This window comes from Thioclava sp. F36-6, assembly GCF_002020305.1.
GTDB lineage: Bacteria > Pseudomonadota > Alphaproteobacteria > Rhodobacterales > Rhodobacteraceae > Thioclava > Thioclava sediminum.
The window spans coordinates 167510-1084851 of record NZ_MPZX01000001.1; the positions used below are offsets into that span (position 1 = coordinate 167510).

830 protein-coding genes, 10 tRNA genes, 2 pseudogenes and 1 riboswitch (2 of these 843 running past the window's edge) are annotated in these 917342 nt (G+C 64.2%); of the genes and pseudogenes, 457 read left to right on the forward strand and 385 right to left on the reverse strand.

The features are described from left to right. The 11 genes from pal to BMI88_RS00870 all read left to right on the forward strand — a co-directional run. A protein-coding gene (gene pal / locus BMI88_RS00820) for a peptidoglycan-associated lipoprotein Pal (protein WP_078545208.1) crosses the window boundary here: on the forward strand, positions 1-276 show its 3' portion. The gene continues 258 nt to the left of window position 1, outside the view; only the last 276 of its 534 coding nucleotides appear in the window; its start codon lies beyond the left edge, outside the window; it ends in the stop codon at positions 274-276. Between the two features lie 5 nt (positions 277-281). After that, positions 282-1115, forward strand: coding sequence for a tol-pal system protein YbgF (gene ybgF / locus BMI88_RS00825; protein WP_348638890.1), 834 nt, complete (start codon positions 282-284; stop codon positions 1113-1115). Between the two features lie 10 nt (positions 1116-1125). Then, positions 1126-2349: a tRNA lysidine(34) synthetase TilS gene (gene tilS / locus BMI88_RS00830; protein WP_246831791.1), complete on the forward strand. Its 1224-nt coding sequence runs from the start codon at positions 1126-1128 to the stop codon at positions 2347-2349. Positions 2350-2431: 82 nt separating this feature from the next. Next, on the forward strand, positions 2432-4345 hold the full coding sequence (ftsH, locus tag BMI88_RS00835) for an ATP-dependent zinc metalloprotease FtsH (protein ID WP_078521918.1): 1914 nt from the start codon (positions 2432-2434) through the stop codon (positions 4343-4345). 18 nt (positions 4346-4363) lie between these two features. After that, a complete protein-coding gene (locus BMI88_RS00840; protein ID WP_078521916.1) occupies positions 4364-5173 on the forward strand; it encodes a methyltransferase domain-containing protein in 810 nt (269 codons plus the stop codon). Further along, a complete protein-coding gene (locus BMI88_RS00845; protein WP_078545210.1) occupies positions 5173-5763 on the forward strand; it encodes a sulfurase in 591 nt (196 codons plus the stop codon). The genes BMI88_RS00840 and BMI88_RS00845 overlap by 1 nt, the downstream gene beginning before the upstream one ends. A gap of 81 nt (positions 5764-5844) precedes the next feature. Continuing rightward, a complete protein-coding gene (locus BMI88_RS00850) occupies positions 5845-7512 on the forward strand; it encodes a formate--tetrahydrofolate ligase (RefSeq protein WP_078545212.1) in 1668 nt (555 codons plus the stop codon). A gap of 67 nt (positions 7513-7579) precedes the next feature. Beyond that, complete coding sequence (locus BMI88_RS00855; protein ID WP_078521910.1) at positions 7580-7900, forward strand: chorismate mutase; 321 nt, start codon at positions 7580-7582, stop codon at positions 7898-7900. Further along, on the forward strand, positions 7881-8759 hold the full coding sequence (locus BMI88_RS00860; RefSeq protein ID WP_078521908.1) for a bifunctional 5,10-methylenetetrahydrofolate dehydrogenase/5,10-methenyltetrahydrofolate cyclohydrolase: 879 nt from the start codon (positions 7881-7883) through the stop codon (positions 8757-8759). The genes BMI88_RS00855 and BMI88_RS00860 overlap by 20 nt, the downstream gene beginning before the upstream one ends. A gap of 12 nt (positions 8760-8771) precedes the next feature. Continuing rightward, a complete protein-coding gene (gene folD / locus BMI88_RS00865; protein ID WP_078545214.1) occupies positions 8772-9674 on the forward strand; it encodes a bifunctional methylenetetrahydrofolate dehydrogenase/methenyltetrahydrofolate cyclohydrolase FolD in 903 nt (300 codons plus the stop codon). Between the two features lie 105 nt (positions 9675-9779). Next, positions 9780-10634, forward strand: coding sequence for a LytTR family DNA-binding domain-containing protein (locus tag BMI88_RS00870; protein WP_078545216.1), 855 nt, complete (start codon positions 9780-9782; stop codon positions 10632-10634). Positions 10635-10639: 5 nt separating this feature from the next. Here the strand turns inward: BMI88_RS00870 and BMI88_RS00875 are convergent, their stop codons facing one another. The 13 genes from BMI88_RS00875 to BMI88_RS00935 form a co-directional block, all read right to left on the reverse strand. Then, the gene (locus BMI88_RS00875) at positions 10640-11950 is read right to left on the reverse strand and encodes an ATPase (protein WP_078545218.1); all 1311 of its coding nucleotides are present in this window, start codon (positions 11948-11950) and stop codon (positions 10640-10642) included. Positions 11951-12092: 142 nt separating this feature from the next. Beyond that, positions 12093-12593 (reverse strand): prepilin peptidase, encoded by a 501-nt coding sequence (locus BMI88_RS00880; RefSeq protein WP_078545220.1) that lies wholly within the window; start codon positions 12591-12593, stop codon positions 12093-12095. 4 nt (positions 12594-12597) lie between these two features. Beyond that, complete coding sequence (locus tag BMI88_RS00885; protein ID WP_078545222.1) at positions 12598-13470, reverse strand: hypothetical protein; 873 nt, start codon at positions 13468-13470, stop codon at positions 12598-12600. Positions 13471-13497: 27 nt separating this feature from the next. After that, positions 13498-14067, reverse strand: a complete 570-nt coding sequence (locus BMI88_RS00890) for a tetratricopeptide repeat protein (protein ID WP_078545224.1) — start codon at positions 14065-14067, stop codon at positions 13498-13500. A gap of 4 nt (positions 14068-14071) precedes the next feature. After that, positions 14072-15079 (reverse strand): type II secretion system F family protein, encoded by a 1008-nt coding sequence (locus BMI88_RS00895; protein ID WP_078545226.1) that lies wholly within the window; start codon positions 15077-15079, stop codon positions 14072-14074. Positions 15080-15089: 10 nt separating this feature from the next. Then, positions 15090-16049, reverse strand: a complete 960-nt coding sequence (locus tag BMI88_RS00900) for a type II secretion system F family protein (RefSeq protein ID WP_078521894.1) — start codon at positions 16047-16049, stop codon at positions 15090-15092. 12 nt (positions 16050-16061) lie between these two features. Further along, positions 16062-17516, reverse strand: a complete 1455-nt coding sequence (locus BMI88_RS00905; RefSeq protein ID WP_078540238.1) for a CpaF family protein — start codon at positions 17514-17516, stop codon at positions 16062-16064. Between the two features lie 19 nt (positions 17517-17535). Then, positions 17536-18804 carry an AAA family ATPase gene (locus BMI88_RS00910; protein WP_078521890.1) on the reverse strand — a complete coding sequence of 423 codons (1269 nt, stop codon included), beginning with the start codon at positions 18802-18804 and terminating at the stop codon, positions 17536-17538. Between the two features lie 261 nt (positions 18805-19065). Next, complete coding sequence (locus tag BMI88_RS00915) at positions 19066-19695, reverse strand: OmpA family protein (protein WP_078545228.1); 630 nt, start codon at positions 19693-19695, stop codon at positions 19066-19068. Positions 19696-19712: 17 nt separating this feature from the next. After that, a complete protein-coding gene (locus BMI88_RS00920) occupies positions 19713-21104 on the reverse strand; it encodes a type II and III secretion system protein family protein (protein ID WP_078545230.1) in 1392 nt (463 codons plus the stop codon). A 210-nt stretch (positions 21105-21314) separates the two neighbouring features. Continuing rightward, positions 21315-22184, reverse strand: coding sequence for a Flp pilus assembly protein CpaB (gene cpaB, locus BMI88_RS00925; protein WP_078545232.1), 870 nt, complete (start codon positions 22182-22184; stop codon positions 21315-21317). Positions 22185-22299: 115 nt separating this feature from the next. Continuing rightward, positions 22300-22521 (reverse strand): hypothetical protein, encoded by a 222-nt coding sequence (locus BMI88_RS00930; protein WP_143595147.1) that lies wholly within the window; start codon positions 22519-22521, stop codon positions 22300-22302. Positions 22522-22715: 194 nt separating this feature from the next. Next, positions 22716-22985, reverse strand: a complete 270-nt coding sequence (locus BMI88_RS00935) for a hypothetical protein (protein WP_078545236.1) — start codon at positions 22983-22985, stop codon at positions 22716-22718. 354 nt (positions 22986-23339) lie between these two features. On the opposite strand from BMI88_RS00935, the gene BMI88_RS00940 reads away from it, so the two are divergent. Continuing rightward, entirely contained in the window at positions 23340-24230 is an 891-nt protein-coding gene (locus tag BMI88_RS00940; RefSeq protein WP_078545238.1) for a lytic transglycosylase domain-containing protein, read from the forward strand. 26 nt (positions 24231-24256) lie between these two features. On the opposite strand, the gene BMI88_RS00945 is transcribed toward BMI88_RS00940, so the two are convergent. The 5 genes from BMI88_RS00945 to tldD form a co-directional block, all read right to left on the reverse strand. Next, positions 24257-24886, reverse strand: a complete 630-nt coding sequence (locus BMI88_RS00945) for a CoA transferase subunit B (RefSeq protein ID WP_078521878.1) — start codon at positions 24884-24886, stop codon at positions 24257-24259. A gap of 3 nt (positions 24887-24889) precedes the next feature. Continuing rightward, entirely contained in the window at positions 24890-25594 is a 705-nt protein-coding gene (locus BMI88_RS00950; protein WP_078521876.1) for a CoA transferase subunit A, read from the reverse strand. 236 nt (positions 25595-25830) lie between these two features. Further along, on the reverse strand, positions 25831-28434 hold the full coding sequence (gene topA / locus BMI88_RS00955; protein ID WP_078545240.1) for a type I DNA topoisomerase: 2604 nt from the start codon (positions 28432-28434) through the stop codon (positions 25831-25833). Between the two features lie 102 nt (positions 28435-28536). Then, entirely contained in the window at positions 28537-29667 is a 1131-nt protein-coding gene (dprA, locus tag BMI88_RS00960; protein ID WP_078545242.1) for a DNA-processing protein DprA, read from the reverse strand. Positions 29668-29871: 204 nt separating this feature from the next. Then, on the reverse strand, positions 29872-31296 hold the full coding sequence (gene tldD, locus BMI88_RS00965) for a metalloprotease TldD (RefSeq protein WP_078540231.1): 1425 nt from the start codon (positions 31294-31296) through the stop codon (positions 29872-29874). Positions 31297-31464: 168 nt separating this feature from the next. Here tldD and coxB point away from each other — a divergent pair, with 168 nt between their 5' ends. From coxB to BMI88_RS01015, 10 genes are all read left to right on the forward strand, one after another. Further along, positions 31465-32343 carry a cytochrome c oxidase subunit II gene (coxB, locus tag BMI88_RS00970; RefSeq protein ID WP_093476891.1) on the forward strand — a complete coding sequence of 293 codons (879 nt, stop codon included), beginning with the start codon at positions 31465-31467 and terminating at the stop codon, positions 32341-32343. A gap of 34 nt (positions 32344-32377) precedes the next feature. Further along, positions 32378-33313: a heme o synthase gene (gene cyoE / locus BMI88_RS00975; RefSeq protein ID WP_078545244.1), complete on the forward strand. Its 936-nt coding sequence runs from the start codon at positions 32378-32380 to the stop codon at positions 33311-33313. A 3-nt stretch (positions 33314-33316) separates the two neighbouring features. Then, positions 33317-33511 (forward strand): hypothetical protein, encoded by a 195-nt coding sequence (locus BMI88_RS00980; protein ID WP_078545246.1) that lies wholly within the window; start codon positions 33317-33319, stop codon positions 33509-33511. Then, entirely contained in the window at positions 33508-34101 is a 594-nt protein-coding gene (locus tag BMI88_RS00985; RefSeq protein WP_078521866.1) for a cytochrome c oxidase assembly protein, read from the forward strand. Before BMI88_RS00980 ends, BMI88_RS00985 begins: the two co-directional genes overlap by 4 nt. Before the next feature lie 17 nt (positions 34102-34118). Further along, positions 34119-34922 carry a cytochrome c oxidase subunit 3 gene (locus tag BMI88_RS00990; protein ID WP_078545248.1) on the forward strand — a complete coding sequence of 268 codons (804 nt, stop codon included), beginning with the start codon at positions 34119-34121 and terminating at the stop codon, positions 34920-34922. A gap of 72 nt (positions 34923-34994) precedes the next feature. Next, complete coding sequence (locus BMI88_RS00995) at positions 34995-35675, forward strand: SURF1 family protein (RefSeq protein ID WP_078545250.1); 681 nt, start codon at positions 34995-34997, stop codon at positions 35673-35675. A 9-nt stretch (positions 35676-35684) separates the two neighbouring features. After that, positions 35685-37082: a threonine synthase gene (gene thrC, locus BMI88_RS01000; RefSeq protein ID WP_078545253.1), complete on the forward strand. Its 1398-nt coding sequence runs from the start codon at positions 35685-35687 to the stop codon at positions 37080-37082. Then, positions 37079-38338, forward strand: coding sequence for a pitrilysin family protein (locus BMI88_RS01005; protein ID WP_078545256.1), 1260 nt, complete (start codon positions 37079-37081; stop codon positions 38336-38338). The genes thrC and BMI88_RS01005 overlap by 4 nt, the downstream gene beginning before the upstream one ends. Next, a complete protein-coding gene (locus BMI88_RS01010) occupies positions 38338-38922 on the forward strand; it encodes a GNAT family protein (RefSeq protein WP_078521856.1) in 585 nt (194 codons plus the stop codon). Before BMI88_RS01005 ends, BMI88_RS01010 begins: the two co-directional genes overlap by 1 nt. Positions 38923-39032: 110 nt before the next feature. Beyond that, on the forward strand, positions 39033-40436 hold the full coding sequence (locus BMI88_RS01015) for an FAD-binding oxidoreductase (protein WP_078545258.1): 1404 nt from the start codon (positions 39033-39035) through the stop codon (positions 40434-40436). Positions 40437-40559: 123 nt separating this feature from the next. Here the strand turns inward: BMI88_RS01015 and BMI88_RS01020 are convergent, their stop codons facing one another. From BMI88_RS01020 to BMI88_RS01030, 3 genes are read right to left on the reverse strand one after another with little or no spacing between them, the layout of a single operon-like run. Then, positions 40560-40982 (reverse strand): NUDIX hydrolase, encoded by a 423-nt coding sequence (locus BMI88_RS01020; RefSeq protein WP_078545260.1) that lies wholly within the window; start codon positions 40980-40982, stop codon positions 40560-40562. Next, complete coding sequence (locus BMI88_RS01025) at positions 40979-41509, reverse strand: adenine phosphoribosyltransferase (RefSeq protein WP_078521850.1); 531 nt, start codon at positions 41507-41509, stop codon at positions 40979-40981. Before BMI88_RS01025 ends, BMI88_RS01020 begins: the two co-directional genes overlap by 4 nt. A gap of 7 nt (positions 41510-41516) precedes the next feature. Beyond that, a complete protein-coding gene (locus BMI88_RS01030; RefSeq protein ID WP_078545262.1) occupies positions 41517-42389 on the reverse strand; it encodes an S-methyl-5'-thioadenosine phosphorylase in 873 nt (290 codons plus the stop codon). 137 nt (positions 42390-42526) lie between these two features. Between BMI88_RS01030 and BMI88_RS01035 the strand changes: the two genes are divergently transcribed. After that, positions 42527-43405 carry a DMT family transporter gene (locus BMI88_RS01035; RefSeq protein WP_078545264.1) on the forward strand — a complete coding sequence of 293 codons (879 nt, stop codon included), beginning with the start codon at positions 42527-42529 and terminating at the stop codon, positions 43403-43405. On the opposite strand, the gene BMI88_RS01040 is transcribed toward BMI88_RS01035, so the two are convergent. Continuing rightward, on the reverse strand, positions 43395-43994 hold the full coding sequence (locus BMI88_RS01040) for a flavin reductase family protein (protein ID WP_078545266.1): 600 nt from the start codon (positions 43992-43994) through the stop codon (positions 43395-43397). The genes BMI88_RS01035 and BMI88_RS01040 overlap by 11 nt on opposite strands. A 77-nt stretch (positions 43995-44071) precedes the next feature. Between BMI88_RS01040 and BMI88_RS01045 the strand changes: the two genes are divergently transcribed. Both BMI88_RS01045 and BMI88_RS01050 read left to right on the forward strand, forming a co-directional pair. Next, complete coding sequence (locus tag BMI88_RS01045) at positions 44072-44554, forward strand: N-acetyltransferase (protein WP_078545268.1); 483 nt, start codon at positions 44072-44074, stop codon at positions 44552-44554. Positions 44555-44602: 48 nt separating this feature from the next. Continuing rightward, on the forward strand, positions 44603-45358 hold the full coding sequence (locus tag BMI88_RS01050) for an EcsC family protein (RefSeq protein WP_078545270.1): 756 nt from the start codon (positions 44603-44605) through the stop codon (positions 45356-45358). A gap of 139 nt (positions 45359-45497) precedes the next feature. On the opposite strand, the gene BMI88_RS01055 is transcribed toward BMI88_RS01050, so the two are convergent. After that, complete coding sequence (locus BMI88_RS01055; RefSeq protein ID WP_078545272.1) at positions 45498-47093, reverse strand: GMC family oxidoreductase N-terminal domain-containing protein; 1596 nt, start codon at positions 47091-47093, stop codon at positions 45498-45500. A gap of 168 nt (positions 47094-47261) precedes the next feature. Between BMI88_RS01055 and BMI88_RS01060 the strand changes: the two genes are divergently transcribed. From BMI88_RS01060 to ptsP, 4 genes are all read left to right on the forward strand, one after another. After that, on the forward strand, positions 47262-48470 hold the full coding sequence (locus BMI88_RS01060; RefSeq protein WP_078547213.1) for a glycosyltransferase N-terminal domain-containing protein: 1209 nt from the start codon (positions 47262-47264) through the stop codon (positions 48468-48470). Between the two features lie 67 nt (positions 48471-48537). Beyond that, a complete protein-coding gene (locus BMI88_RS01065) occupies positions 48538-48972 on the forward strand; it encodes a DUF1178 family protein (protein WP_078545274.1) in 435 nt (144 codons plus the stop codon). Between the two features lie 156 nt (positions 48973-49128). Then, positions 49129-50382 carry an aspartate kinase gene (locus tag BMI88_RS01070; protein WP_078521836.1) on the forward strand — a complete coding sequence of 418 codons (1254 nt, stop codon included), beginning with the start codon at positions 49129-49131 and terminating at the stop codon, positions 50380-50382. 40 nt (positions 50383-50422) lie between these two features. Beyond that, positions 50423-52666: a phosphoenolpyruvate--protein phosphotransferase gene (ptsP, locus tag BMI88_RS01075; protein WP_078545276.1), complete on the forward strand. Its 2244-nt coding sequence runs from the start codon at positions 50423-50425 to the stop codon at positions 52664-52666. Between the two features lie 143 nt (positions 52667-52809). Here ptsP and BMI88_RS01080 read toward each other — a convergent pair whose 3' ends face one another. After that, positions 52810-55878 carry an efflux RND transporter permease subunit gene (locus BMI88_RS01080; protein ID WP_078545278.1) on the reverse strand — a complete coding sequence of 1023 codons (3069 nt, stop codon included), beginning with the start codon at positions 55876-55878 and terminating at the stop codon, positions 52810-52812. A gap of 10 nt (positions 55879-55888) precedes the next feature. Further along, the gene (locus BMI88_RS01085) at positions 55889-57157 is read right to left on the reverse strand and encodes an efflux RND transporter periplasmic adaptor subunit (protein ID WP_078545280.1); all 1269 of its coding nucleotides are present in this window, start codon (positions 57155-57157) and stop codon (positions 55889-55891) included. 318 nt (positions 57158-57475) lie between these two features. On the opposite strand from BMI88_RS01085, the gene BMI88_RS01090 reads away from it, so the two are divergent. Next, positions 57476-57778 (forward strand): hypothetical protein, encoded by a 303-nt coding sequence (locus BMI88_RS01090; protein ID WP_078545282.1) that lies wholly within the window; start codon positions 57476-57478, stop codon positions 57776-57778. 50 nt (positions 57779-57828) lie between these two features. On the opposite strand, the gene BMI88_RS01095 is transcribed toward BMI88_RS01090, so the two are convergent. From BMI88_RS01095 to BMI88_RS01105, 3 genes are all read right to left on the reverse strand, one after another. After that, on the reverse strand, positions 57829-58929 hold the full coding sequence (locus BMI88_RS01095; protein WP_078545283.1) for a glycine betaine/L-proline ABC transporter ATP-binding protein: 1101 nt from the start codon (positions 58927-58929) through the stop codon (positions 57829-57831). After that, on the reverse strand, positions 58922-59833 hold the full coding sequence (locus tag BMI88_RS01100; protein ID WP_078545285.1) for a proline/glycine betaine ABC transporter permease: 912 nt from the start codon (positions 59831-59833) through the stop codon (positions 58922-58924). Before BMI88_RS01100 ends, BMI88_RS01095 begins: the two co-directional genes overlap by 8 nt. Positions 59834-59925: 92 nt before the next feature. Next, positions 59926-60933 carry an ABC transporter substrate-binding protein gene (locus tag BMI88_RS01105; RefSeq protein WP_078521822.1) on the reverse strand — a complete coding sequence of 336 codons (1008 nt, stop codon included), beginning with the start codon at positions 60931-60933 and terminating at the stop codon, positions 59926-59928. 363 nt (positions 60934-61296) lie between these two features. Between BMI88_RS01105 and BMI88_RS01110 the strand changes: the two genes are divergently transcribed. Then, positions 61297-62268, forward strand: a complete 972-nt coding sequence (locus BMI88_RS01110) for a diacylglycerol kinase family protein (protein WP_246831792.1) — start codon at positions 61297-61299, stop codon at positions 62266-62268. Next, a complete protein-coding gene (locus BMI88_RS01115; RefSeq protein WP_078545291.1) occupies positions 62265-63050 on the forward strand; it encodes a metallophosphoesterase family protein in 786 nt (261 codons plus the stop codon). Before BMI88_RS01110 ends, BMI88_RS01115 begins: the two co-directional genes overlap by 4 nt. Here BMI88_RS01115 and BMI88_RS01120 read toward each other — a convergent pair whose 3' ends face one another. Further along, positions 63051-63530 (reverse strand): MarR family transcriptional regulator, encoded by a 480-nt coding sequence (locus tag BMI88_RS01120; RefSeq protein WP_078522117.1) that lies wholly within the window; start codon positions 63528-63530, stop codon positions 63051-63053. A gap of 253 nt (positions 63531-63783) precedes the next feature. On the opposite strand from BMI88_RS01120, the gene ectA reads away from it, so the two are divergent. The 7 genes from ectA to BMI88_RS01155 all read left to right on the forward strand — a co-directional run bounded on the left by ectA (position 63784) and on the right by BMI88_RS01155 (position 72608). Continuing rightward, positions 63784-64314: a diaminobutyrate acetyltransferase gene (gene ectA / locus BMI88_RS01125; RefSeq protein ID WP_232621702.1), complete on the forward strand. Its 531-nt coding sequence runs from the start codon at positions 63784-63786 to the stop codon at positions 64312-64314. A gap of 48 nt (positions 64315-64362) precedes the next feature. After that, a complete protein-coding gene (gene ectB / locus BMI88_RS01130) occupies positions 64363-65649 on the forward strand; it encodes a diaminobutyrate--2-oxoglutarate transaminase (protein ID WP_093476885.1) in 1287 nt (428 codons plus the stop codon). A gap of 53 nt (positions 65650-65702) precedes the next feature. Continuing rightward, the gene (locus BMI88_RS01135) at positions 65703-66104 is read left to right on the forward strand and encodes an ectoine synthase (RefSeq protein ID WP_075775937.1); all 402 of its coding nucleotides are present in this window, start codon (positions 65703-65705) and stop codon (positions 66102-66104) included. Between the two features lie 10 nt (positions 66105-66114). Continuing rightward, positions 66115-67545, forward strand: a complete 1431-nt coding sequence (locus BMI88_RS01140; protein WP_281480128.1) for an aspartate kinase — start codon at positions 66115-66117, stop codon at positions 67543-67545. Positions 67546-67716: 171 nt separating this feature from the next. After that, positions 67717-69129, forward strand: coding sequence for a cytochrome ubiquinol oxidase subunit I (locus BMI88_RS01145; protein WP_210402006.1), 1413 nt, complete (start codon positions 67717-67719; stop codon positions 69127-69129). Continuing rightward, the gene (cydB, locus tag BMI88_RS01150) at positions 69126-70139 is read left to right on the forward strand and encodes a cytochrome d ubiquinol oxidase subunit II (RefSeq protein WP_078521807.1); all 1014 of its coding nucleotides are present in this window, start codon (positions 69126-69128) and stop codon (positions 70137-70139) included. The genes BMI88_RS01145 and cydB overlap by 4 nt, the downstream gene beginning before the upstream one ends. A gap of 186 nt (positions 70140-70325) precedes the next feature. Beyond that, positions 70326-72608 (forward strand): FdhF/YdeP family oxidoreductase, encoded by a 2283-nt coding sequence (locus BMI88_RS01155; protein ID WP_078545299.1) that lies wholly within the window; start codon positions 70326-70328, stop codon positions 72606-72608. Here the strand turns inward: BMI88_RS01155 and BMI88_RS01160 are convergent. Both BMI88_RS01160 and BMI88_RS01165 read right to left on the reverse strand, forming a co-directional pair. Continuing rightward, the gene (locus tag BMI88_RS01160; protein ID WP_078545303.1) at positions 72605-73783 is read right to left on the reverse strand and encodes an MFS transporter; all 1179 of its coding nucleotides are present in this window, start codon (positions 73781-73783) and stop codon (positions 72605-72607) included. The genes BMI88_RS01155 and BMI88_RS01160 overlap by 4 nt on opposite strands. An 84-nt stretch (positions 73784-73867) precedes the next feature. Next, positions 73868-74881 carry an NAD-dependent epimerase/dehydratase family protein gene (locus BMI88_RS01165; protein WP_078545306.1) on the reverse strand — a complete coding sequence of 338 codons (1014 nt, stop codon included), beginning with the start codon at positions 74879-74881 and terminating at the stop codon, positions 73868-73870. A gap of 421 nt (positions 74882-75302) precedes the next feature. Here BMI88_RS01165 and rplO point away from each other — a divergent pair, with 421 nt between their 5' ends. The 18 genes from rplO (at position 75303) to BMI88_RS01255 (ending at position 91076) form a co-directional block, all read left to right on the forward strand. Then, positions 75303-75770: a 50S ribosomal protein L15 gene (rplO, locus tag BMI88_RS01170; RefSeq protein ID WP_078545309.1), complete on the forward strand. Its 468-nt coding sequence runs from the start codon at positions 75303-75305 to the stop codon at positions 75768-75770. 103 nt (positions 75771-75873) lie between these two features. Next, on the forward strand, positions 75874-77244 hold the full coding sequence (secY, locus tag BMI88_RS01175) for a preprotein translocase subunit SecY (protein WP_078540199.1): 1371 nt from the start codon (positions 75874-75876) through the stop codon (positions 77242-77244). A gap of 30 nt (positions 77245-77274) precedes the next feature. After that, on the forward strand, positions 77275-77925 hold the full coding sequence (locus BMI88_RS01180; RefSeq protein WP_078521795.1) for an adenylate kinase: 651 nt from the start codon (positions 77275-77277) through the stop codon (positions 77923-77925). Positions 77926-78109: 184 nt separating this feature from the next. Next, a complete protein-coding gene (rpsM, locus tag BMI88_RS01185) occupies positions 78110-78478 on the forward strand; it encodes a 30S ribosomal protein S13 (RefSeq protein ID WP_078521793.1) in 369 nt (122 codons plus the stop codon). 15 nt (positions 78479-78493) lie between these two features. After that, the gene (rpsK, locus tag BMI88_RS01190) at positions 78494-78883 is read left to right on the forward strand and encodes a 30S ribosomal protein S11 (protein ID WP_078521791.1); all 390 of its coding nucleotides are present in this window, start codon (positions 78494-78496) and stop codon (positions 78881-78883) included. A 120-nt stretch (positions 78884-79003) separates the two neighbouring features. Then, on the forward strand, positions 79004-80020 hold the full coding sequence (locus BMI88_RS01195) for a DNA-directed RNA polymerase subunit alpha (RefSeq protein WP_075775948.1): 1017 nt from the start codon (positions 79004-79006) through the stop codon (positions 80018-80020). 140 nt (positions 80021-80160) lie between these two features. Further along, positions 80161-80580, forward strand: coding sequence for a 50S ribosomal protein L17 (gene rplQ / locus BMI88_RS01200; RefSeq protein WP_078521789.1), 420 nt, complete (start codon positions 80161-80163; stop codon positions 80578-80580). A 245-nt stretch (positions 80581-80825) separates the two neighbouring features. Next, on the forward strand, positions 80826-81437 hold the full coding sequence (locus BMI88_RS01205) for an autoinducer binding domain-containing protein (RefSeq protein WP_078521787.1): 612 nt from the start codon (positions 80826-80828) through the stop codon (positions 81435-81437). A 52-nt stretch (positions 81438-81489) separates the two neighbouring features. Then, positions 81490-82080 carry an acyl-homoserine-lactone synthase gene (locus BMI88_RS01210; RefSeq protein ID WP_078545313.1) on the forward strand — a complete coding sequence of 197 codons (591 nt, stop codon included), beginning with the start codon at positions 81490-81492 and terminating at the stop codon, positions 82078-82080. A gap of 86 nt (positions 82081-82166) precedes the next feature. Continuing rightward, positions 82167-83483 (forward strand): replication-associated recombination protein A, encoded by a 1317-nt coding sequence (locus BMI88_RS01215; RefSeq protein ID WP_078540197.1) that lies wholly within the window; start codon positions 82167-82169, stop codon positions 83481-83483. Positions 83484-83527: 44 nt separating this feature from the next. Then, the gene (gene crcB, locus BMI88_RS01220) at positions 83528-83905 is read left to right on the forward strand and encodes a fluoride efflux transporter CrcB (RefSeq protein WP_078545316.1); all 378 of its coding nucleotides are present in this window, start codon (positions 83528-83530) and stop codon (positions 83903-83905) included. Further along, on the forward strand, positions 83902-84942 hold the full coding sequence (locus BMI88_RS01225) for an RluA family pseudouridine synthase (protein WP_078545320.1): 1041 nt from the start codon (positions 83902-83904) through the stop codon (positions 84940-84942). Before crcB ends, BMI88_RS01225 begins: the two co-directional genes overlap by 4 nt. Continuing rightward, on the forward strand, positions 84939-85604 hold the full coding sequence (locus BMI88_RS01230; RefSeq protein WP_078545323.1) for an HAD-IA family hydrolase: 666 nt from the start codon (positions 84939-84941) through the stop codon (positions 85602-85604). Before BMI88_RS01225 ends, BMI88_RS01230 begins: the two co-directional genes overlap by 4 nt. Beyond that, positions 85601-86311 (forward strand): ATP12 family protein, encoded by a 711-nt coding sequence (locus BMI88_RS01235; RefSeq protein WP_078545326.1) that lies wholly within the window; start codon positions 85601-85603, stop codon positions 86309-86311. The genes BMI88_RS01230 and BMI88_RS01235 overlap by 4 nt, the downstream gene beginning before the upstream one ends. Before the next feature lie 219 nt (positions 86312-86530). Next, the gene (locus BMI88_RS01240) at positions 86531-87547 is read left to right on the forward strand and encodes an amino acid ABC transporter substrate-binding protein (protein ID WP_078545329.1); all 1017 of its coding nucleotides are present in this window, start codon (positions 86531-86533) and stop codon (positions 87545-87547) included. A gap of 137 nt (positions 87548-87684) precedes the next feature. Further along, positions 87685-88947 carry an ABC transporter permease subunit gene (locus BMI88_RS01245; protein WP_078545332.1) on the forward strand — a complete coding sequence of 421 codons (1263 nt, stop codon included), beginning with the start codon at positions 87685-87687 and terminating at the stop codon, positions 88945-88947. 1 nt (position 88948) lies between these two features. Then, positions 88949-90268, forward strand: coding sequence for an amino acid ABC transporter permease (locus BMI88_RS01250; RefSeq protein ID WP_078545334.1), 1320 nt, complete (start codon positions 88949-88951; stop codon positions 90266-90268). 16 nt (positions 90269-90284) lie between these two features. Continuing rightward, positions 90285-91076, forward strand: a complete 792-nt coding sequence (locus BMI88_RS01255) for an amino acid ABC transporter ATP-binding protein (RefSeq protein ID WP_078540191.1) — start codon at positions 90285-90287, stop codon at positions 91074-91076. A 131-nt stretch (positions 91077-91207) separates the two neighbouring features. Here BMI88_RS01255 and BMI88_RS01260 read toward each other — a convergent pair whose 3' ends face one another. From BMI88_RS01260 to argB, 4 genes are all read right to left on the reverse strand, one after another. After that, positions 91208-92191, reverse strand: coding sequence for a malate dehydrogenase (locus BMI88_RS01260; RefSeq protein ID WP_078540190.1), 984 nt, complete (start codon positions 92189-92191; stop codon positions 91208-91210). A gap of 106 nt (positions 92192-92297) precedes the next feature. Beyond that, complete coding sequence (locus tag BMI88_RS01265) at positions 92298-92816, reverse strand: histidine phosphatase family protein (RefSeq protein ID WP_078540189.1); 519 nt, start codon at positions 92814-92816, stop codon at positions 92298-92300. After that, positions 92813-93451, reverse strand: a complete 639-nt coding sequence (locus BMI88_RS01270) for a ferredoxin (protein ID WP_078545336.1) — start codon at positions 93449-93451, stop codon at positions 92813-92815. Before BMI88_RS01270 ends, BMI88_RS01265 begins: the two co-directional genes overlap by 4 nt. Beyond that, a complete protein-coding gene (gene argB / locus BMI88_RS01275) occupies positions 93444-94322 on the reverse strand; it encodes an acetylglutamate kinase (protein WP_078545338.1) in 879 nt (292 codons plus the stop codon). Before argB ends, BMI88_RS01270 begins: the two co-directional genes overlap by 8 nt. Before the next feature lie 149 nt (positions 94323-94471). Here argB and BMI88_RS01280 point away from each other — a divergent pair, with 149 nt between their 5' ends. Next, positions 94472-95203: an SDR family oxidoreductase gene (locus BMI88_RS01280; RefSeq protein WP_078545340.1), complete on the forward strand. Its 732-nt coding sequence runs from the start codon at positions 94472-94474 to the stop codon at positions 95201-95203. 18 nt (positions 95204-95221) lie between these two features. Here BMI88_RS01280 and plsY read toward each other — a convergent pair whose 3' ends face one another. The 4 genes from plsY to BMI88_RS01300 are packed head-to-tail and all read right to left on the reverse strand — an operon-like array spanning position 95222 to position 98584. Then, positions 95222-95830, reverse strand: coding sequence for a glycerol-3-phosphate 1-O-acyltransferase PlsY (plsY, locus tag BMI88_RS01285; protein ID WP_078521757.1), 609 nt, complete (start codon positions 95828-95830; stop codon positions 95222-95224). A gap of 19 nt (positions 95831-95849) precedes the next feature. Continuing rightward, positions 95850-97130: a dihydroorotase gene (gene pyrC / locus BMI88_RS01290; RefSeq protein ID WP_078545342.1), complete on the reverse strand. Its 1281-nt coding sequence runs from the start codon at positions 97128-97130 to the stop codon at positions 95850-95852. A gap of 10 nt (positions 97131-97140) precedes the next feature. Continuing rightward, positions 97141-97626 (reverse strand): hypothetical protein, encoded by a 486-nt coding sequence (locus BMI88_RS01295; RefSeq protein ID WP_078540184.1) that lies wholly within the window; start codon positions 97624-97626, stop codon positions 97141-97143. Next, on the reverse strand, positions 97619-98584 hold the full coding sequence (locus BMI88_RS01300; protein ID WP_078540183.1) for an aspartate carbamoyltransferase catalytic subunit: 966 nt from the start codon (positions 98582-98584) through the stop codon (positions 97619-97621). Before BMI88_RS01300 ends, BMI88_RS01295 begins: the two co-directional genes overlap by 8 nt. 98 nt (positions 98585-98682) lie before the next feature. Here BMI88_RS01300 and BMI88_RS01305 point away from each other — a divergent pair, with 98 nt between their 5' ends. The 3 genes from BMI88_RS01305 (at position 98683) to BMI88_RS01315 (ending at position 104500) form a co-directional block, all read left to right on the forward strand. Then, positions 98683-99507 carry a uracil-DNA glycosylase gene (locus tag BMI88_RS01305; protein ID WP_078545344.1) on the forward strand — a complete coding sequence of 275 codons (825 nt, stop codon included), beginning with the start codon at positions 98683-98685 and terminating at the stop codon, positions 99505-99507. Between the two features lie 162 nt (positions 99508-99669). Continuing rightward, positions 99670-101130, forward strand: a complete 1461-nt coding sequence (locus BMI88_RS01310) for an efflux RND transporter periplasmic adaptor subunit (protein WP_078545346.1) — start codon at positions 99670-99672, stop codon at positions 101128-101130. A gap of 1 nt (position 101131) precedes the next feature. Beyond that, positions 101132-104500, forward strand: a complete 3369-nt coding sequence (locus BMI88_RS01315; RefSeq protein ID WP_078545348.1) for an efflux RND transporter permease subunit — start codon at positions 101132-101134, stop codon at positions 104498-104500. 25 nt (positions 104501-104525) lie between these two features. Here the strand turns inward: BMI88_RS01315 and BMI88_RS01320 are convergent, their stop codons facing one another. Further along, complete coding sequence (locus BMI88_RS01320; RefSeq protein ID WP_078545350.1) at positions 104526-105383, reverse strand: protein-disulfide reductase DsbD domain-containing protein; 858 nt, start codon at positions 105381-105383, stop codon at positions 104526-104528. Between the two features lie 173 nt (positions 105384-105556). On the opposite strand from BMI88_RS01320, the gene BMI88_RS01325 reads away from it, so the two are divergent. After that, positions 105557-106117, forward strand: a complete 561-nt coding sequence (locus tag BMI88_RS01325) for a YqgE/AlgH family protein (RefSeq protein WP_078545352.1) — start codon at positions 105557-105559, stop codon at positions 106115-106117. 82 nt (positions 106118-106199) lie between these two features. Here the strand turns inward: BMI88_RS01325 and BMI88_RS01330 are convergent, their stop codons facing one another. Beyond that, entirely contained in the window at positions 106200-107162 is a 963-nt protein-coding gene (locus tag BMI88_RS01330) for an L-threonylcarbamoyladenylate synthase (RefSeq protein ID WP_078545354.1), read from the reverse strand. Between the two features lie 114 nt (positions 107163-107276). Between BMI88_RS01330 and BMI88_RS01335 the strand changes: the two genes are divergently transcribed. From BMI88_RS01335 to BMI88_RS01355, 5 genes are all read left to right on the forward strand, one after another. After that, positions 107277-108968 carry an acyl-CoA dehydrogenase gene (locus BMI88_RS01335; RefSeq protein WP_078545356.1) on the forward strand — a complete coding sequence of 564 codons (1692 nt, stop codon included), beginning with the start codon at positions 107277-107279 and terminating at the stop codon, positions 108966-108968. Beyond that, complete coding sequence (locus BMI88_RS01340; RefSeq protein ID WP_246831793.1) at positions 108965-110017, forward strand: MBL fold metallo-hydrolase; 1053 nt, start codon at positions 108965-108967, stop codon at positions 110015-110017. The genes BMI88_RS01335 and BMI88_RS01340 overlap by 4 nt, the downstream gene beginning before the upstream one ends. Continuing rightward, positions 110014-110508, forward strand: coding sequence for a DUF6173 family protein (locus BMI88_RS01345; RefSeq protein ID WP_078545358.1), 495 nt, complete (start codon positions 110014-110016; stop codon positions 110506-110508). The genes BMI88_RS01340 and BMI88_RS01345 overlap by 4 nt, the downstream gene beginning before the upstream one ends. Positions 110509-110569: 61 nt before the next feature. Beyond that, the gene (locus BMI88_RS01350; protein WP_078545360.1) at positions 110570-110704 is read left to right on the forward strand and encodes an aa3-type cytochrome c oxidase subunit IV; all 135 of its coding nucleotides are present in this window, start codon (positions 110570-110572) and stop codon (positions 110702-110704) included. A 52-nt stretch (positions 110705-110756) separates the two neighbouring features. Beyond that, a complete protein-coding gene (locus tag BMI88_RS01355) occupies positions 110757-111392 on the forward strand; it encodes a hypothetical protein (RefSeq protein ID WP_244176559.1) in 636 nt (211 codons plus the stop codon). 8 nt (positions 111393-111400) lie between these two features. Here the strand turns inward: BMI88_RS01355 and BMI88_RS01360 are convergent, their stop codons facing one another. Then, positions 111401-112435, reverse strand: a complete 1035-nt coding sequence (locus tag BMI88_RS01360; RefSeq protein WP_246831794.1) for an AbrB family transcriptional regulator — start codon at positions 112433-112435, stop codon at positions 111401-111403. Between the two features lie 300 nt (positions 112436-112735). Here BMI88_RS01360 and BMI88_RS01365 point away from each other — a divergent pair, with 300 nt between their 5' ends. The 4 genes from BMI88_RS01365 to BMI88_RS01380 all read left to right on the forward strand — a co-directional run bounded on the left by BMI88_RS01365 (position 112736) and on the right by BMI88_RS01380 (position 116948). After that, the gene (locus BMI88_RS01365; protein WP_078545364.1) at positions 112736-113686 is read left to right on the forward strand and encodes a TAXI family TRAP transporter solute-binding subunit; all 951 of its coding nucleotides are present in this window, start codon (positions 112736-112738) and stop codon (positions 113684-113686) included. A gap of 91 nt (positions 113687-113777) precedes the next feature. Next, positions 113778-115859, forward strand: a complete 2082-nt coding sequence (locus tag BMI88_RS01370) for a TRAP transporter permease (RefSeq protein ID WP_078545366.1) — start codon at positions 113778-113780, stop codon at positions 115857-115859. After that, positions 115856-116236, forward strand: a complete 381-nt coding sequence (locus tag BMI88_RS01375) for a DUF1850 domain-containing protein (RefSeq protein WP_078545368.1) — start codon at positions 115856-115858, stop codon at positions 116234-116236. Before BMI88_RS01370 ends, BMI88_RS01375 begins: the two co-directional genes overlap by 4 nt. Before the next feature lie 130 nt (positions 116237-116366). Further along, complete coding sequence (locus BMI88_RS01380; protein ID WP_078545370.1) at positions 116367-116948, forward strand: helix-turn-helix transcriptional regulator; 582 nt, start codon at positions 116367-116369, stop codon at positions 116946-116948. Here BMI88_RS01380 and BMI88_RS01385 read toward each other — a convergent pair. The 3 genes from BMI88_RS01385 to BMI88_RS01395 all read right to left on the reverse strand — a co-directional run bounded on the left by BMI88_RS01385 (position 116932) and on the right by BMI88_RS01395 (position 119172). Then, entirely contained in the window at positions 116932-118146 is a 1215-nt protein-coding gene (locus BMI88_RS01385) for a surface lipoprotein assembly modifier (RefSeq protein ID WP_078545372.1), read from the reverse strand. The genes BMI88_RS01380 and BMI88_RS01385 overlap by 17 nt on opposite strands. 67 nt (positions 118147-118213) lie before the next feature. Continuing rightward, positions 118214-118795, reverse strand: coding sequence for a hypothetical protein (locus BMI88_RS01390; protein ID WP_078545374.1), 582 nt, complete (start codon positions 118793-118795; stop codon positions 118214-118216). Positions 118796-119097: 302 nt separating this feature from the next. After that, positions 119098-119172 (reverse strand) — tRNA-Thr (locus BMI88_RS01395). A 118-nt stretch (positions 119173-119290) separates the two neighbouring features. On the opposite strand from BMI88_RS01395, the gene BMI88_RS19670 reads away from it, so the two are divergent. From BMI88_RS19670 to BMI88_RS01420, 6 genes are all read left to right on the forward strand, one after another. Further along, a complete protein-coding gene (locus tag BMI88_RS19670; protein WP_168173917.1) occupies positions 119291-119461 on the forward strand; it encodes a hypothetical protein in 171 nt (56 codons plus the stop codon). A 1-nt stretch (position 119462) separates the two neighbouring features. Then, positions 119463-120731, forward strand: coding sequence for a UDP-N-acetylglucosamine 1-carboxyvinyltransferase (murA, locus tag BMI88_RS01400; RefSeq protein ID WP_078521738.1), 1269 nt, complete (start codon positions 119463-119465; stop codon positions 120729-120731). 51 nt (positions 120732-120782) lie between these two features. Beyond that, a complete protein-coding gene (locus BMI88_RS01405) occupies positions 120783-121262 on the forward strand; it encodes a DUF2948 family protein (RefSeq protein ID WP_078545376.1) in 480 nt (159 codons plus the stop codon). A 137-nt stretch (positions 121263-121399) separates the two neighbouring features. Beyond that, positions 121400-122713, forward strand: coding sequence for a histidinol dehydrogenase (gene hisD / locus BMI88_RS01410; protein WP_078545378.1), 1314 nt, complete (start codon positions 121400-121402; stop codon positions 122711-122713). Continuing rightward, complete coding sequence (locus BMI88_RS01415) at positions 122713-123189, forward strand: UPF0262 family protein (protein ID WP_078545380.1); 477 nt, start codon at positions 122713-122715, stop codon at positions 123187-123189. Before hisD ends, BMI88_RS01415 begins: the two co-directional genes overlap by 1 nt. 4 nt (positions 123190-123193) lie before the next feature. Then, the gene (locus BMI88_RS01420) at positions 123194-123646 is read left to right on the forward strand and encodes a low molecular weight phosphatase family protein (RefSeq protein ID WP_078540169.1); all 453 of its coding nucleotides are present in this window, start codon (positions 123194-123196) and stop codon (positions 123644-123646) included. On the opposite strand, the gene BMI88_RS01425 is transcribed toward BMI88_RS01420, so the two are convergent. Further along, positions 123647-124021 carry a helix-turn-helix domain-containing protein gene (locus BMI88_RS01425; protein WP_078545382.1) on the reverse strand — a complete coding sequence of 125 codons (375 nt, stop codon included), beginning with the start codon at positions 124019-124021 and terminating at the stop codon, positions 123647-123649. 111 nt (positions 124022-124132) lie between these two features. On the opposite strand from BMI88_RS01425, the gene BMI88_RS01430 reads away from it, so the two are divergent. The 9 genes from BMI88_RS01430 (at position 124133) to BMI88_RS01470 (ending at position 129217) form a co-directional block, all read left to right on the forward strand. After that, positions 124133-124963: an SDR family oxidoreductase gene (locus BMI88_RS01430; protein ID WP_078545384.1), complete on the forward strand. Its 831-nt coding sequence runs from the start codon at positions 124133-124135 to the stop codon at positions 124961-124963. Positions 124964-125045: 82 nt separating this feature from the next. Beyond that, positions 125046-125453, forward strand: a complete 408-nt coding sequence (locus BMI88_RS01435; RefSeq protein WP_078521731.1) for a ketosteroid isomerase-related protein — start codon at positions 125046-125048, stop codon at positions 125451-125453. After that, on the forward strand, positions 125453-126034 hold the full coding sequence (locus tag BMI88_RS01440) for a GNAT family N-acetyltransferase (RefSeq protein ID WP_078545386.1): 582 nt from the start codon (positions 125453-125455) through the stop codon (positions 126032-126034). The genes BMI88_RS01435 and BMI88_RS01440 overlap by 1 nt, the downstream gene beginning before the upstream one ends. Beyond that, positions 126031-126936 carry a carbon-nitrogen hydrolase family protein gene (locus BMI88_RS01445; protein ID WP_078545388.1) on the forward strand — a complete coding sequence of 302 codons (906 nt, stop codon included), beginning with the start codon at positions 126031-126033 and terminating at the stop codon, positions 126934-126936. Before BMI88_RS01440 ends, BMI88_RS01445 begins: the two co-directional genes overlap by 4 nt. An 82-nt stretch (positions 126937-127018) precedes the next feature. After that, positions 127019-127237, forward strand: a complete 219-nt coding sequence (infA, locus tag BMI88_RS01450) for a translation initiation factor IF-1 (protein WP_010397442.1) — start codon at positions 127019-127021, stop codon at positions 127235-127237. After that, positions 127234-127803 carry a Maf family protein gene (locus tag BMI88_RS01455; RefSeq protein ID WP_078545390.1) on the forward strand — a complete coding sequence of 190 codons (570 nt, stop codon included), beginning with the start codon at positions 127234-127236 and terminating at the stop codon, positions 127801-127803. The genes infA and BMI88_RS01455 overlap by 4 nt, the downstream gene beginning before the upstream one ends. Then, entirely contained in the window at positions 127803-128855 is a 1053-nt protein-coding gene (locus tag BMI88_RS01460) for a ribonuclease E/G (RefSeq protein ID WP_078545392.1), read from the forward strand. The genes BMI88_RS01455 and BMI88_RS01460 overlap by 1 nt, the downstream gene beginning before the upstream one ends. Next, positions 128852-129043, forward strand: coding sequence for a DNA gyrase inhibitor YacG (gene yacG, locus BMI88_RS01465; RefSeq protein ID WP_078545394.1), 192 nt, complete (start codon positions 128852-128854; stop codon positions 129041-129043). The genes BMI88_RS01460 and yacG overlap by 4 nt, the downstream gene beginning before the upstream one ends. 98 nt (positions 129044-129141) lie before the next feature. Continuing rightward, positions 129142-129217, forward strand: a tRNA-Phe gene (locus BMI88_RS01470). 113 nt (positions 129218-129330) lie between these two features. On the opposite strand, the gene BMI88_RS01475 is transcribed toward BMI88_RS01470, so the two are convergent. From BMI88_RS01475 to BMI88_RS01500, 6 genes are all read right to left on the reverse strand, one after another. Then, a complete protein-coding gene (locus tag BMI88_RS01475; RefSeq protein ID WP_078545396.1) occupies positions 129331-130035 on the reverse strand; it encodes a hypothetical protein in 705 nt (234 codons plus the stop codon). A gap of 133 nt (positions 130036-130168) precedes the next feature. Next, a complete protein-coding gene (locus BMI88_RS01480; RefSeq protein ID WP_078545398.1) occupies positions 130169-132535 on the reverse strand; it encodes a Tex family protein in 2367 nt (788 codons plus the stop codon). A gap of 180 nt (positions 132536-132715) precedes the next feature. Then, on the reverse strand, positions 132716-133684 hold the full coding sequence (locus BMI88_RS01485; RefSeq protein ID WP_078545400.1) for an oligopeptide/dipeptide ABC transporter ATP-binding protein: 969 nt from the start codon (positions 133682-133684) through the stop codon (positions 132716-132718). Continuing rightward, entirely contained in the window at positions 133681-135567 is a 1887-nt protein-coding gene (locus BMI88_RS01490) for a dipeptide/oligopeptide/nickel ABC transporter permease/ATP-binding protein (RefSeq protein WP_078545402.1), read from the reverse strand. The genes BMI88_RS01485 and BMI88_RS01490 overlap by 4 nt, the downstream gene beginning before the upstream one ends. Beyond that, the gene (locus tag BMI88_RS01495; protein ID WP_078545404.1) at positions 135564-136511 is read right to left on the reverse strand and encodes an ABC transporter permease; all 948 of its coding nucleotides are present in this window, start codon (positions 136509-136511) and stop codon (positions 135564-135566) included. The genes BMI88_RS01490 and BMI88_RS01495 overlap by 4 nt, the downstream gene beginning before the upstream one ends. Before the next feature lie 77 nt (positions 136512-136588). Continuing rightward, entirely contained in the window at positions 136589-138178 is a 1590-nt protein-coding gene (locus BMI88_RS01500; RefSeq protein ID WP_078545407.1) for an ABC transporter substrate-binding protein, read from the reverse strand. 101 nt (positions 138179-138279) lie between these two features. On the opposite strand from BMI88_RS01500, the gene BMI88_RS01505 reads away from it, so the two are divergent. Then, a complete protein-coding gene (locus BMI88_RS01505; protein ID WP_078545409.1) occupies positions 138280-138987 on the forward strand; it encodes a DUF1028 domain-containing protein in 708 nt (235 codons plus the stop codon). Between the two features lie 184 nt (positions 138988-139171). Here BMI88_RS01505 and BMI88_RS01510 read toward each other — a convergent pair whose 3' ends face one another. Beyond that, a complete protein-coding gene (locus BMI88_RS01510; protein ID WP_078545411.1) occupies positions 139172-139927 on the reverse strand; it encodes an FCD domain-containing protein in 756 nt (251 codons plus the stop codon). 96 nt (positions 139928-140023) lie between these two features. On the opposite strand from BMI88_RS01510, the gene BMI88_RS01515 reads away from it, so the two are divergent. Both BMI88_RS01515 and BMI88_RS01520 read left to right on the forward strand, forming a co-directional pair. Next, positions 140024-141244 (forward strand): M20 family metallo-hydrolase, encoded by a 1221-nt coding sequence (locus BMI88_RS01515; protein WP_078545413.1) that lies wholly within the window; start codon positions 140024-140026, stop codon positions 141242-141244. A 256-nt stretch (positions 141245-141500) separates the two neighbouring features. After that, positions 141501-142769, forward strand: a complete 1269-nt coding sequence (locus tag BMI88_RS01520; protein ID WP_078545415.1) for a DUF6538 domain-containing protein — start codon at positions 141501-141503, stop codon at positions 142767-142769. 13 nt (positions 142770-142782) lie between these two features. Here the strand turns inward: BMI88_RS01520 and BMI88_RS01525 are convergent, their stop codons facing one another. Continuing rightward, positions 142783-143019, reverse strand: coding sequence for a helix-turn-helix transcriptional regulator (locus BMI88_RS01525; RefSeq protein ID WP_075777684.1), 237 nt, complete (start codon positions 143017-143019; stop codon positions 142783-142785). A gap of 93 nt (positions 143020-143112) precedes the next feature. Between BMI88_RS01525 and BMI88_RS01530 the strand changes: the two genes are divergently transcribed. Next, entirely contained in the window at positions 143113-143763 is a 651-nt protein-coding gene (locus tag BMI88_RS01530; protein ID WP_078545417.1) for a hypothetical protein, read from the forward strand. Positions 143764-143949: 186 nt separating this feature from the next. On the opposite strand, the gene BMI88_RS01535 is transcribed toward BMI88_RS01530, so the two are convergent. From BMI88_RS01535 to BMI88_RS01580, 13 genes are all read right to left on the reverse strand, one after another. Next, positions 143950-145398 carry a mannose-1-phosphate guanylyltransferase/mannose-6-phosphate isomerase gene (locus BMI88_RS01535; protein WP_078545419.1) on the reverse strand — a complete coding sequence of 483 codons (1449 nt, stop codon included), beginning with the start codon at positions 145396-145398 and terminating at the stop codon, positions 143950-143952. A gap of 9 nt (positions 145399-145407) precedes the next feature. Further along, on the reverse strand, positions 145408-146379 hold the full coding sequence (locus BMI88_RS01540) for a GDP-L-fucose synthase (protein ID WP_078545421.1): 972 nt from the start codon (positions 146377-146379) through the stop codon (positions 145408-145410). A 9-nt stretch (positions 146380-146388) separates the two neighbouring features. Continuing rightward, a complete protein-coding gene (gmd, locus tag BMI88_RS01545) occupies positions 146389-147507 on the reverse strand; it encodes a GDP-mannose 4,6-dehydratase (RefSeq protein WP_078545423.1) in 1119 nt (372 codons plus the stop codon). A 198-nt stretch (positions 147508-147705) separates the two neighbouring features. Next, entirely contained in the window at positions 147706-148584 is an 879-nt protein-coding gene (locus BMI88_RS01550; RefSeq protein WP_246831796.1) for a glycosyltransferase family 2 protein, read from the reverse strand. Positions 148585-148586: 2 nt separating this feature from the next. After that, positions 148587-148934, reverse strand: coding sequence for a hypothetical protein (locus BMI88_RS19675; protein WP_168173909.1), 348 nt, complete (start codon positions 148932-148934; stop codon positions 148587-148589). Next, positions 148931-149581, reverse strand: a complete 651-nt coding sequence (locus BMI88_RS01555) for an acetyltransferase (RefSeq protein ID WP_246831797.1) — start codon at positions 149579-149581, stop codon at positions 148931-148933. The genes BMI88_RS19675 and BMI88_RS01555 overlap by 4 nt, the downstream gene beginning before the upstream one ends. Further along, positions 149523-149879: a DapH/DapD/GlmU-related protein gene (locus BMI88_RS01560; RefSeq protein WP_168173919.1), complete on the reverse strand. Its 357-nt coding sequence runs from the start codon at positions 149877-149879 to the stop codon at positions 149523-149525. The genes BMI88_RS01555 and BMI88_RS01560 overlap by 59 nt, the downstream gene beginning before the upstream one ends. A 184-nt stretch (positions 149880-150063) precedes the next feature. After that, positions 150064-151173 carry a glycosyltransferase gene (locus tag BMI88_RS01565; protein ID WP_168173920.1) on the reverse strand — a complete coding sequence of 370 codons (1110 nt, stop codon included), beginning with the start codon at positions 151171-151173 and terminating at the stop codon, positions 150064-150066. Between the two features lie 63 nt (positions 151174-151236). Continuing rightward, the gene (locus tag BMI88_RS01570) at positions 151237-152490 is read right to left on the reverse strand and encodes an O-antigen ligase family protein (RefSeq protein ID WP_078545431.1); all 1254 of its coding nucleotides are present in this window, start codon (positions 152488-152490) and stop codon (positions 151237-151239) included. Further along, positions 152487-153506, reverse strand: a complete 1020-nt coding sequence (locus BMI88_RS19405; RefSeq protein ID WP_146673445.1) for a glycosyltransferase — start codon at positions 153504-153506, stop codon at positions 152487-152489. Before BMI88_RS19405 ends, BMI88_RS01570 begins: the two co-directional genes overlap by 4 nt. A gap of 262 nt (positions 153507-153768) precedes the next feature. Further along, positions 153769-154638: a hypothetical protein gene (locus BMI88_RS19410; protein ID WP_146673446.1), complete on the reverse strand. Its 870-nt coding sequence runs from the start codon at positions 154636-154638 to the stop codon at positions 153769-153771. A 2-nt stretch (positions 154639-154640) separates the two neighbouring features. Beyond that, positions 154641-155930 (reverse strand): oligosaccharide flippase family protein, encoded by a 1290-nt coding sequence (locus BMI88_RS01575; RefSeq protein ID WP_078545433.1) that lies wholly within the window; start codon positions 155928-155930, stop codon positions 154641-154643. 250 nt (positions 155931-156180) lie between these two features. Further along, positions 156181-156522, reverse strand: a complete 342-nt coding sequence (locus BMI88_RS01580; RefSeq protein WP_078545435.1) for a MarR family EPS-associated transcriptional regulator — start codon at positions 156520-156522, stop codon at positions 156181-156183. A gap of 115 nt (positions 156523-156637) precedes the next feature. On the opposite strand from BMI88_RS01580, the gene BMI88_RS19415 reads away from it, so the two are divergent. After that, positions 156638-156937, forward strand: coding sequence for a hypothetical protein (locus tag BMI88_RS19415; protein ID WP_146673447.1), 300 nt, complete (start codon positions 156638-156640; stop codon positions 156935-156937). Here the strand turns inward: BMI88_RS19415 and BMI88_RS01585 are convergent. Beyond that, positions 156905-157924 carry an acyltransferase family protein gene (locus BMI88_RS01585; protein WP_168173921.1) on the reverse strand — a complete coding sequence of 340 codons (1020 nt, stop codon included), beginning with the start codon at positions 157922-157924 and terminating at the stop codon, positions 156905-156907. The genes BMI88_RS19415 and BMI88_RS01585 overlap by 33 nt on opposite strands. A 62-nt stretch (positions 157925-157986) precedes the next feature. Beyond that, a complete protein-coding gene (locus BMI88_RS01590; RefSeq protein ID WP_078545439.1) occupies positions 157987-158184 on the reverse strand; it encodes a winged helix-turn-helix transcriptional regulator in 198 nt (65 codons plus the stop codon). Positions 158185-158759: 575 nt separating this feature from the next. Here BMI88_RS01590 and BMI88_RS01595 point away from each other — a divergent pair. After that, positions 158760-159962: a hypothetical protein gene (locus tag BMI88_RS01595; protein WP_078545442.1), complete on the forward strand. Its 1203-nt coding sequence runs from the start codon at positions 158760-158762 to the stop codon at positions 159960-159962. 233 nt (positions 159963-160195) lie between these two features. Here the strand turns inward: BMI88_RS01595 and BMI88_RS01600 are convergent, their stop codons facing one another. The 10 genes from BMI88_RS01600 to BMI88_RS01645 all read right to left on the reverse strand — a co-directional run bounded on the left by BMI88_RS01600 (position 160196) and on the right by BMI88_RS01645 (position 169597). Then, positions 160196-160951 carry a glycosyltransferase family 2 protein gene (locus BMI88_RS01600; RefSeq protein WP_078545444.1) on the reverse strand — a complete coding sequence of 252 codons (756 nt, stop codon included), beginning with the start codon at positions 160949-160951 and terminating at the stop codon, positions 160196-160198. 96 nt (positions 160952-161047) lie between these two features. Beyond that, the gene (locus BMI88_RS19680; protein WP_168173922.1) at positions 161048-161221 is read right to left on the reverse strand and encodes a hypothetical protein; all 174 of its coding nucleotides are present in this window, start codon (positions 161219-161221) and stop codon (positions 161048-161050) included. A gap of 186 nt (positions 161222-161407) precedes the next feature. After that, on the reverse strand, positions 161408-162820 hold the full coding sequence (locus tag BMI88_RS01610) for an amidase family protein (protein WP_078545447.1): 1413 nt from the start codon (positions 162818-162820) through the stop codon (positions 161408-161410). 85 nt (positions 162821-162905) lie between these two features. Continuing rightward, positions 162906-163676: an FCD domain-containing protein gene (locus BMI88_RS01615; RefSeq protein WP_078545449.1), complete on the reverse strand. Its 771-nt coding sequence runs from the start codon at positions 163674-163676 to the stop codon at positions 162906-162908. Positions 163677-163748: 72 nt separating this feature from the next. After that, positions 163749-164453, reverse strand: coding sequence for an ABC transporter ATP-binding protein (locus BMI88_RS01620; RefSeq protein ID WP_078545451.1), 705 nt, complete (start codon positions 164451-164453; stop codon positions 163749-163751). Further along, positions 164450-165217, reverse strand: coding sequence for an ABC transporter ATP-binding protein (locus tag BMI88_RS01625; RefSeq protein WP_078545453.1), 768 nt, complete (start codon positions 165215-165217; stop codon positions 164450-164452). The genes BMI88_RS01620 and BMI88_RS01625 overlap by 4 nt, the downstream gene beginning before the upstream one ends. Then, complete coding sequence (locus tag BMI88_RS01630; RefSeq protein WP_078545455.1) at positions 165210-166181, reverse strand: branched-chain amino acid ABC transporter permease; 972 nt, start codon at positions 166179-166181, stop codon at positions 165210-165212. The genes BMI88_RS01625 and BMI88_RS01630 overlap by 8 nt, the downstream gene beginning before the upstream one ends. Before the next feature lie 3 nt (positions 166182-166184). Further along, positions 166185-167039: a branched-chain amino acid ABC transporter permease gene (locus BMI88_RS01635; protein ID WP_246831798.1), complete on the reverse strand. Its 855-nt coding sequence runs from the start codon at positions 167037-167039 to the stop codon at positions 166185-166187. A 92-nt stretch (positions 167040-167131) separates the two neighbouring features. Beyond that, the gene (locus tag BMI88_RS01640) at positions 167132-168286 is read right to left on the reverse strand and encodes an ABC transporter substrate-binding protein (protein ID WP_246831799.1); all 1155 of its coding nucleotides are present in this window, start codon (positions 168284-168286) and stop codon (positions 167132-167134) included. Between the two features lie 558 nt (positions 168287-168844). Continuing rightward, positions 168845-169597 (reverse strand): GntR family transcriptional regulator, encoded by a 753-nt coding sequence (locus BMI88_RS01645; RefSeq protein WP_246831800.1) that lies wholly within the window; start codon positions 169595-169597, stop codon positions 168845-168847. A gap of 62 nt (positions 169598-169659) precedes the next feature. Here BMI88_RS01645 and BMI88_RS01650 point away from each other — a divergent pair, with 62 nt between their 5' ends. From BMI88_RS01650 to BMI88_RS01690, 9 genes are all read left to right on the forward strand, one after another. Further along, entirely contained in the window at positions 169660-170775 is a 1116-nt protein-coding gene (locus BMI88_RS01650) for a sugar ABC transporter substrate-binding protein (protein ID WP_078545462.1), read from the forward strand. Between the two features lie 75 nt (positions 170776-170850). Beyond that, entirely contained in the window at positions 170851-172422 is a 1572-nt protein-coding gene (locus tag BMI88_RS01655) for a sugar ABC transporter ATP-binding protein (RefSeq protein WP_078545464.1), read from the forward strand. Beyond that, positions 172419-174482, forward strand: coding sequence for an ABC transporter permease (locus BMI88_RS01660; RefSeq protein ID WP_078545467.1), 2064 nt, complete (start codon positions 172419-172421; stop codon positions 174480-174482). The genes BMI88_RS01655 and BMI88_RS01660 overlap by 4 nt, the downstream gene beginning before the upstream one ends. 14 nt (positions 174483-174496) lie before the next feature. Beyond that, positions 174497-175291 (forward strand): SDR family oxidoreductase, encoded by a 795-nt coding sequence (locus tag BMI88_RS01665; RefSeq protein ID WP_078545469.1) that lies wholly within the window; start codon positions 174497-174499, stop codon positions 175289-175291. Beyond that, on the forward strand, positions 175291-176232 hold the full coding sequence (locus tag BMI88_RS01670) for a 3-hydroxyacyl-CoA dehydrogenase (protein ID WP_078545471.1): 942 nt from the start codon (positions 175291-175293) through the stop codon (positions 176230-176232). The genes BMI88_RS01665 and BMI88_RS01670 overlap by 1 nt, the downstream gene beginning before the upstream one ends. Before the next feature lie 4 nt (positions 176233-176236). Next, positions 176237-177163, forward strand: coding sequence for a 3-keto-5-aminohexanoate cleavage protein (locus BMI88_RS01675; protein WP_078545473.1), 927 nt, complete (start codon positions 176237-176239; stop codon positions 177161-177163). A gap of 26 nt (positions 177164-177189) precedes the next feature. Then, positions 177190-178068, forward strand: a complete 879-nt coding sequence (locus tag BMI88_RS01680; protein ID WP_078540081.1) for an SMP-30/gluconolactonase/LRE family protein — start codon at positions 177190-177192, stop codon at positions 178066-178068. A 535-nt stretch (positions 178069-178603) separates the two neighbouring features. Further along, entirely contained in the window at positions 178604-180682 is a 2079-nt protein-coding gene (locus tag BMI88_RS01685; protein WP_078545475.1) for a 4Fe-4S binding protein, read from the forward strand. Next, the gene (locus BMI88_RS01690; RefSeq protein ID WP_078545477.1) at positions 180679-181542 is read left to right on the forward strand and encodes an FAD:protein FMN transferase; all 864 of its coding nucleotides are present in this window, start codon (positions 180679-180681) and stop codon (positions 181540-181542) included. The genes BMI88_RS01685 and BMI88_RS01690 overlap by 4 nt, the downstream gene beginning before the upstream one ends. 32 nt (positions 181543-181574) lie before the next feature. Here BMI88_RS01690 and BMI88_RS01695 read toward each other — a convergent pair whose 3' ends face one another. After that, the gene (locus tag BMI88_RS01695; protein WP_093476946.1) at positions 181575-182483 is read right to left on the reverse strand and encodes a transporter substrate-binding domain-containing protein; all 909 of its coding nucleotides are present in this window, start codon (positions 182481-182483) and stop codon (positions 181575-181577) included. Continuing rightward, positions 182483-183166, reverse strand: coding sequence for a cytochrome c-550 PedF (pedF, locus tag BMI88_RS01700; RefSeq protein WP_078545479.1), 684 nt, complete (start codon positions 183164-183166; stop codon positions 182483-182485). The genes BMI88_RS01695 and pedF overlap by 1 nt, the downstream gene beginning before the upstream one ends. A gap of 206 nt (positions 183167-183372) precedes the next feature. On the opposite strand from pedF, the gene BMI88_RS01705 reads away from it, so the two are divergent. From BMI88_RS01705 to BMI88_RS01715, 3 genes are read left to right on the forward strand one after another with little or no spacing between them, the layout of a single operon-like run. Continuing rightward, a complete protein-coding gene (locus tag BMI88_RS01705) occupies positions 183373-184350 on the forward strand; it encodes an ABC transporter substrate-binding protein (RefSeq protein ID WP_078545481.1) in 978 nt (325 codons plus the stop codon). Between the two features lie 42 nt (positions 184351-184392). Further along, entirely contained in the window at positions 184393-185184 is a 792-nt protein-coding gene (locus tag BMI88_RS01710) for an ABC transporter permease subunit (protein WP_246831801.1), read from the forward strand. Continuing rightward, the gene (locus tag BMI88_RS01715; protein WP_078545485.1) at positions 185181-185792 is read left to right on the forward strand and encodes an ATP-binding cassette domain-containing protein; all 612 of its coding nucleotides are present in this window, start codon (positions 185181-185183) and stop codon (positions 185790-185792) included. The genes BMI88_RS01710 and BMI88_RS01715 overlap by 4 nt, the downstream gene beginning before the upstream one ends. On the opposite strand, the gene BMI88_RS01720 is transcribed toward BMI88_RS01715, so the two are convergent. The 5 genes from BMI88_RS01720 to BMI88_RS01740 are packed head-to-tail and all read right to left on the reverse strand — an operon-like array spanning position 185765 to position 189839. Beyond that, positions 185765-186541, reverse strand: coding sequence for an ABC transporter permease (locus tag BMI88_RS01720; protein ID WP_078545487.1), 777 nt, complete (start codon positions 186539-186541; stop codon positions 185765-185767). The two genes, BMI88_RS01715 and BMI88_RS01720, sit on opposite strands and share 28 nt — an antisense overlap. Further along, positions 186538-187263: an ATP-binding cassette domain-containing protein gene (locus tag BMI88_RS01725; RefSeq protein ID WP_078545489.1), complete on the reverse strand. Its 726-nt coding sequence runs from the start codon at positions 187261-187263 to the stop codon at positions 186538-186540. The genes BMI88_RS01720 and BMI88_RS01725 overlap by 4 nt, the downstream gene beginning before the upstream one ends. After that, positions 187256-187693: a hypothetical protein gene (locus BMI88_RS01730; RefSeq protein WP_078545491.1), complete on the reverse strand. Its 438-nt coding sequence runs from the start codon at positions 187691-187693 to the stop codon at positions 187256-187258. Before BMI88_RS01730 ends, BMI88_RS01725 begins: the two co-directional genes overlap by 8 nt. A gap of 11 nt (positions 187694-187704) precedes the next feature. Further along, a complete protein-coding gene (locus BMI88_RS01735) occupies positions 187705-188667 on the reverse strand; it encodes a YVTN family beta-propeller repeat protein (RefSeq protein ID WP_078545493.1) in 963 nt (320 codons plus the stop codon). Then, complete coding sequence (locus BMI88_RS01740) at positions 188664-189839, reverse strand: ABC transporter substrate-binding protein (protein ID WP_078545495.1); 1176 nt, start codon at positions 189837-189839, stop codon at positions 188664-188666. Before BMI88_RS01740 ends, BMI88_RS01735 begins: the two co-directional genes overlap by 4 nt. A gap of 161 nt (positions 189840-190000) precedes the next feature. On the opposite strand from BMI88_RS01740, the gene BMI88_RS01745 reads away from it, so the two are divergent. The 6 genes from BMI88_RS01745 (at position 190001) to BMI88_RS01770 (ending at position 197381) form a co-directional block, all read left to right on the forward strand. Next, positions 190001-190558, forward strand: coding sequence for a sel1 repeat family protein (locus tag BMI88_RS01745; protein ID WP_078545497.1), 558 nt, complete (start codon positions 190001-190003; stop codon positions 190556-190558). Positions 190559-190732: 174 nt separating this feature from the next. Next, entirely contained in the window at positions 190733-191113 is a 381-nt protein-coding gene (locus tag BMI88_RS01750; RefSeq protein WP_078545499.1) for a c-type cytochrome, read from the forward strand. A gap of 197 nt (positions 191114-191310) precedes the next feature. Further along, a complete protein-coding gene (locus BMI88_RS01755) occupies positions 191311-193077 on the forward strand; it encodes a PQQ-dependent methanol/ethanol family dehydrogenase (protein WP_078523113.1) in 1767 nt (588 codons plus the stop codon). Between the two features lie 185 nt (positions 193078-193262). Further along, the gene (locus BMI88_RS01760; protein WP_078545501.1) at positions 193263-193970 is read left to right on the forward strand and encodes a response regulator transcription factor; all 708 of its coding nucleotides are present in this window, start codon (positions 193263-193265) and stop codon (positions 193968-193970) included. 22 nt (positions 193971-193992) lie between these two features. Next, positions 193993-195162, forward strand: coding sequence for an FIST N-terminal domain-containing protein (locus BMI88_RS01765; protein ID WP_078545503.1), 1170 nt, complete (start codon positions 193993-193995; stop codon positions 195160-195162). After that, positions 195159-197381, forward strand: a complete 2223-nt coding sequence (locus BMI88_RS01770; RefSeq protein ID WP_078545505.1) for a PAS-domain containing protein — start codon at positions 195159-195161, stop codon at positions 197379-197381. The genes BMI88_RS01765 and BMI88_RS01770 overlap by 4 nt, the downstream gene beginning before the upstream one ends. A 78-nt stretch (positions 197382-197459) precedes the next feature. Here BMI88_RS01770 and BMI88_RS01775 read toward each other — a convergent pair whose 3' ends face one another. Genes BMI88_RS01775 through denD form a run of 3 tightly spaced genes read right to left on the reverse strand, consistent with a single transcriptional unit; the run spans position 197460 to position 201114 of the window. Beyond that, entirely contained in the window at positions 197460-199235 is a 1776-nt protein-coding gene (locus BMI88_RS01775) for an IlvD/Edd family dehydratase (RefSeq protein WP_078545507.1), read from the reverse strand. Beyond that, positions 199232-200134, reverse strand: coding sequence for an NAD(P)-dependent oxidoreductase (locus BMI88_RS01780; protein ID WP_281480133.1), 903 nt, complete (start codon positions 200132-200134; stop codon positions 199232-199234). Before BMI88_RS01780 ends, BMI88_RS01775 begins: the two co-directional genes overlap by 4 nt. After that, positions 200131-201114, reverse strand: coding sequence for a D-erythronate dehydrogenase (gene denD, locus BMI88_RS01785; protein ID WP_078545511.1), 984 nt, complete (start codon positions 201112-201114; stop codon positions 200131-200133). The genes BMI88_RS01780 and denD overlap by 4 nt, the downstream gene beginning before the upstream one ends. Positions 201115-201272: 158 nt before the next feature. Here denD and BMI88_RS01790 point away from each other — a divergent pair, with 158 nt between their 5' ends. From BMI88_RS01790 to BMI88_RS01830, 9 genes are all read left to right on the forward strand, one after another. After that, positions 201273-202691 carry an FAD-binding oxidoreductase gene (locus BMI88_RS01790; RefSeq protein ID WP_078545513.1) on the forward strand — a complete coding sequence of 473 codons (1419 nt, stop codon included), beginning with the start codon at positions 201273-201275 and terminating at the stop codon, positions 202689-202691. 29 nt (positions 202692-202720) lie between these two features. Then, positions 202721-203437 (forward strand): FadR/GntR family transcriptional regulator, encoded by a 717-nt coding sequence (locus BMI88_RS01795; protein ID WP_078545515.1) that lies wholly within the window; start codon positions 202721-202723, stop codon positions 203435-203437. 141 nt (positions 203438-203578) lie between these two features. Then, entirely contained in the window at positions 203579-204736 is a 1158-nt protein-coding gene (locus BMI88_RS01800; protein ID WP_146673449.1) for a fumarylacetoacetate hydrolase family protein, read from the forward strand. Between the two features lie 4 nt (positions 204737-204740). Continuing rightward, complete coding sequence (locus BMI88_RS01805; protein WP_078545519.1) at positions 204741-205277, forward strand: TRAP transporter small permease; 537 nt, start codon at positions 204741-204743, stop codon at positions 205275-205277. Then, positions 205274-206551, forward strand: coding sequence for a TRAP transporter large permease subunit (locus BMI88_RS01810; protein ID WP_078545521.1), 1278 nt, complete (start codon positions 205274-205276; stop codon positions 206549-206551). Before BMI88_RS01805 ends, BMI88_RS01810 begins: the two co-directional genes overlap by 4 nt. Before the next feature lie 50 nt (positions 206552-206601). Then, positions 206602-207630, forward strand: a complete 1029-nt coding sequence (locus BMI88_RS01815) for a TRAP transporter substrate-binding protein (RefSeq protein ID WP_078545523.1) — start codon at positions 206602-206604, stop codon at positions 207628-207630. Positions 207631-207749: 119 nt separating this feature from the next. Beyond that, on the forward strand, positions 207750-208511 hold the full coding sequence (locus tag BMI88_RS01820) for an SDR family oxidoreductase (protein WP_078545525.1): 762 nt from the start codon (positions 207750-207752) through the stop codon (positions 208509-208511). 77 nt (positions 208512-208588) lie between these two features. Then, entirely contained in the window at positions 208589-210103 is a 1515-nt protein-coding gene (locus BMI88_RS01825; RefSeq protein ID WP_078545527.1) for an aldehyde dehydrogenase (NADP(+)), read from the forward strand. A gap of 352 nt (positions 210104-210455) precedes the next feature. Further along, entirely contained in the window at positions 210456-211703 is a 1248-nt protein-coding gene (locus BMI88_RS01830; RefSeq protein ID WP_078545529.1) for a hypothetical protein, read from the forward strand. 73 nt (positions 211704-211776) lie between these two features. On the opposite strand, the gene BMI88_RS01835 is transcribed toward BMI88_RS01830, so the two are convergent. Continuing rightward, positions 211777-212484 carry a GntR family transcriptional regulator gene (locus BMI88_RS01835; protein ID WP_078545531.1) on the reverse strand — a complete coding sequence of 236 codons (708 nt, stop codon included), beginning with the start codon at positions 212482-212484 and terminating at the stop codon, positions 211777-211779. Positions 212485-212582: 98 nt separating this feature from the next. On the opposite strand from BMI88_RS01835, the gene uxaC reads away from it, so the two are divergent. The 11 genes from uxaC (at position 212583) to BMI88_RS01890 (ending at position 223787) form a co-directional block, all read left to right on the forward strand. After that, the gene (gene uxaC / locus BMI88_RS01840; protein WP_078545533.1) at positions 212583-213989 is read left to right on the forward strand and encodes a glucuronate isomerase; all 1407 of its coding nucleotides are present in this window, start codon (positions 212583-212585) and stop codon (positions 213987-213989) included. Between the two features lie 28 nt (positions 213990-214017). Next, positions 214018-214998: a TRAP transporter substrate-binding protein gene (locus BMI88_RS01845; RefSeq protein ID WP_078545535.1), complete on the forward strand. Its 981-nt coding sequence runs from the start codon at positions 214018-214020 to the stop codon at positions 214996-214998. A 62-nt stretch (positions 214999-215060) separates the two neighbouring features. Continuing rightward, positions 215061-215618: a TRAP transporter small permease gene (locus BMI88_RS01850; protein ID WP_078545537.1), complete on the forward strand. Its 558-nt coding sequence runs from the start codon at positions 215061-215063 to the stop codon at positions 215616-215618. A 4-nt stretch (positions 215619-215622) separates the two neighbouring features. Continuing rightward, positions 215623-216903, forward strand: coding sequence for a TRAP transporter large permease (locus tag BMI88_RS01855; protein WP_078540065.1), 1281 nt, complete (start codon positions 215623-215625; stop codon positions 216901-216903). 13 nt (positions 216904-216916) lie between these two features. Next, entirely contained in the window at positions 216917-217222 is a 306-nt protein-coding gene (locus BMI88_RS01860; protein ID WP_078545539.1) for a cupin domain-containing protein, read from the forward strand. A gap of 11 nt (positions 217223-217233) precedes the next feature. Continuing rightward, a complete protein-coding gene (gene kduI, locus BMI88_RS01865) occupies positions 217234-218058 on the forward strand; it encodes a 5-dehydro-4-deoxy-D-glucuronate isomerase (protein ID WP_078545541.1) in 825 nt (274 codons plus the stop codon). Beyond that, the gene (gene kduD, locus BMI88_RS01870; protein WP_078545543.1) at positions 218055-218798 is read left to right on the forward strand and encodes a 2-dehydro-3-deoxy-D-gluconate 5-dehydrogenase KduD; all 744 of its coding nucleotides are present in this window, start codon (positions 218055-218057) and stop codon (positions 218796-218798) included. Before kduI ends, kduD begins: the two co-directional genes overlap by 4 nt. Then, entirely contained in the window at positions 218776-220215 is a 1440-nt protein-coding gene (locus BMI88_RS01875; protein WP_078547225.1) for a mannitol dehydrogenase family protein, read from the forward strand. Before kduD ends, BMI88_RS01875 begins: the two co-directional genes overlap by 23 nt. Next, complete coding sequence (gene uxuA / locus BMI88_RS01880) at positions 220212-221396, forward strand: mannonate dehydratase (protein WP_078545545.1); 1185 nt, start codon at positions 220212-220214, stop codon at positions 221394-221396. Before BMI88_RS01875 ends, uxuA begins: the two co-directional genes overlap by 4 nt. Beyond that, positions 221389-222909: an altronate dehydratase family protein gene (locus tag BMI88_RS01885; protein WP_078545547.1), complete on the forward strand. Its 1521-nt coding sequence runs from the start codon at positions 221389-221391 to the stop codon at positions 222907-222909. Before uxuA ends, BMI88_RS01885 begins: the two co-directional genes overlap by 8 nt. Beyond that, the gene (locus BMI88_RS01890; protein WP_246831803.1) at positions 222906-223787 is read left to right on the forward strand and encodes a sugar kinase; all 882 of its coding nucleotides are present in this window, start codon (positions 222906-222908) and stop codon (positions 223785-223787) included. The genes BMI88_RS01885 and BMI88_RS01890 overlap by 4 nt, the downstream gene beginning before the upstream one ends. Positions 223788-224021: 234 nt before the next feature. Here BMI88_RS01890 and BMI88_RS01895 read toward each other — a convergent pair whose 3' ends face one another. Next, positions 224022-224447, reverse strand: a complete 426-nt coding sequence (locus BMI88_RS01895; RefSeq protein WP_078540059.1) for an Rrf2 family transcriptional regulator — start codon at positions 224445-224447, stop codon at positions 224022-224024. 156 nt (positions 224448-224603) lie between these two features. Here BMI88_RS01895 and hmpA point away from each other — a divergent pair, with 156 nt between their 5' ends. Further along, positions 224604-225785 carry an NO-inducible flavohemoprotein gene (gene hmpA / locus BMI88_RS01900; protein ID WP_078545549.1) on the forward strand — a complete coding sequence of 394 codons (1182 nt, stop codon included), beginning with the start codon at positions 224604-224606 and terminating at the stop codon, positions 225783-225785. A 1019-nt stretch (positions 225786-226804) separates the two neighbouring features. Here hmpA and BMI88_RS19815 read toward each other — a convergent pair. The 3 genes and pseudogenes from BMI88_RS19815 to BMI88_RS01910 form a co-directional block, all read right to left on the reverse strand. Further along, positions 226805-227053 (reverse strand): ion transporter, encoded by a 249-nt coding sequence (locus BMI88_RS19815; RefSeq protein ID WP_210402017.1) that lies wholly within the window; start codon positions 227051-227053, stop codon positions 226805-226807. Next, a pseudogene (locus tag BMI88_RS19820) lies at positions 227048-227302 on the reverse strand (transposase); the annotation flags it as partial. The pseudogene BMI88_RS19820 and the gene BMI88_RS19815, both read right to left, overlap by 6 nt. 337 nt (positions 227303-227639) lie before the next feature. Then, positions 227640-228560, reverse strand: a complete 921-nt coding sequence (locus BMI88_RS01910; protein WP_078545551.1) for a LysR family transcriptional regulator — start codon at positions 228558-228560, stop codon at positions 227640-227642. A gap of 283 nt (positions 228561-228843) precedes the next feature. Between BMI88_RS01910 and BMI88_RS01915 the strand changes: the two genes are divergently transcribed. The 4 genes from BMI88_RS01915 to benD are packed head-to-tail and all read left to right on the forward strand — an operon-like array spanning position 228844 to position 232534. Further along, entirely contained in the window at positions 228844-230196 is a 1353-nt protein-coding gene (locus BMI88_RS01915; RefSeq protein WP_078545553.1) for a Rieske 2Fe-2S domain-containing protein, read from the forward strand. Then, a complete protein-coding gene (gene benB / locus BMI88_RS01920; protein ID WP_078545555.1) occupies positions 230193-230693 on the forward strand; it encodes a benzoate 1,2-dioxygenase small subunit in 501 nt (166 codons plus the stop codon). Before BMI88_RS01915 ends, benB begins: the two co-directional genes overlap by 4 nt. Before the next feature lie 12 nt (positions 230694-230705). After that, positions 230706-231737 carry a benzoate 1,2-dioxygenase electron transfer component BenC gene (gene benC / locus BMI88_RS01925; protein ID WP_078545557.1) on the forward strand — a complete coding sequence of 344 codons (1032 nt, stop codon included), beginning with the start codon at positions 230706-230708 and terminating at the stop codon, positions 231735-231737. After that, the gene (gene benD, locus BMI88_RS01930) at positions 231734-232534 is read left to right on the forward strand and encodes a benzoate diol dehydrogenase BenD (RefSeq protein ID WP_078545559.1); all 801 of its coding nucleotides are present in this window, start codon (positions 231734-231736) and stop codon (positions 232532-232534) included. Before benC ends, benD begins: the two co-directional genes overlap by 4 nt. A gap of 433 nt (positions 232535-232967) precedes the next feature. On the opposite strand, the gene BMI88_RS01935 is transcribed toward benD, so the two are convergent. The 5 genes from BMI88_RS01935 to BMI88_RS01960 all read right to left on the reverse strand — a co-directional run bounded on the left by BMI88_RS01935 (position 232968) and on the right by BMI88_RS01960 (position 242768). Further along, a complete protein-coding gene (locus BMI88_RS01935; RefSeq protein ID WP_078545561.1) occupies positions 232968-233177 on the reverse strand; it encodes a hypothetical protein in 210 nt (69 codons plus the stop codon). 152 nt (positions 233178-233329) lie between these two features. Beyond that, entirely contained in the window at positions 233330-238396 is a 5067-nt protein-coding gene (locus BMI88_RS01940) for a RecQ family ATP-dependent DNA helicase (protein ID WP_246831804.1), read from the reverse strand. Between the two features lie 1201 nt (positions 238397-239597). Continuing rightward, the gene (locus BMI88_RS01950) at positions 239598-240335 is read right to left on the reverse strand and encodes a metallophosphoesterase (protein WP_078545567.1); all 738 of its coding nucleotides are present in this window, start codon (positions 240333-240335) and stop codon (positions 239598-239600) included. Between the two features lie 2 nt (positions 240336-240337). Next, complete coding sequence (locus BMI88_RS01955; protein WP_078545569.1) at positions 240338-240895, reverse strand: DUF6634 family protein; 558 nt, start codon at positions 240893-240895, stop codon at positions 240338-240340. A 1576-nt stretch (positions 240896-242471) separates the two neighbouring features. Beyond that, positions 242472-242768 carry a hypothetical protein gene (locus BMI88_RS01960; protein ID WP_078545571.1) on the reverse strand — a complete coding sequence of 99 codons (297 nt, stop codon included), beginning with the start codon at positions 242766-242768 and terminating at the stop codon, positions 242472-242474. Between the two features lie 254 nt (positions 242769-243022). Here BMI88_RS01960 and BMI88_RS19825 point away from each other — a divergent pair, with 254 nt between their 5' ends. Then, entirely contained in the window at positions 243023-243928 is a 906-nt protein-coding gene (locus tag BMI88_RS19825) for a helix-turn-helix transcriptional regulator (protein WP_078545573.1), read from the forward strand. A gap of 44 nt (positions 243929-243972) precedes the next feature. Here the strand turns inward: BMI88_RS19825 and BMI88_RS01970 are convergent, their stop codons facing one another. Next, complete coding sequence (locus tag BMI88_RS01970; RefSeq protein WP_078545575.1) at positions 243973-244326, reverse strand: hypothetical protein; 354 nt, start codon at positions 244324-244326, stop codon at positions 243973-243975. 7 nt (positions 244327-244333) lie between these two features. Then, positions 244334-244528: a hypothetical protein gene (locus tag BMI88_RS01975; protein ID WP_078545577.1), complete on the reverse strand. Its 195-nt coding sequence runs from the start codon at positions 244526-244528 to the stop codon at positions 244334-244336. A 301-nt stretch (positions 244529-244829) separates the two neighbouring features. Here BMI88_RS01975 and BMI88_RS01980 point away from each other — a divergent pair, with 301 nt between their 5' ends. Together BMI88_RS01980 and BMI88_RS01985 are read left to right on the forward strand one after the other, a co-directional pair. Next, positions 244830-245054: a hypothetical protein gene (locus BMI88_RS01980; RefSeq protein WP_078545579.1), complete on the forward strand. Its 225-nt coding sequence runs from the start codon at positions 244830-244832 to the stop codon at positions 245052-245054. Positions 245055-245182: 128 nt separating this feature from the next. After that, positions 245183-245407: an SMP-30/gluconolactonase/LRE family protein gene (locus tag BMI88_RS01985; RefSeq protein ID WP_246831805.1), complete on the forward strand. Its 225-nt coding sequence runs from the start codon at positions 245183-245185 to the stop codon at positions 245405-245407. Between the two features lie 144 nt (positions 245408-245551). Here BMI88_RS01985 and BMI88_RS01990 read toward each other — a convergent pair whose 3' ends face one another. From BMI88_RS01990 to BMI88_RS02025, 8 genes are all read right to left on the reverse strand, one after another. After that, on the reverse strand, positions 245552-246706 hold the full coding sequence (locus tag BMI88_RS01990) for a Gfo/Idh/MocA family oxidoreductase (protein ID WP_078545581.1): 1155 nt from the start codon (positions 246704-246706) through the stop codon (positions 245552-245554). Continuing rightward, positions 246703-247767, reverse strand: a complete 1065-nt coding sequence (locus tag BMI88_RS01995; RefSeq protein WP_078540042.1) for a sugar phosphate isomerase/epimerase family protein — start codon at positions 247765-247767, stop codon at positions 246703-246705. The genes BMI88_RS01990 and BMI88_RS01995 overlap by 4 nt, the downstream gene beginning before the upstream one ends. Positions 247768-247834: 67 nt before the next feature. Further along, on the reverse strand, positions 247835-248977 hold the full coding sequence (locus tag BMI88_RS02000; protein WP_078545583.1) for a Gfo/Idh/MocA family oxidoreductase: 1143 nt from the start codon (positions 248975-248977) through the stop codon (positions 247835-247837). 12 nt (positions 248978-248989) lie between these two features. Then, complete coding sequence (locus BMI88_RS02005) at positions 248990-249751, reverse strand: sugar phosphate isomerase/epimerase (RefSeq protein WP_078540040.1); 762 nt, start codon at positions 249749-249751, stop codon at positions 248990-248992. 34 nt (positions 249752-249785) lie between these two features. Next, positions 249786-250877, reverse strand: coding sequence for an ABC transporter ATP-binding protein (locus BMI88_RS02010; protein WP_078540039.1), 1092 nt, complete (start codon positions 250875-250877; stop codon positions 249786-249788). A gap of 5 nt (positions 250878-250882) precedes the next feature. Then, positions 250883-251770 (reverse strand): carbohydrate ABC transporter permease, encoded by an 888-nt coding sequence (locus BMI88_RS02015; protein ID WP_078540038.1) that lies wholly within the window; start codon positions 251768-251770, stop codon positions 250883-250885. After that, positions 251767-252651 carry a sugar ABC transporter permease gene (locus BMI88_RS02020; protein WP_078545585.1) on the reverse strand — a complete coding sequence of 295 codons (885 nt, stop codon included), beginning with the start codon at positions 252649-252651 and terminating at the stop codon, positions 251767-251769. Before BMI88_RS02020 ends, BMI88_RS02015 begins: the two co-directional genes overlap by 4 nt. A 105-nt stretch (positions 252652-252756) precedes the next feature. Further along, the gene (locus tag BMI88_RS02025; protein ID WP_078545587.1) at positions 252757-254001 is read right to left on the reverse strand and encodes an ABC transporter substrate-binding protein; all 1245 of its coding nucleotides are present in this window, start codon (positions 253999-254001) and stop codon (positions 252757-252759) included. A 276-nt stretch (positions 254002-254277) separates the two neighbouring features. Between BMI88_RS02025 and BMI88_RS02030 the strand changes: the two genes are divergently transcribed. Together BMI88_RS02030 and BMI88_RS02035 are read left to right on the forward strand one after the other, a co-directional pair. Continuing rightward, the gene (locus BMI88_RS02030; protein WP_168173923.1) at positions 254278-255276 is read left to right on the forward strand and encodes a LacI family DNA-binding transcriptional regulator; all 999 of its coding nucleotides are present in this window, start codon (positions 254278-254280) and stop codon (positions 255274-255276) included. Between the two features lie 264 nt (positions 255277-255540). Beyond that, positions 255541-255792, forward strand: coding sequence for a hypothetical protein (locus tag BMI88_RS02035; protein ID WP_078545591.1), 252 nt, complete (start codon positions 255541-255543; stop codon positions 255790-255792). A gap of 332 nt (positions 255793-256124) precedes the next feature. On the opposite strand, the gene BMI88_RS02040 is transcribed toward BMI88_RS02035, so the two are convergent. Then, on the reverse strand, positions 256125-257258 hold the full coding sequence (locus tag BMI88_RS02040) for a Gfo/Idh/MocA family oxidoreductase (RefSeq protein ID WP_078545593.1): 1134 nt from the start codon (positions 257256-257258) through the stop codon (positions 256125-256127). 10 nt (positions 257259-257268) lie between these two features. Continuing rightward, positions 257269-257985, reverse strand: coding sequence for a GntR family transcriptional regulator (locus tag BMI88_RS02045; RefSeq protein WP_210401990.1), 717 nt, complete (start codon positions 257983-257985; stop codon positions 257269-257271). Between the two features lie 92 nt (positions 257986-258077). On the opposite strand from BMI88_RS02045, the gene BMI88_RS02050 reads away from it, so the two are divergent. The 6 genes from BMI88_RS02050 (at position 258078) to dctP (ending at position 263701) form a co-directional block, all read left to right on the forward strand. Next, a complete protein-coding gene (locus BMI88_RS02050; protein ID WP_078545595.1) occupies positions 258078-259232 on the forward strand; it encodes an LLM class flavin-dependent oxidoreductase in 1155 nt (384 codons plus the stop codon). Further along, positions 259232-260122: an aldo/keto reductase gene (locus BMI88_RS02055; RefSeq protein ID WP_078545597.1), complete on the forward strand. Its 891-nt coding sequence runs from the start codon at positions 259232-259234 to the stop codon at positions 260120-260122. Before BMI88_RS02050 ends, BMI88_RS02055 begins: the two co-directional genes overlap by 1 nt. Continuing rightward, complete coding sequence (locus BMI88_RS02060; protein ID WP_078540433.1) at positions 260122-260640, forward strand: flavin reductase family protein; 519 nt, start codon at positions 260122-260124, stop codon at positions 260638-260640. The genes BMI88_RS02055 and BMI88_RS02060 overlap by 1 nt, the downstream gene beginning before the upstream one ends. Positions 260641-260723: 83 nt before the next feature. Continuing rightward, positions 260724-261311 (forward strand): TRAP transporter small permease subunit, encoded by a 588-nt coding sequence (locus BMI88_RS02065; RefSeq protein ID WP_078545599.1) that lies wholly within the window; start codon positions 260724-260726, stop codon positions 261309-261311. Then, positions 261311-262600 (forward strand): TRAP transporter large permease, encoded by a 1290-nt coding sequence (locus tag BMI88_RS02070; RefSeq protein ID WP_078545601.1) that lies wholly within the window; start codon positions 261311-261313, stop codon positions 262598-262600. Before BMI88_RS02065 ends, BMI88_RS02070 begins: the two co-directional genes overlap by 1 nt. Positions 262601-262630: 30 nt before the next feature. Further along, positions 262631-263701 (forward strand): TRAP transporter substrate-binding protein DctP, encoded by a 1071-nt coding sequence (gene dctP, locus BMI88_RS02075; protein ID WP_078545603.1) that lies wholly within the window; start codon positions 262631-262633, stop codon positions 263699-263701. Positions 263702-263770: 69 nt separating this feature from the next. Here the strand turns inward: dctP and BMI88_RS02080 are convergent. From BMI88_RS02080 to BMI88_RS02120, 9 genes and pseudogenes are all read right to left on the reverse strand, one after another. After that, positions 263771-264311, reverse strand: a pseudogene (locus BMI88_RS02080) (IS5 family transposase); the annotation flags it as partial. Between the two features lie 185 nt (positions 264312-264496). Further along, positions 264497-265504: an ABC transporter permease gene (locus BMI88_RS02085; protein WP_232621712.1), complete on the reverse strand. Its 1008-nt coding sequence runs from the start codon at positions 265502-265504 to the stop codon at positions 264497-264499. Next, positions 265501-267027 carry a sugar ABC transporter ATP-binding protein gene (locus BMI88_RS02090; RefSeq protein WP_078545605.1) on the reverse strand — a complete coding sequence of 509 codons (1527 nt, stop codon included), beginning with the start codon at positions 267025-267027 and terminating at the stop codon, positions 265501-265503. The genes BMI88_RS02085 and BMI88_RS02090 overlap by 4 nt, the downstream gene beginning before the upstream one ends. A 65-nt stretch (positions 267028-267092) precedes the next feature. Then, the gene (gene torT, locus BMI88_RS02095; RefSeq protein WP_078545607.1) at positions 267093-268163 is read right to left on the reverse strand and encodes a TMAO reductase system periplasmic protein TorT; all 1071 of its coding nucleotides are present in this window, start codon (positions 268161-268163) and stop codon (positions 267093-267095) included. Between the two features lie 82 nt (positions 268164-268245). After that, positions 268246-269214, reverse strand: coding sequence for a biotin-dependent carboxyltransferase family protein (locus BMI88_RS02100; protein ID WP_078545609.1), 969 nt, complete (start codon positions 269212-269214; stop codon positions 268246-268248). Continuing rightward, positions 269204-270079, reverse strand: a complete 876-nt coding sequence (locus tag BMI88_RS02105) for a carboxyltransferase domain-containing protein (RefSeq protein ID WP_078540024.1) — start codon at positions 270077-270079, stop codon at positions 269204-269206. Before BMI88_RS02105 ends, BMI88_RS02100 begins: the two co-directional genes overlap by 11 nt. Before the next feature lie 9 nt (positions 270080-270088). Next, complete coding sequence (locus tag BMI88_RS02110; RefSeq protein WP_078545611.1) at positions 270089-271462, reverse strand: acetyl-CoA carboxylase biotin carboxylase subunit; 1374 nt, start codon at positions 271460-271462, stop codon at positions 270089-270091. A gap of 4 nt (positions 271463-271466) precedes the next feature. Beyond that, positions 271467-271700 carry an acetyl-CoA carboxylase gene (locus BMI88_RS02115; RefSeq protein ID WP_078540022.1) on the reverse strand — a complete coding sequence of 78 codons (234 nt, stop codon included), beginning with the start codon at positions 271698-271700 and terminating at the stop codon, positions 271467-271469. A 12-nt stretch (positions 271701-271712) separates the two neighbouring features. Next, positions 271713-272501 (reverse strand): 5-oxoprolinase subunit PxpA, encoded by a 789-nt coding sequence (locus tag BMI88_RS02120; RefSeq protein ID WP_078540021.1) that lies wholly within the window; start codon positions 272499-272501, stop codon positions 271713-271715. A 225-nt stretch (positions 272502-272726) separates the two neighbouring features. Here BMI88_RS02120 and BMI88_RS02125 point away from each other — a divergent pair, with 225 nt between their 5' ends. Next, positions 272727-273632, forward strand: coding sequence for a LysR family transcriptional regulator (locus BMI88_RS02125; protein ID WP_078545613.1), 906 nt, complete (start codon positions 272727-272729; stop codon positions 273630-273632). A gap of 230 nt (positions 273633-273862) precedes the next feature. Then, positions 273863-275170, forward strand: coding sequence for a Glu/Leu/Phe/Val dehydrogenase (locus tag BMI88_RS02130; RefSeq protein WP_210401991.1), 1308 nt, complete (start codon positions 273863-273865; stop codon positions 275168-275170). A 249-nt stretch (positions 275171-275419) separates the two neighbouring features. Here BMI88_RS02130 and BMI88_RS02135 read toward each other — a convergent pair whose 3' ends face one another. From BMI88_RS02135 to BMI88_RS02145, 3 genes are all read right to left on the reverse strand, one after another. Then, positions 275420-276472 carry a 2,3-butanediol dehydrogenase gene (locus BMI88_RS02135; RefSeq protein ID WP_078545617.1) on the reverse strand — a complete coding sequence of 351 codons (1053 nt, stop codon included), beginning with the start codon at positions 276470-276472 and terminating at the stop codon, positions 275420-275422. A 63-nt stretch (positions 276473-276535) separates the two neighbouring features. Then, the gene (locus BMI88_RS02140) at positions 276536-278335 is read right to left on the reverse strand and encodes an NAD(P)/FAD-dependent oxidoreductase (protein ID WP_078545619.1); all 1800 of its coding nucleotides are present in this window, start codon (positions 278333-278335) and stop codon (positions 276536-276538) included. Positions 278336-278476: 141 nt separating this feature from the next. Next, positions 278477-280228, reverse strand: a complete 1752-nt coding sequence (locus BMI88_RS02145; protein WP_078545621.1) for a sigma-54-dependent Fis family transcriptional regulator — start codon at positions 280226-280228, stop codon at positions 278477-278479. A 438-nt stretch (positions 280229-280666) separates the two neighbouring features. Between BMI88_RS02145 and BMI88_RS02155 the strand changes: the two genes are divergently transcribed. The 3 genes from BMI88_RS02155 to BMI88_RS02165 all read left to right on the forward strand — a co-directional run bounded on the left by BMI88_RS02155 (position 280667) and on the right by BMI88_RS02165 (position 284984). After that, the gene (locus tag BMI88_RS02155; protein WP_078545623.1) at positions 280667-282643 is read left to right on the forward strand and encodes an AsmA family protein; all 1977 of its coding nucleotides are present in this window, start codon (positions 280667-280669) and stop codon (positions 282641-282643) included. 500 nt (positions 282644-283143) lie between these two features. Further along, a complete protein-coding gene (locus BMI88_RS02160) occupies positions 283144-284139 on the forward strand; it encodes an AAA family ATPase (RefSeq protein ID WP_168173924.1) in 996 nt (331 codons plus the stop codon). Positions 284140-284177: 38 nt separating this feature from the next. Continuing rightward, complete coding sequence (locus BMI88_RS02165; protein ID WP_246831806.1) at positions 284178-284984, forward strand: metallophosphoesterase; 807 nt, start codon at positions 284178-284180, stop codon at positions 284982-284984. Positions 284985-285164: 180 nt separating this feature from the next. Here the strand turns inward: BMI88_RS02165 and BMI88_RS02170 are convergent, their stop codons facing one another. Then, complete coding sequence (locus tag BMI88_RS02170; protein ID WP_078545627.1) at positions 285165-285629, reverse strand: MAPEG family protein; 465 nt, start codon at positions 285627-285629, stop codon at positions 285165-285167. 57 nt (positions 285630-285686) lie between these two features. Further along, entirely contained in the window at positions 285687-286022 is a 336-nt protein-coding gene (locus tag BMI88_RS02175; RefSeq protein WP_078545629.1) for a YegP family protein, read from the reverse strand. A gap of 192 nt (positions 286023-286214) precedes the next feature. On the opposite strand from BMI88_RS02175, the gene BMI88_RS02180 reads away from it, so the two are divergent. Further along, positions 286215-286745, forward strand: a complete 531-nt coding sequence (locus BMI88_RS02180; protein ID WP_078545631.1) for a universal stress protein — start codon at positions 286215-286217, stop codon at positions 286743-286745. 201 nt (positions 286746-286946) lie between these two features. Here the strand turns inward: BMI88_RS02180 and BMI88_RS02185 are convergent, their stop codons facing one another. The 9 genes from BMI88_RS02185 to BMI88_RS02225 all read right to left on the reverse strand — a co-directional run bounded on the left by BMI88_RS02185 (position 286947) and on the right by BMI88_RS02225 (position 297244). Continuing rightward, positions 286947-290156, reverse strand: a complete 3210-nt coding sequence (locus tag BMI88_RS02185; RefSeq protein WP_168173925.1) for an autotransporter domain-containing protein — start codon at positions 290154-290156, stop codon at positions 286947-286949. 374 nt (positions 290157-290530) lie between these two features. Beyond that, positions 290531-291415 (reverse strand): DMT family transporter, encoded by an 885-nt coding sequence (locus BMI88_RS02190; protein ID WP_078545635.1) that lies wholly within the window; start codon positions 291413-291415, stop codon positions 290531-290533. A gap of 128 nt (positions 291416-291543) precedes the next feature. Then, a complete protein-coding gene (locus tag BMI88_RS02195; protein WP_078545637.1) occupies positions 291544-292008 on the reverse strand; it encodes a GNAT family N-acetyltransferase in 465 nt (154 codons plus the stop codon). A 59-nt stretch (positions 292009-292067) separates the two neighbouring features. Beyond that, a complete protein-coding gene (locus BMI88_RS02200; protein ID WP_078545639.1) occupies positions 292068-292565 on the reverse strand; it encodes an anthrone oxygenase family protein in 498 nt (165 codons plus the stop codon). Positions 292566-292727: 162 nt separating this feature from the next. Beyond that, positions 292728-293156, reverse strand: a complete 429-nt coding sequence (locus tag BMI88_RS02205; protein WP_078545641.1) for a DUF4345 domain-containing protein — start codon at positions 293154-293156, stop codon at positions 292728-292730. Between the two features lie 25 nt (positions 293157-293181). Next, positions 293182-294009 carry an NAD(P)H-binding protein gene (locus BMI88_RS02210; protein ID WP_078545643.1) on the reverse strand — a complete coding sequence of 276 codons (828 nt, stop codon included), beginning with the start codon at positions 294007-294009 and terminating at the stop codon, positions 293182-293184. Positions 294010-294117: 108 nt separating this feature from the next. Then, complete coding sequence (locus BMI88_RS02215; RefSeq protein ID WP_078545645.1) at positions 294118-295122, reverse strand: AraC family transcriptional regulator; 1005 nt, start codon at positions 295120-295122, stop codon at positions 294118-294120. Between the two features lie 196 nt (positions 295123-295318). Then, the gene (locus BMI88_RS02220; protein WP_146673451.1) at positions 295319-296242 is read right to left on the reverse strand and encodes an AraC family transcriptional regulator; all 924 of its coding nucleotides are present in this window, start codon (positions 296240-296242) and stop codon (positions 295319-295321) included. Between the two features lie 48 nt (positions 296243-296290). Further along, positions 296291-297244 carry an alpha/beta hydrolase gene (locus BMI88_RS02225; protein WP_210401992.1) on the reverse strand — a complete coding sequence of 318 codons (954 nt, stop codon included), beginning with the start codon at positions 297242-297244 and terminating at the stop codon, positions 296291-296293. Between the two features lie 380 nt (positions 297245-297624). Here BMI88_RS02225 and BMI88_RS02230 point away from each other — a divergent pair, with 380 nt between their 5' ends. The 4 genes from BMI88_RS02230 to BMI88_RS02245 all read left to right on the forward strand — a co-directional run bounded on the left by BMI88_RS02230 (position 297625) and on the right by BMI88_RS02245 (position 301273). Then, positions 297625-298098, forward strand: a complete 474-nt coding sequence (locus BMI88_RS02230) for an autoinducer binding domain-containing protein (RefSeq protein WP_078545647.1) — start codon at positions 297625-297627, stop codon at positions 298096-298098. A 487-nt stretch (positions 298099-298585) separates the two neighbouring features. Next, positions 298586-298996, forward strand: a complete 411-nt coding sequence (locus BMI88_RS02235; RefSeq protein WP_158522096.1) for an FMN-binding protein — start codon at positions 298586-298588, stop codon at positions 298994-298996. 7 nt (positions 298997-299003) lie between these two features. Further along, the gene (locus BMI88_RS02240; protein WP_078545649.1) at positions 299004-299750 is read left to right on the forward strand and encodes an FAD:protein FMN transferase; all 747 of its coding nucleotides are present in this window, start codon (positions 299004-299006) and stop codon (positions 299748-299750) included. Continuing rightward, positions 299747-301273: a hypothetical protein gene (locus tag BMI88_RS02245; protein ID WP_078545651.1), complete on the forward strand. Its 1527-nt coding sequence runs from the start codon at positions 299747-299749 to the stop codon at positions 301271-301273. Before BMI88_RS02240 ends, BMI88_RS02245 begins: the two co-directional genes overlap by 4 nt. A 130-nt stretch (positions 301274-301403) precedes the next feature. Here BMI88_RS02245 and BMI88_RS02250 read toward each other — a convergent pair whose 3' ends face one another. Further along, positions 301404-302213 carry a M90 family metallopeptidase gene (locus tag BMI88_RS02250; RefSeq protein WP_078545653.1) on the reverse strand — a complete coding sequence of 270 codons (810 nt, stop codon included), beginning with the start codon at positions 302211-302213 and terminating at the stop codon, positions 301404-301406. A gap of 381 nt (positions 302214-302594) precedes the next feature. Here BMI88_RS02250 and BMI88_RS02255 point away from each other — a divergent pair, with 381 nt between their 5' ends. The 4 genes from BMI88_RS02255 to BMI88_RS02265 are packed head-to-tail and all read left to right on the forward strand — an operon-like array spanning position 302595 to position 304201. Next, on the forward strand, positions 302595-302852 hold the full coding sequence (locus BMI88_RS02255; protein ID WP_078545655.1) for a YjhX family toxin: 258 nt from the start codon (positions 302595-302597) through the stop codon (positions 302850-302852). Positions 302853-302909: 57 nt separating this feature from the next. Then, positions 302910-303032 (forward strand): hypothetical protein, encoded by a 123-nt coding sequence (locus tag BMI88_RS19910; protein WP_281480134.1) that lies wholly within the window; start codon positions 302910-302912, stop codon positions 303030-303032. 27 nt (positions 303033-303059) lie between these two features. Next, positions 303060-303248, forward strand: a complete 189-nt coding sequence (locus BMI88_RS02260; protein WP_078545657.1) for a hypothetical protein — start codon at positions 303060-303062, stop codon at positions 303246-303248. Continuing rightward, positions 303245-304201 (forward strand): NAD(P)-dependent alcohol dehydrogenase, encoded by a 957-nt coding sequence (locus BMI88_RS02265; protein ID WP_078545659.1) that lies wholly within the window; start codon positions 303245-303247, stop codon positions 304199-304201. Before BMI88_RS02260 ends, BMI88_RS02265 begins: the two co-directional genes overlap by 4 nt. A gap of 2 nt (positions 304202-304203) precedes the next feature. On the opposite strand, the gene BMI88_RS02270 is transcribed toward BMI88_RS02265, so the two are convergent. The 3 genes from BMI88_RS02270 to BMI88_RS02280 all read right to left on the reverse strand — a co-directional run bounded on the left by BMI88_RS02270 (position 304204) and on the right by BMI88_RS02280 (position 307260). Next, a complete protein-coding gene (locus BMI88_RS02270; RefSeq protein WP_246831807.1) occupies positions 304204-305175 on the reverse strand; it encodes an NAD(P)-dependent alcohol dehydrogenase in 972 nt (323 codons plus the stop codon). A gap of 88 nt (positions 305176-305263) precedes the next feature. After that, the gene (locus BMI88_RS02275; protein WP_078545661.1) at positions 305264-306604 is read right to left on the reverse strand and encodes an ATP-binding protein; all 1341 of its coding nucleotides are present in this window, start codon (positions 306602-306604) and stop codon (positions 305264-305266) included. Further along, on the reverse strand, positions 306601-307260 hold the full coding sequence (locus BMI88_RS02280) for a response regulator transcription factor (RefSeq protein ID WP_078545663.1): 660 nt from the start codon (positions 307258-307260) through the stop codon (positions 306601-306603). Before BMI88_RS02280 ends, BMI88_RS02275 begins: the two co-directional genes overlap by 4 nt. A 144-nt stretch (positions 307261-307404) precedes the next feature. On the opposite strand from BMI88_RS02280, the gene BMI88_RS02285 reads away from it, so the two are divergent. From BMI88_RS02285 to BMI88_RS02310, 6 genes are all read left to right on the forward strand, one after another. Next, positions 307405-307722, forward strand: a complete 318-nt coding sequence (locus BMI88_RS02285; RefSeq protein WP_078545665.1) for a PepSY domain-containing protein — start codon at positions 307405-307407, stop codon at positions 307720-307722. Then, positions 307715-308392, forward strand: a complete 678-nt coding sequence (locus BMI88_RS02290) for a cytochrome b/b6 domain-containing protein (protein ID WP_078545667.1) — start codon at positions 307715-307717, stop codon at positions 308390-308392. Before BMI88_RS02285 ends, BMI88_RS02290 begins: the two co-directional genes overlap by 8 nt. A 173-nt stretch (positions 308393-308565) precedes the next feature. Further along, a complete protein-coding gene (locus tag BMI88_RS02295; RefSeq protein ID WP_078545669.1) occupies positions 308566-308970 on the forward strand; it encodes a PepSY domain-containing protein in 405 nt (134 codons plus the stop codon). A gap of 39 nt (positions 308971-309009) precedes the next feature. Then, positions 309010-309480, forward strand: coding sequence for a DUF2271 domain-containing protein (locus BMI88_RS02300; RefSeq protein ID WP_078539991.1), 471 nt, complete (start codon positions 309010-309012; stop codon positions 309478-309480). Between the two features lie 11 nt (positions 309481-309491). Beyond that, positions 309492-311699, forward strand: a complete 2208-nt coding sequence (locus tag BMI88_RS02305) for a PepSY domain-containing protein (protein WP_078545671.1) — start codon at positions 309492-309494, stop codon at positions 311697-311699. Continuing rightward, positions 311680-312645, forward strand: coding sequence for an FAD:protein FMN transferase (locus BMI88_RS02310; RefSeq protein WP_078545674.1), 966 nt, complete (start codon positions 311680-311682; stop codon positions 312643-312645). The genes BMI88_RS02305 and BMI88_RS02310 overlap by 20 nt, the downstream gene beginning before the upstream one ends. A 26-nt stretch (positions 312646-312671) precedes the next feature. Here BMI88_RS02310 and BMI88_RS02315 read toward each other — a convergent pair whose 3' ends face one another. Beyond that, complete coding sequence (locus BMI88_RS02315) at positions 312672-313601, reverse strand: LysR family transcriptional regulator (protein WP_078547241.1); 930 nt, start codon at positions 313599-313601, stop codon at positions 312672-312674. Positions 313602-313747: 146 nt separating this feature from the next. Here BMI88_RS02315 and BMI88_RS02320 point away from each other — a divergent pair, with 146 nt between their 5' ends. From BMI88_RS02320 to BMI88_RS02345, 6 genes are all read left to right on the forward strand, one after another. After that, positions 313748-314509 carry an HAD family hydrolase gene (locus BMI88_RS02320; protein WP_078545676.1) on the forward strand — a complete coding sequence of 254 codons (762 nt, stop codon included), beginning with the start codon at positions 313748-313750 and terminating at the stop codon, positions 314507-314509. Next, positions 314503-315432 carry an ABC transporter permease gene (locus tag BMI88_RS02325; RefSeq protein ID WP_078539987.1) on the forward strand — a complete coding sequence of 310 codons (930 nt, stop codon included), beginning with the start codon at positions 314503-314505 and terminating at the stop codon, positions 315430-315432. Before BMI88_RS02320 ends, BMI88_RS02325 begins: the two co-directional genes overlap by 7 nt. 4 nt (positions 315433-315436) lie before the next feature. Continuing rightward, on the forward strand, positions 315437-316318 hold the full coding sequence (locus BMI88_RS02330) for an ABC transporter permease (protein WP_078545678.1): 882 nt from the start codon (positions 315437-315439) through the stop codon (positions 316316-316318). 63 nt (positions 316319-316381) lie between these two features. Next, positions 316382-317947, forward strand: coding sequence for an ABC transporter substrate-binding protein (locus BMI88_RS02335; RefSeq protein WP_078545680.1), 1566 nt, complete (start codon positions 316382-316384; stop codon positions 317945-317947). A 69-nt stretch (positions 317948-318016) separates the two neighbouring features. Continuing rightward, complete coding sequence (locus tag BMI88_RS02340; RefSeq protein ID WP_078545682.1) at positions 318017-318892, forward strand: metallophosphoesterase; 876 nt, start codon at positions 318017-318019, stop codon at positions 318890-318892. Between the two features lie 3 nt (positions 318893-318895). After that, complete coding sequence (locus tag BMI88_RS02345; RefSeq protein ID WP_078545684.1) at positions 318896-320734, forward strand: ABC transporter ATP-binding protein; 1839 nt, start codon at positions 318896-318898, stop codon at positions 320732-320734. Between the two features lie 25 nt (positions 320735-320759). On the opposite strand, the gene BMI88_RS02350 is transcribed toward BMI88_RS02345, so the two are convergent. Further along, a complete protein-coding gene (locus BMI88_RS02350; protein ID WP_168173926.1) occupies positions 320760-321575 on the reverse strand; it encodes a helix-turn-helix transcriptional regulator in 816 nt (271 codons plus the stop codon). Positions 321576-321702: 127 nt separating this feature from the next. On the opposite strand from BMI88_RS02350, the gene BMI88_RS02355 reads away from it, so the two are divergent. The 12 genes from BMI88_RS02355 to ugpC (BMI88_RS02410) all read left to right on the forward strand — a co-directional run bounded on the left by BMI88_RS02355 (position 321703) and on the right by ugpC (BMI88_RS02410) (position 335070). Then, positions 321703-323049, forward strand: a complete 1347-nt coding sequence (locus BMI88_RS02355) for a glutamine synthetase (protein WP_078545688.1) — start codon at positions 321703-321705, stop codon at positions 323047-323049. Positions 323050-323123: 74 nt separating this feature from the next. Beyond that, a complete protein-coding gene (locus BMI88_RS02360) occupies positions 323124-324233 on the forward strand; it encodes an extracellular solute-binding protein (RefSeq protein ID WP_168173927.1) in 1110 nt (369 codons plus the stop codon). 62 nt (positions 324234-324295) lie between these two features. Then, positions 324296-325384: an ABC transporter ATP-binding protein gene (locus BMI88_RS02365; RefSeq protein WP_078545690.1), complete on the forward strand. Its 1089-nt coding sequence runs from the start codon at positions 324296-324298 to the stop codon at positions 325382-325384. Between the two features lie 3 nt (positions 325385-325387). Beyond that, positions 325388-326260 carry an ABC transporter permease gene (locus tag BMI88_RS02370; RefSeq protein WP_078545692.1) on the forward strand — a complete coding sequence of 291 codons (873 nt, stop codon included), beginning with the start codon at positions 325388-325390 and terminating at the stop codon, positions 326258-326260. Beyond that, positions 326253-327086 (forward strand): ABC transporter permease, encoded by an 834-nt coding sequence (locus BMI88_RS02375; RefSeq protein ID WP_078519941.1) that lies wholly within the window; start codon positions 326253-326255, stop codon positions 327084-327086. Before BMI88_RS02370 ends, BMI88_RS02375 begins: the two co-directional genes overlap by 8 nt. Before the next feature lie 21 nt (positions 327087-327107). Beyond that, positions 327108-328283: an iron-containing alcohol dehydrogenase gene (locus BMI88_RS02380; protein WP_078545694.1), complete on the forward strand. Its 1176-nt coding sequence runs from the start codon at positions 327108-327110 to the stop codon at positions 328281-328283. 365 nt (positions 328284-328648) lie between these two features. Then, positions 328649-329719 (forward strand): LacI family DNA-binding transcriptional regulator, encoded by a 1071-nt coding sequence (locus tag BMI88_RS02385; protein WP_078545697.1) that lies wholly within the window; start codon positions 328649-328651, stop codon positions 329717-329719. 1 nt (position 329720) lies between these two features. Further along, positions 329721-330983 (forward strand): extracellular solute-binding protein, encoded by a 1263-nt coding sequence (locus BMI88_RS02390; RefSeq protein ID WP_078545699.1) that lies wholly within the window; start codon positions 329721-329723, stop codon positions 330981-330983. A 68-nt stretch (positions 330984-331051) separates the two neighbouring features. Next, entirely contained in the window at positions 331052-332119 is a 1068-nt protein-coding gene (locus tag BMI88_RS02395; RefSeq protein ID WP_078545702.1) for a sugar ABC transporter permease, read from the forward strand. 1 nt (position 332120) lies between these two features. Continuing rightward, entirely contained in the window at positions 332121-332999 is an 879-nt protein-coding gene (locus BMI88_RS02400) for a carbohydrate ABC transporter permease (protein WP_078519936.1), read from the forward strand. Between the two features lie 6 nt (positions 333000-333005). Further along, positions 333006-333998, forward strand: coding sequence for a levansucrase (locus tag BMI88_RS02405; protein ID WP_078545704.1), 993 nt, complete (start codon positions 333006-333008; stop codon positions 333996-333998). 1 nt (position 333999) lies between these two features. Then, a complete protein-coding gene (gene ugpC, locus BMI88_RS02410; RefSeq protein ID WP_078545706.1) occupies positions 334000-335070 on the forward strand; it encodes a sn-glycerol-3-phosphate ABC transporter ATP-binding protein UgpC in 1071 nt (356 codons plus the stop codon). Positions 335071-335226: 156 nt separating this feature from the next. Here the strand turns inward: ugpC (BMI88_RS02410) and BMI88_RS02415 are convergent, their stop codons facing one another. From BMI88_RS02415 to otnK, 3 genes are read right to left on the reverse strand one after another with little or no spacing between them, the layout of a single operon-like run. Then, complete coding sequence (locus BMI88_RS02415) at positions 335227-336120, reverse strand: NAD(P)-dependent oxidoreductase (protein WP_078545709.1); 894 nt, start codon at positions 336118-336120, stop codon at positions 335227-335229. A 39-nt stretch (positions 336121-336159) separates the two neighbouring features. Continuing rightward, positions 336160-336798, reverse strand: a complete 639-nt coding sequence (gene otnC / locus BMI88_RS02420; RefSeq protein WP_078545712.1) for a 3-oxo-tetronate 4-phosphate decarboxylase — start codon at positions 336796-336798, stop codon at positions 336160-336162. After that, positions 336788-338068 carry a 3-oxo-tetronate kinase gene (gene otnK / locus BMI88_RS02425; RefSeq protein WP_078545714.1) on the reverse strand — a complete coding sequence of 427 codons (1281 nt, stop codon included), beginning with the start codon at positions 338066-338068 and terminating at the stop codon, positions 336788-336790. Before otnK ends, otnC begins: the two co-directional genes overlap by 11 nt. Positions 338069-338266: 198 nt before the next feature. On the opposite strand from otnK, the gene ltnD reads away from it, so the two are divergent. Together ltnD and otnI are read left to right on the forward strand one after the other, a co-directional pair. Next, positions 338267-339193, forward strand: coding sequence for an L-threonate dehydrogenase (ltnD, locus tag BMI88_RS02430; protein ID WP_078545716.1), 927 nt, complete (start codon positions 338267-338269; stop codon positions 339191-339193). A 3-nt stretch (positions 339194-339196) separates the two neighbouring features. After that, the gene (otnI, locus tag BMI88_RS02435) at positions 339197-339967 is read left to right on the forward strand and encodes a 2-oxo-tetronate isomerase (protein ID WP_078545717.1); all 771 of its coding nucleotides are present in this window, start codon (positions 339197-339199) and stop codon (positions 339965-339967) included. A 19-nt stretch (positions 339968-339986) separates the two neighbouring features. Here the strand turns inward: otnI and BMI88_RS02440 are convergent, their stop codons facing one another. Together BMI88_RS02440 and BMI88_RS02445 are read right to left on the reverse strand one after the other, a co-directional pair. Beyond that, positions 339987-341042, reverse strand: coding sequence for an aldo/keto reductase (locus BMI88_RS02440; RefSeq protein WP_078519928.1), 1056 nt, complete (start codon positions 341040-341042; stop codon positions 339987-339989). Between the two features lie 40 nt (positions 341043-341082). After that, entirely contained in the window at positions 341083-341766 is a 684-nt protein-coding gene (locus BMI88_RS02445) for an aspartate/glutamate racemase family protein (RefSeq protein ID WP_078545719.1), read from the reverse strand. 431 nt (positions 341767-342197) lie between these two features. Between BMI88_RS02445 and BMI88_RS02450 the strand changes: the two genes are divergently transcribed. From BMI88_RS02450 to BMI88_RS02480, 7 genes are all read left to right on the forward strand, one after another. Continuing rightward, the gene (locus BMI88_RS02450) at positions 342198-343160 is read left to right on the forward strand and encodes an ABC transporter permease (RefSeq protein ID WP_075776414.1); all 963 of its coding nucleotides are present in this window, start codon (positions 342198-342200) and stop codon (positions 343158-343160) included. Between the two features lie 168 nt (positions 343161-343328). After that, complete coding sequence (locus tag BMI88_RS02455; protein WP_078519926.1) at positions 343329-344261, forward strand: sugar-binding protein; 933 nt, start codon at positions 343329-343331, stop codon at positions 344259-344261. Between the two features lie 65 nt (positions 344262-344326). After that, complete coding sequence (locus tag BMI88_RS02460) at positions 344327-345829, forward strand: sugar ABC transporter ATP-binding protein (protein ID WP_078539965.1); 1503 nt, start codon at positions 344327-344329, stop codon at positions 345827-345829. A gap of 46 nt (positions 345830-345875) precedes the next feature. Further along, positions 345876-346769 carry an NAD(P)-dependent oxidoreductase gene (locus tag BMI88_RS02465; RefSeq protein ID WP_078545721.1) on the forward strand — a complete coding sequence of 298 codons (894 nt, stop codon included), beginning with the start codon at positions 345876-345878 and terminating at the stop codon, positions 346767-346769. A gap of 122 nt (positions 346770-346891) precedes the next feature. Then, a complete protein-coding gene (locus tag BMI88_RS02470; RefSeq protein WP_078545723.1) occupies positions 346892-347917 on the forward strand; it encodes a LacI family DNA-binding transcriptional regulator in 1026 nt (341 codons plus the stop codon). Positions 347918-347960: 43 nt separating this feature from the next. After that, positions 347961-348803 (forward strand): SDR family NAD(P)-dependent oxidoreductase, encoded by an 843-nt coding sequence (locus tag BMI88_RS02475; RefSeq protein WP_078545725.1) that lies wholly within the window; start codon positions 347961-347963, stop codon positions 348801-348803. A gap of 7 nt (positions 348804-348810) precedes the next feature. Continuing rightward, positions 348811-349899 carry a tartrate dehydrogenase gene (locus BMI88_RS02480; RefSeq protein WP_078545727.1) on the forward strand — a complete coding sequence of 363 codons (1089 nt, stop codon included), beginning with the start codon at positions 348811-348813 and terminating at the stop codon, positions 349897-349899. Between the two features lie 137 nt (positions 349900-350036). Here the strand turns inward: BMI88_RS02480 and BMI88_RS02485 are convergent, their stop codons facing one another. Continuing rightward, a complete protein-coding gene (locus tag BMI88_RS02485) occupies positions 350037-350618 on the reverse strand; it encodes a nucleotidyltransferase family protein (RefSeq protein ID WP_168173928.1) in 582 nt (193 codons plus the stop codon). A gap of 17 nt (positions 350619-350635) precedes the next feature. Next, entirely contained in the window at positions 350636-350947 is a 312-nt protein-coding gene (locus BMI88_RS02490) for an NIPSNAP family protein (RefSeq protein ID WP_078519919.1), read from the reverse strand. 142 nt (positions 350948-351089) lie between these two features. Between BMI88_RS02490 and BMI88_RS02495 the strand changes: the two genes are divergently transcribed. From BMI88_RS02495 to sigJ, 14 genes are all read left to right on the forward strand, one after another. Continuing rightward, positions 351090-351851 (forward strand): TetR/AcrR family transcriptional regulator, encoded by a 762-nt coding sequence (locus BMI88_RS02495; RefSeq protein WP_210401993.1) that lies wholly within the window; start codon positions 351090-351092, stop codon positions 351849-351851. Between the two features lie 239 nt (positions 351852-352090). Next, the gene (locus BMI88_RS02500; RefSeq protein ID WP_078545731.1) at positions 352091-353422 is read left to right on the forward strand and encodes an extracellular solute-binding protein; all 1332 of its coding nucleotides are present in this window, start codon (positions 352091-352093) and stop codon (positions 353420-353422) included. A 131-nt stretch (positions 353423-353553) separates the two neighbouring features. Then, entirely contained in the window at positions 353554-354399 is an 846-nt protein-coding gene (locus BMI88_RS02505; protein WP_208607942.1) for a sugar ABC transporter permease, read from the forward strand. Position 354400: 1 nt separating this feature from the next. After that, the gene (locus BMI88_RS02510; protein WP_210401994.1) at positions 354401-355366 is read left to right on the forward strand and encodes a carbohydrate ABC transporter permease; all 966 of its coding nucleotides are present in this window, start codon (positions 354401-354403) and stop codon (positions 355364-355366) included. 13 nt (positions 355367-355379) lie between these two features. Further along, positions 355380-356489, forward strand: a complete 1110-nt coding sequence (gene ugpC / locus BMI88_RS02515; RefSeq protein ID WP_078519916.1) for a sn-glycerol-3-phosphate ABC transporter ATP-binding protein UgpC — start codon at positions 355380-355382, stop codon at positions 356487-356489. A gap of 4 nt (positions 356490-356493) precedes the next feature. After that, positions 356494-357363: an FAD binding domain-containing protein gene (locus BMI88_RS02520; RefSeq protein ID WP_078545733.1), complete on the forward strand. Its 870-nt coding sequence runs from the start codon at positions 356494-356496 to the stop codon at positions 357361-357363. Beyond that, positions 357360-357857, forward strand: a complete 498-nt coding sequence (locus tag BMI88_RS02525; protein WP_078545735.1) for a (2Fe-2S)-binding protein — start codon at positions 357360-357362, stop codon at positions 357855-357857. The genes BMI88_RS02520 and BMI88_RS02525 overlap by 4 nt, the downstream gene beginning before the upstream one ends. Then, a complete protein-coding gene (locus BMI88_RS02530; RefSeq protein ID WP_078545737.1) occupies positions 357854-360232 on the forward strand; it encodes a xanthine dehydrogenase family protein molybdopterin-binding subunit in 2379 nt (792 codons plus the stop codon). The genes BMI88_RS02525 and BMI88_RS02530 overlap by 4 nt, the downstream gene beginning before the upstream one ends. After that, positions 360229-361122, forward strand: a complete 894-nt coding sequence (locus BMI88_RS02535; RefSeq protein ID WP_078545739.1) for an NAD(P)-dependent oxidoreductase — start codon at positions 360229-360231, stop codon at positions 361120-361122. The genes BMI88_RS02530 and BMI88_RS02535 overlap by 4 nt, the downstream gene beginning before the upstream one ends. Then, positions 361122-361712: a carbon monoxide dehydrogenase subunit G gene (locus tag BMI88_RS02540; RefSeq protein WP_078545741.1), complete on the forward strand. Its 591-nt coding sequence runs from the start codon at positions 361122-361124 to the stop codon at positions 361710-361712. The genes BMI88_RS02535 and BMI88_RS02540 overlap by 1 nt, the downstream gene beginning before the upstream one ends. Before the next feature lie 11 nt (positions 361713-361723). Further along, positions 361724-362896 carry a M20 aminoacylase family protein gene (locus BMI88_RS02545; RefSeq protein WP_078545743.1) on the forward strand — a complete coding sequence of 391 codons (1173 nt, stop codon included), beginning with the start codon at positions 361724-361726 and terminating at the stop codon, positions 362894-362896. A 10-nt stretch (positions 362897-362906) separates the two neighbouring features. Continuing rightward, entirely contained in the window at positions 362907-363827 is a 921-nt protein-coding gene (locus BMI88_RS02550; RefSeq protein ID WP_168173929.1) for an XdhC family protein, read from the forward strand. 242 nt (positions 363828-364069) lie between these two features. Beyond that, positions 364070-364522: a carboxymuconolactone decarboxylase family protein gene (locus tag BMI88_RS02555; protein ID WP_210401995.1), complete on the forward strand. Its 453-nt coding sequence runs from the start codon at positions 364070-364072 to the stop codon at positions 364520-364522. Next, a complete protein-coding gene (sigJ, locus tag BMI88_RS02560; RefSeq protein WP_078545750.1) occupies positions 364509-365438 on the forward strand; it encodes an RNA polymerase sigma factor SigJ in 930 nt (309 codons plus the stop codon). The genes BMI88_RS02555 and sigJ overlap by 14 nt, the downstream gene beginning before the upstream one ends. Positions 365439-365529: 91 nt before the next feature. Here sigJ and BMI88_RS02565 read toward each other — a convergent pair whose 3' ends face one another. Further along, a complete protein-coding gene (locus BMI88_RS02565) occupies positions 365530-365769 on the reverse strand; it encodes a hypothetical protein (RefSeq protein ID WP_078545752.1) in 240 nt (79 codons plus the stop codon). 13 nt (positions 365770-365782) lie between these two features. Further along, positions 365783-366181, reverse strand: a complete 399-nt coding sequence (locus BMI88_RS02570) for a c-type cytochrome (RefSeq protein ID WP_246831808.1) — start codon at positions 366179-366181, stop codon at positions 365783-365785. Positions 366182-366422: 241 nt separating this feature from the next. Between BMI88_RS02570 and BMI88_RS02575 the strand changes: the two genes are divergently transcribed. After that, positions 366423-366866 (forward strand): YtoQ family protein, encoded by a 444-nt coding sequence (locus BMI88_RS02575; RefSeq protein ID WP_078519905.1) that lies wholly within the window; start codon positions 366423-366425, stop codon positions 366864-366866. A gap of 225 nt (positions 366867-367091) precedes the next feature. Here the strand turns inward: BMI88_RS02575 and katG are convergent, their stop codons facing one another. The 6 genes from katG to BMI88_RS02605 all read right to left on the reverse strand — a co-directional run bounded on the left by katG (position 367092) and on the right by BMI88_RS02605 (position 375786). Then, positions 367092-369266 carry a catalase/peroxidase HPI gene (gene katG, locus BMI88_RS02580; protein WP_078545755.1) on the reverse strand — a complete coding sequence of 725 codons (2175 nt, stop codon included), beginning with the start codon at positions 369264-369266 and terminating at the stop codon, positions 367092-367094. A gap of 328 nt (positions 369267-369594) precedes the next feature. Beyond that, positions 369595-371793 (reverse strand): glycoside hydrolase family 2 TIM barrel-domain containing protein, encoded by a 2199-nt coding sequence (locus BMI88_RS02585; protein ID WP_078545757.1) that lies wholly within the window; start codon positions 371791-371793, stop codon positions 369595-369597. A gap of 2 nt (positions 371794-371795) precedes the next feature. Beyond that, positions 371796-372944, reverse strand: coding sequence for a galactonate dehydratase (dgoD, locus tag BMI88_RS02590; RefSeq protein WP_078545760.1), 1149 nt, complete (start codon positions 372942-372944; stop codon positions 371796-371798). Between the two features lie 27 nt (positions 372945-372971). Beyond that, complete coding sequence (locus BMI88_RS02595; RefSeq protein WP_078545761.1) at positions 372972-373892, reverse strand: Gfo/Idh/MocA family oxidoreductase; 921 nt, start codon at positions 373890-373892, stop codon at positions 372972-372974. Further along, entirely contained in the window at positions 373889-374950 is a 1062-nt protein-coding gene (locus BMI88_RS02600; RefSeq protein ID WP_078545764.1) for an ABC transporter ATP-binding protein, read from the reverse strand. The genes BMI88_RS02595 and BMI88_RS02600 overlap by 4 nt, the downstream gene beginning before the upstream one ends. Positions 374951-374982: 32 nt before the next feature. Further along, positions 374983-375786 carry an IclR family transcriptional regulator gene (locus BMI88_RS02605; protein WP_078545766.1) on the reverse strand — a complete coding sequence of 268 codons (804 nt, stop codon included), beginning with the start codon at positions 375784-375786 and terminating at the stop codon, positions 374983-374985. 127 nt (positions 375787-375913) lie between these two features. Here BMI88_RS02605 and BMI88_RS02610 point away from each other — a divergent pair, with 127 nt between their 5' ends. From BMI88_RS02610 to BMI88_RS02640, 7 genes are all read left to right on the forward strand, one after another. Next, positions 375914-377149 (forward strand): extracellular solute-binding protein, encoded by a 1236-nt coding sequence (locus tag BMI88_RS02610; RefSeq protein ID WP_078545768.1) that lies wholly within the window; start codon positions 375914-375916, stop codon positions 377147-377149. A 117-nt stretch (positions 377150-377266) separates the two neighbouring features. Continuing rightward, a complete protein-coding gene (locus tag BMI88_RS02615; RefSeq protein ID WP_078520040.1) occupies positions 377267-378157 on the forward strand; it encodes a sugar ABC transporter permease in 891 nt (296 codons plus the stop codon). 1 nt (position 378158) lies between these two features. After that, positions 378159-379004 (forward strand): carbohydrate ABC transporter permease, encoded by an 846-nt coding sequence (locus tag BMI88_RS02620; RefSeq protein ID WP_078519897.1) that lies wholly within the window; start codon positions 378159-378161, stop codon positions 379002-379004. After that, the gene (locus BMI88_RS02625; RefSeq protein ID WP_078545770.1) at positions 379001-381073 is read left to right on the forward strand and encodes an alpha-galactosidase; all 2073 of its coding nucleotides are present in this window, start codon (positions 379001-379003) and stop codon (positions 381071-381073) included. The genes BMI88_RS02620 and BMI88_RS02625 overlap by 4 nt, the downstream gene beginning before the upstream one ends. Then, the gene (locus BMI88_RS02630) at positions 381070-381960 is read left to right on the forward strand and encodes a 2-dehydro-3-deoxygalactonokinase (protein WP_078545772.1); all 891 of its coding nucleotides are present in this window, start codon (positions 381070-381072) and stop codon (positions 381958-381960) included. The genes BMI88_RS02625 and BMI88_RS02630 overlap by 4 nt, the downstream gene beginning before the upstream one ends. Beyond that, entirely contained in the window at positions 381957-382565 is a 609-nt protein-coding gene (locus BMI88_RS02635; RefSeq protein WP_078545774.1) for a 2-dehydro-3-deoxy-6-phosphogalactonate aldolase, read from the forward strand. The genes BMI88_RS02630 and BMI88_RS02635 overlap by 4 nt, the downstream gene beginning before the upstream one ends. Beyond that, complete coding sequence (locus BMI88_RS02640; protein ID WP_078545776.1) at positions 382562-383416, forward strand: SMP-30/gluconolactonase/LRE family protein; 855 nt, start codon at positions 382562-382564, stop codon at positions 383414-383416. Before BMI88_RS02635 ends, BMI88_RS02640 begins: the two co-directional genes overlap by 4 nt. 84 nt (positions 383417-383500) lie before the next feature. Here BMI88_RS02640 and BMI88_RS02645 read toward each other — a convergent pair whose 3' ends face one another. Next, positions 383501-383971: an autoinducer binding domain-containing protein gene (locus tag BMI88_RS02645; protein ID WP_078545778.1), complete on the reverse strand. Its 471-nt coding sequence runs from the start codon at positions 383969-383971 to the stop codon at positions 383501-383503. A 108-nt stretch (positions 383972-384079) separates the two neighbouring features. Between BMI88_RS02645 and BMI88_RS02650 the strand changes: the two genes are divergently transcribed. After that, on the forward strand, positions 384080-384700 hold the full coding sequence (locus tag BMI88_RS02650; RefSeq protein WP_078539936.1) for an autoinducer binding domain-containing protein: 621 nt from the start codon (positions 384080-384082) through the stop codon (positions 384698-384700). An 83-nt stretch (positions 384701-384783) separates the two neighbouring features. On the opposite strand, the gene ugpC (BMI88_RS02655) is transcribed toward BMI88_RS02650, so the two are convergent. The 4 genes from ugpC (BMI88_RS02655) to BMI88_RS02670 are packed head-to-tail and all read right to left on the reverse strand — an operon-like array spanning position 384784 to position 388968. Beyond that, positions 384784-385905, reverse strand: coding sequence for a sn-glycerol-3-phosphate ABC transporter ATP-binding protein UgpC (gene ugpC, locus BMI88_RS02655; protein ID WP_078545780.1), 1122 nt, complete (start codon positions 385903-385905; stop codon positions 384784-384786). 2 nt (positions 385906-385907) lie between these two features. Then, complete coding sequence (locus BMI88_RS02660) at positions 385908-386801, reverse strand: carbohydrate ABC transporter permease (RefSeq protein ID WP_078545782.1); 894 nt, start codon at positions 386799-386801, stop codon at positions 385908-385910. Next, positions 386798-387679: a sugar ABC transporter permease gene (locus BMI88_RS02665; RefSeq protein WP_078519888.1), complete on the reverse strand. Its 882-nt coding sequence runs from the start codon at positions 387677-387679 to the stop codon at positions 386798-386800. The genes BMI88_RS02660 and BMI88_RS02665 overlap by 4 nt, the downstream gene beginning before the upstream one ends. 29 nt (positions 387680-387708) lie before the next feature. Continuing rightward, positions 387709-388968 carry an ABC transporter substrate-binding protein gene (locus BMI88_RS02670; protein WP_078545784.1) on the reverse strand — a complete coding sequence of 420 codons (1260 nt, stop codon included), beginning with the start codon at positions 388966-388968 and terminating at the stop codon, positions 387709-387711. 232 nt (positions 388969-389200) lie between these two features. On the opposite strand from BMI88_RS02670, the gene BMI88_RS02675 reads away from it, so the two are divergent. The 16 genes from BMI88_RS02675 (at position 389201) to BMI88_RS02750 (ending at position 408010) form a co-directional block, all read left to right on the forward strand. Then, positions 389201-391837 (forward strand): cation-transporting P-type ATPase, encoded by a 2637-nt coding sequence (locus tag BMI88_RS02675; protein WP_246831809.1) that lies wholly within the window; start codon positions 389201-389203, stop codon positions 391835-391837. A 120-nt stretch (positions 391838-391957) separates the two neighbouring features. Continuing rightward, a complete protein-coding gene (gene acsA, locus BMI88_RS02680; protein WP_078545800.1) occupies positions 391958-393697 on the forward strand; it encodes an acetate--CoA ligase in 1740 nt (579 codons plus the stop codon). Continuing rightward, positions 393694-395691: a pyruvate dehydrogenase (acetyl-transferring) E1 component subunit alpha gene (pdhA, locus tag BMI88_RS02685; RefSeq protein WP_078545802.1), complete on the forward strand. Its 1998-nt coding sequence runs from the start codon at positions 393694-393696 to the stop codon at positions 395689-395691. Before acsA ends, pdhA begins: the two co-directional genes overlap by 4 nt. Positions 395692-395695: 4 nt before the next feature. After that, positions 395696-396877, forward strand: coding sequence for a dihydrolipoamide acetyltransferase family protein (locus BMI88_RS02690; protein ID WP_078545804.1), 1182 nt, complete (start codon positions 395696-395698; stop codon positions 396875-396877). Then, positions 396874-397116 carry an acyl carrier protein gene (locus BMI88_RS02695; protein WP_078545806.1) on the forward strand — a complete coding sequence of 81 codons (243 nt, stop codon included), beginning with the start codon at positions 396874-396876 and terminating at the stop codon, positions 397114-397116. Before BMI88_RS02690 ends, BMI88_RS02695 begins: the two co-directional genes overlap by 4 nt. 446 nt (positions 397117-397562) lie before the next feature. Continuing rightward, the gene (locus BMI88_RS02700; RefSeq protein ID WP_146673452.1) at positions 397563-397766 is read left to right on the forward strand and encodes a hypothetical protein; all 204 of its coding nucleotides are present in this window, start codon (positions 397563-397565) and stop codon (positions 397764-397766) included. A gap of 145 nt (positions 397767-397911) precedes the next feature. Continuing rightward, entirely contained in the window at positions 397912-398685 is a 774-nt protein-coding gene (locus tag BMI88_RS02705; protein ID WP_078545822.1) for a carbon-nitrogen hydrolase family protein, read from the forward strand. A 124-nt stretch (positions 398686-398809) separates the two neighbouring features. After that, positions 398810-399478, forward strand: a complete 669-nt coding sequence (locus BMI88_RS02710; protein WP_078545824.1) for a cupin domain-containing protein — start codon at positions 398810-398812, stop codon at positions 399476-399478. Positions 399479-399511: 33 nt separating this feature from the next. Beyond that, positions 399512-400576: an FAD-dependent oxidoreductase gene (locus BMI88_RS02715; protein WP_078545826.1), complete on the forward strand. Its 1065-nt coding sequence runs from the start codon at positions 399512-399514 to the stop codon at positions 400574-400576. Positions 400577-400700: 124 nt separating this feature from the next. Next, complete coding sequence (locus BMI88_RS02720; protein ID WP_078530393.1) at positions 400701-400994, forward strand: ribbon-helix-helix domain-containing protein; 294 nt, start codon at positions 400701-400703, stop codon at positions 400992-400994. 114 nt (positions 400995-401108) lie between these two features. Further along, on the forward strand, positions 401109-401504 hold the full coding sequence (locus tag BMI88_RS02725; RefSeq protein ID WP_078545828.1) for a VOC family protein: 396 nt from the start codon (positions 401109-401111) through the stop codon (positions 401502-401504). A gap of 36 nt (positions 401505-401540) precedes the next feature. After that, positions 401541-402065, forward strand: a complete 525-nt coding sequence (locus tag BMI88_RS02730; protein ID WP_078545830.1) for a Twin-arginine translocation pathway signal — start codon at positions 401541-401543, stop codon at positions 402063-402065. An 11-nt stretch (positions 402066-402076) separates the two neighbouring features. Then, the gene (locus BMI88_RS02735; protein ID WP_078545832.1) at positions 402077-403648 is read left to right on the forward strand and encodes a GMC family oxidoreductase; all 1572 of its coding nucleotides are present in this window, start codon (positions 402077-402079) and stop codon (positions 403646-403648) included. A gap of 173 nt (positions 403649-403821) precedes the next feature. Further along, positions 403822-404730: a pirin family protein gene (locus BMI88_RS02740; RefSeq protein WP_078539920.1), complete on the forward strand. Its 909-nt coding sequence runs from the start codon at positions 403822-403824 to the stop codon at positions 404728-404730. 44 nt (positions 404731-404774) lie between these two features. After that, entirely contained in the window at positions 404775-405368 is a 594-nt protein-coding gene (gene wrbA / locus BMI88_RS02745; RefSeq protein ID WP_078545834.1) for an NAD(P)H:quinone oxidoreductase, read from the forward strand. A 125-nt stretch (positions 405369-405493) separates the two neighbouring features. After that, entirely contained in the window at positions 405494-408010 is a 2517-nt protein-coding gene (locus tag BMI88_RS02750) for a cation:proton antiporter (protein ID WP_078545836.1), read from the forward strand. 37 nt (positions 408011-408047) lie between these two features. Here BMI88_RS02750 and BMI88_RS19685 read toward each other — a convergent pair whose 3' ends face one another. After that, positions 408048-408194: a hypothetical protein gene (locus BMI88_RS19685; RefSeq protein ID WP_168173931.1), complete on the reverse strand. Its 147-nt coding sequence runs from the start codon at positions 408192-408194 to the stop codon at positions 408048-408050. Positions 408195-408566: 372 nt separating this feature from the next. Here BMI88_RS19685 and BMI88_RS02755 point away from each other — a divergent pair, with 372 nt between their 5' ends. After that, positions 408567-408983, forward strand: coding sequence for a hypothetical protein (locus BMI88_RS02755; RefSeq protein WP_078545838.1), 417 nt, complete (start codon positions 408567-408569; stop codon positions 408981-408983). A gap of 28 nt (positions 408984-409011) precedes the next feature. Here the strand turns inward: BMI88_RS02755 and BMI88_RS02760 are convergent, their stop codons facing one another. The 19 genes from BMI88_RS02760 to gndA all read right to left on the reverse strand — a co-directional run bounded on the left by BMI88_RS02760 (position 409012) and on the right by gndA (position 426104). After that, positions 409012-409926 (reverse strand): N-carbamoyl-D-amino-acid hydrolase, encoded by a 915-nt coding sequence (locus BMI88_RS02760; RefSeq protein WP_078545840.1) that lies wholly within the window; start codon positions 409924-409926, stop codon positions 409012-409014. Beyond that, positions 409923-411194, reverse strand: coding sequence for a Zn-dependent hydrolase (locus tag BMI88_RS02765; RefSeq protein WP_078545842.1), 1272 nt, complete (start codon positions 411192-411194; stop codon positions 409923-409925). Before BMI88_RS02765 ends, BMI88_RS02760 begins: the two co-directional genes overlap by 4 nt. After that, positions 411191-412426: a diaminopropionate ammonia-lyase gene (locus BMI88_RS02770; protein WP_078545844.1), complete on the reverse strand. Its 1236-nt coding sequence runs from the start codon at positions 412424-412426 to the stop codon at positions 411191-411193. The genes BMI88_RS02765 and BMI88_RS02770 overlap by 4 nt, the downstream gene beginning before the upstream one ends. A gap of 29 nt (positions 412427-412455) precedes the next feature. Further along, entirely contained in the window at positions 412456-413232 is a 777-nt protein-coding gene (locus tag BMI88_RS02775; protein WP_078545847.1) for an ABC transporter permease, read from the reverse strand. Position 413233: 1 nt separating this feature from the next. Further along, positions 413234-414085, reverse strand: coding sequence for an ABC transporter permease (locus BMI88_RS02780; protein WP_078539912.1), 852 nt, complete (start codon positions 414083-414085; stop codon positions 413234-413236). Next, positions 414082-415167: an ABC transporter ATP-binding protein gene (locus tag BMI88_RS02785; RefSeq protein ID WP_078547252.1), complete on the reverse strand. Its 1086-nt coding sequence runs from the start codon at positions 415165-415167 to the stop codon at positions 414082-414084. Before BMI88_RS02785 ends, BMI88_RS02780 begins: the two co-directional genes overlap by 4 nt. Positions 415168-415214: 47 nt before the next feature. Further along, complete coding sequence (locus tag BMI88_RS02790; RefSeq protein WP_078519866.1) at positions 415215-416282, reverse strand: substrate-binding domain-containing protein; 1068 nt, start codon at positions 416280-416282, stop codon at positions 415215-415217. Positions 416283-416397: 115 nt separating this feature from the next. Continuing rightward, positions 416398-417360: a MurR/RpiR family transcriptional regulator gene (locus BMI88_RS02795; protein WP_078545849.1), complete on the reverse strand. Its 963-nt coding sequence runs from the start codon at positions 417358-417360 to the stop codon at positions 416398-416400. Positions 417361-417415: 55 nt separating this feature from the next. Then, positions 417416-418219, reverse strand: a complete 804-nt coding sequence (locus tag BMI88_RS02800) for a F0F1 ATP synthase subunit gamma (RefSeq protein WP_078539910.1) — start codon at positions 418217-418219, stop codon at positions 417416-417418. Continuing rightward, a complete protein-coding gene (locus BMI88_RS02805; RefSeq protein WP_078545851.1) occupies positions 418216-419718 on the reverse strand; it encodes a F0F1 ATP synthase subunit alpha in 1503 nt (500 codons plus the stop codon). The genes BMI88_RS02800 and BMI88_RS02805 overlap by 4 nt, the downstream gene beginning before the upstream one ends. Continuing rightward, positions 419705-420439, reverse strand: a complete 735-nt coding sequence (locus BMI88_RS02810) for a hypothetical protein (protein ID WP_078545853.1) — start codon at positions 420437-420439, stop codon at positions 419705-419707. The genes BMI88_RS02805 and BMI88_RS02810 overlap by 14 nt, the downstream gene beginning before the upstream one ends. 2 nt (positions 420440-420441) lie before the next feature. Further along, positions 420442-420687 (reverse strand): F0F1 ATP synthase subunit C, encoded by a 246-nt coding sequence (locus BMI88_RS02815; RefSeq protein ID WP_078519861.1) that lies wholly within the window; start codon positions 420685-420687, stop codon positions 420442-420444. A 2-nt stretch (positions 420688-420689) separates the two neighbouring features. Further along, positions 420690-421376 (reverse strand): F0F1 ATP synthase subunit A, encoded by a 687-nt coding sequence (locus BMI88_RS02820; RefSeq protein WP_078545855.1) that lies wholly within the window; start codon positions 421374-421376, stop codon positions 420690-420692. Beyond that, positions 421373-421645 carry an ATP synthase subunit I gene (locus BMI88_RS02825; protein ID WP_078545857.1) on the reverse strand — a complete coding sequence of 91 codons (273 nt, stop codon included), beginning with the start codon at positions 421643-421645 and terminating at the stop codon, positions 421373-421375. The genes BMI88_RS02820 and BMI88_RS02825 overlap by 4 nt, the downstream gene beginning before the upstream one ends. Continuing rightward, on the reverse strand, positions 421642-421938 hold the full coding sequence (locus BMI88_RS02830) for an AtpZ/AtpI family protein (RefSeq protein WP_078545859.1): 297 nt from the start codon (positions 421936-421938) through the stop codon (positions 421642-421644). Before BMI88_RS02830 ends, BMI88_RS02825 begins: the two co-directional genes overlap by 4 nt. Next, complete coding sequence (locus tag BMI88_RS02835) at positions 421935-422345, reverse strand: F0F1 ATP synthase subunit epsilon (protein WP_078545861.1); 411 nt, start codon at positions 422343-422345, stop codon at positions 421935-421937. Before BMI88_RS02835 ends, BMI88_RS02830 begins: the two co-directional genes overlap by 4 nt. Beyond that, positions 422342-423733: a F0F1 ATP synthase subunit beta gene (atpD, locus tag BMI88_RS02840; RefSeq protein WP_078545863.1), complete on the reverse strand. Its 1392-nt coding sequence runs from the start codon at positions 423731-423733 to the stop codon at positions 422342-422344. The genes BMI88_RS02835 and atpD overlap by 4 nt, the downstream gene beginning before the upstream one ends. Next, positions 423730-424482 carry an SDR family NAD(P)-dependent oxidoreductase gene (locus BMI88_RS02845; protein WP_078539901.1) on the reverse strand — a complete coding sequence of 251 codons (753 nt, stop codon included), beginning with the start codon at positions 424480-424482 and terminating at the stop codon, positions 423730-423732. The genes atpD and BMI88_RS02845 overlap by 4 nt, the downstream gene beginning before the upstream one ends. 212 nt (positions 424483-424694) lie before the next feature. Further along, complete coding sequence (gene gndA, locus BMI88_RS02850; RefSeq protein ID WP_078545865.1) at positions 424695-426104, reverse strand: NADP-dependent phosphogluconate dehydrogenase; 1410 nt, start codon at positions 426102-426104, stop codon at positions 424695-424697. Between the two features lie 278 nt (positions 426105-426382). Between gndA and efeU the strand changes: the two genes are divergently transcribed. The 5 genes from efeU to BMI88_RS02875 all read left to right on the forward strand — a co-directional run bounded on the left by efeU (position 426383) and on the right by BMI88_RS02875 (position 432937). Further along, positions 426383-427927: an iron uptake transporter permease EfeU gene (gene efeU / locus BMI88_RS02855; protein WP_168173932.1), complete on the forward strand. Its 1545-nt coding sequence runs from the start codon at positions 426383-426385 to the stop codon at positions 427925-427927. Positions 427928-427965: 38 nt separating this feature from the next. Further along, positions 427966-429165 (forward strand): iron uptake system protein EfeO, encoded by a 1200-nt coding sequence (gene efeO, locus BMI88_RS02860; RefSeq protein ID WP_210401996.1) that lies wholly within the window; start codon positions 427966-427968, stop codon positions 429163-429165. Between the two features lie 17 nt (positions 429166-429182). Then, positions 429183-430439, forward strand: coding sequence for a Dyp-type peroxidase (locus BMI88_RS02865; protein WP_078547256.1), 1257 nt, complete (start codon positions 429183-429185; stop codon positions 430437-430439). A 233-nt stretch (positions 430440-430672) separates the two neighbouring features. After that, the gene (locus BMI88_RS02870) at positions 430673-431617 is read left to right on the forward strand and encodes an HWE histidine kinase domain-containing protein (protein WP_078545869.1); all 945 of its coding nucleotides are present in this window, start codon (positions 430673-430675) and stop codon (positions 431615-431617) included. 237 nt (positions 431618-431854) lie between these two features. Beyond that, positions 431855-432937, forward strand: a complete 1083-nt coding sequence (locus BMI88_RS02875) for a glycosyltransferase (RefSeq protein ID WP_246831836.1) — start codon at positions 431855-431857, stop codon at positions 432935-432937. A gap of 64 nt (positions 432938-433001) precedes the next feature. Here the strand turns inward: BMI88_RS02875 and BMI88_RS02880 are convergent, their stop codons facing one another. The 4 genes from BMI88_RS02880 to glgX all read right to left on the reverse strand — a co-directional run bounded on the left by BMI88_RS02880 (position 433002) and on the right by glgX (position 440414). Further along, positions 433002-434069: a sugar phosphate nucleotidyltransferase gene (locus BMI88_RS02880; protein ID WP_168173934.1), complete on the reverse strand. Its 1068-nt coding sequence runs from the start codon at positions 434067-434069 to the stop codon at positions 433002-433004. A gap of 266 nt (positions 434070-434335) precedes the next feature. Next, positions 434336-436615 (reverse strand): malto-oligosyltrehalose synthase, encoded by a 2280-nt coding sequence (gene treY / locus BMI88_RS02885; protein ID WP_078545875.1) that lies wholly within the window; start codon positions 436613-436615, stop codon positions 434336-434338. Continuing rightward, entirely contained in the window at positions 436615-438342 is a 1728-nt protein-coding gene (gene treZ / locus BMI88_RS02890) for a malto-oligosyltrehalose trehalohydrolase (RefSeq protein ID WP_078545877.1), read from the reverse strand. Before treZ ends, treY begins: the two co-directional genes overlap by 1 nt. Next, a complete protein-coding gene (gene glgX / locus BMI88_RS02895) occupies positions 438339-440414 on the reverse strand; it encodes a glycogen debranching protein GlgX (RefSeq protein ID WP_146673454.1) in 2076 nt (691 codons plus the stop codon). The genes treZ and glgX overlap by 4 nt, the downstream gene beginning before the upstream one ends. 224 nt (positions 440415-440638) lie before the next feature. Between glgX and BMI88_RS02900 the strand changes: the two genes are divergently transcribed. Further along, positions 440639-442153, forward strand: coding sequence for a catalase (locus BMI88_RS02900; protein ID WP_078545881.1), 1515 nt, complete (start codon positions 440639-440641; stop codon positions 442151-442153). Between the two features lie 77 nt (positions 442154-442230). On the opposite strand, the gene BMI88_RS19690 is transcribed toward BMI88_RS02900, so the two are convergent. Further along, positions 442231-442698, reverse strand: a complete 468-nt coding sequence (locus tag BMI88_RS19690; protein ID WP_168173935.1) for a nucleoside deaminase — start codon at positions 442696-442698, stop codon at positions 442231-442233. A 528-nt stretch (positions 442699-443226) separates the two neighbouring features. On the opposite strand from BMI88_RS19690, the gene BMI88_RS02910 reads away from it, so the two are divergent. The 3 genes from BMI88_RS02910 to BMI88_RS02920 all read left to right on the forward strand — a co-directional run bounded on the left by BMI88_RS02910 (position 443227) and on the right by BMI88_RS02920 (position 446730). Further along, on the forward strand, positions 443227-443763 hold the full coding sequence (locus tag BMI88_RS02910; protein ID WP_078545886.1) for a DUF882 domain-containing protein: 537 nt from the start codon (positions 443227-443229) through the stop codon (positions 443761-443763). A 229-nt stretch (positions 443764-443992) separates the two neighbouring features. Continuing rightward, positions 443993-444466, forward strand: a complete 474-nt coding sequence (locus BMI88_RS02915) for a (2Fe-2S)-binding protein (RefSeq protein ID WP_078545899.1) — start codon at positions 443993-443995, stop codon at positions 444464-444466. After that, positions 444463-446730, forward strand: a complete 2268-nt coding sequence (locus BMI88_RS02920) for a molybdopterin cofactor-binding domain-containing protein (RefSeq protein ID WP_078545901.1) — start codon at positions 444463-444465, stop codon at positions 446728-446730. Before BMI88_RS02915 ends, BMI88_RS02920 begins: the two co-directional genes overlap by 4 nt. 52 nt (positions 446731-446782) lie before the next feature. On the opposite strand, the gene BMI88_RS02925 is transcribed toward BMI88_RS02920, so the two are convergent. Continuing rightward, on the reverse strand, positions 446783-447214 hold the full coding sequence (locus BMI88_RS02925; RefSeq protein WP_078545903.1) for a MarR family transcriptional regulator: 432 nt from the start codon (positions 447212-447214) through the stop codon (positions 446783-446785). 109 nt (positions 447215-447323) lie between these two features. Here BMI88_RS02925 and BMI88_RS02930 point away from each other — a divergent pair, with 109 nt between their 5' ends. Then, positions 447324-449207 (forward strand): FAD-dependent monooxygenase, encoded by a 1884-nt coding sequence (locus BMI88_RS02930; protein WP_078545905.1) that lies wholly within the window; start codon positions 447324-447326, stop codon positions 449205-449207. Between the two features lie 7 nt (positions 449208-449214). Here the strand turns inward: BMI88_RS02930 and BMI88_RS02935 are convergent, their stop codons facing one another. Beyond that, a complete protein-coding gene (locus BMI88_RS02935) occupies positions 449215-450075 on the reverse strand; it encodes an NAD(P)-dependent oxidoreductase (protein WP_078545907.1) in 861 nt (286 codons plus the stop codon). 376 nt (positions 450076-450451) lie between these two features. Here BMI88_RS02935 and BMI88_RS02940 point away from each other — a divergent pair, with 376 nt between their 5' ends. The 3 genes from BMI88_RS02940 to BMI88_RS02950 are packed head-to-tail and all read left to right on the forward strand — an operon-like array spanning position 450452 to position 454141. Beyond that, positions 450452-451171, forward strand: a complete 720-nt coding sequence (locus tag BMI88_RS02940; RefSeq protein ID WP_078545909.1) for a sugar dehydrogenase complex small subunit — start codon at positions 450452-450454, stop codon at positions 451169-451171. Then, positions 451171-452766, forward strand: a complete 1596-nt coding sequence (locus tag BMI88_RS02945) for a GMC family oxidoreductase (protein WP_078545911.1) — start codon at positions 451171-451173, stop codon at positions 452764-452766. The genes BMI88_RS02940 and BMI88_RS02945 overlap by 1 nt, the downstream gene beginning before the upstream one ends. A 1-nt stretch (position 452767) precedes the next feature. Next, the gene (locus BMI88_RS02950; RefSeq protein ID WP_078545913.1) at positions 452768-454141 is read left to right on the forward strand and encodes a cytochrome c; all 1374 of its coding nucleotides are present in this window, start codon (positions 452768-452770) and stop codon (positions 454139-454141) included. Positions 454142-454150: 9 nt separating this feature from the next. Here the strand turns inward: BMI88_RS02950 and BMI88_RS02955 are convergent, their stop codons facing one another. Continuing rightward, on the reverse strand, positions 454151-455488 hold the full coding sequence (locus tag BMI88_RS02955; protein ID WP_078545915.1) for an ATP-binding protein: 1338 nt from the start codon (positions 455486-455488) through the stop codon (positions 454151-454153). Continuing rightward, positions 455461-456156, reverse strand: coding sequence for a response regulator transcription factor (locus BMI88_RS02960; protein ID WP_078539881.1), 696 nt, complete (start codon positions 456154-456156; stop codon positions 455461-455463). Before BMI88_RS02960 ends, BMI88_RS02955 begins: the two co-directional genes overlap by 28 nt. A gap of 73 nt (positions 456157-456229) precedes the next feature. Between BMI88_RS02960 and dsbD the strand changes: the two genes are divergently transcribed. Genes dsbD through BMI88_RS02975 form a run of 3 tightly spaced genes read left to right on the forward strand, consistent with a single transcriptional unit; the run spans position 456230 to position 459515 of the window. Then, the gene (gene dsbD / locus BMI88_RS02965) at positions 456230-458155 is read left to right on the forward strand and encodes a protein-disulfide reductase DsbD (RefSeq protein WP_078545917.1); all 1926 of its coding nucleotides are present in this window, start codon (positions 456230-456232) and stop codon (positions 458153-458155) included. Continuing rightward, positions 458152-458904 carry a L,D-transpeptidase gene (locus tag BMI88_RS02970; protein WP_078545931.1) on the forward strand — a complete coding sequence of 251 codons (753 nt, stop codon included), beginning with the start codon at positions 458152-458154 and terminating at the stop codon, positions 458902-458904. Before dsbD ends, BMI88_RS02970 begins: the two co-directional genes overlap by 4 nt. Further along, positions 458901-459515: a DsbA family protein gene (locus BMI88_RS02975; protein WP_078545933.1), complete on the forward strand. Its 615-nt coding sequence runs from the start codon at positions 458901-458903 to the stop codon at positions 459513-459515. The genes BMI88_RS02970 and BMI88_RS02975 overlap by 4 nt, the downstream gene beginning before the upstream one ends. 101 nt (positions 459516-459616) lie before the next feature. On the opposite strand, the gene BMI88_RS02980 is transcribed toward BMI88_RS02975, so the two are convergent. The 3 genes from BMI88_RS02980 to BMI88_RS02995 form a co-directional block, all read right to left on the reverse strand. After that, entirely contained in the window at positions 459617-460192 is a 576-nt protein-coding gene (locus tag BMI88_RS02980) for a YSC84-related protein (RefSeq protein ID WP_078545935.1), read from the reverse strand. A gap of 165 nt (positions 460193-460357) precedes the next feature. Further along, a complete protein-coding gene (locus BMI88_RS02985; RefSeq protein ID WP_078545937.1) occupies positions 460358-461398 on the reverse strand; it encodes a glycosyltransferase family 4 protein in 1041 nt (346 codons plus the stop codon). A gap of 169 nt (positions 461399-461567) precedes the next feature. Continuing rightward, a complete protein-coding gene (locus BMI88_RS02995) occupies positions 461568-462590 on the reverse strand; it encodes a LacI family DNA-binding transcriptional regulator (RefSeq protein ID WP_078545941.1) in 1023 nt (340 codons plus the stop codon). A 108-nt stretch (positions 462591-462698) separates the two neighbouring features. Between BMI88_RS02995 and BMI88_RS03000 the strand changes: the two genes are divergently transcribed. The 4 genes from BMI88_RS03000 (at position 462699) to BMI88_RS03015 (ending at position 466285) form a co-directional block, all read left to right on the forward strand. Continuing rightward, a complete protein-coding gene (locus BMI88_RS03000; protein WP_208607939.1) occupies positions 462699-463235 on the forward strand; it encodes a gluconokinase in 537 nt (178 codons plus the stop codon). A gap of 24 nt (positions 463236-463259) precedes the next feature. Next, the gene (locus BMI88_RS03005) at positions 463260-464279 is read left to right on the forward strand and encodes a TRAP transporter substrate-binding protein (protein ID WP_078545943.1); all 1020 of its coding nucleotides are present in this window, start codon (positions 463260-463262) and stop codon (positions 464277-464279) included. A 72-nt stretch (positions 464280-464351) separates the two neighbouring features. Then, positions 464352-464963: a TRAP transporter small permease gene (locus BMI88_RS03010; RefSeq protein WP_078519826.1), complete on the forward strand. Its 612-nt coding sequence runs from the start codon at positions 464352-464354 to the stop codon at positions 464961-464963. Then, positions 464960-466285 (forward strand): TRAP transporter large permease subunit, encoded by a 1326-nt coding sequence (locus BMI88_RS03015; RefSeq protein WP_078545945.1) that lies wholly within the window; start codon positions 464960-464962, stop codon positions 466283-466285. The genes BMI88_RS03010 and BMI88_RS03015 overlap by 4 nt, the downstream gene beginning before the upstream one ends. A gap of 75 nt (positions 466286-466360) precedes the next feature. Here BMI88_RS03015 and BMI88_RS03020 read toward each other — a convergent pair whose 3' ends face one another. Beyond that, positions 466361-467365, reverse strand: coding sequence for an LLM class flavin-dependent oxidoreductase (locus tag BMI88_RS03020; RefSeq protein ID WP_078545947.1), 1005 nt, complete (start codon positions 467363-467365; stop codon positions 466361-466363). 149 nt (positions 467366-467514) lie between these two features. Here BMI88_RS03020 and BMI88_RS03025 point away from each other — a divergent pair, with 149 nt between their 5' ends. Beyond that, entirely contained in the window at positions 467515-468318 is an 804-nt protein-coding gene (locus BMI88_RS03025) for a crotonase/enoyl-CoA hydratase family protein (protein WP_078545949.1), read from the forward strand. Positions 468319-468377: 59 nt separating this feature from the next. Continuing rightward, positions 468378-468887 carry a winged helix DNA-binding protein gene (locus BMI88_RS03030; RefSeq protein WP_075776310.1) on the forward strand — a complete coding sequence of 170 codons (510 nt, stop codon included), beginning with the start codon at positions 468378-468380 and terminating at the stop codon, positions 468885-468887. A 19-nt stretch (positions 468888-468906) separates the two neighbouring features. Here BMI88_RS03030 and BMI88_RS03035 read toward each other — a convergent pair whose 3' ends face one another. The 3 genes from BMI88_RS03035 to BMI88_RS03045 all read right to left on the reverse strand — a co-directional run bounded on the left by BMI88_RS03035 (position 468907) and on the right by BMI88_RS03045 (position 471788). Next, positions 468907-470208, reverse strand: a complete 1302-nt coding sequence (locus BMI88_RS03035) for a TRAP transporter large permease subunit (protein WP_078545951.1) — start codon at positions 470206-470208, stop codon at positions 468907-468909. Positions 470209-470211: 3 nt separating this feature from the next. Then, entirely contained in the window at positions 470212-470736 is a 525-nt protein-coding gene (locus BMI88_RS03040) for a TRAP transporter small permease (RefSeq protein WP_078539870.1), read from the reverse strand. Between the two features lie 86 nt (positions 470737-470822). Continuing rightward, a complete protein-coding gene (locus tag BMI88_RS03045) occupies positions 470823-471788 on the reverse strand; it encodes a TRAP transporter substrate-binding protein (RefSeq protein ID WP_078545953.1) in 966 nt (321 codons plus the stop codon). A gap of 135 nt (positions 471789-471923) precedes the next feature. Here BMI88_RS03045 and BMI88_RS03050 point away from each other — a divergent pair, with 135 nt between their 5' ends. The 3 genes from BMI88_RS03050 to BMI88_RS03060 are packed head-to-tail and all read left to right on the forward strand — an operon-like array spanning position 471924 to position 474473. Beyond that, entirely contained in the window at positions 471924-472694 is a 771-nt protein-coding gene (locus tag BMI88_RS03050) for an allophanate hydrolase subunit 1 (RefSeq protein ID WP_146673457.1), read from the forward strand. Beyond that, the gene (locus tag BMI88_RS03055; RefSeq protein ID WP_078545955.1) at positions 472691-473722 is read left to right on the forward strand and encodes an urea amidolyase; all 1032 of its coding nucleotides are present in this window, start codon (positions 472691-472693) and stop codon (positions 473720-473722) included. The genes BMI88_RS03050 and BMI88_RS03055 overlap by 4 nt, the downstream gene beginning before the upstream one ends. Beyond that, complete coding sequence (locus BMI88_RS03060) at positions 473715-474473, forward strand: 5-oxoprolinase subunit PxpA (RefSeq protein ID WP_078545957.1); 759 nt, start codon at positions 473715-473717, stop codon at positions 474471-474473. Before BMI88_RS03055 ends, BMI88_RS03060 begins: the two co-directional genes overlap by 8 nt. 36 nt (positions 474474-474509) lie before the next feature. On the opposite strand, the gene BMI88_RS03065 is transcribed toward BMI88_RS03060, so the two are convergent. Together BMI88_RS03065 and BMI88_RS03070 are read right to left on the reverse strand one after the other, a co-directional pair. Beyond that, the gene (locus BMI88_RS03065) at positions 474510-475319 is read right to left on the reverse strand and encodes a hypothetical protein (protein ID WP_078545959.1); all 810 of its coding nucleotides are present in this window, start codon (positions 475317-475319) and stop codon (positions 474510-474512) included. 33 nt (positions 475320-475352) lie between these two features. Next, complete coding sequence (locus tag BMI88_RS03070; RefSeq protein ID WP_078545961.1) at positions 475353-476408, reverse strand: AI-2E family transporter; 1056 nt, start codon at positions 476406-476408, stop codon at positions 475353-475355. A 359-nt stretch (positions 476409-476767) separates the two neighbouring features. Here BMI88_RS03070 and BMI88_RS03075 point away from each other — a divergent pair, with 359 nt between their 5' ends. Both BMI88_RS03075 and BMI88_RS03080 read left to right on the forward strand, forming a co-directional pair. Then, the gene (locus BMI88_RS03075) at positions 476768-478216 is read left to right on the forward strand and encodes a trehalose-6-phosphate synthase (protein ID WP_078545963.1); all 1449 of its coding nucleotides are present in this window, start codon (positions 476768-476770) and stop codon (positions 478214-478216) included. Position 478217: 1 nt separating this feature from the next. After that, positions 478218-478724 carry a hypothetical protein gene (locus BMI88_RS03080; RefSeq protein WP_078545965.1) on the forward strand — a complete coding sequence of 169 codons (507 nt, stop codon included), beginning with the start codon at positions 478218-478220 and terminating at the stop codon, positions 478722-478724. 145 nt (positions 478725-478869) lie between these two features. Here the strand turns inward: BMI88_RS03080 and BMI88_RS03085 are convergent, their stop codons facing one another. The 11 genes from BMI88_RS03085 to BMI88_RS03135 all read right to left on the reverse strand — a co-directional run bounded on the left by BMI88_RS03085 (position 478870) and on the right by BMI88_RS03135 (position 491391). Further along, positions 478870-479358: a fasciclin domain-containing protein gene (locus BMI88_RS03085; RefSeq protein ID WP_078545967.1), complete on the reverse strand. Its 489-nt coding sequence runs from the start codon at positions 479356-479358 to the stop codon at positions 478870-478872. A 133-nt stretch (positions 479359-479491) separates the two neighbouring features. Then, positions 479492-480496 carry a DNA topoisomerase IB gene (locus tag BMI88_RS03090; protein ID WP_078545969.1) on the reverse strand — a complete coding sequence of 335 codons (1005 nt, stop codon included), beginning with the start codon at positions 480494-480496 and terminating at the stop codon, positions 479492-479494. Positions 480497-480542: 46 nt separating this feature from the next. Further along, positions 480543-481115, reverse strand: a complete 573-nt coding sequence (locus tag BMI88_RS03095; RefSeq protein ID WP_146673458.1) for a nucleotidyltransferase family protein — start codon at positions 481113-481115, stop codon at positions 480543-480545. A gap of 3 nt (positions 481116-481118) precedes the next feature. Next, the gene (locus BMI88_RS03100; protein WP_168173936.1) at positions 481119-481985 is read right to left on the reverse strand and encodes an XdhC family protein; all 867 of its coding nucleotides are present in this window, start codon (positions 481983-481985) and stop codon (positions 481119-481121) included. Between the two features lie 40 nt (positions 481986-482025). Beyond that, positions 482026-484221, reverse strand: a complete 2196-nt coding sequence (locus BMI88_RS03105) for a xanthine dehydrogenase family protein molybdopterin-binding subunit (protein ID WP_078545975.1) — start codon at positions 484219-484221, stop codon at positions 482026-482028. Next, positions 484218-485240 carry a xanthine dehydrogenase family protein subunit M gene (locus tag BMI88_RS03110; RefSeq protein ID WP_078545989.1) on the reverse strand — a complete coding sequence of 341 codons (1023 nt, stop codon included), beginning with the start codon at positions 485238-485240 and terminating at the stop codon, positions 484218-484220. The genes BMI88_RS03105 and BMI88_RS03110 overlap by 4 nt, the downstream gene beginning before the upstream one ends. Further along, the gene (locus BMI88_RS03115; RefSeq protein WP_078545991.1) at positions 485240-485749 is read right to left on the reverse strand and encodes a 2Fe-2S iron-sulfur cluster-binding protein; all 510 of its coding nucleotides are present in this window, start codon (positions 485747-485749) and stop codon (positions 485240-485242) included. The genes BMI88_RS03110 and BMI88_RS03115 overlap by 1 nt, the downstream gene beginning before the upstream one ends. A gap of 207 nt (positions 485750-485956) precedes the next feature. Further along, a complete protein-coding gene (locus BMI88_RS03120) occupies positions 485957-488197 on the reverse strand; it encodes a pyrroloquinoline quinone-dependent dehydrogenase (protein WP_078545994.1) in 2241 nt (746 codons plus the stop codon). After that, entirely contained in the window at positions 488194-488565 is a 372-nt protein-coding gene (locus BMI88_RS03125; protein WP_143594974.1) for a hypothetical protein, read from the reverse strand. The genes BMI88_RS03120 and BMI88_RS03125 overlap by 4 nt, the downstream gene beginning before the upstream one ends. A gap of 197 nt (positions 488566-488762) precedes the next feature. After that, positions 488763-489782 (reverse strand): aldo/keto reductase, encoded by a 1020-nt coding sequence (locus tag BMI88_RS03130; protein WP_078539853.1) that lies wholly within the window; start codon positions 489780-489782, stop codon positions 488763-488765. A 166-nt stretch (positions 489783-489948) separates the two neighbouring features. Continuing rightward, on the reverse strand, positions 489949-491391 hold the full coding sequence (locus BMI88_RS03135) for an MFS transporter (protein ID WP_078545998.1): 1443 nt from the start codon (positions 491389-491391) through the stop codon (positions 489949-489951). A gap of 424 nt (positions 491392-491815) precedes the next feature. On the opposite strand from BMI88_RS03135, the gene BMI88_RS03140 reads away from it, so the two are divergent. The 14 genes from BMI88_RS03140 to BMI88_RS03205 all read left to right on the forward strand — a co-directional run bounded on the left by BMI88_RS03140 (position 491816) and on the right by BMI88_RS03205 (position 511321). After that, entirely contained in the window at positions 491816-493435 is a 1620-nt protein-coding gene (locus BMI88_RS03140; protein ID WP_348638891.1) for a peptide ABC transporter substrate-binding protein, read from the forward strand. A gap of 65 nt (positions 493436-493500) precedes the next feature. Then, positions 493501-494424 carry an oligopeptide ABC transporter permease OppB gene (gene oppB, locus BMI88_RS03145; RefSeq protein WP_078519800.1) on the forward strand — a complete coding sequence of 308 codons (924 nt, stop codon included), beginning with the start codon at positions 493501-493503 and terminating at the stop codon, positions 494422-494424. Position 494425: 1 nt separating this feature from the next. Then, positions 494426-495349, forward strand: a complete 924-nt coding sequence (locus BMI88_RS03150) for an ABC transporter permease subunit (RefSeq protein WP_078546000.1) — start codon at positions 494426-494428, stop codon at positions 495347-495349. A gap of 1 nt (position 495350) precedes the next feature. Further along, positions 495351-496328 carry an oligopeptide/dipeptide ABC transporter ATP-binding protein gene (locus BMI88_RS03155; protein ID WP_078546002.1) on the forward strand — a complete coding sequence of 326 codons (978 nt, stop codon included), beginning with the start codon at positions 495351-495353 and terminating at the stop codon, positions 496326-496328. Continuing rightward, a complete protein-coding gene (locus BMI88_RS03160) occupies positions 496325-497338 on the forward strand; it encodes an oligopeptide/dipeptide ABC transporter ATP-binding protein (protein WP_078539849.1) in 1014 nt (337 codons plus the stop codon). Before BMI88_RS03155 ends, BMI88_RS03160 begins: the two co-directional genes overlap by 4 nt. 150 nt (positions 497339-497488) lie before the next feature. Next, complete coding sequence (locus tag BMI88_RS03165; RefSeq protein WP_146673459.1) at positions 497489-499456, forward strand: bifunctional 2',3'-cyclic-nucleotide 2'-phosphodiesterase/3'-nucleotidase; 1968 nt, start codon at positions 497489-497491, stop codon at positions 499454-499456. A 192-nt stretch (positions 499457-499648) separates the two neighbouring features. After that, a complete protein-coding gene (locus BMI88_RS03170; protein WP_078546004.1) occupies positions 499649-500668 on the forward strand; it encodes a substrate-binding domain-containing protein in 1020 nt (339 codons plus the stop codon). Positions 500669-500963: 295 nt separating this feature from the next. Beyond that, on the forward strand, positions 500964-502172 hold the full coding sequence (locus tag BMI88_RS03175) for an efflux RND transporter periplasmic adaptor subunit (protein ID WP_078546006.1): 1209 nt from the start codon (positions 500964-500966) through the stop codon (positions 502170-502172). A 7-nt stretch (positions 502173-502179) separates the two neighbouring features. Next, a complete protein-coding gene (locus tag BMI88_RS03180) occupies positions 502180-505266 on the forward strand; it encodes an efflux RND transporter permease subunit (RefSeq protein WP_078546008.1) in 3087 nt (1028 codons plus the stop codon). A gap of 172 nt (positions 505267-505438) precedes the next feature. Next, the gene (locus tag BMI88_RS03185; RefSeq protein ID WP_078519794.1) at positions 505439-505624 is read left to right on the forward strand and encodes a PLDc N-terminal domain-containing protein; all 186 of its coding nucleotides are present in this window, start codon (positions 505439-505441) and stop codon (positions 505622-505624) included. A 25-nt stretch (positions 505625-505649) separates the two neighbouring features. Continuing rightward, complete coding sequence (locus tag BMI88_RS03190; RefSeq protein WP_078546010.1) at positions 505650-507305, forward strand: FMN-binding glutamate synthase family protein; 1656 nt, start codon at positions 505650-505652, stop codon at positions 507303-507305. 1 nt (position 507306) lies between these two features. After that, entirely contained in the window at positions 507307-509022 is a 1716-nt protein-coding gene (locus BMI88_RS03195) for a thiamine pyrophosphate-dependent enzyme (RefSeq protein ID WP_078546012.1), read from the forward strand. Positions 509023-509368: 346 nt separating this feature from the next. Beyond that, positions 509369-510199: a fructosamine kinase family protein gene (locus BMI88_RS03200; RefSeq protein WP_078546014.1), complete on the forward strand. Its 831-nt coding sequence runs from the start codon at positions 509369-509371 to the stop codon at positions 510197-510199. Positions 510200-510262: 63 nt separating this feature from the next. Then, positions 510263-511321, forward strand: a complete 1059-nt coding sequence (locus tag BMI88_RS03205; RefSeq protein ID WP_146673460.1) for an FUSC family protein — start codon at positions 510263-510265, stop codon at positions 511319-511321. Positions 511322-511373: 52 nt separating this feature from the next. On the opposite strand, the gene ilvD is transcribed toward BMI88_RS03205, so the two are convergent. Continuing rightward, positions 511374-513209 carry a dihydroxy-acid dehydratase gene (gene ilvD, locus BMI88_RS03210; RefSeq protein ID WP_078546018.1) on the reverse strand — a complete coding sequence of 612 codons (1836 nt, stop codon included), beginning with the start codon at positions 513207-513209 and terminating at the stop codon, positions 511374-511376. A 260-nt stretch (positions 513210-513469) separates the two neighbouring features. On the opposite strand from ilvD, the gene BMI88_RS03215 reads away from it, so the two are divergent. Next, positions 513470-515875: a ligase-associated DNA damage response DEXH box helicase gene (locus BMI88_RS03215; RefSeq protein ID WP_078546020.1), complete on the forward strand. Its 2406-nt coding sequence runs from the start codon at positions 513470-513472 to the stop codon at positions 515873-515875. Then, a complete protein-coding gene (pdeM, locus tag BMI88_RS03220) occupies positions 515872-516519 on the forward strand; it encodes a ligase-associated DNA damage response endonuclease PdeM (protein WP_078546022.1) in 648 nt (215 codons plus the stop codon). Before BMI88_RS03215 ends, pdeM begins: the two co-directional genes overlap by 4 nt. Here the strand turns inward: pdeM and BMI88_RS03225 are convergent. The 6 genes from BMI88_RS03225 to BMI88_RS03250 all read right to left on the reverse strand — a co-directional run bounded on the left by BMI88_RS03225 (position 516492) and on the right by BMI88_RS03250 (position 522263). After that, complete coding sequence (locus BMI88_RS03225; protein ID WP_078546024.1) at positions 516492-516995, reverse strand: gamma-glutamylcyclotransferase family protein; 504 nt, start codon at positions 516993-516995, stop codon at positions 516492-516494. The genes pdeM and BMI88_RS03225 overlap by 28 nt on opposite strands. After that, the gene (locus tag BMI88_RS03230; RefSeq protein ID WP_078546026.1) at positions 516992-517843 is read right to left on the reverse strand and encodes an aldose 1-epimerase family protein; all 852 of its coding nucleotides are present in this window, start codon (positions 517841-517843) and stop codon (positions 516992-516994) included. Before BMI88_RS03230 ends, BMI88_RS03225 begins: the two co-directional genes overlap by 4 nt. A gap of 635 nt (positions 517844-518478) precedes the next feature. Next, positions 518479-518961: a hypothetical protein gene (locus BMI88_RS03235; RefSeq protein WP_078546029.1), complete on the reverse strand. Its 483-nt coding sequence runs from the start codon at positions 518959-518961 to the stop codon at positions 518479-518481. A gap of 9 nt (positions 518962-518970) precedes the next feature. Next, positions 518971-520926, reverse strand: a complete 1956-nt coding sequence (parE, locus tag BMI88_RS03240) for a DNA topoisomerase IV subunit B (protein WP_078546031.1) — start codon at positions 520924-520926, stop codon at positions 518971-518973. A 122-nt stretch (positions 520927-521048) separates the two neighbouring features. Then, a complete protein-coding gene (locus tag BMI88_RS03245) occupies positions 521049-521384 on the reverse strand; it encodes a hypothetical protein (RefSeq protein WP_146673461.1) in 336 nt (111 codons plus the stop codon). A gap of 219 nt (positions 521385-521603) precedes the next feature. Further along, positions 521604-522263, reverse strand: coding sequence for a glutathione S-transferase family protein (locus BMI88_RS03250; RefSeq protein ID WP_078519782.1), 660 nt, complete (start codon positions 522261-522263; stop codon positions 521604-521606). Positions 522264-522403: 140 nt separating this feature from the next. On the opposite strand from BMI88_RS03250, the gene ppk2 reads away from it, so the two are divergent. The 5 genes from ppk2 to BMI88_RS03275 all read left to right on the forward strand — a co-directional run bounded on the left by ppk2 (position 522404) and on the right by BMI88_RS03275 (position 526880). After that, a complete protein-coding gene (gene ppk2 / locus BMI88_RS03255) occupies positions 522404-523417 on the forward strand; it encodes a polyphosphate kinase 2 (RefSeq protein ID WP_078519781.1) in 1014 nt (337 codons plus the stop codon). Between the two features lie 92 nt (positions 523418-523509). Beyond that, positions 523510-524112, forward strand: coding sequence for a class I SAM-dependent methyltransferase (locus BMI88_RS03260; RefSeq protein ID WP_078546035.1), 603 nt, complete (start codon positions 523510-523512; stop codon positions 524110-524112). 262 nt (positions 524113-524374) lie between these two features. After that, the gene (locus tag BMI88_RS03265) at positions 524375-524818 is read left to right on the forward strand and encodes a cytochrome c (RefSeq protein ID WP_078519779.1); all 444 of its coding nucleotides are present in this window, start codon (positions 524375-524377) and stop codon (positions 524816-524818) included. Between the two features lie 6 nt (positions 524819-524824). Then, positions 524825-525421, forward strand: coding sequence for a cytochrome b/b6 domain-containing protein (locus tag BMI88_RS03270; protein ID WP_078546037.1), 597 nt, complete (start codon positions 524825-524827; stop codon positions 525419-525421). Between the two features lie 100 nt (positions 525422-525521). Next, complete coding sequence (locus BMI88_RS03275; protein WP_078546039.1) at positions 525522-526880, forward strand: MATE family efflux transporter; 1359 nt, start codon at positions 525522-525524, stop codon at positions 526878-526880. Here the strand turns inward: BMI88_RS03275 and BMI88_RS03280 are convergent. The 3 genes from BMI88_RS03280 to BMI88_RS03290 form a co-directional block, all read right to left on the reverse strand. After that, positions 526877-528088 (reverse strand): UbiH/UbiF family hydroxylase, encoded by a 1212-nt coding sequence (locus BMI88_RS03280; RefSeq protein WP_078519776.1) that lies wholly within the window; start codon positions 528086-528088, stop codon positions 526877-526879. The two genes, BMI88_RS03275 and BMI88_RS03280, sit on opposite strands and share 4 nt — an antisense overlap. A gap of 204 nt (positions 528089-528292) precedes the next feature. After that, positions 528293-528520: a hypothetical protein gene (locus BMI88_RS03285; RefSeq protein ID WP_078519775.1), complete on the reverse strand. Its 228-nt coding sequence runs from the start codon at positions 528518-528520 to the stop codon at positions 528293-528295. Positions 528521-528634: 114 nt separating this feature from the next. Further along, positions 528635-529336 (reverse strand): pyrimidine 5'-nucleotidase, encoded by a 702-nt coding sequence (locus BMI88_RS03290; RefSeq protein WP_078546041.1) that lies wholly within the window; start codon positions 529334-529336, stop codon positions 528635-528637. Between the two features lie 96 nt (positions 529337-529432). On the opposite strand from BMI88_RS03290, the gene BMI88_RS03295 reads away from it, so the two are divergent. Further along, positions 529433-530086, forward strand: a complete 654-nt coding sequence (locus BMI88_RS03295; RefSeq protein WP_078519773.1) for a GntR family transcriptional regulator — start codon at positions 529433-529435, stop codon at positions 530084-530086. Here BMI88_RS03295 and BMI88_RS03300 read toward each other — a convergent pair whose 3' ends face one another. Both BMI88_RS03300 and carA read right to left on the reverse strand, forming a co-directional pair. Beyond that, positions 530087-531982, reverse strand: a complete 1896-nt coding sequence (locus BMI88_RS03300; protein ID WP_246831811.1) for a glycosyltransferase family 2 protein — start codon at positions 531980-531982, stop codon at positions 530087-530089. It abuts the gene before it with no gap. 265 nt (positions 531983-532247) lie between these two features. Next, entirely contained in the window at positions 532248-533411 is a 1164-nt protein-coding gene (gene carA, locus BMI88_RS03305) for a glutamine-hydrolyzing carbamoyl-phosphate synthase small subunit (protein WP_078519771.1), read from the reverse strand. A gap of 170 nt (positions 533412-533581) precedes the next feature. Between carA and BMI88_RS03310 the strand changes: the two genes are divergently transcribed. The 3 genes from BMI88_RS03310 (at position 533582) to BMI88_RS03320 (ending at position 534789) form a co-directional block, all read left to right on the forward strand. Further along, entirely contained in the window at positions 533582-534046 is a 465-nt protein-coding gene (locus tag BMI88_RS03310; RefSeq protein WP_078519770.1) for a GatB/YqeY domain-containing protein, read from the forward strand. 81 nt (positions 534047-534127) lie between these two features. Next, positions 534128-534313, forward strand: a complete 186-nt coding sequence (locus tag BMI88_RS03315) for a DUF3008 family protein (protein WP_078539825.1) — start codon at positions 534128-534130, stop codon at positions 534311-534313. Between the two features lie 59 nt (positions 534314-534372). Continuing rightward, entirely contained in the window at positions 534373-534789 is a 417-nt protein-coding gene (locus BMI88_RS03320) for a hypothetical protein (protein ID WP_146673462.1), read from the forward strand. A 12-nt stretch (positions 534790-534801) separates the two neighbouring features. On the opposite strand, the gene BMI88_RS03325 is transcribed toward BMI88_RS03320, so the two are convergent. The 4 genes from BMI88_RS03325 to lipB all read right to left on the reverse strand — a co-directional run bounded on the left by BMI88_RS03325 (position 534802) and on the right by lipB (position 538608). Next, positions 534802-535302: a DUF2244 domain-containing protein gene (locus BMI88_RS03325; protein ID WP_246831812.1), complete on the reverse strand. Its 501-nt coding sequence runs from the start codon at positions 535300-535302 to the stop codon at positions 534802-534804. 128 nt (positions 535303-535430) lie between these two features. Beyond that, the gene (gene ctaD / locus BMI88_RS03330; RefSeq protein WP_078546050.1) at positions 535431-537101 is read right to left on the reverse strand and encodes a cytochrome c oxidase subunit I; all 1671 of its coding nucleotides are present in this window, start codon (positions 537099-537101) and stop codon (positions 535431-535433) included. A 286-nt stretch (positions 537102-537387) separates the two neighbouring features. Further along, entirely contained in the window at positions 537388-537819 is a 432-nt protein-coding gene (locus BMI88_RS03335; RefSeq protein WP_078520032.1) for a c-type cytochrome, read from the reverse strand. Between the two features lie 114 nt (positions 537820-537933). Further along, the gene (gene lipB, locus BMI88_RS03340) at positions 537934-538608 is read right to left on the reverse strand and encodes a lipoyl(octanoyl) transferase LipB (protein ID WP_078546052.1); all 675 of its coding nucleotides are present in this window, start codon (positions 538606-538608) and stop codon (positions 537934-537936) included. A 201-nt stretch (positions 538609-538809) separates the two neighbouring features. On the opposite strand from lipB, the gene BMI88_RS03345 reads away from it, so the two are divergent. The 9 genes from BMI88_RS03345 (at position 538810) to BMI88_RS03385 (ending at position 551541) form a co-directional block, all read left to right on the forward strand. Beyond that, positions 538810-540474, forward strand: coding sequence for a peptidoglycan-binding domain-containing protein (locus BMI88_RS03345; RefSeq protein ID WP_078546054.1), 1665 nt, complete (start codon positions 538810-538812; stop codon positions 540472-540474). A gap of 143 nt (positions 540475-540617) precedes the next feature. Next, positions 540618-540704: transfer RNA gene (locus BMI88_RS03350), tRNA-Leu, on the forward strand. Between the two features lie 233 nt (positions 540705-540937). Then, positions 540938-543502: a hypothetical protein gene (locus BMI88_RS19695; RefSeq protein WP_078546056.1), complete on the forward strand. Its 2565-nt coding sequence runs from the start codon at positions 540938-540940 to the stop codon at positions 543500-543502. A 122-nt stretch (positions 543503-543624) separates the two neighbouring features. Beyond that, positions 543625-546357, forward strand: coding sequence for a Hint domain-containing protein (locus tag BMI88_RS03360; protein ID WP_078546058.1), 2733 nt, complete (start codon positions 543625-543627; stop codon positions 546355-546357). Positions 546358-546466: 109 nt separating this feature from the next. After that, positions 546467-547567: an ABC transporter ATP-binding protein gene (locus BMI88_RS03365; RefSeq protein ID WP_078519761.1), complete on the forward strand. Its 1101-nt coding sequence runs from the start codon at positions 546467-546469 to the stop codon at positions 547565-547567. Positions 547568-547682: 115 nt separating this feature from the next. Further along, positions 547683-548759 carry an ABC transporter substrate-binding protein gene (locus BMI88_RS03370; protein WP_078546060.1) on the forward strand — a complete coding sequence of 359 codons (1077 nt, stop codon included), beginning with the start codon at positions 547683-547685 and terminating at the stop codon, positions 548757-548759. A 68-nt stretch (positions 548760-548827) separates the two neighbouring features. Beyond that, positions 548828-549319: a DUF2314 domain-containing protein gene (locus BMI88_RS03375; protein ID WP_165757030.1), complete on the forward strand. Its 492-nt coding sequence runs from the start codon at positions 548828-548830 to the stop codon at positions 549317-549319. Between the two features lie 17 nt (positions 549320-549336). Further along, the gene (locus BMI88_RS03380; RefSeq protein WP_078519758.1) at positions 549337-550617 is read left to right on the forward strand and encodes an ABC transporter permease; all 1281 of its coding nucleotides are present in this window, start codon (positions 549337-549339) and stop codon (positions 550615-550617) included. Positions 550618-550629: 12 nt separating this feature from the next. After that, positions 550630-551541: an ABC transporter permease gene (locus tag BMI88_RS03385; RefSeq protein ID WP_078539814.1), complete on the forward strand. Its 912-nt coding sequence runs from the start codon at positions 550630-550632 to the stop codon at positions 551539-551541. Here the strand turns inward: BMI88_RS03385 and BMI88_RS03390 are convergent. The 3 genes from BMI88_RS03390 to thyX form a co-directional block, all read right to left on the reverse strand. Then, the gene (locus tag BMI88_RS03390; protein WP_078546064.1) at positions 551530-551943 is read right to left on the reverse strand and encodes a DUF1810 domain-containing protein; all 414 of its coding nucleotides are present in this window, start codon (positions 551941-551943) and stop codon (positions 551530-551532) included. The genes BMI88_RS03385 and BMI88_RS03390 overlap by 12 nt on opposite strands. 123 nt (positions 551944-552066) lie before the next feature. Further along, positions 552067-552984, reverse strand: a complete 918-nt coding sequence (locus tag BMI88_RS03395; protein ID WP_078546066.1) for a DUF4238 domain-containing protein — start codon at positions 552982-552984, stop codon at positions 552067-552069. Between the two features lie 54 nt (positions 552985-553038). Then, complete coding sequence (gene thyX, locus BMI88_RS03400) at positions 553039-553953, reverse strand: FAD-dependent thymidylate synthase (RefSeq protein WP_078546068.1); 915 nt, start codon at positions 553951-553953, stop codon at positions 553039-553041. 154 nt (positions 553954-554107) lie between these two features. Here thyX and BMI88_RS03405 point away from each other — a divergent pair, with 154 nt between their 5' ends. Beyond that, positions 554108-554542: a VOC family protein gene (locus BMI88_RS03405; RefSeq protein WP_078519753.1), complete on the forward strand. Its 435-nt coding sequence runs from the start codon at positions 554108-554110 to the stop codon at positions 554540-554542. Here the strand turns inward: BMI88_RS03405 and pth are convergent, their stop codons facing one another. The 3 genes from pth to BMI88_RS03420 form a co-directional block, all read right to left on the reverse strand. Further along, a complete protein-coding gene (gene pth / locus BMI88_RS03410) occupies positions 554543-555253 on the reverse strand; it encodes an aminoacyl-tRNA hydrolase (protein WP_078546070.1) in 711 nt (236 codons plus the stop codon). Positions 555254-555339: 86 nt separating this feature from the next. Then, on the reverse strand, positions 555340-555630 hold the full coding sequence (locus tag BMI88_RS03415; protein ID WP_146673463.1) for a hypothetical protein: 291 nt from the start codon (positions 555628-555630) through the stop codon (positions 555340-555342). Positions 555631-555819: 189 nt separating this feature from the next. Further along, positions 555820-556455 carry a 50S ribosomal protein L25/general stress protein Ctc gene (locus tag BMI88_RS03420; protein WP_078546074.1) on the reverse strand — a complete coding sequence of 212 codons (636 nt, stop codon included), beginning with the start codon at positions 556453-556455 and terminating at the stop codon, positions 555820-555822. Positions 556456-556640: 185 nt separating this feature from the next. On the opposite strand from BMI88_RS03420, the gene BMI88_RS03425 reads away from it, so the two are divergent. Continuing rightward, a complete protein-coding gene (locus BMI88_RS03425; RefSeq protein ID WP_078546076.1) occupies positions 556641-557519 on the forward strand; it encodes a helix-turn-helix domain-containing GNAT family N-acetyltransferase in 879 nt (292 codons plus the stop codon). Here BMI88_RS03425 and BMI88_RS03430 read toward each other — a convergent pair. After that, positions 557510-558673 carry an alpha-hydroxy acid oxidase gene (locus tag BMI88_RS03430; RefSeq protein ID WP_078519749.1) on the reverse strand — a complete coding sequence of 388 codons (1164 nt, stop codon included), beginning with the start codon at positions 558671-558673 and terminating at the stop codon, positions 557510-557512. The two genes, BMI88_RS03425 and BMI88_RS03430, sit on opposite strands and share 10 nt — an antisense overlap. A gap of 154 nt (positions 558674-558827) precedes the next feature. On the opposite strand from BMI88_RS03430, the gene BMI88_RS03435 reads away from it, so the two are divergent. The 3 genes from BMI88_RS03435 (at position 558828) to argF (ending at position 561990) form a co-directional block, all read left to right on the forward strand. Then, a complete protein-coding gene (locus tag BMI88_RS03435; protein WP_078547264.1) occupies positions 558828-559574 on the forward strand; it encodes a ZIP family metal transporter in 747 nt (248 codons plus the stop codon). Positions 559575-559796: 222 nt separating this feature from the next. Continuing rightward, a complete protein-coding gene (locus BMI88_RS03440; protein WP_078519748.1) occupies positions 559797-560975 on the forward strand; it encodes an aspartate aminotransferase family protein in 1179 nt (392 codons plus the stop codon). Between the two features lie 88 nt (positions 560976-561063). Then, positions 561064-561990, forward strand: a complete 927-nt coding sequence (argF, locus tag BMI88_RS03445) for an ornithine carbamoyltransferase (protein ID WP_078519747.1) — start codon at positions 561064-561066, stop codon at positions 561988-561990. Between the two features lie 21 nt (positions 561991-562011). Here argF and yihA read toward each other — a convergent pair whose 3' ends face one another. The 8 genes from yihA to rpmH all read right to left on the reverse strand — a co-directional run bounded on the left by yihA (position 562012) and on the right by rpmH (position 569020). Next, a complete protein-coding gene (gene yihA / locus BMI88_RS03450) occupies positions 562012-562662 on the reverse strand; it encodes a ribosome biogenesis GTP-binding protein YihA/YsxC (protein WP_078546078.1) in 651 nt (216 codons plus the stop codon). Then, the gene (locus tag BMI88_RS03455; RefSeq protein WP_078546080.1) at positions 562662-563429 is read right to left on the reverse strand and encodes an MOSC N-terminal beta barrel domain-containing protein; all 768 of its coding nucleotides are present in this window, start codon (positions 563427-563429) and stop codon (positions 562662-562664) included. The genes yihA and BMI88_RS03455 overlap by 1 nt, the downstream gene beginning before the upstream one ends. Next, complete coding sequence (yidC, locus tag BMI88_RS03460; RefSeq protein ID WP_078546082.1) at positions 563426-565273, reverse strand: membrane protein insertase YidC; 1848 nt, start codon at positions 565271-565273, stop codon at positions 563426-563428. Before yidC ends, BMI88_RS03455 begins: the two co-directional genes overlap by 4 nt. A 191-nt stretch (positions 565274-565464) precedes the next feature. Beyond that, entirely contained in the window at positions 565465-567084 is a 1620-nt protein-coding gene (locus tag BMI88_RS03465) for an EAL domain-containing protein (protein WP_078546096.1), read from the reverse strand. Between the two features lie 81 nt (positions 567085-567165). After that, positions 567166-568047 carry a tRNA 2-thiocytidine(32) synthetase TtcA gene (ttcA, locus tag BMI88_RS03470; protein ID WP_078546098.1) on the reverse strand — a complete coding sequence of 294 codons (882 nt, stop codon included), beginning with the start codon at positions 568045-568047 and terminating at the stop codon, positions 567166-567168. Beyond that, positions 568040-568330 (reverse strand): membrane protein insertion efficiency factor YidD, encoded by a 291-nt coding sequence (gene yidD / locus BMI88_RS03475; protein WP_078519741.1) that lies wholly within the window; start codon positions 568328-568330, stop codon positions 568040-568042. Before yidD ends, ttcA begins: the two co-directional genes overlap by 8 nt. Then, on the reverse strand, positions 568327-568755 hold the full coding sequence (gene rnpA, locus BMI88_RS03480; RefSeq protein ID WP_078546100.1) for a ribonuclease P protein component: 429 nt from the start codon (positions 568753-568755) through the stop codon (positions 568327-568329). The genes yidD and rnpA overlap by 4 nt, the downstream gene beginning before the upstream one ends. A 130-nt stretch (positions 568756-568885) precedes the next feature. After that, positions 568886-569020 (reverse strand): 50S ribosomal protein L34, encoded by a 135-nt coding sequence (gene rpmH, locus BMI88_RS03485; protein WP_075776231.1) that lies wholly within the window; start codon positions 569018-569020, stop codon positions 568886-568888. 305 nt (positions 569021-569325) lie between these two features. Here rpmH and BMI88_RS03490 point away from each other — a divergent pair, with 305 nt between their 5' ends. Both BMI88_RS03490 and BMI88_RS03495 read left to right on the forward strand, forming a co-directional pair. Further along, positions 569326-570750 carry a HAMP domain-containing sensor histidine kinase gene (locus tag BMI88_RS03490; RefSeq protein WP_078539797.1) on the forward strand — a complete coding sequence of 475 codons (1425 nt, stop codon included), beginning with the start codon at positions 569326-569328 and terminating at the stop codon, positions 570748-570750. A 146-nt stretch (positions 570751-570896) separates the two neighbouring features. Then, positions 570897-570973, forward strand: a tRNA-Arg gene (locus BMI88_RS03495). A gap of 409 nt (positions 570974-571382) precedes the next feature. Here the strand turns inward: BMI88_RS03495 and BMI88_RS03500 are convergent. Both BMI88_RS03500 and BMI88_RS03505 read right to left on the reverse strand, forming a co-directional pair. After that, a tRNA-Ala gene (locus BMI88_RS03500) sits at positions 571383-571458 on the reverse strand. A gap of 248 nt (positions 571459-571706) precedes the next feature. Beyond that, positions 571707-572033, reverse strand: coding sequence for a TIGR02300 family protein (locus BMI88_RS03505; RefSeq protein WP_078519738.1), 327 nt, complete (start codon positions 572031-572033; stop codon positions 571707-571709). Between the two features lie 143 nt (positions 572034-572176). On the opposite strand from BMI88_RS03505, the gene BMI88_RS03510 reads away from it, so the two are divergent. The 5 genes from BMI88_RS03510 to BMI88_RS03530 all read left to right on the forward strand — a co-directional run bounded on the left by BMI88_RS03510 (position 572177) and on the right by BMI88_RS03530 (position 575097). Further along, on the forward strand, positions 572177-572872 hold the full coding sequence (locus tag BMI88_RS03510) for a SprT family zinc-dependent metalloprotease (protein ID WP_078546102.1): 696 nt from the start codon (positions 572177-572179) through the stop codon (positions 572870-572872). A gap of 31 nt (positions 572873-572903) precedes the next feature. Next, positions 572904-573560: a GntR family transcriptional regulator gene (locus tag BMI88_RS03515; protein ID WP_078519736.1), complete on the forward strand. Its 657-nt coding sequence runs from the start codon at positions 572904-572906 to the stop codon at positions 573558-573560. Between the two features lie 182 nt (positions 573561-573742). Next, entirely contained in the window at positions 573743-574030 is a 288-nt protein-coding gene (gene rpmB / locus BMI88_RS03520) for a 50S ribosomal protein L28 (RefSeq protein ID WP_078519735.1), read from the forward strand. A gap of 112 nt (positions 574031-574142) precedes the next feature. Then, entirely contained in the window at positions 574143-574496 is a 354-nt protein-coding gene (locus BMI88_RS03525) for a hypothetical protein (RefSeq protein ID WP_078546103.1), read from the forward strand. Between the two features lie 40 nt (positions 574497-574536). Beyond that, a complete protein-coding gene (locus BMI88_RS03530; RefSeq protein ID WP_078546104.1) occupies positions 574537-575097 on the forward strand; it encodes a copper chaperone PCu(A)C in 561 nt (186 codons plus the stop codon). A 22-nt stretch (positions 575098-575119) separates the two neighbouring features. Here BMI88_RS03530 and meaB read toward each other — a convergent pair whose 3' ends face one another. Continuing rightward, positions 575120-576106, reverse strand: a complete 987-nt coding sequence (gene meaB, locus BMI88_RS03535; protein WP_078539792.1) for a methylmalonyl Co-A mutase-associated GTPase MeaB — start codon at positions 576104-576106, stop codon at positions 575120-575122. Between the two features lie 130 nt (positions 576107-576236). Between meaB and BMI88_RS03540 the strand changes: the two genes are divergently transcribed. The 4 genes from BMI88_RS03540 to BMI88_RS03555 all read left to right on the forward strand — a co-directional run bounded on the left by BMI88_RS03540 (position 576237) and on the right by BMI88_RS03555 (position 580965). Continuing rightward, positions 576237-576989 carry a DUF3108 domain-containing protein gene (locus BMI88_RS03540; RefSeq protein ID WP_078546106.1) on the forward strand — a complete coding sequence of 251 codons (753 nt, stop codon included), beginning with the start codon at positions 576237-576239 and terminating at the stop codon, positions 576987-576989. Between the two features lie 7 nt (positions 576990-576996). Continuing rightward, complete coding sequence (gene hrpB, locus BMI88_RS03545; RefSeq protein ID WP_246831813.1) at positions 576997-579447, forward strand: ATP-dependent helicase HrpB; 2451 nt, start codon at positions 576997-576999, stop codon at positions 579445-579447. A 73-nt stretch (positions 579448-579520) separates the two neighbouring features. After that, positions 579521-580024 (forward strand): acyl-CoA thioesterase, encoded by a 504-nt coding sequence (locus BMI88_RS03550; protein ID WP_078546109.1) that lies wholly within the window; start codon positions 579521-579523, stop codon positions 580022-580024. Positions 580025-580092: 68 nt separating this feature from the next. Further along, the gene (locus BMI88_RS03555; protein ID WP_078546110.1) at positions 580093-580965 is read left to right on the forward strand and encodes an intradiol ring-cleavage dioxygenase; all 873 of its coding nucleotides are present in this window, start codon (positions 580093-580095) and stop codon (positions 580963-580965) included. Positions 580966-581034: 69 nt separating this feature from the next. Here the strand turns inward: BMI88_RS03555 and lpdA are convergent, their stop codons facing one another. The 6 genes from lpdA to sucC all read right to left on the reverse strand — a co-directional run bounded on the left by lpdA (position 581035) and on the right by sucC (position 590102). Beyond that, entirely contained in the window at positions 581035-582423 is a 1389-nt protein-coding gene (lpdA, locus tag BMI88_RS03560) for a dihydrolipoyl dehydrogenase (RefSeq protein ID WP_078539787.1), read from the reverse strand. Positions 582424-582471: 48 nt separating this feature from the next. Beyond that, a complete protein-coding gene (locus tag BMI88_RS03565) occupies positions 582472-582864 on the reverse strand; it encodes an MAPEG family protein (RefSeq protein ID WP_078546112.1) in 393 nt (130 codons plus the stop codon). 110 nt (positions 582865-582974) lie between these two features. Next, a complete protein-coding gene (gene odhB / locus BMI88_RS03570; RefSeq protein ID WP_078546114.1) occupies positions 582975-584501 on the reverse strand; it encodes a 2-oxoglutarate dehydrogenase complex dihydrolipoyllysine-residue succinyltransferase in 1527 nt (508 codons plus the stop codon). A 4-nt stretch (positions 584502-584505) separates the two neighbouring features. Further along, positions 584506-587463, reverse strand: coding sequence for a 2-oxoglutarate dehydrogenase E1 component (locus BMI88_RS03575; RefSeq protein ID WP_078546115.1), 2958 nt, complete (start codon positions 587461-587463; stop codon positions 584506-584508). Positions 587464-588015: 552 nt separating this feature from the next. Beyond that, entirely contained in the window at positions 588016-588903 is an 888-nt protein-coding gene (gene sucD / locus BMI88_RS03580) for a succinate--CoA ligase subunit alpha (RefSeq protein WP_075776193.1), read from the reverse strand. A 5-nt stretch (positions 588904-588908) separates the two neighbouring features. After that, a complete protein-coding gene (gene sucC / locus BMI88_RS03585) occupies positions 588909-590102 on the reverse strand; it encodes an ADP-forming succinate--CoA ligase subunit beta (protein ID WP_078519722.1) in 1194 nt (397 codons plus the stop codon). A 235-nt stretch (positions 590103-590337) separates the two neighbouring features. Between sucC and BMI88_RS03590 the strand changes: the two genes are divergently transcribed. After that, positions 590338-591402, forward strand: a complete 1065-nt coding sequence (locus tag BMI88_RS03590; RefSeq protein ID WP_078546117.1) for a glycosyltransferase family 2 protein — start codon at positions 590338-590340, stop codon at positions 591400-591402. Here BMI88_RS03590 and BMI88_RS03595 read toward each other — a convergent pair. Together BMI88_RS03595 and mdh are read right to left on the reverse strand one after the other, a co-directional pair. Continuing rightward, positions 591389-592648, reverse strand: coding sequence for a hypothetical protein (locus BMI88_RS03595; protein ID WP_078546119.1), 1260 nt, complete (start codon positions 592646-592648; stop codon positions 591389-591391). The two genes, BMI88_RS03590 and BMI88_RS03595, sit on opposite strands and share 14 nt — an antisense overlap. A 69-nt stretch (positions 592649-592717) precedes the next feature. Beyond that, entirely contained in the window at positions 592718-593680 is a 963-nt protein-coding gene (gene mdh, locus BMI88_RS03600) for a malate dehydrogenase (RefSeq protein WP_078539780.1), read from the reverse strand. Positions 593681-593905: 225 nt separating this feature from the next. Here mdh and BMI88_RS03605 point away from each other — a divergent pair, with 225 nt between their 5' ends. Further along, the gene (locus tag BMI88_RS03605) at positions 593906-594649 is read left to right on the forward strand and encodes a sulfite exporter TauE/SafE family protein (protein ID WP_078546121.1); all 744 of its coding nucleotides are present in this window, start codon (positions 593906-593908) and stop codon (positions 594647-594649) included. 9 nt (positions 594650-594658) lie between these two features. Here BMI88_RS03605 and BMI88_RS03610 read toward each other — a convergent pair whose 3' ends face one another. After that, positions 594659-594991, reverse strand: coding sequence for a hypothetical protein (locus BMI88_RS03610; RefSeq protein WP_216644087.1), 333 nt, complete (start codon positions 594989-594991; stop codon positions 594659-594661). Between the two features lie 164 nt (positions 594992-595155). On the opposite strand from BMI88_RS03610, the gene BMI88_RS03615 reads away from it, so the two are divergent. From BMI88_RS03615 to BMI88_RS03660, 11 genes are all read left to right on the forward strand, one after another. Next, positions 595156-596028, forward strand: a complete 873-nt coding sequence (locus BMI88_RS03615) for a CoA ester lyase (protein WP_078546133.1) — start codon at positions 595156-595158, stop codon at positions 596026-596028. 12 nt (positions 596029-596040) lie between these two features. Further along, positions 596041-596592, forward strand: coding sequence for an NnrU family protein (locus BMI88_RS03620; protein WP_078546135.1), 552 nt, complete (start codon positions 596041-596043; stop codon positions 596590-596592). A gap of 1 nt (position 596593) precedes the next feature. Continuing rightward, entirely contained in the window at positions 596594-596797 is a 204-nt protein-coding gene (locus tag BMI88_RS03625; protein ID WP_078546137.1) for a DUF1737 domain-containing protein, read from the forward strand. Then, positions 596797-597831, forward strand: coding sequence for a MaoC family dehydratase (locus BMI88_RS03630; RefSeq protein WP_078546139.1), 1035 nt, complete (start codon positions 596797-596799; stop codon positions 597829-597831). Before BMI88_RS03625 ends, BMI88_RS03630 begins: the two co-directional genes overlap by 1 nt. Before the next feature lie 255 nt (positions 597832-598086). Further along, positions 598087-598476: a succinate dehydrogenase, cytochrome b556 subunit gene (sdhC, locus tag BMI88_RS03635; RefSeq protein WP_078546141.1), complete on the forward strand. Its 390-nt coding sequence runs from the start codon at positions 598087-598089 to the stop codon at positions 598474-598476. Positions 598477-598487: 11 nt separating this feature from the next. After that, positions 598488-598880, forward strand: coding sequence for a succinate dehydrogenase, hydrophobic membrane anchor protein (locus tag BMI88_RS03640; protein ID WP_078539774.1), 393 nt, complete (start codon positions 598488-598490; stop codon positions 598878-598880). A 13-nt stretch (positions 598881-598893) separates the two neighbouring features. Then, a complete protein-coding gene (sdhA, locus tag BMI88_RS03645; protein ID WP_078539773.1) occupies positions 598894-600699 on the forward strand; it encodes a succinate dehydrogenase flavoprotein subunit in 1806 nt (601 codons plus the stop codon). Further along, the gene (locus tag BMI88_RS03650; RefSeq protein WP_078539772.1) at positions 600699-600986 is read left to right on the forward strand and encodes a hypothetical protein; all 288 of its coding nucleotides are present in this window, start codon (positions 600699-600701) and stop codon (positions 600984-600986) included. The genes sdhA and BMI88_RS03650 overlap by 1 nt, the downstream gene beginning before the upstream one ends. 17 nt (positions 600987-601003) lie before the next feature. Beyond that, positions 601004-601780: a succinate dehydrogenase iron-sulfur subunit gene (locus BMI88_RS03655; protein ID WP_078539771.1), complete on the forward strand. Its 777-nt coding sequence runs from the start codon at positions 601004-601006 to the stop codon at positions 601778-601780. Positions 601781-601970: 190 nt separating this feature from the next. Beyond that, complete coding sequence (locus tag BMI88_RS19700; protein ID WP_158522076.1) at positions 601971-602147, forward strand: hypothetical protein; 177 nt, start codon at positions 601971-601973, stop codon at positions 602145-602147. A 117-nt stretch (positions 602148-602264) separates the two neighbouring features. Next, on the forward strand, positions 602265-603122 hold the full coding sequence (locus BMI88_RS03660; RefSeq protein ID WP_078546143.1) for a DUF1989 domain-containing protein: 858 nt from the start codon (positions 602265-602267) through the stop codon (positions 603120-603122). Here the strand turns inward: BMI88_RS03660 and BMI88_RS03665 are convergent. Next, positions 603119-604051, reverse strand: coding sequence for an ABC transporter ATP-binding protein (locus BMI88_RS03665; RefSeq protein WP_246831814.1), 933 nt, complete (start codon positions 604049-604051; stop codon positions 603119-603121). The two genes, BMI88_RS03660 and BMI88_RS03665, sit on opposite strands and share 4 nt — an antisense overlap. Before the next feature lie 80 nt (positions 604052-604131). On the opposite strand from BMI88_RS03665, the gene BMI88_RS03670 reads away from it, so the two are divergent. Continuing rightward, positions 604132-604338 (forward strand): zinc-finger domain-containing protein, encoded by a 207-nt coding sequence (locus tag BMI88_RS03670; protein WP_078519710.1) that lies wholly within the window; start codon positions 604132-604134, stop codon positions 604336-604338. Beyond that, the gene (locus tag BMI88_RS03675) at positions 604325-604768 is read left to right on the forward strand and encodes a globin domain-containing protein (RefSeq protein WP_078539768.1); all 444 of its coding nucleotides are present in this window, start codon (positions 604325-604327) and stop codon (positions 604766-604768) included. The genes BMI88_RS03670 and BMI88_RS03675 overlap by 14 nt, the downstream gene beginning before the upstream one ends. Positions 604769-604790: 22 nt before the next feature. Here BMI88_RS03675 and BMI88_RS19705 read toward each other — a convergent pair whose 3' ends face one another. Next, complete coding sequence (locus tag BMI88_RS19705; protein WP_165757027.1) at positions 604791-604949, reverse strand: hypothetical protein; 159 nt, start codon at positions 604947-604949, stop codon at positions 604791-604793. A gap of 217 nt (positions 604950-605166) precedes the next feature. Between BMI88_RS19705 and polA the strand changes: the two genes are divergently transcribed. Beyond that, on the forward strand, positions 605167-607992 hold the full coding sequence (gene polA, locus BMI88_RS03680; protein ID WP_078546149.1) for a DNA polymerase I: 2826 nt from the start codon (positions 605167-605169) through the stop codon (positions 607990-607992). Here polA and BMI88_RS03685 read toward each other — a convergent pair. Then, entirely contained in the window at positions 607986-608222 is a 237-nt protein-coding gene (locus BMI88_RS03685) for a DUF2798 domain-containing protein (protein ID WP_078546151.1), read from the reverse strand. The genes polA and BMI88_RS03685 overlap by 7 nt on opposite strands. A 265-nt stretch (positions 608223-608487) precedes the next feature. Here BMI88_RS03685 and BMI88_RS03690 point away from each other — a divergent pair, with 265 nt between their 5' ends. Continuing rightward, positions 608488-609459, forward strand: a complete 972-nt coding sequence (locus tag BMI88_RS03690) for a cation diffusion facilitator family transporter (protein WP_078546153.1) — start codon at positions 608488-608490, stop codon at positions 609457-609459. A 1-nt stretch (position 609460) separates the two neighbouring features. On the opposite strand, the gene BMI88_RS03695 is transcribed toward BMI88_RS03690, so the two are convergent. Then, positions 609461-610213, reverse strand: coding sequence for a TIM barrel protein (locus tag BMI88_RS03695; protein ID WP_078546166.1), 753 nt, complete (start codon positions 610211-610213; stop codon positions 609461-609463). 1 nt (position 610214) lies between these two features. After that, the gene (locus tag BMI88_RS03700; protein ID WP_078546168.1) at positions 610215-610808 is read right to left on the reverse strand and encodes a DUF1285 domain-containing protein; all 594 of its coding nucleotides are present in this window, start codon (positions 610806-610808) and stop codon (positions 610215-610217) included. A gap of 73 nt (positions 610809-610881) precedes the next feature. Between BMI88_RS03700 and BMI88_RS03705 the strand changes: the two genes are divergently transcribed. The 7 genes from BMI88_RS03705 (at position 610882) to BMI88_RS03735 (ending at position 619780) form a co-directional block, all read left to right on the forward strand. Next, positions 610882-611898, forward strand: a complete 1017-nt coding sequence (locus BMI88_RS03705; RefSeq protein WP_078546170.1) for a MoxR family ATPase — start codon at positions 610882-610884, stop codon at positions 611896-611898. After that, positions 611895-612815, forward strand: a complete 921-nt coding sequence (locus tag BMI88_RS03710; RefSeq protein WP_246831815.1) for a DUF58 domain-containing protein — start codon at positions 611895-611897, stop codon at positions 612813-612815. The genes BMI88_RS03705 and BMI88_RS03710 overlap by 4 nt, the downstream gene beginning before the upstream one ends. After that, complete coding sequence (locus tag BMI88_RS03715; protein WP_078546172.1) at positions 612815-615556, forward strand: DUF4159 domain-containing protein; 2742 nt, start codon at positions 612815-612817, stop codon at positions 615554-615556. The genes BMI88_RS03710 and BMI88_RS03715 overlap by 1 nt, the downstream gene beginning before the upstream one ends. Further along, positions 615553-617694, forward strand: a complete 2142-nt coding sequence (locus BMI88_RS03720) for a hypothetical protein (protein WP_078546174.1) — start codon at positions 615553-615555, stop codon at positions 617692-617694. Before BMI88_RS03715 ends, BMI88_RS03720 begins: the two co-directional genes overlap by 4 nt. A gap of 83 nt (positions 617695-617777) precedes the next feature. After that, a complete protein-coding gene (locus BMI88_RS03725) occupies positions 617778-618701 on the forward strand; it encodes a carbohydrate kinase (RefSeq protein ID WP_078546176.1) in 924 nt (307 codons plus the stop codon). After that, positions 618698-619147, forward strand: coding sequence for a D-aminoacyl-tRNA deacylase (dtd, locus tag BMI88_RS03730; protein ID WP_078546178.1), 450 nt, complete (start codon positions 618698-618700; stop codon positions 619145-619147). Before BMI88_RS03725 ends, dtd begins: the two co-directional genes overlap by 4 nt. Before the next feature lie 51 nt (positions 619148-619198). After that, on the forward strand, positions 619199-619780 hold the full coding sequence (locus tag BMI88_RS03735; protein WP_078539757.1) for a thymidine kinase: 582 nt from the start codon (positions 619199-619201) through the stop codon (positions 619778-619780). Positions 619781-619783: 3 nt separating this feature from the next. Here BMI88_RS03735 and BMI88_RS03740 read toward each other — a convergent pair whose 3' ends face one another. The 7 genes from BMI88_RS03740 to BMI88_RS03770 form a co-directional block, all read right to left on the reverse strand. Beyond that, positions 619784-620902, reverse strand: a complete 1119-nt coding sequence (locus tag BMI88_RS03740; RefSeq protein WP_078519698.1) for a beta-ketoacyl-ACP synthase III — start codon at positions 620900-620902, stop codon at positions 619784-619786. Positions 620903-620944: 42 nt separating this feature from the next. After that, positions 620945-621892: a D-glycerate dehydrogenase gene (locus tag BMI88_RS03745; protein WP_078546180.1), complete on the reverse strand. Its 948-nt coding sequence runs from the start codon at positions 621890-621892 to the stop codon at positions 620945-620947. Beyond that, the gene (locus tag BMI88_RS03750; RefSeq protein ID WP_078546182.1) at positions 621892-622227 is read right to left on the reverse strand and encodes a tRNA-binding protein; all 336 of its coding nucleotides are present in this window, start codon (positions 622225-622227) and stop codon (positions 621892-621894) included. The genes BMI88_RS03745 and BMI88_RS03750 overlap by 1 nt, the downstream gene beginning before the upstream one ends. Beyond that, positions 622224-623036 carry a pyrroline-5-carboxylate reductase gene (gene proC / locus BMI88_RS03755; RefSeq protein WP_078546184.1) on the reverse strand — a complete coding sequence of 271 codons (813 nt, stop codon included), beginning with the start codon at positions 623034-623036 and terminating at the stop codon, positions 622224-622226. Before proC ends, BMI88_RS03750 begins: the two co-directional genes overlap by 4 nt. Positions 623037-623063: 27 nt before the next feature. After that, on the reverse strand, positions 623064-623567 hold the full coding sequence (locus BMI88_RS03760; protein WP_078519694.1) for a YbjN domain-containing protein: 504 nt from the start codon (positions 623565-623567) through the stop codon (positions 623064-623066). A 284-nt stretch (positions 623568-623851) separates the two neighbouring features. Continuing rightward, positions 623852-623927: transfer RNA gene (locus BMI88_RS03765), tRNA-Ala, on the reverse strand. Positions 623928-624013: 86 nt separating this feature from the next. Continuing rightward, on the reverse strand, positions 624014-624466 hold the full coding sequence (locus BMI88_RS03770) for a thioredoxin domain-containing protein (protein ID WP_078539752.1): 453 nt from the start codon (positions 624464-624466) through the stop codon (positions 624014-624016). Between the two features lie 68 nt (positions 624467-624534). Here BMI88_RS03770 and BMI88_RS19710 point away from each other — a divergent pair, with 68 nt between their 5' ends. Next, positions 624535-624711, forward strand: a complete 177-nt coding sequence (locus tag BMI88_RS19710; RefSeq protein WP_158522074.1) for a hypothetical protein — start codon at positions 624535-624537, stop codon at positions 624709-624711. A 5-nt stretch (positions 624712-624716) separates the two neighbouring features. Here BMI88_RS19710 and BMI88_RS19445 read toward each other — a convergent pair whose 3' ends face one another. The 6 genes from BMI88_RS19445 to BMI88_RS03795 all read right to left on the reverse strand — a co-directional run bounded on the left by BMI88_RS19445 (position 624717) and on the right by BMI88_RS03795 (position 632037). Next, positions 624717-625850, reverse strand: a complete 1134-nt coding sequence (locus BMI88_RS19445; protein WP_246831816.1) for a primosomal protein N' (replication factor Y) - superfamily II helicase — start codon at positions 625848-625850, stop codon at positions 624717-624719. A 4-nt stretch (positions 625851-625854) separates the two neighbouring features. Next, on the reverse strand, positions 625855-626991 hold the full coding sequence (locus BMI88_RS19450) for an SPFH domain-containing protein (RefSeq protein WP_078599486.1): 1137 nt from the start codon (positions 626989-626991) through the stop codon (positions 625855-625857). A gap of 22 nt (positions 626992-627013) precedes the next feature. Next, positions 627014-627982: a DUF2927 domain-containing protein gene (locus tag BMI88_RS03780; protein ID WP_078546187.1), complete on the reverse strand. Its 969-nt coding sequence runs from the start codon at positions 627980-627982 to the stop codon at positions 627014-627016. Continuing rightward, entirely contained in the window at positions 627979-629157 is a 1179-nt protein-coding gene (locus BMI88_RS03785) for a toxic anion resistance protein (RefSeq protein ID WP_078546189.1), read from the reverse strand. The genes BMI88_RS03780 and BMI88_RS03785 overlap by 4 nt, the downstream gene beginning before the upstream one ends. A 61-nt stretch (positions 629158-629218) precedes the next feature. Next, positions 629219-630130: a 5-bromo-4-chloroindolyl phosphate hydrolysis family protein gene (locus tag BMI88_RS03790; RefSeq protein WP_078546191.1), complete on the reverse strand. Its 912-nt coding sequence runs from the start codon at positions 630128-630130 to the stop codon at positions 629219-629221. A gap of 254 nt (positions 630131-630384) precedes the next feature. After that, on the reverse strand, positions 630385-632037 hold the full coding sequence (locus BMI88_RS03795) for a pseudouridine synthase (RefSeq protein ID WP_078546193.1): 1653 nt from the start codon (positions 632035-632037) through the stop codon (positions 630385-630387). Positions 632038-632160: 123 nt separating this feature from the next. Between BMI88_RS03795 and BMI88_RS03800 the strand changes: the two genes are divergently transcribed. From BMI88_RS03800 to BMI88_RS03820, 5 genes are all read left to right on the forward strand, one after another. Next, positions 632161-632610, forward strand: coding sequence for a nucleoside deaminase (locus tag BMI88_RS03800; protein WP_078546195.1), 450 nt, complete (start codon positions 632161-632163; stop codon positions 632608-632610). Positions 632611-632714: 104 nt separating this feature from the next. Further along, the gene (locus BMI88_RS03805) at positions 632715-632990 is read left to right on the forward strand and encodes a peptidase (RefSeq protein WP_078546197.1); all 276 of its coding nucleotides are present in this window, start codon (positions 632715-632717) and stop codon (positions 632988-632990) included. Between the two features lie 65 nt (positions 632991-633055). Beyond that, positions 633056-633514 carry a PaaI family thioesterase gene (locus BMI88_RS03810; RefSeq protein ID WP_078546199.1) on the forward strand — a complete coding sequence of 153 codons (459 nt, stop codon included), beginning with the start codon at positions 633056-633058 and terminating at the stop codon, positions 633512-633514. Further along, a complete protein-coding gene (locus tag BMI88_RS03815) occupies positions 633511-634035 on the forward strand; it encodes a PaaI family thioesterase (RefSeq protein ID WP_075776152.1) in 525 nt (174 codons plus the stop codon). The genes BMI88_RS03810 and BMI88_RS03815 overlap by 4 nt, the downstream gene beginning before the upstream one ends. Then, positions 634028-635335, forward strand: coding sequence for an MATE family efflux transporter (locus BMI88_RS03820; RefSeq protein ID WP_078546201.1), 1308 nt, complete (start codon positions 634028-634030; stop codon positions 635333-635335). Before BMI88_RS03815 ends, BMI88_RS03820 begins: the two co-directional genes overlap by 8 nt. Positions 635336-635428: 93 nt before the next feature. Here the strand turns inward: BMI88_RS03820 and BMI88_RS03825 are convergent, their stop codons facing one another. From BMI88_RS03825 to BMI88_RS03870, 10 genes are all read right to left on the reverse strand, one after another. Further along, on the reverse strand, positions 635429-636760 hold the full coding sequence (locus BMI88_RS03825; RefSeq protein ID WP_078519683.1) for a glutamine synthetase family protein: 1332 nt from the start codon (positions 636758-636760) through the stop codon (positions 635429-635431). Positions 636761-636763: 3 nt separating this feature from the next. After that, on the reverse strand, positions 636764-637591 hold the full coding sequence (locus BMI88_RS03830) for an ABC transporter permease subunit (protein ID WP_078546203.1): 828 nt from the start codon (positions 637589-637591) through the stop codon (positions 636764-636766). Continuing rightward, positions 637588-638466, reverse strand: a complete 879-nt coding sequence (locus BMI88_RS03835) for an ABC transporter permease subunit (protein WP_078519681.1) — start codon at positions 638464-638466, stop codon at positions 637588-637590. The genes BMI88_RS03830 and BMI88_RS03835 overlap by 4 nt, the downstream gene beginning before the upstream one ends. 55 nt (positions 638467-638521) lie before the next feature. Continuing rightward, positions 638522-639244 carry a transporter substrate-binding domain-containing protein gene (locus BMI88_RS03840; protein WP_078546205.1) on the reverse strand — a complete coding sequence of 241 codons (723 nt, stop codon included), beginning with the start codon at positions 639242-639244 and terminating at the stop codon, positions 638522-638524. A gap of 32 nt (positions 639245-639276) precedes the next feature. Beyond that, positions 639277-640071: an amino acid ABC transporter ATP-binding protein gene (locus BMI88_RS03845; protein ID WP_078519679.1), complete on the reverse strand. Its 795-nt coding sequence runs from the start codon at positions 640069-640071 to the stop codon at positions 639277-639279. Positions 640072-640234: 163 nt separating this feature from the next. Then, positions 640235-640657 carry a TerB family tellurite resistance protein gene (locus BMI88_RS03850; RefSeq protein WP_246831817.1) on the reverse strand — a complete coding sequence of 141 codons (423 nt, stop codon included), beginning with the start codon at positions 640655-640657 and terminating at the stop codon, positions 640235-640237. 93 nt (positions 640658-640750) lie between these two features. Continuing rightward, a complete protein-coding gene (locus tag BMI88_RS03855; protein ID WP_078546209.1) occupies positions 640751-641782 on the reverse strand; it encodes an NADP-dependent oxidoreductase in 1032 nt (343 codons plus the stop codon). Positions 641783-641964: 182 nt separating this feature from the next. Further along, complete coding sequence (locus tag BMI88_RS03860) at positions 641965-642276, reverse strand: phosphoribosyl-ATP diphosphatase (protein WP_078546211.1); 312 nt, start codon at positions 642274-642276, stop codon at positions 641965-641967. Then, positions 642273-643034: an imidazole glycerol phosphate synthase subunit HisF gene (gene hisF / locus BMI88_RS03865; RefSeq protein ID WP_078519675.1), complete on the reverse strand. Its 762-nt coding sequence runs from the start codon at positions 643032-643034 to the stop codon at positions 642273-642275. The genes BMI88_RS03860 and hisF overlap by 4 nt, the downstream gene beginning before the upstream one ends. Before the next feature lie 62 nt (positions 643035-643096). Beyond that, positions 643097-644044, reverse strand: coding sequence for a 1-phosphofructokinase family hexose kinase (locus BMI88_RS03870; protein WP_078546213.1), 948 nt, complete (start codon positions 644042-644044; stop codon positions 643097-643099). Positions 644045-644160: 116 nt separating this feature from the next. On the opposite strand from BMI88_RS03870, the gene BMI88_RS03875 reads away from it, so the two are divergent. Together BMI88_RS03875 and BMI88_RS03880 are read left to right on the forward strand one after the other, a co-directional pair. Continuing rightward, entirely contained in the window at positions 644161-644370 is a 210-nt protein-coding gene (locus BMI88_RS03875) for a hypothetical protein (protein ID WP_078546215.1), read from the forward strand. A 19-nt stretch (positions 644371-644389) separates the two neighbouring features. Further along, positions 644390-645388 carry a hypothetical protein gene (locus tag BMI88_RS03880; protein WP_078546217.1) on the forward strand — a complete coding sequence of 333 codons (999 nt, stop codon included), beginning with the start codon at positions 644390-644392 and terminating at the stop codon, positions 645386-645388. A 132-nt stretch (positions 645389-645520) separates the two neighbouring features. On the opposite strand, the gene BMI88_RS03885 is transcribed toward BMI88_RS03880, so the two are convergent. Together BMI88_RS03885 and BMI88_RS03890 are read right to left on the reverse strand one after the other, a co-directional pair. Beyond that, a complete protein-coding gene (locus tag BMI88_RS03885) occupies positions 645521-646453 on the reverse strand; it encodes an MBL fold metallo-hydrolase (RefSeq protein ID WP_078546219.1) in 933 nt (310 codons plus the stop codon). 97 nt (positions 646454-646550) lie between these two features. Further along, the gene (locus BMI88_RS03890; RefSeq protein WP_078546221.1) at positions 646551-646967 is read right to left on the reverse strand and encodes a metallopeptidase family protein; all 417 of its coding nucleotides are present in this window, start codon (positions 646965-646967) and stop codon (positions 646551-646553) included. A gap of 97 nt (positions 646968-647064) precedes the next feature. Between BMI88_RS03890 and gltX the strand changes: the two genes are divergently transcribed. The 4 genes from gltX to gcvP all read left to right on the forward strand — a co-directional run bounded on the left by gltX (position 647065) and on the right by gcvP (position 653138). Next, positions 647065-648393 (forward strand): glutamate--tRNA ligase, encoded by a 1329-nt coding sequence (gltX, locus tag BMI88_RS03895; RefSeq protein ID WP_078546223.1) that lies wholly within the window; start codon positions 647065-647067, stop codon positions 648391-648393. A gap of 166 nt (positions 648394-648559) precedes the next feature. Beyond that, a riboswitch (glycine riboswitch) is annotated at positions 648560-648650 on the forward strand. 156 nt (positions 648651-648806) lie between these two features. After that, positions 648807-649910 (forward strand): glycine cleavage system aminomethyltransferase GcvT, encoded by a 1104-nt coding sequence (gene gcvT, locus BMI88_RS03900; RefSeq protein WP_078547270.1) that lies wholly within the window; start codon positions 648807-648809, stop codon positions 649908-649910. A gap of 22 nt (positions 649911-649932) precedes the next feature. Next, positions 649933-650292 (forward strand): glycine cleavage system protein GcvH, encoded by a 360-nt coding sequence (gene gcvH, locus BMI88_RS03905; RefSeq protein WP_078546225.1) that lies wholly within the window; start codon positions 649933-649935, stop codon positions 650290-650292. Between the two features lie 5 nt (positions 650293-650297). Continuing rightward, complete coding sequence (gcvP, locus tag BMI88_RS03910) at positions 650298-653138, forward strand: aminomethyl-transferring glycine dehydrogenase (RefSeq protein WP_078546227.1); 2841 nt, start codon at positions 650298-650300, stop codon at positions 653136-653138. An 82-nt stretch (positions 653139-653220) separates the two neighbouring features. On the opposite strand, the gene glpX is transcribed toward gcvP, so the two are convergent. The 4 genes from glpX to BMI88_RS03930 all read right to left on the reverse strand — a co-directional run bounded on the left by glpX (position 653221) and on the right by BMI88_RS03930 (position 656299). Next, positions 653221-654186: a class II fructose-bisphosphatase gene (glpX, locus tag BMI88_RS03915; protein ID WP_078546229.1), complete on the reverse strand. Its 966-nt coding sequence runs from the start codon at positions 654184-654186 to the stop codon at positions 653221-653223. A 101-nt stretch (positions 654187-654287) separates the two neighbouring features. Beyond that, the gene (locus tag BMI88_RS03920) at positions 654288-654689 is read right to left on the reverse strand and encodes a VOC family protein (RefSeq protein ID WP_246831818.1); all 402 of its coding nucleotides are present in this window, start codon (positions 654687-654689) and stop codon (positions 654288-654290) included. 4 nt (positions 654690-654693) lie between these two features. Further along, the gene (locus tag BMI88_RS03925) at positions 654694-655995 is read right to left on the reverse strand and encodes a homoserine dehydrogenase (RefSeq protein ID WP_078546231.1); all 1302 of its coding nucleotides are present in this window, start codon (positions 655993-655995) and stop codon (positions 654694-654696) included. Between the two features lie 100 nt (positions 655996-656095). Next, positions 656096-656299 carry a hypothetical protein gene (locus tag BMI88_RS03930; protein WP_078546233.1) on the reverse strand — a complete coding sequence of 68 codons (204 nt, stop codon included), beginning with the start codon at positions 656297-656299 and terminating at the stop codon, positions 656096-656098. Positions 656300-656413: 114 nt separating this feature from the next. Here BMI88_RS03930 and BMI88_RS03935 point away from each other — a divergent pair, with 114 nt between their 5' ends. Further along, the gene (locus tag BMI88_RS03935) at positions 656414-657001 is read left to right on the forward strand and encodes a TetR/AcrR family transcriptional regulator (protein WP_078546235.1); all 588 of its coding nucleotides are present in this window, start codon (positions 656414-656416) and stop codon (positions 656999-657001) included. A 36-nt stretch (positions 657002-657037) separates the two neighbouring features. Here BMI88_RS03935 and BMI88_RS03940 read toward each other — a convergent pair whose 3' ends face one another. Next, positions 657038-657520, reverse strand: a complete 483-nt coding sequence (locus BMI88_RS03940) for a hypothetical protein (protein WP_078546237.1) — start codon at positions 657518-657520, stop codon at positions 657038-657040. 102 nt (positions 657521-657622) lie between these two features. Continuing rightward, positions 657623-658342 carry a 1-(5-phosphoribosyl)-5-[(5-phosphoribosylamino)methylideneamino]imidazole-4-carboxamide isomerase gene (gene hisA / locus BMI88_RS03945; RefSeq protein ID WP_078546239.1) on the reverse strand — a complete coding sequence of 240 codons (720 nt, stop codon included), beginning with the start codon at positions 658340-658342 and terminating at the stop codon, positions 657623-657625. Between the two features lie 145 nt (positions 658343-658487). On the opposite strand from hisA, the gene BMI88_RS03950 reads away from it, so the two are divergent. Further along, positions 658488-658874 (forward strand): DUF2147 domain-containing protein, encoded by a 387-nt coding sequence (locus tag BMI88_RS03950; protein ID WP_078519662.1) that lies wholly within the window; start codon positions 658488-658490, stop codon positions 658872-658874. 52 nt (positions 658875-658926) lie between these two features. Here BMI88_RS03950 and BMI88_RS03955 read toward each other — a convergent pair whose 3' ends face one another. From BMI88_RS03955 to purD, 6 genes are all read right to left on the reverse strand, one after another. Continuing rightward, complete coding sequence (locus tag BMI88_RS03955; protein ID WP_078546241.1) at positions 658927-659592, reverse strand: ATP-binding protein; 666 nt, start codon at positions 659590-659592, stop codon at positions 658927-658929. Further along, on the reverse strand, positions 659592-660230 hold the full coding sequence (hisH, locus tag BMI88_RS03960) for an imidazole glycerol phosphate synthase subunit HisH (protein WP_078546243.1): 639 nt from the start codon (positions 660228-660230) through the stop codon (positions 659592-659594). The genes BMI88_RS03955 and hisH overlap by 1 nt, the downstream gene beginning before the upstream one ends. Next, positions 660230-660817, reverse strand: a complete 588-nt coding sequence (gene hisB / locus BMI88_RS03965; protein WP_078546245.1) for an imidazoleglycerol-phosphate dehydratase HisB — start codon at positions 660815-660817, stop codon at positions 660230-660232. Before hisB ends, hisH begins: the two co-directional genes overlap by 1 nt. A gap of 127 nt (positions 660818-660944) precedes the next feature. Beyond that, positions 660945-661019, reverse strand: a tRNA-Gly gene (locus BMI88_RS03970). A gap of 22 nt (positions 661020-661041) precedes the next feature. Continuing rightward, positions 661042-661116 (reverse strand) — tRNA-Gly (locus BMI88_RS03975). A gap of 441 nt (positions 661117-661557) precedes the next feature. Further along, positions 661558-662823, reverse strand: a complete 1266-nt coding sequence (gene purD, locus BMI88_RS03980; protein WP_078546247.1) for a phosphoribosylamine--glycine ligase — start codon at positions 662821-662823, stop codon at positions 661558-661560. Between the two features lie 93 nt (positions 662824-662916). Between purD and xseA the strand changes: the two genes are divergently transcribed. Then, on the forward strand, positions 662917-664497 hold the full coding sequence (gene xseA, locus BMI88_RS03985) for an exodeoxyribonuclease VII large subunit (protein WP_078546261.1): 1581 nt from the start codon (positions 662917-662919) through the stop codon (positions 664495-664497). A gap of 3 nt (positions 664498-664500) precedes the next feature. Here xseA and BMI88_RS03990 read toward each other — a convergent pair whose 3' ends face one another. Both BMI88_RS03990 and BMI88_RS03995 read right to left on the reverse strand, forming a co-directional pair. Then, on the reverse strand, positions 664501-664923 hold the full coding sequence (locus tag BMI88_RS03990) for a hypothetical protein (protein WP_078546263.1): 423 nt from the start codon (positions 664921-664923) through the stop codon (positions 664501-664503). A gap of 55 nt (positions 664924-664978) precedes the next feature. Further along, positions 664979-666169 carry an alkane 1-monooxygenase gene (locus BMI88_RS03995; protein WP_246831819.1) on the reverse strand — a complete coding sequence of 397 codons (1191 nt, stop codon included), beginning with the start codon at positions 666167-666169 and terminating at the stop codon, positions 664979-664981. Between the two features lie 122 nt (positions 666170-666291). Between BMI88_RS03995 and BMI88_RS04000 the strand changes: the two genes are divergently transcribed. From BMI88_RS04000 to BMI88_RS04030, 7 genes are all read left to right on the forward strand, one after another. Next, positions 666292-666930 carry a lysoplasmalogenase family protein gene (locus BMI88_RS04000; protein WP_078546265.1) on the forward strand — a complete coding sequence of 213 codons (639 nt, stop codon included), beginning with the start codon at positions 666292-666294 and terminating at the stop codon, positions 666928-666930. Between the two features lie 55 nt (positions 666931-666985). Beyond that, positions 666986-668266, forward strand: coding sequence for a signal recognition particle-docking protein FtsY (ftsY, locus tag BMI88_RS04005; RefSeq protein WP_078546267.1), 1281 nt, complete (start codon positions 666986-666988; stop codon positions 668264-668266). A gap of 179 nt (positions 668267-668445) precedes the next feature. Then, a complete protein-coding gene (locus BMI88_RS04010; RefSeq protein ID WP_078546269.1) occupies positions 668446-669348 on the forward strand; it encodes an EamA family transporter in 903 nt (300 codons plus the stop codon). A 6-nt stretch (positions 669349-669354) separates the two neighbouring features. Then, positions 669355-669966, forward strand: coding sequence for an inner membrane-spanning protein YciB (locus BMI88_RS04015; RefSeq protein WP_078519652.1), 612 nt, complete (start codon positions 669355-669357; stop codon positions 669964-669966). 66 nt (positions 669967-670032) lie between these two features. After that, positions 670033-670842, forward strand: a complete 810-nt coding sequence (xth, locus tag BMI88_RS04020) for an exodeoxyribonuclease III (protein ID WP_078546271.1) — start codon at positions 670033-670035, stop codon at positions 670840-670842. Between the two features lie 76 nt (positions 670843-670918). Continuing rightward, positions 670919-671485 carry a peroxidase-related enzyme gene (locus BMI88_RS04025; protein ID WP_078546273.1) on the forward strand — a complete coding sequence of 189 codons (567 nt, stop codon included), beginning with the start codon at positions 670919-670921 and terminating at the stop codon, positions 671483-671485. A 66-nt stretch (positions 671486-671551) separates the two neighbouring features. Further along, positions 671552-672889 (forward strand): 8-oxoguanine deaminase, encoded by a 1338-nt coding sequence (locus BMI88_RS04030; RefSeq protein ID WP_078546275.1) that lies wholly within the window; start codon positions 671552-671554, stop codon positions 672887-672889. Here the strand turns inward: BMI88_RS04030 and BMI88_RS04035 are convergent. Together BMI88_RS04035 and guaD are read right to left on the reverse strand one after the other, a co-directional pair. Continuing rightward, positions 672879-673610, reverse strand: coding sequence for a hypothetical protein (locus BMI88_RS04035; RefSeq protein ID WP_078546277.1), 732 nt, complete (start codon positions 673608-673610; stop codon positions 672879-672881). The genes BMI88_RS04030 and BMI88_RS04035 overlap by 11 nt on opposite strands. Next, a complete protein-coding gene (gene guaD / locus BMI88_RS04040; protein WP_078546279.1) occupies positions 673607-674890 on the reverse strand; it encodes a guanine deaminase in 1284 nt (427 codons plus the stop codon). Before guaD ends, BMI88_RS04035 begins: the two co-directional genes overlap by 4 nt. A 146-nt stretch (positions 674891-675036) precedes the next feature. On the opposite strand from guaD, the gene mgtE reads away from it, so the two are divergent. Continuing rightward, complete coding sequence (gene mgtE / locus BMI88_RS04045) at positions 675037-676422, forward strand: magnesium transporter (RefSeq protein WP_078519646.1); 1386 nt, start codon at positions 675037-675039, stop codon at positions 676420-676422. Next, entirely contained in the window at positions 676419-676955 is a 537-nt protein-coding gene (locus BMI88_RS04050; protein WP_078546281.1) for a 5-formyltetrahydrofolate cyclo-ligase, read from the forward strand. The genes mgtE and BMI88_RS04050 overlap by 4 nt, the downstream gene beginning before the upstream one ends. Here BMI88_RS04050 and purU read toward each other — a convergent pair whose 3' ends face one another. The 4 genes from purU to BMI88_RS04070 form a co-directional block, all read right to left on the reverse strand. Further along, positions 676956-677852 carry a formyltetrahydrofolate deformylase gene (gene purU, locus BMI88_RS04055; RefSeq protein WP_078546283.1) on the reverse strand — a complete coding sequence of 299 codons (897 nt, stop codon included), beginning with the start codon at positions 677850-677852 and terminating at the stop codon, positions 676956-676958. Positions 677853-677996: 144 nt separating this feature from the next. Then, positions 677997-678947, reverse strand: a complete 951-nt coding sequence (locus tag BMI88_RS04060) for a cation diffusion facilitator family transporter (RefSeq protein WP_078546285.1) — start codon at positions 678945-678947, stop codon at positions 677997-677999. A 115-nt stretch (positions 678948-679062) separates the two neighbouring features. Next, entirely contained in the window at positions 679063-679824 is a 762-nt protein-coding gene (locus BMI88_RS04065; protein ID WP_078546287.1) for a VCBS repeat-containing protein, read from the reverse strand. Continuing rightward, complete coding sequence (locus BMI88_RS04070; RefSeq protein ID WP_075776110.1) at positions 679824-680147, reverse strand: 2Fe-2S iron-sulfur cluster-binding protein; 324 nt, start codon at positions 680145-680147, stop codon at positions 679824-679826. Before BMI88_RS04070 ends, BMI88_RS04065 begins: the two co-directional genes overlap by 1 nt. Positions 680148-680314: 167 nt before the next feature. On the opposite strand from BMI88_RS04070, the gene BMI88_RS04075 reads away from it, so the two are divergent. Further along, on the forward strand, positions 680315-680878 hold the full coding sequence (locus BMI88_RS04075) for a peptidoglycan-binding domain-containing protein (protein ID WP_078546289.1): 564 nt from the start codon (positions 680315-680317) through the stop codon (positions 680876-680878). A gap of 108 nt (positions 680879-680986) precedes the next feature. After that, positions 680987-682225: an MFS transporter gene (locus tag BMI88_RS04080; RefSeq protein ID WP_078546291.1), complete on the forward strand. Its 1239-nt coding sequence runs from the start codon at positions 680987-680989 to the stop codon at positions 682223-682225. A 206-nt stretch (positions 682226-682431) separates the two neighbouring features. Here BMI88_RS04080 and BMI88_RS04085 read toward each other — a convergent pair whose 3' ends face one another. The 8 genes from BMI88_RS04085 to BMI88_RS04115 form a co-directional block, all read right to left on the reverse strand. Continuing rightward, the gene (locus tag BMI88_RS04085; RefSeq protein ID WP_146673465.1) at positions 682432-682998 is read right to left on the reverse strand and encodes a hypothetical protein; all 567 of its coding nucleotides are present in this window, start codon (positions 682996-682998) and stop codon (positions 682432-682434) included. Positions 682999-683243: 245 nt separating this feature from the next. Next, entirely contained in the window at positions 683244-684716 is a 1473-nt protein-coding gene (locus tag BMI88_RS04090) for a DegQ family serine endoprotease (RefSeq protein ID WP_078546295.1), read from the reverse strand. Positions 684717-684891: 175 nt separating this feature from the next. Continuing rightward, positions 684892-685083 carry a DUF2065 family protein gene (locus BMI88_RS19455; protein ID WP_083079137.1) on the reverse strand — a complete coding sequence of 64 codons (192 nt, stop codon included), beginning with the start codon at positions 685081-685083 and terminating at the stop codon, positions 684892-684894. Further along, complete coding sequence (locus BMI88_RS04095; protein ID WP_083079136.1) at positions 685083-686015, reverse strand: protease modulator HflC; 933 nt, start codon at positions 686013-686015, stop codon at positions 685083-685085. Before BMI88_RS04095 ends, BMI88_RS19455 begins: the two co-directional genes overlap by 1 nt. Further along, positions 686015-687193: an FtsH protease activity modulator HflK gene (gene hflK / locus BMI88_RS04100; protein ID WP_078546296.1), complete on the reverse strand. Its 1179-nt coding sequence runs from the start codon at positions 687191-687193 to the stop codon at positions 686015-686017. The genes BMI88_RS04095 and hflK overlap by 1 nt, the downstream gene beginning before the upstream one ends. A 55-nt stretch (positions 687194-687248) precedes the next feature. Beyond that, positions 687249-688601 (reverse strand): glutathione-disulfide reductase, encoded by a 1353-nt coding sequence (gene gor, locus BMI88_RS04105; RefSeq protein ID WP_078546298.1) that lies wholly within the window; start codon positions 688599-688601, stop codon positions 687249-687251. Positions 688602-688743: 142 nt separating this feature from the next. After that, positions 688744-689529: a ribose-5-phosphate isomerase RpiA gene (rpiA, locus tag BMI88_RS04110; protein ID WP_078519635.1), complete on the reverse strand. Its 786-nt coding sequence runs from the start codon at positions 689527-689529 to the stop codon at positions 688744-688746. 85 nt (positions 689530-689614) lie between these two features. Further along, positions 689615-690631: a Hint domain-containing protein gene (locus BMI88_RS04115; RefSeq protein ID WP_146673466.1), complete on the reverse strand. Its 1017-nt coding sequence runs from the start codon at positions 690629-690631 to the stop codon at positions 689615-689617. A 153-nt stretch (positions 690632-690784) separates the two neighbouring features. Here BMI88_RS04115 and BMI88_RS04120 point away from each other — a divergent pair, with 153 nt between their 5' ends. Beyond that, positions 690785-692164 (forward strand): L-serine ammonia-lyase, encoded by a 1380-nt coding sequence (locus BMI88_RS04120; protein WP_078546302.1) that lies wholly within the window; start codon positions 690785-690787, stop codon positions 692162-692164. Between the two features lie 506 nt (positions 692165-692670). Further along, a complete protein-coding gene (locus BMI88_RS04125; RefSeq protein WP_078546304.1) occupies positions 692671-694050 on the forward strand; it encodes a DEAD/DEAH box helicase in 1380 nt (459 codons plus the stop codon). A 103-nt stretch (positions 694051-694153) separates the two neighbouring features. Here the strand turns inward: BMI88_RS04125 and BMI88_RS04130 are convergent, their stop codons facing one another. Then, entirely contained in the window at positions 694154-694651 is a 498-nt protein-coding gene (locus tag BMI88_RS04130; protein ID WP_078546306.1) for a hypothetical protein, read from the reverse strand. A 135-nt stretch (positions 694652-694786) separates the two neighbouring features. Further along, positions 694787-696145, reverse strand: coding sequence for an aminotransferase (locus BMI88_RS04135; RefSeq protein ID WP_078546308.1), 1359 nt, complete (start codon positions 696143-696145; stop codon positions 694787-694789). A 164-nt stretch (positions 696146-696309) separates the two neighbouring features. Here BMI88_RS04135 and BMI88_RS04140 point away from each other — a divergent pair, with 164 nt between their 5' ends. Next, entirely contained in the window at positions 696310-697260 is a 951-nt protein-coding gene (locus BMI88_RS04140; RefSeq protein WP_078546310.1) for a LysR family transcriptional regulator, read from the forward strand. 4 nt (positions 697261-697264) lie between these two features. Here BMI88_RS04140 and BMI88_RS04145 read toward each other — a convergent pair whose 3' ends face one another. Beyond that, positions 697265-697918, reverse strand: coding sequence for a thiamine diphosphokinase (locus BMI88_RS04145; protein WP_078547276.1), 654 nt, complete (start codon positions 697916-697918; stop codon positions 697265-697267). Between the two features lie 141 nt (positions 697919-698059). Here BMI88_RS04145 and BMI88_RS04150 point away from each other — a divergent pair, with 141 nt between their 5' ends. Continuing rightward, the gene (locus BMI88_RS04150) at positions 698060-700903 is read left to right on the forward strand and encodes a hypothetical protein (RefSeq protein WP_078546312.1); all 2844 of its coding nucleotides are present in this window, start codon (positions 698060-698062) and stop codon (positions 700901-700903) included. Between the two features lie 54 nt (positions 700904-700957). On the opposite strand, the gene BMI88_RS04155 is transcribed toward BMI88_RS04150, so the two are convergent. Genes BMI88_RS04155 through BMI88_RS04165 form a run of 3 tightly spaced genes read right to left on the reverse strand, consistent with a single transcriptional unit; the run spans position 700958 to position 703718 of the window. Beyond that, complete coding sequence (locus tag BMI88_RS04155; protein WP_078546314.1) at positions 700958-702136, reverse strand: amidohydrolase; 1179 nt, start codon at positions 702134-702136, stop codon at positions 700958-700960. Positions 702137-702178: 42 nt separating this feature from the next. Next, on the reverse strand, positions 702179-702418 hold the full coding sequence (locus tag BMI88_RS04160; RefSeq protein ID WP_078539696.1) for a DUF2842 domain-containing protein: 240 nt from the start codon (positions 702416-702418) through the stop codon (positions 702179-702181). A gap of 4 nt (positions 702419-702422) precedes the next feature. Further along, positions 702423-703718 carry an adenylosuccinate synthase gene (locus BMI88_RS04165; protein ID WP_078546316.1) on the reverse strand — a complete coding sequence of 432 codons (1296 nt, stop codon included), beginning with the start codon at positions 703716-703718 and terminating at the stop codon, positions 702423-702425. Between the two features lie 289 nt (positions 703719-704007). Here BMI88_RS04165 and secG point away from each other — a divergent pair, with 289 nt between their 5' ends. Both secG and BMI88_RS04175 read left to right on the forward strand, forming a co-directional pair. Then, a complete protein-coding gene (secG, locus tag BMI88_RS04170) occupies positions 704008-704460 on the forward strand; it encodes a preprotein translocase subunit SecG (protein ID WP_078539694.1) in 453 nt (150 codons plus the stop codon). Positions 704461-704643: 183 nt separating this feature from the next. Continuing rightward, positions 704644-706287, forward strand: coding sequence for a CTP synthase (locus BMI88_RS04175; protein ID WP_078519623.1), 1644 nt, complete (start codon positions 704644-704646; stop codon positions 706285-706287). Between the two features lie 34 nt (positions 706288-706321). On the opposite strand, the gene BMI88_RS04180 is transcribed toward BMI88_RS04175, so the two are convergent. The 3 genes from BMI88_RS04180 to BMI88_RS04190 are packed head-to-tail and all read right to left on the reverse strand — an operon-like array spanning position 706322 to position 708641. Further along, a complete protein-coding gene (locus BMI88_RS04180) occupies positions 706322-706852 on the reverse strand; it encodes a MarR family transcriptional regulator (RefSeq protein WP_078546319.1) in 531 nt (176 codons plus the stop codon). A 35-nt stretch (positions 706853-706887) separates the two neighbouring features. Next, a complete protein-coding gene (locus BMI88_RS04185) occupies positions 706888-707652 on the reverse strand; it encodes a 2-dehydro-3-deoxygalactonokinase (protein ID WP_078546321.1) in 765 nt (254 codons plus the stop codon). Between the two features lie 32 nt (positions 707653-707684). After that, positions 707685-708641, reverse strand: a complete 957-nt coding sequence (locus BMI88_RS04190) for a zinc ABC transporter substrate-binding protein (protein ID WP_078546323.1) — start codon at positions 708639-708641, stop codon at positions 707685-707687. A gap of 91 nt (positions 708642-708732) precedes the next feature. Between BMI88_RS04190 and BMI88_RS04195 the strand changes: the two genes are divergently transcribed. The 5 genes from BMI88_RS04195 to BMI88_RS04215 all read left to right on the forward strand — a co-directional run bounded on the left by BMI88_RS04195 (position 708733) and on the right by BMI88_RS04215 (position 714015). Further along, a complete protein-coding gene (locus BMI88_RS04195) occupies positions 708733-709242 on the forward strand; it encodes a Fur family transcriptional regulator (RefSeq protein WP_078519619.1) in 510 nt (169 codons plus the stop codon). Then, positions 709239-710039 (forward strand): metal ABC transporter ATP-binding protein, encoded by an 801-nt coding sequence (locus BMI88_RS04200; protein WP_078546325.1) that lies wholly within the window; start codon positions 709239-709241, stop codon positions 710037-710039. The genes BMI88_RS04195 and BMI88_RS04200 overlap by 4 nt, the downstream gene beginning before the upstream one ends. Beyond that, positions 710032-710817 (forward strand): metal ABC transporter permease, encoded by a 786-nt coding sequence (locus tag BMI88_RS04205; protein ID WP_078519617.1) that lies wholly within the window; start codon positions 710032-710034, stop codon positions 710815-710817. The genes BMI88_RS04200 and BMI88_RS04205 overlap by 8 nt, the downstream gene beginning before the upstream one ends. Before the next feature lie 61 nt (positions 710818-710878). Next, positions 710879-712294, forward strand: a complete 1416-nt coding sequence (locus BMI88_RS04210; protein WP_078546327.1) for an aldehyde dehydrogenase family protein — start codon at positions 710879-710881, stop codon at positions 712292-712294. 119 nt (positions 712295-712413) lie between these two features. Beyond that, on the forward strand, positions 712414-714015 hold the full coding sequence (locus tag BMI88_RS04215; RefSeq protein ID WP_078546329.1) for an APC family permease: 1602 nt from the start codon (positions 712414-712416) through the stop codon (positions 714013-714015). A gap of 49 nt (positions 714016-714064) precedes the next feature. On the opposite strand, the gene BMI88_RS04220 is transcribed toward BMI88_RS04215, so the two are convergent. The 3 genes from BMI88_RS04220 to tkt are packed head-to-tail and all read right to left on the reverse strand — an operon-like array spanning position 714065 to position 717899. Beyond that, the gene (locus BMI88_RS04220; protein WP_078546331.1) at positions 714065-714940 is read right to left on the reverse strand and encodes a lysophospholipid acyltransferase family protein; all 876 of its coding nucleotides are present in this window, start codon (positions 714938-714940) and stop codon (positions 714065-714067) included. A gap of 11 nt (positions 714941-714951) precedes the next feature. Beyond that, positions 714952-715839 carry a DMT family transporter gene (locus BMI88_RS04225; protein ID WP_168173937.1) on the reverse strand — a complete coding sequence of 296 codons (888 nt, stop codon included), beginning with the start codon at positions 715837-715839 and terminating at the stop codon, positions 714952-714954. Between the two features lie 41 nt (positions 715840-715880). Continuing rightward, positions 715881-717899: a transketolase gene (gene tkt, locus BMI88_RS04230; RefSeq protein ID WP_078546335.1), complete on the reverse strand. Its 2019-nt coding sequence runs from the start codon at positions 717897-717899 to the stop codon at positions 715881-715883. Positions 717900-718099: 200 nt separating this feature from the next. On the opposite strand from tkt, the gene BMI88_RS04235 reads away from it, so the two are divergent. From BMI88_RS04235 to BMI88_RS04245, 3 genes are read left to right on the forward strand one after another with little or no spacing between them, the layout of a single operon-like run. Then, positions 718100-718684 (forward strand): hypothetical protein, encoded by a 585-nt coding sequence (locus BMI88_RS04235; protein ID WP_146673467.1) that lies wholly within the window; start codon positions 718100-718102, stop codon positions 718682-718684. Next, positions 718677-719054, forward strand: a complete 378-nt coding sequence (locus BMI88_RS04240) for a cell division protein ZapA (RefSeq protein WP_078546339.1) — start codon at positions 718677-718679, stop codon at positions 719052-719054. The genes BMI88_RS04235 and BMI88_RS04240 overlap by 8 nt, the downstream gene beginning before the upstream one ends. Then, positions 719051-719473, forward strand: coding sequence for an MliC family protein (locus tag BMI88_RS04245; protein WP_078546341.1), 423 nt, complete (start codon positions 719051-719053; stop codon positions 719471-719473). The genes BMI88_RS04240 and BMI88_RS04245 overlap by 4 nt, the downstream gene beginning before the upstream one ends. A gap of 67 nt (positions 719474-719540) precedes the next feature. Here the strand turns inward: BMI88_RS04245 and purF are convergent, their stop codons facing one another. From purF to BMI88_RS04270, 5 genes are all read right to left on the reverse strand, one after another. Beyond that, the gene (purF, locus tag BMI88_RS04250) at positions 719541-721019 is read right to left on the reverse strand and encodes an amidophosphoribosyltransferase (protein WP_078546343.1); all 1479 of its coding nucleotides are present in this window, start codon (positions 721017-721019) and stop codon (positions 719541-719543) included. 105 nt (positions 721020-721124) lie between these two features. Next, positions 721125-721736, reverse strand: a complete 612-nt coding sequence (locus BMI88_RS04255; RefSeq protein ID WP_078519607.1) for a CvpA family protein — start codon at positions 721734-721736, stop codon at positions 721125-721127. Positions 721737-721758: 22 nt separating this feature from the next. Next, a complete protein-coding gene (radA, locus tag BMI88_RS04260; protein WP_078539678.1) occupies positions 721759-723123 on the reverse strand; it encodes a DNA repair protein RadA in 1365 nt (454 codons plus the stop codon). Between the two features lie 4 nt (positions 723124-723127). Then, a complete protein-coding gene (locus tag BMI88_RS04265; protein ID WP_078546345.1) occupies positions 723128-723943 on the reverse strand; it encodes an alpha/beta hydrolase in 816 nt (271 codons plus the stop codon). Then, entirely contained in the window at positions 723944-724543 is a 600-nt protein-coding gene (locus BMI88_RS04270; protein ID WP_078546347.1) for a 2-hydroxychromene-2-carboxylate isomerase, read from the reverse strand. 111 nt (positions 724544-724654) lie between these two features. Between BMI88_RS04270 and BMI88_RS04275 the strand changes: the two genes are divergently transcribed. From BMI88_RS04275 to BMI88_RS04295, 5 genes are all read left to right on the forward strand, one after another. Beyond that, entirely contained in the window at positions 724655-725674 is a 1020-nt protein-coding gene (locus tag BMI88_RS04275; RefSeq protein WP_078519603.1) for a ribose-phosphate pyrophosphokinase, read from the forward strand. 349 nt (positions 725675-726023) lie between these two features. Further along, positions 726024-726869, forward strand: a complete 846-nt coding sequence (locus BMI88_RS04280; RefSeq protein ID WP_078546349.1) for a DMT family transporter — start codon at positions 726024-726026, stop codon at positions 726867-726869. A 102-nt stretch (positions 726870-726971) separates the two neighbouring features. Next, the gene (locus BMI88_RS04285; RefSeq protein ID WP_078546351.1) at positions 726972-727571 is read left to right on the forward strand and encodes a superoxide dismutase; all 600 of its coding nucleotides are present in this window, start codon (positions 726972-726974) and stop codon (positions 727569-727571) included. Between the two features lie 159 nt (positions 727572-727730). Then, on the forward strand, positions 727731-727958 hold the full coding sequence (locus BMI88_RS04290) for a hypothetical protein (RefSeq protein WP_078546353.1): 228 nt from the start codon (positions 727731-727733) through the stop codon (positions 727956-727958). Next, positions 727958-728413, forward strand: a complete 456-nt coding sequence (locus BMI88_RS04295) for a host attachment family protein (RefSeq protein WP_078519599.1) — start codon at positions 727958-727960, stop codon at positions 728411-728413. The genes BMI88_RS04290 and BMI88_RS04295 overlap by 1 nt, the downstream gene beginning before the upstream one ends. 210 nt (positions 728414-728623) lie before the next feature. Here BMI88_RS04295 and BMI88_RS04300 read toward each other — a convergent pair whose 3' ends face one another. Beyond that, positions 728624-729469, reverse strand: a complete 846-nt coding sequence (locus BMI88_RS04300; RefSeq protein ID WP_078546354.1) for a DUF1206 domain-containing protein — start codon at positions 729467-729469, stop codon at positions 728624-728626. Positions 729470-729602: 133 nt separating this feature from the next. Between BMI88_RS04300 and rarD the strand changes: the two genes are divergently transcribed. Beyond that, a complete protein-coding gene (rarD, locus tag BMI88_RS04305; protein WP_078546356.1) occupies positions 729603-730544 on the forward strand; it encodes an EamA family transporter RarD in 942 nt (313 codons plus the stop codon). On the opposite strand, the gene BMI88_RS04310 is transcribed toward rarD, so the two are convergent. Further along, positions 730530-731084, reverse strand: coding sequence for a TIGR00730 family Rossman fold protein (locus BMI88_RS04310; protein ID WP_078519596.1), 555 nt, complete (start codon positions 731082-731084; stop codon positions 730530-730532). The genes rarD and BMI88_RS04310 overlap by 15 nt on opposite strands. Positions 731085-731231: 147 nt before the next feature. Between BMI88_RS04310 and BMI88_RS04315 the strand changes: the two genes are divergently transcribed. Continuing rightward, complete coding sequence (locus BMI88_RS04315) at positions 731232-732692, forward strand: LysM peptidoglycan-binding domain-containing protein (protein ID WP_168173938.1); 1461 nt, start codon at positions 731232-731234, stop codon at positions 732690-732692. Between the two features lie 137 nt (positions 732693-732829). Further along, positions 732830-734677: an ABC transporter ATP-binding protein/permease gene (locus tag BMI88_RS04320; RefSeq protein ID WP_078546359.1), complete on the forward strand. Its 1848-nt coding sequence runs from the start codon at positions 732830-732832 to the stop codon at positions 734675-734677. Positions 734678-734861: 184 nt separating this feature from the next. Here BMI88_RS04320 and BMI88_RS04325 read toward each other — a convergent pair whose 3' ends face one another. Both BMI88_RS04325 and BMI88_RS04330 read right to left on the reverse strand, forming a co-directional pair. Further along, complete coding sequence (locus BMI88_RS04325; RefSeq protein WP_078546360.1) at positions 734862-738416, reverse strand: efflux RND transporter permease subunit; 3555 nt, start codon at positions 738414-738416, stop codon at positions 734862-734864. After that, positions 738413-739582 (reverse strand): efflux RND transporter periplasmic adaptor subunit, encoded by a 1170-nt coding sequence (locus tag BMI88_RS04330; RefSeq protein ID WP_078546362.1) that lies wholly within the window; start codon positions 739580-739582, stop codon positions 738413-738415. Before BMI88_RS04330 ends, BMI88_RS04325 begins: the two co-directional genes overlap by 4 nt. Before the next feature lie 197 nt (positions 739583-739779). Here BMI88_RS04330 and BMI88_RS04335 point away from each other — a divergent pair, with 197 nt between their 5' ends. The 3 genes from BMI88_RS04335 to der all read left to right on the forward strand — a co-directional run bounded on the left by BMI88_RS04335 (position 739780) and on the right by der (position 743417). Further along, a complete protein-coding gene (locus BMI88_RS04335; RefSeq protein WP_078546364.1) occupies positions 739780-740457 on the forward strand; it encodes a hypothetical protein in 678 nt (225 codons plus the stop codon). A gap of 73 nt (positions 740458-740530) precedes the next feature. Then, positions 740531-741853 carry a PQQ-binding-like beta-propeller repeat protein gene (locus tag BMI88_RS04340; RefSeq protein WP_078546366.1) on the forward strand — a complete coding sequence of 441 codons (1323 nt, stop codon included), beginning with the start codon at positions 740531-740533 and terminating at the stop codon, positions 741851-741853. Between the two features lie 49 nt (positions 741854-741902). Next, positions 741903-743417, forward strand: a complete 1515-nt coding sequence (der, locus tag BMI88_RS04345) for a ribosome biogenesis GTPase Der (protein WP_078546368.1) — start codon at positions 741903-741905, stop codon at positions 743415-743417. An 84-nt stretch (positions 743418-743501) separates the two neighbouring features. On the opposite strand, the gene BMI88_RS19715 is transcribed toward der, so the two are convergent. After that, the gene (locus BMI88_RS19715; RefSeq protein WP_168173939.1) at positions 743502-743675 is read right to left on the reverse strand and encodes a hypothetical protein; all 174 of its coding nucleotides are present in this window, start codon (positions 743673-743675) and stop codon (positions 743502-743504) included. Between the two features lie 123 nt (positions 743676-743798). Further along, positions 743799-745088 (reverse strand): serine--tRNA ligase, encoded by a 1290-nt coding sequence (gene serS, locus BMI88_RS04350; protein ID WP_078546370.1) that lies wholly within the window; start codon positions 745086-745088, stop codon positions 743799-743801. Positions 745089-745287: 199 nt separating this feature from the next. Here serS and BMI88_RS04355 point away from each other — a divergent pair, with 199 nt between their 5' ends. Together BMI88_RS04355 and BMI88_RS04360 are read left to right on the forward strand one after the other, a co-directional pair. Then, on the forward strand, positions 745288-746277 hold the full coding sequence (locus BMI88_RS04355) for an efflux RND transporter periplasmic adaptor subunit (protein ID WP_078546372.1): 990 nt from the start codon (positions 745288-745290) through the stop codon (positions 746275-746277). Continuing rightward, positions 746267-749524, forward strand: coding sequence for an efflux RND transporter permease subunit (locus BMI88_RS04360; protein ID WP_078546374.1), 3258 nt, complete (start codon positions 746267-746269; stop codon positions 749522-749524). Before BMI88_RS04355 ends, BMI88_RS04360 begins: the two co-directional genes overlap by 11 nt. Positions 749525-749716: 192 nt before the next feature. On the opposite strand, the gene BMI88_RS04365 is transcribed toward BMI88_RS04360, so the two are convergent. The 4 genes from BMI88_RS04365 to BMI88_RS04380 all read right to left on the reverse strand — a co-directional run bounded on the left by BMI88_RS04365 (position 749717) and on the right by BMI88_RS04380 (position 754444). Then, positions 749717-750478 carry an ABC transporter permease gene (locus tag BMI88_RS04365; RefSeq protein ID WP_078519584.1) on the reverse strand — a complete coding sequence of 254 codons (762 nt, stop codon included), beginning with the start codon at positions 750476-750478 and terminating at the stop codon, positions 749717-749719. Then, positions 750478-751266: an ABC transporter ATP-binding protein gene (locus tag BMI88_RS04370; protein WP_078546376.1), complete on the reverse strand. Its 789-nt coding sequence runs from the start codon at positions 751264-751266 to the stop codon at positions 750478-750480. Before BMI88_RS04370 ends, BMI88_RS04365 begins: the two co-directional genes overlap by 1 nt. A 73-nt stretch (positions 751267-751339) precedes the next feature. Next, on the reverse strand, positions 751340-752353 hold the full coding sequence (locus BMI88_RS04375; protein ID WP_078546378.1) for an ABC transporter substrate-binding protein: 1014 nt from the start codon (positions 752351-752353) through the stop codon (positions 751340-751342). Between the two features lie 174 nt (positions 752354-752527). Then, positions 752528-754444: a 5'-nucleotidase C-terminal domain-containing protein gene (locus tag BMI88_RS04380; RefSeq protein ID WP_078546380.1), complete on the reverse strand. Its 1917-nt coding sequence runs from the start codon at positions 754442-754444 to the stop codon at positions 752528-752530. Positions 754445-754678: 234 nt separating this feature from the next. Here BMI88_RS04380 and nudC point away from each other — a divergent pair, with 234 nt between their 5' ends. After that, positions 754679-755710 (forward strand): NAD(+) diphosphatase, encoded by a 1032-nt coding sequence (nudC, locus tag BMI88_RS04385; RefSeq protein ID WP_078546382.1) that lies wholly within the window; start codon positions 754679-754681, stop codon positions 755708-755710. Between the two features lie 64 nt (positions 755711-755774). Beyond that, positions 755775-756242 carry an SRPBCC family protein gene (locus BMI88_RS04390; RefSeq protein ID WP_078546384.1) on the forward strand — a complete coding sequence of 156 codons (468 nt, stop codon included), beginning with the start codon at positions 755775-755777 and terminating at the stop codon, positions 756240-756242. Between the two features lie 11 nt (positions 756243-756253). Here the strand turns inward: BMI88_RS04390 and BMI88_RS04395 are convergent, their stop codons facing one another. After that, a complete protein-coding gene (locus BMI88_RS04395) occupies positions 756254-757111 on the reverse strand; it encodes a prephenate dehydratase (RefSeq protein WP_078539653.1) in 858 nt (285 codons plus the stop codon). Positions 757112-757315: 204 nt separating this feature from the next. Between BMI88_RS04395 and BMI88_RS04400 the strand changes: the two genes are divergently transcribed. The 13 genes from BMI88_RS04400 to BMI88_RS04460 all read left to right on the forward strand — a co-directional run bounded on the left by BMI88_RS04400 (position 757316) and on the right by BMI88_RS04460 (position 816643). After that, a complete protein-coding gene (locus tag BMI88_RS04400) occupies positions 757316-757864 on the forward strand; it encodes a cytochrome c family protein (RefSeq protein WP_078519577.1) in 549 nt (182 codons plus the stop codon). A gap of 152 nt (positions 757865-758016) precedes the next feature. Further along, positions 758017-759933 carry an extracellular solute-binding protein gene (locus BMI88_RS04405; RefSeq protein WP_078546386.1) on the forward strand — a complete coding sequence of 639 codons (1917 nt, stop codon included), beginning with the start codon at positions 758017-758019 and terminating at the stop codon, positions 759931-759933. Between the two features lie 32 nt (positions 759934-759965). After that, entirely contained in the window at positions 759966-761123 is a 1158-nt protein-coding gene (locus BMI88_RS04410; RefSeq protein ID WP_078539650.1) for an ABC transporter permease subunit, read from the forward strand. Beyond that, entirely contained in the window at positions 761123-762235 is a 1113-nt protein-coding gene (locus BMI88_RS04415) for an ABC transporter permease (protein WP_078546388.1), read from the forward strand. Before BMI88_RS04410 ends, BMI88_RS04415 begins: the two co-directional genes overlap by 1 nt. Continuing rightward, positions 762232-763842, forward strand: a complete 1611-nt coding sequence (locus tag BMI88_RS04420) for an ABC transporter ATP-binding protein (protein WP_078546390.1) — start codon at positions 762232-762234, stop codon at positions 763840-763842. Before BMI88_RS04415 ends, BMI88_RS04420 begins: the two co-directional genes overlap by 4 nt. Beyond that, on the forward strand, positions 763839-765065 hold the full coding sequence (locus tag BMI88_RS04425; RefSeq protein ID WP_078546392.1) for a glycosyltransferase: 1227 nt from the start codon (positions 763839-763841) through the stop codon (positions 765063-765065). Before BMI88_RS04420 ends, BMI88_RS04425 begins: the two co-directional genes overlap by 4 nt. 96 nt (positions 765066-765161) lie before the next feature. After that, positions 765162-766637, forward strand: a complete 1476-nt coding sequence (locus BMI88_RS04430; protein WP_078546394.1) for a DNA polymerase Y family protein — start codon at positions 765162-765164, stop codon at positions 766635-766637. Positions 766638-766741: 104 nt separating this feature from the next. Then, a complete protein-coding gene (locus BMI88_RS04435; RefSeq protein WP_246831837.1) occupies positions 766742-770047 on the forward strand; it encodes an error-prone DNA polymerase in 3306 nt (1101 codons plus the stop codon). Between the two features lie 337 nt (positions 770048-770384). Then, positions 770385-809684, forward strand: coding sequence for a matrixin family metalloprotease (locus tag BMI88_RS04440; protein WP_146673468.1), 39300 nt, complete (start codon positions 770385-770387; stop codon positions 809682-809684). Positions 809685-809969: 285 nt separating this feature from the next. Then, positions 809970-811685 carry an HlyD family efflux transporter periplasmic adaptor subunit gene (locus tag BMI88_RS04445; protein WP_146673469.1) on the forward strand — a complete coding sequence of 572 codons (1716 nt, stop codon included), beginning with the start codon at positions 809970-809972 and terminating at the stop codon, positions 811683-811685. Position 811686: 1 nt separating this feature from the next. After that, on the forward strand, positions 811687-813837 hold the full coding sequence (locus tag BMI88_RS04450) for a hypothetical protein (RefSeq protein WP_078546402.1): 2151 nt from the start codon (positions 811687-811689) through the stop codon (positions 813835-813837). Then, on the forward strand, positions 813830-815824 hold the full coding sequence (locus BMI88_RS04455) for a preprotein translocase subunit SecA (RefSeq protein WP_078546404.1): 1995 nt from the start codon (positions 813830-813832) through the stop codon (positions 815822-815824). Before BMI88_RS04450 ends, BMI88_RS04455 begins: the two co-directional genes overlap by 8 nt. A 12-nt stretch (positions 815825-815836) precedes the next feature. Then, positions 815837-816643 (forward strand): efflux RND transporter periplasmic adaptor subunit, encoded by an 807-nt coding sequence (locus BMI88_RS04460; RefSeq protein ID WP_078546406.1) that lies wholly within the window; start codon positions 815837-815839, stop codon positions 816641-816643. Between the two features lie 54 nt (positions 816644-816697). Here BMI88_RS04460 and BMI88_RS04465 read toward each other — a convergent pair whose 3' ends face one another. The 5 genes from BMI88_RS04465 to BMI88_RS04485 form a co-directional block, all read right to left on the reverse strand. After that, positions 816698-816973, reverse strand: coding sequence for a hypothetical protein (locus BMI88_RS04465; RefSeq protein ID WP_143593777.1), 276 nt, complete (start codon positions 816971-816973; stop codon positions 816698-816700). Positions 816974-817241: 268 nt separating this feature from the next. After that, positions 817242-818153 carry a glycosyl hydrolase gene (locus tag BMI88_RS04470; protein ID WP_108722301.1) on the reverse strand — a complete coding sequence of 304 codons (912 nt, stop codon included), beginning with the start codon at positions 818151-818153 and terminating at the stop codon, positions 817242-817244. Between the two features lie 32 nt (positions 818154-818185). Beyond that, complete coding sequence (locus BMI88_RS04475; RefSeq protein ID WP_246831838.1) at positions 818186-819895, reverse strand: glycosyltransferase; 1710 nt, start codon at positions 819893-819895, stop codon at positions 818186-818188. A 101-nt stretch (positions 819896-819996) separates the two neighbouring features. After that, positions 819997-821049 (reverse strand): UDP-glucuronic acid decarboxylase family protein, encoded by a 1053-nt coding sequence (locus tag BMI88_RS04480; RefSeq protein WP_078546410.1) that lies wholly within the window; start codon positions 821047-821049, stop codon positions 819997-819999. A gap of 315 nt (positions 821050-821364) precedes the next feature. Further along, on the reverse strand, positions 821365-821796 hold the full coding sequence (locus tag BMI88_RS04485) for an autoinducer binding domain-containing protein (RefSeq protein ID WP_078546411.1): 432 nt from the start codon (positions 821794-821796) through the stop codon (positions 821365-821367). A 126-nt stretch (positions 821797-821922) separates the two neighbouring features. Between BMI88_RS04485 and BMI88_RS04490 the strand changes: the two genes are divergently transcribed. Both BMI88_RS04490 and BMI88_RS04495 read left to right on the forward strand, forming a co-directional pair. Then, positions 821923-822498, forward strand: coding sequence for a LuxR C-terminal-related transcriptional regulator (locus tag BMI88_RS04490; protein ID WP_168173940.1), 576 nt, complete (start codon positions 821923-821925; stop codon positions 822496-822498). A gap of 73 nt (positions 822499-822571) precedes the next feature. Then, a complete protein-coding gene (locus tag BMI88_RS04495; RefSeq protein ID WP_078546415.1) occupies positions 822572-823237 on the forward strand; it encodes an acyl-homoserine-lactone synthase in 666 nt (221 codons plus the stop codon). A gap of 102 nt (positions 823238-823339) precedes the next feature. Here BMI88_RS04495 and BMI88_RS04500 read toward each other — a convergent pair whose 3' ends face one another. The 4 genes from BMI88_RS04500 to BMI88_RS04515 form a co-directional block, all read right to left on the reverse strand. Continuing rightward, complete coding sequence (locus BMI88_RS04500; protein ID WP_075776036.1) at positions 823340-823771, reverse strand: universal stress protein; 432 nt, start codon at positions 823769-823771, stop codon at positions 823340-823342. Beyond that, positions 823768-826383: a TRAP transporter permease gene (locus tag BMI88_RS04505; protein WP_108722302.1), complete on the reverse strand. Its 2616-nt coding sequence runs from the start codon at positions 826381-826383 to the stop codon at positions 823768-823770. The genes BMI88_RS04500 and BMI88_RS04505 overlap by 4 nt, the downstream gene beginning before the upstream one ends. Positions 826384-826491: 108 nt before the next feature. After that, positions 826492-827466: a TAXI family TRAP transporter solute-binding subunit gene (locus tag BMI88_RS04510; RefSeq protein WP_078519556.1), complete on the reverse strand. Its 975-nt coding sequence runs from the start codon at positions 827464-827466 to the stop codon at positions 826492-826494. 57 nt (positions 827467-827523) lie between these two features. Next, positions 827524-828387, reverse strand: a complete 864-nt coding sequence (locus BMI88_RS04515) for a MurR/RpiR family transcriptional regulator (protein WP_232621726.1) — start codon at positions 828385-828387, stop codon at positions 827524-827526. A gap of 141 nt (positions 828388-828528) precedes the next feature. Here BMI88_RS04515 and BMI88_RS04520 point away from each other — a divergent pair, with 141 nt between their 5' ends. Next, the gene (locus tag BMI88_RS04520; RefSeq protein ID WP_078546419.1) at positions 828529-829851 is read left to right on the forward strand and encodes an aspartate aminotransferase family protein; all 1323 of its coding nucleotides are present in this window, start codon (positions 828529-828531) and stop codon (positions 829849-829851) included. Beyond that, positions 829848-830600, forward strand: coding sequence for a 3-keto-5-aminohexanoate cleavage protein (locus BMI88_RS04525; protein ID WP_078546421.1), 753 nt, complete (start codon positions 829848-829850; stop codon positions 830598-830600). Before BMI88_RS04520 ends, BMI88_RS04525 begins: the two co-directional genes overlap by 4 nt. On the opposite strand, the gene BMI88_RS04530 is transcribed toward BMI88_RS04525, so the two are convergent. Genes BMI88_RS04530 through BMI88_RS04550 form a run of 5 tightly spaced genes read right to left on the reverse strand, consistent with a single transcriptional unit; the run spans position 830597 to position 835315 of the window. Then, positions 830597-832021 carry a dihydrolipoyl dehydrogenase gene (locus BMI88_RS04530; RefSeq protein WP_078546423.1) on the reverse strand — a complete coding sequence of 475 codons (1425 nt, stop codon included), beginning with the start codon at positions 832019-832021 and terminating at the stop codon, positions 830597-830599. The genes BMI88_RS04525 and BMI88_RS04530 overlap by 4 nt on opposite strands. Before the next feature lie 34 nt (positions 832022-832055). Next, the gene (locus BMI88_RS04535; protein ID WP_078546425.1) at positions 832056-832799 is read right to left on the reverse strand and encodes a glycosyltransferase; all 744 of its coding nucleotides are present in this window, start codon (positions 832797-832799) and stop codon (positions 832056-832058) included. Beyond that, positions 832796-833371 (reverse strand): VTT domain-containing protein, encoded by a 576-nt coding sequence (locus tag BMI88_RS04540; RefSeq protein WP_078546427.1) that lies wholly within the window; start codon positions 833369-833371, stop codon positions 832796-832798. Before BMI88_RS04540 ends, BMI88_RS04535 begins: the two co-directional genes overlap by 4 nt. 4 nt (positions 833372-833375) lie before the next feature. Then, positions 833376-834515 carry a ceramide glucosyltransferase gene (locus tag BMI88_RS04545; RefSeq protein WP_146673470.1) on the reverse strand — a complete coding sequence of 380 codons (1140 nt, stop codon included), beginning with the start codon at positions 834513-834515 and terminating at the stop codon, positions 833376-833378. Then, the gene (locus tag BMI88_RS04550; protein ID WP_078546429.1) at positions 834512-835315 is read right to left on the reverse strand and encodes a UDP-2,3-diacylglucosamine diphosphatase; all 804 of its coding nucleotides are present in this window, start codon (positions 835313-835315) and stop codon (positions 834512-834514) included. The genes BMI88_RS04545 and BMI88_RS04550 overlap by 4 nt, the downstream gene beginning before the upstream one ends. 326 nt (positions 835316-835641) lie before the next feature. Between BMI88_RS04550 and uraH the strand changes: the two genes are divergently transcribed. Then, complete coding sequence (uraH, locus tag BMI88_RS04555) at positions 835642-835998, forward strand: hydroxyisourate hydrolase (protein ID WP_078546431.1); 357 nt, start codon at positions 835642-835644, stop codon at positions 835996-835998. Positions 835999-836120: 122 nt separating this feature from the next. Continuing rightward, the gene (locus BMI88_RS04560; protein WP_078546433.1) at positions 836121-837419 is read left to right on the forward strand and encodes a urate hydroxylase PuuD; all 1299 of its coding nucleotides are present in this window, start codon (positions 836121-836123) and stop codon (positions 837417-837419) included. A gap of 42 nt (positions 837420-837461) precedes the next feature. Here the strand turns inward: BMI88_RS04560 and BMI88_RS04565 are convergent, their stop codons facing one another. Further along, a complete protein-coding gene (locus BMI88_RS04565) occupies positions 837462-840068 on the reverse strand; it encodes a methyl-accepting chemotaxis protein (protein ID WP_078546435.1) in 2607 nt (868 codons plus the stop codon). Positions 840069-840290: 222 nt separating this feature from the next. On the opposite strand from BMI88_RS04565, the gene BMI88_RS04570 reads away from it, so the two are divergent. From BMI88_RS04570 to BMI88_RS04590, 5 genes are all read left to right on the forward strand, one after another. Then, a complete protein-coding gene (locus BMI88_RS04570) occupies positions 840291-840920 on the forward strand; it encodes an ATP-dependent Clp protease proteolytic subunit (protein WP_078519545.1) in 630 nt (209 codons plus the stop codon). Between the two features lie 118 nt (positions 840921-841038). Next, positions 841039-842304 (forward strand): ATP-dependent Clp protease ATP-binding subunit ClpX, encoded by a 1266-nt coding sequence (clpX, locus tag BMI88_RS04575; protein ID WP_078519544.1) that lies wholly within the window; start codon positions 841039-841041, stop codon positions 842302-842304. A 292-nt stretch (positions 842305-842596) separates the two neighbouring features. Beyond that, the gene (locus BMI88_RS04580) at positions 842597-842971 is read left to right on the forward strand and encodes an NADH:ubiquinone oxidoreductase subunit NDUFA12 (RefSeq protein ID WP_078519542.1); all 375 of its coding nucleotides are present in this window, start codon (positions 842597-842599) and stop codon (positions 842969-842971) included. Positions 842972-842983: 12 nt separating this feature from the next. After that, on the forward strand, positions 842984-843454 hold the full coding sequence (mlaD, locus tag BMI88_RS04585; RefSeq protein WP_078519541.1) for an outer membrane lipid asymmetry maintenance protein MlaD: 471 nt from the start codon (positions 842984-842986) through the stop codon (positions 843452-843454). Continuing rightward, on the forward strand, positions 843451-843861 hold the full coding sequence (locus BMI88_RS04590; protein ID WP_078519540.1) for a DUF2155 domain-containing protein: 411 nt from the start codon (positions 843451-843453) through the stop codon (positions 843859-843861). Before mlaD ends, BMI88_RS04590 begins: the two co-directional genes overlap by 4 nt. Here the strand turns inward: BMI88_RS04590 and aat are convergent. After that, positions 843825-844463: a leucyl/phenylalanyl-tRNA--protein transferase gene (gene aat, locus BMI88_RS04595; RefSeq protein ID WP_078546437.1), complete on the reverse strand. Its 639-nt coding sequence runs from the start codon at positions 844461-844463 to the stop codon at positions 843825-843827. The genes BMI88_RS04590 and aat overlap by 37 nt on opposite strands. A 71-nt stretch (positions 844464-844534) precedes the next feature. On the opposite strand from aat, the gene BMI88_RS04600 reads away from it, so the two are divergent. Beyond that, the gene (locus BMI88_RS04600) at positions 844535-845245 is read left to right on the forward strand and encodes a class I SAM-dependent methyltransferase (protein ID WP_078546439.1); all 711 of its coding nucleotides are present in this window, start codon (positions 844535-844537) and stop codon (positions 845243-845245) included. Between the two features lie 45 nt (positions 845246-845290). Here BMI88_RS04600 and accC read toward each other — a convergent pair whose 3' ends face one another. Both accC and accB read right to left on the reverse strand, forming a co-directional pair. Beyond that, positions 845291-846634, reverse strand: coding sequence for an acetyl-CoA carboxylase biotin carboxylase subunit (accC, locus tag BMI88_RS04605; RefSeq protein ID WP_078546441.1), 1344 nt, complete (start codon positions 846632-846634; stop codon positions 845291-845293). A 10-nt stretch (positions 846635-846644) separates the two neighbouring features. Further along, on the reverse strand, positions 846645-847145 hold the full coding sequence (gene accB, locus BMI88_RS04610; RefSeq protein WP_078540411.1) for an acetyl-CoA carboxylase biotin carboxyl carrier protein: 501 nt from the start codon (positions 847143-847145) through the stop codon (positions 846645-846647). Between the two features lie 294 nt (positions 847146-847439). Here accB and BMI88_RS04615 point away from each other — a divergent pair, with 294 nt between their 5' ends. After that, positions 847440-848783: an NAD(P)-dependent oxidoreductase gene (locus tag BMI88_RS04615; RefSeq protein ID WP_078546443.1), complete on the forward strand. Its 1344-nt coding sequence runs from the start codon at positions 847440-847442 to the stop codon at positions 848781-848783. A 3-nt stretch (positions 848784-848786) separates the two neighbouring features. Further along, entirely contained in the window at positions 848787-850088 is a 1302-nt protein-coding gene (preA, locus tag BMI88_RS04620) for an NAD-dependent dihydropyrimidine dehydrogenase subunit PreA (protein WP_078519535.1), read from the forward strand. A gap of 10 nt (positions 850089-850098) precedes the next feature. Here the strand turns inward: preA and BMI88_RS04625 are convergent, their stop codons facing one another. Together BMI88_RS04625 and BMI88_RS04630 are read right to left on the reverse strand one after the other, a co-directional pair. Further along, complete coding sequence (locus BMI88_RS04625; protein WP_146673471.1) at positions 850099-850740, reverse strand: hypothetical protein; 642 nt, start codon at positions 850738-850740, stop codon at positions 850099-850101. A 112-nt stretch (positions 850741-850852) separates the two neighbouring features. After that, positions 850853-851503: a TetR family transcriptional regulator C-terminal domain-containing protein gene (locus tag BMI88_RS04630; RefSeq protein ID WP_210401997.1), complete on the reverse strand. Its 651-nt coding sequence runs from the start codon at positions 851501-851503 to the stop codon at positions 850853-850855. Between the two features lie 201 nt (positions 851504-851704). Between BMI88_RS04630 and BMI88_RS04635 the strand changes: the two genes are divergently transcribed. Further along, entirely contained in the window at positions 851705-853030 is a 1326-nt protein-coding gene (locus BMI88_RS04635; protein WP_078519533.1) for an aspartate aminotransferase family protein, read from the forward strand. Between the two features lie 240 nt (positions 853031-853270). Here BMI88_RS04635 and BMI88_RS04640 read toward each other — a convergent pair whose 3' ends face one another. Next, complete coding sequence (locus tag BMI88_RS04640; RefSeq protein WP_078519532.1) at positions 853271-853852, reverse strand: VOC family protein; 582 nt, start codon at positions 853850-853852, stop codon at positions 853271-853273. 173 nt (positions 853853-854025) lie between these two features. On the opposite strand from BMI88_RS04640, the gene BMI88_RS04645 reads away from it, so the two are divergent. Next, the gene (locus BMI88_RS04645) at positions 854026-854877 is read left to right on the forward strand and encodes a hypothetical protein (protein ID WP_078546447.1); all 852 of its coding nucleotides are present in this window, start codon (positions 854026-854028) and stop codon (positions 854875-854877) included. A gap of 4 nt (positions 854878-854881) precedes the next feature. On the opposite strand, the gene BMI88_RS04650 is transcribed toward BMI88_RS04645, so the two are convergent. Then, a complete protein-coding gene (locus BMI88_RS04650) occupies positions 854882-855544 on the reverse strand; it encodes a TetR/AcrR family transcriptional regulator (protein WP_078546449.1) in 663 nt (220 codons plus the stop codon). A gap of 127 nt (positions 855545-855671) precedes the next feature. Between BMI88_RS04650 and BMI88_RS04655 the strand changes: the two genes are divergently transcribed. From BMI88_RS04655 to BMI88_RS04690, 8 genes are all read left to right on the forward strand, one after another. Further along, positions 855672-856922: a Zn-dependent hydrolase gene (locus tag BMI88_RS04655; protein WP_078519529.1), complete on the forward strand. Its 1251-nt coding sequence runs from the start codon at positions 855672-855674 to the stop codon at positions 856920-856922. A 101-nt stretch (positions 856923-857023) separates the two neighbouring features. Next, entirely contained in the window at positions 857024-858475 is a 1452-nt protein-coding gene (gene hydA, locus BMI88_RS04660) for a dihydropyrimidinase (protein WP_078539617.1), read from the forward strand. Between the two features lie 6 nt (positions 858476-858481). Continuing rightward, positions 858482-858904, forward strand: a complete 423-nt coding sequence (locus tag BMI88_RS04665; protein ID WP_078539616.1) for a VOC family protein — start codon at positions 858482-858484, stop codon at positions 858902-858904. Then, complete coding sequence (locus BMI88_RS04670; RefSeq protein ID WP_078546451.1) at positions 858901-859689, forward strand: ABC transporter ATP-binding protein; 789 nt, start codon at positions 858901-858903, stop codon at positions 859687-859689. The genes BMI88_RS04665 and BMI88_RS04670 overlap by 4 nt, the downstream gene beginning before the upstream one ends. Before the next feature lie 102 nt (positions 859690-859791). Beyond that, positions 859792-860655 carry an ABC transporter permease gene (locus BMI88_RS04675; RefSeq protein WP_078519525.1) on the forward strand — a complete coding sequence of 288 codons (864 nt, stop codon included), beginning with the start codon at positions 859792-859794 and terminating at the stop codon, positions 860653-860655. Further along, positions 860652-861500, forward strand: coding sequence for an ABC transporter permease (locus tag BMI88_RS04680; RefSeq protein WP_078519524.1), 849 nt, complete (start codon positions 860652-860654; stop codon positions 861498-861500). Before BMI88_RS04675 ends, BMI88_RS04680 begins: the two co-directional genes overlap by 4 nt. A 71-nt stretch (positions 861501-861571) precedes the next feature. After that, positions 861572-862558: an ABC transporter substrate-binding protein gene (locus BMI88_RS04685; protein ID WP_078519523.1), complete on the forward strand. Its 987-nt coding sequence runs from the start codon at positions 861572-861574 to the stop codon at positions 862556-862558. A gap of 108 nt (positions 862559-862666) precedes the next feature. Next, on the forward strand, positions 862667-863131 hold the full coding sequence (locus BMI88_RS04690; RefSeq protein ID WP_146673472.1) for a hypothetical protein: 465 nt from the start codon (positions 862667-862669) through the stop codon (positions 863129-863131). A 44-nt stretch (positions 863132-863175) separates the two neighbouring features. Here the strand turns inward: BMI88_RS04690 and BMI88_RS04695 are convergent, their stop codons facing one another. Beyond that, complete coding sequence (locus tag BMI88_RS04695) at positions 863176-864324, reverse strand: mechanosensitive ion channel domain-containing protein (protein ID WP_078546455.1); 1149 nt, start codon at positions 864322-864324, stop codon at positions 863176-863178. Between the two features lie 172 nt (positions 864325-864496). Here BMI88_RS04695 and BMI88_RS19720 point away from each other — a divergent pair, with 172 nt between their 5' ends. From BMI88_RS19720 to BMI88_RS04720, 6 genes are all read left to right on the forward strand, one after another. Then, positions 864497-864664 (forward strand): hypothetical protein, encoded by a 168-nt coding sequence (locus tag BMI88_RS19720; protein ID WP_168173941.1) that lies wholly within the window; start codon positions 864497-864499, stop codon positions 864662-864664. Positions 864665-864738: 74 nt separating this feature from the next. Next, positions 864739-866097, forward strand: a complete 1359-nt coding sequence (locus BMI88_RS04700) for a helix-turn-helix transcriptional regulator (RefSeq protein ID WP_078546457.1) — start codon at positions 864739-864741, stop codon at positions 866095-866097. Positions 866098-866148: 51 nt separating this feature from the next. Continuing rightward, entirely contained in the window at positions 866149-866544 is a 396-nt protein-coding gene (locus BMI88_RS04705) for a response regulator (protein ID WP_075774383.1), read from the forward strand. Beyond that, the gene (locus BMI88_RS04710) at positions 866544-866882 is read left to right on the forward strand and encodes a hypothetical protein (RefSeq protein ID WP_246831820.1); all 339 of its coding nucleotides are present in this window, start codon (positions 866544-866546) and stop codon (positions 866880-866882) included. The genes BMI88_RS04705 and BMI88_RS04710 overlap by 1 nt, the downstream gene beginning before the upstream one ends. A 1-nt stretch (position 866883) precedes the next feature. Continuing rightward, positions 866884-869610, forward strand: a complete 2727-nt coding sequence (locus tag BMI88_RS04715; protein ID WP_078546459.1) for an ATP-binding protein — start codon at positions 866884-866886, stop codon at positions 869608-869610. 81 nt (positions 869611-869691) lie between these two features. Further along, complete coding sequence (locus BMI88_RS04720) at positions 869692-870927, forward strand: FliM/FliN family flagellar motor C-terminal domain-containing protein (protein WP_078546462.1); 1236 nt, start codon at positions 869692-869694, stop codon at positions 870925-870927. A 42-nt stretch (positions 870928-870969) separates the two neighbouring features. Here the strand turns inward: BMI88_RS04720 and BMI88_RS04725 are convergent, their stop codons facing one another. Both BMI88_RS04725 and BMI88_RS04730 read right to left on the reverse strand, forming a co-directional pair. Next, positions 870970-871470, reverse strand: coding sequence for a DUF6691 family protein (locus BMI88_RS04725; RefSeq protein ID WP_078519515.1), 501 nt, complete (start codon positions 871468-871470; stop codon positions 870970-870972). Continuing rightward, positions 871470-871895 (reverse strand): YeeE/YedE thiosulfate transporter family protein, encoded by a 426-nt coding sequence (locus tag BMI88_RS04730; RefSeq protein WP_078519514.1) that lies wholly within the window; start codon positions 871893-871895, stop codon positions 871470-871472. The genes BMI88_RS04725 and BMI88_RS04730 overlap by 1 nt, the downstream gene beginning before the upstream one ends. Before the next feature lie 194 nt (positions 871896-872089). On the opposite strand from BMI88_RS04730, the gene BMI88_RS04735 reads away from it, so the two are divergent. Next, positions 872090-872428 (forward strand): TraR/DksA family transcriptional regulator, encoded by a 339-nt coding sequence (locus BMI88_RS04735; protein ID WP_078546464.1) that lies wholly within the window; start codon positions 872090-872092, stop codon positions 872426-872428. Positions 872429-872559: 131 nt separating this feature from the next. Then, on the forward strand, positions 872560-874581 hold the full coding sequence (locus BMI88_RS04740) for an enoyl-CoA hydratase-related protein (RefSeq protein ID WP_078546467.1): 2022 nt from the start codon (positions 872560-872562) through the stop codon (positions 874579-874581). A gap of 29 nt (positions 874582-874610) precedes the next feature. Here BMI88_RS04740 and BMI88_RS04745 read toward each other — a convergent pair whose 3' ends face one another. Continuing rightward, complete coding sequence (locus BMI88_RS04745) at positions 874611-874826, reverse strand: hypothetical protein (protein ID WP_075774390.1); 216 nt, start codon at positions 874824-874826, stop codon at positions 874611-874613. A 206-nt stretch (positions 874827-875032) separates the two neighbouring features. On the opposite strand from BMI88_RS04745, the gene BMI88_RS04750 reads away from it, so the two are divergent. Beyond that, positions 875033-875284 carry a DUF2312 domain-containing protein gene (locus tag BMI88_RS04750; protein WP_078539603.1) on the forward strand — a complete coding sequence of 84 codons (252 nt, stop codon included), beginning with the start codon at positions 875033-875035 and terminating at the stop codon, positions 875282-875284. Between the two features lie 48 nt (positions 875285-875332). Here the strand turns inward: BMI88_RS04750 and BMI88_RS04755 are convergent, their stop codons facing one another. Then, the gene (locus BMI88_RS04755; RefSeq protein WP_078546469.1) at positions 875333-876208 is read right to left on the reverse strand and encodes a hypothetical protein; all 876 of its coding nucleotides are present in this window, start codon (positions 876206-876208) and stop codon (positions 875333-875335) included. Between the two features lie 278 nt (positions 876209-876486). Between BMI88_RS04755 and BMI88_RS04760 the strand changes: the two genes are divergently transcribed. The 7 genes from BMI88_RS04760 to BMI88_RS04790 all read left to right on the forward strand — a co-directional run bounded on the left by BMI88_RS04760 (position 876487) and on the right by BMI88_RS04790 (position 881772). Then, on the forward strand, positions 876487-878049 hold the full coding sequence (locus BMI88_RS04760) for an iron ABC transporter permease (protein WP_078547282.1): 1563 nt from the start codon (positions 876487-876489) through the stop codon (positions 878047-878049). Between the two features lie 48 nt (positions 878050-878097). Continuing rightward, positions 878098-878173: transfer RNA gene (locus tag BMI88_RS04765), tRNA-Thr, on the forward strand. 36 nt (positions 878174-878209) lie between these two features. After that, entirely contained in the window at positions 878210-878899 is a 690-nt protein-coding gene (locus BMI88_RS04770) for a MotA/TolQ/ExbB proton channel family protein (RefSeq protein ID WP_078546478.1), read from the forward strand. A gap of 10 nt (positions 878900-878909) precedes the next feature. Beyond that, positions 878910-879293, forward strand: a complete 384-nt coding sequence (locus BMI88_RS04775; RefSeq protein WP_078546480.1) for a biopolymer transporter ExbD — start codon at positions 878910-878912, stop codon at positions 879291-879293. After that, positions 879290-879703, forward strand: coding sequence for a biopolymer transporter ExbD (locus tag BMI88_RS04780; protein WP_078546482.1), 414 nt, complete (start codon positions 879290-879292; stop codon positions 879701-879703). The genes BMI88_RS04775 and BMI88_RS04780 overlap by 4 nt, the downstream gene beginning before the upstream one ends. Continuing rightward, entirely contained in the window at positions 879700-880542 is an 843-nt protein-coding gene (locus tag BMI88_RS04785) for a TonB family protein (protein WP_078546484.1), read from the forward strand. Before BMI88_RS04780 ends, BMI88_RS04785 begins: the two co-directional genes overlap by 4 nt. A gap of 57 nt (positions 880543-880599) precedes the next feature. Continuing rightward, complete coding sequence (locus BMI88_RS04790) at positions 880600-881772, forward strand: M20 aminoacylase family protein (protein WP_078546486.1); 1173 nt, start codon at positions 880600-880602, stop codon at positions 881770-881772. A gap of 32 nt (positions 881773-881804) precedes the next feature. On the opposite strand, the gene BMI88_RS04795 is transcribed toward BMI88_RS04790, so the two are convergent. Together BMI88_RS04795 and moaA are read right to left on the reverse strand one after the other, a co-directional pair. Next, on the reverse strand, positions 881805-882212 hold the full coding sequence (locus BMI88_RS04795) for a universal stress protein (RefSeq protein WP_078546488.1): 408 nt from the start codon (positions 882210-882212) through the stop codon (positions 881805-881807). Positions 882213-882364: 152 nt separating this feature from the next. Next, positions 882365-883372 (reverse strand): GTP 3',8-cyclase MoaA, encoded by a 1008-nt coding sequence (moaA, locus tag BMI88_RS04800; RefSeq protein ID WP_078546490.1) that lies wholly within the window; start codon positions 883370-883372, stop codon positions 882365-882367. A 135-nt stretch (positions 883373-883507) separates the two neighbouring features. On the opposite strand from moaA, the gene BMI88_RS04805 reads away from it, so the two are divergent. From BMI88_RS04805 to BMI88_RS04820, 4 genes are all read left to right on the forward strand, one after another. Then, a complete protein-coding gene (locus BMI88_RS04805) occupies positions 883508-883996 on the forward strand; it encodes a hypothetical protein (RefSeq protein WP_078546492.1) in 489 nt (162 codons plus the stop codon). A gap of 8 nt (positions 883997-884004) precedes the next feature. Further along, on the forward strand, positions 884005-884451 hold the full coding sequence (locus BMI88_RS04810; protein ID WP_246831821.1) for an isoprenylcysteine carboxylmethyltransferase family protein: 447 nt from the start codon (positions 884005-884007) through the stop codon (positions 884449-884451). Positions 884452-884738: 287 nt separating this feature from the next. Beyond that, the gene (locus BMI88_RS04815; protein ID WP_078546494.1) at positions 884739-886313 is read left to right on the forward strand and encodes a Re/Si-specific NAD(P)(+) transhydrogenase subunit alpha; all 1575 of its coding nucleotides are present in this window, start codon (positions 884739-884741) and stop codon (positions 886311-886313) included. A gap of 15 nt (positions 886314-886328) precedes the next feature. Further along, the gene (locus BMI88_RS04820) at positions 886329-887762 is read left to right on the forward strand and encodes an NAD(P)(+) transhydrogenase (Re/Si-specific) subunit beta (protein ID WP_078546496.1); all 1434 of its coding nucleotides are present in this window, start codon (positions 886329-886331) and stop codon (positions 887760-887762) included. A gap of 247 nt (positions 887763-888009) precedes the next feature. On the opposite strand, the gene BMI88_RS04825 is transcribed toward BMI88_RS04820, so the two are convergent. Further along, positions 888010-888438: a SufE family protein gene (locus BMI88_RS04825; RefSeq protein ID WP_078546498.1), complete on the reverse strand. Its 429-nt coding sequence runs from the start codon at positions 888436-888438 to the stop codon at positions 888010-888012. A 138-nt stretch (positions 888439-888576) separates the two neighbouring features. On the opposite strand from BMI88_RS04825, the gene BMI88_RS04830 reads away from it, so the two are divergent. Then, positions 888577-889074, forward strand: coding sequence for a hypothetical protein (locus BMI88_RS04830; RefSeq protein WP_078519497.1), 498 nt, complete (start codon positions 888577-888579; stop codon positions 889072-889074). Positions 889075-889306: 232 nt separating this feature from the next. Here the strand turns inward: BMI88_RS04830 and rnd are convergent, their stop codons facing one another. From rnd to purM, 4 genes are all read right to left on the reverse strand, one after another. Continuing rightward, positions 889307-890470 carry a ribonuclease D gene (rnd, locus tag BMI88_RS04835; protein ID WP_078546500.1) on the reverse strand — a complete coding sequence of 388 codons (1164 nt, stop codon included), beginning with the start codon at positions 890468-890470 and terminating at the stop codon, positions 889307-889309. Between the two features lie 121 nt (positions 890471-890591). Further along, positions 890592-891344, reverse strand: coding sequence for a heparan-alpha-glucosaminide N-acetyltransferase (locus BMI88_RS04840; RefSeq protein ID WP_078546502.1), 753 nt, complete (start codon positions 891342-891344; stop codon positions 890592-890594). A gap of 80 nt (positions 891345-891424) precedes the next feature. After that, a complete protein-coding gene (gene purN / locus BMI88_RS04845; protein WP_078546504.1) occupies positions 891425-892012 on the reverse strand; it encodes a phosphoribosylglycinamide formyltransferase in 588 nt (195 codons plus the stop codon). After that, positions 892009-893055 carry a phosphoribosylformylglycinamidine cyclo-ligase gene (gene purM, locus BMI88_RS04850; RefSeq protein WP_078546506.1) on the reverse strand — a complete coding sequence of 349 codons (1047 nt, stop codon included), beginning with the start codon at positions 893053-893055 and terminating at the stop codon, positions 892009-892011. The genes purN and purM overlap by 4 nt, the downstream gene beginning before the upstream one ends. A gap of 135 nt (positions 893056-893190) precedes the next feature. On the opposite strand from purM, the gene BMI88_RS04855 reads away from it, so the two are divergent. From BMI88_RS04855 to ybaK, 5 genes are all read left to right on the forward strand, one after another. Further along, positions 893191-893267 (forward strand) — tRNA-Ile (locus tag BMI88_RS04855). 269 nt (positions 893268-893536) lie between these two features. After that, positions 893537-895858 (forward strand): Hint domain-containing protein, encoded by a 2322-nt coding sequence (locus tag BMI88_RS19915; protein ID WP_143594960.1) that lies wholly within the window; start codon positions 893537-893539, stop codon positions 895856-895858. A 129-nt stretch (positions 895859-895987) separates the two neighbouring features. After that, the gene (gene betC, locus BMI88_RS04865) at positions 895988-897532 is read left to right on the forward strand and encodes a choline-sulfatase (protein ID WP_078546508.1); all 1545 of its coding nucleotides are present in this window, start codon (positions 895988-895990) and stop codon (positions 897530-897532) included. A gap of 131 nt (positions 897533-897663) precedes the next feature. Next, positions 897664-898491 carry an aldo/keto reductase gene (locus BMI88_RS04870; RefSeq protein WP_078546510.1) on the forward strand — a complete coding sequence of 276 codons (828 nt, stop codon included), beginning with the start codon at positions 897664-897666 and terminating at the stop codon, positions 898489-898491. A gap of 8 nt (positions 898492-898499) precedes the next feature. After that, on the forward strand, positions 898500-898979 hold the full coding sequence (ybaK, locus tag BMI88_RS04875; RefSeq protein WP_078546512.1) for a Cys-tRNA(Pro) deacylase: 480 nt from the start codon (positions 898500-898502) through the stop codon (positions 898977-898979). On the opposite strand, the gene BMI88_RS04880 is transcribed toward ybaK, so the two are convergent. The 4 genes from BMI88_RS04880 to BMI88_RS04895 all read right to left on the reverse strand — a co-directional run bounded on the left by BMI88_RS04880 (position 898973) and on the right by BMI88_RS04895 (position 905440). Beyond that, positions 898973-900277, reverse strand: a complete 1305-nt coding sequence (locus BMI88_RS04880) for a DUF3422 domain-containing protein (RefSeq protein ID WP_078546514.1) — start codon at positions 900275-900277, stop codon at positions 898973-898975. The two genes, ybaK and BMI88_RS04880, sit on opposite strands and share 7 nt — an antisense overlap. A gap of 199 nt (positions 900278-900476) precedes the next feature. After that, positions 900477-902927 (reverse strand): UvrD-helicase domain-containing protein, encoded by a 2451-nt coding sequence (locus BMI88_RS04885; protein WP_078546516.1) that lies wholly within the window; start codon positions 902925-902927, stop codon positions 900477-900479. A gap of 145 nt (positions 902928-903072) precedes the next feature. Then, positions 903073-904167, reverse strand: a complete 1095-nt coding sequence (gene folE2, locus BMI88_RS04890; protein ID WP_078546518.1) for a GTP cyclohydrolase FolE2 — start codon at positions 904165-904167, stop codon at positions 903073-903075. Positions 904168-904264: 97 nt separating this feature from the next. Beyond that, entirely contained in the window at positions 904265-905440 is a 1176-nt protein-coding gene (locus tag BMI88_RS04895; RefSeq protein WP_078546520.1) for an aminotransferase class I/II-fold pyridoxal phosphate-dependent enzyme, read from the reverse strand. Between the two features lie 209 nt (positions 905441-905649). On the opposite strand from BMI88_RS04895, the gene BMI88_RS04900 reads away from it, so the two are divergent. Together BMI88_RS04900 and BMI88_RS04905 are read left to right on the forward strand one after the other, a co-directional pair. Continuing rightward, complete coding sequence (locus tag BMI88_RS04900; RefSeq protein WP_078546522.1) at positions 905650-906567, forward strand: alpha/beta fold hydrolase; 918 nt, start codon at positions 905650-905652, stop codon at positions 906565-906567. A 34-nt stretch (positions 906568-906601) separates the two neighbouring features. Continuing rightward, positions 906602-907291: a glutathione S-transferase N-terminal domain-containing protein gene (locus BMI88_RS04905; protein ID WP_078546524.1), complete on the forward strand. Its 690-nt coding sequence runs from the start codon at positions 906602-906604 to the stop codon at positions 907289-907291. Positions 907292-907361: 70 nt separating this feature from the next. On the opposite strand, the gene BMI88_RS04910 is transcribed toward BMI88_RS04905, so the two are convergent. Then, positions 907362-907784 carry an OsmC family protein gene (locus BMI88_RS04910; protein WP_078519483.1) on the reverse strand — a complete coding sequence of 141 codons (423 nt, stop codon included), beginning with the start codon at positions 907782-907784 and terminating at the stop codon, positions 907362-907364. 60 nt (positions 907785-907844) lie between these two features. Continuing rightward, on the reverse strand, positions 907845-909056 hold the full coding sequence (locus BMI88_RS04915; protein ID WP_075774417.1) for a deoxyguanosinetriphosphate triphosphohydrolase: 1212 nt from the start codon (positions 909054-909056) through the stop codon (positions 907845-907847). Between the two features lie 93 nt (positions 909057-909149). Between BMI88_RS04915 and BMI88_RS04920 the strand changes: the two genes are divergently transcribed. Then, positions 909150-909479 (forward strand): iron-sulfur cluster assembly accessory protein, encoded by a 330-nt coding sequence (locus BMI88_RS04920; RefSeq protein WP_078519481.1) that lies wholly within the window; start codon positions 909150-909152, stop codon positions 909477-909479. An 88-nt stretch (positions 909480-909567) separates the two neighbouring features. Here the strand turns inward: BMI88_RS04920 and BMI88_RS04925 are convergent, their stop codons facing one another. The 5 genes from BMI88_RS04925 to BMI88_RS04945 all read right to left on the reverse strand — a co-directional run bounded on the left by BMI88_RS04925 (position 909568) and on the right by BMI88_RS04945 (position 914577). After that, on the reverse strand, positions 909568-910284 hold the full coding sequence (locus tag BMI88_RS04925; protein ID WP_078519480.1) for a lipo-like protein: 717 nt from the start codon (positions 910282-910284) through the stop codon (positions 909568-909570). A gap of 98 nt (positions 910285-910382) precedes the next feature. Further along, positions 910383-910850, reverse strand: coding sequence for a DUF6869 domain-containing protein (locus BMI88_RS04930; RefSeq protein ID WP_078546526.1), 468 nt, complete (start codon positions 910848-910850; stop codon positions 910383-910385). A gap of 11 nt (positions 910851-910861) precedes the next feature. Then, on the reverse strand, positions 910862-911584 hold the full coding sequence (locus tag BMI88_RS19460) for a hypothetical protein (protein WP_143594959.1): 723 nt from the start codon (positions 911582-911584) through the stop codon (positions 910862-910864). A 5-nt stretch (positions 911585-911589) separates the two neighbouring features. Next, the gene (locus BMI88_RS04940) at positions 911590-913185 is read right to left on the reverse strand and encodes a peptide chain release factor 3 (protein ID WP_078519478.1); all 1596 of its coding nucleotides are present in this window, start codon (positions 913183-913185) and stop codon (positions 911590-911592) included. A 90-nt stretch (positions 913186-913275) separates the two neighbouring features. After that, positions 913276-914577 carry an Nramp family divalent metal transporter gene (locus tag BMI88_RS04945; protein ID WP_078546530.1) on the reverse strand — a complete coding sequence of 434 codons (1302 nt, stop codon included), beginning with the start codon at positions 914575-914577 and terminating at the stop codon, positions 913276-913278. 202 nt (positions 914578-914779) lie between these two features. On the opposite strand from BMI88_RS04945, the gene mntR reads away from it, so the two are divergent. Continuing rightward, positions 914780-915205 carry a manganese-binding transcriptional regulator MntR gene (gene mntR / locus BMI88_RS04950; RefSeq protein WP_078519476.1) on the forward strand — a complete coding sequence of 142 codons (426 nt, stop codon included), beginning with the start codon at positions 914780-914782 and terminating at the stop codon, positions 915203-915205. On the opposite strand, the gene rlmJ is transcribed toward mntR, so the two are convergent. After that, positions 915188-915970: a 23S rRNA (adenine(2030)-N(6))-methyltransferase RlmJ gene (rlmJ, locus tag BMI88_RS04955; protein WP_078546532.1), complete on the reverse strand. Its 783-nt coding sequence runs from the start codon at positions 915968-915970 to the stop codon at positions 915188-915190. The genes mntR and rlmJ overlap by 18 nt on opposite strands. Positions 915971-916655: 685 nt before the next feature. Further along, the gene (locus BMI88_RS04960; RefSeq protein ID WP_078519474.1) at positions 916656-916859 is read right to left on the reverse strand and encodes a DUF1127 domain-containing protein; all 204 of its coding nucleotides are present in this window, start codon (positions 916857-916859) and stop codon (positions 916656-916658) included. 339 nt (positions 916860-917198) lie between these two features. Between BMI88_RS04960 and BMI88_RS04965 the strand changes: the two genes are divergently transcribed. After that, on the forward strand, positions 917199-917342 hold the beginning of the coding sequence (locus tag BMI88_RS04965) for an Mrp/NBP35 family ATP-binding protein (protein ID WP_078546534.1). Its footprint extends 945 nt past the window's final position; the window shows 144 of its 1089 coding nt (coding positions 1-144); its start codon is at positions 917199-917201; its stop codon lies off the right edge, out of view.

Here is a 917342-nt window from a genome sequence, read left to right on the forward strand (position 1 = left end):
CAGCAGGCAAGCTGGCTGGTGAGCCACCCGAGCTACACTGCGATCATCGAAGGCCACGCCGACGAGCAGGGCACCCGCGAATACAACCTCGCGCTCGGCGCACGCCGTGCCTCGGCCGTGCAGGAATACCTGATCAGCCAGGGCGTGGCCGGCAACCGTCTGCGCACGGTCTCCTACGGTAAGGAACGCCCGCTGGCGATCTGCTCCACTGAGGAGTGCTACCAGAAGAACCGTCGCGCCGTGACGGTGATCTCGCAATCGGCGGTCGGGAGCTGATCGCGATGCTGAGAGCTTTGCTTCTCGGTGCGGCTGTTCTCGCAGCCGCGCCCGCGCTGGCTCAGGACGCGAACCGCGCCCAGACGCTGGCGGATATCAAGACCGAACTGGGACAGCTTCAGACCGAGATCGACAGCCTGCGCCAGGAGCTGAAATCCTCTGGCCAGGCGGGTCTGCAGAAAGCGGGTGGCGATTCCGCTCTGCAGCGGATGGATTCGATGGAGCTGTCGCTGTCGCATATGACCGACCGTGTCGAAGAGCTGGAAAACAAGATCAACCGCGTCGTCGCCGATGGCACGAAGCGGATCGGCGATCTGAACTTCCGGGTCTGCGAGATGGAAGAGAACTGCGACATCTCGCAGCTGGGCAAGGCCAAGCCGCTGGGAGGCGACGCGCCGACCAACGCGCCTTCGGTCACTGGCCCCGCGCCGGATTCGACGCCCGGTCCCGATCTTGCGATTAACGAGAAATCGGATTTCGAGGCGGGCAAGAAAGCCTATGAGGATGGCGATTATGCCTCCGCAGCCGATCTTCTCACGACCTTCCGGCAGACCTATCCCGGCTCCCCGTTGACCAGCGACGCGATGTATTATCGCGGCATGGCGCTGCAAAAGCAGGGCGACGAGGCGGGCGCTGCACGCGCGTGGCTCGACGGGTTCTCCGCCGATCCGAAAGGGTCGCGGGCGGCGGACAACCTCCTGTCGCTCGGCAAGGCGCTGGGGCAGCTCGGTCAGCAGAGCGAGGCCTGCACCACGCTGGGTCAGGTGAGCGCACGCTTCCCGGGTTCGTCGGCGGCGGGCGAGGCGCAGAGCGCGCAGCAATCGCTGGGATGCCAGTGAGCGCTCTCCGGTGACGCTGGACGACATCACAAGACACGGTTTTGACCCCGATGCGCCCCGGCGCGTCGGGGTTGCCGTTTCCGGGGGCTCGGATTCGATGGCGGTGCTGGTGCTGCTGGCTGAGCATTTCGACGTCGCCGCGGTGACGGTGGATCACGGTCTGCGCCCCGAGGCCGCCGAGGAAGCTGCCTTTGTCGGTCGGTTCTGCGCGGATCGCGACATTGCGCATTCCGTCCTGCGCTGGGATGGCGCCAGCGCCGAAGGCAACCTGATGGATGCCGCGCGCCGGGCGCGGTTGCGGCTGATCGGCGCTTGGGCGCGCGAAAACGGGATTGCCCATGTCGCGCTCGGGCATACTGCCAACGATCAGGCCGAGACCTTCCTGATGCGGCTCGCCCGCGAGGCAGGGCTGGAGGGGCTGTCGGGCATGCGCCCGCGGTTCGAGGCCGAGGGCGTGACATGGCATCGCCCGTTTCTTGGCCAGACACGCGAGTCGTTGCGCGACCATCTGCGCGCGGAAGGCATCACGTGGATCGACGATCCCTCCAACGCGAATGACCGCTTCGACCGGGTCAAGGCGCGTCAGGCGCTCGGGGCGCTTGCGCCTTTGGGCGTCGATGCGCAGACGATTTCCGGGGTCACGGCGAACCTCTCGGCTGCGAATGCGGCGCTGCATCGGTTGCTGATGGCGGAGGTCGCACGTCACGTCTCCGAGGCGTCGGGCGATCTGCTGATCGATGCGGGGGGCTTCGCCGCGATGGACCCGGAATTGCAACGTCGCCTGATGGTGGCTGCGCTGCGCTGGGTCTCCGGGGCGGAGTATGCGCCGCGCGCCGTGAAAGTGCAGGGCTTGCTGTCGGAGATCGCACAGCCCGGCGACCGCACCCTGCATGGCTGCCGCATCACCTCCGGCAAAGACGCGATCCGCATTACCCGCGAGGCGCAGGCCGTGGCCGACCTGCGCGTGGCTGTCGAAGCTGGCGCCGCGCTTTGGGACCGCTGGGAGGTCACCGGACCCGCAACCGACGTCGCGGAAGTCGCAGCGCTGGAGGAGGCGGGATTGCGCCAATGCCCCGACTGGCGCGACACGGGCCTTCCGCGTGCCTCGCTTGCCGCAAGTCCCGCCATTTGGCGCGGCGAGACGCTTGTCGCGGCCCCGATCGCGGGCTTTGGCGCAGGCTGGCAGGCGCGGATTTCCCGCGACGCATTCGCCACTTGGCTAATTCGACGTTGAACCCCGGCGCGTAATGCCTATTTTCACTGAGGAAGAGGCGGCGACCGCAGGTCAGCCGCCCGATACGATTGGAGGATATTCCTTGGGTAATGCGCGCAATCTGGCCTTTTGGGCGGTGCTGTTCCTGCTGATTTTAGCCCTGTTCAACCTTTTCGGTGATGGGCAATCTTCGATGAACTCGTCCCAAGCGACCTACTCGGAGTTCATGGACGCCGTCGATAAAGGCGAGGTGAAGAACGTTCGCCTCGATGGCGAAGAGGTGCGCTACCAGCTCGCCGATGGCACAAGCTTCACCACCATCAAGCCGATGGAAGATCAGATCGCAGAGAAGCTGATCGACAAGGGCATCGCGGTGAGCGTCGTCAAACAACAGCAGTCGGGCTTCATGTCGCTACTGGGCGTCTGGCTTCCCTTCCTCGTGCTGATCGGCATCTGGATCTTCTTCATGAACCGGATGCAGGGCGGTGGCAAAGGCGGCGCGATGGGCTTCGGCAAGTCCAAGGCGAAGCTCCTGACCGAGAAACATGGCCGCGTGACGTTTGACGACGTGGCGGGCATCGACGAAGCCAAGGAAGAACTCGAAGAGATCGTGGAATTCCTGCGCAACCCGCAGAAATTCTCGCGCCTCGGCGGCAAAATCCCGAAAGGCGCGCTGCTGGTGGGCCCTCCGGGTACCGGTAAGACGCTTCTGGCCCGCGCCATTGCGGGCGAGGCGGGCGTGCCCTTCTTCACCATTTCGGGCTCCGACTTCGTCGAGATGTTCGTGGGTGTGGGTGCATCCCGTGTCCGCGACATGTTCGAGCAGGCCAAGAAGAACGCGCCCTGCATCGTCTTCATCGACGAGATCGACGCGGTGGGTCGTGCCCGCGGTGTCGGCATCGGCGGCGGCAATGACGAGCGCGAACAGACCCTCAACCAGCTTCTAGTCGAGATGGACGGCTTCGAGGCCAATGAAGGCATCATCATCATCGCGGCGACGAACCGTAAAGACGTGCTCGACCCCGCGCTGCTGCGTCCGGGCCGCTTCGACCGTCAGATCCACGTCCCGAACCCCGACATCAAGGGCCGCGAGAAGATCCTGACGGTCCACTCGCGCAAAGTGCCGGTGGGGCCGGATGTCGATCTGCGTACCATCGCGCGCGGCACCCCGGGCTTTTCGGGCGCCGACCTGATGAACCTCGTCAATGAGGCCGCGCTGATGGCGGCCCGCGTCGGGCGTCGTTTCGTCTCGATGGAAGATTTCGAGAACGCCAAGGACAAGGTGATGCTGGGTGTCGAGCGCCGCTCGATGGTGCTCACCCCCGAGCAGAAGGAAATGACCGCCTATCACGAGGCCGGTCACGCCATCGTCGGGCTGTCGCTGCCGAAATGCGATCCGGTCTACAAGGCCACGATCATTCCGCGCGGTCAGGCCTTGGGTATGGTCGTCTCGCTGCCCGAGATGGACAAACTCAACTACCACAAGGACGAGGCCAAGCAGAAGATCACCATGACCATGGCGGGCAAGGCAGCCGAGATTCTGAAATGGGGCGAAGAGCATGTCTCGAACGGTCCGGCAGGCGACATTCAGCAGGCGTCGGCGATTGCCCGCGCCATGGTGATGCGCTGGGGCATGTCCGAGAAGGTCGGCAATATCGACTATGCCGAGGCGCATGAGGGCTATCAGGGCAACACCGCCGGCTTCTCGGTCTCGACCAAGACGAAAGAGCTGATCGAGGAAGAGGTGCGCGGCCTGATCGAAGACGGCTACCAAGAGGCGCGCCGCATCCTGACCGAGCGGATCGAAGATTGGGAACGTCTGGCGCAAGGCCTTCTGGAATACGAAACCCTCACCGGCGACGAGATCAAGAAGGTCCTCTCCGGAGAGCCGCTGGGCGGCGACGACGACGACAGCTCCTCGGGGAGTCTGCCGTCGGTGACCGCGCTGCCCAAAACGTCCAAGAAAAAGGATCAGGGCGACGGCGGGGCGGAAACCACCCCCGAGCCTTCGGCCTGACCGCGAAGGTTCGCGAGAATGGTAACGCGTGACGCTTCAGTGCCGGGCGCAGCCGATTGGGACCCAGACGCTTATGCGCGGTTCCGCAATCTGAGGCTGCGCCCGGCACTCGACCTTCTGGCCCGGGTGCCGCAACTGCCCGAGCGCGGCAAGATCATCGATCTGGGCTGCGGCAACGGCGCGGTGGCCGAGGCGCTGAACCACCACTACCCCAAGCGCAAGATCGTGGGCGTCGACAATTCCGAGGCGATGCTGAAGCGCGCCGCGGCGATCGGCGCCTATCACCATTGCGATCTGGTCGACATTTCCGAATGGACGCCCAACAAGCCGCCGGCGATGATCTTCTCCAACGCGGCGCTGCATTGGCTCCCCGATCACGCCGCGCTGTTTCCGCGTCTGGCCGGAGAGCTGCGCGAGGGCGGCGTTCTGGCCGTGCAGATGCCCGCCCAGCATGGTGCGCCGTCGCATCGCATCCTGCGCGAGCTGTCGCAGGAGATGTTCCCCGACCGGTTCAACTTCGCGGGCTGGGTGCCGCCCGTGGCCCCGGCGGTGGATTACGCAAAAATGCTTAGCCCTCTGGGCGAGGTCGATATCTGGCACACCGAATATCTGCAGGAGTTGCAGCCCACGCCGGGGGCGCATCCGGTGCGCCGCTTCACGGAAAGCACGGCGATGCGTCCTTTCCTGCGACTCCTAGGCGACACTGAAGCGCAGGTTCTCATCGAACGCTATGAAACCGCGCTCGAGACGGTTTATCCTTTGCGGGACGACGGCAGCGTCTTTTTCCCGTTCCGTCGTCTGTTTGTCGTCTTGTCAAAGAGGGGCTGATGGCCGCGCTGAAACCCACGCAGTATCAAGGGGAGGTCGTCTGGCTCGGCCTGGTGACCACCGAGGGACAACTGACCTCGACCCCGGTCGAAGAGATCGACTTTACCTTCGACGGTCCCGTGGGAGAACTGCATGGCGGGCGCACGCGCCCTTCCTGCTCGCGCGTGACCGATCAGCATCCCAAGGGCACCGAGATCGCCAATGTTCGCCAGCTGACGATCCTCTCGGCGGAGGAACTGGCTGAGACCGCCTTCGCGATGGGCGTTCCGGAAATCGACCCTTCCTGGGTCGGCGCGACGATCGTGCTGCGCGGTCTGCCGGATCTGACTCATATCCCGCCCTCGGCGCGGCTGCAGAACGAGACCGGGCTGACCTTCGTGGTGGATATGGAGAACCGCCCCTGTGTCCTGCCGGGCCGGGTGATCGAAGAGCACCATCCCGAGAAGGGCAAGCGCTACAAACCCGCAGCCCAAGGTCGGCGCGGCGTCACCGCTTGGGTGGAGCGTCCCGGCCGTCTGGTCGTGGGCGAAACCCTGCGGCTGCATATTCCCGATCAGCGCGCCTGGGAGCTGATGGACGAGGTCCGCTGAGGCGATTTAGTCCCGCAACGGTCGCTTCTTTCCCTTTCGCTGCGCCGTCAAATGGCTACCCTCCCTCAGCAGGAGGACCCGATGACGAGTGACTTAGAGATTGCCCGTGCCGCGACGCTGCGCCCGATGCCGGAAATCGCGGCGAAGCTGGATATTCCCGAAGAGGCGCTGATCCCCTATGGCCGCGACAAGGCGAAGCTGGAGGCGGAGTTCATCGCGGGGCTGGACGGGCGCGAGACCGGCAAGCTGATCCTCGTCACCGCGATCTCGCCGACCCCTGCGGGCGAGGGCAAGACCACCACGACAGTTGGCCTCGGCGACGGGCTCTCCCGGATCGGCAAGCGCGCCGCGATCTGCCTGCGCGAAGCCTCGCTCGGTCCGAATTTCGGGATGAAAGGCGGGGCCGCGGGCGGCGGCTACGCGCAGGTCGTGCCGATGGAGTCGATGAACCTCCATTTCACCGGCGATTTCCACGCGGTCGGGGCGGCGCATAACCTGCTCTCGGCGATGATCGACAACCACATCCACTGGGGCAACGCGCTCGAGATCGACGCGCGCCGGATCACATGGCGGCGTGTGCTCGACATGAACGACCGGGCGCTGCGCGACATCGTCGTCAGCCTTGGCGGTGTTTCGAACGGCTTCCCGCGCCAGACCGGTTTCGACATTACCGTGGCCTCGGAGGTCATGGCATGCCTCTGCCTCAGCCGCGATCTGACGGATTTGCAGGAGCGGCTGGGTCGGATCGTCGTAGGCTATCGGCGCGACCGCTCGCCCGTGACCTGCGCCGAGATCGGCGCGGATGGTGCGATGGTGGTGCTGCTGAAAGACGCGCTGCAGCCCAATCTCGTGCAGACGCTGGAGGGCACGCCCGCCTTCGTGCATGGCGGGCCCTTCGCCAATATCGCGCATGGCTGCAACTCGGTGATCGCGACGCAAAGCGCGCTGAAGCTGGCCGATTACGTCGTGACCGAAGCGGGCTTCGGGGCCGATCTGGGGGCGGAGAAATTCTTCGACATCAAATGCCGCAAGGCCGGGCTGAGCCCGAATGCTGCGGTGGTCGTGGCGACGGTGCGGGCGCTGAAGATGAATGGCGGCGTCGCGAAAGCAGATCTCGGCGCAGAGAACGTGGCCGCCGTCGAGGCGGGCTGCGCCAACCTCGCGCGTCACATCGCGAATATGAAGAAATTCGGTGTGCCGGTCGTGGTCGCGATCAACCGCTTCACCGCCGATACCGAAGACGAGATCGCAGCAGTGCGCGCCGCCGCCGAAGCGCAGGGCGTGGAGGCGGTTCTGTGCACCCATTGGGCCGAAGGCGGCGCGGGGACCGAGGCGCTGGCGGAGAAGATCGTCGCGCTGACCGAGAGCCCGTCGCAATTCGCGCCGCTCTATCCCGATGACATGCCGCTGTTTGAGAAAATCGAAACCATCGCCACGCGCATCTACCACGCGAGCGATGTCTATGCCGATCAGAAGATCCTCAACCAGCTTCGCGACTGGGAGGCCGCGGGCTATGGCAACCTGCCGATCTGCGTGGCCAAGACGCAGTATTCCTTCAGCGCGGACCCGACGCTGCGCGGGGCGCCCTCGGGCCATACGCTGCCGATCCGCGAAGTGCGGCTCTCGGCGGGGGCGGGGTTCGTCGTGGTGATCTGCGGTGAAATCATGACCATGCCGGGCCTTCCCCGGCACCCGGCTGCGGAGACGATCGGCCTCGATGCCGAAGGCCGCATCACGGGTTTGTTCTAGGGGCGCGGTCTTGAGCTTGTTGGGCCAAGCTGCGATAGGGGGCGCGAGTGTTCCGGGAGCCTTGTCGATGAAATCTCCGTCAGACCTGCACACGATGGAAGAGCTGCGCGTCGCCATCGATGCGCTTGACCGGGAGCTGGTCGAGATGCTCGGTGCGCGCACCCGGCTGATCGCCCGTGCGGCGGAACTCAAACAGGGAAATGGCTGGCCCGCACGCATCCCCGACCGGGTCGAGGATGTGGTGGCAAAGGTCCGCGCCGCCGCCGGTCCTGCCGGGCTCGATCCCGATCTCGCCGACCGTCTGTGGCGCGAGATGATCGAGCATTTCATCGCGCAGGAAGAACAGGTTCTGGGCAAGGGAGACCCCGATGAGCGCCACGATCATTGACGGAAAGGCGCTTGCGCAGGTCAAGCTGGACGAGACCTATGCCGAGGCACAGAGGCTTTCGGAGGCAGGCTGGGCGCCGCGCCTCGTCTCGATCTCGGTCGGCGATGTCGCAGCGGCCGAACTCTATGTGCGCAACCAGAAGAAATACGCCGAGAAAGCCGGCGTGGCCTTCGAGGTGCGCAACTACCCCGAGACGATCAGCCTCGAACAGCTTCAGGGCGTGCTGGCCGGTCTGAACGCCGATCCGCGCGTCAACGGCATCATCATCCAGCGCCCGCTGCCCGCGCATATCCCGGTCAAGGTGCTGCAGAAGGCGGTGCATCCGCTCAAGGACGTGGAGGGGATGCACCCCGCTTCGATCGGCAACATCGTCTATAACGAGCTGGAACTGGGCCCCTGCACCGCCGTTGCGGCCGTGGAGATCCTGAAATCCCTTCCGCTCCAGACCGAAGGGCTCAATGTCTGCGTGATCGGCCACTCGGAGATCGTGGGCAAACCGATCGCCTTCCTGATGATGGGGCTCGGGGCCACCGTCACCGTGTGCCACCACATGACGCGGCAGGTCTCGGTGCATTCGCGTGCCGCCGATGCCGTGTTCGTCGCGGTGGGCAAGCCGGGGCTGGTCCATGGCGAGATGCTCAAACCCGGCGCGGCGCTGATCGATATCGGCATCAACCGGGTCGAGGGGCGCACCGTGGGCGACGCAGATTTCGACAGCTGCGCCGAAGTGGCGGGCTGGATCACGCCCGTCCCGGGCGGGGTGGGGCCGGTCACGGTCTCGACGCTGATGAACAACGCGGTCCGCGCGACCCGCATGCAGATGGACCATTACCGCACGACCTTCGCGGCGGCGGAGTGACGGAGGAATGAAATGACGGCGACGATCATCGACGGGAAGGCCTTCGCAGCGAGCGTGCGCGAGAAAGTGGCCGAGCATGTCACCCGGCTGCAAGAGGAGCACGGCATCACGCCGGGCCTCGCGGTGGTTCTGGTGGGCGAAGACCCGGCCAGCCAGGTCTATGTGCGCAACAAGGGCAAGCAGACGCTCGAAGCCGGGATGAACTCCTACGAGCACAAGCTGCCCGTGGAGACTTCCGAGGCCGATCTGCTGGCGCTGGTCGAGAAGCTCAACGCCGATCCGGCGGTGCATGGCATCCTCGTGCAGCTGCCGTTGCCCGATCACATCGACGAGGAGAAGGTGATCAACTCGATCACCCCCGCGAAGGATGTCGATGGCTTCCATATCCTCAATGTGGGCCTTCTGGGCACCGGGCAGAAGTCGATGGTGCCCTGCACGCCGTTGGGCTGCCTGATGATGCTGCGCGACCAACTGGGCAGCCTCTCGGGGCTGAATGCCGTCGTGGTGGGCCGCTCGAACATCGTCGGCAAGCCGATGGCGCAGCTGCTGCTGCGCGACAGCTGCACCGTCACGATCGCTCATAGCCGCACCAAGGATCTCGCTGATGTCTGCCGGGGCGCCGATATCCTCGTGGCCGCCGTGGGTCGCCCGCGCATGATCCCGGGCGACTGGGTGAAGCCCGGCGCGACCGTGATCGATGTCGGTATCAACCGGATCGACGCGCCCGAGAAGGGCGAGGGCAAGACCCGGCTGGTGGGCGATGTCGATTTCGACAGCGCCAAGGAGGTCGCGGGCGCGATCACCCCGGTGCCGGGCGGCGTCGGCCCGATGACCATCGCCTGCCTTCTGGCCAACACGGTCACTGCCTGCTGCCGCGCGAACAATCTGCCCGAACCTGAGGGTTTGACTGCCTGACAAAGGTAGGTAAGGATTTCCACAGGTTGGGTGGGGTAAGCGGCCTTTGCCGTTGTCGGAACCGTAACGCTTGCGTTACCCAAGCGTCATTGGGGCGTGACGGCAATGGCAGGTTTCTGGAAAATATATTGGCGGGCATTGAAGATCCCGGCTCTGCCGGTGATCTGGGTCGTCGCATCGCTATTCGGCATCGTGGCCGGACCGTTCAACACTCTCGAATCCATGTCGCTCGGTGCGCGCGTAATTTTCTGGCCGCTCAGTGTCGCGGCAGGCATCCTGATTGGCGCGGCGATTCGCATTTTTGTGCGGCGGAAGCTGGGTTTGCGCCGGTTCCGCTACGAGGCGCCCACGCTTGCCGGTCTTTCCGCTTTGGTACTGACTGTGCCGCTTTACCTGCTCGTCCTGCTACTCGCGGCGAAGCCCAACTTCCGGGGGTTCGAGATCTTCCACATGGCGGGCTATATCCTCGGCCTCTCGATGGCAGGCTCGACCCTGCGGCACTGGATGGCGCCTCAGCAGGGGCGTCCAAGGCGGGGGCAGGAGGCCCCGGTGACCGCCGCGCCGAAACAGGCCCGCCGGGACGTGAAGGCAGCGGGTAAGGGGGCTCTGTCGTCGCCCACGCCGCGTTTGCTGTATCGGCTCGAGCCTGACCTGCGCGCACCGCTGATCCGCCTTGCGGTGAATGACCACTATGTCGACGTGGTGACCGAGGCGGGGGAGACGAGCCTGTTGATCCGGCTTGCCGATGCGATCGCCGAGACCGAGGGCACGTCGGGCCTGCAGGTCCATCGCTCGCATTGGGTGGCGCGCGATGCGGTGCGCGGCATGCGCAAGGAAAAGGGGCGCGTCTTCCTTCAGATGGCCGACGGGGAAGAGGTGCCTGTCTCGCGCACCTATCAGCCGCAGGTCGAGTCTGCACGGTTCCGCGCGCCCGATACCGATGGGATGGCCGCGCAGTAATACCCTTAGTGGACTATCACCTCGTCTCTGACGAACATGTTGTCCCAGGCGCGATCCACCAATTCCGGCGTCATCTGATAGGGGATGCCCTCGAATTCGCAGATCGAAATCATCTGGTCGATCAGGAAGACCGGCTGATAATTCGCGTAGATATTGTCGATGGTGGGGTACTTCACCTTCAGCAGATGCAGCAGCGCCTTTTCGTCGAGCGGCATGTTGCGCTTCTTCGCCATCATCTGGAAAATCTTGAGATAGTCGGACTGGTTCGGCCCGTCGATCTTGATCTTGAAGAAGATACGACGCAGCGCCGCCTTATCGAAGATCTCGTTCGGGTGGAAGTTGGTCGAGAAGATCACGAGCGTGTCGAAGGGCACCTCGAATTTCTCGCCCGATTGCAGCGAGAGGATGTCGCGGTTCTCTTCCAGCGGCACGATCCAGCGGTTCACCAGCTTCTGCGGCGGTTCGGCCTGACGGCCAAGGTCGTCCACGATGAAGACGCCTCCCGCCGATTTGAACTGTAGCGGCGCGGTATAGGTGCGCGCGGTCGCATTGTATTTCAGGTCGAGCATGTCGAGCGAAAGTTCACCGCCGGTGATCACGGTCGGTCGCTCGCAATAGACGTAGCGCTGATCGAACTGCATCCCGCGCTTGCGCAGCGAGGTCGGGTCGTCTTCCTCGACCGGAACGGGGGTGTGTACGATCGGGTCGTAGACGGTGATGATCTGGCCCGCATATTCGATGGCGCGCGGGATGAAGATATTGTCGCCGATCGCGTCGCGGATGCCGTTCGAGATCGAGGATTTCCCGTTGCCGGGCGGGCCGTACATCAGGATCGAGCGCCCCGAGGAGACCGCCGGGCCAAGCTGACCGATCAGGTCGGGCGGCAGGATCAGGTGGCCCATCGCGCCCAGAAGCTGCTGGCGGGTCAGCTGGATGTTGCGGATCGACTGGCGCTTCACCTGTTCACGATAGACGGTCAGCGGCACCGGCATTGCGCCGTAATACTCAGACTGCGCCAGCGCATCGAGCGCGCGCGCCTTGCCGGTGTCCGACAGTTGGAAGCCCATCTCGCCGCCGGAATTGGCGTGCAGCGTGCCCATCGCCTCCAACAGGCCCTGCCTGCGGCACATGTCGATCAGGTCCTGCACCATCGTCATCGGCAGGCAGACCAGCTTGGACAGCGCAGAGGCCGTGTCCGTATTGGTGCGGAACATCGTCTTGAGCAGGATGTCCCGCATCATCACGACGTTCAGCCCGGTTTCCTCCAGCGCGCGCGGCGGGGCCGGGGCGATGACATTCGAGGTCATCATGTTCATCTGGCGCGTCCTCTCGGCTGTGCACCCCGCTTTGGTCCTGCGCAGGGGCTAAGATCGGTCCGGGCCAATCTTGCCGGTGATTGTGGCCAAATGTTGGAAAAACCGGGTAATCGCCGCGATACCCGATCGCGTGGCTGAACAATCAGCCGAGGGCCACGAGCAGCAGATACGCCCAGAGCGTGCCGACCAGCGCCAGCCCCATCGGGAAGTCTTTGCGCTTCCAGCTCACCCAGTCGGGCGTGGCGTTCACCACGGCCGGGATTGCGCGAAAGATCCGGTGCGCGGCGAAGGCCGCGAGCAGGAAGGCGCAGAGCAGGAACATCGTCAGCTGCACGTCGAACAGCTCATGCGAGAAAAACGGCGCGGCGGCGGCTGCGAATTTCGCGTCGCCCGCACCGAAATGCGCGATCTGGTTCAGGATGTAACCGATCACGAAGACGACCAGCGCATGGCTCCACCGCCAGGCATAGACGTCGATCGGCAGAAGGAACGGCCCCGCGAAAGCGAAGATCACCAGAAGCGCCAGCACCGCCTTGTTGCGGATTTTCATGTATTTGAGATCGGTGAAGACCACCCAGGCGCATACCGGGGTGATCAGTACCAGAAAGATCAGCGCCGAAAGCGGCGGGGCGAGACCGAGCATCCTCTTAGCCTTTCAGCGCGCTCGACGATCCCTGATCGAGCGCCTTAAGCGCCCGGTCGGCCTCCGCGAAATACTGCGGATTGGTGTCGATCGCGTCTTGCAACAGCGTCTTGCCGATATTGACGTCGCCGCGCTTCACCGCGGCTAGACCCGCCGTATACAGAAGCTGCGCGCGCTCCGTCTGGGTCATGTCGATCACGGGCAGGTCGTATTTGCCCTGGCTTGCGCGGGCAAGCACGAGGTTGTTCTTCGTGGTGAAGCGGGTCGGATCGTAGGTGAGCGCTTCCTTGAACAGCTTCTCGGCGCCTGCGGCATCGCCGCGGCTGAGCTTGGAGAAGCCCCAGTTGTTGTAGATGCCCGCGGGCTTCGTGGTCAGGCCCGCCGCGGTCTCGTAGAAGCTGTCGGCCTTTTTCCACTGTTTATCGCTATCGGCCACCATTGCTTCGAGGCGGTAGCGGTCATAGGTCTCATGCGTCGGCGGCACGGTGTTCAGCGTGGCCTTCGCCCCGGCCCAGTCATTCGAACGGATCTGCGCCTCGGCCAGCGACACGCGGTCGTCATTGGTCGCGCCCGGCATCGTGAGAACCTCTTGCCAGACCTTCACGGCCTGCACGGGCTTTTGCGCGCGCACCAGGGATTTCGCGAGCCCACGCTTGGCGTCGATCCGATCGGGATGGTCGTTGGACAGCCGGGTGAAATAGGTCACGGCCTCGTTCGGATCGGCGACCGTCAGCATGATGTCCGTAAGGTTGGTCTCATCAACGGCATTCACGCTTTTCATCGCGCGGGCGACTTCGGCGTCGCTGTTATTGCCCATACAGCCGGAGAGAGTCATCGCGCAGCCAGCCAAGGCTGCCAGAAAGATCGGGTGGCGCATGTTACCTGCGTCCTTTTTGCTCGAGCCTCAGTGCTTCGTCAGCAGCAGGTAGTCACCGACCCCTTTCCTGACGAGCGTGAACTGCTTGTCCTGTGGCGCAGCGTAACCCGGCTCTTCTATTTTTGCGAGCGCCCGCTTGAGGTTTTGCTTGATCGCGTCCGATTGGCCACTGTCCAGCGCGAAGGCGAGTTTGAAGACGCGCGCGGCTTCGGCGTATTTGCCGCGCTCCATCAGAACGACGCCAAGGTTGTTCCATGCCGGCACGAAGGTCTGATCGGCCTCGGTCGCACGGCGCAGCATCTGTTCGGCTTGGTTCAAGCGTCCCAGTTTCAGGTCGGCAGAACCGATGCCCGAGAGGATTTCCGCCGTCGCGCCATGCTGGCCCGCCGCGCGGTAATAGGCCTTGAGCGCAAGCTCGTATTCGCCCGCGTCCATCAGCCGATGACCGACGAGAAGCCCGTCGACCGCCTCCGCACCGGGTTTGGTGCCAGGGGCGAAAGCGCCCCGTTTCTCAGCCGAAAGGCCGCCCGGGTTGCAGGCGGCCAGTGTTGTTACTGTCAGCGCGGCCAGTATCAGGCCGCGGCGCTTTGGGATCATGCCGTCAAATGCCCATATTCTTGAAGTTCTCAAGCATATCATGGATCGACGGGCCAACAAGAATGATCAGAAGCGGCGGCACGGTGAACATCATCGTGCCCAGCGTCATCTTGGTGGGGATCTTGTTGGCGGCTTCCTCGGCGCGCATGATCCGCTTGTCGCGCATGTCGGCGGCATAGAGGCGCAGAGCCTCGGCGATCGAGGTGCCGAATTGCTGCGACTGGATCATCACGGTCACGAAGCTCGCGATATCCGGCACGCCCGAGCGTTCGCCGAAATTGCGCAGCACGGTCGACTTGTCGAGACCGGCCTTGATCTCGTGGGCGACCATCGCGAATTCCTCCGACAGGGCAGGGTAGGATTTGTTCAGCTCTTTCGAGACGCGGATGATCCCCTGATCGAGCGACTGGCCCGCCTCGACGCAGACGAGCAGCATGTCGAGCGAGTCCGGGAAACCGTTTTGCATCTCGTCGGTGCGCGCCTTCACGCGCTTGTTCACCCAATATTTCGGGCCGTAATAGCCGACGCCCCCGGGGCCGAGCACCCAAAGCACCGTGCCCAGCATCCCCATGCTTTGCCCCTCGGGCGCGCTGGAGTTGTAGAGCACGACATAGAGCGAGCCGAGCGCGAGCAGGCCGATACCCGCCGCGAACTGGACCGCGTGGAAGGTGCGCACGGCATTCGGGCCGCGATAGCCGGCCGATTGCAGCCATTTGCGCGACTCCGACAGTTCCTCGGCGTTTTGTGGCTCGAGGAAGGCCGAGTATTTCTGCAGCTTGTCGCTCTGGGTATCGCGCAGCTTCGGGTTCGTTTTGTCCGCGTTGCCGCCGGTATTCTGGCGCGGCTGGCGCGGGGCTTTCCCGCGGATCTTGTCGAACGGATCCTCGCGCTTCTTCAGGAGCGCAGGGATCGCGGCGAGCACAAGAAGCCCGCCGAGCGCCGCCAGTGCGATCATCGGACCCATCGGCCCGAGCGCATCGGTCAGCATCTGGTTGATGGCAGCGAAATCCATTGGGCTCTCCTCAGACCTTGATGGTTGTCATGACCTTCATGAAAATCACGTTGGCGCCGAGCAGCAGGAACACCACGATGGCGGCCGGGATGAAGGCGGCGGTCGTTTTGACCTCGTCGTAATAATCGGGCGAAACGACCTGAATGATCACCATCACCACGACGGGGAAGGCCGACAGGAAGATGCCCGACCAGCGCGGCTCTGCAGTGATCGCCTTCACGCGGCGGAACAGCCGGAAGCGCGAGCGGATGACTTTCGACAGGCCTTCGAGAACTTCGGCGAGGTTGCCGCCCGAGGTCTGCTGGATCGACACGGCGACCGCGAGGAAGCGCAGATCCTGCATATCCAGACGTTCGGCCATTTCCGAGATTGCCTCGGCCACGTTGCGCCCATAGGCGGCCTCGTCGGCGATGATGCCGAACTCGGTGCCCATCGGATCGGGGATCTCGCGCGCGACCGCCTGGATCGCGGAGGCCAGGGGGTGACCGACGCGCAAGCTGCGCACCATCAGTTCCACCGCATCGGGAAGTTGCTCCTCCATCAGCGCCATGCGTTTCTTGGCCTTCGAGCTGACCCAGAAGAACACGCCGCCCACGCCCATGAAGAGCGCGAGGAAAATACGGATGAAGAGCCCCGCCTGTGAGGCCACTGTGAGCGCGATGAAGGCGGCGAAGCAGGCGAAGGCCATGATGCCGATCAGGGCCATCGGCGAGAAAGCGATATTGCCTTTCTGCGCCTTGTCGGCCAGCAGCGAATAAAGCGGGATCGAGCGCGCGTCGTTATGCTGCGTCGCTTCCTTGCGCAGACGTTCCAGCACCTCTTCGCGCCGCTCGCCCTTGTTGAGCATCTCGAGGCGGCGATTGACCCGCTTGTTGAGCGAGATCGACTTGCCGAAGAACAGCAGATAGACGCCTTCGACGAGCAGCAGCACTGCGACGAAGATCAGCAGGTAGATAATGGGGGTCGCCATGGCGGGGTGTCCTTAGTCCTGCACGGGTTCGTAGATCGAAGCCGGCAGGTCGTAGCCCCATTGCCGGAACCGATCGGAATAATGCGAGCGCACGCCGGTCGCGGTGAAGCGCCCGATGATCTTGCCGTCGGGGGCGAGGCCGAGACGCTCGTAGCGGAAGACTTCCTGCATCGAGATCACGTCGCCTTCCATGCCGGTGACTTCCGTCACCGAGACCATGCGGCGCGAGCCATCCTGCAGACGCGAGGCCTGCACAATCAGGTTCACAGCCGACGCGATCTGACTGCGCATCGCTTTCATCGGCATCTCGATGCCCGACATCGAGATCATGTTCTCCAGACGCGCCACGCCGTCACGGGCGGAGTTCGCGTGGATCGTGGTCATCGACCCGTCGTGACCGGTGTTCATGGCCTGCAACATGTCGATGACTTCCTCGCCGCGCGTTTCGCCGACGATGATACGGTCGGGACGCATGCGCAGCGCGTTCCTGAGACAGTCGCGCTGAGTGACCGCGCCCTTGCCTTCGACGTTCGGCGGACGGCTTTCCATTCGGCCCACATGAGTCTGTTGCAGCTGGAGTTCGGCCGTGTCCTCGATCGTCAGAATGCGCTCGGCGTTGTCGATGAAGGACGACAGCGCGTTGAGCGTCGTCGTCTTACCCGAACCCGTCCCGCCTGAGACGATCACGTTGAGACGCGTCGCGACCGCGGCTTGCAGATAGGCCGCCATTTCCTCGGTGAAGGCACCGTAATTGACGAGATCGTCGATCCCGAGCTTGTCCTTCTTGAATTTACGAATGGAGACGAGCGAGCCGTCCACCGCGATCGGCGGTACCATCGCGTTGAAACGCGAGCCATCGGCAAGACGGGCGTCCACGTAAGGGTTGGATTCATCGACACGACGACCCACGGCCGACACGATCTTGTCGATGATGCGCAGCAGGTGGCGTTCATCCTTGAAGGTGATGTCGCTCAGTTCGAGTTTGCCGTCGCGTTCGATGAAGATCTGCTGCGGGCCGTTGACCAGAATATCGTTGACGGTCTCGTCCTTGAGCAGTGGCTCGAGCGGGCCGAGGCCCATGACCTCGTCGTAAAGCTCCTGCTGCAGCGCCTGGCGGTCCTGCGCGTTCAGCGCGACCGAAAGCTCGGTCATCGCCTCGGCGGTGATGTCGGCGATCTCCGCGCGCAGCTCGCGTTCCGAGGCGTGCTCGAGCGCGGCGAGGTTCAGGTTCTCCAGTAGCCGCTTGTGCAGCTCCACCTTGAGTTCCTGAAGGCGCTGCTTGCGCTTCTTTTCCTTGTCGACGGCCACCGGGTCGGCGGCGACCTTCTGAGGCGCCATCTTGCGATGCACCTGCGTCTTCGGCGCAGCGTCGATCGGCGGCGGCTTGGCGGCACCGGGCGCGGGCGGCGGGGGGGCGGCCTTGCCGTTGGTGGGCTTTGCCCCGTCTTTCTTGTAGCGCGAAAACATCTGGACGTGTCCTTTCGGGTCAGGCGGCCGCTTCGACGGCTTCGTTCAGCTCCACCAGCGAGCCGGCAAGCTTCTGGAATTCCTTGCGCAGCGGCACTTTCGGCGCAGAGAGCGCCAGCGGAAGCCCGTGGTCGTTGGCCTGCGTGATCTGCTTGCCGCCATCGCTCATCAGCAGTTCGAGCGAGATATCGAGGCTCTCAGCCAGTCGCTTCACGCGCGCCTTGCCGTTGAGATCGGTGAATTTCGGTGCGCGGTTGAGCACGTAGCGCAGCTTCTCGGTCGGCAGCCCTTCGGATTTCAGAGCACGCTGCATCCGCAGCACGTTCTGGGCCGAGCGCATGTCCAGCTCGATCAGCGCGAAGTAGAGATGCGCCTTGTTCAGCACTGTCTCGGTCCAGCTGACCACGGTCGAGGGCATGTCGATCACGACGAAATCGTAATGCGCGCGCGCCATGTCGATCAGGCGCTCCAGATCCTCGCCGCTCAGCAGATCGAGCGGCAGCATGTCGGTCGGCGCGGTCAGCACATCGAGCTTGTCGTTGAAGCTGAGCATCGCCTGCCGGAAGGTTTCCTTATCCATATGCTCGGTATCGGCGAGCATCTCGTAGATCACCTCGCGACGCGGCAGGTCGAGATAGGTCGCCGCAGCGCCGAATTGCAGGTCGAGATCGAGCAGGCAGACCTTCGGCGAGGTCGACGGCGCTTTCTTCTTCTTTTTGCCGTCGTGGATCGTCGCCATTTCCCAGGCGAGGTTCATCGCGAAGGTGCTCGCGCCGACACCGCCGGACAGGCCGTGGACCGGAAGAACGACACCATCATGGTTGCCGGTCGCCGCGAAGGTCGGGGCGTGCATGGGGGTCGACATCTCGGGTGGAGGCGCGGCTTGGCCCAGACGCTCGATCGCGTCATGGAGCGCGCCTTCGGGAAGCGGGTAGGGGACGAAATCATCGGCCCCGAGGCGCAGCAGCTGATGCAGCGCGATCGGGCTGACCTCGTCGGCGATCAGGATGACGCGAATATTACGGTCCTTCGCCTCGGTGATGATGCCGGAGATCTTGGTCAGCTCATCCTCGTCTTCGCCATCCACGGCAATCGCGATGAACTCGAGCTGTTCCGCATCGGGTTGGCTCAGGAAGATTGCCGCTTCGTCAAAGGTAAGGTCGCCCCAGCTTTCACCAAGCTCGGTCTCCATATCCTCGATCAACAGGTCGAAATTCGACACATCGCGTGACACGGTGCACGCCTGAATCGGGGCCGGCTCCGAAGTCATGATAGCTGCTGCAGTCATTGCCTCTGTCCTCTTTTTCGTGACCCGCGGCGGGGTTCGGTTAACTCTGTTGCTACGCCGCAGACCGGACGCGACTCGCTGGACGCGCCTATTCCGTCGAGGATCAATCTCGTTTCCAATCTGGGCGACATTGGGGCCAGACTGTTTCAATTGTGGGATAAAGAGAGACGATAAAGAAAAACGGCGGGCTTTGTTGAAAGCGCCCGCCGTTCGGTACTGTGTCGTCTCGCCGCAGCGAGACAAATAGGTGAATCCAGAGCCTTAGTTGCCTTCGCCCCCGGCGCTCGCCGAGGCGATGTAGTCGCGATAGATCACCGCCGCGTACTTGCCGTCGAGCAGCATCGGTTTGCCCTTGGTCACGAAACCCGAGACCTCGGTGACGGTGCGGCGATTCTGTTCGTTCGGAGCCTGCGTGTAGACCAGCGGATGCGTTTCGCCGTAGGACACGAGCGCCTCGAGCCGCGAGCGGGAGATGCCCTGCGCGACGAGGAAATTCACCACGGCCCGCGCGCGCCGCAGCCCCAGAGCCTTGTTGTAAGCGTTGGAGCCGACGAGGTCGGTGTGTCCGTAGACGCGGAAGCGCACTTCCGGGTTCTGCCGGATCCAGTTTGCCTGCATCAGCAGCGCATTGCGCGCCTGCGCATCGAGCACCGAAGAGTTAAAGGCGAAATGCACCGTGTTGGGCACGTCAGCGGCGAATTTGCGCGTCATGTTGATGACGTAGCTTTGGCTGCCGCTCATCATCGCCTGATTCTGCGCGATGGCGGAGCCGAAGCCCAGCGACCCTTCCGTGGTCGAGCCGACCTCCGAGTTGAAGGTCTTGGTGCCTTCCGAACAGCCAGCCAGCACAGCCATGGTGCCGACGGTGATCGCGAGAGTGCGTAGTTTCATGTTTCCAGCCATCTCGCTCACTCCATCACATAGCCATAGGAGCCGGAGAAGTCCTGCTTGGCGACTTCCGCGGCAGGGCCTTTTTGCGGCGCTTTGCCGCCCGAGGTTCTGCCGTTGAGGAACAGCTCGGACTCGGTTGGCGGCTTCAGGCGATCCGTCGGCAGCGCCAGCGTGTCACCCTTGACGGGCGAGACAAGATGCGGCGTCACGATGATCACCAGTTCGGATTGCTTGCGTTCGAATTCGGTCGAGCGGAACAGCGCGCCGAGCACCGGAACATCGCCGAGCCACGGGATCTGGCCCACGGAATCGTTGAAGTCGTCCTGAAGGAGGCCCGCGATCGCGAAGCTTTCGCCGTCGCGCATCTCGACCGTGGTCGAGGTCGAGCGTTTCTTGAAGGCGCTGACGTTGAACGTACCGCTCGTATAGCCGTTCGCCGTGTCGATCGAGGAGACCGAGGCGGCGATTTCGAGGTTGATCACGTCACCGTCCACCACGCGCGGCGTAAAGGACATCTCGACGCCGAAGGGTTTGTACTGGATCGAGACATCGCCATTGTTGAGCACCGGGATCGGATATTCGCCACCGGCGAGGAAGTCTGCGGACTGGCCGGAAAGCGCCGTCAGGTTCGGTTCCGCGAGGGTGCGCACCACGCCTTTGTTTTCCAGCGCTTGGATGAGAACACCCAACTGGAACGTGCCGCGGCCGATGCCAATGCCGATCCCGTTGTCGTAGGTCTGCGCGGGTGCGGTTGCGGTGGTGGTCCTCGTGCCTCCGAAGCCCGCACCCGCGCCCAAGGTTCCGTTCGGCCCAACGCTTGCATTGATTGAGGAGCTGAGGCTTTTGGCGACCGAGCGCTGCATCTCTGCGAAGCGCACTTTCAGCATCACCTGCTGCGTGCCGCCAACCATCATCAGGTTCGACACCCGGTCCGGCGCGTAGCGATTGGCCAGTTCCAGCGCGCGGCTGAGTTTCTGCGCCGAGGAGACCGTGCCCGAAAGGACGATCCCGTCATTCGCAGTGCGCACCTGGATGTTCTCGCCGGGCAGGATCTGTTTGAGGCGTTCCTTGAACTCCGCGAGGTCCGGGGTCACCTGAACGTCGACATTCGACACCAGCTTGCCGTCGGCACCAAGGATCGTCAGCGTCGTCCGGCCCGGCACCTTGCCCAACACGTAGATCGAGCGATCCGAAAGGGTCTGGATGTCCGCGATGCCGGGATTGGCGATCGAGAGCTCCGAAAACGGCGTGTCGCTTTCCACGACCACCGCGCGGTTCAACGGAACCGTCAGCGGAGCCTGAGTTGCCCCGGACAGAATCCGCAACGTGTCTGCTTGCGCCGGGCTCATTACCGCGACGCTCAGCGCCATGCCGCATAGGCAGGCCTGCATTAAGGTTTTCAATTTCATCTGTGACCCTGCCTCTCCGATCACGCCACTCGCAAATCTTTTGTCTGCTTAGGGACTGTTTTGGTCCGTTATTGCAAAGGAGAATGCGCCAAGACCCGTTTTTTTGCAAGAATCAATGGATTGAGCGCCGTTCTTGATGTGGATAAACGGTCACATGTGAAAGCGGGGCCCCGTAGGACCCCGCACAAATGACTGATATTTGTCATTTATTTAGTTGGTGCAGGGGATCGGCGTCTCGATGACTTCCGTGCCCTTGCGGGTCTTGATCGTGCAGACCTGCGCTTTTTCTACCTTCTTGGCCTCTTGCTTCTGGATACCAAGCAGCTCGTCACGGTTGATTTCGATCTGGCCAAGCTGTGCGCTGTTGTCGAGGCCGACGAGCGAGAGGGTCAGGCGCCCGGTGTTCTGAGCGAGTGTCAGGGCCGCGACCTGCTCGGGGCTGACTTCGGCGGTGACCGAGCGGGCGATTTGGGTGGCTTTCGTGCGGTCAGGATCGGTGCTCTGATCGATCGCGATCAGTTTAAGGTTGCGGTCGATCAGCTTGGTCACCGGTTCATTGCCGATCTGACCGGACCAATAGACATCGACCAGATCGCCCGGGCGCAGAAAGCCCGAGACAGCCGAGGTCGAGGACACCTGGATCGTAAAGGCGCGGCGTCCGTCAGGAAGGCTCGCCATGATACCGGCATTCTGACCGGGTTGCGTCACGCGCGAGGCCAGGAGCACTTCGCCGGGTGTCAGTGCGCGCATCGAAGCCCGTTCGCGGGTGTCACCTTCGAAGAACGCGGCACGTGCTGCTTCCGGCGTGCCTTCCTTTGCCGCGATGACGGTGAAGGCATTTTGCGGGACCGCATTGGCCTGCATCTTGATCACGGCCAGATCCTTCGGTCCGAATTGCTCGCCGTATCTCAGCGGCTTGCGGACCACGACTACATCGGCAAGTTTCGGCGCGTCTTTTTGAAGCGCGGCCAGCTGATCGCGTTCGGCTTGAAACTGTGCAATTTGCCCCCGCGCCATCATGACTGCCACTCCCGCGAGGCCGACGCCTGCGACAAGGAAGAGAACAAAGATCAGTCGCATTGGTTCATCCTTCTGTTTTCTGAACGGCGACAATACCGCGACGAGAGTCGTTTAATTGCAGAGAAAAATGGCGAAACGTTGTCGTATGAACGGTCTCGGCGTGGAATTAGCCGGTCTAGCCGTCGCTGAGTTCTTCAACCGCGAAGGCCGGGACGACCTCTTGCTCGTCGATGAATTTCGAGATTTTGCCGGATGCGCCGGCGGTCTCCTGCCAAATCAATGCAGTCGCCATGAAGCCCAGGGCAACGAGAGACGATGTCAGCACGACCCAGTCGATCGTGACCGCGCCGTCTTCGTCGCGCAGCATGGGCTTTAATTTCCAAAACCGGTTGCTCATGTAATCCCCTCTCTGCGTGCTAAGAGCGTTGCGTTCAAATGGGTACCCAAACGTCATGTCCGAATTGCGGCGGCCGGAGGGATTTTTCACGAACGCGTCAGCAACGCACCCGCGCGCCCCCGAAGCATTGGGCTCTTTCGAAATGCAACGGGCCGCTCGAAGGCGGCCCGTAACGTCAATCTCAAGTCTGGCGATTAGCCGCCGGTCGAGTCGGTCGTGGTGGTGGTCGGCAGGAAGCCATCCGCCATGCCGCTGGACACTTCGCTACCGTCGAACGACTGGGTGACTTCCGCGCCGTCGAGGTACTCAGCAATCTTGCCCGACAGACCAGCGGTCTGGGTGCGGACCAGGGCCAGTGCAGCAGCGCCGAGGCCGACGACAGCAGCGGTCAGCACAACCCAGTCAACGGTCACAGCGCCGTCTTCTTCGTCGTGGAACTTCTTGATTTTGAAAAACTTCATCATGGTGTCTCTCCTAAGGTTTGTCTCTGCCCCGCGGTCTCGGTTGGCGTCCGTGCCGGTTTCCGTCTCGCGGTATGGGGACATATGGCCCCCGGAACGTGGCGCGATTTGGGCGCATCGCAGGCGATTTCGCGAAAATGAAAATCCTGCCTGACGAAGTCGCTAAGTCATTGTTAATTAAAGAAACAAAAATCTGACTTTTTGTGAGATTTGCATTTTGCGTCCGAGTTTCGGCCGCCAAACCACGATTCGTCGGCCCGAAAACGGCGGATTTTCTGGAATTTTTCCGGGTTTTCAGGGATAGTCGGGCGAAAGCGGCCCTCGAGAGCCGCGTGAGGCAGTGAGCAGGTGGCGCAGATGCGCAAGGTTTTCGCAGGGATTCTCTGCAGTGCGATGGTGGCCGTGGTCGCGCCCGTGGGGGCCGAGCCTGCAGCCCCCGTCTTCAAGAGCGTGAAGCCCAAGACCGTCAAGCCGCCTGCGCCGGGCACCAAGCGCTTCATCACGATCCAGATCGATCCCGAGGAGCAGAAGCGCCAGCTTGCCGCGATGGCCAAGCAGCCTTGGGAGCCGGAAACAGCCCCTGCCAAAGAGGACGGCGCGACGGGCGATGCACCGGCCGCTACGCCCACGCCGCGCGCGCCTGCGCATTACGCGTGGTATTGGAACAAGGTCTCGCCGCGCCTTGGAGAGCGGGCGGGGCGGTTCGATCAGGCGATCTCAGCGCTGTCGCAAGGGCCGAAGGGCACACGTGTGCGCGAGCCGCGGCTCAATGATCTGGCGAAGATCGCGCGCGCCCATGGCACCGATATCCTGCGCTCCACCATCGGAACCGAAGTTTCGCCCGCGCTGGTGCTGGCGATGATCTCGGTGGAATCCGGCGGGCGCTTCGACGCGCAAAGCCATGCGGGGGCCGTGGGACTGATGCAGCTGATACCGGCCACGGCCGAGCGGTTCGACGTCGCAGACAGCAAGAACCCCGCGCAGAACATCGCAGGCGGGGTGAGCTATCTCGACTGGCTGATGAAGGAATTCGACCGCGATCCGCTGATGGTCATCGCCGCCTATAACGCGGGCGAGAACGCGGTGAAGAAGAATGACGGTGTGCCGCCCTATGCGGAGACGCGTGACTACGTGCCGAAGGTGTTGGCGGCGTGGAACGTGGCGCGGGGGCTCTGTGCGACGCGCCCGCAGCTGGTGAGCGACGGCTGCGTCTTCCAGGTCACCCAAATGGCAAAGAGCGGCCCCTGAGGGCCGCTCTCTTCGTCTCTAGCCTATCAGTTGACGATCGTCGCCTCGGTCGCTTCGCGGATCTCGTCTTCGGTGACGCCCTCGGCGCACTCGACGATCTTCAGCCCGCCCTCGACCACATCGAGCACACCGAGATTGGTGATGATGCGGTTGACGACGCCGGTGCCGGTCAGCGGCAGGGTGCATTCCTTCAGAAGCTTGCTGTCGCCATGCTTGTTGGTGTGGTCCATCACGACGATGACGCGCTTCACGCCCGCCACGAGGTCCATCGCGCCGCCCATGCCCTTCACCAGCTTGCCCGGGATCATCCAGTTCGCCAGATCGCCATTCTCGGCCACTTCCATCGCGCCGAGGATCGCCATCGCGATCTTGCCGCCGCGGATCATGCCGAAGCTCATCGAGCTGTCGAAATAGACCGTGTTGGGCAGTTCGGTGATGGTCTGCTTGCCGGCGTTGATCAGGTCGGGATCCTCTTCGCCCTCATAGGGGAAGGGGCCCATGCCCAGCATGCCGTTCTCCGATTGCAGCGTGACGTGCACGCCCTCGGGAATGAAGTTCGGGACCAGCGTCGGGATGCCGATGCCGAGGTTCACATAGGTGCCGTCTTCAAGCTCCTGCGCCGCGCGGGCGGCCATCTGATTTCTATCCCATGCCATGGGTCAGGCCTCCTTCTTTTCGCGGGTGGTGACTTTTTCGATGCGCTTTTCGTGCTCGCCCTGGATCAGGCGGTGCACGTAGATGCCGGGCAGGTGGATGCAGTCGGGGTCGAGCGAGCCCACGGGCACGATCTCTTCGACTTCCATCACGCAGACCTTGCCACACATCGCCGCCGGCGGATTGAAGTTGCGCGCGGTCTTGCGGAAGATCGCATTGCCGGTCTCGTCGGCTTTCCACGCCTTCACGATGGAGACGTCGGCGAAGATGCCCTCTTCGAGGATGTAGTGCTCGCCGTTGAACACCTTGACCTCTTTACCCTCGGCGATCTGCGTGCCGTAGCCGGTCTTGGTGTAGAAGCCGGGGATGCCGTGACCGGCGGCGCGCATGCGCTCTGCCAGCGTGCCCTGCGGGTTGAATTCCAGCTCGAGCTCGCCGCTCAGATACTGGCGCATGAATTCGGCATTCTCGCCCACGTAGGACGACATCATCTTCTTGATCTGCTTGGTGTCGAGCAGCTTGCCGAGGCCGAACCCGTCCACGCCGCAGTTGTTCGACGCGACCGTGATGTCCTTGACCTTGCTCTCGACCAGCGCGTCGATCAGCATTTCGGGGATGCCGCAAAGCCCGAAGCCCCCGGCCGCGATCAGCATTCCGTCGAAAAGAAGCCCGTCTAGGGCCTCTTCCGCGGAACCGTAAATCTTGTTCATGGATATCCTCCGCTCATGTGCGCGTGAAGATGACGCCGGGGCGGGGGGGAGTCAATTGCTGCGATGCGGCGAAGGCGGGTGTTAGGATCAACTTCACGCGTAAATAGACCGGGGGAGGGGGCTCTGCCCCCGTCGGCGTAGGGCGACAAGACTTAAGAGAGAGGGGGCTCCGCCCCCGCTCGCGATGCGAGCTCCCCCGGGATATTTTTACCAAGAGGAAGCGGGACGCGGGCGCCTCACTCCTCGTCGGTCTTCTTGGCAGCCGTCCTTTTCGCCGCGGGTTTCTTCGTGGCGGTCTTCTTGGCGGCCGGTTTCTTTGCAGCGGGCTTTTTCGCGGCCGTCTTCTTCGGCGCGGCTTTCTTCTTCGTGCCGCCCTTCTTCGCCGCTTTCGCCTCGATCAGCGGAAGCGCGTCTTCGAGCGTGACGGATTCCGGCTCCAGCTCTTTCGGCAGGGTCGCGTTGATCTTGCCCCATTTGACGTAAGGCCCGTAGCGCCCCGGCATGACCGCGATCGGGCCGCCCTCGGGGTGTTCGCCCAGCTCCTTGAGCGGCTTCGCGGCAGCGCCGCGCCCGCCTTTGGCAGCCTTCTGGGCGATCACTTCCACGGCGCGGTTCATGCCGATGGTGAAGACCTCGTCGACCTCGGGCAGGTTCGCGTAGATTCGGCCCTTCTTGACGTAGGGCCCGTAGCGCCCGATCCCGGCTTCGACCAGCTCGCCATCTTCCGGGTGCGGGCCGATCTCGCGCGGCAGGCTCAAGAGCAGCAGCGCTTTCTCGAGGTCGATCTCTTCGGGCTTCCAGCCCTTGGGCAGCGAAGCACGCGGCGGTTTGGGCACATCCTCGGTCGGCTCGCCCTTCTGGACATAGGGCCCGAAACGACCGACGCGCAGCGTGATCGCCTGATCCTCGTCGTAGCCGAGCACCTTGCCGTCGAGCGCCTGCACTTCGTCATCGCCATCGGGCGCCGACAGAGGCCGGGTAAAGCGGCATTCCGGATAGTTGCCGCAGCCGATGAAGGCCCCGCCGGAGCGCGCGGTTTTCAGGTGCAGCTTGCCACTGCCGCAAAGCGGGCAGATGCGCGGGTCGGACCCGTCGGGCCGCGGCGGATAGAGATGAGGGCTGAGAACCTCGTCGATCTTGTCGAGCACTTCCGAGATGCGCAGCTCCGACGTCTCTTCCAGAGCCGCCGAGAAATCGCGCCAGAAGCGCTTGAGCACTTCCTTATAGTCGCGATCGCCCGCCGAGATATCGTCGAGCTGGTCTTCCAGATCGGCGGTGAAATCGTATTCGACGTAGCGCTTGAAGTAATTCGACAGGAAGGCCGTCACGAGCCGCCCGGTATCCTCGGGCAGAAGGCGGTTCTTGTCCTTGCGCACATAGCCGCGATCCTGAATCGTCGTGACGATCGAGGCATAGGTGGACGGGCGCCCGATGCCGAGTTCTTCCATCCGCTTGACCAGCGTCGCCTCGGTGTAGCGCGGCGGCGGTTGGGTGAAGTGCTGCTCGGGCGTGATGTCGCCCTTCTTGGCCTCTTCGCCCTCATGGATCTGCGGCAGGCGGTTGCTGTCCTCGCCCTCGTCATCGTCGCGGCCCTGATCGTAGACTTTCAGGAAGCCGTCGAACACGACGACGGAGCCGGTCGCGCGCAGCTCGACCTGTTCGTCGCCGGAGCCGACGAGAACGGTCGTGCGCTCGAACCGGGCCGCTTCCATCTGCGACGCGATCGTGCGCTTCCAGATCAGGTCATACAGCTTCCACTGATCGTCGGAGAGCTTCAGCTTGTCGGGCGATTTCGACATATCCGTCGGGCGGATACATTCGTGCGCTTCCTGCGCGTTCTTCGCCTTGTTCTTGTACATGCGCGGAGATTTCGGGACGTAGCTGTCGCCGAACTTGTCCTTGATCGCATCGCGGGCCTGCATCACGGCCTCGGGGGCCATGTCGATGCCGTCGGTCCGCATATAGGTGATGTGACCCGCTTCATAGAGACGCTGCGCCGCCGACATCGTCGCCCGCGCGCCGAAGCCGAACTTGCGGCTGGCTTCCTGCTGGAGCGTCGAGGTCATGAAGGGCGGGTAGGGGTTGCGGTTGGCGGGTTTCGCCTCGACCGAGGTCACGCTGAGATCGCGCGACGTGATCGCCTGCACTGCCATCTCGGCCGCGGTCTCGTTCTCGAGGTCGTATTTCTCGAGCTTCTTGCCGCCCAGAACCGACAGGCGCGCCTCGTATTCCTGACCGCGCGGCGTCGTCAGGACCACCTTCACCGTCCAGTATTCGCGCGGCTTGAAGGCTTCGATTTCCATCTCGCGCTCGACGATGAGACGCAGGCAGACCGATTGCACGCGGCCCGCCGATTTCGCACCGGGCAGCTTGCGCCACAGGACCGGCGAGAGGTTGAAACCCACGAGGTAGTCGAGCGCGCGGCGGGCCAGATAGGCCTCGACCAGCGGGGCATCGACATCACGCGGATGCTTCATCGCCTCGAGGATCGCGGTTTTGGTGATCGCGTTGAAGGTGACGCGGGAGACGTTCTTGCCTTTGAGCTTCTTCTCCAGCGCTTCCTGCAGGTGCCACGAGATCGCTTCGCCTTCGCGATCGGGGTCAGTTGCGAGGATCAGCGTGTCGTCGTCTTTCAGCGCATCGGTGATCGCCTTGATGTGCTTTTTCGAGTCGCTCGCGACTTCCCATTTCATCTCGAAATCGTGCTCGGGATCGACCGAGCCGTCTTTCGGAGGCAGATCGCGGACGTGACCGAAAGAGGCGAGAACGGTGTAGTCCGACCCTAGATACTTGTTGATCGTCTTGGCCTTGGCAGGGGATTCGACGACAACAACAGCCATAAGGTCCTCACTATTCAGTGCAAAAAGGGTCTGGGCGCGGAACATGTGGGCGTTTGGGGCGAATTGTCAATGCGTCCTGACCCTGAGGTAATCCCTTCCCCCTTAGAGCGGACGACTGATTAGGCCGCCCCGATGCCGCTCTATCCGGCCTTCGATTTCGAGCGCAGTGAGGGCTTGCGAGAAGGCCGCCGCAGCCACGTCGAGATCGCGGATCACCTGATCCTCGGCGGTGGGGGAGGGGCCGAGCCGTTCGAGGATCTTCGCGCCGAGATCCCCGCTTTTCACGGCGCGGCGCGTTGGCGGAGGGGGCGGCGCAGGGCGCGGTTCGGGTGGCGCCGCGCGGGCGTTCAGCGCCGCCAGCACATCCTCGGACCCGCGCACCAGTGTCGCTCCGTCGCGGATCAGCGCATTGCAACCGCCTGCGCGCCCGTCCATCGGATGGCCCGGCACGGCCATGACCTCCCGCCCCTGATCGAGCGCGTCGCTCGCTGTGATCAGGCTGCCCGATTTCAGCGCCGCCTCGACCACGACGACGCCTGCGCTGAGCCCCGAGATGGTCCGGTTGCGCGCAGGGAAGTGGCGCGCCTGCGGCTGGGTGCCGGGCGGAGCTTCGGTCAGCCGCAGCCCGGTCTCGGCCATTTGCCGGGCAAGCGCCGTATTCTCCTGCGGATAGATCACATCGATGCCGCCCGCCTGCACCGCGATTGTCCCCGTGGGCAGGGCGGCCTCATGGGCGGCGGCGTCGATCCCGCGCGCCAGTCCGGAGACCACGCAGATGCCCGCCTCTCCGAGACCTTCGCTCAACCGCTTCGCCATGCGCAGCCCCAGCGAAGAGGCATTGCGCGCGCCGACCAGTGCGATCATCGGGCGGGTGAGCAACTCCTGCTGGCCAAGCGCCCAGAGCACGGGGGGCGCGTCGTCGATCTCGGCGAGCGCTGCGGGATATCCCGGCCCGCCATGGATCAGCAGTTGCGCGCCCGCCGCCTTGCCCGCCTTGATCTCGGCGCGGGCCTGTTTCTCGGGGCAGGGGGTGTAATCGGCGACGCCCGCCGCGCGGGCCACTTCGGGCAGAGCCGCGAGCGCTGCCGCAGCAGAACCATGTTCGCCGATCAATCTGTGGAAGGTTGTAGGCCCGACACGTCGGGAACGAATGAGGCGAAGAACCGGCAGTTCATCTTCTTCCGTGGTGGGTGGGGTGAAGGGGGTGGGGTAAGAAAACAAATCTGTTTCCATCCGGCCCTCCGCCTCAATCGCCCACCCTTTCTGCCGCGTTAGTCTTAATAACTCGTTACCAAAACCCGTGTCGTAACGCGTTTGGGATAAATTTTTCACGTTTTGGTTGCAGATTTTCGACGCTACCGATTTGCAGCATTGGGAAGCCGGGTCGGTCTTCCCGGCCCGTCTGCCCTGCGCCTGCTACGATTCCCTTTATGCGGCTTATGCAGCAGAGCCGCCCACGGTCAGGCCGCCGATCATCAGGGTCGGCTGGCCGACGCCCACCGGCACCCATTGGCCCGCCTTGCCGCAATTGCCGATGCCGGGATCCAGCGCGAGGTCGTTGCCGATGGCGCGGATATGCTGCATCGCGGTCGGCCCGTCGCCGATCAGGGTCGCACCCCGCACCGGCGCGCCGACGACACCGTTCTTCACGCGGTAAGCTTCGGTGCAGTTGAAGACGAACTTGCCGTTGGTGATGTCGACCTGACCGCCGCCGAAGCCGACTGCATAGATGCCGTCCTTCAAATCGGCGAGAATCTCGCCCGGATCGGCATCGCCGCCCAGCATGTAGGTGTTGGTCATCCGCGGCATCGGGGCATGGGCAAAGCTCTCGCGCCGTCCGTTGCCGGTGGCCTCCACGCCCATCAGGCGCGCGTTCTGGCGGTCCTGCATGTAGCCCACCAGCACGCCATCCTCGATCAGCACGTTCTTGCCCGAGGGCGTGCCCTCGTCGTCGATCGTGATCGAACCGCGCCGGTCGGGGATCGTGCCGTCATCGAGCACAGTGACGCCTTTCGCCGCCACCTGCTGACCCATCAGCCCAGCGAAGGCCGAAGATTTCTTGCGGTTGAAGTCGCCTTCGAGGCCGTGGCCGACCGCTTCGTGCAGTAGCACGCCCGGCCAGCCCGGCCCAAGCACCACATCCATCACGCCGGCAGGCGCGGGTTCGGCGCGCAGGTTCACCAGCGCGATGCGCAGCGCCTCGCGCGCGACCGGCTGCCAATGCGCGGGCTCAATCAGGCCCGACAGGCCGAACCGCCCGCCGCCGCCATGGCCGCCGGATTCGCGGCGTCCGTTCTCTTCCACGATGACCGAGATGTTGATCCGCGCCATCGGGCGGATATCCGAAACCAGCCCGCCCTCGGGGCGCAGGATGAACACCTCCTGCAGGCTCGCCGCCATCGAGGCCGAGACCTGCACGACGCGCGGGTCGAGGTCGCGGGCGAACGCGTCGATCTCGCGCAGGATGTCGATCTTCGCGGCGAAGGGCGTGTCCGAGACGGGATCGGTATCACTATAAAGATGCAGGTTCGTGCCCTTGGGCGGGGGCGCCATTGTGCCGCCGCCATCGCCCACGGCCAGTCGCGCCGTCTCTGTCGCCCGCTTCAGCGCGGCTTCGGAAATCTCGGTCGAATGAGCATAGCCCGCCACATCGCCCTTCACTGCGCGCAGGCCGAATCCTTCGGAGGCATCGTAAGAGGCGGTCTTGACGCGCCCGTCATCGAAGACCAGCGCCTCGGACCGGCGCTGTTCGAGAAACAGCTCGCCATCCTCAGCCCCTGCGGTCGCTTCACGCAGCAGATGCAGCGCGCGATCCTGGTCGAGCTTGTCCTCGAAAGGGGCGAAACGGTCGGGCTTGGTCATCTGGACTCCTGCTAAGGCGATCAATTTTGACAAAATGTCGCAGCTTTTGCTTGCGCCACCCTCCCAATATGATTTTAAAGTGAGAACACGCAACGGTGAACGGTTTGGGAGATCCGAACGCCGTCGGGCGGCAGGGAGAAACGCCGCCAAAAGGGAGACATGGGACTTATGCGCTTTGCAAGCAAGGGCCGCGGCATCGCGGCCGCTGTCACGTCGGCTGTTATGTTGACGCTCGTCGCCGGGCAGGCCTCGGCTCAGGACATGATCAAGGGGTTGCCGGTGATCGGTAAGCCGCATCTGGGCGGCACGGGGTTCCAGCCCGCGTCCTCGAACCTCGCGGAAGATCAGCAATGGCTCGACCATATGCTGCTGGTGATCATCGCCGCGATCTGCGTTTTCGTGTTCGCACTGATCATCTACGCGATCCTGCGCTTCAACAGCCGCGCCAATCCGACGCCGCGCAGCTTCACGCATAACACGCCGCTCGAGATCACCTGGACCTTCGTGCCGATCGTGATTCTCGTGGCGATCGGGGCGTTTTCGCTGCCCGCGCTGTGGAATCAGCAGGAAATCCCGGAAGGCGACATCACCGTGAAGGTGACCGGCTACCAGTGGTACTGGGGCTATGAATACCCCGATGAGGGCGTGGCGTTCGATTCGCTGATGCTCGCGAAAGACGAACTCGCAGATCATGGCTATGCGCCCGACGAATATCTGCTGGCAGCTGACAACGCGATGGTGGTGCCCGCGGGCAAGACGATCGTCGTGCAAGTCACTGGCGCGGACGTGATTCACAGCTGGACCGTGCCCGCCTTCGCCGTGAAGCAGGACGCCGTGCCGGGCCGGATCGCGCAATTGTGGTTTAAGGCCGATCAAGAAGGTGTGTATTTCGGCCAGTGTTCGGAGCTTTGCGGCACCAATCACGCTTACATGCCCATCGTGGTCAAAGTTGTCTCACCGGAAGTTTACGCTAACTGGCTTGAGCGTGCGAAGAATGACTTCGCCTCGGTCGAGACGGATGGCGCGGTTCGGGTCGCACAGAACTGAATTCATTGTGCGATAACACCCGAGGGACGCTTTCATGAGTGACATCAGCTATATCCGCCAACAGGACAACGAGGCGCGGTTCGGCGACTACATCGCGCTTCTGAAGCCGCGCGTGATGTCGCTGGTGGTCTTCACCGCCTTCGTCGGTCTCGTGGTTGCGCCGAATCCGGTGCATCCCTTCGTGGGCTTCGTCGCGATCCTATTCATCGCGCTGGGCGGCGGTGCTTCGGGCGCGCTGAACATGTGGTATGACGCGGATATCGACCGCATCATGCGCCGCACCCGGAACCGTCCGATCCCGGCGGGCCGCATTTCGGAGCGCGAGGCGCTGGGCTTCGGCCTCGCGCTGTCGGGCATCTCCTGCGTGATGCTGGCTCTGGCCACGAATATCTTCTCGGGCCTGTTCCTCGCCTTCACCATCTTCTTCTACGTCGTCGTCTACACGATGTGGCTGAAGCGCGCGACGCCGCAGAACATCGTGATCGGCGGCGCGGCGGGCGCGTTCCCTCCGATGATCGGCTGGGCCGTGTCGACGGGCGGCATCTCGATCGAATCCGTAGCGATGTTCCTGCTGGTCTTCCTCTGGACGCCGCCGCATTTCTGGTCGCTCGCGCTGTTCATGAAGGCGGATTACGACGAGGCGAAAGTGCCGATGCTGACCTCGACCCATGGTCGTCTGGTCACGCGCAAGAACATCCTGTTCTACGCCTTCATTCTCGCCCCCATCGCGGTCGGCACCGGCTTCACCTCGATCGGCGGTCCGGTCTATTTCGCGACGGCGCTGATCATGAATGCGCTGTTCATCAAGGGCGCGATCGACATCCACGCCCGCACCGAAGCGCAGGCGGAGGCCGACAAATACGCGGTCGAGAAGCGCTTCTTCTATTTCTCGCTCATCTACCTCTTCGCGCATTTCGCGGCTTTGCTGGCCGAAGCGGGGCTGAGCTATATCGGTTTGGGAGTCTGGTAAGCGATGGCAATCACCCGGGACAGTGACCTTCATATCCGTCGGTTCTCGCGCAATGCGGGGCTGGGCGCGGTTCTTCTCGGGTTCGTCGCAATCGTCTTCGGCCTGACCGTGGTCAAGGTCGAGAACGGCTCGAAAATGGAAGCCTACGACCACCAGCCGCGCGCCTCCGTGCTGCCGGAAGAAGGGGCCGCGAAATGACCCAACGCCCCGCAGATCGGTCGAACACGCGCGTGCTGCTCTCGCTGCTCGCGGTGATCGTCGTGATGGGGGCAGGGGCCTGGGCTGCGGTGCCGTTCTACAACTGGTTCTGCAAGACGACCGGCTATGGCGGTACGACCAACACCGCCGAGGTGCTGCCCGACAAAGTGCTCGACCGCGAGATCCTCGTGCGTTTCGACGCCAATGTCGCGCGCGGCATGCCGTGGGAGTTCAAGCCGGTCCAGACCGAGATGAAACTGAAGATCGGGCAGAACGGGCTCGCCTTCTACGAGGCCTACAACCCGACCGATCATCCGATCGCGGGCACGGCGAGCTACAATGTCTCGCCCGACGTGGCTGGCTACTATTTCGACAAGATCCAGTGTTTCTGCTTCACCGAACAGGTGCTGCAACCCGGGGAGAGGGTGCAGATGCCGGTGAGCTTCTTCGTCGATCCCGACATCGTCGAGGATGCCGATGCGAAGCGGATTCACGCGATCACGTTGAGCTATACTTTCTATGAAACCGACCTTCCCGAGCCGGAGGAAACTGCCTCGGTCCGTCAAAGGGAGACGGAGACGGTCAACTAGCCATCGGAGGGAGACGCATGGCCCACGCAAAGAACCACGACTACCACATCCTACCACCCTCGATCTGGCCCTTCCTCGGCGCCGTGGGCGGCTTCATCATGCTCTTCGGGGCGGTGCTCTGGATGCAGAGCATTACCCATTACGTCTTCTTCGGCGGCCTGCTCGTGGTGCTCTACACCATGTATGGCTGGTGGTCGGACGTAGTCCACGAGGGCGAAGTGGGCGATCACACCCCGGTGGTGCGGATCGGCCTGCGCTATGGCTTCATCCTGTTCATCATGTCCGAAGTGATGTTCTTCGCGGCGTGGTTCTGGAGCTTCTTCAAGCACGCCATGTATCCGATGGGCCCGATGAGCCCCATTCAGGATGGCGTCTGGCCGCCCGAAGGCATCGTGACCTTCGATCCGTGGCACCTGCCGCTGATCAACACCGTGATCCTGCTCCTGTCGGGCGTGACGCTCACCTGGGCTCACCACGCGCTGGTGCATGAAAACGACCGCAGCCAGGTCAAGCAGGGCCTGATCCTGACGGTTGTCCTCGGCGCCTGTTTCACGGTGCTGCAGGCCTATGAATACAGCCACGCGGCCTTCGGTCTGGCGGGCAATATCTACGGCGCGAACTTCTTCATGGCGACGGGCTTTCACGGGGCGCACGTGATCATCGGGACGATCTTCCTGCTGGTCTGCCTGATCCGGATCGTCAAAGGCCAGATGACCCAGAACGAGCATGTCGGCTTCGAGGCCGCCGCTTGGTACTGGCACTTCGTCGATGTGGTCTGGCTCTTCCTGTTCGCGTCGATCTATATCTGGGGCAGCGCGTAAGCGCCCCCGGCCACTACACACAACTGCGCAGATCGGCGCGGGGGGTGACCCTCGCGCCGCTTTGTTGGAGGCTTGATGAAACGCTACATCTTTCCGCTACTGCTGGGCATCGTCGGCTGCGCGATCCTGATCTCGCTCGGTATCTGGCAGGTGCAGCGGCTGGGCTGGAAAGAGGCGATGCTGGCCGAGATTTCCGCCAAGATCGAAGGCCAGCCGCAGGCGCTGCCGACCAAGAGCACCGACACCAAGCCGCTGAAATACGAACCCGTCACGGTAAGCGGGCGCACGACGGGGCAGGAGATCCTCGTGCTTTCGGGCCAGAAGGGCGTCGGCGCGGGCTACCGGGTCATCGACGCGTTCGAGACCGATCAGGGCCGCAAGATCCTGCTCGATCGTGGCTTCATCCCCGAGGGCGAAAAGGGCACCGACCGCCCCGCCACGGCGCTCAGCGTCACCGGCAACCTCCATTGGCCCGAAGAGACCGACAGCTATACGCCCGAGCCCGATGCCAAGACCGGCATCTGGTTTGCCCGCGACGTGCCCGCGATGGCCGGCAAGCTCGGGACCGAGCCGATCCTGATCGTCGCTCGCACCGTTCAAGGCGCCGCGCAGGGCATAACGCCGGTCCCCGTCACAATCACCGGCATCCCGAATGACCACCTCGGCTACGCGATCACCTGGTTTTTGCTCGCAATCGTCTGGGCTGGGATGACAATCTTTCTTCTCTGGCGTATCAGGCGGCAACAGGCCTGAGGATTGACGATGCGTTATGTTTCCACTCGGGGCAAAGCCCCGGTTCTGAATTTCGGCGATGCGATGCTGACGGGGCTTGCCCGTGACGGCGGGCTTTACGTGCCCGAGACCGTGCCGCAGTTCTCCGCCGACGAGATCGCCGCGCTCGCGGGGCAGCCCTACGAGGAAGTCGCGTTCCGCGTGATGAAGCCGTTTGTCTCCGAGACTTTCTCGGACGAGGAACTGCGCGGCGCCATCACGCGCGCCTATTCCGGCTTTGGCCATGTCGCCCGCGCGCCGATGGTGCAGCTGGCGCCGAACCATTTCCTGCTGGAGCTGTTCCACGGCCCCACGCTCGCGTTCAAGGATTTCGCGATGCAGGTGATCGGGCAGCTGTTCCAGATCGAACTGCAGAAGCGGAACAAGAAGATCACCATCGTCGGCGCCACCTCGGGCGATACAGGCTCGGCGGCGATCGAGGCCTTCCGCGGGCTCGACAATGTCGACGTGTTCATCCTCTTCCCGCATGGCCGGGTGTCCGAAGTGCAGCGCCGCCAGATGACGACGCCGATCGAGGGCAATGTTCACGCGCTCGCGCTCGACGGCGATTTCGACGATTGCCAGGGCAAGCTGAAGGACATGTTCAACGACTTCACCTTCCGCGACGAGGTCGGTCTGGCGGGCGTGAACTCGATCAACTTCGCCCGTGTGCTGGCGCAGATCGTGTATTTCTTCTCCTCCGCCGTGGCGCTCGGTGCGCCGCATCGCAAAGTGTCCTTCACCGTGCCCACCGGCAATTTCGGCGATATCTTCGCGGGCTTCCTTGCGAAGGAAATGGGTCTGCCGGTTGAGCGTCTGGTGATCGCGACGAACCAGAACGACATCCTGCACCGCTGCCTCGAGAAGGGCGATTACACCAAGCAGGGCGTCACGCCCTCGATCTCGCCGTCGATGGATATCGAAGTGAGTTCGAACTTCGAGCGCGCGCTTTTCTGGGCCTATGGCAAGGACGGGGCCGCGATCGAGAAGTTGATGGACGAGCTGAAAACCGAAGGTTCCTTCACCGTCTCCGAAAACGCCATCGGTGCGCTGCGCGATATCTACGACAGCGGCTCGGTCGGCGAGGCGCGCACGATGGAAGAGATCGGCGATACGCTCAAGGAAACCGGCGAGCTGCTCTGTCCGCATTCCGCAGTCGGCGTGAACGTGGGCAAAACGGCGGTCGCGCGTGACCCGGCCACGCCGATGATCACACTCGCCACCGCGCATCCCGCGAAATTCCCCGATGCGGTGGAAGAGGCGACGGGCATCCGCCCCGACCTGCCGCCGCGCATGGCGGATCTGTTCACCCGCGAGGAGCGCGTGACCCGCGTGCCGAATGACCTTGCAGACCTTGAAGCCCTGATCCGGGAGCGCCGCCGCACATGATCGAAATGACCACACTCAAGAACGGTCTGCGCATCATTACCGAGTCGATGCCGGGCCTCGCCTCTGCCGCGATCGGCGTCTGGATCACGGCCGGTGGCCGCCACGAGCGCCCCGAGCAGAACGGCATCGCGCATTTCCTCGAACATATGGCGTTCAAGGGCACCAAGACCCGCTCCGCGCTGCAGATCGCGGAAGCGATCGAGGACGTGGGCGGCTATATCAACGCCTATACCTCGCGCGAGATGACCGCCTATTATGCCCGCGTGCTTGCCGAAGACGTGCCGCTCGCGCTCGACGTGATTTCGGACATTCTGCTGAACCCGGTCTTCGATCAGCGCGAGATCGAGGTGGAGCGCGGCGTGATCTTGCAAGAGATCGGCCAATCGCTCGACACGCCCGACGATGTGATCTTCGACTGGCTGCAAGAGGCCGCGTATCCCGATCAGCCGATGGGCCGCACGATCCTCGGCCCGGCGGAGAAGGTCCGCAGCTTCGCGCGTGACGATCTCTCGGCTTTCGTGACCGAACATTACGGCCCCGATCAGATGATCCTCTCGGCGGCGGGTGCGGTCGATCACGCGGAGATCGTGAAACGCGCCGAAGATATCTTCGGCGACCTGCGCCCCGCGCTGAACCCCGCGCCCTATCCGGCGAAATGGATCGGCAACGAGCGGCGCGAGATCAAACAGCTCGAACAGGCGCATTTCGCGCTTGGCATCGAGTCGCCCAGCTATCGCGATGCCGACCTCTACACCGCGCAGGTCTATTCGGTGGCGATGGGCGGGGGTATGTCCTCGCGCTTGTTCCAGAAGATCCGCGAAGAACGCGGGTTGTGCTACACGATCTTCTCGCAGGCAGGCGCCTACGAGGATACCGGTATGTTCACCGTCTATGCGGGCACCTCCGGCGACGAGGTCCGCGGTCTGGCCGAACTGACCATCGACGAGTTGAAACGTGCCGCCGAAGACATGACCGAGGTCGAGATCGCCCGCGCCCGCGCTCAGATCAAGGCGGGGCTTCTGATGGGGCTGGAAAGCGCCTCGGCGCGTGCCGAACGCATGGCGCGCAGCCTCTATATCTGGGGCAGGGTGCCCGGGATCGACGAGGCCTCGGCGCGGATCGACAGCGTCACCCGCGATGCGGTGCGCGACTTCGGGGAACGGCTCGCCACTGGCGGGCGCACGGCCATGGCGCTTTACGGCCCGGTCAAGGATGCGCCCGAGCTTGGGGAGCTGCGCGAAAGGCTCGCCGCCTGATGTTCGCGCGTCGTCGTCAGCTGCGGATCGATACGGATCGAATGATCCTGCGTCCGCCGCAGCATGGGGATTATCGTCCGTGGGCCAGCCTGCGCGAGGATAGCCGTGACTTCCTGACGCCCTGGGAGCCGAGTTGGTCCTCCGATCACCTCAGCCGCAAGGCGTTCTCGAACCGGGTCTATTGGGCGGCGCGCGCGATCGCGAACGGCACCGCCGTTCCCGTATTTCTGTTCTCGCGCCGCGATGACATTTTTCTGGGGGCGATCACGCTCGACAATATCCGGCGCGGACCGGCGCAGGCGGGCACGCTGGGCTATTGGATCGGCCAACGCCACGCGCGTCATGGCTATATGCGCGAGGCGATCGAGGCCGTGGTTCATTACGCTTTCACGAAGCTCGACCTGAGCCGCATCGAGGCAGCTTGTCTGCCCGAGAACGCGGCCTCGCGCGGGGTGCTGGAGAAATCCGGCTTCAAATACGAGGGCGTCGCGCAGAGCTACCTGCAGATCAACGGGCGCTGGCGCAATCATGTCCTCTATTCCAACCTGCGCTCGGATCGCCGGGGACGGACGGATGTCCGATAGGGACACTTACGCCCACGCGACATGGTGCGGGGCGAACGGTCGAGGGGGCTCCGCCCCCGCTGGCGCAGCCAGCTCCCCGGGATATTTCAGCCAAGCCGAAGGAGGCAGAGATGCGTACCGCCGCTGATGAAAGTTTCGTCGAGACGCTGCGGGACGCGGTGCCGCGCCTGAGCCTCGGGGCGCCGGGCGCGTCCTATCTGGAAGAGCCGCGCGGGCGGTATCACGGCCTTGGCGGAGTTCTGGTCAAGCCGACGTCGACCGCAGAGGTCGCCGCGGTGCTGAAGCACTGCCACGCGGCGGGCGTCGCGGTGCTGCCCTATGGCGGGGGCACCGGTCTGGTCGGCGGCCAGATTACCGAAGACGGTCTCGCGCCGGTCATCCTGAGCCTCGAGAAAATGAATGCCGTGCGCGCGGTCACCGGCCATGTGCTGGAGATCGAGGCGGGCGCGACGCTGCTCGAGGCCCAGCAGGCGGCGGAAGGCGCGGAGCGGCTGTTCCCGCTGACGATCGCAAGCCAGGGCTCTGCCCGGATCGGCGGTGTGCTGGCGACCAATGCGGGCGGGGTGAACGTACTGCGCTATGGCAACGCGCGCGAGCTGTGTCTGGGCGTCGAGGCGGTGCTGGCCGATGGCACGGTGATCTCCGGCCTCAAGCATCTGCGCAAGGACAATACCGGCTACGATCTGAAGGACCTGCTGATCGGGTCCGAGGGCACGCTCGGGATCATCACGGCGGCGACCCTGCGGCTGTTCCCGCGCCCGGCGGCGGTCGGCACGGCGATGATGGTGGTCGAAAGCCCCGCCGCCGCGCTGGAACTGCTGGAACTGGCCGAGGCCCGGATGCCGGGCTGCGTGTCGGCCTTCGAGATGATCTCGGGGCAGGGGCTGCGCTTTCTCGACGAGGTCGGGCCGGAGGTGCATCAACCTTTCGAGGCGCGCCCCGACTGGTCGGTGCTTATCGAGATCGGTCTGCCCGAGGGGCTGGCGCCGGAGGAGGCGCTGGGAGAGCTGTTTGAGGCGGCCGAGGGGCTGGTCAGCGATGGGGTGATCGCAAGCTCCGAGAGCCAGCGCGCCGAGATGTGGTCCCTGCGCGAGAGCCTGCCGGAGGCGAACAAGCGGATCGGATCGATCTCGAGCCATGACATCTCGTTGCCGCTGCCGAAACTGGCCGCTTTCATCGAAGAGGCGCGTGATGCGCTTCTCGACCTCGGCAATATCCGGATCAACTGCTTCGGCCATGTCGGGGACGGCAATCTGCATTTCAACGCCTTCCCCGCCGAGGGGCGCGACCGCAAGGAATACGAGAACCTGCGTCGTGCGATCCCCGAAACGGTCTACGATCTGGTGGACCGCTTTGGCGGCTCGATCTCGGCCGAGCATGGGATCGGGCGGCTCAAGGTGGGCGATCTGGAGCGTTACGGCGATCCGGGCAAGCTCGCTGCGATGCGCGCGATCAAGGCGGCGCTCGACCCGAAAGGCATCCTGAACCCCGGCGCGGTGCTGGCGGAGCGCTGAGGGCCAAGAGAAACGCGCCCCGCCAGGAGAGCAGGCGGAGCGCGGCGTTCTGGTTCACGTGTCATTGCAAGCAGCCGAACCATCAGGCCGGCTCAGGGTAAGTCGATTCGCGTAAGAAAGACGTTAACGCGGTCCCAGCGCGGCGGCCTGCCGGGCAATCCGTGCCACGTCACGGCTGAGGGGGAAATCCTCCTCCATCCGGTCGATAGCGACCCAGCGTGCATCCAGCGCGTCGTCGTCCGCGACCGGCTCTCCGGCCTGCCACTGGCATTCGACCGCGACCAGCACGAAGTGATGCTCCAGCGTGCCCTTTCCATCCTCCGCGAGGACGTCGAGCGCGTTGAAGGCATGGGTGGCCCGCGCCTGCACGCCGGTTTCCTCCAGCAACTCGCGTTCTGCCGCCGCAAGAAGCGTCTCGCCGAACTCGACCTTGCCGCCGGGAAAGCCCCAGAGCCCGGCATCGGGCGGGTTCGCCCGCTGCACCAACAGCGCCTGTCCGTCGCGGATCACGACGGCAAGAATGGCGGGTGTCGGGCGGGGGCTCACGCCCCCTCGAATTCGCACAGAACGCTGACATTCATGCCGCGATCTTCGAGCAGCTTGCGCCCGCCCAGTTCCGGTAGATCGACGATGAAGGAGAGGCCCACGATCTCGCCGCCGACGCGCTCGATCAGCTGGATGCCCGCCTGCGCGGTGCCGCCGGTGGCCAGAAGATCGTCGACGACCAGAACCTTCTCGCCGGGCTTGATCGCATCCTCGTGCATCTCCATCACCGCCTCGCCATATTCCAGCTGGTAGGCCTGCGAAATCGTCTGGCCGGGCAGCTTGCCCTTCTTGCGGATCGGCACGAAGCCTTTCGACAGCTGATGCGCGATCGCACCGCCGATGATGAAGCCGCGCGCCTCGAGACCCACCACCTTGTCGATCTGCTGGCCCGCCCAAGGGTGCAGCAACTGGTCGATCGCCATGCGGAAGCCGCGCGGATCGGCGAAGAGGGTCGTCACATCGCGGAACATGATCCCCTCATGGGGGAAATCGGCGATGGTGCGGATATAGTCTTTGACGTTGGTCATGGGATCCTCAGAGGTCGAGCACGCGGCCCGCGATGGTCTTCAGTTTGCGCGCCATCTCGGGGTCGCGCTTGTCGGGGGCGGTCATGATCGCGCTGTCGAGGGCGTGGGTGCAGCCGGTGGCGCAATCGCCCGCAGCGCCCTTCAGCAGACCGGGCAGAGCCGCGACCAGATCGCGCGCCTTATCGGCGTTCTTCATTGCGACGGCAACGACCTGCGCCACATCCACGGCATCATGATCGGGGTGCCAGCAGTCGTAATCGGTGATCATCGCGACGCAGGCGTAATGCAGCTCCGCCTCGCGGGCGAGCTTGGCCTCGGGCATGCCGGTCATGCCGATCACGTCGGCGCCCCATTGGCGGTAAAGCTCGCTCTCGGCCTTGGTCGAGAATTGCGGACCCTCCATCGCGACATAGGTGCCGCCCTCATGGACGCTCACGCCGGTCTTGCGCGCGGCCTCGGCGCAGGCTGCCGAGAGGTCGGAGCAAACAGGATGCGCGCCCGAGACGTGGCCTACCATGCCGGGACCGAAGAAGGTCTTCTCGCGGGCGAAGGTGCGGTCGATATACTGGTCCACGATCAGGAAATCGCCCGGCGCATAGGCCTCTTTCAGCGAGCCCACGGCCGAGACGGCGATCAGATCGGTCACACCCAGCTGCTTCATCGCGGCGATATTGGCGCGGTAGGGAACGGTGGTCGGCGTCTCGACATGGCCGCGCCCGTGGCGGGGCAGGAAGGCCATCTTCACACCGTCCAGCGTGCCGGTCAGTACCTGATCGGAGGGCGCACCGAACGGCGTCTCGACGGTGATCCATTCGGCCCCTTCGAGCCCGTTGATCTGATAGACGCCCGAGCCGCCGATCACCCCGATCATTCTGTCCATTCTGCGCATCCTTCGCCTGTCTTTTCCGCGTCGCAGCGAGCCTAAGCGCCACGGCCCCGGGAGGAAAGAGGGATTGCAGCCACTTGCCGCGCGGTCTATCGGCGCAGGGGGGTATGGGAGTCCCCACGGGAGGATCTATGGAAAATATCCGCGGCTCGGTGCTGATGGTCGTCGCGATGGCGGCCTTCGCGATGGAAGACATGTTCGTCAAATCCGCCTCGACCCATCTCGCGGTGGGCGTGGTGCTGATGCTATTCGGCCTCGGCGGGATGGTGGTCTTCGGTGTGCTCATCACCGCGCGGGGCCAGCGGCTGCTACATCCGGCGCTCGCTTCGAAACCGCTCCTGATCAAGCTCGCGCTCGAAGTGGTTGGGCGTCTTGGCTACACGCTGGGGATCGCGCTGACGCCGCTCTCGAACGCCTCCGCGATCCTGCAGGCAACGCCGCTGGTCGTCGTCGCAGGCGCGGCGGTGGTGTTTTCCGAACGCGTCGGCATCCGCCGCTGGGTCGCGGTGGGGATCGGGTTCATCGGCGTGCTGATCGTGCTGCGCCCCGGCCTCGACGGCTTCGTCCCGGCTGCCCTTTGGACCGTGCTGGGGATGCTGGGGTTCGCGGGCCGCGATCTGGCGACGCGCGCCTGCTCGCCGGTCCTGTCGAATTTCCAGCTCAGCTTCTACGGCTTCATGATGCTGATCCCGACCGGCGTGCTGATCCTGCTGATCTTCGGCGGTGTGACGACGCCTGATCTCTTTGCGCTGCGTGACGTGGCCGGTGCGGTGGCCTTCGGCAGCCTCGCCTATTGGTCGCTGACCAAGGCGATGCGGATGGGCGAGGTCTCGGTCATCACGCCCTTCCGCTACACCCGCCTGATCTTCGCGCTGATCCTCGGCGCGGTGGTGTTCGGCGAGCGGCCCGATGCGGCGATGATCGTGGGTGCGGCACTAATCGTGGCGAGCGGCCTCTACACGCTGATTGAAGGCCGCCGCAGCCGGGCGCGCGCACGGATCAGAGCTTAGGCCGCAGCATCTCGAAGGTTTCCGACACGGCCGCGTAATCGCCGCGATTGCCAAGCCGCACGAGACGGTCGGGCGGCGCATAGAGCCCGTCCTTCAGGCAATCGTCCGCGATATGGATGCCCGTCACCTCGCCATGCACGAGGTAATTCCCCTCGCCCAGAAGCTTGATCACCTGAACGACTCGACATTCGAGCGAGGCGGGCGCTGCCGCCACGCGCGGGCAGTCGATCGTCTCGCATTCCGCCTTCTCGATCCCGCATTCGGCGAACTCATCGGTGCCTGCAGGATAATTCGCGCAGGAGGCGTTCATCTGATCCTTCAGCGCATAGGTCACGAGATTGGCGCAGAACACGCCCGCTTCGCGCAGCTGCGAGACGCTGTCCTTCGTGCCGTCGCGGTCGGGCTTCACCCCGGTCGAGGAGAAGATCACCTGCGGCGGCGTATAGGCGACCGCGTTGAAGAAGGAGTAGGGCGCAAGGTTGTCGCCCATCTCGCTACGTGTCGAAATCCAGCCGATCGGACGCGGGGCGACGATGGAATTGAACGGGTTATGGGCGAGAGGGTGGCCATCTGAAGTGCGATAGAACATGCTTTCTCCTGTTTGATCCCGAACTTAGCGCATGCTACCGCGCAGGAAAGGGGCAGCCTGAAAGGGGCGGCGGGCGTATGTATCAGCTCGAACAAGAGACGGCGGAAGACTGGTGGGAAGTCGAGGCGCTCTATGACCTCTGCTTCGCGCCGGGTCGCACGGCGCTGTCCTCCTACCGGCTGCGCGACGGGGTCGATCCGGTGCGCCCGCTTTGCCTCACGCTGCGCCAGGACGGCATCCTCGCCGCGGTGATCCGCTTCTGGCCGGTCAGGGTGGGCGGCAAGCGCGTGCTGCTGCTGGGGCCGATCGCGGTCCACCCGACGCGGCAGGGCGAAGGGCTGGGCGGTATCCTGATGCATGAAAGTCTTTCCCGCGCTGCCGATCTCGGCTGGGAGCGGGTGCTGCTGGTGGGCGACGCGCCCTATTACCAACGCTTCGGCTTCGAGAAGCTCGACGATGTCGAGATGCCGCCGCCCACCAACCCCGACCGCGTTCTGGGCCTCGAACTGGTGCCCGGCGCCTGGGACGGCGTCAAAGGCCAAGTCGAGAAAGACGACTGATTGCCGAAGCGCCTCCGCCGCCCCATATCAGGGAAAGGCAAGGAGGCGATGATGGCAGATATTCTTCCCCCCGTGAGCGACCCGGCGATTCTGGGTCAGCTCGACTCGCTCGCGAAACGCCACCGCGCGGCGGGCGGCGTGGTGATGCAGGTGATCGGCTATATCGGAGGCTCTGCCGAGGGGCTGTTGGGCAAATTGCCCACCCCGGTCCGCAACGGGCTGGATGGGGCGACGGAACGCGCGCTATCAGGTGCGATGACCGCTGCCGAACGCTCGCGCGGGATCGTATCGGACCGGCCCGACTGGATGAACCGCACGCTGACCACCGCGATGGGGGCTGCGGGCGGCGTCGGGGGCCTGGGCAGTTCGCTCGCGGAATTGCCTTTCACGGTCACTATGTTGTTGCGCGCCATTCAGGGCATCGCCGCCGAACATGGCTTCGATCCGGCCTCGGAAGAGGTGCGGCTCGAATGCCTGCGGGTCTTCGCCTCTGCCGGGCCGCTCGAGGATGATGACGGGATGGATCTGAGCTTCCTCGCCGCGCGGGCTACGATCACCGGGCCGAGCCTGAAATCGCTGATCGCCAAGGTCGCGCCACGCCTGTCGATCGTGCTGGGTCAGAAGCTTGCGGCTCAGGCGGCCCCGGTTCTTGGCGCGGTCGCAGGTGCGGCCGTCAACTACGCCTTCACCAGCTATTATCAGGAAATCGCTCGCGTCCATTTCGGCCTCAAGCGCCTTGCCCGCGACACCGGCACCGATGAGGGCGTGCTGCGCGAGGAGCTTGTCGCCCGCATCGCCAAGTGATCGAAGCTTCGCGCCTCTGGCCAAGGTCGGATGCCTCCGGCGGGGATATTTAGACCAAGAGGAAGGAAGTCTCTCTTCCTCTTGGCGAAAATATCCCGGGGGGCTCCGAAGGAGCGGGGGCAGCGCCCCCTCCGAACCCTCAGCCCTTCGCGTCCTCGAGGATCATCTGCGCGGCCTTCTCGGCGATCATCATCGTCGGCGCGTTGGTGTTGCCCGAGGTGATCGTCGGCATCACCGAGGCATCCGCGATGCGCAGCCCTTTCAGCGCTTTCAGTCGCAGCCGCGAGTCTACAACCGCGCCGTCATCCGAGCCCATCCGGCAGGTGCCGACGGGGTGGAAGATCGTGGTGCCGATATCGCCCGCCGCTTTCACGAGGTCCGCCTCGGTCTGATAGTCCGGGCCGGGCTTGTATTCCTCGGGTTTGTATTTCGCGAAAGCGGGTTGCGAGGCGACGCGGCGGACCTGCCGGATCGCTTCGGCGGCGACGCGGCGATCGCCCTCGGTCGAGAGGTAATTCGGCGCGATCTCGGGATGGGCGCGGAAATCGGGCGAGGTGATATGCACATGGCCGCGGCTTTCGGGGCGCAGGTTGCACACACTCGCCGTCATGCCGGGGAAGGGGTGGACCGCATCGCCGAACTTGTCGAGGCTGACCGGCTGGACGTGATATTCTAGATCGGGCGTCTCCTTCTCGGGGAAGCTGCGCGTGAAGATGCCCACCTGCGAGGGCGACATCGACATCGGTCCCGAGCGGAACAGCGCATATTCCATGCCGATCTTCGCCTTGCCCCAGAGGGTTGAGGACATGGTGTTGAGGCTTTTGACGCCCGAGACCTTGTAGATGAGGCGCAGTTGCAGGTGGTCCTGCAGGTTCTCGCCCACGCCATCGACCTCGGCCACCGGAGTGATGCCATGCTCGGACAGCACGTCACCGCGCCCGATCCCTGACAGCTCGAGGATCTGCACCGAGCCGACCGAACCGGCGGAGAGGACGGTTTCGCCCGCCTTCACGTCATGGCTCTGGCCATTCTGATTGTAGCGGATGCCGACGACGCGGCCCTCCTCGATCAGGAGCTTCTCGACCTGCGCATTGGTCTCGATCCGCAGGTTGGGGCGTTTCATCGCGGGTCTCAGGAAGGCTTTCACCGCGCTCCAGCGCCAGCCGGCTTTCTGCGTGACGTGGAAATAGCCGCCGCCCTCGTTGGTGCCGGTGTTGAAATCGTCGGTGCGCGGGAAGCCTGCCTCTTCGGCAGCCTCGAGGAAGGTGTCGAGCATCTCCCAGCGCACGCGGGCTTCTTCCACCCGCAATTCGCCGCCCGCGCCGTGCAGGTCGCTCTCGCCGCGATAGAAATCTTCCTGCTTCTTGAACAGCGGCAGCACGTCGTCCCAGCTCCAGCCGGGATTGCCTGACTGCGCCCACATATCGTAATCGCGCGCCTGACCGCGCATGTAGATCATGCCGTTGATCGAGGAGCAGCCGCCAAGGATACGCCCGCGCGGATAGAGCAGCTCGCGCCCGTTCAGCCCGGCATCGGCTTTCGACTTGTAGCCCCAATCGGTGCGCGGATTGCCGATGCAGTACAGGTAGCCCACCGGGATATGCACCCAGTGGTAATTGTCTCGCCCGCCCGCTTCCAGCAGCAGCACCTTGTTTTTCGGATCTTCCGACAGACGGTTCGCCAGAACGCAGCCTGCGCTGCCACCGCCGACCACGATATAATCGTATTGCTCCATAAGCCCCTCCCGAACTGCGCCTCCGGGCAAGACTTTCGCAAGCTGCCGTCCGGGAAACAAGGCCATGACCCGTTCATTCGCGCAAAGTCGCTTTGCGAAAACGCAAGGAGGGGCTTGCCTGTGAGGGGGGGGATCCGTTCTATGGCGCAAATCTCGCCGGAGCCTTTCATGGTCCTTTACCGCCTTCTCGTCAGTATCGCGAGCCTGCCTGTTCTGGCGGCGCTGCTCTGGCGCGTTTTGCGCGGGCGGGAAAGCCGGACCGCTCTGGCGGAGCGGTTGGGCGGCGGGGAGGCCGCGCCGCACCGTCTGTGGTTGCACGCGGCTTCGAATGGAGAGCTGACCTCCGCCAAGCCTTTGATCGATGCGCTGCTGGCCGCAGAACCCGCGGTGCACGTGTTGGTGACGGTGAACACGGTGACGGCGCGCGAGCTGGGGCAGGGCTGGGCCGATCCGCGCATCGCGATCCGCATGGCCCCGCTCGATCATCGCGCCGTGCTGCGGCGGTTTCTGTCGCGCCACCGGCCCCGCGCGCTGGTCGTGATCGAGAATGAGCTTTGGCCGAACCGCATGGCTCTGATGGCCGATGCGAAGCGGCCGATCTTCGTGATCGGTGCAAGGATGTCGGCCCGCTCTGCGGCGCGCTGGGCGAAGATCGGGATGGCGCAGCCGATGATCGCCCAGATCACCGCACTCTCGGCTCAGGATGCGGGGTCCGAGGCGCGGTTCCTCGACCTTGGCCTGCCGCGTGATCGACTTTTGCCGCCCGCCAATCTCAAGACGGCGATCACCGTCGCACCCGGTGTGCCGCTCGACTGGCAGCGCAGCGATACGGTGCTTGCCGCGTCGACCCATGAGGGCGAAGACGCGCCGATCCTTGCCGCCTTCGCGAAGGCGCGCGCGCGCCGCCCTGACCTGCGCCTGATCCTCGCCCCGCGCCATCCGCGCCGCGCGCCCGAGATCGCGGCGCTGATCGCCAAGGCCGGGCTGCGCCATACCACTCGCTCGAAGGACGAGCCTCCGACGGCGGAGGTCTATCTGGCCGATACGCTGGGCGAGATGGGCCGCTGGTATGCGAGCGCAGGCCTGTGTTTCGTAGGCGGCTCGCTCGTCGAAAAGGGCGGCCATACCCCCTATGAGCCCGCGGGCTTCGGCTGCGCTTTGCTACATGGCCCCGATGTCGCGAATTTCGCTGAGGCCTTTGCGGCACTCGACGCGGCAGGCGGGGCGCGGCTTTGCGAAACCGAAGCCGATATTGCGGCCGCCTTCACCGCGCTCGACGCCGATGCGCAGGCTGAAATGGCGCGCGCCGCACGGGGGGCTCTCGGCCCGCCTGCCGATGTCGAAAGCCTTGCAAAGGCGCTCCTCGCTCGGCTCTGAGCGACGGCGACGCGCTTGCATTGCGGCCTAAAACGCTTACTTCCATATGCATCCGGGAGATGCAGACATGATCCGTTATACGCTGCAATGCGAGAATGAGCACCGCTTCGACAGTTGGTTCCCCTCGGCCTCCGGGTTCGAGGCGCTCAAATCCGCAGGCCAGTTGGAATGTGCGATCTGCGGTTCGAAAAAGGTCGAGAAATCGCTGATGGCGCCGCCTGTCGCACAGACGCGCAAGACGGGCGAGCCCGCCGCCGAACGCCCCCTTTCGCAGCCGCAATCCGAGGCCGAACAGGCCCTCGCCGCGATGCGTCGCGAGATCGAGAAGAATTCCGATTACGTCGGCATGAACTTCGCCACCGAAGCGCGCGCCATGCACGAAGGCACCGCCAAGAAACGCGCGATCCACGGCGAGGCGAAACCCGAAGAGGCGCGCAAGATGCTGGAGGACGGGCTGCCGGTTCTGCCGCTGCCCTTCCTGTCGACTCGCAAGACGAACTGACCCTTTTCGCTCTTTCCAAATATCCCGGGGTGAATTCGCGCGAGCGAAGAGGGGCAGCGCCCCAGCGCCGATCTGAGACCCTCGAAACGCCAAATCTCTTGCGCGGCCCAACGGCTTGAGCTAGCAGAGGCCCGACTCTGCCCAAGGGGGATTTCCATGCCCATTCTGGTGATGAAATTCGGCGGCACTTCCGTCGCCGATCTCGACCGGATCGCCAACGCCGCCGAAAAGGTGAAGCGCGAAGTCGAACGCGGTTACGATGTCATCGTGATTGTCTCGGCGATGTCGGGCAAGACCAATGAACTCGTCAACTGGGTCGAGACGACCTCGCCGCTCTATGACGCGCGCGAATATGACGCCGTGGTCGCCTCGGGCGAGAATATCACAGCCGGTCTGATGTCGCTGCGCCTGCAGGAGATGGGTGTCTCCGCGCGCAGCTGGCAGGGCTGGCAGGTGCCAATCAACACGACCTCGGCGCATGGCGCGGCGCGCTTCGTGTCGATCCCGCGCGAAAATCTCGACCAGAAATTCTCCGAGGGCTTCAAGGTCGCGGTGATCGCAGGCTTCCAGGGGCTTTCGCCGGAGAACCGGATCACCACGCTCGGCCGGGGCGGCTCCGACACGACCGCCGTGGCCTTCGCCGCCGCGTTCGGCGCGGAGCGTTGCGACATCTACACCGATGTCGACGGCATCTATACCACCGACCCGCGCGTCTCCTCCAAGGCGCGCAAGCTCGACCGCATCGCTTTCGAGGAGATGCTGGAACTCGCGAGCCTCGGGGCGAAGGTTCTGCAAACCCGCTCGGTCGAGCTCGCGATGCGCTACAAGGTGCCGCTGCGCGTGCTAAGCTCCTTCGAGGAAACCACGGAGAATTCGGGCACTCTGGTCTGCGACGAGGATAAAATCATGGAATCGAAAGTTGTCTCCGGCGTCGCCTTTTCCCGCGACGAAGCGAAAATGACCCTCGTGACGGTCGAAGACCGCCCCGGTATCGCCAGCGCGATCTTCGGGCCGCTCGCGGATGCGGGGGTGAATGTCGACATGATCGTCCAGAACATCTCCGAGCGTCAGGCCGAGCATGAGGTCAAGGTCACCGACATGACCTTCTCCTGCCCGGTCAATCAGGTCGCCCGCGCCCGCAAGGCGATGGAAGACGCCCGCGACGCAGGGCTGATCAAATTCGACGAGCTGGTCGCCGATGAAGACGTGGCAAAGATTTCCGTCGTGGGCATCGGTATGCGCTCCCACGCGGGGGTCGCGGCGAAGATGTTCAAGGCGCTGGCCGCTGAAAACGTCAACATCAAGGTTATCGCTACGTCGGAAATCAAGATTTCGGTGCTGGTCGACCGCAAATATCTGGAACTGGCGGTTCAGGCCCTGCATGATGCCTTCGAACTCGACAAGGCCTGAGTAACCCGAAGGGCCGCAGAAACAGGGACGACCTGCGCGGATGGTGGAACTGAGCGAAAGTGATAGTCGCACGCTGTTGCGACGCCTGCGCGATACGCTGGCCACGGAGGGCGACGGGCAGGACCGGCTCAATCACATCACGCAGATCATTGCGGATTCGATGGGTACCGAAGTGTGCTCGATCTACCTGTTCCGCGATCCCGAAACGCTCGAGCTTTGCGCAACCGAAGGCCTGAAGGCAGAGGCTGTCCACCACACGCGGATGCGGCTGGGCGAGGGGCTCGTGGGCCGCGTGGCGCGGTCGGGCCGGCCGATCAACTCCGCCGATGCGCCTTCCGAGCCGGGCTTCCGCTACATGCCGGAGACGGGCGAAGAGATCTATTCCAGCTTCGTCGGCGTGCCGATCCAGCGTGTGGGCGAGAAGCTCGGCGTTCTGGTCGTGCAGTCGAAGGACGAGCGCAGCTTCTCGGATGATGAACTTTACGGGCTCGAGGTCGTCGCGATGGTGCTGGCCGAAATGACCGAACTCGGCGCTTTCACCGGCGGCGAGAATTCCGAGATCGGCGCGACGCATCGCTTCCCGGTCATGTTCCGCGGCGCGACGGGGCAGGAAGGCGCCGCCGAAGGCCGCGTCTGGCTGCACGAGCCGCGCGTCGTCGTGACCAACCCGGTGGCTGAAGACCCGGAGGCCGAGGCCGCGCGGCTCGAAGAGGCGATCACCGAACTGCGCGGCAAGATCGACGAGATGCTCGCCAGCCCGACCCTGATCGACAAGGATCAGCGGCAGGTGCTGGAAACCTTCAAGATGCTCGCGGCTTCGAAGGGCTGGAAGCGGCGGATGCTGGAAGACATCACCGCGGGTCTCTCTGCCGAAGCCGCGGTGGAGAAGGAACAGAACGCCGCGCGCGACCGGATGCGCAAGGCGCCCGATCCTTACCTGCGCGAGCGGCTCAACGATCTCGACGACCTGTCGAACCGACTGCTGCGGCAACTGACGGGGCAGGGCAGCGATACCGGGGCCGAGATGCCGGAGAACCCGGTGCTGGTGGCGCGCAATATCGGCCCTGCGGAACTGCTCGATTATGACCGCAAGCTCAAGGGCGTGGTGCTGGAGGAGGGCTCGGTCGGCTCGCATGCCGCGATTGTCACCCGCGCGCTCTCGATCCCACTGGTGATCCACGCGGGCCGGATTACCGCCGAGGCGCTGAACGGCGACCCGATCCTCGTCGACGGCGATCAGGGCGTGGTGCATCTGCGGCCCGAGGAAAGCGTGGCCCATGCCTTCCGCGACAAGATCGCGATGCAGGCGGAGGCGCAGAAACGCTATGCCTCGCTGCGCGACCAGCCCGCGATGGACAAATCGGGCCAGACCGTCTCGCTGATGATGAATGCGGGGCTGATGGCGGATTTGCCCTCGCTGAAGGGCTCCGGCGCTGATGGGGTGGGCCTGTTCCGCACCGAGCTGCAATTCCTGACCCGCACCAAGGTCCCGCGCCGCAATGAACTCGTGCAGCTCTACAAGCGGGTGATGGATGCCGCCGACGGCAAGCGGGTGAATTTCCGCACGCTCGATATCGGCTCCGACAAGGTCGTGCCCTACATGAAGCCGCAAGACGAGCCGAACCCCGCGATGGGCTGGCGCGCGCTGCGGGTGGGGCTCGACAAGCCGGGGATTCTGCGGATGCAGCTGCAGGCGCTGCTGCGCGCCGCCGACGGCCGCCCGACTTCGATCATGTTCCCCTTCATCGCGCTGCCTGAGGAATTCTACGCCGCGCGCGACACGCTGCTGCGGGTCCGCGACCGCGAGGCGCAGATGGGCCGCCCCGTGCCCGAAGAGCTGCGCATCGGCGCGATGCTGGAAACCCCGAGCCTCGGCTTCGCGCCCGACAGCTTCTACCGCGATTGCGATTTCATCTCCATCGGCGGCAACGACCTGAAGCAGTTCTTCTTCGCCGCCGACCGCGAGAACGAACGCGTGCGCCGCCGCTACGATACCCTCGACGGGTCGTTCCTGAACTTCCTAGAACGGATCATCGCGCGCTGTGCGGTCTCGGACACCCAACTCAGCTTCTGCGGCGAGGATGCGGGCCGCCCGATCGAGTCGCTGACCTTCGCGGCGCTCGGCATCCGTACGCTCTCGATGCGGCCCGCCTCGATCGGCCCGGTCAAACACCTGATCCGCCGCGCCGATCTGGGCGAGCTGCGGCAGGTGATCCAGCAGGCGCGCAATGCCGGCCAATCCAGCGTGCGCCCTGCCGTGACGAGTTACCTCGCCCATCTCTGAGCGGGGCAGGGGCTGCCGCTCCTATCCACGAAATCTCACCCCCGGAATGATTTTGGGCCAAGGCGAAGCTCTGACACTTCGCCTTGGCCCAAATATCCCGCGGGGGTCTGGGGGCGCGAAGCCCCCAGCCTTGTTTTCATGCGTCAGCCTGCGGCCAGACGCTTCGCTTCCGCTTCCTTGAAGGATTTATCCGAGGGCGCGATGAAGGTGTAGAACATCGGCACCACGAACAGCGTGAACATCGTCCCGATCAGGATCCCCGAGAAGATCACGAGGCCCATCGCCTTGCGCGCCTCTGCGCCCGCGCCTTGCGCGAGGATCAGCGGCACCACGGCCAGCGCCATTGCGGCGGTGGTCATCAGGATCGGACGCAGACGGGTCTGCGCGGCCTTTACGATCGCCTGCCGGCGGGTGAGGCCCGACTGCTCGCGCTGCTGATTGGCGAATTCGACCATCAGAATCCCGTGTTTCGTGATCAGGCCGACCAGCGTGATCAGCCCCACCTCGGAATAGATGTTGAGCGTGCCCAACCCGAGGTTCAGCGGCAGCACGGCCCCGAAGATCGTCAGCGGCACCGTCATCATGATGATGAAGGGGTCGCGGAAGCTCTCGAACTGGGCGGCGAGCACGAGGTAGATCACCAGCACGGCCGCCGCGAAGGCGATCAGGATGGTGTTGCCCTGCTGCGTCTCGATCCGCGACTGGCCCGAATAGTTCACATAGAAACCTTCGGGCATCACCTGCTTGGCGATGTCGACGATGGTCTGCACGCCCTCGCCGGTGGACCCACCGGGCAGCGGCAGTGCCGTGATCGTGGCCGCGTTCAGCTGGTCGAACTGTTCGATCGAAGACGCGTTCACTCCGGTGTCGATCTTCACGAGCGACGACAGCGGGATCATCGCCCCCGAGGACGAGCGCACGAAGTAACGGCCCAGCTCTTCGGGATTCGCGCGGAACTCCTGCGGCACCTGCGGGATGATGTCGTAGCTGTTGGAGTCGCGGTCGAACTGCGCCACCGACGCCTCGCCCACCAGCAAGCCCAAGGTCGAGCCGATATCCGAGACCGGCACGTTCAACGCCGCCGCCCGGTCGCGGTCGATCGTGACATTGACCTGCGGGCTGTCGAAGTTGAGCGAGTTCTGTACGACGATAAACTTGCCCGAGGCCTGCGCCTTGTTCTTGATCTCCTCGGCCACCTCGGCGACGCGTTTCGCGGAGTGGATCGACTGGATCACCACCGAGATCGGCAGGCCGCCCCCGGTGCCCGGCAGCGACGGCGGGGCGAAGGCAAAGCCTTTCAACCCGGTCGATTTGCCGAGATCGCCCTGAATTTCCTGCTGGATTTCCTTCTGGCTACGGTTGCGGTCCGCCCAGTCTTTCAGTGCCCAGATATAGATGCCCTGAGAGCTGTCCCCGCCGAAGCCTGCGATCGAGAAATCGGTGCGCACTTCGGGAATATCGGCCGTGTCGCGCCCGACCTGGTCGATATATTTCTGGGTGTACTCGCTGGTCGCGTAGCGCGGCCCGTTCAGGATCGCGAAGAGCGCACCGTTATCCTCATCCGGGGCAAGCTCGGAATTGGTGTTCATCAGCATGAACCCGGTCACGCCCACGAGCGAGGCGACAATCAGCAGGGTGATCCCCCGCAGATCGAGCGAGCCATCGACGCGCCGCCCGTACCAGCCCGAGAGCCGGTCGAAATTGCGGTCGACGAAGGCCTGGAAGCCCTTCGACTCGCCATGTCTCAGCAGGCGGCCCGACATCATCGGCGTGATCGTCAATGCGATCACCCCCGACAGGATCACCGATCCCGCCAGCGCGAAGGCGAATTCCCGGAACAACTGCCCCGTCAGCCCGCCGGTGAAGCCCAGAGGCGCGAGCACCGCGGCCAGCGTGATCGTCATCGCGATGACCGGCCCGGTGATCTCCTTCATGCCCTGCACGGCGGCGGGGATCGGTTTCATTCCCTCTTCGATATGTCGGTGGATATTCTCCACCACCACGATCGCGTCATCGACCACGAGGCCGATCGCCAGCACCATTGCCAGCAGCGTAAGAAGGTTGATCGAGTATCCCAGCGCCAAGAGCACCGCGAGCACCCCGATCAGCGAGAGCGGAATGGTCACGATGGGCATCGCGACGGAGCGCAGCGACCCGAGGAACAGCAGGATCACCACGGTCACGATTGCGACCGCTTCGCCGATGGTCTTGAACACCTCGTGGATCGAAGCCGAGATCGTCTCGGTCGAGTCGTAGACCAGCTGGATTTTCATCCCTTCGGGGAGCGAGGCGTTGATGTCGGGCAGCGCCTTGCGCACTGCCGCCGCCGTATCGAGCGGGTTGGCGGCGGGCGTCGGGTAGACGCCGAGGAACGTGCCCTCCTTGCCCTCGAAAGTGACGATCTCGTTCTCGGAGGCCTTGGCGAGTTCGATCTTCGCGACATCGCGCAGCCGCACCACGTCATCGCCCTTGCCCGAGATCGGCAGCTTGCCGAAGGCTTCGGGCGTTTGCAGCGTGGATTGCAGCGTGATCGACTGGGCGACGTACTCGTTCTTCGTCTTGCCCGGGGCCGAGAGGAAGTTCGACGCCTGAATCGCACCCACGACTTCCGATGCCGTGACGCCGCGCGCGGCGAGCTTGTCCGGATCGATCCAGACCCGCATCGCGTAATCGGAAGCGCCGATGATCTGGGTCTGGGCCACGCCCGGAATCGTGGACATGCGCGGACGGATCACCCGGCGCAGATATTCGGTCAGCTGCTCGGGTGTCATGTTGGGGTTGAGCGCCGCGAGATACATCAGCGCGAAGGTCTGGCCGGTGCCCTTCTGGATCACCGGATCCTTCGCCGCCGAGGGCAGCTGGCCTTTGACCTGCTGCACCTTCGAGAGCACCTCGGTCATCGCCGCGTCGGAGTTCGACCCGAGCTTCATGTGGACCGAAATGACCGAGGCCGAGGGCCGCGACTGGGTGGTGACGTAATCGACGTTCTCAGTAGTCGCCACGGCGGCGGCCAGCGGCGAGGTGATGAAGCCCTGAATCAGTTCGGGCGAGGCGCCGGGATAGGCGGTGGTGATCGTGACCACCGTTTCCTCGACTTCCGGATATTGGCGGACGGGCAGGTTGAAATACGCCTGTGCGCCCAGCAGGAGCATGAACGCGCCCAGCACCATCGACAGGACGGGGCGGCGGATGAAGATCTCGGAGATGTTCATGGGCTTGGCCTTACTGCGCCTTCGCGCCGTCTGATGTCGTGTCCGACGTCGTGTCCGATGCCTCGTCAGAGGCGGCGTCCGAAGCGCTATCCGCGGAAGCGCCCGACGTCGCGTCGGAGCTTGCCTGCGCGTTGCCCTCCATGCCGAAGGCTTTCATCACCTCTTCGGTGGAAGGCGCGTCGGGATCGGGCGAAATCGCGTTGTCGATGCTCACCGTCGCGCCGGAGTTCAGCTTGTTCTGGCCCGCGTTGACGACCATGTCGCCCGCCTTCAGCCCCTTCGTCACTTCGACGAGCGTGCCCGAGCGGCGTCCGAGCGTGATGAAGACCTGCTTGGCCACCAGTTGCGGCTGGTCCGCGCCTTCGGGCGTTTGCTTGCGCACCACGAAGACCGAGTCGCCGTAGAGGTTGGAGCTCACCACCGTTTGCGGCAGCGCGATCACGTTGTCCTCGGAGGGCAGCACGACCGTGACATGGACGAACTGGCCGGGCGTCAGCTTTCCTTCGCCATTGGGCACCTCGGCGCGCAGGGTCACGAGCCGCGAATTCGGGTCGATCTTGGGCTCGATGCCGGTGATCTTGCCTTCCAGATCGACCGAGCCGTCCTCGGTCTTCACCTTGACGGTCTGACCCGCTTCGGCGTGCCGCGCCTGCTGTTCGGACAGGGTGAAATCGACGCGCATGTGGTCGCGATCCTGCAGCGTCGCATAGGTGGTGCCGGTGCCGACATACTGGCCGACCTCCACCTGCGGAATACCGATGATGCCCGCGAAGGGCGCGGTCAGGCGCTTCTTCTCGAGCACGGCCTGCAGCTTCGCGACGCTTGCGCGCGCTTCCTGCGCGCTGGCTTCAGCCTGATCGAGATTGGACGTGGCGGACACGCCCCGGTCGGCAAGCTGGCGCGCGCGCTTGAGATTGGTCTCCGCCAGATCCTGCGCGGCCTTGGCCGAGGCCAGATCGGCGCGCTCGGAGCTGTCGTCGATCTGCATGAGGACCTGGCCCTTCTCGACCTTGTCATTCGCCTTGAAATGGATCTCCTGCACCGTGCCGCCCATTTCGACGGCCAGTTCGGTGCCGCGCACGGCGGCGGCGGTGCCGATCGCCTCGAGGCCCGGCTGCCAGGTGATCGGCTTCACTTCGCTGACCGAAACCGCCACGGGGGGCTGTGTCATGTTTGCGAAGAACTGCGCGATCATCTTCGAGCGGAAAAGATTGTAGCCGACGACGCCACCCACCACGAGGATGAGCGCGACGAGGGCGATGAGGAGGCGTTTGATCATTTGGCTGTCCCGTCAAAATCCCTGTTTGCACGCAAATACGACCCCGCCGGCCGAGCTGCGCGCGATTTCTGAACCATTTGGTTCACGTCCTTGTCATGTCAATACGCGAGTGACGTTAAAAGGATGGGTCACAGTGCCGTGAAGGCAAGGCGGAAAGTCTGTGCGTCAGAGCAATTACAGGGCTTCACGAATGCTCACCTCGCGAAAATCTGATTTTTCTGTGCTCGACGGTGAAGAAGAGTGCATTATCTCAACCTGTACCTGCGATCCTGACGACCTGACGTCGCTTTGCAGCGATGTCTGGTTTTAGGAGTTTATATGGATCCCCTGTCTTTTATGCGCATCGGCTTCGAGGCCGCGCGGATCGGCTTTGAGGCCCAAGCGGTGATTTCGATGCGCGTCGCGGGAATGATGGGGCTCTGGGATGTCTCCCCGCTCGAATCGCTCCAGATGGTGCAGGAAAAGCCCGTGGCGGTCGTAGCTGCGGCGGAGGCTGCCGCATTCGCGCTTCTACGGGGGCAGACGGCAGATCGCGCGATTTCGGCGTCGATCACGCAGATCGGAAATCACACCAGCGCCAATATGACGCGATTGTCGCGTCGTGGACCCAGCTGGCTCTGACGGCACGAGCCGGGCAGGGCCGCCACGCTGACGCGGCGACCCCGTAGTCTTCAGGCGGCGCTGTCTTCCTCGACCTCGTCATCGCCTTCTTCGACGCTCGCGGGCGTCACCATGGCGGTCAGGATCGTCGTCATGTCGACCATGCCGATCGGCTTGTTGGCCGCGTCGACAACCGTCGCCATGCGCACCTCGGCATCGGCCATCCGGCGCGCGATCTTTTCGAGCACCGAGCTGGCTTTCACCTTCATCTTCGGCAACTCGCCCTCGGGCAGCGGCAAGGCGATGGTTTCGGCGCGGATGACCCGGCCACGGTTCACCTCGCGCACGAACTCGGCGATGTATTCATTCGCCGGGCGCAGCACGATTTCCTGCCCCGTGCCGACCTGATTGAGCGCCCCGTCACGCAGGATCGCGATCTTGTCGCCAAGGCGCAGCGCCTCGTCGAGGTCGTGGGTGATGAAGACGATGGTCTTCTTCAGCTCGGCCTGCAGGTCCAGAAGCACCTTCTGCATATCCATCCGGATCAGCGGATCGAGTGCCGAGAACGCTTCGTCCATCAACAGGATGTCCGCGTCGTTGGCCAGCGCGCGAGCGAGGCCCACCCGCTGCTGCATCCCGCCCGAGAGCTGGTTCGGATAGTTATCCTCGTAGCCCGCGAGACCGACTCGCGCGATCCATTTCTTCGCGATCGGCTCGGATTCCTTGCGGTCGATGCCTTGGATATCCAGCCCGTAGCAGGTGTTTTCCAGCACGGTCCGGTGCGGCAGAAGCGCGAACTTCTGGAACACCATCGCCGTCTCATGGCGACGGAATTCCCGCAGCTCCTCTTCGTTCATCTTCACCACGTCGCGGCCGTTATAGAGGATCTCCCCGGCCGTGGGCATGATCAGCCCGTTGATGTGGCGGATGAGCGTCGATTTGCCCGAGCCCGACAGACCCATGATCACCGAGATCTTGCCCGGCGGCAGGGTAAGGTTGATGTCTTGCAGGCCCAGAACGTGCTTGTGCTTGTCGTTGAGCTCTTCCTTGCCCATCCCGGCCTGCACCTTCTCCACGTAATCCTTGGGGCGTGCCCCGAAGATCTTGTAGAGATTGCGGATCTCGATGCCCGAGCGGTTGCCGGTATCGGTGTTGGTCGTGGCATCAGTCATGGCCAGCCTCCGAATGTTTCTGCAGCCGCTTGCCGAACGCCTGGCTTGCGCGGTCGAAGATGATCGCGATCGCAACGAGTGCGAAGCCGTTCAGGAAGCCGATGGTGAAGAACTGGTTGTTAATCGCCTGCAGCACGTTTTTACCGAGGCCACCAACGCCGACCATCGAGGCCACGACGACCATCGCCAGCGCCATCATGATGGTCTGGTTGACGCCCGCCATGATCGTCGGCAGCGACAGCGGAAGCTGCACGCCCCAAAGCTTCTGACGGGGATTGGCGCCGAAGGCGTCCGCGGCTTCGATGACTTCCTTGTCCACGAGGCGGATGCCCAGATTGGTCAGGCGGATCATCGGCGGGATCGCGTAGATCACCACGGCGATCACGCCGGGCACCTTACCGATACCGAAGATCACGACGACCGGGATCAGGTAGACGAAGGATGGCATGGTCTGCATGACATCGAGCACCGGCGTCAGGATTTTCTGCATCCGGTCCGAGCGCGCCATCAGGATGCCGATCGGCAGGCCGAGGATGATCGCGATCAGCGTCGCCACGGTGACCATCGCGAGGGTGGTCATCGTGTCTTCCCACAGTCCGAAGATGCCGATGAAAGCAAGCCCCAGGGACGAGCCGAGCACGATCTTCGGATTGCGCGAGGCGAACCACACCACGACGAGGATCAGCGCGAAGATGATGAACCACGGCGTGTCCACGAAGGCGTGTTCGAGAGTGTTGAGAAACCATTGAAGCGGCCGGGTGGCCGCGTCGATTTGATCGGAATAGGCGCGGACGATGCCGCGAAACCCGTCGTCGATGCCCATGCGCATATGACGCAGGGTGGAGTTGGGAAGGGAAGGGAACTCACACATCAGTTCCGGCAAGCCCCAGCATGAAGATGCCATCTTGTTATGTCCTCCGGTCGATTATTTGCGCCGGTTAAAAGAAAACGCGCGCGAGGCTCCCCTCACGCGCGCCAAAATCTCGGATCGCCCGCTCAGAGCGCGTCCTCGACCTTCTTGATCACGTCGTCGGAAAGCCATGCTTTCCAGACGTCCGGATAGTTCTCGAGGAAGTAGTAAGCGGTGTCCTCGTTGGTGCCTTGGTTGTCGGCCTGCCATGCGAGGAATTCGCCCACGGTCTTGTTCGACCATTCACGCTTGCCAAGGTAGTCCATCGCCACCGCGTTGTTCTCGGCGAATTCCTTGGTCACGACCGTGTACACGTCCGAGGTCGGGTAGGCGTTGGGCTTGGGATCGACGCAATCGGCCTGCGAGTTGCACTTGTCCCAGGCTTCCTTGTCGCCCTCGACGCCCGCGTCGAGCTTGACCATCGGGTATTTGCCGAGGATCGCGGTCGGGGCCCAGTAGTAACCCAGCCAGCCCTTCTTGGACTCGTAGGCATTGGCGATCGAGCCGTCGAGACCCGCAGCCGACCCGGTGTCGACCAGCTTGAAGCCCTTCTCCTCGGCCTTGTGGGCCTTGAAGCGGTTCGCGGTCGAGATCTGGCAGTTCCATCCCGACGGGCAGTTGTAGACGCCACCGATCGAGGGTTCTTCCGGATCGGGGAACAGATCGGGGTGCTTGAGAGCATCGTCGACCGTCTTGATGTCGGGGTGCTCGTCAGCGACGTATTTCGGGATCCACCAGCCTTCTTCGCCGCCATCCTTGAGGATTTCTGCAGCGATCACGAGGCGATCTTCGCTGACGGCCTTGTCGAGCGCGACCTTCACCGCGTTCACCCAAAGCTCGGGTGCGATGTCGGGCTCGCCCTTTTCGTTCATCGAGGTGAAGGTGGGCATCGTGTCGCCGGTCACCAGCGTCACGTCACAGCCGTAGCCGTTTTCGAGAATGATCTTGTCGACCCAAGCAGCGACCCCGGCCGAAGCCCAGTTCATTTCGGCCTCGGTAACGGAGCCACATTCGCCATCGGCGGCGAAGGCGGGCGCCGAGAAGGTCGCCAGCGGCAGTGCCGTCAGTAACGCAGCAAGCGCTTTCTTGTTCATACAGTTCTCCTGTTGTGGCAGCTTTGATTGAAGCGATCCGCGCGGGCTGCCGCCGTGATATCGGTCGCGTTAAGTCCCGGTTTTTCCCGGGTTGGAATCGTCACATTGTCACGCTCGCGGGAGATCCGCAGGCAGACTTGCCAAATTCCGACACTTCTATGTCGTAAATAACCAAGTCGGGTGGCGCAACCTTTTCAGGGACCTTTCCGCCGCTGTGCAGCGTTAAAGCCGCGACGAAGAGGTGAACGCATGACGACCGAGCAAAAGGCTTCCGTTACGTCGGGGACTGACACAGGGACCGAGGCCTCCGGAGGCTCGGGTGCGGGCACCGCGCCGCGATCATATTCACAGGGCGATCATAGCGTGGGAAAATCGAGCTCCAGCACCCCGCCGGAGCCGAGCGTCGCATTGCGCCGACAAGCGGTCGCGTTGATTGCGAACCCCTCTTCGGGCGGCAACGCAAAAGATGAAGAGGCGATCCGCCGCGCGATGGATGCGCTTGGTGACGGTGCGTCCCTTTACCGCTGGTCCCCGGAAAGCGATATCGTGGCGACTGTTCGCAAGGCGCTCGACGACGGTGCGGAGATGATCGTCGCAGCCGGCGGCGACGGCACTGCGATGGCCGTCGCGGGCGCGCTGGTGGGGCAGGAGGTGCCGATGGCGGTGCTGCCGCTCGGCACGTTCAACTTCTTCGCGCGCGGCCTGCGCCTCTCCGAGGATCCGGAGGAGGCGGCGCGCGCGATCCGCGAAGGCAATGCACATCCGATCCGGGTCGGCGAGGTGAACGGGCAGGTGTTCCTGAACAACGCGTCGCTTGGGATCTACCCGTCGATCCTCAAGGCGCGCGAAGATATTTACGCCCGCTGGGGCCGTCGCCGGATCGTTGCGCATTGGTCGGTCGTCAAGACCTTCCTGCGCTTCCAGCGCCCGATGCGGCTGAAAATTACGGCGGACGGGGAGACCAGGAACCGTCGCACCGCGCTCGTCTTCATCGCGCGCTCGGCCTATCAGCTCGATTTCTTCGGACTCGACGGGGCGACGGTCATCAGCGACGACGCTTTCGCCGTGCTGGTCGCGAAGGCGCAGAGCCGCCGCGACCTCTTCCGCCTGTCGTCGCGGCTGGTGCGGCGTAAAACCAAACAGGGCGAGGATTACGAATTGATCCGCGCGAAATCCTTCGAGATCGAAACCGCACGCGGGCGCGGCCTGTTGGCATATGACGGCGAGAAATGCCGCGAACAAAGCCCGTTCCGCTTCAAGATGTCCGACGAGCCGCTCTGGATCGTACTGCCAGCCAAGGACACGGACGCCGAGACCCAAGACGCTAACGCATGACCCGTATCGTTCACCTTTCCGATCTGCATTTCGGGCGCAGTTTGCCCGAGCTCGAGGCGCCACTGCTGACAGCGGTGAACCGCCTCGCGCCGGACCTGACGGTGATCTCCGGAGACTTCACGCAGCGCGCCCGGCGCGGTCAGTTCGCGCAGGCGCGGCTGTTCGTGGAGCAGATCGAAAGCGAGACCCTTTCGGTGCCCGGGAACCATGACACACCGCTCGACAATCTCTTCCTGCGGATGCTCAAGCCCTTCGGGCGCTACAAATCCGCGATCAATCATAATCTGGAGCCGGTTTTCGAGACCGATCACCTCAAGGCGGTCGGCGTGAACACCGTGAATCGTTTCGCCTGGCAGCGCGGCAAGGTGCCCGAGCGGACGATCTCCCGGCTGTGTCGGGAGTTCGGCGAGGCGGGCGAGAGGCTGCGAATCGCGGTGATGCACCATCCGCTCGAACATGGGCCCGAGGTCGACAAGGCGCTCATGGACGGGGCCGGGGATGCGCTGGAGGGGATGTCGGACTGCGGCGCGGATCTCGTGCTCTCGGGGCATCTGCACAGCGGATCGGTGGCGCCTTTTTCGGCGGTGCCGGGCATCCTGTTCGTGCAGGCGGGGACGGGCCTGTCCTCGCGTCTGCGCGGCGAGCCCAATACGTTCAATTTGATTGAAGGGGGGCGCGACGCTCTGTCGATCACGCTGTACGGCGCGCGCGACATGAGCTTCGAGCCAATCGGGGCCGACGAATTCACGCGGGGCCCCGATGGGGCTTGGGTCAAAGGCTGATCAGTTCGGCTTGCCCGAGATATCGCCCCAGTCCAGAACCGGCGCCGCGTCGATATCGTGCGCGTCGAGCATCGAGGCCACGCGCTCGAGCGAGGCGATGATCTGCGCCTGCTCCCAGTCCTCCAGCGCCTCGAAGCGGCGCACGAAGATCTGTTGCAGCGCGTCGGGGGCCTCGTCGATCGCGCTCGCGCCAAGTTCGGTAATCACGATATCGGTCTGACGGCGGTCGCGCTCGGAGCGCTGACGGGTCACCATGCCCTTGCGCTCGAGCTTGTCGATCAGCGCCGTCATCGTTGCCTGACTCACGCCCATGCGCTGCGCGATCGCCTTCGGTGTGGACCAGCCTTTTTCGGAAATCACCTGAAGGACCCGGAACTGCGCAGGCGTCAGCCCGGCAGCTTTGGCCAGGTCGCGGCCGAACATTTCGGTCGCGCGCAGGATTCTACGCAAAGCGATCAGGCTCGTATCGACACGCTCCATCAGGCGGCGGGCCCCTTTTTTATCAAGACGACCCAGTATCGCAGAGAGTTCCGTGCTCTGCAATTGCTTGGCTTTACTAAGCTTATCGTGTTCGTTTTTACTCATTTGCTTTGTCATGCTAATGGTATTTAGGGCTTATAAGCAAGAATATAAGGCTATAATCGGAACTTTTCCTGGTTCCATTAGTTAGGTGGTTGAAATTTTCGACCACATGAACTACTTAGGCTACCGAAGCAAACGAGAGGAAAGAGCCGTGCCGCAAGTCGAGTCGATCAAGAAGGGTTCTAAACTGGTCTTCCGTAAGCCGGAGTCCGAAGACGGCAGCGAAATCTGGAAGCTGATCCGCCGCTGCAAGCCGCTTGATGAAAATTCGATGTATTGCAACCTTCTGCAGTGCGATCACTTCGGGGACACCTGTGTCCTCGTGGAGCGCGAAGGCGAAGTCGTCGGCTGGATTTCGGGCTACATCGCCCCGTCCGAGCCGGACACGTTCTTCGTGTGGCAGGTGGCTGTTTCCCCCGACGCACGCGGTCTTGGCCTTGGTAAGCGCATGCTGCGCCACCTCATCCAGCGCGACGTCGCCGAAGACTGCACCAAGTTGAAGACGACCATCACCGAAAGCAACGAAGCGAGCTGGGCGCTCTTCCGCTCCTTCGCACGTTCGATGGGCGGCGAGCTGACCGATGAGGCGCACTTCCACGAAGAAGACCATTTCGACGGCCATGCCTCGACCGAGCATATGGTCACCATCACCTTCCCCGAGGAGGCGCGTGCCGCCGCCTGATCTCAGGCCGCGCACCCTCCTCATTCCCCCAATTCTATGGAGTCCCCCATGACCGTTCATTCGACGGATAAAACGATCTTTACCCAACGCGAATCTGAGGCCCGCTCCTACTGCCGTGGCTTCGATACCGTTTTCACCAGCGCGCAAGGCTCGGAACTGACCGACGCCGAGGGCAACACCTATATCGACTTCCTCGCCGGTTGCTCGTCGCTGAACTACGGGCATAACGACCCGGACATGAAGCAGGCGTTGATCGAGCACCTGACCGAAAACAAGATGGGCCACGCGCTCGACCTGCACACCGACAGCAAGGCCAAGTTCCTGAGCGCGTTCGAGGAGCACATCCTCGCGCCGCGCGGCATGGACCACAAGCTGATGTTCATCGGCCCGACCGGTGCGAATGCCGTCGAAGCCGCGATGAAAATCGCGCGCAAGGCGACCGGCCGCACCAACATCATCGCCTTCACCAACGGCTTCCATGGCGTGACCATGGGTGCGCTGGCGGCGACCGGTAACGGCTACCACCGCGGTGGCGCTGGCATGGACACGCATGGCGTGACTCGCATGCCGTACGACGCCTATGCCGATGGTGTCGATTCGGTCGCGCTGCTCGACCAGATGCTCTCGGACGCCTCGGGCGGTATCGACGCTCCGGCGGCGATCATGTTGGAGACGGTTCAGGGCGAGGGCGGCCTCAACGCTGCCAGCCCGGAATTCGTTAAAGGTGTCGAGCAAGTCGCCCGCAAGCACGGTGCGCTGTTCATCATCGACGACATTCAGGCAGGCTGCGGCCGCACCGGCACCTTCTTCTCCTTCGAGGAGATGGACGTGATGCCGGACGTCGTGACCCAGGCGAAGTCGATCTCGGGCTTCGGCATGCCCATGGCGCTGGTTCTGGTGCGTCCCGACTACGACGTGTTTGGCCCGGCCGAGCATAACGGTACCTTCCGCGGCAACACCCATGCCTTCGTGACCGCCACCGTGGCGATCGAGAAGTTCTGGGCCGACGACAAGTTCCAGAAGGAACTGGCCGTGAAATCGGACGTGCTGCGTGAAGGTCTGGCCGCCGTGGCCGATCTCGTGCCGGGTGCCTTCCTCAAGGGCCGTGGCCTGATGCAGGGTGTCGATGTCGGCACCGGTGAACTGGCTTCGGCGATCTGCGGTCGCTGCTTCGAAAAAGGTCTCGTGATCGAGACTTCGGGCAATGACGACCAGGTCGTGAAGGTCCTCGCACCGCTGACCACGCCGATGGAACAATTCCGCAAGGGTCTGGAAATCCTGCGCGAAGCCGCCACCGAGGTGACGGGCGAGCGCACGGACATCGCGGCGGAATAATCCGCCGCTGCCTCCCCCAGCGACCAAGAAATTCAGATACGGAGACACATCACATGATCGTTCGTGATTTCAACAAGCTTAAAAACACCGACCGCGACGTGTCCGACGCCGATTGGAGCAGCGTGCGCATGCTGCTCGCTGACGACAAGATGGGCTTCAGCTTCCACATCACCACGCTGAAGGCCGGTTCGGACCACACGTTCCACTACAAGCACCATTTCGAGAGCGTGTACTGCATCTCGGGCAACGGCCACATCACCGAGCTCGACAACGGCACGCGCCACGAAATCAAGCCGGGTGTCATGTATGCGCTGAACCTGCATGACCATCACCGCCTCGTCGCGGGTGACGAAGACCTCGTCATGGCCTGCTGCTTCAACCCGCCGGTGACCGGCAACGAAGTTCACCGTGAGGACGGCTCGTATGCGCCGGCCGAAGAACTGGAAAATTCGTAAGGGGGCCAAATTGACCCACCAGAATCACACAGTCGAAAAGATTGGCGGCACGTCGATGAGCCGCGTGGACGAGTTGCTCGACACGCTGTTCATCGGAGACCGCAAGGGCGCCGATCTTTACAACCGCATTTTCGTCGTCTCGGCGTTTGGTGGCATCACCAATCTGCTGCTCGAACATAAGAAGTCGGGCGAGGCGGGCGTCTATGCGCAATTCGCGAAGGCCGATAGCGAACATGGCTGGCACGAGGCGCTGAGCCGCGTCTCGTCTGCGATGGTCGAAGCGCATGAGAGCGTGCTCGAGCACCCGGGCGACATCTCGCAGGCCACCGAATTCGTGCGCGAGCGTATCGAAGGCGCGCGCAACTGCCTGATCGACCTGCAGCGCCTGTGCTCTTACGGGCACTTCCGCCTCTCGCAGCACATGCTGCAGATCCGCGAGCTGCTGTCGGGTCTGGGCGAGGCGCATTCCGCTTTCGTCACTACGCTTCTGCTGCAGCGCAACGGCGTGAACGCACGTCTCGTTGACCTCTCCGGTTGGCGCGATGAAACCGATCACGACCTCGAAGGCCGTATCATGGGGGCGATGAAGGATGTCGACCCGGCGTCCGAAATGCCGATCGTGACGGGCTATGCGCAATGCGCCGAAGGCCTGATGCGGGAATTCGACCGTGGCTATTCCGAGGTGACCTTCTCGAAACTCGCAGCCCTCACCGGCGCGCGCGAGGCGATCATTCACAAGGAATTCCACCTGTCCTCCGCCGACCCGAAGCTGGTGGGCGAAGGCAAGGTGCGCAAGCTGGGTCACACGAACTATGACGTGGCGGACCAGATGTCGAACATGGGCATGGAGGCGATCCACCCGAAAGCCGCCAAGACCCTGCGCCAGGCGGACGTTCCGCTGCGCGTCACCAACGCGTTCGATCCGGGCGATCCGGGCACGCTGATCGACGACAAGCCCGCCAAGGAAGCGGCGGTCGAGATGGTGACCGGGCTCGATATCATCGCGCTGGAAGTGTTCGAACAGGACATGGTCGGCGTGAAGGGATACGACGCCAAGATCCTCGAAGTGCTGACGCGTCATGGCGTGCGCATCGTGTCGAAAGCGTCGAACGCCAACACGATCACGCACTATGTCGACGCGCCGATCGAAGTGCTCCAGAAGGTCGAGAAAGACCTCTGCGATATCTACCCGTCGGCGGAAATCTCGGCGCGGATGCTCTCGATGGCTTCGGTCATCGGGCGTGACCTGAAGGGCCTCTCGGTTCTGACCCGGGGTCTGCAGGCGATCGCCAAGGACGGCATGGAAAGCCTCGGCGCGACCCAAGGTCCGCGCAATGTCGATGTGCAGTTCGTGCTCGAACGCGGTGATCTGAAACCCGTTATCAAGGCGCTCCATGAGGAGTTCATCCCGGAAGAAAGCGCCCTCAAACAAGTCGCCTGAAATAAGCGACATTGAACTGATGAAGCCCGTGCGGATCTCCGTGCGGGCTTTTTTCTTTGGCTGCGACAACCCGTCCCAGTTGGGCTTTGAACCACGTTCCGGCGGTTGCCGTATCCTCGGGCAAGTCTAGTTCTTATCACGCAACGTGCAGAAACGCGGACGGCCATGAGCATTTTCGACATACCGACACTCGATCTGGCGCGGGCACAATTCGCCTTCGTCGTCTCGGCGCATATCGTCTTTCCAGCCTTCTCCATCGGGACGGCAAGTTACCTGATGGTGCTGGAAGCCCTGCGGATGATTACGGGCAAGGAGGTCTTCCTGAGGATCTTCGAGTTCTGGAAACACATCTTCGCGGTGGTCTTCGGGATGGGCGTCGTCTCTGGGGTCGTGATGTCCTACGAGTTCGGCCTGAACTTCGCGCATTTCTCCGACAAGGCGGGACCGGTGATCGGGCCGCTGATGGGCTACGAGGTGATGACCGCCTTCTTCCTCGAGGCCGGTTTCCTCGGGATCATGCTCTTCGGGCGCAACCGCGTGAACAAGTGGATTTACATGTTCGCGGTGACGATGGTGGCCTTCGGAACGTTGCTCTCGGCCTTCTGGATCCTCTCCGTGAATAGCTGGATGCAGACGCCCGCGGGCTTTGCGATGAACGATGTCGGCCAGTTCATCCCGAAGGACTGGTGGGAGGTGATCTTCAATCCCTCGCTGCCCTATCGCTTTGTGCACATGGTACTGGCGGCCTACCTGACCACGGCGCTCGTCGTGGCCGGGGTCGGGGCTTGGCACCACATCAAGGGCACGGCGGATGACGCGGTGCGCACGATGTTCCGCATGGCGGTGGCGATGATCCTCGTGACCGCGCCGATCCAGATCCTTGCAGGCGACCAGCACGGGCTCAACACGCTCGAACACCAGCCCGCCAAGATCGCGGCGATGGAAGGGCATTGGGAGACCAGCAAGGGCGCAGGCCTGATCCTGTTCGGCATCCCGAACCCGAGCCAGGAGCGCACCGATTACAAGATCGAGGTGCCCTATGCCTCGTCGCTGATCCTGACGCACTCGCTCGACGGCGAAGTGCCCGGCCTCGGGGACTTCCCGGCCGATGAACGCCCGCCGATGACGATCGTCTTCTTCACCTTCCGGATCATGGTGGGGCTCGGCTTTGCCTTCGCCGCGATCGGGCTTTGGGGCGGCTGGCTGATGTGGCGCAAGCGCCTGCACGAGCCGGGGCTGTTCCACAAAGTGGCGCTGGTCTTCGCGCCGGGAGGGTTCCTCGCGATCATCATGGGCTGGTTCACCACCGAATTCGGCCGCCAGCCCTATACGGTCTATGGCCATTTCACGACGGCGGAGTCGGTGTCTAACCTCAGCCATGGCGCAGCCTGGGCGGCGCTGATCGGCTTCGTGGTCGTTTATGCCTTCCTGTTCGGCTCGGGCACCTTCTACCTGCTGCGACTGATGCGGCGCGGGCCGGAGTCGGCGGAGCCGGTGGAGAACACGCCGCAGCGCGCCGGCGGCGTGGCGGGCGCGATGCTCGCCAATGATGTGACGACCGAGAAAGAGGAGGCCCACGTATGAGCGGCTTCGCCCATTATCTGCCCGACATCTGGGCCGCGATCATCGCCTTCGCGATCCTGACCTATGTGGTGCTCGACGGGTTCGACCTCGGCATCGGCATCCTCTTTCCCTTCCTCGGCTCTGAGGAGAACCGCACCCGCGCGATGAATTCGGTCGCGCCGGTCTGGGACGGTAACGAGACATGGTTGGTGATGGGGGGCGGCGGTCTGCTCGCCGTCTTCCCGCTGGCTTACGGGATCATCCTGAACGCGCTTTACGTTCCGATCATCATCATGCTGCTCTCGCTCGCCTTTCGTGGCGTGGCCTTCGAGTTTCGCGGCAAGACCCGGCGCTGGCAGAAGCTCTGGGACAAGGCGTTCTTCGGCGGCTCGCTGATCGCGACGCTGGCGCAGGGCGCGATCCTCGGCGGGCTGCTGCGCGGCCCCGAAGTGACCGACCGTACCTTCACCGGCGGCCCGTTCGACTGGGTCAGCTGGTTCTCGCTCGGCACGGCGCTGGCGCTGGTCGCGGGCTATGTGATGCTGGGCTCGGCCTGGCTCGTCATCAAGACCTCGCACGGGCTCTATGATCTCGCGCGGCGCGTCGGGCAGGTTTCCCTGATCGTGACACTCGGGTTTATCGCTCTCGCCTCGCTCGCGACGCCGTTCCTGCATCCCGAATATTATCACCGCTGGTTCCAGTGGCCGGGCGTCATCTGGAGCGCCGTGGTGCCGCTTTTGCTGATGGTGGCGGGCTTCGGCTACTGGACTGCCATTCGATCGGATCGCGGCGTGGTCGCCTATCTTTCGGGGATTGCGATCTTCATCCTGTGCTTCATGGGGCTCGGTCTGTCGATCTTCCCCTATATCGTGCCCGCCTCGATCACGATCCGCGAGGCGTCGACCACGGCGATGTCGCAGGGCTTCATTCTGGTCGGCGCGGCGATCTTCCTGCCGATCATTCTCGCTTATACGGCCTATGCCTATTGGGTGTTCCGCGGCAAGACATCGGAGCATGAGCATCACTACTGAGTGAGGCTACGGGACGGCCGGAACCGACCGGGCGCAGGCAGGGTTGGAACGATGTGACCCACATCCCGCGCATCATATGCAGAGCCTTTCCCTCTGCGGTCCTCAGCCGGTCGGCTGGCCTGCGCGCGCCCCTCGGGGCGCGCGCAATTTCATGTGCGCGGATCGACCCCGGAGGAGCTACGCGCCATGTCTGACAAGCTTGATAAACTACCCGAAGAAAGCGGCCCCTCCGGTGGTTGGGGCTCGATGCGGGGCATCGCCCGGGTCTTTGGCGACTCCTGGCCCTCGCCGGATGTGCTGCGCGAGCTGGAGCGTCAGAACAAACCGGGCGGTCTCATGTGCTCGTCCTGTGCTTTCCCGAAACCCGCCAATTACCATCCGTTCGAATTCTGCGAGAACGGGGCGAAGGCGACGCTGTGGGAGATGACCAAGTCGCGCCACACGCCCGAGTTCTGGGACGATCACACGGTCTCGGACCTGATGGACTGGTCCGACCACGAGCTGGAGAAGACCGGCCGTCTGACCGCGCCGATGCGCTACGACCGCGCCACCGATCGCTATGTCGAGGTGAGCTGGGACGAGGCCTTTTCCGAGATCGGGTCGATCCTGAAAGGTCTGCCGAAGCAGGAGGTGGTCTTCTACTCCTCGGGCCATGCCGGGTTGGAGGCCAGCTATCTCTGGGCGCTGATGGCGCGCGCCTATGGCAACAACAACCTGCCGCAAAGCTCGAACATGTGTCACGAGACGACCTCGGTCGGCCTGAAGAAGGTGATCGGGTCGTCGGTGGGCACGGTGCTTTGGGAAGACCTGGAGGAGACCGATTGCTACTTCTTCTTCGGACAGAACCCCGGCACCAACTCGCCGCGCTTCCTGCATCCGCTGAAGGCGGCGAAGGATCGCGGTGCGAAGATCGTCACCTTCAACCCGGTGAAAGAGCAGGGGCTCGTCAGCTTCGTCGATCCGCAGAACATCCGTGACATGGCGACGGGGCGTGAGACGATCATCTCCGATCAATATCACCAGCTCAAAGCGGGCTCGGATATCGCAGCGCTGACCGGCCTGTGCAAGGCGGTCATAGAAGAGGACGAAAAAGCGCAGGCACAGGGCCGCTCGGCGATCATCGACTGGGACTTCCTGAAGGAACACGCGGTCAATTATGACGGGTTCCTGACCTTCTGCCGCACCACGGCTTGGGAAAAGATCACCGAGGAATGCGGGCTGTCCGAGGCCGAGCTACGGCAGGCGGCCGACGTCTATATCCACGCCGAGAAAGTCATCGGCGTCTACGGCATGGGGCTGACGCAACACGCTCATGGTGCGACCAATATCGGGATGCTGGTGAATTTCCTCGCGCTGCGCGGCAATATCGGTCGCAAGGGCGCGGGCTGTTGCCCGGTGCGCGGACACTCCAACGTGCAGGGCCAGCGGACCGTCGGCATTGCCGAGAAGGCCAAGCTGATCCCGATGGACAAGCTCCGCGAGCTTTACGGCTTCGAGCCGCCGCAGGAAGACGGCTATCACATCGTCGATGCGGCGCAGGCGATGATGGAGGGCAAGGTTTCGGCCATGTTCTCGCTTGGCGGTAACCTCGTGCGCGCGCTGCCCGATAGCGAGCGGATCGAAGAGGCTTGGCCGAAACAGAAGCTGACGGTGATGATCTCGACCAAGCTCAACCGCTCGCATCTCTATCCGGGCGAGGTGGCCTATATTCTGCCGTGTCTCAGCCGGTCCGAGAAGGACGAGCAGGAGAGCGGCAATCAATATGTCTCGGTCGAGGACAGCTTCTCGAAAATTCACGGCTCGCTCGGCAAAAGCGCGCCCGCCTCGGACAAGCTGGAATCCGAACTGGCGATCACTTGCGGCATTGCGAAAGCCGCCTGCGATCCGAACCCGAAACTGCAATGGGACGAATGGGTGAAGGATTATTCCGTCGTCCGCGATCTGATCGAGGCGACCTACCCGGACGACTTCCGCGGCTTCAACGAGCGGATGAACGAACCGGGCGGCTTCTGGCGCGGCAACCCGGCGCATGATCGCATCTGGAAGACGGAAAGCGGCAAGCTGGAATTCACCACGCCGTCCAAGCTGAACGCGCTTGGCTTCGAGGACAAGCCGGGCCGTTTCCGGATGATCACCATGCGCTCGAACGACCAGTTCAACACCACGATCTACGGCTATTCGGACCGGTTCCGCGGCATCGAAGGGACGCGCGACGTGCTGTTCATGAACAAGATCGACATGGCCGATCTTGGGCTCGAACACGGCGATCCGGTCGTGGTCCATGGCGACATGGATGACGGGATCGCGCGCCGCAAGACCGGGCTGAGCGTCATCACCTTCGAGCTGCCGCGCGGCACGGTCGGGGGCTATTACCCCGAATGCAACGTGCTGGTGCCGGTGGGGCTCAATGACGAGCTGTCGAAGACGCCCGGCTCGAAGGGCGTCCCCGTCCGCATCGAGAAGGCCTAAGCGGGAACGGCGGCGGGGCGGCGGCTATCGAGCCACGCGATGGCAAGGAACACGAGCCCCGCCGCCGCCAGCCCCGCGCCGACATAGCCGGTGGCGGTCCAGCCATAGCCTTCCGCCAGCGCGATGCCCGCAAGGAACGGCCCGATGGCGTTGGCGAGGTTGAAGGCTGCGTGGTTGAGGGCGGCGGCCAGCGTCTGCGCCTCGCCCGCAACCTCCATCAGCCGCATCTGCATCGGGATCACCATCCCGGCGGTCGACCCCAGCGCGATCATCGCCACCGACATCGCGACCCAGTTGCCGATCGTGAAGGTGTAGAGGATCGACATCACGATCATCCCGCAAAGCAGGATCACGCCTGCGCCGAAGCGCGACCAGTCAGACAGCTTGCCCGAGATCCAGTTGCCCAGCGTGCCGCCCACGCCAAAGGCGGAAAGCGCCACGGGGATCGTCCAAGCGGGGCCCGCCTGCGTGTCGATCATCGCCGCCGACAGATAGGAATAGACCGCGAAGATGCCGCCGAAGCCGATCGAGCCCACCAGCAGCGTCAGCCAGACCGAGCGATTGGCCAGTGCGCCCAGCTCGCGCATCGGGCTGGCATTCGGGTCGCGCGGAGTCGCGGGGGCGACGCGCGCGATCATCAATGCGGAGGCCGCGCAGATCACCGCGACGATGGCAAAGCCCCAGCGCCAGCCGAAATTCTGCCCGATCGCACCCGCCAGCGGCACGCCCACGATATTCGCGATCGTCAGCCCGGTGATGACCATCGCAATGCCCTGCGCGCGTTTGCCCACGGGCATCAGATCGGCGGCGAACAGCATCGCCATCCCGAAATAGGCGCCATGCGGCAGGCCGGAGGCGAAACGCGCCGCCATGAAGCTATCCATGTTAGGCGCGAACCCGGCCAGCAGGTTCGCCACCGCATAGAACCCCATCAACCCGATCAGGAATTGCTTGCGCGGGATTTTCGCGCCGATCACCGCCAGAAGCGGCGCGCCGATCACGACGCCAAGCGCATAGGCCGAGATCGCATGACCTGCCCGCGCCTCGGTGATCCCGAAATCGGCCGCGTAATAGGGCAGCAGCCCCATGGACGCGAATTCGATCACGCCGATACCGAAAGTGCCAAGGGCCAGCGACAGGATCACGGCCCGCGCGTGGCGGGGTTCGAGCGTCATGGGTAGTCTCCGAAAATAGGTGTAGCGCCGGGTATCAGCCCCGTGACTTAGGCGATTGCTGCGCTGCGGCAAGGGGCGGAGGGGTTATTTCCCGTAATAGTCGCGGAACCATGCCACGAATTTCGCGATCCCCTCGCGCACATCGGTCTGCGGACGGTATCCGGTGAGGGATTGCAGAAGCGAGGCATCTGCCCAGGTCGCGGGCACGTCGCCTTTCTGCATCTCCATGTAATTGCGCTGCGCGGGGCGGCCCAGCTCGGCCTCCAGCGCATCGACGAAGTCCAGAAGCTTCACCTTGTCGGAATTGCCGATATTGACGATCCGATAGGGGGCCACGGGCGAGAGGCTGTCGCCCTCGGCGATCTCGTCACGCGAGGCGGGGCGCTCGGGGGCTGCGTCGATCAGCAGGCGGATGCCGCGCACGAGGTCTTCGACATAGGTGAAGTCGCGATACATCTCGCCGTGATTGTAGATGTCGATCGGACGGTCGTTGAGGATCGCGTCGGTGAACTTGAACAGCGCCATATCGGGACGGCCCCACGGCCCGTAGACCGTGAAGAAGCGGAACATCGTCGTCGGCAGGTTCCACAGATGAGCATAGGAATGCCCCATCGACTCGGTCGCCTTCTTCGTCGCCGCATAGATCGTCAGCTGCGTGTCGGCCTTGTCGGTCTCGGCATAGGGCATGTCCTCGTTCGCCCCGTAGACCGACGAGGTCGACGCCATCAGAAGGTGCTGTACCTCGTGGCGGCGCGCGGCCTCCATCACGTTGAAGGTGCCGACGATATTGGCGTCGATATAAGCGCGGGGCTGCTCGAGGCTGTAGCGCACGCCCGCTTGCGCTGCGAGATGGACGATGATCTCGGGTTCGAACTCATCCGCCATCGCGTCGAACGTCTCGAGATCTTCGAGCATCCCCTCGGTCGCTGAGAAATTCGGGTTCTGCAGCAGCATCGCATGGCGGCGCTGTTTCAGGGCGACATCATAGTAGTCGGTCATCCCGTCATAGCCGTGCACCCGGTAGCCCTCGTCGAGCAACAGCTTCGCCAGATGGTAGCCGATGAAACCTGCGGTGCCGGTGATCAGGATGCGCGTCATGAATGTCCCTCGCCAATGCTGTCTGTGCAGTAGCGAGCGGGGGGCGGGAAGGTCAAGCGCCGCGCGGGATAAGCGAAGGCCCCGGCCGTGCGGACAGCTTCGCCTGCTCGGGCTCGCCGACCGGCGCGTTGGCGTCTACATAGACCACCGGCTGGCTCATCGCGGCATAGTGATGGGGCGGCGAGAGATCGGAGGCGCCATACCACGCCCGAGGTGCGTGACCTTCGGGCGACCAGCCCGGTGGGGCAGGGCGCGCGCTGGCCGCGACACCGCCCCGATTGCGCGAAAACGCGGGAGTTGCGTGCGCGGGGCAAACGCACTATACGCCCCCGGTGGCCCGACGGCCGCATCAGAATCAACACGAAAAGCCGTGTCCCTTCCGCACTCGCTTCGGGAAGGTGTTCCGGCAAGGAGAAGCGATATGAAACTCAATGAACTGCGCGACAACGAAGGCGCGGCCCAGAAGAAAAAACGCGTCGCCCGCGGTCCCGGCTCGGGCAAAGGCAAGATGGCTGGCCGTGGTATCAAAGGTCAGAAGTCGCGTTCGGGTGTGGCCCTGAACGGTTACGAAGGCGGCCAGATGCCGCTCTATCGTCGTCTGCCGAAGCGTGGCTTCACCAAGCCGAACGCGAAGAAGTTCAACGTCGTGAACCTCGGCCAGATCGAGAAATTCATCGAAGCCGGCAAGCTCGACGCGAAGTCGGACATCACCGAAGACGCGCTGGTCGCGGCCGGTGTCGTGCGCCGCAAGCTCGATGGCGTGCGTGTCCTCGCCAAGGGCGACATCAAGTCGAAAGTGGCTCTGAAGGTCACCGGCGCTTCGAAATCGGCCGTTGAGGCTGTCGAGAAGGCTGGCGGCTCGGTCACGGTGGCGCAGGCCGCTGAATAAGCTGTTGTGAGCGGGCTCCGGCCCGATTACATAGGCGAAGGTTTTCTAGGCGCCGCCGACCGGGAACCGGTTGGGCGGCGCTTTACATGAAAGAGACGAGCATATGGCATCTGCTGCAGAGCAAATGGCGGCGAACCTCAGCTGGGACGCCCTGGGCAAAGCCACCGAGCTGCGCCAGCGCATCTTCTTCACCATTGGTTTGCTGATCATCTACCGCCTCGGGACCTATATTCCGGTTCCGGGCATCGACGCGCAGGCACTGCGCGAATTCATGCAAAGCGCGGGCTCTGGCCTCGGCGGCGTGTTGTCGATGTTCACGGGCGGTGCGCTCGGCCGGATGGGCGTCTTCGCGCTCGGCATCATGCCCTACATCTCGGCCTCGATCATCATCCAGCTTCTGACCGCTCTGGTACCCGCACTCGAGCAGATGAAGAAGGAAGGCGAGCAGGGCCGCAAGAAGATCAACCAGATCACGCGCTATGCGACCGTGGCTCTGGCGACCTTCCAGGCATGGGGTCTGGCCGTGTCGCTCGAAAAGGGCGATCTGGCGCATGATCCGGGCCTGTTCTTCGTCGCTGCCGTGGTCATCACGCTCGTCGGCGGCACCATGTTCTTGATGTGGCTGGGTGAGCAGATCACCGCACGCGGCATCGGCAACGGCATCTCGCTGATCATCTTCGTCGGTATCGTCGCGGAAATCCCGGCGGCTCTGGCCCGCTTCCTCGAGCAGGGCCGCGCCGGTGCGATCTCCACTCCGGTGATCCTCGGGGTGATCCTGATGATCGCGATCGTGATCACCTTCGTCGTCTTCATGGAACGCGCGCTGCGCAAGATCCACATCCAGTATCCGCGCCGTCAGGTGGGGATGAAGGTCTACGACGGCGGCTCCAGCCACCTGCCGATCAAGGTGAACCCGGCGGGCGTCATCCCGGCGATCTTCGCCTCGTCGCTGCTGCTGTTACCGACCACCATCGCGACCTTCTCGGGCCAGAACACCGGTCCGGTGATGTCGACGATCCTCGCCTATTTCGGGCCGGGTCAGCCGCTATATCTGCTGTTCTACGTCGCGATGATCGTGTTCTTCGCCTACTTCTACACCGCGAACGTGTCGTTCAAATCGGACGAGGTCGCGGACAACCTGAAGAGCCAAGGCGGCTTCGTGCCCGGCATCCGTCCCGGCAAGAAGACCGAGGAATATCTCGACTACGTCGTCAGCCGCATTCTCGTGATCGGTTCTGCCTATCTCGCCGCGGTCTGCCTTCTGCCCGAGATCCTGCGTTCGCAGCTGTCCATCCCGTTCTACTTCGGCGGCACCTCGGTTCTGATCGTGGTCACCGTGTCGATGGACACCATCAACCAAATTCAGTCGCATCTTCTGGCCCACCAATACGAGGGTCTGATCGAGCGCTCGCAACTTCGCGGCCGTTCGGGCAAGAAGAAGAAGGGGCCGCGCAAGCCGCCCGCGCGCCGCTAAATCCGCCAAGCGTTTTCAGGGGGAGCCGACATGGCAAATATCATTCTTCTCGGCCCGCCCGGCGCGGGCAAGGGCACCCAGGCCCGCCGTCTCGTCGAAGAGCGCGGTATGGTCCAACTCTCCACCGGCGACATGCTGCGTGAAGCGAAGGACTCGGGCACAGAGATGGGCAATCTCGTCGCCGATGTCATGGCCAAGGGCCAGCTCGTGACCGACGAGATCGTCATCGGTCTGATCGAGGAAAAGCTCGCCGCCGGTGGCGAGGGCTTCATCTTCGACGGCTTCCCGCGCACGCTGGGGCAGGCCGACGCTCTGGGCAAGCTGCTTGCCAAGATGGGCACCAAGCTCGACGCGGTGATCGAGATGCAGGTGGATGACGAGGCGCTCGTCGCCCGCATCACCGGTCGCTCGACCTGCGGCGGCTGCGGCGAGGTCTATCACGACCAGACCAAGCCTTGGCCCGCAGACGGCAAATGTGAAAAGTGCGGCAGCACCGACGTGAAGCGCCGCGCTGACGACAACGAAGACAGCCTGCGCACCCGGTTGATGGAGTATTACAAGAAGACCTCTCCGCTGATCGGTTACTACTACCACGCGGGCGATCTGTTCACGATCGACGGGCTGGCCGAAATCGAGACCGTGGCGACGTCGATCGCACGAATTCTCGATCAGCAAGAGTAATCGTAAATGAAGCCTTGACCCGGAGGGCGTTTACCTCTAGGTCACGGCGTCTCCGACGGGAATCGTTTCCGAGAAGGGAAGATTCTCGAGGGAGTTAATCGTGGGGTCCGAAGCGCCAGTTTCGGGCCTCGTGTTGTGAAAAAAGGGCCTGGGGTTACGGGCTCGCAACGAAAGGATACACGCTTTGGCACGTATTGCTGGCGTCAACATTCCGACCGGGAAACGCGTCCCGATCGCACTTACCTACATCACCGGGATCGGTCCTCACTCGGCTAAGCAGATCTGCGAAGCTACCGGTGTCGACGTGACCCGTCGCGTCAACGAGCTTTCGGATTCCGAAGTGCTCGCCATCCGCGAACATATCGACGCCAATTACACCGTCGAGGGCGACCTGCGCCGTGAAGTTCAGATGAACGTCAAGCGCCTGATGGATCTCGGCTGCTACCGTGGCCTGCGTCACCGTCGCAACCTGCCCGTGCGCGGTCAGCGCACCCATACGAATGCGCGTACGCGCAAAGGTCCGGCGAAACCCATCGCTGGCAAGAAGAAGTAAGGGGAGGCAGGACAAATGGCTCGTGATAAGGTTCGCGCTAAGCGCAAGGAACGCAAGAACATCGCCGCTGGCGTCGTTCATGTGAACTCCTCGTTCAACAACACCAAAATCCTGATCTCTGACGTGCAGGGCAACGCGATCTCGTGGTCGTCGGCTGGCACGATGGGCTTCAAGGGCTCGCGTAAGTCGACCCCCTACGCCGCTCAGATGGCTGCAGAAGATGCGGCCAAGAAAGCTCAGGATCACGGTCTGCGCACCGTGGACGTCGAAGTTCAAGGCCCCGGTTCGGGTCGTGAATCGGCGCTGCGCGCGCTGGCTGCGGTCGGTCTGACCGTCACCTCGATCCGTGACGTGACCCCGATCGCCCATAACGGCTGCCGCCCGCCGAAGCGTCGCCGCGTCTAATCAAGATTACGACGGTCGGGCCGTGCGGATTTCCCGTGCGGCCCGCCCGCATTTTTCGGTTTTATCCTCGGGCGTCCCCGACTTTGGGCATGGGTCTGGGACAGGTATGGAGGCAAACGCATGATCCACAAGAATTGGGCTGAACTCATCAAGCCGACGCAGCTTGAAATCAAGCCCGGCAACGACCCGCTGCGTCAGGCGACGATCGTCGCTGAACCGCTCGAGCGTGGCTTTGGCCTGACGCTCGGCAACGCACTGCGCCGCGTGCTGCTCTCGTCGCTTCAGGGCGCCGCGATCACCAGCGTACAGATCGACAACGTGCTGCACGAGTTCTCCTCGGTCGCAGGCGTTCGTGAAGACGTCACCGACATCGTCCTGAACCTCAAGGGCGTGGCTCTGCGTATGGACGTTGAAGGTCCGAAGCGCCTCTCGATCTCGGCCAAGGGCCCGGGCGTCGTGACCGCTGGCGACATCACCGAGACCGCGGGCATCGAGGTCCTCAACAAGGATCACGTGATCTGCCACCTCGACGATGGCGCCGACCTATTCATGGAATTGACCGTGAACACCGGCAAGGGCTACGTCGCCGCCGACAAGAACCGTCCCGAGGATGCGCCGATTGGCCTGATCCCGGTCGACGCGATCTACTCGCCGGTCAAGAAAGTCGCCTACGAAGTGCAGCCGACCCGTGAAGGTCAGGTTCTGGACTATGACAAGCTGACCATGAAGGTCGAGACCGACGGGTCGCTCTCGGCCGAGGACGCGGTGGCTTTCGCTGCTCGCATCCTGCAGGACCAGCTGTCGATCTTCGTGAACTTCGAAGAGCCGGAATCGGCTGGCAAGCAGGACCAGGACGACGGTCTCGAGTTCAACCCGCTTCTGCTGAAGAAAGTGGACGAACTGGAACTGTCCGTGCGTTCGGCGAACTGCCTGAAGAACGACAACATCGTCTACATCGGCGACCTGATCCAGAAGACCGAAGCCGAGATGCTCCGCACCCCGAACTTCGGCCGCAAGTCGCTGAACGAGATCAAGGAAGTGCTCTCGGGCATGGGCCTGCATCTCGGGATGGAAGTCGAAGATTGGCCGCCGGAGAACATCGAAGATCTGGCCAAGCGTTTCGAAGACCAGTTCTGATTGACGAATTGAGGGGCGTTGGCTAAACGCCCCTCCAATGCCCGGACTGCCGGGGACGATCTGGGTCACAAGACCCCAAGGTGAGCCGGTGACACGCATCGCTGGCCTGACAAAGCAAAACGCAAGATTGGAGAATGACAATGCGTCACGCACGTGGCTACCGCCGCCTCAACCGTACCCATGAGCACCGCAAGGCGCTCTTCGCCAACATGGCTGGCTCGCTGATCGAGCACGAGCAGATCAAGACGACCCTGCCGAAGGCGAAAGAACTGCGCCCGGTTATCGAGAAGCTGATCACGCTCGCCAAGCGCGGCGATCTGCACGCACGCCGTCAGGCGGCCTCGCAGCTCAAGCAGGACCAGTATGTCGCGAAACTCTTCGACATCCTCGGCCCGCGCTACAAGGACCGTCAGGGCGGCTACGTTCGCATTATGAAAGCCGGTTTCCGTTACGGCGACATGGCTCCGATGGCGATCATCGAATTCGTCGAGCGCGATCTGGACGCAAAAGGTGCGGCAGATAAGGCACGCGTCGAAGCCGAAGAGGCTGCCGAGGATTGATCCTCGCGACCGATTTCCCTGCGAAATCAATGAGAATTGCGAAATCCCGCCTATTAGGCGGGATTTTCTTATTTCCGCCTGCATTTTCCCGCATTTCTCACGCAAAAGGTTATTGCGCAGATGATGCGCATTCGCGAGTGTAAGCGCGTGGGCGGGTAGGGACGTAATGTCACTGTCGGAGCGAACTCCGCACGGCGCGAACACTTTTAAGTTGACCGGGTTAATTCCAAACTGTCTAAAAAGATATGTCGATACAGAGCAGAATCGATTTGAAACTTCGTGACTTGGATCGTTTAGCTCCAAGCGGTTATTTTGTTGGGCTGCATATTCGTTTTACGGCGCCTTTGATGACGTTCCAGACTTACGACAAAGCCTGGCTCGATCATTATACCGCAAACGGCTATGTGCTCCGTGACCCTATGACTGCTTGGGGGTTTAGCGAGACCGGCTCAATCCGGTGGAGCGACCCGCGGTTACCCGATCCTTTCCGTCTCTTCGATGAGGCCAAACACTATGGTCTGATCTACGGGGCGACAGTCTCATGCGGCCCGATCCGGTCCCGTACTATCGCAAGCATGGCGCGCGATGATCGGGAATTCGACCTACCCGAGATCGAGACCTTTGAGCTTATCGTGCGCGAATTGCACGACATGACTCAACCGCCTGAGGAACTCACGAGAGCTCAGATCGAAGCCCTGCGCTGTGTTGCTGGGGGTGACCGACACGCGGCGGCGGCCGCGAAACTTGGAATTTCGGAAAGCGCGCTCAAGGCGCGGCTGAATTCTGCGCGCGCAAGACTGATGGCTCGGACGACCGCCGAAGCTATTCAGCGCGCAAAGGATTTCCGCCTGTTATAGTGTTGTTGACCCTCCGCACGGCTGTACTGTGACTAACCTGCAGGAGGAAGACATGCAGACCACTACGCTTTCGTTCACCAATTTTCATAATCACGGTGAGCTTTTCGCAAACATGCTGCGCGCCAGGCGCGAGCTCTTCATTGTCCAGAATAAATGGGATCTCCCAGAAGCGATGGGCATGGAATATGACCAGTATGACACCCCGGCGAGCCGCTGGGTGGTCGTCCATGACGAGTTGGGCAAGGTGCTGGCAGGCAACCGTCTGACGCCCACGACGACGACCTGCGGGATCTATAGCTACATGATCCGCGATGCGCAGCGGGGGCTGCTCGCGACGATCCCGTCCAATCTTCTCTATGACGAAGCTCCGGTCAGCGAGACCGTCTGGGAAAGCTCGCGTCTGTTCGTGTCCCATGACGTTCCGATGGCGATGCGCCGCAAAGTTCATGCGCGTCTCGTGCAGGAAATCGGCAATTCGGCGCGTGAACTCGGCGCAAGTTCCGCCCTTACCCTTCTGAACGCGAATTGGCCGCGTTGGGCGGGTCGGGTTGGCGTGGACATGACTGCGATGGGACCGGTGCTGGAGATCGACGGGATCAAGAACCAGGTCGTATCGATGAACTTTTCCCAAAACCTTCATTAAAGGGATGGGAACGATTAGAGCCCCCGTGCGCCCCACACGCGCGGGGGCTTTTCGTTGGCGGACCGAGACACTAGGTTCACGCCATCATGGCCGACCTATTCGACACGCCCCCCGACCCCAATGCGCCTGCGCCCGAAGCGCCGCGCCCGCTCGCTGATCGCATCCGCCCGAAAACTCTGGGTGAGGTGATCGGTCAGGAACAAGTGCTCGGCCCCGACGGGCCTCTGGGGGCGATGCTGGCTGCAGGCTCGCTCGGATCGCTGATCCTCTGGGGGCCGCCGGGTGTCGGCAAGACTACCATCGCGCGACTGCTGGCCGATGCCTCCGACCGCGCCTTCGTCCAGATTTCCGCGATCTTCACCGGCGTGCCGGAACTGCGCAAAGTCTTTGAGGCCGCCAAGCTGCGGCGCGGGCAGGGCAGGGGAACGCTCCTCTTCGTCGACGAGATCCACCGCTTCAACAAGGCGCAGCAGGACAGCTTCCTGCCGCATATGGAAGACGGCACGATCATGCTGGTGGGCGCCACCACCGAGAACCCGAGCTTCGAGCTGAACGCCGCTGTGCTCAGCCGGGCGCAGGTCATGGTGCTGGAGCGCCTCGACCTCGCCGATCTCGAACGCCTCGCACAGCGCGCCGAGAAGGCGCTCGGTCGTCCACTGCCGCTCAGTGGCAAGGCGCGCGAGGCGCTGCTGGAAATGGCCGACGGCGACGGCCGCGCGCTTCTCAACCTGATAGAGCAGGTGGCGGCGTGGAAAGTCACCGGTACGCTCGACACCGACGCCCTATCGACCCGACTGATGCGCCGCGCGGCGAAATACGACAAATCCGGCGATGAGCATTACAACCTGATCTCGGCGCTCCATAAATCCGTGCGGGGTTCGGATCCGGATGCGGCGCTCTATTGGTTCGCGCGGATGCTGGAGGGCGGCGAGGACCCGCGCTATCTCGCGCGGCGCTTCGTCCGCATGGCGGTCGAGGATATCGGGCTGGCCGACCCGCAGGCCCAGACCCATGCGCTCCATGCGTGGGAAATATACGAGCGGATCGGCTCGCCCGAGGGGGAACTGGCTTTGGCGCAGACGGTGATCTACCTCGCGCTCGCCCCGAAATCCAACGCGGGCTACGTTGCCTATAAAGGTGCGCGGGCGCAGGCGCAGAAGACCGGATCGGAGCCGCCGCCCAAACATATCCTCAACGCCCCGACCAAGCTGATGTCCGAACAGGGCTATGGCGCGGGCTATGCCTATGACCACGACGCCGAGGACGGCTTCTCGGGGCAGAACTACTTCCCCGACACGATGAAGCGCCCGGTCCTCTACCAGCCGGTCGAGCGTGGCTTCGAGCGCGAGTTGAAAAAGCGGGTCGACTGGTTTGCCAAGCTGCGTGAACAGCGCAAATCTTGACATTCAGGCCTGTGAACGCTCTTAGGGCGCCAAAGGAGACAGCGATGCTTTCTACGATTTTGCAGGTCGCGCTAGGCGGCGCGATGGGTGCATCGGGGCGCTACCTCGTCGGCGTCGGAATGATGCGCAGCTTCGGCGCGCAGCCTTTCCCGCTGGGCGTCATTACGGTGAACATCCTCGGCTCGTTCCTGATGGGCGCGCTCGTGGTGTTCCTCGGTGACAAGCAGCTGACCCATTGGAACGCCTTCCTCGCGACCGGCTTTCTCGGGGGCTTCACCACTTTCTCCTCTTTCTCGCTCGAAGCCTATCGCTTGATCGAGAAAGGTGATGTCACATTGGCAGTCAGCTATATCGGACTGTCGGTCGGCGCGGGGCTTCTGGGCCTTGTCGCTGGCATTCTATTGATGAGGGCCATGCTATGAGCGGCGTCCAGCATATCACCGTCACCGAAGACGAGGGCGAACAGCGCCTCGACCGGTTCCTGAAAAAGCGTTTCCCGCATCTGTCTCAGGGCATGATCGAAAAGTTCTGCCGCAAAGGCGATCTGCGCGTGGACAAGGGTCGGGTGAAGGCCAATTCGCGCGTCGCGCCAGGGCAGAAAATCCGCGTGCCGCCGATCCCCGATTCCGCGCCCGCGCCGAGGACCGAGGGCATTTCGGAGGAGGATGCGAAATTCATCCAGAGCTGCGTGCTCTGGAAGGACGAGCATATCATCGCGCTCAACAAACCGCCGGGGCTGCCCTCTCAGGGCGGCTCGGGGCAGGGCAATCGCCATGTCGACGGGCTGAGCGAGGCGCTGAAATTCGGCTACAAGGACAAGCCGAAGCTGGTGCATCGCCTGGACAAGGACACCTCCGGCGTTCTGCTGCTCGCGCGCACCGACCGCGTCGCGCGCCGCCTGTCCGAGGCGTTCCGCGGCAAGACCACGCGCAAGATTTATTGGGCGGCCGTCGCGGGCGCGCCCGAACCGAAGACCGGCACGATCCGCTTCGGTCTGGTGAAAGCGCCGGGTCACGGGCGTGGTGGCGAGGGCGAGAAGATGATCTGCATCCATCCCGCCAAGGTCGACAAGACCGAAGGCGCCAAGCGCGCGACCACCGATTACTTCACGCTCCACATCCTCGGCCAGCGGGTCAGCTGGGTCGCGCTGGTGCCGATCACCGGGCGCACCCACCAGCTGCGCGCGCATATGGCCGAGATCGGCAGCCCGATCATCGGCGACGGCAAATACGGTGGCTCGAGCCAGGAGAACATGGGCGACGGCTGGGGCGCGCAACTGGGTGGCGAGATTTCCCGCAAGTTGCACCTGCACGCCCGCCAGATCAGCTTCGACCATCCGGTCAGCGGCAAGCGTATCACGCTGACCGCGCCACTGCCCGAGCACATGAAGCGGACCTGGGATCTGCTGGATTGGCACGAGAAAGATGTGCCTGCCGACCCGTTCGAGGACCTCGCATGAAGCTCGCGATCTTCGACGTCGATGGCACGATCTCGGATAGCCAGAACCACATCACCCACGCGATGACGATTGGGTTCGAGGCGGCGGGTCTGCCGGCCCCGTCGGCCTCCGCCGTGTTGCAGATCGTCGGTCTGTCGCTGCCGCTCGCGGTGGCGCGGCTTGCGCCGGAGCACGATGCCGAGACGCAGGCGCGTATCGTCGAGGGCTACAAGCAAAGCTACAAGACTGCGCGCGCGGCTTCGCCCGCGCCGCTCTATCCCGGGGCCGAGGCGCTGCTGCGCAAGCTCGCCGCGCGCGACGACATGCTGCTGGCGGTCGCCACCGGTAAATCTCGCCGCGGCCTTCGCGCGCTGATCGAGCATCACGGTCTGGACGGGCTCTTCGTCAGCCAGCAGACCGCCGACGATCACCCCTCGAAGCCGCACCCGTCGATGATCGGCGCGGCGTTGAGCGAGGCGGGCGTGGATGCAAACGACGCGGTAATGATCGGCGATACCAGTTTCGATATCGAGATGGGCCGCAGCGCGGGCGTCGCGACGATCGGCGTGCGCTGGGGCTACCACGCGCCGCACCTGCTCGAAGCGGCGGGCGCGCATCAGATGGTCGACGATTTCGACGGGCTGGAAACGACACTTCTGGATCTGTGGGAGATGAGCGCATGAGCGAATGGGCGGCCAAGCGGTTCTGGACGGAAACCACCGTCACCGAGCACCCCGAGGGGTTCGGCGTGGCGCTGGACGGACGTGCGGTGAAGACGCCGGCGAAAGCCGCGCTGACCGTGCCGACCCGTGCCTATGCCGAGGCTATCGCGGCGGAATGGGACGCGCAGGACGGCGCGATCAAACCCCATACGATGCCCGTCACCCGCTCTGCCAATGCGGCGATCGACAAGGTGGCGCATCAGCATCCCGAGGTCGTCACCCATGTCTGCGAATTCGGCGGCACCGATCTTCTGTGCTACCGCGCCGAGGCTCCGACGGAACTGGTCGAGCTTCAGAGCGCGAAATGGGATCCGCTGCTGGAATGGGCGGCGCAAACCTATGGCGCGGAGCTGAAGGTCACGACGGGAATTCTGCCGGTGGACCAACCTGCGGACCATCTAGCGCGACTGGAGGCGGAGGTGGCAAACCTCGACCCCTTCGCGCTGGCGGCTCTACATGATCTCGTGGGCATCACGGGCTCTCTCGTCCTCGGGCTGGCGGTAACACGCGGCAGGCTCTCGGCCGAGGAAGCATGGGAAATTTCGCGGCTCGACGAGGACTGGCAAATCGCTCAATGGGGCGATGACGAAGAGGCGGCGGAGATCGCTGCACACAAGCGCGAGGCGCTGTGTGACGCGGCTCGAATCTGGGCGCTCACCGAAAGATGACCGTTGCGGATTCTCTCGCCGCTTATTGACCTGCCAAAAGCATCATCACTTGCTGATGATTTACGCAGGGGCCCTCACGAATTCCGGAAACTAGCCTTGACCTTCTTTGATCGGATGGACCAAACTTTCGTTACTCCGTGTCATGGAGACACGATCGACCAGGTCTGTGAGGGACCAAGAACCGCTCTGTCAGAGCGGCGATAACAGGAAGAGGTAAAAATGAAGAAATCCGTCTTTTTCGGCGCGCTGACGGCTGCGACGCTGACTGCCGGTCTGGCTGGCGCGGCCACGCTCGATGACGTGAAATCGCGCGGAGAGCTGATCTGCGGCGTGAATACCGGTCTCGTCGGCTTCGCCGCGCCGGATGCCAACGGTAACTGGTCCGGCTTCGACGTCGCGGTCTGCCAGGCCGTCGCCGCCGCTGTGCTGGGCGACCCCTCGAAGGTTAAATACGTCCCCACCTCGGGCCAGACGCGCTTCACCGCGCTCGGTTCGGGCGAAGTGGACCTGCTGGCACGCAACACCACCTGGACCTTCTCGCGCGACACCGACCTGAAGCTCCAGTTCACCGCGACCAACTACTACGACGGTCAGGGCTTCATGGTCCGCAAGGATTCGGGCGTGACCTCGGCCAAGGAACTCGACGGTGCGTCGATCTGTATCCAGACCGGCACCACGACCGAGCTGAACCTCGCCGACTACTTCAAGGCCAACAACATGTCCTATCAGCCGATCACGGTTGATTCGAACGCCGAAGGCGAACAGCAGTTCCTCGCCGGCGCTTGTGACGCCTACACGACCGACGCGTCGGGCCTCGCAGCCACCCGCGCCGCTTTCGCGAACCCTTCCGACTACGTGATCCTGCCGGAAATCATCTCGAAAGAGCCGCTGGCTCCGGCCGTCCGTCAGGGCGACGATCAGTGGACCGACATCGTCCGCTGGACCGTCTTCGCGCTGATCGGTGCTGAAGAATACGGCGTGACCTCGGCCAATATCGACGAGCTGGCCAAAGGCACCGACAACCCGGAAGTCAATCGCCTGCTCGGCACCGAGGGTGACCTCGGCGCGATGATCGGCCTCGACAAGGACTGGGCCGTCAACGCCATCAAGGCCAACGGCAACTACGGTGAAATCTTCGCCGCGACCATCGGCGAACAGACCCCGATCGGTCTGGCCCGTGGCCTGAACGCTCAGTGGACCCAAGGCGGTCTGATGTACGCTCCTCCCTTCCGCTAAGAAGGGCCCGGCAGGGGCGCGGTTCAATCCGCGCCCCTGTTCCGTTTTCAAGAGACCGTGCGTAGGGGAGACATCCCCGCAATGGCCCGTAAGAATGGCCTGACAAAAATAACGACGCGGCAACAGGGGAAATAAGAATGACAAGCGCGCCCGACGCGCCGGAGCAGGGCTTCCGGCTCAGCCAGCTTATCTATGACACGCGTTATCGCTCCCTGACCATTCAGGTGGTCGTCTTCATCCTCGTGATGGGCGGCGCGGCATGGCTGGTGGACAATGTGATCCAGAACCTCAACGACCTCGGGAAGGATTTCAATTTCTCCTTCCTCGGGCAGAGGGCCGGTTACGATATCGGCAACGCGACTATTCCGTATAACAACGACATGAGCCACGGCCGCGCGCTGCTGGTCGGTCTGATCAACACGCTCTGGGTGTCCTTCCTGGGCTGCGTCGCCGCGACGATCATCGGGATCTTCGTGGGCGTGCTGCGCCTGTCGAAGAACTGGCTCGTGGCGCGGCTGATGACTGTCTATGTCGAGGTCTTCCGCAACATTCCGGTGCTGCTGTGGATCCTGGTGGCGATCGCGCTGCTGACCGATGTGGCCCCGTCGCCCAACGCCTATAAGGTGAATCAGCAGACGGGCGAGGCACAGGCCTCGATGCTGCTCGACTCGGTCGCTTTCACCAATCGCTACACCGCGATCCCCTCGGTGCATTTTGATCGCTCGCTCGGCTCGCTCGACACCGCGCTTGCACCGATCTCGCTCAACTTCCTTGCGCTGGTGATCGTGCTGATCGGTTCGATCTGGGTGAACAAGCGGATGCTGACCCACGCCGCTAAAGTGCAGGAGTCGACCGGGGTCCGACCTACAATGTGGTGGAAGAGCGCGCTCGTGCTGATCGCGCCAGTCGTCATCCTCGCCATTGCGCTCGGGATTAATCCCGAGGAGCCGCAGATCAAGGGCTTCAACTTCGTAGGCGGCACGAACGTGTCGAACTCCTTCGTGGCGCTCTGGCTCGGCCTGTCGCTCTATACGGCGGCCTTCATCGCCGAGATCGTCCGCGCCGGTATCCTCGCCATCTCGAAAGGCCAAACCGAGGCCGCCTTCGCGCTGGGTCTGCGAGCCAATCGCACGATGAGCCTCGTGATCCTGCCGCAGGCGCTGCGGGTCATCATCCCGCCGCTGATCTCGCAATATCTGAACCTGACGAAGAACTCCTCGCTCGCGATCGCCGTGGGCTATCTGGAACTGCGCGGCACGTTGGGCGGTATCACCCTGAACCAGACCGGGCGCGAGCTTGAGGCGATCACGCTGATGATGCTGATCTACCTCGCGATCTCGCTGTCGATCTCGGGCGTGATGAACGTCTACAACAATCGCGTGAAGCTGAAGGAGCGGTGAGATGAGCGATACACAAGCCCATTCCGTCGCCTATGTCCGCGACACGATGCTGCCGCAGCAGCCTGCCCCCGCAGGGCAGTCCGGTGCGGTTCAATGGCTGCGCGAGAACCTGTTCTCGGGCTGGCTGAACACATTGCTGACCCTTCTGGGCGTGGCGGTAATCTACACGCTGGTCATGCATTTCCTTCCCTGGTTCCTGCATGGCGTCTGGGACGCCAACTCGATCAAGGAATGCCGCACGATCATCACCGACCGTTACGGCGAAGGCGCGACCGGCGCCTGCTGGGCGGTGATCCGCGAGCGTTGGCACCAGTTCATCTTCGGCTTCTACCCGCCGGAACTGTACTGGCGTCCGATCCTGACCTTCCTGCTGCTCTTCGTGGCGGTTGGTCCGCTTCTCTTCACCTGGGTCCCGCGCGCGCTGGCCTGGTTCACGCCGGTCTACCCGTTCCTCGCCGTGTGGCTGCTCTGGGGCGGCTCCGGCTGGACGCCGATCATGATCTTCGCAGGCTTCGTGCTGGGCGCGGCGATTCTGTTGCTGCTGTCACCGCGGCTAGGCTCGATCATGGCGTTCTCGATCGGCGCTTTGGTCGCGATCCTCTACTTCCTTTTCGTGGTGGGCCCGCTCATCGACGGGTTGCAGGCGATCCTGCCCTGGGGGCTGGAATCGGTGGACTCCGCCAAGTTCGGGGGCTTCCTGCTGGCGATCACGCTGGGCGTGGGCGGCATCATGATGTCGCTGCCGCTGGGGATCGTGCTCGCGCTCGGGCGGCAATCGGACATGCCGCTGGTCAAAGGCTTCTCTGTGGTCTTCATCGAGTTCATCCGCGGCGTCCCTCTGATCACGCTGCTGTTCGTGGCCTCGCTGCTGCTGAACTACTTCCTGCCGCCGGGCACGAATTTCGACATCATCCTGCGAGTGATGATCCTCGTGACCTTCTTCGCTGCGGCCTATATCGCCGAGGTGATCCGCGGCGGTCTCGCGGCACTCCCGCGTGGCCAATACGAGGCGGCGGATGCGCTGGGGCTCGATTACTGGAAGGCGCAGCGGCTGATCATCCTGCCGCAGGCGCTGAAGATTTCGATCCCGGGCATCGTTTCCACCTTCATCGGCATGTTCAAGGATACGACGCTGGTCGTGTTCGTGGGTCTCTTCGACCCGCTCAAGGGCATCCCGGACTTCATCCGCGCCGACTTCAACTGGAAAGGCATCTACTGGGAGCCCTTCATCTTCGTCGGCGCCATCTTCTTTATCCTGAACTTCGCCATGTCGCGCTACTCGATGTCTCTCGAGCGTCGACTGCAGCGTGATAACCATTAATCGGGGACTAGACACAATGACCGAACCGCAATTCGAACGTCAGGTCGACCGCAGCCATATGCAGGTCTCCGACGAGGTCGCGATCCAGATCGAGAACATGAACAAGTGGTATGGCCAGTTCCACGTTCTGCGCGACATCGATCTGACCGTGCAACGTGGCGAGCGTATCGTCATCGCCGGGCCCTCGGGCTCGGGGAAATCGACGCTGATCCGCTGCATCAACCGTCTGGAGGAACACCAGGCGGGCAAGATCGTCGTCGACGGGATCGAGCTGACGAACGACCTGAAGAACATCGACAAGGTCCGCCGCGAAGTCGGCATGGTGTTCCAGCACTTCAACCTGTTCCCGCATCTGACCATTCTCGAGAACCTTACGCTGGCCCCGATCTGGGTGCGCAAGACGCCCAAGAAGGAAGCCGAAGCGACGGCGATGCATTACCTCGAGAAGGTGAAAATCCCCGAGCAGGCCGACAAGTATCCCGGCCAGCTTTCGGGCGGTCAGCAGCAGCGTGTGGCGATCGCGCGCTCGCTGTGCATGAAGCCGCGGATCATGCTGTTCGACGAACCGACCTCGGCGCTCGATCCGGAGATGATCAAGGAAGTGCTCGACACGATGATCGAGCTGGCCGAAGAGGGGATGACCATGCTCTGCGTGACCCACGAGATGGGCTTCGCGCAGGCGGTGGCGAACCGGGTGATCTTCATGGCCGACGGTCAGATCGTCGAGCAGAACAACCCGCACGACTTCTTCAACAACCCGAAATCCGAGCGGACCCAGCAGTTCCTGAGCCAGATCCTCGGACACTGAGGCAGGGCCGGGGGCAAAGGCTGGGGGTTTCACACCCCCAGACCCCCGTGGGATATTTCCGCCAAGGCGAAGAATTAAAAAAGGGGCGGCGCGAATACTCGTGCCGCCCCTTTTCTATATTCAAGTCCGATTTAAAGCAGGTCGGAAACCGCTTCGCGCTCTTCTTCCAGTTCGCCGACGGTGCGCGCCATCATCTCTTTCTGGAAATCGTTGAATTCCAGACCTTCGACGCGCTCGTAATGACCGTCCTTGCAGATCACCGGCAGGCCCACCATCAGCCCTTCGGGGATGTCGTAGAGGCCGGTCGACGGCACGGCCATCGACACCCATTTGCCGTCGGTCCCGTGGATCCAGTCATACATGTGATCGATCGCGGCATTGGCGGCGGAGGCAGCCGAGGACGCGCCACGCGCTTCGATGATCGCCGCGCCACGGGTGGCCACCTGCGGGATCAGCGTCTCGCGATACCAGGTCTCGTCGCCGATGATCTCGGAGAGCTTGCGACCCTTCGCTTCGGCTTCGGTCCAGTCGGCGAACATGGTGGGCGAGTGGTTGCCCCAGACCACGAAGCGCTCGATGTCGTCGACATGCAGATCAGCCTTCGAGGCGAACTGCGTCAGCGCGCGGTTATGGTCGAGCCGGATCATCGCGGTGATGTTCTCGGTCGGGAAGTTCGGCGCGTTGGCTGCGAGGATCATCGCGTTGGTGTTGGCCGGGTTGCCGACGACCACGCATTTCGCGTCGCGCTTGGCGGCCTTGTCGAGCGCTTCACCCTGCACGCGGAAGATCTCGGCATTGGCCGACAGCAGGTCGCGGCGCTCCATGCCTTTGGTGCGCGGGCGCGAGCCCACGAAGAACGCGGCATCGATATCGGTGAAGGCGGTCACCGGATCATCGGTCACAACGGTGCCGGCGAGCAGCGGGAAGGCGCAGTCTTCCAGCTCCATCACCACGCCACGCACCGCGTCGAGCGCCTGCGGCAGGTCCAGAAGCTGCAAGATCACCGGCTGATCGGGACCGTAGACATCCCCCTTGGCGATGCGGAACAGCAGCGCGTAGCAGATCTGACCGGCAGCCCCGGTGACGGCGATGCGTTTCGGCGTTTGAGCGGACATGGAAACCCTCCTGTGATGATTACGCCAGAGAGATAGGGCACAGGCGCGCGGCTGGCCATAGAAAACCGTGCCCTAACGTCACGATCACGGGAGGGAAAAGCCGTGTTCAGCCCCGCCGGGTCGGCGTGAAGAAATCGAGCACCGATCCCTGACCCGGCTGCACTTCGTCCCAGCTGTCGATCTGGAAATCGACGATCAGCGTGGCGCAGGTCGGGAAGCGGCGGAAATCGGGGTCGTGCAAGGCGCGTGCAGGCAGGCGATGGGCGAATTCCGCGATGCCCGGGTTGTGGCCCAGCATCATCACGGTCGGCGCCGTAGCGGTCCGCAGGACCTGCAGCATCATCTCGGGGGCTGCGTGGTAGAGATCCTCGACATAGCTCACCTCCGGCCGCGTCTCGATCACCGCGCGCTCCACGCGGTCCCATGTCTCGCGGGTGCGCGTCGCCGAGGAGCAGAGCACCTCTTCCGGCTCCAGCCCGCGCGAGGCGAGGAAATCGCCCAATTCGAGCGCAGCCGCGCGTCCGCGCGCATTGAGCGGGCGATCACGATCTTCCATCGCCGGGTCGTCCCAGCTGGATTTGGCATGGCGGGTCAGGATCAGGCGGCGATAGCCGAGCGGTGTCATGGGTGGAACTGCCTCATATGCCATGCGGATTGCTGAGGCAGCCTGCCATAGCTTTCACCTGCCGGGCAAGCGCGTCTTGCAAGACAGCCGTGATCGCGACAGGCCGCGCCTTCGGGGCGGTCGAGATGCGCATGACAGCTTTCCGTGTCGTAACCGTCGGGTTTGAGCGCATCGACCGGGCAGGCGGTGGCGCAGGGCGCGGGGCATCCGACGCAGGGATTGGCGGCGGGCGCGGGCAGGGGAAGCAAGCCAGGCAGGGCCAGCGCGCCCCGCACCGAAGCCCAGAGGCCCATATGCGCATGGCACATCAGGTGGACCGGCGAGGCGAAGCTTTGTCCGCTTTTCACGGCCCAGCTCACGAAAGGCTGCCAGGGCGGGCCGGTGAAGGGGAAAAGCGCGCGGGCTTCAAATTGCCGTGCGAGGGTGCCGATGACCCGCGCAGACCAGCGGTCGAGCGGATCGGGCGCGTCCTCGGCGAATTCCGGCTGAGCGGTGACGTGATCCCAGAAACCCGGCTCGTCGGGCGAGATCAGCGCGATCGTCTCAGCATCCTCATGCAACAGCCCCGACACGAAGAGCCGGTGCGGGGCCAGCGCCGCGGCGAGGGCCGCGATTACCGGCGGCGTCTCACTCACTGCGCGGTTTCACGCGCGGCTCGGTCGAGCGGATCATCGAGCCCGCCCCATGTTCGGTGAACAGCTCCAGCAGGCAGGCATTGGCGACGCGCCCGTCGACGATGACCACCGCGCGCACGCCCTCTTCGACCGCTTTCAGCGCGGTCTCGACCTTCGGGATCATGCCGCCCGCGATGGTGCCGTCTTCGATCAGGGCGGTCACGTCCTCGGGGGTGAGCTGGGTCATCACCTCGCCCGCCTTGTTCTTCACGCCCGCCACATCGGTCAGCAGCAGCAGGCGATCGGCGCGCAATGCGCCCGCGATGGCGCCAGCTGCGGTGTCGCCGTTGACGTTGAAGGTCTCGTTATCGGCCATGCCGGTCGCGACCGGGGCGATCACCGGGATCATGCCCGCGTTATAGAGGTCGCGGATCACCTGCACGTTCATCTCGACCGGGCGCCCGACGAAGCCCAGTTCGGGATCGTCCGCCTCGCAGACCATCAGGTCGTCATCCTTGCCGGAGATACCGACCGCGCGGCCACCCTGATCGTTGATCGCCTGCACGATGCGCTTGTTGACGAGGCCCGAGAGGATCATCTCGACCACCTCGACGGTGGCCTTGTCGGTCACGCGCTTGCCGCGCACCCACTGGCTCTCGATGCCGAGCTTGCCCAGCATCTCGTTGATCATCGGCCCGCCGCCATGCACTACGACCGGGAAGATGCCGACCTGACGCATCAGCACGATATCGCGGGCGAAATCGGCCATCGCCTCTTCGTCGCCCATCGCGTTGCCGCCGAATTTCACCACGACCACCGCGCCGGAATAGCGTTGCAGGTAGGGCAAGGCTTCCGAGAGGGTGCGGGCGGTGGCGATCCAGTCACGATCCATGGTCTGCTTTCTCATCTGGCTGGTCCTCGGGCAGGGTGGTCCCATCTTGCTAGACCGTTCGCGCCGGGTTTGGAAGGGCGCAATCGGGGCCGTTGCGCTCGGAACAAAACCGACTAGGGTCGGGAGCGCGCTGACGGGGAGTTCGAGTAATGGATGATCGCAAAGTAATGCTGCTGACGGGGGCGAGCCGGGGCATCGGCCACGCCACGGTGAAACGCTTCGCAGCCGAAGGGTGGCGCGTCATCACCTGTTCGCGCCAGCCTTTCCCCGAGCAATGCCCGTGGGGCGGCGGGCGCGAGGATCACATCCAGGTCGATCTCGCCAAGCCCGACGAGGTGATCGACGCGATCGCCGATATTCGCAGCCGGATCGACGGGCAGCTGCATGCGCTGGTGAACAATGCAGGGATTTCGCCGAAAGGGCCCGAGGGCGAGCGGCTCAATACGCTCGACACCGATCTGCGCACCTGGGGGCAGGTCTTCCACGTCAATTTCTTCGCCTCCATCGTGCTTGCGCGCGGGCTGGTCGAGGAACTGTCGGCGGCGCAGGGCGCCGTGGTCAACGTGACCTCCATCGCAGGGCTGCGGGTGCATCCTTTCGCGGGGGCCGCCTATTCAACATCGAAAGCTGCGCTGAAGGCGCTGACGCGCGAAATGGCGCATGATTTCGGGCCATTGGGCGTGCGCGTGAACGCGATCGCGCCGGGCGAAATCGAAACCTCGATCCTCAGCCCGGGCACCGAGAAGATCGTCGAGAAGCTGCCGCTGCGCAGGCTCGGTCAGCCGTCGGAAGTGGCGGATGTGATCTGGTTCCTGTGCTCGGATGCGTCGAGCTACGTCACCGGCACCGAAATCGAGGTGAACGCGGGCCAGCACGTCTGAGGCCGCGTCCGGGACGGATCAGGTCTTCTTGCCGATCTTCGGCTCCGTGCCCATCGCGAGGCGCGCGATATTGGTGCGGTGCCGCCAGAAGATCAGCACCGACAGGCCCGCCGCCAGCATCATCAATTCGCGATAGCCGAGGAAATAGGCCAGCGGCACCGTCGCCGCCGCCGAGACCAGCGCCGCGAGCGAGGAAATCCGCGTCAGCAGCGCCGTGACCAGCCACACGGCGCAGGTCGCAAGGCCGACGGGCCAAGCCAGCGCGATCATCGTGCCGAGGAAGGTCGCAACCCCTTTGCCGCCCTGAAAGCGCAGCCAGACCGGATAGATATGGCCGATGAAGGCCGCCGCGCCTGCCACTTGTGCGGCGGTTTCGCCCAGCGTGTAGCGTGCGATGAGAACCGCAATCGCGCCTTTGCCGCTATCGAGGAGCAGGGTCGCAAGGGCCGCGCTCTTGCTGCCGGTGCGCAAGACATTCGTCGCGCCGATGTTGCCGGAGCCGATCTTGCGCAGGTCGCCCAGTTTGAAAAGCTTGGTGATAACGAGCCCAAACGGCACAGATCCGAGCAGGTAGCCCAGTGCAGCCACCAGCCCGAGCCATGCTGACCCGTTCTCAATTCCCGGCATAAGCCTGCCCTCGCCTCATTTATGAGTCGTTATTGTTGTTATAAACCTGCACCCCTGCGACGAATGTGGCAAGCGTTTTGCCTTCCATTCGAGCAGTATCGAAGGGGGTATTCTTTGATTTTGAGCGCAATTTAAACCTGTCGAGCACGAAAGGCGCATCTGGATCGAAGAGAACGAGATCGGCCGGAGCCCCCTCGCAAAGCCGCCCCTGCGGCAGTCCCAGACGCTTCGCCGGGTTCAGAGACATCGCCCGGAACAGCTGCGGCAGGGTCAGCTGACCAGCATGGTAAAGGCGCATCGCGGCGGGCAGGATCGTCTCGAGCCCGACCGCGCCGGAGGCCGCTTCCTCGAAGGGCAGGCGCTTGGATTCCTCATCAGCGGGCGTATGCAGCGAGCAGATCACGTCGATCGTGCCGTCAGCCACCGCCTCGATCACCGCGAGCCGGTCTTCCTCGTCGCGCAGCGGCGGCGTCAGCTTGAAGAAGGTCCGGTAATCGCCCACGTCGAGCGCGTTGAGCGTCAGGTGGTGGATCGAGACCCCGGCGGTCACATCGAGCCCGGCTTCTTTCGCGCGGCTCAGCGCGGGCAGGGCCTTCGCGGTGGTGATCTGGTCGGCGTGATAGGCGAGGCCCGTCATCTCCACCAGCGCCAGATCGCGGTCGAGCCCCATCCGCTCGGCCATCGGGGATACGCCCGGCAAACCCCGCAGCGAGGCGAATTTGCCCGAAGTCACCGCGGTGCCTTTCGACAGGACCGGCTCTTGCGGATGGCCGATCACCAGTGCGCCCAGATGGGCCGCATAGGTGAAGGCGCGTTGCAGCACCTTGGTCTGATCCGAGACGCGGGTGACATCGGTGAAGGCCACCGCGCCCGCATCTTTCAGAAAGCCGATCTCGGTCATCTCCTGCCCGTCGCGGCCCTTGGTCAGCGCCGCCATATGCAGGATACGCACCGGCGCATCCGCCGCGCGACGGGTGACGAATTCCAGCGTCTCGGGATTGTCGATGGCGGGCTGCGTGTCGGGACGGGCGATGATGGTTGTCACGCCCCCGGCTGCGGCGGCCAGCGCCGCCGTGCGGAAGCTTTCCATGTGGCGCTCGCCCGGCTCACCGATCTTCACGCCCAGATCGACGATCCCGGGCGCGAGGTATTTGCCGCCGCAATCGATCACCTCGGCATCGGCGGGGGCGGACATATCGCCGATCGCCGCGATCAGGCCTCCGTCGATCACCACGTTTCCGGTGGTTTCGGTCAGCGCTTCGGGGTCGATCAGTTTGGCATTTTCGAGGAATAGGGTCATGCGTCGTGCCTCACTTCGCCACCAGTTTGCGCGCGGCCTGCGCGCTCTCGATCTCGCGCACCACGGGCCCCGCATCGGCGAGGTGGCGGATCAGATGCTTGTCGCCCGCCGTCGTAACGACCTGCACATCGCCCATCAGCGAGCGCACGCCGGAGATTTGCAGAAGCATCACCTGCTTGCCCTGCGGTCCGATCAGCCGCTTGTCCGTCAGCTGCCAGCGCCGTGCAAAGGCCTCCGAGCGGAAATAGAGCCCGCGCGCCGCCATACCGACCACGACGGCGAAGCTCGCGATCACCACCTGATCGGGCTTGCCGAGCCAGAACAGCACCGTCGAGATCAGCACCGCGCCGATCACCGCCAGCACCGCGTGATCGGTCCAGTAGCGTTTCTTGTCCGCCGTGAAGACGGCCAAAACCTTCTCGCCCTCGTCCAGCGGCAATTCGCTTTCGGGGCCGGGGCGGTAGTTGAGAACTTCGTCGCGCTCGATCTTAGACATAGGTGCCCTCCGTGAGCGCGCGCCCGCGCTCGGCCCGCAAGTTGCGCGCCAAGAGGTCCATCACCGCCATGCGCACCGCCACGCCCATCTCGACCTGTTCCTGAATGACCGAGCGGTTGATGTCGTCGGCGATCGTGCCGTCGATCTCGACGCCGCGGTTCATCGGGCCGGGATGCATGACGATCGCATCTTCCTTGGCGAAGGCGAGCTTCTCGGCATCCAGCCCGTAACGGTGGAAATATTCGCGCTCGGAGGGGATGAAGCCGCCATCCATGCGCTCTTTCTGAAGCCGCAGCATCATCACCACATCGGCGTCGCGCAGCCCCTCGCGCATGTCGTGATAGACCTCGCAGCCGAATTCGGACACGCCCGAGGGCATGAGGGTCGGCGGCGCGATCAGGCGCACGCGGTTTTCCATCTTGCCCAGCAGGATCAGGTTGGAGCGTGCGACGCGGCTATGGGCGACATCGCCGCAGATCGCGACGGTGAGGCGCTTGATCCGGCCTTTTTCGCGCCGGATCGTCAGCGCATCCAGAAGCGCCTGCGTGGGATGTTCATGCTTGCCGTCGCCTGCATTGATCACCGCGCATTCGACCTTCTGCGCGAGAAGATCGACCGCGCCGGACGAACCGTGCCGCACCACCAGCAGATCGGGATGCATCGCGTTCAGAGTCAGTGCGGTGTCGATCAGGGTCTCGCCCTTCTTCACCGACGAGGTCTGCATCGACATATTCATCACGTCCGCCCCGAGCCGCTTGCCTGCAAGCTCGAAACTGGATTGGGTCCGCGTCGAATTCTCGAAGAACATGTTGATCGCGGTCATCCCGGCCAACGCGTCGGTCTTTTTCACCGTGCGACGGTTCAGATCCACATATTTTTCGGCGAGGTCGAGAACGGTGAGGATATCCTCGGGGCTCAGATGTTCGATCCCCAGCAGGTGCCTTGGGCGAAAAGCCATTGCGCGATGCTCCGGTTAGACTTCGATGCTTATGGCAAACGGGGGGGCGGGCGTCCAGCCGCTTTACCGTCGCAGCGCCCATGAGGTAGGGTCGCGCAATGGAGACTCAGCCGACCCCGGAACTCGACTATCACGCCGCTCTGGCCGCCCTCGAATGGCAGCTGGAAATGGGCGTCGATACGGTCATCGGCGATACGCCTGTCGATTGCTACGAGCTGCCCGATAAATCCGCGCAAGCCAAGGCGAAGGCCCCCGAGGCCGCGCCCGCGCCGGACCGGGAGTTGCCGCCGGTCGCGCAGATGGCGAAGATCGAGGGTCCCGATCCGGTCGTCGTCGCACGCGATGCCGCGGGCAAGGCCGAAACGCTCGAAGCACTGCGCGCCGCCATCGACTCCTACGATATGTGCGATCTGAAGCTCGGGGCGCGCAACACGGTCTTTGCCGATGGCAAGCCCGCCGCGCGGGTAATGATCATCGGCGAGGCGCCGGGGCGCGAGGAGGACCAGAAAGGCCTGCCATTCGTGGGCCGCGCCGGTCAGCTTCTCGACAAGATGTTCGGCGCGATCGGTCTCTCGCGGCAATCGCCCGATGCCGAGGCGGCACTCTATATCACCAATGTCCTGCCTTGGCGTCCGCCGGGCAATCGCGATCCCTCGCCTGCCGAGATCGCGCAGATGCTGCCCTTCCTCGCCCGCCATGTCGATCTGGCCGATCCCGACCTGATCGTTCTGATGGGCAATGCCGCCTGTGCGGCGGCGCTGGGCAAGCGGGGCATCCTGCGCTTGCGCGGGACCTGGGCCGAGGCCTTCGGGCGGCCCACGCTGCCGATGACGCACCCGGCCTATCTGCTGCGCAATCCGGCCGCCAAGCGCGAAGCCTGGGCCGATCTTCTGCAAATTCGCGCACGTCTCGATCAGGCGTAAACCGCGCCAAACGGTCGCGCTTTCGTGAAAAAGTGACGGACGTGGCGCCGTGACGCGTAGAGATAACCATTCCCTGCACCTATTTCGGCAAGGTAACATGGAAATCGCGCGACCGTGGGCAATTGCGAGCGCCCGCAGCACTGACGACAGATCGGAGACGCCATGCGCTTTCTCACCCGCTCCCTGATGGGGCTGTTTCTTCTGGCGCTGACCGTCGGCCTGCTGGCGATGGGCGGCTTCTCGATCTTTCAGGCGATGCAGGCCCGCAATGCCGAGAACGGGCGTGCGCCCACCGCGCGCGAACGGGTTTTCGCGGCCAATGTGATCCCGGTCACCTTCAAGACGATGTCGCCCGTGCTGACCGCCTATGGCGAGGTGCGCTCAACCCGCGAGTTGGAGCTGCGCGCCTCGGCGGCGGGCACGATTGTCGAGCTTGCCCCCGATTTCGAGGATGGCGCGGAGGTCGAGAAGGGCGAGTTGCTGGTCAAGTTGGACCCGGCGGAGGCGCAGGCGGCGCGCGACAGCGCCGCGGCGACCGTGGCCGAGGCAGAGGCCGCGCTTGCGCAGGCGGAACGCGCTTTGGCCATATCGAAGGACGATGTGACAGCGGCGCAGCGGCAGGCGGACCTGCGGCTCAAGGCGCTCGACCGGCAGCGCTCGCTCTCGGAGCGGGGCGTCGGCTCGGCGGCCAATCTGGAGACCTCGGAACTGGCGGCCTCGGCGGCCGATCAGGCGGTGCTGAACCGCCGCTCGGCATTGTCGACCGCGCAGGCACAGCTCGATACCGCGCGCACCTCGCTGACCCGCGCCAAGATCAGCCTCACCGAAGCCGATCGCAAACTGGCCGATACTGAAATTCGTGCCGAATTCCCGGGACGTCTGGCCGAGGTGAACGCGGTCGCGGGCGGGCTGGTGTCGAATAACGAGATGCTGGGCAAGCTGATCGATCCCAACGCGCTGGAAATCGCCTTCCGCGTCTCGACCGCGCAATTCGCGCGCCTGATCGACGATCGAGGCGCGCTGCGCGATCTGCCCGTAGGGGTGGAACTGGTCGCAGGCGAGGAGACGCTGACCGCCAAGGCCGAGCTGTCGCGCGTCTCGGCGGCGGTCGATGACGGGGTGACGGGGCGCCTGCTGTTTGCGCGCGTCACCGACGGCTTGGGCAATTTGCGTCCGGGCGATTTCGTGACCGTCCGCCTGAAAGAGCCCGCGCTCGAGAATGTCGCGGAAATCCCTGCGGCAGCGGTCGATGCGGATAGCACGGTTCTGGTGCTCGGCCCGGAGGATCGTCTGGAAAGCGCCGATGTCACCGTGCTGCGCCGTCAGGGCGATGCGGTCATCATCCGCGCCAAATTCGCGCCCGGCACCGAGATCGTGGCCGAGCGCACACCGCTTCTGGGCCGCGGGATCAAGCTGCGCCCGATGCGCCCCGGTCAGCCGCAGGCGGCCACCGAGCCCGAGACGATCAAGCTCGAGCCCGAGCGCCGCGCCAAGCTGGTCAGTTTCGTCGAGACGAATACCGCGATGCCCGACAACGCCAAGAAACGCTTCCTTGCCGAGCTGAAGCAGGAGGAGGTGCCCGTCGCCACCGTCGAGAAGCTCGAATCCCGGATCGGAGGCTGAGATGGCGTCTGGCCTCGATCCCAGAGAGCTGCCGCCCGGCCGCGGGCTGATCGGCCTCTTCACCCGCCACGCGACGCTGGCGAACATCGTGCTGGTCGTGATGATCTGCGCCGGGCTCGTCGCCCTACCGCGGATGCGCGCGCAGTTCTTCCCGGACTCGGTCGAGGAATCGATCACCGTCTCGGTGCAATGGGACGGCGCAGGCGCGGAGGAGGTCGACCGCGCGATCGTTCAGGTGCTCGAGCCCTCGCTGATCTCGGTCGAAGGGGTTGAGGCCTCGGACAGCCGCGCCTCGGAAGGCTCGGCGCGGATCAGCCTCGATTTCGAACCCGACTGGGACATGTCCCGCGCGGTCAATGATGTCGAGAACGCGCTGGCCTCGGCGGGCGATCTGCCCGAGGGCGCGGAGGAGCCCGAAGTGGCGCGCGGCGTCTGGCGCGACACGGTGACCGATCTGGTAATCACCGGGCCGCTTTCGCCGGAGCAGTTGGGCCGCTTGGGCGACGAGGCGGTGGTGCGGCTCTATCAGCAGGGCGTCACGCGCACCTCGCTTGCCGGGATCGCGGCACCAGAGACGGTCGTCGAAGTGCCGACCGTCTCGATGATGGCGCATGACGTGACGCTGACCCAGATCATCGACGTGATCTCGGCCGAGGCGAATACCGATCCGGCGGGCGAGGTGGCGGGCGGCGCCACGCGCGTGCGCACGGGCGAAGAACGCCGCTCCGCTCCCGAGATCGAGAACCTCGTGATCCGCACCGAACCGGACGGCTCGCAGCTTACCGTGGGCGATGTCGCCAATATCCGCGTCGAAGGCGGCGACCGGAACCGGGCCTATTTCGTCGGTGACAACGCAGCGGTGGTGATCAATGTCGCGCGCTCGGCGGCGGGCGATGCGATTGCGATCCAGCACAAGGTCGAAGGCGTGATCGACCAGATGCAGCCGACCCTGCCTGCGGGCACCACGATGGATCTGGTGCGCACGCGGTCCGACGCAATCACACAGCGCCTCGACCTGCTGGTGGGCAACGGGGTGCTGGGGCTGAGCCTCGTGCTGGTGCTGCTGTTTTTGTTCCTCAATGCGCGCACGGCCTTCTGGGTGGCGATGGGGATCCCGACCTCGATGGCTGCGGCGCTGGCGGTGATGTATTTCACCGGCATGACGCTGAACATGATCTCGATCTTCGCGCTCATCCTGACGCTGGGGATCGTGGTCGACGATGCCATCGTGGTGGGGGAGCATGCCGATTTCCGCGCGCGCCATCTGGGCGAGCATCCCACGCTCGCCGCCGAGAACGGCGCGCGGCGCATGGCCGCCCCGGTCTTCGCCTCGACCCTGACGACCGTGATCGCCTTCGCAGGGCTGACCGTGATCGGCGGGCGCATGGGCAATATGATCGTCGATATTCCCTATACGGTGATCGCGGTGCTCGCCGCCTCGCTGATCGAGTGTTTCGTGATCCTGCCGAACCACATGAGTCACGCGCTGCGCCACACCTCCGAAGGCAAGTGGTACGATTGGCCCTCGCGGCAGGTGAACCGCGGGCTCGACTGGTTCCGCCGCGTGGTGATGAAGCCGCTCACCCGGCTGATCGTCATCGGGCGCTACCCGGTGATCGCGGCGGCGATCGCGCTTTTGCTATGGCAGGTCAGCTTCGTGATGTCGGGCAAGGTGCAGTGGCGCTTCTTTAACCCGCCCGAGCAATCGACGGTGAACGGCGCCTTCTCTATGGTCGAGGGCGCGACCCGGGCCGATACCGAAGAGATGATGCGCACGATGCAGGCGACCGTGACCATGGTCGCCAAGGAATTCGAGGACGAATACGGCGTGAACCCCGTCGAATACGCGATCGGGCAGATTGGCGGCGCATCGGGCCGGGGGCTGGCCTCTGCCGATACCAAGGATGCCGATCTTCTCGGCTCGCTTTCGATCGAGGTGATCGATCCCGATTACCGGCCTTATTCCAGCTTCGATTTCGTCTCGCGGCTGCAGGCCGAAACCCCGCGCCTGCCGCTGGTCGAAGAGATCAGCTTCCGCCGCTTCCGCTCCGGCGGCGCCGGGGACGGGATCGCGGTGCAGTTCTCGGGCAACGAGACGCGCATCCTGAAAGACGCCGCCGAAGACCTGAAGACGCAGCTTGCGCAATTCCCGGAAGTCTCGGCGGTGGAGGACAACCTCGCCTATGACAAGCAGGAGCTGATCCTCGATCTCACCCCGCAGGGCGAAGCGCTGGGCTTCGACATCGCGACGCTGGGCCGCGAATTACGCGCACGTCTGAACGGCACCGAGGCTGCGAGCTTCCCCGACGGGGTGCGCTCGGCCACGATCCGTGTGGAACTGCCCGAGGAAGAGCTGGCCGCCGATTTCATCGACCGGATGCAGCTGCGCGCGCCCGGCGGCGAGTGGGTGCCGCTGGCCGATATCGTCTCGGTGCGCAGCCAGACGGGCTTTTCGACGATCCGGCGCGAGGATGGCGTGCGGCAGGTCTCGGTCACGGGCGATGTTTCCGAAGACGATCCCGCGCGGGCCAACGAAATTCTGGCGCGTATCTCCGACGAGATCCTGCCCCGCATCTCCGAAGAACGCGGCGTGGCCTATACGCTCACCGGGCAGGCCGAGCAGGAGCGCGACTTTATGAACGACGCGATGATCGGGCTGATCATGTGCCTGATCGGCATCTACATCGTGCTGGCCTGGATCTTCGCGAGCTGGACGCGGCCGATCGTGGTGATGTCGGTGATCCCCTTCGGCGCGGTCGGCGCGATCTGGGGGCACTATGTCTGGAACCTGCCGATGTCGATGTTCGCCGTGGTCGGCGGGATCGGGATGATCGGGATCATCATCAACGACGCGATCGTGCTGATCTCCACGGTCGACGAATATGCCGAGAAGCGCGGGATCGTGCCCGCCATCGTCGATGCAGTCTCGGATCGTCTGCGCCCGGTGCTGCTGACGACGCTGACGACGGTTCTGGGCCTCGCGCCGCTTCTCTACGAGCAATCCAGTTCGGCTCTGTTCCTGAAATCCACCGTCATCACGCTGGTCTACGGTCTGGGCTTCGGGATGATCATCGTGCTGCTGGTCGTGCCCGCGGTGCTCGCGGTGCAGCTCGATTTCGGGCGACAGGTGCAGGCGGTGCGTCACGGAGTGCGGGTCGTGCGGCTGCGCGCCGTGCTGGCCGGGGTCGCGGCGCTGATGGCCGTGGGCTTCGCGCTCACGCTGGGCCGTGCGATGTGGGAGGGTCAGGCCCTGATGCCCGCCTTCGGAGGCTTTGCGCTGATCGCGGGGATGGTGGCGATGGGGGCGGGGCTGATCGCGCCGCGGCTGCTGCGCGGCCATATCCGCCACAGGCCGCCGCCGGAAGCCTGACACGCCTGATCTCTGAGAGAACTGATTACTCGGTACAGCCCATGATCTCGACCGCGCCGCGATCCGAGAGCACGGTGATGCGCAGATCGCTGGGGTCGAGGTCGAAGGGCTTCGCGTCCGGCGGCACGAAGTCGGCGCTCGTCACGAGGGTGTCGCCCTCGCGGTGGCTGTCGGCCTCGGAGACCCAGACCGGGCGCGAGGCGAGTTCCAGAAGCGCGTTTTCCGTGCCGATCGCGGGCGGCAAATCGACCCGCGCCGTCAGTCGGACTCCATCCTTCATCGGCTCCGTCTCGCAGCGCGTCTGCGGGTCGATCTTGCGCGGCTCGCGGGCGAGCGCCGCCTGAATTTTCGGATCGGGCGTGCCGTCTCCGGTGACCTCGGTCTGCAGATGCAGGCTGACCGGCACGCAGATATTGTCGCAGATCCCGATCATCACATCGGCTTTCAACTGCACTGGCTTGCCCGGATCTTTCGGCGTCACCGAAATCGGCAGCACGACGCCGTCGTGATAGCCGACGGTGCGCATACCGGAGGACAGGAAGACTTCCGGCGCGGGCCAGTGGACCACGGCCGAGGCGAGATTGCTCGACCCGGTGAACTGGATTTGCGGCGGGATGCCCGCATCGCCCGGCGAGCGCCAATAGGTTTTCCAGCCGGGCGCGAGCGCAATCTCCAGCGCCGCCATGCGGGTGCCGTTGGCGCCTTTTCCGCCTGCGCGCAGCTGCGCCTGCTCCAGCCCCGGAGGCGTCGGCAGTGCGGGCATCGACGCGTCTTGCGGCGCGACCTGCTCTTGCGCGGCGATCTGCGCAACAGCTTCCTGGGCCGCCACGCCGAGCGGGCAGCAGCCGAGCAGGATCCCCATGACTGGTAACAAACGTGTCATATGTTTTACCTAGTCGCTTCGCTGCACGTTCAGAAGTCACAAACGCGACAGAAGCGTGCAACATTTTGTCCCGGCGCGCGGCAATGCGAAACAATTCCTGCGTCTGGCTTGAATAGACGCGCCGCTCGCGCCACCTTGAAAAGAGATGGGATGCAACTGCGAAGGGGAGCGAGATGGACCTGACAGGCAAGTTTCTGATCGCGATGCCCGGTATGGGCGATCCGCGATTCGAGCATTCGGTGATCGCCGTCTGCGCCCATTCCGATGAGGGCGCGATGGGGCTGATCATCAACAAACCCTTGCCGACGCCTGCCTTCTCGGACCTTCTCGAAAGCCTCGATATCGAACGGCCCGGTGAGGATATTCGCTTCGATCAGCCGATCCTTTTTGGCGGTCCGGTCGAAACCGGGCGCGGCTTCGTGCTGCATTCGCCCGACTGGACGACCGGCGACGGCCAGATGGAAGTCACCGATAGGCTGCGGATGACCGGTACGCGCGACATTCTCGAAGATATCGCGATGGGGCGTGGCCCGAACCAGGCGCTGATGGCGCTTGGCTATGCGGGCTGGGGACCGGGGCAGCTGGAGGAGGAAATCCTCGACAATGGCTGGCTCACCGCCGACAGCGACGCCGATCTCGCGCTCGATGCCGAGCATGAGACCAAATGGGTGCGCGCGCTCGAAGGCATGGGGATCGACCCCCGGACGCTTTCGGCTGCGGCGGGGCACGCGTAAGGGGTGATTGGGTAGGGAGCTCTGCCCCCTCGGCGCGTCCGCGCCTCACCCCCGGGATATTTAAGCCAACACGAAGAGGCGATCAGTCGCGCGGGGCAGCCGCGCGGCGCAGGCGGTCGTTGATCGCACGCCCGAGGCCGGTCTCCGGGATCGGGGCGAAGGCGAGCGTGGCGAGGCCGCGCGTCTGGGCGAGCGCATCGCCCTTGCGCAGCATCGCGAAGAGGTTCGCCGCCGCCTCGGTCAGATCGCCTGCGGGCGAGAGGTTCAGATCGGCGGTTGGGCAATCGCCACCAAAGCCGATCCAGACCGCATCCGGGCGCGGGGCGGTCACATCCAGCAGCACGGCGGCGCCCGGCGCGTAATGCGATTTGAGTTGCCCCGGCGCGTTGGGCTTGGCCGCGTCGCCGCCGGTGGGCAGGGGCTGGCCGATCAGCGCCTCGATCTCTTCGGCGGCGACCCCGCCGGGGCGCAGCAGCGCGGGCGGATCGAGTGCGAGGATGGTGGATTCCACCCCGACCTCGCAGGGGCCGCCATCGATCACCGCCGCGATCTTGCCGCCGAGCCCGTCCATCACATGCTGCGCCGTGGTCGGGCTGATCTTTCCCGAGGGGTTGGCCGAGGGCGCGGCGAGCGGGCCGCCGAATTCGGTCAGCAGCGCGCGGGCGACCGGATGCGCGGGCAGGCGGATCGCGACCGTGTCATGCCCGGCCGTCACCAGATCGGAGAGCCCGGCCTCGGGGCGCAGCGGCAGCACCAGCGTCAGCGGTCCCGGCCAGTAGCGCGCGGCGATCTGGCGTGCATCGTCGGAGACCACGGCGATCTCTTCCGCGGCCTCGATCGACGGCAGATGCACGATCAGCGGATTGAACTTCGGACGCCCCTTCGCCGCGAAGATCGCCGCCACCGCGCGGTCGTTGCGCGCATCACCTGCAAGCCCGTAGACCGTCTCGGTCGGCATTGCGACCAGTTCGCCCGCGCGCAGCAGGGCGGCTGCCTGCGCATAGCCCTCGGCATCGGCGGAAAGGAGTTTCGTGTCTTGGCTCATGCAGTCGTGACGCAGCGTTGGAGTTGAAGGGGGCTGCCCTTGCGGTAGGGTATCGGCAACCCGACAGGACATAGACGCGCGCGCGGCAATTGCCAAGCTGCCCGGAGGAGACCCATGACTTACCGTTCCCCCGTCACCGATATTCGCTTCATTCTCGACCATGTCGTGCCGCTCGCACCGGTCGCGGCCACCGAGATGTTTGCTGAGGCGACCCCTGATATGGTCGAAGCGATCCTCACCGAAGGCGGCAAGCTCTGCGACGAGGTGATCGCGCCGACCAATCGCGACGGCGATCTGACGCCCGCGAAACTGGAGAACGGCGTTGTGCGCTCGCCCGCCGGTTTCAAGGAGGCCTTCGCGGCGCTGGCCGAGGGCGGCTGGATCGGCATCGCGGCGGACCCGGAGCATGGCGGGATGGGGCTGCCGCAGGCGCTCAATGTCGGTTTCAACGATATGCTCTCGGGCGCGAACCTTTCGCTGCAGCTCAACCCGCTGCTGACGCAGGGCCAGATCGAGGCGCTGGAGCACCACGCCTCCGACGAGATCAAGGCGCTGTATCTGCCCAAGCTGATCTCCGGCGAATGGTCTGGCACGATGAACCTGACTGAGCCGGGGGCGGGCTCGGATGTGGGCGCGCTGAAGACGAAGGCGGTGCCGAACGATGATGGCACCTATGCGATTTCGGGGCAGAAGATTTTCATCACTTGGGGCGATAATGATTGCGTCGAGAATACCTGCCATCTCGTGCTGGCGCGTCTTCCCGATGCGGCCCCCGGCACGAAGGGCATCAGCCTCTTCATGGTGCCGAAGCTGATCCCGGATGCCGACGGTAAACCGGGCGTCGCCAACTCGCTCAAAGTGGTCTCGCTGGAGCACAAGCTGGGCATCCACGGCTCGCCCACCTGTGTGATGAGCTATGAGGGTGCGACCGGCTGGCTCGTCGGCGAGGAGAACAAGGGCATGGCCGCGATGTTCACGATGATGAACAACGCGCGTCTGAACGTGGGTGCGCAGGGCATCGGCGTGGCCGAGGCCGCCTATCAGCAGGCGCTGGCCTATGCGAAGGACCGGGTGCAGTTTGCGCCGATCGTGGAGCATGCCGATGTGCGCCGGATGCTGGCGGGCATGAAGGCCGAGATTTTCGCGGCACGTTCGATCGCGCTGGCCTGTGGCGTCGCGATCGACATGGGGCGTGCGACGGGTGATGCGAATTGGCAGGCCCGCGCGGCGCTGCTGACGCCGATCGCGAAGGCTTACGGCACCGATATGGGCATCCGCGTGGCGTCGACCGGCGTGCAGGTGCATGGCGGCATGGGCTTCATCGAGGAAACCGGTGCCGCGCAATATCTGCGCGATGTGCGGATCACCACGATCTATGAGGGCACCAACGGCATTCAGGCGATGGACCTTGTCGGCCGCAAGATGATGGACGAGGGCAAGGCCGCCTTCCGTCTGCTGCAGGAGATCGAGGACGAGGCGCAGGGGGCGCGGGGCGATTTCCCGGTGCTGGCCGAAGACGTCTGGCAGGCGGCCGAGGAGCTGCGCGAGCACACCGAATGGATGGTCAGCCAAGGCACGCAGGACCGCTTCGCGGGGGCTGTGCCCTATCTCGACGCCTTCGCGCGGGTGCTGGGTGGCTATTACCACCTGCGCGCCGCGATGGCCGAGGGCCGCGATTCCGCGCGGGGTCACTTGGCTGCCGTCTATATCCGCCGTCTGATGCCTGCCTATGCGGCCTCGCTGGCCGAGGCGAAGGAAGGGGCGGAAGGGCTTTACGCGCTGAGCGTCGAAGACCTCGAGGCATGAGGGGCGAGGACGCCCGCGTGTCGATGAATGGCATCCGCTATCCTTGGGCGGAACCGCCCGAGCCGGGCGGGGCAATCGAGGTTGCGCCCGGGGTGATGTGGATCCGTCTGCCGCTGCCGATGGCGCTCGATCACGTCAATTGCTTCGCGCTCGATGAGGGCGATGGCTGGGCGCTGGTCGATCCCGGCATCGACACGCGCAAATGTCGCGCCGCGCTGCAGGCGGCTATTGATGGTCCGCTGGGTGGCAAGCCGGTCACCAAGGTTCTGGTGACGCATTACCACCCGGATCACATCGGGCTGGCGGGCTGGCTGCAGGAGCAGGGCGCGGAGCTGATAACGACCCGGACCTCGTGGCTGTTCGCGCGGATGTTGCAACTCGACCCGCAGGATCGGCCCGTGGCCGAGACGCTGACCTATTACCGGCGCGCCGGGATGGACCCGGCGCTTCTGGACAAGCGCGCCAACGAACGGCCCTTCAACTTCGCCGATTGCGTGCATGCGCTGCCGCTTGGCTTCACCCGGATCGTGGAGGGCGACGAGATCACCCTCGGCGGGCGGCGCTGGGCGGTGAAGATGGGCGACGGGCACGCGCCCGAACATGCGACGCTGTGGAGCTTGGAAGACGATCTGGTGCTGGGCGGCGATCAGTTGCTGCCTTCGATCTCGGCCAATCTCGGCGTCTATGCGACCGAACCCGAGGCCGATCCGCTGGCCGATTGGCTGGCCTCCTGCGCGCGGTTTGCCGAGATCGCGGAGGATCGCCACCTCGTGCTGCCCGGCCACAAGCTGCCGTTCACCGGGCTGCCGCTGCGGCTGCGCCAGATGATCGAGAACCACGAGGGCGCGCTGAAACGTCTGCGCAAGCACCTCGACACCCCGCGCACCGCCTGCGAGTGCTTCCCGCCGCTGTTCAAACGCCAGATCGACGAGAGCACCCACGGGCTCGCGATGGTCGAAGCGATGGCGCATCTCAACCATCTTTGGCACAAAGGGGAGGTGAGCCGCACCTTGCGAGAGGACGGCGCCTGGCTCTGGAGCCTGAAATGACCGAGATACGCACCACCGCCGAAGCCCATGAGGAAGCCGCCCTTCCGAATGCGAAGGTGGTGCATACCTCGGAGAACGCGCCCAAGACCGCCGAGGTCAAACCGCTTCCGCCCGAGCTGGCGCGCGGACGGCCCGAGGATAAGAGCCCGGCGCAATGGGCCTATGAGCGGGTTTTGCTCTATATCCAGAACTTCGAAGAGCAGCTGCAGGAAGACGAGGAAGTCGTGCTTGGCCTCACCGGCGGCGAGGCGGGCGTGCTGCAGATCGAGGGGATCGGCTTTTTCGACCCCGACATCCTCACCTTCTACGGCACCGACGAATACGGCGCGCGCACGCAGCTTATCCAGCATGTGAACCAGCTCAACGTGATGCTGATCGCGCAGCCGAAACCGGTCGCGGACGAAGCGCCGCGCCGGATCGGCTTCCGGCTCGCCCGCGCGCTGGAGGAAGAAAATGCGTCTGAAGGCGCGAAGCCTCAAGACGAGGCGTGACAGCTTGTCGCGGCTCGGCTAGTTTCCCCTCTGGGAGACAGCGCAAAAGGGAGAACGCGCAATGGCCGAGTATAAACCGGGCAACATGGACATTCGTGACCAGGAGAGAACATTCAACGGATTTGTTCGCTTCGTTACGGTTTCGGTGATTGTGATCATCTGCTTTCTGGTGTTTCTCGCCCTTGTAGGCGGCTGACGCGACCGGCGGCAGCTGAAAGAGACACGCTTGGGAACGGGAGATCGGGCAGATGATGCGCGTGCTTCTTGTCTGCCTGATGCTGCCGCTTTTGCTGGCTGGCTGCGGGGCGGATAACATTTATGCCTCGGATGCCGAGGTCGCCAAATATCGCTATGTTTCCGACGAGCCGCCCTCGGTTACGCTCTATACCGTGATCTCGACCAATACCGGGTCGGGCGGTCACTCGTCGTTGCTGATCAACGGGCGTGAGCGGATCATCTTCGATCCGGCAGGCACCTGGAACCATCCCTGGGCGCCCGAGCGCCACGATGTGCATTTCGGCATTACCGAGAAGATGCGGAAATTCTACATCGACTACCATGCCCGCGAGAGCTGGTATGTCCGCGCCCAGAAGCTTCCGATCACGATGGCGCAGGCCGATCAGTTGATGGCCCGCGTGGAGCGCAACGGCTCGGTCAACAAGATGATGTGCGCGGATTCGGTGTCGAGCGCGCTGCGTGACATGCCGTGGCTGCACGACAAGGTGCCCTTCACCTTCTCGCCGCTGAAATTGTCGAAGGCGTTCGGGCAGTTGCCGGGCGTGACGGAAAAGGATCACTACGACAACGATCCCGACGACAATTCCGGCGTGCTGATGATCCAGCAGCAGCCCTATAATCACGGGGACACCCAGTTCAGAGAGTGAACGGGCCTTCAGACATCGCCTCGCCTGCGTGACAATGCGCGGGCGAGTGCGGGGCCCGCGACCAGCACCAGCAGGAAGCGGGCGATCTGCATCGCCATGACGAAGGGCACATCGACCTGCGTGCCCGCCGCGATGATCGCCACCGAATCCGCACCGCCGGGGCTGGTCGCGAGATAGGCGGTCACAGGCTCGATCCCGGCGAAATAGACCAATCCCATCGCGAAGGCCGCGCAGAGTGCGATCAAGGCGATGATCGAGCCGAGGATGCGCGGCAGCAGCCTTGCGGCATGGCGCAACACGGCGCGGGTGAAGCGCATCCCGATCCCCCAGCCGACCACCGCATAGCTGATCGCGAGCACGGTCTGGGGCAGGGTGATCGTCAGCAAGCCGGAGGCGCTCGCGATCAACCCGAAGGCCATTGGCAGCAGCAGACCGCCACCCGGAATGCGCAGCCGCACGCCCAGAAAGGCAGCCCCGATCCCGAGCGCGAGCGTCTCGACCGCGGCGACGATGTCTATCGGGCCTTGCTCGGCGAGGGCCGCGCCGACGTCCCTAGCCTGCGCCACGCCGAAGATTTGTACGACGGCAGTTGCGGCGATCGCACAACAGGCGACGCGGGTATATTGCATCACGGCGACAAGCCGCATGTCGGCGCCGTAATCGTCCGACATCAGCGTCATCGCGGTCGCCGCCCCGGGGGAGGAGCCCCAGATCGCCGTCGTGCCGGGCAAGCCGCCCGCCCGCGCCATCACCCAGCCGAGCGCGCTCGCGCCGAGCACGGTGGAGAGCGTCCCGGCAAGGAAGATCGGCCAGTCGCGGGCGATCTCGGGCAAGATCGAGGCGGGAAGCTTCGAGGCGATCATCACCCCCACGACACCCTGCGCCGCGATGAAGCCCAGAGGGGGCAGCCGCACCGCCCCGCCGCTTGCGGCGAGGGTGATCGCGACGGCCATCGGCCCCAACAGAAGCGCCGCCGAGAGATGCGCGAGGCTCAGAGCGAAGGCCAGAAGCGCTGAGCCTGCGAGGAGGACGGCCCAGCGCAATGCAGGGGGCCAGCGGTCGGGGGCGTATCGGAAGGGAGGCAAAGAGCGCATGGGGGCTTTGAAGACGGAAATCAGGTGTTTCCGAGCAGATAGGGCTCGTTACGTCAAGCGCATAGCGAAATCCGCAACTTCCGCTCAGTAAAGCAAATTTCGGGCGGGAGCGCCCGCCTTCACGTCAAGCGGAGAATTCTCCGCTTTCTGGTTTCATCGACGTGAATTGAATTGATCCCCGCGAAAAACGCGTCACGTTGGAGGCGGTCCCGCATCTCTTTGCGGGCAATGACATATGGGAGGATTACGATGTTCCAACACATCAAGCTCGGCGCGCTCGTCGCCGGGGCGATTGCATTGAGCGCACCCGTCGCCAAGGCCGAAACCTTCATCAACATTCTGACCGGGGGCACCTCGGGCGTGTATTATCCGCTCGGCGTTGCGCTGTCCGAAGTCTATGGCGAGAACATGAAGGACGTGCGCGTTCAGGTTCAGTCGACGAAGGCGTCGGTCGAGAACCTGAACCTGCTGCAGCAAGGCCGGGGGGAGCTGGCCTTCGCACTGGGCGACTCGGTGAAGGATGCGTGGGAAGGCAATGCGGATGCGGGCTTCAAGGCCAAGCTCGGCAAGCTGCGCGCGATCGCCGCGATCTACCCGAACTACATCCAGCTCGCCGCGCTCAAGGATGCAGGCGCGACCACGATCACCGATCTGAAAGGCAAGAGCCTGTCGGTCGGCGCGGCCAAGTCGGGGACCGAGCTGAACGCGCGCAAGATCTTCGACGCGGCGGGCATGAGCTATGATGATCTCGGCAAGGTCGAGTATTTGCCCTTCTCGGAATCGGTCGAACTGATGAAGAACCGTCAGCTCGACGCGACCTTCCAGTCCTCGGGGCTGGGGAACGCGGCACTGAAGGATCTCTCGACCACGCAGGACGTGACTTTCGTCGAGATCCCTGCCGACATCGCCGAAAAGCTTGGCGCGCCCTACAAGGCGGGTGTGATCCCGGCGGGCACCTATCCGGGTCAGGACGCGGATGTGCCGACGGTCGCGATCACGAACATCCTCGTTACCCGTGAAGGCGTCTCGGATGAGGAAGCCTACCAGATGACCAAGCAGCTCTTCGAGCATCTCGATACGCTCAAGGCCGCGCATTCGGCTGCGAATGGTATTTCGCTCGAGGCGGCGGTGCAGGGTCTGCCGATCCCGCTGCATCCGGGTGCGGAGAAATACTACAAGGAACAGGGCGTGCTGAAATAAGCCGCTAGAGTTCAGGTCAGGGGCGGCGCGCAATTCGGGTCGCCCCTGATCAATCGGGCCAACGCGCCCATACCGGGGGGAGGAGACAGGCATGGACACCAAGGAAGAAGCTGCGGTCGACGCGGCAGTGCACGATCCGCTGGCGGGGGGCTTCCCGAAGTCGCGCGAAGGGCGCGCATTGTTCTGGCTCGCGGTCGCTTTCTCGGTCTGGCAAATCGCTTTCGCCGCCCATGTCATCAACCCCTCGAGCCAGATTGCGCGGGCGGTCCATGTGGGCTTCCTGCTCGCGCTCGGCTTTCCGCTGCTTGCCATCGCCAAGGGTTTTGGCCCGCTCGGGCGCGCGCTCGCCTATCTGCTGGCCGCAGCCGGGGTCGCTGTCGCCGCCTATCAGTGGATCGAATACACGCCGCTTCTGCTGCGCGCGGGCGATCCGAACACGCTCGATCTGGTGGTCGGCGTGGTGCTGCTGGTCACGGTCTTCACCGCCGCCTGGATGCTGATGGGCCCGGCGCTGCCGATCATCGCGGGCACGTTCTTCCTTTATGCCATGTTCGGTGAGCATCTGCCCTCACCGCTGAACCACCGCGGCTACGCCTTCGAGCAGGTGATCGAACAGATGAGTTTCGGCACCGAAGGCATCTACGGGATCCCGACCTATGTGTCGGCGACCTATATCTTCCTGTTCATCCTCTTCGGCGCGTTTCTCGAGAAAGCCGGGATGATCAAACTGTTCACGGATGTCTCGCTCGGGATGGTCGGGCACAAGATGGGCGGGGCTGCGAAGGTCTCGGTTCTGTCCTCGGGGTTGATGGGCACGATCTCCGGCTCGGGTGTGGCCAATGTCGTAACCACCGGGCAATTCACGATCCCCCTGATGAAGAGCTTCGGCTATCGTTCCGCCTTTGCGGGCGGCGTCGAGGCGACGTCTTCGATGGGCGGGCAGATCATGCCGCCGGTCATGGGGGCCGTGGCCTTCATCATGGCCGAGACGCTGGGCGTCGATTACGTCGAGGTGGTGAAGGCGGCGTTGATCCCGGCGATCCTCTATTTCGCGGGCGCCTTCTGGATGGTCCATCTGGAGGCCGGCAAGCGCGACCTGCGCGGCCTCGCGAAATCCGAGCTGCCCTCCCCACGCAAGGCGCTGAAAGAGGGCTGGTATCTGCTGCTTCCGCTCGCCGTGCTCGTCTACCTGCTGTTCACAGGCTACACGCCCCTGTTCGCTGGCACCGTGGGCCTGTCGCTGACGGGGCTGTTGATCCTTGGCGGCTCGGTCGCGCTGGGGCTGCCCAATCAGGTGCTGCGCGTGATCTTCTGGGTCGTGCTGGCGCTGGTCGCGGGCGCGTTTTTCGAGTTCGGCATCTGGGCCGTGCTGCTTGCCATCGCCGTGCTGATCGCGATCAACGTCTTCTCGAAGGGCGGGCGCGAGACCTTGGCGCTCTGTCGCGACAGCCTCGCTGATGGCGCACGCACCGCGCTTCCCGTGGGGATCGCCTGCGCGCTGGTCGGCGTGATCATTGGGGTGATGACCCTGACCGGGGCCGCGACCACCTTCGGCCAGTTCATCGTGGGTGTCGGCAAGTCGAGCCTGTTCCTGTCGCTGATCCTGACCATGATTACCTGCATCGTGCTGGGCATGGGGATTCCGACGATCCCGAACTACATCATCACCTCTTCGATTGCGGGCCCGGCGCTTCTGGACCTCGGCGTGCCGCTGATCGTCAGCCACATGTTCGTCTTCTATTTCGGAATCCTTGCGGATCTGACGCCGCCTGTGGCGCTGGCCTGTTTCGCTGCCGCGCCCATCGCGAAGGAAAGCGGGCTGAAGATCAGTTTCGAGGCGATCAAGGTCGCCGCCGCGGGTTTCGTCGTGCCCTTCATGGCGGTCTACACGCCCGCGCTGATGTTGCAGGATGGCGGGCCGCTGGCGGCCGCGATCGGCTACTGGCCAGCCGTGGCCTATATCGTGATCAAGGCGCTGCTGGCGCTGTCGCTCTGGGGTGTCGCGGTGATCGGTTGGCTGGGCCGTCCGCTGGCGCTTTGGGAGCGGGCGCTCGCCATGGTCGCGGGCTTCACCCTGGTCGCGGCATTGCCGCTGACAGATGAAATCGGCTTCGCCCTTGTCGCGGTCTTCGCGGCGACGCTCTGGCTGCGGCGCGGGCAGGCCGCGGCATGAGCGCGTCGTGTCTGATGGTCGGCGCCGCGATGGTCGCGCTTGCGAGTAACGGTCAGTTCTCGCTGCAATGGATGCATTCGGTCGAGCACGAGGGCTGGCGCGAACATTGGCAGGTGACCGACCATGACACGCTGCGCCTCGTCGGCGCGGCGGTCAAAGGCTCCGGCGCAGGCATGGAGCCCGGGCCGGGCGGTCATTTCGAGGATGGCTGGTGGGTCTGGACGACCGACGGGCCGGACGTCCCCGCGCTGAACCTCGCGGCTTCCGGCGCCACGATCTCGGGCTGGACGCTGTGTTCGAAAGGCTGCGAAACCATCGGCGCCGACCGCGAAGCCCCGATCCACATCGCACCCTGCGACGGGGCGAAGGGCGATTAGATTTAGATTGAGTTTTTCTTCCCTCACATCGATATTTTTTTGTGAGTATTAGTGAATTCGATTGTGATCGGAGTCAGAAATCGGCTACGAATGAATCATATATAGATACTTGTATTCATTCAGAGATTTCATGACCTATCCGTTTCAAAACGGCGCAGGGGTTAGCCAGTGCGCTGCGCTGGAGGCCGCCTGCGATATTTTTTCATCCGGGGTAGTCGCCGGCCCCAATATCCCGATGCAGCGCTTCATAAAACGAGACCTCGGGATCACCGCGCGCGAGCCGCTCAGCCTGTCAATGGTGCCGGGCGGACGCCTTCTTAGGGCGCCGGTCCTGTCGGCGACCGCGCGTTGGGAGGCGCAAGCCGCCGTGCTGCGGCCTCGACTCAAGCGCCTGCCGAGCCTGCGACAGATCAATCTGCTGCCGCTGGCTCCCGGACGCGCGCGCTGTATCTTGTTTTTGAACGCGCCAGAGACCGTTTGGGAAGAAGATACGCCACACATCACATGCCGCGAACGCCAGATTCTCGCCCGCGCCGTGCGTGGCGAGCGCCGGGAACAAGTCGCCTTCGCATTGGGTCTTTCGGTCTCGACGGTGGATATGCATCTGCGGAACCTGCGCGAGAAGTTCGGCCTTCGCACGACCAATGCCGTCGTCGCACGGGTCGTGGAGTTGGGTCTCTGCGAAGAAGCCCCTCTCAGAACCGGCTTATGAAATGCACGCCGCAATCGAGCGAGCGATAGCTGTAAAGCGAGACGTTCGACCGGTTGCGGCGCGCGGTGCAGCTTAGTTGTGGCGTCGTGCCCATCACCTTGAAGCGGTCCAGGCCGACCGAGGCGGTGAGGGAGATATCGCGATCCATGCGCGGCTTCCCGAACAACGGAAAGTCGCCATCGAAATCGCGCACGCCCACGGTTGCGGAGAGCTTCACGCTGAGCGTTTTCGTGAGGCGCCGGCTGGCTCCGACGGTCAGAGCCGCGCGCGTGTAGCTTTGATAGTCGCTGCGCACATCCGCGCGCTCGAGCCGCAACCCGAGGTCGATGCGCGACCTTCGCCAGATGGCCCGGTCGTAGCCCAGATTGAGCGCGTAGCGCGGCCCGTTAAGGTAGCGCTTTTCTTCGAAACGGCTTTGCGTGACGGAGCCGATGACCGTGAGGTTGGCGTCATGTGCGAGCCGCCAGTGGCGGTCGAGACTGAGGCTCGTATCGGTCGCATCAGATCGCGTTTGCCCGGGTGCCGCGGCATAGAAGCTGCGCCCGACCTCGATGGTCGCGCCCCAGGGCGCCCCTGCGATGAGACGGTCGTAGCGCACCGAAAGGCTCGGCTTCACGAAGCGCAGCTCCTTCGGCGAATACCAGTTTCCCGATACCGCGCCGCGCAGGCGAAGCCGCCAATCGAGCGCGGGGTGGATGTAATAGTCGACACTCGCGCTGGCGCCGAGCCCCAGCCCCGAACTCTCCCGACCTCCATCCGTGATCTGGAAGCGCCCCGCCTTGGTCACGAAAACCGTCTGCGAGGAGACGTGGCCGAGATTGCTCGTCGGCAGAAGCGAGACCTGCCCCGAGATCCGCCAGGGATGCGACTGGTCGAGCCGCCGCAAAGCCGCGTTGAAAGCCAGCTCGCGGTCCGGCGCACGATCCGACACATAGCGCAGCACCCGATCCGCGCGTTTCGCGGAGCCAATCTGGTCGAGGCTTTGCTCGAGCGCGATTTGCGCCGGCGAGTAGTTGGGCGCCTTCGCTGCGATCGTCCCGAGAATGGTGATCGCGGTGAGCGTGTCGCCCTCGGCGCTGAGGCGCGTGCCGATCTGCGTCCAATCCGCGAGGCTGTGCTCTTGGGGTGCGGCGGAGAGAGGGGTGGCACACGCAAGAAAAGCCACCGTCGCGGTCAGCAGCTTTTTAGAAAAGCTCATGAAAAACTCATCGTTGGAAAATCGAAACGCTGGAGGCCATTGGGCCCCCAGCGCCTATGTCCGAAGTTTACTGCTGCTGCGCGTAGAATGTGCCGGTAAGTTGTTCGGAGCCATCGGGGCTGACGCCGGTGCCGGTTACATCGCCCAGCGCGACATATTTTCCGTTATCGTCATAGACAGAGCCGGCCAGCTGAAGATCGGCAGTTATGCTGCCTTCATCGTCGCTCACGGTCCCGTTGGCATTCGCCACGATTGCGCTCTTGCTATCAATCGTCCCGTTAACGGAAAGCGAGCCTTTCAGGTCCATCATTTTTTCGCTCAAGTCCGGCGTGTAGGCAGCGAATTGGCTCACGGTGCCAGTGACTTTGCTATTGTCGAAGTCAACGTCCATCGCCAAGCGGCCCGCGACCGGGTTGTCAGATGCACTGGCCGGGTCAAGTTTAAGCTGCCCTGTAAGGCTCGCGGTACCGGTCGGATCTTGAGCGACCAAAAGGTCGCCGTCGGTGACGCGGGTTGCAAGGCTGTCGTAGGTGGCTTGGTTCTGCGACACCTCAGCTGCGCTGTAGGAATTGCTGCCGTCCCCGCTGCCCATGCAGCCTGCAAGTGCAAAACACACGGCGGTCGCGGTAATCGAAAGTTTATAAGACATTAATTTTCCCTAATTTCCCATGCGAGCCGAAGTTGGCGCGCAGTCGGTAAGTGGCGAAATTGAGGAATTTCCTACAACCTATGGTAAACCTTAGATTGACTGTGTTGCTGCCAAGGTTGCTTGGGAAAATAGCGCTCGCGCTCTCGAGAGGTGTTTGTGAACGATCGAGGGTCTGTGGCTTTACGGTCACCCACCGAAAGAGACTCTGGAACAGTCCCTCTGATTAATCGACGGAAGGTGGGCCAACACATTCGTCGGCGACCCGTGGTCGACGCCAGACTATCGAGGTTGAAAAGGGGAAGTGGTGCTGCTGGAGAGACTTGAACTCTCGACCTCTCCCTTACCAAGGGAGTGCTCTACCGCTGAGCTACAGCAGCGCCGGTTTCGGTCCGTCGCTTCGACCGTGGCGGGGATTTAGACGCAATCGCGAAGGGGTGCAAGGGTAAATCTTGCTCTCTCTCGACAGGATTTCACAGGCGGGTTAAACGAGGCGCCATGACAGGCGGAAAGAAAGATGGATCGGGCACGTCCCGCGATGCGGAATTGAGCCGCGAAGAGCGTCGGGCGCAGGCGCTGCGCGCGAATCTGCAGCGGCGCAAGGCGCAGGCGCGCGCCCGCAAATCCGAATCCAAGCCGCTGAATAACAACGAATCCGAGGGCAGTTGACATGGACAGCATCGTCGTACGCGGCAACGGGCCACTTTCCGGCCAAATCCCGATCGCGGGGGCGAAAAACGCCTGTCTCGCGCTGATGCCGGCCACACTTCTGAGCGATGAGCCGCTGACCCTGACCAACGCGCCGCGCCTGTCGGACATCCGCACGATGACCGAATTGCTGGCGAGCCTCGGCGCGGAAGTGACCGCGCTGCAGGAAGGCAAGGTTCTGGCGACCTCGTGTCACGGCGAGATCAACCCGGTCGCGGATTATGAAATCGTGCGCAAGATGCGCGCCTCGAATCTGGTTCTGGGGCCGCTGCTGGCACGTCTGGGCCATGCCGTCGTGTCGCTGCCGGGCGGCTGTGCGATCGGCGCGCGCCCGATGGATATCCATGTCGACGCGCTTGCCGCGCTCGGGGCGGAGATCGAACTGAAGGACGGCTATCTGCATGCCGAAGCGAAGGGCGGGCTGAAAGGCGCCACCCACGAGATGCGCTTCGCTTCCGTTGGCGCGACCGAGAACTTCCTGATGGCCGCCTCGCTCGCAAAAGGCACCTCGGTGCTGAAGAATGCAGCCCGCGAGCCGGAAATCGTCGATCTGGCGAAATGCCTGCGCGCGATGGGCGCGCAGATCGAGGGCGACGGCACCTCCGAAATCGTGATCGAGGGCAAGGACCGCCTGCACGGCGCGACTCACCCGGTGGTCGCCGACCGGATCGAGCTCGGCACCTACATGCTCGCGCCCGCGATCTGCGGGGGCGAGGTGGAGTGCCTGGGCGGTCGAATCGATCTGCTGGAGAGCTTCTGTGAGAAGCTCGATGCGGCGGGCATCTCGGTCGAGCAGACCCATACCGGCCTCAAGGTGGCGCGCAAGAATGGCCGCATCCGCGCGGTCGACGTCACGACCGAGCCGTTCCCCGGCTTCCCGACCGACCTGCAGGCGCAGATGATGGCGCTTCTTTGCACCGCCGAGGGCACCAGCGTTCTGGAAGAGAAGATTTTCGAGAATCGCTTCATGCACGCGCCCGAGCTGGTGCGGATGGGGGCGAATATAGACGTCCATGGCGGTCATGCGACGGTCCACGGCGTCGAGAAGCTCAAAGGGGCGCCGGTGATGGCGACCGACCTGCGGGCCTCCGTGTCGCTGATCCTTGCGGGGCTGGCTGCGGAAGGCGAAACCGTCGTCAGCCGTGTCTATCACCTCGATCGCGGCTATGAGCGTGTCGAGGAGAAGCTGGCGGGGGTCGGCGCGCATATCGAGCGCGTGAAAGCGAGTTGATCGGCTGGCAATTCCCGCCGTCTTCCCCATATCGAATGCAGAGGTGCCCCAATGACCCGTGATGCGAAATTCGAAGAGGGTGGCGAAGGCGCGATTGCGCTGCGCGCCGAGACCAAAGACGACCTCCCCGTTATCGCGGCGCTGGTGCAGGACGCCGTGCTGCCGATCACCGAGATTGCCTGGGAGGCGAAATCCCGGCGTCTCGCGCTGCTGATCAACCGCTTCCGCTGGGAAGACAAGGCGCAGGCCGAGGCCGAGAAACGCCCCTATGAGCGGGTGCGGTCCTTGCTGGTGATCTCGGATGTCACCCATGTTTCGAGCATGGGGATCGATCGTTCGGATCGCGACGTAGTGCTCTCGATCCTCGATATCACTTTTGAAGAGACCGAAGACGGCGCGGGTCGCGTTACCCTGACGCTGGCGGGCGATGGCGCGCTGGCGGCGGATGTCGAATGTCTCGATGTAGATCTGCGCGATGTCGAGCGCCCCTATCGTGCGCCTTCCGGCAAGGTGCCGCATCATCCCGAGTGAGCCGCGTTTTGCCGCCGGGGATGCCTCCGGCGGGGATATTTACGCCAAGTCGAAGTGGAATTGCCCTTGGGGGCAGTGTCGTGCTTGCGGGGCAGGGCGGGAGTCTCTAATCCGAAGAACGGAATAGGAGACTGTCGATGCCGCACTTTCTGGACACGCGCGAAGAGGGCTTTGAGGCCCGGTTTGTCGAACTTCTGGGGATGAAGCGCGAGGACAGCCCCGATGTGGATGCTGTCGTGGCCGGGATCATCGCGGATATCCGCAAGCGGGGCGATGCGGCGCTGATCGAGCTGACAGTGAAATTCGACCGTCTGGAGCTGACGCCGGAGACGCTGGCCTTCTCGCCCGAGGAAATCGAGGCCGAAGTCGCAAAAGTGCCTGCCGAGGAGCGCGCGGCGCTGGAACTGGCGGCCGAACGTATCCGCGCCTATCACGAGCGCCAGATGCCGCATGACGCGCGTTGGATCGACGCGAGCGGGGCGGAGCTAGGCTGGCGCTGGGGGCCGGTTTCAGCCGCAGGGCTCTATGTTCCGGGCGGGCTGGCGAGCTATCCCTCTTCGGTGCTGATGAACGCGATCCCGGCGAAGGTCGCGGGTGTGGAGCGGTTGGTCGTGGCGTGCCCGACGCCGGGCGGGGCGGTGAACCCGCTGGTGCTGCTGGCCGCGCAATTGGCGGGCGTCGATACGGTCTACCGGATGGGGGGCGCGCAGGCGATTGCCGCGATGGCCTACGGGACCGAGACGATCACGGCGGTCGACAAGATCACCGGGCCGGGCAACGCTTTCGTGGCGGCGGCCAAGCGGCGGGTCTTCGGGCGCGTCGGCATCGACATGATTGCGGGCCCGTCGGAAATCCTCGTGATCGCGGATGGCACGGGCGATCCGGATTGGATCGCGCTCGACCTGATGAGCCAGGCCGAGCATGACGAGAGCGCACAGGCGATCCTGATCACCACCGACGAGGCTTTCGGCAAGGCGGTCGTTGCGGCAGTCGAGAAACGGCTCGAGACGCTGGAGCGCCGTGCGATTGCAGGCGCGAGCTGGCGCGACTTCGGGGCGGTGATCGTGGCGCGCGATCTGATGGAGGCGGCCGAGCTGTCGAACCGGGTTGCGCCAGAGCATCTGGAGCTTTGCGTCGCCGATCCCGACTGGTTGGCGGAGGCGATCACCCATGCGGGCGCGATCTTCCTTGGCGCCTACACGCCCGAAGCGATCGGCGATTATATCGGCGGGCCGAACCACGTTCTGCCGACGGCGCGCTCGGCACGCTTCTCCTCGGGCCTCTCGGTGATGGACTTCATCAAGCGCACCACGCTGGCGAAGATGACGCCCGGCGCGCTGAAGGCGATCGGCCCTTCGGCAGAGGTGCTGGCGAAATCGGAAAGCCTCGAGGCGCATGGGCTGTCGGTGCGTGCGCGGCTCGATGCGCTCAATGACGAAGGGGAGGGGTGATGGCCCGGATTTCGCATATCCAGCTGGACACGGGCGGGCTGCCCGCGCCCTCGCCGGAGATTGAGCAGGAGCGCAAGGTCGCGATCTACGATCTGCTCGAGGATAACAGCTTCAATATCCCGGGCCGCGACGGGCAACCTGCACCAGAAGGGCCGTTCGCGCTGACGCTGGCGGTGCGCGACCGGCGGCTCGTCTTCGACACCGAGACCGAGAGCGGTTCGAAAGTGGCGGAGTTCCATCTGTCCTTCGGCCCGTTCCGGCAGGCGGTGAAGGATTATTTCCAGATCTGCGAGAGCTATTTCGAGGCGGTCAAGAAACTGCCGCCCAGCCAGATCGAGGCGATCGACATGGCCCGGCGCGGTATCCATAACGAAGGCGCGCGCATCTTGCAGGAACGCCTTGAAGGCAAGGCCGAGATCGACATCGACACGGCGCGGCGCCTCTTCACCCTCGTTGCCGTTCTCGCCCCGAGGTAAACGGATGGGCGAGATCCCCAACTCCGTTCTCTTTGCGTGCGATCATAATTCCACGCGCTCCCCGATGGCCGAGGGGATGATGAAGAAATTCTACGGCACCGAATGCTACGTGCAGTCGGTGGGCGTGAAGGCCGATCTGGAGATCGACGGCTTCACCATCGCGGTGATGGCCGAGATCGGCGTCAATCTGGAACGTCACCGTGCGCGGTCTTTCACCGAGTTGCAGGAATGGGGCGACGATCTGTCGGCCTTCGATCTGGTGATCGCGCTGTCGCCTGCCTCGCAGCGTCAGGCGCTGGAACTGACGCGGTTCTTTCATCTCGACGTAGAATATTGGCCGATCCTCGACCCGACCGGCATCGGCGAGACGCGCGAGGCCAAGCTCGCCGCCTATCGCGACACTCGCGACCAGATCCGCCGCCATCTCATCGACCGTTTCGGAGAACCAACCGCCTGATCAGCCGCCAGACTGTGCGGGCTGCGTTCCAAGTCGGCCCAGGTTCGCCTCGATCCACTGCGCGAGCTCGAAATAGCGGATCGCGATCGCCTCGCCTGCCTCGGTCAGGCAATAATCCACGCGCGGCGGCACCTCGCCATGATCGCGCCGCGAGATCAGCCCATCCGCTTCGAGCACCTGCAAGGTCTGGGCCAGCATCCGCTCGGAAATACCGCCAATTCTGCGACGCAACTCGGAAAAGCGCAGCCGCCCGTCGCGCAGCGCAACCAGAACCAGCCCGCCCCAGCGCGAACTGACATGCGACAGGATCATGCGCGAGGGACAATCGGCATTGAACACATCGGCGACGGGCAGCGCGGGGTCGGTCTGTTGCATAATGCGGAGGCTCCTGTGCGGGGCTGCTGAACACTTACCAAAATGTAGGTACTTCCTTTTGCGCAGTAAAGGGCGCAGCTTCCCGTCAGCGAAAGACAAAAGGAGGTCGCCATGACCATCGCCGTTACCGGAGCCACCGGCCATCTTGGCCAACTCACCCTTGCCGCACTGGCCGCGCGCGGCGCGACCGACGTGATCGGGCTGGCACGCAGCCCTGAGAAGCTGACGGGCGCCGCGCGGCGTTTCGACTATTCCGACCCGGGCAGTTTCGACGCGCTGGCAGGTGTCGACACGCTGATCCTGATTTCGTCGAGCGAGGTCGGCCAGCGCGCGCCGCAGCATCGCAACGTGATCGAGGTCGCCAAGGCGCATGGGGTCGGCCATATCCTTTATACGTCTCTGCTGCATGCCGACCGTTCGAAGATGCAACTGGCCGAAGAGCACGTGGCGACCGAGGCGGCGCTGGCCGCATCGGGGCTGAGCCATACGCTGCTGCGCAATGGCTGGTATGGCGAGAATTACGACAGCGCGATCGGCTATGCTGCGCAATCGGGCACGATCGCCGGGGCGTCGGGCGCAGGCCGGATCGCGGCAGCGTCGCGCGCGGATTACGCCGAGGCGCTCGCCGCCGTAGCGCTCGATTCCGGCTTGCAGGGCAAAACCTATGAGCTGGCGGGCGATGCGGGTTTCACCCTCGACGAGCTGGCCGCCGAGATCGCTGCACAGGCCGGTCGCGCGGTCGAGGTCTCGCACCTTGCCGAGGCCGAGTATCGCGCTTTGCTCGAGACGATGGGTCTGCCCGGCCCCTTCGCCGCGATCATCGCGGATTCGGATGCGCAGGCCGCCAATGGCGCGCTGTTCGATGACAGCCACGACCTGTCGCGGCTGATCGGTCGCCCGACCACGCCGCTGGCCGAGATCGTGCGCGCCGCATTGGGGTGACCTGCGACGGCGCCTATGACCGCGTTTGACGCGGCGTGTGTCGCGTGGCACTCAAGGCCAGACAGCTTTACGGAGAATGGCCATGCCGCGCGCCCGCACCCTCGACACGATCTCGCGTTACTACGATGCCTTCAACGCGGGCGATACGGCAGGGATGGAGGCCCAGCTGGGCGAGCCCTTCGCGCATCACGTGAACGAAGGGAAGATCCGCCACGGGATCGAGGCGTTCCGCGAATTCAACAAACATATGAGCCGCTGCTATCGCGAGCAGTTGACCGACATGGTCATCATGGCCAATGACTCAGGCACGCGGGCGGCGGCGGAGTTCATCGTCAATGGCGTCTATCTGGAGACCGATGACGGGCTGCCCGAGGCGCATGGGCAAAGCTATGTCCTGCCGGCGGGGGCGTTCTTCACGCTCGACGAGGGCAAGATCACGCGCGTCGTCACCTATTACAACCTCGCCGACTGGATCGCGCAGGTTTCGTAATGGAGGTGCGGCGGCTGACCGGTGAGGCGCTGGATGCAGCGCTCGACGATGTGGCGCGGCTGCGGATCGCGGTGTTTCGGGACTGGCCCTACATCTATGACGGCTCGCTGGAGTATGAGCGGCGCTACATCCAGAGCTATCGGGAAAGCGATGCTGCGGTGGTCGTCGGCGCGTTCGACGGAGCGCGACTGGTGGGCGCTGCGACTGGCACGCCGCTGGAAGATCACGCCGATGATTTCGCGGCGCCCTTCGCAGGCACCGAGCTGAAGCTTCAGGACGTGTTCTACTGCGCCGAGTCGGTGCTGCTGCCCGACTTTCGCGGGCAGGGGCTGGGTCACGCCTTCTTCGACCACCGCGAGGCTCATGCGCGCGAGCTGGGGTGCAGCCATTCGGTCTTCTGCTCGGTGATCCGTCCCGACGATCATCCGCTCAAGCCTGCCGAGTATCGCCCGCTCGACGGGTTCTGGCGCAAACGGGGCTATGCCCCGATGGAGGGCGTAATCGCGCGGTTCAAATGGACCGATCTGGGTGAGGATGAGCAGACCGAGAAGGCGCTGCAATTCTGGGGGCGCAAGCTGTGAGCCGCGAGGTCGTAATCGCGGCAGCCGCCTATCCGCTCGACTGGTTCGAGGACTGGGCGGGCTACGCGGCGAAGGTATCCGCTTGGGTGGCTGAGGCCGCAGGGCAGGGTGCGCAGCTTCTGGTCTTTCCTGAATACGGGGCGATGGAACTGGCGAGCCTCGGCGGCGCAGAGGTCGCGGGCGATCTGGAAGCCGCGCTGATCCATGTAGCGGGCTTGCGGGCGGATATGGAGCGGCTGTTCGCAGGTCTCGCGGCGGAGCATGACGTGCATATTCTCGCCCCCTCCGGACCCGTCATCGACGGCACCAAACGCGTGAACCGGGCGAGCCTGTTCGGTCCCGGCGGGCTGATCGGGCATCAGGACAAGGCAATCATGACGCGGTTCGAGCGCGAGATCTGGCATGTCGATGCGGGCGAAGGGCTGGTGCTCTTCGACACGGCGCTCGGCAAGATCGGGGTCACGATCTGCTACGACAGCGAATTCCCCCTGCTGGCGCGCGCGCTGGCCGAGGCGGGAGCAGAGATTATCCTAGTGCCGTCCTGCACCGACACGCTCGCGGGTTATAACCGGGTGCGGATCGGCGCGATGGCACGCGCGCTCGAAAACCAATGCGTGACCGTGCAGGCGCCGACCGTTGGCGACGCGCTCTGGTGTCCGGCTGTAGACGAGAACCGCGGCACGGCTGCGATTTTCGCGCCACCAGACGGGCTCTGGCCGGAAAGCGGGACCGTGGCCGAAGGGGCGCCCGACTCACCCGGCTGGACCTTCGCGACGGTGGACTTGGATCGCGTCGCGCAAAGCCGCACCGCAGGAACTGTTTTGCCCTACAAACATTGGTCCGAGCAGTCCGAAGCGGCCCAAATAATCCGGATCGCCTCGGAAAACCCCGCCCAGCCTTGACATTCCACTTGAATTTCGCGGCTTACGGGCGCATTTAAACGCTCGCCCGCGAATTGCGCGGGAAACCATTTACGGAGTGACCATGGCCAAGGAAGAAATGCTCGAATTTCCCGGTGTCGTGAAGGAACTCCTGCCTAACGCGACGTTTCGGGTCGAGCTGGAAAACGGCCATGAGATCATCGCGCATATGGCAGGCAAGATGCGTAAGAACCGCATCCGTGTTCTGGCAGGCGACAAGGTTCAGGTGGAAATGAACACCTACGACCTCACGAAGGGTCGTATCAACTACCGCTTCAAGTGAAGCTGATCCTCGGCTCGGCGAGCCCGCGACGGCGAGAGCTTCTGGCCCAGCTCGGGCTGGAGCCTTTTGACGTGCGCCCCGCCGATATCGACGAGACGCCTTTCAAAGGAGAGGCGGCGCGCGACTATGTCGCCCGCATGGCCCGCGAGAAAGCGATGGCGCTCGATGTGGCCGATGACGAGGTGCTGCTGAGCGCCGATACCACGGTGACCTGCGGGCGCCGCATCTTGGGTAAACCCGAAGACGAGAAAGAGGCGGCGGAGTTTCTCTGGCTGCTGTCCGGGCGTCGGCACCATGTGTTCACCGCCGTGGCGGTGCGCACCGCGCAGGGCCTGCGCGAACGGCTTGTCGATACGGTGGTGAAGTTCAAGCCGCTCAGCGACGAGGACGTGAACGGCTATCTCGCCTCGGGCGAATGGGACGGCAAGGCAGGCGGCTACGCGATCCAGGGACGCGGCGGCGCTTTCGTGCCGTGGATCCAGGGATCCTTCACCGCTGTCGTGGGATTGCCGCTCGCAGAAACCGGAAACCTGCTCGCAAGTGCGGGCATTCGAGGGGACGTATAATGCAGGGGCGTGTGGTTCTGCTGGACGAGATCGCCGGTCGCGAAGCGGCGGCGCTGATGGTCGATGGGCAAATTGAAGACCTGATTATCGACACCTCCGAAGAGATCAGCTTCGCCCCCGGTGCGATCCTGCGCGGCACGATCGGTCGCCAGATGAAAGGGCAGGGCGGCGTCTTCGTCGATCTGCCCGAAGGCACGCGTGGCTTTCTGAAAGAGGTGAAGGGGCTCGCCCCCGGCCAGACCGTGATCTGCATGGTCTCCGGCGGCACCGAGCCCGGCAAGGCGTTGCCTGTGACGCTGCGCGTGCTGTTCAAATCGCGCTACGCCATCGTCACCCCCGGCGCGCCCGGCATCAACGTCTCGCGCCGGATCCATGAAGAGGATCTGCGCGCCGATCTGCAGGCGGCGGCCGAGGCGGTGATGGAAGGCTCGGATATGGGCGTGATCCTGCGCTCCGCCGCGGCCCATGTGCCGCTTGAAGAGGTGGCCGAGGATGTCGCTGCGATGCGCGAGCTGGCCGAGGCCGTGACTGGCGACGTTGAAGGCGGGCCGGAGCTGCTCGTCGATGCGCCCGATCCGCATGAAGAAGCTTGGCGCGACTGGGCCGAACCCGTGCCGGACGAGGTGATCGAAGGCGGGTTCGACGATCACGGCGTCACCGATGCGATCGAAGCGCTTCTGCATCCGCGCGTCGACCTGCCGGGCGGGGCGCATCTGATGATCGAGCCAACCCGCGCCCTGATCGCGGTCGACGTCAATACCGGCAACGACACGACGCCTGCCGCGGCGCTCAAGGCGAATATCGCCGCGGCCCGCGAATTGCCCCGGCAGCTGCGCTTGCGCGGCCTTGGAGGCCAGGTCGTGATCGACTTCGCCCCGATGCCCAAGCGCGACCGTCAGGCGCTCGAGCAGCAGCTGCGTCGCGCCGTCAAAGGCGAGCCCGAGACCTCACTGGCAGGCTGGACACCGCTGGGCAATTTCGAGATGCAACGCAAGCGCGACCGCGTCCCGCTCGTGCGCCTGCTGCGGGGCCAAAACAGGGAGGCGAAATGAGCTGTCCGATCTGCGGCAAGGATGCCGACCCGAAATATCGCCCCTTCTGTTCCAAGCGTTGCGCCGACGTCGATCTGGCGCGCTGGTTGAACGGATCCTACGTCATTCCCGGCGATATCGCCGAGGAAGAAGAGCGTGCGCCGACCGGTCCCGCAGGCGATGATACGCCCCCCGGCAAGCCGCACTGAGACGTTTCGCAAGTTCGCGTAATTTTCTGCGAAATCCCTCTGGACACCCCCCGCGCCCTCGTCTAGTAACCGCTCCACCAAGACCGAAAGGTCGCAGTGCCCGGATAGCTCAGTTGGTAGAGCAGCGGATTGAAAATTCGCGTGTCGGTGGTTCGAGTCCGCCTCCGGGCACCACTAAAATCCTCAAAATAGAATTACGTGTTGGTCTGGCTTCGCTCTGTCTTTAGCGAGGCTTGGAGCGGTTCTGCGTCGGCGAACGTCCGACCCCGCGCCCCGACAGGAATAACCTAGCGCGGAAACTGCGGCTTGGGCGTGCGCGCGACCTCGTCAGCACTCGCGGTGTGATTCAGCACATAATGCGTCGCGACGACGTCGCCGATCAGCCCGGCAGCCGCTTCCGAAGCCGGATCGAAACCGCGCTCCACTGCCTCACACAGCAGCGCCGCGTCATAGCCGGTGGCGATGAGTAGCCACGGCATCGGAGCATCGGCACCGCGCAGTGCTTGCTCGCGCGTCATCGGCGGTGGTGCAGTCGGACGAAGCAGCTGAACGCTGGCGACACCCGGGCGATAGGCGATCTCCTGCAGCACCTCCTGAGCGATCCAGGAAGCTGCAGCGTCTTCGTGTCCGGGGTCGGGTTGAAAACGGAAGGCGGTGGCGAAGCCGCCCAGACCGTAGCCCTCGCTCGCCGGAATCGTGCAGAACCCGCGCATCATGCCGCGAAATCTCGGCATGATCGCACCAGTCCAGGAGGTGGGGTCGTTCAGGCGGTCGAGGTAGCCCTGCGACGTCGCCACGCCGGTTCCGCTGACTTCATAGGTGACCATGTAGCGTGGCCCGCCCTCGGTCGCGATCCAGCGCGTCGCCCGTAGAAAGCCGGGAACCGAGAGGCGCTCATGCAGGTGCTCATGGCTGTGCCAGTGGTCGTGGTCGGCGGTGTCACCGTCGATGTCATAGAACAGCACCATCGCCGCATCGCTGCAAAGCGCCATGGTCCGCCTCCCCCGCCTATGTGGTTTCGCGTGACGCTATCGGCGGGGGCCGGGGAAGGCAAGTTGTGGCGCTGTTCCTGTGTCGCAGCTCACCTCTGGTAGATCCCCGATCGTTCAACCCGCTTGGCCGGCTTCAGCGCCGGTTCATCGCATCGCGAAGCGCTGCGCCGAACGCGCCATTGCTGCTGTCCTTCGCCGGCGCCTTGCCTTGGCCCTTGCCGGTCCCTTTTCCACGGGGGCCTTGCGGGCCGGGTTTGCCCCGGTCATGACCCTTGTCCTGCCGTGCCGGGCCTTTGCCCCGCGCAGGCGCGCCGCCGTCGGATTGCTTGCGCATCGACAGGCCGATCCGTTTGCGCGGGATGTCGACCTCGGTCACGCGCACGCGCACCACATCGCCCGCTTTCACAACCTCATGCGGATCCTTTACGAAGCGATCGGCGAGCTGGCTGACATGCACCAGACCATCCTGATGCACGCCGATATCCACGAAAGCACCGAAGGCGGCCACGTTGGTCACGGTGCCCTCCAGGCTCATCCCCGGCTTGAGGTCTTTGATGTCCTCCACGCCATCGGTGAACTGCGCGGTCTTGAAGGTGGGGCGCGGGTCGCGGCCGGGTTTTTCCAGTTCCGCGAAGATGTCGCGAATGGTGGGCAGACCGAAATCGCCGGTCACGAATTGCTCCGCGCTCAGGTCTTTCAGCGCGGTCGGCTGGCCCATGATCTCGCGGATGTCGCGGCCGCAGCTCTGCACGATCTTACGCGCGACCGCGTAGGCTTCGGGGTGAACCGAGGAGGCGTCGAGCGGCTCCTCGCCATCACGAATACGCAAGAACCCCGCGCATTGCTCGAAGGCCTTGGGGCCGAGCCCTGCCACCTCCATCAGCGCTCGCCGCGAGGGAAAGGCGCCATGCGCGTCGCGATGCGCGACGATGGCCTGCGCCAGAGCGGGCCCAAGCCCCGCCACCTGCGCCAGAAGCGGTGCGGAGGCCATGTTCAGATCGACGCCCACCGCGTTCACCGCATCCTCGACGACAGCTTCGAGCGCCTGCGACAGGCGGCGCTGATCTACGTCGTGCTGGTATTGGCCGACGCCGATGCTCTGCGGTTCGATCTTCACCAGTTCCGCCAGCGGATCCTGCAGGCGACGCGCGATAGAGACCGCGCCGCGCAAAGACACATCAAGATCCGGGAACTCGTGCGCGGCCAGCTCCGAGGCCGAATAGACCGAGGCACCCGCTTCCGAGACGACCACTTTCGTCGGCGCCCGCACACCCGACGGCAGCAGCTTCAGCGTGTCGGCGACCATCCGTTCGGTCTCGCGGCTGGCGGTGCCGTTGCCGATGGCGATCAGCTCGACCCCGTGGCGCTTGACCATGTCGATGATTTTCGTCTCGGCTCCGCGCAGGTCCATCTTGGGCTGGAACGGGTAAAGCGTCGCGGTCTCCAAGACCTTACCGGTCGCGTCCACCACGGCGGCCTTCACCCCGGTGCGGATGCCCGGATCGAGGCCCAGCGTCGCACGCGGACCGGCGGGGGCTGCCAGCAGCAGGTCATGCAGGTTGCGTGCAAAAACCTTGATCGCCTCGTCATGGGCGCGCTGGCGCAGCTCGCCCAGAAGATCGACATAGAGCGAGACCGAGAATTTCACCCGCCACGCCCACCGCGCCACGTCGCGCAGCCAGAGATCACCGGGACGCCCGGCCTGCGTGTCGAGCGTCGCTGCGATCTGGCCGATTGCGCGGTCTTCGCCGGTCTCGGGATCGGGCGCGATTTCCATCGTCACGATCTCTTCCTTCGCGGCGCGCAGAATGGCGAGCGCGCGATGGCCGGGAATGTCGGCCCATTTCTCGCGGTGGTCGAAATAGTCGGAGAACTTCGCGCCCGCCTCTTCCTTGCCCGGCACGACACGCGCGGCGATGAAGGCCTCGGCGCGCATGAAGTCGCGCAGGGTGCCAAGCAGTTCGGCGTTTTCCGACAGTTCCTCGGTCAGGATGTCGCGCGCACCGTTCAGAGCATCCTTCACCGTGGGCACGGCCTCGGTAATGTAGCCTTCGGCCAGCGCCTCGGGCGCGGCGCTCCGGTCTTCCTGAATCGCGCGCAACAGCGGCTCCAACCCGTTCTCGCGCGCGATCATCGCCTTGGTGCGGCGCTTGGGCTTGAAGGGGAGGTAGATGTCTTCGAGAGTCGCCTTGCTTTCGGCCCGCGCGATCGAGCGCGCCAGATCGTCGGTCAGTTTGCCCTGCTCGCGGATCGAATTGAGGATCGTCTCGCGCCGCGCCTCCATTTCGCGCAGATAACCCAACCGATCCGAAAGCTGTCGCAGCTGCGTATCGTCGAGCCCGCCCGTGACCTCTTTGCGGTAGCGCGCCACGAAGGGCACGGTCGCCCCGCCATCGAGAAGTCCGATCGCTGCGGTAACTTGTGCGGGCTTCGCCGCGATATCCGTGGCGATGGTCTGCGCGATATGGGCTTGGACGGGGGCGGAATCGGTTTGGGCCAAGGCTGTCTCCTGATGCGGTCGGGTTGCCAGCAATAGCCGCCTGCTCGGGCGGGGAAAAGGGGAAAGGCCGCGGGTAGGCGGATTGCTCCGCTCTCCGCCTTCCGGATCCGTTCGAAGCTGTTGAGGCTTCGAGCCGGGAGGCGGGCTTTCGCCGTAGCCGCGCCAAGCTCCGGGCAATTGTCAGAGGGGCCCGGCAGGCAAGGGGTGGTAGCAGGCGACCCGTTGATCGTCTCCGATCTGTTCGAGCGCGGGAGCCGCGTCGCGGCATTTGTCGGTCGCGAAGGGGCACCGCATCGCAAAGGCGCAGCCCTTGGGCGGGTCGAGCGGGTTCGGCAGTTCCGCGTGCCCGTCTTCTGGGTCGGACAGCGCACGCCCCACGACCGGCGCGCTTTCTGCGAGCAGCTTCGTGTAGGGGTGGCGCGGATGGGCGAAGATTTCCTCGGCCCGGCCTTCCTCGACCACCGAGCCGAAATAGAGCACTGCGATCCGGTCAGAGACCGCCTCGACCACCGCCAGATCGTGACTGATGAACAGGTAAGTCAGGCCGAATTCGCGTTTCAGATCGGCCAGCAGGTTCAGCACCTGCGCCTGCACCGAGACATCGAGCGCCGAGACGGGTTCATCAAGGATCAGGATGCGTGCCTGCGCCGCCAGCGCCCGCGCGATGCCGATGCGCTGCGCCTGACCGCCGGAGAACTCATGCGGGTAGCGGTCGAGGAAATCGGCGCGCAGATTCACGCTGTCGAAGATTTCGAGGATGCGTTTCTCCCGCGCTTTGCGATCCATCCCGTGCAGCAGCTTCAAGGGCGCATCCATGATCTGCCGGATCGTCTTGCGCGGGTTCAGCGAAGAGATCGGGTCCTGAAACACATATTGGATGCGCTTGCCGAACTCGGCTGGGTCGGCATTGTCGAGCGCCGAGCCTTCGATTTCGATCGTGCCGGTCGTCGCGGGCAGGAGGCCCACCAGCATCCGCGCCAGAGTGGACTTGCCGCAGCCGGATTCCCCCACGATCCCCAGCGTCTCCCCCGTCTGGACCGAGAGCGTCATCGGATGCACGGCTTTCACCCCGCCGGTCGCGCCGCCGAACAGCTTCTTGCCGACGGGGAAGGTTTTCGACAGGTCGGTGATTTGCAAGGCGATGCTCATGCGGTTTCCTCCGCGAGAGTGGTTTCGGGATAGAGGCAGCGCACGGCACGCGCTCCGGTCCCTTCGAGCAGTATCTCGCCTTCTTTGCACGACGGTTGCGCCTTCAGGCAGCGATCGGCGAAAGCGCAGCCTGCGGGCAGCGCATCGACCGAAGGCGGCAGACCCGGGATCGCCTCCAGCTTGCGCTTGCCCGCGCCCAATTCGGGCACGCAGGCGATCAGGCGCGCCGTGTAGGGATGGGCGGGCGCGCGCAGGATCTCCATCGTCGGGCCTTCCTCGACGATCCGGCCCGCATACATCACCGCCACGCGGTCGCACAGCTGGGCCACCACGCCGAAATCATGGGTGATGAAGATGATGGCGAGCCCGCGTTCGCGCCGTAGATCGTCGAGCAGCGAGAGGATCTGCGCCTGCACCGTCACGTCGAGCGCGGTGGTGGGCTCGTCCGCGATGATCACGTCGGGATCGTTGGTCAACGCCATCGCGATGCCGACGCGCTGACGCATGCCCCCCGACATCTCGTGTGGGTAGCTGTCCACGCGCTCCTCGGCATTGGGGATGCGCACGGATTTCAGCAGCTCGATGGCCTTTGCACGACCTTCGGATTTCGAGATCGCGCGATGGCTGGAGATTGCCTCCACCAGCTGATCGCCGACCTTGTAGAGCGGGTGTAGCGTCGCTAGCGGATCCTGAAAGATGTAGGCGACGCGGCGCCCGCGCAGGGTTCTCAGATCGCCATAGCGTGCACCGATCATATCGCGGCCCTCAAGGCGCGCGGCCCCGCCGGTGATGACGCCGGGCGGCGAGGCCACGAGGCCCATGACCGACAGCGCCGTGACGGATTTGCCCGAGCCGGACTCGCCGATCACGCCGAGACATTCGCCGGGTTTGACCGACAGAGAGACACCAGACACCGCCTTGTAGATCCGGTCCTTGACGTGGAATTCTGTGCGCAGGTTCTCGAGGCTGAGAATGCCGTCAGTCGCGACTTCCGGCGCGGGGGTGTGTTTGCGATCCACGCGGGTCGCGGCCATCGGGCGGCTCAGCGCGCCCGATTTCAGCCGCGGGTCGAGCGCGTCGCGCACGCCGTCGCCCAGCAGGTTGATGCTCATCACGATGATCAGGATCATGATGCCGGGAATGACCGAGGTATGCGGGTTGGTGATCAGCGCCGAGCGCGCCTCGCCCAGCATGCTCCCGAGATCGGCTTGCGGCGGCTGCGAGCCGAGCCCGAGGAAGCTCAGGCCCGCCGTCTCGAGGATCATCCAGCCGATCGTGGTGGACATCGCGATCACGATCACCGGGACGACGTTGGGCAGGATTTCCGAGGTGATGATGCGCGCATTCGACATGCCCGCGAGCTTCGCCGCATCCACGAATTCCTTATTGGCAAGGCCTACGGTGATGCCGCGAATGTTGCGTGCGAAGAAGGGGATGTTCACGACCGAGACCGCGATCAGCGCGTTCACGAGGCCGGGACCGAGAGCCGCGACGATTGCGAGCGCCAGAAGGATATAGGGGAAGGCCATCAGCATATCGACGGCGCGCATGATGATGTTGTCGGTGCGCCCGCCATAGAAGCCCGCAATGATGCCGACTGCCGCGCCCGCGACAGCCGCGAAGAGCGCGGCGGCAAAGCCCACGGCGAGCGACAGCCGCGTGCCCCACAAGAGCCGCGACAGCAGATCGCGCCCCAGCGCATCGGTGCCCAGCAGCGCGCCATCGGAAAACGGCGGCAGGAAGCGGTTCGCGGTATTCGTCGCGTCCGGATCGGTCAGCGGCAGCAGCGGAGTGATCAGCGCCAGAGCCACCACCAACCCCATCACGATCAGCCCACCCAGCGCCAGCCGGTTGCGCGCGAGAAGTTTGAAGAACGCGCTCATGTCTTGATCCTCGGGTCGAGAAGGCTCTGGGCGACATCGACGATGATGTTGAAAATCACGTAGCAGGCCGCGACGAAGACGACGCCGCCTTGGACGAGCAGGATGTCACGCTGCAAGATCGCATCGACCAGCATCCGCCCGATGCCGGGCCACTGGAACACGATTTCGATATAGACCGCGCCCGACAGCACGAAGCCCGCCTGAATGCCGAGCACCGGGATGATCGAGACCATCGCCGCGCGCAGCGCATGGCCCCAGATCACGCGGCCCTCTTTCACGCCCTTGGCTCGCGCGGTGCGGATGAAATCCTGCCGCAGCACCTCCAGCATGGCCGAGCGCGACAGCCTCGCCACCACGCCGGTCGCCACCACCGCCAGAGCCAGCGCGGGCATCGTCAGGTGATGGAGCAGGTCGGGCAGGTCGCCGCCGCCATAGATCGCATACATCCCCGAGACCGGTAGCCATTGCAGGTCCACCGCGAAGATCAGGATCATCATCATCCCGAGGAAGAAGGACGGGATCGAAATGCCCAGCAGTACCACGAAGGTGATCGCCTTGTCGGCGAAGCCATATTGGCGCGCGGCCGAGACCACACCTGCGAGAATGCCGAAGACCGTGCAGAGAACGAAGGAGGTGCCCGCAAGGATCAGCGTGTTGTTGAACCGCTCCAGCACCTCGTCGATCACGGGGCGGTTGAGCGAGAAGCTCTGGCCGAAATCGCCGTGGAGCATGTTCCCCAGCCAGATGAAATAGCGCGCCACCAGCGGTTGATCGAGGCCGAGAGCGCGGTTCAGACGCGCCACGTTCTCGGGCGTGGCATAGCTGCCCAAGATCGCGGTCGCCGGATCGCCCGGGATCATCGCCATGATCAGAAAGACGATCACCGTGATCCCGAGGATCACCGGCACCGCCAGCAAGAGCCGTTTGAGGATATAGCTGCCCATTGGTCTCCCTTTGGGTGACGCGCAAAAGATGAAAAAAAGAGTGCGCGGACCTGTCGCGGCCCGCGCACCCGGAAGGATCAGGCCTTCGTCACGTCCTTGAGGAGCAGGAAGAACGAGGGCTGCAGCGTGAAGTCCGACACTTTGTCGTTCGTCACCGCGTTCTGCTTCCAGTTCGCCACGAAGACCCAGGGCGCGTCGTCATGCACGATCTGCTGCATCTTCTTGTAGAGCTCGGCGCGCTTGGACTGATCGGTCGCGGTGCGCGCCTCTTCGAGCAGCTTGTCGACCTCGGGGTTCGAGTAATAGCCCGAGTTGAAGCCGCCCTTGTCGGGCCAGGCATCGGTGCGCAGCGCGAGATAGGGCAGGGTGTCGGGATCGTTCGTCATCCACGCCATCTCGGCCATGTCGACATGTTGCCCGTTCGAGTCGAGCCCTGGGTTAACCTTGCCGAGGAAGGTGTTCCACTCGAAGGTCTCGATCTTGGCGTTCAGTCCCACGGCTTTCAGGTCGGCCTGAATGGCCGTGCCCATCGCCACCGGGTCGAGCATCCCCGAGCCGCCATCGGTGACGTAGAAGGTCACTTCCGTGCCCTCGGCCACGCCGGCCTCTTTCAGCAGCGCCTTGGCCTTTTCCGGGTCGTAGGGGTAGGGGTCGAGGCTGTCGTCATGCGCCCAGGCGAAGGCCGCGGGCGTCGGGCCGTTGGCCACGGTCGCCGTGCCTTCGAGCACGTCGTTGACGATCGCTTCCTTGTTGATCGCGTAATTGGCGGCCTGACGGGCCTTCTTGTCCTTGAACGGACCCGTGGCGCAATCGAGGATCAGGAACCACAGATGCGGGCCCGCCTGTTCGACGAGGTTGTAGCTGTCGTTCTGGAACTCCTTGAGCGCCACGGGCGGCACCTCGACCATCAGGTCGATCCCGCCCGCCAGCATCTCGGCTACGCGAGTATTGGCATCGGTGATCGGGCGGAAGATCACCGCCTTGAGCGAGGTGGGCGTGTCCCAGTAATCCGGGTTGCCCTCGACCACGACGGCCTCGTTCGGGCGCCATTCCTTGAAGGTGAAGGGACCGGTGCCGACCGGGTTGCGGCCGAAATCCTTGTCGAATTTCTTCACCGCCGTCGGCGAGACGATCAGCCCCGTCGGGTAGGCGAGGTTCGACAGGAAGGGCGCATAGGGTTCCTTCAGCGTGAAGACCACCGTTTGCGGGTCTTTCGCGTCGACCGTGTCCACGCTCGAGAAGAAGAAGGCGAGCGGGAAGGGGCCGGTGTGATAATAGGGGTGGTTCTCGTCGAGCATCCGCTCGAAGTTGAACTTCACCGCCTCGGCGTCAAAATCGGACCCGTCATGGAATTTCACGCCCTGACGCAGGTGGAACGTGTAGGTCTTGCCGTCATCCGAGATGTCCCAGCTCTCGGCGAGGGCCGGTTCGACTTCGAGCGTGCCGGATTTGTAGCGCACCAGCCCGTCATAGAGATTCATCAGAATGCGGAAGTCGTTCACGGCGGTGACCGCCGCCGGGTCGAGCGCCTTGGGCTCCGCGATCTGGCCTACGACCAGAACGCCGGGCGGGGTCGCCGCCATCGAAGGCAGACCGGTTCCCATCAGGACGCCCGTCGCCACGCCCGAGATCAGAAGACCGCGCCGCGTAAGGGTGAGTTTTGCCATAGTACCTCTCCTGTTCAGCATGGCTGATTTTTATTGGTGATGATTGCATGAGGGCAAATTATCATGATAAATGCAAGGGCGCAGATTAACGGAGTTCCGCCGTGACGGTATCAATTCTGGCATATGACGAAAAAACGGGCGTCTTTGGTGGGGCGGCCATGACCGGCAGCCTCTGCGTCGGCGGCTGGGTGCTGCGCGGCGGCGCCGAATCGGGATTGTCGGCCAGTCAGGGCACCGCGCCTTCGACGCTCTGGGGCGAGGATGTGCTGGCGAAGATGAAGGCGGGTATGTCCGCGCCCGACGCCGTGGCGGAGGTGACGGGCCCGGATACCGGACGGGCCCACCGCCAACTCGCCGCCATCGACCTGCGCGGGCGCACGGGCCATTTCACCGGCGAGATGTCGGTGCCGGTCTGCGGTGCGCTGGAAGGGCCGGGCGTCGTGGTTTCGGGCAATATGCTTGCCGATTGGGAGGTGATCCGCGCGGTGCGCGATACTTACCTCTCCACGCAGGGCCCGATGCCCGACCGGCTGATGGCCGCGCTGGTTGCAGGCGCGCGGGCGGGAGGCGACAGTCGCGGGCTGCTCTCAGCGGCGCTGCTGGTAGCCTCGCGCGCGGCGACGCCGCTCACGTTGCGCATCGACCGCTCGGCCAAGCCGCTCGAGGATCTGGCCGAGCTGCTCGCCGCCGCCCGGGCCGAGCCCTATTACGGCTGGACCCGCGTCGTGCCGACCCTCGACGATCCCTATCGTGTCCCCGATCTGGTGGAGCCCGAAGCGCTCCCGCTGCCCGAGACCGGGACGAAGTAGCTCGGAACTTGGCGCGGGGCGACCAGCCCCGGGCCGCGCCCGACCCTCCCCACGGGAGGGCGCATTGGCGGCGTCGGCGCATGCATTACCGATTTTCGGATTTGCGAGATAAATCGCTAAGCCACACGCGTTCGCGAAGCGCCCGCCCGAGGCTCGGGCGCGGCCCTCGGCGCGAAAGCCCGCGTCACTCGGCGATGAAGCGTTTCATCACCTCGGCCTCCTGCGCTTCCATAAAGCGCTGGGCCGTGGCCATGTGGTCGGCCATGATCGTGCGGGCATCCTCGGCACGGCCCTCACGCAGCGCGGCGATCAGGGCGATCTGGTGGTTACGCCCGCTTTCCCAAAGCTCGTGGTTATGGGGCGCGTAGAGTTTCCGGTAGACCGTCAGGTCCGACAGGATCTGCGCCATGAAGCGGATCAGGAAGGCCAGAAGCGCATTGTCGGAATGCCGTGCCAGCACCGCGTGGAATTTCAGGGAATCCACATGCTGTTCGCGCTCTTCCTCGGGCGTGGCGGCGGGGGCGGCATATTGCGAGACCAGCGCCTCCAGCTCGGCCAGATCTGCCTCCGAGAGCTTTCCGGCAAGGCTCGCGGCCACTTCGGGCTCCAGCGCGCGGCGGATCTGGTAGATGTCGGCGACCGTCAGATCCTTGAAATAGAAGTAGTTTCCCAACAGCGCTCGGGCGCGCTCCTCGCTGACCTCGCCCACGAAGGAGCCGCCGCCCGGCCCTGTGCGCGTTGTCACCAGTCCCTGCGCTTCCAGCAGCCGCATCGCCTCGCGGATCGTGCCTTTCGCCATGCCGAACCGTTCGATCATCTCGGCCTCGCCGGGCAGGCGGTCGCCCTTCTTCAAGCGCTGCGCGACGACCCAGTCCTTGATCTGATCGGCCACGCGGGCGGGGCGAGAGCGCTTGGGTTCGGTGGCGGGTTTGCGGGGCATCGGATCTCTTGAGGGGAAACGCACTGGCGTTTCTCCTAGACCAATTCGCATCAAAAGAGTAGATAGCTATTTATAATGATAAATAGAGGTGATGCCATGCAGGACTGGGGTGCAGTTGCGCAAGAGCGGCTGGAGACGATCGCGAAAGCCTCCGAGCCCGGTCCCGGCGTGACCCGGCTGCCGTTCGGTCCCGAACACGAGGCTGCGCTGGAGATCATCACCGGGTGGATGGACCAGGCGGGCTGCACGGTTAGGCGCGATGCGGCGGGAACGCTGATCGGGCGGCGCGCAGGGCCTTCCGGCGCGCCCACGCTGCTGATCGGCTCGCATCAGGACAGCGTGCGTCATGGCGGTGCGTTCGACGGGATCATGGGGGTGGCGCTGGGATGCCTTGCGCTCGAAGCGATTGGCGATCGCGCGCTGCCATTTTCTGTCGAGGTGCTGGCCTTCGCCGATGAGGAGGGCGTGCGTTTCCCGACCGCATTGATCGGGCCGCGCGCGTTGGCGGGCACGCTCGACCAAGGCGTTTTCGCGATGGTGGACAAGGCGGGCGTAAGCCTCGGTGCGGCGCTCAAGGCCTTTGGTGGCGACCCAGAAGGCACGGTGACGTTGGCGCGCGATCCGGCCACGATCGCAGGCTATCTGGAGCTGCATATTGAGCAAGGCCCGGTGCTCGAAGCCGCGGACAAGCCGCTCGGCGTCGTCACCGCGATTTCCGGGATCGAGCGGCATCGCGTCACGATCACCGGCGAGGCGGGTCATGCGGGCACCGTGCCGATGGAGATGCGCCACGACGCGCTGCTGGCGGCCTCGGACCTGGTGCGCGGCGTGCATGACATGGCGCGCGCGCACGGGATCCGGGCGACGGTCGGGCAGCTCGATGTTTCGCCCAACGTGGTCAACGCGATCCCCGCGCAGGTCGATCTGACCATCGAGATCCGCGCCGCCGAAGACCCGGCCCGCACCGCGATGGGCGCGGCGCTTAGCCCGCTTTGCGCGCAGATCGCCGAGGCCACGGCGACGGAGGTCGAGATAGAGAAGACCTATGCGCAGCCTGCCCAAGCCTGCGATGCAGGGCTGCGAGAAGGGCTCGCCGCAGCCGTACGCGACACGACCGGAGCGCTCGCGCCCGAGTTGCCCTCGGGAGCCACGCATGACGCCTCCGCGATGGCCGATCTCTGCCCGATCGCGATGCTGTTTTTGCGCTGCAAGGGCGGGATCAGCCACAACCCGGCTGAATATGCGAGTGCGGTGGATATGGGGCAGGCGGTCGACGCACTGACTGCTTTCCTCTCTGATTACTCCCCGGAAGTCTGAGGTGCCTTCCTTAGTAGAACGTTAGCCGAGTTGGATTACGAAGATCGCACCAGGCTGCTGCGCGAGACGCTTGAGCGGAGACGCAGAAGGAGAGCGCGATAATCGGAATTCCTCTCCGACATATCCATCTCGATTTCCAAGTGAAGTTCGTATCTAAATATAAATAAATCAATTATTTACGTTGAATTCGATTCCCTGGGGAAGGCTTTCGTGCTACACATATCGATACACAAAAGCTCTTTCCCGGAGGGGTGCGATGAATATCACCAAGCGTGGCGAAGTCTGGCATCTGCGTCGGCGGGTTCCCAAGGGGTATGCCTCTGTCGATCCTCGCCGCGAAGTGGTGATCAGCCTTCGGACGGGGTCTGAGACATTGGCGCGACAGAAGGCGCCGGTGCTCTGGGCCGAGCAGATCGAGGTCTGGGAGGCGATGCTCGATGGCGATACGGAAGACGCGGAGGCGCGGTTCGCTGCGGCCAAGCGGTTTGCGAAGGCGCGCGGCTACCGGTTTCTCGATGCGCGCAAGGTGGCGCGTCTGCCTGTGCAAGAGCTGCTCGCGCGTATCGATCTGGTTGCGAGTGACGAGATGCGCGATCCGCTCGGAGCGGACTCCCTTCTTGGTGGGGCAGAGCTACCGTTGATCACCGTATCGCGGGCGCTTGAGCTGTTCTGGGGTCTCGCTCGTGACAAGACCTTGGGCAAGAGTGCGGATCAGGTTCGGCGCTGGCGCTATCCGCATATCAAGGCGGTGCAGAACTTCATCGCGGTTGTCGGGGACAAGCCGCTTGATGATCTGACGCGCGATGATTTCCTCGATTTTCGCGATTGGTGGGCAGAGCGGATGGCGTGCGAAGGGCTCACCGCGAATTCCGCGAACAAGGATCTGACGCATCTCAGTGCGGTCTTGAGGCGCGTGAACCGCGACAAGCGGCTCGGGCTTGAGCTGCCGTTTGAGGATCTCGGCTTCCGGCAGGGGAAAGCGGCGCGGCGGCCGTCCTTCTCGGACGACTGGGTGCGGGATCGCTTGCTGGCCCCCGGTGCGCTCGATGGGCTGGAGCCGCAAGCGCGGGCAATCCTGCTGTTGATGGTGAATACCGGGCTCCGTCCGAGCGAGATCGCAGCGCTGCGGCCCGAGGAGATCCGGCTCGATGATCCGATCCCGCATTTGCTCTTGCAGCCGATCGGGCGGGTTCTCAAGACGCAGAATGCAGAGCGGGTGATGCCGCTGCACGGGGTGTCTCTGGAGACGATGCGAGCATTCCCGGATGGGTTTTCGCGTTATCGCGAGAGCTCTGCCACGCTGAGTGCCACGGTGAATACCTATCTGCGGGATGCCGGTCTCCTCGAGAGCGAGCGGCATTCTCTCTACAGCTTGCGGCATGGGTTTGAGGATCGGATGCTTGCCGCTGGGATCGACGAGCGGATCCGGCGTGACATTATGGGGCATGCCCTGGGGCGCGAGCGCTATGGGGAAGGGGGGCGGTTGGCTACTATCGCTAGGCTTCTCGAGCCGATCGCGTTCTGAGGCGTGTGAGCAATCAGCTCCGCAGTTTCACCTTGAGCAGATTAGCGGGGTCGATATCGAGAGCCTGCGCGAGGCGCCAGACATTGTCGATGGAGATATTCTGCTCGCTACGCTCTACGGCGCTCAAATAGGTTCTGTTGAGACCAGATTCGAGCGCTAGACGTTCCTGCGACCATCCACGCTCAGCGCGCAGTGATCTTAGGTTGCTCGCGAGAGTGTCGCGCAGAGGGCTTTTCGGCGTTCGTTTCACCCCCTTGCAATCGCGCAATGTTGGTTTTAGCTCTACCGGTTATAAGAGACATTCGTGCGCTCGCTAATACATCTTTGCAAAGGGACCACCTCAATGGACGCAACTGAAATCGACCCTAGTTTTCTGCTCATTTCCGATCGAGAAATGTATACTCATCGTGATCGCAGTCTTGCCGGATCACTCGGGGATGGGTTTGTCTATCGCCGTATCAAGAACATGCTGGCGGATCCCTTGCTACGTCCGCTCCTCGAGCTGTTGGAGAATGGTGCGACGAGCTACGAAGGCGCGCTCAAACTTAAAGGGCGCGGTTTCCTCGAGACGCGGTCGATGATCGCGCGGCGAGGCCCGTTCAAGGAAGACGAGTTTCAGTATGTTCTGCTCACGGATGAGGCTTGCAGTTATGCCCATCGCTGGCTCTTCGGAAGAGCGGAGGGGCCTGAGCCGGATCTCGATCCGGCGGAGTCCCTGCTGAAGGCTATTCGGCGTTATCTCGTTGTCGACGCAGGTTCTGGTATCGTGGTGGGGCGAGACGTGCTGGAGGTTGCGATCGATCTCGATGATATGAAAATCTTGGGGCGCCTCGTGCATCTGGACTACGGGCTTCGTCAACTTTCGGATCCTGGTTTTAGTGACCCGGTTTCTGAGGCGGATTGGATGGAAGCTCGCGCGTATTGGTCCGGGGCGGATAGTGCCGATCGAGTTGGGGCTGCTATCGTATCCTTCGACTCCTCCGAACTCCCGTAAGTGTTCTCGCGAGGAGGGCAGTAGGGCTGCATCCACAGATAGAGTGTCAGTTTTTCTTTCCTTCTGTCGCGACGCGATAGAAAGATCTTCAAACAAAAAGAGCCACGACTTTGGTGTCGTGGCTCTCGCGTTCTGTAAATATTTCGAGGCTTCGGAGCCGCCCCTCCCTAGGACGCAGTGAGGCCTTTACCCTTTTGCGCCTTGCCCCCGCGCATAGACATCCTCGTAGCGGATGATGTCATCTTCACCGAGATAGCTGCCGGTCTGCACTTCGATCAACGTCAGCGGAACTTTCCCCGGGTTCTCCATGCGATGGACGGCACCGAGCGGGATATAGACAGACTGGTTCTCGGTCACGAGTTTCACCTCGTCATCAATGGTCACCTTAGCGGTGCCCTCGACAACGATCCAGTGCTCAGCGCGGTGGTGGTGGCTTTGCAGGCTCAATGCCGCGCCCGGGTGGACATGGATCCGCTTCACCTGGAAGCGCTGACCGACCACGAGGCTCTCATACCACCCCCAGGGGCGGAAGTCGCGGGGCAGGGTCTCTGCTTGGGCGGCTCCCTTGGCCTTCAGTTCAGCCACCGCCTTCTTCACGTCCTGCGCGCGGTCCTTGTGGGCGACAAGAACCGCATCGGGCATGGCGACCGCGATGATATCCTCGAGCCCGATCCCGACCAGTTCCTGAGCGCTATCCGTTGAATGCAGGAGTGTATCGCGACAGTCGATCGCGGTGGCCGGGCCGGTCGCTACGATGCCGTGCTCGTCCGGGTTCTGCTCGCGCCAGACTGCCTGCCAGTCGCCGAGGTCTGACCACGCGCCACCATAGGGCACGACGGTCAGGTTGTCCGCGCGCTCCATCACTGCATAGTCGATCGAGATGTCTTCGAGCTGCGCCCAAGGCTCGGGCGCGAGTCGGGTGAAGGCGAGATCGCGCTCGGCGGCGTCAACGGCGGCCTTGGTCTGCGCGAGAGTTCCGGGCGCATGCTTTGCGAAGGCGTCGAGAATCGCCGAGGTCGAGAACAGGAAGATACCCGCATTCCAGATATGCATGCCGCCATCGAGCAGCGCCTCGGCCTTGGCCAGGTCAGGCTTTTCGACGAAGGATTTCAGCGGTTGCGGGGTTGCGGAGAACTCCGCGTCCGGGGCTTCGCTCAGTTCCAACCAGCCATAACCGGTCTCGGCGCGATCAGGGCGGATGCCGAAGGTGACCAGCTGTCCGGCCTCGGCCGCCGGGGCGGCGGCCTCGACCGCTGCACGGAAACGTGCGGGATCGGGAATGACGTGATCGGAGGGCGCTATCAGCATCAGTGCGCCGGGTTCACGGGTCTCGAGGACGAGAGCGCCCGCACAGATTGCTGCGGCGGTGTTGCGAGCGGAAGGTTCGATCAGGATATCGGCGGGGGCGATTTCGAGTGCGGCCAGTTGCTCGATCACGACGAAGCGGAAATCTGCGCCGGTAATCACCGAAGGGGCTGCGAAGCCGTCACCCGCGAGCCGCTTGGCGGAGGCCTGGAACAGGCTCTCCTCGCCCATCAGGTTGACGAATTGCTTGGGGTAGCTCTTGCGCGAGAGCGGCCAGAGCCGCGTGCCCGAGCCGCCGCAGAGGAGGACGGGGTGGATCGTCTTGCTCATAAATCCCTCTCAGGTTCTGGCTGTGTCGTAGTTTGCGAGGAACCAGCGATAGGTCTCGGCGATCCCGTCTTCGAGGCCGATGCGCGCCTGCCAGCCCATCGCTTTCAGGCGGCTGACATCCATGAGCTTGCGCATCGTGCCGTCGGGCTTCGACGGGTCGGTCGCGATCTGGCCCTCGAAGCCCGTCACCGTCGCAACCATCTGCGCGAGTTCCAGGATCGAGATGTCGGTGCCCGAGCCTACGTTGATATGGCTCAGCATCGGATCGGTATTCGCGTCGTAGGCGCCCTTGGGCAGGTCGAGCACGAAGAGCGAGGCCTCGGCCATATCGTCGACATGCAGGAACTCACGCCGCGGCGTGCCGGTGCCCCAGATCGTGACCTCCTCCAATCCGTCGCGCGCCGCTTCGTGGAAGCGCCGGATCAGCGCAGGCAGCACATGGCTGTTCTGCGGGTGGAAGTTGTCGCCCGGCCCGTAGAGGTTCGTGGGCATCACCGAGCGGTAATCCACGCCATGCTGCCGGTTGTAGCTCTCACAAAGCTTGATCCCGGCGATCTTCGCGATGGCATAGGGCTCGTTCGTGGGCTCGAGAGGCCCCGTGAGCAGCGCGTCCTCCGCCATCGGCTGCGGCGCGGCTTTCGGATAGATGCAGGATGAGCCGAGTTGCAGGAGCTTGGTGACCCCGGCGGCGAAGGCCTGATGGATCACGTTGGCCTCGATCATCAGGTTCTCGTAGATGAACTCGGCCGGGTAGGTGTTGTTGGCGTGGATCCCGCCGACCTTGGCGGCCGCGAGGATCACCACGTCGGGTTTCTCCGCCTGCATGAACGCGCGCACCGCCGCCTGATCGGTCAGGTCGAGTTCAGAATGCGTGCGGTTGATCAGTTCCAGAGCTTCGCTATTGCCCTGGCGCGTCTCCAGCTGGCGCAGGATCGCGCCGCCCACCATGCCGCGGTGGCCTGCGATATAAATCTTGGTCATTGGACTGCCTCAGCCTTCGAGCGAGACCGGTAGGTCAAGCCCGTGTTCTTTCAGAAGCGCGTAGCGCCGCGCGGCCTTGTGGTCCTCGGCGACCATCTCGGCACACATCTCCTGCGCGGTGATCTCGGGCACCCAGCCGAGCTTTTCCTTTGCCTTTGACGGGTCACCCAAAAGCGTGTCCACCTCGGCAGGACGGAAGTAACGCGGATCGATCCGCATAACGACATCCCCGACCTTCAAAGCGGGAGCTTTGTCGCCCTCGATAGAGACGACAGTCGCGATCTCCTCGGTGCCGGAGCCCGAGAATTCCAGCTCAATCCCCAATTCCCGCGCGCTCCAGGTGATGAATTCGCGCACGGAATATTGCTTGCCGGTAGCGATGACGAAATCCTCTGGCGCGTCCTGCTGCAGCATCATCCACTGCATGCGGACGTAATCCTTCGCATGGCCCCAATCGCGCAAGCTGTCGATGTTGCCCATGTAAAGGCACGGTTCGAGCCCCATCGCGATGTTCGAAAGGCCACGGGTGATCTTGCGTGTCACAAAGGTTTCGCCGCGCCGCGGGCTCTCGTGATTGAACAGGATGCCGTTGCAGGCATACATCCCATAGGCCTCGCGATAGTTCACCGCGATCCAGTAGGCGTAGAGCTTGGCGACCGCGTAGGGTGAGCGCGGGTGGAAGGGGGTGGTTTCCTTCTGCGGGGTTTCTTGGACGAGACCGTAGAGTTCGGACGTCGAAGCCTGATAGAACCGCGTCCTCTTCTCGAGACCAAGGAAGCGGATTGCTTCGAGCATCCGCAAGGTGCCGATCGCATCGACGTCAGCGGTATATTCGGGGGCCTCAAATGAGACCGCAACGTGGGACTGCGCGCCGAGGTTGTAGACTTCGTCTGGTTCGATATCGCGGATCAGGCGCGTGAGGTTCGAGGTGTCAGAGAGATCGCCGTAATGAAGCTTCATTTGGGCGTGGTTGCTATGCGGATCCTCGTAGATATGGTCGATCCGCTGGGTGTTGAAAAGCGAGGCGCGTCGCTTGATGCCGTGGACTTCGTAGCCTTTTTCCAAAAGGAATTCTGCGAGGTAGGAACCGTCCTGGCCCGTAATGCCTGTGATTAGTGCTTTCTTCATGAACTTTCCTTGGAGACTTTACTTAGAGCTTACCCGGGTTGGTGTGGGAAAGGAGTTGAACGAGTAGGAGTGAGCGGTCCTGCCGGATGCCGGGCGTCATACCCCGCGGTGCATGGGCGTTAATAACTCGAGATTAGCTGGTGTGCTCACGCGCTCACTGAAGAACATTGAACACAATGTGGGGAGGTGAACGGCACTTTAAGCTGTCACATCGATGTCCAACACTTGTTGGATGGCTGTGGGTGCGTCCGCTCCGGTAAGCGCCATGTAATGGCGCACCTCGTCGAGCTTGGCGTCGACGAGGAAGCGATACCAAAAGCCTTGCAGCACGTGGAATGCGAGACCTTCCCGGCCGTCAAGGAAGCCAAAGCGGAGCAAGTATCGGTAAAGGAAATAGGCGAAAGACCGGAGGCCGGTGGGCAATCGTGCGTAGATCTTTTCCTTTAGCCAGCGCTTGACACCTGCCTGGCCGCCTCCTAATTCGGCCACCGTTTCATGTTGCATGAAGCCGTATTCGAGGTTCAGAAGATCTACGACCTCGCGGCTGGCGTAGGCATTGTGTTTGGCGGTCCACCAGGTCAGAGAATTCTGATTGTCGTCGAGAATCTCTCCCGAGAGCTCAACAACAGGCCCCGCGACCTTGATATGCTCGTCCATCCAGCGGTCTTCGCACCGGCCTTTGCCATGTCGGAAGATTCGAATTATGCGAATTGGGAACAGTCCGCCGTGGCGGATTGCGCGACCGAGGAAGGTCATACGACGGCCAACTACAATGCCGTCGATTTCGATGCCAACTTTGGGCAGTGTTTCCGCGATCTGAGCACGTAATGCCTCGGTGACAATCTCGTCGGCGTCGAGGCGCAGCACCCAGTCGGTATCGGCGGGCAACTGGTCGAGCGCCCAATTGTATTGGCTCGCGTGGTTGCGCCAAGGATTGAAGCGGACTTCGGCGCCCATCTCCTCTGCTATCTCGACGGTCCGATCAGTTGACCCGGAGTCGACGATAAAGATGCGATCGGCAATTCCGTCCAGCGATCGGATCGCCCGGGCAACGTGGCGCTCTTCATCGCGCGTCATGATCACGGCAGTAAGCATAATAGACCAGTTTTTTGGGTTTTGGCGACCATAGTGTTGGCGATTGAAGGGATGCGCCAACTCCGCTCAAATTGCATATCGGTAAAGCCTAACTTGCGCAGCAGCCCACGGAGAGTGACGAAGGAGGCCCCGGTCACCTGCCAGTCGCACGCTGCCATCTCGGCGTCGGACGAGCAGTTGCCACAGCTGAGCGTTAAGACCCGCGGAACGCGGCTGAAAGCTGGGCTAAGTCGGTCAAGCTCTGCGACGAACATGGAAAGAATATAGTCTTTCGGGGCTATGCGTTCGGCGTTCTCGAGGCGATGGCGGCCAGTGTCGTCTACGTCGCTCATGACCCAATCTTTCTGATCAGCCTTGCCGGATTGCCAGCCACAATCCATCCTTCCTCCACATCCTTCACCACTACGGCGCGCGCACCCACTACGGCTCCGGTGCCGACAGTGACATCCGGCCCAATAAAGGCGTCGGCCGCGATCCAGGCATCGGCGCCAATACTTATCGGCAATTTCAGGAGGGGCCGATTTGAGATTGCCAAATCATGGGTTCCGGCACACAGATGTGCGCCTTGCGAGACCGTCGCGCGCGCGCCAATGGTTATCGGTCCGAGCGAGTAAAGGATCGCCCGGTCCCCCACGGCACATTGGGCGCCGAGAATGAGGTTCCAAGGGATGATGATGCGCACGCTTGGGTGGATATGGACCTCGGCCCCGACCCGTGCGCCGAAACAACGCAGGAGCCAGCGACGTAAGCCCCAAAAAGGGCGTGGGCTAAGACGAAATAATGGTTGAACAAGAGCCCACAACACGCGGCCTGCCTTTTCACGTTTCGTCCATTTCTCAGCCTTACGATTGGCAGAGACATCAATGCTGTAGCTCTCTGACATGTGTTGCTCTCTCACAAGCTTTTCTACATGAGATGTTTCATTTAACCGGCTCACAAAAGTCACCAGGTGTTGCATCAGTGGCGAGATGAGCATCATGAACCTCTATCTCATCTTTTGAGAAACGCCACTTTATGAAGCGTGCAGGGACGCCGCCAACAACCGAATATGGTTCGACATCACGAGTAACAACCGCCCCAGTCGCTACGACGGCGCCTCTTCCAATACGAACCCCCATCATAACCGTCACCCTAGCCCCAATCCAAACATCATCTTCGATAACGCAATTTCGTGCTGAAGGGCGTCCTGAGAAAATTATTGGCTTCCCCGCCAAATTATAATTATGGTTATTTCCCGTTACCAAAAAATCGGGTCCGATCATAACATATTTTCCCATTGCTACCTTTGATGGGATTTCGGCCCCTCGGCCGATGTAGCCATATGGTCCCATTATAAGAGAAGGATGTAGTTTTGAGCCTAGCGCGAGATAGGTCTCGAAATGAACATTAAATGTCCGATAACGTAGGCGCGTTATCTGCATTTTAGCAAGCCTGAGTATCGATCTAAGCTGCATCTCTCAATTAACCTTTCAGCATCTTTAAGATTTTCTCTTCAATCAGTTTACGTTGGGCATCGGGAGTGTAGCGTAGTTCAATAGTTTCAATGGCCTTTTTGCTTGATGTGTAAGGAATTTCCTTCTCCAAAAGAAATTCTATCGAATCCACAAGGGAGTCTACGTTGTCGCGCTGAAAAAAAAGTCCCGTTTCGCCGTCAATGATGGCTTCGACTTCCGGCATCTGATGATTAAAGTCGCCGTGAGTTATAACCGGCCTTCCATATCCAAGCGCATGCATTGCAAGAAGGCCAACCTTTCCGGGAGAAATCACCGCGGTGGAGGACATGAATAGTCGAGCTAAATGATGTTCATCATATACTGCTCCTGCAAAGCATACTGAGACGTTCTCTGTCAGGGCCAATTCCTCAAGTTTTTCACGTTCCGGCCCATCGCCAACGACTACAAGATGAGTTGGCCAAGGTAGGCGACGGTTCAGCTTTCCTAAAGCCTTAATCGCGATGTCAATTCTAACCTCAGGAACAAGGCGAGATACGACCAAGAATTGGCCCTCATTCGGAGTGACCGTTTCACAAAGTTGATCGCGAATGTGAGCGTGGAGATCGTAATCCAGAGAGTTATATACAGGTTCGAGCATATTAGATGAAAAACCGAGTTTCAGACCGATAGCTCGCGCTCGATCTCCATAAAGAAAAAGCGCGTTGGAGAGCCGATAGTGCAAATTGCGAATGATGTCTTTCCATCCATCGCTTTCCCGAAGCCAGCCGTGCGTCCACATGAATACTTTCTTGCCTCTGAGTCGCAGCAAAGCTGCTGAAATCCAGTTGGTAAGTATGTACGGATTGCCGAGAAGTATGCACGCATCCACTTTTCCAAACATAGCGGTGAGCAAAAATCCGGGCTGTAGAAAGAATGGGCCAAACCGAAAGGTGCGCAATTCGATATCTTTCTGATTGGCTCTTCCCGGCGCGATTGTCGAGTCAACACCGCGGCCGTCAAAATATATCGTAAAATTGAGACGCTCTGATTTTCGTAGCTGATCAAAAATGGGCGATCTGTAGTGGGGAAAGTGCGTATAAACAACAGCGACCCTAGGAGGACTATTCGGGCGTTTCATTAGATTCCCCATGCATTGATGCGGCTAAAGATGGATTCTGTCCCAGAACTTTTTATTAATCTTTCAAGATATGGTATAGGGCTGAGAGCGGCGCTTGGCTGGTTCAGTGTGCGGAGCGCGACGCTTGCGGCATATCCACCAAAGGGCGCAAACAAGAGACATCGACAACCACATTGTATTGGATTGATAGATAGCACCGGAGAACTGGGCGCCGAAAATATACTGCAAAGAAATCAGGGCGATCCAAGAATCCTTTGCCGAGGTTCGAAGAATCGCCCAGCTCGCGTGAAGTGCAAGAGCTACCATTATAACAAAGGCAATGCCGCCTGTGATGCCGGTGGACATTAAGCTTTCAAGTATCACATTGTGAGGATAAAACTTTGTAATCTCTTCTTGTAAGCTGTTTCCAAAAAAGGGATTCTCCAAGAATTGATGCCAAGCACCAGAAGTGGATATTAGCCGACCGGCGGTCGACATGTCTTTCCCTGACGTTATAACTTCGAATCTGTAAAGAATACCCGTATTATCAAATAAGAGGCTTCGGTTCAGGTATGCTGCGACCAAAGCTCCGATGATGAAAAAGGAAGTTACTGAGAGGAGCCTTTTATGCTGTATTTTTGCCAACAAAAGTAAAGTAAACGCAAGAGTTAACGACACAACGGGGCCGCGTGAGTTAGAAAGAATGAGAAGATATGCTCCCGCCCCGCAAGATGTCACGACGGCGACTTTTTCCAGTCGCGAAGTCTTCGAAAAAATAAAAGATGACACGGAAATTATTATTGTAGTTGCGGCCGCATGCCCAGCCGATATTGGGTTCAGTGATGAAACATTCAGGCGATTGATGTCGATACTTTCGCCTAACGCGTTGACAACCGAATTATGGCCGAATGTAATGAGGAGAAAAGTTGTACAAATTGATATCCAAAGACCTAGGCGGCGAATTGTGACTAGCGCACTGGCGCTAAAGCTGACAGCTGCCGCTAACGCTGGTAAGAAGCACGCGCCGATACTCCAACTCCAAAAGACACCCGCTGAATTATAGAACTGCCGGCCTTCTATCTCGAGGTCGATATAAAGTCGCAATGTGTAAGCAAGCCAAAAGGCGCAGAAAAAAAATATATATAGGCGGTGCGTTGTTTTGAGTCGCGTCAAAATCAGGTATAGCGAAAGCCCAGCGGTAATGGCTCGAATTGCAATTGATGGAGTTGTACTCGAAAATCCAATCGCTGCTGAAATAGCTGCAAGTAGAGGAAAGCCGAACAAGGACCAGGTGCAAACGAAAATAAATGCGGTGGAAGCGATTATCTTAGCGTTCATAAGGCTTGGTCGACCGTGTGATAAAATTCACTTTCCCAATCCTCGAAAGCTAGATTGTGGAAGGTTTCTGCACTTTCAACCGTGGCAACGTTCTCCCTAATTGCATCAAGTGATCTTGTCGGGCTTTCATAATCTAAAGGAACGCACTGAGCCGAAACTTCTTTGGAAACCCTTTCGATGATTGAATGTCTGCGGACTATCGGGGTGCGACGGAATTGAATGGATCGGCCAAAAATTCCAGAAGCTTGATTGTATTCAGGGTGGTAGCAGCACCAAACTAAATCTGACGCCTGATAAATGCCGCTAATCTCCTGGTCAGTTACATATCGGTCAATAACAAGAGATCCAATCCTGTCAGCTTTATCTGCTAAATCGAAATTACTATGAGGAAACTTTCCTGCAATGACCAGGAGCAATTTGTCTGCGGGCCAATCGGGAGAGTTTAATAGATCATTAAGAAGGCGTGTGCCTTTAATTTCAGTTACGCTACCTATAAACGAAAGCACTTTGCGACCAGCAGCTTTGTTTTTTATAATTTCATAAATTTCTTCATTGAGAGGGTCGTTTCGTGATCCGTATTGGTCCCACATTTGAGGATCGATCAGTCCACCAGTGGCGATCGACGCATATTCGGGGGCTACCGAGAATGGAACGATGGTGAAGACTGAAAGCCTTGGTATCATCCTCGCCGTAGCGAACGCTGCCTTTTTGATTCTGTAGCGCAGGCCAGAGGTGTTAAAGCAAGTCTGTGGCCGAAGGAACACTCCAACGGTGCGTCGGCCCAGCGCTGCGCGAAGCATCCCGACCAAGAAGAAGCCGAGATAATCGTCGTCAATAGTCCCAAACAGCAGCCGCTTCGCCCGAGCAAGACGGAGTATATTGCGCCTGCTGACCTTTCCTGTTGAAGCTTCGAGCGTGAACATTCTGGAAAACAAAGTTAGATATTCCCGCCGATGTCCTCCAAAGCTTCGCATATGTACTAGGTGAGCGGCGGCAGCTTTTGAGCCTTGGGTCATTTCAATTTCCTTGGCTTTATAAAGCCAGTTAGTCACGGCGTATGCGGGACGCAGCCGATACTGAGCATTACGTCGAATATTCTTGTCTTTTCGGTGAATATACGTTTGCCTCCCATTCGCAAAAATGTCGGAAGCATGCGCGGCTATCACAGGATAGTTGTCTCTCTGTGCATTGAAGCCTCATTGAATTGTCAGTTCTCGCGGCAAGAGGACAATCAAATTTTTTGGAAGCACGAAGAATTTTTCATAAGAAAATTCGCCTCTAATCAAATCTCCTGCTGAGCTGATCAATATTTATTTTTAGGCGTCCGTCCTCGATGTTGTGTTTTCTGAAACGACGCAAATCAAAAAAGGACCGCACAAGTGCCGAAACCATTTTGCCTTGCTCCATCATTTCCGCATCGTCAATTCTTGACATAAATCGTTGAGCTAGAGCTGATTTTCTGCGCAGCATCAAGATTCTCGATAGTCCTTTCGAGCGATAGTCAAGATGGGGCAGTTGGTCGCGATATATTAGTAATGTTAATATGGACTGATCATGCCGATGATCGACGAATTCGGGATAATTAGGTAAACCAAGTGTATTTGGTGAATCTGAAACGCAACGTGGGTCGGTGCATGCCTTCCCCCAGTCATCCAAGACACGAAAAGCCATCTCGCAGGGTGTCCAAAAACTCCAGCCTGATTGTATTTGCGGCCGGCAGATTACATCATCTCTGTCCATGTTCAGAACCGTAAGGCAATCTCGCTTTGTCCACCGGGCGAGGTTGCCATGTTGGGGCACGGTAGCATTAAGCAGTAACCCTTCCTTCATGGCCCGCTTTGCCAGGAGACCTGGAAACCTATTGAAGCGATAGTAGGGGTTACGTCCCGAGTCGCAGTACACAAGCAAATCACCGGGACTTAACAAGTTGAGACTATTTCGGATTATCTCTGGTTTCCAAGCCCAATAGCCAGCGCCACGCTTTTCAGCTAGCAATGCTGCGTTGGCCGTTTTGAATTCCTTAGAAAGATCATTTGGGCCTAAGGCCTTCGCCTCGTCAAATCCAACGCGTAGTGCGCTTTGGCATAATTCGTCTGCAAGCGGAGTGAAATTCCCTGTTGCATACGTAATAAAAACAACCTTGCCCATTCTCATTCCTCTAGCACGCGCTCGTTCCGATACCGAATGTAAATACCACCGAATATGAGCGCGAAGGCGATTCCAGCGGTTATCGAGATAACACCGCCCAATAGGCTGCCTAAGCTGGCAAGCGCCATCATCAGCGCCACGCTAATGAGTGCCGACTGAATATTTGGTCCTAACCGACCGCTAGCAACGCCGATCGTGAATGCGGGGGCACCGGTCATATTGACAAAGAAGCCTGTAGCGAGGATTGCGACAAAGATCACCAAGCGTGTATCAAGTCGCTCAAGCCAGAGCCAGGAGACCACTGGCGATGCGATGACGACAGTTATTAGGACACCGAGGCCGGCGGTCATGGTCAGCCGAAGCGATCGACGATAGAGCGCTCGCGTGGCCTCGAGATCGCTCACGATTAGACGCGTTGTTGCCGGCACTGCTGCCTGAACGCCTGACACAATGGCATTGCGCGGCAGTGCAACCATTCGCCAAGCAAGCTCGAAAATGCCAAGAGCTTCAAGTCCGCCAAGCCGGCCGACCATGATTTTGGCCAAGGGTTCGAAGATCCCATTTGAGAGGTTGGCGACTTGCGAGGTGACGCTGTAAACGAACATTTCCTTCAATACTGACCACGAGCCGTTGATCGGCAGCGCTCCACCGCTCTCACCTGCGCCGCGACGCAGATAGACAAGGAACAGAACCCATCCTACTCCCAGCATCAACGCGAATTGAGCAAAGTAACCCCAAGCGAGCCCTGCTAGGCCAACTCGTGGCACGAGCGGGACGACAACTGCGAGTTGCGTCACTGTGCCTGCGACGCTGATCCAAGCAGCGACATAGCCACGGTGGATCGACCGTAAACATCCCATTACTAGGCCCGAGATGTTTTCCAGGAAAAAACTGGTGAAAAGAATTGGCAAAAGGGGTAGCGCCGCTGCTTGGGCGGCTGGCTGCTTGGGCAGGATGTGTGATAGGTAGGTTGTGAAGATCGCCCAGCCTGCTAAGGAAAGTGCGAGAAACAGCGCGCTATTCATCGCCAAACCTGAATCAACGTATCGCCGAATGCGCATTGGTTCACTCAAGGGGTCGCATGCCGCTGCATAGCGCACCACCGCATTGGCCATGCCGGCATCACCGAGCCGGATTATGAAGATCCAAGATCGCAACGTCGCCCATAATCCGACAGCCTCTAGCCCTCCGTGTCGGATCACTAGCCTATAGCTTACAAACACCAATACGAGATTGAGGCCGAAGCTGATAACAGTGCTCACGACGTTGCGCCGAAGGTTGAAAGAGTTCATCCTCTGTTACTCCTTGCGGCGTGTCGCTCGCGAGCAAGGCCCCCGGGTTTCGCCAGATCTAGTGCTCCCAACGAGCGGCACGGATTTTTCCAGGCACGGCGTTGGTAGCGCGCAGGGCGACGGTCTTCCCGGTCGGCACTACGCCGCCACTTGATGACAAATGGGACCTGTTGGGGCCAGTTCATAAGACGTGAAACTGCGACTACGCCCAACATCATTTGTGTGTAGCGGTTAGCTTCCAATAATTTCGTCATTTCGGGTCTATCTCGGCTTTGAGCGCGGCGATCTCCTCCTTCAGCGCCTCAAACTCCGCCATCTTTCTTGCCAAAAAGCGCTGCGTAATCGCTGCCTTCTCCGCCACGCCTTTCGGCGTCAGCAAGTAGGCATAGCGTCTCTTGTCTTCTGCCGCCTTGAAGTTCCCGAGCTTCACCAGGCCTTTATCGGTGAGCGCCTTGAGCAAGTAGTTCACGCTCCCGGTGCTGATGCCCACCTCGCGGGCGAGGTCTCGCTGCGACAGTTCCGGATTCTCCTCCAGGAGGCGCAAAATCCGAAAACGGGTGTCTTCATGAAGCTTTTCGCGCTGGCCTGTCATCAGTAATTGCCGTTTCGGTGGGCTGCCGTCTCAACGCTGCCTCGGGGCAGCCTGAAGGGAAGGGCGTTCACAATATGGCGTCGAAAGTCGGGCATCGTTAAAAGGTGAGCGTTAGTTGGTTGCTGCATCTGAAAAAAGTGGGGCAAAATTTTCTGACCCGACCATGAGTAAGCCACTGTTTGAGCGGATTGATACAGAAGAACTTCTGGCGCCACGCTTTGTCAAATTGAGCCTGGCGGCAGTCATCGCTGAAGTAACCGTTCACTTTCGTTTATCATTGTGGAGCCCTCTGGGCACATCGATGTCCTTGGGGCAAGCGAATTTGCGACGCCTGTTCATGTTGAATTATCTGCGCTTCACCGCTTTGCGGCTTGATTTCGCGTCAGATGATTCTTCGGAGATATGGAATGCGTGACAACGCTAGCGCGACCAGAGCTGAAGCCAGAAACACCAAAATAGCTTTAACAGGAATATTGAAAGCCGGAGGAAGTAGCCCCTTCAGAAGGCTTTGGAATAAGTCGAGGAACACAGGGTGTATCAGGTATATTCCAAGAGTTAAGTTGGAAAAGTTCCGTAATTCTTTTTCATGAACGAAATCATTTTTTGCTCGAGCTAAAAGTGCAAAGATACTGAATGACATGGGTATGACCGTGATACTTAAGTAGGAGTAGAAATAGAGGCCGGTGTCCAACCCGTGCCTAACCGCGACAATGTATACGGCCGCTACGGTTGCTGTGACTGACATGCCAAGGATGGTCGCCCATAAAAGTTTCTCTTGAGAATGGAAGCTGCTTTCTGTGTAAATGAGATAGCCACTCAAGAAGTAGGGTAAGTACATCAAAAACCAAGCGCCGAAAAACCCAGGTCCGTTGCCCTGATAATTGTCGATTATCTCACTGAGCGCTGCGATTAGGAAAGTTATGGCCGCAAGTAACCACAGTTCATTGCGCGGGCAGGCCGATATTAAGCGTTTAATAAAGGGAGTGAAAAGGTATAGCGGAGCAATCATATACAGAAACCAAAGGTGAAAGTAGGGAATTCCCGATGCTATCAGCTTCAAATTTTCGTTAAAACTGAAGGCTTTGTCGCCCAGAGTTAACTTTAAGTCTCCATAGACGAGAAAAGCAATTGTCCATACGAGGAGAGGGATGGCAATTCTCTTTAGTCTACGTTGGTAGAAAGCGGATAGGGTGCCCTTGTCTTCCTGCTGTAGGAGTAGCGCTCCGCTCACCATAACGAACACGGGAACACACCATCGACTCGCGGCGTCGTAGATATTCCCCGTCCACCATTCGGTGGTCCCCAGGTCGCTTTGCGTGACATCGAAAGCAGCGACATGCAGAATGACGACGGCAAAAATTGAAATAATGCGGATGAGGTCTATATTTTTTTGATTTTTCACTATTGCTGACCTGTTCCTAGCAAGTCTTTGATCCGCTTTTTTTATGTTTCCCAAGGGTCCGATTACAGCTTGTCTATTTTCCGAGCCCATCCAGTCCCTTTAATGATCTCCACCAGTGCTTTAAGCATATAGTTCGCACTTCCCGTGCTAACCCCGACCGCCTCTGCCAGCTCAAGCTGCGACATTTCCGGGTTTTCCTCGAGAAGCCTCAAAACGCGAAAGCGGATATCTTCCTGGACCTTGCTGCGCTGCCCTGCCATCAGAAGCTCGCATTCTGGCAGGCTACCGCATCAGCGCTGACTCGGGTCAGCCTGAGGGGAGCGGCGTTCATAGTTTGGAGTCGAAAATCCGACATCGTTCAAAGTTGAGCGGTAACAGATCGCTGCACCCGCTAAAAGGGTGTTTATGCAAATCCAGTCATCCGGCAAGGGAGGTCACGGGCGTGTGATCGCAAGCTGCTTGGAGACAGCGGAGATCGGCCACTTTGGCAGCAAGTCTAGGCGAGGGCGCTCCGGATCTCGTATCGAGCGCATCCCATGACGGGTAGACGCTATTGCAAGCGAATTGCCACGGCGTCGTTCCTATGCTGGCGGCGAACGCGAGAGAAATCCTTCGAGTTCGCGCTGCAGGCTCCTTCCAATTTTCGAGATGCCAAAGTTTTCGGATAATCCAATTGACAGCATGATGGTTCGCTGAAATGTTGCCATGCGGAGCGCAAACGGCTCGAGTTTTCGTCGACTTAGACAGCTGACCGACTACCCAAGACGACCATACCACCCTCCATTTCCCGGGTTGGTATAAGCGACGAACGGACCCCTACATATGGAGGCTGGACATGAACGTCCTTCCGATTTCGCACGACATCCTGAATGGCATCAAGCGTCGCATCCTGCGCGGCCAGCGCAAGGATGAAGGCATCAAAAGCGCCCATCTGAGCGAGGCGTTCGCAGCAGGCTTTGGCTACAAATCCAACATCGCGCTGCAATCATCGCTGAAGTTGGACCGCGCCCACGGCTATGCCGTATTTGACAATGACGCCTTTGACGATCGGCTCGAGGAATTGACGGGTCTGGGTCGCGAAGAGATCTACACCGTGCTGCTCGTCACGCCCCTCGATGCGATCATCGAAGAAACCGGTTTCGCCCCAGCTGATCCCGATCCGACCATTGTGCGTGCCGCGGTTTACGGCAATCTTGGCAAGCTTAATGAGGTTTTCGACGGCCTTCGCACGAACGGCATCGAGTCGATCACCTACGCGATCAGTCTGAACGGTCTCGACCACCCGCGCATGACACCCGTCGAAACCATTCTCGCGCCGCGCCGGCCTCTGTATGTCCCCGCGCCCGAGCGGATGGACTACGCCTTTCTCGTCGAACGCGAATTGGGCTCAGTGGCGGGAAAGAGTTCGGAAATCAACAGGCTCGGGCGCGATGCCGTGGACATGTTGAGTGATGAGGGCGCAGTTCATGTGGAGCTGATCTTCTCGATCTTCACCGGCCTGAGCTACCGAGGAGTCATTCCGACCAAGGCAGGCGGCTTCCGGGTCTCGACGATCACCCACAATGCCGAAAGGGTTCTCAAACTTGCCCATGAGAGCATCATGGCCGGACCCTGGGACGATCTCACCTTGCGCAAGTCGCGCACCCTCGAGGCGCTTCCGGCGGAGCTGCGCAAGAAGATCGTGGAGATCTCCGATCGCGCCCGGTTACGCCGCGCCATCGGGCGGGGCTACCTGATCAACATCCCGCGCCGCGGCGCGGCCGGGGCGGAGATCCTGACGCCGACCATCACCCGTTCCTGGGAGCGCCAGGCGCTCACCGAGGCCGATCAGACGGGCTCCGAGATCGCGCCCGAGGTGTTGGCTGCGCTCCATGAGATGGACATGCTCGACCGCGTTCAGGTTGCGGGCACCCCGCTCCCGGACGGCCCTGAAGAGGGCGTGTTCGCGCTCAACCTGCACCCGCAGCGCGCCCTGCGCCACCTGCGCGAGACCCGGCCGGAGCTCTTCGCTCCCGAAGCGAAGCCGGTGAGTGCCTGAAAACAAGTTGTCGGCACGTTAGACGTGCCGACACTACGCTGGTTGAAGTTAGGCGCGAGCGATTGGAGGCGATGTTGAACTTCATTGTCTTTTGAAATCGAAGGGCGGTAGTTTCGTAATAGGGCGCGGCTTCAATTTATGGGTGAAAATGATCGAAGGTTTCGCGGGTCAACGCGGACTGTGTTCCGACAAGCCGATGCGCTCAGAATGCGAGGCAATCTATTCGGGCGCTTTCAGCCCTTCTGCCGCTCGACGAACTGCCCGAGCTTGGAGAAGTTCTTGCTCGCAATGGTCATCACACCGCCCACTTTGTTGCCGCGGATCGCGCGCCAGTCTTCGCCCATCTTCTCGCGGATCCGGGCGAGGTTGCGATTGCTCACGCCGCCCAAACGCATCTTGTAGAGCACTTCGGGGATATAGACCGAGCGACCGGTCGCTTGCGAGAAATAGCGCAGGATGAAGTCGTAATCGGCGGCGATCCGGAAACTCGTGTCGAAGCCGCCCAAGCGCTCATAGACGGAGCGTCGCAGATAGAGGGTCGGATGGGCCGGCATCCAGCCGCGCTTGAGTTTCGCCGCGCTATAGGGACCTGTCGCCCAGTGCCGCACCACCTTAGACGTGTCGGCTTGCGAGACGTAGTCGAGATTAGAGAAGACCGCTTCGACCTGTGGGTCCTCAAAAGCGGCTGCGACGCGGGAAAGCACGTCTTCATGGGCGAGGAAGTCGTCGCTGTGGACGAAGCCCAGAACATCGCCGGAGGCTTTCGCCACGCCCTTGTTGAGAGCATCATAGATCCCCTTGTCGGGCTCGCTGACGAGGGTCATCCGGTCGTGGGCGGCGCGTTCGATCGCGGCGAGCGAGCCGTCCTTCGATTTCCCCTCGATGATAAGGTGCTCAAGCTCGGGATGGGTTTGTCGCCCGACGCTCTCGATAGCCTCGCCGACGGTGGCTTCGGAATTGTAGACGGCGGTAACGACGGTGATCTTCATGAAAATGGTGGCCCGGGAAAAATTTGTTCGATCCTCCTATAGGCGCTCCCCGCGGAGGATGAAACCGGGCCGTGCTTCCGTCACCGCCCGGATAAGCTATCTCCCGCTCGCCGCATAGGCCCAGATCCCGACCCATTCCTTGATCGCGAGATCCAGCGTGTCGAGATGGCCCGCGAGATCCCAGTCGATGTCATCGAGAATCCCATCTGCGCGATAATCGACAGGGTAGGGGACGAGCTCGTCCCATCCGGCCCGCTCAAAGCTCGCCATCGTGCATTCTCGGAGGGCACGAATCTCGCAAAAGATCAGGGCCTGCTCGATCGCATTTCCCATTCGATACGTCATCTCGCTCTGCGGGAATGAGCGACGAGCCGGGCGATGAACCCCTCTTGCCGGTCGATATCCCAAAGAGGCTGCCGTCTGGCCCGGCAGCGCAAAGAGCCATCTATCCCGCGGTTAACATAGCGCGATCTCGACCGGGGCGGAGCGCGCGTCGATCTCTGTCGCGGCGTCGAAGAGCACGTCTTCGCGGAACCGCCCTGCCACCATCTGGATACCCAGCGGCGCGCCTTCGGGCGTGGCCCCAGTGGCCAGCGAAAGCGCCGGCAGCCCGGTGATTGGCAGGCCCACCATCGCGTTCTGTGCTTCCCAGACGCGGCGGAAATCAGCATCGCTCCCCAGGTCGAGATTGTCGGCGAAGGGCAATTCCGAACTCGGCGGCAGCAGCACCAGCGGGTAGCGCTCAAGGAAGAGCGCCCATTCCCGCGCGATTTCGGCCCGGCGGATCAGCGCGCGCGGGATCGCATCGGGGGCGAGGGAGCGGATGAACTCGGCCTGTCCTTCCAGCACGCGAAGCGCACCCGGATCACCCTCGGCTTGCGCCGCCGCAAGCTTGCCGGGATAGTCGTGGCCCAGCCAAAGAGTGACCTGCATCCGCGCGGCCTCGGCGATCGGCGGCAGCGCGTCGAGCTCGTCCACGATCCAGCCAGCGGCGCGAAGCTTCTCGGCGGATTGCAAGAGGGTCTGTTCCAGCGCCGGATCGGTCCGCGCGCCATCGGGCCGCAGGCATAGCGCCGCGCGCCGATCCACCGCAGGTCCGTGCAGCGGCGCGGGCACCGACCAGATGTCGCGCGGATCGGGCTTGGCCATCGCGGTGAAAGCGAGCCGCAGATCCCCGACCGAGCGCGCGAGCGGCCCGGAGGTCGCCATCAACTGTCCGCCGATATCGCGCTCCGCCCCGCTGGAATTATGCGCCGCGATACGCCCGAAGCTCGGCCGTAACCCATGCACGCCGCAGGCATAGGCCGGGTAGCGGACCGAGCCCGCGATATCCGTGCCATGCGCGATCGCTCCGATCCCGGCTGCAACCGCAGCGCCAGCACCGCCCGACGAGCCGCCCGGCGTCAAATCCTTGCGCCGCGGATTGTAAGTGTGGCCATGCAGCAGGTTGTTGGTGAACCAGCGATAGCTGAAAGCGGGCGTGTTGGAGCGCCCGAGGCTGACCGCCCCCGCGCCCAGCAGGTTCGCAACCACCGGGTTGTCGGTCTTCGCGATAAGATCCTTCTGCGAGGTGAGCCCGTTCGTCGTCGCATAGCCGCGCTGGTCCACGATCACCTTGATCGTCACCGGCACCCCGGCCAGCGGCCCCGGATCCTCGCCGCGCGCGATACGGGCATCGACCGCCTCCGCCGCGGCCAGCGTCTCCTCGGGTCGGCATTCGACGACGGCGTTGATCGCGGGATTCACCGCCTCAAGCCGTGAAAGTCCAGCCTGCGCCACCTCGCGGGCACTGACCTGACGCGACCGCACGAGAGCCGCGATTTGCGTGGCGCCCATGGACCAGAGAGCGGGTTCGGCGGTGTCGTTCATTTCGGAAACTCCAGTCTTGAAAAATAGGGCATCGGGGCTGTGCCGAAGCGGCAAGCCATGCGGGAATGCAAACTGCGGGGTTCGGTCAGCGCGACAGCATGCGATCCATGTGGAAGGAGGCGTCGAGCTTGCCCATGAAGGAGGCGGCGCAGGCCATATGCTCGCCCATCAGTCGCGCCGCCGCATCGGCATCGCGCGCCCGGAACGCCGCGAGAAGTTGCCGATGCGCATCGACATTGTGCTCGCCGAAATCCTCGTGCTCGGGCATCGCCTCGGAGCGGTAACTGACCAGATCGCGCAGCATCGAATTGAGGAAGCGGCACATGAAGATCAGCATCACGTTGTCCGAGGCCTCGCACAGAATGTCGTGAAATTCGGTCTCGAGCGCGCGCACCCGCTCGCGGTCCTGCGCGGCGTTGGCCGCATCGCAATTGGCGATGTTCTGCTCCAGTCGCGCCAGATGCTCCTCGGTCAGTCGCGGCGTCACGTTGCGCGCCAGAACCACCTCCAGCGTCTCGCGCAATTCGTAGACCTGCGCGAAATCGAGCTTCTGGAAATGCAGGTAGCGGCGCAGTTGCTGGGTCACGATGTCGATCGAGGCCGCCTGCACCTCGGGTCCGCCATTGGGGCCAGAGACCATGCGCAACAGGCCTTCCACCTCGAGCGCCTTGAGCGCCTCGCGGATCGTCCCTTTCGAGCAGCCGTAATATTCCATTAGGCTGCGTTCGTTGGGCAGCCGATCGCCCGGATGCAGCCCCTCGCGCGAGATGCGTCTGCGGATATCCTCGGTGATCTGGTCCGACAGCTTGATCCGCGACAGTCGACCGCCGCTGGCTCGGGTTTCGTTCTTGTTCATCCGCTCCCTGACCAACGCTCTGCGCCGCGCGAAAGCGCCTGCTGCGTTGTTTCCTTATGTCCGTGAACCGTTTCAGGCCTTCACTCCAAGATAGCGATCTATCGTCTCGGAATCACTGTCGAACTCTGTCGCACTGGCCTCGTGGACGATCCGGCCCATCTCAAGGATGTAGTGACGGTCGGCCAGAGCGCGGCACACGGCGAGGTTTTGCTCGACCAGAAGGATCGGCACGCCCGCGTCGCGGATCAGTCCGATCTGCGAGACGATCTCCTCGACGATGATCGGGGCGAGACCCTCGACCGGCTCGTCGAGCATCAAAACCTTCGGTCCGCCCAGCAAAGCGCGCGCGATGGAAAGCATCTGCTGTTCGCCGCCCGAAAGCTGTCCGCCACCGTTGCGCCGGCGCTCTTCGAGCCTCGGGAAGATCTTGTAGATATCCGCAATGGCCCAGGGCGAGCCGCGTTTGACCGCGATGCGCAGGTTTTCCTCGACGCTCAGCAACTGGAAGATGCCGCGATCCTCGGGCACCAGGGATACGCCAGCTTTGGCGATCCGATGCGCGGGCTGGCCGGTGACGTCACGCCCGGCCAGCTCCACCCGGCCCGAGCGTGGCGTGACCGCACCGACAGCGGTTTTCAATGTCGTGCTTTTGCCTGCGCCGTTGCGGCCCAGAAGCGTGACGATTTCGCCCTCTCCCAGTTCCAGAGAGACGCCCTGAAGAATGTGGCTCTTGCCGTAATAGCTGTGCAGATCCGTCAGTCGAAGCGCCGCCGTCATGCGATGTCTCCCGTGATCATGTTGCCCAGATAGGCCGCTTTGACCTCTGCATTGTCGCGCACCTCGGCGGGCGGGCCTTCGACCAGCTTGCGGCCCAGACGCATCACCGTGATCGTGTCCGAGATGTTCATCACGATGCCCATGTTATGCTCGATGAACAGAACGGTGTGATCGCGGCCGAGATCGCGGATCAGCGTTTTCATCCCCTCGATATCGTCGATCCCCATCCCGGAAGTCGGCTCGTCGAGCAGGATCACGCGCGGGCGCGCCGCGATCGCCATGCCCACCTCGAGGCGGCGCTGCTGACCATGCGACAGCTCGCCCGCCGCGCGGGTCGCGACATGGCTGAGCGAAAGCCGCTCGATCACCGCGTCGGCCGTCTCGAGCACGCTCTTGCTGGCCTCCGCGCTGCGCCACGGGATCAGCGCCTGCCACGGCGTGCGCCCTTGCGCGGCCAACCGCAGGTTCTCGCGCAGGCTCAGTTCCGGAAAGAGGCTCGTGACCTGAAACGAGCGGGCGATGCCAAGGCGCACCCGGTCATCGTCAGAGGCGCGCGTCACATCACGGCCCTCCAGCTCGATCCGGCCACTGCTGGCATCAACCGTGCCGGTGAGTGCGTGGAACATCGTCGTCTTGCCCGCGCCGTTCGGCCCGATGATCGAATGGACCGAGTTCCGCTTCACGCTCAGATCGACGTCGCTCAGCGCATCGAAGGTGCCGTAGCGGACGCCGAGCCCGTGGGTTTGCAAGGCAATATCAGACATCGCCAGCCTCCTTCTGCGTCACCTTGCGGCGTTCGACCAGCGCGTCCCAGCTACGCTCGACCAACCCCCACAGCCCGCGCTGGAAGAACAGCGCGACGGTGACCAACACAAGACCCAGCAGCAGCAGCCAGCGCGGCCAGATCACCGAGAGCGTATCGGCCAGCAGCAGGTAGAACCCGGCTCCCATGACTGAACCGAACAGGCTGGTGGAGCCGCCGATAATCGTCATCACGAGGATCATCTCGCTGGTGTGGTAGTTGATGCTCTCGAGCGGTGCGACGCCGATCAGCAGCGCATGCAGCGCGCCGCCAAGGGCGGTGATCGCGCCCGAGATCGCGAAAGCCTCAATCTTGAAGAGCCGCACCGGGAAACCGATCGCCGCGGCGCGCCCCTCGTTCTCGCGGATCGCGAGCAGCGTGCGCCCGAAGGTCGAACGCGTGACCATCAGCAGTAGCCCGAAGATCACGAGGAAGAACACCGCGACGAAGGTGTAATAGGCCCAAGGCTCGTCAAGCACCTGCCCCATGATCTGCGGGCGCGGCACGCCGAGTAGGCCGTTATCGCCGCCGGTGATGTCGCTGAACGTGTAGGCGAGAAAGTAGAACATCTGCGCGAAAGCCAGCGTTAGCATCACGAAATAGACGCCCTGACGGCGGATCGTGAACCAGCCGACGGCGGTCGCAACCAGCCCGCCCAGCACCACCGCGCCCAGTAGCACGAGCGGGATCGGAACGCCCCAGCGCGTCGTCAGAACCCCCGCGACATAGGTGCCGAGCCCGAAGAATATGCCCTGCCCGAAAGACAGAAGTCCAGTATAGCCCAGAAGAAGGTTACAGGCGGCAACGACCATCGCGTAGATCAGGATCTCTGTCGCGAGGATGCCCGAACTGAGCACGAATGGCAGGATCAGCACGGTCGCGAGCGCGAGGCAGATCTGCACCTTGGCAGTATCGAGGACATGCATCGCTCAGACCCTCCCCAACAGACCGCGTGGGCGGATCGCGATCACCGCCGCCATCGCGATATAGATGAAGAGCTGTGCGCCCTGTGGCCAGATCGTCGTCATCAGGCTCTGGATGATACCGATCAGCAACCCCGCCACCAACGCGCCGGTATAGCTGCCCATGCCGCCGATCACGACGACGACGAAGGCGACCGAGAGCGCCTCGGCGCCCATGAAGGGTTCGACGCCGCGGATCGGCGCGGCAAGCGCTCCGGCAAGGCCGGCCAGCCCGGCGCCGAAGGCGAAAACGGCGGTGTTGATGCGCATCGTGTTGTAGCCGAGGAGCGCCATGTTCGACGCCGACTCAGAGCCCGCGCGCACAATTGCCCCCAGCCGCGTGCCCTCCAGCAGCCACCACAGCCCCGCGGCCATCACCGCCGTCACGATGATCGTGAACAGTCGGTATTGCGGGTAGATGAAGTTGCCCAGCATCACGACGCCGCCCAGCCCGTCAGGCGTGGGGACGGAGCCGCCGATCGGCCCCCAGATGATGATCGCGAGCTCCTGGAAGACCAACGCGATGCCCACCGTCACGAGGATGTGGAACGTGTGCGGCAGCTTATAGATCCGGTGCAGCAGCAGCGCTTCGATCGCGCCAGCGACGATCGCCACGATCAGTGTCGCCACTGGTAGCGCGATCCAGAAGCTCACGCCCCGCTCGACGAGATCATAGGTCAGATAGGCGCCCAGCAGATAGAAGGCGCCATGGGCGAAATTCACGAATTGCAGCAGGCCGAAGATGATGCTCAGCCCGGCGGCGAGCAGGAAATATAGCATTCCCAGCCCGATGCCGTTGAGGATCTGGAATAGGTAGATCACGGGCACACGCTCCCAGTAAGGCAGTAGAGGGGATCCGCCGGGAGACGGGGGGAGCTCCCGGCGGATCGGCATGGCTACGGTCTGTCGGCTGGTCAGGCCGGCAACTTGCAGCCCGCAGCTTCCGGATCGAGGAAGGACTGGCCGGAATTGATGATCTCGGCGTAGTCGTCCTTGTCCTGCATATCCGCTTTCGCCTTGCCCTTCAGGAGGTAGTAGTTCTTGATCACCTGATGATCGGCGGCGCGGATTTCTTCCGGCCCGGTCAGGCCGTCGTATTTCCGACCTTCGAGCGCCTTGGCCACCTCTGCGCCCTCGGTGCTGCCAGCCTCGGCGGCAGCTTCGAGCAGAAGTTTCGAGATGATGTAGGAGCCCGCCAGCGAATAGTTCGGGTTGTAGCCGTATTTCTCCTGCACGGCTTTCACGAGCGCCTTGTTCGCGGGCGTGTCCGCCTGATGCCAATATTGCGCGCCGAAATAGACGCCCTCGCAGGTATCCGCGCCCAGCTCCTCGAACTGCTCGAGACCCGACGCCCATGCGATGACGATGGTCATACGCTGCTTCATCCCGAAGGAGATTGCCTGACGCAACGTGGCCGAGGATTGCGAGCCGAAGTTCAGCAGCAGAAGAACGTCGGGCTGCGCGGCCATCGCGTTGGTCAGGTAGCCCGAGAATTCCCGTTCGCTCAGCGAATGGTAGCTGTTGCCGACATGCTCGATGCCCTTTTCCTCGAATACGTCCTTGGCGGCGCTCAGAAGCCCTTCGCCGAAGACATATTGCGGGGTGATCGTATACCATTTCTTTGCATCGGGCAGCATGTCGATCAGCGGGCGAACGGTCTCATTGATCGCGCCATAGGTCGGCACCGACCAGCGGAAGGTCGCGCTGTTGCAGTCCTTGCCGGTGATCTCGTCAGCACCCGCGGTGGTCATGAAGACGCCACCCGCGCGCTCGGCTTCCTTGCCCATCGCCAGCGAGACTGAGGACAGGATGCCGCCGGCGAATAGCTTCGCGCCGTTCTGCTCGGCCGAGTCCTGCACCTTGCGCACGGCGGTCGCGGGCTTGCCCTCGGTGTCGAGATCGAGCGTGTTCACCTCGATGCCCTTCGCCGCAGCGACCTCTTCAGCCGCCAGCTTCGCTCCGATCACGGCGTATTTGCCATTGGCCGCGAATGCGCCTGAGATCGGCACCGGCACGGCGAGCGTGATGGCTTGGCCTTGCGCCAGAACCTGTCCCGACAGCCCGGGCATCGCGAGGGCTCCTGAGGCGAGAGCGGAAGTCGCCAGAAACTTGCGTCTTGTGATCATGGTCTTTCCCTGTCGTGATTTTTTGTATTTCTCATGTTGATCATATCTATACGCATAGATTCAATCACAAACGCGTGAGTCGGCCCGCGATGCGTCAGTCGCAAGTTTTTTCATCAACGCAATAAGGGAATGCGGACGAAAAGACCGAAGCGGAAAGGAGGCCGGTGGACGTCTGCCTGTCCGAGTGTTCGGTGGTCTAAAGGCTGGCGGCGCGTGACGGCCCGTTACGATAGGCGCCCAACGATATTCGTCCCAGCGAGAGCACGCGCCGAGACAGTCCGGTTCTGGTGGTGAGGTCTCAGTCTCGGTGAAAGTGGCTGAGGGTGAGACCATAACCACGGTGCGGACGCGATAAAGACGCGCGTTTCCATGCGACCCTTTGCGGCGCTGCCGCCCTGGCTCGCAACCCAACCGTTCGAGAAAGCTACCCATAGTCTGTCATATAGGTAGTTTTTCCAGGTCGGCTTTGCTGGCTCTCTCCAGCATCGCCGGCCAACCCGTTCACCCGCGCTCGGCTTCGCTCTCCTTGAGGCTGGCGAGGATGACCTCGTAGGCGCTGTCGATATCCTCGCGCAGGGCTGCGATGGCCGCCGCACTGTCGCCGTCACGGATCGCTTCGAACAGCCTGCGGTGCTGCTTGTTGGAAACGCGGTAGTGGCCATGACGTTGCAGCAGGTGGAACTGCGGATTTATCCGCAGCCAGATATTGCCGATGATCTCAAGGAGCAGCGGGGAACCTGCTTGTCGATAAATGGTGAAGTGGAAGTCGTAATTCGCGTGAATGAATTCGCGCACCTGGCCCGCGGCTTCCGCAGCTTCCATCGCGCAGAGGACTTTTTCCAGCTGTGCGATGAACTCGGGGTCGCGGTGCTCGACCGCCCAGGCCACCGCGGTGGTCTCGATCTCCGAGCGGACTTTGCGCAGGTCGGCGAGTTCCTCTGCCCCAAGCCGCGGCACCCCAATGGATCGTCCCGACACGATGGTCAGCGCCCCGAGGGCCATAAGCCGGGAAATTGCTTCGCGCACCGGCATTGGGCTTACGTCGAGCGCCTTGGCGATGCTGGCGACAGTGATCGACTCGCCGGGTGCGATCTCGCCCTGCAGAATCAGATCGCAAAGCCGCTGATGCACCAGCGTCTGCAGGGTTTCGCGCTTCAGCGGCGTGACGCTTTCGAACATGGTCAGACCTTTCATTTCACGGCTTAAACTACGCCGGCTCGAAAAAGAATAAAACACGTTTTGACTTTTGATCAAAGATATCGGATCGTGAAGCCCGTGAGGCGACCGGGGAGAGTCGCCGGACATGGGAGGAAGAAATGATCAAACGCTATATCGCGGGCGCCGCCTGCGCCCTTGGTCTCGTGGCTGGAGCCGCCCAGGCGCAGAGCGACGGGCCTTACAAAGTCTATCTTTCGATGAGCTATATCGGGAACGATTGGCAGGCCGAGGCCTCGAACATGGTCAAGGCGCTCGCGGCCTCAAAGGACTATGCCGACAAGGTGGATCTCGAGGTCCAGGTCGCCGGGCCGAACGCCCAGCGCCAGATTCAGCAGATTAACGCGATGGTGCAGGCCGGTGCGGACGCGATCGTCGTCTACCCGATCTCGCCCACCGCGCTGAACAGCGTGGTCAAGAGCGCCTGCTCGCGTGGTGTGACGGTCATCGCCTATGATGCCGAGATCACGGAGCCCTGCGCCTATAACGTGACGATCGACCAAGAGGAGGCCGGTCGAAAGACGGCGGAATGGCTGGTCGACAAGATGGGCGGCAAGGGCGATGTCGTGATGGTGACAGGTGTGCCCGGCACGTCCGTGGATACCGCCCGGACCAAGGCGGCCAAAGAAGTCTTCGCCCAGCATGACGGCATCAATATCGTCGGCGAGGCCGTGGGCATGTGGAGCCAGGCGGTGGCCCGGACTGAACTCAACAAGCTGATGGCCACCCGCGACTGGTCCGATATTAACGGGCTCTGGATGCAGGTTGGCTGCTACACGGCGGATTCCATGCAACTCGAAGCGGGACGCGATCCTTCCGAACTGCTGCCCTGTGCAGGTGAGGGATCGAATGGCGGTCGCATCCAGATGCTTCCGGCAGATACAGCGGTCGAAGGGGCGAGCAAGCCCTATGCGCCGATGGGCGCGCCCCGGATTTCCTACGCCTCGCCGCCCTATTCCGGCGCGCTGGCCCTGAAGCTCGCGGTCGATAAACTCGAAGGGCAGGATATCCCGAAGCATACCACCTTGCCGCTGCCCCTGGTCACCAACGACACCGTGCAGCTTTGCGAGACGGGCAGCTGGGATGAGCAGAAGGCGGGGTGCAACGTGTTCCAGCCCTCGATGGTGTCGAACCCCGGCTGGTTCGCCTCGATCTTCTCGGAAGATCTGCCGCAGCTTGGCTTGAACGCCGCGCTCGTCGGCCAGCCCGAGAACTGAGGTCACACGCCCGGCGGCGGGGGCTTCCGCCGCCGGGCGCAGACCGCACCATACATACGCATTCCGGAGAATTGCATGTCACGCATCGCCGATTCAGCGCCTGCGGTGGAAGTTCACGACTTATCGAAGGCCTACGGTCCCACCGTCGCCAATGACAAGGTCAGCTTCTCCGTCGCTCGCGGCCGCGTCCACGCCCTGCTCGGCGAAAACGGCGCCGGCAAGTCGACCACCATGAAACTGCTCTCGGGGCTCGTGCGGCCAGATTCTGGCACGATCCGAATAGGCGGCCGCGACGTTAGTTTGCGCAATGCGCGCGATGCCCATGCCGCGGGGATCCAGACCGCCTTTCAGGAGCTGACGCTGGTGCCGGACCTGAGCGTGCTCGACAACATGCTGCTGGGCCGGTCGCGCCGGACGATCATCGGCACGCTGGACCGCAGCCGTGCGCGGCGCGAGGTGATCGCACATTTCGAAGCGCTGGGCCTCGAAGTCGATCTCGATGCGTTGGCTGAGGAGCTGACCCTGGCTGTGCGCCAGAAGATCGAGATCGCCCGCGCTCTCTATCGCCAGCCCGAAATCCTTTTGCTCGACGAGCCGACATCGGCTCTCTCTGGTAGCGATGTCGACTGGCTCGGCCGGATCATCGCGGACGCGGCCGCGCAGGGAATTACCGTGCTGTTCATCTCGCACCGCTTGCCCGAGGTCCGCGCCTTCTGCGACACGCTCACCATCTTGCGCAACGGACGGTCGGTGACCTCGGCGAAGGTCGCGGATGTCAGCGATGCCGAAGTGGTCGAGATGATCGTGGGCCGCTCGGTCGAGAATGCCTTCCCGCCGCGCCGCGCCCCGAAGGAGATCGCGGGGCAGGTTCCGGTTCTCGCCACTCGCGCGCTGTCGGCGGGGCCGAAGCTGCGCCAGGCCGAAATTTCTCTACATAAAGGAGAAATCCTCGGGATTGCCGGGCTGCAAGGCATGGGGCAGGAGGCGCTGTTCTCCGCCCTTTTCGGACAGGAGCGGTTGCGCGCAGGCCATATCGAGCTGGACGGGACGCCCCTCCATCTGCGCGCCCCGGCCGACGCGCTGCATCCGTCGGTCGCGATCGGGCTCGTGCCCGAGGAACGCAAGACGCAAGGTTTGTTCCTGGAACTCAGCGGGCGGCAGAATGCCAGCCTGCCCGTGCTCTCGCGGTTCCACCGGGGGCCGGTCCTCGATGACGGGGCGGAGGCGCGTGCCGCTGCGGGGGCTTTCGCCGCCGTCGAGGTGGACGAGCGCGCGCATTACCTGCCCGCGGGTGCGTTCTCGGGCGGCAATCAACAGAAGATCGTGCTGGCCAAGTGGCTCGTGGCGCAAAGTCGGATTCTGCTCCTCTTCGATCCGACGCGCGGCATCGATGTCGGGACGAAAGAGCAGATCTATGCGCTGCTGCGCGCCTATACGGATGCAGGCGGATCGGTCCTGCTCCATTCGACCGAAATCCCTGAGCTCGTGTATCTGTGCGACCGTGTCGGCGTGCTCTACGAGGGTCGGCTGTCGTGTTGGCTCGAGGGTGAAGAATTGAGCGAGAACGCGATCATGCAGGCCACGCTCGGCGGGAACGCACCGCTGAAGGGAGACACGACACATCCGAAACAGGAGGTCCGGGCATGAGTGACCAAAGCCTATCATCCGGGGCCGCGCCGCGGCGCAAGTCCTCCAACTGGCTACGCAGCCTGCGTCACGGACAGGCCGTGATCGTCGCGGCGCTGGTGCTGGCGGGCCTCATGGCGTTGAACGCGGGGCTGAGCCCCTATCCGCTGAGCTATTTCGACATCTCATTTCTCGCAAGCGGCGGGGCGACCTCCGCGATCGCGGCTGCAGGGCAAACACTGGTTATCCTGTCGGGCGGGTTCGACCTGTCGGCAGGGGCGGTGGTCTCGCTGGTCAACGCGGTGCTTGCGACCTCGATGGATCCGGCGAACATTCAGGCCTCCGTGCCGCTCTGGACCGCGATCGGGATCGGTATCGGCATGGCCGTGGGCGCGGTGAACGGCTTTTTCGTGGCCGTGGTGCGCCTGCAGCCCATCGTGGTCACCTTGGCGGTGATGTTCATCGTGCAGGGGCTGACGCTCATTGTGATGGCGATGCCGGGCGGCTTCGTCGCGCCTTCGCTCGCATCTGTCTATCTTGGTGACACGATCCCTGGTCTTCTCCCCGCACCGATCACGCTGATGCTCGTGCTGGTGGCGCTGTGGCTCTGGCTCAAGCGCACGGGCTACGGGATCACGCTTTATGCAGTAGGCAGCGATGCCGAGGCTGCTCGCGCGACGGGGCTTCACGCGCGCACCGTTACCTTCGCGACCTACGTGCTCGCAGGTGGGCTTTACGGGCTTGCGGGGGTTTTCGTGAGCGCCCAGACCGGCAGCGGCGACCCGCTGGTGGGGAACTCGCTGCTGCTGCCGACCTTCGCGGCTGTGGTGATCGGCGGCACCCGTCTTGGCGGTGGCAAAGGCGGCGTGCTGGGCACGATCCTCGGGGCCTATATCCTGATGATCGTGGTGAACCTTCTGCTGTCGCTCAACGTCTCGGCTTACTATTCGACCATCGCGGAAAGCGCAGTGCTCCTGATCGCGGTGCTTGCGGGCTCATTGCGCCGTGACAGCACGCTCTCGCAACGCCTGCGCGAAGTCACCGATGCGATCGGCGCCCGGCGGCGCGGATGGCTCGTAGGCCAGCGCTCGGGCGAGGATCACAGGCTTGCTTTCACCCGACCGGCAGAGACCGCCCCCGCGCAAAGCTTCCTGCAACGTCACGGCCATACGCTGCGCCACGTTCTGCCGGCCTGGATCTGCCTCGTGGTGGTCCTGATCGCGACGCAGCTGGTGCTGGGCAATGTCTTCAGCGGCTGGCGCTACTGGGACTCGCTCCTCGTGCTCTCGAGCTTCCTCGCGATCCTCGCTTTGGGGCAGGGCGCGGTGATCCTGACCGGGGGGCTGGACCTGTCGCTGCCCTGGAGCATCGCGCTGTCGGGCGTGATGCTGACCGGGCTCGTTGGCGGGCAAGACATGGGGTTGCTCACCGCGCTGCCGGTCGTCTTCGCGGTGGCTGCGCTGATCGGGCTCGCGAACGGGCTGGGCGTCGTGGCGCTGGGCCTGTCGCCGATCGTCGTGACGCTCGCGATGAACGGCATTCTTCAGGGCGCGGCATTGATCTGGTCGGGCGGCACGCCGGCGGGGTTCGCCCCGCCCTCGTTGCGTTGGTTGATGACCGGCAAGCTGATGGGGGTGACTCCGGTGATCATCTTCATGGCCGCCTTCGTCGCTCTCGCGATCATCCTCTTGGGACGCACCGCGTTCGGGCGCCGGGTCTATGCGGTCGGCAACAGCGAACTTGCTGCGCGCCTCTCGGGGGTGCGCACAGGACGGGTCATCATCTCTGTCTACATCCTCTCGGCGCTCTGCGCGGCGCTGGTCGGCGTTCTGCTGGCGGGCTTTTCCGGACAGGCGAGCCTCGGGATGGGGGATGACTACCTTCTGCCCTCGATCGCGGTCGTCGTCGTGGGTGGGGCGCTGATCACCGGTGGGCGCGGGCATTACGCGGGCATGCTGGGCGGCGCACTGCTGCTGACCGCGATGCAGACCCTGCTTGCCGGCACCGCGTTGCCCTTCGCATTCCGCTCAGTGTTCTTCGGGCTCGTCATCCTGATGGCCGTGATCGCATTGCGCAAATAACCAAGGAGATTTCGATGAGTGATACATCCAGGATGAAATTGCCCGGCCTCGAGGGCAAACGCGTTGCGGTCACGGCGGGCGCTTCCGGCATCGGTCTGTGCATCGCGCGGGAGCTGGCTCGGCAAGGCGCGCGGCTGGCTATCTGCGATATCGATGAAGCCGCGCTTGAACGGGCCGCGCAGGAGCTGGGCGCCGAAGTGGCCCTGCGCGCAGACGTCTCGGATGAAGCTGCGGTGGCATCTTTCTTCGAAGCGATCGGCAAGACTCTGGGCGGGCTCGATGCGCTGGTCAACAATGCCGGCATTGCGGGGCCCACCGGCTCGGTCGACGAAATCTCGCCTGAGGATTGGCGGCGCTGCCTCGATATCGGCCTCACCGGGCAGTTTCTATGCACCCGGAAAGCGGTGCCGATGCTGCGCGCGGCGGAGGGCGGAGCGATCGTCAATATCTCCTCCTCGGCGGGCAAGTTCGGCTATGCGTTCCGGACGCCCTACGCTTCGGCGAAATGGGGGGTGATCGGGTTCACCCAGAGCCTGGCCAAGGAACTGGGCCCCGAGAATATCCGTGCCAATGCGATCCTGCCCGGCATTATCGAAGGGCCGCGGATCGAAGGCGTGATCGCAGCCCGCGCGAAGCAGACCGGGATCAGCCATGAAGAGATGACCGAGCGGTATCTGTCGAACGTCTCGCTGCGCCGGATGACCCCGCCCGAGGACGTGGCGGACATGGCCGCCTTCCTGATCGCCGAGACCGGGCGCAACCTGTCGGGGCAGAGCTTCCCCGTCGATGGCAATGTGGAGACCTTGTGATGAAAGACCCTGTCGCCTGCGTCGGTTCGGGGCTTATCGGGCGCGCTTGGGCCATCGTGTTCGCCCGTGCCGGTCATCCGGTGCGGTTGTGGGACGAGGTTCCCGCCGCGCCCCAGGCCGCGCGTGACTTCGCCGCCGAGATGCTGCCGGAACTGGAGCGCCTGGGCCTCATCCCTGGCACCGCCGAGGAAGCCCTCGCGCGCATCGAGCCGGTTGCCACGCTCGAAGAGGCGCTCGAGGGCGCGCGGCACGTGCAGGAGAGCACTTTCGAGGAAATCGGAGTGAAGCGCGAAATTTTCGCACGTCTCGACGCGATTGCCGGGCCCGATACCGTGCTCGCCTCCTCGTCGTCGGCTCTGCTGCCTTCGGCCATTTCCGAGGGGCTCGCGGGGCGTCACAGGGTCGTGGTCAATCATCCGATCAATCCTGCCTATCTCGTGCCCGCCGCAGAGTTGGTGCCCGCGCCCTGGACCGATCCCGCGCTTCTTGAGCGCACAGCGGATCTTCTGCGCGACGCCGGCATGCGCCCGATCGTCATGCAGAAGGAAATCGACGGCTTCGTGATGAACCGCCTTCAGGGCGCCCTTCTGCATGAGGCGTTCCGGCTTGTGGCCGATGGATATGCCAGCACTGAAGACGTCGATATCGGGTTGCGCGAAGGGCTTGCGCTTCGCTGGTCCTTCATCGGCCCGTTCGAGACCATCGACCTCAACGCGCCCGAGGGCGTGCGGCAATACGTGACGCGCTATGGCGGCATTTACGACGGCATGGCGGGGCAACCCGCGGCGGACTGGCGCGGCCCCGTGCTGGACCGGATCGAGGCGGAGCGCCGTGCGGCGCTTCCCGCAGACGAGCTTGCTCAGCGGCAGGCGTGGCGAGACCGGCGCCTCATGGCGCTCGCCGCTCACAAGCGCCGCGCAACAGACGAAATCGGAGATTGATAGAATGCCAGACAAGGTCATCCTCACCTGCGCCGTGACCGGCGCCATTCATACGCCGACGATGTCGGACCACCTGCCCATCACGCCCGATGAGATCGCCGAAGCCGCGATCGGGGCGGCCGAGGCGGGGGCCGCAATCTTGCACCTGCATGCCCGTGACCCGAAAACTGGAAAGCCCGACCAGTCGGCCGAGGCCTTCGCGCCGTTCCTGGGCCGGATCAAGCAGGCGACGAATGCGGTGGTGAATATCACCACCGGCGGTTCGCCCTACATGACGGTGGACGAACGCACGAAGCCCGCGGCGCAATGGGCGCCCGAGGTCGCCTCGCTCAACATGGGGTCGATGAATTTCGGCTTCTTCCCGCTTCTCGCGAAATACAAGGAGTTCAAGCACGAATGGGAGCGTGAGCATCTCGAGGGGTCGCGTGACCTCGTCTTCCGCAATTCGTTCAAGGACATCGAATACGTGCTGGAGACCTGCTACGACAACGGCACCCGGTTCGAGTTCGAGTGCTACGATATCTCGCATCTCTACAACCTCGCGCATTTCGCGGATCGTGGCCTCGTGAAGCCGCCGTTCTTCGTTCAGTCCGTTTTTGGCCTGCTGGGGGGGATCGGCACCCATCCCGAGGATGTCATGCACATGAAGCGCACGGCAGACCGTCTCTTCGGAAAGGATTTCCGCTGGTCGGTTCTGGGGGCCGGCAAGGACCAGTTCCGCATCGCGACACAGGCACTGAGCATGGGGGGCAATATCCGCGTCGGTCTCGAGGACAGCATCTGGATCTCGCGCGGCAAGCTTGCAGAAAGCAACGCCCAACAGGTCGCCAAGGCGCGCGCCCTCGTCGAGGGTCTGGGCCTCGAGCTCGCGACGCCGGACGAGGCGCGCGAGATGCTTGCGCTCAAGGGCGGCGACGCCGTGAACTTCTGAACCGGATACCAAGGGAGGAGACCAACATGCAGATCGATATTCTGCTCGACGTGAAGACGACACTGGGTGAGGGCCCGGTCTGGGACGTCGAAAGCCAGCGGCTCTATTTCATCGACTCGATGGATGGACGTGTGTTTCGCTGCACTGCGGACGGCACGGAACTGCGCGCCTGGGATGTGCCGGGCAAGATCGGTTCGATGGCGGTGCGCAAGGACGGCAAAGGAGCCATCGTCTCGCTCGACAAGGGGTTCTGGTTGCTGGATTTCGACAGTGGCGATTGCGAATTGCTGCACGACCCGGAAGCCAACCTCGCAACGACCCGTATCAACGACGGCAAATGCGATCGGCGCGGTCGGTTTTTCGCCGGTTCGATGGATATGCAGGAAGAGGGGCCGCTGGGCGCACTCTACCGCGTCGATCCCGACCTGAGCGTTACCAAGCTCGAGGAGGGGATCATCTGCTCGAACGGGCCTTGCTTCTCGCCGGACGACAAGACCTTCTACTTCACGGATACCTGGACCGGTGAGATGTGGGCTTATGACTATGATATCGAGACCGGCGGCATTTCGAACCGTCGCACCTTCGCGAAGGCCGACACCTCGAACGGCGGCGCCGCGGACGGGGCGACGGTCGATGCGGAGGGCTATTACTGGATGGCGCTGGTCTATGACGGGCGGATCTGCCGCTTCGCACCGGACGGCACGCTCGACATGGAAATCCCGATGCCAGTGAAGAAGGTCACGAGCGTCCAGTTCGGCGGCCCCGATCTCGATGTGCTCTACGTCACGTCGATGGCGAAGCCTCCGCTGCCGCGTTTCCCCGACGACGGTGTTCAGCGCGGCAGCCTTTTCGCGATCCGCGGTCTCGGCGTGAAAGGCGTGCCGGAGCCGCGCTTCGGCGGCTGACCGATCAAAGCCGACCTCATCTGAAGCCCTGCGCGCGCTCCGCGCGCAGGCGCATCCGGAGGAGCTGCGTGAGACCGGAGAGCGGCCAGCGCTCGGACAGGGCGTGGCCTTTCGTTTCCCAAAGAGAGCAGTGTGAAATTCGCCTCTCCGGGAAAGTTATCCCTAGTAGGTCAGCCACTCCAAACGCTCTCCGATGCGGAGCCAGGAATTTTCCTGAAATTTTCTGACCGGAATTTTCAGGTTGGCGAGGGACACTGGGTCCCATGAAAGATTTCGCAAACCCACCCGCCGATCTGGCGCGCTCCAATCCCCGGGCCGCGTCGACCCGTCCACAAACCTGCACTCTCTCGAAAGTGAATAGCCCCGCCTTTCTTAGACGCCTTCGTGTCTCAGTTCCCGCTGTCGCTCGAAGCCGACGGGCGACAGCATTCCATGCCAAGCGTGCAAAGCTTGCCGCGCCGAGCGCAACCGGAACCTCATCGTCTCGCTACGAAGGTCGAATATCGCCGCGCCATCTGATCGTTAGACTCGCCGCATGTTGCGCGCGCTCATCCTATGGTTCTTTCTGGCGTTGCCCGCTTTCGCGGCGAGCCTGTCGCGCGAGCAGGTGGCCGATATCGTCGTTGCGCCTTATGCGGTGGGCGATGAAATCAATGAAAAGGGCGTCTGGCAGCTCCGCAATTCCGGGGGCGGCGAGGCGGGTTATGTCTTTGAGACCGGCGAATTGGCGCCGTTGCCGGGTTTTTCCGGCAAACCGATCAACATGCTGGTCATGCTCGATCTGGAAGGGCGCTTCATAGACGTGAAACTGATCAGTCAACACGAACCGGTTTTCGTGTCTGGGCTGGGAGAAGCGCCATTTCGGGAATTTCTCGAACAGTATCGCGGCCACTCCATCAACGAGCCGATCGTCGTCGGCACGCCTTATGGCGGTGCCGGGTCGGGCTCAGATCTCGTTTATCTCGATGGTGTGACCAAGGCGACCGCGAGCGTGCGGATCGCGCATGAATCAATCTTGGCGGCGACGCTCGCGGTGGCGCGTGAGAAGATGAAGGGAATCCAATCCGGTCCGCCGCCGAAGCCTGATCCAGACCATCGCGAGCAGCTTGACTGGCAAGGCCTTATCGAGGCGGGACTGGTAGGGCGGCTCCGCGTCACGAACGCAGAGGAAGACGCGGCGTTCGACAATACGAAATGGGCCGCCGATGATGCGACGGTCGATAGCGACCCGAACGGGCTTTATCTCGATCTCTATGCTATCGACCTCGGCCCGGGCTCGATTGCAAAAGCTGCGCTTTCTCCCGAGACCTATGCCGAAACGCGACGCTTCCTGTCTCGTGCGCCGGATGACGAGCTCTATCTGCTCATCGAGGCCGGCCGACAGGGGCTGGTGAGCGAAGACTTCGTCCGGAACACGGCACCGGATCGGATATCTGCGCAGCAAGATGGATTGCCGCTGGCGCTGCGCGATGCGGACATTCTGGCGCAACTGGCCAAAGATGCCCCGGCGACGCTTGAGGACGCGACGAAGATGGTGGTCCGGCTGGATCGCCGTCTCGGTTTCGATCCCTCCCGCGATTGGGAGCTGACCGCGCAGGCGGTTCGTCTGCATGGGATGTTTCAGCCCGAAGCGGGAGAGGCGAAATTCAGTCTCACGATGAAGACACCCGAGCGGTTCTTCGTTTTCCCGCAAGTGCCGGAGGCCTTGCCGCCATGGCGTGAGGCGCTTCGCAATCGGGCAACGGATTTGTGGGTTCTCAGCGGGTTCCTCGTGCTGCTGTTTGGGGCGCTGCTGCTGCAATCGCGGCTTGCGGCGCTCAGGCTTTTTACCCCGGTGCGGCTTGCGATTCTCGCGATCACGATCGGCTTCGTCGGTTATTGGGGGCAGGGGCAACTCTCTATCGTGACGCCCATCGCGGTAATCCGGGCGCTCACCGGGAACGGCTCGCTCGAGGTGCTCCTCTATGACCCGTTCTCGCTTCTGATCTGGGCGGCGGCGATCCTCGGTTTCCTCCTGTGGGGGCGCGGATTTTTCTGCGGCTGGCTTTGCCCTTACGGGGCAATTCAGGAATTCGCGCATCACATCGGACGCGTCCTGAACTTGCCGAAATGGGAGCCGCCACGGTCACTTGCCCAAGCGCTCCTTTGGACCGGGCCGGTGGCGTTGGCTGTGCTGACCGGCATTGCACTTGTCACGCCCGATCACATCGAGAAAGCCGTCGAGGTCGAACCTTTCAAGACTGCTATCACCACCCATTTCGCCAGACCCTGGCCCTATGTGCTCTGGGCGGCGGGGTGGATCGCGGTCTCGATGGTCTGGTTCAAGGGGTTTTGCCGCTCCGTCTGCCCCTTGGGGGCCGCGATGCGGCTCGGCGGCCTCTTACGACTGCGAAGCTGGATCCCGCGTCGGGCCGACTGCGGCTCGCCGTGTCAGCTGTGCAAGGTGCGATGCAATTACGGGGCAATCGCGAAGACCGGCCAGATACGGTATTCAGAGTGTTTCCAATGCCTCGATTGCGTGAAAATTCATGACGATCCAAAGCTTTGCGTGCCTCTCGTGCTAGCCGCGAAAAAGGGAAAACGCGGCCCCGGCCTGAGGGAGGCAGCAGAATGAAACGGCGCCGTTTCCTGCAAATTTCGGCGGCGGCGCTATGTGCCGGAGCCCGCGCGCAGGCAGCGACCTGGACTGGACAGGCATTTGGTGCCGAGATCGCGCTCGATCTCAGGGGCGGGGTCAGGAACCGGCAGGACATGCGCGCGATCCGGGACGAAATTCAAGAGATCGAGAACACGTTCTCCTTGTATCGCGAAAGCGAATTGACGCGCCTCAACGCGACAGGCCGCTGCCGACCGTCTGCTGCGATGTCGGAGGTTCTCGCGCTCTCGCGACGGGTGCATCTGGCGACGTTGGGCGCGTTCGATCCTACGGTGCAGCCGCTTTGGGATGCCTTGGCAAATGGCAATAGCGGCGCTTCGCTGCGTGCGAAAATCGGCTTTGAGACCGTAAGAGTTGCGGCGGACATTCGACTCGGACCGGGGCAAGCCCTGACGCTGAACGGGATCGTGCAGGGATATGCGGCTGACCGTGTCCGGGACCTCTTGGTTGCGCGGGGCTATTCCGACGTGCTGGTCGACATGGGCGAGTTCGCGGCGATCGGCGGTCCGTTCGATCTTGGGGTGTTGGATCCAAGCGCTGGATTGCTTGCGCGCCTGCAGCTGCGCGACGGGCGGGCGATGGCGACCTCGTCGCCGGGAGCGCTCGCTTTGCCGGGTGGCTCGCATATCCTGGGGCCCCAAGGGCAGCTCCCGCGCTGGTCAACGGTTACGGTCGAGGCAAAGAGCGCGGCGCTCGCAGATGCGGCCTCGACTGCATTCGTGCTCATGGAGCGCGACGAGATCGCACGTAGCGCGGCCCGTCTTGGCCTCGATGCCGTCCATCTGGTGGATTTCGATGGGAATTACGGGCCGCTCTGATCGCGAGATCGAAAGCGGCCCGAACGCGCAGATCACCGCGTCGGTGGGGTGAATCCCACGCCGTAATCGGCAAAGGCCTTGGCGATCCGCCCGTCTTCCAGCGCAGCTGCGATCGCGTCATCGACCGCATAGCCAAGACGACGATGCTGCATCGAGAGCGCCACGCCGATCGCCCATTTCGAGCGCGGCAATCCGAGCGGCGGTTCGTGGATGTCGATGCCGGGCGCAAGCGCGGCTTCCAGCTCGGCACGCGGGCCCATCACCGCCATCACCTCGTGATCGGCCAGTGCCTTCATCGCGAGCGCGGTATTGCGGTAGCGATGCACCTTGTCCGCCGAAGGTCCACGGGTTACGTCGGTCATGTAGAAATCGGAAATCGAGTCATTCTCGACACCGATAGGATCATAACGGAAGACCGCCGGGGTCGGCCCCTTATCGGGATAGCTCGCGGCGTCATAGGCGATGGCGATATGTTCCTCGCCGTAAATGCCGGTGAAAACGACCTGATCGAAGCGACAGGCGTAATCCACATCATAAGGAACATGCAGCATCACGTCGGAGACGCGGCCATTTACGACGGCGCCCTTGTAGACATAATTGCGCAAATCGGCGTCAAGCGTTTCACCTGCGGAGACGAGCCGGAAGCGCGGCTCGACGCCCAGAGCTCCCGCGATAATCTTGCCGATCTCGATATCGATCCCTTCGGCTTTTCCGGCGTTCTCGAAGGACCAGGGCGCATAGTCGTCATAGACAGCGAATTCGATATAGCCGTCCGTGGCAATCCTATCGAGATCGCGCCCGATATCCTGTGGCGAGGTATTCTGCAATTTCTGTTCTGGGGCCACGCCTTCGCATGCGGCAAAGGCGGGAATGGCTCCGACCATCCCGCCCAGAAATGCCAGCACGCCAAGCCCCGCGCGGGCCTGTGCGATGACGCTCATCATTCCGCAGCCGATATGCCGATCGAAAGCATATCCGCCGCTTCCTTCTGCTTGCTCGGATCCTTCTCCAGCTCATGTGCTGCGCGGGACGCAGCGCTGTCGGCGACAGGTGCTCCGGAAGCGGTATCGACCTTGCCGGAGATATCCTCGAGCGTCGCAATCACGGTGGGGACGTCGGCCTCTCCTGCGGCAAGCTGATCGCGGATCTTGTGAAGCTCATCCGAGTAGGGCTCCAATGCACCATCGTCAGGTCGCGTCTCGATATAGGTGCGGATTGCCCAGGCTGCTTTCTGACCGAGGATTTCCCCGAAGGCGGGCATCTTGGTGGTCCCGTTCTGGGTCATCCCATGGCGGAAGCGTTCAACAAACCATTCGTCGCCATATTCCTCGGCTTCGAGATAGCGCAGGTCCGGCGCCAGACCGCCCGAAACCGCACCCAGCCCGTGGCAGCGCGCACAGTTCTGATTGAAGCCGCTGTCGCCGATCTGGACGGCCTTGGCCCACACCTCATCACCGGCCGCTGCGGCGCGATAGGGGTTCTCGCTGAGCCATTCCTCGCCAACGTCGGGCAGGGCATCGGTGTTGACGGGCTGTGGTGTCACGTCGCCATGCGAAAAGGCGGTGACCGGCGCAAGTGCCAGCGCCAGAAGCGCGGCCATCAGGCCCTTACGGGTGTTGAGCATCTAAACCTCCCAAAAAGATCTCGCTTGTCTTCTGGATAACGCGAGGCTGCGTCGGGCCACCATTCGACCTTGGTATCAATCGCGGTCCCGCTGGCGGGAAGGGGCATTGTCCTTTGGTCGAATAGGCGCGCCGTCGCGACCTGATACTGTGGTCGCAAATGCGTGATCGCCGGAGGAGCGGCGGGGGGCGCAGATGGGAGGAACAGATGGCTTTTGACGGATTGAGCCGCGCAGCGGGCGCGGCGATTGCAGCTCTCGCAATGAGTGCAAGCGCATGGGCGGCGGACCTGCCAGTGCTGAAGGTGGCCGCGCTCGAAGGCGGAACCGTGAATTGGGAGCTGGACACGATCAAGCACTACGGTCTGGACCGAGAGAACGGCTTCACTCTCGAGGTGGTCCCCGTCGCAGGGAAGTCGGGCTCCGATATCATGCTGCAGGGCGGGGCGGTCGATGCCATCGTAACCGACTGGTTCTGGGTCGCGCGGATGCGCGCAACGGGCGAAGATTACCGCTTCATTCCTTATTCGAAAGCAGTGGGCGGGCTTTTGGTCGCTCAGGACAGTCCGGCAAAAACGCTGGCCGATCTCGACGGAAAGAAAATCGGCATCGCAGGCGGGCCGCTCGACAAGAGTTGGCTCATACTGCGGGCCTATGCCGAGCAGGCCGATGGCTTTGATCTGGCGGGCAAGACCGAGCAGGTTTTCGGCGCGCCGCCCCTTATCATGAAAGCGGCGCTTTCGGGCGAAGTCGATGGCGCGATCAATTTCTGGCATTTCGGTGCGAAGATGGAAGCCGCAGGGATGCGCGAATTGGTGAGCGTCGGCGATGCCGCGCGCGCGCTTGGTCTCTCTCCTGAGACACCGCTGCTCGGCTATGTTCTGTCGGGGGACTTGGTGGAGTCGAAACCGGAGCGAGCCTCGGGTTTGGTCGCCGCCTCGCGCGCGGCCAAAGAAAAACTCGCCACCGACGACGAGGCCTTTGCGCGGCTTCGCCCGATCATGAATGCCAAAAGCAACGCCCAATTCGCGGCGCTCAAGGCGGGATGGCTCGCTGGCGTCCCGGCACCCGGCCCGGTCGATGAGGCGGCTGCCGACAAGATGCTGCGTCTCATGGCGAAACTGGGCGGTGAGAAGCTGGTGGGCGGCGCGACATCGCTGCCCGAGGGCACATTCCTGACGAACTGAGCGATGGGCGCAATTTTGATCACGCAAGGGAAGAGATCTGGCGTGGAGACCGGGCGCAGCTTCGCTCTGCGAAACCGCGCCCGGCTCTGGCCCAACCTTCCTGTGGTCGTTGCCTCGCTCATGGCGCTCGTTCTGCTCTGGGCCTGTCTCGCTTGGTGGTTGGCCGATCCGCAGCTTGCTCCCGGACCACAGATAGTTTTCCCGACTCTCTGGACGGCATTGGTGAGCGGTGACCTTTGGCCAGACCTGAGCGCCACGCTCACACGGGTGACGGCAGCCTTCGGGCTGGCGATGGGCTTCGGCGTGGCGATCGGGATCGCACTTGGCGGCAGCCGTCGTGCGGATCGCTGGTTTGGGCCCTGGTTGACGGTCGCGCTGAATATTCCGGCGCTGGTGACCATCGTGCTTTGCTATCTCTGGATCGGGCTGAATGAGTGGGCGGCCATCGCGGCTGTGTCGCTGAACAAGATTCCAATGGTCGCGGTGATGCTGCGCGAAGGGATGGTGGCGCGCGACACCGACATGTCGGACATGGCGCGACTTCACTGCATGGGCTGGTTCGCCCGGCTGCGCCACATTTTGATCCCGCAGCTCGCGCCGCATATCATGGCTTCGGCGCGCGCGGGGTTGGCACTGATCTGGAAGATTGTGCTTGTCGTCGAGTTTCTCGGCCGATCCAACGGGATCGGATTCCGCATTCATCTTGATTTCCAGATGTTCGATATCGCGGGCGTGCTTGCGAATGCGCTTGCCTTCGTCGCCGTGATGCTCGCGGTGGAATGGGGTCTCCTTGCGCCGCTTGCGCAACGCGCTGCACGCTGGAGACAAAGATGATCCGGCTGGAGCTGACAGAGAAATCCTTCAGCGGCATACCTGTGCTTGGACCTATGAAGCTCGATGTCGCGCGCGGCGAGGTGCTGGGGCTCTCGGGAGCGTCAGGTGCAGGCAAGACAACCCTGTTGCGACTGCTGGCTGGGCTCGACCATCGTTTCGAGGGAAGCCTCAAGTTGGAGGGGCGCCGCGCAATGGTGTTCCAGAACCCGACCCTGATGCCTTGGCGCCGCGTGATCGACAATGTGACGCTGCCGACTTCAGCCACCGAGACACAGGCGCGTGCGATGCTGGATCGGGTCGGGCTGGCCGGCCTTGAGGATCACTGGCCCGGTCAGATTTCGGTCGGTCAGGCGCGGCGCGTGGGGCTGGCCCGGGCCTTCGTGATGCGCCCCGATGTGCTGTTAATGGACGAGCCCTTCGCCTCGCTTGACGATGCGAGGGTGGAAGGCCTGCTGGAACTGACCGCCGGCTTGATCGCGGAAACCCATGCGGCGGTGGTGATTGCGAGCCATGCGGCAGGCGAACTTGATGCGCTGGCCACACGGTTTGCCCGGGTCGAGGGACGCCCGGCACGGCTCGTTCAAGAGCGGGTGCGGGCGGGTTCGTAACCCCAGATCGCAACGGCGAAGAACACCAAGCTCGCCAATGCGGTCCAACCGAGAGCTGCGGGGTTCAGCTGGCCGTAGAGCGCGAAGCGGATCAATTCGACTGCCTGAGTGAAGGGATTGATCTCGCATAACCTGGCGAGAAGCGGAGAGCTCTCCTGCATTTTCCATATCGGGTAGAGTGCCGAAGAGCAGAAGAACATCGGGAAGATCACGAAGTTCATGATCCCTGCGAAATTCTCCAGCTGTCTGATGCGCGAGGACAGGAGCAAGCCAAGCGCTCCCAACATGATTGCCGCAAGCAAAAGCGCGGGGACGACGGTCACATATCCCGTCGACGGTGCGCGCAATCCGAAGAGCGCCGCTATGGCAAGGAAGGCCGCGACCTGCACCATCCCGACCAGCGCGCCGGCGAGCAGTTTCGCGCCAAGCATGAACCATCGCGGCAGAGGCGCTGTCAGCATCAGCCTCATCGCACCATTCTCGCGATCGTGGACGAGGCTGAGAGAACTTTGCATTCCGGAGAACAGCAAGATCATCGCGCAGAGACCGGGCAAGATATAGGTCTCATAGGAAATATAGGTCCGGTAGGGGGGAATGATCGACAAGCCCAGTGCTGCCCGAAAGCCCGCCGCGAAGATGAAGAGCCAGATGAGCGGGCGCACGAGAGCTGCGAGGAACCGCTCGCGTTGCGTGAAGAAGCGAGCGAGTTCGCGCGAGGCGATGGCGGAGGCGGCGGAGAGCGCGCTCATGCCGTTTCGCCCATCGCCTGGGAGAACCAGTCAGCTAGGAGGCTGTTCTTGCTCAAGCCCCGGACGTCGCCTTGCTCTTTCACCTGACCGTTCTGTAGCACCACGACCTGATCCTCCGGGCGTAATTCATCGGCGAGATGGGTGGCCCAGAGCACGGCTATTCCGTCTTGGGCGAGTTGATGGACATGGGCGGTGATCGCGCTGCGGGCAGGCGCGTCGAGACCTACCGTCGGCTCGTCGAGCAAAAGGAGCCGGGGCCGATGAAGCAGCGCGCGGGCGATCTCCATCCGGCGCCGGTGCCCGCCATTGAGCGCGCGCAGTTTTTCTTCGGCACGTTCGGCCATGCCCAGACGGTCGAGCGCTTCCGAGATGCGACGATCGGCGAGTTTGCTGCCGAGCCCGTGTAGCGCTGCGAAATAGCGTAGATTTGCGCGCACCGAGCGATCGAGATCGAGCGTCGGCTGCTGGAAGACGACGCCGATCTCAGCCAGCGCCTTGCGCCGGGCGCGTGCCATGTCGTGACCGGAGATCGTGACCACGCCGGGGGCGGGCCGGATCAGTCCGGTCAAAACCGACATCAGCGTCGATTTGCCTGCGCCGTTGGGGCCAAGCAGTGCGCAGAAGCGCCCCTTCTCGACGCGGAACCCCACATCGCGCAGCGCGGGTTTGCGGCCCCAGTCATGGCTGAGGCCCGCAACATGCAGGGCAGGCGCGTCACTCAATCTCGATCTCCAGACGCTGATCCTCACCGGTCGAGCCGGGTATGTGCAGGTCGTAGCGCCCCGGCTTGATCGCGATGAACCCGATCTCCATCGTGCCTGCGCGGTCGAACTCGATGGAGGCAAGACCCATCGGGCGGACCTCCAGCCCGCGGATCACCACCTCGTCGACCCAGATCGCGCGAAAGAAGCCGTCGCTTTCGAGCCCGATTTCGCCTGACCCGTCGGCGGTGATCTCGACCTCGTAATATCTGCCCGATCGCAGCGTCCAGGGACCGCCCAGCGGCTCGCCCACCGAGAGGGTCACTTCGGGGAGGTCTTCCTTGTTGTGACCCGACAGAAGGCCCGCCAGGGGGGCCGCATCTTCGTCGGCCCAGGCGGGACCGGCGCAGAGCGCGGAGATCAGACTGATTTTCAAAATTTCTGAAAACATGAAAAGCCTCCTCACTTGGGGGTCGGGCGTGCGGCTGCGCCCCAGGGGAAGCGGCCGACTTTCACGGTGTCGATCGGCTCGAGCGTGGCGATATCGATCACCGTCACATCGCCAGAGACACCGTTCGTCGTGAAGAGTTTCGTCTGATCCGGCGAGGTCGCCATGTGCCAGACACGACGTCCGACGAGGATGTACTTTTCGACCTCGAAGGTCTTGGCGTCGACCACCGCGATATGGTTCGCGGGCCCAAGCGCGATGAAGACCTTCGTGGCATCGGGCGAGAACCGCATGCCGACGGGCTGGATCTTCTCGGGGCGCACGCCTTTGAGCGCGAACGAGATCTTGCCGATCTCACTGTGGTCCGAGGTATCGAAGATCGCGACCGTGCCGCCGATTTCGGAGCTGACCCAGAGTTGCGCGCCATCAGGGCTGAACTCGGCATGGCGCGGGCGCGGGTCAACCAGAGAATTGGCGATGATCTTATGCGTTTCGGTGTCGATCCAATGCGCCATGTTGGTCGTTTCCGAGGTCGTCACCTGAACCTTCCCGTCGGGCGAAATACCCATGCCTTCGGGTTCGACGCCGACATCGATTTGCGCCACCACTTTTCGGGTTTGGGTGTCGACCACAGTGGTGATCGCGTCATCCTCGTTCGCGATGTAGAGAAGCCGGTCGTCCGGGGCGATCACGAACTGCTCGGGGTCTTCACCTGAAGGCAGATCGTGCAGGATCTCGCCGGTATCGGGGTCCATCACCTGCACCGCGTCGCTGTCCGAGGCACAGATATAGACTCGTTTGAAATCGCGGCTGAATGTGATCCCGCGTGGACGTTCCCCGGTCTCGTAGGTGTGCAGCACCTTGAAGGTCGATGCATCGATCACCGAGACCGTGTCGTCAGCTTCGTTGGTGACCCAGATTTCGTCCGCGAAGGCCGGACTCGCGAGCAGGGTCGTCAGAAGAAGGGCGCGGATCATTGGCTGTCTCCGAAGGCGGCGCAGGTGGATTCGGGGGCGTCGATGCCCAGTGTGTCGAGCTCGTTGGTTTGGTGCAGAAAGCCCTCGAGCGGGGCGAGCGCGGTCAGCGCACGCTCGGTCACCAACGGGATCGGCTGACGCAGCTGACCGTTCCAGTTGCGAAACGAGAGCGGTCGGCCGAGGAAACCCGCGAGGCGAAATTCGTCCGAGAGCATGTAGCGGCGCAGGGTCGCAGGGTCCGTCGATTGCGTGCGGGTGAAAGCCTCACCCACAGCCGCAACCGCGACCCAAGCGGCGAAATCGCCCTGCGCCATCTCGCGGCCTGCGGCTTCGCGGAAACGGTTTTGCAGCTGCGCCGCGCCATATTGCTCGACCACGCCCGACCAGCCCACGGGCTTCAGCCCTTCGGAGCCCGCCAACGGGCGCGGAAGCCAGCTGTTATAGGCGATGTAACGCGCGAAATCGCCCGGCTCGTCGGAGACGAGAAGGAGGTCGTGATCGGGGAGGTCCTGCGTAAAGAGCGGCACCTCGGCAGCAGCCGCCCGGCGCATATCGGCATCGAAGGCCCATTCCTTCTCGCCCGCGAGCGTCAGGCCGAATTTGGTGAGCGCGCGTTTCAGTGCGGCAGTGAAGGCCAGGTCCTCGGGCAATTGCCCGGAGATCAGGGCCAGCTTGCGCCATTTCTTGAAAAGGATGAACTGCGCCAGCGCATCCGCGCGCATCGCATAGCTCGGTGCAGTATGCAGCACGTTCCCGCGGCAGTCATCACCACGCAGCGCATCGTCCTGCGTCGAGGCATCGAGGATAAGCACGTCCTTTGCTTCGGGCAGGTCGGCTAACGCCAGCAGGTCCGGGGCAGGGGCTTTGACGACGAGCACCTTCGCGCCGTTAGCCAGCACGGATTTCGCGGCACCCAGAAAATCGTCTTGGGGGGCGATGACGTTTTCGTTCAATGCGTAATCCTGCCCGGTAAAGCGCCCGGTCGTTCGGATGTCGCCGATCGCAAGCCGCGTGCCGTCGAGACCCAGGCTCTCGGGAACCGCCGCCATGTTCGAGAGAATCGGCGGCGGCGTGACCTGATGCTCCAGCCAGTCGATGCGCAACGTTTCCGATGACGCAGGCGCGCCAAGGAGCAGCGCGGCACAAACCCCGATGAGCCATTGGATTCGCAAAGATTTCCTCCCATGCCGGACTCCTCCGGCAACGCCATGCTGCGAAGCGGAGGTGCAAGGTGCAATACGACCAAGGTATAAGCCGCACCTGCGGGCGCACTCGCCGCGGCTATGCTAGGATCTTGCGAAGGAAGGTTTCATCGGAGCAGGAGGGGAATGCGATGCGCGCGATGATCTGCACGGCTATTCTGGTGGTGAGCCTGCCCCTTGGTGCCGTGGCCCAGCAATCGGATGAGGGTGGAGATTTCCACGGGGACCTGAACCCCGAGGAGTTGTCGCTCGACCGGGCGCTGCGCGACGTCGGGCGAGGTGAGACCTCGATGACCAATTGCGCGATGGGCTACCTGATCACCAAGTCGGGGCGTCATGCCGAGGCGCGTCAGCTCTTCGAGCGATGCTCGCGCGACGGTTGGACAGGGGCGATGACGTGGATGAGCCAGCTCGACGACAACGGTCTGGGTGGCCCCCTCGATCCGGGCGCAGCCGCTGACTGGGACAAGCGCGCCGCCGATCTGGGCGACCCGGTGGGGATGTTCAATCGCGGGCTCGACCTGATGCGCGGACGCGGCGTCGCGCGCGACGAGGCGGCGGGGCGGGCACTCGTGGATCGCGCGGCAAAGGCAGGTCTTCCCACGGCGCAGCGGCTTCAGGGAGCGGGTTACGACCTCGATGAAGTCACGCCCGATGCCGACAATTGGAAATACGCGCCGGTCTCTTGACCGGATGCGGGCGGCGGCCGGGTCTTCCTCTTCCCATATGCGACCCGGCTGCCCGAACCTGCGCGATCTACGACCAAGGTAGGGGGGTGAGCTTGATGCGGATCAAGCCCGCCGCTCGGAGACGGGGGCATTGTGCGGGGCGAAAGACAGTCGCAATGAAGAAGAGGTTCTCAGATGTTTCGCCCCGTCCTGGCCGCCACCGTCCTGATCTGCCTGAGCCTTCCGGCCGCTGCCGAGACCTATAAGAAGGTCAAGACAGATGCTGGTGGAGCTCTATTCGAGACCTCGTGCAGGCGTTGCCACTCGGTCGATGCCGACAAGGCGAGCTACGGTCCGCTCTTGAACGGTGTCGTCGGTCGTCGTGCGGGCACCTATCAAGGCTATCCATATTCCGAGGCGCTGAAGGCTGCGGGCTTTGTCTGGACGCCCGGCGCGCTGCGCGCCTGGATGGAGGACAATGACAAATTCGTCCCCGGCACCAAGATGCGCCATGTCGGGATCGAGGATCCGACAGTGCAGGATTTCATCGTCACCTATCTGACATCGTTGAATTGATCTCTTCCGCGTCGTCGTTCCTCCCGGCGGCGCGGCGACTTTGACGGTCCGGTTCGGTCCGGGCGGGGTCGCACAGGGCGTAAGACCAATGGACAATATACGCCGCGATCCCGCCGTCGATACTTGAGCCGTGATGCATCGTGAGTGCGCGTGACCCCCGCGTCGCACCACGGGCGGGAGACCAAAGGGAGGACATGATGAACAGATTTGTATTGGCAGCCGTCGTTGCCATTTCCTGTCTCGGAACGGCTGTGAGCGCCGGTGTGACCGAGGAGGATCTGGCCAATGACCAGACCAGCACCGATAACGTGCTCACCAACGGGATGGGGCGCCATCTGCAGCGTTATTCGCCGTTGGAAACCCTCAACAAGGACAACGTGAAGAACCTCGTTCCGGCCTGGGCCTTCAGCCTTGGCGGCGAGAAGCAGCGCGGTCAGGAAAGCCAGCCGCTCGTTTATGACGGGGTCATGTATGTAACGGGTTCCTATTCGCGTATGTGGGCGATCGACCTGAAATCCGGCGAGGAGATCTGGCAATATGACGCGCGCCTCCCCGAAGGCATCCTGCCATGCTGTGACGTGATCAACCGCGGCGCCGCGATCTATGGCGACAACATTTATTTCGGCACGCTCGACGCGCGCATCGTGGCGCTCGACCGCAAGACCGGCAAGACGGTCTGGAACAAGAAGATCGCCGATTACAAGGAAGGGTATTCCTACACCGCCGCGCCCTTGATCGTTAACGGAATGGTCATCACCGGCAATTCTGGCGGCGAGTTCGGCATCGTCGGTGAGGTGCAGGCACGAGACGCCGAGACCGGCGAGCTGGTCTGGACGCGTCCGACAATCGAAGGCCACATGGGCACGCTCAATGGTGAAGAGAGCACCATGACCGGCACGCTCAACGCGTCCTGGCCGGGCGACATGTGGAAAACCGGCGGCGGCGCGACCTGGCTTGGCGGTTCCTATGACGCCGACACCGATACGCTCATCTTCGGGGCGGGCAACCCGGCGCCTTGGAACTCCTGGCTGCGCAATGCTGGCGAGAAGAATGACGGCAGCGGCGACAACCTGTATGCGGCTTCGCGTCTGGGCATCGACCCAAAGACCGGCGAAATCAAATGGCACTTCCAGACCACTCCGCGCGAGGGTTGGGATTTCGACGGCGTGAACGAAGTCGTGGCCTTCACGGACAAGGACGGCAACAAGCGTTTCGCCACCGCCGATCGCAACGGCTTCTTCTACGTGCTGAACCGCGACGATGGTAAATTTATTGCGGCCTATCCTTTCGTGAAGGATATCAACTGGGCGAAGGGCATCGATGAGAACGGTCGCCCGATCTATAATGAGGAAATGCGCCCCGGTGCGCCGAACACCAGCTCGGAGGATGGCAAAGGTCAGCAGGTCTTCGCGGTGCCTTCGTTCCTCGGTGGCAAGAACTGGATGCCGATGAGCTACAGCCAGAAGACCGGCCTGTTCTATGTGCCCTCGAACGAATGGGGCATGGATATCTGGAACGAGCCGATCTCCTACAAGAAGGGCGCGGCCTATCTGGGTGCGGGCTTCACGATCAAGCCGCTCTTCGAGGATTACATCGGTTCGCTCAAGGCGATGGACCCTGCGACCGGCGAGGTGAAGTGGGAATACAAGAATGACGCGCCGCTCTGGGGTGGCACGATGGCCACCGCGGGCGGTCTCGTGTTCTTCGGCACCCCCGAGGGCAAGTTCATGGCTCTCGACGACGAGACCGGCGAAGAGCTTTGGTCGTTCCAGACCGGCTCTGGGATTGTCGGTCAGCCGATCACCTGGGAAGAAGATGGCGAGCAATATGTTTCCGTCATGTCCGGCTGGGGCGGCGCGGTGCCGCTCTGGGGTGGCGAGGTGGCCAAGCATGTGAACTATCTCAATCAAGGCGGCATGGTCTGGACGTTCCGCCTGCCCAAGCAGTTGGCCTCGGCTAACTGATTGCTTGATCATCAACGAAATGCCTGGGCGCGAAGGGAAACCTTCGCGCCCTTTCACGTTCCATGCCGACTCTGTCGCGCGTTTCGGCGGGATAAGACTTTTTGCCAGTATGACAGGTCAGAGGGGCGCGATAGGCTAAAGAAAAGGCGGGCGAGGTTCCGCCACGCCATGCCGAAGGACGCATTATGAAGGATCGCGCTGTCAGTCCGAAGAGGGTCGAATTCAATGCGGCGATGATCGTCGAAGATCATCCGTTATTCTGCGACGCGCTGGCTATGACCCTGCAGGCCGTTGCGGGAATCGAGACAGTCGCACAGGCGGAGCGTCTGGGCGACGCGATACAAATGATTGAAGAGGGGGCCGCACTGGACGTTATCGTGCTCGACCTGAACCTGCCGGACGTTAACGGGCTCGACGGGTTGATGCGGCTCAAACAGGCTGCCCCGGACAAACCGATCGTCGTCGTTTCCTCGCTCGACGAACCGCGGGTGATCCGCTCGGCGATCCTCGCGGGTGCGGCAGGTTTCGTGCCCAAACATTCGCGGCGCGAGTTGTTCAGGGCCGCTTTCGCCGCAATCAGCCGCGGTGAGGTCTTCGTGCCGGAGACGAGTGGCGAGGCGCTGGCCGGGGGCAACGGTATTTCTCCTCAGGACGAGGCGATCCGACGTCTCAGCCAGCTCACCCGGCAACAGGCGAATATCCTCGAGCAGATCTGCGAAGGCAAAATGAACAAGCAGATCGCCTTCGACCTCGATATTGCCGAGACCACCGTGAAAGCGCATGTGACCGCGATCATGCGCAAGCTCGGCGTTTGCTCGCGCACGCAGGCAGTCCTGATCGCGCGCGAGGCGCAGAGTATGACGGGATTGCCCGAAGGCTGGAGGGCAGGCTAATCTTTCCGTTCAGGGAGGAGATATGCTGGATATTCACGACTCGCGCGCCGGCCCAGGCTGTCCGCGCTCTGCCTATGCGCCTGCGCAGGCGCCGGATTCACTGCGCCGGATCGCGGAAGACCTGGGTGAAGGCCCGTTTGCTCAGGTTTTTCTCTTCGTTGATCCCGGCGCCGATCTCGACAGTCTCGTGCAAGAAGGTCGCGCGCTCTTCCCTGGCGCTGAAGTCGTAGGCTGCACCACTGCCGGAGAGATCACCGGGAACGGCTACGATGAAGGCCAGATAGTGGGCTTCGCGCTACCGGTGAAGGGATTTTCCACTGAGACTTTGATCATCGAAGATCTAGACCGGCTTGATACGAAAGCGCTGGTGTCCGAGCTGTTGCGCGCCCGGCAAAGCCTCGGGCGTCTCGCGTTCGAGCGGGCGAATGAATTCGCGATCCTGTTGGTTGACGGCCTTTCGGGGCAGGAGGACCAGCTGGTTTCCGCACTGTCCGGTGGGCTCGGGCCGGTGCCAGTGTTCGGGGGGTCGGCGGGGGACGGCAACAAGTTCGAGCGTGCCGAGTTGTTTGCCCGCGGACGGCGTTTCGAGAATGCAGGAATCCTGACGCTTGTCCGTTCCGCCTGCGAGGTGAAGCTGTTTTCATTTAACCACTTGCAGCCCACCTCCTCGCGAATGGTGGTGACAATGGCCGATCCCGGCGCGCGTTCGGTGCTGCGGATCAATGACGAACCGGCAGCCCGCGAATACGCGAGGCTGCTGGGGCTCAGCGTCGCCGACCTTTCGCCGACAGTCTTTGCCGCGAACCCGATCCTCGTGCGCGTCGGCGGGCGTTATCACGCGCGTTCGATCCAGCAAGTCGGGCCGGGAGAATCGCTGATATTCTTCGCCGCGATCGATGCCGGCTTGGTCCTGACCCTGGGCCGCCCTGACGATATCTCCGCTCATTTGGCGCGCGAACTTGACGCGCTCTCGGCCAGTCGCAGACCTTCGGCCGTGCTGGGATTTGATTGCATCTTTCGCCGCTTCGAAGCTGAGGGCAAGCAATGCGCCCGCGCAGTTTCCGATACGCTGGCGCGCCATGGCGTGGTCGGTTTTTCGACCTATGGCGAACAGATCGGCGCAATGCATGTGAACCAGACCATGACTGGCGTGGCTTTCTTCCCGCCTGAACCATCGGGGATGGAGCCATGAGGCAGTCCCTGGCCGCTTCGCTGCTCGATCCCGGCGATACGTTGGAGCGTCAGAACGCGAAACTTCTGACCATCGCTGAGGCGCTGATCCAACATTCCGAGGAGATGAACGAGGACCGGGGAGCCGCCTTCGCCCAGTTCCAGCGCGCCGCAATGCTCGAAGAACAGGTCCGCGCGCGCACGCGTGATCTGGAACGGGCGCTCGATCTTCTCAACGTTTCGAATGCGCGATTGGCCGATGCGAACCGCGAGACCGAAACCGCGCGGCAAAACCTCGCCGCGGCGATCGAGACCGTTCAGGATGGGTTTGCGCTATTCGACGCCCAGGACGTGCTCGTGATGGCCAATTCGCGTTTCAACGCGCTTCTTGATGACGTGCGTGACGAGATCGTGCCGGGGATGCAGTTTGACGACTACCTCGAACTCGTGGCGGGATCGACGCATCTGCACATGTCTGACGGGATGAGCCGTGGCGACTGGATCGCAATGCGCCGCGCGCGCCATGCCGAGCACCACTTCATTTTGAACCAGCGGATGGGAGACGACCGCTGGATGCAGGTCAGCGAACATCGCACGCATGATGGCGGGACGGTTATCTTGCAGACGGAGGTGACGGATCTGATCCGCGCCGAAAGGGAGAAACGGGGGCGGCTCCTCGACGATCAGGCGAAAATCCTGCGCGCGACGCTGGAGCACCTGAAACTCGGCGTCTGCATCTTCGACTCGCGGTTGCAGCTTCTGGGCTGGAACGCGCGGCTTGGCGAATTTCTTCTTCTGCCGCGCAACCGGCTGCGCGAAGGGATGCATTTCGACGCGATCCTGGAACAGGTTCGCGACCAGTTCACCTTTCCCAACGGGCTCTCTGCGCATCGTCTCGGGGATTGGGTGCGGCGTGCGCTGCGCCGCGACCAGTTCGAGGTCGAGGTGACGCGGGAGGGCGGCAAGGTCTTCGAGATCTTTGCGCAGGAATTGCCTGACGGTGGCTTTGTCATGTCGCTCTCCGATGTCTCGGCGGAGCGGCACGCGATCGAAGGGCTGAGCCGCGTGAACGAGACGCTGGAGGCGCGCGTGACCGAGCGCACGCTGGAGTTGGAGGATGCGCTTGCCAGTGCCGAACGCGCCAACGCATCGCGCGCCCGGTTCGTGGCCGCCGCAAGCCACGACCTTCTCCAACCCTTGTCGGCAGCAAAACTCTATCTCGCATCGCTGGGCGAAGAGAAAACGTCAGATATCGCAGCGAGAACCGTCGAGAAGGCACAAAACGCACTCTTGTCGGTGGAAGGCATTCTCGGCGCATTGCTCGATATTTCTCGGCTGGAATCGGGCCACGTCTCGGTCGATCTGGGGCCCGTCGCGCTGGGCCCGATATTCGCGGCGCTGCGCGATGAATTCGCCATGCATGCCCGTCTCAAGGGGCTCGATTTCCGTATCGTGTCGACTGACGCTGTCGTTGTCTCGGATCGCGCTTATCTACGGCGAATTCTGCAGAACCTGATTTCGAATGCGATCCGTTACACAGAGACCGGCGGCGTATTGATGGCTTTGCGCCACCGCCGAGATGAGCTTGTGATCGAAGTGCGCGATAGCGGCCCGGGGATTGCAGAAGATGATCAGGATAAAATCTTCCACGAATTCCATCGCCTGAACGCGAAGGCGTCCGCGTCGGAAGGCATGGGGCTGGGGCTCGCGATCGTGGAACGTGCTGCAGCGGTCCTGGGGCACCCGCTGACGCTGCGCTCGGCACCGAGGCGCGGTTCAACCTTCACTTTGGGCCTGAAGCCCGCGCTTGGAGGGGCAGCACGGGCCGAAAATGACGTGGTGACACCGGTGCGCGACCCCGAGGGTGGCGATATCGTCGTGTTGCTGGTCGAGAACGACGCGGATCTCTCACGCGCGATGACGCAACTTCTCGAGAAATGGGGAGCGACGGTTCTCGATGTCGATAGCGGCGAAGCGGGGCTGGAACTTCTCGAGGCAACGGGGCTAGAGCCGGACGCCTGCCTTATCGACTATCAACTCGGCGATGGAATGGATGGACTGCAGCTGATTGCCGCCTTGCGTCAAAAGATCGGCTCCGTTCCGATGCGCTTGGTTACTGCGGATCGTTCAGAAGAGTTGCGCAAGATGGCTGCGGCAGCGCAGGTCGAGATGCTCACCAAGCCAGTGCCGACTTCGCAGTTGGCGGCGTTTCTCTTCGGATCTCAGCGCCGCGCAGGCTGAGCGTCGCCGCGCTCGGTTGCATGGGCCAAAGGCTTCAAATGAGTCGGTATTGGCCCATGCATGGGGCGTTCCTGCGCCTCAGTGATTGTGCCGTGGCAGTCGCTTCGCAAGCTGACGGAACTGCTCGGCGTCGCGGATCGTCGCACCGTCGGCCATCTGCGTGACGGTCTCGCGATAGAGCTTCTGCCACGGGGTCGCTGCCACGGGGATCGGCGGCAGGTCGCCAGCCTTGCGCGCTGCCAGTTCGTCGTCGGCAACGAGCATGTCGCAGCGCCCGTTGTTGAGATCGATGCGGATCGTGTCGCCGGTGCGCAGCCATGCCAGCCCGCCGCCCGCCGCGCTCTCGGGTGAGGCGTTCAGGATCGAGGGGCTGTCCGAGGTGCCCGATTGTCGCCCGTCACCGATCGTCGGCAGGCTGGTTATGCCGCGTTTCAGCAAGCGATCCGGCGGCTGCATGTTCACCACTTCCGCAGAGCCCGGCCAGCCGAGCGGACCCGCCCCCCGGATCACGAGGATCGAGGATTCGTCGATCACGAGTGCGGGGTCGTTGATGCGGGCATGATAGTCTTCCGAGCCGTCGAAGACGAAGGCCGTGCCCTCGAGAATTCCCTCGCGGCCCGGCTCACTGAGATAACGCTCGCGGAACTCCGGCGAAATCACCGAGGTTTTCAGGATCGCGAAGTCGAAGAGATTGCCAGAGAGGACATAGAAGCCCGCGCGCTCCATCATCGGCTGCTCGAAACGGTAGATCACCTCGCGATCGGTGCTCTCGTGCCCGTCTAAGTTCTCCGCCATGCTGTGACCGGTGACGGTGGGACAATCGCCGTTCAGCTGTCCCGCCTGCAGCAGTTCCCACAGGATCGCAGGGACACCGCCCGCGCGGTGGAACCGTTCGCCCAGATATTTCCCGGCGGGCTGCACATTGGCCAGCAGCGGGATGTCGTAGCCATGCGTTTGCCAGTCCGACGGATCGAGCGTCACGCCCGCATGTTTCGCCATTGCCATGATATGCGGCTGGGCATTGGTCGAGCCGCCGATCGCCGCGTTCAGTTTGATCGCGTTCAGGAAGGCCTCGCGGGTAAGGATGTTCGAGGGCCGGATGTCCTCGTGAACCAGTTCAACGGCACGGCGCCCGGTGCGATAGGCCATCTGGCCGCGGGCGCGATAGGCCGCCGGTATCGCCGCACAGCCGGTGAGCGACATACCCAGCGCCTCCGCGATGGCGTTCATGGTAGAGGCCGTGCCCATCGTGTTGCAGTGGCCAATCGAGGGGGCGCTGTCGAGCGCGGTTTCGAGAAACTCGTCGCGGGTGATTTCGCCCGCGGCGTATTTGCGGCGTGAACGCCAGATCACCGTGCCCGAGCCCACGAGTTCTCCCTCGTGCCAGCCGTCGAGCATCGGCCCGCCGGACAGAACGATCGCGGGTAGGTCGACCGTCGCCGCGGCCATCAGGGCCGACGGGGTGGTCTTGTCGCAACCCGTGGTCAGCACGACACCGTCGAACGGGTAGCCGTAAAGCAGTTCGACAAGACCCAGATAGGCGAGGTTGCGATCGAGCGCGGCGGTCGGACGCTTGCAGTTCTCAAAGAGCGTATGCGTCGGGAATTCGATCGGGATGCCGCCTGCATCGCGGATCCCGTCGCGCACGCGCTTGGCGAGATCCAGATGGTGGCGGTTGCATGGGTTCAGGTCGCTGCCCGACTGGGCGATCCCGATGATCGGCTTGCCCGCGCGCAACTCTTCAGGCGTCGTGCCGTAATTCATGAAGCGTTCGAGATAAAGCGCAGTCAGGTCGGCATGATCGGGATTGTCGAACCAGTCTTGCGAGCGCAGGCGGCGTTCGGTTTTGGTCATGATCTTTCCTCGAGAAGGGACACGCTGTTGAGCGTCTCAAGATGAAGCAGCAGCCCGGAATGATCGACGTCGCCGTTTCCAGCGGCGACGAAGGCCTCGTAGGCCGCACGCACGGTATCGGTCAGCGGGAGCTCGAGATGGTTTGCGTTCGCAAGCGTCTCGACGCCGCGAAGGTCTTTCAGCTGCAGTCGCGACGGGCCGCCTAGGGTGAAATCGCGGGCGATCATCCGCGCGCCATGCAGTTCGAGGATGCGGCTTTCGGCAAAGCCACCGCGGATCGCGTCGCGGAATCTCGCGGGATCTGCGCCGCCCGCTCTCACGAGGACCATCGCCTCGGCGACCGCGCCGATGGTAATCGCGACGATCTGCTGATTGGCCAGTTTGCAGACCTGACCGGCGCCCGCAGGGCCGACATGGGTCATTCGCCCAAGTGGTTCGAGCACGGGCGCGATCCGCGCGATCGTCTCTTTCGGCCCACCCGCCATCAAAGCGAGCGTTCCGCTCTCGGCGCCCGCAGTGCCGCCCGAAACAGGGCAGTCGATCTGCGTCACGCCAAGCTCTTCGAGCCGGGCGGCATGATCGCGCGCCACGTCCGGCGCGATCGACGAGGTGTCGATCAGCACGCTGCCCGGGCGCAGGGCTTCGGCTGTGCCTTGCGCAAACAGCACGTCGGCCACCGCTGCGCCATCAGAAAGCATGGTGAAGGTGATATCCGCCTTCGCGACGGCCTCGGCGGGGCTCCCCGCCTGCTCGGCCCCGGCGGCGACCAGCGCGCGGGCCTTTTCGGCAGCGCGGTTCCAGACGGTGACGGGATAGCCCGCCCCGAGGAGGCGCCGAACCATCGGCGCCCCCATTAGACCTGTGCCCAGAAAAGCAATATTGGGGAGCGGCTGTGTCACGCGGCACCTTCCAGTTCATCCTCGATATGCGCTTGGATGATCGCGTCAAAGCTGTCTTCCGAGGTAAAGCCGAGCTGGCGGGCGCGGGTCGCGTCGAAGCCTGCGGCCCAGCTCTCGCACATCTTGGTGATCATCGCGTCTGGCTCGCGCCGGATCAGGGCGACAGCCTTTTGTCCTGCAACTCGGCGCAAGGCTTCGATCTGTTCGCCGACTGTGGCGCTGACACCCGGCATCGAAAGGTTGCGGCGCGGCCCGACCTCATCCAGATCGATATCGGCTGCGTGCAGCATGAAACCCACTGCCGAGCGCGGCGAGGTGTGCCAGTGCCGGATCGTCTCGGGCACCGGAAGCACGGCTTCCTGACCCACCAAGGGTTCGCGCAGGATGTTCGAGAAGAAGCCTGACGCTGCTGCATTCGGTTTGCCCGGACGGATGCAGATCGTGGGCAGGCGGATGCCGATCCCGTCGAAGAAACCATGGCGCGAATAGTCCGACAGCAGCAATTCGCAGATCGCCTTCTGGGTGCCGTAGCTGGTCAGGGGCGTCGCGTGGAACTCGTCGGGGATCGGATAGGGCAGGGGCGCGCCCACCACCGCGATGGAAGAGGCGAAGACCACCCGCGGACGATAGCCATCGGCGAGGTTCGCGTGACGGATTGCCTCGAAGAGCGCGCGGCTGCCGTCGAGATTGATCCGGTAGCCCTTTTCGAAATCTTTCTCGGCCTCGCCCGAGACGATCGCGGCTAGGTGGAAGATCACATCAGGCCGCGCGGCGATCAGTTTCTCTGCGGTGCCTGCTTCGGACAGGTCGGCTTGCAGGCAATCGGTGGTGCCTGAGTATCCCTCCGGCGTTTCCGGGGCGATTACGTCGACCAGCGACAGGTGGTCGACCGCTTTGCGCTGAAGCGGCGCTCCTCGGACGATTCGATCGGTGAGTTTTCGGCCAACCATTCCCGCCGCGCCGACAATGAGTGCGTGCATAACGTGTCTCCTCCCTGAGAAATTCGCAGTCTACCATCATCAAAGATGTTGTAATGTTGTCTGATAACCAGATATATGCGGGATGCAAATCATTTTTGTCCAGCTGGTCGAGATGGGGCGACGGGTGAGCACGAAGAACAAGAGTGGGGGAGGTAGGCATGCAGAAAGGTGAGGCGGCGAAGGAACTTTGCACGATGCTAGGCGGCGACATGGTCTCGACCGATGCCGGGCTGATCGCGCGCCATTGCCAGGACTGGCACGGCGACATCACCAGTTCTGCCATTGCGCTTTTGCGACCGCGGAGCACCGAAGACGTATCCCGCGCCGTGCGAGCCTGTGCAAAGCTCGGGCTCGGCGTTGTGCCACAGGGGGGGCGTAGCGGACTTGCTCTGGGCGCGGTGCCCGATGCGCCTGAGTCTCAGGTCGTGTTGTCGCTCGAGCGTATGGACCGGGTCCGCAGCCTGAGCGCACAGGATTTCACGGCGGTTGTCGAAGCTGGTGTCGTGCTCGAGTCGTTCAAGGAAGAAGTGGCCGAGGCCGGTCTCTACTTCCCGCTCGCGCTCGGCGCGCAAGGCACCTGCCAGATCGGTGGCAATGTCTCGACCAATGCGGGCGGGGTGAACGTCCTGCGCTATGGAATGACGCGCGAGCTGGTGCTCGGGCTTGAGGTCGTCCTGCCGGACGGTCGCGTGCTCGATCGGCTCAGTCGGCTGCGCAAGGATAATCGCGGGATCGATCTCAAGCAGCTTTTCATCGGAGCCGAAGGGGTGCTGGGCATCGTCACGGCCGTGTCCTTCAAGCTGATGCCCGCACCCGACCAAGTCTCGACCGCGTTGCTGGCGCTCGACTCGCTAGAAGGCGCGATCGAGCTTTACCGTCTCGCGCGTCGCCAGTGCTGTGACCTCATGTCGGCCTTCGAATTCCTGCCCGCCGAGGCATTCACGCTCGCACGCGAGGGTATTCCCGATCTTTCGCTGCCGCTTGAGCCCGCACATCGCGCCTATGCGCTGGTTGAGCTTTCGGGCTCGGGTCTCGTCGATATCGAGGCTCTTCTTTCTCAATTCCTCGAACTGGCGATGGAAGAGGGGCTCGTGCGCGACGGCGTGGTCGCGCAGTCGAAAGCTCAGGCGCGGAATATCTGGCTGGTGCGTGAGGGGATGAACGAGGGGCAGGCGCGGCGCGGAAAACATCTGCGCACGGATCTCTCGGTGCCGCTTTCAGAACTGGCTGCGTTCGTTGCTGAGGCCGAGGCGGCGGTCGGAGAAGCCTTGCCCGGGGCGGTCTGCGTCTCCTACGGTCACGTGGGGGATGGCAATGTGCATCTGAACGTGCTGCCAGACCCGGAGGGCATGGAGGCGCTCGATCAGCAGATTTTTCGAGCTAAAACAGTTCTCAACGGGGTCCTGGATCGCTATGACGGTTCGATCAGCGCAGAGCACGGGGTCGGACGTCTCAAGAAGGCCGACTTCGCCGCGCGCGCATCTTCGGTTCAGCATGATCTGCTGGGGCGGATCAAGCGGGCGATCGATCCAAATTTGACGATGAACCCCGGGTGTCTGATCGACCTCGAAAGTTGACGGACTTGGGACGAGATGAGGAATGAGTGATGGATAATGAGTTCGAGCAGATTGCCCGCACGGATCACCTGCCAACGCGGATCGCCACGCAGTTCGCCAAGCGGATTTATGATGGCGTGCTGAAGGCCGGTGACAAGCTGCCGACAGAGCATGCGATGTCCAAGACCTTCGGCGTGAGCCGCACCGTCGTGCGCGAAGCGATTGCGCAACTGCGCAACGAGGGGCTGGTCGAGACGCGACAGGGTGTCGGTGCCTTCGTGGTGGAGCGCAAGGCACGCCAGATCCGTCTCGAGGATGGCAAGAAGATGGACCGGCACGCCTTCAACGATCTCTATCAGGTGCGCGTGCCGCTGGAGATGGAAGCGGCTGCACTCGCAGCAGTGAACCACACCGAGGCCCAGATGGCGGCGCTCGACGCCGCGATGATGGGCCTGTCGGGTATTCGTGATTGGGGCAAGTCGGGCGTCACCGCCGACCTCGATTTCCACCGCATCATCGCCGAGGCGACGGGCAATGACTATTTCGTGCAATTCGTCACCGCGATCTCGGAGCGGATCAGCCATGTCATTACGATCGCGCGCGCCGAGGGGCAGCTCGACGATGTGATCGCGTGGACGATCGAAGAGCACGGGGCGATTTGCGAGGCCATTCGAGCGCGCAATCCCGCCGCGGCACGGGCCGCGATGCAGCGCCATCTGGTCAACTCCGCGGAACGTGTCGGCCTGCAGTTCGAATTCGTCGAGTAAGCTCAGCATCACATACGCTTGAGCCGCATGGGCGGCGCAAAATAGGGGTTGTATTTTAGGTTGTAGTGTTGTCTGACATCATATGTCAGTGCGGTATGAGGAGATACTGCGCCCGACAACATGGAGGGGGAATTGGCACCTATGCTCAATTTGGAAACGGGCCGTATTTTGCCCGAGGATGACGCACGCGCCCTGCTGGTCGGCCGGGTCTGGTCGAAGGCGGAAGGCGGGCCCTGCGTAACCGTTCTGCGCAACGGAATCCTGCACGATCTTACGCATATCGCAGCGACGGTTTCCGGGCTTCTGGAGCGCGACGATTTGCACGCAATTCTGCGGCGCGACGATCTGCCGGTGCTCGGCTCACTCAAGGATTTTCTGTCCGGGGCGGCCGGTCATCTCTTGGCCCCGATCGATCTTCAGGCGGTGAAGGCCGCGGGCGTCACCTTCGCTGAAAGTATGCTGGAGCGCGTGATCGAAGAACGCGCCGGCGGCGACCTTCAGGCCGCGCAGGACATTCGCGCCAAGCTCGCCCCGGTGATCGGTGAGAGCCTACGCGATATCTCCGCCGGATCGGAAGCCGCTACGAAAGTGAAGGCACTGCTGCAGGAGATGGGCCTCTGGTCGCAATATCTCGAGGTCGGCATTGGTCCGGACGCAGAGATCTTCACGAAGGCCCAGCCCATGTCATCTGTCGGATGCGGTGCCGAGATCGGCATCCACCCGATTTCGGACTGGAACAATCCCGAGCCCGAGATTGTGCTGGCGATCCGCTCGGATGGCACGATCCTCGGTGCGACGTTGGGCAATGACGTAAACCTGCGCGACGTCGAAGGCCGCTCGGCGCTCCTGCTCGGCAAGGCCAAGGATAACAACGCCTCCTGCGCGATCGGGCCATTCCTGCGGATTTTCGACGACCATTTCACGCTCGCCGATGTCGAGACCGCGGTCGTCACTCTGCGCGTGCGCGGAACCGACGGGTTCGAGATGGCGGGTGAGAGCCGCATGGAGGCGATCAGCCGGTCGCCCGCCGAGCTCGCTCGGCAGATGCTCAATCGCAGCCACCAATATCCCGACGGCGCGGTCCTGTTCCTCGGCACGCTTTTCGCGCCGGTGCAGGATCGCCGTGCGCCGGGGCAGGGCTTCACCCACGAGACCGGCGACGAGGTCGAGATTGCTTCGCCGCGGCTCGGGGCTCTGGTGAACCGCGTCGCTCGCTGTGATGCCTGTCCCGAATGGGTCTTTGGCAGCCGCGCGCTGATTGCCAACCTGGTCGCCCGCGGCCTCGGCGACAGGGTGTAAGCGGATGCAGAAACTTATCGCACTCTTCTACCGTGGCCTCGACATCCTGCTGGCGCTTTTGCTCGCCGGGATGGCTCTGATGGTCTTTCTCAATGTCATCCTGCGCTACGCGTTCGATAGCGGCATTGCCGTCTCGGAGGAAATGTCGCGCTTCTTCTTCGTCTGGCTGACCTTCATCGGCGCCGTCGTCGCACACCATCACCATATGCATATGGGCATGGAGACGGTGGTCGCGGCCTTCGGTCGTCGCGGACGCATGGTCCTGATGGGGCTGAGCGAGATCGTGATCATCGGCTGTTCGGCGGTGCTCTTTATCGGCACATGGAAGCAGCTGCCGATCAACATGACGATGGGCGCTCCGGTAACGATGATGCCGATGGGCTTTGTCTACGGCACCGGGCTGTTCACGGGTGCCGGGATCATCCTCATCTCGCTCGAGCGGCTCTTCCGGTTGCTGACCGGTCGGATGAGCGACGCCGAGTTCGCCCGCTTCGCAGGCCAACATCATGACGCTGACGATATCGAGGGGCGTGCATCATGACCCTCGTTGTCTTTCTTGTCGCGCTCATCGGCGCCATGGCCATCGGGGTTCCTGTTGCCTTCGCTCTGATCTTCTGCGGCATCGCGCTGATGGAATATCTGGGGATGTTCAACACCCAGATCATCGCCCAGAATATGGCGATCGGGGCGAATACCTTCACCCTCCTCGCGATCCCGTTCTTCATTCTCGCAGGCGAACTGATGAATGCCGGCGGGCTCTCGCGCCGGATCATCGACTTCGCGATCGCCTGCGTCGGGCATATCCGCGGCGGTCTGGGCATCGTCGCCATCATGGCGGCGGTGATCCTCGCCTCGATCTCTGGCTCGGCTGCCGCCGATAGTGCCGCACTCGCTGCGATCTTGCTGCCGATGATGAGCCGCGCCGGCTATGACGTGCCGCGTTCTGCCGGCCTGATCGCCGCAGGTGGCGTGATCGCGCCGGTCATCCCGCCCTCGATGGCCTTCATTATCTTCGGCGTCGCGAGCAACCTTTCGATCTCCAAGCTGTTCATGGCTGGCATCGCACCTGGTGTCCTGATGGGGACCGTGCTGATCGTCACTTGGCTCTTCGTTGCCCGGAAGGACAAGGCCGAGACGTTGCCGCGTGCCAGCTGGGGCGAGAAAGGCCGGGCAGGGATGCGCGCAATCTGGGCGCTTGGCATGCCGGTGATCATTCTCGGCGGTATCAAGTTCGGTGTCGTCACCCCGACCGAGGCTGCGGTGATCGCGACCTTCTATGCGCTCTTCGTCGGGCTCTTCGTCTATCGCGAACTCACCTTGAAATCCCTGCCGGGCGTGTTCATCGCGGCAGGTCGCACAACGGCGGCGATCATGTTCCTTGTCTGTGCCGCGCTGGTCTCGGCTTGGCTCATCACGATGGCGAATATCCCCGCCGAGCTCGGCAGCATCATCGAACCGCTGATCGAGCATCCGAAGCTGCTCATGGCCTTCATCATGGTGCTGATTATTATGGTCGGTACCGCCCTCGATCTCACGCCGACGATCCTGATCCTGACCCCGGTGCTCTTGCCGCTGGTGCAGAAGGCGGGAATCGATCCGATCTACTTCGGTGTGATGTTCATCATGAACTGCTGCATCGGACTTCTGACGCCGCCTGTCGGTGTCGTCCTCAACGTGGTCAGCGGGGTCGGGAGGATCCCCCTTGGCCGTGTGATCATCGGTGTCTGGCCCTTCCTCGTGGCCGAGATCCTGGTGCTCTTCGTTCTCGTGGCCTTTCCGCAGATCGTGCTCGTTCCGGCACATTGGTTCTACTGACCGGTCACGGGTCAACATTTGCCAACGTTAATTTCCAAAGGGAGGAAACAATGAAAACCAAGGCAATTAAAGCAGCGCTTCTGCTTGGCACGATGGTAGCGGTCGCAAGCCCTGCCGCAGCCGAATTCCACGACCGCACGATCCGTATTTCCAACGGTGTCGCCGAAAACCACCCGGTGCATAATGGCGTCGATGCGATGCAGCAGTGTCTTGACGACAAGACCGGCGGCAAGATGAAGCTTCAGGCTTACTGGAGCGGTTCGCTTGGCGGCGACCTTCAGGCGACCCAGGCGCTTCGCTCGGGCACGCTCGACGCGGTGGTGACCTCGTCCTCGCCGCTTGTCGGGATCGAACCGGCGCTCGGTGTGTTCGATCTGCCGTTCCTGTTCCAGACCAACGAGGAAGCCTACGCCGTCATGGATGGCGATTTCGGCAAGTTCCTGAATGACAAGCTGGCCGACAAAGGGCTGGTCAACCTCGCCTATTGGGAGAACGGGTTCCGTAACGTGTCGAACTCGAAGCGTCCGATCACCAAGTGGGAAGACCTCAAAGGCATCAAGATTCGCGTGATGCAGAACAACATCTTCCTCGACACTTTCGACAATCTCGGCGCCAACGCGACGCCGATGGCCTTCGGCGAAGTGTTCTCTGCACTGGAGACCGGCGCGATCGATGCACAGGAAAACCCCTATGTCACGATCGACACTTCGAAGTTCTACGAAGTGCAGAAATATATCAGCGAGACGAAGCACGCGTATACGCCCTTCCTCTTCCTGTTCTCGAAGCCGATCTTCGATACGTTCGATCCCGACGAACAGGATGCGCTGCGCACCTGTGCAGTCAAGGGCGGCTCAGTCGAGCGCAACGTGATCCAGGATCTCAACAAGAAATCGCTCGAGAAGATGGAAAAGGCCGGGATCAAGTTCAACAAAGTCTCGCCTGAAGAGCTGGCTCGCATGCGTGAGAAGTCGCAGGTCGTCTACGACAAGCACCGCGACGAAATCGGTGGCGACGTCATCGATCGGGTGCAGAAGACGATCGACGGGCTTCGCTCCGAGAAGAAAGCGAGCAGCAACTGAGGCTGCGTAATGTAGTCTCAAGCTGATCCGCCCATTCCCTCGGGCGGATCAAGAGGCGGGCCATGTCCTCCGGCCCGCCTCTCTCTTTCTGGTCACGACACGGACACGAGGATAGGGCGATGAACACATTCGATCTCTCAGGCAAAACCGCACTGGTCACCGGCTCGTCTCGCGGTCTGGGCAGAACCTTCGCGGAGGCGCTGGCGGCCGCGGGCGCGCACGTGGTGCTCAACGGGTTTGATGCCGCACGGCTCGAGCAGACTCGAAAGGAAATGATCGAACAAGGCTACGACGTGAGCGCCGCGGCCTTCGACGTCTCCGACGAGGCCGCCGTGCGCGCGGCGTTCGAGAGGTTCGACGCGGAGGGGCGCACCCCGGACATTCTGGTGAACAATGCCGGTATCCAGTTGCGCCGTCCGATGTTGGAACTGAGCGCGGCGGACTGGCAGCGCGTGCTCGATACCAACCTGACCTCTGCATTCCTTTGTGGCCGCGAAGCAGCTTCGCGGATGATCGCGAAAGGGGGCGGCAAGATCATCAATATCGGCTCGTTGATGAGCGACCTCGCCCGCGTCACGGTCGCGCCCTACACGGTCGCCAAAGGGGGCGTCAAAATGCTGACGCGGTCGATGGCGGCGGAGTGGGCCGGCTCGAACATTCAAGCGAACGCCATCGGACCCGGCTACATGATGACCGACATGACGCGCCCGCTTCAGGAAGATCAGGATTTCGACAGCTGGGTCCGCGGGCGCACACCCGCCGGGCGCTGGGGAAAGCCCGAGGAATTGCAGGGCGCGGTGATATTTCTCGCCTCGTCGGCCTCGGATTTCGTGAACGGACAAATCCTCTACATCGACGGCGGCATGACGGCGGTTCTTTGAAACCGCGCGCATTGAACGAAGGGTCTCTGCTACGCCGTTCTGCGTCGGGCCCGGTGACGAATTAACAAGGAGACATCATGACCTTCACCCCGCACGGAAAACACCTGATCGCTAGCGACTGGGTCGGCACCGACAAAACGTTCTCTTCCGACCCAGCCCATGGGCCGAGCCATGAGTTCTGCGTCGGCACGGTCGAGATGGTGAACGCCGCCTGCGAGGCAGCCGAAGAGGCGTTCTGGGACTACGGCTATTCGAGCCGTGAGACCCGCGCTAAGTTCCTCGAGGCTATCGCCGACGAGATCGACGCCCGCGGTGAGGCGATCACCGAGATCGGCACGCAGGAAAGCGGTCTGCCCGAGGCGCGCCTGAACGGCGAGCGGGGCCGCACCGTGGGCCAGCTGCGCCTCTTTGCCAGCCACATTCGCAACGGCGACTATCTCGACCGCCGCCATGACGAGGCGCTTCCCGATCGCCAGCCGCTGCCGCGCCCCGATCTGCGGATGATGCAGCGTCCGATCGGCCCGGTCGCGGTCTTCGGCGCGTCGAACTTCCCGCTGGCGTTTTCGACGGCGGGCGGCGACACCGCCGCCGCGCTGGCCGCGGGGTGCCCGGTCGTGGTGAAGGGCCATTCCGCCCATCCCGGCACCGGCGAAATCGTGGCCGAGGCGATCAAGGCCGCAGTCGAGAAATGCAACATGCCCAAGGGCGTCTTCAGTCTCATCCAGGGCGGACGCCGTGACGTGGGTCAAGGGCTCGTGCAGCATCCGCTGATCAAGGCGGTGGGCTTCACTGGTAGCTTGGGCGGTGGTCGTGCGCTGTTCGATCTGTGTGCGCAGCGTCCCGAGCCGATCCCGTTCTTCGGCGAGCTCGGCTCGGTCAACCCGATGTTCCTGCTGCCCGAGGCGGCGAAGGCACGTGGCGCCGAGATCGGCACCGGCTGGGCAGGCTCGCTGACGATGGGCGCGGGCCAGTTCTGCACCAACCCGGGCATCGCCGTGGTCGAGGAAGGCCCGGCAGGCGACGCTTTTGTCGCCGCCGCAAAAGAGGCGCTGTCGGCCTCCGGCCCGCAGGTCATGCTGACGGACGGCATCGCGCAGGCCTATCGCGACGGCAAGGACCGGTTCGATACCCGCAACTCCGTGACTCCGGTGCTGACGACCGAGCAGGAAGGCCGCAACGCCTCCCCGAACCTCTACGAGACGAGCGCAGAGAACTACCTGCAGGACCACGCGCTTGGCGAGGAAGTCTTCGGGCCGCTCGGTCTTGTCGTCCGGGTCTCGGACCCCGCGCAGATGGTCGATCTTGCGAAGGGCTTCGAGGGTCAGCTGACCGCCACGATGCATCTCGATGACGGCGATGCGGAGCTTGCCCGCAAGCTGCTGCCGGTGCTCGAGCGCAAGGCGGGCCGCGTGATGGCCAACGGCTTCCCGACCGGTGTCGAGGTCAGCGATGCGATGGTCCATGGCGGGCCCTATCCTGCGTCCACGAACTTCGGCGCGACCTCGGTCGGCACCCTTTCGATCCGGCGCTTCCTGCGGCCGGTCTGCTACCAGAACATCCCCGAGGGCGTGCTGCCCGCGGACCTTGCGTGAGTTTCGTCGGCTTTCGTTTCAGGCAGAACGATGAACAGCCTGAAGTGGTCGCTTAAGCTACACGCTCTTGAGGATGTTGCTGCGTTTGGCAGGCCTTCGATTTTTGGTCGGGCGAAGTCCTTCCCGGGGGGGCGAACTATGGTGCCCCCCGCGTGCCGCCTTTTTTGAGCATAAGCCGAAGCTGCCGCGCCGGCCCGCAATCCAGCCGTTCAGGAAAGCTAGCTATAGTCTGTCATATAGCTAGCTTTTCCCGACAGACCCCCGGCGCCGTTTTTCGCACCGGTCTCCTGCCCGTTTTTTCAGGTCACCAACTTATCCTCGAGCGAGAGCCAAGGAAGAGAAGAGGTGATCCATGAGCTATCAGTTTGTCCATATCGAATGCTATTCGGCGGCCCCGCGCAAGGTGAAGGGTGCGCCCGAGCAGGTGAACACGGCCGTGCAGGTCTTTGGCGAGGCGATGCGGGTGCCACGCTATTCGCGCCATGTCGCCGAACCGAAAGCGCCGATCAAGCTTGACGGCACGACGACGCTCAAAAAGCTCGAGGCGCTCTGGGCCAAGAAGGTGGAGACGATCCGTGAGACCGTGAAAAGTGCGAAAGGCACGAGCTATCAGCGTCGGCTGCGTCGGGATGCGGCGACGCTTTATGCGGAAGTCCATTCGCATCCGATGACCGCCGCCGCCTTAAGGGACGACTGGGAGCGCCATAAACGAGAGATTCTCAGCTGGGCGGAAAGGGTGCTCACGCATTTCGAAGCGCGTATGCCGCAGGGCGTGGAGTGGGTGGCGGTGCTGCATGTCGACGAGGCGCAGGTCCATCTCCACATTCTCGCAGTCAATGCCGAAGACCCGAAACTTGATGCAAACAAACTACATGCGGGCAAGCGCGCAGCCGCGGAGGTGCGCGCCTCCCGCGAGATCCCTTCAGCCATCGTCTCTCTCCCGCGCCCTGCTCCCAGGCCGCTTCCGCCGAGACCGCGCAAGCGGGCTCTTGGCAAGCGACCGGAAACGATCACGCGCAACAAGGCGCATAATGCCGCGCGTCTTGAGGCGTGGCGCACGGACTGTCGCGCGGCGCGGGCTGAAAATGCGAAGGTGCTCGCGTCGTGGAAAGAAGAGAACCGCACCCATCTGAAGGCGGCTCGAAAACTGCGGGGTGAGGTTCCGGAAATGGTCGCCTACCGTGCGGCCATGCGTCAGTTCCAGGACGATTACCACCGGGCGGTCGGAGAGCACTGCGGGCTCTTGCGCGACGGGCCGCGAAAAGCGCGGCTAACGACGAAACAAAATGCCGCGCGCAAGGCGATCGCGGAGCAGATGCGAGTGCAGTCTGCGGAGCTCGACCGAAGAACTCTTGAGTTTGCGCAAAAGCAAGCCGCCCTGAGCAATGTCATCGCCGCGCTTTCCGGCGGCGGTGCCGAAATTTTGGGCGGCGAGTTAGTGATGGAGGATATGCCTAACTGTCTCACTAAGCTTGGTGAGAGCGACGAAGACCGGATCATCCAGGGGATTCTGGATCTCCTAGTGCGTGCAGGGGAGGCCGGTGTTGGTGCGCTGCAGCTGTCGCGCGATGACGAGATTGATGGGCCGGGGATGGGGTAGGCGCCCGATGCCTTCTCCTATGCCGACCTTGCGTTCCTAAGTCGAAGTATTCGGCGATCACGCCGTCCCGACTTCAGCTCTGCCGAGGCGCGACCTCGAAAAGCTCTGTGTGATCATCCTGAATGCGGTCGATCTGATCGAGGATCCGCGACAGGTGATCGCGCATCGCCTGCGTCGCGCGGTCAAGGTCCCGGCTTTCGAGCGCGCTCAGGATCTTCACGTGATCGTCGAACGCATCGCGCGAGGCGAAAGACAGCGACAGCATCCGCACGCGGTCCATGTGCCCCTTGTTCTCGGCGATCAGTTCCCATGTGAAGCCGAGCCCGGCACGGGTGCAGATCTCGCGATGAAACTGATCGTCCAGTTCGTGGAATTTGGTCTTCTCACCCTTTTCCATCGCGGCGCGCTGTTGCTCGATCAGATCGCGCAACGCCGCGAGATCCTCATCGGTCAATGCGGCGACCGCGACGCGCACAGTTTCAACCTCGAGCGCGTTGCGAATGAAGCGCGCCTGCAGCACCGCTTCGCGTGAAATCAGCGAGACCGTCGTCGCACGCTGAGGTCGAATCACAAGAAATCCGAGCTTCGACAAACGGTAGAAGGCATCGCGCACCGGCTGGCGCGAAACCCCCATCTGCTTGGCGACCTCCACTTCTGAGAGCTTGGTGCCCGGTGGCAGGGATAGCCCCAGAACCTGTTGGCGTAAATGTTCGAAAACGACATCGGAAACCGACATGCGTGCGTTCTGATCAAGCTGGGTCAAAGGCAGGGGCGCGGGCATCGGAACTCCTCGTTGACGGTCCGGGTATTCTAGCATATTAGTTTATTAGTTCGGTGGTAGTCCACCTAAGAAAATAGCTACAGGGGGAGCGATAGACCATGGCGCTGTTGAATAAAGATCGCCTGCTGCCAGCGGATCCGGGGGTTCGTGCCCTTGCGCGCGATCTCTATGACACGATCAAGGACGCCCCGATCATCTCGCCCCACGGCCATACCGATCCGCGCTGGTATGCGCAGAACGAAGCCTTTCCCGATCCCGCCCAGCTTTTCGTGACGCCCGATCACTATGTGTTCCGGATGCTTCACAGCCAAGGCGTGCCGCTGGAAGCGCTTGGCGTGCCGCGCGTCGATGGCGGCGAGACGGAAACCGATGGCCGCAAGATCTGGCGGCTGTTCGCGGAGCATTACCACCTGTTCCGCGCCACGCCCTCGCGGATCTGGCTGGACCATGCGTTCGAGACGATCTTCGGCTTCACCGAGCGGCTCAGCGCCGACACCGCGGACATGTATTACGATCGCATTTCGGAGGCGCTTCAGCGCCCGGAGATGCGCCCGCGCGCTTTGTTCGATCAGTTCAATATCGAGGTGATCGCGACGACCGAAAGCCCGCTCGAGGATCTGAAATGGCATCGGATGATCCGCGAAAGCGGGTGGGGCGGGCGCGTGATCACCGCCTATCGCCCCGATCCGGTGGTCGATCCCGATTTCGAAGGCTTCGCGCAGAATGTCGAGACGTTCTGTCAGCTTGGCGGGCAGTCGGGCACATCCTTCGCGGCCTATCTGGACGCCCATCGCGACCGGCGCGCCTATTTCGCCTCTTTCGGGGCGACCTCGACCGACCACGGTCATCCGAGTGCCGCGACGCTCAATCTGGATCGCGCCGCGGTAGAGGCGCTCTATGACAAGGTGCTCGCGGGGAAAGCGGACGCGGCGGAGCGCGAGGCATTCCGCGCCCAGATGCTGACCGAGATGGCGAAGCTGTCCTGCGAGGACGGTCTGGTGATGCAGATCCATCCCGGCTCGTCGCGCAACCATTCTGATCCTATCCTGTCCCGCTTCGGGCGCGACAAGGGCTGCGATATCCCGACGCGCACCGATTATGTCGCAGCCCTCAAGCCGCTTCTGGATGCGGTGGGGCAGAACCCCGAGCTGCGCGTCATCCTGTTCACACTCGACGAGACCACCTATGCGCGCGAGCTGGCGCCGCTGGCAGGGGTCTATCCCTGTCTGCGCCTCGGCCCCGCGTGGTGGTTCCACGACAGCTTCGAGGGCATGTGGCGCTACCGCGAGATGACCACCGAAACCGCGGGTTTCTACAACACGGTCGGCTTCAACGACGACACCCGTGCCTATTTGTCGATCCCCGCGCGCCATGACGTCGCGCGCCGGGTCGATGCCGGATTCCTTGCCAACTTGGTCGCCACCGGGCGGCTGACGGAGGAGGAAGCTTCTGAGGTCATCCACGACCTCACACACAGGCTTGCACGCCAAGCCTACAAGCTCTGATTGAGCACTTTCTGGGAGGAGAGAAGTAATGAAGAAGACACTGACACCTATCGCTGCGCTGCTGATTTCGGCCGCCAGCGTCACGACCGCGTCGGCCTGCGACATGACCCTGCGCTCGTCGGACACCCACCCCGACGGCTACCCGACCGTCGAGGCGGTGAAATCGATGGCGAAAGAGGTCGAGGCGAAGACCAATGGCCGAATCTGCATCGAGGTCTACCCTTCGGCTCAGCTCGGCGAGGAAAAGGATACGATCGAGCAGACCCAGCTGGGCGTGATCGACATGGTGCGCGCCTCGTTCGGCACCTTTAACGACATCGTGCCGGAAACGCAGCTGTTCTCGCTGCCCTACCTGTTCCGCTCGGTCGAGCATCAGCACCACGTTCTCGACGGGCCGATCGGCGCGGAAGTCGGCAAGGCGTTCGAGGCACATGATCTGGTGCAGCTGGCCAATTACGACGCCGGTTCGCGCAGCTTCTACAACTCCGAGCATCCGATCAAATCGATCGACGATCTTCAGGGCATGAAGTTCCGCGTGATGCAGAACGACGTGTTCGTCGACATGATGAAGGCGATCGGCGCCAATGCTACGCCGATGCCCTATGGCGAGGTCTATTCCTCGATCCAGACCGGCGTCATCGACGGCGCAGAGAACAACTGGCCCTCCTATGACAGCTCGGGCCATTACGAGGTCGCGCCCTATTACACGCAGGACCAGCACCTGATGGTGCCGGAACTGGTGGCGATGTCGCTCACGACCTGGAACAAGCTGAGCCCCGACGACCAGAAGGTCATCAAGGCTGCTGCGAAGAACTCGGAAACGCTCGAGCGCAAGCTCTGGGCCGAGCAGGAAAAGAAATCCGAGGACAAGGTCGAAGCGGCTGGCGTCAAAGTCGTGAAGGATATCGACAAGCAGCCCTTCATCGACGCGATGAAGCCGGTCTACGACAAGTATGTGACCACGCCCGAGGCGAAGGATTTGGTGGCGCGCATTCAAGCGACGAAGTGATCTGACCCCTCGACCCCCGCCCGAAGGGGCGGGGGCACCTTCTTTCCGTGGAGTTCCCTCCGATGCGCAACATTGTGGAGAAACTAGCCGTCTGGACCGGCTGGTTGGGCCAGGCTGCCCTATGGCTATCAGGGATCGGGTTGGTGCTGATGACGGCCTTCGTCTTCGCCCAGGTCTTTTACCGCTACGTCCTCGGCTCAAGCCTGTTCTGGGCCGAACCGGCCAGTGTGATCCTGATGGGTTGGTTCATCTTTCTCGGCGCGGCTGTCGGCATCCGGGAGGGCTACCACCTCAGCTTCGACGTGCTGCTTTTCGTGCTGCCCGAAAAGGTGCGCCTGACCTTCTTCTCGATCTCGGACCTCGTGGTCGCGGCCTTCGGTTTCGGGATGCTCAAATACGGCTGGGAGCTGGCTGACAAGATGGCCGCCACGACGATTTCGGGGCTCGGCGTTTCCGGGGCCTTCCGCTTCGTGCCGGTCGCGGCGGGCGGAGCGCTGCTGATGATCTTCTGCGCCGAGCGCATCCTGCGCCGGCTCGCGGGTCTGTCTACGTCGCGGTTCGGCGACGATCACGACGCGGCGGAGCTCGAGGGCGAAGCTGTAACTGGCGAAGGGAACTGAGCTCATGGAACTCTGGATCTTGTTCGGGACCTTTACCGTCCTTCTGCTGATCGGAACGCCGGTCGCATTCTGTCTCGGCGTGGCCTCCTTTGCGACAGTCACCTATCTCGGGCTTCCCCCGGTGGTGGTGTTCCAGCGTCTGAATTCCGGCGTCTCGGTCTTTGCGCTGATGGCGATCCCGTTCTTCATCTATGCCGGTGACCTGATGGTGCGCGGCGATATCGCGCGGCGGTTGGTCGCGCTGGCGGGCGCCTTGGTGGGGCATATGCGCGGCGGGCTGGGGCAGGTGAACATCCTCGCCTCGGTGATGTTCGGCGGCGTGTCGGGCTCGGCTGCGGCGGATGCCTCGGCAGTGGGCGGCCTGATGGTGCCGCAGATGCGCGAACGAGGTTACGGCGCGGATTACGGCGTGAACATCACCGTCACGGCGGCGATCATCGCGCTGATGCTACCGCCCAGCCATAACATGATCATCTATTCGATCTCGGCAGGCGGGAAGATCTCGATCGCCGACCTGTTCACCGCCGGGATCATTCCGGGTCTGGTCCTTGCGCTGTCGCTGATGACCGCCGCCTATTTCGTCGCCAAACGCCGCGGCTACCCGACCGAACCGTTTCCCGGTCGCAGGGCCCTCGGGCGGTTGTTCTGGAACGCGATGCCCGGTCTGATCATGATCCTGATCATCTTCGGCGGCGTGCGCTCGGGCATTTTTACCGCCTCTGAAAGCTCCAATATCGCGGTGGTCTACGCGCTTCTGGTGACCGTCTTCCTGTATCGCACGATGAAGCTGTCGGATTTCATCGAAGCGACCAAGGGCGCGGTGCGCACGACGGCGATGGTGCTGATGGTGATCGGCTGCGCGGCCTCCTTCGGCTGGCTGCTGGCCTATCTGCAAGTGCCGGCCAAGCTGATCAATCTGCTCGAGAATTTCTCGCATAATCCGATCGTCATCCTGCTGCTGATCAACCTGTTGCTGCTGGTGCTGGGCACGTTCATGGACATGTCGCCGCTGATCGTGATCACCACGCCGATCTTCCTGCCCGTGGCTCAGGCCTTCGGCGTCGATCCGGTGCAGTTCGGGGTGATCCTCGTGCTCAACCTCGGGATCGGTCTCTGCACGCCGCCGGTCGGTGCGGTGCTGTTCGTCGGCTGCGCAGTGGGCCGGGTGCCGATCACGACGGTGATGAAATCGATCTGGCCGTTCTATTTCGCCACCTTCGCCACGCTGATGCTGGTGACCTACATCCCGGCGCTTTCGCTCTGGCTGCCGTCGGTCTTCCACTGAGAGGAGTTTTCGCATGAGCTATCCGATCGCCTATCCCGATGAAGGCATCGCCCGTCAGGTGCTGACCGAAAACGAGCAGATGATGCTGGTCTCGGTTCGCTTCGAGGCCGGGGCAGAGGGTGCGCTCCACTCGCATCCCCATGTGCAGGCTACCTACTGCAATTCCGGGGAATTTCGATTTGTCCTGGACGGCGCGGAGCACGTGCTGCGCGCCGGGGACAGCCTGATGATACCGTCTGGCGCCGAACACGGCTGTGTCTGTGTCGAAGCGGGGGAATTGCTCGACTGCTTCACCCCGCGCCGCGACGACTTTTTGTGAAAGGACATTCAATGCTCAGCGTAGAAACCCGCCACGCCATCCATCCCGACCACGCCCGCACGATGGGCACACAGGAACTGCGGGAGCATTTTCTGGGCGCCGGGCTGTTCGCGCCTGGCGAGATCCGCTTGATCTACACGCATTACGATCGGTTCACGCTCGGGGGCGCGGTGCCGAACGGTGCGCCGCTTACGCTCGACGTGGTGGACGAGACGCGGACCGCCACTTTCCTCGAGCGGCGCGAACTGGGCATCGTCAATATCGGCGGCACGGGACGCGTCTCTGCCGCTGGCGAGACTTGGGAGATGGGCCGCGGCGACGTGCTGTATCTCGGCATGGGCGCTGGCCCGGTGACGTTTGAGGGCGACGGGCGGTTCTATCTGGTTTCGGCCCCCGCGCATCGCGCATGTCCGCATCGCCTGATCAAACTGGCCGAGGCGAACCGCGTCGAGCTGGGGGAGGCTGCAACCTCCAACAAACGCGTCATCAACCAGTTCATCCACCCCACCGTGATGGAAAGCTGTCAGCTGGTGCTGGGGTATACGCAACTGGTCGAAGGCTCGGTCTGGAACACGATGCCCGCGCATGTCCATGACCGACGGATGGAAGCCTACCTCTATTGGGGCATGACACCTGAGGCGCGCGTGCTGCATCTGATGGGCGAGCCGACCGAAACGCGCCACATGATGATCGCCAACGAAGAGGCCGTGATCTCGCCGCCTTGGTCGATCCACTCCGGGGCCGGGATCGGGGAGTACACCTTCATCTGGGCGATGGCGGGCGATAACGTCGATTACACCGACATGGACTTCGTGCAGCCGGCGGATCTGAAATGAGCCCGTTTTCGCTAGAGAACCGCCGCGCCCTCGTCACCGGCGCGAATACCGGCATCGGTCAGGCGATCGCGGTGTCGCTGGCCGCGCAAGGGGCACATGTCACCTGCGCGGGGCGGCGCGAATGCACCGAAACGTTGGCGATGATCGCCGATGCGGGCGGGCAGGGCGAGGCGCTACTTCTCGATTTCGCCGACCCGATGGCCGCGCAGGACATCTTCGCGGATGCGGGCTATTCGATCCTCGTGAACAACGCGGGCATCATCCGGCGCGAAGACAGTCTGGACTTCACCGAAGCCGATTGGGACGCGGTGATGGACGTGAACCTCAAGGCGCTGTTCTTCACCACGCAAGCCTTTGCCCGCGCCGCGCTGGAGAAGGGGAATACCCCGGCAGCGGTGGTGAATATCGCGTCGCTGCTGTCCTTTCAGGGCGGCATTCGCGTGCCGTCCTACACCGCTTCCAAGCACGGCGTGGCGGGGCTGACCAAGATCCTCGCCAATGAATGGGCGGCGAAGGGGATCAACGTGAACGCCATCGCGCCTGGCTATATCGCGACCAACAACACCGAGGCCCTGCGTGCCGATCCGGAGCGCAGCGAGGCGATCCTTGCGCGCATCCCGGCGGGACGTTGGGGCGATCCTTCCGATATCGGCGGCACGGCCGCCTTCCTGTGTTCCCCCGCCGCGCGCTACATCCACGGCGCGGTGCTGAATGTCGATGGAGGCTGGCTTGCCCGCTGAACGTCTCACCCGCGAGCGCGCGAAGCTCAAAACCGGTATTGTCCATCTCGGCCTCGGCGCGTTCTTCCGCGCTCACGGCGCGATCTACACGGCCGAGGCTGCTGCGAAAAGCGGCGGCGATTGGGGGATCACCGGCGTGTCGCTGCAATCCTCGCGGATGCGCGATGCGCTGGCGCCGCAGGATTTCGCCTATAGCGGGCTGGAGTTTGGCCCCGAAGGCGAAACGCCCGAACGCATCGAGATCGTCAGCGATATTCTGGTGGCGCGCGAAGACCCGCAGGCGGTGCTCGACGTGATGGCCGATCCGGATGTGCGCATCGTCTCGCTAACGATCACCGAGAAGGGCTATTGCCATTCGCCCGCGACCGGCGCGCTCGACCCCGATCATCCCGATATCGTTCATGACATGGCCAACGACCTGCCCGTCTCTGCGCCCGGCTATCTGGTGCGTGCGCTGCAGCTGCGCCACGCGCGCGGCCTGCGTCCCTTCACCGCGATGAGCTGTGACAACCTGCCCGAAAACGGCCGGCTGCTGCGCGGCGTGGTGCTGGATCTGGCGCGTCGCATCGACCCGGAGCTGGCGGACTGGATCGCGGCTGAGGGGCGGTTCCCCTCGACCATGGTGGACCGCATCGTCCCCGCGACGAAGCCCGAGGACATCGCGCGGCTCGAAGAGCTCGCCGGCTGGCACGACGCCTTGCCGGTGATGCACGAGCCCTTCCGCCAATGGGTGATCGAGGATGATTTCGTCGATGGCGAGCGGCCCGATTGGGGCGCGGTCGGTGTCGAGATGGTCAGCGACGTCACTCCGTTCGAGCATATGAAACTGCGGATGCTGAACGGCACCCACAGCTCTCTGGCCTATCTGGGCTATCTGGCGGGGCATGAGACGATTTCCGACACGATGGACGACGAGGTGATGGCGGAATTCGTGCGCTATCTGTGGCGCGACGAGATCATCCCCTCGCTGACGCCGCCGCCGGGTGTGTCGCTCGAGGATTATGCCGACGCGCTTGCGGAGCGGTACGCCAATCCCGCGATCCGTCACCGGACATGGCAGATCGCGATGGATGGCAGCCAGAAGCTACCCCAGCGCATTCTGGCCACTGTTATGGACTCGTTGAAGGCCGGGCGGAGCTGTCCGGGCCTGATGCTCGCGATCGCGGCTTGGATGCGCTACGTCGGCGGCATCGACGAGAGAGGGCAGCCGATTGAAGTGAAAGACCCGCTGGCCGCCGAGCTGCGCGCGCTCTCCGACAGCGCAGCGGATGCCGAGGGCAAGGTTGCGGCGCTTCTGTCGTTGCGTTCTGTGTTTCCGCCCGAGCTCGCACAATCCCTGCAGGCCCCGGTCACGGAGGCCTATCGCGCGCTCGTCGAAAAAGGCGCGCGCGCTGCGGTGCAGGAGGTTCTCCAATGATCGAGAGCTGGCGTTGGTATGGCCCCGAGCTGGACACGATTTCCTTGCCGCAGATCACGCAAACGGGCGCATCCGGTATCGTCACGGCACTGCACGAGATTGCCTATGGCGAGGTCTGGTCGCGTCAGGCGATCTCGGAACGACGGGCACTGATCGAGGCGGCGGGGCTGCATTGGCATGTGGTCGAAAGCCTGCCGATCCACGAGCGGATCAAGCGCGGTGAGGGTGATCTGAGCGCGCTTTTCGCCAATTATCGCCAATCGATGGCCAATCTCGCGGCCGAGGGTATCTCCACGATCTGCTACAACTTCATGCCGGTGCTGGACTGGACTCGCACCGATCTGACCGCGCCGCTTGCGACCGGTGGTAGCTGCCTGCGCTTTGAGGCCTACCGCATGGCGGCATTCGAGATTCACATGCTGGGGCGCGAAGGGGCCGAGGACGATTACACGCCCGACGTTTGCGTCCGCGCCAAGGCATGGTTCGAGGGCTCGACGCAGTCGGAGCGCGATGCACTGTTGCACGCGATCATGTCGGGGCTGCCGGGCGCCTATGACCGCTACGACATCGCCGGTCTGCGGGACCAGCTCGCGCTTTATGACGGCATCGATCGCGACGAGATCCGGCGCAATTTCAAACGCTTCCTCGATGAGGTGATCCCCGCGGCGGAGGAACTGGGGCTGCGGTTCTGCGTCCATCCCGACGATCCGCCGCGCGACATTCTGGGTCTGCCCCGTGTCGTCTCCAATGCCGAGGATATCGACTGGATCCTGCGGGCGCATGATAGTCCCGCGAACGGGCTGACGCTTTGCACCGGCTCGCTCGGGGCGAACCCGGCCAACGATCTGCCCGCGATCGCCGAGCGCTTTGCGCCGCATATCCATTTCGCGCATCTGCGCAACGTGCGCAAAGATCCCGATGGCAGTTTCGAGGAAGCCGCGCATCTGGGTGGCGATACCGATATGGTCGCGGTTTCCGCGGCTCTGCTGGCCGAGGAAACGCGCCGGACCTCCGAGGGGCGTGCGGATGCGCAGATTCCGTTCCGCCCCGATCACGGTCATGTCTTGCTCGATGACGCCGCCCGCGGTTCTTTCCCCGGCTATCCGCTGATCGGGCGGATGCGCGGGCTGGCCGAGATGCGCGGCGTGATTGCCGGGTTGAAAGGGCGTCGCGATGGCTGAAGCGATTACACTTCATCCGCGCGATACCGTAGCCGTTCTGGCCGCGCGCGCCGATGCGGGCAGCATCCCGCTTGGCACCGGTGAACCGCTCGCGCAGCCAGTCTCCGCCGGGCACAAGCTGGCGCGGGTGGCGATGGCCGAGGGTGATCCGGTGATCAAGTTCGGCCAGATCATCGGCCGGGCCAGCGCTCCGATTTCGGTGGGCGAACATGTCCATAGCCACAATGTCAGCTATTCCAAGCATGACGAGACCCACCAGATCGGCGCGGATCTCGCAAACGCCGAGGCCGCGATCCCGAAGGGCGCGCCCCGCAGTTTCATGGGCTACGAACGCGCCGACGGTCGGGTCGGCACGCGTAATTATATCGCGCTCTGCGCAACGGTGAACTGCTCGGCCACGGTGATCAAATGCGCAGCCGCCGAGATCACGGCTGAGGGCGCGCTCGATCCTTATGACAACATCGATGGCGTCGTCGCCTTCGCCCATGGCACCGGCTGTGGCATGGCGGCGAGCGGGCGCGGGGCGGACAGCCTCGAGCGTGTCCTCTGGGGCCATGCGATCCATCCCAATGTCGGCGCGGCGATCTTCGTGGGACTGGGCTGCGAGGTGATGCAGATCGCGCGCATGGAGGCGCATTTCGGGTCGGCCGGGACCGAACGGTTCCACGCGCTGACCATTCAGGAGACCGGCGGCACCCGCGCCACGATCGAGGCGATCAAGACGAAACTCCGTGAAATACTGCCGGAGGTAAACAAGGCCAGCCGCAGCTCCTGCCCGGTTTCCGCGCTGCGCATCGGGCTGCAATGCGGCGGCTCGGACGGGTTCTCCGCGATCACTGCAAACCCGGCGCTGGGTGTTGCCTCGGACCTGATCGTGGGGCAGGGCGGGGGCGTGATCCTCTCCGAGACACCTGAAATCCATGGCGCCGAAGACCTGCTGCTGCGCCGAACGACACCCGAGGTTGCGGAGCAACTCCTTGGCTGTCTCGACTGGTGGGAAGGCTATGCGGCACAGGGGGGCGGCTCGATGGATAACAACCCCAGCCCCGGCAACAAGCAGGGCGGGATCACCACGATCCTCGAGAAATCCCTCGGCGCGGTCGCGAAGGCCGGGGCGACGCCGCTGCGGGCCTTTTATGACTATGCCGAACAGGTCCGCACGCCGGGGCTGAGCTTCATGGACAGCCCCGGTTACGATCCGGTCTCGGCCACGGGCCAGATCGCGGCGGGCGCGCAGATCGTGGTGTTCACGACCGGGCGCGGCTCCGCCTTCGGCTCGAAACCCGCGCCGACGATCAAGCTGGCGACCTCGGACCGGCTGATGGAGGCGATGCCCGACGATATGGATATCGGCTGCGGTGACATCCTCAGCCAAGGCGTGTCGATCGCTGACAAGGGAGCGGAAATCTTCGAGGCGATCCTGCGGGTCGCGTCAGGAGAGAAGACCAAATCGGAAGACCTCGGACTGGGCGATAACGAATTCCAGCCGTGGCAAATCGGAGCGGTGATGTGACGAAGAAACCCGTGATCGCCTGCGTCGGGGAAGCGATGGTCGAGCTGTCTTTCGATCGCCCCGAGCAGCAGATCGGCTTTGCCGGAGATACGCTCAACACGGCGGTTTATCTTGCGCGCGCGGCCGGGGAGGCGGCGCAGGTCGAATTCGTCACCGTGCTGGGGCGCGATGCTGTCTCCGATCGCATGAGCGCCTTCATCGCCGCCCAAGGTGTGGGCTGCGCGCGCATCCGCCGCCACCCCGAGCGCCTGCCCGGGATCTACGCGATCGCGCTCGACGCAGAGGGCGAGCGCAGCTTTTCCTATTGGCGCGACCAATCCGCGGCGCGCTGCCTGTTCGGGGACGGGTTCGCGCAGCTTGAAGGGGTCGATCTGATCTACCTCAGCGCGATCACGCTGGCGATCCTGCCTCAGCCGGTGCGCCTGTCGCTCTTGGCGCATCTGGCGGCACATCCCGCCCGGGTGGCTTTCGATTCCAACTACCGCCCGCGGCTGTGGGAAGATGCCGAGACCGCCCGCGCGGTGACGGAGGCCGCGTGGCGGATCGCAGATATCGCGCTGCCATCGCTGGATGACGAGATGGCGCTGTTCGGTGATCGCGATGCGCAAGCGGTGCGCGCGCGGCTCAACGGCTGGGGCGCGCGCAAAGGCGCGTTGAAGATGGGCGCGGGAGGGGCGATATCGCTCGATCCCACCGCCAAGCCGCTCGACCTGGCTGCCGCGCAAAAGGTGGTCGATACCACCGCGGCTGGCGACAGTTTCAACGGTGCATGGCTCGCCGCGCATTTTCGGGGCGCTTCAGACAAGGACTGCCTTGTTCAGGCTCATGCCTGCGCGCTCGAGGTGATCGCGCAGCCGGGGGCGATCATAGCTGCGTAGCTACCAAAGAGGGGGCTCGTCTTGCAACTTGCGATGCCGCGATCCCCCGAGTGGCCAAGATTGCCGGTTCCAGCGGCACGCAGCGCGACCCGAGAGGGGATCGGGCTTCAATCTCCATTCTTCACCCCAGTCGTCGGCTCAGCTCTTCGGTCTTATGGATTGATTATTGTTAGTTGCTCAGAGTGATACGGCCTCGGTCAAGATTTTTGATCTTAAGTCCTCAGGATCGCCGCCTCATGATGCTGCCAGCCCGAAATCGCGCGGCGAGATCGCGATATCGGCAATCGTGTAGTTGTCGAGCGTCGCCAAGAAAGCCGCCCGGGCTTCCGCCAAGGGAGAAATCAAACGGCAGGATGCTGTGATCGTGCAATCTCCGTCGCTGCGCATACATTCGACGAGATCGAAATCCGTCTCCATGTGGCGCACAATTGTTCCCACGCCGATCTCTTGGGCGGCACGTGCAAGCCCCAGGCCGCCGGACCGGCCGCGTTGGGCAGTCAGAAATTCGCCTCGGGTCAGCGCGTTGACGACCTTCATGACCGTGCTTCGAGGCGCGTGATAGGCCGCGACGAGATGATCGATCGTGAAGCGGCGGTCTTTCATCGACGCCGCATAGATCATGACGCGCAAGGCAAGGTCCGTAGTGTCGTTCAAGCGCATTCGCAGATCTCTCCTGATCGGGCTCCCAAGCGACGCGTCTCGTATCACGAGGCCGGACAGAATGTCGCACAAGAAAAACATACCTGTGATTGGCATCTTAATTCCCGAGAGAATAGATGCGGTTCATTGGTATGTTTTATAACCCAGGAGACAATGATGGCCAAGCCGCTCTCGGAAAACACACTCGCGATCATCGAAGCCACTGCACCCGTCGTCGCCGAGCACGTCGATCAGATCGTGCCGGTCATGTATCGCAGGCTGCTCGCCGCTCCCGAAATCCGGGCGCTGTTCAACATGTCGCATCAACATGGCAACTCGCCGCAGCACAAAGCGCTCGCGGGGGCGCTGGTGGCCTATGCGACCCATATCCGGAATCCCGGGGTCTTGGCCGATGCGCTGGAACGGATCGCACAGAAACATGTCGGTTTGCAGATCCTCCCCGAGCATTACCCCCATGTCGGCGAAGCGCTGCTGGGCGCTGTCGCCGAGGTGTTGGGCGAGGCCGCGACCCCCGAGATCCTGAATGCCTGGGGCGAGGCCTACTGGTTCCTTGCCAATACGCTCATCGAGCGAGAAGAAGAGATCTACGCCGGTGCGGAAGAACAGGACGGCGGCTGGCGCGGGTGGCGGCGCTTCAAGGTTGGCGCGAAGGACAGCGAAACCTCCGAGATCGCGTCCTTCACGCTCTATCCCGTGGATGGGTTGCCTGTTCTCAAGCATCGCCCGGGTCAGTATCTGAGCTTCCGCTTTGCACCTGCGGAAGGCGAGGAGTATCGGCGCAACTACTCGATCTCCTCGGCGCCGGATGGTCAGTCCTACCGCATCACCGTCAAGCGCGAGCCCGGCGGGCGGATCTCCAACTGGCTGCATGATGCGGTCGAGGTCGGCGCCGAGTTCGACGTGGCCGCGCCCGCTGGCGAGTTCTTCCTCGATCCCGCAGACAAGCGAGAGGTGGTTCTGCTGTCAGGCGGCGTTGGCCTCACCCCGATGATCTCGATGCTGGAGAGCTATGGCGGCGGCGATCTGCGGATGGTCTATGTCCACGCGACGCGGAACGGCCAGTCCCATGCGCTTGCCGCGACCTCCCGTGCGAAGGCGCATGAGAGCCACGTCTTCTATGAGGTGCCGGAAGAGAATGATGTCGCGAATGGTGTCCATACCGGCCGCGTCGATCCGAACTGGCTCGTGCAGATCAGCGATCCGGCCAGGGCGGACTATTTCATCTGCGGCCCGACGGGCTTCATGCAGGAGATGGTTTCCGGTCTGAAGGCAGCAAACGTTCCGGACGCTCGCATTCACTATGAGTTCTTCGGCCCCGCATCCGCGCAGATCGGTTGATACCTCGTCCCAGCGCTCTATCCGTCGAGCGCCGGGGCGCCGCTCTATGTGACCAGAGCTGCTTTGAAGAGATGCCGGTGACTTGAAAAGGGGAGGGGACGATACACGACGGGCCGCACCTAGAACCGCACCCTCTTGCTGTTGAACGAGCTCCTGCGAGCCCGGAGCTTCACCCGCATGTCGATATACGTTCTGAGCATGATGTGTCGTCGATCGAACGTCCTAGCTGCCTAAGCTTCATGGCAATCTCTTCCGGCTTGTGCCGCTTATTCGATGTCTCTCGTCCTCCGTTTTCTGAATAGAACGGTGGGGTCGTGCGACCGGGAGGCTCAAAGCGACGTAATCGCTCTTTGCTTTGGCATGCCACCGAAAAGATTAGACAATTTGAGCTTCAGAAGCTGACATAGAAGAAGGCCGGGGAAGGCTCAGATGAACGCGAAGCAGCCGGGCGATCGCCCGGCTGCTCCCGCCACCAACCTGACAGCTTGAGGGGCTAACTGCGTCAGGTCACTCGACGATGTGCTTGAAAGGGTGTGGGTGGTTCACGCCGTCGATAGCGGTAGGGTGGAAAAGCCTGGATGGCCTTGAGGGTCTCAAGGCGGGCTGAGAAAACGGGATCACATCTCGGGCAAAGCAGAGATATAAGGTAAGAAAAAGACCAAAAAATATGCATTTTAGGCTCCAAGATAACTATTTGGAGAAAGTGTCGTTCCTTAAATTGAAATGACGACCACTCAACCTTTGAGCGAGAAGGTGGCGAGAGGACGGTGGGAAAGTGACGGATTTGTGTCTGACGTTTTTCTTTCTTGTGCCGACCATGATTTCGGTCCGATTGCGGCGTTTATAATTGCGTTCGCCGAATTCTACGAGGATCTGCGCGTCTTTGCAGCGAGAGATGTATGCCCTCAGAGCCCCGCAATCAGATAGGGCGGACTATGAGAGATAGTGGCGCCCCCCATGGCAACTCACGCCTTCAAAGTCCGGTCGAGGTTGCCTCATACGCACCCCGGCTCCCCGCGTCACTCGCCCGTTTGGTCGCCTCTCCGAAGATCGCCGATCCGCCGCTCGATCGCGTCGAGCCGCAGGAGAACTTCATCCCGGTAGGCACCGGTGCGCGTGGTCTCCTCTTCTGAATGAGCGTCCTGCATAGAATCCACGATCAGGCCCACCAGGAGGTTCACCACTGCGAAGGTCGTGACCATTATGAAGGGCAAGAAGAAGGTCCAGGCCAGAGGGTGGGTTTCCATCACTGGGCGCACGAAGCCCATCTCGCTCCAACGCTTCCAGCGGTTGTAGAGTGTTTTGGGTGGACCGTATTCCTGCGGTGCATCGCGCCAGTGCAACCCATTGCGGTTTATGAAGATTATCCCGCTCAGAATATGACGATCATCAACCCGTGGGCGGCCATGGCTCTTCGGAAGTGAGGAAGATCAGAAAACAGTCCATTGGACTGTTTTTCTGACGAACGGCTCGAGCAGTGCCATCTTCTCGTCGCTCAGCCAGAGAAGACTGCTCACCACACGCGCCTATATCTAGTCAAGCGGACGATCGAGAGCGGTCTTCCCTGCTTTTGAGCTGAATTGGTCGTCTCGGCAAAGAAGCTTTCCTCCAGGGGTATGGCTTGCGTCCTTTTGCCGACCCACTCGGTTCGATTTTTGGTAAATCCGGCCCCCCCATCTTTCCCACAGCGCGTATCCTTCGGCGGGGATGTTTTCGATCCGGCAGATCGCTCAGGCACGAAGAGCGTATCGCGAGAAAGGTCATGCCCCGACGGTCGTGTTCCTTCCTCTGACACGTGCTTCATAGGGCCACGCAGTGCGTGGCTCGCTTAGAATGAAACTGCTCCGCAAGGGGTCAGGGCTCGCGCAGGCCCTCCGGCACGGCGTAACCCCAGTCGGGATACATTTCGCAGATGACTTCCTTCATCAGGCAGATGGGCGGCGAGGTGTCTCCTTGCCGGTAATTCATGAAGATTGGCGAAGTGGGGTGTTCTTCGATGGGACGATAGCAGATGCCTTCCATCCGGAGCCTGTCCAGAGAAGCAGGCACGACCGCGATACCCTCCTCGGCCGCGACGAGGCCGAGGGCGATGTGCAATTCGCGGGCCTCATGGGCGATCATCGGCGTCAATCCGTGGTCGTGGAAGACGGTCAGAACCTGATCGGCGTAGCTCGGGCGCGGCTTGCTCGGGTAAAGGATCTGCGGCTCTTCGGCGACACGCGACAGGGGGAGCGGCGCGTCGGTTCCGGCCAGGGGATGCGTGATCGGAAGGGCGACGATCATTTGTTCTTCACGCAGCAGAACGCGTCGGATGTCAGTGTCCTCGAACCGCTGGGTGCCAAAGCCCGCGTCGATCCGTCCTTCCTTCAAGGCGTTAATCTGTTCAAGGCTGCTCATCTCGACGAGATGCACTTCGATATCTCTGGCTTTCTTGCGAAAACCTCGGATCAGTGCTGGAAATCGACCATACATCGTCGAGGCGACGAAGCCGAAGACCACGCTGCGCTTGGCGCTCTTGATCGTTCGCGTCATCATTACCTTCGTTGCTTCGGCATGGCCGAGGATCTGTTCGGCCTGCTTCAGGAACAGTCGCCCAGCCGGGCTCAGGCGCAACGGACGCACCGAGCGGTCGATCAGCTCCGCGCCCATCTCCGCTTCGAGCATCTGAATCTGCCGGCTCAGAGGAGGCTGTGCCATGTTGAGTGTGTTCGCCGCACGCGAGAAGCTCCTCTCCCGCGCCACCGCCACGAAATAGCGGAGCTGCCGCATTTCCATACTATACCCTCCCGGCATAAAGGCAGACTTACTTGGTCTTGGCCAAACGCCTCTCACTTTGTCAGTTTAGCCGAAGCTTGATTGAGCCGGGTAGAGGAGGACGCTACCCGTCGGGAGGTATCGCTCGATACCTATTAGGTCTGAAGAGCCGCGAGATGGCTCCGAAACCCGGTTTTTCGGGAACGACCTCTTGCACCCTGACGGTCGGTCTCCCAGCCGCTCGGCTCGACGATCCAGCCAAGACCCTGCCATTGCAGGAACGCGCCAGATTGGAGGAGGACCTATGGCAAACGACCTGAAATCCCGTATCGAGAACGCGGTGAGCGAGAACCCAGAGACCGGTATTCACCGCTGTCGTCGCGACATCTTCACCGATGAAGAGATGTTCGAACTCGAGATGAAGCATATCTTCGAGGGCAACTGGGTGTATCTTGCCCACGAGAGCCAGATCCCGCAGAACAACGACTACTTTACCACCTGGATCGGGCGTGTGCCGATCATCATCACGCGCGACAAGGAAGGTGAGTTGCACGCCGTGGTCAATGCCTGTGCGCATCGCGGCGCCACGCTCTGTCGTCGCAAGCATGGCAACAAGTCGAGCTTCACCTGCCAGTTCCACGGCTGGACCTTCAACAACGCGGGCAAGCTGCTGAAGGTGAAAGACGGCAAGACCGGTGCCTACCCGGAAGCCTTCAACCGGGATGGGTCGCATAACCTCAAGAAGGTTGCGAAATTCGCCAGCTACAAGGGCTTCCTCTTCGGGTCTCTAAACCCCGACGTGGCGGGCTTGGAAGAGCATCTTGGCGAAACCCGTGTCATCATCGATCAGATCGTCGATCAGGCACCTGAGGGGCTCGAGGTTCTGCGCGGAAATTCCAGCTACACTTTCGACGGGAACTGGAAGCTGCAGATGGAGAACGGCGCAGACGGCTATCACGTCAGCTCGGTTCACTGGAACTATTCCGCCACGATGGGGCACCGCAAGGAAGAGGGCACCAAGGCCGTCGATGCCAATGGTTGGTCGAAATCCACGGGTGGTGTCTACGGCTTCGAGCAGGGGCATATCCTTTTGTGGACCCGGACACTGAACCCGGAGGTGCGCCCGATCTGGAATCACAAGGACGCGCTGGCCGAACGGCTGGGCGAGGAGAAGACGAGCTTCATCGTCAACCAGACGCGAAATCTCGGCCTCTATCCCAATGTCTACCTTATGGATCAGTTCTCGACCCAGATCCGGGTGGTGCGTCCGATCTCCGTCGATAAGACCGAGATCACGATCTACTGCTTCGCCCCCGTCGGCGAGCCGCCGGAAGAGCGCGCGCTGCGCCTGCGGCAATACGAGGACTTCTTCAACGTCTCAGGCATGGGCACGCCCGACGATCTGGAAGAGTTCCGCGCGTGCCAAGAAGCCTACGCCGCCGCGGATGGCGTCTGGAACGACTTGAGCCGCGGGGCCACCCGCTGGGAGAACGGCCCGGATGAAAACGCCAAGGCGATGGGCATGAACCCGATCCTCAGCGCAGAGCGTGCCGAAGATGAAGGGCTTTTCGTTCGTCAGCACGAATTCTGGGCCGAGACCCTTCTGAAGGCGCTTGAGGCAGAAAAGGCAGAGAGCCGCGTGGAGGAGCTGGCATGAACGCGCCTTTGACAAATGATCTGACCGCACTCACGCAGTTTCTCTATCGCGAAGCGCGCCTGCTCGATGATCGGGAATGGGATCGCTGGCTCGAATGTTACGCGCCCGAGGCGAGCTTCTGGATGCCGTCCTGGGACGATGACGATCAGCTGATCGAGGACCCGCAAAGCCAAGTCTCCCTGATCTATTACCCCGATCGGGCCGGGCTCGAAGACCGGGTTTTTCGGATCAAGACCGAACGCTCCGGCGCGACGATGCCCGAGCCCCGCACCAATCATATGATCAGCAATGTCGAAATCCTCGAGCGGCGCGAAACGGAGATCGATCTGCGGTTCAACTGGCACACGCTGAGCCACCGCTACAAGACGACGACGAGCTTTTTCGGAACGTCTTTCTATACGGTGGATCTGTCGGGCGACACGCCGCTGATTACTGCCAAGAAAGTGATCCTGAAGGACGATTACATCCATCAGGTCATCGACGTCTATCATGTGTGATCGGAGGCAAACATGAGCTATCGTGTAGCGCTTAATTTTGAAGATGGCGTGACCCGTGTCATCGAGGTCAAGCCGATGGAAACGGTGATGGACGCAGCCTATCGGCAGAAGGTGAATCTGCCGGTCGACTGTTCGGACGGGGTTTGCGGCACCTGCAAGTGCCGTTGCGAGCAGGGGGCTTTCGATCTCGGGGATGATTTCCTCGAGGAAGCCTTGTCGGAAGACGAGGCGCAGGAGGGGTATGTTCTCTCCTGCCAGATGGTGCCCTCGGGGGATTGCATCGTCTCGGTCCCGGTGCCCTCGTCGAGCTGCAAGCTGACCCCTGCGGAGTTCGCGGCCGAGGTGAGCACGCTCGATCGTGTATCGGCGACGACGATCCGGCTGGGGTTGACGCTGCCTGACCCAGGGACACTCGACTTCCTGCCGGGGCAATACGTGAATATCGCTCTCCCGGATGGGCAAACCCGCTCCTATTCCTTCAGCTCGGCACCCGGTGCGTCCGAGGCGTCGTTCCTCATTCGCAACGTGCCCGGCGGGGCGATGAGCACGCATCTGACAGAGACAGTGACACTCGGAGAGAAGATGTCGTTCACAGGCCCTTATGGGAGCTTCTTCCTGCGGCAGGTTCAGCGCCCGGTGCTGATGCTGGCCGGTGGGACCGGCCTTGCGCCACTTTTGTCGATGCTCGAAGTTATGGCCGAGACCGGGGAAGTCTCGCAACCGGTTCACCTCGTCTACGGTGTGACGACGGATGACGATCTGGTGGAGGTTGCGCGGCTCGAGGCGCTGTCTCAGCGTTTGCCGAACCTGACATTCGCCTGCTGTGTGGCCGATGAGTCCAGTGTCCATCCGCAGAAAGGTTATGTCACCCATCACCTAAGCGATGCGGATCTGCGTGACGGCGATTTGGACGTCTATCTTTGCGGGCCACCTGCGATGGTGGAGGCGGTGCGCAACTTCCTCGCGGAGAAGGACATCGTGCCGGCGAGCTTCCATTACGAGAAGTTTACGCCCGCGGATATCAGCACCTCGGAGGCCGCATGAGCGCAACGGATCATTTCCCGGGGCGCTTTGCGGGGCAGGTCATGGTCGTGACCGGAGCGGCGCAAGGCATCGGTCTTGGCGTGGCCGCCCGAGCCTGTGCGGAAGGGGCGGATGTGCTTCTTGCGGACCGGGCGGAGTTTGTCTCCGAGGTTGCGGCTGAAATCAACGCTGCGGGTCCAGGCCGGGCAAAAGCGGTGGTGGCCGATCTTGAAACCTATGCGGGCGCCGAGGCGGTCATGGAGGGAGCGATAGATGCGTTCGGCGGGATCGACATCCTCGTGACGGGTGTCGGGGGCGCAATCCGGATGCGGCCTTACGCAGAGTTCGAGCCTGCGCAGATCAAGGCCGAGATTCAGCGGTCCTTGATGCCAACGCTTTGGTCCTGCCATGCGGTCCTGCCGTATCTGCGCGCGCGGGGTGGGGGCGTCATCGTGAATGTCTCCAGCAACGCCACGCGCGGCATCCATCGCGTGCCTTATTCGGCGGCCAAGGGAGGGGTGAATGCGCTGACGGCCAGCCTCGCGATGGAAGTCGCGGGCGAAAATATCCGGGTCGTGGCCTCCGCTCCGGGGGGCACGGAAGCGCCGCCTCGCCGTATCCCGCGTAATGCCAAAGGCGATACCGAGGCTGAGCAAGGCTGGATGGCGGAGGCGGTCGAGCAGGTTAAAAGCTCGACCATGATGGGGCGCTACGGTTCACTCGATGAGCAGGTTGCGCCGATTCTCTTCCTTGCGTCACGAGAGGCGTCCTACATCACCGGCAGCACTCTGGTGGTTGCAGGTGGTGATACCGGGTGATTCATCGTTTCTCTCGAGGCTGCGGGCTCCTGCTCGCGGCCTTCCTGCGGCGATACGACGACAATGCCGTTCGGCCACATTGTTCTTTGAGTAACCAACCAGCTGATCACCTTGCCGGTGACTAGACTGCGCCAAACCCGGGCTGCTCGTTTTGCTGTATTTCATAAACCCCGCTTTCAAAACATATCAATGACTTACGGCGGAGTGGGGGTGCTCGATAAATGGTATCCACAGCGCGAACCGCGCACCTCTATGCGGTTTATCGAGCACCTGCACGCGCTGTGCTTTGCCTGCTCGATAATATGCATTTCGGGTGTCATGTGTCGTTTATCGAGCACCGAAGCCGACTGACAGCAGCTATTGCGACGGCTCGCGACTTCGGGCAACTGAGGTGTCAGATGCCCGTCCATCTCTGACCTTGCCGCGCGAAACTTTACTCGCCGGCGTCGTCATCACCGACTTCGAAGTAGGCATCGTCGGAGATCGGTTGGCTCTTGAGCCATTGCACTTCTTCCTCGGTGAGGCCACCAAAATCAGCCGCGAGACGCTTGTAGTCGCGAGCGCGTTCAATCAAAACAGGAATGATCGCCGCCGCGCCAAAAGCGAGGAACCCGAGCATTCCGACGATTTCATGTGCGCCCATGGCGACCTCCATTGAAGGCGTCAATCTCATAGAGAAAGTCCGGAAAAGTCAAATTTTCCGGACTTTGGCTCTGGCGAGAGAGCGTCCGGAAATAGCCTCTCGGCAGCATGGCCTCCCTGTCTGCTGAGGGGCAGTATAGCCGTTGCGGTGAATTAATTCGCCTCAAACACCAGTTCCGGTATCACCACCTCCCAAGCATCGCGCTTCAGCATATGGTGAAAGGCCTCGTCACCGTGTTCCTTCCGCCAGCGTAGAATTGCGGCGATTTCGCCTCGGGCAAAACGGGTATTCGGCGGCGGAACAAAACTCTTCGACATTCGACCGAGGCTGCGGCCCTGAGCATCCTTTAGATACCAGCGATCATTCTCCAGCGTCAGGGAGATCGCGTTTCCAACATTCGCTTCAAGGATTGCACGCAGGGCGGGGTGACCTGCGCGTTGTCGGCCCGCGAAGGATAGATCGACCATCCGCATCTCTGCCGACTGATAGTAGCGCCGCGGGCCCGGGAAAGCTGTTAAATCCGGATTTGCTGTCCGGCTGACGATAGAGATCGACTGGGCGGGTAGATATTCATGATTGTCGTTGCTCATGACGATCAGGTTGCGGCGGGCTCGCGTCATGGCGACGTAGAACAGGCGGCGCGGCGCATCCTGATCTTCGTTGCGCGAGGGGCGTTCCCACCCACCATCGAGAATGACAACATCGTCGAATTCGAGCCCCTTGGCCCGATGCGCTGTCAGGAGCTTGAGACCGCGTTGTTCGCCCCAGGCCTCGCGTGACCATTCGGCGAACCACTCGATCACATCCGGTGCCGGTAGGTTTCGGCCATCCACTTCTCGCGCGAGCAGGCCAAGACCCTCGCCGATGCGATCGGTCCAGCGCGAGGACGGGATCGCATTGAGAATTTCGGTGAGATCGCCCAGCGAGACGACGCGCCCATGGTCCGCGCGAAGCGCCTCTATGAAGCTCTGCATCTCGCGCATGCGCCACAGTCCGGGCAGCTTTTCGTTCGCGAACTCGACCGGAATGCCGAGCGCTTCCGCAAAGTCGCGCACTGGCGCGAGTTTGCGCCAGTCTCGCGAGATGATTGCGGCCCGCGACCATGTCCAGTCCGGGATCAATTGCGACAGGCGCACCATTTCCTCGAGCGCCGCCATCGCCTGTGCGTCATTTCCTGCCGGGCAACTCAGGATCTGCACACGTCCCTGTGCCACGGGATCCAGGCTCTCCATAACACCGCCGGGTGGGGCTTTGATCCGGTCTTTGTCGACCGTGATGTCGTGGCCGAGCTTCATTCGCTCGGAGGCCGCTTCGATCACGGCATTCGCGGCCGTGATGATATGATGGCTCGAGCGATAGTTCTCGGTCAGGAAGAATGGCTTGGCGCTGTAGTCTTGCTCGAATTGTCGGATATGACGGATGGACGCACCGGCGAAGGAATAGATGTTCTGGTCGTCATCGCCGACGGCAAAAAGGCTGATCCGCAGATCCGGGTCCTCTAAGCTCCGCCCGGCCACGGCTGAGATCAGTGCATATTCTTCCGGGCCGACATCCTGATACTCATCGACGAGTATCCAGCGGTAGCCTTGAATGAGCGTGTCGCGCAGCGCCTCCGCCTCGACCTTGTCCAGCCCGTCACCGCGTAGCAAGCGCACCGCATCCATCAGGAGCGTGTCGAAGTCTTGGCCCTCCGCGCTGGCACGGCCGGCAAAGCTTGCGCCGACGAGCCGCATTGCGAGCGCATGAATGGTGGAGACGGTCACAAAGCGCGCATCGTCGCCGATGAGGCGACGAAGCCGTTCTCGGATCTCCGCGGCGGCGTGCCGGTTATAGGCGAGAACAAGAATTCCACTTGGATCCTCGCGTCTGATTTTCACTAGATACGCGATGCGATGAACGAGCACGCGAGTCTTGCCCGAGCCTGGCCCGGCAAGAACCAGCACATTCGTCTGTTCACGTTCGTCCTGAACGATTTTTTCCTGCGTGCTGTTGCCCAGGTCTTCAACGATCTGCTTCCAGACCTCGCCCGTGGCTTGCCGCCGAAATTCGGTCCCGCGCCCCGGCATCCAGCGGCGCATGAACGCGTCGCGATCGAGCACAAAATAATCGGCCGCCAACCGTTCTGCATCATTGATGCTATTGAGACCTTTCTCGCCATAGGCAGCCATCACATGCGTCTGGATGGTCTGTTCGGTGTAATGATCCTCCAGAGGGGCGAAGTGCTGCGTCGTGAATTGACCGCCCTTCGGATTGAGATGCAGGGTTATGGCGGGACGGAAGACGGATAGCCCTTTGCCCAAAGCTACGACCTGCTGCTCGTGCAACCAGAGCAAGGCGCGATCCATCAGCTTGTTCGGATCGTTGACGGAGCCGCGCAGCATCGCATCTCCGGTGATGGTGCCGAGCAACGCGCCCAAGGTGGTTTCGACGGCGATGTCTTTCCCGCGCAACCCCTTCTGAACGCGACCGACGAGATGCTCGAGAAGGCGTTCCGCACCGAGCCTGCGTAATTCTGCAGTCTTCTCGATCACGGACCATGAGCGTTGAAGCCGCACGAACAGACTCGAACGCGAGGCTTTGCGCAAATGCAGGTTGCCCCGTCCGCCTTCCATGTCGCGCCCGTCCTGCGCCATCCCGCGCAACAGGCTTTCGACAACGTCCGGCCGCACCGTGCCGTGGCCCTTCTCCCGCAGCGCCTGGCTCGTCGCGGCAAGATTAAACGCCGATGGCTCGCCATTATCGGCATCGGGTGCGTCCTCGCGCATCTGCGCGATCAGGTCGCGCTCCAACCTCGCTGCAGACTCGAAGCGTGCGCGCGATGCGTTCTCTACACCAATGTGAACGTGGATCGTGATGTTGGTGTCGTTGTTGGCGATCCCGAGCGCTTCGAGATCGGTCATTGCCTTTCGCAATGCCGGCCCGGTGAGGCCGCTTGCGCCGCTCAGTTGGTCGGTCGAGATGCCCTCATCCGCTGGCGCGTTGATGATATGCTGAACGATGCCAAGAAGTTGCTTCTTGCGATTTCCGGTTATCTCCGCAGCATCGAGGATCTTGCGGACCTGATCGACGCTTCGCACGAGAAGCGAAGCAGGGAAGACCTGAACGCGGTTTTCTTCCCGCCGGAGAAGCGTCGCCTCTTCGAGCCAGGCCACGGCCGTTTTTACGCGGGTATCTTCGGTTGCGCTGTCCCGCTGGAATTCCCGGTCCTTTTCCTCGTGGACGATCTCGCCTGGGGTGGCGATGACTTCGCCCTTTTTGCCCGATCGGACATCGAGCCTTCGGACAGCTTTCAAGATCGCTCCGATTTCGTGACGGGCTAGGCGAGAGCGAGCGCTCAGGTTGAACTGTCGGTCGACATCTTCCGCATTGAATAGGAGGACACATTTCGCAGGATCCCGATCTCGTCCCGCACGCCCGGCTTCTTGCAGGTAATTCTCCAACGAGCCGGGCACGTCCCCATGCACGACGAGTCGGATGTCGGGTTTGTCGATGCCCATTCCGAAGGCGTTGGTGGCGGCGATCACACGCAACTCACCCACTCGGAACGCTTCCTGGATTTCGCGCTTCTCATCGGCGGTAAGCCCCGCATGATAGCGCTCCGCCGCAAGCCCCTGCTGTCGAAGAAATTCCGCCACACGTTCGGTGGAGTTTCGAGTGGCACAGTAAACAACAGCGCCTGAAACTCCGCTTGCCGGTAAATCCTCTTCAAGCGCAGTAAGGATATCGGCCAGCTTCGTCTGCCTCTGGGTCGGCAACACGCTGAAGCTCAGGTTCGTCCGTGATGCACCACCGTCCAGCAGAGTGAGTTCGCACCCGAGACGCGTGCTGAAATGCTCGCGAATGTCCCGAACGACATCGGGTTTCGCCGTGGCGGTCAGACAGAGAACGGGGGCGACGTCTTCGCCCGAGCTTTCCTTGATGAAGCGGCTCACATAGCGATAGTCCGGCCGGAAATCATGCCCCCATTTGGATACGCAATGTGCCTCGTCGAGAACCCAGAGGCCGACCTCGCGCTGGGCGAGCACGGAGCGGACCGAGGTGCTGCGCAACTGCTCGGGCGAAATCAGCAAGATCGCAGCCTCGCCGAGACGCACCTTGTCCAAGGCGTCTTGCCGTTCGGGAAGCGAAAGCAGGCCGTTTATAGTGACCGCAGTGGAAATTCCGGCGCGTGCAAGGCCCTGGACCTGATCCGCCATGAGCGCGACCAGAGGGGAGATGACGACGGTCAGCGCCCCGGTCTTGTCGAAGCGCGAAAGGGCAGGGATCTGATAGCAGATGGATTTTCCCGTGCCGGTCGGAAGAATCCCGAGAAGGCTTTCGCGTCGCATCGCAGTCTCGACGATGCGTTCCTGAAGGGGGCGCCCGAATTCGTCGACAGGCTCCGGGCGAAAACTCTCAAAGCCGAACCAGCGGCTCAGCGCTCGCTTGGGGTCGTTGTGAGCCGCGCAATATTCGCAGGCGGTTTCGTCGCATCTCGTGTCGCGCAAGGTGCGAACGATCCGCGCGGCGTCGCGGAACTGTGCGCGAACCCAAGGGGGCATCACGGAGTCACCGCCGGCAGCCGAGATCCATGACAGTGCATAAGCCAAGGGCCAGCTGAGCGAGCTGTCATCGAGATCGCTCAGGACTTCCTTCCGCTGGGTTGCACAGGATGACGCCTCAAGCAGACGTTCAATCGCAGCGCGGGCCTTTGCCATATCGGGCATCGGCGCGCCTCGAATTGCTGTGAAGAGCCGATCGAACCCATCGCTCCGGGGCATCCGGCTACAGAGATAGTGGTAGGCGACCAAGGCGTCGGGAGATCGCCGCCCGATCTCCGCGAAGGCGCCGATTTGATTGCTCAAGACTTCAAAGACGAGCCTCGCGTCGAACTCGGGATCATTCACATGACCGCTCTGCAAGCGTCCGTCCTGATAATGCTTCACCAGATGGTGGTAGGGGTTACGTGGGAAAGCGAGCGGGTTAAGCCAAAGCGTGTCTATTGGAGCTTGGGCGAGACGCGCAAGGCGGGGCGATGCCGCCATCAAATGGGGCAGGTCGTGGCGCAGGATATTATGTCCGATCACGTGGTCGAAGTCGGCGCAGAACTCCTCGAGCCTGGGTAAACCGGCGTCAACGCGGGCCCCCAGGACGAGTGCCTCGCTGCCGATGGCGGCGCTCGCAGCTGCAAGGGAGAATATGCGGGCCGTCGACGGGTCGACCTCAAGGTCGATTGCCACACATCGTTCCAGAAATACTGAACCTGTCTTGTCGGTGCCCCGATGCATGCCCGGATGGAATCCGTCTTTTACACATTAATGTGACGACCCTATCCTCTTTAGAAGGAAAGGAAAGATGTTCGCATTTTTTTCGTGGTGATCCGCGACTGAAGTTCATCCATCTGCGCGGGAGCCCGGTTGGCGGTGAGCCACCGCCGCTAATGTATGGGCAGAGAGGGGCCTCCACCAACCGGGTCAGAAGGTGCAACGAGTAGGTTATATTGTGCCAGATTCTGTTCAACCGATCGGAGAGCAGCTCAGCACGAAGCCGATCGAACGACGGAGGAAGCTTGTCCAGCGGCCCGGAGAGCCGCCGCACTGATGGCTAAAAGACAGCTGTGCGCCGACAATCAAACTGAAAAGACTCAGCAGGTTTTTCGAGTGCCAGGTCCATCTGATTTATCGTGCGCTCGATCGTCGCCGGGCAAGCTGAGCTAAGTAGTGTCGGTGATGTTCAGAAGGCTCATCGAATGTTCCCAGATAATCTATTGTTAGGGCGTCAAAGATGCTTGGTGCCCAGATGAGCTCCGTGGAGCGAAAGTCGTACCAGCCTGCATGCCTTTGGATTGGCCATAGGCGGTAATGGTATTCCGAAGGACTTGTTTTGTGAGGTTCCGGTTTCGGAGGCATGAATTTGGAAAGAACCGTTTGGGCAAAGGCAATCGGAAGTTTGTGGGATGAGTTTTCCCGGTCTTTCCAGGCAAGGTGCGGTAAGGGGTCACGGTGTTGCTGATTTGAGAGTTTGAGTGGTAGATTGTTGTAGGCGCATATTGTACTTAATGCGCGTATGCACAGCTTTTCTGCCAATATGCAAAGTTGGTAATATTGTCCTTCATCTCGAATTGAAACGTTATCCTCATTGAAAAAAATCACCTCCGTTCCAAAGCCTTGTTCTCTAATGCTTTGCGGTACTCTTTGGTTTAGATTTCTTGCTCTGCCACAGTAAATTGACCCCCTTCCAAATGGTTCTTCTTCACGTATAGCATAAACTCCGGGTTTGGGGGGATAAGATGCTTATTTTTTGCGTCAACTGCGTAGACCCTTCCCGTAGAATTGAAGCGGGTGCCTCCCGGGAAAATCAAGGGGTAGTCGCTCTCTGGCAGTAAGCCGCTAAACGGTTCTGAGTCGGAGAAAGTGCCCCAATCGAATTCGTGTGTTCCTGTCATTTTGGATATCCTTTCGAAACATTCTTCAGCTGCGTGCGCCCAACCTGAAATTCCGCAGCATGGTGGGTATGGCCGAAAAGCCATTTCTCGGGCTGGTATTCCTCGATGAGCGCAGTCAGGTCTGAGGCGTAGCACCAGGGAAGCGGCGCGCCCGGAGGGAGTGCCGCCGGGTGCGGGGCATGATGCGTGACGACGACGGTTTCGCCATCAAAGGGCGTCGCCAATTGCCCTCGCAACCAATCGAGATGTTCATGGTGCTTCATGATTGTGTCCGCGGGCCGCGCCTTGCGGTAGCCGCTTCCTGCGACGCGAATATAGCGATAGTCATTCATCACCCAGTCGCTGCGGGACGACTTTTCCGCAACGCTTCCCGGCCCGAGCGCGAAGTCGGTCCAGAGCGTCACGCAGAGGAATCGCGTGCGCTCATGGGTGATCACACGTTTCTGCGCGAGATGCGCGCCGGCTTCATGCGCGAGATCTGCGAGGCGGTCGTCGCCATCGAGCCGAAAATCGTAATAGTCATGATTGCCCGGAATGATATGAACCCGATCGAGGTCGACGTGTTGGCTGATCAGCGCCAAGGCTCGTTGCCAACGGATCTTGGGCTTGTTGGCGAGGTCGCCAGCTATGATGAGAAGCTCAGCGTTCTCGAGCTCAAGGTCATCGAATGGGTTGCGGTGTTTCTGCATCCAGAGATCGAGATGCAGGTCCGCCAAGATAAGCACCTTGGACATGATCAGGATCTCCGATCGGCGCGCAGGAGCTTTGCGCTCGCAGAAAGGCGTCCATCTTTTTGCAGGGTTTTCAGGAAACTTGGATCGTATAAGCCCAAGCGATAGAAGCGGTTACAACTTCGAGCCCAGCCCGCCTTCGGCTGGAGATTCATGAGAGGCGAAGTTCGAACCCGCGCACCCTCACGCAGATGCGGGTGGCCGGAGACTCGCCCGACGAGTAGTGGCACGGCGTCTTCGAAGATCGCGCACCACGAGTCTAAGAGAGGCGCGGCTGATTGCTCCCCGTTCGCTAGGTTATCCCCGATTGCGGGTGCCAGGTTACTGAGCGCGATCACCCATTTTATAAAGAGTGTGGCGTCGAAGGTTCCGTCTGCGCTCGATCCGCCTTGTCCGCCAAGGGCGCGATCGGCGAGATAGGTCTGCAGGAGCGGAGCAAGCGCGGGATGTTCTCGAATGCGTTGTTGCGCGCTGCCGAGATCGATCATTGCAATCGGCGTGACCGGGAGAATACCTTCAATGATCTCAAGATAAGGTTGGAGCGGGCTTGTTTCCTGAACCATTTGCTTCTTTCCTTTGCTTCGAGCCAAGCGCCCAACTGGACCATGGGCATGCGTCAGCCGTGCCCGGACAGGCGTTTGTCCGAGTGAGTTTCAATAACGAAGGGCGCAGGCCGACAGCGTGTCGACCCGGGTGCCGGGTGTGAATATTCAATATCTAGTTCGGAGCGCGTCCTTCGAGGAGGACGCGGGCCGCTAAAGCGGCGTGGTTAGGCCTGTTTGCATCGGGCTGCCTCTAACGACTAGGGAGTGAATCTTTCCCGTTCAAGCATATCCCATGACGTGGAGGAAGGCTAGGAGGATTTCGATTAAGCGCCTGTTTTCGCACGGATTTTTTAGGCTTTTTTTCGCACCGCACGTCGTTGGCCGTGTGGTGGGCATTGTTCCTTGAAAAATAGGAATATCTTCGCGCTGGGCCGGGATTTGGCCGATTATTTTCGCATCGCCTGCACTCGAGCCGCATGCTGGGGCGCGGGGTCTGATACCACGAGCCAAACTCTAAATCCGGACATTGCGTGTCATCAAACGTGGGAAATGCACGATCGCTTCTCTCCGATCGATCCTTGATTCGCGCTGGCAAATAGCAGGCGATTTCCGAACGAGTTCTAGGCCCTCGCGAGCGGAAATGGGCGCACTAAGGCCGAGATGCATAGGCGCTCAGAGGTCTGCCCTGGACTGCTATCAGATCCCGGTGGTTCGGCTCAAAAAAATATTCATGACATGCGCCGGTGCCGAAACAGGAGGCCTATGCCCAAGATGGCTTGCCCAAGTAGACCGCCCGCCTCCGGCGGCCACCGATCTCCGCGCTGTTGTCGCGATCGTTTTTCGCACCGGGCCTCAAGCCAGCCAATCATCTCGCAGCGCAAGACCTTAAGTAGATTCCGTCCGCTTGGCCGGCAGCTGAAAAGCCGGGTTGAGCCTGGGATGTTATCAATTGATCTCCATCGATTGCCGGGCTCTCGCCTGCCATTACGCCTTGCAACTTCCAAAGACGCTCGGCGCGGAGCCTGAACCGTGACAAGGGGGGGATAGCAAACTGTGGCGCCGGCGAGGGCGAGAAAGATAGCCCGCGCAAGGGGGCAAGCCGCGCCCGTTCGCCGCCCGTTTTTCGCATGAGTATAGTGGGCAGGCTTTTTCGCACGGTGCGAGCGTGAATTTTCGGGCGGGTCACGGAGCCGACCGCCTCGATACGCACCGCCCGCCTTCGATATTTGCGTCCGGAGCGCGGTTGCTGAGTGTCATTGCACCTCTCGTCGCTTTGGGGCGATCGCTTGCGCCTGTCGAAGGCTCGCATTGTTTCTGGGGACGCCGGTCCCATTCTGTCGAGAGCATCGCCATGTTGCCTTCGCAAATCTTTTTCGCACGCGTTCGCGGATGTTCTCGATTTTCTGCATGCTTGGCGCTGCCGCCGGGGAATCAGACGATGCTTGTTTTGAATTTTTGGATTTTTGTGCATTTTCGCTTCATGTTTCTTAGCTAGAAGGCTTTTGGGGATTTTTGCCTTTCGCTTTTCGCATGACGGCTGAGCTGTTCGCTGCGTTCGGGATTCTTGCTGCATCGACAGGTGAGATAGTTAAACCTACCAAGGCTCTGGCGTATCGTCTTGATCGTCTGACGGGGAGGTCGCGTCACTTGGCTGTCCACGCAGGATCGCCCTTGCGCGGGCCAGAGGATCTTCGATCCGGCGCGCCTCGACGGCCGCGATCTCGTGTTCCAGTCTCTCGAAGATCGGTGCGTAGACTAGTTTTTCGAGCATCAGCTCGGCGACGCGCTGTCGGGCTTTCACGAGCCGCTCGAGAAGCTCTTCATCGGATTTGGTGAACCCAGTTGCGCGATGAGATTTTCGCATATTTGGCGCAAAAGGACGCTGGGCCATGGCATGCATCTCCTGAGACCGCGCGAGCGAGGCTCGGCGGGGACGGGTAAGGTGATCCGGGGCGGATCTGGCGATGCGTTCAGTCTAAGTGCCGAGGCTGAAAAAACGGGTTCTCGATTTTTTAGGAAGTAGAGAAAATTTCGCCGGAGCTCATTGCCGCTCGTTTTCGGGAGCGCCTAGGGTGCAGCGCTAGCGGTTGCGCTTTGTCGCTATTTCTTTCTATCTGTGAGCTTTCGATAGAAAGATTTTCGCACATGTCTTTATCTGAGATGCTGAGAGCCGAACGCGCGGAGCGCGGGCTCACACAAGCTGACCTTGCCTCCCGCGCCAATATCAGCATCCCGACGGTGCGCGCTCTCGAGAGCGGGGCGGGCACGATCCTTTCGCTCGAGGCCATCTTGCCGATCCTTGGCTTGCGCTGGCGTGTCACTGAGCCCGGGGAACATATGGGACGCGTGCTCACGGAGCGGCGGCGTGCGCGCGGTTTTTCGCAGCAGGCTCTCGCCCGCAAGATCGGCTGCAGCCGCGTAACGGTCATTGCCTTGGAAACGGAGTTTTCCGGACGGGTTGCGACGCTTGCCGCGGCCTTGCGGTTACTCCGCCTCCGCAACCCACTGGAACGGAGCGATCTCGCGAAAGGACGAGGGTTGGTGCCGCCTAAGAATGAGGCGGAACAGGACCGTGTCATGACCCCGCCTGATCTGGCCAAGGCAATCATCGATCATTTTTCGCATGCGATGGCCGGGCGAGTCCTCGATCCGTCGCGCGGGGAAGGGGCGTTCTTTGATCAGTTCCCGGATCACGTGGAGCGCCACTGGTGCGAGATCAGTGAGGGGCGCGACTTTCTGTCTTGGTCCGATCGCGTTGAGTGGGTGGTCACAAACCCACCCTGGTCCGAGCTTCGGACATTCACGCGACACGCGATGCGAGTCTCGGAAAATATCGTCTGGCTTGCGCCGCTTACGAACCTGACGACAAAGGCGCGGTTGCGGGATCTCGAAGAGGCCGGATTCGGAATTGCGGAATTGCTCTTCGTCGACACACCGAAGAGCTGGCCACAGAGCGGCTTTCAGATCGTCGCGGCCCATTTGAAGAAAGGGTATACCGGGCATTGGAAGGTAGCCCAGCTTCGAGAGGGAGGGGGCGCACAAGTTTCCTAGTGTCACCCGCAGTTTCTCTTCTGCCGACCTAGGTTCGAGCGCTTTCAGATCTCGTCCAGCTCGTCCAGCTCGTCCAGAGATCCCATATCTTGAGATCTGCCCCCCTGGGCCTCGCGCCATGGACGAATGTCGTAGACGTCGTGTCCTTCCTGAAGCTCGATCGATATGCCGCGTTCCAGAAGCCACGCTGTCGCAAATTTCATCAGCCGGGATTTACGTTCGCGGTCGCCCTCGACCCCATAGAGATGGAGATGGGCCAAGCCAGCCTCGCCATAATGGGCGCGGGCCGAGACGAAGAGGTTGAGGTCTGGATTGCCTGCTCGCAGCAGTGCCTCCAGCTCGCCGAGGATCCTTGAGCGTTGATCTCTCGCTCCCGCCAGTTCCTGATCGATAGACATAGTAGGCTCAAAGGCTGAGGAACTTGATGGATTTCGGCTCGCGGCTCTTCACGAAGCCGACCCGGTCAGCTCGAACATCCTTGAACGCGAAATTCCGACGCTGCAGCTCGCTGGGGCTGACTTCGCCCCTTGCCAGGCGTTCTTCATCCTCAGCGCGGCTTCGTGCCTTTTCCTCTTGCCGTTGCCTGAAAAGATCTTCCATGCGGTGCCCTCCTTAAAGCTTTATTATAGCCTGAAAGCCCGTGCTTTGTCTCGTTTGATCGGAGGCGCTGGCTGCGCGTATTTGAGATGCGCACCGGCGCGCTCCTCGTGAGCGGCTATCGCGGTTGTCGCAGACGTGCCGACACGGGGAGGTGATCTGTCCTCAGCGCTGCGGCGACAACTGCGACAAGCATCGGCCTCCCTACGCTTCTTCTCAGAGGCGGTTCTGGTGAAGGAATGATTTCGGGCCAGTTTGACTTATTTAGCCCTATCCGGTCTAATTTCGACGGAAGGAGCGCGGTATGGACTGGAATGTGACAGCCGGTATGATCCTGATGGGCGTGTTCGCTGTGGCGGCCTTCTGGATTGTGATGCGTGAGCGCCGGTATATTACCGATGTGGCGAGGCTGAGTGCTGAAGATATTCGGTGGTTCAACGAGCAGCCTCTGTCCGGCGACGCCTATTTTGGCGAAAAGGCAGATGAAGATGGCGACGAGTGGGATGATCCTTCGAGTGGCGCGACCTGAAAGCGATGCTGATCACGTCGGACGCTTAGCATCTTGATCTCGCAAGATGCATCTTCTCGTAAATATCCAAGCCGCCGCGCAGTTGTAGGGCCATTACTGGATGGCGCTGGTCTATGACGGGGGTATCTGTGCGCTTCGCACTGGACGGCACGCTCGACATGGAAACCCCGATGCCAGTGAAGAAGGTCACGAGCGTCCAGTTCGGCGGCCCCGATCTCGACGTGCTCTACGTCACGTCGATGGCGAAGCCGCCGCTGCCGCGTTTCCCCGACGATGGTGTTCAGCGCGGCAGCCTCTTTGCGATCCGCGGTCTCGGCGTGAAAGGCGTGCCGGAGCCGCGCTTCGGCGGCTGAGTAGTCGAAGCCGCCCCCCTCCAAAGCCCTGCGCGCACTCGGCGCGCAGGCGCATCCAGAACGATTGTGTGAGACCGGAGACCGGCCAAACGTGTCGTCGCGCAAATCAGTGTGCAGGCTAACCGTTCGCTGTTCTCTCTTGCCTCAAAGCGCCGTCCAAACACCTCCTGCCTGCGAGGATCGCAAGGCCGCCGAGATGAAGCGCATCCCGGCTAGGCCATCCGCCACACCCGGCAGCAGCCCGAGCGGCCTGGGCTCGCCGCGCTCATGGGCCAGGATCGCGTCAGCTGTCGCGCTGTAGAGATTGCCGAAGGCTTCGAGGAACCCTTCCGGGTGGCCAGCCGGAACACGGCCCATCTCGGCAACCTCGGGGGTGAGCCCCGGCCCGCCCCGAGACAGAAGATACGAGGGCTCTCCGAAGGGGGACACGCGTAGACTATCGGGCGCGGTTTGCAGCCATTCGAGCCCCGCCGACTCGCCGTAAATACGCAGTTTCAGCCCATTCTCATTGCCCGGGGAGACCTGACTGGCCCAGAGCATGCCCTTCGCCCCGCTCTCATAACGGATCAACATCTGCACGTCGTCATCGACCGCGCGACCTGCCACGAAACTGGTGAGCTCGGCGCAGATTTCGCGCGGCTCGAGCCCCGAGACAAAGCTCGCGAGGTTCATTGCGTGGGTGCCGATATCGCCAAGCGAACCCGCTGCGCCGGCCCGCGCGGGATCGGTTCGCCAGACGGCCTGTTTCGCGCCATCCGTTCCCACCGGCTCGGTGAGCCAATCCTGCGGATACTCGACCTGAACGACCCGGATGCGCCCGAGCTGTCCGGCTCCCACCATTGCGCGGGCCTGTCGCACCATCGCGTAGCCTGTGTAATTATGCGTAAGCACGAAGAGCGCGTTTGAGGCGCGCACCTCTTCCGCCAACGCTTCCGCCTCTTCGAGCGTGCGCGTCATCGGCTTGTCGCAGATCACGTGAATGCCCGCGCGGAGGAAGGCGGTCGCGACAGGCGCATGCATATGATTGGGGGTCACGATCGACACAACCTCGATCCCATCGGGCCGCGCCGCTTCTTCTCGCGCCATCACCTCGAAATCCGCGTAGCTGCGCGTGGGGTCCAACCCCAGCGCTGCCGCAGAGCGATGGGCGCGCGCAGGCTCAGAAGCAAGCGCCCCCGCGACCAGCTCGAACCGGTCGTCGAGCCGCGCCGCAATGCGGTGAACGCCACCGATGAAGGCGCCTTCGCCGCCGCCGACCATGCCGAGGCGCAGTTTGCGATGTCCGTCCGTCTCGTTCATGTCTCGCCCTCCAGCCCGAGAATACGGCGATTGGCACCTTCGTCGGTGCCCGCGCCTGCGAAATCGTCGAACGCGTGATCGGTCACGCGGATGATGTGGCGGGCGATGAACTCCGCCCCCTCGCGCGCGCCGTCTTCTGGATGCTTGAGCGCGCATTCCCATTCAAGCACGGCCCAGCCGTCGAAGTCATGCGCCGCCATCTGCGAGAAGATCCGCCGGAAATCCACCTGCCCGTCGCCAAGCGACCGGAACCGCCCCGCGCGGTCCACCCAGGACTGGTAGCCACCATAGACGCCCTGGCGCCCCGACGGCACGAATTCCGCGTCCTTGACGTGGAAGGCCCGGATACGGTCGCGGTAGATCTCGAGATGCTCGAGATAATCGAGCTGCTGCAGAACGAAATGCGAGGGATCGTAGAGCAGGTTGGCGCGGGTGTGATTGTCCACCCGGTCGAGGAACATCTCGTAGCTGACCCCGTCATGCAGATCCTCACCGGGATGCAGCTCGAAACAGGCATCGACGCCGTTTTCTTCGCAGGCATCGAGCAGGGGGCGCCAGCGCGCGGCCAACTCGTCGAAGGCGCTCTCGATCAGCCCTGGCGGACGTTGCGGGAACGGATAGAGGAACGGCCATGCCAGCGCCCCCGAGAAGGTGGGCATCGCCGAGAGCCCCATCCGGCGAGACGCGCGCGCGGCAAGCCGGACCTGCTCGCATGCCCATGCCTGCCGGGCCGCGGGCTTGCCGTGCAGCTCGGGTGGGGCGAAGCCGTCGAGCAGCTCGTCATAGACCGAGTGTGCAGCTACGAGCTGGCCCTGCAGATGCGTCGAAAGCTCCGTCACCTCCATTCCGTGGGCGGCGACTGTTCCGATGATCTCATCGCAGTAATCCTGCGAGCTGGCGGCGCGCTCGAGATCGATCAGGCGGCGGTCCCATGTCGGGATCTGCACGCCCTTGTAGCCGAGCCCGGCCGCCCAGCCGCAGATCGCGTCGAGACTGTTGAAGGGCGCATCATCGCCCACGAATTGCGCGAGAAAGAGGGCAGGCCCCTTGATCGTCTTCATCTGGGAATACTCCTGTCGGGTCCTTGCAGGCCAAGCGCGAGGGGACGTCCCCCGCGCTTGGCCGGGTTCAGTCTGGTTTGCGCAAGAGCGCCCGCGCGCCCTCTGGGTCGAGCGCCGGGGCGCGAGTGCAGGTCGTGGTCATCTCCACGAAGCCACCTTCCTCGCCCGAGCGCAGGATCGCCGTCATGATCTCGATCCCGTGCAGCGCGCGGTCGATGGAACACCGCGCCTCGCGGCCCTCGATCACAGAGAGCGCCATATCGGCAAGGCCCGCCGCGCGGTAGTTGGCGACCATGCCATGCGGGTGCTCCTGGTTGGGCTTGCCGAACGGGTGGGCCCAGGGCTCCACGGGCGCGATCTTCCCGTCGCGCCCCGCGATCTCCACCGGGCCGCCGAAGAAGTTCGGATCCGGCAGAAAGAGCGAGCCCTCGGTCCCGTAGATCTCCATCGGGCCGTGACGGTGCGCCCAGACATCCCAGCTCGTGGACAGGGTGACGGTGGCCCCTTGCGCAAATTCGAGCAACGCATGGATGTTGGTGGGCGTCTCGACATCGATCGTCTCACCATTGCGCGGCTCAGACGTAATCCTGCGCGTGGGCGTCGCAGTGGAGGTCAGTGCCGCCACCCGTTTCACCGGGCCGATCAGGTTGATAAGGTTCGCAAGGTAATAGGGCCCGAGATCGAGCATCGGACCGCCGCCCGGCTTGAAGAAGAAATCCGGGTTCGGGTGCCAATGCTCCATGCCGTGGCTCATCACATGGGCCGTGCCCGCCGTGATCGTGCCGAGGCGACCCTCGTCGATCAGCGCGCGTGCCTGCTGATGCGCGCCGCCAAGGAAGGTGTCGGGCGAACTGCCCACCGAGAGCCCCTTGGCCTGCGCAAGCTCGCGCAGCGCCTTTCCGTCTTCGGCCGAGAGAACGAAGGGCTTTTCGCTGTAGACATGCTTGCCTGCCTCAAGCGTCGCTTTCGCGACCTCGAAATGCGCCGCAGGGACGGTGAGGTTGATGATGACATCAATCGCAGGGTTCGCGAGGAGGGCCTCCACGCTTTGCGCCTCGACGCCGTATTCCTCCGCGCGTGCCCTGGCAGCTGCCGGGTTCAGGTCAGCGCAGGCGATGAGTTTGATGCCGCGAAAGAGCGGCGCGAAGCCGAGATAGGTGGTCGAGATATTGCCGCAGCCGATGATGCCGATGCCGAGTTCAGTGCTCATGCTACCCTCCCTTCAGAGCTTGCGCGCGTTGTCGATCGAGCCGCGAGCGAAGCGCGCATCGTCGGACGGGTTGTCATGCTCCATCACGAAATGGGCGGCCTTGCTGTCGCGGCGCAGGGCCTCGAGCAGCCGGGCCCAGTCCATGACGCCGGTGCCCACGTCGGCCCAGCCGTCCTCCTCGGCTTTCTCGCCTTCGGGGGCGATATCCTTCACATGGGCGGCGGTGATCCGGTTGCCATGCCGCGCGATCCAGTCGAGCGGGTCGGCCCCTCCGCGCGTGATCCAGGCGATATCGGCCTCCCAGTCGAGGTCGCCCGCAGCGAGGATATGCTCCATCGGCAGCGTGCCGTCGGCGAGCGGCTTGAACTCGAAGTCGTGGTTGTGCCAGCCGAACCCGAACCCGGCGGCGCGGATCGGGGCGCCAGCGCGGGCGAGCCGAATGCCGAACGCCTCCCAGCCTTTCGCATCGGTGGGCCGGTCCTCGGGCATCAGGAAGGGCACGTAGAGCGCCTCCATTCCCAGTGCGCGGGCGATGGCGACGGCGCGGTCCGGGTCGGTCTCCACGACATCGAGGCTGAAATGCCCCGTCGGCATCTTCAGCCCCGCCGCGTCGAGCTGTGCGCGGAACGCCGCGAGCCCATCCGCATCAAGCCCCTCGTAGAGCCCGCCGAACCCCTCGACGCTTGCATAGCCTGCCTGTGCCAGCATCCCGAGCGTCTGGTCGAGTGGACCCGCATTGCGCGAACTGTAAAGCTGGTAACTGAAATCGGTCATGTTTCTCTCCTCCTAGGAAAAATCAGGTGCGCACCTAGAGGCGCTTTTCGCTTTGCGTGTCGAAGATCGACGCGCGCGTAATGTCGAAGGCGATGGGGACACGGTCACCGGGGCGGTAGCGTTTGCCGGAGGCGCAGCGCACCGAGAGCTTGGCCTCGCCATAGGTCAGCCAGACGAGGCTGTCCGCGCCCATCGGCTCTTCCAGTTCCACGACGGCCTCGACCTCTGCCGGTTGGCCTGCCGCATCCCGGTCGAACAGCACGTGTTCCGGGCGCACGCCAAGGATCACGTCGCGATTAACCGGCAGGGGGCCGTTGCCGTCATAGCCCGCGAGACCCGTGGCAAAGCCTTGCCCTTCGAAGATCGGGCCGTCTTGTCCGGCGACCAGACGCCCATCGAAAAAGTTCATGGCTGGTGACCCGATGAAGCCCGCAACGAACATGTTGCATGGTCGGTTGTAGATCGTGAGAGGCTCGTCGAGCTGCTGGATCTCGCCGCCATGCATCACCGCGATCCGGTCAGCCAGCGTGAGCGCCTCGATCTGATCGTGGGTGACGTAGATCATCGTCGAGCGTAGCCGCTGGTGGAGCCGCTTGATCTCCACACGAAGGTCGACGCGCAGCTTGGCGTCGAGGTTGGAAAGCGGCTCGTCGAACAGGAAGACATCCGCGTCGCGCACCAGCGCCCGACCGATCGCGACCCGCTGGCGCTGCCCGCCCGACAGGTTCGAGGGGCGACGCTTCAAAAGAGGCTCGATCTGCAGGATCTCGGCTGCGCGCGAGACGCGCTCCGCGATGTCCTTCTTGGAATGCCGCGCGACGCGCAGCCCGAAGCTTAGATTCCTCTCCACCGACATCTGCGGATAGAGCGCGTAGGATTGGAACACCATGCCGATCCCGCGATCCTTGGGTTCGTCCCATGTGACGTTCTTGCCCGAGATCCAGACCTCGCCGTCGGAGATATCGATCAGGCCAGCGATCGCATTGAGAAGGGTAGACTTGCCGCAGCCCGAGGGTCCCAGCAGCACAAGAAATTCTCCCGGTGTGATGTCCAGTTGAAGATTGTCGATGACGTCCAGCGCGCCATAGCTGATGCGCAGATCGCGGACACTAACAGAAGGTTCCATTGCATTTATCCTTTCACGGCGCCGGCGGCGATGCCGCGGACGAACCAGCGGCCCGAGACGAAGTAGACGATCAGCGGCACGAGTGCGGTCAGGATCGTCGCGGCCATGTTGACGTTGTAGGCTTTGGTCCCGGTGGTGGTGTTGACTACGTTGTTGAGCTCGACAGTCATCGGCAGGTGATCGCGCCCCGCGAAGATCAGGCCGAACAAGAAGTCGTTCCAGATCCCCGTGACCTGCAGGATCGCGGCGACGACGAGGATCGGCCCGGACATCGGGATCATCAGCTGGAAGAAAATCGTCCAGAAACCGCCCCCGTCGATCCGCGCAGCCTTGAACAGGTCGATAGGCACGGCGACGTAATAATTGCGAAAGAGCAGAGTCATCACCGGCAGACCGAAGATCACGTGCACGACGATGATGCCGGGCAGGGTGTTGTAGAGCGACACTTTCGAGAGCATCCGCACCAGCGGATAAAGATAGACCTGGTAGGGAATGAACGCGCCGAGCAGCAGCACCGCAAAGATCAGGTTGCCCCCACGCGGTCGCCAGAACGACAGCGCGTAGCCGTTGATCGCGCCGAGCAGAATCGAGAGCGTCGCAGCCGGGATCATGATCTCGAAGGAGTTCAGCACCCCCACGCGGATGCCCTCGCAGTTCACGCCCGTGCAGGCATGGGCCCAGGCCGTGGACCAGGGCTTGAGGGTGAAGTCGGTGGGCAGGCCGAAGATATTGCCCTGCTGGATCTCGGGCATCGTTTTGAACGATGTCACGATCATCACGTAGAAGGGGAGTAGGAAAAACGCGGCTGCGAGCACGAGAAAGGCATAGATGCCGATCCGGCTGGCGGTGAGCCGCCGGGGCTTGCGCCCGCGCGGTTGGGTCTCAGCGGTCATGACGCCCTCCGGTTCTGGCGGAAATACTGGTTGTAGAGCCACGGACCCAGCACCACGAGCACGGCCACGAACATCACCGAGGCGGCCGCGGTCGCGAGCGCGATGTTCTGTCGGTTGAAGAGGTAATCGATGACGAATTTGGCGGGCACCTCCGTCGAGATGCCGGGACCGCCTCCGGTCATCGCGACCACGATGTCGTAGACTTTGACCACCGCGATCGCGAGCAGCACCACCGCGGTGACGAACATGCTCGAGAGCATCGGGATCACAATCGAGAGGTAGACGCGCCACGGCGGGATGCCGTCGACACGGGCGGCCTTCCAGATGTCTTCGTCCACGCCGCGCAGTCCGGCCAGCAGGATCGCCATTACAAGACCCGCCGATTGCCACATGCCGGCAAATCCCACGAGATAGATCGCCCGGTCACCGCGTGACAGCCAGTCGAAGGTGAAGCCGTGCCAGCCCCAGTTCTGCACCGCCTGCTGGATGCCCAGCGTCGGGTTCAGAATCCAGGCCCAGACGAGGCCGGTGACGATGAAGGACATCGCGTAGGGGTAGAGGAAGATCGTGCGGAAAATCCCTTCCCCCTTGATCCTCTGATCGAGGAACACCGCCATCAGGAAGCCGAGCACGAGACAGCCGATGACGAAGATCAGGCCGAAGATGGCGAGGTTCTCGACTGAGATCGTCCAGCGGGAAGATTGGAATAGCCGGTCATATTGCTTGAATCCGACGAAGTCGTATTTGGGCAGGATGCCGGAACTGGTGAAGGAGATGCGGATCGTCCAGAGGATCGTGCCGATATAGGCGAAGATGACGATGATCCATGTCGGGACGAGCGCAACTTGTGCGCTCAGGCGGCGCAGTCGAAGCGGCTTCATGTCGTGATGTCCTGTCTCGTGACGGTCTCGGGAGAGGGCGCGCGCCCGGGGAGGCTGGGCGCGCCGGGGCCGCGACCCCAAGGGACGGATCGCGGCCCCGTCCGCTTAGCCGCCGATGATCTGGGCGAAGCGGTTCACGAAGTTCTCGGGCGTCTGGCTCTTGTCGGTGAAGAACGAAGCCACGAGATCGGTTATGGAGCCGCTCATGTCGGGCGAGATCAGGATGTCCGAACTGGGCACGTAGTCGCCCTTCTTGAGCAGCGCGAGCCCTTGCTGCGCGCATTGGTCCATATCCTGACTCGGCACGTCCTTGAGCACGGGCACCGCGCCTTTCTTCTCATTGAAGGCCAGCTGCACCTTGGGTTCGAGCAGCACCTTGGCAAGCAGGTCCTGTGCTTTGATCTCGGCCTTGTCGTTCAGCTTGGGGAAGACGAAGACATCGCCGCCGACCCAGTAGGTATTGTGCCCCAGTGCCGGAATGCAGCCTACGTCCTTGCCGGGCACTTTGTTCTGGAGTTCCATCTCGCCCTTGGCCCAGTCGCCCATGAAGTTGAAGCCGGCCTTGTCGTTGATCACCAGCGCGGTTGCCTGGTTCCACTGCCGACCCTGCATCCCGCTATCCACGTAGTTACGCAGTTTGCCGAACGTCTGCGCGACCTTGAGGAACTCCGGGGATTTCACTGCCGAGACGTCGCGATCCTTGAGGACCTTCATGTAAAGGTCCTTGCCACCCTCGCCGATCATGACGTTGAAGAACGTCAGGGCCTGCGTCCAGGCGCTGCCCGCCTGCGCCAGCGGGATCACGCCCTGCTTCTTGAGCGCGTCGAGATCGGTGAACAGGTCGTCCCAGGTCTTGGGTGGCTCGACGCCTGCTTTCTTCAGCAGTTCGGGCGAATACCAGAGCCAGATGTTGGAGTGGATATCGACCGGCACGGCATACATGTGCCCATCTTGGCTCACCGCGTTCAGCAGCACCGGGTTGATCTTGTCCTTCCAGCCATATTTCTTCGCGAGCGGATCGAGGTTGCGCAACAGCCCGTTCGAAACCAGCTCGTCGAACTGCTTGCCGGTGTTGAACTGCATGGCGGCAGGCGGATTGCCCCCGATGATGCGGTTGATCCCGTCGGCGCGCGCGGAATCACCGCCGCCCCCGGCAACCGCGGCATCGACCCATTTGCCGCCCTGCGCGTCGAACGCCTTCTCGAATTCCTTGACCGCGGCGTGTTCGCCGCCCGAGGTCCACCAGTGGATTACCTCCGCCTTGTCGGCCGCCTGCGCCTGCGCTGCGGCGAGACTGAGCGCCAGAGATGCGGCGATGCCGAAGGCGTGCCGTCCTTTATGAGCTTGCATGAAATCCTCCCAGAATTGATCGCGACTCCTCAATCGCGCGTCTCGACGTCATCGGGGATCTATCCCGTATGCAATCGATTACATTTTACGCTAATCGCGCATGTAATCGATTGCAATCATGAAATTTCCGAGTAAATACAGGAGGTGTAGCGCTCTGCCACTGGTGAACGCGGACCGGCAGGGCCTATAGAGAATGAAGCGAAAGGGACGAATGTGAGCGGTGAGTCGGGTGAGGGCGGAATGGCGGGGGCAGGGGCGAGTGGCCCGCGCCACACGATGGCCGACGTGGCGCGCCGCGCCGGCGTCTCGACCGCTACGGTGTCGCGAGCGCTCACCCGTCCCGACCAAGTCAGCCCCAAGACTCGCGAACTGGTGCATGAGATCGCCGAGGAGCTCGGTTTCCGCCCCAACCTGATCGGGCGTCAATTGCGCGCCCAGGCGGCCAATTCGCTGCTGATCCTCGTTCAGGACCTTGAAAACCCGTTCTACGCCGAGCTGATCAAGGGCGCGGAGTATGTCGCGCGGGAGCGTCAGTTTTCTGTGGTGGTGGGCGGAACGGATGGGCTCGAAGACGTCGAACGTCTCTACGCCGAACAGTATCTGGGGCGGCGCGTGGACGGCCTGATCCTGCTGACCGGCCATCTGCCCGCGGGCCTCTCGCGCAAGATGGCCGAGCAGGGCCCGGTCGTGCTGGTGTCAGAGGATAATCCCGAACTCGCGCTCTGCGCGGTGCTGGTGGACAATGTCGGTTGGGCCGCGCAGGCGGTGGCCCATCTTCATGCGCTGGGACATCGCCGGATCGCGCATCTGTGCGGCCCGATGGCGCGGATCATCAGCCGCGAACGACGCGAGGGGTATCGGCGCGCCCTCTCGCAGGCAGGACTGCCAGCGGATCCCGCCCTCGAAGCGCCGGGGGATTTCAGCTTCGAGACCGGACGGCGCACAACCCGCGCCCTGCTTGCCTTGCCGGATCCGCCAACCGCAATCTTCTGCGCCAATGACGAATCCGCCCTGGGTGCGATCCGTGCTGCACAGCAAGCCGGTCTGGACGTGCCGCGCGACCTCTCCGTCATCGGCTTCGATGACACGATGCTGGCCGAGATCTCCGACCCGCCGCTCACTACAATTCGCCAGCCGCGGCAGCAAATGGGAGCAGTCGCGGCCGAGATGGTGATCGACATGCTCGAAAACGGGCCGGGGCAGTGCGCCCTTCGGATCCTCGACTGCGAACTTGTCGAGCGCAGCACTGTTGCCGCCCCGGCCGCGAAAAGCTGAGGCGCGATCCGAGTGTCCTCAAAGCACAGCGATGTCGCTGTCGAATATCTTCAGGCCCAGGCACCAGCTCGCTTGAATGGCCCCGTGTATCGTAGACGTCTTCTTCGCTAATTTTGAGGCAAGGAGGCCGTGTGTTAATCGGTTGGCGCGGGGTCCGCGGATCTAAGCCATTGAAGTCAAATGTTTTATTGACTCTGCGACCGGTGGCTTTGCTGTGGGCGCAACAAATGTATTAAATTCAAACGCTTGCAAAAATTCGGGCCCTTGAGCCCCAAGATCGAAGAAGTGGACCTATCGAAGAAGAACCCGAATGGCTGGCTCGCCCGGCAGACACCCTATACTCCCGGCAGGATGGAATTCCTGGCGGAATCTGCCGGGGCGGCTGCAAAACCTCTTGTCTGCGCGCCCGACGATCCGGTGCTCACGATGCTCTGGGTGACCTGGCTCGATGCGCAACCGATTACCTATGCGCGGCAAGCCTTCTCGCCGTCTCATCGGATGCGCCTGGAGCGGTGAAGGGGGGCGGATCAAACGTTAACTTGTCTTCAATCGCGACTGGGTGAACCGCCAGTGGCTGGTCAGATTCACGAGATGAATCCCTCACAGGATTTGTTCAGTAGAGCCCCACCAATCGGCCCCCCGCTTCGAACGGGCAAGTTTCCGGTGATCAGATCGGGTCTATTCCGCGCTTGCCGATGTTGTGGCGCGGCCTGAGCTCGCAGTGCGGCTATCCAAGTGACCGCGAGCTCGAGGGGTGGCCTCGGTCCGATGTAGCAAGACTTCTCCGCTGTGCCTTCTCGAGGGAGGGCGCAGCGGTTTTCGTTTTCGGGGAGCGTCGCTTGTGGCGTTCAGGCGTCTTGGCTCACGCGCTGCCAAGGCTGGTCGGCGAGGCGCACCACCTCGCTGGTCTCGATCGAGCGCTGCACCGCTTGGCCGATAGCGACGGCAGCCCAGCCATCTTCCAGCGTGACCTCAGGCGCGCTGCGCTCCCCGCGCACGAGGGCGATGAAGCCTACATGCTGGTGATAGGTGGACCCGTTGTGATCGCCCGCGGCGAGCAGTTCCTCGGGCACCGGCAGCTCGCGCTCCACCGGGCCTTTCGGATCGCGCGGCGAGATCACCAGTTTCGGCACCGGCGGCGCGCCCAGATGCGCGGGCCAGAACCGGGTCGGGCCGGGCACCAGCGCCTCGATCTTGCCATTGGGTCCGACGGCGGTGACCTCCTCCTGATAGCGCGCGCCCTCGGCATACATGCACAGCTCCAGCATCGCCCGCGCGCCGCTCTCGAATTCGACGATGGCGAAGCCCGCATCGAGGATATCAGGCGCGTCGGCCTCGGTGACGTGGTTCACCGGGGGCGGGGCGGAGGCCATGACGCGCACCGGCTCGGATTTCAGGGCGAGCCGCATCAGGTCGAAGAAATGGCAGCATTTCTCGACGAAGGTGCCGCCCGTGTAGCGGTTGAAGCGGTTCCAGTTGCCGACCTTGAACAGGAATGGGAAGCGGTGTTCGCGGACCGTGAGCATGGTGATCCCGCCCGTCGCTGCCTCGGCCTCGTCGAGGAAGGCGGCGATCGGCGGCATGTAGCGATATTCCATCGCGACCCAAACCGGAGCGGGGTAGCTGTCTCGGAAGGCTTGCAGCCGCTCCGCATGGGTCGGATCGGTAAAAAGCGGCTTTTCCACGAGCACCGGCAGCGGGCGGGTCGATGCGATCTCTTCGAGCTGGTCGAGATGGCGGAAATTCGGGCTGGTGATGACGAGGCAGTCGAGCGCCTCCACCGCCAGAAGCTCCGCCACCGACCCCGCCATCTTCGCCCCGGGGGCGAGCGTCTGCGCGGCCTGCGCCATCTCCGCGTCGGGTTCGAAGATCGCCGCGACCTCCGCCCCGTCCAGCAGCGCAATATTGCGCAGGTGTTCCTGTCCCATCATGCCGCAGCCGATCATGCCGTAGCGAACGGGTCCCGTCTTGGTGACGCTCATCCGAGCCTCCTCATCTCATGCGTTGAACGTAATGTGCGCGGCTGGTGTCGAACCATGTGCGCGAAAATTCGACCGGGGCAGGGCCGTCGGCCCAGCTGAAGCGCTCGATATAGCCAGCGGTCTCACCGGGGCGGCAGTCGAGCTCCGACGGCCCCCATTCCGGCATCGGCGCGAAGCTGACCCGATCCTCGGCGCTCGCGATCCAGAAGCCGAGCGCGCGTTGGTAATAGGCGTAAAGCGAGTCCTCGAGATCCTCGGCTTTCACCTCGCCCTTCGAGGCGTCGAGCCAGATTTCCTCCGCTGCGACCGGCGTCTCGTCGAGAAAGCGCAGGCGGCGCACCCGGCTCGCGCGCTTGGACGTGCCAAACTCCGGCAGGTCGGCGGGCTTGTCCATCACATCGACCGAGAGGATGCGGGCATTCGGAAATCCGCCTCCCGACAGGAGCTCGATCCGTAGCATGGAGTAGAAATGGTCGCGAAGGTTGCGGGTGCGGATGTAATTGCCCGAGCCCTGAACCCGCTCCAGTAGACCTTTCTCCTCCAGATCCTCCAGCGCGCGCCGCAAAGTGCCCACCGCGATCTTCAGCTGCGCGGCCATCGTCCGTTCGGGGGGAAGGCGCTCCCCGTCGGTCAGCCGGCCCGCCGCGATATCTCGAATCAGCACTTCGGAAACCTGCTTGTAGATCGGCAGTCCGGTGCGCTCTGACCCTTGATTTGCCTGTGTCACTTGGTCGCCCCAAAAATTGATACAGTATTGATCTATATCAAGGCGGCTGCTAAGTGAAGGGAAATCGAACGGGAATCGCGAGGGAGGAACGCATGACTGTTGTGCCGGTGAAATCGAGCGATCTCGATGCCGCGGAGGTGTCCTGGTTTTCTGCCCTGTGTTCGGATGATTACCGCTATCTCGGCCAGCCCGAGGGCGATCTCCGCTCCAGCTGGGCGCATTGTTCCGATATCGTGCGAGAGGCCGAGCGGCAGGGCTTCCGCAACATCCTGTGCCCGTCGAGCTATCAGGTGGGCCAAGACACGCTGAGCTTCGTGGCCGGCGCCAGCCAGATCACCAACCGGATGAATTTCCTCGCCGCCGTGCGCTGCGGGGAAATGCAACCGATCATGCTGGCGCGCACCATCGCGACGCTCGACCACATGCTCGAAGGCCGTCTGACGGTGAACATCATCTCGTCGGATTTCCCGGGCGAGAAGGAAGAGAGCGAATTCCGCTACCAGCGCTCGCGCGAGGTGGTGGAGATTCTCAAGCAGGCCTGGACCCAAGACGAGATCAATTACGAAGGTCAGGTCTACAATTTCAAAGGCCTCACGACCGACCCGGCGAAGCCCTATCAGCAGGGCGGCCCGCTTCTCTATTTCGGCGGCTATTCCCCGGCGGCGGTCGAGCTGTGCGCAGAGCATTGCGACGTCTACCTGATGTGGCCCGAGACGAAGGAAGAGCTGGAAGGCCGGATGAAGGTGGTCAACGAGGCCGCCGAGCGGCACGGGCGCGTTCTCGACTACGGGCTGCGAGTCCATGTGATCGTGCGCGACACCGAGGCCGAGGCGAAGGAATACGCGCAGGAACTTGTCTCGAAGCTCGATGACGAGGAAGGCCGGAAAATCCGCGAGCGGGCGCATGATGCGGGCTCGCTCGGCGTGTCGAAGCAGGCGCGCAACCGCGAGATCGCGGATGAGAGCGGCTATGTCGAGCCGAACCTCTGGACCGGGGTGGGGCGCGCGCGTTCGGGCTGCGGCGCGGCGCTGGTGGGCTCGGCCGATCAGGTGCTCACGAAGCTCGAGGAATATCGCAAGATGGGCATTCGCGCCTTCATCCTGTCGGGCTATCCGCATATCGACGAGGCTCGCCAGTTCGGCCGTCTCGTGATGCCGCATCTCGACACGGTCTCGCTGCCCGAAATCTATGGTCGCGTCCCGATGGGGCCGCCGGCAACACCGCTCGCAGAAGGGGAACGCCGCTAATGGAAAAGATCGACCTCACCTCCGACGTGGCGCTCAGCCGGATCGTCTATGGCATGTGGCGACTGGCCGACGATGCTGACACCTCGCCCAGCCATGTGCGCACCAAGGTCGACGCCTGTCTGGAGCAGGGGATCACCACCTTCGATCATGCCGACATCTATGGCGGCTACACGGCGGAGGGGGTCTTCGGCGCGGCGATGCGCGAGGACCCGTCGCTGCGCGATCAGATGGAGATCGTCACGAAATGCGACATCATCGTCTCGGCGGGCCGTCATTCGCATCGCAAAGTGAAGCATTACGACACCTCGCGCGCCCATATCGAAGCCTCGGTCGAGGCCTCGCTGCGGGAGCTGGCCACCGACCGGATCGATCTGCTGCTGATCCACCGTCCTGATCCGCTGATGGACCATCACGAGACAGGGGCCACGCTCGATGATCTGGTCGCCTCGGGCAAGGTGCGCGCGGTGGGCGTATCGAACTTCCGCCCGTGGGACTGGGAGCTGCTGCAATCGGGGATGAAGACGCCGCTGGTGACGAACCAGATCGAAATCAGCCTTGGCTGTCTGCAGCCCTTCACCAATGGCGATCTGGCCTTCCACCAGCGGCAGGCGCAGCCGGTGATGGCGTGGTCGCCGCTGGGCGGCGGCGCGTTGATGACGGGCGAGGGGGCGGTGCAGGCGGTTCTCGATGAGATCGCCGAGGCGCAGGGCGTGGATCGCGCGGCTGTCGCGACCGCTTTCCTGCTCGCCCATCCGGCGCGGATCATCCCGGTGATGGGGACCAATAACCTCGAGCGGATCGCGAAGCTTTCCGATGCGCTCAAGGTTCAGATCGATAGGGAGACGTGGTTCCGCCTCTACGAGGCCGGGCTCGGTCAGGAGGTCCCATGATGAACGCAACCCGCCAATTCACCCCGCGCACTTTCGTGCCGGGCCCAGAGAATACCCGCTTGCTGCGCGACGCCTTCGGGCGGTTTGCCACGGGCATCACCATCGTGACCGCCGCCAGCGAGAACGGCCCTGTTGCGATCACGGCGAACAGTTTCTCTTCGGTCTCGCTCGATCCGCCGCTGGTGATCTGGGCCCCGGATCGCAACTCGCGCCGCTTCGTGCATTTCGAGAACGCGGAGCATTACGCGATCCACGTGCTCGCCGCCGATCAGGACGATCTGTGCTTTGCCACGACAAAGAATGCCCATGCGCTGCTCGATCACGCCTATCACCTCAACGATCATGGCGTGCCGCTGATCGACGGCTGTCTCGCGCGCTTCGAATGTCATCGCGTCGCCTGCCACGAGGGCGGCGATCACCTGCTGGTGCTGGGTCAAGTCGAGCGCGCGGTGATGCGCGACGATGGTGACGCGCTGGCCTTCTACCGTGGGCAGGTGCGGCGGATCGAGATGAACTGAGGCGCTGACATATCCGGCCCGGGATCGCGCAGGAGGAGCGTGGCACCGGGCCTCCAAGGGATCGCGAGGGAGGAAACGCGCGCATGACCCTGCTGACAATCCTGGCCAGACCGCTGGTCCGGCTGAACGACATCCTGCTCGCCATCGGTCGGTGGGCGGGTGTTTTCGCCGTGGCGGCGATGGTCATCGCGATCCTGATCCAGATCTGGTTTCGCTATGTGCTCAACAATGCGTTGCCTTGGCCCGATGAGGCGGCACGGTTCTGCATGCTCTGGATGGCGGGGCTGATGGCGCCCTCGGCATTTCGTTCGGGCGGGTTCGTGGCGATCGACATGCTCGCGGTGATGCTGCCGAAGCTGGTCGCGCGCGGGCTGACACTGGTGCTGCTGGTCCTTTCGCTGCTGGTGTCAATCGCGGCGCTGAAGCTCGGCTGGGCGGGGATCACCGGCTTTGGCGGCAAGTTCGCGACTGCCTCGCTCTGGGTGCCGGATAATCTGGCTTTCGATGCCTGGACCCGCGTGCCGCGCAGCTGGATGATGGCCTCGCTGGTGGTGGGCTTCGCGCTGCTGGTACTGGTCAATATCGAGCTGATCCTGCGCAACCTGCTGGCTCTGCGCACCGGGGAAGACCCGCTGCCGCCCGTTCTCGCAGTGGCCGGAGGGGCAGAGTGATGCTGGTCTGGTTTCTTCCGCTTTTCCTCGTCCTGATCTTGATCGGCCTGCCGATCTTCTTCGCACTTCTCGCAGCTCCGGGCGCGATGCTGCTCCTGAACGGGCAAGAGCGGGACTTCGCGCTGCTCTACCGTAACCTTTACAACGGGATGGACAGCTTCCCGCTGCTCGCGATCCCGTTCTTCATGCTCGCGGGCGAGATGATGAATTCGGGCGGCATCACGCGCCGTCTGGTGGAGTTCTCGGAAGCGATGATGGGCCATCTGCGCGGCGGGCTCGCGCATGTGAACATCCTGTCCTCGATGCTGTTCGCGGGTCTTTCGGGCTCGGCGGTGGCCGACACCTCGGCGCTTGGTTCGATGCTGATCCCGGCGATGGAACAGCAGGGTTACACCCGCAAATTCGCAGCCGCCATCACGGCGGCGAGCTCGGTAATCGGGCCGATCATCCCGCCCTCGGGCATCATGATCATCTATGCCTATGTCATGGGCCAGTCGGTCGCGGCGCTGTTTCTTGCAGGCATCGTGCCGGGTGTGCTGGTGGGTATCGGGCTGATGCTGATGGTCAAGTTCATGGCCGACAAGCACGGCTTCCCCCCGGCCTCGAAGAAGCACACATGGCCCGAGCGGGGGCAGGCGAGCTTGCGTGCTTTCTTCCCGCTGATGACGCCGGTGATCATTCTGGGCGGTATCTTGGGCGGCGTCTTCACCCCGACCGAGGCGGCGGCGATCGCCGTGGCCTATGCGCTGATCGTCGGCATCTTCATTTTGCGCACGCTGCGCTGGGGCGACCTGCCGCATATCCTGATGCGGGCGGGGCTGACCTCGTCGGTGGTGCTGCTGCTCGTGGGCGCGGCGATGGCGTTCAAGACGGTGGTGAGCCTTGCCCACGCGCCCGAGGCGCTGGCGGAATTTATCCTCGGCCTGTCGCAGAACCCGCTGATCCTGCTGTTCCTGATCAACATCCTTCTGTTCGTCGTCGGCATGTTCCTCGACGCAGGCCCCGCGATCATCGTGCTGGGGCCGATCCTCGCGCCGATCTTCACCGGGCTGGGTGTCGATCCGATCCATTTCGCGATCATCATGAGCGTGAACCTGACCGTGGGCCTCGCCACGCCGCCGATGGGGCTGGTGCTGTTCGTCGCCGCCGCCGTGTCGAAGGAGCGGGTGGAGACCATCGCCCGCGCGATCCTGCCCTTCCTTGCGGTCGAAGTGGCCGTGATCTTCCTGATCACCTATTTCCCCGCGATTTCGATGACCATCCCCCGGCTGACGGGGTTCGCCAACTAAGACAAGACTGAAGCATATAGGGAGGAAACGATGCTCAGAACTTTTGTGAAATCGCTTGCGCTGGGGGCCGTGCTGGCCTCGGGGCTCGGCATGGCCGCGCAGGCTCAGGACGATACGATCACGCTGCGCGCGGTCGCCAACTCGAACACCAATGACGAGGATTACGACGGTCTCGTCGTGTTCAAGAACTATGTCGAGAACGCCTCGAACGGGAAGATCAAGGTCGACCTCTTCATCGGCACCCAGCTGTGCTCGAACGGGGCGGAGTGCCTGCAGGGCATCGCGGATGGCTCGCTCGATATCTACATCTCGACCTCTGGCGGGGCTGCGGGGATCTTCCCTTACGTGCAGGTGCTCGACCTGCCGTATCTGATGCCGAACGACCGCGTCGCCGAAGAGGTGCTGACCCACACCGCTTTCACCTCCGAGCTGCGCAAGATGGCGCTGGCCGATAGCGACGACATGATCCGCCTGATGACGATCGGGAACACCGGCGGTTGGCGCAACTTCGCCAACACCAAGAAGACGGTGAAGACGCCTGCCGATCTGAAGGGCATGAAGATCCGCACGATCGTCGCCGACCTGCCGCAGGAGCTGGTGAAGGCGATGGGCGCCTCGCCGACCCCGATCCCGTGGCCGGAGCTGTTCACCGCGATGCAGACCGGCGTCGTCGACGGCACCAAGAACGGCATCACCGACATCATGAACATGAAGTTCCCCGAGGCAGGCCTGAAGCACCTCACCCTCGACGGCCACGCCTACATGGCAGCGCTGTGGTGGATGAACAACCAGAAGTTCAAGGAGATGTCGCCCGAGATGCAGCGCGTGATCGTGGACGGGTTCGCGGCGCTCCAGCAGGCGACCTTCGCCTCGCCCAAGCGCAAGTCCATCGCGGCCTATGAGGAGTTCAAGAAGGACGGCGGCGAGATCTACGTGCCGACGCCCGAGCAGAAGCAGGAATTCCAGGACGCCGCGAAGCCGGTCTATGGCTGGTTCAAGGACAACGTCCAGAACGGTGGCGAAGTATTCGATGACCTGCAATCAGCCGTCGATCAGGCATCGAAGACCGTCGATGCAGAGCGTGCGACCGAGCTGAACTGAGCCTTTGCTCCCGATGAAGAGCGAACCCGCGCCTCGTGGCGCGGGTTTGTCATTTTCTAGGCTTAGGATTCATAACCAGTAGATGACGAGAGCCGTCAGGGCGATGGCGGAGAGGAAGACCTTCGGAGATCGGTCATAGCGAGTCGCCACACGCCTCCAGTCTTTGAGTCTGCCGAACACTGTCTCAATCCGGTTACGGCGCTTGTAGCGGCGTTTGTCATATTTGATGGGCGTCTTGCGTTGCTTCCAGCCCGGAATGCAGGCGCGTATCCCTTTGTCCTGAAACGCGTCTCGGAACCAGTCGGCATCAAAGCCGCGGTCCCCGAGGAACCAGTCGACCTTGGGTAGGCTGCTCAGCAGCGCCTGCGCACCGATGTAGTCGCCGACCTGCCCAGCGGTGACGAACAGGCTGAGCGGTCGCCCTTGGCTGTCGCAGATGGCATCCAGTTTGGTATTCCGTTTTCGGGCGAAACTGTCCCCCGGACAGTTTCTTTTTCCCTCAACCCCCTTGGTTCGCCCGATCAGGCGACCGCGCCCCCTTTTTCGCGGCCAGGCTGGTCGCGGTGCGGTGTGCCTTCAGGTAGGTTGCGTCGATCATCACGGTCTTTTTTCTCTCCGTTTTCGGAGCCGTGAATCACGCGACGCAACACAAATCAATGCATCCTGACCCTAGGCCTCGGTCGTGTTCGACCGGCAGCGCGCAACGAATGTCGGCTTCGTTCCATATCGCTTCGACCGAACGAAAAGACAAAAGCCGGGTGGCGCGAGACGCGCGCACCCGGCCAGATTGGTCTCTTAGCCCTTCACGATCATCCGGTAGCGCAGCTGGTCGAAGATCACGGCGCAGATGAGCAGCAGGCCGATGAGCACCATCTGCATGTAGGAGCTGACCTGCGCGAGGTTCATCCCGTTTTGCATAAGAATGATGAAGAAGGCGCCGAGCACGACATTCTCCACCCGGCCGATCCCGCCGCGCAGCGAGACCCCGGCGATGACGCAGGCCGCGATGCTCTCCATTGCGATCGTGCCGCCAAGGTTCGCATCGCCGCTCTCGACGCGCGCGGTCAGCAACAGACCGGTCAGGGCCGCGATCACGGCGCAAAGCCCATAGACGAGGATCAGCGTGCCGCGGGTGTTGATCGCCGACAGATGGGCCGCCTTGATATTCCCGCCGACGGCATAGATCCGGGCGCCGACGCGGGTGCGGGCCATCAGCACCCACATCACGATGATGGCGATCACGGCGATCACCACGGGCACGGGAACTCCGAACACCCGGCCGAAGCCGAACGTGTCGCCAAAGGCGAAGGGCAGCCCCGAGACCGGCACGCCCCCGGTCAGGAACAGCGCAAGCCCGGTGCCCACGGAGGACACGCCCAGCGTCATGATGAAGGGCGAGACGTCGAACAGCGCGACGCCGATCCCGTTCACCGCGCCCACGATCAGCGCGACCGCGAAGCCTGCGAAAGCCCCGATCAGGATCACGAGCCAGATCGCATCGGGGAAGATCTGCGCAGCCCACGTCATCGCCAGCGCCGAGACGACGGAGCTGAGCGCGATCACCGTGCCCACCGAGAGGTCGAAGCCGCCCGAGATCAGCACCAGCATCTGGCCTAGCGACACGAGCACCAGATAGACCGATTGCCGCGCCACGTTAATCAGGTTCTGCGGCGACAGGAAGTTCGGCGCGGCGAGGGTGAAGATCACGACGGCCGCGATGAGGAAGAACGGCAGCACGCCGAGCTTGATGAAGATACGCAGCGGCAGCGCCGCCAGCGAAGGCTTGGAATTGGCCTGCATCATGCGGGGCTTCCTTCTGTGTCTTGGAGTGTCTGTTGGGAGGCACCGGGCTGGTCGAAGAAATAGCGCAGGACGATGTCCTCGCGCAGATCCTCGCGCGGCAGCTCGGCGGTGATCTTGCCATTGGCGAGCACAATGGCGCGGTGGGCGAGGTTCATCACCTCTGGCAGATCCGACGAGATCACCACCACGGCCTTTCCGGCCTCGGCCAGTTCCGCGATCAGCCGGTAGAGCGCCGCGCGGGTGCCCATATCGACGCCCACGGTCGGCTCGTCGAAGATGTAGAGATCGGCCTCATGTCCGAAGGCCTTGCCGAACAGCACCTTCTGCTGATTGCCGCCCGAGAGCTTGCCGACGACGCGCGCGCGGTAGCTTTCGTGCAGTTCGACATGGCCGAAGATTTCCGCCGCGCGGGTGCTCAGCTGACGCGAGCGCAGCAGCGGGCCGCCCTCGGCCATCAGATCCATCACCAGATTGCCGCGCGGCGTCTCGGCGAGGATCAGGCCCTCGTGCTTGCGGTCGGGCGAGAGATACCACGCGCCCGCCTTCACCAGCTTGCGGGTCTGCGCGCCGGTGACGTCCCGGCCCTTGAAGCGGACCTGCCCGGCATGGGTCGGATTGAGCCCCATCACCGAGCGGAACAGCCGCGACTTGCCCGAGCCCACGAGGCCCGCGACGCCGAGCACCTCGCCCCGGCGCACCCCGAAGGAGGCATGATCTATGCCGGGGGCGCTGAGGCTTTGCACGTCGAGGACGACTTCGCCGGGCGTATGGGCGATGCTCGGGTAAATGTCGCGGATTTCGCGCCCGGCCATCATGTCCACGAGCGATTGTTCGGTCATATCGGCCATCGGCGCGGTGCCGATATGCGCGCCGTCGCGCAGCACGGTGACGCGCTCTGCGATGCGCTCGAATTCATGCACGCGGTGCGAGATATAGATGATCCCCACGCCTTCGGATTTGAGCCGCCCGATCACCTCGAAGAGCTGATCGACCTCGCGATCGGTCAGCGAGGCGGTGGGCTCGTCGAGGATCAGGACCGACAGATCGCCCTGCATCGCCTTGGCGATCTCGACCATTTGCTGTTGCGCCCGCGACAGGCGCGCCACGGTCAGGTCCGGGTCGATGTCGAAGTTCAGATCGGTCAGGATCTGCTTTGCCCGCTGGCGCATCGCGCGCGGCGACAGGAAGGGGCCGACGCCCGGCTCGTGAGCCAGAAACATGTTCTGCGCCACGCTCATCGTCGGGATCAGCGAGAATTCTTGAAAAACGGTATGGATGCCTTTGGCCTGCGCATCAGCCACCGAGGCGAACTGGACCGGCTCGCCGCGCATCTCGATCGTGCCGGAAGTCGGAGTATTCGCGCCCGCCAGCAGCGAGATCATCGTCGATTTCCCCGCGCCGTTCTCACCGAACAGCACATGCAGTTCACCCGCATAGAGGTCGAAATCGACGGCATCGAGGGCGAGGACACCCGGATAGGCCTTGCTCAGCCCATGCGCCTGTAGAAGCGGTTTGCTCGTCATTTTCTGTCTCCCAGGGCAGGAATTGGCGGCGCCGGCGGAAGGGGGAGGGCCGGCGCCGCGCGTCGTCAGTTCACCGAGAAGACCGGCTGGAAGCCGTCCGGGGGCAGCACCGCCGAACGCGGCGTGTCTTCGATATTGTCCTTGGTGATGACGAAGATCTTCGGACCGACATGTTTGACGTAGTCCTTGCCTTCGAGGATCCGCACCGCCTGATCGACCGCGATCCGGCCCTGGATGACCATGGAGTCCGCCGGGGCCGCCTCGATGAAGCCGCGCTGGATGCCGCTATAGACGCCGGGCGTCAGGTAGAAGGCGAGGTTGCCGACCTTGTCGGTCAGGCCGCGCTCGCGCAGCAGGCCCTGTGCTACTTCCGCAGTCACCGCGGTGCCCGCGATGTAGCTCACTTCCGGGTTCGCCTGCAGCACGTCTTCGACGAGCTTGAGCTGGGCTTCCTTGCCGGTATCGCCGTAGCGCGGCTCGAGCACTTTCACGGCCGAGCCTTTCACGGCTTCCATGAAGCCCTTGTTCGCAGCTTCGACCCAGCCGGCGCCTGCCGGACCCGGGAACCAGCCGACGGTCACTTCGTCGCTGCCCTCGGGGTGCTTCTGCGCGAGGTAGGAGCCGATTTCTTTGCCCATCGTCTCGAAGGAGACGAGCGACTTGGCCGCGAGGTCGGGCGAGGACATGCCATTGACGAGGTCGATGACCGGGATGTCCTTGTCGGCCAGTTCCTTCACGACCGAGTTCAGGCCGTCATAGGAGATCGCCCCGATGATGACCGCCTGCGCGCCACCGGCGGCACAGTCCTCGATCTGGCTGATCTGCTTGGCGAGGTTGGTGTAGCCACCGGCCTCGACCACGTTCAGGCTGACGCCTTCACGCTTGGCCTCTTCGGTCACACCGTAATCGACGCCCAGCCAATAGGCATCTTTCATATGCGGGAAGGAGACGCAGATCTTGTAATCCTTGTCGGCCTTGGCCAGCGCCTCATATTCGATGGGCTGGGCGGTGCCATCGGCGGAGAAGGCCGGCACGACCTCTTCGGCGGGGTAGGGGAACCACGCATCCTCGGCCATGGCCGGGAGCGCGGCACACGTAGCGCCCAGAAGCGCGACGGATGTCAGGACATGTTTCATTGTTCAGAGACCTCTCTGTTGCTTGGTTTGATCGCGGGTTGTCCCCGCTTGTGGAATAACGTCGGCGCGGGGCGCCCGGGATTTACCCGAGCGCGGCGCGGATCTTGTCGAGCCGTTCGCGGCGTGCGGTGCGCGCGGCCAGTGCCTGTTCCATGGTCACTTCGACGAAGCGCACCTTGGTGTTGGGTTGCAGCTGCCCGATCAGGTCCATATCGGCCGAGATCACCGCGCCGAGGGTGAAGTAGCCCCCGCCCGAGACCGCGTCGCGATGGAGCACGATGGGCTCCTGTCCGCCCGGCACCTGGATCGAGCCGTAGGAATAACAGCCATCGACGATGTTCGACGGGTCGGAGCCCGCGCCGAAGGGCTGTTCGCGCTCGACGAATTCCATCGGCGCGCCACCGCGGAAGCGATAGCCCATCCGGTCCGCCTCTGGGGCGACGGTCCACTCGTCGGCGAAGAACTGCGCCTGCGACGCCGGGGTCAGCCGGTGCCAGTAGAGGCCCGGGAGAACCCGCAGGCTGACCGGCGTCTCAACCGGGGCGAGCAGCGCCTTGTCGAGCGTGCGCTCGGTCATGTCCTTGGACTTGCCGACCGGGATTACGTCGTCGGCTGCGATGGCGCGGCCCTCGACCCCGCCAAGTGCCCCGATCGGATAGGTCGAGCGCGAGCCGAGTGCGCTCGGCGTGTCGATCCCGCCGCCGAAGGCGATGTAGATGCGCGCGCCGGATTTCAGGAAGCCGAAGCTCAGCGTCTGACCGGCCTTCACGACGAAGGAGGACCAGCTCTCGCGCGGCTCGCCATCGACCATGATCGGCATCTCGCCACCGGTGACGGCTACGAGCGTGTCATCCTCGAAACTCAGTTCCGGGCCCATGAAGACGGCTTCCAGACCGGCCTCGGCCTCGTCATTGCCGACCAGCATGTTGGCGACCCGCATCGCGAAGCGATCCATCGCACCGCCTTCGGGAATGCCGAGATGGAAATAGCCCGGACGACCAAGATCCTGGATCGTCGTCGACAGGCCGGGTTTGACAACCTTAAACGCCATTGAGGGCCTCCATCAGTTTCGCATTGGTGCCCGCCATATCGGCGTTGAACGCTTCGAGATCGAAGGTCACTTCGGCAATGCGGGGGGTATAGGTGCCGTCTTTCACGGCGGCCTCGATCCGGTCGAATTCGGCGCGGTCGATCGGTTTCCACTTCACGATGTCGCCGGGTTTGAAGAAGACCATGAAGTCTTGCAGATAGGAGACGGTCTGGGTCGGATCGAAGATCGTCATCGGGGTGATGCCGAACATCTGGTAGCCGCCCGCGCCGCGCACCGAGTAGATGCAGCCGAAGCAGCCGCCGATACCGACCGTGTGCTTGGGCGTATCGGTCCGGGGGCGCAGGTATTTCGGCACCTCGATCTGCTTCTCGCGCTCGACGAGTTGGTAAAGGAAGGGCAAACCCGCCACGAAACCCACCATCGAGACGAACCACGGCTGCGAGTGATAGGCTTCGATGAAGGCCTCCACGCTGTCATAGCCGTTGATCCGTGCGGCATATTCGAGATCGGTCGCCTCCGGATCCTGATGGCGTTCGCGGAACCGCATCAGAGTCTCGTGGGTCCAGGGGTCCTGGAAATAGACCGGGACCTCGACGATCCTCGTGTCGAGGCGCTTCTCGCCGGCCTCGGCCTTGTGCTCGAGCTCCTTGATCCGCGCCATCATCTCGTCGGGCGAGATCACGTCGGGGTTGAAGCGCACTTCAAAGCTGGCATTGGCGGGGCAGATCTCGGTCACGCCGGGAATGTTCGCCTCGGCCACGGCGTTGCGCAGCGACAGTGCTACGAAGAAGGCTTCGAGCGACATCTCCTCGTCGACCTCGACATAGACGTGCTCGTCGCCGCCAAAGGAATACCTTGTCTTCATGGGGATCTCCTATGCTGCGTCGGTTGCGGTGAGGTTGCCGGCATCGAGCCAGGGCTCGAGCCATTGCGTATGGAAATCGCCGGCGCGCACGCCCGGATCGGCGGCGAGCGCCAGATGCAGGGGCGTGGTGGTCTTCAGACCGCCGATTTCCAGGTCTTTCAGCGTCTCGGCCATCAGGTCGATCGCGGCCTCGCGGGTCGGCGCATGAACGATCATCTTGCCCAGAAGCGAGTCGTAGAAGGGCGGGATCTGGTAGCCCTCATAGAGGAAGTGATCGAAGCGCAGACCTTCGCCTTCGGGGATCGACAGCGAGGCCACCTTGCCGGGGAAGGGCAGGAACTGCATCAGCGGATCCTCGGCATTGAGGCGCACCTCGATCGCATGGCCCGTGCAGGTGATCTGATCTTGCGTGACGGGCAGCGTCTCGCCGCCCGCGATCAGCAGCATCATGGCGACCAGATCGAGCCCGGTGATCATCTCGGTCACGGGATGTTCGACCTGAATGCGGGTGTTCATCTCGATGAAGTAGAACTCATCGGCGGCCGCATCGTAGAGATATTCGATCGTGCCTGCGCCGCGATAGTTCACGGCTTCGGCCAGAGCGACCGCCGCGTTGCACATCGCCTCTCGGGTGGCGTCCGGCAGGCCGAAAGCGGGGGCTTCTTCCCAGACCTTCTGGCGGCGGCGCTGCAACGAGCATTCACGCTCGTAGCAATGAACCGCGGCCCCGGTGCCGTCACCGAGGATCTGCACCTCGATATGGCGCGGATTGACGATCACCTTTTCCAGATAGAGGCCACCGTCGCCGAAAGCCGCTTCGGCCTCGGCGCGGGCCTGCGGGGCGAGGCGGGCCAGCTCGGCCGCGTCCTGCGCGATCCGGATGCCGCGCCCACCGCCACCGGCGGCGGCCTTGATCATCACCGGGTAGCCTATCTCGTCCGCCACGCTCAGCGCCTCGTCTGCCGAGATGCGCCCGTCAGAGCCGGGCACCGTCGGCACGCCAGCCTCTTTCGCGGCGATCCGGGCAGCGACCTTGTCGCCCATCCGCTCGATCGTCTCGGCCTTGGGGCCGACGAAGATCATCCCGGCATCTTCCACGGCGCGGGCGAAATCGGCGTTCTCGGCCAGAAACCCGTAGCCCGGATGGACCGCATCGGCGCCCGCGTCTTTCGCGGCCGCCACGACGGCAGAGATGTTCAGGTAGGATTTCGCGGCAGGCGCTGGCCCGACACAGACCGCCTCGTCGGCGAGCCGGACCGCCAGCATCTCGGCATCGGCCTCGGAATAGGCCTGCACCGTCTTGATGCCGAGCGATTGCGCGGCGCGGATGATCCGCACGGCGATCTCGCCCCGGTTTGCAATGAAGAGAGTTTCGATCGCCATCGGATCAGCCCATCTTCGCGAGCACATCGCCCGCCGAAACCGGCGTCGCATCCGCCGCGACATAGTCCGAGAAGGTGCCCGCGGCCTCGGCTTTCACCTCGATGAAGGTCTTCATCACCTCGATCAGCCCGATCGTGTCGCCGACCGCGACCGCGTCGCCCGCGGATTTGAACGGGGCCGAATTCGGGTCGGGCTTGTGGTAGAAAGTTCCGGGAAGCGGGGAAACGATATCCGTCATGGCTCTCTCCTGTCAGGTCTTTTCATTTTCAGCGAGAACCATCGCCGCAGGGGCAATGGTGACGCCGTTTTCTTGCAGTGCAGTCTTGATCGCGTGGCCGATTTCCAGCGCGCCGGGCGTGTCCGAGTGGAAGCAGATCGACTCGAACTCCACCGTAATCGTCTTTCCGGTGACCGTCTCGACGGTGTTCTCGAGGCAGGCGCGCACGCATTTTGCGGCGAGCTTCTTGGGGTCGGGCGCGGAGACGTGGCGGGCGAAGACGATCGAGCCGCTGTCGTCATAGTCGCGGTCGGCATAGAACTCTCGCACGACCGGCTGACCGAGGCGCTTGGCGACCTCGTAGGTCTTCGAGATATCCATGCAGAACAGGATCAGCCCCGGCGCGTAGCGTTGCAGCGTCTCGACCAGATGGCGCGAGAGGTCCTCGTTGCGCGCGGCCTCCATGTAGAGCGCGCCGTGCGGTTTGACGTGCTGCAGCGGCACCCCGTAGCGGCGGCCGAATTCGCGCATCGCCCCCACCTGGTAGATGATGTCGTTCACCAGCTCCTCGGAGCTCGCGTTGATATGGCGGCGCCCGAAACCGACGAGATCGCGATAGCCGGGATGCGCGCCGAGACCGACGGAATGCTGATGGCAGAGCTTCGCGACCCGGTTCATCTGCATCGGGTCGCCGGCGTGAAAACCGTTCGCGACATTGGCCGAGGAGATCAGCGGCATCAGCTGATCATCCGGCGCGCCAGCCATGGCCCAATGGCCGAAGCCTTCTCCGAGGTCACAGTTCAGGTCGATGAGTTTCGGCATGTCTCTTCCCAGATCTCTGTTGCAAGATCAGCTTTCGACAATGTGAACGACATGTAAAATTCTAATATCAGTGAGGGCATTATCGTGATAATCGATAATGTGATTAGACACTGTCCGGTGCAAATCTCTGAAAAATATGGATATGACTTCGATCTGTGCAGATTGCGAACCTATGATATCTGAATCCCGTGGTCGGCATTATCGGAAAATCCGAAAGGAGGCGGCATGAACTTCCGTCAGCTCAAGTATTTCGTGGCCACCGCCGAGACCGGGCAGGTCAGCCGGGCGGCCAACGAACTCTCGATTTCCCAGTCCTCGGTGACGACCGCGATCCGAGAGCTTGAGGCCGAGATGGATACCGAGCTTTTCACCCGGACCTCGCACGGGATGGAGCTGACCCAGTCGGGGCGCGAGTTGCTGGGCCTGTCCTACGATATCCTCACCAAGCTCGACGAGGCAGTGAATATCCGCGAGCGCAGCTCCGGCGTCACCGGGCGGGTTCTCGTCGCGACCACCTACACGGTGATCGGGTATTTCCTGCCCTATCATCTGGGGCGGCTGGCGCGGCTGCATCCCAATCTCGATATCCAGCTCCACGAATTGAACCGCGAGGCGGTGGAGGAAGGACTGCTGTCGAACCGCTTCGACATCGCGATCGTGCTGACCTCGAACGTGATGAACCCGGAACTGGAAAGCGAGACGCTGATGCGCTCGCCGCGGAGGCTCTGGCTGCCGCAGGGCCATCGGCTGGCGAACCTGCGCAGCGTCGATTTCAAGGAGATCGCCGACGAGGACTATATCATGCTCACCGTCGACGAGGCGGCGAACACGACGATGAAATACTGGAACTTCGGTTCGACCCAGCCGCGCGTGAAGCTGCGCACCTCGTCGATCGAGGCCGTGCGCTCGATCGTGGCGAACGGGCAGGGCGTCACCGTGCTTTCCGATATGGTCTATCGGCCCTGGTCTCTCGAGGGCAAACGCATCGTGACGGTCGAAACCGATCCGCCCGTTCCGACGATGGATGTTGGTCTGGCGTGGCGCCGAGGGGCCGAGCTGTCTCCGGGCGCCGTCGCGCTCTACGATTATTTCCGGCTGACCTTCGACAGCTCGCTGACGTTGAATAGCTGAGCCAAGTCGATCGAAATTTCCCATCGTCAACGATGCCGGCCGCAAATCTGGGGCGTCAGTCTGCAGTCAGGCTGTGCCTCCAAGCCGCGACTTGGAGCGCAGTCGAAGCCTTGGACGCCGGCTCGCATATTTTGAGACAAATCAATGACGCCGCCCGCCCTGTCGGCTGACTGTCAGAAATAGTCCTGCAGAAACCGTCCTAGAAAACCTCGCCACGGAGTTTCGAGCCCATGCCAACCAAGAAAAAAGACGTCGAGGAGAATACGCCCCCGACGACGGGAATGCTGGCGAAGTCTCGCGAGACACTGCGGGCAGCCTGCGAGCGGCTCAACATTCATCCCGACGTTTTCGAAGAGCTCAAAGGGCCCCGTGAAACTCTGGCCGCCACGCTCTTGATCCGGATGGATGACGGGAGCCGACGCGCGTTCCAGTCGTGGCGGTGCCGCTATAACGACCGGCGAGGTCCGACCAAGGGCGGCGTCCGTTTCCATCCGAACGTCTCGCTCGACGAGATCGAGACGCTTTCCTTCTGGATGACGTTCAAATGCGCCGTGGCCAACCTACCGTTCGGCGGCGGGAAGGGCGGGGTCTGCGTGGACACGAAGACGCTCTCGTCCAACGAATTGGAGCGCTTGAGCCGGGCCTATGTCGAAGCCTTCGCGCCGTTCATCGGCCCCGATCGCGATATTCTGGCGCCGGACATGTATACGAACGGGATCGTCATCGCGTGGATGGCGGACCAATACAGCTGGATTTCAGGGCAAGCCTCCCCGAGCGCGATTACCGGCAAGCCTCTCGCCTTCGGGGGCACGAACGGGCGGGTCGATGCCACGGCGCGCGGCGGATACTATGCTCTGCGCTATCTGGAATCTGCACTTTCTCTCGATCCGAATACGGCCACGGTGGCAATCCAGGGGTTCGGAAATGTCGGCTTCCACTGCGCCAAGCTTCTGCATGCCGACGGGTATAAAATCGTCGCCATTTCGGATTCCGCCGGCGGCATCTACGATCCAAGCGGGTTGGACCCGCTCGCCGTCATGCAACACAAGCATGAAACCGGCGGCGTGAAAGGCGCGAAGGGACAAGGCAAGACGAAAGAGATTTCAAACGCCGAGCTGTTGGAGCTTGATTGCGACGTGCTGGTGCCTGCCGCATTGGAACGGCAGATCACGCTCGAAAATTGCGACAAGATCAACGCCCGCATCATTCTGGAAATGGCGAACGGGCCGGTCTCGCCCGAGGCCGACAAGAAGCTGACGGAAGCAGGGCATATCATCGTGCCCGATATCCTCGCCAATTCCGGCGGCGTGACAGTGTCCCATCTGGAATGGGTCCAGAACAGATCGGGTTTTTATTGGGACAGCTCGCGCGTCCGGGATCATCTGAAGACGACGATGGAAACCGAGACGCAATCGATCTGGACATTGCACAACGAAATGGAGCTATCAATGCGCGATGCGGCCTATATCCACGGCCTGCGGCGGATCGCGGAATCCGTGGAAGCCCGGGGCACACCCGCTTATTTTGAGGGATCATAGCGGCCGATCCCGACCTCAATTGGCACATGGAAAAGCACGATCTCGGGGTCAGCGACAATCCTCGTTGGCCCGTATCCTCGCAAGGATAAGCTTTCAAAGAAGCGGTGCTCGAAAATATGCATTCACAGCGTGAAGCTTTATTTGTCGGCCTCCAAAGGTTCCGCGGACGAATAGAGCAATCTCCCGCTCTGGTGCGCTGCGCGCGCGTTTGGGGTTTTGCGTGCGCAGCGCGAAGAAGTTCTGGCTTCTTCAGTCTGGTGCTTCCACCAGGATCTTCACCTGGGATTTTTCCGCGACAAGGGCCTCGAAGCCTTGCTCCACGATCTGATCGATCTTGATCCGCTTGGTAACCAGCTTGTCGGCGCTGAAATAGCCCTGCACCATCAGCTCCATCACCGCCGGATAGACATTGCGGTATGCGATGGTGCCTTGCAGTTGGCGCTCTTTCAGAACGGCCGTATTGGGTTGGAAGGCGGCGTCTCCCTCCCAGATCGAGACGATCAGCGTCTGACCTTCATGGCGGGTGCTGTCGATGCATTGCGGCAGAACGCGCGGCACGCCGGTCACTTCGAAAGCAACGTGAACACCGCCGGTGGCCGCACGAATTTTCTCGACGGGGTCTTCCGCCATCGGGTCTATGGCGCTGGTGGCGCCGAGTTCGAGCGCTTTCTCGCGGCGTTCAACTGAGGGTTCTACGACATGGATCTGGGCCGCGCCCGCGACGCGCAGCGCCTCGACGACCAAAAGCCCGATCGGCCCCGCGCCGAAGACAGCAGCCGTGTCCCCGGCCTTGATCTTCGACATGCGCACCGCATGCAGCGCGACAGCGGCGGGCTCGACTAACGCACCCTGTTCCATCGACAGCGCGTCGGGCATCTTGTGAACCATCCGGGCAGGCACAACCGAGGTTGCAGCAAATCCGCCATGTCCCCCGGAGAGCCCGACAAAACCGAGGCTGTCACAGAGATTGTATTTGCCCTCAAGGCAGGCGGGGCAGGTGCCGCAGGCGAAGATCGGCTCGATCGCGACACGGTCGCCGATGCTCAGTCCCGTGACGCCTTCTCCCAACTCCGCCACGGTCCCACAATATTCGTGGCCCATGGTGATCGGCGCCTTGTCGTGGCTGAGCGGATGATCCTGCTCGACCGGGACGAAGATCGGTCCCGCCAGATATTCGTGCAGATCGGAACCGCAGATCCCGGTCCATGCGACCTTGATCGCGACCTCGCCGGGGCCGGGGGTAGGGGTATCTATTTCCTCGACGCGAATGTCTTTCACGCCATGCCAACGTGCAGCTTTCATGGAATGTCTCCGTTCAATGGGGGAAGTTCTCCCGGCCCGTGTGGGGCCGGGAGAGGGATGGGATCAGGAGAGGTGGTGGACTTCCTGGAGCCCGTAGACCGGGGTCTCCAGCCCCTCCAGTCGCGCTTTCAGTTGCAGCGCGAGATAGAGCGAGTAATGCCGCGATTGGTGCAGGTTGCCGCCCATGAACCACAGATGCTCCTGCTGGGTCGGCTTCCACATATTGCGCTGCTCGCCTTCCCACGGGCCGGGGTCTTTTGTGGTGTCCGAGCCAAGCCCCCAGACCTTGCCAACCCTGTCGGCGACCTCTTGGCTGATCAGATCGGCGGCCCAACCGTTCATCGAGCCGTAGCCTGTTGCGAAGACCACCAGGTCGGCGGGCAAGCGCGTGCCGTCGGCGAGCACCACAGCGTCTTCCTCGAAATGGTCGACCTGACCCTTGGCCAGCTTCACCTCGCCATCGATGATCAGCTGGCTCGCGCCCACGTCGATGTAATAGCCCGAGCCGCGGCGCAGGTATTTCATGAACAGCCCAGAGCCGTCATCGCCCCAGTCCAGATCGAAGCCCGCCTTTTCCAGCCCTGCGTAGAACTCCGCATCGCGCTCGCGCATCTGATCGTAGAGCGGGATTTGGAACTCGTGCATGATCTTGTAGGGCAGGGAGGCGAAGATCATGTCCGCCTTCTCGGTTGTAACACCGTTGGCGAGCGCCTCTTCCGAGTAGAGCGCGCCGAGCCCGATCTCCATCAGCGAGTCCGAGCGCACGATATGGGTGGAGGATCGCTGCACCATGGTGACATCCGCATCGCCTTCCCAGAGCGCCGCGCAAATGTCGTGCGCGGAGTTGTTCGAGCCGATCACGACCACTTTCTTGCCAGTCCACGGATCGGGTCCCTCATGCTGCGACGAGTGCTGGATCGTGCCCTTGAAGTCTTCCATGCCGGGGAAATTCGGCATATTCGGCTTGCCCGACATTCCGGTCGCGAGCACAAGCTGCGTCGGCTCCAGCGTCACCGTCTCGCCGTCGCGATTGACCTCGACCGTCCATTTCCCGGTGGCTTCGTCGTAGCTGGCGCCGGTCACTTCGGACCGCGTCCAGTAATTGATCTCCATCACCTTGGTATACATCTCGAGCCAATCGCCGACCTTGTCCTTGGGCGTGAAGACCGGCCAATTGTCGGGGAACTTGATGTAGGGCAGATGGTCATACCAGACCGGGTCATGCAGGCAGAGCGACTTGTAACGGCTCCGCCACTGGTCGCCGGGCCGGTCATGCTTATCCAGCACGATCGCAGGCACACCAAGCTGGCGCAGCCGCGCACCCAGCGCGATCCCGCCCTGACCGCCGCCGACGATCAGCACATAGGGCTGCGTGCCATAGCCCAGATCCGCCTCTTCCGCCTCGCGGCGCTCCTTCCACGAGGTCCGGTTCTTGCGCGCGCCATGTTCAGCGCCCATCGGGCGGCGCGTGCCGCGGTTTTCCTCAAAGCCTTTGAGTTCCTGAAGCGCGGTCAGAAGCGTCCAGATGCGGCCATCTCGGATGCGCATCAAGCCCCAGCCGCGGCCCGACTTCGTCTCGAAAGTGACCCAGGCGGTGATCACGCCGCCCTCCTCGGCGGGAAACTCGCCCGACTGGATCTCGAACTTGCCAGGACGGGTGTGCTCGAGCTGGTTTCTCAGCATGTCGGCGACGCCGTCCGGTCCTTCCACGGTTTTCAGGTTCCAGCTGACCGCAACGAGGTCGCGCCAGTAGCTGTCGGTCGCAAACAGCGCGGCCGCGCGGTCGATATCGCCGCTCTCCAGCGCGGCGTTCAGGCTGTCCAGCATGTCCTGGGTCTGTGTGTTGATGGTGGTATCAAGCATCGCGTCTCCTCCTCTGCGCGTGTCTCTAGGAGGAGTATCGGGGCGTGATCGCTGAGCGATCCATGGTCGAGACGCGTGCAAAGGGAGGAAAAGCGCCTGCTGCGGCGCGGCATGTTGCGCGCGCAACAAGGGCGCAACAGATCACTCGGGCGGACGCAACCCGGCCTTGCGGATCCGACGCAGGATAGTCGAGCGGTTGACCCCGAGCCGCCGGGCCGCGCGCGCCATGTTCCACTCGCAGGCGTCCAGAATCTCCTCGAGCATGTCCCATGGGTCACTCGGTGCGGGCAGGGCCTTCTCGATATTCGGAGTGATTTCGACGGGGGTGGGCAGATCGAGCAGATCGATCACCGATCCGACGCAGAGCGCCGCCGCCACGTCGAGAACCTGTTCGAGCTCGCGGATATTGCCGGGCCAGCTACGTCCCAGCAATTCGGCCCGTGCCGAGGGCGACAGCCGGACCGCGTCGCCCGCGTGGCGGCGCAGATGACGCGACATCAGCCAATCGAGATCACGCCGCATCCGCAGGGGCGGGACGCCGAGCACGCACCCCGCGAGCCGATGGAAAAGCGGACGCGGCAGCGCGATCTGGCTGGGCTCAAAGCAACTCGTCGCCAGCGTTCGCAATTCGGGGCGCCGGTCGAGTAGCCCGCCGAGCGCGATCGCCGTCTCCGGAGCGATCTCTTCGATCCGGCGCAGCAGGAGTGTCGTCGGCCCGATCGCCTCGGCGCAGTTTTGCATCAGCGTCTGCGGGTCTAGCCCCGCGCATTCGAGGCTGATGAACCCTTGCGCCTTGCTGCTCATGTGGATCGCACGGGCGAGTTTCGTCTTTCCGGTGCCAGTCTCGCCACAGATCAGCAGAGGCACTGTGCCCGGCGCCAGCCGCTCAGCCTGTCCGATCAAACGGTTCATCTCCGGATCGCCCCCGGTTAGGCCCGCGAGCGGCCCGCCACGACGCATTCCCTGATGAGGGTGACGTGGCGCTTTGGGTGCGATCGCATGGCCAAACAACGCCCCGCCATCGCGCATCTCGATCACCCGCTCCTCGGTTGGGCGGTCACGCATCAGGTCGGGCAGGTCATCGACGTCGATGCTGAGCACCTCATCGATCCCGCGCCCGAGGATCGGGGCGCCTTCGGGAAACAACCGCCGCGCGGCGCGGGTATAGCCCAGCACGCGACCGGAGCCATCGAGCCGCACCGCCGCTTCGGGATCGACATCGAGGAATTCCGGGCTGGAGGACAGGCGCAGCACCCAGTCGCGCGGGCTCTCGGCCATCAGGTTGGCCATCTCGACCCGTCGTGCCGCTGACGTCACGAGATTCATCGCGAGGTTCTGGCTACTCTTGGGCGTGGGCGAGCGCAAAAGCGAAATGTCGAGCACCGCTGCCAGTTGTCCGAGACTGTCGAAGATCGGCGCGGCGGTGCAGGACAAAACAGTATGGGCGTTTCCGAAATGATCGTCCTGATGCACGGTCACAGGCTCTTGCGTCACGATGCAAGCCCCGACACCACAGGTTCCGGCCAGGTCCTCGGACCAGTTCGATCCTAGATAGAGCCCCGCGCTGCGCAAATCTTCTGTAAAGAGATCGTCGCCGAAGAAATCGACACAGACCCCTTTGGCATCGGTGAGCAGCAAGACGTAATTTTGTCCTGCCACCTGCCGGAAAAGCGATTGCAACCCGGAACGCGCCGCCGCGATCATCCATTCCGCCTGCTTGCGGTGATCGCGCAGCTCTGCCTCGGTCACGATATAGGCTGGGTCGGAGCGCGTCGGATCCATGCCGTAAAGCTCGACACAACGCCGCCACGAGGCCGAAACGAAACTGTCTCGCCCGGTCTGGCTGCCGTCCAGCACCCGTCCTATTTCCTCGACATGCCCTGCATCTCTCATGGCGCGTCGCCTCCCTGGAGGGACGATAGCACAGACCGCGCTTCAGACCGGAATAGAAATTGGTCGTAGAGGATGGTGTGCCGATGCGGAGCTTTTTACCTCTATCTCCAACAAGGTCGCGCCAGGCTGCAATCGTTTTGCGATTGCCTTTGAAAATTTGAATGCACGAGAAGTGAGAGCTGCGGTGCGATATCCCGACCGACAACGCGGACCGTCCGGCTTGGTGGCCCTCTCGGTGATTTTGGCTGGGCCGATGTCGGTGGTGGCGGCTCCTGTGAGAACGTCGGCGAACACATCCGCGATATGATCCGGCGCGACAAGGAGGGGGCGGAGCAGGAGGCAACTCGATCACGTTGTCCGCGGTGCAGCTGTTCCGACTTGAAAGGCCTTCAGACGGGCGCGTAGCTTGAGAGCCAACACATAACCTCCGGAGGCCCCATGCGCTGGCTCTTTCGCGCTCTCGCTCTCGTCGTTCTGATCGCCCTGAGCCTCGGGGGGGCGCTCCTGCTGATCCCGTCGAAGAAGATCGCCCAGATCGCGGAGGCACGGTTCGAGGCCGCAACCGGACGCAAGATGACGCTGAGCGGGTCGGTCCATGCGACGATCTGGCCACAGCTTGGCGTGCGCACGGGGCCGGTCGAGATCGCGAATGCGGATTGGTCCAAGGACGGGCCGATGCTCTCGGCCAAGGGGCTCCAGATCGGTGTCGATCCCAGCGCGCTGATCGGCGGTGAGGTTCGCGTCTCCAAGGTCGACGTGCTCTCGCCGAACATCCTTCTCGAGCGGCGCAAGGACGGGACCGGGAACTGGGAGGTCACGCCACCGGACGCGGCCACCAGCACCCAGACCGCGCGCCCGGGCACGGGCGAGGGCGGCGGGATGACGGCTTTCAGTCTCGACAAGGCGGAGATCAGCGACGGTTCGGTGCGGTGGATCGATCATGCGAGTGGCCAGCGCATTGCGCTCACCGGCCTCGATGCGAGCCTCGCGCTTCCGTCCTTCGACGGCCCGGCGAGTCTGGACCTGACGGGGCAGGTCGAGGGCAAGGCGCTGAAGGTCAATGGCACGCTCGAAAGTTTCGCGTCCTTCCTTGCGGGCGATCCGGCCCCCACCGATCTTGCGCTGACCCTCGACGCGTCGTCGATCGGCTTCAAAGGCACGTTTGGGACGGCACCCTTGGCGGCAAAAGGGGCGCTCACCGCAAGCGTCAAGGATCCAACCGCGCTGGCTGCGATCTTCGGACAGACCGCGCGAGATCTGCCGAAGGGGCTGGGGCGTGACACGATTACCGCGAAGGGCGATGTGACACTGGGCGCGGATGGCGCGATGCAACTGCGCGGTGGCAAACTCACGCTCGACGGCAATGCGCTGAGCGTGGCGGGCGATCTGTCCTTCGCGAAAGGCAAGCTGCGGATCGATGCCCAGATCGACGCGGGCGCGCTCGATCTCTCGGCACTGACCGGGGCGTCGGGCAAGGCTGGCGCAGGCGGGTCCTCCTCCGGTTCTGGCTCTGGCGCCAGTGGCTGGTCGACCACGCCCATCGACGCCTCGGGCCTCCGGGCGCTGGATGGCAAGATCGCGCTCGATGCGGGTTCCATCGATTTCGGCACTGCCAAGCTGGGGCCGACCAAAGCGCAGATCACGATCGACAACGGCCGCGCGGTGGCAGATCTGCGCGAGGTCTCGGCCTATGGCGGCAGCGTCACCGGGCAAGTGGTGGCCAATGCGCGCAGCGGGTTCTCGGCCTCCGCCGATCTGGTGGCCAAGGGCGTCTCGATGCAGCCGCTTCTAAGCGATCTGGCCGATTACACGCGGCTCGATGCGAAGGCGGATCTTGCGGTGAAGCTTCTGGCCTCGGGCAACAGCGAGGCCGCGCTGGCGCGCTCGCTTTCGGGCTCGGGCAATGTCGCGTTCGGCAAGGGGGCGCTGGAGGGGCTCGATCTGGTGGGGATGCTGCGCACGCTCGATCTGAACTACGTGGGGGAGGGGGCGAAGACGATCTTCGATCAGATTACCGCAAGCTTCACCATCGCCAACGGGGTGCTCTCGAATGACGACCTTGCGCTGAAGGCGCCGCTTCTGAGTGCTGCGGGCAAGGGGCGGGTCGACATCGGGGCGCAGAGCCTCGACTACACGGTCACGCCGACCGCGCTCAGCAAGGCCGATGGCACGGGTGGGGTGAAGGTGCCGCTCTCGATCACGGGGCCCTGGGCGAAGCCGAAATTCGGCCTCGATATGAAGGCGCTCTCGGGCGACAAGGTCGATGCCGCGAAGCAAGACCTGAAGGCGAAAGCGGAGGCCGAGATCGCCAAGAAGCTCGGGATCACGCCGCAGGAGGGCCAGAGCACCGAGGATGCCGCAAAGCAGAAGCTCAAGGAGGAGGCCGCGAAAGGTCTGCTGAAGCTCTTCAAGTAGGGGGCTTCTATGTTCGTGGCAGTGCTTCGTTCATGACAAGGGGTCTCGAGAGGTTCACCCCGCATGTCTGCTGGATGGGATCGTCTCATCCAGACCGTCGATCGCTCGCAGTTTCGGCAGGGGGCTGGAGCGATTTGCTTTGAGAAATGCGCAAAATGCCTCCACGCCCCCCCTTAACGTCCGCTATCCGAGCCCCATTCCCGACAGGTTTGACCTGTCCGGATGTGGCGCGCTTGACGCATTCCCCTATCCCGGACTACCGTCTCACCATGAACACGAAAACCACCACGTCGGAGATTACCTGCTCGATATCGTGAGCTGCGCCCGTAACCGGGTGCCTATCGGTGTCGAGATTTCAATCAGGTCATTTTCAAGCGATGGTGGTCGCCATGACGCAGAAGCGCGTTCAAGTTCTCTATAAAAAGCCCCTCTCAGCAAGCCTGGCCCGGTCAACGGTCACGGGCAAAACAAATACCGCTTTCGTAAACCGGTGGAGTCGCATGTTCCCGAGCGACGAGTCTCGAGATAATTGCGGTGACATTTTCGACGATCCGTCGAAAGAGTGGCGTGAGCGAAATAAGCGTGAAAATCGGCGGATTTATCGCGCTGTCGAGCGACTTGTCGATCAGAAATTCAGGAGCACTTTCGAGGTCGACAAGAATATCAGCGACACGTCCGTCAAACGTATGCATCACCTTTATACGCATGGCGCTAGACTTGCGGGGCCGGAAGCCGCGGAGTCCGTTTATGATCTCGCGGCGGTGTTGCATGCGCAGGCGCCTTGGCTTGCAGAGGTGTCGACCTCGATCATGAACCAGGGGCTCGCGCATATTGCGGCTGGAGGCGTCGGGTTGCGCTTCGACCCGATGATCCTCGTCGGATCGCCAGGATGCGGGAAGACCCATTTCGCGCGGCTTGTTGCTGAATTTGCGCGCACGCCGCGCGCGATCATCGACGTGGGGGCCGGGGGTGCCGGGTTCCGGATCGCAGGCGTTGAACATGGCTGGTCCTCTGCCAGGTCAGGAGTCCCGGTCGAGTTGATCTCGGAAACCGCGGTTGCGAACCCGGTGATCGTTGTAGACGAGGTCTGCAAGGCGGGCGGCGCCATGCACTCTGCAGACAGGTCGGCAACGTCTCTGACAACATCGCTGCTACAGGTCCTTGAGCGGTCGAGCGCAGAGCACTTCGTCTGCCCGTTCTTGCGCACGCGCTTCGACCTTAGCCATGTGAACTGGATCCTAACCGCTAATTACGAGCACCAGATTCCCGCGCCGCTTCTCGACCGGTGTCAGGTGTTTCGTGTCGATGTGAGCAAGCCTGAGCACCTCGTGGCGTTCTTCAACCGTGCGGCCGGAGACGATGCTGAGCCGGGAGAGCTGGAACGCGTGGGCGCATTCATCGAGGAGATGTGCGATGTCGGGCGTCCTCCGAGCCTGCGGCAGATCGGGCGTCTTGCGAAATCTCTGCGCGCAACCAGACGCGATATGTTGATGTGATTGCCGCTAATTTCATCGCGAAGCGAGGAGCGGAAAGAATGATGAAAGCTCTGATCGTGGCGGATCTTCACTTGGATATGTGGTCCGAAGCGGGTCGAGATGCCCTTGAGCGTCTCGATTTTAGCGACGTTGGGCTGATGATTGTCGCCGGGGATCTCACGAACAAGCCGAAGGTCAGATGGAAGCAGGCGTTCGAGAGGATCGGGCAGCGCGTCGATCTCGAGCGCGTGTATGTCGTGCCTGGAAACCACGACTATTATCATCACGCGTTGGACGGTGATGACCGGCTCGAGCAGATCGCGCGCGACGCTGGGGTAAACTTCGCGCAGAAGCGAGAGATCATCTGCGGGAGCAAGCGATACCTTTGCTGCACGCTCTGGACGGACTTCCAGGAGGGGCCTGGAACTCTCGAGAGCCGGGATCATGATGCCCGGGCGAAGATGAACGATTACCGCTACATCCGCGTGGCGTCAGCCGGATACAGAAAGGCTCGGCCGGCGGATACGATTGCGAAACACCGCGAGCATCTCTCATGGCTGCGCTCAAAGCTGGCCGAGGGTTTTGATGGGGAAACCGCGGTTGTCACGCATCATGCACCGATCGTCGATGCGCTTCCAGCCGGACAGACGCTCAGCTGGTGTTATGCGAGCGATCTGAAGGATCTCATCGTCGAATATAGGCCGAGCGAATGGTTCTTCGGGCATACGCATCACCGAACTGAGCTCCTTGTCGGCAAGACGCAGATCATGAACGTGTCGGTCGGGTATCCGTTGCAGAACCTGGGTCGCTCTGCGGAGGGTAAGACGCCTCGGGTGAGGGTGTATCCGAGGGTGCGTCGAGTGTGAGTTTAGATTTGATTTGGGAAAGACGAGCCGGGATTGCCCCGTGCAAATGCTGCAAGAACCGCGTTTCCAGCGGTAACACTGGTCTCTGTGACTACGGAACGCATGCGTCTAGACCAGCGAGCCGACCGTCCCGGCGCCTAGCTGTGCTGAAAGGCGCAGGCCCCTCCCTTTTGCTCGGGCCTACGCAATCGCCACCCAGAGAACATGAAGGGCCATGTAGATCACGATCAAAGACCCGATCGTGTAGAAGGTCGCCCGGACTTCGTGGGTTTGGCACGTGGCATAAGCCAAGAAATGCGCAAGCCGTGTGGCAACGAACCCATACATCAGAGCCTGCGCGAGCCAAAGTGCGGGGTCGACCATGACGAACAGGAAACCCGCGACCCAGAAGGCTGGAATGTTCTCCAGGTCGTTTCGATGCATGCGCCGAGACCGATCAACATAGTCGTTGATCTCAAGCTGCGCCGGGTCGGGCGCCTTATTGAGAAGGCCACTTTGAACGTCCTCCGGGCTCGCAAGCCCGGAGTTGGTTTTCTGCATCCGGTAGACCGTCATCCAGCCCTGGCCCATCACTTTGAGTACCATCAGAGCGGCTGCAATCACGTAAGTCGCAAAGACCGGATTTTCCAAGCTCAGTAGGGCCATCTCATTCTCCATGGACCGCTCATTCGGGGCGCGTCACGCCGACGGAACAGCGCCTCTTCAAGCTGTCAGATCGTCGAGCTTGGCATCTGGTGCATTGTTTTTCACCGATGTGATGCCATTCTCGCGGGCGGCTTCGCTGCTATAGGCTTCGCTGGTCCCGATAACCTGCCCGTTGGTGGCCTTGAGGTTGAACATCGGTTTGCCCGACGTCGTGGCCTTGCGCTCATAGCGCTCGTCCTGCGGCGCGTTCTTGCGCACGGATGCGATGCCCTGTTCGGCGCTTGCCTTTTGCTTATACCCCTCGCTGGCAAGGATGGTCTCACCGTTCCCGGCTTTCAGTCGAAAGCGGTATTCGCCCGCCTTGTCCTTATAGAGTTCGAATTTTCCAGCCACCTGTCTGTATCCTTTTGAAAACTGATTACGCGATCAATGTGAAGCGAGCCGTCCTTCGTTGGCAATGCCTTTCGGATGCCCCAATCGTCCAAACGGCCAGATTGCAGGGCCATGCGTTCGGCGTTGAGCGCAATCAATGTGGCGATGCGCCATCGCTGTGATGCTGAAGCGTGAACACCGAGGGGGTATGACATGGTCAAGAAAATTCTCATCGCAACCGACGGTTCGGACGCGTCAAATCGCGCGGTGGAGCTCGGAGCGGATATTGCCGCGCGCTTCAGCGTGCCGGTCGTGCTACTCCATGTTCTCTTGCGCGATCACCTCTCGGAGGGGCTGCGGCACATGGCCGAAGTGGAATACGAACCCGCAGAGGGTGGTCGGACCCTCTTCGAAGCGGTTTCGGCGCTGCCCCATGCCCGCTTCCCCCTCGCAGATCTCATACCGAGGAACGCCCAGACCGAGGACGAGTTGCTGCGCGCCGTGGCAAAGCGCATCCTCGACGTCGCCGAGCGCACGCTGCATGATCATGGCGTGGAGGGCGTGGAAAGTCTGACCGCAGATGGCGATGCCGCCCGCCGGATCGTCGAAGCTGCCGAGGACTCCGGCGCAGACATGATCGTGATGGGCGCGCGGGGGCTATCGGACCTCAAGGCGCTGATTGTTGGAAGCGTTTCTCAAAAGGTCCAGCATCTGTCTCCCGTGACCGTCGTGAGCGTCCGCTGATCTCGAGACATGACCTGAGCGGAGGCGGCGGCCTCGATGGGCGTCCGAGCAGAGCTACGATCACGCGCAATCGTCGACTTCTGAATATGCGCTCTGACCCATGCCCATGGGCCGACATCAAAATCAGCCCATGGTTCTCGTTCTGCGAGGTCGCAAAAGTTCAGTGGACCTTCTGATTTTGTGCCGATCTGAACTTCGAAATCAGAAGGAGATATACATCGAGGCTCTTACCTGTTGGCTATGTGCGGAGGCGAGGTCCGAGGTGAACTGATAGCCCAGCTCGAAATCCATGTTCTGATCGACCGTGCCGCGCAGCGACAGCCCGAGGGTCAGGGCATCCTGCGATTGCGTGTCCCCGGCGAAGGAGTAATCCATCGTTCCGAGATCGGCGTAACCGAGCGTTTGCGTGAAGCCACCGTTGAAAGCATGCCGGTATTCCAGCTGGGCGCCGGGTGTCAGGGTGCCCCAGTCGCGACGCATGTCATATTCGGCCGTGATCCCGATGACGCTCGAAGCTGTCGTGTTTTCGAGCTTTCCGTAGTCTAGCGCCCAAACCGACGAGCCGGTTTCCGAGTAGCTGTCCAGCGACAGTTTCACCACGTCGAGGCGGCCATAGCTCGACGTGCTCCATCGTCCCAATTGCCCGAGTTGCGATAGGCCGAGCGAGCCGAAGAGCATATGGCCGCCGCGCTCGCCCGAAAGCATCACGCCGCCGTCGGTCGAGTAACGGTTTTCCCGGAAGTCGAGCTTCCCATAACCGCCTGTCGCATCGAGGAAGAGATCGGGCTTCATCTGCCATGTGGCGTAGAGCGAAACGGTTTTCGCCCGCGAGCGCGACTTGCTTCCATCCGGCCCGAAGGTCGTCCGGTTATACCCGAAGCCAAGCGCAGCCCCCGCGGCCATATCGCTGCCGAAGACCCGGTCGACACCGAGCGTGATTCCTTGCGTCGAGAGCTTGTTGGTGTAGCCGCCATCGACCTGATCCCTGCCGAAATCGAGCGTGCCCGTTGCCCAGATACGGTAGGGCAGATTAGAGCCGTTCTGAGCGGGCTGCAAAGCGCGGGAAACGAGATCGATGACCTGCTCCGGCTCCGAGGAGGTCTCCGAATTGGTGGCGGTCGGATCGAGCAGGTAATTCGTGCTCGGCGTGGTCGCCCCTTGGGCTGCCGAAGCCTCCGGCGCACCGCCTGTCCCCGCAAAGGCTTGGGATGTCGTTCCCCAACCGGTGCGGCTTCCGCCCGAGCGCAGCATGCCATGAAGCGTGTCGAGACGCCGATGGGTGTTGTCGATCTGGGTTTGCGCGAAGCGGTGCGATGTCGAAACCTGCGAGACGATCATGCTTCTCACGGTCGGATCGAGCTCAGGGGCAGGGCGGCCGTTGACGGCCAGGGACTGTGCCGCCGAGCTTGCGGGCGCATTGGCGGCATCCCCGGAGTAATCCGCGGTGATCGAATGCGAACCCGTCGAGAGCGTGCGCGTGGTATAGCTCGCCGTCGAGCCGGATAGCGCGACCGTCGCAATCGCGGTGCCACCGTCGCGGAAGATGATGTTGCCGGTCGGCGAGGCGCCGCTCGTCACACTCGCCGTCATCGTGACCGGAACGCCTTGCAGCGCGCTGCTCGACGAAAGGGTCAGCGATACGCCGGTCGCGGCTTTCGAGACGGTGAAGCCCGCGTAGCTTTGTTGATCGGTATTGCCCGCGCCATCCTTCACCTGCACCGTGAAATCATAGGACCCGGCCGTTGTCGGCGTTCCGCTCAGGACACCGCCACTGCTCAGGCTGATATTGGACGGAAGGGTGCCCGAAGCAATCGAGAACGTGTAAGGCGCGTTGCCGCTCGTGGCGGTGATCGTCTGATTGTAGGGCGTGCCGACCATTGCGCCGGGCAGGCTCGTGGTGGAGATCACCGGCGAGGCGGCCGTCACGTTGAGCGCGTAGTTTTGCGTTCCGGTATAGGGCCCCGTGCCGGTCGAGCTGTCAGTGGCGGTGACGGAAAAATTGAAGCTGCCGTAGCCCGTCGGCGTGCCGGAAAGCACGCCGCCTGACGAGAGGGTCACACCAGTGGGCAAGGTGCCGGAAACGGAATAGGTGTAGGGGGCGGTGCCGCCACTCGCTGTGATCGTCTGGCTGTATGCCGTGTTCTGCGCCGCATCGGGCAAGGTCGTCGGCGCCACGGAGATAGTCGGTTGGTTTACGGTCAGCGTGTAGGTTTTCGTGGCGCTCGCCGGCGACCCTGTGCCGGTGCTGCTATCAGTTGCCTTCGCTGTGAAGGAGAAAGTGCCGCCCGCAGTCGGTGTGCCCTTGAGGGTCCCGGAGGTCGTGAGGTTCACCCCCGCAGGTAGGGATCCCGATTGAACTGTAAACGTGTAGGGTGCGATGCCGCCACCGGCCTTGATCACCTGACTATAGGGGCTCCCCACAGTCGCATTGGTAAGAGAGGCTGGCGAGGTAATGCTTATTGTCGCTGAGGCGATCGTCAGCGTGAAGGACTTCGTCACCTTGAAGGGCCCGTTCCCGGTGCTGGAATCGGTGCCTGCGACAGTTAACTGGAAAGTGCCGCTGACCGTGGGTGTGCCGGAAATCGTGATGGATGTGCTGTTGAAGGCTGTGACGCTAAGACCAGCGGGGATGCCGAGGATCGAATAGCCGATATAGGGGGCCGTGCCACCCGAGAAGGTGAAGGTCTGGCTGTAGCTCTGTCCGACGGTTGCGCTGAACGACCCGCTGGCGGCGATGCTCAGGGTGGGATTGCTCACGGTGATCGAGGCGGTCGCCGCGTTCGAAGTTCCGGTGGAATTGGTGCCGGTATAGGAAAAGCTGTCCGCCCCGGCATAGCCGGCGGTGGGCGTGTAGGTGATCGAGGTCCCGCTGACGCTGGTCGTCCCGTGGGAGGGCTGCGAGGTCACCGCAACCGAAGTCGGGGTGCCGCCGCCGGAAAAGTCGAGCGGGATGCTGTTGGCGCTGCTGCCATAGGCAACCGTCTTCGAGACCGCGCCGGCCACTGGGGCTGCGGGCCCCGAGCCGGTGTAGGCCACGGTGATAATGCCGCCGTTATAGGTTGCCGTATCGAGCCCATTGACCGTGACGATCGGGATGATCTCCAAATTCGACGTGTCGCTCGACGTCGTTACATAGCGCGCCGTGCAGGTGACCGTTGCGTTCGTCTGGTTCGTGCCTGCCGGGCAAATTGTCTGAACCGAGCCGGCGGGAAACGCCTGAAAGGTGATCGAAGCGGAATTGTAGGCGTAAGAGCCCGTGTTGAAGGTGACGCTCAGATCAATGGTCTGGCCTGCGCCGGAGAAGGTCGTGGGAGATGCGGTCGGCGTGCCCACGAAGGTGACGGCGGCGGCGGCCTGTCCGAAGAAGATCAACGCCGTTGCGATCCCGAGGGCACGCAGCGCTGTGCGCATTTTTTGATCCAAGCGGCTGGCTGGATTGTCGCTCTGAGTGGATTTGGAGGTTGCCGTAGCGGCAGGTTCACGACATGCGACAAGACGCGCGAACAGGCGCGCAAGCTTGTTGAAAGCTTCCATTTGAAATTGTCCCCGTTTGGCCCCCACAGGCCTGAATTTATTGATTTTCGGCGCGTTGACGTAACGTGCGTCTCATCCCTGTTTTCAATCAGGTGGATAAGTTCGTGGCTGTCAAATCACTAACGTTATTATCACCGATACGTGATACGGGCATTTCTCGCCAAGGCGGTATCTTCCCGGTCGGATCGCAGGGTTTCGCTGCGGTTAGCCCGGATGGCCCGATATCCTCTTTCTCGGTGACAAAACTCGCTTCAGTCGCTGGCCTGTTTATGCTCGCGGAAGATCGTGAAAACGCCGCTCGCGATGATGATCGCCGCGCCCACGACCGTCATCGCATCGGGGCTCTCACGCCAGATGAGCCAGCCAAAGAGCGTCGCCCAGAGCAAACCGGTGTAGTCCAGAGGCGCCACGACGACCGCAGGCGCGAAACGGAAGGCCTGCGTGATCATCGTCATCCCGGCGGTGCCGAATATCGCGAGCCCCGCGAAAAGCCAGAGATCCTCGGACCGCACCGGCACCCAGACGAATGGCACGATCAGCGCACTCAGCAGCGCGCCTGCGCCCGTCAGGTAGACAAGCAAAGTCCACACGCTCTCGCGGCTGTCCACCCAACGGGCGCTGAGCATCAGCAGGGCATAGACAAGTGCCGTCGCGACTGGCAGCAGTGACACCAGCTGAAACGTCGCGCCGCCCGGGCGGATGATCACGAGAACCCCGAGAAACCCGACCAGCACGGCGAGCCAGCGCCGCCAACCGACCACTTCCCCGAGGAAAGAGGCTGAAATCACGGTGATGAAGAAGGGGGCGACGAAGATAAGCGCGGTCGCCTCTGCCAGACCGAGATGGATGAAGCTGGTGAAGAACATCATTGCGGCCCCAACCCAGAGCGCACCGCGCAGCAAATGCGCAAGCGGCCGGTGCGACCGCAAGGCTTTGGGGCCACCGAAGAGCAGCGCGATCACGATGGTGGCCGGCAGGGCGATCACGTTGCGCAGGAATAGGATCTGCAGGGGGGAATAGCCGGCGGTCAGTGCTTTCGCGAAGGCGTCATTGGCGCTCAGACAGGCCACGCCCACGCACATCAGGAAGATGCCCTGCGTGTAAGGTCTCGGCGCGTTGGAAACCGCAGAGCTCATCGTTGCCTCCCTGATTGGACTAGCCCTACGAGGAGGGGTCAAACGAGCCAGACCTACACTGTCGGAGGGAGCGCGGAAAGCGCGACATGGTTCTTTGGAGTTCGCCTGCGAGATTAGTCGCCCCTTTCTCAGAGCTTCAGCTTGTATCCGACATGGGTCGGTTCAAATCCCAAACGGTCATAGAAGCGATGCGCGTCCGGACGGGCCTTGTCCGTGGTGAGCTGAACCAGCGAACACCCGCGCGCCCGGCATTCGCTGATCGCCCGGGCAAACATCGCTTCCCCAAGCTTGCCGCCCCGATAATCGCGCGCGATCCGCACCGCCTCGATCTGTCCGCGCCAGGCGCCCTGTCTGGCGAGGCCGGGCAGGAAGCTGAGCTGCAATGTTCCGACGACCGCTCCCTTGCGCTCGGCAACGACCAGCCGCTGGTTCGGGTCGCTTTCGATTGCGGAAAAGGCCGCGCGGTAGGGCTCTGGCAGGGGCGCGCGCAAATCCTCGCGCATGGCCCCCAGCGGATCGTCAGCGAGCATCTCGACGATCACGAGCAGATCGGTCTCGCGAGCCGGGCGAATGGTCAGAGGTATATCGATCATGGTCTTGTCCTCTCTAATGCGCGGCAGATCCGAGCGCGGCGGCTCCAGCCCGAACCCCGTCACACCTGTCCGGCCACCGTGACGGTCGCGCCGAGGTAGCCGATCGAGGCGGCCAGTGCGGTCACCCAGCGCAGATGGTTCCAGCGGGTCCAGTCGCGCGTGTAACTGGCCCAATAGGCATATGCGTCGGGGCTCTGGTGCTCCATGCGGTCAAGACGCTGATTCATCGGCACGTTCTTGCGGGCGGTGACCGCCACGACGCCGAGGATGTAGAACCCGGCGGCCGCGGCGAGCCAGAGCGCCACGTCAGGTCCCGCAAGGTATATCCCGACGACCGCGAGCAGGATCGAGACGAAGGCCAGCCCGAGCAGGAGCGTGGCGAATAGCGATCGATAGACCTCACGGTTTATCATCTGCATCGCTTCGATCCCGGCTGCGGGTTCGGCCCGTCCAAGCGCGCGCATCACGAAATCGGAGAAGGAGAGAAACACACCTGCGACGAGGCCTGTGGCAAGCGTTGCGGCGACGAGGCTGATTTCGAAGAGTTGTTGGATCATTGGGGTGTCTTCTTTCGGAGCGTTCGGTTGGCGATGGCGGCGACGGCGCGGTGCAGGTGGCAGAGAGCGATGAAAATCAGCCCTTTGGATGCCATGCGCTGTCCAACTCCCCGGTCATATCGAGCACGCGCAGAAGAGCCGCGCCGCGCCGGCACGGCAGGCTCAGCGCGCCGGCTGCGCCGCCGGGAGGCCGGGTGCCCGCTGCCAAAGGCGGCGGCGGAACGCGGCGAGGCAGAGCACGGCGAGAAACAGTTCCACGACGAGCGCGCCGATCACGTTGCCCGAAGGCATCTCGTCCGCGACCAGCCCGACCAGCCGTCCGACCGGAAAGGCGATGAAGACCGTCAGGGCCGCCGCAATCGCGACGGGCAGGGCTGCCTGCCGCCAGATGCCGAGCAGCATCAGAAGACCGAACCCCGCGAGCCCGGCGCCGGGCGCGCGCAGTTCGCTCAGCAGGTTGGCGTCGTCGCCCAACGTGATGCCGTAGCTGGCGTAGAAGGCGTGCGGCACGAACAGGATGGACGCGCCGATGGTGAACGCGGTGAGGCCGGAGAGGCCGAGCGCGATCTTCTCGAACAGGGTGGGGCTCATGTCATTTTCCTTTCGTGGGGCGGTATCAGGCAGCGCTTGTCCAGGCGCCGGTTCGGGCGGCGGCCCGGGCGAAATCCGCAAAGTCGCGGGGGCCACGGCCGAGCGCGCGCATAACGCCGTCTGCGGTGTGGGCGTTGCGCCCGTCCAGCGTTTCGCGCGCGATGGCGGTGAAGACGTCGGCGACGAAGTCGCCGCCAGCCTGCGCGATGGCCTCGTGGAACGCCTCGAAGCTGATCGGGATGTGCCGGATCTCGCTCCCGGTGGCCCGCGATAGCTCGCCCGCCATGTCGGCAAATGTCATCAGCCGCGGTCCCGTCACCTCATAGAGTTCGCCCTTATGGCCGTCTTCGGTCAGCGCGGCGACGACGACCTCGGCAATGTCGTCGATGTCGATGATGGGCTCGGCGATATCGCCGCCGGGCATCGGAAGGATACCGGCAAGGACCGGATCGCGAAGGTAGCCCTCGGAGAAGTTCTGGGCGAACCAGGCGGCCCGGACGATCGTGAAGTCGATGCCCGATTTGCGCACCACCTCTTCGCCCAGCCGGGCGTGGTGTTCGCCGCGACCGGAGAGCAACACGAGGTGTTCGACGCCAACGGCGCGGGCCGTCTCGCAGAGGGACTCGAGTTTTTCCACGGCTCCGGGGAAAGCAAGGTCAGGAAAGTAGGTGACGTAGGCTGCGCGCGCTCCGCGCAGGGCTGGCGCCCAGGTCTCCGGGGCGTCCCAGTCGAAGGGCGTGGCAGAACTGCGCGAGCCGCGGCGCACGCGAAGGCCCCGCGCCTCGAGGCGGTTGGCGACGCGGCGGCCGGTCTTGCCGGTGGCGCCGATGACGAGAATCTCCCGATCTTGCATGGGCTGTCTCCCTGGCTTCGGTTGCGATAACCAAGGGATAAGCGCGGGGAGGCAGCGCGGTCTTGACCGGTGAGGCCAGCCTTTTGACCGCCGTCGCCAACGCGCCCGTCAGCGGTGGGTCATATCCTTGCGGTAGCTCGCCGGCGTCGCGCCGACCCAGCGCTTGAACGCGCGGGTAAAGGCGCTCTGCTCGGAGAACCCGGTGAGGAACGCGATCTCGGCCAGGGAATGGCTCTCGTCGCGCAAGAGCCCCTCGGCGAGGTCGCGGCGGGTTTCTTCGGTGAGCCTCTGAAAGTTCACCCCGTGCTCGGAGAGGCGCCGGTGAAACGACCGCGCACTCAGCCCGAGACTACCAGCGATCTCGGACATTTTGGGTGCGCCCTCGCTGAGGGCTTGGGCAATTGCGGTTTTCGCCTGCGAGACGAGCGCGGGCTCCTGCGTGATCTCGGCCATTTCCGCGTCGAGATGCTTTGTTAGATATTTCGAAATACCCTCGTCCCCAAGAATATTGGGCCGGGCCAGCGTCTCGTTGTCATAGAGGATCGCGTCGAGATCGGCCCCGAAGCGCACCGGACAGCCGAACCAGTCTTCGTGTGCGGTAATCGAGCGCGGGGCGGGATGCCGGACAAGCACTTCCACGGGCGCGAGGGGCACTGGTGAGACCTGCCTTGCGATGGACACGGCGCTCGCAAGGGTCGCCTCGTTCGACAGCCGCATCCCGAGGCGCCGCTCGCCTTCACGGTGCAGGATGAAGAGGGTGCCCCCGGCCTCCGGCCGCAGTTCGTATTCGACGACGCTGGTCCAGAGGCGCGCATAGCGTTCGACCCGCGCGTAGGACGCCCCAAGCGTCGTTGCGGCCTTGAAGGCCAGTCCAAGCGCACCGTATTCATCAAGCCGCATCGAGGCGCCCGTACGCAGCGGAAGATCCGTCACGTCGATCTGATCGGCAATTTTCTCGAGCATGTCGTAGTAACGCTCGGCGGAAACCATCCGCCCGGCGTTCCAGGGATCGTCAGGAGTAATCCCGACGCGGGCCAGCATCGCGGCAGCGTCAACGCCACCGCCCGCTGCGGCGACGATCTTGCGTGCGAAGAGAGACGTCACATACCCCATACCCCGTATCCTACGGTGCGCGTGGTGAGCCGCCAAGCTCACGTTGGCCCCGAGCGCGCGGCGGGCAGGGTGGCCTCTTTTCGCCAGCCCTTCCTTCTAACATGAGAGTGCAGAAGGAAGATGCTGGCCCAAACCGGATATTCGTCGCTGGAGCTGATGCAGCGCAAGAAACCCCGCCTCAAGCGATATAGGCGTCTTATATCGCTACATCGAGCCGCAGCTGGTCGATATCCTTCTTCGGAGGATTTCCGAACAGCCGGGAGTATTCCCGGCTGAACTGCGAGGGGCTTTCATAGCCTACTTGGAAGGCCGCGCTGGCTGCATCGAGATGGTCGTTGAGCATCAATTGGCGCGCCTCGTTCAGACGGAGCCATTTCTGGTATTTGAGCGGGCTCATCGTGGTGAGCTCGCGGAAATGCTGGTGAAAGGTCGAACTGCTCATCTGCGCGCGGGCCGCGAGGTCGTCCACCCGGAGGGGCTCGGCATAGTTGAGCTTCATCCAGTTGAGCAGGGCGAGAATGCGTTGGTTCGGGCTACCGGCGGCAACGAAAGACCACAGACGGTCCCCCTGATCGCTGCGCAGGAGCCGATAGTGGATTTCCTGCCGGATCAATGGCGCAAGAACGGGGAGGGCCTCGGGATCGTCCAGAAGCGCCACGAGCCGCTCCAGCGGGGCGAGAAGGTCAGAGGTCATGGTGCCCACCGCGATACTGCTGCGCTCCTTTGCGTGAGAGGGCGGTGGCGTCACGTTGCGCGCGACCATCTCGGCCAGCATCCTCTGGTCGAGCTTCAGGACCAGTCCAAGGCAGGGCCGTTCTTCGCTCGCCTCGATGATCTGCGTCTGCCCGGGGATTTCCAGAGAGGTGATCAGAAAACCGGACGGGTCGTATCGATGCGGCGCGCCGCCCACGAACATCTGCTTGGCCCCTTGCGCCACGACCAGAAGCGCGGGTTCGACCAGGCAGACATCCGGCTCGGTCGGGCGCGTGCGCCGGAAGAAGCTAAGATCGGGGAGAGGGATCGAGACATCTTCCGAACCCTCTGCCCATTGCTCGATCATCGCGGCGAGGGCTTCGTGCGAATGTCCATATCGGATGGTCTGCTCATTCATCGGCATCATGCCCCGTCTGCAGGTCGGAGCCGCCCTCAGGCGGCTCCGAGCATTTTATCACAGGTTCTCGTTGAAGAAGCTGGTGAATTTGTCGAAGGGGATCTTGTCGACCTGATCGTAGAGATCGGTGTGGTTCGCATCTTCGACGATGAACAGCTCTTTTGGTTCGGCCGCGGCGGCGTAAGCCGTCTCGCTGAAATAGAGCGAATGCGCCTTGTCGCCGTGAACGAACAGGCTCGGACGCGGCGAAATTTCGTCGATATAGGTCAGGAGCGGCATGTTCATGAACGACAGGGGCGTCGTCAGAGTCCAGGATGCGTTCGAGTTGACCGACCGGGGGTGGAAGCCGCGCTCTTCGGACTTGTAGTAACCGGCGTATTCCACGACGAATTGCGGCTCGCCGCCCTGAAGTTCGAGCGAGACCGGGCCATAGGCCGGAGCGCCGTTTTCCGCATCGACCCAGCGCTGCTGACCGAGCGCCTCGAGAGTTTCCGCGCGCTGCTCGGGCGTGGTGCTGTCGAAGTAGCCTTTGGCCATCATCCGGCTGATGTCATACATCGTGGTGACCGCCACGGCCTTGACGCGCTTGTCCACCGCGGCTGCGTTCAGGCCCATACCGCCGAAGCCGCAAATCCCGAGGATGCCGATGCGCTCGCGATCGACCGCCTCCAGCAGACCGAGATAGTCGACGGCGGCGCTGAAATCCTCGGTATTGATGTCGGGCGAGGCGACATTGCGCGGGCTGCCGCCGCTTTCGCCTGTGAAGGACGGGTCAAATGCCAGGGTCACGAAGCCGCGCTCGGCGAGCGTCTGCGCGTGGAAGCCGGAGGATTGCTCTTTCACGGCGCCGAACGGGCCGCTGATCGCGATTGCGGCGAAGGGGCCGTCGCCCTTGGGAGCGTAGAGATCGCCCGCCAGCGTGATGCCGTAGCGGTTGGTGAAGGTGACCTTGCCGTGGTCGACCTTGTCGCTTTTCGGGAAGGTTTTGTCCCAGTCTTGCGTGAGTTCCATCATGTGTCCTTTCGAGATCGACGCGCCAATCTGCGTAGCGGCGTTGCACTCGAAATAAGTCCCGAAGGCCGGAGACAGGTATATCATTCCGGGGGTATTCTTGCCTGATCCTCCGAAAGCGCATTTTCTTTCGCTTCTCTGGTTGCGAGGTGTCGTTTCAGGATGCCGATCCCATCGGAACGGCGCTGTCGCGCTTTCTGCCCAAGGCACTCTCGACTTGGAAACTCCCGCTGCGGCTGCTCCAGAGTCCTCAGGCACAGCACGGGTTTCACCGGTCTCAGCTCGTTTCCCGAATTTACAAATCGAAGTTTTCAAGAAACTGCCCTAAATACGCCAAAAGCATCGGCGAAGAGTTGCAAGATGTGGTCAGGAGGCGAGACATGGATAATCTGCGTAAGATCGAGGACCTATTGCAACGTCTGAACCGGGTCTGCGATTGGACATTCGCGTTGGGCCTGCATGTTCGCTTTGCTAGTCCGACCCTTAGCTATCTCACCTACCCAAAAGAGTGGGTCGATTACTACACTGAAAAAGAGCTCGTTTTTGTGGATCCGACCGTCCGCTGGGCGATCTCCAATCAGGGCATTTGTGACTGGGAAGATCTCGCCGACGGTGACCAGAGTGACGTGTTCGGCGCCGCCGCGCGTTTCGGATTGCGCTTCGGAAAAGTCATTGCGCTTGGGGAGCTGGACCGCTCGCTCGGTTTCTTCGCCCATCCGTCTCGTCCGATCACGCAGGACGAGATCGAGCAGGCTCAAACATTGATGCAGGAGCTTCACGATGTGACCCGCGATGCGCTGGACATGTCCGAGGAGGAGCTTGAGAAATTGCGTCAAATTATCGTGCCAGCGTAGCTGGTCGTTTGAAGACCGGGCGCAATACTGTCGGGGGGCGTCGCCCGTCTCGAGCCCGGCGCGGCTATCGTTCTCATCTCGGTCTGGGCGGGGCCGCGTGCGAACCGTCCGCGCGTAGCCAATAGCTTCCGTGCCCGACCTCTCGTCGGCTTTCGTCCCAGCATATGGGCTGACGATCCTCGCAGAGACTGCGTTCCCCCTCAGGTTGCTGTTTCGGCGGCGGTGAGGCTGACGGCGCACAAGTGCTGGCAGGGTGAAAGATCCGCGAAGGAGAGGCGACACCCCAAGCTGATATGGGGGCGGGCGCGACTGCGTTCTCGATAGGGCCGCTCCCTTCGCTCGCAATTGCTTCACGCAAAGGGGAACGGGCGCGACTTCAATGTCGATGCGGAACACGTATCTTTATAAGTGGTCTGGGGGCAGGCGAGCGACCGTCAAATCGAAGTCACCGGGCCGGGAGCCCGCAAGGAATATCAGGAGGTCCCCAATGACGAGCAGGAAGTTTACAAGCGCACTTTCAGGCACCGTTCTCGCTGTGCTGCTCAGTTCGACCGCGGCATCGGCAGGCTTTTTCTCGAGCTTTTCGCAGCCTCGCCAAATTCCCGCGAACGCTCAATTTCAGGACGGCACTTGGACCGGGTCTCCGGTCCGCCAGTATTACGGCTATGTGCAGGTGCAAGCCCATGTGAAAAATGGGAAAATCGCCTCCATCGATATCCTCAGATCGCCGACGGATCGCAGGACGAGCCGCTATATCAACAGCAAGGCGCTGCCGATGCTCGAGCGCGAAATCGTCATGGCGCAGAATACCAACGTCTCTTACATTTCCGGCGCAACGCTCACCAGCCAGGCGTTCCTGAATTCGGCAAATGATGCGCTGCTGAAATCGCTGAAATAGTCCGGCCATGACCGTCGAGACGCGGATCATCATGGGAATGCCGATCACGCTCGACATCCCGAATTCCGAGGGCGCAGACATTCACGAAAGGGTGTTCGACGTCTTCAATGACGCGGATAAACGCTTCAGCCCCTTCCGCCCTGACAGCGAAGTTTCGCGCTTCAATTCGGGCGAGATCGATGAGCCCGCACTCAGTTCCCAGATGCGCGACGTCCTGAAGATCGCCCATGACATGCAAGAGATCACGGACGGGTATTTCGACATTCGGCGCGAGGATGGAACCATCGATCCTTCCGGTGTCGTGAAAGGATGGGCGATCCTCGGTGCGGCCCGACTGCTCGAGAGAGACGGGTTCGAGAATTTCTGCATCGACGCGGGCGGAGACATTCAAGTCGGCGGGCGCGATGCGCGCGACCGCGAGTGGTCGATCGGTATTCGCAATCCCTTCGATCCGCGCCAGATCGTCAAGGCGATCGCGCCAAGAGGGCAGGGCGTGGCGACGTCGGGCAACTACGTCCGTGGCGACCATATCTATGACCCGCATGACCGAACCCGCCGCATCGAAGGCCCCGTCAGCATAACCGTGATCGCAGAGGACATTCTCGTCGCGGACCTACACGCCACGGCGGCCTTCGCGATGGGCGACAAGGGCATCTACTACATCGAAGCCCTTGATGGCCTCGAAGCCTACCAAATCCACCAGGATGGAACGGCCGTGCAAACGACCGGTTTCAAGGAGTTTGTCTTCTCATGATGAAACTGATCAGGCGTTCGCTGAATGGCGTCACGATGTATCGATTGATGGCCTATTATCTCGGGATCCTGTTTCTGGGCGGGATTGCGGTCGGCATGATGGGTGCGGCCTTCCTCGACCCTGTCGGGCTTGTCGTGTCGCTCGTGCTCTCTGTCGCGAGCGCCTGGGTGACGAACCGGCTTTTCAGCTTTTTTCTGAAGCTGCCGACGAACGCGGAGTCCGTCTATATCACGGCCCTGATCCTCGCACTCATCATGCCGCCGGCGGATTTCGCCGATCCGATGACACTGGCCGCGATCGTGCTCGCATCGGTCGTCGCGATCGCGTCGAAATTCATCCTGACGATCGGGCACAAACACATCTTCAACCCGGTGGCGATCGGCGCCGTCGCCGCGGGGGTAGGGCTCAACACCCCGGCCTTGTGGTGGGTCGGGGGCACGCCTCAGCTGTTGCCTCTGGTGATCCTCGGCGGGCTGCTCGTCGCCTATAAGATCGAGCGCCTCGGCATGATCGCGGTCTACATCCTGTCCAACCTCGCCGCCGTTCTGCTGACGACGCCGCCGGGCATGATGGGAATGGCGCTGCAACAGACGCTCCTCTACTCGCCGCTGTTCTTCGCGGGTTTCGCGATGCTGACGGAGCCGCTGACGGCTGCGCATGGTCGCTGGTCGCGGCATGTCTACGCCGCCATTGTCGGGGTTCTGTCTTCCTCGAATATCCATATCGGGACGATGTACTTCTCCCCCGAAATGGTCTTCCTCGTGGCCAATATCTACGCCTGGGCCGCGAGCCCGAAGGGCCGGTTCAAGATGAAGCTGGTCGGTGTCGAAGAGATCGCCGCGAATTGCTACGAATTCGTCTTTCAGTCGGATCGCGCCCTGAAATTCCGGGCGGGTCAGTATCTCGACTGGACGCTGGGGCTGTCGGGGTCGGACAAGCGCGGCAACCGCAGGCCCTTCACCATCGCCTCCGCGCCCGGGGCCTCGGCCGTGCGGGTTGGCGTCAAGTTCAACCCTCAGGGAAGCGCGTTCAAGCGGGGGCTTTTGCGGATGCAGGAAGGCGACACGATTTACGGCTCCCAGATAGCGGGCACATTCGTCCTGCCGCGGCAGCGCGAGAAGAAGCTCCTGTTCATTGCGGGCGGGATCGGCATTACCCCGTTTCGCAGCATGATCGCCGACCTCCTCGAACGCGGTGAGAAACGCGATATCGTTCTGGTCTACGCGAACAGGTCAGCAGACGAGATCGCGTATCGAGAGCTTCTGACCCGCGCGCGCAACGAGTTGGGGATGAAGGTGGTCTACGCGGTGTCCGGAGAACCCGGCTCCGCCATATATGATGATGTTACACTGGTGCAGGGCCGGATGGACGAGACGAACTTGCGCGAATGCGTTCCCGATCTGGACGAACGGCGCGTCTATGTTTCCGGCGCGAGCACCATGGTCTCCGGGTTTCTGAAGATGCTGCGCAAATGTGGGGTCCGTCGCAGATGGATCCACACGGATGCCTTCGCCGGGCTGTGATGGCGGCGGCCTCGTTCTGGAGTGTATGCCGCGCTGTCTTGAAACCCTCGATGAGAGCGGGATGAGCCGGTGGATGCCGGATCTCCCGGCAGGCCGGAAGGTCACGGAGGCGAGCCTGCGCGCCGGGGCATCAGGCCCATGTCGATGGCTCAAGCTGGAAGAGTATCGACAGCTGTTCATAGACTGCAGGTTCGGCGTGTTTCAGCTCTGCCGGTCGCTCGAAGAAGGCCTCGACAAGGACCGCGAAGAACTCCTCCGGCCCCTCGGCGCCGTAGGGGTCTATCACGGTGCGCCGCCCGTGTCTGACGTGCTGAACATGGCGCTCGTAAGACTCGGAGAATGGCACTGCCCAGCCCGCGAAGCTCTGCTCTTTGCTTAGCACCGGAATGCCGTCCGTGTGACCTGAAAGATCGTCGAGCTGGTGGGCGAACTCATGCAGGACGACGTTGTGGCCATCATGATCGTTGGAGGCGCCCCACCGGGTGTGCTTCCAAGACAGAACGACCGGACCGCGCGCCCAGCTCTCCCCGGTCCGGATGGTCTCGCGCTCCGTCAAAACATAGCCGCTGCGCTGAGCTTGTCTGGACTTGAAGGCCCCGGGATAGATCAGGATGGTGCGAAGGTGATCGTACCAGCTGTCCGAATTCACGATGAGAAGACAGGCTTGGGCGGCGATGGAGAGCCGCATTTCCTCGGTCACCTCCAAGCCATTGCAGCCGAGGAATTCGACCTGATCCAGAAACAGGCTGATCTTGCCGTCGAGCCGGGCTTGCAGGTCGTCCGGCAGTCTTCGGATCAGCGGAACCTGTTGCTTCACAATGGTACGCTGACGCTCCGGCAGCGCGGTCGTCAGCAGTTGGGCTCGCTTGTGCCGCTTGAGCCAGAAGAACGCTCCAACGGCGCCCGCGACAATGACCATGAGGATCAGGAATATCGGCATTACCGCTGTCCAATCTGGGCTGGTGTATCTGATGGCGTAGATAGTCGCTGAGGACAATGCAACTGGCGCTCTCGTTGCGGCTCTTTATCAGAACGCTCGGCGCCAGAGCTTTCGCGAAAGGCCATGAACGCCCGCATTTCTGCAACGCCACTGCTTTGATCGCGCAGAGATGTCGCAGGTGACTTGTTATGCTTGGCGTCCGTGCCTAACTGTCCAACAGGTATGAGGCAGAGACCTCATGCGATGGAGATTTTATGCAAGAGCCCCGGGCATAAGCCCGTTCCCGATCAAGTGATACGGGAACGCCAGAACCAAAAGAACACTCACGCGCAACGCTGAGTGCCTCTGTTTCTGCACTCTCATAAAATCGAGACCAATCCCTTGAATATCTCAAAGCACGAACAGCGTGTTTTGCATGAACTCGCCCTTGGCGGAGCAATCCACCATGAAAGAAGCGAGGGCGGCAAGATACGCGCCATCACCTGTTACACGCGCGACGGTTACGTCCTTTCGGACTGCACGCTCGACGTGTTTATGCGCCTGAGAAAACGGCGCTTCATCCGCTCGCAGAACGGCCAGCCTTATCGCGTATCGCGGCAAGGCATCAAAGCCGTGCGCGCGCAGCTCAATCAACGATGACAAACCTGAGGAGCATGATCATGCAAACGACAATCTGCTATGACGGTCGACGTGCCCATGAAAAGGATCAGGGCGCTCTACGGGCGCATCGGCGACTGGCTCGGCTGGCTGTCGGTCGGGCTTGTCGGGCCGTTCGGCTTGGGTGCCGTGATCTTTGGGCGTCGCGCGCGAATCGACTAGGATTTGCATGAAGAGGGGGAGAGACCGATGGGCTTGCGACGTAAGAGAAAAGAACTGGTCGGACTGGTCGGCGCAATCGGCGTGGTGATCGCGATTGCCGGATTTGTCGGCGGCTACCTGAGCCCCGGCGCCACGATCGTCTGGACCTTGGGGGTCTGGATCGTCGGTACGATGCTGGTCCGTGTGTTCACCGATCCCCCCGGACCCGGCAAATGAAGGCCATGACCTATCACCGCTACGGCGGGGCCGAGCAGCTGCGGCTTGCGGACCTGCCGGTGCCCGAGCCGGGCAAGGGCCAGCTTCGGCTCCGGGTAAGTGCCTGCGCGGTGAACCTGTCGGATTGGGAATATCTCACGGGCGCGCCGTTCTACGCGCGAATGGTCGGCGGGTACTGGCGGCCGAAGCAACCGGTGCTGGGCTCGGATGTCGTGGGGATCGTCGACAAGCTCGGTCCCGACACGCCCGGCTTCGCGATCGGTGACCGGGTCATGGGGGATGTCGTCATGACCCGCGGCGGCTTCGCCGAATATGTCTGCGTGCCCTCTGAACTGATGGTGAAGGTGCCCGAGAGCCTGTCCGACGCGGTCGCCGCCTGTTTGCCGCAGGCGGGCGGCATCGCCGTCGCGGGGACCGAAAATGTCACGGCAGGGGTCAGGCTGCTGATCAACGGGGCCGGGGGCGGTTCGGGCACGATGGCGCTGCAACTGGCGAAGGAGGCAGGGGCTTTCGTGTGTGCGGTCGACAATGGCGGCAAGGTCGACTGGCTGCGCGCGCTCGGTGCCGACGAGGTGATCGACTATCGCGCACAGGACTTTACCGAGACCGGGGCCACCTGGGATCGCATCCTCGACATGGTGGCGACGCGTGGGCCCCGCCGCATCGCGAGGGCGCTCGCGCCGGGCGGCATCTACCGGGCGGTCGGCGGCGAGGTGCGCGTGCTCTTGTCTCTCCTGCTCGGTGGGGCGATCTACCGGGGGCGGCACAAGTCGATCGGAATGCTGATGGTGCCCTCGGGACGCGAACTGACCGCGCGCGTGGCGGCGCTGGCACAGGCGGGGCGGATCGCGCCGCATCTCGAGGCGGAGCTGCCGCTGGCCGAGCTGCCAGAGGCACTGGCGCGCACCGGTCATGGCGAAGTCAGGGGCAAGATCGTGATCCGCCCATCCTGATCCTAGGGGATGTCGATCCTCACGATCCCGGTCTTCTGCCCGGTCTCGACATAGCGGAAGGCCTCGACGATCTCGTCCAGCCGATAGCGCCGGTCGAAGACGCCCCGGAACCGCCCCTCGGCCATCAGCCCGGCGAGGCGTCGCACGAAACCGGGGGCATTCTCGGGAAAGGGGAGCCGCACGCGCTTGCTGCCGGTGAGCGCGCACCAGCCGGAGAGGAACAGGTGCGACCAGCCGGGGCCCAGATCGGTCGCCGTAAAGATGCCTTCGGGTGTCAGTAGCGGGCGGCAGGCGCGCCACGAGGTCTTGCCCACCGCGTCCATGACAAGGTCGAAGCGCTCGGCGATCGCGGTGAAATCCTCGGTCTCGTAATTCACCACCCGGTCGGCCCCCAGGCTCTGGGCCAATTCGAGGTGACGGGTTCCGACGACCGCCGTGACATGCGCCCCGCGCGCCTTGGCAAGCTGAACCGCCGCAGAGCCGATGGCGCCGGAGGCACCGTAGATCAGGCAGCGGGCGCCCTCGGACAGCAGGCTGGTGGTCGCGTCGGCATACCAAGCGCCTTCGCCCACTACAGCCTCATCGAAGGCGAGATCGCCCGGGATCCGCGCCAACGGTCCGTCGGCGGGCAGGCAGAGATATTGGGCATGGGCGCCGAACCGCTCGGGCGACAGGCCGAAGACCCGCTCCCCGGGCCGGAAGGCGCTCACGCCATCGCCCAGAGCATCGACCACGCCGGCGAAATCCATCCCGAGCGTGGGCATCTTCGGCCGCAAGAGCCCCGTCATCGCCCGCGCGAAGAAGGGATGGCCGCGCAGCGTGGCCGTGTCGGTCCGGTTCACCGTTCCGGCATGCACGCGCACCCGGATTTCACCCGGTGCGGGCGCCGGGATGGGGACCTCGTCGAGCCAAAGCGTGTCAGGCGCTCCATAGCGGTCGCAAAGCACTGCAGTCATCGTTTCCGCGTCGGTCATTTTTCCAGACTATCAGCCGAACGAGGTCCGGCAAGTGACGCTGAACAAGACGGGCTTCGGAACGTGACGGATTTCGGCGCGCGGCTCGTCAGGACGCCGCTGCACTCAGCGGCAGCTGTAGGCTGACCTCGAGGCCGGAGTCGCGACCGCTCGGCGGCGATGTCAGCGAGAGCAGGCTTCCGATCCGCTCCGCGATGACGGCGACGATGGCGAGGCCCAATCCGCTGCCGTCATTCGTGCTGCCGGCGCGCTCGAACCGCGCGGTCAGGCGCGCGAGCGTCTCCTGCGGAATGACAGGCCCGGCATTCGTCACGGTGAAAACGCCCTCCGCAGTCAGGCGCACCGTAACCGGTTCGTCCTGCGCCCCATGCTTCAGCGCGTTCTCGATCAGGTTTCGGCACAGGATACCGAAAGCATCGGGGTCGAGATCCGAGATGACAGGCGTCTCCGGCAGCTCCAGAGCGATACGCCCGGGATCGAAGCCGCGCGCGAGGTCTTCGACGATCAGGCGGGCGGCGACGCGCAGATCCGAGCTGCGCTCAAGCCGCAAAGGCCCGCCTTCCGCGCGGGCGAGTTGCAGCAGCCGTTCCGAGAGCCGCGTGAGACGTTTCAGCGTCGCCTCGATATCGGCGGCGCGTGTCTTCGCGACAGGATCGCTGGTTTCCGCGCTCAGCCGCTGTGTCTGCGCGATGGCGCCCGCAAGGGGCGTGCGCAATTCATGCGCGGCGTTGGAGGCGAAGCTTCGCTCGGCCTCGAACCCTTCGCGCAACCGCCCCAGAAGATTGTTGAGCGTGGCGGCGACCGGAGAAATCTCGGTCTGCAGATCGTCGGTCGGAATGGGGGTGAGATCGCGGGCGTTGCGGGCCTCGAGACTGGTTCGGAACCGCCGCAGCGGCCCGAGATTGGTCCGCACCGCCAGCACGACCGCCGCAAAGGCGAGCGGGATCACGATCAGCAGCGGCAGGCCAAGGCCAAGCTCTACCTCTCGCGCGACCTTCGCCCGATGCGCGAGCGGTTCCGCGACGGTGATCCGGATCGTGTCCTGAAGGGCGGCATCGCTATAGAGCCGGTGGGTGGCCGTCTGGCTGAACCCCCGGCCGTCATAGGCGGGGAAGACGGACGGATCGGCCGCGTGGGACTGCAGGAGAATGTGCCCCTCCGCGTCCCGCACGATATAGGTGAAGAATTCCTCGTGGTTGCGCAGCCTTGCAAGGCGCTGCGTCGTGTTGTTGCCCTCGCGGTTCACGATATCCATGACCGCGAGGGGCAGGATCCTCTGCGCCGTTTCCTGAAGCGTGGAGTCGAAGACCTCGCTCATCTCCTTGCGCACGATCAGCGCGGTGACGGTCGCCGCCGCGATCCACATCAGCGCCAGAACGACCCCGAGCGAAAGCCCCAGACGGGCCTGAAGGCTTCGCGGCAATCTCATGCCTTGCCCAGCCTGTAGCCGAGACCGCGTTCAGTCTCGATCACATGGGCGCCAAGCTTCTTGCGCAGGCGGCTGACATGGACCTCGATCGTGTTGCTCTCCACCTCCGCGTCGAAGGCGTAGAGCTTCTCTTCGAGCTGGGCTTTGGACAGCAATTGGCCGGGGCGCGAGAGGAACGCCTCGAACAGGGCCCATTCGCGCGCGGTCAGTTGCACGGGCTTGCCGTCGCGCAGGATGCTGCGCGCGGCGAGGTCGATCTCGAGCCCGGCATGGCTCACGATTGGGTTCGGATTGCCGCTGTAGCGCCGCGCGACCGACCCGATGCGCGCGGAGAGTTCGGCGAGGTCGAAGGGCTTCACCAGATAGTCGTCTGCGCCCGCGTTCAGCCCCTCGATCCGGTCAGAGATCTGATCGAGTGCGGTCATGATGATCACGGGGGTCACATCGCCCCGGCTGCGCAGCGACTTCAGAAAGCCGATGCCGCGGCCGTCGGGAAGCATGAGATCGAGCAGGACAAGATCATAGCCGGTGCTGCGGACCGACGCGCCCGCCTCGTCGAGACGCGTGACCCAGTCCACCGAGTGGCCGTCGCTCGCGATCTGGTCGCGCACCGCGGTGCCCAGAATAGTGTCGTCCTCGATCAGCAGGATGCGCATGTTGGTCCCATCTCTTATCCGTTGCCCAGTCTTTACCTGCCCGGCTGACACCAAGCTGACGCTGCGCGCGATGCGGCTTCAGGTTCCCGTCAGATTGATCGCCCATGAAAGGTGCAGAGTTGGCCGCGAACAGGAGTTTGGCCCATGAAGAAGACAGTGACAATTCTCGCCTTTCTCGCGGCGCTTCCGGCTGGAATGGCTCTGGCCGATGACGACTGTTTCGTGCCGATGGCGGATTGGCAGCCGCGTGATGCCGTGGCCCAACTCGCCGAAGAGAACGGTTGGACGGTGCGCCGCATCAAGATCGATGACGGCTGCTACGAGATCGACGGCACCGACGCGCAGGGCCGCCAGCTCGAAGTGACGGTTCATCCTTCGACGCTCCAGATTCTCGAGGTCGAATATGAGGGCGATGGACATGGTCGGTCCCGCGAAGATCGTGAAGGAGACAAACATGACTGACGCAGCATTTCACGACACGACGAATTCCGGCGGTAGCTCCGGGGGCAGGGTGCGGGTCTGGGATCCGCTGGTGCGGATTTTCCACTGGGGCCTCGTTGCGGCTTTTGCCACGGCTTGGTTCACGGCCGACGAATTGCAGCCGGTGCATGAGATCGCAGGCTACACCGTCGCCGGGCTGGTCGCGTTCCGGCTGGTCTGGGGGGGCGTGGGCGGGCGCTATGCCCGGTTCACCCAGTTCCTCAGAGGGCCGGGGCAGACGCTGTCCTATCTTGGCGACATGCTGCGCGGCAAAGAGCGTCGCTATCTCGGCCACAACCCTGCGGGGGCGCTGATGATCGTGGCGCTGTTGATCTCGCTGTCGGGCACTGCCTTTACCGGCTGGCTGACGGCGGAACCCACGCGCGTGGCGATGCTTCCCGCGCTGCCGCAGATCGTGACTCCGGCCTTCGCGGACGAGGATGGCGAATACGGTGAATATGGCGAGGGCGGAGAAGGCGAGGGCAACGAGGCGCTGGAAGAACTGCACGAGGTTCTCGCCAATCTCGTCCTGCTGCTCGTGGCGCTTCATGTCGCGGGGGTGGTTCTGGCCTCCTTCCGGCATCGCGAAAACCTCGCGCGGTCGATGCTGACCGGCGACAAGCGTGGGCCTGAGCCCGGCGATATCGCCTGACCGTTCCCGATCACATCGCCAAGGCCGTTTGTCCCGCGGCCTCACCTGGCCCCGCCCTCAAAGGCGGGGCCTTTTTCCTGACGCGAAGCTGAAGCGGAAACTCTCCGCCCGTCAGGAAGCGCTCAGGTCCGCTGCCCAGATTGTCGCTAGCAGATGAAAAAGGAGACCCTGCCATGCGAAAGATCCTGACCGCACTTCCCCTCATCGCCCTGCTGCCTGCGGGGATGGCTCTGGCCGACGACGACTACAGAAAGTCTTCGCGCGGCGAAGGAATGTCCCGCGACGCGGTGATGCAGATCGCGCGCGAAAACGGCTGGACTGTCCACGAAATCGAGATGGAAGACGGCCGATACGAGATCGAGGGCCGCGACCGCGACGGGCGGAAAATCGAAGCCAAGATCGATCCGGCGACGCAGCGCCTCGTCACGTCGGACTATGACGACGATGACGAGGACGACGATGATGATGATGACGACTACGGCGCATCGGCGCGCAACCCGGCCCCCGCCGGCACGGTCGCCCCGCCGAAAAACGGCCTCTTCGGTGACGGCGCTCCGCCCAAGGTTCAGGTGAACTGAGCCGCCGCCGCTTTCCTCCCCAAAACAAGGATTCCCGAAATGAAGTCTCTACTTGCAACATTGGCGCTGAGCACGGCTCTGACCATTCCCGCGCTTGCATCCGCACAGCCCGTCACGCTCAAGACCACGCTGAACAACTATGGCGGCGACGGCGCTTATCTCGCGCTCTATGTCACCGACCCGTCGGGCGCCTATGCGGGCAGCCTCTGGATGGCGGGCGGCAAATCCAAATATTACGAGCATCTCAACGATTGGTACCGCGCAACCGGGGGCGACCCGGCGCAGATCAACGGTATCACCGGCGCAAGCGTCGGCGCGGGCCGGACGCTCGAGATCACGCTCGATCTTGCGGATGCGCTCTTCGATGCCGGCTACACGCTGCATATCGACGCCGCGGTCGAGGACATGCGCGACAGCCCCAACGAGGTCGCCGTGCCGCTGACGACCGAGGGCGCGGGCACGCCGGTTCCGGGGCGTCGCTACGTCGCCGATTTCACCTACGACATGTGAGGTGACAGGCCATGATCCGCGCGTTTCATCGCTGGCCGGGGTTGATTGCCCTGGCGCTTGTCACGGTGCTGGCGCTCAGCGGCGCGGTGCTCGCGGTCTTTCCGGTTGCGGAGCGGGTCGCAGCACCGCAGGCGGGGGCGGAGCTCAGCGTCGCGACCCTCGCCGAGCGCATCCAGACGATCTATCCGGGTCTCGAACAGATCCGGCGCGCACCGTCGGGGCAGATCACGGCCTATTGGTTCGAAGCCGGACAGCCCGGCGCGGCGGTGATCGATCCCACCACGGGCCGCGGCGTCGCATCGGCTGATCCGAATGCCTTTCAGCGTTGGTTGACCAACCTTCACCGCTCCCTCTTCCTCGGCGATCCCGGCCGCGTCGCGAGCGCGCTGGGCTCCGTCGCGATGCTGGTGCTCTCGGTCTCCGGCGTCCTGCTCGTCGCACGGCGTGTCGGCGGCTGGCGGAACTGGTTCTCGCGTTTGCGCGGGCCGCTCGCCGGTCGGCTCCACGTCGAGATCGCGCGCATCGCGGTGGTCGGCCTGCTTCTATCCTCCGCCACGTCTTTGTGGATGACGGCCTCGACCTTCGAGCTTATCCCCGATGGTGGGCCTTCGCTCGGCATCCCCGCCGAGGTGAGCGGTCAAACAGACGCGCCGCTTGCCGGTCTTGCGATGCTCGGCGACACGCCCGTCACGCAACTGCGGAGCCTGAGCTTCCCCTATGACGGCGATGCCACCGATGTTTTCACCCTGAAGACCGATCGCGGCACCGGCTATCTCGATCAGGGTACCGGCGCGGTGCTCGCCTGGGCGGACCTGAACGCATGGCAACGCATTACTGATACCATCTACATGCTGCACACGGGGCAGGGGGCGGCGTTGCTTGGCGCGGTGCTCGGCCTCATGGCGCTGGGCGTGCCTGTCTTGGGCCTCACCGGCCTGACGATCTGGCTTGCGGGTCGGCGCGGTCGCCCGCGCATCCGGGCTAACCAACCAGCCGCGCGCGCGGAGACGATCCTCCTTGTCGGCAGCGAAAGCGGCAGCACCTGGGGTTTTGCCGCGACCCTGCACGAAACACTCCGTGCGGCGGGCCAGAGTGTTCACATCGCGCCGATGTCGTCCTTCGTCCCCGAGCGCTACGCCCGGGCCGATCGGATCATCGTGCTCGCGGCCACCTATGGCGACGGGGCGGAACCCAGTTCCGCGAAAGGCTTCCTGACGAAACTCGACGCCTGTTCCGATGCGCTGGATATCCCGATTGCCGTGCTTGGTTTCGGGGACCGGAGCTTCCCGGCCTATTGCGCCTACGCCCAGACGATTGCCGAGGCGGTGGATGCGAAGGGTTGGCCGGTTCTGCTGCCCTATGACACGATCGACCGTCAGTCGCCGCAGGCCTTCGCGCGCTGGGGGCAGGCGTTGGGTGCGGTGCTCGGGATCGCGCTCGAACTGCACCACCAACCGACCCCCCCTGCCACGACCGACCTCACGCTCCAGTCGCGGCGCGATTATGGGGCGGACGTGCAGGCGCCGACGTCGATCCTGCGCTTTTCCCTACCGCGCGCCACGTTCTGGCAGCGGCTGACGGGGGCAGGCTTCACGCGGTTTGCTGCAGGAGATTTGATCGGGATTCTGCCCGAAGGGGCACCGACACCGCGCCTCTATTCGCTCGCGTCGTCACGCCGCGACGGGTTTCTGGAGATCGTGGTCAAGAAACACCCCGGCGGGTTGTGCTCGGGCCAACTGACGGCGCTCGAGCCGGGCGAGAGCGTCCGCGCCTTCGTCCGGCGCAATCCCGCCTTCCGGCCGGACCGTTCGCGCGCGCCGTTGATCCTGATCGGTGCGGGCACGGGGATCGGCCCTCTGGTGGGGTTTGTGCGCGAAAACGAGCAAAGGCGCCCGATCCACCTCTTCTTCGGGATGCGCGATCCGCAAAGCGATTTCCTCTATGCGCAGGAGATGGGCGGCTGGAAGGACGAAGGCCGTCTGTTGCGGCTCGTGACCTCGGTCTCACGCGGCCAGCGACCGCGCTATGTTCAGGATGCGATGCGCGCCGATGCCCCCGAACTTGTTCGGCTGGTTCAGAGCGGCGCGCGGATCATGGTGTGCGGCGGGCGGGACATGGCGGCGGGTGTCGCCGATGCCCTGCATGACATTCTCGCGGCTTCTGGCCTGAGTGCGACCAAGCTGAAAACGGAGGGCCGTTATGTCGAAGACATCTTCTGATCTGCTGCGCCACGCTTTGCACGGCGCGACCATGGGCACCCGCTGGACCGCCTTGTTCTTCGCGCAGCCCGACCGCGATCCCGCGCCGATCCAAGCCGCGCTTCAGGCCGCGGTTGCGGAGGTGGATGCGCAGATGTCCACGTGGAAACCCGACAGCGACCTGATGCGGCTCAACGCGGCTGCGGAAGGCGAATGGGTGAAGGTGCCCGGGCGTTTGGCTGAAGTGCTTCGTCTCGGGCTCGAGATCGGCAAAGCCTCGGGCGGCGCGTTCGATGTCGGGCTCGGAGATGCGGTCACGGCTTGGGGCTTCGGTCCCGACGATGCGACACCCGAGGCGATCCGCGCCGCGATGAGCGTGCCGCGCCAGCCCGCATATGAATGGCTCGAACTCGACCATGACCGGGTACGCAAGAGCGGACCCGTGGTGCTGGACCTGAACGGGATCGCGAAAGGCTACGGCGTGGATCGCCTTGCCGAGACGCTGGCCGCGCAGGAGATCGAGGCCGGTCTCGTCGGGATCGACGGCGAAATGCGGGCCATGGGGCTCAGGCCCGATGGTAGCCCTTGGACGATCGCGGTCGAGAGTCCCGATCCGCTGCGCCGCACGCCGCATTCGATCCTCGCGCTCGAGAATGCGTCCGTCGCGACCTCCGGCGATTATCGTCACTGGATCGACCTCGGCGCGCGCAGGCTCTCGCATACGATGGATCGTGTGCGCGGCGCGCCCTTGCTGGCATCGCCTGCCTCCGTGACGGTGGTCGCGCGCAGTTGCGCCGAGGCCGACGGCTGGGCCACCGCGCTTATGGTGCTTGGCCCGGAGAAGGGATTGGAGGTTGCGAGGAAACGCGGCCTCGACGCTCTGTTCCTGATGCGCGAGGACGACGGGAGCGTGAAGAGCCTTGGGACAGGCGATTTGTTTCCAGAGAACGTCGTGGCGACGGTCTAGGCCACGTCGCTTGGGCGTCGGCGCACTTAGTCTCGAATGATCTCCGCGCCAGCGGCCCCGGCCGGATCGATCTGGCTGGCGGCGTTGAAGAACAGTTCGATCAACTCGTTCCGTTCGTCCTTCAGGGCGAACACGACCTCGTCCACCGTCGACCGGATGTCGCGGATCAAAAGCCTGCGCACCGTATCGGTTCGGTAAGTGCCAAAGCGCCACATGAAGCCGACGCCGATCCCCAAGGCCACCGCCTCGTAGACGGCGTCGCGGGTGTCGGCGATCAGCTGCGGCTCGGGGGACAGGCCGGTCGCACGGAAGGCGCGGTCGACGACCTTCTGGGTCGAGGACCCCTGCGAGCGGAAGATCAGCGGCAGCCGCGCCAGTTCTTCCAGACTGACCTCGTCACGCAATCCGGTCGGGCTGTCGGCGGAGACGATGCCCACCACCTCCTGCGATAGCACCCGCGCGGTGCGGAACCGGCGATCGTTCGGCAGATCGGGCAGCACCGCGACATCGACCTCGCGCCGCAGCAGGGCCGCGAGGATGTCCTGATGCGAGCCGCTTTCCACCGAGACCGTCAGCGAGGGGTGCTGGCGCAGCAGCTCGTGGACGATCGCGATGCCCGGCATCGAATTGCCCAGACCGACGCGCAGCCTGCGCCTGCCGGTCGGGCCCCGGCGTTCGAGGATGCGCAGCGCGTCATGTTCGGCCTCGCGCATCCGGGCGCCGATGTCGCAAAGCTGCTCGCACAGCGGCGTGGCACAGAGGGTTCCGTTGAGCTTGTCGAACAGCCGCACGCCAAAGGCGGTCTCGAGATCGCGAATCTGCTGCGCGACTGCGGAGTGCGACACCCCCAACCGGCGCGCAGCAGCCGAAAAAGAGCCCTCCTCGGCGACCGCAGTCACCGAGCGCAGGCGGGAAAGCGACAGGGCGCTCGCCAAAGATCCAACCGAAGCTTTCATCATCCGACAGCTTAGCTTCCAGATGTAACATCCACGTCACAGAAACTCGTCAAACCGTGAGCAGTCCGGGGCGACGCCCCATCACCGCATGAACAGACGCGCATCGCGCGAACGGGGCCGAGGCCCCGAACGGAGAGGATTTGCCCATGACCCAGCCTGTCGGATTGTCCGAGTTCCTGTCAGGGCCGCTCCCCGAACGTGCTGCGGTTCTGGCCGATCTCGATGGCTGTCTGATCGCTGGGGACCGCGTGCTGCCCGGCGTGCCCGAGCTGATCGAGCGTTGCGGCGAGCGGCTTTGGGTCGTCTCGAACAATTCCACCGACACTGCCGAGCACCTCTCGGCCCGGCTCGGCATGATGGGGCTCGCGGTAGCTGCCGAGCGCATGGTGCTGGCGGGGGAGGAAACGCTCCGCAATCTGCAGCGCCGTCGCCCCGGTGCGCGGGTTGCACTTTTCGCCGCGCCGCCGCTTGTCACGCTGGCGCGCAAGCTGGGGCTGGTGCCCGACCGGGCGCAGCCCGAACTGGTGCTTCTGGCGCGCGACACCGGTTTCAACTTCGCCGACCTGACGGAACTCACCGCGATGGCCGCGCGGGGCCTGCCCGTGCTGCTGAGCAATCCCGACACGTTCCATCCCGGCCCTGACGGCACGCCCCGACCCGAGACCGGCGCACTCTGGGCCGCGGCGCGCGCCGCAGTGCCCGCCGCCACCGCATCGAGCCTCGCCAAGCCCGCCCCCGATCTGGTCCACGCCGCGCTGTCGCGCGCCGGGGTCGCGCCGGGTGCGGCGGTCTTCCTCGGCGACACGCCGGAAACAGATGGCCGCGCGGCCGCCGCCGCCGGGGTCGAGTTCGTCCTGCTCGCCCGGCCGGGTGGCGTGACCCTCGCCCAGGAGATCGTGACATGCTGAGCTACACCCTGCGCACCCTCGTCCGGATGGCGCTGACTTTCTTCGTCATCGTCACGCTTGTGTTCTTCGCGACACGCCTGTCGGGGAACGCCATAGATTTCCTCGCGGGCGAGGGCATGACCCAAGAGGACCGCGAGATCCTGATCCGCTATTACGAGCTCGACCGGTCGCTCTGGGACCAATATTTCGCCTTCCTGCGCGCCTTCCTCGACGGGAATTTCGGCCTGTCCTTCATCGAGCGCCGACCGGTCATCCAGATCGTGGCGGAGCGGTTGTGGCCCTCGGCGCAGCTTCTCCTGTCGGCGATCGGGCTCACGCTCGTCGTGTCGCTCCCGCTGGGCATGATCGCCGCGATCTGGCGCAAGCACTGGCTGGGCAGCGCGGCGATGGTCGTGGCCTTCCTCGGCTATGCGGTGCCCAACTTCATCCTCGCCGTGGTGATGGTCCTGGTCTTCGCCTACTGGCTGAACTGGTTGCCGGTGGTGGGCAATGGAACGCCGTTGCATTTCATCATGCCGACGCTGGCGATGTCGGGAGTTCTGATCGCGGCGCTCACCCGCTTCACCCGCAATGCGATGCTCGACGTGCTGGGGCAGGACTTCATGCGCACCGCCCGCGCCAAGGGCCTGCCCGAGCGCGCGGTGATCCTGCGCCACGGCTTGCGCAACGCCTCGATCACACTGCTGTCGGTGATCGGTCTTCAGATCGCGGGGCTCGCCGCCTCCGGCTCGGTGGTGGTGGAATCGATCTTCGCCTGGCCCGGCATCGGCGACCTGCTCGTCTCCTCGGCGATCCGGCGCGACTACCCGGTGCTCCAGTTCGGGGTCATCACCGTCGCCATCGCCGTCATCCTCATCAACGCCGCCATCGACCTTGCCTACGCATGGGCCGATCCGCGCCTGCGCCATCAACTCAAAGGGTGATCCGATGACCATGGCCCTCAACACTCCCGCGCCTACGGCTCTGAGCCGCCTTTGGACCGGCACCAACGTGATCCAGAAAGTCGCCTTCGCGGTCGGGCTGGCCCTCTTGCTCATGGCTTTCCTCGGCCCGCTGATCGCGCCGCATGATCCCAATGCGCAGAGCCTGCTCTCGCGGCTGCGCCCGCCGATCGGCTTCGACCGGGCGAAGATCGCCTATCCGCTGGGCACGGACGAGCTGGGCCGCGATGTCCTCTCGCGCAGCCTGCACGGTCTACGCCTGACGCTGATGCTGGCGATCCTCGGCGCGCTGCTGGGGCTTCTCGTCGGCGGGCTGCTCGGGCTGCTGGCGGGCGTGGTCGGCGGACGCACCGATGCCGCGATCATGTCGGCGGTCGATACCCAGATCGCGGTGCCCTTCACGCTGATCGCGCTGTTCACGCTGGCGATCTTCGGCAGCTCGCTTCAGGTGATGGTCATCGTCCTCGGCCTCGCCGGCTGGGAGCAATATGCCCGGATCGTGCGCGGCGACGTGCGCCGCCTGATGCATCTGCCCTTCATCGAGGCCGCCCGCGCCGCAGGCGCCAGTCCGCGGCGCATCGCCTTCACCCACCTGCTGCCCAATATCGTCTCGCCGCTGGTGGTCCAGTTCACGCTGTCGCTGTCGAATATCGTGCTCCTTGAAAGCACGCTGTCCTTCCTAGGACTCGGTGTGCAGCCCCCGACCGCGACGCTTGGCTCGATGGTCGGCATCGGTCGCGACTACATGCCGACCGCCCCCTGGATCGTCATCGTCCCCGCCGCGCTGATCGTGTTGCTGACCTTCGCCGTCCAGGTGGTCGGTGACTGGTTACGCGACAGCGTCGACGTGCGCCTGCGCGCACGCTGACACCCCGCAACAAGAACAGAAGGCCGCAAGCGCCCGTCGTCAAACCCTGCAATGGAGATACCAATGCTCAGACTGCTCGTTTCCACCGCTCTTGCCGCCGGCATCGCTGCCGCTGGCGTCACGGGGGCTCAGGCCCGCGAACTGAAAGTCGGCGCTGCCAACGTCGCCAAATATCTCGATCCCGGCCGCGACCACTCGAATGTCGGCTCGCAGTTCTACTACAACACCTTCGACACGCTGATCGACAAGGATCACGAGAAGATCGGCGGCGAATGGCGCCCCGGTCTGGCGACCGAATGGAACCTCGTGTCTCCCAAGGTCATGGAGTTCAAGCTCCGTCAGGGCGTGACCTTCCAGAACGGCGAAGCGATGACCGCCGATGACGTGGTCTTCTCGCTCAACCGCATGTATCAGGCCACGTTCCCGCCCTACATGGTGCGTTCGAAGGACCGTCTCGACAACTTCGAGAAAGCCGAGAAGGTCGACGATTACACCGTCCGCATCACCGTGAAGCGCGAAGAGCCGCTTTGGGAAACGCTCGTGAACCTGCAGCAGGTCATGATCATCCCCGAAGACTACACCAAGGGCCTGACCGGCGATCCGAACGTGGCCGAGGACAGCGATTACGAAGCCTTCTCGATGGCTCCGGTCGGCACCGGCCCCTATGCGATCAGCGAGTTCAGCCCCGGTGAGCGCGTGGTCTATACCCGCTTCGACAATTTCTGGGGCGACAAGGCGCCGCTGGAAAAGGTCTCCGTGATCCATATCCCGGAAACCGCTTCGCGGATCACCGCGCTCAAGACCGGCGAAGTCGACATGATCACCAATGTCGCGCCCGACCAGCTGTCGCTGATCGAAGCCGACCCGAGCATCAAGGCCGCGGGCAGCGTCACGCCGCTGTTCCACGTCATGATCATGAACACCAACCATCCCAAGCTGCGCGATCCGCGCATCCGTCAGGCGCTCAGCCTCGCGATCGACCGCGACGCGCTGAACGAGGCGCTTTGGCTCGGCAAGGCCGTCGTTCCCTCGACCCACACGATGAAGGAATACGGCGATCTCTACATGCCGGAGCTGAAGACCTTCGAATACAATCCCGAGAAGGCCCGCGAACTGCTGAAAGAAGCTGGCTATGACGGGTTCGAGATCACCTATGACACCGACCCGGTCTATTACACCAACGGCCTTCTGGCCGCGCAGGCCATCGTCGAGATGTGGGCGCAGGTCGGCATCAAGGGCAAGGTGAACGTCGCCGAGAAATGGACCGGCAACAGCAAGGACATGATGACCCGCAACTGGTCGAACCCGATGTATTTCGCGGACCCCTTCGGCTCGTTCGGCGTCATGTGGGCTCCGGATGCGGCCTCGGAATCGGAAGGCCGTTTCTCCACCGACGAAGCCTATCGCAAAACCTGGGACAAGTTCCGTTTCTCCAAGGATGTCGCGGATCGTCGCGCCGCCTATGCCGAGCTGATGGATCGCATCAAGCAGGACCCGCCGGTGCTGCCGCTCTATCGCCCCTATGAGAGCTGGGCGATGCGCAAGGATATCGCCTGGGCGCCGAAGCCCGGCCACATCCCCTATGTGCTCGACTTCCGCGCCGGGGCGATCTCCTTCGCCTCCAACTAACGCTCCCCGCCCGTCGCCGCTTGTGCGCGGCGGCGGGCACCTTCCCCCAACTCTTTGGAAAGTTTCAGCATGTCCACCCGTATCGCCATCGTCACTGATATCCACCATGGCAAGCCCTCGACCGCGAAGCGCGGCGACATGGCGCTGCCCCTGATGGAAGACTTCGCCCGTTACGTTCGCGACGGCGGCGCCGATCTGGTGCTCGATCTCGGGGACCGGATCTCGGATGAAAACCGCGACACCGACCTGCGGCTGGAAGCCGAGGTGGCCGAGGCGTTCCGCGCCGTCGAGGCCCCGATCCTGCATCTCAACGGCAACCATGACCGCGACCATCTGGAGGTCTCGGATAACGAAGGGATCCTCGGCCAGACGCTCGATCACGGGGTGGTCGATCTCGGCGGCTGGCGCATCGTCCTGTGGCGCGCCGATACGCGTATCCGCCGGATGCCCGACTATTCCGGCTTCGTGCTGACCGAGCCCGATGTGGTCTGGCTCTCGCGCACTATGCAGGCGAGCGATCGTCCGACGCTCGTGGTCAGCCACGTGCCGATCTCGGGCCATTCGCAGCTGGGCAACTACTATTTCGAGAACAACCCGGCCAGCTCGACCTATCCGATGGCCGAGCGCGCCCGTGCCGCTCTGTCTCGCGCGAAGGTGCCGGTTGTCTGTCTTGCCGGTCACGTGCATTGGAACACCGTCACCACCGTCGATGGGATTACCCATCTGACCCAGCAATCGCTGACCGAGAGCTTCACCACCGAGGGCGAGCCCGCCGGCGCGATGGGGATGATCGAACTGGGCGACAGTTTCCGCTGGGAGGTCGTGGGCGACGATCCGTTCTCCTTCGAGACCACTCCCCGCCATCGCCGCTGGACGCCCCCGCTGCCGTCCTTCGCCGACCACCCCGAGGCACGCGTCCGCCGCGCTGCCGCAGCCGCGAGTTGATCCATGAGCCGCGCGCCGCTTCTGTCAGTCCAGAACCTGAGCCTCGCTTTCGGTTCCCACACCGCGCTGTCGGGGCTCAGCTTCGACATCGCACGCGGCGAGACCGTCGCGCTGGTGGGGGAGTCCGGCTCGGGCAAATCCGCCACCGCGCTGGCGCTGATGCGCCTGATCGAACGCGAGGGCGGGCGCCTGACCGGCGGGCGCATCGATCTCGACGGCGAGACGCCGGTCGAGATCACGGCGCTCGAGGAACGCGAGATGCAGCAGGTGCGCGGCAACCGGATCTCTATGATCTTTCAGGAGCCGATGACCGCGCTCAACCCGGTGATGCCGCTTGGCGAACAGGTGGCGGAAGTCTTACGCCTGCATCAGGGGCTGGACCGCAAGGCCGCGCTGGCGGCGGCCCGCGCCGCGTTCGAGCGGGTCAAGATTCCCGAACCCGAACGGCGGCTGGTGCAATATCCGCACGAGCTGTCGGGCGGTCTGCGGCAGCGCGTCATGATCGCGATGGCGCTGGCCTGCCAGCCCGATCTGCTGATCGCCGATGAACCGACGACCGCGCTCGACGTGACAACGCAGGCGGAAATCCTGTCGCTGATCAAAGAGTTGCAGGAAGAAAGCGGAATGGCCGTGCTGTTCATCACCCACGACATGGGGGTGGTGGCCGAGATCGCCGACCGCGTCGTCGTGCTGTGTCGCGGCGAACAGGTCGAAACCGGTCCGGTCGGGCAGATCTTCGCCGCACCGCAGGCCGAATATACCCGCAACCTGATGGCGGCGACGCCGATGCTTGGGGCGGGGGCTCCGAAACGACCCCTCAGCGCCGATTCGCCGCTCCTCGAAGTCGATCGGCTCTCTGTGCGTTTCCCGGTGCGCCGCGCTGCTCCGGGGCGGCCTGCGCTGGACTATCATGCGGTCAACGAGGTCTCGCTGACCCTCGGGCGCGGAGAAACGCTCGGGCTGGTGGGGGAATCCGGTTGCGGCAAATCCACTCTGGCGCGGACCTTGCTCGGGCTCGAGGCAGCCTCCGGCGGGCGGGTCCGGCTGAGCGGGCAGACCCTGACCGGCCTGACGGCGCAAGAGCTGCGCCCGCTGCGCGGAAAGATGCAGATGGTCTTTCAGGACCCCTATGCCAGCCTCAATCCGCGGCTCCCGGTCTATGATCTGATCACCGAGCCCGCCCATATCCGCAACCCGATGACGCGCGCCGAGCGGCGGGCGATGGCGGGTGACCTTCTGGAGCGGGTCGGTCTGGAACCCGCCGCGATGGACCGTTACCCGCACCAGTTCTCCGGCGGGCAGCGCCAGCGGCTTTGCATCTGCCGCGCGCTCTCGGTCAAACCGGCGATCATCGTCGCGGATGAGGCGGTCTCGGCCCTCGATGTATCGGTCGCGCGCCAGATCACCGATCTGATCGCCAAGCTGCAGCGGGAGGAGGGCGTCTCCTTCCTGTTCATCTCCCATGACATTGCAGTCGTCGAACGCGTCAGCCACCGCATTGCCGTGATGTGGGCGGGGCAGGTCGTCGAAACCGGGCCGACCGATACCGTTCTGAAGAACCCGCTACATCCCTATACCCGACGGCTGCTGTCGGCGGTGCCGCATCCGGACCCGCAGCGCAGACCGCTCCAGCGTGAGCGCACAGCCGACCTGAAAACCCCGAAGCTTCTGCTGCCGCGCGCCACAGACCCCGAGCGCATCGCGCTGCGCGAAGTCGGGGAGGGGCATTTCGTGGCCATCCGCGACACGGTCGAGCTGATGGCCTACCAGTCGATGGCAAGCGCCGCGCCAGAAGCGGTTCGCGAAGCGGAGCGCGAAGGCGTCGGGAGCATGGTTTTCTAGCCGTCTCGGAGTCGTCGGCGCTGGGCTACCCAGATCGCCGCTGCTGCAACTGACCCGCCACCGAACTTTCGTCCAGCGCCTTCAGGAACAGCGAGAAGAGCTGCGCCTGAGAAGAGATCGACAGCTTCCGGTAGGCGTTCTTGCGATGGACTTTCACTGTCTCGTCGCTGATCTCGAGATTTGCGCCGATCGCGGTCGTCGAATACCCACGCAGCACCATCGCAATCACCTCAGTCTCGCGCGGCGTCAGCACCCCTCCGGCGATGCGGTCGAGCAGGACCTGCAGAGGGGGCAGGGCGGTCTCCGCCGCATCGTCGCGCGCCTCGCGCGCTGCCGTGACGCCCCAATGGCCGCGCATCAGGGCTTCGATGACGGGCCCCACCTCGGCGAGACGCGCCCGCTCTCGCGCGCTGAATACCGGCTGGCCGCGTTCGCGGGCGAAGCTGATCACCGCGACCCGCTCCGGCCCGATCGCGGCGAAGATGCCGATCTCGTCGCGAATGCCGGTGCGGCTGTAATGCTTGGCGTAGTATTCCGATTGGAAGAACTTGTCCGGTGCCATCTGCCGAAGCCCAGCCATCCCCGAGCGCCGCCGTTCGGTCTCGGCGTAGAACGGGTCGAGCAGATACGGACCAGTGCAGTAATCCCAGATCACGATCCGAGCCGAGTCCGGCGGCAGATTGTGGTAGAGTGATTGCGGCGTCGCGTTGCCCTCATAGGCAAAGACCATGCAAATCTTGTAGGGAAACAGCGTCTCCGTCGCCCGGTCGAGCGTTCGGGCGAACTCTTCGGTCCCCATCGCAGTGATCGCATCTGCGACGCGCTCATTCCATCCTGACATCGTTCTCGGTCTCGCTTTGATCCGCGGCGCCCATTGCGGGGAACGCGGCATACCCCTCGGGGGGTATTGGTAGGCTCAGCCAAGGCTCTAAGCTGAACCCGATCAGGAAAAAATGGAATGCTGCGGAATGCAAGCTGATACCCCCCATCATGTCGATATGCACGAAATGCTCGATCGGATCGGCGCACAATATGTGCATATCGGGATTTTCGATCAGGACGGGATGTTCCGCGTCAAACGGGTCGCGCGCGCCAAGGCGGAGAAGCTGGCCAAGGGCGGCTACCCGTTCTGCGATGTGCTCTACAATTGGGATAGCGCCGAGGAAACCTATGGGGGCGGCGACTACACCGACGTGCCAGCGCAGCTTTTCCCCGAGACGGTGCGCGCCTGGCCCTTTGAGGGCGATCAGGCGATCTGCATCGCCGATTATGCGATGCCCTTCGGAGAGCGGTCGGGACGAAATCAGTTGATCCGCCAACTCGAGAAGGCTCGAGATATGGGTTTCTCGGTCCATTCGGCTTTCGAGTTCGAGTTCAACCTGCTCGACGAGGACGCGGCGAGCCTGCGCGAAGGCGGGTTTGCCGAGCCCAAGCATTACGCGTTGGGCAATAAGACCTACTCGCTCGAGACGCTGGCGAATGAGCACGGTCTGCTCGATGGGCTCGTGGCGATGATGGAGAGCCTCGGGATCGGTCTCGACGCGCTGCATACGGAACTTGGTCCAGGCTGTCTCGAAGTGCCGCTGACCCATGCGCCCGGTGTGAAAGCCGCCGACGATGCGGCCTTGTTCAAGAACTTCGCGAAGACATACTTCCGGCGCCACGGGCTCACCGCCTGTTTCATGTCGAAGCTGAATGAAAACCTATCGGGGCAGTCCGGGCACCTGCATGTCTCGCTGCGCAACCTGACCGACAACAGCCCCGCTTTCGTCGATCCCGGCGATGCAGATGGGCTGAGCAAGACCGCCCGGCATTTCATCGCAGGATTGGTAGCCTTGGTGCCGGAGATGCTCGCGCTGTGCAGCCAGACGGTGAATGCCTATCGCCGGATGGTTCCGGGGATGTGGGCGCCGACGGCGGCCTCATGGGCGATCCAGAACCGCACGGTCGCGGCGCGGGTGATGAATGACAGCCCCGATGCGACCCGAGTGGAATTCCGCGTGCCATCGGCAGATACGAACCCGCATCTGGCCTTGGCCATGTGTCTCGGAGCCGGCTTGTGGGGGATCGAGAACGAGCTCGATCCGGGCCCGCCTGCTTCGGGCGATCAGTATCTTCTGGAACCGTCGCCCGACACCCGTTTCCCGAGCGATCTCGGCATGGCCGCCGAGCGGTTAAACGAGAGCAAAGTCGCTCGGGCGATTTTCGGCGACGTGTTCATCGACAGTTTCGTGCGCGCGCGGCGCCACGAATACGCTTCTTTCCTTCGCCATGTGAGCACGTGGGAACGCGAAAGATACCTAGAGGTCGTCTGAAACAAGAAAACAAAGCTGGCCTTGATCCAACCAACCGGGAGTAACGAGAGATGACAAAGTCCAAGGGAATACCGATGTTTTCGCCCAATCGCCGAACCTTCCTGCAAGGCATGGGCGCGGCAGGGCTCGCGGGGGCAGGGTTGATGCCGCGAAAGGCACATGCCGCTACCTCCATGAAATTCATGTGCTGGGAGGGCTATGACAGCCCCGAGATCATCAAGCCCTTCGAGGAGGCGAACGACGTTTCGATCTCGATCGACCTCATCACCGACAGCCCCGGCGGTTTCGCCAAGCTCGCAGCGGGCGCATGGCGCGATTTCGACGTCGTGGCCACCGACAGCCCGTGGGTGCAGCGCATGGGCCGGGCCGATATCGGGGAATTCCTCGACGATGCCGAGTTCGCCGATGTCTACGAGAGCTTCTACCCGCAATTCCGCGCGCCCTTCGCGCCGCTGGATTTCGACGGGAAGACGACGGGCCTGCCGACGCGCTGGGGCTGGGTCGGGCCGACCGTCAACACCAAGTATGACAAGCTCGAGAACTGGAGAAGCTACGCGCCTTGTTTCGATCCGGCCTACAAGGACAAGATCTGTGTGCTCGACTGGGGCGACTGGCCGATCATGCCGATGGCGCTCTATGCCGGGATCGATCCCTACAAGGAGCTCGACGACGCCGAGCTCAACGAGATCCGCCTCGTGCTGCGCGCGCTCTTCAAGAACACGCGGGCGATCGTCGGTGACCTGTCGGTCGCGCAGAAGGGTTTGATGGACGGCTCGTTCAGAACCCTGATCGGGGGCGGCACCTACTGCACCTCGGCGCTGCGCAAGGATGGCCAGAAAGAGATCATGTCGATCGTGCCGGAACCCAAGGACGGCTTGAACCAGGGCATCATCTGGATGGAAGCGGGCGGGATCGTGAAAGACCCGGTCGACGACGGCAAGGCCAAGGCTCTGCTGCGCGACCTGACCTCGCCGGAAGTGGCCGTCAAGCTCGCCTGGACCGAAGCGACCTGCAACCTCGTGCCCTCGCAGGAGGCCGAAGCTCTGTTCACCGACGAGCAGAAAGACGTGCTGCAGATGGATTACATGTGGGAGGCCTGGGACAAATCCCACTTCCACAACGTGGCGCCGAATATCGACCAGATGCTTGAGATCTGGTCTCAGGAACTGGCCGCCGCGCGTTGATCTCCCGATTTGCAAGGGCGGTTTCGCCGCCCTTGCTCCCTTTCTGAGACAGGAAGTCCCCCTTGGTTTCTCCCATCATCAAAGCCACCGGAATCGATAAATACTACGGCACCTATCGCGCGCTGACCGACATCTCATTGGAAGTCGCCAATGGGGAGTTTCTGGCCCTCGTCGGGCCTTCGGGCTGCGGCAAGACCACATTGCTCAAGATCCTGGCCGGTTTCGAGGACCTGTCGGCAGGCAGCCTCGTGATCGATGGGGAGGATATGACGGAGATTCCAGCCTCGGCCCGACCGACGCGGATGGTGTTCCAGAAGCTCGCGCTCTTCCCGCACAAGACCGTCGCGCAGAATATCGGCTTCCCGCTGCATCTGGCCAAACGCCCGAAGCCCGAGATCGACGCGGCCGTGCGCCGGATGTTGGAGCTGATGCATCTCAAGGAGAGCTACCTCAACCGCTACCCGCATGAACTGTCCGGCGGGGAACAACAGCGCGTGGCGCTCGCGCGGTCGATGGTGTCCCAGCCGCCGGTGCTGCTGCTGGACGAACCGATGAGCGCGCTCGATGCTAAGCTGAAGAAATCCCTGCAGGCTGAACTCAAGCACCTGCATCGCCATGTCGGGACGAGCTTCGTCCACGTCACGCATGACCTCGAAGAGGCAATGATGCTCGCCGACCGGATCTGCGTCATGCGCGCGGGGAAGATCGTGCAACTGGGCGAGCCGTCCGAGATTTATTACCGCCCCGCGAATGCCTTCGTGGCCGGGTTCATCGGGGATACCAACCTGCTGCCTGCCAAGGTCACGCGAGAGGGCGATGCGTTCCGGTTCGCCTGCGACGTCCTCGACTGCGCAACCCCGATCATGGCCGCCGATCAGGTCGCGCCCGGTGTCGCGGCGGGGGCCGATGCGGCGCTGATGATCCGTCCGGAAATGCTGCGCCTGCTTGCGCAAGGCGAAAGCGCCGACTGCACCATCACCGGGACGGTGAACGAGTTCTTCATCCGGGGTGCATCGATCCAGTATCGGATCGCGGCGGCCGGAACCGAGATCGTGATGGATATCCCCGGCACCTCCACCTTGCCGGCGAAGCAGGGCGATCCGGTTAAGCTCGGCCTCGCGCTGGGCGACCTGTTCGCCGTGGAGGCGTAAGCGATGGCCGAGATACAGAAATCCTGGCGGGACGGGGCATTGCGCCTGTCGACCTTGCCGCTCCTGCTGCTGATGGGGCTGTTCTTCGTGATCCCACTGATCATGACGGCGCTCCTGAGTTTTCAGGGCACGCAATATTACCGGCTCGTCTGGACTTGGGATCTGAAGGTCTGGACCGACGTGTTCAGCCAGGTCCACTACTGGACGATCATGTGGCGCACCTTGATGATGGCGCTGGTCTGCACGGTGCTCTGCACCATCCTCGCGATCCCGATCGCCTATGGCATGCTGCATCGACTGTCGCGCTGGTCCGACCATATCACGCTGCTGATGGTCTTCGCCTTTCTCACCGATGCAGTCCTGAAGACCTTCGGCTGGGTGTTGTTTCTCGACCGTTCCGGCGTGCTGAATGGCACGCTCGAGGCGATCGGGTTCCCACCGGCCGCGGTGAACGTGCTCTTCACGCCGAACGCGACGATGATCGGCATGGTCTACAACCTGCTGCCCTACACGATCTTCACCATCGCGCTCTCCATGGCGCGGATCGACGGAGATCTGGTGCTCGCGGCACGTGACGCGGGTGCGTCCCGGCTGCGCGCCTTCATCGAGGTGACCTTGCCGCTTGCCAAGCCCGGTATCTGGGCGGGGGCGGTTCTGGTGTTCGTCCTCAGCCTCGGCGTCTTTCTCGAGCCGAAGGTGATGGGGGGCGGGACCTCTCCGCTCGCGGCGGAACTGATCCGACAGAGTTTCGAGACCCGCGTGAACTGGCCCCTGGGCGCGGCGCTGACGCTCGTGCTGATCGTGATCGGGGCGGCGGCTTTGACGGTGGCCGGAGCGGTCGCGCTCTGGCAGGCGCGGAGGGTGGTAAATGACTGATCGCATGGAAAAGCGAATTGCGGATGTCCTGCTTTACGGCTCCGTGTTCGCCGCGCTGATTTTCTTCTACATCCCGATTGCTACGCTGGTCCTGTTCTCCTTCACCAAGAGCCGCTTCCTGTCCTGGCCGATCCCCGAATTTTCGACCCGCTGGTATGGCGAGTTGCTGGCGGATCGCGATTTCTGGTCCGCGCTTGGCAATTCGGCGCTTCTCGCGGTGCTCGCGACGGTCTTCGCGACGCTTCTCGGCATCGGGGGCGCCTTCGCCTGGAGCCGCTACAAGTTCCGCTTCCAATGGGGCTTTCGCATCCTGACCTTCGCGCCGCTTCTGTTCCCGCAGCTTCTGCTGGGCGTCGTGATGCTCTTGTGGTTCTCGGTGCTGGCCGGCTGGCTGAACATGTCGCCCGGGCTTTGGTCTGCGGTGATCGGGCATGTCATCTACATCACGCCGTTCTGCATCGTGATCATCTCGGTGCAGATGCAGGGCTATGACAACACGCTCGACTATGCCGCCGAGGATGCAGGGGCGACCCGCTGGCAGATCCTGCGGGAGATCACGCTTCCCCTGATCTGGCCGGGGATCTTCTCGGCCGCGATCTTCGCCTTCCTGCTGTCGTGGGGGAATTTCTACATCACCTACAGCCTCTCGGGCTCGACGCGCACGCTCCCGACCTTCGTCTTCTCGGGGATCGCTGTGGGGTCGTCCCCGATCTACCCGGCCCTCGCAACGCTGACCTTCATCCCCGCCTTGGTATTGATCTTCGCCGTCGACAGGTTGCGCAAACGCGCCGCCCGTCGCCGCCTGAGCGCGATTGCCGAGAGCTGATCACTTCGACAGGACCTTCCCATGAGTGAATTCGATTTTGCGAGCCTCCACGCGCGCTGGAGTTTCCCGACGCAAGTCTGGTTCGGAGCCTGGCGCCTGTCCGATCTTCCCGCAGGCCTGGCGGAGATCGGTGCGAAGGCACCGCTGCTGATCACCGACAGAGGCCTCGCGACCTCTTCGATCGCAACGCAGGCGCTGGAGATCGTGAAAGCTGTAGGCATGGAGCCCGGGTTTTTCCACGATGTGCAGCCGAACCCCACTGTGGAAAATGTCATGACGGGACGGGAGGTCTTGCGCAACGGCGGCCATGATTGCGTCATTGCGCTTGGTGGGGGCTCCGCGATGGATGCTGCCAAGGCGGTCGCGATGATGGCGGGGCAGTCGCGCCCGCTGATGGATTTCGAGGATGTCGGCGACAACTTCCGGCGCGTTCAGACCGAGGGAATGGTACCTGTCATCGCGATCCCGACAACGGCAGGGACGGGCTCCGAATTCGGCAGATCGTCGGTGATCACCGATACCCAGACCCATCGCAAGGTCATCATCTTCCACCCCGAGATGCTGCCGGAGCTGGTCATCCTCGATCCCGAGCTGACCGTTGGCCTGCCGCCGACTTTGACGGCCGCAACCGGTATGGATGCGCTTTCGCACGCGCTGGAAGCGCTCTGTGCGCCGGGCTGGCACCCGATGGCCGATGGCTTGGCCCTGACGGCATTGAAGATGATCGATGGAGCCCTCGCGACGGCCTATTGGGAGCCCGAAAATCTGGAGGCGCGCTCGAACATGATCGTCGCCTCCGCGATGGCCTGCACGGCCCTGCAAAAGGGGCTCGGCGCGGTGCATGCCTTGGCGCATCCGTTGGGCGCGCGTTACGATGCGCATCACGGAATGCTCAATGCGGTGCTGATGCCCCATGTGCTCCGCTTCAACCTGCCTGCCGTGAGAGAGCAGATGGCGACGCTCGCGCATGAATTGCGGCTCGAGGGCAACGATCCCGGCGCGGCGGTTCTTGCCTGGCTCGAGGCGTTGCAGGCGCGCATCGACATGCCTTCGACGCTGAGCGAAATGGGCGTGAAGGTGAATGACAGTGATATTCCCGATCTGATCGCCGATGCGTTGCGCGATCCGTGCGCCGGAGGCAATCCGATCCGCTTGGACGCGGAAGGGGTCGAGCAGATCTTGCGGGCCGCACGCTGACTGCCGGGTTGCGGCGCATGCGATCCTCAAGGCATGGGGGAGCGGCCTGTCGTCGCTCGGCGTCGGCCTTGTCGTACTGCCCGGCTACAATCGGCCCGAGAACGATCGCGCGCGTGCGGGCCCTGCGCTTCACCTGCGCGGGAATATGCATTCCGACGGTAAAGCCCCGCTTATCGATCACCCGGACTTCGTGGTGGTGCTGAGTGTTCTGGGAGAGCACCAGTTCGGGATAGCGCACTTCTTAGGCGCAAGGGGCACGGCCTAAGGGTCGCATTCCAACTCAATTTGACATCGATGACATTTCTGATTATGACATCGATGTCTTTTGGGAGTCGCGGAGTTTTCTCTGCGTTGGAGGGGCCGTCGTGTCGACGATTTACGATGTAGCAAAGTTGGCCGGCGTTTCGCCGAAAACGGTGTCGCGCGTCGTGAATGGGGATGCGCCGGTCGGCAAAAAGACCCGCGAGAAGGTGGAAACCGCCATTCGCGAGCTGAAATATGTCCCCTCGAGCGCGGCACGCATGATGCGCTCGAACCGGTCGGGACTGATCGGCGTCGTGACGGGGGCAATTTCGCGCACGGCCGAACTGTCCGACCCCAAGGGCCTGCCCGATCTGTTCATCCTTCAGGGCATTCAGCAGGTCGTCGCCGAGCGCGATCTGACCTTGATGATCGCGGATACGGCCGGACAGATCGACAAGGTTCCTGCGCTCCTGCGCACGTTTCAGGAGCATCGGGTCGAGGGGCTGATCTATGTCGCCGACTATCACAAGCGGGTGGCCTTCGAGACCGCGACACCGGCTTGCCCGCTGGTGCTCGCAAACTGCTACGACGCGCACGGAACCCCGGCGATCGTGCCCGACGACAAGGCCTGTGAGAAACGGCTCGTCGAGCGTCTGACCGCGCATGGCCACAGGCGCATTGCCTATCTGACATTCGATCCCGCGATGGATGCGGTGCCGCTTCGCATCGAGGGGTATCGCGAAGCGCTTGAAGCCGCGGGGATCGCCTACGACCCCGCGCTCGTATCGACAGGCTACCCGATCAACACCGAATTTCTGCACCGGTGGCTCGACGAGGCGCTCGACCGGATCCTCGCGCTGCCGGAACCGCCAACCGTGATCTGCTGCGGCAATGACGAGATGGCGATGCAGCTTTACGGATTGCTGCGCACCCGCGGCATCCGTGTCCCGGAGGATATCTCCATCGCCGGTTTCGATAATTACCGCGCGATCGCAGAGACCCTCTACCCGCCGCTGAGTACGGTCGAACTGCCCTATGCCGAGATGGGCAGGCAGGCGGCCGAGCTTTTGCTTTCCTTGATCTCGGAGGAGGCATCCCGTCCGCACGACCCCGTGCGGGTGGCGGGACGCGTATTCTGGCGCTCCTCTGTGACCGACCTCGAACTCGAAAGCCAGACATCCAAGGGAGGATGACATGAAACTATTGAATGTGACGGCCGGGGCGGTCATTGCCGCCACCGGGTTCTGCAGTGCTGCCTTCGCGACCACCGATCTGACGATGTGGTATCACGGTGCAGGCAACAAGGTGGAGAGCAAGATCGTCCACCAGATCATCGACGACTTCAACAAGAGCCAGTCGGATTACAAGGTCGCGCTGCAGAGCTTCCCGCAAAACAGCTACAATGACTCGGTGACGGCAGCAGCCCTCGCAGGCAACCTGCCCGACATTCTCGACATGGATGGGCCGATCATGCCGAACTGGGCTTGGTCGGGCTATCTGCAGCCGCTGCCGATCCCGGAAGATCACTTCAAGGATTTCCTGCCCGGCACCAAGGGCGTCTATGACGGCAAGCTCTACTCGATCGGGCTCTGGGACGCGGCGGTCGCGCTCTATGCGCGCAAGTCCACGATGAAAGAGCTGGGGCTGCGCACGCCCACGCTCGACAAACCCTGGACCAAAGACGAGTTCATGAGCGCGCTCGAGGCCGCGAAGAAGAGCGGCAAATTCGACTACGCGATCGATCTGGGCATGTCGGACAAGGGCGAGTGGTATCCCTATGCGTTCCTGCCCTTCCTGCAGAGCTTCGGCGGCGGGCTGGTCAACCGCGAGACCTATGACACCGCGGAGGGCGTGCTCAACGGCGATGCGGCGATCGCATGGGGCAACTGGTGGCAGTCGCTGTTTACCGAAAAGCTGGCGCCCGGCACCAGCCAGGACCCGGCAGCCCATGAAACCGGCTTCATCGACGGCAAATACGCCTTCTCGTGGAACGGCAACTGGAATGCGGTCAAGACGATGGACAAGGTCGACGATGTCGAGTTCCTGCCCGCGCCGGACTTCGGCAACGGCTCCAAGATCGGCGGCGCGTCCTGGCAGTTCGGCATCTCGGCCAGTTCCAAGGCTCCCGAAGGTGCGGCGGAGTTCATCAAGTTCGCGACGCAGGACAAGTATCTGGCGGAGTTCTCGGATGCGCTCGGCCTGATCCCGGCCACCAAGTCGGCCGCGCAGATGACCAAGAACTACAAGACGGGCGGTCCGCTTGCAGTGTTCTACGGCCTGTCCGAGGCGCAAGCCGAGAAACGTCCGGTGACGCCCGGCTACGTCGTCGACTCCAAGGTGTTCCAGAAGGCCGCCGCGGATATCGCGGACGGGGCTGACGTGATCGACACGCTCGATTCCGCCACCGACCAGATCAACGCCGATATCAAGCGCAACGACGGCTACAAGAAGAACTGAGCCGCTGTGCCGCGGGGGCGCGCGATTGCCGCGCCCCCACCTCCAACTTCAGACCGGGAGACCGCGCCATGCGCTCGTCACTGACTTCCGCCAATCGGGCGGGATGGGCCTTTGCCCTGCCGGGCATCGTGCTGATCCTCGCCTTCATCATCACGCCATTCTTTCTGGGCGTCGGCTTCTCGCTGACCAACCAGCGGCTGATCTCGCCCAATGCCACGCGTTTCGTCGGCCTCGAGAACTACCGGGAAATGCTCAACATCGCGGTGGTCGACCTTCAGGCCAAAACCGATAGCGCGGGCAAGACCGTCACCGATGCCGATGGACAGGCCGAATTTCCCCGCCTGCGCTCCATCACGCGCAACCCCGACACGCCGCAATATCACGGCATGCAGGAATGGTTCCGCTGGGTCTCGGGCGACACGGCACATGTGGTGATCGCAAGCGATGTCGTCTTCTGGAAAGCGCTACTCAACACCTGCATCTTCGTGCTGATGGTCGCACCGATCCAGGCCGCGATCGCGCTGGGTCTCGCGCTGCTGATCAACCAGAAACTGCGCGGGATCACGATCTTCCGCACCATCTATTTCATGCCCGTGGTCGTCTCGATCGTCGTCGTCTCGCTGCTCTGGCGTTTCATCTATTCGGGGCAGAACGGGCTCTTGAACAACATGCTGTCCTTCCTGAGCTTCGGGCATTTCCAGCCCGTCGACTGGCTGGGCAATCCACATACCGCGCTTGGCGCAATCATCACGATGTCGATCTGGCAGGCGGTGGGCTTCCACATGGTGATCTGGCTTTCCGGGCTGCAGACGATCCCGCCCACGCTCTACGAGGCCGCAGCGATCGAAGGCTCGTCGAAATGGCAGACCTTCCGCTATGTCACCTGGCCGGGGCTGCGCCACACCGCAGTGCTCGTGCTGATCGTGATCACCATGCAGGCCTTCGCGATCTTCGCCCAGATCGACGTCATGACGAAGGGCGGCCCGCTCGACTCCACCCAGACGCTGGTCTTCCAGGCCGTGCAACGCGGCTACGGGATGCAGAACATCGCGGGCGGCTCGGCGATCTCGGTGATCCTGTTCCTGATCGTTCTGGTGATTTCGATGATCCAACGCTGGCTGACGAGGGAGCGCTGAAATGAGTGTCATTGGTTCCGATAACCGCAATCTGCGGCTGGGTGTGCGCTATCTCGTGCTGATCCTGATCGCGCTGATCTTCGTCCTGCCGCTGCTGTTCATGGTGATGTCCAGCTTCAAGCCCAGCGACGAGCTGCTGCGCGACACGTCGAGCCTGCGCGCCTTCCTGCCGGTGGGCCAGCTCAGCCTCGACAATTACACCGGTGCCTTCGAGCGCGCCCCGGTCGGGCTTTTCGTCTTCAACTCGATCTTCGTGACCGGGACGACGGTGCTGCTGTCGCTGGTGATCTGTTCGCTCGCCGGGTTCTCCTTCGTCTTCCTGCAATGGCGCGGGCGCGACGTGATGCTCTCGATCATTCTCGCGACCTTCATCGTGCCGTTCGAGACGATCGCGATCCCGCTTCTGCTGGAAGTGTCGAAACTGCCCTGGCTGGGGCTGGACGGGCTCAGCTGGGGCTGGCTCGACAGCTACCGCGTGCAGATCATCCCGTGGATCGCGGACGGGCTGACGATCTTCCTCTTCGTGCAGTATTTCAAAGGCCTGCCCGGCGAGCTGATCGAAGCGGCTCGCGTCGAGGGCGCGAGCTGGTTCCAGATCTATCGCCGCGTGGTGATCCCGCTCTCGGGGCCCGTCATCGCGACCGCTGCGATCCTGAAATTCCTGATCATGTACAACCAGTATCTCTGGCCGCTGATCGTGGTCCAGCAAGAGCAGTATCGCCCGGTGATGGTCGGCCTGCAGTATTTCTTCCAACTCAACCCCGCCTGGGGGGAGATCATGGCTTACCTGACGCTGATCACGGTGCCGGTTCTCGCCTTCTATCTCGTGCTTCAAAAGGCGTTCATCGCCTCCATCGCCTCTACCGGCGTGAAAGGATAATCCGACATGGTTCTCGCTCTCGACAAGCAATGGGTCTGGGACAGCTGGTATGCCCATGACGGCGAACGCTGGCATGCCTGGTTCCTGAAGGCCGACAAGTCGCTCGGCGATCCGGACCTGCGCCACTTCAACGTGAGCCAGGGCCACGCGGTCTCGGACGACCTGATAAGCTGGCAGCATCTGGGGACGTCGCTGGCCCCGGCGCCGGCCCCGGCCTGGGACGATCTGGTCACTTGGACCGGGTCGGTGCTGCGCGACGATGACGGGCTGTGGCACCTGTTCTACACGGGCGGTCGGCAGTCCGAAGACGGGCTCTATCAGCGCATCGGTCACGCGACCTCGCGCGACTTGCACAACTGGGACCGCGTGGGCGAGGGGCTCTGCCTCGACCTGACAGGCCCCAACGCCGCGCATTACGAGGCCGAACACATGGTCGGTCACTGGCACGACCGGGCGATGCGCGATCCTTGGGTGATGCGCGACCCCGCAGGCGACGGCTGGCTGATGTATTTCACCGCCCGCGCCCCCGGCATCGAAGAGGCGAACGCGGCCGGGGCCATCGGCTTCGCCACCTCGCCCGACCTGATCCACTGGGACCTGCAGCCGCCGGTCTTCGTTGGCGGGTTCGGTCAGCTCGAAGTGCCGCAGGTCTTCGAGGAGAACGGGCGCTGGTATTGCCTGTTCTGCACCGCCGCCGAGCACTGGAGCCGCGCGCGCATCGCGGACACCGGCATGACCCCGGTGACTGGCAACCACTACCTGATCGCAGACGACCCGCGCGGGCCGTGGCGGATCGCCCCCGGCTTTCTCGATGGCGCGAACCCGTGCCGGCGCTATGCCGCACGCATCCTCAAGACCGCCGAGGGGCTGGTGATCATGGGGTTCGACGACAACGGCCACGACCATTTCGTCGGCCAGATCCGGGACCCGGAGCCCGTTCTCGTGGATGCGGAGGGTTATCTGCACATCGACCCGGATGCCGAGCAGGGAGGAAAGTGACATGGCAGACATAAAGCTGCGCGGCCTGCGAAAGAGCTATGGCGCCCATGAGGTCATCCGCGGAGTCGATATCGACATCGCCGATGGCGAGTTCTGCGTCTTCGTCGGCCCCTCGGGATGCGGGAAATCCACGCTGCTGCGGATGATTGCAGGGCTCGAGGACATCTCGGGCGGCACGCTGGAGATCGACGGCGAGCGCGTCAATGACGTTCAGCCCCGCGAACGCGGCGTGGCGATGGTGTTCCAGAGCTACGCGATCTTCCCGCATATGAGCGTGCGCGAAAACATGGCCTTCGGCCTCACCATCTCGGGCGCCTCGAAGGCCGAGAAGGCGGAGAAGGTGCAGCGCGCCGCCGAGATCCTGCAGATGGAGCATCTGCTCGACCGTCGCCCCAGCCAGCTCTCGGGCGGCCAGCGCCAGCGTGTCGCGATCGGGCGCGCGATCACCCGCAACCCCTCGGTCTTCCTCTTCGACGAGCCGCTCTCGAACCTCGATGCGGCGCTTCGGATGGACATGCGCATGGAGATCGGCAAGCTCCACAAGCAGCTGGGCGCGACGATGATCTACGTCACCCACGATCAGGTCGAGGCGATGACGCTCGCCGACAAGATCGTGGTGCTGCGCGACGGGCTGGTGATGCAGTCGGGCTCGCCGATGGAGCTCTATCACAACCCAGCCAACCGCTTCGTCGCCGGCTTCCTCGGCGCGCCGTCGATGAATTTCCTCGAGGTCGAAGTCCTGGAAGCCGACAGTGAAAACGCCAAGGTCGCGCGCCACTCCATGGACCCGATCGTCGTGCCCGTGCGCGGTCGTAAGTTCGCCCCCGGCGACACCGCCCTGCTGGGCCTGCGCCCGCAATACGTCACCCCCAGCACGCCCGATGAGGGCGTCCTGCACGGTCAGGTGTCTCTGGTCGAACGGCTGGGCAGTGAAACGGTCGTCGATCTGGCGATGGAGGATGGCACGAGCCTGATCGCCGCCTTCAGCGAGGACAAGCAATTCGAACGTGGCGAACGGATCGATCTGGCTTTCGACCCCGCCCGGACGCATCTGTTCCACCCCGACGAGTGAGGGGTGGCGCTCATCAGCCCCGAAAATATCCTCCCGAAGGACCTGAGGCCGGCCATGCACGAACACGCAAAACGGCCGCCTCAGGTGGAGCCGGTAAATGCTCAGCCCGACCATTTCTGGCCGGGCTGAGACGTCGCTTTCGGGAGGTGCGTGGGCTTAGTCGAGCCCGTTCGCGCGTGCAACGAAATCCGCGAGATGCGGCACGTAATCTTCAGAGCCGTCGCCACCGGTTGCCATCGCCATCGCGAAGGCATTCTTGGCGGTGCTGGCGAGCGGGGTCGCGACCGTGACGGCATTGGCCATCGTCTCGACGTAGCGCAGGTCCTTGTAGGCATTGGCGAGCGTGAACTTGTGCGCCTCGCGGTTACCCTCGAGCGCGTAGCCCATGAAGGTCTGGTAGAAGCCGCAATCCATCCGGCCGCCCCGGATCACCTTGTCGAACTGCTCGATCGGAATGCCGACCTTGCGCGACAGCGCGAGGGCTTCGGAATAAAGCGCGGCATAGCCGAGAGAGATGAAGTTGTTGAGAAGCTTCATACGGTGGCCGTCGCCGAGGCTGCCCACGCGCACGATCTTGCCCGCCCAGGTGTCGATGACCGGTTCGATGCGCGCGAACAGCTCTTCATCGGCGCCGACCATGCAATCGAGCGTGCCTTCCCAGGCCTCTTTCGGGGTGCGGCTGAGCGGCGCATCGGCATAGGCGACGCCGATCGCCTCCATGTCCTGTGCGAGCTTCATCGTCATGGTCGGCTCGCCGGTCGAGCAATCAATGATCACGCTGCCTTCTTTCAGGCCCGGCGTCAGCTTCGCGACCGCCTCGGCGGCCTCGGGCGCGCCGGTGAGGCACAGGAAGATGATCGACGACCGGGCGGCGAGGTCTTCATAAGACGATGCTTCGGTCGCCCCGCGCGAGACCAGGTCCTCGATCGGCTTGCGGTTGCGGTGGGCGATCACGGTCAGCGGATAGCCTTTCTCGACGATGTTCTTGGCCATGCCGTGGCCCATCAGGCCGGTGCCGATGAAGCCGATGGTTTCCTGGGTCTTAGTCATTGGGTACTCCGCTTGGGTCGGTAGGTCGTGAAATTCGGGTCAGAGATTGAAACGCTTGCGCAGGTCCGCGACCTGCGACTGGGTGAGCGGGCGGATCGCGTGGCCCTGCAGCGCGAGGAACAGCTTGGAGGTCTCCTCCAGCTCTTCGGCGGCGTATTGCGCGTTCGACAGGCTGGTGCCTGCGACGACGGGGCCGTGATTGGCCAGCAGCACCGAGTGATGCGCGCTGGCGAGCGAGCGCACGGCCTCGGCCAGTTCGGGATCGCCCGGCGCGTAGTAGGGGACAAGCGGCAGCTTGCCCACGCGCATCACGTGATAGGCGGTCAGCGGCGGCAGCACGTCCTCGGGGTCGATGTCGCGGAGGATCGAGACGGCCGTCGAATGGGTCGAGTGCAGGTGGATCACCGCGCCCGCCTCCTGACGCTCGTCATACATCGCGAAATGCAGGAAGGATTCCTTGGTCGGCTTGTCGCCCGAGACGAAATTTCCATCCCGGTCGAAGAGCGAGATCCGGGTCGGATCGAGCGTGCCGAGCGAGGCGTTGGTCGGCGTCATCAACCAACCGCCATCGGGCAGCCGCGCCGAGATATTGCCCGAAGACCCTGCGGTCAGGCCGCGATCGAAGAGCGAGCGCCCGATGGTGCAGATCTGGTCGCGCAGACGGGTCTCATCCGACATGTTCGGCCTCCGGCTCCAGCAGGTCCCACGCCTTGAGGAAGAAATCCTCGGCGCCGAAATTGCCCGATTTGAGCGCGAGCGCGAGGCGTGGGCCGGACAGGCTCATCGTCCACGGCACGCCGGGGTCGATCTCCGGGCCGATGTCGAGCAAGCGCACCCCGAGCGCCGTCGTCACCGCGCCCGATGTCTCGCCGCCCGCGATCAACATCCGGGTGAACCCGGCGACGCGCAGGCGTTCGGCGACCGCGGCCAGCGTGTCTTCGACCAGCGCGCCGGAGGCGTCACGGCCCAGACGGGACTGGATCTTGCTGAGCTGCGCGGGATCGGCGCTGGAATAGATCAGGGGTGTGCTGTCAGCGGGCTGCGCGATGGCCCAGTCGGCGATCTCATCCGCGCTCTGTCTGCCTTCGGTCAGTGCCTCCACGTCGAGCGCGAGGCTCGGCAGGCCAGCCGCTTGCGCCGCCGCGATCTGGCCACGGGTCGCGACCGAGCAGGAGCCCGCGAGGATCGCGCAGCGGCCCTCCGGGGCTGGCATCCGATCCGGGGCGCTATGCGCGTCGCTCTGGTCGCGAAGTGCTGTGGCCAGACCCAGACCGATGCCCGAGCCGCCGGTGATCAGCGGCATCTCCGCGCAGGCCGCGCCGAGCGTCATCAGATCCGATTCGTCGATCGTGTCGGTGACGACGATGCGGGTGCCAGCCGCGCGTGCGGCCTCGAGCGCTTTGCGCAGCGCGGCCTCTCCCTGCCGGATCGTGGTGATGTCGATGGAGCCCACTTTCAGCGCCGTCTGCCGTCCTAGAACCCGCACCAGATCGGGGTCGCGCATCGGGGTGAGCGGGTGATCTTTCAGCGGGCTTTCCGACAGCAGGCGGTCGCCCACGAAAAGGTGCCCCTTGTAGACCGTGCGCCCGGTCGCCGGGAAGGCGGGGCAGGCGATGGTCAGGGTCGCGCCGGTGAACTCCATCAGGGCCTCGGTGACTGGCCCGATATTGCCTTCGTCGGTGGAGTCGAAGGTCGAGCAATACTTGAACATCAGGCGCTGCGCCCCGGCTGCGCGCAGGGCCTTCGCGGCCTGCAGGGACACCTCGACCGCGTCGGCTGCCGGAATGGTGCGCGACTTCAGCGCCACCACCACCGCATCGGCCCCTGAAAGGTCCATTTGCGGCCCCGGCAGGCCGATGACCTGCCGCGTCTTCAATCCGCTGCGTGACAGCATCAGGCACAGGTCAGTGGCGCCGGTAATATCGTCGGCGACCGCTCCGATCAGCATGGAAATTCCTCCCTCGGTCCACAGATCGCCGATCGCCCCGACGGCTCGGGACGGCGATTTCACATAGCCCTTGCCAAGCCGTTGCGGCTCGGGCTAACGATGTAATGACAACGCTATCATTCCAGCAATGCAAGCGCAAGATGGACGCTGGGAGGGGGCGGAGTGAGACTAGAAATCGGCGATTGAGAGGTATTCCGCATGAAGTCACCCCAAGAGACGAAGGTCTGTGTCATCGGTCTGGGATCGATGGGCTTCGGCATGGCCGAGAGCTTGCTGCGAGACGGGTTCGCGGTGACGGGCGTCGATGTGAATGCCGATGCGATGGAGCGCTTCTCCGCCCTTGGCGGCGCGGTTGCGGCTGACCCTGCGACGGGTGCGCAAGATGCGGATTTGGTGATCGCCGTGGTCGTCAATGCCGACCAGACAGAGCAGGTGCTTTTCGGACCGGGCGGCGCCGTTGCGACCATGTCCAAAGGCGGCGTCGTGATGTCCTGCGCCACGATGGCGCCCGATCTGGCGCGCATCTTCGCCAAGCGCTGCGCCGCGGTGGGCGTGGAGTATCTCGATACGCCGATCAGCGGCGGTGCGCTGCGTGCCGCCAGCGGTGAATTGACGATCATGGGCTCGGGGCCGTCTGCGACCTTTGCGCGCATCCGCCCGGCGCTCGATAGCGTCGCGGCCAAGGTCTACGAGTTGGGCGAGGAGGCGGGCACGGGTGCGGCCTTCAAGGTGGTCAATCAGCTTCTGGCCGGGGTGCATATCGCGGCGGCCTGCGAGGCGATCACCTTCGCCAAGGCGATGGATCTGGATCTGGAGAAGGTCTACGAGGTGATCACCGCCTCGGCGGGCAATTCCTGGATGTTCGAGAACCGGGTGCCGCATGTGCTCGAGGGCGATTACAGCCCGCGCAGTGCGGTGGATATTTTCACCAAGGACCTCGGGATCGTGGCAGATATCGGGCGGGATATGAAATTCCCGACTCCGATTGCAAGCACGGCGATGCAGATGTTCGTCATGACAGCGGCGGCCGGAATGGGGCGCGATGACGATGCCTCGGTCGCCCGGATGCTGGCGGATATCGCCGGTCTCGAGCTGCCGTCTGCCACGCCTGCAAGTGAGGGCTGAGCGATGCCGAAATTTGCCGCCAACCTGACGATGATGTTCACCGAGCACGATTTTCTCGACCGCTTCGCTGCGGCGAAAAAGGCGGGCTTCGATGCGGTCGAATATCTCTTTCCCTATGACCACCCGCCCGAGGCGATCGCGGAGCGGCTGCGCGAGCACGGGCTGACGCAGGCGCTCTTCAATCTGCCGCCCGGCAACTGGGCGGCGGGTGATCGCGGGCTGGCGGCTCTGCCGGAACGCGGAGAGGAATTCCGGGCCTCGATCGATACCGCGCTGCGCTATGCCGAGGCGACCGGGGTAGGGCGGGTCCATGTGATGAGCGGGCTGGCCTCACGCCAAGATACGGCAGCGCGGCAGGCCTATCGCGACTCGTTGCGGCGGGTCTGTGATGCGGCCGGGGCACAGGGACGCGACGTGGTGATCGAGCCGATCAACACGCGCGACATGCCGGGCTATTTTCTGGATGATTTCAGCTTCGCCGCCGATCTGATCGCGGCGTTGGGGGTGCCCAATCTCAAGCTGCAATTCGACATCTATCACCGCCAGATCCTGCACGGTGACGTGCTGATGGGGCTGCGGGAGATGGCGCCGATCATCGGGCATGTGCAGATCGCCGCGGTGCCGGATCGGCATGAGCCCGGAACCGGTGAGCTCGACGATACGCGCATCCTGCGTGAGCTGGACGCGCTAGGCTATGAGGGGTTCGTGGGGTGCGAATATCGCCCGGCGGGCCGGACCGAGGACGGCCTCGGCTGGATGCGCGCCTTCGCCTGAGACGAAGGCGCGCCCTTTATCAGCTTTCGATGTAATCGCGATGCAGCGCCCAGTCGCCCGGGCTGAACCGGTCCGAGGCGAATTGCTGCTGGTGCCAGTAGGGGTAGATCACGGGCAGCTTGCTGACCTCGTGCAGGCGCTTGAGTTCATCCTCGCTAAGCTCCAGATCTACGGCGCGGAAATTGTCGCGGAACTGCTGTTCGTTGCGTCCGCCGATGACGAGCGAGCTGACTGCAGGACGCGTCAGCAGCCATGCCAGCGCGACCTGCGCGGCCGAGACCCCATGCGCGTCGCCGATCTCGACCAGCGTGTCGACGATGTTCCAAAGCTTCTCTTCGTCGCGGATCGGCGGCTCGGTCCAGCCTGCGAACTGACGCGAGCCTTCCGGAGTGTCCTTGCCGCGGCGATGCTTGCCCGACAGGAGGCCGGCGGCGAGCGGGCTCCAGACCAAGACGCCCAGCCCCTGATCGACCGAGATCGGTAGCAATTCGTATTCCGCCTCGCGGGCCTCGAGCGTGTAGTGGATCTGCTGGGCCACGAAGCGCTCGCGCAGGCTCCGGTCGCTGACGCCGAGCGCCTTCATGATGTGCCAGCCCGAGAAGTTCGAGCAGGCGATGTAGCGGACCTTGCCCTGTTGCACGAGCGTGTCGAGCGCCGAGACCATCTCCTCCATCGGGGTCACGCCGTCCCATTCATGCATGTGGTAGATGTCGATGTGGTCGGTGCGCAGCCGCTTGAGCGAGCGTTCGCATTCGCGGATCAGGTGATAGCGCGAGAAGCCCTCGTCGTTGGGGCCGTCGGCGATCCGCATCCGCGCCTTGGAGGAGATCAGCACGTCGTCGCGCCGACCGTCGAGCACTTCGCCAAGGATCTCTTCCGACAGGCCGGTCGAGTACATGTTCGCGGTGTCGTAAAGGTTGATGCCGGCGTCGATGCAGGTGTCGACCAGCTTGCGCGCTTCGCTGACGCCTTGGGCGCCGACGGCCTTGAAGGCGCCTGCGCCGCCGAAGGTGAACGTGCCCATCGTGAGCACCGAGACCTTGAGCCCCGATCGTCCTAGGGTTCTGTATTTCATGGATATCTCCTCCTCTTGAGTACCGTTTCTTCAGGCGCGATCAGCGCGCCAGACGTCTTGCTGCATGGGCGATGCCCAGCGTCGGGCTGGTCAGGACCGGCGGGTCATCCGCGCTCGGTTCGAGCCGTTCGAGCGCGCGTGCCATCGAGGCCTGTGCCAGAACCACCACGTCGTTTTCGCGGGCGAGCCGGGCGATGCCTTCGGCCACCCGCGCGTCATGTCCCTCCCGGTCGCCCGATTGCAGCGTCTCGAAGGCGCCTTCGACGACCTCGCTCGTGATGGTGCTGTCCGCCCCGGCCTCGCGGCTGACGCGTTCGACCAGTTCGACGGTGGGTGTCAGGGTCGATTGCAGGGTTGCGAGCACACCGATGCGGCGGCCTTTTGCGACGGCCTCCTGCGCCATTCCCTCGTCGATACGGATCAGCGGAACGGGGCAGAGCGGTGCGATACGTTCGACCGCGCCGCCGAGGCTGGAGCAGGTCACGAGCACGGCTTCGGCCCCCGCATCGACCGCCGACCAGATCATGCCCGTCAGGCGTCGCGCCGTCATCGGGCTGACCGACCCCTCGCGGATCGTCAGGCGCAAAAGGCTCTCGTCGAGCATGTTGAACACTTTCCAGTCGGGCAGGTGCTCCTGCGCCAGGCCTTCGAGTTCCGGGATCAGCCCGGCGACGGTGTGGATCATCGCCAGGGGGCGGGGTGATTCGTAGCTTTCGTCGGTCATCGGCGGGCTCCTTTGTTGCGGTCTGGGTGCTTTCGCCCCGTTGGCTATGACAGCGCTGTCATGTTTTGCGAGTATCACCACGGACCCGGCGCGATGACAAGCCGGAATGTCTCAAGACCCTTGTTTGAAACGCTTCGGCGGGGGTCGGAACTATGTTCCGCCGGGGAGGGCGCGTCGTTCCGACACCTGTCCTGAGACAAGTTTTTGTTATTTGCTGATTGACAAGTCGTCTTTGCAGTTCGCAATATGACAGCGCTGTCACAGGAGGAATGGCAGCGCTAGCATTTTTGGGCGTATCCCCGTCCGACCCGCCAGCCCCTCACCGACGAGATCGGTTCCAGGATGAGCGAGTGGAACGTCGGGGATGCGGAGAAGGGAGGGGCGTTTTGGCACTGTCGGAAAATTCGGTCACGCCATCGGAAAGGAAATCCATGCGAGTCCTGCATCAATTGCTTCAACTGCGTCACATGCGTGAATTCAACGTTCTGATCGCGTTGATCCTGATGGGGCTGCTGATCAGCCTGTTCACACCGTATTTCCTGACCGTGTCGAACCTGATGGGCGTGTCGCGGGCATTCTCGCTGACGGCGATCATGAGCATCGGCATGGTGATGGTCATCATCACCGGCGGGATCGACCTGTCGGTTGGCTCCGCGATGGGGCTTGCCGGTCTGATCACGGCGCTCTGTTTCGACGCGGGCTATTCGCAATATGCGGCGGTGGCTGCGGGGCTCGGTGTGGGGCTTGCCTTCGGGCTGACCAACGGGCTGCTGATCACGGCGATCGGACTACCGCCCTTCATCGCCACGCTTGGCACGCTGAGCATCGGGCGCGGCCTTATGTACATGATCACCCACGGCGTGCCGCTGACCCCGGAGACGCCCGAGAGCTTCAGCTTTCTGGGGCAGGGCTATGTCGGCCCGGTGCCGGTGCCGGTGGTCATCCTGCTCGTGCTGACGCTCATCTTTACGGTCATCATGACCCGGACCCGCTTCGGTCGGCACGTCTATGCCACGGGCGGCAACGAGAACGCGGCGCGTCTGAGCGGGGTGAAGGTCCAGCGCGTCAAGCTCGCGGTCTATGTTCTGTCCTCGACGATTTCCGCGCTGGCCGGCGTCATCGCCTTCTCGCGCTATCTTTCGGCGGAACCGGCGTCCGGCTTTGGCTCGGAACTTGAAGTGATCGCTGCGGCCGCAATCGGCGGGGCGAGCCTCGCGGGCGGTATCGGCTCGGTGCTCGGCGCGGTCATCGGGGCTGCCCTGATCGGCGAGATCGCCAACGGCGTCGTGCTGCTCAACATCAACACCTATGCCCAGCAGGCCATTACCGGCGGCGTGATCCTGATCGCGGTCAGCCTGGACGTGCTGCGCAATCGGATGGGCGGGCGCGGCTGAGCCGCGCCGTCCGGGAAGGAACAAGATCAAGAAGCCGGACCGCGTCTCGAAGAGGAGAGAGCGGCGCGAGATCCGGACGAAGAATGCCCCGGTGCGGGGCGTGAAAACCGAAACTGCATCATCAACAGGGGCCCGCCGCGGTTGGTTGGGTCCGGAGGAGGAGACAAGATGCGTATTGCAATGAAAGCCGCCGCTGCGGTTCTGGCCCTGGCAACCGGTATGGGGACGGCTGCGTCCTATGCTCAGGACATCACCGTGGCGCTCGTGCCGAAAGTGGCCGTTCCGTTCTTCGACGACTGCAACACCGGTGGCGCGGAAGCGGCCAATGAACTGGGCGTGAAGTATCAGTGGGTTGTGCCCGCGAACACGCAGGGTTCGACGCAGGTCAAGATCATCGAGGACCTGATGGCACGCCATGTCGACGGGATCGGGATCTCGGTCAACGAGCCGAAATCGGTCGAAGGCATCATCAAGCAGGCCACCGATGCGGGCATCAAGGTCGTCACCTTCGACAGTGACAGCGCCAACAGCTCGCGCAGCATGTATATCGGCACGATCAACAAGCAGGCTGGCGTGACCATGGGCAAATCCATGGCGGAAGCGCTCGGCGGCAAGGGTGAAGTGGCGATCGTCACCGGTCAGCTCGGCGCCTCGAACCTGAACGAACGGATCGACGGCGTGAAGGAAGCGCTGGCGGACTATCCCGACATCAAGCTGGTCGCGACCGAAGGCACCGAGGATGACCTCGCGCGCGCCGTGTCGGTGACCGAGGCGCTCCTGCGCGCCAACCCGAACCTCTCGGGCATCTTCGGCATCAGCCAGGTCGGTGGCCCGGCCGTGGCGAAGGTTCTCGCGCAGCAGGAATTCGCGGATAAGAAAGGCCAGCTGAAGGTCTTTGCCTTCGACGATCTGCCCGACACGATCAAAGGCGTGAAGGAAGGCTTCATCGACGGCATCATGGTGCAGCGCCCGATCACGATGGGCAAGCTGGCGGTCGAGCATCTCGTGGCCCAGATCAAGGGTGAAGAGACCGACCCGCAGAACATCGACACCGGTGTGACCGTTGTGACTGCCGACAACCTCGACAGCTACACCAAGTAATCTCCGACAAGACCTGGGCGGGGCCAAACGCGGCCCCGCCCGACATTCTTCAGCCAGAGGCCGCGATGAAACCGTTTCTCGAAATGATCGGCATTTCCAAGACCTTTCCCGGGGTGAAGGCGCTGGACCACGTCGACCTGCATCTCAATTCCGGAGAGGTGCATGTGCTGGCGGGTGAGAACGGCGCCGGCAAGAGCACCCTGATGAAGATCATGACCGGCGTGCTGCGCGCCGATCCGGGCGGTGAGATCCGGGTCGAGGGCGAGCCCGTCGTCATCAAGAACCCGGTCCATGCCCGGTCGCTCGGCATCTCGATCATCTACCAGGAACTCGCGGTGGTGAATAACCTCACCGTCGCCGAGAACGTCTTTCTTGCGCGCGAGCCGCTGTTGCCCACGGGCCTGATCGACCGCACCAAGATGAATGCGGACACGCGCGCGGTGCTGCACGAGCTTGGCGTGGAAATCGACCCAGAAGCGATGGTCGGCACGCTTTCGATCGGTCAGAGGCAGCTGATCGAGATCGCCCGCGCCATCTCCTACAATTCCAAACTCATCATCATGGACGAGCCGACCGCGTCGCTCAGCCATCACGAGGCATCGACACTGTTGCGCATGTCGCGCAAGCTGGCCGCGCAGGGCGTCGGCATCGTCTTCATCTCGCACAAGCTCGAGGAAATCTTCGAGATTGCCGACCGCGTCACCGTGCTGCGCGACGGGCGCACCGTTGACACCCGGCCCGTGTCCGAGATGACGAGCGACCTGCTGGTGCGCCTGATGGTGGATCGCGAACTCGACCAGTTGTTCGGCCATCACATCTCCCACGCGACCGACGAGGTTCTGATGTCGGTGCGCAATCTCACCGAGAAGCGCGTGAAGGACGAAGGCGTCTTCGTGCGCGACGTCGATTTCGACCTGCGTCGCGGCGAGGTGCTGGGCTTCTTCGGTCTGGTCGGCGCCGGACGGACCGAAGTGATGGAGATGATCTTCGGCAGCCGTCCCCATAGCGGCGAGATTTCGATCAACGGCAAACCGGCGCGGATTTCCTCGCCCTCGGACGCGATCGAGCATGGGCTCGGATTTGTTACCGAGGATCGGCAATCGCGCGGGCTTGTCCTCGGCATGTCGGTGCGCGAGAATTTCTCGCTGACGCATCTGAGTGACTATTGCAGCCTCGACTTCGTGAACCGTCGCAAGGAAACCGCGGCCTGTGCGGATTACATCCGCGCGCTGGGCATCAAAACGCCGTCGCCCGAGCAGAAGGTGCTCAACCTGTCGGGCGGCAACCAGCAGAAGGTCGTCTTGGCGAAATGGGCCGCGCGCCGCCCGCAGATCCTGATCGTCGACGAACCGACGCGCGGGATCGACATCGGCGCAAAGGCAGAGGTCCACACGTTGCTGGGCAAGATGGCCGAGGAGGGCATGTCGATCATCGTGGTCTCTTCGGACCTGCCGGAGATCCTTGCGATCAGCGACCGTGTGATCGTGCTGAAGGAGGGGAAGATCAGCGGCGAGCTGACCCGAGAGAACGCCACGCAGGAAAGCGTGATGCTGGCGGCGACCGGCTGAGGCCGTCCCGTCGAACCAAATGTGAATGAACGAAACGGAGACTGAAATGACCAAGCGCGTAGTATTTACAGGCGGAACCGGCAAGGCTGGGCGTCATGCGGTGCCGCATCTGCTGAGCAAGGGCTACGATGTGCTCAATGTCGACCTCAAGCCGCTCGATTTGCCCGGCGTCAACACGCTGATCACCGATGTGACCGACAGCGGCGCCGTGTTCAACGCGCTCACCACCCACCACGACTTCGGCGGGTTCGAGAAAGGCGCGCCGCCTTCGCCGCCCGATGCGATCGTGCATTTCGCCGCGATCCCGCGCGTGCTGATCGAGCCCGACAACGTGACCTATCAGGCCAATGTCATGAGCACCTACAATGTGCTCGAGGCGGCAATGAAGCTCGGCGTGCGCAAGGTGATCATCGCTTCGTCCGAGACGACCTACGGCGTGTGCTTCGCCGAGGGCGACAAGGATTTCCACTCCTTCCCGCTCGAGGAAGATTACGACAGCGATCCGATGGACAGCTACGGCCTCTCCAAGGTCTGCAACGAAAAGACCGCCCGCGCTTTCGCCGCCCGCTACGGCGCGGATATCTATGCGCTGCGCATCGGTAACGTGATCGAGCCGGATGAATACGGCATGTTCAAAGGCTTCCTTAAGGACCCGATGAGCCGCAAGCGCAACGCCTGGAGCTATATCGACGCCCGCGATCTGGGTGAGATCGTGCATCTGTGCATCGAGAAGGACGGGCTGGGCTATCAGGTGTTCAACGCGGTCAACGACACGATCACCGCCGATATGCCGACCACCGAGTTCTTGAAGAAATACTGCCCGAACACGCCGATCACCCGCGAGATGGGTGCCGACGAGGCGCCGATTTCGAACCGCAAGGCGCGCGAGGTTCTGGGCTTCAAGGAAGCGCATCCGTGGCGCAAATACGTGGAGGTATGATCGCCACGGTCCCCGCGATGTTTTTAGCGCCCATGTACGTATGGCCTATGAAAACGCTGCCGCTAGGTGCATTTCTGGGTCATTGACTCGGGCTTGCCCGAAAGGAATTGGAGGAAAGCGTCATGGGGACCAAGCAGCGATTGCCTGACCGCAAAAGCAAGATCACGGTGCGCGAGGTCGCGCGCCGTGCCAATGTCAGCGAGTCGACGGTATCGCGGATCATGCGCAACAAGGGGCTCGTCGCCGAGTCCACCCGCGAGAAGGTCATGGAGACGGTCCGCGCGATGGGCTACGTCCCCAACCGCATCGCGGGCTCGCTGGCCTCGCTCGACTCCTTCCTCGTGGGCGTCGTCATCCCGTCGCTCTCCAACATCGTGTTCCCGGAGGTCCTGCAGGGCGTCCATGCCGGGCTCGAAGGAAGCGATCTGCAGCCGGTGATTTCGACCACGGATTACAATGTCGATCGCGAAGAGGCCGTCGTGCGCGGCATTCTCAGCTGGAAACCCGCCGCGATCCTGCTCGCCGGGTTCGACCACACCGACGCCACCCGCAAGATGCTCGAGCAAAGCGACATCCGCGTGGTCGAGATGATGGATATCGACAGCACGCCGATCGACATCGCGGTGGGTACCTCGCATCGCCGCGCGGGCCACGCGATCGGTCGCCACCTGATCTCGCGCGGCTACCGCCATTTCGGCTATGTCGGCCATGACTGGAACGCCGACCGCCGGGCGCGGCTGCGCTATGACGGGTTGTGCGAGGCGCTGTCCGAAGCGGGACTCTCGATCGAAGCGCATGCGATCGACGACGGACCCAGCTCGGTCGGGACGGGCCGGGAGCAGACCGCGCGCCTGCGTGCGTCGGCCCCGCAGATCGACGTCGCGGTCTATTCCAACGACGACATGGCCGTGGGCGGCGTCTTCCACTGCCTTGCCGAAGGTATCAGCCTGCCTGACCAATTCGCCATATTCGGCTTCAACGGTCTCGATATCGGCAAGGAGCTGCCCCAGCCGCTCTCGACCGTCCGCTCGAACCGTTATCTCATCGGCAAGAAGGCGATCGAGGAGGTTCTGGCCTCGCCCGAGCGCCCGTCGACACCCACCATCATCGACACTGATTTCGAGGTCTTCGCCGGCGCAACCGCCTGAGGCGCGCCGATCTCGGACACCGAACGAAAAAAGGAGAAATCCCATGCATCCCGCTCTCGCCAAAGGCAATGTCGCAGTCGTCACCGGAGGGGCCTCGGGTATCGGCCTCGCCGCCGCCCGCCACCTCGCCGGGCTGGGGATGCGTGTCTGCATCGCCGATCTGCCGGGGGCTGCGCTCGAAGCCGCCTACGACGCCCTGATCGCTGCGGGTGCGGCGGCGGCCGACGTAATGACGCAGGCCACCGATGTCTCGGACCGGGCGCAGCTCACGGCGCTCGCCGATGAGGTCTGGGCGCATTTCGGGCCGGTCAATCTGCTGATGAACAATGCGGGCATGCAGCCCGGCAGCTCGATCTTCGATGCGGAAGGCAACTGGGACCGCATTCTCGACGTGAACATGGGCGGGATCATCCGTGGTAGCCAGATCTTCGCGCCGCGGATGATCGCGTCGGGTGCGCCGGGCCTGATCGTCAATACCGGCTCCAAGCAGGGGATCACGACACCTCCGGGCGATCCGGCCTATAACGTGTCGAAGGCTGGCGTGAAGGCCTTCACCGAGGCGCTGCAGCACGAGCTGCGCAATCGCGAGGACTGCAAGGTCGAGGCGCGGCTGTTCATCCCGGGCTTCGTCTTTACGCCGCTCACCGCAGGCGGGCGCACCGAGAAACCCGCCGATGCCTGGACGCCCGAGCAGGTCGTGGAGTTCCTCTTCGACTCGATCGAGCGCGGCGATTTCTACATCCTTTGCCCCGACAACGACGTGGATCGTGCAACCGACGTGAAGCGCATCCTTTGGGCGGCGGGCGACATCACCGAGAACCGCCCGCCCTTGTCGCGCTGGCATCCCGATTACGGTGACGCCTTCAATGCGTGGCTGAAGAAGTGATGCGGCCATGACGACCCGGGTTCATCGTATCGCGGCCATTCCCGGCGATGGGATCGGGCCGGAAGTGGTCGACGCCGCACTGACGGCGCTTGACCACCTGAGCCGCCTGACCAACGCCTTCCGGCTGGAGGTCGACCGCTTCGACTGGGGCTCGAAACGCTTTCAGCGCGAGGGCACATTCATGCCCGCAGACGGGGTCGATGCGCTGCGTGCCTATGACTCAATCCTTTTCGGCGCAGTCGGGGCCCCAGACGTGCCCGATCACCTGACGCTCTGGGGGCTGCGCCTCGCGATCTGTCAGGGGCTCGATCAATACGCGAACCTGCGGCCCACCCGTATCCTGCCGGGCCTGTCGAGCCCGCTTGCGGGTGTCGGTCCGGAAGATCTGGACTGGCTGATCGTGCGCGAGAACTCCGAGGGCGAATATGCGGGGCAGGGCGGGCGCAGCCATCGCGGCCAGCCGCATGAGGTCGCTACCGAGACCGCCATCTTCACCCGCACCGGCGTCGAGCGCATCATGCGCGTGGCCTTCTCGCAGGCCCAGGCGCGCCCACGTAAGCGTCTGACGGTGGTGACGAAATCCAACGCGCAACGCTACGGGCTGGTGTTGTGGGACGAGATCGCCGCCGAGGTCGCGCGCGAGTTTCCCGACGTGACATGGGACCGGATGCTGGTCGACGCGATGACCGTGCGCATGACGCTCGACCCGCGTTCGCTCGACACGATCGTCGCCACGAACCTCCACGCCGACATCCTCTCGGATCTGGCAGCGGCGCTCGCGGGCTCCATCGGCATCGCCCCCACGGCCAATCTCAACCCCGAACGCGCCGCGCCGTCGATGTTCGAGCCGATCCACGGCTCGGCCTTCGATATCACCGGCAAGGGCGTCGCCAATCCCATCGGCACCTTCTGGAGTGCTGCAATGATGCTGGGGCATCTGGGAGAGACCGAGGCCGAGGCGCAAATGATGCGCGCGATCGAGGTCGTGACAGCCGATCCCGAGAGTCGCCCGCGCGACCTCGGCGGCACAGCCAGCACCGAGCAGGTTACGGAACGGCTCTGCCGCGCACTCGATGAGATCGGGACGAAAAGCTGAAAATTACGGACGGGCGTTGGACGCTGTCGTCTCTTGTCGGTCTTGAGAGCCGAGCGCATGGGGAGTGGGCTCACTCAAGCCGAACTCGCGTCCGCGCCAGGATCAGTTTCCCGACAATACGCGCCCTGGAGAACGTGTCAGGCACGATCCTCACGCCTGACGTTAACCCGATGATGGCGGAGGTCTTCGGGCGTGTCGATGTCACTCGCCTCTTCGGCTGAAAGGGGGATGAGCGACTTGGGCGGCAGGGCGCGCAACAGCTCCCGGGCGCCGTGATCTCCGTCCTGATCGGGTGCGTGTCTCAAGTCCTGCGCGGTCAGAAGCGCCGGCGGCATCGGGATACCGTCGAAGGTGCAGGCGCGGCTGCCGCCATCGCTATTTACCAAGGCGCGGAGCGTGTCGGTTGAAACGAAAGGCATGTCGCCCAGCACGAACAGCGCACGTTCTGCCCGGCGGCTCGTTGCGACGCCGCGCGCCGCTCGCCAGCTCTCGGAGAGCGGCAGGCCCGGTGCCACGTGATGCACCTTGAACGACGGCGGGAGAGAAACGGCGACCCTCTCGGAAGAGACGATCGCCACGAGCGCATCGCATTCCGACGCCTCGAGCGCGCGCGCCGCTGCCTGCACCAAAGGGGCGCCGTTCCAATCTGCAAGAAGCTTGTCCCGAGCGCCGAACCGACGCGAGGCGCCGGCGGCGAGGAGGATGCCAAGCGTGCGCATGGTGGCCCGGGCCCGGATCAGTCGAGCGGCGAGAAGGCCGCGGGCTGCAGGAAGATGCTCTCTTGATGCACGAGATAGGGCAGGATCTTGGGCACGAAAGCCTGCCATTCCGGGTCAGCGCCCAGCTTGGCGCGTTGCGCGCTGCGGTGGCCGTAATCTTCATAGGCCCAGAGGAAGGTGACCGCGTTGAGTACGCCGCTGTCGCTGACCCAGCATCCGGCAAGCTTCGCGTATTGGGTGATGATGTGCAGGCCCTCGGCTTCATAGAGCTTGAGGAACTCGGGCGCCTTCCCGGGGGTGATGCGGTAGGTTCTTTGTTCGTAGATCATGTTGGACTCCGGCGTGAATGGCAGAAAATCGCGGGCACTGACGTACCGTCACGCGCCGAAGCTACGACCAAACTTTGGGTTTTCGCAACACATAAGTCGTCAAGTGACGAAAAGATACTTTGCCTTCGCGCGGAATGGGCTAATGTATGAATCTGAAGTCGTTGCGTCCGGCGTCGGAATGAACAACAAAGGATGCCAAGAGGAAAACGTGCAGACCAAGCCCAAAATGACTGAAGGTTCGTCCAAAACGAACGGCGCCGGAAATAAGCCCGGCTCGCCGCAAGGCGCTGTGCGCATGCCGTTCAATGAGCGTCGTGCTCAGATCTTGGACGTCGCCACCGAGTTCTTTGCGGAGAACGGGCTTGCGGGGCAGACGCGCCAATTGGCGGAGAAATGCGGCATCTCCCAGCGTCTTCTCTATCGCTTCTTCCCGACCAAGGAAGACCTGCTCAAAGAGGTCTATAACCGAGAGATTCTTGGTGCTTTCAAGGCCGTCTGGTTCGTTGAGCTTCAGGATCGCTCCCAGCCCATGGCCGTGCGCCTCGACGCATTCTATCGCGACTATCTTCAGTCTACCTTGACCCGGAAGTGGTTGCGATTGTTCCTGTATGCCTCGCTGGCCGAGGCGAATATGGCGCCTGACTACATCGCGGCGATCGTCATGCAGTTGCTGGAGACCGTGATGCGCGAAGTTGCGCATGAGCGGGGCGTAGAGCTGCCGGAAGATCCCGCATTGCTCCGCGAAATGGCGTGGACGCTGCACGGTGCGATCTCTCACTACGCGATTCGACGCCATATCTATCAAAGCAGCCTGTCGCTCTCCGAAGACCAGGTGGTAACGATGCATGTCCGCGTGTTCCTCGCGGGATTCGAAGACATGGTCGAGGTGTGCAGCGGCCGCTGAGCGCTGCAATCCACTACATTTTCCCTGATTTCGCCTGCGGAGGCTTCCGCGGGCGCTGAAATTTTGTGCGATTTCCGTTGCGGAAGGGAAATCCTCACTTTTTCGTTTGTCGTCAGTTGACGAATAAATAAATCGCCAATAGCGTCGGTTCCCATAAACAAGATCAACAGGGACGGCTTGCTGCAGGTTGGGCTTTGAACGGGCTCGGGCTGAGGCGGCCATGCAAAAGGAATCGAAAGATGCTCAAGGATAAGACGCGCCGTCTCGGGCGCCGGGATTTCCTCCGCTACTCGGCGGCGGGCGCAGGGGCGCTGATGGCGCCGGGTCTGGTTCGTCCGGCCAAGGCCGAAACGGCCGCGCTGACGATGCACACCTGGTCGGCCGCGGTCGACACCGTGCAGAGCCACCTCAGCGCCTTCACCAAGGAAACCGGGATTCCGGTCAATTACGGTAACTCGCCCTGGGCCCAATACCGCGAGGGCATGGTCGCGAAATTCGTGGGCGGTGCGCCGCTCGACGCGATGTGGGTGTCGGATTCCTGGCTGCCCGAATGGGCCGAAGCCGGCTGGATCGCCCCGGTCGACGAGTTCGACAGCCTGATGAAATACAACGCCGAGGCCGAGGATTTCTGCACCGACTCCATGACCTATGGCGGTCGTCAGTACGGCCTGACTTATTACACCGACTACATGGCCTTCTTCTATGACGAGGCGAAGCTCAAGGAAGCCGGCTTCGACGCGCCGCCGAAAACTTGGGATGAGCTGGTCGAGCAGTCGCTCGTCATGAAAGAGAAAGGCATTGCCGACTATCCGATGATGCTCGCGATGGCGCAGGAAAGCTGGCTGATCGAGTTCATCTCGACGCTGGTCTACTCGCATGGTGGCCGTCTGGTCGACGACAACGGCATGGCCGTGATGCAGGACCCCAAAGAGGGGGCCGTCGAGGCGCTGAGCTGGGTCGTCGATGCGGTCAACAAGCACGAGATCGTCTCGCCCGCCTGTGTCGAGACCGGCGAACTGGCTGGCCTGAAATCCTTCGCGGCGGGCAACCATGCCTTCGCGATGGTCGCGAAATACCGTCTGCGGATGCTCAACGATCCCGAGCAGTCGCAGATCGCGGGCAATGTGAAGCAGGCGATGATGCCTCAAGGCCCGAACGGCTCTCACGCGACGGTCGGCTGGATGCGTTTCCACGGCATGTCGGCGCAAGCTGCACAAGACAAGGCGCGCGCCGAGAATGCCGCGAAGCTGATCGAATGGTTCGGCGGCAAGGCGGATGGCGCCTACACGTTCCAGAAACTCCTGTTCCTCGATATCGGCGCCGGGTTCGGCGTGAAGCCGCTGTTCGAGGATCCCGAGATCCGCGCGGCCTACGACTCCTATGGCGATGTCGACATGATCCAGGCTCAGCAGGCGCTCGCTCGCAAGAAGGACACGGTCACCCCGTGGTTCGGCGAGTGGAACGACACCAACGGGTCGGCCTGGCAATCGGCCATCCTCGGCAATGTCGATCCGGCCGGAGCGGTCAAGAAATCTGCCGATCTGTGGAACGAGCTGAAGGACAGCTACTGAGCAGGTGCGGCGGGCCTTTCTAAAAGGCCCGCCGCCTATCGGGCAGGGCAACGGGAGAGCATGACGTGGCGAATGCAATGACACGGGCGACACGCCCGAAATGGCGGGTGGGATACGAGGAGCGCAGCGCCATGCTGTTTCTTGCTCCTGTCATGGCCGTTCTGGGCGCGGTTGCGGTCTTCCCGATCGCCTATTCGCTTTATATCAGCTTCTTCAGCATTAAGCTGACGCGTCCGAACCGGACCCCCTTCGTCGGGCTGAAGAACTATACCGATCTTCTCGGCGATGAGGCTTTCTGGGGCGCGGTCTGGCGCACGGTGAGTTTTTCGCTCGTCTCGGTTACCGCGATTGCTTTCATAGCCTTGCTTGTCTCGCTGCTGCTGAACCAAGAATTCCGCGGGCGTCGTATCCTGTCGACGATCCTGCTGGTGCCGTGGGCGATCCCCTATGTCGCGAACGCGCTGATGTGGAAATGGATCTACGATTCCAGCTATGGCGCGCTGAACGGCCTGCTCTACCAGCTCGATTTCATCGACAAATACATGGTCTGGCTGGGGGATCAGGACAAAACGCTGTTCCTGATCGCCAATGCCTTTGTCTGGAAGGAAGTGCCGCTGGCGACGATCCTTCTGCTGGTCTCGCTCAAGTCGATCCCGTCCGATCTCTATGCGGCGGCGCGCGTCGACGGTGCGACGGTCTGGCAGCGCTTCGTGCATGTCACCCTGCCTGCGATGAAGCCCGGTTTCATGCTGGTGATGATCTACGAGACGATGATGGCGATCCGCCATTTCGATCTGTTCTTCATCCTGACCGAGGGCGGGCCCGGCAGCGCGTCGCATGTGCTCTCGTGGCACATCTATGTCGAGACCTTCCGCAACCTGTCCTTCGGGAGCGGTGCTGCGATGTCCTACCTCCTCGCAATCGCGACTTTCGCACTCTCCTACCTCTTCATCCGAACGCTGGGGCGCAAGATCTGACATGAGCGATATGCCTATCACCCCGCCTGTCGACACGATCGACTACCGCCGCCGCCAGAAAATCGGGCGCATCGTGCAGCGTCTGGTGATCGTGGTCTCCGCGATCGTCCTTGCGGCCTACATTCTCGCCCCGGTGTCCTGGCTCGTCTCTTCGGCGTTCCAGACCGAGACCGAGATCGTCTCGATCCCGCCGCACTGGATTCCCGAAGAGCCGACCCTGCGCAATTTCGAGGCGATCTTCACCGCCGGGAACGACGAGCCCGTCACCTACGAGACGCGCTCGGGCGCCGATCCGGCGGCCGGTGACTTCATCCCCTCCACCGCAGAAAACCTTCTGCCGTCGATGGCCAACAGCCTGATCGTCTCCACCCTCGTGGTGATCCTGAACCTGCTCGTCGGGGTGCCGGCCGCCTATGCGATCGCGAAGATCCGGTTCTGGGGGCGCAACGCGTCGGTCTATTTCATCCTGATCACGCGGGTGATCCCCGATATTGCGCTGGTCGTGCCGTTCTTCCTGGTGATCCGAAAACTCGGGATGCTCGATACGCTCGGATCGCTGGTGATCACCTATCTCGCGATCACGGTGCCCTTCACGGTCTTCATCCTGATCCAGTATTTCGAGGGCCTCCCAGACGAGCTGGACAAGGCCGCGCGGGTCGATGGCTGTTCGCGGTTCCAGGCGCTGATCAAGGTGTTCCTGCCGCTCTCGCTGCCCTCGCTCGTCGCCGTGGTCCTCTTCACCTTCCTTACCAGCTGGAACGAGTTCCTGCTCGCGCTGATGTTCACGCAGACTTCCGCGTCGCAGACCCTGCCGATCCTGCTGGCCTCGTTCACCTCCGATTTCACGGTGAGCTTCTCCTTCCTCAACGCCGCTGGCGTCCTGGCGGTCGTGCCGCCGGTGATCGTCGCCATCGTCTTCGAACGCTACATCGTTTCCGGTCTGACCGCCGGGGCTGTCAAAGGTTAGAAAGGACAAAGTCTTGGCCCGGATCCGCTTCACCAACGTCAACAAGAAATACGCCAACGGCTTCCATGCCGTGCGCAATCTCAACCTCGATATCGAGGATCGCGAGTTCATCGTCCTGCTCGGCCCCTCGGGCTGCGGCAAATCCACGACCCTCAACATGATTGCAGGGCTCGAGGAGGTCTCGGACGGCGATCTGATCTTCGACGAGCAGGTCGTGAACTACGTCCCCCCGCACAAGCGCGACGTCGCGATGGTGTTCCAGAGCTACGCGCTCTACCCGCATAAGACCGTCTACGACAATATCGGCTTCGGGCTGAAGATGCGCAACGCGTCGAAGGAAGAGATCGACGAGCGCGTGCAAGACGCCGCGAAGAAGCTCGAGATTTCGCACCTGCTCGACCGCCGTCCGTCGCAGCTGTCGGGCGGCCAGCGTCAGCGTGTGGCGCTGGGGCGCGCGATGGTTCGTGACCCGTCGGTCTTCCTGATGGATGAGCCGCTGTCGAACCTCGACGCGGCGCTGCGGATCTCGATGCGCGCGGAGATCAAGGAACTCCACCGCGCGATGGAGACCACCTTCGTCTACGTGACCCACGATCAGGCCGAGGCGCTGACGCTCGCGGATCGTATCGTGGTGATGAATGACGGGGTCGTGCAGCAGATCGGCACGCCCGACGACATCTACGAGCGCCCGGCGAACACCTTCGTGGCGTCGTTCCTCGGCAGCCCGCCGATCAACTATTTCGACGGCGTGCTCGAGGCCGGGCCAGATGACGAGATGGCCTTCGTTCGCGATGGGTTGCGTCTCGTGCTGCCGGCAGATCACGCGGCCCGCCTGAAAGGGCAGGAGGGGCGCGCGGTGCGACTGGGTATCCGGGCCGAGGATGTCGCAGAAGGCACTGCCGAGCCGGGATACAATGCCCTCAGCGGCACCGTGAACTCGGTGCTTCCGGTTGGCTCGGATCAGTATCTCGGTATGGATTTCGGCGGCGAGGAGCTGTTCTTCCGCGTCGGCAAGGATCTGCGCCATGCGTTCGGCGAGAGCATCACCCTCGCGGTGGATCTCAACCGCCTGCATGTCTTCGACCGCGAAACCGGTCAGTCGCTGATCTGGAACGCGGCCTGACACAATGAAACCCGCCCCTTTCACCTACCACCGGCCTGCGAGCCTTGCCGAGGCACTGGCGCTGTTGCGCACGCATGGGCCGGCGGCCAAGCCGATCGCCGGAGGGCAAAGCCTCGGGCCGATGCTGAACATGCGGCTGGCGCGTCCGGGCCATCTGATCGATCTCAACGATCTGATCGAGCTGGACCGCGTGCGGGTGAAGGAGGACATGCTGGAGATCGGCGCGCTGACGCGCCATCACCGGCTGGCCAATGCGCCGGAAGTGCAGCGGAGCCTGCCGCTACTCGGTGCCGCTGCCGCCTCGATCGGGCATTACGCGATCCGTCAGCGTGGCACGATCGGCGGCAGCCTCGCCCATGCGGACCCCGCCGCCCAGTTGCCGCTGATCGCGGTCACGCTGGGCGCGACGCTGGTGATTTCGGGACCGGCAGGCACGCGCGAAGTTGCCGCCGCCGATTTCCTGCAATCGATCATGACGGTAGATCTGCGCGATGGCGAACTCATCACCGCGCTGCGCTTTCCGCTCCCCGTCGGCGATCGGTGGGCCTTCGAGGCTTTCTCGCGCCGTCACGGCGATTTCGCGCTGGTCAGCGTCGCGCTCAGTTTCGCGCGCGACGCGGAGGGCAAGATCGATGCGCTGCGGCTCGGGCTCGGCGGCGTCGACACCGTCCCGCTGCGCCTGCCCGAGATCGAGGCGCGCGCGCAGGGCAGGCTGGCCGACGAAGACACCATTCGCGACCTCGCTGCCGCGACTGCTGCGGCGATCGCGCCCGAAGACAGCGAACAGGTGCCCGCGGTCTATCGCCGGGAGCTTGCCGAAACGCTTGTCATTCGCGCGTTCCAGTCCGCTCTGACCCGGGAGGAGGGTGCATGACCGCTCCGACACACGACCCCCTGACGCTTTCGCTGAGCGTGAATGGCGAAACCCACGACGTTCGGGTGCCCGCGCGCAAGCTGCTCTCGGATGTGCTGCGCGAGGATCTTCGCCTGACCGGCACCCATGTCGGCTGCGAACACGGCGTCTGCGGCGCCTGCACCGTGCTGATCGACGGCCGCCCGGCCCGCGCCTGCCTGACCTTCGCCGCTCAGATGGAGGGCCATGAGGTCACGACGGTCGAGGCCATGGGACGGCCCGACGCGCTCTCGGCGCTTCAGCAGGCGCTGCACGAGGAACATGGGCTGCAATGCGGTTTCTGCACGCCCGGTATCGTGGTGACCTTCGAGCATTACCTGCGCGAGAACCCGGACCCCACCGCAGAAGAGGTGCGCGATGTCCTGTCGGGCAATCTGTGCCGCTGCACGGGCTATCAGAATATCGTCGCCGCCGTGCTGAAAGCTGCGGCCCGGATGCGTGGAGAGGCGGCATGAGCGGTGATTTCACCGAGATCGGTCGCGCCCTGCCGCGTAAGGAAGATCGGCGCCTCGTCTCGGGTCGCGGGCGCTATCTCGACGACCTCGCCTTTCCCGGCGCGCTGCATGTGAGCTTCGTGCGCTCCCCCCACGCGCATGCGCGCATTCTCGGGATCGACAGCGCCGAAGCCGCTGAGATGCCGGGGGTCGTGGGGATTTTCACCGGGCGCGATCTCGATCAGATGACAACGCGGCTGCGCCTCGCGCCGCCGATCGAGGGGCTGCAGCCGACCGAGCTGACGACGCTTCCGATCGACAAGGTCCGCTTCCACGGCGATCCGGTGGTCTGCGTCGTCGCGACCGATCGCTACCTCGCCGAGGATGCCGCCGAATGTGTCAGTGTCGAATATGACCAGCTTCCGGCGGTGACCTCGATCACCGAGGCCTTCGCGCCCGATGCGGCTCTGGTCGATGACAACCTGACGAGCAACATGGTCTCGCATCAAAGCCTGTGCGTAGGCGATCCTGCCGCGCGCCGGGTTGAGGCGCATCGCGTCGTCGAGGCCCGGTTCTCGCTCCATCGCCACACCCATGTGCCGCTGGAGACGCGCGGTTGCGTCGCCGACTGGGATGACGGGCGCGCGCATCTGAACATGCATATCGGCAATCAGGTCCCGCATCCGTTGCGCAGCCAGCTTGCTGCGCGGCTGGGTCTGTCGGAAAGCCAGGTTACGGTGATGAGCCCCGATGTGGGCGGCGCCTTCGGTCAGAAGATCGCGCTCTATCGCGAGGAACTCACGGTCGCGGCTCTGTCTCGCCACTTGCGCCGCCCGGTTCGGTGGCGCGAGGACCGGATGGAGAACCTGATGTCCGCCGCCCATGCGCGGGAATACGAGTGCCGCACGCGCACCTCGGTCAGCGAAACCGGACGGATTCTCGGTCTCGAGTTGGAGATCGACGAGGATTTCGGCGGCTATTGCTTCTACCCGGCCAACTATATGGCCCGCGTCATCGCCCTCATCATGACCGGTCCCTACCGGATTCAGGACTACGCCTATGAGGTCCGCGTCGCGCTGACCAATAAATGCGGCGCAGGCCCGATGCGCGCGCCGATGGCGATCACGAGCTGGGTGATGGAGGGCACGATCGACGCCATCGCCCGCGACCTCGGCCTCGACCCGGTCGAGGTGCGCCGTATCAACGCGCTCGGCCCGGAGGATCTGCCCTACAAGATGCCCACGGGCGAACTTCTCGAAGATGTCAGCCCACGGGAGACGCTCGAGATCGCCGTGGACGCGATCGACGTCGCGGATTTCCGCACGCGGCAGGAAAAGGCGCGCGCCGAGGGGCGCTATCTGGGGCTCGGGCTGTGCACGGTGATCGAGAGCACGACCTATGGCTCGGAATTCTACAAATCCGCCGGTATCCCCGGATCGGGCCATGAATCGGCCTGGGTGCGGATCGAACCGAGCGGAGCGGTCAACGCCTCCGTCGGCCTGATGGGCACCGGGCAGGGCTACGAGAGCCCGCTTTCGCAGGCGGTGGCCGAAGGGCTCGGCGTGCGCTCGGAAGATGTCACGGTCCATATGGGCAACACCGATATCGCGCCCTACGGCATGGGCAGCCGTGGCGGACGCGGCGCGACGGCCGGGGGCGGGACGCTTTATCTCTGTGCGCTCAAGGCGCGCGAGCGGGTGCTCGCGATTGCGGCTTCGATGCTCGATCTCAACGATGCTGGCGGGCTGCGCATGCGCGCAGGCCAGATCGAGCGGATGATCGGCGACGACTGGCAGGAGACGGGCCTTGCGCTGACCGATATCGCGCGGCGTGCCTATCTCGATCCGCTGGCTCTGCCCGAGGGTATCACGCCCGGGCTCGATTTTTCGCATAGCTACGACCCGCCCGCGATGACCTATTCCAACTCGACCCATGCCTGCGAAGTCGAGGTCGACCCGCAGACCGGCGCTATCACCATAGACCGCTATCTCGTCGCCGAGGATTCCGGCACCGTTCTCAATCCGATCGTCGTGCGCGGCCAGCAGCAGGGCGCGATCGCGATGGGGCTGAGCGGCGCGCTGCTCGAACAGGTGATCTACGACGGCACGGGGCAGAACCTTTCGGCGACGCTCGCCGATTACCTCGTGGCCTCCCCGAACGAATTGCCGGAATTCGAAATCCTGCATCACAATACGCCGAACCGCCGCACCCCCGCGGGGATCAAGGGCATGGCCGAAGGCGGCGTGATGGGCGCGATCGGCGTGCTCGCCAACGCGGTGAGCGATGCGCTCGCGCCGCGCGGCGTGACGATCGAGCGTCTTCCGCTGACCCCCCAATCCATTCGCGCGCTCCTGCGGGAGGCCGCGCCCAGCTCAACGAAAAGGACCCAGCCGTGACAGAAGAGAAACTCAGCGTCGGCTTCATCGGACTCGGAATCATGGGCCAGCACATGGCGGGGCATATCCTCGCCGCGGGGCATCCGCTCAACATCTACAACCGCACCCGCGCCAAGGGCGATGCCCTCGTCGCGAAGGGGGCGACGTGGTGTGACAGCCCCGGCGCCGTGGCCGAGGCCAGCGACATCACGATCACCATCGTGGGCTACCCCGCCGATGTCGAGCAGGTCTACCTCGGTGAGGATGGGATCATCGGCAAGGCGCGCCCGGGCTCGGTGCTGATCGACATGACCACCTCGAGCCCGGCCCTAGCCGGGAAAATCGCGCAGGCGGCTCTCGCGCGCGGCCTCTCTGCGCTCGACGCCCCGGTGTCCGGCGGCGATGTCGGCGCGAAGGCGGGCAAGCTCGCGATCATGCTGGGCGGCGATGCGCGGGCGTTCGAGCGGGTCCTGCCGGTGCTGGAGCTGATGGGCGGGAATATCGCGCTGATGGGCAAGGCGGGCGCTGGGCAGCACACCAAGATGGCCAACCAGATCGCCATCGCCTCGACCATGCTCGCGGTCGCGGAAAGCATCAGCTACGCACGCGCCGCCGGTCTGGATCCGATGCAGGTTCTCAAAGTCATCGGAACCGGGGCCGCGTCGAGCTTCCTGCTCAACGGGCTTGGGCCGAAGATGGTGGACGAGGATTTCGCGCCCGGCTTCTTCGTCCATCATTTCGTCAAGGACATGTCCATCGCGCTGAGCGAAGCCGAAAGACTGGGCCTCGATCTGCCGGGCCTGTCGCTGGCGCGCAGCCTCTATGGCAAGCTGGTGGATGACGGCTTCGGCGAAGAGGGCACGCAGGCGCTCTACCGTGCCTATAACGCGATCCATGCGGAGGCCGGGTGATGCGGTTCGAAGGCGATCACCTGATCCCGGCCGATCCCGAAACGGTCTGGCGTGGGCTCAACGACCCCGAGGTGCTGCGCCGCGCGATCCCGGGCTGCGAGGCGATGGAGCAGACGGGCGAGGCCGAATACACCGCCACGGTCGTGGCACGGGTCGGCCCCGTCTCGGCCAGCTTTCGCGGCAAGGTGGAGCTGAGCGATCTGGTGCCGCCCGTGTCCTACCGGATCACCGGGCGCGGGCAGGGCGGGCCTGCGGGCTTCGCCAAGGGCGGCGCCGAGATCAAGCTCGCGCCTGAGGGCGAGGGCACGCGTTTGTCCTATGTCGCCGATGTCGAGGTTGGCGGTAAACTGGCCGCAGTCGGCGGGCGATTGATTCAGGGCGTGGCGCGCAAGAATGCCGAGGACTTCTTCAATGCCTTCTCGCGGGTCGTGACCGGCGAGGCGGAAGAGACAGCCCCGCCCAGCGAAGGCGCTGCCCCGGCGGGCGCGGTGGCCACGGCGACGGCGGGACATATCCCGCTGATCGACCGCGTGGCGTGGCTTCTGGTCGGTCTTGGCCTCGGGCTTGGGATCTGCTGGCTCTTTGGTTGAAGGGACGCGCGATGAACATCACCCCGGCGATCAAGGCGATGGAAGACCAGTTGGTTGAATGGCGGCATGCGCTGCATCGCAGCCCCGAACTGGCTTTCGAGGAACACGAGACCGCCGCCTTCATCGCGGCTGAGTTGCGTGCTTTCGGACTTGAGGTCCACGAGGGGCTGGCCGGGACCGGGGTGATCGGCGTTCTGCGCAATGGCGAGGGGCCGACGGTCGGCCTGCGCGCCGATATCGACGCGCTGCCGATCTCCGAACTGACCGGCGCGGGTTATGCCTCCGAGATCCCCGGCAAGATGCATGCCTGTGGCCATGACGGTCACACCACGATGCTTCTGGGCGCCGCGCAGGCAATGGCGGCCGATCCGCCGGGGCCGGGCACGGTCGTGTTCATCTTCCAGCCCGCCGAGGAAAACGAAGGCGGCGCGCGGGTGATGATCGAGGATGGGTTGCTCGACCAGTTCCCGCTCGACAGCACCTTTGCGCTGCATAACTGGCCGGGGCTCGAGGCGGGCAAGATCGCGATGCGCGCGGGCCCCGTCATGGCCGCATTCGACACGTTCGAACTCAAGGTGAAGGGCAAGGGCTCGCATGGCGCGATGCCGCATGAGGGGATCGACCCGATCACGCTGGCGGCTCAGCTGCAGATGGCCTGGCAAACCATCGTCAGCCGCGCGGTGGATCCGACCGATGCGACGGTGATCTCGGTCACGCAGATCCATGCGGGCCACACGCTCAATGTGATCCCCGACGAAGTGACCCTGCACGGCACCGTGCGCACCCTGCGCCCCGCGACGCGCGATTTCGTTCAGGCCGAGATGACGCGCCGCGCCGAAATGATCGCCGAGGCATTTCATGCCAAGGCCGAGCTGATCTATCAGCGCCGCTACCCGGCCACGATCAACGATGCCGAGGCCGCCGAAACGGCACGCCGCGCCGCCGAGGCCATCGTGGGCCGCGACGCGGTGCAGGTCGATTACGCACCCAGCATGGCGAGCGAGGATTTCGCCTTCCTGCTGGAGAAGGTGCCCGGCGCTTACGGCTGGATCGGCAACGGATCGGCGGAGGGCGGGCGCAACCTGCACAGCCCGCATTACGATTTCAACGACTCCATCCTGCCGCTGGGCGTGCAATTCTTCGTCGAGGTCGCGCATCGCGCGCTGGCCGGGTCGAACGATTGAGGGGCCAGCCGTGACCCATCCCGCTGCGCAAGATCCGTGGTTCGAATTGGCAAGGTCCGACGTACCCGGCGCGATCGCGGTGATCTCTGCCATCGAAGGTCCGGCCTATCGCAATGTCGGCACCGCGATGGCGATCTTGCCGGACGGTCGGCGCTTCGGAGCGCTCAGTTCAGGCTGTATCGAGGAAGACGTGGTCGAACATGCGCGCGCGGCGCTGGCCGACGGGCAGGTGCGCAAGCTGCGCTATGGGGCCGGTTCGCCCTTTTTCGATCTGAAGCTGCCCTGCGGCGGCGCGCTCGAGGTTACGGTGATCCCCGCGCCGGACCGTTCCTTGCTTCGCGAGCTTGCGGCAAGGCGGGCGCGCCGCGCGGAGGCGGCCTTGGGACTGAGCGCCTCGGGTGGCTTGCGTTTGATGCAGGAAGACGAGACCCCCGACGCGCCGGGAGAACTGCGTATCGCCTTTCGCCCCGAGCCGCGCTTCGTGATCTTCGGTGCCGGCGCTGAGGCGGTGTTCTTCGCCGATCTGGTGCGGGCCACCGGCGCGCCGCATCTTTTGCTCACGCCCGAAGATGCCACTTTCGCCAATGCTGAAGGTGCAGGCTGCACGGTGCGCAAGTTGGACCGAAGCGCGATCCCCTCGGACGTGGCCATCGACGCGCGCACGGCGGTGATCCTTCTGTTTCACGACCACGATTGGGAACTGGACATTCTCGAGGCGGCGCTCGCAACCCCTGCGTTCTACATCGGGGCACAAGGCAGCGTGCGCACGCAAAACCGGCGGCAGGAAGGTTTGCAGGCTCGCGGTATCGACGCGGCGACGCGCGCGCGGGTTCATGGGCCGATCGGGCTGATCCAATCCGCGCGCGATCCGCGGCTGCTGGCCGTGTCAGTTCTGGCCGAGGTGCTTGAAGAAGTGCAGCGCGACGTTTGAAATTCGCGGGTGCTCGCCCGAACAAGCCGCCGCGAATTGCATCTACGTTAAAATGCCCCGCGCGACCAAAGCTTCGACCGAGTTCGTCCTTTCCGGCGCATGGCTTTGGCGAAAAGGCGTAGGTCCCCTTAGGCTCCAGACCCGGCGACCTGAACAGAGAGATTTTCTTTCCGCCTGTCACAAAGTGGGGGGCTGTCTCGTCTTCTGGTATATAACCAAAGGAGATGCCGATGACGCCCCGAATGAACTACTACGAAGCAGCCCCCGAGACGATGAAGGCCATGAGGGCAGCCGAGGACGCGACGAAGGAGCTTTCGATCTCGCTCATGCTGCGGGAGCTTATCAAGATGCGCGTGTCGCAAATCAACGGATGCGCTTATTGCCTCGATATGCATGCGCCTGCCGCGCGGGATGCGGGTGTGTCGCAGCAAAAGCTCGATGTGCTGGCGGCCTGGCGTGAAAGCCCTGCGTTTGACGAACGCGAATGCGCCGCACTCGATTGGGCCGAAGCCCTGACAAGGATCGAACAACAGGGCGCCTCGGAGGAAGTCTTCCAGCGTCTCAGAAATGTTTTCACGGAGCGCGAATGCGTGGACCTGACTTTCGCTGTTACGTTGATTAACGCGTGGAACCGTTTCGCGATCGGATTCCGGTCTACCCACAAGATCACAGAGCGCGATCATGCAGCTGCCTGAGACACAGCAGGTTTTCGAAAGGGAGCGCCGCCGCTTGGCGGGGCTCGCCTATCGAATGACCGGCTCAGTCTCGGAGACGGAAGACATCCTTCAGGACGCGGCGCTCAAACTGCAAAGCGTCGGTCTCTCCGGCATCGAACGTCCGGCGCAATGGCTTTCGACCGTCGTCACGCGCCTTTGTCTCGACCATCTGCGATCGGCGCAGAAGAGGCGGGAAACCTATGTGGGGGCGTGGCTGCCCGAGCCGATTGTCACCGACCATGCGGCGGATGCCGAAAGCGATTGGATCCTGACCGAAGATGTGGGGATCGCACTCCTGCTCACGCTCGATCGACTATCGCCCGAGATGCGCGCGGCGTTCATTCTTCGCGACGGGTTCGATTACAGTTTCGAAGATATCTCGGCGGTCGTCGGCCAGTCTTCCGCAAATTGTCGGCAGCTGGTTTCGCGGGCAAGACGCAAGCTTGCCGGTGCCGATCAGAGCACGCCGGAACGGGCGGAGGAGACCCACCCGCTTGTCGCGGCATTCTGGGCTGCGAGCCGCGAGGGCGACATGGATCGGCTGCTGGAAATCTTCGCTGAAGATATCGAGGTGCATACGGATGGCGGCGGCAAGGTTCCGGCGGCGATCAACGTGCTGAGAGGGAGCCGGAACGCCGCGCGCTTCTTCGAAGGCTTGGCCCGGAAGGGCAAGCTGACGTCTGGGCCTGTACCGAGACCGCAGTTGATCAACGGAGCAACAGGATATGTGGTGCGGGAAAATGGCGTCCTGCAAACCACGGCCTTCGCGGTTCATTCCGGAAAGATCAAAGCAATATGGATTGTCCGAAACCCCGAGAAGCTGCGGCATGTTCACCCTGCGGAGGATGGATTTCCACCCGAAGGGTCGCGCCCTCCATGCTGTTCGGCCGATTGATGTGGACTAAGCCACATCGCGGGTTTCGTCTGGCATGCCCACGGACGTCAAGAAGCCGGACGCGAGGCCCGGCTTCCTGCCTCGTGTGTGATCAGGCCAGCTGGCCTTCGAAGACGCTCTGCAGCTTGTCGACGGGAATGATGCCCGTCTGGCCGTAGAGGTCGACGTGATCGGCACCGTCAATGATCATCAACTCCTTCCGCCCGCCCGCCGCCATGCCGAGGGCGTTGGCGAGTTTGAAGGCCGCCATCTTCATCGCGCCAAAGCGGTAGCGACCGGCCGCGCGCCCGTCGATCAAAGTTCCGGCACAGATGCCGAGGCCCAACACCATCTGCGCCGGGGCGCTACTGCTGTATCGAGGCCAGATAATAGATGAGAGACAGGATGCGCCCCCGGGCCACCATGTCCGCCGTTTCTCCGCGCTCGCTGGTCGCCGAGGCCGCGTAACGGTCCCCCCAGACCGGCATCTTGCTGCCATGCGCCCGCATCTCGTTTCGCCCATCTATCATCCGAAGCGCGTAGTCGAACGGAAATTCGCCGTTGCCCTTCTTCGCCGCAAGGCTCGTGAGGTCGGGTGTCTGAATATCCAGCAGCCCTGCCAGCGGGCCATTCCCTTTCGCTGACTCGCCATGACATCCAGCGCAGGCGACCATGTATTCCTCGCGACCGGCATCCTCCTGCGCAAGAGCGCTTGTTGTCAGCAGCAGGAGTGCTGCCATGCTTGAAATCACCACACCGTTCATTGCTTTCTCCTCCTCCCAGGATTTCGAACACTTCACAGCAAATCAGGTGGCCGATTTTGCGCACTGACCGGCGTCAATGACATGTCGCTATGCGTGCTGCCGGATCAAGCGCATGGGGAGCGGATCGGAGGGGGCTGGACGACCGGAGAGGTTGCCAAGCTGGTCCCGATCCTCAAGGATCGCGCCGGAAAAGCTATGCTGCCCGAACTGGGGCCCCACGCGACAGCGAAAAGAGGATGCGATGAAACTGAATGTCTATCTGGCCGGCGAAATTCACACCGATTGGCGCGAGGCAGTGAAATCGGCCTGCGAGGGGCTCGAGATCGAATGGTCCGGTCCTGTGACCGATCACGGGGCCTCGGATGATTGCGGGGTCGAGATCTTCGGCGCGGAAGAGGACAAGTTCTGGCATGACCGCAAGGGCGCGTCGCTCAACGCGATCCGCATCCGCACCGGGATCGAGCGCTGCGACGTGCTCGTCGTGTGTTTCGGCGAGAAATACAAGCAGTGGAACGCGGCTTTTGATGCGGGTTATGCGGCGGCGCTCGGTAAGCCGATCATCGTGCTTCAGCCGCCCGAGCACGATCATGCGCTCAAGGAGGTCGATGCGGCGGCCAATGCGGTCGCGCGCACGCCCGAGCAGGTGGCCCGCGCGCTGCGCTATGTGACGACGGCGGCGCTGTAAGGCTGAATAGTGGTGCCCCGCCCGGATCAGCCGCGTCAGCGGCCCGGGCAGCACGAGCGGCTTTGAAAGAAGGGCGGCGCCCTCCCGGGGGGGAGGTCGGGCGCTGCCCGGGGCTGGTCGCCCCGGGCAGCGGTCTGAACTTGGAGTGGGCTTTCTCCTGCCCCAAACGAAAACGCCCCCCGCAGGTCATCCTGCGAGGGGCGCATCAGGCTTTGAAAACGGCGATCAGGCCAGATCGAAGCGATCGGCGTTCATCACCTTGGTCCAAGCGGCTACGAAGTCCTCCACGAACTTCTCGTTCGCATCGTCCTGGGCATAGACCTCGGCATAGGCGCGCAGGATCGCGTTCGAGCCGAAGACCAGATCGACGCGGCTCGCGGTCCACTTCACCGCGCCGGTCTTGCGGTCGCGGATCTCGTAAGACCCGTCGCCCACCGGATGCCAGCTATAGCCCATATCGGTCAGGTTGACGAAGAAGTCAGTCGTCAGCTGGCCTTCGCGGTCGGTGAAGACGCCGTGCTTGGTCCCGCCATAGTTTGTGCCGATCGCCCGCATGCCGCCGATCAGGACGGTCATTTCATGCGCGGTCAGCCCCATCAGCTGGGCACGATCCAGAAGCATCTCCTCGGGCGAGACGATGTAGTCCTTCTTGAGCCAGTTGCGGAAGCCGTCGGCGAGCGGTTCGAGCACGTTGAAGCTGTCGGCATCGGTTATCTCGTCACTCGCGTCGCCACGACCCGGCGCGAAGGGCACCGTCGCGTCATGACCGGCGGCCTTGATCGCCTTCTCGACGCCAACATTGCCCGCCAGCACGATCACGTCGGCCACCGAGGCACCTGCTTCCGCCGCGATCGGCTCGAGCACCGAGAGCACCTTTTGCAGACGGGCGGGCTCGTTGCCTTCCCAGTCTTTCTGCGGGGCGAGACGGATGCGCGCGCCATTGGCGCCGCCGCGCATGTCCGAGCCGCGATAGGTGCGCGCGCTGTCCCAGGCGGTCGAGACCAGCTCGGCCACCGACAGGTCCGAGGCAGCGATCTTCGCCTTCACAGACTCGACGTCCCAAGCGGTCGACCCAGCGGGGACCGGGTCTTGCCAGACCAGATCTTCCGAGGGCACCCACGGGCCCTTGTAGCGGACCTTCGGACCCATGTCGCGGTGGGTCAGCTTGAACCAGGCGCGGGCGAAGGTCTCCTTGAAATACTCCGGATCGGCCATGAATTTCTGGCAGATCTCGTTGTAGATCGGGTCGACCTTCATCGCCATGTCGGCATCGGTCATCATCGGCATCCGGCGCTGGCTCGGGTCCGAAGTGTCGAGCGGCATGTCCTTTTCGGCGATGTCCACCGGCTTCCACTGTTTCGCGCCAGCGGGGCTCTGGGTGACTTCCCATTCATGGCCGAAGAGCATCTCGAAATAGCCCATGTCGAATTCGAGCGGGTTCGTCGTCCACGCGCCTTCCGGACCGCCCGTGATCGAGTTGCTCGCTTGCCCCTTTAGGTTCGGGTTGAACCAGCCGAGACCCTGCTGCTCGACATCGGCCGCTTCAGGTTCCGCGCCGAGCGCCGACGCGTCGCCATTGCCGTGGCATTTGCCGACGGTGTGGCCGCCTGCGGTCAGCGCGGCGGTTTCCTCGTCATTCATCGCCATACGCGCGAAGGTCTCACGGACCTGCGCCGCGGTCTTCATCGGATCGGGCTGGCCGTTGACGCCCTCGGGGTTCACGTAGATCAGGCCCATCTGCACGGCGGCGAGCGGGTTTTCCATCGTGTCGGGCTTGTCGACATTGGCGTAACGCTCGTCCGACGGCGCGAGCCATTCTTTCTCGGCACCCCAATAGGTGTCCTTCTCGGGATGCCAGATGTCCTCGCGCCCGAACGCGAAGCCGAAGGTCTTCAGACCCATGCTTTCATAGGCGACGGTGCCAGCGAGGATGATCAGATCCGCCCAGCTGAGCCGGTTGCCGTATTTCTTCTTCAGCGGCCAGAGCAGACGACGGGCCTTGTCGAGGCTCGCATTGTCGGGCCACGAGTTGAGCGGGGCGAAGCGGATATTGCCGGTGCCCGCGCCGCCGCGCCCGTCCGCGAGACGATAGGAGCCCGCCGAGTGCCAAGCGAGACGGATCATCAGCCCGCCGTAATGGCCCCAGTCAGCCGGCCACCACTCCTGACTTTCGGTCAGCAGCGCGTGCAGATCGGCTTTCAGCGCGTCGTAGTCGAGTTTCTCGACCTCTTCGGCATAGTCGAAGCTTCGCCCCAGCGGGTCCGTCTTGGTGTCATGCTGGTGCAGGATGTCGAGATTGAGCGCCTGCGGCCACCAATTCATCACGTTCGAGCCAAGTTCGGTATTGCCGCCATGCATCACCGGGCACTTGCCGCCCGTGTTCACGTCATTTCCGTCCATCTGTGCTTCCTCCTGCTGAGCACGGGGTTGATCGGGGAGACCGGTTAAAGTCTGACATGCCGCAGCTTGTCCGAATAGGGGCTACGGCACGTGGGTCCCTACCTTGCCCGATGCTCATAGCAGGCAGTGCGATAAATAAAAATTTGGAAATTGTAATAAGACATATAATGTAAAATTATGCATTGGCATTTTGTCAGCGGAATCCGAGCGCTGGCTTCATGCGCCCCCGACGGGTTCGAACCGGCCGAAGCGAGCGCCCGTTCAACGACATGTCATGTCGCGAACGGGGCGCCCCATGGCCTTGATCGAGCGCCGTTGCCTTTGCCGCTTATTTCACCGTGATCTCGATTGTCTCGACCGTCTCACGAAGCCGCGCGGTCACCTTGATCGTGCCGCGGGTCCCCGTCAGGCGAATCCAGCAACCGGTCGCGCCGTCGGCGAGCACCGGACAGTCGGAGCCGATCAGCTTAGCCGGGCCTTCGACGGTGAGGTGAACGGGCTCGTTGAGGAAATGCAGCTTGTTGCCCGCCTGATCGCGCGCGCGGATCATCACGCGGATTTCCTCGCTCGGATCGGCCTCGGCCTCGGTGACATCGGGCGCCACTTCGAGCCGGTCGAACATCGCATCGGCGGGGAAGTCGCGCTCGATCACCAACTCGCCGTTGCGATAGCCGCGCAGCCGACCCGCATGCCAGCTCTCGCCCCAGGCGGTCACCTCGTCGGGGGTGAAATGGTCGTAATCGATGATAACTGGCGCGTGCGGCAGATGCGGGAAGCGGGTGCGATCAGGCCCGACGCGCTTGACCACATCGGCGTAGGACAGCTCCACCTCGTCGCAGTTCGTCAGCACGATCAGCGGGATCACCCCGCCGATATTGCGCTCGCCGCGCGACCAGACGGTGACCGGCTCCATCACGATCGCCTCGTCGGGATCGCGCTGGCTGGAATAGGCATAGGCCGCGAATTTCGGCTCGCGGAAGATCGACATCACGCCGTGATGGCAGATCCGGTCGCCCGCGCCGAAATCCTTGTGGGTGTTGTAGTCGAACATGCACCAGCCGATGCAGCCCGCAAGCCCGACATCGGGATCATGGGCGGCGTTGAGCACGTCGAGATGACGCAGCACATGCTCGTGCTGGCGATGCTCGGGGTCGCCCGCCTTGGTCGGATACATGTGCCCGTTATATTCGGTCACCAGATAAGGCACGCGCTTGGGCAGCCCCGTCACCTCCTGCTGGTCGCGCAAGCTCGTGCGCGGGCGGTTCGAGAAGGGCAGTTCGAAATCGCCAAGGATGAAATCGTTCATCGTGTAGACGTCTTCCAAGAGCTGGCTGTCGGTGATGCAGCGCACGCCGCCGGTCGGGCGCGTCGCATCCAGCTCATGCGCGAGGGCATTGGTGCGTTTGTAGAACGCTTCCGCATCGGGGCTCTCGTTGATCCGAACGCCCCAGATGATGATCGAGGGGTGGTTCCAGTCGCGCCGGATCATCCGCTCGACATTGGCGACGGACTCGTCCTGCCAGACATCGCCGCCGATATGCTGCCAACCGGGGATTTCCTCGAAGACCATGAGGCCGATCTCGTCGCAGCGGTCGAGGAAATAGGGGCTTTGCGGGTAATGCGAGGTGCGCGCGATGTTGCAGCCCAGATCGTAGCGCAGGATTTCCGCGTCGCGCTCCTGACTGCGCTTGCCCTGGGCATAGCCCGAATAGGGGAAGCTCTGGTGTCGGTTGAGGCCGCGCAGGACCACGCGTTTGCCGTTGAGGAAGAACCCCTCGGGCGTGAACTCCGCATGACGGAAGCCGAACCGCTGGGTGAGGCGGTCGCCGCTCTCAATCAGGATCAGCGTCAGCGTGTAGAGCGCGGGCGTCTCGACCGACCAGAGCGTGATGCCGCTGAGGCCCTCCAAGGTGATCTCGCCTGTGCCCTCGCCGCGCGCGATCTCGTGACCCTCGGCGTCCGACAGAACCGCCTCCACCGTGCCCGGCGCGTCGAGCTTGACCAGAACGCGCTTGGTCTCGGCCAGCACGTCGGGCGTCTCGATCTTCACGCTTGCGATATGGGCCTCCGGCAGCACCTCGAGCCACGCGTCGCGATAGATCCCGGCATAGGTGAGGTAGTCGATGCGGCCACCGAAGGGCGGAATCTCGGGGTTTTCCGAGCCGTCGATATGCACCGTCACCAGCGCCTTGCCGCCCTCGAACCGGTCCGTCAGATCGACGGTGAAGGGCGTGTAGCCATCGCGGTGCCGCAGCACTTCCGAGCCGTTCACATAGACCACGGCATCGGCCATCGCCCCATCGAACCGCAGCCGCACCAGCTTGCCCGCCCACGCATCGTCCCACGTGATCTCGCGCTGATAAGTGAAGGGGCGCTGGAACGCGGCTTCGTCGAAATAGCTCATTGGCAGGTCGGCGGCATTATGGGGCAGGGTGACAGTCTCGCCCTGCAGCGGCTCCGCGACCTTCGCCGCGTCGAAGCCTTCCGCGAAACTCCAGCCTTCGTTCAGTTTGCTGATCTCTCTCATGCTTACCACTCCGCGAAGCTGCCATCGGCATGGCGCCAGATCGGGTTGCGCCAGCGGTGCCCCTCGGCAGCCGCCTGACGGACTTTCTCTTCGTTGACCTCGACGCCGAGGCCGGGGCCCTGCGGGATCGCAACGAAGCCGTCGTCATATTCGAAGACCGACGGGTTGCTCAGATAATCGAGCAGGTCCGAGCCCTTGTTGTAATGGATGCCCAGCGACTGTTCCTGAATGAAGGCGTTGTAGCAGACCGCATCGAGCTGCAGGTTCGCCGCCAGCGCGATCGGCCCCAGCGGGCAATGCAGCGCCAAAGCCACATCATGCGCCTCGGCCATCGCCGCGATCCGGTAGGTCTCGGTGATGCCGCCGGAATGGCTGGGGTCGGGCTGGACGATATCGACGTAGCCGCCCTGCAGGATCGATTTGAAATCCCAGCGGGTATAGAGCCGCTCGCCCAGTGCGATCGGGGTGGAGCAATGGTTGGCGATCTCGCGCAGCGCCTCGGCATTCTCGCTCAGCACCGGCTCCTCGATGAACATCAGGTTGAAGGGCTCGAGTTCTTTCGCGAGCTGCTTGGCCATCGGGCGATGGACGCGACCGTGGAAGTCGACGCCGATGCCGAAATCGGGGCCCATCTCCTCGCGGATCGCCTGCACGCGCGCCAGCACGGCGTCGATCTTGTCGTGGGAGTCGATGAATTGCAGCTCCTCGGTGCCGTTCATCTTGACCGCCGTAAAGCCCCGGTCGCCGCACTCGCGCGCCATTCGCGCGGTGTCGCCGGGCCGGTCGCCGCCGATCCAGCTATAGACCCGGATGCGGTCGCGCTGCTGGCCGCCCAGAAGCGCGTGAACGGGTACGCCTAGCGCCTTGCCCTTGATGTCCCACAGTGCCTGATCGAGCCCCGCGATCGCCGACATATGGATGCCGCCGCCGCGATAGAAGCCACCGCGATACATCACCGTCCAGTGGTCCTGAATATGGCCGGGGTCCTTGCCGATCAGGTAGTCCGACAGTTCCTCGACGCAGGCGGCGACAGAGGCCGCACGGCCCTCCAGCACCGGCTCGCCCCAGCCGGAGATGCCCTCGTCGGTGGAGATTTTCACGAAACACCAGCGCGGCGGCACGATGAAGGTTTCGATGGCGGTAATTTTCATGACGGTCCTCAGGGTTAGTGGGCGCGATCAGGCGTCGAAAGGATCGGTGATCGCGAAACGTGCATTGATGAAGGCGTCTGCGACAAGCCGCATTGGTGCGAGGTCGAGATCGCTTTGGCCGGCGCGCACCAGATCGCGCATCCGGGCGTAGAGATTGGCGTATTCGCGGTTCTCGCCCGTGGCGATCACCTCGCCATCGACGCTGAACTCAGCGCCGCCCTTGTCGAGCATGGCTGTGCCGCGTTCGGTCTGAAGGGTGATGCGCCACAGCTCGTCGCCGGTTTCCCGCCAGTCGAAGGCTGCGGAGATCGGGGTCTCGCCCGCGCGCATCTCCAGATCAGCGGCGATCGGAGTCTGGCGGCCTTGCGGGATGCTCAGCGCCGCCGCTGTCAGCCGCACCGGCTGGCGCAGGATGCAGGTCAGGATCGAGAGCGCGTTGATGCCGGGATCGAAGACCCCGAGCCCGCCCGGTTGCCAGATCCACTCCTGCCCGGGATGCCACTTGCGTACATCCTCGCGCCAGTCGATCCGGATCTCAGAAATCTCGCGCCCGGCGAGCCATTGGCGCGCCGCGTCCACGGCTGCCGCCTCACGCGAATGCCAGGTCGCGAAGATCGTCAGCCCCGCCTTGGCTGCGGTCTCGCGCAGCGCCTCGACCTCGCTCAACGTCATGCCGGGCGGCTTTTCGAGCATCAGGTGACGACCCGCACGCAGCACTGCCATCGCCTGATCGAACCGCCCCTGCGGCGGGGTGCAGAGCGAGACGGCGCCGATCTCAGGCTCGGCGTCCAGCATCGCGCGGAGGTCGGGATAGCTCGGCAGGTCGGGCAGGGTGGCATTGCGGCTCGCGATGGCGGCGAGATGCACGCCGCCCGTCTCCGCAATCGCGGGAAGGTGCTGGGCGCGCGCAATCGCTCCCAGCCCCACGAGGCCGATGGCAAGGCTCATCCGCGCACCCGTGCGCCCGTGCTGGTGTCGAACACATAGACCGAAGCCGGATCGAAGCTGAGCCCCGTCTTGCCGCCGACCGCGCCGTGGAGGCGTTGATCGGTCTCCACGACCACCCGCTCGCCAGTGGTCGCGTCGAGATGCGCATAGCTGACGCCGCCAAGGTTCTCGGCCATCTCGATGGTGAAATTGTCGCCCGTATCGCCCAAGCGCAGCGCGTTGGGGCGGATTCCGATTTCCAGCTTCGTGCCGTTCGCGGGCAAGGCAACGGGGCTGTCGACGCGTTGCCCCAAGGCGGGCACGTCAAGCTGACCCTCCACCACGGTCGCGGCGAGGAAGTTCATCGAAGGCGAGCCCATGAAGCCCGCGACGAAGCGATTGTCGGGATCGTCGTAAAGCTCCATCGGGCTTCCGACCTGTTCGATATTTCCCGCGCGCAGCACGACGATCTTGTCGGCCATCGTCATCGCTTCGACCTGATCGTGGGTAACGTAGATCATCGTTGCCCCGATCTCACGGTGCAGACGCGCGATCTCGGCGCGCATCTCGACGCGCAATTCGGCATCGAGGTTCGAGAGCGGTTCGTCGAATAGGAACACCTCCGGGCCCCGTGTGATCGCGCGGCCGATGGCCACACGCTGGCGCTGACCGCCAGACAGTGCGGCAGGCTTACGGTCCAGAAGCGGCTCGAGCTTCAGGATCCGCGCGGCTTCTTGAACCTTGTCGCTGATCTGGGCCTTTGGATGGCCGTTCATCTTCAACCCGAAGCCCATATTCTCGCCCACCGTCATATGCGGGTAGAGCGCGTAGGTCTGAAACACCATCGCGATGCCGCGCTCGGCGGGTTCGGCCTTCGTGACTTCGCGCCCGCCGATGCGGATTGCGCCGTCCGAGGTCTCCTCCAACCCCGCGATCATCCGCAAAAGCGTCGACTTGCCACAGCCGGACGGCCCGACGAAGACACAGAATTCCCCCGGGTCGACCGTCAGATCGACGCCGTGGATCACCTCCGCATCGCCAAATCTCTTGACGATCTTCTCCAATGCGACTCCGCTCACGGGGTCTCCTCCCTGTTTTTACGCGCCGGGGTTCAGTCGGCGCGTTTCTGTTCCGGAAAGCGCCAGTCACTGGCCGCTTTCGCGATCTTCTCCGCTGTCTCGAGGATCAGCGGGGCATAGGTTTCGAGTTGTTTTTGACCGTCGGGCTGGCCCGAGGTGATCGAGAGCGCGCCCAGAACGCGGCCCTGCGGCGACAGGATCGGAGCGGCGATGCAGCGGATGCCGGGCTCGTGCTCCTCGTCATCCCAGGCAAAACCGCGCTTGCGGATGTTCTCCAGCTCGGCGCGCAGGCTCGTCGCGTCGGTCAGGGTGTGTTCCGTGAAACGATGAAAGCTCTGCCGCGTCAGCGCATTCTGCAGCGCATCCTCCGGCAGATAGGCGAGCATCGCCTTGCCCACGCCCGTGCAATAGGCCGGACCGACCTTGCCCGATTGCGAGAACATCTCGACCGGGCGCGAGGCGTTGCGCTTGTCGACATAGAGCACCATGCCCTGATCGAGCTGCGCGAGGTGCAGCGTCTGACCGGTCTCCTTCGACAGTTGGTCGAGGTAGGGCGCTGCGATCGGCGCAAGCGAACTTTGCGCCCAGGCGGCATGAGCAAGGCGCACGAGGCGCAAACCCGGCCGATAGGTCTGACGATCCTCGTCGAAGGCGAGCATGCCCTGGTTCGTGAGCGTCTGCACGAAGCGATACAGGGTCGCCTTGGGCAGATCGCAGACCGGCAGCAACTCGGCGAAACGCACGGGGCGGCCGAATTCGGCAACGCGGTCGAGCACGGCCAGCGTGCGTCCAACCGTGCCGTCCGATTTCTCCGGCTTGGGCGTGGCGTCGTTCATGGGCTCCTCCTCAGGGCTGTTGACAGGATGAGAGATTCGCGGCAGCATTTCAATATGTAAAACACGGTTTCAATATTTGGAACTAAAATCATTGATCCGTGGGCTACTGAAACGGGAGGAGAACCGAATGAATATCCTGAAAACCACCGCGCTTGTGGCGCTGATGGGCTCTATCGCCATTCCGGCGATGGCGGAGCAGCGCGTGCTCAAGCTCTTCACCGACGCGTCCGATCCGGCCCCGAAAGCCGCGTTCGAACAGCTCGTGAAAGGCTTCGAGGCTGAAAATCCGGATGTGAAGGTCGAGGTGAACACCTTCGATCACGAGGGCTACAAGACCGCGATCCGCAACTTCCTGACCGCCGACAGCCCCGATCTGGCGAACTGGTATGCGGGCAACCGCATGGCGCCCTTCGTCAATGCCGGGCAGTTCACCGATGTGTCCGATGTCTGGGAGGAGAACGGGCTCAAGGACAGCCTCGGCTCCGCGCTCAAGTCGATGACCATCGACGGCAAGCAATGGGGCGTGCCCTATACCTACTACCAGTGGGGCATCTACTATAACAAAGACGTCTACAAGAAGGCTGGGGTAGACGTGCCCAAGACCTGGGACGAGTTCATCTCGAACTGCAAGAAGTTCAAGGAGATGGGCGTCGACTGTCTGACCACGGGCACCAAGGCGCTGTGGCCGGCAGCAGGGATCTTCGACTATCTCGACCTGCGCACCAACGGCTACGACTTCCACATGAAGCTCACCAGCGGCGAGATTCCGTGGACCGATGACCGGGTGAAGGCCGTCTTCGCCGAGTGGAAAAAGGTTCTGCCCTACACCACGAAGAACGTCGCCGCGATCGACTGGCAGGATGCGGTGTCGAACATCGTGCAGGGCAAGGCCGCGAACTACGTCATGGGCAACTTCGCCGTCGCCACCTTCAAGGATGGCGGGATGACCAATGACACGCTGGGCTTCATGGACTTCCCGACGATCAACCCGGATATCCCGCGCGCCGAAGAAGCGCCGACCGATACGATCCACATCCCGGCAGGCGCGAAGAACAAAGCGGACGCCAAGAAGTTCCTCGCCTATGTCGCGAAGGCCGATGTGCAGACCAAGATGAACGAAGAGCTCGGTCAGCTGCCGATCAACAAGAACTCTTCGGTGGGCGACGATCCCTATCTGCAGGCGGGCTTCAAGATCCTGTCCACGGCCGATGGTGGCATCGCGCAGTTCTTCGATCGTGACGCACCGGCTCAGATGGCGAAGGCGGGCATGGAAGGCTTCCAGGAATTCATGGCTTATCCCGACCATCTCGACGCAATCCTCGAGCGCCTCGAGAAGGTGCGTCAGCGCGTCTACAAGAACTGATCCTCCCCGAGGGGCGGTGCCTGTTGCAGGGTGCCGCCCCTTCCTGTTTTTCCAGATCCGAGGAGTGCGACGATGACCGTCTCACCCGCTATGTCCGAGCCGCGCGCGGAGACCGGCATGCCCGCACCGCGCCGCCGCCGGTTGAACCGAAAACTTGCGCCCTGGCTGTTTCTCGCCCCCGGCGTGCTGATGTTCCTGATCTACGTGCTGATCCCGATCGGCGAGTCGATGTGGATCTCGTTCTTCCAATGGGACGGGCTGAGCGCGAAGACGTGGGTCGGGCTGTCGAACTATCTCGAGCTGCTCGATGACGACGCTTTCTACACCAGCCTCAAGAACAACCTGATCTGGCTGGTGCTCTATATGCTGGCAATCCCGTTCGGGCTGTTCATCGCGCTTTTCCTGAACCAGACCGTGCGCGGCATCCGGATCTACAAATCGCTGTTCTTCTTCCCATTCGTGATCAGCCAGGTCGTGGTCGGCCTGATCTTCTCGTGGTTCTACGCGCCCGGCTTCGGGCTGTTCTTCGAGTTGACGAAATGGCTCGACGGGACCGGGATTGCGATCCTCGCGAACCCCAACACGGTAACCTACGGGATCATCGCCGCCGGTCTGTGGCCGCAGATCGCCTATTGCATGATCCTCTATCTCACCGGTCTGAACGCGGTCGCGCCCGACCAGATCGAGGCGGCGCGTCTCGACGGGGCGAAGGGCATCAAGATGCTCTGGTATGTCGTGCTGCCGCAACTGCGCCCGGCCACCTTCATCGCGGTTGTCGTCACCGTGATCGGGGCGCTGCGCAGCTTCGATCTCGTCTCGATCATGACCGATGGCGGGCCCTTCGGCTCCTCACGGGTGCTGTCTTACTACATGTATGAGCAGGCGCTTTCGGAATACGGCTATCGCATGGGCTACGGCGCGGCGATCGCGGTGGTGCTGTTCGCGATCATGATGATCTTCATTTCGGGCTTCATCTGGAAGATGTGGCGCGACGAAAGGGGCCTGTGAGATGTTTCCCAAACCCATTCAATCCATGAGCCCCGCCGCCCGGCTGACCTATCAGATCGCCCTTCCGGTGATGCTGGTGGTCTGGCTGCTGCCGCTTCTGGGCGTCGCCGTCACGTCGATCCGGCCCTCCAGCGATCTCGCGCAGGGCAACTACTTCGGCATACCGTCCTATCTGGCGTTTTCGAACTATCTCGACGTGTTCAAGAACTCGCCCTTTGCGAGCTACATGCTGAACTCATTCAAGGTGACGATCCCGACGGTGATCGGGGCGGTGGCGCTGTCGTGTCTCACGGGCTTTGCGCTCGCGGTCTACAAGTTCAAGGGCAACCTGCTGATCTTCTTCATCTTCGTGGCGGGGAACTTCGTGCCCTTCCAGATCTTGATGGTGCCGGTGCGCGACCTGACGGTGAAGATGGGGCTTTACGACACGATCACGGGGCTCGCGCTGTTCCATGTCGCCTTCCAGACCGGGTTCTGCACGCTCTTCATGCGCAACTTCATCAAGGCGCTCCCGAAAGAGCTGATCGAGGCCGCCCGGGTCGAGGGCGTGGGCGAATGGCAGATCTTCTGGCATATCGTGCTGCCCTTGGTGCGGCCCGCGATCGCGGCGCTGTCGGTGCTGATCTTCACCTTCATCTGGAACGACTATTTCTGGGCGACGGTGCTAACCACGGGAGCCGATACCCAGCCGATCACCGCCGGGTTGCAATCGCTCAACGGCCAATGGGTCGCGGCGTGGCAATTAGTGTCGGCGGGCTCGATCCTTGCCGCGCTGCCGCCAGTGGCGATGTTCTTCCTGATGCAGAAACACTTCATCGCAGGGCTGACGCTCGGGGCGGTGAAATGATCCGCACATGGCATTTGCAAGACGCCCGCCAGAGCCTCGTTCTGGCGGGTCACGACGACCGGCTTCCCGAGATCGTCTATTGGGGCGCGGCGCTGCCCGAGGGGGAAGACCTTGCGGGCTTGGCCGCGGCGAGCCTGCCGGATGTCACCGGCGGGATGCTCGACCGCGCGCCGGAGGTCTCGATCTGCCCCGAGGCGAGCCAGAGCTTCCCCGGAGAGCCGGGTCTGATCGCGCGCGACGGGGCAGGGCGGCCTTTGCGGCCCGCCTTCCGCTTCGCGTCGGAAGAGCTTCGCGAGGATCGGCTCACGCTGGTCTATCGCGATGCGGCGTCGGGCGTGAGCTACAGGGCCAGCTTCGCGCTCGACGCCGACACCGGACTGATTGCAGCGCGGGCCGAGCTGGAGAGCGATGCGCCGATCACGCTTCATTGGCTTGCCGCCCCGGTTTTTCCCGGCCCGCAACTGGCCGACGAGATGCATGAATTTTCCGGCCGCTGGATCGGTGAGTTCCAGATCGAGCCGACCCCGTGGCGTCCCGGCCAGCGCGTGCGTGACAATCATACCGGTCGCACCGGGCACGAGCATTTTCCGGGGCTGATCCTGCCGTCGCGCGGTGCCACCAAGACCCAGGGCGAAACCCGCGCCTTCCACTACGGCTGGTCCGGCGGGCACCGGATCGTTGCCGAGGAACTGCCCGACGGGCGGCGCCAGATCCAGTTCGGCCACGCCAGCGGCTCCGAGCCCATGCCCGGCACCCATTTCAAGACCGCGACGCTGTATGCGGCCTTCTCGGAGGCGGGGTCGAATGGCTGCGCGGTCGCCTTCCAGCGCCATCTGCGCAAACGCGCCCCTTGGGACAAGGCGCGCCCGGTGCATTACAACTGCTGGGAAGCGGTCTATTTCGACCACGATCTGGCCGAGTTGAAATCCATCGCGGGGCGCGCCGCAGCACTTGGCGCGGAGCGTTTCGTGCTCGACGATGGCTGGTTCGGCAAGCGTGACGACGACACCACTTCGCTGGGCGACTGGACGGTCGATCCGCGCAAATATCCCGATGGGCTGACGCCGCTGGTCGATCATGTGCAAAGCCTCGGGATGGAATTCGGCCTCTGGTTCGAGCCCGAGATGGTCAACCGCGACAGTGACCTCGCGCGCGCCCATCCCGACTGGCTGCTGGGTCCGGAGGATCAGATCGAAGGCCGCCAGCAGCGCGTGCTCGACATGGCCAACCCGGCGGTGCGCGATCATCTTTTCGCGGCGATCGACGCGGTGCTCTCGGCCTATGCGATCTCTTACGTCAAATGGGACCATAACCGGGTGCTGCCGCATCCCGATGCCGCGCAGGCGCGCGGCCTCTACGATCTGCTCGACCGGCTCCGCGCGGCCCATCCGGGCGTGGAGTTCGAAAGCTGCGCCTCGGGCGGGGGGCGGATCGATTTCGGTATCCTCGAGCGCACCGGCCGGGTCTGGCTCTCGGACAGCAACGATGCTCTCGAACGCCTGCGCATCCAGCATGACGCGGCGCTGTTCCTGCCGAGCTGCGTCACCGGCTCCCATGTCGGTCCGCGCCATTGCCACACCTCGGGCCGGGTGATCGACATTCGCACCCGGGTCTGGGTCGCGGCGCAGCGCCATATGGGTTTCGAGATGGACCCACGCGAGTTGACCGCGGAGGAGGCCGAGGTGCTGACCTCCGTCACCCGCTGGTGGAAGGACAATCGCGGCTGGCGGATGCGCGCGGATATCCTGCGGCTCGACAGCGCCGACCCGGCAGTGATCGCCGAATTGCAGCTGGCCGAGGATGGTAGCCGTTTCGTGGCCTTCGCAGGTCAGGCGGCAACCTCTGCGCAGATCCTGCCGCGCCCGCTGCGGCTGACCGGGTTGGACCCGGCGGCGCGCTACCGGTTGCGGTTGATCACCGCGGAAGATCTGCCCCGGTTGTCGCGTGGGACGCCAGCGCTCAAGACCGGACCGATTACGCTCAGCGGGCAAGCGTTGATGGGGCAGGGGCTTACCCTGCCCTGGACCTTCCCCGAGCGCATTCACGTGATTGAAGGAGAAAGACTATGAGTGACGCGGCTCCCGACTGGATCGCCGCCGATTGGGGCACGACGCATCTGCGTGTCTGGGCGATGCGCGGGCGCGAGGTGCTCGACCGACGGAGCTCGGAGCAGGGGATGGGCAAGCTCTCCCCCGCCGCGTTCGGCCCGGTGCTGGAAGACGCCGTCGCGGGCTGGGGCGCGGCCCCGGTCGTGACCTGCGGCATGGTCGGCTCGCGTCAGGGCTGGGCCGAGGCGCCTTACGCGCCGGTGCCCTGCGCTGCCCAGCCGCGCCTCGTGCGGGTGCCCGATCACGCGGCGCGCCCGGTCTATATCGCTTGCGGCCTGCGTCAGGACAGCCCGCCCGACGTGATGCGCGGCGAGGAGACCCAGATTGCGGGCTTTCTGCTGCGCACGCCCGATTTCGAGGGCACGATCTGTCTGCCGGGCACTCATACGAAATGGGTGGCCCTGCGCGCGGGCCGGATCGAGCGGTTCCGCAGTTGCATGACCGGCGAGATCTACGACCTGCTCGCGCATCGCTCGGTGCTGCGCCACACGATCGGGGAAGGCTGTCAGGACATGGCAGCTTTCGACGCAGCGGTGGCGGAGGCGCAGGCCGATCCGGCGGCAGCCTATGGCGCGCTGTTCGCGCTGCGCGCCGGGGCGCTTCTGGGCGCGCAATCGCCCGAGAGCGCCGCCGCGCGCCTGTCGGGGCTGCTGATCGGCTGGGAGCTGTCCGCCACGCGCGATCTCTGGCAGGGCCAGCCCGTCGCGCTGATCGGAAGCCCTGTTCTCAGCCCGCTTTATACCCGGGCGCTGGCCGGTTGCGGCATCCAAGCTGCCAGCCATGACGCCGAAGACGTGACCCTTGCGGGGCTCTATGCCGCGCGCCAGACCATCGGAGCTGACACATGAGCCGACCCATCATCGCCATCCTGCGCGGGATCACCCCCGCTGAAGCCCTTCCCGTCTGCGAGGCGCTGATCGCCGAGGGCGTGACCCGGATCGAGGTGCCGCTGAACTCGCCCGATCCGCTCGACAGTATCGCCGCGATGGTGGAGCGCTTCGGCTCCGATGCGCTGATCGGGGCGGGGACGGTCCTGACGACCGATCAGGTCGCCGCCGTCGCCGCGACCGGCGCGAAGCTGATCGTCTCGCCCAATTGCAACACCGAGGTGATCGCCGCCTCGAAAGCCGCCGGGCTGCAGAGCTTTCCTGGCGTGATGACCCCAACAGAGGCCTTCGCGGCGCTTGCCGCTGGGGCGGATGGGCTCAAGCTGTTTCCGGGCGAGCTGATCGGGCCGATTGGTCTCAAGGCGATGCGCGCCGTGCTGCCGCCCGAGGTGCCGCTTTATGCGGTGGGCGGTGTCTCGGCCGAGAACATGCGCGAGTGGCACAAGGCGGGCGCGGCAGGCTACGGCATCGGCTCGTCGATCTACAAACCCGGCGACAGCGTGGAGACCGTTTCCGAGAAGGCCCGCGCGCTGGTCGCCAGCTATGACGAGGCCTGCACGGCATGAGCTTCGAGATTTACGACGACCGCGCCTGTTTCCTTGGCGAGGGGCCGTTCTGGCATCCCGAACGTAGCCAGTTGTTCTGGTTCGATATCCTCGCGGGCCGGATTCTCAGTCGCGACGCGACCGGGCCGCGCGAATGGGCGCTCGGTCAGATGGCGTCCGCCGCGGGCTGGGTCGATGCCGAGACGCTGGTGATCTCGACCGAGACCGGGCTGCGCCGCTTCGACATCGCTTCGGGCGCGCATGAGCCGCTCGCCGCGATCGATGCCGACAGCACCGCCACCCGCTGCAACGATGGCCGCGCCGATCCGATGGGGGGCTTCTGGGCCTCTACGATGGGCAAAAACGCGGAGACCGGCGCGGGGGCGATCTACCGCTATTTCGCGGGCACGGTGGAGCGGCTCTTTCCCGAGATTACGATCCCCAATTCGATCTGTTTCGCGCCGGACGGCCGGCGCGCCTATTTCGCCGACACCCCGACCGGAAAGATCATGACCGTCCCGCTCGATGCGCAGGGCTGGCCTGCGGGTGCGCCGGAGATATTCGTCGATCTGAGCGCGGAGGGCGTGAATCCCGATGGCGCGCAGACCGATGCCGAGGGCGCGCTCTGGAGCGCGCAATGGGGGGCAGGGCGCGTGGCGCGCTACCTGCCCGACGGGCGCTTCGACCGGGCGATCGCGGTGGGCGGACGGCACAGTTCCTGTCCCGCTTTCGGCGGAGCGGAGTTCACGACGCTCTTCGTGACCACGGCTCAGGAAGGGATCGAGACGCCCGACGCCGCGCAGGGCCGCGTCTATTGCGCCCCCGCCGGGATTGCAGGGCGACCCGAGCCCGCGGTGCGCCTGAACGGCTGATCGCAATGTGTGCAGCGGAGCTCGGGCGAACACAGCGCGGGCTTGCTGCGCTTTCTCGGGGACGATCCGGCTTTCCGGATCGTCTCAGAAACGGAGCTCAGACCGGAGCCGCTCCAACTCGCCCTCGGGCAACGACTCGACACCTTTCGTCATCTCGTGAAGCTCTTCCAGGAGCGCTCGGGCTTCCTCGGCCTCAGCGTCTTCGATCTTCCGCGAAGGGTGTGTGAAAAATCCAGCGGACCGGGAGGTCTCCCCGATCGCGATGGCCTTCCCGAAGCGCAGGCCGAATTCGGCGGCCTGACCGAACACATTGCTCTCGTCTTGATCCGCGAGCTCGGACCAATCACAAATACCTGTATGGGTCATCGCCCACTTGACCGTCGGATCGACGAATACGAGGCCGTTTGCGGTGTAGAAATTCATCCATTCTTGTGGATATGTCTGGTAGAGCAGCGTAGGATTGGCAAAGCGAATATGCAGCCCTAGGGCGAATTTCCAATCCGATACTTCACCCAGAAGTTGCAAGCTCTGGCGCATTTCATGCACGTCGATCATGCAGCTATCCTTGTATAAACTTGACAGAAATTCTTGACCAAAACGCCGCGGCACTAGCTTGGCCTAATTGAGCTCTCCTCTTTGGTGACTATAAATCCCTCGGAGGGAATGGAAGATCGAAACGACACGATGCTAAGTGATTTTCAAAGTCTTTTCGCTGAACGCGCTCCAGCCGGTTGCTACATTGCATTGCGGGCGGGTTTCTTCGCGCCTGAGGCCGAGTTGAACCTGTTTCCGGCTGACTGGATCAATCATTATACCTTTTCTGGACTGGCGCTGGCCGACCCGCTGTTGCGTTGGTGTCAGGAAAATTCGGGCTATGCGCGATGGAAGGACATCGACAGCTTCGTCGGCACGGACTTCATGCGCGACTATCGGAAATTTGGCTTCGAATTCGGAAGTGTCGTGTCGATCCATGGGACGGAGGAGATGCCGAAGCGGAGCCTTGGGATCTTCGCGCGCGCTGACCGGGAGCTGCACGTCTCCGAGATGGAAGAGATCGAGACGGTGCTGTCGCGCATCCATGCAGCCGAGCCCGAGATGCCGACAGAGGCGCAGATGCAGGCCCTTCAACTCTATTCCAAGGGCTATCTGCACAAGCAGGTCGCTCACGAATTGCAGCTCTCCGTCGGCGGGGTAAAGGCCCGTCTAAGGGGCGCTGCGGACCGCCTCGGTGCCAAGACATTGAGAGAAGCTGCGAGCATCGCCGCAAGTCGCGGCCTGCTCTAAGCTTTGACGCTCCACCGGGTTTCCTCTTGCGAAGACGATAGCCGAACGCCGCGTTGCGCCAATCGGCGAGAGGAAGGCCCGCCTTATAGCCGCAGGCCGGTCTCGGCATCGAAGACCTTGGCCTTGCCCATATCGACCTCGAAGCTGAAGGGCGCGCCCGGGGGCAGGGCATCCTCCGGGCGGACCCGGGCGATCACCTCGATCTCGCCAAGGGCGAAGACGATCATCGTGTCGGGGCCTGTCGGCTCGACCAGATCGACCGGGCGTTCGAAGACGAAACGGTCGGGGCCGGGCAGTTCGGTCCCGGCCATGAAGATCGCCTCGGGTCGGAGCCCAAGAACGACCTTGTGTCCATCGGGTGCGGTGACCCGCTCGGTGAACCTCGCAGGCAGGGGAAAGCGAAGCGCCCCCGCCGTGCCCTCGGCCACCTCCACCGAGAGCGCGCCCGTCTGCGCATCGCGCCGCAGGGCACCGGGCAGCATGTTCATCGACGGCGAGCCCATGAAGCTCGCGACGAAGAGGTCCACCGGATCGTCGTAGATCTCTCCGGGTTCGGCCACCTGACGGATATGGCCGTTATCCATCACCGCGATCCGGGTCGCCAGCGTCATCGCCTCGATCTGGTCGTGGGTGACATAGACGACGGTCTTGCCCAGCCGCTGGTGTAGCTTCTTGATCTCGGTGCGCATCTCGATCCGCAGCTTGGCGTCGAGGTTCGACAAGGGTTCGTCGAACAGGAACACCTCGGGCTTGCGCACCAGCGCCCGGCCCATCGCGACGCGTTGGCGCTGGCCGCCCGAAAGCTGACCGGGCTTGCGGTCCAGATAGGGGTGGATCTGCAGAAGCGTGCTGAACTCCTCGACTGCGGTGGCCTGTTCGGCGCGCGGGACGTGGCGGGTCTGCATCCCGAAGGTGATGTTCTCGCGCACCGTCTTGGTCGGGTAGAGCGCGTAGGACTGGAACACCATCGCGATGTCGCGGTCGCGCGGCGGGGTGTCGTCGACCAGCCGCCCGGCGATCTCGATATGGCCGTCGCTCAGCGTCTCGAGCCCGGCGATCAGGTTGAGCAGGGTGGACTTGCCGCAGCCCGAGGGCCCGACGAGGACGATGAACTCGCCCGCCTCGATCTCGAGGTGGATGCCCTTGATCACCTCGTTCGTTCCGAAGCGTTTGCGCACGCCCTGAAGAGAAATTCCCGCTGCCATTGCTACCCTTTCACCGCTCCGGCCGAGAGCCCGCGCACGAACCAAGCTCCGGCGACGACATAAACCGCCAGCGTCGGCAGCGCCGCGATGATCGCCGCGGCCATGTCGACATTGTATTCCTTCACCCCGGTCGAGGTGTTCACCACGTTGTTGAGCGCCACCGTCACCGGGTTGCTGTCGCCGATGGTGAAGGCCACGCCGAACAGGAAATCGTTCCAGATCTGGGTGAACTGCCAGATCACGGTCACCACGATGGCCGGCAGCGACATCGGCAGCACGAGCCGGAAGAAGATACCGAAGAAGCCCGCCCCGTCGACCTTCGCCGCCTGAATGATGCCGCTGGAAACCCCGATGAAGAAATTGCGGAAGAACAGCGTGGTGAAAGCGAGGCCATAGACCGTGTGTACGAGGATCAGCCCCGGGATCGTGCCCGCAAGGCCAAGCTGGCCCAGCACCCGCGCCATCGGCAGCAAGATCACCTGAAACGGGATGAAGGCGCCGAACAGCATCAGCGCGAAGATCGTGTCGGCGCCGCGAAAGCGCCACTTGGTCAGCGCATAGCCGTTGAGCGCGCCCAGTATCGTCGAGATCGCTACCGCCGGCACGGTCATCATCACCGAGTTCCACATATAGGGTGCCAGCCCGTTGCAGCGCACGCCCACGCAGGCGCTGTTCCACGCTTTCTCCCAGGCGCTGAAGTCGAACTCTTTCGGCAGGCTGATCAGCGAGCCCTCGCGGATCTCGGTCAGCGATTTCAGCGAGGTCGAGATCATCACCAGAAGCGGGATGAGGTAGTAGATGCAGAACACCCCGAGCACGGCGAACAGCACGGCGCGCATCAGGCTGTGATGCAGCCCCCGGCGCTGGACGATCCCGCTTGCGTTGCGCCCGCTCATCCGCTGGTCTTCCTCAGTTCCGAGTAGAGATAGGGCACGATGATCGCGATGACCGTCATCAGCATCATCGTGGCGCTCGCCGCCGCTACACCCAGCTCGCTGCGCTGGAAGGCGAAGGAATACATGAAGGTGGCGGGCATGTCGGTCGCATAGCCCGGGCCTCCGCCGGTCAGCGCGATCACCAGATCGAAGCTCTTGATCGCGAGATGGGCGAGGATGATGACGGTGGACAGGAACACCGGCCGCAGCATCGGCAGCACGATCCCGGTATAGGTGCGCCACAGCCCCGCGCCGTCGATCGCCGCCGCTTTCAGGACCTCGTCATCGACCGAGCGGAGCCCGGCCAGAAACAGCGCCATCGCGTAGCCGGAGCTTTGCCAGACGGCTGCGATCACCACCGTGTAGATCGCGTAATGAGAGTTCACCAGCCAGTCGAAACTGAAATTCTCGAAGCCCGCCTGATGCATCAGCCGCTCCAGCCCGAGGCCGGGGTTCAGCATCCATTTCCAGACTGTACCGGTGACGATGAAGCTGAGCGCCATCGGGTAGAGGTAGATCGTGCGGATCACCCCCTCGATGCGCACTTTTTGGTCGAGCAGGATCGCCAGCAGGATGCCGATCGCCATCGAGATCGAGATGAACAGGCCCGAGAAGACGAAGAGATTGCGGATCGCCACATACCAGCGTGGCGTCTCCCAGAGCCGGACATATTGGCTCAGCCCGTCGAACTCGTAGTTGGGCATCACTCCTGACCGGGTCAGCGAGATATAGGCCGTCCAGAGGATGAAGCCGTAAACGAAGAACAGGCTCGCCGCGAAAAGCGGCGAGACCACGATCGCGGGCAGGCGCCGTTCCAGCGCCCGCCCGAACCTTGCCATGGGCCCCGTGCCTCCGGGCATTGCAGGCCCTAGTTTTCCTGCGCGCGCTTGATCGCGGCCGCAAGTTGCTTGACCGCGTCCTCGGAACTCATGTCAGAGTTGAAGAAAGCGGTCACGAGATCGAGGAACTCACCCCGCACCGAGCGCGGCACCGCCATCTCATGCGCCATCGACGGCACCAGCGTGTCGTTCTCGATCGCCGCCAGCAGGTCTTCATGCGAGCGCTTCGCGCAGGCGTCGAAATCGTCGAGCGGCACGTCCGTGCGCGCCGGGATCGACCCCTTGGCGAGGTTGAACACCTTCTGGAACTCGGGCGACATGATCAGTCGTGCAAGCACTTTCTGACCCTCGATACGGTCCTCGCCCTCCACCTTGAAGAAGGTGAAGCTGTCCGAGTTCAGCACGAAGCCCTTGCCCGGCGTGGGCCAGCACAGGAAATCCTGTTCCGGTACTTTGCCGGCGGCAAGGAATTCGCCCTTCGCCCAGTCGCCCATGATCTGGAAACCGGCCTCGCCGCGCATCACCATCGCGGTCGCGAGGTTCCAGTCGCGTCCCGAGAAGTTCGGATCGACATAGCCGCGCAGCTTGCGCAGCTGGTCGAAGGACTTGACCATCATGTCCGAGGTCAGAGCCTCCGGATCGAGCTCCACCAGCGCCTTGCGGAAGAAATCGGCGCCGCCGATGCCAAGCACCACGTCCTCGAACAGCGTCGCGTCCTGCCACGGCTGACCACCATGGGCGAGCGGCACGATGCCTGCCGCCTGCAGCTTGTCGGCGGCCGCGTTGAACTCGTCCCATGTCGTGGGCATCTCCTCGACGCCTGCCTTTTTCAGCGCCTCGGGGTTGGCCCACATCCAGTCGACTCGGTGGATGTTGACCGGCGCGGCGACGTATTTGCCCTGATATTTCATGATCTCTGCCAGCGCCGGCGGCAGGACCGAGTCCCAGTTGCCTTCGTCCGCGACGGACTGGACGTCGTTGAGCGCGCCTTGCTCGGCCCATTCCTGAATGCCCGGCCCCTTGAGCTGGACAGCCGTCGGCGGATTGCCGGCCACGACGCGGGCGCGCAGCGCCGTCATCGCGGCATCGCCGCCACCGCCCGCGATCGGCGAGTCGATCCATTCGCCGCCCTCGGCCTCGAAGGCTTTCTTCAGTTCTCCGACGGCCTTGGCCTCGCCGCCCGAAGTCCACCAGTGCAGGACCTCGACCGTGCCATCCGCCCGCGCGACGCTCGCGGAAAGCGCGCCAGCGACGCTTACCGCCGCCATCATGGCTTTACAAATATGCATGTTTTCCTCCTCCTCCCGGTCGAGTTCGCGGTGCAAGATCGCAGCCCGACACGCGATTTAGGCTGAGACGACATGCGCAGGACGTCATTGATCTCGATCAACGATTTGTGAATCGCGGGTGAGGCGGACGGGGCAGACGCGAGTGTGACCCGTGCATCCCTACGCAAGTCCGGGCGATTGCGCTGCCTGCCGAAAGGCTTACCATCGCTTCGGGATGACGGAAGGCCTCGTGATGCAGGATACCGACGCCGCGCCAGCTTTTGCCGAAACCGCCGAGGCGGTGATCGTGCGTCTGTCCGTCCCCTTTCCGAACGGGCTGAGCGCTAACGAAGCCGCCACGCGCCTCGCGCGCCACGGGCCGAACGCTCTGCGACGTCCCAAGCCCCGAAGCGCATTGCGCATCCTGCTCCATCAGTTTCAGGGGGTGATCGTCGCGCTTCTCGTTCTGGCAACGGTGTTCTCGCTGGTCATCAACGATATCGTCGAGGCACTGGCGATTCTCGTCGTGCTGCTCTTGAACGGCGCGATCGGGTTTTTCACCGAGCTGCGCGCCACCCGCTCGATGGAGGCGCTGTTCAGCGTCGCCGAGGTCCGCACCCGCGTCCGTCGGGACGGGATTCTGATCGAGGTGGATGCCCGCGATCTCGTGCCGGGCGATCTCGTGGTGCTCGAAGCGGGCGATGTGGTGACCGCCGATCTGCGGCTCGTCGAGGCGTCGGGGCTTCATTGCGACGAATCCGTGCTGACCGGCGAGTCCCTTTCGGTTCTCAAGACCACCAAACCGCTACCATCCGATGCGGTGCTGGGGGATCGCACCAATATGGGGTTCAAGGGAGCGGCCGTCACACGGGGGGCCGGAACCGGCGTGGTGGTGCGGACCGGCATGGAGACCGAGATCGGCAAGATCAGCCAGCTTGCGATGGCGGCCAGCACGGAACCCACACCGCTCGAACACCAACTGACGCGGCTCGGGCAGCGATTGGTCTGGCTGACGATCTTTCTTGCCGTCGCGATCATCGTCACGGGGCTGGCGCAGGGCCACCCGCTCACCAGTATGATCCAGACCGGGGTCGCCCTTGCCGTGGCCGCGATCCCCGAAGGCATCCCTGTTGTGGCCACCTTGTCGCTTGCGCGCGGGATGTGGCGCATGGTGCAGCGCAATGCCCTGATCAGCCGCCTGTCCTCGGTTGAGACGCTCGGTGCGACGACGCTGATCCTGACGGACAAGACCGGAACCCTGACCGAAAACCGGATGAGCGTGGTGCAGGTCTTGCTCGACGGGGGGAGCGTGGATCTGGATGGGCCGGAGACCGGTGTCGCGGAGGACCGTCTGCGCGCCGCGTTGAAGATCGGCATGCTGTGCAACAATGCCGAGCTGGGCGACGGCGATGAGGGCCGGATCGGCGACCCGACCGAACTGGCCTTGCTGAGTGCGGCACGACAGGCGGGGGTGACCGAGGACGAAGTGGAGCCACGCCTGCTCCAACATGCTTTCGAGAGCGATAGCCTGATGATGGCGACCGTCCATGCGTTGCCGGACGGGGGCGCGCTCTATGCAGTGAAGGGCGCGCCCGAGGCGGTGATCGCCTCTTGCTCCGAGGTTCTGGGGGCGGAAGGCCCGCGCCCTCTGAGCGCCGAAGACAAGGCCGACTGGATCGCGCGGAACGCGGATGCCGCGAGCGAGGGGCTGCGTGGGATCGGCCTCGCGATGAAGCAGACGGACGGGACGGAGGACGCGCCCTATGAGGGGCTGACGCTTGTAGCGATTGCCTGCCTCGCCGATCCGTTGCGCAAGGATGTGCCCCCCGCGATTGCGGCCTGCCAGAGCGCCGGGGTCCGGGTGATCATGCTGACGGGCGATCATGCCGAGACTGCCGCGCGCATTGCGAAGGATGCCGGGATCAGCGGAAACGGTGCGGTGGCGATCGAGGGGCGAGACCTCACCGGGCTCGATCTGGAAAGCGCCCCGGAGGAAACGCTCGACCGCCTGCGCAAGGCCAGCGTCTTCGCCCGCGTCGCTCCGGCGACGAAGCTGGACCTCGTCAGCTTCTATCAGCGCGAGGGGGAGACCGTCGCGATGACGGGCGACGGAGTGAATGACGCGCCGGCGCTGAAGAAAGCCGATATCGGCATCGCGATGGGACAGCGCGGCACTCAGGTCGCTCGCGAGGCGGCGCATATGGTGCTCAAGGACGACGATTTCGCGACCATCGTCGAGGCGGTGCGACAGGGCAGGGTGATCTTCGGCAATATCCGCAAATTCATCGTCTACCTGATGTCGTGCAATCTTTCGGAGATCCTTGTGGTCGGGATCGCCGTGGGGGTGGGGCTTCCTTCACCGCTCCTGCCGCTGCAGATCCTGTTTCTCAATCTCGTCACCGATGTCTTCCCCGCGCTGGCGCTCGGTTTGGGGCATGGGGACGGCCATGAGATGCGCCGCCCGCCCCGTGACCGTGCCGAGCCGATCCTCGCGCGCAGGGAATGGGGACGCATCATTGCGCTCGGGGTCATCGTGACGCTGGCGACGATGCTGTCTTTCGGGGGGGCGCTCTACGGTCTGCAGCTTGAGCCCGCCGCCGCCGTCACCGTGGCCTTCGTCACACTCGCGCTGGGCCAGCTGTGGAACGTGTTCAACATGCGCGAGGCCGACACCCATGCCCTGCGCAACGATGTGACGCGCAACCCCTATGTCTGGGGGGCGCTTGTCCTGTGTCTCGTGCTGATCGCCGGGGCGCTGTGGCTGCCGGGGCTCTCCGATGTGCTGCAGCTGCCGTCGCCCGGAATCGCGGGGCTGACGCTCGCCGGGGCGATGAGCCTGCTGCCGCCGCTGCTGGGGCATCTGGTCGTATCGCGCGCAACCCGCAGATAATTTCCGCTCCCGCGTTGAGCCACATCAATGAAACTGCCTCCTGTCTTCGCCTAGGCAAGATTATGGCCGTTCGTGACAGGGGGCGGCCCATCGACTGGCATCACCTTGGGAGGAGGCGTGATGACTTGGGCGATTATCCGAAAGTCGGATGCCGAACGGGCAGCCGCAACGTTGACCGATGAGGTCCGCAAGGCGTTCACATGGGACACCGCGCGGGCGATGCTCGACGGCTTTCCCGATGGCGGGTTGAACATCGCCTACGAGGCGGTGGATCGCCATGTCGCCGCGGGCCATGGGGCGGATGAGGCGATCCTGTGGCTGGGCAAGGACGGCGCGCGAGAAAGCCTGAGCTACGGCGATCTCGCCGCCCGGACCGCACGCTTCGCCAATGTGCTTAAAAGCCACGGACTGAAACCGGGCGATCGGCTCTTCGGTCTCGCGGGACGAGTTCCCGATCTCTACATCGCCGCGCTGGGCACGCTGAAGGCCGGGATGATCTTCTCGCCGCTCTTTTCCGCCTTCGGGCCCGAGCCCTTGCGCACCCGGCTCGAGATCGGCGAGGCCAACGCGCTGATCACGACTGCCTCGATCTATCGCCGCAAGATCGCCGCCTGGCGCGACGAAATCCCTTCCCTCAAACTGGTGCTGATCATCGGCGACGATGCACCCGACGATTGCGTAGCACTCGGCCCCGCGATGGCGGCGGCCTCGGAGGAGTTCGAGACGGTCCGCACGGCCCCAGAGGACCCCGCGCTGATCCATTTCACCTCCGGCACTACGGGCCGTCCGAAAGGCGCGGTGCATGTCCACAACGCGGTGGTGATGCACGCCGCCGCAGGGCGCTACGCGCTCGAACTGACGCCGGGCACGCGCTACTGGTGCACCGCCGATCCGGGCTGGGTGACGGGCACCTCTTTCGGGATCATCTCGCCGCTGGTGAACCGGGTGCGGATGGTCGTCGACGAGGCCGATTTCGATCTCGACCGCTGGTATGGCATCCTTGAGCGCGAGCAGATCGAGGTCTGGTACACCGCGCCCACCGCGATCCGCATGATGATGCGCGCAGGGAAAGAGGCGGCCGCGCCTTACGATTTCTCGAAGCTGCGGTTCATGGCTTCGGTGGGCGAGCCGCTCAACCCCGAGGCCGTGGTCTGGGGCAACGAGGTCTTCGGCAAACCTTTCCACGACAATTGGTGGCAGACCGAGACCGGCGGCATCATGATCGCCAATACTCGCGCGATGGATGTGCATCCCGGCTCGATGGGCAAGCCGCTGCCCGGGATCGAGGCGGGGATCGTCGAGCGTGTCGAGGATGGGCTGCGCGACTGCAAGCCCGGCGAGATCGGCGAACTGGCGCTTCGCCCCGGCTGGCCCTCGATGATGCGCGCCTATCTGCACGAAGAGGCACGCTACAAGAAGTGCTTCGTGGATGGCTGGTATCTCTCGGGCGATCTCGCGATGCGCGATGCGGAGGGCTATTTCTGGTTCGTGGGCCGCGCCGACGATCTGATCAAATCTTCCGGTCACCTGATCGGCCCCTTCGAGGTCGAGAGCGCGCTGATCGAGCACCCGGCAGTGGCCGAGGCCGCCGTGATCGGCCTGCCGGACGAGACCGCAGGCGAGGTCGTGAAGGCTTACGTCGCGCTCAATCCGGGCTTCGAGCCATCGGAAGATCTCGAACGCGACATTCGGGGCCTTGCGCGCAAGAAGCTCGGCGCGGCGGTCGCCCCGCGCGAGGTGGTGTTCCGCAAAACCCTGCCGAAGACCCGTTCGGGCAAGATCATGCGCCGTCTGCTGAAGGCGCGCGAGCTGGGCCTGCCGGAAGGCGATATTTCGACGCTGGAGAGTGACGAGACATGACTGCCGACAAACCGCATCTGACCCATGACCACATCCGCGAATTGCTCACGGCGATGATCCGTGTGCGCCATTTCGAGGATAAATGCGCCGAGCTCTACACGCAGGAGAAAATCCGCGGCTTCCTTCATCTCTACGATGGCGAGGAGGCGGTGGCCTCGGGCGTGATCCCGCGGCTTGGCCCCGAGGATCGCGTGGTGGCGACCTATCGCGAGCACGGCCATGCGCTGGTGCGCGGCGTGCCGATGGAACGCGTGATGGCCGAGATGTATGGCAAGGCTACGGGCGCCTCGGGCGGGCGGGGCGGCTCGATGCATATCTTCGACGCCGAGCGCAATTTCTATGGCGGCAACGCGATCGTGGGGGGCGGGCTGCCGCTGGCCGTGGGTCTCGCGCTGCGCGACCGGATGATGGGTGCGCCAAACGTGACCGCTTGCTTCTTCGGCGAAGGCGCGGTGGCCGAGGGCGAATTCCACGAGTCGATGAACCTCGCGCAGCTCTGGTCACTGCCGGTGCTGTTCGTGTGCGAGAACAACGGCTACGCGATGGGCTCGGCCCTGGCGCGGACCGAGGCCGAGACCGACATCCGGCGCAAGGCGGCGGCCTATGGCACTGTGACCGAACAGGTGGACGGGATGGATGTGGTCGCGGTCGAGGCGGCCACCCGTCGCGCGCTCGCTGCGATCCGCGAGACCGGCAAACCCTATTTTCTCGAATGTCTGACCTATCGCTTCCGGGCGCATTCGATGTTCGACGCCCAGCTCTATCGCGACAAGGACGAGGTGGCCGCGTGGCGCGAGAAGGGGCCGATCGTACGGTTCCAGACCTGGCTTTACAAGAGCGGGCTGATGCATCCCGAGGAGGTCGCGCAGATCGAGGCGGACGTCGAGGATGAGATCGCCGCTGCCGTCGCCTATGCCGAGGCGAGCGAGTGGGAGCCGCTCGAGACGCTCACCCGCCATGTCATGGCAGAGGACCGCCCCACGCCGCCCGCACCGCCCGAACCCAGCGCCGAGACCGTCGAGATGACCTATCGCGAGGCGGTCAAGCAGGCCATCCGCGACGCGATGACCCGCGACGAGCGCGTCTTCCTGATGGGCGAGGATGTGGGCGCTTACGGCGGGTGCTACGCGGTCTCCAAAGGGTTGATGGACGAATTCGGCGAGGATCGCATCCGCGACACGCCACTGTCGGAGTCCGGCTTCACCGGGGCCGGGATCGGCGCGGCGGCGGCGGGGATGCGGCCGATCGTCGAGGTGATGACGGTGAACTTCTCGCTGCTCGCGCTCGACCAGATCATGAACACCGCCGCTACGATCCGGCATATGTCGGGCGGGCAGTTCGGTGCGCCCGTGGTGATCCGTCTCGCGACCGGCGCGGGCAAGCAGCTGGCGGCGCAGCATTCCCATTCGCTTGAAGGGTGGTACGCGCATATTCCCGGGCTACGGGTTCTCGCGCCCGCCACGCTCGAGGACGCGCGCGGGATGCTGTGGACCGCGCTTAAGGATCCCGACCCGGTGCTGATCTTCGAGAATGTCATGCTCTACAACATGACCGGGCAGATCGCGGCGAATGCCGGGCCGGTCGATATCGACAAAGCCGCGATCCGGCGCGCGGGTAAGGATATCAGCCTGATCACCTATGGCGGATCGCTGTGGAAGACGCTGGAGGCGGCCGAAGCGCTGACAGGCGAGGGGATCGAGGCCGAGGTGATCGACCTGCGCTCGCTGCGCCCGCTCGATGACGCGACGATCATGGCCTCGCTTGCGCGCACGCGCCGCGCGGTGATCGTGGATGAGGGCTGGCGGTCGGGCTCGCTCTCGGCCGAGATCGCGGCCCGGATCGGCGAGCAGGCCTTCTGGCATCTCGATGCGCCGGTGGGGCGGGTGTGCTCGGCCGAGGTGCCGATCCCCTATCCCAAACATCTCGAGGACGCCGCCATTCCGCAGGTGCCCGCCATCGTGGCCGCCGTGAAGGCGACGCTTGGGAAAGGGTGACGCGATGGCCGTTTTCAAGATGCCCTCGCTCGGCGCGGATATGGAGGCGGGCAAGCTGGTCGAATGGCTGGTGAAGCCCGGCGATACGGTCAAGCACGGCGATATCGTCGCGGTGGTCGAGACCCAGAAGGGCGCCATCGAGATCGAGGTCTTCGAGGATGGCGTGGTCGAAAAGCTGATGGCCGAACTGGGCCAGAGCCTGCCCGTCGGTGCGCCGCTCGCCGTTATTCAGGCACCGGGGGAAGCCGGGGAGCACCCTTCGGAGGAAGCGCCGCCAGTTGCGCCGCAGACCGCGACCGAACCCGTCACGCCCGTTGCGGAAGCCGCGCCGCCGAGTGCTCCGCCTGCCGCCACCGGAGCAGGCATCGCCGCATCACCTGCCGCCAAGGCGCGCGCGGCGGAACTGGGGATCGCGCTGGAGAATATCACCGGCAGCGGGCCGGGAGGCGCGATCGTCCTCGCCGATGTCGAGACGACGAAACCCACCGCGGCACCGTCCCCGGCGCAAGATCGCGGCGCTTATCTCGCCGAGATGCGCAAGGCGATCGCCGCCGCGATGGCGCGGTCGAAACGCGAGATCCCGCATTACTACATCACTCACACGGTCGACCTCAGCTCTGCGAGCGACTGGCTAAGCGCCGCCAATGCGGACCGCCCGCCCGAAGAACGCATCCTGATGGGCGCGCTCCTGATGAAGGCGATGGCGCTGGCGGCACGCGAGGAAAAGGCGGTGAACGGGTATTTCGGGGAAGATGGGTTTACGCCCTCCGCGGCGATCCATCTCGGGCTGGCCATCGCGCTCAGGGGCGGGGGGCTCGTGGCCCCCGCGATCCTCGATGCCGACAAGAAGAGCCTGCAGGATTTGATGGAGGCGATGCGCGACCTCACGATGCGCGCCCGTGCCGGGCGGCTCAAAAGCTCGGAGATGAGCATGGCGACGCTGACCTTCTCGGCGCTCGGCGAAAGCGGGGTCGAGGCGATGGCCGGGATCATCGTGCCGCCGCAGGTCGCGATCGTCACCGCTGGCGCGCCCGGCCCGCAACCGCTGGTGCGCGACGGCGAAGTGATCGCCGCGCAGGCCGTCACGCTGACCCTCGCCGCCGATCACCGCGTGAGCGACGGGCGGCTGGGCTCGAAATTCCTGACCGCGATCGACGCGAAGCTGCAAACCCCGGAGGAGCTATGACCGAAGACGAAATCCGCAGCGCCTATATCGAGGAACTCGTGCGCGTCGCCCCCGATCTCGACCCTGCCGAAATCGCGGGCTCGGACCATCTGCAGGACGATCTCGAACTCGACTCGATGGATATCCTGAATCTGGTGATCGCGCTCAACCAGCGCTTCGGCGTCGCGATTGCCGAGGCGGATTACCCCCAGATCGCGACCCCGGATCTTGCTGCGGCGTTTCTCGCGCAGAGGGTGTGAGGGATTGGCTTAGGTGATCCGTCGCGGCATCCGACGTCTGATGGCGTCCGAACCGAGCAGAGGCTGGCATGAGGGGGCAATCAGAGGACGCGCGGCTGCTGGGGTGGGAAGCACCGCCGCACGGCTCGCAGATGCAGATATTTCGAAGCCTGGCCGCAAATCGAGGGCCCCTTGGTTTCTCGCTCGGATGCCAAACAGTCCAAATTGTACCTGCCCAGCCGAAGCCTCCGCGGAAGTTTCAACCATGAGAGGTTTCGGCACGCAGTGAATCAATTCGCTGTGACCGCGGACAAACCTGAGGAAATCCGCAGTGAACGGAGTCGCGTTCCTTTGCTACCAGTTGGCTATTCGTAACAATTGTCTATTCGCAAAAAGTCATTTTTCAGAGGGCCCCGGCCGTATCGCGAGCCTCTTGCGTCCTTGATGAGTTAGAGATGGAGATCGTGATGATCGAAACGCGTATCGAAGTAGAGTGCCTCGAAGACGGGGCCATCCGGCTGCGCAGAGGAGCGTGGTCGGACCGGGTGCCGCGCGCGCGGATCGACCACTGGGCGGACCACTATGAGCTGATGCATCTCAATAATGGCAATGCCGGCTATCTCGAACTGGCACGTGCTTTGCGGGAGGCCAAGGCGAAACTCCTGTCTTGATTGAACTGAACAGGTCGTCGCGGCCGCCTTCGTACCGACCCTCTCTCCAGACGTCAGTCGCCCCTAGGCAGAGTTTTCTGGCTTTGCTCAGGGTGACGGCCTGCAATGCAAGCGATACGCTTGTTTGTCGAGAATGGAGACAAACATGAAAATCGCGCTTGTTCAGCCGCATCCGCTTCCTTCTGACCCGGCGCAGATATTTGCGGCCATCGAGAGATGGGTGCGCGGCCTGTCCTCGCTCGGCGTCGATCTTGTCGTACTGCCCGAGCTGATCCTGCCCGGCTACAATCGGCCCGAGGATCATCGTGTGCAGGCGCAGCCCCTCGGGGGAGAGTGGTGCACCGCGATGGGCGATATCGCGCGCAAATACGAATGCGCGATCTGTTTTGGCTGGGCCGAACGGCTGGGCGATGACGTGTTCAACGCGGCGTCCGTCCTCGATAAAACTGGCGCGCGGGTCGGTCATTATCGCAAGATTCAGCTTTTTGGCGAGATGGAGCGCGCGAGTTTCGCCTTCGGGACGGAAACGCCGCCTGTCTTCGAGTTGAACGGCATCCGGACCGGCCTGCTGATCTGCTACGACATCGAGTTCCCGGAACACGCACGTACCTTGGCGAAAGCGAAGGCCGAGTTGATCCTCGTGCCGACGGCGAACCCGGTTGGCTACGATCACGTCCCCGATCTGCTCGTGCGGGCGCGAGCGAATGAGAACGCGGCCGTCGTGGTCTATGCGAATTACGCCGGTCCTGATCGCGATATCGACTTCGGTGGCAAGTCCGTGATCGCGGGTCCCGACGGACAGGCTGTGGCGCAGGCCGGAAGCGGGCCGACGACGTTGATCGCGGACCTGCCGAAATCCGCGGAATATCCAAGCGAGGTCATCTCGGTACAGCTCGATGATCTGCGCAGCGTGGAATAACCGCGGGACTTCGCGGCTCCCCTCCATTTGAAATTCTGCCTTGCGAGCATAGCTCCGAATTACGCGCCGCTTGGCGACGGAGCGACAGTCCAGCCCGGGTCTGGGCAGATATTTCGGAGGGAACATGGAAATCAACGCGGAATTCTCGGAGCGCGTGCTCGTTCATTCCGACACGCTCGACTGGCACGGCTCGCCGTCGGCGGGTGTCGAGCGGCGGATGCTCGACCGGATCGGCGACGAGGTGGCGCGGGCGACGAGCATCGTGCGCTTCGCCCCGGGGCACAGTTTCTCGGCACATACGCATGGTGGCGGCGAGGAATATCTCGTGCTCGAAGGCGTGTTCCAGGACGAGAGCGGCGATTATCCGGCGGGGACTTATGTGCGCAATCCGCCGCAGACCCGGCACCGGCCGGGATCGGAGGGTGGCTGCACGATCTTCGTGAAGCTCTGGCAGTTCGACCCTGACGACCGCAATCAGTTTCACAAGGATCTGCGGGCCGATCTTATCCAGACCGGCGAGGGCGTCGAGTGCGCTGAACTTCATCGCGACGCACGTGAGATCGTCCGCTATTTCCGGCTCGCGCCGGATGCGACCCTGTCGCTCGATGATCCGGGTGGGATGGAGTTGCTCGTGCTGGATGGGACGCTGTCCGAAGGCGGCGATGACCTGCGCAAGGGATCGTGGTTGCGCCTGCCTGACGGGCAATCGCTGCAGGTTCAGGCCGGGCCGGGCGGCGCCGAGTTCTGGAGCAAGACGGGGCATCTGCGCTTCGTTGCCGCGCCGAAACAGTGACAGGAATCCATTTCTCAAAATGACGAGGCTTCCATGAAAACGCAGGTCGCGATCGTGGGCGGCGGGCTCGCGGGCTTGGCGCTCGCGCGGGATCTGCACGCGCGCGGTGTCTCTTTCGAATTGTTCGAGGCGCGGCCGCGCTTTGGTGGACGGATCAAGGCGCTTGAGACCGCAACGGGCAGCGTCGATCTCGGCCCGTCATGGTTCTGGCCCGGCCAGCCCCGGATCGCCGCGCTCACCGAGGCGCTGAACCTGCGCAAGTTCGAGCAATTTGCGCGCGGCGCGGTGTCGCTGGAAGATGCGAGCGGCGAGGTTCACCGCAATATGGGCTTTGCCAGCATGGCGGGGTCGTGGCGTCTCGAAGGCGGCATGGTCGCGCTGACGAATGCGCTTGCCGCCGCTCTTCCCACCGCACAGCTTCATCCCGGGTCGCCCGTCGTCGAAATCGGGGCAGGGCCTTCGGTCACGCTTGAGGATGGACGGGTCTGCGAGGCCGAGCACGTCGTGCTGGCCGTGCCGCCCCGCGTTGCGGCGCATATGTCTTTCGCGCCGCAGTTGAGCGAGGCGCAGATGCAGGCGCTCCGCGCGATCCCGACTTGGATGGCGGGGCACGCGAAATTCGTCGCCCTCTACGAGCGACCGTTCTGGCGCGAAGCCGGGCTGTCGGGCGATGCGATGAGCCAGCGCGGGCCTCTTGCGGAAATCCATGATGCGTCCGGGCCGGACGGCACGCCGGCGGCGCTGTTCGGCTTTCTGGGCGTGCCGGCGCGGGCGCGGATCGGGCAGGAGGAGGTGGTCAAAGCTGCCGCCCTTGAACAGCTTGGCCGGATCTTTGGGCCCGAGGCGGCCAACCCTCAGACCTATGCGCTCGAAGACTGGGCCGTCGCGCCCGAAACGGCGACGGGGGCCGATCTCGAACCGCTCAGGTTCCACCCCGATTACGGCCTGCCGCCGGTGCTGCGCGGGCTCCGTGAGGGCCGTGTGCATTTCGCGTCTTCGGAAACCGCGCCCGAGATGGGCGGCTACATGGAAGGCGCGCTGGCGGCGGCGGAGCGCGTGGCGCATGACCTCGTGGGAGGGTTCGCGGCGACCCCATAGCCCGACGCGCTCAGCTATACGCCCCGTCACAACACGATTGACCCGCCCCGGATTGACCATATTCTTGAGTCTCGGGTGAATCTTGGTTCGCCTCGGCAATCGGATCTGAGGGAGGAGAGACGATATGTGCCATGTATTCGCCGGTCAGGACCCGGAGCGTTATTCCAGCGAGACGCGCAGGCTGCGGCTCAACGGCCAAAGCACGAGCATCCGGCTCGAGAACGCATTCTGGGATATTCTCGACGAGATCGCCGCGCGCGATGGGGTGTCCACGCCGACCTTCATCTCGACGCTGCATGCGGAAGTGCTCGAACTGCGCGGGGAGCCGTCGAACTTCACGTCGCTGCTGCGCTGTGCGTGCCTGAAATTCATGGAAATCTCGACCGATCGCGCCCCGCTCGCGGTCGCCGCAGAGTAAGCGCAAGCCTGACGACAAACATTCTTAAGGGGTAGTATAGACCTACTACCCGCCCCACCGCGGCCCGCTGCTAGGCTCTCAGGACAACTGACAGCACTACAGCGGGAGCAACCGGTGGCAAAATCCATTCATTCCATGATCCGTGTCCTCGACGAGGACCGCTCGGTCGCGTTCTACGACAAGGCTTTCGGCCTCAAGGTCGCCGACCGTCTCGACTTTCCGGATTTCACGCTCGTCTATCTGAGCAATCCCGAAAGCGAGTTCGAACTGGAACTCACCGTCAACAAGGGCCGGACCGAGCCCTATGACCTCGGCGATGGCTACGGCCATTTCGCGGTCTCGGTCGATGATCTCGAAGCCGAACATAAACGCTTCGAGGCGGAGGGCCTTGCGCCTCGCAAACTCGTGGAATTCGCGCCGGCAGGGGAGGTCGTCGCGAAGTTCTTTTTCGTGGCCGATCCGGACGGATACCAGATCGAGGTGCTCGCGCGCGAAGGCCGCTTCAAGTGAGATTTTCCTAAGGGAGACATCAGGGAGGAGACGACAATGGCAACCAAGGCAAGCTCGAAAGGGCTGACCAGACGGCAGCTGCTGGCGCGGGCAACCGTGGCGGGGGCGAGCTTCGTCGTGGGTTCGGGGTTCATGGCGGCGCGCAATGCCGCCTGGGCCACCGAGCTCTCGGCGCTCAAGCCCACGACCTTCGCGACGCTCGTGCAGATGGCGCGCGATATCTACCCGCACGACAAGGTCGACGACCAGTATTATGTCATCGCGGTGAAGGGCTACGACACTGCCGATACAGCTGACGAAATCGAAGCGGGGATTGCCGCGCTCGATGCGGCGGCACGCGGCAAAGGCTTCGCGAATTACCTCGAAACGGGCTGGGAGAAGGATCGCGTCGCGATCCTGCGGGGCATGGAGGAAAGCCCTTTCTTCCAGAAGATCCGGGGCGGACTGGTGACAGGTCTCTACAACCAGAAAGCGGTCTGGCCGATCTTCGGCTACGAGGGCGAGTCCTATTCCAAGGGCGGCTACATTAACCGCGGTTTTGACGACATCGACTGGCTGTAAGGGAGGCAGACATGGTTGCGAAATTTGATCTGAGCGACGACAGCGTCGTTGTCATCATCGGCACCGGCGCAGGCGGCGGCGTGCTGGCAAACGAGCTAGCGCAGAAGGGCGTCAAGGTCGTGGCGCTCGAAGCGGGCGGTCGCTATCTGCCCGAGGATTACATCAACGACGAATGGGAAAGTTTCGGCCAGCTCGCCTGGACCGAGCCGCGCACCACGAGCGGCGACTGGCGGGTGGCGAAGGACTTCTCGGGTCTGCCCGCATGGATCGTGAAAGCGGTCGGCGGCACCTCGATCCACTGGGCCGGGGCGAGCCTGCGCTTTCAGGACCACGAGTTCAAGACGAAGACCCATTACGGCAATGTCGACGGGGCGAACCTGCTCGACTGGCCGATCGATTCGGCCGAGCTTGCGCCCTATTACGACAAGGCCGAGGCCAAGCTGGGCGTGACCCGCACCGGCGACCGTCCGGGCCTGCCGGGCAACAACAACTTCAAGGTGCTGGAGAAAGGCGCGAAGTCGCTCGGCTATGCGGAGGTGAACACCGGACATATGGCGATCAACTCGATCGACTATGACGACCGGATGTCGTGCCAGCAGACGGGCTTCTGTTTCCAGGGCTGCAAATGGGGCGCCAAGTGGTCGTCGGCCTACACCGATATTCCGCGCGGCGAGGCGACCGGCAATCTGGAGGTGCGCGATCACTGCCACGTCGCCCGTATCCTGCATGACGATCAGGGCATGGCCTCCGGCGTCGAGTATTTCGACAAGGAGGGCAATCTGCAGATGCAGAAGGCCAAGATCGTCTGCGTCGCGGGCAACTCGATCGAGAGCCCGCGCGTGCTCCTGAATTCGCATTCGGCGATGTTCCCCGACGGGCTTGCGAACTCCTCTGGGCAGGTGGGGCGCAACTACATGCGCCACACCACGGGCTCGGTCTATGGCGTCTTCGACAAGCCGGTGAAGATGTGGCGCGGCACGACGATGGCGGGCATTGTCCGCGACGAGGCGCGCCACGATCCCTCGCGCGGTTTCGTCGGCGGATATGAGCTGGAAACGCTCAGCCTCGGTCTGCCCTTCATGGCGGCCTTCCTCGATCCGGGCGGCTGGGGGCGCGAGTTCACCTCGGCGCTCGACAGCTACGAGAACATGGCCGGGATGTGGATCGTCGGCGAAGACATGCCGCAGGAGACCAACCGCATCACCCTCAACCACAAGGTCGAGGACGCCTACGGGCTGCCGGTGGCCAACGTGAACTACACCGATCACCCGAACGACCGGGCGATGCGCGATCACGCTTATGCCCGTGGCGCTGCGATCTACGATGCGGTGGGGGCGACCCGGACGCTGCCGACGCCGCCCTATCCGTCGACGCATAACCTCGGCACCAACCGGATGTCCGAGAACCCGCGCGACGGGGTGGTGAACAAGCACGGCCAGACCCATGACGTGCCGAACCTGTTCATCTCGGACGGCTCGCAATTCACGACGGGGGCTGCGGAGAACCCGACGCTGACCATCGTGGCGCTCGCGATCCGGCAGGCGGATTTCATCGCCGGGGAGCTGTCCAAGGGTAACATCTGATCCCGAGAGGGTCAGCTAAGGCAAAAGAAGACCGGGCTGCCGAAGGGTGGCCCGGTTCTTTTTTGGGAACATTTGCCCATCTGCGCGCTTGCGCACAGGACATGCGGGACCTTCGCTAATTCAAATTTCCACGGGAAGCCCCACACTATCACCAACGATATTTGGAGGCTCCCATGACCTTTCGACCTGTCTCGGCCACCAGCCAAGCGCAACCCGCGCTCGAAGGCGCCGGCGTTCACCTGCATCGCGTGTTTGGCTTCGGTGATCCGTCGCTGACCGACCCGTTCCTGATGATGGACGACTTCCGCAACGACGATCCGCGGCTCTATTCCAAGGGCTTCCCGTGGCACCCGCATCGGGGCATCGAGACGATTACCTATGTGCTCGACGGCCAGGTGGAGCACGCGGATTCGCTCGGCAATCGCGGTCTTCTCGGCGCGGGCAGCGTGCAATGGATGACGGCGGGCTCCGGCATCGTCCATCAGGAGATGCCCTCGGGCAATGCCAAGGGGCAGATGCATGGGTTCCAGCTTTGGGCGAACCTGCCCGGCGCGCTCAAGATGACGGCACCGCGCTATCAGGACATCACCGGCAGCGACATCCCGATCGAAGGCGACGATGACGGCACGACCGTGAAGGTCATCATCGGCTCGTTCTGGGGCAAGACCGGCCCGGTCGACGGTATCGCCGCCAATCCGATGCTGCTCGACGTGTCGATCCCCGCAGGACGGCGCAAGGTGCTGCCGGTCGATACGCACTCCAATGCGCTCGCCTATGTGTTTGCAGGCTCCGGCACCTTCCGTGACGCCAGCGATCCCGTCGGCATCAAGGTCGAGAAGGAATATCGCGGGCAGGAGCTGAATATCCGCGACATGACCGGCAACCGCACGCTGGTCCGCTTCGGCGCGGGCGACGAGATCACGGTGCAGGCCGGGGACGAAGGTCTCCGCTTCCTGCTGATGACCGGCCGCCCGATCCAGGAGCCCGTCGCATGGCACGGCCCCATCGTCATGAACACGCAAGACGAACTGCGTCAGGCGCTGACTGAACTCAACAACGGCACGTTCATCAAACACGGGTGAGGGCGCCGTTGCCCCTCAGTCCCTTCCCAACACAGGAGAGAGAAATGGCACAACCGAAGATCGCAATCGTCTTTTATTCCACCTATGGCACCAACCATGCCGTCGCGCTGGCGGCTGCGGAAGCCGCCGAGGCCGCCGGGGCCGAAGTGCGCCTGCGTCGCATTCCCGAGACCGCCCCGAAAGCCGTCGTCGAAGGGCAGGACGCCTGGAAGAACCAGCTCGAGAAGATGAGCGACATTCCGGAAGTGACCACCGACGATATGGAGTGGGCCGAGGGCTATTTCTTCTCCGGACCGACCCGCTACGGCGTCTCCGCAAGCCAGATGCGCGCCTTCATCGACACGCTGGGCGGTCTCTGGGGCGCAGGCAAGCTCGCCAACAAGACCTTCACCGCGACGACCAGCGCGCAGAACGCGCATGGCGGGCAGGAGGCGACCATCCTCGGCCTCTACACCACGGCCATGCATTGGGGCTGCGTCATCGTTCCGCCGGGCTATACCGACGAGGCGATCTTCAATGCGGGCGGCAACCCCTACGGCTTCTCGACCAATGCCGGGGGCGTCGACGAGGCTGGCAAGGCCGCGATCGCCCATCAGGCGAAACGCCTCGTCGAGATGACGGCGAAACTCGTCGCCTGATCTGACTTAAGGTCTATTAAGCGCCCCCGCCTCTCTCGGCGGGGGCGTGCTTGTCTCCCGATCGCAAAGTGTCCAAACCATTCAATTCCCCGTGCGTCCGCCGATCAGCGTGGTATTTCGACTGAATGGATATCGTCGTCATCACCACGATTGTCGCGTCGCTTTTCCTCGTCATCGGGGTGGCGGAGCCATTGGCGGCGCGGCTGCGTCTTCCGTTCAGTGTGATCCTTGCGGGCATCGGTATTCTCATCGGTGTGGCGGCTGTGTTTTTCCTCCGGACCGAGCTGACCGACGCGCTCAACCCGGTGGCGGAAGCGATCCTGAACCTTCCGATCCGCTCGAACGTGTTCCTCTACGTGTTCCTACCCACGCTGCTGTTTCAGGCGACGCTGGGGATGGACCTGCGCAGGATGCTGGACGACTGGGTTCCCATCCTGATGCTCGCGGTTGTGGCGGTCGTCGCGGCCACCCTCAGCGTCGGTTACGCGCTGTCCTGGGTCAGTTCGATCCCGCTCACCGCGTGCCTGCTCATCGGCGCGATCGTGTCCACGACCGATCCGTCCGCCGTCGTCTCGATCTTCCGCTCGATCTCTGCCCCGCGCCGGCTGTCGCGGATCATCGAAGGGGAAAGCCTGCTCAACGATGCCGCGGCCATCGCGCTGTTCGGGCTTTTCATGGGCTTCGTCATGATGGGCGTGCCCGATCCGAAGCTGGGCGATGCGCTCGCCCGGTTTCCGTATCTCATCCTCGGCGGCGCGTTCACCGGCTGGCTGGTCGCGCGTATCGCCGTCGGGATGATGTCGTTCTTCCGGCGCCATGAGCTTGCCCAGCTCTCGATTTCGGTGGCGCTGCCTTACCTGGCCTATATCGGCGCGGAGCAAAGCATCGGCGCTTCGGGTGTCATCGCGGTGGTCGCCGCCGGTCTGACGCTGAACCTGACCGGGCCCGGACGTCTGCAACCGCAGACATGGATCAATCTGCGCGAGCTCTGGGGAGTTCTCGCGCATTGGGCGGGGGCCCTCATCTTCGTCCTGGCGGCGCTGTTGATCCCGAGACTTCTCGAAGAAATCCGCATCGGGGATATCGCCCTCGTCGGTGTCGTCGTCCTCGCGTCGATTTTCGCGCGCGCGGTGATCCTGTTCGGGCTTCTGCCACTTCTCACGGCGCTGCGGGTCTCACCCACGGTCGAGCGGCCCTATCGGGTCGCCATCCTCTGGGGCGGGTTGCGCGGGGCGGTGACGCTCGCGCTGGCGCTGGCGGTGACCGAGAGTTTCCGCGTCCCCGACGAGGTTCAGCGCATGGTCGGCATCCTCGCCACCGGCTTCACCCTGTTCACGCTGATCGGGCAGGGCACCACGCTGCGCTGGATCATCGGTCGGCTGGGGCTGGACCGGCTGTCGCCGATCGACGATGCGCTGTCACGTCAGGTCGTCGCCGTCTCGCTGCAGAAAGTGCGCGAAGACCTCGCGCGGACCACCGAGAATTACGAACTCAGCCGAGACGTCGTCCGCTCCGAAGCCAAGCGGTTCGGGGAGCGGCTGGAGGGCGCGGTCAAGGCCGCCGACGACAGTCAGGACATCCACGACCGCGACCGCATCACCCTGGGGCTCATCGCGCTCGCCGGCCATGAACGCGACACCATCCTGATGCGGGTGCGGGAGCGGACGATCGCCTCTCGCATCGCCGAACAGGTTCTGTCGAACGCCGACCGCCTCATCGAGGGCGCACGCGCGGACGGGCGGCACGGCTATAACCGGATCGCGCGGCGCAGCGTCAAATATGGCTTCGGGTTCCGCGTCGCGAATATCCTGCATCGCCGCCTCCACCTGTCGCGCCCCCTCGCGCGGATGACGGCGGACCGGTTCGAGATGCTCCTGTCGCAGCGTCTGGTGCTGCGCGATCTCGGCGGCTTCATCAGCGGCCGCATCCGCCGCATTCATGGCAAGCGCGTGAGCGACCTGCTCTCTGACCTGCTTTCGCGCCGCATCGAAATCGTGGAAACTGCGCTGCAGGGGCTGCGTCTGCAATATCCCGGCTACGCCGAAGAGCTCGAACGACGCATCATTCGCCGGGCCGCGCTGCGGCTGGAGGAGCGCGAATACGAGACGATGCGCGAAGACGGCCTGATCGGCGATGAGGTCTACACCAAGCTCCGGGCCGCCCTTGCGCAGAAGCGGTCGCGCGCGGAGGATCGCCCCAAACTCGATATCGCGCTGCGGCGCATCGAACTCGTTCGGCAGTTTCCGCTGTTCTCCGGGTTGAACGCCCGGGACCAGAAACGCTTGAGCCGTTTGCTCAAGGCGCGGCACGCCAATGCGGGGGAGGTCATTCTCGGTCGCGAAAGCGTCGCGAAAAGCGTGTTCTTCATCGCCTCCGGGGCCGTCGAGGTCGAGGCGGCCAACCAGACGTGGCGGCTGGGTCGCGGCGAGATGTTCGGTCAGCTGTCGATCCTGATGAGACGGACGCGCAGGACCGAAGTGCGCGCGATCACCCCGTCGACTCTTCTGGAATTGGACGAAGCCCGCTTCCGTCGCCTGCTGAGCCGTAGCAAGTCACTGCAGGAGGCCGTCCGCGCCAGTGCGGAGAAACGCGGCATCGCTCCTGACGCGCTCCTCGCGGATGTCGAGAGGGCGCGTCAGTAGCGGGTCGGCTTTGGTGCTGCGAAAAGGCTCCGATCGCTTACATCGGGTTTTCGATGTTCGCTTTCATGTTCGGAACGTTTGCAGCGGTCGCCGTGCCCTCGGTTTGGGTGCAGGCGGCCAGAATGCTCATGGCGCAGCATGCGACCAGAGCGAGTACGGCCTTTTTCTTCATCGGGCTTTGCATGTCGGGTTCCTTTCAAAACGACTCGGGCCCTCAAAGTGAACGGACCAGTTCAACTATTTGAGGTGCACCGTGGTCGCGGCAAGATTTTTCGGTTGCTGTGGATGTATTTAGCCTCACTGACGCAGCGGCGCCACGCAGAGGAATTGCCAGCGCGCATGAGCGGAAGATTGCCGCAAGGGTATTTCTCGATGGCAGGCCCCGAAGATGGAGGCCTAATCGTCAGCTCGAAAGGTCACGCGGCGTCAGAAACTAACTTTGACATAGTTGCCCAATTCAAGTCACAACATCGCCGCTCTTGCATGTGATCCAGCCGTCGTAGGCGAGCCGCACAGGTCCATTCGGAGCCACTCGCGTCCAACGGAGGTATTGATTATGAATGTTAAACACGTGTCGCTTGAATTGTTGGTTAAGCTTGATGAGCGTGGTGTGGCTGAAGTGGGCAAATTCTCCCTTAATTTCCAGGACGACACCCGTGACGCTCTCGGGGACTCGATCAACTTGAAAGGCTTGGCGACACTGGCGCAGCCGGAAAAGGTGTTCACCCCGGCCTTGCGCACCGAATTGCTCGACCAACGCGCGACTTTCGATCCGCAGAAATTCTCGGTCTCCGTCAACGTGAGTTCCTACGCTACCTCCGATCCCTATATCGAGATCGAACGCCGGTGGCGCATCGCCCTCGTCACCTTCCTCGAGGGCTACATCATGCAGTCCCAGCCGATGCTCTCGTCGCTCAAGGTTCGGGGCGCCTATGCGGAACAGCTCGCGGCCTCGAATGCGCCGCTGCACTGATCGGTAGTCCTCACCCTCATCGACTTTCTTATCCCGCGCAGATGTCGCGGTAGTCCTCGGGTTCGCGGTGAAGCGCGAAGTTGAAGACGTTCTCGCGCAGCTCGCGGCAGCGGTCGAGGTCGATTTCGGCCATCGCCAACTCATCGCCGAACCCTTGGGTCTTGGCGATGATCTCGCCGGTGGGCGCGATGATGCACGTGCCGCCGATCAGATCACAACCCTCTTCGCGCCCCGCTTTCGCGGTGCCGATCACCCAGCACCCATTCGCGTAAGCCCCCGCCTGCATCGACAGGTGGTTGTGGAAGTCCTGCAGGTGATCATGCTCGGGCGCGAGCGGGTAGTGCACCGGCGTATTGTAGCCCAGCATCACCAGCTCCGCCCCGCGCAGACCGAGCACGCGGAAAGTCTCGGGCCAGCGGCGGTCGTTGCACAGGCACATGCCCAGCTTGCCGCCGAACCCGTCGAAGACGCCAAAACCCAGATTGCCATGCTCGAAATAGCGCTTCTCCAGATGCTGGAAGGGGCGCCAGTCTTCGTATTCCGGATGGCCGGGCAGGTGGATCTTGCGATATTTGCCAATGATCTGGCCGGTCTTGTCGACGGTGATCGAGGTGTTGAACCGGCGCTTCTCGCCGTTCTCGTAGGCGATCTCCGCATAGCCGAGATAGAAGCCGACACCGAGCTCGCGGGCGGTATCGAACAGCGGCTGCACCTCCGCATTCGGCATCTCGGTCTCGTAGAACGCGTCGAGCTCGGCCTCGTCCTCGATCAGCCAGCGCGGGAAGAAGGTGGTCAGCGCCAGTTCGGGAAAGACGACCAGTTCCGCGCCGCGTCGATGGGCGTCGATCAAAAGCTTCTGCATCCGCGCCACGGCGGAGGCGCGCGGCTCGTCACGCGCAATCGGTCCAAGCTGTGCGGCGGCGGCAATGAATTTGCGGGTCATGGCAACTGTCCTGTCTCGGTCGTTTGAAATTCGGGCGCGTCCTGAAGTTCCGCCTGCTGGCAGACGACATCCATCAGCACCTGTGCCCCGCCCGCGATGTCCGAGGGGGCGGTATATTCGTGAATGTTGTGGCTGACCCCGTCCTGCGAGGGCACGAAGATCATGGCCGAGGGGCAATTGGGCGCGAACATCTGCGCGTCATGGCCCGCGCCCGAGGGCATCCGGCGATGGCCCAGCCCGCGCGCATGGGCGGCGGCCTCGACGCTGTCCACAAGCGCCGGGTCGAACTCCACCGGCTCGAAGCGGGCCAGTGTCCGGCGGGTGATCGCGCAGCCCCCCGCGCGTGCGAAATCCTGTGCGGCGCGCCAGAGCCGGGTCTCGGCCTTTTGCAGCGTGGCCTCGTCGGTATGGCGCAGATCGACGGTCATCACCGCTTCCTGCGGCACCACGTTCACCAGATCGGGCGAGACGCGTAGGCGCCCCACGGTCGCGACCTGCGGCGGGCCGTGATCGGCGGCGATCTGCTGCGCCTCGACCGAGATCCGTGCCGCCACCGCGCCTGCATCATGGCGCAGCGCCATCGGCGTCGTGCCCGCATGGGCCGAGGCGCCCGTGACGGTGATCTCGGTCCAGGAAATGCCCTGCACGCCGGTGACGACGCCGATCTGCAGCTCCTCGGTCTCCAGCACCGGGCCCTGCTCGATATGCAGCTCCAGATAGCTATGGGGTTTCAGCGCGCCGACCGGGGCGCGGCCTGCGGCATCGATGGCGGCGAGCGCATCGCGCAGGCGCACCCCGTCGATGCCTTCCACCTCCAGCATCTCGTCGAGCGGCAGCGCGCCTTGCGCCACGCCCGAGCCCATCATGTCCGGGGCGAAGCGCGCGCCTTCCTCATTGGTGAAGAACGCGACCGCAACGGGGCGGCGGGTGCGCGCGCCAGCCGCATTGAGCGCCTCGATCACCTCCAGCCCTGCCAACACGCCGAGGCTGCCGTCATAGAGACCGCCCGTCGCGACCGTATCGATATGTGAGCCCATCAGAACCGGCGGGCCGTCTTCCTCGCCCGCGCGGATGCCCCAGCAATTGCCGATGACGTCCGTGGTGATCTCAAGGCCCAGCTCGCGCATCCAGTTCATCACGAGGGCACGGCCTTCGGCGTCTTCAGGGGAAAGTGCGAGACGCTTCACGCCGCCGCCGGGCAGGGCACCGATCTGTCCGAGCCGTTCCAGCCGCGCCATCAGGCGCTCGATGTCGATCGCGATACTCATGCCGCGCCCCGAACTTCGGCGGCGCTGCGGCCGACGAGGGTTTTGAACAGCGCGGCATCGGTGTCGCCTTCCGTGCCGAAACACAGGATGCGGGAGTTCGCCTCGATCCCGAGGGCTGCGCGCGCGTCGCCGTTCTCGGCGGCGGCAAGGAAGGCTGCGAGCCCCGCCACGGCGGATTCTCCGGCGGCCACGGGCGGATCGCTCCCCTCGGGGTTGGCCAGCGCACGCATCACCGCGACGGCATCGGGGTCGGCGACGGACATCACCGCGAAGGTCAATGGCTCCAGCACGTCCCACGCCAGCAGCGAGACCTCGCCACAGGCCAGACCTGCCATCAGCGTGTCCAGATCGCCCTCGACGGCGGTGGGTTTGCTTTCGCGGATCGTCTCGAGCCAGCAGGCCGATTGGTCGGGATCGGCAAGGATCACGCGCGGAGCATCGGGGCCGTAACGGCGCGCGAATTGTGCCGCGACCGCCGCCGCCAGCCCGCCGACGCCGGTCTGGATGAAGATATGGGTGGGCGGGGTGCCGAGCGTATCGGCCGCCTCCGCCGCCATGAGCTCGTAGCCCTGCATCACGTCTTTCGGAATCTCGGTGTAGCCCGGATAGGAGGTGTCGGAGACGACGAACCAACCCTCGCGCGTGGCGGTCTCCTGCGCCTCGCGGACGCTGTCGTCGTAATTGCCGGCGCAGCGGCGGACCTCGGCGCCATAGGCCTCAATGGCCTCCTTGCGGCCCTCGGAAACCGTGGCGTGGATGAAGATCACACAGCGGCAGCCGAAGCGTTGCGCGCCCCATGCGACCGAGCGCCCGTGATTGCCGTCGGTGGCGCAGCAGACGGTCAGTTGCGAGACGATATCGGCATATTTGCCCGCCACGATGTCTTCGGCGCTGGGTTCGGGGATGTCCTTGGCCTTCGCGATCTCGCGGGCCAGAAGCCGCAGCACGGCATAGGCGCCGCCCAAAGCCTTGAAGCTGCCGAGACCAAAGCGCCCGCCCTCATCCTTGAACCGAATCTCGGCCACGCCCGCCTTTTCCGCCATTGCGGGCAGCGAGACGAGGGGCGTCGGCGCGTAGCCGTCCCACGACGAAATCGTGCGCTTGGCCAGATCGAAAGCCGCGTCGTTCAGAACGGCCTCCTGCTTGGGCCCATAGCCTTTCGCGGCGTCGTAATGCGGGTTCAGAATGAGCTCGTTGGATTGCCCCTCTCCGAGGGCATTTTCGAAAATCATGGTGGGGTCCTTGTGGTTGGTCATCGCGCTCAGGCCCCCGTCTTGGAGGCGCGGCGGCGGATCAGCTCGGCCAGCGCCACGAGGGCGATGTTGCCGAACACGATCATCACGGCGAGCGCGTTGAGTGAGGGAGAGAGCGCGAAGCGGAAGTCGGCGGCGACGAGCACCGAAAGCGGTTGCGCGCGGCCCGAGACGAAAGCGGTCAGGACGTATTCGGCCGAGGACAGCACGAAGGCCACGACCCATGACGCCATCAGCCCGTTCGCCATCAGCGGCAGCACCACCCGGCGGAAGGCGGAGATGCCCGAGGCGCCCAGATCGGCGGCCGCTTCCAGCAGTCCACGGTCGATCCGGATCAGCACCGAGGCGATCACCAGCGTTGAGAAGGGAAGCACGATCACCGTCTGCGCGGCGATCACCGTCAGCAGGCTGCGCTCCACCCCGGTCTCGTTGAACATGATCAGCTGCGCCACGGCGAGGATCAGCTTCGGGATCAGGAAGGGCGCGAGCAGCAGCACCGCGAAGATGCCGCGTCCGCGCATCGGATAGAAGCTGATCGCCAAAGCGGCGAGCCCGCCCAGAAGCGTCGCGCAGATCGCGACAGGGAAGGCGACACTCAGCGTGGTCAGGAAGCCCCCGCCCAGACGCCCGTCGCCCATCACCTCGGCATACCATTTCAGAGTGAAGCCCGAAAACGGCAGCGACATGATCTTGGAATCGTTGACCGAAAACAGCGCGATCATCGCGATCGGCAGATACATGAAGGCGAAGACCGCCCAGACCCAAAGCGTGGAGAGGCGCGACATGTCAGGACCCTCCCACAAGGCTGGAGCGGCGGATCAGCATCGCGCCCACGGCGAAGAAAGCCATCAGGATCGCGAGCATCGTCCAGGCGATGGCCGAGCCCAGCGGCCAGTCGAAGGCGGTGCCGAAGAGGTCGTTGATCGCCGAGATCACGGTGATCCCAGAGGCCCCGCCCAGCAGCTGCGGCGTGAGGTAATCGCCCACCACCATCACGAAGACCATCAGCCCGCCCGCCACGAGGCCGGGGAAGGTCAGCGGCAGGGTCACGCGGGCGAAGCGGCTGGGGCTGCGCGCGCCCAGATCGGCGGCGGCTTCCAGCCAGGCATCATCGAGGCTCTCGAAGGCGAGCCACAGCCCGATCACCATGAAGGGCAGGTAGTTGTAGGTCAGCGCGATATGGGTCGCGAGGGGCGAGAACAGCAGCCCCTGAATGGGCGCATCGGTGACGCCCGCCCAGATCAGCGAGCGGTTGATGACGCCCTCGGCCCCCAGAAGCACGCGCCACGCAAACACCCGCACCAGATCGCCGGAATAAAGCGGTACCAGCAGCAGCGTCAGCAGCGCGGATTTCATCGCGCCCGCACGTTTGGCAAGGAACCACGCGACCGGGTAGCCGATCACGGCGGTGATCGCGACCACGAGTGCGCCCGAGCCGAAAGCCTTCAGGATCAGCCCGCGATAGGTCGCCGAGCCCGCGATCTTTGCATAATTGGCAAAGGACGGGTCGTAGGAGATCGCGACGAAATCGACGCGGAAGAAGCTGTAGGCGAAGAGGATCAGCAGCGGCGCCACGCAAAGCGCCAGCAGGAAGGCCGTCACCGGGGCGGCGAGGAGCGTGCCGACGCGCAGGCTCATGGCTTGGCCTCCGTGGTCCGGTCCGCCCTCTGTTCGGCCTCGGTCCGCGCGATCCAGACTTGCGCGGGGTCGAAACCGATGCGGATCTCCGCACCGATCTCGGGCACGTCGTCATGGCCTACGGTCAGCGCCAGCGTGATGCCCGCGGCCTCGGCTTCCACCAGCCACTCCGCGCCGCGATAAACGGCATGGGTCACGCGCGCGGAAATCCGGCCCTGCGGGTCGAGGAACAGTTGCTCGGGGCGCAGGCAGAGCACGGCGGGGGAGCCGGCTTTGAGACCGCGCACGCCGGGTGTCGCGAACTGGCCCAGCGGGGTTTCGATCTCATAGGCGCCGATGGCGGTGTCGGTAATTTTGCCGGGCACGCAGGCCGCGCCACCGATGAAATCGGCCACATAGGCGGTCTCGGGGCGGCGATAAATCGTATCCGGCGCGCCTTGTTGTTCGATGATCCCGTCACGCATCACGATGATCCAATCCGAGAGCGCGAAGGCCTCTTCCTGATCGTGGGTGACATGAAGAAAGGTCATTTTCAGCCGACGCTGCAGGTCTTTCAACTCGATCTGCATGTCCTTGCGCATCCGCCGGTCGAGCGCGGAAAGCGGCTCGTCCAGCAGCAGAAGGCGCGGCTCGTTGGCGATCGCGCGGGCCAGCGCCACGCGCTGTTGCTGCCCGCCCGAGAGCTGGCGCGGGCGGCGATCCGCCATCGCGGTCATCTGCACGGTTTCCAGCGCCGCGCGGGCCTTTTCGCGCTCTTCCTTGCGGCTCAGCCCCTTGTAGCGCAGCCCGAAGCCTACGTTTTCCAGCACGCTCAGATGCGGGAAGAGGGCGTAGCTCTGGAAGACGGTGTTGATCGGGCGGGCGCTTGCGGACACGTCGTTGATCTTCTTGCCGTCAAGCTCGAGCATCCCCTCGCTCACCTCTTCGAACCCGCCGATCATGCGCAGGATCGAGGTCTTGCCGCAGCCCGAAGGCCCCAGCAGCGTGACGTAGGAATTCTCGTCGAGCCGGAAATTCACACCGCGCACGGCCTGCACGGTGCCATATGTCTTACACAGGGCACGCGCGCGGAGCAGGGGCATTGTCTGCCCCTGCCCACCCGTCGGCCCGGAACCTGCCTCGGTCATTCTTAGCTGGCCTTCACTTCGTTCCAGAGTGCGACCCAGTCGTTGTAGCGCGGCGGATTTTGCTTCCAGACGAAGTTATCCATCACCGACAGGTCCTTGATGAAGATCTTTTCCTGCTGGGCTTCGTCGATCTCGTCGCGCGCAGCCGAAGTCGATTGCGCATAGGGGCCGCCATAGGCGAGCATTTTGCCGTAAGTCGGGCCGAGCAGGTAGTTCACCAGTTCGAACACCGAGTCCCGGCGCGCGCCCTCGACGCCTTTGGGCACGGCAATCGTGTCGCACCAGCCGATGACGCCTTGCTTGGGCTTGGCCATGCCCATTTCGAGACCTTTTTCCTTCAGGTCGTAATAGGGCGGCACCCAGGAGAAGGCGCAGACCACTTCGCCGGTCGCGAAGAGGTTGGTCAGATCCCCGATGGAGTTCCAGTAAGTGCGCAGCTTGCTCTTCTGGATCATCAGCACCTTTTTCACTTCGGCGAGCTGCTTGTCGTCCATCGTGAACATTTCGTCGCGCGGGATGCCCAGATACATCGCGGCGATCATGATCCCTTCGAGCGCGTAGTCGCGCATCGCGAGCTTGCCGTTGTATTTGTCGCCCTCGAAGAAGACGGACCAATCGGGCTCTTCATCCATCAGGTCGGCGCGATAGACGATCGGGTTGATGCCCCAATAGAAGGGGATGCCGTAGGTCTGACCGTCCGTCTTGCCCAGATCGGTCTTCTTGAACGTGTCGTAGAGGAGCTTCGCGTTCGGCACCTTGTCGAAGTCGATCGGCTGCAGAAGGTCCGAGGCGGTGTAGTAGGAAACCTTGTCGAGGCCGGGCGTGATCAGGTCCACCGAGGAGGCCCCGCCGGCGCGCAGTTTCGCGAATTGCTCGTCATCGGTGCCGATGAAGGTCTTGGTCAGGTCGACGTCATGGCTGTCGAGGAAGGGCGCGAGATAGTCGTCTTTCGCGAGGTTCTCCCAGGTCATCCACAGAAGGTCGGTCGCGGCCAGCGCTCGTCCCGCCGGGCCGAACGCCCCGAGAGCGGTGCCCGCAAGCGCAGATTTCAGGAATAGTCGGCGATCCATGGCATATCCTTTCGCTGCATGAGATGGCGAGGTCACCTTCGCAGGAAAGAATTATTTCACAAAATCCTAAAAATGAAAATACGCTTTCATTCGAGCTATGCGCAGTTTTTGGGCGCTATTTCTCCTGTTTTGCAGCCTTGGTGAGCGCCTCAAGGCTCTCCGGGGGCGGTCCGAGGTCGTCGAAACGCGCATGAAGATCCTCGATCCGGGCGAGTCGGGCGCGCGCTTCGGGGCCCAGCGAGTCCACCAGACTCGAGCAAAGGAAGTTGATCAGGCTCATCGCGACGACCGTGCTGTCGAAGATGCCTTGCCCGCGATTGTGGCAGCGCAGGGTGATCGTCGCGTGCCGTGCGGTCTGCGCCACGGTGGGGTCGCCGATCAGGATCGTCGGGATGCCCGCCTCGCGCGCGACGGTCATCACCTCTCCCAGCGCGCGCGGCCTGCGCCGCAGCCCGATCGCCAGCAGCACATCGCCCGGCGCGAACCCCGCGACATCCTCGGCGAGCGAGGCGCCCTCATAAGGCAGAAGCTGCACGTCCGATTTCAGATTGAGCAGCAAGGCGCGGGCATAGATCGCGAGCGCCCGCGAATTCCGATAGCCCAGAACCCAGATCCGGCGCGCCGAAGCGAGATGTTCGACCGCGTCGGCGACCGCCTCTTCCGAGAGGATCTCGGTGCTGCGCGAGAGGTTCTGCATATCCTGCGCGAAGTGATCGGCCAGTTGCCCCGGCGTCGTGCCGTCGCTCAATTCGCTCAGCGGCGAGCCCCAGCTCCCGTTGCGTCGCGAATGCAGCCGCGCTTCGTTGTAATTGCGATAGCCCAGCCGCTTGAAGAAGCGCGCCGCCGTGGCCGAGGAAATCCCCGCGCTCTCGGCCAGCTCCGCAGCGGTGTAGCTCGACAGCGTCGATTGCGCTTCGAGCACGACCTCGGCGAGGCGTTTCTCGCTGGGGGTCAGCTCGGGAAAAATCGCCATGATCCGCGTGTCGATCGGGTCATCTCCCGACCCGTGTTGCGCCTCGGGGGACATCTCTTGCGTCACATCGGCCTCGTTTCTGCTCGAGCCCAAGTCTTGTTGCATGCGGGCGCGCTTTTCAAGCGATGCGTGTGCGTGCCGGGGTTGTGGGGGGCTCAACTCAGCTGGACGTGACGCCCGCCGAAAGTTCCAGAATTTCCGTCGTCACCGACTCTTGCCGCGAAATCCGGGCGGTCTGTTGCAGCGCGTCGAGCTTGCGTTCGGTCATCCCCTGAGCGGAGGCCATGGCGAGCATCCGGGCCGTGTTCTCGGCAGCCGTGGCATGCAACGCGACGCGGCACAGCTCCGCGTGCAGCAGCTCGGCAAAGAGCGACGCGCAAAGCTGCGCGGGCGGCAGCGTCAGCAGGGGTGGCTGGCTTGGCGGCGGGGTCGACCGGGTCGGGCGGGGGAAGATGCGGCGGCGGCGGGCCTTCCAGCTGCCATCCTCCGTCTGCGCGTAGAAGGCGTCGATCGGGGCGCGTCCGGCCAGTTGCAGCAGCGTCTCGGCCAGCCGGTCGGCGAAGGGCGGAACCGCCGGGCCGTGCGAGGGCAGGGGGAACTGCGCAAGCGCATTCAGGCCTTGCTCGGCGGCCAGCGCCGCGCCGCGCGTGCCGATCACGACGAGACCGCCGGGCGGCGTGCCCAGCTCGCTCAGAAGCCGGGCGTTGAACGATCCCGCAAAGCCTTGTTCGGCGAGAAACAGAACGGTGAGCGGCGGCCCTTCGGGTTTGGGCGGTGTCGGCGCGAGCGACAGGACCCGGTCGAGCGCACGGCTCACCGTCGCCGCGTGCAGATCCACCGAGGCAAGCTCTCCCTCTGTCTGACGCACGCGCGCGCCCGCGATGGCGCGCATCGCCCGGATGACCGAGGCGAGCGTGCGGATACTTCCGATCCGCGCTTCGATCTCGGCAAGCTGCTCGCTCATGTCGACGGCTCCGGTAAAAGCCCTTTCAGGCACTCCACGATCTGGTCATGCAGACCCTCGCTGAGCGCGGCGGAGAAGTCCGCCCCCGATAGCCCCGCCGCATCGAGCGCATCGGGTAGTGCCGCGCGCAGGGCGTCGATCTGCGCGGGCTCAAACCCGTCGAGAAGCCCCGTCTGCACGGCCAAAACCAGCGCCACCTCATCGGCGAGGCGCAGTGGCGCGTGCTGGATCTGCGCCAGCACCGCGCGCACCGCCCGCCCGCGCGCAAGCTGCGCCTTCACCCGCGTGTCGGGCATCCCCCCGAAACGCGTGAAAATCTCCAATTCAAGGAACTGGGCGTAATCGAGCCGCATCGACTCCGCCGCGTCGCGCAGACTGCGCGCCTGCGTCTTGCCGCCGACCCGGCTGACCGAAGTGCCGACATCCACGGCGGGTTTCTGGCCGCGGTTGAACAGCTTGGCGTCCAGCGCGATCTGCCCATCGGTGATCGAAATCAGGTTGGTCGGGATGAAGGCAGCGAGATTGCCCGCGTCGGTCTCCGCAATCGGCAGCGCGGTCAGCGTGCCGCTGCCCAATGCGTCCGACAGCCGCGCGGCGCGTTCCAGAAGCCGGGCGTGAAGATAGAAGATATCGCCCGGATAGGCCTCGCGCCCCGGCGTCTGCCGGGTCAGCAGCGCAAGCTCGCGATGCGAAGCGGCGTGGCGCGTGAGGTCGTCGAGTACGATCAGCGCGTGGCCGCCGGTGTCGCGCAGTTCTTCGGCCATCGTCATTCCCGCGAAGGGCGCGAGCCATTGCATCCCCGGTGGTGTCGACGGCCCGGCCACCACGACGATGGTGCGCGCCAGCGCCCCGTTGCGCCGAAGGGTCTCGATCACGCGCTCCACCGAGGAGGTCTTCTGCCCGATCGCAACATAGACTGAGGTCACGTCGCCGTCCTTCTGGTTCAGGATCGTGTCGAGCGCGATCGTCGTCTTGCCGGTCGCACGGTCGCCCACGATCAGCTCGCGCTGGCCGCGGCCAAGCGCGAAGAGGGCATCCACCACCAGCGTGCCGGTCTGCATCGGCTCCACCACCGCGGCGCGGTCGATGATCGCCGGGGCGGGGCGTTCGACCGGGTGCTTTGCACTGGTCGTGATAGGACCGAGCCCGTCGAGGGGGCGCCCGAGCGGATCGACGATCCGGCCCAGCAATTCCGGCCCGACCGGCACCCGCATCACGTCGCCCGTGCCGGTGACGGCATCGCCCTGCGCGACGCCCGCGATATCGTCGAGAAGCACCGCCGCAAGGGTCTCTTCGTCGAGCACATGCACGAAGCCCGATTGTCCGCCCTCGAAGACCAACCGCTCCCCGGCGCGGGCCTCGGGCAGGCCCGACACCATCGCGACGCCGTCGGACACGCGCTCCACCCGGCCGCTGCGGCGCACGACGGGACCGAGCGGCGCACGCGTGATGGCCTCGAGGCTGCGGTCCAGCCACTCGTCGGGATCATTGGGTGTCATTGGCCACCTCCCTGCGCATCCGGACGAGATCGGCGGCCCATGAGCTTTCGAGATGCAGGTGCTTGGTCTCCAGCGCGAGGCCGCAGATCAGCTCCGCATCGGTTTTGATGGCGGGGCTGATCTTCTCGCCTAAGGTCTTCCCGAGGCGCTCGGCGAAAGCCTCGCCATAACCCGCATCTGCTTCCTCGCTGATCCGCAGCATGAGTTTCTCCGAGCCGAGTGCCGCGCGATCCTCGGTGTCGAGGGCCGCGACCTGCGCCAGAAGATCCGTCGCATAGGCTTCGAGCAGTGCGGGCCGCGACAGGCGCGCGCCGATCCGCTCGGCCATGCGCTGCGCCAGATCGGCGGCGCGCGCGGCATAGCGCTTCTCGGCCTCCTCCGCGCGGGCGGCGCGCTCGGCCTCTGCGGTGCGGGCCATCTCGGCGGCCTCTGCGCGGGCGTGATCCAGAAGCGCCTTGCGCGCCGCCTCGGCCTCGGTCTGGGCTTGCGCCAGCATCTCGGACTTGCGCGTGCCGACCTGATCGAGCGCCGCCTCGGCCTGCGCCTTCGCCTCATCGGCTTTGCGCGCGGTCTCGCTCGCATCGCTCAATTGCTTGTCCGCTTCGGCCTGACGCGCCTGAATGGCACTCACGATCGGGCGCCAAAGCACCCGGCTCAGAAGCCAGATCAGCACCGCCGCATTGAGCGTCTGCAGCCCGAGCGTCCACCAGTCCAGTGTCATGATCAGCCGATGAACGGGTTGGCGAACAGCAGCAGAAGCGCGATCACGAGGCAGTAGATCGCCGTCGTCTCGATCATCGCGAGCCCGACGAAGAGCGTGCGGGAGATCGCGTTGGCGGCCTCGGGCTGGCGGGCGATCGCGTCCATCGCAGCCGCGACCGAGCGCCCTTCGCCAAGCGCGGGACCGAGCGCCCCGAAGGCCACCGCCGCGGCGGCCGAGATGACGCTCGCCACTTCAATATATTCCATGATCAGTCCTTTCCGGATTCGTGGGAGGTTTGGGATTCCGCCACTGCCGCCGCGATGAAAACCATGGCGAGGACGGTAAAGATGTAGGCTTGGACAAGGCCGGTCAGCAGGTCGAGCGCCATGAAGGGGATCGGCACGAAAAGCCCTGCAAGCGAGAGCACGATGCCGATCACGAAGACCCCGCTCATGATATTGCCGAACAGGCGGATCAGCAGCGAGAAGCTGCGCGTCAGCGTCTCGACGAGGTTCAGCGGGATCATCAGCGGCGTCGGCATCGCGAAGCTGCGCAGGTAGCCGCGCACGCCGCCCGCGCGGATGCCGTAGACGATCACCGCCACGAAGACGAGCAGCGCCAGCGCCGCGTCGGTTTCGAGGTTGGCGGTTGGGGGTTCAACGCCCGGGATCAGCGAGGACCAGTTCGCGATCAGGATGAACAGGAACAACCCGCCGAGGAAGGTGCGATAGCGTTCGGGCGCGACGCTCATCGTCTCGCGGATCTGGGTGTCGAGCACCGTCACCAGCAGTTCCAACGCCGCTTGGCGCCGTCCGGGCTTGAGGCTCAGGTTTCGGGTCAGCGCGTAGCATCCTGCCACGATCACCACCATCATCACCCATGTCGTGACGACAGGTTGCGTGATCGGCACGGGGCCGACCCAGAACAGGACGGTGGTCTCCAGCGGCGAATTCATGCGGACCTCGCGCGGCGCAGGGTGAGCATCCGCCCGATGCCGATCCCGAGCGCCGCCGCCAGCAGCGGCACGGCGCCCAGAAGCGCGCAACCCACGAGAACCCCGATCGTCAGCCCGAAGCGCAGGACGGTCAGCGCGATCGCCTTCAGAGCCTTGCTTTCGAGCAGCATCGCATCCGTGCCCGCCCGCAGCAGGGCGAAATGCACGACGCCCACGCCGATGCCGAGTATCAGGGCGCCTGCGCCAATAAGAAACTCCACCGCGCTCATTGCTGCTGCACCCAGCGCCAGCCCAGCCAGCACCCCACGACAAGCCCCACCATCATCAGCGCGGCGGTCCAGAAGATGCCCGACTGGGCGCTCCGGTCGATCCACCGTCCACCCGCGGCCCCCGCCAGCATCGGCAGCACGACGATCCACCCGAGCACACCGATCTGGCCCAAGCGGCGGCCCAGTGGGATCTCTCCCTCCCGGCGCGCCTTCTCGGTCCGGGCGGCGTGGCGGCGCGCGGCGCTCTCCATCGGCTCCTCCGTCTGTTCCCGGTCTTCCGGCGGCTGGGTCATGTCCAATCCTTCCGAGCCTGCGCGCCGTCGAGGCTCGCCACCAGCTGCCGGATCGCGAGCAGATGCAGCCGGGTGGAGTCGGCCTGTTTGGTCTTCGCGGCGTCATCCTCGGCCTGAAACCGTTTCAGGATCGTGTCGCCCAGCTCGGACAGATCGCCGGTCACCGCGGCGCGGGTCGAGACCGAGACATCGCTTCCATTCTCGACCATAAGAACACCGCCCTTCACCGCGCAATAGTGCCGTTGGCCCTCGACCACCCATGAGATGACCGAGATGCTGAGGCTCGTGAGGAACTCGGCATGACCGGGCAGGATGCCGAAGCCGCCGCTCTCGTCCTCGGCCCGGATCGCGGTGACGTCCTTGGCATCGACGACGATTTCGAGAGGGGTGGCGATGGTGAGCCTCATGCCGCGGCCTCCTCTCGCTGGCGGGCCTCGTCGATCCCACCGATCATGTAGAGCGACTGATCCGACCAGTCGTCCGCCTGGCCCGCGAGGATCGCGCGGCAGCCCTCCAGCGTATCGGCCAGCGGCACCGAGCGCCCGGTCTGGCCGGTAAAGGCCTCGGTCACGACGAAGGGCTGGGTGAGGAAGCGTTGCAGCTTGCGCGCGCGGCGCACCGCCAGCCGGTCGGCCGCGCCCAGCTCCTCGACGCCGAGAAGTGCGATGATGTCCTGCAATTCGCGGAACCGCGCCAACAGCGCCCGCGCTTCGCCTGCCAGCTGGAAATGGTCCGCCCCGACGATCTCGGGGTCGAGCAGTTGCGAGGACGAGGCGAGCGGGTCGATCGCGGGGTAAATCCCCTCCGACGCGAGCTGACGCGACAGCACGATGGAGCTGTCCATATGCCCCGAAATCGCGGTCACCGCCGGATCGGTGAAATCGTCAGCCGGCACATAGACTGCCTGAATCGCCGTGACCGAGGCCCCGGCGGCGGAGGCGATGCGCTCCTCCAGTTCGGCGACCTCAGACGCGAGGGTGGGCTGGTAGCCCACGCGCGAAGGCAGGCGGCCCAGAAGCCCAGAAACTTCGCTGCCCGCCTGCACGAAGCGGAAGACGTTATCCATCATCAGAAGGACGTTGCGGTGATCGCGGTCGCGGAAATCTTCGGCGATGGAGACGGCGGTCAGCGGTACCCGCCAGCGCGCGCCGGGCGGCTCGTTCATCTGGCCATAGACCAGCGCCGTGCGCGCGAGCACCCCGGACTCGGTCATGTCGGCGAGCATCTCATGGCCCTCGCGCGAGCGCTCCCCCACGCCCGCGAAGATCGCGATGCCCTGATATTTCTCGACCATCGTGTTGATGAGCTCCATCACCAGCACCGTCTTGCCCACGCCCGCACCGCCGAACATCGCAGCCTTGCCGCCGCGCGCCAGCGGTAGCATCAGGTCGATCACCTTGATCCCGGTCTCGAAAGCGGTGACCGCGCCGCTGCCCGAGAGGCGCGGCGGCGTGCCGTGGATCGGGCGGCGTGGCGTCGTTTGAGGCAGGGGATCGCCGCCGTCGCGCATCGCCCCCGTCACATCCATCAGGCGCCCCAGAACGGCCTCGCCGACGGGCACTTCGAGCGGCTTGCCCGTGGCGCGCAATTTGCGCCCGCGCGACAGGCCAAGCGTCGATTGGAGCGCGATGGCGCGCACCCGATGCGCGTCGAGATGGCCATGCACCTCGAAGCTGCCCGGCATGTCGTCATCCGTCAGTGTCAGGATCGAATGGATCGGCGGCAGCGGACCATCGAAACTTGCGTCGATGACCGGCCCGCGCACCGCGATGATCCGCCCCTCCGTCGCGCTCATCGCGAGGTATATCCGCCGTCGACGAGGTGATAGCTGCCGTTCACGAAGCTCGCGGCATCCGACAGCAGGAAGCAGGTCAGCGCCGCGACCTCCTCGGGCGTGCCGAGCCGTCCGGCGGGATGCAGCGCGACCAGCGAGTCCTTCACCTCAGGCGCCAGCCCCGACAGAAGCGGCGTCTCGATGAAGGCGGGGCCCACCGCATTGACGCGGATGCCCTGTGCTGCGTGATCGATCGCCGCGGCCCGCGTCAGGCCCAGAAGCGCGTGTTTCGCTGCGACATAGGCGCAGGCGCTCGGGAACGCGACCGAGCCGAGGATCGAGGACATGTTCACGATCGCGCCGCCGCCCGATTTCAGCATCGCGGCGATCGCGAAGCGCATCCCGTAGAAAACCCCGTTCAGGTTGACGTCGATCACCTGCTTCCAGCCGTCGAGCGGATACTCCCCGAACGGCACCTGCGGGCCGCCGATACCCGCATTGTTCACGGCAAGATCCAGCTTGCCGAAGGTCGCGACGGCCTTCTCGACCATCGCCTCGACCTCCGTGGCCGAGGTGACATCGACCGCCATCGGTTCGGCGGTGCCGCCCGCCTTGCGGATTTCCTCGGCCACGGACTTGGCCGCGTCTGCGTTCTGATCGGCAAGCAGGACCGAGGCCCCGCGCGCCGCCAATTCCTTGGCGATTGCCGCGCCGATCCCTGATCCCGCGCCCGTAACGATAGCTGATTTACCTTCGAAATCCCGTGTCATAGCAGTCCCGGCCTCCGTTTTGGATGCGCAGAGGGTAACGATCTCGGTGCTTTAGGACTTTGATGGGGATCAAGCGGGGCGGGTCCGGTTGCGACGCACACGAACTCGTGATTGTGCCGCATGGTTCGCGGCGTCTGACGCCCCGCGAAACGGAAACCGCCCGCGACTCTGCGCGAGCCGCGGGCGGTGATCTTTCAGCGAAGAGGGCGCGCTTACATCGCCCAGGGGCCGTGGAAGTCGGTGCCCTCGCGGTCGGTGCGCTCGAACCCATGCGCGCCGAAGAAATCGCGCTGGCCCTGGATCATGTTCGCGGTGCCCCGCGCGGTGCGCATCGTGTCGAAATAGCTCAGCGCCATCGACAGGGCCGGAACCGCCAGACCGTGGGCCGCGGCAATGCTGACGACCTTGCGCAGCGCGCCGTGATGCGCCTTCAGAAGATCCGCGAAATAGGGCGCATACATCAGGTTGCGATCGGGCGACTCGCTCAGCGCGCTCGCCATATCGTCGAGCATCGCCGAGCGGATGATGCAGCCGTCGCGCCAGACCAGCGCGATGTCGGGCAGCGGCAGATCCCAGTCGAAGGGCGCATTGGCCGAGCGCAGCAGCTCGAACCCCTGCGCGTAGCACAGAATCTTGCCTGCGATCAGCGCGTTCTCCAGATCCTCCGCGCTCAGTGCGCCCTCGGGCAGCGCCTCGGGAGCCGCGCCGAACATGTCCTCGCCCTGCTTGCGCGCATCGAGCCGCGACGACAGGTTGCGCGCCATCACCGCCGCTTCGATCACCGGGACGGGGGCGGCCAGATGCTGCGCCTCGATCACGGTCCAGCGGCCGGTGCCTTTCTGGCCCGCGCGGTCGAGGATGATGTCGAGCATCGGCTCGCCGCTTTCGGGATCGGTGGCGCGGGCGACCTTGCCGGAAATCTCGATCAGGTAGGATTTCAGCGCGCCTTCGTCCCATTTCGCGAAGATCTCGCCGCAGGCCTGCGAGTTCAGCCCCATGCCGTCGCGCATCACGCCATAGGTCTCGGCGATCATCTGCATGTCGGCATATTCGATGCCGTTATGCACGGCTTTGACAAAATGGCCCGAGCCGCCCTTGCCCATGAAGCCGGCGCAGGGCGTGCCGTCGAATTTCGCGGCGATCGCGTTGAGGATCGGGGCCACGCGGTCCCAGTCCTGCTGCTCGCCGCCGCCCATGATCGCGGGCCCGTGGCGCGCGCCTTCTTCACCGCCGGAAACGCCGATGCCGAGGAAACGGGGCCCCGCCTTTGCCGCTTCTTCCGCGCGGCGCTCGGTGTCGTGGAAATTCGCGTTGCCCGCGTCGATGATCAGATCATCGGGGTCGAGATGGGCGCGCAGCGCCGCGATCTGCTGGTCGACCGGCTCGCCTGCGGGGACCATCAGGATGATCGCGCGGGGTTTCGCGATCGAGGCCACTAGGTCTTCAAGATTTTCGCAGGGCGTGATCTTCGACGCCAGCTCGCCCGCGTTTTCATGGAAGGACTTCGTGACGCTGGTGGTGCGGTTGAACACCGAAATGTCGAACCCTTTTTCCGCGATGTTGAGGGCGAGCATGCCGCCCATGGTGCCAAGGCCGATCAGCCCGATTTGCGATTGTGCCAAGATACGGCCTCCGAAATTGTTGCATGCGGGCCACTTCAGGCGCCCGGATCGTGTCTCTTTCGCTGCGCCGGACCGCCTGATTGCGCGGCGCTGCGAGGGCGACCTGCACGAATTGCCCCAAGATGGCGGAAGTTGCAAATCGCCCGCAACGGCAGGGGCGAAGAAATGCGATAGCAAGAAACCGAGCAATTTACTCGGAAAAGGGGTTGCGCCCGTCGATCTGCGCCACTAACGAATACCCTATCAATTTACTCGGGAATCGGCGGGGTGCCCACGGCATGTTGGCAACATTCATCATCGGCCTGCGCGAAGGGCTCGAGGCGGCGCTGATCGTCGGGATCATTGCGGCCTTCCTGCGTGCCCGGGGCGAACGTTTGACCGAGATGTGGCTTGGCGTCGCTGCCGCCGTGGCGCTGGCCGTCGGCGTTGGCGCGGGGCTCGCGCTGGTCGAGGCCGCTTTGCCGCATAGTGCGCAGGAAAAGCTGGAATGCGTGATCGCGGCGGTCGCGGTCGTCTTCGTGACGCTGATGGTGCTCTGGATGACGCGCCACGCGGCAGGGCTGAAGGGCCAGATCGAGCGCGACGCCGACGCGGCGCTGGGGCAGGGGAGCCGGGTCGCACTGGCGGCGATGGCCTTCCTCGCCGTACTGCGCGAGGGTTTCGAGACCGCTGTTTTCCTGCTTGCCACGATCTCGGGGGCGCAGACCGGACATTGGGCCGGGCTTGGTGCAGCACTTGGCCTCGCGGCGTCGGTCGTGCTTGGCTGGGCGATCGCGCAGGGCGGGATGCGGCTCAATCTGGGGCGCTTCTTCCGCTGGACCGGCGTGTTCCTGATCCTCGTCGCGGCGGGGCTGGTGTTGCAGACGCTGCGCTCCGCCCATGAGGCGGGCTGGTTGCTCGCCGGACAACAACGCATCGCCGATCTGAGCTGGCTCGTGGCCCCCGGCACGGTGCGCTCGGCGCTGATCACCGGCGTTCTGGGCATTCCCGCCGATCCGCGCCTGATCGAGGTGCTGGGCTGGATCGCCTATCTGATCCCGGTCGCGGCGCTGACCTATTGGCCGCGTGCACTGCGCCCCGATCCCCGCACGGCGCAATGGCTGCGCGGTGGGCTGGCGGTCGCCTTCGCGGTGTTGGCCGTGGGCATTGCGGCGCTTTGGCCGCAGCCGCAGGTGACGCTGCCCGATCACGCGCCGCGTGTGCTGGAGGGCGATGTCGACACCTCCGCCGGGCCCGATCTGCGTTTGCAGAGAGGCACCTTGGAGATAGGTGCGACCCGCGTCGATCTGACGGGCGCCGAGGCCACGCCGGAGCGGCATCTGGGCCTGCCAAGCCTGCATCGCGAAGTGCAGACCCAAACCGAAATTGCGGGCGCTCCCGGTCAGATCGATCTCGCAACGCTTGCGCAGCTCGCGGGCGGGCGCCTGCCGGTGGGCGTCAGCTCCGCGCGCAATCCCGGGCCTTTCGTGGCCGAATGGACGCGACTGGAACAGGTGACCGTCTGGACTGCGGGCGATGCGCTTCTCGATGCGCAGGGCCGTAGTGCCGTTACGCTGCGCCTCTCGGGCGGCGGGCTGACCACGGCACGCACATTGCGCGTCGATATGGCTCCCGGTGGCATGGCGACCGGCGCCTGGGTCATGGCCCCCGCCGCCGCGCAAGACGCCGCCGATGCACTGCGCTCCGTGCGCCGCGCCCGTATCGAGCATCAGTTCTGGGCCCGAGAGTTGCCTGTGATCCTCTTCCTCATCGCGCTCGCACTGGCAGCTTCTGCGCTCGCCCGTGCGCGCCCCACACCGTTTTTCCCCGCCAGGTCCCTCTGACCAAGCCAAAACCGCAGAGCAAATACAGGAGCCTGACAATGAACATGTCGTCCCGCGCGCGCCGCCGCGCTGTCCCCCTTCTCGCCGCAACCGCGTTCTTCGCGCAGCCCGCACTGGCCGATGCGCCGATGAATAACGGGGCCGCGCAGGTCGCGATCACGCTGACCGGCGACGATGGCGGCGCATGTGTCCTCGATCACGACAGCGCGGCGGCAGGGCCGATCACCTTCACGGTGACCAATGAATCCGCCCCCGCGATCTCCGAGCTGGAGCTGCTCTCGGACAGCCGCATTCTCGGCGAGAAAGAGAACCTCGCCCCCGGTCTGCCCGCGTCGAGCTTCACCGTTACGCTCGACGGTGGCGACTATCGCATCTATTGCCCGGGCGCAGCTGAAGACACCGTAGCCTTCACCGTGACCGGCGAGAGCAAGCAGCGCGCGCAAAGCGCGATCGGCGATCTCTTGGACGAAGGCACCGCAGGCTATGCCAACTACGTCGAAGGCATGGTCGGCGCGATGGTGACCGCAAGCGAACGCCTCGCCGCGAAAGTGGACGAAGGCGACGTGGAGGGCGCGAAGGCGGCCTATGCGCAAGCCCGTCCGTTCTACGAGCGGATCGAGCCCGACGTCGAAGGCTTCGTCCTGCCCGGCACCGACCCGACCGACAACTCGGGCAACCTCGATTACCTGATCGACATGCGCGCCTCGAACCTCGACCCGGCGGTCGGCTGGCACGGCTTCCACGCGGTGGAGCGCGACCTGTTCGAGAAAGGCGAGATCACCGACGAGACCAAGGCCTATGCGGCGGAACTGGTGAAGAACGTCAAGATGCTCGCCGATCTGTCCGGCGGGATCGAGTATCGCCCCGAAGATCTCGCGAACGGCGCGGCGGCCCTTCTGGAAGAAGTGCAAAGCGGCAAGATCAGCGGCGAGGAAGAGGCCTATAGCCATATCGACCTCGTGGACTTCGCGGCCAATATCGAAGGCGCGCAACAGGCCTTCGCCTTCCTCGAGCCGGGGCTGAAGCGGATCGATCCGGACGTGGCCGAGACCATCGCGCAGCGCTTTGCGGATGTGCAGACGATGCTCGAAGACTACCGCGATGCCGACGCTCTGGGCGGCTACAAAATCTACGATGCCGAGCTGCGCAAATCCGACGCGGTGAAGCTGAGCCGTGCGATCCAGATGCTGCAGGAGCCGCTGTCGCGGATCGCCGAAAAAGTCGCCACGGCAAGCTGAAGACGAAGGAGGCCATGATGCGCGGGCAAGACGATAAACCGGCAGGACTGTCACGGCGTGGGCTGTTTCTGGGCGCGGCAGCGCTCGGCGGCACTATCGCCACGGCGGGGCAGGCGGCGGAGACCGGCAAGGTTGCGCCCGACGCCATGTCCGATCCGGACCAGAGGCGCTACGCCTTTTACGGCACCGGGCCGCAGGCCGGGATCGCCACGCCGCCGCAGCAGCATCTGATGGCCATGGCCTTCGACCTGACCGGGACCGATCCGCGCGCGCTGCAAGTGCTGCTCGCGCGCTGGTCGGCCTCGATCGGGCTGATGATGGAAGGGCAGCCGGTCGGTCCGGCAGAGCCCGACCGCGACACGGCCACCGCGCTCGAGACCGGCGAGGCGCTCGGGCTTGGCCCGGCGGGGCTGACGGTGACCGTGGGCCTCGGCCCGCGCGTCTTCTCCAACGAGATGGGACTGGCGGCGAAGGCCCCGCCGCATCTGCGCCCGCTGGCCGATCTGCCTTCGGACGCGCTGCGCCCCGAGATCAGCGGTGGCGATCTCTCGCTGCAGGCCTGCGCCGACGATCCGCAGGTCGCCTATCACGCGGTGCGCATCCTCGCGCGGATCGCGAAACGCACAGGCGCCGCGACGGTGCGCTGGACCCAGCTCGGCTTCGGGCGCGCCTCGGCCGGGGCAGGGCAGGAGACGCCGCGCAACCTCTTCGGTTATCGCGACGGCACCCGCAACATCACCACGCCAGAGCAGCTCGCACAGCATGTCTGGGCCAATGACGGGCCCGAATGGCAGCACGGCGGCACCTATCAGGTGATGCGCCGGATCGAGATGCATATCGAGAACTGGGACAACGCGCAGGTCAGTCACCAGAACGACGTCTTCGGGCGGCACAAACTCACGGGCGCGCCGCTGACCGGCGAGAACGAATTCGACACGCCCGATTTCAAGGCGAAGAACGCGCAAGGCGAGCCGGTCATCCCGACGCATGCGCATATTCGACTGTCGGCGCATGAAACCAATGACGGCATCCGCATCCTGCGGCGCGGCTACAACTTCACCGGCGGGCTGAATGCGGTCGGACGGCTCGATGCGGGGCTGTTCTTTATCAGCTACCAGAACGATCCCGCGCATTTCGAGGCGCTGCAACGGCGGCTCGGCGCGTCGGATCTGCTGAATGAATACATCTCCCACACCGGGTCGGGACTGTTCTGGGTGCCGCCTGCCGCGCCGAAAGGGTCCTATATCGGAGCACCGCTTTTCGCGGCGGTCTAAGCCTCCGGGGCTGAGCCTGAGTTGAGGCCGTTGCGCGCCGTCGTCGCGGAGAGACCAAGAAGCATCAGAAACCTCAGGAAGTCTGAGCTGTGCCGGGGGCATAGGTGACGGGGGCTGGCGGTTTACAGCAGTTGACTCGGTCGGGGGAAAGGTCACTGTGTCGGGCCGGGCCATTCGGCTCCGCGCCCCGCTCATCCTCCCCCGCACATCGTCAGTACCGAGGTTTCCCCAGCATGTCGCTTCCCCCCATCGGCCTCGAGGACGCATTCGGCATTGCCGGGATCGGCCGCTGGGAATTCTCGGTCGAGGCGCGCCGATTGGTAATCGACGAGCCGTGTCGTCTGCTCTTCGACATCTCCGAGGGAGAGATGGACTTGCAGGACGCAGTGCGGACGCGGGTTGTCGAAGAAGATCGCGCGCGCGTTTTCGAGGCGCTCGACAGCGCCGTGAGCGAGGGCGACCTCTATGACGAGATCTTCCGGATCACCCTTCCTTCCGGCGAGCAGCGCTGGATCCGTGGCGTCGGAAAATACCGCGCGCAGGCGGGCCAGCGCAAAGTCATCGGGGTCAGCTTCGACATCACCTCCGAGCAGGAGTTGCTGGCCGAGCGCGAGCTGCACCTCGCCGAGATGAACCACCGCATCAAGAACCTCTTCGCGCTCGTCTCCGCAATGATTTCCAGCGCGGCCCGCGCGAGCGAAACCAAGGAGGAGATGCTGGACGAGTTGCGCGGCCGCGTAACCGCCCTCGATCGCGCGCATTCCATGATGCTGCGAACGGACAGCACGCAGCCGGTCGCGCTCGGCGGGCTGTTGGAGCGGGTGCTTGCGCCTGCGCGCGCCGAGCAAACCATTCTGCTGTCTGGCGCAGAGGTGATGATCCCCGCGCGGGCGCTGACCTCGCTGGCCTTGATCTTGCATGAATGGGTGACGAACTCCGCCAAATACGGCGCGCTGAGATCCGTGGACGGCCAGATCAAAGTGACGTGGGAGCCCTATGAGAACGGCGTCCACCTCACCTGGAAAGAGCAGGTCCCGGATTACGACGCAGCCGCCGAACAAGGCTTCGGCTCGCGCCTGATCCTCGCCTCGGCGATGCAACTGCGCGCGGAGAAAGAGCGCCGCTATGAGGATGGCTGGCTCATCATCGACATGAAGCTGCCGCTCGACGGGTACTGACGCGCGCGACCCCCGGGGGGAAATCGGGCAACAGCCGAGACTTTCTGCACGATCGGCTCCGCGATGCAGGAACAAGCGTCGCACCCATTGGTTCCCCTACACGATACGATTGAAGTCCCATTACCGAAACAGCCCGTTCATCGCCCGGAGCCCATGCGTTTCCGGGAAGGGAGGCACATGCGCATCGCTATCATTTCCCCAATTCGTCACCCCATTTCGGCGCCCTTCATGGGTGGGATGGAGGCTCATTCCTACGCGCTCGCAGGCGCCCTCGTCGCGCGAGGGCATGAGGTGACACTGTTTGCGTCGGGCGACAGTCAGCCGCCCGAAGGGGTGGAGCTGTATCCGGTCACGGAGAAGCATGTCGACAGCGCATATCCGTCGAAAGGCGGCCGCGAGTCCGATGTGCCCGATACCCATCTCGACGGTGCCTTCGCGGGCATCCTGCAGAAGTTGGAGACGGGGGGCTTCGACATCATTCACAACAATTCACTGCACCGCTATCCGCCGCGGTTGGCGCGGCGGGAGCGGATCGCGATGCTGACCTCCCTGCATGTGCCGCCCCTCGAGACGCTGCGCGACGCCGTCCACGATGCCCGCGCGCCATGGTGTCGTTTCACCGTCTGCACGGGGGCGCAGCGCGAGCGTTGGGCCAAGCCCGACTGCGACCTGTCCTTCCATGTCGTACCGAACGGGATCGATACCGGCGTCTGGGGCTTCTGCCCTCATGCCGATGGCTCGGCGGTCTGGTTCGGGCGCATCACTCCCAACAAGGGCACCGCCGAGGCCGTGAAGGCCGCGCGGATCGCGGAGCTGCCGCTGCGGATTTACGGGCCAATCGAGGATCGTGCGTATTTCGACGACACCATCGCCCCCTATCTCGGGTCGCAGATCACCTATGGGGGCAATCTGACGGCGGAGGAACTGAGCGCCGAGGTCGCCAGGGCGTCGGTCTGCTTCTTCACGCCGGTCTGGGATGAACCCTTCGGGCTCGCCGCAGCCGAGGCGATGTCCTGCGGTGTGCCCGTCGCTGCCTTCGATTCCGGCGCGGTGCGCGAGGTCGTGGGCGAGGCGGGCGTGATCGTTCCCACAGGCGACGTGTCCGCGCTCGCGAATGCTGCACGCAAGGCAATGACCTGCGACCGACAATTCGTGCGCGACCGGGCGGTCGCCCGTTTCGGGGTGGAGCGAATGGTAGACCGCTACGAAGAGCTCTATCGCATGTGCATGGCGGGGCTTTCTGAGCCCGCGCCCGAGGTCGATTTCGCGCCGGACGATCTGCCGGCGGCAGAGGTCGGTGTCAGGCTGGCGGTGGAATAGCGCTGGAATGAAAAAGGCGCGGACCGCTGAAGGTCCGCGCCCGAAAGCGTCTCGGAATTGGCAGCTAGTGCAGCCGCTCTCTGGAGCGATCAACCATCGCCTGCGTGATCAGGTTGGTGTCGCCGCTGCGGCGGAACCATTGCATATTCGTGCGTCCGATTCCTTCCACGATCGTTCCGGCTGGCAGCGAGACATCGGGTGCCAGCAGCGTATCGGTCAGGTGGCAATCGCGCGAGACGGCCCCTTTTGCCGTCAACGCGGAGCGCCGTCCGACCCCGATGACGCCCGGCTGCGCCTCGAGATGCAGGCAGTTCAGCGGCGGGCTTCCCCGTGCCGTGCCGCCTTGTGGGGCCGCGAAATCCAGAAGCGCTGAGCGATAGTCGTCGAGCGTGTCGATATCGCGCCAATAGGCTTCGCGGCCGGTGTCGCTGCGCGGCAGACGGTAGACTTGCAGGGCCTTCTCGCGCAGCGCGGCTTCCAGCAGGTCGGCCTCGATCGAAATATCAAACCGGCCCCGCGACAGCTCCGGGAGTTCCTTGCGAAGCCACGCTGTCTTGAAAAGATAAATGCCCGTGGCAACCAGGCTGCGACCCGAGCTGTCGCCGATCTCGGCGGGCGCGCTCGGGCGATGGGTGAGCGCGCTGACATGCCCGTCTCGCGCGACCTCCAGCACCGAATGATGCTCCGCATCCGAGGATGAAAGCGTTGCGGCGACCAGCGTCGCGGGTGCATCACTCAGACGATGGCGCTGGATGAACGGACGCAGATCGATGTCGCAAATCTGATCGGCGGGCATCACCAGAACGTCGCTCACGCCTTCGCGCTCGAGCAGGTCGAGATTGGCGAGAAGCGCATGGGCCGTGCCACGATAGCCGCCGCGCGAGAGCCGCGTCGCATCGCGGATGAGCAGCCCGTCTGTGAAGGCAACCGCCCATTTGTCGCGCAGATGCCGGATCAGCGGCGCGGGACGATATTGCGTCGCGATGATCGCCCGTGTGAATCCGGCAGCACGCAGCGAAGCAAGGGTGAAATCCACCAATCTCTGGCCGCCAGCGCCGAAGGGCAGGGCAGGTTTGCAACTCTCCTCGGTCAGCTCGTACAGACGCTTTCCGCGTCCACCGGCCAAGACCATTGGAAGACAGCCGTTCAATAAATTGGGTCGTTTCTGAGCCAGCATCAGAGTTCCTCCCCCGTGACGCTGCGACATGAATAAGCTTAACGCTTTTCAAAAATGAAAGCCATGAAACGGGTCCGCAGTTCCCGGATTTCCGCCGGTTCGCGGTAAGATTTTCGCGTGTGTTTTTTGACCGTTTCGAGAGCTTCCCGATAACCCTTTGAGTCTAGGGGGCGGTCTCGGACGATGTGTCAAAAAGCAGGTCGCGCCAATCCGCCGATCAATTAGGCAGGCGGCGGAAATGCGAGGCGGGCGGCAGTGTCCTCTGCCGCCGAATCGCGAATCTCGAAGAGCGCGCCATCGCTGAGATCGCGAAGGTCACGACGGAAGCGCAGGGTGATTTCGCGCCCGCCCGCGCGACGGGTGAGCGTAAAGATACCGTCACGCTCTGCCGCCTCGGCGGTGCCTGCGCGGAACACGTCCTCCGCCTGTCGTCGCAGCTTCAGGAGGTGTCGCGTTGTGTCCGATTTCGCCTGCTCGAAGGACGTCAGGGTTTCCGGCAAAGCGAAAGGGCGGCGATTGTCGGGATCGGTCAATTCGTAGAGGGCGCGCTCCCCGCGCTGGTAGATGTCGGGCATGCCGGGCAGCATCATCTTTAGTGCCAGTTGCACCAGCGACAGCCGCTGCCCCGTCGCGATCAGCGGCGCGAGTTCGGCTGGCGGCTGCGCCTCCCATGCCGCGCAAATCCGCCGCGCCGCGTTCAAGGCGGCGTCCTCGGCTTCGATGTCGGGGAAGGACCAGCGCGTGATCTCCCCGCCCTCGCGCAGGGCTTTGCGCAGATGCTCGGTCAGGCGCTCGCACAGCTCCGGACCGGGCGCGGGGTCGTCCCAGATGCCCAGAAGGCTCTGCGTGGCATACCACACGAAACCGGCATCCGAGCGTGCGGCGTCTTGCATCGCGGTATCGAACAAATCGGCAAAGGTCTCGGGATGGTGCGAGATCGCAGCGATCCGCATCCGTGTATCCTCAGCGCGTTTCGTGTCGTGGCTCGAGGTGAGCGTCAGCGCCGTATCTCGCTGGCCCTGCGCGCTGGAGAACCACGCGTTGAGCCCTTCCGCGTCGAGCAGCGGCGTATCGGGTTCCGCGCCGACCTCATTGGCAGCGAGGTAACGGGTGTGGCGGAAGAAGGCGGTGTCCTCCTGTGCCTTCGCCACCACCGCGCCCGTCACCTGCTGAAACCGGATGCGGAACTTGAGGCTCGGCTTATCCTTCCCGTCGAGCAGCAGCCCGGCAAGCAGATCGAGCGCCTCGCGTTGCGGCAATGTCTCTGCCGCAGCTTCCACCGTCTCTTCAATGATGGCGCGGTCCTCGGGTGTCGCGGGCGGCGTGGTGATATAGCTGCGATAGCGCGGGAAGAAGATCAGGAGCGCCAGCATCGCCTCGCGCAGCGTCTCGGCATCCGGCGGGTCGAGCCGATCCACCACGAGCGCCGCCTGCGCAAGGTCGATCAGTTGGTGCAACTCGGCCGCGAGGTCTTCGGGGATCACCTGCGCGCGCGCCTCGCGGCATATCGTCTCGTAATCGTCGCAGCCGCCGGTGCGGTCGCGCCAAAGTGCGTCGAGCCGCGCGAAGCCTTCGGGTTCGGTCAGCAGACAGCAAATTTGCCGTCCGGCCTCGTATCCGGTCGTGCCGTCGGTCTGCCACCCGGCGGGCATCGCCTCATCGTCGGTCAGAATCTTCTCGACCCAGACCGGGACCGCATCGCCGACCGTCTGGCGCAGCCGCTCCAGATAGGTGGCGGGATCGGCCAGCCCGTCGATGTGATCGATCCGTAGCGCGTGGGCGAGCCCCTCGCGCACCAGTCGGGCAGGCAGTTCCGTCATCGCGGCGAATACCGCCGGATCCTCGATGCGCATCCCGATCAGCCCGGTGACGTTGAAGAAGCGCCGATGCGAGAGCGCGCCGCGTTCGCGCGTCCAGTCGCGCAGCTGCCAGTGCTGGTGCGTCAGGACCGCAGCGATGTCTCCCAGCGCCTCCGTGCCGGGCGCGAGCGGCAGCCAGCCGCCCTCCCATTCCACCGCGCCACCGTGATCCTCAGTCAGTCGCAGCTCGCCCCTCGCCAGCATGTCGTCGAGCGGCTCCGGCAGGAAAGGCAGGATCAGTTTTTGCGACCAGTCGATCGCGAAGTAATCGGCATAGGCGCTGTCGGGGCCATGGCGCATCGCGTCGCGCATCCACGGATTGTCGAGCGAGAGTGCGGTGTGGTTCGGCACGAGGTCGAGCACGATGCAGAGCCCCAGCGCCTGCGCGGCCTCGGAGAGGCCTCGAAACCCTTCCTCGCCGCCAAGCGCCGGGTCGATCTCCTGCGGATTGGCCACGTCGTATCCGTGGGTCGAACCTTCTGTCGCGGTGAAGATCGGCGACAGGTAGAGATGGCTCACGCCAAGGTCGGCGAGATAGGGCAGGAAAGTTTTCGCAGCCGCGAAGTCGATGCCGTTTCGCAATTGCAGCCGATAGGTCGCGATCATGGGGCGGGCGGTGGCAGCGGGCAGATCGGAGGGCATCACTCAATCCTCATGTCGATGGCGAAGGCGTCCCGGCGCGGGTCGCCCATCGAGAATAGCGCAGGCTCCCGGCGCGGCGCATTGGATGCGGGTGCCCCGAGGCTGACGAGAATATCGAGCGTCCCCGCTGCGAAAGGCCAGCGCGCGTGGAAGGCCTTCGCCCCGTGGCGCGTGACCTCGCCGGGGCCGCGCTTACCGCTGCGCAAAAGCGGCAGCAGATGCGCCCGGCGCAGGCTCAGAAGTTCGCGAGTCAGCCGCAGCCACTCCTGCGCGCGGGGCCCGGTGTCGCGGTAAGGGTAGCACAGGCGCGGTGTCTCGGGCGAAGCCGGGTCGATCATCGCCCCCGTGTCGTAGCCGATGGCTTGCAGCTCTTTCGTCCGGCCCGCGCGCAGTGCGGCGACGGCGTCCGGCGGTGGATCGGCGAAGAAGGGAAAGGGGGCGGTCGCGCCGACCTCTTCGCCCATGAACAGCATCGGCGTGAAGGGCATCAGCAGCAACAGCGCATGGATCACCGCACCCGCCTCATCGCCGATCAGGCTCAGGAGGCGCTCGCCCTCGGGGCGGTTGCCCGCTTGGTCATGGGTGAGATTGGCGTTCACGAAAGCGGACCATGGCAAATGGGCAGCGGGCGCGCCGCGTGCCTTGGTGCCATCGGAACGGGTCTGGCCTTCCTCTACCTGTCCCTGCGCCATCGCGCGCGCCAGACCGCCGAACGGGTCGGCGGCATGGGCCTCGTAATAGCCCTGCGTCTCTCCGGTCAGGGCGACATGCAGCGCGTTGTGCCAATCGTCGTTCCACTGCGCGTCGTACCCGGCGTCACGCAGATCGGGGAGGTTGCGCTCGTCCTCGAGGATCAGGTGGATCGGACGGCCCCGATCCTGTGCGCGGATCGTTCGCAAAAGCTCGATCAGGAAATGCGGCTCGGACGGATCGCGGATCGCGTGGACCGCATCCAGCCGCAGCCCGTCGAGCCGATACTCGTCGATCCATCCCGTCGCTGCCTCGCGCAGCAGCGCGCGTACCTCGGGTCGCGTGAAGTCGATCGCATCGCCCCATGGCGTGGCCTCCCCACCGAATGTCTGGGGCGCATAGGCGTGGAGATAATTCCCGAAGGGGCCGAAATGGTTCAGCACCAAATCGAGGATCACCATGATCCCGTGGCTTTGCGCGGCGCGAATGAAGGCGCGCATCTCGTCGGGACTGCCATAGGCGGGATGCGGGGCGCGCAGCAAAACCCCGTCATAGCCCCAGCCATGAGCGCCATGAAATTGCGAGACCGGCATGATCTCGACAGCCGTGATGCCGAGACCTGCCAGTTCGGGCAGGCGTTCCGCGGCAGCAGCGAACGTGCCCTCGGGGGTGAAGGTGCCGATATGGATTTCGAGGATCACCGCCTCGTCCCATGGCCGCCCTTGCCACGGCGCGCCCCAGTCGAAACGGGCCGGATCAACGGTCAGCGACGGCCCGTGAACATCGCCTTGCTGGCGGCGCGCGGCGGGATCGGGGTAGTCGGTGCCGTCGAGGCGGAATGCGTAGGGCAGTCCGTCGCGGGCCGCGACGGAGACCTGCCAGCCGCCGTCGCCCACTGGCCCCATCTCGTGCGCCGATCCGTCCAGCACCAGCTCCGCGCGTTTTGCGGCAGGGGCCCAGATGGCGAAGTCCCAGTCACCCTCCGCCCCCGGATGCGTGCCCCAGCGAAGGGGCCGCCGATCGCCTGCCGCCGTCACGCGTCGCCCTCGTCGCTCGCAGCTTCGCTCTCACGGCAAAACGCGTGCAGCGATTGCCACGGCAGCGACTGCACTCCGTCGACTGCCTCGTCGCAGCGCGGATCGTCCCGGGTCGTGTCGAGGATATGGTGCCAGCCGTCGCCGGGCAGGGTGAATTCGCAGGCGTCGCCCGCATTGGCGACGATCAGCAGCTCGGGGTAGCCTGCCAACCGGTGCCGCAATCCGACGCAGCACTGCCCCGCTTCCTGCCAGTCGCCATCCTTCATCTGCCGCCCCGACGCGTGCCACCAATCGCTGACCGGGGTCGCGGCGTTGGGTGCGAAGGCGGGCGGAGCGAGGTGGTAGCGCCAGTCCTGCCGGAACGCGACCATCGCGCTGAGGCTGTCGCGCAGATCGGTCCGCGCGCCCTCCCAGTCGATCCAGGTCGTCTCGTTGTCCTGACAATAGGCGTTGTTGTTGCCGTTCTGGCTCTGGCCCATCTCGTCGCCTGCGAGGATCATCGGCACGCCGTGGCTGACCATCAGCGAGCCCAGCATCGCGCGCGCCCTACGCAGGCGGGCGGCGTTGATCTCGGGATCGTCGGTCGGTCCTTCGACGCCCATATTGTCGGACAGGTTATGGTCGTGACCGTCGCGATTGCCCTCGCCATTGGCCTCGTTGTGCTTGTGGTTGTAACTGAGCGTATCCCACAGCGTGAAACCGTCATGTGCAGCAAGGAAGTTGATCGAAGAGGTCGCGGGGCGATGCGTGTGGTCGAACTGCACCGGCGAGCCCATCAGCCGCTGGGAGATTTTCGGCAAGAGCCCCGGATCGCGCCGCCAGAACGCGCGGGTGTCATCGCGGAACTTGTCGTTCCACTCGCGGAAGGGCCAGGGAAAGCCGCCCACCTGATAGCCGCCTTCACCGATATCCCACGGCTCGGCGATCAGCTTTACGCCGGACAGCACCGGGTCCTGCCGGATAGCGTTGAAGAAAGCGCCCTCGCGTTCGAAACCGTCGGGTTCGCGGCCAAGTGTCGAGGCGAGGTCGAAGCGGAAGCCGTCGACATGCACCGCCTCCACCCAGTAGCGCAGGCTGTCCATCACGAGGCGCAGCACCATCGGATGGGCGACGTTGAGCGTGTTGCCGGTGCCGGTCGTGTCGAAGCCGTGGCGTTTGTTTTCCGGTGACAGCAGGTAGTAGCTGCGATTGTCGATGCCCTTGAAGCTGAGCGTCGGGCCGAGCTCGTTACCCTCTGCGGTGTGGTTGTAGACCACGTCGAGGATCACTTCGATCCCGGCGGCGTGGAAGCGTTTCACCGCGGCGCGCACTTCGCGCACGTCCTCGCCAGCCAGATAGCTGCGATTGGGCGCGAAGAACCCGATCGAGTTGTAACCCCAGTAGTTCGACAGCCCGTTCTCGACCAGGTGGCGGTCCTGCACGATGGCATGGATCGGCAAAAGCTCGATCGTGGTCACGCCGAGCGTCAGAAGGTGGTCGATGATCGGCGGCGAGGCGAGCGCGCGGAAGGTCCCGCGATCGGCCTGCACGACGCCGGGATGGCGCATCGTCAACCCCTTCACATGGGCCTCGTAGATCACGGTTTCCGACCACGGGCGGTGCAGCACCTGATCCTGATCCCAGTCGAACTGGGTATCGACCACGATGGCTTTCGGCATGAACGGGGCGGAGTCGCGGGTGTCCTGCTTCAGATCGGAGCCGCCAATGGGATAGCCGAACAGCGCATCGTCCCATTTCAGATAGCCCCGCATCGCCATCGCGTAAGGGTCGAGGAGCAGCTTGTTCGGGTTGAAGCGCAGCCCTTCTTCGGGGGCGAACCGCCCGTGGACGCGGTAGCCATAGGCGAGGCCCTCCTGCGCGCCGGGCAAATGGCCGAACCAGATCCCGCCCTCCTGCTGCGGCATCTCCAGCCGCGCGAGTTCCTCCTGGCCCTCATCGTCGAAAAGGCACAGCTCCACCTTCTCGGCCTCTTCGGAGAAAATCGCGAAATTCACACCGTCTCCGGTGACGCGCGCGCCAAGAGAATCGGGTCGCCCCGCATACGGATCGAAACGCAGCGAACTGGGGGTCATAGGGGGAGGCTCCATTCGGAAGAAACGGCGACGCGCCAGCGGGTTCAATGCGCCGTAACGTAAACGGTTCCCGGGCATGCGGTGCAAAGAAATGGTTCGGGGAAGGGCCGCACGCGTTTCGATCGACATATCGGAGCCGTGAATTCAGTCGTGGAAACTTCAAGGAACTGCGCCACGCCCCCTGCGTTTCCGAACCGATATTTTCCAAAATCTGAGGTTCCGACATGACGAACGACAAGCGCGGACGCCCCGCCACCACAGACGGGGGCGCCCCCGTCCAAAGTCTCGAACATTCGCTCACGGTCGGTTCCGACGGTCCGATCGTTCTGAACGATCACTACCTCATCGAGCAGATGGCGAATTTCAATCGTGAGCGCATCCCGGAGCGTCAGCCCCACGCCAAGGGCTCGGGCGCGTTCGGCCATTTCACTGTGACGGGCGACGTCTCGAAATACACCAAGGCCAAGGTGTTCCAGCCGGGTGCGAAGACCGACATCGTCGCGCGGTTCTCGACCGTCGCAGGCGAGCGCGGCAGCCCCGACACATGGCGCGACCCGCGCGGCTTCTCGGTGAAGATGTATACCGAGGAAGGCAACTTCGACATGGTGGGCAACAATACCCCCATCTTCTTCGTGCGCGATCCGCTGAAGTTCCAGAGCTTCATCCGCAGCCAGAAGCGCCGTGCCGATAACGGTCTGCGCGACCACGACATGCAGTGGGACTTCTGGACCCTGTCGCCCGAGAGCGCGCATCAGGTCACCTATCTGATGGGCGATCGCGGCATCCCGCGGACCTGGCGCGAGATGAACGGCTATTCGAGCCACACCTATTCGCTCGTCAATGAGGCGGGCGAGATGTTCTGGGTGAAGTTCCACTTCAAGACCGATCAGGGCGACGGCAACGCGCATTTCACGCAGGAAGAAGCGGACGAGATGGCGGGGGCCGATAGCGACTATCACCGCCGCGACCTGTTCAACGCGATCTCCGAGGGCAACGCTCCGAGCTGGACGCTTTATTTCCAGATCATGCCCTTCGAGGATGCCAAGACCTATCGCATCAACCCGTTCGACCTGACGAAAGTTTGGCCGCACAAGGACTATCCGCTGATCGAGGTTGGCAAGATGGTGCTCGACCGCAACCCGACCGATTTCCACACCGAAATCGAGCAGGCAGCCTTCGAGCCCAACAACATGGTCCCCGGCGTGGGTCTCTCGCCCGACAAGATGCTGCTGGCGCGCGGCTTCTCCTATGCCGACGCGCACCGTGCGCGGCTCGGGGTGAACTACAAGCAGATCCCGGTGAATAAGCCGCAGGCCGAGACGAACGCCTATACCAAGGACGGCGCGCTGCGGGTCAACAAGTCCGAGGATCCGGTCTATTTCCCGAACTCCTATGGTGGCCCGGAAGCGCATCCGCAGGAATCCGAAGCCGGTCTGTGGTACTCCGATGGCGAGATGGTCCGTCAGGCCTATACGCTGCGCGAGGATGACGACGACTGGAGCCAGGCAGGCGCGCTGGTGCGCGACGTGATGGACGACGCGGCGCGCGAGCGTCTCGTGAACAACGTCACCGGTCACCTCTGCGACGGTGTGAGCGAGAAGATTTTGCAGCGTGCGTTCGAGTACTGGCGCAACATCGACGGCGATATCGGCGCGCGCATCGAGAAAGCGGTCCGCGACAAGCTGGGCGGTGAATCGAAAGCGCCGGGCATGGCTTCGGCGAAAAGCATCAGCGGCTAAGCTGAGCGTCAGACAGACCAAAGGAAAAGGCGGGGCTCGGCCTCGCCTTTTTGCTATCCGCTTAGCTTACAGAGGCGTCACTCCTCGCCATCGACATAAAGCGCGACGACATCCTCCTCCAGCACGCCGCCGATCGCTTCGAAGGCTTCGCCTGCGTCGCGGAATTCGGTCAGCGTCAAATCGGGAAAGACGAAATACTTCCCCGCGACATTCTCCTTCTGCGCACCGAAGATGATCCGCTTGATCCTGGCGAAGCGTGCCGCCGAGAGGCACATCTCGCAGGGCTGCAGCGTCGTCAAAAGCACGCAGCCGTCGAGCGACGGGTCGTCCTGCGCCCGCGTCGCTTTCGCGATCGCCACGATTTCGGCATGGCGGGTCGGGTCGCAGTTCAGATGCACCTCGTTCTCCCCCTCGGCGATGATCTCCCCGTCGCGCAGGATCGCGGCGGCGATCCCCGCCTTGCCCGGCTCCTGTGCGGCCTCTTTCGCCTTGGCGATCAAGCGGGCCATCGCCTCGCGTTCGGTCGGAGTGGGGTGCTCGGGCATGGATGCGATCCTTTCGGCGGTCGGAGGTGAACGGGCGGGCGCGGCGGGCGCGCAGGGACGAACGCCCACGGCTGCGCGCTGTTCCCCGCTTGCGGTTGCGACCAATCCCACACGCGCGCCGATTTTTTCGGGAACCCATGTCGACATTCGGCGTTGGACGAGACTTACCGGTGACCGAAAGGCGCGCCGAGAAGCTGCTGCGTCTTCGTGGGGTCCAAGTCTCCACGGGGCGAATCGGGTGGTGGTTTCAGGTGCGGTGACGTGTCCGGAAGCCAAAATCCGGCCTCTCGTGTGTGTGAGGCCGTCCTCGTGCTCCCTCGCGCCTGCGTGACCTGCAAGGGCTGCGCGGGTTTCAAGAGGTAACATCCGGTCAGATGACCTTGAGGTGAGGGCGTCTGTCGGCAACTCCCTGCTGAGCTCTCGGCATTTGGCTGCCGGTTCCATCGATGGAACCCAGTGCGGCCCTTTTGTTCGTCCCCGAAATTTCGAATTTGCGCCCTTCGACACGCATTCGAAGGGACATCTATCATGGCAAAGGCATCAGGACTGCTCCGTCGCGAGTTTCTCCTGGGCGCGGCGGGCGCCCTCGCAACCCCCTACATCGTCACCCCGGCACAGGCAGGCCAGACGGACGAGCGCCGCCTGCGCTTCCACAATCCGCATACCAACGAGAATTTCGACGCGGTCTATTTCGCGAAGGGCCAGTATGACGACGACGCGATGCGCGAATTCTACCGGATCGCCCGCGACTGGCGTCAGGAGAAAGAGGTGAAGATCGACAACCGCACGGTCAATATCGCCTACAATATGCAGAACATGCTCGAGCAGAGCACGCCGCTGATGCTGGTGTCGGGCTATCGCACGCCCAAGACGAACCGTCTCGTGCACGGCGCGACGCATAGCTATCACATGCGAGGTGAGGCGCTCGATCTGACGCATCCGCATGTCTCGACCAGCACGCTGCACAAAGTGGCCCTGCGCATCCGTGGCGGCGGTGTCGGCTACTATCCGAGCGAGCATTTCGTGCATGTCGATTGCGGCCCGGTCCGCACCTGGCGCGGCTGAGCGCAGGACTTCCAAAGACCTCCGGCGCGGTGCGCGGTTTCCCTGCCTTCACGGGATCGACACGAGGGCAGGGCGCCGCGCCGCGCTGACGCGCCGGCACCCCCGGCGGTTCCATCTTCTCGCGAAGTTTTCACGAAAATTTAGTGCCTCGCGCCACTCGTGCCCTAGGTGGAGAGCGGCCAACCAGCGCCGCGCGAGCGCTCACCGATGAAACGGCGAGGAGGAATTCATGAAATTGAAAATCAACGGCAAGTCCGTCGACGTGCAGTCCGGCCCGGATACCCCGCTCCTTTGGGTGATCCGCGATGAGCTCGGCATGACCGGCACGAAATTCGGCTGCGGGATCGCACAATGCGGCGCCTGTTCGGTGCTGCTTGATGGCACGGTTCAGCGCAGCTGTGTCCTGCCCGTCAGTGCCGTCGGCGACAGCGAAGTCACCACGATCGAAGAGATCGAGCACGACCCCGTCGGCAAGCGTGTCGTCGAAGCCTGGGTCGACAAGGAAGTACCGCAATGCGGCTATTGCCAGTCGGGTCAGGTGATGGCGGCGACCTCGCTGCTGAAGGAAAACGACAAGCCCACCGAAGATGACATCACGGCAGCTATGACCAACCTGTGCCGCTGCGGCACCTATAACGCGATCAACGATACGATCGCCTCGATTGCCGGTACCGATGCAGCGAAAGCGGGGGACGCGCAATGAACGACCACGATCCCAAGATCTCCGATCCCGGCTACCCGACCGGCGCGCCCGAGAACGTCTCGCGCCGCCGCTTCCTGCTGGCCTCGGCCGGCATCACTGCGGGCTCGCTCGTGCTGGGCTTCGGCCTGAGCGTCGCGCCCAACAAGGCGTCCGCCGCCGCCGCGAAGGACATGCCGCCCGGCGCCAACGTCCCGGCCTTCCTCGAGTTGCGCAAAGACGGCAAGGTCCGCCTGCTGAGCCCCTTCAACGAGGGCGGCCAAGGTGTCTTCACCGCGATGGCGCAGATCGTGGGCGAGGAAATGGACGTGGCCCCCGATAGCTTCATTGTCGAGAACGCGCCTGCGGGCAGCGATTACCTCGTGGTCTATGGCAAGATGCGGATCACCGGCGGCTCGATGTCGGTGCGCACCAGCTACGACACGATGCGCAAGCTCGGTGCGGCGGCACGGCAGATGATGCTGGAAGCGGCGGCGAAGAAGCTCGACGCGCCGGTCTCTGACCTCTCGACCGAGCCGGGCAAGGTGGTCCACAAGGCCTCCGGCAAGTCGCTGGGCTATGGCGAACTGGCGGGCGATGCGCTCGACCAGGAGGTGCCGAGCCCCGACTCCGTGACGCTGAAAGACCCGAAAGACTTCAAGTGGATCGGCGAGCCGGTGAAACGCGTCGATGTCTACGAGAAATCGACCGGCAAGGCGATCTATGCGATGGATGCCAAGGTCGACGGGATGCTGCACGCCGCCGTCCAGCACGCGCCACGTCTGGGCCTCAAGCCCGGCGACATCAGCAACCTCGATGAGGTGAAGGGCATGGCCGGCGTCATGTCGGTGCATAAGCTCGACGGGGCTGTTGCGGTCGTGGCCGAGCGCTTCTGGGATGCGAAGACGGCGGTCGAAGCTGCGAAGGTCGACTGGCAGGAGCCGAGCGAGGAGGAGAAGTCCAAGATCCGCTACATGCCCGCCGATTTCTCGACCGAGGAGTTCGCAAAGCAACTGGCCAATACAAAAGGCGACGGCACCGAGGCCGAGAGCGAAGGCGACATCGCGTCGGGCTTCGACGGGGCTGCGAAGACGGTCGATGCGACCTATCAGAGCCAATACCTGCACCACGCCCAGATCGAGCCTGCCTCGACACTGGCGCGGTTCAACGAGGATGGTTCGCTCGACATCTGGTTGCCCAATCAGGCGCCCGAGCAGTTCCAGGCTCAGATCGCGGATGCGGCGGGCATCAAGCCCGAGCAGGTGAAGGTCAACTCGCCGATGCTGGGCGGTTTCTTCGGGCGGCACTTCCTGTATCCGGCGGCGAACCCCTTCCCGCAGGCGGTGCAGCTTGCGAAAGAGGTCGGCAAGCCGATCAAGGTGATCTGGACGCGCGAGCAGGAATTCCTGCGCGACCCGCTGCGTCCGATGGCGGCGGTGCGTTTCCGCGGTGCGCTGGACGATCAGGGCATGCCGGTGGCGCTCGAGGCGATCTCCGCCTGTGAAGGTCCGACCGAGGCGCTCAACGGCCATAACCCCGACAAGGTCGATGCGATGGCTGTCGAGGGGCTGACCGGCAAGAGCTACGCGATCCCGAACCGCCGCATCGCGCAGAACTATGTCGAGAACCCGACCTCGCTCGCCTATTGGCGTTCGGTCGGTCATTCGATGAACGACTTCTTCTATGAGGCCTTCCTCGACGAGATGGCCGATGCGGGCGGGCAGGACCCCTATGAGCTGCGCATGAAGCTGCTCGAAGGGAACGAGCGTCTGACCAATCTGCTCAAAGCCGTAGGCGATCTGTCGGGCGGCTGGAAGCGTGGGCCCTTCGACGCCGAGGACGGCACCCGCCGCGCCCGCGGTGTCGCGATGGCGTCGCCCTTCGGCAGCGAGGCGGCGGCGATTGCCGAAGTCTCGATTCAGGACGGCCAGATCGTCGTGCATGACATCTGGGACGTGCTCGATCCGGGCAGCATCGTGAATCCGTCGATCATCAAGGCGCAGATCATGGGGGCGGCCACGCTCGGCACCTCCGAGGCGCTGATCGAAGAGGTCGCCTACAAGAACGGCGAGCCGACCGCGCGCAACTTCGACTACTACCCGATCCTCGGTGGGGCGCGTGCGCCGCGCATCCATGCGAAGGTGATCGAGAGCGGCGCGAAGATGGGCGGCGTGGGCGAGCCGCCGCTGCCCGCCGTGCCGCCGGCGATTGCCAATGCGGTCTCGGCGCTGACCGGGCAGCGCGTGCGTTCGATGCCGATGGACAAGCTCGACCTGAAGAAGGGCTGAGCCCGTCCGGACGGAAAGATATGGAGGGAGGCGGCGCGATCCGCCTCCCTTTTCAGTCCTGCGGGGCGACCGCCTTGCGGGCAAGCGCGATGAATTGCGCGGCCTCCTCGTCGCTCAACCCTTCCAGGATTTCCGCCTGCAGCCGCGTCACCACGGGCCGCGCGCCCTCCAGCGCAGTTGCCCCTTCCGGCGTCAGATGCAGGCTGCGGGCGCGCCGATCAGTCTCGCTGACGGCCCGCGCGACAAGCCCTTTCTGCACCAGCCGCTTCACCACATCCCCGATCGTCGCGCGGTCATAGGCGATGCGTGATGCCAGCTGCGCCTGATCCATTCCCGGCTCACGCGACAGCGCGTCGAGCGCTGCGAATTGCACCGAGGTCAGTTCCACCGGGGCGTCCTTGATCCGCTTCTGAAACACCGCCGTCGAGCGCTGGTTCAGCCGTCGGATCAGGTGGCCGGGCAGGGTTTCGAGATCGCGTTTCATCGAGGGCGCTCCGGTTTGGGGTGCTATTCGATATGTATACTTACCATATTGACGTGACGCCAGCCTTTCCGGTAATGGTAAGTATGCATATCAATTGGGAGGGCGCGCTATGCAGTTTCATCTGAACGGGTTCACTACCGGCGATCCGGCCATCGCGCCGCGTCATCCGCAGGCGGGGGAGGCGCTCGACGCGGTCGATGTGCTCATCGTCGGATGCGGCCCGGCGGGGCTGACCCTTGCGGCGCAGCTTGCAGCCTTCCCCGAGATTTCCGTGCGCATCACCGAGCGCAAACCCGGCCCGCTCGAAGTCGGGCAGGCGGATGGCATCGCCTGCCGCTCGGTCGAGATGTTCGAGGCTTTCGGCTTCGCCGAGAAGGTGATGAAAGAGGGCTATTGGGTGAACGAGGTCGCCTTCTGGCGGCCCGGTGCGCAAAGCGAGGGACTGCAGCGCGCCGACCGGATTCAGGACGTGGCCGACGATCTGTCCGAGATGCCGCATGTCATCCTCAATCAGGCGCGGGTCCATGATTTCTACCTCGAGAAGATGCAAAACGGTGCACGCCGTCTGACCCCGGATTACGACCGCGCGCTGACCACGCTCATCCGCACCGACGATCCCGATTATCCGCTGGTCGCGACATTCGACTGCCTCGATGCGCCGGGCGAGACCGAGACGATCCGCGCGCGCTATGTCGTCGGCTGCGACGGCGCGCGCAGCACGGTGCGCAAATCCATCGGGCACGAATTGCACGGCGAATCCGCGCGCCAGCTTTGGGGCGTGATGGATGTACTGCCGGTCACCGATTTTCCCGATATCCGGCTCAAGGCGGCGATCCAGTCGGCGACCGAGGGCAGCATCCTCATCATCCCGCGCGAGGGTGGCTATCTGGTGCGGCTCTATATCGAGCTCGACGCGCTGCATGGCGACGAGCGCGCCGCGGATCGCAATGTCAGCGCCGAGATGCTGATCGAGAAAGCGCAGGCGATCCTCTCCCCCTACACTCTGGAGGTGAAGGAGGTCGCATGGTGGTCGGCCTATGAGATCGGCCAGCGTGTCTGTGACGGGTTCGACGACAGCGACGGGGGCGGCGACGGCGTGACCGAGCCGCGCATCTTCATCGCGGGCGACGCCTGCCACACCCATAGCCCGAAGGCGGGGCAGGGTATGAACGTCTCGATGGCCGACACGTTCAACCTCGGCTGGAAACTGGCTGCCGTGCTGCGCGGACAGGCGCGGCCAGAGCTGTTGCGGACCTATTCGGCGGAGCGGCAGGCCAAGGCGCAAGAGCTGATCGACTTCGACCGCGACATGGCGCGGCTGTTCAGCGCGAAGCCGCAGACCAAGGAGGAAGAGGCGCAGTTTCAGGCCTATTTCCAGAAACACGGGCGCTATACCGCCGGGGTCGAGACACAATATGCGCCGGGGCTCCTGATTGGCGACGCCGCGCATCAGGCGCTGGCCGCCGGGCAGGTCGTGGGCAAGCGCTTCCACTCCGCGCCGGTGGTGCGTTTGGCGGATGCGAAGCCGGTGCAGCTGGGCCATGCGTTCAAGGCGGATGGGCGCTGGCGGCTTCTGGCGTTTGCGCCGACGGGTGACACCGGCGAGGCGGGCGGAGCGATCGCGCAGCTATGCGACCGGCTCGATCAGCCGGACGGGCTCATTCACCGCTTCACGCCCGAGGGCGCGGATATCGACAGCGTTATCGACCTGCGCGCGGTCTTTCAGACGCCCCATCGCGAGATGCGCGTCGAGGCGCTGCCCGCGCCCCTGCGTCCCAAGAAGGGGCGCTACGGGCTGGTCGAATACGAGAAGGTCTTCTGCCCCGCCGTCACTGGCCCCGACATCTTCGATCTGCGCGGCGTCGACCGGGCGCAGGGCGCCTTGCTGGTGCTGCGGCCCGATCAATATGTCGCGCAGGTCTTGCCGCTCGATGCGGTGGATACGGTCGCGGATTTCTTCGACCGCATCCTGATCCCGCAATCGGCAGGCTGAGGGCGCCTCAGTCGCGGTTCACCCGCACGACACCGGTCATGTTCTCATCGCCATGACCGGCCTCGCTGGCCCGCGCAAAGAGGCGTTTCGCGGCCTCGGTCATCGGCATCCGCGCTTCTCCGCCCTCGGCGATGGCATAGCGGAAGTCCTTCGAGATCAGGTCGACCGGAAATTGCGGCGTGAAATCCGAGCGCTGCATCGTGCCGGTGATATAGGGCGCGTTCGGCGTCCAGATCGGGGTGGAAGACAGCGCCTCCAGCGCAAGATCGACATCCATGCCGCCGCGCTCCAACATCGGAATGATCTCCGCCCAAGCGGCGACCTGAACGCCCAGCATCGCATTCGTGGCGAGCTTCATCCGGGCGCCCATGCCCCAGGTGCCGACATGGTGCTGCGCCTTGGCGAGCGGCTCGAGCACGTCATGCACACGGCCTGCGGTCTCGGCCTCGCCGCCGAGGAAATAGACCAGCACACCGTTCTCCGCCTGCGGCAGCGTGCCGGAGACCGGCGCTTCGACAAAGCGCCGCTGCTGCGCGGTGGCGTAGCTGCCAAGCTCCGCGGCCCCCTCCGGGGTGATGGTCGAGCTTTCGATCGCGATGGCATCTTCGGAAAGCCCGGCGAAAGCGCCGGTTTCCGGGTCGCACCAGACATCGCGCGAGACCTCGGTATCGCGCAGCATCGAGATCGTGAATTCGGCCTGTGCTGCGGCGTCGCGCGGGGTGTCGGCCTGCGTGGCCCCCGCCTCGACCAGCGGCGCGCAGCGCTCCGGCGTCCGGTTCCAGACGATAAGATCGTGGCCCGCGTCCAGAAGGGTCCGCGCCATCCGCGAGCCCATCGCGCCCATGCCTAGAAATGCGATCTTTGCCATGCTCTGCTCCTGTTCGTGAGGGTGTTGCTGGCCGAATGCGACGTGCCTTCGCGGGGTTCCGGGCGTGGCGTGCACATCCCGGTGACCGGGCCGATTTCAGACGCGGCCGCGTTCGTTGGCGGGAATACGTGAGGGCCTATCGAACGCGCATCCCGCGGCCTTTGTTCCTTGACGATAACGTGCGGTAGCGGGCGGTTGCTGGCCCCGACCGCGGCCCTACCGTCAACCTACGCCACCCCGAATGCGTGAAAGCGTCACGATTATGACGAAGGCAGCCACGATCCGACCGCTCCATCCGCGCGATTGCGCGGGGATGGAGGGTCACTGCGCATGGCTGTTGCTTACGCTCCGTTTTTAGCCCCGGGAGGAGGATGCCATGAGCCTCGACCGCAGACGTTTCCTGATCGCCTTGGCAGGCACCGTGCCACTTGCAAGTTTGACACCCGGTTTCGCCCGCGCCGCCGATAGCGCCGCGCCCAGCGATGCCTTTCTTTCCGTGAGCCGCGCGATCTGTGGCAATGACAGCCTCTCAAAGGAAAGCGCCGCGCGGATCGAGAAGCTGCTGAGCGAGGACGATGCAGGCTTTGCCGGGAAGCTGGACGGGCTCGCTAAAGCGTTCGACGGCAAGGACCGCGCCGCCGCAATTGAAAGCCTCAGTGACGACCAGACCACCCTCGCGCTGAGCATCGCGAAGCCGTGGTATCTCGGATTCACCGGCTCCCCCTCAGCACGCATCCTGAAAGACGATGCCGAATTCGCGACCTTCCTCGAGGCGCAGGCCCTGACGAAGGTGAGCGACATCGTGCCCTTGCAGACTTACCCCTCCGGCGGTGCCGGCTGGTGGGAAGCGGTGCCCGAAGGTGTCGATGCCTCGGACCTTCCCGAGGAAGCCACGAGCTGGGAGTACCAGCCCAAATCCAGCTACGAGCTGCAAGATCCCGATCCGGCATGGCTGGCCTATGCCAAGGGTGAGGCCGACAGCGTCGACGCCGCCCGCAAAGCGCAAGGCGCGGACAGCGGAGGTGGCACCGGTCAGGGCGCCAGTGGCTCGCCCAACCCCGCATCCAATTCCGACTCCCAGCAGGAGGCACAGTAATGGCTGATTTCGATGCAGACGTGATCGTGGTCGGGTCGGGCTCGCTCGGCGGTCTGGCCGCGCAGCAGATCGCACAGGCGGGCCATTCGGTGATCGTGCTGGAGGCAGGTCCCGACATTCCCGACTGGAAAGTCACCGAGAACTGGCGCAATTCGCCGCGCAAGAACAACTTCAACGACCCCTTCGGCGATGTGCCCTACGCGCCCAACAGCTTCACGCCCGGCTATGTCGATCCGCATCTGACCGGCGGGCTCGACGTGTTTCCCGGCACGCTGCGGGTGCTGGGTGGCACCTCGCGGCACTGGACGGCAGCGACGTGGCGGCTCTTGCCCGAGGACATGGCGATGCACTCGACCTACGGGATCGCCGAGGACTGGCCGATCAGCTATGACGATCTGGAGCCCTTCTACACGCAGGCCGAATACGAGATCGGCGTGAACGGGCAGAAAGGCTTCGACGAGAGCGGTCTGGGCAAGGGCGAGACTTATCCGCCGCGCTCGAAACCCTATCCGCTACCGCCCGAGGCGAAACCCTATGCGACCCAGCGGCTACAGCAGCAGGTGGCGTCGATGGGCTTTCGCGTCGATATCGCGCCCTCGTCGCGGCTGTCGCAGCCCTACGACAACCGGCCCGCCTGTATCGGCAACAATATCTGCAACTGGAACTGCCCGATCGGTGCGAAACATTCGGGCTATCACGTGGTGCAGAAGATCCGCGATCTTGGCGTCGAGATCCGCACGCAGGCCATCGTCGACAAGATCGAGACCGGCGACAAGGGCAAGATCACGGCGCTGTCCTACATCAATCCCGAAGGCGACCGCACGCGGCTGACCGCGAAGATGTTCGTGATCGCCGCGCATGGCTATGAGACGCCGAAGCTCTTGTTGATGAACGATCTCGCGAACAGCTCCGACATGGTCGGGCGGCGGCTGATGATCCACCCGACGATCGATATGACATGGCTCTCGCCCGAGCCCTATTGGACGGGGCGCGGCCAGAATATTCACGGTGCGATCATGCAGCGCCGCGCGCTTCCTGATCGCGACAAGGTGCCCTCGACGCGCTACGACCTGCTCAATGCGCCACCCGAGGAAGGCATCGCGCAGGGGCTGTTGAAGGACGGCACGCTCGGCCCCGAGCTCGACGCGAAAATTCGCGACCACTCGGCCCGCGTCTTCACCGCCGAGGCGCTGACCGAGGACCTCCCCGATCCCGCTAACCGGATCGAGGTGAACCCCTCTTGGAAAGACGCCGTGGGGCTGCCCGGCATCAAACTGACCTACAAGCTCTCGGATTACACCAAGGCGAACCTGCCGCGGCTGATGGAGGATTACGCGCGCTTTCTGCAGGCGACTGGCGGCACCCGCGTCTCCGCGCCCGAGAAGTTTATTTGCCAGCAGCATGTGATGGGCACGACAGTCATGGGCAGCAAGGCCGAAGAGGCGGTCTGCGACGCCGATCTGCGCTGTTTCGACCATGAGAACCTGTTCCTTGTGACGACCGGCGTGATGCCGACGGCGGGCGGGGTGAACCCGACGCTGACCGGCATGGCGCTTGCGATCCGCGCGGGCCAGACCATCGCGAAGGAGCTTTGAGATGCGTGTTCTGATCCTGGCCACCGCCGCCTTCGCCGCGATCTCTCCGCTGGCAGCCAACGCGCAATCCGGCTCCGATGCTTCGGCAGGCGACCTCGTGAAGCGCGGCAAATACCTCGCCATCGCGGGGGATTGCTCCTCCTGTCACGCGGAGAATTTCTCCGGTGGTGAGAAGATCGAAAGCCCGATTGGCGCGATCTATGCGCCCAACATCACGCCCGACGAGAAGACCGGGATTGGCGACATGACCGAGGCGGAATTCGAAGGCGCCCTGCGTCGCGGCAAGTCCGATACGTGGCTTTATCCGGCGATGCCTTACACCCATTACACCGGCCTGACCGCTGCCGATGTGAAAGCGCTCTGGGCCTATTTTAAACAGGTCGAACCCGTCGAGAACGAGGTGCCCGAGACCGATCTAGGCTTCCCCTTCGTGCGTCCGGCGATGATGGGCTGGAACACGCTGTTCCTCGACAAGGGCCATCCGCCCGGCGCGGTGGATGTCTCGGGCGATCAACTTCAGCGCGGGCGCTATCTGGTGGAGACGCTGGAGCATTGCTCGTCCTGTCACAGCCCGCGCGGGACGCTGATGCAGGAGGATACCAGCAAACACCTCGCCGGGGGGATGCTGAACGGTTGGTATGCGCCGAACCTCACGCCGTCTGACAAAGGCGGTCTGGGCGACTGGAGCGAGGCCGATATCGTGGCCTATCTCAGCAAGGGCCGAAATGCGCACGCCGTCGCGGGCGGCGAGATGGGGCTCGTGGTCTCGCGCTCCACCTCGAAGCTGTCGAGCGACGACCTCACGGCGATTGCGAAATACCTGAAGGCTGTGAAGCCGGTCGACACGCAACCCGAGGCCAGCGGACCCGACGGTCAGGCGACGCTCGACCTTGCCGCGCTCGAGGTGCCCAACGGCGATTGGCAATCCGTGGTCGGCCACGACACGACCGATGGGGCGACACTCTATCAGGGCGCCTGTGCGACCTGCCACGGCATGAATGGGCAGGGCACCGCCGCGCCCGCGCTGTCCCAGATCTCTGACGTGCGCGCTGCGAATGCGGCGAATGTCGTGCAGGTGATCGCGCATGGGATCAACATGCCAAACGATGCGCGCCACGTCGCTATGCCGGGTTTCCAGCGCACGATGAGCGACGCGCAGATCGCCTCGGTCGCGAGCTATGTGCGCAGCAATTTTGGCGGCGTCGATGGCGAGGTTACCAAAGGCAGCGTCGCCAATATCCTGAGCGGCAAGCAGCCGGTCAGTTGGATCATCGCGAACGCCGCGCAGTTGGCTTGGGCGGCGATCGCCGTGGCGGTGCTTCTGGTACTGGCGCTGATCGGTTGGGCCGTGATGCGGACGCGGCGCAGGGCCTGACGCCGCACCTCACGCGGCAGGCAGATCGACCCGCGTATGATGTCCGTCCGCGCGCATCTCGAAGCGGAGCGTGCCCCCCAGACGGGTCAGCGCGTCGTGCGCGATCGAAAGGCCGAGGCCCGAGCCATTCGCATCCGCGCCCTTGCCCTTGACGAATTTCTGCCCCGCCTGCTGCGCGATCTCGGGCGGCAGGCCCGGTCCGTGGTCGTGAATGTCGACGAGGAGCGTATTGCCGGAGGTGGTCACGCTGACCTTGATCGCCGCGCCGTCTGGGCTCGCCTGAACGGCGTTCTCGATCAGGTTGCGCAGGGCGAGCGATAGAAGCAGCGGGTCGCCTTCTACCGTCGGCGCGTCCGGCGCGCTGTCGAGTTCCAGCGTCACGCCGCGCCGCGTGGCCAGCCCCGCCAGATCGCCCAGCACCTGCCGCAGGAGCCCATTCAGCTCCACCGAAGTGGCACGCGCCTCGCGACTGTCCACCTGCGCCAGATCGAGAAGCTGGCGTACCATCCGGTCGGTCCGGTCCACTGAGGTCGAGATCGCGGCGAGTGCGTGTTCGCGCGTGTCGGTATCGGGCGCGTGGCGCGCGATATGGGCCTGCGTTTTCAACCCGGCGAGCGGCGTTTTCATCTCATGCGCGGCATAGGCGATGAATTCCCGCTCGCGCCCGCGCGCGGCCGCCAGACGCGCCAGAAGGTCGTCGAGCGCGCCGGCGAGCGGGCGAATCTCGCGCGGCTGTCGCGCGGTGCCGGGCAGGGCGCGCAGATCCTCGCTCGGCCGCGCGTCCAGATCGCGGGCGAAGCGGTCGAGCGGCGCCAGACCGCGCGAGATCGCAAACCAGATCAGCCCCCACATCACCGGCAGGATCACCAGCGCGGGCCAGAGGAACCCCTCTATCACATCGCGCACAAGCCGGTTGCGCATGGCAAGACTGTCGCCCACCGTGACCTGCCCGCCCAGATCGGGATCGATGATCGTGTAGACCCGCAGGTCCTTGCCGTCGCGTGTCACATCGCGGAAGCCGGTCGCATCGGCGGGCACCAGCTGCGCGCTCGGCGCCCCGTTCGAGCGTCCGACGAGCCCTTGGGTGAAAGACCAGATCTGGCAGAATTGCTGATGCTCGTAACTCTCGTTATGCGACAGTGTGATCTGTGCGGGACCGTCCCGATTCAGCGAGATCTGGTTCTTCGAGACCAGCGACGAGACCATGCGCGCCGCCTCCACCAGACGTGCGTCGAGCACCCGCGTCACCTCGGCGCGGGTGGAATTCTCGATCCAGAATACGGCGGACAGCCAGACGGCCAGCGTCGCGCCGGTGAGGATCAGGAAGAGGCGGAGGCGGAGCGAGATGGCGAGGTCTCCTCTGGGCGCAGCCGGTAGCCGATGCCGCGCAGGGTTTCGATGAAATCGCGCCCGAGCTTGGCGCGCAGATGGTGGATATGGACTTCGACGGCGTTGCTCTCGACCTCCTCGTCCCAGCCGTAGAGCCGGTCTTCGAGGTCCGATTTCGCGAGCACCCGTCCGGGGCGTTCGGCCAGCGCCTGCAACACCGCGAATTCCCGGCGCGAGAGTTTCAGCGGCTGGCCGTTGAAGGCGGCGCTGCGGGTGCCGGGGTCGAGCTCCAGCCCGGCATGGGAAATCTGCGCGACCGCCCGCCCGTCCGACCGACGCGAAAGGGCCCGCAGCCGGGCGGCCAGCTCGTCCAGATCGAAGGGCTTACCGAGATAGTCATCCGCGCCTGCATCCAACCCCGCGACCCGGTCCTCGACCTGATCGCGCGCGGTCAGCAGCAAGACCGGCAGCCCGGCGCGGCCCGCGCGCAATTCGCGCAGCAGTTCGAGACCGGAGCCATCGGGCAGCATCAAATCCAGCACGAGCGCGCGATACTCCGCCCCGGCCAGTGCCGCGCGGGCGTCCTCAAGGCAGGACACGACATCGGCGGTGAACCCGGCCATGCCGAGCCCGACCCGCAGGCCGTCCGCCAATATGCTGTCATCTTCGACGACGAGTATGCGCATCTTTTCTCCTTCGCGGCGGATACACCGCACGAATCTTAAGACTGACTTAAGCTTCGCCCGCGATCCGGCCAACATGAACGCAAAGGCTCTTTCCCGTCTATCGCTGCGCGCCCTCTGGGGCGTGTTTCTGATCTCATTGCTGTTGCCCGGCCTCGCTGCGGCGCAAAGCTTCGATCTTTTGAAGCCCAAGGGAGGCAGCGGTCCGCTGTCGCCCGAAGAGGCGTTTCAGGTCGAGACCGAGTGGCAGGATGACGGGACGCTCGCGGTCTCCTTCGACATCGCGCCGGGCTATTACCTCTATCGCGAGCATCTTACGGTGAGCGCCGAGGGCGATGCGCCGGTGATCGAGACGCAGCCGGGCGAGATGAAGGACGATCCGAATTTCGGCACGGTCGAGGTCTGGCACGATCACACCGAGGCCGTGGTGAGCGACATTACCGGGCCCTTCACGCTGCATTGGCAGGGCTGCGAAGAGAAGGGGCTGTGCTACCCGCCGCAGAGCCGCGAGATCGTGCCGCCGGGCGGGGCTGCGACTGCCGCCGCATCAGGCGCGGCGCAATCGAACCAAGCCGCCGGCGTGCCGGATTATGCGCAAAGCGACGCGTCCTCCGCGCCAGCCGCGCGTTCCGAGGCCGATACTCCCACGCCTCCCGTAGTCGCCTCCAAGGGCGACGGAAACAGCCTGAACCTCTCTTCCGATGACGGCCTCGTCGCGGGGATCGCGGCGAAGGGCGGTTGGGCTCTGGTCGTGGCGTCCTTCTTCGGCTTCGGTCTGCTTCTGGCCTTCACGCCTTGCGTGCTGCCGATGGTGCCGATCGTGGCCGGGATGCTCGGCGCGCAAGGCAAAGACCTGACGCCTGCGCGGGGGCTGGCGCTGACCGGGACCTATGTGCTGGCGATGGCGGTGGCCTTCGGGCTTCTGGGCATCGTGGCGGCGTGGTCGGGGCAGAACCTGCAATTCCTGATGCAGGCGCCCGCGACGGTGATCGCGCTGGCGCTGCTGTTCGCCGTCCTCGCGCTGTCCTCCTTCGGCCTGTTCGAACTGCGCCTGCCGCAGGCGCTGACCAACAAGGTCAGCTCCGTGCAGGGGCCGCGCGGTACGCTCGCGGGGGCGGCCATCCTCGGCTTCACCTCAACGCTGATCGTCGGGCCGTGCGTGACGGCCCCGCTGGCCGGGGCCTTCCTCTATATCGCGCAGACGGGCGATGCGGGGCTCGGAGCTTCGGCGCTGTTTGCGCTGGGGCTGGGGCAGGGCGTGTTGCTGATGGCCGTCGGTCTTTTCGGCTCGGCGATCCTGCCGCGCATGGGCGAATGGATGGTCGGCGTGAACCGCGCCTTCGGCTTCGTCTTCCTTGGCGTCGCGATCTGGCTCTTGAGCCGCGTCGTCGCGGGACCTGCGATCCTCGCGCTCTGGGCGCTGCTGCTGATCGGCGCGGGCGTGGCCTTGGGCGGTCGCGACCGGTTGGGACCGGAAAGCTCGGGCCTGCGCCGTGTGGGCGGCGCGCTTGGCGTTGCGGCGCTGCTGGCCGGTGCGATCGAGGGTGTCGGTGCGGCGAGCGGGGCTGCCGATCCGCTGCGACCCCTCGCGCCCTTCACGGCAGGCCAGACCGTCATGGCCTCCACGTCTGACGTGCTGACGGAGGATGACTTCACCCATGTCGAGACGCCTGAGGCGCTCGATGCCGCACTGAACGCAGCGAAAGGCGAGCCGGTGATGCTCATCACCACGGCCGAGTGGTGCACCGAATGCGCCACCATTGCGCGCGAGGTGATCCCCGACCCGCAGGTGCAGGCCGCGCTGCGCCACGTCACGCCCATCGCGGTCGATGTGACCAAGACCGGCGCGCCGCAGCAGGCGCTTCTCAAGCAGTTGGGCGTGATCGGCCCGCCGACGCTGATCTTCCTCGACCCCGACCATTCGGAGGCGCAGGGCACCCGGCTGATCGGGGATGTAACCGCGCCGAAACTCACGACCTCGCTTTCGGAGATCGCTCAATGACCCTCACCCGCTTCGCCCCTCTCGCGCTGATCGCCCTCGCAGCCTGCGCGCCCGAGCCACCTGCCTCGAACCCGCCGCCCGCGCCGCAAGCGCCGCAACTGAGTGCGCGGGTCAAGGCGATTTACAGCCAGATGGAAGATGACGGTCGCACGATCCCGGCGGTGGACCCGAAACTGCTGAGCGAAGAGAAAGCCCGTCAGGAGGTCGATTACTGGACCGACGAGCCGCCCGGCACCATCATCGTCGATCCTTGGGCGCGCAAGCTCTACCTCGTGCAGAAGAACAACCGCGCACTGCGCTACACGGTCGCCGTGGGCGAGGACGGGCGCGGCTTTTCCGGGGAGGGGCATATCCCCTATCAGCGCGACTGGCCGAGCTGGACGCCGACCAAGAGCATGATCAAGGAAGACCCCGAGCTATACGGCCCGGTGAAGGACGGGCTCGCCGGCGGCCTCGACAATCCGCTCGGCGCGCGGGCGCTTTACCTGCATCGCGGGAACAAGGACACGCTCTACCGCATTCACGGAACGATGGATGACAGTTCAATCGGCAAGGCGACGTCGGCGGGCTGCATCCGTTTGTTCAATCAGGACATCATCGACCTCGCCGACCGCGTCCGCTCCGGCACGCATGTCGTCGTGCTGACCCGTGCCGAGAGCGGCAAGGGCACGGTGCCGCCGGGCCAGCCGCTGCCGCCCGTTCCCTACTCCCCCGAAGATTTCCCCCAAACCACAGGAGACGACACATGATCGATCGCCGGAATTTCCTCACCCTCGCAGGCGTCGCCGCAGGCTCCACACTGATCCTACCGACGGCGAGCCTCGCGCAGGCCGATATTTCGCCCGAAGCGGTGTTCCACGACCCCAAAGCGCCCGCGCTCGGTAACCCGGATGGGGACATCACGCTGGTCGAGTATTTCGACTACCAGTGTCCCTACTGCAAATCGAACCACCCGGTGGTCGAGAAGGTGACAAAGGAAGACGGCAATCTGCGCGTCGTGATGAAGGACTGGCCGATCTTCGGTGCACCGTCCGTCTACGCCTCGCAACTCGTGCTGGGCGCGCAGAGCATGGGCAAATACGAAGCGGGCCTCGAGGCGCTGATGGCGACGCAAGGAAAGCTGTCGAACGACCTGATCGAGAAGACGCTCTCCGAGGCCGGAGTCGATCCCGACAAGGCGATGGCGGGCTACAAGGCCAACCGCAAGGAGATCGACGCGCTGCTCTCGCGCAATGATGCGCAGGCGGTGGCGATCGGGTTGCGTGGCACGCCCGCCTATATCGTCGGGCGCGACGTCTATCCCGGCGCGGTCGATGCCGACACGCTGCGCAAGGCGATCAGCGACGCGCGCCAGGCCTGAGCCGCGCGACTTCGCCGGACAAACAAAAGGCCCCGGGGGTGAAGCGAACCCCGGGGCCTTTCTCATCGCGGGCCTCCCCCAGACGGGGAAGACGCCTGCGATCAGCTGTTGTCGCCGTCTTTCCAGATGCGCAGCGTGCTGACCTTCGCGCCACCGTTCAGGCCCGAGCTGTCGAAGACATAGACGCGCGGTTTGCCGGTCTCGACATTTGCGGTCGCATTGGCGTTGACGACGGTGATGCCCGCGCCCGCGCCGACATGCCATTCGCCGCCGTTTTCGACTTCGCTGACCGATTTCTTGGTCGGGAATACGTAGATCTGGCTCGCCTGCTTGGCGCCGAGCTGGAGGCCGACCGAGGCTTTGCCGATGTCGTAATAGCCCTGAACCTTGCCGTTCTCGATCAGCGCGCCGGAGCCGCCCGAACCGCCAATGCCGAGATCGACCGTGGTCACTTCGGGGAAGACCAGAACGGCTGCGGAATTGGTCGCGACCTGCTGGCAGGTCTCCTGGAGGCTGCCGCATTGCTGCAGTGCTGCAGCGACGTGCTTGTCGAGATCCGGACGCGGCTTGACGCCTTTCGCGTGGTCCATCGCATTGGCGGGCGAGCCTGCGAGCGCCATGGTGCCCATCAGGGTTGCGGCGATACCAGCGGTGAGGGTGCGGGTCTTGGATTTCATGAGATGCCTCCTTTTGAAATTACGAAAATGAAACGGCCCCGCACGCCGCACGTTCCTTTTCGGATCAATCACATAGGGCAAATAATCGTGTCGGAACCGAAGGCGCGATCCGTGAATTCGCGCGCCCGGAAGGAAGAGGCGAAATCGCCTGATTTTCGGTGCAGCTCAGAGGCTGTCCAGCACCGACCCCATGATCGCCGCTGTGTCGCGCCAATCCGGCAGGGCGGTCCCCGCCACCGCCGAAGCCGCGCCCATTCGCTCCCGAAGATCCGCGTCTTGGAGAAGCTGTCGCAGTGCCTCGGCGAAGTCGAGATGCGCGTCCACAGGCACGAGAATCCCGGCATCGGGCGGCACCGTGTCGGGCACCGCGCCCGTGCGGCAGGTGACGATGGGGAGCCCGTGCAGCATCGCCTCGCCGAAGACGATCCCGTAGCCCTCATAGCGCGTCGCAAGCGCGAAGATCGAAGCCTCGCGATAGGCTGCATTCAGAGCGTCGCGCTCCATCCGTCCGGCAAGCTGCACCCGCTCGCTCAGCCCGAGCCGCGCGATCCGCGCCGCGAGCGCATCGGCGACCTCCGGATCATGCGCGCTGCCCACGATCTGCGCGCGCCAGTCCAGATCGGCGATTTCCGCCAACGCGTCGATCAGCACGTCATGGCCTTTGCGCGGCGCCAATAGCCCGACCGCGAGGATCAGCGGCGGGGTGGCTTTCGCGCTCTCCATCACCGGCGGACGGTCGAAGCCCGGTAGCGCGATCGAAATCCGCTCCGGGGCGACGCCGAACTCCTTTTGCAGAATGGCGCTGGTATGCGGGCTCGGCACGACGACATGGGCGGCGCGGCGCAGGTTCTCCGCCTCACGTGTCAGGAGATGACGCGCGCGGTCCTCGGTCAACCCGGTCTCGAGCCCAAGCGGATGGTGCAGCATCGCCACCACGGGCGCGGACATCGCGTCGAGCACCTCCGGGTCGATAGACCCGAAGACCAGCCCGTCGAGGATCACCGGCACCTCCGCGGGAATGGCGGTCAGTTGGCGGCGCGCGGTCTTGGTTTCTTCGGGCGTTGCATCGGGGAAGCCGGGCGGCAGTTCCAGATGCTCCACGCGGCGACCCTCGGACCGCAGCGCCTCGAGCAGCTTGCGCTCGTAGATGAACCCGCCGGTCAATTGCATGATATCCCCCGGAATGGCGAAAACGGCTGGCGTCATGTCATGTCTCTCCCGATCTTATCTGGCGCGTTGCTCTGCCCCGTAGCGGCGCAGCACTACGCGCTCGACCCGCTCGATTCCGAGATAGGCCGCAACCGCCACGAGGGCGAGGAGAACGACCGAACTCCAGAGCATTCCGAGGTCGCGGCGGTCAGCGCCATCAGCCCGCTCAGTGCCCGCGCGTGGATCGACGTTGCATGACCTGGAAGCCGAGGTCGACGACCTTTTCCTGCGTGGCGCTTCCCGACAGTGCATCGAGGATCAGTTGCACCGCGCCTTCACCCATTTCGCGGCGGAACGTGCGCACCGAGGATATTGACGGTTCGGCGGCGGCCATCATCTCCATGTCGTTGAACCCGCAGATGCCGAGATCGTCGGGAATGCGCAGGTTGCGGCGCTGCGCTTCGAACATCGCCCCCAGAGCGAGGTCGTCATTGATGCAGAAGATCGCGTCGGTCTCGGGGGCGAGATCCATCAATTGCGCGAGCAGATGACTGCCCAGCGTCACAGAGGAGGGGCGGGTGGTCGTTTGGATGCGCTTACCTTCCTCGATGCCATGGGCACGCAGCTCGTCGCGGAACCCGTGCAGGCGGCGCTGCGTGCGCGGGTCCATCCGCGCACCCAAGAAACCGGGGCGGCGATAGCCCTGCGCGATCAGGTGCGCGGTCGCGGCGCGGGCGGCATCGTAATGCGAGAACCCGATCATCCGGTCATAGGGGTTGCTGCCGGTCTCCATGATCTGCACCACCGGGCAGCCCGCCTCGCGCAACAGCGCCTGCGCGGCCTCGGTCTGGTCGATCCCGGCCACGATCAGCCCGGCGGGGCGCTGGCGCAGGAAGACGCGGATCAGGTTCTCTTCCGACAGCGGCGCGTAGCGCGAATAGCCGAGCTGCACCGAGTGATGCGTGCCCTCGACCGCCGAATAGATCCCATCCATCACATCGGCAAAGACGTTGTTCGACACCGAGGGCAGGATCACCCCGATAATGTCCGACCGCGTCGAGGCGAGGGCGCGGGCCGCAGGGTCCGGCAGATAGCCGAGCGATTCGATTGCGGCGGCGATTTTGTCCCGCACGGCGGGCGAGACGACCTCGGGATTGCGCAGGGTGCGCGAAACAGTGGCAACGCTTACACCGACATGATCGGCGACGTCGCGCATCGTAACTGATTTATTTACATTGTTTTTATTCATTGCCCCTCCCCGTGGTCGCACCCCTTTTTTAAAAGGGCGATTGACGAATGTAACCGCTTACATTACGCCTCTGTGTCCAAGAAACACCTGCGAACCCGGTAAGGCAAGATGGTAAACAGCAGCAATGCGAACGCGACACCGGTCCTTGTGATGGGCGTTTGCGGCACCGGCAAGACGACGGTGGCGCAGCGCGTGGCGCAAGCGGTGGACGGCGTGTTCCTTGATGCTGATGATTTTCACCCGCCCGAGAATGTCGCGCATATGGCTGCTGGTCTGCCGCTCAACGACGAGATGCGCTGGGACTGGCTCGACCTCGTGGCGAAGGGCGTGATCGAGGCGGGGCGCGACGGCAGGACGGTCGTTTTCGCCTGTTCGGCGCTCAAGCACTCGTACCGGGATCGCCTGCGCCAAAGCCTCGGCGTGATGCATCTCGCGCATCTCACCGGGCCGCGCGACCTGATCGCCGAGCGGATGGCCGCGCGCGAAAACCACTATATGCCGATCGCGCTGCTCGACAGTCAGCTGGCCGATCTGGAAATGCCGGGGCCCGACGAGGCCCCGCTGAGCTGCGATATCCGCGAAGCGCCCGAGGCGCTTTGTGCGCAGATATTGAACGCCTGGGGCCTCACGGCTCCTCAAGTTTGATTTCGTCTTTTAAGGGAGGACACCATGACGAAACCGATCCGTAAAATCGCCCTCGCGAGCGTCGCCGTCGTGGCGCTGGCCAGCGCCGCGAATGCCGAAACCCACAAGTACAAGTTCCAAAGCTCGGACCCGGCGGGTAACCCGAACTTCGAACTGCAGCAGAACTGGGCGAAGGACCTCGCAGAGCGCACCGACGACCAGATTCAGATCGAGATGATGCCCGTGGGCTCCGTCGTCGAGCATAACGAGACGCTCGACGCCACCGGCGCCGGCATCATCGACGGCATCGTGACCGACATCTCCTATTTCGCGGGGAAAGACCCGGCCTTCTCGCTGCTGGGCAACCCGGTCGGCGCATGGTCGAGCACCGATCAGCTGCTGGACTTCATGAACAATGGCGGAGGCCAGCAACTCGCGAACGACCTGTTCCAGCCCTATGGCCTGCATTACGTCGGTTCGACCACGACGGGCCTCGAGTCGCTCGTCTCGAAAGTGCCGCTCGACGGCGTGGCGGACCTGAAGGGTCTGAAGATGCGCGCGCCGGAAGGCCTCGTGCAGGACGTCTTCGCGGCGGCTGGCGCGGCTCCGGTGAACCTGCCGGGTTCGGAAGTCTACACCGCGCTCGACAAGGGCGTGATCGATGCGGCCGACTACACCGTGTTCTCGACCAACCAGGCGCAGGGCCTCAACGACATCGCGCCGAACCCGGTCTATCCGGGCTTCCACTCGATGCCGCTCGTGGGCGTCGCGATGAACAAGAAGGAATGGGAGTCGCTCTCGCCCGAGCTGCAGAAAGCCTTCGAAGAGTCGGTGAAGCAATTCGCGGACAAGGAAGTCAGCGACCTCGCAGAGGCCGACAAGAAGGCCGTGGCCAAGGCTGAAGAAGGCGGCAAGATCCACATCCACGACTGGTCGGATGAAGAGCGCGCCAAGTTCCGCCGCATCGCGATCACCCAGTGGGAAAAGGTTGCCAAGAAGTCGGACAAGGCGCAGCACGTCTATGACGTCCTGACCGACTACCTGAAGAAGAACAACCTTCTCTGATCTCCTATCGGTGCGGGGCTGCGATCGCGGCCCCGCATCTTTTCCAGTTTTCTGACAGCAGCGGTTTTTGCAATGTCACAACCCGAGAATAACGGGGTGGATCACCCCGCACATGATCCGCACACGCCGGAACCGGTGCAGACCGAGGACGAGGCGGCGACCATCCCCGAGGCGGGCATCCTCGGCCGCGCGATCAACGCGGTGGGCATCGTCTTCGCGCTCGGCATCATCGCCTCCGCGCTGATCCTCCTGAACGAGGTCGTGCTGCGCTACGGCTTCGACAGCCCGACGATCTGGGCGCATGAGACGACGATCTTCCTCTGCGCGATGGCCTTCGTCTATGGCGGGCTCTACTGCGTCGTGCGCAACAGCCATATCCGCGTGGTGCTGATCTACGACATGGTCACCGGCCGGGCGAAGCGCATCCTCGACGCGATCATCTCGTTGATCTGCCTGTTCGCGGCCGGCTTCTTCGCCTGGGCCGCCTACGGCATGGTGATGAAGGCGACCTTCCGCCCCGGCGGCGATGTCCATTTCGAGACCTCGGGCAGCGCCTGGGATCCGCCATTCCCGGCCTATCTCAAGATTTTCCTTCTCGTGGTGCTCTGCCTCATGGTTGTGCAATTCATCATCATGGCGGTGAACTACCTGCGCGGCGCCTTCGCATCGGAGGCGGGTAAATGATCGAACATCTGCTGAGTTTCGACCTCTCTGCGCTGGGCATCGGCTATGGCACGGTGCTGCTGTTCGCGCTGCTGATCGGTCTTCTGCTGACCGGCATGCCGCTGGCCTTCGTGACGCTGCTCGTGGCGCTGATCTTCGCCCTTGGCTGGTTCGGGCCGATGGCGGTGCCGCTGATCACCAGCCGCGTTTATTCCTTCGTCTCGAGTTTCGTCTTCGTCTCGGTGCCGATGTTCGTGATGATGGCGGCGCTTCTGGACCGATCCGGCATCGCGCGCGATCTGTTCGAGGCGATGAAGCTCGTCGGCGGCCGGATGCGCGGCGCAGTCGCGGTGCAGACGATCTTCGTCTCGGTCATCCTCGCGGCGATGTCGGGCATCATCGGTGGCGAGATCGTGTTGCTGGGTCTTCTGGCTCTGCCGCAGATGATCCGACAGGGCTACGACCGCAAGCTCGCCATCGGCGTGATCTGCGCGGGCGGCTCGCTCGGTACGATGGTGCCGCCGTCGATCGTTCTGATCATCTACGGCCTGACCGCGAATGTCTCGATCGGCGATCTGTTCACCTCGGCCTTCATACCGGGCTTCATGCTTGCGGCTTTCTACGTGATCTTCGTGATCATCCGCGTGAAGCTGAACCCCGATCTGGCCCCCATGCCGGAGCCCGACGAGCGTCCGTGGTCCGAGAAGATCAAGCTCCTGAAGGGTCTCGTCCTGCCGGTGCTGGTGATCGGCTTCGTGCTGGGCTCGATCTATGGCGGGATCGCCTCGGTGACCGAGGCCTCGGCGCTGGGTGTGGCGGGCGTGATGCTCTCGACGATCATCCGGGGCGAGCTGACGCTCTCGATGCTCAAAGGGGCGGCGCTGCAGACGCTCGCGACCTGCGGGATGATCGTCTGGATCGGTATCGGCGCCTCGGCTCTGGTCGGCGTGTTCAACCTGATGGGCGGGATCGACTTTGTCTCGTCGCTGCTGAAAGGCGTCTCGGACACCCCGATCATCGTGATCCTGACGATGATGGCGATCCTGTTTTTCCTCGGCATGTTCCTCGACTGGGTGGGGATCGCGCTGCTAACGATGCCGATCTTCGTGCCGATCGTGAAAGACCTCGGTTACGATCCGGTCTGGTTCGGCGTGGTCTTCGCGATGAACATGCAGGTGAGCTTCCTGTCGCCGCCCTTCGGGCCAGCCGCGTTCTACCTGAAATCGGTCGCTCCGAAGGACATCTCTTTGGGCGAGATCTTCCGCTCGCTGCTGCCCTTCATCGCGATCCAGATCTTCGCGGTGGGGCTGCTGGTGGCCTTCCCGGCGATCACCGGGCACTGAAGCCGAACGGATTGAAACGAAAAGAGGCGGGCTTTCGGGCCCGCCTCTTTGCATGTCTGATTGTCGCGCCGTGCCTCAGGCCGCCGCGGATTGCTCGCGAAACTCGCTGAGGACCTCGGCGGCGATCTTGAAGGACTTCTGACGCGCATCGGCGTCGTGGATCATCCCGGTCACCATTAGCTCGTCGGGCTCGTATTGAGCGATTAGGCGCGCCAACTCGTCGCGCACCTTCTCCTTGGAGCCGGTGGCCGAGCAGGACAGCGCGCGCTGCACCTGAACCATCATCTGCGGCGGCACCTCGGAGAGATCCTTGACCGGATAAGGCAGCTTGCCTGGCATACCCGAGCGCAGCCGCGCGAAGGCCAGCACCTGAGACGAACGCAGATACTGCGCCTCCTCATCGGTGTCGGCGGCAAACACCCCGGCGGCCATCATCGCATAGGGTTTGTCGAGATAGGCCGACGGGCGGAAGCTCCGGCGATAGATGTCGAGCGCGTCGCCCAGCATGTCGGGCGCGAAATGCGACGCGAAGGCGTAGGGCAGGCCGAGATAGGCGGCAAGCTGCGCGCCGTAGAGGCTCGAGCCAAGGATCCAGATCGGGACATGGGTGCCTGCGCCCGGAATGGCGCGCACCCGGAAAGTCTCGGCCTCGTCGCTGAAATAGGCGAGCAGTTCCTGTACGTCCGCGGGGAACGTGTCCTCGGGCGACATATTGCGGCGCAGGGCGCGGGCGGTGCCGCCATCGGTGCCGGGCGCGCGGCCCAGACCGAGGTCGATCCGGTCGGGATAAAGCGTGGCGAGCGTGCCGAACTGTTCGGCGATCACCAGCGGCGCATGGTTCGGCAGCATGATGCCGCCCGCACCGACGCGCATCGTCTTGGTCACCGAGGCGACATGGCCGATGAGCACGGAGGTCGCGGCGCTCGCGATGCCGGGCATGTTGTGATGTTCGGCGAGCCAGAAGCGGTGATAGCCCGCATCTTCGGCCATCCGGGCCAGATCGGCCGTTCCCGCAAGCGCATCGGCTGCGGTTTTCCCTTCGGGCACGGGCGACAGATCGAGAAGTGAGAATTGCTGCATGGGGAACCTCCGTCGGGGCAGAGCTAGCGCGCCGCGCAGAGCTGTCCAACGCCGCGCGGCAGTTGATCCCTGACTTATGACCCCGCGTTCCGCTTTGCGAGGGGGCGGCGGGTCTGCATAGTGCGCAGACCCAAGCGAGGAGGATGGACATGGCCGACCCGGTGCAGATTTCGGTAAGCGCGCAAGGCGTGGCGGAGGTGACCCTCAACCGCCCCGAAAAGAAGAACGCCTGGACCCTGGAGATGTTCGATGCGCTGGCCGAGGCGGCGCAGAGCCTGTCGCAGCAAAAGGGTCTGCGCGCGGCGATCTTGAGCGGCGCGGGCGGCTGTTTCTCGGCCGGGCTCGACCTGACCGTGATGCAAAGCTTCGCGGCCGATCTGGCGGGGGTGAAGGCGCAGATGGCCGAACGCGATGCGCAGGGCGCGAACCGCTTTCAGCGCCCGGTGACACGATGGGCCGAGCTGCCCGTGCCGGTGATCGCCGCGATCGAGGGCGTGGCCTTCGGGGCGGGGATGCAGCTGGCTCTGGGCGCGGATTTCCGGATCGCTGCGCCCGATGCGCGGCTGTCGATCATGGAGGCGAAATGGGGGCTGATCCCCGATATGGGCATCTCGCAGAGCCTGCCGAAACTGACCCGCGCCGACGTCGCGAAAGAGCTGATGATGACGGGCCGGGTGCTGGAGGCCGAGGAGGCGCAGAGGCTTGGGCTGATCACGCGCGTGGCCGAGAGCCCGCTGCAGGCGGCGCGCGACATGGCCGCCGAATTCACCCTGCGCTCCCCCGAGGCGCTGGCTGCGAGCAAGGCGCTGGTGGAGCAGGCATGGACGATGCCGCCCGGCGATGGGCTGGCGCTGGAGGCCGAGCTGCAGGCGGAGATCATCGGCGGTCCCGCGCAGATGGAAATGGTGATGGCGAACCTGCAAAAGCGCGCGCCGAATTTCTCTCAAGGATAGAATGTCAGCGAAATGTCTATAAGGTGAGGGCGTAAACGCACGAAAGGAGAGCGCCGCTCATGCCCGCAGGAGAACGCCGCATCGTCTCATCCCGCCATCTGGCCGAAGGGCCGGGCTGGGAAGCCTCGGAATTCGAATACGGGATGATCATCGCCTACAACTCCTTCGCGCGATGGATGCAGCGCTGCATGGCGGCTTCGGGGATGGAGCTGTCGCCGCTCGAAATCCTCGTGCTGCACAACACCAATCACCGCGACCGCGAAAAGCGGCTCAACGACATCACCTTCCTCCTGAATATCGAGGACACGCATACGGTCAATTATGCGCTGCGCAAGCTGTTGAAGCTGGGTCTTCTGGATTCCGAGAAGCGCGGCAAGGAAGTGTTCTACCGCACCTCGGAAAGCGGGCGCGAGCTGTGCGAACGCTATCGCAAAGTGCGCGAGGAATGCCTGCTCGAGCCGATCCAGAAAGGTGGCATGGCAGGGGAAGACCTGCGTGAGATCGCCTCGGCCCTGCGCGTGCTGTCGGGCTATTACGATCAGGCGAGCCGCGCGGCCTCTTCGCTCTGAGGCCGCGCGGGTCGTTGGCTCAGTTGCCCATCAGCGAGGGCAGGTAGGTCACGATCCCCGGCACCAGCGTGATCAGCAGCACCGCCAGCAACAGCAGCCCGAAGAAGGGCAGCGCCGCGCGGGCGACCTTGAGGATGTTGTAGCCTGTCAGGCCCTGTATCACGAAGAGGTTGAAGCCCACGGGCGGCGTGATCTGGCTCATCTCGACGACCAGCACGAGGTAGATGCCGAACCAGAGCGGGTCGATCCCGGCGGCTTCCACCATCGGCAGGATGATCGAAGTGGTCAGCACCACGACCGAAATCCCGTCGAGAAAACAGCCCAGCAGGATGAAGAACACCGTCAGCACCGCCAGCAGGGCCGTGGGCGACAGCCCGAAGGTGCCGATCCACGCCGCGAGGTTGCGCGGGATGCCGGTGAAGCCCATCGAGACTGACAGCACCGAGGCCGCCAGCAGGATGAAGGCGATCATCGCGCTGGTGCGGGTGGCCGAGAACAGCGCCTCCTTGAAGTCGCGCCAGCGGAAGCTGCCCGTCGCCATCGCAAGGATCACCGAGAAGACCACGCCTACGGCAGCCGCATCGGTGGGCGAGGCGACGCCGGTATAGATCGAGCCGATCACCCCGCCGATCAGGATGACGATCGGGATCAGGCGACGCGAGGCCCGCAGCTTCTCGCGCAGGTTCAAGGTGATGTCCTCGCGCGGGATCGACGCTGGGTTCATCCAGGCGCGCAGGGCGACATAGCCGCCGAACAACGTCACCAGCATCAGCCCCGGCAGGATGCCCGCGATGAAGAGGCGCGCGATGGATTGCTCGGTCGCGACGCCATAGACGATCAGGATCACCGAAGGCGGGATCAGGAAGCCAAGCGTGGCCGAGCCCGCCAGCGTGCCGAGGATCAGGCTCTCGGGATAGCCGCGGCGGGTGAGCTCGGGCACCGACATCCGCCCGATCGTGGCCGCGGTTGCCGCTGACGAGCCCGAAACGGCGGCGAAGATCGCGCAGCCCAGTACGTTCACATGCAGCAAGCGGCCCGGCGCGCGCCCAAGCCACGGGGCGAGGCCGGAGAACATATCCTCGGATAGCCGTGAGCGCAGCAGGATTTCTCCCATCAGGATGAACAGGGGCAGAGCGGCGAGCGGCCAGCTATGGCTGTGGCCCCAAAGCGTGGTCGCCATCACCAGCCCGGTCGGCGCGCCGGAGAAGAAGGCCAGCCCCGCCAGCGCCACGATCAGCAGCGACAGCGCCACCCAGACGCCGCCCGCAAGCAGCACCAGAAGCAGCCCCAGAAGAATTGCGAAGGTCATTGGATCGGACATGGTTTACTCCGAAACATCATCGACGAGCACGGGGCGCTTGGCGCGGATGCTCTCGATCAGAGTGTCGAGGAAGGCGAGCGCCAGAAGGCCCAGCCCCACCACCATCGTGCATTGCGGGATCCAGATCGGGATCGCGACGATGCCGGTGGACATATCGCCGTAATGCAGGCTCTCGAGCATCAGCGAGGTCGCGAACCACACAGCGTAGACGCTGGCCACGAAGCCAAGCGCGAGCGCCACGATCTCGGCGACCCACTGGCCGCGCGCGGGCAGGCGGGTCAGCACGAGATTGACGCGGATATGGCTGCCGTGGCGCAGCGTGTGGGCCAGCGCCATGAAGCTTGCCGTCGCGAGGAAGTAGCCCGCGAAATCGGCATAGGACGGGATCGTGTAGGAGAGGGCGGGGCCGCCCAGACGGGCGAGCACGTTCAGCCCGACCTGTGCCGTGACCAGCAGGCAGATCGCGAGGATCGAGACGGCCGCGATCCCTCCGGACAGAAGATAGACCTGATCGAGCAGGCGACGCATGGCGAAAGCTCCGAAAGCTTGAATTGGGGTTGAGCATCGAAAAAGGCCCTCCCGCGCGGGACGCGGAAGGGCCGGATCGGGCGGGCTCAGTTGCCCTGATAGGCCTTGAGCACCTCAAGTGCGTCGGGGCTGGCTTTCTCTTTCCAGTTGGCCAGCATCTCGTCGCCGATCTTCTTCAGCCCGGCTTCAAGCTCGGGGCTGGGATCCACGATCGCCATGCCGTTTTCCTTCATCACGGCGGTCTTCTCGGCGGCCTCTTTCTCAGACATCTCCCAGCCGCGGGTCTGCGCGGTGGCGGCGGCGTCCATCACCGCGGTCTGCTCGTCTTCGCTCAGACGGTCGAAGGCGCGCTTGTTCACCACGACGATGTTCTTGGGCAGCCAGGCGTCGATCTTGGTGTAGGTGTCGACGAAGTCCCACGCCTTGGAATTCGCGCCGGTCGAGGGCGAGGTGATCATCGCCTGCAGCTGACCGGTCGAGAAGGCCTGCGGAATGTCGACCGCTTCGACCTGCACGGGCGCGGCCTTGGCGAGCGTCGCAAACTCTTCCAGCGCCGGGTTATAGGCGCGGAAGCGCAGACCCGCGAGGTCGTCCACGGATTTGATCTCGCCATTGGTATAAAGCCCCTGTGCCGGCCACGGCACCGAGAACAGCGGCATCAGGCCCTGCTTGTCGAGAAGCTTGGTGATGACGGGCTTCTGCGCCTCCCACAGTTTCTCGGCCTGATCGTAGCTGGTGGCGAGGAAGGGCTGGCTGTCGACGCCGAAAGCCAGATCTTCGTTCGACAGCGTCGAGAGGAAGAATTCCCCGAGCGGCACCTGACCCGAGCGCACGGCGTTCTTGATCTCGGAATGCGGGAAGAGTGAGCCCGCCGAATGCACCTTGATCTCCAGCTTGCCGTCGGTCGCTTTCGACACGTCCTCGGCGAAATCGCGGATGTTCACGGTGTGGAAGGTTGTGTCGCCGTAAGGCGTCGGCATGTCCCAGCTCTGCGCCTGAACGGCCGTGCCCAGCCCCAGCGCAACCGCGAAGCTTGCAGCAAATCTGATCATATCTCTCTCCTGTCGGGTCGCGGCGGAATTCGTGTCCGCCTCTTTTTCATAACGTTGACAAATTGTCAGTAAAATGAGATCAAAGTCAACGATAAGTTTCAAAATCGCGGTCTGAGCCAGTGGAGATGCCCTGACATGATGCTCGAAGAAGCATTGCGGCCCGGAACGGCCCAAGCGCATAGGCCGCAGATTTTGCCGGCTGGCGGGGACGGGCTGCTCGTGCGGTTCGCGCTGGTTGCCGAGCCCACCGCGATAGCGGCAGCGCAGAGCTTTCATCAGCGCGTGACGGAAAGCGATTTGCCGGGGGTGCGCGAGATCGTCCCGAGCCTCGTATCGGTTCTGCTGCGCTTCGATCCGGAGGCCGTGACGCGGACCGAGATGGCTCAGCGGTTGGAGACCCTGCTGTCCGAGGCCGATTGGCGGAGTGCGGCGCCGCATCCCGCGCAACGCGTCTGGCACCTGCCTGTCGCATTCGGCGGTGAACACGGCCCCGATCTGGAAGAGGCGGCGAAGCTCGCGGGTCTTTCCCCTCGAGCGGCCATCGACGAAATTACCGCGACCCTGCTGAGCGTCCTCGCCATCGGCTTCGCGCCCGGTCAGCCCTATCTCGGCCTGCTGCCTGACCATTGGAATCTCGCGCGCCGGTCCGAGCTGAACCCGCGCGTTCCGAAAGGCGCGCTCTGCGTGGCGGTGCGCCAGCTCGTGCTGTTCGCGAATACCTCGCCCACCGGCTGGCACCAGATCGCGCGGACGGCCTTCGATGTGTTCCGCCCCGAACAATCCGACCCCGTGCCGCTGCTTGCGGGCGACGAGGTTCGCCTCGCGCCGGTCTCCGGCACCGAGATGGACGCCTTGTTGAAAGCGGACGATCCGATGGGCGGCGCGCGCTGCGAGGTGCGGTCATGAGCGGCGGATCGGTGATATTGCGCGCCCTCGGGCCAAGCGTGAGCGTGCAAGACATGGGCCGCCCCGGCCGCATGGCGCAAGGCATCTCGCGCGGTGGCGCGGTCGATCCGCTCGCGCTGGTCGAGGCGGCGGCGCTTCTGGGATCGCGCAGCCCGCTGCCCGCGCTGGAAATGGCGGTAAGCGGCGGGCGGTTCGAGGTCACGGCCCCGACGCGGATCGCACTGACCGGCGCGCCGATGCAGGCGGAGCTTGACGGACGCCCCCTGCGCTGGAGCGCGAGCCACAAGGTCGAACCGGGCGAGGTGCTGTCGATCGGTGCCGCGCGCACGGGCATGTTCGGCTATCTCACCTTCGCGGGCGGGATCGAGACGCCCGAAGTGCTGGGCAGCCGCTCGGCGCATCTCGCCGCCGGGATCGGCTCGGCGCTGCAGTCGGGTGTGCGCCTGCCGCTGGGCGTCGACCCCGAGCCTGATGCGCCCGCGATGGTTCTCACGCAGGACGACCGTTTCTCGGGGGGCACGCTGCGGATCATCCCGGGGCCGCAGACGGGCCTCTTCGACGAGGATACCTTCGCGCGGCTCACCACGACCGAATTCACCCGCGCGCGGCAGGGCAACCGTCAGGGCGTGGCGCTGACCAGCGACGCGCCTGCGTTGACCTCGGACAAGGCCAAGGGGCTCGCCTCGGACGTGATCTTCGAGGGGGATATCCAGATGACCGGCGCGGGCACGCCCTATGTGCTGCTCGCCGAATGCCAGACCATCGGCGGCTACCCTCGGATCGGCACCGTGCTGCCCTGCGATCTGCCGCGCGTGGCCCAGGCCGCGCCGGGGACGAAGCTGCGGTTCAAGCCCGTGACGTTGGACGAGGCCGACGCGCTGGCGCCGCGCTGGGAGACGCAACTGCAGGCGCAACGTGCCAAGCTGCGGCCGCTGATCCGCGATCCGCACGACATCCATGACCTGCTAGGCTACCAATTGATCAGCGGCGTGACGGCAGGGCGCGAGTTGGAGGAAGAGAATGGCTAAGATCGACCTGAACGCCGATATCGGCGAGAGCTTCGGCCCGTGGGTCATGGGCAACGACGCCGCGCTGATGGAGGTGATCTCCTCGGCCAATGTCGCCTGTGGGTTCCACGCGGGCGATCCGGATGTGATGGCGCAGACGATGCGCGCGGCGGTGGCCAATGACGTCGGTATAGGTGCGCATCCGGGCTTTGCCGATCTGCAGGGTTTCGGACGCCGTCGCCTTAACCTCAGCGCCGAGGAACTGACCAATCTGGTGACCTATCAGCTGGGCGCGGCGCAGGCGATGGCCCGCGCGGCGGGCGGCGCGGTGCGGCATTTCAAGCTGCACGGGGCGCTGTCGAACATGGCCTCGGAGAATGCCGAGATCGCCCGCGCCTGCTATGCCGCGGCACTGAAGGTGCAGCCCGACATCATCCTCGTCGTGCTGCCGCAAACCGCGATGGAACAGGTCGCGCGCGATCTGCAGGCCAATTGGGCGGGCGAGATTTTCGCCGATCGCGCCTATGAGGACGACGCCTCGCTCGTGTCGCGCTCGAAACCCGGTGCGGTGCTGCATGACGCCGAAGAGGTCGGCGCGCGGATCGAGACGATGCTGCGCAAAGGTGCGATCGTGACCGCGTCGGGCAAGGAAATCCCCTGCAAGATCGACACGGTCTGCCTGCATGGCGACGGGGCAGAGGCGCTGGCGATGGCGCGCGCGCTGCGCGGCCATCTGACCGGGGCCGGGTTCGAGATCGCGCCCTTCGGCTAAGGCTGGTCTGCAGTCACATCATCCGCGCGCATCGCATCACGCGCGGCGCGTCATGTCCTGTGGACACAGATCGTGGCGCTTCGCCCAATGCTGGAGCGTGTCGTCGAACCGCTCGGGCGGGACCCCTTCGAGCCCGGGAAATTCATGCAGAATGATCCGCAGTGCGCGGCGCTGATCTTCGGTGAGTCGGTCGTCGTGCCAGAGCCGATAGATGCCGCGCGGCAGGCGGCGCTCGGGTCTCGCGGTGCTATAGAACAGCGCGAAGGGGATGGATTTCACCTGCGCCACGTAGCTTGATAATTGCGGCAGGAACTGCCCGGTGAATTCGTCGGAGCCGGCCGGGAAGACCTCGGCCAGCGCCATGACCGCACGACCCTGCGCTGCTGCCTGCGTGGTGGAGAAGACGAAGCTTACCGCGAGCGTCAGCACCAGCATCCCTGTCACCCCCGTGATGACCGAGATCAGCGACCAGCCGGTGCCTGCGGGCGTCGCGTAGCCGCCACCCAGCGTCGAGAGCAGATGCCCCGCATAAGAGAGGCTGTCACCGAAGCTCGCCGCGGGCAGGCCCTTGGTCGTCTCCAAAGATCGGCTCGCGGCGAAGAAGATCAGGCTCCAGCCGAAAGCGACCATGATGATCCAGACGCCGCCGAGCCATGCCATCGTCACCGGGCCGCAGATGCGATGCGCGAGCCGCGTTTGCCCGAAACTGCGGATGCGCTTGAAGCCGAACCGCGCGACGGCCAGCGAGATTGCCCCGGACTGGCCCGCACCAAGCGCGCAGAGCAGAATGTCCCAAAGTGAGATCGCAACGATGGCGGTGCCGAGGAAGATCAGGAAAATGGTCACGGGAGGCTCCGAAAGTTGGAAAGGGGCGTGCGGTCAGGCGGTCTCGGGCCTGACCAGCGGCAGGTAGTGGCGCCGTGTCATCATCATCAGAACGGCCAGCAGCGGTGTCGCCAGCGCAAGGCCGAGAAGACCGAAGAAGCTCCCCATCAAAAGCTGGAACGCGATGATGAGGGCCGGGGGCAGCGACATCGCCTTTTCCTGAATCTGCGGCGTGATCAGGTTGCTCTCGAGTGCCTGTACCGCGAGGTAGAGGACCACGACCCAAAGCATCGTCATCGGGCTGACCGTCAGGCCCATCGCCAAGGCGGGGATCGCCGACAGGACCGGCCCGATATTCGGAATGAAGGTCAGAAGTCCTGCGAGGATCGCAAGGATTGCGGCCAGCGGCACGTTCAGCAGCCACAGCCCGACAAAGGTCAGCAGACCGATCACCGTCATCGAGATCAGCTGCGCAAAGAGCCAGCCCGACAGCGCCGCCCAGCCGGTCGCGAAGCTCGCGACGACCCAGTCCCGCTTGGAGGCGGGGAAGAGTGCTGCAATCCCGCGCCGGTACAATTGCGGCTCCACCGCGCCATAGACGCCGATGAACAGGATCAGCATCGCGTTCCCGATCACGCCGATCGACATCATCACGGTCGTGGCGGCCCCCTTGCTCGACGGGGCGATCGAGCCGAGGTCGATCGAACGCGTGATCGAATGCAGCCAGCCATGCGAGTCGATAAAGTCCTGCACCTGTTTCAGCGCCTTGGGCAGGGCGGTCGTAAGCTGGTCGAGCTGATCGGACAGGCCCTGCGCCGCATAGAGAAAGAACAGAACCGCGAGGCAGACCAACATGATCGAATAGAGCGCGAGCCCCCAGCCTTCGCGGATGTGCAGCCTGCGCGCGATGGCGTTGCCGCCCATACGCAGGAAGACCGCGACCAGAAGCCCCGCGAAGACCAGCAGCAGGATATCGGGCGCGATCAGCACCAGAAGTGCGAAGATCGCGATCGGCAGCCAGAAGGCAATCCGCTCGCGCGAGGCCTTCGCGCCCAGTCCGGCCGGCTTGGGGTCCGCATGGTCCGCGCGATGCGGTCCGGGGTCTGACATGGTGCTCTCCGTCGCGGCTTGTGTCGTGTGACAGGCCAACCTGTCGCGCGCGCCGTGGTTCCGTGCCCAAAGCGCGTCGCGGCGGAGAAATTGTCACCCGCCATGTGTCCGGCGCCGTATGCGCGCGAGCTGGGAGAGATGTCACAAAACATCGCGGAAGAGCTTGAAAATGTGTAAAAAAATGCATCTCGGTGAGGCGGTTGATTGTCTTATGTTAAAGATATGAACTTTTTTCGGCTGAGAGGCTGTTTTCGCCCTCAGAGAGAGGAACTGCCATGCGTAAGGAGGAGTTGCTCGGGCGAAACATCCCAACAGGGACAAACCCATTCAGCCGCCCAATTTCGGAGGTCTCTCTCATCATGTCCGCCCGCCTCATCGTCGTGTCCAACCGCATCCCTTCCGAGGCTACGCCCTCGGGCGGGCTCGTGGTGGCGCTGCATGAGGCGCTGCGTGAGAAAGGCGGCATCTGGATCGGGGCGCATCCCGAGACGGGCCCCGAAGAGCCCACCCTTATCGATATGGGAGGCACCCAATATGACAAGCTCGCCTTCCGACTGACCGAGGAAGACCGCGCGGCCTATTACCTGGGATTCGCGAATTCCGTGCTCTGGCCGATCGCGCATCACCGCACCGATCTGGTCGAGATCAATCGCAGCTTCGACGAGGGCTACCTGCGCGTGAACCGTCGGATCGCGGAGCAGATGGCCGAGGTGATCTCGCCCGAGGATCACATCTGGATTCACGACTACCATTTCTTCCCGCTGGCGGAGGAGCTGCGCAGGTTGGGTGTGACCAACCGCATCGGCTTCTTCCTGCATATTCCTTTCCCCAACATCACCGATCTCGATGTGTTGCCCGACCCGCCCGCCTTCGCGCGCTGGCTGGCGCATTACGATCTGGTCGGCCTGCAGACGCGGGCTGACGTGGCGCGATGCCTCGAGATGTTCCGCGCCGATCCGAGGGCAGAAATGCTGCCCAACGGCGCGATCAAATTCGGCGCGCAGGAGGTGTCCGTCCGGTCTTTCCCGATTGGCATTTCAGCTGAGAGCTTCGCCCGGGCGGCGCAGGACTGCGCGCCGCCGCCCGCGCACGAATTGTTCGGAGACGCCTATGTCATCGGCGTTGACCGGCTCGACTACTCCAAGGGCTTGCCGCAACGCTTTCGCGCGTTTGAGCGCTATCTGGAGACCTACGACACGGGGCCGCGCGCTTCGCTGGTGCAGATCGCGCCACCCTCGCGCGAAAGCGTCCGGGCCTATCAGGAGATCACCGCCGATCTGCAGCAGATCGCGGGTCAGGTGAACGGGCGCTTCGGCGAGGTCCATTGGGCGCCGATCCGTTTCCTGCACCGCCCGGTGCCGCGCGACGAGATCGCGGGGCTGCTGCGCGGCGCACGGGCCGCGCTGGTGACGCCGCTTGCCGACGGGATGAACCTCGTGGCGAAGGAATATGTCGCAGCGCAGGACCCGGAGGATCCGGGCGTGCTGGTGCTGTCGCGCTTCGCGGGCGCCGCCGAGGACATGACCGAGGCGCTGCTGGTCAATCCGCATGACGTCGACGAGACCGCCACGGCGATCCGTCGCGCTCTGACGATGCCGCTGGAGGAACGCCGCGCGCGCCACGCCGCCTGCATGGAAGTCGTCCACGCGACCGATACCGGTGCTTGGGCGCGCAGCTTCCTCGATCAGCTCGCCGCCTGCACACCCGCTTTGCGCATTACCGGACGCGCCGCCGAATGGCTCCGCGGCGAAGAGGGCCGGGAATTCGACCCCGGCGCGCATCGCTCTATTTCAAAGGAGGAGGTCTGATATGACCATGATGTCACGAAATATGGAGCCGACCGCGTCGGAGGAGGGCGCGCTCGTTCTGATGCTCCACCCCGGAAATTGCGATCTCGATTGCCATGGGGCGTTCATCGAAGCTCTCAAGGGCGACCGTGCCCATATCGTTTGCCTGTCTCAGGAAGGCGGCGGGCGTGGCGAGTTGATCGCCCGGCTCGGTGCCTGTGGCGCGACGCCGATCTGTGCGTCTTTCCTGACCTATGAAGATGGGGCGCTGTCCGATCCCGAGGAGCATGGTTCGATCGCGCATGTGCTGTCTTACATCATGCAGGCGCACAATCTGACGCGGATTTTCGTGCCCAAGCACAATGGAGATCACGCGTGCCACAGCGCAATCGAGGCGATCGCGCAGAACCTGTCGCGGATGACCGATGCGCCGGTCATTCACGAGGAGGACCTGCCGAGCCAAAGCGAGATCGTACCCGGCGGTGGCGATCCGAGCGGGAGCGGCACCCTTCTGAGCGCTTACGCCTGACCGACCCCGACCTGCGGCCCCGTGGGCACCTCAAAGAATAAACCGCCCGCGCATCCGAAGCTGCGCGAACGGTCCGGGAGCGGTCTGCCGTGAGGGGGACCTTCCGACAGACCTCCCCGTCACTGGGGCTTTTCACATAAGCCCATCACTCGGGCATGATCACCTTGTCGATCACGTGGATCACGCCGTTGCTGGCTTCGATATCGGCCTGGGTCACGCTGGCTTCATCGACCATCACGGCGGGGTCGGTTTTCACCATGACTTCCGAGCCCTGCACCGTCTTGGCCATCATCCCGTCGCTCAGATCGCCGGACATCACTTTGCCGGGCACGACGTGATAGGTGAGGATCGAGGTCAGCTTGTCCTTGTTCTCGGGTTTGAGCAGGTCGTCGACGGTGCCTTCGGGTAGGGCTGCGAAAGCCTCGTCCGTGGGGGCGAAGACGGTGAAGGGGCCTTCGCCCTTGAGCGTCTCGACCAGACCGGCGGCCTGCACGGCGGCCACGAGCGTCTCGAAGCTGCCTGCGTTCACGGCGGTATCGACGATATCCATTCCGCCATGATTGTCGGCATAGGCGGGGGCGGAAACGAGCGCGGTACCGGCGAGGACTGCGGCCATGAAGGTTCTTCTCAGCATTCTCTTTCTCCCTGTGTTGGATCGTGGGCAGATCCGGTGGTGGATCGTGCAGGGGATACGGGAGATATGGCGATGCGGATCACGCGTCGCTCGCAATTTCGCGCTTAAACGTGATGTGTCGTGAGTGGCGCGCTCAGCGCGTGCCGCCGTCGAGAAGATGCAGCAGTTGCGCCTCGGCCTTGCGCAGCCCGTCGACCGCGGGCGCGGTCTGCGCAAGAGCGACAAGCGCTTCCGGCTCCGCCTCGGTCAGCGCGATCACCTGCGGATGGATGTAGGAGTTGCGCGCGATCGTGGGTGTGTTGTGCAGTCGCTCAGAGGCGGCCTCTGCCATCGCCTTGATCGTCACCCGCCCGCCATCCGCCTGACGCAGCGCGGCCTCCAAGGCTGCCGCCGATCCGTTCCACGTGCGGAAGGTCTTTGCGGTCAGCCCCTCGGCCCCGGTCCGGTCGGCGAGGAAAGCGTTCACCTCGTCCGAGCGCACCGAATGGGGGTCGCCATCCTCGTCGATCCAGGTGATCAGCTCTGCCCCGGGCAGATCGTCGAGCTGCGTCAGCGCGCGCTCCAACGTCCGGTCGCGCAGCTCGCTTTCGATCTTCGTGCCGCCCTTGCCGGTGAAGGCCAGCCGCAGCGTGCCGCCGTCGAGCGTCATATGCGCGCCGCGCAGCGTGGTCGCGCCGAAGCTGCGGTTCTCGCGAGCGTAATCGGCATTGCCGACGCGGATCGCGGCGCGGTCCAACAGGGCGAGGACTGCGGCCAGCGCGAAGGACCGATCCCCTGGATCATGGCCACGCAGATCGCTCAGGATCGACCGGCGCAGACGCGGCAGGACGGTGCCGAATTCCGCGAGCCGGTTGAACTTCCGCTGCGACCGAAACTCGGTCCAGTCGGGATGGTAGCGGTATTGCTTGCGCGCGCGTGCGTCGCGGCCCGTCGCCTGCAGATGGCCGTTCCGCCGCGGGCAAATCCAGACATCTTCATAGGCGGGCGGCACGGCCAGTGCCTCGATCCGTTTGCGCTCTGTGCCGCGCGCGATGGTCGTCCCGTCAGGGGCCATATAGGAAAACCCGCGCCCGCAGCGCCTGCGCGTGATGCCGGGGCGGTCATCGGGATAATAGACGAGATCGGGCAGGTCTTTCATGGAGCGAAAACGCCGGGCGTATCGGCGCAGTTCCCGTTCCGCGCGCCTATTCTGTGGCGTTGCGAAGATCTTCAGGCCGGTCGATATCGCGGAGCGTGCCGGGCGGTAGCGCAACGCGTCGCAGGTCAGGGGCGCGGCGCAGCAACGCCCCGGCGCCCCGGTCGCCCGTGAGCCGCAAAGCCGCGCCGAACAGCCTGCGCGGGATCAGCGCTGGCGGCGCGAGGCGACCGTCCGAAGTGGCCATCGCCGGGTGGGGACCGGGTGTCGTGAGAAGCTGGCGCAGATGCGCGCGTGAGACCTCGGGCATGTCGCCGAGCACGATCAGCAGATGGCTCGCGCCACTGGCTTGAGCAGCGCGGATCGCACGGTGCAGGCTCGCGCTCTGGGCGCGACCCGCTCCGATGCACAGAAGGTCGAGCCCCGCGCCGCTTAGCTCTTTCGGCAGCCGGGGAGAGCGCGTAATCGCGGCGCGTCGATGGAGGCCAAGCCCTTGGAGCTTCCGTGCGGACCGCAGCACAAGCGCGGCTTCGCCGCCGCAGCGCGTGGACAGCTTGTCACGCGCGCCGAAGCGCCGCGACGCGCCCGCCGCCAGGACCACGCCCATGATCTTGCGCGCCAAGCGTCAAACCCGCGCGAGTTGCAGCACTTCGGCCAGCACCGAGACCGCCAACAGCCGCGGCTCGCGCGCCTGTTCGATCAGGCCGACCGGTCCGCGCAGCCGCGAAATCGCGGCCTCCGACAGCCCCTTGCGACGCAGCGCCACTGCGCGCTGACGCGCCGTGCGACGGCTGCCCTGAGCGCCGATGAAGAAGGCGTCGCTTTCCAGAAGTTGCGCGAGGATCGGGATTTCCCGGTCGTGATCATGGAAGAACAGCAGCGCCGCCATGCGCGGGTCGGGCGCGATGTCCCCAAGCGGATTGCTGCGCCGGAATTTGTGGCTCGTCACGCCGGGCAGACTTACTGGATCGGGCATGATGAGATCGGCCTGATAGCCCGCGCCCGCGGCGAGCTGCGCAAAGGTCTCGGCCTCCACCCCGGTGCCGAAAATCACGAAACGCGGCTCGGGCACGAGGTGCAGGCTCAGATCGGTCTCGGGTTGCGGCTCGAGCGTCAGGGTGCCCTGCGTGCCCGAGAGGTGCAGCGACAGCGGCATCCGAGCGTCAATCGCTTCGGCCATGCGCTCCTGATCGGCGACGGGCGGGGCAGGGATCACCGTGATGTCGAGCGCCCCCCCACAAGGCAGAACGAGGTCGATGAAAGGCGAGCCCTCGCCATAGCGCAGATGCCGCGTACAGCCGTCCTGCGCGACCTTGTTCAGATGGTGTTCGATATCGGCATCGATACAGCCTGCCGAGAGATGGCCGCGAATTTCGCCCCGATCGTCAAGGCTCATCGCAGCACCGAGGGGGCGATACCCCGCCCCCTCGATCCGTGTCAGAATGGCCAGCGCGGCGAGCCGGCCCGGCGCGGGCAGAGGCATTTCCGCCATGCCCAACCGAGTTTCAGCGCGCGCACGCTGGCGAAGCGGACTACCGTCCATTGGCAAACCCCTCGAGTACCTTGTCGGGCGTGGCCGGATAGTGGCGCAGCCGTACGCCCGTCGCATTGTGGATCGCGTTGATCACCGCGGCCCCTGCGCCCGAAATGCCAAGCTCCCCCACGCCTTTGGATTGGATCGGGTTCGCCTCGTCATCGCGCTCGGGCAGGAACACCACCTCCATCTCGCGCGGGATATCCGCGTGCGACGGAACGTGGTAATTCGCCAGATCGCGGGTGACGATATGGCCGGTGCGCGGATCGTGGCCAAGCTCCTCGTGCAGAGCCGAGCCGACGCCCCAGACCATGCCGCCGACGGCCTGACTGCGCGCGGTCTTCTCGTTGAGCACGCGCCCGATGCCGAGCACGCCGAGCATCCGGCGCACGCGCACCTCGCCCGAGACCTCGTTCACCGCGACTTCGGCGAAATGCGCGCCGAAGCCTGCCGAGAAATGGCTCTTGGCGGTTTTGCCGCCTTCGATTTTGCCCTCGGCGCTGATCGGATCGCTCAGCAGATCGACCAGTTTCGCGGTCTTGCCGCCGCCCGAAACCTCGCCATTGCCAAGGCTGAGCTCGTCGAACTTGCAGCCGAGCTTGTCGGCAAGCTGCTCGCGGATCTTGCGTGCGGCGAGGAACACCGAGGAGCCCGACGACGACGCCCCGAAGGAGCCGCCCGACCCGGAGGCCCCCGGAAGGTCGCTATCGGCCAGATGGACCGAGACCTTGTCGATCGGCAGGCCCAGCATCTCGCCCGCGATCTGACCGAGGATCGCGTAGCTGCCGGTGCCGATATCCGTCATGTCGGTCTCGACCAGAGCGCCATCCGCGCTGAGCGTGACGCGCGCCGCCGACGGCACGAGGAAGTTCGCCCGCCCCGCAGCCGCGACGCCCATGCCGATCAGCCATTCGCCTTCGCGACGCGTTCCGGTTTCCGGGCGCTGATCCCAGCCGAAGCGTTTCGCGCCTTCGCGCAGGCTGTCTTCCAGCGCGCGGGCCGAATAGGCCTGACCGGTGTCGGGGTGCTTTTCGGGAATGTTGCGCAGGCGCAGTTCCACCGGGCAGAGACCCAGCTTCTCGGCCAGCTCATCCATCGCGGTTTCCAGCGCGAAGGTGCCAACCGCCTCGCCCGGCGCGCGGACCGAGCCCGTAGGCGTGCGGTGGTTGCGCGAGATGTGCTGACGCATCACCCGGTTGGGCGCGCCATACATGAAGCGGCTCGCGGCGTTGACCGGTTCGGAGAAGGCTTCCTCTTCGAGATTGGACACGCGATCCTCGTGCCCGATCCCGGTCAGCTTGCCGTCCTTGTCCGCCGAAAGGCGCAGGCGCTGCCATGTCTCGGTCCGGCGCAGCACGGCATCGAAGACGGTCTGACGGCTCAGCACGATACGCACCGGACGGTCGAGTTCGCGCGCGGCAAGCGCCGCCGCGACATGCTCGGAGGAAATGCCCAGCTTGGAGCCGAACCCGCCGCCCACATAGGGCGCGAGGATGTGGACCTTGTCGGACTCGATGCCAACCGCATCGGCCAATTCCTCCTTGTTGAAACGGACCATTTGCAGCGAGCCATGTAGAACGAGGCGACCGTCCTTCCACTCGGCGATGCCCGCATGTGGCTCCATCGCCGCAGCGACGTGACCGGCGGTTGTATATTCGAGATCGACCGATTGCGCGGCCTTCTCCATCGCGGCGTCGAGATCGCCCTGGATGCTTTCGCGCTTCTCGTTCAGCTCGAGTTCAACGCCTGCCGGATCGACCGGTGCGCCGGGGTTCTGCTCGTAGCTGATCTTAATCCGGGCGGCGGCGTCGCGCGCGGTCTCGAAACTTTCCGCGACCACGAGCCCGATGGGCTGACCGTGATAATCGACGCGGTCGCCGGGCTGCACCGGCGCGGCGCCTGCCATGCCCTGCGCCGGGTTGCGCACGAATTCCGGGCCGTGGAACAGGCCCAGATAACCGGGGAGCTTCTTCGCCTCCGTCTCATCAAAGCCGGTGACCTTGCCGCGCGTGATCGTGGCGCGCAGCATCACGCCATGCACCATGCCTTCAGGCTTGAATTCGGCCGCATAGGTCGCGGTGCCGGTCACTTTCAACTTGCCCTCGGGGCGGTCGAGCGGCGCGCCCACCAGACCCTGTTTGGTTTCGTCGAGCAGCCGCGGCTGCGCTTCATCCATCGTGAACGTGTCGCTCATGCCAGCGCCTCCACCTTGTCCGTTCCGGTCGAGGCCGGGGCCATGCCCGTCGCCTCGCGCATCACCGCGATCAGTGCGCGGCGGGTCATTTCGCGTTTGAAATCGTTGCCCTCGTCGGTGACCGCTTCGGCCAGAAGCGTATCGGCGGCCTTGCCGAACAGCTCCTCCGACGGGGTTTCGCCTTCGAGCATCGCATTGACTTGCGCATCCGCCCAAGGGCGCGGCCCGATGCCACCGAACGCGAGCGAGGCCTGCTTGATCGCGTCGCCCTCCATCTCGACCACGGCGGCGACCGAGACGAGCGCGAAGGCGTAAGACGCCCGGTCGCGGATCTTGCGATAGCTCTGAGTGGCGTTCGGCTGCGGGGCAGGGAGGATCACCGCGGTGATGATCTCGCCCGGCTTCAGGCTCGTCTCGATCTCGGGCGTCTCGCCGGGCAGTTGATAGAGCTCGTCCATCGCCACGGTGCGGGTTGCTCCATCGGTGCCGCGGATTTCCACCTGCGCATCGAGCGCGCGCATCGCCACCGCCATATCGGAGGGGTGCGCGGCACTGCAGGCGGCCGAGGTGCCCAGGATCGCGAGCATCCGGCTGACACCGCCCTTGGCGGCGCAGCCCGCACCGGGGTCGCGCTTGTTGCAGGCCATTGCTGGGTCGTAGAAATAGGGGCAGCGCGTGCGTTGCAGCAGGTTGCCGCCCGTGGTCGCCTTGTTGCGGATCTGGCCCGAAGCGCCCGCCAGCAGCGCGCGCGACAGAACCGGATAGGCGCGGCGCACCTGCGGATCGGCGGCGAGATCGGCGTTGCGCACCAGCGCCCCGATCTTCAGCCCGCCCTCATGCGGCTCGATCTTGTCCAGCCCGTCGATATTGTTGATGTCGATGACCGTCTCGGGGGTCATCACCTGCAGTTTCATCAGGTCCAGCAGGTTGGTCCCGCCCGCGATGAACTGCGCGCCGTCACCCGCCTTGGAGGCCGCGTCATCGAGTGTATTTGCGCGAAGATAGTCGAAAGGTCTCATTACTTCTCCTCCGCCTCGGCCACGCGCGAGATGGCCTCGCGGATGAAGGGATAGGCCGAACAGCGGCAGAGATTGCCGCTCATCCGCTCGGCGATTTCGGCATCGCTCAGTTCGGATTTTCCGGTGAGGCTGTCGCTGACATGGCTGGGCGCACCTTCGGCGGCTTCTGCCAGCATCCCGGTTGCCGACATGATCTGCCCCGGTGTGCAATAGCCGCACTGGTAGCCGTCGCAGGAGACGAATTCCTGTTGCAGCGGGTTGAGATTTTCGGGCGTGCCGAGCCCTTCGATGGTGGTGATCTCGGAGCCTTCATGCATCACCGCGAGGCTGAGGCAGGAGTTCACCCGCCGCCCGTCGACGAGCACCGTGCAGGCGCCGCATTGGCCATGATCGCAGCCCTTTTTCGAGCCGGTGAGTTGGAGATGGTCGCGCAGTGCGTCGAGCAGCGTCACCCGCGGGTCGAGGTCAAGCGCGCGGGCCTCGCCATTGACGTGAAATGAAACCTTCATGGGGTCCCCCTTGTCCGGAATTCAGGTTTGGCGCAGCCGTCTGGGGAAGCAGACGTTCAAACCAGCTTAGTGGGGAACACCGCGCGCGCGGAACGGTTCCTGCGAGAAAACCCTCACGTTGCGGTGAGGGCTTCGCGGACGCTGTGCGCGTCAGGGGGCGGGGGCGTGGGTCGTACCACGCCACCCGCAATGTGTTTTGCGCCGCGATCAGTTCTCCGGCAGCGCGTAGACGGCCACCATATCGCCCACGGTGGGCTTCAGGATCGAGTTGCCGCCCGAGATGAAGGCCACGTATTCGCGCCCTTTATACTCGTAGATCGCCGGGTTCGCGACGACCGGAGCTTCGAGCTGCGAAGACCACAGCTCTTTACCGGTCTGGATGTCATAGGCGCGCGCCTTGGCATCCATCGTCGCGCCGATGAAGATCAGCCCCGACTTGGTCACCGCCGGACCGCCGATCGTGGGCGAGCCCATGCTCTCGGGCATGAAGAACCCGTATTTCTGCGAGCTGCCGAGCGGCTTGCGCCATTTCACGTCGCCGGTATGCATGTCGATCGCGACCAGTTCGCCAAACGGCGGCTTCCAGCACGGCATCCCGAGCGAGTTCAGCGCATTGCCCAAGCTCATGCCGTAGGGCGCGCCCTTCTGCGGGTAGAAGCCGTTCTCGTTGCCCGAACCACCGGCGTTCTGCTCGTAGTCCTGGCGCTCCCAGAGTTTGATGTATTGAACGATGTGGCTCGTGTTCACGACCGCGATCTGCGCGTCGGGATCGAAGGCCACGCCGCCCCATTGCACGCCGCCCGCACTGTCGGGATAGGCCAGCGTGCCTTCGCCCTTGGTGGTCGGCGGGGTATACATCCCCTCATAGGTGAGGTTGTCGAACAGCTTGGAACACGCCCCACCCGAGACGAGATCGGCGATGCCCCAAACCTCGGGCTTCTTCGACTGGTCGAGAAGCGGCGCGGGTTTGGTCGGGAAGGGCTGGGTCTTGGCATAGACCTCGCCTTTCACCGTGCCGTCGCCTTGCGGGACGGGACGTTCCTCGATCGGCCAGACGTCTTCGCCGGTCTCGCGGTTCACGACGAACAGGAAGCCCATCTTCGTGCCCTGCATCAGCGCGGGGATTTCCTTGCCGTCGACGGTGATGTCCATCAGCGTCGGCGCGGAGTTGATGTCATAGTCCCAGATGTCGTGGTGCACCCACTGACGCGACCAGACGACCTTGCCGGTGTCGAGATCGAGCGCGGTGGTCGAGGTGGCGTAGGGGATCTGCTCGGTCCGGTTGCCGCCCCAGTAGTTCGGCGAGGGCGAGGCCACCGGCAGATAGACCATGTTCAGGCCCGGATCGACGGACATCGCGGTCCAGACGTTCGCGGTGCCGGTCTTGCGGCGGATGTTCTCGGGCAGGGTCTCGAAGGACCATTGCAGCTCCCCGGTCTGCGCATCGACCGAGAAGACCGCGCCCGGAGGAGCCTCGGCCGACTCCCAGTCCTGACCGGCCCAGCCGAGGATCAGGTGATTGCCCGCAACCGTCGGCGGCTGCAGCACGGAAAGCGGGAAGCTGTCATTGACCGTGTTCCACTTATCCACGTTCAGCACGCCATTATCGCCGAAATCGGTGCAGGGCTTGCCGGTATCGGCGTCGAGCGCGAAGAGCTGCGCATCCATCGTGCCGATATAGACGATCTTCTGGCACACCTTGCCCGCGACCGGGTTCTCGGCCTGCCAATAGGCGACGCCACGGTTCTTCAGCGCTGGCTGGGTCAGCGCCTCCAGCTTGGATTTCGTGTCGAAGGCCCATTTCTGCTCGCCCGTGGCCGGGTCGAGCGCCAGCACGCGGTAGAAGGGCGTGCCGATATAGAGCGTGTCATTGGCGAAGATCGGCGTGGCTGACCAGACCGTCGCGGGCTTGTCGCCCGAGCCATCCGAGACGTCGCCGGTATGGACTTGCCAGACCTTCTCCAGATCGCCCACATTGTCCGGGTTGATCTGGGTCAGCGGCGAATATTTCTGGGCGGAAAGCTGGCCGTGGAAGCTGTTCCAGACGGGCTGCTCGGGCACCAGCGGCGTGCCGTTGCGTTCACGCGGGCCGCTGGCGAGCATCGGTTGGGCCACGCTCTCGGCGACCGGCTTGGGCTGATCGGCATTGGCGTCGGGGCCGGGCGGCGTGGCCTCGTTGGCCGCGGGATTGTCGGTCTGCTGATCGGTGCCGGACTGGCTACCGGTGTCGCTGGTGCTGCCAGTATCGGAGTTGGTGTCGGTGCCAGTGTCGGACGTCGTAGCTGCGTCCGTGGTCGCCGAAGTGCCGGTATCGGTCGAGCTGCTGTCGGTAGAGGTCGCGGTGCCGCTGTCGGTTGCGGTGCTGTCGGTCGCGGTCGTGTCCTGCGCGTACCCGGCGGCAGCAAAGAAGGCGAGGGCGAAGGCGAGCGAGACGGTCTTGCGGTTCATGCGTAGGCTCCTTTCGAACGCGCGCCCCGGCTCGAGGCGATGTCGTAGATGAGGCCGATCAGCACGACACCCATCGCCGCGATCAGCCACCATTCATGGAGGAAATAGCCAGCCGCTGCGGTGCCCAGCAGGCCGAGCGCGACGAGGACGCGCAGGATCGTGCGGATCGCTCCGGGTTCGGTCATCTGAATCACGATCCCTGCGAGTGCGATCAGCACGGAGGAGGCGATTACCAGCCCTGCACCGAAAGTGCCGGTCACGCCGGTCAGGGGGGTGACGTAATTCCAGATCGCGATGGCGGCGCCGATCAACGCCCCCAGAACAATCAGGATGCTGCGTGGCCGTGATGCTGAGCGGGAATGTGCCAAAGGAACTCTCCTTGGTAAGTGCTTTCCCGCTCAACGCGCTCTGTGTCTTTTGAGGTCCATGAAAAAGTGAACCGATTTGAGGCCGCGACGTAAGCGCGCACCGATTGCGGCTCCGGTCGCAGACATGAAAAGGCGCGCCAAGGCAGGGTTGGCCAAGCCAACACCCGCCCGGGCGCGCCGATCGGTTCGCTGCGTGTTCAGCGCTGGCGGTAGCCGCCCTGACGCTCCAGCATCCAGCCCGGATATTCGGCGGGCAGGGCGCTGACCTTGTCGAGGGTTTCCTGCTCTTCCGCGTCGAGCGTGATCTCGGTCGCGGCGATATTGTCGGTCAGCTGGTCCTTGCGCTTCGCACCGACGATGACGCTGGTGACGACGTCCTGATGCAGAAGCCATGCCAGCGCGATCTGTGCCACGCTCGCGTCGCGCTTCTCGGCCATCGGGCGCATCGCGTCGATCGCGTCATGGGCGCGGTCCTTCTCGACCGGCGGGAAGTCGAAATTGGCGCGACGCCCGTCGGAGCCCTTGCCGTCGCGGTCGTATTTGCCAGACAGCAGACCGCCTGCCAGCGGGCTCCAGACCATCAGGCCCATGCCCGTGTCGCGCAGCATCGGCACCACTTCGCGCTCCAGATCGCGCCCGGCGATCGTGTAATAGGCCTGCAGCGACAGGATCGGGGCGAGCTTGCGCGCCTCGGCGATGCCCACTGCTTTCATCACCTGCCACGCGGCCCAGTTCGACAGGCCGATATAGCGGACATGGCCGTGCTGCACGAGCGTGGTCAGCGCCTCCAGCGTCTCCGAGATCGGCGTCATCGGGTCGAAGCCGTGGATCTGGTAGAGGTCGATATGGTCGAGCTGCAGCCGCTCGAGGCTCTGCTTGCACTGCTCCATGATGTGATAGCGCGAGGCGCCGCGCTGGTTGATGCCTTCGCCCATTGGACCGAGCACCTTGGTCGCGATGACCACCTCGTCGCGCGCGATGCCGAGATTGCGCAGGCTCTGGCCGAGGATGCGCTCGCTCTCGCCGCCCGCATAGACATTCGCGGTGTCGATGAAGTTGATGCCCGCGTCCACCGCAGTTTTCACGAGGCCGTCGGCATCATCCTGACGTAGCTGGCCGATCTGGCCCCACATGCCCTCCGAGCCGCCGAAGGTCATCGTGCCGAGGCAAAGTTCCGAGACGAGAAGGCCGCTGGGGCCAAGAGGTCTGTAACGCATGGATCGCTCCTTTCGCATCTTTCGGGGGCCAGGTTCGGACGGCCCCTCTGGTTTGGGTAGATGGGGCGCGCGGCGCTCGGGGCGAGTGTCGCGTGACAGTTGTGGCGCACGATCATGTCATCGCGTACGAAGCAGGAAGGGGACGACGCAGGGGCGCGCTGCCCGCTCAGTCTTTGGCGCGCTCGATCTTCATCGGCGTGAACCACGGTGTGAGGATCACCACGCTCGCGATGACCATTGCGTAGCCGATCGCGGACATCATCGCGCCGCGATAGGCCTCGTGATCGCCCGGTTCCGCGCCGCCCAGCATGCCGAAAAAGATCCCGCCCATGATCGCGATGCCGAAGGAGATGCCGACCTGCCGGATCGCCTGCACCGCGCCCGAGGCCGAGCCGCTGTCGTTGCTATCCGCCGCCGACAGCGAGACCTGAAACAGCGGCGATACGGTGTTGCCCAGGCCGAAGCCGCCAAAGAAGAACCAAGGTGCCATGCGCCACCAGCTGATCGCGTCGCCCATCGTCCAGATCGCCCAGAGTTGCCCTGCGAAGCCCGTCGCGATGAGGATGCCGCCGCCCATCACGCGCCAGCGGACCCAGCGCGACCCGAACCAGCCGGTCGTGGCCGAGGCGAGCAGCACGCCCAGCGGGAAGGGCGTCGTCGTCAGCCCCGATTGCAGGGGCGTGAGCCCGTAGCCCGCCTGAAGATAAAGCGCCATGGTGAAGAAATAGCTCGGCACCGCGGTGAACAGCGCCGCGTTCAGAAGGCTCCCCGACAGGAACGAGCCAGAGCGCAGCAGCCGCATCGGCAGAAGCTGGGGCGCGTTGCGTTCTTCCTGATGCCGCTGCCAGCGAATGAAGACCCAGCCAAGGATCGGCGCGGCGATCACCATCGGATACATCCATCCCTGCCAGCCGATCGACGGTGCTTCTACCAGCGGGAACAGAAGCGCCAACGTTGCCACGGCGGCGATCGCGATGCCCACCTTGTCGATGCCCAGCTTGCGATTGCCCTCGCCCTTGGGCACCAGCATCAGCGCCGCGATGAAGGCCGCGATGCCCAGCGGAATGTTCACGAGGAAGATCGGCCGCCAGCCCAGTCCGTAGATGTCAGCGGTCAGGAGCAGCCCGCCCACGATCGGCCCCGCGACCGAGGCCAGCCCGGCGGTCAGCGCGAACAGGCCGAAGGCCGCGCCGCGTTGCTCCGGCGGGAACAGCCGCGGCACCAGCGCCAGCGTTTGCGGCGTCATGATCGCAGCGCCCACGCCCTGCACGATGCGCGCGGTGACCAGCGTCCCGATCCCCGGCGCGATGCCGCAGATCAGCGAGGCGGCAGTGAATAGCGCGATGCCCGACACGAACAGCTTGCGCCGCCCCAAGAGGTCGCCCATCCGTCCCGCCGGCAGCAGCAGGATCGCGAAAGAGAAGGTGTAGCCCGCGACGATCCATTCGATCAGGTTCGGCGGGGCCGCCAGCTCGTTCTTCATCGAGGGTAGGGCGACATTGACGATCGTGATGTCGATCAGGTTCATGAAATTCGCCAGCAGCAGCACGGCTGCAGCCGCCCAGCGGCGTGCGGGCGAAAGTGGAGAGGCACTGTCAGGTTTGTTCATTCAGGGTCCGTTCTGTCGCGGCTGTGACGCCAAGCCTAGCTAGCGGTGGGGCGGGGCGGGTCAATAGCACGACCGAAGGCAAAACCGCGTATAGCAACTTCCGGGTGTGTCAAAATACATACGTCAGGAGGCGCGCAAGCGGATCCATCGCGGGCGAAGAGATTCGACGCGGAAGGGTCGTTAGCATGCCTCGGCTCGCGCAACGAAGCTTGGCGTTCGTTGCAAATTTCAAGGGCTCCGCGCAAGTTTCAGAAAGATTTCGCCGAGGTCCGAGAAATGCGCTCTCACATGGGTGTGAGCACCGTGACGTCAGACTTGCGCCGCGCCACGATCCTGCCCTTGATGCCCCATCAACGAAAAATCGGGGCCCCGCGCTCACCCCTGCGTTGCGCGCGACCGGACCCCGGAAAACTGGAGGTATCCCTTGAAGTCGATTGCCGCGATTTCCGCTTTTGCCCTTATGCTGGGCAGCGCCGCACCCGTTCTCGCTCAGTCGAGCAAAGTGCCCGAAGGCACCAAGCTCGCCGCTGACCAGACCTTCACCTACTGGATGCAGGACGATCTCAAGACGCTCGATCCCGATCTGAGCACCTCGAAGGACGGCAACGACGTTCTTCAGCAGATGTTCGAAGGTCTCTACCAGCAGGACGATCACGGTAAACTCGTGCCCGCGCTCGCGACGAGCTACGAGGTGTCCGACGACAAGAAGACCTACACTTTCCACCTGCGTAACGAGAAGTGGTCGAACGGCGATCCCGTCACCGCGCAGGACTTCGTCTATGCATGGCGTCGTCTCGCCGATCCGGCGACCGCCTCGCAATACTCGTGGTATATCGAGCTGATGCAGGTGAAGAACGCCCATGACGTGATCGCGGGCGACAAGAAGCCGAGCGAGCTGGGCGTGAAGGCGCTCGACGACCACACGCTGCAGGTGACGCTCGACAGCGCGATCCCCTACTTCCGCCAGATGCTCGTGCTGTCCTCGACTTTCCCGGTGCCGCAGAAGGTCGTCGAGGAATACGGTTCCGACTGGACCAAGCCCGAGAACATGGTCGTCAACGGTCCCTACAAGCTGAAAAGCTGGAAGATCGGCAACTCGATCGAGCTGACGAAGAACGACGCCTATTACGACGCCGCGAACGTCACGCTGACCGATCTGAAGTTCATCCCGATGCAGGATAACGACCAGGCGCTGACGCGCTACGAGGCGGGCGAGCTGGACTTCGTGCAGACCCCGGCCGGTCAATATCCGCGCCTGAAGAAGGAATACCCGGATGCGGCCCACGCTCCGCCGCGCTCCTGTGTCTATGCCTACCGCTTCAACGTCGGCCCGAACGGCCCCGAGGCGCTCAAGGACGTGAAGGTCCGCAAGGCGCTGTCCTATGCGATCAACCGCGACATCATCGTCGACAAGATCCTCAAGGGCGGCCAGAAACCGGCCTATACCTGGACCCACTGGGCGACCGCGAACTTCAAGGCACCGGACGTCGCTTATGCCGACATGACGCAGCAGGAGCGTATGGACAAAGCCAAGGAGCTTTTGAAGGAAGCCGGCTACGGTCCCGATCACCCGCTGAACCTGCGGATCATGTACAACACCTCGGCCGACCACAAGAAAATCGCGATCGCGGTGCAGCAGTTCTGGAAGCAGATCGGCGTGCAATCGACCCTCGAGAACTACGAGTGGAAGGTCTATCTCGACAAGCTCAACGGTCAGCATGACTTCGACGTGGCGCGTACCGCATGGTGTGCCGACTACAACGAGGCGTCGACCTATCTCGACGTGAACACCTCGTGGTCGGATCAGAACTCGGGTCAGTGGTCGAATGCCGACTACGACAAGCTGATGAAGGACTCGAAGACGGCGGCCGATCCGCAAGAGGACTACACCAAGGCGGAAAAAATCCTCGCCGAGGACATGCCGCTTGCGCCGATCTACGCCTACTCGCTGCCGATGCTGCTGAACCCGCAGATCAAAGGCTACCCGTTCGATAACGTCCAGCTGAACTGGTACGCGAAGAACATGTACAAGGTCGCAAAGTAAGCCGGCTGAAACAATAACGGGCGGGCCGCACGATCGGCCCGCCCGACTTATTTCGGGACACTCTTATGATCGTCTACATTCTCAAGCGTCTCGCCATCGCGATCCCGACGCTTCTGGTGCTCATCATCGCGAGCTTCTTGCTGATGCACACGGCGCCCGGCGGGCCGTTCACCTCCGAACGTGCCGTGCCTCCCGAGGTGCTCGCCAATCTCAACGCGAAATACGGGCTCGACCAGCCGCTATGGAAGCAGATCGCGACCTATCTGTGGAACGTGGTCGCCCATTTCGATTTCGGGCCTTCGTTCTCGTATAAGGACCGCTCGGTGAACGACATCATCGCGCAGGGCTTCCCGGTCACGCTGACATATGGCTTCCTCAGCTTCATCGCCGCGGTTCTTGTCGGTGTGACCCTTGGCGTGACCGCGGCGATCAAGCGCAACTCGTGGCTCGACTATCTCGCCGTGGGTATCTCCATCGGCGCGCAGGTGCTGCCGAACTTCGTGATGGCGCCGATCCTCGTGCTGATCTTCACGCTAAGCCTGCACTGGCTGCCCGGCGGTGGCTGGAGCTTCGACGATCCGCGCTTCTGGATCATGCCGGTGATCGCGCTCTCGACCTCTTACATGGCGTCGATCGCGCGGATCACGCGCTCGTCGATGCTTGAGACGCTGAGTTCGAACCACATCCGCACCGCCCGCGCCAAGGGTCTACCGAAGCGCAAGATCATCATGCGCCACGCGCTGAAACCCGCGCTGCTGCCGGTGATCTCCTATCTCGGTCCGGCGTTTGTCTCGATGATCACCGGCTCGGTGATCGTGGACGTGTATTTCACCACCGGTGGGATCGGCAAAAGCTTCGTGGATAGCGCGCTCAACCGCGACTACGCGGTGATGATGGGGATCACGATCCTGCTGGGCACGCTGACCATCCTGTTCAACCTTGTCGTCGATATCGTCTACGGATGGATCGACCCGAAAATCCGGTACTGACATGGTCATAGATGAATCCAAGATGACCTCGCTCGCCGAGGCAACGAGCCGCGAAGACGTGGCGGGCCGCTCGCTTTGGGCGGATGCGCGCCGGCGGTTCTTCAACAACAAGGCCGCGATCTTCGGGCTGGGGCTGCTGGCCTTCGTCGTGGCGTTCGCGCTGTTCGGCAACCTGATCGCGGCGTGGAACAATTCCGACATCGATTACAACGTGATGGGTGATGCGATGGCCTCCGCGCCGTCCTTCGCCAACGGCCACTATTTCGGCGCCGACGATCTGGGCCGCGACCTGTTCGCGCGCACCGTGCAGGGCACGCAGATCTCGTTGCTGGTGGGCGTGATCGGCACGCTGATCGCGGTTTCCGTGGGCACGGTCTACGGCGCGATCTCGGGCTATTTCGGGGGCCGCGTCGACGGCTTCATGATGCGCCTCGTCGATATCCTTCTGGCGATCCCTTACATGTTCGTGCTGATCCTGCTGCTGGTCATGTATGGCCGCTCGATCGGGATGCTGTTCGTGGGCGTCGGGTTGATATCCTGGCTCGAGATGGCGCGGATCGTGCGGGGGCAGACACTGACCCTGAAGAACCGCGACTATGTCGAGGCCGCGCGCGCCATCGGGGTGCCTGCGCCGACGATCATCCGGCGTCACATCCTGCCCAACCTCGTGGGCGTGGTCGTGGTCTTCGCGACGCTGCTTGTGCCGCTGATGATCCTGACGGAGAGCTTCATCTCCTTCCTCGGGCTCGGCGTGCAAGAGCCGCAGACCTCTCTGGGGGCTCTGATCTCGGAAGGGGCGGGGACCATGAGCTACGGCACGCTGTGGCAGCTGGCCTTCCCGCTGTTCTTCTTCGTCACCACCCTGTTCGGTTTCTATTTCGTAGGGGACGGGCTGCGTGACGCGCTCGACCCGAAGGAGCGCTGATATGCCATTGTTGGAAGTCAACGACCTCAACGTCCGGTTCGCAACGCAGGAGGGCGAGGTTCACGCCGTCAATGGCGTCAGCTTCGCCTTGGAGCGCGGCGAGGCGCTGGGCATCGTGGGCGAGTCCGGTTCGGGCAAATCGCAGCTCAGCTTTTCGATCCTCGGGCTGCTGGCCGCGAATGGTAAGGCCTCGGGCTCGGTGAAATTCGAGGGGCGGGAGATTTTGAACCTGCCCGAACCCGAGCTGAACAAGCTACGCGCCGACCGGATCTCGATGGTCTTTCAGGACCCGATGACCGCGCTCAACCCCTATATGCGCATCTCGGACCAGATGGCCGAAGTGCTGATGCTGCATAAGGGGCTGAGCAAGCGCGCCGCCGTGGCCGAAGCTGCGCAAATGCTCGAACTGGTGAAGATCCCGGACGCGAAGAACCGCGTGCGCCTCTTCCCGCATGAATTCTCGGGCGGGATGCGTCAGCGCGTGATGATCGCGATGGCGCTTCTGTGCAAACCAGATGTGCTGATCGCGGACGAGCCGACCACCGCGCTCGATGTGACCGTGCAGGCGCAGATCATGGACCTGCTGGGCGAGCTGCGCCGCGAGCTGGGCATGGCGACCGTGCTGATCACCCATGACCTCGGCGTGGTCGCGGGCTTCTGCGAGCGCGCGATCGTCATGTATGGCGGTCAGGTGATGGAGCAATCGCCCGTCGATCCCTTGTTCGCCAACCCGACCCATCCCTACACCAAGGGCTTGCTGGCCGCGTTGCCGCGTCTGGATGCGGATCGCGCGATGACCCCGATCCGGGGCAATCCGCCGAACATGACCGGCGCGCCGAAGGGCTGCCCGTTCTGTCCGCGCTGCGATTTCGTCGAAGAAAAATGCGCCGACGTGATGCCGCCGCTGACGGAATTCGCGCCGGGCCGCGCCCGCGCCTGTCACCGTTCCATTGAAACGATCGAGGAGGCCGCCGCATGACGACCCCGCTGATCGAGGCCCGCGACGTTCGGGTCACCTTCGACATCCGCCGCGCCTCGGACCTGCCTTGGACCGAGCCGCCGAAGCTGCGCGCGGTCAATGGCGTGAGCTTCAAGCTCGAGCAGGGCAAGACGCTCGGCATTGTGGGCGAGTCCGGTTGCGGCAAGTCCACGCTGGCGCGCGCGCTGATCCAGATGCTGCCCGCCGAGGGCGAGATCATCTGGCAGGGCAAGACGGACCTTCTGCCGCTCTCGCCGCGCCAGATGCTGAAATACCGCTCCGACATCCAGATGATCTTTCAGGACCCGCTGGCCTCGCTCGACCCGCGCATGACTGTGGGCGAGATCATCGCCGAGCCGCTGCGCACCCATCGCCCAAAGATGGGCCGCAAGGAGCGCAAGGAGAAGGTCCGCGAGGTGATGGAGAAGGTCGGCCTGCTGCCGAACCAGATCAACCGCTACCCGCATGAGTTCTCGGGCGGTCAGTGTCAGCGTATCGGTATCGCCCGCGCGCTCGTGGTGGAGCCGAAGCTCCTGATCTGCGACGAGCCGGTCTCGGCGCTCGACGTCTCGATTCAGGCGCAGGTGATCGCGCTTCTCGAAGACCTGCGCCGCGATCTGGGCCTGACGATCATCTTCATCGCCCATGACCTGAGCGTCGTGCGCCATGTCTGCGACGAGGTGATGGTGCTCTATCTGGGCCAGATGATGGAGGCGGGCGCGACCGAGAAGCTCTTCGCCGAGCCCCAGCACCCCTATACGCAGGCGCTTCTGTCGGCGGTGCCGATCCCCGACCCGGAGATCGAGCGCAACAAGGTGCTGATTGCGCTGGAAGGCGATCTGCCGAGCCCGCTCAACCCGCCATCGGGCTGCCCGCTGCGCACCCGTTGCCCGCGTGCGAGCGAGATCTGCGCCACGACCCCGCCCACCGAAGAGGTCGCCGGGCGGCAGGTCTTCTGCCACCATCCCGGCCCTGCCGCGGAAGTGCAGGCAGTGCTCTCGGAGAGCTGAATTCTTGTGCGGCGGGCGGGGCTTTCTCGCCCGCTCACACCAATTTGTGCGAGCTTACGTCAGGATATTTATCCGGACGGTCAAAGCACTGTTACGATCCTCGGATAGAGCGCTCCGGCAAGGAGCCAATTGTCTCGGAGGATCCCCCTTATGTCGCTTATTTCGCGTCGCCAATTCCTGATCACCACCACCGCTGCGGGCGGTCTCACGCTGGTCCACCCGTTCACGGCGCGCGCCGCCGAAGGGCAGGCCCACCTGCGCCTGCTCTGCACGACCGATATTCACTGCCATATTCGGCCCTATGACTATTATGCCGACAAGCCCGTCGACACGGTCGGCCTGTCGCGCACCGCGACGCTGATCGAAGGCGTGCGGGCGGAAGCCGCGAACACGATGATGTTCGACAATGGCGACTACATGCAGGGCAACCCGATGGCCGATTACATCGCCTATTCCAAGGGGATGAAAGAGGGCGACACCCACCCGGTCATCGCGGGCATGAACCTGCTGGGCTATGACTGCGGCACGCTGGGCAATCACGAATTCAACTACGGGATGGATTTCCTCAAGAAGGTGAATGACCGCGCGAATTTCCCGATGGTCTGCGCGAACTTCGCCCATAAGCTCGGGGCTTCCCCGCGTGAGGATGACCTCTACCTGCCGCCCTACCTGATCCTCGATCGCGACCTGACAGACGGGGCGGGGAACAAGATGCCGATCCGCATCGGCGTGATCGGCTTCGTGCCGCCGCAGATCATGCAATGGGACCGTGCGCATCTCGAAGGCAACTACCAGACCCGCGACATCGTGGAGGCCGCGAAAGCCTGGGTGCCGCAGATCAAGGAAGAGGGCGCCGATCTCATCGTGGCGCTCGCCCATACCGGCATCGACAACGGACCGCAAAGCGACGGGATGGAGAACGCGGCCTTCTATCTCGCGGGTGTGGACGGGATCGACGCGGTGATCACCGGGCACCAGCACCTGAACTTCCCCGGCAAGGATTTCTCCGGCCCCGGCATCGACAACGACAAGGGCACGCTGCAGGGCAAGCCGGCGGTGCAGGCGGGCTTCTGGGGCAACCATATGGGCCTGATCGACCTGATGCTGAGCCGCGACGGCGGCAAGTGGAAGATCGACACCCATACCTCGGAAATTCGCCCGATCTTCGCGCGTGGCGAGGATCGTTCGATCACGCCGCTCACCACCGATTACGAACCGATCCTCGCCGCCACCGATCAGGTGCATGAAGAGACGCTGAAATATGTCCGCGCCAAGGTCGGCGAGACCGAAGCGCCGCTCTACTCCTACTTCGCGCTGGTGGCTGACGATCCGTCGGTGCAGATCGTCTCGAATGCGCAGCTTTGGTATGTGAAGAAGCTGCTGGAGGGCACGCCCGAAGGCAAGCTGCCGCTTCTCTCGGCGGCGGCGCCGTTCAAGGCGGGCGGGCGCGGCGGCCCGGATTACTTCACCGATGTTCCCAAAGGCCCGGTGGCTATCAAGAACGTCTCCGACCTCTACCTCTATCCGAACACGCTGCAGGCGGTGAAGGTCACCGGCGCGCAGGTGAAGGACTGGCTGGAGCGCTCGGCGGGCATGTTCAACCAGATCGATCCCGGCGCGAAGGATGCCAAGCTGCTGAACCCCGATTTCCCGTCCTATAATTTCGACGTGATCGACGGGGTGACCTATCAGATCGACATCACCCAGCCTGCCAAGTTCGACAAGGACGGTGCGGTGGTGAACGCCGATACGAACCGTATCGTCGATCTGAAATATGACGGCAAGCCGATCGACCCGAAGGCCGAGTTCGTGATCGCCACGAACAACTACCGCGCGTCGGGTGGCGGCAGCTTCCCCGGCGCGGATGGCTCGACGGTGATCTATCGCGCGCCCGACACCAACCGCGACGTGATCGTGCGCTACATCCACGACAAGGGCACGATCAACCCGAAGGCCGACGCCAACTGGTCCTTCGCGCCGGCGGATGGTGCGACCGTGCTGTTCGAGACCGGGCCGAAAGCGCAGGACTATCTCGAAGACGTCAAATCGCGCGGGCTGGATATCGAGCCCGCAGGCGACGGCGAGGGGGGCTTCGCGCTCTACCGCATCACGCTGTGAGGCGCTGATCGGACCGGCCGAGATTGAAAAGGGGCGCGTCGGCGTCCCTTTTCAATAAATGACACAGGGCCTCGCACGAAAGAGAGGGGCTGTGAGTGAGACGTGAGTGGGCGGGTGTGAACTCCACCTTAGGCTGAAGTGAGTGCGGCGATATTTCGCGCTGCATCATCACAACAGGGAGGAGAAATCACGATGGCATCGCTCAGGACAACCGCGCTCGCCGTGGCTGCAGGACTGGCGCTCACCGCGCCGATGGCACAGGCCCAGTCCAACGATGGGCAAAGCTGGCAGGAGCTTTCGGGCTATACCGACCAGCCGACGACCTTCAACCGCTCGGCCAGCATCTTCGCGCCTTGGGACAATCCGCCTTCGGATGCGAAGAACTTCACGGTGCCGGAGGTGAACAATCTTCCCGACCTGCATGGCGATATCGTCGATCCGCAACTGGTGATCTATTTCGCGGGCAATCAATACATGGTGGTGCAGGACCTGATCGCGGCCTTCCAGCGCGCCTATCCGCAATACAAGCGTATCTTCTACGTCACCCTGCCGCCGGGCATCCTGCTCGATGCGGTGAAGAACCATGACGGAGCCTTCGCCATCGGCAATCTGCGCATCGCGATGAAGCCCGACGTGCTGACCCGCGGCAAGGGCGCCATGGAGGCAATGCAGAAGGACGAGAAGGCCTTCTCCGATTTGCAGGACTATGCTGATAACGAACTGGCGCTGATGGTGGCGAAGGGCAATCCACTGCATATCCAGAGCCTCGCCGATCTGGCCGATCCTGCGACCCGCGTGACGATGCCGAACCCCGATTGGGAGGGCATCGCGAAGGTGATCGAGAAGAGCTACGTCAAGGCAGACGGGCAGGCGCTCGACGACAAGATCATGAAGGACAAGGTCCGGGACGGCTCGACCTACCTGACCCATATCCACCATCGCCAGTCGCCGATGCGGGTGATGGCGGGGCTCGCCGATGCCGCGCCGGTCTGGCTGACGGAGGCCGAGTTCCACTCCAAGCGGGCGGATGAAGGCATCGATATGGTCAAGCTGCCCGATAGCGAGAATTCGACTCTGACCTATACGGCTGGCGTGCTGAAGACGGCGCCACATCCGGAAGCCGCGAAGGATTTCGTGACCTTCCTGACTTCGAGCGACGGGCAGAAGATCTACCACAAATACGGTTTCGCCTCGCCCGGTACGTTGAACTGAACGGCTCCGTGACATGCGCCCTGAGCCGCCTCATCGCGAAATCGTGACATCATCTTCAGGCGCCGGAACAAGTGCCAGAGGACGGTCTCGCGTAAGGGTGAGATGCGTTCGAAACTCTGCTATTCCATTGAATAATAACAAGGATAAGGGGCACTTCGGTGCCCCTTGTTGCCGGTCCAGCCATGTGCAGGGCGCAAGTCCGCTCTCGCACACGTGGCGACAGAATGTCCGGAGCCTACCGTAGGAAAACCGAATTCCCCGGATCAAACGGGCTGCGGACAGGAGAACGACAGGAATGGGTTTAGGTAAGTGGACGTCGCGCGCGGCGGTGGGGACGCTGGTGGCCGTGGCAATTGCAACGGGCGCGATGGCGCAAGGAATGCCGGGTGGCACTCAAGGCCCGACCGAGGTCGGCGTGAAGCAGGTCGAGACGCAATCGGTGCCTTACACAGTCACCCTGCCGGGCCGCGCGGTGGCTTTTGAGCAGACCGATATCCGCCCGCGCGTCGCGGGCACCATTGCCTCCATCGACTACGAGGCGGGCCACAAGGTCGCGACGGGCGACGCGCTGTTTCACATCGACGACGACACTTATCAGGCCGAACTGACCGCAGCCGAGGCCGAGAAGGCGAGCGCCGACGCCAATGTGCAGGCCGCGCAGTCGCAGGTGGACCGCTACACCAAGCTTGAGAAGACCTCGATCTCGGTGAGCGATCTGGAGACGGCCAGGGTCACGCTGGCCCAAGCCAAGGCCTCAGCGTTGAGTGCCGAGGCCGATCTGCAGACCGCGCAGCTCAACCTCGACCGCACGGTGATCCGCTCGCCGATCGACGGCTATCCGGATGTGGCCAACGTCTCGGTCGGCTCGCTGGTTACTGCGAACCAGTCCGATGCGCTGACCACGGTGACGCGGCTCGATCCGATCTATGTCGATGTCTCGGAAAGTGCGGCACGGATCATGCGGGTGCGCCAGCGGATTGACCAAGGCTCCTTGCAGCGCGGCGATCAGTTGAAGGTTTCGCTGCTGCTGGAGACGGGTGAGGAATATGACGGCACCGGCACGCTGGTCAGCCCTGGTGCGACTGTCTCCTCGACAACGGGCACGGTGGATTTCCGGTTCAAGTTCGACAATCCCGACCGAATGATCCTGCCGGGTCAGTTTCTGCGCGCGAAGATCACGCTGGGCACGACGCAGGCGATCCTCGTGCCGCAGCGCGCAACCACGCGGGAAGGGGATGGGTCGCTCTCGGCCTTTATTGCCGCCGATGGCACGGCGAAGAAGGTGACGCTGACGACGGCGGGCACCTATCAGAACGCGTGGATCGTGACAGACGGCATCGAGAGCGGCGATCAGGTGATCCTCGACGGGCTGAAGAACCTGCGCGACGGGGCCGAGATCAAGACGGTGCCGGTGACGATCAACGCGCAGGGCGTTGTGAAGGATGCCACGGATAGCTCCGACAATTCCGCCGATGCAGCCAACGACACGGCGAAGGCGGAGTGAACCCGACATGATCCGTTTCTTCATCCATCGCCCCGTCTTCGCGATCGTGCTCGCGCTGGTCACGATGCTCGCCGGCGGCTACGCGATCACCCAGCTGCCCGTGTCGCAATACCCGGAAGTCGCGCCGACCACGATCCGCATTTCCGCCAGCTATTCCGGGGCTACCGCGCAGGCGGTCGAGAACTCGGTGACGACGCCTATCGAAGACTCGCTGACCGGACTCGACGGGCTGCTCTACATGGAGAGCTCGTCCAATCAGGGTTCGGCGCGGCTGACGCTGACCTTTGACGGCTCTGTCGATCCGATCGACGCCGAGAACGAGGTGCAGACCAAGATCCGCAAGGTCGAGAATTCGCTCCCCGATGCGGTGCAGTCGTCGGGGGTGAGCGTGTCGCGCTCGTCCTCGGATATCCTGATGGTCGGCGCACTCGTCTCGACCGACGGGAAATATTCGACCGTCGAGCTGGGCAACCTGCTCGACACCGAAGTGAAAGGCGCGATCGAGCGCACCGCAGGCGTGGGCGGGATCAATGTCTTCGGCTCCGGCTACGCGATGCGGGTCTGGCTCGATCCCTACAAGCTCGAGCAATATCAGCTGACGCCGACCGACGTGACCTCGGCCGTGCAGGCGCAGAACACGACCGTTTCGGTCGGTTCGCTCGGCGATCTGCCAACGACCGAAGGGCAGCAATTCACCGCGACCATCACCGCGCAGAGCCAGCTGACCTCGGTCGAGCAGTTCGAGAAGATTCTTCTCAAGACCGAGGCCGACGGCTCGGCGGTCTATCTGGGCGACGTGGCGCGGATCGAGATCGGGCAGGAGGATTACGGCAGCAATTCCAAGTTCAGCGGGATGAATGCGGCGGGGTTCGGCGTGAACCTCGCGAACGGTGCCAATGCGGTGGATACGGCCTCGGCGGTGCGTGCGACGCTGGACCGGATGTCGTCGTCGTTGCCCGAAGGCGTCGAATTCCAGATCGCCTACGACACCTCGCCCTTCGTGCAGCTCTCCATCGAGAAGGTCTATCACACGCTGGCCGAGGCGATCGTGCTGGTGCTGCTGGTGATCCTCGTCTTCTTGCAGAAATGGCGCGCGACCCTGATCCCGATCGTCGCGGTTCCCGTGGTGCTGCTGGGCACATTCGCGGTGCTGCTGGTCGCGGGCTATTCGATCAACACGCTGACCATGTTCGCGATGGTGCTGGCGATCGGCCTGCTGGTCGATGACGCGATCGTCGTGGTGGAGAATGTCGAGCGCGTGATGGAGGAGGAGGGCCTCAGCCCCCTCAAGGCCACCGAGAAAAGCATGTCGCAGATCACCGGCGCGCTGATCGGGGTGGCGCTGGTGCTCTCGGCGGTCTTCCTGCCGATGGCCTTCTTCCCGGGCTCGACGGGGGTGATCTACCGGCAGTTCTCGGTGACGATCATCACGGCGATGGTGCTCTCTGCCGTGGTCGCGCTGATCCTGACGCCTGCGCTGGCGGCAAAGCTGCTGCGGCCTTCGACGGGTCGAGCGATTGCGCCTGCGCGCGCCTTCAACACGGGCTTCGCGAAGATGCAGGGCGGCTACGCGGGCGCGGTGGCCCGTATCGTGCGCAAACCTTTCCTGATGGCGCTGGTTCTCGTGCTGGTGCTGGCGGGTGCTTGGGGCGTGATGACGCGGCTGCCCTCGTCCTTCCTGCCGCAGGAAGATCAGGGCGTGCTGATGGCGATGGTGAATCTGTCCGAGGGGTCGACCACGGCGCAGACGTCGGATGTGGTCGACCAGATCACGCAATACCTGCTGACGCAGGAGAAATCGGATGTGTCGTCGGTCTTCGCGACGCTCGGGTTCTCCTTCGGCGGCGGAGGGCAGAACACCGCGATGGTCTTCGCCAAGCTCAAGGATTTCGACGACCGTACCGGCGCGGATCAGACCGCTGCCGCCATCTCGGGCCGGGCCAATGCGCATTTCGCGGGGCTGCGCGCGGGGCAGGTCTTCTTCCTGCAACCGCCCGCGATCCGCGGTATCGGCAACTCCTCGGGTTTCCAGATGTATCTGGTGGATCAGGGCAATAACGGCACGACGGCCTTGAAGGAGGCGGGCGAGCAGCTCGTGGCCGAGGCGAAATCCGACAGCCGCCTGACCAATGTCCGCGTCAGCGGCGACGAGAACAAAGCGGCGCTGCAGCTCGATATCGACCAGCAGAAGGCCGAAAGCTTCGGGCTGACGCTGAGCAATCTCAATTCGATGCTCTCGGTGATCTTCAGCGGGAGATCGGTGAACGACTTCGATCTCAACGGCAATCTGCGCCCGGTGATCGTGCAGGCGGATGCGCCTTACCGGATGCAGCCGGAGGATATCGACACTTGGTATGCGCGCAACGCCTCTGGTGAAATGGTGCCGTTCTCGTCTTTCGCGACGACGAAATGGGTCTCCGTCGCGCCGAAACTGTCGCGCTATGACGCGGCCAATGCGATCGAGATCTCGGGTCAGGCTTCGGACAGCGCAAGCTCCGGCGCGGCGATGGACGCGATGGAGCAGCTGGTCAGTGACCTGCCCGGCGGCTACGCGGTTGCCTGGACGGGGCTGAGCTATCAGGAACGCCAGTCCGGCGATCAGGCGCCCTATCTCTATGCGCTCTCGGTGCTGGTCGTCTTCCTCTGCCTCGCCGCGCTATACGAGAGCTGGTCGATCCCGCTTTCGGTGATGCTCGCCGTGCCGGTGGGGGTTCTGGGGGCGCTGGTCTCGGCTTGGGTCTTCGGGCAGTCGAATGACGTCTACTTCAAGGTGGGTATCCTCACGACCATAGGTCTGGCGGCGAAGAACGCGATCCTGATCGTGGAATTCGCCAAGAACCTCGAAGCCGAGGGCAAGGAACTGATCCCCGCGACCATCGAGGCGGCGCGGCTCCGCCTGCGCCCGATCCTGATGACCTCGCTCGCCTTCATGCTGGGCGTGGTGCCGCTGGCGATCGCGACCGGGGCAGGGGCCTCGGCACAGAACGCGATCGGCATCGGTGTGCTGGGCGGCATGGCGGCGGCGACCTTCATCGGCGTCTTTATGGTGCCCGCCTTCTACGTCCTGATCCGCAAGCTGACGCCGGGGCGCTGAGGCGAAGGCGCGATCCCAATGCCAAGGCGGCCGCTGTACGCGCGCGACCGCCTTGGCGATCAATCACTTCCGCTTGAAACGGGGAAAGCAGGGAACAAAGCGCTGAAGGCGCAAGTTTCCCTGCCAAGGAACGCCGGTAAGTGCCGGAAAAAACCGATAAAGGAGTGAAGTTATGCTGAGCATGATCGGGGGCCTCGTCGTCCTCATCCTCGATATCTGGGCCATCGTGTCGATCCTTGGCTCGGGCGAATCCACCGGCAAGAAAGTGCTGTGGATCCTGTTGATCGTCATCCTGCCGATTATCGGCTTCATCATCTGGCTGCTCGTCGGGCCGAAAGGCGCCAAGGCGACAGTGTAAGTCATGCAGAGCCGGGAGGGACGATATGAACAGCATCATCCGCAACATCGTCCCTCTCGGCTCGCTCTTGATGTCTGTGCTGGCGCTCGCGCTGGCCGTCTGGATCAGCCCCTGGTGGCTGATCCTTTTGCTTGTGACGGTGCCGCTTCTGGCGCTCGGCCTCTACGACTACTTTCAGAAGGACTGGACGATCACGCGCAACTATCCGGGCGCGGCGCGCATCCGCTGGCTCGCCTACGATCTGCGGCCCTTCCTGCGCGCCTATATCGTCGAGGGTGATCTGGAGGGCAAACCCTACCCCTACGAGGCGCGCAACCTCGTTCATGCGCGGGCGCGGGGCCGGACCGATACCCATCCCTTCGGCACTGAGCGCGATGTGGAAGGCGCTGAATATCAATGGGTGAACCATTCCATCGCGCCCGCTGAGCATCCCGACAAAAGCCCCCGCGTGACGGTCGGCAACGATCAATGCGCCAAGCCCTATTCGGCGTCGGTGCTCAATATCTCGGCCATGTCCTTCGGCGCGCTGTCGGCCAATGCGGTCGAGGCGCTGAACCTCGGGGCCAAGCAGGGCGGGTTCTACCACGACACGGGCGAGGGAGGCTTCTCTCCCTATCACCAGAGCCATGGCGGCGACATCGTCTGGGAACTGGGCTCGGGCTATTTCGGGGCGCGCGACGATGCGGGGAATTTCGACCCGGAGCTGTTCAAGGATCAGGCCAGCCGCGATCAGGTCAAGATGACCGAGATCAAGCTGAGCCAAGGCGCGAAGCCCGGTCATGGCGGCTTGCTGCCTGCGGCGAAAGTCACCGAGGAGATTGCCGAGACCCGCAAGGTGCCCGCGCATCAGGACTGCCTGTCTCCGCGCGGCCATAGGGCGTTTTCGACGCCCGCGCAGATGATGGAATTCGCGGCGAAGATGCGCGATCTCTCGGGCGGCAAGCCCGTGGGTATCAAGCTGTGCATCGGCCAGCCGCATGAGGCCTTCGCGGTCGTGAAGGCGATGCAGAAGACCGGCATCTATCCCGATTTCGTCGTCGTCGACGGCGCCGAGGGAGGCACCGGGGCCGCGCCGCTGGAGCTGTCGGATCATGTGGGGATGCCGCTGACCGACGGGCTCGTTCTGATGCGCAACGCTCTGGTCGGCGCGGGCGTGAAGGACAAGGTGCGGCTGGCGGCGTCCGGCAAGGTCTATTCCGGCTATGGGCTGGCGCAGAACCTCGCGATCGGGGCGGATTGGTGCAATGCCGCGCGGGCCTTCATGTTCTCGATCGGCTGCATTCAGGCGCAGCGGTGCCATTTGGGCACCTGCCCGACCGGGGTGACCACGCAGGACAAGAGCCGCCAACGCGGCCTCGTACCCGAGGTGCAGGGCCCCCGTGCCGCGCGCTTTCACGCCAAGACGCTGGAGGCGCTTGCCGACATCGTCGCAGCCGCCGGGCTGGAGCATCCGAGCGAGCTGCAGCCCCATCACATCGTGCATCGCACTGCCGTGCGCGAGGCCCGCACCATCGACAAGATTTATCCCTTTTTGCCCGCGAACATCCTCAACGACGATCCGGGCAGCACCGATTACGCGGACTGGTGGGAAGCGGCCGATGCCGACAGCTTCAAGCCGCGCATCGACCTCGATGCCAAGCGTACCAGCCTGCATCACAAAGCCGAATTGAAAGAGGCCTGACATGAGCAAGAGCGTATCCGACATCATCGCCGAAACCCTCGTTTCGGCGGGGGCGCAGCGCGTCTACGGGATCGTGGGCGACACGATCAATCACTTCACCGATGCGGTACGCCGCTCGGACCTGAGCTGGGTCCATGTGCGCCATGAAGAGGTCGGCGCGCTCGCGGCAGGTGGCGAGAGCTACATGACCGGGGAGCTGTCGGTCTGCGCGGGGACCACCGGGCCCGGGAGCCTGCATTTCGTCAACGGTATCTTCGAGAGCCACCGAAACGGCGCGCCCGTGGTGCTGATTGCCTCGAATATCGAGCGCGCGGAGGAGGGCTTGGGTTTCCCGCAGGAGGTCGATCAGAAGAAAATCTACGAGCAGGCTTCGGTGTTCTGCGAACGGATCAGCCATCCCGATCAGGCCCGCCGGATCACCGCGCAGGCGGCGCAGGCGGCGCTGACCAAGGGCGGCGTCGCGGTGGTCATCGTCAATGGCGACATGTTCCGCGAGACCGCGAAGGACGATCTGCACTGGGCCGTGCATCGCCCGCGGCCGGTGATGCGCCCGTCGGAGGCGGAACTGGACGCGCTGGCGGGCATGATCGCCGAAGCCGAGCGGATCACGATCTATGCGGGCATCGGCGCGCGCGGGGCCGCCGCGCAGATCCGGGCACTGTCGGAGCGCCTCGCCGCACCGGTCGCGCATACGACGCGGGCGAAGGAATTCATCGAGCCGGACATGCCCAACAATGTCGGCATGACCGGGATCCTGGGCAATCGCGCGGGTATGGAGGCAATGGGCGATTGCGACCTGCTGCTCTGTCTGGGCAGCGATTTCGCCTATACGCAGTTCTATCCCGGCAAGGCCAAGATCGTGCAGCTCGACATCGATCCCACCCGGCTGGGACGGCGCGCCCCGATCCATCTGGGACTTGCGGGCGATGTCGGCGACACGATCGACGCGCTGCTGCCGCGCCTTGTCCCGCGCGAGACCGGCAAGCATCTGGATCGGGCGCTCAAGAGCTATGCCGAGGACCTCAAGGGCTACCTCGATAGCGCGGAAGAACCCGACCCGAGCCTGATCCACCCGCAGCACCTGACCGAGCTGCTCGACCGGTTCGCGGCGAAGGATGCGATCTTCACTGCGGATGGCGGCTCGCCCATGGTCTGGCTGCTGCGTCACCTCTCGGCCAATGGCGAGCGGCGCTTCCTGACCTCGCTGTTGCACGGGACGATGGCGAACGCCTATCCGCAGGCACTGGGCATTCAGGAGGCATACCCCGAGCGGCAGGTGATCGCGATGTGCGGCGATGGCGGAATGACCATGCTGATGGGCGACCTGCTGACGCTGGTGCAGGAGAAACTGCCGGTTAAACTGCTCGTCTACAACAACGCCTCGCTGGGCTTCGTGGAGATGGAGCAGCGGGTGGAGGGGATGCTCGACGCCTTCACCGAGCTGCACAACCCGGATTTCGGCGCGATGGCGCGCGCAATCGGGATGCAGGGCGCGCGGGTCGAGAACGCGACAGAGCTCGACGGCGCGGTGCGGGACTGGCTCGCCGCACCGGGGCCTGCGCTGCTCGACGTGAAGGTGAACCGGATGGAGCTGGTGATGCCGCCGAAGATCAAACCGGCACAGGTGGGCTCTACCGCACTCTTCGGCGTCAAGGCGGTGCTCAACGGGCGTGCCGATGAGGTGGTCTCGCTGATGCGCGACAACTTCCTGCGCTGACCGGGGCCGGGGCTAAACGCAGCCGCCGCAAGGGGTTCGCGGCGGCTGCTACCCGACGGAGACGAGTGTGGGGATATCTCCGTCAGGGTCTCGTGTTGCCCCCCGAGGGACAGAAACGGACAAATCCTCCGGCCCGAGCGCGCTGCACGCATTGTCTCGGCACGAAGGCGTCCAAAATGTCTATGCTGCACGAAGGGCTGACCCGCCACGGGGAGGCTGATCGATGGCAACAAAGGGCATTTGCACCGGATGGAACCCGTCACGCAACCGTAATCCTGTCGTACAGGGCGGATATTCGCCTGTGGTGCCGCAAGAAAAGGCAAACGACCGAAAACAGGAGGGCGACATGGACGAAACGGCGCGGATATTGGCAGAGGCCGCGCGCCTGCTGGAAATCACCCCGCGAAGGGCCGAGCCGCTGGCGGGCGGCGATCTGAGCCCGGTGCTGGCGCTAGACCTGCCGACCGGAGAGCGGGTGATCGCCAAGGGCGGGCCTCACCCCGAGATCGAGGCGGAGATGTTGAGTGCGCTCGCTGAGGCGGGCGCGCGGGTGCCGAAGGTGATCGCGGCCTCTCGGGTCTGCCTCGTGATAGAGGCTTTGCCGCAGCGCGGAGGCCTAAGGGGGGCAGGCTGGCTGGAACTGGGCGAGATGCTTCGGCGCCAACACCGCGCGGCTGGGGCACCGGATGAGGCGCCCTACGGCTGGTCCGACGATTACGCCTTCGGCCCGGTGCCGATCCCGAACGCAGCGCGCCCGACATGGCCCGAATTCTGGGCCGAGGCGCGGCTGCGCCCGTCGCTGCCTGCCTTGCCCGCGCCACTCGCCCGCCGTGTCGAGAAACTGGCGGACCAGATCGACGAGCATCTGCCGCCGCGCCCGTTCCCGTCCTTGCTGCATGGCGATCTCTGGGCGGGCAATGTGCTGGCCGATCAGGGACATCTGAGCGGGTTGATCGACCCGGCCTGCTATTACGGTGACGGCGAGGTCGATCTCGCGATGCTCCATCTCTTCGGCGCGCCCGGGCCGGAATTCGCCGCTGGTTACGGCGCGCTTGAACCCGGCTGGCAGGCGCGGCGGGCGATCTATCAACTCTGGCCTGCGCTGGTGCATCTGCGCCTGTTCGGTTCGGGCTATCACGGAATGGTGGCGGGTCTTCTTGACCGGATCGACGTCTAGCGCGGAACCAGCGCGTCGGTAAGGCGCTTTGCCTGCATCGAAAGGTGGTACACGGTGCAATTGGTGACTATCTCCCCTACGCAACTTCAGAAGTTGAACTGGTCGCGCGGCTTGCCCGCAGCGCTTGCGCTGAGCGGGCTGGTCGCGATCGTGCTGTCACTCGATCTGCCGCGCGGGCAGGAACTCGCGGCGCTTGGCGCGGGCTTCGCCACCTCGACGGGGCAGGGCAAGTCGATCCGCAATCGGCGCTGGCCGGTCACCTTCCTCGATATTGCGGGCAAACTGGTCGGGATCTTCGCCGGCATGATCGCCGCGAAGGTCATGATCGGGGGTGTCGCGCTGAGCGTACCGGGAATGCTGCTTGGCGCGTTCGCCGTTGGCCTGCTCTCGCGCCGCGATATGAGCCTGTGGTGGCTGTTTCTGCAAAGCTGGCTGTTCTTCTCGCTCTCGACCTTCCTCGTGCAGTTCATCCCGTCGCCCGGGCCGGTACTGCTCGCCGTCGGCGGCGCGATGGTCTGGGTCTTGGCGGTGGAAGAGGCGGTGCGGGTGATCTGGAAACACTTCGCGCCGAAGACGGGGCCGAAGCTCGATGGGCAGGTGCCGCCCGATGGCGTTGCGCCGCTCAACTCGCTGATCGGTCAGGGGCTGCAGGCGATGGGCGCGGTGGGCTTGTCCTACGGGATCGCAGTGGCTTTCTCGATCAATCACCCCTACTGGGCGCCGCTCTCGGCGCTGTTGATGCTTCGCCCGCGTCCCGGCATGACATGGGACCGGGTGCTGGTGCGCAGCCTCGCGACCCTCGCAGGCGGGCTGGGGGCGAGCCTGCTTGTGCTGTGGCTGGGGCCAGACAGTTTCGTGATGCCGGGGCTCTATGTGATCTTCGGCGTGACTGCGATCCTGTTCGCGCCGCCCGCGCATTACCCGACCTTTGTGGCCTTCCTGACCGCGCTGATCGTGGTGATGGTCTCGATGGGCAATGATGCGCCTTTGTCGAACGCTTGGGGCCGGGTCGCGGGGACGGTGCTGGGCGGGGTCTCGGCCTTGGCGATGAGCTACCTCGCCCATGCGATCCGCAAGCGGCTCGGTTGGGAAGAAAGCCTGCCCGAAAGCGATGCCGCCTGAATGAAAACGGCCGCCCCGAGAGGCGGCCGTTCCAATTCGCGTTCGGGTGCGATCACTCGGGCAGGATGCGCACGCCACCCTTCGCCGCCGAGCTGGCCAGCAGCGCATAGGCCTTGAGCGCGGTCGAGACAGCGCGCTTGCGCGGCTCTGCCGGTTTCCACGGCAGCGGCCCCATCGCCTCGCGGCGCGCGGCCAGAACGTTGTCGGCCACGGCGAGGTTGATCGTGCGGTTCGGGATGTCGATCTCGATGATGTCGCCGGTCTCGACGAGGCCGATCGTGCCGCCTTCTTCCGCTTCCGGGCTGACGTGACCGATCGAGAGGCCCGAGGTGCCGCCCGAGAAACGTCCGTCGGTCAGCAGCGCGCATTTCGCGCCGAGGCCCTTCGATTTGAGATAGGAGGTCGGGTAGAGCATTTCCTGCATCCCCGGACCGCCGCGCGGGCCCTCGTAGCGGATGATGACCACTTCGCCCTCGACGACCTTGCCGGTCAGGATGCCCGATACCGCGTCGTCCTGGCTCTCGTAGACTTTTGCGGGGCCCGAGAATTTCAGGATCGAGTCGTCGACGCCTGCGGTTTTCACGATGCAGCCCTGCTCGGCGATATTGCCGTAGAGCACCGCCAGACCGCCATCCTGCGAAAACGCATGTTCCGCGGTGCGGATCACGCCGCCCTCGCGGTCGCGGTCGAGCTCTTTGTAGCGGTTCTCGGTCGAGAAGGCCTGCGTCGTGCGCACGCCGCCCGGCGCCGCGCGGTAGAACTGATCTGTGGCGTCATCATTGGCGACCATCACGTCCCATTTCGACAGTGCCTCGGCCATCGTCTCCGAATGCACGGTGCGCACGTCCTGATGGATCAGACCGGCGCGGTTCATCTCGCCAAGGATACCCATGATGCCGCCCGCGCGGTGGACGTCTTCCATGTGGACGTCCTGCTTCGCCGGCGCCACCTTGCAGAACACCGGAACCTTGCGCGAGAGCCGGTCGATGTCTTCCATCGTGAAGTCGACCTTACCCTCATGCGCGATCGCCAGCAGGTGCAGCACGGTATTCGTGGACCCGCCCATCGCGATATCGAGGCTCATCGCGTTCTCGAAGGCTTCAAACGTCGCGATCTCGCGCGGCAGCAGGCCCTTGTCTTCCAGCTCGTAATGGCGGCGCGTGATCTCGACGATCTTGCGGCCCGCCTCGAGGAACAGCTCCTTGCGGTCGGCATGCGTCGCCAGCATCGAGCCGTTGCCCGGCAGCGCCAGACCCAGCGCTTCGGCGAGACAGTTCATCGAGTTCGCGGTGAACATGCCCGAGCACGACCCGCAGGTCGGGCAGGCGGCCTTCTCGATCGCGAGCACGTCCTCGTCGGAATATTTGTCGTCGGCAGCCGCCACCATCGCGTCGACCAGATCGAGGTCGTGACCGATGATTTCCGCGCCTTCCTTGCCGGCCTCCATCGGGCCGCCGGAAACGAAGATCACCGGAATGTTCAGGCGCATCGCGGCCATCATCATGCCGGGGGTGATCTTGTCGCAGTTCGAGATGCAGACCATCGCATCGGCGCAATGCGCGTTGACCATGTATTCCACGGAGTCCGCGATCACTTCGCGCGAAGGCAGCGAATAGAGCATCCCGTCATGGCCCATCGCGATCCCGTCATCGACCGCGATGGTGTTGAATTCCTTCGCGACGCCGCCCGCGCTCTCGATCTCGCGCGCGACCATCTGGCCGAGGTCCTTGAGGTGGACGTGACCCGGCACGAATTGGGTGAAGGAGTTCACGACCGCGATGATCGGCTTGCCGAAGTCGTCATCGGTCATGCCGGTTGCGCGCCACAGACCGCGCGCGCCCGCCATGTTTCGGCCATGGGTGGATCTACGGGAACGATAAAAGGCCATAAGATTTCCGTTTCTGTCGCGCCCGAGGGGACTCGGGCAATTTCCTGTCGCGGGCCTGAATATAACATGGATCGCCCGATGAACAGTGGCGAGATCGCGCGGGTGGGGTGTGCGATGGTGCGAGATGTTGGGGGAGGGGCGCGTCTCGGCGCAAAGGCTGATTGCTTTAAAGAAGGGGCGGGCGCGGCCCGAGCTGGCCGCCTGTGCCAAGAGGTGCCGCAAAGCTTGCGTATCCGCTCCTCACGCCTACCTTTCACGCGATGCCCGACACTGCCGCCACGCCCCTCCTGCCGCAACGCTTCGCCGACTGGTTCGCCAGCCGCGGCTGGCAACCGCACAGGCATCAGCTCGACGTGCTGGCCGCGCGCGAAGATACGCTGCTGATCGCGCCGACCGGGGGCGGCAAGACGCTGGCGGGGTTTCTGCCGTCGCTCGTCGATCTGGCCGAGGGATATGAGGGGCTGCACACTCTCTATGTCTCGCCGCTCAAGGCGCTGTCCAAGGACATCGCGCGCAACCTGCGCGCGCCGGTGGACGAAATCGGGCTGGACCTGCGGATCGAGGATCGCACCGGCGACACATCGGCCACGCAGCGTCGCCGCCAGCGGGTCGATCCACCACAGATTTTGCTGACGACGCCGGAGAGTCTCGCGCTGATGCTGTCCTACCCGGAAGCGCCGAAGATCTTCGCAGGCGTGAAGCGGGTGGTGCTCGATGAAATCCACGCGCTGGCAGAGAGCAAACGCGGCGATCAGCTGATGCTGGGCGTCGCGCGGCTGCGCAGCCTGTCGCCGGGCCTGACCGTCACGGGGCTGTCGGCCACGGTTGAAGCCCCGCAGGCGCTGGCCGATTTCATGGGCGGCGCGCGGGTGATCATGGCCGATCCAGGCCCGCCCCCCGATATCGAGATGCTGCCGACCGAGCGTCCCGCACCGTGGGCGGGCGGCGGCGGGCGGCACGCCGCGCGCGATGTGATGGCAGCGATCGAGGACGCGCGGCTCAGCCTTGTCTTCCTCAACACACGGGCGCAGGCCGAGCTGTTCTTTCAGGCGCTCTGGGAGGTGAACGACAACGCATTGCCGATCGGGCTGCATCACGGCTCGCTCTCGCGCGAGGCCCGCCACAAGGTCGAGGAGGCGATGGCCAGAGGCGAGTTGCGCGCGGTGGTCTGCACCGGCTCGCTCGATCTGGGGCTCGACTGGGGCGATGTCGATCTGGTCCTGCAGGTCGGCGCGCCGAAGAACGTCAAGCGCCTCGTGCAGCGGATCGGGCGCGCCAATCACCGCTATGACGAGCCCTCGCGCGCGCGGATCGTGCCTGCGAACCGCTTCGAGATTGTCGAATGCGCCGCCGCCTTGGAGGCCGTGCGCGAGAACGATTTGGACGGCGGCGGGCGGCGCTGGCGCGGGCCGCTCGACGTGCTGTGTCAGCATATCCTGCTGACCGCCTGCGCCGGGCCGTTCGAGGAGGATGCGCTTTATGCGGAGGTGTTGCGGGCGGGGCCCTACGCGCAGCTGCCGCGTGCCGATTTTGATGCCTGTCTCGAGTTCTGCGCCACCGGCGGCTACGCGCTGCGCGCCTATGACCGCTGGCAGCGGCTGTTGCAGCGCGAGGGCAAATGGCAGCTCCGCGATCCGCGCGCGACCCGCGACCTGCGGATGAATATCGGCACGATTACCGAGACCGAGAAGCTGAAAGTCCGCCGCAAATCCCGACGCGGCGGCACGCCCTTGGGCGAGGTTGAGGAAGGCTTCGCCGCGTCTCTCACCCCCGGCGACACGTTCCTAATCGGCGGGCAGGTTGTCCGCTACGAAGGTCTGCGCGAGATGGTCGTGGAGGTGACGAACGCCGCCACGCGCGAGCCGAAAATCGCCGTCTTCTCAGGGCTGAAGATGGCGACCTCGCTGGAGCTGTCGCAAAGGGTCCAACGCCTCATCGCCACGCCCGAGGACTGGGAGCAACTGCCGCCTGACACCCGCGACTGGCTGGCGCTGCAGCGCGAGATTTCCACGCTACCCGCCCCCGGCACGCTGACCTGCGAGACCTTTCTGCGCGGCGGGCGGGCGTTCTTCTGCCTCTACGGTTTCGCCGGGCGCAACGCGCATCAGACGCTCGCGCTGCTGCTGACGCACCGGATGGAGCAGGCGGGGCTCGGGCCGCTCGGGTTCGTGGCCACCGATTACGCGCTGCTGATCTGGTCGATCGATCTGGTCGAAGACCCCGCCCCGTTGCTATCGGCCGATGGGCTACGGGAAGGGCTGCGCGACTGGCTGGAGAGCAACGCGGTGATGAAGCGCGCCTTCCGCTCCATTGCCACGATCGCGGGCCTCATCCAGCGCAACCTGCCGGGGCAGCGCAAATCGGGAAAACAGGCGACGTTTTCGTCCGACATCCTTTACGACACCTTGCGCCGCTACGATCCCGACCACCTTCTGCTGCGCATCACCCGCGAGGAGGCGAGCCGCGGTCTCGTCGATTTCGAACGGATCGAGGAGATGCTGGCCCAGGGCAAGAGAATCGTGCATATCCGCGCCCCGCACGTGACGCCGCTGGCCGCGCCCTTGCTGTTGGAGCACGGGCAGGTCGGCATTCGCGGCGGCACGGGCGAGGCGCGGCTGATGGAAGAAGAGGCGCAGGCAATGATGCGCGAGGCGGGGCTGGAATGAGAGAGATCACCTTCGCGGGGCAGCGGCTCATCGCGCAACCATCGGGCGCGCTCTATTGGCCCGGGGAAGAGGCGCTGATCGTGGCCGATCTTCACCTGGGCAAGTCCGAGCGGATGGCGCGGCGCGGTGGTGCGCTTTTGCCGCCTTTCGAGAGCCTCGACACGGTGATCCGGCTGGAGGCTGAGGTGCTGCGGCTGCGGCCTTCGCGGCTGATCAGCCTTGGCGATGCGTTCGACGACGATGCGGCGGCGGGTGAGATCGCGCCCGAAATCGCCGGGCGGCTGACCCGCATCGCGGCGCAGACGAAGCTGCTATGGATCGCGGGAAACCATGACCCGATCGGCCTCGGGCAGACCGTGGAAGAGGCGCAAATCGGCCCGCTCACCCTGCGCCATATCGCAGGGCAGGGGCCGGACCTTTCTGGCCATTTCCACCCCAAAGCTCAGATCGCCCGGCGGTCGCATCGCGCGTTTCTGGTGGGGCGCGATCACCTGATCCTACCCGCTTTCGGCACATATACCGGGGGGTTGGATTGCGACGGGCCGGAGCTGTCGTCGCTGGTCGGGGCAGGCATCGCCGTGCTGACCGGGCCGGGCATGCCGGTGCGCCCGATCGGTCAGAGCGCCGCGCGCCAGTCGCGATAGCCCGCGCTGACCAACGCCTCGCGGGCGGCGATGAAACCAGGGCGGTCGGGCTCGGGGTCGGGGATCGGCTCGACATGCGCCAGATCGCCCAGGCCCAGCCCGTGCTCGCGCCGCCCCGCCCGGATCAGCGCCAGATACCACTCGAACGGCGCGATCCCGTCCCGGCGCTGAAGCGCGCGATAGGTGAAGGCGCGCTGGCCATCCTCGAGCACCAGCACGATCTTCTCGTAATGCAGTCCCGCGCCTTCGGCAGCATCGAGTGCGGGGATGTCGGTCTCCGTGATCTCGAACAGCACCCCTTGGGTGCGCGCCGCGCTTTCGGTGATCGTGGCCTTCGCGCTCCCATCGCGCCCGCGTTTCGAGAAATCGAGCGCATGTCCGGGCACCTCCGCCAACCCGAGCACGCGGGCCGAGGGGCAGCGCGCGGCAAGCCGCGAAGTCAGCAGGTTGGAGCCATAGGCGAGGTAGGGCATCATCCGCTTACCTGCAGGGTCATCGCGAATGTCTCCTGCCCGCCGGGGGCCAAGATCATGCTGTCGGGCCGCGCGGCCAGTTCCGGCCCGGCCCCTTCCGCAGCGGGCAGCCCGTGCCACGGCTCGATGCAAATGTACGGCGCACCGGGTTTCTGCCACAGCGCGAGATTGGGCAGGTTGGAAAAGCGGAAATCGAGCACCGGCGCCCCATCGGCGCGGTAGCGCAGCCCGTCGCCCGCGCCTTCGGGGAAGATCATCGCATCGTCCTCATACTGCGCCGGGTCGAGGGTCAGCGCGCCCGCCGTGAAGGGCGAGGGCATCCGCGCGCGCCCCAGCATCCCATCCGCGAGCCGCGCGAGCGCAGGCTCCGCCCCGTTGCGCAGCTCGATCCGATGCGGGCCCGTCGCGCCGGGCAGCGGCCAGCGGAAGGCGGGGTGAAAACCGAAGGAAAACGGCATCTCCCGGTCGCCCGCATTGCTGACCGTGGCGGTGACGCTCAGCTCTGCCCCCACGACCTCGTGGACGATCTCGAGGCGGAAATCGAACGGATAGGCCGCCGTCTCCTGCGAGGGTTCGAGCAGGTGACAGCAGCGGCTTTGCGTCAGCTCGGTCACGCGGAAGGGCAGGCGGCGGGCGAAGCCGTGCTTGGAGATCGCGTGGGGCGTGCCGTCGATCGTCACCCCGTCGGCCGCGGGAAGGCCGACGATGGGAAACAGGATCGGGGCCTGCCCGCTCCACCAGGCCGGGTCGCCCTCCCAGAGCAGCTCTTGCCCCTGATAGCTCAGCCCCTGCATCTCGGCGCCCAGATCGGCGATGGTGACGCTGAGGCTTTCGGTAGAAATCTGGGGCATATGTCGGGATCCGGAGGTTGTGACGTGTCGCGCCTTGGTATCGCGCCGCCGGAGATGATCCAAGCCCGTGTCCATTCGATGCCGAGTGAGGAGGGGTGAGCCGGGACTAGCGGCCTTCCAGTGGAAGGACGCCCGGCGAACGCCCGGAGCGCGAGCGAAGGGCCGGGCGGGCGCGTGTGGTGAGAGATCAGGGCAGCGCCCGAGCCTTGGGGTGAGCCGCGTCTCGGAAGGCTTCCAGTGGAAGCCTTCAGTGGCGAACGCGCCGCGCGTCGCGGCGCAGGGGGCGCTTCGCTGTCGTCTGGTTTGGGCGGTTTATCTTGCAAGCTCGAAGGACGGTGAGGCTGCGGGCTGCGTCGCCAATGCACCCTCCCGGGGGGAGGGGTGAGCCGGGAAGGGCGGCCTTCCAGTGGAAGGACGCCCGGCGAACGCCCGGAGCGCGAGCGAAGGGCCGGGCGGGCGCGTGTGGTGAGCGATGAGGGTAGCGCCCGACCCTGGGTGGGCGCTTCGCTGTCGTTTGGTTTGAGCGGTTTATTTTGCAAGCCCGGAGGACGGGGAGGCTGTGAACTGCATCGCCAATGCGCCCTCCCGGGGGGAGGGTCGGGCGCTGCCCGGGCTGGTCGCCCGGGCCGAACTCATCATCTATATGTCTCGCAATACTCTTTGAGTAGGCGGAGCACGCGATCGGCATTTGTAATAGCCGCCTGTATGAGCGCTGGATCGTATGCGGCTATCTTTAGCCGCTCGCTGTTTCTTTTTGTGCCGGCTTCGATCACCAGACGGCCTTCATGGATGAAATGAACTCCGTGCACTGCTCTGTGCCGGTCATCTAAGCTTGTCAGGATTTGCTGCCCAAGTTCGGATAATTCTGACTTTACGTTTTCATCGGATGAAACCGTATCTAAAGCAGACTTCAATTTCTCAGCTAATGGCTTCGTGAATTGCCGAAGTTTATCGGTTCGCTTCGTGAACTCAGGAGAGCGCGGCTCTAAGCCTTCGGTCAAACAAACAAGACGCGCCGCCCACAACTCGATCCGCGCACAGGTCTGCACGTAGATCCCGAGCGCGAGCAAATAGTCGTCAGGTAAATCCTCTTGGACCTGATAGCGAGGCTCCGTCACCGCGCCTCCTCAAACATCCAGCTCCTCCACGAACTGCGCGTTCTCCTGAATATACTGGAACCGCAGTTCGGGTTTCTTGCCCATCAACCTTTCCACCAGATCGCCGGTCTCGTTCGGCTCGTCGTCGTGGATCGTGACCCGGATCAGCTTGCGCGTGTCGGGGTGCATCGTGGTCTCTTTCAGGTCCTTCGCGTCCATCTCGCCCAGACCCTTGAAGCGCTGCACGTCGATCTTGCCTTTGCCGCCCAGACCCTTCTCCAGCATCGCGTCCTTCTCGGCGTCGTCGGCCACATAGACGCGCTTGGCCCCTTGGGTCAGACGATAGAGCGGCGGGCAGGCCAGATAGAGGTGCCCCTGATCGATCATCGGGCGCATCTGGGTGAAGAAGAAGGTCATCAGGAGCGAGGCGATGTGGGCTCCGTCGACATCCGCATCGGTCATGATGATGATCTTGTCGTAGCGCAGATCGTCGACGTTGAACTTGGTGCCGAGGCCGACGCCGAGCGCCTGCGTCAGATCGTTGATCTCCTGGTTCGAGCCGAGCTTGGAGGAAGCCGCGCCGAGCACGTTGAGGATCTTGCCGCGCAGGGGCAGCAGCGCCTGGTTCTTGCGGTCGCGCGCCATCTTGGCCGAGCCGCCTGCCGAGTCGCCCTCGACGATGAACAGCTCGGTCCCCGAGCGGTTCGTGGCCGAACAATCGACCAGCTTGCCGGGCAGGCGCAGCCGCTTGGTCGCCGACTTGCGCTGGGTCTCTTTCTCCTGCCGGCGCTTGAGGCGTTCCTCGGCGCGCAGCACGAGGAAATCGAGGATCGCGCCTGCGGATTTCGTGTCCGAGGCCAGCCAGTTGTCGAAGTGGTCGCGCACGGCGCCCTCGACCAGACGCTGCGCCTCGACGGTGGCAAGGCGGTCTTTGGTCTGGCCTACGAATTCCGGCTCGCGGATGAAGCACGAGACCAGCGCACAGCCGCCGGTGATCAGGTCGTCGCGGGTGATCTGCGCAGCCTTCTTGTTGTTCACCAGCTCGCCATAGGCGCGGATGCCCTTGAGGATCGCCGACCAGAAGCCCGCCTCGTGGGTGCCGCCCTCGGGCGTCGGGACGGTGTTACAGTAGGACTGGATGAAACCGTCGCGCGACGGCGTCCAGTTGATCGCCCATTCGACCGAGCCCGGCACATTGAACTTTTCGCGGAACTCAACCTTGCCCGAGAAGGGGCGGTCGGCATAGGTGCTCGCGCCGCTCAGCGTCTCGGTCAGGTAATCGGCGAGGCCGCCGGGGAAGTGGAAGGTGGCCTCGGTCGGGGTCTCGCCGTCGTCGACTTCGGATTTCCAGCGAATCTCGACGCCCGAGAAGAGATACGCCTTCGAGCGCACCATTTTCAGCAGACGTGCGGGCTTGAACCGGTGATGGCCGAAAATCTGCTCGTCGGCATGGAAGGTGACGGTGGTGCCGCGACGGTTGGGCGCCGCTCCGATCCTCTCGACCGGGCCTTCGGGAATGCCGCGCGAGAAGCGCTGTTCATACAGCTCCTTGTTCTTGGCGACCTGAACGACCATCAGGTCCGACAGCGCGTTGACCACCGAGGCGCCGACCCCGTGCAGACCGCCCGAGGTCTCGTAGGCGTCGCCCGAGAACTTGCCGCCCGCATGCAGCGTGCAGAGGATGACTTCCAGCGCGGATTTGCCGGGGAATTTCGGGTGCGGGTCGATCGGGATGCCGCGCCCGTTGTCGCGGATGACGACGGAATGATCGGCGAGCAGCTCGACCTCGATGCGGTTGGCGTGACCGGCCACCGCTTCGTCCATCGAGTTGTCGAGCACCTCGGCCACCATGTGATGAAGCGCTCGCTCGTCCGTGCCGCCGATATACATGCCGGGGCGTTTTCGCACGGGTTCGAGACCTTCGAGCACCTCGATCGAGGAGGCGTCATAGGAATCGGTCTGGGGCGTCAGAAGATCGTCGGCCATGCTGCTCGCTTTCTCTTGTAGTTTTCTAAACAAGAGATACCGCAGGTTGGGGCGGAGGAGCAAGAAGACCCCACCGCCCCGATCCGCTTCGAAAGCCCCACACCCCCGAAAACGTCCGGCCCTTACGCGACGCGCGCCATGAGCAGCATCGACCCCACCGCCATCGCGATACCGAAGACTTCCCGCAAGGCGAGTTTTTCACCGAACAGGACGACTCCCATCGTCACCAGAGCCATCAATGTGAAAAGCGCCGAGGCCACGCCCGTTTGTGCCAGCGACACATGCCGCAAGGCCAGAAACCAACCTGCTGCCGAAGCGGCGTAAAGCACGCAACCTAGGAAGACAGACGGCGAATGCAGCGCGTGACCTTTATCAACGGCGGATTTCAGAACGAAATCTCCCGCGATCACGATCAGCGTCGCACCCAAACACAGGCTGTATCCAAGCAAAGCAGACATGGTTACCTCGAACCCTCTTCACCCCGACAAAATGACGTAAGGGAAGCTGTATTGCTAAGAGGAATTCACCCCGCTGCGGAAAACCCGACCACTTGGTCAGGGAGACCTGACTGAAAGGCGAAGTTGGGTTGAGCGCCTGCCCATCGCTTGAGCAGAGCGCGTATTCGCGCCATCATCACATACACCGTTCGAACTATGCGCGGCGCGGGGTTCGCCGAATCAAACCGCCTCGGCTTCGCGCTTCTCCCACATCGCGCGGAAGGCTTTGCGGCTCTGGCACAGTTTGATCCAGCTTTGCAGGCGCGGGTAGGGGGCGAGGAACTCCGGGTGGTCCTGCCCGTAGCGCAGAACCTCCGCGAGATTGAGATCGGTCACGGTGAACCGGCCGCCCACTATATGGCTATGCGTCTCGAGATGGGTCTCGAGCGTGGTCAGGGGCCGTGCGAGCTTCGAGCAGAGAGACGCGATCTCGGCCTTGCCTTCCGGCGTGTCCTGCTCCTTGCGGCGATAGACGAAGCTGAGGGCGAGCGCGTCGGTCTCGATCCAGGTCGCGGCGAAGAGCGCCCATTGCTCCATTTGCGACAGTTCGCGCTCGTGCGCAGGGGCGAGCGGCCCTCCCGCCTTGCGTGCGAGATGCAGGTTGATCGCGAGCGACTCCGTCAAGATAAGCCCGTCTTCCTCCAGCACCGGGATCGCGCCCATCGGCGAGAGCTTGCGAAATTCGGGCGAGCGGGTGTTGAGCGGAACCTCCGGCGCGAGCGGATCCTTGAAACGGTTCGCCTGCACGACTCGGCGCAGACGGAACGGCAGGCCCAACTCCTCGAGCAACCACAGCGCCCGGCTCGCCCGCGAATGATAGTTGCCGTAGATCGTGATCATGTCCGTTCCTTCGTTTCGCTCGATTTTTGTGGCGGTTTTGCCGCCGGAGGCCCAGCAGACACGGGTTTTTGATGCGTATCAAGGCACATCACGCGGGATTGCGCGATGCTCCGGAAGGTTCAGCCAACGGAGGGATACGCATGAAAGATCAGCTCATGAGCGACGCGACGAAACCGGCCAAGGCCGCAGCCGGGAAGGCAGAGGCTGTCGTCAAGCCGATCGATCCCGCCGAGGCGCATCCCGCGATCACCCCGCCCGAGCCGAAGGCGACCGGCCCGAAGAGCTTCCCGCGCGTCGATCCCAGTGCGGTGCGGCTGGCTTTCGAGACCGGGAAATACCCCTACAAGCGCAAGATGGCGCGCGCCGCCTATGAGAAAGAGAAGGCGGAGCTTCAGGCCGAGTTGCTGAAGGTCCAGAAATGGGCGCAGGAGAGCGGCGAGAAATTCGTGATCCTCTTCGAGGGCCGCGATGCGGCGGGCAAGGGCGGTACGATCAAGCGCTTCACCGAACACCTCAACCCGCGCTTTGCCCGGGTCGTCGCGCTCAACAAGCCCTCGGAAGAGGAACTCGGTCAGTGGTATTTTCAACGCTATGTCGAGCATCTGCCGACCGCGGGCGAGATGACCTTCTATGACCGCAGCTGGTATAACCGCGCGGGCGTCGAGCGCGTGATGGGCTTCTGCAAGCCTAACGATTACCTCGAATTCATGCGCCAGACCCCGGAGCTGGAGCGTATGTTCGTGCGCTCGGGCATCCGGCTTTACAAATACTGGTTCTCGGTCACCCGCGAGGAGCAGCGCCGTCGCTTCCAATCGCGCGAAACCGATCCGCTCAAGCGCTGGAAGCTGTCGCCGATCGATCTGGCGAGCCTCGATCGCTGGGACGATTACACCGAGGCGAAAGAGGCGATGTTCTTCTACACCGACACCGCCGATGCGCCGTGGACCATCGTGAAGTCGAACGACAAGAAGCGCGCGCGGCTGAATTGCATGAAGCATTTCCTGTCGACGCTGGACTATCCCGACAAGGATCCCACGATCGCAACGCCGCCCGATCCGCTGATCGTGGGCCATGCGAGCCATGTCGTGCATTCGTCCGAGCATATTCTTGGCGCATCTCTTCATCCCGATCAGCGCCGCGTGACCAAATCCTGAGCATGTGATTGCCGATGGCGATTTCGGTGACCGGTGGGGCTTGTCCCTTCGCCGGTTGCATTCCATGTGAAAGGTAACAACCGGAGGAGAGCATGGGCTGGAACGAAAGATTCGCCGGAGAAGAGTATCTATATGGCACGACCCCGGCGGATTTCGTGGCGCGTCAGGCGTGGCGTCTCGCTCCGGGGGCGCGGCTTCTGAGCATCGCTGACGGCGAAGGGCGCAACGGCACCTATCTCGCCAGCCTCGGAGTGCAGGTCACGGCCCTCGAGCCGTCGGAGAACGCGCGCCGCAAGGCCGCTGAACTGGCGCGGGAGCGGGGCGTGTCGATGCAGACGATCGACGCCGATCTGCGCGGCTATGACTGGCCGCGCGGCGAATATGACGCCGTTCTCGCCTGTTTCATCCAATTCGCCGATACCGCGTTTCGGGCGGAGATTTTCGACGGCATCGCGACCGCGCTCAAACCGGGCGGGCTCGCGTTGATCCACGGCTTCGCGCGCCGCCAGCCGCGCTACGGCACGGGCGGTCCCGGGGTCGTGGAGCAGCTCTACGATCTCGATCTCCTGCGCGACGCCTTCCCGCGCTGGGAGGTGCTGCATCAGGCCGATTACGATGCCGATCTCGACGAGGGCGCGGGCCATTCCGGTCGCGCCGCCCTGATCGATTTCGTCGCCCGCAAACCCGAGCGCTGATTCCGCAGATTTCGGCATAAAGTCAGGGTTTGGCGCGGCTTATACGCGGGGTGCCTGACGTTCCGTCGCGATTTAAGTGCGATTTCTAGGCAAATTGCGCGTTCGAACGGCAATAGGCCGGAACCTGCCTAAGACCCGGTGCCTCCCTATCGTCCCGGTAGGGGAAATGTGTGCCTGCGCACATAGGAGTGTCTTCGGATTGACACGAATGCGTGTAACCTCAAACCTGTACGTTTCTTGCCATCGCAGATTGGAGTTCCACATGCGTAAGCCTCTCCTCGCCCTGACCTTCACCCTCGCCGCCAGCGCCGCTTTCGCGCAGTCGCCCAAAGACGCTGTCGAAGCGCGCCAAGGTTTCTTCGATTTGCTCGGCGCCCAGATGGCCGTGCTCGCGCCGATGGCGCAGGGCAAGATGGACTTCGATGCCGCCAAGGCACAGACCGCCGCCAACAACATTGCGGCGCTCGCGAAGGTCGACATCTCGCCGCTCTTCGTCGAAGGAACTTCGGTCGACGACATGATGGAGACCCACGCGAAGTCGGAAATCTGGTCGAACATGGACCTGTTCATGGAAAAGGCGGATGCCCTCCATCAAGCCGCGGCTGAGATGCCCGATGCGGCAGGCAGCCTCGAGACGCTGCAGCCGGCGGTCGGCAAGCTCGGCGGCACCTGCAAAAGCTGCCATGACGAGTTCCGTTCGAAGTAACGCAGAATGAAAGACACCGCCGCCTCCCCCGCGAAGAAAACCGTCACGGTCTGGGACCCTGTCGTGCGTCTGTTCCACTGGCTTCTGGTGGCGGCTTTTGCCGCCGCCTGGGGCCTCGGCGAATGGGGGCCGAACCAGATGACGTGGCATTTCTATGCCGGCTACGCGATCGCAGGGCTGTTGGCGGTGCGTCTGATCTGGGGATTCGTGGGGTCGCGCACGGCGCGGTTCTCGCAGTTCCTCTATGGACCCAAGGAGGTGGCGAATTATCTTCGCCACCTGCCGTCGAAGGAAAGCTCCGGCCATGTCGGGCATAATCCGCTGGGCGGCTGGTCGGTTCTCGTGATGCTCGCGCTGCTGATCGTGCAGGTCGTGACCGGGCTGACCTCCGATCCGCAAGACTATATCAACGTCGGTCCCCTTGCGGGCTCCGTGCCCGAGAGCATCAGCACGAGCTGGGCGCCGAAAATCCATGAATTCGTGGCGACCCTGCTGCTGATCGTCGTGGGCATCCACATCGCGGCCATCGTCTATTACCGGACGTGGAAGGGCGTGAACCTCGTGAAGCCGATGATCACGGGTAAGAAAGAAGTGGGCGAGTAACCGCTCTCTTGACCGCCGCGTCGGGCGGGGCTAGCGCTCGCCCATGACGAGCACCGACCCCCATCAGAGCGCGCCACCGCCTCAGCCGCAAAACCAAGCGATGCCTCTCGCCCGCCACGTGCGGGCGATCTTCACTTTGGGTCTGCCGCTGATCGGCTCCAACCTCGCGCAGATGCTGCTCAACGTGACTGATACGGTGATGGTGGGCTGGTATGGCGTCGAGGCGCTGGCGGCGCTGGTGCTGGGTACCTCCTATTTCTTCTCGATCTTCATGCTGGGCAACGGGATCGCGCTGGCGGTGATGGGGCGCGTCTCGGCGAGCCTGGGCGCGGATGACGAGGTGCAGGCGCGGCGCGACACACGAATGGGGATCTGGCTGTCGATCCTGTTCGGCCTCGCGATGCTGCCGGTCTTCTGGAATTCCGGCGCGGTGCTGGAGATGTTGGGTCAGAAGCCCGAGATCGCGGCGCTCGCACAGGATTACCTGCGCATCCTCGGCTTCGCCCTCGCGCCCGGTCTCGCGATGATGGTGATCCGCTCGTACCTGTCCGCGCAGGAGCGCACGGCGGTGCTGCTCTGGATCACGTTGGGGGCTGTCCTGCTGAATGCGGGCGTGAACTGGATTCTGATCTTCGGCAATTGGGGTGCGCCGGAACTGGGCGTGCGGGGTGCGGCCATCGCCTCGCTGAGCGCGATGGTGCTGAACCTTGTCGCGCAGGCGATCTATGCCGCGCGTGCGCCGGGCCTGACCCATATCCGGCTGTTCCAGCGGTTCTGGCGGCCCGATTGGGAGGCCTTCTGGATCGTCGCGAAAATGGGCCTGCCGGTGGGGCTGACTGCGGTGGCGGAGGGGTCGATGTTTCAGGCCTCGGCGCTGATGATGGGCTGGATCGGCACGATCGAACTCGCCGCGCACGGGATCGCGCTGCAGGTCTCCTCGATCACCTTCATGGTGCATGTCGGCCTGTCGAACGCCGCCACCGTGCGGGCGGGCCGGGCCCATGGGAAGCGTGACCCGCGCCTTCTGCGTGACGGGGCGCGGGTGGTGACGGGGCTCTCCGTGGGGTTCGGTCTGCTGACGGTGGCGGTCTTCGTCTTCGCCGGTCCCTGGCTCACGCGGCTCTTTCTTGATGCCGACAATCCGGCCACGCCGGAGATCGTCCTTTACGGCGTGCGTTTCTTGATGGTCGCGGCGATCTTTCAGCTCTTCGACCTGATGCAGGTGATGGCGCTGGGCCTGCTGCGCGGGGTGCAGGACACGCGCGTGCCGATGTGGATGGCGGTGGCGAGCTATTGGCTGATCGGTATCCCGGCCAGCTATTTTCTCGCCTTCACGCTGGATTTCGGCGGCGTCGGGCTTTGGCTCGGCCTAGTGCTTGGCCTTGCCTCGGCGGGGGCGATGATGATGCGGCGGTTCTGGCGCGGGCCGTGGTTGCAGCCGCGCCAGTCAGTCGCTTAACGCACGCCAAGCCCCGCCTTCATCAGCGTCTTGCGCACCGGTCCGAGCGAATAGAGCGCGCCCAGAACGCCTGCGCGCAGATCGCGCAGCGGCTGGGCTTCGACCATCGAGGCGCGGTTGAGCAGATCGATCCCGACTTCGCGCGCCTTCACCTCCGGCCAGCGGCGGCGGTGATAGGCGTCGAGCATCTTCGCCTCGCCCAGATGCACCGGGTCTTCCTCGGCCAGCTTCAGAAGGCAGGCGAGATCGGCGAGGCTCATGTTCAGCCCCTGCGCGCCAATCGGCGGAATGACATGCGCAGCCTCGGCGATCAGGGCCACGCGCTGGCCCGAGAACCGATCCGCGATCTGCGTCATCATCGGCCAGACCGCGCGGCGGGTCTCCAGCTTCAGCGGCCCGAGAAGCCCGGTCGAGCGTTCCATGATCGCCGCTTCGAATTCTTCCGGGGGCAGCGTGGCGAGGCGTTCGGCCTCGGCGGCGCGCTCCATCCAGACGATCGCGGAAGAGGGTTTGCCGTCACGGTCGGGCAGCGGGACCAGCGTGAACGGCCCGCCCGAGCGGTGGATCTCGGTCGAGACATTGTCATGCGGGATCGGGTGGGTGACCGCGAAGGCCAGCGCCTTCTGGCCATAGCGGATCGTCTTGACGCCAAGCCCCGCCGCTTCGCGCACGAAGGAATTGCGGCCATCGGCCCCGATCACGAGACGCGCGCGCACATGGGTGCCGTCGGACAGCGTCACCTCGGCACCGCTTTCGCGGGTCACGAGGCCGGTCGTTGCGACGCCGGGGCGGAAATCGACGAGCGGGTTATCGGCCAGCGCCGCCACCAGTTCACGCCGCAGCAGCCAGTTCGGGAAGTTCCAGCCGAAGGGCTCGTCCGACAGGTCCGCCGCGTCGAAATCGCGGGTCAGGCGCGCGGTCGGGCTTTCGCCGCCCGCATCCACGATCCGCATGATCTGCAGCGGCGCGGCATAGGGCAGGAGCCGATCCCAGATCCCCGCAGCCTGCAGCACCTCGCGCGACGGGCGCAGGAACGCGGTCGAGCGCATATCCGCGCCCTCTGCCGCCTCTTCCGTGACCGGCGGCGTGGGGTCGACGCAGATCGTGGTGAAGCCCGCCTGCCCGAAGGCTGCGGCTGCCGTCAGACCGGCGACGCCGCCGCCGGAGATCAGGATATCGGTGTCGATGGGTGTGCGGGTCTCGGCCATGGGGCGCCTCCGTCAATGTCCGTGCCACTTTGCCCTCCGGCGCGGGCAGGTGCAATGATCCGCCGCCGGGATGCGACGCGGCGACACAGCGAAACGCAAGCCGGGGGTGTGCAGGTCCCGCAACGCGGGGCGCAAAAAGAAACAGCCCGGATCGCGCGGATCCGGGCCGTGTTCGCCAAGGGCGAGAATTCTTCTAATGCGACGTCAGCCGCCTGCGGTCATCACCACGATGAGGGCGAGCATGATCCAGGTGGCGCCCACGGCCCAGAGGATCAGGCCGCCAAGGCCCATGATCGCGACCATGCCCGCGGCCAAAGCCACGACGACAAGCGCGAGGGTGAACATGAAAGCCGGCGAAATCTGCTTGTGCTCGGTTTCGGAATGATCGGCCACATAGGCCGAAACGCCGGAATCGGCGGTCGTCATGGTCATAATCGATTCTCCCGTTTGCTGTCTCCCTGACAGGCCACCGTGATTTAAAGATGCATCTCGTTTCGATAAAGATGCGAAGCCGTGCCATATTGTCGCAGCGCCGTCACTTTCCCTTCATGCGCGCGTGATTTTGCGCAGGAACCCGGCGAGATCGGCAGTGTGATAGTGGATGTGATCCTCCGGCGCGGAAGCGGGGGCGACATGCACGGTCTTCATCCCGATCGCATGGGGATGGCGCAGGTTACGGGCGTCGTCTTCGAACATCGCACCGCGGTCGGGCGCGATCCCGGCTTGCGCGAAAACCCGGTCGAAAGCTTCGGCGCGCGGCTTGGGATGGAACTCGGCATGCTCGACGCCATAGACCCCGTCGAACAGACCCGTCAGCCCGCGCGCCGCGATCACCCGCGTCGCATAGGGGGCTGAGCCGTTCGTATAGACGATCTTGCGTCCCGGCAGGGCTTCGATGCCTTCGCGCAGCGCCTTATCCACCACCAGATGGTCGAGTGAAATCTCGTGCACCTCGTGGAGATAGGGGGCCGGGTCCACATCGTGCTCGTGCATCAGACCCGCCAGCGTGGTGCCGTAAAGCTGCCAGTAGTGGTTGCGCAGATGGTCGGCCCGCGCGCGATCGACGCCCAGCGAGCGCATCACGAAATCGGTCATCTTCACTTCGATCTGGTCGAAGAGCCGCGCCTCTGGCGGGTAGAGCGTGTTGTCGAGATCGAACACCCAGGCGTCGACATGCGCGAACTCGGCGGCGAGATCGCGGTCGGTGGGGGTGGCGGAGGCGGGGGCAGGCGCGGAGCTGTCTGTCATGGGCTGCAAGCTAGGTCGCGGGGCGCGCAGGTGCAATCTGCTTGTCACCGGGGGCGGCCCGCGCCTAATCTCTGGCAGAACGCGAAAGCAGGTTGCATGCAAAAAGACGCCTACACTCTCATACTCGACGCCATCGACGAAGGCGTTTACCGCCCCGGGGACCGTCTGGTCGAATCCGAATTGGCGGAGCGGTTCGGAGTGTCACGCACCCCGGTGCGCGAGGCGCTGCAACGGCTGGAAACCCAGCAAATGCTGGCCCGTGACGGGCGGTCGCTGATCGTGGCCTCGCTCGATCACAACCAGCTGGCGGAGCTCTATATCGTGCGCGCCGAACTGGAGGCGCTGGCCGCGCAGCTGGCGGCGAAACATGCGGCGCCCGAAGAGGTCCGCGTGCTGCAGAACATGATCGACGAGGATCGCGGGCAACTGGACGATCCCGAGGCGTTGAGCCGGGCCAATCGCCGGTTCCACCACCAAATTCACCTCGCCTCGCATAATCGTTACCTTGTCCAGCAGCTCGACCTCGTGCACCGCTCGATGGCGCTTCTCGCGACGACCTCGCTTGCGGTGAAAGGCCGGGGCGAGGCTGCGCTCGACGAGCATCAGGCGATTGTCGATGCGATCCGCGAAGGCAATGGCGATGCGGCTGCCTCGGCACTGCGCGCCCATATCTCGCGCGCCTTCGAGACGCGCCTCACGCTCGACGCTGCGCATCACGGCACGGCGGGCCACTGGGCCGAGGCGCTCTGATCAGCCGATAAGCGGCGCACGCGCCAGACGCTGCGGTCCGGGCTTTGCCCCGGCCTGTGCGGCTGCGACTTCCTCGAGAAGCCTGTGCTGCGCGCTGTCCGGCGCTGTGCTGCTATGGGCATCGAAAATGCCGTGGCTCGTCTTGTCCCAGTAGAAGGGCCGCGCGACCAACTCATACAGCGCCTTCCAGCCTGCCAGCGCCCCCAGCGGGAAATAGAGATGCAGCGTCGGGACCCATTTGATCAGATGGCGATGTTCCGCACCGCGGCAGGCCCAGGCAGAGGTCGAGATCGCGATCAGCTCGGACAGGATGAAGGTGCCCATAACAAGCGCGAAGGCCGGGTCGGGCAGGGCACTCGCAATCGGATGCCAGACCCCGAACAGCGCGAGCCAGAAACTCCACAGCACCGGGGCCAGAACATATTGCGAGAGCGATCCGAGGATCAGGATTTGCACCCCGATGAAGCGTTTCGTTCCGAGATCGCGCCAGAACTGCACCGGATCGCGCATATGGACCGCCCAAGTCATCGCGTAGCCCTTCAGCCAGCGCGAGCGTTGTTTGACCCAAGGCACAGCACGGCAGTTGGCTTCCTCATAAGTGGCGGCCGGAATCAACTCTGTCCGGTAGCCATGCCGCGCCAGACGCACGCCGAGATCGGCATCTTCGGTCACGTTATGCGCGTCCCAGCCGCCCAGCTTCTCCAGCGCGTCGCGGCGGAAGAACAGGGTCGTGCCGCCCAGAGGCACGACGAAACCGAGCCGCGCGAGCCCCGGCAGGAACATGCGGAACCAGGTCGCATATTCCACGGTGAAGCAGCGTGCGAGCCAGTTGGTGCGCGGGTTGTAATAATCGAGGATGCCTTGCAGGCAGGCGGTCTCGGGCGGCGCTGCGAGGAAACGTTGCGCGACGATCTGAAGCTGATCGGGTTCGGGCGCGTCCTCGGCATCCCAGACGCCGATCACCGACCCCCGACAGAAGTTCAGCGCGTAGTTCAGCGCGCGCGGCTTGGTCTTGATCGGCCCGTCCGGCACCGTGACCACCCGCATCCAGCGCGGCAGATCGGCGCCGGATAGGGCTGCCAGAGTCATCGCGTCGGTCTGCTCGACGACGAGGATCACGTCGAGCAATTCGCGCGGATAGCGCGGCTTGCCGAGCCGTTCGACAAGTCGTGCGGCGATGTCCGTTTCGCGAAAGAGCGGGACCATCATCGAGATGATCGGGAGCCGTCCTCTTGGCGCGCCACGGTCGCACGGGTCAGGGGCGGGACGGCGGCAGGCGATGAGTTCGCTCGCGAAAGCGGCCAGTTTGAGCGCGATGGAGCCTACGAGCGTCAGCATCACCCATGCGAAGAGAATGCCGATCAGGAGAGAAGGTGCGAGCCACAGGCCGAGACCCGTCACCACGAGAAACCCCGCCGCAATCCGGCTTGCACGCTTTTCGTTATGGTCACGGCAGCTCTCGGCCGGGTCGACCTTGATCTCGGCGCGGCGGATCAGGGCGGTCTGCCGACGGGCCAACAAGCTCTCGTGGATGCAGCGCTCCGGAGCCAGCACGAGCCTATAGGGTGCGTGGCGCACGGGCAGGGCGTCGCGTAGCGCTTCGAAATCTTCGGGCCGTGCGGTCGCGATCAGGGTGACACCGCCCACGCGCCGCCATGGCACCATCGCATGTCTCAGGCAAAGCTCCGCCCCGATCGCATCGATCAGGCGCGGATCGGGCGGGCAGGTCTGCAGATCGACGACCGAGGCGCGCCATTGCTCGGCCAAGGCCGCCAGCAGATCGGCCTCGCGCACCCAGCCATTGGCCAAAAGAATGTCGCCCAGCCGCACATCCTCGCGTTGCCGCAGCGCTGCGGCCTTGAGCAGGTCGCCCGGGTCGACCACTCCCCGATCCAACAGGATTTGTCCCAAAGGTTGGCGCGGCGGGCGGTCGGGCTTAGGGCGCGTTACCGCGCCAGACGAATTCGCCGGTGACGCGCGCTGCGCGCGTTCCGCTGGTTCTGCTATCGCCGCCGGTATTTCGAGAAGCTGTCGCCGTGCGCCGCCCATGCCAATCCTCGCATCTGTCCCGCAGGGCAGAATGCGAACGCTTGGTTAACATGGTGTTAACGCCCGCCGGGGCCGGTTAGGCATCACGGCGAGCGATTGGTCGGAGTGCAGCTTACGCCTTGCGCGCGCGCATCGCGGTCGCGAAGCGCTCGAACAGGTAATAGCTGTCCTGCGGGCCCGGGCTCGCCTCGGGGTGATACTGCACCGAGAAGACCGGGCGATCGGATATGGCGATCCCGCAGTTCGAGCCGTCGAAGAGCGACACGTGGGTCTCGGAGACACCTTTGGGCAGGGTCTGGCTGTCGACCGCGAAGCCGTGGTTCATCGAGGTGATCTCGACCTTGCCGGTGGTCAGGTCTTTCACCGGGTGGTTCGCCCCGTGGTGGCCGTGGTTCATCTTGATCGTCTTCGCGCCGAGCGCGAGCGCCAGCATCTGGTGGCCGAGGCAGATGCCGAAGACCGGCAGCTCGGTTTCCAGAATGCCCTTGATCATCGGCACGGCATATTCCCCGGTCGCCGCCGGATCGCCCGGACCATTCGACAGGAAGACCCCATCGGGCTCGAGCGCGAGCACGTCTTCGGTGGTCGCGGTGGCGGGCAGCACGGTCACGTCGCAGCCAGCCGAGGCGAGGCAGCGCAGGATGTTACGCTTTGCGCCGTAGTCGATGGCGACCACTTTCAGATCGTTGCCCTCGGCTTTCTTGTAACCCTCGGGCCAGGCCCACCGCATCTCGTCCCAGCGGTAGCTTTGCGAGCACGTCACGTCCTTCGCGAGGTCGAGCCCTTCGAGCCCGGACCATTCACGCGCTTTGCGCACCAGAGCCTCGATGTCGAAGACGCCATCGGGGTTGTAGGCGAGCGCGACATGCGGCGCGCCTTGCTGGCGGATCGCGCGGGTGAGGCGGCGGGTGTCGATGCCGCCGATGCCGATCCGGCCGCGCTTTTCGAGCCACTCGACCAGCGTCTCGGCTGCGCGCCAGTTCGACGGCTCGGTCGGGTCCCATTTCACCACCATGCCAGCGGCGACGGGATCGTTCGTCTCGTCATCTTCCGGGTTCACGCCGGTGTTGCCGATATGGGGGAAGGTGAAGGTCACCACCTGACCCGCATAGGAGGGGTCGGTCATGATTTCCTGATAGCCGGTCATCGAGGTGTTGAAGACCAGTTCGGCCACTGTCTCGCCCGGGCGGCCGAAACCCTTCCCGTAAAACAGCGATCCATCAGCGAGCGCGATCAACGCAGTGGGCTTTTCCGATGCGGACTGGCTTGCAGGCATGGCGCGACTCCCCGATGTCAAAATTCGCCGGAACCTAGACGCGCTGAACGCGGGGGTCAAGAGGCCATGAGATAATTGCGAATTGCTTATTTATCAATGGCTTGCGGATGTTGTGCGCGTTTCGCAATGCCGCTATTCTGGCGCCTTCACTGAAGTAGGGACACGATGTGATGCAAATGCGCGATAAGATCGCCGCCGCGTTGAAAGCGGCGATGAAGGAAAAGGATCAGGAGCGGCTCTCGACGCTGCGACTGGTCAACGCCGCCATCAAGGACCGCGAGATCGCGATGCGCGCCGAAGGCGAAGGCGAGGGCACTGTCGGCGACGCCGAAGTGCTTGCGATCATGGGAAAGATGGTGAAGCAGCGTCAGGAAAGCGCACGCGCCTATGAAGAGGGCGGTCGGCTGGAGCTGGCCGAGAAGGAGCAGGCCGAGATCCGCGTGATCGAGGACTTCCTGCCGCGTCAGCTGAGCGAAGATGAGGTGAATGCCGCCATCGAAGCCGCCATCTCGAAACTCGGCGCGGAGTCGATTCGCGATATGGGCCGCGTGATGGGCGAGCTGAAGGGCCAATATACCGGACAGATGGATTTCTCGAAGGCTGGCCCGATGGTGAAAGACCGTCTCGCCTCCTGATCTGCTTTGGGTCTCTCGAGACTGGGAACAGCGCCCCCTTGTGGGGCGTTTTCTTTTGAGCATTTGTCAAAGGAGGCGGCGATGCCGGCGCAATCGAAAGCACAGCAGAAAGCAGCGGGCGCGGCGCTCGCAGCCAAGCGCGGCGAGACCAAGGTCGGCGATCTTCAGGGCGCATCGAAGGAGATGTATGACAGCATGTCCGAAAGCGAGCTTGAAGATATCGCGAGCACCAAGCGCGAAGGCCTGCCCGACACCAAGGACGACTGAGCGGTGCCGCCAAGGCTGTGCCTGATGTCGAGTGACGAGTAATGTGTTTGGAGAAGTGGATGAGGTGTCTTCCGGGGTTGGCGGTGATTGGGACTGTTGTCGGTCTATCGGGATGTGTCCCGGAACCGGGCCTGCAGGATCTGAAGCGGAGCTATCCCGACCGCGCGCTTTATCATTTCAATTCTTCGGCTCTGGGCGGCGAGGTGAGCTATCTCTGCGCGCCGGGCAGCACGCCGAGGGCCACCAAGGCCCGCGCGCGCAAGGCCCATGCTGCCTATGAGGCCGAAATACAAAGCTACGGCGACAGGTTCGCCGAGACGCTGGTCTCCGCTCTGGAGGCCGGAACCGGGGCGAGTTCCGCCGCGCAAGAGGTCAACCGGGACAGCGACGCCTGGGCGCGCGAAGCGGCGTTGAAGATCGAAGAACAGTATGAATGCCTGCCCGTGGCCGCACCGGGGGTCGGTATCTCGAAGTGAATTTCATGGTGATCAGGGCGCAACAGGGGCGCGCGAGGCTGCAAGACGGATCACCAGTTCGCGGTGCAGCTGGCGGCGTTCTTCCGGGGTGAGAAAGGCGCCGATCTCCACCTCGCGCGGGCCGCCGCGCAGCGTCAGATAGGCTTCGACCGGCCCGCCCTTTCCATGCAGATCGGCCTGCACCCAATGCGGATTGGCCGCCCAATCGCGCGAGGGTTTGCCCGGTTCGTGGCGGATCAGGTGCAGGTCCGGCCCGTTGAAGGTCAGGACCTCGAGCACCTCCCCGGTGCGATAGCTATGCGAGATTGCCCACCAGACGCCTGCGATGGCGAGCGCGATGAAGGGCAGCAGCCCCCACAGCTCCACATGGCCCAGCAGCGACAGCAGCGGCAGGCTGACCATGACCACCGTGGCCGCGATGAAGAAGACGAAGCCTTTGCGCGGCAGGGAACGATAGGGCCACAGGTGCAGCTGATCGGGCAGGGGCGCAGCCTCGGAGCGGGGCGCCTCCATGGTTTGGCCTTCGGTATCTGTCCAGCGATAGGGCATGATCCGCCCGGTCCTTCCTGCAACCTCTCGCCCTTTTGCAAACGGCCCCGGATCGCTCCGGGGCCGTTCTCGTTATCAGGAGATCTAGATCACTAGTGCGCGTGGGCGTGATCCCAATCCTCGCGCTTCGGGAGCTCCTCGAACGTGTGCTCCGGCGGCGGGGAGGGCAGGGTCCACTCCAGCGTGTCGGCATACTCGTTCCAGTAGTTGTTCTCGGTGACGCGCTTACCCTTGAACAGGGTGTAGAGCACGATGCCGATGAAGAACACGAAGCTGGCGAACGAGATGAACGCACCGATCGAGCTGATGTAGTTCCAGGTGGCGAAGGCCTCCGGATAGTCGATGTAACGGCGCGGCATGCCCTGACGGCCCAGGAAGTGCTGCGGGAAGAAGATCAGGTTGGACCCGATGAACATCATCCAGAAGTGCAGCTTACCGGCCCATTCCGGGTATTGGCGGCCCGACATCTTGCCGATCCAGAAGTAGATGCCCGCGAAGATCGCGAACACCGCCCCTAGCGACATCACGTAGTGGAAGTGCGCCACGACGTAGTAGGTGTCGTGATAGACGCGGTCGAGCGGCGCCTGCGACAGCACCACGCCGGTCACGCCGCCGATGGTGAACAGGAACAGGAAGCCGATCGCCCAGAGCATCGGCGTCTTGAACTCGATCGAGCCGCCCCACATCGTCGCGATCCAGCTGAACACCTTCACGCCCGTTGGCACCGCGATCACCATCGTCGCCACCATGAAGTAGCTCTGCTGGGTCAGCGACAGGCCCACCGTGTACATGTGGTGCGCCCAGACGACGAAGCCCAGAACACCGATCGCCACCATCGCGTAGACCATCGGCAGGTAGCCGAAGACCGGCTTCTTGGAGAAGGTCGCGATGACGTGGCTGATGATGCCGAAGCCCGGCAGGATGATGATGTAGACCTCGGGGTGTCCGAAGAACCACAGAATGTGCTGGTAGAGGATCGGATCGCCGCCACCCGACGGATCGAAGAAGGTGGTGCCGAAGTTACGGTCCATCAGCAGCATGGTGATCGCGCCCGCCAGAACCGGCAGCGACAGCAGGATCAGCCAGGAGGTCACGAAGATCGACCAGGCAAACAGCGGCACCTTGTGCAGCGTCATGCCCGGCGTCCGCATGTTGAGGAAGGTCGTGATCATGTTGATCGCGCCGAGGATCGAGCTGGCGCCCGAGACGTGCACGGCGAAGATCGCGAGATCCATCGAATAGCCGCCCTCGTTCACGGACAACGGCGGGTAGAGCACCCAGCCCACGCCCGAGCCTGCGCCGCCGCCGCCACCGGGGGCGAGCAGCGAAGCGATCCCGAGCGAGGTGCCCGCGACATAGAGCCAGTAGCTGAGGTTGTTCATCCGCGGGAACGCCATGTCCGGCGCGCCGATCTGGAGCGGCATGAAATAGTTGCCGAAGCCCCCGAACAGCGCCGGAATGACGACGAAGAACATCATCAGGACGCCGTGATAGGTGATCATCACGTTCCAGAGGTGCCCGTCGGGGGTGCATTCCTCGGCCGAAGCGATGAAGCGCGCGCCCTCGGCGCACATGTATTGCACGCCCGGCTCCATCAGCTCGAGGCGCATGTAAACTGTAAACAGGACCGAGATCAGCCCCACCGCGCCTGCGGTGAAGAGATACAAGATCCCGATATCCTTGTGATTGGTCGACATGAACCAGCGGGTAAAGAACCCGCGCGTGTCATGTGCGCCCTCGCCGTGAACGGCTGCGTCCGCCATAGTGATCTCCCATTTCTCCCGTCAGACCCGGGTCTCCCGTCCCTTTGGGCCTGAATGAACGGAGGTTATGAATATTTCGATGGCAGGGCAAGAATTCTGCACACGCATCCGTGAAAAAATGTCGCAGTTCTGTCAGGCGTGAGTGATCCGTGATCTCGCGCCCTTGGCAGGCTGTGCGAGCGTCGGGGTGGCGCCGCGCGGGCGTTGCGAATCCGCGACGCTGGCACAAAAAAAGCGGACCCCCGAAAGGGTCCGCCAACGAACGCGTGATGCGTTTATGTCGCGATCAGGACGCGGGCGCGTCGGGCGACACTTCTGCCGAACCGAGGTAAGCGGCGATGTCTGCCTGGTCCTTGCGCTGTTTGTAGGCCATGCCCGATTTCGCCTTGGGATCGCCGGTCTGCTCCTCGAGGAACTTCGACGGATCGGTGATGTATTCGGCGAGCAGCTCTTCGGTCCAGACGGCGCCGGTATCGGCGTATTCCTTGATCCCGTCCTTGTATTTATAGCCATCCACGGATGCGACCTTGCGACCGATCACGTTGTAGAGGTTCGGGCCGACCTTGCCGCCTTTGTAGATCGCAGTGCCATCGGGGGCGACGATCGAGTGACAGGCCTTGCACCGCTTGAATTCGTTTTTGCCTTTCTCGACGTCCTGCGCAAGCGCGGGGCTCGCAACGGTGACGGCGGTGATCATGGCAATAAGGCTGAGTTTCATCGCGTCTTCCTTGTTCATTTTGAGACGAAGCTCGGGCCCTCCCGACCCGGCTTTCACAGGGCAGTCACGCTGCCTTGAAGGGCGTTCTAACATGCATGATTACCTATGTGTCCACTAAACTTCTGAGGTCGCATTTAGTTTACTCACAAAAATGCGACAGAATGTCGCACGTAGCGCGAGATCAAGATCCGCCATCTCGACCGGCAGGCCGAGATCGACGAGGCTGGTCACCCCGTGATCGCGAATCCCGCATGGCACGATTCCCTCGAAATGCGACAGGTCCGGCTCCACATTGATCGAGATGCCGTGGAAGCTGACCCATTTGCGCAGCTTCACCCCGATCGCGGCGATCTTGTCCTCGCGCAGGCTGCCATCCGCCGCCTTCGGCTTGTCGGGGCGCTGGACCCAGACGCCGACGCGGCCGTCGCGAATCTCGCCCTTCACGTTGAACTCGTCGAGCGCGGCGATCACCCAATCCTCGAGCTGGCGCACGAAGCAGCGCACGTCGCGCCCGCGCTTGTTCAGATCGAGCATGACATAGGCGACGCGCTGGCCGGGCCCGTGATAGGTGTACTGACCGCCCCGCCCCGCCTCGAAGACGGGAAAACGGTCGGGATCGACGAGATCCTCGCGCTTTGCGGAGGTCCCGGCCGTGTAGAGCGGCGGATGCTCGAGAAGCCAGATCATCTCCTCGGCCTCGCCCGCGGCGATCTTGGCCACGCGGTCTTCCATGAAGGCCAGCGCCTCATGATAGGGGACCGGGCTGTCACTTACGCGCCATTCGACCATTTCTTAACCTCACCCACCGGAATTCCTCACCCGGCGTCAATATTCCTTGCCACATCGCCGATTCGGAGCGCAAACTTGACCTATTGGTAAGGTCGCGCACCCCCCGCGCCGGTCCCATTCCGACCGGTCCTGTCGTGCAGAAACATGGAATTTGCGGGGCAACAGGCAAGACCGGAAGTTATTTGATTGGAGGGTTCAGGGATGAAACACAAGTTCGTTCTGGCGGGTCTCGCGCTCGCCGTCGCTACGGGTGGACCGGCAGGGCCGGCGCTGGCGGGCGGCTCGGATATCGTAGGCGGGGTGATCGGAGGGATCATCGGCGGCGCGATCGTGAACGAGGCCAACCGCCAGCCGCGCACGGTCACCAAGCGCACCTATTACAAGAAGCCGACCATGTCGTCGGCGCAGCGCGAGGCCAATCGCGAAGTGCAGGTCTCGCTCAACCACTTCGGCTGGAATGTCGGCACGCCGGACGGGGTACTGGGGCGCAACTCGCGCGCGGGCATCTCGCAATATCAGGCCTTCATGGATTTCCCGATCACGGGTGAGCTGACCGATATTCAGCGCACCATTCTGACCACGTCCTATCAGAAGGCGAGCTTGGGCGGCGCTGCAGTCACGCAGACGATCTCGACCCATCCGCAGGGGATGCGCGGGCTGCTGATGCAGACGCGCGATCAGATGCTGGGCACGGGGAGCAACACCTATGCGGGCAATTCGATCGGGGGCTTGCCGCCGCAAATCTCCGAGGCCGTGTTCGAGATCGCGCGCAGCTCCAATGTCGAGCCGCAGCAGTTGATGGCGCGGTCTGGCTTCGTGCAGCTGGCCGATCTCAACAATGACGGGCGCACCGATTATCTGCTCGACACCTCGGTGCTCGGGCCGGGCTTCTGGTGCAATGACAAGAGCTGCGCGGTGCGGGTCTTCGCCTCGACGCCGAGCGGCTTCTCGCGCAACGATTTTCAGGCCTATAACGCGACGCCTGCGATGTTCACCTGTCAGGCGGGAGCATGTCAGAAGGCCGATCCGGGGGCCCAGAGCAACGCGCCGGTCACGGCTGCCGCGCCTGCGCCTGCGCCAGCTCCGGCCGCGCCGTCCTTCGCGACGCAGATGGCCTCGCAGCCGGCGCCCGCGATGCCGTCCTTCGTGGCGCCCGCGCCGGTTACGGAGTCGGTTCCGGTGTCGCTTGCGTCTTTCTGCGCCAAGACCAGTCTCGTCACGTCCTCCAATGGCGGCTTCGTCACCGAAGCCTCGCTGACCGATCCGGGGCAGGCCCTGGGCGAGCAGTTCTGCCTCGCACGCGGCTATGCGCTGGACGAGGGCGCGGAGCTGGAGGCCAATATCGGGGGCTTCACGCCCGAGCAGATCGCCGCGCAATGCCGCGATTTCGGCGCGCTTCTCTCCCAGCAGGTGGCCGCCATCGGCACCACCCCGCGCGAGGCAACGCTTGCCAAGGTGAAAAGCTTCATCGACGGCTCGGGGATGAGCCCGGCGCAGCTCTCGGGCACCGCGAAGGTCTGCCTGTCGGTCGGCTACCGCACCGACGACATGGATGTGGCGCTGGGCTCGGCGCTGGTTCTGGGCGGTCTGGGCGAGGGCGCCTATGACGAATTGATCGGCCATCACCTGATGCAGGGAATCGGCACGGCCGAGCGCGTCGATCTTGCGATGGGCTGGTACGAGAACGCGCTTTCGGCGCAGCCGGTCTTCGCGCCTGCGCAGCCCGAGCGCAGCGGTCTGATCCGCAAGGCGGCCCTGATGATGAACGGCCGCGCCGACGCCGCCACCGCGCCGAAGCCCGCGATGGCGCTGCCGAGCTTTGCGGCGAAGGCGGCGGAGCTCGTGGAAACCGCGGCTCCGCAATAACCTGTACCCCGCGACAGGCCGGGACGGCCCGGCCTGTCGCAACGGCAAGAGCGCGAATGCGAAAAATTCTCGCCAATCCCGAAATACCCCCTTTTCATCCCCCAAGCCTTTGGCTAATACGCGCCACACCAAGCCTAGACAGTGCGGTCGTGGCGGAATTGGTAGACGCGCAGCGTTGAGGTCGCTGTGGGGTAACTCCCGTGGAAGTTCGAGTCTTCTCGACCGCACCATTTCTCTCCTGAAGAGAAAGCTGACAGACCCGAGGCGGGTATCCCCCATTTCGAAAATCTCACGTTGCACCGTAGATGTGCGCGCGGCTTTGTGTATCTCCAGCTTTGGCGGTTTCCATTTGTTTTCAAAGTCCTGATGGCCTCGGGCGAGCTCCGTGCGCTCGGTTCAAGGCTCGGTAGGGCCTCTTGCTGATCCTATCCCTCGACAGCGGCTTACCCTGAGCGAGGATCGCATGACCTGCCACATCACCGGAATCGTCACATCCCCAGACGGGACGATTAGCGCCAATTGCACCGTCAGCTTCGAGCGGCTGGGCGGAATCGTCTCGACCGTCGAGCAAGGCGGCGTCACGGTCCGGGTGCCTAGGGTCGTCTCGGCCCAGACCGACGCGGAGGGCGCGCTCGCGATCGACTTGCCTGCGGGCGACTATCACGGCACCTGTTTCGGTGACGCGTGGGAGTTGCATTGGGAGTTTCTGGCCCGGGTGCCCGAAGCACCAAGCGAGAGTTTCGCCAATTGTATCGCGACTGCCCCCGAGGAAGCGCCCGCAGATACGCCGCCCTCGGAGGCGAGCGCGGTATATGTCGCGCTGGCGCAGGCTTGGGCGGAGGGCGCGACTCCGGGCGGGCCGGGCACGCAAAGCGCGCAGGCCTGGGCGGAGGCTGCGCAGGTCGCGGCGCAATCGGCGGGCGCAGAGGCGACGGTGGCGGCGGGGGCCAGCGCGTCCGCTGCGGAGAGCCGGGCGGCGGCGGAACTGGCGCGCGATGCCGCGATGCTGAGCGGCGGACTTTATGCGAGCGTTGCCGACGGACTCGGGGCCACGGCGGAAGGCGCGCATTTCAGTGTGGCGGGCGAGGGCGCGATTTTCGCGACGCTCTACCGCCATGCGGCCGGAGGCATCGCCGAGGAGGTCGCGAGCTACCCGTCTTCCGAGGCGCTGTCGGCGCGGAGTTTCTCTGGTATGCGCTCGGTCTTCGGCGGCAACGACTTTCGCGACGGTGCCGCGGGATGGGCCATCTCTGGGGCGGATACTGTAAGCTGGCCCCCCGAGGGCGCGGAGGTCGCGCGGAGCCTGTCGGGGCAAAGCTTCGGCGCGATGCTGATCTATAAGGACGTCCCCGGCGCGGGCGTCGATCTGGTCGCGGGGCATCGCTACGCGCTCTACGCCGATTTCGACGCGGAGGGCGATGTCGCTGCAAGCGGTATCGACACGCTCGGCTGGCGTCCCTTCGTGCTGCAATCGACGCCGGGATCGGCGATGGATGCGCTGCGCGTGCAGGTGGGTGACATAGGTGCGCCGATCCGCCACCGCGTTGCGCGGTGCTTCACCGCCGAGAAGAGCGCTACGCGCGGCAATCCCTATATCGAATTCGCGAGCCCGCGCGACGGGAGCGATCAGAACCTCCTGACCCTGTCGCTCAAACTCACGCTGCGCTGCTTCATGCTGGTCGATCTGGGCGTGGCCGGCGAGCCCGCATTCGACCTCAGCGAAACGGAGGTGGCCGAAGCGCTGGCGCGGCTGGGCGCCCCCTATCACCCGCTGCCCGAGACCGCGCAGGCGATCAGCTTCGACGCGGTGCGTGCGGTCCAGACGGGCTACGCCCAGCAGGCGGGGCAGGCGGCCCGCGCGGATCTTGCCGACATGGCGGAGGCGCTGCGCTCCCCTTGGGCGGGCAAGAGGGTTATCACTTTGGGCCATTCGCTGGTCTCGCAGGTCATGTGGCAACCGCATCTGCGCGAGATGCTGTCGCTCGAGGGGCACTCGGTGCGCGGGATCTCGGGTGGCACCTTGCAGCCCAAGCCGGGCGAGGGTGTGACGGGTATGTTCTCGCGCGACTATATGGCGGGACTCGCGAACGACCTGATCAATTTCAGCGATGCGACCGCAGGAAACGCGACGACGCTGGGCCTGAGCGCGGGTGTCCGGGACCGGAGTGCGGCGACGATCTTCTGGCTCGGCGCGAATGACGGGGTGACGGATCTCGCGAATGCCGGGTATCAAACCCTCGCGCTCGATGGGGCGCAGATCGCGGGGCTGGCGGCGAAGGCGGCGGCGCTCTCCGTCGGGCATTTCGCAGGCCCCGCTGAGGGGCTCGCGGCGACGCAAGCCGGGGCCTATTTCATGGCCCCCGGCACGAAGACCGGCTTCGATATCCTCTATGAGCATCGCAATACCGGCAGCGCCGAGGCGCGCGCGGTCTATCACGTTGCGCAGCCCGGCATCGCCTATAGCTGCGACCGGATCATGACCGAAACAGAGCAGGACGAGTTCGAGGCGCGCAACGCCGCGGATGGTGCGGCGGCCTTCCTGTCTGCGCCGCTGAGCAACGGGCATATCGTAACGTATGAGGGGCTGTGGCACACGATGATCGCCAATTATCTTGCGGCGAGCGGCTTCGACGGGGTGCCCGATCATCGGTTGTTCATCGTGCGCGAGCCGCAGGCCTTCTGGACTTTCGACGGGACGCTCGACTGGCCGCAAGGGCATTTCGAGCGCAACGCGGTGCATGCGCGTGTCGCCGATCGTTGGGGCATTCCGCAGATCGATCTGTGGGGCGAGAGCGGCATCAACCTCGCGACGCGCGGCTGGTATCTCGCGGTCGAGGCGGGGGGCGATCTGCTGATCCATCTCAACGACCGCGGCGGGCGGCTGTGCGCGAACCGGGTCGCGACGCGGATGGCGCAGTTTCCGCCGCTTGATCCGGCGGGGGCATCGGATGGCGCGGCTCTGGCGCTGCCCTTGGACGCGTCCGGGCTCGCGCCGTGGCAACCCGACAACACGGTCACGCCGGGCTGAACTCCGGCCGATTTATCTCAAATCGCAAGAACTCTCTCGCGCGCGTTAACCCTGCCTTGGGAGACGCGCGCGATGATCGCTCCGGGTGAAACCGTGTGTGGGGCTGATCGGGCGGTCGGGCGATGGCGAGTTACGTCTTTCATGGCTATTTCCGATCGGATTTCCTGATCGAGGGCGGCGGCTCGACCGTCGTCACCGGGAGCCGTCTCATGATCGACCCGACTTGGGACGTCGATACGAGCGGACGTATCTTCACCTTCACCGACGACGGCTCGACTCTCTCCGGCGACACAATCCTCGACGAGATCGGCAACGACCTCACGCAATCCGTCTCGGTGACCGATGCATATGGCGCGCCGATTGCGTCCGGTCAGGTCTATATCGAGAATGAGTTCACGCTGCTCGCCCCGGACGGCACGACGATCACAATCTATATCCTTGAGATCGGCGGAACGATCGTCGGCGAGGTCGCCGATCAACCGCTGCAGCCTGGCGTCACCTACGAAGTCACTTCGATCGTCGACGTCTCGACCGGTCCGGCCTATACTGAGCTCTTCAACGCAACCTACGACCCCGACGACGCCAACGCGATCCAGGGCGGCAGTCTGGATGACTCGCTTCAAGGGGGCGCGTCGAACGACCTGGTCGATGGGGGCGCTGGCGCCGACACGATCGACGGTGGCGCGGGCGACGACACTATTAACTACGGCGCCGGCGGCAGCACGCTGGCCGAGGGCGATCTGGTCTATGGTGGCGATGGCAATGATCTGATCGATGACGTCCCGGGCATCTCCTACGACTATGACGACACCATCTATGGCGGCGCCGGGAGTGATACGGTCTGGGCCGGGGGCGGCGCGGATTACGTCTTCGGCGGTGCCGATGGCGACGTGCTCCATGGCGAGGCTGGGGACGATACGGTCCTCGGGGGCGCGGGGAGTGACGAGCTTTACGGCGATGATGGCAATGACTCGCTTCTGGGCGAAGCTGGCGCCGATACGGTTCTCGGCGGCATTGGGGATGACACGCTCTCGGGCGGTGACGGGACCGATCACCTCGCCGGCGAGTGGGGCAGTGACCTCCTCTGCGGCGATGCCGATGCCGACACGTTCTACCTGAGCGACGCGTGGGGCAGCGATACGGTCTTCGGCGGCGAGACTGTCACCACGGGCAGCGATTTCGACCTGCTCAACTTCGCCTATTACACGGCGGGCGGCGTGGCCGTCACCTTCTCCGGATCGGAGAGCGGCACGGCCAGCGCAGGCGGCAACACAGCGAGTTTCAGCGAGATCGAAGGGGTCGTCGGGTCGCAGCAGGGCGACGTGATCGACGCCACGAGTGATGCCAGCGGCGTCTTGATCGACGGTGGCGGCGGCGCCGACACCATCACCGGCGGATCCGGCGCGGACACGCTTTCGGGCGGCGACGGCAACGACACGATCTGGGCGCTGGGCGGCGACGACCTGATCTCGGGCGGGGCGGGCGACGATACGCTACAGGGCGTGGGTGGTAGCGATACGCTGACCGGCGGCGCAGGGGCTGACGAGCTGCATGGCGGCGACGATGCCGACACTTTCCTGCTTTATGACGGGGACGGGGCCGAGACGATCTTCGGCGGCGAAGGCGGCACCGATTGGGACGTGATCGAGCTTGGTCCGGGTGAGGCCGTCGTCCTCTGGTCCGGTTGGGAAACCGGCGCGATCAGTTATGACGGCGGCATTACCGTCACCTATTTCTGGGAAGTCGAGGAGGTTCGGGGCTCCGCCGACGCAGAGGCATTCGATGCCTCCGCCGCGGGGAATGCCGTCTCGATCGCAGCAGGCGACGGGGCCGATACGCTGACTGGCTCGGCGCTGGGCGACACGCTCGATGCAGGCGCTGACGATGACGTCATAGATGCGGGCGCCGGGGCCGATACGATCACCACCGGGCTTGGGGCCGATACGCTCCGCTTCAGCGATGGCGACGGGCAGGACATCGTCACCGATTTCGATCTGACGGATGACGGGACGGGCTTCACGCTCGACCAACTCGATGCCTCTGATCTGACCGATGGCAGCGGCAATCCGGTCAATGCCTGGGATGTCGCGGTCAGCGACGATGGCGCGGGCAACGCGGTTCTCAGCTTTCCCAATGGTGAGAGCCTGACGCTGACCGGCGTCGCGCCCGCGCAGGTGGCGGGGGCGCCGCAGCTCTACGCGATGGGCATCCCCTGTTTCACCGAAGGCACGCGGCTGGCTACGCCGGGCGGGCCGCGCCGGATCGAAACCCTGAAACCGGGCGATCTGGTCACGACGTTGGATGATGCGCCGCAGCCGGTCCTGTGGCATGCGCGTCGCCGGTTTGGGGCGGCGGCGCTGGCCGCCGATCCGCGGCTTTGCCCGGTGCGACTGCGGCCCGGCGCCTTCGGTAATCGCGAGGCGCTGGTTCTCTCCGGGCAACATTGCATCTGGGTGCCGGAGGGGCAGGGCGCGCTCGCGCGCGCGCGCCACTTAGCGGCAACGGGATGGGGCGGGGCGCGGGTGATGCGGGGCTGCCGGGAGGTGATCTATCACCACCTGCTGCTGCCGCGTCACGCGTTGGTCAATGCCGAGGGCGCCTGGGTCGAAAGTTTCTGGCCCGGACCGCAGGCGCTGCGCGCGCTGACCCCCTCAGATCTGACCGATCTGCTGCGCGCCCACCCCGCCTTGGCGAAGGTCCATTTCCTCGGCGCGGCGCCGGAAGCGGTCTACGGTCCACGAGTTCGTCCGTCTCTTACGTCGCGGAAGCTAGATCGTTCCAAATGCAAGTCGTGGTCGCTCCTTGCGCGACAAGCGACGCAAAACGGCAATTTTTCAGGCGAAACCGTGCTGTGATGCGTCGGTGACGTGGGTTTTTGATTTCCGGGTTGAAAAACGCAAATGCCCTTGCTTTAGTCACATGCACGGGAATTGACCAACGACAAAAAACAACGGGGAGCCCGCTTTGAACAACGCAGCTAGCGACGATGGATTCGTCGTATTCGACCGCGTGCAGAAGAGCTATGACGGCGAAACGCTCGTCGTGAAGGATCTCAATCTCTCGATCGGTAAGGGCGAGTTTCTGACGATGCTCGGACCGTCCGGTTCAGGGAAAACCACCTGCCTGATGATGCTTGCAGGTTTCGAAACCGCCACCAACGGCGAGATCCGCCTCGACGGCCAGAACATCAACATGGTGCCTCCGCACAAGCGCGGCATCGGGATGGTGTTCCAGAACTATGCACTCTTTCCACATATGACCGTGGGCGAGAACCTCGCCTTCCCGCTCGAAGTGCGGGGCATGGGCAAGGATGAACGCGAAACCAAGGTCAAGCGCGCACTGGACATGGTGCAGATGGGGAGTTTCATCCATCGCCGTCCGGCGCAGCTTTCGGGCGGTCAGCAACAGCGGATCGCACTGGCCCGCGCGCTGGTCTTCGACCCCGAGCTGGTCCTGATGGACGAACCGCTCGGCGCGCTCGACAAACAGCTTCGCGAACATATGCAGTTCGAGATCAAGCACCTGCACGAAAGTCTCGGGATCACCGTGGTCTACGTGACCCACGATCAGGGCGAGGCGCTGACCATGTCCGATCGCGTGGCCGTGTTCAACGACGGGCGCATTCAGCAACTCGCGCCGCCGGACGAACTGTACGAACGTCCGCAGAACAGCTTCGTCGCGCAGTTCATCGGCGAGAACAACAAGCTTCCGGGTCGGGTGGAAACGCTGAATGGCGACACCTGCACGGTGCGTCTGGAAACCGGCGAGATCATCGACGCGACGGCGGTGAACATCCGCGAGGCGGGGCAGGAGACGCTGGTTTCCATCCGTCCCGAGCGGGTCGAATTCAAGCCCGAGATGATGCCTTCGGGCGCCCATACGATCAACGCCGACGTGCTCGAAGTGATCTATATGGGGGATATCCTGCGCACGCGAATGAAGGTTGCCGGGTCGCCGGAATTCGTGATGAAATCGCGCAATACGCTCGATCAGGTGCGGTTGACGGAAGGCCAGACGGTCAAGATCGGCTGGCACCCGCAGGACGCGCGCGCGCTCGATCTCTAAAGAATGCGGAACGTGCGGTCCAAGCTCCGCACGCTCCGAACTGCCGCAAAAAGCGGCCAAGCGGCGAAAACGTCGCGAAACCACAAAAGCTCAACCAACTGGGAGTAAGACCAAGATGAAAAAAGCAATGATCCTGAGCACCGCGCTCGTCGGCCTCGTGGCCGGTGCGGCGCAGGCCGAGGAAGTCACTGTCCTTTCCTGGGGCGGCGCTTACGAAAAAAGCCAGGTCGAAGCCTATAACAAGCCCTTCGCGGAAGCGACCGGCATCGACGTGAACATGGAAGCCGCCGACAACCCGGCGACCCCGATCAAGGCACAGGTCGAGGCGAACAACGTGTCGGTCGACGTGGCCGATGTTGAGAAGTCCGACGCGATCCGCCTGTGCGACGAAGGTCTGCTCGAGCCGATCGACCCCGACTCCGATCTGGCCGCGTCGCCCGACGGCACCCCGGCGAGCGAAGACTTCATCGATGGCTCCTTCACCGATTGCGGTGTGGCGAACATCGTGTGGTCGACCGTGATGTCCTACAACTCGGACAAAGTTGACGGTGAGCCGACCTCGATCGCCGATTTCTTCGACACCGCGAAGTACCCGGGCAAGCGCGGTCTGCGTAAGTCGGCCAAAGGCACGCTGGAATTCGCGCTGATGGGCGCAGGCGTTCCGGCTGCGGACGTCTACAAGGAACTCGGCACCCCCGAGGGCGTCGACAAGGCTTTCGCCGAACTCGACAAGATCAAGGGCGACGTCGTCTGGTGGGATGCCGGTGCACAGCCGCCGCAGCTTCTCGCCGATGGGGAAGTCGTGATGTCGACCGCCTATAACGGTCGTATCTTCAACGCTGAAGTCGCCGAGGGTCAGCCCTTCAAGATCGTCTGGGACGGCCAGCTGATGGACTTCGACTTCTTCGTGATCCCGAAGGGCGCGCCCCATATGGAAGCCGCGAAGAAATATCTGAAGTTCGCGACCGAGACCCAGCAGCTCGCCAACCAGGCGAAGTGGATCTCCTACGGTCCGGCACGTAAGTCCTCGGCTCCGATGGTCGGTATGTATCAGGACGGCAAAACCGAGATGGGCCCGCATATGCCCACCGCGGAAAACAACATGCAGAACGCCCTGGTCAACGACTCGGAGTTCTGGGCTGACCACGACACCGAACTGAGCGAGCGCTTCAACGCTTGGCTCGCTGGCTAAAGCCAATAGGGCCGCGCGGCATTTCGGTGCCGCGCGGCTCGACCTGTTCGATGTCAGGAGCCCCGCGGATGTCAGCTTTCCGGTCGTCACTGGCCTGTTTGTGCATCGGTCTTTGTCTGTCGTTGCCCGCTGCCTTGCACGCTCAGGCGCAAGACGATGCGGTCGTCGGCTACGAGACCAGCGACACGAAGATGAACGCGGCGATCGGCCAAGCCCGCGCGACCTATGAAAGCGTCTTCATTCCTGCGGTGCGCGCCCGGTCCGGCTCGCAATTCATGCTCAAGGCGGGGATCGATACGCCCGCCGATGGCCTCGAACATATCTGGATCGCGCCGATTTCGATCTCCGCGCAGAAAATCACCGGCACGCTGATGAACGAGCCCGTGCATTTCAAAGCGCATGCTGGGGACGAGATTACCTTCGCGCCGAACCAGATTTCCGACTGGAGCTTTCGCCGCGATGGCAAGCTTCACGGCAACTACACGACGCGGGTGATGCTGCCCGATATTCCCGCCGAGCAAGCCGCAAATTTGCGCGCGCAGCTCGCCCCGCTGCCCTAAGGGGCCAAGGAGACACGATGAGCGACGCAACGATGGATGCGAGCCTGAACGGCCCCGAACCAACACAGTTGAAGACCGCCGACGGGCTGCCGCTGAAGGCCGCCCTCGCGAAATCGCAACTCCGCGCAAAACGCCGCGCCTTCCTTCTGGTCGCGCCGCTGTTCCTCTTCGTTCTGATTACCTTCGTCGTTCCGATCGGGCAGATGCTGCTGCAATCGGTCTATAATGACGGGTTCTCGAAGAACGCGCCGGCGCTGGGGCAATGGTTCAACGAACACCCCTTGGGGTCGCCGATCGACGAGAGCGCCTATACCGCGCTCGCCTCGGACCTCAAGCAGATGAAGGAAAACCGCACGCAGGGCGAGGCGGGGACCCGGATCAACTATGACGTGGCGGGCACGCGCTCGCTGTTCACCTCGACTGCGCGCAAGATCGAACGTCTCGAGCCGCCGTGGAAAGAGTCGATCCTCGGCGTGAACGAGGGGTGGAGCGACCCGAACCTGTGGCGCGCGATGCGCTCCGCGTCGAGCCCCTACACGGTGGATTTCTACCTCGCCGCGACCGACCACACCCGCGACAAGGACAACAATATCGTGCCCGTCGATCCGCAACGCGCGATCTACGGCAAGCTGTTCATCCGCACCGCGATCCTGTCGCTGGTGATTACCGTGCTCTGCATGTTCCTCGCCTTCCCGATCGCGCATCTGCTGGCCTCGCTGCCACTGGCGAAATCGAACCTTCTGATGATCTTCGTGCTGCTGCCCTTCTGGACCTCGCTGCTGGTGCGGACGACCTCGTGGATGGTGCTGTTGCAGCAGCAGGGCGTGATCAACGACCTGCTCGTCTGGTCGGGTCTGATCGGCAACGATAACCGGCTGGAGATGATGTATAACCAGACCGGCACGATCGTCGCGATGACACATATCCTGCTGCCCTTCATGGTGCTGCCGCTCTATTCGGTGATGCGGACCATCCCGCCGAGCTATGTCCGCGCGGCCCGCAGCCTTGGCGCCACCTCGTGGACCGCCTTCCGCCGCATCTATCTGCCGCAGACGCTGCCGGGGATCGGGGCAGGGGCGCTCTTGGTGTTCATCCTCTCGGTCGGCTACTACATCACCCCCGCCCTTGTCGGTGGTGCGGACGGTCAGCTGATCTCGAACATGATCGCCTTCCACATGCAGAAATCGCTCAACTGGTCGCTTGCTGCGGCATTGGCCTCGATGCTGCTGGGCGGCGTCATCATCCTCTACTGGCTCTATGACCGGCTGGTGGGCATCGACAACATGAAGCTGGGCTGAGGAGAAACACAGATGGCCGTTCCCGCATATGCAAGCCCGCTCGAGAGAACCTGGCACTACGCCTATCTCGTGATCTGTGGCCTGATCTTCTTCTTCCTGATCGCGCCGATCGTGGTGATCATTCCGCTGTCCTTCAACGCGGAGCCCTATTTCACCTTCACCGAGAAGATGCTCAGCTTCGACCCATCCGGCTATTCGATGCGCTGGTATGACCTGCTGCTGACCTTCGGGATGCAGGAGCCGCAGGTGGAGCGTGGCTGGTCGTGGTGGATGGATGCCTGGCAGCATTCGACCTGGATCGACGTGGCGAAGAACTCGGTGATCATCGGCTTCTTCTCGACGATCCTCGCGACGGTGCTGGGCACGCTGGCAGCCCTCGGTCTGTCGCGCCCCGAGATGCCGTTCCGCCGTGCCATCATGGCGGTGCTGATCTCGCCGATGATCGTGCCGATCATCATCACCGCGACGGGGCTGTTCTTCTTCTACTCGAAGACCGGGCTCGCGCATTCCTATCCGGGCATCATCATGGCCCACGCGACCTTGGGCATTCCCTTCGTGATCATCACCGTGACCGCGACGCTGGTGGGCTTCGATCACTCGCTGACCCGCGCGGCGCAGAACCTCGGCGCCGATCCGCGGACGACCTTCTTCAAGATCGTGATGCCGCTGATCCTGCCGGGCGTGGTCTCGGGCGCGCTGTTCGCCTTCGTCACCTCCTTCGACGAAGTCGTCGTGGTGCTCTTCGTGGCAGGCTATGACCAGCAGACGATCCCGCGTCAGATGTGGAACGGTATCCGCGAGCAGATCAGCCCCGCGATCCTTGCGGTGGCGACGATTCTCGTCTTCGTGTCGATCGCGCTGCTGACCACGGTCGAGCTGCTGCGCCGCCGCTCCGAGCGCCTGCGCGGGATGTCACCGGGCTAAAGCGTCAAGCGTCAGCGGGCAGCGCTCGCCCTCGTAAAACGTCTCAAGGAGCCGGGTGAACACCGGCTCCTTTTTCTTTGAGGCGGCCTCGAACAGCGTCGCGCAGGAGCGCAGCTTCAGCGCATCGACCGGCCCCATGATCTCCTCGATGGGCGTGCCCGCATGGGCGAGCACCGCTTCGGAGGCCTCCACCAGCCGCGCCCGCAACACCGGATCGGCGAGATAGGCCCGCGCCTCGGCCAGATCCGCGATCCCGTATTCCACCGCCCGGGGCGACCGCCCGAGCGAGGCCAGTTGCGGGAAGATCCACCAGATCCAATGGCTGGTCTTGCGACCTTGGCGGAGTTCCGCGAGGGCGGTCGGATAGTCGCGGTCTTGCGGGGCGTGGAAGCGTTGGGTCATGGGATGAGCCTAGCACGCTCTGGCCATCGCGAGGAGGGGCGCGTCCGACCCGAGGGTGGGCGCAATCGCGCCCGCCCTGGGGGCGGGTCGGGCGCGGCCCGGCCTAGGGGCCGGGCGGGGTGATTAGTGTCGAGAATAGCCCGTTAGCGAGTAGATGAGGTGTCCGCTGTGCGAGGCAATAGCTCTGCTGTTGCGAGTGGCATACTCGTTCATTCTACGAACGAGATCGCGGCTGACATTGATGAGGGGCGGAATTCTCTTATTTGGGTCTCTCAATAGAACTATGCTGATTTTAGGAGTGATAGGCATCCAAATTTCAACGTTTTCGTTTGAAAGCCCATTAGAGCCGCCGTTTCCTACCCTATAGCATCCGGAGCTGGGAAGAGCGAAGGAATGTTTGGCATTGGAAATAGCCCAACGAACTTCGAGAGTTTTTAACTCCAGTTTTATTTTCTCGGAGAGCTCAGTTTCTCCAAATGCCGCGCGAACTCTTATGTCACGACCGAGTTTCCGAAGCTCGTAGCGCGAAGCTAGTGTGGCTTGTAAGGCTTCTATGGTCGAACTATCCTTATTCTCATCCAATTTCGACAGTTGGCCACGAACGAGCTCTTCACCTTTACTTGCCTCATCGATGTCAAAGAAATCAGGTGATCTACGCAAACTTTCGTAGATTGCATAAATGAAGTCGAGGCGAGCAATTTCTGAAAATTCGGGTGCGGCACCTTCCGAGATTATGTCGACGATTTCAGGAATAGTCTTGCCGAGGTAGTTGTCCAACTTCTCAAAAAAGCTGTGTTCTACAATATCGGATGGTTGCCCGTTTAGGAGGATCGTATTCCGATCTTTCTCTCTAAACGTTGTCCGTATATTTCTTTCTTCTGGTTCTAAAAACCGCCCGCTTTTGTTCCGTTCAGCGTACCATAGGCGCTCACCCTCTCCGCAAAAATGGCGCTGAATACATTTTGGTACATAATGATGATTGCGGCTTCGTTTTCTGGTCACAATAAATCGCGCCCTCGCTTGCGCTCGGGCGTTCGGCACTGAAAACGCTCCACTGGAGCGTTTTCGCCCCGGATCAAAATCCGGGGCCGCGCCTCACCCCCAGACCTCCGTAAACTCCCGCCACTCCCCTTTGCTCATGCCGGAAGTCTCCTGCGTGATCTCCTCGCCCGCCAGACGGCGCTTGAGAAGCTCCACCGCCTTGCCGGACAGGTTCACCCCGCCCAGACGGTAATCCTCGAAGGCCGAATAGGCGGCGGGGACCCAGTCACGCACGATGTCGCACATGGTCTCGGCATAGACGCGGATCTCGTATTGCGCGTGGCTGTCGGCGCGCAGGCGCAGGAAGTGGAAGAGGTTGTGCAGGTCCACCTTCCAATACCACTGCGTGTAGATATTGGTGGGCAGGTTCATCCGTGCCAGTTCCCGGGCGAGGCCCTGTTTGCCCTCATCCTCGTCGGGCGTCAGCATGTCCTCGTAATGGTCATAGGCGCGCATCGCGTCGTCGCGCAGGATGTCGAGCACGCGGGTGGCCTCGGCACCCTCCAGCACCTGGCCGCGGCCCTGATGGTTCTGGCTCGATTGCGCGGCGAGCTGGCTGGCCTCGGGGATGTAGAATTCCCGGTCGAGGATCGAGTAGCGCGCGGAGTATTCGTTGACGTTCGCGGTGCGGTGGCGAATCCACTGGCGCGCGACGAAGACCGGAAGTTTGACGTGGAACTTGACCTCGCACATCTCGAACGGGGTCGAGTGCCAGTGCCGCATCAGGTAGCGGATCAGGCCCGCGTCGCTGTTCACAGTCTTGGTGCCCCGGCCATAGGAGACGCGCGCGGCCTGCACGATCGCATTGTCGTCGCCCATATAGTCGATGACCCGGACCACCCCGTGATCGAGCACTTCATGGGCGGTATAGAGGCGCTTCTCCATCCCCGGCGAGACCGCCCGTGCGGTCATTTGCGTCTCGGCGCGCTGTGCGTCGATCTCGGCTTGTTGTTCGGGGGTGAGCGCCATGATGTCCTCCGGATGTCTCGAATCGACCTCCACTATATATGCGATGGGCGGCTCTAGGAACCGCCATATCCTGTGGATAAGCCGGGGTGCTTGCCGCGGCTGCCTTAAGGGCTATCCTCCGGTTAACCGCAATCAGTTCCAAGGAAGCCTGTTCATGAAAATCGAATATCTGCACACGATGGTCCGCGTGCTCGACCTCGAGAAATCGAAAGCCTTCTACGAGCTTCTGGGCCTGAAGGAACGCCGCCGCATCGAAAACGACAAGGGCCGCTTCACGCTGGTCTTCATGTGTCCGCCCGAGCAGGACGACGGCACGGCGGATGTGGAGCTGACCTGGAACTGGGACGGCGACAGCGGGCTGCCCTCGGACAGCCGCCATTTCGGCCACCTCGCCTACCGCGTCGAGAACATCTACGAGATGTGCCAGCACCTGATGGACAATGGCGTGACGATCAACCGCCCGCCGCGCGACGGTCACATGGCGTTTGTGCGCTCGCCCGACAATATCTCGATCGAGCTGCTGCAAATGGGCGAGCCGCTGCCGATCCAGGAGCCGTGGTCGAGCATGGAGAACACCGGCAGCTGGTGATCACTTACGGAAGTGATCCTTGAGCTTGTCGAAGGGGCTGCGGGTTTCCGTGGCCTCTTTCTTTTGCGGCGCGGGCTGCGGGGCGTCTTGCGGGGCAGGGGCGTCGGCTTTGGCCGGTGCCTTGGTCCCGGTCGAAGAGCGCGGCGGCGCGACCCGCAGGCTCACCGCATTGAGGAATTTCGACCCGTCGCCCGCCGCCAGCGCGGGCGCCCCATCTGAGATCCCGCGCAGCAGGTCGTCGAGCATCTCCTGCTCTGCCTTCGGGAAATCGTTGAGCACATAGCCCGCCACGCGGTCCTTGTGCCCCGGATGGCCGATGCCCAGCCGCACCCGCGCGTAGTCGGGGCTCATATGCTGATGGATCGAGCGCAGCCCGTTATGCCCCGCATGGCCGCCACCCTGCTTGAGGCGGCACTTGCCGGGGGCGAGGTCCAGCTCGTCATGGAAGACGGTGATGTCGGAGACTTCGACCTTGTAGAAATCGGCCGCCGCGCGCACGGATTGGCCGGACAGGTTCATGAAGGTTTCGGGTTTCAGCAGCACAACGCGGGTCGAGCCGAAACGGCCCTCACTCACCTGACCCTGAAACTTGCCGCGCCACGGGGCGAAGCCGTGATCCTCGGCGATCCGGTCGAGCGCCATGAAGCCGATATTGTGACGGTTGTTCGCGTATTTCGCGCCCGGATTTCCCAGGCCCACCCAAAGCTGCATGCGTCTCCCCTTTCGAACGCCGGTGTCGAGGCTCTGCTCACCGAGGGATATGTGAGCGGGCGCGCAGGGGAAAGGGGGCGTCGCGCTTAAGCCGCGCGGTATTCGACATAGGTCGGGCGTCCCGACTCGCCTAGGATGATCGAGCGCTCTTGCGGCTCGGGCAGGGCGAATTCATCGAAGAGGCGCTCGCTGGTCTCGTCGATATTGCATTTCGCAATTTCTTCATACCCGTTGCGCGGGAGTCGTCTCGACGCGAAGCGGTAGAACGGGCGGATGACCGGACGCAGCACCGCATAAACGGCGCGACCAATTGCGCTGAGCATTCTAGGCGGTAGCACCACGAATGCTGCAAGAACGAGTGCGATAAGCTCCAGCATGTGACTAGCCTTTAGGTTGTATTACCTTCGAAGCTATCGCGTTTTGGAAAAAAGGCGAGAAATTTTTTGTTCACATAAATGTGAGCATGCGTCGCTTGCGGCGTGCCGCGCATCCGGGGAGCACGGCCCTGCGCAAAGAAAAACGGGGCCCCGAAAGGCCCCGTCTCGAAAATCTCATCGGAAGAAGAATTACTCTTCGGTCGCTTCTTCGCTGGTTTCTTCGCCTTCGTCCTCGTCGGAGGAACCGCCACCAAAGCCTTTCGGCGGAGCGACGTTCGCGATCACGAAGTCACGCTCGATGGTCGGCTTGGCGCCTTTCGGCAGGTCCACGTCGGAGATGTGGATGGTGTCGCCGATCTGCTTGCCTTCGAGGTCGACCACGATCTGCTCGGGGATGTCACCGGCGAGAACGTTGAGTTCGACTTCCGGGCGCACTGCGACGAGGGTGCCGCCGCGCTTCAGGCCGGGCGCCTTCTCGTGGTTGATGAACTCGACATGCACGAAGAGCGAGATGCGCGAGTTGCGGTGGGTGCGCATGAAGTCGACGTGGGTCGGCAGGTCTTTGACGACGTCTTTCTGAACGCCGCGGCAGATCACGCGGACATCTTCCTGCCCGTCCATCTTCAGGTTGAAGAGGGTGGACATGAAGCGGCCTTTGCGCAGGCGGGTGATCAGGCGGTTGTAGTCGAGGTTGATTGCAACCGGGTCCTTGCCGTCGCCGTAGACGATACCGGGCACGAGGCCCTCACGACGCGCTTGCCGAGCGGCCCCCTTGCCCGTCCCCGTACGCGCCACGGCTTCGATCGTTTCGATCTCTTTTGCCATAACTGGTCTCCAATTTGTCAAAGTGATGAGCCGCCTCCAAGGGTGTCGGGCCCATGAAGCCGCGCGGATACTCGGGATTGGCTGTGATGGCAAGGGGAAAGCGACGGTGCGGCGGAATACGGGTTGCTATAGAAGGATATCTGACTAATGTCAGAAACTATCTCGGACTCAGGTCAGGTATTCCTATGGACGCTATCGCACATATACGGCGGTTCAACCGGGCCGTCACCCGGCAGGTGGGCGCGCTGAACTCCTCGTTTCTCGATCGCGGGCGGCCTTTGGGCTCTGCGCGGGTGCTCAATGCGATCGGGCGCGGGCAGGGCGATGTAGCCAAGCTGCGTCAGGCGCTGGCGCTCGATTCCGGGCTGATGAGCCGTCTGCTGCGCGGGCTGGAAAGCGAGGCGCTGATCGTCGTGGAGGACGATCCCGAAGACGGGCGGCGCCGCATCGCGCGCCTGACCGAGGCGGGGCAGGCGGAATTCGCGGAATATGAGCGGCTCTCCGATGCGCAGGCGGCGGATATCCTCTCGCGTCATCCCGATCAGACCGCGCTCTTGGCGGCGATGGATCTGATCGCGACGGCACTGACCCGCGCCGAGATCGAGATCGTGCCCTGCGATCCGCGCGATCCGCGGGCGCGGGATTGTCTTGCGCAGTATTACGCGGAGCTTGCCGCCCGGTTCGAAGGCGGCTTCGATGTGAACCTGTCGAAAGACCCCGAGGCCGACGATATGCGCCCTCCTCGCGGCACCTTCCTGCTCGCATTGTCCGATGGAGTGCCGGTGGGCTGTGCGGCGCTGAAGGGCGGGGCGGATTATGCCGAGGTGAAGCGCGTCTGGATCGCCCCTGCCGCGCGCGGCCTCGGGCTGGCGCGGAAGTTGATGGAGGCGATCGAGGCGGCCGCACGCGACTTGGGCCAGCTGCATCTGCGGCTCGATACCAATTCCGCACTGCCCGAAGCGGTCGCGATGTATCACCGCTTCGGCTGGGACGAGATCGACCGCTTCAACGACGATCCCTATCCCGACCGGTTCTTCGAGAAGCGCCTAAACCCTCAGGAATAGGTGTCGAAGAAGCCGTTGGGGATCAGCAGATCGTCCCGGCCCAGATCCTCGATCCGACGCTCGCCGCACAGCGCCATCGAGGTGTCGAGCTCCTTCTGGATAACCTCCAGCGCCTTGGTCACGCCCGGCTCGCCCATCGCGCCCAGACCGTAGACATAGGCGCGCCCGATCATCACGCCCTTCGCGCCAAGCGCGAGCGCCTTGAGCACGTCCTGACCCGAGCGGATACCGGAATCCAGCCAGACCTCGGTCTTGTCGCCGACCGCGTTGACGATCTTCGGCAGCATCCGGATCGAGCTGAGCGCCCCGTCCAGCTGTCGCCCGCCATGGTTCGAGACCACGATCGCATCGGCCCCGGTCGCGGCCGCCATCTCGGCGTCTTCCTCGCTGAGGATCCCCTTCAGGATCACCTTGCCGCCCCACATATCCATGAGCTGCTTGATCCGGTCCCAGTTCAGCGACTGGTCGAACTTCTCCGCAGTCCACGACGACAGCGAGGCGGGATCGGCGGCGCTGTCCACATGGCCCACGATATTGCCGAAGAAGCGCCGCTTGGTCTGCAGCATCTCGATGCCCCAGCGCCATTTCGTCGCCAGATCCGCCAGCACGGCGGGGGTGAATTTCGGCGGCGCGGTCAGCCCGTTCTTCAGGTCTTTGTGGCGCTGGCCCAGCAGCTGCAGATCGACCGTGATCACCAGCGCCGAACAGCCCGCTGCCCGCGCCCGCTCCAGCACGCGCTTGTTATAGTCGTCATCGGTCAGCGTATAGATCTGGAACCAGAAGGGCTGGCTGACATTCTCGGCCACGTCCTCGATCGAGCAGATCGACATCGTGGACAGCGTGTAGGGGACGCCGAATTTCTCCGCCGCCTTCGCCGCCTTGATCTCGCCATCGGCGCGCTGCATCCCCGTCAGCCCGACCGGCGCCAGCGCTACCGGCATCGCGACCTCCTGACCCAGCATCGTCGATTTCGTCGTGCGCCCCGTCATGTCCCGCGCGATCCGCTGGTTGAGGCGGATCTGCGCGAAGTCCTCGGTATTCTCGCGGAAGGTCTGCTCGGTATAGGAGCCGCTCTCCGCGTAATCGTAGAACATCTTCGGCGTGCGGCGCTTATGCAGACGTTTCAGATCGGCGATGGAGGTGATGACGGGCATGGGGGTTCCTCTCTCCGTGGTTAAGTTTCCTTACCAATCCCTCGAAATTTGCGCAATCACCCATCGCAACGCTTGCAATCATGCGCGATCCGTTCCCATCTCGCCGAGCGAACACGAAAAGGAGAGCGGCGTGAACGAGATTTGGCTCGGCCTTATGGGCGGCATGGTGGCGGGCGTCGCAACGGCCGCCGGCGCGATCCCGGCGCTGCTCGGGCGCTCTATGAGCCAGCGCACCGCCGACACGATGCTGGGCTTCGCGGCTGGCGTGATGCTCTCGGCCTCGTATTTCTCGCTGATCCTGCCGGGCATCGACGTGGCCGAGACCATGTTCGGCTCGGTCTGGGTCGCCGCCGCCATCGCCGCAATCGGCATTGCCATTGGCGCGGGCTTCGTGGCCTGGCTGAACGCAACCCTGCCGCACGAGCACTTCACCTCCGGGCGCGAAGGGGCAGACGCGGCGCAACTGGCGCGGATCTGGCTTTTCGTGATCGCGATCACGATCCACAACTTCCCCGAAGGCCTGTCGATCGGCGTGGCCTTCGGCGCGGGCAACGAGAACGGCTTCTCGGTGATGACCGGCATCTCGCTGCAGGACATCCCCGAGGGGCTGGCTGTGGCCGTCGCGCTGATCGGGCAGGGCTATACCCGCCGCAAAGCCTTCTTCGTCACTGCGATGACCGGCGCGGTAGAACCCATAGGCGCGCTGGTCGGCGCGGCGGCGGTCTCGGTCTCCGGAGCGCTGCTGCCATGGGGCCTGACCTTCGCGGCGGGCGCGATGCTCTACATCATCAGCCACGAGATCCTGCCCGAGACCCATCGCAACGGGCATCAGAACCGCGCGACCGCGGGGCTGCTTTTCGGGTTGATCCTGATGATGTTCCTCGACGTGACGCTTGGCTAAACCCTCTTTACTTCCGCGCTGCCCCGGCGTAAGCGCAAACGCATGATCGCACGGACCGCATATATCACCCGTCCCCGACGTCGCCGCTGAAGCGCCTGACGTCCGATCTGCCGTGGCATGCCGCCACACCCTATCCCAAATCGCTGACCTTAGGCCCCTGAATGTTGACAGCCCCCCGGGACTGTTGCACGCATTTGCCTTCTCTTACTGGAGTTTGACCCGATGATCCCCTCCGTTTTGCCGACCTATAATCGCGCACCGCTCGCCTTCGTGAAGGGCGAGGGCTCTTGGCTGGAGACGGCGGACGGGACCCGATATCTCGACATGGGCGCGGGGATTGCGGTGAATGCGCTGGGTCATGCCGCCCCCGAACTGGTCGAGGCGCTGACCGAGCAGGCGAGCAAGCTGTGGCATGTCTCGAACCTCTACCAGATCCCGCAGCAGCAGGCGCTGGCCGACGCGCTGGTCGAGAAGACTTTCGCCGATACGGTCTTCTTCACCAATTCCGGCACCGAGGCTGCGGAACTCGCGATCAAGATGGCGCGGAAATACTGGTCCTCGAAGGGCGAAGATCGAACCGAGATCATCACCTTCGATGGCGCCTTCCACGGCCGCTCCACCGGGGCGATCTCGGCCACGCCGAATTCGGAAAAGATGGTGAAGGGCTTCGGTCCGCTGCTGCCCGGTTTCACCCAGCTTCCCTGGGGCGATCACGAGGCGCTCAAGGCCGCCGTCACCGACAAGACCGCCGCCATCCTGATCGAGCCGATCCAGGGCGAGGGCGGTATTCGCCCGGTGCCCGATCAATGCCTGAAAGGGCTGCGCGATCTCTGCGACGAGACCGGCGCGCTCCTGATCTTCGACGAGGTGCAATGCGGCGTGGGCCGCTCGGGGCGGCTGTTCGCGCATGAATGGGCGGGCATCACCCCCGACATCATGATGGTCGCGAAAGGCATCGGCGGGGGCTTCCCGCTGGGCGCTGTGCTGGCCACCGAAGACGCCGCCTCCGGCATGGTCGCGGGCACGCATGGCTCGACCTATGGCGGCAACCCGCTGGGCTGCGCTGTCGGCGCGAAGGTGATGGAGATCGTCTCCGAGCCTGCCTTCCTCGATCAGGTGAACGCGCGCGCTGGCTTCCTGCGTCAGAAGCTCGAAGGGTTGATCGCGGCGCATCCCGACACGTTCGAGAGCGTGCGGGGGACCGGTCTGATGCTCGGGCTCAAATGCAAGCGCGCGCCGACCGACTTGGTCGCTGCCGCCTATGATCAGCACCTGCTGACCGTGCCGGCTGCCGACAATGTGTTGCGCCTTCTGCCCGCGCTGAACATTTCCGAGGCCGATCTGGCCGAGGCCGTGACCCGTCTCGATGCCGCCGCGTCGCAACTCGAAAAGGCCGCCTGACTTCCTCTTGGCGTAAATATCCTCGGGGGCTGCGCGGGAGCGCAGCGGGGCGGACAGCCCCTCAGGCCCCTCCACGAAAGACAAACCGATGAACCATTTCCTCGATATCCACAAAACCGACCCCGCCGCGCTGCGGTCCATGATCGACCAAGGCATCGCGATGAAGCAGGCCCGCAACGGTCGCCCGAAAGGCGCGCCCGATGACGAGCAGCCGCTGGCCGGTCACATGGTCGCTCTGATCTTCGAGAAGCCCTCGACCCGGACCCGCGTCAGCTTCGATGTCGGCGTGCGCCAGATGGGCGGTCAGTCGATGGTGCTCTCGGGCGCGGATATGCAGCTGGGCCATGGCGAGACCATCGCCGACACCGCCCGCGTTCTGTCGCGCTATGTCGATCTGATCATGATCCGGACCTTCGAGGAGGAAACCCTGCTCGAGATGGCGGAATATGCCTCGGTGCCGGTGATCAACGGTCTCACCGACCGCACCCACCCCTGCCAGATCATGGCCGATGTGATGACCTATGAAGAGCAGCGCGGACCGATCGCGGGCAAGAAGGTGGTCTGGTCGGGCGACGGCAACAACGTCTTCGCGAGCTTCGCCCATGCGGCGGCGCAGTTCGGCTTCGATCTGACCTTCACGGGTCCGGAAACGCTCGATCCCGAGCGCGCTTGGCTCGACGTGGCCGAGAAGGCCGGCCACCCGATCACCATCGAGCGGGATCCGGTCAAGGCGGTCGAAGGCGCCGATCTGATCGTCACCGATACCTGGGTGTCGATGCACGATCCGGAATCCGCGAAGGAGCGTCGCCACAACCAGCTGCGGCCCTATCAGGTCAACGAGGAGCTGATGAGCCACGCCAAGCCCGACGCGCTTTTCATGCATTGCCTGCCCGCGCACCGCAATGACGAGGCTACGAGCGGCGTCATGGACGGCCCGGCCTCGGTGATCTTCGACGAGGCCGAAAACCGTCTGCACGCGCAAAAGGCGGTGATGCGCTACTGCCTCGGCAAATAACGACAGCAGCCGGGCAGGGGGTTACTCCAGCCCGGCGATGATCGCGCGCAGCGTCTCGATCCCTTCGCCCTTCTCGGACGAGGTCAGCACGATCTCGGGGAAGGCGGCGGGGTGTTTCGCCAGCGCCTGACGCACCTGATCCAGTACCTTCTCGCAATCCTTCGCGCTGACCTTGTCGGCCTTCGTCATCACGACTTGGAAGGGGACGGCGGCGCGGTCGAGCAGCGTCAGGATTTCCTCGTCCACCGCTTTCACGCCGTGGCGCGTGTCGATCAGCACGAAGGCGCGGCGCAGCGTGGCGCGGCCCGATAGGTAGTCCTTCAGCAGCGCCTGCCATTTCGCGACCACCGCTACGGGGGCCTGCGCGAACCCGTAGCCCGGAAGGTCGACCAGATAGGGACCGTCCTGCGTGGTGAAATAATTGATCTCCTGCGTCCGGCCCGGCGTGTTCGACGCCCGCGCAAGATTGCGGCGGTTCGTCAGCGCGTTGATCAGGCTCGACTTGCCGACATTGGAGCGGCCCGCGAAGCAGACCTCGATCCGGTCGGCAGGCGGCAGCCCCTTCATCGCGACGACGCCCTTGAGGAATTCGACGGGGGCGGCGAAAAGCTTGCGCCCGCGCTCACGCGAAAAATCGTCGGGGGTCTCGGCCAGCGGGAAATTCAACTCCATCAGAGTACCTCGATCTTGTCGCCGCGCGCGATGCGGCCCGGTTTGGTGACGAGGCAGAACACGCCAAGGTCGGTATGCCCGTAGTGGCGTTCCAGCTCTGCCAGCATGTCGATATCGCGTTCGCCCGTCTCGATATTGGCGTCCGTCGCACGGCAACGCCCGATACAGGCGCGCAGTTGCAGCTCTGCCTCGCCAACGCGCACCGTCTTGCCGATCAGGTCCATCTCCGCGAAGGGCTCCCAGCCCCCGACCCAGAGATTGGCGCGGAAGCGGCGGCGGTCGATCGGCTTGCCCACCCGCGCCGACATATCGTCGAGCGAAGCCTGCCCGATCAACGAGACATAGGGCAGGGGATCGTCGGTGAAGGCGCGATCCGGGCCGCGCACCAGCGCGGTCGGGCGCGGCGCACTGTCTGGCCAGAAGGTGCGCAGCCATTCGAATAGCTTGCGCTGGTCGGCTTCGCGCTCGGGGTCGATCTCGAGATGCCATTGCTCGGGATGCTCCAGCAGGATGTGCCCGTTATCGAGCATCCGCGAGGTGACCCCCATCAGCCCCGGCGCGGAGCGCCCGATCACGAAGTTGATCTTCTGGCCCCAGCTATCGGCACGTCCATCCGCGCCGACGCCCACCTTGGAGCGCTCGTGCAGCACCGCCCACTCCCGGTCGCAAGGCAAGACGCGCCCCTCTTCAAGGGACGCGTCCTTCAGTTCCTCTACCCCGATCGACTTGATCGGATGTCGGTAGATGCGAGAGAGCGTTGCGCTCATTTCTTCTCTTCGGCGGGTTTCTTCCGCTGGAAGCTCTCTTTGATATTGCCGAACAGATCCGGGCGTTTCCCGTGCATCGACATGATCGTGTACTGCTGGAGGAACGTGATCGTGTTGTTCGTGATCCAGTACAGCACGAGGCCCGAGGCGAAGCTGCCCAGCATGAACATGAAGACCCACGGCATCCACGCGAAGATCATCGCCTGCGTCTTGTCCGTCGGCGCCGGGTTCAGACGCTGCTGGAACCACATCGACACACCCAGCAGGATCGGCAGGATACCGAGCGACAGGATGAAGAGCGGCGAGCCCGGATCGGGCGCTGCGAAGGGCAGCAGGCCGAACAGGTTCAGGATCGAGGTCGGATCGGGGGCCGAGAGGTCATGGATCCAGCCGATCCACGGCGCGTGATACAGCTCGATCGTGACGTAGATCACCTTATAGAGCGAGAAGAAGATCGGGATCTGGATCAGAAGCGGCAGACAGCCCGCGGCGGGGTTCACCTTGTGCTTCTTGTAGAGCTCCATCATGCCCTGCTGCATCTTCTGGCGGTCGTCGCCGGCAGCTTCCTTCATCTTCTCCATCTCGGGCTGCAGCTCTTTCATGCGCGCCATCGAGATGTAGGACTTCCGCGCCAGCGGGAAGACGATCAGCTTGATGATGAAGGTCAGTGCGATGATCGCCCAGCCCATGTTGCCGATCGCGCCATGCAGGAAGTGCAGCAGGCGGAACATCGGCTTGGTGAGGAAGTAGAACCAGCCCCAGTCGAGCGAGTCGACGAATTTCGGGATCGGGACATTGTCCTGATAGTCGCGCAGGGTTTCCCATTCCTTCGCACCGGCGAAGAGGTGGGTTTGCGCGTCGCCCTTGGCGCCGGGCGCGACGTCGATCACCGGCAGGCGGGTCTCGGTCTGGTAGATGTCGGACTTCTCGCCCGAATATTTCACGACCGAAGTGAACGGGCCCGAGATCGGCGCCAGAACGGTCTGCCAGTATTTGTCGGTGAAGCCCGTCCAGCCGGCGTCCTGCACCTGCTTGATCTCGGCCTGACCCTCGGCGCCCTTGTTGTCGAGCTTGGTGATGTTCTTGTATTTGATCTCTTCGAGATTGCCGTCATCCATCGCCACGAGACCTTCGTGGAGCACGTAGACGCGGCGCTCCTGCGGGATGCCGTGACGCGCGATGATGCCGTAGGGAGCAAGTTTCACCGCGGCGTTGGTGCCGTTCTGCACCGACTGCTTGATCGTGAAGAGATACTTGTCGTCGACCGAGATCTCGCGTTGGAAGGTCAGGCCATGGCCATTGTTCCATTGCAGCGTGACCGGGGTGTCGGGCGTGAGTTTGCCGTTGCCGACCTGCGTCCAGACCGTGTTCGGACCGGGCACCTGATCGCCGGGCAGACCGCCTGCGGGCAGCCAGCCATAGACGACGTAATAGGGCAGGGTCGAATTGCCGGTATCGCCGCTGATCGGCGACAGAAGCCGCACGTCGGGCGAATCCTCGGCCAGCGTTTCCTTGTATTTCTTGAGCGAGAGGTCGTCGAAACGCCCGCCGAGAGTCGAGATCGAGCCCTCGACTGCGGGGGTGTCGATCTCGATGCGCGCGGCGCTCTGGGATTGGGCGCTCGCGGCTTGGGACATCGTCGCCGTATCGACCGGCGCGCCTGTGGAGTCGGCGGCGGTCTTCGGTGCGATATCAGTGCCTTCGGGCGTAGCGCTCTGCTCCGCGACCGGTTGGCTCGGTGCCGTTGTCGTGTCTTCCGTGGGCGGGAAGAAGTAGGTCCAGACGCCCAGCACGAGCGCGGAAAGCACCACCGCGAGAATGAGATTCTTGTTTTGGTTGTCCATGAAACCCTAATTCCACAAGCCTGTCGAAAACTTGCATGGGTTCAACAGAAGGGGCAGCCAAAGGTCAAGCCATTTTCCCTTGAAACAGTGGATCGGGCATGGTTTGCCATCACGCTTTCGGCCCGGATCCGGGGTCCGCGGTCGCAAAGCCCGGTTTGCGACTCGGTCTGCGGCCTGGTCTTTGGGGTGGTTCACCGCCTGCCGATTTGCGGCGTCGCGTCGAGCTTGGTGCGATGGCGTTCTGCCCATTCGAGGAATTCGCTGATCGGCATCGGTGCGGCAATCGCCGGGCCCTGCACCGCCGAGCAGCCCAACTGGCACAGCATCGCGTGTTCGGCGATTCCCGGCACCCCTTCGGCGAGCGTCTCCAGCCCCAGCCCCTCGGCCATCGACACGATCGCGGCGGTGAGGCGCTGGTGTTCGGTGTTGTGGTCGATCTCTGCCGTGAGCGAGCGATGGATGCGCAGCCGCTGCGGCCCGAGTTGGCGGATCGTCTCCGCCGAGACGGGACCGGAGCCGAATCCCGCCAGTTCGATCAGGCAGCCTAGGCGCTTGATCGCGTGCAGCGTATGGCTGCAGACCGGATCGTCGAGCCGTGCCACCATCGCCTGCGGGACGATCAGCCGCAGCCGGTTCGGGGCGATCTCGAAGCGGTCGAATTCCCAGGCCAGCCGCTCGGCCAGCTTTGGGTCGCTCATCTGTCCGGGCAGGAAGGGGAGAGAGGCCGGGCCGAAATCGCTGCCATCGCGGGCGATGTCGCGCAGCGCACCGCAGGCCGCGTAAAGCATCACCTCGGAGAAGCGCGCGCCCAGCCCTGCCGCCTCGATTGCGGGGAGTATCTCGCGTTCGGTCAGAATCCCGCGCTGCGCATGAAGCCAACGCGGGATCGCCTGAAATCCGCTGATACCGCCTGTGTCGGTGGAAATCTGCGGCAGGAAAAACGCCTTGATATGGCCCGCTTCGAGCGCCTCTCCGACACTGGCGGACAGCGGATGCGCGCCCGGGTCTTTCGTGGCGATCTTGTCCGAGCGGGAGGAGCGGATCGCCCCCGGGCCGGACTGCATCGCGCGGTTGGCCGCGGTCTCGGCGCGCGAGAGCGCCGCCTCCGCCTCTGTGTTGGCGCGCGCGTCGGCCTTGGCCTGCGTGGCCGCGTCGTCGCGATAGGCCGGGGTCGCAGCACTTCGGCCCACGAGGTGAAACCCGATATGCATGGTGATCTGCTGCGTCTGCTCGGCGATCACGTAAGGCTCGCTCACCGCTTCCTGAAGGCGGCCGCAAAGCTGGATCATCCCTTCGAGGCCAAGCCGCGGTGTCGGCCGCAGCAGCACCGCGAAACGCGTGCCGTCCCAGCGCGTGACCACATCGCCGCTGCGCAACTGCGCCTGTAGCCGTTCGCCGATCCGGCGCAGCAGAAGATCGAATTCCTTTGGGTGGAGACGCCGTAGCGCCTGATCGGGGGCGTCGAGCCCGAGGATCAGGCATCCGGTCGGGCGGTTGCGCCGCTGTGCGTCCTGCAAGGAGGCGGCCATCTCTGCAATCGCGGCACTCGGCGGCAGCAGGCCCGTCGCGGGGTCGCATCCCTCCTCGTCACTCTCGGGCGGAACGGGCAGGGGGCGGGTCATCCAACCCACCAGAATCGCGGTCAGCCCAATCAGCACCATCGCCTCCGGCCCGACCCAGAGCAGGGCGAGCCCGCAGGCGGGCAAAAAGGCGATCATCTCGCGTCGGAGCAGAACCGGACCCGGTTTGCCGTTATATCTTGCGCGCAGCTCTGATTTGCGGGCGGCGCGCTTGCCCCCGTCATTTCCCATGACACCTACCCCCGTGGCACATGCGGGCCCCTCAAGGCCCCCCTTCGCCAGCAAGGCTAGACGTCATTTGTGATCAGCTGGTTAATCGCGCTCGCGCAAAACCGGGACGTTTTCGTTAAAATCCGCTTCACCCTCCGCGCGGCGCTCGAGCCCCGCGAAATCGAAGATCGAGGGGTCGCACAGATGCGAGGTGCGCGCGTTCATTAGCGCCTTGAACATCTTGTTGCGGCGGCCGGGGGCGTTCTTTTCCCAGCCGTCGAGCATCATCTTCACCTGCTGGCGCTGCAGCCCGTCCTGAGAGCCGCAGAGGTCGCAGGGGATGATCGGATAGTCCATCGCGCGGGCGAATTTCTCGCAATCTGCCTCAGAGACGAAGGCGAGCGGGCGATAGACGAAGAGATCGCCTTCTTCGTTCAGCAGTTTCGGCGGCATCGTCGCGAGGCGCGAGCCGTGGAACAGGTTCATGAAGAAAGTCTCGAGGATGTCGTCGCGGTGATGGCCCAGCACGACCGCCGAGCACCCTTCCTCGCGCGCGATCCGATAGAGGTTGCCGCGCCGCAGCCGCGAGCACAGCGCGCAATAGGTGCGGCCTTGGGGGACCTTGTCCATCACGATCGAATAGGTGTCCTGATACTCGATCCGGTGCGGCACGCCCATCTTCGCGAGGAACTCCGGCAGCACGGTCGCGGGAAAGCCCGGCTGGCCCTGATCGAGATTGCAGGCCAGCAGCTCCACCGGCAGCAGCCCGCGCCACTGCAGCTCGTGCAGAACGGCCAGAAGCGTATAGCTGTCCTTGCCGCCCGAGAGGCAGACCAGCCAGCGTTGCCCGCGTTCGATCATCCCGTATTTCTCGATCGCCTCGCGGGTCTCGCGCACGATGCGCTTGCGCAGCTTCTTGAACTCGGTCGTCGAGGGTGCGCCTGCGAAAAGCGGATGGATCGGGCTGTCTTCGTCATCAAGCATCTGGAGTGTCCTTCGCGTCATGCGCATGGGCGCAACGATGGGCGGCGTCAAATTCGGGATCGGCCCCGGGCACTGGGTCATAGCCATGCCCGCCCCAGGGGTGGCAGCTCAGGAGCCGCTTCCCGGCCAGCCATCCACCCTTCACCGCACCATGCCGCTCGAGCGCTTCGAGCGCATAGGACGAACAGGTCGGCTGATAGCGGCAGCCATGCCCCATCCAGGGGCTCAGCAGCAGGCGATAGGCATGAACCGGCAGGGCGAGGATTCGGGCGAGGGGGCTCATTTGCGTTTGCTCCCCTTGGGTTTGCGCGGCCGCGGCGGGGAGATCGGCAAATCGTGAATGATCGTGAGCACGGTCTCGAATTCAGCCAGCATGTCGGCGAAGTCGCGGGTGGCGGTCGCCTCGGGGCGCCCGACCAGAACATAATCCCAACCCGGCCGACCCGCCTTGGGCAGAACGGCGCGGGCGATCTCGCGCAGACGCCGTTTCGCGCGGTTGCGCGCCACCGCATTGCCGAGCTTCTTCGAGCAGGTGAAGCCCACGCGGATCAGATCGGGGGCGACGGGCTCGTCTTCGCGGCGCTTGCGCGCCTGCAGCAGAAAGCCGGGCATCCCCTTACGCTGCGCCGAGGCCGCTTTCAGGAAATCCGCCCGCTGCCGCAGAACCGCGGTCGGACGAGTCGGATCATCTGAGCGTATGGCGGCCATCAGGCGACCTCCGGCGAATAAACGGCGCGCAAAATAGCGAAGCCGCCGGTCTTTTCACCGATCCGACCCGAGGGCCCGACCTGCGAAAAGCATCCGGCGGCGTCAAAAGCCAGTCGCGGCTGTAACGGCCTTAAGCCGACAGACGCTTACGGCCCTTCGCGCGACGGGCGTTGAGAACCCGGCGTCCACCCTTCGTGGCCATGCGGCTGCGGAAGCCGTGGCGACGGGCGCGAACGAGGTTCGACGGCTGGAACGTGCGTTTCATCGTTTTCACTCCGGTTCGGGCCCAGAAACAGGATTCGAGGGCCAGATAGCATTTCGAAGCCGCTCTTTAGTGACCTCTCCCCAGCAAGTCAATTCGCGAAAGCGGGTTTTTTCCGGCTTTTCCGGTCGCTTCGCACGGATCGTGACCGCTCACGGGGTTTTGCCTTCTGCGCGAGCCGCCTATCTTGTGCGCAAAGCGCGGCTGACGCAGGGGACGGTATCCTTGCATCCTGACCGGCGGTGCATCAAGAGTGACATTGAAGGGGACGGGCCGATCCTGTGGGGCGGCCCAGCGTTTGATAGGCGATGAAAGTGAACACTCTTTCAGGACGTTTTCTGATCCTGACCACGGTTTTCGTGGTGCTCGCCGAGGCGTTGATCCTTTTGCCGGGTTTGGCGAATTTTCGCGAAGACTATCTTTTGACGCGACTCGAGCGTGCGCAGATCGCCTCGCTTGCGCTTCTGACCACCGACACCACTATCGCGCCCGATCTGGAAAAAGAGCTTCTGTCCAACGCGGGCGTCTTCAACGTGGTGCTACGCAGAGACGCGGCGCGGCAGCTGGTGCTGTCCTCGCCGATTCCCTCTCCGGTGACCGAAACCTACGACCTGCGCGATTCGACGGAATGGACGCGGATTCGCGATGCGGTCCACGCGCTCTTCGATTCCGGGGATCGCGTGATCCGGGTGCTGGGTCAGCCGGTGCAGAAGGGCGGTATCGTGATCGAGGTGACGCTCGCGACCGAACCGATGCGGATCGCGATGGTGGAATACGGGCTGCGGCTCCTGTCTATCTCGGCGGTCTTCTCGGTGATCACCGCCGTTCTGCTGTTCCTTCTCGTGCGCCGCCTGATGGTCGTGCCGATCAAGCGGCTGGTCGCGCATATGTCTTCTTACGCGGACGCGCCCGAGGATGCGCGGCGCATCATAACTCCGCAGGCCAGCGTCGAGGAACTGCGAGTCGCCGAAGAGGCGCTGGCCTCGATGCAACAGCAGCTCACCGCGTCGCTGCGCCAGAAGGAGCGTCTCGCGCAGCTCGGGCAGGCGGTCGCCAAGATCAGCCACGATCTGCGCAACATCCTGACGACGGCGCAGCTCTTCGCCGACCGGATGGAAAGCTCCGACGACCCCGGCGTGAAGCGCGCCGCCCCGAAGCTGACCGGCTCGATCGAGCGCGCGATCAACCTGTGCGAAACGACGCTCGCCTTCGGCAAGGCCAAGGAGCCGCCGCCGACGCTGTCGCGCTTTATGTTCGGCGAACTGGCGCAGGAGGTTCTGGAGAACGAAGAGCACCCGAGCGAAGGCCCGCTCGTCGATTTCGTCACCGACATGCCGCCGAATCTGGTGATCCGCGCCGACCGCGAGCAGCTCTATCGCGTGCTCAACAACCTCGTGCGCAACGCCCGACAGGCGATCGAAGCGACCGGCCAGAACGGCACGGTGGAGATCGGCGCGGGCGAGAATGCTGACGGCTGGTGGATTCGCGTCCAGGATAGCGGCCCCGGCCTGCCGGAGACTGCGCGCGAACACCTCTTCAAGCCCTTCACAGGCGGCACGCGCGCGGGCGGCACAGGCCTTGGCCTCGCCATCGCCGCAGAGTTGATTCGTGGTCATGGCGGGCGTCTGGACCTGGTGCGGACCGACGGCAATGGCACTGAGTTCCGGATCTTCCTGCCGTCGGATATCGCGCTGGATTGCGCCTCCGAGAAGGGCGCGGGCGCAATTTCCTGAGCCTGCGCGGGGTTAGGTTCCGGGAGGTGCGTGCCGATCTTCAGGGCTTCCGCAAGGGCATCCAAGAATTTTGACGGTTTTCCAAAATTGCCTCGAATTTGCTCTTGCATCGCTCCGACGTGGCCGTTACATCGCCCCACATAAGCGGACCCGTAGCTCAGCTGGATAGAGCACTTGACTACGAATCAAGGGGTCGGGCGTTCGAATCGTCCCGGGTCCGCCATTTCCCCCTCCTACTAAAAATCAATGTCTCGCGGGCCATGCCTGTCGTTCGCGCCGTTGGCTGTTGCGGTCTGCGCGCTCTGTCGTCGCGCATGTTGCGCTGTGGGCCTCGGTCGTCCTTAGGGGCGTCTCATCGGACAAGCTCTCGCTGCGCTGCGAGAGCGGTTCGGGGCCGCGCTTGGGTGTGGGGTGCCCCGGAGGCGTTCGAAGGGTGGCTGCGGGTGCTGATCGACGCTCTGCGTCTTCCCCGGGCGGGATACAAAAGCAGGACGCTTGGAAGGCCTTCTCGAGCCTCTCTCGGGCGGCTGTCGGAGGCGGCGTGCGGTTCAGCTGTTTGCAGAGAAACAAACCCTCGGAAACGCGAAACCCCGCCACGAAGGGCGGGGTTTTCGGCGTCGCGAAGTTTGTATTGGTGGAGCCAAGGGGAGTCGAACCCCTGACCTCTTGAATGCCATTCAAGCGCTCTCCCAACTGAGCTATGGCCCCACCGGAGGTCCAGCGGGTAGCCCCGCTGTGTGGGGAGGCGTATAGGCAAAGCGCCGCGGCGGCGCAAGAGGAATTTCGCCCCGAACCGCGCGAAAATTTCGGCCGTCGCGCATTCCCAAACGTCAGTCTTCATCCGCACCCGGAAACGGGGCGCGAGGCCGCGTGCCGGGGCAGGGCGCCGGGCCAAAGAAAAAGGCGCCACGGTTTCCCGTCGCGCCTTGATCAATGGTCCCGAGCGGCCCAGCCGTTCAGTTGTCTTCCTTATCCTCGGTGCTGACATCCGCGATGTCATCGAGCGAGACATTGTCGTCATCGTCGTCGTCGTCGAGCAGATCGTCGTCGAGATCCACGTCACCGTCATCGGTGTCGAGATCGTCATCTCCGAGACTGACGTCATCGTCTTTCTGAGACGACGTCTTGTCGGTCGTAAGCGTACGACCGCTGCCCGAGGTCAGAGCCTCGAGGGTAAAGGTGTTGTTGCAGACCGGGCAGGTCATCGGGTCGTTATTCAGGTCGTAAAAGCGGCTCGCGCAATGCGGGCACAGACGCTTGACGCCCCATTCCTCTTTCGGCATGGAATTCTCCTGCGCACTTAATCCAGCAGAGTCGCAGCCACCTGCCACATGCCGGGCAGGGTGTCAAAGCCTTTTCGTGCGTTTTCTGGCCGGGCTGCGACCCCCGGGCCACCTCTCGCTGTCGAACCTTTCGGAGAAAGCTTCTGTCCCGCACGCCCCCCATTCCCGAACTGCCTGAGGTGGAGTTGGTTCTGCGCCGCTCCGGGCGTGCGCGCAGGTTCTCGTTGCGGGTGTCGCGGGTGGACGGCCGGGTGGCGCTCACGATCCCGCGGGGTGCGTCCGAGCGCGAAGCTTTGGCCTTCGCGCGCTCGCAAACCGAATGGCTGCGCAAGACCCTCGGTGCGATTCCGCCCGCGCAGGCGGTGCGATTCGGGCAAGGTATCCCCTTCGAGGGACAGATTCTGACATTGGAGCCCGCACGATTGCGCAGCCCGAAGATCGACGGCGCGCGGCTCTTGGTGCCCGAAGACCCCGCGCGTCTGGGCGTGCGGGTCGAGACCTTTTTCAAACACGTGGCCCGGCTGCGGCTCCATGCGGCCAGCGCGCGCTATGCATCCGAGATCGGGCGCGACTTCGCCAAGATCACGATTCGCGATACGCGCTCGCGCTGGGGCTCGTGCAGCTCCACCGGGGCGCTTTCCTATAGCTGGCGGCTGATCATGGCGCCGCCGGAGGTGCTCGACTATGTCGCGGCCCATGAGGTCGCGCATCTCGAGGAGATGAATCACTCGCCCGCCTTCTGGCGCGTCGTCGAAGCCCTCCGCCCGAGCTTCAAGGCAGAGCGCGCCTGGCTCAAGCGCGAAGGGTCCGCGCTGCATGCGATCCGGTTTCGAGATTGACCCCGGCTGCTAACGTGATCACAAAAAGCGCATGACCACGATTTCCACACGCCCCATCGAGACCGCCGCCCATGATCGGCTTTACCGCGCCTTGCGTCAGCAGATCATGGTGGGGGAGTTGCTGCCGGGCACCGCGTTGACGCTGCGGGGCTTGGGCAAGCAATACGGTGTCTCCATGACCCCCGCGCGCGAAGCGCTGCGGCGGCTGGTGGCGGAAGGGGCGCTCACGCTGTCCAGTTCGGGCCGCGTAGCGACGCCGGAGCTGTCGAACGAGCGGATCGAGGAGTTGGCGGCGCTGCGCGCATTGATCGAACCGGAGCTGTCGGCCCGTGCCCTGCCGCGCGCCCACCTCGCGCTGATCGACCGTCTCGGCGCGATCAACGTCGCCAATGCCGAGGCCGTCGCGAAGCAGGATGCAGTGGGCTACATCCGCACCAATCTCGAATTTCACCGCACGCTCTATCTGCGCGCGCAGGCGCCCGCGATGCTCGCGGTGATCGAAACCGTCTGGCTGCAGTTGGGACCGACGATGCGCGCGGTCTACACCAAGCTGCAGCGCAACGAGCCGCCGCGCCACCACCGAATGATTCTCTCGGCTCTGCGTGCGGGCGACGAACCGGCGCTTCGATTGGCCGTGCGCACCGATGTGACCCAGGGTTTGCGTCACCTGGCCCAGCGTGGCTGGTAAAACCGCCCCTGAAGCGATGCGTGAGGGGCATAAAAACGGCTTGGGCGACTTGACGCGAGACGCCATTGCCCGTATTCCGCGCCAACAGATTTTCGGGCGCTGCCATGCGGCGCCTTCTCATGTTGGGGCCGGGCGCGCGATTCGCGTAACTTCGGCCAGGTAAGAAACGAAGGAAGAATGCCATGTCGCGCGTTTGCGAACTGACCGGCAAGGGCCCCACGACGGGCAACAAAGTGAGCCACGCGAACAACAAGTCGCGTCGTCGCTTCCTGCCGAACCTGAACGATGTCTCCCTGATCTCGGATACCCTGGGCCAGAGCTTCAAGCTGCGCGTTTCCGCAGCCGGCCTGCGCTCGGTTGACCATCGCGGCGGTCTCGACGCGTTCCTCGCCAAGGCGAAGGATGCAGAGCTGTCGGTGAATGCTCTGAAGATCAAGAAAGCGATCGCGAAAGCTCAGGCAGCCGCCTGATCCTTTCCGGATTCACGGTTACGAAAACCCCGCGCTTCGGCGCGGGGTTTTTGCTTGTGCGGCTTTATCTGCCGTATTTCCCTCCCTGCGTCGTCACGCTAGTGTGAGCGCCATGTGGAGGACGCGCTTCAAGCTGCCAATCGGGATCGCCGCGGCGCTCATGCTGGCCATGACCAGCATGACGATGGCGGTCGCACGCGGTCAGGCGCGCGTCGCGGGCGAGGTGGTGCTCTGCACCGGTTACGGCGTGACCACGGTCAGCGTCGATGCCGAGGGCAAACCGACCAGTCCCGCCCATATCTGCCCCGACATGGTTCTGGCGATGATGGCCGCCGTCGCGCTCGCGCCGGCTCTGCCGGCACCGCCAAGGGGCGAGGGGCGCAGCGTCGAGACGGTCGAGCCCGAGACCGCGCAGGCGCAGGCCGTCCTGGTGCCGCGCGCCCGCGGACCGCCCGTGACCGTCTGACCTCCAAGCTTTCAGACGAACATACCCACAGGAGACGCAAATGATCCGCAAATACCTGATGAGCGCGGCCCTGATCGCCGCTGCTCTCCCCGCCTTCGCCGCCGAACCGATCCAGATCCTCGACCCCTACGTCCGGGTCTCGACCCCGATGTCGAAATCGGCGGCGGCCTTCATGGAGATCAAGAACATCTCCGATCTCGACGATCGCCTTCTCTCGGTCAGCTCGAACGTCGCCGCGCGCGTCGAACTGCACACCCACAAGCAGGGGCCGAATGGCGAGATGCAGATGCTCGAGGTCAAGGAAGGCTTCGAGATCCCCGCCAAAGGCGAGCATGTCCTGCAGCGCGGCGGCGATCATGTCATGTTCATGGGGCTGAACCAGCCGCTCCATCAGGGCGACATGGTCACGCTCAACCTGCGCTTCGAGAAGACGGGTCTGATGGTCGTGGACATCCCGGTCGATCTCAACCGCGATCAGCCTGCCGCACCGTCGCAGGAGACCGCGCCGGTCGCCGATCCGCAGATTTCACATGAAGACATGACCCACGGGGAGCCGGAGCATACGGAGCCCACGATGGACAAGAAAGAAAGCGATATGTGATCGGGGCCGGGCAGGGCGGCGCTCAGCCGCCCAACTGCTCCAGCATCTCCGCTGCGGCCGCCGAGGCCGCGCTTTCGCCGCTGGCCACGGCATCGCCAAGCTCGCGCATCTTTGCACGGATCTCCGGGTCCTGACGCAACCGCGCAAGCAGCCCCTCGCGGACCTCGGCTTCGAACCAATGCCGCGCCTGCTCGGCCCGGCGCTGATCGAAATGCCCGTTCGCGCGCCGCCACTCGGCCAGCGCGGTCATCTCGTCCCAAGCCTTCTCCAGCCCGTTCTCTTCCATCGCCGAGACAGGCAGCGCCTTGGGGAAACCCTCGGGGTCCTGCGGCCGCTTGCGCAACAGGCGCAGCGCACCGGCGTAATCCGAGACCGTCCGCATGGCGGCCGGTTTCAGATCGCCATCGGCCTTGTTCACCAAGATCAGGTCGGCCATCTCCATGATGCCGCGCTTGACGCCCTGCAGCTCGTCGCCGCCAGCCGGGGCCATCAGCAGCACGAACAGATCCACCATCTCGGCCACCAGCGTCTCGGACTGACCGACGCCCACGGTCTCGATCAACACCACGTCGAAGCCCGCCGCCTCGCACAGAGACACCGCCTCGCGGGTACGCCGCGCGACGCCGCCGAGATGCGCTTGGCTAGGCGAGGGACGGATGAAAGCGTTCGGATCGCGCGACAGCCGCTCCATCCGGGTCTTGTCGCCCAAGATCGAGCCGCCCGAGCGGGCCGAGGAGGGATCGACCGCGAGCACGGCGACCTTCAGCCCCTTCGCGGTCAGCATCATCCCGAAGGCTTCGATGAAGGTGGATTTGCCCACGCCCGGCGTGCCCGAAAGCCCGATGCGCAGCGCCTGACGCCCTTCGCCCGCCAGCGTATCGAGCAGTTCGACCGCCTGCGCGCGATGCTCGGCCCGGCCCGATTCCACCAACGTGATCGCGCGGGCCAAGGCGCGGCGATCGGAGGCCAGAATGCGCGGAGCGAGGTCGGCGGGGCTTTGTTTGGTCATCGGCAGGCTTTCGCTGATTTTGGGTATTCGTGTCAAAAATGACATCAGACGTGAAGACTTAACGGTTACTTGCCTGCACCCTGCGACCTATGTCCAGAGCCAATGGGAAATTCCTGACACGAGGATGCCAATGACATCTCTTTCGAACCGTTTGCCCCGCGCCTTGACCGCTGCGCTGACAGCGGCGCTGGTGATCGCGCCCCTTGGCGCAGCGCCCGCACGCGCCGAGCAAAGCGACAAGATCGTCTTCGACGTGGTGCTCAAAGGCATCCGCGCGGGCGAGCTGGCGATCAACGGCAAGATAACCGACGGGGCATATGGCGCGAACGGTGTGCTGCAGACGGCAGGCCTCGTGGGGCTGCTGCGCAAGATCAAGTTTTCGGCCAGCGTCTCGGGGCTTCACGACGGCCAGAAATTCACCCCAATGAAATATTCCGAGGTGGATGACGCGCCGGGGCGCAAATCCAAGCACCAGATCATCTACAATAACGGCACGCCCGTTTCCGTCAGCCAGCAGCCGCCGCGCAAGCCCAAGCCCCGCGATGTCGATCCCGCGAAACAGGGCGGCACGGTCGATCCGCTGACCGCGCTCTATGCCGTGCTGCGCGATGTGCCGCGCGACGAGGCCTGCAAGCTCGACGTGAAGATGTATGACGGCGCGCGGCGCTCTCAGGTGCGCCTGTTCGATCCGAAACCCGATGGCAAAGATCTCGTCTGTTCGGGGGAATATCGCCGCCTCGAAGGGTTCTCGGAAAAGGACATGAAGGAAAAGAGCCGCTTCGCCTTCACCCTCTATTACGAGCCGAGCCCGAAGGGTGGGTTGCAGGTCGACAAGATCGAGACCGACACGCTCTATGGAAAAGGCCGCCTCACTCGGCAATAAGGGGCGGGTGAACACAGACCGCTTTTCTCTTCCGATCGACCTGGTGCTGCCCGATCTGCGGGCGGCGCTGTCAGCGCATGGCCGCGCGGTGCTGATGGCGCCGCCGGGCGCGGGCAAGACGACCCGCGTGCCGCTGGCGTTGCTGGATCAGATCGAGGGCCGCATCGTGATGCTGGAGCCGCGCCGTCTGGCCGCGCGCGCCGCCGCCGAGCGCATGGCGGACTCTTTGGGCGAAAAGGTCGGCGAGACCGTCGGCTACCGCATCCGCGGCGAGGCGAAGGTCTCGAAAGCCACCCGGATCGAGGTCGTGACCGAGGGCATCCTGACCCGCGTGCTGCAATCCGACCCGGAGCTGACCGGCATCGGCTGCGTGATCTTCGACGAATTCCACGAACGCTCGCTCAATGCCGATTTGGGGCTGGCGCTGGCATGGGAAGTGCGCGGCGCGCTGCGCCCCGATCTGGCGCTGGTCGTGATGTCGGCCACGCTCGATGCCGAGCCGGTGGCGGCTCTCTTGGACGATGCGCCCATCGTGGTGTCCGAGGGCCGGGCCTATCCGGTGGAGACGCGGTGGCTGGACCGTCCGGTCGACAGTTCGATGCGGTTTGAGGCCGCGATGGCCGGGTTGATCACCGAGGCCGCAGAGGCCACCGACGGCAGCCTTCTGGCCTTCCTGCCGGGTGAAGGCGAGATTCGCCGCGTCGAAGGGCTGCTGAAGGGCCGCTTGCCCGCCGACATCGCGATCCGTCCGCTGTTCGGCGCGATGGAGTTCGCCGCCCAACGCGCCGCCATCGCACCCGCACCCTCGGGGCGGAAACTGGTGCTGGCCACCGCCATAGCGGAAACCTCTCTTACCATCGAAGACATCCGCGTCGTCATCGATGGCGGCCGGGCCCGCCGCGCGCGCTTCGACCCGCGCTCGGGCATGGCGCGGCTGGTGACCGAACCCGTCTCCCGCGCCGAGGCCGAGCAGCGCCGGGGCCGCGCAGGCCGCGTGGCGGAAGGCATCTGCTACCGGCTCTGGACCAAGGGCGCGGAAGGCGCGTTGCCCGCCTTCGCCCCGCCCGAGATCGAGGTGGCGGACCTCACCGGCCTCGCGCTGGAACTCGCGGTCTGGGGAACGGAGGGCGGCGATCTGGCCTTCCTGACCCCGCCGCCCGCGCCCGCGATGGCGGAGGCGCGCGCTTTGCTGGAGGAACTCGGCGCGCTGAAGTCGGGGCTGATTACCGAACACGGGCGCAAGCTCGCGAAACTGCCACTGCATCCGCGCCTTGGCCACATGCTGCTGACCGCTGGCCCTGAGGCAGCTCCCCTTGCCGCCCTTCTGGCCGAGCGCGACCCGCTGCGTGGCGCGCCCGCCGATCTGTCTCTGCGCCTCAGTGCGATCCGCGACCCCAAGCGCTTCGAGTCGCACCACCCCTACACGCCCCATCGCGGCACGATCGAGCGTATCCGCTCCGAGGCGAAGCGGCTGGCTCGCCTCGCCCCCGAGGCGCCCGAGACCTATTCGCCCGCCGAGCAACTTGCGCTCGCCTATCCAGACCGTGTGGGGCTGCGCCGCAAGGGCGATGCGCCGCGCTACGTCCTGTCTGGCGGCAAGGGCGCGGTGGTGGCCGAGGGCGATCCGCTGGGCGCACAACGCCTGATCGTGGTGAGCGATCTCGATGGCGATCCGCGCGAGGCGAAAGTGCGCCAAGGCATCGCGATCTCCGAGGCCGAGGTCCGCCGCCTCTTTGCCGATCAGATCGCGTGGCACGATGTCTGCGACTGGTCCAGGCGCGAGGGCCGGGTCATCGCGCGCAAGCACGAACGGTTCGGGGCGCTGGTGCTGGATGATCGCGTCTGGAAGGACGCTCCGCGCGAGGCATTGGCGCGCGGCGCACTGGCCGGGCTGCGCCAAATCGGGCTGCCGATGACGCCCGCCGCGCGCCGCCTTCAGGCGCGGGTGGAGCTGTTGCGCGGGCAGGGGGCCGATCTGCCGGATTTCTCGGATGAGGGGCTGTTGGAGAGGGCCGAGGACTGGCTGCTGCCCTATCTCGGCAAGGCCCGGACCGAGGCCGATCTGCGCAAGCTGGACCTCACCGATCCGCTGCGCGCCGCGCTCGACTGGGAGCAGATGCAGCTCGTGGATCGTTTGGCTCCTGCGCATTTCGAGACCCCTCTGGGCCGTCGTGTGCCCATCGATTACGCGGGCGAGGCGCCGGGGATCGAGATCCGCCTGCAGGAGATGTTCGGCGTCACCGCCCATCCCACGGTCGGCCCGAAACGCCTGCCGCTGCGGATCACGCTGCTGTCGCCCGGTCACAAACCTATTCAGGTGACGATGGACCTGCCGGGTTTCTGGGAGGGCTCTTACGCCGATGTGCGAAAGGATATGCGCGGGCGCTACCCCAAGCATCCGTGGCCGGAAGATCCGCGCGAGGCCGATCCGACCCTGCGGGCCAAGCCGCGCAAGTAAGCTATGCGCACCGCGCGGATTGACCCCAAGGGAGGCTTTCGCGCATATGGCCCGGGGGCAACGAGGGAAAAACATGACCGAAACGCTGAGCTTCGAGGACCGCAAGCGCCTCGTGATGACCGTGCTGATGACGCCCGATCAGGCGAATTTCTCCGGCAAGGTGCATGGCGGCGCGCTGCTGAACTGGCTCGACCGGGTCGCGTTCTCGCTCGCCTCGCGCTACTCGCAGCGCTACGCGGTAACGCTGTCGGTCGATCAGGTGACGTTCCAGCAGCCGATCAACGTGGGCGAGCTGGTGACGTTTCGGGCCAGCGTGAACCACACGGGCCGCACCTCGATGGAGATCGGCATCCGCGTCGAGGCCGAGAACATCACCGCCGGTACGCGGCGCCACACCAATAGCTGCTATTTCACCATGGTCGCGGTGGACGAGGACGGAAAACCCGCCGCGGTGCCGAAGCTGGAGCCGGAGACGGCAGAGGAACGCCACCGCTGGCGCGCCGCCGAACTGCGCCGCGAACTGCGTCGGGAATTCGCCGCCAAGATGGACGCGGCGGCGGATCACGGCGAGGGGTAGGCCTCACGCAACGGTGAAAGACGGAAACGGGTGGTCCGATGCGTTGAACCTGCGAAAGGAATTCACGCATGAGACAAACCTCCCCCAATCTTTCCCGACGAAACCTTCTGCGCGCGCTCGCGGCCTCTCCGGTCGCTGCTGGTGCTGCGACGTTTCCGCTGGCCGCGCGCGCCGAAGCCAGTTCTGCCGCAACGGCCGCCGGGTTGATTACGCCCAATGTCTGTCTGGTGATGCCGGAAGTCACCGAAGGCCCCTATTATATCGACCCAAATCTGGTGCGCGCCGACATTACCGAGGACCGGACGGGCATTCCGCTGGTATTGCAGATGCAGGTCGTCAATGCCGATTGCACCCCGATCGAAGGCGCGCGCGTCGATGTTTGGCATTGCGACGCCGAGGGCAATTATTCAGGCTATGCGAACCAAGGCTCCGAGGCCACGCTCGACACCACCGGCCAAACCTTCCTGCGCGGCACGCAGATGACGGAAGCGGGCGGGCTTGTGCAATTCCAGACGATCTATCCGGGCTGGTATCGCGGGCGCACGACTCACATCCATTACAAGGTTTTCCTCGACGAGGTGACCGTGCTGACCTCGCAAATCTTTTTCCCCGATGCGCTGAGCCAGTATCTCTATGACAATATCGCGCCCTATACGCGCGAAAGCACCCGCGACACGATCAACGCAAGTGACGGGATCGCGCATCAGGCAGGCGATGGCGCCTATGCAGCGCTGCGCGAGCAGAGCGAGGGGTATGTGGCGCAGCTCGTGGTGGGCGTGAACCCGGATGCGGTGAGCGAGGCAGGCAATGGTGGTCCGGGCGGCGCAGGCGGCCCGAACGGAGCCCCTCCCGGCCCGCCGCCGGGCGATGCGGGTGGCATGGGCCCCTCCGGGTCTGGCGATTGGACGCCGGACGATCTGGTGCCCGAGAAGGACAGCTGAGCCTTTCGACGGCCAAAAAAAGGGCGCCCCGCGGGGCGCCCTTTCGCATTTCTCACGACCCTTGGCCTATCAGGCGTGGATCGCGCCGTCGCCGCAGGCGAGCGCGGCTTCGCGCACGGCTTCGGAGAAGGTCGGGTGGGCGTGGCAGGTCAGCGCCACGTCCTGCGCCGAGGCGCCGAACTCCATCGCCACGCAGATCTCGTGGATCAGGTCGCCCGCGCCGGGGCCGATGATGTGGCAGCCGAGGATGCGGTCGGTTTCCTTATCCGCGATCAGCTTCACGAAGCCGTCCGACTGGAACACCGCCTTGGCGCGGCCATTGCCCATGAAGGAGAACTTGCCGACCTTGTAGGCGCGGCCGTCCTGCTTGAGCGCCTCTTCGGTCTGGCCCACCGAGGCGACTTCCGGCGTGGTGTAGATCACGCTCGGGATCACTTCGTAGTTCACGTGACCATGCTTGCCCGCGATGACTTCGGCGACCGCCATGCCCTCGTCCTCGGCCTTGTGGGCGAGCATCGGGCCGGTGACCGCGTCGCCGATCGCGTAGATGCCCTTCGCGGAGGTCTGCCAATGCGCGTCGGTCTTTACCTGACCGCGCGGCAGCATTTCGACGCCCACGCCCTCGAGGCCCAGACCGTCGGTATAGGGCTTGCGGCCGGTCGCGACGAGAACGGTCTCGGCTTCGATCGAGGCGTTGCTCTCATCTTTGCGCAGCTGGTAGTTCACCGTGGCCTTGCCGTTCTTCACGTCGACGCCCTGCACGGCGGCGCCCATGACGAATTTCAGGCCCTGCTTGGACAGGATCTTCTGGAAGTTCTTGGAAACCTCGCCGTCCATGCCGGGGGTGATCGCGTCGAGATATTCCACGACGGTCACATCCGCGCCGAGACGGGCATAGACCGAGCCCATTTCCAGACCGATGACGCCTGCACCGATGACGACCATCGACTTCGGGATCTTGTTGAGCGACAGCGCGCCGGTCGAGGTCACGACGGTCTTCTCGTCGATCTCGATGCCCGGCAGCGAAGAGGGTTCGGAGCCGGTCGCGATCACGATGCTCTTGGCGTTATGGACGTCCTCGCCCACCTTCACCTTGCCGGCTTCCGGGATCGAACCCCAGCCCTTGAGCCAGTCGATCTTGTTCTTCTTGAACAGGAACTCGATGCCCTTGGTGTTGCCGTCGATGACTTCCTGCTTGTAGGTCAGCATCTGCTTCCAATCGACCGAAGGCGATTTGCCCTTCAGGCCCATCTTGGCGAAGTTATGCTCGGCTTCGTGCAGCTGATGCGTGGCATGCAGCAGCGCCTTGGAGGGGATGCAGCCCACGTTGAGGCAGGTGCCGCCGAGGCTGTCGCGGCCTTCGACACAGGCGGTTTTCAGGCCCAGCTGGGCGCAGCGGATGGCGCAGACATAGCCGCCCGGGCCGCCGCCGATCACGATCACATCATAGTCAGCCATTGTTCTTGCTCCTTGGATTGGGGCGCGAGGGGGCCTCGCGCCGGGAGGTCAGATCAGCGCGGCAATCGCCAGCGCCAGAATTGCGAAGAAGGAAAAGCCCCAGATGAGCGAGCGCCACGGCACCCAGCCCAGCACATAGGACGGAATGTAGAGAACCCGCGCGATCAGAAAGATCCAGGCGAAGGCCACAGTGGCGGCGCTCGACTGCCCGGTCAGGCCGATAACGAGCGCGACAGGGGCGAAGAGGATCAGCCCTTCGAAGGAGTTGTTCATCGCGCGCTGAATCCGACCGAGCAGGGTCGAGATCGGCGGCGGCGTCCTGTCGCGCGGAGAGACGGGGTATTTCGTGCCGAGCTCGGTATTCGCTTTGACCGAATAGGCGACCATCAGCCCCAGATGGAGCAGGATCGCGAGGATGAGCACGGTGAGTTCGGGGGTCATGGGTCGCTCCCGGTGGAGAGGGCGGACCGGAGGGCTGTCTGCCCCCCGGACCCCCCGAGGATATTTGGATCAAGAGGAAGGGGCAGGGGGCTGCCGCCTTCGTCCCGGTCTTACAGGTCCATCAGCAGGCGGCGCGGATCTTCCAGCGCTTCCTTGACGCGCACGAGGAAGGTCACGGCGCCTTTGCCGTCGACGATGCGGTGGTCGTAGCTGAGTGCGAGATACATCATCGGCTTGATGACGATCTGGCCGTTCTCGACCATCGGACGTTCCTGGATCTTGTGCATGCCGAGGATACCCGATTGCGGCGGGTTGAGGATCGGCGAGGACATCAGCGAGCCGTAGACGCCGCCGTTCGAGATGGTGAACGAACCGCCCTGCATCTCGGCCATCGAGAGTTTGCCGTCACGGGCGCGGGTGCCCATCTCGGCGATCGTCTTCTCGATCGAAGCGAAGCTCATCTGGTCGGCATCACGCACGACCGGCACGACGAGCCCGTTCGGAGTGCCCACGGCCACGCCCATGTGGACGTAGTTCTTGTAGACGACCTCGTTGCCGTCGATCTCGGCGTTGACTTCCGGGACCTCTTTGAGCGCGTGGCAGCAGGCCTTCACGAAGAAGGACATGAAGCCGAGCTTCACGCCGTGCTTCTTGTTGAACAGGTCCTTGTACTCGTTGCGCAGGTTCATCACGCCCGACATGTCCACCTCGTTATAGGTGGTCAGCATCGCGGCGGTGTTCTGCGAATCCTTGAGGCGCTTGGCGATGGTCGCCCGCAGGCGGGTCATCTTCACGCGCTCTTCGCGCGACGCGTCATCGGCATTGACCGGGCCACGCGGCGCCTGCGAGGGCGTCGAGGCGACGTTGACCGACGCCTGCTTCGGCGCGTTTTCGGCCTTGGCCACGTCTTCCTTCATGATCCGGCCGTCTTTGCCAGACCCCTGAACGGAGGCCGGGTCGATACCCTTCTCGGCCATCAGCTTCTTGGCCGAGGGCGCGTCTTCGACGTCCTTGCCGCCCTTGCTGCCGCTCTCGGCGGGGGCTTCGGATTTGGCCTCTTCCTTCGCGGAGGCGCCACCGGATTCGCCTTCGGCGATCACGGCAAGCTTGGCCGAGGCATCGACGGTCGTGCCTTCTTCGGCGACGATCTCCTTGAGAACGCCAGCCGCGGGAGACGGCACTTCGACGGAGACCTTGTCGGTTTCCAGCTCGCAGAGCATCTCGTCGGCAGCGACCTTGTCGCCAACCTTCTTGAACCACGTCGACACAGTTGCCTCGGTGACCGATTCACCAAGGCTGGGCACCATCACGTCGGTCATTTTTCCCTCATTCGATTGGGGCTGTTGGGCGGGTTTTTCCGCCGGTTTGTCTTCTTTCTTCTTCGGCGCGGGGCTGGCGCCGGCCTCTTCGATCGTCGCGAGCAGCGCATCGACGCCGACGGTCTCGCCTTCGGCAGCCACGATCTCGCCAAGCGTGCCGGCCGCGGGGCTCGGCACTTCGACGGTCACCTTGTCGGTTTCGAGCTCGCAGAGCATCTCATCTGCGGCCACCGTGTCGCCGGGCTTCTTGAACCAGGTGGCGACGGTAGCTTCCGTGACGCTCTCTCCGAGCGTGGGAACGCGGACTTCAGTGGACATCTATTCAACCCTCCAGTGCATCGTTGACGAGCGCGTCTTGCTCGGCCTTGTGGCGGCTTGCCAAACCCGTCGCGGGCGAGGCGGAAGCTGCACGGCCTGCATAGCGCGCACGGGCATGTTTCGCGTCGATCTTGGCGAGGACCCATTCGATATAGGGCTCGACGAAGAACCAAGCGCCCTGGTTCTTCGGCTCCTCTTGGCACCAGACGATCTCGGCATTCTTGAAGCGGGTCAGCTCTTTGGTGACGGCCTGCGCGGGGAACGGGTAGAACTGTTCCAGACGCAGCAGGTAGACATCGTCCAGCCCGCGTTCGTCGCGCTGTGCGAGCAGGTCGTAATAGACCTTGCCCGAGCACATCACGACGCGCTTGATCTTGTCGTCGGACTTCAGCTCCATATCCGAATTGCCGCGCTGGGCATCATCCCACAGCACGCGGTGGAAGCTGGACCCGGTGGTGAAGTCTTCCGTGGTCGAGACCGCCTTGGGGTGACGCAGAAGCGATTTCGGCGTCATCAGGATCAGCGGCTTGCGGAAGTCGCGGTGGATCTGGCGGCGCAGGATGTGGAAGTAGTTCGCCGGCGTCGTGCAGTTCGCAACGATCCAGTTATCTTCCGCCGACAGCTGCAGGAAACGCTCCAGACGGGCCGAGCTGTGTTCGGGGCCCTGACCTTCGAAACCGTGCGGCAGCAGGCAGACGAGGCCCGACATGCGCAGCCATTTCCGCTCGCCCGAGTTGATGAACTGGTCGAACATGATCTGCGCGCCGTTGGCGAAATCGCCGAACTGCGCTTCCCAGAGCGTCAGCGCCTTCGGTTCCGCCAGCGAGTAGCCGTATTCGAACCCGAGCACCGCATATTCGCTGAGCATCGAGTCGATCACCTCGTAGCGGGCCTGACCCTCACGGATGTTGTTCAGCGGGTAGTAGCGGTCTTCGTTGTCCTGATTGACCAGCGCCGAGTGGCGCTGTGAGAAGGTGCCGCGGGTGGCATCCTGACCCGACAGACGGACCGGATAGCCTTCGGTCAGGAGCGAGCCGAAGGCCAATGCCTCGGCGGTCGCCCAGTCGAAACCCTTGCCGGTCTCGAGCATCTGCTTCTTGTTGTCGAGCAGACGTCCGACCGTCTTGTGCAGCGCGAATTTCTCAGGCGCGGTCACGAGCGCCTTGCCGACCTCTTCGAAGGTCTCGGGCGCGATCGCGGTGGTGCCGCGTTCGTATTCGCTCTTTTCCTGCTCCATGCCGGACCAGCGACCGTCGAGCCAGTCCGCCTTGTTCGGCTTGAAGACCTTGCCGGCTTCGAACTCCTCGTTGAGATGCGACTGGAACGAGGCTTTCATATCCTCGATCTCGCCCTCGGGGATCAGGCCGTCCGCCACGAGACGCTCGGTGTAGAGCTGCAGCGTGGTCTTGTGGGTCTTGATCGACTTGTACATCACCGGGTTGGTGAACATCGGCTCGTCGCCTTCGTTGTGACCGAAGCGGCGGTAGCAGAAGATGTCGATGACCACGTCCTTGTGGAACTTCTGGCGGAACTCGGTCGCGACGCGGGCTGCGTGCACGACGGCCTCCGGATCGTCGCCGTTCACGTGGAAGATCGGAGCTTCCACCATCAGCGCGAGATCGGTCGGGTAGGGCGAGGTGCGCGAGAAGTGCGGCGCGGTCGTGAAACCGATCTGGTTGTTCACGACGAGGTGGATCGTGCCGCCCGTGCGGTGGCCGCGAATGCCCGAGAGCTGGAAGCACTCGGCCACGACGCCCTGACCGGCGAAGGCCGCGTCACCGTGCAGCAGCACCGAGACGACCTTGGAACGGTCCGAACGGTCGGCCAGCTGGTCCTGCTTGGCGCGGACCTTGCCGAGCGCGACCGGGTTCACCGCCTCGAGGTGCGAGGGGTTCGCGGTCAGCGACAGGTGGACCTTGTTGCCATCGAACTCACGGTCGGCGGAAGCGCCGAGGTGGTATTTCACGTCGCCGGAGCCGTCCACGTCCTCGGGCTTGAACGAGCCGCCCTGGAATTCGTGGAAGATCGCGCGATAGGGCTTTTGCAGCACGTTGGCGAGGACCGAGAGACGACCGCGGTGGGGCATGCCGACCACGACCTCTTGCAGGCCGAGCTGACCGCCCCGCTTGATGATCTGCTCCATCGCTGGGATCAGCGCTTCGCCGCCATCGAGGCCGAACCGCTTGGTGCCCATGTATTTGACGTGCAGGAACTTCTCGAACCCTTCCGCCTCTACGAGCTTGTTGAGGATCGCGCGGCGGCCGGTCTTGGTGAAGGTGATCTCCTTGCCGTAGCCTTCGATGCGCTCTTTCAGCCAGGCCGATTGCTCGGGATCGGAGATGTGCATGTATTGCAGCGCGAAGGTGCCGCAATAGGTGCGCTTCACGATATCCATGATCTGGCGCATCGAGGCGATCTCGAGGCCGAGCACGTTGTCGATGAAGATTGGGCGATCCATGTCGGCATCGGTGAAGCCGTAGCTCTTCGGATCGAGCTCCGGATGTTGACCGGTTTCGCGCATGTTCAGCGGGTCGAGATCGGCGGCGAGGTGGCCGCGGATACGGTAGGCGCGGATGATCATCAGCGCGCGGATCGAGTCCAGCACGGCACGCTTAACGGCGGCTTCGTCGACCGGAACGCCAGCCTCGGCGGCCTTCTTCTTGATCTTGTCGCCAGCAGCCTTGCCCTCGGCGGGGGCGGCGGGCCATTCGCCGGTCAGCGCGGCGGTCAGGTCGTCGGCAACCACCGGCGGCCAGTCGCGACGCTCCCAGCTTGCGCCTTCGGCGGATTTCTTCACGTCCTGATCGGGATCACCGAGCGAGGCGAAGAAGGCAGCCCAGGCCGTATCGACCGAAGACGGGTCTTCGGCGAACTTGGCATAGAGCTGCTCGACATATTCGGCATTCGCGCCTTGCAGGAACTGCGAGGCATTGAACTGGTCGTTGGGGGATTGGTCGGTCATTTTCCTCACCTTCGGTCGGTGAAACAGGGATCTGTGGAACTCGAACGTCTATCAGCGGCCCATTGAACGGTTGGTTAAACGCTGGGCGCGTCTGGTGGCGGGGTCGCGCGGCGCGCGAACGCCCTCGCGACGGATACAGGGGTGGAACGGGACATGATGTAGGGTCCTTTCCTTCGCGCGCGGGGCCGGCACGGATACGTCGATACCGGCACCTGCAGTCCCGGGCATATTGCCTTCTGGGTCAATGATGTAGGTGCTGATGTCAGGACTTCCATGCAGGGCAGGGATGCGCGTGGTCTGAACTGCGATCGGTGAGCGGACGATCGCGACCGGAGCGAGGCCGCCAGGGGCGGGCTTTCCGGTGCGGTTGGCGACGCGCTCCGCCGCAAAAAAAGACCGGCCCCCGTCGCTGCTTTCAAGCAGGGCGCATGCGACCGTCCCCGAAACGGGGAGGGAGGCGCGCCGTGCGGTCCGCAGCGACATGGGTCCGGTCCTTTCCTTGGTCAGGATGCAGGGCCGCGTGCGCCGCGACCCCGCCTGTCTCAATGGGGCTTATTCGCCCTTGATTGCTTTCATCACCGCTTCGCCCAGCGTGGCGGGGCTGTCTGCGACGACGATACCAGCCGATTTCATGGCTTCGATCTTCGATTCCGCATCGCCCTTGCCGCCCGCGACGATCGCGCCGGCGTGGCCCATGCGGCGGCCGGGAGGGGCCGTGCGGCCAGCGATGAAGCCGGCGGTCGGCTTCCAGCGGCCTTTTTTCTTCTGCTCGGCGAGGAATTCCGCGGCTTCTTCTTCCGCCGAACCACCGATCTCACCGATCATGATGATCGATTCCGTTTCCGGATCGTCGAGGAACATGTCGAGCACGTCGATATGCTCGGTGCCCTTGATCGGGTCACCGCCGATGCCGACGGCCGAGGACTGGCCCAGACCCATGTCGGTGGTCTGCTTGACCGCCTCATAGGTCAGCGTGCCCGAGCGCGACACGACGCCGACCGAACCACGCTTGTGGATGTGGCCGGGCATGATGCCGATCTTGCAGGCGTCGGGCGTGATGACACCGGGGCAGTTCGGGCCGATCAGACGCGACTTGGAGTCGATCAGCGCGCGCTTGACCTTCATCATGTCGAGGACCGGGATCCCTTCGGTGATGCAGACGATCAGCTCCATTTCCGCGTCGATCGCTTCGAGGATCGAGTCAGCCGCGAAGGGCGGCGGAACGTAGATCACCGAGGCGTTCGCTTCGGTCTTGGCTTTTGCCTCGTGGACCGAGTTGAAGACCGGCAGGCCGAGATGCTCTTGGCCGCCTTTGCCGGGGGTCACGCCGCCGACCATCTTGGTGCCGTACGCGATTGCCTGCTCGGAGTGGAAGGTGCCCTGCGAGCCGGTGAAGCCCTGGCAGATGACCTTGGTGTTTTCGTTGACGAGAACTGCCATGATTCTTAGCCTTTCACCGCTTTGACGATTTTTTCTGCGCCATCCGACAGGTTGTCGGCGGCGATGACGTTCAGGCCGGAATTCGCGATGATTTCCTTGCCTTTTTCGACGTTGGTGCCCTCGAGGCGGACAACCAGCGGCACTTCGAGGCCGACTTCCTTCACCGCAGCGATCACGCCTTCGGCGATGATGTCGCAGCGCATGATGCCGCCGAAGATGTTCACGAGGATCCCTTTGACGTTCTTGTCCGAGGTGATGATCTTGAACGCTTCGGTCACTTTCTCTTTCGTGGCGCCACCGCCAACGTCGAGGAAGTTCGCAGGCTCGGCGCCGTAGAGCTTGATGATGTCCATCGTGGCCATTGCGAGGCCAGCGCCGTTCACCATGCAGCCGATCTCACCGTCGAGCGCGATGTAGTTGAGGTCGTATTTCGACGCTTCGAGCTCTTTGCTGTCTTCCTCGGTTTCGTCGCGCAGGGCGGCGATGTCCGAGTGACGGTAAACGGCGTTGCCGTCGAAGCCGAGCTTGGCGTCGAGAACCTTCAGGTTGCCGTCGGTCATGACGATCAGCGGGTTGATCTCGAGCATCTCCATGTCCTTCTCGACGAAGGCTTGGTAGAGCTTGCCGAGAAGGCCGACCATCTGCTTCACCTGCGGGCCTTCGAGGCCGAGCGAGAAGGCGACGCGGCGGCCGTGGAACGGCTGATAGCCGGTGGCCGGGTCGATCGAGAAGCTGAGGATTTTCTCGGGCGTGTTCGCCGCGACTTCCTCGATGTCCATGCCGCCTTCGGTGGAGGAGACGATCGAGACGCGCGAGGTCACGCGGTCGACGAGCAGAGCGAGATACAGCTCGCGCTCGATGTCGGAACCGTCTTCGATGTAGATGCGGTTGACCTGCTTGCCCGCCGGGCCGGTCTGGTGCGTCACGAGCGTCTTGCCGAGCATCTGCTTGGCGAGCGTTTCAGCCTCTTCGACCGATTTGGCGAGGCGGACACCGCCCTTTTCGCCGGCTTCGGCTTCCTTGAAGTGGCCCTTGCCGCGACCACCTGCGTGGATCTGCGCCTTGACGACCCAGAGCGGACCATCGAGTTCGCTGGCTGCGGTCTTCGCTTCTTCGGCCTTGAGGACGACACGGCCGTCCGAGACCGGTGCGCCATAGCTCTTGAGAAGCTGTTTGGCCTGATATTCGTGGATATTCATCCTTGGATACCCCATGCTGGTGCGATTTGAGGGGGTTCTAGGCTGTTAAGCGGGGCGGACAAACCGAAATCGCGACATTCTGCCCCACTCGCCCGGAAAAAGCGACATACGTGATCACAGCGCGGAAAGGTGTGATCACAAATTGGAAAATGCTGCGCTGTGGCATGGGAGGACTGGCACGACTCGGTTAATTGAACCTATCTGCGCTGAGGGCATCGGCAGGGATCGAATTTAGATGACGCAAGGGCAAGATATGCCGCGCTGGGGCGTGGTGGCGACGGTGGACGAGCCCGCGGCGCTGGTGGCCGCCTATGTCGCGCATCATCTGAGCATCGGCGCGAGCGAGGTCCACGTCTTCTTTGACCGCCCGAACCCCGAAGCCGAGGCGCTGCTCGACCCGGTCGATGGAGCGTTCATTCACCATTCCGGCGATGACGACTGGGCGCGAAGCTGGCGCAAGAAACGCCCCGCGCGCCATCAGGGCCGCCAGAAATACAATGCGACCCGCGCGCTGAACGAGACCAACCTGGATTGGATGATCCATTGCGACGCGGACGAGTTCGTGAGCCTCGCGCGCCCGCTCGAATGGGAGCTGGCGAAGACGGGGGAGCAGAAAGCGTGGCTGCGCTTGGAGGTCGACGAACGCTGCTATCTCGACCGCACTCTGGGCCCGGATATTTTCAGCGGTGTCTTTAGGCGACGCTGGGACGGATTTCAGGAGGACGGGCTGATGTTCTACGGCCTCCGGTCGCGCTTTCTGAAGAAGGGTCTCGCGGGCCATGTCGCCGGGAAACCCATCGTGCGGGCTAGGCGCGGCTATGCGATCGGGGTGCACTTCCCGCTGAAAGACTGGGACAGCAAGGAAAACGATCTTCCCTATCGGCCCAGCTATAACGGGCGGCTGATGCATTTCGACGGGCTGACGCCGTTGCATTTCCTCCTCAAGATGCTGCGCCGCGCCACGACCAAGGTGCAGGGGCAGCCAGTGCCCTATGTCGGGTCCCGCAAGGCGCAATTCGCTGCGGCCGCCGAGCGCGCCGCCGATCCAGCCGAGCTGATGAGCCTCTGGTGGGAGGTGCAGGGGATGCGCGATTACGAGGCCGATGAGCTGGAAACCCACGAGCTGCTGATCCGACCCGAAGTGAAGATCGCGACTGAGACCCGTGCGCTCTTCGGCGACGAGGTCGATCTTTCGCCAGCCGCCTTCGATCGCGCGCTGCTTCTCCATGAGGCCGAGCTGATCGCGCGGCTGCGCGAGGAATTCGGCTTCGACCCGGAGCCGCTCGTCAGTTCAGCGTGAACATCATCATGCCGGTGCGTCCGCCAACCAACCGCGAAAAGCGCGTCCAGTTCTCGGGCGTCAGCATCGGCGTGTCGGTGAAATAGGGATCGAGGGCCCAACCCTGAACCACTCCGGTCAGCGGCAGCGGAGTGGGATTTTCCAGCCACGCGCCCAGATCGACCCCGACCGGCACACGCCAGAAGGGGAAGGACTTCTCGCTCGTCAGCAGCGCCTCGCCATCGCTCAGCACGCCCCGCCATGTTTCTCCCAGACCGTCGGGAAATTCCACGCTAAGCGCCTGATCCTGCGCGTCGCTCGGAATCCATTCCGCCTGATTGTCGGTCTCGGCCTCAGCCAGATCCCAGAACTGCCGGTTATCCGCAATCATCGCCAGCCAATGATCCCGCGCGGCACGGGTGCGCGTCGGATCGGGCTTCTGGTGGAGCATATCGAGCACCGCCGCCGCCGGGTCGATGAAGCTGAACATCATCAGACCGTCCAGCGACGTGGCTTGCCCGGTCCCCATCGCCTTGTCGCGCGCGTCCACGAGTTTCGCATAGGTGGCCATCACGCGGGCGATGGCCGGTTCAGGGTCGAAGGCCAAGATTAGCTCGCCCACGCCCGAGACCAGATGCGTATAGGCCGAAAGCCAGGCCGCATCCGCATTGTCGAAGCGCACGATCCGCGAAGCACCGGCTTCGGCCTCCGGTGCGCGGGGCATGAAGGCGCCGCGCAACAGCGTCACCGCGTCCTCGCCGTCGTCACGCGTGCCATTGCCGTTCAGGTCAAACCAGAGATCGTTCAGGTCGATCGCAAGACCGAACTCCGGTCCATCGGCCAGCCCGTCGAGCGCGGTCTTGGCGCGATCCATGCCGGCGATCAGCGCCTCGCTTTCGCGCGGGACCGCGTCGGCGGTGAAGGTTTCGCGCGGCGCGTCGCGCCTGCCGGGAAGGTTGCCCACGAAGGGCATCAGCACACGAGCGCCGCCTGCTTCCAGCTGCCAGCGCATCGTCGCCTCGAGGCTCGCGAGGAATTCCAGCCCGCCGAGCGCGAAACGGTCCTTCGGGTCAAGCGCGTCCTGCGATTGCAGATCGGCGAGCACCGGCGCGATCCCCTCTGCCCCGATCCGCGCCGAGATTGGATCGGCGGCAGGTGCCTCGCTTCGCGCGATCTTGGCGGTCACCGGCCCGTCTTGCGCATGCGTGGTGATCGGTGAAAGGGCGAGAAGAACGGCAAGGCACGGGGCGAGACGGGCGGAACACATGGCACTCTCCAAAACAAAGGGCGCGCCAGTAAAGGCGCGCCCCAAGATTGGATCAGTCCTGGCTTTCGATCAAGCGAGCGTGCTGTCGATGCCCTTGCAGGCGGCCACGAGGCCTTTGACTGCGTCGACCGACTTGTCGAACATCGCCTGCTCGTCCTTGTTGAGCTTGATGTCGATGACCTTCTCGATGCCTTTGGCGCCGATCACGGTCGGCACGCCGACATAGAGACCGTCGAGGCCGAGCGCACCTTTGACGTAAGCCGCGCAGGGCAGAACGCGCTTCTGGTCTTTCAGGTAGGCTTCCGCCATCTCGATCGCCGAGGTGGCCGGAGCGTAGAAGGCCGAACCGGTCTTCAGCAGGCCCACGATCTCTGCGCCACCGTCACGGGTGCGCTGGATGATCGCGTCGAGCTTTTCCTGCGTGGTCCAGCCCATCTGCACGAGGTCGGGCAGCGGGATGCCGCCAACGGTCGAGTAGCGTGCGAGCGGCACCATCGTGTCGCCGTGACCGCCGAGCACGAAGGCGTTCACGTCACGCATCGAGACGCCGAATTCCAGCGACAGGAAGTGACGGAAACGAGCCGAGTCCAGAACGCCCGCCATGCCGACGACTTTCTCTGCGGGCAGGCCGGAGAATTGCTGCAGCGCCCAGACCATCGCATCGAGCGGGTTGGTGATGCAGATGACGAACGCGTCCGGCGCGTGCGCTGCGATGCCTTCGCCGACCGATTTCATGACCTTGAGGTTGATGCCCAGCAGATCGTCGCGGCTCATGCCCGGCTTGCGCGGAACGCCAGCCGTCACGATGCAGACATCCGCGCCCGCGATACCGGCGTAATCGTTGGTCCCCTTGAAGGAGCCGTCGAAGCCCTCGGACGGGCCCGATTCCGCGATGTCGAGCGCTTTGCCCTGCGGCGTACCTTCGGCGATATCGAACAGAACGACGTCACCGAGTTCCTTGATGGCGGCGAGATGGGCGAGCGTGCCGCCGATCTGGCCGGCGCCGATAAGGGCGATCTTGGGTCTGGCCATTTGGTCCTCCGGGTGGATGGATTGGAAAATAGATCGCAGGTGGAGTAGCCCTTTGGCTCGCAAAGGGCAAGGGCGCTGCGCTGCGGCGACGCTGTTTGTATGCACTCGTATGCCGAAACTGGTTCCGCACACTGACGTGCGGTTCCGTTTCGTCACGCGCCGTGTCAGCAAGGGGGCAAGACGGGGCAGAGCGATTCTGTGACCCGCAGGGAAGGGAGCATCCGAATGGAGTTGAGCCTACTCGGTTGGGCGCTGGCGCTGCTCGCCGCGGTGATGGTGGGGCTGTCGAAAGGCGGCATCCCGATGGCGGCCTCGATCTCGGTCCCGGTCCTGACGATCGTGATGGACCCGGTCGCGGCGGCGGGGCTGTTGCTGCCGGTCTATATTGTCGCGGACATGTTCGGTCTCTGGGCCTATCGCAAGCATTTCGACAAGCGGGTGCTCGCGATCATGATCCCGGCCACGACGATCGGGATCGGCATCGGCTGGGCCACAGCCGAGGTCGTGTCAGAACGCTGGGTGACGCTGATGGTGGGGGTGATCGGCGCGCTCTTCGCTCTGAACGCGCTGTTCCGGCATCGGCATGGCGCGCGGCAGGAGGCGAAAGTCGCACCGGGCCTGTTCTGGGGCACCATCGCAGGCTTCACCAGCTTCGTCAGCCATTCGGGCGCGCCGCCCTTTCAGGCCTACACAATCCCGCTGAACCTGCCGAAACAGGTCTTTGCGGGCACGGCGACGGTTCTCTTTACCTATGTGAACCTTGCGAAACTCGGCCCCTTCATCGCGCTGGGCGAGGTGAACTGGGACAGCCTCGGCACCGCGTTGATCCTGGCGGTTCCTGCCTCGGCCTCGGTATTCCTTGGTGTCTGGCTTGTGAAGCGCATGCCCACGGAGATCTTCTTCAAGGTCGTGATCTGGGCGCTTCTGCTGATCTCGCTGAAGCTGATCCAGCAAGCGATCACCGGGTGAGGGCGGCGCCTAGAGCGCCGCGTCCTTTTCCTTGAGCGTCCCGTCGAGCTCCTCGAACGCCTCGCCCGAGGCGATCAGACAACTCACGCCATCCGCCGGTGTGACTATGATCGTCCAATTGCCCGCCTCGGCTGCGAAAATCTCCAGCACGGAGTTATTCGCGGAGAGCGCCACCATGCGGCGGCTCTCGTGATATTTCGCTTCGAGATTGGCCACGATCTCATCTCGCTTGCCGCAGGCGCGCGACGGATCAGACGGGTCCCGCGTCTCTCCGTAAGAAGCCTGTGCGAAGCCGATCGCTGCGGCCAGGCCGAGCGTTAGCACGTAAGTTTTGTTCAGCATTTTGATCCCTCTGAGGTCATCATCAAAGAGTGACGGCCCAGCTGTCAAGAAAGCTTTACGTCGGGGCGCAGGAACGCTGGATGCTGTGTTTATTCTGCGTTGCGGCAAATCGGGTCTTGCCGATTCTGTCTCATTCGTGCGATTTGGCGAAAGAAAATTGCGAGATGGAGAATCAAATGGCCTGCCCGACCCGTTCCGTGCTCTACATTCCCGGCTCGAAAGAGCGTGCGCTGGAGAAGGCCACCGGGCTTGCCTGCGACGCGATCATCTTCGATCTTGAGGACGCCGTGGCGATCGAGGAGAAGGCCAACGCGCGCGCGCTGCTCGCGAAGACGCTGACCGAGGTCGATTACGGTCCGCGCATGAAGATCGTGCGGATCAACGGGCTCGACACCGAATGGGGGCGCGAGGATGTGCTGGCCTTCGCCGACGCGATCCGCAACGGCGCCAAGGTCGATGCGATCCTGATCCCTAAGGTTTCCACCCCCGCCGATCTCGTCGAGGTGGCGGACCTGATTCAGGGCGTGCCGCTCTGGGCGATGATGGAGACCGCGCTGGGGATGCTCAACGCGGGCGATATCGCGGCCTATCCGCGGCTCGAAGGCATGGTGATGGGCACAAACGATCTCGCGAAGGAGCTCGGGAGCCGTTTCCGCGCCGACCGTCTGCCGATGCTTCCGGGGCTGGGCCTGTGCCTGCTGGCCGCGAAAGCGCATGGCAAGATCATCGTCGACGGCGTCTATAATGCCTTCAAGGATGACGAGGGGCTCAAAGCCGAATGCGAGCAGGGCCGCGACATGGGCTTTGATGGCAAGACGCTGATCCACCCGGCGCAACTCGAGGTCTGCAATGCGGCGTTCGCGCCCTCCGAGGCCGAGATCGACCTCGCCCGACGTCAGATCGCTGCCTTCGAGGAAGCCGAGAAAGCGGGGCAGGGTGTCGCGGTCGTGGATGGAAAGATCGTCGAAAATCTGCATATCGTCACGGCGCGGCAAGTCCTCGCCAAGGCGGAGGCGATTGCCGCGCTTGGCAGCTAAGAGGCAATCGCAATGGCACTACTCATCCTCGGCGTCCTGATCTGGTCGCTCGCACATCTGGCAAAACGGATCTTTCCGGGCTTCCGGCGCGCGCTCAAAGGGGCCGAGCGTCCGATGGTCGCCGCGCTTCTCCTGATCAGCCTCGTTCTGATGTTCGTCGGCTGGCGCGCCGCCGATCCGGTCTTCTACCTCTGGACGCCGAACGCGGCGCTCAAGGGGATCAACAACCTGCTGATGATCTTCGCGGTCTATCTGTTCGCGGTCTCGGGCATGAAGCTCTGGCTCAGCGGCAAGATCCGTCACCCGCAGCTGACCGGCGTGAAGACCTGGGCCTTCGCGCACCTTCTGGTCAATCCGACCCTGCCGGGGATCATCCTGTTCGGCGGTCTGCTCGCCTGGGCGGTGGTCGAAGTCATCCTGATCAACAAGAAGTCGAAGCCCGCCAAGGTCACGCCCGAGGTGAAGATGGGCAAGGAGATCGGCGGCATCGTCGGCACGCTGGTCCTCTATGGCCTGATCGCCTCGATCCACATCTGGTTCGGCCACAACCCGTTCGGAGCCTGATATGCAGATCTACCGCCTTCTGACCGAGGAAGACACCTCGGCCTTCTGTCACAAGGTCAGCCTCGCGCTGTCCAAGGGCTGGGTGCTCTATGGCGATCCGCAATATGCCTACGATCAGGCGAATGGCGTGATGCGCTGTGCCCAGGCCGTGACCAAAGAGATCGAGGGTGAGTATCACCCCGACATGAAGCTGGGAGAGCAATGATGGGCAAGACCAATCCGGGCCGTTTCTTCGAGGATTACAAGCTGGGCGACGTGATCCGTCACGCCGTCCCGCGCACCGTCGCGGAAGGGGAGCGCGCGCTCTATCACGCGCTCTACCCGGCGCGCCATGCGCTCTATTCATCGGACGAATTCGCCGCGGCTTGCGGATTGGATGGCTCGCCCCTCGACGATCTGATCGCGTTCCACGTCGTGTTCGGCAAGACGGTCCCGGATGTCTCGCTGAACGCGGTCGCCAATCTTGGCTATGCGGAAGGGCGCTGGCTGAAGCCGGTCTATCCCGGCGACACGCTGCGCTCGGAATCCGAGGTGATCGGGGTCAAGCAGAACTCCAACGGCAAGTCCGGCGTGGTCTATGTCCGCACCCGCGGGCTGAACCAGGTGGGCGAGACCGTGCTGGAATATGTCCGCTGGGTGATGGTGCGCAAAGGCGATCTGGATGCGCCTGCGCCCGAGACCGTGCTGCCCGATCTGGCATCGGTCGTGGCGCCTGCGGATCTGGTGATCCCGGAGGGGCTGAGCTTCAACGATTATGATTTCGATCTGGCGGGCGAGCCGCATCGCTGGGGCGATTACGAGATCGGCGAAAAGATCGACCATGTGGACGGCGTGACCATCGAGGAAGCCGAGCACATGATCGCCACGCGCCTGTGGCAGAACACCGCCAAGGTGCATTTCGACGCGACATTCCGCGAGGACGGCCAGCGTCTGATCTATGGCGGTCATGTGATCTCGATGGCCCGCGCGCTGTCCTTCAACGGGCTGGCGAACGCGCAGATGATCGTGGCGCTCAATGGCGGGGCGCATGCCAATCCCTGCTTCTCGGGCGATACGGTGAAGGCATGGTCGGAAGTTCTCGACAAGGCCGAGACCGGCGCGCCCGGTGTGGGTGCGATCCGTCTGCGTCTGGTCGCCGTGAAGCAGGGCGCGCCCGAGTTCGCCTATAAGGGAGAAGACGGCAAATACCTGCCCGAGGTCCTGCTCGATCTCGACTACTGGGCACTGATGCCGATCTGATCCCGGCTCGAGAGACTCACTCGCGGGGGCAGGGCGCCCGCGAGCGTTAACATGTGATCACGCACAGAATTTATGTGATCACAAAGCGAATTTTTCGCCGCTCTTTATGCGTAAATGACAGGTTTTCAAGCTTGCCCCCCGTGACTTGGGAGAAATTTACGCTACTAAAAGAGCCAATTCCGGCCAGCTCCGCGCCAGCGCGTGCCTCCGATAGAGGCCGACGAGAGCGCCGAGCCCAGCGAAAAGGGACCGATCATGGCTGAAGCGAAACAGGTTGAGCGTCCGCTTTCCCCGCACCTTCAAATTTACCGCCCGCAGATGACGTCTTTCTCGTCGATCATGACGCGGATCACCGGCAACGGGATCATCGTCGGCGTGCTGCTGCTCGTCTGGTGGCTTCTCGCCGCTGCGACCAGCCCCGAGTACTTCAACTTCGTGAACGCGATCGCGACCTCGTGGTTCGGCGATCTCGTCTTCACTCTGTCGCTGCTGGGCGTCTGGTATCACTACCTCGCCGGCATCCGGCACCTCATCTTCGATGCGGGTAAATACATGGACATCAAATCCGCCGAGATGCTCGGCTGGATCTGCACCATCGGTTCGGTCGTGCTGACCGTGCTGACCCTCATCATCATCCAATTCTGACGGAGGCCCTCATGCGTTACCTCACCGACCGCAAGCGCGCCGTGGGCAAGGGCGCCTCGGGCACCGGCCCCGAGCATCACTGGTGGATGTCGGCCTCGGCCGTGGCTCTCGCCTTCATGATCCCGACCTGGCTCTACATCGTCGGCACCACGCTCGGCGCCGATCAGCAGACCGTGATCACGACCTTCTCGCAGCCCTTCCCGGCCATCCTGACCGCGCTGGTCGTGATCGTCGGCATGCGCCACTTCGCGAAGGGCACCGAGATCTGGATCGAGGACTACATCCACGGCACCGCCGCAAAGGCGACCAAGATCGCGATGCATTCGCTGGCTTACGTGATCATGGCGACCGCACTCTATGCACTCGGCAAGATGGTCTTCATCGGCCTTCTGCTGGGCAACTGAACGGGACGAGATAATGGCTGCTTACGAATACGAAACGCATAATTACGACGTGGTCGTGGTCGGCGCCGGTGGCTCGGGTCTGCGCGCCACGCTCGGCATGGCCGAACAAGGCCTGCGCACCGCCTGCGTGACCAAGGTCTTCCCGACCCGCTCGCACACGGTCGCCGCACAGGGCGGTATCGCCGCCAGCTTGGGCAATATGGGCCCGGACAGCTGGCAGTGGCACATGTACGACACGATCAAGGGCTCGGACTGGCTCGGCGATAACGACGCGATGGAATACCTCGCGCGTCACGCCCCCAAGGCCGTCTACGAGCTGGAACACTACGGCGTGCCGTTCTCGCGCACCGAAGAGGGCAAGATCTACCAGCGTCCCTTCGGCGGCCACACCACCGAATACGGTGAAGGCCCGCCCGTGCAGCGGACCTGTGCTGCCGCGGACCGCACCGGTCACGCGATCCTGCACACGCTCTACGGTCAGTCGCTGAAGAACAACGCCGAGTTCTACATCGAATATTTCGCAATCGACCTGATCATGTCCGATGACGGGCAGTGTCAGGGCGTCGTCTGCTGGAAGCTCGACGACGGCACGATGCACGTCTTCAACGCGAAGATGGTTGTGCTGGCGACCGGCGGTTACGGCCGCGCCTACTTCTCGGCCACCTCGGCCCATACCTGCACCGGCGACGGTGGCGGCATGGTCGCGCGGGCCGGTCTCGCGCTGCAGGACATGGAGTTCGTTCAGTTCCACCCGACCGGCATCTATGGCTCGGGCTGCCTGATCACCGAAGGCGCACGCGGCGAGGGTGGTTACCTGACCAACTCCGAAGGCGAGCGCTTCATGGAACGCTACGCGCCGACCTATAAGGATCTGGCGTCGCGCGACGTGGTGTCTCGCTGCATGACGATGGAGATCCGCGAAGGCCGCGGTGTGGGCGAGCACAAGGACCACATCTTCCTGAACCTCAGCCACCTTCCGCCGGAAGCCCTGGCCGAGCGTCTGCCGGGCATCTCGGAATCGGCGAAAATCTTCGCCGGTGTCGACGTCACGAAAGAGCCGATCCCGGTTCTGCCGACCGTTCACTACAACATGGGCGGCATTCCGACGAACTACCACGGCGAGGTCATCAACCCGAAAGAGGGCGACCCCGATGCGATCGTGCCCGGCCTGATGGCCGTGGGCGAGGCGGGCTCGGCGTCTGTGCACGGTGCGAACCGTCTGGGCTCCAACTCGCTGATCGACCTCGTGGTCTTCGGCCGTGCCGCTGCGATCCGCGCTGGCAAGGTCGTCGACGCGGATGCGTCCAACCCGGTCATCCCGAAAGCCAAGATCGATGCGATCTTCGAGCGCTTCGACAAGGTGCGCTACGCCGATGGCGGCACGCCGACTGCCGAGCTGCGCCTCGAGATGCAGCGCACGATGCAGGCGGATGCGGCGGTGTTCCGCACCGACAAGACGCTGGCCGAGGGTGTCGAGAAGATGAAGGCGGTCGCCGCCAAGCTCGACGATCTCAAGGTCACCGACCGCTCGCTGATCTGGAACTCGGACCTGATGGAAACGCTGGAACTCGAGAACCTGATGCCGAACGCGCTGGCGACCATCGTCGGAGCCGAGGCGCGCAAGGAAAGCCGCGGGGCGCACGCCCACGAGGACTATCCCGATCGCGACGACACCGAATGGCGCAAGCACTCGATTATGCATGTCGAAGGCGCGAACGTCGATCTGACCTTCCGCCCGGTCCACATGGACCCGCTGACCCCCGAGGATCAGGGCGGGATCGAGATCAAGAAGATCGCGCCGAAGAAGCGGGTCTACTGATGCGTCACGCACCGGCATATGGGCTTCTCGCGGCAGGGCTTGGCCTTGCCGCCTGCGGCCCTATTCCGGTCGAGCAGGCAGAGCGCCAGTGCTACGCCCAGTTCGCGCCCAAACCGCCCATCTCGGGCGAGGCGGGCATGGGGGTGACCAGTGACGGCTTCCGCTCGAACATGAAGGTCGAGCTCAATGTCGGGGCCTATGTGCAGGGCGATCCCTCTGCGGCCTACGACTCCTGCGTTTTCAGAAAATCCGGCCGAATGCCCACGCGGCCGCTCTATTCGTACTGACGGAAAGGGGACCAACCATGGTTCAGTTCACGCTTCCGAAGAATTCCAAGATCCGCGTCGGCAAGACCTGGCCGAAGCCGGATGGCAAGAATATCCGCAAGTTCCAGATCTATCGCTGGGACCCGGATACCGGGGAGAACCCGCGTCTCGACACCTATTTCATTGATATGGATAAGTGCGGGCCGATGGTTCTCGATGCGCTCTTGAAGATCAAGAACGAGATCGACCCGACGCTGACCTTCCGCCGCTCCTGCCGCGAAGGCATCTGTGGCTCCTGCGCGATGAACATCGACGGGATCAACACGCTGGCCTGTATCTACGGCCTCGACGAGGTCAAGGGCGACGTGAAGATCTACCCGCTGCCGCACATGCCGGTGGTGAAAGACCTGATCCCCGACCTGACCATGTTCTACGCCCAGCACGCGTCGATCATGCCGTGGCTCGAGACCAAGACGAACCGTCCCGAGAAGGAATGGCGTCAGTCGATCGAGGATCGCAAGAAGCTCGACGGTCTGTATGAATGCGTCATGTGCGCATCCTGCTCGACCTCCTGCCCGAGCTACTGGTGGAACGGCGACAAGTATCTCGGCCCGGCAGCGCTGCTGCACGCCTATCGCTGGATCATCGACAGCCGCGACGAAGCGACGGCAGAGCGTCTCGATCAGCTCGAAGACCCCTTCAAGCTCTATCGTTGCCACACGATCATGAACTGCACCAAGACCTGCCCGAAAGGTCTGAACCCGGCGAAAGCGATCGCCGAGATCAAGCGGATGCAGGTCAACCGGGTCGTCTGATCCGATGCATATATTGGGGTGAGCCTATGGTTCACCCTCAACGATTTGTGGAAGGGGCGGCGCGAGCCGCCCTTTTTGCTGCGTTGCGGCAAATGCATATCGCACATGCAGCATTTTGGGTTTGAATCCGCGGAAAAATCCCTAAATCGGGTGTCAGGGAGGAACTCGAAACGTGACTGGAGAGAGTTCCATGGTCGACATCGTCAAATTCCCCAAAGGGGCGCAACCGATCCAGGTGGCCGAAGAGCATCTGGCTTACTACACCCCTGAGAAGTCCACGCCCGTATTCATCCCGACTGCGAAGACCGAAAATACCGACGGTCTCGAAGCGGTTGAGCTGATGTACGAGTATTACACCGCGGCTTGAGCGGTGACCTCCCGAATAGTTCTGTCGTGACTACCCCGGCTTCGGTCGGGGTTTTTCTTTGCGCCTTTCGCTCTTAGCCGGGGCAGGGCAGAGTGGCCGCAACAAGGAGGGAGTCCCATGCATCCGACGCCCGAGCACGCCGCGCCCGAAGACGCCCAAGCCCGCCGCGATGTCGCCCCGGTGATCTGTTACCCGACCGATGCGCTGCCCGTGCCGGACCTGTACGCCTATCGCGCCGCGCGGGAAGGCTGGGAGAAGGTCGCCGATCTGCGCGTGCCCCCGCGCGAGGCGCTGGCCTTCGACGTACCCGCCGGACATTTCTTCCGCATCGCTTCGGTCGAGGGGCCGCAGGTGGGCGATCTGAACCTGTTCTCGGCGGACCTGTCCGAGCGGTTCTATTCCGGCAAGACGCGCGCGCTACATGGCACGCATCTCAGCCGCGGCGACCAAATGTGGTCAGGCTTTCCAACGATGCGCCCGCTGGCGACGATCACCGAGGATACGCTCGACTGGTATGGCATCGACGCATTCGGCGGCTCGGTCCATGACGTGATCGGGACGCGCTGCGATCCCTACACGCATTGCCTGCTGTCCGATGGCGGGCAGTATCACCATTGCTGCCATTCGAACCTGACCCGTGCGCTGGCCGAGGCCCGCGATCTGCCGCTGCGCGAGGCGGAGCCGCTGGTGCATGACGTGCTCAACGTCTTCATGTGCACCGGCTTCACCCGCGACACCGGGCAATATTTCATGAAGGCGAGCCCGGTGCGGCCCGGAGATTACCTCGAATTCTTCGCAGAGACCGATCTGCTGGGCGTGCTCTCGGCCTGTCCGGGCGGGGATTGCTCGTCCGAGCACAGCTCGGATACGGCGGCCTGCTATCCGCTGGGCGTCGAAATCTACCGTCCGAAATCAGCGCCCGAAGGCTGGGCGCCGCCTGCGCCCAACGCTTACGACCGCAGCCACGGGCTTTAACGGTTCGAGGTCAGCGAGACGAAGACTTCCTCCAGCCCCGGCTGTTCGCTCGCGATGTCGCGAATCTCGACATCAGCGGCGCGCAGCGCATCGAGGATATCTTCCGCCGAGGTCTGCTCGCGCGAATAGGAAAACGCCATCTGGCCGCCCGGGCGGGTCTCCATGGTGACGCCTTCGGGCAGGCGAATCTCTTGGCTGACCTCTTTGCGCGGCTCGACCACCAGCGCCTTGCGGTCCATCCGCTTGAGCAGGTTCGGCGTGGTGTCGCGCACGATCAGCTCGCCATTGTTGATGATGGCGATCTCGTCGCACATTTCCTCGGCTTCCTCGAGATAGTGCGTCGTCAGGATGATCGTCATACCCTGCTCGTTGAGCTTGCGCACATTGCGCCAAAGCATCGCGCGCAGCTCGATATCGACGCCTGCGGTCGGCTCGTCCAGCACGAGGATCTGCGGGCGGTGCACCAGCGCCTTGGCCAGCAATAGCCGTCGCTTCATCCCGCCCGAGAGGTTGCGCGCATAGGCCTCGGCCTTGTCCGACAGGCCCACCAGTTCGAGAATCTCATCGGTCCAGCGCTCGGATTTCGGCACGCCGTAAAGCCCCGCCTGCATCTCCAGCGCCGCGCGCGGCGTGAAGAACGGGTCCATGTTCAGCTCCTGCGGCATCACCCCGATGGCGGCGCGCGACTGGCGCGGATTCACGTCCTGATCGAATCCCCAGATCACGACGCGCCCGTCGGTTTTCTTCACCAGACCCGCAAGGATGTTGATCAGCGTCGACTTGCCCGCCCCGTTCGGCCCCAGCAGCCCGAAGATCGAGCCTTCCGGGATCGACAGGTCGAGCCCCTTCAGCGCTTCCTTCGGTTCCTGCTTCTTGCCGCCTGCATAGGTCTTGCGCAGCCCGGTAACTTCGATTGCCTGCTGTTCCAACTTGCCCCGCCTTTCGCGATTGCTAGAATGAAGCCCAAATTCAGGGCGCGGTTTTCGTGCCTTATATAGACGGAGCATCCATGACTGCCACCCATTCGCCTAATGCCCCCGAGGCACCCGAGACCGAGGTCGTTACCACCTGGAAGGTCGCCTGCGATGGCGGCGAGGGGGCGTTGGGTCATCCGCGCGTCTGGCTGTCGATCCCGCGTGACACCGGTTTCGTCGAATGCGGCTATTGCGACAAGAAATATGTGATCGACCGCGATCACGCGCATGACGATCACTGAACCACTTTTGCCAGCAGAGCGTGCGGCGCGGGTGAAAGCCAGCGCGGCGCGGCTCGACTTCGAGGATCCGTCGCTGTTTCGCGACGCCTTCGCGCGGCTTTTCGCGGTCCATCCCGAGCTTGATCAGGTGTTGCCCAACAGCGAAGGCGGGCAGCAGCTGAAATATGCCGCGATGATGGAGGTGATCCTCTCCACGCTCGATCCACCCGAGGAGCAGGAGCTGGAACTGCCCGGCCTCGGCCAGATGCATGTGCTGTTCGGAGCCGAGCCGGACTATTACGTTTGGCTGTCAGAGGCAGTGATCGCTGGCCTCGCGGCCAAGCTGGGCGATCACTGGACGCCCGAACTGGCCTCCGACTGGGCCGAGTTGTTCAGCAAGGTCTCGGCTCAGATGATGACCGGGGCCGCGGCGCTGGAAGATCAGCTCTAGGCACCGGTCTGCCTGCCGCGCCTCACTTATCCTTCTTCGCCGCCGCCTTCATCCGTTCGAGCAGCGCAGCCTTCGGGTCTTTCTTCCCGTACGGCGTCTTGTCACTGCCATAGGCGTTATGCTCGGCATGTTTGGGCGTGTTCTTCGGCGGCCTTGCGCCACCCATTTTGGAATAATCCATCGGTTCGATCCTTTGCGGTTGCCGCTTGAGATGGGGGATTTCAGGGGAGCTGGCAAGAGGAAGCTTTGCCATGAGGGACGCGCCCGAGCCTCGGTTGGGCGCTTTGATCCCTTGGAAGGTCGGGCGCGGCCCTCCGCTTCCAGCATCCCCGATCCTCTTCCCCTCCGCACCCCCCTGTGGCACAACCGGGGCCAACGCGCGAAGGAGGGCTCTCGCAATGGCATTCGGCAAAGGCTGTCACCTGCATCTTATCGACGGTTCGGCCTTCATTTTCCGCGCCTATCACGCGCTGCCGCCGCTCACGCGCAAGTCCGACGGGCTGCCGATCGGGGCGGTCGCGGGCTTTTGCAACATGCTTTGGAAGTACATCGAAGACGCCAAGGGCTCGGACGCGCCGACCCATGCGGCGGTGATCTTCGACAAGGGCAGCCACACCTTCCGCAACGACCTCTACGATCAATACAAGGCCAATCGCGACGAGATGCCCGAGGAGCTGCGCCCGCAGATCCCGCTGACCCGTGACGCGACCAAGGCGTTCAACATCGCCTGCGAGGAACTGGCCGGCTACGAGGCCGACGACATCATCGCGACGCTGGCGCGGCAGGGCCGCGAGGCGGGCGGCCGCGTGACGATCATCTCCTCGGACAAGGACCTGATGCAGCTCGTCGGCGGCGGGGTCGAGATGTTCGACGCGATGAAGAACCGCGCCATCGGCGTCGAGGAGGTCGAGGCCAAGTTCGGCGTCGGCCCCGAGCGCGTGATCGACGTGCAGGCGCTGGCCGGCGACTCGGTCGACAACATCCCCGGCGCGCCCGGGATCGGCGTGAAGACCGCGGCGCTTCTCATCAACGAATATGGCGATCTGGACACGCTGCTGGAGCGCGCCTCCGAGATCAAGCAACCCAAGCGCCGCGAGACGCTGATCGAGAAGGCCGACCAGATTCGCCTCTCGAAACAGCTCGTGACGCTCGACGATCAGACACCCATCGAGTTCACGCTCGACGATCTGGAAATCCGCGAGCCCGATGTCGACACGCTGATGGGCTTCCTCAACGAGATGGAATTCCGCACGCTGACCCGCCGCGTGGCGGAGAAATTCGGCGCCGAGCCGCCGGCCGCGCCGGAAGTCTCTGACGTGCCCGCCAGCCATGACAACGCTACGCCCGAGGTCGAGCAGCCGCCCTTCGATCCTGACAGCTATGTCTGCATCCGCGACGCCGAGACGCTGACGCAATGGCTCGATGAGGCCCGCGCCAAGGGCTGGGTTGCGGTCGATACCGAGACGACCTCGCTCAACGAGATGCAAGCCGATCTGGTCGGCGTGTCGCTCGCCATCGAGGCGGGGAAAGCGGCCTATCTGCCACTCGGGCACAGCAAAGGCGAAGGCGATCTGTTCGGCGGAGCCGAGCGCGCCGAGGGGCAGATGGACCTCAAAGAGGCGCTCGCGCTGCTCAAGCCCGTGCTCGAGGATTCCGCGATCCTCAAGATCGGCCAGAACATGAAGTACGACTTCAAGATCTTCGCCCGCCACGGCATCCGCGTTGCGCCCATCGACGACACGATGCTGATGTCCTACGCGATGTTCTCGGGGCTGCATGGCCATGGGATGGATGCGCTCTCGGATCGCTACCTCAATCACCAGCCGATCCCGATCAAGGAGTTGATCGGCTCTGGCAAGAGCCAGATCACCTTCGACAAGGTCGAGATCGACAAGGCCACCCGCTACGCCGCCGAGGATGCCGATATCACGCTGCGCCTCTGGCAGCAGTTCAAGCCGCGCCTCCATCGCGAACAGGTCACTACCGTCTACGAGACGCTGGAGCGCCCGATGGTCCCGGTGCTCGCCGATATGGAAATGGCCGGCGTGAAGGTCGACGCCTCGGTGCTCTCGCGCATGTCCAATGCCTTCGCACAAAAGATGGCGCAGCTCGAAGACGAGATCGCCGAGATCGCGGGCCAGCCCTTCAATGTCGGCTCGCCGAAACAGCTGGGCGAGATCCTGTTCGACACGATGGGCGTCGAGGGCGGCAAGAAGGGCAAGACCGGAGCCTATGGCACCGGGGCGGACGTGCTCGAAGACGTGACGACGATGGAAGACACCAACCCGCAGGCTGCGAAGCTGGCGGCACGGGTGCTCGACTGGCGGCAGATCTCGAAACTGAAATCGACCTATACGGATGCGCTGCAAACCCATGTGAACCCGGATACGGGCCGCGTTCACACTTCCTATTCCATCGCGGGCGCGAATACCGGGCGTCTGGCTTCGACCGATCCGAACCTGCAGAACATCCCCGTGCGCTCCGAGGAAGGCCGCCGCATCCGCGAGGCGTTCGTCGCGCGCGACGGCTGCAAGATCGTCTCGCTCGACTATAGCCAGATCGAGTTGCGCATTCTCGCCCATGTCGCGGACCTTCCCGAGATGCGCGAAGCCTTCAAGGACGGCCTGGACATTCACGCAGCCACCGCGTCGGAGATGTTCGACGTGCCGCTGGATCAGATGACGCCCGAAATCCGCCGCCAGGCGAAAGCGATCAATTTCGGGGTGATCTACGGGATTTCGGGCTTCGGTCTCGCGCGCAACCTGCGCATCCCGCGCGCCGAGGCGCAGGGCTTCATCGACCGCTATTTCGAGCGTTTCCCCGGTATCCGCAAATACATGGACGACACCGTGGCCTTCGCGAAAGAGCACAAATTCGTCCAGACCCTGTTCGGGCGCAAGATCCACACGCCGGATATCGGCGCGAAGGGACCGTCGGCGGGCTTCGCCAAGCGTGCGGCGATCAACGCGCCGATCCAAGGGGCGGCCGCCGATATCATCCGCCGCGCTATGGTGCGGATGCCTCAGGCGATCGAGGGCATTCCCGCGCGGATGCTGCTACAGGTGCATGACGAACTGATCTTCGAGGTCGAGGAGGCCGCGATCGACGATCTGATCAAGACCGCCCGTGCCACGATGGAAGGCGCGGCGGAGCCTGTGATGAAACTCTCCGTGCCGCTCGTCGTCGATGCGGGGCAGGGCGATAGCTGGGCCGCCGCTCACTGAGCCGCGGGCTGACGCACCAGCAGATTGGTCACGCGCCGTGCAAACGGCGCGACGATCAGCACCGACGGGTAGGACAGCATCCAGCTGGACACCCAGCTTGCCACCCACAGCGTCGTGAAGTCTTCCACCATCCCCGTCGCGCGGTAGGTCGCGATGCCCGAGACCAGAAACGACATGATCCCCGACAGGATCAGGCTGAAAATGAAATGCGCGTAGCGGGCGGGGATCATCGGGTCTCCTCCTTGGGCCGGAAAGTCAGTCGCTCGCATTTTGGTGATTGGACGTGAGCACGCAACGCACAAACCTGTGTGTTCATCCGCGCAGAGACACCGTCCCGCATTGACCCTGCCGCCCCGCAATGTTGAGACTGCGCATGCCTCCGGCGGGGATATTTGCGCCAAGCCGAATTGCATGCTTGGTCTTCGGCTTGGTCCAAATATCCCCCGCGGAGCGTCCCAACCGCGCCTCAGGCGCCGAGAACCGAGAAGAGCGCCCATGCCCCACGATCATCATCACCACCACAATCTGGACGATGCCAGTGACAACCGTGTGCTCTGGGCGGTGGTCGTCAATGTCGTGCTTACCTTTGCGCAGGTCTTCGGCGGGGCGATCGCGGGCTCGATGGCGCTGATCGCGGACGGGGTGCATAACTTCTCCGACGCGGCGGCGCTGGTGCTGGCCTTCGGGGCGCGCAAACTGGCCAAGCGCGGGGCGGATGCGGCGATGAGCTTCGGCTGGTCGCGCGCCGAGGTCATCGCGGCCTTCGTCAATTACATCGCGCTGATCTTGATCTCGGTCTGGCTGGTCGTCGAAGCGGTGGGGCGGATGATCCACCCGCCGCAGGTCGATGGCTGGATCGTGGTCTGGCTGGCGACGCTGGCGCTGATCATCGATCTGGCGACCGCCGCGCTGACCTATGCGCTTTCCAAGCACAGCCTGAACATCCGCGCGGCCTTCCTGCATAACCTCGCCGATGCCGGCGCCTCGGTCGCGGTGATCGTGGGCGGTATCGTGATCCTTCTCTACGATTGGCGGCTGGTCGACCCGATCCTGACCATTGGCATCTCGGTCTTCATCCTGTGGCATGTCGCGACCGATCTGAAACCGGTGCTGCGCATCCTGATGCTGGGCGCGCCGCCCGAGAAGGATTGTACGGAAGTGCAGGGCGCGCTGGGCGATGTCGAGGGGGTCGCGAGCGTCCACCACGTCCACCTGTGGCAGATCGACGAGAAGCGTGTCTCCGTCGAGGCGCATCTGGTGCTGGACGAGGGGCGGGATTACGCCACGGTCATCGCGCGGGCAAAAGATATGCTGGCGCATCAGTTCGGCATCCACCACGCGACGCTGGAGCCGGAAAGCGCGAGCCTGGGCTGTGCCGATCACGCGGACCATCACGACCACGAAGATCACGATCACTCAGATCATGGCCACTCAGATCATGCCCACACGGGCCACCCGGCGCATTGAGTTAGCGCGGAAGCCAGCCCAGCGTTTCGCGTGTCTCCGTCTGCGGGGTGTATTCCGCTGACGCGTAGCCGTCATAGCCATCGGCATCGAGCGTCGCGAAGACACCTTCCAGATCGATCTTTCCCGAACCGGGGCCGCCGCGCCCCGGGGCATCGGCAAATTGCACATGGGCCGCACGGTGACCATGTTTCGCCCAAGCTCCCGCCACATCGCCGGTCAGCATCTGCGCGTGATAGGCGTCGAATTGCAGATGCAGGTTCGGGGCCGCGACCGCATCGAGAATCTCCGCCGCGAGATCGAAACCGTTCAGGAAATAGCCCGGCATGTCGATCGGGTTGATCGGCTCGATCGTCAGGCGCCGTTTCGGTGCGCGCGCCGCTGCCCATTTCAGGTTCTCGATATAGGTCGCACGGGCCTCCGCGCCCTCGGCCTTGCCCGCCATGATATGGATGACACGCGGCTTCAGGATATCCGCGAAGCGCATCGCGCGGTCGAAATCGCGACGGAAGCGGTCTTCCAGCCCCGGCACGGCGGCGAAGCCCCGATCGCCGCCCGTATAATTCGGCGGCGGCATGTTCATCAGCACGAAGCTCAGGTCGTGACGGATCAACTCGTGGCGCATCTCCTGCGCGGAGGCGTCGTAGGGGGAAAGCACTTCGACCGCATCGAAGCCGGCCTGTTTCGCCGCTTTGAACCGTTCCATGAAGGGCAGTTCGGTGAAGAGGAAGGTCAGGTTCGCGGCGAATTCGGGCAAGTTACAGCTCCGCGGCGCGCAGGATCGGGAAGAAGCTGCCCGCCGAGATCACGCCGGTCCAGTCCTCGCCCTCATGCTCGCGCGTCACGGCCAGATCGACGAGCCGGTAGAAGCTCTTGCGGTCGATCAAAGCCTCCAACCCGCGCCGGACGTGCAGATAAGGGCGGGGCTCGCCATCCTCGCTATGTTCCACCCGGATCGCGTGCTCCGCATCGGCCAGGACCACGTCGCCCACATTTGTCGTGAAGCGAATCGACTGGTCGTCGCCTTCGCCCTCGGTTGTGAAATCGACGGCGATGAAAGGCGCGTCCTCGACCCGGATACCAACCTTCTCGACCGGGGTGACGAGGTAGTATTTCCCGTTCTCCAGTTTCAGAATCGATGAAAACAGCCGCACCAGCGCCTCGCGCCCGATCGGTGTGCCGAGATAGAACCAAGTCCCGTCCCGGCGGATCTCCATATCGAGATCGCCACAGAAGGGCGGATCCCACAAATGCACGGGCGGCGGGCCCTTTTTGCTGGCTTTCTTGGCCGCATCGGCAAGCCCGTCTGCCGTCGGGGAAGGGGTCGAAACTGTCTGTTTGTGATCCGTCATGTAAATTTGGCCGTTGGTCGGAGCGTGGATATCTGCTTTGCTGGGAAAGATAGGCATCAACGGGGAGAATGTCATGGCCGAGCCCGAAAAGCTGATGGAAGATATCGAACGACTTGGCGGCAAGCTCGCACAGGCGCGCGCGTCGATCGACCGGCGTTTCATCGGGCAGGATCAGGTGGTGGAGCTGGTTCTGGCCGCGATGCTCTCCGGGGGGCATGCGCTTCTGGTGGGTCTGCCGGGCTTGGGCAAGACGCTTCTGGTCGAGACGCTATCCACCGTGATGGGGCTGGGATCGAACCGCATCCAGTTCACGCCCGACCTGATGCCCGCCGATATTCTCGGGAGCGAAGTTCTGGAAACCGCGCCCGATGGTAGCCGCGCGTTCCGCTTCCTCGAAGGCCCGGTCTTCTGCCAGCTGCTGATGGCCGACGAGATCAACCGCGCCTCGCCCCGGACCCAATCGGCGCTCTTGCAGGCGATGCAGGAGCGCGAGGTCACCATCGCGGGCGAGCATCGTCCGCTTGGCCCCCCCTTCCACGTTCTCGCTACGCAGAACCCGATCGAGCAGGAGGGCACCTATCCGCTGCCCGAAGCCCAGCTCGACCGTTTCCTCGTGCAGGTCGACGTCGATTACCCGGACCGCGAGACCGAGCGCTCGATCCTGCTGGCGACCACCGGGGTCGCCGCCGAGGGCGCGCATACCGTCTTCACCCCGGCCGAGCTGATCGAGGCGCAGGGGATCGTGCGGCAGATGCCGGTGGGCGAGAAGGTCGTCGATGCGATCCTCGATCTGGTGCGGCTATGCCGTCCGCGCGAGGCCGAGGCGCCCGACTTCATCCGTGACGCGCTGGCCTGGGGGCCAGGGCCGCGGGCCGCGCAGGCGCTGATGCTGACCGTGCGGGCACGTGCCCTGATCAATGGCCGCCTCGCGCCGACGCTGGACGACGTGCAGGCGATGGCCCGCCCGGTGCTGATCCACCGCATGGCGCTGAGCTTCGCGGCCCGCGCCCGTGGCGAGACGCTGGGCGATCTGATCGACCGCGCCGTGGCAGAGGTCACCGGGCCGCGCGCCGCCGGTGCCGCCGCTTGAGCGCAACCTCCGATACCGCAGCGTCGGGGCAGGCCCCCGCGCTGAGCCTGCGCCGCGAGGCGGAAGGGGCGGCCTCTGCGCTGCCTCCGCTGCTGGTCGCGGCGGAGCATCTGGCGGCGACCGTCCAGATGGGGGCGCATGGCCGCAGGCGCGCGGGATCGGGCGAGGAATTCTGGCAATACCGTCCCGCCCATGCGGGCGACGAGCTGCGCTTCGTCGATTGGCGGCGCTCGGCGCGCTCGGATAGCCAATATGTGCGCCAGCGGGAATGGCAGCTGGCGCAATCGGTCCATCTCTGGGTCGACGACGCGGCCTCGATGCGCTTCACCGGGGCCGAGAGTGGGCGCAATGCGCGCGTCACCAAATCAGAGCGCGCCCGTGTTCTGGGACTCGCGCTTGCGGTGCTGATGGTGCGCGGCGGCGAACGCGTGGGGCTGACCGGCCCGCTCGCACCGCCACGTCCGGGCCGAGCGCAGCTGATGGAGCTTGCAGGCCTTCTGTCGCGCGAGGCGGGCGTGCAGGACTACGGCGCACCCGAAATCGCAGGCGTCACGCCGCAGTCGCGCGTCGTGCTGCTGTCGGATTTCTTCGGCGATCTCGGGCCGATCGAAGCCGCGCTGGGGCGTCTGGCCGATCGTGGTGTGTCGGGCGTGATGATGCAGGTGCTCGACCCCGACGAAGAGGCCTTCCCCTATGACGGGCGCACGATCTTCCAGTCGATGACCGGCGCGCTGGTCCATGAGACCCGCAAGGCGGGCGATCTGCGCGCGCGCTATCTCGACCGGCTCGCCGCGCGGCGCGATCAACTCGCCCGGCTGGCGCGCAGCGCAGGCTGGCAATTCTCGACCCATCACACGGGCGATCCGGCGCAGGCTGCGCTGCTGTGGCTTTACTCCGCGCTCGAGAGGGGGCGCTGATGTGGATGCTCGGCCCCATCGGCTTCACCGCGCCCTGGCTTTTGCTGGGGCTCGCTGCGTTGCCGATCATCTGGCTGATCCTGCGCGCGGTGCCGCCCGCGCCGATCCGCAGGCGTTTTCCCGGCGTCGCGCTGCTCTTGGGTCTCAAGGACGAGGAAGTGCAGGCCGCGCGCACGCCGTGGTGGCTGCTGGCGCTGCGTCTGCTCGCGCTGGCTGCGGCGATCATCGGTTTTGCCGGACCGGTCCTGAACCCGCAGCGCGCCGTGCCCGGAACCGGGCCGCTCCTGATCGTGGCTGACGGTAGCTGGGCCTCCGCGCGCGACTGGCCGCGCCGGGTGGAGCGGATGACGTCGGCGCTGAAGGATGCGCAGCAGGCGGGACGTCCCGCAGCAGTGATTTCGCTGACCGATCCGCCGCCCGCACAGGTGAGTTTCACGGATGCGGGCGCGCTGATCCAGTCGCTGCCCGGTATCCAGCCGCAGCCCTGGGCTCCGCAGAGCTTCGACGCCGCCAATTTGCCGGAGGGGAATTTCGAGACGCTCTGGCTGTCGGACGGCTTGGCCCGCGACAGCCGCGCGGGCGTTCTGAATGCGCTGGAGGCGCGCGGTCCGGTCAAGGTCTGGCAACCGCAACTGCCGGTCTTGGCGCTAGGGGCGGCGCGGATCGAGGACGGCGCGCTCGTCGTGCCTGCGCTCGCCTCAACCATCCCGCCCAGCCCGCGCGATGTCGCGGCCGTGGGGCGCGACCCGGCGGGGATCGAGCGCGAACTGGCCAGCCAGCCGCTGCAGTTCACCGACAGCCGCGAGACCGAGCTGCGCTTCGATCTGCCGCCCGAGCTGCGCAACCGCATCACCCGGATCGAGATCACCGGCATGCGCTCGGCAGGCGCCGTCAGCCTAACCGACGACGCGGTGAAGCGCCGCAAGGTCGCGATCCTGTCGGGCGCGCGCGACCGCGAGGGGCTGGAGCTGCTCTCGCCCACCCATTACCTGCATCAGGCGCTCGCGCCCACGGCGGACCTGATAGAGGGCACGCTGGCCGATGTGCTGACCGCCGATCCGGACGTGATCATCCTCGCCGATATGGCCGATCTGCCGGAGCAATCGAAACTGCACGACTGGGTCGAAAAGGGCGGGCTGCTGATCCGTTTCGCGGGGCCCCGCATGGCCAATGCCGATCTCGACGCCGATACGCTTCTGCCGGTGCAACTGCGCGCTGGCGGCCGCTCGCTTGGCGGCACGATGAGCTGGGGCGATCCGCGCGCGCTGGCGCCTTTCCCGGAGAACTCGCCCTTCGCCGGGCTGCAAGTGCCCGACGATGTGACAGTGAAGGCGCAGGTCATGGCCGAGCCCACGCCGGACCTCTCCGAGCACACCATTGCCGCGCTGACCGATGGCACGCCGCTCGTGACCCGCGCCAAGATGGGGCAGGGGGCGGTCGTGCTGTTCCATGTCACCGCGAATGCCGAATGGTCGACGCTGCCGCTGTCGCTTCTGTTCCCGCAGATGTTGGAGCGGCTCGCGGTCTCTGCCCGGCCCGCCGCGCCGGAAGAGGCTGATCTCGCGGGCCAGACCTGGGTACCGCAGAAGCTGCTCGACGGGTTCGGGCGGTTGCAGGACGCAGGCGCCGCCGCGGGGGTTCCGGGCGAGGAGCTGGCCAAGGCCGAGCCGGGGCCGAAACTGCGCCCGGGCATCTACACCGCTGAGGATCGCTCAGTCGCGCTGAACGCCCTGCCGCGCGGCGCGACGCTGTCCCCGGCAAGCTGGCCCGCCAATGTCCCGGTCGAAGGGGCCTTCGAGCAGCGCGAGATGCCGCTGAAAGGCTGGCTGCTGGCCGCGGCGCTGGCGGCGCTGCTGATCGATATCCTCGCGACGCTGGCGCTCTCGGGCAAGCTTTGGGGGCCGCGCGCGATGAAGGCCGCCGCTTTTGGAGCCGCCCTGATCCTCGCCAGCTTCGCGCCGCCGCAAGCCCATGCCGAGGATATGGATCCGGCCCGCGCGATCGAGGCTGCGTCCAACGTGGTTCTGGCCGCGATGCCCACCGGCGATGCCGAGGTGGACCGGGTCTCCATGGCGGGGCTCAAGGGGCTGTCGCAGGTTCTCAATCGCCGCACCACGGTCGAGCCGTCTGCGCCGATGATGGTCGACCTCAAGAACGACGATCTCGCGGTCTTCACATTCATCTACTGGCCGATCACCGCAGATCAGCCTGCGCCGAGCCCGATGGAATATGCCAAGCTCAACCGCTACCTGCGCGGCGGCGGCATGATCCTGTTCGACACGCGCGACGCAGATATCGCGGGCTTCGGCGAGGCGACCCCCGCGGGCAAACGCCTGCAGGCGCTGGCCGCGCCCTTGGACATTCCGCCGCTCGCGCCGATCCCCGACGATCACGTGCTGACCCGCACTTTCTACCTGCTGCAGGATTTCCCCGGCCGCTATGACGGCACGATCTGGGTGGAGGCCCCGCCCGCCGATGCCGAACGCGCCGAGGGGATGCCGTTTCGCAACCTCAATGACGGGGTGACGCCGGTGGTGATCGGTGGCAATGACTGGGCCTCGGCCTGGGCCGTCGACGATCGCGGGATGCCGATGTTCCCGGTGGGCCGTGGCCGCACCGGCGAGCGTCAGCGCGAGATCGCGGATCGCTTCGGGGTGAACCTGATCATGCATGTGCTGACCGGTAATTATAAATCCGATCAGGTCCATGTGCCTGCGCTTCTCGAAAGGCTGGGGCAATGAACGGGATGTCGATCATCTTCGCACCGCTTCTGCCGTGGCCTGTGATCGCGGGCGCAGGCGTGGTGGCTGTCGTGCTGCTGGCGCTGGCGCTGTGGCGCGGGCTGAAGGGCTGGGCGCTGCGGGCCTTGGCCGCGCTGGTGCTGCTGGCCGCCATCGCGCAGCCCTCCTTGCAGCGCGAACAGACCGCGCCGCTGTCCAATATCGTGCTGCTGATCGACGACCGTTCCTCGTCGCAGAAACTCTCGGATCGTGTCGCGCAGACCGATACCGCCCTGACGCGTCTGCAGGCGCAACTCGACGCGATGCCCAATGTCGAGACGCGCCGGATCACCGTTCCGGACGGGGCCGACAATGCGGGCACCGAGCTGGGCTCGACCCTGGCCGAGGCGCTCGCCGCAGAGCCCCGCGCGCGGGTCGCGGGCGCGCTGATGGTCACCGACGGGCAGGCACATGATGCGCAGCTCGCCCCCGATCTGCCCGCGCCGCTGCAGGTGCTGCTGACCGGCAAGCGCAGCGACTGGGATCGGCGTATCCTGATCGAGACCGCGCCGTCCTTCGGGATCATCGGCGAGGAGACCGATATCCGCCTCAAGGTCGAGGATATGGGCAACGTGCCCGCAAGCGCGGGTGGCACTGCCGATCTGACCATCTCGATCGATGGCAAGGATCCGAAAAGCTACACGGTGCGCACCGACCGCGATCTGGAACTGCCGCTGACGCTGACCCATGGGGGGCAGAACGTGGTGCAGTTCACGCTGTCGCCGACCGAGGGCGAGCTGACCGATCGCAACAACGTCGCCACCGTGCAGATCAACGGCGTGCGCGACCGGCTGCGGGTGCTCTTGGTCTCCGGCCAGCCCCATGCGGGCGAGCGGACATGGCGCAACCTTTTGAAATCGGACGCAGGCGTGGACCTCGTGCATTTCACAATCCTGCGCCCGCCCGAAAAGCAAGACGGTGTGCCGGTGACGGAACTGTCGCTCATCGCCTTCCCGACGCAGGAACTGTTCGTCGACAAGATCGACGAGTTCGACCTGATCATTTTCGACCGCTACGGCGCGCGGGGCATCCTGCCGTCCGCGTATTTCGACAATATCAAGGATTACGTCGAACGCGGCGGGGCGATCCTCGTGGCCGCCGGTCCGGAATTCGCGACCGTCGAAAGCCTCTATCAGACCAGCCTTGGCGATATCATGCCCGCGCGCCCCACGGGTCGTGTGATGTCGGAAAGCTTTCTGCCGCGCCCGACCGATCTGGGGCTGCGCCATCCCGTGACGGCGGGGCTGGAAGGGGCGCCCGCGCCCGAGGGCGAGCAGGATACGGCCGCCGAGAAAGACGGCCCGCATTGGGGCCATTGGCTGCGCCAGATCGAACTGACCAACCCCACCGGCGAGGTGGTCATGTCCGGCGCCGAGGGCAAGCCGCTTCTGGTGCTCTCGCGCGAAGGCGAGGGGCGCGTGGCGCTGCTGGCCTCCGATCAGGCATGGCTCTGGGATCGCGGCTATGAGGGCGGCGGGCCGCAGCTCGAATTGCTGCGCCGGATCGCGCATTGGGAGATGAAAGAGCCGGAACTCGAGGAAGAGGCGCTCTATGCCGAGATCGATCCCGGCGCGCTCTCGATGCGGATCATCCGCCGCACGATGGAAGACACCGCGCCGCCGGTGACCGTGACGCTGCCCGATGGCTCGACCCAAGAGGTGCCGCTGACCGAGACCGCGCCGGGCCGCTTCACTGCGCGCTGGACCGCGCCCGAGGCGGGGCTCTACCGGCTCAAGGACGGCGATCTCGAACGTGTCGTGGCGATGGGGCCAGCCAGCCCGCGCGAGTTCGAGCAGACGATCGCCAGCGGCGATCCCCTCTCCGCCGTGGTCGAGGCGTCGAATGGCGGCGTGACGCGGCTTGAGGACGGGGTGCCCTCCATCCGCGAAGTGCGCGCGGGTCGCCCGACATCGGGGCGCGGCTGGATCGGCATCACGCCGCGTGGTGCCACGGCCACCACCGATATCCGGGTGCAGCCGCTGCTGCCTGCCTGGGCCTGGCTGATCCTGGCGGCCCTGCTGACCGTGGGCGCGTGGCTCATCGAAGGGCACAACCGGCGCGGCAGTGGCGGCGATAAGGGCGGGCCGACCGCAGCGTGATCCCTGCGGGGATTGCCCGGACACCGCTTCGCGTGTAGCAGGTGTTAGCGGTATCGGAACGCGATGACGGAGGAGAAAACCCGATGATCCTGAGCTGTGGTGAAGCACTGATCGACATGCTCCCGCGCGAGAGCGCGCAAGGCGAGGCGGCCTTTGCGCCCTATCCGGGGGGTGCGGTGTTCAACACTGCGATCGCGCTGGGGCGGCTCGGGGCGCGCTCGGGGTTTTTGTCGGGGTTGTCCGAAGACCTGTTCGGCAAGATGCTGATCCACTCGCTGTCCGATAGTGGCGTCGATGCGGGGCTTGCAGTGCGTTCGGACCGGCCGACGACGCTCGCCTTCGTGACGCTGACCGACGGCCATGCGAGCTACGCTTTCTACGACGAGAATACGGCTGGCCGGATGCTGAAGATCGAGGACATGCCCGAGATCCCGGCAGAGGTGAAGGCGATGTTCTTCGGCGGCATCTCCCTGCCGGTCGAGCCTTGCGGTGCGGCCTATGAGGCGCTGATGCTGCGCGAAGCCGAGAGCCGCGTCACCATGATCGACCCGAATATCCGCCCCGGTTTCATCGGCGACGAGGCGGCCTATCGCGCGCGGCTGGAACGGATGTTCGCCGTGGCCGATATCGTCAAGGTCTCGGACGAGGATCTGCGCTGGATCGAAGGGCCGGGCACCATCGCAGATCTGGCGCGTGGGTTGCTCGCCAAGGGGCCGAAGCTGGTCTTCGTCACCGAAGGCGCGACCGGCGCGCATGGCTTCTCGAAACACTGCGAGGTCTTCGTGCCCGCGCGCAAGGTCGAGGTCATCGACACGGTGGGCGCAGGCGATACGTTCAACGCAGGCGTTTTGGCCGCGCTGGACCGTGCCGAGGCGCTCGACAAAGGCGCGCTCGCTCGCGCCGAGGAAGGGCTGATCTCGGACTGCCTGAAGCTTGGCGTGGCAGCCGCTGCGGTGGTCGTCAGCCGGGCAGGGGCCAACCCGCCCTGGGCGGACGAACTGGCATGAGGGCGCTGATCCAGCGGGTCTCCGAGGCCTCGGTCACCGTCGACGGCAAGCGCATTTCCGAGATCGGGCCGGGCCTTCTGATCCTGTGCTGCGCGATGCAGGGCGATGACGAAAAGGTCGCCGAGAAACTGGCCGAGCGGGTCTCGAAGCTACGCATCTTCAAGGATGAGGCGGGCAAGATGAACCGCGCGGTGGGCGATATCGGCGGCGCCTGTCTCGTGGTCAGCCAGTTCACGCTGGCCGCCGACACCTCGCGCGGCAACCGCCCCGGTTTCTCTGCGGCAGCGCCGCCCGAAGACGGCGATCGGCTGTATCAGCATTTCGCCCGGCACCTCGAATCTCTGGGCCTGCCGGTTCAGACCGGCGAGTTCGGTGCGGATATGAAAGTGGCGCTTCTGAATGATGGGCCGGTCACGATCTGGATGGACAGCGCCGACCGTCCCTGAGCGTCGCGTGGGCAGTCTTGCCCCCCTGAAAAACGCGGGCTATTGCAGGCCATGGCCAAGCTCTACTTCCATTATTCCACGATGAACGCGGGCAAGAGCACGATCCTCTTGCAAGCCTCCCACAACTATATTGAACGCGGGATGGAGACCTTCCTCGTGACTGCGCGGCTCGACAATCGTGCGGGCGACGGGCGCATCGCGAGCCGGATCGGAATCGGTGCGGAGGCGGCCTGTTTTTCCGAAGAGACCGACATGTTCGCGCTGATCGAGGCGCGGCTGGCAGAGGGCCCCTGTGCCTGCATCTTCGTGGACGAGGCGCAGTTCCTGACTGAGACGCAGGTCTGGCAGATCGCCCGCGCGGTCGATGACCTGCGCGTGCCGGTGATGTGCTACGGGCTGCGGGTGGATTTTCAGGGCAAGCTGTTCCCCGGCTCGGCGGCGCTGCTGGCGCTGGCCGACGAGATGCGCGAAGTCCGCACGATCTGCCATTGCGGCAAGAAGGCCACGATGGTGGTGCGGATGGGCCCGGACGGCCAAGCGCTGCGCGATGGCGATCAGGTGCAGATCGGCGGCAACGAGACCTATGTCAGCCTCTGCCGCCGTCACTGGCGCAAAGCGATGGGCGAGGCGTAAGCCTCAGATCTTCTCGAGAACGACCGAGCCCACCGAATAGCCCGCCCCGAAGGAACAGATCAGCCCGATCTCGCCCGGTTTGAAATCGTCGGAATATTTCGAAAACGCGATAATCGACCCGGCAGACGACGTGTTGGCGTAATCCTGCAGGATATTGGGCTGCTCGCCCGGCTCGGGATCGCGGCCCAAGACCTTCTTGCCCACGAAGTCGTTCATCGTCTTGTTGGCCTGATGCAGCCAGAGACGGTGCAGATCTTCGGGCTTCACCTCCGCGTCGGCGAGATGGCCGAGGATGTGCTGAGCGACCATCGGCATCACTTCCTTGAAGACCTTCCGACCTTCCTGCATGAACTGCATGTCGCGGCGGTCGGCCACGCCATCGGGGCGGGTGCGGCGCAGGAAGCCGTTATTGTTGCGGATGTTGTTGGAAAATTCCGTCGCGCAGCGGGTGGAGCGGATCAGGAAGCCATGCGGCGCATCCTCGCGCCGTTCGATCAGCGTCGCGGTGGCCACATCGCCGAAGATGAAATGGCAGTCGCGGTCGCGCCATTCGAGGTGGCCCGAGGTGATCTCGGGGTTCACGACCAGCGCGCGCCGCACGGAGCCCGTGCGGATCATGTCGGCGGCGGCCTGAATGCCGAAAGTGGCCGAGGAACAGGCGACGTTCATATCGAAAGCGAACCCGCCCGCGCCGAGAAGCTTCTGGATTTCGATCGCGACGGCCGGGTAGGCGCGCTCCATATTCGAGGCCGCGCAGATCACGAGGTCTATGTCCTCGCCTTTACGCCCGGCCTGCGCCAGCGCCTTGTTGCAGGCATCGAGCGCGATTTCCGCCATGATGCCCGGCTCGTCATCCGAGCGCTGGCGCAGGCGCGGATACATGCGCGTCGGATCCAGCACGCCTTCCTTGTCCATCACGTAGCGCTGCTCGATCCCGGAGGCTTTCAGGATGAACTCGACCGAGCTATGCGGCTTGGCCTCGATCTCGCCCGCGGCGATGGCCTCTGCGTTCTCGGCGTTGAACAGATCGGCATAGGCGTTGAATGCCTCGACCAGTTCGGCATTCGTGATGACGTGTTCCGGCGTATAGACCCCGGTCCCGGTAATGACGGCTTGATGCATCGGATCCTCCTTGGCAGAGCCTCCCGCCAAGGAGGTGAAAGGTCAAGACGACACGCGATTGGGCGGCGTGTTGCCGTCACGAAAGGCGATGAGATTGTCGACCGCCATGTGGCCCATGTCGTCACGCACCTCAAGAGCGGCGGTGCCGAGATGCGGAAGCAACGTGACGTTATCCAGTGCGCGCAGGGCTTCCGGCACATAAGGCTCGCGCTCATAGACGTCGAGGCCTGCGCCCGCGATCGCATTGCCCTGCATCGCCGCCACCAGTGCGGCCTCGTCGACGATATCGCCGCGCGCGATGTTGATCAGATGCGAATGCGGCTGCATCTTCGCGATCTCGGCCGCGCCGATCAGGTGATGGGTGGCGGGGCTGGCGGGTACCGCGATCACCACGAAATCGGAACTGGCGAGCAGCTCGTCCTGGCTTAGATGCGTCGCGGGGAAGCCCGGGTCGACGGGGGTGCGCTTGGTATAGGCGACCTCCATGCCGAAGCCGAAATGGCAGCGTTTCGCAATCGCCGTGCCGATGCGGCCCAGACCGATGATGCCGACCTTCTTGCCCGAAACGTGCTGGCCGAGGAATTGCGTCGGCGTCCAGCCGGTCCAGTCGCCGCGCCGCACGAAGCGCTCGCCCGCCGAGGCACGTCGTGCGCTCATCAGGATCAGCATCATGGCGATGTCGGCGGTGGCATCGGTCACGGCGCCCGGCGTGTTGGTCACCGTGATGCCTTTCGCCTCGGCGGCAGCCACGTCGATATGGTTATAGCCGACCCCGAAGTTGGCCACGATCTTCGCGCGCGGGCTGCCCTCGAAGGCCGCCGCCGTCACCTTGTCGCCCAAGGTCACAAGAAGCGCATCGTATTCGGCCAGCGCCTGCCGCGCCTCGTCCTCGGTCATCGGCGCGGCCCCGTTGCGGAAGGTCACGTCGAATTCCTTCGCCACACGGGCCTCGACTTCGTCGGTCAGCTTGCGGGTCACGAGGAGCTTCATCAGAACATCCTCCCGCCGATCGGCACGTCCTTGTCGGGCGTCAGCAGCACGACCTCGCCAGCCGCGTCCGGGACGCCCAGCACGAGCGCCTCGGACATGAATGGCCCGATCTGGCGCGGCGGGAAGTTGACCACGCCGAAGACCAGCTTGCCGACCAGCTCCTCGGGCGCGTAATGCACCGTGATCTGGGCGGAACTTTTCTTCACGCCGATCTCCGGGCCGTAATCGACCCAGAGCTTGATCGCGGGCTTGCGCGCCTCGGGGAAGGGCTCGGCCTGCGTGATCCGCCCACAGCGAATGTCGACCTTCATGAAGTCGTCGAAGGAGATGGTCATTTCCCCAGCTCCCGGTTGCGCGCGATATTCGCGGCGACCGCTTTGCGCATCAGGGGTGGCATGCCGGTCTCGGGGTCCATCAGAACCTCCAGCGCCGCCGCCGTCGTCCCGCCGGGAGAGGTCACGTTCTCGCGCAGCTTCGAGGGTGTCTCGTCGCTATCCTCGGCCAGTTGCCCCGCGCCGCCAACGGTCGCCTTGGCGAGTCGCAGCGCCAGATCGGGGTCGAGCCCCTCGGCCTCGCCCGCCGCCGCCATCACCTCGATCAGGTGGAAGACATAGGCCGGGCCCGAGCCGGAGACGCCGATCACGGCGTTCATCTGTTCCTCATCGTCGAGCCGCACGACCTGACCCACGCCGGTCATCAGCGCATCCGCCGTGTCTAGATCGTCGCCGGTCGCGTTCGGATTGCCGACGATCGCGGTCACGCCACGGCCGATCGCGGCAGGCGTGTTGGGCATCGCGCGCACCAGCCGGGCCTGTTTGCCCAGCATCTTCTCGTAGCCCTCGATGGTGATCCCGGCGGCGACGGTGACAAACAGAGTGTCGCCCTCGGCCATGGCCGAGAGTTGCGGCAGCGCGTCGGCCATCATCTGCGGCTTCACCGCGACCAGAACGACAGCCGGATTCTCGGGCAGATCGGCGTTGAGGTTCACGCCGGACTCTTTCAGCCAATCGGACGGATTCGGATCGACCACCCAGACCGAGGCTGCGGGCAGACCGCCCTTCAACAGCCCCTGAAGGATCGCGCCGCCCATGCGTCCGCAGCCCAGAATGACGAGGCCGCGGTCGGAAATCTTGTCAAAGCTCATGCTTCCCCCTTTTGGTTCGGGGGGAGATTAGGCGCGCCCGTAGGCCTCCGCAATGGCCACCTGCATCGCGTCTTCAGGATCGCGCTCGCCCCAGGTCGCCAGCTGGAAGGCCGGGTAGAACCGCTCGGAGGACACGACAGCCGCGCCGATCAGACGGTCGATCTGCTCCGGCCCGGGCAGCTGCCCGCCCGAGAGCACAAGACCATGCCGCCAGACCATCAACCGCTGATCGGGCCAGAAGGTGAAGGCGCCGGTCCAGACCCGGTCGTTGATGCGGTTGAGAAGCTCGTAAAGCGCGCCTTCGCGGGCCGGCGGCGGGTCCATCTCGAAGGTGCAGATCAGCCGCAGGGTTTCGTCCATCGGCGACCAGGCGAGGGTGATCGAGTAGGTCCGCCACTGACCCTCGACCGCCATTGCGATCTGGTCATCGGTGACCCGGTCGAATTCCCATTCATGGGCTTCGGCCAGCGTCTCGACGATGTCGATCGGGTGGAGTTCTTCGGCGTACAGATAGTCTTCGCTCAGTGCCATGCTCGTATCCCCCTGCCTTTTTAGATGCCCGGGGTGCAGCTCCCCTAGGGCTTGTCGGCTTTACAAGGAACGGCGGTAGCAGCCGCCTGTCCCTACAAGATATCGTGTAGGCAGGTTGCTATTGTGTAAAGCAATTTCTGGTGGATAAGCCGGGTGGCCCCCACGAAATCTGGGGATAGTTCATCCACAACGCGGGGCGGATTGCGGATTGCTACCCGCTAAGCGTTTGAGATTGTTCGGAAACGCAAAAAGCGCCCGAAGATCGGGCGCTTTTTGAAGCGGTTTGGTGGAGCCTAGGGGGATCGAACCCCTGACCTCGTCATTGCGAACGACGCGCTCTCCCAGCTGAGCTAAGGCCCCGAACCGTGGCGTGGTATTTCGCGCAAGGCGCGGGCGTTGTCAAGCGGCCCGCCCGCGCCGTGCGCGAAATTTTCTGCTGATCCGCGTTATGCGGGCACCGAGATTTTCGACTTCACGAAATTGACCAGATCGCCTGCCGGGCGGGCGCCTGCGGCGCGGGCGACCTCGCGGCCCTTGGCGAACAGGATGAAGGCGGGGATGCCCTGAATCCGGTAGCGCTGGGTCGCGGTCGGGTTCACCTGCGTGTTGATCTTCGCCAGCCGCACATGCGGCGTCAGCTTCTCGGCGGCCATGTTGAACTGCGGCGCCATCGCCTTGCACGGGCCGCACCACGGCGCCCAGAAATCGACCAGCAGCGGCAGATCGTCCTTTTCGGCCTTGGCGAGCGTCTTGAAGTCGACTTCGGTCACCTTGTGCGAGACGAGCCAGCCGCCGCAGGTGCCGCATTTCGGATTCGCGCCCAGCTTCTCGGCGGGGACGCGGTTGGCCTGCCCGCAATCAAGGCAGGTTACGCGGTAGCTTTGAGAGGATTGGGTCATGTCACCCCTCCTTTACATTGGGTTGCAAGATATATCGGAAACCCACTTCGGCTTTGCAAGGAGACGACATGACGCGCTGGAAAGAGCTGAGCCCCGAACGCCAGATGGACCTTCGCGCCGCCTATGACATCGAGATGGCGCGGCAAACCAATACCTGTTCGCTCGACGAAAAGATCGCGCGCTTCGCCGAATGGCTCGCCCCGCAGGGCATCGCCTTCGGGATGGACGATCTCGCGAAAGGCTGACCCGCTCAGCGGCTCTTGAGATAGAACAGCGTCCCCCCGACGATCGCCGCAGCGAGCACCGCCAGCGCGATCTTCCATGCAGACCACGGGCGATCCCCGCGCACGCGGCCCGTCTGGGCGTTCACGACGAAGCGGTAGGAGCGGCCGCGGAACTTGTAGGCGGCGGTCCAGATCGGCAGCAGGATATGCTTGAAGGTCTCGGCCGAGAACTGCGGGTCCATCGCGCCGATCCGCTGCTCGTCGCCGCCGATATCGCGGCGAATGTCGGTCTGGATGACGCGGATCATCTCGGCCTGCGCGGCGTGATGGCCCTCTTGCAGTTGCACTGTGTAGCCCTCGGCGGTGAAGCCCGCGAGATAATCGCGCCGGTAGGGCTCCAGCGCGCCCAAGTCCCACGGGCGCAGCGCCTGCACGTAATCGGGCGGCAGCGAGCGCGCGGCGTAGATCACCACATCGTCGAAATCGCGCGCCACCTGACCCGAGACCGGCGTCCAGCGGATGCGCCGGACCTGCTCGGTGCGGGGGCCTTTGTCGGTCTGCACCGTGCGCGTGACGTAATAGGCGTCGCCGCGCTGGCCGGAATAGCGTGTGCGGGTCGCGGCGTCGAAGGTCCAGAAGGGCGCGTAGATGCCGGTCATGCGCCGCCCCTTGCGGGCATATTGCGACAGCCCATTGGGCGCGAACCACAGCGAGCCGAGCCATTTCGAGAGCGCCGCGCGCGCTTGGTCCTCGGTCAGTTGGAAGGGCAGCACCCCTTGCGGCTTGATCAGCCGCGTCGTGCCGGTATCGACCACAACGGGCGTCGCGCAGAACGGGCATTCGGTCGCGTGCTCGCCGTTCTGCAACTCGATCGAGGCGCCGCAATTGGGGCAGGAGACAGTGCGGTGCTCCTCCATCTCCTGCGCGGGCAATTCACGGGTCAGCGCATCGTCGAGCGGCAATTCGCGCAAGCGCGCCTCTCCGCGCCCGGTGGCGGAGGGGATGTCCTGCACATGGCCGCAATGATCGCAGACGAGCCGCGTCTGGCCCGGCGCGAAGCGCAGATCGGCGCCGCAGCTCTCGCAGTGATAGTGGCTCTCGCCGCGTGGGTCGGCAGGGGCGGCAGCCGCGCTCCGCCCCACTTTCGGGAAACCCAGCATCGGATCAGCTCGCAGGTGGCGCGGCAGGCGGAGGCGGCGGCGGCGCGATGGTGAAGAGCTGCGCCAGTTCGGTAACGTCTTCAGCGCGCATCCAGCCGTTCTGGCCGGGCGTCCAGACGAGGCTGTCGCGGGTGAGCGAGCCTTCCGACACCATACGCCCCAGATGCCCGCGCCCGAAGGGCCCCTGCGTCTGGCCGTTGACCGCGAGATGCCAGACCTTCTCCACCGGCGGCGGGGGAGGGGGCGGCGGTGCGGCGGCAGCGGGTTGCTGACCCATCTGCCCCCAAGGCCCCATCTGCTGGCCCATCGCCATGCCCATGCCGGCACCCATGCCCGCGCCCATCGCGGCGCCCATCCCGGCGGAGGCGCCCGAGCCCGGCTGGCCCATCGCCTCGGCGGCATTGTATTGCATGTATTTGTTCAGATCGCCCACGATCCCCATCGAGGTGCGCTTGTCGAGAACCGCCTCCACCGCCTCGGGCAGCGAGACGTTCTCGATGTAGAATTCCGGCAGCTCCAGCCCGTAATTCGCGATGGTGGGCGCGATTGCCTTGGTGATCAGCTTGCCCATGTCGGCGGTGTTGGCGGCCATGTCCAGGATCGGGATGCCCGAGCTGGCAATGGCGCGCGAGAACTCCTGCACGATCACGTTGCGCAGCTGGTAGCTAATCTCGTCCGAAGTGAACTCGCCATCGGTGCCCACGATCTCGGTCAGGAACTTGCCCGGATCGGTGACGCGCATCGAATAGGTGCCGAAGGCGCGGATGCGCACCGGGCCGAATTCCGGATCGCGCGCCATGACCGGGTTCTTCGTGCCCCATTTCAGGTCGTTGAACCGGGTGGTGTTGACGAAATAGATCTCGGACTGGAAGGGCGATTTGAAGCCGTGATCCCAGTGCTGAAGCGTGGTCAGGATCGGCAGGTTGTTGGTCTCGAGCATGTAGAGCCCGGGCCCGAAGATATCGGCCAGCTGCCCCTCATGGACGAAGACGGCCGCTTGACCTTCGCGCACGGTCAGCTTCGCGCCGTATTTGATCGCGTGACCCTCGCGCTCGAACCGCCAGACCATCGTGTCGCGGGTGTCGTCGGTCCAGCCGATGACGTCGATGAATTCGCCGGAGAGGAAATCGAGAATGCCCATGGATGCGGTTCCTTCTTGGTTCTCAGCTTGCGCCGCCCAGCAATTCGGAGGCGATGGTGGTGACGATCGGGCGGGCCTCGCGTTCGGTCATGCCGGGCGTCAGGCGCGGGTCGTAAAGCATCTGCAGCAGCAACTCGTCATGCTTGGTCAGCAGCGAGAATTCCTCGTCATCGTTGAAAATCGAGGGCCGCGCGCGCGGATAGTCATTGGCGAGGCCAAGCCCCTGGGCCAGTTCCTCATGGATGCAGCTGGTGCGCAGCTCCGGCGGGTGTTCGCCCCGGATCACCGCGACGGCGTCGGTATAGATTGGACTGTCGCCCTGCGAGAAGGCGAAGACCACGCAATAAGTCGAGAGCGGCAGGTTGGTGATCGCCTCGACCGAGCTGTCATCGATCCCCGGTACCAATTGGCGCAGGCGCGGACCGATCGCCCGGCGCTCGTCCTCGTTGAGGAACAGGACGTGGAAATTGCCGCCGCGGTTCACCACGCTGACCGGATGGCGCGAGGCGCGCGCAAGCTTGCCCGCATAGGCGCGCACTTCGGCGATATCCGAGGCGCGGTCGGCCTTGGGGATCGAGGCGCCGAAGTCGATATCCATCCGCACCGGCTTGTCCCAGCGCCGCAGGCGCGAGGGCGTCTGACGCGCGACGAACCCGCCGCCCTGCGCCGCGTATTCGTCGTAAAGCGCGATATGGATGAAGTCCTGCACCAGCTGCCGCTGGTTGAACGGCGCATCGCGCGGCGCGACATCGGTGCGCAGCTGGCCGCGCGCCTCCATCTCGGCTGCGGTCTTGGCGAAATAGGCTGACATCTCCCGCGAGAGCGCGCTTTGCTTGGTGGCGCCCGAGCGATCGAGATCGGCCGGTGCGCTGGGCGGGCGCGCGGTCTTATCCGGTGCGAGCGGCGAGCCGCCCAAGCCCGGCGCGCAGGCCGAAAGGGCCAGCGCCGCCAGCCCTGCAAGAACCGGAAAGGCCGCACGCATCCGTGTCATCCCGCAGCTCCGCCAGCCTGTGCGGAGGATTTCGCCGCCGACAGGGTGTCGCGCAGCTTGTCTTCCATCTCCACCAGATCATGCTCTGCTGCGGCGCGCTTGCGCTTGCCCTCATCCGCGATGCGCAAGGAGTCCTCGATCGTGGCGACCAGATCGGCATTGGCCGCCTTCACCGCCTCGATGTCGAACACGCCGCGCTCCATCTCGGTGCGGATCTCGGCATTGGCTTCGCGCAGATTCTTGGCATTCGATTTCAGAAGCTCGTTGGTCAGATCATTGGCCTCGCGCACAGCGCCTGCCGCCTCGCGCGAGCGCTGGATCGTGACCGCCTGCGCCAGCTGGGTCTCCCAGAGCGGCACGGTGTTCACGAGCGTCGAGTTGATCTTGGTCACGAGGCTCTTGTCGTTTTCCTGAACCAGCCGGATCGAGGGCAGCGACTGCATCGTCACCTGACGGGTCAGTTTTAGATCATGCACCCGGCGCTCCAGATCGTCGCGGGCTGCGCGCAGATCGCGGATTTCCTGCGCCTTGAGCACTTTCTGATCCTCGGAAGCGGCGTCCATCGCCGCCTCTTTCGCGGGGATTTCCTCCCGGTCGAGCTGGGCCAGCTTTTCCTCGCCCGCGGCGATATAGAGCGCGAGCTCGTCGTAGAAATGCAGCGTCTTGTCGTAGAGCATATCGAGCGATTTAATGTCCTTGAGCAGCTTGTGCTCATGGCTCAGCAACTCGTCGGTGACGCGGTCGATCTGGCCCTGCACCTCTTCGAACCGGGCGATGAAGTTGCCAAACGGCGCGGCGCGGCCCAGCAGCTTTTCCCACCAGCTCCGCTTGCGGCGCACGTCGAGTTCCGAGACCGAGAAGCCGCGGATCGTGGTGACGATCTGGCGCAGGCTGTCTCCGGCGGGGCCGACATCCTTGTTCTTGACGCCCGAGAGCATCTCCTGGCTGATCGATTGCAGATCGACCTGCGCGCGCGAGCCGAACTGCACGATGGAATTCGAGTCGCCCATGTCCAGCTCGGCCATGCGCTTGCGGATTTCCTCGGCGGTCTCGGGCGGGGCCTGATCGAGCGGCGTCACCGCCTCTGCCGGGCCCGGCTCGGGCAGCAGCGAACCGCTGACACCTTCCACTTCGGTCATCAGCTCGGTTGCCTTTTGGCGGGTCGTCTCGGTCATCTCAGGGCCTCCTTGCGCCTGTCGGGGCAGTTCCCGGTGTCACTTGTCACGTCACAATTCGTCAATTCTCGCGGGTCGTCGGCACGACCCCTTCGCGCGCCAGCCGGTCGCGCAGCACGTCGATCTCGATCTCCAGCCCCTCGCGGCCGTCTTCCAGCATCTTGCGGGTGCGGGCGGTGAAATTCGCCTCCAGATCATCGAGCAGCGCCGCGTAATCGTCGCGTGCCTTGTGATCGCGTGTGTTGCGCCACAGATCGGCGAACTTGATCGTCGCGTCGCGCGCGCCCTCCAGATAAACGGTCATGTAGCGCCGCGCCTGCGCCAGATCGCCGGGGTCTTCCTCGACCGCGCGGAACAGATCGCGCGCGGTGGTGGCGAATTGCTCGACCCGGGTGATCAGCACTCGCTCGCCCGACGGGGTGATCGCCCTGCGCATCTCGGTCAGATAGGCCTCGCCTTCCTTGACCACGCGAGCGACGCGCTCTTGCTGAAACTCGTCGACGCCCTCCATCCCTTTGTCTTTCAGCGGGTCGAGGCCGAAAGCCACGAGCGAGACCACCGTGCCGATAGCCCCGATCCCGGCCGCGCCGATCATGCCCAGTTCGGGGGCCTGTGCACCCAGTGCGAGACCCAGACCATAGGCGACGGAACCCAGAATTTTCCGCGGGAAGGCCGGGCGCTTGGCCGAGCTGCGCGCGACATAGGCGAATTCGGCCCGCAGCCCCTCGCGGATCGTCCAGGCGGCGCCTGCGATCAGTGCGAAAGCGCCAAGCGCGCGGGCCAGTGCGAAGGGGCCTTCGCCGAAAGCGCCCAGCAGGAAGGGCAGGGCGGCGGCCACGATCCAGAACGGACGGCCTTCCTCGGGGTGGCGGGCATCGGGACGACGATGGGGCGGCACGCTGCGGGGATCGTGCAGGTCGGGCCCGCTGGCCGGGCCTTGGGGCGAGTATTTTCCGCCATAGCGTTGAGTCATCATACGCTCCCGGTGAGCGCGACCGACAGCGTCAGCGCGATCATCAGCCAGAAAGCGATTCTCTTTTGCGCCTCGCGCGACATCGCCAGCCCCTGCCATCGGACGCGAATTTCGACGTCCTCAGGGAGAATTTATAAGCAGGCTGGCGGGTCTATGCCAGAGAGACGGTGTGAAATTCGCGTAAACTCGCCGAGGAAAAAGAAGAGGGGAAAACCACGGCGGTTTTCCCCTCCCTAAAAGCGCGTTTTCGCCGGTCAGTCGCGATTGCCACCGCGCGGCTTGCCACCGAAGGGCTTGCCACCGGGTTTTCCGCCCGGTTTGCCCGAATGCGACTTGAAGCCGCCCGAGCGTGCGGGCCGGTCGCCGCGCGCGTCGCCGTGGGATTTGAACCCGCCCGAGCGCGGCTTGCCGCCCGGCTTTCCGCCATGCGATTTGAAGCCGCCCGAGCGGGGCTTGTCGCCGCCACGGTCGTCACGGCCACCTTCGTCGCGGTCCCGGTTGAAGTGGGCCTTGTCGCCGAACTTCCCGCTGGGCTTGCCGCCGAACTTCCCGCCCGAGCGGTCGTCGCGGTCGCGATTGAAGCTGGGCTTGTCGCCACGCGGCCCACGATCCGGGCGGTCGCCACGATCTTTCGAGAAACGCGGGCCCCGGTCGCCACGCTCGCCTTCATCACGATGCGACTTGAACCCACCGGTGCGCGGCTTGCGCGGCCCGTCGCGGAACGGGCGATCCTCGCGCGCGCCCTCTTCGCGATCCTTGCGGAAACGCGGTTTGTCGTCACGGCCACCCTCGTCGCGGTCGCGGTTGAAACGAGGCTTGTCGCCACGCGGCCCGCGATCCGGGCGGTCGCCCCGATCCTTCGAGAAACGCGGTCCCCGATCGCCCCGATCGCCGCGCTCGCCCTCGTCACGATGCGATTTGAAGCCGCCCGTGCGCGGTTTGCGGGGACGATCTTCACGACCACCTTCGTCACGATCCTTGCGGAAGCGCGGCTTGTCATCACGACCGCCGTCATCGCGATCCCGCTTGAAGCGCGGCTTGTCGCCCCGATCCTTGCGCTCGCCGCGCTCCGGACGATCCCCACGCTCTTTGCGCTCGGGCTTGGCTTCGCCGCCCACCGGCTTGTCGTCGAGCAACCCGCCAAGCTGATCGCGCAACATCCTGCGCTTCACTTCCATCACGTCGCCCGCCTTCATGTCCATCAGGCGGAACGGGCCGTAGCTGATGCGGATCAGGCGGTTCACCTGGAAGCCGATCTCGGTCATCGCGCGGCGGATCTCGCGGTTGCGGCCTTCGCGGATGCCCACGGTCAGCCACGCATTCGCGCCTTGCTGACGGTCGAGCGAGACCTCCATCGGCAGGAATTCCTCGCCCTCGATGGTGATGCCCTGACGCAGCGGCTCGAAAGACTGCTCGGTCGGGCGGCCATTCACGCGCACGCGGTATTTGCGCAGCCAGCCGGTCTCGGGCAGTTCCAGACGGCGCTTGAGGCCCCCGTCATTGGTCAGCAGCAGCAGACCTTCGGAGTTGATGTCGAGACGGCCGACGTTCAGCACGCGCGGCATGCCTTCGGGCATCTCGTCGAAAATCGTGCGGCGACCCTGTTCGTCTTTCTCGGTGGTGACCAGACCCAGCGGCTTGTAATAGAGCCACAGCCGCGTTTCCTGCGGCGCGTCGATGGGCTTGCCGTCGATGGTGATCTTGTCGGACGCCGCCACGTCGAGCGCGGGCGAGTCGATCTGCTTGCCGTTCACCGCGACCTTGCCGGCGAGGATCATCTTCTCGGCGTCGCGGCGCGAAGCCACGCCGGAGCGCGCGATCACCTTGGCGATGCGTTCTTTCGCGCCGGATTTCTCGGCGGATTTCGAAACGGAATTTTCAGGGGAATTTTCGGGAGTGTCGGTCATGTCCGGTTCCTTCTAGGGGAGGGGGCGCGCGAGTCGCTCGGGCGCGAAAGATGGCGATCTACACCTTTCTGCTGCGCGTGGGAAGCGTCTTGATAAGCGCGGATTTGCAAGCGATGAAGAGCCATGGAATTCCGGTCTTTCATGCAACAGGCGCTGGCAGAGGCGCGCGAGGCGGCCAAGCGCGGCGAGGTGCCCGTGGGTGCAGTCGTCGTCGCCCCTGACGGTAGGGTGGTGGCCGCCGCTGGCAACCGCACCCGCGAGCTGGGCGATCCGACCGCCCATGCGGAGATCCTCGCGATGCGCGAGGCCTGTGCGCAGATCGGCTCGGAGCGGCTGCCGGGCTATGACCTCTATGTCACGCTCGAGCCCTGTCCGATGTGCGCCTCGGCGATCTCTCAGGCCCGGATCGCGCGGCTTTATTACGGCGCAGCCGATCCGAAATCGGGCGGCGTCGCGCAGGGGCCGCGCGTCTTCTCGCATCCGCAAAGCCACCACGTGCCGGAAATCTATGACGGTATCGGGGCGGCGGAGGCGGAGGCGCTTCTGAAGGATTTCTTCGCCGCGCGCCGCTGAGCGACGCCCGTCTGGACGGATTGCCTTTCCTGTGGCATATCAATCGCATCGCAGGCCCCAAGGGCCGCGACCCCCGACATTGGTATCAGTCAGAAGGAGCGGGCATGCGTCCGGCACTGCGTCTGCGCGAAGGTGGCCTTGCGGCCTATCAGCAAGAAATGAAATGGGTCGCACTGGCCCTCGGCATCGCCTCGACCATCGCCATCGTGCAGAACTGGTACCCGCTCAATCTCTTTCTCAGCCTGCCGTTCTGCATGATCTGGGCCTATCACGCGTGGCTGCATACCGAGCGTCAGCTGAAATATCTCAACATCATGTTCACCGGTTTCTACCTCTACGGGATCGCGCGCTATTTCCTGATGTCGCAGGGGCAGGGCTGAGGCGCGGGTCTTGTAACCCCGTCGGCCAGCGGGGATAGTCGCGCAAGATATTCGGGGATGATTTCATGAGCGACGAGAACGACAAGATACTCGAACAGGCCCGCCAGTTCATCGAGGCGATCCCGCATTCCCGCGCGCTGGGGATGCAGATGGACGAGATCCGCCCCGGCTGCGCGACCCTCTCGATGCCCTATGACACGCGCTTCGTGGGCGATCCGCGCACCGGCGTGATCCATGGCGGCGCGGTTTCGGCGCTGATGGATACCTGCGCAGGCGCCGCTGTGATGAGCCACCCGCAAGCGGGCGCTTCCACCGCGACGCTGGATCTGCGCATCGATTACATGCGGCCCGCGACGCCCGGTCAGCGGATCACCGCGCGGGCCGAATGCTACCACGTCACCCGCTCGGTGGCCTTCGTACGCGCCACCACCCATGACGAGGATGCCGAGCGGCCCGTGGCGACCGCCACCGGCGCCTTCACCGTCTCGCGCCCCGACAAATCCAAATCGGAGGGGCAAGCATGAGCCGTCCCAAGCCCGAACCCGTCCAGCAGGTCAAGCAGCGCCGCGACGGCGCGCTCAAGATGCTCGTCGAGGGCATTCCTTACGCGCAGTTCCTCGGCATCGGTTTCGACCGGCGCGGCGATGAGCTGACCGGCGTTCTGTCCTATGACGACAAGCTGATCGGCAACCCGATGCTGCCCGCGATCCATGGCGGGGTGACGGCGGCCTTTCTCGAGGTCACCGCGATCATCGAACTCAGCTGGTCCTACCTGTGGGACGATATCGAGGCGGGGCGGATCGATTTCGACGCGCTCACGCCCGAGAGCCTACCGCGGCTGCCCAAGACGATCGATTTCACCGTGGACTACCTGCGGTCCGGCCTGCCGCGCGACGCCTATGCGCGCGCCCGCGTCAACCGCTCGGGGCGGCGCTATGCCAGCGTCCATGTCGAGGCGTGGCAGGATAACCGGACCCGGATCTTTGCCCAAGCGACCGGCCATTTCCTGATGCCCGCGCGGGACGATACCTCCGCCAATGGCTGAGATTACCCATGCGCGGGTCCTGAAGATCGCGCTGCCCATCGTCCTCTCGAACGCCACGATCCCGATCCTCGGCGCGGTCGACACGGCCGTCGTCGGCCAGATCGGCCTGCCCGCACCGATCGGGGCGGTGGGGATCGGGGCGGTGATCCTGTCCTCACTCTACTGGATATTCGGCTTCCTGCGGATGGGCACGACCGGGCTGGTGAGCCAGGCGCATGGGACGGGCGATACCGGCGAGGTCTCCGCCGGGCTGATGCGCGCGCTGATCATTGCGGGCATCGCCGGGCTGAGCCTGATCGTGCTGCAACTCCCGCTGTTCTGGGCCGCGTTTCAGCTTGCCCCGGCGAGCGACGAGGTCGAGCGTCTTGCCCGCGACTACCTGCAGATCCGCATCTGGGGTGCGCCGCTCACCATCTCACTCTACGCCTTCACCGGCTGGCTGATCGCACTGGAGCGCACCCGCGGTGTCCTCTTGCTGCAAGTGACGATGAACGCGCTGAACGTGGGGCTGGATCTGTTCTTCGTGCTCGGCCTCGGCTGGGGCGTGCAAGGCGTCGCGGGCGCCACGCTGATCTCCGAGATTAGCGGTGTGGTGCTGGCGTTGTGGCTCTGTCGCGCGGCCTTCGTAAACGGCTTATGGCGGGCGCGCGCAATCTTCGACCGGGTGAAGCTGGCGACGATGGCGCGGGTGAATACCGACATCATGCTGCGCTCGATCCTGCTGCAGGCGAGCTTCACCTCCTTCCTCTTCCTCGGCGCGGGGCAGGGCGATGTGACGCTCGCGGCCAATCAGGTGTTGCTGCAATTCCTGCAGATCACTGCCTTCGCGCTGGACGGGTTCGCCTTCTCCGCCGAGAGCCTCGTGGGCCAGGCTGTGGGCGCACATTCGGTAGCAAGGCTGCGCCGGGCGAGCATCGTCTCCTCGCAATGGGGGATCGGCGGCGCGCTCGTGCTGGGCGCGGTTTTCCTGCTTGCAGGCCCTGCGATCATCGACCTGATGACCACCGCCCCGAATGTCCGCATCGAGGCGCGCGACTACCTGATCTGGATCGCCGCCGCGCCGCTGATCGGCGGCCCGGCCTGGATGCTAGACGGCATCTTCATCGGCGCGACCCTGACCCGCGAGATGCGCAACGCGATGGTGATCTCGGTCGTGATCTACACGGCCGCGCTTTTCGTGCTGATCCCGCTTTTCGGCAATCACGGGCTCTGGGCGGGGCTGATGATCCTCAACGCCACGCGCGGCCTGACGATGGCGCGGCTCTATCCCCGTGCCGAGGCAAAAGCGGCAGCCGGGTAGGGGCGCGGCCCCTCTGCCTGCGCCCCGCCGCTCCCTTCCCCTTGATGGAAATATCCCGGGGGTGAGGGCGAAGCCCGAGGGGGCAGCGCCCCCTTAGACCGTATCCAGATAAAGCTCGGTCTGTTCCTGATCCGACAGCTCGGCCATGTAATGCAGCTCCTGTCGCTTGGTCATGGCGAAATTGGTGATCAGGTCGCGGTCGAAGATGCGCGGCATGATCTCGCAATTCTGGAAGGCGTCGATCGCCGCTTCCCAGTCGGTCGGCATCTGCGGCAGGTCGAGCGCATAGGCGTTGCCCTTGATCGGCTCGGGCGCTTCCATCTTGTCCTCGATCCCGATCAGGGCCGCGCCGAGGATCGCCGCGATCATCAGGTAGGGGTTCACGTCGCCGCCCGCCACGCGATGCTCGATCCGCCGCGCCTGCGGTCCCGAGGCCGGGATGCGCAGCGCCGCGGTGCGATTCTCATAGGCCCAGGCGATGCCGGTCGGCGCATGGGCGTCGGGCACGAGCCGGTCATAGCTGTTCTCATGCGGCGCGAAGATCAGGCCCGAGCCCTCCATCGCGGCGAGACACCCGGCGACGGCGTGGCGCATCTGGTCCGAGCCTTGCGGCGTGCCGTCGTTGAAGATGTTGTTGCCCTCGGCATCGAGCACCGAGAAATGCATATGCATCCCGTTGCCGGGCCATTCGTCGTAAGGTTTCGCCATGAAGGACGCGGCGAAGCCATGCGCGCGCGCCAGACCTTTCACCAGCATCTTGAACAGCCAGCTGTCATCGGCGGCCTTCAGTGGGTCGGGCTGGTGGCTAAGGTTGATCTCGAACTGCCCCGGACCCGCTTCGGAGATCGCGGTATCGGCAGGAATATCCATCGCCTCGCAGGCGTCGTAGAGCTGGCTGAAGAAGATGTCGAACGCGTCGAGCGCGCGGAGCGAGAGGACCTCGCCGCCGGTGCGGCGCTTGCCCGAGCGCGGCGAGGGCGGCACACGCAGCGTCTTGCCGCTGTCGTCGATCAGGAAGAACTCCAGCTCGGTTGCGACCACCGGGGTCAGCCCCAGCGCCTTGTAGCGTTCCACGACGCGGGCAAGCGCCTGCCGGGGATCGCCCGCATAGGGCTTGCCGTCCATATGGAACATCCAGATCGGCAGCAGGGCGGTCGGCGCCGAGAGCCACGGCATCGGCAGGAAGCCCCGCTCGGTCGGCATCAGAAGGCCGTCGGCATCGCCGGATTCGAACACGAGCGGGCTGTCTTCGACATCCTCGCCCCAGATGTCGAGGTTCATCACCGAATAGGGAAAGCGCGTCCCTTCGGTGAAGACCTTATCGGCGAAGCGGGCCGGCAGGCGCTTGCCGCGCGCCACCCCGTTGAGATCGGCCGCCGCCACGCGGATCGTGCGAACGTCGGGATGGTCGTGCAGCCAGTTCATGTGTCACCTGATAATCTGCGGCCTGAACCGGAAGCGCTTGCGGCTTTCCTGCGGCAGATGGCGGTTCAGGCGGCGGTTGATCACCCCGAAGACCGCGATGACGCAGAGCGTAAGCAGGATGAAGTAGAACGCCGCGATCGGGTAGGGGATGAAGGGATTGAAGGTCTTGTCCGCGAAATATTTCGCGTAATAGAGCGCGTCGCCCTCCTGCCGGAACGCCGGGAAGCCCGAGAAGAAGACGAGCGTGGTGGCGTGGAACAGGAAGATCGCCTCGTTTGTGTAGGACGGCCAGCCGAGCCGGAGCATCGTCGGCCATGTCACGCGGCGGAACTTGGTCCAACCGGTCATGCCGTAGGCGTCCGCGGCTTCCATGTCGCCTTTCGGCACGGAGCGCAGCGCGCCGTAGAAGATCTCGGCGGCATAGGCGGAGGTGTTGAAGAACAGCACGATCAGTGCGCCTGCCCAGGCCCGCGTGATCCAGTCCGTCGCGACCGTGATCCCGAGGATCGGGAAGCCTGCACGGGGCAGCATCGCGAAGGCCTCGTAGGCGAGGAAGAACTGGATGAAGAGCGGCGAGCCGCGGAACAGGAAGATGAACCATTCGGCCGGTTTGCGGAAGATCGCGCGATCGGAGTTCTTCGCCACCGCGAGCGTCGTGGCGAGGAAGAAACCCGCCAGCAGCGCGAGAATGCCGAAATAGAGGTTCCAGATCATCCCCGAGCCGATCAGGGTGAATTGCTGGCACATCGTGAAATCGGAGCGCGGCAGCAGCCGCTCGCCGATCCCGATCGACCGCAGCCCGTAATCCGCGATGGTCTGAATGCAGCTCATGCGTCCGCCTTTCTCAGCGCTTCCCCGGCCGCCGTGGCCTGCCCGAAGGCGAGGCGGCGGTTGATGCGGGCCAGCACGATCTCGGAGAGCTTGGTCATCACCAGATAGAAGACCAGCAGCACGAGGAAGTAATACAGACGCCAGTCGGGATGCGGATAGGCGTAGATGCTCGACTTGGTCGCGCCCAGTTCGCGCGCCCAATAGACGATATCCTCGATGCCCAGAAGGAACAGCAGCGGCGTTGCCTTGATGAGGATCATCCAGAGGTTCGACAGACCGGGGATCGCATAGGCCCACATCTGCGGGATCAGCACCCGGCGGTTCACCTGCGCGCGGGTCATGCCGTAAGCCTCGGCGGTCTCCAGCTGCGCGCGCGGCACCGCCTGCATAGCGCCGAACAGCACGTTGGCGGCGAAGGCGCCATAGACGATGGAGAAGGCCACCACGGCCAGCGCGAAGCCATAGGCCTCGTGATAGAATTGCGGGGCCGTGCCGAGCGGGATTTTCGCGGAGGCACAGACGTGGAATTCGTTACCCGTCCAGGCCGGGCCGGGATCGGGGCAAACCGCGCGTGACTTCAGGTATTCAAGCCCCTGGTCCATCGCGATCGGCACGAAAAGGAAGAAGATGATGTCGGGCACACCGCGCACCATCGCGATGTAGCCCCGTCCGAGAAAGCGCAGCGGGGCGGCGCTCGACCGGGCGGCCAGCGCCCCGCCGAAGCCGAAGATCAGCGCCACCGGCGCGGTCACGGCCAGCAGGATCAGCACGATGCCGAATGAGCCATAGAACATGATCTGCTTACCCGTGGTCAGGTAGCAGAGCAGCCAGCCAAGCCCGTGAAGGGCAGAAGGATCGGAACAGCTTTCGAACATCGGACTTTCGGTCGGGACCGGAGCGGTTTATGCCGCCCCGGCCTCGTATCTTGGATCAGTTCTTGAAGGTCATGACGTTGTCGCCGAAATACTTCTTGAGCATTTCGTTGAGCGTGCCATCGGCTTTCAGCTTGGAAATGCCGTCGTTGAACTTGTCCTTCAGCTCGGTGTCGGACTTGCGCAGGCCGATGCCGATACCTTTGCCGAGCTGCACGTCGTCGCCCACGAATTCCAGGTTGTCCTGGCCTGCGAAGGGCTTGAGCGCGTCCTTGTCGGCGAAGACCGCGTCGGCCTCGCCGTTCTTCACGGCGGCGATCGTGTCGTCGAGGGTCGCGTATTCGGCCAGCGTTGCGCCGGTTTCAGCGACATGGGCCGCCTGAATGGTGCCGGTCTGCGCCGCGATCACGCCGCCCTTGAGGTCCGCGCCCGGGTCCATCGCCATGTAGGACGAGGCTGCCGGCGGGTAATAGGCCTGGGTGAAGTCGATGGTCTTCTCACGCTCAGCGGTGATCGACATGCCAGCCATGATCGTGTCGTAGTTGCCCGAGAGCAGGTTCGGGATGATCGAATCCCAGTCATTGGTGACCCAGGTGCAGTCGAGGCTCTCCATCTCGCAGAGCTTGTCGCCGAGTTCGCGCTCGAAGCCCGCGACTTCACCGTTATCGTCGATGAAGTTGTAGGGAGGGTAGGCGCCCTCGGTGCCCATGCGGACGGTCTGTGCCGCAGCGACGCCGGCCGAGAGGCCGAGGATGGCAGCGGTCAGGATCAGTTTTTTCATTTTGGTTCCCCGTTGTTAATTCTTGGGTTGGTTCACGCCGGCGCGGTGGCCGACAGGAATTGTTGCAGGCGCGTCGATTTCGGCGCGCCGAACAGAGCCTCTGGCGGGCCCTCTTCCTCGATCTTGCCCTGATGCAGGAAGACGACGTGGTCGGAGACGTCACGCGCCAGCCGCATGTCGTGGGTGACGAGGATCATGGTGCGGTGTTCGGCGGCGAGGTCCTTGATGACCTTTACCACCTCTTGCTGCAATTCCGGGTCGAGCGCCGAGGTGGGCTCGTCGAAGAGAAGCGCTTTGGGCTCCATGCACAGAGCCCGCGCGATCGCCGCGCGCTGCTGCTGGCCGCCCGAGAGCTGCGCGGGCCATGCATCGCATTTGTCGCCGATGCCGACCTTGTCGAGCAACTGGCGCGCCAGCGGTTCGACCTCTGCCTTGTCACGGCCCAGCACCGTCACCGGCGCTTCCATCACGTTCTGCAGGATCGTCATGTGCGCCCAGAGATTGAACTGCTGGAACACCATCGACAGGTTCGTGCGGAACCGGGTGACCTGCGCGCGGTCGGCAGGGCGACGATTGAGCCCCTCGCCACGCCAATGCACAGACTCGCCTTCGAAGATCACATCGCCCTTCTGGCTGTCTTCAAGCAGGTTGCAGCACCGCAAGAGGGTCGATTTGCCCGAGCCGGAGGAGCCGATCAACGACACCACATGGCCGCGCGGCGCGGTGATCGAGACGCCCTTGAGCACCTCGAGCGAGCCGTAGCTCTTGTAAAGGTCACGGATTTCGATGACGGGCGCGTCTTTGGGCGCAGGCTCGTTTCGGGTCACGCAGGCAGCTTCTCTTTGTCCATCCGCGCAATCTGGCGCGATTTGACCGGTGAATGCAACTGCGTCTGCCCGGTTGACGATGGGGAAGGGGCCGAAATCACGAGCATCTGAGGAAAAAACAGGCGCGGAGCGGTCGCGCCCCGCGCCGGTGTGCCCGTCGAATTCAGGTGCGGCGGGCTTCGACTCGTTGCCTTGCGACCGCCGAATCGACATCGTTTACGCCCAGAAGTTTCGCCGCGAGCCGGATCAGCGCATCCTCATGGGCATCGCGCACGCCATCGGCCAGCGCCACGTCCCACAGCGCCTCGATCACGCCGGTGCGGTCCTCATAGGCGACCTTGTCTTTCAGCGCGCGGGTGAAGCGGACCGTGTCGGGCGCGCCCGCCTCGACCTCTTCGGCGCGCTTGCGCATCTCGGTCGCCTCGAAGCCAGAGAGCCCGTTGCGCTGAGCGAGAACCCGGTCGATCCGGGTTTTCTCCTCTTCGGTATAGTTTTCATCCGACCGCGCGAGCCGCACCAGAAGTGCGCCAAGCGCCAATTCGCGATCTTCCCCCTCCATCGGATCGGGGGCGGGATCGTTGAGCATATCGAAAAGGCGTCCAAACATAGGAATAGAGATAAGCGATGCGCGGCGCAGGGCAAGTCACGGATGCGAAAGCCCTGCGCGCGTGCCTCGCTTTTAGCCGACTTTCACGACCATCTTGCCGAAATTGCGGCCCTCCAGCAGGTCGTAGAGCCCCTGCGGCGCGGCCTCGAGGCCTTCCACCACCTGCTCCTTGTACTGAACCTTGCCCTCTTTCAGCCAGCCGGTCATCGCCTCGGAGAATTCCTGATAAAGCTCGATCGGGAAGCTGTCGAAGATGATGAAGCCCTGCACCTTCACCTTCATGCGCAGGATCGTCGAGAGGATCTGCGGGCCGTGATCGGGCCCCTCGGGCAGGCCTTGTAGATTATACCACGCGACCATGCCGCAGACCGGCATCCGCGCGAAGGGGTTGAGAAGCGGCAGCACGCCGTAGAGCACCTTGCCGCCGACATTCTCGAAATAGACGTCGATCCCGTCCGGGCAGGCCGCCGCCAGTTGCTCGGCGAAATCCTCGGCACGGTGGTCGATACAGGCGTCAAACCCCAGCGTGTCGGTGACATGGGCGCATTTCTCGGCCCCGCCCGCGACGCCGACGACGCGGCAGCCCTTGATCTTGGCAATCTGGCCGACCGTTGCACCGACGGGACCGGAGGCGGCGGCAACCACCACTGTCTCGCCCGGTTTCGGCTCGCCGATCTTCAAGAGCCCCGCATAGGCCGTGTAGCCCGGCATCCCCAGAATACCCAAGGCCCAACTCGGGTTCTCCGGCTCCGGCCCGAGATTGAGCACTTGCGTGCCATCCGAGACGAAGAAGTCCTGCCAGCCCGAGGGCGAGAGCACATAATCGCCCTTCGAGAAGCCCGCGACATCGCTCTCCATGACCTCGGCCACGACCTGACCGGTCATCACGCCGCCGATCTCGACCGGGGTTGCGTAGGATTTCGCATCCGACATCCGCCCGCGCATATAGGGGTCGAGCGACAACCAGACGGTGCGCAGCAGCATCTCGCCTTTGCCGGGTTGCGGCACGGCCTCTGTCTCGAGCTTCAGCGTATTTTCGTCCGGCGCGCCTTTCGGGCGTTCGGCGAGGATGATCTTGCGGTTGGTGTCGGTCGTCTGTGCCATGAAAGCCTCCTGTTTGAGAGGCCAGCTAGCACGCGGTTCGCGCGGGGAAAGGGGGCCAGCCCCCTCGGGCGCAGCCCTCACCCCCGGGATATTTCGGCATGAGCGAAGACAGGCACGGACCGCGCCTTCGCTCTTGAGAAATATCCCGGGGTGAATGCCGCAAGGCAGAGGGGCAGCGCCCCTTAACTGCGGGCCGCTTTCTCGGCGATGCCGGAGGTTCCTTCGCGGCGCTCCAGTTCGGCGAGCACATCGTCCAGCTTCACGTCGCGCGCCGCCAGCATCACCAAGAGGTGATAGAGCACATCCGCCGCCTCATAAGTCAGATTTTCGCGGTCGTTCTTGGCCGCGGCGATGATCGCTTCCACCGCTTCCTCGCCGAATTTCTCGGCGCATTTCTCCGGGCCCTTGGCCAGCAGCTTCGCGGTCCACGACGTGTCGGGATCGGCGCCTTTACGGCTCTCGATGGTCGCGGCGAGTTGGTCCAGAATGCTCATTGCAGCCTCATCGGAATGCCCGCGGCGGCCATGTATTCCTTGGCCTCGCGGATCGTGTATTCGCCGAAGTGGAAGATTGACGCCGCGAGCACGGCCGAAGCCCCGCCCTTGGTCACGCCTTCCACCAGATGGTCGAGATTGCCGACGCCGCCGGAGGCGATCACCGGCACGTCGACCGCGTCCGAGATCGCCTTCGTCAGCTCCAGATTGAAGCCCGCGCGGGTGCCGTCGCGATCCATTGAGGTCAGCAGGATTTCCCCCGCGCCCTTTGCAGTCACGGTGCGCGCGAATTCCACTGCGTCGATGCCAGTGGATTTGCGGCCCCCGTGGGTAAATATCTCCCAGCGGCCCGGCTCCACCGTCTTGGCGTCGATCGCGCAGACGATGCACTGGCTGCCGAAGCGGTCGGCGGCCTCGGTGATCACGTTCGGATCGGCCACGGCGGCGGAGTTGAACGAGACCTTGTCGGCCCCGGCCAGCAGCAGCGCACGCACGTCCTCATGGGTACGCACACCGCCGCCCACGGTGAGCGGCATGAAACATTGCTCGGCGGTGCGGGTCACCAGATCGAACATGGTGCCGCGGTTTTCGTGCGTCGCGTGGATGTCGAGGAAACACAGCTCGTCGGCGCCGGCCGCGTCATAGGCCTTGGCGGCCTCGACCGGGTCGCCCGCGTCGATCAGGTTCACGAAATTGACGCCTTTCACGACGCGGCCATCGGCGACGTCGAGACAGGGAATGATGCGGGTCTTCAGCATGGGCGGCGCTCCTTTGGCGCTTTCATAACGCGCAGGTGCCGCGAGGCAAAGGGGCAGAGTGCTCAGACCGGCTCGACCGGACAATGCGGTAGGAGGCGGCGCACCATCGCGGCGGAACACAGATCGGTCGCAGGGGTGGTCACCGCCGCTGCTGCGCCCGCGGCGCCGTGCTGTAACGCCTCGCGGAAGGTCTTGCCGCGGGAAAGCGCCAGCGTGAAGGCCCCCACGAAACTGTCGCCCGCGCCCACTTTCGACACGACGTCGACCTTCGGAGCCACAGCGAACCAACGCGCATCCTTGGTGGCCAGCACATTGCCGTCCGCGCCGCGTGCCACGATCACCGCATGGGCCAGCCCGCGCCGCACGAGGTCTTGGGCGAAATCGGCGCTATCCCGGCGTTCGGGAAGTTTGCGACCCGCCAGCCCCTCGGCCTCCAGCTCGTCCATCCGCAGCACGTCGGCGGGTTGCGCCTCGCTTTCCATCAGTTGGTGCAGCGCTTCGCCGGAGGTGTCGAGGAAAAGCCGCGCCTTGGTCCGCGCCATCTTCGTCGCCAGACGCGCCGGGAAATCCTCGGGCACGCCGGGCGGTTGCGAGCCCGACAGCACCACGATCCCGCCTTCGGGCGCGGCCCGCGCGATCCGGCTGAGCGCTTTGGCTACATCGCGTGCGCCCCAGTCTGGCCCCGGCATCACGAAGCGATATTGCGCGCCCGTGCTTTGATCCGTGGCGGTCAGGCTCATCCGCGTCTCGCCCGGCGCGGGGAAGGGGAAGACGGCGATCCCGGCCTCGGCCAGAAGCCGCATCACCCGGTCGCCAGTGGTCCCGCCAAGGGCCACGAAAGCCGTCGAATTGCCCCCCAAGGCGGCGATCGCGCGGCTGACATTCAGGCCACCGCCGCCCGGATCCGTGAGCGGCCGCGTGCAGCGCAGCTTGCGCTCGGGCGCGACCTCGGGGGTCTCGATCGACAGATCGACCGTCGGGTTGAGCGTGATCGTGAGGATCGAGGTCATCGCGTCTCCTTTTGGCCCAGAGCCCGACTTTGCGGCGCGAAGCTCGCGCCTGTCAACGCAGTGTTAAGGGATGGTGCGCTATGACCTCTCCCGTGCTGTTTCAAAGGAGTGTGAGGATGGTCCCGGGTGCCGATGATCCGCGATGGAAGCGGGTTTTGACGAGTCAGAGCGATTTGAGTGCGGCGTCGCTGGCAACGAAGATCTTGATTGCGCGCTTGCGTCGCGAGGTGGCCGCGAGCCCGGCCTCGCTTGGCGACAAGATTGCGGAGCTGCGTGAGTTCGTCGCGAAAAATGCTTTTGCCGCCGGCGATGTCGCGGCGTTCTAGGCTCGAGAGGGGATCCGGGATGAAAAATGAGATGTTGAGCGTGGCCGAGGCCGCCGCGCGGATCGAGGCGGGTGACGTCATGGTCGTGGCGGGGGACGAGGCGCTTCTGGCGCAGCTCCCGCGCGGCAAATGGATCGGCGGCACCACGGTTTATTTCGTCACCGAAGAGGGCGGAGCGGTGGTGCGCGACAAGCTGTTCTGCACCCGGTTCGAGCGGGCAACGGGCGCGGTGCCGCGTTGGATCGGTGTGGGCGATCTGCCGAAGATCTCCGAAGGCTACGCCGAGAATGGCTTCACCATGATCATGATCCCCGCCTTCTCGGTGGCGCATTCCGATTTCGCGGTGGAGGGGCAGGGCTATCCCGGTCTCTTCGATCAGCCGCTGGCGGGCTGGATCACCGGGGTGCATCTCGATGAGCTGGGCAAGCGCGCGCCGAAGGTGTTCGACGGCGCGACGGGCGTGGCGCATGACGAAGGGGCGGTGCTGCTGCATGTCGAGCTGCCCGATGGCGTCGCGGCCGATCTCGACATCCTCAATATCTTCACCCAAGGCGAGGCCGAGGCGCAGACCTTCACCTTCCCGAAGGCGGGGTTCGAAGCCGAGGTGGCGACGGTCGAGGGGCAAGAGGTCAACCTCGCCCGCTACATCGCCGAGCATGAGCTCGACACGCGCCTACCGCTGGTCGCAAATTACGCAGGCACACTCGTCAATGTCTCGATCCAGGAGGTCGATGCCGAGGCCGGCAAGGTGAAATTCTACGCCCCTGTTGTCGAGGGGGTCGAATACCGTCTGGCGCAGGCGCTGGGCTCCTACGCGCAGGCCTTCGCTGAAGGCGCGGGGGGCAAAGGCGCCAACGAATATTCGTGCAACTGTATCCTGAACTATCTCTACGGCGAGCTGGAAGGACAGCGCACCGGCGGCTTCACCGGCCCCGTCACTTTCGGCGAGATCGCCTATATCCTGCTCAACCAGACCCTTGTGCGCATGGAGTTGCATGAGGGCGATGCCGCCGCCTGACGGGTGGGGCGCAGCCAGTCGCGGCCCTTACAGGCGTGCCCCTCTCAGAGCAGGGTGACATAAGAAAAGCGCGCGCCGGTCGGGCGCGCGCTTGAAATTCTCCGTGCGAGTTGGACCCGCACGCATCACGGATCAGACGTTGAGCTGATAGGTGATCGGGTGGAAGTGGAAGCCGGTGTCCAGCGCCTCGAGATGGCCGACGCCGGGGAAGGGCATATGGTAGCCGATGAAGGCCAGCTTGTCGGCGGCGACACGGCCCAGAAGCTTCTTGCGGGTCTTCGCGGCCATCTCTTTGTCCATGTCGTATTTCACTTCCCAATCGGGACGCTGAAGCGACCAGACATAGTGGTTCGAGGTATCGGCGGCGAGCATCAGGCCTTTGCCACCCGACTCCACCATGAATGCCATATGACCCGGTGTGTGGCCGAAGGCCTCGACCGCCGAGATGCCGGAGACGACCGAATCGCCACCCTTGAGATAGCTCATCTTCTCGGCCAGCGGACGGACCTTGGCCTCGAACGTGTCGTTGCCCGCATTCGACCAGTGGTCGAATTCCTTCTGGCCGGTGATATAGGCGGCATTGGCGAAGGTCTCGCCACCGTCGCCCATCAGCCCGCCGATATGGTCGCCATGCATATGGGTGATCACGACATGGGTGATGTCCTCGGGCGCGTGTCCGGCGGCGGAAAGTGCTGAGGTGATCCCCTCCGGCGACAGGCCGGTGTCGAAGAGGATTTTCTCCGAGCCGGTCTCAATCAGCGTCGGAGTAAAGAAATTCAACGACTTGTCGGCGGGGATATAAGCGGCTTCCGAGACGGCCGCGAAGTCTTCGGGGCTGGCATTCATGCCGAAGATCGTTTGCGGGTTTTCCAACTCGCGGGATCCGGCGAGCAGCGTGGTGATCGTCAGGTCGCCCATCTGCATCCGGCGATAACGCGGGATCGCGGGCGGGGCTTCGTTCGAGCTTTGCGCGGCGGCGCCGGTCCCGGTCAGAAGCGCGGGGGCGGCGGGCAGGAAAGCGGCGGTTTTCAATGCTGCACGGCGGGTCATGAAGGTCCTGGTCATCGGGTCTCTCCCTCTCGATGGTTGGTCTTCGCAGGTCGAAGTCTAGCGCATCGCGCCGCTTCCACAGAGTCGTGAACGTTGCGTGAGCCGCTTCGGTTCACTCCCACCAGCGATCGATCGACGAAATATCGCCATCCGACCACCCCAGATGATGCGCCAGTTCATGCACGAAAATATGGGTAATGAGGGCGCCGAGAGGCTCGTTGCCGCGCGACACCCACTCGTCGAGGATAGGCCGGCGGAAGAGCCAGATCACATCCGTGTGGCCGCCGGGGTCCATCACGGATTTCTCGGTCAGCGGGATCCCGTCATAAAGCCCGGTCAGCTCGAAAGGGTCCTCGATGCCCAGCTCGGCGAGCATCGCCTCGGAGGCGAAGTCTTCCACCCGGATCGCGACACCTTGCGCGGCGCGGGCGAATTCCGGCGGAAGCGCCGCGCGTGCGGCCTCGGCCAGCGCCTCGATCTCCTCGATGCCCGGCGCCATGACCTCCGCCCAGTCGTAACCCTCGCTCATCGCACTCTCCAAGCCGCTCTGCACGCGCCGCATGGCCCCTCATATGGACAAACGGGCCGCCTTATGAAAGAGCAGGCGCCAACAGGAGTTTGCCCAGATGACCACCGTTACCCGTTTCGCCCCGTCGCCCACCGGCTATATCCATGTCGGCAACCTGCGCACCGCGCTGATGAACTACCTGATCGCCCGCAAGACCGGCGGTCAATTCATCCTGCGCCTCGACGATACCGATCAGGAGCGTTCGAAGCAGGAATATATCGACGCGCTGAAGCAGGACCTCGAATGGCTCGGCATCGAATGGGACCGGGAAGAGCGTCAGTCGCTGCGGCTCGACCGCTATGCCGAGGTGGCCGAGCAGCTGAAGGCCGACGGTAAGCTTTATGAATGCTTCGAGAGCCCGACCGAATTGGACCTGAAGCGCAAGAAGCAGCTGAACATGGGCAAGCCGCCGGTCTATGACCGCGCGTCGATGCATCTGAGCGATGCCGAAAAAGACGCGATGCGCGCGGAAGGCAAGGAAGGTTACTGGCGCTTTAAGCTGGAACTCGAACGGATCGAGTGGAAAGACGGCATCCTTGGCGATCTGTCGATCGATGCGGCCTCCGTGTCCGATCCGGTGCTGATCAAGGCCTCGGGGCAGGTGCTTTACACCTTCGCTTCGCCGGTGGACGACGCGGATATGGGCATCACCCATATCGTGCGCGGCGGCGATCACGTCACCAATACCGCGACGCAGATCCAGATCATCGAGGCGATCGGCGGCAAGGTTCCGAGCTTCGCGCACCATTCGCTGCTGACCGGCCCGCGGGGCGAGGAACTGTCGAAGCGCCTTGGCGCGCTCTCGATCCGCGATCTGCGCGCCGAAGGCATCGCCCCCGAGGCGCTGCTGTCGATGATGGCGCGTCTGGGCTCGAGCCAGCCGATCGAACTGAAAATGTCGATCGACGAGCTGGCCGACGGGTTCGAGCTGAACCATTTCGGCTCGGCGCCGACGAAATTCGACCCGGCGGACCTGATCCCGCTGACCCGTGCGCGCAACCAGCACCTGCCGTTCTCGGCCGTGGCGAATCGTATCGCGGATCTCGGCATCCCCGAGGATCAGCGCGAGCGCTTCTGGAAGGTCGCCTCGCAAAATATCGACAAGCTCGACGATCTGAAGGGCTGGGCCGATCTGTGTCTGAACGGCGCGGAGCCGGAGATCGACGAGGAAGATCGCGACTTCATCGCTCAGGCCATGACGATGCTGCCCGCGCCGCCCTATTCCGACACCACGTGGAAGGACTGGACCTCGGAAGTGAAGGACGCGACCGGGCGCAAGGGCAAGGGGCTGTTCATGCCGCTGCGCAAGGCCGTGACCGGCATGGCGCATGGGCCCGATATGGGCGAGCTGATGCCGCTTCTGCACAAGGTTCCGGCGCGCGGCTGACGGCTCCGCCGCAGGCTCGCAAAACCAATTCCAAAAGCGCGAGGGGAGAACCCCTCGCGCTTTTTGTTTGGGCAATTCGCGACCTCGTGAGGTCGTTTTCGGCGGTAAAGCGGCGCTTTTGGCGATTGGGGCTTGTCAGTCGCGCGGGGCCTCAGGTAATCGGGAGAAGTTGGATACGGGAGAATCCGGGGGAAACCTCGGTGCCGAAGGAGCAACCGCCCCGGTAAACTCTCAGGCAAAAGGACCGTGCCCGACGAAGGACTCTGGAGAGTGATGCGGCGTGCAATCGCGGCATCCGCCGAAGGGATAACGATCTCAGGCGTCTGCATCGCAGGCACGGACAGAGGGGGCATCGGGCGAGCCGGAAGGCTCATGAATCGATGCCGGATCATCCGGCTGAAGGGGAGGCCGCGATGAGCGAGTTGAAACGCACACCGCTATACGATCTGCATGTTGAGCTGGGCGCCAAGATGGTGCCTTTCGCGGGCTACGAGATGCCCGTGCAATTTCCGCTGGGCGTGATGAAGGAACACCTGCACACCCGCGCGAAGGCGGGGCTGTTCGATGTCAGCCACATGGGGCAGGTGATCGTGCCGGGCGAAGGCGCTGCCGAGGCGTTCGAGGCGCTGGTACCGGTGAGCCTGATGGGGCTGAAAGAGGGCCGCCAGCGCTATGCGATGTTCACCGATGAGAATGGCGGCATTCTCGATGACCTGATGGTGGCGAACCGTGGCGATCATCTGTTCGTCGTGGTGAACGCGGCCTGCAAGGAAGACGACATCGCGCATATGCGGGCGCATCTGGAATCGGTCGAGGAGCTCACCGACCGCGCGCTCTTGGCTCTGCAAGGGCCCGCCGCCGAGGCTGTGCTGGAGGCGCTGGTGCCCGGCACCGCCAAGATGCGCTTCATGGATGTGGGCGTCTATCACTGGAACGGCGCGGAGCTTTGGATTTCGCGCTCGGGCTATACCGGTGAAGACGGCTACGAGATTTCCGTGCCCGCGGACCGCGCGGTGGAATTCGCCCGCAAGCTGCTCGCCGATGAGGCGGTGGAGCCGATCGGTCTCGGCGCGCGCGACAGCCTGCGGCTCGAAGCGGGGCTTTGCCTCTACGGCCACGATATCGACACCACCACGACCCCGGTCGAGGGCAACATCGCCTGGGCAATCCAGAAGGTGCGCCGCAAGGGTGGGGAGCGCGAAGGCGGCTTCCCCGGCGCGGATCGCATCCTGAGCGAATTGGAAAACGGACCGAGCCGCCTGCGCCTCGGCCTGCGCCCCGAGGGCCGCGCACCGATGCGCGAAGGCGTCGAGATTTTCGCCGAGGCCGAGGGGGGCGATCCGATCGGACGCGTGACCTCGGGCGGTTTCGGTCCCTCGATCGAGGCACCGATGGCGATGGCTTATTTGCCGGCCGAAACGCTCGAAGGCACCACCGTCTATGGCGAGGTGCGCGGCAAGCGTCTGCCCGCCAAGGTCGTTTCGATGCCCTTCCGCCCTGCCACCTACAAACGCTGAACAACCAATCGGGAGACGTTACATGAAATTCACCGAAGACCACGAATGGCTCAAAACTGAAGGCGACGTTGTGATCGTCGGCATCACCGAGCACGCTTCCGAGCAATTGGGCGATGTCGTCTTCGTCGAGCTGCCCGATGTCGGCGACACGGTCGAGAAGGGCGACGAGATCTGCGTGATCGAGTCGGTCAAGGCTGCCTCCGACATCCTCGCGCCGCTGGGTGGCGAGATCGTCGAGATCAACGAGGATCTGGCAGACAATCCGGGCCTCGTGAACGAAGACCCGCTGGGCAAGGCGTGGTTCTTCAAGATGAAACTCACCGACGCCTCCGCGCTCGACGGCTTCATGGACGAGGCCGCTTACAAAGACTTCATCGGGTAATATCCATGACCTTCACCCCCACGACTTACGACAGTTACGATTTCGCCAATCGCCGCCATATCGGCCCCTCACCGGCCGAGATGGAGGAGATGCTCAAAGCCGTGGGGGCGCCGGACCTCGACGCGCTTATCGCCGAGACGGTGCCGAAAAGCATCCGTCAGGGCGAGCCGCTGGGCTGGGCGCCGCTGACCGAATATGGCCTCCTGCAGAAGATGGAAGGCGTCGCGAAGAAGAACCGCGTGATGACCAGCCTGATCGGGCAGGGCTATTACGGCACGGTCACGCCGCCCGCGATCCAGCGCAATATCCTCGAGAACCCGGCCTGGTATACCGCCTACACGCCCTACCAGCCCGAGATTGCGCAGGGGCGTCTTGAGGCGCTTCTGAACTTCCAGACGATGGTGTCGGACCTGACCGGCCTGCCGGTCGCCAATGCGTCGCTGCTGGACGAGGCGACGGCGGCGGCGGAAGCCATGGCGATGGCGCAGCGCGTGGCGAAGTCGAAGGCCACCGCCTTCTTCGTCGACGAGAACTGCCACCCGCAGACCATCGGCGTGATCCAGACCCGCGCCGAGCCGCTCGGCATCGAGGTGATCGTGGGCGCGCCCGAGACGCTTGAGGCCGATAAGGTCTTCGGCGCGATCTTCCAATATCCGGGCACCTATGGCCATGTCCGCGACTTCACCGCCGAATGCGAGGCGCTCCATGCCGCGAAAGCCGTGGCCGTGGTCGCGACCGATCTTCTGGCGCTGTGCCTGCTCAAAGAGCCGGGCGCGATGGGCGCTGATATCGCCGTGGGCTCCGCGCAGCGATTTGGCGTGCCGATGGGCTATGGCGGCCCGCATGCGGCCTTCATGTCCTCCACCGACAAGATGAAGCGCGCGATGCCCGGCCGGATCGTCGGTGTCTCCATCGACAGCCACGGCAACCGCGCCTATCGCCTGAGTCTGCAGACCCGCGAGCAGCATATCCGCCGCGAGAAGGCGACGTCGAATGTCTGTACCGCACAGGCGCTTCTCGCTGTGATGGCGAGCTTCTACGCGGTCTTCCACGGCCCCGTCGGGCTGCGTGCGATCTCGGAACGCGTGCACCTTCTGACCGTGCAGCTGGCCGATGCGTTGAAAGCGGCAGGCGCCTTGGTGGAGCCCGCGAATTTCTACGATACGATCACCGTTGAGGTGGGCGTGGGCCAGCAGGGCATCCTCGCCGCCGCCCGTCATCGCGGGATCAACCTGCGCAAGGTGGGCCGCGACCGGGTCGGGATTTCGCTCGACGAGACCAGCGATCCGGGCGTGGTGGCCAAGGTGCTCGACGCCTTCGGGATCACCGAAGCGGCGCCCAAGGCCACGCAACCGGCGGTGCCGGATGCGCTGCTGCGCGAGAGCGATTACCTCACCCATCCGGTTTTCCACATGAACCGCGCCGAATCCGAGATGATGCGCTACATGCGTCGTCTCTCGGATCGTGACCTCGCGCTGGATCGCGCGATGATCCCGCTCGGGTCCTGCACGATGAAGCTCAACGCAGCCGCCGAAATGATGCCGCTGACCTGGCCGGAATTCGGCTCGCTGCACCCGTTCGTGCCGCTCGATCAGGCGCAGGGCTATGCGGAGATGATCGACGATCTGACCGCGAAGCTTTGCGAGATCACCGGTTATGACGCCTTCTCGATGCAGCCCAATTCGGGCGCGCAGGGGGAATATGCGGGGCTTCTGACAATCGCCGCTTATCACCACGCCAATGGCGACGATCAGCGCGATGTTTGCCTGATCCCGATGTCGGCGCATGGCACGAACCCGGCCTCGGCGCATATGGCGGGGATGAAGGTCGTCGTGGTGAATTCCGCGCCCAATGGCGACGTGGATCTGGAGGATTTCGAGGCGAAGGCGGCGGAGGCGGGCGACAAGCTCGCTGCCTGCATGATCACCTATCCCTCGACCCATGGCGTCTTTGAGGAGACGGTGAAGCGCATCTGCGACATCACCCACGAATATGGCGGTCAGGTCTATCTCGATGGCGCCAACCTCAACGCGCTGGTGGGGCTGGTGAAGCCGGGCGAGATCGGCTCGGATGTGAGCCACCTCAACCTGCACAAGACCTTCGCGATCCCGCATGGCGGCGGCGGTCCCGGCATGGGGCCGATCGGGGTAAAGTCGCACCTCGCGCCCTTCCTTCCGGGCCACCCGGAGACGGGCGGCGAAGAGGGGCCGGTGAGTGCCGCGCCCTACGGCTCGGCCTCGATCCTGCTGATCTCCTGGGCCTATATCCTGATGATGGGCGGGCCGGGCCTGACGCAGGCGACCCGCGTCGCGATCCTCGCTGCGAACTACATCGCCGCGAAGCTGAAAGAGGGCTACCCGATCCTCTTCATGGGCAATCGTGGACGTGTCGCGCATGAATGCATCATCGACACGCGACCCTTCGCGGACGTGGGCGTGACGGTGGACGATATCGCCAAGCGCCTGATGGATAACGGTTTCCACGCCCCTACGATGAGCTGGCCCGTGGCGGGCACGCTGATGGTGGAACCCACGGAATCCGAGACCAAGGCCGAGATCGACCGCTTCATCACCGCGATGCTGTCGATCCGCGACGAGATCCGCGAGATCGAGGCGGGCGAGATCACCCCCGAGGACAGCCCGCTGCGCCATGCGCCGCATACGGTGGAAGACCTCGTGGCCGATTGGGACCGGAAATATACCCGCGAACAGGGCTGTTTCCCGGCAGGCGCCTTCCGCGTCGACAAATACTGGCCGCCCGTGGGCCGGGTCGACAACGTCTTCGGCGACCGCAACCTGATCTGCACCTGTCCGCCGGTCGAGAGTTACGCCGACGCGGCGGAGTGACCGCCAGCCAGAATGAAGAAAGGCCGGAGCATCGCGCTCCGGCCTTTCTCTTCTTCTCGATAAAAATATCCAGACGCGCCGGTTACTTCACCGGGTTGCGGTAGATCACGCGGCGCAGCGAGCCGGTTTTCGAGCGCATCAGCATCGTCTCGGATTCGATATAGGTCGGCTCGCGCTTCACGCCCTTCACGATGGACCCGTCGGTCACGCCCGTCGCAGCGAAGATCACGTCCGAGCGCACCATGTCGTCGCGCGCATAGACCTTGTCGAGATCGGTGATGCCTGCCTTCTTCGCACGGCCACGCTCGTCGTCGTTGCGGAACAGCAGCTTGCCCCACATCTGACCGCCCATGCATTTCAGCGCCGAGGCCGCCAGCACGCCCTCAGGCGCGCCGCCCGAGCCCATATACATGTCGATGCCGGTGAAATCCGGCTCGGCGCAGTGAATGACGCCCGCCACGTCGCCATCGGTGATCAGACGGATTTTCGCACCGGTCTCGCGGACCTCGGCGATCATGTCCTCATGGCGCGGACGGTCGAGGATGCAGACCGCGATGTCCTTGGTCTCGACGCCTTGCGCCTTGGCCAGCGCCTGAACGCGCTCGGTCGGGGTCATGTCGAGCGAGACCACGTCCTTCTCGTAGCCCGGGCCGATGGCCAGCTTGTCCATGTAGACGTCGGGCGCGTGCAGCATCGTGCCGCGCGGCGCCATCGCGATCACGGTCAGCGCGTTGGGCATGTCCTTCGCGGTCAGCGTGGTGCCTTCCAGCGGGTCGAGCGCGATATCCACTTCCGGGCCGACGCCCTGACCGACTTCCTCGCCGATATACAGCATCGGAGCCTCGTCGCGCTCGCCTTCCCCGATGACCACGGTGCCGCGGATTTCCAGCTTGTTGAGCTGATCGCGCATCGCGTTCACCGCCGCCTGGTCGGCAGCTTTCTCGTCGCCGCGACCGATCAGGTCGGCGGAGGCATGAGCAGCCGCTTCCGACACGCGGGCGAGGCCCAGCGAAAGCATGCGGTCGTTGAAATCACTCGGAGGGGTCATTTGGGTCTTCCTGTCTGCCTAGGCGTTGTGGGCCGGGCATAGGTAAAGCCTGTGGGGGCGCGAAGGGCAACCCCGTGAACGCTAACAGGAGAGGCCAGCCGCTATTGCGGTGAAAAATGGCACGCAATGCAGAGCTTGTTGCCATCCGGGTCGCGAAAATAGGCACCGTAATAATCCGCGTGATAATGCGGGCGCAGCCCCGGCGGGCCCTCATCGGTGCCGCCCAGTTTCAGCGCGAGGGCGTACACGGCATCGACCGTCGCACGGTCGGGCGCATCGAATCCGACCATCGGCCCGTTGCCGGGGGCGGGGGCGTCGCCGTTGAAGGGGCGGGTGATAAAGAAGATCGGGCGGCTGCCATCCTCGGCGGTCCAGCCTGCCCACTGTTTGGCGGGCTCGGAAAAGCGCAGCGCCAGACCGAGCCGCTCCATCAGCGGGGCGTAGAAGGTCAGCGCCCGGTCGAGATCGGAGATGCCCAGCGAGACATGGCTCAGCATCCCCATCCGCTCAGACCTCTTCGATGCGGATCGCGATCGGCTCGCCCTCGACCACGCGGGTCGCGGGCAGGGCGTCGATCGCGGCGTCGATCGCGTCGCGGGTCGTCTTGTGGGTGACGATCAGCACCGGGGCCGAGGTGTCGGCATGGCCGTATTGGCGCATCCGGCTGATCGAGACGCCCGCCTCGCCCAGAACGGTCGCGACCTTCGCCAGCGCGCCGGGTTTGTCCGACAGTTGCAGGCGCAGGTAATAGGGCGCGGGGATCGCGGTGACGGCCGGGGTGGGGGCCTCGAGCTTGTCGGCGGGCTGGCCGAAGACCGGCAGCCGCAACCCGCGTGCGAGGTCCATCACGTCGCCCATCACGGCGCTCGCGGTCGGGCCTTCGCCCGCGCCTGCGCCACGCAGCACGATCTGGCCGACCGAGTCGCCTTCCAGAACGGTCATGTTGGTGCCGCCGGTCAGCTGACCCAGCGGCGAGGTTGCGGGCACGAGACAGGGCGTCATCCGCTGCTCCAGCCCGCGGCCGGTCATCTGCGCGACGCCCAGAAGCTTGATCTTGTAGCCCATATCGCCCGCGCGGCGGATATCGTCGATCGAAATACGCCCGATCCCCTCCAGCGTGACGTCGTCGAAAGCGACCTGCGTGCCGAAAGCGATGGAGGCGAGGATGGCGAGCTTGTGGCCCGCGTCGATCCCGCCCACGTCGAGGTTCGGATCAGCCTCGAGATAGCCAAGCGCGCGTGCCTCTTCGAAGACCGTGTCATAGGGCAGGCCCGCATCTTCCATCCGCGTCAGGATGTAGTTGCAGGTGCCGTTCATCACGCCCATCACGCGGCGGATACCGTTGCCCGCAAGCCCTTCGGTCAGCGTTTTGATGACCGGGATGCCGCCCGCGACGGCGGCCTCATAGCGGATCGTGCGGCCGAGGCTTTCGGCGAGTTCCGCGAGCGCCTGACCGTGATGTGCGAGCAGCGCCTTGTTCGCGGTCACCACGTCCTTGCCCGCTTTCAGCGCGGCTTCGGTTGCGTCCTTCGCGGGGCCTTCATGGCCGCCCATCAGCTCGACGAAGACGTCGATGTCGTCGCGCTTGGCGAGCGTCACCGCATCGTCTTCCCATGCATAGCTCGACAGGTCCGCATCGCGGTTCTTCGTGCGGTCGCGGGCCGAGACGGCGGTGATTTCGACCGGACGGCCCGCGCGGGCCGCCAGCAGATCGGCATGGCGTTGCACGATCTTCACCACACCGATGCCCACGGTGCCGAGACCCGCGATGCCAAGACGCAAGGGTGCGGTATCTGAGACGGCGGACATAGGGACCTCATGAGAGAAACTGGGTGGTTTGCGCCCTGTTAGCGGGAAAGCGCAGGCAGGGCAACGCGGCGTGCGGCTTCAACCGCTCTATGGCGTGATTTTATTGGCTGCGCATCGCGTCTGCGCGGGTGCGCAACGCATCGGCGCGAGCCTCCAGCTCGGGGGCTGGGTCGGGGGTGAGGGGTTGATCGGTCAGGATCTCGTCCATCGGCAGCAGCGCCGGATAGCCCTCCATCGACTGCTTCGAGCAGGCGGCGAGCGAAGCCAGCAGGGCAAACAGGGCGATCAGGGCAGGGGCGCGCATGGTTTCTCCTCTCGGGACAGGGGCAAACTATTGCGCCCACGGCCCCATTGCCAGTGCCGATTGCGCCGCAAATCGGGTTTGATAATGAACGCCCGTTCAGTTAGCGTCGGTATCATGGCACGCAAGACTGGCTCCCATTCCGAGATTACCGGCCCGAAGATCCGCGCCGAGGCGCAAAGGCTCTTTGCGCGGCATGGGTTTGCTGCGGTCTCGATGCGCCAGATCGCAGGCGCGGTGGGGGTGCAGGCGGGGGCGCTCTACCTCTACACGCCCGACAAAGAGGCGCTGCTGTTCGATCTGCTGAAGACCCACATGGACGAGTTGATCGCCGCGTGGCACGCCGAGCCCGCCGGGGTTGATGCCCATGCACGGCTGGAGCGTTTCGTGCGCTTCCACATCCGCTTCAACCTCGAGCGGGCGGAGGCGGTGTTCCTCAGCTATATGGAGCTGCGCAACCTGAGCCCGGAGAATTTCGCGGTGATCGAGGGGCTGCGCAAGACCTACGAGACCGAGCTGGAAGCGATCCTGAAGGCAGGGCAGGACGAGGGCGTGTTCCTGATCCCGGATACCAAGCTTGCGACGATGGCGATCATCGCGATGCTGACCGGGGTGAATACATGGTTCCGCGAAGGTGGTCGTCTGAGCCGCGCCACCGTGGCCGATATCTACTGGGATATGGTGCGCAAATCGGTGGGCGCTTGAGCTAAGGAAAAGGGCGGCTTGAGCCGCCCTTGATCGTCAGTTCAGGTTCGTTGTTGGGCCGATGACGGCTTCACTGGCCGGCGGAGGCGGCGCTGTGGGCGCTTTCGGCCGATCGAATTGCAGGCTGTGAATGCCGCCGAAGCCTTCCCAGCCGCCTTGGAAGAAGAGATCGCCGCCGACGGTCCAATGTTCGCCCATAAGGCCGCCCGTGCCGAACCAGCCGCGGCTGCCATAGCCCATGCCCAGTTCCGCCATGGCGTTGTCCTGTCCGGCGACGCCGGTCAGCTTGATCTTGCCCTGAACCGGTCCCGGACCAATGCCGAGATGCAGTGACAGCTTCGCCCCGTTGATGTCGCCATCCGGGTCGAGGTCGTAATTCATCGCGCCGAACACCCCTTCAAGGCCGCTCGCGCCCGGGCCGAAGGTCCAGTTCAGACCCACAAAGCCTTTGGTATCATTCGCCATGGCCGCGCTTGCGAGGCAAGCGGTCACCGCGGCAATCGTCATCATGCGTTTCATGGCACCCTCCACACTTGGTGTTAACGCTGGGTTAACCCTCACGCGGAAATTCACATGACGCAATGATTTGTGTCACTTGCGGTGGATTTCCTCAGCGCTGTGTCAGGCGCGCAGCGCGGCCAATGCCTCGGTCAGATCGAGTGCCCCGTCATAAATCGCCCGCCCCGAAATCGCGCCCGCGATCACGCCCGTGTCGCGCAGGGCGATCAGGTCGGGCAGGGACGACACACCACCGCTCGCGATGACCGGGATTTCGACCGCGCGGGCCAGTGCCTCGGTCGCAGCGATATTCGGTCCGCCCATCGCGCCGTCGCGCATGATGTCGGTGTAGATGATCGCGGCGACGCCCGCGTCCTCGAAGGACTTCGCCAGATCGGTGACCATCACATCGGTCTCTTCCGCCCAGCCCTTGGTCGCGACTTTGCCGTTGCGCGCGTCGATCCCGACGGCCACCTGACCGGGGAAGGCTTTCGCCGCCTCGCGCACAAGATCGGGGTTCTCGACCGCGACGGTGCCGAGGATCACCCGCGCCAGCCCTTTATCCAGCCAGCGCTCGATCGTCGCCATGTCGCGGATGCCGCCGCCCAGCTGCGCGGGGACCTTGATGCGCGACAGGATCGCCTCGACGGCGGCGGCGTTCACCGGCTCGCCGGCGAAGGCGCCGTTGAGATCGACCAGATGCACCCATTCGCAGCCCGCCGTCTCGAACTTGGCCGCCTGCGCCGCCGGGTCGTCGCCGAAGACCGTGGCCTTGTCCATCTCGCCATGCAGCAGACGCACGCATTGGCCATCCTTGAGGTCGATTGCGGGGTAGAGGATCATCTGTGGGCACTCCTGAACTGTCGCGATGCCTCTTGCCACGGGTTCGCGGATTTTCCAAGCCTGACGCGGACGTCACGTCAGGCTTGCCGGGAATCGCTCTTGCATGGCCTGATGCGGCCAGCAGGCAAAAGGGAGGAGATTTGCCATGAAGACTTTGATGATCGCCGCAGCGACCCTGGCACTGGGCGCAGGCGCGGCGCTTGCCGACCCGATCGAGGGCACCTGGAAGACGCAGCCCGATGACGGCGCCTATGCCTATGTGGACATCGCACCCTGCGGGTCGAAGTTCTGCGGCACCATTGTGCGGACCTTCAAGGGCGGCAGCGAGTACAAGTCGGAAAACCTCGGCAAGCAGCTCGTGATCGGGATGGAGCCGAAGGGCAACAACAAATACCAGGGCAAGGTCTGGCGTCCGTCCAACAACAAGATCTACCTCGGCAAGGTCACCGTGAACGGCAACGCGATGGCGCTGGCTGGTTGCGTGGCGGGCGGTCTGTTCTGCAAGTCGCAGGACTGGCAGCGCGTGAAATGATGTATTCCCCGGCCCCTGCGATGACGCGGCGGGCCGGGATTTCTCGCCGGGCTTACTCGGGGATCAGATCGGCGTAGGCGAACCCGTCGCGCATTACCGTCTCGCCCACCCGCACCGGGATCGGCGAGTCAAAGATAGGGCCCGCGCTGACGGCGGTGTGAAACTCGCCATTCTCGCCGCAGGGATCGACGCCTTCGGGCAGATCGGCCAGCAGGCTTTCATCGAACCGCCGCCCCGCGAAGCTGGGATCGAGTTTGCTCGGATCCACGGTCACCAGATGGGTCACGAACCCCGCCGCGATCATCTCGCGCGCCAGCTGATCCGTAGGCCGCTGCCAGAGCGGGAAGAGCGCCTCGACGCCGAGCGGCTTCAGCTTCTCGATCCGGTATTCGCGCACGTCTTCGAGGAAGAGATCGCCGAAGACCATCGTCTCGACGCCAAGCGCCTTCACCTGATCCATAGCCGAGGCCATCCGCGCCTCGTAATCCTCGTTCGAGCAGGGCCAGGGCAGCGGCACCTCGATCAGCGGCAGGCCCGCGGCCTTCGCCTGACGGCGCAGCAGCTCATTGCGCGTGCCGTGCATCGCGACCCGGTCGAAAGCCTCGTTGGTCGTCGACAGCAGCGCCACGACATCCGCGTGACCTTCGGTCCGGCAGGCATGCAGCGCCATCGCGCAATCCTTGCCCGAGGACCACGAGAGAACCGCCTTGGGCGCCATCAGGGTTTCCAGCCGAGGAAATTCGCGATCAGCCGCAGACCGGTCGCCTGAGATTTCTCCGGGTGGAACTGGGTGCCCACGATATTGTCGCGGCCCACGATCGCGGTGATCTCGGCGCCATATTCGGCATAGGCCAGACGGTGTTCGGGCTCGGCTACGTTGAAGTGGTAGCTATGCACGAAATAGGCGTGATCGCCGGTGTTGATGCCTTTCAGCACCGGGTGATTGTAGCCGACCACCAGATCGTTCCAGCCCATATGCGGGACCTTCATCGACGGATCGGAAGGCTCGATCTTCACCACTTCTCCGGGGATCCAGCCGAAGCCCTCTGTCTCGCGGAACTCGAGCCCGCGCGTCGCCAGCATCTGCATCCCGATGCAGATCCCGAGGAAGGGGCGGCCCTTCACGGTCACCGCCTCTTCGATCGCCTGCGCCAGCCCCTCGAAGCGATAGAGCGCCGCGCTGCAGGACGGAAACGCCCCGTCGCCCGGCAGCACGATCCGATCGGCGCGCGCGACGACGTCGGGCTCCGAGGTTACGACGATCGTGCCGTGACCCGTCTCGTTCGCCATGCGCTGAAACGCCTTCTCGGCCGAGTGCAGGTTGCCCGAATCGTAATCGACCAGTGCCGTGAGCATCAAAGCGCCCCTTTGGTCGAGGGCAGCACGCCGCCCATGCGCGGATCGGTTTCGACCGCCATGCGCAGGGCCCGGGCGACCGATTTGAACGCGGCCTCGGCAATGTGGTGGCTGTTGAAGCCATGCACGCGGTCGATATGCAGCGTGATTCCGCCATGGGTGGCGAGCGCCTGGAAGAACTCGCGCACCAGTTCGGTGTCGAACGTGCCGATCTTGTCGGTGGGCATGTCGCAATTCCACACGAAGAAGGGGCGCGCGGACAGATCCAGCGCGCATTGCACCTGCGTGTCGTCCATTGCCAGTGCGAAATGGCCGTAGCGGCGGATGCCCCGCTTGTCGCCAAGCGCCTGCACCAGCGCCTGACCCAGTGCGATCCCGGTATCTTCGACCGTGTGGTGATCGTCGATATGCAGATCGCCCTTCGCGCGCACGGTCATGTCGATCAGCGAATGCCGCGCGAGCTGGTCGAGCATGTGGTCGAAGAAGCCCACGCCCGTCTTGTTATCGAATTGACCGGTGCCATCGAGATTGATCTCGACGTTGATCTCGGTCTCGGCGGTCTTGCGGCTGATCGTGGCTTTGCGCATGGGGCGCCTCCTTGAAACTCACCGCCTTATAGGCCGGGGCAGGGGGCGCGCTCAAGCGGGGGCATGTCGATTGACGGGCAGTGGGGCGGAAAAACAAAAGCCTCCCCGAAGGGAGGCTTTTTTGTATTGGAGCGGGCGAGGCGATTCGAACGCCCGACCCTAACCTTGGCAAGGTTATGCTCTACCCCTGAGCTACGCCCGCATCCTTGGGTATTTGACCGAACTGGAGCGGGCGAGGCGATTCGAACGCCCGACCCTAACCTTGGCAAGGTTATGCTCTACCCCTGAGCTACGCCCGCGCCGGTTCGGTGGAGGCGGATTTAGGGGATAGCGGCGTAGGCTGCAAGAGGAAATTTTGCGCGAAGGGGAAAATTCCTGCCTGACGTTTCGGCAGGCGGTGCTTTGCCTCAGTGGGAGCGGCAAATGCTGCAAGCCGGGGCTAGCACATCTTCACCATGACGGAGTTTTCCTGCGCCAAGCGAGGGGGCTCTGCCCCCGCTGGCTGCGCCAGCCCCCCGCGATATTTGACCCAAGCCGAAAACGAAAAATGCCCGACTCGATCCGCAGAAGGGCGGGCGAGCCGGGCACGTTCGTCTTGGGCGGTCATCGGCGTCCCCGCCTGTTCCGCGAATCCTTGATAGCCTGAGCGTAGTTAATGTTCCGTTGCGCCCGTTCGGCTTGGTGGAAATATCTCGGGGGGCGCGCGGAACGCGAGCGGGGGCAGCGCCCCCTGTCACGCCTCAGCTCAGCGCCCGCCAGCCGATATCGCGGCGACAGAAGCCCTCGGGCCAGTCGATCGCATCGACCATTTCATAGGCCCGATCGCGCGCTTCCTGCAGGCTCTCGCCGCGGGCGGTGACGTTGAGCACGCGGCCGCCCGTCGCGACGACGTGTCCGTCTTTCTCAGAGGTGCCAGCGTGGAAGACCATGCGCGAGCCGTCTTCGGGCAGCGCGTCGAGCCCGCCGATCACCGAGCCTTTCTCATAGGCGCCGGGATAGCCCTGCGCGGCCATGACCACCGTCATCGCGTGATCGGGCGCCCACTGCGCCTGCACCTCGCCCAGCCGCTCTTCCGCGCAGGCCAACAGCAGATCGAGCGCCTGCGCTCCGAGCCGCAGCATCAGCACCTGACATTCGGGGTCGCCGAAGCGCACGTTATATTCGACCAGACGCGGCTGGCCATCCTTGATCATCAGCCCGGCATAGAGCACGCCCTGGAACGGGGTGCCGCGCTTGGCCATCTCGGCGACGGTGGGGCGGACGATCTCGTCCATCGCCTTCGCCTCGATCTCGGGGCTCAGGATCGGGGCGGGGGAATAGGCGCCCATGCCGCCGGTGTTCGGGCCGGTATCGCCTTCGCCGACGCGCTTGTGGTCCTGCGCGCCGCCCACGGCGAGCACGTTCTCGCCATCGCACAGCACGAAGAGCGAGGCTTCCTCGCCCTCCATGAATTCCTCGATCACGACTTCCGCGCCCGCGCTTCCGAACGCGCCGCCGAAAATCTCGTCGATGCCATTGAACGCCTCATCGAGCGTCATTGCGACGATCACGCCCTTACCGGCGGCGAGACCGTCTGCCTTGACCACGATCGGGGCGCCCTGTTCGCGTACATAGCCTTTCGCGCCTTCCGCGCTGGTGAAGCGGGCATAGGCTGCAGTGGGCGCGTTGCAGGCGTCGCAGATCTCTTTCGTGAAGGCTTTCGAGGCTTCCAGCTTCGCGGCCTCAGCCGAAGGGCCGAAGGTCAGGATGTTCTGCGCGCGCAGCGCATCGGCCACGCCCGCTGCCAGCGGCGCTTCCGGCCCGATCACCACGAAATCGACCGCATTGGCCTCGCAGAGTTCCAGCACCGCCGCCGCATCGTTCGGATCGATCGCCGCGCAATCGGCGATCTGCGCGATCCCGGCATTGCCCGGGGCCACGATCAGCCGGTCGCATTTCGGATTTTGCTTGATCGCCCAAGCCAGCGCATGTTCGCGCCCGCCGCCGCCCAGAACCAGAATGTTCATCGCTCGCCCCCTTGGCCTTCGCTTTCCCGCCTTCTAAGCTGCGCGAAACTCTGAGGCAAGGCGCCCCGGACCAACGCTCAAGCAGGCAGGCATATGGACCTTCTCGACGACGAAAACGGCTCGAACGCGCATGACTACACGGTCTCCGAGATTTCGGGGGCGGTGAAGCGGGTGATCGAGGGCGAATTCGGCCGCGTCCGGGTGCGTGGCGAAGTGGGCCGCGTGTCTATGCCGCGCTCGGGCCATATGTATTTCGATCTCAAGGACGACCGCTCGGTGATCGCCGCCGTCAGCTGGAAGGGGCAGGTGGCGAAAATGCAGGTCCGCCCCGAGGAAGGGATGGAGGTCATCGCCACGGGCCGGATGACGACCTTCGCGGGCCAGTCGAAATACCAGCTGATCGTCGACAATGTCGAACCGGCGGGCGCGGGTGCGCTGATGGCGATGCTGGAGGCGCGGCGCAAGGCGCTGGCCGCCGAGGGGCTGTTCGACGCGGGCCGCAAGAAGCCCATTCCGTGGCTGCCGCAGGTGATCGGCGTGGTGACCTCGCCCTCGGGCGCGGTGATCCGCGACATCCTGCACAGGCTCGCCGACCGCTTCCCGCGCCATGTGCTGATCTGGCCGGTGGCGGTGCAGGGTCAGGCCTGTGCGCCAGAGGTGGCGCGCGCGGTGCGGGGCTTCAACGCACTGGCGCCGGGGGGGGGGATCCCGCGCCCCGATCTGATCATCGTCGCGCGCGGCGGCGGCTCGATCGAGGACCTTTGGGGCTTCAACGAGGAGGCCGTGGTGCGCGCCGTGGCCGAAAGCGACATCCCGGTGATCTCGGCGGTGGGCCACGAGACCGATACGACGCTGGTGGATCACGCCGCTGACCGGCGTGCGCCCACGCCCACGGCGGCGGCGGAAATGGCGGTGCCGGTGCGCGCCGAACTGGCCGCTTGGCTGTCGGAGGCGCAGACGCGGATGATGCGGGCGGCGCGCGGGCGGCTCGATCAGCGCGGCCAGCGGCTGCGCGATCTGGCGCGCGGGCTGGGCCGTCCCGAGGCGCTAACGCAACCGGCGCGGCAAAGCTTCGATCTCTGGGCCGAGCGGCTGGGCCCTGCGCTGCGCACGCTGGTCCTGCGCAAGAATACCCGCTTCGCGCCGCTGGCTGCGCAAATTTCGCCGAACCTGCTGCGGCGCTTCATCCGGGACCGCTCGCGTGAGATCGACGGCTTGTCGGCGCGGTTGGCGCCGGCACCGGCGGCCCGGATGCGGCGCGCGACCCAGGATCATACGCAGCTTGCGCGGCGGCTGGATGCGGCGCGGGTGCGGATGATCGGCGATGCGCAGCGGCGCAACCGCGATGGCGCCGAGCGGCTGGCGGGGCTGGAAACCCGGCTCGAGCGCTCCTTGCCGGCGCGGCTCGAGGCGCAGCGCGAACGGCTCGAGCGGCTCGACCGGATGCGCCAGACGCTGGGCTATACCGAGACGCTCAAGCGCGGCTATGCGGTGGTGCGCGGCCCCGACGGCGTGGTGACCTCGCAAGCGGTGGCGGAGAAGCAGCCCGGTCTCGAAATCGAGTTCGCCGATGGCAAGCTCGCTGTCATCCCGGGCGGGGGCGGCAGTGCGACCGCGCCGAAGCCGAAGAAGAAAAAGCCCGATCCGGGCCCGTCTCAGGGCAGTCTGTTCTGAGGCTTACACGCCCACATCCGGGCCCTGACAGCCTAGCGGGTCGTGGCTTTCCGACAGGCTGACCAGCGGCTCCTGCGAGGGATCGCCCTTGAACTGCGCGACCAGCCCCTGCGCCGTATCGTAGAAGGTCCAGCATTGCAGCGGCGCGTATTCGCCGTAATCGAAGCAGATATACTGCCCGTCCTGATACCAGTCGCCTTCCTTGCACTCGCTTTCGGTGAAGGCCCAGATCACCTTGTGGCCGGGCTTGTATTGCTCGGAGCCGTAGGGTTGGCCGAAGACCGAATAGGTGATGGTGCGCCCGACGGTGCGCTGATCGAATTGCTCCGCATTGAGCGGTGGGCCGAGCGGGTCGGCAGCACGCGCAAGCGTCGGTATCAGGGCCAAGGCCGCAAGGGATAAAGTCAGGATCGGGTTCGGGCGCATGGGGGAGGCTCCGGCAAGGTCTTTCACCCAACCTGCCAGATCGCGGCCCGCTTGCCTAGCGCGCGCTGGGCGCGTCGGCGTCGGCTGGCTTGCCCTGAAGCGCTTTCACGCGCTTGTCCATGATCCGACGCCAGAGCGGCGGGAACAGCGCCAGCGCCGCCATCGCGGGCAGGCTGCGCGGCAGGACGGGCCGCCGCGGCTCGGTCAGATCGCCAAGTCGCAGCGCCGGGTATTCCCGCGCCGGATGCGCGTGGTGATCCGAATGGCGCGGCGCGTTGAGCATCCACAGCGAGGTGATCGGCGCGGGCGCATCCCAGCTGTGATGCGCATCGACCGGATCGAAACTGCCATCGCCACGGCGTTTGCGTGACAACCCGTAATGCTGGACGTAATCGGCGAGCAGGATCTGCACCTGCGCATAGGCGCAGAGCATCAGGTAAGCCACCACGCCCTCGGCCCCAAAGAGCATCCCGAACAGCACCGCGAACCACAGCCCGCCCAGCAGATAGGACGGGTAGGGGCCGAGCCGCGCGATCCTCGCCTTGATCCGCGCGCTCAGCGGCGCTTTCGGATCGATCGCAGGCAGGCGGGCGAAGCGGTTGCGCTCCATCTCGTAGCCGCCGATGAAGCTGCCGATCCAGGCCCGCGGCGCAAACGACCAGAACCCCTCGCCAAGCTGCGCGGAATTCGGATCGTCCGGCGTCGCGACGAAACGGTGATGGACAAGCCGGTGCGCCGAGGTGTGATGCCCGAAGAGCAGCGAGATATAGACCCATTTCCCCAGCAGAAACAGCCGTTTGTCCGAGCGATGGATCAGCTCATGCGCGTTCGAGTTCGACACCTGTCCGAAGAACAGCCCGAAGGCCAGCCAGACCGCGATCCAGCTTGGGCCCTCCAGCAGCGTATGCCCCGACATCGCCGCCACACCGAGCACGAGCAGCACGAAATGCACCACCGCCAGCGTCGTCGACAGCGCGTCCGCCGCGGGGAATTCGGAGCCTTCCGGCGCATCGGGGGAGGGATGCTTCAGCGCCTCATCCAGGATGAACATGCACAGCCCGATCCAGACCAGCGCCGCCCAGGCCGCGATCCCGCCGAAGACACCCGCCACCAGCAGAAGCGGCACCGGCAGAAGCGTCACCACCGCGAAACTGTCGACCCCGGGGATCTCGCGCGACCGCCGCAGCAGATCTGCAATTGCTCCGCTCAGGCGGCGCTTGCGTGAAGGGTCTTTGCCTTGGGGCACGTGCTGCGGGTCCGCTTCGCTCACTCTCAATAGTGCAATGGTTTTGCGCTATTCTTTCGCCAATTTCGACCCTTTTATGACCCCGCTTGCGACGGCCGGGCTTTTCTGCGCGAGATGTGGCCATGATGTCCGCAGCCCCGATCAGTCTCCTCATCGCCGCCGTCTTCGCGCTGATTTACCTCGCACGTCATGCGGGTGCTGGGGAAAGCGGTGCGAAAACCCTTGTGAAGACCGCCTCCGTCGTGGCGCTGATTCCGATGGCGGCGGCCATGGGCGCGCCGCTTGCGATACTCGCGGGTCTCGCGCTCGGGGCGGCGGGCGATTTCGCCCTGTCGCGCCCCGGCCAGCGGGCCTTCCTGATCGGCATGGCGGCTTTTGCTGCGGGGCATCTGGCCTATCTTCTGGGGTTCCTCGACATGGGCGCGCAGCCCTCCGCCTGGACTATCCCGCTCATCGCGCTGGGGCTCTCGGCGGAGTTCTGGCTGCTGCCGCGCACGGGCGGACTGTGCTGGCCGGTGCGCAGCTATATCTGGATCATCGTGGCGATGGCGGCGGTGGCGATGGGCCTGCCTGCGGGCTATCTGATGGTGGTCGTGGGCAGCCTCGCCTTCGTCCTCTCTGACCTGATCCTCGCGCTGGAGATGTTCGTGCTGCGCGACGCTGGCCGCAAACAGCTGGCGGCACGCGCGCTCTGGGTGCTCTACTGGGGCGGTCAGGCCTTGATCGGCTGGGGCGCGGGATCCGGTTTTGCCGGGGGATAAGCCTTCCATCCGGGCCTGCGATGAACTAGGTGGAGCGTAAGGAAAGGCCTGATCCATGTCGTTTTTCAAAAAGCTCAAATCGCGTCTGACGCGTTCCTCCTCGAAGCTCGAGCAGGGCCTCGAGGATATCGTTGCCGAGAATGCGGCCAGTGAAGACGAGGTCGCGCAGACGCCGGAACCTTCCGCGCCCGCGACGCCCGCAGAGACCTCCCCCGAGGCCGCGCCGCAGACCCGCGCCGAACCCGCGCCGGAACCGGAGCCCGAGGCAGAGCCTGAGCCCGAACCGCGGCACAGCGAGACGATCAACCTCCCCGATCCGACGCCACCTGCGCCCGGCTACGTGCCCGCGCCGGTGACCGAACCGGTCGAGGAGGAGCACGCGCAGATCGCCAAAGCGCCGCTCGACGTCGAGCCCGCGCCCGAACGTCCCAGCCCCGAGCCGAAGAAACCCGGCCTTCTGGGCCGCATCTTCGGCGGCGGCGAGGCGAAACCCGCCGAGCCGCGCCGCGTCCTCGATGACGAGATGTTGGAGAGCCTCGAAGAGCTGCTGATCGCCTCCGACATGGGCGTGGACACCGCGCTGCGCGTCTCGGCGAACCTCGCGGAGGGGCGGATGGGCCGCAAGCTCTCGGTCTCCGAGATCAAGGGGCTGCTGGCCCAAGAGGTCGCCCGGATCATGGAGCCGGTCGCGAAGCCGCTGCCGCTTTACCCGAGGAAGCCGCAGGTCGTGCTGGTGGTGGGCGTCAACGGCTCGGGCAAGACCACGACGATCGGCAAGCTTGCCTCGCAATTCCGCGCAGCCGGCAAGCAGGTCGTGATCGCGGCGGGCGATACGTTCCGCGCGGCTGCGGTCGAGCAGCTTCAGGTCTGGGGCGATCGCGCCGGCGTGCCGGTGCTGACCGCGCCCGAAGGCTCGGACCCGGCCTCGCTCGCCTATGATGCGATGAAGAAGGCCGAGGCCGAGGGCGCTGACCTTCTGATGATTGACACGGCAGGCCGGTTGCAGAACCGCGCCGACCTGATGGAGGAGCTGGCCAAGATCGTCCGCGTGATCCGCAAGGTCGACGAGACCGCGCCGCATAACACGCTTCTCGTGCTCGATGCGACGACAGGGCAGAACGCCCTGCAACAGGTCGATGTCTTCCGCAAAATCTCGAACGTGTCGGGGCTGGTGATGACCAAGCTCGACGGCACCGCGAAGGGCGGCGTTTTGGTGGCGCTGGCCGACAAGTTCGGCCTGCCGATCCATGCGATCGGGGTGGGCGAGCAACTCGACGATCTGGCGCCTTTCGATCCGGAGGAATTCGCGCAGGCTCTCGTCGGTCTCGAAGACTGACGCCGCGAAGGGGGCGCCGCCCCCCGCGCTTGCGCGCGCCCCCCGGGATATTTGTGCAAGAGCGAAGAGAGGGATGCGCCTTTCCTCTTCCTCTTGGTCGAAATATCCCGGGGGTGAATGGCCCCTGAGGCCAGAGGGGGCAGCGCCCCCTTGCCGCCGACATCACGAAGGACTTCCCCTTGAGCGACTGGATAATCTCCGTCTCGGGCACCGAGACCGGCAAGCACCTCGCGCTGAGCCTCGCTCTGCTCGCGGCCTTTCTTCACGCGCTGTTCGGGGCGTTGCAGAAGGGGCGGCACGATCCTTGGCTCAGCCGCGCCGCGATCGATGCGAGCTACGGGATCATCGCAGCCCCCTTCGCGCTTTTCGTGGTGCCGTGGCCCGAGCCCTTCATGTGGCCGATCTTCGTGGGCGTGTTCTTCATCCATGTCGCCTACAAGCTGCTGCAGGCGGCCTGCTACCAGCGCGGGGCCTATACGGTGGTCTATCCGGTCGTGCGCGGCACCGGACCGCTTTTCGCGGTCATCGGGGCGGGGTTCATCTTCGGTGAGCATTTCACGCTGGGCCAATGGGCCGGAGTGGCGACGCTTCTGGCAGGCATCTACGGGCTTGCGCTCTACAACCTGCGCAATGTGACGGTCGATCGCGAGACGATGGTGCCCGCCCTGATGCTGGCCGTGGCGACCGGCGCCTTCGTCGCGCTTTACACCACCTATGACGCCTATGGCATCCGCGCGACCGCCGATCCGTTCACCTTCCTTGCGTGGTTCTTCTTCATCGACGGCTGGTTCATGCCGATCTTTACCGCGCGGCGCTGGACGAAGCTGCCGAGTTCGGAAATGGTGCCGCTCATCAAGAGGGGTGTTATCGGCGCGATTGTTGCTTATTTCTCCTTTGGCTCGATCATGTTGGCGACACGGCTCGACAAGGTGGGCGAGGCGGCGGTGCTGCGCGAGACGTCTACGGTCTTCGCAGCGCTCATCGGCTGGCTCGTGCTGGGCGAAAAGGTGGGGCCGCGGCGCACGGCCCTGATGGCGCTGATCGCGGCAGGGGCCGTGATCGTTGAGATAGCAGGCAGGTAAAGGCAGATGGCAGAGAAAAAGATTTCCCCCTGGGTGAAAGCGGCGCTCGACTGGGGGCCGCTCATCGTGTTCTTCGTCGCCTTCAACCGGCTCAAGGACGGCACCTACACGATCCTCGGGACTGATTACTCGGGCTTCGTTGTGGCCACCGCGCTGTTCATCCCGCTGATCGCGGCGACGACGCTGATCCTGTGGCTGCTGACCGGCAAGCTCTCGGCGATGCAGATCGCGACGCTCGTGCTGGTGGCGATCTTCGGCGGGCTGTCGGTCTGGCTGAACGATCCGACATTCTTCAAGATGAAGCCCACGATCATCTACCTGCTGTTTGCGGGTATCCTCGGGGCCGGATTGCTGCGCGGCAAGGCGTGGCTGCAACTGGTGATGAACGAGGCGATGCCGATGGCGCATGAAGGCTGGATGATCCTGACCAAGCGCTTCGTCTGGCTGTTTCTGGGCCTTGCCGTGGCCAATGAAATCGTCTGGCGCACGATGTCGGACGCGCATTGGGTTGATTTCAAGACCTTTGGTCTGCCGATCATCATGATCGCCTTCATCATGTCGCAGGCGAAGCTGTTCGAGCGTCACGGGATCGACACCGAGGAAAGCGAGGAGGGCTAACTCCGCCCTGTCCGTGCCCGCCGCGATCCGTTACACCTTTCGCGACTGCCAAACCCGGAGCCGCTTATGAAAATCGCCACCTTCAACATCAACGGCATCAAGGCGCGCCATCAGGCGCTGGTCGATTGGCTGAAGGAAGCCGAGCCCGACGTGGCTTTGCTGCAGGAGATCAAGTCGGTCGACGAGGGTTTCCCGCGCGAGATCTTCGAGGAACTGGGCTATTCGGTCGAGACGCACGGCCAGAAAAGCTTCAACGGCGTCGCGATCCTCTCGAAGCTGCCCTTGGAGGATGTGACGCGCGGCCTGCCCGGGGACGAGGGTGACGAACAGGCGCGCTGGATCGAGGCCACCGTGGTCGGCGACAAGGGCGCGGTGCGGCTCTGTGGTCTCTATCTGCCCAATGGCAACCCGGTGGAGCTTGACGACGCAGGCCAGCCCGTCGAAGGCGGCAAATACGCCTACAAGCTGTCGTGGATGGAGCGGATGAAGGCGCGCGCGGAAGAGCTGCTGGCGCTGGAAGAGCCCTTCGTGATGGCGGGCGATTACAACATCATCCCGCAGGACGAGGATGCCGCGAAACCCGAGGCGTGGCGCGGTGATGCGCTGGCGCTGCCGCAAAGCCGCGAAGCCTTCCGCCGTATCCTCAATCTCGGTTTCACCGAGGCGTTCCGCGCCCGGGTCCAAGGGCCGGGGCATTACTCCTTCTGGGACTATCAGGCAGGCGCCTGGCAGAAGAATAACGGCATCCGGATCGACCATCTGCTGCTGTCGCCGCAGGCCGCCGATCTGCTGCGCGATGTGGGCATCGATAAGGAAATCCGCGGCCGCGACAAGCCCTCGGATCACGTGCCGGTCTGGATCACGCTCGACCTCTGAGCGCGATTGCCGCAACGTCATTTCCTCGGCCCCGTCGCAGCTGTGCATAGTGGCGGCGGAGAAGAGGAGACCCCACATGCAAGACAAGATCAGCCGGCATCCGGTGCCGAAACTCGCCGACATGCCCGAGGATATCCGCACGCGGATCGAGGCGGTGCAGGAGAAGGCCGGGTTCATCCCGAACATCTTCCTCGCGCTGGCGCATCGGCCCGACGAATGTCGCGCTTTCTTCGCCTATCATGACGCGCTGATGGAGAAGCCCGGCAACCTGACCATTGCCGAGCGCGAGATGATCGTGGTGGCGACTTCGGCGGCCAATGAGTGCCAGTACTGCGTGATCGCGCATGGGGCGATCCTGCGCATCCGGGCCAAGAACCCGCTGATCGCCGATCAGGTCGCGGTGAATTACCGCAAATCCGACATCACGCCGCGCCAGCGCGCGATGCTCGATTTCGCGATGAAGGTGAGCCTGCGCGCGCAGGAGGTCGAGGAGGCCGATTACGAAGCGCTGCGCGCCCACGGGTTCACCGATGACGATATCTGGGACATCGGCGCGATCACCGCGTTTTTCGGCCTGTCGAACCGCTTGGTGAACATGGCTGCGATCCCGCCGAACCCCGAGTTCTACGCGATGGGGCGCTGAGCGCCTCTGGTCTTCGCCCATCCGCGCGGTCTAGGCTCTGGCGAAACCAGCCAATAGGAGTGCGCGATGGGCGAGATCTTGATCCGGGGCGCCGAGGTGATCGTCACGATGGACGGCACCCGGCGCGAGCTGAAGGGCGCGGATCTGCTGCTGCGCGACGGGCAGATTGCGGCCGTCGGGCCGGGGCTGGAAAGCCCGGGCGAGGTGGTCGAGGCCAAGGGCTGCGTCGTCACGCCGGGCCTCGTGAACACCCATCATCACCTCTACCAGACGCTGACCCGTGCGGTGCCGGGCGGCCAGGACGCGCTGCTATTTGGCTGGCTGCAGACGCTCTACCCGATCTGGGCGAAGATGGGCCCCGAGGAGATCCGCGTCTCGGCGCAGGTGGGGCTGGCGGAGCTGGCGCTGACCGGCTGCACCACCAGTTCCGATCATCTGTACATGTATCCGAATGGCGCGCGGCTGGAGGACACGATCCATGCCGCCGCCGAGCTGGGCCTGCGGTTTCATCCCACCCGCGGCGCGATGAGCATCGGCGAGAGCGATGGTGGCCTGCCGCCCGATAGTCTGGTCGAGCGCGAGGACGCGATCCTGAACGACTGCATCCGGGTCGTCGATGCGTTCCACGATGCAGGCGAGGGCTCGATGTGCCGGGTGGGGATCGCGCCCTGTTCGCCCTTCTCGGTCTCGCGCGAGCTGATGCGCGACGCGGCGCTGCTGGCCCGCGACAAGGGCGTGATGCTGCACACCCATCTGGCCGAGAATGACGAGGATATTTCCTACAGCTTGGCGCAGTTCGGCTGCCGCCCCGGGCAATATGCGCAAGATCTCGGCTGGACCGGCGAGGATGTCTGGCACGCGCATTGCGTGAAGCTGGACGCGGGCGAAATCGACCTGTTCGCGCGCACGAAGACGGGCGTTGCGCATTGTCCGTGCTCGAATTGTCGTCTGGGCTCGGGCATCGCGCCGGTGCGCCAGATGCGCGATGCGGGGGTGAAGGTGGCGCTTGGCGTCGATGGCTCGGCCTCGAACGATGCAGGCAGCCTCATCGGCGAGGCACGCATGGCGATGCTGCTGCAGCGGGTGCAAAACGGCGCCGATGCGATGGCCGCGCGCGAGGCGCTGGAGATCGCGACTTTGGGCGGGGCGCAGGTGCTGGGCCGCCTCGATTGCGGCGTGCTCGCGCCCGGAAAACGCGCGGATGTGGCGATCTGGGATGTCTCCGGGCTGGAGGCGGCAGGCGCATGGGATCCGGTCGCGGCGCTGGTGCTGTGCGGGCCGCCCAAGGTGAAACACCTCTTCGTCGAGGGCCGTCAGGTGGTGCGCGACGGGCAGGTGGTGACGATCGACCTGCCGCGGGTGATCGAGACGCAGAACCGACTCGCGGCACGGCTTATGGGCTGAATTTCTCGCGCCGCACCGCCCCGGCTGTGCTCGCGATCCGCAGCAGGCGGCGTCGGTTGCCTGCAAGGGCGGCCTCCATGAGCCCGGATAGCCCGCCGCGCGCCTTCAGATGCGGCCCGAGGTCGGAATGGCCGAGATCGGGGAAGATCAGGTGGTCGACGTTTTCTGCGCGCGGGAATGGCATCGCCTGATCCAGATCGTCATGCGCGCCGTGGCACAGGATCGTCCAACAGGGCGCGGACGGAAGCGGCGTGGTCCCGCGGGCGAATGTTCCGATCCGAGAGGTCCATTCGCTCCAGCGCGTCTCCCCCGGCACGACGCCCGGTTTGACCGAGACTTGCGGCGACAGGGCGAGCACCACATTGACCGGGATTACCTCCGCCGCGACCAGCGCCGAGACCGCGCCCATAGAGAGCCCAATGGCAGCGATCCGGGTGACGGGGCGGCGGCGCGTCACCTCTGCCAAGGCGGCACGCAGGGCAGGGGCGAAACCCGGATCGTTTGCCCAGCTGCGGCTTTCGTCGCTGATGAACAGCGCTCGGCGCGGGAAGCCGAGCGTGCCGCGCCCTGTAGCGGTGGCGACGAATTCCGGTGCGGGCGGGCGGCTTGGGTCATGGCCGATCGAGGCGAAGGAGATTACCAGATCGCCGCCGCCACCGTCTAGGAAATCGACCGTGAAAGGCGCGCGGGCGTAGATCCTCTCGAAGGCCGGATCGCTCAATGCAGCCGCTTGCCCGCGACCCATGTGCCCGCGATCGCGCGGTCGTCGCCCATCATGATCGTCGGGAAGATCGCCTCCCAGATGTCATTCGCACGGTCGGCACGCTGCGAAATGGCAAGCGTCGAGGCGAGGTCGACGGCGATGAAATCTGCCTCCATCCCCGGCGCCAGCGCACCGATCTTGTCGCCCATCCGCATCGACTGGGCCGAGCCTTGCGTGGCCAGCCACCAAAGCTGCGCGGGGTGCAGCGGCTGATGCGTCAGCTGCCCAATCTCATAGGCGGCGGCCATCGTGCGCAGCATCGAGAAGCTCGACCCGCCGCCGGTATCGGTGGCCAGACCGATCTGCTGCCCCTCGGCCAGACGCGTCGGCCAGTCGAAGAGCCCCGAGCCGATGAACGTGTTCGAGGTCGGGCAATGGATCAGCGCCGCGCCGACCTCCTTGATCCGGTCGGCCTCGCGCGGTTCCAGATGGATCGCGTGGCCGTAAAGCGCGTTCTCGCCCAGCAGGCCATAGGTCTCGTAAGTGTCGAGATAGTCGCGCGCGGTGGGATATAGCTCGCGCACCCAGGCGATCTCGTCCACCTGCTCGCTCAGATGGGTCTGCATCAGGCAATCGGGATGCTCCGCCCAGAGCGCGCCGAGTGCGCAAAGCTGATCCGCCGACGAGGTGGGCGAGAAGCGCGGCGTGATGACGTAGCTCAGCCGGCCTGTCCCGTGCCATTTCTGCAGGAGGACGCGGCTGTCGTCATAGGCCGATTGCGGCGTGTCGCGCAAAGCCTCGGGGGCGTGGCGATCCATGCAGGTCTTGCCCGCTGCGGCGCGCATCCCGCGGGCCTTGGCGGTGGTGAAGAAGGCTTCGACGCTGGCGGGATGGATCGTGCAATAGCTGCACATCGACGTCGTGCCGTTCATCAGCGCCAGATCGAGATAGCGGGTCGCGATCTCTTCCGCATGGGCAGGATCGGCGAAGGAAATCTCTTCGGGGAAAGTATAGGTGTTGAGCCAGTCGATCAGGCGTTTGCCCCAGCTCGCGACGATCGCGGTTTGCGGGTAATGCACATGCGCATCGACGAAACCGGGCGACAGGAGATGATCGCCATGATCGACGATCTCGGCCTGCGGATGGGCGTCGCGAAGATCGTCGGCCTCGCCCACGGCGGCGATCATACCGCCGTCGATCAGCATACCGCCGCGGCGCCGGTGCGTGACCGCCTCCGGCCCTTCGACAAGCGCGTCGCCACGGTATTCCAGAACCTGCCCAAGATGCAGTTCAGCCATCATTCTCTCCTGTCCGACGCGTCATGCTAGGGCGGGGCGGGGCGAAGGTAAATCTCTGCCGTCGCGGCGCTTCTTTTTCGCCATCGCCCCCCTGTCCATCTGCGAGAAAACAGCTATGTTTCACGCGCGATCGGAATGGGGGCGACATGGCCGAAGCACTTGCCGAAGAGACAGAGCGCGAGGAAGAGGATTATCGGCTGAGCGGAGAGCTGGTCGAGGAAATTCTTGATGCCGTCGAGCAGGAAGATGCAGATCGCCTGAGCGAGCTGCTCGAGCCCTTGCACGCCGCCGATATCGCCGACCTTATCGAACAGGTTTCCGGCCATGAGCGGCGCGAGATTCTGCGGCTCTGGGGCCGCCAGATCGACGGCGAGATCCTGACCGAGATCGATGAGGGCATCCGCGAGGAGGTTCTCGCAAGCCTGCCGCCGGAAGTTCTGGCCGACGCTGTCCGTGAGCTCGATTCCGATGACGTCGTCGACCTGATCGAGGACCTCGAGGAGCCGCAGCAGGAAGCGATCCTCGGCGCGCTCGACGAGACCGACCGTGCCGCGGTCGAAAAATCGCTGGGCTATCCCGAATATTCCGCGGGTCGTTTGATGCAGCGCGAGGTCGTGACCGCGCCCGAGCATTGGACGGTGGGCGAGACGATCGACTTTCTGCGCAAAGCCAAATGGCTGCCCGACCAGTTCTATCACGTGACCCTCGTCGATCCGGGCCATCATCCGGTCGGCAATGTCACCTTGGGACGGATCCTGTCCGCCCCGCGCGCCTCGAAGCTGATCGAGATTTGCGAGGAAGAGTTCCGCAAGATCTCGGCCTATCAGGACGAGGGCGACGTGGCCTATGCGTTCAACCAGTATCACCTGATCTCGGCCCCGGTTGTGGATGAAGACGACCGCCTAGTCGGCGTGATTACCATCGATGACGCGATGTCGGTGCTCGACGAGGAGCACGAGGAAGACATCCTCCGCCTCGCCGGTGTTGGCGACGAATCCGCGATCTCGGATACGGTGCTGGAAACCGTGCGTCAGCGCCTGCCGTGGCTCTTCATTAACCTCCTGACGGCCATTCTCGCCTCGGCGGTGATCTCGATCTTCGAGGGCACGATCCAGCAACTTGTGGCGCTGGCCGTGCTGATGCCAATCGTGGCCTCGATGGGCGGCAATGCGGGCACGCAGACGCTGACAGTCGCGGTGCGTGCGCTGGCGACTCGCGACCTGACCGATAGCAACGTCTGGCGGGTCGTGCGACGGGAAGCCATCGTGGGGCTTCTCAACGGTCTGGCCTTCGCGGTGGTGATGGGCGCGGTGGCCGCCTTCTGGTTCTCTGGCGCGCAGCTTGGCATCGTGATCGGGCTGGCGATGGTGATCAACCTCGTGGTGGCCGCCTTGTCGGGCATCCTGATCCCGCTCGCGCTCGAGAAGCTCGGCGCGGACCCGGCGCTGGCCTCGGGCACGTTCGTGACGACGATGACAGATGTGGTGGGCTTCTTCGCCTTCCTCGGCCTCGCCTCCGTCGTGCTGCTATGAGCAAGGATCTCGCGCGCAAGGACGCTTTCGCGGCGCGTAAGGCCGCCCATGCCGCCGATGACGGGGCGGCGACGCGAGCGCTGACGGCGGCGCTGGAGCCTTTCGCGGGCAAGGTGCTGGCGGGCTATTGGCCGATCCGCACCGAGCCCGATCCGCGCCCGGCGATGGTCGCGCATGGCGGGCCGCTCTGTCTGCCGGTTGTGGTCGCGGAGGCGCAGCCTTTGGTCTTTCACCGCTGGACGCCCGAGACCGAGATGATCGCGGGCGCGTTCGGGGCGCATATCCCGGCAGAGGGCGAAGAGAGCACGCCCGAGGTGCTGATCGTCCCGCTGCTGGCGTTCGACGCGCAGGGCTATCGGCTGGGCTATGGCGGCGGCTTTTACGACCGCACGCTGGAGGGGATGCGCGCACGCGGCCCCGTCACGGCGATCGGCTTTGCTTTTGCGGCGCAGGAAGTGCCGGAAGTGCCCACCGAGCCGACCGATCAGCCTCTCGACATGATCGTGACCGAGGCGGGCATCCTACATCTCTGATCAGCCCATCCGCTCGGAGGCGTAGGCACCGGGCGAGGCCGGGAAGACCACCGTCTTGCTGTCGTTCAGGAAGACCCGGTGCTGCACATGGGCGTGGATCGCGCGCGAAAGCACCTGCGCCTCGACATCGCGGCCCAGCGAGACGTAATCCGACGGGCTTTGCGCATGGGTGACGCGCACAGTGTCCTGCTCGATGATCGGGCCTTCGTCGAGATCGGCGGTCACGTAATGCGAGGTCGCCCCGATCAGCTTCACACCACGCTCGTAAGCCTGCTTGTAGGGGTTCGCGCCCTTGAAGCTCGGCAGGAAGGAGTGGTGGATGTTGATGATCCGGCCCGACATCTTCTGGCACAGCGCATCCGACAGGATTTGCATGTAGCGCGCCAGCACGATCAGTTCCGCACCCGATTCATCGACGACGTCCAGAAGACGCTTCTCGGCCTCGGGCTTGTTCTCCTTCGTCACCTTGATGTGGTGGAAGGGCAGGTCATGGTTCACGACGACCTTCTGATAGGTCATGTGGTTCGACACCACGCCCACGATCTCGATCGGCAGCGCGCCGATGCGCCAGCGATAGAGAAGGTCGTTCAGGCAGTGGCCGAAATTCGACACCATCACCAGAACCTTCATCTTCTCGCGGGAGTCGCGGACCGCCCAGTCCATCTCGAAATCCTTGGCGACCGGCTCGAAGGCGGCGCGGATCGCCTCGGCATCCTTGCCTTTCTCGGAGACGAAGCTGACGCGCATGAAGAACTGGCCCGTCTTCGGGTCGTCATACTGATGCGAGTCGGTGATGTTGCAGCCCTGATCGGCCAACACGTTCGCGATCCCCGCGACGATCCCCCGCGTGGAGGGGCAGGCAACGGTGAGAACGTAAGCGTCGGCAGTCTGGGTCATGTCGCATCCCTTTTGATCTTTCGCCCGGTTTCCTAGCGCGCCGGGGGTGGGGACACAATCACCCCGAGTCCGGGGAAGGGCGCGGGAGAAAGCGACGGCGTTGCGGTGAAAAGCGGCATTGCGTCAGGGGCGCGGCGCGCGGCCTCAGGCTGCCGCGTTTTCGGGCTGCGTACCGCGCAGGGATTCGATTTCGAGGAAAACGCTCGAAACCTCGGGATGGGCCTCATGGATTTTCTTCTGCACCGTCTCCACCGCGTGGAAGATCGCTGCGGGCGAGAGGCCTGTGCGCATCTTCAGCTCGATATTCACCAGCACCTGATCGGGCGCGAAATGCATCGTCAGGAGGCGTTTGACCTCTGCGACCTCGTCGAACCCGGTCGCGATCTCGCGGATCGATTTGCGCACATCGCGGTCAGCGGCCTCGCCCATGATCAGCGCGCGGGTCTCGTAGACGAGGATGATCGCCACGACGATCAGGATGAGCCCGATGACGATGGAGGCCGCGCCGTCGAAGAACGGGTTCTCGAACGTCACCGAGAGATAAACACCAAGTGCGGCGGCGAGGATACCCAGAAGCGCCGCGCTGTCTTCCGCGACGACGACGAAGATCGACGGATCCTTGGAGCGGCGGAAGGCCTTGAAATAGCCTTCGCCCGGTTTGCGCTGCTTCAGAAGCTGACGGATCGCGATAACCCAGGACGTGCCCTCGGCGAGGAAAGCCACCAGCAGGACGCCGTAATTCCAGATCGGTTTCTCGATCGGCTCGGGGTTCTGGATATGAACGATGCCCTCATAGATCGAGAGCCCGCCGCCGATCGCAAACAGCAGCATCGCGACGACGAGCGACCAGAAATACAGCTCCTTGCCATAACCGAACGGGTGTTTCTCGTCCGGTTCCTTCTTGCTGCGCTTGTGGCCCAGCAACAGCAGCCCTTCATTGCCGGTATCGACCACCGAGTGGAACGCCTCCGCCAGCATGGACGAGCTACCCGTGAAAGCCGCGGCTATGAATTTCGCGATGGCGATCAGGAGGTTCGCGGCGAGCGCGCCATAGACGGCAATCGGCTTTTCTTCGGAGGCTTGGGCGTCGGCCATGGCTGGGATCCTGCATCGGGGCGCGCGACGGGGAGGAACGACCGCGCGCCGGTGTCGTGATGCAGGGGTAACATGGGCGGGGGCAGGGCGGTTCCCGAGGCAGGTGCGGCAGGGCTCAGCCGTTGCAGTTCAGCGCTTTCGCGAAGCCCGCGGGCGAGGTGTCGCGGCCAAGGCGCGTCCAGTTCACTGCGTTTGCGGACGTGACGGAGAGCGCAAGCAATTCCGACCAGTCGAAGCTGGCGACGATCATCTCGGGCCCGGCGCCGCAATCGCGTACCCCGCCTAGGATGTTGTCAGAGCCGAAACGGTGATTGGTGAACTTGCCTCCCGCGAAGGTCGGGTGCAGCTCGCCGTTGCGATACTCGAAGAGGCGCAGCACGCCCAACCGATGCGGCGCGTCGATCAGCGCGATGTCACGATGCCCGTTGCCATTGAAATCCGCGATGCCGATGGGCGCGAGCCAGTGGTTCGGCTCGCCCACGAAATCGGTCGCGGCGAGGAATTCCGGCTTTCCCGATTTCACCGTGAGCACCAGAAGCCGCGAGCCGAACTTCAGATGCGATTGCACCACGATCACCTCGTCGATGCCGTCACCGTCGAGATCGCTCAGGCGCGGGCTCGTGTCCTCATAGACCATGTCAGGGTCGAGGCGCAGGTCGTAGGTCAGGGTGCTGTGGCCCGAGAACAGCCCCTTGGGGCTGCCCGCCTTGCGGGCCACGTCGATCTGGAGATTTGCGAATTCCTGATCGGGGCCGAGCGCGCCGTGACCGTAGCGGTCCGTCGGCTCGGTGAACCGCGCAGCGACCGACATTTCGGCCCGCGCGGGCAGGGCGGCAGCGGTGACCAGCGCGAAGGCGAGGGTCACCGCGCGTCGCATCAGATCTGCTTTTCGGGAAGGTTGACGATCAAACCGTCGAGCTCGTCCGTGACCTTGATCTGGCAGGTCAGGCGCGAGGTGACGGGATCGGGCTCGTACGCGAAATCGAGCATGTCCTCTTCCATCGGATCGCGCGGAGGCAGTTTCTCGATCCAGTCTTTGTCGACATAGACATGGCAGGTCGAACAGGCGCAGGCGCCACCGCAATCGGCGTCGATGCCGGGCACGCCATTGTCGCGTGCACCTTCCATCACGGTCATGCCGGGCTTCACGTCGATCTCGTGACGGGTGCCGTTGAATTCGACATAGGTGATTTTCGCCATAGCTCGGGGCCTCTTGTTCGTAATCAAAACGCGCTTGCCGGCGGGGCCGGTCGCAAGTGATCTAAGCTGCTTTCGGTGATTTGGCCAGAGGCGGGCTATCACGGGCAAGGGATTGCCGCAGCGTAGATATCGGCTAGTCTGCCGGCCCAAGGCAGGCGGAGACAAGAATGCGGCAGATCGCTGAAAACTTCGGCACGGCGCGGGCAATGCTGTTGGCGCTGGGTGTGACGATGGGGCTGGCGGGCTGTCAGCCCACAGCGCAGGGCTCGGAGGCCGCGCCGAAAGATCCGCCCGCCAAGACGCTCGCCCATGTGCTGCAAAGCCGCCCGCCCGCCGACGACGCGCAGGGCTGTTTCACCCAACTCAAAGGCCCGGCCAAGGTCGAGACCGTGACCGGGCAGGTGCAGGTCATCCCCGAACAGCGCGACCCGAAGACCGGCAAGGTCACGCAGCCCGCGATCTATCGCGAATTGAGCGGCCAGAAGCTCGTCGATAGCGGCAAACCGCGCTATTTCGAATCCGTCTGCTCGGAGGATCTGACGCCCGCTTTCGTTGCGATGACCCAGCGAGCGCTGGCGCTGCGCGGGCTTTATTCCGGCCCCGCCGACGGCAAGCTGGACCCGGCGACGGGCCGCGCGATCGCGGCCTATCAAGCGCCGCGCGGCCTCGACAGCCCGACGCTTTCGGTCCGCGCCGCGCAGGAGCTCGGCCTCTATATCTGGTCGAACTGAGGCCGTCCGCGCTTGCCATCGCAGCGCCGCACACCCCTTTGCGCAGGCGGCGGGGTTGTGCCCACGGGGGGAAGGGGCTCTAACCGGGGCCAAAGGACAGGGGGCATCATGCAAAAGCTTTTCGGCAGCAACCTGCGCTTCATGCGCGACAATGCCCGCTGGCTCGGCGCGGGGTTCCTGCTGACGCTGTTCTCCTCCTTCGGGCAGACCTTCTTCATCGGCCTGTCGGGCAATGACATCCGGGCGACTTTCGGTCTGTCGGGCGGCACCTTCGGCGCGCTCTACATGGTGGCGACGCTGGCCTCGGCCTCGACGCTGCCGTTTCTCGGGCGCACGCTCGACCTGATGCCCGGCTGGAAGGTGGTGCGCTTCACCATTCCGCTGCTCGCGCTGGCCTGTATCGGGATCACGCTTGCGCCGAACCTGATCTTCCTGACGCTGGCGATCTACATGCTGCGGCTCTTCGGGCAGGGCATGATGACCGAGATTGCCTTCACCGAGATCGGCCGCTGGTTCGTCGCGAGCCGCGGCAAGGCGATGTCGCTGATCGTGCCGGGCCAGCCCTTCGGCTCTGCGGTGCTGCCGGTTCTGGTGGTGCTGATCGCGCAGGCGAGCGGCAATTGGCATCTCGCGTGGTGGCTCTCGGCCGGGGTGCTGGTTTTGATCGCCTGGCCGCTCCTGATGCGGCTGATGCAGGTCGAGCGGGTGCCCAATGCGACCGAGGTGCAATCGAGCGCCTCGGGTACCGCGCGCGACTGGACCCGGTCGGAGGTGATCCGCGACCCGGTCCTCTACATGCTGCTGACGGGGCTGCTCGCGCCGCCCTTCATCGGCACGGTGATCTTCTTCCACCAAGGCTACCTGACCGAGCTGCGCGGCTATTCCCCGCTCGCCTTCGCAGCCGCCTTCCCGGTGATGTCGATAGCGACGGTGGGCTTCGGCTTCGTCTGCGGCGGGCTGATCGACCGGTTCGGGGCGCTGCGCCTGTTGCCCTTCGTTCTGGCCCCGCTGACGCTTGCCTCGCTGACGGTCGCCTTGGTCACGCCGGTCTGGGGCGTCTATGCTTTCATGGCGCTGCTTGGCATGTCGAACGGATTTTCCGGCACGCTGATGGGCGCGCTCTGGCCCGAGGTCTACGGCGTGAAGAACCTCGGCGGCATCCGCGCGATCATCGTGGCCTCGATGGTGCTCTCGACCGCCGTGGGGCCGGGGATCACGGGCGTGCTGATCGATATGGGGGTGGAGCTGCCGACCCAGATGCTGGGCATGGCGGTCTGGTGCGTGATCGCCGCCGGGAGCCTGACGATCGCCTCGCGCCGGGTGCGGGCACGCGAAACGGCGCAATGAAAAAGGCGCCCCGCGGGGCGGCCCCATGCAGTAAAGGGTGCAGCGTGGGGCCGAACGCCGTGTAGGCGCGACGCCATGTCGATCAGCAGTTCCCGACAAGACCTTCGGAAGCTGTCTGCGGCGGATGTCGGCTAAGCGGAAGAAGCGGACGTTGAGGTGTGCCAATTGAATGACCGCTCCTTGATGAGCTTCTAGTCAGTCCGTTCTCAGAAACGGTGTCGGAACCAAGGTAGACTTTTATCTTTGAAGTCACTTGGAAACTGGTCCCGTTTCTCTTCCATGACCGACCAGATGTGATCAGGGACTGAGAACGGAAATTCATCGAATCCGTAAGAATGACCGTTTTGCGCGTCAGTTTGAATGAAGCCGCGCTTGTAAAGCGAAGCTGCATGGCCACCGTCCATCTCCGCAGTGAAGCTCTTCCGGCTATGCGTAAGCAAGTAGCCGTAAATTGCTAATTCATTGTCCGTCATATAAGGTATGTGTTCAACGAATTTGCGTTGGTGCTCCGCAATCCTCTGCTCCTGTTTTCTTGCTTGGTGACGTTCTTTCAGCGCGGTTGTCGCCCATGTTGTGACCTTTTCGATTAACGAAGCAAGACCAAGCCCGGCCGTAACTAGGGTCGCTAAAGGCAGGCCGTAGACAACAAACGGAGAGTTCGAAGGAGGAAGTACCTCTGCCGTCAATAAGAGCCAAAACACGCTCAATCCAAGACTAAGTCCAAGTAGTTGCCACGCACTTGCCTTAAGGATCGCCAACCAACCTGAATCCATGTCATTCCCCCTCATGCTTGACTGTTTTTGACAGCGGTTCTGCCGCGTTGTCCACCTCATGCAGCAAAGTCGGCGAATTCGATTTCCATGGCCCGCGCATTGCTGCCGTTGGTGCAAAGCGCAGGATCAGCCAGTTTGGGGTCGAAGCGGCCATTGCACTTCGAGCCTTCAACGTTCTCACGCGCACCATTTACTGAAAAAGGCGCCCCGCGGGGCGCCTTTTCTATCGTTTTGAACGGTGCGGATCACTCCACGGGGAGGGCCACGAAACGCGGCTCTCCAGCGCGGCGGATCAACAGCAGGATCGACTTGCGCCCCGCATCCTTCGCCGCCTGCACGCGCTCTTCGAAGTCATCGACCGCGGAGACCGGCTTCTGCCCGACTTCGGTGATCAGATCGCCGACGCGCAGCCCTTTTTCATAGGCCGAGGAGGTCTCGTCGATCTGCTTGATGACGAGGCCGTTCGCCTCTTTCGTCAGGCCCATCTCTGTGCGCAGGTCGTCTGTCAGCGGCGTCACGGTCAGGCCGAGCATGTCCTTCTCGACCTCCTGCGGGGCCTGTACGGCTTTCGGGGGCTGTTCGCCCTCGGCGGCTTCGCGACGGCCCAGCGTCACCAGCAGCGTCTTGGCCTCGCCATCGCGCATCACGGTCACGCGGACCTTCTCGCCCACCGGAGCGTCGGCCACGCGACGCACCAGATCGCGGGTGCTCTTGACCTCTCCGCCATCGAAGGAGGTGATCACGTCGCCGGCCTCGATCCCGGCCTCTTTCGCGGGGCCATCGGGCACTTCAGAGACAAGCGCGCCTTCGGGGGCCTCGAGCCCCATCGCTTCGGCCATGTCGGCGGTGACGTCCTGGATTTTCACACCCAGCCAGCCGCGCCGCGTCTCGCCGTATTCCTTGAGCTGATCGACCACTTTCGCGACCACGTTGGACGCCATCGAGAAGCCGATCCCGATCGAGCCGCCATTGGGCGACAGGATCGCGGTGTTCACGCCGACGACCTCGCCTTCCATGTCGAAAAGCGGACCGCCCGAGTTGCCGCGGTTGATCGCCGCGTCGGTCTGCAGATAGTCGTCATAGCTGCCGGACAGCTCTCGATTGCGCGCCGAGATGATCCCGGCCGAGGCGGAGAAGCCCTGACCCAGCGGGTTGCCCATCGCCATCACCCAGTCGCCGACGCGCACGGCGTCGCTGTCGCCGAAGGCGACGAAGGGCAGGGGGGAATCGCTCTCAACCTTCAGAAGGGCGATATCGGTTTTCGGATCGGTGCCCACCAGTTTCGCGTCGAGACGCTTGCCCGAGAAGAATTCGATCTCGATCTCGTCGGCATCTTCGATGACGTGGTTATTGGTCACGATATAGCCGTCCTCCGAGATCACGAAGCCGGAGCCGAGCGCGTTCGAGCGGCGCGGCGCACCGCGCCCGTTCGGGCCATTGGGGGCGTTCGGGTTCGGCAGGCCGAAATCGCGGAACAGATCCTCGAAGGGCGAGCCGGGCGGGAAGTTCGGCATTTCGCCGGTCGGCGCGGCCACCGTGGTCGAGGTGGTGATGTTCACCACCGAATTGGAAACCTGATCGACGAGTTCGGCAAAGCTTTCCGGGGCGGCGCGGGCATAGGCGGGCCCGGCCAGAGGGGCGCAGGCGAGCGCCACGGCAAGCGTGGCGGCGCTCAATCCGGCGCGCAGCATGGATCCGGGTCCGGTGAGGATTGTCATATGGCTCTCCCTTGCTTCGCCGGCGCGGAAGACCGGCGCGATGCTCTCTTTGATTTGAAATGTAGGAGCAGGGAGGGGCGAAGGGAAGTTATTCGCCAAAATTCACGACAGGAAATTGCGTCGCAGGGGGCGGACAAGGGCGCTCTCTTGCGCTCAAGGCACGAGAGAAAGGCGGTTATCCGAACTGCCGCAGCGCCCAGAGGATCGCCACCCCCGTCGCCAGAGCCGCGAGGCCAAGGGCGCGACGTTGGCCCGCCGACATGGCGCGCAGCATATCCAGCGCCTCCTCGATACGAGAAGGGGCCAGCGCAAGCGCCAGCCCCTCGATCACAAGGACCAGTCCCAGACCGGTCAGAAGCATCGCCATCACTGGCCGACCTGGCTCGCAGATGCGCTGCCCCGGCCTGCACCGGTTTCGGGCCCCGGGTTCTCCCCGATCGAGCGCAGGAAGCGCCCGTAATCGAAGTAGAGGCTGTCGGGCTGCGTCACCAGCGACGAGGTCTGCGTCTTCATCGATTGCGCGTAGAATTGCAGCGCGCGCACGAAGGCGAAGAACTGACGATCCTTGCCGTACGCATCCGCATAGACCTTGTTGGCCTGCGCATCGGCTTCACCGCGCACGATCTCGGCCTGTTTCTTGGCCTCGGACGTGACCTCGACCGCGGTACGGTCGGCGGTTGCGCGGATGCGCTGTGCGGCCTCGGCGCCGCGGGCGCGCTCGTCTGCGGCTTCGCGTTCACGCTCTGCCCGCATCCGGCCATAGGTGGAGGCGAGGTTCTGCTCGGGCAGATCGGTGCGCGTCAGACGCACGTCGATCACGTCCACGCCCAGCGACAGCGCCTCGCGACGTGCCAGATCGCGGATGCGGTTCATCAGCGGCGTCCGGTCATCCGACAGCACAGCCGTCGAAGGGACCGAGCCCAGAACTTCGCGGATCGCGTTGTTCAGGATGCCGTCGATGCGGCTCTTTGCGGTCGTCTCACCGCCCGCGCCCACCGCTTCGCGGAATTTCACCGCGTCGACGATGCGCCAGCGCGCGAAGGCGTCGACCACGAGACGGCGGTCGTCCTCGGGCGTGACTTCGAGCGGCTGCGTGGTCAGGCTCAGGATGCGGTCATCGTATTTCACGATGGTGTCCACGACCGGAATCTTGAACCCGAGACCGGGCTCGGTCTTCACCTGCTGCACCTCACCGAAGCGAAGCACGAGGGCCTTTTCACGCTCGTCCACCACGAAGACCGAATTCAGTCCGAGGAAGATGAGAACAACGAGAACGGCAATTGCGATAGGTCCGCGCATCAGTTGCTTCCTCCCGTGTTAGCGGTCGAGTTGGTGTTGGACGTCGAGCTGGAGTTCTTGCGCAGCTGATCCAGCGGCAGATAGGGTACGACCCCGCCAGCGCCGTCCTTGGTGTCCACGACGACCTTGTCGACGTTCTGGAGCAGCTTGCCCATGGTTTCGTAGAACATCCGGCGCTTGGTCACTTCGGGCGCTTTCTCGTATTCCGTGAGGATCGAGTTGAAGCGCGCGGCATCACCTTCGGCGGCGTTCACGATCTGCGCGCGGTAGCCTTCGGCCTCTTCCTTGACCTGAGCGGCCTCACCGCGAGCGCCTGCCGTCACCTTGTTGGCATAGGCGTCGGCTTCCTTCTCGAGACGGTCACGCTCCTGCTGGGCGGCTTGCACCTCGCGGAAGCTGTCGATCACCTCGCGCGGCGGGTCGGCGCGGTTAAAGTTCACACGAACGATGTTGATGCCCGCATCATAGCTGTCGAGCGTGTTCTGCACCGCCGAGCGCAGATCGCCCGCGATCTCGCCACGTGCGGTCGACAGGATCGGCGCGAGGTTCGAGCGCGCGATAATGTCACGCATCGCCGATTCCGACACCGCGCGGATCGTGTCCTGCGGATCGCCGAGGTTGAACAGGTATTTCGCCGGATCGCTGATGTTCCAGACCACCTGGAATTCGAGATCGACGATATTCTGGTCGCCCGTCAGCATCAGGCCGGTATCGTTCGTGCCTGCGCGGCCTGAACCGATATCGACAGTCTGTTCGCGCGTCACCGGAACCTTGGAATAGGTGATGAAGGGCCACGGCGCGAGGTTTAGGCCGGGGCCTTTGGTCGCGTAGTAGCGCCCGAACATCAGCTCCACCGAGCGTTCTTCCGGGTTCACCTTGTAGAGCGAGGAGCCGAGCCAGATCGCAACCAGAGCCACGAGGCCGATGACGACCGCGGTCTTGGCCGGGAAGGGGCTCTTGCCGCCTCCGCCGCCATTGGGACGGTTGGGACGATTGCCGCCTCCCTTGCCGCCCATCAGCACCTTGAGCTGCTCGGAGCCCTTGCGCATGAATTCCTCAATTTCCGGGATCTGTCCGCCCTCGCCGGGACGTCGCTGACCGGGACGCTTGTCTTCGCGGTCGTCGTCGCGGTCATCGCCGCCACCGCCTCCGCCGCCCCAGGGGCCTCCGTTGCTCATATGCTCCTCACCTTTCCGTTATCTTGTCGGACAGTTGGGTATCTTTTCCGTGATTTCAATAATGTCTTACAGGGTTCCGCATGGTCACGAGCTCTTCGCCCATGGTCGGGTGGACCGCGCAAGTCGCGTCGAACTGTTCCTTGGTTGCCCCCATTTTGACGGCGATGCCGACCATTTGGATCAATTCGCCCGCTTCGGGGGCCACGATATGGCAGCCCAGCACGCAGCGCGTCTCGCGGCAAACGATCAATTTCATCAGCACCCGCGCGTCGGAGCCCGCAAAGCTCGAGCGCATCGGCCGGAAGCTCGAGACGTAGACCTCGGCATTGCCGCGTTCCTCGGCCTCTTCCTCGGTGATGCCGACGGTGCCGAATTCGGGCTGGGTGAAGACGGCCGAGGCCACCAGCTCGTGATCGGAGGCGCGGGCATTGGCGCCGAAGATGGTATCGGCGAAAGCGTGGCCCTCGCGGATCGCGACCGGGGTCAGGTTGATGCGGTCGGTCACATCGCCCACCGCGAAGATCGAGGGCACGTTGGTCTGCGACCATTCATCGACCATGACCTCACCGCGCTCGCCCAGCTCCACGCCCGCGGTCTCGAGGCCGAGCCCTTCGGTGTTCGGCGTGCGGCCCGTTGCGTAGAGCACCGCGTCGAACTCTTCCTCGCGCCCGTCGCCGCAGGTGACTTTCAGGCAGTTCTCGGTCTTCTCGATCTCGGTGATCACGACATGAGTGTGAATGTCGATGCCGCTCGCCTGCATCTGATCCACGATCAGATCGCGCGCCTCGCCATCGAAGCCGCGTAGCAGGGGCGAGCGATTGTATTGCGTGACCTCCACGCCCAAGCCGTTGAGGATGCAGGCGAATTCGCAGGCGATATAGCCGCCGCCGACGATCAGGATGCGCTTGGGCAGGGTGTCGAGCTTGAAGATGTCGTTCGAGGTCATCACCAGCTCGCAGCCCGGGAATTCGGGCACGAAGGGCCGCCCGCCGACCGCGACGAGGATATGCTTGGTGGTGATCTTTGTGCCATCGGCCAGCGTGACCTCATGCGGGCCAGACACGGTGGCGCGCTGGTCGAAGACCTTCACGCCCGCGTTTTCCTGCCCCTTGCGATAGATCGCTTCGAGCCGGTCAAGCTCAGCATCCAGCTTGCCGCGGAAGCCGGACCAGTCGAACGCGCCGACATCGGCGCTCCAGCCATAGGCGCGGGCTTCTTCGATAGCCGCCGGCGCGGTGGAGGCGAAGACCATCAGTTTCTTCGGGACGCAGCCGCGGATCACGCAGGTGCCGCCCATTCGGTATTCCTCGGCCAATGCGACGCGCGCGCCATGGCCCGAGGCAATCCGGGCCGCCCGCACCCCGCCAGAACCGCCGCCGATGACGAAAAGGTCGTAGTCGAAGCTCATGGGGGCGCCTTCCTTCCTGATATTCCTTGGGCCTTGGCTTAGCGGTCCATGCGCTCAGGAGCAAGGCGGGGACGGAAAGACGCGCGCAAGGCGGGGATGCGTCACAGCGTTGCATCCCCGAGGCGCGCGTCCGGCGCCAAGATCAGTCCATATCGCGGAAGATATTCTCGTCCTCGGCGAACTCGATGGTCTCGTTGGCCACCGTGCCCTCATTGATGTCGCGGATCTCGACCTTGCCGTCGGTGCCGCCGATGATGACCTTGTCGCAGATGTCGATGAACAGGCCATTCTCGACCACGCCGGGAATCTGGTTCAGCACCAGTGCCAGCTGACGCGGGTTGCCGATGCGGTTGAGATGCAGATCGACGATGTAATTGCCTTCATCGGTCACGAAGGGCTGCTGGCCGTTCAGGCGCAGCGAGGTCTGGCGGCCCATCACGTCCATCGAGTCGAGCAGTTCCTCGATCAGCGCGCGGGTGACCTGCCAGCCGAAGGGCACGACCTCGACGGGAAGAGGGAAGGCGCCCAGATGGTTCACTTCCTTGGAGGCGTCGGTGATGACGACCATCTGATCGGACGCGGTGGCCACGATCTTCTCCTGCAGCAGCGCGCCGCCGCCACCCTTCACCAAGTTCAGGTCGGGGTCGAATTCGTCTGCCCCGTCGATCGTGATATCGAGCCATTTCGCTTCGTCGAGCGCCACGACCTTGATGCCGACCTGACGGGCGAGATCGGCGGTACGCGTCGAGGTGGGCACCCCGATCAGCTGCAGCCCTTCATCGCGGATACGCTCGCCAAGGCAGCGCACCATCCATGCGGCGGTCGAGCCGGTGCCGAGGCCCACACGCATCCCGTCTTCAACGAGGTCAACGGCACGGCGGGCGGCGGCGAATTTCGCCTTGTCGATCGGGGAGAGGTCGGCAGCCATTTGGCACTCCATTCATGGGCAGTCTGAGTTGCCGACGCTTATAGGCAATCACAACCGCTCAGGCGAGGGCTTTGTCGGCCTGTCTTCAGCGCAGGAGGAATTGTCGCATCCCGCCCGCCTGCTTGGCGTGGCGTCGCGCCTGCCCCGGGGGCAGGATCGGGCGCGCGGGCTGGGTGAGGAGCGGGTTCTCCGCCATCAGCGCGCGCAGCCGTGCGGCCTCTTGAGGGCCAACCCCGCGCAGCGCCATCGGGCCGGGCAGGAGGCTTTCCACGGCCGCCCCGTCCGCGAAGACGATCTCATGCGCTTCGAACAGCAGATGCAGCCATTCGATGCGCGGACGCGGCGCCCGCGCGATCCCCGGCAGATCGAGTAACCCCTTGGCCGGGATCAGAAGCTCCCGCCCGCCAAGGACGCCCGCGCGGCTGCGAACCAGCAGCCGGTGCTGAGCTGAGACCTCGAAGGCGCGGTCATTGCCAAGCGCGCCTTTCGCGACGCGGATCGGTGCGTTCCCGTCGCGTCCCGTCATCCGCCAGCGGCCCGTCCAGATCAGTTCGCGATAGCCATTATCGGCGGTCTGCACCTTCATGCCGGGGCGCAGGTCTTCAACTGCGACTGGGCCGAGTTTCGTCGCGATCCGGGTGCCGCGCGCGAAACAGACCGCGAGATCGCTATAAGGAATGACCGGATCGTTGCTGTCGATTGCGACGATTTCATAGGTTTGCCCCGCGAAAAGGCGGTGAGATGACGCGATGCCATGCACGTCGCCCTCGAATTCGAGCACGAAGATCGTGATATTGTCGGCCGGATCGGAGGAGCCCGCCGGACGGATGACATAGCTGTATTCGATTTCGACATCGCCCGCCGCACCCGCGCCCCAGGCGATGCCGTCGAATGTCATCGGGACGGTGAGTTCCTGCGAGCCGTCGGCATCCTCGAGATTGGTGTCGTCATCGGTCAGATCGATCATCTGCACCGCAGCGGAGGCATCGATTGTGAAGCTGGTCGCACCCACCGCATCGGCATTCGCCAACGCGTTCGACCCGAACGGGTCCGGGCCCGAGACGATCAGGTCTGAAAATTGCCATGCACCGAAAATCGGCATCGTGCCCACCACAGCCTTTCGCCGCTCAGGCTGCGCGATAATCCTGAATATCGCGTCAACGATGTTGCTTTTGCGCGTGGCGGGGTCGTTTTGGGGCTGTTGATCCGGGGGCGAACACGGCAGTCTGGGCCCAAATCAGGGCAGGGAGGCCGCATGTTTCTGAGCGTCTTCGATATCTTCAAGATCGGCGTCGGGCCGTCCTCGTCGCATACGATGGGGCCGATGGTGGCGGGCGCGCGGTTTCTCGACGCGCTCCGGGCCTCACCTTTCACCGCGCATGGGGTGCGGGTGCGCCTGCACGGCTCGCTTGCCTTCACCGGCAAGGGCCATGCGACGGATCGGGCGGCGATCCTCGGGCTCGCGGGCGTGGTGCCCGAGAGCTACGACAATGATCTGGCCGAGAAATTGCTGGCCGCGAATGCGCGCGACCACCTGTTGAAACCTGAGGGCCTGCCGCCTTTGGCTTTCGACCCCGAGGCCGATCTGATCTTCGACTACGACACGTCTCTGCCCGGCCATGCGAACGGCATGGTGATCGAGGCGCGCGACGCGCAGGGCGACGTGTTGATGCACGAGGTCTATTACTCGATCGGTGGCGGTTTCGTGCGCACCGAGGCGGAACTGGCCGCCGTCGACGACGCCGCCCGCGACGCGCCGAGCCCGGTGCCGTTCCCCTTCAAGAGTGCCGAGGAAATGCTGGCGATGGCCCATGCCTCGGGTCTGAGCATCGCGCAGATGAAGCGGCGCAACGAGGCGCGCTTCCGCGGCCCGAAGGAAATCGACGAAGGTCTCGAGAAAATCTGGATCACGATGCGCGATTGCATGGAGCGCGGGCTGACGAGTGAGGGCGAATTGCCCGGCGGGTTGCGGGTGAAGCGGCGCGCCAAGGCGATCCATGAGAGCCTGAAGGCGGATTGGGGCCAGAACCTCGCGCCGCCGCATCAGATCAATGACTGGATCTCGGCCTATGCGATGGCGGTGAACGAGGAAAACGCCGCCGGTGGGCAGGTCGTCACCGCACCCACGAACGGGGCGGCGGGCGTGCTGCCCTCGGTGATCCGGTATTGGCTCGATCATGTGCCTTCCGCGTCCTCCGCTAAGATTCCCGATTTCCTGCTGACGGCGGCGGCGGTGGGCGGGCTGATCAAGACCAACGCCTCGATCTCGGGGGCGGAATGCGGCTGTCAGGCCGAGGTCGGATCCGCGGCGGCGATGGCGGCGGCGGGGCTGGCCGCCGTGCTGGGCGGCACGCCTGAGCAGATCGAGAACGCGGCCGAGATCGCGCTGGAGCATCACCTCGGCATGACCTGCGACCCGGTGAAAGGGCTGGTGCAGGTGCCCTGCATCGAGCGCAACGGTCTGGGTGCGATCAAGGCGGTGTCGGCGGCCTCGCTGGCGCTGCGCGGAGATGGCACGCATTTCGTGCCGCTCGATGCGGCGATCGAGACGATGCGCCAGACGGGCCGCGACATGCACGAGCACTACAAGGAGACGAGCCTCGGCGGGCTGGCGGTGAACGTGCCGAACTGCTGAGGGTGCCTCATTCGTGCTGAGGGCTGCGCCCGACCTCGGGTGGGCGCATGCTCGCCAAGTGGTTTGCGCTTTATCGTGCCACCTCTCCCGAAAGCCGAGCGCGCGCAGGTTGCGCAGATGCGTCCTCCCGGGGGGAATGAGGAGGGACCGTCGCGCCAGTGGCGCGGCGTAAGCCAGACGAATGGGCGCGGCCCGGGCTGGTCGCCCTGGCGGGCATCACTCCAATGAAGGCCCTCAAAACACGCTCCCCCTTGACTTTTCGCGCCATCACGCGCATTTACCCCCAATCGCCGCGCTGCCGCGTGAGCAAGCCGCGCCCGAGAGAGGCGCATCGGCGATACCTCCCGAGTTCCCATTCACGCAGGGTTCTGACACGCAAGACCGGACCACGCGGGACTAGCCCGCCTGTCCCGAGGTCTGCGTCAACCTGCGCTCCGGACAATCCCGTCCGGGCTGATCGCCGTGCGCATCCCCGCGTTGGGAGCCTCGGCCATAAAGGATAGGCATTGTCCGATTTCTCTTCGCTGGGGCTCTCCCCGGCCATTCTCAAGTCGCTCGCACGCGCAAAGTTCACCCAGCCGACCCCGATTCAGGAAAAGGCGATCCCGCTGGTTCTTGCGGGCCATGACGTCCTGGGCCTCGCCCAGACCGGCACCGGCAAGACGCTGGCCTTCGGCCTGCCGCTCATCGACAAGCTGATGGCGCAGCAGGGCAAACCCTCACCCAAGACCTGCAAGGCGCTGATCCTCGCGCCGACTCGCGAGCTGGTGAACCAGATCGCCGACAACCTCGCGGGGCTCGTTCAGGGCACCAAGATGAACGTGGCCACCGTCGTCGGCGGCCAGTCGATCAACCGTCAGATCACCATGATGCATCGCGGCAACGACATTCTCGTCGCCACCCCCGGCCGTCTGATCGACCTGATGGATCGCGGCGCGGTCGACCTGCGCTACACCCGCCATCTGGTGCTCGACGAGGCCGACCAGATGCTCGACCTCGGTTTCATCCACGCGCTGCGCAAGATCGCGTCGCGCCTCGGCACGCCGCGCCAGACGCTGCTGTTCTCGGCCACGATGCCGAAGCAGATGGAAGAAATCTCGCAGGCTTACCTCACCGATCCCAAGCGCGTGCAGGTTTCGCCTCCCGGTAAAGCGGCCGACAAGATCACCCAGTCGGTGCACTTCCTCGACAGCAAGGCCGAGAAGGCCCGCAAGCTGCGCGATATCCTCTCGGCCGATATGGGCGCGCTGACGCTCGTCTTCGCCCGCACCAAGCACGGCGCGGAAAAGCTGATGAAGAGCCTGCGCGCCGACGGCTACAACGCGGAATCGATCCACGGCAACAAATCGCAGGGCCAGCGTGACCGCGCGATCAAGGGCTTCCGCGATGGCAAGGTCAACGTGCTGGTCGCGACCGATGTGGCCGCGCGCGGGATCGACATTCCGGGCGTGTCCTATGTCGTGAACTTCGACCTGCCGGACGTGCCGGACGCCTATGTGCACCGGATCGGGCGCACCGCGCGTGCCGGTCGCGAGGGCGAGGCGATCGCCTTCTGCTCGCCGGACGAGGCCGATAACTTCCTGCAGATCGAAAAGTTGATGAAGATCGAGATCCCGACCGCGAGCGGCGAACGCCCGTCTGCGGCCGTGCGTCCCTCGGCGCGCGCAGCCCGCGGCCGCGGTCGTGGCGGTCCGCGCTCTGGTGGCAACAAGGGTCGCGGCGGCAAGTCTCAGGGCAAACCGCAGGGGCAGGGCCAGCCGCAAGGTCAAGCTCAGGCCCAGGCGCGCTCGAAACCCCGCACTGACGCCAAGCCCAAGGTCGATGCCGGTGGCAACGCCTCGCCGAAGCGGCGTCGCCCGCGTCGGCGCAATGCAGGCGCTGCATGAAATTGACACCGGGCCGCATCGCAGGATGCGGCCCGTTTCAGTTTGGCCGTCCGGTCCATTTGAGACGCGTCCGAACGATCCAATCGAAACGCATCCGCAGCCGTCATCTGCATCGCTTCAATGTCATGTCCAACGCGGCGGCGAAGCCTTTTGCAGAGAAGTCGAAGACGCCCACTTTCGGAATGGAGACGGTGAAATTCGCGTTCCCGCCTGCCGCCTCGACTCGTTTTAAAGCGTTGATCGCAAGCTTGTCGGTCCGTTGATCCAGCCAGGCATATTGCCCTGTCGAACGCAGACGGAATTTGCTCTGCCCGATCGTGATGGTCAGTCCGCCGGAGCGTGGCAGCCGTCGGTCGGCATAGACGGACAGCTCCGGTTGCCGGCCCGAGTGCTTCGTCACCGCGACATAGAGAAGCGAGCCATTCAGCAAAATCCGCCGATCATTCGCGGTCGCTGTCCAGCAGGTCTTCATGGTGCCGCTTCTCTCTTCGAAGACGCTCCACTTCCCGACATTGCCGATGCTATCGGCGGCATAGGTTGGCGAGAGCGCACCGAGGGCGATCAGGGCGGCGCAGATAAGTACTCTGAGAAGACGGCTCATGCGCGTTCCTCCGACCAACGCAATTTACCTCGCCCACAGGGGGCAAGGTAAAAATAGCATAATTTTCGTCAGTTGGACTGAATTATGCGTCGGGGTGCCTAAGACAGAACGCAGGTGATCTCGCGGTTTGGCGGGTCACCCCACCTCTGCGAACACCTTCTTCAGCGCCGTCTCCAGCTTTTCCAACATCTCGTCCATCTGCGCTTCCATCAGGATGAACGGCGGACACAGCACCACCGATTGCCCCAAGGGTCGGCAGATCAGCCCCTGATCGGTGCAGGCATTGGCGATGCGTTCCGAGACCGAGAGCGACCCGTCGAAGGGCGTTTTGCTCTCGCGGTCCTTCACCGCTTCCAGCGCCCACATATAGCCCACGCCGCGCAGCTCGCCGATATTGGGGTTTTGCGCGATCTGGGCGAGGCCGGCTTCGAGCCGCGGGCTCAGGCGCCGGACATTCTCGGCCAGCCCCTCGTTCATCACCACGTCGATGGCCTTGAGCGCAATCGCGCAGCCGACCGGGTGGCCCGAGGCGGTGAAGCCGTGGGGGAATTCCTCGATCGCCTCGGAGGCCGCCTGCAGGCGGCCCGACAATTCCGGCCCGAGGATCACCGCGCCCATCGGGAAGAACCCGGCGGTGAGGTTCTTCGACGAGATGATCGCATCGGGCTGGAAGTCATAGGTTTCGCAGCCCCAGGTGTTTCCGGTGCGCCCGAAGCCGCAGATCACCTCGTCGGAGATCAGCGGGATGTCGTATTTCTTGAGGATCTTCGACACGGCCTGGAAATAGCCCTTGGGTGGCGTGATCACCCCGCCCGCACCCATCACGGGTTCCGCAAAGAAGCCCGCAATCGTGTCCGCGCCTTCCTTGATGATCGTCGCTTCCAGCTCATTCGCGAGGCGCTGGGTGAACTGCTCCTCCGTCTCGCCGGGCTGCCCCTCGCGCCAGAAATGCGGGCAGGTGAGATGCAGGAACCCCGGCAATGGCAGGCCGAAGACCGAATTATAGGGCTTGCCGGTCATCGACGCCGAGACCGCCGTCACCCCATGGTAGGCGTTCTTGCGGGTCAGGATCTTGCGCTTCTGCGGCTTGCCCTCGGCCCCATGCAGGAACCACAGCATCTTGACCATCGTGTCATTCGCCTCGGAGCCGGAATTGGTATAGAATACCTTGCCGTCGTCGAAGGGCGAGACCTCGATCAGCTTCTCGGACAGCATCACCGTCTGATCCGACATCCGACCGAAGAAGGCGTGATAACCGGGGAAGCGCGCATATTGCGCCTGCGCGGCCTCAATCAGCCCGGGGTGGTCGAACCCCGCGACCATGTTCCAGAGCCCTGAATTCGCATCGAGATATTTCCGCCCCTCGGTGTCGAAGATGTACGGCCCCTCGCCGTGGGTCACGACGACCGCGCCGCGATCGTGGATCGTGGGCAGATCGGTGAAACCGTAGAAGCTATGCGCATCGGCGCGGGCCTGCCAGCTCTGGTCTTTCATCTCGCGACTCCTCCGGGATGGGCGATGGATGAAAGCGAGGCTATCCGCGGCGCGGTCGGCGTCAATGGTCCGCGATGTCTCAGGATGCCGCGGCTTGCGCGCCGGGACGGGGCAGGGCAGTCTGCGCCACAAGCCTTACCGCCTCCCCGATCACGGAGCCTCCCATGCCCGCCCCCAATCCCCGCATCAGCCTTTGGGCGGTCGAGGTCTTCGTGGCCACGGCGGAAGAAGGCGCGACCACCGCCGCCGCGCGCCGTCTGGGCGTCTCGGCCTCGGCGGTCAGCCAGCAGCTTGCGGGCCTGGAGGGCGCTTTGGGCGCGGAGCTTGTGGACCGCTCCGCGCGCCCCTTCGCTTTGACGGCCGCCGGGCGGGCGTTCCTGCCTCATGCCGAGGCGATGCTGGACGAATTGGCCCGCGGTCGCGCCGGGGTGGGTCAGGCCGATCCGGCGGGGCTCACGAGTTTTCGGCTGGGCATGATCGAGGATTTCGAGGCCGAGGTGACGCCGCTTCTGCTGGCGGGCATGGCCGACGAGCTCAGCACCTGCCGCTTCGAGCTGGAAACCGGACCGAGCCACCGGCTGCTTTCGAAGCTCGAAGCGCGCGGGCTGGATGTCGCCGTCGCCGCCGAGCCGCAGGGCGCGGCGCTCGATGGGATCGAACTGCACCCGCTTCTGACCGAGCCGTTCCTCGCCATTCATCCCGCCGATGCACCTGCGAAAAGCGATCCGCCGCTGCCGCTGATCCACTATTCCCAGCGCACGCTGATGGGCCGCCAGATCGCCGCGCATCTGGCACAGACGGGCAAATCGCCGCCGCATCAACTGGAACTCGACAGCTATCCTGCGATCCTCGCGCTGGTCGCGGCGGGGCGGGGCTGGACGATCCTCACGCCCTCGGCGGTGCGTCATGCGCCGCGCGCGGGGCTTGCGCTCTCGCCGCTCGACGGGCCGCCGCTGACCCGGCGGATCGTGCTGGCGGCGCGCGACGGGATGATGGCGGATTGGCCCGCGAAAGTGGCTGCCCGCCTGCGGGCGCTGCTGCAAGAACGCGTAGTCGGACCCGCGCTGGAAGAAGCGCCGTGGCTGGACGGGACGTTGCGGGTCGAGGCGGGCTAGCGCCTCAGCCGATCCCCAGACCTGTCAGGGCGGCGGCCAATTCTTCGCGCGGCAGCATCATCAGGGCTGGCCCCTCCAGCATGATCCGCACAGGCCCCGTCGCCCGGTTCGATGTGCCGACCCGCTCGGCGGGCGTGAAGCCGATCCCGTCCAGCGGCCATTGCAGCCCTTCCGAGCGCGCCTTTACCTCGCCGAATGGAAACAAAGAGACCCGCGTGCCTTCCGTCACATCCAGCGAAAGGGACGGGGGACAACGGAAGATCACCTCTTCCTCGGCCAGCATCACGACCCGGTGCGGCGTGCGGATCAGGTCAGTCATCGCGGCCAGCGTGTGATCGAGCCGCATCCCCGTGAAGCCGAGCGCCAGGATGAACGGCGCTTTGATCCGTTGCAGGCATTTCGCGAAATCGGTGCTGTCCTGCTCGGCCACCTGATGCACGCGCGGGCCAAGTGTCGTGCGCGCCGCATCCGACAGGGAATCGAGATCGCCGATTACTGCTTCGGGCTCGAGACCCATCGACAAGGCCCGATCTCCACCGCCATCGGCGGCCACGAGACAGGGGGCGATTGTCAACGCTTCGTCAACATCCGCGTGGTTAACTGCGCCGGCGCCAAGAAGCGAAACCCCGGTTGACGAATGGACAATACTGCTAATCATGGGCTGATTGATGACGATTGTGGCAAAGAAAGACAATCGAGACCGGTAAAAAACCTTTCAAATGCCTTCTTTCGTCCACGCGAAAGAACCAGTTGGACAGGAATGTCGACGCATTGAGGTCCAATAGAAAGCGAGTGGTCCATGGTTGGTGCGAGCAAGATCCTGACCGTATCCTACGGCACCTTTTCGTGCACCTTGGAAGGATTTGATGAGCCTTTCAACACGATGAAGGCGATTGCGGAGTATTTCCGCGATCTGGCTGCCGACGACCGGTATTTCGGTGCAGAGCCGCCCCAGCCCGATGCGGAGATGCTTCACCGTATCGCAGAGCGCGAAATTCAGCGCCGGGTCGAAGCGAAAATTCAAGAAAACGGCGTTGTTCTGCGCCAGCAAGACACCCTGCTGGGTGGCGAGGCTGCGGCGGATGAAGCGCCCGCGCCCGCTCAGGAAGAGCCGTTGGTGACGTCGGAAGCGCCGCAAGAAGCCGCGCCTTCCGCCGAAGCGCCCGCGCAGCCAGAGGTCGCCGAGAAGCCCGAGCCGGCAGCCGCGCCCGAACCAGTCGCAGAGCGGCCCGAGCCCGAGATTGAAACCCAGCCCGCCGAACCCGAAGCAGGCTTCGCGCAGCCGGAAACCGTCGCCGCCAAGCTGCAGCGCATCCGCGAAGCCGTGGCCCGCGCCCGCGTGGTTCAGGCCGACAGCTTCTCCGAGGAAGACGAGCCCGTTTCCGTCCCCGAGGCGCTTCTGAACCGCTTCGAGGCCGAACCGTCGAGCGAAGCGGAAGATTTCGGCTATGACCTCGACATTTCCGGCCCGCTGAGCGCCGAGGAAATCGAACCCGAAGCCTCCGAACCCACGCAGCCCGAGGCCGAGATGCCCGAGGCGGAGGTGGCAGAAGAAGCCTCGGCAGACGCCGCGCTCGAACAGATTGCGGAAGAAAACGAAGAAGTGGCGGAAGTTGCTCGCGAAGACGAAGAAGTCGTCACCGAGGAAGAGCCCGTCGCCGAAGCGGATGAGACCGAAGCCGAAGACATCGTAGCAGCCGAAGCCGTTGCCTCGGAAGAGGACGCTGTCGACGAAGCCGAAGCCGCGTTTGGCCCCACCGACGATCACATGCAGCGCCGTCAGGCAAGCCGCCGCGCGCGCCGTTCGGCCAAGCGTGCCAAGCGCATCGCCGCACTCAAGGCCGCAGCCGAAGAACTCGGTGCGACCGAAGAGGAAACGGTTGAGCAGGCCGAGGACCAAACCGAAGAGACCTCGGCCGACATCACCGTTGACGCCGATGCGCCCGCCGCGCCGCGGTTGCGCGCGCGTGTGATCAAGGTGCGCCGCCGCGAAACGATCGAAGCCGCGACTGCGGAGGTTGCAGCGGACGCTTCGGAAGAGCTTCCGGCGCAGACCGACGACGCGGCCATGGCAGACAGCGCAGAGGATCAATCGATCCCGGCTGCCGAGCAGGTCGAGGACGACGCCGCGCAACAGGCACCTGAAGTGGCTGCCGAAGCCGAGCAAGACGTCGAAACCGAGGCCGAGCTGGAGGCAGAGGCCGAGGATGACGACCTCGCCGCACGTCTGGCCGCCGAACTTGCCGATGCGTCGCACGACGCAAGCGTTGCTCAGGTCACGCCGCAGGCAGAGCAGCCGCAGGATGAAGGTGATCGCGACAGCCGGATGCCGGGGCGCCTCTCGCCCGAAGCCGAAGCTGATCTCATGCGCGAACTCGCCGCCCTGCAGATGGAGAACCTCTTCACCGGCGCCGAAATCGAGACGGCTGACGAAACCCCGGAAGAGGCGGTTGCGCAGGCAGATGTCTACGAAGACCTCGAGCTGCCCGATATCGACCTGTCCGATCTGGAAGACGAGTCGGTCGACGCGCCGCTGGTTCTGACGCAAGACGAGGCCGCAGCGCCCGAAGCGGAAGAGTCCGAGGCAACCCCGGCAACCGCATCGCTCGACGCGCAAAACGTGCTGGTTCTGGGCAACGCGATCATCGCCGAAGAGGCGGGAGCCGAAGCCGAGATGTCGGAAGACGACACCGTCGCCGAGGATGAGGCCGAGGATATTTCCGCCGACGTGTTCGCACCCGAGTTTGAAGCCGAGACCGCAGAAGAGGCCGAAGCGGAGGCAGAGGCCGAAACCGTCGAGACCGCCGATGCGGAAGACATGGAAGAGGCGGAAGTCCCGACCGAGGTCGCCGCACGCGAGGCCGCGTCGCTCTCCGAGGAAGAGACCGACCGCGAAGCCGAGGTGGATCGCCTTCTGGCCGAGGCCGACAAGCAGGCCGAAGTGGTCGAAACCCGCCGCCGCTTCTCCGCGATCGCGCATCTCAAAGCCGCCGTCGCCGCCACCGTTGCGGATCGTCTTGCCAAGGGTCAGGACACCGCGAAAGGGGGCGTCGAGGATGAGGACGGATCCGAGCCTTACCGCGCCGATCTGACCCAGGCCGTGCGCCCGCGCCGCCCGGTCAGCTCGGGCGAGACGGCATCGCGCCGTCCCGATCCGTTGCGCCCCGCGCCGCTGGTGCTGGTTTCCGAACAGCGCGTCGACGCCGAAGAAGCCTCGGATGTCGAGGAGGTCGAGCAGCCCGCGGCTCAGCCCGCCGCCGCGATCCGTCCGCGTCGCGTTTCCGCAGGTCAGTTCGCCGCTGCCCAAGGCGACGAATCCGAAGCCATGCCGATGAACCCCGAGCAGGCGACCAGCTTCGCCGAATTCGCGGAAAGCCTTGGCACGCAGGGCCTCTCCGATCTGTTGGAAGCCGCCGCCGCCTATACGTCGGCCGTGGAAGGGCGCCCGCATTTCTCGCCGCCGCAGATCATGCGCAAGCTGTCCGTGATGGACGATGCGGCTGACGTGCCGCGCGAAGAGCGGATGCGCGTCTTCGGCCGTCTGCTGCGTCAGGGCAAGATCACCAAGGTGAAGCGCGGCCAATACGCGATCACCGAAGCCTCGCGCTACTGGGATGAGGCGAAGATGGCCTCGGGGCAGTAAGCCCGGCGACAGATCAGAAGGGGCGGTCCTGCGGGGCCGCCCTTTCTCATTCGATCAGTACAGCCGCGCGCGCAGACACTGGATCAGCACGCGCGAGCCGGGGGCGATCAGCGCGTCGGGAAAATCGTAATCGGGATTGTGTAGGGCCGGGCGGTCGCCCGCGCCCAGAAGCGCCATCGCGGCAGGGCCATGATCGGCGAAACGCCCGAAATCCTCGGAGGCGCGCATCGGCAGATCGGTTTCGGTGGTTTCGATCCCCTCGGCCTGCAGCGCCGCGCGCAGAATTTCGGTCGCTTCGGGAGTATTTTCGCAATGGCGAAAGACGTCGTGATAGGTGATCTCGCGCTCCAGACCGTGCGCGTCGGCAGCCTCGTGCACCATCGCCTCGGCCTTCTCGACCAGCCCCGCCATCCCCGTATCGCGCTGGGTGCGCAGGGTCGCCCACAGCTCCGCCGCGCCGGGCGCGACACCGAAGGCGGGTTCGCCGAGCCGCGCATGGGTGATCGTCACGCGCGCGAAATCGGGATCGCTCTGGTGCAGATCGTTGCCGAGCGCCGTCAGGTCGGTCAGCAGCCGGGCCAGCGTCGGGGCGGGGGAACGACCGCTTTCAGGCAGCGAGGCATGGGCGGTCCACCCCGTGAGCGTGATTTTCATACCGCGCGAGGCGCAATTCATCACCCCGTCCTGCAGCGCCGCCGCCCCGAAGGGCACGCCGGGCATATTGTGCAGCGCGAAGGACAGATCGGGCGCGATTTCGGCAAAACGCGGATCGGCGATCACGGCCGCAGCCCCCGCGCCCGTCTCTTCGGCGGGTTGGAACAGCAAGATCGCGCGGCCACGCGCGGGACGATTGCGCGACAGCCAGCGCGACACCCCTGCGAGAATCGCCATGTGACCGTCATGGCCGCACAGATGCCCCTTGCCGGGAAAGTTCGACCGGTAGGGCGGCGTGCCGGTCTCGTGGATCGGCAGCCCGTCCAATTCGCAGCGCAAGAGAATCGTCGGACCGGGCTCCGCGCCCTCGTAGATCGCGGCCACGCCATGCCCACCAAGCTCGGTCAGCGTCCGGTCGGGGGCGGTTGGCAGCAGCATCGCGACGACGCGCGCCGCGGTGTCGCGTTCCTCGCCGGAAAGCTCGGGGTCCTGATGCAGACGGTGCCGCCACGCGGTCAATTCCGCGATGTCGGCGTTGGTCAGACTGTCGGGCGGGAGGGGGCAGGGCGCGCTTGTCATCGGGCTAATTTGCCCGTTTTTCGGCGCGCCCGCCAGAGGGTGTCACGGCTGCGACGGATCGTCGGGATCGTCCTTGCCGACGCCTTTGAAGATCGGCTTGAGCGGCGCGATCCACAGTAGGCCAAGCACGACATAGACGCCGAACTCGGCCCAGATCGGCAGCCGTCCCCAGCGCGCGCCCGCCCAGTTCACCACCGTCACCGCGACGACGATATAGGCGGGCAGCCCCACGACGAGGGCCAGCAGCGAGAGGCGGCGTCGGGCCTTGTAGCTCAGCGCCATCGGATCAATCCGCGAAGGGGTCGGTCACGAGGATCGTGTCGTCGCGCTCGGGCGAGGTCGAAAGCATCGCGACCGGGCAGTCGATCAGCTCCTCGATCCGGCGGACATATTTGATCGCCGCCGCCGGCAGATCGGCCCAGCTGCGCGCGCCTTCGGTCGATTCGGCCCAGCCTTCGATCTCTTCATAGACCGGCACGCAGCGCTTTTGCTCTTCCGCGGCGGTCGGCAGATAGTCGAGCGTCTCGCCGTCGAGCTCATAACCGGTGCAGATCTTGATCGTCTCAAAGCCGTCGAGCACGTCGAGCTTGGTCAGCGCGATGCCGTTCACGCCCGAGATCGCGCAGGTCTGGCGCACCAGCGCCGCGTCGAACCAGCCACAGCGGCGCTTGCGGCCCGTGACGGTGCCGAATTCATGGCCGCGCGTGCCGAGGCGGTTGCCGTCTTCGTCGTCCAGCTCGGTCGGGAAGGGGCCTTCGCCGACGCGGGTGGTGTAGGCTTTGACGATGCCGAGAACGAAATCGATCGCGCCCGGGCCCATACCGGTGCCGGCGGCAGCCTGACCTGCAACCACGTTCGACGAGGTCACGAAGGGGTAGGTGCCGAAATCGATATCCAGCAACGAGCCCTGCGCGCCTTCGAACAAGATGCGCTTGCCCTGCTTGCGCTTCTCGTTGAGCACTTTCCACACAGGTGCGGCGTATTTCAGGATCTCGGGTGCGACGTCCTTGAGCTTTGCGATCAGCGCGTCGCGGTCGATCGCCTCGATGCCGAGGCCCTTGCGCAGCGGATCGTGGTGCTGCAGCGCGCGGTCGACGCGGGCTTCAAGCGTCGCGTCATCGGCAAGGTCCGCCACGCGGACCGAACGGCGACCCACCTTATCTTCATAGGCCGGGCCGATGCCGCGACCGGTGGTGCCGATCTTGGTGCCTTTCGAGGCCGCTTCCTCGCGGGCGCGGTCGAGCTCACCGTGAATCGGCAGGATCAGCGGGGTGTTTTCCGCGATCATCAGCGTCTCGGGGGTGATCTCCACGCCCTGATCGCGGATCTTCTCGATCTCTGCGAGCAGGTGGAACGGGTCGAGCACGACACCGTTGCCGATCACCGAGAGCTTGCCGCCCCGAACCACGCCCGAAGGCAGCGCGTTGAGCTTGTAGACCTTGCCGTCGATCACGAGCGTATGGCCCGCGTTATGACCGCCCTGAAATCGCGCGATCACATCCGCGCGCTCGCTGAGCCAGTCCACGATCTTGCCTTTCCCCTCGTCACCCCATTGGGCGCCGACGACGACGACATTGGCCATTGCTCTCTCCTTGGCAGGTGTAAAACCGCGCGAGGTATAGCGGCTGAGCGCGCGGTGCGAAAGACCGCATTTGCGAGAGATGCACTCTCTAATTCCCGCGTGTCGCGCGCGAGGGGGCAGGCGCCTCCGGCGGGGATATTTAGGCCAAAACGAAGGGGAGGGCGGATGCAGGCTGCGTGGCTGTGCCGATTTGACCCCGCGAAAGCCGAAAATACACCTCTGCGGCCTTGCACCCTCAGTCTCATCCGCCTAGATAGGCGCGTCGCAAGAAAGAAGGCCCGACCCGTTCATGGAAAACGTCGTTCTCTCGATCCATCTGATCCTCGCACTGCTGCTGATTGGCGTGGTGCTGCTGCAACGCTCCGAAGGGGGTGGCCTCGGCATGGGGTCGTCCAACAGCTCTGGCGGCGGTGTCGGCGGGCTGATGACCGGTCGGCAGGCGGCCAATGCGCTGACTCGCGTGACCTGGGTTCTGGCCGCTGGCTTCTTCGCGACCTCGGTGACGCTGACGGTTCTGGCCGCGCAGAAAGCGGGCAGCAGTTCGGTGCTTGATAGCGCCGCGCCCGAGCAAAGCGCACCGGCAGAGACCGCGCCGGCCAATGACACGACCGGTTCGACGCCGTCGCTCGATGTCGTGATGCCGCCGCCGGCAAGCGGGTCGGATGCCTCGACCGGCGGAAACGCGGGCGAAACCACGACGGATACGCAAAGCGGTCCGGTTACGCCGCCCGCAGCCAACTAAGCCGTCACTTCAGCCGACAATCGGTTCGCACCCACAAAAAGTTGCGGGTGCGTCCAATCCAAACTCAATAGCTTGCGGTCTGGTTGCGGGCAGGCCGCGAATCGTGTAAGCATTAAATCCCGTGATCCTGACCCTCTTTGGGGCAGGGAAACCATTCGAATTTCGCAGATCACGGGGGTCTTCATGGCACGTTATGTCTTCATTACCGGCGGCGTTGTCTCGTCGCTCGGCAAGGGTTTGGCATCCGCCGCCTTGGGGGCATTGCTGCAAGCACGCGGCTTTTCGGTTCGGCTGCGCAAGCTCGACCCGTATCTCAACGTTGATCCGGGCACGATGAGCCCGTTCGAGCATGGCGAGGTCTTCGTCACAGATGACGGGGCCGAGACCGATCTCGACCTTGGCCATTACGAACGCTTCACCGGCGTCTCGGCGCGCAAGACCGACTCGATCTCTTCGGGGCGGATTTACACCAACGTGCTCGAGAAGGAGCGCCGCGGCGAATATCTGGGCAAAACGATCCAGGTGATCCCGCACGTCACCAACGAGATCAAAGACTTCCTCGATGTCGGCGATGACGAGGTCGATTTCATGCTCTGCGAGATCGGCGGCACGGTCGGCGACATCGAGGGCCTTCCCTTCTTCGAAGCGATCCGCCAGTTCAGCCAGGACCGTCCGCGCGGCCAATGTATCTTCATGCATCTCACGCTGCTGCCCTATCTGGCGGCGTCGGGCGAGCTGAAGACCAAGCCGACGCAGCACTCGGTGAAGGAACTGCGCTCGATCGGCCTGCAGCCCGACGTGCTGGTCTGCCGCTCGGAGCAGCCGATTCCGGAGAAAGAGCGCGGCAAGATCGCGCTGTTCTGTAACGTGCGCCCCGAGGCGGTGATCCCGGCCTATGACCTGAAATCGATCTACGAGGCGCCGCTGGCCTATCACCGCATGGGCCTCGATCAGGCGGTGCTGGACGCGTTCGGCATCTCGCCCGCGCCGAAGCCCGAACTGAGCCGCTGGGAAGACGTGATGGATCGTCTCGACCATGCCGAGGGCGAGGTGCGTGTCGCGATCGTGGGCAAATATGTCCAGCTGGAGGACGCCTACAAGTCGATCGCCGAGGCGCTGACCCATGGCGGCATGGCGAACCGGGTGCGCGTGAAGGCGGAATGGATCGACGCGGAGATTTTCGAGAACGAAGACCCCGCGCCCTATCTGGAGAACTACCACGCCATCCTCGTGCCCGGCGGCTTCGGTGAGCGCGGCACGGAAGGCAAGATTCGGGCAGCCCAATTCGCGCGCGAAAAGGGCGTGCCTTATCTGGGCATCTGTCTGGGGATGCAGATGGCCGTCATCGAGGCCGCGCGGAACCTCGCGGGCGTCAGCGATGCGGGCTCGGAAGAGTTCGACCACGAGGCGGGCAAGAAGCGCTTCACCCCGGTCGTCTATCACCTCAAGGAATGGGTGCAGGGCAACCACCGGGTCGAGCGCAAGGTGACAGACGACAAGGGCGGCACGATGCGTCTGGGCGCCTATTCGGCCGCGCTGAAAGAGGGCTCGAAGGTCGCCGAGGTCTACGGCTCGACCGATATCGAAGAGCGTCACCGCCACCGCTACGAGGTCGACATCAAGTATCGCGAGCCGCTCGAGAAATGCGGCATGACCTTCTCCGGCATGTCGCCCGATGGCCGCCTGCCCGAGATCGTCGAGCACAAGGACCATCCGTGGTTCATCGGCGTGCAGTTCCACCCCGAGTTGAAATCGAAGCCCTTCGCACCGCACCCGCTGTTTGCAGGCTTCATCAAGGCCGCGCGGGATCAGAGCCGGTTGGTGTAAACCGGTCCCAAGCTCGAAATTGAAAAAGCCGCGCTCAGCTTTGCGCGGCTTTTTTCTTTTTCTTCTTGGAGGTCTTGGCCGCGGGCTTTTCCGCTTTGCCGCCGCCGCGGGCGGGGTCGATGTGACGGGCAAGCTCGGCCGGGTCGAGGCGGATCAGCGCCTGGATGTAGCCCGAGGCCGCGTCGAGCAGCTCGCACAGGGCCGCCGCGCGCGGATCGGCGCTGCGGGCTTCCAGGGCGGAAAGGTGGTCACGCGCGGGGCCGATGACGCGACGGTCGCGTTCGGCCAGCATCAGGCGCGCCAACTCCCACGGTTCGGTCGGGGCGACGAAGAAATCCTTGCGCGAGCCGGGCGAGCGTGCAGCCTGCACGAGACCCGCATCGCGCAATTCCTTCAACGCGGTCGAGACATTGGAGCGCGACAAGCCAAGCTGCGTCACCAGATCGTCGGCCGAGGGCGCTTGCGCCGCGCGCCAGATCGCGCCGAGGCAGCGGCCCGCGGGGCGGGAAAATCCGAAACGGGGGGCGAGTTCGGCGAAGGCTTCGGGCAGTTCGGTTTCACTCATGCATCCATCCTCTGCCGCCTATTTTCGCCGCTCGGTTACGCGCCGGGTCGGCGCGCCGCGGACAGCCCCGCGATCAGCGCGGCCTCCCCGTCGCCCAAAGTGACCTGCGCGCCCTGAGCTTGCAAGCCGCGGGCGCAAATTTCCGACCAGCCGGGGGCGGAGGCGGAGGACAGCGCCAGCACGGTTTGCCCGAGCCACCACGGTTTCGCCGCGGCGAGTTCCGCGCCGAGCACGGCGCCAGTGGCGCGCGGGGCGGGACGTCCGAGGCTGAGGGGCGCCAATTCGCGGGCGAGGCGCTCGGGGCGCGAAAGCGTATCGGCGAGGGCTGCGTCGAACCCGTCGCCTGCCTCCAGCGGTGCGCCAAGAGCGGCCAGCATCGCGGCGGAGCCTGCGCGCATCGCGCTGACCACTTCGCCCGCCGAGATATGCGCCCAGATCGCGCTTGCGCCGCAGATCCAGATCACGCCATCGAATTGCGGGAGGCCGGCGAGGATGCCGGCGATCCGGGCCGCCTCGGGGGCGGTGATCTCGGTGCCGTCGCTGTCTTGGATCAGGCCGGGCAGGGCGGGATAGCTTTGCCCGCCGATTTCGGTCAGCGGCAGCGCGCCTTCGGGGCGAGGGGTGCAGGGCAGGGCGCGCGGGGCAGGGCCTGCGGTGGAGGCCGCCACGATCGCAGCGGCCCCGTCGGGCAAGAGCGGGCGCGCGGCGGGCCCGGATTTGCGATCGCTCACCGCCCCGTCAGAGACATTTGCAGCGCGCCAGCGCCCGAATTCTTCCGTGAGTGCGATCCAATCTGCCATGGCTCACCAGATCGCACGGAGGTGGTGCGGGATCAACCCTGCGACAGGCAGGCGGTGATCGTGTCCGCCATTCCTTGCATCAGGTCGTTGTACAGGCCGGGGCCATAGGTCAGCGCGGTTCCCGAAGGATCGAGCGGCTTGCCGAGCGTCACCGGCGTCCCATCGACGAGAATTTCGACCATTTTCGGATCGTGGTTCGCCTCCGGGAAAGCACAGACGGCATCCTTCGCCGAGGCCTCGTCGCGCAGGCTCACGAGATGGGCCGCGCCGGGGGTCGAAGCGTCGCTGGGCGAGAGCGCGCCCATGATGGTCAGCCCGTAATGATCGGCCAGATAGCCATAGGCCGCGTGATAGACGAGGAAGGGCTTATCCGCGACGGGGGCGAATTCGGCCTTGAGCTTGGCGTCGAGCGTCTCGATCCGGGCCTGCGCGGCTTCGGCATTGGCCGCGTAGGTGTCGGCATGTTCGGGATCGGCCTTGGAGAGGTCTTCGGCGATCAGGCCGAGCCAGAGCTTCGCATTGTCGGGGTCGAGCCACGCATGGGGATCGGTCATCTGATCGACCTCGCCGTGGTCGTCGTGCCCCGCCTCGGCGTGCCCCTCGTCCTCGTCGAGATCGGCGCTGTGATCATGCGGGTCCTGCGCCGAGAAGCTGCGCACATTCGTGCCGGGGGCGTGCAGCAATTCGACCGATTGGCCCTTCACGCCGACGCCTTCGATGGCGCGTTCCAGCCACGGCGTCAGGCGCGGGCCGACCCAGAAGACGAGATCGGCATCCTGCAGATCGCGCGCTTGGCTCGGCTTCAGCTGATAGTGATGCGCGTCCGAATTCTGACCGAGCAGCACTTCGGGCTTGCCCAGATCGCCCATCACCTGCGCTACGAGCGACTGCACCGGGGGTACATCGGTGACGACGCTGGGCACTTCGGCTTGGGCGAGGGCGGGCAGTGCGGCAAGCGCGCTCACGAGAACGGGAAGGGTGGGGCGCATCGGATGTCTCCTGTCCAACTTGATCTGAGGAGCGGAACATGTATGTTATAAAATCACTCGTCAAGAAGAAATGTGATAAGGTAACGCTCTCGTGGGATCTTCGACCTCTTCCGCCAAGGCTTTCACGCCGCATGACCATAGCCGATGCGCCGGCACGACGCTGGCGCGCGCCGAGGCTGTCGCCGCCGAAAAGGGCGCGCGTCTGACCCCGGTGCGCAAGCGCGCGCTGGAAATTCTGCTGGAAGAACACCGGGCTATGGGGGCCTACGAGGTGCTCGACCGGCTCGCAGAGGATGGGTTCGGCAAGCAGCCGCCCGTGGCCTACCGCGCGCTGGAATTCCTTGTCGAGCATGGTCTGGCGCATCGCGTGCGCCGCCTGAATGCCTTCGCCGCCTGCATGAGCCCGGGCGAGGAACACGCGCCGGTCTTCCTGATCTGCCGCAACTGTGGCGAGGTCGCCGAGGCTGGACCCGAAGAGGGGGCCGAAGAGGTGCGCCACGCGCTGCAGGGCGCGGCCGAGCGGCTGAATTTCCATGTCGAGCGGGCGACCGTCGAGGCGCTGGGGCTCTGCCCGAACTGCGCCGCTGAGGAGGCGCAATGAGCGAGTTGATCACGGCGCAGGGCCTGAGCGTGCGTCATGGCGAGGTCGAAGTGCTTCACGGCGTCGACTTCACGATTTCCCCGGGCGAGATCGTCACTGTCGTCGGGCCGAACGGGTCGGGCAAATCGACGCTGATCCGCGCGCTGATCGGGCTGGAACGCGCCGCGCGCGGCAAGGTGAACCGTCAGGCGGGGCTGCGGATCGGTTATGTCCCGCAAAAGCTGCATGTCGATGCGAGCCTGCCGTTGACGGTGCGCCGCTTCCTGTCGCTGCCCAAGCGCGTTTCCAACGCGCGGGCCGAGGCCGCCCTGGAGCGCACCGGCGTGCCGCATCTGGGCGCGCGGCAGATTTCGCGCCTCTCGGGCGGGCAGTTTCAACGTGTGCTTCTAGCGCGCGCCTTGCTGTCGGAGCCGCAGATCCTGATCCTCGACGAGCCGACGCAGGGGCTCGACCAGCCCGGCACGGCAGGGTTCTACAAGCTCATCGAAGAGGTCCGTCAGGAAACCGGCTGCGCGGTTCTGATGGTGAGCCACGATTTGCACGTGGTGATGTCGACCTCGGATCGGGTGATCTGCCTCAACGGCCATGTCTGCTGTCAGGGCACGCCGAAGGTGGTGGCCGAGGCACCGGAATATCGCGCGCTGTTCGGGATGGGCACGCAAGGGGCCTTCGCGCTCTACCAGCATAGCCACGATCATGGCGAGCACGCGGATCACGCGACCTGCAGCCACGATCACGACCACGCCCATGACGAGGCACAAGACGGCACTCAAACCCACGGGCAGGCGCATGTTTGACGATTTTCTTTTCCGCGCGGCGCTGGCCGGGATCGGCCTGACCTTCGCGACCGGGCCGTTGGGCTCTTTCGTCGTGTGGCGGCGGATGGCCTATTTCGGCGATGCGACGGCGCATGCGGCGATCCTCGGCGTGGCGCTGAGCTTCGCCTTCGGCATCTCGGTCTATCTGGGCACGCTTGGCGTGGCGCTGGCGATGGCGCTCACAGTGGCGCGGCTCTCGGGGCGCGGCCATGCGATGGACACGCTCTTGGGGGTGCTCGCCCATTCCGCGCTGGCTTTCGGCCTCGTCGCGGCGTCGCTGCAATCGGGGCTGCGGGTCGATCTGTCGGCATGGTTGTTCGGCGATATTCTCGCCGTGTCGCGCAGCGATCTGGCCGTGGTCTGGGGCGGCTCGGCTGTGGTCGTGGCGCTGCTGGCATGGCGCTGGCAGGGGCTGCTGACCGCGACGATCAATGACGAGCTGGCGATGTCTTCGGGGCTCGACCCGCGACGCGAGCAGATGGCGCTGACGATCGCGCTGGCGCTGACCGTGGCGGTGGCGATCAAGATCGTCGGCGCGCTGCTGATCGCGGCACTGCTCATCATCCCGGCGGCGACGGCGCGGCAATTCGCGCGCGGGCCGGAGGCGATGGCGGCAGGCGCGACCGGGGTGGGGATCGCCTCGGTGCTGCTGGGGCTCTGGGGGTCGTTGCAGTTCGACACCCCCGCCGGGCCGTCGATCGTGGCGGCCTCGACCGTGCTCTTCGTACTGTCCTTGCCGCTGCGTCGCGCGCGCTAAGCCGCGCTGCCGCTTGCCATTTCCCCTCCCGCGCGTTGAGATGCGCGGCAAAGGAGCCCCGATGGATCACCGCAGTTTCAAGACCCCGGCGCAGATTTTCGTCGACCTCGCGGCGGGCAATCCACAGCGTCGCATGGCTTTCGATCCCGCGCAGCGGCGCGCGGCGCTGCAGGCGCTCTCGCGCGCGATCCACGATTGCGAAGCGGAGATCCTCGCGGCGCTGGCCGAAGATTTCGCCAAGCCCGAAGCCGAAATCCGCCTGACCGAGATCCTGCCCGTTCAGGCCGAAATTTCGCACGCGCTGCGCCACCTGAAGACGTGGACGAAGGTCCGCCGGGTCCGCCCGACCCGCGCGATGCTCGGCACCCGCGCGCGCATCGTGCCCGAGCCGAAGGGCACCGCGTTGATCATCGCGCCGTGGAATTACCCGCTGGCGCTGTCGCTCGGGCCGCTGGTTTCGGCCATCGCGGCGGGCTGTGCCGCGATCGTCAAACCGTCAGAGCTGGCCGCGGCCAGCGCCGCCGTGATCGCGCAGATCGTGGAGGAGGCGCTGCCCGCCGATCTCGTGCGCGTGGTGCAGGGCGGGGTCGAGGTCAGTCAGGAACTGCTCGACCAGCCCTTCGATCATATCTTCTTCACCGGCTCGCCGCGGGTGGGCAAGATCGTGATGGTGGCGGCGGCGAAGCATCTGACGTCGGTGACGCTGGAGCTGGGCGGGAAATCCCCCGTCATCGTCGGCCCCGGTGCGGACCTGAAAAAGGCCGCGCGGATGATCGCCTGGGGCAAGTTCGCGAATGCCGGTCAGACCTGCATCGCCCCCGATCACGTCTATGTCGCCAAGCAGATCGAAGCGCCCTTTCTGGCCGAGCTGAAAGCCGCGATCGCGCGGATGTATGGCAAGACGGAAGAGGCGCAGGCGGCCTCGCGCGATCTCGCACGGATCATCAACCCGGATCATTTCGCCCGCCTGATGGGCATGATCGAGAGCGCGCAATCCGCTGGCGCAAAGGCGCTGACCGGAGCCACCAGCGAGGCCGAGAGCCGCTATATCGCGCCGACCGTTCTGATGGGCACCGACCCGTCGATGCGCGTCGAGCAGGAGGAGATTTTCGGCCCCGTTCTGCCGGTCATTCCCTTCGACGATGCGGCGGATGTGGTGGCGCGGATCGAGGCCGGGCCGAAGCCGCTCGCCCTTTATATCTTCGAGCGCGACCGCGGGTTGATCGACCGGCTGCGCCGCGCGACAAGTTCGGGCGCGGTCGGCGTCAATGTCGCGCTGGTCCATTACCTGCACCAGAACCTGCCCTTCGGCGGGATCGGAAATTCGGGTGTCGGGGCGGCGCATGGGCATTGGGGCTTCGAGGCCTTCACCCATTTCAAGCCCGTGCTCGAGAACCGTTTCGCGCCGCTTGCGATGCTGATGCCTCCCTATCGCAGCGGACGCATGGCGAAGCTTGCCCAGAAATTCCTGCGCTGAGTCCTGCCGCGGATTTCACGCGTGATCGCGTTCCGCCACAAGCCCGTGTAATCGCTCCGGTTGGCGAAATCGCGCCCTAGTTGAACCCTTGTGATTAATAAGAAACAGGGGATTAACCAATGGCATCAACGGAAACGATGGCCGGAGGAGGCAAACTGCGGCGCGACGCCGGGGTCATCGGGCTGCTCTTTGCCTCCACCACCTCCATGATCGGCTCGGGCTGGCTGTTCGGCGCCTATCACGCCTCGAAAATCGCGGGGCCGCTCTCGGTCTGGTCCTGGGTGATCGGGGCCGCGATCATCATGCTGATCGCGCTGTGCTTTGCCGAACTCTCCACGATGTTCTCCAAATCCGGCGCGCTCGTCCATATGAGCCATGCGAGCCACGGCGCGACGCTGGGCCGGCTCTGGGGCTGGATGCTGTTTCTCAGCTATGCGCCGGTGCCTGCGGTCGAGGCCGAGGGGATCGTCACCTATGCCAACAACTACCTGCCCTATTTTCTGCGCGGGGACGGGTCTGGCACGCTGACGCTGGTGGGTTTCATCACCTCCGCGCTTCTCCTAAGCGTGCTGGCGCTGCTGAACCTGCTCGCGATCAAGGCGTTGTTGAAGGTGAACAACACCGTGACATGGTGGAAGATCGCCGTGCCGCTGATCACCGTGGTCGGGCTGATCGCGGCCTCGTCCCATTGGGGCGTCTGGCATGCGGCACCGGGCACCTACAAGGCGCAGGGCATGTTCACCGCCATTCCCGCCGCGGGGATCGTGTTCTCCTTCCTTGGCTTCCGCACCGCGATCGACTTGGGCGGTGAGAGCGCCAACCCTGGCCGCAATATCCCGATGGCTGTCATCGGCTCGGTCATTCTCGCCGCGATCGTCTATGTTCTGCTGCAGGTGGCCTTCATCATGGCGCTCTCACAGGGCGATCTGGCGAATGGCTGGGCGTCGTTGAGCTTCAAAGGCTCCGCTGGTCCCTTCGCCGGTCTCGCGGCGACGCTGGGCATGGGATGGCTGGCGCTGCTCCTTTACGTCGATGCCTATGTCTCTCCCGGCGGGACGGGGCTGATCTACGTCACCGGCGGCTCGCGTATCCTCTATGCGGTGGGCGACACCGAGAGCGGGCCGAGCGCGCTGACCCACACGACCCGTCACGGCGTGCCGTGGCTGGCGGTCGCGGTGATGTGGGCCGTGGGCGTGTTCTTCCTGCTGCCCTTCCCGGCATGGCAGCTGCTGGTGGGCTATATCAGCTCGATCACGGTTCTGACCTACGGCCTCGGTCCGATCGTCCTGATGGTGCTGCGCCGCAGCCAACCCGATGCCGAGCGCGCCTTCCGCCTGAAAGGGGCGGAGTTCCTTGCGCCGCTGGCCTTCATCGCGTCGAACCTCGTGATCTACTGGACGGGTTTCTACACGGACTCGATCCTGTTCGGGATGCTGCTCGGGGGCTTCGCGGTCTATGCGGTGGTCTTCCACGTCCTGCAGAAGAAATCCGCCTCCGAGTTCGGCTGGGGCCATATCGGCTGGCTGGCGCTGTGGTTCGGCGGGCTTTGGGTGATCACCGGACTCGGCACCTCGGATCACGCGCTCAATGTGCTGAACTTCTGGAGCGGGATGGGCCTCGTCGCGGTGTGGTCGCTGGTGGTGATCTGGTTCGCGCTGCGCGCGGCGCTTCCGGCCGAGGAGACCGGCGCGCTGATGGAGCGTATCCAGCGCGGTAACTGAGCCTTTGCGAGATGACAAAAGGGCGCGCGGGGATACTCGCGCGCCTTTCTTATGTCCGCTTCACCTTCCAGCGGCGATGGATCCAGAGCCATTGCTCCATGTGCTTGAGGATCATCTCCTCCAGCCCGTCATTGAGCGTCTGCGTCATCGCCTCGGGGGTGCTGTGCGGCACGGGCTTGTCGGCATAGATCTTGAAGTTGAGCCCGTCGGGCTGCCGGATCGCGTAGATCGGCACCAGATCGGCTTTCATCTTCAGCGCCATTTCCGCCGCCGACAGCGGCGTGCGCGCGGGTAGGCCGAAGAAGCTCAGTTCCGCGCCCTTGTTGAAATGCTGGTCGAAGCCGAAGGCGACCATTCCGCCGTCGCGCAGGAATTTCATCATGTCGCCCAGCCCCCGGCGCGAGCGCGAGAACAGCGGCTCTGCGATGGCCGAGATGGTCGAGACGTATTGCTCGTTGAAAAGCGGGTTGTTCATCGGGCGGTAGATCGCGCCGACCCGGTAGCCGCGCCCGGCCAGCGCCGCGCGCCACGCGTCGTAATTGCCGAAATGGCCTGCCGCGAGGACGACGGGGCGACCCTCGCGATGGGCGGCCTCCAGCGTCTCGGCGCCGGGGCCCTCGATCGGCAGATCGTGCACGCGGGCCACGAATTCCTCGCCGGAATAAATCTCCGCCAGCATCCGGCCCAGATTGTCGGGCATCTCGCGCTGCAGCCGCTTGATCTCGTCTTCCGACAGGTCCGGGCAGGCGATACGCAGGTTCTCGCGGATCTTGCGGGTGAAGCCGAGGATCGGGGCGAGCCGCGCCACCATCCGTCCCGCCGCGGGGATACGCCGCTCGTAGGGCAGGCGCTGGACCAGCCGCATCACCGCCACGAAAAGGGCATTCGAGGCACGGTCGGACAGGGTGGGTTCGCGGTTCTTCATCGTGTCGGGTGTCAGGCTCTGGCTTGGCGCGCGGCACGGCGCTCACGCGACCAGACATAGAGGCCAGCCCCCACGATCACAAGCGCCCCGGCAATGGTGAACCCGTCGGGAAACTGGCCGAACATCAGCCATCCCCAGAACGAGGCGAACAGCAGGCCCGAATAGCCGAAGGGCGCGAGCGTCGAGGCTTCGGCCAGTGCGAAGGCGCGGATGAGCAGGAATTGCGACAGGCTGCCCGCCAGCCCGAGACCGAGGAAAATCCACAGATCGGACAGCGCGATCGGTTGCCAGATGAAGGGCAGGGCGAGCGAGGAAAGCGCAAGCCCGGTGAACGCCGACCACAGCTGCGAGGTGGCCGCGCTATCGCCGCGCAGGTAGCGCGTCAGCAGCACCGCGCCGGCGAAGCTGAACGCGGCTAGCAGCGCGAGAAACGCCGCCGGATGCAGCCCGCCGAAACCCGGACGCAGGATGATCATCGCGCCCATGAAGGCCGCCAGAATGCCGAAGATGCGGTGCGGGCCCAGCCGCTCGCCCAAAAACAGCGCCGCGCCCAGCGTCACGATCACCGGGTTGAGATCGCCAAGCGCGGTGGCGGTGGCCAGCGGCACATGTTTCAGCGCGTAGAAGAAGGCCACGATCGCGCCCATCTGGAACAGCGCCCGGCCCAGCTGGAACTTCGGCTGCGCGCTGCGGAGCCTGCGCGGCAGGCTGCCGCGATAGATGAAGGCGAGCACGGCGGCATTCACCGCGAAGCGCGCCCAGACGATCAAGAGCGGGTGATAGCCTTGCCCGAGAAGCTTCGCGAAAGCGTCCATCAAAGTCAGCATAGAGAACGCGCCGAGCATCAGCGCGATCCCCATCCCGGGACGATCGCCCTCGGGATGTGAAGAGGGGGCCACGCCGGGCCCCCTCGCAGTCGCTTTCAACCCGGGCAGAGCCATCAGAGGAGGCTCTTGACCTTCTCGGCCACGGCCTCGGGGGTGATCCCGAACTTTTCGTAAAGCTCGCCTGCGGGGGCGGAAGCGCCGAAGCCCTCCATGCCCACGAAGCCGGCTTTCGCCTCGCGGCCACGCTCGCCCAGAAGCCAACGGTCCCACGGCTGGCGCACGGCGGCCTCGACGGCCACGCGGACCGAGTTCGGCGGCAGCACGCGCTTGCGGTAGGCCTCGTCCTGCTCGGCGAACAGCTCCATGCAGGGCATCGAGACGACGCGGGTGCCGATCGCTTCCTTCTGCAGCAGCTCGCGGGCTTTGATCGCGATTTCCACTTCCGAGCCGGTCGCCATCAGGATCACCTGACGCTTGCCATCGGCCTCGGCCAGAACATAGGCGCCGCGTGCCGTGAGGTTCTGCGGCTTATACTCGGTGCGCAGCGTCGGCAGACCCTGACGCGACAGCGCCAGAACCGAGGGCGTGCCCTCCTGGTTCATCGCGATTTCCCACGCTTCGGCGGTCTCGATGACATCGGCGGGGCGGAAGGTCAGCGTGTTCGGCGTCGCGCGGCAGATCGCGAGATGCTCGACCGGCTGGTGGGTCGGGCCGTCTTCGCCCAAGCCGATGCTGTCATGGGTCATGACATAGACGGTCGGCACTTTCATCAGCGCCGACAGACGCATCGCGCCGCGCGCGTAGTCGGTGAAGCAGAAGAACGTGCCGCCATAGGGGCGCACGCCGCCATGCAGCCATTGGCCGTTCATCGCAGCCGCCATGCCATGTTCGCGGATGCCGTAATGGATGTAGCGGCCCTTGCGGTTCTCCGCGTTGAAGACCGTCATGTCCTTCGACTTGGTCAGGTTCGAGCCGGTCAGGTCGGCCGAGCCGCCGATGGTCTCGGGGCAGGCGGCGTTGATCACGCCCAGCACCATCTCGGACGCCTTGCGGGTCGCGACTTTCGGCGCGTCTTCGGCTTGCTCTTTCTTGAACTTGCGGATCGCGCCGGTGAGTTTCTTCGAGACGCCGCCTTCCATGATGCGGGTGAACTCGGCCTGCTTGGCTGCCGAGAGCTTGCCGAAGCGCTCTTCCCATTCGCCACGCTCGGCCGCGCCGCGGGTGCCGATGGCCTCCCATTGCGACTTCACGTCGGCGGGGATTTCGAACGGCCCGTGATCCCAGCCGTAGATCGCCTTGGTGCGTGCGATCTCCTCGTCGCCCAGCGGCGAGCCGTGGGCCGAGTAGCTGTCCGCCTTGGTCGGTGCGCCGAAGCCGATGATGGTCTTGCAGTCGACCAGAACCGGACCCTTGGCTTTCTTGGCCTTGGTCAGCGCCTCGTCGATGGAGGCGGGATCGTGGCCGTCGCAGGCAAACACAGTCCAGCCCGACGCCTCGAAGCGCTTGCGCTGGTCGGTCTTGTCGGACATCGACACGCGACCGTCGATGGTGATGTCGTTATTGTCCCACAGCACGATCAGGTTCGACAGTTCCTGCATCCCGGCAAGGCCGATGGCCTCCTGGGAGATGCCTTCCATCAGGCAGCCGTCGCCTGCGATGACCCAGGTGCGGTGATCGACGAGCTTCTTGCCCCATTGGGCGCGCAGCGCCTCTTCGGCGATGGCCATGCCGACCGAGGTCGCGAGGCCCTGGCCGAGCGGGCCGGTCGTGGTCTCCACTGCGTCGAGCAGGAAGTTCTCGGGGTGGCCGGCGGTCAGAGCGCCCGACTGGCGGAAGTTCTTGATCTGGTCGAGCGTCACCTGCTCGTCGCCGCAGAGATAGAGCAGCGAGTAGATCAGCATCGAGCCGTGACCCGCCGACAGGATGAACCGGTCGCGGTCAGCCCATTTCGGGTTCTTCACGTCGAATTTCAGGTGGTTCTGGAACAGAACGGTCGCCACATCGGCCATGCCCATCGGCATGCCGGGGTGACCGGAATTTGCGGCCTGTACCGCATCCATCGCCAGTGCGCGGATCGCGGAAGCAAGTTTCCAATGCTCAGGATGGGCGGCGCGCAGCTCTTCGATTTCCATGAAACGTCCTTTCGCAGGGCAGCAGTTGGATGGGTCCGCGCCCCTGATAGCAGGGATCGGCCCAAGATCAAGCGCGGCCCACAAGTGCTTGGGGCAAAAGGGTGGGCTTGCCCTGTCGCAAAAGGTTAGACTTAACGAAACTCGCAGTCGGCCGCGATTCGGTCATGGCAAGCGAAAAACATGAGGACGAGGAGGCGCGTATGAGTGACATAGCCGAATACGAACGCCGCATCGCTTTCGCGCTAGAGCGGATCGGGCGCGGGGTCGAAGCGCTCAAGCAGCGCGAAGCATTGCAGGCGCAAGCTGCACAGGATGCCACGCACCAGCCCGAGCCGGAGACCGAGCCGCCCGCCGAGGCGGAGCTACCCCCCGTGCCGGAGGCCCCGCCCGAAGCAATTGCCGATCCCGCCGAAGTGGCCGAGCTGAAAGCCGCGCTCGCCGCCGAGCAGGAGGCCAATGCGCAACTCTCCGAACGCGTCCGCGCGATCCGCGAGAAACAGGACACCACGCTGGGCGCGATGGAGCGCAAATACGGCGCGGCCGTGCGCGCGCAGGAAGCCGCTTTCAAGGAAGTCGCAGCCCTCAAGCAAGCCAACGCAGCGCTGGTCGCGGCCAATCGCAAGCTGATGGACGAGGGCGTGGCCTTCTCCGAGGAGGCGCTGATGGCCGAGCTGCAAAGCCTGCGCGCCGCGCGCGACGGCGAGAGCGCCGAGCTGGAGCAGATCATCGCGGGTCTCGACCCGATCATCGAAGCGGCGAACCGCGAGGAGGAGACCGATGCCTGAGGTGACGATTTCCATCGGTGGCCGCGATTTTCAGGTCGCCTGCCAAGAAGGTGAAGAACATTTCCTGCGCTCTGCCGCCGGGATGCTCGACAGCGAGGCGCAGGTGCTTCTGGGTCAGATCGGCCGCGTGCCCGAGAACCGGATGCTGCTGATGTCGGGGCTGATGCTGGCCGACAAGGCGGCGGGCATCGAGGATCAGCTGCGCGACGCGATGAACCGTTTGGGCGAATTGCAGGCGAAGATCGACGAGTTGCAGTCGAACCCGGCGCATGTCGAAGTGCCGATCATGCCGCCCGAAGTGACCGAAACGCTGGCCGAGATCGCCGCGCGCGCGGAGTCGCTTGCCGACCGGGTCGAGGACGACGCGTGAGGCGGGCGCTGTTTGGCGCGGCGCTCGCAAGTGTCGCGCTGGCGGGACCGGTCGCGGCGCAGGACGCGGTGCAGGGCACGGCCCCGGATGACGGATCGGTCGAACGGTTGGAGCCTCTCAATTCGATTGTCGGCGACGGCCCCTCGGCGGTGGTGAACGCCACCTATCATTGCGAGCGCGGCGCGGAAGTGCATGCGGCCTATCTCAACGACACCGATCCGCAGCGCGTCGTCGTGTTTCTACAGGGGCGGCAGGTTGTGATGAGCCATATCCGCTCGGCCGATGGTGCGAAATATGCCGCGGATGGCGAGGGCGAAGCCGGCTATGTGTGGTGGACGCGCGGCGCGCAGGCGATGCTCGACTGGATCGCCGAGGATGGCGAAGTGCAACCGCTGCTCAGGGCCTGCCGCCAAGAATAAGGGCCGCAACGCGGATCAGCGCGGCGGCCCTTGTTCGTTCATTCGGGAAACCTGAAGCGTCGCGCGCTTACTCGGCCGCCTTCATCTCGAAACCCTTTTCCAGCTGATCCGACGGCGTGATCGGATACTCGCCCGAGAAGCAGGCATCGCAATATTGCGGGCAGGAATTGTCGCGGCCCTCGGCCTCGCCCACGGCGCGATACAGCCCGTCGAGCGAAATGAATTTCAGGCTGTCCACGCCAACCCAGTCGCGCATCTCTTCTTCGGTCATCTGCGCTGCTAGCAGCTTGTCGCGGTTGGGCGTGTCGACGCCGTAGAAGCACGGCCATGCGGTCGGCGGCGAGGCGATACGGAAATGCACCGACTTCGCGCCCGCATCGAGGATCATGTCCTTGATCTTGCGCGAGGTGGTGCCGCGCACCACCGAGTCGTCGACAAGGACCACGCGCTTGCCGCGAATGAGCGACTTGTTGACGTTGAGCTTGAGGCGCACGCCCATGTTGCGGATCTGCTCGGTCGGCTCGATGAAGGTGCGGCCCATATACTGGTTGCGCGTGATCCCGAGCGCGAAGGGGATGCCGCTTTCCTGACTGTAGCCGATCGCCGCCGGGGTGCCGCTGTCGGGCACCGGGCAGACCAGATCGGCCTCGACCGGGGCCTCGCGGGCCAGCTCGACGCCGATCGCGCGGCGGGTCTCGTAGACCGAGCGGCCGCCGATCATGCTGTCGGGGCGCGAGAAATAGACATGTTCGAAGATGCAGAAGCGGCCGGTGGAGGGGCCGAAGGGGCGCGAGCTCTCGATATGGCCGTCCTGGATGACGACCATCTCGCCCGGATCGATCTCACGGACGAAATCCGCGCCGATGATGTCGAGCGCGCAGGTCTCCGAGCTCAGCACATAGCCATGCTCGCCAAGCTTGCCCAGCACCAGCGGGCGCACGCCCAGCGGGTCGCGCACACCGATCAGCTTGGTCCGCGTCATCGCGACGATCGAGAAGGCGCCTTCCACGCGGCGCAGCGCATCGGCGATCCGGTCGGCATGCTTGCGCTGGATCGAGCGCGCCATCAGGTGGATGATGCATTCGCTGTCCGACGACGACTGGAAGATCGCGCCGCGTTCGATCAGCTCGCGGCGCAGCGCGTCGGCATTGGTCAGGTTGCCGTTATGGGCGACCGCGCAGCCGCCCATCGAGAACTCGCCGAAGAAGGGCTGGATGTCGCGGATCACCGCACCTTTGGAGCCGGCGGTGGAGTAACGAACATGGCCGATGGCGACATCGCCCGGCAGCGTTTCCATCAGGCTCGACTTGGTGAAGTTGTCGCGGACATAGCCGAAACGGTGGGCCGAGTTGAAGCCGGTGGCGGCGTCATGGGCGACGATGCCGCCCGCTTCCTGACCGCGGTGTTGGAGGGCGTGAAGACCGAGGGCCACGAAATTCGCGGCGTCGGAAATGCCGACAACACCGAAGACGCCGCATTCTTCCTTAAGTTTGTCGTCGTCGAAAGGGTGGGCGTAGTGGGGCTTCTGGGCGGCGGGGCAGGACATGGCATCAGCTCCGAATGACGCAAGGGGAGGGCGCTTTGGCCCATTTATAGACAAACGCGAGAGGTGTTAACCCCTCGCGCCTGTAAAACCGTCATGTGACTGACATCAATTGTCGGTCGCCGGAGGCAGTTCGTCCGTCCGGGCCGGGGCATCCGCGCCGGGAGGGGCGGGGCAGGCGGCCACAAGTTGTTCGTAACGCTGCACGATCCAGCCGGGTGCATCGGCGGGCATCGATTCGTCGAGTTGGCCCGAGGCGCGCGAGAAGACCTTGGCCGAACGCGAGTCGTCGACCACCGGCACGGGATCGTTACTCATCACGCGGTCATAGACCACGAAAGCCACCGCCACGAGGACCACACCGCGCAGCACGCCGAACAGGAAGCCCAGACCCTGGTCGATCCCGCCAAGCGCCGAGCGTTGCACGGCCGAGGCGAAAAGCGGCGTGAGGATCGAGAAGACGACCAGTGCGACGGCGAAGACCACCGCGAAACCGCCGATCATGCCCAGCTCGCAGCTTTGGCCGATGAACTTGTCGAGGCCGGGAATCTGCTGAACGAGTGGGCGTGCCTCGTTGGCGAAGATATAGGCGACGATCGCCGCTGCGATCCAGCCGACGATGGCCAGCGCCTCGCGCACGAAACCCCGCGAATAGGCGAGGATCGCCGAAAGAATGATGACGACCGCCACGATGGCATCGACAATGGTGAACCCGTCCATTTGCGCTCCTATGTTCTCGGCGTTAACCGGCGCCGAACATCTCCCCGGTAAATGTCACGAGATCGCCCAGCTTGCGCAATGCCATCCCGCTCGACCCTTCGGCTTTCGTTCCCGAGGGTGCGATCGCTTGTGAAAAACCAAGTTTCGCCGCTTCTTTCAACCTGTTTTCCGCCTGACCCACGGGACGCAGCGCGCCCGACAGGCTGATTTCCCCGAAAATGACCATATCGGCAGGCAGTGCCACATCTTCGCGCGCGCTGAGAAGGGCTGCGGCGGCGGCGAGGTCCGCTGCTGGCTCCACCACTTTCATGCCGCCCGCGACATTCAGGAACACGTCGAGCCCCGCAAACGGGATGCCACAGCGCGATTCCAGCACCGCGAGAATGGTCGATATCCGTCCGCTGTCGAGCCCGACCACGGTTCGTCTCGGCGAGGCGAGCGTGGACGGCGCAACCAGCGCCTGAATCTCTGTCAGCACAGGCCGCGTGCCTTCGATTCCTGCGAAAACCGCCGAGCCCGGTGCGGGTTGGCCGCGCTCGGACAGGAACAGCGCCGAGGGGTTGGCGACCTCGGCCAGACCCGCGCCGGTCATCTCGAAGACGCCGATCTCGGAAGCCGGGCCGAAGCGGTTCTTCACCGCGCGCAGGATTCGGAACTGGTGGCCGCGCTCGCCTTCGAAATAGAGCACCGTGTCGACCATATGCTCGATCACGCGCGGGCCGGCGATCTGGCCTTCCTTGGTGACGTGGCCGACGAGGATGACGGCGGTGCCACGCTTTTTGGCGAAGCTCACCAATTCGTGTGCGGCGGCGCGCAACTGGCTCACCGATCCCGGCGCGCTGTCGACATTGTCCGACCACATCGTCTGGATCGAATCGATGATCACCAGATCGGGGCGCTCGGTTTCCAGCGTCGTCAGGATGTCGCGCAGAGAGGTTTCCGCGCCCAGACCGACCGGCGCATCGGCAAGCCCAAGCCGTTGCGCGCGCATCCGCACCTGGCTCGCCGCTTCCTCGCCCGAGATATAGAGCGCCTTCACGCCTTTGCGGGCGAAGCTGGCCGTCGCTTGCAGCAGAAGCGTCGATTTCCCGATGCCCGGATCGCCGCCGACCAGAACGGCAGAGGCCGCCACGAGACCGCCGCCCAAGACCCGGTCCAACTCCTCCATGCCCGATTTCACACGGGCCGGCGGGGTTTCCTTCGTGTCGAGCGCTGTGAGCGGGATCACCTTGCCCTTCGCGCCTTTCATCCCCGAGCCGGGCGTGGTCGAGATCGGCGCTTCCTCGTGGATCGAGTTCCATGCGCCGCAGGCGTCGCAACGCCCGGACCATTTGGCATGCGTCGCGCCGCATTCGGCACAGCGGAAGATCGCGGATTGCTTGGCCATAAGGTCAGCTACGTTCCAGATTGGCGGCGATCAGGCTCGCGCATTGCTCGGGATGGGTGGCGGGCAGCATATGACCGGCGCCCTCGACGCAGGCCACGCCCACGTCCGGAAGACGCGCAGCGATCGCCTCGGCCACTTTCGGCATCGTCGCGGGCGAGCGGTCGCCATGGATGATCATCGCGGGCGCGTCGATCTGCTCGATCCCATCGGGCCGCACGATCTGCGCCGGATCCTCGAAATTGGCGCGGGAGATATTCTCTACCATCGGCATGCAGGCGGTGAAGCGCTCGCGTTGCGTCTCGGAATAGCTGTCCCACGGCTGACCGGTTCCCCAGTCGCGCATGAAGCCGCGCGCCGCCGGTTCATAGTCGCCCGCTTCCATCAATTGCTCGAAGTGATCTTGCTTGGCGCGCAGGTCCTGCCAGTCCGGGTCGTCCTCGGGGAGCGCCGCGAACAGCACCGGCTCGATCAAGGTCAGCGAGCGGACGGCCTCGGGGGCGCCCACCGCGATGCGCAACGCGACCGAGGCGCCAAAGCTATGTCCGATCAGGTCCACGGGGCGCTCGATGAAGCTCGCCGCGATCCGCGTCACCAGCGTCTGGAAGCCGCCCGGCTCGCTCGTGTCGCCGCGCCAAGGTGCGGATTGTCCGTGGCTCGGCTGATCGAAGGCAATGGCGTTGATCTGCTGGGCCAGCGGTGTCAGCGCCTTCGCCCAGAGGTTCGAGCTGCCCAACGTGCAATGGATCGCGATCGCCGGACGCTCGCCCTGACCGAAGCTCTGCCAGAAAACCTCGGCCCCTTGTCGTTGGTCTCGCGGCATTCAGAGCGTCCCCAGATAGTCGTCGAGCAGCTCCAGATGATCCTGCCCCCAGAACCGCTCATCCGTATCGGTCACGATATAGAAGGGCGAGCCGAAGACGCCGGCCTCGACCGCCTCCTCGAGATTCTTCTCATAGGTGACCGCGCCGTCGAAGAGGCCCGTGGTCGCCAGATTGCCGTCAAAGCCATTGGCTTCCAGCGCCGCGCGGATCACCTCGTCCGAGGCGATGTCCTTATCCTCGGCCCAGCAGGCCCGCAGGATCGCGTTGACCAGACCGCCCACATTGCCGCCACCGGCTTTTTGCGCCGCGATGATCGCGTAGGAGGACGGTGCGGGGTTCGGCGGATAGCCGGGCGGGGTGGTGTTCATCTCCATCCCGAGCCGCTTCGACCAGCGCTTGAGCTCCTGCATCCGGTATTCCATCCGGCTTTGGTGGCGCTGCGCCGGGCGCACTCCGCCGGTGCGGTCGAACAGGCCCAGAAGGTCGAGCGGTTTGTAAGTCACGTCAGCGCCATGACGCGCCGCGATCTCTTCGAATCGCGGGCCGCCGAGGTAGGCCCAGGGGCTGAACGTGCCGAAATAGTAGTCGATGCGTGCCATTCATAACACTTTCTTGACAGTCGAAATTGCCGCCACGCTACCCCGGTGCTAAGGCAGGCGCAATCAAGCGAATCCCGCCGGCACTGATCGGCGTCACGAAGGAACTGGCCCATGTCCGTCGTCACTGAACCGAAGCTCATCTCCGGAAATTCCAACAAACCGCTCGCGCAATCCATCGCGCGCCGCATGTCGATGCATCGCGGCATGTCAGTCGGTTTGGTGGATGCGCGGGTCGAGCGCTTCAACGATGGCGAGATCTTCGTCGAGGTTTTCGAGAACGTCCGCGGCGAGGATATGTTCATCATTCAGCCGACCTCGAACCCGGCCAATGATAACCTGATGGAACTGCTGATCATCACCGACGCGCTGAAACGCTCCTCGGCCGATCGCATCACCGCCGTGATCCCCTATTTCGGCTATGCCCGTCAGGATCGCCGCACCAAGGCCCGCACGCCGATCTCGGCCAAGCTGGTCGCGAACCTTCTGACCGAAGCCGGGGTCGACCGCATCCTGACGCTCGACCTGCATGCAGCCCAGATTCAGGGCTTCTTCGATATCCCGGTGGATAACCTTTACGCTTCGCCGGTCTTCGCGCTCGATATCCTGCACAACTTTAAAGGCCAGACCGACGATATCATGGTCGTCTCGCCCGACGTGGGCGGCGTGGCCCGCGCGCGTGAGCTGGCCAAGCGGATCGACGCGCCGCTCTCCATCGTCGACAAGCGCCGCGAGAAGGCGGGCGAGGTTGCGGGCATGACCGTGATCGGCGACGTGAAGGGTCAGAAATGCATCATCGTCGACGACATGGTCGACACGGCGGGCACGCTCTGCAAAGCCGCCGATCTGTTGATGGAGCACGGCGCGACCGAGGTTCACGCCTATATCTCCCACGGCGTCCTGTCGGGCCCGGCGGTCGAGCGCGTGACCAATTCGGCGCTGAAATCGCTGGTGATCACCGACTCGATCGAGCCGACCGACGCCGTGAAAGCTTGCCCCAATATCCGCATCGTGCCGACCGCGCCGATGTTCGCGCAGGCGATACTCAACACCTGGTCCGGCACGTCCGTGTCGTCGCTCTTCGAGACCGACACGCTCGTCCCGATCTACGAGGGCATGTATACCCGCGACTGATCCGCGGTTCGCCCGACACAAGAAAAAGGCCCGGATCTAAGCGATCCGGGCCTTTTTCATTGCGCCCGAGCCCGAGCGCGGGGTTACGAGGCTTTCTTGAGCGCCTTCTTCGCCGCTTTCAGCTTCTTTTCCTGACGCTCGACCTTGGCCTTGCGCGTCTTCACTTCCTGCTTCAGCTCTTTGAGCTTCGCTTTCTTCGCCATGATCCGGCTCCTCCGTGTCAATCCCTAGCCTTTGCATCGTGCGGCAACGGTCCCGCGATGTATAGGGCCGGGCGTCGAAGCCATTGTTTTCGCGTCGGCCAAAGGTCGGGCTGGACAGCGCCGGTTGGCGCGGCGATGACTTGAGCATGCGCCTTTTCGCCCTCACCGCCCTCGTCATGGTCGCCTTCGCGGCCAATTCGGTGCTCAACCGGATGGCGGTGCATGATGCGGGGTGGGGACCGGCTGCGACGGGCTTCGTGCGGCTCGCCTCGGGGGCGCTGGTGCTGATGATCCTTGCGATCCGGGCCAAAGGCGCGCGCGGGCTGCGGCTGCCGAGCGCGGTGCTGGGGGCCGGGGTTGCGACGCTGGCGCTTTATATCTTCGGGTTTTCCATTGCGAGCGGGCTGATCGACGCGGGCGTCGGCGCGTTGACGCTGTTCGGGATGGTGCAGATCACCATGTTCGCGGGCGCCCTGTGGCTGCGCGAGGCGATCTCGCTCTGGCGCTGGATCGGGGCGGGGCTGGCCTTTGCGGGGCTGGCTGTTCTGCTGCTGCCCGCCTCGGGTGCCGCCCATATCGACCCGCGCGGATTTGCGATGATGGCGCTCGCCGGGATCGGCTGGGGGCTCTATTCGCTCAACGGACGACGCGCGACCGATCCGCTGGTCGCCACCGCGCTCAATTTCGCACTCGCCACGCCGCTTGCGCTGATCTGGATGCTGGGCGCGGGCGATTGGGGGCAGGGGGCAAGCTGGGGCTGGACGCCTGCGATCCTCTCGGGCGCGGTCACCTCGGGGCTGGGCTATGCGCTCTGGTATCGCGTGTTGCCGCAAATCCCCGCGAGCCTCGCCGCCATCGCTCAACTCTCCGTGCCCTTGATCGCGGCGCTGGGCGGAGCGGTTTTGCTAGCGGAGACGCCTTCGGCACGCTTCTGGCTGGCCGCGGCGCTGGTGATCGGCGGGATCGCCCTCTCGCTGAGGCGAAAAACCTGAGCGCATCTCTCGGATTTTGGGGCCGGAAACGGCTTGACCTCGGAACCTCCAGCGCTTCTTTAGTGTTTGACACACGTACCTTCGAACTAATGAGAGGACATCATGGCTTTTGAACTTCCCGATCTTCCCTATGCCCACGACGCACTCGCGGATCTCGGCATGTCGAAGGAAACCCTCGAATACCACCACGACATTCACCACAAGGCCTATGTCGATAACGGCAACAAGGCGATTGCCGGTACCGAATGGGAAGGCAAGTCGGTCGAAGAGATCGTGAAGGGCACTTACCAGCCGAACGCGGTTGCGCAGAGCGGCGTCTTCAACAACGCCTCGCAGCATTGGAACCACACCCAGTTCTGGGAAATGATGGGTCCGGGCAACTCGGCGATGCCGAGCGAGCTGGAAAAGGCGCTGACCGAAAGCTTCGGCTCGGTCGACAAGTTCAAGGAAGACTTCGCCGCCGCAGGCGCGGGCCAGTTCGGCTCGGGCTGGGCATGGCTCGTGAAGGACACCGACGGGTCGCTGAAAGTGACCAAGACCGAGAACGGCGTGAACCCGCTGTGCTTCGGCCAGACCGCGCTTCTGGGCTGCGACGTGTGGGAGCACTCCTACTACATCGACTTCCGCAACAAGCGCCCGGCCTACCTGTCGAACTTCCTCGACAAGCTGGTGAACTGGGAAAACGTCGCGTCGCGCATGTAATTTCCGCGCGCGATACGAATTGGAAGGGCGTCCTGCGGGGCGCCCTTTTTCGTTTTTGTAACCGTGATGATTGCCGGAACGGAAAGCCTGCAAAGCAGGAACCGCACCCCTGCCAAATCGGTTTTCTTGACAGCTACCAGAAACCAAGAGGAGGATGTGATGGCAGAGCGTATTCGTTCCAAGGACGGCAAGCGCGAAACCGAAGAGGTCCTCGGCGAGAAGCCCGAGAATATCGAGACGCCGCAGGGGCAAGGCAGCTCGGGCGGGAACCTCAATCGCAAGGTCGGCACCCGCGACGAGAAGAAACGCCTGGATGAGACTTCGGCAGGCGCGACCCGTCCGTTGGGCGGTGACGAGCGCGACAGCGGTGAAAAGGAGAAGATGTGATGACCAAGCTTTCCAAAGGCACCTGGGTTGTGATCGCGGATGGCGAGAAGGCGCTGTTTCTTGAAAACATGATGGACGAGCAGGATCCCAACCTCGTCGTGCGCCGCATCGACGAGCAGGAGAACCCGCCGGATCACGAGCAGGGCACCGACAGCCCCGGTCGCATGGCCGATGACGGTCCCGGCCATCGCTCGGCCTTCCAGGAGACCGACTGGCACGAGCTGGCGAAGATGCGCTTCGCCGACGATCTGGCCGAGCGGCTCTACAAGATGGTCCATAAGGGCCGGATCGAGCGGCTGGTGATCGTTGCGGCGCCGCGCGTCCTGGGCGAAATCCGCTCTGCACTGCATAAGGAAGTCTCCGACGTGGTGGTGGCCGAGATCGACAAGACGCTGACCAACCACCCGCGTGACGAGATCGAGAAGCTGGTGAAGGAAGAGCTCGCGACCGCCTGAGCCAGGCCTCGCCAAGATGACAGGAAAAGCGCCGTGCGGGTCTCGCGCGGCGCTTTTTCATTTGGGTTGAAAAGGGGAGTGGGGGCCGCTGATGGTCCGAGCGCCACGGATGGTTCAGCCAGCCACGCTTCTCTGGACGTCTGCCGAACAACGCAAAAACGCCGCGCGAGACCCGCGCGGCGTTCGTTGGATGGGGAGGGAAGAGGCGGTTCAGTCGTCGCTCTCGAGGCTCTGCTTGAGCGTCTCGATATCGGGATCGCTGGCGCGCGGCACGATCCGATAGACCGCGTTGACGAAGCAGAACACGGCGAACCCGAGAAGCCCCACGCAGATCGCCCCGGTCAGGAACTGCCCGAACGGGTGTCCGCGCAGCCAGTCGAACACCTTGCCGAGGCCGCCCGCGCTGGAGGGATCGTAGCTATAGGCGGCGTAGACGATCAGGCCGCCCATGATCGCGATTACGACGCCTTGCGCCGCAAGCCCCGCCTGCAGCACGATATTGGCACGCCGGGTGACCTCGTTGGCTTTCAGGTGCTTCAGATAGGCCTTGGTGATCCCCTTATAGAGGTAATAGCCACCCGCGCCGATCACGATCAGCCCGATGACGCCAAGCGCGATGCGCCCCATCGGTGCGCTCAGGATCGTGGAGACCAGCTTGCTCGTCCCGTTGTCGCCGCTGGCGCGCGCGACCAGAGTCGTCACCGCGATACCGCCGATGCCGAGATGGACGAGGCCGCTTACGACGAGGCCGATCCGCGCGAACCAGCCCTTCATCTCGGAGCCATAGGCCTCGAGGTCCCAGACCGCATCGACCACGCGCCAGATCGCATATGCCGCCATGCCGAGCGCGATGGCGACCAGCAGCACGGCCCCCCAGCCGCTCGACAGCTTCTGCAGCACCTGCTTGGTGCCCTCGGCGCTGCCGCCATGAAACAGCGACCAGAGCGAGACACCGGCGACGACGAGATAGACGAGCCCGCGCCCCCCGTATCCCGTGCGCATCACGGGCACTGCCCAGGCGAAATCGTCGGGGTCGTGGCTGTCGGTAGCGGACATTGGCGGTCTCTCTCGGTACTGTGAATTGACGCAGACCCAATGCGTGGACAAGCGCACAGGTTCCCGTGAGGCGCGGCCTTTCCTTTCGCCCGCCAATCGGTCAGGGTCTCGCGGTTGAGAGAAGGGAATTTCGATGAACGAGGCGGTCAAGGGCTTCTGGGCGATGGTGACGGCCTGCGTCATCTGGGGGCTGTCGGGCCTCTATTACAAAATGCTCGACGGGATGCCGCCGATCGAGGTGCTTGCCCATCGCACGCTCTGGTCCTTCCTGTTCTTCGCGGTGATCCTCGGGCTGAAAGGCCGCATTGGCGAGCTTTGGGTCGCGCTGGCGGAACGTCGCGGGCGCGGAACGCTGGTGATCGCGACAGCGGCGTTTATGATCTCGGCCAACTGGTTCACCTTCATCTGGTCGGTCCATTTCGGCCATGCGGTGCAGGCGTCGCTGGGCTATTACATCTTCCCGCTCGTCGCCGTCGTCCTCGGGCTGATCGTCTATCGCGAGGCGCTGAGCACGCGGCAATGGATGGCGGTCGCGCTGGCGGCCACGGCGGTCATCGTCCTGACGATCGGGCTGGGCGTCGCGCCCTGGGTCTCGCTGATCCTTGCCGCGACGTTCGGCACTTACGGGCTGATCAAGAAGGGGCTGCGCGCGGGGCCGATGGTCTCGGTCTGCGCCGAGGTGCTGCTGCTCTCGCCCGTCGCGCTGATTGTGCTCTGGGGCTATCACGCGGGCTGGTGGGGCAATGCGCCCGGTGCAGGCCATTTCGGCGGCGACTGGAAGACGACGCTGCTTCTGATCTTCTCCGGCCCGCTGACCGGTACGCCCTTGCTGCTGTTCGCCTATGCGGCGCAGCGCGTGCGGATGGCGACCGTGGGGCTGGTGCAATATCTGAACCCGACCCTGCAATTCGCAGTGGCGACGCTGGCCTTCGGCGAGACGGTCACGATCTGGCACGCGATCGCGCTGGGGCTGATCTGGACGGCGCTCGCGCTCTATTCCAGCGCCAACCTGCGGATGCGCCGCCCGCAGCCTGCGGCACAGCCCGCCACGCAGCGCGGTTTAGGCGAAAGCTGAGACGAGCGCGCTTTCCAGCTCCGCCACGCTATCGACCGTCACGACCAGCTCGCGCAGCGACGCATCCGCGAAGCCCTCGCCGATGATATGGTCGATCAGCGCCTCGAGCGGCGCCCAGTAGCCTTCGATATTGAGCAGATAGATCGGCTTCTCATGCAGGCCGATCTGGCGCCATGTCAGCACTTCGAACAGCTCGTCGAGCGAGCCCGCGCCGCCCGGCAGCACCACCACCGCATCGGCATTCATGAACATCACCTTCTTGCGCTCGTGCATCGTCTCGGTGACGACGAAGGTGGTCAGGTCGCGCTTGCCGACCTCGCGCGGGAAGAGATGCTCGGGGATCACGCCGAAGGTGCGCCCGCCCGCGGTTTGCGCCGCGCGCGCGACCTCTCCCATCAGCCCGACATCGCCCGCGCCGTAAACCAGCTGCCAGTCGCGCGCGGCGAGCATCTCTCCGGTTTCCTGCGCTGCTGCCGCATAAGCAGGCTTCGCGCCCGAACGAGAGCCGCAATAGACACAGACGGAACGGGGAAGGGTCATGACGGTGTCTCCGAAAATGCATTGTTATTGAGCGGTGATACCGGGGTTGCTAAGTTCCCTCAAGGGACCGGGTGACCTAACCGCACATAAGAATAGGCGGCAGGCCCCGAGGGATGACGTGAAGGCGGGACATAAATGAATGAAAACGTGACGGATCAACCAGTCGAGAGCACCGGGCTCGGGGCGGTGAAAGGGGGGGCGGTCGCGCTGCTCCTTGTGGTCTTGGGGCTGGTGCTTTGGGGCGTTCTGCGCCCGGTGGAGCGTGATGGGGCGCAACCGTCGGGGACAGATACGACTGCCGCGACCGGTTCCGCCGGGGCACCGCAAACGGCCCAGCAGGGGGATGGGGGCACGACCTCCGGCACCGCCGCACCGCAAAAGCAAAGCGTGGAAACCGTGGCTCAGGAAGCGGAAGAGGCGGCGAGTGCCGCGGCTCCACTGGCAGAGGAGCCTACCGATAAGCTGGTTGAAACGGTCGACGGTCAGGGTGCTGAGGCCTCGGCTGCAGCGTCCGCCACCGGCACTGAGATGGGGGCTGACAGCACCACTGCAAAGGCGGCGCCGGACGGCAAGCCGCTCGCCCAAGTGCAATTCGATGCGCTGCGCGCCGCGCCCGACGGTTCGGTGACGCTCGCCGGTCGGGCCGAGCCGGGGGCCAAGCTCGATGTACTTGTCGACGGCAAGGTCGTGGCGAGCACGCTGGCCGATGGCGGCGGCAGCTTCGCCTCGCTCTTCGATCTGCCGCCTTCCGATGGCCCACGCGCGCTCTCGCTGCGGGTGACCGGCGCGGATGGCACCGCGCGTGACAGCGCCGAGACGCTCGTGCTGCGCGGCCAGCCGAAACAGGAGCGGCTTGCTTCGGCAGGGGAGAGCGCGACCTCTGGAACGGCTGCGGATGGTGCGACAGATGGAAGCGCCGGGGCGACGGCTTCGGCGACAGATGGTGCGGCGATGACCGGCACTGACGCAGGCGCGTCCGCCGCAACCGGGACCGACGCGGCCCCCTCCACACCCACGCCGCCGGCAGCGCCGCTCATCGCGGATGCCGATGGCGCGCGGCTCCTTGCTCCGAAAAGCGACGATCTGGTGATCGACACGATCTCCTTCGGCTCGGGCGAGGTTGCGCGCAGCGAAGGGCGCGGCGCGCCCGAGGGCACGACGCTGTCGGCCTATCTCGACGACACGCTCGTCGCCGAGGCGCAGCCGGGTGCGGATGGGCGCTGGTCGCTCAGCCTGCCTGGCTTGGGCACGGGCGAGCATAAGCTGCGGATCGACGCGCAGGATGCGTCCGGCAAGGTGGTCGCGCGGGCCGAGACCGGCTTCGACCAGCCCGACGAGATCCTCGTGGCGAGCGCGGCCGATCCGACCGGTGCGCAGGCGGCTTCGGTGCGCGCGACCGGAGAGGTCGGCGACGCGGTGAAAGTGGTGCAGATCGTGAAGGGCAATACGCTCTGGGCGATCGCACGCGAGGTCTATGGCGACGGGTTCCTCTATGTGCGGGTCTTCGATGCCAACCGCGACCAGATCCGCGACCCCGACCTGATCTATCCGGGGCAGGTCTTCAACATTCCCGCCCCCGATGCACAGCCCGCGGAGGCTGCGCAGTAGCGCACAGACCGCTTGCATGGCTGGACTCCTGCGCGCCGCCGAGTAGGTTGCGCGCAGGTTTGACCGGCGAGGGGCGCTGCCCCGCTCCCTGACGGGAGCCCCCGGGATATTTTCGCCAAGAGGAAGAGGAGGGCGCGATGCCTCCGGCACAGATCACGACCAAGGGCAAGATGAATGCCGAGGAACGCGCCCGCGGCTGGCGCACGATCCGCGCGGTGCTGCCCTATCTCTGGGCGCATGAAGCCCCGTGGGTGAAGCGCCGCGTCGTCTTCGCGATGGTGATGCTGGTTATCGCCAAGATCATCTCGGTCGCGACGCCCTTCGTCTATCGCGAGGCGGTCAACGCGCTCTCGGGCGAGGGCACCTCGGCGGCCTGGGCGCTGGGCATGGGGGCGGTGGCGATCACCGTGGCTTACGGCGTCGCGCGCCTGATGACGGTGGCCTTCGGCGAGCTGCGCGATGCGATCTTCGTGAAGGTGGCGCAACGCGCGCTGCGCCATCTGGCGCTGCAGACCTTCACCCATATGCACCAGCTGAGCCTGCGCTATCACATCACCCGCAAGACCGGCGGCCTCAGCCGGATCATCGAACGCGGGGTGAAAGGCGTCGAGTTCCTGCTGCGCTTCATGCTGTTCTCGGTCGGCCCGCTGATCGTCGAGCTGACGCTGGTGGCGATCATCTTCGCGGTGGTCTTCGACTGGCGCTACGCGGCGGTCGTGCTGGTCACCATCGCGGCCTATATCAAGTTCACCTTCAAGGTCACCGAGTGGCGCGTGAACATCCGGCGCGAGATGAACAAGGCCGATACGGCGGCGAACCAGAAGGCGATCGACAGCCTGCTGAACTTCGAGACGGTGAAATATTTTGGCGCGGCCAAGCGCGAGGCGGAACGCTACGACGAGTCGATGAAGGGCTACGAGTCGATGGCGGTGAAGACCGGCCAGTCGCTCGCAGCGCTCAATGCGGGCCAGACGCTGATCATCACGATCGGGCTCGTGACGGTGATGGTCATGGCCGCGATGCAGGTGCAGGCGGGCACGCTGACGGTCGGCGATTTCGTCATGGTGCAGGCCTACATGATCCAGATCACCATGCCGCTGGGCTTCCTCGGCACGGTCTATCGCGAGATCCGGCAGGCGCTGGTCGATATGGGCGAAATGTTCGATTTGTTGCAGCAACCGGCCGAAATTCAGGACAAGGAAGACGCGGACGTTCTGAAAGTGAAAGGCGGGCATATCAGCTTCGACCATGTTGAATTCGCCTATGACCCGACGCGGCCGATCCTGAAGGGGATTTCCTTCGACGTGCCGGCCGGACAGACGGTGGCGCTGGTCGGCCCCTCGGGCTCGGGCAAGTCCACGATCGGGCGCCTGCTGTTCCGCTTCTACGAGGTGACCGGCGGCGCGATCCGCATCGACGATCAGGACCTGCGCGACGTGACGCAGGAGAGCCTGCAGCAGTCGATCGGCGTGGTGCCGCAGGATACCGTGCTCTTCAACGACACGATCCGCTACAATATCGCCTATGGGCGCGCCGATGCCTCGGACGAAGAGATCGTGGCGGCAGCGAAGGCCGCGCGCATCCATGACTTCGTGCTCAGCCTGCCCGAAGGCTATGACACGGCCGTGGGCGAGCGGGGGCTGAAGCTCTCGGGCGGCGAGAAGCAGCGGGTGGGCATCGCGCGCACGATCCTGAAGAACCCGCCGATCCTGCTGCTGGACGAGGCGACCTCTGCGCTCGATACGCAGACCGAGCGTGACATCCAGATGAGCCTTAAGGCGATGGGCGAGGGGCGCTCGGTGATCACCATCGCGCACCGTCTGTCGACTATCGCGGATGCCGATCAGATCCTCGTGCTCGACAAGGGCGAGATCATCGAGCGCGGACGCCACGAGGAGTTGCTGGCACAGCGCGGGCGCTACGCCTCGATGTGGGCGCGGCAATCGGCGGAAGAGGACGACGAGGCGGAGCAGGGGGCGGCGTAAGCCTTCCGTTGTCAGCCCTCTAGGCTCGGGGCGACCAGCCCCGGGCCGCGCTCGACCCTCCCCTCGGGAGGGCGCATTGGCGAGGAGATTGCGGGCACGACCGACTTGCGGGCTTGCACGATAACGCGCGACGCCACCGACGATGCGACGCGCCCACCCGAGGGCAGGGCGCGCCCCTTCGCACTCACTCCGCCGCGTCGGGCCGTGTCACCAGATGCGGCTTCACGCCGCCTTCGGGTTCGCCGTCCTCCCAGATGATCTCGCGCCCACGCATCTTGCGCATCGCACGCTCCAGCGCGAGGTCGCGCGCGGCCCGGCTGTCGATGCCCTGCATCAGCGCCGAAAGCGCCTTGGTCCCGCGATAGGCGCCGGTGTTGAACCAGACCCGGATCGCCAGCAGCGCGGGCGTCAGAACCAGCGTCAGCACGGTCGCGGTGCCAAGGCCGAACACCACCGCCGTCGCCAGTTGCTTCCACCAGAGCGCCGTCGGGCTGTTGATCGAATAGCCGCCATTGAAGAAATCGAGCGACAGGCCGAACATCATCGGCGCAAGCCCTGCCATCGTGGTGATCGTGGTCAGCAGCACGGGCCGCAGACGGGCCTCGGCGGTGCGGATGATCGCTTCGAGCTCGGGCATGTAGCGTGAGAATTCCTGATAGGTGTCGATCAGGATGATGTTGTTGTTCACAACGATCCCCGCCAGCGCGACGATGCCCACGCCGGTCATGATGATCGAGAATTGCTGACCCATCACCAGCATCCCGATCAGCACGCCAGCCGTGGACAGCACCACCGCCAGCAACACCAGCACCGAATTGTAGAAGCTGTTGAACTGCGCGAGCAGGATCACGAACATCAGCGCCAGCGCGCCGCCGAACGCGGTCATCAGGAAGTCCTGACTCTCGTTCTGCTCGACCAGATCGCCGGACCATTCGTAGCTGACGCCGGGGGGCAGGGTGGCCTCGGTATCGAGCCATTCCCCCAGTGCGGCGATCCGCTCGTTGCCGGTGATCGGCTGGCCGTCCTCGTTGGTGAGCCCCTCCTCGACCCCCGCCTTGATGTCGTAATAGCGGGTCTGGTCTATCCGGTCGATCTGGCCCAGCTTGGGGGCGGGCGTGCGGGTGATGAAATTCGCGAGCGGCACCAGCCCCTCGGAGGTGCGCAGCTTCAGCGTGTCGAGGGTCGACAGAACCCGGTCTTCCTCGGGCAGGCGCACGCGGATTTCGATCTCCTCGTCAGACGAGGGCACGCGCATCGTGTCGAGCAGGATGCCGCGCGTCACCAGCTGCACCATGCCGCCCACGGTCGCCACATCCGCGCCGAAGCGGCCCGCGCGGGTCACGTCCACGTCGATCACCCAGTCGATGCCGGGCAGGGGGCGGGTGTCTTCGATGTCGGTCACGCCCTTCATCTCCGCCATATGTGCCTCGACCTGCCGCACGGCCTTGTCGAGCGCCGCGAAATCATCGCCCTCGAGCCGGAGCTGGATCGGCTTGCCGGAGGACGGCCCGCGATCCTGCGCGAGATATTCGGACTGGATGCCGGGGATCGTGGCGATCTTCGCCATGATCTTCTCCATCACAAGATCGCCATCGAGCGCCGGATCGTCCTTGCGCTCGGCCCAGGGGATCATCTCGACCTGAATCTGGCCGATCGTGTCGCGCGGCGCGCTGGCCCCCCCATTGTTCTGGTTCAGCCCGCCTTCGCCCGCGAAGGAGAAGACCGCGCCGACGCCGGGCGTGCCGATCACCATGTTTTCGGCTTCCTGCAGCAGCGCGTCCTTCTCGGTCAGCGAGAGGTTGCCGCGGCCCCGGATATAGACGATCGCCTGTTCGACCTCGCTGTCGGTGAAGAACTGGGTGCCGTTATTGTTCTTGCCGTAATAGCCGAAGGTCATGACGACGCCGGTCACGATCACCGCGACCACGATCAGCGGTATGATCGGATTGCCCGCGATGGCGGCGGTGAAATGGCCGAAGGGGCGGCGGCGATAGCCCGCCTCGATGGGCTTCGGTTTGCCTTGCGGCTTAGCCGCCGTGAAGGTGATCGAGCTGAGCAGCGTCGCGATCACGAACAGGATCACGCCGGGCAGCGAGGCCAGCAGATTGCCCGAAGCGGTATGCGTGCCGGTGACGAAGGCCGGGTTGAGCGTCAGGAGCGCGCCGAGGAAGACGAGCGCTGCCGAGACTACGGCAAGCAGCAGGCGCAGCCAGTACGGCCAGCCCTTGATGACCCGCGCGCCCATGTCCAGACGGCGGCTCATCCGGCCCGCGACGCCGCCCACGACGGGCAGGTAGATCAGCGCCACGACCAGCGAGGCTGAGAGCACGAAGATGATCGTGACTGGCAGCATCCCCATGAACTCGCCCGGCACGCCCGGCCAGAACAGCATCGGCAGGAAGGCGCAGAGCGTGGTCGCCGTGGACGACACGACCGGCCAGAACATGCGTTTCGCGGCTTCAGTGTAGGCGGCCATCGGGCCTGAGCCCTCCGAGATCCGTTTGTCGGCATATTCCACCACGACGATCGCGCCATCGACCAGCATTCCCACCGCGAGGATCAGGCCGAACATCACGATATTCGAGATCGGCACGCCCATCGCGCCCAGCAGCAGGAAGGTCAGCAGGAAGGAGGTCGGGATCGCGAAGCCCACCAGCAGCGCCGAGCGCGTTCCCAGCGTGGCCAGCACCACGATCATCACCAGCGCGATCGCGGTCAGCACCGAGCCTTCGAGCTGGCTCACCATCGCGCCCACGGTTTTCGATTGATCGAGCGAGATGCCCACATCGACGGCGCGTTGCAGCGGCTCGGGCCATTTGCTCTCGGTCTCGGCCACGGTCTTGCGCAGCAGGTCCACCGTGTCGATGACGTTGTAGCCCTTGCGCTTGACGATCTGCAGCGCCACCGTCGGCTCGCCGTTGAAGCGCGCGGTGCCGGTGCGGTCCTCGAAGGTCAGGCGGATATCGGCCAGATCGCCCAGCGTCACGACGCTCTCGCCGTTCTTCTTCACCGGCAGCGCATAGACATCTTGCGCGGTTTCGAAGGTCGCGGGGATCTTCACTGAGAACGCGCCGCCATCGGTCTCGACTTCGCCTGCCGCGATCAGTTGGTTATTGGCTTGCACGACATTGATCAGCTCGGGCGCGGTGACGTTATAGGCCTCGAGCTTCAGCGGATCGATCACGACTTCCAACATCTCGTCGCGCTGGCCCGCGATCTGGGCTTCCAGCACCGGCTCCAGCCCCTCGACCTCGTCCTGCAATTCGCGGGCGAGCTTTTGCAGGGTGCGCTCGGGCGCGTTGCCCGACAGCGTCACCACGACGATCGGGAATTCGGAGAAGTTGATCTCGTTGATCGAATACTTTTCGGCCCCGTCGGGGAACTTGCCCTCGGCGGTGTTCATCGCATCGCGCACATCGGCGATGATCTTCGTCTTGTCCCAGCCGAAGTCGAATTCGAGCATCAGCCCCGCGTAATTCTCCTTCGCGATGCCGGTGATCTTGTCGAGCCCGTCGAGCCCGGCCAGTTCGGTCTCCATCGGCTTGACCAGCAGCTTCTCGGAATCGGTGGCCGAGATGCCGGGGAAGGGGACCGAGATGAACAGCATCGGGATCTCGATATCCGGCTCGCCCTCCTTGGGCAGGCTCAGATAGGCGGTCAGCCCCGCGAGGATCGAGATCGCCACGAAGGCGATCACCATCCGCGCGCGCGCTGCGGCCCAATCGACGATACCGGTCATTGCGCGGCCCCGCCGCTGGCGTCGCCATCAGACTGCGGGGCGGGCGTCATGGGGGCGGGCGTGTCGTTGGCCGCATCACCCGGCGCGTGATCGACGAGGGTCACGGCCACGGGAGAGCCCTCGGTGACGTAGTCCTGCCCGACCACGATCACCGTGGCGCTCTCCGGCAGGCCCGCCAGCCAGACGCCCTCGGGCGTGTCACGCAGGAAGTCGACCGGGGCGAAACGGGCCACGCCGTCCACCGCGAGCCGAACGCCCAGCTTGCCCTGATCGTTCAGCGTCATCGCGGAGGCGGGCAGGAAATGCGCCTTGGTCCCGTCGGCGGCAATGATCATCTCGACCGTCTGCCCTTCCCGGATCGAATGGTCGCCATTGGGCGCTTCGGCTTCGATACGGAAGGTGCGGGTGGCTGCGTCCGCCGATTGCGAAACGAAGGTGACCTTGCCCATCACCTCGCGCCCGGTCGCGAGGCGTGCACCGACCATCGCGCTGGTCTTGACCCGGTCGATCTCGGTTTCAGGGATGTAGCCCACGAGCTTGATCGGATCGAGCTGGATCACGGTGGCGCAAAGCCCGCCCGCCGAGAGAAGCGCGCCGAGTTCGGCGGTGTCTTCTTCGATCATCCCAGCAAAGGGCGCGGTGATCTCGAGCCGCGCCAGTTCCGTCTGTGCTGCCCCGACGGCGGCGCTGGCCGCTTCGAGGGCCGATTGCGCGGAGGCGGTGGAGGTTTCCGACCGGTAACCGCCTTCTTTCAGCTTCTCGGCGGCGGTGGCGTTGAGCCGCGCTTCCGCCAGCCGGGCCTGCGCTTCGGCCAGCGCTGCGGGCCGCGTGCCGGGATCGAGCTTGCACAGCAGCTGACCTTTCTCGACCTGCGCGCCCTTGCCGAGCGGCTCGGAAATCACCTTGCCCGTCGTCTCGGAGCGCACCTCAACGCGGCGCGCGGCCTCGGTCTGCCCGCGCGTCAGAACGCCCTGATCGAGCGGCTGCGCGGTCGAGACCATCGCCTGCACCGGCACGGCGGGGGTGCCGGTCGCCTCGACCTGCTGCGCTTGCTCGGCAGGCGTCGCGGCATCGCCGAGATAGCCCATCAGGCGGTCGCGCTCGAACACCAGAAGGTAGAGCGCGACAAGAACGAGGATCGCGTTAAGGATCGGGACCGGACGCATCGGCGGGCTCCTGTATGTGGGCACGGCGTCTCGCCAAAATGGGGACTGAACCGCAGCGTTCAACTTACCGAGAGCGGAGCGTGATCTCAAGGCTTGCATTCCGCCACGACCCGCGTGACCAGAGCGGTTCGTGCGGCCCTTGGCAGCGCCGGGGGAGCCGTGTAAGAGGGGCGCCAAAGCTACGAGGAGACCCGCGCGTGAGTGATACCGACAGTTTCATCGACGAAGTCACCGATGCCGTGCGTCAGGACAAGCTCTGGGCGGCGTTCAAGAAATGGGGCTGGATCGGCGCGGTGATCATCCTCGCGATCGTCGGCGGCACCGCTTGGAATGCGTGGCAGAAGGAAAAGACCGAGGCCGATGCGCGCGCCTTTGGCGATCAGGTAATGGCGGCCGTGAACGGTGACGCCACCAGCGCCGATCTCGCCAAGGTCACGCCCGACGGTCCCGGCCGCACCGCGGTTCTCAAGATCATGCAGGGCGACGCCGCGATCGAGGCGGGCAAGCCCGACGAGGCGATCAAGTTCTTCGACGCGGTGAGCGCCGAGCAGGGCCTGCCGCGCTCGATCAGCGATCTCGCGAAGCTCAAGGCGGTGATCGCGGCGGGCGACAAGATGGATGCGGCCAAGCGCGACGCGACGCTGCAGGAACTGGCTACCCCCGGCGCGCCCTACCGCCTTCTGGCGATGGAGCAGCAGGCGGCCGCAGCCGTCGCATCCGGCGACACGGACGGCGCGATCTCGATCGCCCAGCAGATTCTTCAGGACTCCGGCCTCACGCCGGGCTTGCAACAACGCGCGACAGAGTTGATTGTGGCGCTGGGTGGCGAAGTGCCGACCCAGCCGGGGCAGAGCGCTCCGGCACCGCAAGAGTAAAGGGTTGAACCGGCGCGTCTTTATCGAGCGCGCGGGCACTGCAAGAGAGCCGAGACAGGCAGGGGGAACGGGCGTGAAGCTGAGCAAGACGATCTGCGTGCTGAGTGTGGCGGCTTTCGTGGCAGGCTGTACCAAGGAAACGATCCTTCCCGGCGAGCGTCTCTCGCCCCGCGACGCGCTGCGCGCCGAAGAGGGGCTGCCGCTGGCCGATGCGCCCGCCCAGCAGTCGCTGCCGATCTCGCTGCCGCGTCAGGTGGGCAATGCCGAGTGGCCGCAGCGTGCGGGCTCGGCGACCCATAGCCTCTTCAACGCGGCGCTCGGCAACGGCACGACGCCGGTCTGGTCTGCCGATATCGGTTCGGGCAATGCGCGCCGCTACCGCATCACCGCCGATCCGATCGTGGGTGGCGGCAAGATCTACACGCTCGACAGTCAGGCCCGCGTGACCGCGACCGCGACGAATGGCGGGCGCGTCTGGCAGACCGACATCACGCCTCCGGGCGACCGTCAGGGCGATGCCTCGGGCGGCGGCGTGGCCTATGCCAACGGCACGGTTTATGTGACCTCCGATTTCGCCGAGCTCGTCGCGATCGACGCAGCCACCGGCGGCATCAAGTGGCGGCAATATTTCGACGCAGGCATCGGCGGTGCGCCGACCGTGAAGAACGGTGTGGTCTATGTGGTCGCGCGCGATTCCTCGGCTTGGGCGATCCGCGCCAGCGACGGCAAAGAAATCTGGCAAGTGCCGGGTGCGCCGTCGGCTTCGGGCATGACCGGCGTCTCCTCGCCCGCCGTCACCGACCGCATGGTGATCTTCCCGTTCTCCTCGGGCTTCCTGAGCGGCGTCCTGCCGCAAAGCGGGATGCAGATGTGGAACTCCAAAGTGCCGGGCGCACGTCCGGGCGTGGGCTATGCCAATATCGTCGATCTGACCGGCGATCCGGTCGTCGTGGGCGATACCGTCTATGCGGGCTCCTCGGCGGGCAAGCTGGCGGCCTTCGACGTGAATTCCGGCGAGCGGATCTGGACCGCGACCGAAGGGGCCAACAGCCCGGTGCAGGTTGCAGGCGGCTCGATCTTCCTCGTCTCGGATCAGGGCAAGATCGTGCGTCTCGATGCCAAGACCGGCGATCAGATCTGGTCCAAGGACCTGCCGTACTACACCAAGGACAAGCCGAAGCGTCAGCGCGACATCGTCGCGAGCTACGGCCCGGTTCTCGCGGGCAACAAGCTGTTCGTCGCGTCTTCCGACGGCGTGCTGCGCGTCTTCAGCCCGATCGACGGCAGCCTGATCGGCCAGGCGAAGATCCCGGGCGGGGCTGCGACCGATCCGGTCGTGGCGGGGCGCACCCTCTACGTCGTCGGCGGCGATGGGAAACTGCACGCTTTTCAGTGAGCCCTTTAGGGTGTAAGGGGGCCGCTTACGACCGCCCAAGGAGGGCATCATGAGCTTTACCCTGGCCATCGTGGGCCGCCCGAATGTCGGAAAATCGACGCTGTTCAACCGGCTTGTCGGCAAGCGACTCGCGCTTGTCGATAACATGCCCGGCGTCACGCGCGACCTGCGCGAGGGCGATGCGCGTCTGGGCGATCTGCGTTTCATCGTGATCGACTCGGCCGGTCTGGAACTGGCCGAAGACGACAGCCTTCAGGGCCGGATGCGCCGCCTGACCGAGCGCGCCGTGGAAGAGGCCGATATCTGCCTCTTCATGATCGACGCGCGCGTGGGTGTGACGCCCGCCGACGAGATTTTCGCCGATATCCTGCGCAAGAAAAGCGCTAACGTCATCCTCGCGGCCAACAAGGCCGAAGGGGCTGCGGGCGATGCGGGCGCGATGGAGGCCTGGAGCCTTGGTCTGGGCGAGCCGCTGCGGATCTCGGCTGAGCATGGCGAAGGTCTCGACGATCTCTACACCGCGCTGGTGCCGCTGGCCGACGAATTCGCCGAGCGCAACGCCGCGAACGCCCCCGTCACCGATATCGTGATCGAGGACGAGCTCGAGGAAGGCGACATCCCCGCCTACCAGCCGCCCTCCGCCACGAAACCGCTGCAGCTTGCCGTGATCGGGCGCCCGAATGCGGGCAAGTCGACGCTGATCAACAAGATCCTCAACGAAGACCGCCTGCTGACCGGCCCCGAGGCCGGGATTACCCGCGACGCGATCTCGGTCACCGCCGATTTCATGGGCACGCCGATGCGGATCTGGGACACGGCGGGGATGCGCAAGAAGGCGCGCGTCACCGACAAGGTCGAGAAGCTGAGCGTGGCCGATGGCCTGCGCGCGGTGCGCTTCGCCGAAGTGGTCGTGGTGCTGCTCGACGTGAATATTCCCTTTGAAACCCAGGACTTGCGGATCGCCGATTTCGCCGAGACCGAGGGGCGCGCGGTCGTGGTTGCCGCGAACAAATGGGATCTCGAAGAAGACAAGCCCGAGAAGCTGAAGGAGCTGCGCGAGGCGTTTGAGCGTCTGCTGCCGCAGCTCAAGGGCGCGCCGCTGGTGACCGTCTCGGCCAAGACCGGCAAGGGGCTCGACCGGCTGCACAATGCGATCCTGAAGGCCCATGAGGTCTGGAACCGCCGCGTGCCGACGGCGAAGCTGAATAACTGGCTGACCGCGATGACCGAGGCGCACCCGCCGCCGGCTCCCGGCGGCCGCCGGATCAAGCTGCGCTACATCACGCAGGCGAAGACCCGTCCGCCGGGCTTCGTGGTGAAGTCGACCCATACCGACAAGATCCCGGAAAGCTACGAGCGCTATCTGGTTAACGGTCTGCGCGAGAGCTTCGACATGCCGGGCACGCCGATCCGCCTGTACATGCGCGATCAGGGCAAGACGAACCCCTATAAGGATCGCAAGAAGTCGATCCCGTCGCGCCTGAAAAAGCACGTCGATGCGAAGAAGCGCTCGGCCCACAAGGAATCGGCGCGGAAAGCGCGCGAGGCGAAGAAGGGCGAGTAAGCCGCTAATCCTAAAAGAAAACGCCCGCCGGAGGATGTCGAAATCTCCGGCGGGCGTTTTTCGTTTCGGCGATGCCGACGCGCTTTACAGAAAGCCCAGCCGATCGAGTGCCGCTTGGGCACGTGCGCGCTCTTCGATCGAGTCCGAAAGCACGCTCGCATTGATCTCCGCCATCAGTTTCGACAGCGTTTTTTCCCGGCGCATCGCGATGATCTGCGCGGGGATCTGGTCCTCACCGATCTCGAGAATGCGCCTCATCAAGACGCTATCCCGCTTGTGCGTGACTGTTACGGACATGTGCAGCTCTCCCGGCGACTCACTTCGAACACGGAAACGTTAACAACGTTCCCGGCCGGAGTCTTGCGTCGCCGGGTCGCAGTGTCAGGCCAGCTTGCCGTCGACCAGACGCGTCTTGCCGCCGAGATAGGGGTGCAGGCAGGCGGGCAGGGTGACCGAGCCGTCCTCTTCCTGACCGTTCTCCAGCACCGCGATCAGGCAGCGTCCGACCGCGAGGCCCGAGCCGTTCAGCGTCGCGATGAATTCCGGCTTGCCGCCGCCTTCGGGCTTGTAGCGCCCGTTCATCCGCCGCGCCTGGAAGCTGCCGCAGGTGGAGACCGAGGAAATCTCGCGATAGGTGTTCTGGCCGGGCAGCCAGACCTCGAGATCGTAGGTCTTCTGCGCGCCGAAGCCCATGTCGCCGGTGCAGAGCACGATGCGACGATAGGGCAGTTCCAGCGCCTCCAGCACCGCTTCGGCGCATTTGGTCATGCGCTCATGTTCGTCGATCGCGGTCTCGGGCGTGCAGAGCGTCACCATCTCGACCTTCTCGAACTGGTGCTGACGCAGCATGCCCGAGGTGTCCTTGCCCGCAGAGCCCGCTTCCGAGCGGAAGCAGTTCGTATGGGCGCACATGCGCTGGGGCAGGGCGGAGGCCTCCATCACTTCGCCATTGGCGTAGTTCGTCAGCGTCACCTCGGCGGTCGGGATCAGCCACCAGCCATTCGTGGTCTGATAGCTGTCCTCAGCGAATTTCGGCAGTTGCCCGGTGCCCATCATCGCCTCGTCGCGCACCAGCACGGGGGTGATGTTCTCGGACAGGTCGTGCTTGTCGACATGCAGGTCGAGCATGAATTGCGCGAGCGCCCGGTGGACGCGGGCGACCCCGCCCTTGAGCACCACAAAACGCGAGCCCGACAGCTTCGCCGCCGTCTCGAAATCCATCTCGCCGCCCACGGCGGACAGCTCGAAATGCTCTTTCGGATCAAAGGCGAATTCGCGCGGCGTGCCCCAACGGCTCACCTCTACATTCTCGTCCTCATCCGCGCCATCGGGTACCTCGGCCAGCGGCAGGTTCGGGATCGTCATCAGCAGATCGCGCAGCTTGGCGTCCAGCTCGCCCGCCTCGGTCTGCATCTGCGCGACTTCGGCTTTCTTCTCGGTCACCAGCGCGCGCAGGCGCTCGAATTCGGCGTCGTCGCCCTTCGCTTTCGCAGCGCCGACTTGCTTCGATGCGGCATTCTGATCGGCTTTCGCGGTCTCGGCGGCGTGGATCGCCGTGCGGCGCGCCTCGTCCATCGCGAGAATCTCGGGCGAGAGCGGCGAGAGCCCCCGCCGCGCCAGCTGCGCGTCGAATTCTTCGGGGTTTTCGCGGATTGCGCGGATATCGTGCATCTCACCATCTCCAAGACTGTTGCGGGAAAGGCTTTAGCGCATGAAAGTGAAAGCGAAAACCCCTGGCGATGCGGCCATGACACAGGTCAATGAATTCGAACCTGTGGAGTGGTTGTATTCGTCCGGGCGAATACATATTCAATAACCGGAATATAAATTGCAGGCGCAGGGGCGCGCCGGTAAGGGAAGGGAACCCGAGATGACGTTGAAGCTTCTGCCGTTGGCATTCGCCGCGTTGATGCTGCCGGGAATCGCGTTGGCGCAGGACGGGGCGATTACGGTCGAACCGCAGGTCGTGACCGATTGGAAATCTGTCTACGGGCAGGTCGAGGCAAAGAACACGATTGCGGCGCGTGCACGGATTTCCGGCACGATCACCGCGCTTGACGTGACCGAGGGCGACGAGGTCAAGGCCGGTCAGGAGATCGGCAAGATCACCGACCAGACGCTCGATTATCAGATCGGCGCGGTCGATGCGCAGATCAATGCGCTCGAAGCGCAGCTGGAAAACGCCAAGACCGAGCTCAAGCGCGGGCAGGAATTGCAGGCGCGCGGCGTCTCGACCTCGCAGAATGTCGATCAGCTTCAGACTCAGGTGAATGTCTACGAGGGCCAGATCGCGGCGCAGAAGGCGCAGCGCAAGGTCTATGAGCAGCAGCAGGAATTCGGCACCGTGACCGCGCCGATCGACGGCAAGGTCGTGACCGTTCCGGTCACCAAGGATGCCGTCATCATGGGCGGCGAGACCATCGCGACGATTGGCGGCGGCGGGTTCTTCCTGCGTCTGTCGATCCCCGAGCGTCACGCCGACACGCTGCACATGGGCGACACGATCATGATCACCGATCCCGACGGCAAGGAGATCGACGGCAAGCTGGCCAAGATCTACCCCGAGATCGAGGGCGGCCGGGTGCAGGCCGATGTCGAAGTGCCCGATCTGGATTCGCGCTTCGTCGGCGCGCGGCTTCTGGTGAAGCTGCCGATGGGCGAGCGTGACGCGATTGTCATCCCGCAGGACTATGTCTTCAACCGCACCGGGCTCGATTTCGTCCGCGTGAAAGAAGCGGACGGCACCTATCTGCGCACGGTCGTGCCGGGCGTTAAGGTCAATATCGACGGCCAGGACATGGTCGAAGTTCTTACCGGTCTGAACGCCGGCGACACGGTGGTGCCGAACGATGAGCAATAACCAAGGCACCGGGCCCGAGACGCCCGAAGACGACGAAATCCACGTCAAACTGGGAATAGCGGGGGGACTCACGAAGTCCTTCATCCGCTCGGCGCTGACGCCGCTGATGATCCTCGCCGCAATCGCGGTAGGTCTGGTCGCGCTGATCTCGCTGCCGCGCGAGGAAGAGCCGCAGATTTCCGTGCCGATGGTGGATATCCACCTGCAGGCGCCGGGTCTGAAGGCGCAGGACGCGATGAAGCTGGTGACCGAGCCGATGGAAACCATCGTGCAGGGCATCAACGAGGTCGAGCACGTCTATTCGCGCACGCAGGACGACTATTCGCTGGTGATGGCGCGCTTCAAGGTCGGCACCTCATCGGATGCCGCGATCCTGCGCGTGCATGAAAAAGTCCGCGCGAATATGGACAAGATCCCGAAAGGCATCCCCGATCCGGTGATCGTGGGCCGCGGGATCGACGATGTGGCGATCGTCTCGCTGACGCTGACCGGCAAGGACGGCGCGCAGGTGGACAGCGACGAGCTGACCCGTGTCGCGCGCGAATTGCAGACCGAGGTCACGAAGATCCAGAACGTCGGCCTGACCTATCTGGTGGGGGACGCCACGAGCGAGATCCGCATCGAGCCCGAGCCCGACAAGCTCGCGCTCTACGGCGTGACGCTGCAGCAGCTCTCGAACAAGGTCACGCAGGCGAACCGCGCCTTCAACACCGGCAATATCCGCCATGAGGGCAAGCAGATCAGCCTCTCGGCAGGGGAGACGCTGACCGCGCCTTCCGAGATCGCGGGCCTTCTGCTGACCACGCGCGACAACCGCCCCGTCTATGTGGCCGATGTCGCGAAGGTGTCCTATGTGCCGGACGCCTCGGACCATATCGTCTCCAATGTGCAGCGCGACGCCAATGGCAAGATCGAGCGCTCACCTGCCGTGACGTTGGCCATCGCGAAGCGCGCGGGGTCCAACGCCGTGGTCGTGGCCGAGCATATCCTTGACCGCGTGCACGAGCTGCACGGCCAGCTGATCCCCGACAATGTCGAGGTGAAGGTTACCCGCGACTATGGCGAGACCGCGAACGAGAAGGCCAACGAGCTGCTGTTCCACCTTGGCCTCGCGACGGTCTCGATCGTGGGCCTCGTGCTGGTCGCGATCGGCTGGCGGGAATCCATCGTGGTTGCAGTCGTCATTCCGGTGACGATCCTGCTGACGCTGTTTGCGGCCTATATCATGGGCTTCACGTTGAACCGGGTGTCGCTCTTCGCGCTGATCTTCGCGATCGGTATTCTCGTCGACGACGCCATCGTGGTGATCGAGAATATCGCGCGACACTGGGCGATGAAAACGCCCGGAAGTCGTGTGACCAAGGCGATCGAGGCCGTGGCCGAAGTGGGCAACCCCACTATCGTCGCCACCCTGACCGTGGTCGCCGCGCTGCTGCCGATGCTCTTCGTGTCGGGGCTGATGGGGCCTTACATGTCGCCGATTCCGGCGGTGGCCTCGGCGGCTATGATCTTCTCCTTCTTCGTGGCGGTGATCATCACCCCGTGGCTGATGGTGAAGGTCGCGGGCAAGGCGCAGCTGCATGGCCATCACGGCGACGACGATGCCTATGGCGGCGAACATGCGGGCGGCAAGCTCGGCCGGATGTACAGCGCCGTGGCGCGTCCGATCCTGAAGACCAAGGGCCGCTCGGGTCTGTTCCTGCTGGTCGTGTCGGTGCTGTCCTTCGGCTCGCTGGGGCTGCTTTATACCAAGCATGTCACCGTGAAGCTGCTGCCCTTCGACAACAAATCCGAACTCTCGGTCGTGGTCGATATGCCTGCGGGCACCTCGGTCGAGGGCACGGATGCGGTCGCTCAGCAGGTGGCCGAGATCGTGACCAAGCTGCCCGAGGTGCTCTCGGTGCAGACCCATGCGGGCACCTCCGCGCCATTCAACTTCAACGGGCTCGTGCGCCACTACTACCTGCGCGCGCAGCCCAATCAGGGCGATGTCGAGCTTCAGCTTGCGCCGAAAGGGGAACGGGACCGCACCAGCCACGAGATTGCGCTGGAGATCCGCGACAAGATCAAGGCGATCAAGCTGCCCGAAGGCGCGAGCCTGAAGACGGTCGAGCCGCCGCCCGGTCCGCCGGTGATCGCGACGCTTCTGGCCGAGGTCTATGGCCCGACGCCCGAGATGCGCCGTGACGCTGCCCGCCGGATCGAGGACGCCTTCAAACAGGTGCCCTATATCGTCGACGTGGATAACAGCTTCGGCATCCAGCCCGACAAGCTGCGCGCCACCGTCAATTCCGACGATCTGGAGTTCTACTCGGTCTCCGAAGGCGATGTCTGGGACACGCTGGGGATGCTGAACGGCTCGACCACGGTGGGCTATTCCCATCGCGGGCAGGAGCGCCAGCCGATCCCGATCGTGATGGAGCGCTCGAAGTCGAACAAGGTGATGAACGAGGAAACGCTCTCGACGCCGATCCCGGCCAATGTCCTGCCCGGCGCGCGCGGCGTGGTGGAGCTGGGCGACGTGGTCAGCGTCGACAAGGAGAAGGCGTCCTATCCGATCTTCCGCCATAACGGGCGCGAGGCCGAGATGGTCACCGCAGAGCTCGCCGGCAAGTTCGAGGCGCCGCTCTACGGGATGCTCGCCGTCGACGATGCGATCAACAACATGGACTGGCCCAAGGGCGAGAAACCGGTCGTGTCGCTGCATGGCCAGCCGCAGGACGAGAGCCATGTGACGCTTCTGTGGGACGGCGAATGGGAGGTGACCTGGGTGACCTTCCGCGACATGGGCGCGGCCTTCGCCGTGGCGCTTCTGGGGATCTACATCCTCGTCGTCGCGCAGTTCGGCTCGTTCCGCCTGCCGCTGGTGATCCTGACCCCGGTGCCGCTGACCTTCCTCGGGATCATGCTCGGCCACTGGATCTTCCACGCGCCGTTCTCGGCCACGTCGATGATCGGTTTCATCGCGCTGGCGGGGATCATCGTGCGCAACTCGATCCTGCTGGTGGACTTCATCCGCCACGGCAGCCACGAGGGCAAATCGCCGACCGAGGTGCTGATCGAGGCGGGCGCCATCCGCTTCAAGCCGATCCTGCTGACCGCGATCGCAGCGATGATCGGTGCGGTGGTGATCCTGGCCGACCCGATCTTCCAGGGTCTCGCGATCTCGCTGCTGTTCGGTCTGCTCAGCTCGACCCTGCTGACGGTGCTTGTGATCCCGGCGATCTACCGGATCTTCAAGACCTGATCCGGTCACCGACCTGAAACGCAAAACCGCCCGCACGTCTCTCTCGTGCGGGCGGTTTTCTTTATCGGTTCGCGGAGCGGACCCCCTTCGCCTTGGCGAAAATATCCCGGGGGTGAGGGCGAAGCCCGAGGGGGCAGAGCCCCCTTCATTCTCCGCTGAATGTCGCCCTCCCGCGACGGGGGGCAGAGCCCCTTAACCCGGTTGCCGCTCAGCCCAGCCTGCGAATATCTTCTCCAGCGCGACAACGGCGTAATAGAGAAGGATGCCTAGGAAGGCCAAGGCGATCAGCACCGCGAACATCAGCGGGTAGTCCCCGTTGGTCTGACCCGACAGGAACAGCGCGCCGAGGCCTTTGCCATGGGGCGAGATGATCTCGACGAGGTTGGTGCCGATGAAGGCCAGCGTCACCGAGACCTTCAGCGCGCCGAAGAATTCGGGCAGGGTTTTCGGCAGGGCGATCTTGCGGAAGATGGTGAATTTCGAGGCCCCCAGCGCGCCCAGAATATCGCGATATTCCGGCTCCAGCGTCGACAGGCCGATCCCCACCGACACCGCGATCGGGAAGAAGGAGATCATGAAGGCCATCAGCACGGTGTTGAAGTCATGCGCGCCGATGAACAGCAGCGCCAGCACCGGCACCACGGTCGCTTTCGGCACCGCGTTGAAGCCCACCAGAAGCGGATAGAGCGCATCGCGCGCGGTGCGCGAGAAGCCCATGACCATGCCGAGGAACGTCCCGAAGACGATCGAGATCGCAAGACCTGCTACCGTCCGCCACAGCGTCTGCCAGCTATCGATCAGGAACAGGTTCCAGTAGCGCATATAGGCGGCGGGCAGGTCAGAGGGCGAGGCCATGACGTAATTCGGCCAGCCATTCGCCCAGACGATGAATTCCCAGATCGCGAGGAAGGCGATGATCGACAGGATCGGGGTGAGGATTTTCTTGAAGTCCATCAGTGCATCTCCTCGTCGCGGCCCTGAGCGATACGGATCTGGTCGCGCAGCAAATGCAGCATGTCGACGGCTTTCGGCTCGTAGAGAATGTCGATCGTGCGATCCTTCGGCAGGTCGACATCCAGCACATATTGCGTATGTGCCGGGCGGCCCGAGAGCACGATGACCTGATCGCCGAGGAACACGCTCTCGCGCAGGTCATGGGTGATCAGAACGGCGGTGAAGGGCTCGGCGGCGCGCAGGTCGCGCATCGTCTGCCACAGATCCTCGCGGGTGAAATTGTCGAGCGCGCCGAAGGGTTCGTCCATGATCAGGACATCCGGCTTATGCACGATGGCGCGGCAGAGCGAGGCGCGCTGCCGCATCCCGCCGGACAGCTCGGAGGGGCGCTTGGTCTCGAACCCCTTCAGGCCCACCATCTCCAGCAGATGCTCGGCGCGCGCGACCTTCTCGGATTTCGCCATGCCCGGAGCCACGATCTCCAAGGGCAGCATGACGTTCTCGATGATCGAACGCCATTCCAGCATCACCGGGTTCTGGAAGGCCATGCCGACGGTCTTGCGCGGGCTGGTGACCTTCTCGCCATGCAGCCAGACCTCGCCCTGATCGGGCTTCATCAAGCCCGCCACCAGACGGGTGAGGGTGGATTTCCCGCAACCCGACGGGCCGACCACGGCGCAGAACTCGCCCTGCGGCACGCGGATGTCGAGATGGTCGAGCACGGGCAGGGGGCCATGCTTGGTTTGATAGGCGTGGGTCACGCCGCGAATGTCGATGAGGTTTTCCATGAGGGTCCGGCGCGAGAAGGCAGAGAAAAGGGGCGGGCGCGTCTGCGGCGCCCGCCCCTGAGACGGTGACGGATCAGTCGATCTTCAGCTCTGCCGCGTCGGGCAGGTATTCGCTGTCGAAATAGAGCGCCGCGTCAGGCGTGTTCTGGAACTCGTAGACGGTTTTCGTCTGCTCGATCGCGGTGGCCATACGGTCCGCGTCGATGCCGCCCATGCCGTTTTCCTTGACGTAATCGGTCAGGACGTTGGCATCGATCGCCATCTGCAGGCGCTCGGTCTCCAGATCCTTGTCGGCGGCGGGGTTGCGCTTGAGAAGCGCGTCCACGGCCTTGCCCGGATCGGCCACGGCGGCTTTCCAGCCCTCGGCGGTCGCTTTGATGAAGCCGGTGATCTCTTCGGGATGCGCCTTCGCGTAATCGGTGTTCACGATGATCGCGTTGCCGTACAGCGCCACGCCGTAATCGGCCATCAGCAGGATCGACTGGTCATCCATGCCGACGCCGAGGCGCTTGAGGTTGAGCGTCGAGGAGAAGGAGAAGCCGGTGACCGCATCGACCTTGCCCTCGGCCAGCATCGGCTCGCGCGTGGGGAAGCCGACGGGTTCGACCTTGATCTTGTCCATGTCGAGGCCGGTCTCCTTGGCGAAGATCGGGAATTGCGCCCAGGCACCATCCGGCGGCGGCGCGCCCAGCACCTTGCCTTCGAGGTCTTTGGGCTCGTTCACGCCCTGCGACTTGCGGCCGACCACGGCAAAGGGCGGCTTGTCATAGACCATCATCACGGCGGTGACGGGTGCGCCGGGGTTCTGGTCGAGGAATTTCATCAGCGAGTTGATATCGGCGAAGCCCACCGGATAGGCACCGGTCGCCACTTTCGGAATCGCGTCGAGCGAGCCCTTGCCCTCTGCGATCTCGACGTCGAGCCCGGCATTGCCGTAATAGCCCTCGTCCACTGCAAGGAAATAGGGCGCCGAGGGGCCTTCGAATTTCCAGTCCAGTGCGAAAGGCATCTTGGTTTCGGCCTGTGCCAGCGTGGCCGAGAGGCCGAGCGCGAGCGCCGCGAAAAGCCCCGGTTTGATGTGCAGCATGATATCCCTCACTTCGTTAATCCGTTTTCGCCCCGATCCTGACCGGCGGCGCGCGGGGGTAAACTCAAACCGCGCGCGCCATGCGAACAGGCGGGGCGCTCACGGTTCCGTGATTAAGTTTTGGGCGGGGTGCTGTAAGAATGCAAGAAAATTAGGCGCGGCATCGGCGGGCGCTCAGAGCGAAATCTCCAGGGGCAGAAACCCATTCGCGTCGACCGGCCCGGAAGACGCGCGCAGCCCCGCCTGTTCCAGTTCGCAGAGATAGGCCGCGGCACCGGGACCCGTATGGTAGAGCGCGCGCGCACCGGGCAGGGGAGAGAACCGCCAAATCGGGGGCGCGTCGAGATGCAGCGGTCCCTCCTGCGCATCGATCTCTTCGAGCAACAGGTCGCGCACCAGCACCGGCTCCGGATCGATTGGAACGGGACGGCCTCGCCGCTTGAAGCCGCCGCCGCCCGACAGGCGGAAATCATTGCTGACGACGATGAAGCGGTCGGTGTTGCTGATCCGAGCGCCCTCATGGCGCAGGTCGCGGATGCGCCCGGGCGCGGCGGGGCGCAGGCTGCCATCGGGGCGGAAACGCGGGGGTTGAGAGAGGTCGATCTCGTAGGTGATCCCCGAGATCACGTCGAAATGGTAGCTCGCGAAGGTGAGGTCGCAGAGCATCCGCAACTGCCCGTCGGGATGCTGCTGGTTGTAGATCGAGGCCGCCTGTTCGAGCCAGTCGCGCAGCTCCGCGCCGTTCAGCTCCACCGCGCCGACCGTATTATTGAACAGGTAGATGTCGTCGACATGGCTCATCCGAAGCGGGCCGGGGGGGATGTCGATGAAATGGGCCGAGCCCGCCGCGCCGCCCGATTTGAAGCTCGACGCGGCGCCGAGCAGGGGCAAATCCGCCTCGGGGCGACCGGCGAGCCGTTCGCGGGCGAAGCGCCGCTTCGCCGCGCTGATCAGCGCGAGCGTCCGGTCGGGTGCGATCTGTGTGAAATAGCTGTGCAGCGGCTCCGCAGTGGTGCCGATGGGGCGGCGGATGTGATCGAGCGTGCGGCGATGGGCGCGATCGGAGGCGGCGAGCACCGCCGCGCTGTCCGGCCCGGTCTCTTGCTGCGCCGGGCGCAGTTCCGCCCGATGTGCCGCGAGTCTCCAGCCGTCCTGCGTCTGTTCCAGCACGAGGTCGAGCACCCCCAGATGTGTGCCGCGCGCGCCCGCATTGAGCGCGGGCTTGCCGTGAAGCGTGCCGAGAACGGGGTCGATCCCCGCGAAGGCCGGCCGTGTGGCATCGGGAAAGCCATGATGGTCATGCCCGGCCAGCACGACGTCGATCCCGTCGAGCCGCGCGACCGCGAGCGCCGCCCGTTCGGCAGAGTGTTCGGGGTCTTGCGATTCCTCGTCCAGTGGCGGCAGGGGCGAAATCCCGGTATGGGCGAGGGCGATCACAAGATCGGCGCCCGAGGCGCGGACCAGTTGCAGCTGAGCCTCCGTCGCCTCCAGGAGCGAAGAGGTCGAAAGCTCGGCCCCGGGCCGGGCCTCGAGCCAGGCGAGGCTGGGGGGCGGCAGCACGCCGATCACCGCGATGCGCAGGGTCTGCTCGGTGCCGTGACTGTCGAGCAGGCGGCGTTCGAGCATCGCCCAAGGGCGGATCGGCGTGCCGATGGAGGCGCTCAAATTGGCGCAGAGCATCGGAAACTTCGCCGCTTCCAGCGCTTGAGCGAGCGGCCCGATCCCGAAATCGAACTCATGATTGCCAAGCGCCGCCGCGTCGTAGCCCAGAGCGTTCATCGCCGCGATCATCGGGTTCTCGCCGTCGTGGCTACCTGCGATCTCGCATGGCTCGCTCCAGAGCTGCGTCAACGGCGTGCCCTGAAGGAAATCGCCGCAATCGAACAGAAGGCAGTTCGGGGCTTCGCTGCGCGCTTGCGCGATTTCCGAGGCCAGCGCTGCCAAGCCTCTGCGCGGGGCGGGGCGGTCGTTGAAGTAATCGTAGCCCCGAGCTTGACCATGCAAATCGGTCGTCTCGAGAAGCCTCAGCGCGAGTGTGACGCGCTGATCCGAAAACTGGCCGGGCCAATCCCGGTCAGACAGTTTTCCCATATGATCCCCTTGGCCCGAAATTGACCTTTTATCGTTGTAATGCCGCCTTTTGGCGGTCGCGTGTCCCCATACGCAACCTAGAGTAGAGGTCGGTCATTTGCCAAGTTTTAAATTGACGTAACGTACTCGCGAGGTAAGGCGGGTGGCGAATGTGGCCGATGCGCGTCACCTGATCGGCACTGGTCTCGGGTCGCCGGCTCGTGGCATGGGTAGGGCGTTCCGCAGGAGTTTTTCATGCCGCCCGATTCCCTCGCCGAGACCCAGCAACTGATTTCGCAACCCGCCCGGTTGTCTCAAAGACGTGCGCTCGATCCGCGGGGGCTGGCCTTCGCCGAAGCGCCGGGCGCATTGGAACGGGCGGCGCATCTGCGGGGCGATGCAGAGCGGCTCGCGGAGCTGCGCGCAGGCGAGGCTGCGCGGGTGGTTGCACTTTGGCGCGGGCGTCCGCTGTTCGGGCCCGAAGGGCTGCACCTTCTGCGCGCGGGCGAAGCGGCGCTCGAGGCGATGCCGGGACCGGAGATATTCCTCGGGAGTCACGACGGGCTTGCGCTGTTTTCCCGCGATGTGTCTGCGTTCGAGCCTGATGGCGAACGACCCGATGGGGCTGCCTTCTTCGACGCCTCCGAGCAGCGCCATCCCGATCTGCCCGACGATATCGTCTTTGCCGAGCTGCGCGGGCGGATGGGGTTTCTGAGCCCGGTCGAGGCGGAGATCGCAGCCACCGCGCGCGGGCTCGTGGAATGGCATCGGACCCATCGCTTCTGCTCCACCTGCGGCGCCGAGAGCGAGCCCGAACAGGCGGGCTGGCACCGGCGCTGCCCGGTCTGCGAGCGACACCATTTCCCGCGCACCGATCCGGTGGTGATCATGCTGATTACGCATGGCAACCAGCTCTTGCTGGGACGCGGCCCGCATTGGCCCGAGACGATGTATTCCTGCCTCGCGGGGTTCATGGAACCGGGCGAGACGGTGGAGGCCGCCGTGCGCCGCGAGGTCTTCGAGGAAAGCGGCGTCGCGGTGGGCGAGGTCTCTCTCGTGGCCTCGCAACCCTGGCCGTTTCCGGCTTCTCTGATGCTGGGCTGTCGCGGGGTGGCGACCACCACCGAGATCACCATCGACCCGGTCGAGATCGCCGATGCGCTCTGGATCAGCCGCGAGCGGCTGCTGCAGGTGGTGGCGGGGCGCGATCCTGAGATATCTGCGCCACGCCAAGGTGCGATTGCCGGCTGGCTGATGCGCGAGTGGCTTGCAGATCGGCTGGAATGAGGCCAGTTTGCCCCGCACGGTGCGCCACTCCCCGGCCTCCGATCTGCCCTGAGGACCCCGCTTTATGAAATTGTCGACCCGCACAGATATTTCCGCGCCCGCCGGTTTCGTCTTCGAGCGGCTCGCGGATTTCGGCAGCTTCGAGCGTGTGGCGATGCGGCGCGGGATCACGCTGAAACGACTCGACACGCTGAGCGAACCCGGCGCAGGCATGTCCTGGGATATCGGCTTTCGCTTTCGCGGCAAGCAGCGCCAGATGATCACCGATGTGAAGCAATTCGAAGTGCCGGAGCTGATCGTCTACGAGGGCGTGTCGAACAGTTTCGAGGCGGTGATGGATTTCGATCTGACCGATCTGTCGAAGACGCGCACGCGGTTGTTGGTGGGGTTGGACCTGAGGCCGCGCAGCCTCGGCGCGCGGCTGATGATCCAGTCGGCCAAGCTCGGCAAGGGCAATCTGGAACGCCGCTTCAAGGAGCGGATCGAACAATTCGCGCAGGATATCGAGCGTCAGCACGAGAAAAGCGCCTGACGCCCTGATCCTCAGCCGTCGCGTTCGGGGGCGGCCGGATAGACGCCCAGAATTTCCAGATAGCTGGTGAAGTAGTCGAGTTCTTCGAGCGCACGCGCCAGCGCCGGATCGTCCGGGTGGCCTTCGACATCGGCGTAGAACTGGGTCGCGGTGAAATGCCCGCCGACCATGTAGCTTTCCAGCTTGGTCATGTTCACGCCGTTGGTCGCGAAGCCGCCCATCGCCTTGTAGAGCGCGGCCGGGATGTTGCGCACCCGGAAGACGAAGGTGGTCATCATCTTCTCGCCGCGCGGGCGGGTGTCGGGCTCGGTGCCCATGATCAGGAAGCGCGTGGTGTTATGCGCGTGATCCTCGATATGGCGGGCGAGGATGTTGAGGCCATAGGTCTCGGCGGCCATGTCGGAGGCCAGCACGCCGACGCTGCGGGTCTGGGCCTGCACGAGCTCGGCGGCGGCGCCCGCGCTGTCGGCGGCGGCTTCGCCACGGATGCCGTAGCGCGCAAGGAAGCTCGCCGCCTGCGGCAGAAGCACCAGATGCGCGCGGACCTTTTCCAGCTCTTCGATCTCGACGCCGGGCAGGGCCATCAGGCTGATATGCACGCGCACGAAGGCCTCATCGAGAATATGCAGTCCCGATTCCGGCAACAGGCGGTGAATGTCGGCCACCCGCCCGTAGGTCGAATTCTCCACCGGCAGCATCGCGAGATCGGCATCGCCTTTCTTCACGGCGGCGATCACGTCCTCGAAGGTGCGGCAGGGGACAGGCTCGAGGTCCGGGCGTGCGTCGCGGCAGGCCTGATGCGAATAGGCGCCCAGCTCGCCCTGAAAGGCGATCCGACCGGTTTTCGGCGATTGTCCTTGGCGGCTCATGTGCAATCCCCCGCACTGATCTTGTCTTGCGCCCTGCCTAGCCCGTGCCCGCGCGGAAGGGAAGGGCCGGGGCGCGGGAGGCTCACGCTGCGTCATTCATTATCCACCCTCTGAAAATCCGATCACATCTGGTAAAGTTCCCTTGATCTGAAAGGCCCTGTGCGGATAGATGCGCGGGACGACGACGCATATCAGGGACGAGACATGTTCAATACCATGACCTTTACCAAGGCGGCGGGCGCGTTTCTGGGCGCGTTGCTGTTCTTCCTGCTCACGGCCTGGGCCTCGAGCGCGCTCTATACCGTTGGCGAGAGCCACGACGCTTCGGGCGGCAGCGAGCACGAAATGAAGGACATGATGTCCGCAGCCCCCGGTGATCTGCTGGCGACTGAGGACGCAGGCGATGGCGCGGCTCAGGAAGAGGAAGTCGCACAGATCGAGCTTGGCACCGGCGACGCGGCCAAGGGCGAGAAGATCTTCGGCAAGTGCAAGGCCTGCCACTCGATGGAAGGCAAGAACGGCGTTGGCCCGCATCTCGATGGTGTGGTCGGTCGCGCGGTCGCCTCGGTCGGGGACTTCTCCTATTCGGACGCCCTCAAGAGCCACGGTGGCGAATGGACGCTCGAAGCGCTCAACTCGTGGCTGGAGAACCCGAAAGACTACATCCCGGGCAACAAGATGTCCTTTGCCGGTCTGAAGAAGCCCGAAGATCGCAACGACGTGATCGCCTATCTGCAAGAGAATTCGAACTGAGGCAAATCCCTCTCGAATCTTCTCAAGGCCGCCTCTTTGGGCGGCCTTTTGCATTTCCCGTCCTGCTTTACAGATTCGTAACTTGCTCCCTGCGCACTTAGGCTTTTAGCTAGGCAGACGCGAAAACGCTTTGGAGCAGGGAGCAGGTGTGCATGGCAAAAGCGCGAGTGGCGAGTAAAGCGATCGATACGGATTGGACGCAGGTGGCGCCGCGCGCGCTGAGCGGGCTGGTTGCAGCGGGTCTGATCTGGGCGGGACTGGCCTTTGGCGCACATGCACAAGACAGCACGCAAAGCGGCGATACGATCACCTCCTACGGGATCGCGACGCTCGGGCACCTGAAATATCCCGCCGATTACACCCATCTCGATTACGTCAATCCGGACGCGCCGAAGGGTGGAGAAATCTCGGAATGGGCGCCGGGCGGGTTCGACAATTACAATCCCTATTCGATTCAGGGCCGCGCCGCCGCGCTGTCCTCGGTTCCGCTGGAATCGCTGATGGAGGGCACCGCCGACACGGTGGGGGAGCTGTATTGCCTGCTCTGCAAAAGCCTTGAATATCCGCCGAGCAAGGACTGGGTCGTCTTCACGCTGCGCGACGGGATCAAGTTCTCCGACGGCACGCCGCTGACCGCGCAGGATGTGGTCTTCTCATATGAGCAGCTGCGCGACAAAGGGCTGAGCTCCTTCCGCGCGGTGATCGCCCAGCAGGTCAAATCCGCCGAGGCGATCGACGACACGCACATCCGTTTCGAGTTCCAGCCCGATTACCCGCGGCGCGATATCATCCAGTCGGTGGCGTCGCTGCCGATCTTCTCCAAGGCGCAGTTCGAAAAGGAGAACATCGACCTGTCGCAGACCTCGCCGGTGCCTTTCATCGGCTCGGGGCCGTACGTGTTCGACAGCGTCAAAAGCAATCGCGCGATCACGTGGAAGCGCAACCCCGACTATTGGGGCAAGGACCTTCCGATCAACAAGGGCCGCTCGAATTTCGACAAGATCCGCGTCGAGTATTTCGGCGATTACCAGTCGGCTTTCGAGGGTTTCAAATCCGGCACCTACACCTTCCGCAACGAGGCCAGTTCGATCATCTGGGCCACTGCCTACGACTTCCCGGCGATGCAGACGGGCGAGGTCGTGAAGGCGGAACTGCCCAACGGCAATATCGCCTCGGGGCAGGGCTTCGCGATCAATCTGCGCGAGCCGAAATTCGACGACATCCGCGTGCGCGAGGCGCTAGGGCTCGTCTTCAATTTCGAGTGGTCGAACGAAACGCTGTTCTACGGCCTCTATGATCGGGTCGAAAGCTTCTGGGAAAATTCCAAGCTGCAGGCGCAGGGCAAGCCCTCGGACGCGGAGAAGAAGATCCTCGAGCCGCTCGCCAAGGACCTTCCCGACGGTGTCCTGACCGACGACGCGGTGATCCAGCCGGTCTCGGGCAAGCGCCAGCTGGACCGCAAGAACATGCGCAAGGCGGCGAAGCTGCTTGAAGAAGCGGGCTGGACCGTCGGCGATGACGGGATGCGTCGCAACGCCGAGGGAGAGAAACTGACCGTGGCGATCCTCAATGACAGCCAGACCTTCGACCGTGTCATCAACCCTTATGTGCAGAACCTGCGCGCGCTCGGCATCGACGCCAGAATGGACCGCGTCGACGACAGCGAATATGAGAACCGCCGTCGCAGCCACGACTTCGACATGATCACCACCCATCTGGGGCAGGACGAAATCCCCGGCTCGAACCTGCAGCAGTATTTCGGCTCGGGCTCGACCGATGACGTGTTCAACGCGATGGGGCTGAAGAACCCGGCGATCGACAAGATGATCCGGATGGTCGAAGAGGCGAATACCGAAGAAGAGCTGCTGCCGCGCGTCCATGCGCTGGACCGCAGCCTGCGCGCCCTGCGCTTCTGGGTGCCGCAATGGTTCAAGCCCACCTATACGGTCGCTTACTACGATATGTACGATCACCCGAAAAACTTGCCGCCTTACGCTCTGGGAGAGCTGGATTTCTGGTGGTATGACGCCGACAAGGCCAAGAAACTGAAAGCGAGCGGCGCACTCTGAGCGACCGCCGATAAACGAGCAGAGGGCCGGACATGGGCGCCTATATCCTGCGGCGATTGCTGATGGTGATCCCCACTTTGTTGGGAATCATGATCATCAACTTCACGCTGACGCAATTCGTCCCCGGCGGGCCGATCGAGCAAGTGATCGCCCGCGTGCAGGGCGAGGCGGATTCGATGCGCAATATCTCGGGCGGCGGGGATGCGGGTACGCAGAACCAGGGCGGCGTCGAGGATAGCGGCTATCAGGGCGCGCGCGGCATCTCTCCGGAGCTGCTCAATCAGCTCGAGGTGCAGATGGGCTTCGCGCGGATCGTCTGCGATGATGGCTTCACCGGCACGCCCGATCTGGCGGACCCGGCCTGCCACAAGGAGAAGATCCCCGCCTGGCAGCGCTTCGCGATCATGATGAAGGGCTATCTGACCTTCGATTTCGGCAACAGCTTCTTCCGCAACGAGAGCGTCGTGAATCTCGTGATCGACAAGATGCCGGTCTCGATCACGCTGGGCCTGTGGTCGACGATCCTCGCCTATATCATCTCGATTCCGCTGGGCATCCGCAAAGCGGTGCGCGACGGCACGCCCTTCGACACCTGGACCTCCGGCGCGATCATCGTGGGCTACGCGATCCCGGGCTTCCTGTTCGCGGTGATGCTGATGGTGCTGTTCGCGGGCGGCAGCTATTTCAAGATATTCCCGCTGCGCGGCCTGACATCGGATAATTTCGACCAGCTGACGATGATCGGAAAGGCGCTCGATTACCTGTGGCACATCGCGCTGCCGGTGACGGCGACGACGATCGCGAGCTTCGCCACGATGACGCTGCTGACGAAGAACTCCTTCCTCGACGAGATCAACAAGCAATACGTGATGACCGCCCGCGCCAAGGGCCTGTCCGAGAAGAAGGTCCTCTACGGCCACGTCTTCCGCAACGCGATGCTGATCGTGATCGCGGGCTTCCCGGCGCAGTTCCTCGGCATCTTCTTCGGCGCGTCGATCATCGTGGAGACGATCTTCTCGCTCGACGGTCTGGGCCTGCTGGGCTTCCAGGCGGCGGTGGAGCGCGACTACCCGGTGATCTTCGGCACGCTCTATATGTTCGGGCTGATCTCGCTCGTCGTGAATATCATCTCCGACATGATGTATGTCTTCGTTGACCCGCGGATCGATTTCGAGAAGAGGTCCGGCTGATGGCATTGTCTCCTCTCAACCAACGCCGCTGGCGCAACTTCAAGGCCAATCGCCGCGCCTTCTGGTCCGCGATCATCTTCGCCGTGCTCTTCGTCCTCGCGATGTTCGCGGAGTTCATCGCGAACGACAAACCCATCGTGGTGAGCTATCGCGGCGAGCTGTATTTCCCGATCTACAACTTCTACCCCGAGACAGCCTTCGGCGGCGATTTCCGCACCGAGGCGATCTATCGTGACCCGACCGTGCAATGCCTGATCGAGACCGGCGGCACCGAGGGCTGCTTCGACGCGGACGACCCGAACGCCTTCGCGAAACAGGCGCTGCAGGCGGGCGAGGTCGATGGCGAGAAGATCGAGAAGGGCTGGCTCCTCTGGCCGCCGATCCCCTACAGCTACAACACGATCAACGATGTGGGCACCGCGCCCTCGGCCCCCGATGCCGATCACTGGCTGGGCACGGACGACACTGCGCGCGACGTGCTGGCCCGGGTGATCTACGGCTTCCGCACCTCGGTGCTGTTCGCGCTGATCGTGACCGGGATCGGCTCGATCATCGGGATCGCGGCGGGTGCCGTGCAGGGCTATTTCGGCGGCAAGGTGGACCTGTTCTTCCAGCGTATTCTGGAGATCTGGTCTTCCACGCCCGCGCTTTACGTCATCATCATCCTCTTCGCGATCCTGGGCCGAAGTTTCTGGCTGCTTGTCATGGTCTCGATCCTCTTCGGCTGGCCCGCGCTGGTGGGTGTCGTCCGGGCCGAGTTCCTGCGCGCGCGCAATTTCGAATATGTCCGCGCCGCCCGTGCGCTTGGCGTGTCGGACCGGGTGATCATGTTCCGCCACATCCTGCCCAACGCGATGGTGGCGACGCTGACCATGCTGCCCTTCGTGATCACCGGCGCGATCGGCGCGCTCGCCTCGCTCGATTATCTGGGCTACGGGCTGCCGTCCTCCGCGCCGTCGCTTGGGGAGCTTGCGCTACAGGGCAAGCAGCACCTGCAAGCGCCGTGGCTGGCCTTCTCGGCCTTCTTCACCTTCGCCATCATGCTCTCGCTTCTGGTCTTCGTCTTCGAGGGTATCCGTGACGCGTTCGATCCCAGAAAGGTGTTCCGATGAAACCGGTTCTCGAGGTCGAAAACCTGAAGGTCGCCTTCAGCTCCGAGGGCAAATTCACCCCGGCCGTGAAAGGCGTGAGCTTCACCGTGAACGCGGGCGAGACTGTCGCGCTGGTGGGCGAGTCCGGCTCCGGCAAATCCGTGACCGCGCTCTCGACCGTGGCGCTGGTCGGGGGCAATTCCAAAGTCGAAGGCTCGATCCGCTACGAGGGCCGCGAGATGGTCGGCGCGACCGAGCGCGAGCTGATGCAGGTGCGCGGCAACGATATCAGCTTCATCTTTCAGGAGCCGATGACCTCGCTCAATCCGCTGCACACGCTGGAAAAGCAGATCGGCGAGAGCCTCGCGCTGCACCAGGGCGTGACCGGCGAAGAGGCCAAGAAACGCATCATCGACCTGCTCGACAAGGTCGGCATCCAGAACCCGGCGGACCGGCTGCAGGACTACCCGCACCAGCTCTCGGGCGGACAACGTCAGCGCGTGATGATCGCGATGGCGCTCGCCAATGGGCCGGACCTGCTGATCGCGGACGAGCCGACGACCGCGCTCGACGTGACGATTCAGGCGCAGATCCTCGAGCTGCTGGCCGATCTGAAGCGCGACATGGGGATGAGCCTTCTGTTCATCAGCCATGACCTCGGCGTGGTGCGGCGCATCGCGGACCGGGTCTGCGTGATGCAGCATGGCGAGATCGTGGAGCAGGGGAAGACCGAAGACATCTTCGCCAATCCGCAGCACCCCTATACCCGCAAACTGCTCGAGGCCGAACCCACCGGCCGCGCCGAACCGGTGCCCGAGAATGCGCCCGAACTGGTGCGCACCGAGCATCTGAAAATCTGGTTCCCGATCCAGCGCGGTCTGCTGCGCAAGACCATCGGCCATGTGAAGGCGGTCAATGATGCCTCGCTGTCGGTGAGGGCAGGGGAGACGCTGGGCATCGTCGGCGAATCCGGCTCGGGCAAGACCACGCTCGCCCTCGCGATCATGCGGCTCATCGCCTCCGAAGGGCCGATCATCTACGAGAACCAGGACATCTCCAGCTGGCAGGCGAACAAGCTGCGCGCGCTGCGTCGCGACATGCAGATCGTGTTCCAAGACCCGTTCGGCTCGCTCTCGCCGCGCATGACGGTGGAGCAGATCATCGGCGAGGGACTGACCGTCCACGGTGTCGATCCGGGCCGCAACCGCCGCGAGATGGTCGCCGAGATCATGGAGGAAACCGGGCTCGATCCGTCGATGATGGAGCGCTACCCGCATGAATTCTCGGGTGGTCAGCGCCAGCGGATCGCCATCGCCCGCGCGATGATCCTGCGCCCCAAGGTGGTGGTGCTGGACGAGCCGACCTCCGCGCTCGACATGACGGTGCAGGTGCAGATCGTGGACCTGCTGCGCGACCTGCAGAAGCGCCACGGGCTCGCCTATCTGTTCATCAGCCACGACCTGCGGGTGGTGCGCGCGCTCAGCCACAAGATCATGGTGATGAAGCGCGGCGACGTGGTCGAGGCGGGCAACGCGGCGGAGGTCTTCGCCAATCCGCAGACCGCCTATACCCGCCAGTTGATGGTGGCCGCCTTGGGGGAGAGTTCGCTGACCCCCGAGATTGCATGAAGATCCTCTTCGTTCACCAGAACTTCCCGGGCCAGTTCGTACATCTGGCACCGGCTCTGGCCGCGCGCGGGCATGACGTTCTGGCCCTGACGGTCGAGACGAACCAGCGCCCCTCGCCGGTGAAGGTGGTGAAATACCGTAAGCCCGAGCCGGTCGAGATGTCCTCGCGGCTCACGCGCCTCTACGCCGAAAGCGCGGCGCGCGGGGCAAAGGTCGCGCTCGCCGCCCGGCAGCTGCGCGACAAGCACGGCTATGTGCCGGATGTGATTTTCGGCCATTCCGGCTGGGGCGAGACGCTGTTCCTGCGCGAGGTCTGGCCCGAAGCGAAGCTCTTGGTCTATGCGGAACTCATGTATCGCACGACCGGGATGGACACGGATTTCGACGCCGAGTTCCAGCGCCCCGGCCTCGAGACCCGGATCTCCACCACCGCACGCTCGGCCCATCTGATCCAGTCGATGGTGCAAGCCGATGCGGGGCTTTCCCCGACCGAGTTTCAGGCCGAGACCTTCCCGCCGGAGCTGCGCGCCAAGCTCACCATCTGCCACGACGGGGTGGACTGCGCGCGGCTCGCACCGAACCCGCAGGTGCGCTTCACCGTGCCCGGAACGACGCTCACCCTCCGCCCCGGCGACGAGGTGCTGACCTTCGTGAACCGCTCGCTCGAACCCTATCGCGGCTACCACTCCTTCATGCGCGCGCTGCCCGATGTGCTGGCTGCGCGGCCCGAGGCACATGTGCTGATCGTGGGCGAGGAGGGGCAGAGCTATGGCGCCCCACCCAAGGACGCCAAAAGCTGGAAACAGAAATTCCTGGGCGAGGTGCGCGACCGGCTGGACATGAGCCGCGTGCATTTTCTGGGCCGCATCCCTTACGGCGATTACGTCGACATGCTCCATGTCAGCCGCACCCATGCCTATCTGACCTATCCCTTCGTGCTCAGCTGGTCGCTGATGGAATCGATGGCTGCCGGGTGTGCGGTGGTGGCGTCCGATACGGCCCCCGTGCGCGAGGTGATCACCGACGGGCAGACCGGGCGGTTGGTCGATTTCTTCGACATCCCCGGCTGGTCGAAGGCGCTCACCGAAGGGCTGGCGAGACCGCAAACATTCGCCCCGATGCGCGAGGCGGCCCGCGCCCATATCCTCGAGCGTTACGACCTGCGCACCCATTGCCTGCCGCGCCTGATCGCCTTCGTCGAGGGCGCGATCGCCACGCCCTGATACGCGCCCTTCCGCGAGACGGACTCGACTCCGCGTCCTGCGAGACTTAAAAAGAACAAAGCGCGAACAAATGACTCGAACCCTAGGCTCAGCGACATGCTCGACGAGCGCACACGGCGTATTCTCACCCTCTGGTTTCCCCGGCTGGCGAGCGACCGGGTTCTTCGGGCACGGCCCGTTGAGGGGCCCTTCGCGCTGGTCCTGCGCGAGGGCAATACCGACCGGCTGCACTGCCTGAACGCCGCCGCCGAGGGGCAGGGTCTCGCGCGCGGCATGGCGCTGTCCGAGGCCCGCGCCTTCTGCCCCGCGCTGCAGACCGCGCCTGCCGATCCTGCCCGCGAGGCGCAGTTTCTCGAAACCCTGCGCCGCTGGGCCACGCGCTATTGCCCTTGGGTGGGGCTGGAGGACGAGGGTCTGGTGCTCGACATCACCGGCTCGGATCACCTCTGGGGCGGGGAGGAGCCGATGATGGCCGAGATGGCCGCCCGGCTGGAGCGCGCCCGGATCACCGCGCGGCTGGGCCTCGCCGATACGCGCGGTGCGGCTTGGGCACTGGCGCATTTCGCCCCCGGCCGGGCCGCGCCGGGCGCGCGGCTCGCGGTTCTGGGCAAGCTGCCAGTGGCCGCGCTGCGCCTGCCGCATGACACGGTCACGGGGCTGCAGCGGCTGGGCCTGCGCGAGATCGGCGATCTGACCCGCACATCGCGCGCGCCGCTCGTGCGCCGCTTTGGCGCAGGGCTGATGGCTCGGCTCGATCAGGCCTTGGGCGATCTGCCCGAACAGGTCTCGCCGGTGGCCGATCCGCCCCATTACGGCACCCGCCTGACCCTGCCCGAACCGATCGGGCAGCAGGCCGACGTGATGGCGGGGATCGAGCGGCTGCTCGATCGGCTCTGCGTCAAACTCAAGGAAAACGAGACCGGCGCGCGGGTGCTCTGCCTCACCCTGCGCCGCGTCGATCAGGCCAGTCAGGAGGTCGAGCTGCGCCTCGCCACCCCGCTCCGCGACCCCACCCGGATCGCGGCCCTCTTCGCGCGCGGCATCGAGGATATCGACGCGGGATTCGGGATCGACCAGATGCGCCTCGCCGCCACGCAGGTCGAGGCACTGCCCGCCCGCCAGATCGGGGCCATCGCCACCGAGCGGCGCGACAAGCTGGGCGATCTGATCACCCGGATCGGGCTGCGCATCGGGCTGGAGAACGTCCAGCGCTACCTGCCCGCCGACAGCCATATCCCCGAGCGCAGCTTCCTGATCGCGCCCGCCGCCTTCACCGAGCCCGAGGGCAACTGGCATCAGCCGCACCCCCGCCCGCTGCGGCTGTTCCCGCCCGAGCCGCTCATCTCCGACGCCCCCGATCCGCCCCGCCGCTTCCGCTGGCGCCGCCAGTCGCTCAGCGCGGAACGCATCGAGGGGCCGGAACGGCTGACCCCGGAATGGTGGTTCGACGATCCGAACTGGCGGCGCGGGATGCGCGACTATTGGCGCGTCGAGACCGGGCAGGGGCTGCGGCTCTGGATGTTCCACACTCCCCAAGACCCCGGCTGGTATGTCGAGGGGGTCTTCGCATGACCGCCCCCTTCGCCTTGGCCGAAATATCCCGGGGGGCGCCCGACGGGCGCGGGGGCAGCGCCCCCTCGACGGTCGTGACCACCGCCAACACCCCCGCCATTCCGCTGGCCTATGCCGAGCTTTGCACCACCTCCAACTTCACCTTCCTCACCGGCGCATCCCACCCCGAGGAGCTGATGGTGCGCGCCGCCGAGCTGGGCCTCGAGGCCATCGCGATCACCGACCGCAACTCGCTCGCGGGCGTGGTCCGGGCGTTTTCGGCGCTCAAGGAGCTCAAGCGCGAGATCGGTGAGGCGCTGCGCATCCGCTCGGAAGTCCAGCGCGATGAAAGCTCCCGCCAGCCCATCGGCTCACCGCAGGATCTGGCCCGGCCAACCACCGCGAAACTGCCGAAGCTGATCGTCGGTGCGCGGCTGGTGCTCACCGATTGCCCGGTCGAATGGGTGGCGCTGCCCACCGACCGCGCGGCCTATCACCGGCTGAGCCAGCTTCTGACCCGCGGCAAGCGCCGGGCGGGGAAGGGGGAGTGTCACCTGACCCGCGCGGACCTGCTGGAGGGCTGCGCGGGGATGATCCTGATCGCCCTGCCGCCCGCCGATCTGGCCCGTGCCTACCGCCCGCTGCAGGAGATGCGGCGGCGCTTTCCGGGGCAGGTCTTCCTTGGCGCGCCGCCGCGCTATGACGGCTCGGATCAGCGCTGGTTCGATGCCTGCGCGGCGCTCGCGCTGAGGGCCTCGACGCCGATGGTGGCGACCGGCGACGTGCTGATGCATCGCGGGTCGCGCCGACAACTGGCCGATGTGCTGACCTGTCTGCGCGAGGGCTGCACCATCGACGCGCTTGGCACCCGCGCGCTGCCCAATGCGGAACGCCGCCTGAAAGGGGCCGAGGACATGGCGCGGCTCTACCGTCGCCACCCCGCAGCCCTGCGCCGAAGCTGCGAGATCGCGGCGCGCTGCGGCTTCGATCTCGACGAACTCAGCTACGAATATCCCGATGAGGTCGCTCAGAACGAACCTGCGCAGGACCGGCTTGACCGGCTCGCCCGCGAGGGGCTGGCCCGGCGCTCTCCGGGGGGGATTTCGGAACGTCACGCGGGGTTGCTGGAGAAGGAACTGCGCCTCGTCTCCGAGCTGGGTTTTGCCGCCTATTTCCTCACCGTCCACGATATCGTGGGCTTCGCCCGCAGCCGCGGCATCCTCTGTCAGGGGCGCGGCTCGGCGGCCAATTCGATCATCTGCTGGGCGCTTGGCATCACCGATGTCAGCCCCGACCAGATCGGCATGGTCTTCGAGCGCTTCATCTCGAAATATCGCGGCGAGCCGCCCGATATCGACGTCGATTTCGAGCATGAGCGCCGCGAGGAAGTCATCCAGTGGATCTACGAACGCTACGGCCGCGACCGCGCTGGCCTCTGCGCGACCGTGATCCATTTCCGCACCCGCGCCGCGATCCGCGAGGTGGGCAAGGTGATGGGGCTGAGCGCCGATGTCACGGCAAGCCTCGCGGGCCAGATCTGGGGCATTTCCGGCAAGGGGCCGGACCATGCGCGGATGGGCGAACTGGGCCTCGACCCCACCGATCGGCGGCTGTCGCAGACGCTGAAACTGATCGGCGAGATCATCGGATTTCCGCGCCATCTCAGCCAGCATGTCGGCGGCTTCGTCATCACGAAAGGCCGCCTCGACGCGCTCTGTCCGATCGAGAATGCCGCGATGGAGGGGCGCACCTGCATCGAATGGGACAAGGACGATATCGACACGCTGGGCATCCTGAAGGTCGATGTTCTCAGCCTCGGGATGCTCACCTGCATCCGCAAGAGCTTCGACCTTCTGGCGGGGCACGAGAAGCTCGATATGTCGCTCGCCACGATCCCGCAGGAGGACGCGCCGACCTATGACATGCTGTGTCGCGCCGATGCGGTGGGGGTGTTTCAGGTGGAGAGCCGGGCGCAGATGAACTTCCTGCCGCGGATGCGTCCGCGCATCTTCTATGACCTCGTGATCGAGGTCGCCATCGTCCGTCCCGGCCCCATTCAGGGCGGCATGGTCCACCCCTATATCAACCGTCGTCAGGGTCGCGAAAAGGTAGATTTCCCCTCGCAGGAACTGGAAGGCGTGCTGGGCAAAACTCTCGGCGTGCCGCTGTTCCAAGAACAGGCGATGCAGATCGCTGTGGTCGCGGCGGGCTTCACGCCGGAGGAGGCCGACCGCCTGCGCCGCTCGCTCGCGACCTTCCGCAAGATGGGCACGATCGGCACCTTCCGCGACCGGTTTGTCGAAGGGATGCTGGCGCGCGGCTACACGCCCGATTTCGCCGATCGCTGCTTTTCCCAGATCGAGGGGTTCGGCGAATACGGCTTTCCGGAAAGCCACGCGGCGGCCTTTGCGCATCTCACCTATGTCTCCTCCTGGCTGAAGTGCCACCACCCCGCGATCTTCGCCTGCGCGCTCCTGAATTCGCAGCCGATGGGCTTCTACGCCCCCGCCCAGATCGTGCGCGACGTGCGGGAACACGGGGTCGAAGTGCGGCCCGTTTGTGTGAACCATTCGGGCTGGGACAGCTCGCTGGAACGCCGCGCGGACGGGGCCCTGGCGTTGCGTCTGGGCTTTCGCCAGATCAAGGGATTTCGCGAGGAGGATGCGGGCTGGATCGTCGCTGCACGGGGCAATGGCTACCCCGATCCCGAGAGCCTGTGGCTGCGCGCGGGCACGCCGCCGCATGTGCTCGAACGGCTCGCCGAGGCCGATGGATTTGCCGGAATTGGCCTCACGCGGCGCGATGCGCTCTGGGCCGTGAAGGCGATCCGCGCCCCCGCGCCACTGCCGCTTTTCGCCGATCCGATGGATGGGGAAGGGGGGCGCGAACCGGCGGTGGAACTGCCCGCGATGCATCTGGGAGAGGAGGTCGTGGAGGATTACGTGGCGCTCAGATTGAGTCTCCGCGCCCATCCGATGGAGCTGCTGCGCCCCTCGATTTCCGGCCTCACACCGCATTGCGAACTGATCGGCACGCGGCAAAATCGGGTCACGGTTTGCGGCCTCGTGATCACCCGACAGCGCCCCGGAACGGCCTCCGGGGTGATCTTCATCACCCTCGAAGACGAGACCGGCGTGAGCAATGTCGTGGTCTGGCCGAAGCTCTATGAGCGGTTCCGCCGGGCGGTGATGGGCGGGCGTCTTCTGCGGGTCTCGGGGCGGCTCGAACGGGAGGGGGTGGTGGTCCATCTGATCGCCGAAAAGATCGAGGATCTGTCCCCGCGACTGGCCGATCTGGGCCACCCGCTCGACGACGTTCTGGGCCTCACCACACCCCAGGCGGACGACGCTCCGAGGCTCCGTCCGCAGACCACCGCGCGCCATCCGCGCGAGCAGGCGAAACGGCTTTTTCCGAGCCGAGATTTCCATTGAAACCGGGCCTCTACCGCCCGTCGCGCGACACTTTGCCCGGTGCGGCGATTCGCCTCGCCTTGGACGCAATTGTTTTCGTAACGTCAAGGACGCCCTGTGGATAAGTTTCATTGTTGACGCTAAGTAAGTATATTAAGTCACTGAAATATATATGTTTCATATGATTTCGGCGCCCTGTGGATACTATTTTCGTTGCAATATTGCTGCGTGAGTTCAGCCTAAAGGAGAGCAAAATTTCGTCAGATGGCGGAACCGCGTTCATATCGCAACTTGGGGAGGGAGCTTGCCGATATCGGTGAGCTTCAGGCGCGTCTTGTCTTTATTTGGCTTGACCAGTGTGACGAAATTCCTGCGTCGGACCCGCTCCGACGTGCAGGATGCTGTCGGTCTGGCCAATGACACCGCCCTCCACGAAGCCGATAACACCCTTCACCGCGAGGAAAATTACCGCATCGAGGCCCTGGAGCCGCGGCTTTTGCTCTCGGCGGACCCGATTTCGGGAGAACTGGCCCGGATGGCAGCCAATGCGCAGCCATTGGACCTTCTCGAAGACCTCATCGTGCTTGTTCAGACGGCTTTCGACCAGAATGTGCGGGGCGAAACGGGGGCTGATGAAGGGGCTTCGGACACCGGTTCGAACAGTGTGGACTGGCCGGAAGACTGGGGAAATCCTGCCGCTGCAACGCAAGCCGTCGCTCCGCAGGACGTGCAGGAAGAGGGGCAGTCAACGCCCTTCGAAGCGTTCCTTGCCCAGTTCGATATTCAAGAAAATCAGGGCATCGAAGGCCTGCGCGAGCTGCTCGGTTCGATGCTGTCGCAGCTACGTGGAAGCTTTGGCGCGGGACAAGACCCCGCAAGCAGCTCCGTGGCCGATCTGACCGGAAATGAGCCTACTGGCCCCCCGGCTGCAACCACTAATGCACTGACGAATAACGAAAATACGCAAAACTCCAACAATGGGGCGGTTCTCGCTGCGCTCCAGGACCTGTTCCAAAAAATCAGTGAAACCCTTGGTCTTGGTGAAATTTTCAACGCTGGTCCGTGGGGCCCGCAAGCCGATTACCTCCATTTCGCTGGCACCGCCCCGACGGGCTCGAGCGCGGCGGATCTGACCGAGGAACAGCTTGCCCCGGTCTTCGAGGAAGCGCTCGCTCAGTGGGCGGCCCGGACCGATGACGCGGCGATCCTGTCGCAGCTCACCATCTCGATCACCGATCTCGACGACGGCGCACTTGCCCGGATCACCGGCACGCATATCGAAGTCGATGCCGACGCGGCGGGTGCCGGTTGGTTCACCGGTCTCGATACGAGCGAGCCGATCGATGGCGTCGATCTGCTGACGGTTCTCACCCACGAGATCGGCCATGCGCTCGGTTACGACCACGACGCCGATCTGGCCGTGATGGGGGAGAGCCTCGGCACGGGTGAACGGATCGCGCTTCCCGAACTTCAACTCGCGACCTCGGACCCGGTCGATGGCGCGCTCCAACTGTCCGACGCGTTTACCGCGCCGGTCATCACGCCCGGTGCCGGGTTCGCCGAGAACCTCCGCGCGCTGTTCGCCGGACTGGCCTCGGCACTCGGCATCCAGATCCCGTTTGCGGAGGAGAGCGGACAATCGCTTCGTCTCGATCCCGCGGCGGCTGGCACAGGCACCGCCGATCTCACCGAGGCGCAGGTTGCTCCGATCTTCGACGAAGCCCTCGCTCAATGGGCCAGCCGCACCGACGCGGCGATCCTGTCGCAACTCACCTTCACCATCACCGATCTCGAGGACGGCGCACTCGCCCGGATCACCGGCACGCTGATCGAGATCGACGCTGACGCCGCCGGGGCCGGTTGGTTCATCGACGCGACGCCGGGCGACAGCACCGAGTTCGATCTGCTCGCAGGAGATCGTCTGGTGGCGACCGACGGTGCAGCCTCCGAGGGCGTCGACCTCTACACCGTCCTGCTCCACGAGATCGGCCACGCGCTCGGCCTCGACCATGACGCGGACGCAGCGGTGATGGGCGCGACGCTCGGCACCGGCGAGCGCATCGGTCTTCCCGACGCGGCCCCGAGCCTCGGCGCTCCGGTGGCCGGCGCGATCTCGGAAGCGGGTGGCGCGCTCGACGGCACCGCCGACACCAACCTGATCTACACCGTGAACCTCGACGGCACCGTCACCGTCAACGGCGTGACCTATGGCACGCCCGGCGCCCCGATCACCTCGATCGCGGCAGGGACCGGCCTAAGCGACACGATCGAGGGTCCGGATGCCGCGACGGTCTGGACGATCACCGGGATCAACGAAGGGTCGCTGAGCTGGAACGGCCTCACCATTACCTTCACCGGGGTCGAGCGTCTCGAGGGGGGCACCGATGCCGATGCCTTCGCGATCGACGGGCCGGGCTTCGTGACCTCGGGCTTCGCGGGCAACGCCGGTCTGATGGAAATCTCGGTCGGCGATTTCGTGAGCCTCGCGACCAGTGACGGCGTCGGCTCGCCGATTGGCTACACCACCAACACCGGGCTCGACGGTGTGCTCTACGAAGTGGGCACCGGCACGACCACCGCCGTCACCGCCGGGTTCGACGTCACCACCATCTCGCTCACCAGCGGCTCGTTCTTCGCGGGCAGCGGCGCGAACGGCTACTTCACCCTCGGCCAGCCCAACACTTCTGTCGGCTTCGCGGTCGACAACCTGAGCTTCTCGATCACGATGATCCGCGAGACTGCGACGGACCGTCAGTGGGTCATCGCCAATGGCGCGGTCGATGCGCTGGGTCTCGTGAACGTCGACAACGTGACCGCGACGCTGTCCAACGGCACGCTGGAGCTGGTGACCTCGCAACTGACCGACCCGAACGATGCGCTGAGCGCCAAGCTCGTCGTCTCCGAGATCGACAGCGTGGCGACAGGCGCGACCGCACCGCTGGCCAAAGTCTCGGGCGATGTGACGCTGGCCATCGGCGGCGAGGTTCTGATCGCGGGCGGGTTCAGCTTCACCAAAACTATCGTCAGCGGCCTGACCGGCGCGACCGACACGATCGGCGATCTGATGGTCTTCGGCTTCGACGCGGTCAAATTCTTCGCGGGCACCGGAGCGGTCTTCGATACGAGCGGCCCGGTCACCGTCGACACCACTAACGCCTTCGGCTTCTCGGTCACCAGCTTCACCGGCACCTTCGCGGTGCTGAGCTCGGGCGGCACCACCTATACCGGCATCGACTTCTCCTTCGCCAACGCGACCCCGGTCGGCATCACCGGGCTGACCGCCGAGGTTAGCAATGTCGCGGTGCAGGTCAACACGGCCTCGGGCGTCGCTACCCCGCTGAATTGGGACCAAGGCGCGCTGAGCGATGCCGGGCTTACGCTGAACGGTGCGCTCACCAAGGTCGAAGCCACCGCGACGCTGATCGTGAATGACGCGGTCTATGTCAGCGGCACCTTCGCGTTGGAAAGCTCGGCCAAGACCGGCGTGACCTTCGACGGCGCGACGGTGGACGGCGATTACTTCACGCTGTCGATCATCGGCGGGCGTCTCTTCGCGGGCGTCGGCGCCGAGGTCTCGGGCGGCAGCTACGATCTGACCAATGCGACCGGCTTCGAGATCCCGACCCTCGATCTGACGCTGGCGATGTTCACCGTGACCTCGGCAGGAGCGAACCTCGGCCAGAAGGTCACCGCGCTGGAACTCTCGACCGCGGCCACGCTGCACGGGATCACCGATGTGACCGCGACGGTCGATGCGCTCGACGTGACCTATGCGAGCATGGCCTTCGACTGGAGCCAGGTGGGCGGGCCGAGCTTCAGCTTCGACAGCACTTTCACGGGCTTCACCATCGATGTGCGCGCGGTCTTCACGGTCAAGAGCACCGTTCTGCTCGCGGGCGACATCTCGATCACGGTGACCAAGCAGACCATCGCCGCGGCGGATAATCCGCTTGGCACCGATCTGACCGATGCGCAGGTGATGACCTTCGCGCTGGCCGATGGCTACATCTTCGTGGGCAGCGGCGGCGGCTTCACCACCGATGGGAATGGCAAGGTCAACGGGCTGGACCGCGATCTTGAGAACAAGCTGATCGGCACCGGCTTCGGCGCGGAAGGGGTGCTGTTCGAATTCGCCTCGGTGAAGAATGTCGATGGCACGACCGGCGCCGTGCTGAACGCCTGGAGCGCGATCAAGCTCTATGTCGGCACCGTCGAAGTCGCGGGCATTCCGGGCTTCACCCTCGCGGTCAGCGATTTTGTGGTCGAGGTGAACGCCGCCGATGCGATGGTCGCGGTGAACCCGACCGTGATGACCTGGAAGGGGCTCGATCTCGGCGCGCCGCTCGCGCTGACCGATGCCACGAACGGCTTCGACAATACCGAGCGTTTCTTCATCGGCGCGACCATCGACGAGCTGAACATCTCGGATACCGTGCTGCTGACCGGCAGCTTCTCGGTCGAGAAGACGGCGGGCACTTCGGTCGGCGGCGTCACCGGCGATCTGCTCTACATCACGCTCACCGATCTGAGCCTCTTTGCGGGGGCGGGCGCCACGATCGGCGCAAGCGGGATCGACACCACGAATGCCATCGGCTTCTCAGCGGCGGGCGGCAATTTCTACATCGGCATCCTCACCACCAGCGACCCGATCCCGGTCAGCTATACCGGCGTGTCGGCGAGCCTCGCGAGCCTCGGTCTGGTGAATGTCGAAGGCGTGACGCTGGACCTTGCGAGCCTGAAAGTGCTCTACAACTCGGTCAGCGACACCACCCTCTCCAAGCTCGACTGGTCGAGCCTGACGGGTCTCGAAGAGGTGGCCGACACGGTGAGCCTCGCGGTGTCGGGCAAGCTGACGCTGGCGGTGGGCGATTTCGTCTATCTGCGCGCGAGCTTCGGGCTGAAGGCGATCGACGTGACGGCGCAGGCGGGCAGCACCGAGACGCTCGATCTCGTCGATATCACCACGGGCACGCTGACCTTTGTGACGCTCAGCGATGTCGAGTTCTTCGCGGGCACCGGCGCGTCGACCACCACCGATGAGGCGAACGGCACGACGACGCTGAACCTCTTGGGCGATGCCGCGGGTCTTTATGCGAATGGTGGCAATCTCGCGCTCGGTCTGCTGACCGACACGACGACCGGTGTGAAATATACCGGGGTGATCGGCTCGCTGAGCGCGCTGGAGGCCAAGGGTATCGACGCGGTCCAGATCAAGCTGTCGGGCATGTCTCTGGCCTCGAACTCGACCACTGCGCTGACCGGCCCGCGTCTCGACTGGTCGACTGTGAACGATACCGACGTGACCACGGCGCTTGGCGATCTGGGCCCGGGTGATCAGCTGGCGGTGTCCGGCACGCTGTCCGTCGAGATTGCCGAGACGGTCTTCGCGCTGGCGACCTTCAACTTCTCGGCCTCGACCGAGACGATCGACGACACCATCCAGGCGGCGATCACCGATGCGCAGGTCACGCGGCTGACCCTGACCAATGTGAACTTCTTCGCCGGTGTCGGCGGTGCCTTCGATGACGCCAATGCGCCCACCGCGATTGCCGATCAGGGCACGGGCTTCCTTGCCTCGGGCGGCACGCTCGAACTGATCGTCGTGAAAGAGAAGCTCGGCACCGCCACACCTCACAGCTGGAGCGCACTGTCGCTTTCGGTCGATTATGTCGGGATGCGCGGCCTGCCCAACGAGTTCGCGCTCGGGGTCACCGGTCTCTACTTCCGCATGAACACGGCCTCGATGGGCGCGACCAAGCTGAACTGGTCGGCCATTGTCGATCCGGCCGAGTACCCCGGTATCGCTCAGATCAATGCCGATACCGGCATCGCCTTCGGCGGCACGCTCGATCTGGCGCTCGACGGGTTCGTGCTGGTCTATGGCACGGTCGAAGGCTCGATCTCGACGGCCGATATCGACGATGGCGCAATCACCCTGACCGCCGCCGATATCACCAGCTTCAAGATCACCGGCGCGCAGATCTTCGTCGGCGCGGGCGGCGCATTTGACCGTGATGCGACCACGAACGAGGTGACCGGGCTGCTCGATCAGGGCACCGGCATCTATGCTTCGATGGAGGCGGGCGATGCCTTGGAATTCGCGCAGGTTACCCGCCTCGGCGTGCTGACCGATAATGCGGCGACGAATGACAACGATCCGGCTACGCAATGGGACAACGAGACCGTCACCATCGGCTGGACCGCCCTGCGCGTCACCGTCGCGAGCCTCGGCCTGCGCGGCATCGACGCCTTCCAGATCGCGCTGGCCGATCTCGCGGTCGACGGGAATTTCGCAGCCCTCGATGGCAGCTTCCTGAACTGGGCCTCGCTGGGCGCGGTCACCGGGCTCGACACGCTGAGCCTCGCGGATGCGACCGACGGTCTGACCCGCGACGACGGCTTCTCCGTCTCGGGCACCGTGTCGGAACTGAACGTGGCGGGCGTGATCGTCGCCTCGGGCAAGTTCGGCATCAAGAGCTTCGCGAGCGACATCATCGTGCCCTCGGGCGTGACGACCGAGACCGTGCTGGGTGCGAATATCCTGATCTTCACCCTGTCCGATCTGAACCTCTTCGCGGGTGTCGGCGGCGCGCTTCTGGGGGACGGCACGATCGACCCCGATCAGGGCACCGGCTTCGTGGCCGAGAACGCCTCGCTGCAACTGGTGCTGGTGAAGGAAGATCCGCTGAGCGTGACGCTTCCGGCAGTGCCGCGCAGCTGGACCGCCGTTGCGCTCGACGTAGCCACGGTGCGCCTGCAGGGTCTGCCCAACACGGTCACCGTGCAGGGCCTCGATCTCTATTTCGGCTTCAACGGCGCGGATGCGGTGAATGGCGAGCGGATCGACTGGGCCGCGACCGGCGTGACCGAGATCGGCAATCTTGCCTCTGTCGATCTGTTCGACGTGACCGAGATGGGCGCGAGCTTCAACATCGCTTTCGGTGGCTATGTCGAGTTCACCGTCGACGGCTTCGTCACCGTCGCGGGCACGATGGCGGGCCAGATCCTGACCGAGACGCTCGACGACGGCAACGGGCTGATCGTCGAGGGCGCGTCGGTGGTGACCTTCTCGCTGACCGGCGGCTATTTCTTCGCGGGGCAGGGCGGCGTGTTCACCCGCACCGATGGCAAGATCACGGATGTCAGCACGACCGAGGGTACCGGCATCTATGCGAACAACGTGGGCATCGAATTCGCCTCGGTCACCCAGACCGCCGACAATCCGCTGACGACAGGTGTGGTCGAGACCCGCACGGTCAAAAGTTGGTCGGCGATCCTAGTGACCTCGCAAAGCGTCGGCGTGACCGGCCTTACGGGCTTCACGCTGAAAATCTCCGATGTCGCGGTCGAAGCCAACTTCGGCTACACAGACCCGCTGAACGCGGCCAACAACTCGGTGATGAACTGGAAGGGCCTCGATCTGGGCCTGACGATCACCGACAGCACGGATGGCTATGACGCGACCGCGATCCTGTCGGTGACCGGCACGGTGTCGGAGCTGAACGTCGCGGGCGTCGTGATCGCGACGGGTACCTTCTCGATCAAGAGCCTGCTCGCCGATGTGGCGGTCGCCACCGCAATCGACGCCGATGGCACGCTGAGCGGGGCGAAGGTTCTGATCTTCACCCTGAGCGATCTGAACTTCTTCGCCGGTGTCGACGGTGTGCTCAAGAATGACGGCACGATCGACCCCGATCAGGGCATGGGCTTCGTGGCGCAGGGCGGCTCGATCGAGCTGGTGATGGTGTCGGAAGACCCCGCCACCGTGACCTCGCCCGCCGTGGCCCGCAGCTGGATGGCGCTGTCGCTGCGCGTCGATCAGCTGGGTCTGCAGGGGCTGCCGCTGACCGCGACGGTGAAGGACCTCTATTTCGCGATGAACGGCGCGGATGCGGACGGTAACAAGCTCGACTGGGGCGCGACCGGCGTCGATCAGATCAACGCGCTGGCCGATATCACCAATCTCGACGCGGGCTTCGGCATCGAATTCGGCGCCTATGTCGAATTGCAGATCGAAGGGGCGATCCTGCTGGCGGGCGGTCTGTCGGGTGTGATCCGCGATCTCACCGTCGACGATCCGCAGGGTGGCACGATTAGCGCCAAGGCCTTCTCCTTCTCGATCGACGGCGCCTATGTCTTCGTCGGCGCGGGCGGCGAGTTCACCTATGACGAATTCGACCGGGTCGACGCGGTCGCCAATGCGGGCACGGGCTTCGCGGCTGAAGGACTCGCTTTCGACCTGATCTCGGTGACCGAGGTGGTCGATCTTCAGGCCAACCCGAGCGCCGTCGCGCGCAGCTGGACCGCGATGTCCGCCCATGCCGACACGATCTCGCCGCGCGGGCTGCCGCAGGGGCTGGAGCTGACGGTGAATTCGCTCGACTTCACGCTGAACGGGCGCGACGCGACCAATAGTGATCAACTCGACTGGGCACCGATCATTCAGGATCTGGGCGTCGATGCGGTCGCTCCCGAAGACGGCACGGATCTGGTGATCTCGGGCGGTCTGGATTTGGATATCTTCGGCTTCGTCACCGGCTCGGCCACCTTTGACATCGTGATGCGCAACCAGATCGAGGCAGAGCTGGACAGCACCTCCGACGGTCTCGAGAACGCAAGCCTCATGCTGATCGGCCTGCATGTCGAGAACCTCTTCGTCGGCCAGCCCGGCGGTGTGGGCCTGTCGGTGGCTTCCGCCGATATCGCGCTTGCGCTGATCAAGGCGACCCCGCCTGCAAACAGCACGTTGCCCTTGACCACCACGCCCTCGGCGACGGCGGTGCTGGGCAATATCCAAGGCGGCACGCTCGCCGGTCTGCCCGAGGGGATGGAGCTGACGGTCAACGCCTTCTCGCTCGACTACTACGCGACGAAGCCCGCCGGGAACGACACCACGACCTTCTTCAACTGGAATTCGATCGGTCTGGACGGCACGCCCGCGCAGGGCGATCCCGCGAACGACCCTGCGGGTCCGGTCTCCTTCACCTATGGCCCGAATGACGAGGTGGTCACGTTCGACGCCAGCGCAGACCGCACGCAGGTCGTGGGCTACCTGACGCTCAACGCCTTCGGCTTCGTCGATGTGGGCGCGAAGTTTACGCTCTCGCAGGATATCGTCGATGTGGACGTGAACCACGACGGCACTTTCGACATCGCGACCGACATGAACGATGCGGTGCTGACCCGGATCAGCCTGAGCATCGATCCCGCCGACGAGGCCGCGAATGGCGGCGACGCCCCGGCCGATTACGAGGCGAAGTTCTTCATCGGTATCCCGGACGGCCCCGGTATCACCATCGCGAGCGCCGATATTCTGCTCGCTTCGATCAAGGCGGCCAATCCGCTCACCGATACCCGCGCCTTCACCGCGCTCAAGGCCGATATCGCCTCGGCCTCGCTGACCGGGGTCGATCTGGTGGATATCACGCTCGACACGCTGTCGCTCGAGATGAACAAGGCCAATGATGCGAGTGGCGTGATCGACGTGCTCGATTGGGGTCAGTCGATCAATCTCGACTCGACCGAATGGAGCGACACCGCCACCGGCCTCACCGGTCAGGACCTGCTCGCCGCGACGAATGGCAATGACGTCGACCCGGCCACCACTGACACGGTCCTCGACATGAACCAGTCGGGCTTCTCGCTCTTCGCGGGTGCCACGATCGTCATCGAAAACTTCGTCCATATCGAAGGCCAGATCACGCTGACCAAGACCGACAAGGTCGCAGCCCGTATGGTCGGCTCGACCACCTCCTTCGAGGCTTCGGTTCTGTCGATCGGTATCTCGGATGCAGTGGTCTTCGCAGGGGTCGGCACGCCGACGATCACGAATGGCGAGGTCGATGCTACCTCCGACGCGACGGGCGTGGCGCTCTCGCTGCAGCGCATGGGCCTGCATATCGTCAAGGAAATGCCGCTCGACCCGGCGAACCCGACCGCGACCCCGCTCAAGAGCTGGATGGTCGTGAAAGCGACGGGCGGGGCCTCGCTGATCGGCGTCGACAATGTCACGGTCGATGGCTCGCTCACGCTGATCATGAACCGCGGCGGCAACGAGACGACGCCCTACAACACGCTCGACTTCACCTATGGCGGTGTGGGCGGCACCTGGGACATCACGGTCGGCGCCGAGACGATCACCTTTGACGAGCTGACCGTGGCGACGCTGGAAGTGTCGGGCTCGCTCACCATCGGCTTCGACTCCTATGTGTTCATCCAGGGCGAGTTCGCCTTCACCCAGTCGAGCGAGATTTATTCCGCCCTCGTCGCGGGCACGAGCACGAGCCGCAATCTCAAGGCGGTGACGGTCGGTGCGCAGCATGTGAAAATCTTCGTCGGCACCGGCTACGACCTGACCAAGGCCTTCGGCGATCAGGGCGATGCGGTCGGTCTGAAGATCACGGACGCCTATCTCGCGCTCGCGATGTTCAAGACGGTCGACGCGAATGGCGTGGCGCTGGCTGCGACCGATCCGGCGGCGGCCTCCTATATGGCGCTGAAAGCCGGTGGCACGGTCGAGCTGGTGGGCATCGACGGGGTCACCCTCTCGGGCTACGGGCTCGAGGTCGAGCTGAACCAGGGCAAGCTCCTGAGCACGCAAGCCAAGGAAGCGCTGAACCTCGCGAGCTTCGACGGCGGCGGCTTCGACGTGAAGGTGAGCGATACCGACACCGTTACGCTGGATGCCAATGGCGCGATCCTTGCAGCGTCCGGCTTCGTGGTGCTGGGCTTCGAGGATTACGTCTTCCTTGCGGGGCAGGTGGCCTTCCAGAAGGGCACGACCCTGACCGTCGGCACGGCGCCGAACCAGAAGACCTTCGCCGCGACCGAAATTTCGGGCGATGGCATTAGCGCCTTCGTTGGCACCGGCGGGCCGTATTTCGAGGTCGATACCTCGGGCGACACCCCGGTCGTGCAGCCGATGACCGATACCTCGGGCGCGCAGGGTCTGGTCCTGACCAACTTCTCCTTCCGTCTCGCCATGCTGAGCCAAGTCGATGCCAATGGCGTCGCGGTGGTGGGCGGCGAGAAATACACCGCGCTCTACGCTTCGATCGAAGAGGTCGCGCTTGCCGGAATTCCGGGCGTCGCGATCAGTGCGAGCGGCGTCGAGCTCAAGCTCAACCAAGGCAAGTCGGGCACCGCGGGAGCGGGCGCCCAGACGATCCTCACGGGCTTCGACTTTACGGAGGTGACGGGCCTCGACCCCGGTGCCACGACCTTTGCAGATATGACCCCGCTTCAGGCGTTCTACAGCCTTGGCTATGCGGGCACTTTCCTTTCGGTCTCGGCTTATGGAGATCCGGTGGGAACGGGGATCGAGCTTCTCGTGAACCTCTCGGGCGATACGCCCACCAGCGCAGACGATGCCGACTTTGCCTTCTCCGGCGATCTGTCCTTCGAAAAGACCACCAGCGCGACGGGCGCGGTCTACTCGAAAATCTCGCTGACCGACATCACCCTGACATTCGGCGATTATGAATTCACCGGCGACGCGCTGCTCTATCTGATGCCGCAGGGCATGGCGGGCAGCTTCTCGGTCACGCTTCCCGATATCGCATTCGACGACGGCACCAATGCCTACCAGATCGGCAATGGCACGACGGCGACGCTCGAGATCAATACCTCCATTCAGGCGGTCTATGTCGAGTTCGCGAATGGCGATATCCTAGATCTGCCGCGCGGCCAGTTCCTGCGGGTCGAAGTCGAGAACGCCGCCTTCTATGTCGACTTCAACGCGACCGATACCGACAATGACGGCACGCTCGATGTGGGCGCCTCGCCGGAGATCAGCCTGACCGGCACGTTGATGTTCTCGCAGCTGACGACCGGGATTGCGCCGAACCAGACCAAGCGCATGACCATCGCCTTCACCGGGGTCACGGGCGGCTATACGGACTCGAACGGAGACGGCTTCACCATCGAAGACGCGAAGGGCGTGATCCTGATCTATTCGGGCTCGGCCACGCTGTCGCAGAACGGCATCGCCGCGCAGATCGAGGCGAGCGCGCAAGGTTCGGCTGCAGGCTTCGAGGTCTCGGCGAGCGCGATCATCCGCATCAACACCACTTCGCGCACCGATATCTACGAAGAGGTCGATGTGGGCGACGCGACCTACATTCTCGATTTCCAGGGTCAGGCCAATGTGAACCAGATCGCGCTGGCCGAGGTGAAGCTGAGCTACGAGCCTTACTTCACCATCGAAGGCAGCCTGAGCGACATTCTCCCGGCGGAACTGCCGGCGGGTGCCACAAGCGGCAAGATGGGCCGCAATATCTCGATCTTCCTCGGCGATGCGGGCGATCCGAACGATCCCAATGACGATATCGGCCTGCTGATCTCGAACACCACGATCGCGATCTTCGAATTCGGAACCTCCGCCAACCGCAAATTCGCGGTCTATGCGAAGGGCGAGGTTCAGGCGCTGGGCATTCCGGGGCTCAATATCTCGGGCACGGTCGAAGTGTGGCTCAACACCTCGGGCACCGCTTTCTCGACCACCGTGACCGGCTTCCCGCTGCTCGAAGGCGGCACCTCGGCGACCCCGGTCGCGATCACCTTCGCCGCCCCGCAGATGGAGCGCGTGAAAGGCTCGGTTGAGATCAGCTTCGGCGTGGCCGAGACCGGCGATCTGCTGGTGATCAGCTCCAACGACGTTCTGTTCAACAAGACGCCCGATGGCCGGATCTCGGTCGACGCGCCCGAGACCTCGATCACGGTGACGCCGCCGGGCGCCGACAGCTTCGGTATCGAAGGCGCGGCCCAGTTCAGCTTCGGCGGCGCGACCGGCTTCCAGCTGACCGATATGCGGGTGACGGGCTACACGCTCTTTGGCGAGACCGTCTCGGTGACGCCGACGACGAACCTGCGCCCGCTGACCGCCGATATCGCCTCGCCGCTCAATGGCCAGATCATCAATCTCGACGGCTTCACCTATATCGACGTCACCTTCTACAATACCAACCGTCTGGATGCGGATGCCTACCCGGCCTATCCGCTGGGCATCGACCCGGACTCGATCACCGATATCGACCCCGAGTTCACGATCACCGCGCGCTATGGCGACACGACGGCGGCGATCACGGTCGATGGGGCAGGGGTGCTGGTCGAAGGCACGGCGCGCCCGACCTATCGCTACCAGATCACCACGCCTGTGAGCCTGTCGGCGAACACCACCTATGAGGTGCAGTTCCTCGCCAACTCCTGGCGCGATGCCGCCGGTGCGCAAAGTGCCGCCGAATACGAGCGCTTCACGATCCGCAAGACGCCGGTTCAGAACCCGCCTGCGGCGAACCCGGCGACCGATCCGCAGGATCTGACCACGATCACCGCCGCGCCCTCGATTGAGCTCGCCTCGCCCTTCAATGGCGCGGTGGTCGACAAGTCGATGCTGAACTCGAAGGGCTATATCGACGTCACCTTCGTGCTGCCCAATGGCGAGATTCTCGACGCAAGCTCGATCAATGGCGACGAGATCCGCTTCGTGCGCACGGGCGGCGCGTCGAACGTCAACCTGCTGACGAACACCAACGGCACCTACACGGTCGAGAAGATCGGCAAGACCACCTATCGCTATTACGTCTTTGCCGAGCCGCCCGCCGCGAGCGCCACCGGCACGGGTGTGGTCGGCACGCCGACCTCGACCTCGACCTCGCAGGCCAACCCGGCCTTCAACGTGGGCGATGTGCAGGTCGAGTTCATCACCGGCACCTGGAAATACACCGATCGCGGCACTGATCTGAACAGCACCGCCGACGATGTCGTCTACTGGTTCGGAGGCGAGAACGGCTCGGTCGCGTCGCCCGCGAAGACAACCGCCTATGTGCAGATCTTCAAGGTGCAGGAACTGCCGGCCGCCGAGGCCGCGACCCCGATCAAGGTCGGTCCGGTCTCGATCCTCGCGCCGAAGGTCGGCCTCGCGAAGCTCGGCTTCAAGGACGGCCTGCTGGTCCTGACGATCTCGGTCGGAGCGGAAAGCGCCTCGCTCGCCTTCGGTGGCACCGCGACCCAAAATGCCGACGGCACTCAGACCAATAGCGGTGGCACTCAGATCACCCTGACCAACCTGCTGGTGAAGTTCGATATCGGCATCGACGTGATGGGCGTGATCTCGGGCGGCGGCGACGATCCGGTCGTCTCGCTCACCGGCAAATGGTCGATCACGGCCGACAAATTGGTCGGTTCGATCCCCGACGTGGTCCTCTTCGAGGCCGACCGCATCAAGGTCGAATACGATCCTTCCTGGACGGCGCCCGAAACCCCGGTCGCGGGCACGCCGGAAGGCGCGGGTCAGGAGATCATCAAGATCGACACCATCAAGGTCACCTTCCCGAAATTCGGCATTGCGGGCCAGATCACGACCTTTGAGGGCGTGCGCGGTCTCACGATCTACGACAACGGCTTCCGCATCGGGCGCGGCGAGATCATCTATTCGGGCACCGGTGCGGGCTCGGGCACCGGCACGGGCGCGGTCCAGCGCACCGACGGCGCGATGGGCAAGATCAAGTTCGGCTCGATCCTCGAATTTGACGACCTGCGCATCGGCGTCACCGATTTCTCGCTGATCTTCGGTCAGGACGTGACCTTCGACGGCACGATCTATGTCGGCTCTGGCGGGGCGACCTTCGCGCCGGGCAAGGCGATCAACGCCAAGGTCACCGACCGCGTCTCGGGCGAGGACGTGAACGACACGCTCGCGCTGAAGGCCGGCCTGACCTTCACCGATGGTGTGGTCGACGGCTTCATCTTCGAGCTCGACACGTTCGAGATCAATATCGGCTCGGTCCTCAAGCTGAAGGGTGTGGGCCTGTCGCTCGATACCGGGGCAGCCGATGACGAGGAGCTGATCAGCTTCGTCTCGATCGGCGCGGAACTGAAGATCGGCTCGCTGAACCTCTCGGGCGAGGCGCGCCAGTTCGCCTTCCTCGGCGACGGCACTTTCGTCACCAAGCAGGGCTTCGGCGTCTTCATCGGCGTGGGTGGGGCCTCGGGCGCGAACTTCAAATGGCCGAGCTGGCTGCCGATCAAGATCACCGAGATCGGCGTGCAATGGCCCGACATTCAGGCCGACCCGAGCGATTTCGTCCTCACCTTGTCGGCGTCGATCACCGGGCTGCAGGGCTATGACGGGCTGACCTTCGAGGGCACGGTCGAGGGCATCCGCATCGATGTGGGCCTGCTGCTGGAAGGCAAGTTCCCGATCATCGGCATCGACTCGATCGGCGTGAAAATCGGCGGCAACGCCTTCGGCGGCGAGATCGAGGGCGCGCTGATCGGCGGCATCATTCGGATCGGCGAGGGCAATCAGGTACTCTCCACCTTCGACCTTACGAGCCCGGTGAAAGACCGCGTCTTCTTCATCGGCGTCGAGGCGGGCTTCTCCTTCTCGGGTCTGGGCGGCTTCACGATCCGCTTCGCACTGTCGGAACTGGGACCGCTCGGCGTGCTGGTCTCGGGCTCGGTGCCGGGCGGCATCCTGCTCGAGCCGAATTCGGGTCTCGCGATCAACGACTTCACCGGCGGCGTGGACTTCTTCAAGTCGCTGCCCGACATCACCGATCCCGACGAGCTCAACGGCCCCGATTTCGCGCTGCCGCTGAACGTGTCGATCGACGACTGGCTGAACTCGGTGCAGCAGCAGGTCGTGAACCAGTATATCGCGATCCAGAACGGCTCGGCGGCGGGCGGCGGGTTCGCGGCGGCCTTCACCTCGCCGATGATCATCACCGGCTCGGCCAAGCTATATTCGATCTACACCTCGCAGGCCGTGTTCAACGGTCAGGTCACGATCAAGATCTCGACCGATGGCAAGATCCTCGTGATCGGCCAGCTGAACTTCGCAGCCGACAACCTGTCGCTCTCGGCACGGCTCTACGCGAACCTGTCGAAGATCGCGTCCGGCGAGGCGACGATCCTTCTGCTGGTGAAGATCCCCGATCAGGTCGATCTGCTGACGATCAAGGGCTCGCTGCAATTCGGCTTTAAGGACATCCTCGGCGAGGCGACGCAATTCGCCGTGGTCGAGGAACAGGCCGCGACGCCAACGCAACGCCTCGACGGGCCCAGCAATGGCGGCGTGACCGGCGTCGGCAACTTCAACGAGCGCGCCTATATCGACATCACCTTCCCCACGGTGAACGGTGCGACGGTGGATGCGGCTTCGGTCTTCGACCTGACGCCCGAGATCGAGATCACCGGCGGCGATTTCACCCTCGACAACACGCAGGCCCCGGCGCAGGTCAGTGACGACACGTTCCGCTTCTGGCTGACCGGCACGGGGGATGTGAACTCGGTGACCTACACCTTCCTGTTCCAGTCCTGGTCCTACACCGAGACCGCAACGAACCAGACCGTCTATGCGGATGAGGACAACACGACCCAAAGCGGCGACCCGGCTGTCGCGGGCCCGTGGGTCGATATCAAGTTCATCGCCGAGATCGGTGGCGAGATCACCGCCGAGACGCTGGCCGCGATCGCGACCAATGCGGTGGCGCCGTTCAAGCTGTTCAACGACAATGGCGACGAGATCGACATCCTCGGCGCCATCGCGATCGGCGGCGGCAAGGTGCGTTACTTCATCGACACTTCCGATCCCGACCTCACGAACAACCAGCTCGCCGTCGGCGACTACACCGTGCGTTTCACCGCCGATACCTGGGCGAATAACGACAGCCAGACCGGCAAGAACAACACCGCGACCGCGGATGCCGTGTTCTCGGTGGTCGAGCCTGAAGCCTCGCTCAGCGCGCCCTATCAGCTCGATGGTGACGGCTACACGGTCGACGTGAACCTCGCCAATGCCGATCAGCGCATTATCGTGACCTTCGATCCCGCAGGCAGCGGCTCGCTCGATTACGACTCGATCCTCGATACGAATGACGAGTTCACCCTGACGCGCACCGGTGCTGCGGATGGCTCCACGGTGAATACGGCCGTCGGACTCTCGGATACGCCGGTTCCGGTCGCGATGTTCATGAACGAGGACGGCACCGCGAGCCTGAAGACGCTCGGTCTCGATGCCGAAGGCCGGATCGTCGCCTCCGACAGCGCGGACTATGACCATCCCCTGCCGACGGGGGCGGAACTCTATGCGCTCCTGAAGAAAGAGGGCATCACCCAATTCGCCTATGCCATTACCACCGCGAATTTCGACTTCGCGCCGGGCACCTACACGCTCACCTTCACCGGGGCTTGGGCCGATGCGGCGGGTAATACGGGCGCAACCGGGGACAAAGTGATCACCGTCGAAGGCGCGACCGCGATCATGGTCGATCCGGGCGCAGGCGCTGCGATCGACGTGAGCCTCCTCAACGGCCGCAACTATATCGACATCGAGTTCCCGAACGTGCCCGACAGCGATTTCGTCTATGACGCGGCCTCGATCACCGATGGCGGGGCGGAGTTCACGCTGAGCGGCGCGGGCCGCGGCACGGTGCAGATCGACAATGGTGTGGCCCCGGTCCGCGTGGGCGGCACCGACGCGGCCCCGATCTATCGCTACTGGCTGACCGGCAGCTTCGACAGCAGCCAGACCTATGGCGATGTGACCATCGCGGCGGTCGAGCAGGGCTGGTCCTACCGCTATTCCGACAGCGCGAACCCGACCACCGACCCGGCGATCAAGAGCGGCGAGGACGGGCTTGGCGTGGTCGCCAATCTCGAGATCAGCGAAGGCTCGGTTGAGATCACCTTCACCAATATTCCGGCGGGCTACACGCTCGACCCGGCTTCGGTGCTCGACCTCGCCGCCGAGTTCACCGTGCAGACCGATACTGTAGAGACTTCGCGCCTGAGCGGCGGCACCTTCCGTGTCGAGCTGGGCGAGGGCGCGCCGGCCCTGCTGCAAAACGACCCGAACGATCCGACGAAGATCTCCTTCATCTACTCGCTGCAGACCTTCATCGATGAGGGCAACCCGGCGGAGCCCGCCTCGCTCACTGGCGAACTCTACCCGCAGACGATCACGCTGGAGTTGGACATCACGTCGATCTCCTTCTTCTCGACCGCGGCGCTGAGCGCCCCGAGCATCGTAGTCAAGAGTGGCTCGACCTACTCCGCCGCCAACGACGCCGCGAACCTGCCGGGCGACCGCACCTATTTCGACATCGCGCTGAGCGGGGCATACGGCGAGGACATCACCGATCAACTGGCGATCGGCGACGTGACCGTGACCGGCCTGACCATCACCGAGCTGATGGATATGGGTGGCACGATCCGCGTCTTCGCAGACGGCTCGCTCGGCATCGGCAGCCATGACGTGACGCTGGCCGCGAACAGCTTCGGCGATGCGGCCAAGAACCGCGTCCAGACGCTGTCCTTCACCGTCTCTGGCCCGCAGGGTGATCTGGTCGATCCGGCGAATGAGGGCAGCACGGGGCTCGGCGATGTGAATGGCCGCGGCTATGTCGATCTGCATTTCGAGCGCGCGGTGGGCGGCGCGCTCGATGTGGGCTCGATCACCGATCTCGCCCCGGAATTCGCCTTCGGCGGCAGCGGCTCGATCACCTTCGACGACACGCTGGCCCCGGTCTGGCTGAACCCGCAGGCGACCTCGGGCGACTATATCTTCCGCTACTTCACCACCGGCGCTGCTGCGGCCGACACCACGATCTCGCGCATCGCGACTTTCGAGGATCAGCCGACCGTTCTGCGCGCCGATGGCACGGCCGACGATGCGACCGGCCCGGTCTCCTTCGATGCGAGCACCCTCTCGGTCGCCTTCCTCGACGTGCGCTACACGCCGACCTATGGCGACGAGATCGACTTCGGCACGCTGGGCGACGAGATCAGCTTCTCGGGCACCGGCGCGAATGGCGTCACCGTTTCCTCGGCTCTGATCGTGGGCGACGGGCTGACCGTGCGCTACTTCCTCACCGGCAAGTTCACCGCCGGCACCGTTCAGGTCGATTACGCCGCAGCCAGCTTCGGCTCGGGAAGCTACGACAACGACGCGAAGACCCAGAGCTTCCGCCTCGTCCAGCTTGGTGCGAGCCTGACCGACCCGGTCGAAGGCGCTTCGGTGGGGCAGGCGCCCTTGAACGAGCGCGGCTTCATCGACGTCACCTTCGAGCTGCCGAGCTATGCCACCGGCGTCGATCTCGAGAGCATCACCGATGCCGGTGCCGAGGTGATCCTGAGCGCGACCGGCTACACGATCGAAGTAGATGATAGCCAGGCGCCGACCTACATGGGCGACGATGCGAACGGCAATCCGATCTTCCGCATCTGGTATCTCGGCGACTTCGCGGGCTCGAACCTCGACGACAATGTCTCGGTCGAGTTCATCTCGGGCAGCTTCGACTGGATCGGCACCGATGGCGGCACGATCAAGGCGATTACCGCGACCAACAGCGAAGATCTGGTGGTCACGACCGGCAAGATCGGTCTGGGCGCCAGCGCGCCGACGGCGACCTATGTGGCGCTGTCGCTCGGCACGAGCCAGACGCTGACCGATAGCAGCCTCGCGACCACGGACTTCACGCTGACCGATATCGACGGCAACTCGATCACGATCACCGGGATCCAAGCCCGTGGTCCCCCAGGCGAGTTCGCTGTGACCTTCGACTCCGCCGACGCCGCCGACGGCGCGGTGCTGACCCTGACCTATGCGGCGGGCGCATGGACCTACGGGGCCGCTGCCTCCGAGGCGATCGATCCGACGACGCTCTCGATCAAGCCCACCGACACCGCTTCCTATATCGACATCACCTTCGACACGCTGGGCGATCCGAGCCTCAACGCGCTCTACGCGATCGACGCGGCCACGATCGACGGCGACGAGTTCACCCTTGGCGGGGCAGGCGGGGCCAATCTCGATCTGCTCGACCTCACCCCGACCGACATGGGTGACGGCACCTTCCGCTACTATGTCTCGCGCGAATTCGGCCTCGGCACGGTCACGGTTTCCTTCAACGAGGGCAGCTGGTCCGACCTGCAGGGCAACGAAGGCGGCGCGAGCCAGCAGAGCTTCCGCGTCATCGACCAGATGCAGGAGGGCGGCCAGCCCGGCGAGGATGCCGACCCGGCCACCACCCGCGTCTTCTTCATCCGCGTCTCGGGCTCGATCACGCTGAATTCGGCGGGCATCGTCGACGAGCCGCTCGTCGAACTGCGCGCGCAGGCCGAACTGACCTTCGGCGATTACATCAAGGCCGACGGCTCCAAGGTCTTCCGCTTCGCGCTCGAAGCCTCGGGCACAATCACGGTCTACAAGCTCGGCAATATCGGCTCGGCGGCGGCACGCTTCGTGCTGGAGACCGGCGGTATGTCGAGCGGCCTGCCGCAGTTCTGGGGCGTGGCCACCATCCAGCCGAACTTCGAAGCGCTCAACGAATATGGCGTCTGGATCAAGGGCAACGCGACCCTGATGATCAACATGTCGGGCGAAGACAAGGTCGAGACCCTGTCGCTCGAAGGCATCCTCGGCGATCAGCTCGAGCGCATCTCGGGCGGCGACGACGACACGGTGGCCGTGGCCGATCTCGGCGCGCTGCCGAGCCAGGCCAATGAGGGCTTCTACGAGAAGCAGGCCGTCAGCACGCAAGTGCGCGCCACCTTCGCGGAATTCGGCGTCACGCTCAGCTCGGAAGCCAAGATCGAGCTGGTGCGCGAGCTGAACACCCAGTCGCGCTGGCGGATTACGGACGGCGCGAAGAAGTACTTCATCGAGAGCCTCGACGGCACCGCGACGCTGCATTCCGAAGAGCAGACCTACGAGCTGACGCGCAACTCGGTCGTCTTCTATATCGGCGGCGCGATCAAGCTGACCGATCAGAACGCGAACGACCCGGATGTCGACACGAGCGTCAACGTCTATGCCGAGCTGACCGGCGCCTTCTACCTGAAGATTTCGCAAGACCGGGTCGAGGTCTTCGTCGCGGCCGGCGCCAATGTCTTCAACGTGATTTCTGGTCAGGCGGTCGGTCTGCTGATCATCGACTTCGGCACCGCCCCGGGCAGCGCCTTCGGCGTCGCGGGTAGCCTGTCGCTCGAGGTGAGCGTGGGCGATGCCGGCGGCGAGAATACGGACGCGGCGAACAATGCCGGCAGCTTCGGCAATATCGCGGAAGACGTCTTCCGCTTCGAGGCCGAGGTCATGGTCCTCTTCAACACCACCGGCATCACCCAGACCTTCGATGTGCCCGACGCGCTCGTGCCGTTCCTGCCGCCGAATGTTCCGACGACTTTCGAGATCTTCGAGCGTCCGCCGATCCTCGGACAGAACGAACGGGACATGACCAAGGATGCGGGCCCCTATTTCGTGGTCCAGATCAGCGGCTCGGTGACGCTCTTCGACTCGGTCACACTCAACGGCTTCCTGTCCGTCACGGGCACCGGCGACTCCCTGACGATCCAGGGGACGGTTTCCGGCCGGATCGCGAATTTCGGCGCGGTCGAGGGGATGCTCTATCTCGAGGCGAATATCGGCGCGAGCGATCCGGGCGTGGTCGGGCGGGCGCAGCTGTCGCTGGTCGGCGGGTTGGAGCTTCCGGGCGTCAGCCTCGGCGGGTCGCTCTCGATTATGCTCGAATTCAACACCTACGCGACGACGCAGGATCGCTACACGATCGTCACGCAGGGCGAATATAATGATCTTGTCGCCAACGGAGATGCGACCGCCAACACTGACGGCACCTTCTATTACGGCACGATCTCGGTCGAGAACGGGCTGTTCCTGAAGGTCACCGGCACGCTGGTCGTCTCGGATGTGATCGAACTGACGGGCGTCTTCACCTTCCGTATCGGCACCGCGCCCGATTTCGAACTGGTCGCGACGCTGGATGTGCAGGCGAAGCTCGTGGGCGTGGCCGAATTCGGTCTGACCGGCGGTCTCGTGATCGCGGATGGCGGGCTGGTGATCTATGCCGAGATCGATCTCAACATCGACCTCGCAACCGTCATCACCGTGACTGGCAACGCGACCTTCCAGCTCAACACCTTCTCCAGCGCGCGCACTCTGGAGATCCCGACCATCAATGCCAGCGGGCAGGAGAGCACGATCTCGGTCACCGTGGCCTCGGGCTTCAGCCTCGAGATCGTGGGCTCGGTCAACTTCGTTGGCCTCGCGACCGCCTCGGGCCGCGTCTATATCGGCCTCAATGCCAGCGAGTTCCGCGTCGAGTTCGATGTGACCTTCGGCCTAGCCGGGCTCAACATCTCGGCCGCAGGCGGCGCGGTGCTGTTCTTCAACGCCTCCACTGGCGAGCTCGACGGCCTCGCGCTGCTTCTGGATGTCAGCATCAACGCCAATATCGCGCTGGTGATCGACATCGAAGCCAGCGGGAAACTGATGCTGAACACCGTCAATCGCGACGTGACGATCTCGGGCCGCGTGCTGGAGCGCAACTCCTTCGTGCTCGATCTCAGCGGCAAGGTCGAGTTCCTGAAGGTTCTCAAATTCGAAGCGGGCTTCCGGATCGAGGTCACGGACAACGCCTGGCGCGTGGACTTCAACGCGAGCATGGACTTCTTCGGTCTCGCCACGATGAGCGTGAACGGCTGGTTCAACTCGAAGGGCTATTTCGACCTCTCGCTGAGCGGTCGCCTCGTGCTGGGCTCGAATAGCTTCGGCCTGACGGGCAACTTCTCGATCCGGGTCTATTACCTCTTCGACGATGCGGCGGATGTCTACAAGCTCGGTGTGTCGGGCTCGGCCTCGGTGTCGCTGCGCGCCTTCAACATCAGCTGGGCCACGGTTTCGATCAGCTTCTCGGCCACGGCGACCGGCACCGGCCGCGTGCCGATCGTGATCTCGGCCAGTGCGAGCGTGAAGGTGCTCTTCGTGAAGGTCTCGGTGAGCATGTCCTTCACCGTGGGCTATGTCGAATTCCCGACCCCGATCTATCTCGCGGGCGATCTGAACGGCGACACCAATTCGGGCACCTACAAGGATTGGGATGACACCTCCACGATCCTCGTGCTGAACATGGGCGACGCGAATACCAAGCGCGGTATCGGCGAAGCGACAGAGGGCGAGACCTATATCATCGAGGCGGTCACCCCGGTCGTGAACGGCGCGCAGACGATCCGCGTGATCTATTCGGGCCGCGAGCAGGTCTTCGAGCACGTCCACGAAATCCGCGGTTATGGCGGCACCGGCGACGACCTGCTGGTCGTGCGCGACGGCGTCGCCGTGCCGATCCTCTTCGTGGGCGGCGCAGGTGTCGATACCGTGGCCTACGAGGGCGACGGTCAGGTTACGATCAACTCGGCCTCCGAGGGCGGCACTGCGGGCGATCTGGGCGATCAGATCAGCATCGGCAGCGGCGTCGCGGTCGGCTCGATCATCTACGGCTCGGGCGCGAATGACCGGATCGTCTCGGACGCGCTGGTGCCGATCACCATCTACGCGCTCGGCGGCGATGACGTGGTGCTGCAAAACGGCACGGGCGTCGCCACGATCTACGGCGGCACCGGCGCGGACCGCCTGATCGGCGGCGCGGCGGCGGATGTGATCAACGGCGAGGGCGGGGCGGACGAGATCGACGGTCGCGGCGGCGCGAACACGATCAACGGCGGCGGCGACAATGACCGCATCTTCCGCAGCCTCGCCTCCGACGGCGTCGAGGTGATCAACGGTGGCGGCGGCACCGACACGATCCTGCTTTATGGCACCGCGAACCCCGACACGGTCACGATCGGCCAGAAGCCCTCTGACTCCGGCATTCTGCAGGCGCTCGACGCCGATGGCAGCGGCTTCGAGGCCGACGGGGTCGAGGGGCTGATCATCCATCTGCTCGGCGGCACCGATACGCTGACGGTCAATCCGCTCGGCCAGACCGATCTCAACACGATGCGGATCGACGACGATCTGGTCGTGGAATCCGCCGATCCCGCGAAGGATGTGGCCGAGATCGACGGCGCGAGCGACGGCGTGGCCGATGCGGTGATCTTCAACGGCACCAGCGGCGTCGACACCTTCACGCTGAAAGCGGGCGCGGTGGCCGATCAGGAATTCATCCTCGTCGCCGCCTGGTCGACCGGCACCGTGACCGTCACCTTCGACGACACGATCCGCGCCAAGGGCGACACGCTGCGCATCTCGGCGGCGGGCGGCAATGACAAGATCACTGCGGGCCCGGCCGTGGCGGCAGGCGATCCGACCAACGCGGCCCCGCTGACCCATGACCTGATCGCGCTGACGCTGGAGGGGCAGGGCGGCAACGACCGGATCATCGGCTCGATCTTCAACGACGTGATCGATGGCGGCGCGGGCTCGGATACCGTGACGGGCGGCGAAGGGCTCGATGTCTTCCGCGACACCGACGAGGCGAACGAGACCGACACGCTGATCGAGGTCTTCGCGGGCGAGGATATGGGCCTCTACGAGAACCTGTTCCTCGTCGGCAAAGTCTTCCAGGCGGACGGCTCCACAGCCTATGCGGACGGCACGACCGATGGCGCGATGGTGCCGGGCGACGCCGATCTGTGGAGCGCCTCCGGTATTGGCGCGGGCGAGACCACGGTGGAGCGTCTGAACGGTATCTTCGAGGCGGTCGATCTGACCGGCGGCGACGGCGTCAACAACACCTTCGTCGTCAACGACCTGAGCGGCTCGGTGACGGTGGGCGGTCTCGCGATCGGCGTCAGCGCCTTCAACGGCACCGTGACGCTCGACAATGCGGGCTCGGATGCGAGCGGCGATCTGGAGCATTACATCATCGCGGCTCCGCTCGGTTCGGGCTTCACCGTTCATATCACCGACAGCAGCACCACCGACGTGGACAAGCTGGTCTATCTGGGCTCGCAGGGCGACGATTATGTCGCGATGTCGGTGGGCCTGATGGCCGCCTCGCGCTACACCAATGCGGCTGGCAAGGTGCTGGGCGCGGCTGCCGTCAGCATCGATCACACCAATCTCGACGTGATCGAAGTCGATACCCGCGAAGGCGCCGACGTGATCGCGGTCACCGCGACCGATCTGCCGATCTACATCAACAGCGGCATCGGCGACGACGTGATCAACCTCGGCTCCGCCGCCTCGTCCGAGCCGGGCACCGCCCCGCTGGGCGGCACGCTCTCGGGCATCGCCGCGCTGATCCAGATCGACGCCTATGACACCTATAGCGGCCCGCTCCTCGCCGATCGGGGCAATGACACGCTCAACATCGACGACAGCGGCAATACCGGCGCGACCACCGGGGTGATCGGGCTGGAAGATCGCACCGCGGTCGAGGGCTTCATCTTCGTGGATGGCTTCACCGCTGCGACCGCGGGCATCCGCTACATCGCGCTCGAAAACGTCAATGTCGATCTGGGCGACGGCGTGAACGACGTCACCCTCAAGTCGACCGGCAAGCGCGACGTGACGACGCTCGAGACCCGCGACGGCGCCGATATCATCAAGGTCTTCGCGATCAACGGCCCGACCACGATCGGCACCGGCGCGGGCGACGATGCGGTCACCGTCACCGATGACGACCCCGACACGCCGCTGGCCAATGACGGCACGCTGAACGCGATCCTGTTCGGCTACCTGACGATCGATGCGGGCGCGAACGATCCGGTCACCTACGAGGTCGACGGCACCATCGTGAACCATGGCGATACGCTGATCGTGTCGGATGCGGGCGACACGCTGCCCGATCAGGGCGGCTATCTCAGCGGCACCGAGATCGTCGGCCTCGGCATGACGCTGGGCGTGGTCTATGCGGGCTTCGAGGAACTGGAGCTGTCGCTGAGCAACGGCAATAACGGCTTCCACGTCTCCGACACCCATGCGGGTCTGACCACGCTGAACACCGGCGACGAGACCGCGACGGGCGATGCCACCTCGGATGCGATCACCATCGAGAAGATCTCGGGCCGCACCTTCCTCAACCTCGGTGCGGGCAACGATCTGGTGCAGGTCAACTACTACGCCGACGGCACCCAGACCTTCCTCAACGGCATCGACGGGTTCGAGCTGGATATCGACGGTCAGGCGGGCAGCGACCTCTATGACATCGGTCTGGCCAGCGCGGGCAACTCCACGATCCGCATCCTCGACACCGGCACCGCCTTCGACGGCATCGACCGCGCCGAAATCCGCGGTACGGACGGGCGCGACCTGTTCCTGTTCCGCGCCAATCAGGACCTCGATGTGGGCGTGGTCGCGGCGCTGCCGATCGCCGAGGACGGCACGATCCTCAACACCGTGGTCGAGCGGGTGGAATACAACTCCGCCATCGACGCCGATCTGCGGGTCTTCGGGCGCGCGGGCAATGACCTCTTCGTCTTCGACGACACGCTCGCGGGCGTTCAGGCCTTCGGCGATGCGGGCGACGACACGTTCCAGATCGGCCAGCTCTTCGCCTCCTTCCGCGACGAGCAGAACCCCTATAACGGCCTGAGCGGCATCGACTATTACGAGACCACGCAGGTCACCGTCGGCTTCCTGTCGAACGGCGTCAGCTTCGACACCACGATCCGTGGCGGCGACGGCGAGGACAGCTTCACCGTCTACTCGAACAAGGCCGAGCTGTTCCTCTATGGCGAGGCCGATGACGACACGTTCCAGGTCCGCTCCTTCGTTCGCGTCGACCCGAACGACCCGGCTGCGCCGTTTACCAACATCAATGGCGGGCAGGGTGCCGACTTCATCCAATATGCGGTGAACGCGCCGGTGCGCATCGATGGCGGCGACGGCTTCGATACGATGACCGTGATCGGCACCGAGATGGGCGACGACTACGTCATCACCAAAGACGGCGTCTATGGCGGCGGGCTCTTCATCTCCTACACCGGCATGGAGAAGCTGGTGGTCGACGCGCTGCAGGGCAACGACACCTTCTTTATCGAGAGCACCTCCGAGGGCGTTCTGCTGGAGATCGTGGGCGGTCTGGGATCGGATAGCGTGAACCTCGGCGGCTCGGATCTCGACGGTGTGACTGAGGGCGGCGCGATCACCGTCGTGTCGAACGGTCTCAACGGTCACAGCGGTCTCATCCAGACGACGGTCGACAGCACCGATCCGCGCTATCAGGCGATCTGGGCGCAGGATCCGGTCTCGCAGATCAAGGACAATGACGCGCCCGATCTGGTCTTCTTCAACACCGATGGCGAGGCGGGCTCCAGCGTGCTGCGCGTCTTCGAGGCCGCAACCGCCGATCCGACCATGTCGGTCACCCGCTACGCGATCGCGCTCTCGCGCGCACCGGACGAAGACGTCTACATCACGATCTCGCCGACGCTGGGCACCGAGGGCGATGTGGCCGCGGGCGCCGAGGGTGTGCTGGTCAACGGCTCGGCCTCGGGCACGGTGCTGCACTTCACGGCGGCCAATTGGGATACGCCGCAATACGTGACCGTCACCGCGATCAACGATCTGGTGGCCGAGGGTCGCGGTATCGTTCAGCTGCGCCATACCGTGACCCAAGGCGACAGCCGCGCCGATGATACCGGCTTCGACAATCTCGCCGTGCCGAACATGCTGGTCGATGTGATCGACGATGAAGTGGCCGAGCTGCTGATCTTCCCGGTCGACAATTCCTCGGCCATCGATCTCGCGGGCGACACCATCGTGGCCGAGGCCGCAGCGCTTGCCGCGAATGACCGCTTCGCCGTGATGCTGAGCCGCGCGCCGACCGGCCCGGTGCAGGTGAACTTCGCCGTCGATGGCAACGTGACGCTGTCCTCGAATGTCGTGAACTTCGACGGCTCCGATTGGAACACCGCGAAATTCGTGACGATCACCGCGGTGAACGACAGCGCCGACGAGGGTGTGCATTACGCCCGCATCCAGCCCACGATCTTCGAAGACACGCGCGACGCCTTCCTTGGTGCGACCTATGCGGATGTGGCCGGCGGGGTCGCGGCGAATATCAACCGCGATATCAGCCAGCCGCGCAGCGCCGAGGTGCTCTATACCGCGGCCGATCTGACGATCCTGCGCCCGAACACGGCCGTGTCCGAGATCTACACGCTCACGCTGGGCGGCATCGACTATGTGGTCGGCGTCGGGATCGGCGAAGTGGTGGCGGATCTCTCGACCGTGACCGAGGGCACGATCGTCGTCGATGCGCGCCTCGATCAGACCGCCACCGCCGCGGATATCGCAGATGCCTTCGCGACGCTGGTGAACGCGGACGCCGAGCAGGCTGCGACGATGACGGGCACGGGTGCCACGCGCAGCATCGCGGCAGCGGCGGGCGTCTCCTTCAAGCTCCTGATCGAGACCAGCGATCCCGCCTCCGGCTATCTCTTCACGCCCACCGACGACATCTATGTCTCGATCTCGGGCGACGCGTTCGAGTTCTCGAGCGATGAGCTGAGCGTCGATGCGGCCACCAGCAAGCGCGCCTATGACATCGTGGCCTTCCGCCTCGGCGCGTCGCTGGCCGACGGCACGCTCGCCGCCGATGGCACGTTGGTCGATGGCGCGACCTGGATCATCAAGCTCGACGGGCTGCAGGTGCAGGCGACCGCCGAGTTCGGCGACACCATGAGCGACATCGTCAACAAGCTGGTCGCCCAGTTCGCGGGCGCCGATTACTCGGCCTCGGCGGGTTATCTGCAAGCGACGCTGCTGCCCTCGGTCGACGGTGCGATCTACTCCAATGCCGGGGCGAAGACCTGGACCATCCTCGTCGACGGTCAGCTCATCAGCTACACCTCGCAATCGGGCGATGAGCTGGGCGGGATCGCGGGCATCTCCGACGAACTTGCAGCGCAGATCAACGCCGCCAATCTCGGGATCACGGCGGTGGTCGATGCCAATGGCGCGATCACGCTGACCTCGGCCACGGCCTTCTCGCTGCTGCCGCTCGACAGTGAAGACGCCTCGATCGCAATCGCGAGCGATGCGAGCCTGACGCCGCCGAGCTACGATCTGGGCGAGATCTTCATCTTCCGCACCCCGGGCGCGGGCGGCATCGAGTCCTTCTCGATCGAAGTGTTGCGCAAGACGAGCCCCGACGCGGCGAACACCCGGACCGGCGGCGCCTATGTCAGCGCGGATGCGGTGAAGTCGCAGACCCATTGGCAGCTTGCCCGCATCGCCTTCGCGGCGCCGCTGACCCCGATCGTGATCCCCGAGGGCACGAGCCTCGCCTATGAGATCGGCACGAACATCACCAATGCCGAACTCGCGCAGCAGTTCACGCCCTACAGCTATGTCGTGGGCAGCAACGGCGACAATCTCGCGCCCGCGCCGCTCGACGTCACCGTGCTCGATGACGACGCGCCGACGGTGGAGATCATCCAGACCGGTGGTTCGACCGATCTGGCCGAGCGGGCGCCGGGCGATGTGCAGGTCGTTGACAGCTTCTCGGTCGTGCTGACCGGTGCGCTGAGCGGCAACAACACGGTCCGCGTCGACGTCACCCCGCTGCCGACCCGCACCTACAATTCGCAAGAGGCGTTCAACGCGGATGCGAACTTCGGCGAGAACGAGCTGGTTCAGGTTCAGGTCGCAGCGCCGCTTGCAGCCCTGTCGCTGGCAGGGGAGGCGGTCGCGGGTGAGACCTGGCAGGTAACCCTGTTCGACGATGTGGACCTCCGCGCTGGCGCCCAGACGGTCGGCTACACGGTTCAGGCGGGCGACGATCTTGATGCGGTTGCTGCGGGCCTGATCGCCGCGATCAACGGGGTCTCCGGCTACAACGCCACGCTGACCGCCGATGGTGCGATCGAAATCTCGGTCGATGCCAGCGCGAGCTTCACCCGCTTCTTCGTCGAGGTCGGCATCGCGGGCGACAGCCAGGGCAGCATCGACACCCGCACCGTGCAGGACTTCAACTTCGCCAATGTCCTTGAATTCGAGATGATGGGCGTGCCTGCGGCGGGCGAGGTCTGGACGGTCAACTTCGACGGCCAGAGCTTCTGGCATACCGTTAGCGCAGGGCAGTCGCTGTCGAACATCGCTGCCGCGCTGGGTGCCCAGATCAATCTCGCGAATGATGCGGCCACCGCGAATGGCGATCCGCGCGCCTATGAGGTGATCGTCGATGGTCGCGTGATCTCGATCCGCGAGCTGGCCGATCCGGCGGCGGATTACGCGGCCTCGGCCTCGGTCAGCGGCCAGAAGGCCGGCGAGATCGCGGCGCGTCAGTTCGTCGAGTTCGATAACACCAACTGGATGACCCCGCAGCAGATCACCGTGATCGCGATCGACGATGCGATCGTGGATGGCGGCGACGCGCAGGTCTTCGGCGCCTTCAACGACCGCGTGAATTCGATCCGCGGCCCGGTTTCGATCATCGGTGGCGAGAGCGATACCGACGTGTCGCTGCGCGTGCCGGTGCTGCTGCCGGGCGAGACGAACATTCCGCTCGCTGATGGCGTGACCGGGACGGTGACCGATGGTGGCACGGTGATCACCATCGATCCCGAAGAGCTGACCCATGTGAACGGCGATTATGGCGAGCGTCCGGGCTTCGATCCGCGCATCAACGACACCGCCACGATCTACGACATCGCGACCATCGATCCCGATGGCACGCTGAGCGGCCGTGTCGATGTCGCGAGCGTCTCGGAAGATATCCTTTCGCTCGTCAACGATGCGGGCATGACGCTCACGCTGATGGTCGGCGCGCAGGATGCGGTCGAGGCGGGCTATGTCTGGTTCTTCGGCACCCCCGATCAGAGCGACCTGTCGCTGATCGACTGGCTGACGGCTTCGGTCGATCTGGCGGGCGATGTGACCGCGTTCGAGACCGTGACCGTGACGCTCGATGGCACCGACTTCAGCTACACGCCGGACACGGAACACGCCTACCGCTCGATCGTGCTGCGCGAACTGGCCGCGCTGATCGACGCTTCGGCCGAATACGAGGCGGTGGCGACGGTGAACCTGCTGGGCGAGACCCGCCTGCATGTGAAGCGCGCCGATGCAGCCGCCTTTGACATCGCGGTGACCACCTATGCGGGCCTGACCTCGACCATCGGCGGCGCGCCGGTGCAGAGCCTCTATAACGACGCGAATATCCACTGGACCGCGGCCGCGTTCCACCTGATCCAGCCGCCGGCGAGTGGCGCGAGCTGGGCGCTGACGATCAACGGTGCGGCCACGCCGGCTTCGGTCACCTCCGATGGCAGCTTCGGCTCGGTCACCCAAGGGTTGGCGGCGCGGATTTCCTCGGTCTATGCGCCGGTCGTCTCGGGCAGTCAGATGGTGCTGGAGAGCACGCCGCCCGCCGACTTCGACACCGATCCGGGTGCGCTCATCACCTACGCGCCGGTCAATCCGAACCTGCGCGTGGACGAGGCCGAGCAGATCGACACGCTCACCGTCTTCAACAACGAGAGCCCGGCCATCGACAGCGGCGTGCTGACCGAGAACCATCTCTCGGGTCTGGGCATGGGCGGCGACACCTATATCGGCGGCGAGCTGATCGCGGGTGGCGTCAGCTATACCGGCCTCGAAGTGGTCGACATCCGTCTGGGCCGCAACGTGGATACCTTCACGGTCGAGAGCACCCATCGCGGCAAGACCATCATCGACAGCGCGGACGGCAATGACGTGATCTACGTGAAGACCACTGCCGGTCACACGATCATCCGCACCGGCAACGGCGACGATCAGGTCTATGTCGGCTCCGATCAGGGCGTGGTCGACCAGATCACCGGCCTGCTGATCGTCGATATGGGCGCGGGCGAGAACGACCGTCTGTTCCTCGATGACAGCGCCGATCTGAACGACAATGTCCTCGTGCTGGATGGCGCGCGCGTGGCCGGGCTCGATATGCCCTCGGTGGCCGAGCGTATCCAGATCGAGACCCGCGGCACCGGCGGCAGCTTCACGCTGGCGCTGCCGGATGGAACGCCGGTCACGGTGGCCTTCGATGCGGATGCCGCGGCGATGAAGGCGGCGATCGACACGGTCTTTGCCGATTACGGCTCCGATGCGCAGGTGAGCGTCGAGGCGACCGATAGCGGCTATATCTACACCGTCATCTTCGGCGGCCCGACCGGCGGCGTCGATCTGCCCGACCTGATCGTCGATGCGAGCGGCATCACCAGCGACGCGAACACCACCGCCAATGTCGAGGTGACCGAAGTCATCAAGGGCACTACAGATCCGGGCCTGAACCAGATGCAGGCGATCACCATCGCGGCCGAGGGCGGCACCTTCACGCTGGCCTTCATGGTGCCGGATGTGCTGGGCAACATGGATCTGCGTATCTCCGACCCGATCGCCTATGACGCGACGGCCGAAGAGATCGCCGCGATCCTCGAGCCGATCCTGAACCCGAATAACAGCCGTCCGTTCCTGCCCTACACGAAGAACTTCGCGGTCGACCGCTTCGGCGACACGATCTACCTGACTTTCCAGGGCGCGCTGGCCCAGACCACGGTCGAGGCTGTCGATACGCGCGGCCTGACCGGCGATGTGCTGGAGGCGCGCATCGATATCGCCGAGCCGAGCGCGGGCGACACCTTCACCATCGATCTGACCGATCTGGCGACGCCGCTCTTCGACGATGCCTTCCCGGGTGACTTCGCACTGTCGAGCTTCGCCTATACCGCGCTGGCCGGCGACACGGCGGCGGATGTGGCTGCGGCGCTGGCGGCTCAGATCATGGATGCCCAGGGCCCGAACATCATCGCCCATGTCGAGGGCACGGTGCTGGTGATCACCTCGCGCTCGGGCGAGCGGATCTCGGTCGTGGTCAATGGCGGCGACCCGGCGCTCGACTATCTGCTCGGCCCGCTGGGCATCCAGACCGATCTGGCCAAGCTCGAGACCCGGATGGACGGTGTCGATTACTACGGTGTCGAATATCTCGAGATCGGGATGGGCGCGGGCAACGATGTGATCAACGTCCGCGGCACCACCGCCCATACGACGCTGAACCTTGGCGCGGGTGACGAGCGGATCTATGTCTCCTCCGAGGCGGGCTTCGGGCTCGACACCGACACGACCTTCCTGACCGGCCATCTGCTGAACATCGAAGGCATGCTCAACATCGAAGCGGGCACCGGCCGCCACAAGCTGATGATTTCGGATGAGGCGACGGTGCAGGGCGACGGCACCACCGATCTCCGCGCCGAGATCACAGATGACCGCGATGCCGCGCTGGCTGCGGCCACCGCCTGGGGCGACGATACCGAGCTGTCGAGCGTCAACGAGATCTTCGTCGTCGGCATCGCGCCCGCGCCGATCACCTATGGCGCGGATGCGGCGGGCAACTTCCTCGGCGGCATCACCTATTGGACCGGCTTCGGCGCGGATGCGATCGCGATCGACGGCACCCATGCGCGTGACATCGAAGGCGGTCGCGAGCTGACGGTTCTGAATACCGGTCTCGGCAATGACGACGTGACCGTCGATCTGCAGGCGGGTGAGGACGGGGCTTTCGTGCTCAACACCCAAGGCCCGCATGATGCGAATTACGCGCCCGACTGGGGCTATGCCCGCGACTATCTGGAATTCGCCGATGACGATATCGTCGATGCAGCCCTCAGCACGCTGCCGCTGATCATCTTCGGCGGGCAGGGCGATGACCGCATCACCTCGGGGCTCGCGAATGACATCGTCTTCGGTGATCGCGGCCGGATCGACTACCTCACCGCGGACGGCACGGGCTATGCGCTCAAGCTCGGCTCGGGCGGCCCGGATCACGTCAATGACGGCACCGATGTCGCGCCGACGCTGATCTACACGATCGACCCGACCATCGGCGGCGCGGACACGATCACCACGCTGGGCGGCGACGATATCGTGCTGGGCGGCGTCAATGGCGACACGATCACCACCGACGGCGCGACCGACAGCGGCATGGATATCGTGATCGGCGACAGCGGCTTTATCGACTACGTCTCGGCTGACGGCGACCGCACCGATATCGACGAGATCGCCACCACCGCCGAGACCTATGGCGGCTCCGACCGGATTGTGACGGGTCTAGGCGACGATATCGTGCTCGCCGGTGAAGATGGCGAGACGATCCTCGACGCGCTGATCGACGGCACCCGCTCGCGCGACCGCGAAACCATCGCCGCGACGATCCTTGCCGAAGGGCAGCAGATCGCGGGCGACTATGTCGATGCGGGCCAGGGCGACAATATCGTGCTGGGCGACAACGGTCGGATCGTGGCCGCCACGGATGATGCGCCGCGCTTCGGCACGCAGCCGATCACGCTCGGCCGGATCGAGACCACCACGCCCGAGATCGGCGGCGATGACGTGATCCTTGCGGGCATCGGCTTCGATATCGTGCTGGGCGGCACGGCGGGTGACGTGATCCGCGTGGCCGAGGGCGAGGTCTATGACGTCGCCTTGGGCGATACGACCCTGCGCGATGCGGGCAATATCGTCCTTGGCGACAATGGCTATATCGACTGGGTCAAGGCGGATGGCGATGCCTCCGACATCGACGAGATCGCCTCGACCGCCGAGGCGATCGGCGGGGCCGACTGGATCGTGACCGGCGGCGGCGACGATATCGTCATCGCGGGCGTCGACGGCGGGGCTCTGAGCGTCGATTGGGGCGATGGCGAGACCGTCATCTCGGGCGATTACGTGAACGCGAGCCAGGGCGACAATATCGTGCTGGGCGACAACGGCCGGATCGTGGCCGCGACGGACAACGCGCCGCGCTTCGGCACCCAAGCGATCACGCTGGGCCGAATCGAGACCACCGCGCCCGAGGTTGGCGGCGATGACGTGATCCTTGCGGGCATCGGCTACGATATCGTGCTCGGCGGGGCGGGCGGCGATGCGATCAACGTGAAGATCGACGAGGTCTATGCCGCGACCGACACAGCGACCACGTTGCATGACGCGGGCAATATCGTGATCGGCGATACCGGCTTCATCGACTGGGTGGGCCTCGACTATGACGCCTCCGATATCGACGAGATCGCGACCACCGAGGACCGCTATGCGGCGACCGGTGCGATGATCGGCGGCAACGATCTGATCGCCACCGGCGCGGGCCGCGACTTCATCATCGGCGGCACGGCGGATGACACGATCTTCGCAGGCGCGGGCAACGATCTGGTCTTCGGCGATCACGGTCGGATCGTGGCGCAGCCGGGCGGTGGCGTGGATGCCGACCTGCTGCCGCTGAACCTGACCGAGCTGACCACGCAGTTCGACTTCTACTCGATCCTGCGCAGCGAGAACGACGGCGGCGGGCGCGACATGATCTTCGCCGAGGATGGCGCGGATATCGTGCTGGGCCAGCAGGGCGCCGATGTGATCTATGGCGGCAACGGCGACGATGATCTGATCGGGGGGCATAACCGTCCGGGCGGCGATGATGGCGCGGACCGTATCGACGGCAATGGTGCGGTACTGTTCGAGGATCGCCCGGTGATCAGCGCCTGGTTCGATCTGGACGCGCAGGCGCTCGACCCGAATGCGACCGATAACGACGTGATCCTTGGCGACAATGGCATCGTGATCCGCACTGATGCGGCCGAGAGTCTGCGCTTCCGGATGCTCGCCGATGGCACGCTGACGATCTATGACGCTGCCGATGACGGCACCGGCTCGAACGCAGGGAACACGGCACAGACCAACCCGACCGGCGTGGAAGAGCGGCTGATCGCCCTCTTCGATCACACCGACGCGAACGAAGCGACCCGGACCGACCTCTATGGCGCGGATTACCTCGCAGGCGGCGCGGATGACGATGTGATCTTCGGTCAGCTTGGCGACGATGCGATCCAGGGCGACGGCTCGGCCACGTTCCGCGGCCTTGCGCTCACCACCGCCTATGACGCAACCGATGACGGCTACGCCACGCGCCTCTCCGACGGCACGCTCAGCGTGAACCCGACCCGCAGCATCGACGCGGCGCGCGACGGCGACGACTATATCGAGGCCAATGGTGGCGACGACATCGTCTTCGGCGGGCTGGGGCAGGACGACGTCATCGGCGGCTCCTCGGATCTCTACATCCATGATGCGCGCGCGACCGGTGAGGGCTTCAGCCTCGATCTGCTGGCCACGGCGAATGTCGACGAGACCTTCCGTCCCGACGGCGCGGATATGCTCTTCGGCGGGCAGGGCGATCCGGTGACGCTGAGCCGCAACGACTACGGCCAGAGCGGCGCCAATGCCCACGCCGGCGACGCCGATGTGATCCTTGGCGACAACGGCCGCATCCTGCGTCTGGTGGGTGCGACCGGCTTCCTCGGCTTCAACTACGACACGCTCGATCCGGCGCGGGCCTCGGGCACCGTCATCGGCGGCGCGTATCATTCCGACGCCTGGCTGGTGGTGCGCGCGGTCGAGCTGCTCGACTACCATACCGGCGGCCCGGATGTCTGGGGCGCGGATGCGCTGGCCGACAATGGCGGCGCGGATGAGATCCACGGCGAGGGCGGCGACGACGCGATCTACGGCATGCGCGGCAATGACGTGCTCTATGGCGAAGGTCAGGACGACGATCTGATCGGCGGCTGGGGTCATGACTGGATCTCGGGCGGCACGGGTCAGGACGGCGTGCTGGGCGACGATGGCCGCATCTGGACCTCGCGCAACGACCGTGGCTATGGCGAGCCGCTCTACGGTGTTCTGCCGGTCAGCCCGCAGACGATCTCGACCCCGGGCAAGATCCAGCAGGCCGATATCAACGTCCAAGGCGCGCTGAAGAAGACTGTGAACCTCACGCCCTTCTTCCTGACCGCCGATGGCCAGACCGACGATCCGCTGCAGGACCCGGCCTATGCCGACGACATCATCTATGGCGGTCTGGGGGACGACTTCCTGCATGGCGGCGCGGGCGACGATCTGGTCTCGGGCGCCGAGGCATTGGCCGAGGCCTGGTATCTCGCCTATCCGAACGACGCGCTGGCACCGGGTGTCGCGGGCGTGCTCGTGCGCTCGGATTACACGGTGCCATTCTGGTCCGCCGATCCCGCGGCCACGCAGGGCAATGCGCTGGGCTACAACGCCTTCTACGCGGGCGAGTTCGCGGCCTATGACGAATACAACCCGCGCGATGTGATCGTGATCGACGCCGCTGGCCATTACGTCTCGCTCTCCGAGGCGACCGACGGTCTGGCCTTCTTCGCGAGCTTCGATCCGGCCGATCCGGGTGCGCCGCAGGTTGGCACGCTCGAGCAGGATGGCAGCCCGGTCTATAGCGACGGCAATGACGTGATCTTCGGCGATCTGGGCAATGATTGGCTCGTCGGCGGCACCGGGCGCGACCATGTTTATGGCGGCTGGGGCGACGATCTGATCGATGTCGACGACGATCACACCCGCGACGCGGATGGATCGGCCCTTGGCGCGAATGACACGCCCGATACGTCGTCGAGCTATGAGGACATCGTCTATGGCGGTGCCGGTCGCGACATCATGATCGGCAATACCGGTGGCGATCGCCTGATCGACTGGGTGGGCGAGTTCAACAGCTACATCGTGCCCTTCGCGCCCTTCGGTGCCTTCACGATCTCCCGTGCGCTGGCCCCGCAAATCCAGGAGTATCTCTACGATCTCTCGGCCTCCGACGGCGCCGACCCGACCCGCGCGGCCGATACAGGTGACTACAACGCCGACCGCAACGGCGAGCCGTGGGGCGAACTGGGGCTGGTGATGCAGAAGGACGACGCATGGCAGGAGCAGACCGGCGCGCCGAATGATCCGCAGCCGGGCAACATTCCGGGCGGTCGCCGTGACGTGCTGCGCTCGGCCGATTTCAATGGCAATGGCGGCGGCAAGGACGCGCAGGGCTTCGCCGCCGATAGCGGGGTCTGGACGGTCGAAGGCGGCGCCTTCGCGGTGAGCCCGGAAACGCTCGGCGGCGATGCGGTCTCGGTCTTCTATATTGGCGACGCGCTGCCCAGCTACTTCGAGATGAAGGCGACCATCGTCGGCGGCAAGCCCACGGCGGGCCTGAAGTCGAACGCCTATCTGATCTTCGACTACCAGTCGCCGACCGACTTCAAATTCGCGGGCGTGAACATCTCGACCGACAAGTTCGAAATGGGTATCCGCACCGCCGATGGCTGGATCGTGCTGGAGCAGACCCCGGTTCAGGCCAAGCCCGACACGCCCTATAACCTGCTGCTCGCGATCAACGGGCTGACGGCGACGCTGGTGATCGACGGGCAGGAGTACTTCACCCATGTCTTCGATGCGCGGATCGATCAATACGGCGTCACCCACGGGCTGAACTCGGGCTATGTCGGGATCGGCGCGCAGAACTCGGTGACCAAGCTCGACAATATCGCGGTGCAGGTGCTGCCCCCGGAATTCACCCTCGATGAGACCGAGGACTTCTCGGACGGGATCGCGGATCGTTTCGCCACCGATACCGCCTGGCAGATCGATGCAGGCGCGCTGGATGCCCAGCCCACCGGTGTGCCCGCCATCGCGCTGTCCGATCTGGTGATCGCGGAGACCTCCGTGACGCGGCTTGCAGCGCAGATCGAGACCAACGGTCGCGCGGGCTTCGTCTTCGACAGCTACACGGACGGGCGCTACAAATATGCCGTGATCGATGCCGCCAATGACCGCGTCTCGATCGGTTATTACACGCATCGCGACGGGTTCGTGGAAACCGCCAGCTACGACATCGCCATCGACGGCAGCCAGTCCAACAAGCTCGAGATCACGCTCGCCCGCAGCACGGTCAGCCTCGCGCTCAACGGCCACGAAGTGCTGGGGCATGCCTTCTACGCCCCGGTTGCGGATGGCGCGGTCGGTCTGATGGCCTTCGATGCGGCGAGCTTCGACGATGTGCGCCTCGCGACGAACGACCCGGCTTATTTCACGCCCGACACCGGTTCGCTGATCTACGACTACAATTCCGCCGGTCCCATCGCGATTGCGGATCAGGGCGTGACCACGCAGAGCCTCTATGTCGGCTCGGATGTGGTGATCGCCGATCTCGACGTCACGCTGAGCCTCACCCATGAGCGGCTGAGCGACCTGACCGTGACGCTGATCGCGCCGGACGGCTCGCGGATCGAGCTGTTCGCGGCGCTTGATGGCACGGCGATCGACACGCGCTTCGACGATGCGGCCGCCGAGAGCATCACCGGCGCGGCGGCACCTTACGGCGTGACCTATCGCCCGGCAGGCGATCTAGCGGCGCTCGAGGGCAAGATGTCGGGCGGGGTCTGGACGCTGGAGATCGTCGACGGGGCGAAGCGCAAGACCGGCACGCTGGAAAGCTGGTCGCTGACGATCGAGGCGGCGCAGGCGCTCCATGCGGTCTCGGTCGCGGAGGTGCCGGAAGGTGCGGTGCTCGATGAAGACCTTCTGGCCGCGGCGCGTGCGCAGGCGCTCCAAGAGATCGCGCAGGAACTGGGCCTGACCGCCGAAGAGATCGCGAAGCTCGAAGCGGTGCAGATTTCTATCGCCTCGCTCGACGGCACGCTTCTGGGCTATACCGCCGAGGGCGCGATCACGCTCGATGCGGATGGGGCAGGGCATGGCTGGTCGCTCGATGGCAGCGAAGGGCTGAACCTCGTCGATGCGCTCAAGCATGAGTTCGGGCATATCCTCGGGCTGGCCGACGATAGCGACGCGGCCACCTGGATGGACCCGACCCTCGCGGCTCAGGACACCACGCCCGCGGCCAACCCTGTGCCGAACACCCCGAATGATACCGCTTCCGAGACGGCGACTGACACAGCCACGCAAGGCACCGCGCCCAGCGACACCACCGCAGCCCCGAGCCCTGCGCCGGTTACCGAGCCTGAACTGGCAACAACGACCCCGACTCGAGGCAATTCAGGCCAAACGGGTAAACAATCGCGCAATGCAAAAGGCTGACGCAGGGGCCAATGCGTTCAACTGCCTCGTTTTTTCTTGATGGAATCATGAACTGCTCGTTTACTTCGGGTAAGGGAGCGTTTTTGGCCGTTAAATCGGCACTTTCAGGGACATAGACGAACGGGAAGGGCGCTGGGGAGCACCCTCGAGGGAGCAATTTTGCAGCAACACGCAGGGACAGCGTCTGGCGAGGCGACGGGCTCGGTATTTCTGGATTCCGAAACGCTCGGCAGACTGAAAGCAGGGACAGACCGCGCGCAGGTATCGCAGGCTTGGTTGGCCGCGATGGCCCGACAGGTGACAGGTCTGGAACAAGGGTTGGTGGTGCTGGCCGGGATCGGGCGCAGCCGGTTCGAACCCGCTGCGGTCTGGCCAGAGAATGCGAAACCGAAACGCGAACTGATGGCAGCCATCGACGGCGCGATCCATGCCGAGCGCATGGTGATCGAGACGCTGAGCGAAGGCGGCGCGGCCATCGCGGTGCCGATCCGCATGGAGGGCCATCTGCGCGGTGCGGCGGCGATCCAGATCGGCACGCATCCCGACGCGCGCACCGACCTTGCGATCGATCAGCTGCAATGGGGCTCGGGCTGGCTCGAAGCGTTTTTGCGCCGCAAGCAGGGCGGCTCGGGCGACAGCCTCGCCTCGGTGATCGAACTGCTCGCGACCAGCCTGCATTACGACCGCTTCACCGAAGCCGCGACGGCGGTGGCCTCGGAACTTGCGGGCGTTCTGAATTGCGAACTGGTCGCGATCGGCCTGACCCGCGGGCGCCACGCGCGGGTGCGGGCGCTGTCGAATTCCGCGAGCTTTGGCAAGCGGTCCAACCTCGTGCGCGCCATCGAGGCCGCGATGGACGAGGCGATCGACCAGCAGGCGGTGCTGAGCTATCCGCCGCCCGAGGACGGGAGCGAGCGGGTGCTGCGCGCCCATGCCGCGCTGTCGGAAACCGAGGGCGGGGCGACGCTCTGCACGGTGCCGCTGACCGAGGACAAGAAGCTGGTCGGCGCGCTGGTGCTGGAACGCCCGGCGGGCGAGCCGTTCGGGCGCGATACGATCCAGATGGCGGAATATGCGGGCGTGCTGCTCGGCCCCGTTCTGGCGATCAAGCGGCGCGAGGACCGCTGGCTGCCCGCGAAGACATGGGATGCGAGCGTCAATACGTTCAAGGCGCTGTTCGGCCCCAATCATGCGGCGCTGAAACTGGCCGCGATTGCGCTGGTGGCTCTGCTGGCCTTCGCGTGGTTCGCCAAGGGCATGTATCGCGTGACCGCCGATGCGACCATCGAGGGCCGTATCCAGCGCGCGATCTCGGCTCCGATCGAGGGTTATCTGGCCGAGGCCGATGCGCGCGCGGGCGATATCGTGAAGGCGGGCGAGGTGATGGCCAAGCTCGACGACCGCGATCTGCGGCTCGAGCGGCTGAAATGGGAAAGCCAGAAGTCCAAGCAGACCCGCGAATATTCGCAAGCCATGGCCAAGCGCGAACGCGCCAAGGCGCTGATCCTGCAAAGCCAAATCGAACAGGCGGATGCGCAGATCGAACTGCTCGATCAGGAGATCGGGCGGATGGTGATCAAGGCGCCCTTCGACGGGGTCGTGGTCTCGGGCGATCTGACGCAGGCGCTGGGTGCGCCGATCGAGCGCGGCGACGTTCTGTTCCAGGTCGCCCCCCTCGATGATTACCGCGTGATGCTGCGTGTGGACGAGCGCGACGTGAAGGATGTGAAAGCAGGCGAGAGCGGCGCGCTCATTCTGGCCTCGCTGCCCGACACGCCTATCGAAGTGCAGGTCGACCGGATCACGCCGATCTCCAATGCCGAAGCGGGGGCGAACAAGTTCCTCGTCGAGGCCTCCGTGACCGACGGGCCGATCGATGCGCTGCGTCCGGGCATGGAAGGGGTCGCCAAGATCGAGGTCGAGGAACACCGCCTCGTCTGGATCTGGACCCGGCGGATCGTTCTCTGGGTGCGCATGACGCTCTGGTCCTGGTGGCCGTGACATGGCCACCTCGCTCTTCTCTCCGTCCTGGTATCGGGTGAAGGATCTCAAACCGCGCCTGCGTAGACATGTCGCGATCCATCGGCACGATTATCGCGGGCGCGTCTGGTTCGTGGTTCAGGACATCGCGACGGGGCGCTTCCATCGCATCTCGCCGGCTGCGTGGCGGCTGGTCGGGCTGATGAACGGAAAGCGCACGATGGACGAGCTGTGGAATACCACCAACGAGCAGCTTGGCGAGAAGGCCCCCACGCAGGACGAGGCGATCCGGCTGATGGGGCAGTTGCACGCAGCCGACGCGCTGATCTGCGACGTGCCGCCCGACGGGCGTGAGCTGTTCCGCCGCTACCAGCGCCACCAGTCGATGCAGATCAAGCAGAAGATCTGGTCGCCTCTGGCTATCCGCATCCCGATCTGGGACCCGGACGCGTTTCTCACCCGCACCATGCCCTTCGTGCGGCCCTTCTTCACCCGCACCTTCGCGGTGATCTGGGTGCTGGTCGTGCTCGCGGGCTTCATCTTCGCCGCGATCAATTTCGGCGCGATCACCGACAATATCGCGGACCGGGTGCTGACGCCGAAGAACCTTTTCGTGCTGTGGCTGGTCTATCCGGTGGTGAAGGCGTTTCACGAATTGGGCCACGGATACGCAGTGAAGAAGAACGGCGGCGAGGTCCATGAGATCGGGATCATGCTGCTGGTTCTGGTGCCCGTGCCCTATGTCGACGCCTCGGCAGCCTCAGCCCTGCGCGACAAGTATCAGCGGATGCTGGTCGGCGGGATCGGGATCATGGTGGAGCTGTTCCTCGCCTCGATCGCGCTTTTCGTCTGGCTCAATGCCGAGACCGGCGCGGCCCATGCGGTCGCCTATAACGTGATGCTGATCGGGGGCGTCTCGACGCTTCTGTTCAATGGCAACCCGCTCTTGCGCTTCGACGGTTATTACGTCTTCGCCGATTGGCTGGAGATCCCCAATCTCGGCCAGCGCGCGAACCGCTACTACGCCTATCTCGCGCAGAAATATCTCTTTGGGATGAAGGAGGCGGAGCCCGTCACCTCGCTGCCCGCCGAGAAGCGCTGGTTCCTGTTCTACGGGATCGCCGCCTTCATCTATCGCCTCTTCATCATGTTCGCGATCATCACCTATATCGCCGGCCGCTTCTTCTTCATCGGCGTGCTCCTGGCGGCCTGGGCGATCACGACGCAGATCCTCGTGCCCATAGGCAAATCCATGTCCTTTCTGTCTTCCAGCCCGAAACTCCGCTCCAACAGGCCGCGTGCGGTCCTTGTGACAAGCGCGATCCTTGTCGCGCTCTTCGTGATCCTGTTCGTCCTGCCTGCGCCGTATCGTTCCGTCGTCAGCGGCGTGACGTGGCCCTCCGAGCAGGCGCAGGTGCGCGTCGGCACGAGCGGCTTCGTGACCGAGGTGCCGGTCGCGACCTATGACGCGGTGCAGCCGGGCGAGGTGATGATCAAGCTCGACGATCCGCTTCTGAGCGCGCGGCTTGATGTGCTGGACTCGCAACTGGCGGGGTTGGAGCTGCAGCGTCAGGCGGCGGTGCGCACTGACCGGGTCGAGGCCGAGATGATCGCGGCGGAGATTTCCGCGACCCGCGAGGACCGCAACCGGCTCGCCCAGCAACTCGACGAATTGTCGATCCGCGCACCGCGCGCGGGTCTGGCCGTGGTGCCCAATGGCGAGGATCTGCAGGGAAGGTTCGCCAAACGCGGACAGGTGATCTCCTACGTTCTGACCGAGGAAGACACGGCGGCTCTGCGCGTCGTGGTCGGTCAGGACGATGTCGATCTGGTGCGCAACGCGACGGGCCGCGTCGATGTGATGCCGGTAGAATATGGCGGGCAGAGCTATCCCGCGACCATCGTGCGCGAAGTGCCCGGCGGCATCCGCGACCTGCCGACGCCCGCGCTGGGGCTGCAGGGTGGCGGCACGGTTCCGGTCGACCCGGGTGACACCAAGGGGCTGCGCACGCTGCAGCGGGTCTTCGAGTTCGAGCTGGAAATGGCCCCCGATGCGGCGCTGCCGCTTTTGGGGCGGCGCGTCGAGGTGCGCTTCTCGCATGGGACCCTGCCGATCGGATTTCAGGCCTATCGCGCGCTGCGCCAGCTGTTCCTGAGGCTCTACGATGTCTGAGATGCTCGTCCAGCGCCCCGGTCTGCTGACTGCCTTCTACCCCGAGCGCGAGGATGAACGCCTCGGCACGCTCGACCGGGTGATGGCGAGCGCGGTGGGGCGGGTGTCGCAGTTCTTCTCGATCAAATCGGCGGCGGGCGCGGGCTTTTTGCGGCGTGTCGCGAAGGAGGAGAAGACGCTGGCGAAGCTGGAGGCGCATGCCTTCAACGCGGCCCGCGTCGAGGTGGCGCAGAAGTTGCGGGTAAAGGGGCTGCGCGCCGATCTCGTGGCCCGCGCCTTCGCGTTGGTGCGCATCCAGTCCGAACGCTCGCTGCAGATGCGCCCCTTCGACGTCCAGCTTCTGGGCGGGCGCGCGATGCTGCGCGGGCGGATCGCCGAGATGGACACAGGCGAAGGCAAAACGCTGACCGCGACGCTGCCTGCCGCGATCATGGCGCTCTCGGGCGTGCCGGTGCATATTGTGACGGTGAACGATTTCCTTGCCGCGCGCGATGCGGAATGGATGGGGCCGCTCTATCGGGCGTTGGGTCTCAGCGTCGGCGTTATCATCGAAGGGCTGAGCCCCGAGGAACGTCAGGCGGCCTATGCCTGCGACATTTGTTACTGCACGAACAAGCAGTTGGCCTTCGATTACCTCAAGGACCGGCTGGTGCTGGAAGGCGAGACCCGCGCGCTGCATATGGCGCTGGAGGGGCTGTCGAAGACCGATCCGAAACGGCAGAGGCTGCTGATGCGCGGGCTGTGCTACGCGATCGTGGACGAGGCGGATAGCGTGCTGGTCGACGAGGCGCGCACGCCGCTGATCATCACCCGGGCCGGCGATCATTCGGGGCTGGAGCAGACCTATCAGCGCGCCGTCGAGATCGGTCGCAAGCTGACGCGTCCGCGCGATTTCACGGTGCGCGAGAAGGAATGGAAGGTCGAACTGACGGACCTCGGTAAAGCGCGTCTGCGCCAGCTAAGCGCGCATTTCGGCGGCGTCTGGGCCACCGAAATTCACCGCGAGGAACTGGCGCGGCAGGCGCTCTCGGCGCTGCATCTCTATCACCGCGACAAGCATTACATCGTCGATGAGGCGGGCGTTCAGATCGTCGACGAATATACCGGCCGCGTGATGTCCGACCGCTCGTGGGAGCGCGGGCTGCACCAGATGATCGAGGTTAAAGAGGGGTGCGAGATTACGGGTCGGCAGGAGACGCTGATCCGGATTTCTTACCAACGCTTCTTCCGCCGCTACCTGACGCTGGCGGGCATGACCGGGACGGCAGCCGAGGTCTCGGGCGAGCTGCGCGCGGTCTACCGGCTGCGCACGAAACGCATCCCGACGAACCGCCGCTCGCGCCGCAAGAACCTCGGTGAGCGCCATTACGCGACCGCCGATCAGAAATGGCGCGCAGTTCTGGCCGAGGCCAAGCGCGTCCATATGACGGGCCGCCCGATCCTGATCGGCACGCAATCCATCGCCGCCTCGGAAGAGATCAGCGCGCTCCTGACAGAAGAGGGGCTGACGCATCGCGTGCTCAACGCCCGCGAGACCGAGCACGAGGCCCATATCATCGCCGAAGCGGGCGGTCATGGGCGGATCACGGTCGCGACCAACATGGCCGGGCGCGGCACCGACATTCGCATCGATCAGCAGATGCGCGACCTCGGCGGGTTGCATGTCATCGCGACCGGTCGCCACGATGCGCGCCGCATCGACCGTCAGCTGTTCGGGCGCTGCGGACGGCAGGGCGATCCGGGCAGCTTCGTCACCTTCGTCTCGCTCGACGACGATCTGCTGCGGGTCTTCTACGGAACCCGACTTTCCGGGCTGACCCGCATGTTTTCAAGCGGGAAGGGGCGCGTGCCGTGGCTGATCGGCGCGCCCGTGACCCGGCTTGCGCAACGCGCGACCGAAGCGCGCCATTCCGGCGTGCGCAAGGCGCTTCTGCGCGCCGACGACAATCTCGAAGACCTGCTCGCCTTCAGCGGCAGGGGCAACTGAAAGGGACCACCCATGCGGCTTACTTCCATCACCCTCCTTCTCGCCCTCGGTCCCGGCGCGGCGCTCGCGCAGGATCAGGAGCGCTTCGATTGCCTGATCGATCCGGGGCAGGTGCTCGAGATCGGCTCGGCGGTGGACGGGGTGATCGATCAGGTCTTCGTCTCGCGCGGGGATACGGTGACGAAGGGCGACCCGATCGCGAAGCTGGAATCCAAGGCCGAAGAGGCGCAGCTGACCTATGCCAAGGAGCGTGCGCAGGATGAGGGGCCGATCGACATCGCGCGTTCCAAAGTCGCGCTGCTGCAAAAGGCCGCCGACCGTGCGACCGAGATGGGCAAGCGCAACGTGATGGCCGATGCGCAGGTGCAGGAGGCCCAGACCAATGCCGAAGTGGCCCAGTTGGAGCTGCGCTCGGCCCAAATGGACCAACATTTGGCGAAACTCGATCTGCAGAGGGTGGAGGCGCAGCTGGCGCGGCGTGAGATCCGCTCGCCGATCGACGGGCTGGTGATCACGCGGATGATGGGGCCGGGCGAATATGTCTATTCGCAAGCGCCGATCGCGCAGCTCGCGCAGATCGATCCGCTGCATGTCGAGGTCTTCCTGCCGACGTCGATGTATGACCGCGTCAAGAAGGATCAGGTGTTGAAGGTCTATCCCGCAGCGCCCGTGGGCGGCGAGTATGACGCAACGGTGAGCGTCGTCGACAAGGTTTTCGATGCGGCGTCGGACACGTTCGGGGTGCGCCTCGCGCTGCCCAATCCCGAGGGCAAGCTGCCCGCCGGGATCGACTGCACCGTGGGCTTCCCCGCCGAATGAGCGTGACGTGGCCCTGTCGCGGCAGGGCCATCACTTAAAGCGCAGGGGCGGCGTTCAGCGCTGGAAGCAGCTTGCTTTCTTGCCGAAGCCTGCGGGCGAACAAATCCATTTGCCCTTGCCGATGAACCTGGTCTGCACGACGCGCGGCGTGGCTTGCGCTTTGCTGGTACGCCCGGCGAGCCAGTCAAATTTTGCGCCGCCCTGACCGGCGGTGCTTTTGGCGGAAACACGGATCGGTTTGAGGTCCAGCATGCCAGCTTGTTGCGCATGGGCGCTGCTCAGCGGGGCTGCAAAGATCAGGCCGGCCACGACAAGGCGGGCCGCTTTCACGGATAAAAACGTCATCGGAACTGTAATCCTGTCTGCTCACGTTGCGGTCTGACCCCTCCCGTCTGCGCGGAAGAGGGCCGATTGCGTCCTCGTGCCAGCAGGATTGGTCGATCTCAGCCTACGGGTCAAGTTGGTAGGTGACGTGGCGGGAAGCAGGCGGATTTGTGGCGAAATGCAAAGAGGCTGCGCGAGAGAAATTCCCGCGCAGCTTCAATGTCTTGTCTAGCAGTGGTGTTGTAGGCGAAAAATCGCCACTACCTATGGTGGCTCAGGTCAGAACTTGGTTCTTGATTCGCCAATCCGGCGCGCCGAAGCCTTCGGGCCACGGGTAAACCTCGCGCTGGTTGAAGTAACTGACACCGACGAGGCTCGGATAGTCCGGCAATTCCTGACGCACCCGGTCGCGCCACATCGAGACATAGGACTGGTTTCCGACATAGCCGAGCTCGGCCACTGCCACCGGTTTGCCATAGGTTGCAGCCCGCGCGTAGCGAGGCGCGAAGATGTCGTCGAAGGTCTGATCGCGCCCGAACTTGGCCTGGTCCCAAGCCTGCAGCCCGAAGACCGTGAGGCCCACGATATCGGCGTAGTCGTCACCCGGGTAATAGTCGCCCATGTTCTCGTCGCCCAGCGGCGACCACATCAGGTTGATCTTCGGCGCCCGGTCGCGGGCGACGTCGGTCATCCGGCGATAGGCCGCGATGTAGTCGTCGGGGTTCCAGTCCGACCAGATGAACTGGCCGGATTTATCGTCCATCTCATGAGCGAAGCGCAGCGTGACCGGGCTTTGCAGCGTCGCCAGCACATCGGCCACCGCGATCATGTTGGCGTCGTATTCGCCCCGCTCGATGCCGCGGCGCAGATATTGCGCCGTGTTGCGCTCCGAGCGCGACCATGTCCAGGGCTCCAGTGTCACCAGAAGCGCGCGGTTTCGTTCGAGCGCGTAGCTGTCGGCGTCGTTCAGCGAGGGAAGGAAAACGTCCTCCCAGGGCAGGAACAGGTGCTCGATCACCACGCCCGAAAGATCCGCAAAGTCACCATCGGGATCATAGACCCCGAACGGCAAGGAGCCGGGCGGCACGCTGACATCCGCAGCGAACGCCGGCCGCGCCGATACTGTCAGTCCCAACGCCGCGGCACCGGCCATCATCTCGCGACGGGTCATCAAATCATTAGCCATGTCAGTCTCCTCCTTTTCAGTGCGAAGCCCCGTCACTTCCAGCTCGGTTTGACGTGGAACTTCGCTTGTCCCGGAGCGCCCATGCCGGCCCCCGAGACGATGTATTCGACCTTTGCGAGCTGAACCGATTTCAGCCCGATCATGAGCGCGTAGACGCTTTCGCCGCCGCGGAGCCAAAGGGCTCCGAAGCTGAGCGAGACGATGACGCTCAGCGTGCCCATCTGAACCGCCATATCGCGCGGCCAGCCGCGCCAATCGATCTGAACGCGGCGCGCACGCGCGCCGAAGATCACACTCAGCAAGACGAAATAGAACGCGGCGTTGAACATGGAGAGGAGGTAAAACCCGCGCGCCTCGATGACGTTGTCCACCAGAAGAACCGGCAGCAAGGCCCCCAGAGCCAGTCCACCGTAAACGGCGATGATCCGCTCCGGCAGCATCGTCGAGGCCGCTTCGCCTTTCGGCGTGATCCGGAAATCGACGAACTTGCCCGACAGCCGGTCATAGACGGCCATCACGCATCCCCAGAGCACCCAAGGCCATTGCATCATCACGAAGAGTGCTTTCTCCCACGCGATGATCTTGGCGTCGTGCGGACGGAAGAACTGATCGCGCCGCAGCATGAAGGCGAATATCAGCGTCACCGTGCCTGCGGGCAGCACATGTCCGATAAAGGCGGGATAGGTCACGTCGGCAAAGCGCATGTCGAAGCTGATGGCGATGATCGGGGCGACATACATCATCGACATCGAGAGCGCGAAGAAGACATACCAGCTTTGGCAGAGCACGAAGAGGAACTTCAGCCGCCACGGCATCTTGCCGACATAGTCCGGCATGTAGCGCAGAAGCAGGCTCAGCAGCGAGCGCGACCACTGGAACTCCTGCGTGATCAGGTCGGTCACAGTCGCCGGGCCATCGCCGATCGCAATCGCATCTATCGCGTGAACGCCGCGCCAGCCCGCCGCGTTCATCAGGAGCGTGGTCGAGTGATCTTCCGCGAGTTCGGGACCAAGACCGCCAGCTTCCTTCAGCGCGGAGGTGCGCACAGCGTAATGAGAGCCGATGCACATCGGCGCGAATACTGCAGTGTAGCCCGCTTGAAAAACTCCGTGGAAGGCTGCTTCGAAATAGAGCCGCGTGCGCGCGGCCCAGCTTTCCTTGGCATTGGACGCACAGATCGACGGCGCACTGACATACCCCACCGCCTCATCGGCGAAGGGGCGCAACATTTCGCGCAGGTATCCCGGTTGCGGGACGTGATCGGCGTCCAGCTGGCTTACGATGTCATAATCGCGATAGCCCCAGTGGTCGTAGAAATAGGCGAGGTTACCTTCCTTGCAGCGGGTCCGCCGCGGCCATTCCTGCCGGTGGTAGTCCGCGATGCCGTGGCGGCTGGAGATCTTCACGCCGTGGATCTTGCACCATGCGCGCGTCTCGGGCGAGGGCGCCTCGTCGGCGAGCCACGTGTCATGCGGATAGTCCTGCGCGAGCATCGCCTCCAATGTCCGACGAACGACCGAAAAGGGTTCGGACGGAGTTTTCGTCGTGATCATCGCGACGCGCCACCGACCCGGCTCCGGAAGGGGCGACGAGGGGCGGACCGCCTGCAGGAAGATCACGAAGAAGTAGATCTGCATTGCCAGAAGCCAGATCAGCACACCCGTGAGTATCAAATAGGGAACCGTCGCAAGGATATGCGACGGTGTCAGCCACCAGCTCCAGAAATAGACCGTCGCGAGCATCCACAGCGCAAACAGCACCCGATAGCGCAGTGCCTGCCTCGGTGTGAGGATGGGCGCGAGGTGTCCGGCCTCGATCGCAGCGCGTATGTCGGGGCGCTGGATCATTCGGCGGCCGTTGCGGTTATCGGGGCGGTTGCGGTTTCAACGCCCGCTATCTCCGCCCGGAAATAGGCGATGGTCGGCACGAGGCCGCTGCGCAGCGCGATCTCCGGACGCCAGCCCAGCCGGGTCTCGGCGCGGGTGATGTCGGGGCAGCGTTGCATCGGATCGTCGAGCGGCAGATCCGATACGACGAGCGGCGCCCGGCTCTCGCACATGTCGCGCACGATATGGGCCAGCTCGGCGACGGTATATTCGCCCGGATTGCCCAGATTGACCGGCTCGTGGCCGACCGTCTCGCTTTCCATCAGAGCGACCAGGCCGCTGATCAGATCGTCGACATAGCACAGCGAGCGCGTCTGCGTGCCGCCGCCATAGAGTTCAAGCGGCGTGCCGCGGATCGCTCGCGTCACGAAATTCGAGATCACGCGCCCATCCTCGGGGTCCATCCGCGGCCCGTAGGTGTTGAAAATCCGCGCGATGCGGGTGTCGATGCCGCGACAGGCCTGAAGGTCATGGAACAGCGTCTCTGCCGCGCGTTTGCCTTCGTCGTAGCAGGCGCGGGGCCCGGTGGTGTTCACCCGGCCGCGATAGTCTTCGCGCTGGGGCGAGATGTCCGGGTCGCCATAGACCTCGGAGGTCGAGGCTTGCAGGATGCGTGCGCCGGTCCGCTCGGCCAGGCTGAGAAGGTTCATCGACCCAGCGACGCAGGTCTGGAACGTGTGCAGCGGATCGAGCTGATATTTCGGCGGCGAGGCCGCGCAGGCGAGATTGTAGATCCGATCGATCTCGCCATGCATCTGCAGCGGAGCGATGACGTCATGCCTGAGGAAGGTGAAATCGGGATGCCCCATCAGATGGGCGATGTTCTTTGTCCGCCCGGTCAGCAGGTTGTCGATGCAGATCACCGAGTGACCGGCCTCGATCAGCCGGTCGCACAGATGCGACCCCAGAAACCCGGCCCCTCCGGCAACGAGACAGCGCAGCTGCCCTTTATGCCGGCGCGGCGGCGCCCAAGAGATATCTTGCGTCTCGAAACGTGGCAGATGCGTCATGTTCTCCCCCCACAGAAGAACGGCAACGACTGCCCAGTCCGGTTTGAGGTCAACTTAATCGCTCTGGGCCGGACCAGGCCCGTCGATCCCGATTACAGATATTTCAAAAGGGTAGGGGGCGATTTTCGGGCCGATCAAGCGAAAGCAAAGCATTTCGACCGAAATTCGGAAGGCCGAAAAAAATCGACCTTCCGATAGATGAAGTTTGCACGCTAAGGTTGAGTTCGGCGCTGCCGGTTCGACTTCTCGTCTTCGCGCCTATCCCTTGATTCGACTTGGACAATCGAGCCGAGAGAAGGGCAAAAGCGCCTTTTCTCAGAGGTCCGACAGGCCCGCCGTCAGGTTGTGCAGGCGCCGGGTCTTCTCAAGCAGGTCCTGCGCTTCGTCCTCGGAGAAGGGGGCGCTGGACCGGGTGAACCCCGAAATCGAGCGCGAGCCGTTCTCCAGCACTGCGCAGGTCAGGCCATTATAAAGTCCGTGGGATTTCGCACCTTTCAGAACCCCCTTGGGGTCGTCAAGATCTTCCCACCGCACGATACCCACATGCTGCAAGCCCCACAGGACGACAGGGTCGTCCATCATCATGCCCTTTTCGCTATATTCGTCGATCCACGGCTCGGGATATGTGCGATACAGGATGTTCGGGCGGGTGAAGCGGATATGCAGGGCAAATGCGAAACCGGTGTCGCAGGTTTGCCCGAGGTCCTCTAGCAGGCTGGCGATTTCCTTGCGGTTTGCTGTTTCCATCACGGGAATTCGTCTTTAGGTTGTTGGTACAAGGCTGCAGCGACGCGTGCGACGGTAGGCTGCGACCGCAGTGAGTGCAAGTGAATTGACCATCAGAATATGGAACTGAGGGATTGCGAAAAGCGATTGAATGAAATCGCCCCGGCCGGGTTTTACCTCGCGCTCAGGGTTGGATATGCATTTCCCGAAGCCGAACTCAACCGTTTGAACAGCGACTGGGTCGACATGTACACCCAGCATGGACTGGTCGTGCAGGACCCTTCGATGCACTGGGTCTACCACAATGTCGGTTACGTGCGCTGGGTCGACCTGAAGGACGATCCCCGAGACGTCGTCGGCATGGCTCGACGGATGGGGCTGACCTACGCCGCCACGATCTCTTACAACACGCCAAGCGATGCCGGGCGCCGCAGCCACGCGGTCCTGTTCCGGTCGGATCGCGATTTCACCGATGCCGAGCTTCATGAAGCTTTCGATATGCTCAAGGCCTTGCATGTCGACGCCTCGCAGCGCTCGCTCACGGATGCCGAAATCGAGGCGATCCGCTTCCGCGCCGACGGGCTTTTGATCAAACAGATCGCCGCGGAACTCGCAATTTCCGAAAGCGGCGTGAAAGCGCGGCTGTCTTCTGCGAGCCGAAAACTGGGGGCGCGGAATGCGATTGAAATGCTCGCAATCGCGACTTCAAGGCGACTGATCTAGGTTTATACAACCTAAAAGAGTGAATTTTTCACAAATTCGTGGTTTCGATGGAGCTATCCAGAAGGAGGCTCCAATGCAAAACTGCACTTTCGAATTCTCGCAACTTCACCGCTTCGGCACCGCTTTTTACGACTTCCTGCGCCTGCGCAAGGAGGTCTTCGTCGACACGCTCGGTTGGGACGTGCCGCATAATGACGAAGTAGAAATGGATCAATACGATACGCCTCTGGCGCATTACTCGCTCGTGCTGAAAGACGGGCAGGTGGTGGGCGGGGCAAGGGTCATGTCGACCGCGGCGATCTGGGGCGGCAATACCTACATGCTGCGCGACGCGCATCTGGGGAAACTGCCGCATATCCCGCCGGAAATCCTGCCGACCGAAATCGCGAGCGAGAGGGTCTGGGAATGCACGCGGCTCGTGATTTCCGACGCGCTCACCACGCAGGCGGAACGCTCGACCTGTCTGCGGCTCATCGTCGACGGGCTGGTGGAGCGCGCGAAGGAGCGCGGCGCGGACGAGTTGATCTGCCTCTCCTCGCTCGCCCTGATGCGCGCGCTGCGCCAGCTTGGCTACGATGTGAGCCGGATGGGCCCGACCTATCGCAACGACGAGGATGGGCGCCAATACGCGGCGCTGCGGATGCCTGCGGAATATTCCACGCAGCGGCGTCGTGAAATGGCCGAAGCCTGTGTGATCGCAGCTCAGTCGGCCCCGCGCCAGTTGCACACCGCCGCCTGATCTAGGGCAGCCTGTTCCGGGGCCGCCTGATCCGGGCTCCGATAGAAAAAGGGCGCGCCCATCGTCCGGGCGCGCCCTTAGCTTTCGGCGTCGGTCGCGTGCTTAGCGCACGACGAAGACGCAGCAATTCGAGTGTCGCACGACCCGCGCGGCGTTCGGACCGAGCAGGTAATCGCTGAGATCGGGGCGATGCGCCCCGAGCACGATCATGTCCGCGCCGTCCTTTTCGGCCAGCGACAGGATCTCGTGATAGGCGGTGCCGACGCCCACGATGTGGCGCACCTTCGCGTTCACCTCGGGCCCGACCACCTCGGCGACGAAGTCATGCAGCAGCTCGCGCGCATGCTCCTTCGCTTTCGCGGTGTGATCGTCCGAGAAGAAGGCCCCGACCACCGCCGAGCCGTAATCGGGCACCACGGTGATCACGTCGAGCTGGGCGTCTTCCATCTTGGCCAGCCGCGCCGCCCATTCGAGCACTTTGCGCTCGGTCTTGGGGCGGTTCATGTCGATCGCGCAGAGAATGGTATTGGTCATGCCGGCTCTCCTTCAGCAAAGGCTGCGTCATCGTCTTCCTTGCGCCGATTTTGCAGGAAAGCGATGAGCGCGAGAAGGGCGAAGGCGGGGATGAACATCAGCTCTTTCGGAAGCTGATCGTTCGGCACCTTCACGTTGGACAGGGTGACGGGATTGTCGCCGTAGAAGTCGAAGCCCTGCAGTTTGGTCTGCAGCTCCGTGCCGAACATCGGCTCGTCCGCGACCATCTTGCCGTCCGTCTCGGTGAAGCTCAGGCCGAGCTTGTCGAGCCGGTCCTGACCCGTCGCGCCCTCGGGCACCTTGACCAGCACCGTCATGTCCTTCGGATCGCCCGTCGTGTAATCGGGCCCCGAGAAGACCAGCCGCAACTCGCGACCGACCGGCGCCTTGTCGAGACGCTGCGTGATATTGGCAGGCGGCACCTCGTTATAGGGCGGCTCGATCATGTTCATGAAATAGCCGGGACGGAACAGGGTGAACGCGATCAGCAGCAGCGCCACCGTCTCCCAGATTTTCGAACGGGTGATGAACCAGCCCATCGTGCCTGCGGTGAACACGAGGATGCCGATCGTCGCCACGATGAAGACGAAGATTGCTTGATACCAGGTCACGTCGATCAGCAGCAGGTCCGTGTTGAAGATGAACACGAAGGGCAGGGCGACTGTGCGCAGCGAATAGAAGAAGGCGGTGAAGCCCGTCTTGATCGCATCGCCGCCAGAGACCGCCGCCGCCGCGAAGGAGGCTAGCCCCACCGGTGGCGTCACATCGGCCATGATGCCGAAGTAGAACACGAACAGGTGGACCGCGATCAGCGGCACCACGAGGCCCGATTGCGCGCCCAGATGGACGACCACGCCCACCATCAGCGAGCTGACGACGATGTAGTTCGCCGTGGTCGGCAGGCCCATCCCGAGGATCAGCGACAGGATCGCCACGAAGATCAGCATCAGGATCAGGTTGCCGCCCGAGAGGAACTCGACGAAATCGGCCATGACCTGACCGATCCCGGTCAGCGAGACGGTGCCCACGATGATCCCGGCGGTGGCCGTGGCCAGACCGATCCCGATCATGTTGCGCGCGCCATCGATCATGCCGCCGATCAGGTCGAGAACGCCTTCACGGAAGCGGCTCATGGGCGCACTCTCGCCGCGGAACATCGCCTTGAGCGGTTTCTGCGTGAGCAGGATGAAGAACAGCAGGAACGAGGCCCAGAAGGCCGACAGGCCCGGCGACTTGCGCTCGATCATCAGGAAATAGACCAGCACGACGATCGGCAGCAGGTAGTAGAGGCCCGCCTTGTAGATGTCCTTGATCTCGGGAAGCTTCACGATCTCCGAATTCGGATCGTCCGGCTCCAGATCGGGGGCTTTCGCAGCGACCCAGACGAGCCCGAGATAGACCACGACGACGAGCAGTGCGAGAACCCAGGCCGCGCCCTCGGGCACCATCGAAGTGATGAGGCGCACGGGGAATTGCGTTGCGTAGCACAGGGCCGCGAAGCCCGCGAAGAAGGCGAACATGCCAAAGGCGGTACGCCAGACCGAGACCACGCGGTCGCCGATCGTCGGCATCCGGTTTTTCACCGCCTCCAGATGCACGATGTAGAACAGTGCGATGTAGGAGATGATCGCCGGGATGAAGGCGTGTTTGATGACCTCCAGATAGGAGATGCCGACATATTCCACCATCAGGAAGGCGGCGGCACCCATCACCGGGGGCATGATCTGGCCGTTGACCGAAGAGGCCACCTCGACCGAGCCTGCCTTCTCTGCCGAGAAGCCCACGCGCTTCATCAGCGGAATGGTGAAGGTGCCGGTGGTGACCACGTTCGCGATCGACGAGCCCGAGATCAGGCCGGTCGCGGCAGAGCCCACGACGGCGGCTTTTGCCGGGCCGCCACGCAGGTGGCCGAGCGCGCCGAAGGCCATCTGGATGAAGTAGTTGCCCGCGCCCGCTTTCTCGAGAAGCGCGCCGAACAACACGAAGAGAAAGACGAACTTGGTCGAGACGCCAAGCGCGATGCCGAATACCCCCTCGGAGGTGATCCACATATGCGACATGGCCTTGCGAAGGCTCGCGCCGGCCCAGCGGATCTGTTCGGGGAAGAACTCGGACGAGCCGAAGAAGACGTAGCACAGGAACACGATCGCCAGCAGGACCATGATCGGCCCGAGCGTGCGATAGGCTGCGATGAAGAGGAAGATGATGCCGAGGACCGAGATATAGGCGTCCTGCATATCCGCGAGCCCGCCATTGTCGACGATCTTCTGGTAGAAGAAATAGCCGTACATCGAGAGCAGCGCACCGCCCACCGCGAGGATCCAGTCATACCACGGCACATGGTCCTTGGGTGAGGATTTGAACAGCGGATAGGCCATCGCCGAGAGGAAGATGGCATAGGCCAGATGGATCTGGCGGGCGTTGTTGATCAGGTCGCCCGGCAGCACATACGGCCCGATGGGCGAGGCCAGAAGCACCTGGAAGATCGACCAGCTCAGCGCCACAACGGCGACCATGAGCCCGACCCATCCCTTGGGGCTGCGTGCCCCGCTGTCAGAAGCTTGGACGAGCTCCTGTAATTCCTGTTCGTTCAAGGCGCGATTTTCCGCCATCGTTCCCCCTAGCGGCCCACAGGGCCGTCCGCCTGTTCCGGCATGATCTTAAAGCTGAAACTAAAAAAGGCGGGCACGCAAGCGCGCCCGCCCAGTTATACGCAGGGCTTATTTAATCCAGCCCTGCTCCTTATAGTACTTCAGAGCGCCCGGATGGATCGGAGCGGAGATGCCCTTGGTGACCATCTCTTCCGGCGTCAGATGCGCGAAAGCCGGGTGCAGCTTCTTGAACTCGTCGAAGTTGTCGAAGACCGACTTCACCAGAGCGTAGACGACATCATCGGGCTCATCGGCCGAGGTCACGAGGGTCGCGCGCACACCGAAGGTCTGCGTGTCGTCGGGGTTGCCGCGATACATGCCGCCCGGAATGGTGGCTTTCGCGTAGTAGGGGTTGTCGGCGACCAGCTTGTCGACCGCGTCACCCGTCACGTTGACGAGGGTCGCGTCGCACGAGGTGGTGGCTTCCTGGATCGAACCGGAGGGGTGACCTACGGTGTAGACCATCGCGTCGATCTGGTTGTCGCAGAGCGCTTTCGACTGCTCGGCGGCCTTCAGCTCGGTTGCGAGCGCGAAGTCCGAGGTTTTCCAGCCCATCGCGTCCATCAGCACTTCCATCGTGCCGCGCTGACCCGAACCGGGGTTGCCGATGTTCACGCGCTTGCCCTTGAGGTCGGCGAAGTTCTTGATGCCGCTATCGGCACGCGCGACGACGGTGAAGGGCTCGGGGTGGATCGAGAACACGGCGCGCAGCTTCTCGAACGGACCCTGATCGGAGAACTTCGAGTCGCCCTTGTAGGCGTGGTACTGCCAGTCCGACTGGGCGATGCCGAAGTCCAGCTCGCCCGAACGGATGGTGTTGATGTTGTAGACCGAACCGCCGGTGGATTCGACCGAGCAACGCACGCCGGTTTCTTTGTGGCTCTTGTTCATCAGGCGGCAGATCGCGCCACCGGTCGGGTAGTAAACGCCGGTCACACCGCCGGTCCCGATGGTGATGAAGGTCTCGTCGGCTGCGTTCGCCGCGGGCGCGAACAGCGCACCGGCGACGGCCGCGATGGCCCCGAGTTTGAAGAACTTTTTCATTGAGTAACTCCCGTTGGTCGTTTTTGGGTCTCGGTTCAAAGATACGGTCCGCTTCGGTCAGCGCGCATAGACTTCGTCGAGAAGCCTGTTGCGCCGTTCGACCTCGGCGATCCGTTCGGTTGCGCGGGGTCCCGCGCGCTTCGCCACCAGCGCCAGAATTGCTTCGAGCAAGAACAGCGTGGCGACGTAACTCGTGTAGAAATGCGGGCTGTCGGTGGGCACGATGAAGGTCTCATCGGCCGCGTGCAGCGCCGGACAGCTGCGACTGTCGGTAATCAGTGCGACATAGGCGCCCTGTTCATGGGCATGGATCGCGCTGCGGATGGTGGAGCGCGCGAAGGGCGGCTTGGTGATCACCAGAACCGCGTCGCGCTCATCGAGCCCGGCAAGCGTGGCGCCCAGCGACGAGCCCGCCCGTGCGCCCAGCTCCCAGTTATCGCCGAGGAAATTGGCGATATAGGCGGTGTATTCCGCGATCCCCGTCGAACCGAGCGCACCCAGAAGCACCACCCGGCGCGCGGCGGCGAGCTTGTCGGCCACGGCCTCAAGGCGTCCCGGCTCGATCGCGGCGGTCAGGGCTGCGATATTGTCCTGCGTCGCCGCGGCATAACGGTTGAGGAAGCTGCTCTGCGGATCGACGGCATCCTTCTGCAGCCGATCGGCGCGGTCTGCGAAGGGGGAGACACGGCGACCGATCTGGTCGCGCATGGTCTCGCGCAGCTCTTCGAAATTCTCGTATTCGAGCGCATGGGCGAGGCGGGTGAAGGTCGCGGGTGCAAGGTTCGATTCGCTCGCCAGCGTGCGCAGCGAACGGGTGGCGATGCTCACCGGGTTGTCTGCGATATAGTCTCCCGCCTCACGCAAGCGCGCGGAAAGGTTGCCATATTGCGCAGCCAATCGCTGTTCGAAACTGCCGGACAATGCTCCTCCCCAGGTTCCATCACCAGTTATCGCGTTGAGGTGACCGTTTCAATTGTTTCATATATTGTCAATGCGTAAAACATATGTTTCATGGGGTAATCAGCGATCCTCACGCATTCTTGTCCCGAAGGAGGGACCGATATGAGTCACGTATTCCCCCGCCACACGAAGTCCAATCCGCCCTTGGCGGTAAAGGGCGACGGTATCTACATTCTCGATGCCAACGGGAAGCGATATCTCGATGGGTCCGGGGGCGCGGCGGTGTCCTGCCTCGGTCACTCTGACGCTGACGTGACTGCGGCGATCAAGGCTCAGATCGACAATATCGCCTTCGCGCACACGAGTTTCTTCACCTCCGAACCCGCCGAACGGCTGGCAGATCGCCTCATCGCTCACGCGCCGGGGAGCTTGGATCGCGTCTATTTCACGTCCGGGGGATCGGAGGCGGTGGAGAGCGCGCTGAAGATGGCGCGGCAGTATTTCGTCGAGAAGGGCGAGCCGAGCCGGTCGCATTTCATCGCGCGCCGCCAGTCCTATCACGGCAACACGCTGGGCGCGCTGGCCGCTGGCGGCAATGCGTGGCGCCGGGAGAAGTTCAACCCGCTGCTGATCGACGTGAGCCACATAGCACCCGTGCATGAATACCGCTGGCGCGAGGAAGGCGAGACCGCCGAGGAATACGGTCTGCGCGTCGCCAATGAGCTGGAGGCCGAGATTCAGCGCCTCGGGGCGGAGAACGTGATCGGCTTCATCGCCGAGCCGGTCGTCGGCGCCACGATGGGCGCGGTGCCGCCGGTGAAGGGCTATTTCAAGCGCATCCGCGAGATCTGCGACCAATACGGCATCCTGCTGATCCTCGACGAGGTGATGTGCGGGATGGGCCGGACCGGCACGCTGTTCGCCTGCGAGCAGGATGGGATCGCGCCCGATATCGTCACCATCGCGAAGGGGCTCGGTGCGGGCTACCAGCCCATCGGGGCGGCGCTCTGCACCTCCGAGATTTACGACGCCTTCTTCAACGGCTCGGGCTTCTTCCAGCACGGCCACACCTATATCGGCCACCCGACCGCGACCGCCGCGGGCGATGCCGTGGTCAAGAAGCTGACCGAGGGCGGACTGGTCGCGCGGGCGGCGCAGCAGGGCGAAGTGCTCGACGCGGCGCTGCGCGAGGCCTTCGGTCAGCATCCGCATATCGGCGACATCCGCGGGCGCGGCATGTTCCGCGGGCTGGAAATCGTGGCCGACCGTGCCACGAAAGAGCCGATGGACCCGGCCAAGGCAATCAACAAGAAGCTCAAGGCGGCGGCTTTCGAGGCCGGGCTCGTCTGCTATCCGATGGGGGGCACGATCGACGGCCAGCGCGGCGACCACATCCTGCTCGCGCCGCCCTTCATCATCACCGACGACCAGATCGGGGAATTGGTGGACAAGCTCGGCACCGCGATCCGCGAGGTTCTCGGGTGAGCCTGCCGCATATCATGGTCGCGCCGAACGGGGCGACCAAGACGAAGACCGATCACCCGGCGCTGCCGATCACCTTGGACGAGATTGCGCAGACCGCGCTGGCCTGCCGCGACGCCGGGGCAGGGGCGCTGCATCTGCATCTGCGCGACGACGCGGGCGGGCATCTGCTCGATAGTGGCGCCTATGCCGAGGCGCTGGCTCATCTGCGCCCGCTTCTGGGCCAGATGGCGATCCAGATCACCACCGAGGCCGCAGGGCGCTACGAACCGGGGCATCAGCGCTATGTCGCGTTGAACTCGGGCGCGCAGATGGTCTCGGTCTCGGCGCGCGAGATGCTGCGCGACCACGAATTGCAGGCAATACGGTTTTACGAAGAGGCAGCGGAACGTGGGATCGCGATCCAACATATCCTCTATTCCCGCGAGGATGCCGAGGCGCTGGTGCATGTACTGCCGGATCGCCTGCTGCGCGATCCCGGGCTGCAACTGATCTTCGTGATGGGTCGCTATGTTGCGGGGCAGGTCTCGACGCCCGCGATGCTCGATCCGTTCCTCGACTGGATGCAGGCCGAGGCGATTACCCCCGACTGGGCGATTTGCGCCTTCGGCTCGGGCGAGACCGACTGCCTTCGCAATGCGCTCGCCAAGGGCGGCAAGGCGCGGGTCGGGTTCGAGAACTCGCTGGTGATGGCGGACGGCACCACCGCGCCCGACAACGCCGCGCGCGTGGCCGAGATCGCAGCCCTTTAGTCGAGTGCCGGATGCCCTTTCTCGGGGCAATCGGAGAGGTCCGACCGGTCTTCCTCGGGAAGCTGCTTGGAAATTTCGCGCAGCGCGCTGCGCAGCCCTTCCTCCATCACCGGGTGATAGAAGGGCATCGCCAGCATGTCGAAAACGCTCATGCCCGACTGGATCGCGAGGCCGAAAAGATGCGCGAAATGCTCGCCCTCGGGCAGCGCCATCTCGCAGCCCAGCAGCTTGCCGGTTTCGGGCTCGGCATAGACGCGGAGCATGCCATACGCCTCTTCGGCCAGCCGGGCGCGCGATTGCGTCGCGAAATCCGCGCTGCCGATCAGAATGTCCTGCCCGTCCAGATCCTTGAAGCTCTGCCCCACGCGCACCGCATTGGGCGCGCTGAAGGCGATGGCCATCGAGGTCCGGCGGCTATAGCATCGCGGGGCGTCGGCTACGGCGTTGCGCCCCGCGATATGCCCTTCGTCCGAGGCCTCGTGCAAAATCGGACGAATGGCATTCGCGTCGCCTGTCAGAAAGACCGGCAGATCGCCGATCCGGGTAGTGGTGGCGTCGACCTCGGGCATCCCGTGATCGTCGAGCGGCACGCCCAGCGTCTCCAGCCCGAGCCCCGCGATATTGGGGCGGCGTCCCATCGCGGCGAGCACGGCATCGGCCTCGAATTCCGCGCCGTCTGCGCCTTTCACGATGAGGCTGCCTGCGTTGCCTTCGGAAATCTCCGCAGGCGCGCCCAGATGCAGCGGCAGCTCCGCCGCGATGGCGTCGCGCAAGACCGCTGCGACCTCCGGGTCGGTCATGCCGGCGACGCTTTCCAGCGCATCGAAACCCGCGACCTCGATCCCCATCCGGGCCATCGCCTGTGCCAGCTCCACGCCGATCGCGCCCATGCCGATCACCGCGATCCGCTTGGGCAGATCGTCGAGAGTGAATAGCGTGTCGGTGGTCAGGATACGCTCGCCAAAGGTCTTCCAAGGCCCCGGCAGCACCGGCGACGAGCCCGTCGCGAGGATGATCGCATCGGCGGTCACCTCGCCATGGCCTTCGATCTCGATCCGGTTCGGACCGAGGAGAGTCGCGCGGCCCGAGATCGCCTTGTCGCCAAGGGCTTTGGGGACCTTGCGCGGGGATTTAGTGAACCCGTCGCGCATCCGTTTCATCCGTGTCATCACGGCAGGCACGTCGATGTGCAGCGCCTCGGCGCCGGAAATCCCGAAGGCCTCGAAATCGTGGCGGCGGTGGAAGGCGTTGGCGGCTTCGATCAGCGCCTTGGAGGGCATGCAGCCGCTTTCGGCGCAGGTCGTGCCCCAATGGCCGTCGTTGACGATCAGGAAGTCATCGGTCGCATGGCGCACTTCGCGCAGGGCAGACAGTCCGGCCGAGCCAGAGCCGATGATAACGACGCGCGCGTGCTGTGACATGAAACCTCCGCTGATCTGTCGTGAACCGAACCGTTCAGCGAGGTATACGTTCCAACCACTTGCGCGGTAAAGCCTGCGCCTCGCCGCGAACCCGCAGACTGCGCATGGCTACGATCTGGCCGAGCGCGCGATGCGGCGCGATGGTGCGGAAGATATCGCGGATCATGCGTGCGTCGGCGGCGACGCCTGCGCGCCAGTTGCCGAGCTTCGCGGATTTCATCGGGCTGTCGACGCCGGGCCAGGAGACGACGGCGATCCGGGCGCGCTCTGCGATCCACAGCCGGTTCATGAAGACTTCTAGCCCGAAGCGGGGCAGGGCGTTGAGCGCGTCCAGCCGTTCGCTCAGCATCTCGCGCGGGATCACCCGCTCGCCCGAGATGTAATCGAGCCCGATCACACGCCAGATGCGCGGCGCGTTGCGGCGCAGGCTGATCGTGACATCGGCCTCCCCATTCGCCACCGGCGCGATCAGCGCGCCCAGATCGGCATGGGTCAGCCCCAGCAGATCGCTGTCGAGCAGCAGCAGATGGCTGCCTGCGGCCTCCGCGATCCCGGCTGCCACGGCCGCGGTTTTCCCGCCGTTCTCCGTCTGGCGCAGCACCCGCAGATGCGGATGGGCGTCGCGATACCCCTCGGCGATCTCGGCGGTGCCATCGCTCGAGCCGTCGTCGATCACGATCACCTCGGCGATCTGGCGATGGTCCAGCACACGCTCCAGCACCGCGCCGATCCGCGGGGCCTCGTTATAGGCGGGCAGAATGCAGGTGATCGTCGTCATGTGTGCGACCTCTTGCGGCGAAAGAACCAGATCGTGCCACCAAGAATGATCACGACCAGCAGGATCAGCGAACCTTTCGAAAGCCAGCTGTCGATCTTCCCGATATGCGAGCCGAGCCAATAGCCGAGCGCCACGAAGGCCAGCGATTTCGGGATCGTCGCGATCAGGTTGGTCAGCATGAAGACCCAGAAATTCATCCGCGCGACCCCGGCTGCGACCAGCACCGGCGCGCCCGCCGAATGGGTCAGCTTGCCGAAGACCAGCGTCTTGACCCCTTTGTTCTGGAAGTGCCGCGCCGCACTCACGAGCCGCGCGCGGCTGAGGCCCAGCTTGTCGCGCCACTTCTTGGGCATCCGGTTTAGACCCCATCGGCCAAGCGCATAGAGCCCCAGATCGCCGACGAGATCGGCAAGGATCACGATGATCGCGACCGACCAGACCGAGAACATGTTCTGGCTGGCGAGCCACGCCGCGATCACCGTCACGATCGGCCCTTCGAGCACCGCAATCGGCGCCAGCACGGCGAGGCCGTGTTTCGCCATCAATACGGAGATCGTCTCAAGGCCGATCATCAGGTTACTCCGTGACGGGGGCATCGCTGCGGGCGACGTCCCGGTGGGTCATGTCATTGCCGCGCCAGGTGAAATCGCGCCCGAACCATGTCATCAGCCACAGCGCGGGCAGCATCGCGTCGCGGATCGCGAAGCCCGCTATGTCGCGCGCCGAGGCGGGCCAGCCCGCGATCCGGGCCAGCAGCACTTCGGCACCGTACCATAGCGCCACCAGAAGCGGCAGGGCGATCCAAGGCATCGCGCCCAACGCCGCCAGAGCAAGCGCGGCGAGGAAGGGCAGGAACGGACCTTGCGCGATTTCGGCGGCGAAAATCATCACGAAGCCGTCGCGGCGCACCTTGGACCAGCGCAGCTGGCGGTCCCAGACCGCGCGGGCCGAGCGCATCCCGATCGGTTGCGCGAAAAGGTGCCGCGTCAGCCGGACCTTAAGGCCCTGACGGCGCACCAGCTTGGTCGAGGCAACGTCTTCGGCCATGTTGCGCCCGAGCGCCGCGAAACCGCCGCCCGCCATCAGGATGTCGCGCCGCCAGAACAGCGATTTGCCCTGCGCGAACCCCATCCCGATCATGTCGGCCGCCACCTGCCAGCGCGCCTGATTGGTGTTGAGGAAAGCGGCCTCCACCGCGCCCCAGAGATTGCCCGGGCGCTCGGCCACCGGCGGGGCGGACACGAGCCCCGTGCCGGGCCGCCATTCCGCCACCAGCCGTTGCAGGTAGTCGCGCGGCAAGAGCAGATTGCTGTCGGCCATCGCAAGCCACTCCGCCTCGGTCGCGGACAGCCCCTTGTGCAGATTGTTCAGCTTCGGATTGCCCGACACCGCGTCGAGCCCGGTCAGAAGCCGTGCGCGCACCTGCGGGTTCTCTTCGATCAGGCGACGGACCAGTGCGCAGGCCGGATCGCGCTCGGAGGGTGCGCAGAAGATCACCTCGTAATTCGGATAGTCGAGGTTGAAGGAAGACCCGAGCGTCTCCGCGTCGAACGGATCGACCCCGCAGACCGGGCGCATCAGCGCGATGAAGGGCAACTCGTCGGGCACCGGCTTCGGCGGGCGGGATTCGCGCCATGCGGTCATTGCAGCGCTAAGCAGATGCGCCGTGAGGGTGAGGCCCAGAAGGGCGGCAAGGGACAGCAGAACAATCGTCATGCGCGAACCTTTGCGACTGCGGGGCGGGTGCCGGTCTCCGGGACCGCTGCGGGCTCTGCGCCCCATTGAAGAAGTTGCAACGCGCCGGAACTATCCTCGGCCAAGGCGGTCAGGCTGTCCACCCAGTCGCCGCAATTGGCGTAGGTCATCCCGTCGACATCGCGCAACGCGGGCTTGTGCGAGTGGCCGCAGATGATCCCGTCGACCCCGGCCTCGGAGGCCATCGCGATCAGACGATGCTCGTACCCCGAGCCGCGCGCGATCAGGTGATTGATCCCTTCGATCGCGAGCTGGATCAAGGTGCGCTCGGTCTCGGAGACGTCGCGGCGGCGGCGCAGCCAGGCATCGATGCCGCGGAACAGCGCGTCCATCCGGCTCCCGAAACGGGTCATCGCGTGCCAGCGGAGAATGCGCGCATCGCATTGATCGCCATGCACGATGAGGTAGCGCTGCCCGTCCGCGCCGACATGGAGTGCCGTCTCGGTCAGCTCGAAGCTGAGGAAATTCATCCCCGGCGAGCGCAAAGCCGCGTCGTGGTTGCCGGGCAGATAGACGATGCGAGTTCCGGCCTCGGCATGGGCTTCGAGGGTCTCGATGATCTCGGCGTGAATGTCGCCCCATTGCACGGGCCCGCCATGCCAGAGATCGAGGATATCGCCGACGAGGTAGATCGCGTCGGCCTGCACGCTTTGCAGGAAGTCGAGGATCGGGCCGGGGCTGCACCCCCGCGATCCGAGGTGGAAATCCGACAAGAAAAGGCTGCGGTAGCGTTGTTTGTTGTGATGGCGCGATCGGCTCATGTCACATCTCCGGTGGATCTGCAGGGAGGGGCAGGCACCCGGCGCCTGCGCGGAGAAGCGGAGCGGAAACAGTCGGGAAAATCACAGGCTGTATGTTGTTGCCCATAGGGTCCTTCCGCTCGTTGCTGCGCTGCCCATCGCCTTTCGACGTGACATGGATGTGACGGCTACGTGAACCTGTAATGTCACCTAGAGGCAGCTGTGCGGTGATCAACCATAAGCATGTGAAATACTAAGCAACTTCCGGTGAGCGCACGATATCTTGCGGTTTGTTTCACCCGAAAGCATAGTGATCGCGGTCTCGACGATTGGCGAAGGAGAACGCGATGGCAGGATATCTGACCACCCATGTGCTCGACACGGCACGGGGATGCCCGGCGGAAGGGCTCAAGATCACGCTCTTCGCGCTCAACGGGGGCGACCGTGAGGTGCTGGCCGAAATGGTGACGAATGCCGATGGGCGCACCGACTCGCCGATCCTGCCGGTGGAGCGGTTTCGCACCGGCCAGTTCGAGCTGGTCTTCTCCGCAGGCGACTATCTGCGGGCGAGCGGGCAGGGGGCGCCAGAGCCGCTGTTCCTCGATGAAATCCCGATCCGCTTCGGCATGAATGACGCCGGGGCGCATTACCACGTGCCGCTTCTGCTCTCGCCTTACGGTTATTCGACCTATCGCGGCAGCTGACCGCGGGCCCTCCATCTGCTTGCGATTTGAGCATCCGGACAAAATTCGGGCGGTTCCGCCGCGCCATCGCTTGCGCTCGGGCGTGGCTTGGGAAACTCTGAGCGCAAAACGAGGGATGACGGATGGATTACACGTTTTTTCTGGAATGGGTGCAGTTCGCGGTGCGCTGGCTGCATGTGATCACCGCGATCGCGTGGATCGGGTCGTCCTTCTATTTCATCGCGCTTGATCTGGGGCTGGTGCCCGAGCCCGGCGCCCCCAAGGGGGTGCATGGCGCGGCGTGGCAGGTCCATGGCGGCGGCTTTTACCATATTCAGAAATACCTCGTCGCACCCGCGCAGATGCCCGACCGGCTGACATGGTTCAAATGGGAAAGCTACATGACGTGGCTTTCGGGCTTTGCGATGATGGTGGTGCTCTACTGGACGCAGGCGCAGTTCTACCTGATCGACCCGCGGGTGATGGAGCTGCCGGTCTGGGGGGCGATCCTGATCTCGATCGGCTCGCTCGCGCTGGGTTGGCTCCTCTACGATCTGATCTGCAAATCGAGCTTTGGCGAGAACAACACGCGGCTGATGCTGGGCCTCTACGTCATTCTCGTCGCGATGGCTTGGGGCTATACGCAGGTCTTCTCGGGCCGTGCGGCGCTGCTGCATCTGGGCGCCTTCACCGCAACGATCATGACCGCGAATGTGTTCCTGATCATCATTCCGAACCAGAAGATCGTGGTCGCCGATCTCATGGCGGGGCGCACGCCCGATCCGAAATACGGCAAGATCGCCAAGCAGCGCTCGACGCATAACAACTACCTGACGCTGCCGGTCATCTTCCTGATGCTGTCGAACCATTATCCGCTGGCCTTTGCCAGCGCGTATAACTGGCTGATCGCCTCTCTGGTGTTCCTGATGGGCGTGACGATCCGGCATTTCTTCAACACCCATCACGCCCATAAGGGCAAGCCGTGGTGGACCTGGGGCGCGACCGCGGCGCTGTTCGTCGCGATCGTTTGGCTATCCTCGATTCCGAAAGCGGATGCCGGCGAGGATATGGAGGACAGCGCGATGCTTACTCCCTTCGAACAACGCTTCGCTGCGGCGCCTGGCTTCGACGAGGTGAGCGGGATCGTCATGGGGCGCTGTTCGATGTGCCATGCGAATGAGCCCGGCTATGAAGGGATCGGTCACGCGCCGAAGGGCATCAAGCTGGAGACGCCGCGCGAAATCGCCGCCGCCGCACGGCAGATCTATGTGCAAGCCGGGCTGACCGATGCGATGCCCCCCGCGAATTTGAGCTACATGGAGCCGCAGGAGCGCGCCGCCATCCGGGCTTGGTTCCGTGCGGGCGAGGCCGGGACGCAAGGAGCAAGCGAGACGGATCGGGCGGAGGCCGCGATTGCGGTGCCCCATCCCAACGCGTCCTGATTGGCGTCCCGCGTCAATGCGTTCTGCAAGTTCCTTCGTCGGTTAAAAATCCTCCCAATCGTCATCTGTGGGCGGAGGTGGCACCGCCAGCGCGGTGTTGCCCGACACGCTGACCTGCTGAGCCGATTTGGGGCGGGCTGATTGGTGCGGCGCGGATGCTGTGGGCCCGGATGTTTCGGGGGAGGTTTCTGCCGCAGCCACTTTTTCTGCAGGCGATGTACTATCGGCCCCCTCATCCGGAGCGGCCTCGCCAAGTTTGAATTGCCCCATTGCCGCGCCGAGTTCCATCGCTTCGCGTTCGAGGACCTGGCTCGCGGCGAGTGCTTCTTCGAACATGGCCGCGTTGTGTTGGGTGACCTGATCGAGCTGGGTCACGGCGGAGTTGATTTCGGTCAGGCCCGCGCTTTGCTCCTGCGTCGCATTTGCACTATCCGCGACATAGGCGAGGAGATCGGAGACGGAGGACTGGATCCCGCCGAGCGCATCGCCCGCTTGGCCTACGAGCCCGACGCCGCGCTTCACCTGCGCCGAAGAGTTCGCGATCAGTTCGGCGATTTCGCGCGCCGCATCCGAGGAACGTTGCGCGAGCGCGCGCACCTCGGAGGCGACGACGGCGAAGCCGCGCCCGGCCTCGCCAGCGCGGGCGGCTTCCACCCCGGCATTCAGGGCGAGCAGGTTCGTCTGGAAGGCGATCTCGTCGATGACGCTGGTGATCCGACTGATTTGCTCCGAGCTCTGCTCGATTTCCGACATGGCCTGCACGGCCTCTGACACGACGTGGCCGCTTTGTTCGGCACTGCGCCGGGCGGTCTCGACGAGGTCGTTGGCGCGACCGGCGGCGTGGGCGGCGGCCTCGACAGAGGCGGTGATCTCGTTGAGCGCAGCAGCGGTTTCTTCCAGCGTGGCTGCCTGCCGTTCAGTGCGCCGCGCCATGTCATCGGAGCTGGACGAGATTTGCCGCGCCTCGATGCGGATCGATCCGGCATTGTCGAGCACCTTGCGCATCGCGCACCGCAAATCACCGATCGCACTGTTGAAATCGTTGCGCAAAGCCTTGTAGTCGCCTTCGAATTCGGTGGTGATCTCGGCCATGAGATCCCCGGCGGAGAGCCCGGCCAAGGCCGATTTCAGCGTCTCCACGATGTTCTGTTGGGCGGCCATCAGCGCGCTTCGCTCGGCCCGCCGGGCTTCGGCTTCCAGATGTTGTTGCGTTCGGTCGCTCGCAAGAACGCTGAACATGACCATCTTGCCGTCCGTATCGAGGATCGGATTGATCGAGCCTTCGAGCCAAGCCTGACGGCCATCGGCGCAGCGCAGCACGAGCATGCCCGCAAAGGGCTGGGGGGCGCGCTGGAGGATTTCGCAGACTGGTTGCCCTTCGAAGGTGATCTGACCGGCGACGGACATTCCCTCCATCTTTGCGCGGGGCGCGCCAAAGACCTCGGCAAATGCGTCGTTGACCGTGTCGATCGTCACGTCAGGGCGCAGGTCGACCCGCAGCAGGTTGGCGTCGATCGCGGATATCAGAGAGGCATTTCGCTGTTCTTCTGTGATATTGCGCCATTGCGAGACATGGCCGATCTTCTCCCCCGCCTCGTCGATGACGGGGCTGACGAGGGCGAGAATCGATCCGGCGCGCATCCGCCCTTCGAGCGTGAGCGTGTCGCGCGCGCCATTGTCGAGGGCGGCAGCCGTTGTCGTGCCGGCCGGCAAGATGCGATCCGCGCGCGTTCCCAAGAGCTTGTCGGGATCAAAGTCCGGGTTGTGGGCGCGGATTTCTGCAGCGAAGGGACGCAACAAATCTGCGGCCGCCTCATTGGCGAAGGTGATGACGTGGTCGTTGTTGGTAAGAATGATCGCGACCGTGGCGCTTTCGAGCGCGGCGCTATGCATCCGTGCGGCACGGTTATGCGATTCGGCGGTCGCGAGCTCGGACTGGAAGGTCCCCAGAGCGCGGGCGATCGCGCCGATTTCGTCGCGTCGACCGGTAGCGGGGATGTCCGTATCGAGCTGTCCCCCGGCCACGGAGCGCATCGCCTCCGTCACTCGGGTGAGGGGGCGGGTGATCAGCCAGCGTACGCCCAGCATCACACCGCCGAGAATGCCCGCGAAAATCATCGCGGTGAAAGAGAGGTTGCGCACCATGTCCTTCTGCGCGCGAGCGATGGCGGGGGCCGGACTCCAGCGCAGGGCAATCGCGGCGATCGGCGGATCCTCCGGAGAGATGCGCAGCGGAATCGCCTCGCTCAGCCCATCTGCCGAGATCGCCCTGTCGTTGGCCTCAAGCGCGCTTTGCGCCAGAGCGATAAGCGCGGGATCGGGCGCGCCAGAATCGGCCATAACCGTGCCGCGTCTGTTGAGCGCGATTGCGGATTGGCCTGCACCGTCCGAGCCCGCGAGCACGTTTTCTAACTCATGCGTCGCATCCGCGATCCGCCCCGTGATCAGCGCATCCGTCACCGAATCGCCGAGCATCGGCAGGATTTGGTCGAGATGTGCCCGCGCAGCTTCATTGGCGCGACGATGGTTCGAATTGATCGTGAGCAGCGTCATCAGCGTCGCGAACACGAACCCCGCCGCCGCGATCAGGATCAGCAATTTGAGCATCACGGTGTGCCAGGCGCTTGCACCAGCCTCGGATTTGGACATGTCCGCCTCATTTTTCCACACGGGCGCATTCCCGCAAAATCGCCGACACGCTACGTCCAGACCCTTTCCATGCGATTAACACGCACCCGCCCACGGCCAATATTTGCGCCGCGGCAGCACTTCGCGCGGGGTCAGCGCCCTTGAAGGTCCCCGATGCGGTCACTAAGACTTCTGTAAAGATCACACGCTATGAACAGCGTCGAACGACCAGGAAGGGCCGAGATGAAAGATCCCCACGAGTTTTACATGAACACGCTGGTGCCGATGGTGGTCGAGCAGACCTCGCGCGGCGAGCGTGCCTACGACATCTACTCGCGCCTGCTAAAAGAGCGCATCATCTTCCTGTCGGGGCCGGTCCATGACGGCATGTCGACCCTGATCTGCGCGCAGCTTCTCTTCCTCGAGGCCGAGAACCCGAAAAAAGAGATCGCGATGTATATCAACTCGCCGGGCGGCGTGGTGACCTCGGGTCTCTCGATCTACGACACGATGCAATACATCAAGCCGAAGGTCTCGACCCTGGTGATCGGGCAGGCGGCGTCGATGGGCTCGCTGCTGCTGACCGCGGGCGAAAAGGGCATGCGCTTCTCGCTGCCCAACAGCCGCGTCATGGTGCACCAGCCCTCGGGCGGCTATCAGGGTCAGGCGACCGACATCATGATCCACGCCCGCGAGACCGAGAAACTCAAGCGTCGCTTGAACGAAATCTACGTCAAGCACACCGGCAACGACTACGACACGATCGAGGCCGGTCTCGAGCGCGACAACTTCATGTCCGCCGAAGAAGCGAAGTCCTGGGGTCTGATCGACGAGATCCTCGAGAGCCGCGTCAGCGACGACGGAGAAAAGTGATCCTCCCGCTTAACTTCGGGGCGATTTTGACATTGAGGTGACGGTTGGCCTGTCCTAGTCTTGAGGGGACAGGCCAATTCACGAAGCCCGGGGGCAGCCCGGGCAGCAGAGGTAAGAGATGGCGAACTCGAACGGCTCCGACAGCAAGAACACGCTCTACTGCTCGTTCTGCGGCAAAAGCCAGCATGAGGTCCGCAAGCTGATCGCGGGCCCGACCGTGTTCATCTGTGACGAATGCGTCGAGCTGTGCATGGACATCATCCGCGAGGAGACGAAATCGGCAGGGCTGAAATCCACCGATGGCGTGCCGACCCCGCGCGATATCTGCCAGGTGCTCGACGATTACGTGATCGGTCAGGAACATGCCAAGCGCGTGCTCTCGGTTGCGGTGCACAACCACTACAAGCGCCTCAATCACGGCACGAAGACCGACATCGAACTGGCGAAGTCGAACATCCTGCTGATCGGTCCGACGGGCTGCGGCAAGACGCTTCTCGCCCAGACGCTGGCGCGCATCCTCGATGTGCCCTTCACGATGGCGGATGCGACCACGCTGACCGAAGCCGGTTACGTGGGTGAGGATGTGGAGAACATCATTCTCAAGCTGCTTCAGGCTTCGGAATACAACGTCGAGCGGGCGCAGCGCGGCATCGTCTATATCGACGAGGTCGACAAGATCACCCGCAAGTCGGACAACCCGTCTATCACGCGCGACGTGTCGGGCGAGGGTGTGCAGCAGGCGCTTCTGAAGATCATGGAGGGCACCGTGGCCTCCGTGCCGCCGCAGGGCGGGCGCAAGCATCCGCAGCAGGAATTCCTGCAGGTCGACACGACGAACATCCTGTTCATCTGTGGTGGCGCCTTTGCCGGCCTCGACCGGATCATCGCGCAGCGCGGCAAGGGCTCGGCGATGGGCTTCGGGGCGGATGTTAAGGATAGCGAAGAGCGTAATATCGGCGAGCTGTTCAAGGAGCTCGAGCCCGAAGATCTGCTGAAATTCGGCCTGATCCCGGAATTCGTCGGTCGTCTGCCCGTCATCGCGACGCTCACCGACCTCGATGCAGAGGCGCTGGTGACCATCCTGACCGAGCCGAAGAACGCGCTGGTGAAACAGTATCAGCGTCTCTTCGAGATCGAGGGCGTGTCGCTGACCTTCACCGACGATGCGCTGACCGCGATCGCCAAGAAGGCGATCGAGCGGAAGACCGGCGCACGTGGTCTGCGTTCGATCATGGAAGACATCCTGCTCGACACGATGTTCGAACTGCCGGGCATGGAAGAGGTCGAAGAGGTCGTGGTCAACGAAGAGGCCGTGACCCAGAGCGACGCCAAGCCGCTGCTGATCTATGCCGAAGCCAAGAAAGAAGGCAAATCGGCGAGCTGATCGCGGTGCTGCCAAGGATTAGACAAGGGGCGAGCTTCGGCTCGCCCTTTTGTTTTTGTCATGTGCCTCACGTAGGCCGTGTTGCTGCGAAGAGACTTCGCTAAACCTCCCATAGACAGGCGTGTGGGAGCGAATGGCTCATTGCGGACGGCCGCTCGACGATGCGATTTTTGCACCGTGCTGTGCTGGAGGTACCAAATTCCGCCTCGCAGACGCCCTGATCCCCGCACGGGCACTGGACCTCGACGCCCCAACGGATATAACAGGCAGGACGCATTGCGGAGGTTGCCCCATGAAGTTTCTGCTTCGAATTCTCACCTGGTGGAACGGCTCGACCGTCGGCACGCAGCTTTTCACCGCGCGCAAGGGCGTGAAAGTTGGCGAGGACGAGCAAGGCAATATCTATTACCGCACCAAGGACGCCAAGCGCCGCTGGGTGATCTATAACGGTGAAAGCGAAGCGAGCCGCATCCCGCCGGACTGGCATGGCTGGATGCACTTCACCTATGACGAGCCGCCGACCGACAAGCCGCTGGCCCACAAGCCTTGGGAAAAACCGCATGAGGCAAACCACACCGGCACCGAAGCGGCCTATGTGCCGCCGGGGTCGATTCGCCTCGCGCATCCGGTCGAGCGCCGCGATTACGAGGCTTGGCAGCCCGAGTAAGGCCAACCCGCTATGAGCGAAAACCGCACCGAGATCATCACCGGCGCGATCGTGCTGGTCGTGGCCCTGGGCTTTCTGGTCTGGGCAGGGCGCGGCATGGGCATCGGCGCCGATGGCGGCTCTTACCCGCTGCATGCCTCCTTCCGATCGATTGGGGGCGTCGTGCCCGGCACGGACGTGCGGCTTGCGGGCGTGAAGGTCGGGACGGTAACGAACGTCGCGCTCAACCCGAAGACTTTCTTCGCCGATACCACGATTTCGGTGAAAAACGGCGTCGCGCTGCCCGAGGATACGGTGATTGCCGTGACGCAAGACGGGCTTCTCGGCTCGAATTATATCGACTTGATCCCGGGCGGGGCGATCGACGACCTCAAGCCCGGCGATGAAATTCTCGACACGCAAAGCGCGGTCTCGATGTTGAACCTGATGCTGAAATTTGCAGGTGGCGGCAGTGGCGACGGCGCAGGGGAGGGGGCGCAATGATCCGCGCTTTGGTTTTGATCGCGGCGCTCGTTCCCGGGCTCGCTGCGGCGCAGGACTTCACGCAAACGACGCCGGACGACCAGATTCCGCAGGACGAGCCTGCGAAAGGGCTGGCCGACGGTACGGGCGCGATGCTCCGCGGGCTCGACAAGGTGTCCGGCATCGCCTCGGACATCAATTTGAATGTCGGGCAGAGCGTGAAATACGGGTTTATCAAGGTGACGCTGCGCGAATGCCGTTACCCGGCCGACGATCCGTCCTCGGATGCCTATGCCTATGTGACGGTGACGGAAGAGGACAAGCCGCAGCCTGATTTCTCAGGTTGGATGATCGCTTCCAGTCCCGCGTTGTCGGCGCTCGATCACCCGCGTTATGACGTCTGGGTCATCCGCTGTAAAAGCGACTGAGGCGCAGGGATCACGCCTGAGGTGAAGTCGCATTCCCGCGTCAGCGCCTGCGCCAGACGCGCGCGATATTCGATCCGGGTCACTTCGATCGCGCCCATCGAGGCCAGATGCGGCGTGATGTATTGCGTGTCGAGCAAGGTGAACCCCGTCTGGCGCAGCCGGTCCACCAGATAGGTCAGCGCCACTTTCGAGGCATTGGGACGGCGCGAGAACATGCTCTCCCCGAAGAACGCGCCGCCCAATGTGATCCCGAAAATGCCGCCCGCGAGCTCACCGTCCTGCCAGACCTCAAGGCTATGCGCAAAGCCCGCGGCGTGGAGTTGGTCGTAGAGCGTGAAGAGCGGGCCGTTTATCCACGTCTCGTCACGATCTGCGCAGCCTTCGACCACACCCCGAAATGCCGCGTTTGTTGTAATACTGTAATCGTCGCGCCGGATCACTTTCGCCAGAGAGCGCGAAATGTGGAATTTGTCCAAGGGGACGATCCCGCGCAGAGCCGGGTCGAACCAATGCAATTGCGGATTGTCGCGGCTTTCGGCCATCGGAAAGATGCCCTGCGCATAGCCCGCCAAAAGTAGTTCCGCGCTCAACCTGTCCGTCATTATCTTGCCCGGTTTTCCCGTTACGCCTAGGCTCGCCAACAAGATGAACCAGAGCGGGGCCGAGCGCAAATATGGGTTTCTACGATTTCCTCCCCGAGATCGACCGATACGCCGAAGATCCCGGCACGGTGGAGCGGATGAACCTGCGCCACAAGATGATCATCAAGCCGCTGGAGCAGGAGATCGCGGGCAAGCGTGTGCTCGATCTGGCGGCGCATGATGGCCGCTGGGCCTATGCCTTCGCGGCGGCAGGCGCCTCGGAAGTGGTGGGAATCGAAGGGCGGCAGGAGCTGATCGACCGCTTCGACCAATTCCCCCGCGCGCATCTGCGCGAGAAGGTGAAGCTGATCTGCGACGACATATTCGACGGGATGCAGAAACTGATCGACGCGGGCGAGCGCTTCGACGTGGTGGGCGTCCTCGGTATTCTCTACCACGTCATGGACCATTTCCGGCTGTTCCAGCTGGTGCGCCAACTGGGGCCGGAGCTGGTGATCGTGGACAGCGAATTCGCGCAGCGCCCCGGGCCGGTGATCCTGCTGATGCGCGAGCGCACCGATAACGAACTGAACTCGATTCCGCAGATCGAGGGCCAGGAAAGGGCGCTGATCGGCATCCCCTCTTTCCCGGCGATGAGTGCGATGGCCGATGTGCTCGATTACGACTGCCACTGGCTGGACTGGGATCAGATCGGGCAGGGACAACGCAGCCATATTGGCGACTACTATCGCCCCAAAGACAAAGAGAAAAAGCGCGGCACCTGCCTGCTGACCCCGAAATGAAAAACGCCCCCGAAACCGGGGGCGTTTTCGTAGATCTCGAACCGATCAGAGGTTCTTTTCGAGCCACCGTTCGAGCCAGTGGATCGAGTAGTTGCCGCTCTGGATGTCGGGCTCTTGCAGGAGCGCGTTGAACAGCGGCACGGTGGTGTCCACCCCGTCCACGATCAGCTCGCCAAGCGCGCGATGCAGACGCTGCAACGCCTCGTGGCGGTCGCGACCATGCACGATCAGCTTGCCGATCAGGCTGTCGTAATAGGGCGGGATCGAATAGCCGTCATAGAGCGCGCTATCCATCCGTACGCCAAGCCCGCCGGGCGCGTGGTAATGGGTGATCTTGCCGGGGCAGGGCGCGAAATTCGGCAGCTTCTCGGCATTGATCCGCACTTCGATCGCGTGACCGCGGATCGAGAGCGTGTCCTGATCGAATTCCATCGGCTCGCCGGCTGCGACCTTGATCTGCTGACGCACCAGATCGACGCCGAAGATCGCTTCGGTCACCGGGTGTTCCACCTGAAGGCGGGTGTTCATCTCGATGAAATAGAACTCGCCATCCTCGTAGAGGAACTCGATCGTGCCTGCACCGGAATAGCCCATCTCACCGATCGCATCGGCGCAGATGCCACCGATGCGCGCGCGCTCTTCGGGCGTGATCGAGGGGCCGGGGGCCTCTTCGAGCACCTTCTGGTGACGCCGCTGGAGCGAGCAGTCGCGTTCGCCCAGGTGGACGCCGCGGCCCTTGCCGTCGCCGAAGACCTGCACCTCGATATGGCGCGGCTTCTGCAGGTATTTCTCGATATAGACTTCGTCATTGCCGAAGGCGGCTTTCGCCTCGGAGCGCGCGGTGCGGAAGGCGACCTCGAGCTCTTCTTCGGATTTCGCGACCTTCATCCCGCGACCGCCGCCGCCAGCGGTGGCCTTGATGATGACGGGGTAGCCCATATCACCGGCGATCTGCTTCGCGGCCTCGGTATCGGGCACGCCACCCGCAGAGCCCGGAACGACCGGAATGCCAAGGTTCTTCGCGGTTTCCTTCGCGGTGATCTTGTCGCCCATGATGCGGATATGGGCGGCCGACGGGCCGATGAAGGTGATGCCGTGATCCTCGAGCACCTGCACGAAGGCGGCATTCTCGGACAGGAACCCGTAGCCCGGGTGAATCGCCTGTGCGCCCGTGATCTCGCAGGCCGCGACGATGGCGGGCACCGAGAGATAGGATTGCGTCGAGGAATTCGGGCCGATGCAGACCGATTCATCGGCCATGCGCACATGCATCGCGTCCGAATCCGCCGTCGAATGGACCGCGACCGAGGCGATCCCCATCTCGCGGCAGGCACGGATCACGCGCAGCGCGATCTCGCCCCGGTTGGCGATCAGGATCTTGTCGAACATACCGGCCCCCTTATTCGACGATCATCAGGGTCGAACCGTATTCGACCGGCTGACCGTCATCGACGAGGATGCGCTTCACGGTGCCCGATTTCGGGGCGGGGATGTGGTTCATGGTTTTCATCGCTTCGACGATCATCAGCGTCTGGCCTTCCTTGACCTGATCGCCGACCTTCACGAAGGCCGATGCGCCCGGCTCGGGCGAGAGATAGGCGGTGCCAACCATGGGCGAGGCCACGGCGCCGGGATGATCGGCGGGGTCTTCGACGGGTGCGGCTTGCTCGGAGGCTGCGGATTGTGCCGCCGGAGCCGCTGCGGGCGCCGGAGCAGGGGCTGCTGCGGGCGCAGGGGCGGCTGCCTGCACAATATTGGTCTGTTTCGACACCCGCACTTTCAGGCTGTCATCTTGCGCGTAATCGCGCGTCACGGCGATTTCCGTCAGCTCGTTCGAATTGAGCAGTTCGGCAAGGGCCTGAATGAAGGCCACGTCGTTGTCACGGGTATTTTTGGTCATGCGGTCCTCGAAGGGTGCTTTGAAATGGAGCCCATTCTGCGGGGCTCTTTGGTGCTGGAGGCGGTTATACGCGAGGTAACGCGCGGTGAAAAGGCGCATCGGCCGTCCTGGCGTCAGGGTTTCGCGATCTCGTGATTGCCCGATAATTGAGCACGGGTGGGGTAGAGGGCGCTGAACTACCGGGCAATCGGGCGGGAATTGGCGACCCGCCGCGCTGCGGCATATTTTACCACTTGATAAAATTCAATCCTGTGCGAGCGTAGGGAACAAGAAAAACTGACAGGGAGCCCGCAAGTGTCCAATAGCCAGCTCACCGAAGGGATCGTGCCAGCACGGCTCGACCCGGAAAGCTACTGCACCAATTTCGCCGATCACGCGCCGCCGCTGGGGACGCAAGAGGCCCGCATCGCGGCCGATCGCTGCTATTTCTGCTATGATGCGCCGTGCATGGAAGCGTGCCCGACCGCGATCGACATTCCGCTGTTCATCCGGCAAATCTCGACCGGAACGCCGGAAGCCGCGGCGAAGACGATCTTCGATCAGAACATCATGGGCGGCATGTGCGCCCGTGTCTGTCCGACCGAGAACCTCTGTGAAGGCTCCTGTGTCCGCATGGATTCGGAAGGCGAGCCGGTCGAGATTGGCGCGCTGCAGCGTTTCGCGACAGATACGCTGATGGCCAAGCAAAGCCACCCCTACACCCGCGCCGAGCGCAGCGGAAAATCGGTGGCGGTCGTGGGTGCCGGGCCTGCGGGTCTCGCCTGTGCGCACCGTCTCGCGATGAAGGGTCACGAGGTCACCGTTTATGATGCGCGCTCGAAGCCGGGCGGGCTCAACGAATACGGGATCGCCAGCTACAAGACGCCGGGCGGATTCGCGCAGGCGGAAGTCGACTGGCTGATGCAGATCGGTGGCATCACTATCGTCGAGAACTGGCAGTTGGGCCGCGTCGGGGATGGCGATCTGGCCGAGCTGCTGGGCGATTACGATGCGGTCTTCCTCGGGATGGGGCTGTCGGGTGTGAACGCGCTGCGCCTCGAGGGTGAGGACAAGGACGGCATCCGCCCCGCGACCGAGTTCATCGCGGAGCTGCGTCAGGCCTCCGATCTGGCCGAACTGCCGATCGGGCGCGACGTGGTCGTGATCGGCGGCGGTATGACGGCGGTCGACGCTGCCGTGCAGTCGAAACTGCTGGGCGCGCTCAACGTGACGCTCGTCTACCGTCGTTCGCGCGCGGAGATGCCCGCCAGCACGGTCGAGCAGGAGTACGCGCTCACCCATGGCGTGAACATCATCGAGAACGCCGCCCCCATCGCCATCCATGGCAACGGCGCGGTGCGTCAGGTCGAATTCGCCTACACGAGGAAAGGCGAGGGCGGTCTGGAGATGACCGAGGCGACCTTCAAGCTGTCCGCCGATCAGGTCTTCAAGGCGATCGGTCAGACGCTGGGCGACATGCCTCCGAAGGTCGAAGTCGCGGGCGGCAAGATCAAGGTGGACGGCGCGGGCCGCACCTCGGTCGAACGGGTCTGGGCGGGGGGCGATTGCACCCATGCCGGCGAAGACCTGACCGTGACGGCGGTCGCGCAGGGGCGCGATGCGGCTGAAGAAATCCACCAATTCCTGATGGAGGGCTAAGAGATGGCCGATCTGACTTCTGAATTCATCGGTATCAAATCCCCCAACCCGTTCTGGCTCGCCTCCGCGCCTCCGACGGACAAGGAATACAATGTCCGCCGCGCGTTTGAAGCCGGTTGGGGTGGGGTCGTGTGGAAGACGCTGGGCTCGGAAGGTCCGCCCGTCGTGAACGTCAACGGCCCGCGTTACGGCGCGATCTATGGCGCGGATCGCCGTCTGCTCGGTCTCAACAATATCGAGCTGATCACCGACCGTCCGCTGCAGACCAACCTGCGCGAGATCAAGGCCGTCAAGCAGGACTACCCGGACCGGGCGATCATCGTCTCGCTGATGGTGCCCTGTGACGAGGAGAGCTGGAAGGCGATCCTGCCGCTTGTCGAGGAAACCGGGGCCGACGGGATCGAGCTGAACTTCGGCTGCCCGCATGGCATGGCAGAACGCGGTATGGGCTCGGCGGTCGGGCAGGTGCCCGAATATATCGAGATGGTCACCCGCTGGTGTAAGCAATATTGCAGCCTGCCGGTGATCGTGAAGCTCACACCCAACATCACCGATATCCGCCGCCCGGCGGAGGCCGCCAAGCGCGGCGGCGCCGATGCGGTCAGCCTGATCAACACGATCAACTCGATCACCTCGGTCGATCTGGACGATTTCGCGCCGGAGCCGACGATCGACGGCAAGGGTACCCATGGCGGCTATTGCGGTCCGGCGGTGAAGCCGATCGCGCTGAACATGGTGGCCGAGATCGCCCGCGATCCCGAAACGGCCGGTCTGCCGATCTCGGGTATCGGTGGCGTGACCACCTGGCGCGATGCGGCAGAGTTCATGGCGCTCGGGGCTGGCAATGTGCAGGTCTGCACGGCGGCGATGACCTATGGCTTCAAGGTCGTGCAGGAAATGATCTCTGGCCTGTCGGACTACATGGATCGCAAGGGCTTCACCTCGACCTCCGAACTGGTGGGCCGTGCGGTGCCGAACGTGACCGATTGGCAGTATCTGAACCTCAACTACGTCACCAAGGCCGAGATCAATCAGGACGATTGCATCAAATGCGGCCGCTGCTATGCCGCCTGCGAGGACACCTCGCACCAGGCGATCGCGGTGACCGAAGATCGTGTCTACTCGGTCAAGGACGAGGAATGCGTGGCCTGTAACCTCTGCGTCGAAGTCTGCCCGGTCGAGTGCATCACGATGCGCAAGATGGACAAGGGCGAGGTGGATCCGCGCACCGGCGAGACGGTCGGCGACTACGCCAACTGGACGAGCCATCCCAACAACCCCTCGGCTGCGACGGCAGCTGAGTAAGGGCAGGGGCCTAGCGGGTCACGTCGAGGTTCGGCGCGACCTGCGGGGCAACCTGAGACCATCCCTCCTGCGACGCGCCGCTCCGATGATCGGAGGGCGCGTCGTTTTTATCTTCCGCCTGCGGTGCAGGCTCGGGACGCGCCTCCTCGGCGGTGTCGGGCGCTTTGACCTCTGCACGCGCCTCCGCCTTCCCTTCGGTGATCTGGATCGTGTCGGCGGGCTGCACGGGCTCTGGGGCGGGGGTGTCCGAGGTGTCCACGAGGTCCGGCGCAGCCCAGAGCGCAGCGGCCTGAGCCTCGAGCGGCGTGACCTCGAATGTCGGGATCGGGCCGGTCAAGGCGTCGGGGTCGGGCCGTGCACCCCCATCGCGGCTGCCGAGTGTACGGGGCGATTGGCTTGCATCCTCCGTGCCCCGATCCTGCCCTTCGTCCTTCAGCGCGCTGGCGCCGCGTGCCGCGCGCGCTTCCAAGGCGCGCACTTGCTGCGCGCGATCCTGCGGCGTTTGGGTGTCTACATTCGCGCCGAGGCCACCGTTGGTATTGGCCGCATTCGCCGCCGCCTCCACCGTGCTGGCAGGCGCTGTCTTCGGGGCCGCAACCGTCAACAGAGGCGACCACCCGACCTGAGGCATCAACCCCGAAATCCGGTCCATCCCGAGCTCCATATTCCTGCGCCCCCACGCATCCTCAGACTGCGCCGGGGGCGTTACCGGACCGTTAAGATCAGGCAGAAACTTCGGCGATAGTTACGGAAGGCTTAATCGCTTATGGCTTGAGCAGCCGCGCGAACAGCATATCGAGGAACGGCGCCGCCCCTTCGATCGGGTCCTTGCCCGGGCCGAGCACCGCACGCACCTGCGTGTCGAAATCGGCGTAATGCTGGGTGAGCGCCCAGATCGAGAAGATCAGGTGATGCGGATCGACCGGGGCAAGACGCCCCTCGGCGATCCAGTCCTCTATCACTTTGGCTTTCTCGTCCACCAAGGTCTTGAGATCGGTGGACAATCCCGCGCCCATCCGCGGCGCGCCCTGCAAGACTTCATTGGCAAACAGGCGGCTTTCGCGCGGCATCTCGCGGCTCATCTCGAGCTTACGGCGCATGTAGCGCATGATTTCCTCGCGCGGCTCACCCGCAGGATCAATCGCGCGCAGCGGCGCAAGCCAGATATCGAGAAGACCTTCGAGCAGCGCCGCGTGGATCGCCTCTTTCGAGGGGAAGTAATAGAGCACGTTCGGCTTGCTCAGCCCGGCTTCCGCCGCGATCTGGTCGAGCGTCGCGCCGCGGAACCCATGCGCGGAGAACACGTCCAGCGCCGCCTCGAGAATCTTGCCGCGATTGACCTTTTGTATCCGGGTCAGCGGGCGCTTGCCGTCGTCGTCGCTGGTGAAGTCGCGCGGGTCGAGGTCGTCTGCCAAATATTCGTCTCCCAGTTCGTGTTTTATGTTAACCGAAGCGTTACTGCGGGATCAATCGCTACGGGGCAGCAGAGTGCGCTTTTAGAGCGCATTGAAGGCCGCTTGACTGGTTCCTAAGCTGTGCTAGCGTGAGTCTGACCGTTCGGTCAAACTAGACAATCCGGCCGCGTCTCGACCCGGCCGCCCGACCGGAGTTTTTCCATGGCGCTCGACCGCAAGTCCCCCAACGATCTCAACGCTTTCTGGATGCCCTTCACGGCGAACCGCCAGTTCAAGAAGAACCCGCGCATGTTCGTGGGCGCGAAGGATATGCATTATACCACCTCGGACGGGCGTCAGGTGCTCGACGGCACGGCCGGTCTGTGGTGCTGCAACGCGGGCCATTGCCGCCCGAAGATCACCGAGGCGATCCAGAAGCAGGCCGCCGAGCTCGATTACGCGCCCGCCTTCCAGATGGGCCATCCGATCGCGTTCGAGCTCGCGAACCGTATCCTCGACATCGCGCCCGACGAGATGGCGCATGTCTTCTACACCAATTCCGGCTCGGAATCGGTCGAGACCGCGCTGAAACTCGCCATCGCCTATCACCGTGCGCGCGGCGACGGCGCCCGCACCCGTCTGATCGGACGCGAGCGCGGCTATCACGGCGTGAACTTTGGCGGCATCTCGGTCGGTGGTATCGTCACCAACCGCAAGGTCTTCGGCCCGCTCGTGCCGGGCGTCGATCACCTGCCGCACACCCATCTGCCCGAGGAGAACCGCTGGTCGAAAGGCTGCCCCGAGCATGGCGCGCATCTGGCCGACGATCTCGAGCGCATCATCGCGCTGCATGGCGCCGAGACCATCGCCGCTGTTATCGTGGAGCCCGTCGCGGGGTCGACCGGCGTGCTGCTGCCGCCGAAAGGCTACCTGCAGAAGCTGCGCGACATCACCAAGAAGCACGGCATCCTGCTGATCTTCGACGAGGTGATCACCGGTTTCGGGCGCACGGGCGCGGCCTTCGCCGCCGAGAAATACGGTGTCGTGCCGGATATGATGACCACCGCGAAGGGCCTCACCAACGGCGTGATCCCGATGGGGGCGGTGCTGGCGACGGCCGAGGTTCACGACGCCTTCATGAACGGCCCCGAGCATATGATCGAGCTGTTCCACGGCTACACCTATTCGGGCAACCCGATCGCCGCTGCCGCCGGGATCGCGACGATCGAGACCTATCGCGAAGAGGGCCTCTTTGAGCGGGCCGCCGAGCTTGCGCCCTATTGGGAAGAGGCGCTGCATTCGCTCAAGGGCGTGCGCAACGTGATCGACATCCGCAACGAGGGTCTGATCGGGGCGGTCGAGCTGGAGCCGATCGCGGGCGAACCCACGAAGCGCGCCTTCTCGGCCTTCCTGAAGGCCTACGACAAAGGCATCCTGATCCGCACCACCGGTGACATCATCGCGATGAGCCCGCCGCTGATCATCTCGAAAGAGCAGATCGACGAGCTGGTCGGCACGCTCAAAGAGGTGCTCGAAGAGGTCGAGTGATCGGGCCTCAGGCTGAGATGAAACGACGGCCGCGCAAGGCTTGCGCGGCCGTTTTTTTGTTGCGGCGTGGTGCTTGAGGGCGCGGGGCGACCAGCCCCGGGCCGCGCCCGACCTCCCCCCGGGAGGGCGCACTGGCGATGCCGCAGCGGGCACAGCCAACATGCGGGCTCACGAGATAAAGCGCCAAGCCACAGACGGTGCGACGCGCCCACCCGAGGTCGGGCGCCCCCCCTCACTCCCTCAATACGGGTTCTTCGCCCCGCGATCCTCGCTCAGCGATTGCTGCGAGCGCTCCACGATCATCTCGATCGCATCGGCCAGATGCTCCTCGCCGATCGCCTTGTCGCCGCGGGCCACGCGGATGCGATGCGCTTCGATCATCACCTCGGCATGGGACGATCCGCGCGGCGGCTCGAACTTGTAGGTGGCCAGTTCGATCAGCAGCCCCAGCGGATCCTTGAAATAGATCGAATCCATGAAGCCGCGATCCTTCACGCCGGAATGCGCGATCCCGCGCGCATCGAGCCGCGCCACGACCTGCCGATGCGTCGCCATCGAGACGTTGAAGGCGAGGTGATGCACGCAGCCCGGATCCGTGGGCGTGCGGTCATGGACGGGCTTGCGGCTCTCATTGGTGAAAACGGTGATCAGCCGCCCGTCGCCCGGGTCGAAATAGAGATGCCCCTCGTCGGCATTGTCCAGATTGGGTTGGTCGAAGATGAACGGCATCCCGAGCAGCCCTTCCCAGAAATCGATCGAGCTCTGCCGGTCCGCCCCGGTCAGCGTGATGTGATGGACGCCCTGCACCTGCATCTTGCGCATGTCTTTCTCCCTATCTCTCTTGCGACCAAGTTAACCCATGCTGCGCGCAGGTCTAGAAACAGGATCTGTGCGGTGCCGCGCGAAACCCCGCCGAGCACCGTTTCGCCAGATTGCGCGACCTTGTGGCGGCGGGGGCGGGGACTATGTTGCGCAGGAATGCCCGGAGACTCGCGATGCTGCGCCTGACCTTTGTCCTTGCCCTTATCTGCCCGCTGCCTGCCATGGCAGAACTGGTGCCGTGCGAGACCTCCATTCGCGGCAAGACCTATTCCTACGTCTACGATGCGGACAACGCGGCTCTGAAGGAAAGCCGGTCGCTGCGCGAGAAGCTGTTTGGCGAGAAGGGGGAGGTGACCTGCCCGGCGCTGGTCACTCTGCGCGCGCTGACACCCGAGATGAACGACGAAAGCCGCGCCCCGTTTTGCCTACAATGGGACAAGGAGGCCGAGACCTATCTGGGCTACGACCGGGGCGAGCGCGACGCCTACGGGCTCTGCCGCAAGCCGTCGAAAAGCATCTGCGAACGTATCAAGGGCACCGCGAAGGCCGCTGGCGATCTGCGCAACGATGCGGAAAGCGCCGTGGGCGATGCTGCGAGCAAGGTTCTAGGCAAGAAGATCGGCGGCATGATCGTCTCGGATCAGGCCGGAAACCTGCAAAAGAAGCTGCGCGATGCGGGGCTTGGCGTGCTGGCGGGGGCCTCGACCCCTGCGCTCGCGGCCACGGCGGTGGTCGTGGGCGGCGCGATTTACGTGTGTTCGGATACCGGCGCGGAGGCGGTCGGTCTGGAGGCCGATCCGGTCGAGCCGACCTCGGACGGGAAGGAGCTTCTGGGCGCGAAACTGCCCGAGACGCATCTGCCCGCGGGCGTGGCCGGGGCACCGATGCGCCCGGTCGAGACCGAGACGCTGCCGGAAGAGTCGGAGGCGTCGGAAGAACCGTCGCAAGCCCCGGCACCGGAGGCAAAATCGGATGTCGCCCCCGTCGGCGCGCCGGACATCACTGCCGACCCGGCGGCGAACTGAGCAATCAGCTCACGCCGATCCCGCGCAGGACGATGCTTTTCACGCAGGTCTTCGCCTCTTCCCACTGGGCGTCGCTCAGCGGCGCGCCGCCGTTCAGCGTCTCGATCTGATGCGAGAAATCTGCGTAGTGCTGGGTGGTGGCCCAGAGCATGTAGAGCAGGTGATGCGGGTCGACCTCGGCCATTTTGCCTTCCGCGATCCAGCGCCGGATGATCACCGCGCGGCCCTCGGTCCAGTCGCGCAGCGTCGTCTCGAGGTAATCCTGAATCACCGGCGCGCCATGCATCACCTCTGAGGCCCAGACCTTCGAGCCGTTCGGGTGATTGCGCGAAATCTCCATTTTGGCGTCGATATAGGCGCCGATCCCTTCGGCCGGCCCGCTTGCCTCGTCGAACACATCGGCCGCTTCCAGCCAGATGTTGAAAATGCGCTCCACGACCCGCCGATAGAGCGACTCTTTCGTCTCGAAATAGTAATGGAGATTGGCTTTCGGGAGCCCCGCAACATCCGCGATCAGCTGCATCGTGGCCCCGCCGAATCCGGCCTCGGCGAAGACCCTCTCGGCGGCTTTCAGGATCGATTCCTCGGTGGCGCGCCGCGCCTCGGCGCGGCTTCCCCGGCTGGCTTGCCCATTTTTTGTGCGCTTGCCGCTCTCATTATCTTTCATTCAAAATACGTCCTGATTTTTGTTGACCGAATGGTCAGACCGTGGCCCACTCAACCTGACCATACGGTCAGAAAAAGATTCGTCGCAAGAGGGGATAACCCCCACGCAGCCGACAGGGAGTTATGAAATGTCAGCACCCGGAGAAAACCTCCGCATCAATCCCGATCGCCTTTGGGACAGTCTCATGGAGATGGCCAAGATCGGTCCCGGCGTCGCCGGGGGCAATAATCGCCAGACCCTCACCGATGCGGATGCCGAAGGCCGCGCGCTGTTCCAGAAGTGGTGCGAAGATGCCGGCATGACGATGGGCGTCGACACGATGGGCAACATGTTCGCGACCCGCGCGGGCGAAGACCCCGATGCGCTGCCGGTCTATATGGGCAGCCACCTCGATACGCAGCCCACCGGCGGCAAATACGATGGCGTCCTCGGTGTGCTCGGCGCGCTGGAGGCGGTGCGCTCGATGAACGATCTCGGGATCAAGACCAAGCACCCGATCGTCGTGACCAACTGGACCAACGAAGAGGGCACGCGCTTCGCTCCGGCGATGCTGGCCTCGGGCGTGTTCGCGGGCATCCACACGCAGGACTGGGCCTACGATCGCGAAGATGCGGAAGGCAAGAAATTCGGCGACGAGCTGAAGCGTGTCGGCTGGGTCGGTGACGAAGAGGTCGGTGCGCGCAAGATGCATGCGATGTTCGAACTGCATATCGAGCAGGGTCCGATCCTCGAGGCCGAAGGCAAGGATATCGGCGTCGTCACCCACGGGCAGGGCCTCAGCTGGACCCAGGTGACGATCACCGGCAAGGATGCGCATACCGGCTCCACCCCGATGCCGATGCGCAAGAATGCGGGCCTCGGCATGGCGCGCGTGCTGGAACTGGTCGACGAGATCGCGTGGTCGCACAAGCCCCATGCGGTGGGCGCGGCTGGCCATATCGACATCTACCCGAATTCGCGTAACGTGATCCCCGGCAAAGCCGTGTTCACCGTCGATTTCCGCTCGCCCGATCTGAGCGTGATCGAGGATATGGAAAAGCGACTGCGCGAGGGAGCGAAAAAGATCTGCGACGAGATGGGGCTTGAGGTGGAATTCGAGAAGACCGGCGGGTTCGACCCAGTCACCTTCGATCCGACCTGCGTGAGCGCCGTGCGCAGCGCCGCCGAGCGTCTGGGCTATTCGCATCGCGACATCATCTCGGGCGCGGGCCACGATGCCTGCTGGATCAACGCGGTCGCCCCGACGGCGATGGTGATGTGCCCCTGCGTTGACGGGCTGAGCCATAACGAGGCCGAGGATATCTCCAAGGACTGGGCAGGCGCGGGCGCCGATGTGCTGTTCCACGCCGTGCTGGAATCCGCGGAAATCGTAAGCTGAGACGGGCGGAAGAGGGGGCGCTGCCCCCTCGGCGCGATGCGCCTCACCCCCGGGATATTTGAACCAAATCGAAGGCGGAAGACCTTCGTGGGAGGTAAACAATGACCAAAGTCATCAAGAACGGAACCATCGTCACCGCCGATCTGACCTACAAGGCGGATGTGCTGATCGACAGCGGCAAGATCATCGAGATCGGCCCGAACCTGAAAGGCGACGAAGAGATTGACGCGACCGGCTGCTACGTGATGCCGGGCGGGATCGATCCGCATACCCATCTCGAGATGCCCTTCATGGGCACCTATTCCAGCGACGATTTCGAATCCGGCACCCGTGCCGCGCTGGCCGGCGGCACTACGATGGTCGTCGATTTCGCGCTGCCCGCGCCGGGCGAGGGCCTGCTGGAAGCGCTCAAGCGCTGGGACAACAAATCGACCCGCGCGCATTGCGACTACTCCTTCCACATGGCGATCACCTGGTGGAGCGAGCAGGTCTTCAACGAGATGAAGCAGGTCACTGAGCGCGGCATCAACACCTTCAAGCACTTCATGGCCTATAAGGGCGCGCTGATGGTGAACGATGACGAGCTCTATTCGAGCTTCAAGCGCTGCGCCGAACTGGGCGCGATCCCGCTGGTCCATGCCGAGAATGGCGACGTCGTGGCGGAGCTGTCCGCGAAGCTGCTGGCAGATGGCAATAATGGCCCCGAGGGGCACGCCTATTCGCGCCCGCCGCAGGTCGAAGGCGAGGCCACCAACCGCGCGATCATGATCGCCGATATGGCAGGCGTGCCGCTCTATGTCGTGCACACCTCCTGCGAAGAAAGCCACGAAGCGATCCGCCGCGCCAAGATGCAAGGCAAGCGCGTCTGGGGCGAGCCGCTGATCCAGCACCTCACGCTCGACGAGAGTGAGTATTTCGACAAGGACTGGGACCACGCCGCGCGTCGCGTGATGTCGCCGCCCTTCCGCAACAAGCAGCATCAGGACAGCCTCTGGGCGGGTCTCGCCTCGGGCTCGCTCTCGGTGGTCGCGACCGATCACTGCGCCTTCTCGACCGAACAGAAGCGCTATGGCGTGGGCGATTTCACCAAGATCCCGAACGGCACCGGCGGCTTGGAAGACCGGATGCCGATGCTCTGGACCTATGGGGTCGAGACCGGCCGGATCACGATGAACGAATTCGTGGCCGTGACCTCGACCAACATCGCGAAGATCCTCAACGTCTATCCGAAGAAGGGCGCGGTTCTGGTCGGTGCGGATGCCGATCTCGTGGTCTGGGACCCGGAAGCGACCAAGACGATCTCGGCCAAGACCCAGCAATCTGCCATCGACTACAATGTCTTCGAGGGCAAAGAGGTCAAGGGTCTGCCGCGCTATACGCTCAGCCGCGGTGTCGTCGCCTGGGCCGATGGCAAGATCCAGACGCCCGAGGGCCACGGCGAATTCGTCGCCCGCGATCCGGGCATGCCGGTGACCAAGGCTCTGTCCACCTGGAAAGAGCTCACCGCCCCGCGTCCGGTCGAACGCAGCGGTATCCCGGCGACCGGGGTATAAGGCGCAATGGCGGCCCCGGTCAGTTCCGGCGTTTTGGAGGCTGCGGTCTATGTCGAGGATCTCGACGCAACCGAAGCCTTCTACGGCGGGCTGCTGGGGCTCGAGCGGCTAACCCGTCGCGACGGGCGGCATGTCTTTTTCCGCTGTGGCGATAGCGTGATCCTGACCTTCATCGCTCAGGCCACGCAGCAGCCACCCGACCCGGAGGCGGCGCTGCCGGTTCCACCGCATGGCGCGGTCGGACCGGGGCATGTATGCCTCGCGGCGGACGCGGATCAACTCAACGAATGGGAACGACATTTGAGGGACAACAACGTAGAGATTGAGGCCGACTTCTATTGGCCGAACGGGGCGCGGTCGATCTACCTGCGCGACCCGGCGGGCAACAGCGTCGAGATTGCGGACAAAACCCTGTGGAGGCGCGGATGACGGCAGCACCGGTAATTCAGGCCCGCGGGCTCAATCTGACTTTCCAGACGGGGGACGGGTCGGTTCACGCGCTGAAAGATATCGATCTCGATATCGAGAAGGGCGAATTCGTGAGCTTCATCGGCCCTTCGGGCTGCGGCAAGACGACTTTCCTGCGCTGCATCGCGGCACTGGAGACGCCCACGGGCGGCTCGCTGACCGTGAACGGCATCTCGCCGGAGGAAGCCCGCAAGGCCCGCAGCTACGGCTATGTGTTTCAGGCGGCAGGTCTTTACCCTTGGCGCACGATTGCGGGAAATGTGAAACTTCCGCTGGAAATCATGGGTTATTCCAAGGCGCAGCAGCAAGAGCGTGTTGAAAAAGTGCTTTCGCTGGTCGACCTCGAAGGCTTCGGGAAGAAGTTCCCCTGGCAGCTTTCGGGCGGCATGCAGCAGCGCGCCTCGATCGCGCGGGCGCTGGCCTTCGACGCCGAGATCCTGCTGATGGACGAACCTTTCGGCGCGCTCGACGAGATCGTGCGCGACAAGCTCAACGAAGAGCTTCTCAAGCTCTGGTCGGCCACCAACAAGACGATCGGCTTCGTGACCCACTCGATCCCGGAAGCGGTCTATCTGTCGACCAAGATCGTGGTGATGTCGCCCCGTCCGGGCCGCATCCACGAGGTGATCGAGAGCACGTTGCCGAAAGGGCCGCGTCCGCTCGACATCCGCGACAGCGAGGAATTCCTGCAAATCGCGCACCGGGTGCGCGAGGGGCTTCGGGCGGGGCATGCCTATGATGAATGACGCGATGACCCCTACCGCAAGTGGGGGGCTGTCCGCCCCCCTCTGGCTGCGCCATTCACCCCCCGAGGATATTTCGGCCAAGCCGAAGGGGAGGGCGGTCTGATGAAAATGATCGCTCCCGTTCTGACGGTTCTGGCCGCGATCCTGCTGCTTTGGTACGCAGCCACCGTCTGGATGAATTCGCAATGGACCTACGATCAGGCCGCAAGGGCTGGTGAAGAGGTCACGTTCTCCGAGCTTGTCACCGACACGCTGACCCAGAAACGCCCCGTTCTGCCCGCGCCGCATCAGGTGGCCGTCGGGCTTTGGGAAGGTGTGGCCGGGCAGAAGATCACCTCCAAGCGCAGCCTTGTCTTCCACGGCTGGATCACGCTGTCGGCGACGCTTGCGGGCTTCGCGCTGGGCACCGGTCTGGGCATCCTGCTGGCGGTGGGGATCACCCATAGCCGGGCGATGGATCTGAGCGTGATGCCCTGGGCAATCGCGAGCCAGACGATCCCGATCCTCGCCATCGCGCCGATGGTGATCGTGGTGCTGGCGAGCCTCGGGATCACCGGGCTGCTGCCCAAGGCGATCATCGCGGCATACCTGAGCTTCTTCCCCGTGCTCGTCGGGATGGTGAAGGGGCTGCGCGCGCCCGATCACATGCAGCTCGATCTGCTGAAGACCTATAATGCGAGCCAGGGCGCGACCTTCTGGAAGCTGCGGCTGCCGTCGTCGATGCCGTATCTCTTCGCCTCGCTGAAAGTGGGGGTGGCGGCGAGCCTCGTCGGTACCATTGTGGCCGAACTGCCGGCGGGCGCGACCCGCGGGCTTGGCGCGCGGCTTCTGTCGGGCAGCTATTACGGGCAGACGGTGCAGATCTGGTCCGCTCTGTTCGCAGCGGCAGCGCTCGCGGCGATCCTCGTGGTGGTGGTCGGCATCATCGAACAAATCACGCTCAAGCGGATGGGGATGGTGCAATGAGCTGGCTTATTTTCGCAATCGTCTTCTGGCTGGCGGCCTGGGCCCTCAATACCTGGCTTGCGCGCCATCACGGCTCGGAGCGTTGGGCGCGTTTCCTGATCCCGGCCTTGTTCGGCATCACCCTCCTGCTTCTGTGGGAAGGTCTGGTGCGCGGGCTGAATATCAGCCCGGTGATCCTGCCGGCGCCAAGCCAGATCGCGGCGAGCCTGATGGCCTCGACCGATGTGCTGCGCGAGGATTTCGTGCAGACGATCCTGAAAGGCGCGCTGTCGGGCTATATCATCGGCTGTGGCGCGGCGGTGGTGGTGGCGATCCTGATCGACCGCTCGCCCTTCCTGCAACGTGGCCTGCTGCCGATCGGGAACTTCGTCGCGGCCCTTCCGATCGTCGGGATCGCGCCGATCCTCGTGATGTGGTTCGGCTTCGACTGGCAGTCGAAAGCGGCGGTCGTCGTGGTCATGGTCTTCTTCCCCGTCCTCGTGAACATGGTGGCGGGTCTGGCGGCCACGAATGCGCTTCAGCGCGACCTGATGGCGACCTATTCCGCAAGCTATTGGCAGGGGCTTTTCAAGATGCGCCTGCCAGCGGCGATGCCGTTTCTCTTCAACGGGTTGAAGATCGCGACGACACTGGCTTTGATCGGTGCGATCGTTGCCGAATTTTTCGGCAGCCCGACGAAAGGAATGGGCTTTCGCATCTCGACCGCGGTGGGGCAGCTTGATCTGCCGCTCGTGTGGTCGGAAATTACCGTTGCGGCCCTCGCGGGCTCGGGCTTCTATGGGCTTGTCGCCCTGATCGAGAAGCTGGTGACTTTCTGGCACCCGTCGCAACGGGCCCGGACGTAAGGGCAAGGAAGAGCCTGAGAATAACCTAAAATCCCGGGCGTAAAGATCCGGGGCCAACAGTGGAGTGAAAGATGAAGAAACTGATCGCAGGGGTGGCCGCAAGCCTCACCATGGCGGGGGCCGCTTGGGCCAACGAGGACGTGACGCTGCAGCTTAAATGGGTCACGCAGGCCCAGTTCGCAGGCTACTATGTCGCGCTCGACAAGGGCTTCTACGAGGATGCGGGCCTCGACGTGACCATCAAGCCGGGCGGCCCCGATATCGGGCCCGAGCAGGTGATCGCAGGCGGTGGCGCCGATGTCATCGTCGACTGGATGCCGGCGGCGCTGGCAGCCCGCGAGAAAGGGCTGCCGCTCGTGAACATCGCCCAGCCCTTCAAGAAGTCGGGCATGATGCTGACCTGCCTCAAGGAAAGCGGCATCAAGACCCCCGAGGACTTCCCCGGTCATACGCTGGGCGTGTGGTTCTTCGGCAATGAATACCCGTTCCTGAGCTGGATGAACCATCTCGGCATCTCGACCGAGGGCGGCGACGATGGCGTGACGGTCCTCAAGCAGGGCTTCAACGTCGATCCGCTGCTGCAAAAGCAGGCCGCTTGCATCTCGACCATGACCTATAACGAGTATCTGCAGGTGCTCGAAGCGGGCATTCAGCCCGACCAGCTGGTGACCTTCAAGTATGAAGACGAAGGCGTCGCGACGCTCGAAGACGGTCTTTACGTGCTTGAAGAGAACCTCAAGGACCCGGCCTTCGTCGACAAGATGGCGAAGTTCGTGAAAGCCTCGATGGAAGGCTGGAAATACGCCGAGGAGCATCCCGACGAGGCCGCACAGATCATTCTCGACAATGACGAGACCGGTGCGCAGACGATGGAGCACCAAGTCGGCATGATGAAAGAAGTCTCCAAGCTGACCGCTGGCTCGAACGGCACGCTCGACCCCGCCGATTACGAGCGCACGGTCGACGTTCTGATGTCGGGCGGTTCGGACCCGGTCATCACCAAGAAGCCGGAAGGCGCCTGGACGCATGATGTGACCGACAAGGCTGGCCTCGAATAAGAGAGACACTCTCGCGAAACACGAAGCCCTCCGGTGCGCCGGGGGGCTTTTTCATATTCGGGGTTTCTTAAGGGGAATCGGCTTTGCTGAGCGGCAGGAGGCACTCGCATGGCCGATCGATCAATGACCGCGCAGCGTGCGCGCGCCCGCGCACGGGCTCGCAGGCGTCAGCAGCGCACGCACCCGGCCCTGACCGCGTTCTACGCGGTCGTCGTGATCGGGATTGCGTCAGGGCTGTTCTACCTCGCGTGGAAAAGCCAGTTCGCGGCCCCGCCGAGCTATCTCTTCGACACGCCCACCCAGCCGATCGAGGCCGCCTATTGCCTTGCCGTGGTCCGCGCGCTCTCGGGCGGCGGAAGCGGCGGATATATCGGGCAGGCGCAGGATTTCTGGCTGAAGCGCCTGCTGACATTCAGCGGCGATGTCGCGGGCAATATCGCGAAGGGCGAAGATGCGCTCGGGCACCATCTGATCGGTAGACCTGTGCCCGATCGCCAATGGCTCGTGGATGCGATGGATAAGTGTTCCAACCGGGCGGTGAATTACGGGGCGCATTTCGGGGCCTTCGATTAGCGGCGAACCGCGGCGGCCTGTTGGTGTGTGCACGCAACGAGCCCTTAGCGGGAGGGCGCGTCAGCTGACGAAGCTTCGCCAGAGGGCGTGCCGAGGAACGCCGCTTCCGCTGGCGACAGATCGGCCCGGGTGCGGGGCAGGGCATGCGGCATTTCGGCCTGAATCCACGCCACCAGCCCCTCGCGAATATGGCAGCGCAGATCGTAGGTGCGCGGACCGTTGCGCGCGGAGGCGAGGATACGCACCTCCATCACCCGCTCGCGGAAATCGGTCACCTGCAGGGCAAAGACCTTGCCGTCCCAGAGCGGATCGGCGCGGGTGATCTCTTCGGCCTTCGCGCGGATCGCGGCGACGTCGGCCGTGTGGTCGAGGTAGATCATGACGGTGCCGATCAGATCGGCGCTTTCGCGGGTCCAGTTCTGGAAAGGCTGCTCGATGAAATAGCTCAAGGGCACCACGAGCCGCCGCCAGTCCCAGATGCGGATGACAACGTAAGTCGATGTAATTTCTTCGACATTGCCCCATTCGCCCTCGACGATCAGCGCGTCGTCGATGCGGATCGGCTGGGTCAGGGCAAGCTGGATGCCTGCGAACAGGTTCTTGAGCACCGGCTGCAGCGCGAGGCCCACGACGATACCCGCGGCCCCGCCTGCGGCCAGAAGCGACACGCCATATTGGCGCACGGCGGGAAAGGTCATCAGGGCGGCTGCGACCGCGAGGATCACGATCATCACCTTGGCCACACGCATCAGGATGCGGGTCTGGGTGACGTGCTTGCGCGCCAGCAGGTTGTCTTCCGCGTCGAGCTTGAAACGCCGGAGGTGGATCGTCGTCCAGATGTAAAGCGCGGTATAGGCGATCCAGGCGAGGCACAGGATCAGCGCGACCAAAAGTATATGGGTGATTGCACCGGTGACTGCGGCGCTGGTTGGCGCGAGCCCGTTTGCAAAGCCAAGTGCGGCGATCAGAAGGATCAACCGCATCGGTTGCGCCCCGCGGGCGACCAGCGACCGCCAGAACAGGTCGCGATCGGCCACCGCGCGGTTGAGCGCCGTGAACAATACCCTAAACAGCAGCAGCGCGATCAGCGCCGCCATAACATAGGCGATCAGCGCCACCGCCCAGTCCGGCAGGAATTTCTGCGCCGTATCGATGGCGCTGGCCAGTTCGGTCTCGATCGTCTCGGGCTCCATCCGGGTCTCCGCGAATTGCCGCGCTGTTATGCTGCGCTGCCGCATTGATGATGGCGCATCGGGCGGAGCTGTCAAATCGGGCCGGGAATTGACGTCGATCATAGAGCGAACAGGCCGGCAATGTAGAATGACATATGGGGAAATCGTCCCATGCCGAGAATTGGAGAGAGCCATGAAAAACCGCTTTTTCGCACCCGCCGCACAGCTTGCCGCGCTCGTCGCGTTGGTCGCGTTTGCAGGCTGTACGCAGCTTGAACGCGATATCGGGGAATGCGAGCCGGGTGTCGGGGGCATATCGGGCATGGCCACGGTCGCGCCCTCTGGAACGGGATCCTGCTGAGGTCCTGTAAACCGCTGTAAAACTATTTTCTTCTTCTGCACTTGTTTGTAAAAACGGGTGCAGGAGGAGTTTACATGGCCCGTTCCCCGCTGACCGGCACCCGCATCCGCGAGCGGCGCAATGCGCTTGGCTTGAAACAGGCTGAACTGGCGCGGGCCTCCGGGATTTCGGCGGCCTATCTCAACCTGATCGAACACAACCGCCGCCGTGTCAGCGATGCCCTGATCGAGCGGATCGCAGGCGCGATGGGCGTCGATCCGGTCACGCTGGGCGAGGGGGCGGAAGGCGCGCTGTTCGCAGGGCTGCGCGAAGCGGTCGCGTCTCTGGAACTGGCCGAGACAGGCGGCGGCAATAGCGCGGGCAGTGCCAGCCAAGCCGCGCCCGATCTCGAGCGGATCGAGGAATTCGTCGGTCGCTTTCCCGCTTGGGCCGCGCTTCTGGTGAACCGTCAGGCGCGGCTGGCCGAGCTGGAGCGCGTGGTCGAAACCTATGCCGAGCGCATGGCGCAGGACCCATTCCTGCTGACCTCGCTGCATGAGGTCCTTTCGGCGGTGACCTCGCTGCGCTCCACCGCCGCGATCCTTGTCGAGACCGAGGATATCGAGCCGGAATGGCGCGCGCGATTTCTCAACACGATCCAGGAGGAAAGCCTGCGCCTATCGGGAACGGCGGAAGCTCTGGTCGGCTATCTCGACGAGATGGAAACCGCCGAGACCGGCCTGTCCTCGCCGCAGGAGCAGTTGGAGGCGTGGCTCGAGGCGCGCGGCTGGCATTTCCCGGAACTGGAGGGAGGCGGGGCCGATCCGGTCGAGCTGATCGCGGGCGCGCCGGAATTGGCGTCCTCGGCGGCCCGGGAACTGGCGCGCGGCCATTTGCAGCGGCAGGCGGAGGATGCGCGCGCCTTGCCGCTGGACCCGGTGCTGGCGGCGCTGGCCGAGCTCGGCCCCGACCCGGGCGCGCTGGCGGCGCGCTTCGCCGTGCCGCTTGCGCAGGTGTTGCGGCGGCTCGCGGCGTTGCCAGAGGGCGCGCCGGGTCTGGGGCAACCGGGGCTGGTGGTCTGCGACGGCTCGGGCACGCTGACCTTCCGCCGCGCAGCCCCCGGATTCCTGCTGCCGCGCTTCGCCGCCGCCTGTCCGCTCTGGCCGCTCTATGAGGCGCTTGCACGACCGATGCAGCCGATCCGGGCGTTGGTCGATATGGCGGGGCGGTTGCCGCAACGCTTCCTGACCTATGCCGTCTCCGAGCCGCGCCCGACGGGGTTCGACGGCCCGGTGCTGATGCGCGCCACCATGCTGATCCTGCCAGCGCCCTCGCAGAGCGCTGATGCACCGGCGCGCCCGATCGGCGCGTCGTGCCGTATCTGTCCGCGTGGCGAGTGTCCGGGGCGGCGCGAACCCTCGATCGTCGCGGATGCGTCGGCGGGGAGGGCGTGAGGGTTTGACAGGGCGCGACACGGTGGCGATAGTCGGGTGAGGGGGATGGCTATGGCGCAAAGACAGGTGCTGTTGATCGAGGACGAGCCGCATATCGCGGAAGCGATCCGGTTCATCCTGACGCGTGCGGGCTGGACGGTGTCGGTGCTCGAAGACGGCGCGCGGGCAATGGCGCGCATCACCGGCGATCCGCCCGACGCAATCATCCTCGATTTGATGCTGCCGGGGCGCTCCGGTCTCGAAATCCTTGCCGATATGCGCGCGGATGCCGCGCTGCGCGATTTGCCCGTTCTGATGCTCAGCGCGCGCGGGCAGGGGCGCGACCGCGATGCCGCAACCCGCGCCGGGGCGACGGCCTTCCTCGCCAAGCCATTTGCCAATGGCGATGTGCTCGACCAGCTCGAAGCCATCACCGGCGGGGGCGCAGCGCGCCGGGAGCCCGCCTGATGCCGCAGACGGGCCAGCCGCTCTTTCTTGCCCGCCGTTCCTATCGCCGCCGCCGCCTGATGGATGCGGCGCGGCTTTTGCCGATTGTCGGCTTGGTGCTGATCATGATGCCGGGCCTGTGGCATCCTGCGCAGACCCCGGTGCCCGACACCGGGCGTGGCGGGCTCTACCTTTTCGCGGTCTGGATCGTGCTGATCCTCGCGGCTTTCGCCATCTCCCGCGGGCTCGGCCCGGTGCTCAACGCAGAGGACGTGCCCGAAGGCAATGGCGAGGCCGAGGGCCCAACCGCCGCCGCAACCGCCAGCCGCGCGTCGGACGCGCCGCCGCCGGAGGGCTGAGATGCCCTTCAACAATCTCGTCGCGGTCTGCCTGACCTATGTGATCGTGCTCTTCTCGGTGGCGTTCGTGGCCGAACGTCGGGCGCAGCGCCGCCGCCTGCGCTTCCTACGCTCGCCGGTGATCTACACGCTGTCGCTGTCGATCTATTGCACCGCCTGGACCTTCTACGGCGCGGTCGGTTACGCGGCGCGGTCGGGTTTGGAATTCCTGACGATCTACCTTGGCCCGACGCTGGTCTTCGTCGGCTGGTGGTGGGTGCTGCGCAAGCTGGTGCGGATCGGGCGCACCCATCGCGTGACCTCGATCGCGGACCTGATCTCCAGTCGTTACGGCAAGTCGAACACGCTGGGCGTTATCGTCACGCTGATGTCGGTCGCCGCCGCCACGCCCTACATCGCGCTACAACTGCAATCGGTGACGCTGAGCTTCGGCGTCTTCGCGGCTGGCACGCCCGAAGGCTGGGCGCTGCCCGATCAAGGCGCGACGGCGCTATGGATCGCGGGCGGGCTTGCGATCTTCACCATCCTCTTCGGCACCCGAAATCTCGACGCGAACGAGCGACACCACGGGGTCGTCACCGCCATCGCGCTGGAGGCGGTGGTGAAGCTGGTCGCGCTGGTCGCGGTGGGCGTCTTCGTCGTCTGGGGACTGGGCGGCGGGCCGATGGACATGCTCTCCCGGATCGACGCTTCGAAGATCGCGGAATGGGATCTCCATCCGGGACGCTTCGCGGGGCTGACCTTCGTCTCCGCGGCCGCGATCCTGACCTTGCCGCGCATGTTTCAGGTGCTGGTCGTGGAGAATGTCGACGAGCGGCACCTCGCGACCGCAAGCTGGGCCTTTCCGGCCTATCTGATGCTGATGAGCCTCTTCGTCGTGCCGATCGCGGTTATGGGGCTGGAGCGGATGCCCGAGGGCGCGAACCCCGATCTGTTCGTGCTGACGCTGCCGCTGTCCGAGGGGCAGGGGAAGCTGGCGCTGCTGGCCTTCCTCGGGGGGTTTTCCTCGGCGACGTCGATGGTGATCGTCGCTGCCATTGCGCTCGCGACGATGGTCTCGAACCATATCGTGACGCCGCTGTGGCTGGCGCTGCGCCGCGAAGGCCCGCGCGCCCAGGGTGATGTGCGTGGGCTGGTTCTGGCCTCGCGCCGGGTCTCGATCATCGCGGTGCTGGCGATGGGCTATGCCTATTACCGGATGTCGGGCGGCTCCGAGGCGCTGGCGGCGATCGGCCTGATCGCCTTCGTGGGCGCGGCGCAGGTGCTGCCCGCGCTGATCGGCGGCATCTTCTGGCGCGGCGCGACCCATGTGGGGGCGGCGGCGGGGCTGGTGATCGGCTTCGCGCTCTGGGCCTATACGCTCTTTCTGCCTTCGGTAGGCGATGCCGGTCTCATCCCGCAGATCGTGCTGGATCACGGGCTGTTCGGGTTCGAATGGCTGCGGCCGCATGCATTGTTTGGGATCGCGGGGCTCGACCCGCTGCTGCATGCGCTTTTCTGGTCGCTGCTGTTCAACACGCTGGCCTTTCTGGTCTTCTCGATGCTGTCCTTCCCCGGCCCGATGGAGCGGCTGCAGGGCGTGGCCTTCGTGAACATCTACGATCAAAGCCCCGCCGCGCGCTCTTGGGTGCAAGGCGGCGCCGAGGCCGAGGACCTGCTGTCGATGTCGCAGCGGATTCTGGGCGCCGAGCCTGCACAACATTTCTTCCAAGCGCAGGCGGCGGGGCAGGGCAAGGCCGGATTTCTGCCCGACACCACACCCGATTTCCTCGCCCGGCTGGAGCGTAAGCTGGCGGGCTCGGTCGGGGCCTCGACGGCGCATGCGATGATCGCGCAACTGACCGGGGGCACCTCGGTGTCGATGCAGGACCTGATCGCCGTGGCGGGCGAGACGGCGGAGGCCAAGGAATACACCGCCCGGCTCGAGGCGAAATCCGAGGAACTCGCGCGGGTGGCGCGCGCGCTGCGCGAGGCCAATGACAAGCTGCAGGATCTGTCGGTGCAGAAGGACAGCTTCCTCAGCCAGATCAGCCACGAACTGCGAACGCCCATGACCTCGATCCGGGCATTTTCCGAGATTCTGATGGAGCCCGACCTGCCGGATTCGATGCGCGCGCAATATGCCGAGATCATCCATGAGGAAGCGCGCCGTCTGACGCGTCTGCTCGACGATCTGCTCGACCTTTCCGTGCTGGAGAACCGCCGCGCACAGCTCAATGTCTCGGTCGCCAATCTGCACGACCTGATCAACCGCGCGGTGCAATCGGCCTCCTCTACCCAACCCGAGCGCGCCTTCCGCATCGAGCGCGATTTCCCGACCGAGCATATGCCGATCTTCACCGATGCCGATCGGCTGGTGCAGGTGATGATCAACCTCATCTCGAACGCGCGGAAGTATTGCGATGCCGAGAAGGCGGTACTGCGGATCGAGGTGAAGCGCCGCGGCAAGCGGGTGCAGATCGACTTCATCGACAACGGCGCGGGCATTCCGAAGAAGAGCCAGAAGCTGATCTTCGAGAAATTCGCCCGTCTGACCGATCAAAGCCGCGCCGGCAGCGCGGGCCTCGGCCTCGCGATCTGCCGCGAGATCATGACCAATCTGGGCGGCACGATCGACTACGTGCCGGGGCAGGGCGGGGCCGCGTTCCGTATCAGTCTGCCGCTGAGGCGCAGCGATCAGCGCGCGCCCTCCGATCAGCCGCCCGAGAGCGCAGCCCTTTCGCGCTAAGCCACGAAACGCGGGGAATTTTCAACGCTTTGTAAACCTCGATCTGCCAAAGCTGGGCGATGAGACCCCGAAGGCGGGTGGATGGAGGCCATGGTTCACGAGCGCGAGACATCGGTGCTGCGGCGCAAGACCGAGGCGGCGAAGGCGGGTGCGGGCACGGCCCCGATCACGCCTGCGCGCGCGATCACGCTCGCGCTGTCCAAGGTCGCGCAGGATATGCTCGAACTGCCGCTGAAGGTCGCCTCGATCGAGGAGGCGACGCGGTCTCTCGCCGATCTGCCCGAGATGCTCGAAGATCTGTCGCTGCTTGCGGTGATCGAAGGGCCGGGGGAGGCGCTTGGCGTCCTCGCCTTGCCGCCTGCCACCTTGGCCACGCTGATCGAGATGCAGACGATGGGGCGGTTCGGCAAGACCATGCCCGCCCCGCGCAAACCCACCCGGATCGATGCCGCCATAGCTGCCGATTTCGTCGATGCGGTGCTGGCCGAGATCGAGGAGGGTTTGATCAGCGACCCGGCGATTTCCTGGGCCGGAGGCTTCCGCTTCGCTTCGCATCTCGACGATCCCCGGCCGCTTGGTCTGCTGCTGGAGGATGTCAGCTACCGGGTCTGGACGGCGCAGCTTGGCTTCGGCACTGGGGGCGAACGCAGCGGCGGCTTCCTCTGGGCAGTTCCGCGCGAAGGGCGGGGCGCCGCGATGCGCCGCGCGGCCCCGGCGGCGGGCGAAAATCCGGAGGGCGGTTCGGGGCCCAAGGCGGAAAGCTTCACGCTCGAAGATCCCGCGCGCGACTGGTCCGACACGTTCGAACGCTCCATTCTGGCGGCCTCCGCGCAGCTCGTAGCGGTCCTGCACCGCGTCACGCTGCCACTGTCTACCGTGCTGACACTGCGCCCCGGCACAGAGATCCCGATCCCGGAGGACGCGTTGGAGAAGATCACGCTCGAGGCGCAGGGACGGCGCAAGCTCTCGCTCGCCCGTCTCGGCCAAAGCCACGGGCTACGTGCGCTGCGCCTGCGCGATGAAGACGAGTCGGCGAATGGCGTTGGCCGGGGGGCTGAGACGTTCGATGCCGGGGCGTCGCCCTATGCGCAGGCTCCGACGCTCGACGAGGTGCCGGGCCTGTCCAGCCTCGGCGACCCGCTCGATCCGGCATATGACCCTGAGTGTGGCGTCGATGCCGCCCACGCGCCCGAGCCGCGCGGGTTTGACGGGCTTGAACCCGACATGGATTTTGGAGAGCCACTCGATCTTGATGCGCTCTCCTCGACAGAAGACGACGACGCGCTGCCGCCGCTCAAGATTCAATCGGGCATGTGATCGCATCCCCGCGATGGGGGCGCGAATGCAGGCTGCGGCGACTTACGCGCCGCGCGTCGCGGAGGTCGCGGACGCCTCTTTGGTCCCGTTCTCGCAGGGCGGCACTTCCAGCGTGCTGCGATCCAACAGGCTCAGCCACGCCTTTGCCCGCGGTGCGAGCGCCATCCCGACCCCCATGGCGATCAGGAACAGCCAGCCCTCCCAGCCATTGAAGGACAGCGAGCCCATCGCGGGGCCGGGGCATAGCCCCGCAAGGCCCCAGCCCGCGCCGAACAGGAGCGAGCCGAGCACGAGATTGCGATCCACGAGCCGCGGAAACGGCCCCGGCATCGGCGAGCCCAGCATCGAGGTTTCGCGGCGCTTCGCGAAGATCCAGACGAAGAACATCACGCTCACCGCGCCGCCCATCACGAAGGCCAGCGTCGGATCCCAGTCGCCGAACACGTCGAGCCAGCCCTGCACCTTTTTCGTGTCGACCATGCCCGCCACGAGAAGCCCCGCGCCGAACAGCCCACCCGACAGGAATGCGAAGAAATTGCGCATCAGATCACTCCCAGAAAATGCCGGAAGATCACGAGGACCAGCGCACCGCCGAGCAGGTAGAAGGCGGTGGCGACGATCCCGCGCAGCGAAAATCGCGAGATGCCGCAGACGCCGTGGCCTGAGGTGCAGCCATTCGCGATCCGCGTGCCCAGGCCCACCATCAGGCCTGCGGCTACGATCACCCAGACGGAACTGGTCATATGGGTGTCGACTGTTGTGTAAAGCGGCACGAGAAGCGGTGGCACCGCGATCAGCCCGCCGAGGAAGGCCACGCGCTCGGACACGGTCTCGCGGCCCGAGCCGTCGACCAACCCGCCGATAATGCCGCTTGCGCCCATGATCCGGCCGTTGACCAGCAGAAACAGGCCCGCGCCCGCGCCAATCATCAGGCCTCCGACGAGGCCCCAAATCCAATCTTGATGCATGAGCTCTCCCTGTGCTCAATTGCGGATCGAACGGGCTCTCCCGGACCCGTCAGAGTTGTAATGCTAGACCTCACGCCCGTGATGGCGCAAGCAATTTGATATCTGCATATGTGCGTGAGTGCGACCGGTTGATTTGCGTCAAAGCGGAGAAACGCTTGCCTGATTAAGTGGTTGTATCGATCAAGGAGGACAGGATGAAGTCAACTGAAACGCGCAAGAAGGAACTCGAAACCCGGCGAGAGCAGCTCTCCGAAAGGATGGCGCAGGTCGAATCCGAACTTGAGGGCCACGAAGAAAAAGATTGGGACGACGCCGCGATCGAGCATGAGAGCGACGAGGTTCTCGAAGACCTCGGCCAGTCGGCGCAGTCCGAGATCCGCGCGATCGACGCCGCCCTGGCCCGGATCGAGGCGGGCGAATACGGCTATTGCGTCACCTGCGGCGAGCGCATCGACGAGGCACGGCTCGATCTGCTGCCCGCAACACCGTTTTGCCGGGCGCATGCACCGGGCGCGAAGGCGACCCGCCAGTAACCTCTGGCCTACCGTTTCAAAGGGGCAAGGGCAGTCAATTGCCCCTGCGCGCCTCCCCCGGGGATGCGCGATTTCCCTTTTGTTTTGAACCTGCTTCGCTTTAAACTTCGCGCGGCGGAGGATCGCACGGAATGCCCCGCCACAAGTGGGGGACGATGGCGAACCGGGTGAAATTTCGGACACAGGACGGGCTGGCTTGGCTGACGCTCGCAGCGCTTGACGATCAGGGCGCGCGGGCCGGTATCACGGCCCAGATGCGCCGCGCGATCGGCGGCGTGCTCGACCGGGTCGAAGGCGACAAGAGCCTGCGCGGTCTGGTCCTGCAGGGCGGGGCTTCGGGCTGGCCCTGCGCACCCGATCCGCTGGAAGATTTCGACGCGATCACGCCGCGCCCGGCGAAGGGCGAAGAGGTGCCGAGCCTGTCGGAGCTTTGCCGACGACTCGGGGCGCTCGACCTGCCGGTGCTTGCGCGGCTCTCCGGGCGGATCGCGGGCGGCTCGATGGCGCTGGCGCAGGCCGCCGATCTGCGCATCGCCGATCCTGATACCTGTTTTGCGGCACCGGAATTCGCGCTTGGCGGCTTCGTCGGTGCAGGCGGCCTCGTGCGGCTCGCGCGGCGGATCGGCGGTGCGCGGGCGCTTGCGATCGTGGCCGCCGGTGAGGAGGTCGAGGCCGAGCCCGCCCGGGCGCAGGGCCAATGCGATCTTGTGCTGGGCGCGACCGATCGCAGCCAGATTGCCGCCGCTCTCGATATGCTGATCGCCGAGGGTGTACCGCGCACCGATACCGCGCTCGACGATCCCGCAACCTATCTCAACGATCTCGCGCCGCTGCGGGCACAGCTGGGAAAGGGCGCGCTTGCGCCGGTCGGCGCGCGCCTGTTCGAAGTGGTCGAAGGCGCGCTGTTGCTGCCGCTCGACGAGGCGCTCGATGTCGAGGCGGTCGCCTTGCAGGAATTGCTCGAGGCGCCGCTGTCACAGGCGTTGCGCCACGCCGCACGGGCCACGCGCCGCGCCGCGCATCTGCCCGGCGAGGGCACGCCTACCGCGCCCGCGCCGCTGCGCATCGGCCTTTGGGATCAGCCCGCCGCGATGGCCGGAGGCTTGCTTGCCGCCGGGCACGAAGTCGTGTTCGGCGCAAGCGACCCCGCCGCGATCGAGACGGCTTTTGCCGATATCGCGCGCAAGCAGGAGATCGCGGTGCAGTCCGGCGCTCTGTCACCCGACATTCGCGAGGCCGATTGGGCGCGGCTTGGCGCGGCGATGACCCGCGAGGGGCTGTCGGGCTCGGATGCGCTGATCGCCTCGGGCAAAGGAAATTTCCCGCCCGCGCCGCTGAGCGCGCGCAACGCCGATGATCTGGCTGACGGCGCGGAGGACTTCGGGCTGCGCTGCACCGGCGATCTGTGTGAGCTCGTACCGCCCGAGGGCGCGCTGCCTGCCGATCTCTACGCGATGGCTGGGCTGCTCCGGCAGGGTGGGGCGCAGGTATTGCGCAGTGGTCCGGGCGCGGGCGGCATCGCCGATCATCTGCGCGTCGCCTATATCGCCGCGGCAGAGCGCGCGGTGCTGGCCGGGGCTTCGGTCGCGCAGGTCGATGCGGCGATCCGCGAGGCAGGCGGCACACGCCCGCCCCTGGAGCTGGCCGACCGGCTGGGCGTCGATGCCGTACTGGAGGATTTCGTGCGGCTGCATCGCCCGTTCGGCCCGCTTCTGAGCTTGCTCGCGCTCGATGCCGCGGCGACTGGCGCGCGGCGACAGGGCTTTTACGATTGGTCCGAGGGCACGCCGCGCCCGGTCCCCGATCAGGCCGAGGCGCTCACGGCTTTGCGCGACGAGGCCGGAATCGTGCCGCGCCGTCTGTCCAATGCGCGCATCCGCGCCCGGATTCTGGCCGAGCTTGCCAATTGCGGCGCGGGGCTCTTGCAGCACGCGCAGGCGCATCGGGCGGGCGATATCGACGTCGCGGCGCGCCATGTGCTGGGCTTCGCACCGCAGATGGGCGGCGTGATGTTCGCCGCCGACCGCGCGGGCCTTCTTGGGACGCGCAAGCTGCTGCGCGAGCTGGCCGAAGAGGGCGCGCCCGAGCCGGTCACGCTCTGGGATGTGCTGATCCGCAACGGCAAATGCTTCGCCGATCTCGACGACGCGTGAGGGGACGTGCTTGAAGGGGCAGGGCCGCCTCAGCCGAGGAAGATGCCCAGCACCACCATCATCAGCCCGATCACCGACACGAACAGCGCGCCCATATTGATCGCGATGATTTTTTGCAGCCGAGCGCGCAGCTCTTCATCGGGCAGGCCGGCGCGTTTGGCGCTGGCCACTTTGACGATGCAATAGAGGATGCCGAACAGCCCGATCACCGAGACGACGGCCCCTGCCCAGATCAGATTTTCCATTGCGGCCTCCGAAAGTTGCGCGCGCCTGCCTAGCCCGTCGCCGGGGGTATGGCAAGAAAAACGCGGGCGCCCGCGATCTTGCGGGAAGAGGCGGGAGGGGCGGGCGTCCTCCCATAACTCGCCGATCCGCGCGCGCCGCCTCTTGATGCGCGCAGACGCTCGGGCTAGTCAGAGCGCCGACCCCCGTTCGCAAGCAGGAGAGGCCCATGCCCAACGATGCCGCCTACAATGTCACCGCCGATGAGCTGCGCCAGTTTGTCGAGCAGTTCGAGAGCCTCGAAGCCGAGAAGAAAGACATCGCCGAGCAGCAGAAGGACATTATGTCCGAGGCCAAAGCCCGCGGCTATGACACCAAGGTGCTGAAGAAGATCGTAGCCCTGCGCAAACGCGACAAGGATGACGTGGCCGAGGAAGAGGCGATTCTCGACCTCTACAAATCCGCGCTGGGGATGGGCTGAGCGCTATTGCGCGCCGGGCGATGATCCGGCGCGATCCGCGCCCTTCGCTTAGGGGGCGATGAATTCCACACCGGGCATCCGCGCGATCGCGGCGACGTCGGCATCGTATTGCGCGGTGATCTCGTCGACCAGTTCATCGGTCCAGCCCGGCAGCGGTGCCTCGATCTCGAGCGCCTCGGGCTGGGCGTATTTGTCGAGGAAGGCCGCCACGATCTTGCGCCGGTGCAGCACCGATTTCGGCGGGTTCGCGGCGAAATAGCTGCGCAGCCGTTCGATCCCCTCCTCGGGCATGATCTGACGCAGCACCATCATGTCGCCCTTGAGCGTTTGATCCTCCGGCAGCCCCCCGACCGAGCGCAGAACCTCGGGCCAGATCAGCGGCAAATCCTCGTTGCACCAGATCACGAAGCGCCGCCCGCCCGCGGCTTCCACCATCTGGCGGATCAGCGGCTCCCAGCGCAGCTCGCGCGGGTCGTGGCCTTCCATGATCTGCTCGTAACTGCGCTTGGGCAGCCGGGCGACCAGTTGCGGGATCAGGCTCGCGGGGTTGATCAGCGCGAGATGGAACTCGGTCTCCGCATCGGGAAAGAGGTTCGCGAGCGGCGCGAGCTTGCCCGGTGCCATCGCGTAGAAGCCGCGCTTGGTGATCACCCGCTCGGGGATGCACAGGAAAAACGCGTGGCTGAACACCAGCCGATCCAGCACCGGCGCCTCGGTGCTCGCCTCGATGATCGCGTCCTGCACATCCTGCGGGGCGGGCCCGCCTTTCAGCGAGACCAGCGCATCGCGCAGCACCATCCGATAGCTGCGGGGCGCGGGCACGGCGATGCGGTGAGACTCGAGGAGCCGCTCATTGCTCGAAAGCGCGCCCACGATGCGATCTTCATCGGTCGAATGCGCTCCGAGATGGAAAACGACTTTCATTCTGCGCGCCTCAATATCGTCTGCCGGGTCAAGCCCTTATTGTTGCCGCTTACTCTAGCCGCTCCCTTCTGGACAGGCAAATGTGTTTCGGGGTAGGAGGGGCGAGACAATTCCGACAAAACTGATCGGGAAAACCCGTGCCCAAATCCGCTCAATCCCTCTCGGTCCCTCCTGCGCCTGCCTTGCGCGGGCGCTTGCGTGCCGGAGGCGGTCTGTGGTCGCTCGGGGCCGTGGTGATCGCGGTGCTGGTGCTGGCGCCGATTTTGGCTGTCGGGTGGATGGCGCTCGATCCGCGCGACAATATCTGGCCGCATCTGATCGCGACGGTTCTGCCCCGCTACCTGATCAATACGGCAGTGCTGACGGGCGGCGTGGGGCTTCTGGCCTCGGCCATCGGGGCGGGGGCTGCGTGGCTCGTGGTCATGTATCGCTTCCCGGGGCATCGCATATTGCAATGGCTGCTGCTGCTGCCGCTCGCGATCCCGGCCTATGTCGGCGCCTACGCCCTCACCGATTTTCTGGACTATTCCGGCCCGGTGCAGACCGCGATGCGCGGCGCCTTCGGCTGGGCCTCGGCGCGTGACTACTGGTTCCCCGAGATCCGCTCGCGCGAGGCGGCGGTCGTTGTGCTCTCGGCCGCTCTTTACCCCTATATCTACCTGATCACCCGCGCGGCGTTGCGCGAGCAATCCGGCGCCAGCTACGAGGTCGCCCGCGCCCTCGGCACCGGGCCGTGGGGGATGGTCTGGCGCGTGGGCCTGCCACTCGCGCGTCCCGCCATCGCCGCAGGGGCCGCGATCGCGATGATGGAGACGGTGGCGGATTTCGGCGTCGTCGATCATTTCGGCGTGCAGACCCTGACGACGGGCATCTTCTCGACATGGCTTTCGGGCGGCAATGCGGGCGGGGCGGCGCAGCTCGCGCTGGTGATCCTCGGGATCGTGCTCGCGCTCCTTATGCTCGAGAAACTCTCGCGCCGCCGCGTCCATTATTACCAAAGCGCACGTCAGGCGCGCCCGGTGCAGCCGCAGCGTCTGAAAGGCGCGGCTGGCTGGGTGGCGACGCTGGCCTGCGTGCTCCCGGTGGCCTTGGGCTTCGTGCTGCCGGTCGCGGTGATGGGCGGTCATGCGCTCGCCAATCCCGAGGCGTGGTTCGGCCGGGGCCTCGGGCTCGCGCTGTGGCACACGATCCTGACCGGAGGGGCGGCCGCCGCGATCACGGTGACGCTGGCGCTGTTCATGGTCTACGGGGTGCGCCTTTCGGGGCAGCGCCTACCGCGCGCGGTGCTGCCGCTGACGACGCTGGGCTATGCCGCGCCGGGGGCGGTGCTGGCGGTCGGCATCCTGATCCCGCTCGCCGGTCTCGATCACATGCTGGCCGACACCGTGCTGGCGATCACCGGCCACGATCCCGGGCTGCTGCTGACGGGCTCCGCCTTTGCGATCATCCTCGCCTATGTCGTGCGATTCTTCGCCATCGCCCAAGGCGCGAGCGACGCCGCCTTCGGGCGCGTGCCGCCCTCGCTGCCGATGGCCGCGCGTTCGCTGGGGCGTACGCCGGGCGGCGTCCTGCGCAGCCTCTACCTGCCGCTGATGCGCGGCTCGGTCGGCTCGGCGTTGCTTCTGGTCTTCGTCGATTGCGTGAAGGAACTGCCCGCGACGCTGCTGCTGCGCCCGTTCAATTTCGAGACGCTGGCCACGCGCACGCAGGAAAAAGCGAGCCTCGAGAACCTGGGCGATGCCTCGCCCGCCGCACTTCTGGTCTGCGCGGTGGGGCTGGTCGCGGTCGCGATCCTCGCCCGCGCAGATCAAGCGCGCGCCGATCTTGCCCGTTCCCGCTGAGCGGCGTCTTGCGCGAATTTCCAAGCCGCGCTATTGCGGGCCGGTCACGCCGGCGTAGCTCAGTTGGTAGAGCGTCTGATTTGTAATCAGGGGGTCGGGGGTTCGAGTCCCTCCGCCGGCACCACCTCACCGCGCCTGTGGGCGTGCATTGGAGGGCGCGATGGAAGCTACCGCTCAGATTTCCGGAGCTCTTCCGGGGCGCATGTTCGATGCGCTCGTGCTCGGAGGTCCGGCGATGTGGGCGATTGCGGCGCTGTCCGTGATCTCGCTCGCGGTGATCATCTGGAAAATCTGGGATTTGCTGGCTGCCGGTGCGTGGTCGGGCGGGGCGCATAGCCAGGCGGCGATCGCAGCCTGGGCGGCAGGCGATCCCGACGGGGCCGAGGCGGCTTTGGCAGGGCGGCGCTCGTTGCGCGCGCAGCTGGCCCGTGCTGCGATGGCGAGCCTGCGCGATCCGCAGCTCGATCGGGCCGGGGCCGAGGCCGAAACGGGGCGCGTCGCGCGCGACCTGCTGGCGCGGGCGCGCTCGGGGCTCCGCGCGCTGGAACTGGCCGTTGTGATCGGCCCGCTCCTGGGGCTTCTGGGCACGGTCGCGGGCATGATCGCGGCCTTCCGCGCCTTGCAGGAGGCGGGCGTTCAGGCCGATCCGGCGACGCTTGCAGGCGGCATCTGGGAGGCGCTTTTGACGACGGCGGCGGGCATGGCCGTGGCGATCCCGGCGCAGATCGCGCTGTCGGGCTTCGACGCGGTGGTGGACCGCCTGCGCCACGATATGGAAGACGCCGCGACCCGCATCTTCGCCCGCGCGCCCGCCACGCTCACCGAGCGGCCCCGCGCCGCCGCCGAGTGAGGCGCGCGCGATGTTCGCCTTCGGTCAACCGCGCCCCCGCCGTCGCCCGGCGCTGACGCCGATGATCGACGTGGTCTTCCTGCTTCTGGTGTTCTTCATGCTCGCCTCGCGCTTCGGGGTGGAGCGCACGCTGGACCTGACCTTGGGCGGCGGCACGTCTGGCGCGGAATGGTCCGGCCCGCCGCGTCTGGTCGATGTGGGCGAAGGCGGTACGGTCAGCCTGAACGGGCAGGTGGTCGCGCTGGCCGATCTGGCAGGGGCGCTGCAGCCGTTGATGGATCAGCCTTCTGATCCGGTCGTGCTGCGTCCGAAAGAGGGCGATCTGAACGCGCTGACCCAAGTGATCGAGGCGTTGCGCGGCGCGGGGCTGAGCAATCTGGTGCTGGTGCCATGAGCCTCTTCACCGATCCGCCGCGGCGTAGCTTGCCCGAGCCGCTTTTGCCGATGATCAATGTGGTCTTTCTGCTGCTGATCTTCTTCCTGCTGGCTGCGACGCTGACCCAGCCGACGCCTTTCGAGGTCACCCCACCCGAGGCTTCGGGCGAGGGCAAGGCCGATCCCGGCGCGCTGGTCCTGTTTGCGAATTCCGAGGGCGAGATCGCCTATGGGGAGGCGCGCGGCGATGCGGCGATTGCGGCGCTGGGGGCAGCTGCGCAGGATGCGCGCGCGGACTGCGGCGATTGCGCCGACAGCCTGACCCTGCGTGCGGACGGTCAGCTTCCCGGCGACGCGCTGGCGAAGCTGATGCCGCAGCTGGCGGGTCTCGGTTTCACCGATCTCAAACTCGTGGTGCGGGGCAAATGACGCTGCGCGGGTTGGCTTTCGTGGGCGCGCTGGGCGCGGCTTTGGCAGTCCATGCGGGCGTGCTGATGGTCTGGGAGCCTGCGCCTGTGGGCGGGGCGCAATCGGCAGGTGACGGGGGCGAGGCACTCGTCTCGCTTGCGCCGTCTTCGCCATCCATGGCTGCACGCGTGGCGGAGTGGGAGCGCCCGCCCGAGGTCGAGACGGAGGTCGCGGCGACGCAGCCTGAGGCTCCAACCGCGCCCGAAGCGCCTGAAGCCCCGACCGAGCCGCCGGAAACCGCGCCGCGAACCGCGACTGCGCCGACGCTGACCGCGCCGCCTGCGCCCGATGCGGCGTTGCCTGAACAGGCCGAGCCCGCGCCGCCCGACATGCCGCGGCCCGAAGCCAAGCCCACGCCGCCTGCGCCGAGACCGGCGAAGCCGAAGCCCAAAGCGCCCGCGAAGAAACAGGCCTCGCAGCCCGCCGCGGCTCAGCCCAAGCAGCAGGCGAAGGGGCAGGGCGACAAAGGGGCCGCAGGCGACCGGCGCGCGGCCCCGGCGGCGACGCTCTCGGCGGGACAGATCCGGTCCCTGATGGGATCGTGGGGCGGAGAAATCCGCGCCCGGATCGAACGCGCCAAGCAAACGCCCTCCGGGGCAGGCGCGGGCCGCGTGGTGGTGGCGCTGAATATCGCGCGCGACGGGCGGCTCCTCGGCGCGTCGGTTGCACAAAGCTCGGGCAATGCGGCGCTCGACCGGGCGGCGCTCGATGCCGTGCGCCGGGCAGGCCGTTTCCCCGCGGCGCCGCAAGGCTTGGGCAAACCCAGCTACAGCTTCTCCTTGCCGATGGCCTTCCGCTGAGCGCGGCTTGCACCCGAACGCGCAGCGAGGCAGGGTAGCACCAACCAAGGAGCGAGCATGCCGATCAAGAACCGTTTTGCCGAAATGCACGCGGAAGCCACCGCATGGCGGCACGATTTTCACCGCAATCCCGAACTGCTTTACGATCTGCCGCGGACCTCCGCGCGCGTGGCCGACCTGCTGCGCGATTTCGGCTGCGATGAGGTGGTCGAGGGGATCGGGCGCACGGGCGTCGTCGGCGTGATCGAAGGGCAAGGCGCGCGCCAGGGCGGGCTACGCTGTGTCGGGCTGCGCGCGGATATGGATGCGCTGCCGATCCGCGAGAAAACCGGCGCCGAGCACGCCTCCGAGGTCGAGGGCAAGATGCATGCATGCGGCCATGACGGGCACACGTCGACCCTGCTCGCGGCGGCGAAATACCTCTGCGAGACGCGTGCCTTCGCGGGCCGCGCCGTGGTGATCTTCCAGCCCGCCGAAGAGGGAGGGGCCGGGGCCAAGGCGATGATCGAGGACGGTCTGATGGAGCGCTTCGGCATCGAGGAGGTCTACGCGCTGCATAACATGCCGGGGATGGAACCGGGCAGCTTCGGTATCCGGCCCGATGCGATGATGGCGGCGGCGGATTTCTTCGACATCGTGGTGACCGGGAAGGGCGGCCATGCGGCGAAACCGCAGGAGGTGATCGACCCGGTGCCGATCTCCGCCCACCTGATCCTCGCGCTACAAAGCATCGTGTCCCGCGCGACCGATCCGCTGGAGGAGATCGTGCTGTCGGTCACGACGCTGGAGACCGACTCGAAAGCGCTCAACGTGATCGGCAATTCGGTGAGCCTTGGCGGGACGGTGCGCACGATGAGCGCCGAGACCCGCGATCTGGCCGAGCGCCGCCTGCGCGAGATTGCGCAGGGCGTTGCCGCGACCCATGAGGCGACGGCGGAGGTCGACTACCGGCGCGGCTATCCCGTCACCCGCAACGATGCGGCGGCGGCCGAGGTCGCAGCGCAGGTGGCCGAGGCCGTGGCAGGCACCTGCGATCGCAACGTCGATCCGATGATGGGGGCGGAGGATTTCGCCTATATGTTGGAGGTGCGCCCCGGGGCCTATGGCTTCATCGGCAACGGCCCCAGCGCGCCGCTCCATCACGCGGAATACGATTTCAACGACGCGATCCTGCCTGCGGGTGCAAGCTGGTTCGTCGGCATGATCGAGGCGCGTCTGCCTGCCGAGTGAGCCTCAGCGCATCACCATAGCCCGCGCTGGTCTCAGCGCATGACCATGACCGCGCATTTCGCATGGCGCACGACGCGCGAGGCGGTCGAGCCGATCAGGTAATCGCCAAATCCCGGACGGTGCGACGCGATCACGATGCAATCGGCCCCGATATTTTCCGCGTAGTCGAGAATTTCATGGCCGGGCTGACCTTCGACGATCGCCCAGGCGCCCGCGTCGAACTCCGCCGCGCGCGTGGCGAGGTCATGCTCCAGCGTCTTGCGCAATTCCTCGGCATAACCCTCGGGCATGTAGTTGATCGCATAGGCGGGGACATCTTCCATCACATGCAGCAAGGTGATGCGCGCCCCGTCGCCTGCCAGCGCCCGCGCGACATTGAGCGCGGCATCGGGGTTGTGATCTTCGTCGAAGGCGACGGGCACGAGAATGTTGGAATACATTGGTTTGGCTCCCTTTCTTTGTCGGGAGCCTGCCAGACGGTCTGGCCCTGCGCATTGATTTGGGTCACGCCGGAGGGGAGCCACGCCACCAAATTCCCGTGAGTTGCCCGGGACCTGCGCCGCGCGCGTAGCCGACGCAGGTCCGGTGAGGCTCAGCCGCCGGTATGGCTCATGTGGCGCGACATCTGGCCCGAGACGGTCTGGCGTGAATAGTCGAAATCATGGCCTTTGGGCTTGCGCGAGATCGCCTCGCGGATCGCGGCTTCCAGCGCCGCGTCGTCCTCGTTGGCTCGCAGGGGCGCGCGCAGATCGGCGTTGTCCTCCTGGCCCAGGCACATGAACAGCTCGCCCGTGCAGGTCACCCGCACACGGTTGCAGTTCTCGCAGAAATTATGCGTGAGCGGCGTGATGAAGCCGATCTTCTGGCCGCTTTCCTCCAGCCGGACGTAGCGCGCGGGCCCACCGGTCGATTCCGCCAGATCGGTCAGGGTAAAGCGTTCGGCCATCGCCTTGCGCACATCCGAGAGCGGCCAGTATTGATCGAGCCGCAGATCGTCGCCCATCTCGCCCATCGGCATCACTTCGATAAAGGTCAGATCGAAGCCCTCCGCCGCGCACCAGTCGATCAGGGTGAACAGCTCGTCCTCGTTGAAGCCCTTCAGCGCGACGGTGTTGATCTTGACCTTGAGACCCGCGCGTTTCGCGGCCTCGAGACCTTTGAGCACCTGTTCGAGCCGCCCCCAGCGCGTGATCTTCGCGAATTTGTCGGCGTCGAGCGTGTCGAGCGAGACATTGATCCGCTTCATGCCCAGTGCCGCGAGATCATCGGCGAATTTCGCAAGCTGCGAGCCATTGGTGGTCAGCGTCAGCTCGCGCAGATCGCCGGTCTCCAGATGCCGCGAGATGGAGCGGAAGAAGGTCATGATATCACGCCGCACCAGCGGCTCGCCCCCGGTGATGCGCAGCTTCTTCACGCCGAGGCGGATGAAGGTCGAACAGAGCCGGTCCAATTCTTCAAGCGTCAGCAGTTCCTTTTTCGGCAGGAACTGCATGTGTTCGGCCATGCAATAGGTGCAGCGAAAATCGCAGCGGTCGGTGACCGAAACCCGCAAATAGTCGATAGGGCGGGCGAAGGGGTCGATGAGGGGCGTGTTATCCATGGTTCGGAAAGTAAGGCGCGGCGGGCGGGGCGGCAAGGGTCGTCGCGCGGATCACGTGCGGGCAGGGCGCAGAGCGGGGGGTGGCAGTCGCCTCGGACTGGGCATAGGCTCGACGAAATTTTAAGGAGATTTCGAATGCGCAAACCCCTCTCCCGCCCGATCTTGGCGCTCACGCTGATGATGCCGATGGCGGGCTGCGCCACGCTGGGACTCAACGGCCCAAACGCCTCGGGTCCGGCGACCACGGCAGCCCCCGACGCCGCCGCTCCGGTCGCGGCCCCGATCCCGAAACCGAGTGCGAAAACCGCCGACTCCCTTGATACCACCACCGCGGAGCAGCGCGCGGAGGCGGCGAAGAAACCCGTGGGCGGTGAGACCAAGCTTGGCACCACCATCGCGAGCCTTGGCGATCCGGCCGATCCGGGCTTCTGGGTGAAGACCGGGCTGGTCAAAAGCGAGACCGCCGGCCGGATCGAAGACCCGAAGACCGGCAAATCCGCGAAGGTCACGCTGATCCCGTCGGGCAAGGCGGCTGGCTCGGGCTCGGAAGTGTCGCTGCCCGCGCTGCGCCTGCTCGAGGTGCCACTGACCGATCTGCCTGAACTCACCGTCTACAAACTGTAAGCAGCGCGATGAACCCTCTGCGCGAGATCGACATTCCGCCGCTCTGGCTGGTGCTGTTCGCGGCGCTGGTCTGGGCGCTGGGGCAGGTCGTGCCGATGCCGTTTCGCTATGATCGAACGCTGGGGATGATCGCGATCGCGCTCGGGCTCGCGCTCATGCTGGCCGCGGTAGGGCAGATGCTGCTTCACCGCACCACCTTCATCCCGCGCCGTGACCCGTCTGACCTCGTGACCTCCGGCGTCTTCGCGCTGTCGCGCAACCCGATCTATCTCGGCGACGCGCTTGTGCTGGCGGGCCTGGCGCTGATCTGGCACGCGCCTTTGGGGCTTCTGCTGGTGCCGGTCTTCATGTGGTTCATCACGCAGCGCTACATTCTCGGCGAGGAGGCCCGGATCGCCGCGCATTTCGGCGACGCGTACACCGCCTACCGCGCCCGGACCCGCCGCTGGCTCTGATCGGGCCGCGGCAAAGTGCTGCGCCCGTCAAAAAAGCTGGTGGCGGTGCAATCGGGTCGCAGCGCAAAATGGACGACCTAACGCTCTGATATTAAACCATAAATCACCCAAAAGTTCGGTATTCAATGGTATACACGAACCGGTGAGGCGCGCCGTGACCGATTAACAAGGTTTTACGGCCCATCGGTGCTTGTGAAACATTATTGCGCGATGCTAAGGAGTACGACGCAAGATTCCGGGTGCGCAGGCCATCGGCTAAACGCACCGCTATCCAAGGGGGAGTTAGAGTGAAAATCGGAGCTCCAAAGGAGATTTTCGAGGGCGAGGCGCGGGTCGCCATGACGCCCGACTCGGCTTTGCAGCTGCAAAAGCTGGGCCATGAGTGCTTCATCGAGACCGGGGCAGGCGTCCGTGCCGGCTTCACAGACGAGGCTTACGAGGCCGCGAATGTGACCGTCATCAAGACCGCCGCCGCGCTGTTCAAAGAGGTGGATTTCGTCATCAAGGTGCGTCCGCCGAGCGATACAGAGGTCAAGCGCCTCAAGCCCGGCCAGACCCTGATCTCGTTCTTCTACCCGGCCCAGAACGAAGAGCTTCTGAAAGCCGCCGAGAAGACCGGTGCGAATGTGATCGCGATGGACATGGTCCCGCGGATTTCGCGCGCGCAGAAGATGGATGCGCTGTCGTCGATGGCCAATATCGCGGGCTACCGTGCGGTGCTCGAGGCAGGCAACAACTTTGGCCGCTTCTTCACCGGGCAGGTGACGGCGGCAGGTAAGGTTCCGCCGGCGAAAGTGCTCGTGGTGGGCGCAGGCGTCGCGGGTCTCGCCGCGATCGGCGCATCGACTTCGCTGGGTGCGATCACCTACGCCTTCGACGTGCGTCCCGAAGTGGCCGAACAGATCGAGTCGATGGGCGCCGAGTTCGTCTATCTCGACTTCGAGGAGGCCGCGAAAGACGGGGCCGAGACGGGTGGCTATGCTGCGCCGTCCTCGCCGGAGTTCCGTGAAGCCCAGCTTGCGAAATTCCGCGAACTGGCCCCCGATATCGACATCGTCATCACCACTGCGCTGATCCCGGGCCGCGACGCCCCGGTGCTGTGGACCAAGGACATGGTCGAGGCGATGAAGCCCGGGTCCGTGATCGTGGACCTCGCCGCCGAGCGCGGCGGCAACTGCGAACTGACCGTGCCGGACCAGAAGATCGTGAGCGACAATGGCGTGACCATCGTCGGCTATACCGATTTCCCGAGCCGCATGGCGACGCAGAGCTCCGCGCTCTACTCGACCAACATCCGTCACATGATGACGGACCTGACGCCCGAGAAGGACGGTGTCGTCGTTCATGACATGGAAGACGACGTGATCCGCGGCGCGACCGTGGCCTATCAGGGCGAGATCACCTTCCCGCCACCGAAACCCAAGGTGGCCGCGATCGCGGCGCAGAAGCCGAAGGAAAAGGCCAAGGAGCTGACGCCGGAAGAGAAGCGCGCCGCCGAGGTGGCTGAGTTCAAGAAGCAGACCCGCAATCAGGTGACGCTGCTCGCCGTGGGCGCGATCGTGCTTCTGGGCGTGGGCCTCGTGGCGCCGGCCAGCTTCATGCAGCACTTCATCGTCTTCGTGCTCAGCTGTTTCGTGGGCTTCCAGGTGATCTGGAACGTCTCGCACTCGCTGCACACGCCGCTGATGGCTGTGACCAACGCGATCTCGTCGATCATCATCCTCGGCGCGCTGTTGCAGATCGGATCGGGCTCGTGGCTCGTGATCCTGCTTGCTGCGCTGTCGGTGTTCATGGCCGGGATCAACATCTTCGGTGGCTTCATGGTCACCCGGCGCATGCTCGCCATGTTCCAGAAGTCGTAAGAGGGGGAGAGCGTAATGGAAAACGGATTCTCGACCGCCGCCTATGTTGTCGCGGCAGTTCTCTTCATCCTCTCGCTGGGCGGCCTTTCGGGGCAGGAAAGCGCGAAACGGGCCGTGTGGTATGGCATCGTCGGCATGGGCCTTGCGGTTCTGGCGACGCTGATCGGCCCCGGTTCGGGCCTCTGGCTTCTCTCGGTCATCCTGATCGCGGCCGGTGGCATCATCGGCTGGTTCGTCGCGAACCGGGTGCAGATGACGGAAATGCCGCAGCTTGTGGCCGCGATGCACTCGCTGGTCGGCCTCGCCGCCGTCTTCGTGGGCTACAACGCCTATATCGAGATGGCGCGCGTCGGCGCGATGGGCATGGAAGAACAGCACGCGCTGAAGGGCTTTGCCGCTCTGATCGCGCATAAGACGCCGGTCGAACTGTCGATCCTGCGCGTCGAGCTGTTCCTCGGCGTGTTCATCGGGGCCGTGACCTTCACCGGCTCGGTTGTCGCGTTCGGCAAGCTCGCGGGCAAGGTGACCTCGAAGGCCACCAAGCTGCCGGGCGGACATATGCTCAACGCCGCAGCCGCGATCCTTTCGGTGATCCTGCTGATCCTGTTCATCAACGGGGCAGGCGCTTGGGCGCTGATCGCGATGACGCTTCTGGCCTTCTTCATCGGCTATCACCTGATCATGGGTATCGGCGGCGCCGATATGCCGGTCGTGGTGTCGATGCTGAACTCCTATTCGGGCTGGGCCGCGGCGGCGATCGGCTTCTCGCTGGGCAACGATCTTCTGATCGTGGTCGGCGCGCTGGTCGGCTCCTCGGGTGCGATCCTGTCCTACATCATGTGCAAGGCGATGAACCGCTCGTTCATCAGCGTTATCCTCGGCGGCTTCGGCGGCACCTCCGGTCCCGCGATGGAAGTCGAGGGCGAGCAGATCGCGATCGACGCCGATGGCGTGGCCTCGGCTCTGCGCGACGCGGACAGCGTGATCATCGTGCCGGGCTACGGCATGGCGGTGGCGCAGGCTCAGCAAGCCGTGTCGGAACTGACCCGCAAGCTGCGCTCTCAGGGCAAGGAAGTCCGCTTCGCGATCCACCCGGTCGCGGGTCGTCTGCCGGGCCACATGAACGTGCTGCTGGCCGAGGCGAAAGTGCCTTACGACATCGTTCTGGAAATGGACGAGATCAACGAGGACTTCCCCGACACCGATGTGGTGATCGTCATCGGCTCGAACGACATCGTGAACCCCGCCGCACAGGAAGATCCGAACTCGCCGATCGCCGGCATGCCGGTTCTGGAAGTGTGGAGGGCCAAGCAGGTCTTCGTCTCGAAGCGCGGTCAGGGCACCGGCTACTCGGGCATCGAGAACCCGCTGTTCTACAAAGAGAACACCCGGATGTTCTATGGCGACGCCAAGGACTCGGTGAACCAACTGCTGCCGCTGATCGACTGATCGGCAGGGCAGGAAAATTGGAAACGGCCGGTCGATGGACCGGCCGTTTTCGTTTGGGATGACTGGCTCGGGGCGACCAGCCCCGGGCCGCGCCCGACCCTCCCCCCGGGAGGGCGCATTGGCGATGTCGGCGCGGGTATGGAGGTCGTGCGGGCTTGCGAGATAAACCGCCCAGCCACATTCGTTGCAATGCGCCCACCCGAGGCTCGGGCGCGTCCCTCTGTCGCTAAGTGGAAAATCTAGGGCCTTACGCCCCCGCAGCCTCACCGGCGAGCCTGCGAATCCGCTCCACCATCGCGCGCAACCCGTTCGAGCGCTGCGCCGAGAGGTGGTCGTTCAGGCCCAGACGGCCCAGCTCGGCGGGCGCGTCGACCTTCAGAACGTCCTCGGCCGTCAGGCCGGAGTAAAGCGCATGCAGGATCGCGATCAGGCCCTGAACGATCATCGCGTCGCTCTCGCCCTGAAAATCGAAGGTCGCCTGCGGGCCGGTCCCCTCGATCCGGGGCAGCAGCCAGACCTGGCTCGCACAGCCCTCCACCTTGGTCGCGGGCACCTTCACCGCATCGTCCAGGGGCGGCAATTCGCGGCCCAGCTCGATCACGTGACGGTAGCGGTCCTCCCAATCGTCGAGAAATTCGAAGGTCTCGGCAATCTCTTCAAAGGCTTCGCGCGCCATGGTTACTCGCTCCTACGGACAGGGAATTGCCTATTGGGTAACGGGTTCGCGCCCGAGGGTCCAGACGCGGCTTTTCAAAAGCGCTACAATGGGCTACCACAAATCCGGGTCCAGACCCGGGACAGTATCGGAGCCATCATGAACAAAGCCCTGATCGCGGCACTTGCCCTGACGCTCACCACCGCAGGCTGCGGCACAATCCGTGACAGCAAGCTCAACCCGTTCAACTGGTTCGGGCGCGACACGGCTGCACCGGTGGAAACACTCGCGCCGCGCGGCGGCTACCCCGTGAAGGTCGGGAAGCCGAACCAGCAGCAGGTGTCGCAGGTTTCCTCGCTTTCGGTCGAGAAGATCCCCTCGGGCGCGATCATCACCGCGATGGGCCTGCCGCCGACGCAAGGTTATTGGGATACCGATCTGGTCCCGCTGAATGGCGGTGCGCCGGATGAGAACGGCACGGTGACCTATGTCTTCATGGTTTCGCCGCCGCCCGCCGACAGCCCCGATGCGCGCCGGGTGATGACCCCGCAATCGCGCGAGGTCTCGGCGGCTGCGTTCCTGAGCACTTACAAGCTGCAGGGCGTGCGCAAAATCGTAGTGCAGGGCGTCTCCAACGCGCGGTCCGTCGCGCGTTGATCGTCACTTCAGTTGATTGAGATGAGGCTCGGGAGACCCCGAGCCTTTTTCTTGTCGCCTTGCCCGGATCAGCCGCGACAGCGGCCCGGGCAGCGCCCGACCGCCCCCTCGGGCGGGGGCTTGTGGGGTGTCAGCGCGCGCACTGAACGCGTCCGAAACTTTCAGGAATAAAGCGAAGACCACCAAAGAAGGGGGCGCCCACCCGGCGGTCAGGCGCAGCCCTCTGGTGTCCTTACACGTCGATCAGCTTCACCGCGCCGCTATCGGCGGTCAGCGCCACTTCGCCCTTGGCCAGACGCAGGGCGTCAGTGCCGAAGACCTCCGCGCGCCAGCCCTGTAGGGCGGCCACGTCGCGCTTGCCGGCGGCGATGCGATCCAGATCGGACGAAGTCGCGATCAGCTTCGCGGCGACGCCTGCCTGCTGCGATTTCGCTTTCAGCAGCACCCGCAGCAGATCGCCGAGCGCGGTGTCGACCTGCAATTGCTGGGCCTGATTGTCGGGGCGGGGCAGCTTCTCGTTGGGCATCTCCAGCCCTTCGCGCACCGCCGTCAGGATGCCCTCGGCGATCTCGCCCTTGCGGGCCTCGCGCAGCAGCAGTCGCGACTTGCCCAGCTCTTCGATCGAAGAGGGCTTGGTCGAGGCCAGCTCCAGCAGCGCGTCATCCTTGAAGATACGGCTCCGCGGGATGTTTCGGTTTTGGGCATAGCCCTCACGGAACTGCGCCAGCTCGCGCACGATGGCGAGGAAGCGGCCCGAATTGGTCCGCGTCTTCACGCGCTTCCACGCTTCTTCGGGGCGGTTGATATAGGTCTCGGGGTTCAGTAGAACCGCCTCTTCCTCTTCCACCCAGGCGTCGCGACCGGTTTTCTTCAGCTGTTCGTCGAGGAATTCGTAGATCACGCGCAGATGGGTCACATCGGCGATGGCATATTTCTTCTGCGCCTCGGTCAGCGGACGGCGCGACCAGTCGGTGAAGCGCGAGGATTTGTCGAGCGATTGCTTGGCGATCTTGCGCACCAGCGTCTCGTAGCCCACCTGCTCGCCGAAGCCGCAGACCATCGCGGCGATCTGCGTGTCGAACAGCGGATCGGGGAAGACCTGCGCGTCGGTGTAGAAAATCTCCAGATCCTGCCGCGCGGCGTGGAAGACCTTCACGGTCTCCTTGTGGCGGTAAAGATCGTAGAGCGGCTCGAGCGAGAGCGCGTCGGACAGCGGATCGACCAGAACGGCCTCGCCTTCGGTCTCGCCATGATTGGGGAGCGCCATCTGCACGAGGCACAGCTTGGACCAGTAGGTCCGCTCGCGCAGGAATTCGGTGTCGACGGTGACGTAGGGCTCTTGCTTGGCCTTTTCGCAGAAGGCCGCGAGGGCCTCGGTCGTGGTGATGGTCTGCATATCGCGCTTTCAATTCGGTGCGGGCTCATCCCGCGCAGGTGCAAATTCCCTAGACCTTCATGGGGCAAAAGGGAAGGGCGGCGCGTGTTACGGCCCGGTTTGCGTGGCAGAAGCGCCAGTTTCAGTGCTGCAGGAGGAACGCGGCCCAGGTCAGCCCATAGAGGATGGGCTGGTGGATCAGGTAGATCGGGAGGGTGTGGCGGCCCGCGAACAGCGCGACTTTCATCACACCGCGTGTCTGATCCGGCTGGTAGCGCGCGGCGCGTTTCCAATAGCCCAGACGGTCGAGCAGTTTCGCCGCGCCCATGCCGATCAGGAACGGTCCGATCCACGGGAAGACCGGCTCGAAATCCATCGAGGGGCGCCACTTCGTCGACAGCCCCAGCCACCACAGCCACGGGTGATTGAACAGCTCGAACGCATAGTTCAGGTGCACCCAGACCGCGATCACGCCAAGCGCGGCCAGCAGGATCCAAGGCAGGAACAGAAGTGCGGCGCCGATCAGCGAACTGACCGCGATGGAATGCAGGATGCCGTAATAGATGAAATAGTCCGGCATCATCACATAGGTCGCCGCACTCACCAGCGCCGCCGCGACCACCACCTTGCCGATCCGCTTCCAGAACGGGGCGGCACGGAAGCCATGGCGATGGGCGAGCACGAGGCTGGCGCCGGCCATGAAGATGAAGGTGCTGGCGACCACGCGGGCGAAATCGAGGAAGGCGGGGTGAAACACCGTGCCACGCGGCACAAAGCCGAAATTCTCGAGATCGTAGGTCAGGTGGAAGATCGCCATGCCGATCAGCGCCACGGCCCGGATCAGGTCGGGGGCGATCATGCGCCCGCGCGGGGCCGTATCCGGGGTCGTTTCCATGCGTCAGTCATGCGCGAAGCGACGGCCGCTCGCAAGCGGATGCGGCGCATTTCGGCGTGAGCGTGCTTACAAATGGGCGCTTACAGAAAGACCGGCGTGCGGTCGCCTTCGGCGAAGCGGCGCAGCACCGCCGGATAGAGGCGATGTTCCTGCACCAGCACCCGGGCCGCCAGATCGTCGGGCGTGTCGCCCGGTTCGATTGGCACGCGCGCCTGACCGAGGATCGGCCCGTCATCGAGCACCGGGGTCACCTCGTGCACCGTACAGCCCGCGACCGCATCGCCCGCCTCGATCGCGCGCTTATGGGTGTGCAGCCCAGGATATTTCGGCAAGAGCGAGGGGTGGATATTGAGCATCCGGCCCTCGAACTGCGCCACGAATTCCGGCGTCAGCACCCGCATGAAGCCTGCGAGGCAGAGGATATCGGGCTTTGCCGCGAGGATCGGCTTCAGCAGCTCGGCCTCGAACGCGGCGCGATCCTTGCCATAGGGGCGGTGGTCGATGGCGGCGGTCGGCACGCCCATCCGCGCGGCCTTCTCCAGCCCCGACGCCCGTGCGTCGTTCGATGCGACGAGCACCGGGCGGGCAGGGTGGTCCTCTGCCATGCTCTCGACCAGTCGGACCATGTTCGAGCCACCGCCCGAGATCAGGATCGCGACACGGATCACAGCAGCGCGCCCTCGTAGGCGATGCCCTCATTGGCGGTGACGGTGCCGATGCGGGTGACGCTCTCGCCTTCGCCTGCGAGCAGGGTGGCGATCTCGTCGGCCTTGTCCGCCGCGACGACGACGATCATGCCGATGCCGCAATTGAAGGTCTTGAGCAGTTCCGCTTCTTCCATCGAGGCGGTCTCGGCCAGCCAACGGAACACGCCGGGTAGTTCCCACGTGTCGAGGTCGATCGTCGCGCCCATGCCCTCGGGCAGAACGCGCGGCAGGTTCTCGGTCAGGCCGCCGCCGGTGATATGGGCCAGCGCATGAACGCCGCCTGCGCGCACTGCGGCCAGGCATTGCTTGACGTAAAGCCGGGTGGGGGCCAGCAGCGCCTCGCCAAGCGAGCCCTCATCGAAGGGGCAGTCCGCGTCCCAGCCAAGGCCGGACATCTCGACCACCTTGCGCACGAAGGAATAGCCGTTGGAATGCACGCCGTTCGAGCCGAGGCCCAGAAGCACGTCACCCTCGGCCACGCCTGCGGGCAGGTCGGTGCCCCGCTCCATCGCGCCGACCGCGAAGCCCGCGAGGTCGAAATCGCCCTTGGAATACATGCCCGGCATTTCCGCCGTCTCGCCGCCGATCAGCGCGCAGCCCGATTGCGCGCAGCCTTCCGCGATGCCCTCGATGATGCGCGCGGCCTGATCGAGCTCGAGCTTGCCGGTCGCGAAATAATCGAGGAAAAACAGCGGCTCCGCACCTTGGCAGACCAGATCGTTAACGCACATCGCCACGAGGTCGATGCCGATCGTGTCGACATTGCCAGTATCGATTGCTATGCGCAGCTTGGTGCCCACACCATCGGTCGCGCCGACGAGGATCGGATCGTTGTAGCCCGCCGCCTTCAGATCGAACAGCGCGCCGAAGCCGCCCAGACCCGACATCGTGCCCGAGCGCTGCGTGCGCTTGGCTGCGGGTTTGATCCGGTCCACCAAAGCATTGCCCGCGTCGATATCGACGCCCGCATCGGCATAGGTGAGGCCCTGTTTTTTCTCGGTCATCGCGGCGCACTCCGGCAAGTAAACTCTTGGCCGAAGCCCTAGCGTAACCGCACGCGCCCCGCAACGTCGAAGGGGAAGGCTGTGCGCGCTTTCTTGACGCGCGCGTGCGGCCTGACTAGAGGAATACGCAATGGTGGGCCTGTAGCTCAATTGGTTAGAGCAGGGCGCTCATAACGCCTTGGTTGCGGGTTCAAGTCCTGCCGGGCCTACCAGTTTTCCGCCGAAATTTCCGCGGCTTCGTGGCCGTGTTGCCACGACTCTCCCTATGCGTGTCGCCTCGCCCGGAAAGCCCCCATTTCGCCCAATTTGCGCCGTGAGACGATCACGAACCCGCGCCAAATGAGGGCCTTGTTAGAGTATCAGTAACTATAAAAATCGAGCAGCCACGTCATAGGCCCCGATATTTTTGCACAGTCTTCGAAAGTCGGAGACCGGTCCCTCGCGGGCCTGTCCGGCAGAAACAAGGTAAAGCAGCGGCGACATGGCCACGACGTTCAACTGGATATATCTCGGCGTCGCCGAGGACGCGAACGGCAATATCTACTACTTGGATTCCCAAGAGGGAAATTCGAGCATGGAGAATTACAACCTTCTCCAGAACGCCTCCGCCGGGTCCTCCACCGATCCGCTGTTCAGCCACATCACCGAAGCAACGCTGATCGACAATGGCGGCTCGAGTGGCGTTCTCGACACCAATAACAACACGTCCAACGACACGATCCGGACCGATATCGGTGACGGTCAGGGCGTTCGCGATTTCACCTATGACGGTCTGGTGGTCTACAACACGACGATCACCTACACCGACGGCACCACGGCGAATGTGCAATCGGTCCTCGTGCAGACCACGACGGGCGAAGTGTTCCTCGCGCCGGAACTGTCGAATAATGCAACCACGGCGGCCTATGAGGCCAAACCGATCCAGTCGATGATCATCGGCTCAGCGGTGAGCTATCAAAACACCAATCTCGCGCAGGATCGCTACGTCACCGGCTTCGACGACGGCTACGTCGACGGCACCGATAGCGCGGACCGGATCGACGTGAACTACGTCGAGCCGATCGCGAATGGCTCCGACCGCGTGGACAATAACGATGCGGGGCTCGCGGGCAGCAGCGGCAATGACGACTACATCCGCGCCTATGGCGGCAACGATACCGTGCTGGCCGGGCTCGGCAACGACACGGTCGATGGCGGCACGGGCGACGATTCGATCGATGGCGGGTCGGGCAATGACTCGCTGATCGGCGGCACTGGCAATGACACGCTCCTCGGTGGCAGCGGAAACGACACGCTCACCGGCAACGACGGCAACGATTCCCTCGATGGCGGCGCGGATAATGACTGGCTCGACGGTGGCATCGGTAACGACACGCTGATCGGCGGTCTCGGGAATGACCGGCTGATCGGCGGCGCGGGCAACGACTCGCTCGACGGCGGGGCGGGGACCGATACGCTCGACGGCGGCACGGGCAACGACACGCTGCATGGCGGCGCGGGCGGCGATATCCTGTCGGGCGGAACCGGCATGGACTATGTCGACTATTCCGATTCCGCGAGCGCGGTGAACATCAACCTCGGCGCGGGAACGGCCACGGGCGGCGATGCGACGGGCGATACGCTCAGCGGCGTCGACGGGATTTACGGCTCGGCAGGCAACGACACGCTGATCGGCTTCGACGGCGCCTCCTCGGACCCGACGGATGGCTACACCAACGTCTTCTACGGCAATGGCGGCGACGACTATATCGACGGCGCGGGCGCGGATGACATCCTCTACGGCGGCACCGGCAACGACACCGTGCTGGGCGGATCGGGAAACGACTCGCTTTACGGCGACGAAGGCAATGACAGCCTCGTTGGCGGCACCGGCGATGATACGCTCTTCGGTGGCGACGGGAACGACGTCCTGCAGGGCGGGGCCGGGAGCGACCAACTCGACGGCGGCGCGGGCAATGATACGCTCTCGGGCGGCGGCGGCGACACTCTCGTCGGCGGCGCGGATGCCGACAGGTTCATCGACCTCGTCCCCGGCGACACGATCGACGGCTCGGAGACGGGCGACGATTTCGACATCATCGACCTCAGCGACTGGGGCTGGGACAATGTCGCCGTGCATCGTGACGCGGCGAACCCGGAAAACGGCACGATCGATTTCTATGACGGCAATGGCGCGGTCGTCGGCACGGTCAACTTCTCGAATATCGAAAAGGTCATCCCCTGCTTCACGCCGGGCACCTTGATCGCGACGCATAGCGGCGCCCGCGCGGTCGAAAGCCTGCAGGTCGGCGATCGCATTCTGACTCGCGACAGCGGCTTTCAGGTCATCCGCTGGATTGGCACCCGTGCGCTCAGCGCGGCGGAACTGCTGGCGAAGCCGGAATTCCGCTCCATCAAGATCGCACCGGGCGCGCTGGGCGCGAACCAGCCCGAGCGCGAGATGCGCGTCTCGCCGCAGCACCGCATCCTGCTGACCGGGCCGCGCGCGCAACTGATCGCGGGCGAACCGGAGGTGCTGGCTGCCGCGCGCCATCTTGTCGGGTTGCCGGGGATCGAGATCGACGAGGAGGCCGAGGCGGTCACCTATATCCACGTGATGTTCGACAATCACGAGATCGTTTTCTCCGACGGGCTCTGGACCGAGAGCTTCCAGCCGGGGCAGGCGACGATGAACGATATGGATCAGGCGCAGCGGGCCGAATTGCTCGCGCTGTTCCCTGAACTGGACGGCGAAGTCGAAAGCTACCTCGCCGCGCGCCCCAGCCTGAAACGCCATGAGGCCCGCATCATCGCAGCGGCCTGACGCGGCGCGCAGCTAGTGAGGCACGGAAGCAGGCAGCAGGGCTTCGCGACCTGCTTGCCCTTGCGTTCCCCCGCTCCGGATCGCTACAGGGGTTATTGACCCGTGGATCAATAAAAGGAGCGCGCTGCAATGCCTGACCTCGAAACCGCCGCCAAGGACGACAGCAAGCCGCGCCCGAATATCCTGATCCTGATGGTCGACCAGCTCAACGGGACGCTCTTTCCCGACGGCCCGGCGGAGTGGCTGCACACGCCCAACCTGCGCAAGCTGGCCGAACGCTCGGTGCGGTTCGAGAACGCCTATACCGGCTCGCCCTTATGCGCGCCGGGACGGGCGGCCTTCATGTCGGGCCAGCTTCCCTCGACGACGGGCGTCTATGACAACGCGGCCGAGTTCCGCTCCGACATTCCCACCTATGCCCACCACCTGCGCCGCGCGGGCTACCAGACTTGCCTCTCGGGCAAGATGCATTTCGTGGGCCCCGATCAGTTGCACGGGTTCGAAGAGCGACTGACCACCGATATCTACCCCGCCGATTTCGGCTGGACCCCGGATTACCGCAAGCCCGGCGAGCGGATCGACTGGTGGTATCACAATATGGGCTCGGTGACCGGGGCAGGGGTGGCCGAGATTTCCAACCAGATGGAATATGACGACAATGTCGCCCATGAGGCGAAGATGAAGCTCTACGATCTGGCGCGCGGCAACGATGCGCGCCCGTGGATGCTGACCGTCAGCTTCACCCATCCGCACGACCCTTACGTCGCGCGCAAGAAATACTGGGATCTCTACGAGGATTGCGAACATCTCGAACCCGAGGTCGGCACCATTCCCTACGAGGAGCAGGACAACCACTCGAAGCGGATTTTCGACGCCAATGACTGGCGCGAGTTCAATATCACGACCGAGGATATCCGCCGCTCGCGCCGCGCCTATTTCGCGAACCTGTCCTATCTCGACGACAAGATCGGCGAGCTGCTGCAGGTGCTCGAAGACACCCGGCAAGAGGCCACGATCCTTTTCGTTTCCGATCACGGCGACATGCTGGGCGCGCGGGGGCTGTGGTTCAAGATGAGCTTCTATGAGGGCTCGTCCCGCGTGCCGCTGATGATCTCGGCGCCGGGGCTGGAGCCGGGGCTGGTCTCCGACCCGGTCTCGACGATCGACGTCACCCCGACGCTGTGCGATCTGGCGGGTATCTCGCTGGACGAGATCGCGCCATGGCTCGACGGGCATTCGCTGCTGCCGCAAGCCAAGCGCGAGCCCCGTAAAGAGGCGGTGGCGATGGAATATGCCGCCGAGGCGTCTTACGCGCCGCTCGTGAGCCTGCGCAAAGGGCGCTACAAGCTGAACCTGTGCAATCTCGATCCCGATCAGCTCTTCGACGTTGAGGCGGACCCGCATGAGTTGACCAACCTCGCAGGCGATCCCGCCCATGCCGAGGCCTATGCCGCGCTGAAGGCCGAAGCCGCCGCGCGCTGGGATCTGGATCGTTTCGACGCGGAGGTCCGGGCCAGTCAGGCGCGCCGCTGGGTCGTCTACGAGGCGCTCAGCCAGGGCGGCCAGTATCCGTGGGATTACCAGCCGCTCAAGAAAGCTTCCGAGGCCTATATGCGCAATCACATGGACCTTAACGTGCTGGAAGAAAACAAACGTTTCCCGCGCGGGGAGTAAGGGCGCACGGCCCGGGGCGTGCCAGCCCCGGGCCAATCCCTGGCGCCTTTCACTACCCCGTGAGCGCCTTTCCGGAACGCCGCGCCGCCCTAAGCTGTTGTCCAACCCAACAGGCAGACAGGAGATCGACCATGAGCGTTCCGACCCTCACCCTCAATGACGGCATCAAAATCCCGCAGCTGGGCCTCGGCGTCTGGAAAATGGACGATGCCGATGCGCCCGCCATCATCCAAAACGCCCTCGATGCAGGTTATCGCCATATCGACACCGCCGCCGCTTACGGCAACGAGGCGGGCGTGGGCCGCGGCATCGCGCAAAGCGGCGTGGCGCGCGAAGACATCTTCGTGACCTCGAAGCTCTGGAACGACCGGCAGGGCTATGACGAGACCAAGCGCGCCTTCGACGAGACGATGGGCAAGCTAGGCTTCGATTATCTCGACCTCTACCTGATCCACTGGCCGATGCCCGCCAAAGACAAATATGTCGAGACGTGGAAAGCGCTGATCGAGCTGCGCGACGCAGGCCGCATCCGCGCGATCGGCGTGTCGAACTTCCTGCCCGACCATCTCGAGCGGCTGATCGAGGAGACCGGCGAGGCGCCCGCGATCAACCAGATCGAGCTGCATCCGCGCTTCCAACAGGCCGACCAGCGCGCTGCGCATGAAAAGCTCGGCATCACCACCGAATGCTGGTCGCCGCTGGGGCAGGGCGAGGCGCTCGCGAACCCGATCCTGACCGAAATCGCGGCGCGCTACGGCAAATCGGCGGCGCAGGTCACGCTGCGCTGGCAGATCCAGCTGGGCTGCGTGACGATCCCGAAATCCGCTAATCACGAGCGGATGCGCGAGAATATCGACGTGTTCGATTTCGAGTTGACCGAGGATGAGATGGCGCAGATCAAGGATATCGACAGCGCGGAAGGCCGGATCGGGCCGGACCCCGCCACCGCCGATTTCTGAGAGGGCCAATGGGCCATGCCACCCCGGCGACGCAGGCGCTGACCCGCGCCAAGCTCGCCTTCGAACTGCACGAATATGCCTATGAGGCCGGTCAGGAGAAGATCGGCCTCCATGCTGCTGAGGCGCTCGGAGTGGAGCCTTCGCGGGTTCTCAAGACCCTGATGGTCGAGGTGGATGGCAAGCCTGCCTGCGCGGTGATCCCGTCTGACGCGACACTGTCGATGAAGAAGGTGGCTGCGGCCTTCGGAGGCAAATCCGCGAAGATGATGGAGCCCGCCAAGGCCGAGAAGCTGACCGGGTTTCGCACCGGCGGTATTAGCCCCTTCGGGCAGAAACGCGCAAGCCCGGTGGCGTTCGAGCAGAGTGCGCTTGGCTACGAGACGATCATCCTGAACGGCGGCAAGCGCGGGCTGATGATCGAACTTTGCCCCGCCGCGGCCCTATCGGCAGCGCAGGCCGAGGCAAAACCTCTCATCGCCGATCAGTGACCGCCCATGCCCTTGCGGATGCGCCGGATCATCAGCCAGACCGCGAGGATCACGATCGGCGTCAGCCCCGCCATCATCAGCTCCTTGCTCAGCCCGATCTTCTTCGAGAGCGGATAGGCGAGATAGCCCGCGACCGAGATCGCATAATAGCTGATCGCGACCACCGACAGCCCCTCGACCGTGTGCTGCAGGCGCAGCTGCAGGTCCGAGCGGCGATCCATGCTTTCCAGCACTTTCTGGTTCTGCGCCGAGCGTTCCACATCGACCCGCGTCCGTAGCAGCTCGCCCGCGCGCGCCGCCCGCGTCACCATCTGCTGCAGCCGCGTTTCGGCCGATTTGACAGTGCGTACCGCAGGATCGTAGCGCCGCGCCATGAATTCGCTGAGCTTCTGTCGCCCCTCGAAGCGGCTTTCGCGAAGGGCTTCCACCCGCTCGCGCACGATCGCCTCATAGGCACCGGTCGCAGAGAAGCGGAAGGAATGCTGCACAGCGAGGCTCTCCAGCTCGGCCGAGATTTCCAGCAGGTCGTGCAGCGTCTCTTCGGCGGAATTGGCGTCATTGCCCATCCCGTCCACGATCTCTGTCAGGCGCGGGTCGAGCGCATTGAGCCGCTTCGACAGATCGCGCGCTCGCGCAAGCCCCAGCATCGACATCGCGCGATAGGTTTCCAGCTCGCAAAGCCGCTGCACCGTGCGCCCAATCCGCCCCGGCCCGGTGCCGGGCCGCGCGAAGACGGCAAAGCGCATCTGCCCGTTCGGGTCGATCCGGAAATCGCCCGCGACCACCGCCGCCCCGTCGAGCACCCAGGTGCAGACGAGGCTTTCGGTGACGAACCATTGCTCCAGCAGGGGCGAAATGTCGTCGGGGTTCTCGGGCAGCTCCTCGATGCGGATCTGCACCGCAGCGATCCGCCCGCCGGGCGCCGCATCGATCCAGCTATCGGGGTAGATCTCGGTCTCCGCCGGGTCGAAGGCGCGCGACGACACGCCCTTGCCGAAAGCGAGATAGGTGGTGAATTCGGTATGGCTCTCCCATTTCACCTCGTGGCGCCCGATCTTGCCGCCGTAATGGGTGATCCCCGCCTGTGGCTGCGCCGCCCCGTTGCGCGTCAGAAGATCGACGAGGTGATCGTGATCCTTTCTGCGGTCGCGATTGGCAGCGTCGCGCGGCTCCTTGAAGGCGACATAGACCGCATGTCCCGGCACGCCCAGTTTCGGATAGGGGCGGGCGTGCAATTCGTTCACGAGCGCATAGCGCTGGGGATGGTCGGGCAGGTGGGGCTTTGGATCGGCGGTCATCTCTCAAGTCTCGCTCACGCGGGTGTTACCCTCTAGCTGCGGCGAAATTCCCCGCTGATCAAGCGTTTGACGGCATGCATCGGAATACCGGGCAAATCTGCCACAGAGCCGCGCGGATCGCGACGGGGCAGGGGGCTCTGCCCCCTCGGCCTGACGGCCTCACCCCCGGGATATTTGCGCCAAGGCGAAGGGAGGAGGGTTAAAACGGCACGTCGTCGGCATCGGCGGCGGGCACGACGAAGCTCGACAGCAGACGTTTCTCGCCCGCCTTGTCGAACTCGACCACCAGCTTGTCGCCCTCCGAGCCCATGACCTCGCCATAGCCGAACTTCTTGTGGAAGACCCGGTCGCCGATCTCGTAATCGCTCTCGCCCTTGGCGTCGATCACCATATGGCGCGCCTCGCGGGGCTGGCTGGTCCCGCGCGATTGCGCGTTTTGCAGCCGTCGCCAGCCCGGTGAATTGTAGACATCGGCACGCGAGACGCGGTCTTCCATCGCGCTGGACCCGCCGAAGCCGCCCCCGTTCATGCCACCACCGTAGAGCCCCGGAGGCGTCAGCACGTCGATATGGGCGGGCGGCAATTCGTCGATGAAGCGCGAGGGCATCTGGCTTTGCCACTGGCCATAGACGCGCCGGTTGCCTGCGAAAGAGATCGTGCACAGCTCCTCGGCGCGGGTGATGCCGACATAGGCCAGACGCCGCTCTTCCTCGAGCCCCTTCAGACCGCTCTCATCCATCGAGCGCTGCGACGGGAACAACCCGTCCTCCCAGCCCGGCAGGAAGACCACGGGGAATTCCAAGCCCTTGGCCGCGTGCAGCGTCATGATCGAGACCTTTTCCTCGGTCTCGGCCTTGTCGTTGTCCATGATCAGCGCGACGTGTTCGAGAAAGCCCTGCAGATTGTCGAACTGCTCCAGCGCCTTGACGAGTTCCTTGAGGTTCTCGAGCCGCCCGGGCGCTTCCGGCGTCTTGTCGTTCTGCCACATCTCGACATAGCCGGATTCCTCGAGGATCCGTTCCGCCAGACGCACATGGCTGAGGTCATTCGCGGGCGCCACACCATCCTCGGCGGGCTCGATCAGCAGATCGTCATCTTCGGCCCGTGTCACGGCGGTCGCGGGCGAGGCCTGCACGACCTCCTCATGCCAGCGCGCGACGTTCTCGACGAACAGCCGCAGCTGCCCACCCGCTTTGCCCGACAGCGCGCCTTCGGCCACCAAGAGCCGCGCGCCGTCCAGAAGGCTCAGCCCGTTCTCGCGCGCGGCGACCTGAATGCGCTGCTGCGCCTTGTCGCCAAGGCCGCGCTTGGGCGTGTTGATGATCCGCTCGAACGCCAGATCGTCATCGGGCGAGGTCACGAGGCGGAAATAGGCCATCGCGTCGCGGATCTCGAGCCGCTCGTAGAAGCGCGGGCCGCCGATGACGCGATAGGGCAGACCGATGGTCAGGAACCGATCCTCGAAGGCGCGCATCTGATGCGAGGCGCGCACGAGAATGGCTTGCGAATTCAGGCTGACGGGAGGATTGCCGCGGGTCCCGCGCTGGATCGCCTCGACCTCTTCGCCGATCCAGCGGGCCTCTTCCTCGCCGTCCCAATGGCCGATCAGGCGCACCTTTTCGCCGCCCTCGGCCTCGGTCCAGAGCTCTTTGCCCAGACGCCCTTCATTGGCCGTGATAAGCCCGGAGGCGGCAGAGAGGATATGCGCGGTCGAGCGATAATTCTGCTCCAGCCGGATCACCGCCGCGCCGGGGAAATCCTTCTCGAATTTCAGGATGTTGCCGACCTCGGCACCGCGCCATCCATAGATCGACTGGTCGTCATCGCCGACACAGCAGATGTTCTTGTGGCCCTGCGCCAGAAGCCGCAGCCACAGATATTGCGCGACGTTGGTATCCTGATACTCGTCGACGAGGATGTATTTGAACCAGCGCTGATATTGCGCAAGCACATCCCCGTGGGTCTGGAAGATCGTGACCATGTGCAGCAGCAGATCGCCGAAATCGACCGCGTTGAGCGTCTTCAGCCGCGCCTGATAGGCGGCGTAGAGCTCGGAGCCGCGATTGTCGAACGCAGCGGTTTCACGACCCGAGACCTTCTCGGGCGTCAGCGCCTTGTTCTTCCAGCCGTCGATGAGGCCCGCCAGTTGCCGCGCGGGCCAGCGCTTCTCGTCCATATTCGCGGCCACGATCAGCTGTTTGAGCAGCCGGATCTGGTCGTCGGTGTCGAGAATGGTGAAATTCGATTTCAGCCCCACCAGCTCGGCATGACGGCGCAGGAGCTTCACGCAGACCGAGTGGAAGGTGCCGAGCCACGGCATCCCCTCGATCGCACCGCCCAAGTGGCGCCCCACGCGCTCTTTCATCTCGCGCGCGGCCTTGTTGGTGAAGGTCACCGCCAGCACCTCGTTCGGGCGCGCGCGGCCGGTGTGGATCAGATGCGCGATCCGTGCGGTCAGCGCCGAGGTCTTGCCCGTGCCCGCGCCTGCCAGCATCAAGACCGGCCCGTCGAGCGTCTCGACCGCCTGGCGCTGCTGGGGGTTCAGTTTTTCGAGATACGGCGCGCTCCGCGCTTGCATGGCGCCTGCCATGGCACGTTGCGACAGGCTCGCAGCCCCTTCATACGGATCGTCGTCATCAGCCCAATTCATGGGAGGCAATCTAGCGGTTCGGCCCTCAGAGGGAAAGGGGCATGTTCAGCATCTGTTCGCCTGACGTGAGCTTCCGCACCCGTCTTCGCTCTTGTGAAAATATCCCGGGGGGGCCGCAGGGCGGGGGCAGAGCCCCCACCCGCGCTCAGCCCTGATGGATCAGCGTGGCGAACAGCTTAGGATCGACGCTGGCCGATGCGAAGGTCTCGCCCTCGGTCAACATGGCCACGGCGTCATGGCTGTGCAGGCTTTCCTGATGGCTGGCCACGATGCGGAAATCACCGACGCGCGGTTCCGCCAGAAGACGCTCGGCGAAGGCACGCACGGCATCCTCGACAAAGATCGGGTTGGCGGCGTTCAGTTCGGCGAAGGCCTGTTCGTCCTCGCGCTTGACCATGACCTGCGTCTCGGTCGGCACGGCGGCGCGGGCGAGATCGATCATATCCTCGAACCACAGCACCTCGCCCGGTTCGACCACGGCCGAGATCCGCGCGACGGAGCGCTGCGAATGGGGCGTCGCCAGTTGCCCGCGGCTGGCGCGGGCATGCTCGGACAGCTCCAGCGAGCACGGGCAAGTCGAGGAATAGACGTAATCGAGATGGATCACCTTGGTGCGCACACCGGCCGTCTCTATCAGCTCCAGCGCGATATCGTAATATTGCCAGCCCTCCAGCCCGGAGCGCAGCGAGGGCCGCTTCACCGGGAAAGAGACCCGCATCATCAGACGGGCGTCGAAGCTCTCGAGATCATCCATGTAATCGTCGAGCGCGGCTTCCATCACCTCGAAGGAGAAGGTCTTCTCCGCGTGGACGTAGAAGCTGCGCATCACGCGCGACATGTTGATGCCCTTCTTCTCCGCTTCGAGGCTGACCGTCCCGGTGACCGACGCCTCCAGCGTCAGATCGCCATTGTCGCGGGTATGGAACCGCACCGGCAGGCGGAAATTCGAGATGCCGACATGTTCGATCCGGGTATGGGCGCCCACGATCAGCGAGGACGGCCCGTTCTGCAGGTCGGGCATCGTCGCCTTGTAGGTCTCGTCCGCCTCGAAATCCGCGTCATAGTCGCGGCTCAGATCGGGATAGTTCGAGACCTCGTGCCCCGGCAGCAGCCGCGCGATCGCCGGATCGAGCTGTGCGACCTCGACCGGATCGGCCTTTGCCGCCCATGCGCGCAGCACGTCGAGCGCGGCGCGCGCGTCGTCATTGTCGGGGGTCTCGATCCTGCCTTGCACGTTCATATCCTGTCCTCCGGAGCGCCCGGTCCCGCCAGATATGGGGTTTTTGAGGGCGATGTCCAAGACAATACGCCGGTTCGCGGCAATCGGTTCACCCCGTTCAGGCCGCGTCGAGCGCCCCCTTGATGTCGGCGATCAGGTCGCCCCCGTCCTCGATCCCCATCGAAATGCGGATCAGACCGGGGGTAATCGCGATCGCCTCCCGCTCCTCTTCCGACAGATTCTTGTGGGTCGTCGTCGCCGGATGGGTCGCGATGGATTTCGCATCGCCGAGGTTATTCGAGATCGACACGATCTGCAGCGCGTTGAGGAAGCGGAACGCAGCTTCCTTGCCGCCCTTCAGGTCGAGCGCGAGCATCGTGCCGCCCGAGCCCATCTGCTCCATCGCCAGCGCATGTTGGGGATGATCCATCAGGCCGGGATAGACGGTGCGGGCGAGTTTCTCATGACCTGCCACGGCGCTGGCCACGGCAGCCGCGTTGGCCGCCTGCGCGCGCACCCGCAGATCGAGCGTCTGTAACCCGCTCAGCAGAACCCAGGCATGGAACGGGCTCATCGCGCCGCCGGTGTGCTTCACGTAAGTTTCCAGCGGACCGCGGATATACTCTTTCGAACCCAGCACGACACCGCCGAGCACGCGCCCGCCGCCATCGATATGCTTGGTCGCGGAATAGACGATCACATCTGCGCCAAGTTCTACCGCACGCGAGAAGATCGGCGAGGCGAAGACGTTGTCGACTACCACCGTCGCGCCGCCCTCATGAGCGATTTTCACGATGCCCGCGACATCCATCACCTCGAGGCCGGGGTTCGAGACGCTCTCGAAGAAGCAGACCTTCGTCTCGGGACGCATCGCGGCGCGCCACGCGTCGAGATCGGTGCCGTCGACCAGCGTCACGTCGACGCCGAAACCCTGCAGAACTTTCAGCACATGCAGGCAGGAGCCGAACATCTGGCGCGCGGCCACGATGTGATCGCCCGCCTTCACGAGGCAGGTCAGCGCGCCATTGATCGCGGCCATGCCGGAGGCGCAGGCGAAAGCGTCTTCGGTGCCTTCGATGGAGGCCATCCGGTCTTCGAACATGCGCGTGGTGGGGTTGCCATAGCGCGCATAGATGAACTCATCATCGGAGGCGTTCAGGAACCGCGCCTCGGCGGCTTCGGCCGAGGGGTAGGCAAAGCCCTGCGTCAGGAACATCGCCTCGGCCAGTTCGCCATATTGGCTGCGGCGAATGCCGTCATGGACGAGTTTGGTGCGGGTCTTGCGCTCGGTCATCGGTGTCTCCTGCGGCGGTCTGTCGCGGCTTGGGGCTGCGATAGCGCGCAGGCGGCGCTGGGTCAACGCATAGCGGCGATGTCACGATCGCACAAAACGAATGCGTACCGTCGCTGCAGGCTCACGCGAGGGCACGGGAACTTTCCGACGAAAAGCCGCGTTCGGATTAGAACAACAACCCGCGCCTGCGCTCCTCCCCCGAGGCCCAAATGCCGCTTCTCAAGGTCCATGCCAGCTCAGAGCTGCCCGCCGATGTCATCGCTCAGGCGCGCGCCCTGCCGGAGGGTGCCCCGGTCGTGGTGATGATCCACGGCTATGGCTATGCGGCGGGCGTCGAGGGGCGCGATCCCTATCAGCATATCTTCGCGATGGAGCCGAGCTTCAATCTGCACACCGCGATCAGCTGGCCGCGCGCGCTCGGCTTTGACGGCAGCAATCCGGGCGAAGGGCTGGGCATCGCGTTTAGCTGGCAATCGACGGGGCGGCTGACTCGGATCTACGACATGGCCGAGATTGTCGCACAGCGCCTTGCCCGCCTGATCGGTGCGCTTCATGCCGCGACTGGGCGTCCGGTGGGCATCATCGGCCATTCGATGGGCGCGCGGGTCGCGCTGCGGGCACTGCGCCATGCCCATGCAGGGCAAGTGGCGCGGATGGTGCTGCTGGCCGCCGCCGAATTCCAGAGCCGCGCCGAGGAGGCGATGGCGAGCCCTGCGGGACGCAGCTGCGAGGTACTCAACGTCACCAGCCGCGACAATGACCTGTTCGATTTCCTGTTCGAGTGGGGCGTCGCGGGCGGTCGCGAGCGGTCTTTGGGAAATGGCCTGTCGCAGCCGATGCGCAACTGGCTCGATCTGCAGATCGACGCGCCCGAGGTGATCGAGGTTCTCGAAGATCTCGGCTATCCCGTCGCCCCGCCCGCGAAACGCGTCTGCCATTTCGCCTGCTACATGCGCGAGGGGCTGTTCGATCTTTACCGTCAAGTGCTGCGCCAGCCCGACCGGCTGCCGCTTCCCTTTCTCGCCGAAGCACTACCTAAGGCGCAAGACCCCCGCTGGTCGCGCCTGTTTGCGCGTCCGCGCACACCGGGTTTCGCCTTGCCCTCGTTCCAGCGTGCGGCAAAGTAGAGCGGAACCTGCCGCCTAACCTGACGGAGACCCCATGATCGATCTTTATTATTGGCCCACGCCGAACGGCTGGAAAATCTCTATCGCGCTCGAAGAGATGGGCCTGCCCTACGAGACCCACCTGGTGAATATCGGCAAGGGCGAGCAATTCGAGCCGGAGTTCCTGAAAATCTCGCCCAACAACCGGATGCCCGCGATCATCGACCGCGACGGCCCGGATGGCGAACCCGTCTCGATCTTCGAGAGCGGCGCGATCCTGCAATATCTCGCCCGCAAGACCGGCCAGTTCTACGGCGAGACCGAGCGCGACCGGATCGCGGTCGACGAATGGCTGTTCTGGCAGGTCGGCGGGCTCGGCCCGATGGCCGGTCAGGCGCACCACTTCCTGAAATACGCGCCCAAGCTCGAGCCGTCGCAGGACCTTCCTTATGCGAAGGATCGCTACCGGGCTGAAACCGGTCGTCTTTATGGCGTCATGGACCGCCGTCTGGCCGAGACCCGCTACCTCGCGGGCGATTTCTACTCGATCGCGGATATGGCGTCCTGGGGGTGGGCTTCGCTCTGGGAAGGGCAGGAGCAGACGCTCGACGACAAGCCGAACCTGAAGCGCTGGCTCGACGAAGTCGGCGACCGCCCGGGCGTCAAAGCGGGCCGGGCCCTGTCTGCCGATGAGCGCAGCGATAATTCGAGCCGCGAAGCGCAGAAGCATCTCTTCAAGCGCTGAACGCGAGACCCAAGACATGAAAAAGGGCGCCTCACCGGGCGCCCTTTTGCTTTGATACATCAAAACCGGATCAGTTGATCGTCAGGTCCAGCGTGATCTCGCAGTTCAGAAGTTTCGAGATTGGGCAGCCTTCCTTGGCGCCCTCGGCCGCCTTGCGGATGGCCTCTTCGTCGCCAGTACCCTTCACGGTCGAGGTCAGCGCGGATTTCTTCACCGCGAAGCCGTCGCCTTCCTTGTCGAGCGAGATTTCCGCCTTGGTGTCGATCACGACGTCCGAGACGCCTGCCTGCTCGAGCTGAAGCGACAGCGCCATCGAGAAGCAGGACGCGTGAGCCGCGCCGATCAATTCCTCGGGATTCGAACCGGGCTCATCCTCGAACCGGGTGTTAAAACCGTAGGGCTGCGACTTCAGCGCGCCGCTCTCGGTCGAAATCGTGCCTTTGCCGCCCTTGATGGTGCCTTCCCAATGGGCCGATGCGTGCTTGCGGATCATGAATCCCTCCTATGCGTTGCATTCGCGGAGACAACGAGACGGAACGCCAGTTGTTCCGCTTCAGCGCCCGCGCCCCACCAGCCTATCATATTCCTGAATGGCGAAACGGTCCGTCATCCCGGCCACGTAATCGAGCACGACTCGTGCCAGCGCCTGCTTCGATTCGGGCCGCGTGCAGTCGCCGCCAAGGATGCGCGCGCGGGAGACTTCCTCCTGCCACTCCTCGGGCAGAAGCTCCGGGCGTTCCATGAACAGCGGGAACAGCGCGTTGATCATTTCGGTCACGCGCTTGCGCTCCACCACCACGGAGGGCGCGCGATACATACGCTCGAACAGGAATTGCTTGAGCACCTTGAGGCTTTGATAGAGCGGCTTCGAGAAGCGGATGATCGGCCCGTCCATCTGGCGGATATCATCGACCGATTGAGGCCCGAGCGAGGTCAGCCGGTTCTCGGCCACCGCGATCACGTCTTCGACCATCACGCCGAAGACCCGGCGCAGCGCCTCGTGCTGGCGGCGCGTGCGGTCGAGACCGGGATGCAGCTTGTCCACCTCGGCGAAACAGGCTCCGATCACCGGCAATTCGCAGAGGTCATCCTCGTCGAAGAGCCCCGCACGCAGGCCGTCATGCAGATCGTGGTGGTTATAGGCCACGTCATCGGCCACCGCCGCCACCTGCGCCTCGGCGCTGGCATTGGTCTCCAGCTCCAGATCCCAGGCCGCATCGACCTCGGCCAGCGCATAGGGCAACTCCTCGCGGCTCGGGAAGCTGTGCGAGCCGCCCTTGTCGGAAATCGCAGGTCCGTTGTGCTTGGCGATACCTTCCAGCGTCTCCCATGTCAGGTTCAGCCCGTCGAAGCCCGCGTAATGCTTCTCCAGCTTGGTCACGATCCGCAGCGCCTGCGCATTGTGATCGAAGCCCCCATAGGGCTTCATCAGCTCGGCCAGCGCATCTTCGCCAGTATGCCCGAAGGGCGGATGGCCCAGATCATGCGCCAGCGCCACCGCCTCGGCCAGATCGGTGTTCAGCCCCAGCGTCCCCGCGATGGTGCGCGCCACCTGCGCCACTTCGATCGTATGGGTCAGGCGCGTGCGGTAATAATCGCCCTCATGTTCGACGAAGACCTGCGTCTTGTGCTTGAGCCGTCGGAAGGCCGAGGAATGGATAATCCGGTCCCTATCGCGCTGGAACGGCGAGCGGAAAGTGGACATGCTTTCGGGGTGAAGCCGCCCGCGGCTCTCGCCGGGCTGGCAGGCATAGGGCTTGAGCACTGGTAAAACCTCGTCTTGTCGGCACGCTTCGGCCCTCCTATATCTCGGATGTGACGGAAATACAGGCCCCGTGGGGTCAGGAAGGCCAATCCGATGCAACTCCCTCCGAAAGTGACCGAACGCGCCTTTGCGCGTCTGGCGGAAATCAATGAAGGTCGCGAGGCGCCGCAGGCGCTGCGGGTGGCCGTCGAGGGCGGCGGCTGTTCCGGTTTTCAGTATGATATCAAGCTCGAAGAGACGCCTGCGGGCGACGACATCGTGCTTGAAGGCGCAGGCCAGAAGGTGCTGATCGACCCGGTCTCGCTGCCCTTCCTCGAGAACGCTACGATCGACTTCACCGAAGAACTGATCGGCGCGCGCTTCGTGATCGAGAACCCGAACGCGTCGAGTTCCTGCGGCTGCGGCGTCTCCTTCGCGATGTAACGATGCAGGCGATGCGCCTTTTCTGAAAGGCGCATCCTCGCTTCCTCTTGGTATAAATATCCCCGCCGGAGGCTCCCTTCCTCCGGCGTCACTCCTCCAGTGGCAATTTGCGAAAATCGAACCCGTCTTCCAGCGTCGGCTTGATCACGTCGAAATAGGGCGAAAGATCGAAATCGCGCGGTGTGAACAGCGACGAGTGCCGGATATGCAGGATCTCGCCCTGACTGTCGGCGCTGCCCATCTCGATATCAGGCAGGATCGGGTAATGGACCGAATGAAACGCCTCGGCGATCACGGTCGAGCAAATCGCCCGCGTCGGGTCGCCTGATCCCAAAGCCAGCATCCGCCGCCGAAACCGATGCGGCACGGGCGGGCGCGGCAGAAGATACCGCACGAGGTCGATCACGTTCTTCAGATCATACTGCCGCCCGACCGCGCTCTGCATGTAGTCGATCACTTCTTCCAGCCGATCATGCCCAAGCCCCACGGGGCGGCAGATGCGGGTGTTGAGATGCGCATAGGCCGCAAGCCCCGCGATCCGCACGCCCGCCTCCAGATCGGCCTCGATCAGCTCGCCGCCGGGCGGGCCGCCCGAATAGAAGGCCGCGTGGGACCATGTGGAATGGGTGAGATATTTGATCGCCGCCGAGATCCGCCGGTCGCCCTCGACCAGAAGCACGTCGCCCGGACGCAGCGTGGCGCGCAGCGCGCGGGTCGGGATCACGCCGAAGGGCTGGTAAAAACGGGTCTGCTTTTGCAGAAACCGCGCCATTCTCTTGCCGGACATCCGAGACAGCTGCGCCATGATCTCCTCCTTGCTCAGAGGTAGGTCCGGCGCGCGCAACCGCACAGCTCAGGCGCAGAGATGTGATTTTCGTTAATTGGTGCGCGATGCGCCTGCGCTTATTTCGGCGGCAGCGGACCGCCCATATCGAGCCCGGTATCCATCGCCGCCGCGCGCGCCTTCTCGATCCGCGCCCAAAGGGTGGGGTCTTCCTCGCCCTGCGGCCAGACCCCCGTCAGCGCAAAGCGGAAGCGCGCGGAATGGCGCGCCTCGCGCTCGATCCGCTCGATGAACTCCGCGCCATGTTCCGCCACCAGATCTTCCAGCGGCCCGGCGGCGAGCATCACCACCTGCCAGATCGTCGTGGCCCCGGTCAGCGCCTTGCGGATGAAGTTCCAGAGCACCTCGGGATATTCGCGCAGCTCGAACACACAGAGCACCGACCACGGGAACTTCTCGCCCTCGGGCTCCTCGGCATTGTCGGCCAGCCACAGATCGACCAGCGCCTCGACCGTGCGCACGTCTTCCGGCGCGCTGGCCTCGTTGCACAGGATCGAAACGAGTTCGGGGGGAAGGGGGGTGGTCATGTCGCGCGCTCCTAAACGGGGATCCATTCGAGTTTTCCCGGCAATCGCTTAACCAGCTTGTCAAGCGCGCCGATCAAACGGGGTTGGTATTCAGCGGGCGCGCCAAGGAGGAACAACAGATTTGGGGCCAATCTTGCGCGAAGAACCGGAAGTTTTCCATCTTCAACGAATCTCTCCGACCGGCGGTCGCGCAGATCGCTTGCACGTTGGATCGGATTGCACTGCCGAGCAAATTGGATGGATACGGTGATCTTGGCCCGAGCACGATAATCGTCAATTTCCTCGTGCAAAGCGTATTTGGGAGATGTCTTCCGACGCATGGATTTCACTTCGAACCCGTTGTCTGGGTCGACGAAAACAACCTGGCATGGTTCCAGCTTCAACAATGCTTCCTGATGCCACCGCCGTCTGGCGCCGGGTTCAGCGGGAACAAAATCGTTGTGGAATATTGTATCTTCAGGAACGATTTGCGCGCTTTCCGCCTCGTTGAGGCTTCGAGCTTCAGGAAGCCGGAACCTCTCAAGTTTTTCCAGAAGATCGGCGTCACAGCGTCTCCAAATCGGCTGATTGAAATGGTGCCGTTTTTCACCATCGGCATTTCCGATTTCGTCAACGCTATGAGGATCGGTTAGATACCAGTTCAGACCAAGCGGACCTCCGAACTCTGCGTGCAAACTACGCAGGATAGCGTATTTGACAAAGTCGTGACTGTCTCCGAGGTATCGTTCCTGCATAGCGTTTACTGCATCATTTCCTTGGTCGCCGACAGCGTCACGCCCTCATAGTCGCGCTCGACCCGGTCGATGTCCCATTGCAGGCGGGTCAGGAACACCACGTCGCCGTCGTGATCATAGGAGATGTGCTGTTTGTTGGCGTTGACCAGCTTCTCGACCGCAGCTTTGTCGCCCAACACCCAACGGGCCGAGGTGAATTGCGAGGCTTCGAAGCGCACGGGGATGCCGTATTCCTGCTCGATCCGGCTGGCCAGCACCTCGAATTGCAGCGCGCCGACGACGCCCACGATGAAGCCCGAGCCGATCGCGGGCTTGAACACTTTCGCAGCGCCCTCTTCGGCGAATTGCATCAGCGCCTTCTCCAGATGCTTGCCCTTCATCGGATCGGTCGCGCGCACCGACTGCAGCAGTTCCGGCGCAAAGCTCGGGATGCCGGTGAAGCGCAGCGCCTCGCCCTCGGTCAGCGCATCGCCGATGCGCAGTTGGCCGTGGTTCGGAATACCGATGATATCGCCGCCCCAGGCCTCTTCCGCCAGTTCGCGGTCGGCGGCAAGGAACAGAACCGGGTTCGACACGGCCATCTGCTTTTTCGAGCGCACATGCAGCAGCTTTTGTCCGCGGGTGAAATGACCCGAGACGAGGCGTACGAAGGCCACGCGGTCGCGGTGCTTGGGGTCCATGTTCGCTTGCACCTTGAAGACGAAACCCGCGACTTTCTTCTCCTCGGGGGCCACATCGCGCTCAGCGGATTTGAAGACCTCCGGCTCGGGGCCGAATTCGCCGATCCCGTCCATCAGTTCCTTAACGCCGAAGCTATTGATCGCCGAGCCGAACCAGATCGGCGTCAGGTGTCCCTCGAGGAAGCTCTGGCGATCGAAAGCGGGCAGCAACTCGCGCGCCATCTCGACTTCCTCTTTCAGCTTTTCGAGCTGGTCGGCGGGCACATGCTCGGCCAGTTTCGGGTCGTCCAACCCGCTGATCTTGATCGATTCCGCCACCTTGTTGCGATCGGCGCGATCCATCAGCTCCAGCCGGTCGTGCAGCATGTCGTAGCAGCCGAGGAAATCGCGGCCCATCCCGATCGGCCAGCTGGCAGGCGCCACGTCGATCGCGAGGTTTTCCTGAATTTCGTCGATGATCTCGAACGTATCCCGGCTCTCGCGGTCCATCTTGTTACAGAAGGTCAAGATCGGCAGGTCGCGCAGACGGCAGACCTCGAAAAGCTTCCGGGTCTGACTTTCCACGCCCTTCGCGCCGTCGATCACCATGATCGCCGCATCGACCGCCGTCAGCGTCCGGTAGGTATCTTCCGAGAAATCCGAGTGGCCGGGCGTGTCGACGAGGTTGTAGCGGAAGTCGCGATACTCGAAGGACATGGCCGAGGCCGATACCGAAATCCCGCGATCCTGTTCCATCTTCATGAAGTCCGAACGCGTCCGTCGCGCCTCGCCCTTGGCACGCACCTGTCCCGCCATCTGAATGGCGCCGCCGAAAAGCAGGAACTTCTCGGTCAAGGTGGTCTTGCCCGCATCCGGGTGCGAGATGATCGCGAAGGTGCGGCGACGGGCGATTTCGGGCGGGAGCGCGGGACGGTTCATCATGCGCGCTCGTTTAGCCTGCCCGCGCGCGCCTTGCAATCGCGGCGATGGGGGGCGCAGCGATGGGGGCTCCGGCCCCTCGCACCTTGAACCTTAGCTTACCAGACCCGGCACCGGCAGCCCGGCCGATTGCCAGAGCAGCACGAAATTCAGCCCCAGCACCATGAGCGCGCCCAGCACCGCGAGCCACAGAAGCGGCCCGCGCAGGGCGAATTTGCCCATGATGTCGCTGCGCCGTGCGAAGATCAGCAGTGCGACCATCGGGACGGGCAGGGCGATCGACAGCACCACCTGACTCATCACCAGCGCGTCGGTCGTGTTCACCCCCAGCCACACGACGACGAAGGCAGGCGCCATCGTGATGACCCGGCGCAGCCAGACCGGGATGCGACGGCGGATGAAGCCTTGCATGATCATCTGCCCCGCCATCGTGCCGACGACCGACGAGGAAACCCCCGAGGCAATCAGCGAGGTCAGGAAGGCTGCCGCCGCGAACCCGCCCAAGAGCGGCGTCAGCGTGTGATAGGCGGTCTCGATCTCGGCCACTTCGGAATGGCCGCTATGGAAGGCGGAAGCCGCCATGATCACCATCGCCATATTGACCATCCCCGCAATCGCGAGCGCGATGATCACCTCGCGGTTGGAGAACTTCACCAGCCGCGCCTTTTGCACCGGATCACGCGTCAGGGCGCGGTTCTGCGTCAGGCCGGAATGGAGGAAAATCGCATGCGGCATCACGGTCGCACCGATGATGCCCACCGAGATCGTCAGCGCCGTCGCATCTGGCATCGAGGGCGCGAACATCCCCGCCACGGCCCCGGACCAGTCGACCGGCGCCACGAACATCTCGGCGAGGTAGCACGCCCCGATGAGCGCCACGAGCGCACCGATCACGATCTCCATCGGGCGGAAACCGCCGCGCTCGAACATCAAGATTGCATAGGTGACGACGGCGGTGACTCCCATCCCCCAGATCAGCGGCCAGCCGAACAGGAGCGAAAGCCCCAACGCGCCGCCCAGAAACTCCGCCAGATCGGTGGCCATCGCCGCGATCTCCGAGACGATCCACATCGCGATCGTCACGGGTTTCGAGAAATTCTCGCGCGAGAGTTCCGCGAGGTTCTTGCCGGTGACGATGCCCACGCGCGCCGAGATCGCCTGAAACAGCATCGCGATCAGGTTCGCCCCCAGCACGACCCACAAGAGCGCATAGCCATAGCCCGCGCCCGCCTGAATGTTCGTCGCGTAATTGCCCGGGTCCATATAGGCGACCGAGGCGATGACGGCCGGCCCGAAGAACAACAGATACCCGCCGCGCCGGTTGCCCGACAGCACGGCCTCCATCGCCGTGCGGGTGCGGCTCGTCATGTTTTCCTTGCGGGTCAGTTCAGTCATGGGGCCCTCGTTTATGCTGCTTCTGCGAAATGTAGCCTTGGCTACAAGATTCGCAAGTGGCTAATTTTCGTTGACAGCACAACAGGCGCCGCGCGAAGCTTTGCTTGGCATATCGGGCGTGACGGGTTATCCGGTCCGCTCCGGAAATGGCGCCCGACAGGCCCCCGACTGGTACCGAGACCACGACCGTCAAGGCAGGCGAATGACTGACACCGATCCCTCCCAGATCAAGGGGTTCAACCGGGCCAGAGAGCGTGCGGCGCGCGCGCTCTTGGAAGACTATGTCGAGATGATCGCCGATCTGACGGCGGAATTCGGCGAGGCGCGGATTACCGAGATCGCGGCGCGACTCGGGGTGGCCCATCCGACCGCGACGAAAGCCGTGGCGCGGCTCAAACGCGAAGGGCTGGCCGTGTCGCGGCCCTATCGCGGGGTGTTCCTGACGGAGACGGGGGAGGCGCTGGCCGATCAGGTGCGCGAACGCCACCGGACCGTCGTGGCGCTGTTGCGCGCCGTGGGCGTGCCGGAAGAGGTCGCGGAGATCGACGCCGAAGGGATCGAGCACCATGTCTCGTCGCGCACGCTGGAGGCGTTCGAGGCTTTCCTTGCGTCAAAGGCTGGCAAATAGCTCCGACAACCGCTCGGCCTCGCCCGCAAGACCCCAGGGCGGGTTCACGATGAACATCCCAGAGCCGATCATGCCGTGTCCTTCACGCGCGGGCGGAAAGCGCACCTCATGGCTCAGCGCATCGGGGAAATCGCGGCGCAGAGTGCGCACCATTGCCTCCTGCGCGCCCGAGGCCAGCATCGGATACCAAAGCGCGATGATGCCGACGTTCCATTTCTTCGCGATATGGCCGATCAGCTTCGGCATCGCCGTGTAATCGGCCTTCTCCTCGAAGCTCGGATCGATCAGCATCATCCCACGGCGCGGGGTGGGGGGCGTCAGCGCCAGCGCCATTTCGCGCCCGTCGGCCTTGTGCAGGACCGCGCCGCTTCGCCGCGTGGCGCTGCGCAGGGCGGAAAACTCCTGCGGGTGCAATTCACATAGCTGAATCGTGTCCATCGGGCGCAAGAGCGCCTGTGCCACCAGTGGCGAGCCCGGATACGCTTGCGCCCCGTGTTGCGCCCGCACAGCGGCCAGCGCGCGCATATAAGGGTGATCAGGGGCGAACCAGCCCAAGGCTTCCACCCGCGTAATTCCGGCCGCTGCCTCTCCCGTTTTCGCCGCCTCCGCCCCGTCGAGCGCATAAAGCCCGCGCCCGGCATGGGTTTCGAGATAGCTCAGCGGCTTGTCCTTGCGCGTCAGGTAATCGAGCGCAGACGCAAGCAGCGCGTGCTTATGCACATCGGCCAGATTTCCGGCGTGATAGGCGTGTTGGTAAGACAGCATCGGTTCGGTCTCCTTGCGCCCTTCCTGCCGTTCACTGCGCGCGAGGGCAATGCCGTTCTTCTTGGCAGAAATATCCCAGGGGCACGCGAAGCGTGCGGGGCGGAGCCCCTCCGACAGATCAGCTTGGGAAAGAGTAAAAGAAAACGGCGGCGCCCAGGGAGGAGGAGGGGCGCCGCCGTCTCTTTTCTGCCGTCAGGTCTCAGGGAGGAGGAGAGAGACCCTTCGGCACTGTCGACACCGCTTCAGGGAGGAGGAGGAAGCGGCGTCACACCCTCGGGTCCAGGGAGGAGGAGAGGACCCTCGGTATTTTGTGGCGGCACTCTCAGGGAGGAGGAGGAGAGTGCCGCCGAAACGATCGGCCCAGGGAGGAGGAGAGGGCCTTTCGTATCAGTTTGGGCCTGTCGGCCCGGATATCAAGTGCTGCACTGCAGCATGCGACAGCCTGTCGCAGCTTTCCGCCGGTGGTAGGCGGCGACCTCAGGGAGGAGGAGAGAGGTCGCCGCCTGCTCGGCGCGGATCTCTCAGGGAGGAGGAGAGAGAGATCCGGGCAGCTCGGATCCGGCATCGCGGCGTCGCGCCGCTTGGGGCCGGTATGTTTGGTGTGGCGGCGCTCTCAGGGAGGAGGAGAGAGAGCGCCGCCGCAGTCCTGAGCCCCAGGGAGGAGGAGAGGGGCTCGGGAAGCGAATTACTTGCCGTATGCGGCCTCGTAGGCCACGCGGGTGATCATCGAACTGTGCAGCCCGAGGTCGTTCAGCTCGCGGCTGTTGAGCGAGCGCAGTTCGTTGAGCGTCTGGCGATACACCTTGCGGCGGGCCAGGGCTTCGGTCAGTTTCGATTTCAGCGCGGCGAAGCCGCCTTCGTTCAGTTGGATGTCTTGTACGAGTGCCATCGTTTTAGCCTCATCTATCTACTTGCGAGGGCCGCTGCCGGTTCCAGCTTGTCGGCCCGAATTCGTTACTTCGTGTTCCGTCGTTGGGCTAAAGATGGCGCTAATGCTGCGACTGCACAATGCCGGGAAGCCTCATTGCCGCCATGCAGAAAATGCATGAATGATTCTGACCCATTTTCGAGACGCAGACGCAAGATATGTGCGCTTGCCTTGGGGCGTTTGGGGGATTCCTGACCATTTGGGCAGTTCCCGACTTGAACTGCGCGGCAAAAACGCCACAGTTCCGGCCAAATCACGAGCAGTCGGGCCGATGACGGACCCGGGAATGGAGGAATCTGCATGGCTCTGAGCAAGGAAACGGTTCTTGCGACGTTGCAATCGGTAGAAGTGCCGGGCGGCGGGACCGCGATCAGCCGCGATCTCGTGCGCGCGCTTGCGGTGCAAGACGGCGTGGTGCGCTTCGTGCTCGAAGGCGCGCCGCAG

Excerpts from the sequence above, each read along its gene's own strand:
- ybgF (WP_348638890.1), top strand. The coding sequence starts at position 282 with ATGCTGAGAGCTTTGCTTCTCGGTGCGGCTGTTCTCGCAGCCGCGCCC.
- BMI88_RS00840 (WP_078521916.1), top strand. The coding sequence starts at position 4,364 with ATGGTAACGCGTGACGCTTCAGTGCCGGGCGCAGCCGATTGGGACCCA.
- BMI88_RS00845 (WP_078545210.1), top strand. The coding sequence starts at position 5,173 with ATGGCCGCGCTGAAACCCACGCAGTATCAAGGGGAGGTCGTCTGGCTC.
- BMI88_RS00850 (WP_078545212.1), top strand. The coding sequence starts at position 5,845 with ATGACGAGTGACTTAGAGATTGCCCGTGCCGCGACGCTGCGCCCGATG.
- BMI88_RS00855 (WP_078521910.1), top strand. The coding sequence starts at position 7,580 with ATGAAATCTCCGTCAGACCTGCACACGATGGAAGAGCTGCGCGTCGCC.
- BMI88_RS00860 (WP_078521908.1), top strand. The coding sequence starts at position 7,881 with ATGAGCGCCACGATCATTGACGGAAAGGCGCTTGCGCAGGTCAAGCTG.
- folD (WP_078545214.1), top strand. The coding sequence starts at position 8,772 with ATGACGGCGACGATCATCGACGGGAAGGCCTTCGCAGCGAGCGTGCGC.
- BMI88_RS00870 (WP_078545216.1), top strand. The coding sequence starts at position 9,780 with ATGGCAGGTTTCTGGAAAATATATTGGCGGGCATTGAAGATCCCGGCT.
- BMI88_RS00875 (WP_078545218.1), bottom strand. The coding sequence starts at position 11,950 with ATGAACATGATGACCTCGAATGTCATCGCCCCGGCCCCGCCGCGCGCG.
- BMI88_RS00880 (WP_078545220.1), bottom strand. The coding sequence starts at position 12,593 with ATGCTCGGTCTCGCCCCGCCGCTTTCGGCGCTGATCTTTCTGGTACTG.
- BMI88_RS00885 (WP_078545222.1), bottom strand. The coding sequence starts at position 13,470 with ATGCGCCACCCGATCTTTCTGGCAGCCTTGGCTGGCTGCGCGATGACT.
- BMI88_RS00890 (WP_078545224.1), bottom strand. The coding sequence starts at position 14,067 with ATGATCCCAAAGCGCCGCGGCCTGATACTGGCCGCGCTGACAGTAACA.
- BMI88_RS00895 (WP_078545226.1), bottom strand. The coding sequence starts at position 15,079 with ATGGATTTCGCTGCCATCAACCAGATGCTGACCGATGCGCTCGGGCCG.
- BMI88_RS00900 (WP_078521894.1), bottom strand. The coding sequence starts at position 16,049 with ATGGCGACCCCCATTATCTACCTGCTGATCTTCGTCGCAGTGCTGCTG.
- BMI88_RS00905 (WP_078540238.1), bottom strand. The coding sequence starts at position 17,516 with ATGTTTTCGCGCTACAAGAAAGACGGGGCAAAGCCCACCAACGGCAAG.
- BMI88_RS00910 (WP_078521890.1), bottom strand. The coding sequence starts at position 18,804 with ATGACTGCAGCAGCTATCATGACTTCGGAGCCGGCCCCGATTCAGGCG.
- BMI88_RS00915 (WP_078545228.1), bottom strand. The coding sequence starts at position 19,695 with ATGAAACTACGCACTCTCGCGATCACCGTCGGCACCATGGCTGTGCTG.
- BMI88_RS00920 (WP_078545230.1), bottom strand. The coding sequence starts at position 21,104 with ATGAAATTGAAAACCTTAATGCAGGCCTGCCTATGCGGCATGGCGCTG.
- cpaB (WP_078545232.1), bottom strand. The coding sequence starts at position 22,184 with ATGCGACTGATCTTTGTTCTCTTCCTTGTCGCAGGCGTCGGCCTCGCG.
- BMI88_RS00930 (WP_143595147.1), bottom strand. The coding sequence starts at position 22,521 with ATGAGCAACCGGTTTTGGAAATTAAAGCCCATGCTGCGCGACGAAGAC.
- BMI88_RS00935 (WP_078545236.1), bottom strand. The coding sequence starts at position 22,985 with ATGATGAAGTTTTTCAAAATCAAGAAGTTCCACGACGAAGAAGACGGC.
- BMI88_RS00940 (WP_078545238.1), top strand. The coding sequence starts at position 23,340 with ATGCGCAAGGTTTTCGCAGGGATTCTCTGCAGTGCGATGGTGGCCGTG.
- BMI88_RS00945 (WP_078521878.1), bottom strand. The coding sequence starts at position 24,886 with ATGGCATGGGATAGAAATCAGATGGCCGCCCGCGCGGCGCAGGAGCTT.
- BMI88_RS00950 (WP_078521876.1), bottom strand. The coding sequence starts at position 25,594 with ATGAACAAGATTTACGGTTCCGCGGAAGAGGCCCTAGACGGGCTTCTT.
- topA (WP_078545240.1), bottom strand. The coding sequence starts at position 28,434 with ATGGCTGTTGTTGTCGTCGAATCCCCTGCCAAGGCCAAGACGATCAAC.
- dprA (WP_078545242.1), bottom strand. The coding sequence starts at position 29,667 with ATGGAAACAGATTTGTTTTCTTACCCCACCCCCTTCACCCCACCCACC.
- tldD (WP_078540231.1), bottom strand. The coding sequence starts at position 31,296 with ATGACCAAGCCCGACCGTTTCGCCCCTTTCGAGGACAAGCTCGACCAG.
- coxB (WP_093476891.1), top strand. The coding sequence starts at position 31,465 with ATGCGCTTTGCAAGCAAGGGCCGCGGCATCGCGGCCGCTGTCACGTCG.
- cyoE (WP_078545244.1), top strand. The coding sequence starts at position 32,378 with ATGAGTGACATCAGCTATATCCGCCAACAGGACAACGAGGCGCGGTTC.
- BMI88_RS00980 (WP_078545246.1), top strand. The coding sequence starts at position 33,317 with ATGGCAATCACCCGGGACAGTGACCTTCATATCCGTCGGTTCTCGCGC.
- BMI88_RS00985 (WP_078521866.1), top strand. The coding sequence starts at position 33,508 with ATGACCCAACGCCCCGCAGATCGGTCGAACACGCGCGTGCTGCTCTCG.
- BMI88_RS00990 (WP_078545248.1), top strand. The coding sequence starts at position 34,119 with ATGGCCCACGCAAAGAACCACGACTACCACATCCTACCACCCTCGATC.
- thrC (WP_078545253.1), top strand. The coding sequence starts at position 35,685 with ATGCGTTATGTTTCCACTCGGGGCAAAGCCCCGGTTCTGAATTTCGGC.
- BMI88_RS01005 (WP_078545256.1), top strand. The coding sequence starts at position 37,079 with ATGATCGAAATGACCACACTCAAGAACGGTCTGCGCATCATTACCGAG.
- BMI88_RS01010 (WP_078521856.1), top strand. The coding sequence starts at position 38,338 with ATGTTCGCGCGTCGTCGTCAGCTGCGGATCGATACGGATCGAATGATC.
- BMI88_RS01015 (WP_078545258.1), top strand. The coding sequence starts at position 39,033 with ATGCGTACCGCCGCTGATGAAAGTTTCGTCGAGACGCTGCGGGACGCG.
- BMI88_RS01025 (WP_078521850.1), bottom strand. The coding sequence starts at position 41,509 with ATGACCAACGTCAAAGACTATATCCGCACCATCGCCGATTTCCCCCAT.
- BMI88_RS01030 (WP_078545262.1), bottom strand. The coding sequence starts at position 42,389 with ATGGACAGAATGATCGGGGTGATCGGCGGCTCGGGCGTCTATCAGATC.
- BMI88_RS01035 (WP_078545264.1), top strand. The coding sequence starts at position 42,527 with ATGGAAAATATCCGCGGCTCGGTGCTGATGGTCGTCGCGATGGCGGCC.
- BMI88_RS01040 (WP_078545266.1), bottom strand. The coding sequence starts at position 43,994 with ATGTTCTATCGCACTTCAGATGGCCACCCTCTCGCCCATAACCCGTTC.
- BMI88_RS01045 (WP_078545268.1), top strand. The coding sequence starts at position 44,072 with ATGTATCAGCTCGAACAAGAGACGGCGGAAGACTGGTGGGAAGTCGAG.
- BMI88_RS01050 (WP_078545270.1), top strand. The coding sequence starts at position 44,603 with ATGATGGCAGATATTCTTCCCCCCGTGAGCGACCCGGCGATTCTGGGT.
- BMI88_RS01055 (WP_078545272.1), bottom strand. The coding sequence starts at position 47,093 with ATGGAGCAATACGATTATATCGTGGTCGGCGGTGGCAGCGCAGGCTGC.
- BMI88_RS01060 (WP_078547213.1), top strand. The coding sequence starts at position 47,262 with ATGGTCCTTTACCGCCTTCTCGTCAGTATCGCGAGCCTGCCTGTTCTG.
- BMI88_RS01065 (WP_078545274.1), top strand. The coding sequence starts at position 48,538 with ATGATCCGTTATACGCTGCAATGCGAGAATGAGCACCGCTTCGACAGT.
- BMI88_RS01070 (WP_078521836.1), top strand. The coding sequence starts at position 49,129 with ATGCCCATTCTGGTGATGAAATTCGGCGGCACTTCCGTCGCCGATCTC.
- ptsP (WP_078545276.1), top strand. The coding sequence starts at position 50,423 with ATGGTGGAACTGAGCGAAAGTGATAGTCGCACGCTGTTGCGACGCCTG.
- BMI88_RS01080 (WP_078545278.1), bottom strand. The coding sequence starts at position 55,878 with ATGAACATCTCCGAGATCTTCATCCGCCGCCCCGTCCTGTCGATGGTG.
- BMI88_RS01085 (WP_078545280.1), bottom strand. The coding sequence starts at position 57,157 with ATGATCAAACGCCTCCTCATCGCCCTCGTCGCGCTCATCCTCGTGGTG.
- BMI88_RS01090 (WP_078545282.1), top strand. The coding sequence starts at position 57,476 with ATGGATCCCCTGTCTTTTATGCGCATCGGCTTCGAGGCCGCGCGGATC.
- BMI88_RS01095 (WP_078545283.1), bottom strand. The coding sequence starts at position 58,929 with ATGACTGATGCCACGACCAACACCGATACCGGCAACCGCTCGGGCATC.
- BMI88_RS01100 (WP_078545285.1), bottom strand. The coding sequence starts at position 59,833 with ATGGCATCTTCATGCTGGGGCTTGCCGGAACTGATGTGTGAGTTCCCT.
- BMI88_RS01105 (WP_078521822.1), bottom strand. The coding sequence starts at position 60,933 with ATGAACAAGAAAGCGCTTGCTGCGTTACTGACGGCACTGCCGCTGGCG.
- BMI88_RS01115 (WP_078545291.1), top strand. The coding sequence starts at position 62,265 with ATGACCCGTATCGTTCACCTTTCCGATCTGCATTTCGGGCGCAGTTTG.
- BMI88_RS01120 (WP_078522117.1), bottom strand. The coding sequence starts at position 63,530 with ATGGAGCGTGTCGATACGAGCCTGATCGCTTTGCGTAGAATCCTGCGC.
- ectB (WP_093476885.1), top strand. The coding sequence starts at position 64,363 with ATGACCGTTCATTCGACGGATAAAACGATCTTTACCCAACGCGAATCT.
- BMI88_RS01135 (WP_075775937.1), top strand. The coding sequence starts at position 65,703 with ATGATCGTTCGTGATTTCAACAAGCTTAAAAACACCGACCGCGACGTG.
- cydB (WP_078521807.1), top strand. The coding sequence starts at position 69,126 with ATGAGCGGCTTCGCCCATTATCTGCCCGACATCTGGGCCGCGATCATC.
- BMI88_RS01155 (WP_078545299.1), top strand. The coding sequence starts at position 70,326 with ATGTCTGACAAGCTTGATAAACTACCCGAAGAAAGCGGCCCCTCCGGT.
- BMI88_RS01160 (WP_078545303.1), bottom strand. The coding sequence starts at position 73,783 with ATGACGCTCGAACCCCGCCACGCGCGGGCCGTGATCCTGTCGCTGGCC.
- BMI88_RS01165 (WP_078545306.1), bottom strand. The coding sequence starts at position 74,881 with ATGACGCGCATCCTGATCACCGGCACCGCAGGTTTCATCGGCTACCAT.
- rplO (WP_078545309.1), top strand. The coding sequence starts at position 75,303 with ATGAAACTCAATGAACTGCGCGACAACGAAGGCGCGGCCCAGAAGAAA.
- secY (WP_078540199.1), top strand. The coding sequence starts at position 75,874 with ATGGCATCTGCTGCAGAGCAAATGGCGGCGAACCTCAGCTGGGACGCC.
- BMI88_RS01180 (WP_078521795.1), top strand. The coding sequence starts at position 77,275 with ATGGCAAATATCATTCTTCTCGGCCCGCCCGGCGCGGGCAAGGGCACC.
- rpsK (WP_078521791.1), top strand. The coding sequence starts at position 78,494 with ATGGCTCGTGATAAGGTTCGCGCTAAGCGCAAGGAACGCAAGAACATC.
- BMI88_RS01195 (WP_075775948.1), top strand. The coding sequence starts at position 79,004 with ATGATCCACAAGAATTGGGCTGAACTCATCAAGCCGACGCAGCTTGAA.
- rplQ (WP_078521789.1), top strand. The coding sequence starts at position 80,161 with ATGCGTCACGCACGTGGCTACCGCCGCCTCAACCGTACCCATGAGCAC.
- BMI88_RS01205 (WP_078521787.1), top strand. The coding sequence starts at position 80,826 with ATGTCGATACAGAGCAGAATCGATTTGAAACTTCGTGACTTGGATCGT.
- BMI88_RS01210 (WP_078545313.1), top strand. The coding sequence starts at position 81,490 with ATGCAGACCACTACGCTTTCGTTCACCAATTTTCATAATCACGGTGAG.
- BMI88_RS01215 (WP_078540197.1), top strand. The coding sequence starts at position 82,167 with ATGGCCGACCTATTCGACACGCCCCCCGACCCCAATGCGCCTGCGCCC.
- crcB (WP_078545316.1), top strand. The coding sequence starts at position 83,528 with ATGCTTTCTACGATTTTGCAGGTCGCGCTAGGCGGCGCGATGGGTGCA.
- BMI88_RS01225 (WP_078545320.1), top strand. The coding sequence starts at position 83,902 with ATGAGCGGCGTCCAGCATATCACCGTCACCGAAGACGAGGGCGAACAG.
- BMI88_RS01230 (WP_078545323.1), top strand. The coding sequence starts at position 84,939 with ATGAAGCTCGCGATCTTCGACGTCGATGGCACGATCTCGGATAGCCAG.
- BMI88_RS01235 (WP_078545326.1), top strand. The coding sequence starts at position 85,601 with ATGAGCGAATGGGCGGCCAAGCGGTTCTGGACGGAAACCACCGTCACC.
- BMI88_RS01240 (WP_078545329.1), top strand. The coding sequence starts at position 86,531 with ATGAAGAAATCCGTCTTTTTCGGCGCGCTGACGGCTGCGACGCTGACT.
- BMI88_RS01245 (WP_078545332.1), top strand. The coding sequence starts at position 87,685 with ATGACAAGCGCGCCCGACGCGCCGGAGCAGGGCTTCCGGCTCAGCCAG.
- BMI88_RS01250 (WP_078545334.1), top strand. The coding sequence starts at position 88,949 with ATGAGCGATACACAAGCCCATTCCGTCGCCTATGTCCGCGACACGATG.
- BMI88_RS01255 (WP_078540191.1), top strand. The coding sequence starts at position 90,285 with ATGACCGAACCGCAATTCGAACGTCAGGTCGACCGCAGCCATATGCAG.
- BMI88_RS01260 (WP_078540190.1), bottom strand. The coding sequence starts at position 92,191 with ATGTCCGCTCAAACGCCGAAACGCATCGCCGTCACCGGGGCTGCCGGT.
- BMI88_RS01265 (WP_078540189.1), bottom strand. The coding sequence starts at position 92,816 with ATGACACCGCTCGGCTATCGCCGCCTGATCCTGACCCGCCATGCCAAA.
- argB (WP_078545338.1), bottom strand. The coding sequence starts at position 94,322 with ATGGATCGTGACTGGATCGCCACCGCCCGCACCCTCTCGGAAGCCTTG.
- BMI88_RS01280 (WP_078545340.1), top strand. The coding sequence starts at position 94,472 with ATGGATGATCGCAAAGTAATGCTGCTGACGGGGGCGAGCCGGGGCATC.
- plsY (WP_078521757.1), bottom strand. The coding sequence starts at position 95,830 with ATGCCGGGAATTGAGAACGGGTCAGCATGGCTCGGGCTGGTGGCTGCA.
- pyrC (WP_078545342.1), bottom strand. The coding sequence starts at position 97,130 with ATGACCCTATTCCTCGAAAATGCCAAACTGATCGACCCCGAAGCGCTG.
- BMI88_RS01295 (WP_078540184.1), bottom strand. The coding sequence starts at position 97,626 with ATGTCTAAGATCGAGCGCGACGAAGTTCTCAACTACCGCCCCGGCCCC.
- BMI88_RS01300 (WP_078540183.1), bottom strand. The coding sequence starts at position 98,584 with ATGGCTTTTCGCCCAAGGCACCTGCTGGGGATCGAACATCTGAGCCCC.
- BMI88_RS01305 (WP_078545344.1), top strand. The coding sequence starts at position 98,683 with ATGGAGACTCAGCCGACCCCGGAACTCGACTATCACGCCGCTCTGGCC.
- BMI88_RS01310 (WP_078545346.1), top strand. The coding sequence starts at position 99,670 with ATGCGCTTTCTCACCCGCTCCCTGATGGGGCTGTTTCTTCTGGCGCTG.
- BMI88_RS01315 (WP_078545348.1), top strand. The coding sequence starts at position 101,132 with ATGGCGTCTGGCCTCGATCCCAGAGAGCTGCCGCCCGGCCGCGGGCTG.
- BMI88_RS01320 (WP_078545350.1), bottom strand. The coding sequence starts at position 105,383 with ATGACACGTTTGTTACCAGTCATGGGGATCCTGCTCGGCTGCTGCCCG.
- BMI88_RS01325 (WP_078545352.1), top strand. The coding sequence starts at position 105,557 with ATGGACCTGACAGGCAAGTTTCTGATCGCGATGCCCGGTATGGGCGAT.
- BMI88_RS01330 (WP_078545354.1), bottom strand. The coding sequence starts at position 107,162 with ATGAGCCAAGACACGAAACTCCTTTCCGCCGATGCCGAGGGCTATGCG.
- BMI88_RS01335 (WP_078545356.1), top strand. The coding sequence starts at position 107,277 with ATGACTTACCGTTCCCCCGTCACCGATATTCGCTTCATTCTCGACCAT.
- BMI88_RS01340 (WP_246831793.1), top strand. The coding sequence starts at position 108,965 with ATGAGGGGCGAGGACGCCCGCGTGTCGATGAATGGCATCCGCTATCCT.
- BMI88_RS01345 (WP_078545358.1), top strand. The coding sequence starts at position 110,014 with ATGACCGAGATACGCACCACCGCCGAAGCCCATGAGGAAGCCGCCCTT.
- BMI88_RS01350 (WP_078545360.1), top strand. The coding sequence starts at position 110,570 with ATGGCCGAGTATAAACCGGGCAACATGGACATTCGTGACCAGGAGAGA.
- BMI88_RS01355 (WP_244176559.1), top strand. The coding sequence starts at position 110,757 with ATGATGCGCGTGCTTCTTGTCTGCCTGATGCTGCCGCTTTTGCTGGCT.
- BMI88_RS01365 (WP_078545364.1), top strand. The coding sequence starts at position 112,736 with ATGTTCCAACACATCAAGCTCGGCGCGCTCGTCGCCGGGGCGATTGCA.
- BMI88_RS01370 (WP_078545366.1), top strand. The coding sequence starts at position 113,778 with ATGGACACCAAGGAAGAAGCTGCGGTCGACGCGGCAGTGCACGATCCG.
- BMI88_RS01375 (WP_078545368.1), top strand. The coding sequence starts at position 115,856 with ATGAGCGCGTCGTGTCTGATGGTCGGCGCCGCGATGGTCGCGCTTGCG.
- BMI88_RS01380 (WP_078545370.1), top strand. The coding sequence starts at position 116,367 with ATGACCTATCCGTTTCAAAACGGCGCAGGGGTTAGCCAGTGCGCTGCG.
- BMI88_RS01385 (WP_078545372.1), bottom strand. The coding sequence starts at position 118,146 with ATGAGCTTTTCTAAAAAGCTGCTGACCGCGACGGTGGCTTTTCTTGCG.
- BMI88_RS01390 (WP_078545374.1), bottom strand. The coding sequence starts at position 118,795 with ATGTCTTATAAACTTTCGATTACCGCGACCGCCGTGTGTTTTGCACTT.
- BMI88_RS19670 (WP_168173917.1), top strand. The coding sequence starts at position 119,291 with ATGACAGGCGGAAAGAAAGATGGATCGGGCACGTCCCGCGATGCGGAA.
- murA (WP_078521738.1), top strand. The coding sequence starts at position 119,463 with ATGGACAGCATCGTCGTACGCGGCAACGGGCCACTTTCCGGCCAAATC.
- BMI88_RS01405 (WP_078545376.1), top strand. The coding sequence starts at position 120,783 with ATGACCCGTGATGCGAAATTCGAAGAGGGTGGCGAAGGCGCGATTGCG.
- hisD (WP_078545378.1), top strand. The coding sequence starts at position 121,400 with ATGCCGCACTTTCTGGACACGCGCGAAGAGGGCTTTGAGGCCCGGTTT.
- BMI88_RS01415 (WP_078545380.1), top strand. The coding sequence starts at position 122,713 with ATGGCCCGGATTTCGCATATCCAGCTGGACACGGGCGGGCTGCCCGCG.
- BMI88_RS01420 (WP_078540169.1), top strand. The coding sequence starts at position 123,194 with ATGGGCGAGATCCCCAACTCCGTTCTCTTTGCGTGCGATCATAATTCC.
- BMI88_RS01425 (WP_078545382.1), bottom strand. The coding sequence starts at position 124,021 with ATGCAACAGACCGACCCCGCGCTGCCCGTCGCCGATGTGTTCAATGCC.
- BMI88_RS01430 (WP_078545384.1), top strand. The coding sequence starts at position 124,133 with ATGACCATCGCCGTTACCGGAGCCACCGGCCATCTTGGCCAACTCACC.
- BMI88_RS01435 (WP_078521731.1), top strand. The coding sequence starts at position 125,046 with ATGCCGCGCGCCCGCACCCTCGACACGATCTCGCGTTACTACGATGCC.
- BMI88_RS01440 (WP_078545386.1), top strand. The coding sequence starts at position 125,453 with ATGGAGGTGCGGCGGCTGACCGGTGAGGCGCTGGATGCAGCGCTCGAC.
- infA (WP_010397442.1), top strand. The coding sequence starts at position 127,019 with ATGGCCAAGGAAGAAATGCTCGAATTTCCCGGTGTCGTGAAGGAACTC.
- BMI88_RS01460 (WP_078545392.1), top strand. The coding sequence starts at position 127,803 with ATGCAGGGGCGTGTGGTTCTGCTGGACGAGATCGCCGGTCGCGAAGCG.
- yacG (WP_078545394.1), top strand. The coding sequence starts at position 128,852 with ATGAGCTGTCCGATCTGCGGCAAGGATGCCGACCCGAAATATCGCCCC.
- BMI88_RS01475 (WP_078545396.1), bottom strand. The coding sequence starts at position 130,035 with ATGGCGCTTTGCAGCGATGCGGCGATGGTGCTGTTCTATGACATCGAC.
- BMI88_RS01485 (WP_078545400.1), bottom strand. The coding sequence starts at position 133,684 with ATGAGCATCGCCTTGCAAATCACCGACCTGTCGAAAACCTTCCCCGTC.
- BMI88_RS01490 (WP_078545402.1), bottom strand. The coding sequence starts at position 135,567 with ATGAGCGCGTTCTTCAAACTTCTCGCGCGCAACCGGCTGGCGCTGGGT.
- BMI88_RS01495 (WP_078545404.1), bottom strand. The coding sequence starts at position 136,511 with ATGGGCAGCTATATCCTCAAACGGCTCTTGCTGGCGGTGCCGGTGATC.
- BMI88_RS01500 (WP_078545407.1), bottom strand. The coding sequence starts at position 138,178 with ATGGCAAAACTCACCCTTACGCGGCGCGGTCTTCTGATCTCGGGCGTG.
- BMI88_RS01510 (WP_078545411.1), bottom strand. The coding sequence starts at position 139,927 with ATGCCCCGCAAACCCGCCACCGAACCCAAGCGCTCTCGCCCCGCCCGC.
- BMI88_RS01515 (WP_078545413.1), top strand. The coding sequence starts at position 140,024 with ATGCAGGACTGGGGTGCAGTTGCGCAAGAGCGGCTGGAGACGATCGCG.
- BMI88_RS01520 (WP_078545415.1), top strand. The coding sequence starts at position 141,501 with ATGAATATCACCAAGCGTGGCGAAGTCTGGCATCTGCGTCGGCGGGTT.
- BMI88_RS01530 (WP_078545417.1), top strand. The coding sequence starts at position 143,113 with ATGGACGCAACTGAAATCGACCCTAGTTTTCTGCTCATTTCCGATCGA.
- BMI88_RS01535 (WP_078545419.1), bottom strand. The coding sequence starts at position 145,398 with ATGAGCAAGACGATCCACCCCGTCCTCCTCTGCGGCGGCTCGGGCACG.
- BMI88_RS01540 (WP_078545421.1), bottom strand. The coding sequence starts at position 146,379 with ATGACCAAGATTTATATCGCAGGCCACCGCGGCATGGTGGGCGGCGCG.
- gmd (WP_078545423.1), bottom strand. The coding sequence starts at position 147,507 with ATGAAGAAAGCACTAATCACAGGCATTACGGGCCAGGACGGTTCCTAC.
- BMI88_RS01550 (WP_246831796.1), bottom strand. The coding sequence starts at position 148,584 with ATGACGCGCGATGAAGAGCGCCACGTTGCCCGGGCGATCCGATCGCTG.
- BMI88_RS19675 (WP_168173909.1), bottom strand. The coding sequence starts at position 148,934 with ATGAGCGACGTAGACGACACTGGCCGCCATCGCCTCGAGAACGCCGAA.
- BMI88_RS01555 (WP_246831797.1), bottom strand. The coding sequence starts at position 149,581 with ATGATGCTCATCTCGCCACTGATGCAACACCTGGTGACTTTTGTGAGC.
- BMI88_RS01560 (WP_168173919.1), bottom strand. The coding sequence starts at position 149,879 with ATGGGAAAATATGTTATGATCGGACCCGATTTTTTGGTAACGGGAAAT.
- BMI88_RS01565 (WP_168173920.1), bottom strand. The coding sequence starts at position 151,173 with ATGAAACGCCCGAATAGTCCTCCTAGGGTCGCTGTTGTTTATACGCAC.
- BMI88_RS01570 (WP_078545431.1), bottom strand. The coding sequence starts at position 152,490 with ATGAACGCTAAGATAATCGCTTCCACCGCATTTATTTTCGTTTGCACC.
- BMI88_RS19405 (WP_146673445.1), bottom strand. The coding sequence starts at position 153,506 with ATGACCCAAGGCTCAAAAGCTGCCGCCGCTCACCTAGTACATATGCGA.
- BMI88_RS19410 (WP_146673446.1), bottom strand. The coding sequence starts at position 154,638 with ATGGGCAAGGTTGTTTTTATTACGTATGCAACAGGGAATTTCACTCCG.
- BMI88_RS01575 (WP_078545433.1), bottom strand. The coding sequence starts at position 155,930 with ATGAACTCTTTCAACCTTCGGCGCAACGTCGTGAGCACTGTTATCAGC.
- BMI88_RS01580 (WP_078545435.1), bottom strand. The coding sequence starts at position 156,522 with ATGACAGGCCAGCGCGAAAAGCTTCATGAAGACACCCGTTTTCGGATT.
- BMI88_RS01590 (WP_078545439.1), bottom strand. The coding sequence starts at position 158,184 with ATGGCAGGGCAGCGCAGCAAGGTCCAGGAAGATATCCGCTTTCGCGTT.
- BMI88_RS01595 (WP_078545442.1), top strand. The coding sequence starts at position 158,760 with ATGAACGTCCTTCCGATTTCGCACGACATCCTGAATGGCATCAAGCGT.
- BMI88_RS01600 (WP_078545444.1), bottom strand. The coding sequence starts at position 160,951 with ATGAAGATCACCGTCGTTACCGCCGTCTACAATTCCGAAGCCACCGTC.
- BMI88_RS19680 (WP_168173922.1), bottom strand. The coding sequence starts at position 161,221 with ATGGCGAGCTTTGAGCGGGCCGGATGGGACGAGCTCGTCCCCTACCCT.
- BMI88_RS01610 (WP_078545447.1), bottom strand. The coding sequence starts at position 162,820 with ATGAACGACACCGCCGAACCCGCTCTCTGGTCCATGGGCGCCACGCAA.
- BMI88_RS01615 (WP_078545449.1), bottom strand. The coding sequence starts at position 163,676 with ATGAACAAGAACGAAACCCGAGCCAGCGGCGGTCGACTGTCGCGGATC.
- BMI88_RS01620 (WP_078545451.1), bottom strand. The coding sequence starts at position 164,453 with ATGACGGCGGCGCTTCGACTGACGGATCTGCACAGCTATTACGGCAAG.
- BMI88_RS01625 (WP_078545453.1), bottom strand. The coding sequence starts at position 165,217 with ATGTCTGATATTGCCTTGCAAACCCACGGGCTCGGCGTCCGCTACGGC.
- BMI88_RS01630 (WP_078545455.1), bottom strand. The coding sequence starts at position 166,181 with ATGCATGTCCTCGATACTGCCAAGGTGCAGATCTGCCTCGCGCTCGCG.
- BMI88_RS01640 (WP_246831799.1), bottom strand. The coding sequence starts at position 168,286 with ATGCCCGGGCTGTCGGGACAGGTTCTGGCGCAAGGCCAAGCCATCACG.
- BMI88_RS01650 (WP_078545462.1), top strand. The coding sequence starts at position 169,660 with ATGATCAAACGCTATATCGCGGGCGCCGCCTGCGCCCTTGGTCTCGTG.
- BMI88_RS01655 (WP_078545464.1), top strand. The coding sequence starts at position 170,851 with ATGTCACGCATCGCCGATTCAGCGCCTGCGGTGGAAGTTCACGACTTA.
- BMI88_RS01660 (WP_078545467.1), top strand. The coding sequence starts at position 172,419 with ATGAGTGACCAAAGCCTATCATCCGGGGCCGCGCCGCGGCGCAAGTCC.
- BMI88_RS01665 (WP_078545469.1), top strand. The coding sequence starts at position 174,497 with ATGAGTGATACATCCAGGATGAAATTGCCCGGCCTCGAGGGCAAACGC.
- BMI88_RS01670 (WP_078545471.1), top strand. The coding sequence starts at position 175,291 with ATGAAAGACCCTGTCGCCTGCGTCGGTTCGGGGCTTATCGGGCGCGCT.
- BMI88_RS01675 (WP_078545473.1), top strand. The coding sequence starts at position 176,237 with ATGCCAGACAAGGTCATCCTCACCTGCGCCGTGACCGGCGCCATTCAT.
- BMI88_RS01680 (WP_078540081.1), top strand. The coding sequence starts at position 177,190 with ATGCAGATCGATATTCTGCTCGACGTGAAGACGACACTGGGTGAGGGC.
- BMI88_RS01685 (WP_078545475.1), top strand. The coding sequence starts at position 178,604 with ATGTTGCGCGCGCTCATCCTATGGTTCTTTCTGGCGTTGCCCGCTTTC.
- BMI88_RS01690 (WP_078545477.1), top strand. The coding sequence starts at position 180,679 with ATGAAACGGCGCCGTTTCCTGCAAATTTCGGCGGCGGCGCTATGTGCC.
- BMI88_RS01695 (WP_093476946.1), bottom strand. The coding sequence starts at position 182,483 with ATGAGCGTCATCGCACAGGCCCGCGCGGGGCTTGGCGTGCTGGCATTT.
- pedF (WP_078545479.1), bottom strand. The coding sequence starts at position 183,166 with ATGCTCAACACCCGTAAGGGCCTGATGGCCGCGCTTCTGGCGCTGGCA.
- BMI88_RS01705 (WP_078545481.1), top strand. The coding sequence starts at position 183,373 with ATGGCTTTTGACGGATTGAGCCGCGCAGCGGGCGCGGCGATTGCAGCT.
- BMI88_RS01715 (WP_078545485.1), top strand. The coding sequence starts at position 185,181 with ATGATCCGGCTGGAGCTGACAGAGAAATCCTTCAGCGGCATACCTGTG.
- BMI88_RS01720 (WP_078545487.1), bottom strand. The coding sequence starts at position 186,541 with ATGAGCGCGCTCTCCGCCGCCTCCGCCATCGCCTCGCGCGAACTCGCT.
- BMI88_RS01730 (WP_078545491.1), bottom strand. The coding sequence starts at position 187,693 with ATGTTTTCAGAAATTTTGAAAATCAGTCTGATCTCCGCGCTCTGCGCC.
- BMI88_RS01735 (WP_078545493.1), bottom strand. The coding sequence starts at position 188,667 with ATGATCCGCGCCCTTCTTCTGACGACCCTGCTCGCGAGTCCGGCCTTC.
- BMI88_RS01745 (WP_078545497.1), top strand. The coding sequence starts at position 190,001 with ATGCGCGCGATGATCTGCACGGCTATTCTGGTGGTGAGCCTGCCCCTT.
- BMI88_RS01750 (WP_078545499.1), top strand. The coding sequence starts at position 190,733 with ATGTTTCGCCCCGTCCTGGCCGCCACCGTCCTGATCTGCCTGAGCCTT.
- BMI88_RS01755 (WP_078523113.1), top strand. The coding sequence starts at position 191,311 with ATGAACAGATTTGTATTGGCAGCCGTCGTTGCCATTTCCTGTCTCGGA.
- BMI88_RS01760 (WP_078545501.1), top strand. The coding sequence starts at position 193,263 with ATGAAGGATCGCGCTGTCAGTCCGAAGAGGGTCGAATTCAATGCGGCG.
- BMI88_RS01765 (WP_078545503.1), top strand. The coding sequence starts at position 193,993 with ATGCTGGATATTCACGACTCGCGCGCCGGCCCAGGCTGTCCGCGCTCT.
- BMI88_RS01770 (WP_078545505.1), top strand. The coding sequence starts at position 195,159 with ATGAGGCAGTCCCTGGCCGCTTCGCTGCTCGATCCCGGCGATACGTTG.
- BMI88_RS01775 (WP_078545507.1), bottom strand. The coding sequence starts at position 199,235 with ATGACCAAAACCGAACGCCGCCTGCGCTCGCAAGACTGGTTCGACAAT.
- denD (WP_078545511.1), bottom strand. The coding sequence starts at position 201,114 with ATGCACGCACTCATTGTCGGCGCGGCGGGAATGGTTGGCCGAAAACTC.
- BMI88_RS01790 (WP_078545513.1), top strand. The coding sequence starts at position 201,273 with ATGCAGAAAGGTGAGGCGGCGAAGGAACTTTGCACGATGCTAGGCGGC.
- BMI88_RS01795 (WP_078545515.1), top strand. The coding sequence starts at position 202,721 with ATGGATAATGAGTTCGAGCAGATTGCCCGCACGGATCACCTGCCAACG.
- BMI88_RS01800 (WP_146673449.1), top strand. The coding sequence starts at position 203,579 with ATGCTCAATTTGGAAACGGGCCGTATTTTGCCCGAGGATGACGCACGC.
- BMI88_RS01805 (WP_078545519.1), top strand. The coding sequence starts at position 204,741 with ATGCAGAAACTTATCGCACTCTTCTACCGTGGCCTCGACATCCTGCTG.
- BMI88_RS01810 (WP_078545521.1), top strand. The coding sequence starts at position 205,274 with ATGACCCTCGTTGTCTTTCTTGTCGCGCTCATCGGCGCCATGGCCATC.
- BMI88_RS01815 (WP_078545523.1), top strand. The coding sequence starts at position 206,602 with ATGAAAACCAAGGCAATTAAAGCAGCGCTTCTGCTTGGCACGATGGTA.
- BMI88_RS01820 (WP_078545525.1), top strand. The coding sequence starts at position 207,750 with ATGAACACATTCGATCTCTCAGGCAAAACCGCACTGGTCACCGGCTCG.
- BMI88_RS01825 (WP_078545527.1), top strand. The coding sequence starts at position 208,589 with ATGACCTTCACCCCGCACGGAAAACACCTGATCGCTAGCGACTGGGTC.
- BMI88_RS01830 (WP_078545529.1), top strand. The coding sequence starts at position 210,456 with ATGAGCTATCAGTTTGTCCATATCGAATGCTATTCGGCGGCCCCGCGC.
- BMI88_RS01835 (WP_078545531.1), bottom strand. The coding sequence starts at position 212,484 with ATGCCCGCGCCCCTGCCTTTGACCCAGCTTGATCAGAACGCACGCATG.
- uxaC (WP_078545533.1), top strand. The coding sequence starts at position 212,583 with ATGGCGCTGTTGAATAAAGATCGCCTGCTGCCAGCGGATCCGGGGGTT.
- BMI88_RS01845 (WP_078545535.1), top strand. The coding sequence starts at position 214,018 with ATGAAGAAGACACTGACACCTATCGCTGCGCTGCTGATTTCGGCCGCC.
- BMI88_RS01850 (WP_078545537.1), top strand. The coding sequence starts at position 215,061 with ATGCGCAACATTGTGGAGAAACTAGCCGTCTGGACCGGCTGGTTGGGC.
- BMI88_RS01855 (WP_078540065.1), top strand. The coding sequence starts at position 215,623 with ATGGAACTCTGGATCTTGTTCGGGACCTTTACCGTCCTTCTGCTGATC.
- BMI88_RS01860 (WP_078545539.1), top strand. The coding sequence starts at position 216,917 with ATGAGCTATCCGATCGCCTATCCCGATGAAGGCATCGCCCGTCAGGTG.
- kduI (WP_078545541.1), top strand. The coding sequence starts at position 217,234 with ATGCTCAGCGTAGAAACCCGCCACGCCATCCATCCCGACCACGCCCGC.
- kduD (WP_078545543.1), top strand. The coding sequence starts at position 218,055 with ATGAGCCCGTTTTCGCTAGAGAACCGCCGCGCCCTCGTCACCGGCGCG.
- BMI88_RS01875 (WP_078547225.1), top strand. The coding sequence starts at position 218,776 with ATGGAGGCTGGCTTGCCCGCTGAACGTCTCACCCGCGAGCGCGCGAAG.
- uxuA (WP_078545545.1), top strand. The coding sequence starts at position 220,212 with ATGATCGAGAGCTGGCGTTGGTATGGCCCCGAGCTGGACACGATTTCC.
- BMI88_RS01885 (WP_078545547.1), top strand. The coding sequence starts at position 221,389 with ATGGCTGAAGCGATTACACTTCATCCGCGCGATACCGTAGCCGTTCTG.
- BMI88_RS01895 (WP_078540059.1), bottom strand. The coding sequence starts at position 224,447 with ATGCGCTTGAACGACACTACGGACCTTGCCTTGCGCGTCATGATCTAT.
- hmpA (WP_078545549.1), top strand. The coding sequence starts at position 224,604 with ATGGCCAAGCCGCTCTCGGAAAACACACTCGCGATCATCGAAGCCACT.
- BMI88_RS19815 (WP_210402017.1), bottom strand. The coding sequence starts at position 227,053 with ATGGGCTTCGTGCGCCCAGTGATGGAAACCCACCCTCTGGCCTGGACC.
- BMI88_RS01910 (WP_078545551.1), bottom strand. The coding sequence starts at position 228,560 with ATGGAAATGCGGCAGCTCCGCTATTTCGTGGCGGTGGCGCGGGAGAGG.
- BMI88_RS01915 (WP_078545553.1), top strand. The coding sequence starts at position 228,844 with ATGGCAAACGACCTGAAATCCCGTATCGAGAACGCGGTGAGCGAGAAC.
- benB (WP_078545555.1), top strand. The coding sequence starts at position 230,193 with ATGAACGCGCCTTTGACAAATGATCTGACCGCACTCACGCAGTTTCTC.
- benC (WP_078545557.1), top strand. The coding sequence starts at position 230,706 with ATGAGCTATCGTGTAGCGCTTAATTTTGAAGATGGCGTGACCCGTGTC.
- benD (WP_078545559.1), top strand. The coding sequence starts at position 231,734 with ATGAGCGCAACGGATCATTTCCCGGGGCGCTTTGCGGGGCAGGTCATG.
- BMI88_RS01935 (WP_078545561.1), bottom strand. The coding sequence starts at position 233,177 with ATGGGCGCACATGAAATCGTCGGAATGCTCGGGTTCCTCGCTTTTGGC.
- BMI88_RS01950 (WP_078545567.1), bottom strand. The coding sequence starts at position 240,335 with ATGTCCAAGGTGCTTATCTTGGCGGACCTGCATCTCGATCTCTGGATG.
- BMI88_RS01955 (WP_078545569.1), bottom strand. The coding sequence starts at position 240,895 with ATGGTTCAGGAAACAAGCCCGCTCCAACCTTATCTTGAGATCATTGAA.
- BMI88_RS01960 (WP_078545571.1), bottom strand. The coding sequence starts at position 242,768 with ATGGCCCAGCGTCCTTTTGCGCCAAATATGCGAAAATCTCATCGCGCA.
- BMI88_RS19825 (WP_078545573.1), top strand. The coding sequence starts at position 243,023 with ATGTCTTTATCTGAGATGCTGAGAGCCGAACGCGCGGAGCGCGGGCTC.
- BMI88_RS01970 (WP_078545575.1), bottom strand. The coding sequence starts at position 244,326 with ATGTCTATCGATCAGGAACTGGCGGGAGCGAGAGATCAACGCTCAAGG.
- BMI88_RS01975 (WP_078545577.1), bottom strand. The coding sequence starts at position 244,528 with ATGGAAGATCTTTTCAGGCAACGGCAAGAGGAAAAGGCACGAAGCCGC.
- BMI88_RS01980 (WP_078545579.1), top strand. The coding sequence starts at position 244,830 with ATGGACTGGAATGTGACAGCCGGTATGATCCTGATGGGCGTGTTCGCT.
- BMI88_RS01990 (WP_078545581.1), bottom strand. The coding sequence starts at position 246,706 with ATGAACGAGACGGACGGACATCGCAAACTGCGCCTCGGCATGGTCGGC.
- BMI88_RS01995 (WP_078540042.1), bottom strand. The coding sequence starts at position 247,767 with ATGAAGACGATCAAGGGGCCTGCCCTCTTTCTCGCGCAATTCGTGGGC.
- BMI88_RS02000 (WP_078545583.1), bottom strand. The coding sequence starts at position 248,977 with ATGAGCACTGAACTCGGCATCGGCATCATCGGCTGCGGCAATATCTCG.
- BMI88_RS02005 (WP_078540040.1), bottom strand. The coding sequence starts at position 249,751 with ATGACCGATTTCAGTTACCAGCTTTACAGTTCGCGCAATGCGGGTCCA.
- BMI88_RS02010 (WP_078540039.1), bottom strand. The coding sequence starts at position 250,877 with ATGGAACCTTCTGTTAGTGTCCGCGATCTGCGCATCAGCTATGGCGCG.
- BMI88_RS02015 (WP_078540038.1), bottom strand. The coding sequence starts at position 251,770 with ATGACCGCTGAGACCCAACCGCGCGGGCGCAAGCCCCGGCGGCTCACC.
- BMI88_RS02020 (WP_078545585.1), bottom strand. The coding sequence starts at position 252,651 with ATGAAGCCGCTTCGACTGCGCCGCCTGAGCGCACAAGTTGCGCTCGTC.
- BMI88_RS02025 (WP_078545587.1), bottom strand. The coding sequence starts at position 254,001 with ATGCAAGCTCATAAAGGACGGCACGCCTTCGGCATCGCCGCATCTCTG.
- BMI88_RS02030 (WP_168173923.1), top strand. The coding sequence starts at position 254,278 with ATGGCCGACGTGGCGCGCCGCGCCGGCGTCTCGACCGCTACGGTGTCG.
- BMI88_RS02040 (WP_078545593.1), bottom strand. The coding sequence starts at position 257,258 with ATGAGCGTCACCAAGACGGGACCCGTTCGCTACGGCATGATCGGCTGC.
- BMI88_RS02050 (WP_078545595.1), top strand. The coding sequence starts at position 258,078 with ATGACTGTTGTGCCGGTGAAATCGAGCGATCTCGATGCCGCGGAGGTG.
- BMI88_RS02055 (WP_078545597.1), top strand. The coding sequence starts at position 259,232 with ATGGAAAAGATCGACCTCACCTCCGACGTGGCGCTCAGCCGGATCGTC.
- BMI88_RS02060 (WP_078540433.1), top strand. The coding sequence starts at position 260,122 with ATGAACGCAACCCGCCAATTCACCCCGCGCACTTTCGTGCCGGGCCCA.
- BMI88_RS02065 (WP_078545599.1), top strand. The coding sequence starts at position 260,724 with ATGACCCTGCTGACAATCCTGGCCAGACCGCTGGTCCGGCTGAACGAC.
- BMI88_RS02070 (WP_078545601.1), top strand. The coding sequence starts at position 261,311 with ATGCTGGTCTGGTTTCTTCCGCTTTTCCTCGTCCTGATCTTGATCGGC.
- dctP (WP_078545603.1), top strand. The coding sequence starts at position 262,631 with ATGCTCAGAACTTTTGTGAAATCGCTTGCGCTGGGGGCCGTGCTGGCC.
- BMI88_RS02085 (WP_232621712.1), bottom strand. The coding sequence starts at position 265,504 with ATGATGCAGGCCAATTCCAAGCCTTCGCTGGCGGCGCTGCCGCTGCGT.
- BMI88_RS02090 (WP_078545605.1), bottom strand. The coding sequence starts at position 267,027 with ATGACGAGCAAACCGCTTCTACAGGCGCATGGGCTGAGCAAGGCCTAT.
- torT (WP_078545607.1), bottom strand. The coding sequence starts at position 268,163 with ATGAAACATGTCCTGACATCCGTCGCGCTTCTGGGCGCTACGTGTGCC.
- BMI88_RS02100 (WP_078545609.1), bottom strand. The coding sequence starts at position 269,214 with ATGGCGTTTAAGGTTGTCAAACCCGGCCTGTCGACGACGATCCAGGAT.
- BMI88_RS02105 (WP_078540024.1), bottom strand. The coding sequence starts at position 270,079 with ATGAAGACAAGGTATTCCTTTGGCGGCGACGAGCACGTCTATGTCGAG.
- BMI88_RS02110 (WP_078545611.1), bottom strand. The coding sequence starts at position 271,462 with ATGGCGATCGAAACTCTCTTCATTGCAAACCGGGGCGAGATCGCCGTG.
- BMI88_RS02115 (WP_078540022.1), bottom strand. The coding sequence starts at position 271,700 with ATGACGGATATCGTTTCCCCGCTTCCCGGAACTTTCTACCACAAGCCC.
- BMI88_RS02120 (WP_078540021.1), bottom strand. The coding sequence starts at position 272,501 with ATGCCGAAACTCATCGACCTGAACTGTGACCTCGGAGAAGGCTTCGGC.
- BMI88_RS02125 (WP_078545613.1), top strand. The coding sequence starts at position 272,727 with ATGAACTTCCGTCAGCTCAAGTATTTCGTGGCCACCGCCGAGACCGGG.
- BMI88_RS02130 (WP_210401991.1), top strand. The coding sequence starts at position 273,863 with ATGCCAACCAAGAAAAAAGACGTCGAGGAGAATACGCCCCCGACGACG.
- BMI88_RS02135 (WP_078545617.1), bottom strand. The coding sequence starts at position 276,472 with ATGAAAGCTGCACGTTGGCATGGCGTGAAAGACATTCGCGTCGAGGAA.
- BMI88_RS02140 (WP_078545619.1), bottom strand. The coding sequence starts at position 278,335 with ATGCTTGATACCACCATCAACACACAGACCCAGGACATGCTGGACAGC.
- BMI88_RS02145 (WP_078545621.1), bottom strand. The coding sequence starts at position 280,228 with ATGAGAGATGCAGGGCATGTCGAGGAAATAGGACGGGTGCTGGACGGC.
- BMI88_RS02155 (WP_078545623.1), top strand. The coding sequence starts at position 280,667 with ATGCGCTGGCTCTTTCGCGCTCTCGCTCTCGTCGTTCTGATCGCCCTG.
- BMI88_RS02160 (WP_168173924.1), top strand. The coding sequence starts at position 283,144 with ATGTTCCCGAGCGACGAGTCTCGAGATAATTGCGGTGACATTTTCGAC.
- BMI88_RS02165 (WP_246831806.1), top strand. The coding sequence starts at position 284,178 with ATGATGAAAGCTCTGATCGTGGCGGATCTTCACTTGGATATGTGGTCC.
- BMI88_RS02170 (WP_078545627.1), bottom strand. The coding sequence starts at position 285,629 with ATGGCCCTACTGAGCTTGGAAAATCCGGTCTTTGCGACTTACGTGATT.
- BMI88_RS02180 (WP_078545631.1), top strand. The coding sequence starts at position 286,215 with ATGGTCAAGAAAATTCTCATCGCAACCGACGGTTCGGACGCGTCAAAT.
- BMI88_RS02185 (WP_168173925.1), bottom strand. The coding sequence starts at position 290,156 with ATGCGCACAGCGCTGCGTGCCCTCGGGATCGCAACGGCGTTGATCTTC.
- BMI88_RS02190 (WP_078545635.1), bottom strand. The coding sequence starts at position 291,415 with ATGAGCTCTGCGGTTTCCAACGCGCCGAGACCTTACACGCAGGGCATC.
- BMI88_RS02195 (WP_078545637.1), bottom strand. The coding sequence starts at position 292,008 with ATGATCGATATACCTCTGACCATTCGCCCGGCTCGCGAGACCGATCTG.
- BMI88_RS02200 (WP_078545639.1), bottom strand. The coding sequence starts at position 292,565 with ATGATCCAACAACTCTTCGAAATCAGCCTCGTCGCCGCAACGCTTGCC.
- BMI88_RS02205 (WP_078545641.1), bottom strand. The coding sequence starts at position 293,156 with ATGAGCCCCACCCTGTTCGAGAAGATCGCGCTCGGCCTCTCCGGCCTC.
- BMI88_RS02210 (WP_078545643.1), bottom strand. The coding sequence starts at position 294,009 with ATGCAAGATCGGGAGATTCTCGTCATCGGCGCCACCGGCAAGACCGGC.
- BMI88_RS02215 (WP_078545645.1), bottom strand. The coding sequence starts at position 295,122 with ATGGGGTATGTGACGTCTCTCTTCGCACGCAAGATCGTCGCCGCAGCG.
- BMI88_RS02220 (WP_146673451.1), bottom strand. The coding sequence starts at position 296,242 with ATGATGCCGATGAATGAGCAGACCATCCGATATGGACATTCGCACGAA.
- BMI88_RS02225 (WP_210401992.1), bottom strand. The coding sequence starts at position 297,244 with ATGGAACTCACGCAAGACTGGGACAAAACCTTCCCGAAAAGCGACAAG.
- BMI88_RS02230 (WP_078545647.1), top strand. The coding sequence starts at position 297,625 with ATGGATAATCTGCGTAAGATCGAGGACCTATTGCAACGTCTGAACCGG.
- BMI88_RS02235 (WP_158522096.1), top strand. The coding sequence starts at position 298,586 with ATGACGAGCAGGAAGTTTACAAGCGCACTTTCAGGCACCGTTCTCGCT.
- BMI88_RS02240 (WP_078545649.1), top strand. The coding sequence starts at position 299,004 with ATGACCGTCGAGACGCGGATCATCATGGGAATGCCGATCACGCTCGAC.
- BMI88_RS02245 (WP_078545651.1), top strand. The coding sequence starts at position 299,747 with ATGATGAAACTGATCAGGCGTTCGCTGAATGGCGTCACGATGTATCGA.
- BMI88_RS02250 (WP_078545653.1), bottom strand. The coding sequence starts at position 302,213 with ATGCCGATATTCCTGATCCTCATGGTCATTGTCGCGGGCGCCGTTGGA.
- BMI88_RS19910 (WP_281480134.1), top strand. The coding sequence starts at position 302,910 with ATGAAAAGGATCAGGGCGCTCTACGGGCGCATCGGCGACTGGCTCGGC.
- BMI88_RS02260 (WP_078545657.1), top strand. The coding sequence starts at position 303,060 with ATGGGCTTGCGACGTAAGAGAAAAGAACTGGTCGGACTGGTCGGCGCA.
- BMI88_RS02265 (WP_078545659.1), top strand. The coding sequence starts at position 303,245 with ATGAAGGCCATGACCTATCACCGCTACGGCGGGGCCGAGCAGCTGCGG.
- BMI88_RS02270 (WP_246831807.1), bottom strand. The coding sequence starts at position 305,175 with ATGACCGACGCGGAAACGATGACTGCAGTGCTTTGCGACCGCTATGGA.
- BMI88_RS02275 (WP_078545661.1), bottom strand. The coding sequence starts at position 306,604 with ATGAGATTGCCGCGAAGCCTTCAGGCCCGTCTGGGGCTTTCGCTCGGG.
- BMI88_RS02280 (WP_078545663.1), bottom strand. The coding sequence starts at position 307,260 with ATGCGCATCCTGCTGATCGAGGACGACACTATTCTGGGCACCGCGGTG.
- BMI88_RS02285 (WP_078545665.1), top strand. The coding sequence starts at position 307,405 with ATGAAGAAGACAGTGACAATTCTCGCCTTTCTCGCGGCGCTTCCGGCT.
- BMI88_RS02290 (WP_078545667.1), top strand. The coding sequence starts at position 307,715 with ATGACTGACGCAGCATTTCACGACACGACGAATTCCGGCGGTAGCTCC.
- BMI88_RS02295 (WP_078545669.1), top strand. The coding sequence starts at position 308,566 with ATGCGAAAGATCCTGACCGCACTTCCCCTCATCGCCCTGCTGCCTGCG.
- BMI88_RS02300 (WP_078539991.1), top strand. The coding sequence starts at position 309,010 with ATGAAGTCTCTACTTGCAACATTGGCGCTGAGCACGGCTCTGACCATT.
- BMI88_RS02305 (WP_078545671.1), top strand. The coding sequence starts at position 309,492 with ATGATCCGCGCGTTTCATCGCTGGCCGGGGTTGATTGCCCTGGCGCTT.
- BMI88_RS02310 (WP_078545674.1), top strand. The coding sequence starts at position 311,680 with ATGTCGAAGACATCTTCTGATCTGCTGCGCCACGCTTTGCACGGCGCG.
- BMI88_RS02315 (WP_078547241.1), bottom strand. The coding sequence starts at position 313,601 with ATGAAAGCTTCGGTTGGATCTTTGGCGAGCGCCCTGTCGCTTTCCCGC.
- BMI88_RS02320 (WP_078545676.1), top strand. The coding sequence starts at position 313,748 with ATGACCCAGCCTGTCGGATTGTCCGAGTTCCTGTCAGGGCCGCTCCCC.
- BMI88_RS02325 (WP_078539987.1), top strand. The coding sequence starts at position 314,503 with ATGCTGAGCTACACCCTGCGCACCCTCGTCCGGATGGCGCTGACTTTC.
- BMI88_RS02330 (WP_078545678.1), top strand. The coding sequence starts at position 315,437 with ATGACCATGGCCCTCAACACTCCCGCGCCTACGGCTCTGAGCCGCCTT.
- BMI88_RS02335 (WP_078545680.1), top strand. The coding sequence starts at position 316,382 with ATGCTCAGACTGCTCGTTTCCACCGCTCTTGCCGCCGGCATCGCTGCC.
- BMI88_RS02340 (WP_078545682.1), top strand. The coding sequence starts at position 318,017 with ATGTCCACCCGTATCGCCATCGTCACTGATATCCACCATGGCAAGCCC.
- BMI88_RS02345 (WP_078545684.1), top strand. The coding sequence starts at position 318,896 with ATGAGCCGCGCGCCGCTTCTGTCAGTCCAGAACCTGAGCCTCGCTTTC.
- BMI88_RS02350 (WP_168173926.1), bottom strand. The coding sequence starts at position 321,575 with ATGTCAGGATGGAATGAGCGCGTCGCAGATGCGATCACTGCGATGGGG.
- BMI88_RS02355 (WP_078545688.1), top strand. The coding sequence starts at position 321,703 with ATGCAAGCTGATACCCCCCATCATGTCGATATGCACGAAATGCTCGAT.
- BMI88_RS02360 (WP_168173927.1), top strand. The coding sequence starts at position 323,124 with ATGTTTTCGCCCAATCGCCGAACCTTCCTGCAAGGCATGGGCGCGGCA.
- BMI88_RS02370 (WP_078545692.1), top strand. The coding sequence starts at position 325,388 with ATGGCCGAGATACAGAAATCCTGGCGGGACGGGGCATTGCGCCTGTCG.
- BMI88_RS02375 (WP_078519941.1), top strand. The coding sequence starts at position 326,253 with ATGACTGATCGCATGGAAAAGCGAATTGCGGATGTCCTGCTTTACGGC.
- BMI88_RS02380 (WP_078545694.1), top strand. The coding sequence starts at position 327,108 with ATGAGTGAATTCGATTTTGCGAGCCTCCACGCGCGCTGGAGTTTCCCG.
- BMI88_RS02390 (WP_078545699.1), top strand. The coding sequence starts at position 329,721 with ATGAAACTATTGAATGTGACGGCCGGGGCGGTCATTGCCGCCACCGGG.
- BMI88_RS02395 (WP_078545702.1), top strand. The coding sequence starts at position 331,052 with ATGCGCTCGTCACTGACTTCCGCCAATCGGGCGGGATGGGCCTTTGCC.
- BMI88_RS02400 (WP_078519936.1), top strand. The coding sequence starts at position 332,121 with ATGAGTGTCATTGGTTCCGATAACCGCAATCTGCGGCTGGGTGTGCGC.
- BMI88_RS02405 (WP_078545704.1), top strand. The coding sequence starts at position 333,006 with ATGGTTCTCGCTCTCGACAAGCAATGGGTCTGGGACAGCTGGTATGCC.
- ugpC (WP_078545706.1), top strand. The coding sequence starts at position 334,000 with ATGGCAGACATAAAGCTGCGCGGCCTGCGAAAGAGCTATGGCGCCCAT.
- BMI88_RS02415 (WP_078545709.1), bottom strand. The coding sequence starts at position 336,120 with ATGACTAAGACCCAGGAAACCATCGGCTTCATCGGCACCGGCCTGATG.
- otnC (WP_078545712.1), bottom strand. The coding sequence starts at position 336,798 with ATGTCGGATGAGACCCGTCTGCGCGACCAGATCTGCACCATCGGGCGC.
- otnK (WP_078545714.1), bottom strand. The coding sequence starts at position 338,068 with ATGCTGATCGGAGCGGTCGCCGACGATATTACCGGCGCCACTGACCTG.
- ltnD (WP_078545716.1), top strand. The coding sequence starts at position 338,267 with ATGAAGTCACCCCAAGAGACGAAGGTCTGTGTCATCGGTCTGGGATCG.
- otnI (WP_078545717.1), top strand. The coding sequence starts at position 339,197 with ATGCCGAAATTTGCCGCCAACCTGACGATGATGTTCACCGAGCACGAT.
- BMI88_RS02440 (WP_078519928.1), bottom strand. The coding sequence starts at position 341,042 with ATGAAATACAGAACCCTAGGACGATCGGGGCTCAAGGTCTCGGTGCTC.
- BMI88_RS02445 (WP_078545719.1), bottom strand. The coding sequence starts at position 341,766 with ATGACCGACGAAAGCTACGAATCACCCCGCCCCCTGGCGATGATCCAC.
- BMI88_RS02450 (WP_075776414.1), top strand. The coding sequence starts at position 342,198 with ATGCGAGTCCTGCATCAATTGCTTCAACTGCGTCACATGCGTGAATTC.
- BMI88_RS02455 (WP_078519926.1), top strand. The coding sequence starts at position 343,329 with ATGCGTATTGCAATGAAAGCCGCCGCTGCGGTTCTGGCCCTGGCAACC.
- BMI88_RS02460 (WP_078539965.1), top strand. The coding sequence starts at position 344,327 with ATGAAACCGTTTCTCGAAATGATCGGCATTTCCAAGACCTTTCCCGGG.
- BMI88_RS02465 (WP_078545721.1), top strand. The coding sequence starts at position 345,876 with ATGACCAAGCGCGTAGTATTTACAGGCGGAACCGGCAAGGCTGGGCGT.
- BMI88_RS02470 (WP_078545723.1), top strand. The coding sequence starts at position 346,892 with ATGGGGACCAAGCAGCGATTGCCTGACCGCAAAAGCAAGATCACGGTG.
- BMI88_RS02475 (WP_078545725.1), top strand. The coding sequence starts at position 347,961 with ATGCATCCCGCTCTCGCCAAAGGCAATGTCGCAGTCGTCACCGGAGGG.
- BMI88_RS02480 (WP_078545727.1), top strand. The coding sequence starts at position 348,811 with ATGACGACCCGGGTTCATCGTATCGCGGCCATTCCCGGCGATGGGATC.
- BMI88_RS02485 (WP_168173928.1), bottom strand. The coding sequence starts at position 350,618 with ATGCGCACGCTTGGCATCCTCCTCGCCGCCGGCGCCTCGCGTCGGTTC.
- BMI88_RS02490 (WP_078519919.1), bottom strand. The coding sequence starts at position 350,947 with ATGATCTACGAACAAAGAACCTACCGCATCACCCCCGGGAAGGCGCCC.
- BMI88_RS02495 (WP_210401993.1), top strand. The coding sequence starts at position 351,090 with ATGTATGAATCTGAAGTCGTTGCGTCCGGCGTCGGAATGAACAACAAA.
- BMI88_RS02500 (WP_078545731.1), top strand. The coding sequence starts at position 352,091 with ATGCTCAAGGATAAGACGCGCCGTCTCGGGCGCCGGGATTTCCTCCGC.
- BMI88_RS02505 (WP_208607942.1), top strand. The coding sequence starts at position 353,554 with ATGCTGTTTCTTGCTCCTGTCATGGCCGTTCTGGGCGCGGTTGCGGTC.
- BMI88_RS02510 (WP_210401994.1), top strand. The coding sequence starts at position 354,401 with ATGAGCGATATGCCTATCACCCCGCCTGTCGACACGATCGACTACCGC.
- BMI88_RS02520 (WP_078545733.1), top strand. The coding sequence starts at position 356,494 with ATGAAACCCGCCCCTTTCACCTACCACCGGCCTGCGAGCCTTGCCGAG.
- BMI88_RS02525 (WP_078545735.1), top strand. The coding sequence starts at position 357,360 with ATGACCGCTCCGACACACGACCCCCTGACGCTTTCGCTGAGCGTGAAT.
- BMI88_RS02530 (WP_078545737.1), top strand. The coding sequence starts at position 357,854 with ATGAGCGGTGATTTCACCGAGATCGGTCGCGCCCTGCCGCGTAAGGAA.
- BMI88_RS02540 (WP_078545741.1), top strand. The coding sequence starts at position 361,122 with ATGCGGTTCGAAGGCGATCACCTGATCCCGGCCGATCCCGAAACGGTC.
- BMI88_RS02545 (WP_078545743.1), top strand. The coding sequence starts at position 361,724 with ATGAACATCACCCCGGCGATCAAGGCGATGGAAGACCAGTTGGTTGAA.
- BMI88_RS02555 (WP_210401995.1), top strand. The coding sequence starts at position 364,070 with ATGAACTACTACGAAGCAGCCCCCGAGACGATGAAGGCCATGAGGGCA.
- sigJ (WP_078545750.1), top strand. The coding sequence starts at position 364,509 with ATGCAGCTGCCTGAGACACAGCAGGTTTTCGAAAGGGAGCGCCGCCGC.
- BMI88_RS02565 (WP_078545752.1), bottom strand. The coding sequence starts at position 365,769 with ATGGTGTTGGGCCTCGGCATCTGTGCCGGAACTTTGATCGACGGGCGC.
- BMI88_RS02570 (WP_246831808.1), bottom strand. The coding sequence starts at position 366,181 with ATGAACGGTGTGGTGATTTCAAGCATGGCAGCACTCCTGCTGCTGACA.
- BMI88_RS02575 (WP_078519905.1), top strand. The coding sequence starts at position 366,423 with ATGAAACTGAATGTCTATCTGGCCGGCGAAATTCACACCGATTGGCGC.
- katG (WP_078545755.1), bottom strand. The coding sequence starts at position 369,266 with ATGGACGGAAATGACGTGAACACGGGCGGCAAGTGCCCGGTGATGCAT.
- BMI88_RS02585 (WP_078545757.1), bottom strand. The coding sequence starts at position 371,793 with ATGAGAGAGATCAGCAAACTGAACGAAGGCTGGAGTTTCGCGGAAGGC.
- dgoD (WP_078545760.1), bottom strand. The coding sequence starts at position 372,944 with ATGAAAATTACCGCCATCGAAACCTTCATCGTGCCGCCGCGCTGGTGT.
- BMI88_RS02595 (WP_078545761.1), bottom strand. The coding sequence starts at position 373,892 with ATGAGCCTTGCCATCGGCCTCGTGGGGCTGGGAGCGATTGCGCGCGCC.
- BMI88_RS02605 (WP_078545766.1), bottom strand. The coding sequence starts at position 375,786 with ATGAACGACGCCACGCCCAAGCCGGAGAAATCGGACGGCACGGTTGGA.
- BMI88_RS02610 (WP_078545768.1), top strand. The coding sequence starts at position 375,914 with ATGAATATCCTGAAAACCACCGCGCTTGTGGCGCTGATGGGCTCTATC.
- BMI88_RS02615 (WP_078520040.1), top strand. The coding sequence starts at position 377,267 with ATGCCCGCACCGCGCCGCCGCCGGTTGAACCGAAAACTTGCGCCCTGG.
- BMI88_RS02620 (WP_078519897.1), top strand. The coding sequence starts at position 378,159 with ATGTTTCCCAAACCCATTCAATCCATGAGCCCCGCCGCCCGGCTGACC.
- BMI88_RS02625 (WP_078545770.1), top strand. The coding sequence starts at position 379,001 with ATGATCCGCACATGGCATTTGCAAGACGCCCGCCAGAGCCTCGTTCTG.
- BMI88_RS02630 (WP_078545772.1), top strand. The coding sequence starts at position 381,070 with ATGAGTGACGCGGCTCCCGACTGGATCGCCGCCGATTGGGGCACGACG.
- BMI88_RS02635 (WP_078545774.1), top strand. The coding sequence starts at position 381,957 with ATGAGCCGACCCATCATCGCCATCCTGCGCGGGATCACCCCCGCTGAA.
- BMI88_RS02640 (WP_078545776.1), top strand. The coding sequence starts at position 382,562 with ATGAGCTTCGAGATTTACGACGACCGCGCCTGTTTCCTTGGCGAGGGG.
- BMI88_RS02645 (WP_078545778.1), bottom strand. The coding sequence starts at position 383,971 with ATGATCGACGTGCATGAAATGCGCCAGAGCTTGCAACTTCTGGGTGAA.
- BMI88_RS02650 (WP_078539936.1), top strand. The coding sequence starts at position 384,080 with ATGGAAGATCGAAACGACACGATGCTAAGTGATTTTCAAAGTCTTTTC.
- ugpC (WP_078545780.1), bottom strand. The coding sequence starts at position 385,905 with ATGGCAGCGGGAATTTCTCTTCAGGGCGTGCGCAAACGCTTCGGAACG.
- BMI88_RS02660 (WP_078545782.1), bottom strand. The coding sequence starts at position 386,801 with ATGAGCGGGCGCAACGCAAGCGGGATCGTCCAGCGCCGGGGGCTGCAT.
- BMI88_RS02665 (WP_078519888.1), bottom strand. The coding sequence starts at position 387,679 with ATGGCAAGGTTCGGGCGGGCGCTGGAACGGCGCCTGCCCGCGATCGTG.
- BMI88_RS02670 (WP_078545784.1), bottom strand. The coding sequence starts at position 388,968 with ATGCATATTTGTAAAGCCATGATGGCGGCGGTAAGCGTCGCTGGCGCG.
- BMI88_RS02675 (WP_246831809.1), top strand. The coding sequence starts at position 389,201 with ATGCAGGATACCGACGCCGCGCCAGCTTTTGCCGAAACCGCCGAGGCG.
- acsA (WP_078545800.1), top strand. The coding sequence starts at position 391,958 with ATGACTTGGGCGATTATCCGAAAGTCGGATGCCGAACGGGCAGCCGCA.
- pdhA (WP_078545802.1), top strand. The coding sequence starts at position 393,694 with ATGACTGCCGACAAACCGCATCTGACCCATGACCACATCCGCGAATTG.
- BMI88_RS02690 (WP_078545804.1), top strand. The coding sequence starts at position 395,696 with ATGGCCGTTTTCAAGATGCCCTCGCTCGGCGCGGATATGGAGGCGGGC.
- BMI88_RS02695 (WP_078545806.1), top strand. The coding sequence starts at position 396,874 with ATGACCGAAGACGAAATCCGCAGCGCCTATATCGAGGAACTCGTGCGC.
- BMI88_RS02700 (WP_146673452.1), top strand. The coding sequence starts at position 397,563 with ATGATCGAAACGCGTATCGAAGTAGAGTGCCTCGAAGACGGGGCCATC.
- BMI88_RS02705 (WP_078545822.1), top strand. The coding sequence starts at position 397,912 with ATGAAAATCGCGCTTGTTCAGCCGCATCCGCTTCCTTCTGACCCGGCG.
- BMI88_RS02710 (WP_078545824.1), top strand. The coding sequence starts at position 398,810 with ATGGAAATCAACGCGGAATTCTCGGAGCGCGTGCTCGTTCATTCCGAC.
- BMI88_RS02715 (WP_078545826.1), top strand. The coding sequence starts at position 399,512 with ATGAAAACGCAGGTCGCGATCGTGGGCGGCGGGCTCGCGGGCTTGGCG.
- BMI88_RS02720 (WP_078530393.1), top strand. The coding sequence starts at position 400,701 with ATGTGCCATGTATTCGCCGGTCAGGACCCGGAGCGTTATTCCAGCGAG.
- BMI88_RS02730 (WP_078545830.1), top strand. The coding sequence starts at position 401,541 with ATGGCAACCAAGGCAAGCTCGAAAGGGCTGACCAGACGGCAGCTGCTG.
- BMI88_RS02735 (WP_078545832.1), top strand. The coding sequence starts at position 402,077 with ATGGTTGCGAAATTTGATCTGAGCGACGACAGCGTCGTTGTCATCATC.
- BMI88_RS02740 (WP_078539920.1), top strand. The coding sequence starts at position 403,822 with ATGACCTTTCGACCTGTCTCGGCCACCAGCCAAGCGCAACCCGCGCTC.
- wrbA (WP_078545834.1), top strand. The coding sequence starts at position 404,775 with ATGGCACAACCGAAGATCGCAATCGTCTTTTATTCCACCTATGGCACC.
- BMI88_RS02750 (WP_078545836.1), top strand. The coding sequence starts at position 405,494 with ATGGATATCGTCGTCATCACCACGATTGTCGCGTCGCTTTTCCTCGTC.
- BMI88_RS19685 (WP_168173931.1), bottom strand. The coding sequence starts at position 408,194 with ATGCAAAGCCCGATGAAGAAAAAGGCCGTACTCGCTCTGGTCGCATGC.
- BMI88_RS02755 (WP_078545838.1), top strand. The coding sequence starts at position 408,567 with ATGAATGTTAAACACGTGTCGCTTGAATTGTTGGTTAAGCTTGATGAG.
- BMI88_RS02760 (WP_078545840.1), bottom strand. The coding sequence starts at position 409,926 with ATGACCCGCAAATTCATTGCCGCCGCCGCACAGCTTGGACCGATTGCG.
- BMI88_RS02765 (WP_078545842.1), bottom strand. The coding sequence starts at position 411,194 with ATGAGTATCGCGATCGACATCGAGCGCCTGATGGCGCGGCTGGAACGG.
- BMI88_RS02770 (WP_078545844.1), bottom strand. The coding sequence starts at position 412,426 with ATGATTTTCGAAAATGCCCTCGGAGAGGGGCAATCCAACGAGCTCATT.
- BMI88_RS02775 (WP_078545847.1), bottom strand. The coding sequence starts at position 413,232 with ATGTCGCGCCTCTCCACGCTTTGGGTCTGGGCGGTCTTCGCCTTCATG.
- BMI88_RS02780 (WP_078539912.1), bottom strand. The coding sequence starts at position 414,085 with ATGAGCCTGCGCGTCGGCACGCTCCTCGCCGCCCCGGTGACGGCCTTC.
- BMI88_RS02785 (WP_078547252.1), bottom strand. The coding sequence starts at position 415,167 with ATGCCCCTGCTCCGCGCGCGTGCCCTGTGTAAGACATATGGCACCGTG.
- BMI88_RS02790 (WP_078519866.1), bottom strand. The coding sequence starts at position 416,282 with ATGGATCGCCGACTATTCCTGAAATCTGCGCTTGCGGGCACCGCTCTC.
- BMI88_RS02795 (WP_078545849.1), bottom strand. The coding sequence starts at position 417,360 with ATGCAACAAGACTTGGGCTCGAGCAGAAACGAGGCCGATGTGACGCAA.
- BMI88_RS02800 (WP_078539910.1), bottom strand. The coding sequence starts at position 418,219 with ATGAGCGAGCAGCTTGCCGAGATCGAAGCGCGGATCGGAAGTATCCGC.
- BMI88_RS02805 (WP_078545851.1), bottom strand. The coding sequence starts at position 419,718 with ATGACACCCAATGATCCCGACGAGTGGCTGGACCGCAGCCTCGAGGCC.
- BMI88_RS02810 (WP_078545853.1), bottom strand. The coding sequence starts at position 420,439 with ATGACACTGGACTGGTGGACGCTCGGGCTGCAGACGCTCAATGCGGCG.
- BMI88_RS02815 (WP_078519861.1), bottom strand. The coding sequence starts at position 420,687 with ATGGAATATATTGAAGTGGCGAGCGTCATCTCGGCCGCCGCGGCGGTG.
- BMI88_RS02820 (WP_078545855.1), bottom strand. The coding sequence starts at position 421,376 with ATGAATTCGCCGCTGGAGACCACCGTCCTGTTCTGGGTCGGCCCCGTG.
- BMI88_RS02825 (WP_078545857.1), bottom strand. The coding sequence starts at position 421,645 with ATGAGCGCGGTGGAGTTTCTTATTGGCGCAGGCGCCCTGATACTCGGC.
- BMI88_RS02830 (WP_078545859.1), bottom strand. The coding sequence starts at position 421,938 with ATGACCCAGCCGCCGGAAGACCGGGAACAGACGGAGGAGCCGATGGAG.
- BMI88_RS02835 (WP_078545861.1), bottom strand. The coding sequence starts at position 422,345 with ATGAGGCTCACCATCGCCACCCCTCTCGAAATCGTCGTCGATGCCAAG.
- atpD (WP_078545863.1), bottom strand. The coding sequence starts at position 423,733 with ATGAGCGCGACGGAGGGGCGGATCATCGCGGTGCGCGGGCCGGTCATC.
- BMI88_RS02845 (WP_078539901.1), bottom strand. The coding sequence starts at position 424,482 with ATGACACGGGATTTCGAAGGTAAATCAGCTATCGTTACGGGCGCGGGA.
- efeU (WP_168173932.1), top strand. The coding sequence starts at position 426,383 with ATGTTGGCAACATTCATCATCGGCCTGCGCGAAGGGCTCGAGGCGGCG.
- efeO (WP_210401996.1), top strand. The coding sequence starts at position 427,966 with ATGAACATGTCGTCCCGCGCGCGCCGCCGCGCTGTCCCCCTTCTCGCC.
- BMI88_RS02865 (WP_078547256.1), top strand. The coding sequence starts at position 429,183 with ATGCGCGGGCAAGACGATAAACCGGCAGGACTGTCACGGCGTGGGCTG.
- BMI88_RS02870 (WP_078545869.1), top strand. The coding sequence starts at position 430,673 with ATGTCGCTTCCCCCCATCGGCCTCGAGGACGCATTCGGCATTGCCGGG.
- BMI88_RS02875 (WP_246831836.1), top strand. The coding sequence starts at position 431,855 with ATGGAGGCTCATTCCTACGCGCTCGCAGGCGCCCTCGTCGCGCGAGGG.
- BMI88_RS02880 (WP_168173934.1), bottom strand. The coding sequence starts at position 434,069 with ATGGTCTTGGCCGGTGGACGCGGAAAGCGTCTGTACGAGCTGACCGAG.
- treY (WP_078545875.1), bottom strand. The coding sequence starts at position 436,615 with ATGCCCTCCGATCTGCCCGCTGCCACCGCCCGCCCCATGATCGCGACC.
- glgX (WP_146673454.1), bottom strand. The coding sequence starts at position 440,414 with ATGACCCCCAGTTCGCTGCGTTTCGATCCGTATGCGGGGCGACCCGAT.
- BMI88_RS02900 (WP_078545881.1), top strand. The coding sequence starts at position 440,639 with ATGACGAACGACAAGCGCGGACGCCCCGCCACCACAGACGGGGGCGCC.
- BMI88_RS19690 (WP_168173935.1), bottom strand. The coding sequence starts at position 442,698 with ATGCCCGAGCACCCCACTCCGACCGAACGCGAGGCGATGGCCCGCTTG.
- BMI88_RS02910 (WP_078545886.1), top strand. The coding sequence starts at position 443,227 with ATGGCAAAGGCATCAGGACTGCTCCGTCGCGAGTTTCTCCTGGGCGCG.
- BMI88_RS02915 (WP_078545899.1), top strand. The coding sequence starts at position 443,993 with ATGAAATTGAAAATCAACGGCAAGTCCGTCGACGTGCAGTCCGGCCCG.
- BMI88_RS02920 (WP_078545901.1), top strand. The coding sequence starts at position 444,463 with ATGAACGACCACGATCCCAAGATCTCCGATCCCGGCTACCCGACCGGC.
- BMI88_RS02925 (WP_078545903.1), bottom strand. The coding sequence starts at position 447,214 with ATGAAACGCGATCTCGAAACCCTGCCCGGCCACCTGATCCGACGGCTG.
- BMI88_RS02930 (WP_078545905.1), top strand. The coding sequence starts at position 447,324 with ATGCAGTTTCATCTGAACGGGTTCACTACCGGCGATCCGGCCATCGCG.
- BMI88_RS02935 (WP_078545907.1), bottom strand. The coding sequence starts at position 450,075 with ATGGCAAAGATCGCATTTCTAGGCATGGGCGCGATGGGCTCGCGGATG.
- BMI88_RS02940 (WP_078545909.1), top strand. The coding sequence starts at position 450,452 with ATGAGCCTCGACCGCAGACGTTTCCTGATCGCCTTGGCAGGCACCGTG.
- BMI88_RS02945 (WP_078545911.1), top strand. The coding sequence starts at position 451,171 with ATGGCTGATTTCGATGCAGACGTGATCGTGGTCGGGTCGGGCTCGCTC.
- BMI88_RS02950 (WP_078545913.1), top strand. The coding sequence starts at position 452,768 with ATGCGTGTTCTGATCCTGGCCACCGCCGCCTTCGCCGCGATCTCTCCG.
- BMI88_RS02960 (WP_078539881.1), bottom strand. The coding sequence starts at position 456,156 with ATGCGCATACTCGTCGTCGAAGATGACAGCATATTGGCGGACGGCCTG.
- dsbD (WP_078545917.1), top strand. The coding sequence starts at position 456,230 with ATGAACGCAAAGGCTCTTTCCCGTCTATCGCTGCGCGCCCTCTGGGGC.
- BMI88_RS02970 (WP_078545931.1), top strand. The coding sequence starts at position 458,152 with ATGACCCTCACCCGCTTCGCCCCTCTCGCGCTGATCGCCCTCGCAGCC.
- BMI88_RS02975 (WP_078545933.1), top strand. The coding sequence starts at position 458,901 with ATGATCGATCGCCGGAATTTCCTCACCCTCGCAGGCGTCGCCGCAGGC.
- BMI88_RS02980 (WP_078545935.1), bottom strand. The coding sequence starts at position 460,192 with ATGAAATCCAAGACCCGCACCCTCACCGCTGGTATCGCCGCAACCCTG.
- BMI88_RS02985 (WP_078545937.1), bottom strand. The coding sequence starts at position 461,398 with ATGACGCCAGCCGTTTTCGCCATTCCGGGGGATATCATGCAATTGACC.
- BMI88_RS02995 (WP_078545941.1), bottom strand. The coding sequence starts at position 462,590 with ATGAATAAAAACAATGTAAATAAATCAGTTACGATGCGCGACGTCGCC.
- BMI88_RS03000 (WP_208607939.1), top strand. The coding sequence starts at position 462,699 with ATGGTAAACAGCAGCAATGCGAACGCGACACCGGTCCTTGTGATGGGC.
- BMI88_RS03005 (WP_078545943.1), top strand. The coding sequence starts at position 463,260 with ATGACGAAACCGATCCGTAAAATCGCCCTCGCGAGCGTCGCCGTCGTG.
- BMI88_RS03010 (WP_078519826.1), top strand. The coding sequence starts at position 464,352 with ATGTCACAACCCGAGAATAACGGGGTGGATCACCCCGCACATGATCCG.
- BMI88_RS03015 (WP_078545945.1), top strand. The coding sequence starts at position 464,960 with ATGATCGAACATCTGCTGAGTTTCGACCTCTCTGCGCTGGGCATCGGC.
- BMI88_RS03020 (WP_078545947.1), bottom strand. The coding sequence starts at position 467,365 with ATGCAGCAATTCTCACTTCTCGATCTGTCGCCCGTGCCCGAAGGGAAA.
- BMI88_RS03025 (WP_078545949.1), top strand. The coding sequence starts at position 467,515 with ATGGCCGACCCGGTGCAGATTTCGGTAAGCGCGCAAGGCGTGGCGGAG.
- BMI88_RS03030 (WP_075776310.1), top strand. The coding sequence starts at position 468,378 with ATGCCCGCAGGAGAACGCCGCATCGTCTCATCCCGCCATCTGGCCGAA.
- BMI88_RS03035 (WP_078545951.1), bottom strand. The coding sequence starts at position 470,208 with ATGTCCGATCCAATGACCTTCGCAATTCTTCTGGGGCTGCTTCTGGTG.
- BMI88_RS03040 (WP_078539870.1), bottom strand. The coding sequence starts at position 470,736 with ATGCGTCGCCTGCTCGATCAGGTCTATCTTCTGTCCGGAGGGATCGCG.
- BMI88_RS03045 (WP_078545953.1), bottom strand. The coding sequence starts at position 471,788 with ATGATCAGATTTGCTGCAAGCTTCGCGGTTGCGCTGGGGCTGGGCACG.
- BMI88_RS03050 (WP_146673457.1), top strand. The coding sequence starts at position 471,924 with ATGATGCTCGAAGAAGCATTGCGGCCCGGAACGGCCCAAGCGCATAGG.
- BMI88_RS03055 (WP_078545955.1), top strand. The coding sequence starts at position 472,691 with ATGAGCGGCGGATCGGTGATATTGCGCGCCCTCGGGCCAAGCGTGAGC.
- BMI88_RS03060 (WP_078545957.1), top strand. The coding sequence starts at position 473,715 with ATGGCTAAGATCGACCTGAACGCCGATATCGGCGAGAGCTTCGGCCCG.
- BMI88_RS03070 (WP_078545961.1), bottom strand. The coding sequence starts at position 476,408 with ATGTCAGACCCCGGACCGCATCGCGCGGACCATGCGGACCCCAAGCCG.
- BMI88_RS03075 (WP_078545963.1), top strand. The coding sequence starts at position 476,768 with ATGTCCGCCCGCCTCATCGTCGTGTCCAACCGCATCCCTTCCGAGGCT.
- BMI88_RS03080 (WP_078545965.1), top strand. The coding sequence starts at position 478,218 with ATGACCATGATGTCACGAAATATGGAGCCGACCGCGTCGGAGGAGGGC.
- BMI88_RS03085 (WP_078545967.1), bottom strand. The coding sequence starts at position 479,358 with ATGCTGAGAAGAACCTTCATGGCCGCAGTCCTCGCCGGTACCGCGCTC.
- BMI88_RS03090 (WP_078545969.1), bottom strand. The coding sequence starts at position 480,496 with ATGAAAGACCTGCCCGATCTCGTCTATTATCCCGATGACCGCCCCGGC.
- BMI88_RS03100 (WP_168173936.1), bottom strand. The coding sequence starts at position 481,985 with ATGGCGGAAATGCCTCTGCCCGCGCCGGGCCGGCTCGCCGCGCTGGCC.
- BMI88_RS03105 (WP_078545975.1), bottom strand. The coding sequence starts at position 484,221 with ATGAGCGACACGTTCACGATGGATGAAGCGCAGCCGCGGCTGCTCGAC.
- BMI88_RS03110 (WP_078545989.1), bottom strand. The coding sequence starts at position 485,240 with ATGAGACCTTTCGACTATCTTCGCGCAAATACACTCGATGACGCGGCC.
- BMI88_RS03115 (WP_078545991.1), bottom strand. The coding sequence starts at position 485,749 with ATGAAGGTTTCATTTCACGTCAATGGCGAGGCCCGCGCGCTTGACCTC.
- BMI88_RS03120 (WP_078545994.1), bottom strand. The coding sequence starts at position 488,197 with ATGAACCGCAAGACCGTCTCGCTCGCCTTCGCCCTCGCCTTCTTTGCT.
- BMI88_RS03130 (WP_078539853.1), bottom strand. The coding sequence starts at position 489,782 with ATGCGTTACAGACCTCTTGGCCCCAGCGGCCTTCTCGTCTCGGAACTT.
- BMI88_RS03135 (WP_078545998.1), bottom strand. The coding sequence starts at position 491,391 with ATGAACAAACCTGACAGTGCCTCTCCACTTTCGCCCGCACGCCGCTGG.
- oppB (WP_078519800.1), top strand. The coding sequence starts at position 493,501 with ATGATCGTCTACATTCTCAAGCGTCTCGCCATCGCGATCCCGACGCTT.
- BMI88_RS03150 (WP_078546000.1), top strand. The coding sequence starts at position 494,426 with ATGGTCATAGATGAATCCAAGATGACCTCGCTCGCCGAGGCAACGAGC.
- BMI88_RS03155 (WP_078546002.1), top strand. The coding sequence starts at position 495,351 with ATGCCATTGTTGGAAGTCAACGACCTCAACGTCCGGTTCGCAACGCAG.
- BMI88_RS03160 (WP_078539849.1), top strand. The coding sequence starts at position 496,325 with ATGACGACCCCGCTGATCGAGGCCCGCGACGTTCGGGTCACCTTCGAC.
- BMI88_RS03165 (WP_146673459.1), top strand. The coding sequence starts at position 497,489 with ATGTCGCTTATTTCGCGTCGCCAATTCCTGATCACCACCACCGCTGCG.
- BMI88_RS03170 (WP_078546004.1), top strand. The coding sequence starts at position 499,649 with ATGGCATCGCTCAGGACAACCGCGCTCGCCGTGGCTGCAGGACTGGCG.
- BMI88_RS03175 (WP_078546006.1), top strand. The coding sequence starts at position 500,964 with ATGGGTTTAGGTAAGTGGACGTCGCGCGCGGCGGTGGGGACGCTGGTG.
- BMI88_RS03180 (WP_078546008.1), top strand. The coding sequence starts at position 502,180 with ATGATCCGTTTCTTCATCCATCGCCCCGTCTTCGCGATCGTGCTCGCG.
- BMI88_RS03185 (WP_078519794.1), top strand. The coding sequence starts at position 505,439 with ATGCTGAGCATGATCGGGGGCCTCGTCGTCCTCATCCTCGATATCTGG.
- BMI88_RS03190 (WP_078546010.1), top strand. The coding sequence starts at position 505,650 with ATGAACAGCATCATCCGCAACATCGTCCCTCTCGGCTCGCTCTTGATG.
- BMI88_RS03195 (WP_078546012.1), top strand. The coding sequence starts at position 507,307 with ATGAGCAAGAGCGTATCCGACATCATCGCCGAAACCCTCGTTTCGGCG.
- BMI88_RS03200 (WP_078546014.1), top strand. The coding sequence starts at position 509,369 with ATGGACGAAACGGCGCGGATATTGGCAGAGGCCGCGCGCCTGCTGGAA.
- ilvD (WP_078546018.1), bottom strand. The coding sequence starts at position 513,209 with ATGGCCTTTTATCGTTCCCGTAGATCCACCCATGGCCGAAACATGGCG.
- BMI88_RS03215 (WP_078546020.1), top strand. The coding sequence starts at position 513,470 with ATGCCCGACACTGCCGCCACGCCCCTCCTGCCGCAACGCTTCGCCGAC.
- pdeM (WP_078546022.1), top strand. The coding sequence starts at position 515,872 with ATGAGAGAGATCACCTTCGCGGGGCAGCGGCTCATCGCGCAACCATCG.
- BMI88_RS03225 (WP_078546024.1), bottom strand. The coding sequence starts at position 516,995 with ATGATGCCCTACCTCGCCTATGGCTCCAACCTGCTGACTTCGCGGCTT.
- BMI88_RS03230 (WP_078546026.1), bottom strand. The coding sequence starts at position 517,843 with ATGCCCCAGATTTCTACCGAAAGCCTCAGCGTCACCATCGCCGATCTG.
- parE (WP_078546031.1), bottom strand. The coding sequence starts at position 520,926 with ATGGCCGACGATCTTCTGACGCCCCAGACCGATTCCTATGACGCCTCC.
- BMI88_RS03245 (WP_146673461.1), bottom strand. The coding sequence starts at position 521,384 with ATGTCTGCTTTGCTTGGATACAGCCTGTGTTTGGGTGCGACGCTGATC.
- BMI88_RS03250 (WP_078519782.1), bottom strand. The coding sequence starts at position 522,263 with ATGATCACGATCTACGGCAACTATCATTCGCGGGCGAGCCGGGCGCTG.
- ppk2 (WP_078519781.1), top strand. The coding sequence starts at position 522,404 with ATGAAAGATCAGCTCATGAGCGACGCGACGAAACCGGCCAAGGCCGCA.
- BMI88_RS03260 (WP_078546035.1), top strand. The coding sequence starts at position 523,510 with ATGGGCTGGAACGAAAGATTCGCCGGAGAAGAGTATCTATATGGCACG.
- BMI88_RS03265 (WP_078519779.1), top strand. The coding sequence starts at position 524,375 with ATGCGTAAGCCTCTCCTCGCCCTGACCTTCACCCTCGCCGCCAGCGCC.
- BMI88_RS03270 (WP_078546037.1), top strand. The coding sequence starts at position 524,825 with ATGAAAGACACCGCCGCCTCCCCCGCGAAGAAAACCGTCACGGTCTGG.
- BMI88_RS03275 (WP_078546039.1), top strand. The coding sequence starts at position 525,522 with ATGCCTCTCGCCCGCCACGTGCGGGCGATCTTCACTTTGGGTCTGCCG.
- BMI88_RS03280 (WP_078519776.1), bottom strand. The coding sequence starts at position 528,088 with ATGGCCGAGACCCGCACACCCATCGACACCGATATCCTGATCTCCGGC.
- BMI88_RS03285 (WP_078519775.1), bottom strand. The coding sequence starts at position 528,520 with ATGACCATGACGACCGCCGATTCCGGCGTTTCGGCCTATGTGGCCGAT.
- BMI88_RS03290 (WP_078546041.1), bottom strand. The coding sequence starts at position 529,336 with ATGACAGACAGCTCCGCGCCTGCCCCCGCCTCCGCCACCCCCACCGAC.
- BMI88_RS03295 (WP_078519773.1), top strand. The coding sequence starts at position 529,433 with ATGCAAAAAGACGCCTACACTCTCATACTCGACGCCATCGACGAAGGC.
- carA (WP_078519771.1), bottom strand. The coding sequence starts at position 533,411 with ATGCCTGCAAGCCAGTCCGCATCGGAAAAGCCCACTGCGTTGATCGCG.
- BMI88_RS03310 (WP_078519770.1), top strand. The coding sequence starts at position 533,582 with ATGCAAATGCGCGATAAGATCGCCGCCGCGTTGAAAGCGGCGATGAAG.
- BMI88_RS03315 (WP_078539825.1), top strand. The coding sequence starts at position 534,128 with ATGCCGGCGCAATCGAAAGCACAGCAGAAAGCAGCGGGCGCGGCGCTC.
- BMI88_RS03320 (WP_146673462.1), top strand. The coding sequence starts at position 534,373 with ATGAGGTGTCTTCCGGGGTTGGCGGTGATTGGGACTGTTGTCGGTCTA.
- BMI88_RS03325 (WP_246831812.1), bottom strand. The coding sequence starts at position 535,302 with ATGGAGGCGCCCCGCTCCGAGGCTGCGCCCCTGCCCGATCAGCTGCAC.
- ctaD (WP_078546050.1), bottom strand. The coding sequence starts at position 537,101 with ATGGCGGACGCAGCCGTTCACGGCGAGGGCGCACATGACACGCGCGGG.
- BMI88_RS03335 (WP_078520032.1), bottom strand. The coding sequence starts at position 537,819 with ATGAAACTCAGCCTTATTGCCATGATCACCGCCGTCACCGTTGCGAGC.
- lipB (WP_078546052.1), bottom strand. The coding sequence starts at position 538,608 with ATGGTCGAATGGCGCGTAAGTGACAGCCCGGTCCCCTATCATGAGGCG.
- BMI88_RS03345 (WP_078546054.1), top strand. The coding sequence starts at position 538,810 with ATGAAACACAAGTTCGTTCTGGCGGGTCTCGCGCTCGCCGTCGCTACG.
- BMI88_RS19695 (WP_078546056.1), top strand. The coding sequence starts at position 540,938 with ATGACCTGCCACATCACCGGAATCGTCACATCCCCAGACGGGACGATT.
- BMI88_RS03360 (WP_078546058.1), top strand. The coding sequence starts at position 543,625 with ATGGCGAGTTACGTCTTTCATGGCTATTTCCGATCGGATTTCCTGATC.
- BMI88_RS03370 (WP_078546060.1), top strand. The coding sequence starts at position 547,683 with ATGAAAAAAGCAATGATCCTGAGCACCGCGCTCGTCGGCCTCGTGGCC.
- BMI88_RS03375 (WP_165757030.1), top strand. The coding sequence starts at position 548,828 with ATGTCAGCTTTCCGGTCGTCACTGGCCTGTTTGTGCATCGGTCTTTGT.
- BMI88_RS03380 (WP_078519758.1), top strand. The coding sequence starts at position 549,337 with ATGAGCGACGCAACGATGGATGCGAGCCTGAACGGCCCCGAACCAACA.
- BMI88_RS03385 (WP_078539814.1), top strand. The coding sequence starts at position 550,630 with ATGGCCGTTCCCGCATATGCAAGCCCGCTCGAGAGAACCTGGCACTAC.
- BMI88_RS03390 (WP_078546064.1), bottom strand. The coding sequence starts at position 551,943 with ATGACCCAACGCTTCCACGCCCCGCAAGACCGCGACTATCCGACCGCC.
- thyX (WP_078546068.1), bottom strand. The coding sequence starts at position 553,953 with ATGGCGCTCACCCCCGAACAACAAGCCGAGATCGACGCACAGCGCGCC.
- BMI88_RS03405 (WP_078519753.1), top strand. The coding sequence starts at position 554,108 with ATGAAAATCGAATATCTGCACACGATGGTCCGCGTGCTCGACCTCGAG.
- pth (WP_078546070.1), bottom strand. The coding sequence starts at position 555,253 with ATGCAGCTTTGGGTGGGCCTGGGAAATCCGGGCGCGAAATACGCGAAC.
- BMI88_RS03415 (WP_146673463.1), bottom strand. The coding sequence starts at position 555,630 with ATGCTGGAGCTTATCGCACTCGTTCTTGCAGCATTCGTGGTGCTACCG.
- BMI88_RS03420 (WP_078546074.1), bottom strand. The coding sequence starts at position 556,455 with ATGGCAAAAGAGATCGAAACGATCGAAGCCGTGGCGCGTACGGGGACG.
- BMI88_RS03425 (WP_078546076.1), top strand. The coding sequence starts at position 556,641 with ATGGACGCTATCGCACATATACGGCGGTTCAACCGGGCCGTCACCCGG.
- BMI88_RS03430 (WP_078519749.1), bottom strand. The coding sequence starts at position 558,673 with ATGCCCGTCATCACCTCCATCGCCGATCTGAAACGTCTGCATAAGCGC.
- BMI88_RS03435 (WP_078547264.1), top strand. The coding sequence starts at position 558,828 with ATGGGCGGCATGGTGGCGGGCGTCGCAACGGCCGCCGGCGCGATCCCG.
- BMI88_RS03440 (WP_078519748.1), top strand. The coding sequence starts at position 559,797 with ATGATCCCCTCCGTTTTGCCGACCTATAATCGCGCACCGCTCGCCTTC.
- argF (WP_078519747.1), top strand. The coding sequence starts at position 561,064 with ATGAACCATTTCCTCGATATCCACAAAACCGACCCCGCCGCGCTGCGG.
- yihA (WP_078546078.1), bottom strand. The coding sequence starts at position 562,662 with ATGGAGTTGAATTTCCCGCTGGCCGAGACCCCCGACGATTTTTCGCGT.
- BMI88_RS03455 (WP_078546080.1), bottom strand. The coding sequence starts at position 563,429 with ATGAGCGCAACGCTCTCTCGCATCTACCGACATCCGATCAAGTCGATC.
- yidC (WP_078546082.1), bottom strand. The coding sequence starts at position 565,273 with ATGGACAACCAAAACAAGAATCTCATTCTCGCGGTGGTGCTTTCCGCG.
- BMI88_RS03465 (WP_078546096.1), bottom strand. The coding sequence starts at position 567,084 with ATGGGAAATGACGGGGGCAAGCGCGCCGCCCGCAAATCAGAGCTGCGC.
- ttcA (WP_078546098.1), bottom strand. The coding sequence starts at position 568,047 with ATGCTTGATGACGAAGACAGCCCGATCCATCCGCTTTTCGCAGGCGCA.
- yidD (WP_078519741.1), bottom strand. The coding sequence starts at position 568,330 with ATGAGCCCCCTCGCCCGAATCCTCGCCCTGCCGGTTCATGCCTATCGC.
- rnpA (WP_078546100.1), bottom strand. The coding sequence starts at position 568,755 with ATGGCCGCCATACGCTCAGATGATCCGACTCGTCCGACCGCGGTTCTG.
- rpmH (WP_075776231.1), bottom strand. The coding sequence starts at position 569,020 with ATGAAACGCACGTTCCAGCCGTCGAACCTCGTTCGCGCCCGTCGCCAC.
- BMI88_RS03490 (WP_078539797.1), top strand. The coding sequence starts at position 569,326 with ATGAAAGTGAACACTCTTTCAGGACGTTTTCTGATCCTGACCACGGTT.
- BMI88_RS03505 (WP_078519738.1), bottom strand. The coding sequence starts at position 572,033 with ATGCCGAAAGAGGAATGGGGCGTCAAGCGTCTGTGCCCGCATTGCGCG.
- BMI88_RS03515 (WP_078519736.1), top strand. The coding sequence starts at position 572,904 with ATGACCACGATTTCCACACGCCCCATCGAGACCGCCGCCCATGATCGG.
- rpmB (WP_078519735.1), top strand. The coding sequence starts at position 573,743 with ATGTCGCGCGTTTGCGAACTGACCGGCAAGGGCCCCACGACGGGCAAC.
- BMI88_RS03525 (WP_078546103.1), top strand. The coding sequence starts at position 574,143 with ATGTGGAGGACGCGCTTCAAGCTGCCAATCGGGATCGCCGCGGCGCTC.
- BMI88_RS03530 (WP_078546104.1), top strand. The coding sequence starts at position 574,537 with ATGATCCGCAAATACCTGATGAGCGCGGCCCTGATCGCCGCTGCTCTC.
- meaB (WP_078539792.1), bottom strand. The coding sequence starts at position 576,106 with ATGACCAAACAAAGCCCCGCCGACCTCGCTCCGCGCATTCTGGCCTCC.
- BMI88_RS03540 (WP_078546106.1), top strand. The coding sequence starts at position 576,237 with ATGACATCTCTTTCGAACCGTTTGCCCCGCGCCTTGACCGCTGCGCTG.
- BMI88_RS03550 (WP_078546109.1), top strand. The coding sequence starts at position 579,521 with ATGACCGAAACGCTGAGCTTCGAGGACCGCAAGCGCCTCGTGATGACC.
- BMI88_RS03555 (WP_078546110.1), top strand. The coding sequence starts at position 580,093 with ATGAGACAAACCTCCCCCAATCTTTCCCGACGAAACCTTCTGCGCGCG.
- lpdA (WP_078539787.1), bottom strand. The coding sequence starts at position 582,423 with ATGGCTGACTATGATGTGATCGTGATCGGCGGCGGCCCGGGCGGCTAT.
- BMI88_RS03565 (WP_078546112.1), bottom strand. The coding sequence starts at position 582,864 with ATGACCCCCGAACTCACCGTGCTCATCCTCGCGATCCTGCTCCATCTG.
- odhB (WP_078546114.1), bottom strand. The coding sequence starts at position 584,501 with ATGTCCACTGAAGTCCGCGTTCCCACGCTCGGAGAGAGCGTCACGGAA.
- BMI88_RS03575 (WP_078546115.1), bottom strand. The coding sequence starts at position 587,463 with ATGACCGACCAATCCCCCAACGACCAGTTCAATGCCTCGCAGTTCCTG.
- sucD (WP_075776193.1), bottom strand. The coding sequence starts at position 588,903 with ATGGCAGTTCTCGTCAACGAAAACACCAAGGTCATCTGCCAGGGCTTC.
- sucC (WP_078519722.1), bottom strand. The coding sequence starts at position 590,102 with ATGAATATCCACGAATATCAGGCCAAACAGCTTCTCAAGAGCTATGGC.
- BMI88_RS03590 (WP_078546117.1), top strand. The coding sequence starts at position 590,338 with ATGACGCAAGGGCAAGATATGCCGCGCTGGGGCGTGGTGGCGACGGTG.
- BMI88_RS03595 (WP_078546119.1), bottom strand. The coding sequence starts at position 592,648 with ATGTGTTCCGCCCGTCTCGCCCCGTGCCTTGCCGTTCTTCTCGCCCTT.
- mdh (WP_078539780.1), bottom strand. The coding sequence starts at position 593,680 with ATGGCCAGACCCAAGATCGCCCTTATCGGCGCCGGCCAGATCGGCGGC.
- BMI88_RS03605 (WP_078546121.1), top strand. The coding sequence starts at position 593,906 with ATGGAGTTGAGCCTACTCGGTTGGGCGCTGGCGCTGCTCGCCGCGGTG.
- BMI88_RS03610 (WP_216644087.1), bottom strand. The coding sequence starts at position 594,991 with ATGCTGAACAAAACTTACGTGCTAACGCTCGGCCTGGCCGCAGCGATC.
- BMI88_RS03615 (WP_078546133.1), top strand. The coding sequence starts at position 595,156 with ATGGAGAATCAAATGGCCTGCCCGACCCGTTCCGTGCTCTACATTCCC.
- BMI88_RS03620 (WP_078546135.1), top strand. The coding sequence starts at position 596,041 with ATGGCACTACTCATCCTCGGCGTCCTGATCTGGTCGCTCGCACATCTG.
- BMI88_RS03625 (WP_078546137.1), top strand. The coding sequence starts at position 596,594 with ATGCAGATCTACCGCCTTCTGACCGAGGAAGACACCTCGGCCTTCTGT.
- BMI88_RS03630 (WP_078546139.1), top strand. The coding sequence starts at position 596,797 with ATGGGCAAGACCAATCCGGGCCGTTTCTTCGAGGATTACAAGCTGGGC.
- sdhC (WP_078546141.1), top strand. The coding sequence starts at position 598,087 with ATGGCTGAAGCGAAACAGGTTGAGCGTCCGCTTTCCCCGCACCTTCAA.
- BMI88_RS03640 (WP_078539774.1), top strand. The coding sequence starts at position 598,488 with ATGCGTTACCTCACCGACCGCAAGCGCGCCGTGGGCAAGGGCGCCTCG.
- sdhA (WP_078539773.1), top strand. The coding sequence starts at position 598,894 with ATGGCTGCTTACGAATACGAAACGCATAATTACGACGTGGTCGTGGTC.
- BMI88_RS03650 (WP_078539772.1), top strand. The coding sequence starts at position 600,699 with ATGCGTCACGCACCGGCATATGGGCTTCTCGCGGCAGGGCTTGGCCTT.
- BMI88_RS03655 (WP_078539771.1), top strand. The coding sequence starts at position 601,004 with ATGGTTCAGTTCACGCTTCCGAAGAATTCCAAGATCCGCGTCGGCAAG.
- BMI88_RS19700 (WP_158522076.1), top strand. The coding sequence starts at position 601,971 with ATGGTCGACATCGTCAAATTCCCCAAAGGGGCGCAACCGATCCAGGTG.
- BMI88_RS03660 (WP_078546143.1), top strand. The coding sequence starts at position 602,265 with ATGCATCCGACGCCCGAGCACGCCGCGCCCGAAGACGCCCAAGCCCGC.
- BMI88_RS03670 (WP_078519710.1), top strand. The coding sequence starts at position 604,132 with ATGACTGCCACCCATTCGCCTAATGCCCCCGAGGCACCCGAGACCGAG.
- BMI88_RS03675 (WP_078539768.1), top strand. The coding sequence starts at position 604,325 with ATGACGATCACTGAACCACTTTTGCCAGCAGAGCGTGCGGCGCGGGTG.
- BMI88_RS19705 (WP_165757027.1), bottom strand. The coding sequence starts at position 604,949 with ATGGATTATTCCAAAATGGGTGGCGCAAGGCCGCCGAAGAACACGCCC.
- polA (WP_078546149.1), top strand. The coding sequence starts at position 605,167 with ATGGCATTCGGCAAAGGCTGTCACCTGCATCTTATCGACGGTTCGGCC.
- BMI88_RS03685 (WP_078546151.1), bottom strand. The coding sequence starts at position 608,222 with ATGATCCCCGCCCGCTACGCGCATTTCATTTTCAGCCTGATCCTGTCG.
- BMI88_RS03690 (WP_078546153.1), top strand. The coding sequence starts at position 608,488 with ATGCCCCACGATCATCATCACCACCACAATCTGGACGATGCCAGTGAC.
- BMI88_RS03700 (WP_078546168.1), bottom strand. The coding sequence starts at position 610,808 with ATGACGGATCACAAACAGACAGTTTCGACCCCTTCCCCGACGGCAGAC.
- BMI88_RS03705 (WP_078546170.1), top strand. The coding sequence starts at position 610,882 with ATGGCCGAGCCCGAAAAGCTGATGGAAGATATCGAACGACTTGGCGGC.
- BMI88_RS03715 (WP_078546172.1), top strand. The coding sequence starts at position 612,815 with ATGTGGATGCTCGGCCCCATCGGCTTCACCGCGCCCTGGCTTTTGCTG.
- BMI88_RS03720 (WP_078546174.1), top strand. The coding sequence starts at position 615,553 with ATGAACGGGATGTCGATCATCTTCGCACCGCTTCTGCCGTGGCCTGTG.
- BMI88_RS03725 (WP_078546176.1), top strand. The coding sequence starts at position 617,778 with ATGATCCTGAGCTGTGGTGAAGCACTGATCGACATGCTCCCGCGCGAG.
- dtd (WP_078546178.1), top strand. The coding sequence starts at position 618,698 with ATGAGGGCGCTGATCCAGCGGGTCTCCGAGGCCTCGGTCACCGTCGAC.
- BMI88_RS03735 (WP_078539757.1), top strand. The coding sequence starts at position 619,199 with ATGGCCAAGCTCTACTTCCATTATTCCACGATGAACGCGGGCAAGAGC.
- BMI88_RS03740 (WP_078519698.1), bottom strand. The coding sequence starts at position 620,902 with ATGCATCAAGCCGTCATTACCGGGACCGGGGTCTATACGCCGGAACAC.
- BMI88_RS03745 (WP_078546180.1), bottom strand. The coding sequence starts at position 621,892 with ATGAAGCTCCTCGTGACCCGCAAGCTGACCGACGAAGTCGAGGCCCGT.
- BMI88_RS03750 (WP_078546182.1), bottom strand. The coding sequence starts at position 622,227 with ATGACCATCTCCTTCGACGACTTCATGAAGGTCGACATTCGCTGTGGG.
- proC (WP_078546184.1), bottom strand. The coding sequence starts at position 623,036 with ATGAGCTTTGACAAGATTTCCGACCGCGGCCTCGTCATTCTGGGCTGC.
- BMI88_RS03760 (WP_078519694.1), bottom strand. The coding sequence starts at position 623,567 with ATGGCACTGAGCGAAGACTATCTGTACGCCGAAGAACTCCACCCGATC.
- BMI88_RS03770 (WP_078539752.1), bottom strand. The coding sequence starts at position 624,466 with ATGACCCAATCCTCTCAAAGCTACCGCGTAACCTGCCTTGATTGCGGG.
- BMI88_RS19710 (WP_158522074.1), top strand. The coding sequence starts at position 624,535 with ATGACGCGCTGGAAAGAGCTGAGCCCCGAACGCCAGATGGACCTTCGC.
- BMI88_RS19445 (WP_246831816.1), bottom strand. The coding sequence starts at position 625,850 with ATGCTGGGTTTCCCGAAAGTGGGGCGGAGCGCGGCTGCCGCCCCTGCC.
- BMI88_RS19450 (WP_078599486.1), bottom strand. The coding sequence starts at position 626,991 with ATGGGCATTCTCGATTTCCTCTCCGGCGAATTCATCGACGTCATCGGC.
- BMI88_RS03780 (WP_078546187.1), bottom strand. The coding sequence starts at position 627,982 with ATGACACGGATGCGTGCGGCCTTTCCGGTTCTTGCAGGGCTGGCGGCG.
- BMI88_RS03785 (WP_078546189.1), bottom strand. The coding sequence starts at position 629,157 with ATGACCGAGACGACCCGCCAAAAGGCAACCGAGCTGATGACCGAAGTG.
- BMI88_RS03790 (WP_078546191.1), bottom strand. The coding sequence starts at position 630,130 with ATGACTCAACGCTATGGCGGAAAATACTCGCCCCAAGGCCCGGCCAGC.
- BMI88_RS03795 (WP_078546193.1), bottom strand. The coding sequence starts at position 632,037 with ATGACCGACACTCCCGAAAATTCCCCTGAAAATTCCGTTTCGAAATCC.
- BMI88_RS03800 (WP_078546195.1), top strand. The coding sequence starts at position 632,161 with ATGGAATTCCGGTCTTTCATGCAACAGGCGCTGGCAGAGGCGCGCGAG.
- BMI88_RS03805 (WP_078546197.1), top strand. The coding sequence starts at position 632,715 with ATGCGTCCGGCACTGCGTCTGCGCGAAGGTGGCCTTGCGGCCTATCAG.
- BMI88_RS03810 (WP_078546199.1), top strand. The coding sequence starts at position 633,056 with ATGAGCGACGAGAACGACAAGATACTCGAACAGGCCCGCCAGTTCATC.
- BMI88_RS03815 (WP_075776152.1), top strand. The coding sequence starts at position 633,511 with ATGAGCCGTCCCAAGCCCGAACCCGTCCAGCAGGTCAAGCAGCGCCGC.
- BMI88_RS03820 (WP_078546201.1), top strand. The coding sequence starts at position 634,028 with ATGGCTGAGATTACCCATGCGCGGGTCCTGAAGATCGCGCTGCCCATC.
- BMI88_RS03825 (WP_078519683.1), bottom strand. The coding sequence starts at position 636,760 with ATGAACTGGCTGCACGACCATCCCGACGTTCGCACGATCCGCGTGGCG.
- BMI88_RS03830 (WP_078546203.1), bottom strand. The coding sequence starts at position 637,591 with ATGAGCTGCATTCAGACCATCGCGGATTACGGGCTGCGGTCGATCGGG.
- BMI88_RS03835 (WP_078519681.1), bottom strand. The coding sequence starts at position 638,466 with ATGTTCGAAAGCTGTTCCGATCCTTCTGCCCTTCACGGGCTTGGCTGG.
- BMI88_RS03840 (WP_078546205.1), bottom strand. The coding sequence starts at position 639,244 with ATGAAAAAACTGATCCTGACCGCTGCCATCCTCGGCCTCTCGGCCGGC.
- BMI88_RS03850 (WP_246831817.1), bottom strand. The coding sequence starts at position 640,657 with ATGCTCAACGATCCCGCCCCCGATCCGATGGAGGGGGAAGATCGCGAA.
- BMI88_RS03855 (WP_078546209.1), bottom strand. The coding sequence starts at position 641,782 with ATGGCACAGACGACCGACACCAACCGCAAGATCATCCTCGCCGAACGC.
- BMI88_RS03860 (WP_078546211.1), bottom strand. The coding sequence starts at position 642,276 with ATGAGCATTCTGGACCAACTCGCCGCGACCATCGAGAGCCGTAAAGGC.
- hisF (WP_078519675.1), bottom strand. The coding sequence starts at position 643,034 with ATGCTGAAGACCCGCATCATTCCCTGTCTCGACGTCGCCGATGGCCGC.
- BMI88_RS03870 (WP_078546213.1), bottom strand. The coding sequence starts at position 644,044 with ATGACCTCGATCCTCACGATCACGCTCAACCCGACGGTCGATCTGTCG.
- BMI88_RS03875 (WP_078546215.1), top strand. The coding sequence starts at position 644,161 with ATGGTCCCGGGTGCCGATGATCCGCGATGGAAGCGGGTTTTGACGAGT.
- BMI88_RS03880 (WP_078546217.1), top strand. The coding sequence starts at position 644,390 with ATGAAAAATGAGATGTTGAGCGTGGCCGAGGCCGCCGCGCGGATCGAG.
- BMI88_RS03885 (WP_078546219.1), bottom strand. The coding sequence starts at position 646,453 with ATGACCAGGACCTTCATGACCCGCCGTGCAGCATTGAAAACCGCCGCT.
- BMI88_RS03890 (WP_078546221.1), bottom strand. The coding sequence starts at position 646,967 with ATGAGCGAGGGTTACGACTGGGCGGAGGTCATGGCGCCGGGCATCGAG.
- gltX (WP_078546223.1), top strand. The coding sequence starts at position 647,065 with ATGACCACCGTTACCCGTTTCGCCCCGTCGCCCACCGGCTATATCCAT.
- gcvT (WP_078547270.1), top strand. The coding sequence starts at position 648,807 with ATGAGCGAGTTGAAACGCACACCGCTATACGATCTGCATGTTGAGCTG.
- gcvH (WP_078546225.1), top strand. The coding sequence starts at position 649,933 with ATGAAATTCACCGAAGACCACGAATGGCTCAAAACTGAAGGCGACGTT.
- gcvP (WP_078546227.1), top strand. The coding sequence starts at position 650,298 with ATGACCTTCACCCCCACGACTTACGACAGTTACGATTTCGCCAATCGC.
- glpX (WP_078546229.1), bottom strand. The coding sequence starts at position 654,186 with ATGACCCCTCCGAGTGATTTCAACGACCGCATGCTTTCGCTGGGCCTC.
- BMI88_RS03920 (WP_246831818.1), bottom strand. The coding sequence starts at position 654,689 with ATGGGGATGCTGAGCCATGTCTCGCTGGGCATCTCCGATCTCGACCGG.
- BMI88_RS03925 (WP_078546231.1), bottom strand. The coding sequence starts at position 655,995 with ATGTCCGCCGTCTCAGATACCGCACCCTTGCGTCTTGGCATCGCGGGT.
- BMI88_RS03930 (WP_078546233.1), bottom strand. The coding sequence starts at position 656,299 with ATGCGCGCCCCTGCCCTGATCGCCCTGTTTGCCCTGCTGGCTTCGCTC.
- BMI88_RS03935 (WP_078546235.1), top strand. The coding sequence starts at position 656,414 with ATGGCACGCAAGACTGGCTCCCATTCCGAGATTACCGGCCCGAAGATC.
- BMI88_RS03940 (WP_078546237.1), bottom strand. The coding sequence starts at position 657,520 with ATGAAACGCATGATGACGATTGCCGCGGTGACCGCTTGCCTCGCAAGC.
- hisA (WP_078546239.1), bottom strand. The coding sequence starts at position 658,342 with ATGATCCTCTACCCCGCAATCGACCTCAAGGATGGCCAATGCGTGCGT.
- BMI88_RS03950 (WP_078519662.1), top strand. The coding sequence starts at position 658,488 with ATGAAGACTTTGATGATCGCCGCAGCGACCCTGGCACTGGGCGCAGGC.
- BMI88_RS03955 (WP_078546241.1), bottom strand. The coding sequence starts at position 659,592 with ATGGCGCCCAAGGCGGTTCTCTCGTGGTCCTCGGGCAAGGATTGCGCG.
- hisH (WP_078546243.1), bottom strand. The coding sequence starts at position 660,230 with ATGCTCACGGCACTGGTCGATTACGATTCGGGCAACCTGCACTCGGCC.
- hisB (WP_078546245.1), bottom strand. The coding sequence starts at position 660,817 with ATGCGCAAAGCCACGATCAGCCGCAAGACCGCCGAGACCGAGATCAAC.
- purD (WP_078546247.1), bottom strand. The coding sequence starts at position 662,823 with ATGAACATTCTGGTTCTGGGCGGCGGCGGGCGCGAACATGCGCTGGCT.
- xseA (WP_078546261.1), top strand. The coding sequence starts at position 662,917 with ATGGACCTTCTCGACGACGAAAACGGCTCGAACGCGCATGACTACACG.
- BMI88_RS03990 (WP_078546263.1), bottom strand. The coding sequence starts at position 664,923 with ATGCGCCCGAACCCGATCCTGACTTTATCCCTTGCGGCCTTGGCCCTG.
- BMI88_RS04000 (WP_078546265.1), top strand. The coding sequence starts at position 666,292 with ATGATGTCCGCAGCCCCGATCAGTCTCCTCATCGCCGCCGTCTTCGCG.
- ftsY (WP_078546267.1), top strand. The coding sequence starts at position 666,986 with ATGTCGTTTTTCAAAAAGCTCAAATCGCGTCTGACGCGTTCCTCCTCG.
- BMI88_RS04015 (WP_078519652.1), top strand. The coding sequence starts at position 669,355 with ATGGCAGAGAAAAAGATTTCCCCCTGGGTGAAAGCGGCGCTCGACTGG.
- xth (WP_078546271.1), top strand. The coding sequence starts at position 670,033 with ATGAAAATCGCCACCTTCAACATCAACGGCATCAAGGCGCGCCATCAG.
- BMI88_RS04025 (WP_078546273.1), top strand. The coding sequence starts at position 670,919 with ATGCAAGACAAGATCAGCCGGCATCCGGTGCCGAAACTCGCCGACATG.
- BMI88_RS04030 (WP_078546275.1), top strand. The coding sequence starts at position 671,552 with ATGGGCGAGATCTTGATCCGGGGCGCCGAGGTGATCGTCACGATGGAC.
- guaD (WP_078546279.1), bottom strand. The coding sequence starts at position 674,890 with ATGGCTGAACTGCATCTTGGGCAGGTTCTGGAATACCGTGGCGACGCG.
- mgtE (WP_078519646.1), top strand. The coding sequence starts at position 675,037 with ATGGCCGAAGCACTTGCCGAAGAGACAGAGCGCGAGGAAGAGGATTAT.
- BMI88_RS04050 (WP_078546281.1), top strand. The coding sequence starts at position 676,419 with ATGAGCAAGGATCTCGCGCGCAAGGACGCTTTCGCGGCGCGTAAGGCC.
- purU (WP_078546283.1), bottom strand. The coding sequence starts at position 677,852 with ATGACCCAGACTGCCGACGCTTACGTTCTCACCGTTGCCTGCCCCTCC.
- BMI88_RS04060 (WP_078546285.1), bottom strand. The coding sequence starts at position 678,947 with ATGGCCGACGCCCAAGCCTCCGAAGAAAAGCCGATTGCCGTCTATGGC.
- BMI88_RS04065 (WP_078546287.1), bottom strand. The coding sequence starts at position 679,824 with ATGCGACGCGCGGTGACCCTCGCCTTCGCGCTGGTCACCGCTGCCGCC.
- BMI88_RS04070 (WP_075776110.1), bottom strand. The coding sequence starts at position 680,147 with ATGGCGAAAATCACCTATGTCGAATTCAACGGCACCCGTCACGAGATC.
- BMI88_RS04075 (WP_078546289.1), top strand. The coding sequence starts at position 680,315 with ATGCGGCAGATCGCTGAAAACTTCGGCACGGCGCGGGCAATGCTGTTG.
- BMI88_RS04080 (WP_078546291.1), top strand. The coding sequence starts at position 680,987 with ATGCAAAAGCTTTTCGGCAGCAACCTGCGCTTCATGCGCGACAATGCC.
- BMI88_RS04085 (WP_146673465.1), bottom strand. The coding sequence starts at position 682,998 with ATGGATTCAGGTTGGTTGGCGATCCTTAAGGCAAGTGCGTGGCAACTA.
- BMI88_RS04090 (WP_078546295.1), bottom strand. The coding sequence starts at position 684,716 with ATGACAATCCTCACCGGACCCGGATCCATGCTGCGCGCCGGATTGAGC.
- BMI88_RS19455 (WP_083079137.1), bottom strand. The coding sequence starts at position 685,083 with ATGGCGATGCTTCTGACCGGTCTGGGACTGGTCCTTGTGATCGAGGGG.
- BMI88_RS04095 (WP_083079136.1), bottom strand. The coding sequence starts at position 686,015 with ATGCGCGGACCTATCGCAATTGCCGTTCTCGTTGTTCTCATCTTCCTC.
- hflK (WP_078546296.1), bottom strand. The coding sequence starts at position 687,193 with ATGAGCAACGGAGGCCCCTGGGGCGGCGGAGGCGGTGGCGGCGATGAC.
- gor (WP_078546298.1), bottom strand. The coding sequence starts at position 688,601 with ATGAGCTTCGACTACGACCTTTTCGTCATCGGCGGCGGTTCTGGCGGG.
- rpiA (WP_078519635.1), bottom strand. The coding sequence starts at position 689,529 with ATGGCTGCCGACCTCTCCCCGATCGACAAGGCGAAATTCGCCGCCGCC.
- BMI88_RS04115 (WP_146673466.1), bottom strand. The coding sequence starts at position 690,631 with ATGCCGATTTTCGGTGCATGGCAATTTTCAGACCTGATCGTCTCGGGC.
- BMI88_RS04120 (WP_078546302.1), top strand. The coding sequence starts at position 690,785 with ATGTTTCTGAGCGTCTTCGATATCTTCAAGATCGGCGTCGGGCCGTCC.
- BMI88_RS04130 (WP_078546306.1), bottom strand. The coding sequence starts at position 694,651 with ATGAGCCGTCTTCTCAGAGTACTTATCTGCGCCGCCCTGATCGCCCTC.
- BMI88_RS04135 (WP_078546308.1), bottom strand. The coding sequence starts at position 696,145 with ATGAAAGACCAGAGCTGGCAGGCCCGCGCCGATGCGCATAGCTTCTAC.
- BMI88_RS04140 (WP_078546310.1), top strand. The coding sequence starts at position 696,310 with ATGCCCGCCCCCAATCCCCGCATCAGCCTTTGGGCGGTCGAGGTCTTC.
- BMI88_RS04145 (WP_078547276.1), bottom strand. The coding sequence starts at position 697,918 with ATGATTAGCAGTATTGTCCATTCGTCAACCGGGGTTTCGCTTCTTGGC.
- BMI88_RS04150 (WP_078546312.1), top strand. The coding sequence starts at position 698,060 with ATGGTTGGTGCGAGCAAGATCCTGACCGTATCCTACGGCACCTTTTCG.
- BMI88_RS04155 (WP_078546314.1), bottom strand. The coding sequence starts at position 702,136 with ATGACAAGCGCGCCCTGCCCCCTCCCGCCCGACAGTCTGACCAACGCC.
- BMI88_RS04160 (WP_078539696.1), bottom strand. The coding sequence starts at position 702,418 with ATGGCGCTGAGCTACAAGGCCCGACGCCGCCTCTCGCTGCTGGCCCTC.
- BMI88_RS04165 (WP_078546316.1), bottom strand. The coding sequence starts at position 703,718 with ATGGCCAATGTCGTCGTCGTCGGCGCCCAATGGGGTGACGAGGGGAAA.
- secG (WP_078539694.1), top strand. The coding sequence starts at position 704,008 with ATGGAAAACGTCGTTCTCTCGATCCATCTGATCCTCGCACTGCTGCTG.
- BMI88_RS04175 (WP_078519623.1), top strand. The coding sequence starts at position 704,644 with ATGGCACGTTATGTCTTCATTACCGGCGGCGTTGTCTCGTCGCTCGGC.
- BMI88_RS04180 (WP_078546319.1), bottom strand. The coding sequence starts at position 706,852 with ATGAGTGAAACCGAACTGCCCGAAGCCTTCGCCGAACTCGCCCCCCGT.
- BMI88_RS04185 (WP_078546321.1), bottom strand. The coding sequence starts at position 707,652 with ATGGCAGATTGGATCGCACTCACGGAAGAATTCGGGCGCTGGCGCGCT.
- BMI88_RS04190 (WP_078546323.1), bottom strand. The coding sequence starts at position 708,641 with ATGCGCCCCACCCTTCCCGTTCTCGTGAGCGCGCTTGCCGCACTGCCC.
- BMI88_RS04200 (WP_078546325.1), top strand. The coding sequence starts at position 709,239 with ATGAGCGAGTTGATCACGGCGCAGGGCCTGAGCGTGCGTCATGGCGAG.
- BMI88_RS04205 (WP_078519617.1), top strand. The coding sequence starts at position 710,032 with ATGTTTGACGATTTTCTTTTCCGCGCGGCGCTGGCCGGGATCGGCCTG.
- BMI88_RS04210 (WP_078546327.1), top strand. The coding sequence starts at position 710,879 with ATGGATCACCGCAGTTTCAAGACCCCGGCGCAGATTTTCGTCGACCTC.
- BMI88_RS04215 (WP_078546329.1), top strand. The coding sequence starts at position 712,414 with ATGGCATCAACGGAAACGATGGCCGGAGGAGGCAAACTGCGGCGCGAC.
- BMI88_RS04220 (WP_078546331.1), bottom strand. The coding sequence starts at position 714,940 with ATGAAGAACCGCGAACCCACCCTGTCCGACCGTGCCTCGAATGCCCTT.
- tkt (WP_078546335.1), bottom strand. The coding sequence starts at position 717,899 with ATGGAAATCGAAGAGCTGCGCGCCGCCCATCCTGAGCATTGGAAACTT.
- BMI88_RS04235 (WP_146673467.1), top strand. The coding sequence starts at position 718,100 with ATGAGTGACATAGCCGAATACGAACGCCGCATCGCTTTCGCGCTAGAG.
- BMI88_RS04240 (WP_078546339.1), top strand. The coding sequence starts at position 718,677 with ATGCCTGAGGTGACGATTTCCATCGGTGGCCGCGATTTTCAGGTCGCC.
- purF (WP_078546343.1), bottom strand. The coding sequence starts at position 721,019 with ATGTCCTGCCCCGCCGCCCAGAAGCCCCACTACGCCCACCCTTTCGAC.
- BMI88_RS04255 (WP_078519607.1), bottom strand. The coding sequence starts at position 721,736 with ATGGACGGGTTCACCATTGTCGATGCCATCGTGGCGGTCGTCATCATT.
- radA (WP_078539678.1), bottom strand. The coding sequence starts at position 723,123 with ATGGCCAAGCAATCCGCGATCTTCCGCTGTGCCGAATGCGGCGCGACG.
- BMI88_RS04265 (WP_078546345.1), bottom strand. The coding sequence starts at position 723,943 with ATGCCGCGAGACCAACGACAAGGGGCCGAGGTTTTCTGGCAGAGCTTC.
- BMI88_RS04270 (WP_078546347.1), bottom strand. The coding sequence starts at position 724,543 with ATGGCACGCATCGACTACTATTTCGGCACGTTCAGCCCCTGGGCCTAC.
- BMI88_RS04275 (WP_078519603.1), top strand. The coding sequence starts at position 724,655 with ATGTCCGTCGTCACTGAACCGAAGCTCATCTCCGGAAATTCCAACAAA.
- BMI88_RS04280 (WP_078546349.1), top strand. The coding sequence starts at position 726,024 with ATGCGCCTTTTCGCCCTCACCGCCCTCGTCATGGTCGCCTTCGCGGCC.
- BMI88_RS04285 (WP_078546351.1), top strand. The coding sequence starts at position 726,972 with ATGGCTTTTGAACTTCCCGATCTTCCCTATGCCCACGACGCACTCGCG.
- BMI88_RS04290 (WP_078546353.1), top strand. The coding sequence starts at position 727,731 with ATGGCAGAGCGTATTCGTTCCAAGGACGGCAAGCGCGAAACCGAAGAG.
- BMI88_RS04295 (WP_078519599.1), top strand. The coding sequence starts at position 727,958 with ATGACCAAGCTTTCCAAAGGCACCTGGGTTGTGATCGCGGATGGCGAG.
- BMI88_RS04300 (WP_078546354.1), bottom strand. The coding sequence starts at position 729,469 with ATGTCCGCTACCGACAGCCACGACCCCGACGATTTCGCCTGGGCAGTG.
- rarD (WP_078546356.1), top strand. The coding sequence starts at position 729,603 with ATGAACGAGGCGGTCAAGGGCTTCTGGGCGATGGTGACGGCCTGCGTC.
- BMI88_RS04310 (WP_078519596.1), bottom strand. The coding sequence starts at position 731,084 with ATGACCCTTCCCCGTTCCGTCTGTGTCTATTGCGGCTCTCGTTCGGGC.
- BMI88_RS04320 (WP_078546359.1), top strand. The coding sequence starts at position 732,830 with ATGCCTCCGGCACAGATCACGACCAAGGGCAAGATGAATGCCGAGGAA.
- BMI88_RS04325 (WP_078546360.1), bottom strand. The coding sequence starts at position 738,416 with ATGACCGGTATCGTCGATTGGGCCGCAGCGCGCGCGCGGATGGTGATC.
- BMI88_RS04330 (WP_078546362.1), bottom strand. The coding sequence starts at position 739,582 with ATGCGTCCGGTCCCGATCCTTAACGCGATCCTCGTTCTTGTCGCGCTC.
- der (WP_078546368.1), top strand. The coding sequence starts at position 741,903 with ATGAGCTTTACCCTGGCCATCGTGGGCCGCCCGAATGTCGGAAAATCG.
- BMI88_RS19715 (WP_168173939.1), bottom strand. The coding sequence starts at position 743,675 with ATGAGGCGCATTCTCGAGATCGGTGAGGACCAGATCCCCGCGCAGATC.
- serS (WP_078546370.1), bottom strand. The coding sequence starts at position 745,088 with ATGCACGATATCCGCGCAATCCGCGAAAACCCCGAAGAATTCGACGCG.
- BMI88_RS04355 (WP_078546372.1), top strand. The coding sequence starts at position 745,288 with ATGACGTTGAAGCTTCTGCCGTTGGCATTCGCCGCGTTGATGCTGCCG.
- BMI88_RS04360 (WP_078546374.1), top strand. The coding sequence starts at position 746,267 with ATGAGCAATAACCAAGGCACCGGGCCCGAGACGCCCGAAGACGACGAA.
- BMI88_RS04365 (WP_078519584.1), bottom strand. The coding sequence starts at position 750,478 with ATGGACTTCAAGAAAATCCTCACCCCGATCCTGTCGATCATCGCCTTC.
- BMI88_RS04370 (WP_078546376.1), bottom strand. The coding sequence starts at position 751,266 with ATGGAAAACCTCATCGACATTCGCGGCGTGACCCACGCCTATCAAACC.
- BMI88_RS04375 (WP_078546378.1), bottom strand. The coding sequence starts at position 752,353 with ATGCTGCACATCAAACCGGGGCTTTTCGCGGCGCTCGCGCTCGGCCTC.
- BMI88_RS04380 (WP_078546380.1), bottom strand. The coding sequence starts at position 754,444 with ATGGGAAAACTGTCTGACCGGGATTGGCCCGGCCAGTTTTCGGATCAG.
- nudC (WP_078546382.1), top strand. The coding sequence starts at position 754,679 with ATGCCGCCCGATTCCCTCGCCGAGACCCAGCAACTGATTTCGCAACCC.
- BMI88_RS04390 (WP_078546384.1), top strand. The coding sequence starts at position 755,775 with ATGAAATTGTCGACCCGCACAGATATTTCCGCGCCCGCCGGTTTCGTC.
- BMI88_RS04395 (WP_078539653.1), bottom strand. The coding sequence starts at position 757,111 with ATGAGCCGCCAAGGACAATCGCCGAAAACCGGTCGGATCGCCTTTCAG.
- BMI88_RS04400 (WP_078519577.1), top strand. The coding sequence starts at position 757,316 with ATGTTCAATACCATGACCTTTACCAAGGCGGCGGGCGCGTTTCTGGGC.
- BMI88_RS04405 (WP_078546386.1), top strand. The coding sequence starts at position 758,017 with ATGGCAAAAGCGCGAGTGGCGAGTAAAGCGATCGATACGGATTGGACG.
- BMI88_RS04410 (WP_078539650.1), top strand. The coding sequence starts at position 759,966 with ATGGGCGCCTATATCCTGCGGCGATTGCTGATGGTGATCCCCACTTTG.
- BMI88_RS04415 (WP_078546388.1), top strand. The coding sequence starts at position 761,123 with ATGGCATTGTCTCCTCTCAACCAACGCCGCTGGCGCAACTTCAAGGCC.
- BMI88_RS04420 (WP_078546390.1), top strand. The coding sequence starts at position 762,232 with ATGAAACCGGTTCTCGAGGTCGAAAACCTGAAGGTCGCCTTCAGCTCC.
- BMI88_RS04425 (WP_078546392.1), top strand. The coding sequence starts at position 763,839 with ATGAAGATCCTCTTCGTTCACCAGAACTTCCCGGGCCAGTTCGTACAT.
- BMI88_RS04430 (WP_078546394.1), top strand. The coding sequence starts at position 765,162 with ATGCTCGACGAGCGCACACGGCGTATTCTCACCCTCTGGTTTCCCCGG.
- BMI88_RS04445 (WP_146673469.1), top strand. The coding sequence starts at position 809,970 with ATGGCCCGACAGGTGACAGGTCTGGAACAAGGGTTGGTGGTGCTGGCC.
- BMI88_RS04450 (WP_078546402.1), top strand. The coding sequence starts at position 811,687 with ATGGCCACCTCGCTCTTCTCTCCGTCCTGGTATCGGGTGAAGGATCTC.
- BMI88_RS04455 (WP_078546404.1), top strand. The coding sequence starts at position 813,830 with ATGTCTGAGATGCTCGTCCAGCGCCCCGGTCTGCTGACTGCCTTCTAC.
- BMI88_RS04460 (WP_078546406.1), top strand. The coding sequence starts at position 815,837 with ATGCGGCTTACTTCCATCACCCTCCTTCTCGCCCTCGGTCCCGGCGCG.
- BMI88_RS04470 (WP_108722301.1), bottom strand. The coding sequence starts at position 818,153 with ATGGCTAATGATTTGATGACCCGTCGCGAGATGATGGCCGGTGCCGCG.
- BMI88_RS04475 (WP_246831838.1), bottom strand. The coding sequence starts at position 819,895 with ATGCTCGCGACGGTCTATTTCTGGAGCTGGTGGCTGACACCGTCGCAT.
- BMI88_RS04480 (WP_078546410.1), bottom strand. The coding sequence starts at position 821,049 with ATGACGCATCTGCCACGTTTCGAGACGCAAGATATCTCTTGGGCGCCG.
- BMI88_RS04485 (WP_078546411.1), bottom strand. The coding sequence starts at position 821,796 with ATGGAAACAGCAAACCGCAAGGAAATCGCCAGCCTGCTAGAGGACCTC.
- BMI88_RS04495 (WP_078546415.1), top strand. The coding sequence starts at position 822,572 with ATGCAAAACTGCACTTTCGAATTCTCGCAACTTCACCGCTTCGGCACC.
- BMI88_RS04500 (WP_075776036.1), bottom strand. The coding sequence starts at position 823,771 with ATGACCAATACCATTCTCTGCGCGATCGACATGAACCGCCCCAAGACC.
- BMI88_RS04505 (WP_108722302.1), bottom strand. The coding sequence starts at position 826,383 with ATGGCGGAAAATCGCGCCTTGAACGAACAGGAATTACAGGAGCTCGTC.
- BMI88_RS04510 (WP_078519556.1), bottom strand. The coding sequence starts at position 827,466 with ATGAAAAAGTTCTTCAAACTCGGGGCCATCGCGGCCGTCGCCGGTGCG.
- BMI88_RS04520 (WP_078546419.1), top strand. The coding sequence starts at position 828,529 with ATGAGTCACGTATTCCCCCGCCACACGAAGTCCAATCCGCCCTTGGCG.
- BMI88_RS04530 (WP_078546423.1), bottom strand. The coding sequence starts at position 832,021 with ATGTCACAGCACGCGCGCGTCGTTATCATCGGCTCTGGCTCGGCCGGA.
- BMI88_RS04535 (WP_078546425.1), bottom strand. The coding sequence starts at position 832,799 with ATGACGACGATCACCTGCATTCTGCCCGCCTATAACGAGGCCCCGCGG.
- BMI88_RS04540 (WP_078546427.1), bottom strand. The coding sequence starts at position 833,371 with ATGATCGGCCTTGAGACGATCTCCGTATTGATGGCGAAACACGGCCTC.
- BMI88_RS04545 (WP_146673470.1), bottom strand. The coding sequence starts at position 834,515 with ATGACGATTGTTCTGCTGTCCCTTGCCGCCCTTCTGGGCCTCACCCTC.
- BMI88_RS04550 (WP_078546429.1), bottom strand. The coding sequence starts at position 835,315 with ATGAGCCGATCGCGCCATCACAACAAACAACGCTACCGCAGCCTTTTC.
- uraH (WP_078546431.1), top strand. The coding sequence starts at position 835,642 with ATGGCAGGATATCTGACCACCCATGTGCTCGACACGGCACGGGGATGC.
- BMI88_RS04560 (WP_078546433.1), top strand. The coding sequence starts at position 836,121 with ATGGATTACACGTTTTTTCTGGAATGGGTGCAGTTCGCGGTGCGCTGG.
- BMI88_RS04565 (WP_078546435.1), bottom strand. The coding sequence starts at position 840,068 with ATGTCCAAATCCGAGGCTGGTGCAAGCGCCTGGCACACCGTGATGCTC.
- BMI88_RS04570 (WP_078519545.1), top strand. The coding sequence starts at position 840,291 with ATGAAAGATCCCCACGAGTTTTACATGAACACGCTGGTGCCGATGGTG.
- clpX (WP_078519544.1), top strand. The coding sequence starts at position 841,039 with ATGGCGAACTCGAACGGCTCCGACAGCAAGAACACGCTCTACTGCTCG.
- BMI88_RS04580 (WP_078519542.1), top strand. The coding sequence starts at position 842,597 with ATGAAGTTTCTGCTTCGAATTCTCACCTGGTGGAACGGCTCGACCGTC.
- mlaD (WP_078519541.1), top strand. The coding sequence starts at position 842,984 with ATGAGCGAAAACCGCACCGAGATCATCACCGGCGCGATCGTGCTGGTC.
- BMI88_RS04590 (WP_078519540.1), top strand. The coding sequence starts at position 843,451 with ATGATCCGCGCTTTGGTTTTGATCGCGGCGCTCGTTCCCGGGCTCGCT.
- aat (WP_078546437.1), bottom strand. The coding sequence starts at position 844,463 with ATGACGGACAGGTTGAGCGCGGAACTACTTTTGGCGGGCTATGCGCAG.
- BMI88_RS04600 (WP_078546439.1), top strand. The coding sequence starts at position 844,535 with ATGGGTTTCTACGATTTCCTCCCCGAGATCGACCGATACGCCGAAGAT.
- accC (WP_078546441.1), bottom strand. The coding sequence starts at position 846,634 with ATGTTCGACAAGATCCTGATCGCCAACCGGGGCGAGATCGCGCTGCGC.
- accB (WP_078540411.1), bottom strand. The coding sequence starts at position 847,145 with ATGACCAAAAATACCCGTGACAACGACGTGGCCTTCATTCAGGCCCTT.
- preA (WP_078519535.1), top strand. The coding sequence starts at position 848,787 with ATGGCCGATCTGACTTCTGAATTCATCGGTATCAAATCCCCCAACCCG.
- BMI88_RS04625 (WP_146673471.1), bottom strand. The coding sequence starts at position 850,740 with ATGGACCGGATTTCGGGGTTGATGCCTCAGGTCGGGTGGTCGCCTCTG.
- BMI88_RS04635 (WP_078519533.1), top strand. The coding sequence starts at position 851,705 with ATGGCGCTCGACCGCAAGTCCCCCAACGATCTCAACGCTTTCTGGATG.
- BMI88_RS04640 (WP_078519532.1), bottom strand. The coding sequence starts at position 853,852 with ATGCGCAAGATGCAGGTGCAGGGCGTCCATCACATCACGCTGACCGGG.
- BMI88_RS04645 (WP_078546447.1), top strand. The coding sequence starts at position 854,026 with ATGCTGCGCCTGACCTTTGTCCTTGCCCTTATCTGCCCGCTGCCTGCC.
- BMI88_RS04650 (WP_078546449.1), bottom strand. The coding sequence starts at position 855,544 with ATGAAAGATAATGAGAGCGGCAAGCGCACAAAAAATGGGCAAGCCAGC.
- BMI88_RS04655 (WP_078519529.1), top strand. The coding sequence starts at position 855,672 with ATGTCAGCACCCGGAGAAAACCTCCGCATCAATCCCGATCGCCTTTGG.
- hydA (WP_078539617.1), top strand. The coding sequence starts at position 857,024 with ATGACCAAAGTCATCAAGAACGGAACCATCGTCACCGCCGATCTGACC.
- BMI88_RS04665 (WP_078539616.1), top strand. The coding sequence starts at position 858,482 with ATGGCGGCCCCGGTCAGTTCCGGCGTTTTGGAGGCTGCGGTCTATGTC.
- BMI88_RS04670 (WP_078546451.1), top strand. The coding sequence starts at position 858,901 with ATGACGGCAGCACCGGTAATTCAGGCCCGCGGGCTCAATCTGACTTTC.
- BMI88_RS04675 (WP_078519525.1), top strand. The coding sequence starts at position 859,792 with ATGAAAATGATCGCTCCCGTTCTGACGGTTCTGGCCGCGATCCTGCTG.
- BMI88_RS04680 (WP_078519524.1), top strand. The coding sequence starts at position 860,652 with ATGAGCTGGCTTATTTTCGCAATCGTCTTCTGGCTGGCGGCCTGGGCC.
- BMI88_RS04685 (WP_078519523.1), top strand. The coding sequence starts at position 861,572 with ATGAAGAAACTGATCGCAGGGGTGGCCGCAAGCCTCACCATGGCGGGG.
- BMI88_RS04690 (WP_146673472.1), top strand. The coding sequence starts at position 862,667 with ATGGCCGATCGATCAATGACCGCGCAGCGTGCGCGCGCCCGCGCACGG.
- BMI88_RS04695 (WP_078546455.1), bottom strand. The coding sequence starts at position 864,324 with ATGGAGCCCGAGACGATCGAGACCGAACTGGCCAGCGCCATCGATACG.
- BMI88_RS19720 (WP_168173941.1), top strand. The coding sequence starts at position 864,497 with ATGAAAAACCGCTTTTTCGCACCCGCCGCACAGCTTGCCGCGCTCGTC.
- BMI88_RS04700 (WP_078546457.1), top strand. The coding sequence starts at position 864,739 with ATGGCCCGTTCCCCGCTGACCGGCACCCGCATCCGCGAGCGGCGCAAT.
- BMI88_RS04705 (WP_075774383.1), top strand. The coding sequence starts at position 866,149 with ATGGCGCAAAGACAGGTGCTGTTGATCGAGGACGAGCCGCATATCGCG.
- BMI88_RS04710 (WP_246831820.1), top strand. The coding sequence starts at position 866,544 with ATGCCGCAGACGGGCCAGCCGCTCTTTCTTGCCCGCCGTTCCTATCGC.
- BMI88_RS04715 (WP_078546459.1), top strand. The coding sequence starts at position 866,884 with ATGCCCTTCAACAATCTCGTCGCGGTCTGCCTGACCTATGTGATCGTG.
- BMI88_RS04720 (WP_078546462.1), top strand. The coding sequence starts at position 869,692 with ATGGAGGCCATGGTTCACGAGCGCGAGACATCGGTGCTGCGGCGCAAG.
- BMI88_RS04725 (WP_078519515.1), bottom strand. The coding sequence starts at position 871,470 with ATGCGCAATTTCTTCGCATTCCTGTCGGGTGGGCTGTTCGGCGCGGGG.
- BMI88_RS04730 (WP_078519514.1), bottom strand. The coding sequence starts at position 871,895 with ATGCATCAAGATTGGATTTGGGGCCTCGTCGGAGGCCTGATGATTGGC.
- BMI88_RS04735 (WP_078546464.1), top strand. The coding sequence starts at position 872,090 with ATGAAGTCAACTGAAACGCGCAAGAAGGAACTCGAAACCCGGCGAGAG.
- BMI88_RS04740 (WP_078546467.1), top strand. The coding sequence starts at position 872,560 with ATGCCCCGCCACAAGTGGGGGACGATGGCGAACCGGGTGAAATTTCGG.
- BMI88_RS04745 (WP_075774390.1), bottom strand. The coding sequence starts at position 874,826 with ATGGAAAATCTGATCTGGGCAGGGGCCGTCGTCTCGGTGATCGGGCTG.
- BMI88_RS04750 (WP_078539603.1), top strand. The coding sequence starts at position 875,033 with ATGCCCAACGATGCCGCCTACAATGTCACCGCCGATGAGCTGCGCCAG.
- BMI88_RS04755 (WP_078546469.1), bottom strand. The coding sequence starts at position 876,208 with ATGAAAGTCGTTTTCCATCTCGGAGCGCATTCGACCGATGAAGATCGC.
- BMI88_RS04760 (WP_078547282.1), top strand. The coding sequence starts at position 876,487 with ATGGCGCTCGATCCGCGCGACAATATCTGGCCGCATCTGATCGCGACG.
- BMI88_RS04770 (WP_078546478.1), top strand. The coding sequence starts at position 878,210 with ATGGAAGCTACCGCTCAGATTTCCGGAGCTCTTCCGGGGCGCATGTTC.
- BMI88_RS04775 (WP_078546480.1), top strand. The coding sequence starts at position 878,910 with ATGTTCGCCTTCGGTCAACCGCGCCCCCGCCGTCGCCCGGCGCTGACG.
- BMI88_RS04780 (WP_078546482.1), top strand. The coding sequence starts at position 879,290 with ATGAGCCTCTTCACCGATCCGCCGCGGCGTAGCTTGCCCGAGCCGCTT.
- BMI88_RS04785 (WP_078546484.1), top strand. The coding sequence starts at position 879,700 with ATGACGCTGCGCGGGTTGGCTTTCGTGGGCGCGCTGGGCGCGGCTTTG.
- BMI88_RS04790 (WP_078546486.1), top strand. The coding sequence starts at position 880,600 with ATGCCGATCAAGAACCGTTTTGCCGAAATGCACGCGGAAGCCACCGCA.
- BMI88_RS04795 (WP_078546488.1), bottom strand. The coding sequence starts at position 882,212 with ATGTATTCCAACATTCTCGTGCCCGTCGCCTTCGACGAAGATCACAAC.
- moaA (WP_078546490.1), bottom strand. The coding sequence starts at position 883,372 with ATGGATAACACGCCCCTCATCGACCCCTTCGCCCGCCCTATCGACTAT.
- BMI88_RS04805 (WP_078546492.1), top strand. The coding sequence starts at position 883,508 with ATGCGCAAACCCCTCTCCCGCCCGATCTTGGCGCTCACGCTGATGATG.
- BMI88_RS04810 (WP_246831821.1), top strand. The coding sequence starts at position 884,005 with ATGAACCCTCTGCGCGAGATCGACATTCCGCCGCTCTGGCTGGTGCTG.
- BMI88_RS04820 (WP_078546496.1), top strand. The coding sequence starts at position 886,329 with ATGGAAAACGGATTCTCGACCGCCGCCTATGTTGTCGCGGCAGTTCTC.
- BMI88_RS04825 (WP_078546498.1), bottom strand. The coding sequence starts at position 888,438 with ATGGCGCGCGAAGCCTTTGAAGAGATTGCCGAGACCTTCGAATTTCTC.
- BMI88_RS04830 (WP_078519497.1), top strand. The coding sequence starts at position 888,577 with ATGAACAAAGCCCTGATCGCGGCACTTGCCCTGACGCTCACCACCGCA.
- rnd (WP_078546500.1), bottom strand. The coding sequence starts at position 890,470 with ATGCAGACCATCACCACGACCGAGGCCCTCGCGGCCTTCTGCGAAAAG.
- BMI88_RS04840 (WP_078546502.1), bottom strand. The coding sequence starts at position 891,344 with ATGGAAACGACCCCGGATACGGCCCCGCGCGGGCGCATGATCGCCCCC.
- purM (WP_078546506.1), bottom strand. The coding sequence starts at position 893,055 with ATGACCGAGAAAAAACAGGGCCTCACCTATGCCGATGCGGGCGTCGAT.
- BMI88_RS19915 (WP_143594960.1), top strand. The coding sequence starts at position 893,537 with ATGGCCACGACGTTCAACTGGATATATCTCGGCGTCGCCGAGGACGCG.
- betC (WP_078546508.1), top strand. The coding sequence starts at position 895,988 with ATGCCTGACCTCGAAACCGCCGCCAAGGACGACAGCAAGCCGCGCCCG.
- BMI88_RS04870 (WP_078546510.1), top strand. The coding sequence starts at position 897,664 with ATGAGCGTTCCGACCCTCACCCTCAATGACGGCATCAAAATCCCGCAG.
- ybaK (WP_078546512.1), top strand. The coding sequence starts at position 898,500 with ATGGGCCATGCCACCCCGGCGACGCAGGCGCTGACCCGCGCCAAGCTC.
- BMI88_RS04880 (WP_078546514.1), bottom strand. The coding sequence starts at position 900,277 with ATGACCGCCGATCCAAAGCCCCACCTGCCCGACCATCCCCAGCGCTAT.
- BMI88_RS04885 (WP_078546516.1), bottom strand. The coding sequence starts at position 902,927 with ATGAATTGGGCTGATGACGACGATCCGTATGAAGGGGCTGCGAGCCTG.
- folE2 (WP_078546518.1), bottom strand. The coding sequence starts at position 904,167 with ATGAACGTGCAAGGCAGGATCGAGACCCCCGACAATGACGACGCGCGC.
- BMI88_RS04895 (WP_078546520.1), bottom strand. The coding sequence starts at position 905,440 with ATGACCGAGCGCAAGACCCGCACCAAACTCGTCCATGACGGCATTCGC.
- BMI88_RS04900 (WP_078546522.1), top strand. The coding sequence starts at position 905,650 with ATGCCGCTTCTCAAGGTCCATGCCAGCTCAGAGCTGCCCGCCGATGTC.
- BMI88_RS04905 (WP_078546524.1), top strand. The coding sequence starts at position 906,602 with ATGATCGATCTTTATTATTGGCCCACGCCGAACGGCTGGAAAATCTCT.
- BMI88_RS04910 (WP_078519483.1), bottom strand. The coding sequence starts at position 907,784 with ATGATCCGCAAGCACGCATCGGCCCATTGGGAAGGCACCATCAAGGGC.
- BMI88_RS04920 (WP_078519481.1), top strand. The coding sequence starts at position 909,150 with ATGCAACTCCCTCCGAAAGTGACCGAACGCGCCTTTGCGCGTCTGGCG.
- BMI88_RS04925 (WP_078519480.1), bottom strand. The coding sequence starts at position 910,284 with ATGGCGCAGCTGTCTCGGATGTCCGGCAAGAGAATGGCGCGGTTTCTG.
- BMI88_RS04930 (WP_078546526.1), bottom strand. The coding sequence starts at position 910,850 with ATGACCACCCCCCTTCCCCCCGAACTCGTTTCGATCCTGTGCAACGAG.
- BMI88_RS19460 (WP_143594959.1), bottom strand. The coding sequence starts at position 911,584 with ATGCAGGAACGATACCTCGGAGACAGTCACGACTTTGTCAAATACGCT.
- BMI88_RS04940 (WP_078519478.1), bottom strand. The coding sequence starts at position 913,185 with ATGATGAACCGTCCCGCGCTCCCGCCCGAAATCGCCCGTCGCCGCACC.
- BMI88_RS04945 (WP_078546530.1), bottom strand. The coding sequence starts at position 914,577 with ATGACTGAACTGACCCGCAAGGAAAACATGACGAGCCGCACCCGCACG.
- mntR (WP_078519476.1), top strand. The coding sequence starts at position 914,780 with ATGACTGACACCGATCCCTCCCAGATCAAGGGGTTCAACCGGGCCAGA.
- rlmJ (WP_078546532.1), bottom strand. The coding sequence starts at position 915,970 with ATGCTGTCTTACCAACACGCCTATCACGCCGGAAATCTGGCCGATGTG.
- BMI88_RS04960 (WP_078519474.1), bottom strand. The coding sequence starts at position 916,859 with ATGGCACTCGTACAAGACATCCAACTGAACGAAGGCGGCTTCGCCGCG.